At 63.8% G+C, this 922,746-nt stretch carries 850 protein-coding genes, 5 tRNA genes, 1 other RNA gene, 10 pseudogenes and 2 riboswitches (2 of these 868 running past the window's edge); of the genes and pseudogenes, 524 read left to right on the top strand and 342 right to left on the bottom strand.

Going from position 1 to position 922,746, the window contains the following annotated elements; all coding sequences use genetic code 11:
- A protein-coding gene (locus tag U0025_RS00260; RefSeq protein WP_004210393.1) for a glycosyltransferase family 4 protein crosses the window boundary here: on the top strand, positions 1-423 show its 3' portion. Its footprint begins 2,088 nt before the window's first position; only the last 423 of its 2,511 coding nucleotides appear in the window; its start codon lies beyond the left edge, outside the window; the stop codon is at positions 421-423.
- A 32-nt stretch (positions 424-455) separates the two neighbouring features.
- Complete coding sequence (locus U0025_RS00265) at positions 456-1,259, top strand: class I mannose-6-phosphate isomerase (RefSeq protein WP_004210394.1); 804 nt, start codon at positions 456-458, stop codon at positions 1,257-1,259.
- Between the two features lie 3 nt (positions 1,260-1,262).
- Here U0025_RS00265 and U0025_RS00270 read toward each other — a convergent pair whose 3' ends face one another.
- Positions 1,263-1,892, bottom strand: a complete 630-nt coding sequence (locus tag U0025_RS00270; RefSeq protein ID WP_004210395.1) for an ATP-binding cassette domain-containing protein — start codon at positions 1,890-1,892, stop codon at positions 1,263-1,265.
- Positions 1,882-2,586: a molybdate ABC transporter permease subunit gene (gene modB, locus U0025_RS00275; protein ID WP_037490960.1), complete on the bottom strand. Its 705-nt coding sequence runs from the start codon at positions 2,584-2,586 to the stop codon at positions 1,882-1,884. The genes U0025_RS00270 and modB overlap by 11 nt, the downstream gene beginning before the upstream one ends.
- A gap of 175 nt (positions 2,587-2,761) precedes the next feature.
- On the opposite strand from modB, the gene U0025_RS00280 reads away from it, so the two are divergent.
- Positions 2,762-3,508: an HAD-IIB family hydrolase gene (locus tag U0025_RS00280; protein WP_004210397.1), complete on the top strand. Its 747-nt coding sequence runs from the start codon at positions 2,762-2,764 to the stop codon at positions 3,506-3,508.
- 19 nt (positions 3,509-3,527) lie between these two features.
- Here U0025_RS00280 and modA read toward each other — a convergent pair whose 3' ends face one another.
- Complete coding sequence (gene modA / locus U0025_RS00285) at positions 3,528-4,313, bottom strand: molybdate ABC transporter substrate-binding protein (RefSeq protein WP_004210398.1); 786 nt, start codon at positions 4,311-4,313, stop codon at positions 3,528-3,530.
- Between the two features lie 143 nt (positions 4,314-4,456).
- On the opposite strand from modA, the gene U0025_RS00290 reads away from it, so the two are divergent.
- Entirely contained in the window at positions 4,457-6,094 is a 1,638-nt protein-coding gene (locus U0025_RS00290) for a molybdopterin oxidoreductase family protein (RefSeq protein WP_004210399.1), read from the top strand.
- Positions 6,095-6,583: 489 nt separating this feature from the next.
- On the top strand, positions 6,584-7,387 hold the full coding sequence (locus U0025_RS00295; RefSeq protein ID WP_157225210.1) for a hypothetical protein: 804 nt from the start codon (positions 6,584-6,586) through the stop codon (positions 7,385-7,387).
- Positions 7,388-7,525: 138 nt separating this feature from the next.
- Here the strand turns inward: U0025_RS00295 and U0025_RS00300 are convergent, their stop codons facing one another.
- On the bottom strand, positions 7,526-8,695 hold the full coding sequence (locus tag U0025_RS00300) for a glycosyltransferase (RefSeq protein ID WP_004210402.1): 1,170 nt from the start codon (positions 8,693-8,695) through the stop codon (positions 7,526-7,528).
- A gap of 57 nt (positions 8,696-8,752) precedes the next feature.
- A complete protein-coding gene (locus tag U0025_RS00305; RefSeq protein ID WP_004210404.1) occupies positions 8,753-9,316 on the bottom strand; it encodes a helix-turn-helix domain-containing protein in 564 nt (187 codons plus the stop codon).
- Positions 9,317-9,416: 100 nt separating this feature from the next.
- On the opposite strand from U0025_RS00305, the gene U0025_RS00310 reads away from it, so the two are divergent.
- The gene (locus U0025_RS00310) at positions 9,417-9,875 is read left to right on the top strand and encodes a DUF6456 domain-containing protein (RefSeq protein WP_004210406.1); all 459 of its coding nucleotides are present in this window, start codon (positions 9,417-9,419) and stop codon (positions 9,873-9,875) included.
- A gap of 218 nt (positions 9,876-10,093) precedes the next feature.
- Here U0025_RS00310 and U0025_RS00315 read toward each other — a convergent pair whose 3' ends face one another.
- From U0025_RS00315 to U0025_RS00330, 4 genes are read right to left on the bottom strand one after another with little or no spacing between them, the layout of a single operon-like run.
- A complete protein-coding gene (locus U0025_RS00315; RefSeq protein ID WP_004210408.1) occupies positions 10,094-10,636 on the bottom strand; it encodes an NUDIX hydrolase in 543 nt (180 codons plus the stop codon).
- Positions 10,633-11,259 (bottom strand): TPM domain-containing protein, encoded by a 627-nt coding sequence (locus U0025_RS00320; protein WP_048938408.1) that lies wholly within the window; start codon positions 11,257-11,259, stop codon positions 10,633-10,635. The genes U0025_RS00315 and U0025_RS00320 overlap by 4 nt, the downstream gene beginning before the upstream one ends.
- Before the next feature lie 50 nt (positions 11,260-11,309).
- Positions 11,310-12,110 carry a TPM domain-containing protein gene (locus tag U0025_RS00325; RefSeq protein WP_004210410.1) on the bottom strand — a complete coding sequence of 267 codons (801 nt, stop codon included), beginning with the start codon at positions 12,108-12,110 and terminating at the stop codon, positions 11,310-11,312.
- 10 nt (positions 12,111-12,120) lie between these two features.
- On the bottom strand, positions 12,121-12,723 hold the full coding sequence (locus U0025_RS00330; protein WP_004210411.1) for a LemA family protein: 603 nt from the start codon (positions 12,721-12,723) through the stop codon (positions 12,121-12,123).
- Between the two features lie 101 nt (positions 12,724-12,824).
- On the opposite strand from U0025_RS00330, the gene mscL reads away from it, so the two are divergent.
- The 14 genes from mscL to U0025_RS00400 all read left to right on the top strand — a co-directional run bounded on the left by mscL (position 12,825) and on the right by U0025_RS00400 (position 25,251).
- Positions 12,825-13,259, top strand: a complete 435-nt coding sequence (gene mscL / locus U0025_RS00335; protein WP_004210412.1) for a large conductance mechanosensitive channel protein MscL — start codon at positions 12,825-12,827, stop codon at positions 13,257-13,259.
- Between the two features lie 143 nt (positions 13,260-13,402).
- Entirely contained in the window at positions 13,403-13,675 is a 273-nt protein-coding gene (locus tag U0025_RS00340; RefSeq protein ID WP_004210413.1) for a hypothetical protein, read from the top strand.
- Between the two features lie 136 nt (positions 13,676-13,811).
- Positions 13,812-16,181, top strand: coding sequence for a chemotaxis protein CheA (locus tag U0025_RS00345; protein ID WP_004210414.1), 2,370 nt, complete (start codon positions 13,812-13,814; stop codon positions 16,179-16,181).
- A gap of 11 nt (positions 16,182-16,192) precedes the next feature.
- Positions 16,193-16,630: a chemotaxis protein CheW gene (locus tag U0025_RS00350; protein ID WP_004210415.1), complete on the top strand. Its 438-nt coding sequence runs from the start codon at positions 16,193-16,195 to the stop codon at positions 16,628-16,630.
- Positions 16,631-16,714: 84 nt separating this feature from the next.
- A complete protein-coding gene (locus tag U0025_RS00355; protein WP_004210416.1) occupies positions 16,715-17,080 on the top strand; it encodes a response regulator in 366 nt (121 codons plus the stop codon).
- Positions 17,081-17,144: 64 nt separating this feature from the next.
- Positions 17,145-18,239 (top strand): chemotaxis protein CheB, encoded by a 1,095-nt coding sequence (locus U0025_RS00360; protein ID WP_004210417.1) that lies wholly within the window; start codon positions 17,145-17,147, stop codon positions 18,237-18,239.
- Positions 18,239-19,108, top strand: coding sequence for a CheR family methyltransferase (locus U0025_RS00365; RefSeq protein WP_004210418.1), 870 nt, complete (start codon positions 18,239-18,241; stop codon positions 19,106-19,108). The genes U0025_RS00360 and U0025_RS00365 overlap by 1 nt, the downstream gene beginning before the upstream one ends.
- A 137-nt stretch (positions 19,109-19,245) precedes the next feature.
- Positions 19,246-19,944 carry an N-acetylmuramoyl-L-alanine amidase gene (locus U0025_RS00370; RefSeq protein ID WP_004210419.1) on the top strand — a complete coding sequence of 233 codons (699 nt, stop codon included), beginning with the start codon at positions 19,246-19,248 and terminating at the stop codon, positions 19,942-19,944.
- 29 nt (positions 19,945-19,973) lie between these two features.
- Positions 19,974-20,358: RNase P RNA component class A (gene rnpB / locus U0025_RS00375), an RNA gene on the top strand.
- Between the two features lie 55 nt (positions 20,359-20,413).
- On the top strand, positions 20,414-22,408 hold the full coding sequence (locus U0025_RS00380; protein WP_323156746.1) for a hypothetical protein: 1,995 nt from the start codon (positions 20,414-20,416) through the stop codon (positions 22,406-22,408).
- A 49-nt stretch (positions 22,409-22,457) separates the two neighbouring features.
- A complete protein-coding gene (locus U0025_RS00385; RefSeq protein ID WP_004210421.1) occupies positions 22,458-23,006 on the top strand; it encodes a J domain-containing protein in 549 nt (182 codons plus the stop codon).
- A complete protein-coding gene (locus U0025_RS00390; protein ID WP_037490965.1) occupies positions 22,979-23,347 on the top strand; it encodes a hypothetical protein in 369 nt (122 codons plus the stop codon). Before U0025_RS00385 ends, U0025_RS00390 begins: the two co-directional genes overlap by 28 nt.
- Before the next feature lie 54 nt (positions 23,348-23,401).
- Complete coding sequence (locus U0025_RS00395; RefSeq protein WP_004210423.1) at positions 23,402-23,722, top strand: hypothetical protein; 321 nt, start codon at positions 23,402-23,404, stop codon at positions 23,720-23,722.
- Positions 23,722-25,251 (top strand): methyl-accepting chemotaxis protein, encoded by a 1,530-nt coding sequence (locus U0025_RS00400; RefSeq protein ID WP_004210425.1) that lies wholly within the window; start codon positions 23,722-23,724, stop codon positions 25,249-25,251. The genes U0025_RS00395 and U0025_RS00400 overlap by 1 nt, the downstream gene beginning before the upstream one ends.
- Before the next feature lie 7 nt (positions 25,252-25,258).
- Here U0025_RS00400 and U0025_RS00405 read toward each other — a convergent pair whose 3' ends face one another.
- Complete coding sequence (locus tag U0025_RS00405) at positions 25,259-25,705, bottom strand: hemerythrin domain-containing protein (RefSeq protein WP_080604494.1); 447 nt, start codon at positions 25,703-25,705, stop codon at positions 25,259-25,261.
- Positions 25,706-25,874: 169 nt separating this feature from the next.
- The gene (locus tag U0025_RS00410) at positions 25,875-26,489 is read right to left on the bottom strand and encodes a superoxide dismutase (RefSeq protein ID WP_004210428.1); all 615 of its coding nucleotides are present in this window, start codon (positions 26,487-26,489) and stop codon (positions 25,875-25,877) included.
- A gap of 420 nt (positions 26,490-26,909) precedes the next feature.
- Here U0025_RS00410 and rnk point away from each other — a divergent pair, with 420 nt between their 5' ends.
- Positions 26,910-27,320, top strand: a complete 411-nt coding sequence (gene rnk, locus U0025_RS00415) for a nucleoside diphosphate kinase regulator (protein WP_004210430.1) — start codon at positions 26,910-26,912, stop codon at positions 27,318-27,320.
- Between the two features lie 21 nt (positions 27,321-27,341).
- On the opposite strand, the gene ispZ is transcribed toward rnk, so the two are convergent.
- The 5 genes from ispZ to U0025_RS00440 are packed head-to-tail and all read right to left on the bottom strand — an operon-like array spanning position 27,342 to position 32,129.
- Positions 27,342-27,995: a septation protein IspZ gene (gene ispZ, locus U0025_RS00420; protein ID WP_004210432.1), complete on the bottom strand. Its 654-nt coding sequence runs from the start codon at positions 27,993-27,995 to the stop codon at positions 27,342-27,344.
- On the bottom strand, positions 27,985-28,923 hold the full coding sequence (ftsY, locus tag U0025_RS00425) for a signal recognition particle-docking protein FtsY (protein ID WP_004210433.1): 939 nt from the start codon (positions 28,921-28,923) through the stop codon (positions 27,985-27,987). Before ftsY ends, ispZ begins: the two co-directional genes overlap by 11 nt.
- Complete coding sequence (mtaB, locus tag U0025_RS00430) at positions 28,923-30,266, bottom strand: tRNA (N(6)-L-threonylcarbamoyladenosine(37)-C(2))-methylthiotransferase MtaB (protein ID WP_004210435.1); 1,344 nt, start codon at positions 30,264-30,266, stop codon at positions 28,923-28,925. The genes ftsY and mtaB overlap by 1 nt, the downstream gene beginning before the upstream one ends.
- 2 nt (positions 30,267-30,268) lie before the next feature.
- Positions 30,269-31,081: a diaminopimelate epimerase gene (gene dapF / locus U0025_RS00435; protein WP_004210436.1), complete on the bottom strand. Its 813-nt coding sequence runs from the start codon at positions 31,079-31,081 to the stop codon at positions 30,269-30,271.
- 40 nt (positions 31,082-31,121) lie between these two features.
- Positions 31,122-32,129 carry a threonine ammonia-lyase gene (locus tag U0025_RS00440; RefSeq protein ID WP_004210438.1) on the bottom strand — a complete coding sequence of 336 codons (1,008 nt, stop codon included), beginning with the start codon at positions 32,127-32,129 and terminating at the stop codon, positions 31,122-31,124.
- Positions 32,130-32,268: 139 nt separating this feature from the next.
- A riboswitch (cobalamin riboswitch) is annotated at positions 32,269-32,510 on the top strand.
- A 171-nt stretch (positions 32,511-32,681) separates the two neighbouring features.
- Between U0025_RS00440 and U0025_RS00445 the strand changes: the two genes are divergently transcribed.
- The 3 genes from U0025_RS00445 to U0025_RS00455 are packed head-to-tail and all read left to right on the top strand — an operon-like array spanning position 32,682 to position 36,313.
- Positions 32,682-34,538, top strand: coding sequence for a TonB-dependent receptor plug domain-containing protein (locus U0025_RS00445; RefSeq protein WP_004210439.1), 1,857 nt, complete (start codon positions 32,682-32,684; stop codon positions 34,536-34,538).
- 12 nt (positions 34,539-34,550) lie between these two features.
- Positions 34,551-35,546: a FecCD family ABC transporter permease gene (locus U0025_RS00450; protein ID WP_004210440.1), complete on the top strand. Its 996-nt coding sequence runs from the start codon at positions 34,551-34,553 to the stop codon at positions 35,544-35,546.
- Positions 35,540-36,313 carry an ABC transporter ATP-binding protein gene (locus U0025_RS00455; protein WP_004210442.1) on the top strand — a complete coding sequence of 258 codons (774 nt, stop codon included), beginning with the start codon at positions 35,540-35,542 and terminating at the stop codon, positions 36,311-36,313. The genes U0025_RS00450 and U0025_RS00455 overlap by 7 nt, the downstream gene beginning before the upstream one ends.
- 186 nt (positions 36,314-36,499) lie before the next feature.
- Here U0025_RS00455 and U0025_RS00460 read toward each other — a convergent pair whose 3' ends face one another.
- Entirely contained in the window at positions 36,500-37,705 is a 1,206-nt protein-coding gene (locus tag U0025_RS00460; RefSeq protein WP_004210443.1) for a penicillin-binding protein activator, read from the bottom strand.
- Between the two features lie 11 nt (positions 37,706-37,716).
- Between U0025_RS00460 and rsmI the strand changes: the two genes are divergently transcribed.
- The 4 genes from rsmI to U0025_RS00480 all read left to right on the top strand — a co-directional run bounded on the left by rsmI (position 37,717) and on the right by U0025_RS00480 (position 40,790).
- A complete protein-coding gene (gene rsmI, locus U0025_RS00465) occupies positions 37,717-38,574 on the top strand; it encodes a 16S rRNA (cytidine(1402)-2'-O)-methyltransferase (protein ID WP_004210445.1) in 858 nt (285 codons plus the stop codon).
- Complete coding sequence (locus tag U0025_RS00470; protein WP_004210447.1) at positions 38,571-38,924, top strand: YraN family protein; 354 nt, start codon at positions 38,571-38,573, stop codon at positions 38,922-38,924. The genes rsmI and U0025_RS00470 overlap by 4 nt, the downstream gene beginning before the upstream one ends.
- A gap of 130 nt (positions 38,925-39,054) precedes the next feature.
- Positions 39,055-40,029 (top strand): glutathione synthase, encoded by a 975-nt coding sequence (gene gshB / locus U0025_RS00475; RefSeq protein ID WP_004210448.1) that lies wholly within the window; start codon positions 39,055-39,057, stop codon positions 40,027-40,029.
- A gap of 161 nt (positions 40,030-40,190) precedes the next feature.
- Positions 40,191-40,790, top strand: coding sequence for a DedA family protein (locus U0025_RS00480; protein ID WP_004210450.1), 600 nt, complete (start codon positions 40,191-40,193; stop codon positions 40,788-40,790).
- A gap of 6 nt (positions 40,791-40,796) precedes the next feature.
- Here U0025_RS00480 and U0025_RS00485 read toward each other — a convergent pair whose 3' ends face one another.
- Positions 40,797-41,090 (bottom strand): hypothetical protein, encoded by a 294-nt coding sequence (locus U0025_RS00485; RefSeq protein WP_004210452.1) that lies wholly within the window; start codon positions 41,088-41,090, stop codon positions 40,797-40,799.
- 74 nt (positions 41,091-41,164) lie between these two features.
- On the bottom strand, positions 41,165-42,055 hold the full coding sequence (locus U0025_RS00490; RefSeq protein WP_004210453.1) for a tyrosine recombinase XerC: 891 nt from the start codon (positions 42,053-42,055) through the stop codon (positions 41,165-41,167).
- Positions 42,056-42,327: 272 nt separating this feature from the next.
- On the opposite strand from U0025_RS00490, the gene U0025_RS00495 reads away from it, so the two are divergent.
- The 8 genes from U0025_RS00495 to U0025_RS00530 are packed head-to-tail and all read left to right on the top strand — an operon-like array spanning position 42,328 to position 50,360.
- Entirely contained in the window at positions 42,328-43,206 is an 879-nt protein-coding gene (locus tag U0025_RS00495; protein WP_004210455.1) for an MBL fold metallo-hydrolase, read from the top strand.
- Entirely contained in the window at positions 43,191-43,904 is a 714-nt protein-coding gene (locus U0025_RS00500; RefSeq protein WP_004210456.1) for a DUF4230 domain-containing protein, read from the top strand. Before U0025_RS00495 ends, U0025_RS00500 begins: the two co-directional genes overlap by 16 nt.
- Before the next feature lie 31 nt (positions 43,905-43,935).
- Entirely contained in the window at positions 43,936-44,922 is a 987-nt protein-coding gene (gene nadA, locus U0025_RS00505) for a quinolinate synthase NadA (RefSeq protein WP_004210458.1), read from the top strand.
- A gap of 24 nt (positions 44,923-44,946) precedes the next feature.
- On the top strand, positions 44,947-46,362 hold the full coding sequence (gene cls / locus U0025_RS00510) for a cardiolipin synthase (RefSeq protein WP_004210459.1): 1,416 nt from the start codon (positions 44,947-44,949) through the stop codon (positions 46,360-46,362).
- A 32-nt stretch (positions 46,363-46,394) separates the two neighbouring features.
- Positions 46,395-48,521 carry a prolyl oligopeptidase family serine peptidase gene (locus tag U0025_RS00515; RefSeq protein WP_004210460.1) on the top strand — a complete coding sequence of 709 codons (2,127 nt, stop codon included), beginning with the start codon at positions 46,395-46,397 and terminating at the stop codon, positions 48,519-48,521.
- Positions 48,522-48,533: 12 nt separating this feature from the next.
- The gene (locus tag U0025_RS00520) at positions 48,534-48,812 is read left to right on the top strand and encodes a hypothetical protein (protein WP_004210462.1); all 279 of its coding nucleotides are present in this window, start codon (positions 48,534-48,536) and stop codon (positions 48,810-48,812) included.
- Complete coding sequence (gene nadC, locus U0025_RS00525) at positions 48,797-49,660, top strand: carboxylating nicotinate-nucleotide diphosphorylase (RefSeq protein WP_004210463.1); 864 nt, start codon at positions 48,797-48,799, stop codon at positions 49,658-49,660. Before U0025_RS00520 ends, nadC begins: the two co-directional genes overlap by 16 nt.
- Entirely contained in the window at positions 49,653-50,360 is a 708-nt protein-coding gene (locus U0025_RS00530; protein WP_004210465.1) for a ribonuclease T2 family protein, read from the top strand. The genes nadC and U0025_RS00530 overlap by 8 nt, the downstream gene beginning before the upstream one ends.
- 142 nt (positions 50,361-50,502) lie before the next feature.
- Here U0025_RS00530 and U0025_RS00535 read toward each other — a convergent pair whose 3' ends face one another.
- Both U0025_RS00535 and U0025_RS00540 read right to left on the bottom strand, forming a co-directional pair.
- Positions 50,503-50,925 carry a DUF4112 domain-containing protein gene (locus tag U0025_RS00535; protein ID WP_004210466.1) on the bottom strand — a complete coding sequence of 141 codons (423 nt, stop codon included), beginning with the start codon at positions 50,923-50,925 and terminating at the stop codon, positions 50,503-50,505.
- Positions 50,926-50,990: 65 nt separating this feature from the next.
- Entirely contained in the window at positions 50,991-52,499 is a 1,509-nt protein-coding gene (locus tag U0025_RS00540) for an ABC transporter substrate-binding protein (protein ID WP_004210467.1), read from the bottom strand.
- Between the two features lie 143 nt (positions 52,500-52,642).
- Here U0025_RS00540 and U0025_RS00545 point away from each other — a divergent pair, with 143 nt between their 5' ends.
- Complete coding sequence (locus U0025_RS00545) at positions 52,643-54,082, top strand: porin (RefSeq protein ID WP_004210468.1); 1,440 nt, start codon at positions 52,643-52,645, stop codon at positions 54,080-54,082.
- A 15-nt stretch (positions 54,083-54,097) separates the two neighbouring features.
- On the opposite strand, the gene U0025_RS00550 is transcribed toward U0025_RS00545, so the two are convergent.
- The 3 genes from U0025_RS00550 to rplJ all read right to left on the bottom strand — a co-directional run bounded on the left by U0025_RS00550 (position 54,098) and on the right by rplJ (position 56,651).
- Positions 54,098-55,519, bottom strand: coding sequence for a carboxylesterase/lipase family protein (locus U0025_RS00550; RefSeq protein ID WP_004210469.1), 1,422 nt, complete (start codon positions 55,517-55,519; stop codon positions 54,098-54,100).
- A gap of 169 nt (positions 55,520-55,688) precedes the next feature.
- Positions 55,689-56,063, bottom strand: a complete 375-nt coding sequence (rplL, locus tag U0025_RS00555) for a 50S ribosomal protein L7/L12 (protein WP_004210471.1) — start codon at positions 56,061-56,063, stop codon at positions 55,689-55,691.
- A gap of 72 nt (positions 56,064-56,135) precedes the next feature.
- Positions 56,136-56,651 (bottom strand): 50S ribosomal protein L10, encoded by a 516-nt coding sequence (gene rplJ, locus U0025_RS00560; protein WP_004210472.1) that lies wholly within the window; start codon positions 56,649-56,651, stop codon positions 56,136-56,138.
- A gap of 373 nt (positions 56,652-57,024) precedes the next feature.
- Between rplJ and U0025_RS00565 the strand changes: the two genes are divergently transcribed.
- The gene (locus tag U0025_RS00565; protein WP_037490974.1) at positions 57,025-57,414 is read left to right on the top strand and encodes a hypothetical protein; all 390 of its coding nucleotides are present in this window, start codon (positions 57,025-57,027) and stop codon (positions 57,412-57,414) included.
- A gap of 67 nt (positions 57,415-57,481) precedes the next feature.
- On the opposite strand, the gene U0025_RS00570 is transcribed toward U0025_RS00565, so the two are convergent.
- A complete protein-coding gene (locus U0025_RS00570) occupies positions 57,482-59,587 on the bottom strand; it encodes a RelA/SpoT family protein (RefSeq protein ID WP_004210474.1) in 2,106 nt (701 codons plus the stop codon).
- A gap of 121 nt (positions 59,588-59,708) precedes the next feature.
- On the opposite strand from U0025_RS00570, the gene U0025_RS00575 reads away from it, so the two are divergent.
- The 3 genes from U0025_RS00575 to U0025_RS00585 are packed head-to-tail and all read left to right on the top strand — an operon-like array spanning position 59,709 to position 62,154.
- Entirely contained in the window at positions 59,709-60,191 is a 483-nt protein-coding gene (locus U0025_RS00575; RefSeq protein ID WP_004210475.1) for a winged helix-turn-helix transcriptional regulator, read from the top strand.
- A gap of 56 nt (positions 60,192-60,247) precedes the next feature.
- Entirely contained in the window at positions 60,248-61,354 is a 1,107-nt protein-coding gene (locus U0025_RS00580) for a sensor histidine kinase (RefSeq protein WP_004210476.1), read from the top strand.
- On the top strand, positions 61,351-62,154 hold the full coding sequence (locus tag U0025_RS00585) for a LytR/AlgR family response regulator transcription factor (RefSeq protein ID WP_004210477.1): 804 nt from the start codon (positions 61,351-61,353) through the stop codon (positions 62,152-62,154). The genes U0025_RS00580 and U0025_RS00585 overlap by 4 nt, the downstream gene beginning before the upstream one ends.
- A gap of 77 nt (positions 62,155-62,231) precedes the next feature.
- On the opposite strand, the gene U0025_RS00590 is transcribed toward U0025_RS00585, so the two are convergent.
- Positions 62,232-62,963, bottom strand: coding sequence for an SDR family oxidoreductase (locus U0025_RS00590; RefSeq protein WP_004210478.1), 732 nt, complete (start codon positions 62,961-62,963; stop codon positions 62,232-62,234).
- 189 nt (positions 62,964-63,152) lie between these two features.
- Here U0025_RS00590 and U0025_RS00595 point away from each other — a divergent pair, with 189 nt between their 5' ends.
- Positions 63,153-64,046 (top strand): AraC family transcriptional regulator, encoded by an 894-nt coding sequence (locus U0025_RS00595; RefSeq protein ID WP_004210479.1) that lies wholly within the window; start codon positions 63,153-63,155, stop codon positions 64,044-64,046.
- An 18-nt stretch (positions 64,047-64,064) separates the two neighbouring features.
- Here U0025_RS00595 and U0025_RS00600 read toward each other — a convergent pair whose 3' ends face one another.
- Complete coding sequence (locus U0025_RS00600) at positions 64,065-64,481, bottom strand: GtrA family protein (protein WP_004210480.1); 417 nt, start codon at positions 64,479-64,481, stop codon at positions 64,065-64,067.
- 44 nt (positions 64,482-64,525) lie between these two features.
- On the opposite strand from U0025_RS00600, the gene U0025_RS00605 reads away from it, so the two are divergent.
- Positions 64,526-66,439 (top strand): hypothetical protein, encoded by a 1,914-nt coding sequence (locus U0025_RS00605; protein ID WP_004210481.1) that lies wholly within the window; start codon positions 64,526-64,528, stop codon positions 66,437-66,439.
- On the opposite strand, the gene U0025_RS00610 is transcribed toward U0025_RS00605, so the two are convergent.
- Complete coding sequence (locus U0025_RS00610) at positions 66,401-66,859, bottom strand: nucleoside deaminase (protein ID WP_004210482.1); 459 nt, start codon at positions 66,857-66,859, stop codon at positions 66,401-66,403. The genes U0025_RS00605 and U0025_RS00610 overlap by 39 nt on opposite strands.
- Positions 66,860-67,033: 174 nt before the next feature.
- A complete protein-coding gene (locus U0025_RS00615; protein ID WP_004210483.1) occupies positions 67,034-67,255 on the bottom strand; it encodes a hypothetical protein in 222 nt (73 codons plus the stop codon).
- A gap of 153 nt (positions 67,256-67,408) precedes the next feature.
- Between U0025_RS00615 and rpmB the strand changes: the two genes are divergently transcribed.
- Positions 67,409-67,702 carry a 50S ribosomal protein L28 gene (gene rpmB, locus U0025_RS00620; protein ID WP_004210484.1) on the top strand — a complete coding sequence of 98 codons (294 nt, stop codon included), beginning with the start codon at positions 67,409-67,411 and terminating at the stop codon, positions 67,700-67,702.
- 117 nt (positions 67,703-67,819) lie between these two features.
- Here rpmB and U0025_RS00625 read toward each other — a convergent pair whose 3' ends face one another.
- Positions 67,820-68,803, bottom strand: coding sequence for an esterase-like activity of phytase family protein (locus U0025_RS00625; RefSeq protein WP_004210485.1), 984 nt, complete (start codon positions 68,801-68,803; stop codon positions 67,820-67,822).
- Between the two features lie 183 nt (positions 68,804-68,986).
- Here U0025_RS00625 and U0025_RS00630 point away from each other — a divergent pair, with 183 nt between their 5' ends.
- Positions 68,987-69,430 carry a glycine zipper 2TM domain-containing protein gene (locus U0025_RS00630; protein WP_004210486.1) on the top strand — a complete coding sequence of 148 codons (444 nt, stop codon included), beginning with the start codon at positions 68,987-68,989 and terminating at the stop codon, positions 69,428-69,430.
- 57 nt (positions 69,431-69,487) lie between these two features.
- On the opposite strand, the gene U0025_RS00635 is transcribed toward U0025_RS00630, so the two are convergent.
- Positions 69,488-69,721, bottom strand: coding sequence for a hypothetical protein (locus U0025_RS00635; protein ID WP_004210487.1), 234 nt, complete (start codon positions 69,719-69,721; stop codon positions 69,488-69,490).
- Between the two features lie 84 nt (positions 69,722-69,805).
- Entirely contained in the window at positions 69,806-70,024 is a 219-nt protein-coding gene (locus tag U0025_RS00640; RefSeq protein WP_004210488.1) for a hypothetical protein, read from the bottom strand.
- Between the two features lie 213 nt (positions 70,025-70,237).
- Here U0025_RS00640 and U0025_RS00645 point away from each other — a divergent pair, with 213 nt between their 5' ends.
- The 6 genes from U0025_RS00645 to U0025_RS00670 all read left to right on the top strand — a co-directional run bounded on the left by U0025_RS00645 (position 70,238) and on the right by U0025_RS00670 (position 79,009).
- Complete coding sequence (locus tag U0025_RS00645; protein ID WP_004210490.1) at positions 70,238-71,209, top strand: ArsR/SmtB family transcription factor; 972 nt, start codon at positions 70,238-70,240, stop codon at positions 71,207-71,209.
- On the top strand, positions 71,206-72,126 hold the full coding sequence (metF, locus tag U0025_RS00650) for a methylenetetrahydrofolate reductase (RefSeq protein ID WP_004210491.1): 921 nt from the start codon (positions 71,206-71,208) through the stop codon (positions 72,124-72,126). Before U0025_RS00645 ends, metF begins: the two co-directional genes overlap by 4 nt.
- Before the next feature lie 98 nt (positions 72,127-72,224).
- The gene (locus U0025_RS00655; RefSeq protein ID WP_004210492.1) at positions 72,225-73,271 is read left to right on the top strand and encodes a homocysteine S-methyltransferase family protein; all 1,047 of its coding nucleotides are present in this window, start codon (positions 72,225-72,227) and stop codon (positions 73,269-73,271) included.
- 83 nt (positions 73,272-73,354) lie between these two features.
- Complete coding sequence (gene metH / locus U0025_RS00660) at positions 73,355-75,958, top strand: methionine synthase (RefSeq protein ID WP_004210494.1); 2,604 nt, start codon at positions 73,355-73,357, stop codon at positions 75,956-75,958.
- Positions 75,959-76,100: 142 nt separating this feature from the next.
- On the top strand, positions 76,101-76,370 hold the full coding sequence (locus U0025_RS00665) for a SemiSWEET family transporter (RefSeq protein WP_004210495.1): 270 nt from the start codon (positions 76,101-76,103) through the stop codon (positions 76,368-76,370).
- 80 nt (positions 76,371-76,450) lie between these two features.
- On the top strand, positions 76,451-79,009 hold the full coding sequence (locus U0025_RS00670; protein ID WP_004210498.1) for a PepSY domain-containing protein: 2,559 nt from the start codon (positions 76,451-76,453) through the stop codon (positions 79,007-79,009).
- A gap of 225 nt (positions 79,010-79,234) precedes the next feature.
- Here the strand turns inward: U0025_RS00670 and U0025_RS00675 are convergent, their stop codons facing one another.
- The 5 genes from U0025_RS00675 to U0025_RS00695 form a co-directional block, all read right to left on the bottom strand.
- Entirely contained in the window at positions 79,235-79,618 is a 384-nt protein-coding gene (locus U0025_RS00675; RefSeq protein ID WP_139278723.1) for a hypothetical protein, read from the bottom strand.
- A 232-nt stretch (positions 79,619-79,850) separates the two neighbouring features.
- Complete coding sequence (locus U0025_RS00680; RefSeq protein WP_004210500.1) at positions 79,851-80,720, bottom strand: FAD:protein FMN transferase; 870 nt, start codon at positions 80,718-80,720, stop codon at positions 79,851-79,853.
- 110 nt (positions 80,721-80,830) lie between these two features.
- On the bottom strand, positions 80,831-81,703 hold the full coding sequence (locus U0025_RS00685; protein ID WP_004210502.1) for a DUF4198 domain-containing protein: 873 nt from the start codon (positions 81,701-81,703) through the stop codon (positions 80,831-80,833).
- 15 nt (positions 81,704-81,718) lie between these two features.
- Complete coding sequence (locus U0025_RS00690) at positions 81,719-82,252, bottom strand: DUF2271 domain-containing protein (protein ID WP_004210503.1); 534 nt, start codon at positions 82,250-82,252, stop codon at positions 81,719-81,721.
- A 17-nt stretch (positions 82,253-82,269) separates the two neighbouring features.
- Positions 82,270-82,914 (bottom strand): PepSY-associated TM helix domain-containing protein, encoded by a 645-nt coding sequence (locus tag U0025_RS00695; RefSeq protein WP_004210504.1) that lies wholly within the window; start codon positions 82,912-82,914, stop codon positions 82,270-82,272.
- Positions 82,915-83,223: 309 nt separating this feature from the next.
- On the opposite strand from U0025_RS00695, the gene U0025_RS00700 reads away from it, so the two are divergent.
- Positions 83,224-84,336: an MlaA family lipoprotein gene (locus U0025_RS00700; RefSeq protein WP_004210506.1), complete on the top strand. Its 1,113-nt coding sequence runs from the start codon at positions 83,224-83,226 to the stop codon at positions 84,334-84,336.
- 133 nt (positions 84,337-84,469) lie between these two features.
- Complete coding sequence (locus U0025_RS00705; protein ID WP_004207353.1) at positions 84,470-85,501, top strand: IS110 family RNA-guided transposase; 1,032 nt, start codon at positions 84,470-84,472, stop codon at positions 85,499-85,501.
- Positions 85,502-85,809: 308 nt separating this feature from the next.
- Here the strand turns inward: U0025_RS00705 and U0025_RS00710 are convergent, their stop codons facing one another.
- Together U0025_RS00710 and U0025_RS00715 are read right to left on the bottom strand one after the other, a co-directional pair.
- Positions 85,810-90,471: an NAD-glutamate dehydrogenase gene (locus U0025_RS00710; protein WP_004210507.1), complete on the bottom strand. Its 4,662-nt coding sequence runs from the start codon at positions 90,469-90,471 to the stop codon at positions 85,810-85,812.
- Positions 90,472-90,803: 332 nt separating this feature from the next.
- Positions 90,804-92,078: a PAS domain-containing protein gene (locus U0025_RS00715; protein WP_004210509.1), complete on the bottom strand. Its 1,275-nt coding sequence runs from the start codon at positions 92,076-92,078 to the stop codon at positions 90,804-90,806.
- 204 nt (positions 92,079-92,282) lie between these two features.
- Between U0025_RS00715 and U0025_RS00720 the strand changes: the two genes are divergently transcribed.
- The 3 genes from U0025_RS00720 to U0025_RS00730 all read left to right on the top strand — a co-directional run bounded on the left by U0025_RS00720 (position 92,283) and on the right by U0025_RS00730 (position 95,893).
- A tRNA-Thr gene (locus U0025_RS00720) sits at positions 92,283-92,358 on the top strand.
- A gap of 162 nt (positions 92,359-92,520) precedes the next feature.
- Complete coding sequence (locus U0025_RS00725) at positions 92,521-93,750, top strand: tyrosine-type recombinase/integrase (protein ID WP_004210511.1); 1,230 nt, start codon at positions 92,521-92,523, stop codon at positions 93,748-93,750.
- 965 nt (positions 93,751-94,715) lie between these two features.
- Positions 94,716-95,893 (top strand): IS3 family transposase gene (locus tag U0025_RS00730; RefSeq protein ID WP_086012819.1). Its coding sequence is split into 2 segments (ribosomal slippage): positions 94,716-94,980 and positions 94,980-95,893, totalling 1,179 coding nucleotides; the frame shifts between segments, so codons are not numbered across the junction.
- On the opposite strand, the gene U0025_RS00735 is transcribed toward U0025_RS00730, so the two are convergent.
- Entirely contained in the window at positions 95,890-96,465 is a 576-nt protein-coding gene (locus tag U0025_RS00735) for a response regulator transcription factor (RefSeq protein ID WP_004210513.1), read from the bottom strand. The two genes, U0025_RS00730 and U0025_RS00735, sit on opposite strands and share 4 nt — an antisense overlap.
- Positions 96,432-97,856, bottom strand: a complete 1,425-nt coding sequence (locus U0025_RS00740) for a sensor histidine kinase (protein ID WP_004210515.1) — start codon at positions 97,854-97,856, stop codon at positions 96,432-96,434. The genes U0025_RS00735 and U0025_RS00740 overlap by 34 nt, the downstream gene beginning before the upstream one ends.
- A gap of 307 nt (positions 97,857-98,163) precedes the next feature.
- Between U0025_RS00740 and U0025_RS00745 the strand changes: the two genes are divergently transcribed.
- From U0025_RS00745 to arsH, 5 genes are read left to right on the top strand one after another with little or no spacing between them, the layout of a single operon-like run.
- Entirely contained in the window at positions 98,164-98,493 is a 330-nt protein-coding gene (locus U0025_RS00745) for an ArsR/SmtB family transcription factor (protein ID WP_004210516.1), read from the top strand.
- Positions 98,494-98,503: 10 nt separating this feature from the next.
- On the top strand, positions 98,504-98,917 hold the full coding sequence (arsC, locus tag U0025_RS00750; RefSeq protein ID WP_004210518.1) for an arsenate reductase (glutaredoxin): 414 nt from the start codon (positions 98,504-98,506) through the stop codon (positions 98,915-98,917).
- Positions 98,914-99,450: a GNAT family N-acetyltransferase gene (locus U0025_RS00755; protein WP_004210519.1), complete on the top strand. Its 537-nt coding sequence runs from the start codon at positions 98,914-98,916 to the stop codon at positions 99,448-99,450. Before arsC ends, U0025_RS00755 begins: the two co-directional genes overlap by 4 nt.
- Before the next feature lie 4 nt (positions 99,451-99,454).
- Positions 99,455-100,483 (top strand): ACR3 family arsenite efflux transporter, encoded by a 1,029-nt coding sequence (gene arsB / locus U0025_RS00760; protein ID WP_004210521.1) that lies wholly within the window; start codon positions 99,455-99,457, stop codon positions 100,481-100,483.
- Positions 100,480-101,226, top strand: a complete 747-nt coding sequence (gene arsH / locus U0025_RS00765; RefSeq protein WP_004210524.1) for an arsenical resistance protein ArsH — start codon at positions 100,480-100,482, stop codon at positions 101,224-101,226. Before arsB ends, arsH begins: the two co-directional genes overlap by 4 nt.
- Before the next feature lie 76 nt (positions 101,227-101,302).
- Here the strand turns inward: arsH and U0025_RS00770 are convergent, their stop codons facing one another.
- Entirely contained in the window at positions 101,303-102,463 is a 1,161-nt protein-coding gene (locus U0025_RS00770; protein ID WP_004210526.1) for an IS30 family transposase, read from the bottom strand.
- A 338-nt stretch (positions 102,464-102,801) separates the two neighbouring features.
- On the bottom strand, positions 102,802-103,707 hold the full coding sequence (locus tag U0025_RS00775; RefSeq protein WP_037490981.1) for a LysR family transcriptional regulator: 906 nt from the start codon (positions 103,705-103,707) through the stop codon (positions 102,802-102,804).
- Positions 103,708-103,803: 96 nt separating this feature from the next.
- On the opposite strand from U0025_RS00775, the gene U0025_RS00780 reads away from it, so the two are divergent.
- Positions 103,804-104,133: a nuclear transport factor 2 family protein gene (locus tag U0025_RS00780; protein ID WP_004210528.1), complete on the top strand. Its 330-nt coding sequence runs from the start codon at positions 103,804-103,806 to the stop codon at positions 104,131-104,133.
- Positions 104,130-104,918, top strand: a complete 789-nt coding sequence (locus U0025_RS00785) for an SDR family oxidoreductase (protein WP_004210529.1) — start codon at positions 104,130-104,132, stop codon at positions 104,916-104,918. The genes U0025_RS00780 and U0025_RS00785 overlap by 4 nt, the downstream gene beginning before the upstream one ends.
- 514 nt (positions 104,919-105,432) lie before the next feature.
- Here U0025_RS00785 and U0025_RS00790 read toward each other — a convergent pair.
- Both U0025_RS00790 and U0025_RS00795 read right to left on the bottom strand, forming a co-directional pair.
- Positions 105,433-105,825, bottom strand: coding sequence for an ArsR/SmtB family transcription factor (locus U0025_RS00790; RefSeq protein ID WP_004210530.1), 393 nt, complete (start codon positions 105,823-105,825; stop codon positions 105,433-105,435).
- Positions 105,822-106,445 (bottom strand): peroxiredoxin, encoded by a 624-nt coding sequence (locus U0025_RS00795; protein ID WP_004210531.1) that lies wholly within the window; start codon positions 106,443-106,445, stop codon positions 105,822-105,824. Before U0025_RS00795 ends, U0025_RS00790 begins: the two co-directional genes overlap by 4 nt.
- Positions 106,446-106,532: 87 nt before the next feature.
- Between U0025_RS00795 and U0025_RS00800 the strand changes: the two genes are divergently transcribed.
- The 8 genes from U0025_RS00800 to cydB are packed head-to-tail and all read left to right on the top strand — an operon-like array spanning position 106,533 to position 113,338.
- Complete coding sequence (locus U0025_RS00800) at positions 106,533-107,450, top strand: MBL fold metallo-hydrolase (RefSeq protein WP_004210532.1); 918 nt, start codon at positions 106,533-106,535, stop codon at positions 107,448-107,450.
- Entirely contained in the window at positions 107,447-107,896 is a 450-nt protein-coding gene (locus U0025_RS00805; RefSeq protein ID WP_037490984.1) for a YeeE/YedE family protein, read from the top strand. The genes U0025_RS00800 and U0025_RS00805 overlap by 4 nt, the downstream gene beginning before the upstream one ends.
- 16 nt (positions 107,897-107,912) lie before the next feature.
- Entirely contained in the window at positions 107,913-108,119 is a 207-nt protein-coding gene (locus tag U0025_RS00810) for a YgaP family membrane protein (RefSeq protein WP_004210535.1), read from the top strand.
- Positions 108,116-108,526, top strand: a complete 411-nt coding sequence (locus tag U0025_RS00815) for a DUF6691 family protein (RefSeq protein WP_004210536.1) — start codon at positions 108,116-108,118, stop codon at positions 108,524-108,526. Before U0025_RS00810 ends, U0025_RS00815 begins: the two co-directional genes overlap by 4 nt.
- Positions 108,527-108,563: 37 nt before the next feature.
- On the top strand, positions 108,564-110,147 hold the full coding sequence (locus U0025_RS00820) for a bifunctional protein tyrosine phosphatase family protein/NAD(P)/FAD-dependent oxidoreductase (RefSeq protein ID WP_004210537.1): 1,584 nt from the start codon (positions 108,564-108,566) through the stop codon (positions 110,145-110,147).
- A gap of 3 nt (positions 110,148-110,150) precedes the next feature.
- Complete coding sequence (locus U0025_RS00825) at positions 110,151-110,936, top strand: sulfite exporter TauE/SafE family protein (RefSeq protein ID WP_004210539.1); 786 nt, start codon at positions 110,151-110,153, stop codon at positions 110,934-110,936.
- A 12-nt stretch (positions 110,937-110,948) separates the two neighbouring features.
- A complete protein-coding gene (locus tag U0025_RS00830; protein ID WP_004210540.1) occupies positions 110,949-112,343 on the top strand; it encodes a cytochrome ubiquinol oxidase subunit I in 1,395 nt (464 codons plus the stop codon).
- Positions 112,340-113,338 carry a cytochrome d ubiquinol oxidase subunit II gene (gene cydB / locus U0025_RS00835; RefSeq protein ID WP_004210541.1) on the top strand — a complete coding sequence of 333 codons (999 nt, stop codon included), beginning with the start codon at positions 112,340-112,342 and terminating at the stop codon, positions 113,336-113,338. Before U0025_RS00830 ends, cydB begins: the two co-directional genes overlap by 4 nt.
- 136 nt (positions 113,339-113,474) lie before the next feature.
- Here cydB and U0025_RS00840 read toward each other — a convergent pair.
- The 3 genes and pseudogenes from U0025_RS00840 to U0025_RS00850 all read right to left on the bottom strand — a co-directional run.
- Positions 113,475-113,675 (bottom strand): annotated as a pseudogene (locus tag U0025_RS00840) (tyrosine-type recombinase/integrase); the annotation flags it as partial.
- Positions 113,676-113,970: 295 nt separating this feature from the next.
- Positions 113,971-114,204: a helix-turn-helix transcriptional regulator gene (locus tag U0025_RS00845; RefSeq protein WP_004210544.1), complete on the bottom strand. Its 234-nt coding sequence runs from the start codon at positions 114,202-114,204 to the stop codon at positions 113,971-113,973.
- A gap of 219 nt (positions 114,205-114,423) precedes the next feature.
- A protein-coding gene (locus tag U0025_RS00850; RefSeq protein ID WP_086012825.1) for an IS630 family transposase occupies positions 114,424-115,487 on the bottom strand; the annotation gives its coding sequence in 2 pieces (ribosomal slippage) (positions 114,424-114,993 and positions 114,996-115,487; 1,062 coding nt in all).
- Between the two features lie 424 nt (positions 115,488-115,911).
- On the opposite strand from U0025_RS00850, the gene U0025_RS00855 reads away from it, so the two are divergent.
- From U0025_RS00855 to U0025_RS00865, 3 genes are read left to right on the top strand one after another with little or no spacing between them, the layout of a single operon-like run.
- A complete protein-coding gene (locus U0025_RS00855) occupies positions 115,912-116,799 on the top strand; it encodes an ArdC family protein (RefSeq protein WP_004210547.1) in 888 nt (295 codons plus the stop codon).
- On the top strand, positions 116,796-117,044 hold the full coding sequence (locus U0025_RS00860) for a hypothetical protein (protein ID WP_004210549.1): 249 nt from the start codon (positions 116,796-116,798) through the stop codon (positions 117,042-117,044). The genes U0025_RS00855 and U0025_RS00860 overlap by 4 nt, the downstream gene beginning before the upstream one ends.
- 60 nt (positions 117,045-117,104) lie before the next feature.
- Entirely contained in the window at positions 117,105-118,034 is a 930-nt protein-coding gene (locus U0025_RS00865; RefSeq protein WP_004210550.1) for a hypothetical protein, read from the top strand.
- Positions 118,035-118,048: 14 nt separating this feature from the next.
- Here U0025_RS00865 and U0025_RS00870 read toward each other — a convergent pair whose 3' ends face one another.
- Positions 118,049-118,216, bottom strand: coding sequence for a DUF6771 family protein (locus U0025_RS00870; protein WP_004210551.1), 168 nt, complete (start codon positions 118,214-118,216; stop codon positions 118,049-118,051).
- Between the two features lie 20 nt (positions 118,217-118,236).
- Between U0025_RS00870 and U0025_RS00875 the strand changes: the two are divergent.
- The 7 genes and pseudogenes from U0025_RS00875 to U0025_RS00905 form a co-directional block, all read left to right on the top strand.
- A pseudogene (locus tag U0025_RS00875) lies at positions 118,237-118,659 on the top strand (MobA/MobL family protein); the annotation flags it as partial.
- A gap of 681 nt (positions 118,660-119,340) precedes the next feature.
- A complete protein-coding gene (locus tag U0025_RS00880; protein ID WP_004210553.1) occupies positions 119,341-119,523 on the top strand; it encodes a hypothetical protein in 183 nt (60 codons plus the stop codon).
- A gap of 762 nt (positions 119,524-120,285) precedes the next feature.
- A complete protein-coding gene (locus U0025_RS00885) occupies positions 120,286-120,543 on the top strand; it encodes a hypothetical protein (protein WP_323156747.1) in 258 nt (85 codons plus the stop codon).
- Between the two features lie 407 nt (positions 120,544-120,950).
- A complete protein-coding gene (gene tnpA / locus U0025_RS00890) occupies positions 120,951-121,379 on the top strand; it encodes an IS66-like element accessory protein TnpA (RefSeq protein ID WP_279731898.1) in 429 nt (142 codons plus the stop codon).
- Positions 121,380-121,405: 26 nt separating this feature from the next.
- Complete coding sequence (gene tnpB / locus U0025_RS00895) at positions 121,406-121,732, top strand: IS66 family insertion sequence element accessory protein TnpB (RefSeq protein ID WP_206434212.1); 327 nt, start codon at positions 121,406-121,408, stop codon at positions 121,730-121,732.
- A gap of 32 nt (positions 121,733-121,764) precedes the next feature.
- Positions 121,765-123,288, top strand: a complete 1,524-nt coding sequence (gene tnpC / locus U0025_RS00900; protein ID WP_004209593.1) for an IS66 family transposase — start codon at positions 121,765-121,767, stop codon at positions 123,286-123,288.
- 725 nt (positions 123,289-124,013) lie between these two features.
- Positions 124,014-124,253 (top strand): annotated as a pseudogene (locus U0025_RS00905) (nucleotidyltransferase); the annotation flags it as partial.
- On the opposite strand, the gene U0025_RS00910 reads toward U0025_RS00905, so the two are convergent.
- Both U0025_RS00910 and U0025_RS00915 read right to left on the bottom strand, forming a co-directional pair.
- On the bottom strand, positions 124,254-124,589 hold the full coding sequence (locus U0025_RS00910) for a conjugal transfer protein TraD (protein WP_004210555.1): 336 nt from the start codon (positions 124,587-124,589) through the stop codon (positions 124,254-124,256). It abuts the pseudogene before it with no gap.
- Positions 124,495-124,821: a conjugal transfer protein TraD gene (locus U0025_RS00915; RefSeq protein WP_080604498.1), complete on the bottom strand. Its 327-nt coding sequence runs from the start codon at positions 124,819-124,821 to the stop codon at positions 124,495-124,497. The genes U0025_RS00910 and U0025_RS00915 overlap by 95 nt, the downstream gene beginning before the upstream one ends.
- Before the next feature lie 172 nt (positions 124,822-124,993).
- Between U0025_RS00915 and traA the strand changes: the two genes are divergently transcribed.
- Positions 124,994-127,891, top strand: coding sequence for a Ti-type conjugative transfer relaxase TraA (gene traA / locus U0025_RS00920; protein ID WP_004210556.1), 2,898 nt, complete (start codon positions 124,994-124,996; stop codon positions 127,889-127,891).
- 175 nt (positions 127,892-128,066) lie between these two features.
- Here the strand turns inward: traA and U0025_RS00925 are convergent, their stop codons facing one another.
- The gene (locus U0025_RS00925; protein WP_004210557.1) at positions 128,067-128,744 is read right to left on the bottom strand and encodes a type 1 glutamine amidotransferase domain-containing protein; all 678 of its coding nucleotides are present in this window, start codon (positions 128,742-128,744) and stop codon (positions 128,067-128,069) included.
- Positions 128,745-129,060: 316 nt separating this feature from the next.
- Here U0025_RS00925 and U0025_RS00930 point away from each other — a divergent pair, with 316 nt between their 5' ends.
- The 3 genes from U0025_RS00930 to U0025_RS00940 all read left to right on the top strand — a co-directional run bounded on the left by U0025_RS00930 (position 129,061) and on the right by U0025_RS00940 (position 131,831).
- A complete protein-coding gene (locus U0025_RS00930) occupies positions 129,061-130,062 on the top strand; it encodes a PAS domain-containing protein (RefSeq protein WP_080604499.1) in 1,002 nt (333 codons plus the stop codon).
- Positions 130,063-130,535: 473 nt separating this feature from the next.
- Positions 130,536-130,898, top strand: coding sequence for a PilZ domain-containing protein (locus U0025_RS00935; RefSeq protein WP_157225211.1), 363 nt, complete (start codon positions 130,536-130,538; stop codon positions 130,896-130,898).
- 381 nt (positions 130,899-131,279) lie between these two features.
- A complete protein-coding gene (locus U0025_RS00940; protein WP_004210563.1) occupies positions 131,280-131,831 on the top strand; it encodes a hypothetical protein in 552 nt (183 codons plus the stop codon).
- A 311-nt stretch (positions 131,832-132,142) separates the two neighbouring features.
- Here the strand turns inward: U0025_RS00940 and istB (U0025_RS00945) are convergent, their stop codons facing one another.
- The 5 genes and pseudogenes from istB (U0025_RS00945) to U0025_RS00965 all read right to left on the bottom strand — a co-directional run bounded on the left by istB (U0025_RS00945) (position 132,143) and on the right by U0025_RS00965 (position 135,905).
- Positions 132,143-132,949 (bottom strand): IS21-like element helper ATPase IstB, encoded by an 807-nt coding sequence (istB, locus tag U0025_RS00945; protein ID WP_004210572.1) that lies wholly within the window; start codon positions 132,947-132,949, stop codon positions 132,143-132,145.
- A pseudogene (locus U0025_RS00950) lies at positions 132,939-133,695 on the bottom strand (hypothetical protein). The gene istB (U0025_RS00945) and the pseudogene U0025_RS00950 overlap by 11 nt, the downstream one beginning before the upstream one ends.
- 106 nt (positions 133,696-133,801) lie before the next feature.
- A complete protein-coding gene (locus U0025_RS00955; protein ID WP_004210578.1) occupies positions 133,802-134,167 on the bottom strand; it encodes a response regulator in 366 nt (121 codons plus the stop codon).
- A gap of 43 nt (positions 134,168-134,210) precedes the next feature.
- Positions 134,211-135,629, bottom strand: a complete 1,419-nt coding sequence (locus U0025_RS00960; RefSeq protein WP_004210580.1) for an ATPase domain-containing protein — start codon at positions 135,627-135,629, stop codon at positions 134,211-134,213.
- 84 nt (positions 135,630-135,713) lie between these two features.
- Positions 135,714-135,905 (bottom strand): response regulator, encoded by a 192-nt coding sequence (locus tag U0025_RS00965; protein WP_257010980.1) that lies wholly within the window; start codon positions 135,903-135,905, stop codon positions 135,714-135,716.
- A gap of 844 nt (positions 135,906-136,749) precedes the next feature.
- Here U0025_RS00965 and U0025_RS00970 point away from each other — a divergent pair.
- From U0025_RS00970 to U0025_RS00985, 4 genes are read left to right on the top strand one after another with little or no spacing between them, the layout of a single operon-like run.
- Positions 136,750-140,076 (top strand): response regulator, encoded by a 3,327-nt coding sequence (locus tag U0025_RS00970; protein ID WP_004210583.1) that lies wholly within the window; start codon positions 136,750-136,752, stop codon positions 140,074-140,076.
- Complete coding sequence (locus U0025_RS00975; protein ID WP_004210584.1) at positions 140,076-140,900, top strand: CheR family methyltransferase; 825 nt, start codon at positions 140,076-140,078, stop codon at positions 140,898-140,900. The genes U0025_RS00970 and U0025_RS00975 overlap by 1 nt, the downstream gene beginning before the upstream one ends.
- A complete protein-coding gene (locus U0025_RS00980) occupies positions 140,897-141,463 on the top strand; it encodes a chemotaxis protein CheB (RefSeq protein ID WP_004210585.1) in 567 nt (188 codons plus the stop codon). Before U0025_RS00975 ends, U0025_RS00980 begins: the two co-directional genes overlap by 4 nt.
- A complete protein-coding gene (locus tag U0025_RS00985; protein WP_004210586.1) occupies positions 141,460-142,611 on the top strand; it encodes a hybrid sensor histidine kinase/response regulator in 1,152 nt (383 codons plus the stop codon). The genes U0025_RS00980 and U0025_RS00985 overlap by 4 nt, the downstream gene beginning before the upstream one ends.
- A gap of 743 nt (positions 142,612-143,354) precedes the next feature.
- On the opposite strand, the gene U0025_RS00990 is transcribed toward U0025_RS00985, so the two are convergent.
- The 3 genes from U0025_RS00990 to U0025_RS01000 form a co-directional block, all read right to left on the bottom strand.
- Positions 143,355-143,498 carry a helix-hairpin-helix domain-containing protein gene (locus tag U0025_RS00990; protein WP_257010981.1) on the bottom strand — a complete coding sequence of 48 codons (144 nt, stop codon included), beginning with the start codon at positions 143,496-143,498 and terminating at the stop codon, positions 143,355-143,357.
- Between the two features lie 280 nt (positions 143,499-143,778).
- Positions 143,779-143,925, bottom strand: a complete 147-nt coding sequence (locus tag U0025_RS00995; RefSeq protein WP_004210588.1) for a cupin domain-containing protein — start codon at positions 143,923-143,925, stop codon at positions 143,779-143,781.
- Positions 143,926-143,941: 16 nt separating this feature from the next.
- Positions 143,942-144,229 carry a CsbD family protein gene (locus U0025_RS01000; protein ID WP_004210589.1) on the bottom strand — a complete coding sequence of 96 codons (288 nt, stop codon included), beginning with the start codon at positions 144,227-144,229 and terminating at the stop codon, positions 143,942-143,944.
- A 142-nt stretch (positions 144,230-144,371) separates the two neighbouring features.
- Here U0025_RS01000 and U0025_RS01005 point away from each other — a divergent pair, with 142 nt between their 5' ends.
- From U0025_RS01005 to U0025_RS01015, 3 genes are all read left to right on the top strand, one after another.
- Positions 144,372-145,481: a DNA topoisomerase IB gene (locus tag U0025_RS01005; RefSeq protein WP_004210590.1), complete on the top strand. Its 1,110-nt coding sequence runs from the start codon at positions 144,372-144,374 to the stop codon at positions 145,479-145,481.
- A 39-nt stretch (positions 145,482-145,520) separates the two neighbouring features.
- On the top strand, positions 145,521-146,126 hold the full coding sequence (locus tag U0025_RS01010) for a PRC-barrel domain-containing protein (protein ID WP_004210591.1): 606 nt from the start codon (positions 145,521-145,523) through the stop codon (positions 146,124-146,126).
- 178 nt (positions 146,127-146,304) lie between these two features.
- Positions 146,305-147,789, top strand: coding sequence for a PAS domain-containing protein (locus tag U0025_RS01015; RefSeq protein WP_051156903.1), 1,485 nt, complete (start codon positions 146,305-146,307; stop codon positions 147,787-147,789).
- 27 nt (positions 147,790-147,816) lie between these two features.
- Here the strand turns inward: U0025_RS01015 and U0025_RS01020 are convergent, their stop codons facing one another.
- The gene (locus U0025_RS01020) at positions 147,817-149,001 is read right to left on the bottom strand and encodes an FAD-dependent monooxygenase (protein WP_004210596.1); all 1,185 of its coding nucleotides are present in this window, start codon (positions 148,999-149,001) and stop codon (positions 147,817-147,819) included.
- A gap of 794 nt (positions 149,002-149,795) precedes the next feature.
- Between U0025_RS01020 and U0025_RS01025 the strand changes: the two genes are divergently transcribed.
- The 4 genes from U0025_RS01025 (at position 149,796) to U0025_RS01040 (ending at position 153,375) form a co-directional block, all read left to right on the top strand.
- The gene (locus U0025_RS01025) at positions 149,796-151,160 is read left to right on the top strand and encodes a site-specific integrase (protein ID WP_306452548.1); all 1,365 of its coding nucleotides are present in this window, start codon (positions 149,796-149,798) and stop codon (positions 151,158-151,160) included.
- A gap of 39 nt (positions 151,161-151,199) precedes the next feature.
- Positions 151,200-152,563 (top strand): IS3 family transposase gene (locus tag U0025_RS01030; protein WP_139278864.1). Its coding sequence is split into 2 segments (ribosomal slippage): positions 151,200-151,547 and positions 151,550-152,563, totalling 1,362 coding nucleotides; the frame shifts between segments, so codons are not numbered across the junction.
- A 56-nt stretch (positions 152,564-152,619) separates the two neighbouring features.
- Positions 152,620-152,931 (top strand): hypothetical protein, encoded by a 312-nt coding sequence (locus U0025_RS01035; protein ID WP_004210601.1) that lies wholly within the window; start codon positions 152,620-152,622, stop codon positions 152,929-152,931.
- A gap of 87 nt (positions 152,932-153,018) precedes the next feature.
- Entirely contained in the window at positions 153,019-153,375 is a 357-nt protein-coding gene (locus tag U0025_RS01040) for a hypothetical protein (protein ID WP_037490997.1), read from the top strand.
- Positions 153,376-153,803: 428 nt separating this feature from the next.
- On the opposite strand, the gene U0025_RS01045 is transcribed toward U0025_RS01040, so the two are convergent.
- The 5 genes from U0025_RS01045 to rtcR all read right to left on the bottom strand — a co-directional run bounded on the left by U0025_RS01045 (position 153,804) and on the right by rtcR (position 160,606).
- Entirely contained in the window at positions 153,804-154,934 is a 1,131-nt protein-coding gene (locus tag U0025_RS01045) for a PepSY-associated TM helix domain-containing protein (protein WP_004210610.1), read from the bottom strand.
- Positions 154,935-155,066: 132 nt separating this feature from the next.
- Complete coding sequence (locus U0025_RS01050; protein WP_004210613.1) at positions 155,067-157,307, bottom strand: TonB-dependent receptor; 2,241 nt, start codon at positions 157,305-157,307, stop codon at positions 155,067-155,069.
- Positions 157,308-157,382: 75 nt separating this feature from the next.
- On the bottom strand, positions 157,383-158,348 hold the full coding sequence (locus U0025_RS01055) for a FecR family protein (protein ID WP_004210614.1): 966 nt from the start codon (positions 158,346-158,348) through the stop codon (positions 157,383-157,385).
- A gap of 2 nt (positions 158,349-158,350) precedes the next feature.
- Complete coding sequence (locus U0025_RS01060; RefSeq protein ID WP_004210615.1) at positions 158,351-158,860, bottom strand: sigma-70 family RNA polymerase sigma factor; 510 nt, start codon at positions 158,858-158,860, stop codon at positions 158,351-158,353.
- A 144-nt stretch (positions 158,861-159,004) separates the two neighbouring features.
- On the bottom strand, positions 159,005-160,606 hold the full coding sequence (gene rtcR / locus U0025_RS01065) for an RNA repair transcriptional activator RtcR (protein ID WP_004210616.1): 1,602 nt from the start codon (positions 160,604-160,606) through the stop codon (positions 159,005-159,007).
- Positions 160,607-160,852: 246 nt separating this feature from the next.
- Here rtcR and U0025_RS01070 point away from each other — a divergent pair.
- The 5 genes and pseudogenes from U0025_RS01070 (at position 160,853) to U0025_RS01090 (ending at position 165,394) form a co-directional block, all read left to right on the top strand.
- Positions 160,853-160,943: pseudogene (locus U0025_RS01070) on the top strand.
- Between the two features lie 50 nt (positions 160,944-160,993).
- Positions 160,994-162,223 carry an RtcB family protein gene (locus tag U0025_RS01075; protein ID WP_004210617.1) on the top strand — a complete coding sequence of 410 codons (1,230 nt, stop codon included), beginning with the start codon at positions 160,994-160,996 and terminating at the stop codon, positions 162,221-162,223.
- Between the two features lie 32 nt (positions 162,224-162,255).
- Positions 162,256-162,735, top strand: coding sequence for a hypothetical protein (locus tag U0025_RS01080; protein ID WP_004210618.1), 480 nt, complete (start codon positions 162,256-162,258; stop codon positions 162,733-162,735).
- Complete coding sequence (rtcA, locus tag U0025_RS01085) at positions 162,732-163,745, top strand: RNA 3'-terminal phosphate cyclase (protein WP_004210620.1); 1,014 nt, start codon at positions 162,732-162,734, stop codon at positions 163,743-163,745. The genes U0025_RS01080 and rtcA overlap by 4 nt, the downstream gene beginning before the upstream one ends.
- A gap of 452 nt (positions 163,746-164,197) precedes the next feature.
- Positions 164,198-165,394 (top strand): IS256 family transposase, encoded by a 1,197-nt coding sequence (locus tag U0025_RS01090; protein WP_004207098.1) that lies wholly within the window; start codon positions 164,198-164,200, stop codon positions 165,392-165,394.
- A gap of 375 nt (positions 165,395-165,769) precedes the next feature.
- On the opposite strand, the gene U0025_RS01095 is transcribed toward U0025_RS01090, so the two are convergent.
- From U0025_RS01095 to U0025_RS01120, 6 genes are all read right to left on the bottom strand, one after another.
- On the bottom strand, positions 165,770-169,003 hold the full coding sequence (locus tag U0025_RS01095; RefSeq protein ID WP_004210622.1) for a glycoside hydrolase family 2 TIM barrel-domain containing protein: 3,234 nt from the start codon (positions 169,001-169,003) through the stop codon (positions 165,770-165,772).
- 10 nt (positions 169,004-169,013) lie between these two features.
- A complete protein-coding gene (gene kduI, locus U0025_RS01100; protein WP_004210631.1) occupies positions 169,014-169,850 on the bottom strand; it encodes a 5-dehydro-4-deoxy-D-glucuronate isomerase in 837 nt (278 codons plus the stop codon).
- Positions 169,851-169,870: 20 nt separating this feature from the next.
- Positions 169,871-171,010, bottom strand: a complete 1,140-nt coding sequence (locus U0025_RS01105) for a glycoside hydrolase family 88/105 protein (RefSeq protein ID WP_004210632.1) — start codon at positions 171,008-171,010, stop codon at positions 169,871-169,873.
- A complete protein-coding gene (locus tag U0025_RS01110) occupies positions 171,007-172,317 on the bottom strand; it encodes an MFS transporter (protein ID WP_004210633.1) in 1,311 nt (436 codons plus the stop codon). Before U0025_RS01110 ends, U0025_RS01105 begins: the two co-directional genes overlap by 4 nt.
- A 62-nt stretch (positions 172,318-172,379) precedes the next feature.
- Positions 172,380-175,241 (bottom strand): TonB-dependent receptor, encoded by a 2,862-nt coding sequence (locus tag U0025_RS01115; protein ID WP_004210634.1) that lies wholly within the window; start codon positions 175,239-175,241, stop codon positions 172,380-172,382.
- A gap of 80 nt (positions 175,242-175,321) precedes the next feature.
- Entirely contained in the window at positions 175,322-176,047 is a 726-nt protein-coding gene (locus U0025_RS01120) for a FadR/GntR family transcriptional regulator (RefSeq protein WP_004210636.1), read from the bottom strand.
- A 123-nt stretch (positions 176,048-176,170) separates the two neighbouring features.
- On the opposite strand from U0025_RS01120, the gene U0025_RS01125 reads away from it, so the two are divergent.
- The 15 genes from U0025_RS01125 (at position 176,171) to U0025_RS01195 (ending at position 192,499) form a co-directional block, all read left to right on the top strand.
- Positions 176,171-177,145 (top strand): DUF4861 family protein, encoded by a 975-nt coding sequence (locus U0025_RS01125; RefSeq protein WP_004210637.1) that lies wholly within the window; start codon positions 176,171-176,173, stop codon positions 177,143-177,145.
- A gap of 2 nt (positions 177,146-177,147) precedes the next feature.
- Complete coding sequence (locus U0025_RS01130) at positions 177,148-178,425, top strand: DUF2264 domain-containing protein (protein WP_004210638.1); 1,278 nt, start codon at positions 177,148-177,150, stop codon at positions 178,423-178,425.
- A gap of 319 nt (positions 178,426-178,744) precedes the next feature.
- Entirely contained in the window at positions 178,745-178,927 is a 183-nt protein-coding gene (locus tag U0025_RS01135; RefSeq protein WP_139278852.1) for a hypothetical protein, read from the top strand.
- A 240-nt stretch (positions 178,928-179,167) separates the two neighbouring features.
- On the top strand, positions 179,168-179,722 hold the full coding sequence (locus tag U0025_RS01140; RefSeq protein WP_004210639.1) for a gluconate 2-dehydrogenase subunit 3 family protein: 555 nt from the start codon (positions 179,168-179,170) through the stop codon (positions 179,720-179,722).
- A 65-nt stretch (positions 179,723-179,787) separates the two neighbouring features.
- On the top strand, positions 179,788-181,464 hold the full coding sequence (locus U0025_RS01145; RefSeq protein ID WP_004210641.1) for a GMC oxidoreductase: 1,677 nt from the start codon (positions 179,788-179,790) through the stop codon (positions 181,462-181,464).
- A 140-nt stretch (positions 181,465-181,604) separates the two neighbouring features.
- Positions 181,605-182,405, top strand: coding sequence for a ThuA domain-containing protein (locus tag U0025_RS01150; RefSeq protein ID WP_004210642.1), 801 nt, complete (start codon positions 181,605-181,607; stop codon positions 182,403-182,405).
- 644 nt (positions 182,406-183,049) lie between these two features.
- Complete coding sequence (locus U0025_RS01155) at positions 183,050-183,175, top strand: hypothetical protein (RefSeq protein ID WP_323156748.1); 126 nt, start codon at positions 183,050-183,052, stop codon at positions 183,173-183,175.
- A 199-nt stretch (positions 183,176-183,374) separates the two neighbouring features.
- Entirely contained in the window at positions 183,375-184,658 is a 1,284-nt protein-coding gene (locus U0025_RS01160; protein WP_004210643.1) for a toll/interleukin-1 receptor domain-containing protein, read from the top strand.
- Positions 184,658-185,443, top strand: a complete 786-nt coding sequence (locus U0025_RS01165) for an SLOG domain-containing protein (RefSeq protein ID WP_004210644.1) — start codon at positions 184,658-184,660, stop codon at positions 185,441-185,443. The genes U0025_RS01160 and U0025_RS01165 overlap by 1 nt, the downstream gene beginning before the upstream one ends.
- A gap of 17 nt (positions 185,444-185,460) precedes the next feature.
- Positions 185,461-186,075: a toll/interleukin-1 receptor domain-containing protein gene (locus U0025_RS01170; protein ID WP_323156749.1), complete on the top strand. Its 615-nt coding sequence runs from the start codon at positions 185,461-185,463 to the stop codon at positions 186,073-186,075.
- Positions 186,072-188,189 (top strand): KGGVGR-motif variant AAA ATPase, encoded by a 2,118-nt coding sequence (locus U0025_RS01175; protein ID WP_004210646.1) that lies wholly within the window; start codon positions 186,072-186,074, stop codon positions 188,187-188,189. Before U0025_RS01170 ends, U0025_RS01175 begins: the two co-directional genes overlap by 4 nt.
- A 45-nt stretch (positions 188,190-188,234) precedes the next feature.
- Positions 188,235-189,818 (top strand): S8 family peptidase, encoded by a 1,584-nt coding sequence (locus tag U0025_RS01180; RefSeq protein WP_004210647.1) that lies wholly within the window; start codon positions 188,235-188,237, stop codon positions 189,816-189,818.
- Positions 189,819-189,832: 14 nt separating this feature from the next.
- Positions 189,833-191,164 (top strand): hypothetical protein, encoded by a 1,332-nt coding sequence (locus U0025_RS01185; protein ID WP_004210648.1) that lies wholly within the window; start codon positions 189,833-189,835, stop codon positions 191,162-191,164.
- A 170-nt stretch (positions 191,165-191,334) separates the two neighbouring features.
- Positions 191,335-192,273, top strand: coding sequence for a right-handed parallel beta-helix repeat-containing protein (locus tag U0025_RS01190; RefSeq protein ID WP_037491011.1), 939 nt, complete (start codon positions 191,335-191,337; stop codon positions 192,271-192,273).
- A gap of 31 nt (positions 192,274-192,304) precedes the next feature.
- Positions 192,305-192,499, top strand: a complete 195-nt coding sequence (locus U0025_RS01195; RefSeq protein ID WP_004210651.1) for a hypothetical protein — start codon at positions 192,305-192,307, stop codon at positions 192,497-192,499.
- A gap of 113 nt (positions 192,500-192,612) precedes the next feature.
- On the opposite strand, the gene ahpF is transcribed toward U0025_RS01195, so the two are convergent.
- From ahpF to betI, 3 genes are all read right to left on the bottom strand, one after another.
- Complete coding sequence (gene ahpF, locus U0025_RS01200) at positions 192,613-194,193, bottom strand: alkyl hydroperoxide reductase subunit F (protein WP_004210653.1); 1,581 nt, start codon at positions 194,191-194,193, stop codon at positions 192,613-192,615.
- Between the two features lie 187 nt (positions 194,194-194,380).
- On the bottom strand, positions 194,381-194,944 hold the full coding sequence (gene ahpC / locus U0025_RS01205) for an alkyl hydroperoxide reductase subunit C (RefSeq protein ID WP_004210655.1): 564 nt from the start codon (positions 194,942-194,944) through the stop codon (positions 194,381-194,383).
- A 134-nt stretch (positions 194,945-195,078) separates the two neighbouring features.
- Positions 195,079-195,681 carry a transcriptional regulator BetI gene (gene betI / locus U0025_RS01210; protein WP_004210657.1) on the bottom strand — a complete coding sequence of 201 codons (603 nt, stop codon included), beginning with the start codon at positions 195,679-195,681 and terminating at the stop codon, positions 195,079-195,081.
- A gap of 171 nt (positions 195,682-195,852) precedes the next feature.
- On the opposite strand from betI, the gene U0025_RS01215 reads away from it, so the two are divergent.
- On the top strand, positions 195,853-196,335 hold the full coding sequence (locus tag U0025_RS01215; RefSeq protein WP_004210659.1) for a hypothetical protein: 483 nt from the start codon (positions 195,853-195,855) through the stop codon (positions 196,333-196,335).
- Positions 196,336-196,931: 596 nt separating this feature from the next.
- On the opposite strand, the gene rsmA is transcribed toward U0025_RS01215, so the two are convergent.
- From rsmA to U0025_RS01235, 4 genes are all read right to left on the bottom strand, one after another.
- The gene (rsmA, locus tag U0025_RS01220) at positions 196,932-197,786 is read right to left on the bottom strand and encodes a 16S rRNA (adenine(1518)-N(6)/adenine(1519)-N(6))-dimethyltransferase RsmA (protein ID WP_004210662.1); all 855 of its coding nucleotides are present in this window, start codon (positions 197,784-197,786) and stop codon (positions 196,932-196,934) included.
- Entirely contained in the window at positions 197,776-198,801 is a 1,026-nt protein-coding gene (pdxA, locus tag U0025_RS01225; RefSeq protein WP_004210663.1) for a 4-hydroxythreonine-4-phosphate dehydrogenase PdxA, read from the bottom strand. Before pdxA ends, rsmA begins: the two co-directional genes overlap by 11 nt.
- A complete protein-coding gene (locus tag U0025_RS01230; protein WP_004210667.1) occupies positions 198,779-200,143 on the bottom strand; it encodes a peptidylprolyl isomerase in 1,365 nt (454 codons plus the stop codon). Before U0025_RS01230 ends, pdxA begins: the two co-directional genes overlap by 23 nt.
- A gap of 86 nt (positions 200,144-200,229) precedes the next feature.
- Positions 200,230-202,494 carry an LPS-assembly protein LptD gene (locus U0025_RS01235; protein WP_004210669.1) on the bottom strand — a complete coding sequence of 755 codons (2,265 nt, stop codon included), beginning with the start codon at positions 202,492-202,494 and terminating at the stop codon, positions 200,230-200,232.
- Positions 202,495-202,673: 179 nt separating this feature from the next.
- Here U0025_RS01235 and U0025_RS01240 point away from each other — a divergent pair, with 179 nt between their 5' ends.
- The 3 genes from U0025_RS01240 (at position 202,674) to ndk (ending at position 205,098) form a co-directional block, all read left to right on the top strand.
- Positions 202,674-204,119: a leucyl aminopeptidase gene (locus tag U0025_RS01240; RefSeq protein WP_004210670.1), complete on the top strand. Its 1,446-nt coding sequence runs from the start codon at positions 202,674-202,676 to the stop codon at positions 204,117-204,119.
- A gap of 5 nt (positions 204,120-204,124) precedes the next feature.
- On the top strand, positions 204,125-204,562 hold the full coding sequence (locus U0025_RS01245) for a DNA polymerase III subunit chi (protein ID WP_004210672.1): 438 nt from the start codon (positions 204,125-204,127) through the stop codon (positions 204,560-204,562).
- A gap of 113 nt (positions 204,563-204,675) precedes the next feature.
- Positions 204,676-205,098, top strand: coding sequence for a nucleoside-diphosphate kinase (gene ndk, locus U0025_RS01250; protein WP_004210674.1), 423 nt, complete (start codon positions 204,676-204,678; stop codon positions 205,096-205,098).
- A 271-nt stretch (positions 205,099-205,369) separates the two neighbouring features.
- Here ndk and U0025_RS01255 read toward each other — a convergent pair whose 3' ends face one another.
- Positions 205,370-206,008 (bottom strand): hypothetical protein, encoded by a 639-nt coding sequence (locus tag U0025_RS01255; RefSeq protein ID WP_004210676.1) that lies wholly within the window; start codon positions 206,006-206,008, stop codon positions 205,370-205,372.
- A gap of 4 nt (positions 206,009-206,012) precedes the next feature.
- On the bottom strand, positions 206,013-206,687 hold the full coding sequence (locus tag U0025_RS01260; RefSeq protein WP_080604554.1) for a glutathione S-transferase family protein: 675 nt from the start codon (positions 206,685-206,687) through the stop codon (positions 206,013-206,015).
- Between the two features lie 83 nt (positions 206,688-206,770).
- Positions 206,771-206,880, top strand: a riboswitch (TPP riboswitch).
- Positions 206,881-206,909: 29 nt separating this feature from the next.
- On the opposite strand from U0025_RS01260, the gene U0025_RS01265 reads away from it, so the two are divergent.
- The 3 genes from U0025_RS01265 to pnuC are packed head-to-tail and all read left to right on the top strand — an operon-like array spanning position 206,910 to position 210,915.
- Positions 206,910-209,204, top strand: a complete 2,295-nt coding sequence (locus tag U0025_RS01265; RefSeq protein ID WP_004210678.1) for a TonB-dependent receptor — start codon at positions 206,910-206,912, stop codon at positions 209,202-209,204.
- Between the two features lie 2 nt (positions 209,205-209,206).
- Positions 209,207-210,349 carry a phosphotransferase enzyme family protein gene (locus U0025_RS01270; RefSeq protein ID WP_004210679.1) on the top strand — a complete coding sequence of 381 codons (1,143 nt, stop codon included), beginning with the start codon at positions 209,207-209,209 and terminating at the stop codon, positions 210,347-210,349.
- Positions 210,349-210,915, top strand: coding sequence for a nicotinamide riboside transporter PnuC (gene pnuC / locus U0025_RS01275; RefSeq protein ID WP_004210680.1), 567 nt, complete (start codon positions 210,349-210,351; stop codon positions 210,913-210,915). Before U0025_RS01270 ends, pnuC begins: the two co-directional genes overlap by 1 nt.
- A gap of 211 nt (positions 210,916-211,126) precedes the next feature.
- Here pnuC and U0025_RS01280 read toward each other — a convergent pair whose 3' ends face one another.
- From U0025_RS01280 to U0025_RS01295, 4 genes are all read right to left on the bottom strand, one after another.
- Positions 211,127-211,636 (bottom strand): RNA polymerase sigma factor, encoded by a 510-nt coding sequence (locus U0025_RS01280; RefSeq protein WP_004210681.1) that lies wholly within the window; start codon positions 211,634-211,636, stop codon positions 211,127-211,129.
- Positions 211,633-212,124: a hypothetical protein gene (locus tag U0025_RS01285; RefSeq protein WP_037491017.1), complete on the bottom strand. Its 492-nt coding sequence runs from the start codon at positions 212,122-212,124 to the stop codon at positions 211,633-211,635. The genes U0025_RS01280 and U0025_RS01285 overlap by 4 nt, the downstream gene beginning before the upstream one ends.
- A gap of 220 nt (positions 212,125-212,344) precedes the next feature.
- Positions 212,345-213,421, bottom strand: a complete 1,077-nt coding sequence (locus U0025_RS01290; RefSeq protein WP_306452549.1) for a nucleotidyltransferase and HEPN domain-containing protein — start codon at positions 213,419-213,421, stop codon at positions 212,345-212,347.
- Between the two features lie 112 nt (positions 213,422-213,533).
- Positions 213,534-214,436: an ArdC family protein gene (locus U0025_RS01295; protein ID WP_004210684.1), complete on the bottom strand. Its 903-nt coding sequence runs from the start codon at positions 214,434-214,436 to the stop codon at positions 213,534-213,536.
- 452 nt (positions 214,437-214,888) lie between these two features.
- Between U0025_RS01295 and U0025_RS01300 the strand changes: the two genes are divergently transcribed.
- Positions 214,889-216,796, top strand: a complete 1,908-nt coding sequence (locus U0025_RS01300; protein WP_004210685.1) for a GmrSD restriction endonuclease domain-containing protein — start codon at positions 214,889-214,891, stop codon at positions 216,794-216,796.
- A gap of 91 nt (positions 216,797-216,887) precedes the next feature.
- Here the strand turns inward: U0025_RS01300 and U0025_RS01305 are convergent, their stop codons facing one another.
- The 12 genes from U0025_RS01305 to U0025_RS01360 form a co-directional block, all read right to left on the bottom strand.
- On the bottom strand, positions 216,888-219,494 hold the full coding sequence (locus U0025_RS01305; RefSeq protein ID WP_004210687.1) for an AAA family ATPase: 2,607 nt from the start codon (positions 219,492-219,494) through the stop codon (positions 216,888-216,890).
- Positions 219,495-219,512: 18 nt separating this feature from the next.
- Positions 219,513-222,071: a GIY-YIG nuclease family protein gene (locus U0025_RS01310; RefSeq protein ID WP_004210691.1), complete on the bottom strand. Its 2,559-nt coding sequence runs from the start codon at positions 222,069-222,071 to the stop codon at positions 219,513-219,515.
- Entirely contained in the window at positions 222,061-223,677 is a 1,617-nt protein-coding gene (locus U0025_RS01315) for an Eco57I restriction-modification methylase domain-containing protein (RefSeq protein ID WP_004210692.1), read from the bottom strand. Before U0025_RS01315 ends, U0025_RS01310 begins: the two co-directional genes overlap by 11 nt.
- Entirely contained in the window at positions 223,674-224,252 is a 579-nt protein-coding gene (locus U0025_RS01320; protein WP_323156750.1) for an SAM-dependent DNA methyltransferase, read from the bottom strand. Before U0025_RS01320 ends, U0025_RS01315 begins: the two co-directional genes overlap by 4 nt.
- Positions 224,253-224,414: 162 nt before the next feature.
- Complete coding sequence (mobF, locus tag U0025_RS01325) at positions 224,415-227,189, bottom strand: MobF family relaxase (RefSeq protein ID WP_004210694.1); 2,775 nt, start codon at positions 227,187-227,189, stop codon at positions 224,415-224,417.
- Positions 227,189-228,940, bottom strand: a complete 1,752-nt coding sequence (locus tag U0025_RS01330; RefSeq protein ID WP_257010983.1) for a type IV secretion system DNA-binding domain-containing protein — start codon at positions 228,938-228,940, stop codon at positions 227,189-227,191. Before U0025_RS01330 ends, mobF (U0025_RS01325) begins: the two co-directional genes overlap by 1 nt.
- Before the next feature lie 92 nt (positions 228,941-229,032).
- Positions 229,033-229,404 (bottom strand): hypothetical protein, encoded by a 372-nt coding sequence (locus tag U0025_RS01335; RefSeq protein WP_004210703.1) that lies wholly within the window; start codon positions 229,402-229,404, stop codon positions 229,033-229,035.
- Positions 229,405-229,611: 207 nt separating this feature from the next.
- Positions 229,612-230,226 carry a hypothetical protein gene (locus U0025_RS01340; RefSeq protein ID WP_004210705.1) on the bottom strand — a complete coding sequence of 205 codons (615 nt, stop codon included), beginning with the start codon at positions 230,224-230,226 and terminating at the stop codon, positions 229,612-229,614.
- A 106-nt stretch (positions 230,227-230,332) separates the two neighbouring features.
- On the bottom strand, positions 230,333-230,506 hold the full coding sequence (locus U0025_RS01345) for a helix-turn-helix domain-containing protein (RefSeq protein ID WP_004210706.1): 174 nt from the start codon (positions 230,504-230,506) through the stop codon (positions 230,333-230,335).
- Positions 230,507-230,681: 175 nt separating this feature from the next.
- Positions 230,682-231,581, bottom strand: coding sequence for a hypothetical protein (locus U0025_RS01350; protein ID WP_004210709.1), 900 nt, complete (start codon positions 231,579-231,581; stop codon positions 230,682-230,684).
- Entirely contained in the window at positions 231,578-232,774 is a 1,197-nt protein-coding gene (locus U0025_RS01355) for a tyrosine-type recombinase/integrase (protein ID WP_037491021.1), read from the bottom strand. The genes U0025_RS01350 and U0025_RS01355 overlap by 4 nt, the downstream gene beginning before the upstream one ends.
- Positions 232,775-232,938: 164 nt before the next feature.
- Positions 232,939-233,012: transfer RNA gene (locus tag U0025_RS01360), tRNA-Cys, on the bottom strand.
- A gap of 190 nt (positions 233,013-233,202) precedes the next feature.
- Between U0025_RS01360 and U0025_RS01365 the strand changes: the two genes are divergently transcribed.
- The 8 genes from U0025_RS01365 to U0025_RS01400 all read left to right on the top strand — a co-directional run bounded on the left by U0025_RS01365 (position 233,203) and on the right by U0025_RS01400 (position 243,138).
- Positions 233,203-233,835, top strand: coding sequence for a protein-L-isoaspartate O-methyltransferase family protein (locus U0025_RS01365; RefSeq protein ID WP_004210712.1), 633 nt, complete (start codon positions 233,203-233,205; stop codon positions 233,833-233,835).
- A gap of 10 nt (positions 233,836-233,845) precedes the next feature.
- Entirely contained in the window at positions 233,846-235,288 is a 1,443-nt protein-coding gene (locus U0025_RS01370) for a TolC family outer membrane protein (RefSeq protein ID WP_004210713.1), read from the top strand.
- Between the two features lie 69 nt (positions 235,289-235,357).
- Positions 235,358-235,846, top strand: coding sequence for a DUF2497 domain-containing protein (locus U0025_RS01375; protein ID WP_004210714.1), 489 nt, complete (start codon positions 235,358-235,360; stop codon positions 235,844-235,846).
- A 141-nt stretch (positions 235,847-235,987) separates the two neighbouring features.
- Entirely contained in the window at positions 235,988-238,048 is a 2,061-nt protein-coding gene (locus U0025_RS01380; protein WP_004210715.1) for an alpha/beta hydrolase family protein, read from the top strand.
- A 38-nt stretch (positions 238,049-238,086) separates the two neighbouring features.
- The gene (locus U0025_RS01385) at positions 238,087-238,302 is read left to right on the top strand and encodes a hypothetical protein (RefSeq protein ID WP_004210716.1); all 216 of its coding nucleotides are present in this window, start codon (positions 238,087-238,089) and stop codon (positions 238,300-238,302) included.
- Positions 238,299-238,895: an AAA family ATPase gene (locus tag U0025_RS01390; RefSeq protein ID WP_004210718.1), complete on the top strand. Its 597-nt coding sequence runs from the start codon at positions 238,299-238,301 to the stop codon at positions 238,893-238,895. The genes U0025_RS01385 and U0025_RS01390 overlap by 4 nt, the downstream gene beginning before the upstream one ends.
- Before the next feature lie 47 nt (positions 238,896-238,942).
- The gene (locus U0025_RS01395) at positions 238,943-241,642 is read left to right on the top strand and encodes a valine--tRNA ligase (protein WP_004210720.1); all 2,700 of its coding nucleotides are present in this window, start codon (positions 238,943-238,945) and stop codon (positions 241,640-241,642) included.
- A 44-nt stretch (positions 241,643-241,686) separates the two neighbouring features.
- The gene (locus U0025_RS01400; protein WP_004210721.1) at positions 241,687-243,138 is read left to right on the top strand and encodes an MATE family efflux transporter; all 1,452 of its coding nucleotides are present in this window, start codon (positions 241,687-241,689) and stop codon (positions 243,136-243,138) included.
- A 14-nt stretch (positions 243,139-243,152) separates the two neighbouring features.
- Here the strand turns inward: U0025_RS01400 and U0025_RS01405 are convergent, their stop codons facing one another.
- Positions 243,153-244,817: an ATP-binding protein gene (locus U0025_RS01405; protein ID WP_037491025.1), complete on the bottom strand. Its 1,665-nt coding sequence runs from the start codon at positions 244,815-244,817 to the stop codon at positions 243,153-243,155.
- A 237-nt stretch (positions 244,818-245,054) separates the two neighbouring features.
- Between U0025_RS01405 and U0025_RS01410 the strand changes: the two genes are divergently transcribed.
- Positions 245,055-246,137: an acyltransferase family protein gene (locus U0025_RS01410; protein WP_004210725.1), complete on the top strand. Its 1,083-nt coding sequence runs from the start codon at positions 245,055-245,057 to the stop codon at positions 246,135-246,137.
- Between the two features lie 4 nt (positions 246,138-246,141).
- On the opposite strand, the gene U0025_RS01415 is transcribed toward U0025_RS01410, so the two are convergent.
- The 11 genes from U0025_RS01415 to U0025_RS01465 all read right to left on the bottom strand — a co-directional run bounded on the left by U0025_RS01415 (position 246,142) and on the right by U0025_RS01465 (position 256,542).
- Complete coding sequence (locus U0025_RS01415; RefSeq protein ID WP_026109036.1) at positions 246,142-247,146, bottom strand: LLM class flavin-dependent oxidoreductase; 1,005 nt, start codon at positions 247,144-247,146, stop codon at positions 246,142-246,144.
- 45 nt (positions 247,147-247,191) lie between these two features.
- Positions 247,192-247,623 (bottom strand): Hpt domain-containing protein, encoded by a 432-nt coding sequence (locus tag U0025_RS01420; protein WP_004210730.1) that lies wholly within the window; start codon positions 247,621-247,623, stop codon positions 247,192-247,194.
- A 55-nt stretch (positions 247,624-247,678) separates the two neighbouring features.
- Positions 247,679-247,915 (bottom strand): sulfurtransferase TusA family protein, encoded by a 237-nt coding sequence (locus tag U0025_RS01425; RefSeq protein WP_026109037.1) that lies wholly within the window; start codon positions 247,913-247,915, stop codon positions 247,679-247,681.
- Positions 247,905-249,269 carry a ribosome biogenesis GTPase Der gene (gene der / locus U0025_RS01430; protein WP_004210731.1) on the bottom strand — a complete coding sequence of 455 codons (1,365 nt, stop codon included), beginning with the start codon at positions 249,267-249,269 and terminating at the stop codon, positions 247,905-247,907. The genes U0025_RS01425 and der overlap by 11 nt, the downstream gene beginning before the upstream one ends.
- A gap of 32 nt (positions 249,270-249,301) precedes the next feature.
- Positions 249,302-250,651 carry an outer membrane protein assembly factor BamB family protein gene (locus U0025_RS01435; RefSeq protein WP_004210733.1) on the bottom strand — a complete coding sequence of 450 codons (1,350 nt, stop codon included), beginning with the start codon at positions 250,649-250,651 and terminating at the stop codon, positions 249,302-249,304.
- 8 nt (positions 250,652-250,659) lie between these two features.
- Positions 250,660-251,358, bottom strand: coding sequence for a tetratricopeptide repeat protein (locus U0025_RS01440; RefSeq protein ID WP_004210734.1), 699 nt, complete (start codon positions 251,356-251,358; stop codon positions 250,660-250,662).
- Positions 251,359-251,432: 74 nt separating this feature from the next.
- On the bottom strand, positions 251,433-252,305 hold the full coding sequence (gene panB / locus U0025_RS01445) for a 3-methyl-2-oxobutanoate hydroxymethyltransferase (protein ID WP_004210735.1): 873 nt from the start codon (positions 252,303-252,305) through the stop codon (positions 251,433-251,435).
- Between the two features lie 102 nt (positions 252,306-252,407).
- Positions 252,408-254,867, bottom strand: coding sequence for a TonB-dependent receptor (locus U0025_RS01450; protein WP_004210737.1), 2,460 nt, complete (start codon positions 254,865-254,867; stop codon positions 252,408-252,410).
- Positions 254,868-255,034: 167 nt separating this feature from the next.
- Positions 255,035-255,223: a YezD family protein gene (locus U0025_RS01455; RefSeq protein ID WP_004210739.1), complete on the bottom strand. Its 189-nt coding sequence runs from the start codon at positions 255,221-255,223 to the stop codon at positions 255,035-255,037.
- Positions 255,224-255,333: 110 nt separating this feature from the next.
- Positions 255,334-256,002: an RBBP9/YdeN family alpha/beta hydrolase gene (locus tag U0025_RS01460; RefSeq protein ID WP_004210740.1), complete on the bottom strand. Its 669-nt coding sequence runs from the start codon at positions 256,000-256,002 to the stop codon at positions 255,334-255,336.
- Between the two features lie 174 nt (positions 256,003-256,176).
- Positions 256,177-256,542 (bottom strand): PRC-barrel domain-containing protein, encoded by a 366-nt coding sequence (locus U0025_RS01465; RefSeq protein ID WP_004210742.1) that lies wholly within the window; start codon positions 256,540-256,542, stop codon positions 256,177-256,179.
- An 86-nt stretch (positions 256,543-256,628) separates the two neighbouring features.
- Between U0025_RS01465 and U0025_RS01470 the strand changes: the two genes are divergently transcribed.
- Positions 256,629-257,060: an OsmC family protein gene (locus U0025_RS01470; RefSeq protein WP_004210744.1), complete on the top strand. Its 432-nt coding sequence runs from the start codon at positions 256,629-256,631 to the stop codon at positions 257,058-257,060.
- Here the strand turns inward: U0025_RS01470 and U0025_RS01475 are convergent.
- From U0025_RS01475 to U0025_RS01550, 16 genes are all read right to left on the bottom strand, one after another.
- Complete coding sequence (locus U0025_RS01475; RefSeq protein ID WP_004210745.1) at positions 257,057-257,962, bottom strand: DMT family transporter; 906 nt, start codon at positions 257,960-257,962, stop codon at positions 257,057-257,059. The genes U0025_RS01470 and U0025_RS01475 overlap by 4 nt on opposite strands.
- A 53-nt stretch (positions 257,963-258,015) precedes the next feature.
- A complete protein-coding gene (locus U0025_RS01480; RefSeq protein ID WP_004210747.1) occupies positions 258,016-258,822 on the bottom strand; it encodes a class I SAM-dependent methyltransferase in 807 nt (268 codons plus the stop codon).
- A gap of 87 nt (positions 258,823-258,909) precedes the next feature.
- Positions 258,910-259,635, bottom strand: a complete 726-nt coding sequence (locus U0025_RS01485) for an anti-sigma factor family protein (protein WP_004210748.1) — start codon at positions 259,633-259,635, stop codon at positions 258,910-258,912.
- Complete coding sequence (locus tag U0025_RS01490; RefSeq protein WP_037492041.1) at positions 259,628-260,155, bottom strand: sigma-70 family RNA polymerase sigma factor; 528 nt, start codon at positions 260,153-260,155, stop codon at positions 259,628-259,630. Before U0025_RS01490 ends, U0025_RS01485 begins: the two co-directional genes overlap by 8 nt.
- A gap of 5 nt (positions 260,156-260,160) precedes the next feature.
- Positions 260,161-261,384, bottom strand: coding sequence for a glycosyltransferase family 4 protein (locus U0025_RS01495; RefSeq protein ID WP_004210756.1), 1,224 nt, complete (start codon positions 261,382-261,384; stop codon positions 260,161-260,163).
- 46 nt (positions 261,385-261,430) lie between these two features.
- On the bottom strand, positions 261,431-262,156 hold the full coding sequence (locus tag U0025_RS01500; RefSeq protein WP_254792310.1) for a hypothetical protein: 726 nt from the start codon (positions 262,154-262,156) through the stop codon (positions 261,431-261,433).
- Between the two features lie 79 nt (positions 262,157-262,235).
- Positions 262,236-263,768, bottom strand: a complete 1,533-nt coding sequence (locus tag U0025_RS01505) for a CpaF family protein (protein ID WP_004210759.1) — start codon at positions 263,766-263,768, stop codon at positions 262,236-262,238.
- Positions 263,769-263,867: 99 nt separating this feature from the next.
- On the bottom strand, positions 263,868-264,446 hold the full coding sequence (locus tag U0025_RS01510) for a hypothetical protein (protein ID WP_004210761.1): 579 nt from the start codon (positions 264,444-264,446) through the stop codon (positions 263,868-263,870).
- The gene (locus U0025_RS01515) at positions 264,443-266,428 is read right to left on the bottom strand and encodes a hypothetical protein (protein WP_254792309.1); all 1,986 of its coding nucleotides are present in this window, start codon (positions 266,426-266,428) and stop codon (positions 264,443-264,445) included. Before U0025_RS01515 ends, U0025_RS01510 begins: the two co-directional genes overlap by 4 nt.
- Positions 266,429-266,704: 276 nt before the next feature.
- A complete protein-coding gene (locus tag U0025_RS01520) occupies positions 266,705-266,959 on the bottom strand; it encodes an ATP synthase F1 subunit epsilon (RefSeq protein WP_004210764.1) in 255 nt (84 codons plus the stop codon).
- A gap of 54 nt (positions 266,960-267,013) precedes the next feature.
- Positions 267,014-268,459, bottom strand: coding sequence for a F0F1 ATP synthase subunit beta (gene atpD, locus U0025_RS01525; protein ID WP_004210765.1), 1,446 nt, complete (start codon positions 268,457-268,459; stop codon positions 267,014-267,016).
- A 24-nt stretch (positions 268,460-268,483) separates the two neighbouring features.
- Positions 268,484-269,368 (bottom strand): F0F1 ATP synthase subunit gamma, encoded by an 885-nt coding sequence (locus U0025_RS01530; protein WP_004210766.1) that lies wholly within the window; start codon positions 269,366-269,368, stop codon positions 268,484-268,486.
- A 3-nt stretch (positions 269,369-269,371) separates the two neighbouring features.
- The gene (locus U0025_RS01535) at positions 269,372-269,998 is read right to left on the bottom strand and encodes a LysE family translocator (RefSeq protein ID WP_323156751.1); all 627 of its coding nucleotides are present in this window, start codon (positions 269,996-269,998) and stop codon (positions 269,372-269,374) included.
- A gap of 6 nt (positions 269,999-270,004) precedes the next feature.
- Positions 270,005-271,534: a F0F1 ATP synthase subunit alpha gene (gene atpA, locus U0025_RS01540; RefSeq protein ID WP_004210768.1), complete on the bottom strand. Its 1,530-nt coding sequence runs from the start codon at positions 271,532-271,534 to the stop codon at positions 270,005-270,007.
- A 2-nt stretch (positions 271,535-271,536) separates the two neighbouring features.
- Positions 271,537-272,091, bottom strand: coding sequence for a F0F1 ATP synthase subunit delta (locus U0025_RS01545; protein WP_004210769.1), 555 nt, complete (start codon positions 272,089-272,091; stop codon positions 271,537-271,539).
- Positions 272,092-272,272: 181 nt separating this feature from the next.
- The gene (locus U0025_RS01550; RefSeq protein WP_004210770.1) at positions 272,273-273,832 is read right to left on the bottom strand and encodes a S1C family serine protease; all 1,560 of its coding nucleotides are present in this window, start codon (positions 273,830-273,832) and stop codon (positions 272,273-272,275) included.
- A gap of 125 nt (positions 273,833-273,957) precedes the next feature.
- On the opposite strand from U0025_RS01550, the gene ada reads away from it, so the two are divergent.
- The 4 genes from ada to U0025_RS01570 all read left to right on the top strand — a co-directional run bounded on the left by ada (position 273,958) and on the right by U0025_RS01570 (position 277,407).
- The gene (gene ada, locus U0025_RS01555; RefSeq protein ID WP_323156752.1) at positions 273,958-275,046 is read left to right on the top strand and encodes a bifunctional DNA-binding transcriptional regulator/O6-methylguanine-DNA methyltransferase Ada; all 1,089 of its coding nucleotides are present in this window, start codon (positions 273,958-273,960) and stop codon (positions 275,044-275,046) included.
- Between the two features lie 86 nt (positions 275,047-275,132).
- Complete coding sequence (locus U0025_RS01560; protein ID WP_234415643.1) at positions 275,133-275,678, top strand: YfiR family protein; 546 nt, start codon at positions 275,133-275,135, stop codon at positions 275,676-275,678.
- Between the two features lie 2 nt (positions 275,679-275,680).
- Positions 275,681-276,901, top strand: coding sequence for a diguanylate cyclase domain-containing protein (locus U0025_RS01565; RefSeq protein ID WP_004210773.1), 1,221 nt, complete (start codon positions 275,681-275,683; stop codon positions 276,899-276,901).
- 14 nt (positions 276,902-276,915) lie between these two features.
- The gene (locus U0025_RS01570; RefSeq protein WP_004210774.1) at positions 276,916-277,407 is read left to right on the top strand and encodes an OmpA family protein; all 492 of its coding nucleotides are present in this window, start codon (positions 276,916-276,918) and stop codon (positions 277,405-277,407) included.
- 85 nt (positions 277,408-277,492) lie between these two features.
- Here the strand turns inward: U0025_RS01570 and U0025_RS01575 are convergent, their stop codons facing one another.
- The 3 genes from U0025_RS01575 to U0025_RS01585 are packed head-to-tail and all read right to left on the bottom strand — an operon-like array spanning position 277,493 to position 281,070.
- Positions 277,493-278,167, bottom strand: coding sequence for an SGNH/GDSL hydrolase family protein (locus U0025_RS01575; RefSeq protein ID WP_004210775.1), 675 nt, complete (start codon positions 278,165-278,167; stop codon positions 277,493-277,495).
- Between the two features lie 45 nt (positions 278,168-278,212).
- The gene (locus tag U0025_RS01580) at positions 278,213-280,381 is read right to left on the bottom strand and encodes a primosomal protein N' (protein WP_004210776.1); all 2,169 of its coding nucleotides are present in this window, start codon (positions 280,379-280,381) and stop codon (positions 278,213-278,215) included.
- A gap of 38 nt (positions 280,382-280,419) precedes the next feature.
- Positions 280,420-281,070 carry a DUF2490 domain-containing protein gene (locus U0025_RS01585; RefSeq protein ID WP_004210777.1) on the bottom strand — a complete coding sequence of 217 codons (651 nt, stop codon included), beginning with the start codon at positions 281,068-281,070 and terminating at the stop codon, positions 280,420-280,422.
- A gap of 129 nt (positions 281,071-281,199) precedes the next feature.
- Here U0025_RS01585 and fsa point away from each other — a divergent pair, with 129 nt between their 5' ends.
- The 3 genes from fsa (at position 281,200) to U0025_RS01600 (ending at position 283,544) form a co-directional block, all read left to right on the top strand.
- Positions 281,200-281,853: a fructose-6-phosphate aldolase gene (gene fsa / locus U0025_RS01590; RefSeq protein WP_004210778.1), complete on the top strand. Its 654-nt coding sequence runs from the start codon at positions 281,200-281,202 to the stop codon at positions 281,851-281,853.
- An 86-nt stretch (positions 281,854-281,939) separates the two neighbouring features.
- Entirely contained in the window at positions 281,940-282,266 is a 327-nt protein-coding gene (locus tag U0025_RS01595) for an antibiotic biosynthesis monooxygenase family protein (protein WP_004210781.1), read from the top strand.
- Between the two features lie 69 nt (positions 282,267-282,335).
- Positions 282,336-283,544 carry a GGDEF domain-containing protein gene (locus U0025_RS01600; protein WP_254792306.1) on the top strand — a complete coding sequence of 403 codons (1,209 nt, stop codon included), beginning with the start codon at positions 282,336-282,338 and terminating at the stop codon, positions 283,542-283,544.
- Positions 283,545-283,756: 212 nt separating this feature from the next.
- Here U0025_RS01600 and U0025_RS01605 read toward each other — a convergent pair whose 3' ends face one another.
- A complete protein-coding gene (locus U0025_RS01605) occupies positions 283,757-284,812 on the bottom strand; it encodes a hypothetical protein (protein ID WP_004210784.1) in 1,056 nt (351 codons plus the stop codon).
- A gap of 457 nt (positions 284,813-285,269) precedes the next feature.
- Here U0025_RS01605 and U0025_RS01610 point away from each other — a divergent pair, with 457 nt between their 5' ends.
- Positions 285,270-286,274: a nucleoid-associated protein gene (locus U0025_RS01610; RefSeq protein WP_004210786.1), complete on the top strand. Its 1,005-nt coding sequence runs from the start codon at positions 285,270-285,272 to the stop codon at positions 286,272-286,274.
- On the top strand, positions 286,267-287,448 hold the full coding sequence (locus U0025_RS01615; protein WP_004210787.1) for a hypothetical protein: 1,182 nt from the start codon (positions 286,267-286,269) through the stop codon (positions 287,446-287,448). Before U0025_RS01610 ends, U0025_RS01615 begins: the two co-directional genes overlap by 8 nt.
- A 335-nt stretch (positions 287,449-287,783) precedes the next feature.
- Here U0025_RS01615 and U0025_RS01620 read toward each other — a convergent pair whose 3' ends face one another.
- On the bottom strand, positions 287,784-288,980 hold the full coding sequence (locus U0025_RS01620; RefSeq protein WP_004207098.1) for an IS256 family transposase: 1,197 nt from the start codon (positions 288,978-288,980) through the stop codon (positions 287,784-287,786).
- A 287-nt stretch (positions 288,981-289,267) separates the two neighbouring features.
- On the opposite strand from U0025_RS01620, the gene U0025_RS01625 reads away from it, so the two are divergent.
- The 14 genes from U0025_RS01625 (at position 289,268) to U0025_RS01690 (ending at position 305,040) form a co-directional block, all read left to right on the top strand.
- Entirely contained in the window at positions 289,268-289,603 is a 336-nt protein-coding gene (locus tag U0025_RS01625) for a hypothetical protein (RefSeq protein WP_037491044.1), read from the top strand.
- 74 nt (positions 289,604-289,677) lie between these two features.
- A complete protein-coding gene (locus U0025_RS01630; protein ID WP_004210789.1) occupies positions 289,678-290,940 on the top strand; it encodes a TolC family protein in 1,263 nt (420 codons plus the stop codon).
- A 3-nt stretch (positions 290,941-290,943) separates the two neighbouring features.
- Complete coding sequence (locus U0025_RS01635) at positions 290,944-292,101, top strand: efflux RND transporter periplasmic adaptor subunit (RefSeq protein ID WP_004210790.1); 1,158 nt, start codon at positions 290,944-290,946, stop codon at positions 292,099-292,101.
- Positions 292,102-292,105: 4 nt separating this feature from the next.
- Positions 292,106-295,333 carry an efflux RND transporter permease subunit gene (locus tag U0025_RS01640; protein WP_004210791.1) on the top strand — a complete coding sequence of 1,076 codons (3,228 nt, stop codon included), beginning with the start codon at positions 292,106-292,108 and terminating at the stop codon, positions 295,331-295,333.
- A gap of 62 nt (positions 295,334-295,395) precedes the next feature.
- Positions 295,396-295,890 (top strand): SRPBCC family protein, encoded by a 495-nt coding sequence (locus tag U0025_RS01645; RefSeq protein WP_004210793.1) that lies wholly within the window; start codon positions 295,396-295,398, stop codon positions 295,888-295,890.
- Positions 295,883-296,506: a cation transporter gene (locus tag U0025_RS01650; protein WP_004210794.1), complete on the top strand. Its 624-nt coding sequence runs from the start codon at positions 295,883-295,885 to the stop codon at positions 296,504-296,506. The genes U0025_RS01645 and U0025_RS01650 overlap by 8 nt, the downstream gene beginning before the upstream one ends.
- Positions 296,507-296,567: 61 nt before the next feature.
- Positions 296,568-296,810 (top strand): TFIIB-type zinc ribbon-containing protein, encoded by a 243-nt coding sequence (locus tag U0025_RS01655; protein ID WP_037491048.1) that lies wholly within the window; start codon positions 296,568-296,570, stop codon positions 296,808-296,810.
- Between the two features lie 164 nt (positions 296,811-296,974).
- Positions 296,975-297,322 (top strand): hypothetical protein, encoded by a 348-nt coding sequence (locus U0025_RS01660; RefSeq protein ID WP_004210797.1) that lies wholly within the window; start codon positions 296,975-296,977, stop codon positions 297,320-297,322.
- A 49-nt stretch (positions 297,323-297,371) separates the two neighbouring features.
- Positions 297,372-299,858 (top strand): heavy metal translocating P-type ATPase, encoded by a 2,487-nt coding sequence (locus tag U0025_RS01665; protein ID WP_004210799.1) that lies wholly within the window; start codon positions 297,372-297,374, stop codon positions 299,856-299,858.
- Positions 299,859-299,885: 27 nt separating this feature from the next.
- The gene (locus U0025_RS01670; RefSeq protein ID WP_257010984.1) at positions 299,886-300,353 is read left to right on the top strand and encodes a hypothetical protein; all 468 of its coding nucleotides are present in this window, start codon (positions 299,886-299,888) and stop codon (positions 300,351-300,353) included.
- 52 nt (positions 300,354-300,405) lie between these two features.
- Positions 300,406-301,281: a bestrophin family protein gene (locus U0025_RS01675; RefSeq protein ID WP_004210802.1), complete on the top strand. Its 876-nt coding sequence runs from the start codon at positions 300,406-300,408 to the stop codon at positions 301,279-301,281.
- Positions 301,282-301,426: 145 nt separating this feature from the next.
- A complete protein-coding gene (locus U0025_RS01680; protein WP_004210803.1) occupies positions 301,427-302,050 on the top strand; it encodes a carbonic anhydrase in 624 nt (207 codons plus the stop codon).
- A gap of 211 nt (positions 302,051-302,261) precedes the next feature.
- The gene (locus U0025_RS01685; protein WP_037491053.1) at positions 302,262-303,593 is read left to right on the top strand and encodes a DUF4365 domain-containing protein; all 1,332 of its coding nucleotides are present in this window, start codon (positions 302,262-302,264) and stop codon (positions 303,591-303,593) included.
- Positions 303,583-305,040 (top strand): argonaute/piwi family protein, encoded by a 1,458-nt coding sequence (locus tag U0025_RS01690; RefSeq protein WP_004210805.1) that lies wholly within the window; start codon positions 303,583-303,585, stop codon positions 305,038-305,040. The genes U0025_RS01685 and U0025_RS01690 overlap by 11 nt, the downstream gene beginning before the upstream one ends.
- 102 nt (positions 305,041-305,142) lie before the next feature.
- Here the strand turns inward: U0025_RS01690 and dmeF are convergent, their stop codons facing one another.
- A complete protein-coding gene (dmeF, locus tag U0025_RS01695; RefSeq protein ID WP_051156962.1) occupies positions 305,143-306,039 on the bottom strand; it encodes a CDF family Co(II)/Ni(II) efflux transporter DmeF in 897 nt (298 codons plus the stop codon).
- A gap of 50 nt (positions 306,040-306,089) precedes the next feature.
- Positions 306,090-306,365 carry a metal/formaldehyde-sensitive transcriptional repressor gene (locus U0025_RS01700; RefSeq protein WP_004210808.1) on the bottom strand — a complete coding sequence of 92 codons (276 nt, stop codon included), beginning with the start codon at positions 306,363-306,365 and terminating at the stop codon, positions 306,090-306,092.
- A gap of 104 nt (positions 306,366-306,469) precedes the next feature.
- On the opposite strand from U0025_RS01700, the gene U0025_RS01705 reads away from it, so the two are divergent.
- Positions 306,470-306,667, top strand: a complete 198-nt coding sequence (locus tag U0025_RS01705) for a DUF1289 domain-containing protein (protein ID WP_037480019.1) — start codon at positions 306,470-306,472, stop codon at positions 306,665-306,667.
- Between the two features lie 50 nt (positions 306,668-306,717).
- On the opposite strand, the gene U0025_RS01710 is transcribed toward U0025_RS01705, so the two are convergent.
- The 5 genes from U0025_RS01710 to U0025_RS01730 form a co-directional block, all read right to left on the bottom strand.
- Entirely contained in the window at positions 306,718-307,053 is a 336-nt protein-coding gene (locus tag U0025_RS01710; RefSeq protein ID WP_004210810.1) for a hypothetical protein, read from the bottom strand.
- 61 nt (positions 307,054-307,114) lie between these two features.
- Positions 307,115-307,648 (bottom strand): GNAT family N-acetyltransferase, encoded by a 534-nt coding sequence (locus U0025_RS01715; protein WP_004210811.1) that lies wholly within the window; start codon positions 307,646-307,648, stop codon positions 307,115-307,117.
- Positions 307,649-307,707: 59 nt separating this feature from the next.
- Positions 307,708-308,775 carry an acyltransferase family protein gene (locus U0025_RS01720; protein ID WP_004210812.1) on the bottom strand — a complete coding sequence of 356 codons (1,068 nt, stop codon included), beginning with the start codon at positions 308,773-308,775 and terminating at the stop codon, positions 307,708-307,710.
- A complete protein-coding gene (locus tag U0025_RS01725; RefSeq protein WP_004210813.1) occupies positions 308,762-309,811 on the bottom strand; it encodes an ATP-grasp domain-containing protein in 1,050 nt (349 codons plus the stop codon). The genes U0025_RS01720 and U0025_RS01725 overlap by 14 nt, the downstream gene beginning before the upstream one ends.
- Positions 309,812-310,558: 747 nt before the next feature.
- Positions 310,559-310,828: a metal-sensing transcriptional repressor gene (locus U0025_RS01730; protein ID WP_004210814.1), complete on the bottom strand. Its 270-nt coding sequence runs from the start codon at positions 310,826-310,828 to the stop codon at positions 310,559-310,561.
- 105 nt (positions 310,829-310,933) lie between these two features.
- On the opposite strand from U0025_RS01730, the gene U0025_RS01735 reads away from it, so the two are divergent.
- From U0025_RS01735 to U0025_RS01765, 7 genes are all read left to right on the top strand, one after another.
- Positions 310,934-312,271 carry an MFS transporter gene (locus U0025_RS01735; RefSeq protein WP_004210815.1) on the top strand — a complete coding sequence of 446 codons (1,338 nt, stop codon included), beginning with the start codon at positions 310,934-310,936 and terminating at the stop codon, positions 312,269-312,271.
- Positions 312,272-312,775: 504 nt separating this feature from the next.
- Positions 312,776-314,044: a TolC family protein gene (locus tag U0025_RS01740; protein ID WP_004210816.1), complete on the top strand. Its 1,269-nt coding sequence runs from the start codon at positions 312,776-312,778 to the stop codon at positions 314,042-314,044.
- Positions 314,041-315,195 carry an efflux RND transporter periplasmic adaptor subunit gene (locus tag U0025_RS01745; RefSeq protein ID WP_004210818.1) on the top strand — a complete coding sequence of 385 codons (1,155 nt, stop codon included), beginning with the start codon at positions 314,041-314,043 and terminating at the stop codon, positions 315,193-315,195. Before U0025_RS01740 ends, U0025_RS01745 begins: the two co-directional genes overlap by 4 nt.
- A complete protein-coding gene (locus tag U0025_RS01750; protein ID WP_004210819.1) occupies positions 315,192-318,428 on the top strand; it encodes an efflux RND transporter permease subunit in 3,237 nt (1,078 codons plus the stop codon). The genes U0025_RS01745 and U0025_RS01750 overlap by 4 nt, the downstream gene beginning before the upstream one ends.
- 83 nt (positions 318,429-318,511) lie before the next feature.
- Positions 318,512-318,988: a hypothetical protein gene (locus U0025_RS01755; protein ID WP_004210821.1), complete on the top strand. Its 477-nt coding sequence runs from the start codon at positions 318,512-318,514 to the stop codon at positions 318,986-318,988.
- A 482-nt stretch (positions 318,989-319,470) separates the two neighbouring features.
- Positions 319,471-320,184, top strand: coding sequence for a HupE/UreJ family protein (locus U0025_RS01760; protein WP_004210822.1), 714 nt, complete (start codon positions 319,471-319,473; stop codon positions 320,182-320,184).
- Positions 320,181-320,771, top strand: coding sequence for a hypothetical protein (locus tag U0025_RS01765; protein ID WP_004210823.1), 591 nt, complete (start codon positions 320,181-320,183; stop codon positions 320,769-320,771). Before U0025_RS01760 ends, U0025_RS01765 begins: the two co-directional genes overlap by 4 nt.
- Before the next feature lie 101 nt (positions 320,772-320,872).
- On the opposite strand, the gene tnpC (U0025_RS01770) is transcribed toward U0025_RS01765, so the two are convergent.
- Genes tnpC (U0025_RS01770) through tnpA (U0025_RS01780) form a run of 3 tightly spaced genes read right to left on the bottom strand, consistent with a single transcriptional unit; the run spans position 320,873 to position 323,210 of the window.
- Positions 320,873-322,396 (bottom strand): IS66 family transposase, encoded by a 1,524-nt coding sequence (gene tnpC, locus U0025_RS01770; RefSeq protein WP_004209593.1) that lies wholly within the window; start codon positions 322,394-322,396, stop codon positions 320,873-320,875.
- Positions 322,397-322,428: 32 nt separating this feature from the next.
- Positions 322,429-322,755: an IS66 family insertion sequence element accessory protein TnpB gene (gene tnpB / locus U0025_RS01775; RefSeq protein WP_206434212.1), complete on the bottom strand. Its 327-nt coding sequence runs from the start codon at positions 322,753-322,755 to the stop codon at positions 322,429-322,431.
- A gap of 26 nt (positions 322,756-322,781) precedes the next feature.
- Entirely contained in the window at positions 322,782-323,210 is a 429-nt protein-coding gene (tnpA, locus tag U0025_RS01780) for an IS66-like element accessory protein TnpA (RefSeq protein WP_279731898.1), read from the bottom strand.
- Between the two features lie 114 nt (positions 323,211-323,324).
- Here tnpA (U0025_RS01780) and U0025_RS01785 point away from each other — a divergent pair, with 114 nt between their 5' ends.
- Positions 323,325-323,594, top strand: a complete 270-nt coding sequence (locus U0025_RS01785) for a DUF6488 family protein (RefSeq protein WP_004210825.1) — start codon at positions 323,325-323,327, stop codon at positions 323,592-323,594.
- A 287-nt stretch (positions 323,595-323,881) separates the two neighbouring features.
- The gene (locus tag U0025_RS01790) at positions 323,882-325,453 is read left to right on the top strand and encodes a reverse transcriptase domain-containing protein (protein WP_037480011.1); all 1,572 of its coding nucleotides are present in this window, start codon (positions 323,882-323,884) and stop codon (positions 325,451-325,453) included.
- A gap of 313 nt (positions 325,454-325,766) precedes the next feature.
- Here U0025_RS01790 and U0025_RS01795 read toward each other — a convergent pair whose 3' ends face one another.
- From U0025_RS01795 to U0025_RS01810, 4 genes are all read right to left on the bottom strand, one after another.
- Positions 325,767-325,958 carry a DUF6771 family protein gene (locus tag U0025_RS01795; RefSeq protein WP_076605609.1) on the bottom strand — a complete coding sequence of 64 codons (192 nt, stop codon included), beginning with the start codon at positions 325,956-325,958 and terminating at the stop codon, positions 325,767-325,769.
- 149 nt (positions 325,959-326,107) lie between these two features.
- Positions 326,108-326,398: a hypothetical protein gene (locus U0025_RS01800; protein WP_004210827.1), complete on the bottom strand. Its 291-nt coding sequence runs from the start codon at positions 326,396-326,398 to the stop codon at positions 326,108-326,110.
- A gap of 107 nt (positions 326,399-326,505) precedes the next feature.
- Positions 326,506-327,471 (bottom strand): hypothetical protein, encoded by a 966-nt coding sequence (locus U0025_RS01805; protein WP_004210829.1) that lies wholly within the window; start codon positions 327,469-327,471, stop codon positions 326,506-326,508.
- A gap of 504 nt (positions 327,472-327,975) precedes the next feature.
- A complete protein-coding gene (locus tag U0025_RS01810) occupies positions 327,976-328,194 on the bottom strand; it encodes a hypothetical protein (RefSeq protein ID WP_004210831.1) in 219 nt (72 codons plus the stop codon).
- Positions 328,195-328,732: 538 nt separating this feature from the next.
- On the opposite strand from U0025_RS01810, the pseudogene U0025_RS01815 reads away from it, so the two are divergent.
- A pseudogene (locus tag U0025_RS01815) lies at positions 328,733-329,734 on the top strand (IS256 family transposase); the annotation flags it as partial.
- Positions 329,735-329,828: 94 nt separating this feature from the next.
- Here U0025_RS01815 and U0025_RS01820 read toward each other — a convergent pair.
- The gene (locus U0025_RS01820) at positions 329,829-331,055 is read right to left on the bottom strand and encodes an IS110 family RNA-guided transposase (RefSeq protein WP_004210833.1); all 1,227 of its coding nucleotides are present in this window, start codon (positions 331,053-331,055) and stop codon (positions 329,829-329,831) included.
- A 245-nt stretch (positions 331,056-331,300) separates the two neighbouring features.
- Here U0025_RS01820 and U0025_RS01825 point away from each other — a divergent pair.
- Positions 331,301-331,528 (top strand): annotated as a pseudogene (locus U0025_RS01825) (transposase); the annotation flags it as partial.
- Between the two features lie 111 nt (positions 331,529-331,639).
- Here U0025_RS01825 and U0025_RS01830 read toward each other — a convergent pair.
- The 4 genes from U0025_RS01830 to U0025_RS01845 form a co-directional block, all read right to left on the bottom strand.
- A complete protein-coding gene (locus tag U0025_RS01830) occupies positions 331,640-333,490 on the bottom strand; it encodes a TniQ family protein (RefSeq protein WP_257011060.1) in 1,851 nt (616 codons plus the stop codon).
- Positions 333,491-333,495: 5 nt separating this feature from the next.
- On the bottom strand, positions 333,496-334,446 hold the full coding sequence (locus U0025_RS01835; protein ID WP_004210836.1) for an ATP-binding protein: 951 nt from the start codon (positions 334,444-334,446) through the stop codon (positions 333,496-333,498).
- A 21-nt stretch (positions 334,447-334,467) separates the two neighbouring features.
- Entirely contained in the window at positions 334,468-336,732 is a 2,265-nt protein-coding gene (locus U0025_RS01840) for a Mu transposase C-terminal domain-containing protein (RefSeq protein ID WP_004210837.1), read from the bottom strand.
- Positions 336,733-336,906: 174 nt separating this feature from the next.
- The gene (locus U0025_RS01845; protein WP_004210838.1) at positions 336,907-337,707 is read right to left on the bottom strand and encodes a hypothetical protein; all 801 of its coding nucleotides are present in this window, start codon (positions 337,705-337,707) and stop codon (positions 336,907-336,909) included.
- A 313-nt stretch (positions 337,708-338,020) separates the two neighbouring features.
- Here U0025_RS01845 and U0025_RS01850 point away from each other — a divergent pair, with 313 nt between their 5' ends.
- Entirely contained in the window at positions 338,021-339,202 is a 1,182-nt protein-coding gene (locus tag U0025_RS01850; RefSeq protein WP_004210839.1) for a hypothetical protein, read from the top strand.
- A gap of 30 nt (positions 339,203-339,232) precedes the next feature.
- Here the strand turns inward: U0025_RS01850 and U0025_RS01855 are convergent, their stop codons facing one another.
- On the bottom strand, positions 339,233-339,985 hold the full coding sequence (locus U0025_RS01855; protein WP_004210840.1) for a hypothetical protein: 753 nt from the start codon (positions 339,983-339,985) through the stop codon (positions 339,233-339,235).
- Positions 339,986-340,189: 204 nt separating this feature from the next.
- On the opposite strand from U0025_RS01855, the pseudogene U0025_RS01860 reads away from it, so the two are divergent.
- Positions 340,190-340,555, top strand: a pseudogene (locus tag U0025_RS01860) (transposase); the annotation flags it as partial.
- 240 nt (positions 340,556-340,795) lie between these two features.
- Here U0025_RS01860 and U0025_RS01865 read toward each other — a convergent pair.
- Positions 340,796-341,827 carry an IS110 family RNA-guided transposase gene (locus U0025_RS01865; RefSeq protein ID WP_004207353.1) on the bottom strand — a complete coding sequence of 344 codons (1,032 nt, stop codon included), beginning with the start codon at positions 341,825-341,827 and terminating at the stop codon, positions 340,796-340,798.
- Positions 341,828-341,899: 72 nt separating this feature from the next.
- On the opposite strand from U0025_RS01865, the pseudogene U0025_RS01870 reads away from it, so the two are divergent.
- Positions 341,900-342,910 (top strand): annotated as a pseudogene (locus U0025_RS01870) (IS3 family transposase); the annotation flags it as partial.
- Positions 342,911-343,293: 383 nt separating this feature from the next.
- Here the strand turns inward: U0025_RS01870 and U0025_RS01875 are convergent.
- Positions 343,294-343,704, bottom strand: a complete 411-nt coding sequence (locus U0025_RS01875) for an ArsR/SmtB family transcription factor (RefSeq protein WP_076605607.1) — start codon at positions 343,702-343,704, stop codon at positions 343,294-343,296.
- Positions 343,705-343,735: 31 nt separating this feature from the next.
- Between U0025_RS01875 and U0025_RS01880 the strand changes: the two genes are divergently transcribed.
- Positions 343,736-344,569, top strand: a complete 834-nt coding sequence (locus tag U0025_RS01880) for a hypothetical protein (protein ID WP_017503439.1) — start codon at positions 343,736-343,738, stop codon at positions 344,567-344,569.
- Positions 344,570-344,584: 15 nt separating this feature from the next.
- Positions 344,585-344,839 (top strand): hypothetical protein, encoded by a 255-nt coding sequence (locus U0025_RS01885; RefSeq protein ID WP_004210842.1) that lies wholly within the window; start codon positions 344,585-344,587, stop codon positions 344,837-344,839.
- A 151-nt stretch (positions 344,840-344,990) separates the two neighbouring features.
- Here U0025_RS01885 and U0025_RS01890 read toward each other — a convergent pair.
- A tRNA-Arg gene (locus U0025_RS01890) sits at positions 344,991-345,067 on the bottom strand.
- 87 nt (positions 345,068-345,154) lie between these two features.
- Here U0025_RS01890 and U0025_RS01895 point away from each other — a divergent pair.
- Positions 345,155-345,877 carry a queuosine precursor transporter gene (locus U0025_RS01895; RefSeq protein WP_004210843.1) on the top strand — a complete coding sequence of 241 codons (723 nt, stop codon included), beginning with the start codon at positions 345,155-345,157 and terminating at the stop codon, positions 345,875-345,877.
- A 93-nt stretch (positions 345,878-345,970) separates the two neighbouring features.
- Positions 345,971-346,963 (top strand): GGDEF domain-containing protein, encoded by a 993-nt coding sequence (locus U0025_RS01900; protein WP_254792305.1) that lies wholly within the window; start codon positions 345,971-345,973, stop codon positions 346,961-346,963.
- Here the strand turns inward: U0025_RS01900 and truA are convergent.
- Positions 346,936-347,694 carry a tRNA pseudouridine(38-40) synthase TruA gene (gene truA, locus U0025_RS01905; RefSeq protein WP_004210847.1) on the bottom strand — a complete coding sequence of 253 codons (759 nt, stop codon included), beginning with the start codon at positions 347,692-347,694 and terminating at the stop codon, positions 346,936-346,938. The genes U0025_RS01900 and truA overlap by 28 nt on opposite strands.
- Positions 347,695-347,698: 4 nt before the next feature.
- Positions 347,699-348,607, bottom strand: a complete 909-nt coding sequence (gene fmt / locus U0025_RS01910; RefSeq protein ID WP_037491071.1) for a methionyl-tRNA formyltransferase — start codon at positions 348,605-348,607, stop codon at positions 347,699-347,701.
- 179 nt (positions 348,608-348,786) lie between these two features.
- Here fmt and recR point away from each other — a divergent pair, with 179 nt between their 5' ends.
- Together recR and U0025_RS01920 are read left to right on the top strand one after the other, a co-directional pair.
- Positions 348,787-349,383, top strand: a complete 597-nt coding sequence (recR, locus tag U0025_RS01915) for a recombination mediator RecR (protein ID WP_017503434.1) — start codon at positions 348,787-348,789, stop codon at positions 349,381-349,383.
- 457 nt (positions 349,384-349,840) lie between these two features.
- A complete protein-coding gene (locus tag U0025_RS01920; RefSeq protein ID WP_139278789.1) occupies positions 349,841-350,335 on the top strand; it encodes a hypothetical protein in 495 nt (164 codons plus the stop codon).
- Between the two features lie 180 nt (positions 350,336-350,515).
- On the opposite strand, the gene U0025_RS01925 is transcribed toward U0025_RS01920, so the two are convergent.
- From U0025_RS01925 to U0025_RS01935, 3 genes are all read right to left on the bottom strand, one after another.
- Positions 350,516-350,854: a hypothetical protein gene (locus U0025_RS01925; protein WP_004210852.1), complete on the bottom strand. Its 339-nt coding sequence runs from the start codon at positions 350,852-350,854 to the stop codon at positions 350,516-350,518.
- Positions 350,851-352,044 carry an aromatic ring-hydroxylating oxygenase subunit alpha gene (locus U0025_RS01930; RefSeq protein ID WP_254792304.1) on the bottom strand — a complete coding sequence of 398 codons (1,194 nt, stop codon included), beginning with the start codon at positions 352,042-352,044 and terminating at the stop codon, positions 350,851-350,853. The genes U0025_RS01925 and U0025_RS01930 overlap by 4 nt, the downstream gene beginning before the upstream one ends.
- A 108-nt stretch (positions 352,045-352,152) precedes the next feature.
- Positions 352,153-352,743 (bottom strand): TetR/AcrR family transcriptional regulator, encoded by a 591-nt coding sequence (locus U0025_RS01935; protein WP_004210854.1) that lies wholly within the window; start codon positions 352,741-352,743, stop codon positions 352,153-352,155.
- Between the two features lie 99 nt (positions 352,744-352,842).
- Here U0025_RS01935 and def point away from each other — a divergent pair, with 99 nt between their 5' ends.
- On the top strand, positions 352,843-353,373 hold the full coding sequence (gene def / locus U0025_RS01940; RefSeq protein WP_004210855.1) for a peptide deformylase: 531 nt from the start codon (positions 352,843-352,845) through the stop codon (positions 353,371-353,373).
- 81 nt (positions 353,374-353,454) lie between these two features.
- Here the strand turns inward: def and U0025_RS01945 are convergent, their stop codons facing one another.
- From U0025_RS01945 to U0025_RS01985, 9 genes are all read right to left on the bottom strand, one after another.
- A complete protein-coding gene (locus U0025_RS01945) occupies positions 353,455-355,215 on the bottom strand; it encodes a hypothetical protein (RefSeq protein ID WP_004210856.1) in 1,761 nt (586 codons plus the stop codon).
- Entirely contained in the window at positions 355,212-356,918 is a 1,707-nt protein-coding gene (locus U0025_RS01950) for an Hsp70 family protein (protein WP_004210858.1), read from the bottom strand. Before U0025_RS01950 ends, U0025_RS01945 begins: the two co-directional genes overlap by 4 nt.
- 159 nt (positions 356,919-357,077) lie before the next feature.
- On the bottom strand, positions 357,078-357,776 hold the full coding sequence (gene phoB / locus U0025_RS01955) for a phosphate regulon transcriptional regulator PhoB (protein ID WP_004210860.1): 699 nt from the start codon (positions 357,774-357,776) through the stop codon (positions 357,078-357,080).
- 3 nt (positions 357,777-357,779) lie between these two features.
- Complete coding sequence (gene phoU / locus U0025_RS01960; RefSeq protein WP_004210862.1) at positions 357,780-358,475, bottom strand: phosphate signaling complex protein PhoU; 696 nt, start codon at positions 358,473-358,475, stop codon at positions 357,780-357,782.
- A 108-nt stretch (positions 358,476-358,583) separates the two neighbouring features.
- Positions 358,584-359,372 (bottom strand): phosphate ABC transporter ATP-binding protein PstB, encoded by a 789-nt coding sequence (gene pstB, locus U0025_RS01965; protein ID WP_004210863.1) that lies wholly within the window; start codon positions 359,370-359,372, stop codon positions 358,584-358,586.
- Between the two features lie 8 nt (positions 359,373-359,380).
- Positions 359,381-360,622, bottom strand: coding sequence for a phosphate ABC transporter permease PstA (gene pstA, locus U0025_RS01970; protein WP_004210864.1), 1,242 nt, complete (start codon positions 360,620-360,622; stop codon positions 359,381-359,383).
- A gap of 124 nt (positions 360,623-360,746) precedes the next feature.
- A complete protein-coding gene (gene pstC, locus U0025_RS01975; RefSeq protein ID WP_004210867.1) occupies positions 360,747-362,141 on the bottom strand; it encodes a phosphate ABC transporter permease subunit PstC in 1,395 nt (464 codons plus the stop codon).
- A 7-nt stretch (positions 362,142-362,148) separates the two neighbouring features.
- On the bottom strand, positions 362,149-363,204 hold the full coding sequence (locus U0025_RS01980; protein ID WP_004210869.1) for a substrate-binding domain-containing protein: 1,056 nt from the start codon (positions 363,202-363,204) through the stop codon (positions 362,149-362,151).
- A 143-nt stretch (positions 363,205-363,347) separates the two neighbouring features.
- The gene (locus tag U0025_RS01985) at positions 363,348-364,601 is read right to left on the bottom strand and encodes an ATP-binding protein (protein WP_004210870.1); all 1,254 of its coding nucleotides are present in this window, start codon (positions 364,599-364,601) and stop codon (positions 363,348-363,350) included.
- Positions 364,602-364,700: 99 nt separating this feature from the next.
- Between U0025_RS01985 and U0025_RS01990 the strand changes: the two genes are divergently transcribed.
- From U0025_RS01990 to U0025_RS02010, 5 genes are all read left to right on the top strand, one after another.
- Complete coding sequence (locus U0025_RS01990; RefSeq protein WP_004210874.1) at positions 364,701-365,141, top strand: hypothetical protein; 441 nt, start codon at positions 364,701-364,703, stop codon at positions 365,139-365,141.
- Positions 365,142-365,238: 97 nt separating this feature from the next.
- Positions 365,239-366,417, top strand: coding sequence for a glycosyltransferase (locus U0025_RS01995; RefSeq protein ID WP_004210875.1), 1,179 nt, complete (start codon positions 365,239-365,241; stop codon positions 366,415-366,417).
- Between the two features lie 65 nt (positions 366,418-366,482).
- Positions 366,483-366,767 (top strand): HPr-rel-A system PqqD family peptide chaperone, encoded by a 285-nt coding sequence (locus tag U0025_RS02000; protein WP_004210877.1) that lies wholly within the window; start codon positions 366,483-366,485, stop codon positions 366,765-366,767.
- The gene (locus U0025_RS02005; protein WP_004210878.1) at positions 366,764-367,627 is read left to right on the top strand and encodes an HprK-related kinase A; all 864 of its coding nucleotides are present in this window, start codon (positions 366,764-366,766) and stop codon (positions 367,625-367,627) included. The genes U0025_RS02000 and U0025_RS02005 overlap by 4 nt, the downstream gene beginning before the upstream one ends.
- Complete coding sequence (locus U0025_RS02010; protein WP_004210879.1) at positions 367,624-368,664, top strand: nucleotidyltransferase domain-containing protein; 1,041 nt, start codon at positions 367,624-367,626, stop codon at positions 368,662-368,664. Before U0025_RS02005 ends, U0025_RS02010 begins: the two co-directional genes overlap by 4 nt.
- A 1-nt stretch (position 368,665) precedes the next feature.
- On the opposite strand, the gene U0025_RS02015 is transcribed toward U0025_RS02010, so the two are convergent.
- The gene (locus tag U0025_RS02015) at positions 368,666-369,259 is read right to left on the bottom strand and encodes a TetR/AcrR family transcriptional regulator (RefSeq protein WP_004210880.1); all 594 of its coding nucleotides are present in this window, start codon (positions 369,257-369,259) and stop codon (positions 368,666-368,668) included.
- Between the two features lie 72 nt (positions 369,260-369,331).
- Here U0025_RS02015 and bdcA point away from each other — a divergent pair, with 72 nt between their 5' ends.
- The 3 genes from bdcA (at position 369,332) to U0025_RS02030 (ending at position 372,476) form a co-directional block, all read left to right on the top strand.
- Positions 369,332-370,045: an SDR family oxidoreductase gene (bdcA, locus tag U0025_RS02020; protein WP_004210882.1), complete on the top strand. Its 714-nt coding sequence runs from the start codon at positions 369,332-369,334 to the stop codon at positions 370,043-370,045.
- 172 nt (positions 370,046-370,217) lie between these two features.
- Complete coding sequence (chrA, locus tag U0025_RS02025) at positions 370,218-371,408, top strand: chromate efflux transporter (protein ID WP_004210883.1); 1,191 nt, start codon at positions 370,218-370,220, stop codon at positions 371,406-371,408.
- Between the two features lie 87 nt (positions 371,409-371,495).
- Positions 371,496-372,476, top strand: a complete 981-nt coding sequence (locus U0025_RS02030) for a phosphatase PAP2 family protein (protein ID WP_004210884.1) — start codon at positions 371,496-371,498, stop codon at positions 372,474-372,476.
- Positions 372,477-372,478: 2 nt separating this feature from the next.
- Here U0025_RS02030 and U0025_RS02035 read toward each other — a convergent pair whose 3' ends face one another.
- From U0025_RS02035 to U0025_RS02060, 6 genes are all read right to left on the bottom strand, one after another.
- On the bottom strand, positions 372,479-373,855 hold the full coding sequence (locus U0025_RS02035) for an amidohydrolase (RefSeq protein WP_004210886.1): 1,377 nt from the start codon (positions 373,853-373,855) through the stop codon (positions 372,479-372,481).
- Between the two features lie 64 nt (positions 373,856-373,919).
- Positions 373,920-374,543, bottom strand: coding sequence for a hypothetical protein (locus tag U0025_RS02040; RefSeq protein WP_004210887.1), 624 nt, complete (start codon positions 374,541-374,543; stop codon positions 373,920-373,922).
- Positions 374,544-374,591: 48 nt separating this feature from the next.
- Entirely contained in the window at positions 374,592-375,599 is a 1,008-nt protein-coding gene (locus U0025_RS02045; protein WP_004210889.1) for a DUF2279 domain-containing protein, read from the bottom strand.
- A gap of 231 nt (positions 375,600-375,830) precedes the next feature.
- Complete coding sequence (locus U0025_RS02050; RefSeq protein ID WP_004210890.1) at positions 375,831-377,345, bottom strand: S10 family peptidase; 1,515 nt, start codon at positions 377,343-377,345, stop codon at positions 375,831-375,833.
- 66 nt (positions 377,346-377,411) lie between these two features.
- Positions 377,412-378,689, bottom strand: coding sequence for an MFS transporter (locus U0025_RS02055; protein WP_004210891.1), 1,278 nt, complete (start codon positions 378,687-378,689; stop codon positions 377,412-377,414).
- Between the two features lie 151 nt (positions 378,690-378,840).
- Entirely contained in the window at positions 378,841-380,238 is a 1,398-nt protein-coding gene (locus U0025_RS02060) for a helix-turn-helix domain-containing protein (protein WP_004210893.1), read from the bottom strand.
- A gap of 147 nt (positions 380,239-380,385) precedes the next feature.
- Here U0025_RS02060 and U0025_RS02065 point away from each other — a divergent pair, with 147 nt between their 5' ends.
- On the top strand, positions 380,386-381,978 hold the full coding sequence (locus tag U0025_RS02065; RefSeq protein ID WP_004210894.1) for an isocitrate lyase: 1,593 nt from the start codon (positions 380,386-380,388) through the stop codon (positions 381,976-381,978).
- Positions 381,979-382,332: 354 nt separating this feature from the next.
- On the opposite strand, the gene U0025_RS02070 is transcribed toward U0025_RS02065, so the two are convergent.
- From U0025_RS02070 to U0025_RS02080, 3 genes are all read right to left on the bottom strand, one after another.
- Entirely contained in the window at positions 382,333-384,141 is a 1,809-nt protein-coding gene (locus U0025_RS02070; protein WP_004210895.1) for a DUF885 domain-containing protein, read from the bottom strand.
- A 374-nt stretch (positions 384,142-384,515) separates the two neighbouring features.
- Positions 384,516-384,803, bottom strand: a complete 288-nt coding sequence (locus U0025_RS02075; RefSeq protein WP_004210896.1) for a terminase small subunit — start codon at positions 384,801-384,803, stop codon at positions 384,516-384,518.
- A 162-nt stretch (positions 384,804-384,965) separates the two neighbouring features.
- Positions 384,966-386,174 carry an SEC-C domain-containing protein gene (locus U0025_RS02080; protein ID WP_139278788.1) on the bottom strand — a complete coding sequence of 403 codons (1,209 nt, stop codon included), beginning with the start codon at positions 386,172-386,174 and terminating at the stop codon, positions 384,966-384,968.
- A 312-nt stretch (positions 386,175-386,486) separates the two neighbouring features.
- Between U0025_RS02080 and U0025_RS02085 the strand changes: the two genes are divergently transcribed.
- From U0025_RS02085 to U0025_RS02125, 9 genes are all read left to right on the top strand, one after another.
- Positions 386,487-387,173 carry a glutathione S-transferase family protein gene (locus tag U0025_RS02085; RefSeq protein ID WP_004210898.1) on the top strand — a complete coding sequence of 229 codons (687 nt, stop codon included), beginning with the start codon at positions 386,487-386,489 and terminating at the stop codon, positions 387,171-387,173.
- Between the two features lie 99 nt (positions 387,174-387,272).
- Entirely contained in the window at positions 387,273-388,724 is a 1,452-nt protein-coding gene (gene leuC, locus U0025_RS02090; protein WP_004210899.1) for a 3-isopropylmalate dehydratase large subunit, read from the top strand.
- Positions 388,725-388,833: 109 nt separating this feature from the next.
- Positions 388,834-389,427: a 3-isopropylmalate dehydratase small subunit gene (gene leuD / locus U0025_RS02095; RefSeq protein ID WP_004210902.1), complete on the top strand. Its 594-nt coding sequence runs from the start codon at positions 388,834-388,836 to the stop codon at positions 389,425-389,427.
- 57 nt (positions 389,428-389,484) lie between these two features.
- Positions 389,485-389,808 (top strand): DUF1476 domain-containing protein, encoded by a 324-nt coding sequence (locus U0025_RS02100; protein WP_004210904.1) that lies wholly within the window; start codon positions 389,485-389,487, stop codon positions 389,806-389,808.
- Between the two features lie 13 nt (positions 389,809-389,821).
- Positions 389,822-390,055 carry a BolA/IbaG family iron-sulfur metabolism protein gene (locus U0025_RS02105; RefSeq protein ID WP_004210906.1) on the top strand — a complete coding sequence of 78 codons (234 nt, stop codon included), beginning with the start codon at positions 389,822-389,824 and terminating at the stop codon, positions 390,053-390,055.
- 64 nt (positions 390,056-390,119) lie between these two features.
- A complete protein-coding gene (gene grxD / locus U0025_RS02110; RefSeq protein WP_004210908.1) occupies positions 390,120-390,452 on the top strand; it encodes a Grx4 family monothiol glutaredoxin in 333 nt (110 codons plus the stop codon).
- Positions 390,453-391,049: 597 nt separating this feature from the next.
- Positions 391,050-392,378, top strand: coding sequence for a TolC family protein (locus U0025_RS02115; RefSeq protein WP_004210909.1), 1,329 nt, complete (start codon positions 391,050-391,052; stop codon positions 392,376-392,378).
- Entirely contained in the window at positions 392,375-394,099 is a 1,725-nt protein-coding gene (locus U0025_RS02120) for an ATP-binding cassette domain-containing protein (protein ID WP_004210911.1), read from the top strand. Before U0025_RS02115 ends, U0025_RS02120 begins: the two co-directional genes overlap by 4 nt.
- Positions 394,096-395,397, top strand: a complete 1,302-nt coding sequence (locus U0025_RS02125; protein ID WP_004210913.1) for an HlyD family type I secretion periplasmic adaptor subunit — start codon at positions 394,096-394,098, stop codon at positions 395,395-395,397. The genes U0025_RS02120 and U0025_RS02125 overlap by 4 nt, the downstream gene beginning before the upstream one ends.
- Before the next feature lie 87 nt (positions 395,398-395,484).
- Here the strand turns inward: U0025_RS02125 and U0025_RS02130 are convergent, their stop codons facing one another.
- On the bottom strand, positions 395,485-399,417 hold the full coding sequence (locus tag U0025_RS02130) for a M10 family metallopeptidase (protein WP_004210915.1): 3,933 nt from the start codon (positions 399,415-399,417) through the stop codon (positions 395,485-395,487).
- 249 nt (positions 399,418-399,666) lie between these two features.
- The gene (locus U0025_RS02135; RefSeq protein WP_004210916.1) at positions 399,667-399,933 is read right to left on the bottom strand and encodes a hypothetical protein; all 267 of its coding nucleotides are present in this window, start codon (positions 399,931-399,933) and stop codon (positions 399,667-399,669) included.
- 233 nt (positions 399,934-400,166) lie between these two features.
- Between U0025_RS02135 and U0025_RS02140 the strand changes: the two genes are divergently transcribed.
- From U0025_RS02140 to U0025_RS02150, 3 genes are all read left to right on the top strand, one after another.
- Positions 400,167-407,732: a beta strand repeat-containing protein gene (locus U0025_RS02140; protein ID WP_323156753.1), complete on the top strand. Its 7,566-nt coding sequence runs from the start codon at positions 400,167-400,169 to the stop codon at positions 407,730-407,732.
- Between the two features lie 202 nt (positions 407,733-407,934).
- A complete protein-coding gene (locus tag U0025_RS02145) occupies positions 407,935-408,303 on the top strand; it encodes a BlaI/MecI/CopY family transcriptional regulator (protein WP_004210924.1) in 369 nt (122 codons plus the stop codon).
- Positions 408,300-409,898 carry a M56 family metallopeptidase gene (locus U0025_RS02150; protein WP_004210926.1) on the top strand — a complete coding sequence of 533 codons (1,599 nt, stop codon included), beginning with the start codon at positions 408,300-408,302 and terminating at the stop codon, positions 409,896-409,898. Before U0025_RS02145 ends, U0025_RS02150 begins: the two co-directional genes overlap by 4 nt.
- A gap of 6 nt (positions 409,899-409,904) precedes the next feature.
- Here the strand turns inward: U0025_RS02150 and hemW are convergent, their stop codons facing one another.
- On the bottom strand, positions 409,905-411,080 hold the full coding sequence (gene hemW / locus U0025_RS02155) for a radical SAM family heme chaperone HemW (protein WP_072894531.1): 1,176 nt from the start codon (positions 411,078-411,080) through the stop codon (positions 409,905-409,907).
- Between the two features lie 52 nt (positions 411,081-411,132).
- On the opposite strand from hemW, the gene U0025_RS02160 reads away from it, so the two are divergent.
- From U0025_RS02160 to U0025_RS02170, 3 genes are all read left to right on the top strand, one after another.
- Positions 411,133-411,708, top strand: a complete 576-nt coding sequence (locus U0025_RS02160) for a CAP domain-containing protein (protein WP_010337592.1) — start codon at positions 411,133-411,135, stop codon at positions 411,706-411,708.
- A gap of 121 nt (positions 411,709-411,829) precedes the next feature.
- The gene (locus U0025_RS02165) at positions 411,830-412,555 is read left to right on the top strand and encodes a hypothetical protein (protein WP_037491078.1); all 726 of its coding nucleotides are present in this window, start codon (positions 411,830-411,832) and stop codon (positions 412,553-412,555) included.
- A 134-nt stretch (positions 412,556-412,689) separates the two neighbouring features.
- Positions 412,690-413,310 (top strand): CAP domain-containing protein, encoded by a 621-nt coding sequence (locus U0025_RS02170; RefSeq protein WP_004210933.1) that lies wholly within the window; start codon positions 412,690-412,692, stop codon positions 413,308-413,310.
- Between the two features lie 29 nt (positions 413,311-413,339).
- Here the strand turns inward: U0025_RS02170 and rdgB are convergent, their stop codons facing one another.
- Positions 413,340-413,969, bottom strand: a complete 630-nt coding sequence (rdgB, locus tag U0025_RS02175) for an RdgB/HAM1 family non-canonical purine NTP pyrophosphatase (RefSeq protein WP_004210934.1) — start codon at positions 413,967-413,969, stop codon at positions 413,340-413,342.
- 128 nt (positions 413,970-414,097) lie between these two features.
- Complete coding sequence (rph, locus tag U0025_RS02180) at positions 414,098-414,814, bottom strand: ribonuclease PH (protein ID WP_004210935.1); 717 nt, start codon at positions 414,812-414,814, stop codon at positions 414,098-414,100.
- A 96-nt stretch (positions 414,815-414,910) separates the two neighbouring features.
- Between rph and U0025_RS02185 the strand changes: the two genes are divergently transcribed.
- The 5 genes from U0025_RS02185 (at position 414,911) to U0025_RS02205 (ending at position 420,178) form a co-directional block, all read left to right on the top strand.
- Positions 414,911-415,435 carry a DUF6438 domain-containing protein gene (locus tag U0025_RS02185; protein WP_004210936.1) on the top strand — a complete coding sequence of 175 codons (525 nt, stop codon included), beginning with the start codon at positions 414,911-414,913 and terminating at the stop codon, positions 415,433-415,435.
- A 681-nt stretch (positions 415,436-416,116) separates the two neighbouring features.
- Positions 416,117-416,920, top strand: coding sequence for a DUF3800 domain-containing protein (locus tag U0025_RS02190; RefSeq protein ID WP_004210937.1), 804 nt, complete (start codon positions 416,117-416,119; stop codon positions 416,918-416,920).
- A gap of 310 nt (positions 416,921-417,230) precedes the next feature.
- A complete protein-coding gene (gene hrcA / locus U0025_RS02195) occupies positions 417,231-418,289 on the top strand; it encodes a heat-inducible transcriptional repressor HrcA (protein WP_004210938.1) in 1,059 nt (352 codons plus the stop codon).
- Positions 418,286-418,849 (top strand): nucleotide exchange factor GrpE, encoded by a 564-nt coding sequence (gene grpE / locus U0025_RS02200; protein WP_004210939.1) that lies wholly within the window; start codon positions 418,286-418,288, stop codon positions 418,847-418,849. The genes hrcA and grpE overlap by 4 nt, the downstream gene beginning before the upstream one ends.
- An 87-nt stretch (positions 418,850-418,936) precedes the next feature.
- Positions 418,937-420,178, top strand: a complete 1,242-nt coding sequence (locus U0025_RS02205) for a threonine synthase (RefSeq protein WP_004210940.1) — start codon at positions 418,937-418,939, stop codon at positions 420,176-420,178.
- A 39-nt stretch (positions 420,179-420,217) separates the two neighbouring features.
- Here the strand turns inward: U0025_RS02205 and U0025_RS02210 are convergent, their stop codons facing one another.
- The gene (locus tag U0025_RS02210) at positions 420,218-422,422 is read right to left on the bottom strand and encodes a TonB-dependent receptor (protein ID WP_004210941.1); all 2,205 of its coding nucleotides are present in this window, start codon (positions 422,420-422,422) and stop codon (positions 420,218-420,220) included.
- A 295-nt stretch (positions 422,423-422,717) separates the two neighbouring features.
- Between U0025_RS02210 and U0025_RS02215 the strand changes: the two genes are divergently transcribed.
- Together U0025_RS02215 and U0025_RS02220 are read left to right on the top strand one after the other, a co-directional pair.
- On the top strand, positions 422,718-423,386 hold the full coding sequence (locus U0025_RS02215; protein ID WP_004210942.1) for a PadR family transcriptional regulator: 669 nt from the start codon (positions 422,718-422,720) through the stop codon (positions 423,384-423,386).
- A 4-nt stretch (positions 423,387-423,390) separates the two neighbouring features.
- Positions 423,391-423,669, top strand: coding sequence for a DUF2218 domain-containing protein (locus tag U0025_RS02220; RefSeq protein ID WP_004210943.1), 279 nt, complete (start codon positions 423,391-423,393; stop codon positions 423,667-423,669).
- Between the two features lie 228 nt (positions 423,670-423,897).
- Here the strand turns inward: U0025_RS02220 and U0025_RS02225 are convergent, their stop codons facing one another.
- Together U0025_RS02225 and U0025_RS02230 are read right to left on the bottom strand one after the other, a co-directional pair.
- Positions 423,898-424,389: an EF-hand domain-containing protein gene (locus U0025_RS02225; protein ID WP_004210944.1), complete on the bottom strand. Its 492-nt coding sequence runs from the start codon at positions 424,387-424,389 to the stop codon at positions 423,898-423,900.
- 17 nt (positions 424,390-424,406) lie between these two features.
- Positions 424,407-425,213, bottom strand: coding sequence for a DUF4198 domain-containing protein (locus U0025_RS02230; protein WP_004210945.1), 807 nt, complete (start codon positions 425,211-425,213; stop codon positions 424,407-424,409).
- A 133-nt stretch (positions 425,214-425,346) separates the two neighbouring features.
- Here U0025_RS02230 and U0025_RS02235 point away from each other — a divergent pair, with 133 nt between their 5' ends.
- The 3 genes from U0025_RS02235 (at position 425,347) to U0025_RS02245 (ending at position 430,709) form a co-directional block, all read left to right on the top strand.
- Positions 425,347-427,440 (top strand): TonB-dependent receptor domain-containing protein, encoded by a 2,094-nt coding sequence (locus U0025_RS02235; protein ID WP_004210946.1) that lies wholly within the window; start codon positions 425,347-425,349, stop codon positions 427,438-427,440.
- A gap of 4 nt (positions 427,441-427,444) precedes the next feature.
- A complete protein-coding gene (locus U0025_RS02240) occupies positions 427,445-428,212 on the top strand; it encodes an energy transducer TonB (protein WP_072894521.1) in 768 nt (255 codons plus the stop codon).
- A 325-nt stretch (positions 428,213-428,537) separates the two neighbouring features.
- Positions 428,538-430,709: a TonB-dependent siderophore receptor gene (locus tag U0025_RS02245; RefSeq protein ID WP_004210950.1), complete on the top strand. Its 2,172-nt coding sequence runs from the start codon at positions 428,538-428,540 to the stop codon at positions 430,707-430,709.
- Positions 430,710-430,777: 68 nt separating this feature from the next.
- Here U0025_RS02245 and U0025_RS02250 read toward each other — a convergent pair whose 3' ends face one another.
- Entirely contained in the window at positions 430,778-432,616 is a 1,839-nt protein-coding gene (locus U0025_RS02250) for a DUF885 domain-containing protein (RefSeq protein ID WP_004210951.1), read from the bottom strand.
- A 187-nt stretch (positions 432,617-432,803) separates the two neighbouring features.
- On the opposite strand from U0025_RS02250, the gene U0025_RS02255 reads away from it, so the two are divergent.
- The 9 genes from U0025_RS02255 to qhpE all read left to right on the top strand — a co-directional run bounded on the left by U0025_RS02255 (position 432,804) and on the right by qhpE (position 443,665).
- On the top strand, positions 432,804-433,271 hold the full coding sequence (locus U0025_RS02255) for a (2Fe-2S)-binding protein (protein ID WP_004210954.1): 468 nt from the start codon (positions 432,804-432,806) through the stop codon (positions 433,269-433,271).
- Entirely contained in the window at positions 433,268-435,451 is a 2,184-nt protein-coding gene (locus U0025_RS02260; protein ID WP_004210955.1) for a xanthine dehydrogenase family protein molybdopterin-binding subunit, read from the top strand. The genes U0025_RS02255 and U0025_RS02260 overlap by 4 nt, the downstream gene beginning before the upstream one ends.
- Before the next feature lie 175 nt (positions 435,452-435,626).
- On the top strand, positions 435,627-437,363 hold the full coding sequence (gene peaA / locus U0025_RS02265) for a quinohemoprotein amine dehydrogenase subunit alpha (RefSeq protein ID WP_004210956.1): 1,737 nt from the start codon (positions 435,627-435,629) through the stop codon (positions 437,361-437,363).
- Complete coding sequence (gene peaB / locus U0025_RS02270; protein WP_004210957.1) at positions 437,360-438,808, top strand: quinohemoprotein amine dehydrogenase maturation protein; 1,449 nt, start codon at positions 437,360-437,362, stop codon at positions 438,806-438,808. Before peaA ends, peaB begins: the two co-directional genes overlap by 4 nt.
- Positions 438,805-439,185 (top strand): quinohemoprotein amine dehydrogenase subunit gamma, encoded by a 381-nt coding sequence (gene qhpC, locus U0025_RS02275; RefSeq protein WP_004210958.1) that lies wholly within the window; start codon positions 438,805-438,807, stop codon positions 439,183-439,185. The genes peaB and qhpC overlap by 4 nt, the downstream gene beginning before the upstream one ends.
- A gap of 8 nt (positions 439,186-439,193) precedes the next feature.
- A complete protein-coding gene (locus tag U0025_RS02280; protein WP_004210959.1) occupies positions 439,194-440,285 on the top strand; it encodes a YncE family protein in 1,092 nt (363 codons plus the stop codon).
- Positions 440,282-441,301, top strand: a complete 1,020-nt coding sequence (locus tag U0025_RS02285) for a hypothetical protein (RefSeq protein ID WP_004210960.1) — start codon at positions 440,282-440,284, stop codon at positions 441,299-441,301. Before U0025_RS02280 ends, U0025_RS02285 begins: the two co-directional genes overlap by 4 nt.
- Positions 441,298-442,998, top strand: coding sequence for an ABC transporter ATP-binding protein (locus tag U0025_RS02290; protein ID WP_004210961.1), 1,701 nt, complete (start codon positions 441,298-441,300; stop codon positions 442,996-442,998). Before U0025_RS02285 ends, U0025_RS02290 begins: the two co-directional genes overlap by 4 nt.
- A complete protein-coding gene (qhpE, locus tag U0025_RS02295; protein WP_004210962.1) occupies positions 442,991-443,665 on the top strand; it encodes a subtilisin-like serine protease QhpE in 675 nt (224 codons plus the stop codon). The genes U0025_RS02290 and qhpE overlap by 8 nt, the downstream gene beginning before the upstream one ends.
- Here qhpE and U0025_RS02300 read toward each other — a convergent pair whose 3' ends face one another.
- From U0025_RS02300 to U0025_RS02320, 5 genes are all read right to left on the bottom strand, one after another.
- Positions 443,666-444,418, bottom strand: a complete 753-nt coding sequence (locus U0025_RS02300) for a FadR/GntR family transcriptional regulator (RefSeq protein ID WP_004210963.1) — start codon at positions 444,416-444,418, stop codon at positions 443,666-443,668.
- Positions 444,419-444,434: 16 nt separating this feature from the next.
- On the bottom strand, positions 444,435-445,358 hold the full coding sequence (locus U0025_RS02305) for a Gfo/Idh/MocA family protein (RefSeq protein WP_004210964.1): 924 nt from the start codon (positions 445,356-445,358) through the stop codon (positions 444,435-444,437).
- Complete coding sequence (gene araD1 / locus U0025_RS02310; RefSeq protein ID WP_004210965.1) at positions 445,355-446,335, bottom strand: AraD1 family protein; 981 nt, start codon at positions 446,333-446,335, stop codon at positions 445,355-445,357. The genes U0025_RS02305 and araD1 overlap by 4 nt, the downstream gene beginning before the upstream one ends.
- A complete protein-coding gene (locus U0025_RS02315; protein WP_004210966.1) occupies positions 446,332-447,909 on the bottom strand; it encodes an aldehyde dehydrogenase (NADP(+)) in 1,578 nt (525 codons plus the stop codon). The genes araD1 and U0025_RS02315 overlap by 4 nt, the downstream gene beginning before the upstream one ends.
- A gap of 158 nt (positions 447,910-448,067) precedes the next feature.
- Complete coding sequence (locus tag U0025_RS02320) at positions 448,068-449,870, bottom strand: IlvD/Edd family dehydratase (RefSeq protein WP_004210967.1); 1,803 nt, start codon at positions 449,868-449,870, stop codon at positions 448,068-448,070.
- 135 nt (positions 449,871-450,005) lie between these two features.
- Here U0025_RS02320 and U0025_RS02325 point away from each other — a divergent pair, with 135 nt between their 5' ends.
- Together U0025_RS02325 and U0025_RS02330 are read left to right on the top strand one after the other, a co-directional pair.
- Entirely contained in the window at positions 450,006-450,908 is a 903-nt protein-coding gene (locus tag U0025_RS02325; RefSeq protein ID WP_004210968.1) for a 2-dehydro-3-deoxygalactonokinase, read from the top strand.
- A gap of 3 nt (positions 450,909-450,911) precedes the next feature.
- Positions 450,912-451,544 carry a 2-dehydro-3-deoxy-6-phosphogalactonate aldolase gene (locus U0025_RS02330; RefSeq protein ID WP_004210969.1) on the top strand — a complete coding sequence of 211 codons (633 nt, stop codon included), beginning with the start codon at positions 450,912-450,914 and terminating at the stop codon, positions 451,542-451,544.
- Between the two features lie 5 nt (positions 451,545-451,549).
- Here U0025_RS02330 and U0025_RS02335 read toward each other — a convergent pair whose 3' ends face one another.
- Positions 451,550-453,592: a hybrid sensor histidine kinase/response regulator gene (locus U0025_RS02335; RefSeq protein WP_004210970.1), complete on the bottom strand. Its 2,043-nt coding sequence runs from the start codon at positions 453,590-453,592 to the stop codon at positions 451,550-451,552.
- A gap of 137 nt (positions 453,593-453,729) precedes the next feature.
- On the opposite strand from U0025_RS02335, the gene U0025_RS02340 reads away from it, so the two are divergent.
- The 7 genes from U0025_RS02340 to U0025_RS02370 all read left to right on the top strand — a co-directional run bounded on the left by U0025_RS02340 (position 453,730) and on the right by U0025_RS02370 (position 460,241).
- Complete coding sequence (locus tag U0025_RS02340; protein ID WP_004210971.1) at positions 453,730-454,773, top strand: COX15/CtaA family protein; 1,044 nt, start codon at positions 453,730-453,732, stop codon at positions 454,771-454,773.
- The gene (gene cutA / locus U0025_RS02345) at positions 454,770-455,087 is read left to right on the top strand and encodes a divalent-cation tolerance protein CutA (protein WP_004210972.1); all 318 of its coding nucleotides are present in this window, start codon (positions 454,770-454,772) and stop codon (positions 455,085-455,087) included. Before U0025_RS02340 ends, cutA begins: the two co-directional genes overlap by 4 nt.
- Entirely contained in the window at positions 455,084-455,875 is a 792-nt protein-coding gene (locus tag U0025_RS02350; RefSeq protein WP_004210973.1) for a hypothetical protein, read from the top strand. Before cutA ends, U0025_RS02350 begins: the two co-directional genes overlap by 4 nt.
- Before the next feature lie 130 nt (positions 455,876-456,005).
- The gene (gene rplM / locus U0025_RS02355; RefSeq protein ID WP_004210974.1) at positions 456,006-456,485 is read left to right on the top strand and encodes a 50S ribosomal protein L13; all 480 of its coding nucleotides are present in this window, start codon (positions 456,006-456,008) and stop codon (positions 456,483-456,485) included.
- Complete coding sequence (rpsI, locus tag U0025_RS02360) at positions 456,485-457,021, top strand: 30S ribosomal protein S9 (RefSeq protein ID WP_004210975.1); 537 nt, start codon at positions 456,485-456,487, stop codon at positions 457,019-457,021. The genes rplM and rpsI overlap by 1 nt, the downstream gene beginning before the upstream one ends.
- A 184-nt stretch (positions 457,022-457,205) precedes the next feature.
- Entirely contained in the window at positions 457,206-459,971 is a 2,766-nt protein-coding gene (locus U0025_RS02365; protein WP_004210976.1) for a DUF3857 domain-containing protein, read from the top strand.
- Positions 459,972-460,058: 87 nt separating this feature from the next.
- Positions 460,059-460,241, top strand: coding sequence for a CsbD family protein (locus U0025_RS02370; RefSeq protein WP_004210977.1), 183 nt, complete (start codon positions 460,059-460,061; stop codon positions 460,239-460,241).
- A gap of 159 nt (positions 460,242-460,400) precedes the next feature.
- Here the strand turns inward: U0025_RS02370 and U0025_RS02375 are convergent, their stop codons facing one another.
- A complete protein-coding gene (locus U0025_RS02375; RefSeq protein ID WP_004210978.1) occupies positions 460,401-461,768 on the bottom strand; it encodes an alanine/glycine:cation symporter family protein in 1,368 nt (455 codons plus the stop codon).
- Positions 461,769-461,861: 93 nt separating this feature from the next.
- Here U0025_RS02375 and glmM point away from each other — a divergent pair, with 93 nt between their 5' ends.
- From glmM to U0025_RS02400, 5 genes are all read left to right on the top strand, one after another.
- Positions 461,862-463,202 (top strand): phosphoglucosamine mutase, encoded by a 1,341-nt coding sequence (glmM, locus tag U0025_RS02380; protein WP_004210979.1) that lies wholly within the window; start codon positions 461,862-461,864, stop codon positions 463,200-463,202.
- A 126-nt stretch (positions 463,203-463,328) separates the two neighbouring features.
- On the top strand, positions 463,329-463,553 hold the full coding sequence (locus U0025_RS02385) for a DUF1272 domain-containing protein (RefSeq protein ID WP_004210980.1): 225 nt from the start codon (positions 463,329-463,331) through the stop codon (positions 463,551-463,553).
- Positions 463,550-464,311 carry a bifunctional hydroxymethylpyrimidine kinase/phosphomethylpyrimidine kinase gene (gene thiD / locus U0025_RS02390; RefSeq protein WP_004210981.1) on the top strand — a complete coding sequence of 254 codons (762 nt, stop codon included), beginning with the start codon at positions 463,550-463,552 and terminating at the stop codon, positions 464,309-464,311. Before U0025_RS02385 ends, thiD begins: the two co-directional genes overlap by 4 nt.
- Entirely contained in the window at positions 464,304-464,903 is a 600-nt protein-coding gene (locus U0025_RS02395) for a ribonuclease HII (RefSeq protein WP_004210983.1), read from the top strand. Before thiD ends, U0025_RS02395 begins: the two co-directional genes overlap by 8 nt.
- 79 nt (positions 464,904-464,982) lie before the next feature.
- Positions 464,983-465,621, top strand: a complete 639-nt coding sequence (locus U0025_RS02400) for a L,D-transpeptidase family protein (RefSeq protein WP_037492073.1) — start codon at positions 464,983-464,985, stop codon at positions 465,619-465,621.
- Between the two features lie 4 nt (positions 465,622-465,625).
- Here U0025_RS02400 and U0025_RS02405 read toward each other — a convergent pair whose 3' ends face one another.
- Entirely contained in the window at positions 465,626-467,047 is a 1,422-nt protein-coding gene (locus U0025_RS02405) for an APC family permease (RefSeq protein WP_004210986.1), read from the bottom strand.
- Between the two features lie 209 nt (positions 467,048-467,256).
- On the opposite strand from U0025_RS02405, the gene U0025_RS02410 reads away from it, so the two are divergent.
- A complete protein-coding gene (locus U0025_RS02410; protein ID WP_254792302.1) occupies positions 467,257-467,787 on the top strand; it encodes a hypothetical protein in 531 nt (176 codons plus the stop codon).
- Here the strand turns inward: U0025_RS02410 and U0025_RS02415 are convergent.
- The 4 genes from U0025_RS02415 to U0025_RS02430 all read right to left on the bottom strand — a co-directional run bounded on the left by U0025_RS02415 (position 467,784) and on the right by U0025_RS02430 (position 471,622).
- Positions 467,784-468,698 (bottom strand): LLM class F420-dependent oxidoreductase, encoded by a 915-nt coding sequence (locus U0025_RS02415; RefSeq protein ID WP_004210989.1) that lies wholly within the window; start codon positions 468,696-468,698, stop codon positions 467,784-467,786. The genes U0025_RS02410 and U0025_RS02415 overlap by 4 nt on opposite strands.
- On the bottom strand, positions 468,695-469,561 hold the full coding sequence (locus U0025_RS02420) for an SDR family NAD(P)-dependent oxidoreductase (RefSeq protein ID WP_004210991.1): 867 nt from the start codon (positions 469,559-469,561) through the stop codon (positions 468,695-468,697). Before U0025_RS02420 ends, U0025_RS02415 begins: the two co-directional genes overlap by 4 nt.
- Before the next feature lie 94 nt (positions 469,562-469,655).
- A complete protein-coding gene (locus U0025_RS02425; RefSeq protein WP_004210994.1) occupies positions 469,656-470,447 on the bottom strand; it encodes a 3-hydroxybutyrate dehydrogenase in 792 nt (263 codons plus the stop codon).
- Positions 470,444-471,622 (bottom strand): patatin-like phospholipase family protein, encoded by a 1,179-nt coding sequence (locus tag U0025_RS02430; protein ID WP_004210996.1) that lies wholly within the window; start codon positions 471,620-471,622, stop codon positions 470,444-470,446. The genes U0025_RS02425 and U0025_RS02430 overlap by 4 nt, the downstream gene beginning before the upstream one ends.
- Positions 471,623-471,774: 152 nt before the next feature.
- Between U0025_RS02430 and ypfJ the strand changes: the two genes are divergently transcribed.
- Positions 471,775-472,668 (top strand): KPN_02809 family neutral zinc metallopeptidase, encoded by an 894-nt coding sequence (ypfJ, locus tag U0025_RS02435; protein WP_004210998.1) that lies wholly within the window; start codon positions 471,775-471,777, stop codon positions 472,666-472,668.
- Between the two features lie 6 nt (positions 472,669-472,674).
- Here ypfJ and U0025_RS02440 read toward each other — a convergent pair whose 3' ends face one another.
- On the bottom strand, positions 472,675-472,986 hold the full coding sequence (locus U0025_RS02440) for a hypothetical protein (RefSeq protein ID WP_004211000.1): 312 nt from the start codon (positions 472,984-472,986) through the stop codon (positions 472,675-472,677).
- 84 nt (positions 472,987-473,070) lie between these two features.
- Complete coding sequence (locus U0025_RS02445; protein ID WP_037491094.1) at positions 473,071-473,262, bottom strand: hypothetical protein; 192 nt, start codon at positions 473,260-473,262, stop codon at positions 473,071-473,073.
- An 86-nt stretch (positions 473,263-473,348) separates the two neighbouring features.
- On the opposite strand from U0025_RS02445, the gene U0025_RS02450 reads away from it, so the two are divergent.
- The 8 genes from U0025_RS02450 (at position 473,349) to U0025_RS02485 (ending at position 480,322) form a co-directional block, all read left to right on the top strand.
- Positions 473,349-476,042 carry a bifunctional [glutamine synthetase] adenylyltransferase/[glutamine synthetase]-adenylyl-L-tyrosine phosphorylase gene (locus U0025_RS02450; RefSeq protein WP_004211003.1) on the top strand — a complete coding sequence of 898 codons (2,694 nt, stop codon included), beginning with the start codon at positions 473,349-473,351 and terminating at the stop codon, positions 476,040-476,042.
- Positions 476,035-476,496 carry a thioredoxin-dependent thiol peroxidase gene (gene bcp / locus U0025_RS02455; protein WP_004211005.1) on the top strand — a complete coding sequence of 154 codons (462 nt, stop codon included), beginning with the start codon at positions 476,035-476,037 and terminating at the stop codon, positions 476,494-476,496. Before U0025_RS02450 ends, bcp begins: the two co-directional genes overlap by 8 nt.
- The gene (locus U0025_RS02460; RefSeq protein ID WP_004211007.1) at positions 476,493-477,302 is read left to right on the top strand and encodes a ferritin-like domain-containing protein; all 810 of its coding nucleotides are present in this window, start codon (positions 476,493-476,495) and stop codon (positions 477,300-477,302) included. Before bcp ends, U0025_RS02460 begins: the two co-directional genes overlap by 4 nt.
- A gap of 109 nt (positions 477,303-477,411) precedes the next feature.
- Entirely contained in the window at positions 477,412-478,140 is a 729-nt protein-coding gene (locus U0025_RS02465; protein WP_004211009.1) for a M23 family metallopeptidase, read from the top strand.
- Positions 478,141-478,222: 82 nt separating this feature from the next.
- The gene (gene erpA / locus U0025_RS02470) at positions 478,223-478,549 is read left to right on the top strand and encodes an iron-sulfur cluster insertion protein ErpA (protein ID WP_004211010.1); all 327 of its coding nucleotides are present in this window, start codon (positions 478,223-478,225) and stop codon (positions 478,547-478,549) included.
- A gap of 71 nt (positions 478,550-478,620) precedes the next feature.
- Complete coding sequence (gene xth / locus U0025_RS02475; RefSeq protein WP_004211011.1) at positions 478,621-479,397, top strand: exodeoxyribonuclease III; 777 nt, start codon at positions 478,621-478,623, stop codon at positions 479,395-479,397.
- Between the two features lie 67 nt (positions 479,398-479,464).
- Positions 479,465-479,980: a DUF2239 family protein gene (locus tag U0025_RS02480; RefSeq protein WP_004211012.1), complete on the top strand. Its 516-nt coding sequence runs from the start codon at positions 479,465-479,467 to the stop codon at positions 479,978-479,980.
- 30 nt (positions 479,981-480,010) lie between these two features.
- Positions 480,011-480,322 (top strand): YdeI/OmpD-associated family protein, encoded by a 312-nt coding sequence (locus U0025_RS02485; protein ID WP_004211013.1) that lies wholly within the window; start codon positions 480,011-480,013, stop codon positions 480,320-480,322.
- Positions 480,323-480,893: 571 nt separating this feature from the next.
- Here the strand turns inward: U0025_RS02485 and U0025_RS02490 are convergent.
- Both U0025_RS02490 and U0025_RS02495 read right to left on the bottom strand, forming a co-directional pair.
- Positions 480,894-481,790: a bestrophin family protein gene (locus tag U0025_RS02490; protein ID WP_004211014.1), complete on the bottom strand. Its 897-nt coding sequence runs from the start codon at positions 481,788-481,790 to the stop codon at positions 480,894-480,896.
- Positions 481,791-481,813: 23 nt separating this feature from the next.
- Positions 481,814-482,068 carry a hypothetical protein gene (locus tag U0025_RS02495; protein ID WP_004211015.1) on the bottom strand — a complete coding sequence of 85 codons (255 nt, stop codon included), beginning with the start codon at positions 482,066-482,068 and terminating at the stop codon, positions 481,814-481,816.
- A 231-nt stretch (positions 482,069-482,299) separates the two neighbouring features.
- On the opposite strand from U0025_RS02495, the gene U0025_RS02500 reads away from it, so the two are divergent.
- From U0025_RS02500 to U0025_RS02510, 3 genes are all read left to right on the top strand, one after another.
- Positions 482,300-483,205 carry a LysR family transcriptional regulator gene (locus U0025_RS02500; RefSeq protein WP_037492074.1) on the top strand — a complete coding sequence of 302 codons (906 nt, stop codon included), beginning with the start codon at positions 482,300-482,302 and terminating at the stop codon, positions 483,203-483,205.
- Between the two features lie 328 nt (positions 483,206-483,533).
- Positions 483,534-485,762 (top strand): TonB-dependent receptor, encoded by a 2,229-nt coding sequence (locus U0025_RS02505; protein ID WP_004211017.1) that lies wholly within the window; start codon positions 483,534-483,536, stop codon positions 485,760-485,762.
- Complete coding sequence (locus U0025_RS02510) at positions 485,759-486,574, top strand: sialate O-acetylesterase (RefSeq protein ID WP_004211018.1); 816 nt, start codon at positions 485,759-485,761, stop codon at positions 486,572-486,574. Before U0025_RS02505 ends, U0025_RS02510 begins: the two co-directional genes overlap by 4 nt.
- A gap of 15 nt (positions 486,575-486,589) precedes the next feature.
- On the opposite strand, the gene U0025_RS02515 is transcribed toward U0025_RS02510, so the two are convergent.
- Positions 486,590-487,747, bottom strand: a complete 1,158-nt coding sequence (locus U0025_RS02515) for a hypothetical protein (protein ID WP_004211020.1) — start codon at positions 487,745-487,747, stop codon at positions 486,590-486,592.
- Positions 487,748-487,946: 199 nt separating this feature from the next.
- Here U0025_RS02515 and U0025_RS02520 point away from each other — a divergent pair, with 199 nt between their 5' ends.
- Positions 487,947-489,014 carry a fatty acid desaturase family protein gene (locus U0025_RS02520; RefSeq protein ID WP_004211021.1) on the top strand — a complete coding sequence of 356 codons (1,068 nt, stop codon included), beginning with the start codon at positions 487,947-487,949 and terminating at the stop codon, positions 489,012-489,014.
- A 518-nt stretch (positions 489,015-489,532) separates the two neighbouring features.
- On the opposite strand, the gene lptG is transcribed toward U0025_RS02520, so the two are convergent.
- Together lptG and lptF are read right to left on the bottom strand one after the other, a co-directional pair.
- The gene (gene lptG / locus U0025_RS02525) at positions 489,533-490,633 is read right to left on the bottom strand and encodes an LPS export ABC transporter permease LptG (RefSeq protein ID WP_004211023.1); all 1,101 of its coding nucleotides are present in this window, start codon (positions 490,631-490,633) and stop codon (positions 489,533-489,535) included.
- Positions 490,634-490,637: 4 nt separating this feature from the next.
- The gene (lptF, locus tag U0025_RS02530) at positions 490,638-491,849 is read right to left on the bottom strand and encodes an LPS export ABC transporter permease LptF (RefSeq protein WP_004211025.1); all 1,212 of its coding nucleotides are present in this window, start codon (positions 491,847-491,849) and stop codon (positions 490,638-490,640) included.
- A gap of 137 nt (positions 491,850-491,986) precedes the next feature.
- Between lptF and U0025_RS02535 the strand changes: the two genes are divergently transcribed.
- Positions 491,987-492,481, top strand: coding sequence for a DUF2141 domain-containing protein (locus tag U0025_RS02535; protein ID WP_010337967.1), 495 nt, complete (start codon positions 491,987-491,989; stop codon positions 492,479-492,481).
- Between the two features lie 7 nt (positions 492,482-492,488).
- On the top strand, positions 492,489-493,454 hold the full coding sequence (locus tag U0025_RS02540; protein WP_004211028.1) for an acylglycerol kinase family protein: 966 nt from the start codon (positions 492,489-492,491) through the stop codon (positions 493,452-493,454).
- Positions 493,455-493,508: 54 nt separating this feature from the next.
- Here the strand turns inward: U0025_RS02540 and U0025_RS02545 are convergent, their stop codons facing one another.
- From U0025_RS02545 to U0025_RS02555, 3 genes are read right to left on the bottom strand one after another with little or no spacing between them, the layout of a single operon-like run.
- A complete protein-coding gene (locus U0025_RS02545) occupies positions 493,509-494,519 on the bottom strand; it encodes an SMP-30/gluconolactonase/LRE family protein (RefSeq protein ID WP_004211030.1) in 1,011 nt (336 codons plus the stop codon).
- Entirely contained in the window at positions 494,516-495,619 is a 1,104-nt protein-coding gene (locus U0025_RS02550; RefSeq protein WP_004211031.1) for a Gfo/Idh/MocA family protein, read from the bottom strand. Before U0025_RS02550 ends, U0025_RS02545 begins: the two co-directional genes overlap by 4 nt.
- Before the next feature lie 28 nt (positions 495,620-495,647).
- The gene (locus tag U0025_RS02555; protein ID WP_004211034.1) at positions 495,648-495,917 is read right to left on the bottom strand and encodes a helix-turn-helix domain-containing protein; all 270 of its coding nucleotides are present in this window, start codon (positions 495,915-495,917) and stop codon (positions 495,648-495,650) included.
- 295 nt (positions 495,918-496,212) lie between these two features.
- Here U0025_RS02555 and U0025_RS02560 point away from each other — a divergent pair, with 295 nt between their 5' ends.
- Positions 496,213-497,559, top strand: a complete 1,347-nt coding sequence (locus tag U0025_RS02560; RefSeq protein WP_004211035.1) for a GntT/GntP/DsdX family permease — start codon at positions 496,213-496,215, stop codon at positions 497,557-497,559.
- Between the two features lie 84 nt (positions 497,560-497,643).
- Positions 497,644-498,321 carry a FadR/GntR family transcriptional regulator gene (locus U0025_RS02565; protein ID WP_004211036.1) on the top strand — a complete coding sequence of 226 codons (678 nt, stop codon included), beginning with the start codon at positions 497,644-497,646 and terminating at the stop codon, positions 498,319-498,321.
- Positions 498,322-498,555: 234 nt separating this feature from the next.
- Here the strand turns inward: U0025_RS02565 and U0025_RS02570 are convergent, their stop codons facing one another.
- A complete protein-coding gene (locus U0025_RS02570; RefSeq protein WP_004211037.1) occupies positions 498,556-499,449 on the bottom strand; it encodes a diacylglycerol/lipid kinase family protein in 894 nt (297 codons plus the stop codon).
- Between the two features lie 69 nt (positions 499,450-499,518).
- On the opposite strand from U0025_RS02570, the gene U0025_RS02575 reads away from it, so the two are divergent.
- Positions 499,519-500,397: a metallophosphoesterase family protein gene (locus tag U0025_RS02575; protein WP_004211038.1), complete on the top strand. Its 879-nt coding sequence runs from the start codon at positions 499,519-499,521 to the stop codon at positions 500,395-500,397.
- Between the two features lie 166 nt (positions 500,398-500,563).
- A complete protein-coding gene (locus tag U0025_RS02580; protein ID WP_037491098.1) occupies positions 500,564-502,345 on the top strand; it encodes a diguanylate cyclase in 1,782 nt (593 codons plus the stop codon).
- Positions 502,346-502,529: 184 nt separating this feature from the next.
- Here the strand turns inward: U0025_RS02580 and U0025_RS02585 are convergent, their stop codons facing one another.
- Positions 502,530-503,405: a LysR family transcriptional regulator gene (locus tag U0025_RS02585; RefSeq protein WP_004211041.1), complete on the bottom strand. Its 876-nt coding sequence runs from the start codon at positions 503,403-503,405 to the stop codon at positions 502,530-502,532.
- Between the two features lie 97 nt (positions 503,406-503,502).
- Here U0025_RS02585 and U0025_RS02590 point away from each other — a divergent pair, with 97 nt between their 5' ends.
- The gene (locus U0025_RS02590) at positions 503,503-504,432 is read left to right on the top strand and encodes an AEC family transporter (protein ID WP_004211042.1); all 930 of its coding nucleotides are present in this window, start codon (positions 503,503-503,505) and stop codon (positions 504,430-504,432) included.
- Positions 504,433-504,561: 129 nt separating this feature from the next.
- Positions 504,562-506,139, top strand: coding sequence for an EAL domain-containing protein (locus tag U0025_RS02595; RefSeq protein ID WP_004211043.1), 1,578 nt, complete (start codon positions 504,562-504,564; stop codon positions 506,137-506,139).
- A gap of 3 nt (positions 506,140-506,142) precedes the next feature.
- Here the strand turns inward: U0025_RS02595 and U0025_RS02600 are convergent, their stop codons facing one another.
- Entirely contained in the window at positions 506,143-507,003 is an 861-nt protein-coding gene (locus U0025_RS02600; RefSeq protein WP_004211044.1) for a class I SAM-dependent methyltransferase, read from the bottom strand.
- A gap of 41 nt (positions 507,004-507,044) precedes the next feature.
- Here U0025_RS02600 and U0025_RS02605 point away from each other — a divergent pair, with 41 nt between their 5' ends.
- The 7 genes from U0025_RS02605 to U0025_RS02635 all read left to right on the top strand — a co-directional run bounded on the left by U0025_RS02605 (position 507,045) and on the right by U0025_RS02635 (position 513,956).
- On the top strand, positions 507,045-507,791 hold the full coding sequence (locus U0025_RS02605) for a ComF family protein (RefSeq protein ID WP_037491101.1): 747 nt from the start codon (positions 507,045-507,047) through the stop codon (positions 507,789-507,791).
- Positions 507,792-507,841: 50 nt separating this feature from the next.
- On the top strand, positions 507,842-508,099 hold the full coding sequence (gene grxC, locus U0025_RS02610; protein ID WP_004211046.1) for a glutaredoxin 3: 258 nt from the start codon (positions 507,842-507,844) through the stop codon (positions 508,097-508,099).
- 5 nt (positions 508,100-508,104) lie between these two features.
- Positions 508,105-508,935, top strand: coding sequence for a carbon-nitrogen hydrolase family protein (locus tag U0025_RS02615; protein WP_004211047.1), 831 nt, complete (start codon positions 508,105-508,107; stop codon positions 508,933-508,935).
- Entirely contained in the window at positions 508,932-509,429 is a 498-nt protein-coding gene (locus U0025_RS02620; RefSeq protein ID WP_004211048.1) for a DUF1178 family protein, read from the top strand. The genes U0025_RS02615 and U0025_RS02620 overlap by 4 nt, the downstream gene beginning before the upstream one ends.
- Positions 509,430-509,465: 36 nt before the next feature.
- Positions 509,466-509,542, top strand: a tRNA-Arg gene (locus tag U0025_RS02625).
- A gap of 285 nt (positions 509,543-509,827) precedes the next feature.
- Complete coding sequence (locus U0025_RS02630; RefSeq protein ID WP_037491103.1) at positions 509,828-512,920, top strand: TonB-dependent receptor domain-containing protein; 3,093 nt, start codon at positions 509,828-509,830, stop codon at positions 512,918-512,920.
- 67 nt (positions 512,921-512,987) lie between these two features.
- On the top strand, positions 512,988-513,956 hold the full coding sequence (locus U0025_RS02635; RefSeq protein WP_004211050.1) for a 2OG-Fe(II) oxygenase: 969 nt from the start codon (positions 512,988-512,990) through the stop codon (positions 513,954-513,956).
- 68 nt (positions 513,957-514,024) lie between these two features.
- Here the strand turns inward: U0025_RS02635 and U0025_RS02640 are convergent, their stop codons facing one another.
- The 5 genes from U0025_RS02640 to U0025_RS02660 all read right to left on the bottom strand — a co-directional run bounded on the left by U0025_RS02640 (position 514,025) and on the right by U0025_RS02660 (position 520,151).
- Positions 514,025-514,924, bottom strand: a complete 900-nt coding sequence (locus U0025_RS02640; RefSeq protein ID WP_004211051.1) for a hypothetical protein — start codon at positions 514,922-514,924, stop codon at positions 514,025-514,027.
- The gene (locus tag U0025_RS02645; RefSeq protein WP_004211052.1) at positions 514,921-516,792 is read right to left on the bottom strand and encodes a glycosyltransferase family 2 protein; all 1,872 of its coding nucleotides are present in this window, start codon (positions 516,790-516,792) and stop codon (positions 514,921-514,923) included. The genes U0025_RS02640 and U0025_RS02645 overlap by 4 nt, the downstream gene beginning before the upstream one ends.
- Positions 516,792-518,381 carry a cellulose biosynthesis cyclic di-GMP-binding regulatory protein BcsB gene (locus U0025_RS02650; RefSeq protein ID WP_004211054.1) on the bottom strand — a complete coding sequence of 530 codons (1,590 nt, stop codon included), beginning with the start codon at positions 518,379-518,381 and terminating at the stop codon, positions 516,792-516,794. The genes U0025_RS02645 and U0025_RS02650 overlap by 1 nt, the downstream gene beginning before the upstream one ends.
- A complete protein-coding gene (locus U0025_RS02655) occupies positions 518,378-519,628 on the bottom strand; it encodes an NAD-dependent epimerase/dehydratase family protein (RefSeq protein WP_004211055.1) in 1,251 nt (416 codons plus the stop codon). The genes U0025_RS02650 and U0025_RS02655 overlap by 4 nt, the downstream gene beginning before the upstream one ends.
- Before the next feature lie 172 nt (positions 519,629-519,800).
- Positions 519,801-520,151: a YciI family protein gene (locus U0025_RS02660; protein ID WP_004211056.1), complete on the bottom strand. Its 351-nt coding sequence runs from the start codon at positions 520,149-520,151 to the stop codon at positions 519,801-519,803.
- Positions 520,152-520,399: 248 nt separating this feature from the next.
- On the opposite strand from U0025_RS02660, the gene U0025_RS02665 reads away from it, so the two are divergent.
- Complete coding sequence (locus U0025_RS02665; protein WP_004211057.1) at positions 520,400-521,686, top strand: HD-GYP domain-containing protein; 1,287 nt, start codon at positions 520,400-520,402, stop codon at positions 521,684-521,686.
- Between the two features lie 18 nt (positions 521,687-521,704).
- Here U0025_RS02665 and U0025_RS02670 read toward each other — a convergent pair whose 3' ends face one another.
- On the bottom strand, positions 521,705-522,040 hold the full coding sequence (locus U0025_RS02670) for a GIY-YIG nuclease family protein (protein WP_004211058.1): 336 nt from the start codon (positions 522,038-522,040) through the stop codon (positions 521,705-521,707).
- Between the two features lie 267 nt (positions 522,041-522,307).
- Between U0025_RS02670 and U0025_RS02675 the strand changes: the two genes are divergently transcribed.
- A complete protein-coding gene (locus U0025_RS02675) occupies positions 522,308-523,483 on the top strand; it encodes a glycoside hydrolase family 5 protein (protein ID WP_004211059.1) in 1,176 nt (391 codons plus the stop codon).
- Positions 523,484-523,491: 8 nt separating this feature from the next.
- Here the strand turns inward: U0025_RS02675 and U0025_RS02680 are convergent, their stop codons facing one another.
- Genes U0025_RS02680 through U0025_RS02690 form a run of 3 tightly spaced genes read right to left on the bottom strand, consistent with a single transcriptional unit; the run spans position 523,492 to position 526,099 of the window.
- Positions 523,492-524,481, bottom strand: coding sequence for a DUF2891 domain-containing protein (locus U0025_RS02680; protein ID WP_004211061.1), 990 nt, complete (start codon positions 524,479-524,481; stop codon positions 523,492-523,494).
- On the bottom strand, positions 524,478-525,416 hold the full coding sequence (locus tag U0025_RS02685; RefSeq protein WP_004211062.1) for a DUF979 domain-containing protein: 939 nt from the start codon (positions 525,414-525,416) through the stop codon (positions 524,478-524,480). Before U0025_RS02685 ends, U0025_RS02680 begins: the two co-directional genes overlap by 4 nt.
- A complete protein-coding gene (locus U0025_RS02690; protein ID WP_004211067.1) occupies positions 525,413-526,099 on the bottom strand; it encodes a DUF969 domain-containing protein in 687 nt (228 codons plus the stop codon). The genes U0025_RS02685 and U0025_RS02690 overlap by 4 nt, the downstream gene beginning before the upstream one ends.
- A 261-nt stretch (positions 526,100-526,360) precedes the next feature.
- On the opposite strand from U0025_RS02690, the gene U0025_RS02695 reads away from it, so the two are divergent.
- The 10 genes from U0025_RS02695 (at position 526,361) to U0025_RS02740 (ending at position 536,699) form a co-directional block, all read left to right on the top strand.
- Entirely contained in the window at positions 526,361-526,885 is a 525-nt protein-coding gene (locus tag U0025_RS02695; protein WP_004211069.1) for a hypothetical protein, read from the top strand.
- A 126-nt stretch (positions 526,886-527,011) separates the two neighbouring features.
- Positions 527,012-527,449 carry a hypothetical protein gene (locus U0025_RS02700; protein WP_004211071.1) on the top strand — a complete coding sequence of 146 codons (438 nt, stop codon included), beginning with the start codon at positions 527,012-527,014 and terminating at the stop codon, positions 527,447-527,449.
- Positions 527,449-528,159, top strand: a complete 711-nt coding sequence (locus U0025_RS02705; protein WP_004211073.1) for a winged helix-turn-helix domain-containing protein — start codon at positions 527,449-527,451, stop codon at positions 528,157-528,159. The genes U0025_RS02700 and U0025_RS02705 overlap by 1 nt, the downstream gene beginning before the upstream one ends.
- A gap of 183 nt (positions 528,160-528,342) precedes the next feature.
- Positions 528,343-529,041, top strand: a complete 699-nt coding sequence (locus U0025_RS02710; protein ID WP_004211075.1) for a carbonic anhydrase — start codon at positions 528,343-528,345, stop codon at positions 529,039-529,041.
- A gap of 3 nt (positions 529,042-529,044) precedes the next feature.
- Positions 529,045-530,541 (top strand): SulP family inorganic anion transporter, encoded by a 1,497-nt coding sequence (locus tag U0025_RS02715; protein ID WP_004211076.1) that lies wholly within the window; start codon positions 529,045-529,047, stop codon positions 530,539-530,541.
- Between the two features lie 285 nt (positions 530,542-530,826).
- Positions 530,827-531,675, top strand: coding sequence for a TorF family putative porin (locus U0025_RS02720; protein WP_010337000.1), 849 nt, complete (start codon positions 530,827-530,829; stop codon positions 531,673-531,675).
- Between the two features lie 194 nt (positions 531,676-531,869).
- Positions 531,870-532,580, top strand: coding sequence for a response regulator (locus tag U0025_RS02725; RefSeq protein ID WP_004211079.1), 711 nt, complete (start codon positions 531,870-531,872; stop codon positions 532,578-532,580).
- Positions 532,577-533,911, top strand: a complete 1,335-nt coding sequence (locus U0025_RS02730) for an ATP-binding protein (protein WP_004211081.1) — start codon at positions 532,577-532,579, stop codon at positions 533,909-533,911. Before U0025_RS02725 ends, U0025_RS02730 begins: the two co-directional genes overlap by 4 nt.
- 115 nt (positions 533,912-534,026) lie before the next feature.
- Positions 534,027-535,028: a serine O-acetyltransferase EpsC gene (epsC, locus tag U0025_RS02735; RefSeq protein WP_004211082.1), complete on the top strand. Its 1,002-nt coding sequence runs from the start codon at positions 534,027-534,029 to the stop codon at positions 535,026-535,028.
- 216 nt (positions 535,029-535,244) lie between these two features.
- On the top strand, positions 535,245-536,699 hold the full coding sequence (locus U0025_RS02740; protein WP_004211083.1) for a hypothetical protein: 1,455 nt from the start codon (positions 535,245-535,247) through the stop codon (positions 536,697-536,699).
- Positions 536,700-536,796: 97 nt separating this feature from the next.
- Here the strand turns inward: U0025_RS02740 and U0025_RS02745 are convergent, their stop codons facing one another.
- Positions 536,797-538,476, bottom strand: a complete 1,680-nt coding sequence (locus U0025_RS02745) for an alkaline phosphatase family protein (RefSeq protein WP_004211084.1) — start codon at positions 538,474-538,476, stop codon at positions 536,797-536,799.
- A 76-nt stretch (positions 538,477-538,552) separates the two neighbouring features.
- Here U0025_RS02745 and U0025_RS02750 point away from each other — a divergent pair, with 76 nt between their 5' ends.
- The 10 genes from U0025_RS02750 to U0025_RS02795 all read left to right on the top strand — a co-directional run bounded on the left by U0025_RS02750 (position 538,553) and on the right by U0025_RS02795 (position 548,794).
- On the top strand, positions 538,553-540,595 hold the full coding sequence (locus tag U0025_RS02750; protein WP_004211085.1) for a protein-disulfide reductase DsbD family protein: 2,043 nt from the start codon (positions 538,553-538,555) through the stop codon (positions 540,593-540,595).
- On the top strand, positions 540,595-541,332 hold the full coding sequence (locus U0025_RS02755; protein WP_004211086.1) for a TlyA family RNA methyltransferase: 738 nt from the start codon (positions 540,595-540,597) through the stop codon (positions 541,330-541,332). The genes U0025_RS02750 and U0025_RS02755 overlap by 1 nt, the downstream gene beginning before the upstream one ends.
- Before the next feature lie 88 nt (positions 541,333-541,420).
- The gene (locus U0025_RS02760; protein ID WP_004211087.1) at positions 541,421-542,485 is read left to right on the top strand and encodes an efflux RND transporter periplasmic adaptor subunit; all 1,065 of its coding nucleotides are present in this window, start codon (positions 541,421-541,423) and stop codon (positions 542,483-542,485) included.
- A gap of 4 nt (positions 542,486-542,489) precedes the next feature.
- Positions 542,490-545,594, top strand: coding sequence for an efflux RND transporter permease subunit (locus U0025_RS02765; RefSeq protein ID WP_004211088.1), 3,105 nt, complete (start codon positions 542,490-542,492; stop codon positions 545,592-545,594).
- A gap of 18 nt (positions 545,595-545,612) precedes the next feature.
- Positions 545,613-546,161 (top strand): TspO/MBR family protein, encoded by a 549-nt coding sequence (locus U0025_RS02770; protein ID WP_004211089.1) that lies wholly within the window; start codon positions 545,613-545,615, stop codon positions 546,159-546,161.
- A gap of 40 nt (positions 546,162-546,201) precedes the next feature.
- Positions 546,202-546,513: an accessory factor UbiK family protein gene (locus U0025_RS02775; protein ID WP_004211090.1), complete on the top strand. Its 312-nt coding sequence runs from the start codon at positions 546,202-546,204 to the stop codon at positions 546,511-546,513.
- Positions 546,514-546,555: 42 nt separating this feature from the next.
- On the top strand, positions 546,556-547,062 hold the full coding sequence (locus U0025_RS02780; RefSeq protein WP_004211091.1) for a type III secretion system chaperone family protein: 507 nt from the start codon (positions 546,556-546,558) through the stop codon (positions 547,060-547,062).
- Positions 547,063-547,085: 23 nt separating this feature from the next.
- Positions 547,086-547,901, top strand: coding sequence for a pyrroline-5-carboxylate reductase family protein (locus U0025_RS02785; RefSeq protein ID WP_037491111.1), 816 nt, complete (start codon positions 547,086-547,088; stop codon positions 547,899-547,901).
- Between the two features lie 62 nt (positions 547,902-547,963).
- The gene (locus tag U0025_RS02790; RefSeq protein WP_004211094.1) at positions 547,964-548,467 is read left to right on the top strand and encodes an asparaginase domain-containing protein; all 504 of its coding nucleotides are present in this window, start codon (positions 547,964-547,966) and stop codon (positions 548,465-548,467) included.
- Between the two features lie 81 nt (positions 548,468-548,548).
- Positions 548,549-548,794, top strand: a complete 246-nt coding sequence (locus tag U0025_RS02795) for a hypothetical protein (RefSeq protein WP_004211096.1) — start codon at positions 548,549-548,551, stop codon at positions 548,792-548,794.
- A gap of 38 nt (positions 548,795-548,832) precedes the next feature.
- Here the strand turns inward: U0025_RS02795 and U0025_RS02800 are convergent, their stop codons facing one another.
- From U0025_RS02800 to U0025_RS02815, 4 genes are all read right to left on the bottom strand, one after another.
- Positions 548,833-549,990: a pyridoxal phosphate-dependent aminotransferase gene (locus tag U0025_RS02800; protein WP_004211098.1), complete on the bottom strand. Its 1,158-nt coding sequence runs from the start codon at positions 549,988-549,990 to the stop codon at positions 548,833-548,835.
- 145 nt (positions 549,991-550,135) lie between these two features.
- Positions 550,136-550,663 carry a CarD family transcriptional regulator gene (locus tag U0025_RS02805; RefSeq protein WP_004211100.1) on the bottom strand — a complete coding sequence of 176 codons (528 nt, stop codon included), beginning with the start codon at positions 550,661-550,663 and terminating at the stop codon, positions 550,136-550,138.
- A 246-nt stretch (positions 550,664-550,909) separates the two neighbouring features.
- Positions 550,910-551,248, bottom strand: coding sequence for a ferredoxin FdxA (gene fdxA, locus U0025_RS02810; RefSeq protein ID WP_004211101.1), 339 nt, complete (start codon positions 551,246-551,248; stop codon positions 550,910-550,912).
- 160 nt (positions 551,249-551,408) lie between these two features.
- On the bottom strand, positions 551,409-552,089 hold the full coding sequence (locus U0025_RS02815) for an OmpA family protein (protein ID WP_029547626.1): 681 nt from the start codon (positions 552,087-552,089) through the stop codon (positions 551,409-551,411).
- Positions 552,090-552,236: 147 nt separating this feature from the next.
- Between U0025_RS02815 and U0025_RS02820 the strand changes: the two genes are divergently transcribed.
- Both U0025_RS02820 and U0025_RS02825 read left to right on the top strand, forming a co-directional pair.
- The gene (locus tag U0025_RS02820; protein WP_004211105.1) at positions 552,237-553,553 is read left to right on the top strand and encodes a hemolysin family protein; all 1,317 of its coding nucleotides are present in this window, start codon (positions 552,237-552,239) and stop codon (positions 553,551-553,553) included.
- A gap of 2 nt (positions 553,554-553,555) precedes the next feature.
- On the top strand, positions 553,556-554,362 hold the full coding sequence (locus U0025_RS02825; protein WP_004211107.1) for a hypothetical protein: 807 nt from the start codon (positions 553,556-553,558) through the stop codon (positions 554,360-554,362).
- A gap of 52 nt (positions 554,363-554,414) precedes the next feature.
- Here the strand turns inward: U0025_RS02825 and U0025_RS02830 are convergent, their stop codons facing one another.
- Positions 554,415-555,044: a c-type cytochrome gene (locus tag U0025_RS02830; RefSeq protein WP_004211108.1), complete on the bottom strand. Its 630-nt coding sequence runs from the start codon at positions 555,042-555,044 to the stop codon at positions 554,415-554,417.
- 172 nt (positions 555,045-555,216) lie between these two features.
- Between U0025_RS02830 and U0025_RS02835 the strand changes: the two genes are divergently transcribed.
- The 7 genes from U0025_RS02835 (at position 555,217) to U0025_RS02865 (ending at position 561,772) form a co-directional block, all read left to right on the top strand.
- Positions 555,217-556,107, top strand: coding sequence for a prephenate dehydratase (locus U0025_RS02835; RefSeq protein ID WP_004211109.1), 891 nt, complete (start codon positions 555,217-555,219; stop codon positions 556,105-556,107).
- 611 nt (positions 556,108-556,718) lie between these two features.
- Positions 556,719-558,428, top strand: a complete 1,710-nt coding sequence (locus U0025_RS02840) for a restriction endonuclease (RefSeq protein ID WP_072896137.1) — start codon at positions 556,719-556,721, stop codon at positions 558,426-558,428.
- A 340-nt stretch (positions 558,429-558,768) separates the two neighbouring features.
- Positions 558,769-559,509, top strand: a complete 741-nt coding sequence (locus U0025_RS02845) for a sterol desaturase family protein (RefSeq protein ID WP_004211111.1) — start codon at positions 558,769-558,771, stop codon at positions 559,507-559,509.
- Complete coding sequence (locus tag U0025_RS02850) at positions 559,506-559,943, top strand: DUF2141 domain-containing protein (RefSeq protein WP_004211112.1); 438 nt, start codon at positions 559,506-559,508, stop codon at positions 559,941-559,943. Before U0025_RS02845 ends, U0025_RS02850 begins: the two co-directional genes overlap by 4 nt.
- 96 nt (positions 559,944-560,039) lie before the next feature.
- On the top strand, positions 560,040-560,951 hold the full coding sequence (locus U0025_RS02855; RefSeq protein WP_004211113.1) for a tetratricopeptide repeat protein: 912 nt from the start codon (positions 560,040-560,042) through the stop codon (positions 560,949-560,951).
- A 15-nt stretch (positions 560,952-560,966) separates the two neighbouring features.
- Positions 560,967-561,578, top strand: coding sequence for an LON peptidase substrate-binding domain-containing protein (locus tag U0025_RS02860; RefSeq protein ID WP_004211114.1), 612 nt, complete (start codon positions 560,967-560,969; stop codon positions 561,576-561,578).
- Positions 561,579-561,586: 8 nt separating this feature from the next.
- A complete protein-coding gene (locus tag U0025_RS02865) occupies positions 561,587-561,772 on the top strand; it encodes a Trm112 family protein (RefSeq protein ID WP_004211115.1) in 186 nt (61 codons plus the stop codon).
- Between the two features lie 21 nt (positions 561,773-561,793).
- Here U0025_RS02865 and U0025_RS02870 read toward each other — a convergent pair whose 3' ends face one another.
- The 4 genes from U0025_RS02870 to U0025_RS02885 are packed head-to-tail and all read right to left on the bottom strand — an operon-like array spanning position 561,794 to position 567,379.
- Positions 561,794-563,317: a Ppx/GppA family phosphatase gene (locus U0025_RS02870; protein ID WP_004211116.1), complete on the bottom strand. Its 1,524-nt coding sequence runs from the start codon at positions 563,315-563,317 to the stop codon at positions 561,794-561,796.
- A gap of 7 nt (positions 563,318-563,324) precedes the next feature.
- Positions 563,325-565,463, bottom strand: a complete 2,139-nt coding sequence (locus U0025_RS02875) for an RNA degradosome polyphosphate kinase (RefSeq protein ID WP_004211118.1) — start codon at positions 565,461-565,463, stop codon at positions 563,325-563,327.
- A gap of 3 nt (positions 565,464-565,466) precedes the next feature.
- Entirely contained in the window at positions 565,467-566,099 is a 633-nt protein-coding gene (locus U0025_RS02880; RefSeq protein WP_004211120.1) for an HdaA/DnaA family protein, read from the bottom strand.
- The gene (locus U0025_RS02885) at positions 566,096-567,379 is read right to left on the bottom strand and encodes a hypothetical protein (protein WP_004211121.1); all 1,284 of its coding nucleotides are present in this window, start codon (positions 567,377-567,379) and stop codon (positions 566,096-566,098) included. Before U0025_RS02885 ends, U0025_RS02880 begins: the two co-directional genes overlap by 4 nt.
- A gap of 219 nt (positions 567,380-567,598) precedes the next feature.
- Between U0025_RS02885 and purM the strand changes: the two genes are divergently transcribed.
- From purM to U0025_RS02900, 3 genes are all read left to right on the top strand, one after another.
- Positions 567,599-568,693, top strand: a complete 1,095-nt coding sequence (gene purM / locus U0025_RS02890) for a phosphoribosylformylglycinamidine cyclo-ligase (RefSeq protein ID WP_004211123.1) — start codon at positions 567,599-567,601, stop codon at positions 568,691-568,693.
- A 116-nt stretch (positions 568,694-568,809) separates the two neighbouring features.
- Complete coding sequence (gene purN, locus U0025_RS02895; RefSeq protein ID WP_004211124.1) at positions 568,810-569,760, top strand: phosphoribosylglycinamide formyltransferase; 951 nt, start codon at positions 568,810-568,812, stop codon at positions 569,758-569,760.
- Positions 569,761-569,961: 201 nt separating this feature from the next.
- Positions 569,962-570,753: a MipA/OmpV family protein gene (locus tag U0025_RS02900; protein WP_004211126.1), complete on the top strand. Its 792-nt coding sequence runs from the start codon at positions 569,962-569,964 to the stop codon at positions 570,751-570,753.
- Between the two features lie 21 nt (positions 570,754-570,774).
- Here the strand turns inward: U0025_RS02900 and U0025_RS02905 are convergent, their stop codons facing one another.
- Both U0025_RS02905 and U0025_RS02910 read right to left on the bottom strand, forming a co-directional pair.
- On the bottom strand, positions 570,775-571,059 hold the full coding sequence (locus U0025_RS02905; RefSeq protein WP_004211129.1) for an RNA-binding S4 domain-containing protein: 285 nt from the start codon (positions 571,057-571,059) through the stop codon (positions 570,775-570,777).
- A 19-nt stretch (positions 571,060-571,078) separates the two neighbouring features.
- Positions 571,079-574,024, bottom strand: a complete 2,946-nt coding sequence (locus tag U0025_RS02910) for a helicase-related protein (RefSeq protein WP_004211130.1) — start codon at positions 574,022-574,024, stop codon at positions 571,079-571,081.
- Positions 574,025-574,309: 285 nt separating this feature from the next.
- Between U0025_RS02910 and U0025_RS02915 the strand changes: the two genes are divergently transcribed.
- The 3 genes from U0025_RS02915 to U0025_RS02925 all read left to right on the top strand — a co-directional run bounded on the left by U0025_RS02915 (position 574,310) and on the right by U0025_RS02925 (position 577,093).
- Positions 574,310-575,794 (top strand): M23 family metallopeptidase, encoded by a 1,485-nt coding sequence (locus U0025_RS02915; protein WP_004211131.1) that lies wholly within the window; start codon positions 574,310-574,312, stop codon positions 575,792-575,794.
- A gap of 40 nt (positions 575,795-575,834) precedes the next feature.
- Positions 575,835-576,626: a nucleotidyltransferase family protein gene (locus tag U0025_RS02920; protein ID WP_004211132.1), complete on the top strand. Its 792-nt coding sequence runs from the start codon at positions 575,835-575,837 to the stop codon at positions 576,624-576,626.
- A gap of 104 nt (positions 576,627-576,730) precedes the next feature.
- The gene (locus tag U0025_RS02925; protein ID WP_004211134.1) at positions 576,731-577,093 is read left to right on the top strand and encodes a hypothetical protein; all 363 of its coding nucleotides are present in this window, start codon (positions 576,731-576,733) and stop codon (positions 577,091-577,093) included.
- A gap of 95 nt (positions 577,094-577,188) precedes the next feature.
- Here U0025_RS02925 and U0025_RS02930 read toward each other — a convergent pair whose 3' ends face one another.
- Positions 577,189-578,535, bottom strand: a complete 1,347-nt coding sequence (locus U0025_RS02930) for a lipopolysaccharide biosynthesis protein (RefSeq protein WP_004211135.1) — start codon at positions 578,533-578,535, stop codon at positions 577,189-577,191.
- Between the two features lie 126 nt (positions 578,536-578,661).
- Between U0025_RS02930 and U0025_RS02935 the strand changes: the two genes are divergently transcribed.
- Entirely contained in the window at positions 578,662-579,432 is a 771-nt protein-coding gene (locus U0025_RS02935) for a phosphocholine cytidylyltransferase family protein (protein ID WP_004211138.1), read from the top strand.
- 105 nt (positions 579,433-579,537) lie between these two features.
- The gene (locus U0025_RS02940; RefSeq protein ID WP_004211140.1) at positions 579,538-579,867 is read left to right on the top strand and encodes a hypothetical protein; all 330 of its coding nucleotides are present in this window, start codon (positions 579,538-579,540) and stop codon (positions 579,865-579,867) included.
- 60 nt (positions 579,868-579,927) lie between these two features.
- Here U0025_RS02940 and U0025_RS02945 read toward each other — a convergent pair whose 3' ends face one another.
- Positions 579,928-580,326: a hypothetical protein gene (locus U0025_RS02945; RefSeq protein ID WP_139278753.1), complete on the bottom strand. Its 399-nt coding sequence runs from the start codon at positions 580,324-580,326 to the stop codon at positions 579,928-579,930.
- 108 nt (positions 580,327-580,434) lie between these two features.
- Positions 580,435-581,568, bottom strand: a complete 1,134-nt coding sequence (locus U0025_RS02950) for a BamA/TamA family outer membrane protein (protein WP_051156967.1) — start codon at positions 581,566-581,568, stop codon at positions 580,435-580,437.
- A 216-nt stretch (positions 581,569-581,784) separates the two neighbouring features.
- Between U0025_RS02950 and U0025_RS02955 the strand changes: the two genes are divergently transcribed.
- Positions 581,785-582,807, top strand: coding sequence for a porin family protein (locus U0025_RS02955; protein ID WP_257010990.1), 1,023 nt, complete (start codon positions 581,785-581,787; stop codon positions 582,805-582,807).
- A 9-nt stretch (positions 582,808-582,816) separates the two neighbouring features.
- Here U0025_RS02955 and U0025_RS02960 read toward each other — a convergent pair whose 3' ends face one another.
- Genes U0025_RS02960 through U0025_RS02970 form a run of 3 tightly spaced genes read right to left on the bottom strand, consistent with a single transcriptional unit; the run spans position 582,817 to position 585,424 of the window.
- Positions 582,817-583,248, bottom strand: a complete 432-nt coding sequence (locus tag U0025_RS02960; RefSeq protein ID WP_004211145.1) for an HIT family protein — start codon at positions 583,246-583,248, stop codon at positions 582,817-582,819.
- Positions 583,245-584,348, bottom strand: coding sequence for a CDP-alcohol phosphatidyltransferase family protein (locus U0025_RS02965; RefSeq protein WP_004211146.1), 1,104 nt, complete (start codon positions 584,346-584,348; stop codon positions 583,245-583,247). Before U0025_RS02965 ends, U0025_RS02960 begins: the two co-directional genes overlap by 4 nt.
- Entirely contained in the window at positions 584,345-585,424 is a 1,080-nt protein-coding gene (locus U0025_RS02970; RefSeq protein ID WP_004211147.1) for a hypothetical protein, read from the bottom strand. Before U0025_RS02970 ends, U0025_RS02965 begins: the two co-directional genes overlap by 4 nt.
- Before the next feature lie 278 nt (positions 585,425-585,702).
- Here U0025_RS02970 and U0025_RS02975 point away from each other — a divergent pair, with 278 nt between their 5' ends.
- From U0025_RS02975 to U0025_RS03015, 9 genes are all read left to right on the top strand, one after another.
- Positions 585,703-586,491 (top strand): succinate dehydrogenase iron-sulfur subunit, encoded by a 789-nt coding sequence (locus U0025_RS02975; protein WP_004211148.1) that lies wholly within the window; start codon positions 585,703-585,705, stop codon positions 586,489-586,491.
- A gap of 1 nt (position 586,492) precedes the next feature.
- A complete protein-coding gene (locus tag U0025_RS02980; protein ID WP_010337482.1) occupies positions 586,493-586,954 on the top strand; it encodes a PaaI family thioesterase in 462 nt (153 codons plus the stop codon).
- The gene (zapE, locus tag U0025_RS02985; protein ID WP_004211152.1) at positions 586,951-588,063 is read left to right on the top strand and encodes a cell division protein ZapE; all 1,113 of its coding nucleotides are present in this window, start codon (positions 586,951-586,953) and stop codon (positions 588,061-588,063) included. The genes U0025_RS02980 and zapE overlap by 4 nt, the downstream gene beginning before the upstream one ends.
- A gap of 316 nt (positions 588,064-588,379) precedes the next feature.
- A complete protein-coding gene (gene mdh, locus U0025_RS02990) occupies positions 588,380-589,342 on the top strand; it encodes a malate dehydrogenase (RefSeq protein ID WP_004211154.1) in 963 nt (320 codons plus the stop codon).
- A gap of 99 nt (positions 589,343-589,441) precedes the next feature.
- Positions 589,442-590,326, top strand: coding sequence for a succinate--CoA ligase subunit alpha (gene sucD / locus U0025_RS02995; protein WP_004211155.1), 885 nt, complete (start codon positions 589,442-589,444; stop codon positions 590,324-590,326).
- Between the two features lie 98 nt (positions 590,327-590,424).
- Positions 590,425-593,220, top strand: coding sequence for a 2-oxoglutarate dehydrogenase E1 component (locus U0025_RS03000; RefSeq protein WP_004211156.1), 2,796 nt, complete (start codon positions 590,425-590,427; stop codon positions 593,218-593,220).
- Between the two features lie 8 nt (positions 593,221-593,228).
- Positions 593,229-594,476, top strand: coding sequence for a 2-oxoglutarate dehydrogenase complex dihydrolipoyllysine-residue succinyltransferase (odhB, locus tag U0025_RS03005; protein ID WP_004211157.1), 1,248 nt, complete (start codon positions 593,229-593,231; stop codon positions 594,474-594,476).
- Between the two features lie 107 nt (positions 594,477-594,583).
- Positions 594,584-595,984, top strand: coding sequence for a dihydrolipoyl dehydrogenase (gene lpdA, locus U0025_RS03010; RefSeq protein WP_004211158.1), 1,401 nt, complete (start codon positions 594,584-594,586; stop codon positions 595,982-595,984).
- A gap of 94 nt (positions 595,985-596,078) precedes the next feature.
- Positions 596,079-596,354: a hypothetical protein gene (locus tag U0025_RS03015; protein WP_004211159.1), complete on the top strand. Its 276-nt coding sequence runs from the start codon at positions 596,079-596,081 to the stop codon at positions 596,352-596,354.
- Here the strand turns inward: U0025_RS03015 and U0025_RS03020 are convergent.
- The 3 genes from U0025_RS03020 to U0025_RS03030 all read right to left on the bottom strand — a co-directional run bounded on the left by U0025_RS03020 (position 596,330) and on the right by U0025_RS03030 (position 599,051).
- Positions 596,330-597,481, bottom strand: coding sequence for a GGDEF domain-containing protein (locus U0025_RS03020; RefSeq protein ID WP_004211160.1), 1,152 nt, complete (start codon positions 597,479-597,481; stop codon positions 596,330-596,332). The two genes, U0025_RS03015 and U0025_RS03020, sit on opposite strands and share 25 nt — an antisense overlap.
- Before the next feature lie 143 nt (positions 597,482-597,624).
- Positions 597,625-598,386: an enoyl-CoA hydratase-related protein gene (locus tag U0025_RS03025; RefSeq protein WP_004211161.1), complete on the bottom strand. Its 762-nt coding sequence runs from the start codon at positions 598,384-598,386 to the stop codon at positions 597,625-597,627.
- Positions 598,383-599,051, bottom strand: a complete 669-nt coding sequence (locus tag U0025_RS03030; RefSeq protein WP_004211162.1) for an HAD family hydrolase — start codon at positions 599,049-599,051, stop codon at positions 598,383-598,385. The genes U0025_RS03025 and U0025_RS03030 overlap by 4 nt, the downstream gene beginning before the upstream one ends.
- A gap of 154 nt (positions 599,052-599,205) precedes the next feature.
- Between U0025_RS03030 and glmU the strand changes: the two genes are divergently transcribed.
- From glmU to glmS, 3 genes are all read left to right on the top strand, one after another.
- Positions 599,206-600,498 carry a bifunctional UDP-N-acetylglucosamine diphosphorylase/glucosamine-1-phosphate N-acetyltransferase GlmU gene (glmU, locus tag U0025_RS03035; protein WP_037491129.1) on the top strand — a complete coding sequence of 431 codons (1,293 nt, stop codon included), beginning with the start codon at positions 599,206-599,208 and terminating at the stop codon, positions 600,496-600,498.
- Positions 600,495-601,358 (top strand): metallophosphoesterase, encoded by an 864-nt coding sequence (locus tag U0025_RS03040; RefSeq protein WP_004211164.1) that lies wholly within the window; start codon positions 600,495-600,497, stop codon positions 601,356-601,358. The genes glmU and U0025_RS03040 overlap by 4 nt, the downstream gene beginning before the upstream one ends.
- 116 nt (positions 601,359-601,474) lie before the next feature.
- Entirely contained in the window at positions 601,475-603,298 is a 1,824-nt protein-coding gene (glmS, locus tag U0025_RS03045; RefSeq protein WP_004211165.1) for a glutamine--fructose-6-phosphate transaminase (isomerizing), read from the top strand.
- Positions 603,299-603,352: 54 nt separating this feature from the next.
- Here glmS and U0025_RS03050 read toward each other — a convergent pair whose 3' ends face one another.
- Both U0025_RS03050 and U0025_RS03055 read right to left on the bottom strand, forming a co-directional pair.
- A complete protein-coding gene (locus U0025_RS03050) occupies positions 603,353-604,966 on the bottom strand; it encodes a bifunctional GNAT family N-acetyltransferase/carbon-nitrogen hydrolase family protein (protein WP_004211166.1) in 1,614 nt (537 codons plus the stop codon).
- Between the two features lie 119 nt (positions 604,967-605,085).
- Positions 605,086-606,306, bottom strand: a complete 1,221-nt coding sequence (locus tag U0025_RS03055) for an NADP-dependent isocitrate dehydrogenase (protein WP_004211167.1) — start codon at positions 606,304-606,306, stop codon at positions 605,086-605,088.
- Positions 606,307-606,509: 203 nt separating this feature from the next.
- On the opposite strand from U0025_RS03055, the gene U0025_RS03060 reads away from it, so the two are divergent.
- Positions 606,510-607,244: a phosphatidylserine decarboxylase gene (locus tag U0025_RS03060; protein ID WP_029547694.1), complete on the top strand. Its 735-nt coding sequence runs from the start codon at positions 606,510-606,512 to the stop codon at positions 607,242-607,244.
- A gap of 50 nt (positions 607,245-607,294) precedes the next feature.
- The gene (locus U0025_RS03065) at positions 607,295-608,008 is read left to right on the top strand and encodes a CDP-alcohol phosphatidyltransferase family protein (RefSeq protein WP_051156968.1); all 714 of its coding nucleotides are present in this window, start codon (positions 607,295-607,297) and stop codon (positions 608,006-608,008) included.
- A gap of 14 nt (positions 608,009-608,022) precedes the next feature.
- On the opposite strand, the gene U0025_RS03070 is transcribed toward U0025_RS03065, so the two are convergent.
- Positions 608,023-608,259, bottom strand: coding sequence for a hypothetical protein (locus tag U0025_RS03070; protein WP_004211170.1), 237 nt, complete (start codon positions 608,257-608,259; stop codon positions 608,023-608,025).
- 257 nt (positions 608,260-608,516) lie between these two features.
- Here U0025_RS03070 and rpsB point away from each other — a divergent pair, with 257 nt between their 5' ends.
- The 12 genes from rpsB (at position 608,517) to rpmE (ending at position 619,888) form a co-directional block, all read left to right on the top strand.
- Positions 608,517-609,275, top strand: coding sequence for a 30S ribosomal protein S2 (gene rpsB / locus U0025_RS03075; RefSeq protein WP_004211171.1), 759 nt, complete (start codon positions 608,517-608,519; stop codon positions 609,273-609,275).
- A 105-nt stretch (positions 609,276-609,380) separates the two neighbouring features.
- Positions 609,381-610,307 carry a translation elongation factor Ts gene (gene tsf, locus U0025_RS03080; RefSeq protein WP_004211172.1) on the top strand — a complete coding sequence of 309 codons (927 nt, stop codon included), beginning with the start codon at positions 609,381-609,383 and terminating at the stop codon, positions 610,305-610,307.
- Positions 610,308-610,533: 226 nt separating this feature from the next.
- Positions 610,534-611,259, top strand: coding sequence for a UMP kinase (gene pyrH / locus U0025_RS03085; protein ID WP_004211175.1), 726 nt, complete (start codon positions 610,534-610,536; stop codon positions 611,257-611,259).
- A 2-nt stretch (positions 611,260-611,261) separates the two neighbouring features.
- Positions 611,262-611,819: a ribosome recycling factor gene (gene frr / locus U0025_RS03090; protein ID WP_004211176.1), complete on the top strand. Its 558-nt coding sequence runs from the start codon at positions 611,262-611,264 to the stop codon at positions 611,817-611,819.
- 43 nt (positions 611,820-611,862) lie between these two features.
- Positions 611,863-612,603: an isoprenyl transferase gene (locus tag U0025_RS03095; RefSeq protein WP_004211178.1), complete on the top strand. Its 741-nt coding sequence runs from the start codon at positions 611,863-611,865 to the stop codon at positions 612,601-612,603.
- Between the two features lie 5 nt (positions 612,604-612,608).
- Positions 612,609-613,385, top strand: a complete 777-nt coding sequence (locus U0025_RS03100; protein WP_004211179.1) for a phosphatidate cytidylyltransferase — start codon at positions 612,609-612,611, stop codon at positions 613,383-613,385.
- Positions 613,385-614,542, top strand: a complete 1,158-nt coding sequence (locus U0025_RS03105; RefSeq protein ID WP_004211180.1) for a 1-deoxy-D-xylulose-5-phosphate reductoisomerase — start codon at positions 613,385-613,387, stop codon at positions 614,540-614,542. The genes U0025_RS03100 and U0025_RS03105 overlap by 1 nt, the downstream gene beginning before the upstream one ends.
- The gene (gene rseP / locus U0025_RS03110) at positions 614,539-615,672 is read left to right on the top strand and encodes an RIP metalloprotease RseP (protein WP_004211182.1); all 1,134 of its coding nucleotides are present in this window, start codon (positions 614,539-614,541) and stop codon (positions 615,670-615,672) included. Before U0025_RS03105 ends, rseP begins: the two co-directional genes overlap by 4 nt.
- Positions 615,673-615,760: 88 nt before the next feature.
- Complete coding sequence (bamA, locus tag U0025_RS03115) at positions 615,761-618,397, top strand: outer membrane protein assembly factor BamA (RefSeq protein ID WP_037491135.1); 2,637 nt, start codon at positions 615,761-615,763, stop codon at positions 618,395-618,397.
- Positions 618,397-619,065, top strand: a complete 669-nt coding sequence (locus tag U0025_RS03120; protein WP_004211184.1) for an OmpH family outer membrane protein — start codon at positions 618,397-618,399, stop codon at positions 619,063-619,065. Before bamA ends, U0025_RS03120 begins: the two co-directional genes overlap by 1 nt.
- Before the next feature lie 4 nt (positions 619,066-619,069).
- Positions 619,070-619,549: a 3-hydroxyacyl-ACP dehydratase FabZ gene (gene fabZ, locus U0025_RS03125; RefSeq protein ID WP_004211185.1), complete on the top strand. Its 480-nt coding sequence runs from the start codon at positions 619,070-619,072 to the stop codon at positions 619,547-619,549.
- A gap of 114 nt (positions 619,550-619,663) precedes the next feature.
- Positions 619,664-619,888 carry a 50S ribosomal protein L31 gene (gene rpmE / locus U0025_RS03130; protein ID WP_004211187.1) on the top strand — a complete coding sequence of 75 codons (225 nt, stop codon included), beginning with the start codon at positions 619,664-619,666 and terminating at the stop codon, positions 619,886-619,888.
- Positions 619,889-620,264: 376 nt separating this feature from the next.
- Here rpmE and aroB read toward each other — a convergent pair whose 3' ends face one another.
- Together aroB and U0025_RS03140 are read right to left on the bottom strand one after the other, a co-directional pair.
- Positions 620,265-621,374, bottom strand: coding sequence for a 3-dehydroquinate synthase (aroB, locus tag U0025_RS03135; protein ID WP_004211189.1), 1,110 nt, complete (start codon positions 621,372-621,374; stop codon positions 620,265-620,267).
- Positions 621,365-621,913, bottom strand: coding sequence for a shikimate kinase (locus U0025_RS03140; RefSeq protein ID WP_004211191.1), 549 nt, complete (start codon positions 621,911-621,913; stop codon positions 621,365-621,367). The genes aroB and U0025_RS03140 overlap by 10 nt, the downstream gene beginning before the upstream one ends.
- A gap of 94 nt (positions 621,914-622,007) precedes the next feature.
- Between U0025_RS03140 and U0025_RS03145 the strand changes: the two genes are divergently transcribed.
- From U0025_RS03145 to U0025_RS03165, 5 genes are all read left to right on the top strand, one after another.
- A complete protein-coding gene (locus U0025_RS03145) occupies positions 622,008-622,193 on the top strand; it encodes a hypothetical protein (protein WP_004211192.1) in 186 nt (61 codons plus the stop codon).
- 5 nt (positions 622,194-622,198) lie between these two features.
- Complete coding sequence (locus U0025_RS03150) at positions 622,199-624,028, top strand: hypothetical protein (RefSeq protein WP_004211194.1); 1,830 nt, start codon at positions 622,199-622,201, stop codon at positions 624,026-624,028.
- A gap of 14 nt (positions 624,029-624,042) precedes the next feature.
- Positions 624,043-624,972 carry a tyrosine recombinase gene (locus tag U0025_RS03155; protein ID WP_004211196.1) on the top strand — a complete coding sequence of 310 codons (930 nt, stop codon included), beginning with the start codon at positions 624,043-624,045 and terminating at the stop codon, positions 624,970-624,972.
- A gap of 11 nt (positions 624,973-624,983) precedes the next feature.
- A complete protein-coding gene (locus U0025_RS03160; RefSeq protein ID WP_004211198.1) occupies positions 624,984-625,928 on the top strand; it encodes an acetyl-CoA carboxylase carboxyltransferase subunit alpha in 945 nt (314 codons plus the stop codon).
- An 81-nt stretch (positions 625,929-626,009) separates the two neighbouring features.
- Positions 626,010-627,488, top strand: coding sequence for a M48 family metalloprotease (locus U0025_RS03165; RefSeq protein WP_004211199.1), 1,479 nt, complete (start codon positions 626,010-626,012; stop codon positions 627,486-627,488).
- A 76-nt stretch (positions 627,489-627,564) separates the two neighbouring features.
- Here the strand turns inward: U0025_RS03165 and U0025_RS03170 are convergent, their stop codons facing one another.
- Positions 627,565-627,726, bottom strand: a complete 162-nt coding sequence (locus U0025_RS03170; protein ID WP_004211201.1) for a Flp family type IVb pilin — start codon at positions 627,724-627,726, stop codon at positions 627,565-627,567.
- Positions 627,727-627,859: 133 nt separating this feature from the next.
- Entirely contained in the window at positions 627,860-628,045 is a 186-nt protein-coding gene (locus U0025_RS03175; protein WP_004211202.1) for a Flp family type IVb pilin, read from the bottom strand.
- 80 nt (positions 628,046-628,125) lie between these two features.
- Here U0025_RS03175 and U0025_RS03180 point away from each other — a divergent pair, with 80 nt between their 5' ends.
- Positions 628,126-628,533, top strand: coding sequence for a (deoxy)nucleoside triphosphate pyrophosphohydrolase (locus U0025_RS03180; RefSeq protein WP_004211203.1), 408 nt, complete (start codon positions 628,126-628,128; stop codon positions 628,531-628,533).
- Between the two features lie 128 nt (positions 628,534-628,661).
- On the opposite strand, the gene bfr is transcribed toward U0025_RS03180, so the two are convergent.
- From bfr to U0025_RS03195, 3 genes are all read right to left on the bottom strand, one after another.
- Positions 628,662-629,141 (bottom strand): bacterioferritin, encoded by a 480-nt coding sequence (gene bfr / locus U0025_RS03185; protein WP_004211204.1) that lies wholly within the window; start codon positions 629,139-629,141, stop codon positions 628,662-628,664.
- A 160-nt stretch (positions 629,142-629,301) separates the two neighbouring features.
- Positions 629,302-629,472, bottom strand: coding sequence for a (2Fe-2S)-binding protein (locus U0025_RS03190; protein ID WP_004211205.1), 171 nt, complete (start codon positions 629,470-629,472; stop codon positions 629,302-629,304).
- A 54-nt stretch (positions 629,473-629,526) separates the two neighbouring features.
- A complete protein-coding gene (locus U0025_RS03195) occupies positions 629,527-630,771 on the bottom strand; it encodes a DUF418 domain-containing protein (RefSeq protein WP_004211207.1) in 1,245 nt (414 codons plus the stop codon).
- A gap of 219 nt (positions 630,772-630,990) precedes the next feature.
- Between U0025_RS03195 and U0025_RS03200 the strand changes: the two genes are divergently transcribed.
- Complete coding sequence (locus tag U0025_RS03200; RefSeq protein ID WP_004211208.1) at positions 630,991-631,764, top strand: methyltransferase domain-containing protein; 774 nt, start codon at positions 630,991-630,993, stop codon at positions 631,762-631,764.
- On the opposite strand, the gene U0025_RS03205 is transcribed toward U0025_RS03200, so the two are convergent.
- From U0025_RS03205 to U0025_RS03225, 5 genes are all read right to left on the bottom strand, one after another.
- Positions 631,722-633,392, bottom strand: a complete 1,671-nt coding sequence (locus U0025_RS03205) for a glycoside hydrolase family 43 protein (RefSeq protein ID WP_004211209.1) — start codon at positions 633,390-633,392, stop codon at positions 631,722-631,724. The two genes, U0025_RS03200 and U0025_RS03205, sit on opposite strands and share 43 nt — an antisense overlap.
- A 112-nt stretch (positions 633,393-633,504) precedes the next feature.
- Positions 633,505-633,978, bottom strand: coding sequence for a hypothetical protein (locus tag U0025_RS03210; RefSeq protein WP_004211210.1), 474 nt, complete (start codon positions 633,976-633,978; stop codon positions 633,505-633,507).
- A gap of 90 nt (positions 633,979-634,068) precedes the next feature.
- Positions 634,069-636,246, bottom strand: a complete 2,178-nt coding sequence (gene purL, locus U0025_RS03215) for a phosphoribosylformylglycinamidine synthase subunit PurL (protein WP_004211211.1) — start codon at positions 636,244-636,246, stop codon at positions 634,069-634,071.
- A 79-nt stretch (positions 636,247-636,325) separates the two neighbouring features.
- Positions 636,326-636,661, bottom strand: a complete 336-nt coding sequence (locus U0025_RS03220) for a glycine zipper 2TM domain-containing protein (protein WP_004211212.1) — start codon at positions 636,659-636,661, stop codon at positions 636,326-636,328.
- Positions 636,662-636,839: 178 nt separating this feature from the next.
- Positions 636,840-637,223 (bottom strand): hypothetical protein, encoded by a 384-nt coding sequence (locus U0025_RS03225; RefSeq protein ID WP_004211213.1) that lies wholly within the window; start codon positions 637,221-637,223, stop codon positions 636,840-636,842.
- Between the two features lie 190 nt (positions 637,224-637,413).
- Here U0025_RS03225 and U0025_RS03230 point away from each other — a divergent pair, with 190 nt between their 5' ends.
- From U0025_RS03230 to queA, 5 genes are all read left to right on the top strand, one after another.
- Positions 637,414-637,671, top strand: coding sequence for an exodeoxyribonuclease VII small subunit (locus U0025_RS03230; protein WP_004211214.1), 258 nt, complete (start codon positions 637,414-637,416; stop codon positions 637,669-637,671).
- Positions 637,672-637,679: 8 nt separating this feature from the next.
- Positions 637,680-638,585 carry a polyprenyl synthetase family protein gene (locus tag U0025_RS03235; RefSeq protein WP_004211215.1) on the top strand — a complete coding sequence of 302 codons (906 nt, stop codon included), beginning with the start codon at positions 637,680-637,682 and terminating at the stop codon, positions 638,583-638,585.
- 3 nt (positions 638,586-638,588) lie between these two features.
- A complete protein-coding gene (coaD, locus tag U0025_RS03240; RefSeq protein WP_004211217.1) occupies positions 638,589-639,101 on the top strand; it encodes a pantetheine-phosphate adenylyltransferase in 513 nt (170 codons plus the stop codon).
- Between the two features lie 120 nt (positions 639,102-639,221).
- Positions 639,222-639,995: a peptidylprolyl isomerase gene (locus U0025_RS03245; protein WP_004211219.1), complete on the top strand. Its 774-nt coding sequence runs from the start codon at positions 639,222-639,224 to the stop codon at positions 639,993-639,995.
- Positions 639,996-640,020: 25 nt separating this feature from the next.
- The gene (queA, locus tag U0025_RS03250; RefSeq protein WP_004211220.1) at positions 640,021-641,049 is read left to right on the top strand and encodes a tRNA preQ1(34) S-adenosylmethionine ribosyltransferase-isomerase QueA; all 1,029 of its coding nucleotides are present in this window, start codon (positions 640,021-640,023) and stop codon (positions 641,047-641,049) included.
- Positions 641,050-641,065: 16 nt separating this feature from the next.
- Here the strand turns inward: queA and U0025_RS03255 are convergent, their stop codons facing one another.
- Together U0025_RS03255 and U0025_RS03260 are read right to left on the bottom strand one after the other, a co-directional pair.
- A complete protein-coding gene (locus U0025_RS03255; protein WP_004211223.1) occupies positions 641,066-641,623 on the bottom strand; it encodes a BamA/TamA family outer membrane protein in 558 nt (185 codons plus the stop codon).
- Complete coding sequence (locus U0025_RS03260) at positions 641,580-641,912, bottom strand: hypothetical protein (RefSeq protein ID WP_004211225.1); 333 nt, start codon at positions 641,910-641,912, stop codon at positions 641,580-641,582. Before U0025_RS03260 ends, U0025_RS03255 begins: the two co-directional genes overlap by 44 nt.
- 372 nt (positions 641,913-642,284) lie before the next feature.
- On the opposite strand from U0025_RS03260, the gene U0025_RS03265 reads away from it, so the two are divergent.
- On the top strand, positions 642,285-643,130 hold the full coding sequence (locus U0025_RS03265; protein ID WP_004211227.1) for a bestrophin-like domain: 846 nt from the start codon (positions 642,285-642,287) through the stop codon (positions 643,128-643,130).
- A 152-nt stretch (positions 643,131-643,282) separates the two neighbouring features.
- Here U0025_RS03265 and U0025_RS03270 read toward each other — a convergent pair whose 3' ends face one another.
- The gene (locus U0025_RS03270; RefSeq protein WP_004211230.1) at positions 643,283-644,155 is read right to left on the bottom strand and encodes a LysR family transcriptional regulator; all 873 of its coding nucleotides are present in this window, start codon (positions 644,153-644,155) and stop codon (positions 643,283-643,285) included.
- An 85-nt stretch (positions 644,156-644,240) separates the two neighbouring features.
- On the opposite strand from U0025_RS03270, the gene U0025_RS03275 reads away from it, so the two are divergent.
- The gene (locus U0025_RS03275) at positions 644,241-645,386 is read left to right on the top strand and encodes an isovaleryl-CoA dehydrogenase (protein ID WP_004211231.1); all 1,146 of its coding nucleotides are present in this window, start codon (positions 644,241-644,243) and stop codon (positions 645,384-645,386) included.
- A gap of 1 nt (position 645,387) precedes the next feature.
- Here the strand turns inward: U0025_RS03275 and U0025_RS03280 are convergent, their stop codons facing one another.
- Positions 645,388-645,726 (bottom strand): DMT family protein, encoded by a 339-nt coding sequence (locus U0025_RS03280; RefSeq protein WP_004211232.1) that lies wholly within the window; start codon positions 645,724-645,726, stop codon positions 645,388-645,390.
- Between the two features lie 39 nt (positions 645,727-645,765).
- Here U0025_RS03280 and U0025_RS03285 point away from each other — a divergent pair, with 39 nt between their 5' ends.
- The 4 genes from U0025_RS03285 (at position 645,766) to U0025_RS03300 (ending at position 650,634) form a co-directional block, all read left to right on the top strand.
- Positions 645,766-647,367 carry a carboxyl transferase domain-containing protein gene (locus U0025_RS03285; protein ID WP_004211233.1) on the top strand — a complete coding sequence of 534 codons (1,602 nt, stop codon included), beginning with the start codon at positions 645,766-645,768 and terminating at the stop codon, positions 647,365-647,367.
- Between the two features lie 80 nt (positions 647,368-647,447).
- Positions 647,448-649,289 carry an acetyl/propionyl/methylcrotonyl-CoA carboxylase subunit alpha gene (locus U0025_RS03290; RefSeq protein WP_004211234.1) on the top strand — a complete coding sequence of 614 codons (1,842 nt, stop codon included), beginning with the start codon at positions 647,448-647,450 and terminating at the stop codon, positions 649,287-649,289.
- 62 nt (positions 649,290-649,351) lie between these two features.
- Positions 649,352-649,804 (top strand): MaoC family dehydratase, encoded by a 453-nt coding sequence (locus U0025_RS03295; RefSeq protein WP_004211235.1) that lies wholly within the window; start codon positions 649,352-649,354, stop codon positions 649,802-649,804.
- On the top strand, positions 649,801-650,634 hold the full coding sequence (locus tag U0025_RS03300; RefSeq protein WP_004211236.1) for an HpcH/HpaI aldolase/citrate lyase family protein: 834 nt from the start codon (positions 649,801-649,803) through the stop codon (positions 650,632-650,634). Before U0025_RS03295 ends, U0025_RS03300 begins: the two co-directional genes overlap by 4 nt.
- 46 nt (positions 650,635-650,680) lie before the next feature.
- Here the strand turns inward: U0025_RS03300 and U0025_RS03305 are convergent, their stop codons facing one another.
- Positions 650,681-651,604: a DUF2171 domain-containing protein gene (locus U0025_RS03305; RefSeq protein ID WP_004211238.1), complete on the bottom strand. Its 924-nt coding sequence runs from the start codon at positions 651,602-651,604 to the stop codon at positions 650,681-650,683.
- Between the two features lie 257 nt (positions 651,605-651,861).
- Here U0025_RS03305 and U0025_RS03310 point away from each other — a divergent pair.
- Positions 651,862-651,937 (top strand) — tRNA-Ala (locus tag U0025_RS03310).
- Between the two features lie 121 nt (positions 651,938-652,058).
- Here U0025_RS03310 and U0025_RS03315 read toward each other — a convergent pair.
- From U0025_RS03315 to U0025_RS03340, 6 genes are all read right to left on the bottom strand, one after another.
- The gene (locus U0025_RS03315; protein WP_004211239.1) at positions 652,059-652,955 is read right to left on the bottom strand and encodes an aldo/keto reductase; all 897 of its coding nucleotides are present in this window, start codon (positions 652,953-652,955) and stop codon (positions 652,059-652,061) included.
- A gap of 93 nt (positions 652,956-653,048) precedes the next feature.
- Positions 653,049-653,609, bottom strand: a complete 561-nt coding sequence (locus U0025_RS03320; RefSeq protein WP_037491139.1) for a YkgJ family cysteine cluster protein — start codon at positions 653,607-653,609, stop codon at positions 653,049-653,051.
- A gap of 78 nt (positions 653,610-653,687) precedes the next feature.
- Entirely contained in the window at positions 653,688-654,440 is a 753-nt protein-coding gene (gene yaaA, locus U0025_RS03325; RefSeq protein WP_037491142.1) for a peroxide stress protein YaaA, read from the bottom strand.
- Between the two features lie 79 nt (positions 654,441-654,519).
- A complete protein-coding gene (locus U0025_RS03330) occupies positions 654,520-656,109 on the bottom strand; it encodes an alpha/beta hydrolase (protein ID WP_004211243.1) in 1,590 nt (529 codons plus the stop codon).
- Positions 656,109-656,594 carry a hypothetical protein gene (locus U0025_RS03335; protein WP_004211244.1) on the bottom strand — a complete coding sequence of 162 codons (486 nt, stop codon included), beginning with the start codon at positions 656,592-656,594 and terminating at the stop codon, positions 656,109-656,111. Before U0025_RS03335 ends, U0025_RS03330 begins: the two co-directional genes overlap by 1 nt.
- Positions 656,595-656,630: 36 nt before the next feature.
- The gene (locus U0025_RS03340; protein ID WP_004211246.1) at positions 656,631-657,476 is read right to left on the bottom strand and encodes an oxidoreductase; all 846 of its coding nucleotides are present in this window, start codon (positions 657,474-657,476) and stop codon (positions 656,631-656,633) included.
- A 50-nt stretch (positions 657,477-657,526) separates the two neighbouring features.
- Between U0025_RS03340 and U0025_RS03345 the strand changes: the two genes are divergently transcribed.
- Positions 657,527-658,120 (top strand): TetR/AcrR family transcriptional regulator, encoded by a 594-nt coding sequence (locus U0025_RS03345; protein ID WP_004211248.1) that lies wholly within the window; start codon positions 657,527-657,529, stop codon positions 658,118-658,120.
- A 28-nt stretch (positions 658,121-658,148) separates the two neighbouring features.
- On the opposite strand, the gene U0025_RS03350 is transcribed toward U0025_RS03345, so the two are convergent.
- A complete protein-coding gene (locus U0025_RS03350; RefSeq protein ID WP_004211249.1) occupies positions 658,149-659,030 on the bottom strand; it encodes a helix-turn-helix domain-containing protein in 882 nt (293 codons plus the stop codon).
- 151 nt (positions 659,031-659,181) lie between these two features.
- Here U0025_RS03350 and pobA point away from each other — a divergent pair, with 151 nt between their 5' ends.
- From pobA to U0025_RS03365, 3 genes are read left to right on the top strand one after another with little or no spacing between them, the layout of a single operon-like run.
- Positions 659,182-660,363 carry a 4-hydroxybenzoate 3-monooxygenase gene (pobA, locus tag U0025_RS03355; RefSeq protein WP_004211250.1) on the top strand — a complete coding sequence of 394 codons (1,182 nt, stop codon included), beginning with the start codon at positions 659,182-659,184 and terminating at the stop codon, positions 660,361-660,363.
- Between the two features lie 56 nt (positions 660,364-660,419).
- Positions 660,420-661,190 carry an NUDIX domain-containing protein gene (locus tag U0025_RS03360; protein WP_004211251.1) on the top strand — a complete coding sequence of 257 codons (771 nt, stop codon included), beginning with the start codon at positions 660,420-660,422 and terminating at the stop codon, positions 661,188-661,190.
- Between the two features lie 3 nt (positions 661,191-661,193).
- Positions 661,194-661,922 (top strand): extensin-like domain-containing protein, encoded by a 729-nt coding sequence (locus U0025_RS03365; RefSeq protein ID WP_004211252.1) that lies wholly within the window; start codon positions 661,194-661,196, stop codon positions 661,920-661,922.
- Positions 661,923-662,035: 113 nt separating this feature from the next.
- Here U0025_RS03365 and trpE read toward each other — a convergent pair whose 3' ends face one another.
- Complete coding sequence (trpE, locus tag U0025_RS03370) at positions 662,036-663,559, bottom strand: anthranilate synthase component I (protein ID WP_004211253.1); 1,524 nt, start codon at positions 663,557-663,559, stop codon at positions 662,036-662,038.
- A gap of 1 nt (position 663,560) precedes the next feature.
- Positions 663,561-665,510, bottom strand: coding sequence for a peptidylprolyl isomerase (locus U0025_RS03375; protein WP_004211254.1), 1,950 nt, complete (start codon positions 665,508-665,510; stop codon positions 663,561-663,563).
- A 211-nt stretch (positions 665,511-665,721) separates the two neighbouring features.
- Here U0025_RS03375 and tpiA point away from each other — a divergent pair, with 211 nt between their 5' ends.
- From tpiA to U0025_RS03390, 3 genes are all read left to right on the top strand, one after another.
- The gene (gene tpiA / locus U0025_RS03380; protein ID WP_004211255.1) at positions 665,722-666,465 is read left to right on the top strand and encodes a triose-phosphate isomerase; all 744 of its coding nucleotides are present in this window, start codon (positions 665,722-665,724) and stop codon (positions 666,463-666,465) included.
- 375 nt (positions 666,466-666,840) lie between these two features.
- Positions 666,841-667,218 carry a preprotein translocase subunit SecG gene (gene secG / locus U0025_RS03385; RefSeq protein WP_004211256.1) on the top strand — a complete coding sequence of 126 codons (378 nt, stop codon included), beginning with the start codon at positions 666,841-666,843 and terminating at the stop codon, positions 667,216-667,218.
- A 90-nt stretch (positions 667,219-667,308) separates the two neighbouring features.
- Positions 667,309-668,940 carry a CTP synthase gene (locus U0025_RS03390; RefSeq protein ID WP_004211258.1) on the top strand — a complete coding sequence of 544 codons (1,632 nt, stop codon included), beginning with the start codon at positions 667,309-667,311 and terminating at the stop codon, positions 668,938-668,940.
- A gap of 32 nt (positions 668,941-668,972) precedes the next feature.
- On the opposite strand, the gene U0025_RS03395 is transcribed toward U0025_RS03390, so the two are convergent.
- On the bottom strand, positions 668,973-670,079 hold the full coding sequence (locus U0025_RS03395; RefSeq protein ID WP_004211260.1) for an NADH:flavin oxidoreductase/NADH oxidase: 1,107 nt from the start codon (positions 670,077-670,079) through the stop codon (positions 668,973-668,975).
- Positions 670,080-670,280: 201 nt separating this feature from the next.
- Here U0025_RS03395 and U0025_RS03400 point away from each other — a divergent pair, with 201 nt between their 5' ends.
- Together U0025_RS03400 and U0025_RS03405 are read left to right on the top strand one after the other, a co-directional pair.
- A complete protein-coding gene (locus tag U0025_RS03400; RefSeq protein ID WP_004211261.1) occupies positions 670,281-672,821 on the top strand; it encodes a TonB-dependent receptor in 2,541 nt (846 codons plus the stop codon).
- The gene (locus U0025_RS03405; protein ID WP_004211263.1) at positions 672,815-673,636 is read left to right on the top strand and encodes a YncE family protein; all 822 of its coding nucleotides are present in this window, start codon (positions 672,815-672,817) and stop codon (positions 673,634-673,636) included. The genes U0025_RS03400 and U0025_RS03405 overlap by 7 nt, the downstream gene beginning before the upstream one ends.
- Positions 673,637-673,642: 6 nt before the next feature.
- Here U0025_RS03405 and U0025_RS03410 read toward each other — a convergent pair whose 3' ends face one another.
- Both U0025_RS03410 and U0025_RS03415 read right to left on the bottom strand, forming a co-directional pair.
- Positions 673,643-674,329 carry a pentapeptide repeat-containing protein gene (locus tag U0025_RS03410; protein WP_037491147.1) on the bottom strand — a complete coding sequence of 229 codons (687 nt, stop codon included), beginning with the start codon at positions 674,327-674,329 and terminating at the stop codon, positions 673,643-673,645.
- Positions 674,330-674,337: 8 nt separating this feature from the next.
- Positions 674,338-675,486, bottom strand: a complete 1,149-nt coding sequence (locus tag U0025_RS03415) for a PQQ-dependent sugar dehydrogenase (RefSeq protein ID WP_004211266.1) — start codon at positions 675,484-675,486, stop codon at positions 674,338-674,340.
- 161 nt (positions 675,487-675,647) lie between these two features.
- Between U0025_RS03415 and U0025_RS03420 the strand changes: the two genes are divergently transcribed.
- From U0025_RS03420 to rbfA, 10 genes are all read left to right on the top strand, one after another.
- Positions 675,648-676,763 (top strand): GNAT family N-acetyltransferase, encoded by a 1,116-nt coding sequence (locus tag U0025_RS03420; RefSeq protein ID WP_004211267.1) that lies wholly within the window; start codon positions 675,648-675,650, stop codon positions 676,761-676,763.
- A gap of 23 nt (positions 676,764-676,786) precedes the next feature.
- Complete coding sequence (locus tag U0025_RS03425) at positions 676,787-677,605, top strand: proline dehydrogenase family protein (RefSeq protein ID WP_254792258.1); 819 nt, start codon at positions 676,787-676,789, stop codon at positions 677,603-677,605.
- A gap of 159 nt (positions 677,606-677,764) precedes the next feature.
- Positions 677,765-678,289 (top strand): ribosome maturation protein RimP, encoded by a 525-nt coding sequence (rimP, locus tag U0025_RS03430; RefSeq protein WP_004211270.1) that lies wholly within the window; start codon positions 677,765-677,767, stop codon positions 678,287-678,289.
- A gap of 13 nt (positions 678,290-678,302) precedes the next feature.
- Positions 678,303-679,877 (top strand): transcription termination factor NusA, encoded by a 1,575-nt coding sequence (gene nusA / locus U0025_RS03435; RefSeq protein WP_004211271.1) that lies wholly within the window; start codon positions 678,303-678,305, stop codon positions 679,875-679,877.
- Between the two features lie 6 nt (positions 679,878-679,883).
- Positions 679,884-680,117 (top strand): tautomerase family protein, encoded by a 234-nt coding sequence (locus U0025_RS03440; RefSeq protein WP_004211273.1) that lies wholly within the window; start codon positions 679,884-679,886, stop codon positions 680,115-680,117.
- A 63-nt stretch (positions 680,118-680,180) separates the two neighbouring features.
- A complete protein-coding gene (locus U0025_RS03445; protein ID WP_004211274.1) occupies positions 680,181-680,894 on the top strand; it encodes a DUF448 domain-containing protein in 714 nt (237 codons plus the stop codon).
- Between the two features lie 9 nt (positions 680,895-680,903).
- The gene (gene infB / locus U0025_RS03450; RefSeq protein WP_072894068.1) at positions 680,904-683,531 is read left to right on the top strand and encodes a translation initiation factor IF-2; all 2,628 of its coding nucleotides are present in this window, start codon (positions 680,904-680,906) and stop codon (positions 683,529-683,531) included.
- A 79-nt stretch (positions 683,532-683,610) separates the two neighbouring features.
- On the top strand, positions 683,611-683,862 hold the full coding sequence (locus tag U0025_RS03455; RefSeq protein WP_037491152.1) for a type II toxin-antitoxin system RelE family toxin: 252 nt from the start codon (positions 683,611-683,613) through the stop codon (positions 683,860-683,862).
- Complete coding sequence (locus U0025_RS03460) at positions 683,859-684,233, top strand: helix-turn-helix domain-containing protein (RefSeq protein WP_004211278.1); 375 nt, start codon at positions 683,859-683,861, stop codon at positions 684,231-684,233. Before U0025_RS03455 ends, U0025_RS03460 begins: the two co-directional genes overlap by 4 nt.
- Positions 684,234-684,235: 2 nt before the next feature.
- On the top strand, positions 684,236-684,637 hold the full coding sequence (gene rbfA / locus U0025_RS03465) for a 30S ribosome-binding factor RbfA (protein WP_004211279.1): 402 nt from the start codon (positions 684,236-684,238) through the stop codon (positions 684,635-684,637).
- Between the two features lie 35 nt (positions 684,638-684,672).
- Here the strand turns inward: rbfA and U0025_RS03470 are convergent, their stop codons facing one another.
- On the bottom strand, positions 684,673-684,960 hold the full coding sequence (locus U0025_RS03470; RefSeq protein ID WP_004211280.1) for a hypothetical protein: 288 nt from the start codon (positions 684,958-684,960) through the stop codon (positions 684,673-684,675).
- A 135-nt stretch (positions 684,961-685,095) separates the two neighbouring features.
- Here U0025_RS03470 and U0025_RS03475 point away from each other — a divergent pair, with 135 nt between their 5' ends.
- The 3 genes from U0025_RS03475 to U0025_RS03485 are packed head-to-tail and all read left to right on the top strand — an operon-like array spanning position 685,096 to position 687,128.
- Positions 685,096-685,992 carry an alpha/beta hydrolase family protein gene (locus U0025_RS03475; protein WP_004211281.1) on the top strand — a complete coding sequence of 299 codons (897 nt, stop codon included), beginning with the start codon at positions 685,096-685,098 and terminating at the stop codon, positions 685,990-685,992.
- A 9-nt stretch (positions 685,993-686,001) separates the two neighbouring features.
- Entirely contained in the window at positions 686,002-686,580 is a 579-nt protein-coding gene (locus U0025_RS03480) for a thymidine kinase (RefSeq protein ID WP_004211282.1), read from the top strand.
- Positions 686,577-687,128 (top strand): GNAT family N-acetyltransferase, encoded by a 552-nt coding sequence (locus U0025_RS03485; protein ID WP_029547689.1) that lies wholly within the window; start codon positions 686,577-686,579, stop codon positions 687,126-687,128. The genes U0025_RS03480 and U0025_RS03485 overlap by 4 nt, the downstream gene beginning before the upstream one ends.
- Positions 687,129-687,131: 3 nt before the next feature.
- Here U0025_RS03485 and U0025_RS03490 read toward each other — a convergent pair whose 3' ends face one another.
- Positions 687,132-687,827, bottom strand: coding sequence for an HAD family hydrolase (locus U0025_RS03490; RefSeq protein ID WP_037491156.1), 696 nt, complete (start codon positions 687,825-687,827; stop codon positions 687,132-687,134).
- A 164-nt stretch (positions 687,828-687,991) separates the two neighbouring features.
- On the opposite strand from U0025_RS03490, the gene truB reads away from it, so the two are divergent.
- The 10 genes from truB to U0025_RS03540 all read left to right on the top strand — a co-directional run bounded on the left by truB (position 687,992) and on the right by U0025_RS03540 (position 699,536).
- Complete coding sequence (truB, locus tag U0025_RS03495; RefSeq protein WP_004211285.1) at positions 687,992-688,900, top strand: tRNA pseudouridine(55) synthase TruB; 909 nt, start codon at positions 687,992-687,994, stop codon at positions 688,898-688,900.
- Positions 688,901-688,917: 17 nt separating this feature from the next.
- On the top strand, positions 688,918-689,187 hold the full coding sequence (rpsO, locus tag U0025_RS03500) for a 30S ribosomal protein S15 (RefSeq protein WP_004211286.1): 270 nt from the start codon (positions 688,918-688,920) through the stop codon (positions 689,185-689,187).
- Between the two features lie 202 nt (positions 689,188-689,389).
- Complete coding sequence (gene pnp, locus U0025_RS03505) at positions 689,390-691,705, top strand: polyribonucleotide nucleotidyltransferase (protein ID WP_004211287.1); 2,316 nt, start codon at positions 689,390-689,392, stop codon at positions 691,703-691,705.
- Positions 691,706-691,852: 147 nt separating this feature from the next.
- Positions 691,853-692,872 carry a sensor histidine kinase gene (locus U0025_RS03510; RefSeq protein ID WP_004211288.1) on the top strand — a complete coding sequence of 340 codons (1,020 nt, stop codon included), beginning with the start codon at positions 691,853-691,855 and terminating at the stop codon, positions 692,870-692,872.
- 67 nt (positions 692,873-692,939) lie between these two features.
- Complete coding sequence (locus tag U0025_RS03515) at positions 692,940-693,728, top strand: outer membrane protein assembly factor BamD (protein WP_037492082.1); 789 nt, start codon at positions 692,940-692,942, stop codon at positions 693,726-693,728.
- 52 nt (positions 693,729-693,780) lie between these two features.
- Positions 693,781-695,442 carry a DNA repair protein RecN gene (gene recN, locus U0025_RS03520; RefSeq protein WP_004211290.1) on the top strand — a complete coding sequence of 554 codons (1,662 nt, stop codon included), beginning with the start codon at positions 693,781-693,783 and terminating at the stop codon, positions 695,440-695,442.
- 141 nt (positions 695,443-695,583) lie between these two features.
- Positions 695,584-695,958, top strand: coding sequence for a putative quinol monooxygenase (locus tag U0025_RS03525; protein WP_004211291.1), 375 nt, complete (start codon positions 695,584-695,586; stop codon positions 695,956-695,958).
- 21 nt (positions 695,959-695,979) lie between these two features.
- Complete coding sequence (ligA, locus tag U0025_RS03530; protein ID WP_004211292.1) at positions 695,980-698,103, top strand: NAD-dependent DNA ligase LigA; 2,124 nt, start codon at positions 695,980-695,982, stop codon at positions 698,101-698,103.
- Positions 698,104-698,112: 9 nt separating this feature from the next.
- Entirely contained in the window at positions 698,113-698,430 is a 318-nt protein-coding gene (locus U0025_RS03535) for a hypothetical protein (RefSeq protein WP_004211293.1), read from the top strand.
- 77 nt (positions 698,431-698,507) lie between these two features.
- Positions 698,508-699,536, top strand: a complete 1,029-nt coding sequence (locus U0025_RS03540) for an acyltransferase family protein (protein WP_004211294.1) — start codon at positions 698,508-698,510, stop codon at positions 699,534-699,536.
- Here U0025_RS03540 and U0025_RS03545 read toward each other — a convergent pair.
- On the bottom strand, positions 699,533-699,925 hold the full coding sequence (locus tag U0025_RS03545; RefSeq protein WP_004211295.1) for a winged helix-turn-helix transcriptional regulator: 393 nt from the start codon (positions 699,923-699,925) through the stop codon (positions 699,533-699,535). The genes U0025_RS03540 and U0025_RS03545 overlap by 4 nt on opposite strands.
- A 109-nt stretch (positions 699,926-700,034) precedes the next feature.
- Here U0025_RS03545 and U0025_RS03550 point away from each other — a divergent pair, with 109 nt between their 5' ends.
- Positions 700,035-700,646, top strand: coding sequence for an NAD(P)-dependent oxidoreductase (locus U0025_RS03550; protein WP_004211296.1), 612 nt, complete (start codon positions 700,035-700,037; stop codon positions 700,644-700,646).
- A 135-nt stretch (positions 700,647-700,781) separates the two neighbouring features.
- On the opposite strand, the gene yghU is transcribed toward U0025_RS03550, so the two are convergent.
- Positions 700,782-701,651, bottom strand: coding sequence for a glutathione-dependent disulfide-bond oxidoreductase (yghU, locus tag U0025_RS03555; RefSeq protein ID WP_004211297.1), 870 nt, complete (start codon positions 701,649-701,651; stop codon positions 700,782-700,784).
- 97 nt (positions 701,652-701,748) lie between these two features.
- Positions 701,749-702,186: a universal stress protein gene (locus U0025_RS03560; protein ID WP_004211298.1), complete on the bottom strand. Its 438-nt coding sequence runs from the start codon at positions 702,184-702,186 to the stop codon at positions 701,749-701,751.
- 565 nt (positions 702,187-702,751) lie between these two features.
- Here U0025_RS03560 and U0025_RS03565 point away from each other — a divergent pair.
- From U0025_RS03565 to U0025_RS03580, 4 genes are all read left to right on the top strand, one after another.
- The gene (locus U0025_RS03565) at positions 702,752-703,189 is read left to right on the top strand and encodes a DUF6386 family protein (protein ID WP_004211299.1); all 438 of its coding nucleotides are present in this window, start codon (positions 702,752-702,754) and stop codon (positions 703,187-703,189) included.
- Positions 703,190-704,159: 970 nt separating this feature from the next.
- Positions 704,160-704,447: a co-chaperone GroES gene (gene groES / locus U0025_RS03570; protein ID WP_004211301.1), complete on the top strand. Its 288-nt coding sequence runs from the start codon at positions 704,160-704,162 to the stop codon at positions 704,445-704,447.
- 92 nt (positions 704,448-704,539) lie between these two features.
- Positions 704,540-706,183, top strand: a complete 1,644-nt coding sequence (gene groL / locus U0025_RS03575) for a chaperonin GroEL (RefSeq protein ID WP_004211302.1) — start codon at positions 704,540-704,542, stop codon at positions 706,181-706,183.
- Between the two features lie 277 nt (positions 706,184-706,460).
- The gene (locus U0025_RS03580) at positions 706,461-708,452 is read left to right on the top strand and encodes a putative bifunctional diguanylate cyclase/phosphodiesterase (RefSeq protein WP_004211304.1); all 1,992 of its coding nucleotides are present in this window, start codon (positions 706,461-706,463) and stop codon (positions 708,450-708,452) included.
- 3 nt (positions 708,453-708,455) lie between these two features.
- Here the strand turns inward: U0025_RS03580 and U0025_RS03585 are convergent, their stop codons facing one another.
- Positions 708,456-709,391, bottom strand: coding sequence for a crotonase/enoyl-CoA hydratase family protein (locus tag U0025_RS03585; protein ID WP_004211306.1), 936 nt, complete (start codon positions 709,389-709,391; stop codon positions 708,456-708,458).
- 235 nt (positions 709,392-709,626) lie between these two features.
- On the opposite strand from U0025_RS03585, the gene U0025_RS03590 reads away from it, so the two are divergent.
- Positions 709,627-709,809: a hypothetical protein gene (locus U0025_RS03590; RefSeq protein WP_004211308.1), complete on the top strand. Its 183-nt coding sequence runs from the start codon at positions 709,627-709,629 to the stop codon at positions 709,807-709,809.
- Positions 709,810-709,868: 59 nt separating this feature from the next.
- Complete coding sequence (gene tgt / locus U0025_RS03595) at positions 709,869-710,999, top strand: tRNA guanosine(34) transglycosylase Tgt (RefSeq protein ID WP_004211310.1); 1,131 nt, start codon at positions 709,869-709,871, stop codon at positions 710,997-710,999.
- A gap of 7 nt (positions 711,000-711,006) precedes the next feature.
- Here the strand turns inward: tgt and U0025_RS03600 are convergent, their stop codons facing one another.
- The gene (locus tag U0025_RS03600; protein ID WP_004211311.1) at positions 711,007-712,560 is read right to left on the bottom strand and encodes a sensor histidine kinase; all 1,554 of its coding nucleotides are present in this window, start codon (positions 712,558-712,560) and stop codon (positions 711,007-711,009) included.
- 59 nt (positions 712,561-712,619) lie between these two features.
- Positions 712,620-712,814 carry a NepR family anti-sigma factor gene (locus tag U0025_RS03605; RefSeq protein ID WP_004211312.1) on the bottom strand — a complete coding sequence of 65 codons (195 nt, stop codon included), beginning with the start codon at positions 712,812-712,814 and terminating at the stop codon, positions 712,620-712,622.
- A 332-nt stretch (positions 712,815-713,146) separates the two neighbouring features.
- On the opposite strand from U0025_RS03605, the gene U0025_RS03610 reads away from it, so the two are divergent.
- The 8 genes from U0025_RS03610 to U0025_RS03645 all read left to right on the top strand — a co-directional run bounded on the left by U0025_RS03610 (position 713,147) and on the right by U0025_RS03645 (position 722,406).
- Positions 713,147-713,941, top strand: a complete 795-nt coding sequence (locus tag U0025_RS03610; RefSeq protein WP_004211315.1) for a response regulator — start codon at positions 713,147-713,149, stop codon at positions 713,939-713,941.
- Between the two features lie 92 nt (positions 713,942-714,033).
- Positions 714,034-714,165 (top strand): hypothetical protein, encoded by a 132-nt coding sequence (locus U0025_RS03615; RefSeq protein ID WP_004211316.1) that lies wholly within the window; start codon positions 714,034-714,036, stop codon positions 714,163-714,165.
- An 82-nt stretch (positions 714,166-714,247) separates the two neighbouring features.
- Positions 714,248-714,997, top strand: a complete 750-nt coding sequence (locus U0025_RS03620) for a sigma-70 family RNA polymerase sigma factor (RefSeq protein WP_004211318.1) — start codon at positions 714,248-714,250, stop codon at positions 714,995-714,997.
- 82 nt (positions 714,998-715,079) lie between these two features.
- Positions 715,080-715,337, top strand: coding sequence for a hypothetical protein (locus U0025_RS03625; RefSeq protein ID WP_004211319.1), 258 nt, complete (start codon positions 715,080-715,082; stop codon positions 715,335-715,337).
- Positions 715,338-715,542: 205 nt separating this feature from the next.
- Positions 715,543-716,931 carry a TIGR03013 family XrtA/PEP-CTERM system glycosyltransferase gene (locus U0025_RS03630; protein ID WP_004211321.1) on the top strand — a complete coding sequence of 463 codons (1,389 nt, stop codon included), beginning with the start codon at positions 715,543-715,545 and terminating at the stop codon, positions 716,929-716,931.
- Between the two features lie 10 nt (positions 716,932-716,941).
- Positions 716,942-719,023 (top strand): XrtA/PEP-CTERM system histidine kinase PrsK, encoded by a 2,082-nt coding sequence (gene prsK / locus U0025_RS03635; RefSeq protein WP_004211322.1) that lies wholly within the window; start codon positions 716,942-716,944, stop codon positions 719,021-719,023.
- Positions 719,023-720,387: a PEP-CTERM-box response regulator transcription factor gene (prsR, locus tag U0025_RS03640; RefSeq protein WP_004211323.1), complete on the top strand. Its 1,365-nt coding sequence runs from the start codon at positions 719,023-719,025 to the stop codon at positions 720,385-720,387. Before prsK ends, prsR begins: the two co-directional genes overlap by 1 nt.
- Before the next feature lie 3 nt (positions 720,388-720,390).
- Positions 720,391-722,406: a tetratricopeptide repeat protein gene (locus tag U0025_RS03645; protein WP_004211326.1), complete on the top strand. Its 2,016-nt coding sequence runs from the start codon at positions 720,391-720,393 to the stop codon at positions 722,404-722,406.
- Positions 722,407-722,436: 30 nt separating this feature from the next.
- On the opposite strand, the gene U0025_RS03650 is transcribed toward U0025_RS03645, so the two are convergent.
- The gene (locus U0025_RS03650; protein WP_004211328.1) at positions 722,437-722,781 is read right to left on the bottom strand and encodes a GntR family transcriptional regulator; all 345 of its coding nucleotides are present in this window, start codon (positions 722,779-722,781) and stop codon (positions 722,437-722,439) included.
- 73 nt (positions 722,782-722,854) lie between these two features.
- Positions 722,855-723,433, bottom strand: coding sequence for a nitroreductase family protein (locus U0025_RS03655; protein WP_004211329.1), 579 nt, complete (start codon positions 723,431-723,433; stop codon positions 722,855-722,857).
- Positions 723,434-723,597: 164 nt separating this feature from the next.
- Between U0025_RS03655 and U0025_RS03660 the strand changes: the two genes are divergently transcribed.
- The 5 genes from U0025_RS03660 (at position 723,598) to U0025_RS03680 (ending at position 728,887) form a co-directional block, all read left to right on the top strand.
- Entirely contained in the window at positions 723,598-725,127 is a 1,530-nt protein-coding gene (locus tag U0025_RS03660; RefSeq protein WP_004211330.1) for a peptide MFS transporter, read from the top strand.
- Positions 725,124-726,527, top strand: a complete 1,404-nt coding sequence (locus U0025_RS03665) for an amidohydrolase (RefSeq protein WP_004211332.1) — start codon at positions 725,124-725,126, stop codon at positions 726,525-726,527. The genes U0025_RS03660 and U0025_RS03665 overlap by 4 nt, the downstream gene beginning before the upstream one ends.
- On the top strand, positions 726,524-727,837 hold the full coding sequence (locus tag U0025_RS03670; RefSeq protein WP_004211333.1) for an amidohydrolase family protein: 1,314 nt from the start codon (positions 726,524-726,526) through the stop codon (positions 727,835-727,837). Before U0025_RS03665 ends, U0025_RS03670 begins: the two co-directional genes overlap by 4 nt.
- Positions 727,838-727,964: 127 nt before the next feature.
- Positions 727,965-728,162 (top strand): hypothetical protein, encoded by a 198-nt coding sequence (locus tag U0025_RS03675; RefSeq protein ID WP_004211334.1) that lies wholly within the window; start codon positions 727,965-727,967, stop codon positions 728,160-728,162.
- A gap of 314 nt (positions 728,163-728,476) precedes the next feature.
- Positions 728,477-728,887 carry a hypothetical protein gene (locus U0025_RS03680; RefSeq protein WP_139278754.1) on the top strand — a complete coding sequence of 137 codons (411 nt, stop codon included), beginning with the start codon at positions 728,477-728,479 and terminating at the stop codon, positions 728,885-728,887.
- A 194-nt stretch (positions 728,888-729,081) separates the two neighbouring features.
- On the opposite strand, the gene U0025_RS03685 is transcribed toward U0025_RS03680, so the two are convergent.
- On the bottom strand, positions 729,082-729,579 hold the full coding sequence (locus U0025_RS03685) for an SH3 domain-containing protein (RefSeq protein WP_004211336.1): 498 nt from the start codon (positions 729,577-729,579) through the stop codon (positions 729,082-729,084).
- A 102-nt stretch (positions 729,580-729,681) separates the two neighbouring features.
- On the opposite strand from U0025_RS03685, the gene U0025_RS03690 reads away from it, so the two are divergent.
- The 8 genes from U0025_RS03690 (at position 729,682) to U0025_RS03725 (ending at position 737,902) form a co-directional block, all read left to right on the top strand.
- Complete coding sequence (locus tag U0025_RS03690; protein ID WP_037491161.1) at positions 729,682-730,680, top strand: 2-hydroxyacid dehydrogenase; 999 nt, start codon at positions 729,682-729,684, stop codon at positions 730,678-730,680.
- Between the two features lie 71 nt (positions 730,681-730,751).
- Complete coding sequence (locus U0025_RS03695; protein ID WP_004211340.1) at positions 730,752-730,937, top strand: DUF1328 domain-containing protein; 186 nt, start codon at positions 730,752-730,754, stop codon at positions 730,935-730,937.
- A gap of 5 nt (positions 730,938-730,942) precedes the next feature.
- Positions 730,943-731,146: a DUF5818 domain-containing protein gene (locus U0025_RS03700; protein ID WP_004211342.1), complete on the top strand. Its 204-nt coding sequence runs from the start codon at positions 730,943-730,945 to the stop codon at positions 731,144-731,146.
- Positions 731,147-731,202: 56 nt separating this feature from the next.
- A complete protein-coding gene (locus U0025_RS03705) occupies positions 731,203-732,957 on the top strand; it encodes a DUF885 domain-containing protein (RefSeq protein ID WP_004211344.1) in 1,755 nt (584 codons plus the stop codon).
- Between the two features lie 318 nt (positions 732,958-733,275).
- Positions 733,276-735,945, top strand: coding sequence for an aconitate hydratase AcnA (gene acnA / locus U0025_RS03710; protein ID WP_004211346.1), 2,670 nt, complete (start codon positions 733,276-733,278; stop codon positions 735,943-735,945).
- 164 nt (positions 735,946-736,109) lie between these two features.
- Positions 736,110-736,367: a CBU_0592 family membrane protein gene (locus tag U0025_RS03715; protein ID WP_004211348.1), complete on the top strand. Its 258-nt coding sequence runs from the start codon at positions 736,110-736,112 to the stop codon at positions 736,365-736,367.
- Positions 736,364-737,035, top strand: a complete 672-nt coding sequence (locus tag U0025_RS03720; protein WP_004211350.1) for a cyclase family protein — start codon at positions 736,364-736,366, stop codon at positions 737,033-737,035. Before U0025_RS03715 ends, U0025_RS03720 begins: the two co-directional genes overlap by 4 nt.
- Positions 737,036-737,158: 123 nt before the next feature.
- Positions 737,159-737,902, top strand: coding sequence for a Bax inhibitor-1/YccA family protein (locus U0025_RS03725; protein WP_004211351.1), 744 nt, complete (start codon positions 737,159-737,161; stop codon positions 737,900-737,902).
- An 83-nt stretch (positions 737,903-737,985) separates the two neighbouring features.
- Here the strand turns inward: U0025_RS03725 and U0025_RS03730 are convergent, their stop codons facing one another.
- The 7 genes from U0025_RS03730 to U0025_RS03760 all read right to left on the bottom strand — a co-directional run bounded on the left by U0025_RS03730 (position 737,986) and on the right by U0025_RS03760 (position 746,987).
- Positions 737,986-738,615 (bottom strand): glutathione S-transferase family protein, encoded by a 630-nt coding sequence (locus U0025_RS03730; RefSeq protein ID WP_004211352.1) that lies wholly within the window; start codon positions 738,613-738,615, stop codon positions 737,986-737,988.
- Between the two features lie 62 nt (positions 738,616-738,677).
- Positions 738,678-740,738 (bottom strand): alpha/beta hydrolase family protein, encoded by a 2,061-nt coding sequence (locus U0025_RS03735; RefSeq protein WP_004211354.1) that lies wholly within the window; start codon positions 740,736-740,738, stop codon positions 738,678-738,680.
- 109 nt (positions 740,739-740,847) lie between these two features.
- The gene (locus tag U0025_RS03740) at positions 740,848-742,086 is read right to left on the bottom strand and encodes a hypothetical protein (RefSeq protein ID WP_004211355.1); all 1,239 of its coding nucleotides are present in this window, start codon (positions 742,084-742,086) and stop codon (positions 740,848-740,850) included.
- Positions 742,087-742,174: 88 nt separating this feature from the next.
- Positions 742,175-742,834, bottom strand: coding sequence for an esterase/lipase family protein (locus tag U0025_RS03745; protein WP_004211357.1), 660 nt, complete (start codon positions 742,832-742,834; stop codon positions 742,175-742,177).
- A gap of 472 nt (positions 742,835-743,306) precedes the next feature.
- Entirely contained in the window at positions 743,307-743,885 is a 579-nt protein-coding gene (locus U0025_RS03750) for a hypothetical protein (protein ID WP_157225212.1), read from the bottom strand.
- 426 nt (positions 743,886-744,311) lie between these two features.
- Positions 744,312-746,633 (bottom strand): ATP-dependent Clp protease ATP-binding subunit ClpA, encoded by a 2,322-nt coding sequence (gene clpA, locus U0025_RS03755; protein ID WP_004211360.1) that lies wholly within the window; start codon positions 746,631-746,633, stop codon positions 744,312-744,314.
- Positions 746,634-746,789: 156 nt separating this feature from the next.
- Positions 746,790-746,987, bottom strand: coding sequence for a DUF1192 domain-containing protein (locus tag U0025_RS03760; protein ID WP_004211362.1), 198 nt, complete (start codon positions 746,985-746,987; stop codon positions 746,790-746,792).
- Positions 746,988-747,089: 102 nt separating this feature from the next.
- Here U0025_RS03760 and U0025_RS03765 point away from each other — a divergent pair, with 102 nt between their 5' ends.
- From U0025_RS03765 to U0025_RS03800, 8 genes are all read left to right on the top strand, one after another.
- A complete protein-coding gene (locus tag U0025_RS03765) occupies positions 747,090-748,097 on the top strand; it encodes an NAD(P)H-quinone oxidoreductase (RefSeq protein ID WP_004211363.1) in 1,008 nt (335 codons plus the stop codon).
- Positions 748,098-748,107: 10 nt separating this feature from the next.
- Complete coding sequence (locus tag U0025_RS03770) at positions 748,108-748,839, top strand: hypothetical protein (RefSeq protein WP_004211364.1); 732 nt, start codon at positions 748,108-748,110, stop codon at positions 748,837-748,839.
- An 85-nt stretch (positions 748,840-748,924) separates the two neighbouring features.
- A complete protein-coding gene (locus tag U0025_RS03775; RefSeq protein WP_004211365.1) occupies positions 748,925-749,788 on the top strand; it encodes a UDP-2,3-diacylglucosamine diphosphatase in 864 nt (287 codons plus the stop codon).
- A 14-nt stretch (positions 749,789-749,802) separates the two neighbouring features.
- Entirely contained in the window at positions 749,803-750,831 is a 1,029-nt protein-coding gene (locus U0025_RS03780) for a glycosyltransferase family 4 protein (protein WP_004211366.1), read from the top strand.
- A 115-nt stretch (positions 750,832-750,946) separates the two neighbouring features.
- Entirely contained in the window at positions 750,947-751,630 is a 684-nt protein-coding gene (locus U0025_RS03785) for a DUF1013 domain-containing protein (RefSeq protein WP_010337928.1), read from the top strand.
- 148 nt (positions 751,631-751,778) lie between these two features.
- Positions 751,779-753,500, top strand: a complete 1,722-nt coding sequence (locus tag U0025_RS03790; protein WP_004211368.1) for a long-chain-fatty-acid--CoA ligase — start codon at positions 751,779-751,781, stop codon at positions 753,498-753,500.
- 45 nt (positions 753,501-753,545) lie between these two features.
- On the top strand, positions 753,546-754,079 hold the full coding sequence (gene msrA / locus U0025_RS03795) for a peptide-methionine (S)-S-oxide reductase MsrA (protein ID WP_004211369.1): 534 nt from the start codon (positions 753,546-753,548) through the stop codon (positions 754,077-754,079).
- A gap of 113 nt (positions 754,080-754,192) precedes the next feature.
- Positions 754,193-754,459 carry a hypothetical protein gene (locus tag U0025_RS03800; protein WP_004211370.1) on the top strand — a complete coding sequence of 89 codons (267 nt, stop codon included), beginning with the start codon at positions 754,193-754,195 and terminating at the stop codon, positions 754,457-754,459.
- A gap of 14 nt (positions 754,460-754,473) precedes the next feature.
- On the opposite strand, the gene U0025_RS03805 is transcribed toward U0025_RS03800, so the two are convergent.
- The gene (locus U0025_RS03805) at positions 754,474-755,430 is read right to left on the bottom strand and encodes an L-threonylcarbamoyladenylate synthase (RefSeq protein ID WP_029547760.1); all 957 of its coding nucleotides are present in this window, start codon (positions 755,428-755,430) and stop codon (positions 754,474-754,476) included.
- Positions 755,431-755,540: 110 nt separating this feature from the next.
- Between U0025_RS03805 and U0025_RS03810 the strand changes: the two genes are divergently transcribed.
- Entirely contained in the window at positions 755,541-756,356 is an 816-nt protein-coding gene (locus tag U0025_RS03810; RefSeq protein WP_004211373.1) for an ATP-binding protein, read from the top strand.
- Positions 756,357-756,375: 19 nt separating this feature from the next.
- On the opposite strand, the gene U0025_RS03815 is transcribed toward U0025_RS03810, so the two are convergent.
- From U0025_RS03815 to U0025_RS03825, 3 genes are all read right to left on the bottom strand, one after another.
- A complete protein-coding gene (locus U0025_RS03815; protein WP_004211375.1) occupies positions 756,376-756,714 on the bottom strand; it encodes a hypothetical protein in 339 nt (112 codons plus the stop codon).
- Between the two features lie 129 nt (positions 756,715-756,843).
- Positions 756,844-758,172 carry a PQQ-dependent sugar dehydrogenase gene (locus U0025_RS03820; protein ID WP_004211377.1) on the bottom strand — a complete coding sequence of 443 codons (1,329 nt, stop codon included), beginning with the start codon at positions 758,170-758,172 and terminating at the stop codon, positions 756,844-756,846.
- 61 nt (positions 758,173-758,233) lie between these two features.
- Positions 758,234-758,404, bottom strand: a complete 171-nt coding sequence (locus U0025_RS03825) for a hypothetical protein (RefSeq protein WP_004211379.1) — start codon at positions 758,402-758,404, stop codon at positions 758,234-758,236.
- Positions 758,405-758,634: 230 nt separating this feature from the next.
- Between U0025_RS03825 and U0025_RS03830 the strand changes: the two genes are divergently transcribed.
- Positions 758,635-758,838, top strand: a complete 204-nt coding sequence (locus U0025_RS03830; protein ID WP_004211380.1) for a hypothetical protein — start codon at positions 758,635-758,637, stop codon at positions 758,836-758,838.
- 71 nt (positions 758,839-758,909) lie between these two features.
- Here U0025_RS03830 and argC read toward each other — a convergent pair whose 3' ends face one another.
- From argC to U0025_RS03850, 4 genes are all read right to left on the bottom strand, one after another.
- On the bottom strand, positions 758,910-759,854 hold the full coding sequence (gene argC / locus U0025_RS03835) for an N-acetyl-gamma-glutamyl-phosphate reductase (RefSeq protein WP_004211381.1): 945 nt from the start codon (positions 759,852-759,854) through the stop codon (positions 758,910-758,912).
- A complete protein-coding gene (locus tag U0025_RS03840; RefSeq protein ID WP_004211383.1) occupies positions 759,851-760,759 on the bottom strand; it encodes a C40 family peptidase in 909 nt (302 codons plus the stop codon). The genes argC and U0025_RS03840 overlap by 4 nt, the downstream gene beginning before the upstream one ends.
- A complete protein-coding gene (locus tag U0025_RS03845; protein ID WP_004211384.1) occupies positions 760,719-761,126 on the bottom strand; it encodes a MarR family transcriptional regulator in 408 nt (135 codons plus the stop codon). The genes U0025_RS03840 and U0025_RS03845 overlap by 41 nt, the downstream gene beginning before the upstream one ends.
- Before the next feature lie 62 nt (positions 761,127-761,188).
- A complete protein-coding gene (locus tag U0025_RS03850; RefSeq protein WP_004211385.1) occupies positions 761,189-762,586 on the bottom strand; it encodes a leucyl aminopeptidase family protein in 1,398 nt (465 codons plus the stop codon).
- A 155-nt stretch (positions 762,587-762,741) separates the two neighbouring features.
- Here U0025_RS03850 and U0025_RS03855 point away from each other — a divergent pair, with 155 nt between their 5' ends.
- Complete coding sequence (locus tag U0025_RS03855; protein WP_004211387.1) at positions 762,742-762,942, top strand: hypothetical protein; 201 nt, start codon at positions 762,742-762,744, stop codon at positions 762,940-762,942.
- Positions 762,942-763,784 carry a DUF4163 domain-containing protein gene (locus tag U0025_RS03860; protein WP_004211389.1) on the top strand — a complete coding sequence of 281 codons (843 nt, stop codon included), beginning with the start codon at positions 762,942-762,944 and terminating at the stop codon, positions 763,782-763,784. The genes U0025_RS03855 and U0025_RS03860 overlap by 1 nt, the downstream gene beginning before the upstream one ends.
- Positions 763,785-763,802: 18 nt before the next feature.
- Here the strand turns inward: U0025_RS03860 and rimO are convergent, their stop codons facing one another.
- The 6 genes from rimO to serS all read right to left on the bottom strand — a co-directional run bounded on the left by rimO (position 763,803) and on the right by serS (position 772,530).
- Positions 763,803-765,185: a 30S ribosomal protein S12 methylthiotransferase RimO gene (gene rimO, locus U0025_RS03865; protein WP_174320756.1), complete on the bottom strand. Its 1,383-nt coding sequence runs from the start codon at positions 765,183-765,185 to the stop codon at positions 763,803-763,805.
- 94 nt (positions 765,186-765,279) lie between these two features.
- Positions 765,280-768,108: a TonB-dependent receptor domain-containing protein gene (locus tag U0025_RS03870; protein WP_004211392.1), complete on the bottom strand. Its 2,829-nt coding sequence runs from the start codon at positions 768,106-768,108 to the stop codon at positions 765,280-765,282.
- A 155-nt stretch (positions 768,109-768,263) separates the two neighbouring features.
- Complete coding sequence (locus U0025_RS03875; protein ID WP_004211394.1) at positions 768,264-769,322, bottom strand: potassium channel family protein; 1,059 nt, start codon at positions 769,320-769,322, stop codon at positions 768,264-768,266.
- On the bottom strand, positions 769,319-770,449 hold the full coding sequence (locus tag U0025_RS03880) for a LysM peptidoglycan-binding domain-containing M23 family metallopeptidase (RefSeq protein ID WP_004211395.1): 1,131 nt from the start codon (positions 770,447-770,449) through the stop codon (positions 769,319-769,321). The genes U0025_RS03875 and U0025_RS03880 overlap by 4 nt, the downstream gene beginning before the upstream one ends.
- Before the next feature lie 23 nt (positions 770,450-770,472).
- The gene (gene surE, locus U0025_RS03885) at positions 770,473-771,237 is read right to left on the bottom strand and encodes a 5'/3'-nucleotidase SurE (protein ID WP_004211396.1); all 765 of its coding nucleotides are present in this window, start codon (positions 771,235-771,237) and stop codon (positions 770,473-770,475) included.
- Between the two features lie 15 nt (positions 771,238-771,252).
- Positions 771,253-772,530 carry a serine--tRNA ligase gene (serS, locus tag U0025_RS03890; RefSeq protein WP_004211398.1) on the bottom strand — a complete coding sequence of 426 codons (1,278 nt, stop codon included), beginning with the start codon at positions 772,528-772,530 and terminating at the stop codon, positions 771,253-771,255.
- 88 nt (positions 772,531-772,618) lie between these two features.
- Here serS and U0025_RS03895 point away from each other — a divergent pair, with 88 nt between their 5' ends.
- A complete protein-coding gene (locus U0025_RS03895; protein ID WP_004211399.1) occupies positions 772,619-773,059 on the top strand; it encodes a host attachment family protein in 441 nt (146 codons plus the stop codon).
- Between the two features lie 72 nt (positions 773,060-773,131).
- On the opposite strand, the gene U0025_RS03900 is transcribed toward U0025_RS03895, so the two are convergent.
- Entirely contained in the window at positions 773,132-773,266 is a 135-nt protein-coding gene (locus U0025_RS03900) for a hypothetical protein (RefSeq protein WP_017501572.1), read from the bottom strand.
- 49 nt (positions 773,267-773,315) lie between these two features.
- On the opposite strand from U0025_RS03900, the gene U0025_RS03905 reads away from it, so the two are divergent.
- The 3 genes from U0025_RS03905 (at position 773,316) to U0025_RS03915 (ending at position 775,351) form a co-directional block, all read left to right on the top strand.
- Positions 773,316-773,921, top strand: coding sequence for a hypothetical protein (locus U0025_RS03905; RefSeq protein ID WP_037492085.1), 606 nt, complete (start codon positions 773,316-773,318; stop codon positions 773,919-773,921).
- A gap of 520 nt (positions 773,922-774,441) precedes the next feature.
- Positions 774,442-774,906 carry an RNA polymerase-binding protein DksA gene (gene dksA, locus U0025_RS03910; protein ID WP_004211401.1) on the top strand — a complete coding sequence of 155 codons (465 nt, stop codon included), beginning with the start codon at positions 774,442-774,444 and terminating at the stop codon, positions 774,904-774,906.
- Between the two features lie 76 nt (positions 774,907-774,982).
- Entirely contained in the window at positions 774,983-775,351 is a 369-nt protein-coding gene (locus U0025_RS03915) for a PilZ domain-containing protein (protein ID WP_004211402.1), read from the top strand.
- A gap of 294 nt (positions 775,352-775,645) precedes the next feature.
- Here the strand turns inward: U0025_RS03915 and U0025_RS03920 are convergent, their stop codons facing one another.
- Entirely contained in the window at positions 775,646-775,804 is a 159-nt protein-coding gene (locus U0025_RS03920) for a YdcH family protein (protein ID WP_010337949.1), read from the bottom strand.
- Between the two features lie 186 nt (positions 775,805-775,990).
- Here U0025_RS03920 and U0025_RS03925 point away from each other — a divergent pair, with 186 nt between their 5' ends.
- From U0025_RS03925 to U0025_RS03960, 8 genes are all read left to right on the top strand, one after another.
- Positions 775,991-776,170, top strand: coding sequence for a YdcH family protein (locus U0025_RS03925; RefSeq protein ID WP_037492086.1), 180 nt, complete (start codon positions 775,991-775,993; stop codon positions 776,168-776,170).
- Between the two features lie 120 nt (positions 776,171-776,290).
- Positions 776,291-776,761, top strand: coding sequence for a DUF1465 family protein (locus U0025_RS03930; RefSeq protein WP_010337951.1), 471 nt, complete (start codon positions 776,291-776,293; stop codon positions 776,759-776,761).
- A gap of 128 nt (positions 776,762-776,889) precedes the next feature.
- Complete coding sequence (locus tag U0025_RS03935) at positions 776,890-778,908, top strand: autotransporter assembly complex protein TamA (protein ID WP_004211407.1); 2,019 nt, start codon at positions 776,890-776,892, stop codon at positions 778,906-778,908.
- Positions 778,908-783,113 (top strand): translocation/assembly module TamB domain-containing protein, encoded by a 4,206-nt coding sequence (locus tag U0025_RS03940; protein ID WP_072894110.1) that lies wholly within the window; start codon positions 778,908-778,910, stop codon positions 783,111-783,113. Before U0025_RS03935 ends, U0025_RS03940 begins: the two co-directional genes overlap by 1 nt.
- Before the next feature lies 1 nt (position 783,114).
- On the top strand, positions 783,115-784,509 hold the full coding sequence (locus U0025_RS03945; protein WP_004211410.1) for an L-serine ammonia-lyase: 1,395 nt from the start codon (positions 783,115-783,117) through the stop codon (positions 784,507-784,509).
- Positions 784,510-784,686: 177 nt separating this feature from the next.
- A complete protein-coding gene (locus U0025_RS03950) occupies positions 784,687-785,340 on the top strand; it encodes an outer membrane protein (RefSeq protein WP_004211411.1) in 654 nt (217 codons plus the stop codon).
- Between the two features lie 96 nt (positions 785,341-785,436).
- Entirely contained in the window at positions 785,437-785,865 is a 429-nt protein-coding gene (locus tag U0025_RS03955; RefSeq protein WP_004211412.1) for an acyl-CoA thioesterase, read from the top strand.
- Between the two features lie 206 nt (positions 785,866-786,071).
- Entirely contained in the window at positions 786,072-787,172 is a 1,101-nt protein-coding gene (locus U0025_RS03960) for a glycoside hydrolase family 43 protein (RefSeq protein ID WP_037491177.1), read from the top strand.
- Between the two features lie 56 nt (positions 787,173-787,228).
- Here U0025_RS03960 and pyrF read toward each other — a convergent pair whose 3' ends face one another.
- The 7 genes from pyrF to U0025_RS03995 all read right to left on the bottom strand — a co-directional run bounded on the left by pyrF (position 787,229) and on the right by U0025_RS03995 (position 793,392).
- Positions 787,229-787,903: an orotidine-5'-phosphate decarboxylase gene (pyrF, locus tag U0025_RS03965; protein ID WP_004211414.1), complete on the bottom strand. Its 675-nt coding sequence runs from the start codon at positions 787,901-787,903 to the stop codon at positions 787,229-787,231.
- Entirely contained in the window at positions 787,900-788,247 is a 348-nt protein-coding gene (locus U0025_RS03970) for a lipopolysaccharide assembly protein LapA domain-containing protein (protein WP_004211415.1), read from the bottom strand. Before U0025_RS03970 ends, pyrF begins: the two co-directional genes overlap by 4 nt.
- A gap of 68 nt (positions 788,248-788,315) precedes the next feature.
- A complete protein-coding gene (locus tag U0025_RS03975; RefSeq protein WP_306452559.1) occupies positions 788,316-789,173 on the bottom strand; it encodes an aldose 1-epimerase in 858 nt (285 codons plus the stop codon).
- Positions 789,170-790,582 carry a sugar porter family MFS transporter gene (locus tag U0025_RS03980; protein ID WP_004211417.1) on the bottom strand — a complete coding sequence of 471 codons (1,413 nt, stop codon included), beginning with the start codon at positions 790,580-790,582 and terminating at the stop codon, positions 789,170-789,172. Before U0025_RS03980 ends, U0025_RS03975 begins: the two co-directional genes overlap by 4 nt.
- A 29-nt stretch (positions 790,583-790,611) precedes the next feature.
- Positions 790,612-791,487, bottom strand: coding sequence for an SMP-30/gluconolactonase/LRE family protein (locus U0025_RS03985; RefSeq protein ID WP_004211418.1), 876 nt, complete (start codon positions 791,485-791,487; stop codon positions 790,612-790,614).
- Between the two features lies 1 nt (position 791,488).
- Entirely contained in the window at positions 791,489-792,247 is a 759-nt protein-coding gene (locus U0025_RS03990; RefSeq protein ID WP_004211419.1) for an SDR family NAD(P)-dependent oxidoreductase, read from the bottom strand.
- Positions 792,244-793,392, bottom strand: coding sequence for a fumarylacetoacetate hydrolase family protein (locus tag U0025_RS03995; protein ID WP_004211420.1), 1,149 nt, complete (start codon positions 793,390-793,392; stop codon positions 792,244-792,246). The genes U0025_RS03990 and U0025_RS03995 overlap by 4 nt, the downstream gene beginning before the upstream one ends.
- Positions 793,393-793,615: 223 nt before the next feature.
- Between U0025_RS03995 and U0025_RS04000 the strand changes: the two genes are divergently transcribed.
- On the top strand, positions 793,616-793,801 hold the full coding sequence (locus U0025_RS04000; protein WP_004211421.1) for a hypothetical protein: 186 nt from the start codon (positions 793,616-793,618) through the stop codon (positions 793,799-793,801).
- Between the two features lie 139 nt (positions 793,802-793,940).
- Here the strand turns inward: U0025_RS04000 and U0025_RS04005 are convergent, their stop codons facing one another.
- Positions 793,941-794,354: an EF-hand domain-containing protein gene (locus U0025_RS04005; RefSeq protein WP_004211424.1), complete on the bottom strand. Its 414-nt coding sequence runs from the start codon at positions 794,352-794,354 to the stop codon at positions 793,941-793,943.
- A gap of 287 nt (positions 794,355-794,641) precedes the next feature.
- Between U0025_RS04005 and purB the strand changes: the two genes are divergently transcribed.
- Complete coding sequence (gene purB / locus U0025_RS04010) at positions 794,642-795,958, top strand: adenylosuccinate lyase (protein ID WP_004211426.1); 1,317 nt, start codon at positions 794,642-794,644, stop codon at positions 795,956-795,958.
- 367 nt (positions 795,959-796,325) lie between these two features.
- Here the strand turns inward: purB and U0025_RS04015 are convergent, their stop codons facing one another.
- The 3 genes from U0025_RS04015 to U0025_RS04025 all read right to left on the bottom strand — a co-directional run bounded on the left by U0025_RS04015 (position 796,326) and on the right by U0025_RS04025 (position 800,185).
- Positions 796,326-796,652, bottom strand: a complete 327-nt coding sequence (locus tag U0025_RS04015; RefSeq protein WP_139278757.1) for a hypothetical protein — start codon at positions 796,650-796,652, stop codon at positions 796,326-796,328.
- A gap of 240 nt (positions 796,653-796,892) precedes the next feature.
- Positions 796,893-797,966, bottom strand: coding sequence for a LacI family DNA-binding transcriptional regulator (locus U0025_RS04020; RefSeq protein WP_004211428.1), 1,074 nt, complete (start codon positions 797,964-797,966; stop codon positions 796,893-796,895).
- Between the two features lie 74 nt (positions 797,967-798,040).
- Positions 798,041-800,185, bottom strand: a complete 2,145-nt coding sequence (locus U0025_RS04025; RefSeq protein WP_004211430.1) for an alpha-glucuronidase family glycosyl hydrolase — start codon at positions 800,183-800,185, stop codon at positions 798,041-798,043.
- Positions 800,186-800,386: 201 nt separating this feature from the next.
- Here U0025_RS04025 and U0025_RS04030 point away from each other — a divergent pair, with 201 nt between their 5' ends.
- The 9 genes from U0025_RS04030 to U0025_RS04070 all read left to right on the top strand — a co-directional run bounded on the left by U0025_RS04030 (position 800,387) and on the right by U0025_RS04070 (position 816,873).
- Positions 800,387-802,711: a glycoside hydrolase family 3 N-terminal domain-containing protein gene (locus U0025_RS04030; protein WP_254792264.1), complete on the top strand. Its 2,325-nt coding sequence runs from the start codon at positions 800,387-800,389 to the stop codon at positions 802,709-802,711.
- A 3-nt stretch (positions 802,712-802,714) separates the two neighbouring features.
- Positions 802,715-805,093: a glycoside hydrolase family 3 N-terminal domain-containing protein gene (locus tag U0025_RS04035; protein WP_004211433.1), complete on the top strand. Its 2,379-nt coding sequence runs from the start codon at positions 802,715-802,717 to the stop codon at positions 805,091-805,093.
- 86 nt (positions 805,094-805,179) lie between these two features.
- Positions 805,180-806,391, top strand: coding sequence for a D-mannonate dehydratase ManD (manD, locus tag U0025_RS04040; RefSeq protein WP_004211435.1), 1,212 nt, complete (start codon positions 805,180-805,182; stop codon positions 806,389-806,391).
- Between the two features lie 138 nt (positions 806,392-806,529).
- Positions 806,530-807,804, top strand: a complete 1,275-nt coding sequence (locus U0025_RS04045; protein ID WP_004211436.1) for an MFS transporter — start codon at positions 806,530-806,532, stop codon at positions 807,802-807,804.
- Positions 807,805-807,808: 4 nt separating this feature from the next.
- A complete protein-coding gene (locus U0025_RS04050; RefSeq protein WP_004211438.1) occupies positions 807,809-809,269 on the top strand; it encodes a mannitol dehydrogenase family protein in 1,461 nt (486 codons plus the stop codon).
- 11 nt (positions 809,270-809,280) lie between these two features.
- Complete coding sequence (galB, locus tag U0025_RS04055; RefSeq protein ID WP_004211439.1) at positions 809,281-811,962, top strand: beta-galactosidase GalB; 2,682 nt, start codon at positions 809,281-809,283, stop codon at positions 811,960-811,962.
- Between the two features lie 133 nt (positions 811,963-812,095).
- Positions 812,096-814,966, top strand: a complete 2,871-nt coding sequence (locus U0025_RS04060; protein WP_004211440.1) for a TonB-dependent receptor — start codon at positions 812,096-812,098, stop codon at positions 814,964-814,966.
- Between the two features lie 397 nt (positions 814,967-815,363).
- On the top strand, positions 815,364-816,593 hold the full coding sequence (locus tag U0025_RS04065) for an SGNH/GDSL hydrolase family protein (protein WP_037492091.1): 1,230 nt from the start codon (positions 815,364-815,366) through the stop codon (positions 816,591-816,593).
- Positions 816,594-816,669: 76 nt separating this feature from the next.
- Positions 816,670-816,873, top strand: a complete 204-nt coding sequence (locus tag U0025_RS04070; protein WP_004211442.1) for a hypothetical protein — start codon at positions 816,670-816,672, stop codon at positions 816,871-816,873.
- Here the strand turns inward: U0025_RS04070 and U0025_RS04075 are convergent.
- Positions 816,870-817,355 (bottom strand): Lrp/AsnC family transcriptional regulator, encoded by a 486-nt coding sequence (locus U0025_RS04075; RefSeq protein ID WP_004211443.1) that lies wholly within the window; start codon positions 817,353-817,355, stop codon positions 816,870-816,872. The two genes, U0025_RS04070 and U0025_RS04075, sit on opposite strands and share 4 nt — an antisense overlap.
- Before the next feature lie 98 nt (positions 817,356-817,453).
- Here U0025_RS04075 and putA point away from each other — a divergent pair, with 98 nt between their 5' ends.
- Complete coding sequence (putA, locus tag U0025_RS04080; RefSeq protein WP_004211444.1) at positions 817,454-821,062, top strand: trifunctional transcriptional regulator/proline dehydrogenase/L-glutamate gamma-semialdehyde dehydrogenase; 3,609 nt, start codon at positions 817,454-817,456, stop codon at positions 821,060-821,062.
- 58 nt (positions 821,063-821,120) lie between these two features.
- Here the strand turns inward: putA and U0025_RS04085 are convergent, their stop codons facing one another.
- The gene (locus U0025_RS04085; RefSeq protein WP_004211445.1) at positions 821,121-821,549 is read right to left on the bottom strand and encodes an organic hydroperoxide resistance protein; all 429 of its coding nucleotides are present in this window, start codon (positions 821,547-821,549) and stop codon (positions 821,121-821,123) included.
- 128 nt (positions 821,550-821,677) lie between these two features.
- Between U0025_RS04085 and U0025_RS04090 the strand changes: the two genes are divergently transcribed.
- Entirely contained in the window at positions 821,678-822,142 is a 465-nt protein-coding gene (locus U0025_RS04090) for a MarR family winged helix-turn-helix transcriptional regulator (RefSeq protein WP_004211446.1), read from the top strand.
- Here the strand turns inward: U0025_RS04090 and U0025_RS04095 are convergent.
- The gene (locus tag U0025_RS04095) at positions 822,108-823,760 is read right to left on the bottom strand and encodes an FAD-dependent oxidoreductase (RefSeq protein ID WP_004211447.1); all 1,653 of its coding nucleotides are present in this window, start codon (positions 823,758-823,760) and stop codon (positions 822,108-822,110) included. The genes U0025_RS04090 and U0025_RS04095 overlap by 35 nt on opposite strands.
- 205 nt (positions 823,761-823,965) lie before the next feature.
- Between U0025_RS04095 and U0025_RS04100 the strand changes: the two genes are divergently transcribed.
- The 10 genes from U0025_RS04100 (at position 823,966) to U0025_RS04145 (ending at position 839,519) form a co-directional block, all read left to right on the top strand.
- The gene (locus U0025_RS04100) at positions 823,966-827,379 is read left to right on the top strand and encodes a response regulator (protein ID WP_004211448.1); all 3,414 of its coding nucleotides are present in this window, start codon (positions 823,966-823,968) and stop codon (positions 827,377-827,379) included.
- Positions 827,364-828,239 carry a CheR family methyltransferase gene (locus tag U0025_RS04105; RefSeq protein ID WP_037491181.1) on the top strand — a complete coding sequence of 292 codons (876 nt, stop codon included), beginning with the start codon at positions 827,364-827,366 and terminating at the stop codon, positions 828,237-828,239. Before U0025_RS04100 ends, U0025_RS04105 begins: the two co-directional genes overlap by 16 nt.
- Entirely contained in the window at positions 828,229-830,046 is a 1,818-nt protein-coding gene (locus U0025_RS04110; protein WP_004211450.1) for a response regulator, read from the top strand. Before U0025_RS04105 ends, U0025_RS04110 begins: the two co-directional genes overlap by 11 nt.
- Before the next feature lie 325 nt (positions 830,047-830,371).
- Positions 830,372-830,872: a GNAT family N-acetyltransferase gene (locus tag U0025_RS04115; RefSeq protein WP_004211451.1), complete on the top strand. Its 501-nt coding sequence runs from the start codon at positions 830,372-830,374 to the stop codon at positions 830,870-830,872.
- A 254-nt stretch (positions 830,873-831,126) separates the two neighbouring features.
- The gene (locus tag U0025_RS04120) at positions 831,127-831,966 is read left to right on the top strand and encodes a gasdermin (RefSeq protein ID WP_004211452.1); all 840 of its coding nucleotides are present in this window, start codon (positions 831,127-831,129) and stop codon (positions 831,964-831,966) included.
- A 27-nt stretch (positions 831,967-831,993) separates the two neighbouring features.
- The gene (locus U0025_RS04125; RefSeq protein WP_004211453.1) at positions 831,994-833,118 is read left to right on the top strand and encodes an alpha/beta hydrolase; all 1,125 of its coding nucleotides are present in this window, start codon (positions 831,994-831,996) and stop codon (positions 833,116-833,118) included.
- A complete protein-coding gene (locus U0025_RS04130) occupies positions 833,115-834,335 on the top strand; it encodes a caspase family protein (RefSeq protein WP_004211454.1) in 1,221 nt (406 codons plus the stop codon). The genes U0025_RS04125 and U0025_RS04130 overlap by 4 nt, the downstream gene beginning before the upstream one ends.
- 13 nt (positions 834,336-834,348) lie before the next feature.
- Entirely contained in the window at positions 834,349-835,899 is a 1,551-nt protein-coding gene (locus U0025_RS04135) for a hypothetical protein (protein ID WP_147373618.1), read from the top strand.
- Positions 835,900-836,027: 128 nt separating this feature from the next.
- On the top strand, positions 836,028-839,270 hold the full coding sequence (locus tag U0025_RS04140; protein WP_004211456.1) for a phosphorylase family protein: 3,243 nt from the start codon (positions 836,028-836,030) through the stop codon (positions 839,268-839,270).
- 87 nt (positions 839,271-839,357) lie between these two features.
- On the top strand, positions 839,358-839,519 hold the full coding sequence (locus tag U0025_RS04145; RefSeq protein WP_004211457.1) for a hypothetical protein: 162 nt from the start codon (positions 839,358-839,360) through the stop codon (positions 839,517-839,519).
- Between the two features lie 158 nt (positions 839,520-839,677).
- Here U0025_RS04145 and U0025_RS04150 read toward each other — a convergent pair whose 3' ends face one another.
- Entirely contained in the window at positions 839,678-840,046 is a 369-nt protein-coding gene (locus U0025_RS04150; RefSeq protein ID WP_004211459.1) for a hypothetical protein, read from the bottom strand.
- A 373-nt stretch (positions 840,047-840,419) separates the two neighbouring features.
- On the opposite strand from U0025_RS04150, the gene U0025_RS04155 reads away from it, so the two are divergent.
- The 5 genes from U0025_RS04155 to U0025_RS04175 all read left to right on the top strand — a co-directional run bounded on the left by U0025_RS04155 (position 840,420) and on the right by U0025_RS04175 (position 846,163).
- The gene (locus tag U0025_RS04155) at positions 840,420-841,133 is read left to right on the top strand and encodes a trypsin-like serine peptidase (RefSeq protein ID WP_004211461.1); all 714 of its coding nucleotides are present in this window, start codon (positions 840,420-840,422) and stop codon (positions 841,131-841,133) included.
- Positions 841,134-841,152: 19 nt separating this feature from the next.
- Positions 841,153-842,490: a hypothetical protein gene (locus tag U0025_RS04160; protein ID WP_004211462.1), complete on the top strand. Its 1,338-nt coding sequence runs from the start codon at positions 841,153-841,155 to the stop codon at positions 842,488-842,490.
- Between the two features lie 598 nt (positions 842,491-843,088).
- Positions 843,089-844,591, top strand: a complete 1,503-nt coding sequence (gene istA / locus U0025_RS04165) for an IS21 family transposase (RefSeq protein WP_435569007.1) — start codon at positions 843,089-843,091, stop codon at positions 844,589-844,591.
- Positions 844,588-845,451, top strand: a complete 864-nt coding sequence (istB, locus tag U0025_RS04170) for an IS21-like element helper ATPase IstB (protein ID WP_004211466.1) — start codon at positions 844,588-844,590, stop codon at positions 845,449-845,451. The genes istA and istB (U0025_RS04170) overlap by 4 nt, the downstream gene beginning before the upstream one ends.
- Before the next feature lie 82 nt (positions 845,452-845,533).
- Positions 845,534-846,163 carry a hypothetical protein gene (locus U0025_RS04175; protein ID WP_004211467.1) on the top strand — a complete coding sequence of 210 codons (630 nt, stop codon included), beginning with the start codon at positions 845,534-845,536 and terminating at the stop codon, positions 846,161-846,163.
- Between the two features lie 261 nt (positions 846,164-846,424).
- On the opposite strand, the gene U0025_RS04180 is transcribed toward U0025_RS04175, so the two are convergent.
- Both U0025_RS04180 and U0025_RS04185 read right to left on the bottom strand, forming a co-directional pair.
- Entirely contained in the window at positions 846,425-847,060 is a 636-nt protein-coding gene (locus U0025_RS04180; protein WP_004211468.1) for an NAD(P)H-dependent oxidoreductase, read from the bottom strand.
- Positions 847,061-847,071: 11 nt separating this feature from the next.
- The gene (locus tag U0025_RS04185; RefSeq protein WP_004211470.1) at positions 847,072-848,184 is read right to left on the bottom strand and encodes an endonuclease/exonuclease/phosphatase family protein; all 1,113 of its coding nucleotides are present in this window, start codon (positions 848,182-848,184) and stop codon (positions 847,072-847,074) included.
- Between the two features lie 138 nt (positions 848,185-848,322).
- On the opposite strand from U0025_RS04185, the gene U0025_RS04190 reads away from it, so the two are divergent.
- The 5 genes from U0025_RS04190 to U0025_RS04210 all read left to right on the top strand — a co-directional run bounded on the left by U0025_RS04190 (position 848,323) and on the right by U0025_RS04210 (position 857,619).
- Positions 848,323-849,156, top strand: coding sequence for an IS5 family transposase (locus tag U0025_RS04190; RefSeq protein WP_004211471.1), 834 nt, complete (start codon positions 848,323-848,325; stop codon positions 849,154-849,156).
- Between the two features lie 262 nt (positions 849,157-849,418).
- Entirely contained in the window at positions 849,419-849,964 is a 546-nt protein-coding gene (locus U0025_RS04195; RefSeq protein ID WP_147373617.1) for a helix-turn-helix domain-containing protein, read from the top strand.
- 229 nt (positions 849,965-850,193) lie between these two features.
- Complete coding sequence (locus U0025_RS04200) at positions 850,194-851,111, top strand: DUF7146 domain-containing protein (protein WP_004211472.1); 918 nt, start codon at positions 850,194-850,196, stop codon at positions 851,109-851,111.
- Positions 851,112-851,146: 35 nt separating this feature from the next.
- The gene (locus U0025_RS04205; RefSeq protein ID WP_004211473.1) at positions 851,147-853,207 is read left to right on the top strand and encodes a ParB/RepB/Spo0J family partition protein; all 2,061 of its coding nucleotides are present in this window, start codon (positions 851,147-851,149) and stop codon (positions 853,205-853,207) included.
- A gap of 125 nt (positions 853,208-853,332) precedes the next feature.
- Positions 853,333-857,619, top strand: coding sequence for a strawberry notch family protein (locus U0025_RS04210; protein WP_004211474.1), 4,287 nt, complete (start codon positions 853,333-853,335; stop codon positions 857,617-857,619).
- A gap of 72 nt (positions 857,620-857,691) precedes the next feature.
- Here U0025_RS04210 and U0025_RS04215 read toward each other — a convergent pair whose 3' ends face one another.
- Both U0025_RS04215 and U0025_RS04220 read right to left on the bottom strand, forming a co-directional pair.
- The gene (locus U0025_RS04215; RefSeq protein ID WP_004211475.1) at positions 857,692-858,093 is read right to left on the bottom strand and encodes a hypothetical protein; all 402 of its coding nucleotides are present in this window, start codon (positions 858,091-858,093) and stop codon (positions 857,692-857,694) included.
- Positions 858,094-858,200: 107 nt separating this feature from the next.
- Complete coding sequence (locus U0025_RS04220) at positions 858,201-858,704, bottom strand: Ros/MucR family transcriptional regulator (protein ID WP_004211476.1); 504 nt, start codon at positions 858,702-858,704, stop codon at positions 858,201-858,203.
- 261 nt (positions 858,705-858,965) lie between these two features.
- On the opposite strand from U0025_RS04220, the gene U0025_RS04225 reads away from it, so the two are divergent.
- The 25 genes from U0025_RS04225 (at position 858,966) to U0025_RS04345 (ending at position 874,747) form a co-directional block, all read left to right on the top strand.
- Complete coding sequence (locus U0025_RS04225; protein WP_004211477.1) at positions 858,966-860,159, top strand: hypothetical protein; 1,194 nt, start codon at positions 858,966-858,968, stop codon at positions 860,157-860,159.
- A gap of 113 nt (positions 860,160-860,272) precedes the next feature.
- A complete protein-coding gene (locus tag U0025_RS04230) occupies positions 860,273-860,491 on the top strand; it encodes a hypothetical protein (RefSeq protein WP_004211479.1) in 219 nt (72 codons plus the stop codon).
- Between the two features lie 177 nt (positions 860,492-860,668).
- A complete protein-coding gene (locus U0025_RS04235) occupies positions 860,669-861,010 on the top strand; it encodes a hypothetical protein (protein WP_037491197.1) in 342 nt (113 codons plus the stop codon).
- A complete protein-coding gene (locus U0025_RS04240; RefSeq protein WP_147373616.1) occupies positions 860,997-861,488 on the top strand; it encodes a hypothetical protein in 492 nt (163 codons plus the stop codon). Before U0025_RS04235 ends, U0025_RS04240 begins: the two co-directional genes overlap by 14 nt.
- Before the next feature lie 186 nt (positions 861,489-861,674).
- Positions 861,675-862,151 carry a hypothetical protein gene (locus U0025_RS04245; protein WP_004211483.1) on the top strand — a complete coding sequence of 159 codons (477 nt, stop codon included), beginning with the start codon at positions 861,675-861,677 and terminating at the stop codon, positions 862,149-862,151.
- A gap of 261 nt (positions 862,152-862,412) precedes the next feature.
- The gene (locus tag U0025_RS04250; RefSeq protein WP_037491199.1) at positions 862,413-862,607 is read left to right on the top strand and encodes a hypothetical protein; all 195 of its coding nucleotides are present in this window, start codon (positions 862,413-862,415) and stop codon (positions 862,605-862,607) included.
- A 145-nt stretch (positions 862,608-862,752) separates the two neighbouring features.
- Positions 862,753-863,070: a hypothetical protein gene (locus U0025_RS04255; RefSeq protein WP_004211486.1), complete on the top strand. Its 318-nt coding sequence runs from the start codon at positions 862,753-862,755 to the stop codon at positions 863,068-863,070.
- Entirely contained in the window at positions 863,067-863,258 is a 192-nt protein-coding gene (locus U0025_RS04260; RefSeq protein ID WP_004211488.1) for a hypothetical protein, read from the top strand. Before U0025_RS04255 ends, U0025_RS04260 begins: the two co-directional genes overlap by 4 nt.
- Before the next feature lie 53 nt (positions 863,259-863,311).
- Positions 863,312-864,445: a phosphoadenosine phosphosulfate reductase domain-containing protein gene (locus U0025_RS04265; protein WP_004211489.1), complete on the top strand. Its 1,134-nt coding sequence runs from the start codon at positions 863,312-863,314 to the stop codon at positions 864,443-864,445.
- A gap of 157 nt (positions 864,446-864,602) precedes the next feature.
- On the top strand, positions 864,603-865,298 hold the full coding sequence (locus tag U0025_RS04270; protein ID WP_004211491.1) for a DUF5983 family protein: 696 nt from the start codon (positions 864,603-864,605) through the stop codon (positions 865,296-865,298).
- A 73-nt stretch (positions 865,299-865,371) separates the two neighbouring features.
- On the top strand, positions 865,372-866,022 hold the full coding sequence (locus U0025_RS04275) for a hypothetical protein (protein WP_004211492.1): 651 nt from the start codon (positions 865,372-865,374) through the stop codon (positions 866,020-866,022).
- Between the two features lie 12 nt (positions 866,023-866,034).
- Positions 866,035-866,496: a hypothetical protein gene (locus U0025_RS04280; protein WP_004211493.1), complete on the top strand. Its 462-nt coding sequence runs from the start codon at positions 866,035-866,037 to the stop codon at positions 866,494-866,496.
- A 30-nt stretch (positions 866,497-866,526) separates the two neighbouring features.
- Complete coding sequence (locus tag U0025_RS04285) at positions 866,527-866,865, top strand: hypothetical protein (protein WP_004211494.1); 339 nt, start codon at positions 866,527-866,529, stop codon at positions 866,863-866,865.
- A gap of 122 nt (positions 866,866-866,987) precedes the next feature.
- Positions 866,988-867,467: a hypothetical protein gene (locus U0025_RS04290; RefSeq protein ID WP_004211495.1), complete on the top strand. Its 480-nt coding sequence runs from the start codon at positions 866,988-866,990 to the stop codon at positions 867,465-867,467.
- Between the two features lie 151 nt (positions 867,468-867,618).
- Positions 867,619-869,106 carry a DUF3560 domain-containing protein gene (locus tag U0025_RS04295; protein WP_004211496.1) on the top strand — a complete coding sequence of 496 codons (1,488 nt, stop codon included), beginning with the start codon at positions 867,619-867,621 and terminating at the stop codon, positions 869,104-869,106.
- Positions 869,103-869,753: a hypothetical protein gene (locus U0025_RS04300; protein ID WP_004211497.1), complete on the top strand. Its 651-nt coding sequence runs from the start codon at positions 869,103-869,105 to the stop codon at positions 869,751-869,753. The genes U0025_RS04295 and U0025_RS04300 overlap by 4 nt, the downstream gene beginning before the upstream one ends.
- A complete protein-coding gene (locus U0025_RS04305; protein WP_004211498.1) occupies positions 869,741-869,947 on the top strand; it encodes a hypothetical protein in 207 nt (68 codons plus the stop codon). The genes U0025_RS04300 and U0025_RS04305 overlap by 13 nt, the downstream gene beginning before the upstream one ends.
- Positions 869,948-870,017: 70 nt before the next feature.
- Positions 870,018-871,718, top strand: a complete 1,701-nt coding sequence (locus U0025_RS04310; protein WP_004211499.1) for a hypothetical protein — start codon at positions 870,018-870,020, stop codon at positions 871,716-871,718.
- 18 nt (positions 871,719-871,736) lie between these two features.
- Positions 871,737-872,213, top strand: coding sequence for a hypothetical protein (locus U0025_RS04315; protein WP_257010995.1), 477 nt, complete (start codon positions 871,737-871,739; stop codon positions 872,211-872,213).
- A complete protein-coding gene (locus U0025_RS04320) occupies positions 872,210-872,407 on the top strand; it encodes a hypothetical protein (protein WP_004211502.1) in 198 nt (65 codons plus the stop codon). Before U0025_RS04315 ends, U0025_RS04320 begins: the two co-directional genes overlap by 4 nt.
- 73 nt (positions 872,408-872,480) lie before the next feature.
- Positions 872,481-872,669, top strand: coding sequence for a hypothetical protein (locus tag U0025_RS04325; RefSeq protein WP_004211503.1), 189 nt, complete (start codon positions 872,481-872,483; stop codon positions 872,667-872,669).
- Between the two features lie 115 nt (positions 872,670-872,784).
- On the top strand, positions 872,785-873,282 hold the full coding sequence (locus U0025_RS04330; RefSeq protein ID WP_004211504.1) for a hypothetical protein: 498 nt from the start codon (positions 872,785-872,787) through the stop codon (positions 873,280-873,282).
- Positions 873,279-873,608, top strand: coding sequence for a hypothetical protein (locus U0025_RS04335; RefSeq protein ID WP_257010996.1), 330 nt, complete (start codon positions 873,279-873,281; stop codon positions 873,606-873,608). Before U0025_RS04330 ends, U0025_RS04335 begins: the two co-directional genes overlap by 4 nt.
- Positions 873,605-874,117, top strand: coding sequence for an adenine nucleotide alpha hydrolase family protein (locus tag U0025_RS04340; protein WP_218916889.1), 513 nt, complete (start codon positions 873,605-873,607; stop codon positions 874,115-874,117). Before U0025_RS04335 ends, U0025_RS04340 begins: the two co-directional genes overlap by 4 nt.
- Positions 874,118-874,216: 99 nt before the next feature.
- On the top strand, positions 874,217-874,747 hold the full coding sequence (locus tag U0025_RS04345; protein WP_157225213.1) for a hypothetical protein: 531 nt from the start codon (positions 874,217-874,219) through the stop codon (positions 874,745-874,747).
- Positions 874,748-875,069: 322 nt separating this feature from the next.
- Here the strand turns inward: U0025_RS04345 and U0025_RS04350 are convergent, their stop codons facing one another.
- The 4 genes and pseudogenes from U0025_RS04350 to tnpA (U0025_RS04365) all read right to left on the bottom strand — a co-directional run bounded on the left by U0025_RS04350 (position 875,070) and on the right by tnpA (U0025_RS04365) (position 878,678).
- Positions 875,070-876,113 carry an IS110-like element ISShsp1 family transposase gene (locus tag U0025_RS04350; RefSeq protein WP_026150064.1) on the bottom strand — a complete coding sequence of 348 codons (1,044 nt, stop codon included), beginning with the start codon at positions 876,111-876,113 and terminating at the stop codon, positions 875,070-875,072.
- Positions 876,114-876,171: 58 nt separating this feature from the next.
- Positions 876,172-877,740, bottom strand: a pseudogene (tnpC, locus tag U0025_RS04355) (IS66 family transposase); the annotation flags it as partial.
- 129 nt (positions 877,741-877,869) lie between these two features.
- A complete protein-coding gene (gene tnpB, locus U0025_RS04360; RefSeq protein ID WP_004211511.1) occupies positions 877,870-878,223 on the bottom strand; it encodes an IS66 family insertion sequence element accessory protein TnpB in 354 nt (117 codons plus the stop codon).
- Complete coding sequence (gene tnpA, locus U0025_RS04365; protein WP_004211512.1) at positions 878,220-878,678, bottom strand: IS66-like element accessory protein TnpA; 459 nt, start codon at positions 878,676-878,678, stop codon at positions 878,220-878,222. The genes tnpB (U0025_RS04360) and tnpA (U0025_RS04365) overlap by 4 nt, the downstream gene beginning before the upstream one ends.
- 112 nt (positions 878,679-878,790) lie before the next feature.
- Between tnpA (U0025_RS04365) and U0025_RS04370 the strand changes: the two genes are divergently transcribed.
- The 5 genes from U0025_RS04370 to U0025_RS04390 all read left to right on the top strand — a co-directional run bounded on the left by U0025_RS04370 (position 878,791) and on the right by U0025_RS04390 (position 881,745).
- On the top strand, positions 878,791-879,306 hold the full coding sequence (locus U0025_RS04370; protein WP_218916890.1) for a hypothetical protein: 516 nt from the start codon (positions 878,791-878,793) through the stop codon (positions 879,304-879,306).
- A 139-nt stretch (positions 879,307-879,445) separates the two neighbouring features.
- Positions 879,446-879,961, top strand: coding sequence for a hypothetical protein (locus tag U0025_RS04375; RefSeq protein ID WP_004211513.1), 516 nt, complete (start codon positions 879,446-879,448; stop codon positions 879,959-879,961).
- Between the two features lie 108 nt (positions 879,962-880,069).
- Positions 880,070-880,720: a hypothetical protein gene (locus U0025_RS04380; protein WP_004211514.1), complete on the top strand. Its 651-nt coding sequence runs from the start codon at positions 880,070-880,072 to the stop codon at positions 880,718-880,720.
- 59 nt (positions 880,721-880,779) lie between these two features.
- On the top strand, positions 880,780-881,193 hold the full coding sequence (locus tag U0025_RS04385) for a hypothetical protein (RefSeq protein WP_323156754.1): 414 nt from the start codon (positions 880,780-880,782) through the stop codon (positions 881,191-881,193).
- Positions 881,194-881,241: 48 nt separating this feature from the next.
- Positions 881,242-881,745, top strand: a complete 504-nt coding sequence (locus U0025_RS04390; RefSeq protein WP_004211516.1) for a hypothetical protein — start codon at positions 881,242-881,244, stop codon at positions 881,743-881,745.
- Between the two features lie 41 nt (positions 881,746-881,786).
- Here the strand turns inward: U0025_RS04390 and U0025_RS04395 are convergent, their stop codons facing one another.
- Together U0025_RS04395 and U0025_RS04400 are read right to left on the bottom strand one after the other, a co-directional pair.
- The gene (locus U0025_RS04395; protein WP_004211517.1) at positions 881,787-881,936 is read right to left on the bottom strand and encodes a hypothetical protein; all 150 of its coding nucleotides are present in this window, start codon (positions 881,934-881,936) and stop codon (positions 881,787-881,789) included.
- Positions 881,937-882,250: 314 nt separating this feature from the next.
- Entirely contained in the window at positions 882,251-882,646 is a 396-nt protein-coding gene (locus tag U0025_RS04400; RefSeq protein ID WP_004211518.1) for a hypothetical protein, read from the bottom strand.
- Positions 882,647-882,808: 162 nt separating this feature from the next.
- Here U0025_RS04400 and U0025_RS04405 point away from each other — a divergent pair, with 162 nt between their 5' ends.
- The 3 genes from U0025_RS04405 to U0025_RS04415 all read left to right on the top strand — a co-directional run bounded on the left by U0025_RS04405 (position 882,809) and on the right by U0025_RS04415 (position 885,336).
- The gene (locus U0025_RS04405) at positions 882,809-883,009 is read left to right on the top strand and encodes a DUF5818 domain-containing protein (RefSeq protein WP_157225214.1); all 201 of its coding nucleotides are present in this window, start codon (positions 882,809-882,811) and stop codon (positions 883,007-883,009) included.
- A gap of 715 nt (positions 883,010-883,724) precedes the next feature.
- The gene (locus tag U0025_RS04410; RefSeq protein ID WP_004211520.1) at positions 883,725-884,195 is read left to right on the top strand and encodes a DUF736 domain-containing protein; all 471 of its coding nucleotides are present in this window, start codon (positions 883,725-883,727) and stop codon (positions 884,193-884,195) included.
- Positions 884,196-884,277: 82 nt separating this feature from the next.
- Positions 884,278-885,336, top strand: a complete 1,059-nt coding sequence (locus U0025_RS04415; RefSeq protein ID WP_004211521.1) for an SLOG family protein — start codon at positions 884,278-884,280, stop codon at positions 885,334-885,336.
- A gap of 176 nt (positions 885,337-885,512) precedes the next feature.
- Here the strand turns inward: U0025_RS04415 and U0025_RS04420 are convergent, their stop codons facing one another.
- Positions 885,513-885,836, bottom strand: coding sequence for a hypothetical protein (locus U0025_RS04420; protein ID WP_004211523.1), 324 nt, complete (start codon positions 885,834-885,836; stop codon positions 885,513-885,515).
- 469 nt (positions 885,837-886,305) lie between these two features.
- On the opposite strand from U0025_RS04420, the gene U0025_RS04425 reads away from it, so the two are divergent.
- From U0025_RS04425 to U0025_RS04445, 5 genes are all read left to right on the top strand, one after another.
- A complete protein-coding gene (locus U0025_RS04425; RefSeq protein ID WP_004211530.1) occupies positions 886,306-886,605 on the top strand; it encodes a ribbon-helix-helix domain-containing protein in 300 nt (99 codons plus the stop codon).
- A gap of 106 nt (positions 886,606-886,711) precedes the next feature.
- Positions 886,712-888,859, top strand: a complete 2,148-nt coding sequence (locus tag U0025_RS04430; protein ID WP_004211532.1) for a type IV secretion system DNA-binding domain-containing protein — start codon at positions 886,712-886,714, stop codon at positions 888,857-888,859.
- A complete protein-coding gene (mobF, locus tag U0025_RS04435; protein WP_004211533.1) occupies positions 888,856-891,849 on the top strand; it encodes a MobF family relaxase in 2,994 nt (997 codons plus the stop codon). Before U0025_RS04430 ends, mobF (U0025_RS04435) begins: the two co-directional genes overlap by 4 nt.
- A gap of 9 nt (positions 891,850-891,858) precedes the next feature.
- Entirely contained in the window at positions 891,859-892,449 is a 591-nt protein-coding gene (locus U0025_RS04440; RefSeq protein ID WP_004211535.1) for a restriction endonuclease, read from the top strand.
- On the top strand, positions 892,446-893,003 hold the full coding sequence (locus U0025_RS04445) for a lytic transglycosylase domain-containing protein (protein WP_004211536.1): 558 nt from the start codon (positions 892,446-892,448) through the stop codon (positions 893,001-893,003). Before U0025_RS04440 ends, U0025_RS04445 begins: the two co-directional genes overlap by 4 nt.
- 67 nt (positions 893,004-893,070) lie before the next feature.
- On the opposite strand, the gene U0025_RS04450 is transcribed toward U0025_RS04445, so the two are convergent.
- From U0025_RS04450 to U0025_RS04460, 3 genes are all read right to left on the bottom strand, one after another.
- Positions 893,071-893,442, bottom strand: a complete 372-nt coding sequence (locus tag U0025_RS04450) for a hypothetical protein (RefSeq protein WP_147373614.1) — start codon at positions 893,440-893,442, stop codon at positions 893,071-893,073.
- 396 nt (positions 893,443-893,838) lie between these two features.
- Positions 893,839-894,684: a hypothetical protein gene (locus U0025_RS04455; RefSeq protein ID WP_004211538.1), complete on the bottom strand. Its 846-nt coding sequence runs from the start codon at positions 894,682-894,684 to the stop codon at positions 893,839-893,841.
- Positions 894,671-896,230: an FAD/NAD(P)-binding protein gene (locus U0025_RS04460; protein ID WP_004211539.1), complete on the bottom strand. Its 1,560-nt coding sequence runs from the start codon at positions 896,228-896,230 to the stop codon at positions 894,671-894,673. The genes U0025_RS04455 and U0025_RS04460 overlap by 14 nt, the downstream gene beginning before the upstream one ends.
- Positions 896,231-897,010: 780 nt before the next feature.
- On the opposite strand from U0025_RS04460, the gene U0025_RS04465 reads away from it, so the two are divergent.
- From U0025_RS04465 to U0025_RS04500, 8 genes are all read left to right on the top strand, one after another.
- Positions 897,011-897,532 carry a sigma-70 family RNA polymerase sigma factor gene (locus U0025_RS04465; RefSeq protein WP_004211540.1) on the top strand — a complete coding sequence of 174 codons (522 nt, stop codon included), beginning with the start codon at positions 897,011-897,013 and terminating at the stop codon, positions 897,530-897,532.
- Positions 897,533-897,624: 92 nt separating this feature from the next.
- Positions 897,625-898,620: a FecR family protein gene (locus tag U0025_RS04470; RefSeq protein ID WP_004211543.1), complete on the top strand. Its 996-nt coding sequence runs from the start codon at positions 897,625-897,627 to the stop codon at positions 898,618-898,620.
- Between the two features lie 142 nt (positions 898,621-898,762).
- Complete coding sequence (locus U0025_RS04475) at positions 898,763-901,897, top strand: TonB-dependent receptor (protein ID WP_037491219.1); 3,135 nt, start codon at positions 898,763-898,765, stop codon at positions 901,895-901,897.
- Between the two features lie 113 nt (positions 901,898-902,010).
- The gene (locus U0025_RS04480) at positions 902,011-902,823 is read left to right on the top strand and encodes a Slam-dependent surface lipoprotein (protein ID WP_004211549.1); all 813 of its coding nucleotides are present in this window, start codon (positions 902,011-902,013) and stop codon (positions 902,821-902,823) included.
- A gap of 141 nt (positions 902,824-902,964) precedes the next feature.
- Positions 902,965-904,413, top strand: a complete 1,449-nt coding sequence (locus U0025_RS04485; protein ID WP_119034388.1) for a surface lipoprotein assembly modifier — start codon at positions 902,965-902,967, stop codon at positions 904,411-904,413.
- 312 nt (positions 904,414-904,725) lie between these two features.
- Positions 904,726-905,328, top strand: a complete 603-nt coding sequence (locus tag U0025_RS04490) for a biliverdin-producing heme oxygenase (RefSeq protein ID WP_004211552.1) — start codon at positions 904,726-904,728, stop codon at positions 905,326-905,328.
- The gene (locus tag U0025_RS04495) at positions 905,312-905,728 is read left to right on the top strand and encodes a YbaN family protein (RefSeq protein WP_004211553.1); all 417 of its coding nucleotides are present in this window, start codon (positions 905,312-905,314) and stop codon (positions 905,726-905,728) included. Before U0025_RS04490 ends, U0025_RS04495 begins: the two co-directional genes overlap by 17 nt.
- Positions 905,728-906,594, top strand: a complete 867-nt coding sequence (locus U0025_RS04500) for a TonB family protein (protein WP_245968208.1) — start codon at positions 905,728-905,730, stop codon at positions 906,592-906,594. Before U0025_RS04495 ends, U0025_RS04500 begins: the two co-directional genes overlap by 1 nt.
- A 124-nt stretch (positions 906,595-906,718) precedes the next feature.
- On the opposite strand, the gene U0025_RS04505 is transcribed toward U0025_RS04500, so the two are convergent.
- The gene (locus U0025_RS04505; protein ID WP_245968207.1) at positions 906,719-907,513 is read right to left on the bottom strand and encodes a prepilin peptidase; all 795 of its coding nucleotides are present in this window, start codon (positions 907,511-907,513) and stop codon (positions 906,719-906,721) included.
- Between the two features lie 198 nt (positions 907,514-907,711).
- Between U0025_RS04505 and U0025_RS04510 the strand changes: the two genes are divergently transcribed.
- From U0025_RS04510 to U0025_RS04520, 3 genes are all read left to right on the top strand, one after another.
- Positions 907,712-908,359 carry a MarR family transcriptional regulator gene (locus U0025_RS04510; RefSeq protein WP_157225216.1) on the top strand — a complete coding sequence of 216 codons (648 nt, stop codon included), beginning with the start codon at positions 907,712-907,714 and terminating at the stop codon, positions 908,357-908,359.
- A 130-nt stretch (positions 908,360-908,489) separates the two neighbouring features.
- Positions 908,490-908,738 (top strand): CBS domain-containing protein, encoded by a 249-nt coding sequence (locus U0025_RS04515; RefSeq protein WP_119034387.1) that lies wholly within the window; start codon positions 908,490-908,492, stop codon positions 908,736-908,738.
- Complete coding sequence (locus tag U0025_RS04520) at positions 908,739-909,572, top strand: 3-deoxy-manno-octulosonate cytidylyltransferase (RefSeq protein WP_051156912.1); 834 nt, start codon at positions 908,739-908,741, stop codon at positions 909,570-909,572.
- 43 nt (positions 909,573-909,615) lie between these two features.
- Here U0025_RS04520 and U0025_RS04525 read toward each other — a convergent pair whose 3' ends face one another.
- The 4 genes from U0025_RS04525 to U0025_RS04540 all read right to left on the bottom strand — a co-directional run bounded on the left by U0025_RS04525 (position 909,616) and on the right by U0025_RS04540 (position 912,753).
- Positions 909,616-910,425 carry a helix-turn-helix transcriptional regulator gene (locus U0025_RS04525; RefSeq protein WP_004211559.1) on the bottom strand — a complete coding sequence of 270 codons (810 nt, stop codon included), beginning with the start codon at positions 910,423-910,425 and terminating at the stop codon, positions 909,616-909,618.
- 117 nt (positions 910,426-910,542) lie between these two features.
- A complete protein-coding gene (locus U0025_RS04530; protein ID WP_004211562.1) occupies positions 910,543-911,583 on the bottom strand; it encodes a FecR family protein in 1,041 nt (346 codons plus the stop codon).
- Positions 911,584-911,603: 20 nt separating this feature from the next.
- Positions 911,604-912,155, bottom strand: coding sequence for an RNA polymerase sigma factor (locus tag U0025_RS04535; protein ID WP_004211563.1), 552 nt, complete (start codon positions 912,153-912,155; stop codon positions 911,604-911,606).
- Positions 912,156-912,207: 52 nt separating this feature from the next.
- On the bottom strand, positions 912,208-912,753 hold the full coding sequence (locus tag U0025_RS04540; RefSeq protein WP_080604556.1) for a TonB family protein: 546 nt from the start codon (positions 912,751-912,753) through the stop codon (positions 912,208-912,210).
- Positions 912,754-913,278: 525 nt separating this feature from the next.
- On the opposite strand from U0025_RS04540, the gene U0025_RS04545 reads away from it, so the two are divergent.
- Both U0025_RS04545 and U0025_RS04550 read left to right on the top strand, forming a co-directional pair.
- Positions 913,279-914,004: a helix-turn-helix transcriptional regulator gene (locus U0025_RS04545; RefSeq protein ID WP_004211568.1), complete on the top strand. Its 726-nt coding sequence runs from the start codon at positions 913,279-913,281 to the stop codon at positions 914,002-914,004.
- A gap of 131 nt (positions 914,005-914,135) precedes the next feature.
- Complete coding sequence (locus U0025_RS04550; RefSeq protein ID WP_051156913.1) at positions 914,136-914,447, top strand: HU family DNA-binding protein; 312 nt, start codon at positions 914,136-914,138, stop codon at positions 914,445-914,447.
- Between the two features lie 121 nt (positions 914,448-914,568).
- Here the strand turns inward: U0025_RS04550 and U0025_RS04555 are convergent, their stop codons facing one another.
- On the bottom strand, positions 914,569-915,360 hold the full coding sequence (locus U0025_RS04555; RefSeq protein ID WP_004211569.1) for a secretin and TonB N-terminal domain-containing protein: 792 nt from the start codon (positions 915,358-915,360) through the stop codon (positions 914,569-914,571).
- A 368-nt stretch (positions 915,361-915,728) separates the two neighbouring features.
- On the opposite strand from U0025_RS04555, the gene U0025_RS04560 reads away from it, so the two are divergent.
- The 6 genes from U0025_RS04560 to U0025_RS04585 form a co-directional block, all read left to right on the top strand.
- A complete protein-coding gene (locus tag U0025_RS04560) occupies positions 915,729-916,529 on the top strand; it encodes a helix-turn-helix transcriptional regulator (RefSeq protein ID WP_004211570.1) in 801 nt (266 codons plus the stop codon).
- Positions 916,522-918,285: a ShlB/FhaC/HecB family hemolysin secretion/activation protein gene (locus tag U0025_RS04565; protein ID WP_245968204.1), complete on the top strand. Its 1,764-nt coding sequence runs from the start codon at positions 916,522-916,524 to the stop codon at positions 918,283-918,285. Before U0025_RS04560 ends, U0025_RS04565 begins: the two co-directional genes overlap by 8 nt.
- Positions 918,286-918,631: 346 nt before the next feature.
- On the top strand, positions 918,632-920,353 hold the full coding sequence (locus U0025_RS04570; protein ID WP_004211572.1) for a DUF2341 domain-containing protein: 1,722 nt from the start codon (positions 918,632-918,634) through the stop codon (positions 920,351-920,353).
- A 28-nt stretch (positions 920,354-920,381) separates the two neighbouring features.
- Positions 920,382-920,801, top strand: a complete 420-nt coding sequence (locus U0025_RS04575; protein ID WP_004211573.1) for an ExbD/TolR family protein — start codon at positions 920,382-920,384, stop codon at positions 920,799-920,801.
- A 163-nt stretch (positions 920,802-920,964) separates the two neighbouring features.
- Positions 920,965-921,696 carry a hypothetical protein gene (locus tag U0025_RS04580; RefSeq protein WP_004211574.1) on the top strand — a complete coding sequence of 244 codons (732 nt, stop codon included), beginning with the start codon at positions 920,965-920,967 and terminating at the stop codon, positions 921,694-921,696.
- Between the two features lie 32 nt (positions 921,697-921,728).
- Positions 921,729-922,746, top strand: the 5' portion of a protein-coding gene (locus tag U0025_RS04585; protein ID WP_080604510.1) for a putative porin. The gene runs 794 nt beyond the window's last position; only the first 1,018 of its 1,812 coding nucleotides appear in the window; it begins with the start codon at positions 921,729-921,731; its stop codon lies beyond the right edge, outside the window.

The raw sequence follows: 922,746 nt of genomic DNA on the forward strand, positions 1-922,746 counted from the left end.
GGGTGCTGGACCAAGGGCGATGGCGGAGAACTGGCCTTACGCTTCCTGGATCAGAAGGGGCCGGTTCGCGGTTTCATCAAGGTCCATGCGCCGCCCGGAAAAGCGACCAAGTTCGAGGTCAGCGCTCCCGCCGCAGGTGTCTTCGTTGAAGGAAGCTTGCAACCGGACGAGTTCCGCTGGATCGCCATCGACATTGCCGACATCGCAGCGCCGGAAGGTTTTCACATCCGGTTCAAGACCAGCCGACCGGTCGACCTGGACGAGGTAACCGGTGGGGCCGACAGCCGGGTGATTTCGCTTGGCGTGGGCGGTTTCTATTTCTGCCATGCAGACGATCTGGTTGCGCGCGCAAACTTCATCGAGGCGATGACGATCGGTGGTTTGCGGCAGTTGGCGTTCAATCGCGAACCGGCTGTATTCTGAACGATGACCCGGATGGAACAGGGGATCGTGTTGTGACTGCCGTATGTCTGGAGATGAAGCAGGTCGTCAAACCATGGGGGCGCACCGACATCGGGGCGTTCCCCAATCCGATGCAGGACAAGGTCGGCGAAATCTGGTTTGATGGTCCGGAAGGCGAAAGGCCGCCGCTCCTGGTCAAATATATCTTCACCAGCGAGAAATTGTCGCTCCAGGTGCATCCCAATGACGAGCAGGCGCACGCCGTGGGGCTGTCGGGCGGCAAGAGCGAATGCTGGTATATATTGGATGCGACGCCTAACGCCACGCTGGGCATCGGCACTATCCGGCCACTTGATGGCGACGCGCTGCGGGCAGCGGCCCTGGACGGTTCGCTGGAAGCGTTGATGGACTGGAAGCCGGTTCAGCCGGGCAGCTTTTTCTATGTGCCGGCCGGAACCGTTCACGCCATTGGTGCGGGCGTGACGCTGGTCGAAGTGCAGATGAACAATGACGTGACCTATCGCCTGTTCGACTATGGACGGCCACGTGAACTGCATCTTGATGCCGGGATCGCGGTTTCGGTAGCACGCCCTTATCCGATGGCGGACAGGGTCATTCCGACGGGCCAGGATTGCGCGATGCTTGATCGCGCCGTGGCGCCTTTTACGCTCGACATGCGTTATTGGGACGCGGGGTCGGAGGAAAGGATCGTTTCCGACACGGGCTGGTTCATCCCCTTGTCAGGTACGGGCACCATCGATGGCGCGCCATGGGCCGCGCATCAGTGCTGGTTGATGAAGGGCGAGACCGTCATCACGGTCGAGGATGGCGCCGATGTGCTGGTCGCATCGGTATGATGGTCAACTCAGTGCGATGACGTCACCGGCCAGATAATCCAGTTCCGCACGGTCATGGCTGACATACACGACCGCTATGCCGGTCAGTGCATGCAGGCGCGCGATAAGGGCCAATATCTCGGTGCGACGAGCCAGGTCCAATGACGAGATCGGCTCGTCCAGCAGCAGCAACCGGGGGGTGGAAAGCAGCGCGCGGCCGATCGCCACGCGCTGTGCTTCGCCGCCCGACAGCGATGCTGGCCAGCGGTCGAGTAGAGCTTCTATGCCCAACAGTTCGATCAATGCCTCCTGCGACAGGCCGTGGACGCCGCCATCCGGCTGGCCGCGAGGGCGCCCATAACGCAGATTGGCGCGCACGCGCATGTGGGGGAACAGCCGTGGTTCCTGGAAGACATAGCCGCAGCGGCGCCGTGCAGCGGCAATGTCGATGCCGGCATGGCTGTCGAACAGTCTCTGCCCGCCAATCGCTATATGACCGTGATCGGGGCGCAGCAGGCCGGCGATCATGTTGAGCGTCGATGTCTTGCCCACGCCTGAAGAGCCGAACAGGGCGATGATGCCGCTGTCCGACCGGATGCGGCAAGCAATGTCACGATCGCCGCGTCGCAGGTGGATATCGATATCAAAGATCATGGGATCGTCCCGCTGCCATGGCGCGCCGGGCAAGATATTCCGACAGCAATAATGCGGCGAAGGACAGCGCGACGGACAGTAGCGCGAGGCGCAGCACGACATGGTCGCTGTCGGGCAATTGCAGCGCGGAATAGATGGCGATGGGGAGGGTGCGCGTCTCGCCCGGAATGTCGGACACGAAGGTGATCGTGGCACCGAATTCGCCGATGGATCGGGCAAAGCCCAGCATTGCGCCGGCAAATATGCCCGGTAGCGCAAGGGGAAGGGAAATGGTGCAGAAGACGCGAACGGCAGAGGCGCCGAGCGTCTGGGCCGCCTGTTCCAGTCGATGATCGATGGCGGCGATCGACAGGCGCATCGCCCGGACCATCAGCGGCAAGGCCATGATCGCGGCCGCAAGGGCGGCTCCGGTCCATCGGAACAGCAGGGTGATCCCGAACCAGTCGAGCAACCAGCAGCCGATCGGCCCCTGTGGTCCGAACAGCAGCAGCAGCAGCCATCCCGTCACCACAGGCGGGACGACCAGCGGCAGGTGAACCAAAGTATCCAGAATCAGCTTCCCGGGGAAACGGGCACGCGCCAGCAGCCATGCCAGCGCAAAGGCGACCGGCAGCATGGCCATCATGGCCGTCAATCCGACTTTTAGCGATAGGCCGATGATAATCCATTCATCGGCGCTGAGGCTCCATGTCACGAGTTCGTCAAACCATCTATCTAACCGCCTTTGCAACCAGCAGGCTGACTCATAGCGAAGCTGTTTGACAAGTGCTGGGCAAAAAGATTGTAGAGGCAGCGACGGGGCGGTAGCCCCGGACGAGATCAAAAAAAGGGTCGCAATACATAGTAATTGCAAAATCGGAGCTTGTGGAATGAAGGAACTCGTTGCGTTCGACCTTGACGGCACGCTTGCCGAAAGCAAGCAGCCGCTGGGGGAGCCGATGGCACAGGCACTTGCCCGGCTGCTCAAGGTTGCGCATGTCGCCGTGATTTCGGGTGGCGACTGGCCGCAATTCGACAAGCAGGTGGCGAGCCGGCTGTCGGCCGATGCGGACCTGTCGCGGCTGTGGCTGATGCCCACGACCGGCACCAAGCTCTACACCTATCAGCAGGGCGCCTGGACCCCGGTCTATGCCGAACTGTTCGATGAGGCGCAGAAAGCCGCGATCCTGACCGCGTTCGACGCGGCGCTGGAAGCGACCGGCTTCGTGCCCGAGCAGACCTGGGGCGAGCGGATCGAGGATCGCGGCAGTCAGATCACCTTCTCCGCGCTCGGCCAGCAGGCGCCGATCCACGCCAAGGAAGGCTGGGATCCCGACTTCGCCAAGCGCAAGATCATCCAGGCCGACCTGCGCCAGCGCCTGCCGGGCCTGTCGATCAACATGGGCGGCGCGACGTCGATCGACATCACCCGCGAAGGCGTGGACAAGGCCTATGGCCTCAAGAAGCTGCGCGACGCGAGCGGCATCGCGCTCGACGCGATGATGTTCATCGGCGACGCCATCTTTCCGGGCGGCAACGACTATCCCGCCAAGGAACTGGGGCTCGACACGGTGCGCGTGCGCGATCCGCAGGAAACGCTGTCGGTGATCGACGCGATCGTCGCCTGCCAGAAATAGACAGCGAAAGTGACAGGGATCAGGGCGCGCTGAAGCCGTAACGGCCAAGGATCGCCCGGCCCTGCGCCGACAGCAGGAAGCGGCGGAAGCCTTCCGCGTCGTGGTGGCGACTGGCGGTCAGCCGCGCCACCGGATAGCGGATCGACGGATGGCTGTTGGCGGGAAAAGTCCCGACCGTCTGCACCGATTTCGAGGCACGGGCATCGGTTGCATAGACGATGCCGAACGGGGTGGCGCCGCGCTCGACGAGGGCAAGGGCGGCGCGCACGCTGTCGCCGCGCGCGACCTTGTCCGCGACCGAGGGCCAGACATTGAGCGCGGTGAGCGCCGCCTTGCCATATTTGCCCGCCGGCACGGCGTCGGGATCGGCCATGGCGAGGCGGCCGCCGTTCAGCGCTGCGGCGAGCGGCATGTTGCGGCCGATGCGCAGCCGCACCGGCTTGCCGGCCGGGGCGACCAGCACCAGCCGGTTGCCGGCCATGTCGGCGCGGCTGCCGCGCGCGACGAAGCCGGCCTTCTGGATATCGTCCATCCAATCCTCGTCGGCAGAGGCGAACAGGTCGGCAGGGGCGCCGGCCTTGATCTGCCGGGCCAGCGCCGAGGAGGCGGCGAAGGACAGGACCGGGCGGGCATGGCCCTGCCGCGCCCAGGCATCGGCGGCAGCGTTCATTGATTCCTGCAGGCTGGCGGCGGCAAGCACCAGTGGCCCGCGTCTGTCCTGCGCGGCGGCCCAGGATGGCGACAGCAAAATTGACAGGAGCGCGAGCGCGCGCAGCAGGAGCGGAATCGGAGAGAAGAAGCGCATGACCGCCTTGTGCGCCCGGCGCCGCGGCCATGCAATTGTCGGCACATGCTTTTGTCGCCGCGCCCGATCCGCTAAGCAGGCGCTGGTGACGCCGATCCTTTCCCCCTTCGTCCGTTCCGGCCGGACCCGCACAGCCCTTTGACATGGCCGTGATACGCACGCTTTGCGGCCGGTGCGGCGTCGGCTGTGGCCTGCGCGCCATCACCGGCGAGGATCGCGACCTGATGGTCGAGGGCGACCGGATGCATCCGGCCAATGCCGGGCGGCTGTGCATCCGCGGGCTGGAGATCGCGGAAGAGGTCGGGCTGGAAGGGCGATTGCTCCAGCCGATCATCGACGGTCGGCCGCAACGCTGGGAGAAGGCGATCGCGCAGGTCGCCCGGCGCTTGTCGGCGGTGATCGCCCAGCATGGCCCGGACAGCGTGGCGCTGCATGTCGGCGACGGTCTGCTGACCGAGGATTATTATGTCGCCAACAAGCTGATGAAGGGCTTCATCGGTTCGGCCCATGTCGATGCGGGCTGGGCGGCGAATGACGGCGCGGCGCTGGCGCAGCGCGCGGCCTATGGCGAGGATGTGATGCCCGCCGCCTATGAGGATATCGAGCGGGCCGAACTGATCCTGATGATCGGCGCGGATCTGGCGCAGGAACATCCGGTGCTGAATGCGCGGATCGCGGCGGCGCGGGCCGATCAGGGCGTCGAACTGCTGTTGCTGGCGGCGCCGGGCGAGGGGACGAGCATCGAGGCCGACCTGCGCATCGAAATGCCGCGCGACGGCATGGCGTCCTGGATCGCCGGACTGCTGCGCCATTGCCATGATGTCGGCGCGACCGATGGCGACTATCTGGCGCGCAGTGTCAGCGTACCCGACGATTTCTGGGCGCAACTGTGGACCCGCCATGATCTGTGGTCGGTGGCGCGCAGTTGCGGCCTGTCGCCGGTGGAGCTTCGCGCGCTCTATGACCGGATCGCCGCCGTGCCGCGGATCGTGACGCTGTTTGGCGGCGCGGACGAGGGGCTGGCGCGGGCGGTGATCGATTTCCATCTGGCAACCGGACGGATTGGCAGGCCGGGGGCGACGCCCTTTGCCATGACGGCCGCGGCCAATGGCATGGGCGGGCGCGAGGTCGGCTGCAATGCGACGGGGCTTGCGGCGCATCGCGGCTTCACGGCAGAGGCGATGGCCGAAATAGATCGCTTCTGGTCGGCCGAGGCGATGGCGACCGGGCCGGGGCTGGATGGTGCGGAACTGGCCGACGCGGTGCGGGACGGGCGCATCCGCGCGCTGTGGAGCATAAGCGGCGACGGCATCGATCCGGCCTGGCTGCGCGCGGCGCTGGACGTGGTGCCGCTGGCGATCCGCTCCACCCCCTGGGCCGATCCCGAGCGGGACGGGCGCGGTATCGCGCTGCCATCGGCCAGTTGGGTCGAGAAGGACGGCACGCTGACCGGGGCGGACCGGCTGATCAGCCGCCAGCGCCGGCTGTTCCCGCTGCCCGGTGAAGCGAAGCCCGACTGGTGGATCGTCACCCAGGTCGCGCGCGCCATGGGCTGGCAGGCGGCATTTCATTATGAATGGGCGGCGGAAATCTATCGCGAGCATGTGCGCCTGACCGCCTATGGCAATGACGGTGCGCGCTTGCTCAACCTGCGCCGCCATGCCCCGATTTCCAACCCCGCCTATGAGGAACTGACCCCGTGGCGCTGGGGCGAGCTGCCGTTCGACGAGGGGCGCTTCCCGACGCCGGACGGCAAGGCCCGCCTGCTGCCCTTGTCCTAGGCGGTAGATCGCCGGGCGACGGGGCGCCGACGCGACAGTAGAAAGTTCACACCGTTGTGCGGCATGTGGTGGCGCGTCTTTTGGCGGATTGGCGTCAGGTCGGTCGGCGCGGGGTAATGGCCGCGCGACGATCAGGCGCCGGTGTCGCGCCTGCGACGCGACAGCGAGGCGACAGGGAAAGGACAGCGACGCGACAGTGTCGCGTGGGCGGCGGCAGTGGAGGCGGGAAAGGGCGCGGCGTTCCATCGAAGCATGTGGAACAGAAAGGGCGAGAGTAGGAAAGCGATGGGGCTGCTACCGACCAAATGCGGCTGTAAAATCCTCCCCTGCAAGGGGAGGGGGACCACGAAGTGGTGGAGGGGTGTCGCCCTATCGAGAGGGAGATACCCCTCCGTCTGGCCTTCGGCCAGTTCAAGGGAGACACGGGTCTCCCTTGAACTCCCCTTGCAGGGGAGGATGGTCTGAAAACGACCATTTGTTGCCTTTGATATGGTGTTTTCCGCTTTCCAATTGCAGACATTTCCAGCAACTTTGAGGAAGCTGGCTTACGGGCATGGGTTGACAGAAAATATGATGGGTCGGTCGCTCCTTTGGCTTGCAGCGAGTATTCCTCCATTGATGCTCGCGGCATGCACTGCTCAGCAGGTGCCGACGAGCAATGAAGAGAATAATGCGCTTTGCCGAATGCTCCCAGGAAAATCTGAAGCGATTAGATCTTCAAAATCAGGTATCCAGTATCTCCCGCCTTCGTTTGGGAAGGTTATGCACATTTGTAAATTCAAGGGTTATCCGGAATGCTTTCCTAAGATCAGTAATTTTGAGAGTGAATGGTATTCCAACCATTGGGAAGCCGCAACGGAGCCATCTCTTTTTGAAATTTCAAACGCCCAAAAGTATGCCGGAGACAGTGTTCTCAGATTCACATGGCTCCCGACGTTTCATCATCCGGTGATTGTCCGTTTCGAAACGTCCGCAGGCACCACTAATTTTATAGCGAAGGAGCTTTCCGGTGCCGGGGGTTATGAACCGGGTAGTATCTCTCGGCAAATCAATCGGAAACTCAGTTCCTTAGAAGCGCACCAAGTGGAGCGCGCGATGGCGAGGGCTAGCCCGTTCAATGAACCGCCCGAAAATTGCGGCGGCGGCTCGGATGGTAGTCGATGGATACTCGAACGCGCTCGTAAGGGCAGTTACGAATATGCCGACCGTTGGTCGCCTCAGAAGGGGGCAATGCGCGATTTTGGACTGCTGACCTTAAAACTGACCGGTTGGGAATTTGAGGAAATCTATTAAAGAAATAGCAGGTCGTTTTACTTGCTCGGCTCGCATTCTGAATGCCAGGTAACGGCATCCTATCGCCACGAGCAGACTGTCCGCTCCCCACCCAACTTTGCCACCCCAGCGGAGGGCCGGGGTATATTCTAGACCGGTTCAGCCTCGCGCGATGCCTGTGAGATGATCGAGCAGGGCGTCGCCATTGGCGGTCCAGGTGAAGCGCAGGGCGGCGGCGCGAACGGCGTCGCGTTCGGGCGGGTCTGCCAATATGTCGGCGATCGCTTCGGCCAGGGCTTCGGGTTCGCGATCGACGATCTTGCCGGCTTCGGGGCGATCGAGCAGTTCGCGGGCGCCGCCGACATCGGTGATGACGATCGGCGTGCCGCAGGCGAGCGATTCCACCCAGGCATTGGCGAGCCCTTCGGATTCCGACGGCAGCGCCATCACGTCGGCGGCGGCATAGAGGCGCGGCAAGCGGTCGTGCGGCACCGAGCCGAGGAAGCCGATGCGCCGTTCGACGCCCAGTTCCTGCGCGAGATTTTCGAGCATCCGGCGATATTGGCCCTGGCCGGCGAGCAGCAGGGTGGTGCCGGGTAGCAGCGGCAAGGCGCGGACCAGAATATCCTGGCCCTTGCGCGGGATGAGCGCGCCGACGCAGAGGATCAGCGGCCCTTCGAAGCCGAGCGCGGCCTTGGCCTGATCGCGGTCGGCGATCTCGAAGCGGTCGAGGTCGACGCCGGTATAATGGACCCGGATCTTGTCGGCATCGATGCCCATCCGGCCCATGGAACGGCGCATCGCGGCCGAGACGGCGAGCAGGCCGGCGGCGCCGTCGGCGGCGCGCTTCACCATCTTCCTGGTGCCGCGCTGTGTGCCCCAATGATGAATGTCGGCGCCGCGCGCCTTGACCGAATAGGGGATGCCAAGCGCCTTCGACAGGCGCTGGGCCACCGGGCCGTCGGGGAAGAAGAAGCTGGCGTCGATCACGTCGAACGGGGTCTGGGCGTGCAGCCGCTTGACCAGCGGCAGGATGGCGCGGGTCATGGTGAGGACATTGGTGCGGCCGCCGAATTTCGGGATGATCGGGAAGGTCGGCCGATAGACGGTCAGATCCTTCCACCTTTCCTTGGGTGGCAGGGCGCGCAGCGGGGCATAGCGGCCGGCGCGCGACAGCGGCCAGGGCGGCATGCCGATCGGGGCGACGACGGTGACGCTGACGTCGGGGCGGCTCGCCAGTTCGCGCGCCTGTCGCTCCACGAAAACGCCGAAATTGGGCCGGCTCATGTCCGGGAAGAGCGTGGAAAGCGTGAGGACGTTGAGTGTCATGGGCCCTCCCTACTGCATGTCGGTTAAGCGAGGCTTAGGCGTGGTGGGGGCGCTTGGCTATAGCCGTCGGACGAGTTGCACCGCCACTGCGCCCCAGGGTGGGTCGGTCAGTACCTGTTGCCGGGCGCCATGGCCGAGCGGCAATATCTGGAGCCGGTCGCCCTCGCGGCCGATGAGGCGGCCGAACAGGAAGCGGCCGGCGGGGCGGGGGAAGAGGACGTCGCGGTTCAAGGCGCTGGCGAAATCGGCCGGGGCGATGCGACGGCACCAGATGGCGTCGCCGCTGCGATAGTCGCCGATGCTGGCATTGACCTGGATGCCGATCATGCCGTCGGCGGGCACGGGTGGCGGGAAGGACAGGGCGCGGACCGGCGCGCGCGCGCCCTCCGGCCCGAGCAGGGCGGCGACGGGCACTTCGCTCTGGCCGGGCAGGGCGACCAGTTCCGCGCTGGTGACGCCGAGTGCGTCGGCAATCCGGTTCAGCCATTTGACCGAGACGGTGCGGGTGCCGGTTTCGAGCCGGCCGATGGTCTGGGCGGTGGTAGGCGGCAGGCAGAGCAGGCCCACCTGTTCCAGCGTCAGGCCCTTGGCCTTGCGGACCTCGCGGATGCGGGTGATCATGGCTGTCCTCGGGTTGATAACCTATTTGGTTTTCTCTTTCCTACAGATTATCCGTCGTGGCAAGCCCCTGGCCTTCGCCACCCTGTCAGGAGATGCCGCCATGGCCACCCAGTTTGTCGACCAGATGATCGAAGACCCTGCCGGCAAGATGCAGGCGGTGAAACTGCATCTGGGGGAATCGCCGCTCGGCTGGCTGCATGCACGCGGCCATGTGAGCGACCGGCAACTGGCGGCGGGGGAGAGGTTGCGGCGCGACTGGGAGCAGGCGGGATTGGGCGCGCGGGTGACGATGCGCTGGGACGGGGCACCGGCGGAGCGGCGACGGGGCGGCGCGGCGGCGATGCCCGATCCGAGCGCCGCGCAGCTGTCGGCGCGCGAGCGGTTCGACGGCGCGGTGCGGGCGGCGGGGCCGGGACTGGCCGACATATTGTGGCGGGTGGTGTGCGCGGGTGAGGGGCTGGGGCCGGCGGAACGGGCGCTGGGCTGGCCCAGTCGCGCGGGCAAGCTGGTGCTGGGACTGGCGCTCGACCGGGTGGCGGACTGGTATCGGATGGGGTGAGGGGGGCTAAATGAACCGTCCGGGCTGAGCGAAGTCGAAGCCTTCGGCCGAGCGGCGCGAGGCGATGACTTCGCCTTCGCTCAGTCATGCCCTTCGACTTCGCTCAGGGCGAACGGAATAAATATGCAGCGGCCCGTAGCGCCTAGGCCATGGACCCCGCTGCGCTTGCTACCCACCCCAACCCCTCCCTGGAAGGGAGGGGCGCGGTATGTTTGCATTCAGGCCAAGAATCCTGCGCCGAGGAGCAGGAGCAGCTTTACGTCCATGGCGAAGCCCTGGTCGCGCCAGGCTGCGATCTGGTCCGGCAGGGTGGCGAGGGGGACGCGGTGGACGCGGATATCCTCGCTGTCGACGCCGCCGCCATCGCCGGTCTTCACCAGATCATGGGCGCGGAACAGGGTGAAGCTTTCCGAGACCATGCCGGGCGAGCTGAAAAATTCGCCGAGCGATTCGAGGCGACCGGGGAGATAGCCGGTCTCTTCCTCCAGTTCGCGGCTGGCGGCGAGGCTGGCCTCCTCGCCGGCGTCATGATCGCCGACGAGGCCCGCGGGCAGTTCGATGCAGCGCTTGCCGAGCGGCACGCGATACTGGTCGACCAGCAGGACATGGCGGCCGTCTGCATCCTCGTCGATCGCCAGGATGACGGCGGCGCGGATGCCGCGGGCGCGGCCGACATATTCCCATTTGCCGCGCGTCTTCGCGGTGATGAAGCGCCCGGTCCACATGGTTTCCTCGGGCGCATTCCAGTCATTATCGCTCATAATTCGATCAGTCTGTCCGGCAGTTCGTTGATGTCGTCGGCGGCGCGGGGGAAGTGCGGCGCCAGAATCGCGCCGACCCGGCCGATGGCGAGGGCAAGGCCTTCGCCCGGCCGGTCGTCGCGCACCGCATCGATCAGCAGCGCCATCGCCTCGCCCCAGGCTTCCGGCGTGACGCGATCGTTGATCGCCTTGTCGGCGACGATTTCGGCGCGATGCTCGTCGAGCGAGAGATAGATGAGCACGCCGGTGCGGCCGGCGGTGCGGGCCTCTGCGGCGGCGCGGAACAGCAATATGGCGCGGCGGCGCACCCGGCGGGCCTTGGTCGCGCGCGGGGTGAGCGCCATGCGCAGTGGCATGATCGCGAGGAGGTAGCGCACCACCAGGAAGTCGAGGATCAGGTCGCCCAGCAGGATGGTCAGCATCTTCCAGTCGGCGACCTGATGGTCCCAATCGCCCAGCAGCCGGCCGGCCAGGTCGCGCAGATAGTCCGGGAAGAAGGCGAAGAAAGCGAGGGCGACGAACACGGTGCCGATCGCCCAGTGCAGGCCGACATCATGATAGGCGTCGGATCGACGCGCGACAATCGGCACGATCTCGCCCGATGTCTGCTTTTCGGCCTCCATCACGGCGGCCGAGACAAGGTCATGATCGCGTTCGCTGAACTGTACCGGCTTCACCAGCTGCCTCCCGCACCGCCGCCGCCGAAGCTGCCGCCACCGCCGGAAAAACCGCCGTCATCGCCGCCGCCCCAGCCACCGCCGCCACTGCCCCAACCGGAACCGCCGCCGCTGCCCCATCCGCTGTCGGACGGGCCCCAGATGATGACAGGGCCGGCACCGCCGCGATAGCGGCGACCGCGACCGCCGCGGCTGGCGAACATCGATATGCCGACGATGACGATCACGATGACCCAGAAGACCAGCATCACGGCGCCGCCGCCGCTGTCACCCTTACGCTGCTCCGCCTCGGCTGCGGCGGCGCGTGCCTTTGCCTCCTCGGGCGGCAGGGTCAGCAGGGTGGCGAGTTCGTTGACGCCCGCATCGATGCCGCCGGGAAAGTCGCCCGCCTTGAAGCGCGGGATGATGGCGGTGCGATAGATGCGCGAGGCGAGCGCGTCGGTGACGATACCCTCGACACCATAGCCGGTGGCGATCCAAACCTTGCGCTCGTTCGGGGCGACCAGCAGGATCGTGCCGTCGTCTTTTTCCTTGCTGCCGATGCCCCAGCTGCGACCTAGCTGATAGGCATAGTCACCAATCTCATAGCCCTGGAGATCGGGCACGGTGGCGACCACCACCTGCCGGCCGCTCTGCTTGTCGAGCGCGGCCAGCTTGGCGGTCAGCGCCTGCTCCTGCTGCGGCGAGAGCAGGTTGGCGGCATCGACCACCTGGCCGGTCAGCTTGGGAAAGGTCTGTGCCTGCGCCGCCGGTATGAAGACCAGCAGCGCAAGGACCAGCAGCAGGCGCCGCATCATCGTTATCGGCTCAGTTGCCGAAGTCGACCTTGGGCGCTTCTTCCGCGCCGGGCGTGACCGCCTGGAACGGGGCCATGGGCTTTGCGCCATGGATCAGCTTGGCGCCGATCGCGTCGGGGAAGGTGCGGATGCGGGTATTATAGGCCTGGACCGCTTCATTATAATCGCGGATCGAGACGGCGATGCGGTTTTCCGTGCCTTCCAGCTGCGACTGGAGCTGGAGGAAATTCTCGTTGGTCTTGAGGTCGGGATAGGCCTCGACCGAGGCGAGCAGGCGGCCAAGGCCCTGGCTCAGCTGTGCCTGGGCGGCCTGATATTGCGCGACCTTGGCCGGATCGGACAGGTCGGCGGCGTTGATCTGGATCGACGTCGCCTTGGCGCGGGCTTCGGTAACGGCGGTCAGCGTCGCCTGTTCCTGCTTGCCGGCGGCCTTGACCGTGGCGACGAGGTTGCCGGTGAGGTTGGCGCGGCGCTGATATTGCGCCTGGACGTCAGCCCATTTGGCCTTGGCATTTTCCTCGGCAGTGGGGACGCTGTTGATGCCGCAGGCGGACAGCGCAAGCGCGCCCATGACCGGCAGCAAAAGGCGGGAGAGGCGACGCGGGAAAAGCATGGAACATCCTCGGCTCTGTTTCGCTGACGGAAATAGGGCGTTGTCGGATGGCGTGCAACGGGCCATGCAGAGTTTATCGAAGGCGAGACAAGAGGTTCATCATGGGGCTGATTTCGGAATTCAAGACGTTCATCAATCGCGGCAATGTCATGGACCTGGCGGTTGGTGTCATCATCGGTGGCGCGTTTGCCACCATCACCAAGTCGCTGACCGATGACCTGATCATGCCGGTGGTCGGCTATCTTTTCGGCGGCGCTGACTTTTCGGGCTACTTCCTGCGCCTGGGCGACCTGCCCGAAGGGTTCAAGGGCAATCCCAACAGCTATGCCGACCTGAAGGCGGCCGGTGTCGCCATGTTCGGCTGGGGCCAGTTCCTGACCGTGCTGGTCAATTTCATCATCCTGGCCTTCATCATCTTCCTGCTGGTGAAGCTGGTGAACAAGGTTCTGGCCAAGCCGGAGGAAGCGCCGGCACCGGCCGTCACGCCGGAGGATATCGTGCTGCTGCGCGAGATTCGCGACTCGCTGAAAAAATAAGCGATTGCGACGAACCGAGGTCCTGATGGGAACCATTGGGGACGCGGCCGGTTGATCGGCGTCAGGGTTCGGGATGGCATGGATCGTCCCGAACCTCGTGTCGAATATGTCAGCCCTGAGGGGGCGCAACAGGAGAAAACGCTGTGAAAAGCTTCGTCGCAATCCTTGGCCTTGCCAGCATGGTCTCGCTCGCCGCGTGCGATTCCAAGCAGGAAAACAAGGTCGAGAATGCCTACGAGAATCAGGCGGATGCTCTCGACAACCAGGCCGCGAACATGGAAGCGATGGCCGACAACCTGTCGGGCAACGCCGAGAATGCAGCCGAAAATGCGGCCGACGCGCTGGAGAACAAGGCCGACGCCACCCGCGAGGCGGGCGAGGCTGCCGCCGACGCGGTGGAGAAGAAGCAGCACTGATCCGCTGCGGCACCGACCATCGGGCCAAAGGGGCGTCGCGCTTGCGGCGCCCTTTTTCTTTGCCGGCTCTCGCCTTTAACGGCCCCTTAACCACGGCCGGCCATGGTGCCCTCGCGCGCATCCAAAGGTCGTGGGAATGGACGAGTTACTTCAGGAATTCATATCCGAAACGCAGGAAACGCTGGAGGCTCTGGCGGGCGAGGTCGTCGCCTGGGAGGCCAATCCGGGCGACAGCCAGCGGCTGGACGCCATTTTCCGCTTCTTCCATACGGTCAAGGGTAGCTGCGGCTTCCTCAATCTGCCGCGCTTCGAGAAATTGAGCCATGCGGCCGAGGACGTGTTGTCGGAGATTCGCGCCGGCAACCGCAAGCCCGATCCCGCGACCGTCAGCGCGGTGCTGGCGATCATGGACCGGATCGGCGAACTGGCCGAGGCGGTGGCGCGTGGCGCGGCATTGCCCAACGAGAATGACGAATATCTGATCGGCGCGCTGACGCAGGTGGAGGCGCCGGCCGCGCCCGCCGCAGAAGCGGAGCCGGAAGAACCGGCGGCCCCGGTCGCTGCCGTGCGCCAGGGCCAGGCGCTGCGCACCATCCGCCTGCCGCTGTCGCTGATCGACCAACTGATGAACGGCGTGTCGGATATGGTGCTGGCGCGCAACGAATTGTCGCGCAAGCTACGCGACCGGTCGGCCGATCCCGAACTGGACAGCGCGTTCGAGCGGCTGTCCACCTGTGTCGCAGACATGCGCGACGTGATTTCCAAGACCCGCATGCAGCGGGTCGAGCGCCTGTTCGCGGCGATGCCGCGCATGGTGCGCGACCTGAGCCGCGATCTCGACAAGCGGATCGAGCTGAGCCTGGAAGGCGGCGATGTCGAGATGGACCGCGAGATGGTGGAAATGGTCGTCGACCCGCTCACCCATATCGTGCGGAACAGCATCGACCATGGCATCGAGACGCCCGAGCGGCGGCGTGCGGCGGGCAAGCCGGAGGCCGGCCGGTTGCGGCTGGAGGCGCGCCAGTCGGGCAACCAGATCGTGATCGAGATCAGCGATGACGGCGCCGGCATCAACACTGCGCGGCTGGTGGAAAAGGCGATTGCTGCCGGGCGGCTGACGCCCGACGCGGCGGCGCGGATGACCGAGCAGGACAAGCTGGACCTGATCTTCCAGCCGGGGCTGACGACGGCGGCCAAGGTGACGGCGGTGTCGGGGCGCGGTGTCGGCATGGACGTGGTGCGTGCCAATATCGAACGGATCGGCGGCGTCATCGCGCTGGACAATCATCCGGGGCAGGGGCTGCGCATCACGCTGCGCGTGCCGCTGACGTTGACCATCATTCCGGGCCTGATCGTGCGCGCCGGGGGGCTGCATTTCGCGATCCCGCGCGCGGCGGTGGTCGAGATACTGCACGACAATAACGAGATGATGCAGATTGCCGATGTCGGCGGCGCCAAGATCGCGACGATCCGGTCGATCCGCCATTCGATGATCGACCTGGAAGATGTGCTTGGCATGGACAAGCCGCAGCAGGTCGGACCGCGCGCCGTGATGGTGGTGCGATCGGCGACCGGCGTGCCCTTTGCCATGGGCGTGTCCGCGGTCGAGAATCATGAGGAACTGGTGATCCGTCCCGCATCGCCGCTGGTGATGGCGAGCGGCGTCTATGCCGGCATGACCCTGCCCGACAATGGCAAGCCGATGCTGCTGCTGGATGCGGCGGGCCTGGCCAATGCGGCGCGCCTGCCGAACCTGATCGACGATCGCGCCCATGGCGCGGTGGCGGATGCCGCCGCGCAGGAGGCCGGCGTCGAAATGGTGGCGGCGCTGCGTTTCGAGGAATTGTCGGGCGAACGGCGCCTGCTGCGCCTGTCGCTGATCGAGCGGGTCGAGGATATCGAAGCCAGCCTGTTCGGCCGGTCCGGCGGCCAGGCCTTCGTCCGGCTGGACGAGCGGCTGGTGCCGGTGGTGAACGGCCGCCATGCCTTTGCCGAGGACAAGGTCTGTGCGCTGCGCCTGCGCGATGGCAGCCTGGAAGCCTGCTACCCGGTCGCGGCGGTGCTGGACATCGTCCAGATGCCGCTGGTGCCGGACATGGTGGCGATGCACGGCATGCTGAGCGGTGTCGCGGTGGTCGATGGCGAGCATCTGGAGGTCATCAACCCCTTCGCCCTGTTCGCTGCGCTGCCGCAGGAACCGATCGCGCCGCATAGCCGGGGCCGTTGCCTGCTGGCCGATGCGGAGGATGGCTGGACCCGCGAGATATTGGCGCCGCTGCTGCGCCAGGCCGGGCATGAGGTCGTGCTGGGCCTGCCGGGCGATGCCGTCGATGCGCAGGATATCGTGCTCTATTCGGCCGGCGATGTCGGCCAGGTGGCCGAGATCATGGGATGCCGGGTGGTGCATCTGCGCGCCACGCCGCGGGCGACCGGGCCGATGGATGCCAGCATCTACCGCTATGACCAGGACGCGCTGATGGCGGCGCTGTCCGGCGCGCGCGGATAAGGGGAAGAGCGATGGAGCAACTCTATCTGTTGGCGACGCTGGCCGGTGCCCGCATCGCGGTCGATGCCAGTGAGGTCGAGGCGGTGGTCAAGCTGACCGAGATATCGCCCGTGCCCGGCATGGGCGTGCATGTCGCGGGTCTTTCCGCGCTGCGCAGCCGGGTGCTGACGATCATCGATGTCGCGGCGCTGATTCATGGGCGCGCGACCCCGGCCGACCAGCGCGACCTGGCGATCATCGCCAATATCAGCGGCCATAGCTATGGCCTGATGGTCGATGGCGTGTCGGATATCTGTCGCGTGCCCGAGGGCGAACTGCCGCTGCGCGGACAACTGGATTCAGCCTGGATGCCCTTTGCGCGCGGCGTGGTGGAGCATGAGGGCGTGCCCCATCTGCTGGTGTCGCTGGCCGGCTTCATCGAGGCCGGTGCGCAGGCACAGGCGGCCTGATCGCTTGGCCGCGTCGTTTACCATTTCCTCGCCTTTCGCGTTTACGCCTCTCTTCCCGGCACGTAAAAATCAAAGGGACGCTTCATGAAGAACTGCCTGGTCGTCGATGATTCCAAGGTCATCCGCAAAGTGGCACGCCACATATTGGAATCGCTGGACCTGACCGTGACCGAAGCGGTGGACGGGCAGGATGCCCTGACCCAGTGCGAGGCCAGCCTGCCCGACGTGGTGCTGCTCGACTGGAACATGCCGGTGATGAGCGGGATGGAATTTCTGCAGGCGCTGTCCGCCACGAAGATGGAGGCCCGGCCCAAGATCATCTTCTGCACCACGGAAAATGGCATCAGCCATATCAAGGCGGCGGTCGAGGCCGGTGCCGACGAATATGTGATGAAGCCGTTCGACCGCGAGACGCTGGAGAGCAAGCTGGCGATCGTCGGGGTCATCTAGGCCCGGTCCCGCCCTTCGAGGATATCGCCGTCTTTCCCAGCCTCTTCGTTCTGAAAGCCCGTCAATGACCGTCTTCGTGCCGACCATGGTCAGCCTCGACAGCCACACCGCTCCCGCGGTGCGCACGCTGGTGGTTGACGATTCGGTGGTGGTGCGCACGGTGATCGAGCGCATCCTGAACGCCGATCCCGGCTTTACCGTCGTCCACAAGACCAACAGCGCGGAAAATGCGCTGCGCTATCTGGCCGAACATAGTGTCGACCTGGTGCTGCTCGACATCGAACTGCCGGGCCAGAGCGGCCTAGCGGCGCTGCCCGCGATCCTGCGATCGAACCCGCAGGGCAAGGTGGCGATCCTGTCGGGCCGCTGCGAGGAGGGCAGTGCGGCGGCGATCGAGGCGCTGGCGCTGGGTGCGAGCGATATCCTGTCCAAGCCGGGCAGCGGCAGCTTTGGCGAACAATTCCCACAGGCATTGATCGATCGGCTTGGCCGGCTGTTCGGCGGCGAAGCGCCGACGGCACCGGCGCAGCGGTCGACCATGGTTCCGTCCGCCCATGCGACCAGCGCTGCGGTCGAACCCCTGGCCTGCCTGGGCATCGGCGCCTCGACCGGGGGCATCCATGCGCTCAGCCAGTTGTTCGGCGGCCTGACCGCGCCGCTGGGCGTGCCGATCCTGCTGACCCAGCATCTGCCGGTCAGTTTTACCGTCTATTTCGCGCAGCAACTGGCGCGCATGACCAGCCTGCGGGTCAAGGTGGCGGAGGCCGGCGACCAGCTGGCGCCCGACACCGTCTATGTCGCGCCGGGCGATGCCAACCTGCTGTTGCGGCGCGGGCTGCATGGCCGGGTGAGCATTGTGCTGGACCCGGAACGGACGCCGTCGGGCAATCTGCCGGGTGTCGACCCGATGTTCGCCGCCATGGCCGATGTCTATGGCGCGGGTGCGGCGGGGATCGTGCTCACCGGCATGGGCCGCGACGGCACGGCCGGGGCGCGGGATATCGTGGCAGCGGGCGGCTGGATCGTCGCCCAGGATGAGTCAAGCAGCGTGGTATGGGGGATGCCGGGATCGGTCGCGGGGGCAGGGCTGACCTGTGCCCTGATGGAACCCCATGCGATCATGGATTTTGTCGCACGACGCGGAAAGATGAACGACTGATGGCCTTGCCCCCTTCCAGGATGGGATCGGGCGCTGCCCGGATTTTGACGGGTCTGCTGGAAGCGCGGACCGGCCAGGTTCTGTCCGAGGGGCGGGCCTGGCGCATGGAGACGGCGCTGAAGCCGGTGCTGCGCGACCATGGCCTGCAGGATATCGACGAACTGGCCGGGAAGCTGCTGCGCAGCCGCAATCCGCGGCTGGACGAGGATGTGGTGAACGCCCTGCTGAACAACGAAAGCAGCTTCTTCCGCGATCTGCAGATATTCGACCTCATCCACCGGCAGATATTGCCGCGTATCCAGGAGGCGCGGGGCGACCGGGTGCTGCGGATCTGGAGTGCGGGCTGTTCGACCGGGCAGGAGGCCTATTCGCTGGCGATCCGCTTCTGCAACGAGGCGGCGCGCTGGGCCGGCTGGCGGATCGAGATATTGGCGACCGATATTTCGAGCGCGGCGATCGACCAGGCACGCAGCGGCATTTTCTCGCAGATGGACGTGCAGCGCGGCCTGCCGATCGGCGACCTCATCAAATGGTTCGAGCCGGCGGGCGATGACTGGCGCGCGAACCCGGAGCTGCGCCGGATGATCGACTTCCGTCAGGATAATCTGTTCGCCGCGCGGGTGCCGACCGGCGCCTATGACCTTCTGCTCTGTCGCAATGTGCTGCTCTATTTCTCGCCCGAACGGCGCCAGAGCGTGTTCGACCTGCTGGCCCGACACAGCCATGATCGGTCGGTGCTGCTGCTGGGCGCGGGCGAGACGGTGATCGGCCAGAGCGAGGAATTCGTGCCGCATCCCGAATTCCGCGGCAGTTATGCGCGGCGGGGGCCTTCGACCGATGCCTGCAATTCGGCCCGACGCGCGGGCTAATCGTCCGCCGATCATTTACCACGCTTGATTGCCGCGCCGGTCTCGGCCATGATTCCGTTCGTGGCTGCATGACGCGGCGCGACGCAGGGCGGAACAGGGCGTGAGACTGGACTTTTCGTGGTGACGGGCCCTTTGCGATGACCGACATCCCCATGATCGAGACGCCGTCGCCCAATTATGACGAGCGCAGCCTGCCGATCACCATGCTGGTGCTCCATTATACCGGCATGCCGGACGCGGCGAGCGCCATCAACTGGCTGGCCAATGCCGAATCCAAGGTGTCGGCCCATTATGTCGTGACCGAGGATGGCCAGATCATCCGCATGGTGGCCGAGGACAAGCGCGCCTGGCATGCCGGCCGGTCGCACTGGCGCGGCATCGACGATGTGAACAGCGCCAGCATCGGCATCGAGATCGTCAATCCGGGGCATGAATGGGGCTATCGGCCTTTCCCCGAGGCGCAGATGGGATCGCTGATCCCGCTGGTGCATGACATCGTCCAGCGCCACCGGATCACCCGCGGCAATATCGTCGGGCACAGCGACATCGCGCCTGCGCGCAAGCAGGATCCGGGCGAACTTTTTCCCTGGGGGCAACTGGCGCGGCTGCGGCTGGCGCTGCCGCGACCGACCAAGAATCTGATGGACCCGCACTGGACCGATAGCGGCTTCATGCTGGCGCTCGAACGTTTCGGCTATGACATTGCCGAGCCGGAGCCGGCGGTCGTCGCCTTCCAGCGGCGCTTTCGCCCCGAACTGATCGACGGCGTCATTGATGGCGAATGCCGGGCGATTTTGCTCGCGCTGCTGCTGCCCAAGCCGACAGGGGATGACTGACCCGATTTTTGCGCCTATAGGCGCCTGTGCCAGAGGGCCGGGCGGCCGCGGCGTGGCGGGTAACTTCCACGGCGAGGAAAGTCCGGGCTCCACGAAATGACGGTGCCGGCTAACGGCCGGCTGGAGTGATCCAAGGGACAGTGCAACAGAAAGCAGGTCACTAAGGCTTCGGCCCAGTGAAATTGAAAGGGTGCGGTAAGAGCGCACCGCGTCTGCGGCAACGCGAGACGGCACGGTAAACCCCACCGGGAGCAAGACCGAATAGGGGCGGCGCGCAGCTTGACTGCTAGGTCTGTTTCGACTGAGACCGCCCGGGTTGGTTGCTTGAGGGACGGAGCAATCCGTCCCCTAGAGGAATGGTCGCCTATCCCCCTTGGGGGTGGACAGAACCCGGCTTACAGGCCCTCTGGCATTTCCCCTGTTGCGAGGTTATCGCAATAACCGGTCCGTGGTCTTGGGGGGATATGGTTTGCGTAACAGATATTTGGCCTTGCTGATGGCGATGGCCGCCATGCCCGCTATCGGGCATGCGATGCAGCAGGCGGCGCCGGCAGCGCCGGCCCCCGCGCCCGCAACCGGCACGATCCAGCAATTGTTCGAGCAATCGACGCAAGCCACCGAGGCGGCGGATTATCCCCGCGCGCTTGAAATCCTCACCACGCTCGAAGGCCGGGTGGTGCGCAATCCGCGCAGCCTGGCGATCGTGCGGGTGCGCAAGGCGATGGTACTGGCGGAACTGTCGCGCTGGGCCGAGGCGCGCGACCTGCTGAACCAGGCGGCGCCGGCCCTGCCCAGGGATGATACCAGCCTGTCGACCGACCGCTATCGTGCCGCCTACACGCTGGGGCGCGTGTCGATGGGCGACCTCGACTATGTCGGCGCGCTGGCCCATTTCAGCGCGGCGCTGGCCGAAGCGGAGGGGCCGGCGGCGCGCATCCAGGCGCTGCTGGGGCAGGCGCAGGCCGGTACGTTCGTCGATCCGGCCGAAGCGCTGAAGGCCGCCGAAGCGGCCAATGCCATTGCGGTGGCGGACCCCAAGATGTTCGACAAGGCGTCGCTGGCGCATATCGATCTGATCCGGGGGCGGGCGCTGCTCAATCTGGGCCAGTTCGATCCTGCGGAAAAACTGTTCGCACGGGCGGTGAAGCAGCAGGGTGGGCTGACCACCAGGGTCGATTTCGATGATCTGGTGACCCGGTCGGATGCGTCGATCGCCGCCATGCTGGCCGGCCATCGCGAAACGGCGCGCAATTATCTGGTCTATACCGGTGCCGGGCGCATGCCGCAGCAGGACTTCACCCAGGGCGCGGACATGGCGCTGCCGCGCTGTGGCGAGGATGGCATCCAGCCCGAGGATTATGCCGTGGTGGAATTCGGCATCAGCGACAGCGGCGCTGTTTCCTATGCCCGGCCGGTCTATGGATCGCGTCCCGGCCCTTCGGCGCTCGCGTTTGCGCGGGCGGTGCGAGACTGGTCGTGGCGGCCCGATGACGTCAATAAGATCCCGGCGCTGTTCCGGTTCGTGACGCGGCTGGAACTGCGTTGTTCGACCGCGGAAGGCGGCCCGTCGATGCTGGCGGGTCCGACCAAGGCGCTGGGCGACTGGCTGGAGGCCAGGCGCGTTCCCGGCCCGGTGCTGGACAATGTGCCGATCACCCGGCAGCGCGCCCTGCTGTTGCAGCAGGCGCAGCTGATCCGCAGCCAGAAGGGCGATACGACGGTGGAGCTGGTGCCGGTGCTGATCCCGCTGCTCGCCGGATCGATGGCCGCGCGCGAGGATGTCGAGACCTATGGTCCGTTGCTGCGCCGGGTGGTGAGAACGGCGGATGTCCCGCCGCTGGCGCAATTGCTGGTCGACCGCCTGGTCCATGATGCCGCCGAACATGTGGATATCCGTATCCGGGCCGATTCTCCCTATGTGTTGCGCGCTGCCGATTATCAGGCCGATGCCGATGCACGGGCGACCTTCGCGATCCTGGCATATGATGATCTGAGGCCCAGGGAAAAGGCCGGGTCGCAGGCGCTGCTCAACGCGGTGATCGACGATGGCGCCTTGCCGGCCAATGATCCGCTGCGCGTGGCAGCGCTGGTGCGACGGGCGAGCCTGCAGGCGACCGGCGGCAATCTGGAAGCGGCACGGGCCGATTATGCCGCGACCGGATTGTCAGCGCAGCAATGTTCGATCGTCGATGCCAAGCCCAGCCTGCGCAGCGCGCCAGTATCCTCCGCCGATTATCCCACGGACATGGTGTCCGTGGGTGTCGAGGGATGGACGCGGGTCCAGTTCGACATCGCGGCGGACGGCACGACCCGCAACCAGCGGGCCGTCATCACCTATCCGCCGATGATCTTTGGCACCAACGGCACGAAGATCGTGACGCGGGCCAAATATGAGCAAAGCTATCGCCCCGATGGTGGCCTTGGCTGCGGCGGCAACATGCAGGGGGTGACTTTCCGTCGCTAATCCCGCCGCAGGGCTGGCTTTCCGGGCGCGGCTTCCCTAATTTGGTCCGATGGCAAGACAGAGCCGATCCAATGACTGGGGTTTTCCCCGCTGGCGTGCCTATGGCGCGACGCGGGAAGCGCAGCGCGTACGCATCTGCGACCGTTTCGGCTGTGACCAGCCGGGTAACTGCCCCGCGCCCAAATCGCCCAACAGCCCGGACCGCTGGTATTTCTGCAGCGAGCATGCGGCCGAATATAACCGCAACTGGGACTATTTTCAGGGGCTGGACGAGGAAGAGCGGGCCGAGCGCGAGCGCACCGAACGGCGCGATGCCGGCGGCTATCAGTCGAGCGCCCATCATGGCTGGGGCGGCCCCGGCGACGGCAGCCGGTCGCGCGACGAGATGCACGCGCTGCAGGCGCTGGGGCTGGAGGATGACGCCGATTTCGAGGCGGTGCGCAAGAGCTGGCGCAGCCTGGCCAAGGAATATCATCCTGACGTGAAGCCGGGCGATGCCGAGGCGGCGGTGCAGTTCCAGACAATCCAGGCCGCCTATGAGGTACTGCGCGCGGCCGAGGAACGGCGCACCTGGAAGCCGCGGGGCGCCAGCGATTGAAGGATCATGTCCGGTCCAACTGGCATAATGCCGTGCTGGTCTGCCGCAAATGCTCGAAGAAGCTGGACGGCGGCTTCGGCAAGGATGGCGAAGAGCGGCTGGCCAAGGCGCTGCGGCGGCATTTGTCGCTGAAGAAGGGGCGCAAGGCGGCAGCGGGCATCATCGAGGCGAATTGCCTGGGCGTCTGTCCCAGGGGTGCGGTCACCGTGGTCAACGGTGCCGCGAGCCGCGACTGGTTGCTGGTGCGGCCGGGGGCGGATCTGGACGCACTGGCGGCGGCGCTGGACCTGCCGGCGCAGGCGGAAGCGCAGAATCCGGGCTGGCTTACGCAAAATGCGTAAATCCGGATGGGCCTGTTAAGCCTATCCTTACCAACATTTCCTAGGGGGGATGCCATGCGGATATGGCTTCCTTCCTCGCGCGGTGCGGTACTGCTGGCCCAGCTCGCGATCATCCTCCTGGGTCTCGCCCTGCTCTACGGCAATCCGCCGGCGCAGGGGCGCATCCTGCTGATCCCGATGACGGCCGGTGCGCGCGCGCATCTGGTGCCCGATGCGGTGGCGCATGGCGCCCGGCTGGTGGCGAGCGGACGCCTGCCCGGATCGATGGTGGTGGAGGGGCAACGCGACGCGCTGCTGCCCCTGTTGCGGGGTGGTATATTGCCGCTGCGTGCCTTTGCCGCGGCCTGTGGCGAACCGGTGGGAGGATTGGCCTGATGGCGTTCAACAGTCTCGAAAGCCTGCGCCTGCATGGCCTGCGCATCCTGCTGCTGTGCAGCCTGATCTGGACCGTGCTGATCGGCATTGGCGGCATGATGCTTGGCAATGAGCGGGCGGCGCCCGCCATGCTGCTGTCGGCGCTGGCCAATATCCTGCCGACCTGGATGGTGATGCGGCGTCGCAACGACCTGGAGGTGCGGCTGGTGATGGGGACGCTGGCGGCGGTGCAGCCGGCGATCACCCTGTTCCTGCTGAGCGGCCATGTCTGGCAGATGGACGCGCACATGTATTTCTTCGTGGCGCTCGCCTCGCTGGCGGTGCTCTACGACTGGCGGCCGATCCTGCTGGCGTCGGTGCTGATCGCGCTGCATCATCTGGTGCTGACCTATGTCGCGCCCAACTGGGTGTTTTCGGGGCAGGCGGAGATCGGCCGGGTCATCATCCACGGCTTTGCGGTGGTGCTGCAGGGCACGATCCTGGGCTATCTCAGCATCAAATTGCATGGGCTGCTGCTGGCGCAGGATGCGCATGTGGCGGACACTGCCCGGCTGGCGCGGGAAGCGCAGGCCGGGCGCAATGCGGCGGAATCGGCGATGGATGCCCAGCGCCAGTCCGACGCGCGCGAGGCGCATCTGCGGATCGAGCGGGACGCCGAAAAGACACGGATGGCACAGGACCGCCGCAGCGAGACGCTGGCGCTGGTCGGCGCCTTCCGCCAGTCGGTGGCGGGCGTGGTGAGCGCGGTCAGCGCGGCAACGGGCGAACTCAAGGAATCGGCCGGGCTGCTGCATGATCTGGCGCGCCGCGCGAGCGTGGGCACGGACGAGACGATGGCGGCGGCGGGGCAATCCTCGGCCAGCGCGGCGGTGCTGGCGCGGCGGATCGAGCAATTGTCCGAATCGATCAGCGCGATCGCAGCGGCGGCCAGCCAGCAGGCGAGCCTGGGCGGCGAGGCACAGCGCGTGTCGGTGGCGGGGCATGAAGCGATGCAGGCGATGGAAGGGCGCACGGCGTCGATCACCAGCTTCGCCGATTCGATTACCGAGATTGCCGCCCGCACCAATTTGCTGGCGCTCAATGCCACGATCGAGGCGGCACGGGCCGGCGAGGTCGGGCGCGGCTTTGCGGTGGTGGCCGGAGAGGTGAAGCAGCTGGCCAACCAGACGGCGAGTGCGACCGGCGAAATCCAGTCGCTGGCCTCGTCCGCGCGGCAGGGGGCCGGGGTGGCGCAGGAAGCCCTGTCCGAGGTCGCCGGGAGCGTTGAGGAACTGGCGCAGGCGGCGCAGGCGATCCAGCGTGCGGTGGCCGACCAGCGTGATGCGACCGCGGCGATCGGCCAGTCGGCGCGCGATACCGCCCGCGACGCCGATCATATGGCGCAGCGCATGGCGACCGTGGCCGATGTCGCGCGCAATACAGAAAATCTGTCCGATCGCGTATCGAGCGCGGCGGCTGGCCTGTCGCGCACCGCGCAGGAGTTGCAGCGCGCGACCGACCTGTTCGTGGCGCAGCTGGAAGCGGCCTGATCGCCGGTCAGCCGGCGCGGGCTATCTGGCCGGTTGCCCCGTCATCGACGGAGCGTGCCAGCGGGTAGAGGATGCGCTCCTCCCGATCGATCCGCCGGCCGAGGGCATCCAATATCCGGCCGCTGTCGGCGCAGAAGCCGCGCCAGTCGCGGGTGATACGCTCGTCCGTCCAGGCGGCCATGTAGCGGGCGAAGCTCTCGGCCAGCGCGCCGATCTCGGCCTGGATGCGCGCGGCTGTGGTGCGGACGCGATCGTCGCCCTGGCGCTGGAGCGCGGGGTAGAGGATGCGATCCTCCAGCGCGAGATGGGCCATCAGCTTGCGCGCCAGTTGCCAGCGCAATGCGCTCACCGCCTGGGGCTGGTCGGGATCGGCGATCGCCTGGCGCAGTTGCGCGGCGATCAGGGCGATTTCCTCATGCTGCGTGCCCAACTCGTCCATGTTCATCGCGATCATCCTCCCTGCCCCGTGCGATCATGCGTCGGCCGGCGTTAAGAGGGGATTGGAGCGCAGGGCGGGCAAAGCGCGCAAAGCCTGTAAAAAGAAAGACCGCCCGGCGCCTGCGCACCGGACGGTCCTTCTGTCATCGATCCTGTGGATCAGGCCCCATCGGAGCCTGTCGCGATCAGGCCGGCTGGTCGGCGCGGCTGGCGCCCTGGCCGTCGAGATTGAGGGCAGCGAAGTCCCAGTTGATCGCTTCCTTCAGCAGCTTTTCGGCATAGGCCGGGCGCAGGTTGCGATAGTCGATATAATAGGCATGTTCCCACACATCGAGGATCAGCAGCGGGGCATGGCCTTCATGCGCGACCGGGGTGTCGGCGTCATGATAGCTGGTTACTTCCAGCTTGCCGTCCTTCAGGATCAGCGCGGCCCAGCCGCTGGCGAAGTGGCCGACGGCCTCTGCCTTGAGCTTTTCGATCAGCGCGTCGACCGAACCGAAGGCTTCCTCGATCTTGGCGAGCAATTCGCCGGTCGGGGCGGTCTTCACCGGCGACAGCGAGTTCCAGTAGAAGGTGTGGTTCCAGATCTGGCCGACCTGGTTGAACAGGCCGCCCTTCGACGACTTGATCAGCTCGACCAGCGACTTGCCCTGCAGGCTCTCGTCGGCGGCGACCAGTTCATTGGCTTTCACGACATAGGCATTGTGATGCTTGCCGTGGTGGAAGTCGAAGGTTTCGACCGACAGGATGTCGCCAAAGGCGTCCTTGGCATAGGGAAGATCGGGCAGAACAAAGGCCATGGCGGAACTCCTCGGGTTCGTTATGGGGCGGCCGGGCAATGGCTGGCGCGGCCGGTTGATTCTATGGTCCGGGCGGGGCGTTGACGCCTCCGACGCTTCCCATATGCGCACCCAACGCCCAAGAAAACCAATATGTGCCTATTGCGAAACGATCGCAGAAACAGGCGGTTGGCGGGGCTTTCGGGCGGTGACGGGCGGGGCAGGGGCCGGGCGGCTTGCTTGACAGGCGGGACGGGGCCGAACATGATCCCGGCCATGCCGTTCAAGGTCATCTTTGCGCGCTTCCGCCATCATGGGGGACAGCTTCTCGCGGGCCATCCGCCCCGGACCTGACAGGCGCGCTGCCGGCAGGTTCGGGGCACCCTTCTTGACGCTTTGCGCCCGAGGACCGGGCGCGCACCCCTATCAGGAAGTTTTCCCATGACCCTGCAACAGAAGTGGGCGGCCGTGCCGCCGATCCATATCGTCGAATCCGAAGCCGACATGATTTCCGACCTGGCCTGGGCGGTGCGCGACCGCCTCCCCGACGTCAGTCAGTTGTTGCTGGAGGAGGTCGGCCGGGCGCAGTTATGCAGCCGGGCGGCGCTGCCGGCCGATGTCGCGGCGATGGGATCGACCATCCTCTATCGCGATGGCGCGCGCGGGACGCCGCGTCGGGTGGAGCTGGTCTATCCCAGCCATGCCGATGTGGCGCTGGGCCGGATATCGATCCTGACGCCGGTCGGCGCCGCGCTGATCGGGATGCGGGCGGGCAATGCCATATTGTGGCCGGACCGCGACGGCCATCTGCGCGACATCATGGTGGACGAGGTGGTTCAGGCGCAGGCCTGAACCACGCAGGTCAGCGCTTCGTCAGCCCTGCGGCGGGGTGGTTTCGCCCACCTCGTCGCTGTCGAGGCCATCGTCCAGGGTCAGGCCGTGGCGCAGCAGCATCGGGATGTTGGCGCCGGCGAACACGACCGAGACGATGGTGACGCCCCAGACCTTGACCGCGAGCCAGGTGTCGAAGCTCATCGACCGGCGCATGAGTTCGTTGGCGACCGCCATGGCGACGAAGAAGAGGGCCCAGTTGCGCGACAGCTTGCGCCAGCCTTCCTCGGTCAGCCCGTCATAGGCGGCCTGGAGCAGATATTTGAGCAGCGGCTTGCCGCGTAGCAGCCCGGCGAACAGCATCAGCGCGAAGAAGGCGTAGATGATGGTCGGCTTCAGCTGGATGAAGCGCTGGTCGTGGAAATAGATGGTGAGGCCGCCGAAGAAGAGGATCAGCAGCGCCGAGAGCCACAGCATCGGCGAGACCCGGCCGAGCTTCACCTTGGAGATGATGACGGCGATGACGATCGCGGCCATGAAGGCGGCGGTGCCGAAGCTCATGGCGGTGATCGGGTTGCCCGCACCCCAGAACCAGCCCGCGCCCTTGTAGCTCAGGAAAAAGACCAGCAGCGGCCCGAAATCGAGCGCGAGGCTGAGGCTGCCGCCATGGGCGGGCTTCTTGGCGTCAGCGGGCATAGGCCGTCCCCGCGATCGCGCGTGCCATGTCGCCGGCATCGAAGGGGCGCAGATCCTCGATCTTTTCGCCAACGCCGATGGCGTGGATCGGCAGGCGATATTTCTCCGCCGCCGCGACCAGCACGCCGCCGCGCGCGGTGCCGTCGAGCTTGGTCATGACCAGGCCGGTGACCTGCGCGGTTTCCTTGAAGACTTCGATCTGGTTCAACGCATTCTGTCCTGTGGTGGCATCGAGGACCAGGACAACGTCGTGCGGGGCGGCCGGGTTCAATCGGCCGAGCACGCGGCGCACCTTGGCCAGTTCGTCCATCAGTTCGGTCTTGTTCTGCAGGCGGCCGGCGGTGTCGACGATCAGCACGTCGATGCCGGTGGCCGTCGCCTGCTTGACCGCGTCGAACACGATGCCTGCCGCGTCGCCGCCTTCCTTGCCGGCGACGATGGGCACGCCCAGACGTTCTGCCCAGACCTTCAATTGGCCGATGGCGGCCGCGCGGAAGGTGTCGCCCGCCGCCAGCATCACGCCATAATCCTGTTCCAGGAAATTATTGGCGAGCTTGGCGATGGTGGTCGTCTTGCCCGATCCGTTGACGCCGATGACCAGGATCACCTGCGGGCGCGGAAAGGCTTCGATCTCGAGCGGGCGGGCGACCGGGGCCAGCACCTTCTCAATCTCCTCCGCGATGATCTCGCGCAGATATTCCTCGGTCAGTTCCTTGTTGTAGCGCCCCTCGGCCAGGCGATCGCGAACCCGGCCGGCCATGGCCGGGCCGAGATCGGACATGATCAGGGCTTCCTCGATCTCGTCGAGGGTCTGGTCGTCGAGCGCGGCCTTGGTGAAAAGGCCGGTCAGATTCTCGCCGAGCTTGTCGGATGTGCGCTTGAGGCCGCCGAAGAGGCGGTCGCGCCAGCTGGTGCCGGTGTCAGTCATTATTGCGCCTCTTGCGCGATCAGCGCGCCATTCTCAAGACCGCTGATGCGGGCCGCGACGATCGTGGAGGGGGGCTGGGGTGTAATGAACCGCACCGGCGCGAAATTTTCCGCATGGCCCGACAGGCCGTTGCGTTCGACCAGCACCGACTGGCGGGTGCCGACCAGGCGGGCGAGCCAGGCATCGCGCTGGGCCGTGCAGGCATCGCGCAGCAGGGCGGCGCGCGCCTTGATGGTGGCGCGATCCAGCTGGGGCATGCGCGCGGCCGGCGTGCCGGTGCGCGGCGAATAGGGGAAGATATGGCCGTGGACGATGTCGCAATCGGCGACCAGCGCCAGGCTGTTGGCGAACATGGCGTCATCCTCGGTCGGGAAGCCGGCGATGATGTCGGCGCCGATGCTGATGTCCGGGCGGGCGGCCTTCACCCGCTCGACGATGCGCACCGCGTCGGCGCGGGCATGGCGGCGCTTCATGCGCTTCAAGATCATGTCGTCGCCGGCCTGCAGCGAGAGATGCAGATGCGGCATCATGCGCGGCTCATGGGCGATGAGGTCGAACAGCCGCTCGTCAATCTCGACACTGTCGATCGAGGAGAGGCGCAGTCGGGGCAGGTCCGGGACATGGCGCAGCAGCCGTTCGACAAGCTGGCCGAGCGAGGGGCTGCCCGGCAGGTCGGGGCCATAGCTGGTGACGTCGACGCCGGTCAGCACGATCTCGCTATAGCCCGCATCGACCAGTTGCTTCGCCTTGTCGATCACCGCGCCGGCGGGGACGGAGCGGCTGTTCCCCCGGCCATAGGGGATGATGCAGAAGGTGCAGCGGTGATCGCAGCCATTCTGCACCTCCAGAAAGGCGCGGGCATGTTCGGCAAAGGCGCTGGCCATGTGCGGCGCGGTGTCGCGCACGGCCATGATGTCGGAAACGTTGACCTTCGCTTCTTCTTCCGTCACCCCAGCGAAAGCTGGGGTCTCTTGCGACAGGGCGCTCCATCCGGCCTGAGATCCCAGCGTTGGCTGACGCCGCCCTTCGGGTCGCTGGGATGACGGGGTATAGGCGGCGGCCTCCAGCTTCTCCCGGTTGCCGATCACGCCGTCCACTTCCGCCATGGCGGCGAAGGTCTGGGGCTCGGTCTGGGCAGCGCAGCCGGTGACGAGGATGCGGGCGTCGGGGCGGTCTCGCCTGGCGCGGCGGATCGCCTGCCGGGTCTGGCGTACGGCCTCGGCCGTCACGGCGCAGCTGTTGACGACGATCAGGTCGTCCTGTGCGCCGGCCATCTCACGAATAGCTTCGCTTTCCGCGATGTTGAGCCGGCAGCCCAGGGTGATGATGTCGGGACCGGGCACGGTCAGAAGCGGTCCCAGTCCGCCTCGCCGTCGAACACATGGGTGGCGGGGCCGGTCATGCGGATCGTGCCGCCCGGTGCCCAGTCGATCTCCAGATCGCCGCCCGGCAGGCTGACCGTCACCGGGCCGGCCATCAGCTTGCGCCGGATCGCCGCGACGGCGGTGGCGCAGGCGCCGGTGCCGCAGGCGCGGGTGAGGCCCGCGCCGCGTTCCCAGACGATCAGGCGCAGATGCTGCGGGCCGACGACCTGCGCGAAATTGACGTTCACGCGGGCGGGGAAGAGCGGGTCATGCTCGATCAGCGGGCCGAGCCGTTCGAAATCCACCGCGTCCAGATCCTCGACGAAGAAGATCACATGCGGGTTGCCGACATTGACGGCGGCCGGGGCGGGCAGGTCTTCCCAGCTGGCCGACATCGTCAGCGTGTCCATCGGATAGCCAAGCGGGATCGCGTCCCAGTCGAAGCGGGGCGCCCCCATGTCGACGCTGGCGCCGCCGTCCACGCCTTTGGCGTCGAGCAGCCCGGCCCTGGTGCGGATCAGCACGTCCTTGCCGACGAACAGCGGTACGCAGCGGGTGGCATTGCCGCAGGCTTCCACTTCCGAGCCGTCGGAATTGAAGATCAGCATCGATACGTCGGCCTGATCGCCGGCCTCCGCATCGCCGATGACGATCAACTGGTCGCAGCCGATGCCGGCATGGCGATCGGCAATGGCGCGGGCGCGCGCCTCCGTCATCGCGACCGGCGCCTGGCGCGCGTCGATCACGACGAAATCATTGCCCAGACCATGCATCTTGGAAAAGCGGCTCATCATGGCGCCGCATTTAGTGCGGGACGGGGCAAAAGACCAGCGGTCAGGCGTTCTGGCCGCCGATGATCGCGGCATAATCCTGTGGATCGACATTGGCGCCGGAGATGACGAGGGCGGTGGCGCCGTCAGTGGGCGGGGCGAGGCCGGCGAGCAGGGCGGCGAGCGCCACTGCGCCGCCCGGTTCGACCACCAGCTTGAGCATGGTGAAGGCGAAGCGCATCGCGTCGCGCACCTGATCGTCGCTGACGACCAGGCCGCCGGCCAGCAGGGCATGGTTGATCGGGAAGGTCAGCGCGCCGGGGCTGGGCGCCAGCAGCGCGTCACAGATGCTGCGCGCGTCGGGCGAGACGCTTTCGCGCACGCCGCTGGCAAGCGAGCGGGCGGTGTCGTCGAAGCCGGCGGGCTCGACCGCATAGACGGCGATGTCCGGGCGGGCGGCCTTGACCGCCGTCGCCGTGCCCGCGACCAGCCCGCCGCCACCGCAGCAGACGAGTATCTGTGCGAGGTCAGCGCCGACGGCCTGGGCCTGCTCCAATATTTCGAGGCCGATCGTGCCCTGGCCGGCGATGATGAAGGGATCGTCGAAGGAGGGGACGAGGGTGGCGCCGCGTTCGGTTGCAAGGGCGGTGGCGATTTCCTCACGGCTCTGGGTGAAGCGGTCATAGGGGACGACCTCTGCGCCGAGCGCGCGGGTGTTGGCCGTCTTGATCGCCGGGGCATCGGCCGGCATCACGATCGTGGCGGGAATGCCGAGCAGGCGGGCGGCGAAGGCGACGCCCTGGGCATGGTTGCCCGAGGACCAGGCGACGACGCCCGCCGCCCGTTCCGCAGCGTTCAGCCGGGCGAGGCGGTTATAGGCGCCACGGAACTTGAACGATCCGCTATGCTGGGCGCCCTCAAACTTCACCAGCACCCGCCGGCCGCAATGATCGTTGAGCGCGGCATTCTCGATCAGCGGGGTGCGGACCGCCGCCGGCGCGATCAGCCGCGCGGCATCGGCGACGTCGGCGGCAGTGATGGCCATCAAGGATAGATCTGGCGAATCGGTCATGTCGGCTCCTTGGGTCAGAGGCCCCTGCATAGCCGCCCGCCGGCGCCGCGCAACGATCCGCCGGGGCGATCCTGGCCCGCTTGGCAGGGCTTGTGCTTTGGCTTATGGGGGCCGCGCGCCGGGGCGGTCAAAAGCCCCGGACGCGCATGATCGCGCCGGTGCCCGCAAGGGCTGAAAACGGGAATGCGGTGCGGGGGGCGCAGCCCTTCCAAATCCGCGGCTGTCCCTGCAACTGTAAGCGGTGAGCGCGATGCGCAGGGTTTCCAGGCTCTTCAAAAGGGGAGGGCCGGAACCGGCCACTGGACCGACAGGTCCGGGAAGGCTGGCGCATCGCTGCCCTGACCCGCGAGCCAGGAGACCTGCCGGCGTCTGGTCGCTCTTGCCCTGGCCCAGGGGATGGCCATGGCGCGGTGTTTCCGTCGAGCGACGCCCATGGCGGCCGGGGCCGCATCGGTGCGTGGGGCGGGGCGCTGGCGTCTTCCCGATCCCCATGCAGCGACCGCTTGTGCGGACGCCCCGGTTCCAAATCGACGGACGCCGGGGGACGATAAAATGAAGACGTTGGGGATTTCGCTGATCGCGCTGCTGGCTGCTACGCCGGCACTGGCCCAGGATCTGGCACAGGATGACGATATCGTCGTCACCGCTTCAGGCATCGCGCAGCCGCGCGACGAGGTCGGCCAGGCGATCACGGTGATCGATGCCGACACGATCAGGACGCGCCAGGCGGTCGATGTCGTCGACCTGCTCGCCACCACGCCGGGCGTCCGTTTCAGCCGCAACGGTTCCACCGGCGGCGTGACCGGCGTGTCGCTGCGCGGCGCGGAGACGACCCAGACGCTGGTGCTGATCGACGGGGTCAAGGTCAACGACCCGAGCGGCATCGGCGACGGCTATGATTTCGGCCATCTGCTGACCGGCAATATTCGCCGGATCGAAGTGCTGCGCGGCTCCAACTCGGTCGTCTATGGCAGCCAGGCGATCGGCGGCGTGGTCAATGTGATGACCGGCGCGCCGAGCGAGGGTTTCGAGGTCAATGCCTCGGCCGATTATGGCTATAGCGACACGTTGAATGCCAAGGCCGATGTGTCGGGCACGCGCGGGGCGGTGTCGGGCGGCGTCGGCGTTGCCTATTTCAACACCGACGGCATTTCCTCGGTCGGCCGGTCGTTCGGCGGCGTGGAGAAGGATGGCTATGAGAATATCGCCACCAATGCCAAGCTGAAGATCGCCTTTTCCGACACGCTCAGCCTCGACCTGCGCGGTTACTATATCCATGCGGATCTCGACTATGACAGCTTCTTCGGCGCGCCGGCCGACAGCAGCGACGTCAGCAAGCTGGACCAATATGTCGGCTATGCCGGGATCAACCTGGCGCTGCTCGACGGCAAGCTGACCAACCGCGCTGCCGTCACCTGGCTGCGCAACGATCGCGACTATTATTTCGTGCGCGGCACCGACCCGGACTATGGCTATTCGGGCACCAACCTGCGCTTCGAATATGAGGGCGTCTATGCCCCGGTCGACCAGGCCAAGCTGATCTTCGGCTATGAGCATGAGCGGCCGGACTATGATTATTTCGGCTTTGGCAGCACCGACAGCGCAAAGGCGAATATCGACAGCGTCTATGCGCTGGCGGTGGTGAAGCCGCTCACCGGCCTCGCCGTCACCGGCGGGTTGCGCCATGACGATCATAGCCAGTTCGGCGGCGCGACCACCTTTGGCGCCAACGCCAATTACACGCCGAACGCCGGCGCGACCAATATCCGCCTTTCCTATGGCGAGGGGTTCAAGGCGCCGTCCCTCTATCAGCTCTACGACACCTATAGCGGCAACAGCGCGCTGCGGCCGGAACGGTCGAAAAGCTATGATATCGGCTTCGACCAGAGCCTGGACGGGGACAAGGCGGTGCTGTCGCTGACCGCCTTCCGGCGCGATACCCGCAACCAGATCAATTATGATTATGCGACCTACATCTATGGCAATCTGGACCGGACCCGCGCCAAGGGCGTGGAAGCGACGCTGACGCTGAAGCCGGTCGAGGCGCTGACGGTGGCGGCGTCCTACAGCTATGTCGATGCGCGCGACCGGTCGGGCGGGGCCACCGACGGCAATCGCCTGCCGCGCCGCGCCGCCAATGCGGTGAGTGTGTCGGCCGACTATCTCTGGGCCTTCGGCCTGTCGACCGGCGCGACCCTGACCATGGTCGGCGACAGCTATGACGACACGGCCAACACGCGCCGGCTCGACGGCTATGCGCTGGCCGGGCTGCGCGCGTCCTTCCCCGTGGGCGACCATCTGGAAGTCTATGGCCGGATCGACAATCTGTTCGATGCGGATTACGCCACCGCCTATGGCTATGGCACCTATGGCCGGTCGGCCTATGGCGGCGTGCGTGTCCGCTTCTAAGGCGCGGCGCGCATGAGCGGGCGGCGGCATCCTTTGTTGCTGCCGGGGCTGATCGCCCTGCTGCTGGTCGCGGCCATCGCGTCGGTCGCGCTGGGATCGGTGACGATCGCGCCGGCGCGCATCCTGGCGGTGCTGGCGGGCGGTGGCGACATGGTGGCGCGGGCGATCGTCATCGACCTGCGCCTGCCGCGCATGGCGATCGGCCTGCTGGTCGGCGCCATGCTGGGCCTGTCGGGTGCGGCATTGCAGGGCTATCTGCGCAATCCGCTGGCCGAACCCGCCGTGCTGGGCGTGTCCAATGCGGCGGCGCTGGGGGCGGTGATCGCGCTCTATTTCGGCCTGTCCGAATTGCATCCGATGGCATTGCCGCTGCTGGCGATCGTCACCGCGCTGGCGGCGATCGGCGCGCTGTTCCTGCTTGCCGGGCCGTCGGAAAGCCCGTTGACGCTGATCCTGGCCGGCATTGCCGTCGCGACGCTGGCGGGGGCGGGGATCAGCCTGGCGCTGAACCTGTCGCCCAATCCCTTTGCCGCGATGGAGATCATGAGCTGGCTGATGGGGAGCCTGGAAAATCGCAGCATCGACCATCTGTTGCTGGCACTGCCCTGCATCGCGGTCGGCGCGGCGCTGCTGCTCTATGATGGGCGCGCGCTCGATGCGCTGACCCTGGGCGAGGATGGCGCGCGGGCGCTGGGCGTCGACCTGTCGCGGGCGCGGCTGCGGCTGATGGCGGGGGTGGCAATCGGTGTCGGCGGCGCGGTGGCGGTGACCGGATCGATCGGCTTCGTCGGCCTGATCGTGCCGCATCTGGTGCGACCACTGACCGATCGATCGCCGTCCGCGCTGCTGTTGCCATCCATGCTGGGCGGCGCGGTGCTGCTGACCCTGGCCGATATCGGCGTGCGCATCATCCCGACCAGCAGCGAGCTGAAACTGGGCGTGCTGACCGCGATCCTGGGCGTGCCGGTCTTCCTCATTCACCTGATGCGGGAGCGGCGGCTATGGTGACCCTGTCGACCGAGCAACTGGACGTCCGGCTGGGCCGCCATCTGGCGGTGCGCGGCGTCAATCTGACCATGGCGCCGGGCCAGTTGATCGGCGTGATCGGCCCCAATGGCGCGGGCAAGTCGACCTTGGTGCGGGCGCTGCTGGGGCTGGTGAAGCCGGCCGCCGGTCGTGCGCTGCTGGGCGGGGCGCCGGTTGAGCGGCTGTCGCGCCAGGCGGTGGCGCGGTCCATCGCCTATCTGCCGCAGGGCCAGACATTGCACTGGCCCCTGGCGGTCGAGCGGCTGGTGGCGCTGGGGCGGTTGCCGCATCTGGGGCCGTTGTCGCGCCTGAGCGCCGACGATGAGGCGGCGATCGAGGATGCGATGGTCCGCGCCGACGTTAACGGCTTCAAGGGACGGATCGCGACCGAGCTGTCGGGCGGCGAGCGGGCGCGGGTGCTGCTGGCGCGGGCGCTGGCGGTGGGCGCGCCGGCGCTGATCGCCGACGAGCCGCTCGCCGCGCTCGACCCCGGCCACCAGATCGACGTTATGGCATTGCTGCGGGCGCAGGCGCAGGGCGGGGCGCTGGTCGTCACCGTGCTGCACGACCTGGCCATGGCGGCGCGCTATTGCGACCGGCTGCTGCTGATGGATGGCGGCGCGCTGGTGGCGGACGGGGCGCCGATGGACGTGCTGACGCCGGAGCGGCTGGCATCCGTCTATGGCGTCGCCGCGCGGATCGACGTCAGCGACGGGCTGCCCCTGATCGTGCCGACGACGCGGATTTGATCCGTAACGAAAAAGGGGGCCTTCCGGCCCCCTTTGTTTAACATGTTGAGCAGTTCATCTGCACCGTTCGGGCTGAGCGAAGTCGAAGCCTTCTACTGAGCGGAGCGAAGTGCCCTCCCTAAGGTCGGGCTAGCCCTTCGACTTCGCTCAGGGCGAACGGGGAGGGGAACGACCGCAAGGTTTTGTTTAGTTGCCGAAGCCGCGCGGGGCGGGATCGACCACGCTGATCGTGCCGGCGCCAACCTCGCTCACTTCCAGTGCGCGTTCGGCGATGCCGTTGCGGTTGAAGCGGAAGGCGCCGTCGATGCCGGCAAAGCCGCCCGGATCGCGCAGGCGTGCGGTCGGGAAGGGCGCGCCCGGCTTCCAGTCCTGGGCGATCCGCACCGTCAGCAGCACCGCGTCATAGCCCATCGAGGACAGGCGGAAGGGCGCGCTGCCGTAACGGGTGCGATATTTTGTCGCGAGCTGGCGATAGAGACCGTCCGACACGCTGGCATACCAGGCGCCGCGGAGCACGGGGCTGGCGGCCAGCGATTCTTCGGTATTCCAGATTTCGGTGCCGAGCAGGCGGGCATTGGCGCCGCCATTCTTGCGCACGATCGGTGCGACCTGCAGCGCGACACGGCCGCTGTCGGCGATCAGCAGCGCGTCATAGCTGGACGAGGCCTGCAATTTCTTGACCGCGGCGGTGATCGAGGTGGGGGTGCGATCGAAGGTCTGCATCGACACGACGGTGCCGCCGGCCTGTTCGACCGCGCGGAGCAGCGCATTGCCGGCGCGCTCGCCATAGGTGCCGCGCGGCACCAGCGCGCCGAAATTGGACAGGCCCTTTTCACGGGCGAAGCCGATCACGCGCTCGATCGACTGGTTGGGCGTATAGCCCATCAGGAAGATGTTGCTGCCCGCGACGCTGGTGTCGTTGGAGAAGCTGATGACCGGGACATTGGCCTTGGCCGCGATCGGCCCGACGATGCGAGCGTCATCGGCCAGCAGCGGACCCAGGATCAGGCGGTTGCCGTCGGCCAGCGCCCGGTTGGCGGCGGCCGCTGCGCCGGTGGCGGTGTCATAGGTGGTGATGCGGACCTTGTCGGTCTTGATGTCCATCAGCGCCAGGGTGGTGGCGTTGGCGATGGACTGGCCGACGCCGGCATTGGGGCCGCTGGTCGGCACCAGCAGCGCGACGCGGTGGCGCGCGGTATCGGTCGGCAGGCCCTGGGTCACTTCCGGGCCGGCCGGCTTGGCGGGACCGGTGGGCTGGGCGGGGCCGGGGCCCTTGGGCACGATCGACTGACAGGCGGCAAGCATGATGGTGCTGGCAACGAACAGCAATCGCGCGCTGCGCTTCATCGCCGCGAACATGTTCGCTTGCCGGGGGGCATCCGTCTCTGTCATCTGGGATCCTTATGGAAACTATATTGGCATCCGGGCTTGAGCCCGGGCTTTACATCGTGGCGGGGCCGATCGGCAACCTTGGAGACCTTACGCCGCGCGCGGCGGAAGTCCTGCGGTTGGCTGACGTGGTCGCCGTGGAAGATACACGGGTCAGCGCAAGGCTGCTGCGCCATGCGGGATCGGATCGACCGATGATTCCCTATCATGACCATAGCGCCGAAAATGTGCGGCAGCGGCTGATCGAGCGGATGGCGAGCGAATCGGTGGCGCTGCTGTCGGACGCGGGGACGCCGCTGATTTCCGATCCGGGCTACAAGCTGGTGCGCGATGCGCGGGCGGCCGGGCGCAAGATCACGACCCTGCCGGGGCCGAGCGCGGCGATCGCGGCGCTGACCCTGTCGGGCCTGCCGACCGACCGCTTCCTGTTCATGGGCTTCCTGCCGAACAAGGCGAAGGCGCGCGGCGACGTGCTGGCCGAGGTGGTGGCGTTGCGCGCGACCCTGGTCTTCTACGAAAGCGGGCCGCGCCTGTCGGACAGTCTGGCGGCGATGGCGGCGGCGCTGGGTGATCGCGAGGCGGCGGTCAGTCGCGAGATCAGCAAGACGTTCGAGGAGACGGCGACCGGCACACTGACCGCGCTGTCCGCTCGCTATGCCGATGCCCCGCCCAAGGGGGAGATTGTCGTCATCATCGGCCCGCCCGGCGAGGCGCCGCCGGCCAGCGCAGAGGATGCCGACGCGGCGCTGCGGGAGGCGCTGACCCGGCTGCCGGTGTCGAAGGCGGCGGGTGAGGTCGCCAAGAAGCTGGGGCTCGACCGGCGGACGCTCTATGACCGGGCGAATGAGCTGAAAGGGGAACGCGAGGCGTGAACCGCCAGCAGGCGGAGAAGCGCGGCCGGCAGGCCGAACGCATCGCCGCCTGGTGGCTGCGCCTCAAGGGCTGGCAGATCGTCGGCCAGCGCCTGCGCACGCCCGCCGGCGAGGTGGACCTGGTCGCGCGCAAGGGGGCGATGCTGGCCTTTGTCGAGGTGAAGAGCCGGGCCACCGATGCCGAACTGGACGTCGCGATCGACCAGCGGCGGCTGGCGCGGGTGGCGGCGAGCGCGGAAATATTATGGCATCAGCTGGCAAGACCCGGAGACGACATGCGAATCGACGTCATCCTCCTTGCGCCCGGCCGCCCGCCACGCCATCTGGCCAATGTCTGGCATGGGGGGTGAAGGCTCTCCATTCCGTTCGGGCTGAGCGAAGTCGAAGCCCACGCCTGAGCGCCAGCGAAGGCAAGTCACCTCGCTAACGCTCGGCGGAGCCCTTCGACTTCGCTCAGGGCGAACGGTAAAAGGAATGAAGATGACCGAACTCAACCCCCTGACCGTCGCCATGCAGATGGACCCGATGGAAGGGATCAGGATCGCCGGCGATTCGACCTTCCACATCATGCTGGCGGCGCAGGCGCGGGGGCATAAGCTCTATCATTATCTGGCGCCTGACCTGACCTATCGCGACGGCCGCGTGCTGGCCAAGGCGCGGCCGGTGAAGGTGCAGAAGGTCGAGGGTGACCATTATGCGCTGGGCGAGCCGGAGATGCTGGACCTGGGCCGCGACGTCGATGTCGTGTGGATGCGGCAGGATCCGCCCTTTGACCTGAGCTACATCACCGCCACCCATTTGCTGGAGCGGGTGCAGGAAGAGACTCTGGTGGTGAACGACCCTGCCAGCGTCCGCAATGCGCCGGAAAAGCTGTTCGTGCTCGATTATGCCCGTTTCATGCCGCCGACGATGATCACCCGCGACCTCGCCGAGGTGAAGAGCTTCCTGGCCGAGCATGGTGAGATCGTGGTGAAACCGCTTTATGGCAATGGCGGCGTCGCGGTGTTCCATGTCGGCAGCAATGGCGCGAACCTGTCGTCGCTGGTGGAACTGTTCAAGGCTTCGTGGGTCGAACCCTTCATGGTCCAGGCCTTCATCCCCGGCGTCGCGCAGGGCGACAAGCGCATCGTGCTGGTCGATGGCGAGGTGGCGGGCGCGGTCAACCGCATTCCGGGCGCGGGCGAGATCCGGTCCAACCTGGCGGTCGGCGGATCGGCGGCCAAGACGGTGCTGACCGATCGCGAGCGGGAAATCTGCGAGGCGATGGGGCCGGAATTGAAGCGCCGCGGCCTGTTGTTCGTCGGCATCGACGTGATCGGCGGCGAATGGCTGACCGAGATCAACGTGACGTCGCCGACCGGCATCGTGTCGATCGACGCATTCGACGGCACCGACACCGGCGGCATGATCTGGGACGCGATCGACGCGCGCCTGGCGGCACGGGCGGCGGCTTAAGCCTTGGGCAGTTTGGGCTTGGTACAACGAAATCCGTTCGGGCTGAGCTTGTCGAAGCCCTCAACTGAGCGGAGCGAAGTGCCTCCCTTCGGTCGGCCGAGCCCTTCGACAGGCTCAGGGCGAACGGAGGGGGGGCGTTCGGGCGCCAACGGATTTTGGTCATGACCGACTGGGTGCTGCGGTTGATCGATGCGGGGGGCTATTGGGGGATCTTCCTGCTGATGATCCTCGAAAATGTCTTTCCGCCGATCCCGTCCGAACTGATCATGGGGATTGGCGGCATCCGCGTCGGCCAGGGGCGGATGGCGATGGAATGGCTGCTGCTGGCGGGCACGCTGGGCACCACGATCGGTAATTATTTCTGGTATCTGGTCGGCCATATATTGGGCTTTGGCCGGTTGAAGCCGCTGGTCGACCGCTTCGGCCGCTGGGCGACGCTGGAATGGCGCGATGTCGAGGCGCTGGACCGGCTGTTCGGCAAATATGGCCAGATCGTCGTCTTCGTCTTCCGCTTCATGCCGGCCTTCCGCACGATGATCTCGCTGCCCGCCGGCCTGTTCCGCATGGGCCATGTGCGCTTCCTGATCTGGACTGCCGGCGGCGCGCTGGTGTGGAATCTGGTGCTGGCCTATGCCGGCTTCCTGCTCGGCCAGAATTTCCGCGATATCGACAAATATGTGGGACCGGTGGCGACCGCCTGCGTGGTCGGCGCGGTGCTGCTCTATCTCTGGCGGCTGGCGACCTGGCGGCCCAAGGGATAAGCCTGGTTAGAAGGGCAATTTGATCCCCACCATCACCCGCTGTGAGGTGGTGCCGTTACCCATGCCTTGGCTCTCGACATGGACATTGCCCTTCACCTTGCCGAACAGGGTGGTCTCTGCGCGGCCGAGCGGTGGCTCGTCGCTGGTGGCGACGACCTCGCGTTGGACCCGTTCGTCGCGGCGGCGACCGGTGACGACGATGGCGTTGGGACTGGGCGCGGGCTGCACCTTCTGAAGGTCGAATTCGGGCGGGATCTCGGTGCCGCCAACGCTTTGCAAGGCCATCAACAGACGCAGCATCCTGGGGTTCCTCCGGTCGCAACGGGGATCTGCCAGCGAGGCTGACGCAGGATTACGGCGAATCCATGGCCGTTTCAGGCGCGGGGATGGGCGGCGCGATAGACGTCGAGCAGATGGGCGGCATCGACCTGCGTATAGACCTGGGTCGAGGTCAGGCTGGCATGGCCGAGCAGTTCCTGGAGGGAGCGCAGGTCTGCGCCGCGACCGAGCAGATGGGTCGCGAAACTGTGGCGCAGCGCATGGGGCGTGGTGCGGTCCGACAGGCCGAGGCGCCCGCGCGCGCCCTGCACCGACCGGCGAATGAGCGCGGCCGAAAGCGGACCGCCGCGCGCGCCGCGGAACAGCGGCTGGTCGCGCTCCGGCGACCAGGGGCATTGGTCGGCATAGGACACGATCGCGGCGCGGACCTGTGGCAGCAGCGGCACCAGCCGGGTCTTGCCGCGCTTGCCGGTGACGCGCAGCGTGTCGCCTAGCGGCAATATGTCGCCCATCAGCCCCATCGCCTCGCCAATGCGCAGGCCCGCGCCATAGAGCAGCAGCAGCACCGCCCAGTCGCGCGCGCCGATCCAGTCCTCTCGTGCGCCCTCGGCAATGTCGCCGGCCAGCGCCAGCGCCTCGTCAGGAGAGATCGGGCGTGGCAGGCCGCGCTTGACCCGTGGCCCCTTGAGCTGGGGGACGCGGGCCTCCGCGCCGCCGACAAATTTCAGGAAGCCGCGCACTGCCGACAATTCGCGCGCTGCGGAGATATTGCCGATGCCATCGACCCGGCGGCTGGCGAGATAGGCGCGCAGGTCCGCCTGCTCCAGCCGGGCGAGGCTGGCGGCGGTCACCGCCTGGCCCTGATGCTCGGCAAGGAAGGCGACCAGCCGCTCGGCCGTGGCGACATAGGCCCGCACCGTATGGGTCGAGCGCCGCCGGTCGAGGCTGAGATGCTGGCGCCAGCGTTCGGGGAGGGAGGGGGTCATGTTGGAAATGCCGCGCTTAACTTCGCATATTTCCCGCACATTTTGATAGGTTGAAACAAGAGTAGGAAATCTTGTTGCGTGAAGCGGGGGATGCGGGGAGGGGCTGCGTTGCGCATGGCGGCAGCCTAGCAGAGGGAGGCGAGGTAGGACAGGTGGCGCGGAGGCCCGCCCCTCCAGCACCGCCTGCGGCGGCGGTCCCCCTCCCCGAGCAAGCTCGGGGAGGAATGGCAGCGTGCCCTTGAAATCCGCCCGAAAATGGGCACATGGGAGCCATGGCTACCCCGTTCGATCCGGCCGATTTGCCGACCGGCATCCTGATGACGCTGTCGCCGCTGGTGGCGCGCGTGCTGGCGCCCAATCCGTCGCCCTTCACCTATACCGGCACCCAGACCTATCTGGTCGGCGGCGCGGATGTCGCGGTGATCGATCCGGGGCCGGACGAGGCCGAGCATCTCGACGCGCTGATCGCGGCGATCGGTGGGCGGCGCGTGGTGGCGATCCTGTGCACCCATACCCATCGCGACCATAGCCCGGCGGCACGGCCGCTGAGCGCGCTGACCGGCGCGCCGATCATCGGCTGTGCGCCGCTGACGCTGAGCGACGATGGGCCGCGCGCGGATGCGGCCTTCGACGCGGACTATCGGCCCGACCGGGTGCTGGGCGATGGCGAGGCGGTGGCCGGCACCGGCTGGACGCTGGCGGCGGTGTCGACACCGGGCCATACGTCCAACCATCTCTGCTTTGCGCTGGTGCAGGACAAGGCGCTGTTCACCGGCGACCATGTGATGGGCTGGTCCACCAGCGTCATTTCTCCGCCCGATGGCGACATGACCGCCTATATGCGATCGATGCAGCGGCTGCTGGAGCGGGACGATATCGTCTATTATCCGGCCCATGGCGAACCGGTGGAAAATCCGCAGCGGCTGGTGCGCGGCATGATGGGCCATCGCAAGCAGCGCGAGGGCCAGATCATGCGCTTCCTGGAGCGCAATGGCGACAGCGCCATCCCCGACATGGTGGCGGAAATGTACAAGGGCGTAGACCCGCGCCTTTACGGGGCGGCCGGGCGATCGGTGCTGGCGCACCTGATCGATCTCAATGGCCGGGGCATGGCCGCGCCGCTGGAGGATGGGCGATGGCAGATGCGCTGAAGCGCTATGCCGGGCCGGTCGCGGTCGCGCTGCTGATCCTGATTGTCGGCGGGGCGATGCTGGTCGGCTGGCAGCGCTATAATCGCGACTATGTGGTGAGCGTCGAGGATGACGGGACGGCGGTGACCAAGGTCATTGCCGAGAAGATTGCCGGCACCAGCAGCCTGAAGGTTTCGGAACTGAGCGGCACGATCCAGAGCAGCGCGCGCGATGTGCGCGGCTTTGGCTGGCTGAAGTCCGACCAGGTGGTGAAGATGCCCTTTTCGGTCGATTATTTCGTCAATGTCGGCGCGATCGGCGCGGATGACCTGGAATGGGATGCGGAGCGCCGCACCCTGATCGTCAATGCGCCCGATGTCACCGTCGGCAAGCCCAATGTGGACGAAAGCCAGCGCACTCTGGTGCGCACCGGCGGCCTGTTCGTGACGCGCGAGGCGGGCGAGGAACTGAGCCGTCGCACATCGGCTTACGCGCAGGCGCGGGCCGCCAAATCGGCCGGGTCGCCCGAGCGGATGGCGCAGGCGCGCGAATATGGCCGGGCCGCGCTGGTGAAGCTGATGGCGGCGCCGCTGGCAGCGGCCGGGCAGGGCGATGCGCGGGTGATCGTCACTTTTCCGGCGGAACGCCCCAATCGCGATCGCTGGGACGTGACCACGTCGGTTAACGAGGTACTGGCAAACCGGAGACAGGCCCGCTAGGGCGCCCGGTAAGACCGAGGAGTCACAGGGTATGAACGCTTTCACTGGAATTCCGCAGGGGACGGACCTGCGCGCGGAAATCGACCGCCTGCGCAAGGAGCGCAACGCCGTCATCCTGGGCCATTATTACCAGTCGCCCGAGATTCAGGATCTGTCCGATTTCGTCGGTGACAGCCTGGAACTGTCGCGCAAGGCGGCCGAGACCGACGCCGATGTCATCGCTTTCTGTGGCGTGCGATTCATGGCCGAAACGGCGAAGATCCTGTCGCCGCAGAAGATCGTCGTGCTGCCCGACATGGACGCCGGCTGTTCGCTGGAGGACAGCTGCCCGCCCGCCCAGTTTAAGGCGTTCCGCGAGGCACATCCCGATCATATTGCGCTGAGCTACATCAACTGTTCGGCCGAGGTGAAGGCACTGTCCGACATCATCGTGACATCGTCGTCGGCCGAGAAGATCCTGGCGCAGATCCCCAAGGATCAGAAGATCATCTTCGGCCCCGACAAGCATCTGGGTGGTTACCTGAAGCGCAAGCTGGGCCGTGACATGCTGCTGTGGCCGGGCGTGTGCATCGTGCATGAGGCGTTCAGCGAGACCGAATTGCTGAAGCTCAAGGCCCAGCATCCGCAGGCGCCGGTCGCCGCGCACCCGGAATGCCCGCCATATATCGTCGACCATGCCGATTATGTCGGGTCGACCAGCGGCATCCTGGACTTTGCCAAGACGATGCCGGGCGACACGCTGATCGTCGCCACCGAACCGCATATCATCCATCAGATGCAAAAAAGCGTGCCGGACAAGAATTTCATCGGCGCGCCGGGCGCGGACGGCAACTGCAACTGCAATATCTGCCCCTATATGGCGCTCAACACGATGGAGAAGCTCTATCTGTCGCTGCGCGACCTGAGCCCGCGCATCGAGATGGACGAGACGCTGCGCGTCGCCGCCAAGAAGAGCCTGGACCGGATGCTGGAAATGGCCAGCGGCACGGTCGGCCAGGGCGATCTGGGCGCACGCTGAGGATAGACGGGGGAGGTCGGTCACATGGTCAACCTCCCCGACAGCGACTTCGGCCTTTTCTATTATTGCCTCGAATGGGCGATCCGCATCGGCGCGCTGATCGCCGTGCCCTTTCGCCGGACGCCGGCGGCGACGCGGGCCTGGCTGCTGCTGATTTTCTTCCTGCCGGTGCCGGGGCTGATCCTTTTCTGGATCATCGGCAGTCCGCGCTTTCCCGAATGGCGGCGCGCCCGGTTCGGCGAGCTTGATCCCTGGTTCGGCGGCATTGCCGCGCGGCTGCTGCCCCATGCGCCATCACCCGACCCTGATCGTGCGCCGATCGTCGACCTCGCCGCAAAGCTCGGCAAGATGCCGGCGACCGGCGGCAACCGGGTCGATCTGATCTTCGACTATATCGTGGCGATCGACCGGCTGGTGGCGGACATCAACGCCGCGCGGCACAGCGTGCGCATCCTCGTCTATATCTTTGCCGATGATGCGGTGGGGCGACGGGTGGCCGATGCACTGGGCGCGGCGGTCAAGCGCGGCGTCACCGTGCAGGTCATCTATGATCCGGTCGGATCGCGGCCCTGGCGCAAGGGAATGGAGGCGATGCTGCGCGCGGCGGGGGTGGAGCTGTGCGCCGCCCTGCCGTTCCGCTGGATTCGCGGACGCACGAGGCGCGACATGCGCAACCATCGCAAGCTGTTCGTGATCGACGGGGTGATCGGCCATGTCGGATCGCAGAATATCGTCGCGCGCGATTTCAAGCCGGGCATCGTCAACCAGGAACTGGTGGCGCGGGTGACCGGGCCGGTGGTGGCGGAGCTGGAGGCGCTGGTGCGCGCCGACTGGTATATGGAGACGCACCGCTTGCCCGAAGGGCCGGTGGTCATTCCCGAGCCGGCCGGCGAGGCGGTGACGCAATTGCTGCCGAGCGGGTCCAATTATCCGCTGGAAGGGTTCAAGACGCTGCTGGTGTGGCAGCTGCATCAGGCACGCAGCCATGTGATGCTGGTGACGCCCTATTTCATCCCCGACGATGACCTGGTCGATGCGATGCGCACGGCGGTGGTGCGCGGGGTGAAGGTCGACCTGATCGTGTCCAAGCCGGTGGACCAGTGGCTGGTCCATGCGGCGCAGGCCTCCTATTATGCCGAGCTGATGGCGGCGGGCATCGGCATCCATGCCCATCGGCCCGAATTCGTCCATGCCAAGACGGTCAGCATCGACGGTCGGCTGGCGGTGGTCGGCTCCTCCAATGTCGACATGCGCAGTTTCGAGCTGAACGAGGAGGCGAGCCTGCTCATCTATGACGCGGAAACGGTGGCGGCGGTGGAGCTGGTGCAGCGCCGTTTCATGGCGCGGGCGGAGACGCTGGACCGCGAAACATGGCGGGCGCGGCCGCTCTATCGCAAGGTTGCGGAAAATGTCGCGCGGATGGTCGGCTCGCTGTTGTAACGGCCCCGCATCATCGCCTATCGCATCGGGCCATGAGACATAAGCTGACGCTCCGTTCCGCCCTGATGGCGATCGCCATCGCTTCCGCTCCTGCCCTGATCGCCGCCGCGCCCGCCACGGGCGATGATCCCTATCTCTGGCTGGAGGATATCGAGGGCACCAAGGCGATCGCGCAGGTCGAGCAGTGGAATGGCGAGACGGAAAAGCTGTTGCGCGCCAGTCCGCGGTTCGAGGCGGACCGGGCACGGGCGCGCGCGATCCTGGACGATGAAAGCCAGATTGCGGTGCCCGACAAGGTGATGGGCAGCCGCGTCACCAATTTGTGGCGCGACGCGAAGAATCCGCGCGGCCTGTGGCGGTCGAGCGACCTGGTGTCCTATCTGGCGGGCAAGCCCAACTGGACGACGATCATCGACGTCGACGCGCTGGGCAAGGCGGAGGGCAAGAGCTGGGTCTGGCATGGCGCCGACTGCCTGGCGCCCGATTATGGCCGCTGCCTGATCTCGCTGAGCGCGGGCGGCACCGATGCCGATGTCGTGCGCGAATATGACCTGACCACCGGCAAGTTTGTCGAGGGCGGCTTTACCCTGCCCGAAGCCAAGAGCGACGTCGCCTGGGCCGACAAGGACACGTTGCTGGTCGGCACCGACTATGGCGCGGGATCGCTGACCGCGTCGGGCTATCCGCGCATCGTCAAGCGCTGGAAGCGGGGTACGCCGCTATCGGCCGCAACGCTGGTCAAGGAAGGCGTCGACAGCGACATTTCGGTGCGGCCGCGCGTCGAGCAGGATGGCGACAAACGCTGGGTCTTCATCGACCGGGCGCTGACCTTCTACACCAACGACCTCTATATCGAGGGTGCGAACGGCCAGCTGATCCGCACGCCGGTGCCTGACACGGCCGATTTCCGCGGCCTGATCGGCGGGCAGATGATCGTGCTGCTGAACAAGCCGCTGGGCGATATTCCGACCGGATCGCTGGTGTCCTGGCCGATCGCCGATGTGGCGGCGGGCAAGGCGGGGGCGCCGCAGGTGGTGCTGAAGCCGACCGCGACCACCGTGGTCGAGGAAGTGCGCACCACCGACAATATCCTGTGGGTGAAGCAGCTCGACAATGTGTCGGGCGCGCTGCTGGCGATGACCCGCGACGCCGCCACCGGCCGCTGGACCAGCCGTTCGGTGCCGCTGGCCGACAAGGCGACGGTCCATCTGGTCGGCACCGACGACAAGGGCGACCGGGTCTTCGCTTCGGTCGAGGGGATGCTGACCCCGCCGAGCCTGATGGTGGCAGGAGCGCAGGGGCCGGCGCGCACGGTCCAGCAACTGCCCGCGCGCTTCGACGCCAGCCAGTTCGTGGTGGAGCAGCGCTTCGCCACGTCGAAGGACGGGACGAAGATCCCCTATTTCCTGGCGCGCAAGAAGGGCGTGACGGGACCGGTGCCGGCCTTCATCCATGCCTATGGCGGGTTCCGCGCGGCGCAGACGCCGACCTATCTCACTACCGAACCCTATCGCGCCGGGCCGCTGGGCCTGTTCTGGGTCGAGGATGGCAATGCCTATGTCCTCGCCAATATCCGGGGCGGCAGCGAATATGGCCCGGCCTGGCATCAGGATGCGCTGCGCGAGAAGCGCCAGAATGCGTTCGACGATCTGGCGGCGGTGGCCGAGGATCTGGTCAAGACCGGCGTGTCGACCAAGGGCGATATCGGCATTTCCGGCCGCTCCAACGGCGGCGTGCTGGTGGGCGCGGCGATGACCCAGCGGCCCGACCTCTATGGCGCGGTGATCGCGGGATCGCCGCTGGAGGATATGAAGCGCTATTCGCATCTGTCGGCCGGCGCGTCCTGGGTGGCGGAATATGGCGATCCCGATGTGCCGTCGGACTGGGCGTTCATGCGCAAATGGTCGCCCTATCAGAATGTGAGGACCGGGGTGCAGTATCCGCCCGCCTTCTTCTACCTGTCGACCAAGGATGACCGGGTGCATCCGGGCCATGCGCGCAAGATGGCGGCGAAGCTGAAGGCGACCGGCAGCACGGTCTATTATCATGAATATCGCGAGGGCGGCCATTCGGTCGGCGCAGACCATGCCGAGGATGCGGTGCGCGCGGCACTGCTGCACGCCTTCCTGACCCGAGAACTGGTGGAGAAAAAGAAGTGAGCGGGGGCGGCCATGCCCTATTATGAATGCTCGATCAGAGGAGCGCATTTTCCGGCTGAACTGATAGGCAAGAAAGGCATGTGCGGTTTCAACACCACGCGATGGTTGGAAGCCGATGATCCCGATGATGCCGAGATGAAAGTCGTCCAGATGCTGCGTGGAGAGCGAAGCTTTCAATGGCGTGGCAAGCCAGAGCGAATGGCTGACGCACGGATATTCGTAGAGACCATCCGTGAGATCAAGAAACTTCCCAAGTCCCAAGGTGGCGGCGCAACATGGTACACAGAATGAATAGCTTTACCCTGGAGGGGTTCGATCTCGACGCCTTTGTCGCTTCGACGCTGGCGGAGGATCTGGGGCCGGATGGCCGCGACGTCACCAGCGAGGCGGTGATCCCGGCCGATGCGATCTTCGACGGCGTGATGGACAGCCGCGACGCGGTGACGCTCGCCGGCCTGCCGATCGCGGTTGCCTTCTTCCGCGCGCTCGATCCCGATGTCGAGATCGCGCTGCTGCATCAGGATGGCGACCGGGTGGCGGCGGGGACCGACATCATGCGCATCCGGGGCAAGGCGCGCGCGCTGCTGACGGCCGAGCGGTCGGCGCTCAACACAGTGCAGCATCTGACCGGCATCGCCACCATGACCCGCGCCTATGTCGACGCGATCCTGGGCACGGGCGCGACCTTGCTGGACACGCGCAAGACGATCCCCGGCCTGCGCCGGCTGGAGAAATATGCCACCCGCATGGGCGGCGCGACCAATCATCGAATGGGCCTGTGGGATGCGGCGATGATCAAGGACAATCATGTCGCGGTCGCCGGGTCGGTCGAGGAAGCGGCGCGCCGTGCGGTTGCCGCCGGCATTGCCAATATCATCGTCGAGGTCGACCGGGTCGACCAGATCGAGCCGGCGCTGGCCGCCGGGGCGACCCATTTGCTGCTCGACAATATGGATGCAGCCACACTGCGCGGCGCCGTCACCCTGGTCGGCGGACGGGTGCCGACCGAAGCATCGGGCGGCGTGACGCACGACACGATCCGCGCCAAGGCGGAGACCGGCGTCACCTATATCAGCGTCGGCCGCCTCACCCAATCTGCCCCTGCCGCCGACATCGGACTGGATTTTTCCCATGCGTAAATATCTGCTGCCCCTGATCGCCCTGCTGCTGCCCGGCATCGCCCATGCCCAGGCCAATCAGTGCCGCCTGCCCGAGATCATCGCCCGCCCGCAGGTGGAAGGGCCGAGCGCCGACGAGCCCAAGCGCGTGCTGCCGATCGGCTATTACACGCTAGCCGTGAGTTGGAGCCCGCAATATTGCAAGACATCGCGCGGCGGCGCCCGCGATGCCTTCCAGTGCGGGTCGGGCAATGATTTCGGCTTCACCCTGCATGGCCTGTGGCCCGACGGCTATGGCAAGGAATGGCCGCAATATTGCAAGCCGGCCGCGCCGTTGCCGCGCAAGGTAATCCGCGAGCATCTCTGTTCGACGCCGTCGGTGCAGCTGATCCAGCATGAATGGGTCAAGCATGGCACCTGCATGCCGACCACGCCGACCAAATTCTTCGCCCTGTCGCGCAAGCTCTATCAGGCGCTGCGCTATCCCGACATGGCGGCGCTGGCCGCGCGGCCGACCCTGTCGGCGCAGGATTTCGCCAAGGCGTTCGCGGCGGAGAACAAGGGCATGGTCGCCGATGGCATCCGCCTGAACGTCAACCGCGACGGCGCGCTGAGCGAAGTGTGGATCTGCATGGACCGCAAATTTCGCTACATGGCCTGCCCGCCGCAGCAGGGCGGCGTGCGCGACCGGGCGCAGTTGCGGATCGAGCCGAAGGGCTGAGACCCAGGCGCCCTTTCCCGCGTGGAAAGGGCAATGATCGCGGGTCAGGCGGAGAGGCAGCGCTTCATCGAGAGCGGGACACCCCTCCACCGGCTTTGCCGGTCCCCCTCCCCTGGCAGGGGAGGATCAACGATGGTGCATGTCAGCCGTCGATCGTCACCGTCGAGGGATGGTGGCGATCGAGATGCTTGCGGATGATGCGCAGATTCTTCGTGTTCGACTTGTAGAGAAAGTCGAAGATGTCGCCGGCAAAGGGAATGGCGCCGACCAGCGTGTCGACGCCGACATTGGCGGCCATGCGGGTGAGCTGCCATTTCGACAGGCCGAGATTGCGGGCTTCCCACACGATCCAGGCGCCCATGGCGGCGGTCGCGATGTCGCCGACGATGGGAACGAGACCGATCAGGCTGTCCATGCCGACCCGGCGCTTCGTGCCGGGAATGACGAACAGCCCCTCCAGCACGGCCTCCATCATCTCGATCCGGCGACGGATCGAGGCGGGGTCGCGGCCGAAGCCGGGCATGTCACGAACAAGGTCATCGAACTGCTTGGCCGAAACGGGCATTCCATCACTCTCCAAAGCCCTGTGCTGCCGGATAACGTCCGGCGCGGCAAAAAGGGCGCAGACCCTTAGTTGGTGCTGCGGAAGAGATGGTTCAATGGGTGGCGGCCACGCGGCGAGGGCAGAAAGCCGCTGAGCCGTTTTGACACCAGCGACCAGCGGATCGGTGCGCCGAGTGGAATATAGCCATTATGGGCCTGAATCAGGCCCACCGCCTGGGCGACGCGGGCGGCGCGCTCCTCCGCCGTGCTGGCGAGGCTGGCGGCCTGCAGCGCGGCTTCGCCCTCCGGGCTGCAGTGAATCTTGCGGGCACAGCCGATGCGGCCGAGATACCAGAGCGCGCTGTCATAGGCGGCGACCTCGTCGATTAGCGACAGGTCCGCCTTTTCGGCCAGGTCGACCCGCTCTGTAGCAAGGCCGATGGCACCCAGATCGCGCGCCAGCAGGCCGAACAACAGGGTCGAGCCGGGGCCGGCGGGCAGGGCGATGCGCAGTGGCGGCGGATCGCCATGGGTATCGCGCCAGCGGTCGATGATGGCCCGGCCTTGTGCCCGGCGATCATCCATCGCCTGCCCGACCCAGGCGGGCGCGGGCGGCGCCACCGGCAGGTCGAGCTGGCCGGGCAGCAACTGCTCGCTGATCGCCCAGCCGCCCAGCGGGAACATCTGCAGCAACTGGTTGCGATCGACCGCCATGTTGATCGCGGCGCGCACGCCGTCATCGTCGAGCAGATCGCCCTTGCCGGTGACGGCAAGGCCCAGCAGCCCCTGCACCGGGTCCATCCGCACGGCGTCGCGATCGATGCCGGCGGGCACCAGCAGGGGCAGGTCGGCATAGCGGCCGCCCAGCACCAGCGCCGACTGTTTCTCGCGGAAGCGGATGATGGCGAGCGACGCCCGCTCGGCGCGCAGCACGCGGGTCTGCCAGGCGGGGACGCCGGCTTCCTCCTCATCGCTGTCGGCATCGTCGCCACTGAGGCGATCGACCGGGGCGAGCATCGCCGCGCCGTTGCGCCAGACGCTGCGATAGGGGCCGGTGCCGCCGTCGCGCGACAGTACCGCCATTTGCGGCTGGGCCAGCATCTGCAGCACATAGGGGCGGGCGGCGGCCATGCGAATCTCGATCACCTCGCCGGTCATCGGCACGACCGCCTGCACCGCGTCGAGCGGTCCGTCGGGGTCGAGCTGACGCAGCATCTCGATCCGCGCCATCAGCATGCGGGCGACATCGGGCGCGGTGACGCGGGCGCCATTGGCCCAGAAGGCGCGGCGCAGGCGGAAAATATAGCTGCGCCCATCATCCTCCACGACCCAGCGCTGGGCGAGGGCCGGCAAGATGTCGCCGCCTGCATCGAAGGCGACCAGCCCCTGGGCGGTGGCCTCCAGGATCAGCTTGGCGGCCGGCTTGGGCAGGTTCTGCAAGGGCTTGGCAAGTTCGGTGCGGCTGCCGATGACGCTGACCACCACCGGGCCGCTGCCTTCGTCGGAGCAGCTGCCGAGCGCGAGGGCGAGGCTGGCCCCGGCGATCAGGGCGGCGCGGCGCGACAGGCGGCGCAGGCGGGGCGGGACGGCGAACATGCGGGAACGGGCTTAGCCCGATGGGGCGCCGCCGCCAACCGCGATCGGCGCTTTTGCCAATGTCACAAAATCGACATCTGAAAGACGCTGCGATGTAACATAAGATTCATACTGGCGTCCCCGAAACAGGGGAATGGACAGGAATGACGCTCCGATTGCGACTGGCCGCCGGCACTGCGCTGGCGACGCTGATGATCTCCACGCCGGCACAGGCGCAGGATAATGCGGCCTTGCAGCGCCAGATCGACGAACTCAAGGCGCAGGTGCAGGCGCTGACCGCCGCACTGGCCGCCAACAAGGGCACGCAGCCGGTGGCAGCAGCGCCAGCGCCCGCGGTGGACGCCGCTGCGGCGCCTGTCGCGCCTGTGACGCTCGCCGCTGCGCCGCCCGCGCCGGCGGCCGTCCCGGTGTCGGCGACCCCGTCCAAGTCCAAGGCCTGGTATGAGAAGCTGTCGCTGCGCGGCTATACCCAGATGCGCTACAACGCCTTCCTGTCGGGCGACGACACGGCGCCGGCGGGCGAGTCCCGGCTCCGTTCCCCCCATGACAGTTCGATCTCGGATCGCGGTGGCTTCTCGCTGCGTCGGGCGCGGCTGGTGCTGCAGGGCGATGTGTCGGACCGGGTGTCGCTCTATCTCCAGTCCGATTTCGCGTCGGCGGTGAACAACCAGGCGGGCAGCGAGCGGCGCGAGGGCTTCGTCCAGCTGCGCGATGCCTATGCTGACGTCTTCCTCGACAAGGACAAGAATTGGCGTGTGCGCTTCGGTCAGTCGAAGGTGCCGTTCGGCTGGGAGAATATGCAATCCTCGTCCAACCGGCTGACGCTGGACCGCAGCGATGCGATCAACAGCGCGGTGCCGAGCGAGCGCGATCTGGGTATTGTCGGCTATTATACGCCGACATCGGTGCAGCAGATCTGGGACCGGCTGGGGCATGACGGGCAGAAGCTGTTCGGCAATTATGGCGCGTTCGGTCTGGGCGTCTTCAACGGGCAGGGCACCAACCGGACCGAGCAGAATCGCGGGCTGATGAAGGTCGCCTTCGCGACCTGGCCGTTCGAGCTGGACGGGCTGGGCGGCGCCTTTGAGGGGCAGGTGCTGGAAATCGGCGGATCGGCGATGATGAACGATGTGCAGCCCGAACTGCGCAGCGGCGGCGTCAGCACGATCGCCTATGACGATGATCGCGTCGGCCTGCACGCCATTCTCTATCCCCAGCCCTTCGGCATCCAGGCCGAATGGAATTGGGGCAAGGGACCGGAATATGACGTCGCCAGCCAGTCGATCGAGACCAAGAATCTGAGCGGCGGCTATGTCCAGATGATGTATCGCCTGCCGACCGAGACGATCGGCGCGCTGATGCCCTATGCCCGCTGGCAGCATTATCGCGGCGGGTGGAAGGCCGGCACCAACGCGCCGCGGCTGGAAACCGACGAGTTCGAACTGGGTGTGGAATGGCAGCCGTGGAAGGCGCTGGAATTCACCTTCGCCTATGCCCGGATGAAGCGCGCCGAAGCCGACGAACGCCGCACCGGCCGGGCGGAAGGCAATCTGATCCGCACCCAGGTGCAGTGGAACTACTGACCGGCCATGCCCCTGTCAGGGCGTGACCGGCGGTAGCGGATCCTTCTGCGCTGCGGCCTTGCCGTCGGGGTTGAACAACATGATCCGGTCCTCGCTCGCATCATAGCGGGGCCAGGCGGCGAGGCCGGTGCCGTTCGGATCGCCGCTGCGCGCGAAATTGACGATATAGGCGCTGATGGTGCGGCCCATCGCATTGTCGCGTGCCGTGGTCGCGGCACCATATTTGATCGCCTGGGTGTCGAAGAAATAGGGGATGTCGGTGGCATGGCCGGCGCCAGGCTTCCCCACCGAGGTGGCGACATAGTCGAAGCGATAGGCATAGACCGGCAACTTCGCCGCTGCGAGGGTTGCGGCGACGGTGCGGGCGCCGCCGACCATGAAACCCGTGGGACCACCAATGTCGGCGCCGGTTGCGCCGACCATCACCGGCACATGGGCAAAGTTGCCGCTGGCATAGGCGGCGGCGGGATTGACCGCGATCTTCCCGTCGGGGAAGGGCGGGCTGTAGGGGCCAAGCTGGCCCTTGAACATGCCTTCCAGGTTGAGGCCGTCGATCACCTGATCGGCGGGGAGGGCGCGCAGCCCCTTGAGCGCGGCGGCATCGCTGCCCTTGATCCCCTTGGTCGCGGCAAAGGCTTCGCCGATCGTGGCGGCGCTGCCATCCTTTGGCCCCATCATCTGGCCGTCGCCGCCCGACATGATGACCGCGCGCTGGAACAGGCCCTGCGACAAAGGCGAGGTCAGCAGCGCATGGACCGACATGCCGCCAGCGCTTTCGCCGATGATAGTGATATTGGCGGGATCGCCGCCGAAACGGGCGATGTTCCGCTTCACCCATTGCAGCGCGGCGACCTGATCCATCAGGCCGTAATTGCCGGCGAGGCCCTTGTCCTCGTTCGCGGCGGCAAGGGCGGGGTGAGCGAAGGTGCCGAAACGGCCGAGCCGATAGTTGAAGCTGACCACCATCAGCCCCTGCTTCGCCAGCGCCGCGCCCGAATAGGTGGGCGGCGACGATCCGCCATTCACGAAGCCGCCGCCATAGATCCAGAACAGGACCGGCAGCTTGGCGGTGGCGCCGGCGGGCTTCCAGACATTGGCGTAGAGGCAGTCCTCGGCCGGCGGGGTGCCGAGCGGCGCGGCGTCGCTGGGGAAGGGGCGCTGCATGCAGTCGTTGCGATAGGCGGTGGCTTCGCGCACGCCCTGCCAGCGGGCCGAGGGCTGGGGCATGCGCCAGCGCAGGTCACCGACCGGCGGCGCGGCGAAGGGAATACCCTTCCAGCTTTCCACCCCGGCGTCGAGCGCGCCATGGACGATTCCCGCTTCGGTCTGGACCATCTGCGGCTGGGGCGTGGGGGAGCGGGCGGCGAGGGGCGCTGTGCCAAGGGTGCTGGTGCCGAGCAGCAGAGCGCCCAGCCCGATGATAGTGGTCCGCCGCATCGCCTGCATCCTCCATTCCATTCTGTGGGCAGGAATAGAGGCAAATATGGCGCGGAAATCAATCCGCTTGATCGGACAAAGAAAAAGGGGCGGCGCCCGAAGGCACCACCCCCTATTTCTCTGGCCGGAGCCAGGAAGCCGGGCCTTGCCGAAGCAAGGCCGCAACAGCTTACTTCAGCTCGACGGTCGCGCCGGCTTCTTCCAGCTGCTTCTTCAGCTTTTCGGCTTCGTCCTTGCTGGCGCCTTCCTTGACAGCCTTCGGGGCGCCTTCGACCAGAGCCTTGGCTTCGGTCAGGCCCAGGCCGGTGATGGCGCGGACTTCCTTGATGACGTTGATCTTCTTGCCACCGTCGCCGGTCAGGATCACGTCGAATTCGGTCTGCTCTTCAGCAGCCGGAGCGGCGCCGCCAGCAGCCGGAGCGGCCACAGCGACAGCAGCGGCGGCCGAAACGCCCCACTTTTCTTCCAGAGCCTTCGACAGCTCAGCGGCTTCGAGGACGGTGAGGGCCGAGAGCTGATCGACCAGAGCGTTGATGTCTGCCATTTTTCAATTCCTTCTAAGGGGCGATCGCCCCGAACAAATGAGGTTCAAAAGTTAATGAGGATGAGGGGCGGCTCAGGCCGCTTCCTTCTCCGCATAGGCGTTGAAGACGCGCGCAAGCTGCGCAGCCGGTGCCTGGGTGACGGTTGCGAGCTTGGTAGCCGGGGCGACCAGAAGGCCGACCAGCTTCGCACGCAGTTCATCCAGCGACGGCATCGATGCCAGGGCCTTGACGCCCTCCGCATCGAGCAGCACTTCGCCCATCGCGCCGCCAACGATCTCAAGCTTGTCGTTGGTCTTCGCGAAATCGACTGCAACCTTGGCGGCTGCAACCGGATCGACCGAGGAGGCGAGGCCGACGGGGCCGGTCAGCAGGTCGCTGATGCCGGTATAGTCGGTGCCTTCGAGGGCGATCTTGACGAGGCGGTTCTTCGTAACCTTGTAGGACGCACCGGCGTCGCGCATCTTCTGGCGCAGGACGGTCGACTGAGCGACGGTCATGCCGAGGTTGCGGGTCACGACGACCACACCAACTTCTGCCAGCTGAGCGTTCAGCGCGGAGACGATCTCAGATTTCTGATTACGATCCATGCCATTCTCCACTTCATGTTCGCGTCGCTTGCGCCACGCGAACGGCTAAAACCCATGGCAAGCCATGGGGCAGTTAAGTCCGAAGGGGAGAGGTCGACTGGCCCATATCCTCGAGAAGGAAGACAGGCAGACCCGAATCGGGCGCATGGCCCGTCCGGTAAAGAACTTTTCCCCGTCTAGGCTGGAGATTAAGAAGGGCAAATTCCCTTCACCAACTGTCTCGGACGGAAGACCAATGGCATGAGCCACGGGTCTGCTGGGGCGCCCTTACAGATTTTGGGCCATGCTGTCACGCGGAATCTGGAGCGAGGAACGGTTGCGATTGCGCAACGGCATTGTGCCTTCGTTGGACGCGCTATAGCATGACCAAGTCATGCATTTTTGGGTAAATGTGGCGCTTAGCGCATTCTGCTGCACGATGTTGGGCAGTGCCGGTTATGCCGAGCCCGAGGATTTAACGGATATGCCGCCGGATGAGCGGGCATCGCTGATCGCTATAATTGCCTGGCATGATTGCATGGCACCGGTCGTTCGCAAGGTGAAGAACTGGCGTCCGCTTGATGATCGTGAGGTCAACGCGCTGGGATATGCCTGCCCCACTGAATTGCGTGCCGCGGCAGAGCGGCTGTCCGAACGCAATTGGTCGGCGGAGCAAGTTCCGCCCAGCTATTTTGCCATGAGCCGCGAGCAGCGGATTTTGTCGCATGAGCGGGAATTGGCCGAGAGCTTTTGGTGTGAATTTCGCCAATGCTACATATTGTAGCGTATCGATCCCGGCATAATGCGGCGGTTGGCGGTGGAGGACGCCGTCCCCCACCGCTGCTTCTGTCCTAGACCCGATCCGCCTGCACCACCGTGTCGAGCGCGCGGAGTGCGGAGACGATGCGGCTCAGATGCTGGGCGTCGGCCACTTCCAGGTCGATGATGTCGGTGTGGAAGGGGCCTTCGCGATTGACCAGTTGCAGGTTGAGGATGTTCGCCTTGGTCGCGCCGAACACATTGGCGACCGCGGCGAGGGCGCCGGGCTGGTTCTTGACGATGACCTGCAGCCGGGCGGTGCCGCCCTTGGACTTGCTGTCCCAGCTCAAATCGACCCAGTCGTCGTCCTGGCCCGCCTCCAGCGTGCGGCAATCGATGGTATGGACCTCGATCGGCTCGCCGGTGCGGCGGATGCCGACGATGCGGTCGCCCGGCACCGGGTGGCAGCATTCGCTCAGCTTGTAGGCGATGCCCGGCGTCAGGCCGCGGATCGAGACCGGGGCATGCTGGCGCGGATGGGCTTCTTCCAGTTCCTGGCCGCTGGTGGAGCCGGGGATCAGCGCCTCCATCACTTCGGAATCGAGCAGGCGATGGGTGGCGATCGCCACCATCAGCGAAGCACGATCCTCCAGCTTCAATCGCTTGAGCGCGGCATTGAGCGCCTTGTCGCCCAGTTCGCTCGCCAGTTCGGGCGAGAAGCGGCCGATGATTTCCTCATAGAGTTTTTCGCCCAGCGCCACTTCCTCGCCGCGCTGCTTCTGGCGGATGAAGCGGCGAATGGCGGCGCGCGCCTTGCCGGTGATGGCGAAGCTGAGCCAGCCGGGCTGGGGTTCCTGGCCGGCCGATTTCAGGATTTCGACCTGATCGCCATTCTCAAGGGAAGTGCGGAGCGGCACCACCCGGCCATTCACCTTCGCCCCGACGGTCTGGTTGCCGAGCGAGGTGTGGACGGCATAGGCGAAATCGACCGGGGTCGATCCCTTGGGCAACTGGTGCAGCTCCCCCTTGGGCGAGAAGGCGAAGATGCGATCCTGGTACATCGCCATGCGGGTATGTTCGAGCAGCTCGTCGGCATCCTGGCTCTGTTCCAGGATCTCGACCAGGTCGCGCAGCCAGGCCGCATTCTGGTCGGTGGCGTCGCCCTTCTGCTTGTAGGCCCAGTGCGCCGCAAGGCCGAGTTCGGCGTCATTATGCATGTCGCGGCTGCGGATCTGCACCTCGATACGGGCATTTTCCTGATGGATGACCGTGGTGTGCAGCGAGCGATAGCCGTTGCGCTTGGGGGTGGAGATATAATCCTTGAACCGGCCCGGCACCATCTTGAAGGTCTGGTGGATGACGCCGAGCGCGCGATAGCAATCCTCGGTCGTCTCGGTGATGACGCGGAAGGCCATGACGTCGGTCAGCTGTTCAAAGCTGATGTGCCGTTCCTGCATCTTCTTCCAGATGGAATAGGGATGCTTTTCGCGGCCCGACACGGTGACGGACAGATTATGGCCGCCCAACAGCAATTGCAGCTCCGCGCCGATCCGGTCGACCTTGTCATGGCCGCCTTCCTTCAGCTGCTCCAGCCGCTTGGTGATGCTGTCATAGGCTTCGGGTTCCAGCACGCGGAACGAGAGAAGCTGCATCTCGCGCATGAAGTCATACATGCCGATCCGCTCCGCCAGCGGGGCATAGATGTCCATCGTCTCCTTGGCGATGCGGCGGCGCTTCTGTTCATTCTTGATGAAGTGCAGCGTGCGCATATTGTGCAGCCGGTCGGCCAGCTTCACCAGCAGCACGCGGATATCGTCCGACATGGCGAGCAGGAACTTGCGCAGATTTTCGGCCGCCCGCTCATTTTCGGACATGGCCTCGATCTTGGAGAGCTTGGTCACGCCATCGACCATGCGGGCGACATCCTTGCCGAACGCCTCCTCGATCTCGTCATAGGTGACCAGCGTATCCTCGATCGTGTCGTGCAGCAGCGCCGTCACGATCGTCTGGTCGTCCAGATAGAAGTCGGTCAGGATACCCGCGACCTCGATCGGATGGCTGAAATAGGGGTCACCGCTGGCGCGCTTCTGGCTGCCATGCTTCTGGACGGAGAAGACATAAGCGCGGTTGATCATCGCTTCATCCGCATCCGGATCGTAGCGCTTTACCCGTTCGACAAGTTCATATTGACGTAGCATCGTTTCCCGATTGTGTGGGAAGCGCCTTGCAGCGCAACAAAAAAATCCCGATCTGTGTGATTTGGGTTGCCTTTGTGCAACTTTTGCAACGGTCGCCGCTTTGCGCTATTAGATCGGGATCATGAAACATAATCTTGCCCAGGACCTGGAACAATGCGCCCTTCCCGCCGCGCTGGAGGCGATGGGTGAGCGCTGGTCCTTCCTGATCCTGCGCGGCGCCCTGTCGGGCATTCGCCATTTCGAGGAGTTCCAGTCGACGCTGGGCATCGCCCGCAACATCCTGGCCAACCGCCTCGCGCGGCTCGTCGAAAATGGCATCATGCTGCGCCAGCCGATGCAGTGCGACCGGCGCAAGGTCGAATATCGGCTGACGGAAAAGGGGCAGGAACTGGCCCCTGCGATGATTGCGCTGCGCCAGTGGGGCGAGAAATGGGGCAGCGCGCCGCCCTTCTGCCAGGTGCTGGCGGACAAGCGCGATGGCATGCCGATCCGTGCGATCGCGATCCAGGCGCATGACGGCCGCACGCTGGACCTGAGCGATCTGGTCTGGCTGTGCCGCGACGAAGTGACCCCGATGGCGCAAGAGCCGGCTGCGGCGGCCTGATACCGGACGGACGGGGCGGCTTCACCATGGCGCTGAAATCGCCTAGGCTGTCGGCAATGTCAGTCCATCCCCTGCAGCCAAAACCCTTTTTCGCGGACAAGAATCGCGCTTTCTGGAACCTCCAGTCGCTTGGCTGGGCCGGGGCCTTTCTGCTGCGCGGGTCATCCACCATCGCCAATGGTCAGCCGCTGTCCAGCCTGATCCCGGTGCTGATCTCCACCGTCACCGGCTATTCGGCGACCTTGCTGATCGCGGTCGCCTTCCGTTTCCTGCAGAAACAGCGGCCGATCCTGACCTGGGGCGCGTCGATCGTTACCGTGGTCGCCGCCGCCGCGATGGTTGCCTTCATCGACGCCTGGGTCTTTTCGACCCAGAACAAGGGCAGCGAAACCGCCGGGTTGCAGCTGTTCCTGGGCGCCTTCTACCTGTCGATGACGCTGCTGGGGGCCTGGTCGGCGCTTTACTATGCGATCAACTTCTACCTGACGGTGGAGGAGCAGGCGGACCAGCTGCTCCATCTGGAGAATCAGGCGTCGAGCGCGCAGCTCGCCATGCTGCGCTATCAGCTCAATCCGCATTTCCTGTTCAACACGCTCAATTCCATCTCGACCCTGGTGCTGCTCAAGGAAACGACGCGCGCCAATGCGATGCTGTCGCGGCTGTCCTCCTTTCTGCGCTATACGCTGATCAACGAGCCGACCGCACAGGTGACGATCGAGCAGGAGATCGAGACGCTGAAACTCTATCTGGAGATCGAGAAGATGCGCTTCGAGGACCGGTTGCGCCCGTCCTTCGACGTCCATCCCTCGGTCGCCCATGCACGCCTGCCGTCGCTGCTGCTGCAGCCGCTGGTGGAAAATGCGATCAAATATGCGGTCACGCCCAAGGAGGAAGGGGCGGAAATCTCGGTGTCGGCGCAACCTGCCGGTGAAAATGTCCGGATCGTCGTGTCGGACAGCGGGCCGGGATTGAACGATGGCGCAATGAAGCCACACATTCCGGTCAGCGAGGGGACGGGCGTCGGCCTGCCGAACATCCGGGACCGGTTAATTCAGGCCTTCGGGGAACGACAGCGGTTCGAAACGCGTTCCACGCAAAGCGGATTTTCGGTCATCATCGAAATTCCGCTTAACATGGATGAAACATCGAAAGTGGCCGCATGACCATCAGAACAATCCTCGTCGACGACGAAAGCCTGGCTATCCAAGGCCTTAAGCTCCGTCTGCAAGCGCATGAGGATGTCGAAATCATCGAGACCTGCACCAATGGCCGCGAAGCTATCCGTGCCATCAAGACGCATAAACCCGACCTTGTGTTCCTCGATATCCAGATGCCCGGCTTCGACGGCTTCTCCGTCGTCCAGGGGATGATGGAGGTCGAGCCGCCGTTGTTCATCTTCGTCACCGCCTATAGCGACCATGCGATCCGCGCCTTCGAGGCACAGGCGGTCGATTATCTGATGAAGCCGGTGGACGAAGGCCGCCTGGCCGATGCGCTCGACCGGGTGCGCCTGCGCCTGTCCGAAAAGAAGCAGGTGCAGGAAGCGGAAAAGCTGCGCGAGGTGCTGGCCGAAGTGGCGCCCGACGCGATGCACGACTTTGCCAATGGCGATGAAGATGCGCCGGCGTCAAACCGCTTCGAAAAGCTCATCAACATCAAGGATCGCGGGCAGATTTTCCGCGTCGACGTGGATTCGATCGAACGGATCGACGCGGCGGGCGACTATATGTGCATCTATACCGCCGATAATTCGCTGATCCTGCGCGAGACGATGAAGGATCTGGAAAAGCGGCTCGACCCGCGCAATTTCCAGCGCGTCCATCGCTCGACCATCGTCAACCTGAGTCAGGTGCGTCAGGTGAAGCCCCATACCAACGGCGAATGCTTCCTGGTGCTGGAATCCGGCGCCCAGGTAAAGGTCAGCCGTTCCTACCGCGACGTCGTCGCGCGTTTCGTCCACTGACGAAACGGCGCCGGCCGCCCGTGCAGGGGCGGCCGGCCGTTTGGTGCGGGATGGCCTGAACCGATCCCGCACCTTCCTCAGTCCATCGTCCGCACCGGACGGACGATCAATTCATTCACATCGACATCGTCGGGCTGTTCCACCGCATAGGCGATGGCGCGGGCGATCGCGTCGGGCGTCAGGGCGATGGCGCGGAAATCCTCCATCGCGGCGGCGGCGCCCGCTTCGGTGATGGTGCTCGCCAGTTCGGATTCGACCACGCCGGGCGACACGATGGTCACGCGGATATCGTCATGCTCCATCCGCGGCCCGTCGGAAATGGCGCGCACCGCATATTTGGTCGCCGAATAGACGCCGCAGGTCGGCCAGACGCGATAGCCGCCGATCGACGAGATGTTGACGAAATGGCCGCTGCCCTGGGCCTTGAAGCGGGGCAGGGCGGCGGCGATGCCGTGCAGCACGCCGCGGATGTTGACATCGATCATCCGGTCCCATTCCTCGACCTTCAAACTGTCGAAGCGCGACAGCGGCATCAGCCCGGCATTGCTGACCAGCACGTCGATGCGACCAAATTCGGCCTGCGTCGCGGCAATGAACGCCTCGACATCGGCGCGGTCGGTGACGTCGAGCGCGCGGAAGGCGACCGTGCCGCCGGCAGCATTGAGTTCGTCGGCAAGCGCGGCCAGCCGGTCTGTGCGGCGGGCGCCCAGCATCAGCTTCGCGTCGCGCGCCGCCAGCAGCCGCGCCGTGCCCTCGCCAATGCCGCTGCTGGCGCCGGTGATCGCGATGACCTTGTTCTCGATAGCCATGATTGAAGCTCCATCCTTGAGGCGGATCGACATCCGATCCGATGGAGCAGGAATGCGCCCGATCGGCCCCGGAGCGGTAGAATGGTCCTGCACCATGATTGCACGATATTCCGAATGAATGATCGGGCGTGGTGGTTGGCGGGCTTATGGGCTATTCAGATTGCCTGAAATTCCTGGAAGGCGGTGTGGGTGAGCCATGAGCATCTGGGCGAGCAGATCGCCCGCCATATGGACGCGGACGGCATAGTCGACACGCTGATCCCGCGCCTGACGCTGGTGCGCTGGTCGCAGCCGGGCGAGCCGGTGCATATGCTCCAGCGCCCGGCGCTGTGCATCATCGCGCAGGGCGCCAAGCAGGTGATGATGGGCGACGCGGTCATAGCCTATGGGCCGGCCAGCTATCTGGTCGCTTCGCTCGACCTGCCGATCACCGGCACGGTGACGCAGGCGGATGCGGGCAGCCCCTATCTCTGCTTCTGCCTCTATCTCGAGCCGGCGATGCTGTCCGACATCGCGCTGGCCTTGCCGGCTGCTGCGGCGGTGGAGGAAGGGCGGGCACTCTCGCTCCATCCGATCACGCCCGAACTGCTGGACGCGGCGAGCCGGCTCACCGGCCTGCTCGGCCAGCCGGACAGTGCCGCGCTGCTGGCGCCATTGGTCGAACGGGAATTGCTGCTGCGGTTGATGATGGGGCCGAGTGGCGGACTGCTGCGCGCGATTGCCAGCGGGGACAGCCGCACCGGCCAGATCGCGCGCGCGATCCGCTGGCTCAAGGCCCATTATCGCGAACCGTTCAGCGGCCCGGTGCTGGCCGATCTTGCCGGCATGAGCCTGTCGAGCTTCCACGATCATTTTCGCCGCGCGACGGCGATGACGCCGCTGCAATATCAAAAGCAGCTGCGGCTCCAGCAGGCGCGGCAGATGATGCTGGCACAGCGGATCGACGCGGCCGAGGCTGGCTATCAGGTCGGCTATGACAGCCCGTCCCAGTTCAGTCGCGAATATCGCCGCCTGTTCGGCGCGCCACCGCAGCGCGACGTCGGCCGCTTGCGCGCCATGCCGAACCGGGCGCTGGCGATCTGAGATCGGGGGGTATTTCCCTTAGCGGAACACCCATTGCCGGTTGAGGCCGAACACCACGGCGGGGGTGAGGAAGATCATCGCCGGGATCGGCGACCATTCGGGCCAGCGCATATGGGTGACGCACAGATAGACCCACAGGGCGTTGAGCGCATAGCTGACCAGCGAGACGGCGACGAAGCGGAAACCGCGCGCGGCATGGCCCGACTGGCTGCCATGGCCGCGAAAGGTGAAGGCATTGTGCAGCACATAGCCGATCGCCACCGCGCACAGATAACCGATGCCGTTGGCGACCTGCGGATGGAGACCCACCGGCGCCGCCAGCGTCCAGTAGATCGCCGCCTGGCAGGCAGTGATGAACAGGCCGCTGATGCCATAGCGCAATATCTGCCAGAACAGGGCCTGATGGGCCGGCGACAGTCGGTCGATGATTTTCATGGAGCCCCGTTGCGCTTTGGTGTGGAGCGTCTAATCCACCGGCCATGAATTTGCAAAGCTGGCCTGCTTTCCGCGCCCGCGCGTCCCATTGGTTCGCGATCCTCACCGCCTATGCCGATCGCCACTGGAAGTGGCTGACCTTCCTGATCTGGATCGCGATCCTGGTCGGCATGCTGGTCGATCGCTGGCCTGCCATCCACTGGCTGACGCTGAGCGACACGGACGACAATATCCGCTTCGTCCAGGTGAAGGACTGGCTGGCCGGGCAGGGCTGGTATGATCTGCGCCAATATCGGCTCGATCCGCCGGGCGGCGCCAATATCCACTGGTCGCGGCTGGTCGACATCCCGCTCGCTGGGCTCATGCTGTTCTTCCGCGCCTTTGTCGAACAGGATCTGGCCGACCGGCTTGCCTGCGCGATCGCGCCGCTGCTGCCGCTGTTCCTGCTGATGCTGAGTCTGGGATCGATCGCACGCCGGCTGGCGGGCGACGCGGTCGGTGCGCGCTGGGCCTGGCTGTTCGCGGTGCTGGCGCCGCTCGCCGCGCAGATGGGCCTGGGCATGTTCGCGCCGATGCGGATCGACCATCATGGCTGGCAGCTGGCGCTGGCGCTGACGATGATGGCGGGCCTCATCGATCGCAACTGGCTGCGCGGCGGCGTGGTGGCGGGCGTGTCGAGCGCCCTGTCGGTGGCGATCGGCATGGAGATGATCGTCTATCTCGCCGCCGGCGGCGCGCTGGTGGCGCTGCGCTGGGTGTTCCGCGATGGCGCTGGGCGGCGGATGCTGCCCTATGGCCTCAGCCTCGCGGGAGCGACCTCGCTCTGCTACGTCCTCTTCGCCAGCTACGACAATCGCCACATGGTGTGCGATGCCATCTCGCCCATCTGGGTCGCGGTGTTCGGCGCGGCCGGCGCGGGCATGGTGCTCTTGAGCCGCCTGCCGCTGCGGCTCTGGTGGCAGCGGCTGATCGCCGGCATGATCGTCGGCGGCGCGGTGGGGCTGTTCTTCCTTCTGAACTGGCCGCAATGCCTGACCCCCTATCAGATCTCGCCCGAGCTGCAGCAGCTCTGGCTCGCCAATATCCGCGAGGCCAAGCCTATCACCGCGCAGGCGCAGAGCCTGGTCGTGCCGCTGATGGCGCTGCCGGCGGTGGGCCTCATCGGCCTGCTCTGGGCGCTATGGGAACTGCGGCGCGACAGCGACCGACTCTGGGCCTTCGCGACAATCGGCCTGATGATGCTCTTCTCGACCGCTCTTCTCTTCTGGCAGCTGCGCGCCGGGCCGGCGGCGCAGTTGCTGGCGATCCCACCCGCCGCTTGGGCCGGATGGCGGCTGGTGACGGCGATCTTCACCGGATCGCGCCGGGTGCGCATCCTGGCGGGCATCGGCGCGCTGCTGGTCGGCGCCATCGCCTGTGCCTATCCGCTCTATCCGCAGGTGATCGCGCTGTGGCAGCAGGCGACCGGCACCAAGCCCAGGCCGTGGCGCCCGTCCGCCATTGCCCGCACCGACGCGATCAAAAAGGCCAATGGCCGCTGTCGCACCCTGCCGGCGCTGGAGGTGCTGGACCAGTTGCCGCCCGCGACCATCTTCACCATGGTCGATCTGGGGCCGCGCATCATCGCCACGACGCATCATAGCGCGGTGGCCGGCCCCTATCATCGCAATGGCGCGACGATCCTCGACATGCATCATGCCTATGACGGGCCGGCCGACGCCTTCCGCCCGATCGCGGCGAAGCATCATGCGACCTATTTGCTGGTCTGTCCGAATTTCCCCGAAGGGACCATCTATCAGTCGCGCAGTCCGCGCGGCTTCTATGCGGACCTGATGCGCGGCACGATTCCGGCCTGGTTGCAGCCGGTGACGCTCAAGACGGCGATGACGCTGCCCTACACGCTCTACCGCATCGATTACTCAGCGCCGGGCGGCAAAAAAGTCGCGCAGCAGCGCTGATCCCTCCGCCTCGGCCAGCCCGCCATAGATTTCGGGGCGGTGCAGGCATTGCGGCTGGGCAAAGAGGCGCGGTCCCTGTTCGATCGCGCCGCCCTTGGGGTCGGACACCGCATAATAGAGCCGGGCAACCCGTGCGTGGGAAATCGCGCCCGCGCACATCGGACAGGGCTCCAGCGTCACCCACAGGTCGCAGCCGGTCAGGCGGAAGTCGCCGATCCGGGTAGCAGCCGCGCGAATCGCCACCATTTCGGCATGGGCGGTGGGGTCATTGTCGCGGCGGTTGCGATTCTCGCCCTCGCCGATGATGACGCCATCGCGCGTGACCACGGCGCCGATCGGCACCTCGCCCGCCGCTTCGGCTTGCCGCGCCAGCGCAAAGGCGCGGCGCATCGGTTCGGGCAAGGGAAAGGGCGAGGTCATGACCCCGCCTTAGTCGGAGAGGGAGAGCTGCACCAGCCTTCAGCGGAAGGCACGGGACTCGGCTGAACCCCCACCCGGCCTCCCATTCCAGGATAGGCTGTTGGGCGGCCGGGTGGGGGTGCGGGCTGGTGCCGTCCATGCGCCGGGCGGCGCATCAAAATGCCGCGAATCGACTCAGGGCTTCTTCACGTCAACGGTCGGAACCTCGACCGTTTCGTTGCGGCTGCCCACTTCGACCTTGGCGACGCTCGCCTCATATTTGGGCAGGGCGCCCTGTTTTACGGAGACTTCGGGCAGACGACCTTCCTGAGTCTTCTGCAGGTCGATGAATCCGGTTGCTATCCCGGCGCCGATGACGATAAGCGCGATCAGCAGCAATCCGCCGATGAAACGCATGGCACTCTCCTCTGTTGAACGGGGGGATGAACGCGGGGCCCGGTGAAATGGTTGCGATAGTGCCACGAACCGAGCGGAAGGTTGACGGCGAGCGGGAATCCCGCTATCGGCGCCGCTTTCCGAACGAACCCGAATTTCAAAGGTTGATTGACTATGTCGCGCATTTGCGAGCTGACCGGTAAGGGTCGCCAGGTGGGTCACAATGTTTCCCACGCCAACAACAAGACCAAGCGCGTGTTCCTGCCGAACCTGCAGAACGTGTCGCTGATCTCCGAAACGCTGGAAACCACCGTCAAGCTGCGCGTGTCGACCCATGGTCTGCGCTCGGTCGAGCATAATGGCGGCCTCGACAACTGGCTGGTCAAGACCAGCGACGACAAGCTGTCGCTGAAGGCCCGTCGCCTGAAGCGCGACATCGTCAAGAAGCAGGCAGCCGCAGCCGCCTGATTCGCTTCGATTCGTTTCGGCATAAGAAGCGGCCTGGCAACAGGCCGCTTTTTTGCGTTTCTTGATATTCCCTGCGCGGCAGGGAATGCGCCGCACCAGTCCGCGCCCCGACCCCGATCAATCCAATCGGAATTTCAGCAGCAAGGTGCGCTGGAAGAATTCGTGATTGTCGTCGGAGGCGACCCACAGGATCGTCCGGCCCTGTTCCCGGCTGAGCGCCAGTCCTTCGAAATTGTCGGCCAGCAGCGGTGGCGCCAGCCGCGCCAGCGTCCGGGCGCGCAGTTCCGTGTTCGGTGCGGGATGTGCCGGCAGCTCGATCATCGCGATCGTCGCGGTGAACAGTTCCTGCAGGGTCAGACGCCGGTTCAGCACCAGCAGATGGTGATCGTCCAGCGCGACCATGTCGGTCGGGCGATAGCCCTGCGGCGCGACATAATGGAGATGGATCGGATCGGCCGTGTCATGTTCGGCCGGATCGCCCGACCAGAGCAATGTGTCATGATGGCCGTCGGCGGTCATGCCCATCTCGCCGATCGCGATGAAGCGGCCGTCGGGCAGGCGGGTGAAGGATTCGATTGATCCGGTCTTGGGCCAGGCGACGATTTCCGGCCAGGTCCGGCACGCCTCCACCCGCGCGAAGCCGGGCGAATAGCGGCAGATCGCCTGGAGCAGCTCGAAACCGACCCAATAGCGATCGCTGGCCGGATCATGGGTCATGGATTCCGAATCCCAGGACCACCAGGGCCGGTCCCTGTCCTGCGCCCGCACCGGCAGCGGCGCGATGAAGGGGCGGCGACTGGCGCGGCCGGGGCCGACATGGAAGCCCATCAGCACGCCGGCATCGCTCAGCGCCAATATCTGGCCCGGCCCGTCGACCAGCAGCGAGGATATGCTGCCAAAGCCCGGATTGTCGCTGCCAAGCTGCCAGCCGCCCAGATAGGTGAGCGTGCCGACCCGGCGGCGATCGGGATCGCTGCTGTCGAGCGGCACCGCCCGCGCCGTCACCAGCAAGGTGCCCGGCCGCACGGCGGCGGGCTTGGTGGACGGCGGGGCAGGCAGCAGCAGGATCGCAAGAGCGAGAACGATCAGGATTCGATGCATCGCGCTCCGCCATAGGGGAAATGTCGGCGGGACGCAGCAGGGGAGTGGCGAAGCGTTGGCAGCTGAACGGTGGCTGTCACCGCCATTCAGGCTCCACTCAACGCGAATCGGTCATAAGGGCATCAATCCTGGTGATCGGCCCGTCCGGTTCACCGCGGAAATGGCAATCTGAGGAGCAACGCCATGAAGATGAAGTATCTGATCAATCTGGGTGCTGCGCTCGCCATGGGCGCTGCCTCCCTCGCCGTCACCGCGACCCCCGCCATGGCGCGCGATGGCTGGGGCCGCGGCTATGAACGCGGCGACTATTACCGGGGTGATCGCGGCTATCGCGGTGACCGTGGCTATCGCGGCTATCGGGGCGACTATTATCGCGGCGACCGTGGCTATCGCGGCGGTTATCGCGGCAATTATTACCGCAATGATTATCGGGGCTATCGTGGCGGCTATCGCTGCCGGGACAATGGCACGGGCGGCACCATCATCGGTGCGATCGCCGGTGGCCTGCTCGGCAACGAAGTCGGTAAGGGCAGCAGCCGCTATGGTCGTGGCGACGGCACCACGGGCGCCATCATCGGCGCAGGCGTCGGTGCGCTGGCTGGCCGCGCGATCGACCGCAACTGCTAAGCGTCACCCCATCTGGTGACTTTGAAGGGCCGTCCCCGTGAAGGGGGCGGCCTTTTGCTATCGGGCGGCATTGCCCCCGGCCTGTCGCCGGTCGGCGCGGGCGGCCGCGACGGCGGCGGGGTTGAGCCCGGCCTCCTGCGGCGAAGCGGCACCGGCGCGCGCATCCAGCTGCGCCGCGGCGGCATTGAGCGCGCTGGCTTCGGCCGCGCTGACGCCGCCGACGCCATCATCCTGGCCGGAATTGCAGGCGCCCAGCGCCAGCAGGAGCAGCAGGGCAGGTCGCTTGGTCAATTGCCGATCCTTTCGCGCACAAGAAAAGGGCCGCTCCCGTTTCCGGTGCGGCCCTTTCCCAAGAAACTCTTCCCGAAAGGGAAATTACATCGCGTTGGCGACGTTGTTGGTCGCGTTCGAAGCGGCGTTCGCAGCGTTGTCGGCAGCGTTCATCGCGGCGTTCATGGCGTTGTCGGCAGCGTTCGAAGCGTTCTCAGCAGCGTTGGCGGCGTTGTTGGCAGCGTTTTCGGCGGTGTGGCCACCGCAAGCAGCCAGACCCAGCGAAGCGGCGAGAACGAGCGAAAGAGCAATCGACTTGGACATGGGCAAACCCCTCTCAGAGAAAAAAAAGATGCAGACCACTCTCGGAGAAAAGCTCACCCCCCATTGCGCCTGCGCGCTGATTCGTAATGCTTTGGGCGAAGCAAGGCAATCCCATTCCTGAGCGGGAGGGCCTGATAAGGCGCGGTTTTTGTCGGAAGTGCCCGCAATGGACGGCCATTGACGCATATAAAGATTTCTTTATATGATTGCCGCATGAGTGGCGCCCTCGACATTTTCCGGTCTCTTGGAGACCCGACGCGGCTGCGCATCGTCCACCTGTTGCGGGCGATGGAACTGGCCGTGGGCGAAGTGGCGCAAGTGGTCGACCAGAGCCAGCCGCGCGTGTCGCGCCATATCCGCATTCTTGTGGAATCCGGCCTGGTCGAGCGGCGCAAGGAGGGCAATTGGGTCTTCCTGCGGCTGGGGCAGGCGGCGTCGCTTCAGCCCTTCATCACCTTGTTCGACCAGTTGCAGCCGTCAGCCGCCGAAGCCGCCTGGCAGAGCGCGGATCTCGCGCGCCTTGCTGCCGTGCGGGCCGAGCGGGCGCGCGCTGCCGAAGCCTATTTCGCCGAACATGCCGAGGAATGGGATGCGATCCGTTCGCTCCATGTCGCCGAAGCCGATGTGGAAGCGGCGATGCGCGCGATGCTGGACGGGCAGGCGATCGGCCATCTTCTCGACATCGGCACCGGCACCGGGCGGATGATCGAATTGTTCGGCCCCGCCGCCGATCAGGTGACGGCGCTTGATCGCAGCCCCGATATGTTGCGGCTCGCCCGCGCCAAGCTGCCCGAGGATGCGGGCGACAAATATGCGCTGCTGCTCGGCGATTTCGCCGCGCTGCCGATCGACCCCGCCAGTGTCGACACGGTGCTGCTGCATCAGGTGCTGCATTATGCCCAGGCGCCCGAGCATGTGATCGCGCAGGCGGCACAGGTGCTGCGCCCCGGCGGCCGGGTGCTGATCGTCGATTTCGCCGCCCATGAACGCGAGGAGCTGCGCACGCGCGACCAGCATGCGCGCCTGGGCTTTTCCGACATGCAGATCGAAGGCTGGTTCGCGCAGGCGGGCCTGGAACTGGAGCGGGTGGACATGCTGCCCGGCCAGGAACTGACGGTACAATTATGGCTCGGGCGCCAGCGCGGCGCCGACATCCTGCCCATCGAAGAACGGATTTCCGCATGACCCAGACTGACCGCGCCCGCAATGATGCCGAAGGGCCGCTCTATGCGGATCTGGCCGGCGACCTCAATGTGAGCTTCGAATTCTTCCCGCCCAAGACGGAGAAGATGGAGGAGCAGCTCTGGTCGGCGATCGAGACGCTGACGCCGCTGGCGCCAAAGTTCGTGTCGGTGACCTATGGCGCGGGTGGTTCCACCCGCGAGCGCACCCATAATACGGTCGCCCGCATCGCGAAGGAAACGCCGCTGGCCGCCGCCGCGCACCTGACCTGCGTCGCCGCCAGCAAGGCCGAGATCGACGAAGTGGCCGACGCCTATTGGGAAGCGGGCGTGCGCCATATCGTCGCGCTGCGCGGCGATCCGCCGGAAGCCGGCACCGCCTTCCAGCCGCACCCCGATGGTTACAAGGGCGCGGCCGAACTGGTCGAGGGGCTGCGCAAGCGCCATGATTTCGAGATTTCGGTCGCCGCCTATCCCGAAACCCATCCCGATGCGCTGAGTGCGCAGAGCGACATCGACAATCTCAAGCGCAAGATCGATGCCGGCGCGACCCGTGCGATCACCCAATTCTTCTTCGAGGCGGATACCTTCTTCCGCTTCCGCGACACGGTCGCCGCCGCCGGCATCGACGCGGACGTCATTCCCGGCATCATGCCGGTCAGCAATTTCGCCGCGGTCCAGCGCATGTCGGCGATGTGCAACACGGATGTCCCCGCCTGGATGGGCCGCCTGTTCGACGGGCTGGACCAGCATCCCGCCGCGCGCCAGCTCGTCTCCGCCACGCTGGCGGCCGAACTGTGCCGCAACCTCTATATGGGCGGCGTGCGCGACTTCCATTTCTATACGCTCAACCGGGCGGAACTAAGCTATGCGATCTGCCATCTACTGGGGTTGAGGCCTCAGGTTGCGGTGGACGCCTGATTTGAAACCATCCCCTCCGTTCGGTTCGAGCTTGTCGAGAACCGTAAGCGCGAGGGTTCTCGACAAGCTCGAACCGAACGGGACGAGGTGATATGACGATGAACGCTGAACAGAAATTGCGCGCCCTGGCGGCGGAAAAGATCCTGATCTTCGACGGTGGCTATGGCACCTCGATTCAGAAGCACGGGCTGACCGAAGCCGATTATCGCGGCGACCTGGACCTGGCCAAGGACCAGAAGGGCAATAATGACCTGCTCTGCCTGACCCGGCCGGACATCGTCGAGGGCATTCACACCGCCTATCTCGACAATGGCGCCGACATGATCGAGACCAACACCTTCTCCTCGACCAAGATCGCGATGGCCGACTATGGCTGCGAGCATCTGGTGTGGGACATCAATGTCGCCGCCGCCAAGATCGCGCGGGCCGCCTGCGAGAAGGCGACGGCGAAGGACGGCAAGCCCCGCTTCGTCTGCGGCTCGATCGGCCCGACCAACAAGACGCTCAGCATCTCGCCCGACGTCAACGATCCCGCCTATCGCGAGGTCGACTATGACACGCTCAAGGCCGATTATCGCGAACAGTGCGATGCGCTGATCGCCGGCGGCGTCGACTTCCTGCTGATCGAAACCTGCTTCGATACGCTCAATGCCAAGGCCGCCGGCATGGCCGCGCGCGAGGCGGAGGAAGCGGCAGGTCGTTCGGTGCCGGTGATGCTCAGCTTCACCATCACCGACATGTCGGGCCGAAACCTGTCGGGCCACACGATCAACGCCTTCTGGTATTCGCTGCGCCACCTGAAGCCGCTGACCATCGGCGTGAACTGCGCCTTCGGGGCGGACCTGCTGCGGCCTTATCTCGCCGAACTGTCGAAAAATGCCGACACGCTGATCCTGGCCTATCCCAATGCCGGCCTGCCCAATGAACTGGGCCAATATGACGAGCTGCCGGAAACCACCGCGAAGCTGATCCGTCAGTGGGTGGATGAAGGGCTGGTCAACATGGTCGGCGGCTGCTGTGGCACGACGCCCGCCCATATCGGCGCGGTGGCGAAGGCGCTGGACGGCCACAAGCCGCGCGTGGTGCCCGAACTGACGGTCGTGACGCGCCTCGCGGGTCTCGAACCGATGCACATAGCTGCCTGAAACCTCCCACCGTTCGGTTCGAGCTTGTCGAGAACCGGGCGCGCAACGCTTCTCGACAGGCTCGAAGCGAACGGATTGATAGAATGACCACGCAGACCTCCACCGCCACCTTCGTCAACATCGGCGAGCGCACCAACGTCACCGGCTCCGCCAAGTTCAAGAAGCTGATCATGGCCGGCGACTATGCCGCCGCCATCGACATCGCCCGCGAGCAGGTCGAAAATGGCGCGCAGATCGTCGACGTGAACATGGACGAGGGCCTGCTCGACGCGGTCGAGGCGATGACCACCTTCCTCAAGCTCATGACCTCGGAACCGGACATCAGCCGCGTCCCCGTCATGATCGACAGCTCCAAATGGGAAGTCATCGAAGCGGGGCTGAAGTGCGTCTCCGGCAAGCCGGTGGTCAACTCGATCAGCATGAAGGAGGGCGAAGAGGCCTTCCTGCATCATGCGAAACTCTGCATGGCCTATGGCGCCGCCGTGGTGGTCATGGCCTTCGACGAGACCGGTCAGGCCGACACCCAGGCGCGCAAGGTCGAGATTTGCGAGCGCGCCTACAAGCTGCTGATGACCATCGGCTTCCCGCCCGAGGACATCATCTTCGATCCCAATATCTTCGCCGTCGCGACGGGAATCGAGGAGCATAACAATTACGGCGTCGACTTCATCGAGGCCTGCCGCGAGATCAAGAAGCGCTGCCCGCATGTCCATATCTCGGGCGGCCTGTCGAACTTCTCCTTCTCCTTCCGCGGCAACGAGCCGGTGCGCCGGGCGATGCACTCGGTCTTCCTCTACCACGCCATTCCCGCCGGCCTCGACATGGCGATCGTCAATGCCGGCCAGCTCGACGTCTATGACGCGATCGACCCGGCCTTGCGTCAGGCGTGCGAAGACGTCCTCCTCAACAGCGATCCCGAAGCCGGCGATCGCCTCGTCGCGCTCGCGGAAAGCTTCAAGGGCAAGGATGCCGCATCGGAAAAGGCCGCGCAGGAATGGCGCGGCTGGCCGGTCGCCAAGCGCCTCGAACATGCGCTGGTCAAGGGCATCGACATGTATGTGGTCGAGGATACGGAGGAATGCCGCCTCGCCGCAACCAAGCCGATCGAGGTGATCGAAGGCCCGCTGATGGACGGCATGAACGTGGTCGGCGACCTGTTCGGCGCGGGCAAGATGTTCCTGCCCCAGGTGGTGAAGTCCGCCCGCGTCATGAAGAAGGCGGTCGCCCATCTTCTGCCCTATATCGAGGCGGCGAAGGAACCCGGCGCCAAGGGCAAGGGAAAGATCATCATGGCGACGGTCAAGGGCGACGTCCATGATATCGGCAAGAATATCGTCGGCGTCGTGCTCCAGTGCAACGGCTTCGAGGTGATCGACATGGGCGTGATGGTGCCCTGGCAGGACATCATCAAGGCCGCGAACGAGAATGACGCCGACATGATCGGCCTGTCCGGCCTCATCACCCCCTCGCTCGACGAGATGGTGACGGTGGCGGCGGAAATGCAGCGCGCCAACATGACCATGCCGCTGCTGATCGGCGGCGCGACCACCTCGCGCGTCCACACCGCGCTGCGCATCGACCCGGCCTTCACCGGCCCGGTCGTCCATGTGCTCGACGCCAGCCGCGCGGTCGGCGTCGCCACCGCGCTCGTCTCCGAAACGCAGAAGGCCGATTTCGTTCAGAAGACCAAGGATGATTATGAGCATGTCCGCGTCGCCCGCGCGAACAAGGGGCAGAGCCAGCTCCTGTCGCTCGAGGACGCCCGCGCCAACGCCTTCGAGATGGACGAGAGCCTCAAGGCGCCGCGCCCGCTGCTGCCCGGCACCCACCGCTTCCCCGACTGGGATCTGAAGGATCTGGTCAACTATATCGACTGGACCCCCTTCTTCCGCGCCTGGGAGCTGGCCGGCAATTATCCCGCCATCCTGGAGGACGAGATTGTCGGCGAAAGCGCCCGCAGCCTGTTCGCCGATGCGCAGAAGATGCTGGGCAAGATCATCGAAGAGAAATGGCTGACCGCGCGCGGCGTCGCGGGCCTGTGGCCCTGCCGTCGTCAGGGCGACGACATCATCGTCCATGTCGAGGACGAGAAGCATTACACCCTGCCGATGCTGCGCCAGCAGATCGCCAAGCGCGAAGGCCGGGCGAACATGTGCCTTGCCGACTTCATCAGCCATGATGGCGACTGGATGGGCGGCTTTGCCGTGTCGATCCACGGCATCGAACCGCACCTCGCCCGCTTCAAGAATGCGATCGACGATTATTCGGATATCCTGCTCAAGGCGCTGGCCGACCGTCTCGCCGAAGCCTTTGCCGAACGTCTGCACCATTATGTCCGCACCGCGCTCTGGGGCTATGCCGAGGGTGAGCAGCTGACCAACGAAGCGCTGATCAAGGAAGAATATCGCGGTATCCGCCCGGCACCCGGCTATCCGGCCTGTCCGGAACATAGTTTGAAGCCCATCCTGTTCGAGATGCTGGACGCCCATCATGCGACCGGCGCGACGCTCACCGAAAGCTTCGCCATGCTGCCGACGGCGGCGGTCAGCGGCTTCTATTTCGGCCACCAACAGGCGGAATATTTCGGCGTCGCCCGCGTCGGCCGCGACCAGCTGGAAGATTATGCCGGCCGCCGCGGCATCGACCTGGAAACCGCCGAACGCTATCTGCGCCCGAACCTGGACTGACGCCCGGCGCCTCCCTTCATCGAGGGGAGGTTGCCTGCTACCCCACGCCCGGCGGTGCCATGCGTGCCTCCGGGTAATTGCGGTCTTGCGCGCGGGCGGCGGTCGGTGGCTAAGTGCCGCCGACGACAGGCATGGGGGTAGGATGGCACGGCATCTCGACGAGCGGACGTTGCGGGTGGTCGGCTGGATCGCGACCGTCACCGCCATCCTCATGTATGGTTCCTATCTGGACCAGATCCGGATGAACCTGGCCGGGGACAAGGGATCGGTGATCCAGCCGCTGGCGACCGTGCTCAATACCTGCCTGTGGGCGGCCTATGGCTGGCTGCACAAGGACAAGGACTGGCCGATCATCGTCGCCAATGTGCCCGGTATCATCCTGGGCGCGACCTGCCTCTACACCGCGCTTTAGGGCTGATCTTGACCCGGTTTGCTTGAAACTAAGTCGCAATTGCATTCATGTTGCAGATGCGTAATAGGCTGGGCTTTCGGATGACAGCCAACGGAGCCCCGGTGACCAAGCGCATATTGTTCCAGATCCACTGGTTCCTGGGGATCACCGCCGGCCTGGTGCTGGCGCTGATGGGCGTGACCGGCGCGACCATGAGCTTCGAGGACGAGATCAGCGAGGCGCTGTCGCCGCGCCTCTATGCGCCCGGCGTGCCGGCCGGGCCGGACCTGTCGCCCGACCAGTTGATCGCCAGGGTGCAGGCCGACAATCCGGGCTATTATATCGCGCGGCTGGACTGGGAAATGGCGCGCGACCGGTCGCACAGCGTGCGCCTGTCGTCGAGCGAAGGGCGCGGCCGCAAGCAGGGGCAGGTCGATCGGGCTACCGGCGCCTGGCTGGGCGCGCCGGCGGGCGAAGGCTTTTTCCACCTGATGGATGATCTGCATCGCTGGCTGGCGCTGCCGGGCGGCGGCAATGGCATCGGCCGGCAGATCACTGCTTTCAGCGCGATTGCGCTGATCTTCTTCGCTCTGTCCGGCCTCTATCTGCGCTGGCCGCGGCAGGCGCTGGACTGGCGCGCCTGGCTGGTGCTGGACCTGCGCAAGACGGGGCGCAACCTGTGGCGCGCGCTGCATGTCGTGATCGGCACCTGGGTGCTGCTCTTCTATCTGCTGAGCGCGCTCACCGGCCTGTGGTGGAGCTATGACTGGTATCGGCAGGGGGTGATATACAGCCTGACCGGCAAGACGCCGAGCGAGGAAGGCCGGCGTTCGGAGAAGCGCGACGGGATCGCGCCGCGGCCGTCGATCGATCCGGCCTGGACCGCCTTCCGCCGCGCCACCGGCAATGACTATATCTGGGTGCGCATCACCCAGCCTGCGCCGTCGCAGCCGATGAAGACGATCAGCTTCGACGCCCGGCCCGAAGGCGCGCGCCATCTGCGCCAGACCGACAAATATAGCTATGATCCGGCCAGCTATGCGCTGGAAAAGCGCGACCTTTATGATCGCCGGCCGCTGGGCGTGATCATCACCCAGAGCGTCTATGAACTGCACCGCGGCGCCTTTTTCGGGCTGCCCGGCCGCATCATCATGATGCTCACCAGCCTCACCATGCCGCTGTTCACGGTGACCGGCTTCCTGCTCTATCTCTCGCGCCGCAAGCGCAAGCAGGCGGCGCGGGCGCTTGCCGGCGATGTCGCGGCGGTTGCGGGGGGCGATATGGGCGGCGGCGACCTGCTGATCGCCTATGCCAGCCAGACCGGGACAGCCGAGATTCGCGCGCGCAACGCGGCGCAGGCGCTAGCCCATGGCGGGGTGCGGGCACAGGTGGTGCCGGTCGGCCGACTGACCCGCGACATGCTGGCGGGCGCGCAGCGCATCCTGTTCGTCGTTTCGACCTATGGTGAGGGTGAGCCGCCGGACATGGCGCGCGGCTTTGCCAGCCGGCTGCTGCGCGGCGGCCCGATCGATCTTGGCCATGTCCATTATGGCGTGCTGGCGATCGGCGACCGGGAATATCCCGATTTCTGCGCCTTCGGCATCACTGTCGACGGCTGGATGGCGGGGGCGGGCGCGCAGCCGCTCTTCCCGCTGATCGCCATGGGGCATGACGATGAAGCGGCGGAGCAGGCCTGGCATGATGCGCTGCATGATCTGGGCGCGGGCGAGGGTGATCGGGGCCAGATGGTGATCCCGTTCACGCCGTGGCGCCTGGTGGCGCGCCACGCGCTCAATCCGGACAGTCCGGCGCTGACCGCCTATCATCTGCAGTTCGAGCCGGTCGGCACGGATGTGCCCGAATGGCAGGCGGGCGATATCGTCGAACTCCACCCCTGCAACGCGCCCGCGGCGGTCGAGGCGCTGCTGGCCAGCCAGGCGCCCGAGGGCGACTTGATCGCTGTGCCGGCGGCGTTGCGGGCGGAACTGGCACGCGCGATGCTGCCCGAAGCCGGAACCCCGCTCACCATGGCGGCGGCGCGCGCGTTGCGCCCGCTGCCGGCGCGCGAATATTCGGCGGCGTCGATCATGGCCGATGGCGTGCTGGACCTGGTGGTGCGGCAGGTGCGCGATGATGACGGGCGGCTGGGCATCGGTTCGGGCTGGCTGACCGCGCATATGGTGCCGGGCGAGACGACGATGATGCGGGTGCGGCCCAATCCGGGCTTCCGCACCGATCCGGCGGCGCGCGGCGCGATGATCCTGATCGGCAATGGCACCGGTATTGCCGGGCTGCGCGCCCATCTGCGCGCCGCCGCCAATGACGGGATGGGCGGCCACTGGCTGCTGTTCGGCGAGCGCAGCCGGGCGCATGAGCGCTATTTCGATGCGGAACTGTCGGCCTGGCTGGCGGATGGCACGCTGGCACGGCTGGACCGCAGCTTTTCGCGCGATGCGGATTGCGGCCGCTATGTCCAGCATCTGCTGGCGGACGCGGGCGCGGAACTGCGCGAACGGATCGGCAAGGGCGCGACCATCCTGGTCTGCGGCAGCCTGGAAGGCATGGCGCAGAGCGTCCATCAGGCGCTGATCGCGATCCTGGGCGAGGCGATGCTCAATGACTTGGCCGAGGTCGGCCGCTACAAGCGCGACGTCTATTAAGGGCGGATTGGCGAAGTCTGGGCGGTTTGGAAGCAAGTTGAGGCGGACCTTGCTTCCTCTCCTCCCTTTCAAAGAGGGGCTATGCCTCGTTCGCTCCCCTGACGCCGTCCGCTGGGCCGATCGGTGCCCGACGGTCCCGTTATCGGTCGGTCCGCACCTGGGCGGAAAAGCTGCCCGGCAAGAAGCGACCAGGGGAGGATGGTCTGGAAGCGACCATTCGCAGCCTTACTCGGCTAAAGTCGCGGCATCTGAAACCAGACGTAAGTTGACTACCTTATCGACGATTATTTCATAGTCGAAGGCGCTCAAGTGCCCGTAGCTTCCCTTGCGAGCTGTTTGCCGTCCCACAAACTCAACTTCGTAGAGGCCTTCGTCGCTAGCCGAAGAGGTTAGAGCCTTTCCCGACAACCAGATGCGGTCGCCAGCAGTTTGATAGGAGCAGGAACCAGCGGGCGATGGACAAAAGCGGGAATTCTCGAATTCTCTTCTCCATAGGCCTTTCCACTGACGGGTTGGTGTCATCTCGAAGCATTCATCTGTGCTCGACGGCATCGCTTCGATACCACCATGTTTAATCTTGTTAAGGCATCCCTCGGTGATGCCCGGCATTCCTTCTCGAAACTCTTGAATAGTGTTATCCGAGAACCGCTGTGGTTGCTGTTCACACCCTTGTGTCACCAACAGTATCAAAGGAGCGAGGTTCATAAAGCGGCATTGCATGTTGCGACGATGGCCAGATCGACCCCGCTCTGCAACGTCTGACTTGAGCGATGCTGATCCAATATCAATCCGTCCGCACCCCAACTCTGCCCGCTGGGGGCAACCTCGCCTGAGGTCGCCCTCAGTCGGCCAGCATGGCGGCGAGGGTGGGGGTCATATATTCCTGGGCGCCAGTTTCGGTGCGCAGGATGAGGCGGGCGGCGAGGTTGTGGCGGGTGGCGAGGGCCATGCCGCGATCGGCGCCCAGCACGGTGATTGCGGTCGCCCAGGCGTCGGCCAGCATGGCGGAGGCGTGGAGCACGGTGACGGCAGCGACGCCCTCTGCAATGGGGGCGCCGGTCGCGGGATCGATGCTGTGCGACAGGCGGCGATCGCCCTCCATCCGGTAGCGGCGATAATCGCCCGAACTGGCCATGGAAAGGCCGCAGAGCGCGACCCGCAGCGTCGGGAGGTCGAGGCCCGGCGGCACTTCGGCATCAACCCACCAGGGCTGGATATCGGGCTTGACGCCCTCGCCGCGTAGTTCGCCGCCAATTTCCACCAGGAAGTTGGGGAGGCCGAGGCTGCGCAGACAGGCCGCGACCGCGTCGACGGCATAGCCCTTGGCGATGCCGGAAAAATCGAGCGCGACGTCGGCGGTGCGCCGGGCGCGGTCGCCATTGAGTTCGATGCAGGTCCAGGGTGCGACCGAGGCGGTGGCGCTGCCGCCGGCGAGCGCCGGGCCGAAGCCCCAGCGCGCGACGATGCCGCCGATCGCAGGGTCGAAGGCGCCGTTCGACAGGCGGGCCATGGACAGGCCCGCGCGCAGCACGCCCATCATCGCGGGCGGCAGGCGGGTCCATTGGCCGATCGGACTGCGGTTGAAGCGGCTGATGTCGGAGCCGGCTTCCCAATTGCTCATCTCGCCGATGACGGCGGCCAGCACGGCCTCGACATGGGGCTGGCAGTCGGCGGGCGGATTGACGATGCGGGCCGACCATGTGGTGCCCATGGTCGGCCCGCCCAAAGTGACGATAGCGCCCTGACGCTGGCGCCCGGCAAATTGCTCGGGCGACAGGTCGGGCGCTATCGCGATCCGGACGGGATTGCCGGAGGGCCGGGTCAGGGCGCCAGCACTTCCAGCGTGGTGATGTAGGAGGCGCGCTTCTGCGGCGGGCCGGCCGGCGGTGCGGGCGGTGCGCCCTCCGGCTTGCCGCCCTGCGCGCCCGGACCACCGGGGCCACCTTCGCGGCCGCCGCCGGTGCTGGCGTTCAGCCAGTACATGCCGGGGGCGCCCCATTTGACGGCCAGCTTGCCATCCTTGTCGGTGACGAGGTCCATCTGGCCCAGCGCATCGCGATAGCGGATGCCGCCGGGAATGACGGTGACCTTGAGGTCGGCGGCGGGCTTGCCGTCGAGCAGGAACTGGAAGGTCGCGGTCTCGCCCGACACCAGGTCATTGGGATGGGTCACCGGGACCAGTTCGATGCCGGTGCCGGTCGGCTTGAAGATGGTGGTGGTCGGCGCGCCCAGCGTCACGAAGATCTCGTTGCGATTGCTTGCCTCGGCGGTCTGGACATTGGTGGCGCCGGCGGGGATCGCCTGGGCCAGAGTGGCCTTGGTCGTGCCGCGCGGCAGGCGCTCCTGCTTGCCGTTGAGGGTGTAGCTGCCCATCACCATGGTCGAGACATTGGCGATGCGATAGGTGCCCGGCTTGGTCAGATGCACGTCGAAGGTCGAGCGATATTTGCCGGTGGCGGCATTTTCGATCTTGCCGGTGGTGCCGTCCGGCTCGGTCACGGCGATGCCGTCGGTGCGCATCGGGAAATGTTCGAAATAGAAGAGGTCGTTGGAGACTGCCGCGTCGACCGTCACCCAGCTGTCGGTGCCCGACAGGGTGGTGGAGGAGGGCAGCATCCACTGGCGGTGGGCCTGGGCCGCGCCGGAGAGCATCAGGGCGGCAAGCGCGCCCGCGATCAGATATTTGGCTTTCATGGTCTTTGTCCCCTGTTACTTGCCGAAGCTGACGCTGACGGCGCCGAGTTCGCTGCTGCCCTGTGCCTTGGCGGCGACGCCGGGCTTGGCCGGCCAGGTGAAGGGCAGGCGGAGCAGTTCGCGGCCGCCGACTTCACGGGCGGCTTCCACCACCAGCGTATATTTGCCCGGACCCAAGGCGCCGAGCGGCCCCTTGCCGGCGGTGAAGGCGATCTTCTGGTCGCCCGGCGCGCGGGTCGCGCCCGATACGCCATCGGCCGGGAAGCTCATCGTGCGGCCCGACACGCGCCACCACTGGCGGATGTCGCGCAGCCATTTGGTGCCTTCGCCCTTGGCCTTGTCGACATCATACCAGACCGCGAGCGTGCGGGGGGCGGCGCCCTCCTTCTCCAGCCAGATGGCGACATAGGGGCGGTGATATTCGGCGACCGACAGGCGCGGGATATTGACCGTGACGGTCATGGTCTGCGCGGCGGCCGGTGCGGCCAGCGCACCGGTGGCGCCAAGCGCGGCACCGCCGGACAGGATGAGCTTGGGACTGATCTGCATGGAAAGATGGACCCCCGTTAGTGGATGAAGAGGATGGCGAGCAGCGCCGGCAGCGCAAGCCCAATCGCGACCAGCGGCCAGGTGCTCGGCCGCTTGGCGGCGTGCAACTGGAGCAGCAGCAGGCCGGTCAGCGCGAACAGGAAGCAGGCGACGGCGAAGATATCGATGAACCATTTCCACACGGTGCCGGCATTGCGGCCCTTGTGCAGGTCGTTGAGATAGCTGACCCAGCCACGGCTGGTCGCTTCGCTGGTGACCTTGCCGTCATGCCGGTCGATCGACACCCAGCCATCGCCGCCGGGACGCGGCAGGGCTAGATAGACTTCGTCCGCCGACCATTCCGCCTCGCCCGCGCCGCTCTGGCCGATTTCCTTTTCGACCCATTGGGCGATCGGGGCGGGCAGGGGCTTCTTGGCATCGGGCGCGTCATCGGCCGCGACCAGCTTCAACAGCGGAGCGGGCAGGGTGGCGCTCTTCTCGACGGTCTGGGGCGAACCCTCGACATCGGCGGCGTGGTTGAGGGTGATGCCGGTGAAGGCGAAGAGCAGCAGGCCGATCAGGCTGATCGCCGAACTCACCCAATGCCAGGTATGCAGCTGCTTCAGCCAGAATGCCTTGGCGCTCTTCTTTTTCTTGGGCTGGGCGCGGGCGGGAGCGTGCATCGAGGGAAGGGCGAGTCCTGTGGGAAATGAGGTGGCCCGAATAACGCGAACGACTCGCAATTGCAAACCGCTCGCAACAGGAAAAATGTATCAAAATGTAAGCGGTCGGGAACCAAAGCGCCGCACGCGCGTCTCCGCCTGCCGCCTCCTGCTTGACCACCATACTTGACGGGTGCGGCACGCCCCCCTAGCGAAATCAGCTTGGACAGCGATGTCGCGGGGATGCGATGTCTGTTTATCGGCCCTTATCCAGGCCGTTGCTGGCCGTTGGGCCCGTCGTCCAGACGGGGCCGTGACAAGGGACGATTTATGCTGCTTTCGGTTGCCGCCACTGGAATGATGCTGATGGCGGGACAGGGGGAGGTCGTGGACAGCGGCGCTCCGATGGTGCCGGCTGCGGCTATGGCACCTGCGCCGGCGGAAACGCCCCAGACCGTCCCTGCCGACCCGGTCCAGCCCGCCCAGATGCCGGCACAGACGCCGTCACCCGACAGTCCCTATCCGCCGCCGGTCGTGCTGCCGACGCTGAGCCCGATCGCGGAGCAGCCCAAGGAAGAGGTGCCGGTCGATCCCAATGCGATCGTCGTGACCGGCGATACCGGGCTGCGCAAGCGCGATCCCTTCGCCGCGATCAACGAACAGTCTTTCGAAGCGGTCCAGGCGGTCGACAAGGCGCTGATCGAGCCGGTGGCCAAGGCCTATAACAAGGGCCTGCCGCGCCCGGTGCGCAAGGGGCTGCGCAACTTCTTCTCGAACCTGGGCGAGCCGGTCGTGTTCGCGGCCTATATGCTGCAGTTCAAGCCGGGCAAGGCGTTCGAGACGGCCGGCCGCTTCGCGATCAACACGACGCTGGGCTTTGTCGGCCTGTTCGACGTTGCCAAGCGCAAGCCGTTCAACCTGCCCTATCGCCCCAATGGCCTCGCGAACACGCTGGGCTTCTATGGCGTGGGGCCGGGGCCGTACATGTATCTGCCGCTGGTCGGCCCGACGACGCTGCGCGACATCATCGGCGACACGGTCGACAAGATGATCCTGCCCTTCGCGGTGGGTAAGCCCTTCACCCAGCCCACGGTCGTCATCCCGATGGCGGTGCTGGACCAGCTGGGCGAGCGCGCGGCGTTCGACGAGCGCATCCAGGCGATCCGTTCCGACGACAATCCCTATGGCAGCTATCGCGACCTCTATCTCAACCAGCGCAAGGCGGAGATCGAGGCGCTGCACGGTCGCTACACGCCGGGCGTGACGCCGGTCTATGGTCCGGGGCTGCGCGTGCCGGGCAAGGACAAGTCGGCAGCCGATGCGCCGGAGGCTGTGGCGCCGGAGGCTGCTGCCCCGGTCGATGCTGCGCCGGCCCCCGAACCGCCCCCCGCACCGGCGCCCAAGCCGCTGATGGTGCAGCCGCTGCCCGCCGACCCGCGCTGAGCGCATCAAAGGCACGGAAAAGAAAAAGGCGCCCGATCACTGGATCGGGCGCCTTTTTCTTTATGGGATGGCCCGCCCCTTTTCCCCGGCATCGGATATGATGCTGGTGCTTGAAGAGGAAAGGAGCGGACCGATGTCTATTGTGATCCTTGGCGTTGATTTGGGCAAGAATGCCTGCAGTGTGGTGGGCGTGGATGCGTCGGGAGCTGTCGTCGTACGCAGGTCGATGCGCCGCCAGACGCTGGTCGACTACGTTGCCAAGCTTCCTGTGTGCGTGGTCGCGATGGAGGCATGTTGCGGTGCCCATTATCTGGGGCGCCTGTTCGCCGCGCACGGACATGAGATCCGGCTGATGTCGCCGGAGTACGTACGGCCGTATGTCAAAGCACAGAAGAACGATGACCGCGACGCCGAGGGGATCGCCGAGGCCGCCTCGCGTCCAACGATGCGCTTCGTCGAACTCAAGACCCAGGAGCAGTTGGACATCCAGACGCTCCACCGGGTTCGCTCGCGCCTGGTGGCTGAGCGCAGGAGCCTGACCAACCAGTTGCGGGCGATCCTGCTGGAGCGCGGGACCATTTTCCCGGTTGGGCGGCGCAAGCTGGAACTCGGCATCGATGCCCTGCTGGCCGATGAGGATACGACCTTGTCACCGCGTCTGCGCCAGTTGGTGGCCGAACTGCGTGCCGAATGGCGCGAACTCGATACCAGGGTGGAAACGCTGAACGGCGAGTTTGTCGAGCTGGCGCGCAATGACGCGGCTGCCCGGCGGCTCACATCCATCCCCGGCGTCGGGGTGCTGAACGCAACTGCCCTGATTGCAGCCGTGGGCGATGCCAGCAGCTTTGCCAAAGCCCGAGACCTGGGTGCCTGGCTCGGTCTGGTGCCCCGTCAGCATACTACCGGCGGCAAGCCGCGGCTGCTCGGCATCTCCAAGCGAGGCAACACCTACTTGCGCACCTTGCTCATCCACGGTGCCCGAGCAGCATTGCCGTCGCTGGCGCGAAGCGAGACCCCGTTGGGGCGCTGGTTGACAGGAATGATCGAGCGAGGAGTCCACCGCAATGCTATCGTCGTCGCGCTGGCCAACAAGCTGGCGCGGATCGCATGGGCGGCCTTGCGCAAGGACGCGACGTTCGAACGCGGCTACCCAGTCGCGGCATAACCGGATCGGCCGCACGCATCTTCGTGCATAGGCCAACGATGTTTGCAGGAAGGATCGTGAAGATGGCCTGACAGTCGATCGGCGTCTGGAAAGCCCGGCCAAAAAAATGGCACTCGTTGCCGGCGTCTTTATTGTGGCTCCAGACGTGCGGATGTCCATCTTGGCCATGGGGTCACCCATGAGACCGCATACGTTGACGCAGACTGATCAGAACACTTCAAAATCCCCCTTGCAGACGGGGCGGGCCATACGTTTTTTTGGGGGGGGCGGTTGAAACCCCTTCCCGCTGACGGGAAGGGGCGATGGCCTCAGCGGCCGAGCAGGCCGCGGGCCTGACCGGCGATTTCCGCGAGCATCGCGACATTGGGCGACGCCGCTGCCTTGGCGCGCTGCACCAGGGCGCGGAACTGCTGGATGCGCGCACCGCGCTCGATCAGCCATTTCTCGACATGGTCGGACACATCCTTGCCCTTGCCCTGGGCCAGGAAGTCGAGCCGCACCTGCTGCATGTCGCGCGCGACGCCGGAGATGAGCAGCCGCTCCCACGGATCGGTCGGTTCCATGCGGGCGGCGGCCGACTGGACCCAGTCGATGCCGACAGCCTCGCCCAGATGGGTGAAGGCGCGGGTCAGCGCGATCTCGTCCATCTTCAGGCGACCGGCGAGCGCGGCGATGCCGACCGCGCCGTCCAGCTTGAACAGGCCGGCGGTGCGCACGGCCAGCATGTCCGGCGCACCGAGCGAGAGCAGGCGATCGGTAACGGCCGTGACGCGGCGCAGCGCTTCGCTGGTGAGCAGGTCGTCGACCTGGTTGGCGAGCGTTTCGACGCCCTTGGCCAGGATCGCATGGCCGGCGTCCGGCAGGGTGCCGGCGGGCACGCTGCGCAGGATATCGGCGATCTGCGCGCGCATGCCGCTGGCGATGTCGCCGAACAGGGCCAGGCGGGCGGCTTCCGACATGTCGGCCGCGTCGATATCCGCCCACAGGGTGCGGATGTCGTAGAGGCGCTCGGCAATCAGGAAGGCGCTGGCGAGATCGGCGAGCGAGCAGCCCTCTTCTTCCGCCAGTTCGAAGGGATGGATGATGCCGAGGCGGTTGACGATGCGGTTCGCAACCTTGGTGGCGATGATCTCCTTCTTGAGCGCATGGGCGGCGATGGCATCGGCTTCCTTCTCCTGCATCGCGGCAGGGAAGGCGGCGGCCAGTTCCGCGCCCATGCTGGGATCGGTGGCAAGGTCGCCATGTTCGATCGCGTCCTGCAGCGCCAGCTTGGCGGTGGAGAGCAGCACGGCGAGTTCGGGGCGGGTGAGGCCCTGGCCATCCTGGCCCCGCCGCAGCAACTGGTCATTGGCGGCCAGCCCCTCGACCTGGCGGTCGAGACGGCCGGTTTCCTCGAACGTCTCGATCAGCCGGACATAGGAGGCAAGGTCCGCCGCGCCGCCGCTTTCGGCGATCGACAGGCCGAGCGCCTGAAGCCGGTTATCCTCCAGCACGATCGCGCCGACCGCGTCGGTCATGCTTTCGAGCAGGGCATTGCGCTTGTCGAAGGGCAGGCGGCCTTCCGCCATTTCCTTGTTCAGCGCGATCTTGATGTTGACCTCATTATCCGAGCAGTCGACGCCGGCACTATTGTCGATGAAGTCGGTGTTGATCCGCCCGCCATGCAGCGAGAAGGCGATGCGGCCGGCCTGTGTGGTGCCAAGGTTCGCGCCTTCGCCCACCACCTTGACGCGCAGCTGTTCGGCATTGACGCGCAGCCGGTCATTGGCCGGGTCGCCGACATCGCCATGGCTCTGCGCGGCGGCCTTCACATAGGTGCCGATGCCGCCGAACCACAGCAGGTCGTTGGGGCTCTTGAGGATGGCGGAGATGAGCGCGGTCGGCTCCATCTCGCTTTCGGTCACGCCCAGGATTTCCTGAACCTGCGGGGTGAGCGGGATCTTCTTGAGGCTGCGGGCGAACACGCCGCCGCCCTCGGAGATCAGGCCCTTGTCATAATCCTCCCAGCTGGAGCGGGGCAGGGCGAACATGCGGTTGCGCTCTTCCCAGCTCTTGGCCGGATCGGGATTGGGGTCGAGGAAGATGTGGCGATGGTCGAAGGCGGCGACCAGCTTGATCGCCTTGCTGAGCAGCATGCCGTTGCCGAACACGTCGCCCGACATGTCGCCGCAGCCCACTACCTTGACCGGCTCGCTCTGCACATCGACGCCCATTTCGGCGAAGTGCCGCTGGACGCTGATCCAGGCGCCCTTGGCGGTGATGCCCATCGCCTTGTGGTCATAGCCGTTGGAGCCGCCGCTGGCGAAGGCGTCGCCCAGCCAGAAGTCCCGCTCCAGCGCGATCGCATTGGCGACGTCGCTGAAGGTCGCGGTGCCCTTGTCGGCGGCGACCACGAAATAGGGATCGTCGCCGTCGCGCACCACCACCTGGGCGGGGTGCTTCACCTTGTTCTTCACGATATTGTCGGTGATCGACAACAGGGTGCGGATGAAGATGCGATAGCTTTCCGTGCCTTCAGCGAACCAGGCGTCGCGATCGACCTGCGGATTGGGCAATTGCTTGGGGTAGAAGCCGCCCTTCGCGCCGGTCGGCACGATGACAGCGTTCTTGACACGTTGCGCCTTCATCAGGCCCAGGATTTCGGTGCGGAAATCGTCGCGACGGTCGGACCAGCGCAGGCCGCCACGGGCGACCGGACCGGCGCGCAGATGGATGCCCTCGACGCGCGGGCTGTAGACCCAGATTTCCCGCCAGGGCAGCGGCGCCGGCAGGCCGGGGACGAGGGCGCTGTCGATCTTGAACGCCAGCGCCTCGGCCGCAGCCGGGGCATAGAAGTTGGTGCGCAGCGTCGCGGTGATGACGGCGCGGATCAGGCGCAGCACGCGATCCTCGTCGATCGAGCTGACCTGTTCCAGGCCCGCGTCGATCTCCGCCTGGATGGCGGTCGCCTTGTCGCTGCCGTCCTGCGCGGCGGGATCGTGCAGCGCTTCGAACAGGGCGACAAGATTGCGGGCGACGCCCTGTTCACGGCGCAGCGTGTCGGCAAAGGTCGCCATGCCAAAGGCGGTGCCGGTCTGGCGCAGATAGCGGAACAGCGCGCGGAACAGCACGACCGCGCGCGGCGCAAAGCCGGCGGTGACGATGAGTTCGTTGAACCTGTCATTTTCGGCTACGCCTTCGATCACCTGGGCGATCGCCTCGGTCACCACTTCGGCGCGGTCGACCACCGCCTGGGCATCGCCGCCAGCCGGCAGTTCCAGCACGAAGCGCTGGACATGGCCAAGCGTGCCGCCGTCGATCGCCGTGGTCATCTCGTCGATCACGCGGAAGCCGAAATTCTCGAAGGCGGGGACGACTTCGGACAGGGCGATCGCGTCATGGCTGTAGAGCTTGAGGCGCAGCCGTTCGGCGCTGTCTTCCGGGTTGCGATAGATGCGGATCGACTTGTCGCCCGGACCCGACAGGCCGTGGATCAGGCGGATGTCGACCGCCGCCTCGACCGGGCCGGCGCCGTTGCGATAGGCCATCGGGAAGCCGGGGGCGAAGCGCTGGGCCAGCGCCGCGGCGCGGCCGGCTTCCTCGCTTTCGGCCAGCGCTTCCTCGACGGCGGGCAGCCAGCCGCGCACCATCTGCTTGAGCTGGCGATCGAGCGCGGCATCATCGGGCACCACGCCGCCGTCGCGCAGGTCGAGGGTGATGCGCAGCAGCGCCAGGCCGCCTTCCTCCAGCGCGATCGACCAGCTCAATACCGGGCCATTCGCCGCCTTGGCCAGCATGTCCTGGATCGCGACGCGGCGCGCAGTCGACAGTTCGTCGCGCGGCAGCCAGACAAAGGCATAGAGGTGACGGGCGAGCGCGCTGGTGGCCAGCACCAGCTTGGGGCGCGGCCGGTCGGTCAGCGACATGAAGGTGAGCGCCAGATGCTCCAGCGTGTCGCGCTCGAAGCCGATCAATATGTCATGCGGCAGGGTGGTGAGCGCATGGGCCAACGTCTTGCCGGCATGGCCGGCCGGATCGAAACCATATTTGTCCATCAGCGCCGACAGGGCCGAGCGCAGCAGCGGCACCTTTTCCGGCGAGGCGGCAAGCGCCGCGCTGGTCCACATGCCGGCGTGGATCGACAGGCCGGTGACGCTCTTGCCCTCACGCACCGGCAGGATGATGAGGTCCAGCAGCACGCCGCGATGCACGCGCGAGAGGATGTTGGACTTGATGATGAGCGGGCTGCGCTTGCCTTCCTCGAACCAGGTGAAGGCGGCTTCGCGCGAGGCCGGCGCGATCATCGGCTTGTCACGCAGCGCGCAGATGCCCAGCCGCTCTTCCGAGGTGCCGACGCGGCTGCACAGTTCATGGCCGATCTGGGTGAAATGGCCCGCGAGGAACCAGCGCAGCAGCGCAGCGCCTTCATCGTCGGTGACGGCATTGGCGTCGGCCGACATGGCTTCCTGCATGCGCGGCCAGTCGCGCACGGCGACGCGAACGTCGGCCAGCGTGTCTTCCAGCGCCTTTTCGAGCGCGCGGCGGGCCTTTGCGTCGGCCCGGTCGGCCTCGATATAGATCATCGATTCCCGCAACGCGCCCGGCGCATCATCGTCCAGGATCGCGGACAGGCTGCCATCGGCGCCGCGCGATATCGACAGGACGGGGTGGAGCAGCCGGTGGATGCTGATGTCGGCCGCCGCGAGCGTGGTGGCGATCGAATCGACCAGGAAGGGCATGTCGTCGTTGATCAGCGCGATCCGCATGAAGCGGCCGGTGGCGCCTTCGCCCAGCGTCTCGATCGCGATGCCGGGCTTGCCGGCCTTGCGCGCATTGGCGGTGCGACCCAGGAAGGCCGCAGCGGCGGCGATGGCCGCCTGATCAAATCCCTCGCTCTCGCCGGGCAGGGCGCCCTTTGCCAGGACGCCTTCCAGCGCCGCGCGAACAGTTGAATCGACTTCCTTGATATTGGGATCAGCCAGCGCCGTCATTCGCCTACCTCTTAGCCGCGGGGAAATGTCCCGCCGTTGCCGAAACGGAGGAGGCGCTGGAACACCGCCAGACGACTCCTTGTCCTAGGGGCATCTATATGCCCCTCTCACCGGATCGTCTCAAGTATTGGTCGAAATAAAATTTCGCGCGCGTGAAATATTATGATGCAGCGCAGCATGGTCGGGCCGCCCGTTACTGGCGGATATCGATGTCTGGAAGGCATGGCCCGAAGAGCAGGCATGCCCCTATGCACTTGGAAAGCCGCGATGTCACCCCAAGATGGCGCGTTTACGCCACGGCTGGGGGTGAGGGCCGGCGCCGAGGCAAGATCTCAGTCGGCGGCGGCCAGGATCACGCGCTGGCCCAGGTCCGACCCTTCCGGCAGTGCGCCGACGATCGCCAGCGTGCCATCCGCCTCGCGCCGGGCGACGACGACGGCCAGGCCATCATTGTCGGTGGCGACGGCCAGCGGATCGAGCGCGGTGGCGCATTTCATCGTGTCGCGGGCGGTCTGGCGCTTGTCGGGGCGGGCGGGCATGTCCGCCCGGCGGGCGGCACGCTCGTCGCGGACCAGGGCCTTGAGGCCACCATCATAACCGGCCAGATAAGCGGCGAAGCTGCCGACCGGCAGGCTGGCGGTCGCGGCATGATCGAGCGCGGTCGCATATTCGGTGATGCGCGTCTTGTCATAGGTGGCGCCGAAGACCAGCTTGATGACGGCGGTCATCGGGCTGCGCGCCTGCGCCTTGATGCCATAATCTTCGAGCAGTTCGGCATATTCCTCGGCCGAACGGCGGGTCACCAGCGCGAAATCATAGGCAAGGCCGATCGCGCGATAGAGGGCGGCATGGCTGCGCGCCTCGCTGGTACGGGCCTTTTCCGCGCCTTCGCGGGCGAGCGCCAGCCAGTCGGCGAGCGGCGCATCCTCGGTCGGCATCTCCATGCCGGCCAGGTCCAGCACGTCGTCATCCTCGTCCGCGCCCGGACCATCGGCCCAGATCGGCGCATCGCTGCGCGCCGAGGGATTGTGCAGCAAATTGGTGTCGACCTCGCGCTCGATCGCGACCGACAAAGCGTGGCTGGCCATTTCCTTCCAGTTGATCACGCCGAACACGAAGTCGATCGAATCGCCCTGCGCGGAAAAGGGCATCAGGATGCCGCGATAGAGAATCTCGCGGCCGCGCTGGTTGATGAACTCCGCCTCGAATCCGATCGGCGCGGCATTGGCGATGATCTGGAGATAATGATCGGTCAGGCGCGACAGCAGCGAACGGGCCGGAACATCGGCGATATGGCCGATCGGCCCCTCGATCTCGCATTCCTGACGCAAGGCCGTGCCGAGATAGACGATTGCGGGATTCTCGATGCCGGCGGTGAAATCGAGCAGCACGCTATAGGGGCCGAAATCGTCCATCTGATCGGGCGAAAGATCCTCGATCAGGGGCAGGGCGCGATCGCCCAGCAGCGACGCCCAATAATTATAGGCGCGCACCTGCATGCGCCGTTCCTCATATCCCACGGCGAGCGGACGGTCGATCGCGGCATCACCGGGATATTCGAAATCGTCCTGGTCGTTGGCGACGTCATGCCCCCGCAGAATGTCCATCCGGTCGGTCCTTGGAACAGAGAATAAGCGACTTTGCGCAAGGCTGTGCCATGGGGATGGTAAACATGCCGTAAATTCGCGCGCAAAAGCGGATGGATGGCGCGCAATATCGGTCGATCGTGCGACGAGGACGGGGCAGGGGGCAAGAAAGTGCATTTGGGCGCTTGTCCAATCGCCCGACCGCTGTTATCTGCCCGCGCCAGTGCCGCTTTAGCTCAGTTGGTAGAGCATCGCATTCGTAATGCGAGGGTCACGTGTTCGAGTCACGTAAGCGGCACCAGTACCTCTTCCCAAAACGTCCAAAAACGTTGATTTTCTGCGGGTTCCGAGAGATTCTGTCTTTCTCGGTGGTCTCGCTTTGTTCCAAGAAATGCCCCCAGATTTCGTTAATTTGGGGGCAGAGCTGGGGGCACTGCGGTGGGAAAAAGAGGAATGCCCCCAAATGGCTCTCAAAGCCGCAGAAATCCGTGCTTTTCCGGCACTCGTCTCAGCTTATCGCAAAACGGACGAAAAAGGTCTCTATCTTGAAATTCGCCCCAATGGCGCGAAGCGATGGTTTTTCAAATATCGCGTCCTAGGAAGCGAGAAGCGCCTTACGCTCGGAGACTGGCCTGAAGTTTCGCTAGTCCAGGCGCGCGAACTGCGGGACGAGGCGCGGCGAGCTGTGAGAGAGGGAGGCGACCCGCTTCATGAGCGCAAGCGGGAAAAGACGATGGCAAGGCTTGCGGCCGGGAACAGCTTCCAGTCGGTCGCCGAAGATTTCATTGAGGTGAAATTCGTGGGCGGACAAAAGGCAGCCGCAACAATTGAGAAGGCACGCTGGTACCTCTCTCATTTAACTGGTCCGATCGGTGGGCGTCCAGTCAGCGAAATCGAGCCAGCCGAACTGATGGTCGTTTTGAAGAAGATCGAGAAGGCCGGTAAACGGGAGACAGCGGTTCGCACGCGCGCCTTCGCCAGCCGTGTGTTTCGTCACGGTGTCGCGATGTCTCTTTGCAAATCGGATCCGGCTGCATTGCTGGGCGACGCTTTGATGTCACCGATCGTCACGCATAGAGCTGCCATATTGGATCCGCGCAAGCTTGGCGCGCTGTTACGCGCAATTGACGATTATGGCGGTAGGGAGAGCGTCAAGATCGCGATGCAACTTTTACCTCATGTCTTTGTGCGGCCAGGCGAGTTGCGCCTCGCCAAATGGCAGGAGATCGACTGGGACGAGAAAATATGGCGCATTCCCGCAGAGCGCACAAAGCTCCGTCGTCCACATAGTGTACCTCTGTCGGTACAATCGCTTGCGCTCTTCAATGAATTGCGGCGCCACACCGGATGGATGGACTGGATGTTCCCTGGGGAGCGGAGCCATTTCAAACCGATGTGCGAGAATGCGATCAATACTGCCTTTCGTAGAATGGGGTTCGATCGGGAGACCGTGACGGCCCATGGCTTCAGAGCAACGGCTAGCACGCTGCTAAACGAGAGCGGGAAGTGGCATCCAGACGCGATCGAACGCGCATTGGCGCACGGGCACAGCAATGCTGTGCGTGGCGCCTACGCAAGGGGACAGCATTGGGATGAGCGGGTCCAGATGGCGCAGTGGTGGAGTGACTATTTAGAGGAGCATAAGGAAGGGGCGCCGGTCGTGCCTCTGGTCGTTAAGAAAGGCAGACGGTGATCATCGTACCCCTTTTTGCATTGTTTCCGAGGGTGAAGATCCGAGGAATGATCTCTTTGATCTGATGAGCGAATTGCTTCCTGTCCGGGTCGCGCTGAGCAAATGGCTGATGCTGCCGACTTCCGAACGTCGGTTTACCGGTGGGTACGCGGCGATAGCGGCCGGCTCTCTTTTGAGCAATCGACAAGTTTTCGGGCGAAGATAGCTGTCTGTCGCTTATCGACCAGCTACTAATGGTCAGATGGACTTCACGCCGCCCAAGGCTTAGATTTTGGAAATGGCGAATGAACTGGACAGCATCGTGGTTCGGGTGGACTGTCCAAAGTGCGGTAAGAAACTCAGCGTCTCTTATCGGACTATGCGGCTTCAGAAGTCTGTGGGGTGCTCTTGTGGTGCCGCAATTCGGCTCGCGAACGAGACGTCCATTGCGGACATTCAGCGCCTAATATATCGGCAAAACCCGCCTGTGGCAGATAATGACTGAGGGCGGAGTTTGTTGTGCGTGAGGTCCTTGCGGCGGACCTTCAGCAACTCACGTTGCCTATTGATCCAAGTGCCCGTATTGGGCGCAAATTCGCCAACTGAAGCGGAAGTTCGGCAAACCCGACGCGGTTCAGGTTAAGACGAAATCCGCACGCCGCTGAAATGAGCTAATGTGCCAGGACCGATCCAAAGTGCCACGCCTCCCTTAGCTTCGGCACCGTGCTTGAGGTCGTTCACAATCAATGTCGGCTGCAAGGTGCCGTCAACATGTAAGCGGGCGGAAGAGCCTGCTACAACAATCCGCACGTGCGTCCATCGACCGGCTTCGAGATCTACATAAGTTTCGTACTTACCAGGTGTCTCGGCGCGTAATCTCTCCCAAGGATATTCGGGGTGAGAAATATACTGGACGGCGTGGTTGATCTGCCCCCCGCTGAGTGGCCCAGAGACTATGATAGTCTGGACCGCGAAAGGGACATTGAATGCCGAGCAAGAAGCACAAGCCGGAAGAGATCATCGGCAAGCTGCGTGAAGTTGAGATTGTGCTGGCGCAGGGGGCTTCGACCGCCGAAGCCTGCCGTCGGATCGGGGTCAGCGAGCAGACCTATTATCGCTGGCGCAAGGAATATGGCGGGCTGAAGACCGACCAGGCACGGCGGATGAAGGATCTGGAGAAGGAAAACCAACGGCTGCGCCGGGCGATCTCGGACCTGACGCTGGACAAGCTGATATTGCAGGAAGCTGCACGGGGAAACTTCTGAGCCCCGCGCGGCGACGGCGCTGCATCGATCATATACGACGGGATCTGCCAGTCCGGCTATCCGAGCGACGGATATGCCGGGTTCTGGGGCAGCATCGATCGACACAGCGTAAAGTGCCGCGTGGGGCGGATGACGAACAGGCGCTGACGGAGGACATCATCGCCTTGGCAAAGCAATATGGTCGTTACGGCTACCGCCGGGTCACGGCGTTGCTGCGCCATGCGGGGTGGACGGTGAACCATAAACGGGTCGAGCGGATATGGCGGCGCGAAGGGCTCAAGGTGCCGCAGCGCCAGCCCAAACGCGGGCGTCTATGGCTCAACGACGGATCATGCATCCGCCTGCGGCCTGAGTATCCTGGGCATGTGTGGGCCTACGACTTCGTCGAGGGGCGCACGCATGACGGCCGCAAGTTCCGCATCCTGACGATCATCGACGAGGCCAGCAGGGAATGTCTGGCGCTTATCGTTGCGCGACAGCTCAAACATGAGGATGTGCTGGCGGCCTTGGCGGACCTGTTCATCTCGCGCGGCCCGCCTGCACATATACGGTCAGATAATGGCGCCGAATTTATCGCCAATGCCGTCCAGCAATGGCTGCGGCAGATCGGCGTGAAGACGCTCTACATCGCGCCGGGATCGCCATGGGAGAATGGCTATAATGAAAGCTTCAATGGGTCGCTGCGCGACGAACTGCTCAATGGTGAAATCTTCTACAGCCTCGCCGAGGCCAGGGTGCTGATCGAAGCCTGGCGGCGGCATTACAACACCGTCCGCCCGCACAGCAGTCTTGGCTATCGGCCACCGGCACCAGAAACGGCGACACCGCCATATCCGGCCTCCGGTTCCGCTTCGCTCCACCTCCGTCCGGATATGGCGGCGATGAGCTTAATGCACTAACAAACCAATCGGTCCACTCGGTGGGGGCAGATCAATACCACCTGTCCAGCCTGACGGGTCAGGCACAACAGCAGGTCGAACTCGCGCCGGCTGCAATCGAGCGGCTTCCCCTCGATCTGCGCCGTCCGGGCACGAATGTCGATCGTCAGCGATCCCAGCGACAGGCGCTCGGTATCGCGGCCTTCGCGACGCCGAACCATGACCGCCAGCCGCGCCAGCAATTCCTCGAAGGAAAAAGGCTTGGTCAGATAATCATCGGCGCCGCAGCGAAACCCCTCCAGCTTCTCGTCCAGGCTGGCGCGCGCGGTCAGCATACAGATCGGCAGATCGACACCGTCCTGCCGCACCTCACGGCACAGGTCGGCCCCGTCCATGTCGGGCAGGCCAAGATCCAGGATCGCGGCATGGAACAGGCCGGATGCCAGTCGTGGACGGGCCCGCCGTCCCGATGTCTGCCATTCCACCATATAGCCTTCGGCCATCAATCCGCGATGGACGAAGCGGCCGATGCCCGGATCATCTTCCACCAGCAGGATGTTCATGACACCACCGGCAAGGTCAGCGACACGCACAGGCCCTCCCTCATACGGTGATTGGCAGCATCCAGATGGCCGCCATGCCGCTCCGCGATCCATCGCGCGAGCGCAAGCCCGAGCCCGGTGCCGCCCCGGCTGCGTCCGACATCAGCCTGGAAATAGGGATCGAAAATCCTGGCCAGATCGGCCTCCGCTACGCCCGGACCATCGTCCCTGATCGCGATGCGCGCGCGATCGCCGTCCGATCGCATATCCAGCCGGATCATGCCCTCGGGCGGCGAGAATTTTATGCCATTATCGATGATGGCAACGAGGGCCTGGCGCAATCGATCAGGATCGCCAACGATCGGCACCGCATCGCTTGCCGCTTCAAGTTGAAGCCCGATACCACTTGATCGGGCGAAGGGGGCCACCATGGCATGGGCCTCGCGCAGCACGAGGGCAAGGTCGATCGGCCGGGGCGCGACCGACAAGGCGCCGTCTTCCGCCTGGGCCAGCGCCAGCAGGTCGTCCAGCCGCCGATGGAGGAACTGGCCGCTGTCGACGATATGGACCAGCGCGTCCTCCAGTGCAGCGCGATTCTCCGGCCGGCGCAGCGCCACTTCTGCTTCACCGCGCATCACGGTGACGGGCGTGCGCAGTTCATGGCTGACCTTGGACAGGAACAGCCGACGCCGGCCATCGATATCGCGTAGCCATTGATTGGCCTGTTCCAGGGCCGTCGTGCGGGTGGCCACCTGCGTCTCGATCGCTTCCGCCATATCGTTGAACTGGGCGGCCAGATGCTGTAGTTCGTGCAGCCCCTGCAGCCGAACGCGTGCAGGGCCCCGTTCTGCCCTGAGCCTGTCTGTGCCATCGATGAGCGCAGCGATGGGCGCCACGATGCCGCGCCACAGCAGCCAGCCGGTTGCGCCACACAGCAGCAGGATGAAAAGCGCCACGCTGCCGATCAGCCGGCCGCTCCAGCGCTGCGCCTGCGCGATCGATTGCGCGGCCTCCCGCGCCTCCCCCTGTTCCCGGACGGCGATGTCATGCGACAGAGCGCGTGCCGCCCTCCATCCCGCCCGATCGGAATTGCCTATGATCCCGGCGAGTTCTAGCGCCCTTGCCCATTCATGGGTTTGCTGGGCCTGACTTTCCGCGTCGGTTTCGATCAGGTGCCGTTCGTTTTCAATACTGCCCAGATAGGCTCGCATGCCGACTGCAATGGCCTGATCCATGGCAACATGCTGTGACCGATCGGCCAGTTGCCGGGCGACGATGTCCGCCTCCAGCCGGGTAACCAGCAGCGCCTGATGCTGGGCCATTTCGATCCGCGAAAGCAACCGAGCGGCGAGCCTGTGATGCCAGATAGATGTCGCGATCAACACAGCGAGCGACAATATCAGCGCCAATGCGCCCGCGACCATCGCCTTCCTGAAGCTCACCGGCACCTCCCCGATGCGCTGTCATCCGCACCTGCATGGATGCCGAACATAATGGGCCAGGCCGCGCGGTTGGATCATACTTTGGTCCAATAAGGTTTCCGACCCAAACTGGCCGTTCAAGGGGCGATTTTTGATCCCCATGAGCAGACGGTCAGGTTTTCCGCTCCAACCACGCGTCAAGCCAATCTCGGAATGCCAGCTTCCATTTCGCAATTGGTCCCAAGCTGCCCTTAAGCCTGACGATTGAAGCATCGGGAGTTATCGATGGCTTGTTGACTGGTTTGATTGCATCGGATAATTACGATGCATGAACACCAGCGATGCACTCTTGATACTCTCCGCTCTCGGCCATCCTACGCGGCTCGATGCGTTCCGCCTGTTGATCCGACATGAGCCTGATGGCCTGTCGACCGGCGAATTGGTGGATGCATCGGGATTGACCCAGAGCACGTTTTCAACGCATCTGGCCGTGATGGTGAAGGCCGGCCTAGTGCTTTCCGAGAAGCGTGGCCGCCAACAAATTCAGCGCGCCAACCTCGATGCGCTGCGCGGACTGATGATCTATCTGGCCAAGGATTGCTGCCAGGGGCGCGCCGAACTGTGCGAGCCGCTGCTGGCCGAACTGACCTGCTGCTGAAGAGGCGATAATGACCGATATCGTGATCTACCATAACCCGCTTTGCGGGACCTCTCGTAATGCCCTGGCCATGATCCGCAATGCGGGCATCGAGCCCCACATTGTCGAATATCTGAAGACGCCGCCAAGCCGTGCGCGGCTGGTTGAGCTCATCGAGCGGGCCGGCATTACTCCGCGCGCTCTGCTGCGCGAGAAGGGAACGCCTTATGCCGAACTGGGCCTCGGCGACGAGACCTTGACGGACGAGGCATTGGTCGACGCGATGATGGAGCATCCGATCCTCATCAATCGGCCGCTCGTCGTGTCGCCGCTGGGCGTGAAGCTCTGCCGCCCGTCCGAAGAAGTGTTGGATTTGCTGCCGACCGAGCAGCGCAGCACGTTCGTCAAGGAAGACGGCGAAGTTGTGGAAGCGACCCGGCGATGACCCTTTCGGTTCGCAGCGCAACGATCGGCGATGCTGAGGCCATTGCCGCCATCTATGCGCATCATGTCCTGAATGGCACGGCGACCTACGAGGTGGTGCCACCGACCGAGGCCGAGACCGTAGAGAAGATACGAATGGTGAGCGAACGGGGCTGGCCGTTCCTTGTTGTCTGTGATGGATCAGCGGTAGTGGGCTACGCTTACGCCACGCAGTTCCGCGATCGACCAGCTTATGCCTATGCCTGCGAGAACAGCATCTACGTGGCGCACGACCGGTGCGGCGGCGGCATCGGCAAACTGTTGCTCAAAGCGTTGCTGCAGGCAGCTGAAGCCTATGGCTTTCGGCAGATGGTCGCCGTTATCGGCGGCGGCGAACCTGGCTCGGTAGCGCTACACGAAGCCTGCGGGTTCGAGCATGTCGGCCGCCTGACCGGCATGGGCTGGAAGGCCGGGCGTTGGCTCGACACGGTTTACATGCAGGTCGCCTTGGGTGGCGGCACCACGACCGTGCCTGTCGCTTCCTGGAAGGACTGAGGCCATGTCACTGTTCGAGCGCTATCTCTCGCTGTGGGTGGCTCTGTGCATCGTGATCGGGATCGGTCTCGGCCATTTGCTCCCCGGCGCCTTCGAGGCAATCGCAGCGTTGGAGATCGCTAACGTCAACCTCGTGGTGGCGGGCCTGATCTGGCTGATGATAATCCCCATGCTGCTGCGGGTCGATTTCGGCGCGCTCCATAGCCTTAGGCAGCACTGGCGCGGCATTGGCGTTACCCTTGTGGTGAACTGGGCGATCAAGCCATTCTCGATGGCGCTGCTCGGCACCTTCTTCCTCGGCCATCTGTTCGCACCGATGCTGCCTGAAGGTGCATCGTCGTCCTACATTGCCGGGTTGATCCTGTTGGCTGCAGCGCCTTGCACCGCGATGGTCTTCGTCTGGTCCAACCTCGTCGACGGCGAACCGAACTACACCTTGAGCCAGGTCGCGCTCAACGACCTGATCATGGTCTTTGCCTTCGCGCCGCTGGTGGCTCTGCTGCTGGGTGTGGCATCGATCATCGTCCCGTGGAACACGCTGGCGCTATCGGTGGGGCTCTACATCGTCGTCCCGGTGGTCATCTCGCAACTACTCCGTCGAGCCCTCCTTCGCGGCGGTGAGAAGCGGCTCCAGCATTTCCTGTCCGCCATCGGCCCGATCAGCCTTGCCAGCTTGCTGCTGACGCTGGTGCTGCTGTTCGGCTTTCAGGGCGAGCAGATCATCCGACAGCCACTCGTGATCGTGTTGATTGCCGTGCCGATCCTGTTTCAGGTCTATCTTAATGCCAGCATCGCCTACTGGCTCAGCCGCCGCTTTGGCGTGGCATGGTGCGTCGCCGGCCCTTCGGCGTTGATCGGTGCCTCCAACTTCTTCGAACTGGCTGTGGCCGCCGCCATCAGCCTCTTTGGCCTCAGTTCCGGCGCCGCGCTGGCGACGGTCGTGGGCGTGCTGGTCGAAGTACCGGTGATGCTGTCGATCGTCGCCTTGTTGAAGCGGACCCGCCGTTGGTACGAGAAAGGGATTTCCGCATGAGACTGCGCGAGCTCGCCACCCCCGATCATCTTCCTGCTATGGACAAGGCTTTCGCGTTGGCTCGTCCCGCCGCTGGCCTTGGCCCGGACCAACCGCCCCCGCGCATTATGCTGCTCTACGGCTCGCTGCGGGAACGCTCGTTTTCACGCCTAGCCGTGGAAGAGGCGGCGCGCCTGCTTCAATTCTTCGGCGCCGAGACCCGCATTTTTGATCCCAGTGACCTGCCGCTGCCCGATCAGATAGCGGGAGACGACCACCCGGCAGTGCACGAACTGCGCGAGCACGCACTGTGGTCGGAAGGCATGGTCTGGTGCAGCCCCGAGCGGCATGGTCAGATCACCGGCATCATGAAGACGCAGATCGACCATCTGCCGCTGCAAATGCGCGGGATGAGGCCGACGCAGGGACGAACCCTTGCTGTCATGCAAGTGTCCGGGGGCTCGCAATCCTTCAACGCCGTCAATTCGCTGCGCTTGCTAGGCCGCTGGATGCGGATGTTCACGATCCCCAATCAGTCGTCGGTGGCGATGGCGTACAAGGAGTTCGGTGAGGACGGTCGCATGCGGGCATCAAGCTATTATGATCGCATTGTCGACGTAATGGAGGAACTGGTGCGCTTCACTGTCTTGATGCGTCCGCATGCCGGTCAGCTGGTCGACCGCTATTCCGAACGCAAGGAGGCTGGGCTTCCGGTTGATAACGCAGCGGACCACTCCGCAATCGCAATCATGCCTCAATCCTGATTTTCGCCCTGATGATCGAATGACCGGTTCTGGATCGGAGCCTGACGAACATGAATGACTGGGATGGGCGGTGGGTTCAACGGGTGGCGGCAACACAAGCTTGGAAACGCTCTGCGGGCGTTTGATATTCGAGCGTTTTCCTTGGCCGTTCGTTGAGTTGCCGTGCAACGGCACTCAGCTTGGCCTGGCTGTATAGCGACAGATCAGTTCCTCTGGGGAAATATTGTCGCAGCAGGCGGTTGGTGTTTTCGTTGGAGCCACGCTGCCAAGGCGATTGGGGGTCGCAGAAATAGACTTCGACATCGGTAGCCAGTGAGAGGCGCGGATGATCGGCCAGTTCCTTGCCGCGATCCCAGGTGAGCGACTTGTAGAGTTCGCGCGGCAGGCGCTGCGTCTGCCTGATCAGCGCCGACACGACGCTCCTGGTGTCCTTGTTGGCGACCTTGACCAGCATCACATAGCGCGAATGCCGTTCGACCAGCGTGGCGATGTAGCTGTTCTTCGTGCCGCCGATCAGATCGCCTTCCCAGTGGCCGGGAATGGCGCGATCCTCGACCGAGGCGGGACGCTCGCTAATCGACACGGCATCCTTGATCTGTCCGAGGCCATTGCGCTTGAGGCTGGCGTGCCGCGACCTGCGGATGGTGCGCCGGGCGCGCAGATGCTCCAGCAGTTCTTTCTTCAGAACCCCGCGTGCCTGTATGTACAGGCTTCTGTAGATGGTCTCGTGCGACACCTGCCTATGGGGCTCCTTGGGAAAGCTGCGCCTGAGCCACCCCGCAATCTGTTCCGGTGACCATTTGCGGCGCAGCTTGGCCGATACTGCCTGTGCCAGTGACGGCGAGCAAGCCAGCTTGCAGGGCTTGGGCCGCAAGGCACGGTCCCATGCCGCCTGATCGGACGCCGTCGCCCGATATCGTGCAACACCGCCATTACGCCTGACTTCGCGACTGATCGTCGAGGGCGAGCGACCCAGTCGCCGTGCTATCGCACGCAACGGTTCGCTGACGCTCAGGCCCCGCGATATCTCCTCCCGCTCGGCAAGGCTCAGCGCACGACTGCCACGCTTGCGATCGGCGGGCCGGATGCCGCCGGTCGGCGAAATCACCGAAAATACCGACGATGACGCTCGATCAAACCTGCGCCCGATCGAACTCATCGATTCCCCGCGCTGCCAACGATCCCATATCTCCGCTCGCTGGCTCGCCGTGTAATAGATCCGACGACGCTGCTTCATCGCGACACTCCATCTTCCTCAAAAGATTAAAGTGTTGCCGCCACCCGTTGAACCCACCGCGCATCTCGGCTGTTGACCCTTTGTCGACATCAGGCGTCAATTCCGCATGCCCAGGCGCGGATTGTCCGGTAACCGACAGGTCGCAATCAATTCGAGTCGTTCTGCGGGTAAAGTTTGAGCGTATGCCTGCGACGACGGCGGCCATTCGCAAGCAATCTTGGCATGAGACCATCGAGCGTCAGGGGGCAACAGTTTCATTCCTGTTTTCGAGCGGATGATGGCCGAGCATCCCAACTTCGGACGAGTTCGATCTTGCCCGGCGCTTACCGATCGAGTGCTTACGTGAGGCGTCCAGCCGCAAAGTCGCGCGCGAGGGCAATGAATGCCTGGAAGGCTGCAGAGGAATTACGCCGGTTTGAATAATAGAGGCACAGCGGTGCCAGCGGCGGCGTCCAGTCCTCCAGGATGCGAATGAGCCGACCTGAGGCGATGTCCTCGCGCACATCGGTCTCCATGAAATAGCCGATCCCAACGCCGCTCGTCACCGCGATCCGGGCAAGCGAGGCTTCGTCGAGGGTGACCGGACCCTCGACGGCCAGTTGCAATTCCTCCCCGTCCTTCTCGAACCGCCAACGGAACAGAGCGCCATTGGGAAGTCGCACCCGCACGCAAGGATAGATGAGCAGGTCCTGCGGCGCTTGCGGAATGGGCTTGTCTTCAAAAAGGGCAGGGGACGCGGCGACCGCCATGCGCCGGGTCTGCCCCAGCGGTATGGCGATCGCGTCGCTCGGCACAAGGTCCGCACTGCGCACGCCTAGATCGAAGCCGGCCGCCACGACGTCGATGAGCCGCCCCTCGGTGACGATGTCGACATGAACCTGGGGGTAGCGCTGCAGATAGGTCAGCACCAGCGGCACCATGATCTCGCGCGCCGCTGTTGCGAACGCATTGATGCGCAACGTGCCGGACGGCGTCTCCTGCTGGGAGCGCGCGGCGTTCATCGCCTTCCGGATATCTTCGAGCGCCGATTTGATCTGCGCAACGAAGATCCGCCCCGCGTAGGTGAGGGAGACGCTGCGCGTGGTGCGATTGAACAGCCGCACGCCAAGCTCCCGTTCAAGCTTGCCCACGGCGTTGCTGACGGCGGTGGTCGACATGCCAAGATCGAGCGCGGCGGCGCGGAACGAACCGCACCGGACTATGGCGAGCACCGCCTCCAACTCGATCAGCGAATGACGCATCATTGTCCCGTTATTCGTGACACCCCATATCAATTTGTCACGATTATCAGGCGAAAAGTCCATCGCTAAATGGGTCTCATCACTGTTGAGGAGATGACCATGCCCGTGAACTTACCCAAACCGATCGCCGACTTCGTCGCCGCGAACGCCCGTCTCGATATGGATGGCATGATAGCGCCCTTCCTGGTCGACGCCGTCTTCATCGATAACGGCAAGCGCTTCGAGGGACAGGCGGCGATCCGCCAGCTGTTCGAAGAAGAAGTGATGCCGGTGAAGGCGATCTTCGAGCCCGACGCGGTTCGAAAAGAAGGTGGCGACATCATCCTTGAAGGTCTCGCCCGCGGCGATTTCCCGGGCAGCCCGCTCCGCTTCACCTACCGCTTCACGCTGAGCGACGGGGCCATCAAGATGTTAGAGACCACGGTATGAGCATCGCGGTCGATCCCATCGAGTTCGCTGGCAAGCGGGTGCTCGTCAGTGGCGGGACCAAGGGTCTCGGTCGCGCTACGGTCGAACGCTTCCTCGCCGGCGGGGCGCGGGTCATCACCGCCGCCCGCGCGATCAAGGATCCCATTGCGAGCGTCGACTATGTGGAGGCGGACCTGACAACGGCGGAAGGCGGTGAAGCGCTGGCCGCAGCGGCAATCGAGCGGCTGGGCGGCATCGACATCCTCGCCCATGTCGTGGGTGGCTCTCATGCGCCCGCAGGTGGCTTTGCCGCGCTAACCGATAAGGACTGGTTTGCCGCGCTCAATCTCAATCTGCTGGCGACAGTGCGGCTGGACCGCTTGCTGATACCGCAGATGATCGACCGCGGCCGAGGCTCCGTGGTCCACGTGACATCGATCCAGTCCGTCCTGCCACTGCCCGAGTCCACGACCGCCTACGCCGCCGCCAAGGCGGCTTTGAGAACGTACAGCAAGTCGATCTCGAAGGAACTCGGCCCCAAGGGCGTGCGGGTCAACGCCGTGTCGCCAGGCTGGATCATGACAGAGGCTGCGGGCGACTTCCTCGAAACGCTTCGTGCTGCCAGAGGCGGCACTACCGAGGATGCGCGACAGTCCGTGCTTGATGCCCTTGGCGGCATTTCGATCGGGCGCGGGGCCGAGCCGGATGAGGTCGCTGACCTGATTGCCTATCTTGCAGCCGACCGCGCTGCCGCGATCCACGGCGCCGAGTTCGTCATCGACGGCGGAACGATCAGTACCGTCTGATGCCACCGCCACGCTCCCGGCGAGCCTCAGCACGTTCATCGACCGTGCTGGGGCTTTTCACGTCGCTAGAGCGAATATTGCTGACGCGCGATGTCCGCCCCGCTCTCCGACGATCGCGCAAGGCGCGTGCTGGTTGTCCGTCGTCACCCTCGGCAGGATTTAACCGTCCGCGACCCGCAGATTTTGGATGCCATACACGGCGAGGGAGCCGTCCACGCCCCGACCCAAATAAGACCTTCAGCCTCGATTCTTTGATCAGCAGCTGCGGCCGGTCCGCTTTCCCATTCTGGACGCCCGGGTCTGGCCGGTAGACGACGGTCGCGTTTGGAGCGCAGATACAGAGATAGTTGCCTCTCAGCTGCGTCGCCTGCCGACCAAAGCCAGACGTTCCCATTCGCGCCGGTAGACGTCATATTCTGCTGGAAAGCGATCGATCGCGGTGGTTGGATCTGATGGTCAGTCCTCGCCTCGAACACACCTGCCCAATCACTACGTCGATCGGCACAATGTAATTCTAATCGATTATTTGAGCGAAACCGGCAACACCCTCCGGAGATGGTGCGCGTTTTGTCAGATGTAAGGGCGGGCGCAGATCGTCGACCTCACCCAGCCCCCCGAAAATCGCTTCCATCGTTCGGACACATAAAGCGACGCCCTCGTCGGCAAGCGTATACCAGACCAACTTGGCCTCCTTGCGCGTTTGAACGAGATTGGCGCGGCGCAATTCGCCGAGCTGCTGGCTTAGTGCTGGCTGAGCGATCTGGGTTGCTTCACCGATTTCCGACACGTTGCGCTCACCGCGCAACAGACAGGAGAGGATCATGAGGCGCTGAGGTTGCGCAAAGACCTTGAGCTTGTCGCATGCGACGGTCGCAGCATCGCGGTCCTCGTAAAATGCGGCCGTCATGGCGCGTCCACGAAGCGGCAGAACCAGTCCTCGCGATCTTCATCAATGTCGGATGGGGGACTGAGTAACGGTTTCCCTTCGCGCCATCCTTCAGGAGCCAGGGTTTGGGCATTGCTCACAGCCTTCAACGCTTTAAGCATCCGCAGCATCTCATCAACCGAACGCCCCACATTATGGGGATAGCAGGTAATCGCTCTAATGACGCCTTCAGGGTCGATGAAGAAAGTCGAGCGCATCGCCATGCTGTCGGCCGATTGCTCATCGATCATGCCATAGGCACGCCCGATCGCCATGCTCGGATCTTCAATTATGGGAAAGCGGACATCGGCGTCCAGCGTCACACGGATCGCCCGGACCCACGCCAAATGCGAGTAAAGGCTATCGACGGATAGCCCCAACAGTGACGTTTCGAGGGCTTCAAATTCCGACTGACGCCGGGCGAGTTCAGCGAATTCCGTGCTGCAGACGGGCGTGAAGTCTGCCGGATGGGAAAAAAAGAGGACCCAGCGTCCGCGCAGCTTGGAAAGCTGGATCTCGCCTCCCGTCGAGCGGGCGCGGAAATCCGGCGCGATCTCTCCAATGCGCGGTGACCGGCTCTCCGTTCTTTGTGCGATTTCCATAGCGCTTCCTTCGACACTCCCGCCCCTTGACGCAAGAGGGTTAGTCAATTACACGATATGTGTAAATATGAATTCATGAGGTTTTCCGTGACCGACTCCGCGCTTGCAGCAGCCTCGTCGCAAATCTCTGCCGCTCAGGTTGGCATTCCCCAGATCAAGGCGTTCTTCGACGAGCCGACCTTCACGGTGACCTACGTCGTGCACGATCCAGAGAGCCTTCGCGCCGCGATCGTCGACAGCGTTCTGGATTATGATCCGGCTTCGGGGCGCACATCTTTCTCCGCAGCCGAGGCGGTGCTCGCCTACGTCAAGGAAAAGGGGTTATCCGTCGACTGGCATCTGGAGACCCACGCCCACGCCGATCACCTCTCGGCCGCGCCCTATCTGCAGCAGAAGATCGGCGGAAAGATCGCCATCGGCGAGCACATCGTCATCGTGCAGGAGACATTCGGCAAGCTGTTCAATGCCGGTACCGACTTCGAGCGCGACGGCTCGGACTTCGATCGCCTTTGGAAAGATGGCGACCGTTTCCGCATCGGCAATCTCGATGTCACGGTGTTGCATGTCCCGGGGCACACGCCAGCTTGCATTGCTTACGTGATCGGTGACGCCGTCTTTGTCGGCGATACCATGTTCATGCCCGACTACGGCACGGCGCGCGCCGATTTTCCCGGTGGCGATGCCCGCACCCTCTATCAATCTGCGATGCGGCTTTTGTCACTGCCGCCGGAGACGCGGCTCTTCATGTGCCACGATTATCTGCCGGAGGGGCGCAAGGACTATGTCTGGGAAACGACCGTAGAGGCCGAGCGCAAGGCCAACGTCCATATCCATGAAGGGGTAAGTGAAGACGAATTCGTCGCGATGCGCGAAGCACGCGACAAGACGCTCGCGATGCCGCGCCTGATCCTGCCTTCTGTCCAAGTGAACATGCGCGCGGGGCACTTGCCGCCGGCCGAGGACAATGGCGTCATTTATCTCAAGATCCCGGTCAACGCGGTATGATGCTGCCCGGCTTCCCTAATGCCATGCCCGTTGCGGGGCTGGCAGGCGGCCTGCTGATCGGTCTTGCCGCCGCGATCATGCTCCTCGGTCTTGGTCGCATTGCTGGCGTCAGCGGCATGCTCGCCCGAGCGTCGGGCATTGCCGATAGGGGCGCGCCGCGCGCCGTCGCGCTCGCCTTTGTTATCGGGCTGCCCGTGGGAGCGCTGCTCGTCACGCTGACTTCCAGCGGCGCCAGGCCTCTTTTCACAGGATCGATCCTGCAACTGGCCATTGCCGGACTGCTCGTGGGTTTCGGCACGCGCCTTGGTTCAGGCTGCACGAGCGGTCACGGAGTCTGCGGTCTCTCCCGACTTTCGCGCCGATCGATGGTCGCAACGCTGACTTTCATGGTCAGCGGCTTCGCCACCGTCGGGCTGATGCGCGCTTTCGGTTTCATCAATGGATAGTCGGAGGACACCGGGCATGAAAAAGAATATGGGAGCGGTCGACCGGGTGCTGCGCACCATCATAGCCTTGGTGATCGCTTATCTCTGGTGGACCGGAACGATCAGCGGCGGCCTCGGTGTCGCCCTGGCGATCCTCGCAGCTATATTTCTTCTGACAAGCGCGATCAGCTTCTGTCCTCTGTACCGCCCGCTCGGCCTTTCAACCTGCGGCAGGGCCAAGTGAAGATCCCCGCCATATCGTTGCTTGCCGGCCTCCTGTTCGGAGCGGGGCTCACCGTGTCGGGCATGGCTGACCCCGCGCGCGTGCGCGCTTTCCTCGATCTGTTCGGGGCGTGGGACCCCACGCTTGCCTTCGTAATGGCTGGTGCGATGATGCCTATGGCGATCGCCTGGCTGATCCAGAAGCGGATGCCCAAGCCGATCGCCTGCGACGCCTTCGACTTGCCTGGCACAAGCCTAATAGATGCCAAGTTGCTTGGTGGAGCGTCGCTGTTCGGAATCGGTTGGGGGATCGTGGGCCTATGTCCCGGCCCCGCACTCGCCGACCTTGCCATCGCGCCATTCGAGGCGGGGATTTTCGTGGTCGCCATGCTCGCCGGCATGATTTTGCACCGCATCACCACAAAATGAAAAGAGGCCCGCTTCGGAGCGGGAGCGAGGAGAAGCCATGAACATCAAGCCGCTCAACCAGGATTTCGCTGTCTCCCCGCAGATCGCACTCGCCGACATCCCTGCGATCATTGCGCAAGGCTATAAGGCGATCATGTGCAATCGACCCGACGGTGAGGAACCGGGCCAGATCGCCGCCGCGCAAATAGGTGAAGCTGCCGAACGACAGGGCCTGCGCTTTGCCTATGTCCCCGCAATCTCCGGAGCGATCACTGATGCGAATGTCGCGGCCATGGCGGATGCGCTTGCGCGCCTACCTAAGCCGATTCTGGCCTTTTGTCGCTCCGGCGCACGATCGACGAAATTGTATGAATTGGTCTCATCGCAAAATCCTTCGGCACCTGGCGCCCGAGTTCACGATGTTGTGATTGTCGGCGGTGGCGCGGCCGGGATTGCAACGGCGTCCAGCCTCCTGAAGCGCAATCCCAAGCTGGATATAGCGGTGATCGAGCCTTCCGAGGAGCATTACTATCAGCCTGGCTGGACGATGGTTGGCGCGGGTGTCTTCCACAAGGATTTCACGCGCCGCACCGAAGCGCAGGTCATGCCCAACCGAGTGGCCTGGATCCGGGCCGCCGCCTCAGGCTTTGCTCCGGATGAAAACAAGGTGATCCTCAGTGACGGCAGCGAAGTCCGCTACCGCATTCTCGTTGCCTGTCCCGGCATTAAACTGGACTGGGATGCGATACCCGGCCTCGCCGATGCAATCGGCAAGAACGGCGTGACCTCCAACTATGGCTATGATCTGGCGCCCTACACCAACCGACTGGTGAAGGAATTCAAGAGCGGTCGGGCGCTGTTTACCCAACCGGCGATGCCGATCAAATGTGCGGGCGCGCCGCAGAAAGCGATGTATCTCTCCTGTCATCGCTGGGAAAAGGCGGGCGTCCTGCAAGACATCGACGTCCAGTTCCACACCGCTGGCGCGGTGCTGTTCGGCGTCGCCGCCTATGTTCCGGCGCTGATGGAATATGTCGAGCGCTACGGGGCCCACCTCAATTTTGAATCGAAGCTCGTCGCGATCGACGGCGGCGCAAAGGTGGCGACGTTCGAACGCAAGGATGGCGAAGACACCCGGCGCGTCGAGGAGCGCTTTGACATAATCCACGTCGTGCCGCCGCAGGTCGCGCCCGATTTCGTACGCACCAGTCCGCTCGCCGCAGCCTCCGGCTTCATCGAGGTCAACGAGGCGACGCTGCAACATGTGCGCTATCCTAATGTCTTTGCATTGGGCGACGCCTGCTCTGCCTCGAATGCTAAGACTGCCGCTGCTGCACGGAAGCAGGCGCCGGTCGTCGCGGTCAATGTTCTTGCCGCGCTCGAGGGCAAGCCGCCGGTCGCAGACTATGACGGCTACGGGTCCTGCCCGCTGACGGTCGAGGCGGGCAAGATCGTCCTCGCCGAGTTCGGCTACAGCGGGAAATTGCTGCCCAGCTTTCCCAATTGGCTGATCGACGGAACGCGGCCCTCGCGCCTGTCCTGGCTCCTCAAGGACACCATCCTGCCGCCGGTTTACTGGCATGGCATGCTCAAGGGCCGGGAATGGATGGTCGCGCCGCACGCAATCGAAGCGGCGCACTGAGCCATGCTTGAGCCGCTTCAATATGCCCTCGGCGGACTGTCAGGTGCGCTGGTGGGCTTTGTCCTCGGGCTTGTCGGGGGCGGCGGGTCGATCCTCGCCGTGCCGCTGCTGCTCTATCTCGTAGGTGTCCGCAATCCGCATGAGGCGATCGGCACCAGTGCATTGGCCGTCGCGGCCAATGCGCTTGCTGGCCTCTGGAACCATGCCCATGCCCGCACCGTGAACTGGCGGTGCGGGGGGATCTATGCTGCTGCCGGCGTCGTCGGTGCGCTCGGCGGCTCAACGCTCGGCAAGAGCATCGATGGGCACAAGCTGCTGTTCCTGTTCGCGATCCTGATGATCGTTGTGGCAGTCCTGATGTTTCGCGGTCGCGGCGACCAGGGCGTCGAGGGCGCGCGATGCAATCGGGAGAATGTCGGCAAGGTTGTCAGCTATGGTCTCGGGACCGGCGCCTTTTCCGGCTTCTTCGGGATCGGCGGCGGTTTCCTCATTGTGCCGGGGCTGATCGCCTCGACCCACATGCCCATCCTGCGCGCGATCGGCACCTCGCTCGTCGCGGTCGCGGCCTTCGGCCTGACGACAGCGCTCAACTATGCGCTTTCGGGCTACGTCCTTTGGGGTCTGGCCGGCGTGTTCATCGTGGGCGGCATTGTCGGGAGCGTCATCGGCACGCGTGCATCGCAGGTACTGGCCGCCGAAAAGGGCCGGTTGAACAGCCTCTTCGCAGTCTTCGTGCTCGTCGTTGCCATCTACATGCTATTCAAGAGCTGGTCCGAACTCGCCAGCTGAACGGGGATATTCATGGACGCCATCATTCTCGCAAGGGCGCAATTCGCCTTCACGGTGAGCTTTCACTTCCTCTTCCCGGCCTTTTCCATCGGGCTGGCAAGCTATCTGGCCGTGCTCGAAGCTCTGTGGCTGAAGACCGGCAAGGGCGTCTATGCGAACCTGTTTCGCTACTGGCTGAAGATCTTCGCCGTCGTGTTCGCGATGGGCGTCGTCTCGGGCATTGTCATGTCCTACCAGTTCGGCACCAACTGGTCAGTGTTCTCGGACAAGGCGGGACCTGTCATCGGACCGCTGATGGCCTATGAGGTGCTGACCGCCTTCTTCTTAGAAGCCGGATTCCTCGGGGTCATGTTGTTCGGGATCAATAAGGTCGGGCGCAAGCTGCACTTCGTTGCGACGCTTGCAGTCGCGCTGGGGACTTTTATTTCCGCATTCTGGATCCTGTCGGTCAACAGCTGGATGCAAACGCCCGTTGGCTATGAGGTCGGCGCCAACGGCCAGTTCCTGCCGGGGCCAAGCTGGCTGACAATCATCTTCAATCCCAGCTTCCCCTATCGGCTCTTTCACACAGTCCTTGCCGCCTATCTGACGACCGCGTTTATCGTCGGCGCGGTGGGTGCCTGGCATCTTCTCAAGGACCGCAGCAATCCCGGCGCGCGCAAGATGTTCTCCATGGCCATGTGGATGGCCGCGATCGTCGCGCCCGTCCAGATTTTCGCGGGCGACATGCATGGCCTCAACACGCTCGAACATCAGCCGGTGAAGGTCATGGCGATGGAAGGGCATTTCCAGAGCCATCCGCATGGCGCGCCCTTGATCCTGTTCGGCATTCCCAACAGCGCGAACCAGCGGGTGGATTATGCCATCGAAATACCCAAGGCATCCTCGCTCATCCTGAAGCACGACCCCGATGCGCCCCTGAAGGGTCTCGATACGGTGCCGCAGGCTGATCGTCCGCCCGTCGGCATCGTCTTCTGGGCGTTCCGGGCGATGGTCGGCATCGGGTTCGCGATGCTCGGGATCGGCGCCCTGAGCCTCATCGCACGCTGGCGCAAGGCGCTTTATGACTGGCCGCTGCTGCATCGCTTCGCCGTGCTGATGGGGCCGTCGGGACTGATTGCGGTGCTGTCCGGCTGGATCGTGACGGAAGTCGGGCGGCAACCCTTCACGGTCTATGGGTTGCTCAGGACCACGCAGAGCGCTTCGCCGCTCGATGCCCCGGCGGTGGCCTCGTCGCTGCTGGCATTCGTTATCGTCTATTTCACCGTGTTCGGCATGGGTATCTGGTACCTGCTTCACCTGATGAAGAAGCCGCCCGAGGCGCATGAAACCCCGCTGGGCGATGCGCCCATCCGCAGCGCGGGAATCACCCCGGCGCCGGCCATCATCGAGGGAGCTTCGGCATGATCGACCTCACTGTCATCTGGGCCTGCATCATCGGCTTTGCGATCATCGCTTATGTCGTGATGGACGGCTTCGATCTTGGCATCGGCATCCTGTTTCCGTTCTTCAAGGTTGGGCAGGACCGCGACACCGCGATGAACAGCATCGCGCCGGTCTGGGACGGCAACGAAACCTGGCTGGTAATGGGCGTCGGCGGCCTGTTCGCGGCATTTCCCCTGGCCTATGCCATCATCCTTCCTGCGTTGTACGCGCCGATGATCGCGATGCTGCTTGGGCTTGTATTCCGCGGCGTGGCATTCGAGTTCCGCTGGCGCGATCCGGCACATCGGGCCTTCTGGGACAAGGCGTTCACGACGGGGTCGGTCATCGCCACCTTCGCGCAAGGCATTGCGCTGGGCGCGCTGCTGCAGGGCATCACGGTCCGGGGGCGCAGCTATGCCGGTGGCTGGTGGGAATGGCTGTCGCCGTTCAGCCTGCTGACGGGCGTCGGCCTGCTCATCGGCTATGCCCTGCTCGGGACTTGCTGGCTCAACTGGAAGACCGAAGGCGGCCTGCAGCGGCAGGCGGTGACCTACGCCGGACGGCTTGGGATCGGCTTGCTCATCATGATCGGCGCCATCAGTCTCGCGACGCTACGGCTCGAGACGCAATACTATCATCGTTGGCTGAGCTTCCCCGGCGTGCTCGCAACTGCGCAGGTGCCGCTTGCTACGCTTATAGCGATATTCCTCTTCTACCGGAGTCTGCGGTTGAAGCGCGACGCACAGCCGTTTTTCTGGGCGCTGGCCCTGTTCGGACTGTGCCTGGTCGGGCTCGGCGTCTCGATCTGGCCCGACGTCGTCCCGGCGCGGGTTACGATCTGGGAAGCGGCAGCGCCCGTCCGCAGTCAGGTGTTCATGCTGGTCGGAGCCTCGATCATGGTGCCCGTGATCCTGGCATACACGGCTTGGTCCTACTGGGTCTTTCGCGGCAAGGTTGGCACGGAAGGATATCACTGATGCGCCTGTTGCTGAGCCGTCTCGGTTGGTTCGTCGGCATCTGGGCTGCGAGCGTTTCCGCGCTGGCGCTTGTGGGAGGACTGCTCCGCTGGTGGCTACGCTAAATGGCCCCTCGCCATAGGCAAGGAGCCAACACTCAAATTTCGATATTTTCAGCGAGGGCGAGCGCGTCTTCTTCGTCGATCCCAAGATAGCGCACCGTATTTTCGATCTTGCTGTGGCCGAGCAGGATCTGGACAGCCCGTAGATTGCCGGTCGCCCTGTAGATGATCGATGCCTTCGTTCGCCGGAGCGAATGGGTACCATACTCGCTTCGCATCAAACCTACTCCTGTAACCGGACTGGCCGCTCGTAGGCGCGATACTTTTCCAATTGAGCGGCTTGGATGGGCGCGTTGCTGCCCTCCGACGGAAGCCTTCTGCAATCCTGTGAATGGCCGCATTTCTAGGGCAAGTTCTCGAAAGCCGCCCTTCCGAAAAGTCCCATCCCTTGCCGTTAGCAGCCCCACTCCCGTCCCAAATTGATAAAAGTAATCCGGCCGGAGAAAATCTCCCGGCAGGACCATAGTTCAGGGAGGTGCCGCTCCGAGGGGGAGGGGAGCGACAGGCTTGATGTGATGGGCATCGATGACCTTATAATGACGACGTGTTTTGCCGCTTGTCGGCATCCTCGACCGTCCAGAACATGGGATTGCGCATCCAGTCGTTGATGGCGGATTCTCGCCATCCCATGCAGCGCGTGGCGATACGGACCTGCTTGGGAAAGGTTCCGGCCTGGACCTTCCGATAGAGTGTCGCCCGACTGAGCCCGGTCCGATCTAGGACCGTGTTGAGCCGGATTATGCGATCGGGTGGCTGAGAGATCATGGTCGTTTTCCATCTCTTGAGTGGTGACATGAGCGCGCCTGATCCCAAGGATTGTTTGGCGGTCGCCGCACGTCAACCGCCTGAGAATGGGCCAATTCGGCCTTGTCGAACCCCGGCAAGCCGAGGCGCACCCAGGCGCAAAAAACGGCCATCAAAATAATTTGATGATGTCTGGCTGATGCCTCGCCGGCTCCACCGGCTGATACCAAGATGCATTGATCACGACCCACGCGCCCATTTACGGCGTCCGATAGTCATGATGCGCCACGGCTGATCGACCAGCTTGTTCCAGGCTTCGCAGCAAAGGTCGATGATGTTGTCGTGGGATATGAAGATCCGGTTGGACAGCCAGTTATCCCGCATGAACTGCCAGATATTTTCGACCGGGTTGGGTTCGGGGCATTTCGGGGGCAGCGGAATGATGCTGATATTCTCTGGCACTTCCAGCTTTCCGGTCATGTGCCACCCGGCTTGATCCATCAACACAACACCGTGGGCACCTGGCTCGATAGCGAGCGATATCTCCGTCAGGTGCAGCGACATGGTCTGGGTGTTGCAGAACGGGAGGATCAGGCCCGCCCCCTTGCCGAGTTCGGGGCAGATGGCACCGAAGATGTAGGCCGATTTCGTCCTCTGGTCCTTGGGTGCCGACGGCCGGGTGCCACGCCTGGCCCAGCGCCGGGTGATCTTGTTTTTCTGGCCGATCCGGGCCTCGTCCTGGAACCAGACCTCTATCGGCGTGCCACGCGGGAGGGCGGCTTTGATCTTTGCCAGCTCGGCTGCAAAGCCCCCTTTTTAAAGTCCTCCATCGCATATTCGTTCTGGGCATGGTGACGCGGGCGTGCCGTCAGTTTGACATAGCCCAGCTTCTTCAGCTCCCGCCCCACAGTCGTTTCCGTCAGGGACACACCAAACTCGCCATGGAGCCACCGCACCAGATCAATCAGCCGCCAGCGAACAACTCCATGGATCGCCGGGATCGGGCCGCTTTCAACGATCTCCGCAAGAGCCCGACGCTGGGCATCGTTCAACAACGGGGACTTGCCCGGCGCCTTCCCGTCGAGGAGTCCGTCCGGCCCCCGGGCATTGAAGCGCACCACCCAGTCGCGCACGATCTGCAACGTCACGCCACCAATCCGCGCGGCATCGCTGCGGCTCCCACCATCATAAATTTCCGCCAAGGCCAGCAGCCGCCGTCCCTGGTTCGCGCTCCTGGTCGCACGCGCCAGTCGCCTCAAGCCCACCGCGTCAAAGTCGTCCCGCAATCCGATCGCTGCACCCATAGCCATGCCCTCCAACGGGAAGCCATAGATTCAGAAATTCAGCGCCTTGGGAATCCCCCTCGTGAGTCAGCATCACTGGAGGTCGGTATGAGACGTTTTGAGCTGATTGATTTGGTGGCTGTGGCGCGCGCGGCGGGCCGCGCGCATAGCATCTGATTCGGGTCGGGGCGGCGCTGCGTGCCGCCATGCGGTCATCGCGCTTCGCGCGATGGCGTTGGCCTCCGGCATCGGACGGGCAAAGGCGGGCGTCGCTTGTCCCTAGCCCCGCCTCGGCGTCCTGCAACCCCGGCTGCGCCGAGGTCCTCCATGTCCATTGCGGCCCTGCGGGTGCAGGCCGCCGCTCCCGGCGGCGCTGATGGACCGCTCCTGCCACCCGCCTTCGCCCTTCCGGCGCCGGTTGCGGTGTGAAGAAGGAGTTAGGAACATGGGTAATACCGAACGCCAGAGCATCTATGGCGAAGTCACCTCCCGGATCATCGCTGAACTGGAAGCTGGGCATCTTCCCTGGGTGAAGCCATGGGACAGCAGTGCCTGTCCCTGCACCATGCCGCACAATGCCGTCACCGGGCGGCGCTATTCGGGCATCAATATCCTGATCCTGTGGGCCACCGTGATCGAACGCGGCTTTACCGGTCAGCGCTGGCTCACCTATCGGCAGGCCGAAGCGGCTGGGGGCCATGTCCGCAAGGGCGAGAAGGGCAGCGTCATCTGCTATGCGGATCGGTTCATTCCCAAGGCCGAGGAAGAGCGAGCGGGCCAAGAGGATCGCGAGGCACGGACGATTGCGTTCTTGAAGCGCTTTACCGTCTTCAATATCGATCAGTGCGAGGGGCTGCCCGAAGAGTTGTTCCATGTGCCCGAACTGCCCGGGCCGCTGGTGTCGATCGCCGAGGCCGACAGCCTGATCCGAAACAGCGGGGCGGACTTCCGCATCGGCGGCGGCGAGGCCTATTATTCTCCGTCCGGTGACTATGTCGCCGTGCCGCCTCAGGCGGCTTTCCATGAGCCGATCAATTGGTTTCGCACGGCACTTCACGAGATGGGTCATTGGACGGGCCATCGCAGCAGGTTGGCGCGCGATCAGTCGGGCGGGTTTGGCACAGCGCTCTACGCAAAAGAGGAACTGGTCGCCGAGATGGCCAGCGCTTTTACCTGCGCGTCGCTGGGGATCGTGCCCACCGTCCGGCACAGCGACTATATCGGTTCCTGGCTTGCCGTCCTGCGCGAGGATGAGCGGGCGATCTTCAAGGCGGCAAGCGCGGCCAGCAAGGCGGCCGATTATCTGCTGGGCATGGAAGGGGCAGCGGCATGACCGACAAACTTCCCTTGCGCGTCTTCCTGCGGAGCGGGCGTCGATCGCTCCGCCGCATGACGGCGCTTCAGCGCACCATATTCTTCGACATTCGCATGGAGGATCTGACCTATGCCCAGCTTGCCGAACGGCACGGCATCAGCGTCGAGCAGGCCGAGGAGGAGTTTGCCGCCGCGCTGCGTGTTTTCCTGCGGACCTTGCGCGAGCCCGAACCATGGTGGCGACGGCTTTCATTTCGCCTGTGATCAACCCGCCGCGCCCGACGGCTTGCCATCGGGCGATCGGTCCGACAGGGTGCTTGCACCATGCGTAACGATCTCGATCATCTTCCCGCCGACAAGCAGCGTGAACTCGCGCGCGTCGTGCAGATCATCTTCGAGGAATTCGAGGACGGGCTGGCGCTAGCCACCCAGGCGTGGCGCAAGAAGGGCCGCATCCAGAAGATCATCCTCTATGGCAGCTATGCCCGGGGCAGCTGGGTCGATGAGCCGCACACAGCAAAGGGCTACAAGTCCGACTATGATCTGCTGATCATCGTCAACGATCAGCGGCTGACCGACCGCGTCAAATATTGGCTCGCAGTCGATGAGCGTCTGATGCGCGAATATGGTATCACCGCCACGCTCAAGACGCCGGTCAATTTCATCGTCCACACCCTCCAGGAAGTGAATGATGGCCTTGCCCATGGCCGCTATTTCTTCATGGACGTCGCCAGGGACGGCATCGCGCTTTACGAGAGCGACGACAAGGAACTGCACACCCCCAAGCCCAAGACGCCCGATAAGGCGCTGGCCATGGCGCAGGAATATTTTGACGAGTGGTATCCGAGCGCGATGCGCGCGCACATCAACTTTGGCGATGACCTAAAGCGTGGCTGGAATAAGGATGCAGCGTTCATTCTCCACCAATCTGCGGAACGCCTCTATCACTGCGTCCTTCTGGTCTGCTGCTCCTATACGCCACATGTTCACAATCTCGCTTTCCTGCGCACACAGGCGGAGCGGATCGACCGGCGGCTGGCCTATGTCTGGCCAAGTGAGCGACATATCGATCGGGCGCGGTTCGAGAAGCTCAAGGAAGCCTATGTGAAGGCCCGCTATTCCAAGCATTACAAGATCAGCGAAGAGGAACTCAGCTGGCTTGGCAAACAGGTCGAGGAACTGGGCCGGGTCGTGCATGAAGTGTGCGCCGAACGCATCGCTGAATTGAAGCGCACCGCCGGCGTTATCGCCTGATCACCTGGACCTGATCATTCAGGCTGTTCGGCCTGCTTTCTGATGGCGTCGGCAATGATCATCGCCAGCGACTCTTCCGCACGGGTGCGGGCCGCCGGATCCTTCGACGTCAGGTCCTGCCTGATCCACTGCGGCGCGCGCTCGATCACGGCGAGAATGGCGGCTTGCATCTGTTCACTCATGGCAGCGCCTATGCGCTGTCATGGCTGTTGAGGCAATGCATCGGCCGCGAACCTGCGCCGCCGGCTCCTCGGCGGCCGCCTCGGCAGCCTATCGCTCAGGCTCCTCGCTGTTCGATATGCTGTTTGGGCGCGATCATGACTTCTCTAACAAGGCCGGCGTCGTCCACAGCGAAGTGCTGCTGCCAGATGGTGCGCCAGAGCAATGGCGCGAGCGCGAGCAGCTGTGGAATGATGTCGAGGCCGCCGAGATCCGCAAGGACGCGCAGCTGGCGCGCGAAGTGGAGTTCGTCATTCTCCGAGAAATGCCGGAGGCTGACGGCATCGCCCTGGCCCGAGACTTCGTCCAGCGCGAATTTGTCGATGTCGGCATGGTCGCCGATCTCAATGTCCATTGGGATATCGGCGCCGATGGACTAGCCAAGCCCCATGCCCATGTGATGCTGATCCGAGATTGATATCTAACCTTACGCGCGCCCCTGAACTTTTCAACGGCGGGACGACACTCGCTGAAATGAGATCCCTTTTTAAAGCCGCTTCCCGTCGGAATGACGTAGGTCCGCTGTGATAAGCCTTTCGGCTCAGCAATTGAACCGGGCTGAAAGATCAGCAGGCTGGCGCTTTCGTCGACTGCGATGTCATAAGAGCTTCCAGAAGCGGGAGGCGAACAATGAGCAACGCAGAGTTTGTGACGGCTGAATAGCTAGCGGCGGTGAGCATCTGCCTTCCACCGCAGCTCAACATTACCCAGATTACAAACCCCGCCCCACCAGCTCGCAGCGGGGTTTTTGTGGAACGATCACAGTTTACGGGTGTAGTAGCAAAGCAAGTTTGCCACGCTGCTTGCACCTTCTCGACTAGGCCCCGCTCGAGCAATCAGAGCGGGGCTTTTTACTTGTTGCCATCAAGCCGCAACCGAAACATGCTGTGGAGATGGTGACAAGGCCCTTACCTCGTCACCCTCCCCGGACTGGCCCCGCGCGATCATTCGCTGCGGGGCCTTTTCGTGGAAAGTCCCCTTGAAGAATCGTTTGGCTTTTTGGTAAATTCCGGGCGTCCCAAGGTTCGCAGCCTGGGATGGCGCCCTTCTAACGAGGTCGCTTTTGTTCAACTCAAGGAGGAGCAAAATGCGCAGAATTTCGGACAAAGCCTATTATGAGCGCCGTGCGAGGACGGAGATCCGGAAAGCCAACATGACCAGCGACCCGTCAGCCAAGCGGGTTCATCTCGCTCTGGCGGCCAACTATCTCAAGCACGTTCGCTCAATGGAGGCGGATTCTGACCAGGACAAAAATCTTGAATTGGCCTAGACGTTTGATCTGCCACATCGTCGTAACATAACCCTGCTTTAGCGGCCGGTGACGAAGCCCCCTTGCTCGTCACCCTCCCACACTAGCCCCGCCGAGCGATCGAGCGGGGCTTTTCGTAGTGGCCACAATTCTGCAATGGAACCTCTTGTCAGCCTGCATCCGATCGAGGTTTATTGCATCAAGACCGCAAATCTTAATTTCGATTAATTTACAATGTTGTAATTAACGATTAGTGGAGCGGCATCTGTCGTGAAGGTCGCAGCCCGTCCTTGACGCGGAGACCCCATCCTTATCTTACAAGTTGTGCGACCTGTCGGGATTTGGATGGGGTCGCTTGGCTTATGCTTTTCCCCAAACGTCACGCCGTTAGGTTTTGGCACCACACCTTGCTCTCATGCCGCTTAGCAGATCGGGACATCCATAGTTTCGGGCGCGAACAATTTTTGGGCCTGCCATTAACTATGATCGTTACAGAAATATGAGCCGTAAATCTCTAAATCGAAGCCGTTGGGGTTTGGCTCCCAACCAGCTGCAAGGCCCACCTGAGAGGTTCTCAGGTGGGCCGTTAGGTCTCAATTTCTAAGCCTTCTTTCCGGAACTGATCAGAATTGAAGAGTATCGTCTTAGGCATTCTGCTGCCCTTTCTGGCTTGTCGATCTGCCCCCCCCGGCTCACTCGCGACTGCTTGCTACGGGGCATTTTTACGGATTGCGCTGAGCAATACTTCTGGCAAGACTATCCATCCGGGTTTGGAAAGGGGGCGTGGCCATGGTTCATTCAACCCGCAACTCTGATGAATTATTCCAGCGGCATGCGCGCGAATATGCTGAGTTTTTTGGTTCGCTATCAACAGGTGCTGTTGCTCGCCCGGTATTTTTGAATGTAGCGGTCGAGTTGGTCATTTCGGAATTGAAAGCGGAGTTTCCGGACAACCCAGACACGCTGAGATCAGCGCTGATCAACCAAATTCGAGCAATCGATAGCGCTTCTAAACCGAGGCCTGCGAGTGAGGAGCGTTAATTTGAGCTGCGCAAGGCCCGCACGTCACGCTTGATCTGGATTGCCGACATCCATACTATCCGCGCGTTCCTGCCGAGGTTCAACGTCATAGCGGCGCGCGTCAGGAACACCTTCTCGTGATGGGTCTGGCGCTACTCATGAAGCGCTGCTACCCGAGACTTGAGCCCGGCACGAACTCCCGAAGGTCCGCAAATTTTCGGCCGCGTCGGGCTCACCTTTCCTTGATCGACAAACCGCAAGCGCTCCCAGCCTTAATCCTGAGAAGCGAGGTGATCATGAATTCCGTTTCCCTCATTCGTAAGCGCTGTTCTGCCCCCACCTTGCGCGTTTGAAGCGTAGCGCCGAGTTTCCGCGCCCTGATTGGGCTGGAGTGCGCTGCTACTATGATAATCTCGGGTGATGATCCTGTGAGCAAGGGCGCGCAGCGGTTCGAGGTGTTTACGGGCGCGGGCAAGCGGCGAGAGTGGCCGCCCGAAGTGAAGGCCTCGATTGTTGCAGAGTGCTATTCGGGCCGGGACGGGGTCAGTGCCGTGGCTCGCCGGCATGGGCTCGATCCCTCTCAGGTTTACGCGTGGCGGCGGGATTTGCGCAAGCAGCTCGAGGCCAAGGGGGGGATCCTGCCTTCGGAAGAGCCGGAAGCGGTCGCGTTCGTGCCTGCCGTAATCGAGCCCAGCGCGGTGTCCGGTCCTGCTCCCACGCGGCGTCCCCGCCGTCGACGTTGCGCAGCAGCTGCAGCTGTCGAGCTGGAGATCGACGGTGTGGCAGTGAAGATCGGCCGCAGTGCCGACGTCGGTGTGATTGCCGCGGTGATCGAAGCGCTCAAGGCGACGCGATGATAGGACCTGGGGCTGGCGCGCGCGTGATGGTCGCGACGCGCCCGGTGGATTTCCGCAAGGGACCTGACGCCCTGGCCGCGCTGGTCGGAGCCGAGTACGGCGGCGATCCCTATTCGGGCGTGATCTACGTGTTCCGGGCGAAGCGTTCGGACCGGATCAAGCTGGTCTGGTGGGACGGCACGGGCCTGTGTCTGATGGCCAAGAAGCTCGAGACCGGTGGCTTCAAGTGGCCGGGCATCCAGGACGGCGTGATGCGCCTGACCTCGGCGCAACTCGGTGCCCTTCTGGAGGGTCTGGACTGGCGCAGAGTGCACGGTGGACGCCGTCCCATTGTCCCGCAGATTGCCGGTTGACGGGGCCTTCGCCTACTGATTCACTGCCTGCCATGCTCATGGAAGCGGACCTCCCCGACGACGTTGAAGCGCTGCGTGCGCTCGTCCTCGAACAGGCCCGCGAGCTCGACACGCTCAAGGTTTTCCAGGCTGATGTGGAACGCCTGAAGGCGATCATCGAGGCTCTGCAGCGCCACCGTTTTGGACGCCGGTCAGAGCAGTTCGATCCTGATCAGTTCGAGCTTGCGCTGGAAGAAGTCGAGACGGCGTTGGCTGAAGCCGAGCATGCCAGGGACAAGGCAAGCCGGACTCCCGCCGAGCGCCCCCGCAAGAGCAACCGCGGTTCGCTCCCTGCCCATCTCGAACGGATCGAGCAGGTCGTCGATGTCGAGGACAAGGCCTGTCCGTGCTGCGGCGGCGCGCTCCACCAGATCGGCGAGGATGTAGCCGAACGCCTCGACGTCGTGCCCACGACCTTCCGTGTCCTCGTCACCCGCCGCCCGCGCTACGGTTGCCGCTCGTGCGAGAGCGCCATTGTGCAGGCCCCGGCACCGGCGCGGATCGTCGAGGGCGGCATTCCCACCGAAGCGCTGATCGCCCAGGTGCTGGTCGCCAAGTACGCCGATCATCTACCGCTGTACCGCCAGGCGCAGATCTACGCCCGGCAAGGCATCCAGCTTGATCGATCCACCCTGGCAGACTGGGTCGGACGGGCAGCTTGGTATCTGCGCCCCTTGCGCGATCACATCCTTGAGCGATTGCGACGATCAGAACGACTATTTGCGGACGAAACTACGGCGCCGGTGCTCGATCCGGGGCGTGGGCGAACCAAGACCGGCCAGCTATGGGCCTATGCCCGCGATGACCGACCTTGGGGCGGCGATGATCCGCCGATGGTCGCCTATGTCTATGCAGCCGATCGCAAGGGCGAACGGGCAGAAGCGCATCTCGGTGATTTTGCAGGTATCCTGCAGGTCGATGGCTATGGCGGCTATGCCGCGCTCGCCAGGCGCCGCCAGCAGATCAGCCTCGCTTTTTGCTGGGCACACGTCCGGCGCAAGTTCTACGAGCTGGCCGACAACTCGCCGGTGGCAACGGAAGTGCTGCGTCGCGTCGCCTTGCTCTATGCCATCGAAGATGAGGCGCGAGGATTATCGGCGGAGCAACGCCGGGCTGTTCGCCATGACCGCAGCCGCATCATCGTCGATGATCTTCGCCAGTATCTCGAGGCCCGCATCCGCCAGGTCAGCGCCAAGAGCAAGCTCGGCGAAGCGATCCGCTACGCGCTCACCCGCTGGGATGGGCTGTCACGCTTCCTCGAGGATGGCCGCATCGACCTCGACAGCAACACCGTCGAACGCTCTATCCGGCCCCTCGCGCTGAACCGCAAGAATGCCCTGTTCGCCGGTTCCGACGAAGGCGGCGACAACTGGGCGGTGATCGCCACGCTCATCGAAAACTGCAAGCTCTCCGGCATCAACCCGCACATCTGGCTGACCGATACGCTGAACAGCCTGGCCAACGGTCATCCTGCGAACGGCGTCGCCGAACTCATGCCTTGGACCACCGTGGGCTGAGAACACCGCTTACCCTCATTCCCTGGCAGGCAATGGAACTCCTACCGGAAGATAGGAAGGACGGCCGGCCGATGCTGCTTTGGAACCAGTTAGGAGTGTCCGTCGCAGCATGGGATAATTCGGACGGCGTTGAGTACTGGTGTCTTGCTTTCGGCGGGCTTCCCACTGGTAAATTCCCGGTCATTGCTCCCACACACTGGTCGGATATCAGTCCGCCGGTTTGAATACTCTCGATCCGTTGGTATATTGATTCTGCTCCTGGCGCGATTCATCGTCATCGCGGCGCGCGTCAGGGGCAATCGGGGGATTGTCGCATGCTTAGTGAATGGCGTGATTGGGATGCGGATCCTTTAGCTCCGCTCGAATGGCTTTTCTGGAGCGTCTCCATTCTGGGCGGTGCCGTTCTCATCATCCGAACCTTCTGATGTCGAACGCTTGATCGCCCGGCCGAGGGCCTTTGCAGTGGTCAGGACGTAGCCCAGCGCCTCCAACGCCTGCCCCCACTTTGCCCGCCCCGCGCGTGACCTTGCCCAAACCCATCAGTCGTCCCCTCATTTGGATATGGGCAGAGGAACGGTTTGACCGGCGAGTTCATGCGTGATGTCGGCCAGGAACTGGATTTTCCCGTCCGTCAAGAACGAATGGCAGCCCACAATCTTCCGCGCCGCGCAGGATTGGGGAGAGCGCGCCCATCAAGCGGCCCGTCGCTTCGCATACGCACCTAAGCCGAACGGATCGACCGGCGGCTGGCCTATGTCTGGCCGAGCGAGCGCCATGTCGATCGGGCGCGGTTCGAGAAGCTGAAGGAAGCCTATGTGAAGGCCCGCTATTCCAAGCATTATAAGATCAGCGAAGAGGAACTCAGCTGGCTCGGCAAACAGGTCGAGGAGCTGGGCCGTGTTGTGCATGAAGTCTGCGCTGAACGCATCGCTGAATTGAAGCGCACCGCTGGCGTTATCGCCTGATCATTCAGGCTTTCCAGCCAATACATCGCTCGCAAACATGCGCTGGCCTCGTCGGCGCCAGAGCAGCAACAACTGTTCGCGATCATCGGTCCGCAATCGCGCCGCCGCTTCGCCGAGCAGCCCGAGCATCACGGCGCGATCATCATCGGTGAGCGTGACCAGTTCTGCCTTCACGACCAGACCGCCGAGCTCGATCAGATGCCGGGTGCGCTCGCGCCGCTTCATCTGCCAGTCCCGCCGATCATGCCGCGCCTGGCTCAGTTGCAACCGGTTGCGCGCGACCGTCACCCGGCGCAGCGCTGCCCGGCTTGTCGCCAGCGCCCGGCCCAGCATCATGCCGCTGCCCTGAAAAGAAGGCGGCTCCCCGTTTGCGCCACGCCTCCCGCCTTGGTGCTTCGGTTGTGCTGGCAGCGGCAAGCAATGCGCCAGCCAGTTCCTCGGCGCTGAGCCCATCGGCTCCCGTTGCCATCACCAGTTCGCCCAGCTGGCTCTGCTTGCGGGCTTTAAGTTGTCGTGCCTTGTCGGTGAGAGCCTTGAGCTCTGCGTCATAGTCCCGTGGTCTGCGCATGGAGTATGGCCTTGCTGTTGGTGTCAGACCCCTGGCGTTATCGACCGTCTCGATCAGTCACAATGCGCTGGAATTTCCTGGGATCTCGTCATCCCGAAACTGATGAAATCTTTTGAGGGCGCGCTTATACGTCGTGCCGACGTGCTGCTTGAGGTGTAAATGGTACGCCGTCATGGCGATCTACCATCTCTCGGTCAAAGTCATCTCGCGCGCCGCCGGCCGCTCGGCGGTCGCCTCGGCCGCCTATCGCTCAGGCTCCTCGCTGTTCGATATGCTGTTCGGGCGCGATCATGACTTCTCCAACAAGGCCGGCGTCGTCCACAGCGAAGTGATGCTGCCCGATGGCGCGCCAGAGCAATGGCGCGATCGCGAGCAGCTGTGGAATGATGTCGAGGCCGCCGAGATCCGCAAGGACGCGCAGCTGGCGCGCGAAGTGGAGTTCGCCATCCCCCGAGAAATGTCGCAGGCTGAGGGCATCGCCCTGGCCCGCGACTTCGTCCAGCGCGAATTTGTCGATGTCGGCATGGTTGCCGATCTCAATGTCCATTGGGATATCGGCGCCGATGGACTGGCCAAGCCCCATGCCCATGTGATGCTGACCTTGCGCGAAGTGACGCCAGAGGGCTTTGGCGCCAAGGTGCGCGACTGGAACAGCACGCAGCTTCTCAGCCATTGGCGCGAGGCCTGGGCGGAGCATGTGAACGAGCGCCTGGCTGCTCTCGATATCGATGCGCGCATCGATCATCGCAGCCTGGAAGCCCAGGGCATTGATCTCGAGCCCCAGCACAAGATCGGCCCGGCCGCAGCGCGCATGGGGGAAGCGGGCCAGGCCAGCGAGCGGATCGAAGATCATCATGAGATCGCCCGCTCCAATGGCGAGAAGATCCTCACCAATCCGGGCATTGCGCTCGATGGCATCACCCATAACCAGGCGACCTTCACCACTCGTGATCTTGCCATGTTCGTTCACCGCCATAGCGAGGGGAAGGAGCAATTTGATCGGGTGATGGCGGCGGTCAAAGCCTCGCCCGATCTGGTGGCGCTGGGCAAGGATGGGCGAGGGGAGGCGCGGTTCACCTCCCGCGCGATGCTGGAGACCGAACAGCGGCTCGAAAAGGCCACCGCCACGCTCGACGCGCGGCGCCATCATGGGCTGGCCGATCGCCATGTCGAACGCGCGCTGGCACGGGCCAGCGCGAGCGGGCTCGACCTTTCGGCCGAACAGCGTGGCGCGCTCGAGCATGTGACCAGTGCCAAGGGGCTGAGCAATGTCATCGGCTATGCCGGCACCGGCAAGAGCGCGATGCTGGGCGTGGCGCGCGAGGCCTGGGAGCGGGCCGGCTATGATGTGCGTGGCGCTGCGCTCTCGGGCATCGCTGCGGAAAATCTGGAAAGCGGGTCGGGCATAGCCTCGCGCACGATCGCCAGCCTGGAGCATCAATGGGCGCAGGATCGCGAGAGGCTGACCGACAGGTCGATCCTGGTGATCGACGAGGCCGGGATGATCGGCACGCGGCAGATGGATAGAGTGTTTGAGGAGGCGCAGGCGCATGGTGCCAAGGTCGTGCTGGTCGGCGATCCCCAGCAGCTGCAGGCGATCGAGGCCGGCGCCTCGTTCCGCGCTATTGCCGAGCGCCATGGCAGCGTCGAGATCAGCTCGATCCGCCGGCAGGCGCACGACTGGCAGCGCGAGGCGACCAGGGCGCTGGCGACCGGTCGCACCCATGAGGCGATCACCGCCTATGGCGACCATGGCCATGTCCATGCCGCCGAGACGCGCGAGGATGCGCGGGGTGACCTGATCGAGCGGTGGGATCGCGATCGCATCGCCGACCCACAAGCCAGCCGCATCATCCTTACCCACACCAATGACGAAGTGCGCAGCCTCAACCAGGCGGCGCGCGAGCAACTGCAGCGGGCAGGGGAACTGGGCAGGGATGTCAGCCTCACCGTCGAGCGCGGCGCGCGAAGCTTTGCCGACGGGGACAGGATCATGTTCCTCAAGAATGAGCGCAGCCTTGGGGTGAAGAACGGAACGCTCGGCACCATCGACCATGTCGACAAGGCGCATATGCGGGTATCGCTCGATGATGGGCGCCAGGTGGGCTTCGACACCAAACATTATGCCCATATCGATCATGGCTATGCCGCCACCATCCACAAGGCGCAGGGCATGACGGTGGACAAGGTGCATGTGCTGGCGACGCCTGGGCTTGATCGCCATGCCAGCTATGTCGCGCTCTCGCGCCACCGCGAAACCGTCAATCTTCATTATGGCAAGGATGACTTTGCCAATCAGGGAAAGCTCGTGCGCGTGCTCGAGCGGGAGCGTGGCAAGGATATGGCATCGGACTATGGGCGCGCGCCGGAGGCGGCGAGCCTGGCCCAGCCCCAACCCGAGCCACAGCCACCCCATCAGGTCCAGCCACCGCATCAGGTCCAACCCCAGGCCGAGCCCCCGCTTCAGCCAAAGCGCAGTATCTTCGCCGGGCTGAAGCTCAATGCCGCGCCGCTGGACCGGCGACCGGCCATGCCCTCGTTCGACAAGGCGGTTCAGGACTATGCCAAGGCCTTGCAGCAAGAGCAGGCCATGCGCGCCCAGAGCTATGAGCCGCTGATCGAGCAGCAACAGGCTGCCCAGCGGGCGCGCGACGCGCTCGATGCGCTGCGCCCCCAGGCATCGCAGGATCTGAGCGCTGCCTTTGGCAAGGACCGCGGGCTCATCCATGAAGCGGCCACCGGGCATAGCGGCAATGCCATCAGGCAGATGCAGGCCGAGCGGGACATGCGTATCGCTGGCCAGCAGCGCGCTGATCGGTTCATTGCCGATTGGCAAAGCAGCGACAGCCAGCGTCAGGCGCTCAGCCGCAGTGGCGACCATAGCGCAAGCGGGAAGGTGCGCGAGGCGATGGCGGGCATGGCCAAGGGGCTGGAGCGCGATCCACAGCTGGAGTCGCTGCTGCGTAATCGCACCAAAGAGCTCGGTCTGTCCTCCCAAAGCGGCCAATCGCTGTCGCAGGATCTCCAGCGGCATCTCGGACGCTCGCTAGGCCGTGGTCTTGGGCTCTAAGCTTCAGTCATGACCCAAGCAGCCCCCAAGAAGATGATCCCGCAGAAGCTTTTGATGCTGTGCGTCGGGAACCGATGGCACGCTGGTTGCGTGTCAGATTGAAGGTCTCGCAGAGTTCGACCTGGGCACAGGAGATGATCTGACGCTGCCATGTTTAGCCAGCGTCAGATGCTGGTTAAGCGAGCATAGCGATCAGAGCCTTGGCAACATCCTCGCTACTGGCCGGATTTTGCCCGGTCACTAGCTTTCCATCCTGCACCACGAAAGGCTTCCAATCGGGACCTTTGCGGTAATCAGCGCCTTGCGCGATGAAGGTGTCCTCGATCAGAAAGGGGACTACATCAGTCAATTCCACGCCAGCTTCTTCACCGTTGGTGAAGCCAGTGACGGTACGCCCCTTGACGAAGGGATCGCCATCGCCGGCTTTTACATTCTTCAGCACGCCGGGCGCATGGCACACAAGACCGACAGGTTTGCCTGCGGAAGCAAAGCTCTCGATCAACGCGATCGACGTGTCGCTTTCAGCTAGGTCCCATAGGGGGCCGTGACCGCCGGGATAAAACACCGTGTCGAAATCGGCCTCCCGCACCGTTTGCAGCATCACCGTGCTGGCCAGAACTTGCTGGGCCTCCGGATCGGCCTTGAAGCGCTCCGTATAGGGGGTCTGGAATTCGGGCAGGTCGCTCTTTGGATCGAGCGGGGGCTTGCCGCCAGCAGGTGAAGCGACGGTGATGTCGGCACCGGCGTCGAGAAAGGTGTAATAGGGAGCTGCGAACTCCTCTAGCCAAAAGCCGGTCTTCTTGCCCGTGTTGCCGAGTTCATCATGGCTTGTCAGGACCATCAGGATCTTCATCTGTCATCTCCTGTGTTGTCCGTCCGGCGTAGCAGGGCGCCGAAGACGGAAGGAAGTCATGGAAGTGTTTCAGCGCTCCGCACGCCGTGTAGTTTCAAGGGTGACCTGCCATTCGCCGTAACGCGCGCATCGTCTGTCCGGTGAGCCATCGGTAAGATTGGGTCTTCGCAGACAAAAGGTCTGGAGCGGCGCAAATTTGAATGGCTCGCTGATATTGAATGCTGGTTGCAAGAGGTTGGCGACCTGAGCAACCAATTCTACTAACCTGCGTTAACCGGTCGATTCTCCCCCTCAGCATGCGTGGTACGATTCAGAAATGGATGACCTCCCGATAGCGCTTTCGCCTGTTTCTCTGGCTAACGTCTTGGATCAAAGCGTCGATTGCGTGAAACTGATAAACCCTGAAGGTCAAATCCTTTACATGAATCCCAATGGCCGTTGCGCGATGGAGATCGACGATTTTGCGACTGTAAAGGGCAAGCGTTGGTCCAGCTTTTGGCCAATCGAAACTGCAGATAAAATAGAAGCCGCATATGATCAGGCAAAATTCGGCGAGGCAGTTCAATTCAGAGCTTTTTGTCCTACGGCGAAAGGGAATCCGCGCTGGTGGGACGTTAGCATTTCAACGGTTTTGGACACCAACGGCTCACATGGTGGCTTTCTGGCAATTTCGCGAGACGTGACAGAAAATCAAATGATCCTCGATGATGCGATCGTCACGACAGAATATCTTCGACACCAGCTATCCAATACCTACGCTACCGTTTGCGCGACACTTCGTCAGTATAGCGTTGGAAACCCAGTCAGATCGGATTTTGCCGAGCCCATGATTAAGCTTTTTAGTGCAATGGGTCGTGCGAAGGAAGCATTTATGCTTGAAAGTAAATCCTGTAATATTCAAGATTTGATTAACGCAGTGACCGCACCATTTCGACAGGATGTAGTACGTCTGGATTTGACTGGCCTCCCGGATACATCTGTATCTGCACATTGGGCTAACACTTTATCATTGGTTCTTGCGGAACTGGCGTTGAATTCTTCTAAGCATGGCGCCCTGGAATATGGCGGTAAGATCCTCATTTTTGGGCACTGGGTTGAAGGCGTCTTGTCACTCACATGGTCGGAAACCTCGCGGGGACATGTCGACATGACAGAGCGAGACAGCGGACATGGCTTACGTCTGATTAGCCGACTAATGGTTATGCAAGGCGGCGCGATAGAATATGTCTGGAAGCCAAATGGTTTGGACGCAAAGCTCACCCTGAAGGCGGATTTCGGGGCGCCAATGGTCACAAGGAGCATCAAGGCCACCGCGTGAATTTGCAGCACTGCTCTAATATTATTTGAACATTTTGATAGATGGTTGGGCCTATACGGCTCGGCGAGCACCAGCAGGGTAGATAACCAAGCTCAGCACCATTTTTTGATCGTAACGGCAATTATCCACCAGGTCGACTTTGTGCGTCGATCATCTGGGCGGATGGCGAGAAGTGTGGCGTGCTGCTTGAATATGATGTCAATCCTGCCGACGGTGATTGGACGCAGCGCAGCAGCGATGGAGTGTCGGCTCACACGTTTCAGGATCGGCGGGCTTTTCGTCCAGGCATTCGGCGGCTCGGACGCTAGTCATTGACTAGGAGGTGCTCCACTAGTTGGGGAGTTCCTCTCCATGTGGTCACAGGCCACAGCTTGGATTGAGGCGCCACTCGGGTCACATGGCGATCCGGCTGAGCTTGGGAACCATTTTGCTGCCTATCGGTCTCTTTATTGGGGACCGACAGGATAGAGATGATGTCGAACGCACTTGCCTGTACCTCGGAGCGCCGCCACAGCTCACGTGAGTGTGTCGAGATACACTGCACGGTCAATTGGGCTGGCCTTTACGAATTTGCCACGATCAAAAACATGTCGATCTACGGCGCGCAGCTGGAAGGATTTGAATTTCCACCAGTCGGCACGCCGGTGACTATCGTCGTCGATCAGGTCGAGCTTTGTGCGTCGATCATCTGGGCCGATGGCGAGAAGTGTGGCGTGCTGCTTGAACATGATGTCGATCCTGCGGTCTTCATACGTCAGCATTCCATCAGGCCGCTGGGGTATGGCGCAAAGCCGATCGGAACGATCAGCCAGCTTCGGCCGCTCGGCGGTTGCTGAAGGGCCTCGCGAGCCGCTGCACAATTGCTACCGAAGCGCACACTCTAGCAATCGACTGGCGGGTTGAACGAAGCTCATTGAAGTGCAGCTCTCGCAACGACACTTCTTCCGCAGCCTGACTGCCGAGACAGGAGGAAATTTTCGTCACACCAAGCCGGCCTATCAAAAACCCGCCCCCGGCAGGCCGGAGGCGGGCAGGCTATGAAGACCGCAAGGGAGGGGGCGCCGCTTGCCCTCACAATACGAAGCCCAATCGCTATGGTTCCGTCTGAAATGGGAGTTGCATATATGCAACTTTCTCAATTTAATGACATTTCTGTGCAACTCGTCGTGAGCCGGCAGGTTCTGCGATCCACCTAATCTAAACAAACAGGGGTTCGTATGAAGAAGTTTCTCGCTGCCGCAGCCATTTTCGCTGCCGTACCCTCAATCGCTTCCGCGCAGGAAACAGCGCCTGATGGCACCGACGCCTTTGGTGTTGAGCCCTATGTCGGTGTGCTTGGCGGTTACCACACCTTTGATCGTGGTTCCGAATTCGGCGCCATCCCTGGCGAAACGATCATGAATGGCGCGCTGATCAGCGGTATTGCGGGCGTCAATGTCCCCCTTGGGCCGGTCTTTGTAGGCGTGGAAGGCAACGCCACCAAAGGTTTTAGCGACATCGACTGGGAATACGGCGTCAAGGGGCGCTTCGGCGCTCGTGCTGGCGAAAGCGGCATGATCTATGCGTCGGCTGGCTATCAGTGGGTGAATGGCAAGGGCGGCTGGCCCGACCGTAAGGATTGGATGTACGGCGCTGGCGTTGAGGTCGGTCCCAAGGAAATCGGTCTTGGCGGTATCACGGGCAACAGCGGCGTGCGCCTGCGTGTGCAGGTAGACACCTATGATTGGGACAGCTTCCGTCCCATGGCTGGTGTGATTTTCCATTTCTAAAAGCTATGTGACCATGATGGCCTCGTCAGCGACAATCGCTGAAGAGGCCATCATGTCTATTGATAGCTGTTCCGCTGTTGGTGCTTTTCTGCGGCTTCCTGTTGTGAGTTCACAAGCTCTTCGGTGTTTGCGTCGCCCACGTCTACGGTCCCGCGGTTCGTGCCGGGCAGATCGTCCATCGACGTGCCCTGCATGTCAGCCTTATCATTGTCGGATGGCATCGGTCCAAGGGAGATGGATCTCTCCTATCAATGTTGATTTCCACTGAGAAGTGACCCGGGTTTTCCATCGAGAAGTGACCCGTCTGCGGATTATGTTTCGGGTGTTATGGGTGGGTCAACCCGTGGTTTTCTCCTTTGGGTTCTGGCCTGCTTGGCAGAGCTGTTTTTGAAGCGGAAGCTATCGTTGCCGGTCTCCAGGATGTGGCAGTGATGGGTAAGCCGATCGAGGAGCGCCTTGGTCATTTTGGCGTCGCCGAACACGGTGGCCCATTCGCTGAAGCTCAGGTTTGTGGTGATGATGACGCTGGTGCGCTCGTAGAGTTTGCTCAGCAGGTGGAAGAGCAGCGCGCCACCTGAAGCACTGAACGGCAGATATCCAAGCTCATCCAGGATAACGAGATCGGAGTGCAGGAGGCGATTGGCGATCTGACCGGCCTTGCCCTGTGCTTTTTCCTGCTCGAGCGCATTGACCAGTTCGACCGTCGAGAAGAAGCGGACGCGCTTTCGATGATGTTCGATGGCCTGGATGCCCAGCGCCGTTGCCACATGGCTCTTGCCGGTGCCAGGACCGCCGACCAGCACGATATTGTCGGCGATGTCGATGAAGTCGCAGCGATGCAACTGACGCACCAGAGCTTCATTGACCTCGCTACTGGTAAAGTCGAAGCCGGCCAGATCGCGATAGACAGGGAAGCGCGCGATCTTGAGCTGATAGGCCACAGATCGAACCTCCCGTTCTGCTGTCTCGGCTTTGAGCAACTGGGAGAGGATCGGGATGGCGGCTTCGAACGCTGGAGATCCCTGTTCCATGAGATCGGTGACGGCCTGTGCCATGCCATGCATCTTGAGGCTGCGGAGCATCACGACGATGGCGCCGCTGGCAGGGTCATGACGCATGGCGCTTCTCCTTGCGCAGATCATCATAGCGTTCGACATTGGCCACCGGCTCGCTGACCAGCTTGAGCGCCTGGGGCGCCGTCACCGGCGGCGTGGAGATCGGTTTTCCGTCGACCAGCCTATAGAGCAGATTGAGGATATGGGTCTTGGTCGGAACGCCAGCCTCCAGCGCCATGGTGACCGCCGTCAGCACCAGTTTCATCATGATGAAGAACCAGCGCCAGTATTTCGACCATTTCCCTGTCGCCGCCGGGAGTGCGCAACAGATGTCGCTGCAGACGCTGGAACGCATCGGGTAGCTCAAGGAAGGGCGCTCCGTTGCGCAGGGCGCCGGGTTTGCGCTGCACGACCGCCAGATAATGGCGCCAGTCATAAACCGTATGACCTGGACCGTCGTGAGAGCGGTTGATGATGCGCTGATGCGCGCAGATTGGCTGCCCCTCCGCGACGGCAACCCGGTTATAGAATCCTTCATAACCCAGGCTCACCAGATCGGCGTGAAACTGCTTGATCGTGCGCTTCTGCTTGCGCGATCGGCCCAGTTCGCGCCGCAGCCAGGCCCCCAGATGCTCAGCAAATGGGTTCAGTTTGCTTGGTCGATCCGGCACCTTGAACCGCGGATCAATCGTCTCGGACCGCAAATATTTGCGGATCGTGTTGCGTGAAAGTCCGGTGCGCCGCGCTATCTCCCGGATCGGTAGATGATCGCGAAAATACCAGCGCCGGATAACGCTCAATAACGCCATGTCCAACACTCCATATACCCTCGCTTGTCAAAGCCAGGGACGAGTTCAACATGGGTCAATTCTCAGTGGAAATTTACGCCCGACCCGGGTCACTTCTCAGGGGAAATCAACAGTCTGTCGCAACATAGTTTGCGATGGCTTCCAGAATGGCGCTGTTCCTGTAGGGCTTGTCGAATACCGCCTGAAAAAGTTCGGGCCGCTCGCGGGCGATGTTACCTTGCGCGCCGCTGACGAGAATGATCGGCAGGTTTGCAAGCGCCGCATCTGCGCGCACCGCCTCGGCGAACTCAAGACCCGTCATCATGGGCATCATAAAGTCGGTGACTACGACATCGGGCCGCCTTTTGCGCACAGCAGCGAGTGCGGCCTCGCCGTTGGAAACGGTGTCCACCTCGTACCCTTCGTCCTCCAACATATCGGTAAGCATCATGGCGAGGAGAAATTCATCGTCCACTACGAGGATATACGCCATGTTCTAATCTCTCCCCGGGTCCATCCCCACGGCTATGCGCCGCTTATTGTTGAGGATGGGGGGGCACCTGGCGGGCACTGAGCGCCTCGCCGAGCACCAGCCCGTTAGGAGCGAAATCCACGGCGTGGACCGAGGTGTCGAAATGGCTGTCGCGCATTTTCTGGACGGAAACAGCCCTGATGAGCTGGTTATCCTCCTCAAAGAGCCGCAGGAGGATCATATTATCGAGAATGGCGGAAATTTCCCTGGCTGGTGCCGCGACGTCGGAACCGACAAGTTCGCGGATTTCCCATGTCGCCAATGTGGTAACGCCGTCCGCCCTGAGTTGATCCATCAGACAGGCGAAAAACTCAATAAGCCGCGGGCGGTTAACAGCCGCGCGTTCGAAGCCGCCGAAGCCATCGATGAACAGCCTCTTGATACCGAGCGAGCGTACCTGGGCAAGCAACTGATGGGCCAGCTTGTCCAGGATATTGTCCGCGAGCGGCATGCGTTCGATTGTTAGCACCCGGCGTTCCTGATCGGCCAGGCGAATGCCGAGAGCCGCCGCTTTCTTGCGCAAGCGATCAGGCGTTTCGAAGAAACCGAAATGAAGCGCGGGTTCAGCATCGCTTGCTCGCGACAGAAAATGAATCCCCAGGGTCGTCTTGCCACTGCCGGAAGGCCCGGCCAGCAAGGTGATCGACCCTTCAGGAAGGCCGCCGCCCAGCATCGCATCAAGCCCAGGAACACCGATGCTGAGCTTGCTCTCGGCCCGTACGCTGGCCTCAGCCCGTGTCGGCAGAGACTCGATCCGGGGATAGACGGTGATGCCCGCATCACTGATTTCGAATTTATGCAGGCCCCCCAGCGCCTGGCTGCCGCGCGACTTGCGGACCTGCAGCTCGCGCACGGTGCGGACGCCGGCAAGCGTATCGGTGAGATCGATCACGCCATCAACCATCGTATGTTCGGGATTGAGATCGGTCACGCTGGAACTGGTGAGGAAAAGCACTGTACATCCAACGAAGGCAGCCTGCCCCTGCACCTCCGCGACAAAGGTCTTGACGTCGAAGTCCGTGTCGGCGCGGTCCCGTGCGTTAAGCAGGCCGTCAAACACGAGTAGGGTGGCATCTTGGCGTTTGGTTTCTTTGCGCAGCATCTTGACGACAGCATCGAGCCCTTCGTCGCGCAAAGTCTGGAAGACGCTGATATAGGTAATCGCCGCGCCCAATTGCGAGCGATCGAAAAAACCCAGCGGATCCATTGTCTGGAACAGCCGCTCATGGCTTTCGGACAGGAGTGTCACATAGAGCACTCGCCCTCCCCCCGCGACATGCGCGAAGGCGATCTGGTTGGAAAGGATTGTCTTGCCCGCGCCCGGCTGCCCCTGGATGATGTAGGAGGCGCCGGAGATGAAACCGCCCGCCAAAATCTGGTCTAGGCCGTCTATCCCGCTCGCTAGACGGTGTGCTTGCTGCATTGGTCGGTATCTCCTGAGCGGTCGTGTTATGTTCCTACAGTTCCCGCCCGCCGGGTAAAGCGAAAGCTCGAAGCTCTCCGAATTTTAGCAATTTGCCATAAGGCGGCGGACCTCGGTCAGCAGCGTTTGATCGTTGTAGGGCTTGTCGACGACAGCCTGAAAAAGATCGGGGTGGCTACGGCCGATCTGGGCTTGTGCGCCGCTCACCAAGATGATCGGCACATCGCAAATCTGTCCTTCGGCGCGAACCGCGCTGGCGAGATCAAGGCCGGTCATGACCGGCATCATGAAATCAGTGATGATCAAAAGACGGTGCACATGCTCTGGCGCAGGCTAAAGCCTCAGCGCCATTTCAAACTGTTTCGACATCGTAACATTAATCCCCAAGAATGTCGGCGAGCAGCATGAGAAGCAGGCTTTCCTCGTCGACAACTAGGATATGGGCCATGTCTGTCACAAAGTCTGGTGGTGTGCACTGGGTCTGGCGCCTACATGCGCCTGACCGTTATATTGAGCGAATGAAAAGCCGATCTTGAAGCTATGTCCTGCTCGACAGGAGCGGACGAACCGGTTTGCGGTCCCCCCACAAAAAAACGGATGCTTTCCCTAAAGGATGCTTTCCCTAAAGAATGTCTACGTTTGCCCTGATCTGGCGCGGTCGAGCCGGGTCTGGATCTCAAGCATGATCTGATCGAGGGGGATATCGTTGCAATTGCCTGCAATTCGGATTTCGCTCTGCGCGATGTCGACCATGTGCTGCGACGCCTTCTCGTTATGCGCCGTAATGAGGGCTGTTCTCGATCGACTATGCCGCTTAAGCGCGGCGCATCCGCCCGGCGATCAGGCGCTGACAGGGAAACGCGCGGCTTTAGGATAGGAAACCGATCAAATCCTGACCCGCTTGGCATTAACGACAAGTCCGCCGGTCGCTCCCGGTTCGGCGCTCTCTGCGTGCCCCCTTGCGTCTTAGCTGCACAGGTCGCTAGGCAGGAGGCCCGTTCTCGCGAGATCCAATTCAGTGAAGAATTCAGCTATAGCCTCCAGCTCACGCAGTCCAGCAGATCGGTGGTCCATTGTCGGGCTGATTGCCGGCCTAGTCTTTTTTCTTGTCAGCGGGGCCTTGGCCTATCTGAACATCCAGAACATTCGCGAAAGCGACGGCGCCATTCGACATACCCACGAGGTCATACTTGCACTGCAAGGCCTCCGCTCGGCAGCCCAGGACGCCGAGACTGGCCAGCGAGGGTATTTGCTCACGGGCAATAATCGCTATCTGGAACCCTACACAGCCGCAGCCGCGAGCACCAGCCAGCGCATGAATGCCCTGGCGGCTTTGACCCGGGACAACCCGGTTCAACGCGAGAACCTGGCCGTCCTGCGACACCACGTTGACGCGAAGCTCAGCGAACTTAGCGCGACGATAGAATTGAGGCGAAATGAGGGCTTCGCTGCGGCGCTCGCCGTGGTGGCGACCGATCGCGGCAAAACGGAGATGGACGCCATTCGGTCGCAGCTCGAGACGATGGCGCGCGAGGAACTAAGGCTACGGACGTCGCACATGGAAGATATGGGTTTGGCGTCCAGGACCGCGATGACAGGCGCGATCATGACCAGCCTCATCGGCAGCATCCTTACAATCGCGATTTTCGTGCTGCTGATACGCAGCAGCCGCGCCCGCACCCGCCAGCAATGGCTGCAGACAGGGCAGGTCGGTCTCGCCAACGCCATGCGCGGCGACAAGACGATCACGGAACTCGCCGAGGCGGTTCTCGCCTTTCTCTGCGATAAGACAGGTGCCCAGGCCGGTGCGCTCTACAAAGGAGAAGCGGGCCGCTTCCACCGCGATGGTACAATCGGTGTCCCCGGCGACGCCCCGATGCCAGAGGCCTTCGCGCTGAACGAGGGTCTTATGGGCCGGGTCGCAGCCGAAGGGAGGTTGATGGCTTTCAACGATGTTCCACCAGGCTATCTAACCATCGGATCGGCGCTCGGTCGAGACGTCCCACGCCATCTAGTGATTGCACCTGCAAAAGCCGACGATGCGGTAAATGCCGTGCTTGAACTCGGTTTCTTCGAGCCCGTGGATGACCTCGTCGTCGAATTGCTCGAACAATCGGCGGCATCGATCGGAATCGCCCTGCGCTCCGCGCGATTCCGATCGCGGCTTCAGGACGCCCTGGAGGAAACTCAGCGTCAGGCAGGCGAACTCCAGGCGCAGAGCGAGGAACTGCGCGTATCAAACGAGGAACTGGAGGAACAGGGCACCGCGCTCAAGGAATCGCAGGCGCGCCTCGAACTGCAACAGGTCGAACTCGAGCAAACGAACAGCCAGCTGGAGGAACAAACGCAGACGTTGGAGGCGCAGCGCGACGAACTGGAACGCGCGGGCGCTTCCTTGCAGTTGAAAGCCCGAGAGCTCGAACAGGCGAGCCAGTACAAGTCGGATTTCCTGGCCAATATGAGCCACGAGCTGCGCACGCCGCTCAACTCGCTGCTGATCCTCTCGAAGCTGCTCGGCGACAATGCCGACGGCAATCTCTCGGCCGACCAGATCAAGTTCGCCCGGACTATCGAGTCCTCGGGCAACGACCTGCTGACCTTGATCAACGACATCCTCGACCTCTCGAAAATCGAAGCGGGTCATGTCGAGATCCAGCCGGCACCGATCCCTCTCGACCGTCTAACCGGCGACCTGCAAAAGGTTTTCCAGCCAATCGCCAACGAGCGCGGCCTTACCCTGCAGATCGAACTTTCCAGCGACCTCCCACGGACGATCGAGACCGATCGCTTGCGCCTGGAACAGATTCTCAAGAACCTCCTGTCGAACGCACTAAAATTCACCGAACGAGGCAGCGTTCGGCTCGCCGTTTCGCGCGTTGGCGACGACAAGCTCGCGCTGGCCGTCACGGACACGGGCATCGGGATCTCGCCGGAGCAACAAGCCAATATTTTCGAGGCGTTCCACCAAGCCGACGGCACGATCAGCCGCAAGTACGGCGGGACTGGGCTCGGCTTGTCGATTTCGCGCGAACTCGCTCGCTTGCTAGGCGGCTCCATCACGCTCGAGAGCAAGGTCGGCGAGGGAAGCCAATTCACCGTCACCATTCCCCTCGCCTATGATCCTGCGCTTGTTCCGGCACGCAAGAACGCGCCAGCGTCCGCGGCGGAAGCGGTCGCGCCGGCCGCGACGTTCAGCGATCCATCCCCAAGGGTTTCGCCCTGGAGCATAGAAGATGATCGCGGCGCACTTGCGGAAGGGAAGCGGGTGCTACTGATCATCGAAGACGACGAGGTTTTCGCGTCGATCGTATGCGATCTCTCGCGCGAGATGGGCTTCCAGTGCATCGTCGCGGCCACCGGCCAGGAAGCCGTCGACCTTGCCCGCGAATTCCGTCCGAGCGCCGTCATTCTCGACCTGGGGTTGCCAGATCAGTCGGGCCTCACCGTGCTCGATCGACTGAAGCATGATGACGAAACCCGCCACATCCCGATCCACGTCATCTCGGCGGCCGACCACAGCCAGACTGCCCTGGCGCTGGGAGCTGTGGGCTATCTTCTCAAGCCCGCAAAGCGCGCACAGCTTGCCGAAGTCCTTGAAAGTCTTCAGGCCAAGCTCGCCTCCCGCATGCGCCGGCTCCTGATCGTCGAGGACGACGAGGTTCAGCGCGACGCGGTCGCCAAGCTGCTGCAGACGCAGGATGTCGAAACCGTCGGTGTCGGCACCGCCGCCGAATGCCTCGAGGAGCTACGCCAGCAAACCTACGACTGCATGGTCCTGGATCTCTCGCTGCCCGACGCATCGGGCTTCTCGCTGCTCGAGACCCTGAGCGAGGATGGCGACCACAGTTTCCCGCCGGTGATCGTCTATACCGGCCGCGATCTCTCGGCGGATGAGGAACAGCGCCTTCGCCGCTATTCGAGTTCGATCATCATCAAGGGTGCCAAGTCGCCCGAGCGCCTGCTCGACGAAGTCTCCCTGTTCCTGCACCAGGTGGTTTCCGAACTGCCGCCCGAACAGCGCAAGATGATCGAGAAGGCGCGGCACCGCGACGCCGCGCTCGAAGGGCGGCGAATCCTCATCGTCGAGGACGACGTCCGCAACGTCTATTCCCTCACCAGCGTGCTCGAACCGCGCGGCGCCCTCACCCAGATCGCGCGCAACGGACAGGAGGCGCTCGATGCGCTCGAAGCCGCCGGTGACGATCCCGCCAAGACGATCGACCTCGTTCTCATGGACGTGATGATGCCGGTGATGGACGGGCTCACCGCCACCAGCGCGATCCGCAACGACGCGCGCTGGTCCAAGCTGCCGATCGTCATGCTGACCGCCAAGGCCATGCCCGACGACCAGAAGAAGTGCCTCGAAGCCGGCGCCAACGATTACATGGCCAAACCCATCGATGTCGACAAACTGTTGTCGCTGGTTCGCGTGTGGATGCCCCGCTGATGCGCGAAACCGTCGAGGACATAGAAATCCAGCTGTTGCTGGAGGCACTCTTCCAGCAATATCATTACGACTTCAGGCACTATGCCCGCGCCTCGATCAAACGGCGCCTCGTCCAGGCCCGCGGGCAACTCGGCTATGCCAGCTTCTCGGCCATGCAGGCGGATCTCCTCCACGACGAGACGATGCTCCCGCGGCTGCTCAACTATCTGACGGTGCAGGTCAGCGAGATGTTTCGCGATCCTTCCTATTTCCGTGCGCTGCGCGAGAAAGTGATCCCGCACCTCCGCACCTATCCCTCGCTCAAGGTCTGGGTGGCGGGATGCAGTAACGGCGAAGAGGTCTATTCCCTCTCCATCCTGTTTCGCGAAGAGGGGCTTGCCGACAAGACCCTGTTCTATGCGACCGACATCAATCCCGCGGCGCTGAAGGCGGCGGAGGCGGGCGTCTATCCGCTCGACCTGATCCGCACCTACACCGAAAATCACCAGAAATCGGGCGGGCACTCATCGCTCTCGGATTATTATACCGCGGACTATGGCCGCGCGGCGTTCGACAAATCCCTGCGCAGCCAGGTCGTCTTCTCTGATCATAGCCTCGTCACCGACGCCGTGTTCGGCGAGATGCACCTGATCTCCTGCCGCAATGTCCTGATCTATTTCGACCGCGTGTTGCAGGATCGGGCGGTGGGACTTTTCCGGGAATCCCTCGCACGAAAGGGCTTCCTGGGCATCGGCGCGAAAGAGAGCCTGCGCTTTTCCGATCATGCGAGCGCCTTCAGCGAATTCGTCGCGTCCGAGAAGATCTACCAGAGGAACGAGCCATGAGCGAAAGGGCGATCATCATCGGCACATCGGCGGGAGGCGTCCAGGCCCTTTCCCGTATCCTGCCCCGATTGCCGGAAGCGCTTTCGATGCCGGTCCTCGTCGTCGTGCACGTGCCGCCCCGCAAGCCCAACGCGCTGGTCGAACTCTTCGCCAAGAAGTGCCCGCTCCCGGTCAAGGAGGCCGAAGACAAGGAACCGCTCGCCAATGGCATCATCTATCTCGCTCCGCCCAATTATCATCTGCTGGTCGAGACCGAGAACTCCCTCGCATTGTCGTCCGACGAGGCCATCAATCATTCGCGACCAGCGATCGACGCGCTGTTCGAGACCGCCGCCGACGCATTTGGGCCGGGGCTAACAGGAATCGTGCTGACCGGCGCCAATCATGACGGCGCCGCCGGGCTGAAAGCGGTCGGACTTGCAGGCGGGACCGCGATCGTCGAAGATCCCGCCAGCGCCGAAGTGCCGATCATGCCCGCTGCCGCGCTCGCGGCATGCCCGACGGCAGAAGTCATGACGCTCGACCAGATCTCCAACTTCCTGAAAGAGACCGCAGCGCAATGACGCCACTCGACCACCCCATCCGGTTCCTGCTGGTCGATGATCTCGAAGAAAACCTGCTTGCGCTGGTTTCGCTGCTCAAGCGCGAGGGGCTGGACCTCCACACGGCGCGCAGCGGCGAGGAAGCTCTCGAGCTCATGCTGGTCCATGACTATGCCCTCGCTCTCCTCGATGTCCAGATGCCCGGCATCGACGGCTTCGAACTCGCCGAGATCATGCGCGCCAACGATCGCTCGCGGCATATCCCGATCATCTTCGTTACCGCCGGCACCGCGGGCGTGTCGCGGCGTTTCCGTGGCTATGAAGCCGGCGCCGTCGATTTCATCCAGAAGCCGATCGAGGCCGACATCCTGCGGTCCAAGGCCAAAGTCTTCCTCGACCTATACGACCAGCGGCGGCAGATCGTCGCGCAGCGCGATGCACTCGCGGCCCAGCGGGATGAGCTCTCCGTGCTTACGGAAGCCCTCCAGAGCGCCCATCGGCAGAAGAACCGCTTCCTTGCCGTTCTCGGTCACGAACTGCGCAACCCAATCGCGGCGCTTGCCGCCGGCGTGCAGCTTCTGGAAAAACGGGAGGGAACCGACGCCGCGCACAAGATCCGCACCGGCATGGATCGCAGTCTCAAACATATGACCCGTCTCATCGAAGACCTGCTCGACATCGCCCGTATCGACCAGGGCAAGATTTCGCTGAAGAAGGAGCAGGTTCATCTCCAGGAGGTGATCGCTTTCGCGGTCGAGACGGCACAGCCCGCGATAGAGGCTGGCCGGCATTCTCTCCAGCTAACCATAACGTCTGAACCGATCTGGCTGGAAGCCGACCCGGCTCGTGTTGCCCAGATCATCGGCAATCTACTCGGGAATGCAGCGAAATACACTCCTCCCGGCGGCGAAATCGGCCTTGTGCTTCGGCAAGAGGGCGACTGGGCTATCATGGAGGTCAACGACAATGGAATCGGCATTGCACCTGAGCAGCAAGGCCGGATTTTCGAGATCTTCGAGCAGGTGGAACGGAGCACCCAGGACGGTCTGGGCATAGGTCTGGCGCTGGTCCGGCAGCTTGTCGATCTTCACGGTGGCACGATCGCGCTCGCGCGCAGCGCTCCGAACGAGGGCAGCACTTTCGAGGTCCGCTTACCGACGCCTGATTGACTCGGCTTAATCGAGCGGCGGGCAATAGCCATAAGTTTCGACGTTCTGCCGCGCATCCCAGCGCTGGGCCGCGTCATTGCATGCCTTGGTGAGCCGGACATCACCGCGAGACGGAGGCACATCGGAGAGCGGCCGGGACAATAACGGGGTGCTGCACGATGGGCGCCGAGCGGGAATGCGTGGAGCCTGCGCGGTCCTAGCCTTCGATCATATGAGTAACTGTCGCCCATGGAGACGCTTGGCGCGTCTTGTTCGGAATCCTTGGGCCAATTGGCCATTGCCGGACATTCCCTTATCGATTGAACAACTGAACCCGGGTGATGGCGTTGTGGATGTGGCCGCTCACAACCGCGCGATTGGCCAGCGATTGGGCGGAAACGATGACAAGCGCATGCTCAGTTGTCGACGCGCGCATGACGATGATCACGGCCGCATGGACCAACCCATTCACTTTCAATCATAGAGAGCTTAGCCGCATGGTCACTGAGAAGACGAGCGCGTTGGGAGTGTCGCAAAAAACTACCTCCGCCGCCCAGGAAACGGTCCGCCGTGCGAGTGAGGCCAATGCGCTCGGCAGGCTGACGGGCGGCGGATGGCTCGACTGGTCCGAATGGACGAAGATCGTCGAGCGCAATTTGAGATCGCGAACACACCATGCTTCCGACCGCAGTACTGGCACGGATCCATTCCAAAGCCGCAGCAAATGCTGGACGCCTCCCCAAGCCAGAAGCGCGCCCTCCGGTTCAGACCGTAAGCAGCGCACGATCGGCGTCGTCGAGCTTACCTGCGAGGCCCGGCACCTCGTCGAGCTGCCGCAGGGCGTCGAACCTGCCGCGCTCTTCCCGATAGCGAACGATTTCGAAGCCGTGCCCCGCCAGCGCAAGCACCGCGTCGATTTGTTCGGCGGTAGCGGCGTTGATGTCAAGCTTGCCGTTGCTTACGAGCGCTTGGCCGCCGGCTAGTGCTTCGGCTTTGCAGGCGCCGCCCCGGTCAGCTTTTCCTCCGCCACTTTGACAATCTTGGTCACCACGCCTTCTTCGGCCGCCTCCGCATCGGCCTTGGTCTTGTGCTAGACGCCGTGCGCGATGACGATCATGTGGTCGGCGGTGACCTTATTGCTGCGTCCGTCGATCACCGCGCTGCCGGTCCCTCGACGAAATAGGTCGTCTAATCGGCGCGGTGAGTTTCCTCGCCGATATACTCGCCCGGCTTGAGGCTCATCAGGACGATCTGGATATTCTTGTCGAGATAGACTTCCTTCCGGGAAAAGCTGTTCGCCTTGGCGAGTTTTGCCGTGTCCTTGTTGAACGCCATTTCGGGAGCTCCCGGATCAGCGTTTGCCGCGCAGCGTGTTGAGCAATGCGAGACCGATGACGCCCGCCAGCGCAGCTGACGCCAACGGTCGCTCGCGGGTGAAGCGCCGCGCCTTGTCGAGCAGCGGTACGCCGTCGGCAGCGATCACGTCCTTAGCTGCAACGACCACCTTCTGCACCTTGCCGCTTAATTGATCGGCAAGGCCCTCATGCTGCAGCGAACGATCGCCTGTCACGTTGCCAGCCATCTCCTTAACTTGACCGACGATGTCGCGCCCCTCGCCGGCCAGATTGTCTTCTTTCATCGCACTCGCTCCCGAATGACCAGGTTCATCTTTCACAGAACGCCCAATGTCGGGGACGGTGCCGATCCAAGCGACGCAAAAGCACCAGAAGCCTAAAATTGTCGTGGGGGAACTACCTGCCGCCATTTGAGATTTTGCGGTGATGGCATCACAACCGATCATAGCCGACAGCGAAAGCGGCTCCGTTGTCCACCCGCAAGAGGCCGCCGAGAGCGCCGGGCTGACCTATGTCAACGACAACGAACCGGGCATCACGAGGCTTAGGCATGGTAAGAGCTTCCGCTACGTCGACCAGGGCGGAAAGCCGTTGCGCGATCGCAACACGCTTGATCGCATCCGCAAGCTTGCCATCCCGCCCGCTTATACCGATGTGTGGATCTGCGCTGGCGAGGACGGGCATATTCAGGCGACCGGCCGGGATGCCAAGGGGCGGAAGCAGTATCGCTATCATGCGCGATTTCGCGAAGTGCGTGACGGCACGAAGTACGAGCATATGCTCGAATTCGCAAAGGCGCTGCCGGCGATTCGCGCCAAAATCGACGAGCATTTGGGCCTGCGCGGTCTGCCGCGCGAGAAAGTGCTCGCGACGATCGTTCGCCTGCTGGAAACAACCATGATCCGCGTCGGCAATGCCGATTATGCGAAGCAGAACAAGAGTTACGGCCTGACGACGCTCAAGGACCGGCACGTCGCGGTCGAAGGTGCTGAGCTGCGCTTCAACTTCAAGGGCAAGAGCGGCAAGCAGTGGCGGCTCAGCATCCGCGATCGCCGTATCGCCCGGATCGTCAAGGCGAGCCAGGACCTGCCAGGCCAGCATCTGTTCCAATATCTTGATGAAGATGGCGCTCAGCGCGAGGTCAGTTCGGGCGACATCAACGCCTATCTCAAGGAAATCTCGGGCACGGCCATCACCGCCAAGGATTTCCGGACGTGGAGCGGCACCGTCCTCGCCGCCATCGCGCTTTCCGAATATGAGAAGGTCGATAGTGCCGCAGCAGCCAAGCGCAACGTCCGCGAGGCTATCGAAGCGGTCTCGGCACGACTCGGCAACACCCCGACAGTCTGCCGTAAATGCTATATCCATCCCGAAGTGTTCGAAAGTTACCTCAGCGACGCGTTGGTGCTGGAGGCACGCGACGAGGCGTCCAAGGAACTGCGCGGGGATCTTGCGCACCTGCGCCCGGAAGAGGCTGTCGTGCTCGCCTTCCTGCACGAGCGGCTAAGCGCCAAGGCGAAGGACGTGGCCGCATAGCAATCGAGGTCAAACTCGCTTCGATGTGGAGGAGCCCCAATGATCGCTGACCTGGCTGGGGGGGTGGCCCCCGCCGCCACCATGATCGCCGCGATGATGACCGCCGCCAATCTCGGTGCACGGATCACCGGATGGGGTTTCGTGGTCTTTACGATCGGGTCTGTCGGCTGGTCGATCGTTGGTCTATCGAGCGGCCAGACCAACCTCGTCGGTACCAACGCCTTCCTTACGCTCGTCAACGGCGTCGGAATCTGGCGCTGGCTTGGTCGCCAGCGCGTCTATGAAGATGGCGGCAAGGCGGCGCAGACGGCGAGCCGACGTTCGGGTTCGCCAACCCTGTTCACTGCCACCGGCTTTGCCGGCATGCGCGTGCTATCGCGCGAAGGACGGCATATCGGCAAATCGGTCGAAGCCCTGCTCGAATGCGGGACCGGCACGGTCAGTTATGTGGTCGTGTCGAGCGGCGGCGTCGGTGGTGTGAAGGAGACGCTGCGCGCCGTACCAGCCGACGCCGTCCAGTTCGACTGCGAGGAGTTGCGGCTATCCTTGTCGATGCAGGATTTCGACCTGCTAGACTCGATCGTCGATGACAAATGGCCTGCAAGCCCGCCTCGGCATCACACTCCCGGCCAATCCAGCGCCTGACGCATCTCGTCTCTAGCGCACCTTCTTGGAGACTGCGTTAGCTCACACATTCAATGCGCGTAATTGCGAAGGTCCGCGATCTCCTCCACCGAGCGAAAGGGAATAGCGTTCACACTTCGTTCCGCCTATACCTCCTCGGCCAATTGCGGGAAAATTGGTGTCATGGCTGGAACGATCCTTGAAAGATACTGACGAAGACGCTCGCATTCTTTTCGAGCTTGCCCGGAAAGGAAGTGGTCCCGACCCATTTTCCTCGGCGGTTCGCGCCACGCGGATGCCGATGCTCATCACCGATCCGAACCAGGCCGACAATCCGATCGTCTTCGTTAACGAAGCTTTTTCGCGACTTACCGGCTACGCTCATCAGGAGATCATCGGCCGCAATTGCCGGTTTCTCCAAGGCCCGGACACCGACCGGAACGATGTCGCGCGGCTGCGCGACGCGATCGCCGCCAAAACGCTGATCGAGCTGGACCTGCTCAACTACAAGAAGGACGGCACAACCTTCTGGAATCGGGTGCTGGTGTCACCGGTCTTCGACGGCGAAGGCCAACTTTCCTATTTCTTTGCATCGCAATTCGATGTGACGCTGGAGCGGGAGCGCCTGTCACGGCTCGAACGCGAGCGCGTCGATCTGGAATCTGAGGTCGCGCGGCGCGATGCCGAGCTGATCGCGAGCGAACAGCGGCTGCGCTTCGCCCTTAAGGCCGGGCAGATGGGATCGTGGAGCCTCGACATCCAGTCGCAGCGCATGATCGCATCGGAAGGGTGTAAGGAGAATTTCGGCAGGCCCGTCGACGAGCCATTCACCTACGAAGACCTGATGGAAGCGGTGCATCCCGACGACCGTGCGATGCGCGACCAGGCGGTCACGACTGCGATCGCGAAGGGCACGCTGCTCGACGTCGAATATCGTCTGCTGACACCTGGCGGCGAGGAACGTTGGGTGCAGATCAGGGGGCAAGCCAACTACCGCGCCGATGGTACGCCGCTATCGATGGTCGGCGTGTCGCAGGACATCACCGATCGCAAGCGCGCGGAGGAACATCGCGCGCTCCTCGCCGGTGAACTCAGCCACCGGGTGAAGAACAGCCTCGCAATGATCCAGGCGGTTATCTCGCAGACTCTGCGTCGGGCAACCTCACTCGAGGAGGCGGGGGAAGCGCTGCAGGCGCGCGTGTTCGCGATGGCGGCCGCCAATGACTTGCTCGTCCAGCAGAGCTGGGAAGGCGCGTCGCTTCGCGATCTCCTGGGGCGGACGCTGGCGCCGTTCGGAGCAGATGATGGGCTGCAGTTCTGGCTTGCAGGGCCGAATGTCCAACTTCCTCCGAGGATCGCGACTTCGCTGGCGCTCGGAATGCACGAGATGGCGACTAACGCTGCGAAATATGGCGCGTTGTCGGTGGAGGGGGGCTCGGTCCAGATCGGATGGGAAATCGGCACCGAAGCCGGTCGCAGGAGCTTGCGCCTGAACTGGGCCGAGACCGGAGGGCCGCCGGTGTCAGCGCCGGATCGCACCGGCTTCGGCACGACGCTGATCGAGCGCGTGCTCGCGCGTGAAACGGGCGGAAAGGCCGTGATCGACTATGCGCCCGGAGGCGTGAAACTCACCGTTGACGTTCCCATGCTTGGTGATGACGGTGACGGTGCGCCCCTTGAGTAGCGGCGGGGCGACGTTCCCAAGCCCGCCTCATTCGTAGCGGGACAGATCGACTTCCTTGCCCGGTCCGCTGAAAATTTTGGCGCTGAGATTGCGGACGAGGTCCGAACTGGCGACGCCGAGCACGCCGTGGAGCAGGCTGATGCCGAGCTGGCTCTTGGGATGCATGAGCCGGGGCGCTATCTTGGGCACACCTTGGCCGTCCTTGACCATAGGCCGCATCTGGTCCTCATAGGCCTGAAACGCTTCATCGATATCGGTATTTCGGATGAGCTCCTGCGCCAGCACATAGGCGCCAGTGACCGCCAGGGTGGTGCCGATCCCTGCGAGCGGCGTGGCACACCAGGCGGCGTCGCCGGTCAGGACTACGCGACCCAACGACCAGCGCGGCAACCGCACCTGCCGGAGCACGTCCAAATAAAAGTCGTCGGTGCCATCCATGGCCGCGAGGATGCGCGGCGTCTTCCAACCAGCATCGGCAAAGCGCTCGTGCAGGAAGGCCTTCTGACGCTCGACATCCCAGTCCTGCTCGCCCTCGGCTTCCTTTGAGAGCGACAGCATCGCACGGGTGGTGCCGTGCTGGTCGGGGCGGAGCGAGACGCTACGCTTGCCCGGCGCGTTGAACCAGCGCCACATCCGATCGTCGTCATCCGATCGCGGAATAGTGAAATAGGCGATGGTCATATCCATCCATCGCGGATCGTTTTCGCCCTTGAAGACCAGTTCGCGTGTCGAGGAGCCGACGCCCTCTGCGACGATCACCGCGTCGAAGGTCTCAGTTTTGCCACTGGAGAAAGTGACTCTGGCGCCATCCGGCGTGTCATCGACCGCCTTGATGTCGTCGCCAAACCGATAGGATGCTCGATCCTTCGCAGCGTTATACAGGAGACGCGCCAAATCGCCGCGCAAGATCTCCATCTCCGCAGTCGGACCATCGTTTCCGTTCTTGTCCACTGCGAAACGCGCTGCCTCGCTGCCGTCCTCGTTGACCCAGACCGTGCCTTCCTCGCCGGTGCCGTGATCAAGCGCACCCGCCTCCAGGCCTAGCCGGCGAAGCACCTCGCGCCCGATGCCGCGTACATCAATATTTTGCCCACCATCACGAAACGCCTTGGACCGCTCGACCACTACCACCTCGTAATCGTGACCGGAAAGCACCGCAGCGATAGTGTTGCCGGCGACACTGGCACCGGTGATGAGGATGCGTTTGGGCATGCAGCTCTCCTTGTCTCGACAAACCACATCGCCCATGATTGCGTTCCCCGTCTGATCAGCGCCTGTCGTTTGCGACGCTTGCGTGCCAATCCGCGCAGGGGCCCATGCGGACACGATAGCGGTTCAGAGTGGGGGCGTTGTGTTTAGATGAGGGCATTAGGATCGCGTTGCTGTCAAACGGTTTCAGGCCGATCGAGCGGCAGGTTTTGACAGAAGCTTTCTTCGCGAACCCGACAGGCGAAAGACGTATTCTGGTCGTTAGCCGTCAATGCCCAACATCGTCATTGCGAGCGTAGCGAAGCAATCCACCGGCGCGAGATGGGGTGCTTCGCTACGCTCGCAATGACGGGAATTGCTCGGCCGCCGACTCCGCACGACTGTTAACTATCCCCGTGACCCGGCTCCGATCCGGACGTTCGCCTATCGGCCAGATGCGCCGATCTGGTACAGCTGATCGCGAACAAATTATGAGGAAGATGTTGTCGGAGTAATCGTATTTGATTCACAAATTCGGAATCAAACGCGCCCATCTTCAACAGCTTATAGAAAATTTGGGGGCAGAATTGGGGGCATTTTTGGAGATCTGAACGAAGGTTTCATGCAATATCAAATGCTTAAAAACGATATATGAGTCCCGTAAGCGCACCAGTTCCCGGAAAATCGTTGGAAAACAACCGTCTGCCGGATCGGCACGCCCAAACTGTAGCACACGACTGTCGCACAACAGGGTTCGCGAGACGGGGTTAAGTTGCTCGAATCAAAGAAGAATACAGCCGCGAAACTGTAACACAGCAGTGTCGCACAAAAGGCCGTCTGGCTTGTGGCGAAGAGGCGCGGTTTATCAATATCGTGTGCGGGTGCCGGGCGATCTCGTCACACTGTTCGGCAAGACGCATTTCAGTCGGTCACTGAAGACGGCAGCGCGCGTAGAAGCCTTGCGGGCAGCGAGGAAGATGGCATTCGAGATTGAGCTTGACTTCGATCGTGCCCGTATCAGCGAAGGCCAGCCCGAGGTGCCGATGGCTGAGCCGACGATTCAGCTAGAGACAGTGAAGCTGACGATAGCTTCGAATGTGGGCGGGCCGACGCTCCAACAGGCGATTGATGGTTATATGACTGACCCGACCCGATCCCGGAGTCCGAAAAGTCAGGCGGTGTATCGAACGACCTACGCCACGATTGCCGCAATTTTGGGTGGAAAAACAGCAGTCAGGGACATTGGGCGAGACACATGCCGCGATCTGCTCTCCGTTCTCCAGAATCTACCTTCGAACGCAAACAAGCGGTTTCCGGCACTCACGCCGCGCGAAGCCGCAGGGCACGCGCTTTCTCATGGCATTGCTCCAATGTCGGTGGCGAACGTCAATGAATACATGAACAAGTTTTCCACTCTCCTGAACTGGGCATGCAGAGAGGAATGGGTATCCCGTAACGTCGCGAACGGCTTGCGCCTCGCAGTGCCAACTTCAACGGCTGAAAAGAGGAAGCCATTTTCTGCGGCTCAACTGAAAGTCATTTTTGATGCGCCCCTCTATCGAGGGTGCCGAGATGATGAAAATGGATATGCGCTCTCCGGCCTCAATCTGCCGAGGCGCAGTAGATTTTGGATACCGTTGATAGGGCTTTATTCCGGCGCAAGGCTCAACGAAATATGCCAGTTGCATACGGCTGATTTGCGGCAGATTGATGGCGTTTGGTGTTTCGATTTCCATGCGAACCCCGCCGCAGGAAAAAGACTCAAAACTTCAGCGAGCCGCAGAATCGTGCCGATCCATCCTATGCTCATTAGGCTTGGCATTCTGGCCTATTTGCGCAATCTTTATAAGGCTGGCGACCAGCGCCTGTTCCCGGAAATCGTGATCGACGCTTTTGGCCTGCACTCCGGGAGAGTGTCACGATGGTTTTCCCGCTTCCTCACTACCTGTGGAGCGGCAGCCGACGGCATATGTTATCACAGTTTTCGCCATAGTTTTAGGGACGCTCTTCGTGAAGCGGGAGTTGAGCGGGACGTGGCATTGAGGCTTGGAGGATGGACTGAATCCGGCAATGCTTCGATTTCAGTTGGCGATTCATACGGCGTTGGCTTCAGCGCGGCGCGACTGTTTGCCGCAATTGTCCGGCGTCAGCACCCATGGCACAGATTATGGGTTGAGATTTAAGGAGGGTTTGGGCTTCGTCGTAGTGACGAAGGAACGCAGATGAAGCCCAAACCCTCCTTGCGAAAATCGCCGACGAAGGCCTCTGCCGAAGCCGTGGTGAAGGATATTCGCCGACAGACGCGGCGGCATTTCTCGGCCGAAGACAAGATCCGCATCGTGCTCGACGGATTGCGCGGCGAGGACAGCATCGCCGAACTGTGCCGGCGTGAAGGCATTGCCCAGAGCCTCTACTACACCTGGTCGAAGGAGTTCATGGAAGCCGGCAAGCGCCGTCTTGCCGGTGACACCGCCCGCAGTGCGACAACGGGCGAGGTTCAGGACCTGCGCCGCGAAGCCCGTGCCCTCAAGGAATGCGTGGCCGATCTGACGCTGGAAAACCGTCTGCTCAAAAAAAGCATGATCGCGGATGGGGGCGACGACGAATGAGGTACCCTGCCGCAGAAAAGCTGGAGATCATCAGGATCGTCGAGCAGTCGCACCTGCCCGCCAAGCACACGCTGGATAAGCTCGGCATTCCCCGCCGGACGTTCTACCGCTGGTATGATCGCTTCCTCGAAGGCGGCCCCGAATCGCTGGAGGATCGCCCCTGTGCGCCAGGCCGGGTGTGGAACCGCATTTCCGAGGATGTCCGCGAGCAGATCGTCGAGATGGCGCTTGATGCGACCGAACTCTCCCCCCGCGAACTGGCCGTGCGCTTCACCGACGAGAAGCGCTACTTCGTGTCGGAGGCCACGGTTTACCGCCTGTTGAAGGCGCACGACCTGATCACCAGTCCGGCCTATACCGTGATCAAGGCCGCCGACCAGTTCCACACGAAGACCACCCGGCCGAACGAGATGTGGCAGACAGACTTCACCTACTTCAAGATCATCGGGTGGGGCTGGATGTACCTTTCGACCGTGCTCGACGACTATTCGCGCTACATCATCGCCTGGAAGCTGTGCACCAACATGCGCGCCGAGGACGTCACCGACACGCTCGACCTCGCTCTCAAGGCCTCGGGTTGCGATAGTGCCACGGTGCTGCACAAGCCCCGGCTGTTATCGGACAACGGCCCCGGCTACATCGCGGGCGAACTCGCCGAGTACATCGAGGCCCAGCAGATGAGCCACGTTCGCGGAGCCCCGTTGCATCCGCAAACTCAGGGCAAGATTGAGCGCTGGCACCAGACCTTGAAGAACCGCATCCTGCTGGAGAATTACTTCCTGCCCGGCGACCTCGAGGCCCAGATCGAGGCGTTCGTGGAGCACTACAATCACCAGCGCTACCACGAGAGCCTGAGCAACGTGACCCCGGCAGACGCCTACTTCGGCAGGGCTCCCGCCATCATCAGGCGCCGCGAAACCATCAAGCGAAAGACCATCGAACATCGCCGCTTGCTTCACCGCAAGCTCGCCGCCTAACATCAAGCCCCAGACGAGGCCCGCTCTCCGCTAATCCACGATCCCATCTGTGCCAAATGTTTCGACGACGGACACTGCTCGACGAGGCGACCGCCGCGATCGACCCGACTAACGAACGCACGGTACAGCAGGCCCTCGCCAGCCTCGTCGCGGACAGGACGCTGATCGTCGTGGCTCACAAGCTCGGCACCATCCGCGCCGCCGACCAGATCCTCGTCGTCAGCGAAGGTCGCATTGCCGAAAGTGGCTCGCACGACGCGCTGATGGCGGCGGGCGGGCATTACAGCAGCTTATGGAATGCGCGCGCTCGCTCGGAAAGCTGGCGGATCGAAGGGCACCCGTCAGATTTTGCAGAAGGACAACCCTGAGATGGCCGAACATCACGTCGGAACGTCGACTGGATAGACATCGACTTCCCCGAGGTTGTGTCTCTGCGCCGTGCCCAGGTCCCGCCATTGGCCAACGTGCGGTCGCTGGCTGGCGACGGCACACCGGTTGCCGGGTGGATCGACAATGTGCCCTGGCATGAAGGTCGCGCGGCGCTGATGATCGCCGAGGGCGTCTCGATATACCTAAAGCCGGAACAGGGGATCGCCTGGCGTGAAGCGATAACGGCACAGGCAAGGGGACACCGTTCCTCGCTGACTATCGGGCCCGACCTTGCCTCACCATTGATGGTCAGCCAATCACATCGCCAATCGAGCGTGTCGAAGACCTATGCAGTCTTTTCATGGGGTGTGAAGCATCCCGCCGACATCTCGGAGGAGGTGCCATCGCTTAAATTGACCGAAACCTATGATATTGTACGCTAGTGCGGATTGCCATCCTATCTGGTCGCATCCGCTTATCGGCTGTTGACGTTCGAACGGCCGATATACAGTTGCGCAGCATTCCGCATGTGAAGGATCGATATTCCAGGCGCCAGCAACGATCATTCTCATTGCGCTTGATCCGATGGCCATGAAGCTGCTGAACCTTATCTGCTGGCGGTGCCCGACGTGCTGTTCACCCTCAAGCTGGAGTGGTCCTGCGGCCACAGAGAACGCGACGACCAAACTGGTCGTGCCAGCGTCGATTTTTCCCGCTGACCCGAAATGCAAGGGCAGCTATCATATTTTCGATGGATCAGACCTGCGAGTCTCCTTACGATCTGCTTTCAAGTGCGCAGATTGTATGGCTGCCCTTGCGGACCTAGAGATCGAAAATTGGCCTCCAAACGGCGACAAAGGGTCGAAGTTGGTTAGCCTTTTTCTCTGCTTCGCCGACGCCCATCGACACGAAACATGAAAAGCAGAATGCCGGTGATCGCGGTTAGAACCGTGGCGATGCCGGCGCAAAATATGGCGATCCTGCCGGCCAGACCAAAGGCCTTGCCGGAATGCAGCGGATATTGCCAGGCGAAGAAATGATCGCCAGCGGATACACCGTTATCGTGCCTTGCACCGGCAGCTCTTCCATCCTGCTGACGGACATAGAGCCAAAGCCGCCCCATGCCGTCGAGATCGCGCGGATCATGCGCGCGAAAGGCATATAGGCCCTGGTGCGGGAGCAACTGGATCATGTCGATCCGCCGGCCTTGCACGCCCATCTGTTGCAGGATTGGGTCGATAGGCACGGCGTGCGAAGCACCGGACATGGGCGGCAGACTATAATGGAGCCGCTCCGAAACCGGAGAGGCCAAGCTGACCAATGACCGCATCTCCTCCTGCCAGCTCAGGCACAGGCCGGTGATCGCCAGTGTCAAAGTGATCGGGAAGGCCCAGACGCCCGGCGCCCGGTGCAGGTCGAACAGGCGGCGCAGGTTGAAGCCGCGCCCCTGCACCTGAAAGGCGGTACGCCATTTGCCGAGGCGCGGGATGGCAAGGATGATCGCGGGCAGATGATCGAGCACCCATGCCAGCGCGACCAGCCCCAGAAACCAGGCCATTGTTTCGCCGAGCATCAGGTCCATGTGCAGCGCATAAAGGGTGTCCATGACATGGTGCCGGTCGAAGGCCAGCCTGCCGCCTTCCCGCCAGCCAAGGACATGGCCGTTGCGCGGATCGGCGAAAAGCTGGGCCGGTCGCGGACCTTCGCCCGGTCGCGCCAGGCTGCCTACGATCAAGATACTGTGCGATGGCGCGTCCGGCAGGTCGATGAGTCGCGGCGTGAACGCAGGCAGGCGCCGGGCGGCGTTGGCCAGGGCGGCATCCAGCTGCGGCGCGTCGGTCCAGGGCTGCGCGATATGGCGCCAGTCCGGGTTCAGCCAGCGGTCGAGCTCATCATAGAAGGTGATGGCGCAGCCGGTCACCGCCAGCAGCAACAGCCATAGCCCGGCACCGATGCCGAAGCATCGATGCCAGAGCCGAAGCACCCGGCGCGCGCCGCGCATCGTCAGAAGCGCACGGATGCCGTCAGACGAATGTCGCGCCCCGGTTCGCGCACGCCGACCACGCCCTCGAAATCGGGAATGGCGGTGTAATCGGCGACGCTGGCATGGGCGCGATAATTGACGTCGAACAGATTATACCCCCGCGAACAGGGTCAGCCGCTCAGTGCCGAAGGGCTGCCAGCGGCCGAACATGTCAACCACCGTATAGCCGGGCTTGTCGACGAACTGGGTAGTGTCCGCCCAGCCGATCTCGACATTGCGCTGCAGCACTTCGATATCATTGAGGTCGTTATAATGGGTGACGCTGACTTCGAAGCCCAGCGACGGCGAGGGCTTGTAGCCGGCGGTCACGTTCCAATTGTCGCCGACCGAGGTGCCAAGGCCGATATGCTCATAGCCCTCGATCAGGTCGCCGTTGAGCCGCGAGCGATAATGATTGAAGTAGGCCTCGATGGAGAAGGGGCCGGAGGCATATCCGGCGCGCAGTTCCACCCCCTTGGCTTTGAACTTCCCGACATTCTCATGATAATTGGGCGCCTGGGGGAAGGGGCCATTGCCAATCTGGTCGAGGATCACGTCCTTGATCCGCATATCGTACCAGACCGCCGACAATTTTAGGCCGCCTCGTTCGAAGGAGGCGCCCGCCTCGATATTGTCGACCCGTTCGGGGCGCAGGTCCGGTTGCAGCGAGATACGGCCGGGGCGGCGCTCCAGCGTGAAGGCGTCGCCAATCTCCTTGCCGCGAAACGCCTCGGCAAAGCTGCCGCTGAGCGCCAGTCCGTCGAGGATCTCGTAGCGCAGGCCCGCGTTCCAGCTGACGCCTTCGCTGGCGGTGCCGTCGCGATAGGTGACCTGGGTCAGATCATAGGCGTCGTAGCGCAGGCCATAGCTGAGCGTCAGCGGATCGATGATCTTCCAGTGATCCTGCGCATAAAGGGCGAACACACTGCCCTTTTCCTCGAACTGGCCGACCGACGCATCCCACGCCCAATCCCCCCAAACGCTGACATCTTCCAGATATTCGCTGCTGACCTTGTCGTCGCGATATTCCGCGCCGACGATCAAATCATGACCGGCCTGGCGGAAGCGCGCGCGTGTGTCGAAACCGGCCGAACGGATGGTCGCGCCATAGAGGCCCCACCGATCGTACCGGTCCTGGATGAATCGCGAGCGGGTCCAATAGCCGGTTGCCTCCAGATCGATGCCGTCGGCGGGTGAATAGCCATAGTTGAGCGTTGCGGTCTGGCGCTTGCCCTTGGCTGGGAACAGTGGGTCACCAGCCAGCACGGGCCAGTTGGGGCGCTGGCCAAAGGACGCCTTCTCGTTGCGCTGCTCATAGCTCAACGAAAAACGGTGCCCGCCGCCCAGATCGCCACCGACCTTGACGAAGCCCAGATTCTGCGTCGCGGCCGTGCCGTAAAGCTCGTTGCCCGCGCCATCCTCCATATTGTCGCGGTCGACATAGGTGTAGGATCCGATGATGCCGACATCGCCAACCAGCTTGGCGTAGAGTGTGCCGCTCAGCTTATAGCCGTCATTGGAAAACCAGCCCGCCTTGGCCATGCCGCCCAGACTCTGGCCGGGGAGCAGCAGGTCGTCGGCGTCGCGGGTCTGGAACCGGATCGCCCCGCCGATCGCGCCGAAACCCGACGTTGCCTCGCCCGCGCCGGCCTTCACATCGACCGTCTTGAGCAGTTCCGGTTCGATCGAGACGCGGCCAATATGGTGGAACAATGTGCCGCGCTGCGGGGCGCTGTCGACCGTCACATTGAGCATGCTGTCTTCCAGACCGCGCACATAGATTTTCTGCGCGATGCCGAGCGATCCGCCGACCGTGACGGAGGGCACCTGCCGGAACAGGTCTGACAGGTTGTTGACCTGGCGAAATTCGATCTGCTTCTCGTCGATCTCCACGTCGGTCAAAGCGCCGACAACGGTGATGCTGGCCTCGGCCTCGCCATCGTCGAGCGGGACGGGGGCGGTGGCAGAGGAGGGGGCGTAGCCAAGCGATGTCGCCTGATAGCTGGCGCGCGGAACAGCAGGGGTCGCCGGATCGCTGATCACGCGATAGCCGCCCCGGCCATCCGACTGCGCCCGCAGACCGGCGGGCGCGAGCAACCGGCCGAGCGCCTGCTCCGTGGCATAGGCGCCGCGCAGCCCCTTCGACTGTTTGTTGCGTACCAGCGCGGGATCGACCGCCACCACGATGCCCGCCTGCCGACCAAGGCGGGCGATCGCTGCGCCCAGAGGCCCGGCGGCGATGTCGAACTGCTGCGTGGCGGCCGCCTGTGCCTGGGCCGTTAGCGGCAGGGCCTGTCCGGCGGCGAGGCACAGGGCCAATGCGCGCAGGGATGAAGCGTGGATGATGGTCATAAATCCCCCGTGTATGAGATGGTCGCAACGGGGACGGACGCGGGCGGCAAAAAGGGACAGCGGCCCAGCAAAAAATCATGGATCGCGCGTGATGATGCTGTTGCCGCCTGATTGGTTGATCCACAAGCCGCTCGTTTCGGCGATCGCGGCCAGCGCCCGGTCGCTATCGCGCAGCGGGTAACTGCCGGTAATGCGCATGTCGCGAAGGGCCGCCGGATCAAAGCGGATCGGGCGATCGCGATACCGGGTGAGCTCCGCCAGCGCCTCGGTCAGGGGCATGTCGTCGGCCTCCAGCCAGCCCTTGCTCCAGGCCGATGCACGTTCGACGTCAACGGCGGGGAGCCGCTCTATCGCCCCGTCCGACAGGCGGACGCGGTCGCCGGCGCGCAGATCGACGCACGACTGCCGGACCAGCGCGGTGGTGCAGGCGCGCACGCGCGATTCGATCACGGTGACGGTCGTGCCGTCAGCATCGCGCGCAACGCTGAAGCGCGTGCCCAGCGCCGTTGCGGTGCCGTCGGCCGTTTCGACGATGAAGGGCCGGGCCGGATCGCGCGCGACCTGCGCCATCAGGCGCCCGCGGAACAGGCTGACCCGCCGTTCCTCCCCGGTCAGGCTGCGCGACACAGCACTGTTGGTATCGACATGCAGCGTCGAGCCGTCCGCCAGCGCCACTTCGCGAATGTCGCCGGGCGCAGTACGCAGGTCGGGAAAATATTGCCGCACCGACAGGCTGTGGCTGGCGAGCCAGGCGGTCCCGGCCATCAGCAAGAACGTGGCGAAACCGGTGCCCATGCGCCGCGATGTGGCGGAGCGCCGGGCCGTGTTCGACAAGGCGGTCCGCTCGGTCGGTGCGAGATCGGCAAAACGCTGGTCGAGCGCGCGCATCCGGTCGAACGCCAGCCGGTGCCGCACGTCCTGCGCGCACCAGGATTCGCAGGCTGCGCGCTGCGCCGGGGATATATTGTCGCCATCCAGTTCCGCCGCCCATTGCGCGGCGCGGCTGACCATCGCGGGCGTTGGGGCGGCGCTGGCGGCCATGCTCAATCGTCGAACGCCAATGTGTAACAGAGCGCATAGGCGCGTGCGACATGGCGTTTGACGGTCCGGTCGCTGATGCCCAGGCGCGCGGCGATCTCGGCATGGCCAAGGCCATCGACCCGGCGCAGCAGGAAGGCTTCGCGCACGTCGGCGGGCAGCGGCGTGAGCAGCGCCATCAGCCCTTCGAGCATCTGCACGGCTTCGACGATCCGGTCGGGCGTCAGTTCGTCCACCTGTCCGCCCAGCATGGCGGCCGCATCGACCAGCGCCTGCTCCAGCTCGCGCCGCCTTATATCGTCGACGAGCAATCGCCGCGCGACCACGGTGAGATAGGATCGCGCATCGCGCAACGGCGAGGGTATGCCTTTTTCGATCAGGCGGCAGAAGGTTTCCTGCGACACATCGGACGCCCAATGCGGGCATCGCGTCCGGGCGACCAGCCACCGCACCAGCCAATGATGATGGTCGGCATATAGCTGGCCGATCGCAGAGGGGGCGACTGCGCTGCTCACGATTGTCTCCGGCTGGTTCTGGCACCGGTTAACGCAAATGAGATTGATTAGCAATTTGTTGCATTGAGCGCTGTAAAAGGCCAGCACCGGTTCGTCAGTAAATAGGGACGACAATCAGAAGCTTGAACGACCGAATAGGGGCGATCACATTAAGTCGTTCACCACCGACCATTCCAAGTCGAACCGTGCCAGATATTTTCGCAGGCGATCTGCATCATTCGAGCTGCTGCGGCGCATGCGCGAGGCGTTGAAAAGAGTTCGCCCTGCTTGCGAAAGCGAGCGGCTGGCGCGGCATATCCTGATCGTCTCGGCGAGTTGGACGCGATCGAACAGGTCGAGTTCGGCCATCTGCTCGTCGCTCAATATCTCGGACAGAATGTCTGCGGCGTTGTCAGCCTGACCTGACCATAGCCGCCGCAGCCGCTCGATTTCCTTGTCGACGCAGTCCACATCGATCCGCCCCTTGGGGCTGAGTGTGGCCATGCGGGTGATGCTGGCGGCGAGATCACGGAAGTTGCCCGGCCAGCTTGCCTCTCCGGATATCGCAAAAGTCAGATAGCGCTGGCGCGCTTCCTTGTTGAAGCTGGCCTGATCGCCTTCGCGCTCGGCGAACCGATCGAGTTCATAGTCGAGATTGGGCTCGATATCCTCTCGCCGGTCAGCGAGGCCCGGCAAGCGGAAAGTCCAGAGGTTGAGACGCGCGTACAGATCGTCGCGAAACGCACCGGCTGCCACTGCTTCGCCCAGATCGCGGTTGGTGCCGGCGATCAGCTGGAAATCCGACGCGACCTCCTTGTCTGCACCGACAGGAAGGAAGCGCTTGTCCTCGATCGCGCGCAGGATCATAGCCTGCTCGTCGAGGCCAAGTTCGCCAATCTCGTCGAGGAACAGCATGCCCTTGTCGGCGGAACGGAGCAGGCCCGGCCGGTCGGCGACCGCACCGGTGAAGGCGCCCTTTCGGTGGCCGAACAATGCCGGCATGGCGCTGTCGCCCTTGAGTGTCGCGCAATTCACCTCCACGAACGATCCGGCGATTTGATGCTTGGCCTTTTTCAGCTCGTAGATGCGCCGTGCGAGTTGGCTCTTGCCTGCGCCAGTCGGCCCCATGAGCAACACGGGCGCACGGGACCGCAACGCGACCTGCTCGATCTCGTCGATCATGCGGTTGAAGGCGGCGTTGCGCGTGTCGATCCCGGACTTGAGGAAGGACGTGCTTTCCGCGCTCGCGACAGCAAAGCGGGTGGCGATGCTGTCGTAGCGCGATAGGTCGAGATCGATGATGCTCCAGCGGCCGGGCGCTCCGCCATCTTCGGCGCGCTTGGCGGGCTGGGTCTGGAGCAGGCGCCCCGGCAAATAGCGCGCCTCGGTCAGCAGGAAGAGACAGATCTGCGCGACGTGCGTGCCGGTGGTGATGTGTAGGAGGTAGTCCTGCTCGTCCGGATCGAACGGCTCGGCTCGCGCGAAGTCGAGCAGCTTGCCATAGACCTCCTCGAAATCCCACGGATCGCGGAAGTCGAGCACGCGCATGTCGACCTGGGTCTCCGGTGAGACCGAGGCGATATCCTCCGCAACATGTTCGGCCAGACGCCGGTGAGCGGTGCCGTGGAGCAGCACCAGTCGATCGACCCGCAAATCTTCATGCATCGTGAGCGCGACCGTCGGCCGCCACTTGTTCCAGCGCGAAGGCCCGAATTTGCTCGCATCGAGCGTGGAGCCCAGGAATCCGATCACGGTCAGCGGTTTCATTATTATATAATAGGATAAAAGTATATCCTATGCGATAGGAAAATTGATCTCCGCCAAGCGATGTGAATCGCGATCTATAAAAATAAATTGCTATATATCAATAGTATATGATTTTCATTCGCCCCAATCCGCAGATTGGCACACCTCCTGCTATCTGGATATGCGTTGGCCGAGGCGGATTACTCGGTCGGCATGCGGAACCGGGGCGGCCGGAATGGGCCGGCCGCCCCAAGGACCGGAAATTAACAGGGCGCAGCTCAGTCTGCGCAGAGCGCCTGCCCAAAAGGCAGGATGCTTGAGCAGGAGCCCGCAGGTTCAAATCCTGCCGCCCTGACCAGATGTGGCTGAGGTGGAAGCCGGACGCCCAGAGCGAATGAGGAGGTCGTAATGACCCAGTTGAGTAATTTCGATGTTCAGCATGTCGAGGGCGGCAAGCCGATCAAGCTGTGGACGCGCGGCGTGCCGGTCGACGAGAAGGCGCATGAGCAGCTGCGCAAGGCGGCGCAGATGCCCTTCGTCTTCAAGCATGTGGCGGCCATGCCGGATGTGCATGTCGGCATCGGCGCCACGGTAGGCTCGGTGATCCCGACCAAGGGCGCGGTGATCCCGGCGGCTGTGGGCGTGGACATCGGCTGCGGCATGATGGCAGCGCGCACCTCGCTGATGGCGAGCGATCTTCCGGACAATCTGGAGGGCATCCGATCGGCCATCGAGCAGGCGGTCCCGCATGGCCGTTCGGTCGGTCGCGGCCAGCGCGATCATGGCTCATGGGGTGCCCCGCCGGTCGAGATCGTGGACGCCTGGGCGACGCTCGTGGAGCGGTTCGACCGGATCACGGCGAAATATCCGCGCTTCAAGAACACGAACCAGCTTACCCATCTGGGCACGCTGGGGACGGGCAACCACTTCATCGAGCTGTGCCTCGATACCGAGCAGCGCGTGTGGATCATGCTTCATTCGGGTTCGCGCGGCGTGGGGAATGCGATCGGCACCTTCTTCATCGAACTGGCCAAGCAGGACATGCGCAAGTGGTTCATCAACCTGCCCGACGAGGATCTGGCCTATTTCCCCGAAGGGACCGACCATTTCGACGACTATGTCGAGGCGGTCGAGTGGGCGCAGGACTTCGCGGCGCTGAACCGGCGGATGATGATGACCAATGTGATCCGGGCGCTGCGCGGCCAGATCGCCAAACCTTTCGACGCCGAGCTGGAAGCGGTAAACTGCCATCACAACTATGTGACGCGGGAGAATCATTTCGGCCAGAATGTGCTCGTGACCCGCAAGGGCGCGGTGCGCGCGGCGAAGGGCACGATGGGCATCATTCCCGGCTCGATGGGCGCGAAATCCTTCATCGTGCGTGGTCTCGGCAATGCAGAATCGTTCGAGAGTTGCAGCCATGGCGCGGGGCGCGTGATGTCCCGTACCCAGGCGAAGAAGCTGGTGACGCTCGATGAGCATATCACCGACACGGCGGGCGTCGAATGCCGCAAGGACGAGAGCGTCATCGACGAGACGCCCAAGGCTTACAAGCCGATCGAAGCCGTGATGGCCGCCCAGGCCGATCTGGTGGAGATCGTCCATACGCTGAAACAGGTGGTGTGCGTCAAAGGCTGAGCCTTTGGCGTACACTTCCAGAGGAATGTGTCATGTCCAATGACGTCAATGACTGGCACCAAGAGGGGCGGCTCTTCGTCTGGCGCTATCCTAACGCCAGAAAGGGGTGGGCAGGTTGGCACTTCACGGGAGATCCGGCGGGCTGCCGATCAATCAGAAATCTGCTTGATCGGATGCATGGCGGCGGTGCCTGCCACCGGACCATCAAACTCTCACCAGTGACCGAGGCGATCCTGTCCGTGCCCAATTATAAGTTCAGGACAGAGGGACGTTTCGAAAAGCTCAGGCTCGAGTACCGCCCGGACTTTCCGGACCTCCTCCTGGAACCGGCTGATGGGGCTTTGGTGATGACCGTCGGCATGCATCGGCTCAGGGCGTTAACTGCTGCCTTTGCGGAAGTTGAAATTGGGCTTGGTGACTTTGGTATCCCCACCTCCCGCAGCCACAAAGCTCTAGCGTGGATGTTCTGGTGGATGCCCAGCATCAACTATAACTATGGAAGAAGATTGTGATCATCATTGATGGATCGGAAGGCGAAGGCGGCGGGCAGGTCGTGCGCAATGCGTGTGCGCTTTCGCTCGTCACCGGCAAAGCCGTCCGGATCGAGAATGTCCGCGCCAAGCGGTCCAAACCAGGGCTCATGCGTCAGCATGTCACCGCGGTGGAAGCCGCGCGCGTCATCGGCAATGCCGAATGCGAGGGGCTCAATGTCGGTTCGTCTGCACTCAGCTTCACGCCGGGACGCGTCGTGCCCGGCGAGTATCGCTTCGCCGTCGGCACGGCCGGATCGACAGGGCTTGTCCTGCAGACGGTGTTGATGCCGTTGCTGCTCGCCGATGCGCCATCAAGATTGGTGTTGGAGGGCGGCACGCACAACATGCTGGCGCCGCCATTCGACTTCATCGCGAAATGCTTCCTGCCAGTCATCAATCGCATGGGGCCGAAGGTTGAAGCGCGGCTCATCCGTCATGGCTTCTACCCGCGTGGGGGAGGGCGGATCGAGGTCGACATCAGCCCGGCGCCGTTGCGGCCGATCAATTGCCTGGAGCGGGGATCGCTCATCGGCGTCAGTGGTCAGGCACTGTTTGCCGGCCTGCCGTTCGAGATTGCGGAGCGCGAGATCAATATCGTGCGTCGGGATCTGGGTTGGTCGGAGCGGGAAGCCTGCGTGCGCGAACTGCCGGAGGATCAGGGGCCAGGCAACATCCTGTTGCTTGAGGTGCAGTTCGAGCATGGAACCGAGATCGTCAGTGGCTTCGGCCAACTGGGCGTAACAGCCGAGCGTGTGTCCAAGAAGGCGGTCGGGCGAATGTCGGGGTTCCTGGAGTCCAATGCCTTTGTCGGTCCCTATCTGGCCGACCAGTTGCTGCTTCCCTTCGCACTTGCCGGTGGAGGCAGCTTCACGACCGTCAAGCCGAGCCAGCACAGCCTGACGGCAATCGATGTGATCGGGCGCTTCCTGGACAGGCAGCTTGGCTTTACCCAGCAGCCGGGAGGGACGCATGTGCTGACCGTCCGATGAGCCCGAACGCCCAATCGCCGGAGCTGTCTGGAATGGGCAAGGGATTTGGCGAAGCCAATGCGCCATGCAACTCGATACGCTATATGCCCACTCCATCGGCACTGATGGGGTGGGCCAATGATATTTATAAGCCATTCCTTTGGGCCGGGGATGGGCGGTCGCTTAGACCTCATTTCGATGTTGTGTCACAAACACCTGCCATCACGGTCGGCCAAACTATCTAGCGCATCCGAGAAGAGCATGGCTTTACGCAAGAAGGGTTCGCCTGAAAGGCCCGCCTAGATCCGTTTTTCTACGGTCGGTTGAGCGCGGATCTCGGAATGTCGCACTCAATAGGCTGTGCGCCATGGTCGTGTCCCACGGGGTGGTGTAGGAAGGTTTCTCTGAGAGGGTGGCCACCGTCGATCTTCTGGTAGGGTTCGGATGCGAACTCGAACCTGGAGAAGAAGACGATGACCGACGACAGAATGGCCCTTGTTGAGCTGATTGAGCAAGGGGCAGACAGCGATTTGGTGCGCGATATGCTGGCATTTGCCGCCGAGCGCATGATGGATCTGGAGATTGAGGCCAGAACGGGTGCGGCTGCGGGCAGTCGCAGCCCGGCGCGGCTCAACCACCGCAACGGCTATCGCGAACGGGGCTGGGACACTCGGGCCGGCCGGATCGAGCTGGCGATCCCCAAGCTCAGGAAGGGCAGTTACTTCCCGAGCTTCCTTGAGCCACGCCGCACGGCTGAGAAGGCGTTGGCGGCGGTGATCCAGGAAGCCTACGTCCACGGTGTCTCGACTCGCTCGGTCGACGATCTGGTCAAGGCGATGGGCGCCAGCGGCGTCTCGAAGAGCCAGGTGAGCCGTCTGGTGGCCGAGATCGACGAACGGGTGAACGCCTTCCTGCAGCGGCCGATCGAGGGCGAGTGGCCCTACCTGTGGATCGACGCCACCTACCTCAAGGTCCGCGAGGGCGGGCGGATCGTCTCGACGGCGGCGATAATCGCCGTCGGCGTCAACACCGATGGTCGGCGCGAGGTTCTGGGCGTTGCCACCGGCCCTTCAGAAGCGGAACCCTTCTGGAAAGCCTTCCTGCGCTCGCTCGCCGACCGGGGACTTCGCGGGGTAAAGCTGGTCATCGCGGACGACCACAAGGGGTTGCGCGCCGCCGCCAGCAAGGTGTTCGCCGCGAGCCAGCAACGCTGCCGGGTCCACTGGATGCGCAATGCGCTGGCACATGCCGCGCCCAAGCAGCGACCGGCAGTCATCGCCATGATCAAGACGATCTTTGCGCAGGAAACGGCTGAAGCGGCTCACCAGCAATGGGAACAGGTCGCCGATGCCCTGCGCGAGAAGTTCCCGAAGCTGGCCGACATGATGGCCGGATCGCGCGAGGACGTGCTTGCCTACATGACCTTCCCGAAGGAGCACTGGGCGCAGATCGCGTCGACCAACCCGCTGGAAAGGGTGAACAAGGAGATCAAGCGAAGGGCCGATGTCATCGGCATCTTTCCGAATGACGCCGCCGTCGTCCGCCTCGTCGGAGCACTCATGCTGGAACAGAATGATGAGTGGGCGGTGTCACGCCGTTACATGACGCTGGAAACCCTCGGCTCGGTAAGCCATAACCCCATTGTCAGCCTGCCAGCTCTGGCTGCCTGACCCGAACCTGATCCTACTGCGGATCGACGGTTCCTACACCACCCCGTGGGACACGACCTGCGCCATTACCCCGAGACTCTCGTTGGTGCTGGCCCGAACGATTTCAGATAATATGAGAAGTTTATCTGCGGAGTCGGGTACCGGATGAGGAGAACGACAGTCAGTGTAAAACGGGCTGTAAAAAGGGCCAGTCATTCTAAAAAATGTCGACTAAATTCATCGCGTTGACTCTGTTATGTCCGCTAGCCTCGTCAGGCTCATAACCTGACGGTCATGGGGCCAATTCCTACCCCAACAGCCAACACACCACACGCGCATTAGAAGCCCGCGCAGATCACGCGGGCTTTGTCGTGCCAGCGCCCCTGACCGCCTCTCTCACTCAACCCCTGTTGCGCGCGCCGGCTTCGCCTTGCCGGGCGTGGTGCCCGTGCCGGCGAAGGGGCTCAGGCGGAAGCTGAAGCGCGTCGGTGCGCTGGTGGTGCGATAGGCGGCCATGGGCTTGCCGAACTCGCTCCACTGGGTGTCGCCGCCCACGCCCCATTGCGCCGCGTCGATCAGCAGCGTGCCCTGGTCGCGCGGCCGGATGTCCGACGATTTCCAGGTGCCCGGCTTGTACCGGTCGAGATCGGCATAGGGGAAGGCGAGGGCGTTCATCATCATCGGCCGCTCGCCCTGCACGCGCAGGCCTGCGTTGCCTCCTGACAGTTCCATCCAGCGGACATCGACCTTATTGCCGGTCTCCTGCGGTCGGATATAGTCGTGATTCTGGGCCGCCAGTGCGCCGCGCCACAGGCCGATCGGCGCCGATGTCCTGCGATCGACATAGCTTTCATGCGGGCCGCGGCCATACCATTCGACCATATCGAGATCGGCCGGCAGGCTGAAGGCGAGGCCGATGCGGAAGGGGGGCGGCAGGTCGGGTTTGACGGGGGTGAAGCTGCCGGACACGGTCACCGAACCGTCGCCGGCCATGTGGTAGATACTGGTGAAGCTGGCAGCGCCATCGCCCAGTTGATAGTCGACCTCGACGGCGCGGTTGCCGTCGGTCTGGGGCGTCAGGCGGATCGCGCTGACCTTGCGCTGCTCGCTCATCCCCTTCCAGATTGCGAATTGCTTGTCGGTGCCGATGCCGATGTCATTGTCGGTTACCGCGCGCCAGAAATGCGGCGAGCCACCCTGTGCCAGTATCCGGCCGCCCTTGCTGTAGGAACGGACCAGGCCGCTCGCCCGGTCGATCACCAGTGCTGCGTCACCGGCGTTGAGGCTGATCGCGCCGCCCTTGTCGCTGATAGCAACGGAGCCGCTGGCGGCGGCGGGCAGGGCAGGTGTGTCCTGTTGCAGGGCAAACTGTTCCCACCCGACCAGCGCATTAGCTTCCACGGCGGGGATTGAGCCGGCTTTGGCTCGGGCGCTGATCGTCACGAAATATTCCGACCCGGCCCGGCGCGGCATGGTTGCGATCGGCAGCGTCATTGCAGCCGCCCCATGGGCGGGAACATTGGGCGCGGCGAGCGACCCACGCGCAACCTCCACGCCATCCTCCAGCAGTGCCCAGTCGAAGCTGAAGCCCGACAGGTCGATGAAATCATGCCGGTTGCGGACGGTCAGGCGGCCGCTCGCCGGATCGAAGCCGTCGAACTGGATCGGTGCGTAGACTTTGCGCAGTTCGTAGAGGGCGGGATTGGGAGTGCGGTCGGACTGGAGCAGGCCGTCGCCAAATTCGATGTCGCCACCCGGATTGGGGCCATATTCGCCACCATCGCCCCAATAGCGCCGCCCATCCTTGGTGTAGCGATACATGGACTGGTCGACCCAGTCCCAGATGAAGCCGCCCTGCAACTTGTCGGGATGGGCGTAGATCGCGTCCCAATAATCCTTCAGATTGCCACCCGAATTGCCCATCATATGGGCATATTCGCACTGGATCATCGGCTGCCGGAAATTCCAGTTGGTGGCATAGTCGACCAGCTTGGCGACCGGATCATACATGGGTGCATAGATGTCGGCATAGTCATTGGGGCGGTGATCGCCGATCCCGTCCCATGTGCCCCAGCCCAGATAGCTGATCAGCCGATCGGGATCGCGCGCCTTGGCGGCGGCTGCGGCGGCGGCGAAATTGGGGCCGATCCCGGCTTCATTGCCCAGCGACCAGAATATGATCGAGGGATGGTTCTTGTCGCGCTCCACCATGTTGGCTACGCGGCTGACATGGGCATCCTTCCAGGCCGGGTCGAAGCCGATCTGGAATTCGGCGCGCCGTTCGCCATGCTTGTTGGCATAGTCCATATAGGCGTGGCTCTCGATATTCGCCTCGTCCATGACATAGAGGCCATAGCGGTCGGCAAGCTCGTAGAGGCGCGGATCATTGGGATAGTGCGACGTACGGATCGCATTAATATTGTTGCGCTTCATCAGCTGGATGTCGCGCTCCATCGATTCCAGCGAGATGACGTGGAAGGTTTCGGGATCATGTTCGTGGCGGTTGACGCCACGAATGGTGATCGGCTTGTCGTTCACTGTCACGACGCCATTCTGCATCGCCACGGTACGGAAGCCGATCCGCGCATAGCTGGACTGGATGATCCGCCCCTGCGCATCATAGAGTTCGACCAGCAGCATGTAGAGATTGGGCGTCTCGGCCGTCCATGGCTTCACCTTGTCGACCAGGCCGGTCAGTGTCACGCTGCGTTCGGCCTGGCCTGCGGCAACGGGCTGGCGGCCTTCGATCACGGTGCGATCGCCGTCCATCAGGACATAGCGGGCGCTGGTCGCGGCCCCCGGCGTCACCGCGACATCGACCGCCAGCTTGCCGGCGCCCGTCTTATTGTCGAAGCCGGCATGGGCGAAGAAGTCGCGGATGCGCGTCCTGGGCGCGGCCATCAGGAACACCTCGCGCTCGATGCCCGACACGCGCCAGAAATCCTGATCCTCCAGATAGGAGCCGTCCGACCAGCGGAATATCTGGATGGCGATGCTGTTGCGGCCGGGGCGGACGAAGCGGGTGACGTCGAATTCTGACGGCAGCTTGCTGTCCTCCGAGTAGCCGACTTTCTGGCCGTTGACCCAGACATAATAAGCCGAGCCCGCCGCCCCGATATGCAGCACGACATCCTGCCCGGTCCAGCCCGCCGGCAGATCGATGTCGCGGCGATAGGAGCCCACCGGATTGGTCGCATGAGGGATCAGCGGCCGGTTGGCGGGGAAGGGGTAGGTGATATTATTATAGCGGGCCTGGTCATAGCCCTCCGCCTGCCAGTCGGCCGGCACCTTGATCGATTTCCAGCCCGACACGTCGAAATCCGGCTGCTCGAACCCGGCCGGCAATGTGTCGGCATCGGGCGAGAAGGCGAATTTCCATTCCCCGTTCAGCGACAGGAAGCGGTCCGATTGGGTGCGATGGCCGGCCAGCGCGCGGTCCCGGCTCTCGAACGGAAAGGCGGTGGCGCGGGCGGGCAGCTTGCCGATTGCGAAGATTGCCGGATTTTCCCAGTCGGGCCGGGCGGGATCGACCTGTACGGGCTGCACCTGCGGCGGGCCACCCTGCGCCAACGCGCCGCCCGCCAGCGCCAGTGTGCTGACCGCCGCCAGGGTCCAGATCCGTCCGTGCATTCCCATCCCCTTATTTCAACTGGCAGATATCGAGGACGTCCATGTCCTCATAATCGAGATTTTCGCCGGCCATGGCCCAGATGAAGCTGTAGTTGCGGGTGCCCGCGCCCATATGCACTGACCAGGGCGGCGAGATCACAACCTCCTCATTCTCCATCACGATGTGCCGCAATGCGTCCGGCTGGCCCATATAGTGGAAGATTCTATCCTCATCTTCCAGATCGAAATAGAGATAGATTTCCGATCGCCGCTCATGGACATGGGGCGGCATGGTGTTCCAGACGCTACCGGGCTCCAGCCGGGTGAGGCCCAGGCACAGCGACGCGCTCTGACACAGATGGGGCAGAATCAACTGATAGATGGTTCGTTCGTTGGACGTCTCCAGGCTGCCCCGCTGCATCGGGTTGCTATCCGTCTGCGACAATTTGCGTAGCGGGAAAGCAGTATGCGCCGGGACGCTGAGCAGATAGAAACGCGCGCCTTCACCGCTGAAGCTGACCGCCTGCGATCCCATCGGGATATAGAGCGCTTCATAGCGGGCAAGCCTGTGGTCAGTGCCATCGACGCGGACCGTGCCGTCGCCCTTGCCGATATTGACGACGCTCATCTCGCGCCGTTCCAGCAGCGGATGGCCGGCCGCACTTTCCGGCTCGCTCTGGCATGGCAGGTCCAGCGTCCCCGCGCCCGGCACCGCGCCGCCGATGATGAAGCGTTCGCCATGGGAGTAGGTGAGGGTGATTTCCCCTGCGCGGAACAGGCCGGATACCAGATGCCGGTCGCGCAGATCCTCATTGCTGGCGCCGTCCATCATCGCGGGATGGGTGGCGTAATAGGTTTTCTCGAACATGCCGCTGGACCTCCCGCGCGTCAGCGTTGCGCGTCGAGCGCGGCCACCGCGGTCGCCGCCATCAGGAAGGCGCCGACGCCATAATATTGGGTATCGCTGGCGGCCACCTTGTCGGGCCGGTCGCCAACCTGCTGGACCCAGCCCAGTCGGCCGTCGGGCTGGATCGCCTTTTGCAGCGCGGCCCAGCCCTTGCGCACCACCGGTTCATATTCGGCGCGGGGCAGCAGCCCGGCCTTGATCCCCCAGGCAAGGCCATAAGTATAAAAGGCCGTGCCGCTGGTTTCGGGTGGTGCATTTTCCGGCGCCAGCAGCGAGGGTGCCCAATAGCCGTCGGGCTTCTGCAGCGTCTTGATCTTGGCGGCCATCTCCTTGAACAGCGCCTCCATTCGGATGCGATCGGGGCTGTCCTGCGCCAATAGCGGGAGGACGCGGGCGATGCCGCCGAACACCCAGCCATTGCCCCGGCTCCAGAACTGCTTGCGCCCCTTGTCGTCGCGCCGCTCGAAGAAGCGGCTGTCGCGATAATAGAGATGCTCGGCAGGGTCGAAGAGGAAGTCGGTGGTTGCCCAGAATTCCTTCATCGCAAAGCGCATATATCGATCATCGCCGGTCTGGCGCGACAGTTCGACAAAGGCCGGCGGCGCCATGAACAGCGCATCGCACCAGCACCAGCGCTTGAGACATTCGGTCGCGCCATAGCCCTGGGGCGGGATGGCGAAGGCAAGGGTGGTGACCGCCGGCTTGTCGACCACCGTGTCGAACGCGGCGCGGGTCGGCGCCAGCGCATCCTTGCCTGCGCCATGGGCTGCGGCCCAGAGATAGGCCTGGGCGATCGCCTGATCGTCGGCGAAATAGAGATTGTCGCCCGGCTTCCAGCCATTGCGCTGGCCCATGGCCAGGATCGCTTCCTCGATCCGGGGTGGTGCGCCGGCGTCGGCGAGGGCGGTCATGCCGACCCAGAACACCGCCTGTTCCCAGCCGCGCGTCTTGCGCGTTTCATCGGTGGCGCTGGGAATGTGCGACAGATCGTCGAGCCGCGCCAATTGCCAGTCGGCCAGCTTCACCGCCGCCTCGATCGGCGTGCGGGCGGGCTGGGCGGCATGGGCCGGCGCGGCGATGGCGCAGGCCAGCATGATCGGCGCGAAGGAGCGGAAGGTCATGATGCAAGCTCTCCAGTAGGCAAGAGACGGGGACTGATGATGTGGAGCAGCGCCAGCGCCACCAGATAGGCGCTGCCGGCGACGGCGAAGATCAGGGCATAGCTGCCGGTCATGTCCAGCACATAGCCGACGAACTGGGCGATCAGCATGCCGCCGATCGCGCCGGCCGTGCCGCCGATGCCGACCACCGATCCCACGGCGGCGCGCGGGAACAGGTCGGACGGCAGGGTCAGGATATTGGCGGAAAAGGCCTGATGCCCGGCGGTCCCAAGACCGATCAGCAGCACCGCCGCCCAGAGATTGTCGATCGACTGGACGGTCACCACCGGCAGCACCGCCAGCGCGCACGCCAGCAACGTCGCCTTGCGTGCTGCATTGACGCTCCAGCCCCGCGCGATCAGCCGCGACGATGCCCAGCCGCCCAGCACGCTACCAGCGTCCGACATCAGATAGATGACGACCAGCGGCGGACCGAAGCTCTTGAGGTCGAGGCCGTAACGCTTGCCGAGGAAATCGGGCAGCCAGAAGAGGAACATCCACCAGATCGGATCGATGCAGAATTTGGGCAGCGCATAGGCCCAGGTCTGGCGGATGGTGAACAGGCGCGACCAAGGGATGGGCGCGCTGGCGCGCACCGGATCGCTGCGGATGTAGGCGAGTTCACCGGGGGATACGCGCGCATGATCCTCTGGCCGGCGATAGATGAACAGCCAGGCCGCCACCCAGACCAGGCTGGCGAGGCCGGTGACGATGAAGGCGGCGCGCCAGCCATAGGCGATGGTGATGGCGGGCACGATCAGCGGCGTGGCGATCGCGCCGACATTGGCGCCGGCGTTGAACAGGCCGATCGCCAACGCCCGTTCTTTCTGCGGAAACCATTCGGCCACGACCTTCAGGCCGGCCGGGAAATTGCCGGCCTCGCCAATGCCCAAGGCAAAGCGGACGGCGATAAACTGGGCAATGCCGCTGACCAGGCCATGGGCGGCATGGGCGAGCGTCCAGAAGGTGAAGGCGGCGGCATAGCCGATCCGCGCGCCGACCCGGTCCATGAAGCGGCCCATTGCCAGGAAACCGAGTGCATAGGCGCACTGGAACCAGAAGACGATATTGGCATAGTCGCTCTCGCGCCAACCCAACTCCGCCTGCAACACGGGCTTGAGCACGCCGATCATCTGTCGGTCGACATAGTTGATCGCGGTTGCCGCGAACAGCAGGCCGCAGATCATCCAGCGATAGCGGCTGGCCCGATCGCTGGCGCCGGCAATGGCATCATCGATATTATCCGGGGCGGGGTGCGGCATGGTCATGATCGTCTCGTGAAAAGATGGGCACCGGGGCGTGCAGTCCCCGGCGCCCAAGGGGGGAGGGGTCAGAATTTGCCGCGAATGCCGAGCGAAATGGTGGTGCCGTTGAAGAAGCTGTTGTCGCGCCGCGACTGGCCATTGCCCTTCGGTCCGTCCGGATCCTGGTAATAGATGTAGACATTCTCGTTGGTGATGTTCAGCGCATCAACGCGCACCTCCAACGCATCGCTGAACCGGTAGCTGATCGTTCCGTCGAGGAAGCCCTGCGGCGCGGTATAAGGAATCTGGTCGTTGCCGGTATTTTGCGAGGTGATGCCGGTCTTGGCGCGGTAATTATAGGAACCGCGGATCGCGAACGGGCCCTTTTCGTAGAAGAGCGTCGCGCTGTAGCTATATTCCGGCACGAAGGAGATCGGCACGTGCGTTCCTTCGGTGGTGACGAAATCATCGCCCTTCTGGTCGATCAGCGTCAGGCTGCCGGTAAAGCCAAGCCCGTCGAACGGCTTGGGCAGGAAGGTGAAATTCTGCTGATAGGCAAATTCCAGCCCCTTCAGCTTCAACTGGCCCTGGTTGATATATTGGGTCCGACGGATCAGGAAATCGTCCGGGATGGTGCCGCCGGGGAAGCCCAGCGAGGTCGTGTTGAACGCGCTCGACGGCAGGCCGAGCGAGCCGAAGGTGACGAAGTCCTGCACCGCGGTTGCACGATCGGTAATGTCCTTCTTGAAGGCACCGACGCTCAGCAGTGCGCCGGGGGCGAAATACCATTCGACGCCGGCGTCATATTGGGTCGCGACCTGGGGCCGCAAATTGGGATTGCCGACCGTGACGTCGGGATTGAAGGCATTGGGCACGATGGTGCCGCCGGCAATGGCGGTCAGCGCCGCACGGGTGATCGTCTTGCCGGCTGACGCACGCAGCAGCAGGTTGGACGTCAGGTCATAGGCCAGGCTGGCCGATGGCAGCCAGTTTTCATAGCCGCCCTCGCGCCGCTGTGGCAGGAAGACGCCGGCGCCCGCGCTTTGATAATTGTTGATGATGGTGCGGGTGTCGGAATAGCGCAGGCCGGCATAGCCGCGCAGTTCCTTGCCGAACAGCGGCAGGGCGAAATTGCTCTCGAAGAAGGCCGTCTTGACGATTTCCTTCGCGTTGAAGGCAGCGTTGAGATTGACGTTGGCCGCCTCGTTCGCCGCGTTGGCATCGAGATAGTCCATCACGAAGGAGCGCGGGAAGCTCGCAAATTGGGACGGATAGCCCGAATTGCCGCCGTCGCGGATCGCGCCATATTGGATATAGGGATCCATGTAGGAAAAGACGTCGAGGCCGGCCAGCTTGCCGGCCGCGATGCTGCTGCCGTCCTGGGTCGAGATGCGCTTGCCCGTGTTCACGTAGCTGCCGCCGATCTTGAGCGCGAACCGGCGTTCGCCATCGTCCAGCAGCGACCAGTCGAGCACGGCGCGTGCCGTCTTCTGCTTGTCGATCTCGCGGTTGAGCGAGAAGCCCAGCGTCGGCGTGGTGTAGTTTGACGGATCGGTGAAATCGACCGGCGAACTGATGGTCGGATAGGTGACATTGCCGGTCGGGTCGAAGGTGCTGGTCACGCCATAGATGTTGCTGACGATCCGGTTGGCGGTGTAGCGGGCGTTGCTCTCGCTCAGATTGGCCTGGGCCGACAATTTCAGATTGTCGGTGAAGTCATAGACGCCCCGGATGATGCCATATTTGAAGCGGGTGCGGGCATTGCGGAAGAAATTCTCGTTGATGAAGCTGCTGTTCCCGAACGTACCGTAAAGATTATTATATTCGTCGATCTTTACGTCGAGCGGGATCAGGCCCGAATTGGTGCCGGTGCCCGGCGCGCTGGTCGACCCCGGCACGGTGCGGGAGTTGCGCACCGCGACGCCAAAGGTGAACTCGTCCGCCTGATCCTTGAGCTGCGAGAAGATGCCGTCGGCGCTCAGTTCCAGCCGATCCGACTTATATTGCAGCGACCCGACCAGGCCCAGCCGCTCGCGCTCATTGTTCGAGGTGAAGACGCGGTAGAAGCGCGGCATATAGGCGTTGGCCACCTGGTCGCGGGTCAGCGATCCATAATTGGCCAGCGGATTGTCCAGGTCGAGCTGGAACTGGAACGGGCCACCGGTCGTGGTCGGGCCGGCATAGGCACGCGAACCGATAACCGAGCTGTTATAACCGCCGGTCGACTGGAAGCCGGACCGTTCATTGACATTCTTGGCATAGGCCGCGCCCAGCAGCACACCGAAATCGCCCCATGTGTCGCTCAGCAGCAGCGATCCGCGCGGCTGCCACTTCTTCGACTGGGTATTGTAATTGGCCTGGGCGGTATAGCGGATGACCCGGTCCTTGCTGTCGAAGGGGCGGGGCGTTTGCAGGTCGACATTGCCGCCGATGCCACCTTCTTCCAGATTGGCGAGCGGGGTCTTGTAGACATCAACACGGCCGAACAGTTCGGACGGGAAGACGTCATAATTGAAGTCGCGGGTCGAACTGCCGACATTCTGTGACGATGTCGTGCGCACCGGCGCGCCGTTGATGGTGGTGACGGTGAATTCCGATCCCAGGCCGCGGATGCTGATGCGCTGACCCTCGTTCGATGCGCCGTCACGGCTGAGGAACACGCCCGGAATACGCTGCAGGGAATCCGCGACATTGGCCTCCGGGAATTTGCCGATGTCCTCGGCAACGATGGAGTCGCGTACGCCCACGGCTTCGCGCTTCAGTTCGATCCCCTTTTGCAGGCTGCCGCGAAAGCCGGTGACGACGATGTCGGCAGTCGTGGCTTCGCCCTGTGCTGCATCGGTCTGGGGTGTTGGCTGGGGTTCTGCCTGGGCCAGTGCGGGGGCCGAGGCCGCAATCATGGCCAGCATGCTCACCGACATGGCGACGCACGGAAACGCCTTGTTCATATCCAGCCTCCCTCATCACGACTCTGATCGTGTTGATCAGGTTATCATACAACTTTGAGGGGGATGTCAATTGTCAGACTTTAGTCAGCCGATCGTTCGTCCCGGCTGATCAGGTCGTTGAGTTCGGAATGGCGCAAAAGGCTTTCCTGCATGTGATGGCGGGCGGCATGGCGCGCCTTTTCGATGTCCATGCGGACGATGGCGTCAAGCACCGCGTCATGCTCGTCGCTGACCTTGTGGGTATAGGCGTCGTGCGATCTTTCTGGCTGATATTTGAGGTAGAGGCTGCTTGGCGGCACCAGGCGGACGCCCAGAAATTCGACGAAGCGGGCGTAATAATCGTTCCGGGTCGCGCGGGCGATCGCCATGTGGAACTGGCTGTCGGCTGTGGCGGCGATGGCCGGATCCTCGGCCTCGCGGATGCGGCGTAGTGCGTCGCGCATCGCCGAAATATCTTCGTTCGTGCGGCGGGCAGCCGCAAGACCGGCCATTTCGGTCTCGATCGCCAGGCGCATTTCCAGCAATTTGATCACGTCCGATAGCTCGGACAATTCATCCTTGGTGACCTGAAAGGCGCGGTAGCGCGCGGCATCTGACACGAACACGCCCGATCCCTGGCGGGCGACGGCAAAGCCCTGTGCCTCCAGCCGGGCGACCGCTTCGCGGACCACGGTGCGGCTGACATTTTCCTGCTCGGCAATGTCCTTTTGCGCGGGCAGGCGCGATCCGGGCGGGATGCGGCCGGACAGGATATCCTCTTCCAGCTTGGTGTAGAGCATGTCGGCAAGTGAGGCGGCTTTGGCCATGATGTCGTTCCAGTGAATATTCTTTTTCGAGCCTGCCAGCCTGCGGCAATGTGAGCAAGGGCTTGGCAAGTTTGATTCGATGATTTATCAGCTTATCATACAAATAATCGAGAGGAGCCTGTGGTGAACCGCCCCCAACCAACAGCATGGTCACGCCGCATTCGGGGGCCGTATCTGTCGATCGGATTGCTGGCGATCGGTCTTTGCGTCGGCACAGCTCTGGCGCAAGGCGATGGGGCGGGCGATCGTCTGCCGGTCGAGAAGCGCCTGCCGCCACCGCCCAGCCAGGCGGCCGCCGCCGTCGCACTGGTTGCATCCTATCGCTATGACGACCTGCTGTGGGAAAATGACAAGACCGCTCATCGCATCTACGGCCATGCGCTGGAGGCGGCCGAGCCGCCATCGGGATCGGGGATCGACAGCTGGGGCAAGAATGTGGCCTGGCCCTTCGCCGATCGCCAGCTACGCAGCGGCGACCAGCATGGCTATCATGGCGAGGGACTGGACTTCTACAATGTCGGCACCACGCGCGGCGCGGGCGGCCTTGGCATCTGGCATGACAACAAGCTGTGGACCTCGCGCAACTATGTCCGTGCCCATATTTTGAAATCGGGCGGACAGGTCGCCGACTTCAGCGTCGATTATGCGCCCTGGCCAGTCGATGTCGATCGCAAGGTATGGGAAACGCGGCGTTTCACCCTTCCGCTCGGTACCCATTTTACCCGGCTGGTCTCGACCATAGGATCGGACAAGGCGACGCCGCTGACGGTCGGCATCGGCATCGGCAAGCGCACCACGGGACAGGGGGCGGGCGACCTGACCGTAGATCGGGCCCGCGGCCTGGTGAGTTGGTGGGGCCCGGAAGATGGCGCGCATGGCCGTATGGCGCTGGCGTTGCGGGTCGATCCGGCGCAGATCGCCGATATCCGCGCGGATGCCGACAATCAGCTCATATTGCTGACGGTCAAGCCGGGCCAGCCCTTCGTTTATTATTCCGGTAGTGCCTGGAACAAGGGGGAGGGTGGCTTTTCCACCCGTGCCGCCTGGGATGCCTATGTCGCCGGCCAGTCCCTCGACTTCACCCCGCCCAAGGATTGATCATGACCAGCCATATCGACCGTCGCGCGATCCTGACTGGCATGGCGACCGGCACTGCCGCTTTCGCCGCCATGCCCTCGCTTGCTAAAGCCGGGGAGGCCGCGCCCGTCGCCGCCAATGCGGACGACCGCAGCTATGCCCTGGCGCTGCTCGAACGCATGGCCAGCCCCGTGCTGTCGCGCATGGCCAGGGGGCAGTTGCAGGCGCAATGGAGGCCCGAGCTCAGCCCGACCTGGGATGGCCGCAATCCCAAGGTCGCCTTTCTGGAAGCCTTTGGCCGGTTGATCGACGGCATCGCGCCCTGGCTTGCGCTGCCCGATACCGATGGCGCGGAAGGGCGGCTGCGCGCCCGGCTACGTGGGCAGGCGCTGGCGAGCTATGCCCATAGTGTGGATCCCAAGAGCCCCGACTATCTGCTCTGGCAGGCGGAGGGACAACCGCTGGTTGATTCCGCCTATTTCACCAGCGCCCTGCTGCGCGCGCCGCAGACATTGTGGGATCCGCTCGACCGGGCGACCAAGGACCGGATCATCAAGGAGATACAGGGGCTGCGCCGGGTCGCGCCGCCTTATACCAACTGGCTGCTGTTTGCGGCGATGAACGAGGTGTTCCTGCTGTCGGTCGGGGCGCAATGGGATCCGATCCGGGTCGATCTGGCGTTGCGCAAGTTCAGCGAATGGTATGTCGGCGACGGCTGGTATGCCGATGGCGAGCATTTCCATTTCGACATGTATAACAGCTATGTCATCCACCCGATGCTGACCCAGATTTGGGACGTGCTGGTGCGCTGCAACGCGCGCTTCAACGCGCTCGATCCCAAGGAGCGGCTTGCCATCCAGATCCAGCGGATGCAGCGTTTCGGTGAGGCGCTGGAGCGGATGATCGGCCCGGACGGCGCCTTCCCGCCGGTCGGCCGTTCGCTCACCTATCGCACTGCGGTTCACCAGCCGCTCGCCTATCTTGCCTGGCGCAAGCTGCTCCATGCCAAGCTGCCTGAGGGCCAGGTGCGCGCCGCGACCATGGCGACACAGCGCCGCATTTTTGCGGATCCCAGCAATTTCGATGCCGATGGCTTCCTGACCATCGGTTTCGCCCGGCACCAGCCGAGCCTGGGCGACGTCTATTCCAACGCCGGCAGCATGTATATCACCTCGGAAAGCCTGCTGGCGCTCGGCCTGCCCGCGTCCGACAGCTACTGGACTGTGCCGGCCCAGCCCTGGACCATGCGCAAGGCCTATGAGGGCCAGGATTTCCCAAAGGACTATTATATCGCGAACTAACCATCTTCGGTCATTTGGATACGCGTTTGAGTTGTGGCGGTGCTATCCTTCTGACTGCCGGGTTACAGGAGCGGGAGCAAATATTGGCTTCTTACCGGTTCGTTGGGCGCTGAAATAAAATATGGCGGCTTCGCTTTGCGCGACCGCAGCCAATTTCCAACGGATCCTCATCCGATTTTAACGGATATCTTGCCTGGAAAATGCGCAACGGGAAAATCGCACAAACGGCAGATACTCGATTGAGAAGCGTAAAGCGGATTGTGACCTGCTGCCGTTTAATCGACATCGAGAAGGTGTTTTCGCCTGTCGGAGCGCCCCAATGCTCAAGCTTGGTCTTGCGACGTTATCGCCGGCGGCCGGCATAGCCTCGGTGCATTTCTCGATCATGGAGGAAAATAGAGGGCTGCGTCGGATTGCCAGCCAATGCCCGCACTGCCGGTGCTCCTGGTTGCCCTCCATCGCGACCAGCCTGGCGCAAGATCAGTTGGCACAACAATATTGATAGCGCTAACCAGAATAAATGCCACCGCGCCCGTGCCCATTGACTGGCGTGACATTTCATGCCTATTTTACGCGACTAATAATATAAATGGGTGAGGAAAATGACCAAGAGATACTCTTGTGCATCTGCAAATTGCGCCAAAATGATAGCGCTATCGATTTTTGCATCTGCGGTTTCAATATCCATATCTCAACTTGAGAAATCCCGCCCGGCCGGCGACCTTCATGATGGTGGGCGTTAATGGACCGCAGAGCGGCGCTCGCGTCCATCGTCGGCGCGCTGGGCGCGAACATCTTCGCCCCGCTTGCGCGGGCCATCGCCTACCAGCCTAACCCGGTCATCAATACTGGCGCGCCTGAGATCATCTTCACGCCCGCACAAAGAGCGCTGGTCACGGCGCTGAGCGAACGCATCCTGCCGACATCCGATACGCCCGGCGCCATTGCTGCAGGCGTGCCCGAATATATCGAACATATGCTGGGCGACTGGGCGATCACCGATGAACGGGCAACGATCTTCGACGGTTTGGCCGCGATCGATGCCCGCAGCATGGCCGATTATAAAAAGCCGGCCGTAAAAGCCTCGGCCGCGCAGCAGGACGCATTGCTGACCCTTGCGATGAACGGCGAACTGCCAGGTGGAACTCCCTTTTTCGAGGCGTTCCGCCAGCTTGTCATCACCGGCTATTACACGTCCGAAATCGGCATCACGCAGGAACGCGAATATCTGCCCGTCCCCGGCGAATATGACGGGGCCTACCCCTATGCGAAGGTCAAGCGGATCTTCTCCTCATAGGGCGGGCAATCGCCTTCGATCCTGGATCCATTCATTTCCGACACGCTTATCGGAAGGGCAAAATCATGGCAGCAACAGATCGTTTCGACGCTATCGTCATTGGTTCGGGCGTCAGCGGCGGCTGGGCCGCAAAGGAGCTTACGGAAAAGGGGCTGCGCGTCCTTATGGTCGATCGCGGTCGCATGGTCGAACATGGGGAAGATTATCCCTTCGACGGCAAGTCGGCCTATGACATTCCCGCGCGTGGCAGGATGCCGGCTGCCCTTGCCAAGAGCGATTATTTCGCGCTCAACGGCTGGGTCTCGCCCGCCACCCAGCCCTTCTTTATCAACGACCGGCTCAACCCCTACGACTATGACGCGCCCAACAAGTTCAACTGGGTTCGCCCGTCAGTGGTCGGTGGCAAGTCGCTGACCTGGGGGCGCTGGAGCTTCCGCTGGAGCCAGGCCGATTTCGAGGCCAACAAGAAGGAGGGTGTGGGGACCGACTGGCCCATCCGCTATAACGATGTCGCGCCCTGGTACAGCTATGTCGAAAATTATATCGGCGTTTCGGGTGCCCGGGAAAATCTGCCTTATCTTCCCGACAGTGAATTCATGCCGCCCTTTCCGATGAACGTCGCCGAAAAATGGCTGAAAGAACGGCTGGAAAGCGAATTTCCCGGACGCAAGCTGATCAACGCGCGCCTCAGCAACATCACGCAAGACAAGCCCGAGCAGAATCGCACCCGCTGTCAGAAGCGGGCACAATGCGACCGGGGCTGCAGTTTCGGCGCCTATTTCTCGACGCAGGCCGTCACCCTGCCCGCCGCCCGCGCTACGGGTCGGCTGACGCTGCGTGCGGACAATTGGGTCACGAACCTGGAATATGACCCGACCCGAAAGCGCGTAACCGGTGTCCGGATGGTCGACGCCAATACTGGCCAGGTGGAAGTTGTTCAGGCCCGTATGGTCTTTTTGTGCGCATCAGCGATGAGTTCGCTCCACATCCTGCTCAACTCCCGCCCGGCAGGCAGCGAACGCAGCTATTTCCATTCCAACGGTGCGCTCGGCAGCGCGGTGATGGATCATATCTTCCGTGTCGGCGTGTCGGGCGACATTCCGGGCATGAGCGAATTTGTCGAATATGGCCGACGGCCCGGCGGCGTCTATGTGCCGCGCTTCCGCAATCTGGAAGCGGAGGATCTGCCCTTCAAGCGCGGCTACGGCTTCCAGGGTGGCGCTGGCCGTCAGGCGTCCGCGCCTGAAGGCTTTGGCCTGTCCATGAAGCACGGGATGCGCGAATATGGGCCGTGGCGCTTTACCATGGGCGCCTTTGGGGAATGCCTGCCCTATGAGGACAATCGCGTCATGCTGAACCACAGCAAGACCGATCGCTTCGGCACGCCGCTGTTGCGCTTCGACGTCCGCTTCCGCGACAATGAAATCAGGATGATGGACGATGCGCTGGAACAGGGCATGCTGATGCTGCGCAAGGCGGGGCTTAGGAACGTGACCGGCGGTCGCGGCAAGCATGTGCCAGGTGAGGCGATCCATGAAATGGGCGGCGCCCGAATGGGGCATGATCCCGCCACGTCGGTGCTCAACAAATGGAATCAGGCGCATGACGCCGCCAATTTGTTCATCACCGATGGGGCCCAAATGGCTTCTGTGTCCTGCGTCAATCCATCGCTGACTTTCATGGCGATGACCGCCCGAGCCGCCGATCACGCGGTCAAGCAGATGCAGGCTGGGGTGATCTGACTCGACACGCTGGGTTCAGCCCGTTTTACCTGCCGCATTTTGCTCCTTCCACCGTGGGCAAAGGGGCCGGTCCAGCCACCGACGACGCTTCCGGGCGTGCGACAAGCAACGTCATGGGCCAGCGCGCCAAAGGAGAGAAGATGTACAGAATATTCGCGACTATCGCGCTATTGACCATGGCACAGGCAGCGCCCAACCCTCATCTGCCCGCCCCCACCTATGATAATGCTGCCCCGACCCTTCCGAAAAACCTGAAACAGGCGGTGCTCATCCTGTCCAAGACCAATGGCTGGCGGCATATCGAGCATATACCTCATTCAAACATGGTCCTGGCTGATATTGCCGCCAATCTGGGACATGCCAGCTACACCACCGAAAATGCGGCAATCTTCAACGACGAACAACTACGGCATTTTTCCGTCATCATTCTCAACAGCGCGAGCGGCGATTTCCTGACCGAAGCGCAGCGATCAGCCTTTGCGCGCTTCGTCGCGCGCGGCGGTGGCGTGGTGGCGCTGCACGCGGCCGGAGACAACAGCCACAAGGCGCCCTGGTATACTGGGACGATCATCGGCGCCAAATTCATCGGGCATCCGGGAGGCACGGATCAGTTTCAATCCGCGCAAGTCATCGTCGACCAACCACGGCATCCCGTCATGGCTGGCGTGACCATGCCTTGGGCGCCCGTCGATGAATGGTATTCCTTCGATGCGAACCCGAAAATGCAGGGCATGACGATACTCGCCCGGATCGACGAGGCGAGCTATCACCCCGGCGCCAAGCTGACGATGGGATCGCATCCGGTGATTTGGACCAATCCAGCCACCAAGGGGCGTGTCGTCTACTCGGCGCTCGGACATTTGCCGGAAAGCTACGACGATCCAAATTATCGCCGCATCCTTACGAACGCGATCCACTGGGCTGGAAAATTCGGTCGGTAGAACGAGAATATTGAAGTGACGTGCATTGATGTACTGCCGTTAGGCTAATCGCGGCTACGCACAGGGCTTCCAGAGAAAATTGCATATCTCGATCTGATAAAGAGCGGCGTCGCAGTTCAAAGGTTGGTCGTCGGAATGGCGATCATAAACTGGACCGAGATTATGGCCACAAGGGCCAGGAATTGCCTACCTGCCGTCTGCGCTTGATCCCGCACCAATGGTGCATGGGAGTTGCCGCCGTGCCAACTTCCAGATCCTTCGAGATCGTGATGGCCTTAACCGGCTGCGGGCTGTTCCGGTCCACGCCGTTCGTCCGCTTCTGATCAAAAATGGTTATATTTTGCGAGAGTGCGTCAGTCTCCGGGACGGTCATGCTCGCCACGTGACGCGCCGATTGGCATATTGTGCGGCAAGCGTTCTATTAATCCGACTGGCTAACTCTCGAAAATTATACGAAATTTATGCAATAAATTTGATCTCTTAAGTAAAAATGCCTATTTTGCTTGTTAAAATCGATTTTTATTTACTTTATTGAAATAATTGTAAAAATTGATGGTGATTTGTCAGGTGGATTGAGAAATTTATGCTATGTATACTAGGTCATTGATTGATTCGTTTGCGTTTTCGAATTTGTGAAATTCGATGTGATGGCTGTGATCAAATCCGATTCAAAATATGATTTGTCCTTGCTGCATGCGGCTGAAGCAGAAGCGCCGCATAACATGATGTTCCAGCCACAATGGATGATGTTTGGCGCGACGGCGGGGTAGCGTTTCGCCAGATTGGAACGGTGAGGGCGCGATCCTGTTTTCGCAGATCAAGGCGACAGCGAACAATGCTTCGGTCTTCGATAGGGCCGGTCTTGAAAGATGGGGTGAAATAGCCGGTTTTCTTGGAGAAGCCGCGGGGTTGTCGTCGTGGCTAGGGGATGTGCATTGACGGGACGTTAGCATCGAAAGGGCGAGGAAGATGCGGGATGGAGCGGAAGTCATCGTCCATAACCAGGATGGTGCGGGGCGGGTGCGATGCACGGCTTACAGGGATTTGCGGCTCGCTAACCCTGTCTTCATCGTTCTGGCCGCTTACGGATCGCGGAAAGCGATAGACAGCCAACATGACATTGCCAGCGCACTCCATGCCGAACTGACGGGGCCGATGGGGGCTTCGGTCATGACCGCCGCTTGCGGCGGATCGGCTCCTGATCTTGGACAATGTCATGCACGGCATGAGCATGGCGTCGAGAAGTTGCTTGTGCTGGTAGGCGACGATCACTCGCTACCTACTGATGAGCTGGTTAGGCTCAGCGCCGACTGGGCGCACAACGGCTGGCCGATCCTGCCGCTCTTTCCATGGTCGGGTCAAGGTGGGCTGAGCCGCCGCCTGCCCGTTGCGGCTACGCCCGCCAACGCGCATTTCTGGAAGGTTGATGCGGCGCAGACGCTGCCCGCGGTGATGGCGACGGCCAATATCACGACACGCCAGCCGCGCATCTTCATCAGCTATCGTCAGATCGATAGCGCTGCGCTCGCGATCCAATTGTTCGACGCCCTGTCCCATGCCGGGTTCAATGTCTTTCTCGATCATTTCCGGATCCCTCCCGGCGTCAATTTCCAGTCCAGGCTGTCCCAGGAATTAGGCGACAAATCGATGGTCCTTCTCCTCGAATCCGAACGGCTGGATGAGTCCCAATGGGTTGCCCATGAAATAGCTGTTGCAAAGACGTGCGGGCTGGGTCTGCTCGGTCTCCTGCTGCCTGGAGGCCAGCCGCAGGCCAGCTTGGAACCGGAAAACCGCCGGACGGTGCCGCTGGCCGATTTTGCAGGAGGCCAATTCGACAAGGATGCCACGCTGTTGCCGGCGGCGCTGGAAAGGATTGTGCAGGAAATCAAGCAGACGCATGACCGCGCGCTCGTGGCCCGACGCCGCATGATCGAACACTCTTTTGAGGGCGCCGTGTATCGGAAAACGGGAGCCCTTCCTCATCGATCGGGTGATGGCGCGTTCAAAGTCACAGGTGGTGGGAAGACCTATCAGGTCTGGTTGAGTCCTTATCCGCCTGACACGCCAGACTTCCATCGAGCACATGGCAAGATTCAGCACCTGGAGGACGGTGTGTTGATCGGGCTGTCCCGCCTTATGGAGCCCGCCATCCAGACACGGACGATGTGGCTCGCTGACCTGTGCAAGCTGCACCATGTCGATGAAGGCCAGATCGCCAGGGCCGCCAAACTGATGCTGCAGGGGAAGCTTTGATGCCCGTCGCGCATGGGAACAGCTTGCAAGGCCGATGCATTCTGCTTTCCGCGAGTGTCCCTGATACAGAACGCGATCACCGGTTTCGCCAGATCGACGACGCCGCATTTCAGATCGAGCAGGCGGTAGTCAGCCTGGCGCGTGCTGTCTTCTCGGAGGGCGGACGGCTCTTATTCGGCGGTCATCCATCGATCTCGCCGCTGGTGTCCATCGTGGCAGGTGAATATCGGCCGCCGGTCCGGGCGGAATCGCGCGAGGAACGTCCTCCCGCACAGGTCATCATCTATCAGTCCGAAATATTGCGGGACGTTATCCCCGGCGATAGCCGTCTTCTTATCGATCTTGGTCTGGCCAAGGCTTGTTGGGTCCCGGCCGATCCGAAGGAACGCTTCGTGATGGGCGGTGGGCCGGTGGCCGAGCAATGCCCGCAAAGCCTCTACGAGATGCGCCAGCGGATGATCGAAGACAACAGCCCGATCGCGATGGTCTGTATCGGCGGGATGGAAGGAGTCCTCGCGGAGGCGGCTATCTACGCCGGTCATGGGCCGATTTTCACGCTTGCGCGAACCGGTGGTGCAGCGGCGTTGCTTGCCCAGGAAAATCCCGATGTGAAGGCGATCGACAATGAGATCATGGCCTTGCTCAGTGATGTCGATGGCGGCTGGTCTAAGGACGACGCGGTCGCCAGCCATCACCGCAGATTCCGCGAGGGGGATATTGCGGTGATGCCCTATCCTTTGATCATGCAGACCATAGTCGAGCAGCTCCTGGGCGAGTTGTCGTAATGTCAGGGGACATGGCGATGGACTATCAATATGATGTATTCGTCAGCTATCGACGGAACAGCTTCAGCCTAAAGTGGATCGAGGAAGAGTTCCTGCCCGAACTGGTGCCGCGGCTAGAACTGGAGCTGGGGCGCGAGCCCAAGGTCTTCTGGGACGAAGCGAGCGTCGACGATGGCCAGGTGATCCAGACACGGATTCTCGATGCGCTTCGGGATTCGCGTTGCCTGCTTTCGCTTCTATCCGGGCCGTATTTCACGTCGATATGGTGTTCGGCGGAATGGCATACCTTTCGCGAGCGCGCCGAACGCGCGGGGCTTTTGGCCAACGGGCGGACACTGACAATCCCCATCCAGTGGCACGACGGTGACAATTATCTTGACCTTTTGCAAGGCGGTCGCGGACCGCACACCCTCAATTTCTCGCGGTTCCGCCTAAACGGGGCGTGGCGCGGAACACCGGTCCATGTCGAATTCCAGAATGAGCTGAACGGCCTGGCCGATTCCATCCGGCGCTTGATAGAGGGAACGCCGCCCTATGATCCTGCCGGTGTGATCGTCCGCCCCGAACAGGTGACGCGCACGCAATTGTCTCCTGGAGAGTGGACATATAAGCTGGGTGGGCTGCCGCGATGAAAGCCGCGGAAGATAGCCAGTCGCCGCGTACCAACCGCATTATCACATTCTATTCATACAAGGGCGGTGTCGGCCGATCGATGGCGCTTGCCAATGTCGCGGCGGTGCTTGCGCAACTGGGGCGCCGCGTGCTGGTTATCGATTTCGACCTGGAGGCGCCAGGTATCGAACGCTATTTCGACCAGCCGGGCCTGCTGGAGAGAAAGGCGGACCCCAAGTGGGAGGTTGTTCCCGGCTTCGTCGACATGTTGATCGGCATAAGGGACGGGGGGCCGATCGATTGGCGGCAGTGCATCACCGAGTTCAACGGGCCGTATCTGGCGGCGCCGATTCACCTTATCCGAGCCGGAAGCGACCATGGAAACTATGCCGCCAAGGCGCAGAGCCTCAACTGGGAGAAGCTGTTCACGGAGCATGGCCTGGGCGATCATCTCGCAAGACTGCGCATGGAGTGGAGCGAGGCCTATGATCTTGTCCTGATCGACAGTCGTACCGGCGTGTCGGACATCGGCGGCATCTGCACCATCTTGCTGCCTGATGCCCTGATCATGCTCTTTACCGCCAACCGGCAAAGCATCGACGGCACGATCGCAGTCGCTCGGCTCGCTCGCCAGGCGCAGGAGCGCCTGCCTGTTGAGCGCGCCCGACTGCAGGTCGTTCCTCTGTTGAGTAGAGACGACCGACGGACCGAATATGAGCAGTCCGAGCGATGGCGAGGCATTGTCGCCGAAGCCATGGGCGATTTTTTCAGCGAATGGGTGTCGGAGGGCGTTTCCCCACTGCGCGTGCTCAGCCGGCTCTATCTGCCTCAGATCGCCTTCTGGAGCTTTGGAGAGCGGTTGCCGGTTATAGAGAGACCTGCCGAACTGGATGATCCGGGGACGCTGGGCGCCGCCTATTCGTTGCTTGCGAAGCTTGTCGATCTCGATCTGAACTGGCGTGCGATCGACGAGGAAGGTAAAATGGCCCTTCCGGCGTCGGAGATCGTACCGCCCACTACGCTCTCTCCACCGGAATTCGAACCCGCGAGGGGGGCTGCAAACTATGCGGGTCCGGGCGAGTGGCCGGGCGGTTCTTCCGCCGCACTACCGCCAACTTTGCGGACCAGCGGGTTTGCGACATTGAAAGGGCTTTCCAGGCCATTCCTCATTGCATGCATCGTCGGCCTTGCGGCGGTGGCTGTCATGATTTGGCGGCACAGTCCGCAAGATGCGGCGATCCCCGTAGCGGGTGAGGCCGCACCCGCTACGCGCTCCATGACGATCGACCAGGCACAGGCGATGATATCCTCCCCCCAAACCATGGCGGAACAGCGCATCGATGCCCTGAATTTCCTGGTTGGTAGCGGCGCCGTTCCCCGCGGTGCGATCCTCGACGGCCTCTCCCTTGCCGACAAGGTTCCAAGACTCGCGGGCTGTGTGGACTGCGCGCTCGCTGGCGCAACGTTGACCGGGGTAATATTCGACAAGGGCATTTTTACCGGGTCGAACTTTGTCGGCGCCAAACTATCCGGCGCCAGCTTTGTCGGCGCCACTCTGGAGAATGTGGATCTTTCCGGTGCCGATCTTGTCGGGGTCATATTCTCGGGCGCGCAGTTCAAGCGGACCACCATCACCGGGGCGCAAATGGACCGCGACCAACTCACTGCCGAGCAGGTCAAAGGCACCATCGGTACGCCCGATTGGACGAAGCCGATCGTCGATGCATCCCCGGAACCACGCGTCGGAACCCAGGTCATTGGTGGTAATGCGGACAATGGATGGGACGTGGACGTCTTCTGGTGCGAGGGGCCGGCGAGCGATAAAAACTATGCCCAGGCCGTGAGAGCCGCCGAAGTCCTGGTTCGCGCGGCGAACAGCAGGCAGGCCCTGGCTCCAGGCGTATTGTTGGGGCGGGTACGGATCGTTTCGCTATCCCTCGCCCGTCAAAAGACCGGGCAATTCATTATGGGCGCTCACTATGTGGCGGAGGACGGAGGCGAAGGCGAGCATGCTGCTACGACAGCGATCGCCAATGCCGTGAAGGAACGAACCGGCGCGATCTATTCGATCAGGTCGAGCAATGGCGCACGGACCCAGAGCTATATCAGCGTCTTTGCCTGCGCGATGAAATAGGCCCGTGATGCACCCCATTTCCCCGAAGATGATGAGGAATGTCCCATGGCAGAGGAACAGGATGGAGCGTCGAAACAGTCCGTTGAATTCGACCCCGACAATCTCAATCGTTCGCTCCTGTCCATTCCGCTGATCGAGAAGATCAAGCAGGCGGGTGAAGGATCGATCGATATCATCATCGATGCGAACCTGGATTATCCTGGCGGGCGTCAGGCGGCGCGCGAGCAAATCAAGCGCTACATAAAGGAGAAGATCAGAAGGCCGGAGGCTCTGAGCGAGCTAAAGAACCGCTATAGTCAGCAATATGTCTTCGCCAAGCTGAGTGGCGACGAGATTGTGGCGCTCGCCCAGGTGGACCTTGCGCTTCATTCTGAAGCCAGTCCGGCGAAGGGACCGGCTCCACGTCGTGCAATCTATAAGATCTGGCTCGACCACCCGATCAAGGCCCGCACCAACAAATCGGTCAGCACGGTAAAGGCGGACGCGGCGCGGACTGCGTTTGGAACCTTGGGCAGCGACATCATATGGGCTGTGCTGGATACCGGCGTCGACGGTCAACACCCGCATTTCAAGACACATGCGACGCTCGATCTCGAAAAGCCGCTCCAGCATCTCGATTTCACGGCGCTGGATGAATCAAGGCAACCGAAGGAACGCCCATCTGCGCTGGTGGATGTGGCCGGGCATGGCACTCATGTCGCAGGCATTATTGCCGGCGAATTCATTGCTGGACGGCAGAATCCGGTCGTCGCTGCCGATCCGCCTGTGGCGGCAGCGAACGCTATCATTATGGAAATGAGGAAGTTCGAGGAAAATGGCGACAAGACGACCTACAAGGTCAGGAACGAAACGGGGGCGATGGGAGGGATGGCGCCCAAGGCCAAGATCCTGAGCCTCAAGGTTCTGGACGATGACGGTGAAGGCAAGGCCAGCAACATCATCGCTGCGCTGGAATATATCCAGGAATTGAACAGCCATGGGCGACGTCTGCTGGTGCATGGCGTCAATCTCAGCGTTGGCTATGGGTTTGAACCGGCATGGTTCGCCTGCGGCCAAAGCCCGGTCTGTGTCGAGGTCAATCGCACGGTGGCGTCCGGGGTCGTCGTCGTCGCGGCGGCCGGCAACACCGGCTATGGCTATAACCAGCCGATGAGCGCCGGGCCACGTGCTGCCGGGCTGGACATCACGATCAATGATCCGGGCAATGCCGAGGACGCGATCACGGTCGGCTCGACCCACAGAGATATGCCGCATGTCTATGGCATCTCCTATTTCTCGTCCAAGGGACCGACGGGTGACGGACGACTGAAGCCGGATCTGGTCGCGCCGGGAGAGCGTATTCTGTCTTGTTCCAGTGGCGACAAGCTGGGGGCGCTCGCGACCGAGGAAAAGGCGAGCGATGGCTCGACAGTGGTTCTGTCCCAATATGTTGAAGACAGCGGCACGAGCATGGCGGCGCCACATGTATCGGGTGTGATCGCGGCTTTCCTGTCCGCCCGGCGCGAGTTCATCGGGCAGCCGCTGAAGGTGAAGTCGATCTTCATGAAGACGGCGACGGATCTTGGGCGTGAGCGCTATTTCCAAGGATCGGGGCTGGTTGACCTCATGCGTGCCATTCAATCGGTATAAACGGGAGAAAGATAGTGGAGACGATAGCCGGTTTTCCGTTCTTCAAGCTCGATTTCACCAAGGAGGGCGCCGTCGATGCATCAGATCATTCGGCCGCGGCTGCAGCGCTCGCCGATCCGGGGATCACCGAACTGCTGATATTGTCGCATGGCTGGAACAACGACATCGCTGAAGCGCGCGCGCTCTATGAGGAATTGCTCGGTAATCTGCGCTCGACGATCGACAGGGAGGCGGAGCAGGCGCGCAGCATTGCAGTCGTCGGCGTCTACTGGCCCTCGAAGCGGTTTACCGACGATGCCCTACGACCGAGCGCCGATCCTGGAGGTGGCAGCGCCAGCATCACGGGCGCGGGGGATGTGCGATTGCTGGCGGACAAGCTGGACCGGCTCGGTGAATTGTTGGGTGGCATCGATCCTGCCATTCTCGATCGCGCCAAGGCCGCATTGCCCGATCTTGAAGACCGGGCGAAAGCACGCACGGATTTCGTCGAGGCGCTTCAGGCCATGCTCCCACAGCCAAGTGATACCGAAGATGATAACTCCGCGCGCTTGTTCACCCCGCACAAGGGCGACGATATTCTGAACGCGCTTTCGGATCCGGTCGAACTTGCCGATGATCGAGACAGTGGCGGCGGGGTGACTGCGCTGTTGGACGAGGGCCGAGCCATGGATGCGGATGGTAGTGCATCCAGCCTTGCCGGTTTCTGGAACGGGGCCAAGGGCGGGGCATGGCGCCTGCTCAACTATTCGACCTATTATGTAATGAAGGAGCGCGCCGGAGCTATCGGCGCGGGTCTTAACAAGGTGCTGGCCGGGATCAGGGCAGGGCGGCCAGACCTGCATATTCACCTGGCCGGGCACAGTTTCGGCGCGCGCGTGGTGACCGCTGCCGTGGCTGGTGGGATACCATTTCGTCCGCAATCTCTGGCCCTGCTCCAGGGGGCCTTCTCCCATAATGGCTTTGCCGCGAACATTGATGGGAAGGCGGGCTTTTTTCGGTCAGTCATTGTCGAAAACAGGGTGTTGGGACCGATCATCGTGACCCACACCCGCAACGACATGGCTGTTGGTATCGCATATGCTATTGCGTCCCGTTTTTCAGGGGACAAGCGGGCGGCCGTCGGCGGTCCCGCTGACAAGTTTGGAGGAATTGGCCGCAACGGCGCCATGCGAATGCAGCAAGAAGCAACTGCGTCGAAGCTGGAGCAGGGGAGCTTTGTTTATCCGCCTTGGGCGCCCACGCGCATTACCAATTTGCTGGCTGACGAATTCATTGCCGATCATGGTGACGTGGCCGGGCCGGAGGTCGCCAATGCGCTGTTCGCGGCGATGCGATTGCCTGGTTGATCCTCAACATTTCTCTGGCTTACCCGAATGCAATTGATGGACGAATTTGCGGTTCATGGCGGTGTAGCCGCCTTTCCCCCTAGAAATGCTTCTGCCCCAAAGTGGGGCATGCGCTTTCAGGCTTACTATGGGGCTTGGCTATGATGCGGTCGGCGCCTAGCCTTGATGTCATGCGCATCCTCTCGACCCTGCTGCTGGTGTCCGCAGCCATCACCGCATCGGCCTTTGCCCAGAGCGCGCCGGCCCCTTTCACGCTCGCTGAAAATGGGCGGGGCTTTGCCTCGCTCGCCGATGCGATCGGCGCGATCGGCGATGGCAAGGGCACGGTCATCGTCGCGCCGGGCACCTATCGCCAGTGCGCGGTGCAGAATGGCGGCGAGGTGACGATCAAGGCGGCGACGCCGGGCAGTGCGATTTTCGACGGGGTGGTTTGTGAGGAAAAGGCAGCTCTGGTGCTGCGCGGCCGCGCCACCATGGTCGATGGCCTGATCTTCCAGAATCTGCGTGTGCCTGACGGCAATGGATCGGGCATCCGCCTCGAAAAGGGCAATCTTTCCGTCAGTAACAGCCTGTTCCGCAACAGCGAGGAAGGCATTCTGACCGGCGAGGATCGCGGCGCCTCGGTCCAGATCGACAAGTCGACCTTCCGCCATCTGGGCCGGTGCGACCGTGATCTCGATTGCGCCCATGGCATTTATATCGGCCGGGTCGCGCGCCTTAGCGTCACCCGTTCGCGCTTCGACCAGGGCGATGGCGGCCATTATCTCAAGAGCCGCGCCGCGCAGGTCGATATCCGCGACAACAGCTTTGACGACAGCGGCGGCCATCTCACCAATTACATGATCGACCTCAGCAACGGCGCCAGCGGCCAGATCGTCGGCAACGACATGGTACAGGGCAAGGACAAGGATAATTGGTCCGCCTTTATCACCATCGCGCCGGAAGGCCGCGAGCAGGACAGCAGCGCCCTGGTGATCGAAGGGAACAAGGCCGGCTTCGTGCCGGGCCTGGCGCGCGGCTCGACCTTCGTCGCCAATTTTACCGACGATGTCGTCCGTATCGGCCAGAACCAGCTTGCCCCCAGCATGAAGGTCAAGGACCGGCGCTGACTTGGTCTCGCCGATCTGATAGGGAAGAGCCATGCGCACCACCTATGACAGCGCGACCGTCCGCCTCTATCATCTGGGCGACGACGGCGCGGCGATGACGATCCTGTATGGCCCCCTGAGCGAAGCCCTGCGCGTCGCCGAGCAACAGCCGCAGGAGGTGCAGGACGGCCTGTTCCTTGCCACAGACAATGATGTCGTCGCCTATCTCGACCTGATCGAAAGCTGAGTCGCCGCGCATTTCGGACGAGAAAATAGGAAAAAGGCCGGTCCGTCAGGGTGACGGACCGGCCTTCGCTGGCCTGAAAACCAGAAGGGGGGACTGGTTCAGGCGGGCATTTTTCAGGCTGCCTCGGCCGCTTCCTCGGCAGTGGGCAGACGGATCAGATAGTCGAAGGCCGACAGGGCTGCGGTTGACCCCGCACCCATGGCGATGACGATCTGCTTGTAGGGCACGGTGGTGCAGTCGCCGGCGGCGAAGATGCCGGGCTGACTGGTTTCGCCGCGCGCGTCGATCTCGATCTCGCCACGGGGCGAGAGGGCGATCGTGTCCTTGAGCCATTCGGTGTTCGGGACCAGGCCGATCTGGACGAAAATGCCTTCCAGTTCGACATCATGCTCGGTGCCGCTGTTGCGGTCCTTGTAGCTGAGACCCGTGACCCGCTCGCCATTGCCGTTCACCTTGGTGGTCAGCGCCGAGGTGATGATCTTGACGTTGGGCAGGCTGGCAAGCTTGCGCTGCAGCACCGCGTCGGCGCGGAGCTGGCTGTCAAACTCGATCAGCGTCACATGGGCGACGATGCCGGCCAGGTCGATCGCGGCTTCGACGCCGCTATTGCCGCCGCCGATCACCGCCACGCGCTTGCCCTTGAACAGCGGACCATCGCAGTGCGGGCAGTAAGCCACACCCTTGTTGCGATATTCGTCTTCACCGGGCACGCCCATCTGGCGCCAGCGGGCACCGGTCGACAGGATGATGGTGCGGCCCTTCAGCGACGCGCCATTTTCCAGCACGACTTCATGATAGCCGCCTTCGGTCTTGGCCGGGATCAGCTTCGCCGCCTTCTGCAGGTTCATGATCTCGACGTCATAATCCTTGACGTGCGCTTCCAGCGCGCTGGCGAGCTTGGGGCCTTCGGTGCGGCTGACCGAGATGAAATTCTCGATATCCATGGTGTCGAGCACCTGGCCGCCGAAGCGTTCCGCCGCCACGCCGGTGCGGATGCCTTTGCGCGCCGAATAGATGGCCGCCGCCGCGCCGGCGGGGCCGCCGCCGACCACCAGCACTTCGAACGGATCCTGCTTGCGGATCTTCTCGGCCGCCTTCGCCTCGGCGCCGCTGTCGATCTTGGCGACGATCTGCTCCAGCTCCATCCGGCCCTGGCCGAAGGGTTCGCCGTTGAGGAAGATGGTCGGTACGGCCATGACCTTGCGGGCATCGACCTCATCCTTGAACAGGCCGCCGTCGATCGCGACATGGCTGATCCGGGGGTTGAGCACGCTCATCAGGTTCAGCGCCTGCACCACGTCGGGACAGTTCTGGCACGACAGCGAGAAATAGGTTTCGAACGCATAGTCGCCGTCCAGATCCTTGACCTGCTGGATCAGATCCTGCGCGGCCTTGGACGGATGACCGCCGACCTGCAGCAGGGCGAGCACCAGCGAGGTGAATTCATGGCCCATCGGCAGACCGGCAAAGGTGACGCCGATATCGGTGCCGACGCGGCGGATCATGAAGCTGGGCTTGCGCTTGTCACTGCCGGTGGCGAGGCTGACCTTGTCCGAAAGCTCGGCGATTTCGGTCAGCAATTCATTCATTTCGCGCGATTTGGCGCCATCATCCAGCGAAGCCACCAGCTCGATCGGCTGGGTGATGTTCGCCAGATAGGCCTTCAACTGCCCCTTGAGATTTGCGTCCAACATGTCTGTCTGGCTCCGTGGAAAAGATGGCGGGCCGTCCCGATCGGGAGGACGCGACGGCCCGTCCGGGGAATTGGTGCGACCCAAAAGCCCCGTTGAAACTAAGATAAGTCTGTAGAAAGCGTTTTGAAGGTCCGCCGGGTCCCCTCAATCTGGGCGAACCCGGCGGCCTGTCAGCACCTAATGGTGCTTAGATCTTGCCGACGAGGTCGAGCGAGGGGGCGAGGGTTTCCGCGCCTTCTTCCCACTTGGCGGGGCAGACTTCGCCCGGATGGCTGGTCCAATACTGCAGCGCCTTGATCTTGCGCAGCAGTTCGGCCGCGTTGCGACCCACGCCCTCGGGGGTGATTTCGACCAGCTGGATCACGCCTTCCGGATCGAGCACGAAGGTGCCGCGATCGGCCAGGCCGACGCCTTCGCGCAGCACGCCGAACTGGTTCGAGATGTCGTGGTTCTGGTCACCCAGCATGTAATAGTTGATCTTGCCGATGGCCGGCGAGGTGTCGTGCCAGGCCTTGTGGCAGAAATGGGTGTCGGTCGACACCGAGTAAACTTCCACGCCCATGCCCTGCAGGGTGGGGTAGATGTCGGCCAGGTCTTCCAGCTCGGTCGGGCAGACGAAGGTGAAGTCAGCCGGGTAGAAGAAGAAGACGGCCCACTTGCCCTTGACGTCGGCATCGGTGACATCGACGAACTTGCCTTCCTTGAAAGCGGTTGCCTTGAAAGGCTGCAGGGGGGTGTTGATGAGAGCCATGGGCTATCCAGTTCCTTGATTAGGGTTGCTGTTGCGAAGCCTGTTTAGGGAAGCGGATGATTCGGGGGAAATTGGTTTTCTCGGACATGTTGATAGATAAAAGCGATTACACACTATCCGATTAATCGAACGGTTCATTGATCCCGCAGGGCATGACCCATGGCTCGTTCAACCAGCTGCTGCGCCTCTGCCGCGCTGAAACTGGTGGGGTCCAGGCAATATTCCAGCCACAGCCCGTCGACCAGGGCCGTCAGGCCAATGGCCTTGAGTCGTACCTGCGCGGGGGAGAAGGCCGGCGCGGCGGCGGCGACCAGCCTCTCCAGTTGCGCGCGCGACGCGGCATAGATGTCGGCATGGGCGGCCGCCACATCGGCATTGGACTTGATCAGGCTCCAGAAGGCGATCCAGGTGGCGAGCAGGTCGGCGTCCAGCACGGGCTCGCGGAAATTGGCCTGGAGAAAGGCGCGCAGCCGGTCCAGCGGATCATCGCCCGCGCCTGCGATCGCTGCGTCCATGGCCTGGGACACGCGCTGCCCGACATCGCGATAAGTGGCCAGGATCAGCGCGTCGACACCCTCGAAATAATGGGTCAGCAGCCCGGACGACACGCCCGCGGCGGCGCAGATGGCGCGGACAGAGGTGCCTGCCACGCCCTTTTCCGCCAGACATTTTGCCGTTGCGTCGATCAGTGCCTGCCGCCGGACATCGGCGGACTCCCGTACGAATTTCGCTCTCACTTGCCCCCCGGCATGGGACGACCCGGCGCCCCGAACATGCTATTCTGTTGCCGCTCATTGTGCGGAAATGACGGGCGCTGGCAAGCGCCGTTCGACCCGATTGCGGATCGATCCGGCCGGTTCGCCCGTTTCCCCCCGCATATTGTCGTCATGACAGCAAGGAGACCATGGATGATCCGACAGCCCGCCACCACGTCCGCCCTTCGCCTGATCCTGCCCGGTCTGGGCGCGGTATTGCTGCTGGGTGGCTGCGCCAAGGGCGTGGACAATGAAGCGGTGGCGAACAATGCGAGCGTGCCGGCCCATGCCGAGGCGATCGAGGATACGGACTCTGTCGCGGCCCCGGACAATGTAGGTGCGGCGCTGCCCACCGACGAATGGGTTGGGCGCTGGACCGGGCCGGAAGGGCTGTTCCTCGACATCCAGCCCGCGCCCGACGGCAAGCCGGGCCATTATGCGCTGGCCAACAAGGATAATCTCGACCGGGAGGCGACCTATAGCGGCCTGGCCGATGGCGCGACGATCCGCTTCGTGCGCGATGGCCGCGATCTTGCCATCCGGCCGGGCACGGGGGCGGAGACGGGCTTCAAATATCTCGCCGACAAGCAGGATTGCCTGATCGTGAAGCCGGGCGAGGAAGGCTATTGCCGATAAAGCGGGATCGGCAAGGGGCATGCCGGCGCGACAGCGCCGAAGTTCACAGTGTCGTGCGGCATTTAGGGCCGTTTGCACCGGATATGCACCTGCCACGCGCCCATGACGCGACCGTCGCGCGTCAATTGGGTCAGGACAGCCTCGCACCGACGCGCCGGTCGGGCCATGCCGACGCGACAGGGAGGCGACACATGGGTCACCGCCTGTGGCCGGCTGCGGTCGGGGCGAGGGAAGGGCGCAGTGCTGGGGCATCGCCCAGGGTAGATCAGAGATTGGGCGAGTAGGACAGGGCTTCGCTACGCTTGCCTGACGATGTCGGGCTTTGATGGCTGACGACCAGAAGCGGACATTCCTCCCCGGAACGGGGAGGTGGCAGCGCGAAGCGCTGACGGAGGGGCAGGTTCCTATTAACGCTGCGCTATCGGGTTAGTGCCCCTCCACCACTCGCTACGCGAGCGGTCCCCCTCCCCGTGCCGGGGAGGAATGTCTTGTTACCACCCAACTTCATCATCCACGCCTTCGGAGGTATGACGGTGCTGAAGACGTTCGCTCATGGCTCCGTATCTGGGCCTTGCTCGGAGTGCGCCGTAGCGGAATCAGGCGCTGGTGGTTGCCTGGCCGAGCTGGCGGGCGAGGGTGACGAATTCTTCGACGCTGACGGTTTCGGCTCGGCGTTGCGGGTCGATGCCGATTGTCTCCAGCGCGTCGAGGGCGCCGGGGACGGACTTGAGGCTCTGGCGCAGCATCTTGCGGCGCTGGCCGAAAGCGGCGGCGGTCAGGCGTTCCAGGATCTTGAGCTGCACGCCTTCCGGCGCCGGCTTGGGGGTGATGTGGACCACGGCCGACATCACCTTGGGCGGCGGGGTGAAGGCGCTGCGATGCACCTTCATGGCGATGCGCGCGTCGCTGCGCCACTGGGCGAGGACGGCGAGGCGGCCATAATGGTCGGTGCCCGGTTTCGCGACGATGCGTTCGGCCACTTCCATCTGGAACATCAAGGTCAGGCTGGACCACCAGGGCAGCGGCGCCCATAGCGCAGACAGCCAGCCGACCAGCAGAGCGGTGCCGACATTATAGGGCAGGTTGGCGATGATATGGGCGCCATCGCCGGCCTCGGCACGGGCATCCACCTCCATCGCGTCGCCGGAAATGACGCGCAACTGACCGGGGAAGGCCAGCTCCAGTTCGGCGAGCGCCGGCAGGCAGCGCCGGTCGCGCTCGACCGCGACCAGCCGTCCGCCGGCGCGCAGGATCGCGCGGGTCAGGCCGCCGGGGCCGGGGCCGACCTCGAACGCGGGCTGATCCTGGATGCTTCCGGGAATGGCGGTAATCCGGTCGAGCAACTGTTCGTCGAGCAGGAAATTCTGGCCAAGCGCCTTGCTGGCCTGAAGCCCATGGGCGGCGATCACGTCGCGCAGCGGCGGCAGAGTGGGGCGGGCGTCAGCCGGCATAGGCAATCCGTGCGCGGGCGGCTTCGGCCGCCATCTTGAGGGCGGCGATCATGGCGCCGGGATTGGCGCTGTCGGTGCCAGCGATGCCGAAGGCGGTGCCATGATCGGGCGAGGTGCGCACGATCGGCAGGCCCAGGGTGATGTTGACGCCATCGTCGAAGTTCAGCGTCTTGATCGGGATCAGCGCCTGATCATGATACATGCAGAGCGCCGCGTCATAGGCTTCGCGGGCGCGGGCATGGAACATGCCGTCAGCCGCCAGCGGGCCGACGATGTCGATGCCCTCCGCGCGCAGCGCCTCGATTGCTGGCCGGATCACCTCGATCTCCTCGCGGCCGAGTGCGCCATTCTCCCCGGCATGCGGGTTGAGGCCGGCGACGGCGAGACGGGGACGGGCGATGCCGAAATTGCGCTGCAACCCCTTCACCGTGGTGAGGGCGCGGGCGCGGATCAGATCGATGGTCAGCGCCGAGGGTACATCGGCGAGCGCGATATGGATGGTGATCGGCACCACCTTGAGCGACGGGCCGGCGAGCATCATGACCGCGTTCTGGGCCGAGACGCCGCAGCGTTCGGCGACGAACTCGGTCTGGCCCGGATGGGTGAAGCCGACGCCGTACAGCTGTTCCTTGCCGACCGGCGCGGTGACGATGCCGGCAGCCGATCCGGTGCGGGCAAGGCCGACCGCGACCTCCAGTGCCTGGAAAGCGGTGCGGGCGCCGTCGATGCTGGGCGTGCCGGGCACGATCTCGCCCGCTTCGGCCACCTGCATGCAGGGCAGGGCGCGATCGAACACCTGCGCGGCTTCCTCGGGCGATCCGACGATCTCGACCGGGCCGAGCCACACCGCGCGCAGCGATGCGGCATCGCCGACGGCGAAGAAGGTGGGCAGGCCACGCGCTTCGCGCATGACCCACGCCTTGGCGACGATTTCCGGTCCGATGCCTGCCGGGTCGCCGAGCGAGACGGCGAAGGGCGGCAGGCTGACCGGATCAGTTATATTCGATAACGGCATCGCGGCGAAGATCGCGCAGATAGATGCGGGCGCGCTTGTTGACGCGTTCCTCTTCCAACTGGGCCTGGATCTGTTCGGGATTGGGGGCGTTGGCCGACTGCGGCTCGTCGCGGCCGCAGACGATCAGGACGCGGACGCCATCGTTGATCGAGCCGAAGGGCGGGGTGGATTCGCCGACCTGCAGATTGACCAGAATGTCCTGCAGCTGGGGCGGCAGGTCGCGCAGCTTCACATTGTCATTGTCGACCACGTCGGCGCCGATGCGGGCGCCGATTTCGTTCGCCTGGCCGCAGCCCTTGATCTCCTTGACCGCGGCGGCGAAGGTCGCGGCCTTCTGGCTGGCGGCTTCCTTGCTGGTGCCGGCCGGGAAGAGGACCGACAGCTGCTTGAGGCTGAGCAGCGAATCGCGCGGATCGGCGGTCAGCACCTTGCGCTTGTCCATCACATAGATGATCGACATGCCGCCCACCGTCTCGATCGGGCCGGCGAGCTGGCCGACCTGCAATTCGGTGGCGGCCTGCGCCAGTTCGGTCGGCAGCTGGCTGGGGCGGACCCAGCCGAGATCGCCGCCGACGACGGCGGTGGAGGCTTCGGAGAACTGACGGGCATAGGCGGCGAAGCTGCCGCCCTGCTTGATCTGTTCGATGATGTTGCGCGCGTTGGCCGTGATCTGGTCACGGTTTTCCGGCGTCGAGGACAAATAGATTTCGCTGATCCGCACTTCGTCGCTACCCTTGGCAGCGTTGAGGCGATCGACCACCGACTTCACTTCGTCCTCGGAGACGTTGACGAAGGGCTGGATGTTGCGGCGGAGCAGGCGGCTCCAGGCCAGTTCGCCCTCGATCTGGCGCTTGATGCTGCTGGCCGAGCTGCCCTGTTCGCGCAGATACTGGTTGAACTGGTCGGGCGACTTGCGGAAATTGGCCGCAACGCGCTCATAGCTCTGGTTCACTTCGGCCGGATCGATCTTGATGTCGTTGGCGGCCGCTTCCTGAATCTGCAGCGTTTCGTCGATCAGGTTGCGCAGAACCTGGACGCGCAGCCGTTCCTTCTCCTCGGCCGACACCTTGCCGCCATTGGCGGTGATGATCAGTGCCAGGCGCTGATCGACATCGGTGCCGGTGATGATGCGGCCGTTCACGATCGCCGTTGCCTTGCGGACATTGGGATCATTCTTGCCGAAGATGGTGACATCCTTGGGCAGGTTCAGGCCCTGATCGGCGTCATTGTCGACGGCCTGGGCCGATGCGGTCTGTGCCGCCATGCCCAGAAGGGCGGTGGACAGAAGCAGGGTGCGCAGGCCCGAGCGAACGGATTTGGGCGAGAAAACGACAGAAAGCATCGTCGGCAAAAATCTCCAATACGGTCGGGAGCCAATGCCCCGTTCCGCCTTAACCGGTCCTGAGCGGACGGCGGGAAGGCAGTTCCTTATATGCCAATATTGCGAAAAGCCAGCCGCAGCTGGAAGCTGTTGCCGGCTCGCGCGTCACCGTTGGTCTGATAGTCGCGCCGCCATGTAAAGCCCAGCGTCAAACAATCATCCTCATAGGCAACGCCGAGGCGCTGGCGCACCGGCTCATAGCCGTCGGCCGTGGTGCCCGGATCTTCCTGCGCGCCGGTAAGATCGATGACGGTCGAGCCGAACACCGACCAGAAGCGGGCGAACTGGATGCGGCCGCCAAGGCGCAGTTCCTCGCGGTCCTGCAGATCCTCCAGCGTGATATTGGCGTTGCGGTTGAGGCGCAGATAGCTGATCTGGGCATAGGTCTTCTTGCTGCCCACGGTCGCGTCGACCTCGTTCCGGCGGACCGCCAGATTGTCCTTGTCGACCCGGAAGCGCTGGGTGAAGCTGACGAAATCCTTGTAGCGGATGGTCCAGCGGCCGACGATGTCGGACATGCGGTCGGACAGGCCGGTGCCGTCGGGCAGGATGCTGGCGCGGTTGTCGAGCCGGTAGCTCTGGCCGACATTGGCGTCGAGCGTGAAGTCGGGCAGCGCCAGATTATATTCCAGGCCATAGGTGATGCGGCTCGAATCCTCGAACCGGTCATAGCCCGCGAAGCGGTTGAGCGCGAAGAGGTTGCTGTCCTCCAGATCGACCGACCGGGCATCCTCATTGGGCACCGACAGGTTGGCGAGATGGGGCGAGGCGACGATCTGGACGCGCGGGGCGATACGCTGCACGCCGCCGAAGGCCTCACCCATGAAGGGCCAGCGCATGTCGACCGCGGCGGCGGCGATGCCGCGCGCCTTCCAGCCCGGATCGCCGGCATAGCTGATCGTGTCGGTCAGCAGATTGTTGCTGCTGTGATAGACGTCGCCGCGCAGATAGGTGGTGAAATTCACTTCCTGGCCAAGGCCGGTCAGCTTGCGCAGATTCCATTCGAACGCGGCAAAGGCGCGCTGGGTGTCCTGCCCCTCGGTCCGGGTGATCGCCAGCGTATTGGCCTGGAACTGCATCTGGCCGCCGAGCAGCGGATCCTTCATCCGCAGCCGATAATCCATGACCGGCAGGGCGATCGGCATCTGGCCCTGGGGATCGTCGACGCGCAGCGTCTGCACCGCCCAGCCGGCGAGCGAGAAATAGCTGTTCTCGCCGATCCGCTGGACGCCAAGGGTCGAACGCAGCCGGTCGTCGCGGCTGATGTCGTAGCGGCGCAGGAAAGTGCGGTCGGTGGCGACCCGGATCGATCCGTTGACGCTCCATTCAGGCGACAGCTGCATGCCGCCGCTGGCGTCGATCGCGCCGCGAATATCCTTTTGCGAATCGGTCGGCGTGATGCCGCTCGACCGGCTGCCATAGGTGGCATAGCCGGTGATCTGATAGGCACCGCGATCGTAGAGATGGCGGAAATTGCCTTCGATCATCGGCAGCGAATCGCTGTAGACGTGCGGCGTGACGGTCAGGTCGCGATTGGGCGCGAGCTTGAGATAATAGGGGACCGCGACCTCGAAGCCGTTGACCCGGTCATAACGGATATTGGGGACCAGAAGGCCGCTGCCGCCATCGTCGCCGACCGGATGCGACAGGCCCGGCACCGGGATCAGTGGCAGGCCGAACAGCTCGACATTGGCGCGGGTATAGGAGACGCGCTGCTTGGTCGGGTCATAGACGACCTTGACCGCGTTGATCTGCCAGGTCGGTTCCTTGGGGCAACCGTCGCTGCCCTCCACCGGACAGCCGGTATAGGCGGCGTGGTGCAGCGTATAGACGCCATTGATCCGCTCGCCCTTGGTCGCGGCCATGCGGCCGCCCTTCTGGAGGACCAGCAATATATTGTCGACCGCGCCATCCTTGAGCGTATCGGTGACATCGAAGCGGTCGCCATAGGCGACATTGCCGTCCGGATCGATCACCGAGACGGCGCCCTGCGCCTCCACCTTGCCGGTGTTGCGGTCCCACACGATCTTGTCGGCGCGCAGCCGGTTGCCGTCGCGCAGCAACTGGACATTGCCGGTGGCGGTCACGACCTGGCTGTTGGTGTCATATTCCAGCGTATCGGCGGCGAAGCCGATTTCCTGGTCATTGTCGGGCACCGGCGCGTCGGGCGCGCTGATCGGCGTCTGGGGCTCGTTCAGCTTGGGCTCGGGCGCCTGTTGCGCATGGGCCAGCGGCGCCGCGAGCAGGCAGGACGAGGCAGCGCCGGCAAGCAGCGCCTGTTTGAACGACAGGGGAAACACGGAAATCTGCAAGCGTAGGGGCCTCTTTGTGGGCACTTCTGGTCCATGCCTATCGCACTGCTTGGCCCGCGCCGCAATCGCTGCTCGCATTCGGGACGGCGGAAATCCGCCGAATGGCTTTGCAGAGCGGCAAAGCCGCACTATCTGGCTGAAACAAGAACGACACGGCATTCCAGAGAAAAGGCCCCCAGATGGACATCCAATTCAGCCCCACGCGCCCCCAGGTCGACACGTTGGTCCTTGCCGTGGCGAAGGGGTCTGTCGACAGCCTGCCGCTTACCGCATCGGCCACGCTGGTCGCCGGCGCCGCCGCCGCGCGCTTCGCCGGTGAGGCGGGCGGCAGCGTCGAGAGCTTCGTCGAGGAAGGCGGCGCGGTGCTGCGCGTCCTGCTGCTGGGCATCGGCAATGGCAGTGCGGCCGACCTGGAGCGGGCCGGCGGCGCGCTGACCGCCAAGCTGTCGACCAGCGGCGCGACCCACGCAGCGGTCGAATTCCCGGCCGGCGTGAGTGGCGAGGATGCCGCCCGGCTGGGCCTGGGCGCGCTGCTGCGCAGCTGGCGGATCGACACCTATCGCACGCGTCAGCCCGAAAAGGCCAAGCCGACGCTGGCGACCGTGACGATCGTCGCAAACGGCGCCGAAGCCGAATGGGCCAAGCTGTCGGCGGTCGCCGCCGGCGTTGCCTTCACCCGCGAACTGGTGTCGGAACCGGCCAACATCCTCTATCCCGAAAGCTTCGTCGCGCGCTGCCAGCATCTGGCCGAGCTGGGCGTCAAGATCACCGTGCTGGACCGCGCGGCGATGACGGAGCTGGGCATGGGCGCGCTGCTGGGCGTGGCGCAGGGGTCGGCGCGCGAGGCGCGGCTGCTGGCGATGGAATGGGACGGCACCGATGGCGCCGCCAACAAGCCGGTCGTGTTCATCGGTAAGGGCGTGACCTTCGACACCGGCGGTATCTCGCTCAAGCCTGGCCCCGGCATGGAAGACATGAAGTGGGACATGGGCGGCGCCGGCGCCGTCGCTGGCGCCATGAAGGCGCTGGCCGGTCGCAAGGCCAAGGCGCGTGTCGTCGGCATCTGTGGCCTGGTCGAGAATATGCCCGACGCCAATGCCCAGCGCCCCGGCGACATCGTGACGTCGATGTCGGGCCAGACCATCGAGGTGCTGAACACCGACGCCGAAGGCCGGCTGGTGCTGTGCGACGCGGTGACCTGGGCGCAGAAGACCTATGAACCTGAAGTGGTGATCGACCTTGCCACCCTGACCGGGGCGATGATGATTGCGCTCGGCAGCGAGCATGGCGGCCTATTCGCCAACGACGATGCGCTGGCCGACGACCTGCTGGCGGCGGGCAAGACCAGCGGCGAGAAGCTGTGGCGCTTCCCGCTGTCGGAGGCCTATGACAAGCTGATCGACAGCCCGATCGCCGACATGAAGAATATCGGTCCGCGCTTCGCCGGCTCGATCACCGCTGCCCAGTTCATCAAGCGCTTCGTCAACGAAGGCGTGAAATGGGCGCATCTCGACATTGCCGGCATGGTCTGGTCGGACAAGCCCGGCGCCACCGCCGACAAGGGCGCGACCGGCTATGGCGTGCGCCTGATCGACCAGCTGGTGGCCGACAAGTTCGAGCTCTGAAGCCGGTGCAGGTCGACTTCTACCAGCTCAGCCGCGATCCCGTGGAAGGGGTGCTGCCCGCGATCGCGGCGCGCATCCTGGACATGGGCGCGCGGCTGCTGGTGGTGGCCGACGAGCCGGAACGGCTGGCCCGCATATCGGCGGGCCTGTGGGCGGGGCCACCCGAAAGCTTCCTGGCCAATGGCCTGGCAGGCGACGGGGTGGACGCCGCCCAGCCGGTGCTGCTGGCGCAGAGCTGCGATGCGGCCAATGGCGCGAAGCATATTGCGCTGGCGGACGGTGTATGGCGCGAGGAGGCGCTGGGCTTCGATCGCGCCTTCTATTTCTTCGATGCGGACACGATCGACGGGGCGCGGGCCAGCTGGCGAGCGCTCAGCAAGCGCGAAGGGGTGACCCCGCGTTTCTGGCGGCAGGAAGGCCGCAAATGGGTGCAGGGGCCGTGAACGCCTGGAAATAAGGACTTCTACCAAGCCCTCTTGTGCCCCTCTTGCGAAGTGATCCGGCCCAGTCTAAAGGGCGCGCAACTTTATTCCAACAATCCGGAGTTATGAGGGCCATGGCCGTCACGCGCACTTTTTCGATCATCAAGCCCGACGCGACCCGTCGCAACCTGACCGGCGCCGTCACCAAGATGCTGGAAGAAGCCGGCCTGCGCGTCGTCGCTTCCAAGCGCATCCGCATGAGCCGCGAACAGGCCGAGGGCTTCTATGCCGTTCACAAGGAACGCCCCTTCTTTGCTGACCTGGTTGCCTTCATGATCTCGGGCCCGGTCGTCGTCCAGGTTCTGGAAGGCGAAAACGCCGTGACTCGCAACCGCGACATCATGGGCGCCACCAACCCGGCCAATGCCGACGCCGGCACCATCCGCAAGGAACTGGCCGAATCGATCGAAGCCAATTCGGTCCATGGTTCGGACAGCGAAGAAAATGCCGCGATCGAGATCGCCTATTTCTTCAAGCCCGAAGAAATCGTCGGCTAAACCCGACACCCGTCCCCGGACGAGCAAAAGGCCCGGCGCTCCCGCAAGGAGCGGCCGGGTTTTTTGTTGCTGGGATGACGGATTTGGGTGGTTTCCCGCCATTCCTCCCCGGTACGGGGAGGGGGACCATTTGCGTAGCAAATGGTGGAGGGGCACAGGCCGGATAGCGCGGCGTTAGAGGGCGCCTGCCCCTCCGTCAGCGCTTCGCGCTGCCACCTCCCCGTGCCGGGGAGGAATGACCGCGATTGGTCGATGTTTCGAGCGCGCAGCCCTAGCGTTTCGTCTGGCGCGCCCACCGGGCGTCTATCTGGGACTGGGCGCTGGCGCCTTGGGCGTGGCTGACCAGCGACAGGCCGCGCAGAGTCAGCTTGTGGCCGGACAGCCATTTGCCGGCGATGCCATAGCCGATGTCGTAGACGGCGGAATCGCTGTGGGTGTCGCCATTGACGACGAACTGGGTGACGATGGTCACCGGCAGTTTCTCGTCGCCGATGCTGTCGTCGGGCAGCTTGGCGGCATTGCGCGCCTTTTTCAGCGCATCCTCGAACCAGCCGGCCTCGATCCGCGGTTCGCCGGTAGTGTCGACCGGGGCGATGCCGAGCGCCCTGGGGAAATGGATGGTCTGGCTCTGCACCAGCTGATCGGGGTCGGCGGGCTTGAGCGTCAGCCGGCTATCGCCATCGGCTGCGGCGTTGAGCACCAGCCGGGCGGCGCGGGCGGAGGCCTTGCTGCTTTCGGCGGCCTTGCTGGCACGCTCGTCCTTCTTGTCGGCCCAGTTGAGATAGAGGGTGAGGGCGGAGATCAGCACAGCCGCCACCGCCAGCAATTCGCCCAGCGTAATCCAGCGACGGCGGATGCGGGCGGCTTCCTCCTTGCGGGTCTCCTGCTTGGCTTCGGGGCTGTCGCTCATCGGGTCAGGCCGTCTGGGGCGGGACTTCGAACTTGTCGATCACCCATTCCTCCGCCTGCGCCTCGCCGATCCATTCCTGCATCCAGGGATGGGCGATGATCGCGCGCATATAGGCTTCGGCAAAGCGGGCGACCGGCAGCTGATAGGTGATGAAGCGGGTAACGACCGGCGCGAACATCAGGTCGACGGCGCCGAACTCGCCGAACAGGAAGTCGCCCTCGCCACCATAGCGGGCGCGGGCCTGGGCCCAGAGCTGCATGATACGGCTGATGTCGTGGGCGACGGCCTCCGACGGCGGGACTGGATCATAGATCTGGCGGATGTTCATGCTGTGCTCGCGGCGGAGCGCGGCGAAGCTGCTGTGCATTTCGGCCGCCATCGAGCGGGCCATGGCGCGGGCGCCCGGATCGGTCGGCCAGAACTGGTCGCCCCCGGCCTTTTCATTGAGATATTCGACGATGGCCAGGCTGTCCCACACGACGATGTCGTCGCCATCCCACAGGATCGGCACCTTGCCGGAGGAGGGGGCGAACTCATCGCCCTCGCGACGCTTTTCCCATTCCTCGTCATAGAGGGGGACCACCCCTTCCTCGAAGGGAAGGCCGGAGAGCTTGCACGCCAGCCAGCCGCGCAGCGACCAGCTCGAATAGGCCTTGTTGCCAATGAACAGCTTCATCATGGCCATGTCTTAGCCGGGCGGGCTTCGATAAGTCGAGAGCCGATAGAGAGGGCTTTCCACTTCGCGCCGAAACGCCTAAGGGGCGGCCATCCCCGGGGGGCCGCTCATGCGCGGCTGAGAGGTGGTCAGCAGACCACGACCCGCTGAACCTGATCCGGCTGATACCGGCGTAGGGAGGGCAAGGCGGCAGGTCCGTCGTCCCTCCTGTGGAGTGGACGTGAAATGAAGACTGCCCGATTGCCCCATGTTGGAAGCGCCTGCCTGACGCTGGCCCTGTTGATGATCGCATCGCCCGCGATGGCGGAGGATGAGCTGGACCAGTCGACCAATATCCAGGTCGTCGGCCATCCAGACCCCGAAGGCTTGCTGCCCGACCAGAGCGCGCCCAAGGCGGTCAGCGCGATCTCCACCGACTTCATCATCAAGCAGGCGCCGACGCTCAACGCCTTCCAGCTGGTCAACCTGCTGCCCGGCGCCAATGTCTCGTCCAGCGACCCCTATGGCCTGTCGGCATCGTCCAGCCTGACGCTGCGCGGCCTGGGCCAGGACCAGATCGGCGTGCTGATGGAAGGCGCGCCGCAGAATGACATCGGCTATTATTATGCCTATCCCTCGCAATTTGCCGATGCGGAGAATGTGCGGCAGGTGATGCTGGCGCAGGGCGCGGCAGATATTGACTCGCCGGTGGTCGCGGCGGCCGGCGGCCTGTTGTCGCTGACGCTGGATGATCCCAGGGCGGAGGCGGGCGGCCTCGTCAACCTGTCGGTCGGTTCCTATGACGAGCGGCGCGTCTTTGCGCGGATCGACACGGGACGGATCGGATCGACCGGGCTGAAGGCTTTCATTTCCTATTCCAACAACCGCGCCGACAACTGGCGCGGAGCGGGCTATGACCAGCGCCAGCATATCGACGCCAAGCTGCTGAACGAATGGGGTGAGGGCAACCGCGCGAGCATCGCCTTTTCCTTCAACGACGCCAAGACATCGACCTATCCCAGCCCGAGCAAGGCGGACTGGGAAGCCTCCGGCCGGGGCTATAATTTCGATGAGACCTACAGCGAGGGGAACGGCAACTACTGGCGCCTCTATCGCGCGCCGTTCCGCAATTTCTATGTCGCGGCGCCCGTCCACCTGAAGCTGAGCGACACGCTGAGCTTCGACAGCAGCGCCTATCTGCAGATGGGCCATGGCAATTCGCCCTATGGCACGCAGCTCGCCACCACCGGCAATTATCTGGGCACCGAGGAGCTGACCCAGCCGATCGACCTGCCCGGCGCGGTCGATGGCGTCGCTACGGTAATGGGCAACTGGACCGGCAAGCAGTTCCGCGTCGGCGACGTCAGCAAGCTGACCTTGCAGGCCGGCGCGCATCGGATCGTGGCTGGCCTCTGGTTCGACTATGGCACCGACCGGGTGACGCAATCCTATACGTCGATCGATGCCGATGGCCGGCCGGTCGACCAGTGGGGCTATCAGGACAAGGCGATCCGCACTGCCGACGGGCGGCTGCTCGCCTATGAAAATCAGCGCACGGAGACGGTCACCAAGGGCTTCTTCCTGGCCGACAGCATTGCGGTGACGCCCAAGCTGGGCATCGACATCGGTTTCAAGGGCGTCAATCTGCTGCGTAATGGCCGCAATTATCTGCCTGGCCCGCAATCGACGGTGCGGATCGACAGCTTTGCCGCGCTGCCGCGGGCGGCGATCCATTATCAGCTGGACGACCGGCAGCAGCTGTTCGCCAACATCACCACCAATTTCCGCACGCCCAACGAGTTCGCGCTCTACAACAGCTATTATGGCGGCGAACTGGTGAGCCAGGGCACCGACGGCCTGAAGAACGAATATTCGATCTCGCAGGAACTGGGCTATCGCTATATCGGCCCCAGCCTGTCCTTCTCGCTGACCGGTTTCCATTATCATTTCCGCAACCGCCAGGTGGCGACGGTGATCGACAGCGGCGGCGCGCTGGTCAATTCGACCATCAATGCCGGCAGCCAGAGCAGCTATGGCCTGGATGGCGAGATCGACTATCGCCCGGCCAAGGGGATGAGCATCTATGCCTCGGCCGAATATCTGCACACGCGGCTGAACGACGATCTGGCGATCAACGGCGATTATCTGCCGACCAGGGGCAAGCGGGCGGTGTCGGCCCCCAGCTTCCAGTTTGCGCTGGGCAGCACCTATGATGATGGCCGGCTGTTCGGCAGCAGCGCGCTCAAATATGTCGGCCGCCAATATGCGACCTTCATGAATGATGAGAGCATCAAGGGCTATGCCACGCTGGACCTGTCGGTCGGCGTGCATCTGGCCGGGCTGATCGACGCGCAGGTGATGGACCTGCGCATCAACGCGATCAACGTCACCAATCCGCGCGTCCTGTCGGGCGTCTATGCGATCAGCACCAATGCGCAGGACACGGTCGGGCGTAACGGCACGCTGATCGCCGGTTCGGCGCCGACCTATTATGTCGGCAGCGGGCGCGCCGTGGTGGCGACGCTGTCGCGCGCCTTCTGACGATGAGCGCCGCCGCTCCGCATCTGGTCCATGGCATGGGGCTGGCGCTGGAGGCGCCGGCCTGGCCGGCGATCACCGCGGACGAGGCGGCGGCGGTGCTGGCCCATTTCCCCGACGCCGGCCGGCTGGCGGCGCTAGCCTGGCATTCGCCGCGCCCCTTTTCGGCGGCGGCACTGGTCGAGACGGATCGCGGCCCGCTGTTCCTGAAGCGGCATCACCAGCGCTTGCGGACGCCGGCGGCGCTGGCCGAGGAGCATGGCTATATGGCGCATCTGCGCAGTGCCGGGCTGGCGGTGCCCGATGTGCTGCGCGCCGCCGATGGCGCCGGCGCGATGGCGCTGGGCGAATGGAGCTACGAACTGCATCGCCAGGCGCCGGGTATCGATCTTTATCGCGATCGCCAGTCCTGGACGCCCTTCCTGTCGCCCGATCACGCCTTTGCGGCTGGTGTCGCGCTGGCGCAACTGCATCGGGCGGCGGCCGGTTTCGCCGCGCCGGCACGCGGGCGGCATCCGCTGGTGTCGAGCTTCACCATATTGCCTGCCCTCGATCCACTGGCTGCGGCGGAGGCCTATGTCGCGGCGCGACCGGCGGTGGCGGCCTTCCTGGCGGACATGCCCTGGCGGTCGGAACTGGCGCGGCTGTTGGCGGCATTGGGGGAGGGGCTGGCGCCGCGGCTCGCAGAGCAGCCTGCGCTCTGGACCCATAATGACTGGCATCCCTCCAACCTGCTCTGGTCGGTGGAAGGCGCGGTCAGCAGCATCTTCGATTTCGGCCTGTCGACCCGCAGCTGCGCACTGCATGATCTGGCCACCGCGATCGAGCGGACGGTGATCCCCTGGCTGGCGCTGGATCAGGGGCGGCTGGCCGAGCCGGCGGATGTGGATGGGGCGCTGGCCTTGCTGGCGGGCTATCGCAGCGTCCTGCCGCTGGCGCCTGCCGAAATCGATACGCTGCTCCGCCTGCTGCCGCTGGTCCATGTCGAATTCGCCCTGACCGAGATCGACTATTTCTTCGGCATATTGGATGATCGCGAAGGCGCGATGCTGGCCTGGCAGGCCTATCTGGTCGGCCATGCCGACTGGTTCCTGTCGGGGGCGGGGCAGGGCTTTCTGGCGCGACTCCGTGAGGGGGTGGCGGCCTGATGTCTATGCTGGAGATCGTCGCTGTCATCATCAGCTTCCTCGGCATCTGGCTGACGGCGCGGCGGCATCTGCTGTGCTGGCCGATCAACCTGATGGCCTGCGCCCTGTATGCCAAGCTGTTCCTGGACGTGCGCCTCTATGCCGACATGGTGCTGCAGGGGGTGTTCGGCATCGCCATCGTCTATGGCTGGATCGGCTGGGCACGGGGCAAGCGCGACGAGGGCGAGGTGCGGGTGGTGCCCTTGCCGCCGATGTGTGCCGCCAAGGGGCTGGCGCTGGGGGCGCTCTGTGCCGGCGCGATCGGCTGGTTCACCCATCATTATACCGATGCGGCGCTGCCCTGGATGGATTCGGCGCTGAGCAGTTTCAGCTTGGTTGCCCAATATTGGACGGCGCGGCGTCATGCCGCGAGCTGGCTGCTGTGGATCGCGGTCGACATTTTCTATGTCGGCATGTTCATGTTCAAGGGATTGTGGCTGACGGCCGGTCTCTATGCCGCGATGATCGGACTGGCGGTGCTGGGCTATTGGCGCTGGCGGCAGGTGATGCGTCGCAACACAGCCTGAACAGGGCTGCTGCCTTGGAATCGGCAGGAATTGCATCTGTCTGGAAAATGGAGCCGAGCCGGAATCGAACAAATCACATTTTCGTGTTTTATTACAAACATATATTCAGTTCGCTCGACGCAGATGCCCCCAATTAGGCCCCGAGAATTCTTTCCTTCAAAAGCAATCGAACCGATTCCCGATGAGTATTGAGAACGGCGGCTGCGCTATCCTATTCCCACCGCGCGAACGCGCGGCGGCAGCGCGCTAGCGCGCGCATCATGTGATACTCGACACCCTTCTCGCCAACGCCAAGTTCAACCGATATCTCACGGTAGGATAGCCCCTTCAACCGGTGCATCAGGAAGATGCGCCGCGTTCGGCGCGGCATGGCGAGCAGCGCCCGGCGATAGGCGCGGCGCAATTCGATCGCCTCGATCCGCCATTCCTGTTCGGGCGGAACGGCCGCATCGCGCGCTTCGTCAAGCGGGGAGAGGACGCATCCTTTCCGGTGCCAAGTCCGCGCTCGCTCGATCAGCACATTATGCGCGATGCGCCACAGATAGGCTTGGGGGTTTTCGAGTCGGTCGAAGGCGCCGCCGCGCAGCATCCGAGTAAATATCTCCTGCACAAGGTCGGTTGCCGCGTCGCGACCGACCTTGCGACGAAAGAAGTGATAGAAGCGATTGTGCTGCGCGCGGTAGAAGGCGTCGAACGACACGGCGGGAACGGGCGCGGTCATGGCCGTGCCTCCTCGCGATCCGCTGGTGCCAGTGGCGCATCGCGCGACGCGCGATAGAGGGTGATCCCCGCCTCGATCCGGTCGAGGATGAAGCTGTCGCGCTCGGCCTTGGCGATGCGAATGTCGGCGCGCGAATATATCTCAAGATCGACCGCGCAGCGGTCGCCAAGCTCGCTGCAGATGATCTCGCGCGCGCGGCGCCAGCAACATGCTTCCTTGAACAGCGGGTGATTGACGACAATCCAGAACTCATAATCGGAAAAGTCGATCGTTCTCTTGTCTTCATACCAGCTTCGCCGCGCATAAGGTCCGATCAGGAAAATGCGTTTGATCCGTGCCGGCTTGGGCGCCTGCACCTGCAATGGATCGAAGAAGCATCGCAGGATGCGCGTGATCCGCTCGATCTCGCGCTGCTTGCGGCGGATCAAATGGCCGACGCGCGCCATCACGACCTCGCGCGCGTAAACGTCGTTCGTTGGAATAGACATGACAAGCTCGCACTGCGGCGGTCCGCGCAGTCGTGCGCGGATGTGCAAGCGGTGTCCGCTGTATGCCGCTAGAGCGGGCTACAGCAACTGCCCGACCTTCGCGGCCGGACCTGCATGATGCTGGCAGGACGTTCCTCAGGATGGCCGCCAGTCACTCCATCCCGTGAGCGGAATTATGTCAGAATCTCGGAGTCCCCGCAAGCGAGACGGCGCGCCGCGATTATGCGCGAGCGGCCTTTTCGAGGTCGGCGATTTTGTCGGAACAGACCTGATGCACGACGCTGCCAAGTTCTTCGACACGCTCGCCGAGCCAAGTAAGTTCCTCTTCGCTGATCCGGAAATGCTTTGAATATCTCGCCTTCGTATAGGCTTCCTTCAGTTTCTGGAACATCGCGCGCTGGGCGCGATTGGCCTCAGGCCACACACTGTGCAGCCGACTGTCGAGTCCCTCGGCGAGGGACCGCAGGAAGGCGATATTGTGGTTGTAAGGGGTGTAGCTCGTCATTGTGAGGAGGACGCAGGAATAAAGGCGTTCGGTTGCCTGATGAAGATTGAACGCAGCCTCATTTAGATTCCCGCGCTCTGTCAAAAACTTAAATGAGGCGTGAAAAGCGTCGGCGCTGGGATACCATTTGGCGTAATATTCCTTGGCCATGGCGAGCGCCTGTTCGGGCGTCTTCGGCTTGGGGGTGGCCAATTCCCGATCATCCGCTTCGTAAAGCGCAATCCCATCTTTCGCGACCTCCATGAAGAAAACGCGGCCATGGGCGAGGCCATCGTTCACCTCGTGAAGAGAGTGAACGATGAAGTTGACCGGAGTACGCAGCACCTTCTCGATCGTGTAGGCGCGGATCAACCGTTCCTCGGCCTTCGCCCAATATGCCGCGCGGTCAGTCATCTCTTTCTGGCTGACGATGACGAGAAGGTCATAATCCGACTTATACTGGTTGGCCGATAGCGGCGCGTCGATCCAATCGCCCCGCGCGTGGCTGCCGAAAAGAATGACCTTTAGGATGCGGGCGCCCTTGCGGCGCCCGGTCGCATTTTCGGTCGCAGCGCCGAATTCATCGAAAATGAGTTCGACGATGCGCTCAAGCTCGCGCTGTTTGGTAGCGGAAGATGATCGATGTCGGTGCGCATAGACCTGCGAATCTTCGAGCAATCGCCGACCATTAGCAAGAGTTATCGGGATCCGTTCCTGCACCACGACACCACCTGAAAGTCGAAAATTGGCGCAGCGGCCACAATGCCCTGCTTGCAGCCAGACCGGATGCTGCGGTGAGGGTTTAGCGGGCAAGGAAAAGCGTTTCAGGCCGCAACCGAAGGGATAGTGGTCTGCGCACAGGATGTGGATGGGTGGGCTGGCGAACGCAGTGGCCGCCCCGGAAGGGGGCGGCCTAGCCTATCGGCTATGCCGCCTCTTCCACCTCCTTGGCGTTCGCCAGTTCATGGAGATAGGCAACGGCGCGCTCAGCATGGGCGGCGGCCTGAACGATGGCGCGCGTGTCGGTTTGCAGCACCTTGATCCAGCTCGCAATGTAGCTGGCATGATCGGGGCGCGGCTCAATGCAAAGCCCAAGGTCGGCAGCAAGGAAAGCGGCGCCCAACTCGGCAACAAGCTCCTCGCGGGCATAGCCTTCATCGCCCCATTTCTCGCGGCCAAAGCTGCGATCAAGTCGGCTCTCATGGCGAGTCCAATGCACGGTTTCATGGCCCCTCGTGGTGTAATATCCGTGGGCATCGTGAAACGCATTGAACGGCGGAAGCTGGATGCGGTCGGCTGACGGAATATAATATGCCTTATCGCCGCCGTGGTTCACGGTTGCGGGGATGCTGGCAAAGAACGCCTCCGCCGCTTCGATGCGCTCCACTTCTGGCGCGGGTTCTGGCACGATACACAGCCGCTCTGGCAATCCGTCGATCTGCGCCACATTGAACACGGTGTAGGTTTTCAGAAAACGGAACGCCCGTTCCCGGTCCTCGCCGCTGTCCTTGTCACGCACGGTTGTGCTGCCGTCGCCGTAATAGACCACGGTTGCACCATGCTCGCCCTTGCGGACCTGCGCGCCCAAGGTTTGCGCCTGCTTGTAGGTCATCCATGACGGGCTGACAAAACCGGACGCCTGTGCTTCGATCCACAATAGCAGCACATTAATTCCGCGATAGGGCTGGCCGGTGGCGCGCAAGGGACGGGACTGGCCCGATGCGACCATGCCGTCGCCGCTCCACGGTTTGAGCCACGGGCGAGCGCCCTGCTTCAGCTCGGCCATGATGCGGTTGGTAATGCGGCTATGGGGGTCTTGCTTGGTCATGATCTTCACTCCCTTCCAATCCGCGCAGCGGGTCATGCCGCGCATGACCCCTGCCGACCCGGCGAGGGGCGGAGAGAGTGGGGGCAAGGTCCGGCGCCGGGGGTGGTGCGGGCGCAGCGCAGCGAGCCACGGCCCCAAGGCGGCACCTTGCAGGGAGAGAGAGGCAGAGCCTCTTTCTCCCTCGAAACAGGGTGAAGGTCGCGCCGCTTTCGGCACTCAATGACGGGCGGGCTTGCCGGCCCTATTCCGCGTCAGGGATGATAGCCCGTATGAGCGGAAACGGCATGCCGATTCCGTTGCGCCAGCGATATAGCCTAGCCTGAAAGGGGGCGCCAAAGTCATAAATGGATATTAAGCAAGCCGTTGGCACCATAGTAACTGAACCAACTGTTCCGAGTCCGCCAAGATCAAGGCAGCACACCGGGCAAACCAATGACGGGGGCAAAAATTACATGGCGGGATCAACCTTCCAGACCAATCCTATCGACCTTCACCGGCTGCTCGATGAGTGCCATCGAGGCATCATCCAGTTGCCCGATTTTCAGCGGAGTTGGGTTTGGGACGAAGATCGGATCAAGAGCCTGATTGCGTCGATTTCGCGCGCGTTTCCCGTAGGTGCACTCATGTCGCTGGATACTGGCGGGCCGGTCAATTTCAAACCGCGCCCCGTCGAGGGCGCACCGGCGGAAGCCCGCCAGATTGCGCCGCAATCCTTACTGCTCGACGGGCAGCAGCGCATGACCTCGCTCTATCAGGTGACGTTGCGCGGCAAGGTCGTGGAAACCGTAACTCCGAAGAAGAAGCGCGTTAGACGCTGGTTCTACCTCGATATTCGCAAGGCGGTTGACGATAGCGTTGACCGCGAAGAAGCCGTGATCGGCGTGCCTGAGGATCGCGTGGAGCGCACGGATTTTGGGCGCGAAGTCGCTCTCGATCTATCAACGGCGGAAATGGAATACGCGGCGTTGATGTATCCGGTCAGCCAAGTGTTCGATTGGGACAAATGGCAAGACGGGTTTGACGAATACTGGTCGGGGGATGAGCATAAGGCGGTGCGCGAGCAATTCCGCGTGTTCAAGCGCGAGGTGCTGGAAAATTTCAAATATTACCGTGTACCAGTGATCGCGCTTGACCGCTCAACTTCCAAGGAAGCCGTCTGCGTGGTATTCGAGAAGGTCAACACAGGCGGCAAGCCGCTTGACGCCTTCGAGCTAGTTACGGCCATGTATGCGGCTTCGGGTCACGAACTGCGAAAGGACTGGTATGGCGATGAAGGTATCAAGGGCCGCCATCAGCGGCTTGCCGATACCCTGCGCCCTGCGGATTCCGATGCCGGAATTCTGACCGGTGTCGGCAACACCGATTTTCTGCAAGCCATTTCCCTCTTTTTTACCCGGGATCGGCGCCGTGCAGCCGAACAGGCGGGCAAGGAAGGCAAGGAATTGCCTGCCGTTTCGGGCAATCGTCAGGCGCTGCTCGATCTGCCGCTGGAAGCCTACAAGCATTATGAAACGCAGGTGGAGCGTGGTTTCATGCAGGCCGCCAAGTTCCTGCACATGCTTCATATCTATCGCATCTTCGATCTCCCCTATCAGTCGCAGATTGTGCCGCTGGCGGCGATCCTCGCCGACATTGGCGATGCGTGGGAGCATGAGGCCAACCGGGCAAAACTGGTCCAGTGGTACTGGAACGGCGTGTTTGGGGAGCTCTACGGTTCCGCCGTGGAGACACGCATTGCAAAAGATTTCATGGAAGTGCCGCGCTGGCTGAGTGGCGGGCCGGAACCTTCGACGGTCAGTGATACCATCTTCCGTGCAGACCGCCTGAAAACCATGCGGATGCGGCTTTCAGCGGCCTACAAGGGCATGAACGCCCTGCTGATGAAGGAGGGCGCGCAGGATTTCCGGTCGGGTCAGAAGTTCGACCATACGGTGTTCTTCGGAGAGAACGTGGATATTCACCACATCTTTCCGCAGGACTGGTGCAAGACGAAGGGCATCAAGCCTGCCGTGTTCGACTCCATCATCAACAAGACTCCGCTGTCCTATCGCACCAACCGAATCATCGGTGGTGTCGCCCCAAGCGAATATCTGGCCAAGCTGGAAAACGGCAACAGCTCGACGCCACCCATCGCCAGTGAAAAGCTTGACAGTTATTTGCAATCGCACCTCATTGACCCCACCTTGCTCCGAACTGACCAGTTCGAGGCGTTCATGGAAGATCGGCAAAAGCGCCTGCTTGGCCTGATCGAACAGGCGATGGGGAAGGCCGCCTACAGCGGCAACGTGGCGGAAGAAGGGGAAGATGTCGAGGAATGCGAGGACTCTGCCGAAGCCGTTTTCACCGTCGCGGCCGACTGAAGCGAAACAGCATGCAGCGGATGTTGAAGCCCTTGCCGTCGCGGTTCGGCCATGCCGCGCCGATCTTGCTCCAGCTCGCATTCTCGCCCCTCTAGGGCAACCGTGCCGCATTCTGCCGCTGGCGGAGATTATCGGCCCAAGTGCTCAGCGCGTTGATTTCATCAGCAAGGGCATCCGGCCTCGGTAGTGGCCGGTTCAATGCCGGTGCGGCGCTGTGCAGCAGCTCGGAACACCGCTGGAAACCGTCGCGCATCGCTTCGCAATCGGCAACGGTGATTGCCGTCAGCTTGACAAGGCCGGGCGTTTTGACCTCGTTGGATAGGCGGCGGATGACGTGGCCGACTGCCTCCTCCACCGCGATTTCCCATGTATCGCGCAGCGATCCCGCAATGGACTTCACCGTCTCGCGCCACTTGTCCTGATCGCCCTGATCAAAGTGGAAGCGTTCGTTGGCAAGCTGGTTGGTCAGGCTGATGGTGATGTCAGCAACGCGCCGCGCCTTGAACGGCGGCTCGCTGCGGCAAAAGCCCGCCTTGTCGCTGCCGCGACTGACGGAACTGACGGCGACCTGCGGCTTCGGGTCCACCTCTTTCGCAGCTCGATCCAGTTCGAACAGGAAAGCGAGGTCATGCGTGAACACGACGACCTGCCGGTTCGCCGCTTCCGCGATCAGCCGCTTCGCGACGGCCTCGCGGTGCATGTGATCGAGCGAGGACACGGGATCGTCAAAGACGATGCCGGATTTGTTCTCGGTTGTGGCGAGTTCGGCCATGAACGCGGCCAGGGCGACACAGCGATGCTCGCCCTCGCTCAACACCTGTCCGACCGATGCCGTGGGCTTGCGGGTCAGCGCGACCTTGAAGCGCGGCACGCCCTGCACGCTGTTCTGCTGGCGCAGCTCCACGGCAAGACCTGCTATCTCAAAGCTCGCCACCTCACGCGCAAACTGCGCACGCAGCGCGTCTGTCACCAATGCCTGCGCGATCTCCGTGCTCTTGGTGGTGATGCGGTTGGTGGCAGTGTCTCGCTGCGCCGTCTCAATCGCCTTGATCTGTTTCAGGCGCTCAATCTGCGCCAGCACGTCGGCTTTGATGCCGTTGAGCCATTGGCGGTCGGCCAGCTCGGTGCGCTCAGCGATCAACGCGGCGCGCGCCGGTGAACCGGCCTCGGCCACAAGACCCTCGCCGCGCGCCCCTAAGTCCGCGACCTGCTCGGCCAGCGCATAATTTGGCAAAGCGACCAGCTCCGCATCAATGACGGCGGCGGCGTTGCCATGACGGCGGCTGATCTGGCGATGACGCCAGATGGCGTGTAGGCCTGCGCGCCAGACCCCGGTTGCCAGCGCATCCTGACGCAAATCGTCACGGAAGGTCGCCACGATCGCGGCAAGCTCGGCCAGCGTCAGGCCGCTTTCCGCGAAAGCGGCAACGGCGTCGTCATAGGCCGCGCGTGCGGCATCGGCTCGCTGCTGGCTGTCGTCGCGCACGAAAGCCTCAAAGCGATTGAGGCGGTCGGCGGCTTGCGGTGACAGCTCCTGCTGGCACAGCACGCAAACGCTGCCGGGATCGGTGACGGGAAAATCCCGCTCGGGGTAGGCCGCCTCTACTGAAAAGGCCCGCGCGCTGTCCCACAACGACTGCCACACCTCGGAGCCGATATGGGGCAACGGCTCGCCCGCAAACAGCGCGCCGGACGCAGCCTCCGCCGCCCGCCGCGTTGCATCGCTCTCAGTCGCCAGTCGGCGCAGCGCGGCGGCGTTATCATCGCTGATGGCGGCAATCATTCCGTCCAGCCGCGCAATGTGTCCCTCGACCTTGGTTTTGAGGGCGGCGAGTTGGCGGGCCGCACGCGAGGGATCACCGGCCAGATCGGCGGTGAGTTGCGCCAGCCGGTCCTGTTCAGCCTGCGTGAGAGTCGCTAGCGCTTCCACGGCGGCAGGATCAGTGTTGGCGGCGAGACGCGCTAGAAGCTGGCCGACCTTGTTGGTCGGGCTGCATGTCGGGGCTTTGATGCTCTGCGGCGTCTGCGCCTGTAGCTGGGTGATTTCAGCGGCGAGCTTGTCTTTGACCGACTTGCAGAGCTGGGCCAGCGAACCCAGCAATTTGAGCGGAAACGGGGTGTAGGCCACGTCGTTGGTCTCATCGACGTGAATATTGGCAGTGCGGGAATCAAAGACGCTAACGGCGGACAGCGCCGCGTCGGCGGGCTGGCCAAGCTGCCATGCACAGGTGCGGTTCTGCCCGCTGATGGCATATTCGATGGTAGCGCTCGGCGTGTCGGGCTGCGCCTCGTAGATGTCGGGTATGATTTCCTCGCCACGGCCCGACATGCGCGCACGGCACGCCCGTTTCAGGATGCGGGCATAGCCAGATTTTCCTGAACCATTGTCGCCGTAGATGATGGTCAACCCGACGCGGTGCAGGGTCAGCCGCTGGTCGGGAGCTAGGGCATTGACGTGGCGCACGCCATGCACCTGCCGCAGGTAGACTTCGCCCTGATCGCGGTTCGGGTCGCGCAGGTGTGCGGCTTCCAGTGGCAGGGCGGGATTGCCGCCTTTGCAGATGGCGACAAGTTCGTCGAGGGCGGCGGCATCAATGCTGCCGTCTGCCGCCAACCTGCGCAGGGCGTCGCGCTGCCATCCCGGACAGTCAAAGGACCACGCAAGGAGATTGGCGAGCGCCTCGGCTTCGGTCGTCATGCTGCCCCCAATCCGTCCTTACTCCTTTGCCACTACGGTATCGTAGAGACCGTAGTGGGTCAGCCCTTCGTGGCTTTCGATGCCCGTGTAACGCAGGCTGGCATCCTCGTAGCGCCGGAAAGCAAAGACGGCTTCGTTCATCCGCTCGGTGTTGAACACCTTTAGCCGCACCAGAAGATGGAAGTCGGCAACGGTGAGGCCAGTGACGGAATGGAACAAGTCCGGCTCCAGCCTGGTGATAACATCCCGTAGCGTGTTCTCGCGGAAGTCCGTCAGATACATGAAGGCCGGGATGCGGGTGGCGAACTTAATCAGCTTTTCCTGCACGAGCTTTCGCTTGGATTTGTATTCCTTCTCTTCCTCGGTCAGTTCTTTCCTTTCTTTCGCAGATAACTCGCCGCCTTGCTCCTTGGCCTTGTCTTTCAGGTCTTTGACGGTCTCGCTCTTGTTGATGATGGTTTCGATGATGTTGTCACCGAGGGAGCGCCAGCCTTCGATGCGCTCCACCGCCGCCATCGCCTCGGGATTATCTAGAATGCGCCGCAAGGTGTCGTTATCGACATTGACCAACAGCGCGGATTCCCATTTGCGCGCCAGCAGCGTTGCCGATGTTCCGGCCATTGCAATGTCGAGGATGCCCCCCGCGTCGATCTGCGTCATGTTCGCGCCGTCATAGGCGAGAACAGGCAGAAACGAGACAAGCTCGCGCACGGCGTGTTCTGGGTTGGCCTCGCCCGGCGACAGGCCGATGCCGTATTCGGACAACTGCCGCAAAGCTCGCGTGGGCGCGAAGTCGAACACGAAACAGACGGGTTTGAGGATTTCTTCCTCGTTCGGATTGTCGCCGTTGGGGTTTTTGATCGACCACGGCGATTGCACCCGGAACGCGGCCTGAAAATAGGTTTCCGGTGATTTCAGGTTGCGCAGCATCAGGATTGACGACCATTGCGCCACGGTAACGCCGGTGGTCAGCTTGCCGCATGACAGGGTGATGGTCTTGGTGTCGAAGCCACTGCCGACCGCCTGCCGGACGGGCGGCAAGGCGTCCAGACCGACGCCCGCAGTGGCACCTGCCGACACGATCATGGTGTAATCGTGCCAGAATACATTGTGCTTCTCGGCCAGCAAATTCGCCATGGCGTGACAAGCGGAGACGTTGGGCAGGAACCAGAAGGAATGTTGCAGGTAGGGCAATAGCCGAACATCGGAATACGGGAACGGCGGACGGGAGCCGGTTTTCAGGCTCTCGACCGCCTGCGGCGCATAGCCGCCGCGGATGATGTCTAGCCATTTCTGCACGTCTGTCTTGTGTTTGAACGCTGCCGCTTCGCCGGCGCCGGTCGCGGCGAAAAAGGCGTTCAGGTCGAACTCGTCAAACTCTCCGGCGCTGGCGATCGCCAGCAGCTCGTCGGGCATCTGATAGGTGAGAAGCCGCATTTGCGGCAACGCGCCATAGGGATTACGCTTGCCCGGATTCTTCGTGGCGAACTCTGCCTTGGCCCGTTGTTCGTCGGTGTAGGTCCAGTTGAATATCTGTTCCTCGATGAACTCGCCGGTGGCGAGCGCCTTGAATGGGGTGCCGGACAGATAGAGATATGCCCGCGTGGTGATGGGCAAGAACTCGTCTTCGCCAAGAGAAAGCTCTTCAAGATTCTCATCCACTGACTCAAGACCGGGGGCGAACTCAAGGCTGGTTTCCTTCTTGGCGACGGCGGCTTCCTCGCCCTCGAACAATTCCTTGACTGTCTCGCGCCATGCGCCAAAATGATATTCATCAAACACGACCAAATCCCAGTTGATCGTGTGAATCCACTCGTTGCGCGGCTTGATATTGCCCGCCGCGTCACGCCCCAACAGGTCTTGGAACGAGCCGAAATAGACAAGCGGCGTGTCTGGGGGAATCGTTCGCGGGTCGCCCGCCTCACCACCCGATTTACGCGACAGATAGCGCCAGCCGTCGAAATCCACATGGGTTTCAAGGTCAGTCTGCCATGCGTCCTCGACGGCGGGCTTGAACGTCAGGACAAGGACGCGCTTGGCGTCCAGCTTCTTGGCAAGCTGGTAGCTGGTGAAAGTCTTGCCGAAGCGCATTTTCGCGTTCCAGAGGAAACGCGGAACGGCGGCGGCGTCCTCCTGCCAGCGCGATTGATAATAGGCATAGGTCTGCTCGACCGCCCGCTTCTGCTCGTCGCGCGGCAGGAAGTCCTCGTGATGGGTGCCAGTGAAAATCTGACCGGTGCGCAACTCGGCCAGCACCGTTTTCACGTCCGCGACGGTGCATTGCATCCATTCGAGCTGCGGATTGAGAAAGCCCTTGCGTTTCAGTGCGTCGCGCACGGCATGATCGGTAATGATGCCGCCGTCATCGCGCTCGGCGCTCTCGTCCAGCTCGATGGTATAGTTGGTGATGGCGGCGGTTTTGAGCTGTTCTGCCACGCGCTGCTTCACGTCGCGGGTGGTCTGGCCGACTTTCAACAGCCCGTCATGCGTATCTGCGGCGATAGCATAGGCATAAATGCGCGGGCGCGCGTCCGGCTTCGGCGCGAGGATTTCCGCGATGGTGGGCTTATTCACCATCAGCCTCCAAGGGACGAACCACCTTCTCGATAAAGGCTATTTCGTCATCGGTGATGCCGTATTTCTGGTAGAGTTCGGCATCCGTCCAGCGTTGCGTCCACTGTTGGGTCGGCACGAAGGTATATACTTTGCGCGTGGTGTCTTGCGACGGCTTGTGCAGCAAGATCAGGAGCCGCGTTAGCCGACAGGAAAGGTAAGACAGGGCGCTTTCGGCTTCGGCCTTGGTGTCAAATGGGCCGATGCACAGATAGGTTTCCGATGAAATAGAATCCGGCTCGCCAAGGAATGGCGTGCTGATGATGCGATGCGGGTATGTGTCGCGGTTGCCGGTCCCCGGCGCGGCGCGGCCGGTAAATACCTTCCACTTATCGACATACTGCTTGCCGGACGTGAAGGAGTTTCGCGCGACATATCCCGTCCCGCCATTTTGATAGATCAGCAAATCGTCGGCGGAAGCTTTCGCAGGCTTGCCCTTGAAGGTGGTCTCCAGCCCGAAGGGCTTTCTCGAACTCACCAGCCGGTCAAACCGCAGGTTCTCCGGCAGCATAAGCGACTGCGTTTGACCTGTCTCCGCCTCCACGACCTTTTTAAGAATCGACAAGCCCTGATTGAAGCGGATGAACACGTCCACCCCGCCTTCAAGAAGTTCGCGGCTGGCCGTCGAAGGCTGTTCGCCGTTGAAGTGGGTGGTTACCGAACACGGCCCGCGATTGTCGCGGTCCCATAAGAATGCGCAGATACCGCCTTTTAGGCCGACGCCCGGAAACACGTCCGATGCGCTGAGAAAGTCGTCAATCGACCGTAAGCGATCATCGGTCAGCATCGACTCGCGGAACTCGTCCAGGCCTTTCCCGCCCGCGAACCAGCGGGCGGGAATAACCATCGAAAGGTAGCGCGGCTCCAATGCCTTCGCCTGCGTCACGAAATGCTGATAAATCGGAGCGGCGCTCGTGCCGAAACCGTCATCAGCAAGCTGATACGGCGGATTGCCAATGATAACGTCAAACTGCATGTCGGCTCCGAATAACTCGCCCATGCGAGCCTTAATGTCGTTGGTGTGGATGAAGGCATAGGCGTGGGTTTCAAGGCCTTCGCCGCGATCAAACGCCTGCTTGGCCGCGCCGCAATAGATGCAACGGCCATCTTTCCATGTGTGTTCAATACGCTCGAACCAGATATTGCCGCCATCGGTGGCGAAGCCCCGCGCCACGGAATGTTCGCCGTTGGCGTGCTTTGAGCAGTAGAGACTGCGACGCGCAAGCAGGCTGGTCAGCGTAGTGATGCCTATACCGAACACCTGTCTCGTCAGGATGTGGTCAACGCGCGTTTGCAGGTCGGGGATTTCTGCCGCCAGTCCGGCGATCAGCCGCGTGGTTATCTCCCGTAGGAAAACGCCAGATTTGGTGAACGGGTCAAGGAACGTGACCGTGCTGTCCGCCCATATATTCGCGCCGCCGTTGCTGGCGGCCCATGCTGCCGCCAGCGAATCGAGCATCCGGTTGGCAAACTCGGGCGGGGTGAAAACCTCGTCATTGGATAGATTGGCGATGCAGGTCAGAACATCGGGATTGCGTCCCCGCAGCGTAAACCCCGCCTGTTCGTTCATACGGCCCCCTCCGTTTCGCCGCTCGCGTATCCTGCCAAATCACGCACTGTCATCGGATCGTATGATCTGGTGGCTGTAAAAATATCGTGTGCCTTATGTCCGGCAAAGAGCGAGCCTTCTGCTGTCAGGCCAGCCATGCCGGTCAGCACGTCGAGCCGGAAATCTCTGCGCTGGAACTTGCCTTTGCCTATATAACCCCACTCCACCACGCTAATTGGATCGCCCGTCGTGTCGCGCATAGTCATCGCGTCCCCATGCACGAGATTGAGCGACAGCACATAGGAGGCGGCGCGATATAGTTCATCCGTCTCAGTTAGACCGAGATAATCAGCAAAAACCTCAAGCATATTCGCACGGCACTCAGCGATGTTGTCGGGCAACAACTCAATTCCATAGGCGCACATCATCGCCAGCAGCGCATAGTGCCGCTTCTCGAAACCAGACTTGCCGAATTTCAGTTCCACGGCGGCGAGCTTGCGTTGCAGGATCGGCACGAGGAAATTGCCGCTGCCGCAGGCGGGTTCGAGAAAGCGCGCGTCGATCCGCTCTGTCTCGCCCTTCACGAGATCGAGCATTTTTTCCACAAGCCAAGGCGGCGTGAACACTTCCCCGTGGTCTGCGACGCGCTTCTTTGATTTTATTAGGCTCATGAAGAATAGAACATCGTAATCATCGCGTAAACGCTACCCCTTTGGTCAGGTTGATAGACCGTTCAACGAATGTTCTCAACCGATTGGTCACCCCATCCCTATTACGCTTCCGAGCGCCAATGTCGGCGGGCTGGCGGCAGGCCCCGACCCATGGACCTGAGCAATGGCAGTCTGCACCTGTCCAGCCCGTTCATTGATCGCGGACATCAGCCTAGGGCGATCGTTGGTGACGATGGTCGCTGATTCCTTGGCGCGAGAAATCCCCACATAGAAGCTCTTCTGGTCGACGAGATTGGTCGCCTTGCTGTCGGCATGGACAATGACATGATCGGCGGTGCGCCCTTGGGCGGCGAAAGCGGTTTCGACATAGGCATGGGAGATATGCCGGTCGCGGGCGGAATCGAGATTGAGCGTCTCGGTCGTCCCTCGTGCGGTTTGGATGATAGCGGTGCGGGCGCACTTATCCACAGCGACCACCTCGCCGCGCCCCCCATTGACGCGGCCCGCTTCGCGGTCGTTGCGAGTAAATCGTATGCTGTCGCCGGTTTTCAGATCCAAGGGCTGCGGCGCGAACGCCTGAACCTTGCCCGCGCCCCATTGGCGCAATCGCCAATCGACCTCGCGCCCGTCCTCCGATTTCAGAGTGATCGCCGCCTTGGCCGGGTCGATGCATTCGACACTATAGGCTTCGCCCCGCGCCACGCCCTTGTCGGCATAGTTGCGGGTGAACCGCACGACATCGCCCTTGTCGTAGCTCATCGGATCGCGCGCCTCGGCGCGTGTCAGTCCCTTGTTGGCGAGGCCCTGCACGGTGACGCCGGGGCCGGTGAGCGCCCCCGATTTCGTGAGCGAAGCACGAATATCAGCGGTGAGCGCGTCACGCCCCTCGCGCGACGGCTCGATGATAAGGGTGCGCGCGCGCGCTGCCTTGTCCAGCCCAGCATATCGCTCGGCGATAGCGGCGAACCGCTCGGCACGATCGGCATTCTCGATGATCTGACCGCCGCCGCGATCTAGCGCGGCGAGCGCTTTCTTGGCATCGCCCTCGATCGACGCCCACACGGCCTCCTTGGTCGCCGCGTTGGTCTGCCGAACGATCTCGCCCAGTTTCCCGGTTTCCATGCCCGCGCGCTGTAGCTGCTCGAAGGCCGCGCCCGCCTCGACCGATCCAAGCTGCTTGACGTCGCCGACAAGGATGATGCGAGCGTCATTCTTGTCGGCCAAGTCGAACAGCCGCGCGGTGTCGCGTGCCGACAACAGCGATGCTTCATCCACAATCCATGCGGCGGGCTGGCCTTGACGGGGCTGCTCGGGCGACAGGAGATGCCGCGCGACGGTATCGCTGCGGGCACCAAGCGCATCACCCAATACTATCGCGGCCGACGCCGTGGGAGCGAGCGCCACGATATGGACGCCCCGCGCCTCGGCCTCGCGCGCGAAGGTCGCAAGAACGGTCGTAGTCTTGGCGGTGCCCGCATAGCCCTGCAAAGCGGTGATGCGGTTGTGGCTGGTCAAAAGCTGCTCGGTGGCGGCGCGCTGATCGGCGTTCCAACCAAAACCCGCCCGCTCGGCCTGCGCCGCCGCGCCTGCGACGGCTTTGGCGGCGGCAAGCGGGGAGGTAATGGGTGCTAACGCACCACGCCCCTCTGCCTCAACCCGCAACATCATGGCTTCGGTCTCGACATTCTGGCGAGTGGTGAACCCGGAAAACTCTGCGCCGCGTCGATCGAGAAAGGTCCGCTCGATCAACTCGCCCTGCTTCGTGGCGGTATCAATGGCGGCACCGATCTCGACATAACCGACCTTGCCCAGCCCGATCCGTCCGGCTTCCTCCTGCAGGGCGGCGGCGGAAAACACCGATTGCCGCTCACCGAGCTTGTCGGCAGCATGGGCAACGGCGCGATCCGCCATGGTCGCCTGCTCGGCCATGTCGGCGCGGTGCGCGGGGCTGGCGGCATGGGCTTCGGCCTTCCTGACCATCGCCAGCCGCGCGTCCATTCCCAACCCGGCTGCGCTCGCTGTCTCCCGCCAGTCGGCAACAATCGCGGCCTGATCAGTCGCGGCCTTCGCTTGCCGGGTGTCGAGTGCGGCGACCTGCTTTTCGGCGGCACTGGCCGTATCGCGCGATGTCCCGCGCTCACTAAGCGCCGCCTCGATCTCGGCGCTGCGGGTGCTGAATGCCCCAACGACTTCTGCGGACACGCCCTTGATCTCGAACAGCGAGTCCTTGCCGGTTTCGATCTCATAGCCGAGTTCGCGGACCTTGAATGCCAGTTCCTGCCGATAAATCGCGCCAATCTGCTTTTGGAGTTGGTAGATGGCGCGCGGTTCGAGGCTGCGCCATGCGCCATCCTCGCCCCGCGTCGCATTCATGATGACGTTGTGGGTGTGAAGCTGCGGGTCTTGGGCCCGGCTGGTGGCGTGCTGAAAGCTGGCGATGACGAGATTGCCGGTCGCCTCGCGGATCACGGTGCCACCATCGCGGATGCGGGTCGCGGCCATATGCTTCTCGACATGCGCCATCGCGGTTTTGACCGCCTGCCCATGCGCCGCGATCAATCGCCGGTCGCCCGCGACCTCGGCCATGATCGACACCGACTTGGGCGCGCTCAAGGTCACGTCCCAGCCGGGACGATGCTCCAACTGGCCATCGCGATAGGTACCGAGTTGCTGCTCGCCGATCCGGCCGTCGAGCAAATCACGAAATTGATCGCGATCCACCTCGCCGGAAAGGCCCAGCGCCTTCGCGCCTTGGCCCTGCCACTCAGATGGCGATAAGCCGCCCTCGGCATAATAGTCATCGGCCTCATAATAGCTGCTGGCCTGCGCCGAACTGGTCAGCGCCGATACCGACGCCACCATCAGACCGGCCCCCGGCTCTTAGGCGTCGGCGGCGATGGCTGCGGCGATGGGGGCGTAGATGGAGACCACTGCGCGGTCTGCACCGCCTGCTGCCAAAGCGTGGTCTTCGGATCGCCCGCGACGAATCCCGGCTGGCGGGCCTTACCGCGCCGCGCGATATGATCGGCGGTGAGCTTGATCCGCGCGACCGGCAGGCCATCGGGAAAGAGCAAATAGCCCTCATATTTCGGCAGGCGGAGTTCGCTTTCGAGAATGGCGGGCCGCATCCTCCTCATCCGGCCCAAGGTCGTGCGCGGCGTATCGCCGCCCTTGGCGAGCGCGTCGGTCATCGTCTGGATCTCGACTTCGCATTCGCCGATCGTCTGGCTGGCCCAGAGGCGGGTTGCGCTGTCGATTGTCTGCAGGAACAGCTTGGTATTGCAGCAGCCCAGAATCGATTCCGCGATCTGCGGCCCATAGCGATGCCGCATTTGCCCGAGCGCCTGAAACGTCAGCACGACCGCCGCGCCGAACTTTCGGCCCTCGGGCAAGAGCCGCGCGAGATTATCGACGCGCGGCAGGTCGGCCAGCTCGTCGAGTACGAACCAGATACGCCGGTCAGATGATGGGGGAAGCCCCAGCACGGCGCTGGCCGCGCATTCGAGCCAACAGGCGAGCAGCGGCTTCGACGCCTCGAAATAATCCTCTTTGCGCGGCACGAATATCCACGGGCGGGCGCCGGTGCACTTGTCGAGCCCGGCGATGAAATCCCGGAAGGCGAAGGCTTTCTCACCTTTCTTCAGCATTCGCAAGAACTGGATAAGATTCGCGGTTTTCGCGAGCATGAAGAGCACACTGCCGGTGGCCCGGTCTGCATCGTCAGAGAATGTCCGGGCAGAAGACGTGTCCTTCAGCCAGCTCTTAAGCTTATCCTTGTCCCATTTCTGAAGCGCTTCGAGCAGGTCCGGCAACGTGCATTTCTGCTCCTTCCATAATTCCCGGATCATGTTGGCGACGAGGATGCGGCTGGTTTCGAGCCAGACATCGCGGTCGTGCTGGCCGGTCTCGGTGATAAGCTGCTGCGCAATGCGGTCGGCATCGGCCGGATGCGCGATCTCGGCGAAGGGAGACCAGAAGGCGCAGCGGGCGTCGAACGGGTTCAAGATGATGTCACCGCGCTCGGAATCGTAATAATGGGCGATGAACTCGCCGCTGGTATCATAGACCAGCGCCGCTTCGCCACGCGCCTCGATCCCATCGAGCATCTGGCGCAGCGCCGTGGTCTTGCCGCTGCCGGTCGTGCCGATCATTGCCGTATGCCGCGTCTCGAGCCGCGACGGGATCGGCACCGAGCCGATGGCAAGCGCATTGGATTGGGCATCGGCGGCGGTCAGGGCCGCAAGCTGCTTCTCGGTGGTGACGAGGGTTCCGGCGATAACTCGATCGCGCAAGGCGCGCTCGCGACGGCGCGTCCTGACGCCGCGCAGAACGAACAGCCCGGACAGCCAACCCACGAAACCGAGCAGGCCGCCTTTGCTCGATAGCGACAAGAGGCGTGATACCGATCCGCGATAATAGCGATCAGCAACCACCGCGCGGGCCGGGACGCGATATTGCCTTCCCTCATATGTGACGGTGATTGCCGGATCGGGGCTGAAGGCGATCCAAAGCACTCCGCGCGCATAGGCATAAACGCCAGTCGCCCATTGCTCGTCCTTGTCGAGCATCGTGTAGGGCGCGCCGACCACACCCAGGGCGATCGATGCGAGCATGACGCCGACCTGTCGCTTGAACCGCTGCCACTGACTAAGCCGATGGTGCCGGCGCAAGGCGTCGGCATGGATGCGGCGATCATTGGATTGGGTCATGGCCGCTTCCCCTGCGAAAGCCGCCGCTGGCGATCATAGGCCTCATTGATCTCGGTGACAGCGATCTCATCGGTGGTGCGCTCGCCCAGCCCCGCGCTGCGGGCGTAGCAATAGGCGGCGCAGGCGGTGAACAGCGCCCGGTCTAGCATATGTTCGATCACGACAATGCGGTTGCTAACCGACGCCAGTTCGGAGACCAGTTCACTCGATATGGCGTCGCGCGCGCCCGGGTCGGCGAGCGTCGCGACTCCCGTCTTCACGCTGCGCTGGAGCATCGCGTAGACGCTGATGCCTCGGCGCTCGGCGAGCGCGCGAAGCGCCTTGTCGAGCGACACGGGCAGGCGGACGGTGTGGCGAACGAGTTTCATCGGCCGCCTCCCATGCGACAGCGATCCGCTGTCTCATCCAAAGGCAGAAATCCGCGCTTTCCGAGTGCGCCAGAAAAGCCGCTGTCGGATCGCCGCCTCGAAAAGTGGCGGAAAAGCTGGATGCACCCGTGCGTGAGGTGTGTATCCAATTTACGGGTCCGATGCGTAGCATCGTGGCCCTGCGACCTCGCCATGAGAGCGGCCGGATCAGGCATGGTCCGAACCTTTCCGGCAAGCATCGCACAAGGAGCCATGGGGTTCGTCGGAGCAGCAATCGCCGCGTCGATCGCTCGCGTTCGGCATGGCGCCGGTTGCCCGTTTTGGGGAATGCTCGTCCACCCATCGAGCGATGACCGCACGGGCTTCTCGGTCGGTCTTGGGGCGGTCGATCTCGCGGCGCTGGCGCGGCTGATCGTAAAGACCGTGTTCGACGATCCAGTCGCGTATTGCTCGCTCGACCGCCTCCTGCACTCGCCCGCCGAGCCGATGGGCTTCAACCGGATCGAGATGCGTGGTCACGCCGGGAGACTCGATCAACCCGCCCAGCGGAAGATAGCTCACGCCAGCCTTCTGCAACGGGCCGTCGATCCGCAAACTTGAAAGCTCGCCCCGGTATATATGGAGGGACGGGCGCTCGTTGAGCGTCCATTGCGCGATGGAACAGCGATAGGCTTCGCCATCGTCGTTGTCCAAGAGCAGCCGCTCGATGAGCGGCAAGGTGAAACCGGCGATGCGATAGTCGGCAGTAAAACGGAGTGTGACCTTGCGGCCCGCCCAAAAACGATTGGCGAGCCGATCAATGGCGCGGCGAAAAATGGACATGGGAATCCTTTCGTGAAATCACGATGCAAAGCTCTCGGGTGCTTCGGGGAGCAGGCGCGGAGTGGCCCGCCAGTTCAAAAGGCTGGGGCCATGGAGCGCCTGCGGGTCAGATGGCTGTGCGGGACTGCGCCAATCGCCGAATGGATTCGGTGGTCAGCAGCGTTCGCCTGCCGATTTTGATGGCGTCGAGACCACCGGATTTTATCAGGGCGTAAACCGACGACCGCCCGACGCCGAGCGCCTTGGCGGTGTCATTAATCGATATGGCAATAGGTTCCATGTGCGTGTCTCCATGCTGCCGATTCGCGGCGAGAGACATGCCAAGTTGCACATGGTTGCCGGTGCGTCGTCCAGCAATGGGAAAGCCGTCGAAGTCTGCCGATGACGCTGGTTACAGAAATGCAGAGACGTGGTTCGGAAATGCCATTGGGGCGATCGAAAAACGAGAACGCTGGTTAGCCGCCTTCGGCGGGCGCGATCGTTTCTATATGTGCGCAGATTTTTTCCGCATAACGGGTCAGTTGATCGCGGCGCGGCACGTCACCGGACGCATCGGCATTTGTTTCGAACCATTCCGACAGCCAATCCTTGACGGTGGTAATCGCCGCCGGTCGATCCTTCACGTCCAATGCGCATAGCCGGGGATCACCGATCAGCGCGATTATCGCATCGTCATAACGGTATTTAGTGTTCCGGCCGGGTCCGCCTCGGCGCTTCGGTCTGCTCATCGCGAGCATCGTCTCGACATCATCGCGATGAAGGTAAAGGTCGGCGGGCAGCGACATTGCCGTTGGATAACGCATGACCATCCCCCGATCCTTGCTGTGCTCGGAAAACAGGAAATAGCGCAGCCTACCAAAAAACTGCCTGCGTTTGAGCGGAACCCGCTTCTTGCGGAGCCGGGAAAGATAATAGGCTTTCGGGCCGTCCACCTTCTGCAAATAGCCCAGCACCTCGTCAAAGAGCCTGTCCGGCGCGTGCGGCAGTTTCAACGGCGCGTCGGGGATTTTCAGGCCATAATGATAAGCCTGCCGCCAAAGGTGCGGCGCTATCGTCGCCGCTAGCGCGGCCAAGGTGAAGTAGAAGAAGAGGTCCGTTGCTGTCGAATGGCCCGATACAAGGAGGCCGATCAAAAGGAGGACGGACAGGAACCCGAATGCAAAGCTGATGACGAAGGCGAGATTATAATATCGAACCGGCGACGGCTTGGCGTGATTGATGATCGCGGCGTTAAGGCTCAAGCCCTCGTCCAGATCGTCCGATCTAAATTGAGCCAACACCTTCCAGAGCGGCACATTGTCGGCTTCGTCCCCGTCTGCGAAGATTTTCCAACCTTCTCCGGGGCGACCTGTCATCTATTTCCTCCTTCGCGCAATTCATCCAGATAGTCGCTCCACCATTGCGCCATTTCAACACGCTCAGTCCAATAGGCAGACTGGTTGTATATGCGCCGGACGCTGCCCGCGACCATGTGCGCCAGCGCCCGCTCGATCGCGTCGGGGTTCCACTTACCGGATTCGTTCAAAAGCGAGGATGCCGATGTGCGAAAGCCGTGGGCCGTCATCTGTTCCTTGGGATAGCCCATCCGGCGGAGCGCCGCATTGATCGTATTCTCACTGATCGGCCGTGTCCGCGATCTGATCGACGGGAACACGTAGCGTCCAGAACCGGACAGGGTCCGCATGTTGGTGAGGATCGCGAGAGACTGCCGCGACAAGGGCACCGAATGAGGCTGGCGCATCTTCATCTTGCCTTCCGGAATGATCCAGACCGCCTTGCCAAAATCTACCTCCGTCCATTCCATATGACGGATTTCGCCGGGGCGCTGGAACACATGGGGCGTCAACTTAAGCGCGTGCATTACGGCGGGGTCACCTTGATAATCTTCGATCGCGCGAAGCAACGCCCCGAATGTGACCGCATCGGTGATTGCCGGAAAATGCTTGACCCTCGGGGTTGTCAGCGCGCCGATCAGCAATTGAGCCGGATCGCGCTCCGCCCGCGCCGTCGCAACTGCGTAGCGAAACACTCGACTGGCGAAGGCGCGCAACAGATTTGCCGTTTCCAGTCGGCCCCGGCGCTCGTGCTTTCGCAATTCGTGCAACAATTCCTGCGGTGTGATCTCGGCCACCGGGCGTTTGCCATAGTCGCTTCCTAGCAGTTTCACGAACCAGCGCATCTTTGCCAGCGTCGGCTCCGCCATCCCCTCCCGCGCCTTCTTCTCGATCAGTTCCTGCGCCACACTGGAAAAGCTGTTGCTGGCGCGAATGCCCGCCTCGATGCGCTCTTGACGCTTAACAAAATTGGGATCGATCGAATGAGCTAGTTGCCTTCGTGCTGCATCGCGGGCGCTACGCGCTTCGGCCAAGGTGATTTCAGGGTAGGAGCCTAACGCCAGTTTCCGCTCCACGCCGTTCATGCGATATTTGACGCGCCACAGTTTGCTACCCCTTGGATTGACCAGCAGGTATAAGCCCTGCGAATCCGAGACCTTGTAAGGCTTCTCCTTGGGCTTCGCCTTTCTAATTGCGGTGTCAGTTAGCACGATGGGGGCCTCGCATTCATGGAGGCTTGGCGAAGCCCCCTGATTAGGCCCCCAACATCTGCAAGTATAGGCAAACAGAGGCCATCACTGGCAATCAGCGAATGGCCATAAACTATCGGAAATCAGGGGTTTCTTCAACCATCAGCACACCTAGGCTGACAGGTTTATGGAGGCCCGAGCCGGAATCGAACCGGCGTGCAAGGATTTGCAGTCCTCTGCGTCACCACTCCGCCATCGGGCCTTCCGTGCGGTGGAGGCGGCAAATGTCTGCCTTTGATCGCAAAGTCAAGCGCGGGAAGGCGAACAATCCCAAGAATCTCGCTCTCCATCGTGGAAAGCCGCTTGGCGCGGGGGAAATGCTGATTTAGAGGTCCGGTAATTCCCTAAGTGTATTGCATTGCCAATACAGTTGTGCCAAGCGAGGAACTATCGTGACCGAGCAGAACTTTTCTTCGATGCGGACCGCCATGGTCGAGAGCCAGCTGCGCACCAGCGCCGTGGACGATCAGCGCGTGATCGCCGTGATGGCGAAGGTGCCGCGCGAGGACTATGTCCCCGCCGAGCGTCGGGCCATGACCTATGTCGATCGCCCGATCCCGCTGGACGGCGACCGTGCGCTGAACCCGCCGCTGGTCACTGGTCGTCTGCTCAAGGAAGCCGATGTCCAGGCCGGCGAGAAGGTGCTGCTGATCGGCGCCGCGACCGGTTACAGCGCGGCGCTGCTCGCCGAGCTGGGTGCGCAGGTGACGGCGGTCGAGGTCGAGGGTGGTGCGGAGATCGCGGTGCCCGGCGTGACCGTGGTGCGCGGCCCGCTGGCCGCCGGCGCATCGGCCGGTGCGCCCTATGATGTTCTTTTCATTGACGGCGCGGTGGAGGAAGTCCCCGCTGCGCTCGTCCAGCAGCTAGTCGATGGGGGACGGGTGGTGACGGGCGTCGTCGAACGCGGTGTCGCTCGCCTGTGCAGCGGCCGCGCGGTGGCGGGCGTGCTGGGTCTCGCCAGCCTTACCGACATGGAAATGGTCGTGCTTCCCGGTTTCGCCGCGCCGGAGCAGTTCGTTTTTTGAGACAGGATAGATGACAGCAAAGCGTATGACCCTTCGGCGCCAAGCCGCTACAGCCTTGCTGTTGCTATCCTCCTCCATGGCAGGGGTGGCGCATGCCGAAACCCTGCAGGGCGCGCTGGCCAAGGCCTATCGCACCAACCCGACCCTGACCGGCGCGCGCGCCGGTCAGCGGGCGACGGACGAGAATGTCCCGATCCAGAAGGCGGCGGGGCGGCCCACGGCCAATTCGCAGCTCCAGTTCCAGGAACTGGTGATCCGCCCGTCGAACAGCTTCCTGGCGCCGCATCGGTCCGCCAGCGCCAGCGGCAGCATCGATGTGCCCATCTATTCCGGCGGCACCGTGCGCAACAGCGTGAAGGCGGCGGAAACGCGCGTCGAATCGGGCCAGGCCAATCTGCGCGGGACGGAGGCGAGCGTGTTCTCGCAGACTGTCGCCGCCTATATGGACGTGATCCGCGACATCGCGCTGGTGTCGCTCAATGCGGCGAATGTGAAGGTGCTGGAGGTCAATCTCCAGGCGACCAACGACCGGTTCGAGGTCGGCGATGTCACCCGCACCGACGTCGCCCAGTCCGAATCGCGTCTGGAACTGGCCCGGTCCGACCTGCAGCGCGCCGAATCCAACCTGATCACCAGCCGCGAAAATTATATCGCGATGGTCGGCGAGGCGCCGGTCGATCTGGAATCGCCGCCCGCTCTGCCGGGCCTGCCGGCCGATCCCGACAGCGCCGTGCGCGTCGCGCTGGCCGATAATCCCGATATCCTGGCTGCGCAGAAGTCGCGTGAGGCGGCGCGTTATGACGTGAAGGCGGCCAAGGGCGCCACGCTGCCGACCCTGAGCGGGTTCAGCCAGGGCAGCTATACCGACTATATGGACAAGGACATTGCGGCCAACAAGCAGGCGGCCGTCGGTGCGACCCTGACCATTCCCTTCTACCAGGGCGGTCGCCCGGCCGCACAGGTGCGCCAGAACCAGGCGCTCGAGTCGCAGGCGATCGAGCGGCAGATCGAGGTCGAGCGCGGCGTGATCTCGCAGGCGCGCGCCGCCTATGCCGCGTTGCAGGCGTCGCTGCGCACGATCCAGTCGAGCCAGAAGGCGGTCGATGCCGCCGAACTGTCGCTGGAAGGCGTGCGCGCGGAAAATTCGGTCGGCAGCCGCACCATCCTCGACATCCTCAATGCCGAGCAGGAATCGCTCAACGCCAAGGTCGAACTGGTGACCGCGCGCCGCAATGCCTATGTCGCCGGCTTCACCCTGCTGGCGGCCATGGGCCATGCCGAGGCCGACGATCTGGGCCTGGAAAGCGGCACCCTCTATGACCCGATGGTCAATTATGATCGGGTCGAGGGCAAGTGGTTCGACTGGGACTATGACGGCAAGCCCCAGGCGGTTTCGACGCGTACCGTTGACACGCCGGCTCAAAACGCCAAAGTCGATGCCGTGCAGCCTTAACCGCTTGTTAACCTGAACAGGTAATCTTGGCGGAATAGGTGCGGAATGAAATTTGGACGGGAATTATCCATGGGTGACATGACCAAGGAACCCTCGATGGAAGAGATACTCTCGTCCATCAAGCGGATCATCGCCGAAGAGGGCGAGGACGCCGTTCAGGCCGCGCCGCAGCGCCGCCAGAAGACCCCGATCGACCTGAGCGCCGCGTCCCATGCGGTGATGTCGGCCGAGGTCGAGGAAGTGCTGGAACTGACCGACGAGATTCCGGTGGAGGAAGTGATGCCCGCGCCCAAGTCGACCCGCGCCGTGAAGGCTGTGGCCCCGTCCGAATCGGACGGCGACTCGATCCTGTCGGTGGAAAGTGAAGTGGCCGCGCGTCATTCGCTCTCGGCCCTGTCCACCATGCTGGTCAGCCCGCGCGAGGGCGAGGACAATACGCTTGAAGCTCTGGTTCGCTCGATGCTGCGGCCGATGCTCAAGGAATGGCTCGACGCGCGCCTGCCCGCGCTGGTCGAGGACATGGTCGCCAAGGAAATCTCCCGCATCACCGGCCGCTGAGGCCGACAGGCCGGCGATCGCGCGCCGGCCTCTTGCCGGGGGCGTAAGGCGCGCCTAGACCACGGATCATCTCATCGACGCGCCCGGCCGTGCATCGCATGCGCCGGCACGCCGTGTTTTCGATCCGAGGGTGATTTTTCCATGAAACATATCCTGCTTGCCGGCCTTGGCGCACTGGCCCTGTCGCCGATGCTGTCGTCTGCGCTGGTGGCGCCGGCGGCTGCCCGTCCCTTCACGCCCAATGACATGGTGTCGCTGGACCGGGTGTCGTCGCCGACCGTATCGCCGGACGGCAAGTGGATGGCCTATCAGCTGCGCAGCACGGATCTCGCCAATAATCGCGGCCGCACCGACCTGTATCTGCTGGCGATCGACAAGGCGGGGCAGGCGCCCCGGCTGATCGCATCGGTGCCCGACAAGAATGAAGCATCGCCGGTCTTTTCGGCTGACGGCAGCGCGCTTTATTATGTCTCCAACGCCAGCGGTGACGACCAGCTGTGGCGCGCGCCGATCGCCGGTGGTCAGCCAGTGCAGATCAGCAAGGCGCCCGGCGGCATTTCCGGTTTCCTGCTGAACACCCAGGGTGACAAGGTGGCGCTGTGGGCCGACCGTCCGGTCGGTGCGCGCACGATCGACGATGTACAGGCGCCGACCCCGCCAAGTGCGGGCAGCGGTCGAGTCTATGACCAGCTGTTCGTGCGCCACTGGGATACGTGGAGCGACGGCCAGCGTTCGCAGATCTTCGTCATGCCGGTCGCGGGCGGCAAGGCGGTGTCGGTGATGGGCGGCCTAGTCGGAGACAGCCCGTCCAAGCCGTTCGGCGGGGCGGAGGAACTGGCATGGAGCGCGGATGGCAAGACGCTGTTCTTCACCCTGCGCGAGGCCGGGCGGATCGAACCGCTGTCGACCAACCTCGACATCTTCAGCGTACCGGCCGATGGCAGCGCCAAGCCGGTCAACCTGACCGATGCCAATGATGCGACCGACACGATGCCGGTGGTGTCGCCCGATGGCAAATGGCTGGCCTATGCGGCGATGAAGCGGCCCGGCTATGAGGCTGATCGGCTGGTCCTGATGCTGCGCAACATCGCCACCGGCGAGACGCGCGCGCTGACGCAGGGCTGGGATCGTTCGATCGGGTCGATCGCCTGGGAAGCCAATGGCAAGGGGCTGCTGGTCACCGCCAATGACGTGCTCGACAATCCAGTGTTCCGGGTCGATGCCGCATCGGGCAAGGTGACGCGCCTCACCGAAAAGGGCCATGCCGGCAGCGTCGTGCCGCTGCCCGATGGCGGTTTCGTCTATGCGCTGGACAGCATCCGGTCGCCGGCCGATTTCTGGAAGATGCCGGCGAAAGGCAAGCCGGTGCGCCTGACGAATGTCAACGCGCAGAAGCTGGCCGGGGTGGATGACGTGTCGGTCCAGCGCTTCAGCTTCAAGGGTGCCAATGGCGACACGGTCTGGGGACAGATCGTCAAGCCCATGGCTGCCAAGGGCAAGCTGCCGGTCGCCTTCCTGGTCCATGGCGGGCCGCAGGGCAGCTTCAACGACAGCTGGTCCTATCGCTGGAACCCCAAGGCGTTCGCCGCCCATGGCTATGCTGCGGTGATCGTCGATTTCCATGGCTCGACCGGCTATGGTCAGGCCTTCACCGACGCGATCAACCAGGATTGGGGTGGCAAGCCGCTTGAAGACCTGAAGCTCGGCCTGGCTGCTGCGGCGGCGAAGGACGCCAATGTCGATGCGGGCAATGCCTGTGCGCTCGGCGCCAGCTATGGCGGTTACATGATGAACTGGATCGAGGGACAGTGGGCCGATGGCTTCAAGTGCATCGTCCAGCATGACGGCGTGTTCGACGCCCGCGCCATGGCCTATGAGACCGAGGAACTGTGGTTCGATGAATGGGAGCATGGCGGCCCCTATTATGAGAAGCCGGAGGAGTTCGAGAAATGGAACCCGGTCAATCACGTCGCCCAGTGGAAGACGCCGATGCTGGTCGTGACCGGCGAGAAGGATTTCCGCATTCCCTATACCCAGGGGCTGGCCGCCTTCACCGCGTTGCAGCGGCGCGAGATTCCGTCGCGCCTGGTCGTCTTCCCGGACGAGAATCACTGGGTGCTGAAGCCCAAGAATTCGCTGCAATGGTACGACGAGGCGCTGGGCTGGCTGGACCAGTGGACCGGCGCGGCCAAGGGCAAATGAGCCTTTGAGGGCCTGGCCCGGCCTGCTATATTGACCCCATGGCAAAGATGAAGGTCGATATCGTCGATGGTCCCATCGACCTCGGCAAGCCGGGCAAGCCCAGATACCGGACCGTCCACAAGGACGGCAAGGCCGTGAAGCTGCGGGTGGTCGATGCCGACAGCCCGCAGTTCGAGGCCGAATTCCTCGCCTCCTTCCGCGCCAGCGTTCGCAAGGCGCGGGAAGAGAATAAGGCGATCAGGGACAAGATTTGATCGGCAAGGGCCACGCGCGGCCGCGCCTGTGGATCGTCGCGGGCCCCAATGGCTGTGGCAAAAGCTCGGCCTATGGTCGCAGCGACGTGGCCGAATTTGATGGCTCGGTCTGGATCATCAATCCCGACCTGCTGACCGCCCGGTTGCGGGAAAGTGAGGGGCTGGCGCAGGACGCCGCCAATCTGGCGGCCGTGCAGCGGATCGAGGCCTGGCTGGATGCGTCGATCGACGTGCATCAGACCATCGGCGTGGAGACCGTGCTGTCCAGTCCCAAATATCGGCGGTTGGTGGAGAAGGCGCGGGCGCGCGGCTTCGAGATACGGCTGATCTATGTCTATCTGGATTCGGTGGAGCGCCAACTGGAGCGGATCGCCTATCGCGTGGCGAAGGGCGGGCATGATGTGCCGGCCGACAAGGTGGCGGCGCGGCGCATAAGATCCTTTGCGCAACTGCGCTGGTTCTTCGACCAGGCGGATCGGGCCTGGGTGTTCGACAACAGCCTGAGCGAACCGCAACTGGTCGCCCGCAAGGGGGATGGCGGCATCACTATCCGCGCTGGTCTGCCGTCCGAAGTCATGGATAGCCTGATCTGACGCGCGCCATGCCTTGCGTGTCGTGCGGCAGGCGTTAAAGCGCGATCATGACCGAACTGCCCAAAACATTCGACCCCGCCGCCATCGAGACCCGCTGGTACCAGCATTGGGAGGCCAATGGCCTGTTCCGTCCGGACCGTCCGGGCGCCGAACCCTTCACCATCGTCAATCCGCCGCCGAACGTGACCGGCAGCCTGCATGTCGGCCATGCGCTCGACAATACGCTGCAGGACATCGTCGTGCGCTATGAGCGGCTGCGCGGCAAGGATGCGCTGTGGGTAGTCGGCACCGACCATGCCGGCATCGCGACCCAGATGGTGGTCGAGCGGCAGCTGAACGCGGCTGGGCAGAAGCGCACCGATTTCAGCCGCGACGATTTCGTCGCCAAGGTGTGGGAATGGAAGGCGGAAAGCGGCGGCGCGATCACCAGCCAGCTGCGCCGTCTGGGCTGTTCGATGGACTGGGCCAATGAGCGCTTCACCATGGACGAGGGCTTTTCCAAGGCCGTCATCAAGGTGTTCGTGGAACTGCACCAGCGCGGCCTGCTCTATCGCGACAAGCGTCTGGTCAACTGGGACCCGCATTTCCGCTCGGCCATTTCCGACCTGGAGGTCGAGACCAAGGAAACGCAGGGCGGCTTCTGGCGCTTCCGCTATCCGCTGGCCGACGGCGTGACCCTGGCCGATGGCAGCGACCATATCGTCGTCGCCACCACCCGCCCGGAAACCATGCTGGCCGACATGGCGATCGCCGTGCATCCCGACGATGCCCGCTATCAGGCGGTCATCGGCAAGGAAATCCTGCAGCCGATCACCGGCCGCCGCTTCAAGGTGGTCGCCGACGAACATGCCGATCCGGAGCTGGGTTCGGGCGCGGTCAAGATCACGCCGGGCCATGACTTCAACGATTTCGAGGTCGGCAAGCGCGCGGGCATGAAGGCCGCGGACATGCTCAACATGTTCGATGCCGACGCCAATGTCGTGCAGACCGCCGATGGCCTGATCCCCGATCGCTTCCTGGGGCTGCACCGCTTCAAGAAGGACGGCGTGGACGGCGCGCGCGAGATCGTCGTCGCCGAGATGAAGGCGCTGGGCCTGCTGGTTCCGCACGTCACCAAGAACAAGGAAGGCGAGGAGGTCGCCGCCGATTTCGAGCCGCGCACGATCCAGACCCCCTATGGCGACCGTTCTGGCGTGGTGATCGAACCCTGGCTGACCGATCAATGGTATGTCGACGCCGGAAAGCTGGCGGTGGCGCCGATGCAGGCGGTGCGCGACGGCCGGATCGAGATCGTCCCCAAGAGCTGGGAAAAGACCTTCTTCAACTGGATGGAGAATATCCAGCCCTGGTGCGTGTCGCGCCAGCTGTGGTGGGGCCACCAGATCCCGGCCTGGTTCGATGACGAGGGCAATGCCTATGTCGCCGAAACCGAGGAAGAGGCGCAGTCGCAGGCCGGCAACAAGAAGCTGGTGCGCGATCCCGACGTGCTCGACACCTGGTTCTCGTCCGCCTTGTGGCCGTTCGGCACGATGGGCTGGCCGGAACAGAGCGAGACGCTCAGCCGCCATTATCCCAATGACCTGCTGATCTCCGGCTTCGACATCCTGTTCTTCTGGGATGCGCGCATGGCGATGCAGGGGATGGAGTTCATGGGCGATGTGCCGTGGAAGAAGCTCTATCTCCATGGCCTGGTGCGTGCGGCCGATGGGCAGAAAATGTCCAAGTCCAAGGGCAATGTGGTCGATCCGCTGGGCCTGATCGACAAGTTCGGCGCGGACGCGCTGCGCTTCTTCATGGCGGCGATGGAAAGCCAGGGCCGCGACGTGAAGATGGATGAGAAGCGGGTCGAGGGTTATCGCAACTTCGCGACCAAGCTGTGGAACGCGGCGCGCTTCCTGCAGGCCAATGGCGTCACCGCCTCGACCAGCCGCGAAGCGCCGCACGCCGCGCTGCCGGTCAATCGCTGGATCATCGCCGAAACGGTGGCGACGGTGCAGGCGATCGATACCGCCATGGCCGAACTGCGCTTCGACGCCGGCGCCAACGCCATCTATCACTTCGTCTGGGACCAGTATTGCGACTGGTATATCGAACTGACCAAGGGTTCGATGGACGACGAGACGAAGGCCGTTGCCGGCTGGGCGTTCGACCAGATCCTGGTCATGCTGCACCCCTTCATGCCCTTCATCACTGAAGAGCTGTGGCAGCTGACCGGGCAGCGCGCGCAGGAACTGATCGTGGCCGAGTGGCCGGTCGCCCTTTATGAGGTCGACACCGACGCACAGGGCGAGATCGACTGGCTGATCCGTCTGGTGAGCGCGATCCGCACCGCGCGGACCGAACTCAACGTGCCGCCGGGCGCCAAGCTGCGCATGGTCGTGCGTGACGCGTCGGAAACGACGCGTGGCCGCCTGGATCGCCAGGGTGCGGCGCTGGCGCGCCTTGGCCGGATCGAGAGCCTGGCCTTTGGCGAGGATGTCGCCGGCGGCGCGGCGCAGATCGTCGTCGACGAGGCGACCTTCATCCTGCCGCTGGAAGGCGTGATCGATATCGCGGCGGAAAAGACCCGCCTCGAAAAGGCGCTGACGGCAGCGGCCAAGGAACGGGATTCGCTGGGCGGTCGCCTGTCCAACCCGGCCTTTGTCGAGAAGGCCAAGCCCGAGGCCGTGGCCAAGGCGCGCGAGGATCATGCCGAAAAGACCGCCGAGGCGGAAAGGCTGAAGGCGGCACTGGACCGGTTGGGCTGAGCCGCCTAGCCTGCGCCGCAATCGGGGATAAGGGGTAAGGGCGAATGGCAGCAGGGGCACAAGGGGCGCGGGACCTGACACAGGGGCCGATCGCCTCCACCTTGCTGACATTCGCCATCCCGACGCTAGCGTCCAATATCCTCCAGTCGCTGAACGGATCGATCAACGCGATCTGGGTCGGCCGCTTCCTGGGGCCACAGGCGCTCGCCGCGACGGCGAACGCCAATATCATCATGTTCCTGATGTTCTCCGTCGTGTTCGGCTTCGGCATGGCGTCGACGGTGATGATCGCGCAGGCGGTCGGAGCGCGCGACATGGATGCGGCGCGGCGCGCCTTCGGCTCGGCGGTCGGCTTCTGCTTCCTGCTGGCCATGGGCGTCGCGGTGGCGGGCTGGTTCGGCGGGCCGGCGCTGCTCCATCTGCTGGCGACCCCGCCCGAAGCGTTCGACATGGCACTGACCTATTTGCGCGTCATCTTCGTCGCGATGCCGGCCTCGCTGCTGAGCGTCATGATGATGATGGGGCTGCGCGGCACCGGTGACGCGCGCACGCCGCTGATTTTCATGATCCTGTCAGTGGCGACCGACCTGGTGCTCAATCCGGTGCTGATCCTGGGGCTGGGGCCGATCCCGGCGATGGGGATTGGCGGTTCGGCGGCGGCAACGGCGGCGGCGGGCTTCGTCAGCCTGATCGCGCTGGTCATCTATACCTATGCCAAGGATCTGCCGTTGCGGCTTCGCGGCGCGGAGCTTGGCTATCTCAAGCCCGCGATGGACGAGATGCGCGTGTTGTCGACCAAGGGCCTCCCGATGGGCCTGCAGATGATCGTCATGTCGACGTCCGGCCTGGTGATGATCGGCCTGGTCAATCGCGAGGGGTTTCTGGTGACGGCGGCCTATGGCGCGGCGCAGCAGATCTGGACTTACCTGCAGATGCCGGCGATGGCTATGGGCGCGGCGGTCAGCGCCATGGCGGCGCAGAATATCGGCGCGGGTCGGTGGGACCGGATCAGTCGGATCACCGGCTATGGCATATCCTATCTGCTGGCGATCACCGGCGCGATGGTGGTCGTCATCCTGATCTTCCACGAAGCGCTGCTGGCGCTGTTCCTGAGCCATAACCAGGCGGTGATCGATGCGGCCTGGAACATGCAGTTGCTGGCGAGTTGGAGCTTCATGCTGTTCGGCTGCACCATGATCCTGTTCGGGGTGATGCGCGCCAATGGCGTGGTGGTGGCGCCGCTGCTGATCCTGGTCTTCACCCTCTTCGCGGTGCGCCTGGGCTTCTATTATCTCACCTATCCCCGGATCGGCGTGGATGCGCTGTGGCTGAGCTTCCCGGTGGGGTCGGCCGTGTCACTGACGCTCGCGGCTCTGGTCTATTGGCAGGGCGGCTGGCGCAAGGCCAAGCTGATGGTGCCGATGCATGAAGAGGAATGCCGCGAGGCGGTGCATAGCGAGACCGAGCCGGCCGGTCGGATCGCGCCGACCGGCTGAGGCCGATACGCCGCTCAGCGGCCCTGGTTGCGCCAGCGGGTGATGGTGCGGGTGAGGATGTCGTCCTCGCCGCCGGCCTGGCGCCAGAGCTGGGTGAAGCTGGGATCGCCGGAAGCCGGGCGCCGCGCTTCTTCCAGATTGTCGAGCGCGACGCGGATCGGCACGGCGACACCTTCGCCGCAGATGATCGCCTCGCGGTTGCGCAGGGCAGGAATCGAATCAAGGAAACCGCGCGCACCTTCGGGCATGGCCGCCTTCACGAAGGCCTGGTCGCGGTCGTTGTTGAGGCGCATCGAGATGATGGTGCCGCACTGCGACAGCACGCCCTCGGCCAGATCCGACGGACGCTGGGTGATGAGGCCCAGTGACACGCCATATTTACGGCCTTCCTTGGCGATCCGTTCCAGGATGCGGCGCACCGCCTGACCGCCGCCGGCGGTGCTGGCGGGAATGTAGCGATGGGCTTCCTCGCATACGAGCAGGATCGGCCGTTGCGGTTCGTCGCGTGCCCATAGCGCATAGTCGAACACCAGTCGGGACAGCACCGAGACCACCACTGAGGTGATGTCGGAGGGCATGGAGGACACGTCGATGATCGAGATCGGCTTGCCGCCCGAAGGCAGGCGGAAGACCTTCGCGAGGAAGGCTTGCATCGAATCGGCCACCAGCATGCCGGAGAACATGAAGGAATAGCGCGGGTCGCCCTTGATCTCGTCGACCTTGGACTTGAGGCGCAGATAGGGGAGCGATCCGGTGCCCTTGTCGAGCTTGCCCATCTCGTTCTGCAGGATCGCGGTGAGATCGGACAGCAGATAGGGGACGGGCGAATCCACGGTCAGGCGGCCGATGCTTTCGGCCAGGCGGTTCTTCATCCGCGCGGCGAGCAGGCATTTGGCGAGGATGTCGCAATCCTGGGTGCGTTCGGCGCCTTCGGAGGTGACGAACACCTCGCAATGTTCCTCGAAATTCATCAGCCAATAGGGCAGGGCGAGGTTGTTCACGTCGAACACTGCGCCATTCTGCTGGAAGGCCGCGCCATATTCGCCATGCGGGTCGATCATGACGATATGGCCCTGGGGCGACAGGTCGCAGATGCGGTGCAGGATCAGCGCCGCGCTGGTCGACTTGCCGGTGCCGGTGGAGCCGAGCAGCGCAAAATGCTTGCCCAGCATCGAATCGACATAGAGCGCCGCGCGCGTGTCCATCGTGGGATAGACCGTGCCGATCTGGACATGCGGCCGGTCGTCGGCGGCATAGATTTGCTGCATGTCATAGCTGGACACCGGATAGATGTCGGTGCCGGGCGTGGGATAGCGGGTGACGCCGCGCCGGAAGCCGTAGATGCGGCCAGTCAGCTTTTCCTCATCGCCTTCGCCCAGAAAATCGATATCGGCGATGATCGCTCCGCCATCGCGCCGGTCGAGCATCAGCGACCGGATATTGGCGATCAGCCAGCGATCGCCGACCCGCATCTTCACCTGGCTGCCGACCTGGCCGGCCATGGCGAGGCAGGTGTCGGGATCATGGGCCAGCGCCGCGAGGCTGTTGGGATCGACCAGGATCTTCGAACTCGACCCGGCTATCTGGAACACCATGCCCAGCGCCTGGTGCAGGCCGGCAGACGATGCGGCAGCGCCCGTGTCGTGCGAAAATTGATGTGCGCCCGGCATCTGGGTCATGAGCCTCTATTGTCCCCCGCAGCCGGCACGCGTCCGGCAATCGACCAGATTGCTATCGGGGGGAGGTAAATATTGGATTACCCACGGGCCGAAATGCCCATTGCGGAACGGCCCGTGGAGCGCGGAAATCCGCGCTGATGCGTCCCATGATCCCGCTTCCGGCTCGCTCCGTCGCGGGGGAGGGGGAACAGGAGCGGGTTTCGGGCATTGGAAACCTGCCACAATCAGGATTTTTGCTTGCCCGATATCGTCTTGGCCAATGCGACGCGCCGTTCCGACGCGATCGCGATTGCGCGTGTGATCTGCATTCTGGGTGTCGTCTATGTCCATGCCTGGACCGGACGGAATGGCCAGGATCTCGAATTGCTGCGTGGCTCCCCGCAGGAAGGGTTGCGCTGGGTGCTGATGGAGATTTTCGGCCGTAGCGCGGTGCCGCTGCTGGGCCTGATCTCCGGCTGGCTGGTCGGCGGGTCGGCGCGCACGCGCAACTGGCTCGATCATGTCGGGCGCAAGGCGCGGACGATCCTGCTGCCGATGCTGTTGTGGAATGCGGTGGCGGTCCTGCTCGTGTCGGGCGCGGCCTGGCTGCTGGGCCTGTCGGCGCCGGTGCCGCAGTCGGGCGGCTGGATCGCCGAGGAATTGTTCATCATCAACCGCAATCCGGACATCAATGTCCAGATGCCGTTCCTGCGCGACCTGTTCCTGTGCATGGTGGCCGCGCCCTTGCTGGTGCGGTTGCCCAACTGGATGCTGATGGCGGTCGCGCTGGCAGCGCTGTCATGTCAGATTGCGGGGCTCGGGCCGCCGGTACTGATGCGCCCGTCGATCCTCTTCTTCTTCACCATCGGCATATTGGCCCGGCGCGAGGGCTGGGCGGACCGGGCCGCGGCGGTGCCGATGCTGGCAGCTTCCTTGCCCTTTGGTCTGCTGATGGGCGCGCAGCTCTATGTCTCGCTCAAGGGCGGGGCGGGGCTGGCGCCGCTGACGCTGGCGAGCCTCGACATGGCGGTGCGCATGGCGGCGTCGCTCTGCTTCTGGCGGCTGGCCTGGGCACTGGCGGAAAGCCCGGCGCGCGGCCTGCTGATGCGGGTCGAGCCCTATGCCTTCTTCCTCTTCTGCGCCCATCTGATCCTGATCTGGCTGGGCGGGCCGCTACTGGGGCAATTGTTCGGTCCGCTCGGATCGCCGCTCTATCCGCTCTATCTGATCGCCCAGCCCTTCCTGGTGCTGGCGGTGGTGATCCTGATCGGCAACCTGATGCAGCGCCTGTCGCCAACCATGGCCGGGCTGATGAGTGGCGGCCGGCTGGCCGCCACCTGAGGCATCAGGCCAGTTCGCGGGCGGCGATCGCCTGCGCCGCTGCCATGGCGATTTCATAGCTGCGCTTGCGCGCCGCCGGATCGAAGATCTGGGCGGCGATGATCACCTCGTCCACGCCGGTGCGGTCGATGAAGGCGGCCAGGTCGCGCTCGACATCCGCCTGGGTGCCGATGCTGGAGGCGCTCAGGACATCGGACAGCATGGCGCGGGCCTGCATCGGCAGGCTGTCATAATAGCCCGCCAGTGGCGGTTGCAGCTTGCCGGGCTGGCCAGTGCGCAGCCGCACGAAGGCCTGCTGCATCGAACTGGCGACCAGTTCCGCCTCCGCCGCACTGTCGGCGGCGAAGATATTATAGCCGGCCATGGCATAGGGGCGGTCAAGCTGGGCCGAGGGGCGGAAGTCGCGGCGATAGATGGCCAGCGCCTCGTCCAGCGCGGCCGGGGCGAAATGGGAGGCAAAGGCGTAGGGCAGGCCGAGCGCGGCCGCCAGTTGTGCGCCGTAGAGGCTGGAGCCGAGAATCCAGAGCGGGACATTGGCGCCTTCGCCCGGCGTGGCCTGAATGCCCAGTCGATCGTCGCCGGCGAAATAGGCCTGGAGTTCGAGTACGTCGCGGGGGAACTGGTCGGCCCCGCCGCTGAGGCTGCGGCGGATGGCCTGCGACACTTTCTGGTCGGAACCGGGGGCGCGGCCCAGGCCCAGGTCGATGCGGCCGGGGAACAGCGCGTCCAGCGTGCCGAACTGTTCGGCAATCAGCAGCGGCGCGTGGTTGGGCAGCATGATGCCGCCCGCGCCGATGCGGATGGAGGACGTCGCCTGACCGATATGGGCGAGCACGACGGCCGTGGCGGCCGACGCGATGCCGGGCATGCCATGATGTTCGGCCACCCAGAGGCGGTGATAGCCCAATGCTTCGACATGGGCAGCCAGATCGGCAGCGTCGGCAAGGGCGGCGGACACGTCGCTGCCTTCGCGGACAGGAACGAGATCAAGGACGGAAAAGCGGGTCATGGCCGCCATATGGGGCCATGGTCAGTTTTATTTCAATACCTAATATCAGCCGGCGCGACCAAAGCCCTGTGGTTCGACGCGGCGGCCGAAGGTGGGACGGCGCGCGACCAGCGGATTGGCGTCGCGATCGAGCAAGGCCATGGTCTCGGTAAAGCAGGGGCGCAGCGCCACCACGGTCTCGATCAGTTCGTCCGGGCTCTCGCGAAACTCGACGCAGCGGCGTGCGACCATTTCGATCTCCTCGGCCATGGCGCTGAGCCGATGGGCGCCGAACTGGGCTGATTCGCCCTTCAGCGTATGGGCCGGACGGACGAGGGAGACGGCATCGCGGTCGCGAAAGGCCTGCTCGATGGTGCCGATCGCCTTTTCACCATCTTCGCGGAAATAGCCCAGAATGCGCATGAAGGCCGTACCCAGCTCCGTGCGGGTCCGAGCAAAATCGTTCCAGTCCACCAGTTCGGTAGCGTGTTCGGGCACCTGCGCACTCCTTTCCTGACGCTCGCGAGATTAGCCGGCGGGCGTAAACAGCCGGTTAAGCCGGCACCTTGCTGAGTGCGAAACGCTGCGGGGAAAGGGCGGAAAATTGCCATCCATGCTGCTGCGCCAGGGCCGCCAACTCGCGCGGGGCGATAGCGTCATCGGCATCGATCGTCACATGATCTGCGTCACGCATAGCTCGGGCGGCGCGCAGGACGGGCCAGGGACATTTCATGCCCCTGGCGTCGACATGAAAGGGGGCGGCATCGGGGCCGCCCGCCTCATTTGGCATAGGGGTTCTTGGCGCTGCGCAGCGTCAGGCGCACCGGCACGGCGCCGAAGCCCAGTTCCTTGCGGATGCCGTTCACCAGATAGCGGCGATAGCTTTCGGGCAGTTCGTCAAGCCGCGTGCCGAACAGCACGAACGTCGGCGGGCGCGTCTTGTTCTGCGTGATGTAGCGCAGCTTGATCCGCTTGCCGGCCGGTGCCGGCGGCGGATTGGCCTCCAGCGCGGCTTCGAACCAGCGGTTGAGCACGCCGGTCGAAATACGCTGCGACCAGGCGGTGCGGGTTTCGAACGCGACCTTGATCAGGTCATCGAGCCCCTTTCCGGTGGCGGCCGACACGGTCATGATCGGCACGCCGCGGACCTGCGCCAGGCCGTCGAACAGCGCCTGCTTGATGCCCTGATACAGGGCCGAGCCATGTTCCACCGTATCCCATTTGTTGAGGGCGACGATGAGGGCGCGGCCTTCCTCCAGCACCTTGTCGGCGATGCGCAGATCCTGCGCCTCCAGCCCGCGGGTGGCATCGAGCAGCAGCACCACGACTTCGGCGAAGTTCACGGCGTTGAGGCCATCGGACACGGCGAGCTTTTCCAGCTTGTCCTGCACCTTGGCGCGCTTGCGCATGCCGGCGGTGTCGATCAGGCGAACGGGGCGTTCCTCGCCCTCATAGCTGGTCCACATCCAGTCGACGGCGATGCTGTCGCGGGTGATGCCGGCTTCCGGCCCGGTCAGCAGGCGATTCTCGCCGAGCAGTCGGTTGATGAGGGTCGACTTGCCGGCATTGGGGCGGCCAACGATGGCGAGCTTGAGCGGGGCGCTCTCCTCGTCCTCGTAAAATTCCTTCTCATGCTCCTCGCCATCCTCGCGTTCGAGATAGGGCAGCAGCGCCTGGAACAGGTCGGCCAGGCCCTGGCCATGTTCGGCGGAGAAGGGGATGGGTTCGCCCAGGCCCAGTATGAAGGCCTCCATGACGCCGGCTTCGGTCGCCTTGCCCTCGGCCTTGTTGGCGACCAGGATCACCGGGGCATCGCCCTCGCGCAGCCAGCGGGCGATTTCCTCGTCCAGCGGGGTGATGCCGGCGCGGGCATCGACCATGAACAGGGCGACGTCGCAATTCTCGACCGCGGCCTGGGTCTGCATGCGCATGCGACCAGGCAGGCTGTGGGGATCTTCATCCTCATAGCCGGCGGTGTCGATGATGGTGAAGTCGAGGCCCAGAAGATGAGCCTCGCCCTCGCGCCGGTCGCGGGTGACGCCGGGCTGGTCATCGACCAGCGCCAGCTTCTTGCCGACCAGGCGGTTGAAAAGGGTGGACTTGCCCACATTGGGCCGCCCGACAATGGCAACTGTGGGCAGCATGATGTGGGCCCGTTTCCTTTCTATCGCTGCCCTTAACGCAGCGCCGTCAGCTTGCCGTCATCGGCAAGGATGTAGAGCATGTTGTTGGCGACCACCGGCGAGAGCGACATGGACTTGTTCATGTCCACTGCCTGCTGGATGGTGCCGGTCGCCGGATCGACATAGTTGAGATCGCCATGGGTCGATACCAGAATCAGGCGGCCACCGGCAAGGACCGGGCCGGTCCAGCGGATCGCCTTGTCCTTCTTCTTTTCCTTCTGCCAGCGGCGCAGCTGGCTGATCCAGCGGATCTTGCCGGTCGCGCGGGCGACGCAGAGCAGCTTGGCATCGCTGGTGACGGCAAACACCCACTCACCTGCGATCCAGGGGGTGGAGATGCCGGCGATGTTGATTTCCCACAGGCGCTGGCCGCTGGTAAGTTCGTAGGAGGCCATGCGGCCGCCCTGGCCGATCGCGAAGACGCGGCCGCGGTCGATCACCGGATCGGCGTCGATGTCGGTCAGCGAGGCAACGGCGGTGGAGATGCTGGTGCGCGAGAGCGCATCGCCCCACAGGGTGCGGCCATTTTCATAGCGATAGGCGTTGATTTCGCCCGAGCTATAGCCCGCGATCACCGTGCCCTGCGCGGCGGCCGGAGCGGCCACGCCGAAAATGCCGGTCACCTGCAGCGTGCCGCTGTCGGTCCACTGGGTCGCGCCGTCGCTCTGGTTGAGAGCGAAGATCTGGTTGTCCTGGCCCATCACATAGACATGGCCATTTTCCAGCGTCGGGGCGCCGCGCAGCGGGCCGCCGGGATGGACCTTCCACCCGATCGAGCCATCGGCCACGTTCATCGACACGACGTCGCCGACGCCGGTGCTGGCGAACAGCTTGTCGCCCAGGACGCTGACGCCGCCGCCGAACAGGGCGCGGCCATTGCCTTCGGCCGGAAGGCTGGTCTGCCACAGCTTCTGGCCGGTGTTGGCATCCATCGCGATGACATGGGCGCCGGCGTCGATCACGAACAGCTTGCCGCCGGACACGACGGGGGCGGAGGCCAGGCGCGCCTGGGGCGTGCTGCCTTCGATCGATGCGGTCCAGGCCTGCTGCGGCGCTGCGCCCAGCGCCAGATGGCCCATCGCCTTGGACGGATCGCCGCCCGGCTGCGACCATTGGTCATTGGCGTAGGATTCGGGCAGGGTGACGGGCACGTCGGCCAGGGTCGGATCGACTTCGATCCCCTGCTCGTTCGACAGGATCGAGGTGCGGTTGCCGACCACCGGGGTCTTAGGGCCGCCCTTCTTGCCGCCGACCACGCCGCAGCCCGCCAGCATCGCAACCAGGGCGACGGTGGTCAGAGTACGGCCCATCGGGCCGAATTTCGTGATGCTGTGCTTAGCCATGCGCTTGCTTATCCCTGTACCGGTTCGGCGGGTGTTTCGACCGCATCAATTCCCAATAGCCCCGCCATCTGTCGCGCACGTGAACGGATCGACTGGGGCACATTCTCGTCCTTGGCCATGGCCGCGAACATCGGGCCGGCCAGTTCGGGCTTGCGCATCTTCATATAGGCGATGGCAACCAATTCGCCAGCGCTGCCGAACCAGGGCGCACCCTCGACGGCGAGGGGCTTGAGGCGGTCGACCACCTGCTGCGGCTTGAGCGCATCGAATTCGATCGTGGTCTGACGGATCAGGGCCAGGTCGCGATAGGGCTGGTCGAGCGAGCTGTCCGCCGCCATTGCCTTATAGGCTTCGATCGCGGCCTTGTTGTCGCCCTTGCGCGCGGCGAGGCCGGCCTTAACCAGCAGGGCGGAGGCGCGATAGCCGGGCTGGCTGGCCTTGGCCAGCGCATCGACATCCTTGGCATCGGGCGTGCCGCCGCCGACCGCAGTCGCCAGCATCTTGTCCATCTGTTCGGACACGGCTTCCGACTGGGTCTTGCTGTAATGCTGCCAATAGAGCCAGCCGCCAAAGGCGGCGAGGCCGACGATCAGCAGGACGGCCAGGGCGCGGCCATAACGCTGCCAGAAGGTCAGGAGCTGGTCCTGGCGGACGGCGTCATCGACCTCGCGCATGAAGGCTTCGCTGTTTTGCGGCGTCAGGGCCACGGGAATCTCCGAAAAATGGTCATTAGGGGCAGCCGGAAGGCGGGATCATTAGCGGCGTGGCAGGGACTCGCAAATCACTTTTTCGGCCGATAGACCTGATCATCGCCCGGAAAGCTGCGATTGCGCACCTCTGCGGCATAGCTTTCCGCCGCCTGGCTGATCGTTTCGGCAAGGTTGGCGTAGCGTTTCACGAAGCGCGCGGTGCGTTCGAACATGCCCAGCATGTCCTCCGCCACCAGCACCTGGCCATCGCAACGGGCCGATGCGCCGATGCCGATCACGGGTATGTCGACGCTGGTGGTGATGATGTCGGCCAGTTCCTCCATCACCCCTTCGACCACCATGCCGAAGGCGCCTGCGGCGGCCACGGCCTTGGCGTCGCCCAGGATCTTGGCATGTTCCTCCTGGCTCTTGCCGCGCGCGCCATAGCCGCCCAGCGCATTCACCGCCTGCGGCGTCAGGCCGATATGGGCCATCACCGGGATACCGCGCTGGGTGAGGAACCGGATCGTCTCCGCCATCGCCTCGCCGCCTTCCAGCTTGACGCCGGCGCAGCCGGTTTCGGCCATGACGCGGCTGGCACTGGCAAAGGCCTGCTGCGGCGATGCCTCATAGGAGCCGAAGGGCATGTCGACCAGGACGACGCTGTGATAGCTGCCGCGCACCACGGCGGCGCCATGGGCGATCATCATGTCGAGCGTGACCGGCAGGGTGGAGGGCAGGCCATAGATGACCTGCGCCAGCGAATCGCCGACCAGCAGCATGTCGCAATGCGGATCGAGCAGTTGCGCCTGGCGCGCGGTATAGGCGGTCAGCATCACCAGCGGCTCGTCGGTCTTGCCCTCGAACTTGCGGCGCTGGATCTGCGGCACGGTCAGCCGCTTCATCGGCGCGGGCGTGGGATTGGCGCGGCTGGTCGCGGTGTCGAGCGTGAAGGTCGTGGACATGGGGCGCGGTCTAGCCCAGCGCGGGGCGGCGTGCAAATGCCGGACCGGCCGGCGCGGCATGATGCACGCGCCGGCCGGCCGTCCTGTCCGTGTCCGATCGGATCAGAAGGAGAATTTGATCGTGCCGCCCCAGGTCTGCGGATCGCCGACCTGGCCGGCGATCAGGCCGGTATTGCCCGGCGCGACCTGAAGATTTTCGATATAGTTGACGTCGAAGGCGTTGCGCACCCAGCCGAACACATCGAAGCCTTCGCCGCGGAAGCCGGCGCGGACGTTGGTCAGGGCATAGCCCTTCACTTCGGTGTAGATGGATGGCGAAGCATTGCTGTTCCAGTGCGAACGGTAATTGCCGTCGACGCCCAGATAGAGCTGCCCGTCCTTCGCCAGCAGCGTGACCGGGATGTTATATTCCGCGCCGTAGGAGAAGGCCCATTTCGACACGCCGGGCAGGTTCTGCCCCGAAATGTCGCACTGGCGCGGGCTGAGTGCGCCGGGGACGCCGGGCTGCGAATAATCCGGGGTGGCGCCCGACGGCTGGTAGGTGCCGCCGGACAATTCGGGCGGACAGGGCGCGTCGACGAACTTCTTGTACTTGGCGTCGGTGAAGGCGCCATTGGCATAGGCGGTGAAGCGGTCGCTGGCGACGATCTTGAAATCCGCCTCGATCCCCTGCGAGCGGACCTTGCCGGCATTGGCGAGATAGCCGCGCACCGTGCCGAACTGGCCGCCATTCACGGTCGCCTGGAAATTCTTGATGTCGGTGCGGAAGGCGGTGAGGTTGAAGGTCGCCCGGCGATCCAGGAACTGGGTCTTGAGGCCGATTTCATAATGATTGACCGATTCCGGCTTCACCGTGCTGGCGTCATAATTGACCGTGTTGTCGGCGTTGAGCGGCAGGCCATTCTGGTTGATGCCCAGCGTCTTGAAGCTCTTCGCATAGGTCGCATAGGCCAGCACGTCCGGCGCGATCTTGTAATTGACGTTGAAGTCATAGGTGAAGTTCCAGGCGCTGTCGGACGGGGAACTGACCTGCGGCTGATAGACGCCGCACTGTTGCGTCGTCCCCTTGATGGTGCCGGGCTCCGCAACCGTGGTGCAACTGATGGCCTGGCCCTGCGCATTGGTGACGACACGCTGGTAGAAGCCGGACTTCTTGTCATAGTTCAGGCGCACGCCGGGCTGGATGGTCAGGGCGTCCGTGACCTTCCAGCTGAGCTGCCCGAACAGGGCGGCGCTGTCGGCCTTGAGCCATTGCGTGTTGCTGGCGGTCAGGCCCGCCAGAGTGGCCGGAATGTTGGCGGGATTGGTCGGGTCGGTCGAGGGGGCAAGGCTCCACTGGGCCGCATCTTCGCCCTGCTGTTCAGTGCCCTGGGTGTCGATCCGCTGCTTGAAGCCGAACAGACCGACGACGAAGTCGATGTCCTTGCTTTCGTAATTATAGCGGAATTCCTGGCTATACTGGTCCTGCTGCGATGGGTTCTGCGACTTGGAGACGATCGACAGGCCGGTGAAGTCGCGGTCATTTTCCGGCTTCCAGTCCCAGAAGCGCCAGGCGGTGACCGAGGTCAGCGTGCCGGGGCCGACATCCCATTTGATCTTGGCCGACACGCCGCCGATCTTGTTGCCGGCATTGAGGTTGGAATCGAGGTCCGTCAGCCGGTCATAGGGGTTGCGGCTGGGCACGACATAGCCCTGGGCAGCGGCCAGTGCATCATATTGGCGATTGAGCGGACGCTGGGTCTTGCCGACGCGCACGAAGGTGGTGCCGCAGCATTCGGGATCCTGCTTGCTATAGTCGCCCGACAAGGTGAGGCTGAAATCCTCGGTCGGCTGGAACAGCAACTGGCCGCGAATGCCCAGATTGTCCTGCTCGTTGATCCAGCGCTGGCTGGTCACATTGTAGAGCGTGCCGCGGCGGCTGGTCGCGGCGACGGCGATGCGGGCGGCGATCGTGTCGGTCAGCGGGCCGGAGACGGCGGCCTTCGCCTGCTTGTAATTGAGGTTGCCGACCGTTAGTTCGGCGCGGCCCTCGAAGTCGAAGGTCGGCTGGTTGGTCGTGATGTTGATCGCGCCCGCCGTGGTGTTCTTGCCATAGAGCGTGCCCTGGGGGCCGCGCAGCACTTCCACCTGGTTGACGTCGAGAAAGTCGAAGGTCGCGGCGGCGACGCGGCTGTTATAGACATCGTCGACATAGATGCCGACGCCCTGTTCGAAGCCGTCGCTGGTGAGGCCGAACGGCACGCCAAGGCCGCGGATGTTGACCGAGGTGTTGCGGGGATTGGTGGTGTAGACCTGTAGCGTCGGTGCGAGCTGCTGCAGCTTCACGATGTTGAAATTGCCGGTCGCCTCGATGCTGTCGCCCTTCACCACGGAAATGGCCAGGGGCACTTCCTGCGCGGTTTCCTGACGGCGGCGGGCGGTGACGACGATCACGTCGCCGCGCGGGCTGCTGGCCTGCTGGTCATCGGCGGCAGCGGGTTGGGCGGCTTCGGCCGCAAAGGCGGCAGGCGTGACAAATGACGCGCTCGCCACGCTGGCGAGCAACAGAAAACGCGCAATCATGTTCTTCCCCTTGGTTCCGGAGGTCCGGTGAGTTTTGATCGCGGCGTTTCCGGTGGTCCGGTCAAAGCCGTGCTGGGGTCGTTTCTGGTGATGCGGCGTCCCCAGTGCCGCATCGGCATGCCATCCCCGACATGCCCTGATCTATGCGCTTGCCCTTCCTTGATCGGTCAGGCGGTCAGGCGCGTCTTTTCGGTGACGTCGATCTGCACGACGCGGGCGTCGTGGACGGTCAATGTGATGGAGCCGAAGCGCAGCCCTTCCAGCACGTCGCGCACCTTGTCGATGCTGGCGATGATGTCGGGGCGCTGGCCTTCGGCGCGGCTGTGGCGAAGTTCGATGGTTCTATGTTCGGTCATGTTCATCCCTCTGGCCGCGTTTTAACTCAACTGCATTAGTAGACAAAAAAGCAAATATAAGGGGCGCGCAAGATTCTCTTGTCGCGCCCCGGCGATGTCTGGGGCCGATATCAGCTGGTCATGCGCAGCCCGTCGGACGGGCGATCGAGGCGCGCCATCGGCATGGCCGGGCGCATCTGGCGCACGGCGGACGCCTGTTCCTGCGCATTGTCGATCAGCCGTTCCAGCAGCGCCTGGCCAAAGCCCCAGGCGCCCAGCCCCGAATCCGCGTTGATATGGCCGCTATGGCCGGCATCGACGAACTGACTGCCCCAATTCTTGCCGATGCTGTGGGCGCGTTCGAAGAAGATATAGGGGTCGTTCCGACTTGCGACTAGGATCGACGGGAAGGGCAGGGGCGTGCGCGGTGTCGGGCCGAATCCGCCGATCGTCTCGGGCGTTTCCATCCGGTCGCAATCGGGCGGCGCCACCAGCAGCGCGCCGGTCACCGGCCAGCCATAGGCCTGGCTTTGCAGGGCGCCCCACCAGGCGACGGCCAGGCAGCCCAGGCTGTGCGCCGCCAGGATGACCGGCCCATCGGCCTGACGAATGGCAGCGTCGAGCCGCGTGGCCCAGGCATTGCGATTGGGGCTGGCCCAGCTGCCCAGGTCGACGCGCTGGCAATCGCCGCGTCCGCTGTCCCACAATGTCTGCCAATGATCCGGGCCGCTGTTGTTGAGGCCGGGGATGGTCAGCACGACCGGCTGGCGCGCGTCACCCGAATGTCCGAATCGCTCCATTATCCTTATCCTCGTCCTATATTCTGAGCCTCCCAAAATAATACTATTCATCTGGTAGACAATGGGCGAGCGCCGAAATGTGTCAGAATCTGGGCAACCTGAATGGCAGATAAACGGGCGCGTCGACCCCATGGCCGCGCGCCCGCATCAAGCCCCTGAACGGGCAGGGAAAAGCTACCAGGGGTAGATCAGCCCATAATATTGGTAGACGTTGCGGCCATAGGCATCGTCGAAGGCCGGCCGGTCCTCGTCCAGATAGTGGGGCGCCTGTTCCAGCACCTCCTTGGCCAGTTCGATCACATAGCCGCCCTTGTCCATATCATAGGCCAGCATCGACCAGGGCAGGGGATAATGTTCATTGCCCATGCCCAGGAAACCGCCGAAGGACAGCAGCGCATAGCGCACATGGCCGCTGCGCTTGTCGACCATGAAATGGGATATCTTGCCAAGCCTGTCGCCCTGGCGGTTGTAGACGGCGGTGCCCTCGACCCGGTCGGACGCGATCAGGTCATGGCGATGCGCGCTCATCATCTCGGCCATTGTCACTCTCCTGCAAAAACATTCTATTCTGATGCAACCATGGGGAACCGCTGGGGTTCCTCCGCTTCACAGCAAGGAGCATCGGCATGAAGATCAATCGCAGCGGTTCGGCGGCCTGGAGCGGCGGCCTGAAGGACGGCAAGGGCACGATCTCGACCCAGAGCGGCGCGCTCGACGCCTATCCCTATGGCTTCGCCACCCGGTTCGAGGGCATGCCGGGCAGCAATCCGGAAGAACTGATCGCGGCGGCCCATGCCTCCTGCTTCACCATGGCATTGTCGCTGATCCTGGGCGAAGCCGGACTGACGGCGGAAAAGATGGAAACGAGCGCGGTCGTCACGCTGGAGCAGCAGGAGGGCGGCTTTGCCATCACCGCGAGCAAGCTGACGCTGAAGGCGAAGATCCCCGGCGCCGACGATGGGACTTTCCAGGAACTGGCGGCGAAGGCGAAGGCCGGATGCCCGGTATCGAAACTGCTGAAGGCCGATATCAGCCTGGACGCGGAACTGCTGGCCTAGGCCGTCGCGATACGCCTGGCGTGGCGATGTTCACGCCAGGCGATATAGAGGCCGCTGGCGATGATCAGTGCGGCGCCGACCCAGGTGGTCCACATCGGCCAGTCGCCCCAGATTGCCCAGCCCAGCAGGGTGGTCCACAGGATCGAGCTATAATCCATCGGCAGCACCACCGACACCGGTGCCCAGCGCAGCGCGGCGGTCAGGCAGAGTTGCGCGATGCCGCCGAACAGGCCGATCATCAGCAACAGCCCCCAGGTCTGCGCGTCATGCGCCTGACCATAGAAGAGCATGCCGATGCCGAGCGGCGGCACCGATAGCGCGGTGAACCAGAAGACGACGACCCCCGCGCTCTCGGTGCGGCCCAGTTCCCGCAGCACGAGGCTGACGCTGGCCGTCACCAGCGCGGCGGTGATGGCGACGGCGACGCCCATCGGCGGAAAATGGCCGCCTTCGGGCCGGACCATGATGAGGACGCCCAGAAAGCCGATCAGGACCGCAGCCCAGCGATGGATGCCGGTGGGTTCGCGCAGGATCAGCGCCGACAGGATCGTGCCGAAGATCGGCATGGTGAAGCCGATCGTCGTCGCCTCGGCCGGCGGCAACAGGATGTAGGACAGAAAATTGAGCGCCATGCCGGTGAGGCCGATGACCATGCGGGTCGCATGGACACTGATACGCCGGGTGCGGATGGCGCCGATGCCGCTGCTCATCGCCAGCCAGGCGAAGACCACGGGCAGGGCAAGCGCCTGGCGATAGAAGAGGGTTTCGACCAGATGGACGCCATGGACGTCGGCGACCCGGCCGGTCACGAACATCACCGCCAGGCAGATGACCGCGACCAGGCGCAGGCCGATGGCAAAGAGCGGGCGATGCGGGCGGGACGGGGCGGCGACGCTGGACACGCCGCTTCCTTAACCCGGTTACGCGATGGCGCAACCGGGCTGGGTCGGGTTTCTTACTTGAGCGGCTTGCGGAATTTCAGCGTCATGCGGTCGCTTTCGCCGATCGCAACATATTTCGCCCTGTCAACTTCGCCGTTACGCAGCGTGGGCGGCAGGGTCCAGACGCCCTTTTCCCAGTCGGCCGTGTCCTTGGGATTGGCGTTCACTTCCGATGCGCCGACATATTCGAAGCCCGCGCCTTCCGCGATGCGGCGGATGGTCGAGACCTTGAGATAGCCGCTGCTCTTTTCCAGCACCGTGTCGCGATCTTCGGGCAGGCGATGGTCGACGATGCCCAGCGTGCCGCCGGGCTTGAGCATGGCGAAAAAGGCCTTGAAGGTCGCATCCTCGCTGCCGCCCATGACCATGTTGTGGACATTGCGGAAGGTCAGCACGGTGTCGACGCTGTTGGCCGGGATGCTGGCGGCTTCCTCGGGATAGGCGACCAGCTTGACCTTGTCATAGGCCTGCGGCTTTTCGGCCAGGAACTTCTTGTAGCCGTCAAGATAGCGGCCGGTCGGCTGGAGCGCGTAGAAGCTGCCCTTGTCGCGCAGCAGCGGCGCCAGGATCTCCGTGTACCAGCCGCCGCTCGGCGCCCATTCCACCACCGTCTGGGTCGGGGTCACGCCAAAGAAGGCGAGTGTTTCCTGCGGATGGCGATATTTGTCGCGGGCGACATTGGCCGGGGTGCGGCTGGACGCGCCGATGGCGGCTGCCACCGGATCGGCGCCATGGCCGGCATGCTGGGCGACGGCCGCGCCCAGCGGCAGGAGGGCAAGGGCAGCGGCAAGCGCGATCGATCGGCGGGGAAAAGCGGACATGGGCAACCTCTCAACGGATCTGGAGCGCAGGGTGTGCCGTGCCCGCATCCCACTGGCAAGGAAATCCAGTGCTTATGGACCGGCCGGTCAGGACCAGCTGCCCGCGATCGACTCCGCCGTGGCGTCGATCGCGGCCGGTTCATCCTCGCCGGTCAGCGCATAGGACATGTCGCCGCGCCGCCAATAGGCCACCGACTGGGCGCCCTCGCGCACCGAATCCGGCCGCTCTGGGGCGTCGGTGCGCCGGTGCATGGCATAGATGGACAGGTCGCGCCCTTCGGGCGTGCGCAGCGCGATCAGCAGCGCGGGTGTGCGTTCACCGGGGAAGAGCTGGACATCGGTCACGCGCCAGTCGGCGGGCAGGCCGGGAATGTCGATATGGGTGCTGGCCAATATCTCGCGCGGGTCGAAGCTGGGCGATTCGATCTGCCCCTGCATCCGGGCGCGGATCATGGCGACGCGGTGCGAGGTGGCGGCATCGACGACATAGGCGGGCGGCCCGTCGCGCACCATGAGAAGGGCAACGAAGCTTGCCGCCAGCAGGGCGAGGCTGCCGCCGGCGCCGATCGCAAAGCGACGATGGCGCGCAGCCGGCGGGTGGAGCGCGCTCACCTGTGCCGCCATGGCTTCGGGCAGGGGCGCGCGGTCCTGCGCCAACAGGCGCAGCCCGGTGCGGGCGCTGAGGTCGCCCATCACCTGCGCGGCGAGGTCGGGCCGGCGCGACAGGCGGGTTTCCACCGCAAAGCGTCGGCCGGGATCGAGCTGGCCGTCGACATAGGCCATCAGTTCGATCTCCGAAGGATCCTCACTCATCCTGTCCTCCCACGATGCGCAGCCGATCGCGCGGCTGCCTGTCCCTGTCCTGTCGCAATGTCGCCCGCGCACGGGCAAGGCGCGACATTACCGTGCCGACCGCTATGCCCAGAAGGTCGGCGCTTTCCTGATAGCTCAGCCCTTCGACCACGGTCAGGTGCATGACGGCGCGTTGATGGTCGGGCAGGTCGGCAAAGGCGCGGGCGACCTGCATCAGGTCGGCGCGCACCTCCTGGTCGGGATCGGCATGATCGACCTGGATCTGGGCAAAGGCCAGATTGCGGCGTGTTTCCGCCGCCTCGCGCCGCTTCGCCGAGATGAAGACATTGTGGACGATGGCCAGCAGCCAGCGGCGGCGGCTGCGATCGGGTTGGAACTGGTCGCGCCGTTCGATCGCGCGCATCACGGCGTCCTGCACCACATCGTCAGCGGCGACATGGTCGCGCGACAGGGCGCGGGCATAGCGGCGCATGGCGCGCAGGTCCGCCTCCATTTCCATGTCCGTCCGCTTGCCCGTCATCCACATCATTCCATTGGGGCGCCCGCCAGTTCGCGATAGACGCGCGCCACCGAATCCAGGACATGGTCCCAGCGATAGTCGCCTGCTGTCGCCTCCGCCGCGCGGCCGAGCCGCCGCCTTAGGCCGGTGTCGCGGACGAGGGAAGCCAGGCCGCGGGCATAGGCGCCAACGTCGCCCGGCGGGACCAGCAGTCCGTTGACGCCATTATCGATCAGCGCGGACGCGCTGGGGACGTCGGCCGACAGGACGGCAAGGCCGCTGGCCATCGCCTCCAGATTGACGTTGCCGAACGCTTCCGTGACGCTGGGATTGACCAAGATGTCGGCGCTGGCGACCAGTGCGCCGATACGTGCCCCTTCGACATGGCCGGCAAAGCTGGCATTGGGCAAATGGCGGGCGAGGGCATCGCGCGCCGGGCCATCGCCCAGGATCAGGGGGCGCAGCGACAGGCCGTTGGCGCGCGCCGCGATGATGGCGTCGGCAAAGATATCGAGCCCCTTTTCCCGGACCAGCCGGCCGAAGAAGAGCGGCACGACATCGTCGGGCGCATAGCCAAGCTGGGCGCGCAGGCTTTCATCTCGCATCGCCGGATGAAAGACGGATCGATCGACGCCGCGGCTCCAGAGGGCAATGCGCTCGGCACCATGGATTGCGGCGAGGCCCGCGGCGATCGGCGGGGTCGGGGCGAGGATGCGGTCGCAATCGCCATAGAAGCGATCGAGATAGGCCTCGACCTGCCGCCGCAGGAAGCCGAGGCGGTAATAAGCAAGATAGGTCTCGAACCGGGTGTGCAGGCTGGCGACGGTCGGAACGGCGTTGCGCCGCGCCCAGTTCAGCGCCTGCCGGCCGAGCAGGTCGGGCGCGGACAGATGCACGATGTCAGGCTGGAACGCCTCCAGATCGGCGCGGGCGGCACGGGGCAGGCCGATCGCGAGCCGATATTCCGGACGACCGGGAATGCAGAGCGAGCGCACCGATCGGACATCGCCGGCCGAGGCGAAGGCCGGCGTCGGCGCGGTCGGCGAATAGATGCGCACCTCTGCCTTATGTTGGTCCAGCATATGCCGGACCAGGCGGTTGAGCGCTCGGTTCGCGCCATCGCGCACGCAATCATAATTGCCCGAAAACAGCGCGATCTTCAGCGGCCGGGATGATGTCGGCGCCGTGGCGACCGGCAGGGCGGCATGAATATGGGCGCGAAGGGAAGAGAGCGGGGAATGCAGCGTCATGCCCCGCTTACGCTTGTCGGATCGCGCCTATTCCATCGATGGGCAATTAAAATTGACGAATGATGCGCAGGCCGGCGGTGGGGCGGAAGATATCGCCGCGTGGCCGTTCCGCGCCAAGGCCCGCCTGCATGGCGAAATTGCCGCCCAGTTGCTGGTGCAATTGCGGCATCAGCAGCAGGCCGCCCTCGCTGCCGCCCTGATAATTGATCTCCAGCCCCAATACCTGCCCTTCGCGGCTGTCGTAGAAGGCTGAGTGGTTGAGGATCACGCCGTTGCGGCCATGGCCGCCCGACAGCTTTACGTCGGCAAGCCCTGCCATCGTCACGCTGCTCCAGCGGCTATTGTAGCGATGGGCCACCATATAGGCGAAACTGCTGCGATATTGTTTGGCGCGGCGGTCATAGATGCCGAGATATTGGACGCCATGGCCGGTGCGCCCGCCGCCTGTGGTGCCGAAACTTGCCTGCAGACCCAATTTCAGTTCAGCAAGCCGGCCGTTGACGAAGGGCAATTCGCCCTCGATCGCGAAGCCGTCGGCAAAGGCATATTCGATTTCCGGCGCCCAATGGACGGCGTCGTCATCGCCCGACAGCGGAACGGTCGCCAGGGTATTGACCTCCAGTTCGCCGCGCTTGGCGCCCAGCGGCCGCATCATGTCGAAGATCATCGGTTCGGGCACGTCGGGATAGGCGTCTGACGCCAGCGCGGCATCGCCCAGAAAGGCGCTCGCCATGGCGGCAAGGCCATGGCGCGAAAGGGATCGAACGGACAAGAAAGGCTGCTCCCGCGATGAGGATGTGACGATTCACATCCCCGTCTACGCGGGAGCGGACGCCTTTATTCCCTGAGGGTCAGAGACAGGCTTCGAGGAAGGGCTGGTCGAAGCCGAACATGCGGGCCTTGTCGAGCGTATAGGGGCGCAGGCCCATCGAGCGATATTCGCCGATGATCTTACCGCTGTCATCCTCGTCATGATATTCGAACTTGAACAGTTCCTGGGTGACGATGACGTCGCCTTCCATGCCGATCACTTCGGTCACGTTGGTGACGCGGCGCGAACCGTCGCGCAGGCGCTTCACCTGGACGATCAGGTCGACCGAGTCGGCGATCTGCTTGGAAATGGCTTCCTTCGGGATCTTGATGTCGCCCATCAGGATCATGTTTTCCATACGGCCCAGGCATTCGCGCGGGCTGTTGCTGTGGAGCGTACACATGGAGCCGTCATGGCCGGTGTTCATCGCGGCGAGCAGGTCGAAACACTCCGCGCCACGAATTTCGCCCAGGATGATGCGATCAGGACGCATACGCAGGGCGTTCTTGACGAGATCGCCGATGGTGATCGCGCCCTGGCCTTCCAGGTTGGGCGGGCGGGTTTCGAGCGGCAGCCAGTGCGGCTGCTGCAGGCGCAGTTCGGCCGCGTCCTCGATGGTCAGCACGCGCTCGCCCGGATCGATCATCTTCGACAGCGCGTTGAGCATCGTCGTCTTGCCCGAACCGGTACCGCCCGAAATGACGATGTTGAAACGGCAGGCACCGGCGATCTTGAGTGCGGTCGCCATCTTCTGGTTCATCGCGCCCCATTGGGCGAGCATGTCGATGGTGATCGGCTTGGCCGAGAATTTACGGATCGAGATGGCCGTGCCCTTGAGGCTGAGCGGCGGCACGATCACGTTGACACGCGAACCGTCGGGCAGGCGGGCGTCGGCCAGCGGCGTGGTCTGGTCGACGCGGCGGCCGACCTTGTTCACGATGCGCTGGGCGATCTGGAACAGATGCTCTTCATCGCGGAACTTGATCGGCGCGATCTGGAGCTTGCCCTTCTTTTCGACATAGGTCTGCTCCGGGCCGTTGACCATGATATCGCTGATGTCCGGGTCGGCCAGCAATTCCTCGAGCGGGCCGAGGCCCAGAAGCTCGTCGACCAGCACCTTTTCCAGCGCGAACTGCTCGCGCCGGTTGAGCGTCAGCTTCAGCTCGGCCAGCACTTCCATGATGATCGGCCGGAATTCCTCCGCCAGTTCATCCTTGGTGAGGGTCGCGGCCGCTTCGGGATCGACGCGTTCGAGCAGGCGGGGAAGCACCTGTTCCTTGATCTTGTGAACCGACGCCTCGAACCCTTGCGGACCGGCATCGGCGACATGTTCGGCATTGGCGCGTTCCGACAGGCGCGACATGGCGTCCGCATTGCGCTGCATCTGGCTGGTCGGGGCCGACAGCGGATCGAGCGGAATTTCGCCGGGCAGGGCGGCCAGATCGAGCGGCGGGAACTGCTCGCCGCCGCGCGGGGCCTCCTCGCGCGCTGCGCCGCCGCTGTGCATCGGTCGGGCGACGCCGAAACCCGGCTTGATGCCGGCAGGTCCATTTTTCCGTCCAAATGCGCTCATAACTCTCCGCCGGAATTCTGCGATCGGGCCAGCCACCCCAAAATGGGCCGATTCACCATGGCTGGAGAAGGTGAATAAGCTGGAAACTTTGACAAATGGCTAATGGGCGTTTGAGGGTGGTGGAGGCGTAACGAACCGCGGGTCTGCGCCAAACCAGCCGCCGATCAGGCGTCCGCTGTCAAGGAGCCTGGAGCCCTGCGGTGTGAGTTCGATCCTGCCGTCGTTGCGCTGAACGATATTGCCGGACAAGGTCTGTTCCCGCACTCGCCGATCGATCTGGCGCAGATCACCAAGATACTCGCGTATGAAAACCTGTTCCAGCATCGGTGGGGTCAGTTGACCGTTCTGACGTTCGATCCGGGCAAGCAGGAACATGGTGATGGATCGGTCAAAGGTGACCGGGAAAACGATGAGGAAGCTGATATTGAAGGCGAGCGAGAGGGCTACCGCGCCGATTGCCGTCGACAGATCCAAGGAACGCAACCATCGCCCCGCCCAGCCGATTAACAGCGCTAAAAGCAGCGCGCTTATGAAGGCAATAAACACACCGCGATAGAAAAGCAGTGAAATGCTTGCCAGCAATGGCGAGGCGATGAGCGCGAGATAGAGAAGAAAGCCTGCGACCAGCGCACCGACATAGGCCAAAATCAGGTTTCGAATAGGTCGAATATTGGTCATCGGGCAATGTCTTTCGTGGCGATCAAGCAGGCAAGAGGCTCGCGATGTATGCAGCGTAGGCCGGGCGGCGGCCCCTTATGCGCACTCCAGACGGGATCGACTGCGGCAATCATCAGATAATCGACCCCGGAAGCTTCGGCGCGGCGACGTATCTCCGCCTGCGGCAGGGCGCGGCTGAAAATGGGCGCGATTGTCGCGATGCGTAGGCTGACATCATCCATCGAAGCGCCAAAAAGATTGGCCTCCTTATCTGCCACACCCGTTGGCTGGCGCCCGTAAAGGCCAAAATTGAAGGACCGTTGAAACAGGGCAGGATTGTGCTGGATCACGGCATTCGCCGGCAGATGGCGCGCCGCCCATTCATAAATGCGCCGCTGATCCAGATTGTCGCTGCGCAGACGGAACAACTCGTGTGACGGACTGGTCGGGGCATAGGGCGGCCGGATCAGGCGAACGCCTGCGATATCCCACAGGACGGCCGCAATGCCGAGTGCGAGGAGGAGCTTGAAGGTGAAAGGTCGATCTGCGATCGGTCTGGGTTGGTCGTGCAGCGAAGCTGTCGTCCAGATTATGGCGGCCAGTTGTGCGAACCAGATCGACCGCCAGCCGAGGTCATTGTTGATGATCGTGGACTTGAGGAAGCTGGCAATGAGTAGCGAAACCATTGCACTGGCGAGCAAGAGGATCTGGACCGGTTGACGGGGCCATTCTTTGCGAGTGTGCCAATACAGGATCGAGCCCCAGGCGAAAATGCCGAACTCCATGGCGTAATTCAATGGCAGTGCCAGCAGGTGCAATAATGCCCAGCTTCCCTCTCTCGGCAAGATGAAGGTGAAGGGGCGAATGGTGAGCGCGATTGGCAGGGCATTGTCGTGCCGAGCGACGATCAGGTCATGTATCTGGTAGATGGCGGCGAGCAACGCGGCTATGCCGGCAATGAGGATCGTGATGTCACCCTTCCTGAGGCTGATCAGCCCCCAGCCGGCCAGAACCGGCGCGATGGTCAGCATGATCCACACGGACGATCCGAAACAGGTCGCTATACCCAGCCCAGCCAAAACAGCGATCATGTATCGGCCAATTTTAGGAAGTTGCCTAGCCTGTACCAGCAGCAGCATGGATATCCAGGCTGCAATAAGTGCTACAATGTGATGCGGTACCCAGACGATCGAATGCAGGACGAAGGTAACTTCGGTGCTCCACCAGTCACTGCGCGATTCCAGATTGCCGCTCCACAGATAGCGATAGCCCATCCACAGCAGGTCGGTGCCCGATACAAAGCAGAAGAGCAGGGTCAGCCGCATGAAGCGTCGTCCGCGTTCGGCCGTGATCAGCCCCGCCTCTGATGAGATTTGCCAGAGCAACGCGGGAACCGCGATGCCTGTCCAGAAAGCTGCGGCGGCAAAGGCCATACGCGCGCTGACGAACGGTTCACCGGCCCAGTGGATGGCGGCAGGAAGAAGGTAGAAATAATAATAATAGCCCGCGAAACCTGGCCGAGCGAAGAAGGGGTCGGCAAAAGGCACACCCTGATGGGCTATGGCACTGGTTACCGCTGCATGTTTGACCAGATCGAATTCCAGCAGCGACTGATTGAGCATGCCATCGGATGTCACATAGTCGGCAAATTGAATGACTATGAGGATGAACCAGAGCAGGACCATGGGGACCGCGAGGCGCCACCCTTGTCGTTGCGGGCGCAGAATGTCCGGACGTCTGAGCGCAAGGATGGCCAGCCCGGCATGAAGCGGCAGCATCATGCCGATGCCACCTGCTCGGACCAGCAGAGCGTCGACGGCCGGCAATAATGTCAGCGCCAGCGACAGTGACCAGCCGAGCCGAGGCCATCCGCGGCCAAAATCCGGTCCACAGCGCTCTACAAGTGTTGCCAGACCCGCGCCGGGTAGAAGCAGCCAGAGCGCCCCAAGTCCAACACCTGCGAGCAGACTCGCCAGATCTGATAGAAAGGGCGATGCGGTCATGAAGGTGAGCGTTTGGTTAGGGCAATGGCGCGTGCATCGCACCGGTTGGGCCGACAAGGATTCATTGGGCTGTCCGTAGCGGTTGGTCGCTTCACGGGGCCTAGGCAATCATAGTAAAAAAGCCCTTAAACACGGCGTGGGTCGCGTTGGCCGTCTTATCGGGCTACCAGCCATGCCACGAAAAAAAAGCGGCGCTGTACGCGCCGCTTTCGTATCGCCATCATCGTGGCGAGAGATTTGATGGGGTTCGCGCTGCGAACCAAAGATGGATCGAGCTCAGCCCGCCTTTTCGGCGAGAACCGTCAGGCCCTTTTCATTGACCTCAGCAAAACCGCCCTCGACCGGGATGATTTCCGGTGCGGCGCCAGCCGATGCGAAGATCTGGATCGCGCCGTCGCGCACGGTCGACATGAAGGGCGCGTGGCCCTCCAGCACGCCGAAGTCGCCATCGGTGCCGGGAACGACGACCTGATAGACCTCTTCCGAGCGGACGAGCTTTTCAGGGGTCACGAGTTCGAAATGCAGTGCCATTTTTATGTCCTATGCCCCCTCCCCAAGGCGGGGAGGGGTATATGGGGTTAGAGCTTAGGCTGCTTCTGCAGCCAGCTTCTTCGCCTTTTCGATGGCTTCGTCGATGCCGCCGACCATGTAGAAGGCGTTTTCGGGCAGATGGTCATATTCACCATCGACCACGGCCTTGAACGACTTCACCGTGTCTTCGATCTGGACGAACTTGCCCGAGATGCCGGTGAAGACTTCGGCGACGTGGAACGGCTGCGACAGGAACTTCTGGATCTTGCGCGCGCGGGCGACGGTGATCTTGTCCTCTTCCGACAGCTCATCCATGCCCAGGATCGCGATGATGTCCTGCAGCGACTTGTACTTCTGCAGGATCGACTGGACGGCACGGGCGGTGTCGTAATGTTCCTGGCCGACGACGCGGGGTTCCAGAACGCGGCTGGTCGAGTCCAGCGGATCGACCGCCGGATAGATGCCCAGTTCCGAAATGGCGCGGTTGAGAACGGTGGTGGCGTCAAGATGCGCGAACGAGGTCGCCGGCGCCGGGTCGGTCAAGTCGTCCGCGGGGACGTAGACGGCCTGCACCGAGGTGATCGAGCCCTTGTTGGTCGAGGTGATGCGTTCCTGCAGCTGGCCCATGTCGGTCGCCAGGGTCGGCTGGTAGCCCACGGCCGAAGGAATACGGCCGAGCAGAGCCGACACTTCCGCGCCCGCCTGGGTGAAGCGGAAGATGTTGTCGACGAAGAACAGCACGTCCTGGTTCTCGACATCGCGGAAATATTCGGCGATCGTCAGGCCCGACAGGGCGACGCGGGCACGGGCGCCCGGCGGTTCGTTCATCTGGCCATAAACCAGGGCCACCTTCGAACCTTCGCTGATCGCGTTGCCGTCGGCATCCTTGGCGATGACGTTGGCGTCGAGGAATTCATGGTACAGATCGTTACCTTCACGGGTGCGTTCGCCCACGCCCGCGAAGACCGAGGTGCCGCCATGGCCCTTGGCGATGTTGTTGATCAGTTCCTGGATGAGAACGGTCTTGCCCACGCCGGCGCCGCCGAACAGGCCGATCTTGCCGCCCTTGGCATAGGGGGCGAGAAGGTCGATGACCTTGATGCCGGTGACCAGGATCGACGCGTCGGTCGACTGGTCGACGAACTCGGGTGCCTTGGCATGGATCGGCGAACGCAGTTCGGTGGCGACCGGGCCGCGCTCATCGATCGGCTCGCCGACGACGTTCAGGATGCGGCCCAGGGTGGCCGGGCCGACCGGAACCGAGATCTGCGCGCCGGTGTCGGTGACTTCCTGGCCGCGGGTCAGACCGTCGGTCGAGTCCATCGCGATGGTGCGGACGGTGTTCTCACCCAGATGCTGGGCGACTTCCAGCACCAGGCGCTGGCCGTTGTTGCTGGTTTCCAGCGCCGAAAGGATCGCCGGAAGCGCATCGGGGAAGGTCACGTCGACGACGGCGCCGATGACCTGCGAGATGCGGCCTACATTGTTGGTGGTTGCCATGACTATGTCCTTGCCTGCTTGTCCTTAGAGGGCTTCGGCGCCCGAGATGATTTCGACGAGTTCGGTGGTGATCGCGGCCTGGCGGCTGCGGTTATACTGGATCGTCAGCTTGTTGATGAGGTCGCCGGCATTGCGGGTCGCATTGTCCATCGCGGTCATCGACGCACCCTGTTCGGACGCGTTGTTTTCCAGCAGCGCCTTGAAGAGCTGCACCGTGACGTTGCGCGGCAGCAGGTCGTCGAGGATCGCTTCCTCGCTCGGCTCATATTCCACCGTCGCGGCGATCGCATTGCGGTCGGCGTCGGCGGGGATCTTCACCGGGATGATCTGCTGTTCGGTCGGGATCTGCGCGAGCGCCGACTTGAAGCGCGAATAGAAGAGATGGGCGACGTCGAACTTGCCGTCGAGGAACATCTGGCTGAGTTCCTGCGCCACCGCCTGGGCCTGGGCAAAGCCCGGCTCCTTGGCGCCGGTGGTGTCGTAATTGGCGACGATCTTGCCCGGATAGGTGCGGTTGATCACCGGTCGGCCCTTGCGGCCGATCAGGTAGAACAGCACCTTCTTGCCATCCAGCTCCAGCGCGCGGGCCTTGGCCAGCGCGGCCTTCACGATATTGGCGTTGAACGCGCCGGCAAGACCGCGATCGCTATTGGCGACGACCAGCAGATGGACTTCGTCCTTGCCGGTGCCGGCGAGCAGCGGCGAAGCGCCTTCGCCCGAGCCGCCGGCGATCTTGGTCGCCAGGCTTGCAACGACCGCTTCCAGTCGCTCGCTATAGGGGCGGGCAGCTTCGGCAGCGGCCTGCGCCTTGCGCAGCTTGGCCGCGGCGACCATCTGCTTCGCCTTGGTGATCTTCTGGGTCGACTTTACCGACCCGATGCGCAGCTTCAGTTCCTTGAGGCTAGCCATAGTTCAAATATTCCGAGCAAGGGCCAGACGGCCCGCGAGACCAAAGAAACCGACGCCCATGGCGCCTTCGAACCAGCGCATCGCGCTGCTCTGCCCCACTTTGCGGCCCGCCTTGGTGGCGAGCAGCGCGAGCAGGGCGCACCACAGGAAACCGAGCCCATAGACGATCGCGATCAGCAGCATGCCCTGCCACGGCGCATCCGGGCCGGTGCCCACGAACTGCGGCAGCGCGGCGAGGAAGAAGATCGCGACCTTGGGGTTCAGCACGGTGCTGACCAAGCCCTGGGCGAAGGGCGATCCGCCGATCCGGACCTTGGGCGTTTCGCTTGCCGGCGTCGGCTTGATCGCGCCGCGCAGCAGGCCAAAGCCCATCCAGGCCAGATAGAGGGCACCGGCGATCTTAACGCCCAAGAACAGCCCCGGCACCGCATTCAGCACGCTGAGGAAGCCGAAGCCGCACAACAGCATGTAGAACAGGCCGCCGAGCTGGATGCCGCCGATCGCCGCCATTCCCGCCTTGAAGCCGCGGCGCGCCGCGTGGCCGGCCACCAACATGGTGTCCGGCCCCGGCAGCAGCACCAGACCGATCGACATCACGGTCCAGGCAAGAAGGGAATGGGCGGTCAGCACAGCGTCTTAAGCGAAGGTCTTGCCGAACGAGTCCAGCGCAGCCTTCAGCTTGCCCTTGGCGTCGTCGCCCAGATCCTTGCTGTCGCGGATCGCGGTCAGCACTTCGGGGTGGTCGTGACGCAGATAGGCGAGCATCAGCTCTTCATAACGGGTCACGTCCTTGACCGGGATGCCGTCCAGATAGCCGTTGGTGCCGGCGAAGATCGACGCGGTCTGCTCTTCGAACGGCAGCGGCGAGAACTGACCCTGCTTCAGCAGTTCGGTCAGGCGCGCGCCGCGGTTCAGCAGCTTCTGGGTCGAGGCGTCGAGGTCCGAACCGAACTGGGCGAAGGCCGCCATTTCGCGATACTGGGCCAGCTCCAGCTTGATCGAGCCCGAAACCTTCTTCATCGCCTTGGTCTGCGCGGCCGAGCCGACGCGCGACACCGACAGGCCGACGTTGATGGCCGGACGGATGCCCTGGTAGAAGAGGTTGGTTTCGAGGAAGATCTGGCCGTCGGTGATCGAGATCACGTTGGTCGGAATATAGGCCGACACGTCGCCTGCCTGGGTCTCGATGATCGGCAGCGCGGTCAGCGAGCCATTGCCATTGGCGTCGTTCATCTTCGCAGCGCGTTCCAGCAGGCGGCTGTGGAGATAGAAGACGTCGCCCGGATAGGCTTCGCGGCCCGGAGGACGACGCAGCAGCAGCGACATCTGGCGATAGGCGACGGCCTGCTTGGAAAGGTCGTCATACACGATCACGGCGTGCATGCCGTTGTCGCGGAAGAATTCGCCCATGGTGACGCCGGTATAGGGCGCCAGATACTGGAGCGGAGCGGGCTCCGAAGCGGTCGCGGCGACGACGATCGAATATTCCATCGCGCCATTTTCTTCGAGCTGCTTGACGATCTGCGCGACGGTCGAGCGCTTCTGGCCGACGGCGACGTAGATGCAATAGAGCTTCTTGCTCTCGTCGTCGCCCGCGTTGATGCCCTTCTGGTTGATGAAGGTATCGATCGCGACGGCGGTCTTGCCGGTCTGGCGGTCACCGATGATTAGTTCGCGCTGGCCACGGCCGACGGGGACGAGGGCGTCGATCGCCTTCAGGCCGGTCTGCACGGGTTCGTGCACCGACTTGCGGGGGATGATGCCCGGCGCCTTGACTTCGACGCGCTTGCGCTCGGTATATTCGATCGGGCCCTTGCCATCGATCGGATTGCCGAGGCCGTCGACGACGCGGCCCAGCAGACCCTTGCCGACGGGAACGTCGACGATGGTGCCGGTGCGCTTGACGGTGTCGCCTTCCTTGATCTCGGCGTCCGAGCCGAAGATCACGATGCCGACATTGTCGGCTTCGAGGTTGAGTGCCATCCCCTGAACGCCATTGGCGAACTCGACCATTTCGCCCGCCTGGACGTTGTCGAGGCCATGGACGCGGGCAATGCCGTCACCCACGGTCAGAACGGAACCGACTTCGCTGACCTGCGCTTCGGTGCCGAAATTGGCGATCTGGTCCTTGATGACCTTCGAAATTTCTGCGGCGTTGATATCCATGTTCAGCCTTTCATCGCCAGGGCGAGACTATTCAAACGGGTGCGGATGGAGGAATCGATCATCTGGCTGCCGATCTTGACGACCAGCCCACCCAGGATCGCGGGATCGACCTTGGCCTCGACGGCAACGTCGCGGCCGACACGCGCCTTGAGGCCCTTGGCCAGCGCGGTCAGTTGAGTCTTGGTGAGCGGATGCGCGCTCGTCACTTCGGCGCGGGCCTCGCCCTTGTGATTCGACAGCAGCGTCTCATAGGCGCGGATGACCGCGGGAAGCTGCGAGAGGCGACGGTTCTGGGCGAGCACGCCCAGGAAATTCGTCGTCAGCGGATCGATCGACATGGCGGATGCAACCGCCGCGATCGTCTTACCCGCTGCGTCGCGGCTGAGAACGGGACTGTTGATCAGGCCCTTGAAATCAGACGATTCTGCGATCGCCGCCTTGATTGCCGCGAGGCTCGCTGCGACGGTGTCGAGCGTCTTGCCGTCGCGGGCCAGATCGAACAGCGCCACCGCATAGCGGCCGCTGAGGCTGGCCTGAATACCGCCGGTAGTCTCCACGCGCTTACCGTCCTCCAACTTGATTTGCCGGTCATGCAAAAAGAGGGGGAGCAGTAATAACCGTCCCCTGTTGTCGGGCCGGTTAGCAGTGCCAATATGACTATGCAAGTCATGTGACACGATTCCATCGCATCGACGAAATCAAGCCAATTTGACTGAGTTTTTCGGGAAAACGGACAGGCTAGGGAGCGGGGTCTGCGGGGGCAAGCCGTCCTTTTTGGCAATGATAGACCAGCCGCTCGTTCGGCTGGGGCGGCAGCAGCGCGGCGAGGTCCGACTGGAGCGTCGCGATCCGGGTCAACATCGTGGAATCGCTGCTGCATCCCTTGATCGGGCCATCCTTCAGCAGGGCCCGGGCCTTGTCCATCGTGTCGCCATCGGGCAGCCAGCGCTGGACCCGCAACAGGCCGGTGGCCGGGTCGAATTCGCTGCGGCTGACATAATTGCCCTCGTCGGGCACATGGGCGCGCTGCCAGGTCGTGCCGGTCGCCTGATATTGGGTGTCGCCGTTGACGCAGCCGCCCTCGGCCCAGTTCAGGCCGACATCATTGGGCTGCGACACGGTCAGCCGGCTGCGGTTGAGGTCGATCCGACAGATATTGTCGCCGGCCCAGGCAAAGGCCTTGTTGCTGACCACGCTCTGGTCCTCGGGCAGCTTCACCTGCTCGTCGATGCTGGCAAAGCTGGGCTTGAACACGAACAGGCCAAGCGCGCCCATCAGCAGGATGCCGCCACCGGCGATGAACCAGGTGGCACGCTTTTCGCGGCCCTGGCTGTAGAAGAGGCCGCCAGCGCCCAGACCCAGCACGGCGAGGGCCAGCAGCACGGCGGCGCCCGCCATCGCATTTTCGCGGCCGGAAATGACGTCGCGCTCGGCGGTGTCGCGGGCCTGCTGCAGCGCCTGCTCGCGCTTGTCGGCGGCGGCGCGGTCATTCTGTTCTGTCAGCTGCGATTCGCGCTGGGTGATCGAGGCTTCGGCCGCGTCGGCTTCGGCCATGGTGCGGCAGGCGACGACGGTGTGGAGCGAGGACACGCCGGCCTGACGCAGGAAGGAGGCGACTTCGCGCCAGGATACGGCAAAGCCGAATTCGGCATCATTGCCGTCCGAGATCGAGCCGAAACTGTTGACGCCCAGCACCCGGCCGCAATCATCGACCAGCGGGCCGCCGCTGTTGCCGGCGGCAAGCGGGGCGGTGTGCAGGATGGTGTCGAAGCTTTGGCTGGAGCGGCCGGACGAGATGCTGCCGCTGGTCTTCACCGTGCCGAGCGGTTCGACCAGTTGCTTGAGGCTAAGGCCCTGGGCGCGATCGACGGTGCCGGGATAGCCGATGGCGGTGACATGCTGGCCGTCATCGACCGCCCCGGCATAGAAGGTGGCAACCGGCAGGCTGCCTTCCTCCAGCTGGATCAGGGCCAGGTCATTGCCCGGCGAATAGGCGATGATCCGCCCGCCATAGCTTTTCTTGCCCTCCGACGGGATCACGCCGATGACGAGATCCTTCTCCTCGCGCGCCAGTTCGACGACATGGGCGTTGGTCAGCACCTTGTCCGGGGCGATCGCGATGCCGCTGCCATGGCCCACGAAATAGGCGTCCGCGCCGTTGGTCGCGACCAGGGCGACGCGCACCACGCTGCGCGCAGCGGCGGTGATATCCTGTTGTTCGGCCCGTGCGGGGCTGAGCAGGACGAGGGACGCGACAAGCGCGGCGATCGGGCGAAGGTGACGGAAAAGGGCGACCATAGGAGGCGCATACATATGCGAAGGCCCGCTTTAGGCAATCGGGAAAAAGCGGATGCGACGGGCCGTGTGCTTTTGACCGCAAGCGACGGGAAGCCTCGCCAAGCCGTCTGGATTACCCCATATCCATGAACCAGATGACACGCCCCGAACCCGTCCCGGCCGCCATGCCCGATGCCACAGACTGCTGGACCGCCTTTCTGGCGCGTGATCGCCGGCAGGATGGCTGCTTCGTGGGAGCGGTGCTGACCACCGGCATCTATTGCAAGCACAGCTGCCCGGCCCGGCACCCGAAGCGCGAGAATATGATCTTCCTGCCCGACGGGGCGGCGGCCCGTGCGGCGGGCTTCCGTGCCTGCCTGCGCTGCCGGCCGGATGAGGTGGGGCGCGACCAGCAGGCGGTGGAGGCGGCGATCCGCCTGATCCGCGCGGCCGAAACGCCGCCCCGACTGGAGGAGATGGCCGACCATGTCGGCTATGCGCCGCATCATTTCCATCGCTTGTTCAAGCGGATCACCGGCCTGACCCCGGCCGCCTATGCCCGCGATCTGCGCGCTGAGCGGCTGAAGGCGGCACTGGCGACGCCCGGCCGCGTGACCGATGCGATCTATGAGGCAGGCTATAACGCGCCGAGCCGCGCCTATGCCGATGCCGAACGGCATCTGGGCATGACGCCCAGCGCCTGGCGCGAGGGCGGGCGCGGCGTCGATATCCGCCATGTCGTGATCGGGACGAGCCTGGGCGCGCTGCTGGTCGCGGCGACCGAGCGCGGCCTGTGCCGCATCGCCTTCGAGGAAGGGGAGGCGGACCTGCGCCGCCGATACCCCAACGCGACTCTGTTGCCCTCGGACGCCGCGCTGGATCGCTGGGCGGCGGCAGTGGCGGCGCTGGTCGACAATCCGGGCGCCGACGCGGACCTGCCGACCGATGTCGGCGGCACCGCCTTTCAGCAGGCGGTCTGGGCCGCCTTGCGGGCGATCCCGGCGGGCGAGACGCGCAGCTATGGAGAAATCGCCGCGGCGATCGGCCGGCCGGGCGCCGTGCGCGCAGCGGGGACCGCCTGCGGCGACAATGGCCTGGCAATATTGGTGCCGTGTCATCGTGTGCTGCGCAGCGACGGAAGCCTGGGCGGCTATGCCTATGGAGTCGACCGCAAGCGGAGCCTGCTAGAAGCGGAGCGCCGCGCGAAGATGACAGCGAAGGCAACAGGTGAATGATCCTTTCTCGATCCGCTTGCGTCACAATATTCTCGTAATTTAACTTTTGATTAACTATAGGCTCGCGCCTTCTTCGATGGGGGCGGGTGGGCTTGCGTAGTCTGTTATTCTGGCTGTTGCTGATGACACCGACCATGACAGTGGCCTTGCCGCTGGCGCGGCCGGTGGCGATGCCGATCGGCCCCGGCCCCGACCGGATGGCGGCCGGCGTGGCGCGCATGGTCGGATCCATCCTGGAATTTACCCGCTGGCCAACCGCGCGGCCGGTCGTGCGCATGTGCATGGCCGGTGTCGTCGCCCATGGCGACCAGTTGGATGAGATCAGCCTGACGAACGGGGCGCGGATCGCCACGGTGGCGCTGGCCGCCGACGAGGCCGCGCCGGCCGCGCGGTGCGATGCGCTTTATCTCGGAAGCCTGGACGCGGTGGTGCGCCAGCGGCTGATCGCGGCAGTGCGCGGCAATCCGGTGGTGACCATCGCGGAGGATGATCGCGACTGTGCGGGTGGGGCGATGTTCTGCCTGTTGTTCGCGCCGCAGACCCTGTCCTTCCAGCTCAACATCGATGCGGTGTCCCGATCCACGGTGCGGATCGATCCGCGCGTGCTGCGCGTGGCGAAGGGGGGCTATTGACCATGGCCGAGCCAAGCCCGACCGCAATGCCGACCTTGCGTCAGTTGCTGGCGCGAGCGCATCTGCGCCTGATCCTGTTCGCCGTGTTGATGGCGGGGCTGACGCTGACGGTGACAGGTGTCACCGTCATTCGCGGCTATGCCGCGCGCAACCTGACGCTGATCGCGCAGACCGTCGCCTATACGGTCGAGCCGGCCCTGCTGTTCGAGGATGTCGATGCGGCGCGGCGCGGGATCGCCACGGTGGCGGCATCCGAAAGCGTGCGATCGGTCGAGCTGCATGATCGTGATGGACGGCTGATCGCGGCCTGGAACCGGCCCGATCGCGGCATGGCCGGCAACCTGTCCCGGATCGTGGACGCGCTGTTCTGGCCCAGCCCGGTGCGGGTGCCGGTTCATCATGGGCCGGTCGTCGTGGCCGAAGTGCAGGTGTTCGGCGATGCCGGAGGGCTGGGGCGCTATATCCTGTCGGGGGTGGCCACTGCGCTCGCCTGCCTGGGGCTGACCATCGTCGCGACCCAGTTGCTGGCGCGGCGGTTGCAGCGCGACGTGACGGGACCATTGGCCCATATTGCGCAAGTCGCCCATGCAGTTCGCACTGACCGCCAGTTCGATCGGCGCGTGCCGGTCGCCGGCATTCATGAGGTCGATCAGTTCGCGCGCGATTTCAATGCGCTGCTGGATGAACTGGACGAATGGCACACCGGCATTTTGAACGAGAATCGTATCCTGGAGCGCCAGGCGACGCGCGATCCGCTGACCGGCCTTGGCAATCGTGCGATGTTCGAGCGAGAGCTGGCGGCGACCATGGCGCAGGCCGATGCAGGCGACACATCCTTCGCGGTCATCTATGTCGATGTGAACCGGTTCAAGCAGGTCAATGACAGCCATGGCCATGATGCCGGCGATGTCATGCTGATCGTCATCGCCGCGCGGCTGCGGATGGCCTTGCGGCCGGGCGACATGGCCTTCCGTCTGGGCGGCGACGAATTTGCGCTGATCCTGGCGGCCGGGGCGACCCGATCCGAGGCCGATCAGATGTCGGCGCAGATCGGGACCAGCATGACCCAGCCGATCATGTTGCCGAGCGGCGTCAGTATCCGATCCTCGCTGAGCATCGGCAGCGCTCTCTATCCACAGGACAGTGTCGATCCGCGCGCGCTGCTGCGCCATGCCGACGCGGCCATGTATGCGGCCAAGGCGCGGAGCGACGGCAGGAATTGATGATGAGGAACAATATGCGAAAGCTTCTTTCCCTCCTGGCGCTGACGCTGCTGGCAGCCTGTCAGACGGTGCAGCCGAATGATGGCTTCACCGAAGCACAGAAGACGGTGTTGCGCGCCAATGGCTTCCAGCCGGTGGGCAGCAACTGGGAATTCGGCATGGCCGACCGGCTGTTGTTCTCGACCGACCAGAGTGTGCTGATCCCGGCGCAGCGCGATGTGATCAGCCGGATCGCGAGCGCGCTGGTCGCCGTCGAAGTGCGCGGCGCCAAGGTGGAGGGGCATACCGACAATACCGGCACGGCTGCCTATAATGAGCAATTGTCGCAGAAGCGGGCACAGGCTGTGGCCGATGCGCTGGCGGCGGGTGGCATGGCGTCGGCGGCGCTGCATCCGGTGGGCATGGGGTTGCGGGCGCCGGTCGCGAGCAATGACAGCGAGGTCGGCCGTCAGGAAAACCGCCGCGTGGTCATCATTGTCGCACCAGGCGATGCGATGCCGCTTTAACGGCGGATCGGCTCGAAATCCTTCACCCGCGCCATGACGGTGGCGCTACGCGTCCCCGCTTGAGCTGAATGGTCCGAATGAGGCTTCAGGGACGCATGTTAAGGAAGCGCAGCAGGCTGCTGATCCATAGGTCGGCCCCCCGATCCGGATGGATATGATGGTCGCCCAAATTGGGGTTTTTCAGATCATCCCGGATAAGCCGGGTTTGAGGGTCCAACATTAGTTCTGCGATATCGAGAAAATCAATGCCTCTCGCGCGGCACCCCTGTTGCAATCTGTCATTATAGGTCAGTGTCAGATCCGTCCGCTCGCGTTGGGTCGCCTGGACTTCTTGCCGCAGGATATGAACCTCGCCCATTGTTGCAGGATTGTCGTCGATCGTCGGCAGAGTAGCGGACGTTACGATCTGTCGACAATAACCTGCGCTCTGCATTTCAGACAGGAAATTGAGGTAGGCGGCGAGGGAAGCATCGAGTTGTTGCTGAACCGACTCGCCGTGGCGTTGTGCCCTGACCCAGATCACAAAACCGCAATCCACCTCCCCAATCTGAAAAACTGGTATGCAATCCGGTCGAAAGGGGAGCAGCACATCGCGGAATCGTTGCAGCGCCTGGGTCTTTGATTTGGGATGTCGCAATCCGACGGCTGTTGCTCCCGGCACTTGGACGATGCGGCAGTCATAGCCGCGGAGTCGCCCCTCGGTGATTGGCTTCGCCAAACAGTTCATGTGGCTATCCCCCAGAAACAACAATTCTGTCATACGGTTCCCGTCGTGTCGCGTGCCATGGTTGGCTCCGTAAATTTCCTACATGAAGCTGTAGGGGTCGACGTCCACCGCGACGCGGGTGGTCGATTTCCATACCAGATTACCCAGCCATTCGCGGATCACCGACTGGATGTCGACCTGGCGCGTGGCATGGATCAGCAGCCGGTGGCGATGGCGGCCGCGCAGCACGGAAAGGGGGGCAGGGGCGGGGCCATAGACGCGCATGCCCTCCACCTGCGGCGCCGACTTGCCGATCAGTCGCGCGGTCTGCGCGGCTTCGTCGCTGTCCTCACTGGAGATGATGATCGCGGCGAAGCGGCCGAAGGGCGGGGCATTGGCGCGGCGGCGATTTTCGGTCTCGATCAGATAGAAACGCTCGCTGTCGCCGGCGATCAGCGCCTGGATCACCTCCGCATCGGGCATGCGGGTCTGGATGAAGACATGGCCCGGCTTTTCGCCGCGCCCGGCGCGCCCGGCGACCTGCATGATCTGCTGGAAGGTGCGTTCGGACGCGCGCAGATCGCCGCCCTCCAGCCCCAGGTCCGCGTCGATCACGCCGACCAGGGTCAGGTTCGGGAAATGATAGCCCTTGGTGATGAGCTGGGTGCCGACGATGATGTCGATGTCCCCAGCCTCGACCGACTTCACGAAATCGGCGGCGCGGGCGGGCGAGTGCAGCGTGTCCGACGTGGCGATGGCAACCCGCGCCTGTGGCCACAGCGCCTTCACCTCGTCGGCGATGCGCTCGACGCCGGGGCCGCAGGCGACCAGGCTGTCCTCTTCCTTGCATTCGGGGCAGAAGCGCGGCGCCGGGATGACATGGCCGCAATGATGGCAGGCCAGCCGCTTGGTCAGCCGATGCTCGACCATCCAGCTGGTGCAATTGGGGCATTGGAAGCGATAGCCGCAATGGCGGCACAGCGTCAGCGGCGCATAGCCGCGCCGGTTGAGGAAGAGCAGGCTCTGCTCGCCCTTGGCCAGCACTTCCTCCATCGCCACCACCAGCGGCGGCGCGATCCAGCGACCGCGCTCGGGCGGATCGGTCAGCAGGTTGATGCCCTCGATATCGGGCATCTGCGCGCCGCCGAAACGGGCGGGCAGCTTGATCTCGCGATAACGGCCGAGATCGACCTGGTGCCGTGTCTCGATCGCGGGAGTGGCGGAGGCCAGAACGACCGGGAAATGTTCGATGAGGCCCCGCATCACCGCGACGTCGCGGGCGTGATAATGGACGCCTTCCTCCTGCTTGAAGCTCGCTTCATGCGCCTCGTCGACGACGATCAGGCCCAGATTGGGGTAGGGCAGGAACAGGGCGGATCGGGCACCGACGACGACGCGGGCCTCGCCCGCCGCGATCGCGCGCCAGGCGCGGCGGCGTTCGCTTTGGCGCAGGCCGCTATGCCAGTTGACCGGGACCGTGCCGAAGCGTTTTTCGAACCGTTCAAGAAAGGGTTCGGTCAGGGCGATTTCGGGCAGCAGCACCAGGGTCTGCTTGCCGGCGCGGATGGCCGCGGCGATCGCCTCGAAATAGACTTCGGTCTTGCCCGATCCGGTGACGCCGTCGAGCAGGAAGGGGGCGAATTCATGGGCACGCACTGCGTCCGCCATGTCGGTCGCGGCCGCCATCTGCTGGTCGGACAGGGCCGGCGGCGCGTGGGCCGGGTCGGGCTCGGGGAAGGGGGTGTCGACGCTGACCTCGATTGGCTCGAACGCGCCGGCCTTCACCAGACCGCGGATCACCGTATCGCTGACCCCGCCGATCATCGCCAGTTCGCGCACCAGCCCCTGCCGGTCGCCGATCCGCTCCATCGCCTGGGTCCGCTGTTCGGTCATGCGATCGGGCAGCTGGCCGGTGGCACGATATTCGATGACGGTCCGGGTGCCCTCCAGCGCGGACATCGACGCCAGTGCCATGCGCAGCACGGCGGCCGGCGGGGCGAGATAATAGTCGGCGGTCCATTCGATCAGCCGGCGCAGCGTTTCAGGCAGCGGTGGCGCGTCCAGCACTTCCAGCAGGTTGCGCAGCCGGTTGTCGCCGACCGTCTCGACATCCGGAAAGGACTCCTCGTCCCAGACCACACCGACCAGCTGGCGCGGGCCCAGCGGGGCGACCACGATGCTGCCCGGCCTGGCCGTCATGCCATGGGGGATGCGATAGTCGAGCGGGCCGAGGGCGGCATTGAGCAGGAGGACACGGGCGCGGGCCATGCAGCGTCCTTAACCGCTCTTGCCGTTCTGGCAAATCGTCAGAGCCGCCAGGCGATCGCCAGCCAGGGGACATGGACGACCTCATCGGGGCGGTCGTCGGGAAAACTATGCTGGCGCATATAGCTGAGCTGGATGCCGAGCCGCGGCGTCAGCACATGACGCAGGCCGATCAGCTGCCGCGTGGTCACAAGTTCGCTGTCCTGGACCGCGCTTGGCTTGTGCAGTTCGAAGAAAAATTCGGCGGAGGTCAGGAGGAACCATTTCCGCTGCTTTTCCAGCGGGATGTCGATCTGGATACGTTCGCGCAGGCGCCAGGCCGGGCGCGCGGCGCTGTCGATATAGCGCTGTTCCAGCCGGGTGCGGCTCTGCAGCACGCCCAGGTCGATGATCAGTTGCTGGTGAAAGCGCATTTCCTTCTGCCTTCGGCTGGTAACGAAGGCGAAGCCGCCGCCCAGCTGCACGCCGTCGGCAATCCGATGGTCCAGGGTGATCCGTTGCAGCAGCTGGTCATCGGCCGGCCGCAGGCGATAGCTTGTTTCGATGCCGATGCGATCATTGTCGTCAATCTGCGCGACGCCGCCAGCGCTGATCCAGGTCTGCGCCTCCTGATCCGCAGCGCGGGCAGGAAAGGGCAGGACGAGCATGGCGAGGGCGGTCAGGCAAATATATGCGCGCATCGCAAACTTCATGGCCGCTCCCCTGTCGCGGAAGAGGTAGAAGGCGGCGGGGGCCAAGGCAATCGCCGTTCGCCCCGATGGCCAATCCATCGGCCAGCCGCTAAAGGGAGCCGATTCGCGAATCCTGCCCCGGAGCATCCCATGAAATTCTTCGTCGACACCGCCGACATTGCCGAAATCCGTGACCTGGCCGCCACCGGCCTGCTGGACGGCGTCACCACCAACCCGTCGCTGATCCACAAGTCGGGCCGCAAGTTCCTGGAAGTGATCGAGGAAATCTGCGGCGTCGTGGACGGCCCGGTATCAGCCGAAGTCGTCGCGCTCGACCATGAGACGATGATGAAGGAAGCCGCGGTCCTGCGGAAGATCGCTCCCAATGTCTGCATCAAGGTGCCGCTGACCATCGACGGCCTCAAGACCTGCAAGGCGCTGACCGACGATGGCGTGATGGTGAACGTCACCCTCTGCTTCTCGGCCAACCAGGCGCTGCTCGCGGCCAAGGCCGGCGCCAGCTTCATCTCGCCCTTCGTCGGCCGTCATGACGATAATGGCTTCGACGGCATGCAGCTGATCGAAGACATCCGCCTGATCTATGACAATTACGCGTTCGACACCGAAATCCTGGTCGCGTCGGTCCGTCACCCGATCCACGTGCTCGACAGCGCCAAGATCGGCGCGGACGTGATGACCGCGCCGCCGGCCGTCATCAAGGCACTGTTCAACCATGTGCTGACCGACAAGGGCATTGCCGGCTTCATGTCGGACTGGGCCAAGACCGGCCAGTCGATCCTCTAAGCGACATTGCCGGCGGGCGGGCGATCGGCCTGCCCGCCGGAACTCCTGCCGCCGCCCGGCCATTGTCTCCGCACAAGGAGGTGGCCATGTTCGTTGCGGTCTATTGGTGGCGCGTCCACCCCGGCAAGGAAGAGCAGTTCCGCGCCGCCTGGCGCCGCGGCACCGACCTCATCCGTGAAAAATATGGCAGCTATGGATCGCGCCTGCACCGCGATGCGGACGGGCGGTTCGTGGGCTATGCCGAATGGCCGGACGAGGCGACCTGGCGCGCGGCCTTCGATGCGAAGATGGTCTATGACGACCCGGCAACCCGCGCCGCCTTTGTCGACGCGATCGCCGAAGTGCCGGCGGATGCCGATCCGATCTTTACCATGACGGTCACAGACGACCTGCTGGTGCGTGCGACGAGCTGAGCCGGGCGGGAACCTTTTGTTCAGCATATTCGGATAGATAACACGCTCCTTTCCCCGATGAACCTGTCCATGCCGATCGACGCCGTCACCATGCTGCTCATGACCCAGGCCATCGCCCTTGTTGCGGCGCTGGTGCTGGCTGCCGAATGGCGTCTGGCAAAGGTGCGCTCGCTCGCCTGGTGGAGTGCGGGATTCGCGACCATCGTGGTGGGCAGCGGCATGTCGGTGCTGCGCACGGTGGACAGCTTCCTTCTCTATGTCTGGTTGGCCAATGGCCTGCTGGTGGTGGCGCATCTGTTGTTCGCCAAGGGGGCGGCGGCCTTTGCCGGGCGACGCCTCCCTGGCATCTGGCTCGGCGTGCTGCTGGTCTGGGTGGCGCTGCTGGGCACCGATCCGGCAAATGACCGCACCGCCCTGTTCGGCCTCGTCAATTCGGCGCTGGTCGCGATCCTGTCGCTCAAGGCCGCGTCCCTCCTGCTCTCGCTCCGCCGCACCAGCGAAGTGCGCGATGCGGTGCGGCTGGGGCATATTTTCCTTGGCCATGGCATCTTCTACCTCGCCAAGTCGGGGCTGATCTTCATGCCGGGCCTTTTCGTCAGCCTGGTCGGCTTCAAGGGGCTGCTGATCAAGGCGTCGCTCTATGAGGGCATATTGGTCGAGGTGTCGCTGGCGCTGCTGATGCTGGCGGCGGTGCGTCACCGGCGCGAACGGCAGATCACCGCGCTGGCCGAGCGGGATTCGCTGACCGGGGCCTATAATCGCCGCGCGTTCGAGGCGAAGGCGGCAGCCGGGATGGCGCTGGCGCGGCGGGCCGGCCAGCCGGTGGCGCTGCTGCTGTGCGACGTCGATCATTTCAAGGCGGTCAATGACGGCTTCGGCCATGCAACCGGCGACCGGCTGCTGTCGGGACTGGCTGCAATATTGACGGATTGCGTGCCCGCCGATGCACTGGTGGCGCGGCTGGGCGGTGACGAGTTTGCCGTTCTGCTGTTCGGTCTTCCGCCCGAAAATCTGCCGGCGCTCGGTCGCCGCATCTGCCATCGTTTTGCGCAGAGCGGGGCGGGTGTCGCCGGGGCGAGTCTGCAAGTGTCGACCAGCATCGGGGCGGCGGCAAGCATCACGGGCACGGAGGAACTGCCGCACCTGTTCGATCGGGCAGACCGCGCGCTCTATGACGCCAAGCGCAAGGGGCGCGATCGCATGTCGGTTGAATCGGGCGTGGATCTGAGCGTCGCGACCCCGCCACTGCGCCTCGCCAAGGTGGCAAGTCGCGCCTGATTGGCGACCCCGAGTTATCTTTTCGTGTCGGTTGTCAGGAAGTCTGATCCTGGCACCCACGCATTTCGGCACTTTTGTCACCAGAGGATCACGGCTGATTTTCAACCTCTGCTCCTCTGAAGCGGGTTTTGTGTCAACCTCTGCTCCGACCGCAATGGGGTAGATGCAGTTTGGTGTCGATGGGCGTATCGTTAGTAGTGGCAGCTCATTGTTTAACGGCTATTTTTGCTATTTGTGCGTGGGAGTCGAGCTGAGGTAAATTCCTGATTGTTTGATTTTTGCGGCCCTTTGGTAACCGCCTGTACTGCAGTGGTAGCTGATGCGATTGCCGCGATCTCACGATTAACCTGAAGGCCTGCGTGATGGCGTTCTAAGAGAAGGGCAATAGCTGGACGCACAACATGCAGAGGGAGAGACTCATCAACTGCGTATGGGTTTGAAGGATCGCTGCGTGGATTGACCGCGACACGACCGAGCTTAGTTCCAAACAGAGCAGTGAGAGGCAATCCTGGGCGGCGAGCATCTACCTGTATGTCTGGCTCAGAAATGCCGAGTAAGCGCATCTGAGCCTTCAGCCGCGGATCATTGATGGGAGCGCCCCGGTAAATTACCAACGACGCGGGCGAAGGCGTTTTAGGCTTTGTCTTTTCCACGGCCTCGGTAAACAAGTGGAGGAGGTCGTCAGCCATTGGCCGGCCGACGGTCACAGTATGAGCGATAACATTGCCGTGACGGGCATCTATGAAAGCAGTGAGGACAGCGCGATAGGGCGTGTTGTTAGGTCCATCGACCGCGACGTCGAGCGGCGACATATCGAGCGCGTAATCGGTGTTTTTGCCGGTGTAAGCCACGACATCCGTTATTTCCGCAGGAAGGTTGAGCCGAGTTCGGACCGCTCGTCCGCTCGGAGGATTTATATTGCGCTCTTTGCATAATGCTTCGGCAGCAGAATGGATCGCCCCCGGTCGAGCGCCTGGTCCGGCATTCGCGATAGCTTCCTCGAGAGCCGCTCTCGTTTCGTTAGGAAGTTGGCGAGGGTATTTTGATAAGACTTGATCGGTCTGTTTTAGCGATTCTTTGTAGGCGCGAATGATCTTAAAGAAGTTGCGCTGCTTATAGCCTAAGCGCGCTGCAGCAGCGGTGACAGCTGCTGCCATTCGTTGGCTCCCCTTCTTTGGGAGCTCTTCAACCTCTAAAGCTCTGCGATAGGCTTCCGGCCACTGTTTGGCCGTGAAAGTCACCATATAGTGAGCAATGCGATCTTCCATTTTCTTCACTCCATAAATCAAGGAGAGAAGTGAAGCGTATTCACGCCGTCAGGCTTTGTAGATTGAATGTGCTTGATCTAAATGAGGAGCAGAAGTATGACATAGAGGAGCAGTCTTGCTGAAAATTGACAAAATTGTCGGTTGTCAGGAAGTCTGCTCCTGACCCCCTAGAGTTTCCGGTGCTTTTGTCATCAGAGGATCACGGCTGATTTTCAACTTCTGCTCCTCTGGAGGGGGAGTAATGTCAACTTCTGCTCCGATCCCTATTTATCGGCGATTCAGATGAACCTTTCATCGCGTCGAGAAGATTCCTAGCCGAAGCCCTGAGCATGATATTTGCGCTAAATCTGCGACACCTTGCTTATCGCTCGCTCGTGCTTCAAAGTTTTGCGTCACAGTCGGACGTCCCAGGGATTGGTCATGTCCGTCACGGTTTTGGACGTTGGGGGGATTATTGGTGACCGAGATAATTGCGCTTGCGATTCATGACCTGAATCGTAGCGATGCTGGCTATTCTGTCGCGCTCTCCAAGAAGTTGCTTGACGTGACCGACACGACGCTTCGTGTCATCTCCACGGTCTATGAACTTTACAACAGCCGGACTTCCAAGTCTCACGGTCGGTTCACAACGGCAGACGGTTCTCCCACCGAGGGGCAAATCCGTGCCTATGTTGAGGCCAAGGAGAAGGACTTCCTCGGTCTTACCGGCAAGATGATGGACAATCTGGCGCGGGAAGCGGGAAAGAAATCTGCTTCAGTCGGCGGGCATGTGTTTTTTGCTCACTTCCGACGGGATGGTTCAGATTTCATGCTCGTCACGGTGGTCACCGACAAGCTGAGCGCGGCCCTGACCAAAAATCATGGAATGGAGGACGTCGAGCACCTCGATCTCGATGGTTTCCGCTTCGCCGGCCGCATTAATCTTACCGCTTGGGCGGACAAGCAGGACCGCTACCTGAGCTTCTTGAAAGGCAAGGGTTCGATATCCGATTATTTTCGTGATTTCCTTGGCTGCGATTCGGCGGTTCTGGAGCGTAAGGACACTCAGAGCCTCGTGGATGCACTGAAGGAATTTACGCTTACTGAAAAGATGGTCGACACCGAGGCGACGGCGTTCCTGTCCGATGCCTTAGATTATCTTGGCAAGGCGAATAAGGCAAAGGAGCCGGTGGATTTCGAAGCTATGGCAAATCGCCTGATGCCGAAGGAACCCGGCAGGCTATCGAAATTTCTGGCCAATACCGATCGCCAGCTGAATGAAGGCTATGTTCCGAACGCCAGCGCATTGAAAGCCCTCGTGAAAGTGACCGCCAAAACGAAGATGTGGTCGGTCGAATTCACGCGTGAAGCAATCGACCAGAGCAAAGTCGTGTTCGACAAGGACAAGAAATCCCTTACGTTGATGGATGTGCCAGACGAGCTGATCAATCAGATGCGCGCCGAAGGGATGATCAGTGATTGATGTTACGTTTGCCGATCTTGTCGAGATATACCGCGCTACGCGGTTCGATGATGAGAACGGCGACGTTCTGACGATCAAGAGCGACCATATGGTGGCAGTTTTAACCGCCATCATGGAGATCGATACGCATTACAACGATGCCCAGATTTCGGTCGAGGACGGCTATGATCTGGCCGTCGGGGCAGAAGTGCCGGTAACGATTGGTCGGCCCAATGTGGCGAAGATGGGCCTGTTGGTTTCCACTTTGGATGATCTGTTCAAGGCGCCTGGCGCCGTGCTCGCGGAGCCTCAGCGGTATTACATCAAGAAAGAGCATTACGCGTCGGGTGATAACCCTGTCCCGCCAAAACTGCTTGCGTATCGTGCAGTCTTGGACGTGCTCAAGATACTTCGCGATAGCGCGTCGCTGGTTGATGAAACGATGCGTCAGCTGATTTTCATCGGCAAAGAGAAGGTCGTCGTGCCGATCCAGTTTGGTTCAATGGACCTTCGCGGCGACGTGGTGGGTCAGGCTGCGCGGCTGACGAAGCTGTTCGCGGACGAATTGCATTTGGATGAGAAGCGGACGATTCTTCAGACCACCCTCATCGAAATGGTGCGTTCGCTACGCGACAAGGATCGGTTCGGTTTCCTAATCCGGAATCTAGATCGCCTCGCGAATGAGGTGGAGAAGGGATACCGACTCTTCACCTCGAGCTTCTCGTACTCGAAGATCCGCAATGAGGTTGAAACGGCGCGACTGGATTTCGTGGGCAAGATCCACAAGACCATCGTAGATATCCAAGGCCAGCTCCTTGGCATTCCTGTCGCAACGATCGTCGTGGTTTCCCAACTCAAGAAGGTGCCGGCATCGTGCGGCCTCGAGTTCTGGACGAACCTTGGCGTGCTTATAGGAGCAATCGTCTTCGCGGTGATGTTGGGGATTGCCGGGCTGAACCAGTGGAAGACGCTCAATGTTATCGCGACAGAGGTGAAGCGGCAAAGCACCCGCCTCAGCGACGACTTTGCCATGATCGCCGATCAATTCTCTGATGTGTTCGATGACCTCCACGCCCGCATCAAGTGGCACCGCGCTGCTCTTCTTGTCGTTGGCGGCGTTCTGTCGCTCGGCGTGATTATAACGGCAGTCGCAGTCTGGAGGCTTTTGCCGGCCAACGGTTGGCAATGCCTCTGAAGGGATACTGCATGGATTTCCAGCCGTGATCTTCGTCGGAAATCAAGATCGCATCGTAGAAGAATGCATGAGCAATTATCGGGCGGCACTCACGGATTGAGAGGAAGCTTTGGTTCCCCGGATGGTCGGCGGATAAGCGGCATCAGAAAACTTCTGTCTAAAGTGCAGCCTGATTCCAAAGAATCTGTAATGCCCATAAGACGGGGTTGGCTATTTTGCAAATTGCGCCTTGTGTCTGGGTTGGTATGCAGATTTATTCGAATGATTCTTGTCTGTGGGTCGTGTCCCACGGGGTGGTGTAGGAACCGTCGATCCGCAGTAGGATCAGGTTCGGGTCAGGCAGCCAGAGCTGGCAGGCTGACAATGGGGTTATGGCTTACCGAGCCGAGGGTTTCCAGCGTCATGTAACGGCGTGACACCGCCCACTCATCATTCTGTTCCAGCATGAGTGCTCCGACGAGGCGGACGACGGCGGCGTCATTCGGAAAGATGCCGATGACATCGGCCCTTCGCTTGATCTCCTTGTTCACCCTTTCCAGCGGGTTGGTCGACGCGATCTGCGCCCAGTGCTCCTTCGGGAAGGTCATGTAGGCAAGCACGTCCTCGCGCGATCCGGCCATCATGTCGGCCAGCTTCGGGAACTTCTCGCGCAGGGCATCGGCGACCTGTTCCCATTGCTGGTGAGCCGCTTCAGCCGTTTCCTGCGCAAAGATCGTCTTGATCATGGCGATGACTGCCGGTCGCTGCTTGGGCGCGGCATGTGCCAGCGCATTGCGCATCCAGTGGACCCGGCAGCGTTGCTGGCTCGCGGCGAACACCTTGCTGGCGGCGGCGCGCAACCCCTTGTGGTCGTCCGCGATGACCAGCTTTACCCCGCGAAGTCCCCGGTCGGCGAGCGAGCGCAGGAAGGCTTTCCAGAAGGGTTCCGCTTCTGAAGGGCCGGTGGCAACGCCCAGAACCTCGCGCCGACCATCGGTGTTGACGCCGACGGCGATTATCGCCGCCGTCGAGACGATCCGCCCGCCCTCGCGGACCTTGAGGTAGGTGGCGTCGATCCACAGGTAGGGCCACTCGCCCTCGATCGGCCGCTGCAGGAAGGCGTTCACCCGTTCGTCGATCTCGGCCACCAGACGGCTCACCTGGCTCTTCGAGACGCCGCTGGCGCCCATCGCCTTGACCAGATCGTCGACCGAGCGAGTCGAGACACCGTGGACGTAGGCTTCCTGGATCACCGCCGCCAACGCCTTCTCAGCCGTGCGGCGTGGCTCAAGGAAGCTCGGGAAGTAACTGCCCTTCCTGAGCTTGGGGATCGCCAGCTCGATCCGGCCGGCCCGAGTGTCCCAGCCCCGTTCGCGATAGCCGTTGCGGTGGTTGAGCCGCGCCGGGCTGCGACTGCCCGCAGCCGCACCCGTTCTGGCCTCAATCTCCAGATCCATCATGCGCTCGGCGGCAAATGCCAGCATATCGCGCACCAAATCGCTGTCTGCCCCTTGCTCAATCAGCTCAACAAGGGCCATTCTGTCGTCGGTCATCGTCTTCTTCTCCAGGTTCGAGTTCGCATCCGAACCCTACCAGAAGATCGACGGTGGCCACCCTCTCAGAGAAACCTTCCTACACCACCCCGTGGGACACGACCTGTCTGTGCTATAATGTATATTTGATCGCGTCATAGTTTAGGTAAAGTTAATCCGTGATGATATGGTGTATCAGTCCGCTATCATGGCACAATGATCTGATGTAACATTCGGAAACAGTCCAATATGCCGCGATTTTACTTTTGCAGATGACATCGTGTGCAAAGCCTACTATGTAGCCTGTCATGCGCCGCTTAGGACGTTTCCTGATCTGCCTGATTTCGTTGTCCATGCTGACGACGACGATGGTGCATGCTCAGGAAGTTCCTAACGCTCAGGCGCCCACCATCGAATGCTCCGGTTATGTGCATAGTGATGGCGATGCTGACCAGACGCAGGGTGATGCCGACAAGGGCATGCCGCATCATCATGGTGGTTGTCAGGGTGCTCCGGCGTTCGTGCCGGCTTCGGCCAGCGATGATATGCTCCCCTCCGCGGTGAACGCTCCTGCGTTCATTCCTGCACCGATCCCGTCCAAGCGCTGGGCCATCGGCCCCGACCTGCGCCCACCCATAGTCTGACAGAGCCATAGTGGACCGTTGCGCCTGAATTCAGGCCGCCGGTCGTCCATGACTCGTGTCCAGGATTCCTATTCATGTTCCGATCCATTGCAGCCTTATTGGCTGCCGTGTCCTGCGTCGCTGTGGCGCAGGCACAGGAGATGCCCGCTGCGGTAGCGGGGGCGTCACCCTATACGCTTGATCAGGCAGTCGCCGCCGCTGGTGGCAGCGCCCCGGCGGCCGAAGCCGCGCAAGCCAATGTCGAAGCAGCCCGCGCCGCACGTACCATCGCTGGTCTTCGTCCCAATCCCACCGTGCAGACGCAGGTGGAGAATATCGCAGGAAGCGGACCGTATCGCGGCGTTGGTAGCGCCGAGTCGACGGTCAGCATGGCTGTTCCCATCGAACTGGGTGGCAAGCGGTCCGCACGCATCGCGGTCGCTAATGCCCAGACCGACAAGGCACTGTTAGTCTCGGCGATCACGCAGGCAGACATAAGGCTGCAGGTCACGCAGCTATATATCGAAGCGGCTGCTGCCGAACGGCGTGTCCAAACGGCACGCGATCAGTCGCGCATTGCTGGCGACGCCGCGAATGCTGCAAGCGTGCGGGTGAAGGCCGGCCGTGCTTCTCCGATCGAGGAGCAGCGCGCCAACGTGGCGAAGATCAACGCCGATGCAGAACTGGTTCGGACCATTCGGCTGGCACAGGCCAGCCGCGCCAATCTTGAGCGTCGGATTGGGCAACCGATGGGCGGCCCGCTCGACACGGCTTGGTTGGAGCGCTTACCACGTGGTTATGGCCCCGAAGTACCACCGAGCGCGGCAGGTACGCTGGCCCTGGCGGCCGCGGATGCGGATCTTGCCGTGGCTAATGCCAATGTCCGACTCGCCAATTCTCAACGAGTCCCCAATCTCGAAGCTGGCCCCGGTTTACGCAGGCTGTCAGCCACCAACGACACGGCCCTGATCTTCACGGTCACGATGCCTATTCCGATCTTCAATTCGGGCAAGGCGGCTGTCGCGCAAGCTCGCGCGCAGCGCAATCAGGTGGAAGCCCAGAAGCGTATGACGGCGCTCGATGTCGAGCAGGCCATCAACGACGCGCAGACATCGGCATCGAATGCCGCAGTCACTGCACAGACGGCTATTGGTCCTGCCCTCGAGGCGGCTCAGGAAGCGGCCCGCATCGCGCGCATCGGCTATCGCGAAGGCAAGTTCGGCCAGCTCGACCTGCTCGATGCCGAGCGAACGCTGGCCCAGACGCGCCTCGCCGCCATCGACGCACTTGCCTCTTATCAGAATGCCCGCGCGCAACTAGAGCGCCTGACAGCGCCCGCGCCGGAACAGGGGAACTGATCCATGACATCCAAGAAGATCATCTACGCCGCCTTGCCCCTGTCCCTGATGCTGGCGCTTGCCGCTTGCGGAAGCGGTGCCGAGGAGAACCCGACCAACGAGGCAGCGCCGGCTGCTGAAGCAAAGGCAGGGGATAAAGCCGAAGAGGGCAAGATCAGGCTCTCGGCCGATCAGATCGCATCGGCTGGCATTCAAACGGCGCGCCCGATGATGGGCGGATCCGGTACGATTGAGCTGCCCGCGACCATCGACGGTGATCCGCAGGGTACGCAGGTCGTGTCCGCAGCGATTGGTGGCCGCGTGGTTTCGCTCACCCGCAACCTTGGGCAGTCGATCGGTCGCGGCCAGACGCTGGCCGTGATCGAAAGCCGCGAGGCTGCTTCGCTTAACGCTGAAACTGAGGCGGCCCGAGCCCGTCTGTCGCTGGCGAACAGCAATCTCGCCCGCGAGCAGCGCCTGTTCTCTCAGCGGGTCTCGCCGGAGCAGGATCTCATCGCTGCCCGCACCGCAGCTACCGAGGCCCGCATCGCCCTTCGCCTGGCGCAGCAGCAGGTATCTGCTGCTGGCACCGGTGGCGGCGGCCTCAATCGCATCGGTATCGTGGCGCCTATGTCGGGTCAGGTCATCGGACGCAGCGTAGTGCTGGGGCAGACGGTCGCGGCGGACGCTGAACTGTTCCGGGTTGCCAACCTGTCCAGCGTGTCACTCTCTCTCAACTTGCAGCCGCAGGATGCGGGCCGGGTGCGTCCGGGCGCAACGGTGAACATCAAGGCAGCTGGTCGACAGGCGACCGCGAAGGTGACGTTCGTGTCGCCGGCGCTCGATGCCAATACGCGCCTCGTTCCCGTCATCGCTACCCTCGACAATCGTGATGGCCTCTGGCGCGTCGGCGAGCCGGTCACGGCATCGGTCGCTCTCACCGGCAGTGGCGGCGATGGCGCGATCCGTGTGCCGCTGACTGCCGTGCAGACAGAAGAGGGCAGGTCGGTCGTCTTCGTCCGGACCAAGACCGGGTTCCAGGCAACGGCCGTCCAGTTGGGCGACAGTGCCGGCGACAGCGTGATCATCAAGTCGGGCCTGAAGGGCACTGAGGAGATCGCCACTGTCAACAGCTTCACGCTCAAGGCCGAACTCGGCAAGAGCGAAGCCGCGGAGGACTGAGCCGATGATCGCCCCAATCGTAACCTGGGCGGTTCATAAGCGCTGGCTCGTCCTGCTGCTGACCGCCATAGCCGCCGTGATCGGCGCCGCCGCTTTGTCGCGCCTGCCGATCGACGCGGTGCCGGACATCACCAACAATCAGGTGCAGATCAACGTCCGTGCGCCTGCGCTTTCGCCCGAGTTGGTCGAAAAGCAGGTCGCGTTCCCGATCGAGACCGCACTCGCGGGTATTCCGGGCCTCGAATATAGCCGTTCGCTCAGCCGCAACGGCTTTGCGCAGGTCACTGCCGTCTTCTCCGATCAGACGGATATCTTTTTCGCCCGCCAGCAGGTCGGCGAGCGTCTGACAGGCGTGTCCGAGAACTTGCCCGATGGCGTAACGCCCGAAATGGGCCCGATCGCCACCGGTCTGGGGGAGGTCTATATGTGGACCGTCCGTCTGGAGCATCGCAAGGACGACAAGCATCAACCGGGTGAACCCGGCATGCAGCCCGATGGCAGCTACATCACGCCGGAAGGCGAACGGCTGACCAACGATACCGACAAGGCGACCTACCTGCGTACCGCGCAGGACTGGATCGTTTCGCCGCTGCTGAAGAACACGCAGGGCTTGGCTGGCGTCGATTCGATCGGCGGCTATGCCAAGCAGTTTCTCGTCGTGCCCGACGTCCAGCGCCTGGCTTCGATGGGGATCACGCTGACGCAGCTCAGCACAGCCCTCGAACGTAACAACACCAGCGTCGGTGGCGGCTTCGTCAATCGCAATGGCGAAGGTCTGGCAGTCCGTGCGGACGCTCTTGTCCGTAACGCCGACGAACTTTCCAAGATCGTGGTGGCCACCCGGGAAGGTGTACCCATCACCCTTGGTCAGGTTGCATCTGTTCGTACCGGTCAGGCGATTCGCATGGGGTCGGCGTCCGAAAACGGAACTGAGGTCGTCGTCGGAACCGCCATCATGCGGATCGGCGAGAATAGCCGCACCGTCGCGACCGCAGTCGCCAACCGGCTGGAGGAGATCAACGCCTCGCTGCCGCCAGACGTAATCGTCCAGCCTGTGCTGAACCGTACGGCGCTGGTGAACTCGACCATCAAGACGGTCGCCAAGAATCTGGGCGAAGGCGCGGTCCTTGTCATCGTGGTGCTGTTTCTGCTGCTCGGCAACTTCCGTGCCGCGCTGATCGCCGCCGTCATCATCCCGGTGACCATGATGCTGACCGGCTTTGGCATGTTGCGTGCCGGGGTGTCAGCCAACCTCATGAGCCTTGGCGCGCTCGACTTTGGCCTCATTGTCGATGGCGCCGTCATCATCGTCGAAAATGCCCTGCGACGCATGGCTGAGCATCAGCATCACGAAGGGCGTCTGCTCACCGTGAAGGAACGGCTGGATACGGTCGCTTCTGCTGCCCGGGAGATGATCAAGCCGTCGGTCTATGGCCAGGCGATCATCATCCTCGTTTATGTGCCGCTCCTTACCCTGACCGGTGTCGAGGGCAAGACCTTCGTGCCGATGGCGCTTACCGTAATCATCGCGCTGGTTTGCGCCTTCATCCTCTCCCTGACCTTTGTTCCCGCCGCGATCGCCCTGTGGCTGTCCAAGCGGATCGAAGAGAAGGAAGGACGGATCATGAGCTGGCTCAAGGCCCGCTACGAACCCGGTCTCGACCGGGCGATGAAGCGGCCTGTAGTCACTGTCGGCGCTGGTGTCGGCGGCTTCGTTCTCGCGATCCTGGCCTTCATGTCTCTGGGCCAGGTTTTCCTGCCGCAGCTTGATGAGGGCGACCTTCTGATTCAGGCTCTGCGTATTCCGGCGACGTCGGTGCAGCAGAGCCAGGCGATGCAGGTGCCGATCGAACAGATGATGTCGAAGCAGCCGGAGGTGAAGTTCGTCTTCTCCAAGACCGGTACGGCCGAACTGGCATCCGACCCGATGCCGCCCAACGCCACTGATATGTTCGTAATCCTCAAGGACCGGAAGGAATGGCCGGACCCTAGCCTGAAGAAGGAGGAACTCATCTCTCGGATCGAGGGGGAACTCGCCAAATTCCCGGGCAACGCCTACGAGATCACCCAGCCGATCCAGATGCGCTTCAACGAGCTCATCGCCGGCGTGCGTGGTGATATCGCGGTCAAGGTCTTCGGGGACGACTTCAACTCGATGAACGCGACGGCTGAGAAGATCGCTAGCGTCCTGCGTCGTACGCAGGGGGCCGCCGACGTGAAGGTCGAGCAAACCACGGGCCTTCCGATGCTCGACATTCGGGTGAATCGCGACGCCATGGCCCGCCTCGGCGTCACCGCTCAGGACGTGCAGGACATCGTGAACGCAACGCTGGGTGGCCAGCAGTCGGGCATGATTTTCGAAGGCGACCGCCGCTTCCCGGTGGTAATCCGACTTTCCGAAGATCAGCGTGGTGACATCTCGCTGCTCAGTCAGGTTCAGGTGCCGACCCCGAGCGGCCAGTTTGTTCCGCTGGCCAGCGTTGCGGATATCCGCGTCGTCGACGGTCCAAATCAGATCAGCCGTGAAAACGGCAAGCGTCGTGTAGTAGTCCAGGCGAACGTGCGTGGCCGTGACGTCGGCGGCGTGGTCGCGGATGCGCAGGCTGCCATTGGTAAGGAAGTGCGTCTTCCGCCGGGCAGCTATCTCGAATGGGGTGGCCAGTTCGAAAATCTGGCTTCGGCTCAGGAACGCCTGCAGCTGGTGATCCCGGCCTGCTTTGTTTTGATCCTGCTGCTCCTCTATGGCGCGTTGGGGTCAGTCCGAGATGCCGCCATCGTGTTCACCGGCGTTCCTCTCGCCCTCGTGGGCGGCGTGCTGGCCCTCTTCCTTCGGGGTATGGACTTCTCCATCTCCGCAGCGGTCGGGTTCATCGCGCTGTCCGGCATCGCGGTCCTGAACGGTCTCGTCATGGTGTCCTCCATTCAGGATCTCATGCGAACCGGCATGGACCGGGCCGAAGCCGCTCGGGTGGGCGCGCTTCAGCGTCTGAGGCCAGTGGTCATGACGGCGTTGGTCGCAAGCCTCGGCTTCGTGCCCATGGCCTTGGGCAGCGGCGCTGGCGCCGAAGTCCAGAAGCCGCTGGCGACGGTCGTAATCGGCGGCCTGATCTCTGCGACGCTCCTGACCCTGTTCGTCCTGCCGACGCTCTACGCGCGATACGGCCGCACGACGATGGTCGAGGAGGATGATCCAGAGATCGAGGTCTCCCCGTCTGTTCAACCGCAGCACTGATGTGACGGGAGGGCAGCAACTGCCCTCCCGCCTCTTCCTGATCGAAGGAAAGGATCAGACCGATGAGAGAGGAAACCATATTCAGTCCTCAGATCTCGCGTTTGCGGGCGTGGACGCTGTTGGCCGACCTCAATCGCTATGAGGCATGGCATCCCCACTATCGCTTTGGCGCGGGGGTCGTCGAACTTGGGAACAAGATCGACATGACCTGGACGCTGATGGGCAAGCAGGCATCGCTGGAAGCCAGAATTGTAGCCAATGATAAGCCCGATATCATCCGCTGGAGAGCAGCCACATTGCCGCTTTTCAGCATCGAAGAGGGGTATGAAATTTATGAGGATGAAACCGGTCTGCATGTCCGGCACAGCTTCGAATGCAAGGGCATCCTTGGATTGTTGGCACGCCCGCTAGCCACAGGCCTTCGCCGTCAAATGAGAACGCAGGATGCGAGTTTCATGGCGGCGGTGAAGCGCACGATCCGCGCAGTCTCTCCAGCCAATCGCCACAAGCGGCGCTCGCTCAGCGTGATCAAGGGCAGGGGGAAGAGCGATGGTTGAGACCAAACGTGCCGGCGATCAGGGAATGGAGCGCAAGACGCTCTGGATCGTGCTGATCCTGAATGTCCTCATATCTGCTGCCTTCTTTGTCGTGGGCTTCACTGGAGACTCCAGCGCGCTCATCGCCAATGGTGTCGACAATTTGTCGGATGCTCTCGTCTATGCTCTGAGCCTCGTAGCCCTGAGCCGAGGCGTCATGTGGAAGAGCCGGGCGGCAATGTTCTCCGGCTCTATGCTGTTGGTCTTCGCAGTCGGCATCCTCGTCGATGTCGGCCGTCGCTATGTTTATGGCAGCGAGCCGATCGGCACAGCGATGATGGCGATGTCGGCCGTGGCAGCCGTCGTCAACTTCATATGCCTGAGGCTTCTGCAACGGCTTGAGCAGCCCGACGTCAACATGCGTGCTGCGACCACCTTCAGCTTCAACGACTTCATCTCGAATGGCGGGATCCTGATCGCAGGCGTGCTGGTCTGGTGGCTCGGCACAAACTGGCCGGATCTCCTCGTCGGCGTCGCGACTGCGCTGATCGCCATCAAGGGCGGGATCGAGATCCTCAAGGACGCCCGTAGCGAAATTCGGGAGGCCAAGGGCCGCCCAGAAATCAAGGAGGCCTGACATGACGAACCGTATCCCTTCGAACGGACTGCCCTGTCCGGTCTGCAAGGTTGACCTGCTCATGAGCGAACGACAGGGCATCGAGATCGACTATTGCCCCCAGTGTCGTGGCGTTTGGCTCGACCGCGGTGAACTCGACAAGATCATCGAACGCAGCATCAGCGAAACTCAGCCGGTCGAACGGCGTGAAGGCACGCTGGGTGTGTCCGGCTCAAAGCATGGAAGCGATCGTAGTGACGGCCATGGATCTCGGGGCGACCATCATGGTCGTCGCAAGGGCTTCCTGCGCGAACTCTTCGACTGATGACCAGCTTGGCCGCCGCACCTACCCCTGTGTGTGAGAACGGCCCGCGTCATGGGCGGCTTCCCTTGCCGCCCATGACGACAGTTTATCCTCGAGATCTGGGAAACAACATGCGCCTGAAACAATATCGTTTGAGCCGTCTCTCCCTGACTGGAGGAGTCCTGATGCTCAGCCTGATGGGATGCCAGCAGAATGGCGGCGGCGATGAAAGTCGCCATGATCGCAATTCCATCCCTACGCTCGTCGGAGAGCATCTTTACGAATGCGAAGATGGCACGCAGCTGGACGGCGATTTCCTGGTCGATGGGCTGACACTCGATTTGGCGATCCTGCCGGACCAGAAGCCGATCCGTCTCACCGCGCCCGACACGGGCCTGACCTATGTCGGCGATAAGCTCAATGTCAGCCTGACCGGCGTCGACACGTTGAAGCTGGTACGCGCCGATCAGAAGTCGCTGATCTGCAGGAGAACCCGGACGATCAGCAAGCAGGGACGCCTGCATCCACCCTGATGGCAACTGCTTTCACCGAAGATAGCGTGCCCCAACCAGGATGATGGTCATGATTGAAAAACTCCGCCTCGATGTCCCCTTGCTACTCCCTGAAGTCACCGACACAGCTGATGGCTGCGTTTCGCGCCTGATATCCTTGATCGAAAGCCGTCCCGGCGTCGCTGAAGTGCATGTAACGAAGGAGCCGGCCGGTACACTGCCGCAGTTGTGCATCCACTATGATCCGGACGCGATCTCTCTTCCCCGTATCCGGGAGCTGGCAAAGGCGGCGGGGACGCAGATTGCAGAGCGTATCGGCCATGTGGTGTGGGAGGTCGACGGCATCGGCCACCAGAGGCGGGCGCGGTCCATTGGCGAAACGCTACGCGCGCTGCCAGGGGTGCTCGAAGCCGAGGCCATTCTTCCTGGGACGGTGCGGGTTGAGTTCGATCGCACGATCACGTCGGAGGATGGAATTCTTACGGCGCTTCGCGATGCAGGTGTGAGCCGCAAGGCTCTCACCGCTCCGGACAAGAAGCCGTCGGCACATGACCATGACAAGGATCACGATCACCCGGCTGGCGAGAAGCACGACCATGATCATGGGCACGGCGGATTGCTTGGACCCAACACCGAGCTGATCTTCGCTCTGGCCTGCGGCGGCGCACTGGGGGTGGGCTACTTCATCGAGACGTTCCTGACGGCAGCCGCCTGGGTTCCGTTCGCTCTCTTCATAGCGGCTTATGTCTTCGGCGGCTTCTATACGGTGCGCGAGGCCATCGAAAATCTGCGCCAGAAGCGCTTCGAGATCGATACGCTGATGCTGGTGGCAGCAGCAGGCGCGGCCGCTCTTGGGGCTTGGGCCGAAGGTGCTTTGCTGCTGTTCCTCTTCAGTCTGGGTCATGCGCTTGAGCACTACGCTATGGGTCGCGCCAAGCGTGCAATCGAAGCGCTGGCCGAACTGGCGCCGCGGACGGCTACCGTTCGGCGGATGGACGGTGGCTCTAGCGTCGTACCGGTAGAGGAACTGGTCCTTGGCGACGTGGCCATCATCAAGCCGGATGAGCGTATTGCGGCCGATGGCTTCGTCATTAAGGGCAACTCCGCCGTCAATCAGGCGCCTGTCACTGGTGAAAGCATCCCGGTCGACAAGGAGCCTGTGGAAAGCGCTGAGGCAGCCCGGACCAATCCCGACCGTGTCGCGGCAGCCAGCCGAGTCTTCGCAGGCACAATTAACGGTAGTGGCCTGATCGAAATCGAGGTCACGCGGCTGTCGAGCGAAAGTACGCTGGCCAAGGTAGTGAAGATGGTCAGCGAAGCGGAAACGCAGAAATCGCCAACACAGCGGTTCACAGATCGTTTCGAGCGCTTCTTCGTGCCTGCTGTCCTGGCTTTGGCGTTCCTGCTGCTGTTCGCATGGGTGGTCGTCGACGAGCCTTTTCGCGACAGTTTCTATCGGGCGATGGCAGTCCTTGTGGCCGCCAGTCCCTGTGCGCTGGCCATCGCGACGCCGAGCGCCGTGTTGTCGGGTGTTGCCCGTGCCGCGCGTGGCGGCGTCCTGGTGAAGGGCGGCGCCCCGCTCGAATTGCTGGGTTCGCTGGACGCTATTGCATTCGACAAGACCGGCACGCTGACGATGGGCGAGCCGCGCATCCAGCAGATCATCCCGGCGCCTGGCGTCACCAGGGAAGAGCTGATGGCGTTGGCGGTGGCTGTCGAAAGCCTGAGCGACCATCCCTTGGCCCAGGCAATTGCGCGCGATGGGCGCGACCATATTGGCGATCATCCAGTTCCGGAGGCTGAAAATCTGAAAAGCCTCACGGGTCGCGGCATCTCGGCTCTTGTCGGTGAGGACGAAGTCCTCATCGGCAAGGCCGAGATGTTCGGCAGCGACGGCATTGCCCCGCTGTCCAGCGAGATGGATGCCGCGATCAAGACACTCCGTGAAGCGGGGCAGACCAGCATGGTCGTGCGCAGCGGCTCGCGGGATATGGGGGCTATCGGTCTTCTGGATACGCCGCGCGAGGCAGCCCGCGCGGCGCTGGAACGCCTGCGCGAGATCGGCATCAAGCGGATGATCATGATCTCGGGCGATCACCAGCGGGTGGCTGATGCCATAGGCAAGCAGGTCGAGATCGATGAAGCCTGGGGCGATCTCATGCCTGAAGACAAAGTCGAGGCCATCAAGAAGCTGCGGGCCGAGACGAAGGTTGCCATGGTCGGTGACGGCGTGAACGACGCGCCAGCTATGGCGACCGCAACCGTGGGTATCGCCATGGGCGCAGCCGGATCGGATGTGGCTCTGGAGACAGCCGATGTGGCGCTCATGGCCGACAATCTGTCGCACCTGCCGTTTGCGGTGGGCCTCAGCCGGAGCACGCGCTGGGTTATCAGGCAGAATGTGTTCGTCAGCCTGGGTGTCGTCGCCTTCCTCGTGCCGGCGACCATCCTGGGTCTTGGCATCGGACCGGCTGTTGCCCTGCACGAGGGATCCACCTTGCTGGTGGTCATCAACGCGCTACGGCTTCTGGCATATCGGGATCCGGTCCGTGCCTGAGCCGGATACGGGCCATCGAGAAGCGGCGTGGTGAAGATCGCGAGGTTCGACGCCATCTTCGTCGGGACAGGCATACTGATATGCGTCGCTCTCGCTGTGGTGGGAGTGTGGGCGATGTCCCGCGGACTACACGCACCGATCAATGATCCTCCCGCCAGGAAGCGTGTGCACTTCACGATCCAGCCGGGCCAAACGCAGCGGGTAGCAGCCTATGTGGCGGGCGAGGGGACAGTACGGTTCGTAAGCGACAGTCGCGGGGCGAAGGTCCGCTATCGCCTTCGCCTGGAAGATGGGCACCAAGGGGCCATTCTTGCCGATACGATTGCTTCGGGCATTCAGCGGGGGGAGTTACGCCCCCAGCATGGCAGCTTGTATGAGTGGTCGTGGAGCAACCTATCGCCCAACCCGGCGCACATCGGCTTCTTTGCGGAGGGCAACTTCGACATCCTGAACCGAACTGGCGCTCGTCAGCCTGATTCCTTGGTGGCCCCCTGATTTTAAGAATTGGGCGTTACACCTCTCACATCATAGACAATGGAGCACCGCGATGATCGTCGGAGCGCGTCCCCGCCTGCAGCGGATAATCCTCGAAATCTGGAAGCCACTGACCATCCTGTTCGCCTGGGATGTGGCGGTCACCATCTTCCACCGATACATGCCGATCAAGGAGCCGGCGTTGCCGGTCGCGCTTTTCGGCACGGCCATTGCCTTGTTTCTCGGTTTCCGGACTAACGCCGCTTATGCCCGCTGGTGGGAGGCGCGCACCTTATGGGGCGCCTTGATCAACGCGTCGCGCAGCATGGCCCGGTTGTGCCGCAATGTATTGCCGGCTGGCCCGGAAGCGGAAGCCATTGTGCTGCGGCAGATATCCTTCGCGCACGCGATGCGGTGCCGGCTGCGGGGGCAGGATCCGACAGAGGACATCGAGCGGCTGGCGGGCAAGGAAGCGGCCGAAGTCGCTGCCGAGCGCACGAACCGCCCCAACGCGCTGCTTGAGGATATGTCCCGCATAGTGTCAGGCGCCCGGACCGATGGGAAGATCGACACCATCCAGCAGTCCCTGTTCGAACGAGTGATGATCGACATCGCCAATGCCCAGGGTGGCATGGAGCGGATCAAGAACACGCCGCTGCCCAGCGGCTTCGAGTTCATGCCGAACTTCTTCACGCGGCTGTTCTGCGTGCTGTTACCGATCTCGTTGGTAGAGACGCTGGATCTCTACACACCGATAGGATCGACCTTGATCGGGATGATCTTCCTGGCTGCGTTGCGGATCGGGCAGGATCTGACGGACCCGTTTGCTAATACCGTCCATGACGTGCCGCTATCGACGATGTGTCGGACGATCGAAATCGACCTTTTGGAGTCTCTGGGGAGGAAGGGCCCGGGGCCGCTTCCTCCTGTGGCGGGAACGCAGTGGTAGGGTAGGGGATCAAAGGCCGGACGTGGCCGTTACACCCTCCAACAGGACGTAAAGGGGCGGAAATCAGTCGTTACGATCGAGTTGGGCGCCGGCGACAGACGGTTCCTATCTGCCTTGCGCCCCCATTCATTTGAAGGAGTATGAAGTGGCAACAGCAAGTGTAATCAGCACGCAACCGACCCCGGACGAGGCCCTGCAGCGTCTGGTCGACGGCAATGAGGCATTCGTGGCCGATGCGCCGGTGCCGGCCGACTTGTCACGCGAGCGGCGCTTGGCGCTGGCAGAAGGTCAGCAGCCGTTTGCGACGTTGGTGGGCTGCTCGGATTCCCGTGTTGGTCCAGAACAGCTATTCGGTGCCGGTCTTGGCGAGCTGTTCATTGTTCGGACCGCCGGCAATAACGTGGACACTGCTGGCATGGGGTCCATCGAGTATTCCGTGGCGGTGCTGAAGGTGCCGCTCATCGTCGTTCTGGGCCATGAGAAGTGCGGCGCCGTCGCGGCGGCGGCAGACGTCGTGACGAAGGATACACGGTTCCCGGGCAGCATCGCTCGTATGATCGAGCCGATCGTGCCGGCTGTCCTGGCAGCTCAGCGCAATGTCGGCGAGGACAAGCTGGTCGATACCGCTGTCGAGGAAAATGTCCGGCGCATGGTCGAACGCCTGCAGAAATTCTCGGAGCCTATGTTGATAGAGCCGCAAGAGCGTGGTGAGTTGAAGGTCGTGGGCGCCGTGTACGAACTATCGACCGGCCGGGTTCGCTGGCTCTAAGGCAGCAAGCATCCCTGACGGACGTGATCGGACGTTTCACCGATCATGTCCGTTAAGGTGGCATGGATATTGGAAGTGCAGGCAAGCTTGGATGATATTCATCCAGTGGCACATCGTAACATGATCGATATCCACAGTTTTCGGTAAGAAAAGGGACGTCGCAGCCGAAAATCACTGTAGCGTCGTTGCCAAGATGTTCTATCATTGGCTCATGGGGAAGAAGATCACCGATAATCAGCTCATCGGCGAGCTGGGAGAAGCGGCCGTTCGCAAGCGGTTCCTGTCCATGGGCTTTCAGTTTGACCATCGCAGTCGACTGGAAGCAGGCATAGATGGGCTGGCGGAGGTCATGATTGAGGGTGAGCCGACAGCGCGGATGATCGCTGTCCAGATCAAGTCGACCCGGGCTGGCAAATACACGTCCGAAACGGAAGCTGGGTTTACGTATCTGCTCGACGTGAAAGACCTCCAATATTGGAAGACGTCCAATTTGCCGGTCATCGTGGTGATGTACCGAGAAAGCGACGACAGCCATTATTGGGCTCAGGTCCAGTCGCAACCAGGCGTTGAGCAGCGCCGCCTCACTTTCGACAAGACTCGGGACGTGCTCGATAAGTCATCTCTTGATAGGCTTGCGGCCCTGACGGTCCCTATCAATGGTTTTGGCTACTATGTCCCGCCGTTGGGTGGTGGTGAAACCGCACTGGTCAACCTGCTGCCGATCAAGCTGCCGGCTGAGATATTCGTCGCGAGTACACCTTTCGATCGCAAGAGCGCGATCAAAGAGATGTACGACACGGGTGAAACGGTGCGGTACGACTGGGTGATCAAGGATGGGACGTTTTGGTCGTTCCATGATCCCCGCGAAGCGGTGACTGGCGCCATAGTCGATCTGGACCAAGTGGAAGCCGTCGAGACCCGCATGATCGGATATCATGAGGACATTGACGAGCAGAACAACTTCGCGTTCCTGTTGCGTCAGACGCTCCAGCACCAGATGCAGGACGACCTGGCATGGGACAAAGATGGTCGGGTGTTTTATGTCAGGGCGCTTGAAGACAGCCAGCCTCGCACGTTCCATTATCAGTCTGCCAAGGTGAAGACGAAGGCCGACGTGGTGAACGTCACCATGAGCACCAAGGTGAAAGACAAGGTCGGCTTCGTGCGGCATCACGCCTTTGCACCCAAATTTGAGTGCATGATGGATCAGTGGTTCTTGATGGTCAGCCCGACCTACCACTTCACGACAAACGGCTACTATCGTCATCCATTCCCCGACGCGTTGCTGTCGGGGAAGAAGCGTTTGGAAAATAATGCGGCGATACGGGGGCAGGTGATCATGTGGCATCGTTTCCTCACAAAGAATGAGGAAGGTGGCACCGATCTGTTCGCCGAGCCTGTCGGGCCAGCAGTGGTGTTGCGCTTTGATCCGCCCCCGGAGATCGAACTGCCAACGACCGTACCGGATGATGTCTGGGGACGGCGGCCGGCCGCAGAGCAAGATGATGGTGAGACGTCGGGGTCATTGTTCGATGAAGTTTGAATGTCGGATATTCGACGAGCCGCTGCTCGAGTTCGGCGACCAGCATAGCCATCAGGATCCTCGCCTCGGCCTAACCGACGCTGGTCCTTTACAGGCTCCGTTGGGCGATAAAATTCGCGTAGGTGTCGTAGGCGATGCCAAGACCGTCGAGGGCTCTAAGCAGTTCTTGGTGGCGGCGGCTAGCGGCTTCGCGTCGAAGGCGGAAAGCCATCCAAACATGAATCCCCATTTTCCGGGCCTTCATAACAACAACCCTTTCCGCTGCGGCTTTGAAGTTGATGATGAGGCTTGTAGCACGCTGACCAGAGCACAGATCGACCGGATCCTGAAAGAGCCTCATCACGGCAAGGCCGTTGAGATGGCAGTCGATGCCATCATGGATAGTCTCCAGGCGATCGATGACAGCGGAAACCGGCCTGACGTCGCATTGGTGGCGCTTCCGGTTGCGCTCATTGAGCGGGTTTGGAACGCCAAGACGGATGCCGAGGGTACCACAGAACAAGAAGATGCAGGCGGCTCTGACGCTCCTAATTTTCGGGGTCTCCTCAAGGCCAAGGCGATGCCGCTCAATTTCCCAATCCAGATCATCTGGGAAGACGTAATTGACGAGAAGGCCAAGATCCCTCGGAAGGTGAAGGTCAGCAGCGATCGGAAGATCCAGGATCAGGCCGGGCGGACCTGGAACCTGCTAACCACCCTCTATTACAAGGGGACGGGGCGTATCCCGTGGCGTCGTTTGCCGAAGGAAGGCGAGTTTCGCGCCTGTTATATCGGGGTCAGCTTTTACCGGGATGTCAGCGGCCAACAGCTTTGGACCAGTGCGGCTCAGATGTTCGACGAACGTGGCCGTGGGTTCATTTTGAAGGGCAAGCGGGCACAGACGGAGACGCGAGGCCGGCATCCTTACATGACCGAAAGCGACGCCTATGATCTCGTGAAGGGCGCGCTCAAAGCCTATCGCGACCATCACAAGCATCCGCCAGCGCGGGTGATCATTCTGAAAACATCGCGCTTTCGGGCTGAAGAGGCCGATGGCATTCTTCGCGCGCTCGACGAAGCAGAAACCGAGTTTCGCGATCTTGTCTGGGTCCAAGAGTCGTATGACGCCAAAATCCTAAGAGATGGCGATTATCCGGTTCTGCGAGGTACGTTCGTCGAGCTGGACGGCAAAGGGTTACTCTACACGAACGGCAGCATCCCGTATTACGGCACATATCCAGGCCTGTATGTGCCGCGGCCGCTGCTCCTATGTCCTCATCCTAGCAGCGACAGCACAGTGGCACAGATTGCTGATGAGGTCTTTTCGCTGACCAAGATCAACTGGAATTCAACCCAGATGAATCAGCGTCTACCGGTCCCCATTCGCGCTGCTCGTAAGGTCGGCGAGGTGCTGAAGTATCTGGAGGAGGGGCAGTCGGTTAGCGCTGACTATCGACGGTACATCTGATTTGGCGTTCAGATGATAGGCACCGATTATGGGTCTGTGGGAATTTATCCCACATTTTCGCGATTCCAGAAAATGTGGGATAAATCACGATATTCCTGTCGGTTATGCCACGGTCGCGACTTCGACGGTAAGGTGCTGGAGCTCATGAACGGGCACCAGGCGCCGTCGGATTTCCGCCGCATCCACGCCCGGTTGGGCAGCGACGCCGACAATCGCCGAGTGAGCTTCAGGGCCGACCTTCCACACGTGCAGGTCGGTGATCCGCGCATCGCCAGTCGTCTCGACCAACTCGCGGACTTCATCGGCTACGTGGCGATCGGTGCGATCTAGGAGAATGGCGGCTGTGTCGCGCATGAGCGACCATGACCAGCGCGCAATGACGATGGCACCGACGATGCCCATGACTGGATCCATCCATACCCAGCCCAAATAGCGGCCGGACAGAAGTGCTGCGATCGCTAGCACCGATGTCAGCGCATCGGCGAGCACGTGCATATAGGCGGAACGCAGATTGTTGTCGCCACCATGGCTGTGACCATGGTGATGTCCGTGACCATGGTGATGCCCATGGTCGTGACCGTGGCCGCCGGAGAGCAAAAAGGCCGAGGCTATGTTCACGAGCAGCCCGAGGATTGCGATCCATGTGGCTTCCGCGAAGGCGACGTTGATGGGTTCGAACAGTCGCATGACGGACTCGACGCCGATAGCGAGGGCTATGATACCCAGGACGAGGGCCGATGCGAACCCAGCGAGATCGCCGACCTTCCCGGTGCCGAAGCTGAAGTCGCCGTTATGAGCATGTCGTTTCGCATAGGCATAGGCACCGGCCGCAACACCAAGCGCCCCGGCATGGGTGGCCATATGGAAGCCGTCAGCCAGTAGGGCCATCGATCCTGTAGTGTAACCAGCGACGATCTCTGCCACCATCATGAGGGCGGTGAGCGCCACGACCCAGAGTGTCCGGCGGGCATTGTCGTCATGGCTGGCGGCCAGGAACATATGTTCGTGCGCCAGGTGGCCGGTGTCGGCCAGCACGGCGGTCTTGGTGCTCACTTGCTGTACCTCCGGATGATCGTGACGAGGTCCTCTGCGCCTTGCTGGCGTTCTTCGGGAGACAGGCCGTCGCGTGCGACATGGGCCTCCAGATGTTCGACGATGATCTCATCGAGAAGCCCATTCACGGCGCCGCGGACGGCTGCGACCAGATGGAGGACTTCGGTGCAATTCGCATTGCCGCCAAGCGCACGCTCTACTGCGCCAACCTGGCCCGCGATGCGCTTGATTCGCCCGAGTAGCGCGTCTCGGTTTTCATTGATGTGAGCCATTTTCCCTCGGCAGCCTCGATGTCATGCAGCAAATTGCTGCTGGTAGGACGATGCCGTATAGGGTAGGGGGGTAGGGTATTCAATTAAATTCGATGGAATGATCTGTGCGCTCGCCTTGCATTGACCTTTGTGGTTTCGACGCCTCATCCGGCTGGTGCCGTGGTTGCGGCCGTTCTCGTGAGGAAGTGCGCCGTTGGCGTAATCTGCGCCCGGGCGAGGCGCGCAAGGTTGCTGCGGATTTACCGCAGCGCCTGTCCAAACTGCGCGCAAAGGGCCTGACGAATGATCGCACCGACGACTGACCAGCTTTTCAGCTGATGTCGTCAGTGCGATGGGTGGCAAGCGGAAGCTGTTAGCCAGGCGCGACCTTCAACTGGTGATCGTCTCCGTATCGAATGCGGCAGGAATAGCCATGGCCGCACTCGGTGTGCATCTGCGATACAGCGGCTTTGGTTAGCCGCTGTATCTGGCCACTATCTTCGATTTCGATCCGTTCAACCGATTGGAAGTCGAAAGGTGCGACCGGCACATTTTCCCGACCCTGCTTGATGAGCACCCCGTAGTGCGCCGTGCCTTTGAAATAGGTCACCCGGATGTCATGGGAGCTTTCGTTCTTCCATCTGGGATGGACGGGACCGCATGCGGACAAGCATAGGGCCAAGGCGGTCAGTAAGATCGTCGGTTTCATGGTCTCAATTTCTTGCGGGATTGCTGTTCCTAACAACTCCGCCCTAACCGGGCATGAATGCCTAACCCTCAGGGGCGACGCGATCTGGTCGCATCAGCGCCATGTTCACCACATCGATCCAGTTCCCGCCCATGAAGAGCGCGTTGCGTGAGATGCCCTCTTCGACAAAACCCAGCCGATGGTACAGCCGCCGTGCGGGCTCGTTATGCGCGAAGACGGTCAGCTCGAGCCTGCTCAGGTTGAGATCGCGCCAGCAATATTCAATGGCGATTGCCATTGCGTCTGCTGCCAAGCCCTTGCCGCGGTCTTCGACCTCACCGATGCGGATGCCGATCAGGGCCGATCGATGGATGGCGTGGATTTTATGGATCTGGATGAATCCCACAATATGTGGAGCGTCCTGCACGCGAATAGCGAAGAAGACGCGTGAGGCGTCCTGATCGGCATTTAGCCAGAATGCTTCCTGATGCTGCCAGTTAAGCGGTCGGTAGGGTTCATTCAGGCGAGCGTCGTCGGCATTGTCCATCCAGCGGAACAGGCGCTCGAGATCGACAGGGAAAATGGGGCCGAGGGCCACGGTGTTGCCAAAGAGCATATTGGGTCTTTCATGATGTGCAGATGGCCGCGCGGATGGCGACCGAAGAGGAAGCTCGATCAGACTGGCTGGGGGCTAAGGCGCCTAAGCCACCATGTTCGGATGGCCCGCTCCGCAGGTGCCTCGATGCCGTGGTGCAGGAGGGCTGCCAGACCAAGCATCGTTGCCGACGTGACGATGACCCCCGCGAAGGGGCCTATCTGTGCGCGGTCGATTGCCCGGAGCAGCACGAAGCCGGCGTGATGGTGGATGAGATACAGCGGGTAGCTGAGAGCGCCGAGATACAGCAGAATAGGATGAGTGATCGCGGACAGGCGGCCGTTGATGGCCAGCCAAAGCATCACCTGAATTCCGACCCCGGCGATCAGGAAGGCGGCGCCGCCATTGAAGCCCAGTATCGCCAGCGCCATCGCGAAATAGGGAAGTTGGTCGAGATAGCGCCGTTGTGCTGACCACGCTCTGTAGGTGAGCACACCAATGGCGAAGAACGGGCTGTATTGGTTCACCAGGAGCATCTGTACCCGATACGGCGCTATCTCGGAGACGGAGGCGATCGCGCCAACTGCCATCCAACCAGCAAGCAGGTACTCGATGCGCACCCGCCTGCGCGCCGTCCATGCGAGGGCGGCGCAGATGTAGAAGGCAAGTTCGACAGTCAACGTCCAGTACACGCCATCGACAGACGGGACGAAGAAGAAGCCTTGCAACATGGTGAGGTTGATCAGGACCGTTTCGAATTCCGCCTGTAGACGTTCGGTCCCGCTCCATTGCACGACCAGCGTCGTGATCAGCACCGCCGCCCAATAGGCTGGGAAGAGCCGGGCAACACGCTTGATGGTGAAGTCGGCGATGCCCGCGGTGTTTTCCAGCGTCCGACTGATCACGAAACCGGAGATGCCGAAGAACAGGAAGACGCCATAGCCTCCGGCATCGAATCTCACGCCGATGTTGCGGTGCTCGGGAAAGAAGTCGGGATAGATCGAGGTGTAGTGGAACAGCATCACGCTGATCGCTGCGATCCCGCGCAGGGCGTCGAGTTCCTTCAGCCTGTTCCTGAACGGGCCGCTGACCGGTTGTTGTTTAAGCCGATCAGAACGCACATCGACCTTCTGTTCAACGAGGGTCATGGCCGCCCCCCTTGAAAATCTTCCCAACCATGTTGCGGACATCTTGATAGAATGGGCCGGTATCGTCCTTGTCAAAGACGTAGTAGCGCATGTTTGGGCGCACGAAGTCCGCGAGGTAGGATCGCAGCTCCTGCAGGCGGCTATATTCAGCGACGCGCTCATCAACGCGAGAGCGCCTGATGAGCAGGCGCATGAGCCGCTTGGTTTCCGGAATCATATAGCGTGCCTGAATTATGTCTTGCCGGCCCACCGGCGCGTCAACGACCTGGCCCAGGACCGAACGTCGATAGGCTTCCCAGGCGAAGAGCGTGTCACAATGGCGAGTGAGCGGGAGGCTGCCCCAATACCGGCCGTTTACTTCCATGAGCCAATAGCGCTTCCGTGCCGCGTCATAGCGATACTCGACCATGGCGGGGCCCTCCCACTCCAATTCCTGAAGCAGGCGCTCCGACAATTTCATCTGGGCTTGATGCTGATGGAGTGGCTCGTTGTAGCAGAGCGTCGACACCCCGCCTTCCGGCGGCCATTCATGAAGGCGCACATGCTGAAAGCGCAGGGTCGCGCGATCACGCCTCATGTAGAGCATTTGGCCAAGCCCCACGCCATCGCAATAGGACTGGATCAGGGGCCAGCGGCCTATTGTTTGGAAGCGATCAAGCAAGCGGTCGAGTTGGCCGGCATTGCTGACGAACTCTGCCTTCTCCCATTTGAGGCCAGCCTCTTCGAGAAGGGGGAGGATGTCATTCGGGTTGTCCCATTTGGCGATGGCGGGGAAGCTCTGCTCAGCGATCCGCGCGGCGAAATCTTCGCCGGCTCGAGGTTGCCATGTCTGCGGCACGTCGAACCCGAGCTTTCTGGCTTCGCTCAGTGTGTCGCTCTTGCTGAGCGCCCGCTGCAATTGCTCCAAGCGGGGCGTCAGAACCTCGCACTTGCCAATGTACTTCGGTCCTGACGCCAGTTGCAGCAAATCGGCTTCGGACACAGCGAATAGTGCCATCGCGCCCGTGCGACGGACGATGTCGGGCATCCAGGACATGATTGGCCCGGCCGGACGGATGATGGCTTGCGAGCAATGTCGTGAGGCTGCAGCCATTGAGGTTGCGGCCGTACCGACGCCGATGACCGGCACGCCCTTTTGGCCGAGTTCACGGATGATGCTGAGATTGATCGCGCTATCGAGCCCGAGCACGATAGCAGGTGGGTGCGGACGCAAAGGACGCCCGCCAGAATGCGGTGTTGCCACAGAAGATGCCTTTCGAACGTGCCGAAGGCAGCGGCGTACGTAAAGCATCACAGCCGCTGCCAGACTGGCAGGTCAGACCAATCGGAAGGTCGGGCGCCCTGCGAAAAGGGCGCTGCGGCATCAGGCGGAGGGCGGCTCTAGCAGCGGAGGGGAGGGTACGATCGTCAGCTGTAGGTCATCAGACCGACGGAACTGACGCTTGAGAATACGGCGGTGCCGGTCGCCTACACCAGCTATCCTGACGTCGTCTGCTGATCCGTGCGTGTGATGACCGGTGTGACGGTGAGAACCGTCAGGAAGTTCGTCCGTCTGCCCATCAACCAGATCCGCCGGCTCAGTGTGCGCCTTACCTACTGGATCGCTATGGGTATATTCGTAATGATGTCCCTGAAGCGGCGCGTGCGGCAGGGCGGCTCCAGCCGCTCCTTGAGCGAGGATTGCCAGAACTGTCAGCATTATGCAGCGGATCAGCTGTGTCATGTCGCCTTGGCTCACATGCTCAGTTCGGGTTGCGCTCGGAGGCCTATAACAGAAATGGCGTTACAGATATCGTGAGATTGCCCGGAATTCTTCAACAGCCTTGGAGACGCCGCCGCTATCCTGGCTATGGCTGAGGCAATGATCGATATGGTCGTTGATCAGGGTCTTCTTGGCGTTGACGATCGCACTCTCGACTGCTTGCAACTGCTGAGCGATCTCGACGCAGGAGCGTCCTTCTTCGATCATTGTTACGATGCTGCGCAGGTGGCCGCCAGCGCGGTTCAATCGCTTTATGATCGCAGGGTGCGTCTCGTGCTGATGATCAGCCATGCAGAATCTACTCCAGGAATGAGGCTTGCAGTATCCTCCCCGGGGGGATACTGCAAGCCTCATTCATATCCCCCCGGGGAGGATGATTCGTGATGAGGTCATGCAATGCTTTCGGTGTTGAGCAATCGGACATACCGTCACCTGTTCCTGGCGCAGGTGGTGGCTTTGGTCGGAACCGGGCTGGCTACGGTCGCGCTGGGGCTGCTCGCCTATGACATTGCCGGCGGATCGGCAGGCGCAGTGCTGGGGACCGCGCTGGCCATCAAGATGATCGCCTATATTGGTGTGGCTCCCGTCGTAGGCGCCTTTGCCGACAGGCTGCCGCGTCGCGCCTTTCTCGTCACGATGGATGTGCTGCGCGCCGCCGTCGCGATCTGCCTGCCGTTCGTCAGCGAGATCTGGCAGATCTACGTCCTGATCTTCGTGCTTCAGTCTGCTTCGGCAGCGTTCACGCCCACTTTTCAGGCGACCATTCCCGATGTTCTGCCGGAAGAGCGCGACTATACCAAGGCGCTCGCCCTGTCGCGGCTGGCTTATGATATGGAAAGCCTGACGAGCCCGATGCTCGCGGCTGCCTTGCTGACTGTCATCAACTTCCACTGGTTATTCTCGGGCACGGCGGTCGGTTTCGTCGGTTCGGCCATTCTGGTCCTGTCGACCACCTTGCCTCGAGCGCTTAACCGTAAGGAAGTGCGCACCGGCATTTATGCCAAGACCACCAGGGGTATGCGGATTTACCTCAAGACGCCACGGCTGCGCGGCCTTCTCGCCTTGACCTTTGCGTCGGCGGCGGCGAGTTCGATGGTGATCGTCAACACTGTCGTCATTGTCCGGGACCAGCTTGGCCTTGGCCAGCGGGACGTTGCCTTCACACTAGCAGCCTTTGGTGGAGGCTCTATCCTCGCTGCGCTGGGGTTGCCCCGTATTCTCGACCGCATATCCGACCGCTCGATCATGATCACTGCCGCAGCAGTGCTGGCTTGGGGGCTTGCGATCATGGGTGCCCTCACGCACTGGTTCGGCAGTTCTTCCAACTATTGGTCCATACTGCTCGCGGGTTGGTTCGTCCTGGGTATGGCCTATTCGATGAGCGTCACCCCGTCGGGACGGCTATTGAAACGGTCGGCCAATGCGGAAGATCGGCCTGCACTCTTTGCGGCGCAGTTTGCCCTGAGCCACGGAAGCTGGTTGATCTGCTATCCGCTTGCTGGCCAGCTTGGCGCGAGAGAAAATCAGGTAATGACGTTCATTGCCATGTCGATCATCGCGCATTTTGGTGTGATCGCTGCTTATTTGCTGTGGCCGAGCGCGGATCCTGACGAACTTCCACATGATCACGTCGATCTTGATGCAGACCATCCCCACCTTCGGGACAAACATGGCCAAAGCGCTGGCCACGCCTATGTGATCGACGATCTTCATCAGCATTGGCCAAGATCATGACTCGTTCTTTCGGTCGATCCGGCTTGCCGAGTGCATGTGACGAAGATAGCGTGCGCGCCATGCGAGCATTGCACTCATCCCGGCGTAACAGCACGGCGCTTATATGGCGTCGGCGCGTGTCGACGCTGTGCGGCCTGCTCGCTTTGTTGGGTGTGACCCTGCTGACAACTTGGCATGACACCCTGCCTCAGGCGCATGCGGCCCAGCAGGTCGCGTCCAGCGTCGCCGATCACGACCATCACCATGACCGGCATGAGTCGAAAGACCAGCCTGACCTGGCAGACATGATGCACATTGCTGCACATGCCGCGCATCAGTCGACAGATCTCCCGTCGCAGCCCGTCATAGTTGCAGATGTTGCGCCGGTCGCTGGGCGTTGGGAGCTGTTCCACGCTGCCGCGTTGGGTTCCACGGGGCCAGCTTCTCTCTTGAGACCACCCGAGGCCTGATCCTTGGCGCGCATTTGCGCGCATCTTTTGATCAGACCTACGAGGGAATTACACAATGCAAGCCTTTCGAGGCCGGCTGCCGCGTATTGCGGTATCCGGCGCGGTCGTTGCGACCTGCCTTATGGCGGGTGGCACGGCTGCAAGCGCGCAAGTCGCGCCACCATTTGCCGAGCTTTTTCGGCAAACCAGCGAAGCGCCACGTCAATTGGAGCTCGAAGCCGAAGTAGATCGAGCCGAAGGATTGGCACGGCAGGCACGCGCCTATCCCAATCCGACCGTGAGCGTCATGACGGAGAATGTGGGCGGGCAACGCCCTTACAACCGCTTCGGTCGTGCGGAAAACACGCTCCAGGTAAACCAGCCGCTTGAGCTGTTCGGAAAGCGCTCCGCTCGCATTGCGGCAGGCGAAGCAGGCGTGGTCGCTGCTCAGGCGCGTACGCGTGACGGGCGGCTGTCCTATGCATATGAACTGGCGCGTGCCTATGCTGGCGCTGAAGTCTCCGATCGCAGGATCGGGCTGGCTGAAGATGAACTGGAAGAAGCAGAAGCGGATCTTAAGGCCGCCCGCGCTCTGGTTGAAGCGGGCAAGGAAGCTCGGCTTCGTGGCCTTCAGGCTGAAACCGAAGTGAATTCGCTGAGGGCTGTCGTCGATACGGCCAAAGCAGAGCGGGTTGGCGCCTATTCCCGCCTGACTGCGCTCAGTGGTCAGTCGGTGTCTTACTCGACTCTTGCCGAACCCATGTTGGACCGGCTGGCGCCGATGAAGGGGCAGGGGCCGATCGACCCGACGCAGACGGCTCCTTATCTGGCAGCGAAAGCTGACGCAGAAGCTGCCGCGCGGCGCGTAACATCCGCCAAGCGGCAGGCCATTCCTGACGTGACGGTGTCCGTCGGCGTTAGACGGCTTGAGGTCGATAACGCGAATGCTCTACTGGCAGCTGTGAGCGTGCCATTCCCGCTCTTCGACAGGAATCGCGGCAACATCGATGCCGCGCAGGCTGAACTGCGCGGCGCGCAGGCACGGGAGGCGGCAACCCGGTTGGAGGCCGAGGCTGCAATCCAGGCTTCGCTTGCCCTCAACGAAGCGGCAGACGCCAGAGCAGCGGCTGCGGATAGAACGCTATCCACGGCTGAAGAAAGCTATCGGCTTGCACGTATCGCCTATGAAGCGGGGAAGTCCCCGCTGATCGAATTGCTAGCTGCACGCCATGGCCTGGGAGCTGCTCGCGGCGTGGTGCTCGATGCCCGCGCTGCCCAGTTCGATGCCCGCGCCAGCCTTGCACGGCTTGAGGGCCGCACCATTACCGGAGAACCCGTCCAATGAAGTCCGACAACAAACTCTATGCCGGCGCTGCGGTCGGCCTCATTCTGGCGGCACTAGCCGGCTTCGGCGTGGCCCGCATGACAGCGCCCAGCGCACCGGTGGCTGAGGAAAGCGCTGTGGAAGCAGAGGCCCAGCCTGCCGATACCGTGGAAATTACTGCGGACGGCATCAAGACCTCGGCAATCTCGGTCGAAGCCGTCTCCGGCTCCAGTCTCTCGGGGATCGTCATGGCGAGCGCCACGGTCGAAGCTACGCCTGATGCCGAGGCTGTTCTAACCGCGCGAGCGCCAGGCACGGTGACGCGCATCTTCAAGCGTATCGGTGATACGGTTCAGGCCGGTGAGGCGATCGCGCTGGTGGAAAGTCGTGATGCCTCGGCAATCGCGGCCGATCGTGGGACTGCGGCGGCGCGCGCGACGCTGGCTGCGCGGCAATTGGCCCGCGAGAAGAGCCTGCTGGCGCAAGGTGTATCGGCGCGGGCGGACTATGAAACGGCCGAAGCCAATCTGGCGGTAGCCCGGGCCGAAGCGCGCCAGGCGGACGCGGCTGCGCGTGCAGCAAGAGTTGCTGGCGATGGCCGGTCCGTATCTGTCGTCAGTTCGGTCTCTGGCCGGATTACATCGGCAACGGCAAGTCTGGGTTCGTTCGTCCAGGCGGAGACTGAACTATTTCGGGTCGCAGATCCGCGCAGCATCCAGATTGAGGCTGCGGTTCCTGTGGCTGACGCTGGCCGGGTAAAGGCTGGCGATCGGGTGGAACTCACGACGTCCGACGGCCAGAAGGTGGAAGGGCGTGTGCGCTCGGCGACCGGTGTTGTCGACGCGCAGACCCGGCAAGCCACGGTCGTCATCACTCCGAGCGGCGGTGGCAGCGTGATCGCTCCAGGACAGCTTGTGCAGGCACGTATCTTCGCCAGCGGTGGTCAGGGTGCGAGCGGTGTCACGGTGCCACAGGATGCGGTCCAGACAGTCGGCGAACGGACAGTGGTTTTTGTTCGCACGCCCAAGGGCTTCAAGGCACAGACCGTTCAGGTCGCCAGTCGCAGTGGCGGCATGGTTGCGATTGCGGCTGGCCTGAAGGCGGGGCAGCAGATCGCGACGACCAACGCCTTCCTCCTCAAGGCTGAGCTTGAGAAGGAGTCGGCAGAATGATTGCGCGTATCCTCAGTCTATCCGTCAGGATGAGATGGGCGGTGTTGTTCCTGACACTCGCCATTGTCGGATTTGGCGGCTGGCAGATCACCAAGCTGCCGATCGACGCCGTCCCGGACATCACCAACCGTCAGGTGCAGGTCAACACCTTCAATCCCACGCTCGGCCCGGTCGACATGGAAAAGCAGGTGACTTATCCGGTCGAGACGGCCCTTGCCGGCATTCCAGGTCTCACCATGACCCGGTCGCTCACGCGCAACGGGTTCAGCCAGGTGACGGCGATCTTCACGGACAGCACGGACATCTTCTTTGCTCGCCAGCAGGTGACGGAGCGGCTGGCGCAGGCCAAGGACAGCCTGCCTGCCGGGGTGCAGCCCAATCTGGCGCCGCTCAGCACCGGCCTTGGCGAAATCTTCTTCTACTCGGTGGCATTTCGTCATCCCGATGGGAAGAACGTCAAGATCGTCAATGGTCAGCCGGGCTGGCAGTCGGACGGCAGCTACCTCACGCCTGAAGGCGAGCGACTGACCACCGAACTGGCGAAGGCGGCCTATCTGCGCACCGTGCAGGACTGGATCATCCGTCCGCAAATGCGCAATGTCAAAGGCGTAGCCGGCGTCGATTCCAACGGCGGCTTCGTGAAGCAGTATCTGGTGCAGCCCAATCTCAACGCGCTGGCCACCTATGGCCTGTCGGTGACGGAACTGGCTGATGCTCTCCAGCGGGCGAACCTGTCGGCAGGCTCCAACTACATCAAGCGAGCCGGGGAGAGTTTCCTGGTTCGCGCCGATGCGCGCCTGAAGTCGATTGAGGAAATCGAGGAGGCGGTCGTTGCGACCCGTGCTGGCGTGCCGGTCCGCGTGCGTGATGTCGGTGAAGTGGTCATCGGTGGCGCGGTCCGCACCGGTTCCGGCAGCCGCATGGGATCCGAAGCGGTGATCTCGACCGTCCTGATGCTGGTGGGCGACAATAGCCGCATCGTGGCGATGAGCGCGGCAGAGAAGCTCACGCAGATCAACAAGGGTCTGCCGCCAGACGTCTTTGCCGAGCCGGTCTATAACCGCTCGAAGCTGGTGAATGCGACCATTTCGACGGTCGAGAAGAACCTGACCGAAGGCGCGCTTCTCGTCATCGTGGTGCTTTTCCTGCTGCTCGGCAATATCCGCGCGGCGCTGATCACGGCGGCGGTCATTCCGGTGACCATGTTGATGACCGCCAGCGGTATGAACGCCATCGGGGAATCCGGCAACCTCATGAGTCTTGGCGCGCTCGACTTCGGTCTGATTGTCGACGGCGCCGTGATCATCGTGGAAAATGCGCTGCGACGGCTTGCCGAACGGCAGGAACATGAAGGGCGTCTGCTGACGTTGTCGGAGCGGCTGGGCGAGACGACGGAGGCTGCGGTCGAGATGGTTCGACCGACCGTTTACGGGCAGCTCATCATCTTCCTCGTGTTCGTGCCGCTGCTGACCTTCCAGGGTGTCGAGGGCAAGACCTTCTCACCGATGGCGGTTACGCTCATGATTGCTCTGGCCTCGGCCTTCATCCTCTCGATTACCTTTATCCCTGCGATGATCGCCATCGTGATCAAGGGGAAAGTGAGCGAGACGGAAGTGAAGCCGATCCGTTGGTTCAAGGAAAAGTACGAGCCGCTCCTGAAGAAAGCCGTGGCGCGTCCCTTGCCGTTCATTGCGGCCGGCGGTGGCATGTTCCTGGCAGCCGTCCTGTGCTTCGGCCTGCTGGGCGAGGAATTCATGCCCCAGCTTGACGAGAAGGACATAACGGTCACCAACTTCCGCGTGCCATCGGCTTCGATCGACCAGTCGACCGAGATGCAACTGCGGATCGAGAATACTCTCAAGACGCTGCCGGAAGTGGCGCTCGTCTTCTCGAAGAACGGCAACGCGGATCTGGGTACCGACCCGATGCCGCCAAACGCTTCGGACACCTATGTCATCCCCAAGCCCGAAAGTGAGTGGCCGTCGGATGTGAAGAGCAAGGACGATATCCTCAAGCGCATCGAAGCGAGGATGAAGCCCCTGATTGGCAACCGGACGGAAATCCAGCAGCCGATCCAGATGCGCTTCAACGAGCTTATCGCCGGCGTTCGGGCTGACGTGGCCATCAAGCTTTATGGCGATGACCTCGATCAGATGAGCCAGCAGGCGCAGCGCATTGCTGCGGTGGTTCGGAAGATCCCCGGTGCTGGCGATGTCAGTGCCGAGCAGACGTCCGGCGCGCCGACGTTTGACGTGAAGATCGATCGATTGGCGGTCGCACGTTACGGCCTTTCGGTCGAAGAGGTTGCCAATACCGTTGCGGCTGCTCTTGGGGGCCGGGAAGCCGGGCTGCTGTTCGAAGGTGACCGTCGCTTCTCGGTCGTGGTCCGTCTGCCTGATGCGCAGCGCGACGATCTGGAAACGCTGGGGTCCATCCCGGTGATGTTGCCTACCCCAGAAGGTCAGGTGGCAAGGTCCATCCCGCTCCGCGAGGTGGCACGGTTCAGCTTCACATCGGGGTTGAACCAGATCAGCCGCGAGAATGGCAAGCGTATGGTGATCGTGCAGATCAACGTGCGTGGCCGGGATCTGGGCGGCTTCGTCACAGAGGCGCAGCAGAAGGTGGGCGAACTCCAACTGCCTGCTGGCATGTACACCGATTGGGGCGGCACGTTCGAAAGCCTTCAGTCGGCGCGTCTGCGCCTGCTGATCGTGGTGCCGATCTGCTTCGCCGCGATCTTCGCACTTCTCTACATGGCATTAGGCGGCGCTATCCCAGCAGCGATCGTGTTTAGTGCGGTGCCCATGGCTCTCGCGGGCGGTGTTTTCGCTCTGCTGCTGCGCGGGATTCCGTTCTCCATCACGGCTGCGGTGGGCTTCATTGCCCTCTCCGGTGTCGCTGTTCTGAATGGCCTCGTCATGATGAGTGCCATCCGCAAATATCGAGAGGATGGGGCAGAGGAGGATCAGGCGATCATCGGCGGTGCGATGGAGCGCGTGCGGCCGGTGCTGATGACTGCGCTCGTGGCAAGTCTCGGCTTCGTGCCGATGGCCCTCGCTACGGGGACGGGAGCCGAAGTGCAGCGACCGCTTGCCACGGTGGTCATTGGTGGCCTCATCACGTCGACGGCGCTGACGTTACTCGTGTTGCCGGCGATCACGGCATTCATGGGGCGCCTCAAAAAGAAACAGGCGCAAGAGTCGTCGGGTAATTCCGAACCGGCAACTGCGTAATCGAAAGGCAGGCGGCGGCGGAGCTGCCGCCTGCTTCACCTATGATTTGCTCAACGCCAGACCCTCGAGGATTGGAAAGTGCCATGTTCCTTGACGAACGTTCTCGATTTTCTGTCCGGTCAGGCCAGCTGGCTATCGTGATGATGGCGGCGCTGGCGGCCGGGTCATGTTCATCTGGCGATGGCAATGGCCAACTCAGTCCCGACGACCAGGCGCTGCTCAGTGATCGCGAAGCGCATCATGAATTTCAGTGCAATGATGGCTCCCTTCTCCACGCGGCGTACCGCGATGAGGGGCTGGTGATGATCCTGAGTGGACCCGCGCAACCGCAGCCGATCCGCCTGACTGCTCCGGCTCAGGGGCTGACCTATGTCGGGGAAGGCATCACTGCCACGATCACCAATCGCGTCCTGCGCATCAGCGAAGTAAACCGGCCGGAGCGCACCTGCACCTCGGGCAAGCCCTTGGGCCTTAGCCCTGTAGAACCAGCCGACGACTTGGTTCGTGACGAGAATAGGTCATCTGACGCTCGCAATTTTGTTGAGAATCATTCGCGATAATCTATCGTGTGTGCGGTTTGGCGCCCGTTGAACGGCCGTTTGGATGAATGAGAGAAGGAAGGAGTGGCGAATGCGAACTTATCCATTCCTCTCTGTCCTGCTCGTAATCGCTATGATGATCTCACACGGCTCGTTGCTGACCGTGTCACAGCATTTCCACAAAAGCGACCGATCATCCGTTGAGGCTACTACAGAGCATCAACATTTTTCAGAAAACCATGAGGAGCCGGGCAGCGCTACAGGAGGCGGTCACGTTCATCTAGTCGGTGATCGCGTGCCAGATGACCATGGGCTGAAACCTGTCCCAACTGGGAAGGCTATCCATAGCGGCGCGCATCGCCAGCCTTTTATGGCGCCATTCACCATGGCTCCGCTACTCGAGCCGCCATCGATATCCTGAAGCATGGCAGTGCGAGGCGTTGGTCTCGCACTTGGTGCTGATCTGCCGGCGTCGAGGCGCTGGCGACCATACGGATATCTATATGAAACTCAGACTGGCTCGACCGTGGGCATGTTATGCTGCGGTCTTTACAGCCTTGGCGTTTTTCGTCGTCGATGTGGCCTTGGCCCATGGCGTTGCGGAAGGCGACAAAGGCTATATCGAAGAAACGACCGGCCCTCAGATAGGGGCATTTCTCTATCTCGGCGCCAAGCACATGGTCACCGGATATGACCATTTGCTGTTCCTGTTCGGCGTCATCTTCTTCCTCTACCGGATGCGCGAGGTCGCGTCCTACGTCACGCTGTTCGCCATCGGCCACAGCACGACCCTGATTGCAGGGGTGCTGCTGGGCACCAATGTCAGCGCCTATCTCGTCGATGCGATCATCGGCTTGTCGGTCGTCTACAAGGCGCTCGACAATCTCGGGGCGTTTCAGCGCTGGTTTGGGTTCCAGCCGAATACAAAGGCGGCCGTGCTGATCTTCGGCTTCTTCCACGGCTTCGGTCTGGCGACGAAGCTGCAGGATTTCGCGCTATCGTCTGATGGTCTGATCACCAATCTCATCGCTTTCAACGTCGGCGTCGAGATGGGCCAAATCCTGGCTCTGTCGGCCATCCTCATCATCATGGGATATTGGCGGCGCACGCGCAGCTTCGCCAAACATGCCTTCACCGCGAACGTCGTGCTGATGACCGCCGGCTTCGTTCTCACCGGCTATCAGCTCGCCGGCTTGTTCCTGGGAGATCCTTCATGACCCGTCCCCACTCGCCCATGCCGGGCGAACTGCCCACCCTTAGCCAACTGAATCGGGCTACACTCATCGCTTTCGGTGCCGCTGCGGCCATCCTGGTGACGGCCGTGCTGCCAGCGGAATATGGCGTCGATCCGACCGGCGTCGGTGGCGCCCTCGGCCTCACCCCGATGGGCGAGATGAAGCAGGCTGAACATGATGCTGCGCCAGTGGCGTCGTCCGCACCGGCTACGCCAACGGCGTCCAAGCCGGCCGTGGCTGCCCCGGGTGAACCGGTCCAGGTCGTCATTACGCTCAAGCCCAACGAAGGGCGCGAGATCAAGGCAGTAATGACCGCCGGCAGCGCGATGCGCTACGCTTGGAAAACCGATGGCGCGAAGATCCGCTACGAATTGCATGGCGAGGAATTCAACGCGCCTGAAGGTGAATACACCAGCTACGAGAAGGGCACGTCGGCCGGTGAAAGCGGATCTTTCACAGCCCCCTTCGACGGTACGCATGGCTGGTACTGGAAGAACAAGACCAGCGAGCCTGTCACCATCACTGCATCTGCGACCGGTGGCTTTTCCGCCTTCGCAGCCAAGCCCTGACCCAACTCATAATGAGAGAAGGAAAATCTGATGCGTAAATTCATTATCGCAGCTGTCGTTGTTCTCGCTCCCGTGTCCCCGGTGATGGGTAAGCGGTGTTCTCAGCCCACGGTGGTCCAAGGCATGAGTTCGGCGACGCCGTTCGCAGGATGACCGTTGGCCAGGCTGTTCAGCGTATCGGTCAGCCAGATGTGCGGGTTGATGCCGGAGAGCTTGCAGTTTTCGATGAGCGTGGCGATCACCGCCCAGTTGTCGCCGCCTTCGTCGGAACCGGCGAACAGGGCATTCTTGCGGTTCAGCGCGAGGGGCCGGATAGAGCGTTCGACGGTGTTGCTGTCGAGGTCGATGCGGCCATCCTCGAGGAAGCGTGACAGCCCATCCCAGCGGGTGAGCGCGTAGCGGATCGCTTCGCCGAGCTTGCTCTTGGCGCTGACCTGGCGGATGCGGGCCTCGAGATACTGGCGAAGATCATCGACGATGATGCGGCTGCGGTCATGGCGAACAGCCCGGCGTTGCTCCGCCGATAATCCTCGCGCCTCATCTTCGATGGCATAGAGCAAGGCGACGCGACGCAGCACTTCCGTTGCCACCGGCGAGTTGTCGGCCAGCTCGTAGAACTTGCGCCGGACGTGTGCCCAGCAAAAAGCGAGGCTGATCTGCTGGCGGCGCCTGGCGAGCGCGGCATAGCCGCCATAGCCATCGACCTGCAGGATACCTGCAAAATCACCGAGATGCGCTTCTGCCCGTTCGCCCTTGCGATCGGCTGCATAGACATAGGCGACCATCGGCGGATCATCGCCGCCCCAAGGTCGGTCATCGCGGGCATAGGCCCATAGCTGGCCGGTCTTGGTTCGCCCACGCCCCGGATCGAGCACCGGCGCCGTAGTTTCGTCCGCAAATAGTCGTTCTGATCGTCGCAATCGCTCAAGGATGTGATCGCGCAAGGGGCGCAGATACCAAGCTGCCCGTCCGACCCAGTCTGCCAGGGTGGATCGATCAAGCTGGATGCCTTGCCGGGCGTAGATCTGCGCCTGGCGGTACAGCGGTAGATGATCGGCGTACTTGGCGACCAGCACCTGGGCGATCAGCGCTTCGGTGGGAATGCCGCCCTCGACGATCCGCGCCGGTGCCGGGGCCTGCACAATGGCGCTCTCGCACGAGCGGCAACCGTAGCGCGGGCGGCGGGTGACGAGGACACGGAAGGTCGTGGGCACGACGTCGAGGCGTTCGGCTACATCCTCGCCGATCTGGTGGAGCGCGCCGCCGCAGCACGGACAGGCCTTGTCCTCGACATCGACGACCTGCTCGATCCGTTCGAGATGGGCAGGGAGCGAACCGCGGTTGCTCTTGCGGGGGCGCTCGGCGGGAGTCCGGCTTGCCTTGTCCCTGGCATGCTCGGCTTCAGCCAACGCCGTCTCGACTTCTTCCAGCGCAAGCTCGAACTGATCAGGATCGAACTGCTCTGACCGGCGTCCAAAACGGTGGCGCTGCAGAGCCTCGATGATCGCCTTCAGGCGTTCCACATCAGCCTGGAAAACCTTGAGCGTGTCGAGCTCGCGGGCCTGTTCGAGGACGAGCGCACGCAGCGCTTCAACGTCGTCGGGGAGGTCCGCTTCCATGAGCATGGCAGGCAGTGAATCAGTAGGCGAAGGCCCCGTCAACCGGCAATCTGCGGGACAATGGGACGGCGTCCACCGTGCACTCTGCGCCAGTCCAGACCCTCCAGAAGGGCACCGAGTTGCGCCGAGGTCAGGCGCATCACGCCGTCCTGGATGCCCGGCCACTTGAAGCCACCGGTCTCGAGCTTCTTGGCCATCAGACACAGGCCCGTGCCGTCCCACCAGACCAGCTTGATCCGGTCCGAACGCTTCGCCCGGAACACGTAGATCACGCCCGAATAGGGATCGCCGCCGTACTCGGCTCCGACCAGCGCGGCCAGGGCGTCAGGTCCCTTGCGGAAATCCACCGGGCGCGTCGCGACCATCACGCGCGCGCCAGCCCCAGGTCCTATCATCGCGTCGCCTTGAGCGCTTCGATCACCGCGGCAATCACACCGACGTCGGCACTGCGGCCGATCTTCACTGCCACACCGTCGATCTCCAGCTCGACAGCTGCAGCTGCTGCGCAACGTCGACGGCGGGGACGCCGCGTGGGAGCAGGACCGGACACCGCGCTGGGCTCGATTACGGCAGGCACGAACGCGACCGCTTCCGGCTCTTCCGAAGGCAGGATCCCCCCCTTGGCCTCGAGCTGCTTGCGCAAATCCCGCCGCCACGCGTAAACCTGAGAGGGATCGAGCCCATGCCGGCGAGCCACGGCACTGACCCCGTCCCGGCCCGAATAGCACTCTGCAACAATCGAGGCCTTCACTTCGGGCGGCCACTCTCGCCGCTTGCCCGCGCCCGTAAACACCTCGAACCGCTGCGCGCCCTTGCTCACAGGATCATCACCCGAGATTATCATAGTAGCAGCGCACTCCAGCCCAATCAGGGCGCGGAAACTCGGCGCTACGCTTCAAACGCGCAAGGTGGGGGCAGAACAGCGCTTACGGTGATGGCGCATGGCAATCATGATGAAGAAGAGCAGGATCGTCCTGTTCAGCAGGTGGCGAAGGACAATGTCATCAAGCTCATCACCAAGGGCACATTGCCGGCGAGCTGGTCAAAGGCGAAGTTCGTGGAAACGAAGTCGCGGACCGTTCAGGGCGCCCGTCAGGATGTGGTGATCTTCCGCAACGAAGCTGAACCGGAAGCTCGCAAGCTGCTGTACGTCGCGTTGAAGCCGGACGGCACCTTCGTCTCCGCTAACCACAAGCTGAAGTAAGAAATGATAGGCGCGGCCATATGGCCGCGCCTGTTTTGCCCATCATTGCATTAAGTGATGGGCGGAGCCTTTGGCCTCTAATCTGGAACTAGCTGCGATTTTCAGACTCGAATGCTAAAAGGTCGTTTCGCACCTGAAATCAAGCTGCTAGAGTTCTCTTACGGGGTTCTCCCCTCGCATACGCGCTGTAGTAACTGCGGCGTAAGAGTAAATGTCTGCACATATCATGCCCGCCATGATCATTCGGTAATTCCTGGCGTGACTGGAAGGGAGACCCCGTGCCACCTATGGGCCATATTTTTGGACCAGTGAGTTTCGTGAAGTTGCCGCCGGAGTTGATGAGTGAGGCCAGTCTTCTTGCTCATCTTGGCGTTGGCCGTGCCGAACTTAATGTCATTAGTTGGTACGCCGGTAGGATGTACCATAAATTCGACATTAAAAAGAAGTCTGGCAAGGCGAGGGTGATTAATGCGCCGGATCGTCGGCTGAAGATGTTGCAGAGGAAGATCGCCGATTTGCTGACGCCTCTCTATCGGAGGCGCAACCCTGTTCACGGGTTCGTGATCGGTCGTTCTGTGAAGACCAATGCTCAGTCCCATCTGGGCAGCAAGTTCATCGTCAACTTGGATTTGAAGGATTTCTTCCCGTCCATTTCGTACGGACGCGTGACGGGCGTGCTGCGTTCGCTTGGCATGAAGCGCGAGGTCGCGGAAGCTATTGCGACAATTTGCTGCCTCAATGGGACGTTGCCCCAAGGCGCTCCGAGCAGTCCGATCTTGTCCAATATGGTTTGCTTCCGCTTGGATCGGAGGCTGCGGGAGTTAGCCAAGGACGCCCGTTGCATTTACACCCGCTATGCGGACGACCTGAGCTTTTCCAGCTACCAGCCGCTAATGGGATTGTTCGAAACGACACCACCGGCTTCAGGGCATTTCTCACCGGATCTGTTGTCGGAAAAACTTAAGCAGATTTTCAGCGGTAACGGGTTTGTGCTGAACCCGGACAAGGCTCACTATGCTGACAAGCATTCGCGCCGCACCGTGACAGGCATCCGGATTAACGAGGCTCTCAATGTCGACCGGCGGTTTGTGAGGAATTTGCGGGCAGCCCTTTACTCTGTTGAAACTTTGGGACTGGCCGCCGCCCAGGCAAAATTCAAATCCTTGCATGGTGGTAAAGCTGACGTCGGCCAGCACCTGCAAGGCAAGGTATCGTGGTTGGGGTACATCAAAGGCGCATCTGACCCAGTCTTTCGGAGTGTCGCATCCCGTTTCAACGCTGCATTCCCGCCGCTCGCGCTCGATATTTTGCCCAGTCCCCAAGAAATACGAGAACGATCAGTGTGGCTGATTGAGCACTGGGAAACAGGGGGTGACCAAGGCACGGCGTTTTTCATGAAGGGTGTCGGTCTGGTAACGGCAGAGCATTGCATATCGCCGTCCGGTATAGTTGAGTTGTATCACCCGACGAAGCCGTCGAATAAATTCGCGGCGTCCGTGAAGCATCGATGCCCAGATCGCGATCTGGCCGTTCTCGACCATGCAATCCCCAACAACGAATTCTATGAGCTCGAAACCGCCGGCAAGGCAGCCGCGACAGGCGATGCCACGACCGCGATCGGGTATCCCGGTTATGGACCCGGCGACAGACTGAACATCCGACCTGGCGCAGTTACGTCCCTGCCAACTAAGAGTGCGGTGAAGATGGTCGAGGTCCAGCAGATGCTGACGCCGGGCATGTCAGGAGGGCCATTGCTGGATGTGGATGACCGCGTCGTTGGCGTCGTTCACAAGGGCGGCCATGATCATGGTCGGCAACTCGCTATTGCCATATCTGAACTGCATGCTTGGCTGCCCTGACCTGATTAGCCGAACCGGCTAATCGCGCAGGCGCCGAACCAGCCGTTTCCAGCTTGCTTCACTGTTCATCCAGTCAGGCCGGTCCGGTTGTCGAGGCGTTGGAGCAAATCGTTCAGGATGTCCCCGACAGCGCGTGCAGCGCAGGTGCGATCCGACGGTTTCCATAGCGGTGTTCCAGCAATGCGCGAGGAACCAGCGGTTGAGTTTGTCAGCATCGATTACTCCTGAGTGGCCGCATCTGCAGATGATGAAAAGATTGACGTTTCGGTGGGCATAATCGCCGAGGTTCCGCAGGGGGACGTTCGCCCCCACGTCAGAGGGGAAGGGTCATCTGCCTGCGATCAAAGTGAGGCGGCTGACGTTCCATGGCCACTATAATTGTTTGGGCCAGTTCTACAGCGGCTTGCTCCCGCAACCGTTCGTTCGGCGCCGTCAGTGCCACTCGTGCCCACCCAGGGGCGTTCAGAGGGCTCTGCGCGAGCCAGAGAGGATCGGGCTGTGTCATGTCCGGCAATATGCGAACAAAAAGAGAACATAGCAAGAGCCTGTTCTTCGGCTAACGAAGTTGATGGATGGGCTTGGACTAGCCGAAAGGGGGGGCGGTCCCTCATCCCGGTGCGGCGACAGGTTACGCTGAGGACGTGCCTATTCCTGTCAGTCGTCGGAAAGGAGAGACGCGAAGCCGTGGATCGTGAATGGCATGGCGGCGTCAGGCACCTTCGCCTCACCTGGAACCTCATGCATGAGTAGCAGCATGCCCTCATGTGGAAGATAGGCGCAGCCAAATCCCTTCTCCCGTCGCTGTTGCGCGGCTTCGAGAACGGCTGCGCGGTAGGCGTCATGGACCTTATTTCCGACATGCAGCTTGGTTAGATCGATGAAGCCCAGTGCATCGCCATTCGGGCCCTCTTCGCTGACGCCGAAGATCATGGTTTCATCGGGCATTTCGAATCCTCATTTCATTTCGCGAACATTCGCGAAGTGTGTTTCCAAGCATGACGACATCGGCGCGCGGGGCCTCGATGATCATCTGGTCGCGCGCCATTGCGCCTTTAATCGCGGCCTCGACCGCGAGGCATAGCAAAGCTGTGCTGTTCGCTTGCATCTGGATCTGTGCGGCCTTTCGGCTTGATGGCTAATTCGAACTTGATGTCGCTCGCCTGCGAAGCGATCCCGCGAGTAACTGCCTCAGATAGGTAGGTTCCCTCCGCATCGCCCCCGGTGATTTCAGATTCCCGATCGAGGCCATTGGGCACCGGCTCTGGCGCTCGAGAAGCAAGGCGTTCCAACCGCGCATCCAATGCTGCAGCGCCAGGGCCACCGGTTCGCGCCCAAGTAGCCCCTAAATCGATCCCCGCCCGATGGAATTCTGACACTCGCTCATAACGGCCGACGGCTGCCATCGTGATGTCCTTTTGACCCAGGCCGTCCTTTTCCAGTGTTCGGATGCCCATGCTGGATACGAGCTCCTGAGCGGGCTTGGCGATCGCCATGCCTCGGCTGACGCTTAGGACTCCGCCTCGGCCGATCAGTTCGAGGCCACGCGCCTCTTCCTGAGTGGCGACGTCGTAGAGGATCATCCGGGCTTTTTCATTTGGCGAGAGGGCCCCATTCGCCGCCTCGTAGATTTCCGCACGGACAAAGGCGCGTTCGGTCGCCGCAAACCGGTGCTCGTTGAGAGGCATCCCGGCATCGCCAAGGGTCAGGACCGCGCGTTCAAGGGCTGGATCAACAGCGATCGTATCGTCGCGGTAGCGAAGCTTGTCCTGAACGGTCCGAATTTCAGCGGCGGCGCGGACCAACTCAGCACGCGTCAAAGTCCGGAAAGGGCGATACTCTTCCGCCTGAGGGCCGGTGGCCATCTCCAGCCGCGCCAAATCGAACGCTTCAACGCCGGAAGCCGCGGCTGTCTTCGCCGCAGCGCCTATGGCAGCCGTCGTGGCATTCTGTTGTTCCTTCGGCATCGCGTGCCGTTCAGGCGCATCAGACAGCCATTCCTCAATTACTCTGAAGTCCATTGTAATGCTTCCCTGCAAGACCGGGAGTAATTGTCTCAGACCGATTGGGCAAATTCCAGACCCCCTTCAGCACAGGTTGCATTGGATATGGAACAGGCTGCTTCGAATCCTCCGGAAAGCGGCTTATGCGCCGCAGTTATCGGCGGCGTTGGATTGAACCGATGGGATGACCAGGCTAGTCCAATGGGGGACTATTCTTGATGGACTTCAGCGCTTCCGAGGCAAGATAGAGTTCGTCTTGGGCTGCCTCCCATTCACAGCGGGCTTCATCCCAGCGCCGCTTAGCGATGAGCAGGCGATCTTGCGCTTCCTGTTGTTTATTCCGTGTACGGGTGCGTTCCCTCGTTCGGCTCAGCGGCAACCGATAGACGTCGTTGTCGGTCAGCTTTCGACCGCACGACTTTGGGCTATGTTGATTGCGTATGTGGGCCCATGATCCTTGCAGCTTGTGGACGGAATTGCCGCAGCGCTTGCAAAACCATTCGCGCTCAATGCGATCGGCCCTCACAGCAGCACTCCGATCATCAGGCCGACGAGCATCCATGCGAGGCCGGTCATGACTTGCACGGGATCGCGCCAGTATGCGCGTTCAATTATGGCGGAGCTGCCGCTGGCCACATCCCTGAGATCGTCGCGACACCCGGGATAGGGATATTCCTCATCCAGATGGTTTGCCAGACGTTCGAACGCGGCTTTCTTGTCGGGGGGAATATTCCCGGGCATGCTTTCCTCAATCGCTATCGACTATACGATAGTAATCGTCGGATTTCCCGGCGAGACCCTCGTTGAGCTTTTGCACTGGTTTGCAACAGGACCGCGGGTTCGGATTTGCGGCGGTCAGGCATCGCACCTTGGCGGTGGACGCAGCTGGCACATGCACCCTGCATGGGATATTATCGGCACCGACGCAGGAACGTCGCAGGCGGGCTGAACATTTCTAAAATGGACCGGGATCCACGGAAGGGATGGAGCGGCATGATTATCACCCTCTCTGACCCTTTAGCGGGAATCCGAGAGCGCAAGGCTGCCTTGGGTATCATCGATACCCCAGAGCGTACCGATGCCATGCGCAATAGCGGATCGCGCCGAACAGCGCGCAAGGTTAGCGTCCGCGCTCGTGGTGTAATTTCCGGTGTAGATTGAGGTTGTCGCATGGGGTGGGGCATGCCCCACCCCATGCGATTTCGATCTCGGTGGCCACCGGGCTCATCGGTAAGGTGGAGTTACCACACTTCACACGCCCACCGAGGAGTTGATCCCGATGACCGACGACAGACTACCGCTTGCTGAACTGATGGCGAAGACCGGAGATGGAGATTTCCTGCGCACGATCGCCGAGAGCGTGCTGCAGATCATTATGGAGGCCGATGTCGACGGTCTCGTCGGCGCTGGCCGGCACGAACGCTCCGGCGAGCGCACGACCTGGCGCAATGGCTACCGTGACCGCAGCCTCGATACCCGGCTCGGCACGCTCAACCTGAAGATCCCCAAGTTGAGGACCGGCGCCTACTTTCCCGGCTTTCTGGAGCCCAGGAAGACCGTCGAGAAGGCGTTGGTCGCGGTCATCCAGGAGGCATGGATCGCTGGCGTCAGCACCCGGCGCGTCGATGAGCTGGTGCAGGCAATGGGCATGACCGGCATCTCCAAGTCCTCCGTGTCGAAGCTGTGCAAGGACATCGATGAGCGCGTCCATGCCTTTCTCAAGCGACCGCTTGCCGGCGACTGGCCCTACCTCTGGCTCGATGCCACCTATCTCAAGGTGCGCGAGGGGGGGCGGATCGTCAGTGTCGCCGCGATAATCGCCGTGGCCGTCAACACCGAGGGCAGGCGCGAGATCGTCGGCCTGCACATCGGCCCTTCCGAAGCCGAACCGTTCTGGTCGACCTTCCTCAAGGACCTTACCCGCCGCGGCCTGACCGGCGTGAAGCTGGTCATCTCCGATGCCCACGAGGGCCTCAAGGCCGCGATCACCCGTGTGCTCAGCGCCACCTGGCAGCGCTGCCGCGTCCACTTCATGAGAAACGCGCTGGCCTACGTGCCCAAGGGCCAGAACACGGTAGTCGCTGCTGCCATCCGCCAGGTCTTCCTTCAGCCCGACCATGCCGCCGCAACACAAGTCTGGCGTCAGGTCGCTGATCAGTTGCGCGCCCGCTGGCCAAAGCTGGGCGCGTGCATGGACGATGCCGAGCATGACGTCCTCGCATACATGACCTTCCCCGAGCAGCACCAGGTCAAACTCCACAGCACGGATGAGATGGACAAGACCCACGCTGCAAAAATGTGTTATGCAGGGGGTGCGCGGGCGACTCCGTGGCAAAGAGCGGGACCCCGGCTGCAAGTCTCGTCAGGCCTCCTTGTCACAGCCCTGCCGGTTTGGAGCGTCCGCGCACCTTAGGCCTTGTCTCCCACTGGGCAACGAATTGCTCATAGGCCTGCTCGGCATGGCGGGCGATGTCCATTTCCTGATCGCGCAAGGCCTTGACGTTGTAGGCATGGGCAGCCCCGGGCTTGTTTCCCTTCTTCTGCGGTTTTCCGGCCTTGAGTTCCATTGTCCGCCGCTTGTTGGCGACCAGCGCAGGGCGCGCCCAGCGATAGTCAGTCTGCTTGGTCAGCAGATGCCAGCACAGAACCGTCAGCTTGCGAGCCAAGGCGACAGCCGCCACCTGATGGCCCCGCTTTGCCCGGATGCGGACAAAGAAGGCATGGAGCGGCCCAGGCGTCTTGGCGGCAGCCCATGCCGCCTCGACCAGCATCGACCTGGCGTGGCTGCGGCCAACCTTGCTGATCCGCCCATGGTGGGCCGCTCCGAGGCCCGACTGGCGTATACGCGGGTTGAGGCCGAAGTAGCTCACCAGCTTCTGGGGGCTCGAGAAGCGATTGATGTCGCCAATTGCCGCCACGATCCCTGCCGCCACGGTCAGGTTGACGCCCGTGATGGTCAGCAGTCTGGCAATCGCATCATCGTCGAGCGCGTCGGCGGCGATCTCCTTGTCGAGAGCCGCCAGATCGTCGGCCAGCCGGTCAAGTTCGCGAATGTGCCGTTCGATAGCACCACGCTCGTCTTGTGGCAGGGGCTGGCGCAACAGCCAGGCCCGACCAACACCGCTGAACAGATCGGCATGCGGACAACGCGGGATCAGGTGAGCGTGCAGGATGGAATGCACCTCGTTCTTGATCCGGGTACGGTGCCGGACAATTTGGAATCGTCGCGCTGCCAGTCTGCGCATCCGCTCCGTTGCTGCATCCGGTGTCCAGATTTCCGGTAGGTAACCGGCTGCATGCAAACTCGCCAGCGTGCCCGCATCGATCTTGTCGGTCTTCACATGTGCGTGGGCGATCGCCTTCACCTGAAGCGGATTGGCGATCACCACCCTGGCCACAAACGGCGAGAGCACCCGCGAAACTGCCATGCAGTTGCCCGTTGCCTCGATCACGACCTCATCGGTCGAACGTAGCCCTTTGCCGAAACCCTCCAGCGCCGTCCGGGTCATATCAACCCGTCCGGCATTCCGGAGCCGCCCTTCCTCCCAAATCACCACCTCGCCAAAGGTCCGGTGGATATCCATGCCAATGACGCGTCGCATAAGCGCCTCCTGTCAGCCAAAGTGACGGGAGCGGCGGGCGACACGACAACTACGGATCCGCGCTCGCAGCGCAACCGGGTGAGTCGCAGAGGCGGTCAGCTACTAACACGAGCTCGCAGCTCATCCTGTACATCGACCTGCCCGCACATTCGTGCTCCCGGTGCCTCTGTCCCGGATGGTCGCACCATACGCCACAACCCACGAGTCGCAGCAGAAACTTCGGCACCGACATCCTCATACCGGTTACCAATCCGCTGGAAAGGCTGAACAAGGAAGTGAAGCGCCGCGCCGATGTCGTCGGCATCTTCCCCAACGAGGACAGCATCATCCGCCTCGTCGGCGCCGTCCTCCTTGAGCAGAACGACGAATACCAGCTCCAGCACCGCTACATGCAAATCGAGGGCATGGCCGCACTTGCCACACCAACAATCGAGGAGGTTCAGCCGCTACAGATTACACCCAAGGCCGCCTGACAATGCAGCCCGCTGGCCACACCCGAATTTACACCACGTTGACGGACGCGACCCGCGCAAGCGTGCTATGTTGGCCCGGATCGAGGAGCGCTCACGCGACGCGGGCGTCGTCTAGGCTGACCAAGCGCCTTGTTTCATGATCTTGGCGAAGCTCATGCGGCAGTAGCCCGCATCATGTATCGTCGGCAAACCGACCTTCCGCGCCCATTTTTGTGCTGACTGGGGAGGCAATCCCATCCTGTAGCCGATCTCGACCGATCCTATGATCTCTGCTGCAGCCTGAAGAACATCCGCTGCGAGATATGCTTTACCGTGGCGACGTATGCGGCCGGTGGCGACGAATTTGAGAAACTGATTGGTGGCCAGGTTGAGTATCTCGCTGGCATCGGCGCCTGATAGCTCATCCTCGACATGGGCACCGGACAACGGGTTTTCCAACATCCGCAAAGTGTCGATGAGTTCGGCCGGGATTAGTATCTGGTGGGACAGGTCCGTCGCCTCGGAGGTCAGACCGAATCGACCATGCGGCCCCAGGAGCCAGGTGAAGATGCCGGCCCATGGCTTGGCCCGACCACCAATAGCCCTAGCCGCGATTTGTAGCGGAACGCCGTCAACTATTGCAGGATCGGCTTTGGCTTGGATTTTTGCCTCGAATGCCGCCCAAGCCTTGGTGGTGGTATTGCGGACGCCATATCGCGCCTCCCAATAAGGGTGGGTCAGCGGCGCGAGTAATCCAGATTGCATCAACTGGGCTATGGCATAGCGGGGCAACTGAGTTGACTGCGACACGGCGGTCAAAGGCAGACGGTCAGGCTTGGTACGTGCCAGTTCCTCGATTTCTTCGGGATCATGGAACGGTCGAACCACGCCATGAACTCGCACGTCGGTTAGCTTGAAGACGCCAGCGGCTCGCAGCTTTGCGATGATGGTATCCGTCTCACGCAGTACACGCACGGTTGATTTGGCGGAGATCAGTCCAATTATGTCATTCCCCTCGTCGGCCGACGGGAGGTCGGTCAGATCGGGGCTTTGACTGAGATCGGGTTGCTCTTGCTGCAGGCCATGTAGAAACATCGCGAACAAGGCTTTGACGCGGGGCGAGGAGCGGCCGATCCGGGCTTGCTTGACGGCGTGCCCCAATTTGTTCGACCAGTTGTCCCCTTCGCGTGGAGCTGGAAATAGGTCGGCTGGAACGATGGGCCATTGGCGCAGCAGTGTCACAGCATCATGAAGCGCGCTGATGACCGTCATGGTAAGGTTAGGATTGGTCAGCCATTTTCCGCGCAGTTGGTCGTTTAGCCAGGGGGAGAGCTTCAAAGCCAAGTCGGCAATGTCGTGCGGCTCCAAACTCGCAATCGGGTCAGGAAACTGTGATCGCGAAGCGGCACGTACATCGGAATCATGGCTGAAGAGGCCAGCATAGATGCCCAGATTGTCGCGCATCTCGAGAGGGATGAACTCGGCCGGTCCCTCACGCAGGTCCGCGCTGCAGACATCTTGGTCGCAGGTGGCAATGCCGTTGGCATACCGCCACCGTTGGGTGACGCCGCATTCGTGACATTCGCTGCGCAGGATCTGAAAGGTTTCCGGGCAGAATGGGACGGAGGCCAACTGCCAAATCGCACGATGATGAGCCGATAGGGCAAGGCTGGCCGGTGCATATCGGCGGATGGTGGTTCGCAGTTCGCTCTGCCACGCGCGTCCACCAAACCAATGTATGATCGCGCTGCCTTCTTCTGGACCGTGGGCATGGTGCAGTAATTGGAGGTACGGCACTACCAGAATGTCAGCCAGCGCCGGTAGCTGTTCGGCGTTGGTTGTGGCCGCCGTCGGCTTGTTGTCGTAAACCCAGCCAGCCTCGGACAAAAGCGTTCCCGTCCGTGGATATCCGTTCTCGGCAGTCACACGGGCGACAAGGCCCATGAGACTTTCGCCAGCGATCGGCGCGAGCGGGTATTTCACTTGGCTCAAGCTTCGATCTCCACGAACGGATTATAGTCGATGAAGCTATGGGCAATGGCCCAGCTGTTCACTGCCATGGCGAGATCGTTGCGGGTAATCGCATGCCGACCTTCACGCACGACATTTATCGCCGCCGTTTCCACGATGCGGCAGGTGCGGCCGATGATTCCGCTGCTTGCGAGGCAAAGGGGGCGAGCAATGTCCTCTTCGACCAGGCCGCTGGCGACCTTCATGATCTGCTTGTCGACCATGGCGGTATCGAGGTCTTCGACGAAGTCCAGGAATAGGTCTCGATCGTCATCCGCCCACCAATCAAGGGGAGGAAGCGTGAGGGGAGGGAAGAGCCGGCCGTTCAACTCGTGGCTGGACTGGAACAGCTTGTCCGCGTCGTGGGTGCCGAAAAAGGCGATAGGAACAAGGCCAGAATCAAGGAACGTCTTCAGGCTATCCGTGACATGGGTTGCGGCCGATGACCGGCGCGACAGATGCTGGATTTCATCGATGACGAGCAACTGCACGTTATCCCGTTTGATGGCTTGCACGGCACGCTTGTGCAGGTTGGGTTCGGTGCCGCGGTCATAAAAGGGGTCGTCCAGGGCCTGCAGGATGGAAGAGAATAGCGACCTGGCGGTGCCAGTGCTCATGAGCTTGACGATCAGGACGGGCCGGCTGCCTTCGGGAAGTTCGCCCAGGCGTTCGATGCCGTCCCGGAAATGTTCGGCTGCTGTCGTTTTGCCCGAACCGCTTTCAGCCAGGAGGGTGATGCCATATTGCCGCTCGCCACGGGTGGCGATGCCAGAGCGCCGGACCTCATCCAGCCCAGCTATGATGGCCTCTTGGCGAGGATGAACAATCTTGATCTGGCGGAACGCGCTGCGGGCATCTGCCACGCGCTGAGAGCGGGCAGCGGCTTCATTCGGCCGTACAACCGGCGGGTTTGATGTAGTGGTAGTCATGTGTTGCCTTTCGGGTAGGGGTTAGAAATAGCTGCTGTCGTTCGAGCGCTTTTTGCGTTCGCGGCGTGGTTCGGGGTCGGTGGTCGACGCGTCCGGGGTGGGTGGCGGCGCAGGAGCACGCCGGTCGCGCTCTGGCATGTCCTCTGGCGTCGCCTCCCGGGCATTGGCAGCTTTCGCCTTCTGCCGGTTGCTCCGCCGTTTAGATGCGGTAGGGGCCGCTTTCTGTGGAGCGGGGCGACGAGACAGGGTGTCGGCATCGTGCATCTCGTGCTCGATCACGTCTGCATAGATGATCGGGATGTCGACTGGTTCAGGGCGCTCCCGCTGCAGGGTAGCGAGCTCACCGGTGATGCTGCGGATGCGCTTGTTTTCGAGCAGCTTGGCCAGAAGCTTGCGCTCACGCTCCTTGGCTTCGGGCGTCAGCTGGTCGATGGCGTCGAGAAGCTCGGCGCGGCAGGCGTCACGCCATTCCCGTGAGTTGAAGTCGGCGGCTTCCGCCTTGGCCTTCTCACGGATCTGCTCGTGCATCCACAGGCTGATCGGCTCGTCGGTATAGCCGGCCGTCTGGCAGTACAGCTCGACGTCCTGATTGGTTTTGCGGTTGATCACCCAGATCTTGCGCAGATCGTACGGGTCATAGCGGAACGACACCGTTGCAGTGGCATTCTTCAGGCGCTGACGCTTGCCTTCCAAGGGGACAAGATCAGCGAGCAGGTCAGGCACGGCTTTGTAATCGCCGAAGCGCAGGCCATTCCACTCGATGCCAGCGTGGGTCAGCCGGTGCGAATTGATCTTGGGGAGAAGGGCCTTCTCGAAGATGCGAGGATCACGCGGTAGAACGATCCCGTACTGGGCGGTGCCCTGTTTCCAACAGAGCAGAGGCTGTTTCTCGTTCAGGCCGCCATGCGGGGTCGTGTGATAGACCGCGATGGCGAACATGATGAGTGCCTCGAGTTCGTCGAGCGTCAGCACGGCATCCACGGCGGGGTCGTAATCATACTCGCGGGAGAGGGCGATCGGCAGATGGGCGCCGGCCACCTTCGATGACACGTAATTGTGGATGGTGAGGAAGATGCGCTCAACAAGGGCTCGTTCGCGCGGCTTCTTCCGACCACTGATGCGGACCGTTGCACCGGTCGCCTTGCTCATGCTCTCCATATCGTGGCTGCGGAATTCCATGCCGCCATCCACGTGATATGTGCTGCACAGGCCGCAGACGTCCTGGGCTTCAGGGTGCTTGTTCTTGATGATCGGCGGCACGATCTTCGGTAGAACAGACCGGCGAAGCAACTCCGACACGGTGGCGTATGATGGGGCATTGAAAGACAGCATGTGCGAGAGCACGACCCTGCTGAACCCATCAACAAGTGCGGAGAAAGTCGGGCGGCCCAGAATGATGGCGCGTTCCACGTCGATGACGAGGAGAGCGGGTATGGGGGTGTGATCCATAAGCCCGAATTCCAGAGGACGCTCCGCCTCATGCCCTTTCCCTGCGCCACGCCACCGAGAGTAGGCTGCCTGCTTGCCGTGGCGGGCACCGACCGTTTGCTCACACTCAAGCATTTTGATGTCGCGATATGTGGTGCTCAGGCTCACCGGGAGGAGCGGCTCCGTAGGCATCTCGTATTCGAGCGAAGTGCCATCGTTGACGCGGCTAATCTCAGCGTTGGTCAGCACATTGATATCGGTGACGCTCTTCTTCGACGCATAGTAAGTCAAAGCCAGGCGCTGGCGGATTTCCATGCGGATGCCATCTTCATCATAGCAATGGCGCCCCTGGGCGCTCGTGGCCTCACGAGCATCGCGGTCGCCGACTTTACCGCGCTCCCGCATCCAGCGTTTCACGGTGTGCGGATTGGGTGCCTCGCCATATTTGGCGTGCAACTCGGGGGTCCAGTGCTCGGCAAATCCTGCAGAGATTGCCTTCACGCCGGTCATTACGCCGTTCCGATCGAGCAGCCGTAATGTTGCCAGCCGAAGTGCGCTTTCGGGATCGAGTTCCTCACATTCGGCGGGCGTGAGATGTGATTCAGCGATCTTGTTCTTGGCCGGCGACTGCCCACGGTCTGCCATCTGGAAGAATTGACCGTTCTGAAGCAGCGTCCGAAAGCGCTCCTGGTCCATTGGACGGACGACGCCGGCGTCATCGAGATATTCGACGGGCTTGCCTGTGGCAGCATGTTCGAAGTTCAGGCGTGTGCCATATCCATGTGATGTAAAAACACAGGGTTGACCTTCGATACTGTATAGCTGATTGCGTTTGAGCTTATAGGGGAAGTAATTCACGTATCTCTCCCGAGATTTGGGTATTCTGAGGGCGCGCAAAATCCATCAGCAGTAGATATTTCTACGCTGCGAATGGCATTGCTTCTGTTGTGATGGGTGCCTGCGGGTTCGTCAGGCAGTTATGATTTCACTCTAGGTCATGGTTGAATCCTTCCTGGGGTATTTGATCTATGATCAGATGAAGCTGACAGGCATCTCATCGATGAGAGGCTGCGTGAGATCGAGCGACACGATGCGCCTCACCAGCATGGCGAAAGTGATTGCCCGCCCTTGGACAAAATTTCCGGGCGCCATCAGCTCAGCGAATTCGCCCAACTGCATGTCATCCCCTTTGCTGCGGAGGCTTTCGACGAGCCGCTTCTGCGACGATGAGATGGCCGTGCGGCGCATCGAGCTGGCGAGGCGTACGTTGAAGCGGTGGCGGCTATTCTCGAAAATTTCGGAACCGAAGGTGATACGGAATTCGTGGCCTACCCGGCGGCAAATTTCTGCGACGCCGGCAAGCTTCAGCCGATATTCTGGATCTCGCAGGTCCGCATCGTCGCCTTTGACTTCGACGACCGCCAGGCGTCCATCGGCGTCCAGTATGTCGACGTCGCTTGTGTACCGCTCCTTTTTCCTCAGGATGAATTCGAAGCGGCGAGCTTCTGATTGGTAGTGGACAACATTGGGGTCCGTCTCGCATCGCTCGATCAGTGCAAGCTGATGCAGGCTCTCATAATGCTGTGTGCGGCCGACCTTCACGGAAGGGTACCAGCCGCTCGCATGGTGCGTTCCGCCAGAGACTGTTCGGAGCGATCCATTGTCGTTGGCGACCACAATGCGAGCCATGGTGTTGACCAGGCTGTTGTGCTTCCTCAGCAAGGTTTCGGCGCGCAACCGGCCAGCGGAAGGCTCGTATGACGGGTTGCGCAGCATGAGGTTGATAGCGGCGCGAACGTCGATCTCAGCCAGTTCTTCATACGCGTCAGTCATGCCAGAACGTCCAACCGCGACGGTTGCTGTTGGGCCATTTGGAGCGAGAACGACTCCACGTCTTAACGCGCTGCTGTCGTTCAAAATGTCGGATGATCTCGATCAGATACTCTGTATAAACGATTGAAACGAGGTTGTTTCGATCTGCACTTCGCGGTTTAGTCGTCATCGCACTGTCTCCATGTTGGTCACGATACTGTGCATTTAGGAACGCTAAAATGACCGTGATGGCAACAGGAATGTGGTTTTAACTGCACAGTATCGTGACCAACTCACTTGACGATGCGTGCCTTACTGTTCTAATAAGTCATGGATGAACAGTAAGAAAAACGGCACGCGCGACGTTGGTTCGGATCGGTCGGCCCTCGAAACTGACGAGGAGTTGGTCAAACGGCATGCCGCTTCAGGCTTTTCTGGCGAATCAGAGTACGCCCTGTTCCTGTCTCTGGATGATTCTAAGCGGGAGGCGGTGATTGCCAGACTGAGGACGATGGACCTCTATCTTCGCGACGATGACCCCATGCCCGTGGGCGACGCGTGCAGCGCGCTCGATATGGAGCAGCGCAATTTTTACCGACTGCTGAAGAAGCTGAAGGATCTGGGCCCAACTCGAGGTCTGTCACCGAGCTTCCGGGTGAAGGCTGTCGCGGCACCAGCACAGAAAGGCTTCGCACCCGTTGCCGAGCGTGCGCTGCGCTGGAAACTGCAGCATGAGCCCGCGGCTTCGCCCGCGTCGATCATACGCTGGATATTTGAATCCTGCGCGGATGCGGGCGAGGCGCCTCCGTCTGCATCCTCGATCCAGCGACGCATAAAGGTACTCCGCCGGGAAGGTGTCGCAGAGCCGGCGGCTGGGGCTGCTGGTCTTCAGATCCTGGTGGACCAGACCGCAGTCGATGTGATGGTTCAGATCAGCGGCCGGGTGGAATTGGCTACGGCTACGTTCATTGTCGATACCAGCTCTAGGATGATCCTTGGATTGGGGGTGGGCGATCCGCTGATTCCGGAAGACGGGCTCATGCGCGCTACCCGCAATATGGATGACGACCTCATGCGCCATCTCGTGCAGCACACGCAGGTGCATTTCGATCGCGTGGAGTCGATCGACTTTATCGCGCCTCCAGGCGGGGCGCGGCAGAGCAAGCAGTTGCAGAAGCGCTTTCGGGTCTTCAACCGCCGAGTGTCGTTTGACATTCATGCAGGCGGAAAGTGGCGTCACGGCACACAGCTGGTCCGCTACCTGGGCGACACGCTGGGGCCGTATCAGTTCAAACCGCGGTTTACAGAGGAGGGGGCTCCTCTCAGCAACTCGATCAGCGAGGGGATTGAGCAGGAGATCATAGAGCGGGCGTTGCTCGTGGAGGCGATGCGCTGGAACGAAAGCCAGTGGCAGCAGGCGGAGCCGACGGTCGAGAAGTCTCAGCGCATGCGTGAAGAGCGGGCGAATGCGATCACCGCCCTTTTCCGTGATGTAGTCATGCGGCCCGAGTTCTAGTCGGGCCCGAGCAACGCGATTATTGCGATGTTACGATATGTCGATTTCTAGCAGATACGCTGGAACGGTGCGTTTCAACGTTTCGGAGTGTGGGCCAACTTTGGAGGCGGTGACGTCGGCAATGTGGGTTTCGCGGGTTAAGGTCAGTTGTGCGCCGGTGGCGAAAACAACCTCCTTCTCGTTGCCGAGGTCTCCATCCCGACTGTAAGCGTAGGCTTTGGTTTGTGGCTGGATGACGTGGACGACCATCAGGTCCATCCGGCCAGCGTCATAAGCTTTGCTTTTCCACTCTGCATTCCTGCGTGCCACTTGCGGGCAGAAGGATGTGGAGAATGGGCGGGTCGTCGTGAAAGTTTGTACGCCGAGCGGCCATGAGCCACCGTGGAACAAGAATTGTCCATTTGGCATCGTCACCCCGATAGCTTTGATCGCGCTATCCGCCGCAGATAAGTCGGCCTCTGAGAACTCAGCCTGATAAGCACTTAGGGCTTGAGGCACGTTTGACGGCATCAGGTTGCGGAGATCGCGATATTCAGAGCTTGCTGACAGCGCTTTGTCTATGTGACGCTCGAGCGCGTTATCTGCACCCTCACGAAGCATGCGCGCCGCGGCCTGGACATGGTTCGAGACTTCCTCAAGCAGCTTGTCTTTCGTGGTGAAGGATTCGGCTAACGAATAACCCTTTTGGCAAAGGGATAGCGCTTCTTCATCGGTGGACTGGCGGTAACTCCATGCTTCGTATGGGGTGGAAAATACGTTCACAACCCGAGCGATCTGATTCATTTGGCTTGGTCATCCACCCTGTGAGGTTTTCTTAAAGCGATCGGCCCTCAGGCTTCAGAAAGCTCTATGAGGAGCGCTTCCGCGTCTCCGACGCCGACTATGGTTATGACTTCAACATCTGTCCGGCGTCAGCACCCATGGCACAGATTATGGGTTGAGATTTAAGGAGGGTTTGGGCTTCGTCGTAGTGACGAAGGAACGCAGATGAAGCCCAAACCCTCCTTGCGAAAATCGCCGACGAAGGCCTCTGCCGAAGCCGTGGTGAAGGATATTCGCCGACAGACGCGGCGGCATTTCTCGGCCGAAGACAAGATCCGCATCGTGCTCGACGGATTGCGCGGCGAGGACAGCATCGCCGAACTGTGCCGGCGTGAAGGCATTGCCCAGAGCCTCTACTACACCTGGTCGAAGGAGTTCATGGAAGCCGGCAAGCGCCGTCTTGCCGGTGACACCGCCCGCAGTGCGACAACGGGCGAGGTTCAGGACCTGCGCCGCGAAGCCCGTGCCCTCAAGGAATGCGTGGCCGATCTGACGCTGGAAAACCGTCTGCTCAAAAAACGTATGGCCCGCCCCGTCTGCAAGGGGGATTTTGAAGTGTTCTGATCAGTCTGCGTCAACGTATGCGGTCTCATGGGTGACCCCATGGCCAAGATGGACATCCGCACGTCTGGAGCCACAATAAAGACGCCGGCAACGAGTGCCATTTTTTTGGCCGGGCTTTCCAGACGCCGATCGACTGTCAGGCCATCTTCACGATCCTTCCTGCAAACATCGTTGGCCTATGCACGAAGATGCGTGCGGCCGATCCGGTTATGCCGCGACTGGGTAGCCGCGTTCGAACGTCGCGTCCTTGCGCAAGGCCGCCCATGCGATCCGCGCCAGCTTGTTGGCCAGCGCGACGACGATAGCATTGCGGTGGACTCCTCGCTCGATCATTCCTGTCAACCAGCGCCCCAACGGGGTCTCGCTTCGCGCCAGCGACGGCAATGCTGCTCGGGCACCGTGGATGAGCAAGGTGCGCAAGTAGGTGTTGCCTCGCTTGGAGATGCCGAGCAGCCGCGGCTTGCCGCCGGTAGTATGCTGACGGGGCACCAGACCGAGCCAGGCACCCAGGTCTCGGGCTTTGGCAAAGCTGCTGGCATCGCCCACGGCTGCAATCAGGGCAGTTGCGTTCAGCACCCCGACGCCGGGGATGGATGTGAGCCGCCGGGCAGCCGCGTCATTGCGCGCCAGCTCGACAAACTCGCCGTTCAGCGTTTCCACCCTGGTATCGAGTTCGCGCCATTCGGCACGCAGTTCGGCCACCAACTGGCGCAGACGCGGTGACAAGGTCGTATCCTCATCGGCCAGCAGGGCATCGATGCCGAGTTCCAGCTTGCGCCGCCCAACCGGGAAAATGGTCCCGCGCTCCAGCAGGATCGCCCGCAACTGGTTGGTCAGGCTCCTGCGCTCAGCCACCAGGCGCGAGCGAACCCGGTGGAGCGTCTGGATGTCCAACTGCTCCTGGGTCTTGAGTTCGACGAAGCGCATCGTTGGACGCGAGGCGGCCTCGGCGATCCCCTCGGCGTCGCGGTCATCGTTCTTCTGTGCTTTGACATACGGCCGTACGTACTCCGGCGACATCAGCCGGATCTCATGTCCGTGCGCGGCGAACAGGCGCCCCAGATAATGGGCACCGCAACATGCCTCCATCGCGACCACGCACACAGGAAGCTTGGCAACGTAGTCGACCAGCGTCTGGCGGCGCATCGACCTGCGTACGACGACAGCTCCCGACGCATCCACGCCCACCACACTGCAGGCATTCTTGCCCAAATCAACGCCAAGGATCACAATAGACATCGGTCCGCTCCTTTCCTCTTCAAGCACCAGCATCATATCCGATGCCGGGGAAAAGGGGCGGGCCATCCCATAAAGCATGATCGCGGATGGGGGCGACGACGAATGAGGTACCCTGCCGCAGAAAAGCTGGAGATCATCAGGATCGTCGAGCAGTCGCACCTGCCCGCCAAGCACACGCTGGATAAGCTCGGCATTCCCCGCCGGACGTTCTACCGCTGGTATGATCGCTTCCTCGAAGGCGGCCCCGAATCGCTGGAGGATCGCCCCTGTGCGCCAGGCCGGGTGTGGAACCGCATTTCCGAGGATGTCCGCGAGCAGATCGTCGAGATGGCGCTTGATGCGACCGAACTCTCCCCCCGCGAACTGGCCGTGCGCTTCACCGACGAGAAGCGCTACTTCGTGTCGGAGGCCACGGTTTACCGCCTGTTGAAGGCGCACGACCTGATCACCAGTCCGGCCTATACCGTGATCAAGGCCGCCGACCAGTTCCACACGAAGACCACCCGGCCGAACGAGATGTGGCAGACAGACTTCACCTACTTCAAGATCATCGGGTGGGGCTGGATGTACCTTTCGACCGTGCTCGACGACTATTCGCGCTACATCATCGCCTGGAAGCTGTGCACCAACATGCGCGCCGAGGACGTCACCGACACGCTCGACCTCGCTCTCAAGGCCTCGGGTTGCGATAGTGCCACGGTGCTGCACAAGCCCCGGCTGTTATCGGACAACGGCCCCGGCTACATCGCGGGCGAACTCGCCGAGTACATCGAGGCCCAGCAGATGAGCCACGTTCGCGGAGCCCCGTTGCATCCGCAAACTCAGGGCAAGATTGAGCGCTGGCACCAGACCTTGAAGAACCGCATCCTGCTGGAGAATTACTTCCTGCCCGGCGACCTCGAGGCCCAGATCGAGGCGTTCGTGGAGCACTACAATCACCAGCGCTACCACGAGAGCCTGAGCAACGTGACCCCGGCAGACGCCTACTTCGGCAGGGCTCCCGCCATCATCAGGCGCCGCGAAACCATCAAGCGAAAGACCATCGAACATCGCCGCTTGCTTCACCGCAAGCTCGCCGCCTAACATCAAGCCCCAGACGAGGCCCGCTCTCCGCTAATCCACGATCCCATCTGTGCCAAATGTTTCGACGACGGACACTCTCGTTTCAGCAGGAAGCTGACGGGGGTAGTTGGACAGAACCTGATCGTTCAACTGGAGCGAGTCCTTGTACGCCCGAATGATCTGAAGAAGTTGCGCTCCTTATACCCCAGCCGAGTGGCGGCAGCGGTAACAGCTGCTGCCACTCGCCGACTGCCCTTCCTTGGGAGCTCTTCGACTTCCAGAGCGCGCCGGTAAGCTTCCGGCCACTGCTGAGGCGTGAAGGTCACCATGTAGTGGGCAATGCGATCTTCCATTTTTCTTCACTCCTGAGTTTCGAGGAGCGAAGCTGAGCGTATTCAGAAAATTCAGGGCGTCACTGAGGCCAGACCATTGAGGTATGTGCTGATGGACGACGCTGCGGCTGTATCAGCCCGATAGATCACCTGTTTTCCCGCACGGCGCGAAGAGACCAGGTGGGCACGCGATAGAATTCCCAGGTGGGAAGATAGCGTGTTTGCAGCGACATTGAGGTGGCGCGCGATTTCTCCCGCCGGCAGGCCTTCAGGCGCCCGGGCGAGGAGGCGGTAGATATCATGCCGAGTCGGTTGCCCCAGCGCAGCCAGGGCCTCGACCATTGCTGATGAGTCCATGGGCCAGACTATCAGCGATCCATCCCAACCGGTCAAACGGTTAGTGACGGACAGATCCGTCAGCCAAACCAACAATGTACCGGCCAATGTCCGTTTCGACGTCCGTTGAAACAGCAAATCGGACATCGTTCAATTCTATGATTCCAGAATCATTGAAATGAATGTACAAGTCTGCAAGTGGAGCAAGCGACTCGCGCAGGCTTCTTTTGAAAAGGATGGTGACAGAAAGGGTTTCGCAATGCTGACGCATGAGATGTACGAACAGAGAATAGCTGCCCGGACCCAGCGCTCAGCGCTGGATTACTTTACCACTTCAGCTCTGTTGGGACGCCCTGATCCGCTAGCCAGCGATAGCCCCGACGATGTGTCATTCGATTTGACCTACAAGATGGTCGATCGCCTCGTGATAGCGGCCGTTGAAACCGGCGCTCGGTTTGAGCGTGACAGCTTGCCGTCCGATCCATTGGCCTGGCTGTATAGCCCGCAGCCTCCGTTTGACGGAGCGCGACCGCTGGAAGCGTGTTTGACCGCGCCGGGGTTGATGAGGTGTATCATGTTCCACTCACTCGATCTGGAACTGGGCATGCCAAGTGATCTGGTCGATCAAATCCTCCGTCGTGACGCGGGCATGACCGGAGAGACGGTGGCCGGAGGGCTCTGGAATACCGGCAGGGACCGGGACAGTGTCGAACATGGTCGGACGCTTTACACCGCGACGATCGTCGATGTGCGGGTGGATCAGATCCACCATGTCTACCATGCGATGATGGCCTGCGATCTCGCCGAGGCGAGAGGATTGCTCAGACTTCGTTATGGAAGACAGTTGGCGGACCAGGCTGAGGTCCGCAGAGGGTACGACGCGAGCAACCCGCTGGCGGTCTCTATGGTGTCGGACGCGATGGGGGCGATCTTGGCGATGGTGGCCAGCAACCCCCAAAGTGCGTTGGCCGAGGGACTGGACCTGCAACTCGAATCCAGGTTCGCGCCGTAGAGAGGCGCGCAGGTCATGATGATCGTCACGATCACAATCTGGCCAGGTGGCGACGAAACAACGGCCTTCGATATCGCTCAGATGAAGATCGAGAACGAGAGTAGGCTGGCGGACGTCAGCGATTACACCGCCCGGATCGTCCAGTGCGAGAACCGCCGGCTAGGGGTGCAGGGGATGGATACCCGGGTGGGAATATCATCGCATCCGCGCCGGGATGGACCTTGGGCATTGCTCAAACGGATACTCGATCGCCTCGATTTGCCGTCCTGAATGGGACGTTCCTAACTCTTCGCTGACGGCGGAAACCGCATACTTCACTACACCCTCTAAAACCGAATTGGCCGAAATCGGCCAATTCTGCCTCTCAGAGGATCACGAAAATGAAGCAAAGGAGCAGTCTTACTGACAACCGATATTTCGTTGGCGACCCCGGCAGGATTCGAACCTGCGACCATCCGCTTAGAAGGCGGATGCTCTATCCAACTGAGCTACGGGGCCGTGCGCGGGAGCGATAGCGGGGCTTGGGCCGCGGCGCAATCTTTCGCAGCCGTTGCAATCGTGTGTCGGCGGGATATGCACTGAAGGATGAGCGACGCGGGCATCCGGAAAATCGACGCGACCGTGCTGGGCGCACGGCCGCTGCGTTATTATGATTTCTTCATGGCGGCCTTCGTCGCCATATTGCTGCTGTCCAACCTGATCGGTGCGGCCAAGCTGTCGTCGCTGGGTGGCGTGACCTTTGGCGCGGGCATCCTCTTCTTTCCGCTCGGCTATGTGATCGGCGACGTACTGACAGAGGTCTATGGCTATGCACGGGCGCGGCGCTGCGTCTGGGCGGGCTTTGCCGCGATGCTGTTCATGGCGCTGATGAGCTGGGTGGTGGTGGCCTTGCCGCCGGCCGAGGGCTGGCCCGACCAGAAAGCCTATGAGGCGGTGTTCGGCAGCACCTGGCGGATCGTCTTTGCCTCGCTTTGCGCCTTCTGGGCGGGGGAACTGGCCAACAGCTTCGTGCTGGCCAAGATGAAGATCATCACCCAGGGACGGCATCTGTGGATGCGCACCATCGGCTCGACCGTGGTGGGGCAGGGGGTCGACAGCCTGCTCTTCTATCCGCTCGCTTTCTATGGCGACTGGACCACGGCGCAGGTGCTGACCGTGATGGTCACCAACTGGGCGATGAAGGTCGGCTGGGAAGCGGTGCTGACGCCCGTCACCTATGTGGTGGTCAATGGTCTCAAGCGGCGCGAGGGGCTCGACGTCTATGACGCGGGCACCGACTTCACCCCGTTCCGCACCCGGCTCCAATAGGCTGTGGTCAGCAAATTATGTAATCTAAAGAGAGTCTTTACCTGGTTGGGCGCAGGAGGAAGCGACAAAGTCAGGAAAGAATAGTCGCCCATCGTGCCCATCGCCTCCGCCCAGTCCATTGTTCCTGATCGCGATCCCGTGATGACCCCGGATGCGATCTGCCGGATCGACCGCCTGACCCATGTCGCGCGGGCGCTGAGCCAGGAGGCGCAGACGATCCAGGCCAATCTGGCCAATGCGGAGCGCCGGTTTCAGGCGACCTTCCAGCACGCGCCGGTCGGCATTGCCCATGTCGCGCTCGACGGCACCTTCCTGACCGTCAATCCCCGCTTCGAGGAGATTACCGGCTATTCGGCCGCGATGCTGATGCGGCTGGGTTTCCAGCAGATCACCCATCCCGATGATCTGGATGCCGATGTCGCGCTGCTTGGCCGGCTGCACCGAGGCGAGTTGCAGCGCTATACGCTGGAGAAGCGCTATATCCGCGCCGACGCATCGCTGATCTGGATCAACCTCACCGTGGCGCTGGTTCGCGACGAGCGGGACGCGCCCGAATTCTATGTCGCCGTGGTCGAGGATCTGTCGGAGATGCGGCAGGCCCATTTCGATGCGATCCATGATCCGCTGACCGGCCTGCTCAACCGCCGTGGCTTCGTGGTGCGGGCGCGGGCCTTGTTGCGGCAGGCAGCCGAGGTGCATCGCGCCGTCAGCCTGATCTATCTCGATCTCGACGGGTTCAAGCAATTGAACGACAGTCGCGGGCATAGCGCCGGGGATCGCTGCCTGGTCGATGTGGCGCGGCTGATCGAGGATATGGTCGCCACTCGCCATGTCGTGGCGCGGATGGGCGGCGACGAGTTCGTGCTGCTGGTCGACGAGGAAGGCACGGACCTGGGCGAGGCGCTGCGCGTCGGATTGATGAAACTGGGCGGCGCACATGGCGGTGTCAGCGGCAGTTTTGGGCTGGTCACGCTGATCCCCGACGATGACACCGAACTGGACAGCATCGTGGCGCGCGCGGACGAGGCGATGCTGGCGGCCAAGCGCGCCGGCAAGAATCAGCTGGTGACCACCGCGCTGCTATAATCGGCACGCACGAAATAGAGGCCGTCGGGCGGCGCGTTGAGCGCCAGCCGGGCGCGGTCGCGTGCCTCCAGCGCATCGCGCAGGTCCTCCGCACTCCAGCGGCCCATGCCGACCATGGCGAGGCAGCCGACCATCGAGCGAACCTGATGATGGAGGAAGGATCGCGCCTCCGCCCGGATGGCGATGCGATCGCCTTCACGCGAGACATTCAGCATCGCCAGCGACTTCAGCGGACTGGCCGCCTGGCAATGGACAGAGCGGAAGGTGGTGAAATCATGATGCCCCACCAGTATCTGCGCGGCGTCATGCATGGCGTCGGCGTCGAGCGGCTGGATCACCCGCCAGGCAAGCCCCGATTCCAGCGTCAGCGGCGCGCGGCGATTGGCGATGCGGTAGATATAGGCGCGGCCGGTGCAGCTGAAACGGGCATGCCAGTCGGGCGCGACTTCCTCACAGGCGAGGATCGCGACCGGATGGGGCCGCAGCTTCGCATTGATCGCCTCCATCAGGCGGAAGGGCGTCAGCGGCTTTTCGACATCGGCATGGGCCCGCATGGCCAGGCCATGGACGCCGGCATCGGTGCGGCCGGCGGCGTGCAGGATGGCGCGCTCGCCGGTGACGGCATGGATCGCATCCTCGATCGCCTGCTGGACGCTGGGGCCATGGGCCTGACGCTGCCAGCCCATGAACGGACGGCCGTCAAATTCGACGGTGAAGGCGAAACGAGTCATCGGATCAGGCGTCGACCCGGCTGCCGGTGGGCATGTCGAAGCCGCGCAGCAATTCGCCCGCCGACATCGCCGCCTTGCCCGCGCGCTGGATCAGCGTCGGACGGATCGCGCCATGGCCGCAGCCGATCAGCAGGCTGTGATCGAGCAGTTCGCCCGCCGGCCCGGCATGATCCTCGACCGTGGCGGCGAGGATGCGGAAGCGTTCGCCGCCATATTTGAAGAAGGCGCCGGGAAAGGGGTTGAAGGCGCGGACCTGACGTTCGACCTGATGCGCGTCGCGGCTGAAATCGATCCGTGCCTCCGCCTTGTCGATCTTGGCGGCATAGGTGACGCCCTCTTCGGGCTGCGCCACTGGCGGATGGCCGGCAAGATCGTCGAGCACATCGACCATCAGCTCGGCACCGGCCTGCGCCAGTTCCTGCGTCAATTCGCCGGCCGTCTTGTCCGCGACCGGGGTGACATGCTTGGCGCGCATCGGCCCGGTGTCGAGCCCGGCCTCCATATCCATGATGGTGACGCCGGTGACATTGTCGCCGGACAGGATGGCGCGCTGCACCGGCGCGGCGCCGCGCCAGCGCGGCAGTAGCGAGCCATGGATATTGAGGCAGCCATGGCGCGGCATCGCCAGGATCGCGCGCGGCAGGATCAGGCCATAGGCGGCGACGACCGCAACATCGGCGTCGAGCGCGGCAAAGGCGGCCTGCACTGCCTCATCCTTGAGCGAAACCGGCGTGCGCACTTCGATCCCCAGTTGCTCGGCGCGGGCCTGGACCGGGGAGGGGCGCAGCGCCTTGCCACGGCCGGCCGGGCGGGGCGGCTGGCTATAGACGGCGACGATGTCATGCCCGGCCTTCACCAGTGCATCGAGCGCTGGAACGGCGAAATCGGGGGTGCCCATATAGATGATACGCATAGTTTTTTCCGCTTCCCGCACCAGCCCGCTCCCCCACCCGGCCACCCTTCAAGATACTGCCGTTAGGTGGCCGGGTGGGGGAGCGGGCTGGCACCGCATTTGAAATGCGCCATCGGCGTATTTCCAAGTCCGTCCTCAAAGCTCTTGTCGGAAAGACATGCAACCCCTTATCTCACGATATGGCTTCACCTGAAATCGAGACGCTGACCCAGGCGCTGTCGCGACTGCCCGGCCTTGGCCCCCGTTCGGCGCGCCGCGCGGTGCTGCATCTGCTCAAGAAGCGCGAGGGCGCGCTGGAGCCGCTGCTGCGCGCGCTGGCGGCGGTCAACGAACGGCTGGTCACCTGCCAGACCTGCGGCAATGTCGACACGGTCGATCCCTGCGGCATCTGCGCCGATCCGCGCCGCGATGCGCGGGCGCTGTGCGTGGTGGAGGATGTCGCGGACCTGTGGGCGCTGGACAAGTCGCGCCTCTTCCCCGGCCGCTTCCATGTGCTGGGCGGCCGCCTCTCTGCACTGGAGGGGGTGCGGCCCGAGGATTTGAGCATCGATGCGCTGGTCGCGCGGGTCGAGGCCGGCGGCATAGATGAGGTGGTGCTGGCGATGAACGCCACGCTGGAGGGGCAGACCACCGCCCATTATCTGGCCGAGCGGCTGGAGCGCTTCCCGATCCGCCTGACCCAGCTGGCCCATGGCGTGCCGGTGGGCGGCGAACTCGACTATCTGGACGAGGGCACGCTGGCCCAGGCGCTGCGCGCGCGGCGACCGCTGGGCTGAGGGACGGCCCAAAGGCGGGGGCACGCGTCTCCCGAAGTTCACACCGTTATCGGGCTTTTTGGGCGAAATGCGCCGGGAACGCGCCTGCGACGCGCCGGCTTTGCGCCGGTGGCGCGTCACCACCCATGGGGTGTCGGTGTCGAATCTGCGCCCGCATCGCCCCTGCGACGCGACAATCGCGCTTCTGCCGCGCACCAGGAACGCCTCTATGGCGCGATCACCACGCGTCGATGGCTCGTGCGCAGCGGGCCATGACAGGGGTAAAAGGGCAGGAGGATGATGATCCATCCGGGCAGTAGATCAGACAAGCGGCGTGTAGGACAGGCCGGATGATGGACGGGAAGGGCGGCGGATTTGGGTGGGAAGCGGACTGGCGGCTTGTAAAGCAAAATTGTGCAATAGCGGACACGCCTTGACGCTTAGGCCAAAATTAACTTGCGGTTGCTCATATGCACATATGAACGAAACAAATGAAAAGCGCCACCGCAAAGTTGCTAGCTTAGTGGCTCCTATCGTTGCAGGCCCCGCTTTTTGTTTTTCGATTGTGGTTTTCCTTCTGCTCCTTATGGTTCTGGCCGGGAAAGGAGGAGCTACTGGAGAGGCTGGCGCATTTGTATTTTCAGCCGGTCTGTTCATGGGGCTGACGTTATCGGTGCCTGTCGGTTATGTCATTAGCGTGGCATTTACATTCCCTTGCGCTGCATTTTTGGACGAACGAGCGAGCGTTGATGCCAGATGGGCAAGACTTGGCAGATGGATCGCTGTGGGCAGCATCGGCGGTGCGTTGTTCGGCATCTTTCTGATCTTACTGATCCGTCCCGGCAACAGTGCGAAAGAGGCATTCCTACTGGTGCCAGTGATCATCATCGGCAATATAGCAGCAGGTGCAGCCACCGCTTGGCTTCGCCATGCGATTATTCATCACGGCTCGGGACGCAAAAGGATCATATAGCCCATCGCTTGCATCGCATTCGGCGGTCTAATTTCTCAGGCGTCGTAGCTTGATCTCCAGCGTCAGCTTTGGCGCGTTCAGCATCGCAAAAACAATGACCAAAAATGGTCGGCAGCGGTCAAAGCCCGATCCTCGTCATTGCTTTGCTGCGCTTGGAATGACGGGGCGGGCCTGCGTCTCTCAGGCGCCCGCCGGGGTCCGGGTAATGCGCATATGCTGGCGCTGGCGGGCGTGGGCGGGTTCCTGGTCGCCCAATATCTCTTCGGTCAGCGAGACATGGGCGAGGGTCAGCATCATGTCCATCAGCCCTTGCTCGGCCGGCGGCAGGGCGTCGAGCGGGTAGCGGTCGAGATGGGCGAGGGCGGCGTCGAGCAAAGGCGCGGCCGCCGCGAAGAAGGCGGTGCGGTCGGCGGGGGCGGCATCGCCGCGCCGGGCGGCGCGGGCGATCGATCCGTCGATCGCCCAGCGATCGGCAAAGGGGGCGAGCGCATCGAAACCAGCGGGGAGGAGCGTGGTCATGCCATTGCCTCCGCCCGCGAGACGGGCCGGGGCGCAGTGCCGGCCAGGTCGGCACGATAGGCCTGCACCCTTTCGTCGACGGCGGTGAAGAGGTGGCGGCACAGCGCCTCCTGCGCCTGGAAATGGATATGTTTGAGCGCGCCGCTGTTGAGGCCGCGCTGCCCCGCCTCGATCACGTCGCGATCCTCGGCATGGATGTCGCGGGCGCTGGCCATGGCATATTCGCGGGCATAGCGGCGGCTGGCGCAGTCATCCTCGCCCTTCCAGTAGAGGCGGATCACGCCGCGCGAGCGGCGCGCGTCGATCGGCCAGACGGTGTGGGAGAAGGGCTGGGCCGGCGATCCGAGGATGAAGAAATTGGGAAAGAGCGCGAGATAGTCGCGGCTGTGCGGGCCGGCGGTGCCGTCGGTCATGGCGAAGCGGGCGGCGCGGCCGAAGGATTGCGCCTGCACGGGCTTGGGTGCGGGATCGGGATTGGTCCAGATCGTCTGGGTGCGATGGGGGCCGTGAAAGCCCATCTTCACCGGATAGCCGAACGGATTATCCTCGCCCACCGCCGGTGCGCCGGAGCGGGGATGGATGAAGCGGAGATGGTAATTTTCCTGGAAATTGTCGTAGGTCAGCTTCCAGTTGGCGTCGATCTCATAGACATATTCGGAGAAGGTGGTGGCCTGCGCTGCGGGGAAGCCGTCGAGCATAGTCGCATAGGGGCCAAGATCGTCGCGCAGGCCTTTGTCCGGCGTGCCGAGATGGACGAAGATCAGCCCGCCGCAGATGTCGAGCGCGACGCGGGGCAGGGCGCAGTCGGCCTTGTCGATGAAGAAGCGATCGAAATCGGGGGCGGCGAGCAGCGCGCCATCGGTGCCGAAGGACCAGCGATGATAGGGGCAGGAGAAGGTGCTTCGCCTGCCGCTTTCCTCCTCGACCAGCTGGGTGCCGCGATGGGTGCAGACATTGTGGAAGGCGCGAATCTCGCCATCGCGGCCGCGCACGATCAGCAGCGACACATTGAATGCCTCGATCTCGCGGCGGATGAAGCTGCCGCTGTCGGGCAGTTCGCAGACATGGCCGAGCTGCAACCAGGCGCGGCGGAACACCGCTTCCCGTTCCAGCTCGAACCAGGCCGGATCATGATAGGGGGCGGCCGGGATCGGCGCGGTGCCGAGCCAGGCCAGACTGTCGTCGCTCATGCCCTGAAAGCCGGGCCGTTCGCCGTGCATCATCGCTCTCCGCTGTCTATCTTTTCGACAGCATGAGCGGGCCAGTCTGAATTTGCAACACTATTGTTGTAAATTTTGTCAGTCGTCTGCGATGCCATCCCGGCGCAACACCCGCTGCTGTTCCTGGCGGAAGCGGGCGATGGTGGCTTCGGTGTCGAGATCGGGGGCGACGCGATGGCGAAAGACCCGCGGGCCGATCAGCGCGCTGGTGAGCAGCATCACGCAATAGACTTCGGCGTCGACCGGCTCGTCGGGGAAGGCGGCGGCAAGGCTGGTGCCGATGCCCGATACCAGGGCGTCCCAATGCGGATAGCTGGCGCGGATGTCACCGGGTGCGATGAAATCCTCGATCCACAGCGACATGATAGCGGGATTGTCGAGCACGAAGCGGGTGACATAGTCGATCCGCGCCTGGCGCGGCAGTTCCGGGCGGAAGGCGGCAACGATCTGCTGCGAGGACCAGAGTTTCACCGCCGCGACCAAGGCGTCACGATCGGTGAAATGATAATAGATGGTGGTGCGGTTGACCCCGGCGGCGCGGGCGAGGGCGGACAGCGACAGCGCATCGATGCCGCGATCGGCGATCAGCCCGACCGCCAGCTCGATCAGCATCTGGTGGGTATCCTCGAAGGATTTGTAGCGGCGCTGCTGTGCGGTTTCGTCGGTCACGCTCCTTCGCCTAGACCCCGCCGAGCGGGGCGGCAAGCGGTGCGTGGGCCAGCGCCCGTCTCGCTTGAAATTTTCCTCCGTTCCGCTTATGTTTTGGCCATGGCCATTCTTCCAATCCTTGAGGCGCCCGATCCGCGCCTGCGTACCATCTCGACCCCTGTAGAGGCGATCGACGACGATCTGCAGCGTCTGATCGACGACATGTTCGAAACCATGTATGACGCGCCGGGCATCGGCCTGGCCGCGATCCAGGTGGGGGTGCCCAAGCGCATCCTGGTGATGGATCTGCAGGAACCGGAATCGGATGAGGAAGGCGCGCCGCCGGTCAAGAAGCCGATGGTGTTCATCAATCCGGAAATCCTGAAGGAATCGGACGAGCAGTCGGTCTATAATGAAGGCTGCCTGTCGGTGCCCGACCAGTTTGCCGAGGTGGAGCGCCCGGCGGTGATCCGCGCCAGCTGGATGGACCGCGACGGCCGCATCCACGAGGAACAGCTGGAAGGGCTGCTCGCCACCTGTCTGCAGCATGAGATGGACCATCTCGAAGGCGTGCTGTTCATCGACCATCTGTCGCGCCTGAAGCGCGACATGCTGCTCAAGAAGCTGAACAAGGCCCGCCGCGCGGCCTGATCGCGGCTTGGCCGCTGGCTGATGGACAAGAAGCGTCCTGCCGCAAGGCAGGGCGCTTCTTTCCTATGCGCGATCGCCGGTTCAGATGTGCGGCAACAGGGCGGCGCGGGTGGCCTTGTTTGCATCCAGCGCGGCATCCAGCAGGGCGATATGGGTCAGGCATTGTTCCCGATCCTTGCCCTTGTTCTGGAAGGCGGCGCTGACCTGATCGAGCGACAGGCCGGACTGGTCGATCACGCGCTGCACGATCTGGCCGGGGATGGAGAAGCTGCCGCCCGTCGGCGGAAGCACCGGATTGTCGGGCATGGCGATGACCAGGTCGGCGACCTGCGCCCGCGCCGGATCCCGCAGATCGGCCGGGATCAGCTCGGGATCGGCAAAGGCGCCATGCTTGGCCGCCTCGGCGCAGGCGTGCCAATGATCGCCCTTGAGTGCGCGTTCTTCCTTCAGCCGCTGGCGCTGCATCGCGATCAGGCTGTCGCCGCCCTTCTGCCGCGCGAGCAGGGCATAGCGATTGCGGATGATGCCGGTCATCGCCTCGACATAGCGGGCGCGGGTCCACCCCATGCCCATGCCGGCGCGCCAGTTGCTGGCGAAGAGCGCATGGACGAGCGGCGCCTGGGCATTGAGTAGGTCGAGCGGGATATCCTTGCCGAAGGCAGCGCGTACCGCCGCCTGCATGTCGGCCGCGACATCGCCCAGGCCGCCGGGTACGCGTGGGGCGGTGGCGACGGGGATGTCGCTGGCGCTCGGCAGACTGGGCATGGGCGATCCATTGTCCTGACAGCGCGCCATGGCACCGAGTAACTGCAGCAGGACGACGCCGAACAGGATGCGACCGCCGAAGGATGCGATCGCTAGGCCCGTGCGTTCCTCGCGCAGGGCAATGCGATGCCAGTCCAGCCGTTGCTCCAGTTCGGGATAGTCACGGCGGATCGTCGTTATCAGTTCGTCAACCTTGGCGCCCTGCCACCATAGCGCCCAGCTCTGCCCCGGCCGGGTCGGCTTGGCCAATTGCTGCCAGGCGCGATGGAGCGGGTGGCCTTTCTGTTGCACCTGCTGGGCGAAGCGGTCGGAGGCGAGGCGCCGGTTGATGAAGTCGACTGCCGGTGGCGCGTCGATCTGGCCGTCCAGCGCCTCCCAGCCGAACAGGCGGGCGGCCGGAGCGAGCAGCGGCTGGGCGCGGGGCCAGGAGCCGGCTAGGATGTTGGCGAGCCAGTCGTCGATGCGGGCATGCAGGTCGATCGCGCCATCCTGCGCTTCGGCATGGATGCGGCTGATCAGGGTAGTGCCGTTGACGATGTCCGTCGGATGCATCGGACGATCCTGCGACTCCGCGTCCGGATCGGGATAGAGCAGGGCATGGAGCGCATGGTCGGCGCGGCTGAGATCCTGCACCTCCGCGCGCGTCACCGTCGGCACGATCAGCGCGTCGGCCCCGTCGGGCAGGGGCAGGGCGATCGCATCGCCCCCATCCGTCGCGATCCGGCAATCCGGCGCGATGGGCGGCATGCGCCAATCCGGGGGCGGCGTTGCGGGCGCGATCGACAAGGGGGCGAATGCGATATCGCATGTGGCCGGAAGGGAGCCACTGAAAGCCACGTTCGGCGACGGGACGATGACTTCTATCCCGTCAATCATGATGCCGGTGGACGGCGCATCCGCCACCTCGCCCGATGCCAGCATCAGGGCCTGGTCGCGAGCGTCGCGCAGCGCGGCAAAGCCATCCCGATCCTGGTCCGGATCGATGGCGCGCAGCCGGGCGGCATAGGCACGGCGGATCGCCTTACTGTCCGCCGTCGCCTCTATCCCCAGCAATTGCCAGGCGTTCGAAGGGCTCACAGCCCATAATCCTTTTCGACCAGGTCCAGATTCTGGAGCAGGAGCCTGCGCTCCTCGGTTATCAGCCGGCTGTCCTGGGTTTCCAGCACCGACTGGAACTGGGTGATCCAGCGACCAATGGCTTCGCGCCGCTCGCCGATGAAGGATTCGTATCCTTTGCGCGCGCGGGCGAGCGCCGCGACATTTTCCATCGCCTCGCGCGGGTGGAATTTGAGTGCGGCGAGGCGCGCCCGGCTTTCGGCCAGGTCGCGTTCGGCGCGCTGCTCGCTTTCGTCGACGATCACCAGATTGCGGCTCTGGCCCGTTTCCGGCACCACGACGTCGACCTCCAGCAGGCCGCTGCTGTCATAGCTGAATCGGCAATCGACCAGTATCTCGCCGGCCGGGCGTGGCGGCACCGGGATGCTGATCGACCCCAGCAGCACGTTGGAGGAGACTTCGCGCGCCTCACCCTGATAGATGCCGAATTCGATGTAGCGCTGATTGTCGGACACGGTGCGATAGGTTTCGACGCGGCTGACCGGGATGGCGGTGTTGCGTTCGATGATCGGCGAGAAGAGGCCATGATGGAAATGGCCGCGCGCGTCGCGCTCCGAATGGTTGACGCCCAGGGTGAAGGGACAGACGTCGGTCAGCCGGATCTCGTCGAGAGCGGCGTCCCTGGCCAGCAACCCCGCCTGCACCGCCGCGCCGAGCGCCACGGCATGATCGGGATGGACCGTGCTGTTGGGGAAGCGGCCGAACATGCGGGTGATGGCGCGGCGGACGATGGGCATGCGCGTCGCCCCGCCGACCAGCACGACTTCACTGAGGGCGCGGACGTCGATGTTGGAATCCCGCAGGGATCGCAGCACAGGGTCGCGTAGCCGGGTGAGCAGCCCCTGGGCCTGTTCCTCCAGCGCACGGGTGGTGATGCGGGTGCTGCGTTGCTCGTCGCCGATGACCAGCGTGAAGTCAGCTTCGTCGGCGAGGGACAGGGCCTGTTTCGTGGCTTCGGCCGCGACCTGCAGGCGGGCATCCAGGCGCTGCGGATCCTTGTCGTCCAGCGGCGTTTCGGCCTCCAGCGCGGCGCGGGCCAGTGCGATGATCGCGCTGTTGAAATCGTCGCCACCCAGATGATTGTCGCCCGATGAGGCGCGCACTTCGATGATGCCGTCGAACATCTCGACGATCGACACGTCGAAGGTACCGCCGCCCAGATCAAAGACCAGAAAGGGTTCATGCTCGTCGCGATCGTGGACGCCAAAGGCGAGCGCCGCCGCCGTCGGTTCGTTGATCAGGCGCCGCACGGTCAGGCCGGCAAGTTCGCCCGCGCGTCGCGTGGCCTTGCGCTGGCGATCGTTGAAATAGGCGGGCACCGTGATGACAGCTTCGCTGACCGGCTCGCCGCAAAAGGCCTCCGCATCGGCCTTGAGCGAGCGCAGGATGCAGGCGGACAATTCTTCGGGCGAGTAGCTGTGACCACTCATCGAGGCGCGGCGTTCCGTGCCCATATAGCGTTTGAAGCTGGCGACGGTCCCGTCCGGGTCGGTGGTCAGCCGATCGCGTGCGGCGCGGCCGACATGGATCATGCCCATATTGTCCACGCTGACGATCGACGGTGTCAGCAAGTCGCCCAGCGCATTGGGCACTAGCTGTGCTGCGCCGTCCTTCCAGATAGCGGCGGCGCTATTGGTCGTTCCAAGATCGATACCGAGAATCATGATTTCCCCCCGGCCGGCACCTTATGCAAGGCGGTGGCGAAATCCACAGGGCTTTGTTCCGGGAAGATAAAATGCCGTCCACGAGCATGCGCCAAAGAAAAACCTCCCCAGGCAATGTGCCGGGGAGGTTTTTTCTTGTCCGCATGCGCGGGGCGACGATCAGTTCAGGCCGTCGGTGTCCAGCGCATAACCGGCCGAGCGGACGGTGCGGATGATGTCGTGGCGGCCGTCGACATTGATAGCCTTGCGCAGGCGGCGGATATGAACGTCGACGGTGCGCAGTTCGATGTCGCTGTCCTGGCCCCAGACGCTGTCGAGCAGACGTTCGCGCGAGAAGACCCAGCCGGGATGCTCCAGGAAATGCTTCAGGAGGCGGAATTCGGTGGGGCCGAGCGGGATGACCTGGCCGCCGCGGCGGACCTTGTGGCCGACCGTGTCCATTTCGACATCGGCGAAGGTCAGCGTCTCGCCAGCCAGCGCCGGGCGCACGCGGCGCAGCACCGCGCCGACGCGGGCGACCAACTCGCGGGGCGAGAAGGGCTTGGTGACATAATCGTCGGCGCCGGTTTCCAGGCCGCGGACGCGATCCTCTTCCTCGCCGCGCGCGGTCAGCATGATGATCGGCACATTGGCGGTGCCGTTCATGCGGCGCAGGCGACGGCAGACCTCGATCCCTGACAGGCTTTCGACCATCCAGTCGAGCAGGACGATATCGGGCGTGTTTTCCTGCGCCATCAGCAGCGCTTCCTCGCCATCGACGGTATGGGCGACCTCGAAATCCTCACGCTTGAAATGCCAGATGAGCAGTTCGGCGAGCGCCGCGTCATCCTCCACCAACAGCATCTTCGCCCGCGCCATGCCTCAATTCTCCTGCTGCTGGGTGCCGCCGCGTTCGCGTTCGGGCAGGGTCTGGCCCGTTGCGGCATAATAGACCATTTCCGCGACATTGGTCGCATGGTCGCCGATGCGTTCGATATTCTTGGCGATGAACAGCAGGTGCGCGCACTCGCTGATCGTCTTGGGATTTTCGACCATATAGGTCACCAGGGTGCGGAACACGCTGTCGTAGAAATCGTCGACCACCTGGTCGCGCTCCACCACCGCCAGCGCCAGTTCGGCGTCGCGCGCGGCGAAGGCGTTGAGCACGTCATGCACCATCTCGGCCGCGACCTGGCCCATCGAGGGCAGCAGCGACACCGGTTCCAGCTTATGCTGGTTGGCGGCGATCAGCGGCACGCGCTTGGCGATATTCTTGGCATAGTCGCCGATCCGCTCGACCACGCTGACGATCTTGAGCGCGGCGATCACGTCGCGCAGGTCGTTGGCCATGGGCGCGCGCAGGGCGATGATCTGCACCACCAGCTTCTCGACTTCCGCTTCCAGCGCGTCGATGCGCTTGTCGTCGGCGACGACTTCGGCGGCGAGACGCTGATCCTGGCGCTGGAGCGCCAGCATCGCATTCTCGATCGCCGCTTCGGCGCGACCGCCCATTTCGGCGATCAGGCCGCGCAGCCGGTCGATTTCCTCGTCAAATGCCTTGATCGTATGTTCAGCCATGTTTCTTCTCTCCGCAGGCACCGATCCTGCAGGGATCGATGCCGGAATCTCAAGTGGCGCGCTTTCTAAGCCGCCAGATGCAAGCATCTGGCTCGAAAGCGCGCGGGATCAGCCGTAGCGACCGGTGATATAATCCTTGGTCCGCTCCTGGCGCGGATTGGTGAAGATGTCGCTCGTCACGCCATATTCGACCAGTTCGCCCAGGTGGAAGAAGGCGGTGCGCTGCGACACGCGCGCGGCCTGCTGCATGTTGTGGGTGACGATGACGATGCCATAGCGGCCGCGCAGTTCGTGGATCAGTTCCTCGATCTTGGCGGTGGCGATCGGGTCGAGCGCCGAGCAGGGTTCGTCCATCAGGATGACTTCGGGTTCGACCGCGATGGCGCGGCCGATGCACAGACGCTGCTGCTGACCGCCCGACAGGGCGGTGCCGCTGTCATTGAGGCGATCCTTGACCTCGTCCCACAGGCCGGCGCGACGCAGCGACTTTTCGACGATCACGTCCATGTCCGCCTTGCCCGCGGCGAGGCCGTGGATGCGGGGGCCATAGGCGATATTCTCGTAGATCGACTTGGGGAAGGGATTGGGCTTCTGGAACACCATGCCGACCCGCGCGCGCAGTTGCACCACGTCCATCGAGGGGGCGTAGATATCTTCGCCGTCGAGCGTGATCGTGCCTTCGACCCGCGCCGAGGCGACGGTGTCGTTCATGCGGTTGAGGGTCCGCAGGAAGGTCGACTTGCCGCAGCCCGACGGGCCGATGAAGGCGGTGACATGGTCCATGTCGACATCGATCGACACGCCCTTGATCGCCTGTTTCTCGCCATAGAAGACCTTGACGTCACGTGCCGTCATCTTCGGATTGGCCACGGCCAGGCTTTGCTGTTCTTCGGTCATGGGTGTGATTACCACAGTTTTTCAAACTTGTTGCGCAGGTAGATGGCGAGGCCGTTCATCGCGAGCAGGAAAGCCAGCAGGACGATGATCGCGGCCGAGGTCTTTTCGACGAAGCCCTTCGAGACTTCATCGGACCAGAGGAAGATCTGCACCGGCAGGACGGTGGCCGGATCGACGATGCCGCCGGGCGGCGTGGCGATGAAGGCACGCATGCCGATCATCAGCAGCGGCGCGGTTTCACCGAGCGCGCGGGCCATGCCGATGATCGTGCCGGTCAGGATGCCGGGCAGGGCCAGCGGCAGCACATGCTGGAACACGACCTGGACCGGCGAGGCGCCAATGCCGAGCGCGGCGTCGCGGATGCTGGGCGGCACCGACTTGATCGCGTTGCGGCCGGCGATGACGATGACCGGCATGGTCATCAGCGCCAGGGTCATGCCGCCGACCAGCGCGGCCGAACGGGGCAGGTGCAGCAGATTGAGGAAGATCGACAGGCCGAGCAGGCCGAAGATGATCGAGGGCACGGCCGCCAGATTGTTGATCGACACTTCGATGATGTCGGTCCACCAGCTCTTGCGGGCATATTCCTCCAGATAGAGCGCCGTAGCGACGCCGATCGGGAAGCTGAGCACCAGCGTCACCAACATGGTCAGCAGCGACCCTTTGAACGCGCCCCAGATGCCGACTTGGGTCGGATCGGTGCCGTCGCTGGCGGTCAGGAAGCCCCAGTTGATGCCGGTGGCGAGCAGGCCAGCCTGACGCAGGCGTGCGACCTGGGCCTCGGCCTCGGGCGAGCCCTTGCTCTTGGCGGCGAGGTCGATCGCGGTCGCGGCGGGCACGTCGATCGTCTCGGTGCGGGCGAGGATCTTGGGATCGGCCTTGATCGCGTCGCGGATGGCAATCCAGGCGCTGGGCGAGATCATCGCGTCGGCATCCTTGCCCAATGCCTTTTGCGCGACGGCGCTGGTCACCATCGGCAGATTGGCGTTGGCCAGCGCTTCATCGGTGATGTTGGCCGGATCGAGCAGCAGCGGCGAGGCCGGGAAATCGACCTTGAGGGCGATTTCCGTGCGGGTGAAGCCGCGCATGCCGTTGCCGACCATGGTGAAGAGCAGGAAGGCAAGGAAGGCGGCGCTGAGCAGCACGGCGGCCATGCCGGCGGCCTTGAAGCGGCGCTCGGCGGCATAGCGCCGGGCGATCCGCTTGCGCATGGCGTCCGACTTCCAGTCGGTGGGGTTCTTGGCACTCATCGTTTCATTCCCCGTTCGCCCTGAGCGAAGTCGAAGGGCAGGGCTGAGCGTAGCGAAGCCACTTCGCTTCGCTCAGTGATGGGCTTCGACAGGCTCAGCCCGAACGGATTTTGTATAGCCGGGCTCATTCGTAAGCCTCGCGATATTTCTTCACGACCCGCAGGGCCACGATGTTGAGCAGCAGGGTGACGATGAACAGCACCAGGCCGAGTGCGAAGGCGGCAAGCGTCTTGGCGCTGTCAAACTCCTGGTCGCCGGTCAGCAACTGGACGATCTGGGTCGTCACCGTGGTCACGCTGGCAAAGGGGTTGAGGGTGAGGTTGGCAGCCAGACCGGCGGCCATCACCACGATCATCGTCTCGCCGATGGCGCGGCTGACGGCGAGCAGCACGCCGCCGACGACGCCGGGCAGGGCGGCGGGGATCAGCACGCGGCTGATCGTCTCGCTGGTGGTGGCGCCCATCGCCAGGCTGCCGTCGCGCATCGACTGCGGCACGGCGGCGATGCTGTCATCGGCCATGGAGGAGACGAACGGGATGATCATCACGCCCATGACGAGGCCGGCGGCCAGCGCGCTTTCCGAAGAGGCGCCGTGGATGCCGATCATCACCGCAAAATCGCGCAGGGCCGGCGCAATGGTGAGCGCGGCGAAATAGCCATAGACGACGGTGGGCACGCCCGCGAGCATCTCCAGCGTCGGCTTCATCCACTTGCGCACCGTGGGGCTGGCATATTGGGTGAGGTAGATGGCGCTCATCAGGCCGAGCGGGATGGCGACGATCATGGCGATGATCGCGCCGATGAAGATCGTGCCCCAGAAGAGCGGCACCGCGCCGAACGCGTCCTCATTGCCATAACCCATGGCGGCCGACTGCGGGCTCCATTTGGTGCCGAACAGGAAGTCGATCGGGTTCACCATGGAGAAGAAGCGGAAGCTTTCCCACAGGAGCGAGGCGACGATGCCGAGCGTGGTGATGATCGCGATCAGCGAGGCGATCAGCAGCGTTGCCATGACCAGTCGCTCGACCCGTGTGCGGGCACGGAAGTCCGGACGGACGCGGGTGAAGGCATAGGCGCCGCCGGCAAAGGCGAGCACCAGCGCCAGCACCGCGCCGGCAATGCCATAATGGCTGAGCGCGGTGCGATAGGGTTCGACCAGCGCATTGGCGGCCGGGTTGAAGGCGCCGGCTTGCGCACCGGTGGCGATCGCCCGTGCCTCGCCCAGGATGGCGGAGCGGGAGAAGCCGTCCATCGGCAGGCTCTGCGCCGCCGGGTCGGCTAGGACCGACTGGGTGACGAGGCCGGGCGAGACATTGGCCCATACCGCCAGGAAGATGCCGGCGGGGATCAGCGTCCACAGCGCGACATACCAGCCATGATAGCCGGGCAGGCTGTGTACCGCGTCGCGGCGGCCGCTGGCGCGCGCCACGCCGGCAAGGCGCAGCGCACGGGCGCGGGCACTGACCCAGGCGATCGCGCCCAGGCCCGCCAGCAGCAGGAGGATTGCAGGACCGGTCATGATGCCCTTACTTCAGCTGCGAACCGTCGAGGACGCTGAGCGACTTGACGATTTCCGCGCTCTTCTTGCGCACGTCTTCCGGCGCCGCGACCATGCCGCGCTTGGTCAGCGCACCGTCGGGGTTCCAGTTGGCGGCGAAGGTGTCGAGGAAGCCCTGCAGGCCACGGATCGCCTGCATATGCGCCTTCTTCACATAGATGTAGAGCGGGCGGGCGCCGGGATATTGGCCGGTCGAGACGGTCTCGTAGCTGGCTTCGATGCCGTTGATCGGCACGTCCTTCAGCGTGTCCTTATTCTCTTCCAGGAAGCTGTAGCCGAAGACGCCGACGGCGTTGGGGTTGGCACCCAGCTTCTGGACGATCAGATTGTCATTCTCGCCCGAGTCCACATATTTGCCATCCTCGCGCACGCGGGTGCAGGTGGCCTTGAACTCGTCCTCGCTCTTCTTCTTGAGTTCTTCCATCGCCGGGTCGGTCTCGCAACCCTTGGTCAGGATCAGTTCGGCAAGCGAGTCGCGGGTACCGCTGGTCGAGGGCGGGCCGAAGACGGAGATGGCGATGGCGGGCAGGCTGGGGTCGACATCCTTCCAGGTCTGGGCCTTGTTCGGGCCCTTGCCATAGGGATTGGCGGCCAGCGCCTCATAGACGATCTTGGGGGTGAGCTTGAGGCCGGGGCCCTGCTTGCTCTCGGCGAAGGCGAGACCGTCGACGCCGACCTGGATCTCGATGATGTCCTTCACGCCATTGCTCTGGCACTGATCGAACTCGGCCTTCTTCATGCGGCGCGAGGCGTCGGCAATGTCGGGATGCTGGGCGCCGACGCCGGCGCAGAACAGCTTCATGCCGCCGCCGGTGCCGGTCGATTCGATGATCGGCGACTTCATGCCGGGATTGCCCTGCACGAACAGTTCGGCGACCGCAGTGGCGAAGGGATAGACGGTGGAGGAACCGACCGCGCGGATCTGGTCACGGGTCGCACCAGCGCCGCCGCCCGACTGGTCGCCGCAGCCGGCAAGCGAAAGAGCGGCCACAGCGGTCGCGGCGAAAAGGGCGAATTGCTTCACGGAAACCTCCAACTAACAGGCCGCGATTCGCAATGTCGCGCCCCTCAGGGAGGCGCCTAGCCGCGGACCATCGCGCCTTTGTGACAGTCAGATTGCATTTTCATGACATAGGGGCCGGATCGCGTCTTCGGCGTGAAATTTTCTTACGCCCTGGTCTTGGTCGCCGTGTCGTCGGCCGGGGCGCCGGGCAGCAAGATGCTGACATTGGTGCCTTTTCCAAGGACGCTGGAAATATCCAGCCGGCCACGATGCCGTTCGACAATATGTTTGACGATGGCCAGGCCCAGGCCGGTGCCGCCCATCGCCCGGCTGCGCCCCGAATCGACGCGATAGAATCGTTCGGTCAGGCGAGGGAGGTGATCGGGGCCGATGCCTTCGCCTTCGTCCGCCACGGAAAGGCGCACCATGCCGCTGGGCCCTTCGCCCAGGGTGACATGGATCGGCGTGCCGGGGCGGCCATATTTGACCGAATTGCCGACCAGATTGTGGATGAGTTGCGACAATTGGGCGCGGTCGCCCTGGATAGCGGGCAGGCCGGGGGTGATCTCCATCTCCACCTCACGGCCGCGATCGCCATTGCTGGTGCGGAACACGCCGACCACTTCGGCGGTCAGTTCCGACAGGTCGACGGCGGCTTCGGGCAGGCGATATTTCTCCGCCTCGATCCGGCTCAATGAGATGAGATCGTCGATCAGCCGCTGCATCCGGCGCGCTTCGCCGTCCATGATCTTGAGGAAGCGCTTGCGGGTTTCGACATCCTTGCCCAGTTCTGGGTCGGCCAGCGTCTCGATGAAGCCCAATATGCCGGCCAGCGGGGTGCGCAGTTCATGGCTGGCATTGGCGACGAAATCGACGCGCATCCGCTCGGCCGCATAGGTGCCGCTATGGTCGACCAGATGGACGAGGCGCCGCATGTCGCCGACTGCGCCCACCGAGGCGATGCGCATCTGCCAGCGCTGTTCGCGGGTGCCCAGGCCCACCAGTTCGATCATCACCGGTTCGGCGAGTGGGGCAATGCTGGCCAGCCGCTCGGCGGCGGCGGGGTGGCGGATCGCGATGCGCGCATCCTCCCCCTCTATATGGCTGCCGAGCAGGCGTTTGGCGGCCTGGTTGGCATGGACGATCCGGCCCCGTTCGACCAGCATCAGCGGATCGGAAATGGCTTCCAGCAGGCCGGGAAAATCGGGATGGGCGAACAGGTCGGGCGCATCGAGCGCGATCGTCGGCACGTCGCGGCCGACCGGCACGCCTTCGGCCGTGATGACCAGCACGATCAGGCCGGCGAGTACCGGCAGCGCGATGGCGAGCGGTGATCCGCCGAGAATCAGTGCGCCACCAGTGCCGAGTAGAAGCACGGCCAGCGAGGCTGTAATCTGAGAAATTGTCAGTCGATTCATGGTTACCGTGCTGGATTTTGCGCGCATTTGCTGCGATGGCTACAGAGAATAGCGCCCAATATTTACGCTTTGGCAAGCGCGATAGCGGAACATTGTGACATGAGCGAGCCCATCCCCGGACCGGAAAGCGTGGAGCCTGAAAAGGCGACGAACCAAGCCGTAGCGCCCGATCTGGCCGTCCCTTCGCGGCGCCAGTTGCTGATGGGCGGCGCGGTTGCGGCATCGGCGATCGTGTCGATCCGCCCGGCGCTGGCCAATACGGCGGCGTCTGTTCTCAACTGCACCATCCCCGTGCCTGATCCGTCGCGGTCGGGCAATTATATCGCGCCCAATGGCCAGATGGTGCCGGCGGGAACGCCGGGCGCCTATCCGGCGACGGGGCGCACCTATACCGGCGAGCAGGTCAAGCAGGCGCTGCGCGGCCGGCCGCTGCCGGGCACCAGCTATGAACAGAACCAGGCCTATCTGAATTATATCCGTCGGTTGCAGTCGGGACAGAGCGGCTTCACCTGTTTCGCATCGCTGCAAATGCCACGCTAAGCCCTAAAGCCGGGTTGAACTGAAAGAACCGATTACGGGTCGCCCGCGTTGACGGCGTCGAAGCATCGACATTTCCGTCGAGCGCAAGGGCGACACCATGTTCCATGCACGCCAGGTGGCGGCACATTCTCCATTCGCGGTCGTCTATCTCTATCGCCCCGGTGACGGGGGGCTTGACCGGGTCGCGATCCAGCTTGCCAATCATCTCCATCGGCGCGGCCTGCGGGTCGAATTATGGCTGGCGCATCTGGACGGGCCGCTGGCCGGGATGATCGACCCTGCGCTGACGGTTCGCCGTGTCTGTGCGCCGCGCTGGGTCCGGCGGCTGTCGATGATCGCCCAATTCCTGCCGCTGGCGGCGATGGTGCGGCGCCATCGGCCCGATGTCGTCTATTCGGCTGGTAACCAGAGCAACATGCTGGTCGCCGCCGCGACGTTGGGCACGCAGACCCGCGCGGTCGGCCGCATTTCCAACCCGATCGTCCGGCCGGGACAGCAGGGCCTGTCCGCCTGGGCGCGCAAGACCCGGTTTCGCGCGATTGCCAGGGCCTGCAGCATGACCATCGTCATGGGCGAGACCGACCGGCAATTGCTGGCCGAGGAAGGGCCGTTGGGCGGTCGCGACGTGCGGCTGATGCCGCGCCCCACCGTCACCCGGCTGATGGAACAGGCCTGCAACGATCGCGGCACCGCCTGTTGCCCGCAGCGCCCGGCGCAATTGCTGATGGTCGGGCGGCTGGCGCCGCAGAAGGACCAGGCGACCGCGCTGGCCGCGCTGGCGCAATTGCGGGGCCGCGACTGGCGGCTGCGCATCGTCGGGCAGGGACCGCTGCGCGCCCAGTTGGAGGCGCAATGCACGCGGTTGGGCCTGTCGGACCGGGTCGAGTTTCTGGGCTTCGTCGATTGTCCGCACCGCATGGCCAGCCTGTTTGCCGAAGCGGACCTGCTGTTGCAGCCGTCCTGCTGGGAAGGGCTGGCCGGCACGATGATCGAGGCGCTGGGCTGTGGCGCGGGCGTGGTGGCGACCGATTGCACCCGCAATATCCATCCGCTGCTGGCCGCCGCCGGCCAGCATCCGCCGGTGCCGGTCGGCCATGTCGATGGCTTTGCCCGTGCGATCGAATGGGCGCTGGCCCATCCTGCGCCGCCCGAGCAACTGGCGCAGGCGGTGCGCGAACATGGGCTGGACCGGGCGCTCGACACCTATATGCGCGCGCTGATGACGGTCGGCGCGCGGGAGCTTCCGGTCGGCGTTGCGCTGCAGGCCTTTCCCTGATGCGTTAGGCACTTGGCTACCCTTTTGGCTTTAGGGCAAGAGGGAGCCATGGAGGTGCCGGACGCGTGGTCAGGGAAGAAGTTTATCGTCGAGAAGGGGCGGAGGCGATCATCGTCCGGCCGCTGGATGATATCGTCCTGCTCTATCATCGCCCGTCGGGCCAGACCCATATGGTGATCAGCCCGGTGCCCGAGATATTGGACGCCATGGCCGACGGCCTGCCGGCGAGCGCGGCGATGCTGCGCGATCGGCTGGCCCTGCTCTATGATCTGGGCGAGGGCGATGTGGTGGGCGAGATCGGCCAGCATCTCGCCTATCTCGACCGGATCGGGCTGGTGCGCCCGGCATGAGGCACAGCCTGACCCTGCGCATCGGCCCGGCGACCTTCCGCATCGGTTCCGCCTGGGCCCAGCCGATCGACCAGTTGAAGCGCCTCTATGCCGATTATCCCGATGTCGAGGGAGCCATCGCCGATTTCACCGTGCGCTTGCAGCCGACCAGCGCGATCCGGCGCTGGGTGCGACCGTCCATCTTCATCACCGGCGACCATGGCCTGGCCGATGCCGCGCCGATGAGCCTGGCCCACGGGCTGCTGGCGGCGGAAATGGGGATGAATCTGCAGATGGCGCTGGGCTGGCGCCGACATCTGCTGCTCCACGCGTCGAGTGTCGAGAAGGACGGGCGGGTGCTGGTGATGACCGGCGAGTCCGGATCGGGCAAATCGACGCTGGCGGCGCAGCTGAGCGAGCGTGGCTGGCGGCTGATGGGCGACGAGTTTGCGCTGCTCGATCTCGACAGCGGGGCGATCCTGCCCTTTCCCCGGCTGGTGTCGCTCAAGAACAAGGCGATCGACGTGATCGCGGGCGAGGTGCCGGGTGCGCGCATGGGGTCGCTGCTGGGCGCGACGGCCAAGGGCGATATCCGCCATATGGTGCCGCGCGCCGACGCGGTGGCGCGGATGGGCGAGGGCGGGATGCCGGCGCTGCTGCTGTTCCCGCGCTTTGGCTCAGGGCCGGCGGAACGGCCGGTAGGGCAGGGGGAGGTGTTCATGCGGCTGACCCAGGCATCGACCAATTATGTCGCGCTGGGCGAGCCGGGCTTTGCCGCGCTAACGCGCTTCGTGGCGCAGGTGCCGGCGCGGGCGATCGACTTCCCCTCGGGCGAGGCGGCGATCGCCCTGGTCGATCGGCTGTGGAGCGAGATCGCATGAGCGCGGCGCTGCTGGTCGGGGCCTTGCGCGATCCGGCGACGACGGCGGGGCTGGATGCGGCCGGCTGGAACAGTCTGATCGCGATGGCGCGGGCGGAACGGCTGATCGGCACGCTCGCCTTCCGGCTGGAGGGGCAGGCCGTGCCCGATGCCGCGCGGCCGATCCTGGCGGATGCACGGGAGGATGCGGCGCGGGAGGCGCGCCAGGCGATATGGGAAGCGGACCGCGCGCGGGCGGCGCTGGCGCCGATCGGGCTGCCGGTGATCCTGCTCAAGGGGACGGCCTATGCGGCGGCGGGCCTTCCGGCCGGCCAGGGGCGTTTCATCGGCGATCTCGACATATTGGTGCCGCGCGACCGGATCGACGCGGCGGCCGATGCGCTGATTGCGGCCGGTTGGGAATGGGTCAAGGAAGACCCGTATGACGACGCCTATTATCGGCGGTGGATGCATGAGCTGCCGCCGATGATCCACACCGAGCGCGATCGGATGATCGACGTGCATCATACCGTGCTGCCGCTGACCGCGCGGCCCACGCCGGATGCCGCCGCGATGATGGCGGACGCGATCCTGATAACCGATGGATTATATATGCTGTGCGCGGAGGACCGGGTCTGTCATGCGGCAGCGCATCTGCTGGCGGACGGCGATTTGCAGGGCGGTCTGCGTAACCTGTGGGATATTCATTGCCTTTGTGAGGAATCGTCGGAACGACAGGATGATTTTTATCTCTGTCTCTTCGAGAAGGCGGCGCATCACCAATTGACCGCAGCAGTTTGGCGCGCGTTACGCCTCTCTCGTCATCTCTTCGATACCGAGGTCAAAGCCTATCGAGCGCCTATAGAGGTCGATTATAAATTGCGTTGGAGCGACCGAGCTTTCATCAGCCGGTTGCTGGCGCGCAACGGCTGGGGGCAGGAGACGCGCAAAGCGCTGGTCTTCGCCTTTTTCGTGCGGTCCCACTGGCTGCGGATGCCGCCGCTGATGCTGGCGCGCCATCTGTTCACCAAATGGCGCAAAGGGCATCGGCCCCAATAGATCAGCGGCTGGCCAGGGCCGCTTTCAGCGCGAGGCCGGCCATGTCAGCGATGGCGAGCAGCCGCTCGACCGGCTTGTCGTTGCGGGCATCGGACGACAGGCCGGACATCACCGCCACCATATAGTCGGCGACCGGCAGCGCCTGCTCGGGATGGCCGGGGGTCAGATAGTCCCGGACCCGGTCGACGCTCCTGTCCTTCCAGCAGCGCGCCTGTGCGGCGGCGGTGGCGTCGGCGCTCCGTGCGGCCTCCAGCACCATGCAACCCGGCGCGGCCGGGTCGGCGGCATAGATGCGCGCGGCGGTCCGCAGCAGTTCGGTAAGTGCGGTGGCTGGCGGCGTGCCGGGCACAAGGATATCGTCCACCGGCAGGGCATTGCGGGCGTAGCGCGCCAGCACCCGGTCGAACAGGGCCGCCTTGTCACCGAAAGCGGCATAGAGGCTGGGCGGATTGATCCCCATCGCCTGCGCCAGCGCGGCAACGCCGACACCATCATAGCCATGTTGATGAAACAGTGCCTGCGCCGCAGAAAGGGCGGCGTCCTCGTCGAAGGAACGCGGGCGGCCCCGGCTCTTGGCTTTTTCTTTAATGGTCATTACAAAAATCCTTGACGGGCGCGATTGGTGATTTATATAGCGATCATTACAAATTTAGCAAGGAATTGTCCCATGACCGATTTCACTGCCAAGAAAGTCCTCGTCCTCGGCGGCAGCCGGGGTATCGGTGCCGCGATCGTGCGGCGCTTCGCCGGTGACGGCGCCGATGTCGCCTTCACCTATGCCGGGTCGCAGGATGCCGCCACCGCGCTTGCTGCCGATGTCGGCGCCCGTGCCATCCGCTCCGACGCGGCCGATCGCCAGGCGGTGATCGACGTGGTGGCGGGCGAGGGCGCGCTCGACGTGCTGGTCGTCAATGCCGGCACGCTGGTGCTGGGCGATCCGCTGACGCTGGACGCCGATGCGGTCGACCGGATGATCGATATCAATGTCCGCGCGCCCTATCATGCGGCGGTCGAGGCGGCGCGGCAGATGAACGACGGTGGTCGCATCATCGTCATCGGTTCGGTCAATGGCGATCGCATGCCGTTCGAGGGCGGTGCGGCCTATGCGCTGACCAAGTCGGCGCTGCAGGGCATGGCCCGTGGCCTGGCCCGCGACTTCGGCGCGCGCGGCATTACCGTCAACATCATCCAGCCCGGCCCGACCAATACCGACATGAACCCGGCTGATGGCCCGATGAGCGCCACCATGCACGGCTTCATGGCGATCAAGCGCCATGCCACGGGCGAGGAAATTGCCGGGCTGGCCGCCTATCTGGCGGGGCCGGAAGCCGGCATCGTCACCGGCGCCATGCACACGATCGACGGCGGCTTCGGCGCCTGATCGTCCGTTCGGGAGGGGCGGCTGAACGGCCGCCCCATCCTGTTGCGCCGCCTCTTTTCTTCGCGGCGCGCGATGCTATGATGAGCGCCAACGGGCCGTGCGGGCGCCCGTTCAGGCGATGATCGTCCAAGTTCCGCTCCATGCGCCGCGCCTGCGGCAGGAGCCGATGACGATGACGACACTGGATGATGGTCCGCCGCCGATCCGCCTGTTCCCGCTGTTTCTCAAATTCCTGCGCTTTGGCTGCCTGGCCTTTGGCGGGCCGGTCGCGCAGATCGCGATGCTGCGTCAGACCTTGGTGGAGGAGGAACGCTGGCTGTCCGGGCCGCGCTTCAACCGCTTGCTGGCAGTGATGCAGATATTGCCGGGCCCCGAAGCCCATGAACTATGCGTCCATATGGGCATGATGGCGCGCGGGCGGATTGGCGGGCTGCTGGCGGGGCTGGGCTTCATGCTGCCCGGTCTGCTGCTGATGCTGGTCGCCGCCTGGCTCTATCGCGACTGGATCGCCGGCGCGGGCTGGGCGCTACCGGTGCTGTTCGGCATTCAGCTGGTGGTGCTGGCGATCATTGCGCGCGCGGTGCAGCGGATCGGCGGCCATGTGCTGGAGGACCGGTTGCTCTGGGCGCTGGCGGTGGGCGCCTTTGCCGCGACTTTGCTCGGCACCCCTTTCTGGATTCCGTTGCTGGCGGCGGGGCTGGTCCATGCCTTTCGCGCACGGCCCATATTGATCGGCGCAGTGCTGGTCGGGGCGGTCATGCTGGCGTTGCTGCTGCACAAGGGGACAGTGGCGGTCGCGCCGATCCCGATTGTGGTTGGTGCCGCGCGACCCGACATGCTGCTGCTGTTCATTGCCGGGCTGAAGGGCGGGCTGCTGACCTTTGGCGGCGCCTATACCGCCATTCCCTATGTGCGCGGCGATACGGTCGGGCGCGGCTGGCTGTCGGATGGGCTGTTCCTCGACGGGGTGGCGCTGGCCGGCATATTGCCCGCGCCGCTGGTCATCTTCGCGACCTTTGCCGGCTATATGGCCGGGGGGCTGGGCGGCGCGCTGGCGATCACGGCGGGCATGTTCCTGCCAGCCTTCGCCTTTTCCCTGATCTTCTATGAGCGGCTGGAGGCGCTGGTCGAAAATCCGGCGCTTCATCATCTACTCGCGGGGGTCGCGGCAGCGGTGGTCGGGGTGATCGCGGCGACGCTGGTGCAACTGGGCTGGGCGGCGGCAATGCGGGCGGACCGGCTCTGGGCGGCGGGCCTGATCCTGCTGGTCGGCGCGCTCTGCGCCTGGCGGATCAAGGGGCGGTGGAGCATGCCGGCGATCATCGCGCTGGGCGGTGGCGCGGGGTGGTTGTTGCAGCCCTGACAGGGGCGTTATGCAACGGTTCATCGCAGCTTAAGCACGGGAGGCGGAAGGGCGGCCTTTCCGCCTTTCTTCCCGGACATATGCGTGATGCCGTCGATCGAAACCTCCTGGCCCCTGGCTGAGCCTGTTGCCGCGCAGACGGCGCGTCGGGTGCCGATTGTCACGAGACCATTGGCGATCCGGCGGCATTTTCTGGCGGCGCTGGGTGTGAGCATGGTGCTGCTCGCCCTGCTGCTGGACATGGCGGACCTGCGCATCGATTTCTGGCAGGTGAGCAGCATCGCCTATGGCGCGGCGGCGGCGCTGTTGCTGGCGCTGCGCTTCGGCCTGCCGCGCAGCGGCTGGCGCCATGCCGGGACGGTGGCGCCATTTGCCACCTATGTCGGCCTGTTCACGCTGATCTCGGTCATGGGGGCGGCGGCCAGCTATCCCGTGGCGGCGCTGACCCATGGCTATGCCGACGCGACCTTGCAGCGCATCGACGCGGCGCTGGGGTTCGACTGGCTCCATTGGTATCGGCTGACGGCATCGCACCGGGGCCTCCAATTTCTGGAAACGGCCGCCTATCGCAGCATCTATGTGACGCCGGCCCTGCTGCTATGGTGCATGGCGCGGGCGGGCGAGCAGGAACGGGCCTGGCGCTTCATCGCGACCTTCTGGCTGGCGGCGGTCATCACCCTGATCCTGTTCAGCCTGATGCCGGCGGTCGGGCCATTCTCCTATCTGTGGCACGAACCGATTCGCTACATGCCCGAAAGCGAGCTGTGGCAGCAGGGGCTGATCCCGGCGCTGCGGACGCATGCGGTCCATGCCATCGATCTGGGGCAGTTGCGCGGCATCGTGTCGGCGCCCAGCTTCCATACCGCGGCGGCGGTGCTGTATATCGCGGCGGGCTGGCGGATCGCGGCGCTACGCTGGCCGATTGTCGCGCTCAACGCGGCGATGCTGCTGTCGACGCCGGTCGAGGGCACCCATTATCTGGTCGACATGATCCTGGGGCTGGGCGTGGCGCTGACCGCGCTGGCGCTGATGGACATGCATCGGCGCCGCTGCGCGGTCAGCGTATAAGCTCAATCCTTCTTCAGGATATCCATGGCGAGGACGGTCATCGCCTCGCTGGCGGTGGCGATCACCTTGTCGGCCTCCGGCGCCCAGAACGGACTATGCAGCGAGGGCAGGGTGATCTGGCCAGCCTGCGCCGCTGCCATCTTGTCCGCCGGCACGCCGCCGACCCAGAAGATGAAGCTGTTGATCGACTTGTCGGCGCGGTAGAAGCGGCCGAAATCCTCGCCGCCCATCACCGCCGGGGTCTTGACCACGCGGCCCTCGGCGAAATGCCCCTTGAGCAGCGCGCCCATCTGTTCGGCGAATTCGGGCGGATTGTAGGTGGACGGGGTGAACTCGTCCTTGACGCTGACGACCGGCATCTTGTCGTCGGGCACGCCCGCCGCAATCGCCTCGCCACGGGCGATCCGCTCGATCCCCTTGATCAGCTTCGCGCGGGTCTCGTCCGAATAGCTGCGCACGGTCAGCAGCAGTAGCGCCTGGTCGGGGATGATGTTGTGCTTGGCGCCGGCCTGGAAGCTGCCGACGGTGACCACGGCGGGATCCTGCGGATCCTGTTCGCGGCTGACCAGGGTCTGCAGCGAGGTGACGATGCGCGAACCCAGCACGATCGGGTCGCGGGTCGTCTGCGGATAGGCGCCATGGCCGCCCAGCCCCTTCACCACGATATCGACGCTGTCGACATTGGCGAGAGCATAGCCCGGCGTATAGCCGACGACGCCGGCCTGGAGATTGGCGGCGTCATGGAAGGCGATGGCATGGGTCGGGCGCGGGAAGCGGGTGTAGAGTCCGTCCTCCAGCATGTCGCGGGCGCCCTTGCCCACTTCCTCGGCCGGCTGCAGGATCATCACCAGCGTGCCCTTCCACTTGTCCTTGCTGGACGAGAGCAGCTTGGCGGTCTCGATGAAGGCGGTCATGTGGGTGTCATGGCCGCAGGCGTGCATCACGCCAGTCTCTACCCCTTCGGGCGTCTTGGTGCGGACCTTGGACGCGAAGTCGAGGCCGGTCTGCTCGACCACCGGCAGGCCGTCCATGTCGGCGCGGATGAGGAGGACGGGGCCCGAGCCATTCTTCATCACCGCGACGACGCCGGTGCCGCCGACCTTCTCGGTCACGTCGAACTTCATCGCTTTCAGGCGCTTGGCCAGCTTGGCGGCGGTGTTCACCTCCTGCAGCGAGAGTTCGGGATTGGCGTGCAGGTCACGATAGAGGGTCATCAGCCCCTCCATGTCCCTGGCGATCAGGCCGGGCAGTTCGCTCTGCGGCGTGGGCGTCGGCTGGACCATGGCCGGCTGAGCCGGCGGCGGCGCAGCCGGGGTTTGGGCGACGGCGATGGACGAAAAGCTGACAGCGGCCAGAAAGGCCGTGAGCGCGTGGCGCATATGATTGAATCTCCCTTGCTGGGCAGGAGCATAAGGGGATTTTACGGGCGTTAAAGGGGGATTGTTACGGTGCTGGCCGGCGAGGCTTGCGGAGCAGGCGGCGGAGCAGGAGCAGAACGAGACAGAGGGCGACCAACGCAACCATTGCTGTTTTGACGACGCTGTGAACGCCCTGCCAGTCTGGTGGCAGCGCATTGGACGGCAACTTCACCAAGAAGATCAGCGGGAGAATAAGGATCAAGCAGGCCCAATCGCGCAGGGACAGACGATAGCCGCGTTTGACCCTTTCGTGGTGGTTCAATGCCGGAACGGCAGGACGGCGTTCGACCTGCGCCCAGATATCCTGTTCCAGCCGGCTTTGCCGGTAGCCCAAAAACAGGGCCGCAAATAGCCATGTGAAAAGCGATAACGCGCTGCACAGCCCCAGGAAGATGCTGTCCAGGCGATGGGATGCGATGCCAAGCAATATGGGCAGCAGCACCGAGGCCCAGATCGCCCGGCCGAACCATCTTGCCCGATTTTCGAGCGCGTCATCATGGCGCCCGATGAAGGCGAGGGCCTCGCGTTCGGACAATAAGCGGCCTTCGCCACCGGGATGCCGGGCATAGGACAGGCCCAGGCGATCGCGCCGGAAACGATTGCGGAACGCCTGCTTCCTGCGCTCAAGATCCGGATTTCGCGCTGCCATGCCCCATGGCTAGGACAGGAGCGTTAAGAAAGATCGAAAGGAACGCCCTCAGTAATTATCATAGAGACCCGTATAGGGGATCTGGAAATAGTTGAGGCCGCTGCCAATCATCCGGCCGACCCGCGACCGGCTGTTCTTGAAGAAGAGTTCCTTGATGTTGAGCGCGACGCCGAAGAAGATGTCGCGCTTGGGCTCCTTGCCCGCGGCAATATCCGCATTGGTGAAATCCTTGCCGCGATAGCCGACCTGCAATTCCACAAGGCGAAAGGGGCCGGTCTTCAATCCATCGAAGCCGGCCAGTTCGAGCGACAGCAGGAAATGCTGCTGCTCATAATGTTCCTTGCCCTTGAAGGAATAGACATGGGAATTGGGCACCATCATCAGCCGGAAATCCAGCTTCTCCTCCAGCCCCGGCACGGTGTGCCGCAGCACGGAAAAGGCCGCGCCGGCCGTGTTGAAGACAATGTCCTGGTAGGAGAAGCCGCTGTCGCTCTTATGCCCATCCCATAATTCGCCGTAGAATTGCAGCGCGGTCGACAGCAGAGCGGCCGGCAAGGCGGCGGCAGCCCGGTCATCAGTCTTGTGGGCGATGCGTGCGCCGAGAAATTCTGCGAAGAGATAGGCGTTGAAGGCGTGCGTCAGCTTGTCGATGCCAAGATTGTTGGTGTTCTTGCCGAACCATCCTTCATCCTTGAAGTGAAAGGATGTCGTGTCGTCGGTCCAATAGGCCTGGGTCGCGGTGATATAGGCGAAGAGCCCCAATGTTTCCCATTTGGCTGCCGCCATCCGGCTGCCGAGCGAGCGATAGCGGTCGGGATCGATTGCAGCCGGACTATCTGTATCGACGACGATGGATGGACCGACACCGTCCGGCAGTTCGGTTTCCGGCTGTTTCTTCGGCGTGAGGCTGGCGAGATCGAAGGAGATGGACTCATTCACGGTCAGGGTGGCAGGCGAAGCCGTTTCGCCTGAACCATGTGCGAGCGGGGAGAGGTCGGCGCTTTCCTGGGCGCTGACTTGCGACGGTGCGACGGCTGCGAGGAGCACCGCCAGCATCGAAGCGCGTAACGATCGCCCGCTTGGGCCTGCATGGTCCGATTGTCGCGCCAACGCCCCTTGCCCCCGTGAAAAGACAAAGCGACCCCTGTTCTGGAAGGCATATTATCGGACGGGCGGCAGCGAATATATTCGTGTGAAATGCCTATAAGCGGGCAGGAAGCGCGCTGGATGGCCTCGAAGGCGAAGACAGCGCCCGCCCGGCTGATTTCCGGGCGGGCGGCATCATCATCATCGCTGCGAGATGAACGCCCGGATATCCGCGCTCAGCTTGCGCAGGTCGTCGGGGCGGACATACATCATGTGGCCGGCATCATAATAATGATACTGGATCCGCGCGGGATCGAAGCCGGTGCGGCTCATCGCATATTCGGCGCCGAAGAAGGGCGTGGCGAAATCATACCAGCCCTGGCCTACGAATACCTTGAGGCCGCTATTCTCGCGCAGCGCCTTGCTCAGATAAGGGGCGACGCTGGCGTAAACTTCGCTGTCGCGGCCGCGCTGGCCCTGCAGCTTCCAGTCCCAGCCGCTGACCCCGCCGATCGTCACATAGCTGCGGTCGGTCTTGTACTTCAGCTCGTCGCGGGCATAGCTGTTCATCGCCGCGGTATAGGCGCCGTCGATCGCGTAGAAGCTGGGGTCGTTGTCGGGCTCCTCGCCGGCCGCATCATAATCCTTGCCGGTGTAGCGGGTGTCGAGGCGACCGATGGAGACGCCGCGATCGCGCAGCAATTCCTTGTAGAAACGGCCGGGCGTGATGCGCAGTTCGGCATGGTCGACAAATTGCTCCGACAGGCCGGTGAGGCGGGCGAGTTCGGCACGGACGCTGGCGCGTTCCTGGTCCGACAACTGATTGCCCTTCAGCAGCGCGGCGGCATAGGGGCCGATCGCGAAGGCGCGGGCCTGCTGGGCGGCTTCGGCCACGGTGGCGGGCGGATTGCCCATCTTCTTGTGATACCAGGCGGTCGTCGCCATCGAGGGGAGGTTGAGGATATAGGGCATTTCATTGCCCTGCACCTCGGCCGAGGCGCCGAAGTCGAGGATCGACGAGATCAGGATGATGCCGTTGACCGCGACGTCGTTATAGCCGCCTTCAAGCTCGTTGATCAGCGCGACCGAACGGGTGGTGCCATAGCTTTCGCCGCCGATATATTTGGGCGAGGACCAGCGGCCATTCTCATTGAGCCACAGGCGGATATAGTCGGCGATCGACTTTGCGTCGGCGGAGACGCCCCAATAATCCTTGGGATCCTTCTTGCCGATGGCGTGGGAAAAGCCGGTGCCGACCGGATCGATGAAGACAAGATCGGTGACGTCGAGCAGCGATTCGGCATTGTCGACCAGCGGATAGGGCGGCGCGCCGTCATCCTGCGCATCGGGCAGCACCACGCGCTTGGGGCCGAAGGCGCCCATGTGCAGCCAGAGCGAGCCCGAGCCGGGGCCGCCATTATAGAGGAAGGTGATCGGGCGCTTCTTGTCGCCGCCATCCTTGACATAGGCGGTGGCATAGATGGCCGCGAGCGGCTTGCCATCCTTGTCCTTCAGATAGGTTTCGCCGGTGGTCGCGGTGTAGCTGATCGCCTTGCCGCCGAACACGCTCTTATGATGGGTGACCGAGACATTGGGGGCGGGCACGCCAGCTTCGGCGGCCGGTGCCTCATCCTTCTTCTTGTCCCCGTCCTGGGCCTGGACGGCCATAGGCATGATGGCCAGCGCGAGCGCGGCCAGCGAAATCGTCAAACGCATTAAGGATGCTCCCCTTTCTTTTGTGGCGCATGCGCTAGCCCAGAGCGGGCGACGCGGGAAGGGGGCTCAGCAGGGCTGTTGTCGCTTTGGCGGGCTTTCGGGCAGGCGCCAGAGCACCGGCAATACGCCGAGCGCCACGATCGCGATCAGCCAGCCGGGGGCCGATGCCCATCCGCTGGCCTGCGTCAGTTGATGCGACAGATAGGGGGTGAGGCCGCCGAACAGGGCCGTCGCACTGGTGGCGCCAAAGGCGAGGCCACTCAGCCGCCCCTCGCCGGGAAATTGCTCGGCCGTGGTCACGGCGCCGACCGCGCTCACTGCTCCGCCCAGTGCCGCCAGCAGGGTCGCGCCCAGCAGCGCGCCGCCCAGTGCGCTTCCCTGGGCCATCAGGGCAAAGAGCAAGGCTGGTAACGCGACGCCGGCGAGTGCCAGCGCGACCAGCACCGGCCGCCGCCCGATCCGGTCGGACAGGGCGCCGACCAGCGGCGTCACCAATATCACCACCAGTGCCGCCAGCGTCGAGAGTGTCAGCGCATCGGCCTCGCCCATGCGGCCAGTCCCGATCAGGAAGCTCGGCACATAGACGATGCCGACATAATAGGTGATCGACCCCAGCGCCGAAATGGCAAAGCCGCGGCCGATCGCTGGCCGATAGGCGCGCAGGCTGAGGCGCAGCGGCTGGGCCGGGATGCTGCCACGGGCGCGCTGCGCCAGGAAATCGGGCGATTCCTCGATCCGCGACCGTGCCAGCAGGATGAGCGCCGCCAACCCTGCGCCGACCAGAAAGGGAATGCGCCAGCCCCAGTCGGCCAGCGCCGTCTCGTCCAGCAGCGCCACGGTCAGGGCGGACAGCGCCACTGCCAGCAGCCCGCCGACCTCGCTCGCCGCTGACGCCAGGGATGTGATGAGCCCCCGCCGGCCGGGCGGCGCCCCTTCCAGCAGATAGGCGACGACGCCGGTATATTCGCCCCCGACCGAGAAGGCCATGACACAGCGCAGCGCCAGCAGCAGCCAGCCGGCGATCGGCCCGGCTTGGGCCTGGGTCGGCAGCAGCGCGGTCGCCAGCATCGCTGCGCTCATCAGCGCCATCGACAGCAACATGGTCGGCCGCCGGCCATGGCGATCGCCGATATGGCCAAAGACGATCGCGCCCAGCGGCCGCATCAGATAGGCGATCGCAAAGCCCGCCAGCACATGCCCCACGCCCGCCGCACCGCCGCCATAGAAGATGCGCGACAACAAGGTGGCGAGATAGAGATAGAGGGTGAAGTCATACCATTCGACGATGGTCGACAGCCCGGCAATCGCCAGCGATCGCTTCGAGAGGCCGGACGGCTGTTGCATCGAATTGGGCAATCTCACCCCCTTGTTGCAGCGCGATTATTTCCGTTCGCTTCGAGCTTGTCGAGAAGCGGCAAGCGCCCACCTTTATGTCCCGCTTTCCTCCGTTTCTCGACAGGCTCGAAACGAACGGGGCGGGTTGGTGCGCCACTCTCTAACCATCGGCAAAGCCGAACGGCGCCCGCGTCCGCCGATAATCGTCGGGCAGCATGTCGCGGCCGATTGGCGGGGCGGACCGGGCCATGCACTGGCTGCGGTGGCACAGGCGACAGGTAACGCCGATCGGCGTCGGTGCGGGCGGCGGCGCATCCTGGCTATAGACCAGCCGATGGGCATGGTCGGCCGCGCAGCACAGTGCGATCGCCCGCTCCACCTTGGCTGCGCCCCAGCTGCCGCCGCCGGCGGTGACGGTGCGCGCGATCGAGAAGAAACGCTGGCCGTCGGGCAGTTCCAGCCATTGCGTCACCACCTCGCGCGGCGTTTCGAACACGCGATGCACCGACCAGAGCGGGCAGGAGCCGCCATGGCGGGCAAAGGGAAAGCCGGCCCCATCCAGCCGCTTGGAGACATTGCCGGCCTGATCGACCCGCAGGAAGAAGAAGGGCACGCGCTCCTGCCCCGGCTTCTGCAAGGTGGTGAGGCGATGCGCCGCCTGCTCGAAGCTGACGCCGAACTGCCGGGCCAGCGCCTCGACATCATAGCGCCTGGCCTCCACCGCCTTGGCGAAGGCGGTATAGGGCATCAGGATCGCCGCCGCGCCATAGCCCGCCAGCGCCCGCCGGGCGAGCCGCCGCCCGCTCTCGCTGGCGAACTGTCCGTCCTTCAGCAGCGCGTCGAAGCCCTTGCGCATCTCCAGATAGGCGATCTGGAGCGCGAGCTGGAAGGCCGAGCTGGCGCCGTCCAGCGCATCGTCCAGCAGCACCGCGTCACGATGCCGGTCCAGCCGCCGCATCGATCCCGCCATCACGTCCGACGGCAATCGCCGCACCCGCAAATTGTGGCGGGCCTTGAGCCAGCCGGCCAGACCGCTCTCGGCCTCTGCTTCCGCCGCCAGCTTCTCGGCCGCATCGTCGAGCAGCGGGAAGCTGTTGCGCCGCGCGGCGATGAAGCGCCGCGCCTCCGCCACCGGATCGGCGCCATCCTCCTGAGGCTCCGCCTCTGCCCCCCGGTCCGCCAGCGCCAGATGCTCCTCGCGATAGCTGGTATAGAGCCGCAGCAAAGCCTCGGTAATGCCGGGATAATTGACCGCGACATCGCCGGTCGCCAGTTGCGGCAGGTCGATATCGGCGAACATCGGATCCTTCAGCACCGCCTGCAGTCGCGCCGTCTGTTCCGTGCCGCCGTCGCCCGCCACTTCGGCCATGTCGAGCTTGTAGGTGCGGGCGAGGCGCAGCAGCATGTCGGCGGTCAGCGGTCGCTGATTGCGTTCCAGCAGCGCGACATAGGAGGCGCTGATCTCCAGATCATTGGCCATGTCCGCCTGGGTCAGGCCCAGCTCGCGCCGCAGCCGCCGCAATCGCGGCCCCATATAGACGGGACGATCCTTGGCCATGACACCGACTCCTGTACGCTCTTTACAACTTTACAGCAGATTTTTGTAAAGATCGACAACTGGACTTTGGCAGGGGTGCCGCACCCCGTTTCCTGTGTCTACTTCGCTGTCATTCTTTCTTGCAGCTCACCCCGAGGGAATGACGACATGACCTATCAAAGTGAAATCGCGAAGGCCGACACGCTGATCGGTGGCCAGGGCCATTGGGACGGCATTGCGCCCGAATCCGTCGCCCGGATGCGCCTGCAGAACCGGTTCCAGAGCGGCCTCGACATCGCCCGCTACACTGCAAAGATCATGCGCGCCGACATGGCCGCCTATGATGCCGATCCGGCCAACTACACCCAGTCGCTGGGCTGCTGGCACGGCTTCATCGGCCAGCAGAAGATGATCAGCATCAAGAAGCATTTCGGCACCACCAAGGGCCGCTACCTCTATCTCTCGGGCTGGATGGTCGCGGCGCTGCGCAGCGAGTTCGGCCCGCTGCCCGACCAGTCGATGCACGAAAAGACCAGCGTCCCCGCGCTGATCGAGGAACTCTACACCTTCCTGCGCCAGGCCGACGCCCGCGAGCTGGGCGGCCTGTTCCGCGATCTCGACAAGGCCCGCGCGGAAGGGGACGAGGTCCGCGCCGCCAAACTGCAGCAGCAGATCGACAATCATGAAACCCATATCGTCCCGATCGTTGCCGACATCGACGCCGGCTTCGGCAATGCGGAGGCGACCTATCTGCTCGCCAAGAAGTTCATCGAGGCCGGCGCCTGCTGCATCCAGATCGAGAACCAGGTCTCGGACGAAAAACAGTGCGGCCATCAGGACGGCAAGGTCACGGTCCCGCATGAGGACTTCCTCGCGAAGATCCGGGCGGTCCGCTACGCCTTCCTGGAACTCGGCGTCGACGACGGCGTGATCGTCGCGCGGACGGACTCGCTGGGCGCGGGTCTCACCAAGCAGATCGCCTTCACCCGGCAAGCGGGCGACATTGGCGACCTGTATAATGGCTTCCTTGATTGCGATGCCGTCGATGCGACCGCGATCGGCCATGGCGACGTCCTCATCAGCCGCGATGGGCAATTGCTGAAGCCCAAGCGCCTGCCGTCGAACCTCTATCAGTTCCGCGCCGGCACCGGCGAGGATCGCTGCGTCCTCGACTGCATCACCGCGCTCCAGAATGGCGCCGACCTGCTGTGGATCGAAACCGAAAAGCCGCATATCGGCCAGATTGGCGGGATGGTCAGCCGCATCCGCGAGGTGATCCCCAACGCCAAGCTGGTCTATAACAACTCGCCCAGCTTCAACTGGACGCTGAACTTCCGCCAGCAGGTGTTCGACGCCTGGGTCGAAGCCGGCAAGGATGTCGGTGCCTATGACCGGGCGAGACTGATGAGCGCGGATTATGACGCCACCGACCTCGGCATCGAAGCGGACGAACGCATCCGTACCTTCCAGAAGGATGCGGCGGCGCAGGCGGGCATCTTCCACCACCTCATCACCCTGCCGACCTATCACACCGCCGCGCTCAGCACCGACAATCTCGCGAAGGAATATTTCGGCGAGGCCGGCATGCTGGGTTACGTCAAGGGTGTGCAGCGGCAGGAAATCCGCCAGGGCATCGCCTGCGTGAAGCACCAGAATATGGCCGGCTCCGACATTGGCGACGACCATAAGGAATATTTCGCCGGCGAAGCCGCGCTCAAGGCCGGCGGCGCCCACAACACGATGAACCAGTTTGCGGCCTAAAGGCCGCAGGGGGAACCAGTTCGCGGCCTAAGCCCTCTATCCCGTCATCCCCGCGGAAGCGGGGATCCATCTCCCGACCTCACGTCAGGAACCGGCGTTGGGAGATGGGTTCCCGCTTCCGCGGGAACGACGAAATAGAATTTACCGCAGGCGCCCCATCTTCCCGGCGATATCCCGATGCTTGTCGGGAGGATGGGTTCCGCAAGCGTAACAAGCATGGAAGATTAGGGTTTCGCGGCCGGGGCCGTGAAGACAGCCAGTTCGCGGGGAATTCGACACTCCCTTCGCGATTTGGGTGGAAGGACCCTCGACGGCCCGGTGGCGCACCACCGGGCCGTTTTTTGCATATTGGTTTTAGGCGATCCCCGCCCGCTGGCGCACCGCCTGCTTCAAGATGTCGAGCGGCATCGCGCCCAGCGTCAGCACTTCGTGGAACTGCTTGAGGTCGAACTTGTCGCCCTGCGCTTTCTTCACTTGCTCGCGCAGGTCGTTCCACACGGTGTGGCCGATCTTGTAGCTGCACGCCTGGCCCGGCCAGACGGTATAGCGGTCGATCTCGCCCTGGCTGCGGCCGCGCGCGATGCCGGTGGTGGCGATGAGGTAATCCGTCGCCTTCTCGCGGCTCCAGCGCTTGGCATGCATGCCGCTGTCGACCACCAGCCGGGTGGCGCGGAACAGCAACGACTGGAGATAGCCGACCTGGCCCAGCGGATCTCCCTTGTACATGCCCATCTCGTCGGCCAGCTGTTCGGAATAGAGCGCCCAGCCCTCGGAATAGCCGCTGTAGAAGCCGCGGCGGCGGATCATCGGGATCGAATCCGATTCCAGTGCCACCGTCACCTGCAGATGGTGGCCCGGCACCGCCTCATGATGGGTCAGCGTGGCGAGGCCGAATTTCGGCCGGTCGAACGTGTCGCGCAGATTGATGAAATAGATGGCCGGCCGCGACCCGTCGAGCGAGGCATTCTGATAATAGCCGCCCGGTGCGCCCGCCTGGATCGTCACCGGCACGCGGCGCACCTCGACCGGCGCCTTGGGCACGGTGTTGAACGCCTCGCCCAGCCGCGCCTGCATCGCCTTGATCTGGCTGTTGAGCTGCGCCAGCAGCGCCTCGCGGCCCGGATCGGTATTGGGGTAGAGTTGGTCGGGGCGCTTGTTGAGCGCGACCAGACGGTCGCCGACCGTGCCCTGGCTCATTCCTTCGCCCTTCAGGATCGCGTCGATCCGCGACGAGATGCTGGCGACCTGATCCAGGCCCATCTGGTGGATCTCGTCGCCGGTCAGCCGGGTCGTGGTCGCGGCTTCGGCGGCGGCGGCGTAGAAGGCCTCGCCATCGGGCAGGCGCCAGCAGCCGGCATCATGCACCGCCTTGGCGCGCAACTGCTGCACCAGCGCGCGCTGGCGATCGACCGCGGGGAAGACCTTTTCCGCGACGATCTTTTCCGCCTGGGCCGCGCGTTCGGGCGGCAGGCCGGCGGCGGCCAGCTTCTTGGCAAAGCTTGCCACCAGCACGGTCTGGGCGGCGGGCTGGTCGCGCAGCGCTGCCTGCATCTTCATCGTCGTGTCGAGGATATAGTCGGGCGCGAACACGCCCTTGGCCGCGTCCGCCTTCTGCCGCTCCAGCTCGCCATCCATGCTGGTGGGGAAGGCTTCGAGCCGCGCCAGATAGGCGTCGGCATCGGCCGCGTCCTTCACCCGGTGCTGGCTGTCGAGGAAGTCGGGCGTTTCGCGATAGGAGCCGGTGAGCTGGCTCAGGATATAGGGCGCATAGCGGCCCGCCGTCTCGCCATAGGCGAAACGTTCGCCACCCACCGCGCGATCGAGCTGATAGGCGACGACATCATAGTCGAGCTGGCTGGCCGGGCTGAGCGCCGCACGGTCCAGGCCCGCCAGTTGCTTGGCCTGCGTCTTGGTGCGGGCGAGGTCGCGGGCCGCGCCGGCGGCGCTGGTGTCGCTGAGCTTGCCGCGCAGCGCCGCGCGGGCACCGGTGTCGAGGCCAAGGCGGGTCGCCTGTTCCGGGCTGTCGTCCAGCCGCTCATAGAAGAAGCCGTCCAGCATGGCGCGCAGGCGGGCATCCTGCGATCCCGGCTGCGCAAAGGCGCGCGGGGCGGATGCGGCCAGCGCCGTGGCGCCGCTGGTGGTGAGGAATTGGCGTCGGTTCACGAAATGCTCCCTGTTCTGGCCCTGGCGCGAACGGTCGCCCGCCCGCCGGGGTCGCCTTAGTGCCGCGCCTGCAAGGGCTTGGCTAGAGCGGTTTTCGAACCGGTTGAATCAAGGAAACCGCTCTAATTATTTGTTTTGCCGCGATTTCTTAATCAGCAATCGATGCCGATTGCTTGGAAATCGCTCTAGGGGCGAGGGGGAAAATGACGCGACAGTTGAAAGTTCACACCGTCATGCGTCGTGATTTCGGGGCGATTTTGGCGACAACGCGCCTGTGGCGCGCCCGTGAAGCGACACTGAAGCGACACTGGGGGCACACCGAAGCGACAGCGACGCGACAGTCAGGCGACAGTCAGGCGACAGGCGGGCGACATTTACCGACCGATCGGCCCCTTATGTCGGCGGATCGGCGCGAGCGGATCGCTCAGGCGGGCGGCGTGGAGCGCCAGCGCATTGGCCCAGCAGCGGTCGAAGCCGGTGCCCGCGAGCCGATCGCGCAGCCGGTGCGCGCTGGAACGGGACGTGCCGACCATCTGCGCGGCATGGCTGATATTGCCGGTTTCGAGCTGCGCGGCGAGGAAGCGGCGCTGACGATCGGGCGTCCATTGGCGGCGAGGGCGCCGGGCAGGCGCGGCGGGCGGAGGAGGAAGAGACTGGTTCATCCGACAGGATAGAACAGAAAAAGCCCTGTGTAGGAAAGAGCTGCGGCGGGAGGGAGGGGCCGTTGGCCTGCAAGCGACCAGAAGTAGCTGTTCGCCAGATATTTCGTAAATCGGCAACAGCGCATCACGCTCTCGAGCATGGTAGTCCCTATCGATCGATGCTCAAACCGATCTGCCTTGTGCCGCTGTCGGATCCTCAAGAAAGGTCTCCGGAATCGAAAAATGATCGGTGATTGACCGCATAAGATTGTAAACGACGGGATGGTCGGCTTCGAACGTTTCCCAATGCAGTTCGGATTTGTTGAACGAAGTCGTGAAGAAATGCTGCTGTGGGTCAGGCTCGATATTGCTGACATAATGATACGGATGGTTCGTCACGAGGACGAAGGCATTGCGCTCGGGTGCATCGCGAAACTCCCTCTGCATTTCGAGTTTTTTTAGCGAGCTGCGAAATGCCCTGATCCATGGCGCCTTTATATCGTTCCTGTGCCAAGGTGGTCTATTTACGTCGATGAAAATCAGTCGCTCGTCTTCAGCAGGTTTTTGCATCGCGGCGGCGACGAGCTTCGCGTCGATTTTCAAAACCACCTTGTCGAGCATCGCCTGGAGATAGTCGAAGTAGGGACGATGCTTACGTTTTGCCTCAATCCAATAAGTCTTGCCTGTTTCCTTGTGCGTAGCAATCCCTTCGCCATGCTTCGACGATCGATCGTCCTCGTCCGCGAATTCGAGCGAAAAGCCGGCTCGTGCAAGGGTTGCGGCGACCCATAATTCATAGCGCGCGCCTTCGAATTGGTCGGGATGACGCAGCCGCGCCATGAGCTTGGCCGAGAGGTTCATCGCTTGCATCATGCAGAAGACATCATAGGCGATCGAACGAAACGCGAGCGTCGATCCGACCTCATTTCCAAGCTCAAAACGCGTGAAAAAACCTTCTTCGTCAAGTTCGCGGATACAGATATCGCGATACCAATCCACGAGAATGTGGCGGTGACCATCTGCCTTCTCGTTCTCTTGGTCGAACCAATCTGCACCGAGTTCCTGAATGAGGAGATTGTACAGGAAACCATACCAGCTTTGCTCGGTTGGAACCTCATATAGCCGATTGCCAGCGGACACTATCCGCTGGCCTTGCCAACGCAAGGTGGCGGACGGCGGCGTCGCACCATAGCGGAGCGGCCATTCATTGCGTGCCCGCATATGGGCATAGGCCTTCTTAGCGGCCTCGACCAGACCTGAGGGCAATCCCGTTTCCTCTATTGGGAGTGGCGCCGCGCTTGGCGCTATGCTGTCGCAGCAATGCTTGTACTGTTCGCCGCTGCCACATTGGCACAGCGCGTTGCTTCCTCCCCCATCCGATTGCGTCATCATGTCGCTCCCCATCGCGAGATTGGAGTGCGGGCATTCACTATGCAACGTTTTATCGAGATTTGCGCGACAGCGTCGCCATGTTTGGCAGCGATCAGCACAGCGCTTTCCACCGTGGGGCGTAACGCATGTCGGCAGTTTTACGCGGAGGGGGACGTATTGCATATCCGCTTCCCACTTGCTCGTCAGGCGCGCGCCGAGCTTCCCCGTCCTGCCTGATAAGCTGAGCTTGTCAGACCCGTGGCTCGTTCCGCCTGTCGGTCCGTTTCCCGTTGCGCTAAGGGGACGCGCACCACGCACAGGGGAGATTGATCGATGGCCTATACGCTCATCACCGCCAACCGGAATTATTCGAGCTGGTCGCTGCGGCCCTGGCTGCTGATGAAGGGGCTGGGGATCGATTTCGTCGATCGGATCGAGCCCTTTGCCGCGCCGGTCAATTACAGCGCCTTCCGCAGCTTTTCGCCGACGGGACAGGTGCCGGCGTTGATCGATGGCGACCGGACGGTCTGGGATTCGCTCGGCATCCTTCTCTATCTTGCCGATCGGCATGCGGGCGTCTGGCCCGCCGACGCCGATGCGCGGGCCTTTGCCCAGTGCGCGGTGGCGGAAATGCACAGCGGCTTTTCCGCGCTGCGGTCGACCTGCACGATGAATGTCGGGGTGCGGGTGGAGCTGAACCTGATCGAGCCGGCGCTGAACAAGGATATCGCCCGGCTGCGCGAACTCTGGGAGCAGGGACTGGCGCGCTTTGGCGGGCCCTATCTGGCTGGCGCCGATTTCAGCGCGCTCGACGCCTTCTATGCGCCGGTCGCCTTCCGGGTGCGCAGCTATGGCCTGGATGTCGGGCCGATCGCGCGCGGCTGGGTCGAAACCATGCTGGCCCATCCCGCGATGCGCGAATGGGAACAGGCAGCGCTGGCCGAAACCTGGCGCGAGGAAGGCCATGAGGCGGAACTGACGGCAGTCGGCCGCGTGGTTGAGGATTATCGCGCGGCGTAACATTATTGCTTCAGGCTTGCGAAAAACGCACATTTTCCATCGCAAGGCCTGTTTCTCCCCCTTTCCCCTGGCGCCTTACGGGTCTAGGGGGAGGGGACCATGGTTAAGCCACGCACCCTCTATGAGAAGATCTGGGACGCGCATGTCGTTGAACGGCGTCCCGATGGAACCTGCCTGATCTATATCGATCGTCACCTCGTGCATGAAGTGACGAGCCCGCAGGCGTTTGAAGGACTTCGTCTCGCTGGACGAAAAGTGCGCCGGCCCGACCTGACCCTTGCGGTGCCCGACCATAATCTGCCGACCACGCCGCGCCGCGACGCGGATGGTCACCGCATCCCGATCGCCGACCCGGAAAGCGCGCAGCAGCTTGCCGCGCTGGAACGCAATGCGCCGGAATTCGGCGTGCGCCTGATCGGCGACGCGGACCCGGAACAGGGCATCGTCCATGTCGTCGGCCCGGAACAGGGCTTCACTTTGCCGGGCACCACTCTGGTCTGCGGCGACAGCCATACCAGTTCGCACGGCGCGCTGGGCGCGCTGGCCTTCGGCATCGGCACGTCCGAGGTCGAGCATGTGCTGGCGACCCAGACCCTGCTGCTGAAACAGTCGAAGACCATGCAGGTCGTGGTCGAGGGCGCGCTGGGCTATGGCGTCACGCCCAAGGATGTGGCGCTGGCGATCTGTGGCACGATCGGCACCGCTGGCGGCACCGGATATGTCATGGAATATCGCGGATCGGTGTTCCGCGACATGTCGATCGAGGGCCGCCTGACCGTCGCCAACATGTCGATCGAGGCGGGCGCCCGGTCCGGCCTGTTCGCGCCGGACGAGAAGACCTTCGCCTATATCGAGGGCCGTCCAATGGCGCCCAGGGGCGCCGACTGGAATGCGGCCGTCGCCTGGTGGAAGACGCTGCACACCGATGAAGGCGCGGTGTTCGACAAGACGGTCGTGATCGACGCGGCCGACATCGTCCCCAACGTCACCTGGGGCACCAGCCCTGAGGATGTGGTGCCGGTGACCGGCGTGGTGCCCGATCCGGAAAGCTTCGCCGATGCGTCGAAGCGCGCCGCCGCGCACAAGTCGCTCGACTATATGGGCCTGTCCGCCGGGCAGAAGATGGAAGATGTCGCGATCGAGCATGTCTTCATCGGCAGCTGCACCAACAGTCGGATCGAGGATCTGCGCGCCGCCGCCGGCCTGCTGAAGGGGCGGCATATCGCCGCCGGCATCAAGCATGCGATGGTCGTGCCGGGGTCGGGCCTGGTCAAGCGCATGGCCGAGGCCGAGGGGCTGGACCGCATCTTCCTCGACGCCGGTTTCGAATGGCGCGAGCCGGGCTGTTCGGCGTGTCTGGGCATGAACCCGGACAAGGTGCCGGCCGGCGAACGCTGCGCATCGACCAGCAACCGCAACTTCATGGGCCGCCAGGGGCCGGGATCGCGCACGCATCTGGTCTCGCCGGAAATGGCGGCGGCCGCGGCGCTGACTGGCCGGTTGACCGATGTGCGCGCATTGATGGGTGAAAAAGAGGGGATGGTCGCATGAAGAAGGTATTCTGGGTGCTGGCGCTGGGTGCGCTGGCCAGTGCGGCGATGGCCGCGACGCTGGGCCGCGCCGAGGACGGTCCCGCGATGGAGGCGAAGCGGGCGCACTGATGGACAAGCTGACTACCGTTGACGGCCGGGCCTATCCGTTCGGGATGAAGAATGTCGACACCGACATCGTCATCCCGGCGCATTGGCTCAAGACGATTTCGCGCGCCGGCCTTGGCAAAGGCGCGTTCGAGGTGCTGCGCAAGGAACCGGGCAATGTCTTTGACGATCCCGAATATGCCGGCAGCCCGATCCTGATCGCGGGCGACAATTTCGGCTGCGGCTCCAGCCGTGAACATGCCGCCTGGGCGCTTGGCGACCTGGGCATCAAGGTGGTGATCGCGCCGAGCTTCTCCGACATCTTCTCGGGCAATGCGTTCAAGAACGGCATATTGACCGTGGTGTTGCCGCAGGAGGCGATCGACCGGCTGATGGAGGTCGCCAAGACCGACCCGATCCATGTCGATCTGGAGCAGCAGAGCGTCACCACCCAATATCAGGATCGCTTCAGCTTCGAGATCGATCCGTTCCGCAAGCATTGCCTGCTGGGCGGCCTCGACGAGATCGGCCTGACCCTGGACGAGGCGGATGTGATCGACGCGTTCGAGGCGAAGGATGCGGCTTTGCGCCCCTGGCTGGTGCCGGCCGTTGCCTAAAGGCGCGGTTCCGCCTATCTCTGAACGCGACAGACGCATTTCAACAGGGCTTCACGCATGACCACTTTCGACGACCGCGAGCGCGCATTTGAAAATATGTTCGCGCACGACCAGGAGATGCAGTTCCGCATCCAGGCGCGCCGCAACCGCCTGCTGGGCGAATGGGCGGCCGCGAAGATGGGCCTGACGCCTGAGGAAACCGACGCCTATGCCAAGGCCGTCGTGCAGGCCGATTTCGAGGAAGCGGGCGACGAGGATGTCATCCGCAAGCTGTTGGGCGACATGACCCAGGCCGGCCTCGACATCGACGAAGCCGGCGTGCGCACCGCGCTCGACGAGCAGGCGGTGATCGCCCGCCGCATGTTCATCGAAGCGCAGTAAGGCAGGTATCGCCATGCCGATGGCAGCAGACGATATTGCCGAGATGATCAAGACCGCGATCCCGGATGCGCAGGTCGAGATTACCGACCTGGCCGGCGACGGCGATCATTATGCGGCGAAGGTCGTGTCCGAGAGCTTTCGGGGCATGAGCCGGGTGGCGCAGCAGCGCGCAGTCTATGCGGCGCTGGGCGGACGCATGGGCGGGGTGCTTCACGCCTTGCAACTGACCACCGCCGTTCCCAACTAACCGCCATAGCGACATATGCGTCCGCCGCGCGGCGACGCCAGACAAGAGAATTGGACCCAGTGAAATGACCGACGCCGTGCAGCAGCGGATCGCCGACATCGTCAACGGTAATGACGTGGTGCTCTTCATGAAGGGCACGCCGCTCTTCCCCCAGTGCGGCTTTTCCAGCCGCGCGATCGCGATCCTGGAGCATCTGGGCGTGAATTACGAGACGGTCGACGTGCTGCAGGACCAGGCGGTCCGCCAGGGCATCAAGACCTTCTCCGACTGGCCGACCATTCCCCAGCTCTATGTGAAGGGCGAATTTGTCGGCGGCAGCGACATTATGATGGAAATGTACGAGGCTGGCGAGCTTCAGCAGTTGATGACCGACAACGGCGTCGCTGCGGCGAACTGATCGCCGGCTCAGGGCGAAAGATCGAGGGGGCGGTCCGCTGGTCGGGCCGCCCTTTTTGCTGTGCGCTGGGGAAAGGGCCACCGGGTGGGGGATGCCGGCGGAGACCATGCCAGCATCCCCCAGGGTAGTTGAACGGTGGGTGTGCATCAGAACATTCAATCGCCGTGCCACAAGGGCAGAAGCGCGCAAAACCGCCTGGGACGAGGGTTAATGCGCGATGCTGGTCGGCCCGAAGTGTAAACCTGGCCGACGATCCGGGGGCAGGGCAGGCCGGCATTGCATTGTAATTGGCGGAGAGGAAGGCGCAGTAAAACGGCTGGCCTTTGCTGGCGTTCATCTTTCCGTCGCAGAAGCATCATTGGATATGCAGCTTGCGCTTCTCTGTTTTTCGGGAGCATGCTAGGAAGCGGCCAGGGCCGATCCTGCCAGTCAGTGGGGGCAAGGCTGGTCCGGGGGTTCTTGCGCGGTTGGGGTACTGTGCCATTGTCATGTTTCATCTGGCGGACTGAAGGGCGTTTCCTTCGGCAGAGCAGGGCTGTCGCTCTGCTTCTTGGCCTGTCCTGCGTCAGCGGTATCGCCGTGGCGCAGGAGCGGTTGGTGCTGCCGTCCAATCCGCATCCTTTTTCAGCGCCTGCGCTGGATGATCCGTTGCTGGCGCTGGTGCATCAGAATGGCACCGATCCGCTGTTCCGCACGGAAATCGCATCGGCAGTCCAAAATCATGTGCTGATCGACGAAGGCCATGCCGGCGAAGACGAAGCCAAGGCCGCGCGGGTCCAGGCGCGATCGCAGCTTTTCCCGACGGTGGATCTGACGGTGGACGCCAACCGTTCGCTGGCGCGCAATTTTTCCAACGATCCCGGTAACATCATCGAACGGTCCCGACCGGAAGGCCGCACCGACGCGACCGCATCGGTGCGGCAGCGACTGCTCGATTTCGGGGCGACGTCGAGCCGGATCAGCGCCGGCAATGCGCGCGTGGAAGCCGCGCGGTCCACCACCCAAAGCTATGGCCTGGATGTCGCGATCCGTACGATCACGGCCTGGTATTCGATCCTGGCGCAGAAGCTGCTGGAACAGGCGGCTCTCGAATATATCGAGCGCCAGGACCGGTTCCGGCGGTCGATGGAAAAGCGCATCGCCCAGGGGTTTTCGGCGCGGGGCGATCTGCCGCGCATCGACAGTTCGATCGCGAATGTCCGCACCAGGCTGGCATCGTTCCGTCGCGACCGGGCGAGCGCGGAGGCGCAATATCTGTCGCTGACGGGCCATGATGCGCCGGCAGCGCTTGCCCGCGCGCCGCTGCCCCGGACCGATGTCGAGGCGCCCGACATGCTGGAAGATATCGTCATGCGATCTCCGATCGTGATGCGCGCCGATGCCGAGGCGCGGGCCGCGCGACAGGATGCGCGCGCGACGCGATCGGAACGTCTGCCCACGATTGCCGCCGGCGTGGATGCAGGTCGATATGGGGTGTTCGAAAGTCCGGATGACTATGATGTTCGCGGCCGCATCATCGTTCGTGCCCAGTTGGGCGCCGGCATCAATGCCCGTGCCGACCAGGCCAGCGCGCGGGCCGACGCCGCCGAAGCCTATGCCACGCGTGTGCGGCAGGAAGCGTTGCGCGATGCGCAGATGGCGCTGGCCGACGTCCGTGGACTGGAAGCGCAACTGGCAGCGGCGGAGGCGAGCTATCGGGCCAATCGCGATGCGCGCGATGTCGTCGCGACGCGGTTCGAAACCTCGCAGGGCACGCTCTATGACCTGCTCTATACCGAAGACAGCTATTTCTATTCCATCGCGACCCTGATCCAGACGCTGGCGGAACGCGACGTGTCGCGCTTTGCCCTGTTGGCCAAGAGCGGAACGCTGCTGGCCGACCTGGGAATCAATGTCGATGCTTCCGACCCAATGGTGAACCCGTGACCGACCAGCCCTTGCTTGCCGCAGCCCGAGAGCGTTTTGCGCCCTGGCTGATCGAACCCATGCTGCAGAACCGGCATATCTATATCAAGGTCGCGGCGGCAGCGGCGATGATCAACATCTTCGGGCTTGTCTCGTCGCTGTTCACCATGACCGTCTATGACCGGGTGGTGCCCAATGATGCCTCCTCATCGCTGGTGGGGCTGAGCATCGGCTTGGCGATCGTCATCATCTTCGACTTCATCCTGCGACTGTTGCGGGTCTATTTCGTCGATATCGCCGGGGCCAACATCGACTATGAGGTGGGCGATACGCTGTTCGCCAAGCTGATGGCGTTGCGGCTCGACAAGCGACGCGGATCGACCGGCACCCTGACCGGCCTGATGCGCGAACTGGAAACGCTGCGCGATTTCTTCGCCTCCGCCACCCTGACCGCGATCATCGACGTGCCCTTCGTGCTGGTGACGCTGACCGTGATCGCGCTGCTGGGCGGGGTGCTGGTGGTCCTGCCGCTGGCCATGATCCCGATCGTCGTGCTGGCGGGCCTGTTGAGCAACCCGGCGCTGGATCGCCTGTCGGCGCGGAGCCTGGGCGACGGCCTTGCCAAGCAGAATGTGCTGGTGGAAACCATCGGCAGCCTGGAAACGGTCAAGGCGATCGGTGCCGGGCCGATGCTCAATCAGCGCTGGCGCCGGGCGCTCAACCGCCATTCGCACAGCTCGCTTGGCCAGCGGCTGATCGCGTCGATCGCCGTCACCGTGGCAAGCAGCGCCAACACCATCGCCTATTGCGGGATCATCATCGTCGGCGTGGGCCTGTTGCGCAGCCATGACATCACGACCGGGGCGCTGCTTGCCTGTTCGGTGCTGTGCGGACGGGCGATTGCGCCGCTGGCGCAGATTGCGACCCTGTTGTCGCGCCTGTCGGCGACGCGCGTGGCCTATCGCCAGATCAACGCGCTGATGCAGACCCCCAGTGAGGGGCCGGAAGGCGATGCGCTGCAACCGGTGGTGCAGGGGCGGATCGAACTGCGCAATGTCGCCTTCCGCTATCCCGGCGCGCCTGACAAGGCGCTGGACCAGGTCAGCATGACGGTCGCCGCCGGCGAGAAGATCGGCTTTCTTGGCCGGGTCGGATCGGGCAAGTCGACGCTGGCTCGCATGATATTGGGCCTGTACGAGCCGCAGGAAGGGGTAGTGCTGGTCGACGGCATCGATGTGCGGCAGTTCGATCCCGCCCATCTGCGCCGGCATATCGGCGCCGCCATGCAGGACAATGTGCTGCTCGCCGGTTCGGTCCGCGAGAATATCTGCCTCGAACGCGAGCATGTCGGGCCCGACGAGATGCTGCGCGCGGCGGAAATCAGCGGCACCCATCGTTTCATGGGCCATATCACCAACGGCTATGACCTGAAGCTGGCCGATCGGGGCGATGGCCTGTCGGGCGGGCAGCGCCAGTCCATCTCGATCGCGCGGGCGCTGGCCGGGAGGCCGCCCATCCTGATCTTCGACGAACCCAGCAGCGCCATGGATGCGCAGACGGAGAATGAACTGATCGCGAAGCTGCAGGACGAGATACAGGGACGGACATTCCTGCTGATCACGCATCGCACGTCGCTGTTGCGGCTGGTCGACCGGATCGTACTGCTGGAACAGGGGAAGGTCGCCATGGATGGCGCGCGCGACGCGGTGCTGCAGCGCCTGTCGAAGGGGCGGGTGGCATGAGCGCGCCCACGGACCTGCCGTCGGACGCCCGGATCAAGCCGGCGATACCGGCCAATATCTCTCTATGGGCAATCGGCGCCTTTTTCCTGATCTTCCTGTTGTGGGCGAGCCTGGTCGAGATCGACCGCACGGTGCGGGCGGCGGGCAAGGTGATCCCCAGTTCCCAGCTGCAGGTGATTTCCAACCTGGAAGGCGGTGTGGTCGAGGCGATCATGGTGCGCACCGGCCAGGATGTGAAGGCGGGCATGCCCCTGGTGCGGCTCAATCCGATCCAGCCGGGCGCCGAACTGGAGGCCAACCGCGCGAGCAGCGATGCGCTGGGCCTGAAGATCGTCCGGCTGGAAGCGGAACTGGCGGTCCGGGCGCCCGCTTTCCCGGCGGCGCGCAATCCGGCCATGGCCAGCCAGATCGCGGTCGAACAGGGGCTGTATCGATCGCGGATGGCGGAATATGCCAGCCTGGCGGCGGTCGGCAGTGCGCGGATCGACCAGGCGCGCCGCGCCGTAGTGGAGGCATCGGCAGCGCAGGACGCCCGGCGATCGGCCCGTGACACCGCGCAGGCGGATCTGCACCTGGTGCGACCGCTGGTGCAGGAAGGGATCGAGCCGCGCCGTTCGCTTCTGCAGGCGGAAAACAGCTACAGCATCGCAAGCAGCGAAGTCGCGGCGGCCGCCGCCGCGCTGGGCCGGTCGCAGGCGGCGCTGGCCGAAGCCCAGGCGAGCGCTGCCCAGCAGAAGCGGGACTGGCTGGCCCGCACGGCCGATGAACTGACGGCCGCGCGGGCCGAGGCGGCGGCGCGGCAGGCGACGCTGCCGGCCTATGAATATAAGCTGGATCGCACCATCGTGCGGGCGCCGATGGACGGGCGGATCAACCGCGTCTTCGTGACTACGGTCGGTGGCAGCGTGCGGCCGGGTGATCCCCTGCTGGAAATGGTGCCGGGCCGGGACAATCTGCTGGTCGAGGTGCTGGTCGATGCCAAGGATATCGCATCGGTGCGAATGAACCAGCGGGCCAAGGTCAATATCACCGCCTATGACAGCGCCATCTATGGATCGATGGAAGGGCGGGTGATCGCGATCTCGCCCGACGCCGTGTTCAACGAGCGCACCGGGGAAAGCCATTATCTGGTGCGGGTGCGGACCGACAGCAACATGATCACCGACCAGGCCGGCCATCGCCTACCGATCGGGCCGGGCATGGGGGCTGAGGCCAATCTGCTGGGCGATAAGCGCACCGTGCTGGCCTATATATTGACGCCGCTGACACGGCTGAAGGAAACGGCCTTCCGGGAGTGACGGCGGCCGCCATGCGGGCGGACCAGTGTCGGCAGGAAAAAGGGAAGCCAGCGGGCGGGCCGGCTTCCCCTGCGATCCCTTTCGGAATCAGACGACGACGAACTCGCCGGCAGCCAGCGCCAGGCTGGTCGTCAGCGTGGCGAACTGCACCGCTGCCCCGGCACCATTGCCATCGGCGTCGAACAGCAGTGCGCCGGTCGCGCTGTTGTAGATAATGCGATCGTCCGCATCATGGGCGGCTGCGCCGATATAGAAGGCGTTGGCCGCCAGTCCGCCCAGGGCCAGTCCGGCGAACACCGCATCGTCCAGCTGGATCACGTCATCCGCCACCGCATAGTCGGTGATATTGTCGATATTCCCGCTGCCCAGGGTGCTGGAGAACAGGAAGATGTCGGCGCCGGCGCCGCCCGTCAGCGTATCGGCGCCCAGCTTGCCGTCGACCAGGTCATTGCCGCTGGAGGCATTGAGGACATTCTTGCCGCTATTGCCGATCAGCGTGTTGGCCTGGCCATTGCCGGTGGCATTGATATTGGCCGATCCGGTGAGGGTCAGGGTTTCGACATAGCGGCCGCCCAGACTGTAGGTGACGGACGAGACGATGCTGTCCGCGCTGCCGCCGGTCGATCCTTCCACGACATCATCGCCGACATTGTCGACATAATAGACGTCGTTGCCATCGCCGCCGGTCAGCACGTCCGCACCGGCGCCGCCATTCAATATATTGGCGCCGGCATTGCCGGTCAGCGTGTCGGCAAAGGCCGAGCCGGTGAGGTTTTCGATGTTGGATAGCGTATCGGAGCCTGCGCCGCCCGTCGCCTGGGCACCGGCGAGGGCCAGGCTGACCGTCACCGCGGCGGTCGCGGCGGCATAGCTGGCCGTGTCGCTGCCGGTGCCGCCATCCATGACGTCATTGCCGCCGCCGCCGTCCAGCAGGTCGTTGCCGGCACCGCCATTGAGCAGGTCGTCGCCGTCCATGCCCCACAGGCTGTTGTCACCGCTGTTGCCGGTCAGCGTCTGGGCCAGGCTGTTGCCGGTGGCGCTGATCGCGGCCGTGCCGGTCAGCGTCAGATTTTCGACATAGCGTCCGGCGAGCGAATAGGAGGTTGACGAGAATATCCGGTCGTCGGTTCCGCCGGTGCTGCCTTCGATCACGTCGTCGCTGCTGTCGTCGACATAATATATGTCGTTGCCCGCGCCGCCGGCCATGCTGTCGGCGCCGGTGCCGCCGTCCAGGACGTCATTGCCGTCGCCGCCATCCAGCAGGTCGATCCCGGCATAGCCGTTCAATATGTCGTCGCCAGCCAGGCCCGACAGGCTGTTATTGCCGCTATTGCCGTTGAGCGTCTGGGCCAGGCTGTTGCCGGTGGCGTTGATGTTGGCCGATCCGGTCAATGTCAGCGTTTCGACATAGCGGCCCGACAGGCTGTAGGTCACCGACGAGAAGATGCGGTCATCGGTGCCGCCGGTCGCGCTCTCGATCACCTTGTCGCTTACATTGTCGACATAGAATATGTCGTTGCCCAGGCCGCCGGTCATCGTGTCGGCACCGGCCTCGCCATTCAATATGTCATTGCCGTCGCCGCCATTGAGGCTGTCATTGCCGCCGCCGCCGAACAGGCTGTTGTCCGCGGCATTGCCGGTCAGCGTGTCGGCATAGGCCGAGCCGGCGAGATTTTCGACGCCGGTCAGCGTGTCCGATCCCGCACCGCCGGTTGCCTGCGCGGTGCTGAGTGCCAGCGAGACGGTCACGGCCGCGGACGCGCTGCCGTAACTGGCCGTGTCGGCGCCGGTGCCACCATCGATCAGGTCGTCGCCCGCGCCACCGTCCAGCCAGTCGTCGCCCGCCAGCCCGTAAAGCGCATCCGCCCCGGCATTGCCGGACAGCCGGTTGACTTCCCCGGAGCCGGTGATGGAGTCCGCCGCGTCACTGCCGACGACATTTTCGATGCTGGACAGGCTGATGGCGCCGCCGCCGACGGGGGTATAGGTGAATTCGCCATCGGTCAGGTTGATGGTCGTCGTGGCGAAGCCGATCACGGCGGAAATGTCGAATGTGTCCGAGCCGGACCCGCCGACGAACACTTCGCCATAGCTGCCGGTCCAGCCATTGTTGATGAGGAACGTGTCGTTGCCGGCTTCGCCATAGATGAGGTCGGTGCCCGAACCGCCATCGAAGACGTCGTTGCCGCTGCCGCCCACCAGCAGATCATCGCCACTGCCGCCATTGATGACGTCATTGCCGGCGCCGCCATAGATGCGGTCGTTGCCGCCATTGCCGTTGAGGACATTGGCGCTGGCCGATCCGGTCAGCACGTCGTCCAGTTGTGTGCCGTCGACATTCTCGACCGAATTGATCGTCCAGGGGCCACCATAAAGCGGATTATACTGCCAGGTGCCGGCGGCGAGATCGACGATCGCGCCATAGGTGCTGCTGATCTGGCTCAGGTCGAGCCGATCGACACCGGTCCCGCCATATGTGTTGTCGCCATATTCGGTGTCGGTGCTGGTCTGGCGGATGATGAAGACATCATTGCCGCTGTCGCCATAGACGGTGTCCGTTGTCCAGCTGCCATAGATGATATCGTTGCCCGAGCCGCCATAGATCAGGTCGACGCCATAGCTGCCGTCGATGACATCGTCGCCCGCGCCGCCGGACAGGGTATCATCGCCGTAGCCGCCGAACAGATAGTCATTGCCGTCGCCGCCGTTGAGCACATTGTCGAGATCGTTGCCGCTGATCGAATCGTCGCCCGATCCGCCCGTCGCATTCTCGATCATCGATGCGCTGTTGCCCTGATAGAGCAGGGCGTTGAAGATATTGCCCCGCGCATAATGGCCATCGCCCAGATAGGCGAGCTGGACGGTGCTGAAGGTGGAATGGCCACCCGGCGTCAGGTCGATGCTGAGGTCCGTCGTATAGTTGGACAGGTCATAGGTATCGATGCCCCCGCCGTCCCAGATGGTTGCGAAGATGCGGTTGCCGCCCGGATCGATCGCCAGACCACCGTTGATCAAAGTCTCGCCGGTGGTCGGATTCCAGCTGTAGACGGTATTGCCCGACTGGACCGTATAGTCCGCACCATAGAGAGTCTGCAGCGCGGCGATGTCGAGCATCATGTAGGTCTGGGGGGCGCCCCATTGCTCGTAGGAATAGCCGCCGACCAGCGGATCGCCGACATAGCTGCGATAGGTCATGACCGAAAATTCGATCGAGTCCCATTGTGTGGGCAGGGCGACATTGGCGGGGCCGCCAAGCGACTGGCCATGTTTGAGGCCCAGCGAATGGCCTAGTTCGTGCAGCATCGTGTGCCAGGCATAATTGCCGGCAACCGGATTTTTCAGCGAATTGGACGTGCCGTCATAGGCATTGCCGAAGAAGGTGTCGCCGCCATAGATGCTGCTGTTGGGATAATAGGCATAGGCGGTTCCGGCATCGCTGGAATTGGCCGCGCGAATGGTCGCGCTGCCGTCCCCCGATCCCAGATAGGTGATGTCGAGATTGGTGAAGGCCTCGACCGAAAAGCCCCAGGCTGCGGGCAATTGGGTATAGTTGGATACATTGAGGGCCGTGTGCATCGCCAGCGTCTGCTGGGCAGTGAATTGCGAGAAACCCTCATTCTGGGCGCTGACGCCATCGCCATCATTGTCGGCCGAATAGCCGGCCTGATAATCGGCCGGAGAATCGACATCGCTATAGGTGATGCCGGCAGACCATTTGGTGCCGATCAATATGCCGTCGATCTTCGCATCTCCGGTCGCAGCTTGCGAGACGGCGACGGACGCGCTGCCATTTTCCGCGGGCTTGGTCGGATCGGTATCGGTGGCCGCCGGCGGATCGTCCGGTGCGAACAGTCCGTCCTGTGGATAGAGGAGGCGCACTTCGCTGCGCATCATCGCCTCGTGCGAGACCTGCCATGTGATGGCACCGGCCGACAGGCTGCCGGGAGGCGCGAAGATCGGGCTGGAATAATCGGGGGTCAGTTTCGCTTTTGCAGGGCCTTGTCCTGTGACGTTGAACATACATCCTCCCAAGTCTTTTAGAGGCTGACACGTTCGCTGTGTCGGTCGGCGACCGCTTATTATGCAGGCATTAATGGCACCAAAGGGCGGGGAATCCAATATTTCTATTTGCCAACGAAAACATGATGTTATTTTTTACAATTCGCATGGCAATGAAATTGCTGGAAATTTTTCAAGGCAAACAGATGGTTGAATGTATGTTAGGGTATTTTTAATCTCAAAGTTAATGTTAAGTGCCGGAATTACTTGCTACATATTTGGATGCTGCTTTGCCTTGTCCGCGCGGCGCAGGGCTTCACTGGCCAGCGGGTGGTTCGGATGACGCTGCGCAAAGAGAATATAGGCATCCCTGGTGCCATGCTTCTCGGTCACTCTGAACTCCGACCGGATCGCGCTGTCCGGGGTGCTTGGCGGCCGCATCGTGCCTTCGGCTCGCGGTACCGGCATGGTGGCCGTGGCGATCAGCCATCCGGTCAGAATAAGGGCCAGGGCGGCGGCGTGACGGTGGCGGGACATGGGTCTCTCCGCATTGCATCGCTCTGGCCGTCCGCATTTCGCACGCCAGGGGCGACTGCTCCGTACAAACCATAGCATCGCGGTGCGAAACCGACAATTTTCCTGTCCCGAACAGGGATGGAAAAAACAGCGCATACCCCGATCGGGGTATGTGGAATCCCCCGCATCTTCCTAGAAAACCGCCCAAATAATCCTGGGGTCAGGTCGATCGGATTATTTCTGGAGGGTACGACATGGCTGACTTTACTGGCGACGTGAACAGCAACATCATCACCGGAACGGCGAATGCCGACACGATTTCGGGCGGCGGCGGTGACGATTCCCTCTATGGCCTGGGCGGCAACGACACGATCAATGGCGACAGCGGCGACGACCTGATCGACGGCGGCGACGGCAATGACTCGCTCTATGGTGGCGACGGCAATGACGAGATCATTACGGGTTCGGGCAATGACCTGGTGGTGGGCGGCGACGGCGCCGACTTCATCGATGTCGGATCCTGGCTGAACACGCTCGACCGGATCGATGGCAGCACCGACCTGTCCGGCGGCATCGACGTCCTGTCCATCTATGGCGTCTACAGCAGCTATGTCGTGTTCGATGCCGACACCGTCCGCAATGTCGAGCGCTTCTCGATCGGCACCGGCCAGGTGCGACTGACCCTCCACGCCCAGACCAATGTGACCTGGATCGACGCTGCAGGCCAGTTGCAGACGGACTTCCTGTATCTGAACGGCGCAGCCGCGACGAACAACATGACCATCACCGGCGGCGCCGGCGCGGACATCATCACCGGTGGCAGCGGCAACGACATCATCATCGGCGGCGCCGGGCAGGACATATTGGTCGGGGGCGCCGGCGACGACCAGATCATCGGCGGGCTGGATGGCGACACGCTGACCGGCGGCGCCGGCAACGACATCTTCACGCTGACCTATAATACGCCGCGCTCCGACTCCTCGCCATCGACCATCGACGTCATTCTCGATTTCGAAGGCGCGGGTATTGCCGGTGGCGACCGGATCGACCTGCCGTCCTACGCCTATGGCCGCGGCATCGCCTTCAACGCGGCGCCGATCAACTTCACCTTCGTCATTGGCGGTGGCGCCTCCGGCGTGCAGTTGCCCGCCGAACTGGTGGGTGACGGCTTTGCCGACGTGTCCTGGAAATATGACGCGACCAACAATCGCGTCGAACTGTGGGTCGATGTCGATGACAATGGCCAGTTTTCCGAACTGGACATCTACACCTACATCAACGGCATCAACACGCTGACGCAGGAGGATTTCACCGACACCTTCCCGGTGTGGCGCGGCACGACCGGCAATGACACGCTGCTCGCCAGCGCCGGCAACATCATTGCCTATGGCCTGGGCGGCAACGACAATATGCGCGGCGGCGATGGGGCCGACACCATGTCTGGCGGCGACGGCGCCGATGTCATGCGCGGCGGCAACGACAACGATACCCTCTATGGCGATGCCGGCAACGACACGATCTACGGCGATGCGGGCAATGACACGATCTATGGCGGTGCGGGTGACGACACGCTGATCGGCGGTGCGGGCAGCGACAATATCTATGGCGAGGATGGCAACGACATCATGACGGCGGGGTCGGCCGGCAGCTACATGACGGGCGGCGCGGGCAATGACCAGATGACCGGCAGCGGCGTCAATGACACGCTTTATGGCGAGGCGGGCAACGACACGATCAATGCGGGCGCGGGCGACGACTATGTTCTGGGCCAGGATGGCGACGACATATTGGATGGCGGCGCGGGCAACGACAATATGGGCGGCGGCACCGGCAATGACACGGTCAATGGCGGCGACGGCAATGACAGCATCAACGGCGAAGGCGGCATCAACATCCTGAACGGGGGTGCGGGCGACGACCAGGTCTATGTCGGTTACGAAGCCAATAGCCGTGACACCGCGACGGGCGGGACGGGGGCGGATACGTTCCGCCTTGGCTATATCTATGCCGGCTATGGCAGCCTGTCGGCGCCGCATGTGATCACCGACTTCAACCGCAGCCAGGGTGACAAGCTGCTGCTGAACTTCGCGTCGGCCAGCGGCACGCATAACAGCAACGGCACGCCGCTGGTGTTCCGTGGCGAATTGTCCTCGGCGCTCTATTATGACGGCGCGCCGCTGCCGGGCACGGACCTTGGCACGGGCTTCACCCAGGTGTGGTGGAGCCGGATCGGCACGGGCAGCACGGCCAAGACGGTGCTGATCATCGACAGCGATCGCGACCTCACCCTGACCTCGGCCGACTATGTCGTCGAACTGGCCGCCGGCACCATCGCCGACGTCCAACTCTCCGACTTCACCGGCAATCCGTTCCGTGCCTATGCCGGGACGGCTGGGGCGGACAGCTATCATGGCGATGCCGACAATAATCTGATCTATGGCCTGCTGGGCAATGACAGCCTGTGGGGCGATGCCGGCAACGACACGATTTCCGGCGGCGCCGGCATCGACACGCTCTATGGCGAGGATGGAGCCGACACGATTTCCGGCGATGATGGCAATGACACCATCTATGGCGGCAACGACAATGACACGCTGTACGGGAATGCCGGCAACGACACGATCTATGGCGATGCGGGCAATGACACGATCTATGGCGGTGCGGGTGACGACACGCTGATCGGCGGTGCGGGCAGCGACAATATCTATGGCGAGGATGGCAACGACATCATGACGGCGGGGTCGGCCGGCAGCTACATGACGGGCGGCGCGGGCAATGACCAGATGACCGGCAGCGGCGTCAATGACACGCTTTATGGCGAGGCGGGCAACGACACGATCAATGCGGGCGCGGGCGACGACTATGTTCTGGGCCAGGATGGCGACGACATATTGGATGGCGGCGCGGGCAACGACAATATGGGCGGCGGCACCGGCAATGACACGGTCAATGGCGGCGACGGCAATGACAGCATCAACGGCGAAGGCGGCATCAACATCCTGAACGGGGGTGCGGGCGACGACCAGGTCTATGTCGGCTACGAAGCCAATAGCCGTGACACCGCGACGGGCGGGACGGGGGCGGATACGTTCCGCCTTGGCTATATCTATGCCGGCTATGGCAGCCTGTCGGCGCCGCATGTGATCACCGACTTCAACCGCAGCCAGGGTGACAAGCTGCTGCTGAACTTCGCGTCGGCCAGCGGCACGCATAACAGCAACGGCACGCCGCTGGTGTTCCGTGGCGAATTGTCCTCGGCGCTCTATTATGACGGCGCGCCGCTGCCGGGCACGGACCTTGGCACGGGCTTCACCCAGGTGTGGTGGAGCCGGATCGGCACGGGCAGCACGGCCAAGACGGTGCTGATCATCGACAGCGATCGCGACCTCACCCTGACCTCGGCCGACTATGTCGTCGAACTCGCCGCCGGCACCATCGCCGACGTCCAGCTCTCCGACTTCACCGGCAATCCGTTCCGTGCCTATGCCGGGACGGCCGGGGCGGACAGCTATCATGGCGATGCCGACAATAATCTGATCTACGGCCTGCTGGGCAATGACAGCCTGTGGGGCGATGCCGGCAACGACACGATTTCCGGCGGCGCCGGCATCGACACGCTCTATGGCGAGGATGGGGCCGACACGATTTCCGGCGATGATGGCAATGACACCATCTATGGCGGCAACGACAATGACACGCTGTACGGGAATGCCGGCAACGACACCATCTATGGCGATGCGGGCAATGACACGATCTATGGCGGTGCGGGTGACGACACACTGATCGGCGGTGCGGGCAGCGACAACATCTATGGCGAGGATGGCAACGACATCATGACGGCGGGGTCGGCCGGCAGCTACATGACGGGCGGCGCGGGCAATGACCAGATGACCGGCAGCGGGGTCAATGACACGCTCTATGGCGAGGCGGGCAACGACACGATCAATGCGGGCGCGGGCGACGACTATGTTCTGGGCCAGGATGGCGACGACATATTGGATGGCGGCGCGGGCAACGACAATATGGGCGGCGGCACCGGCAATGACACGGTCAATGGCGGCGACGGCAATGACAGCATCAACGGCGAAGGCGGCATCAACATCCTGAACGGGGGTGCGGGCGACGACCAGGTCTATGTCGGCTACGAAGCCAATAGCCGTGACACCGCGACGGGCGGGACGGGGGTGGATACGTTCCGCCTTGGCTATATCTATGCCGGCTATGGCAGTCTGTCGGCGCCGCATGTGATCACCGACTTCAACCGCAGCCAGGGTGACAAGCTGCTGCTGAACTTCGCGTCGGCCAGCGGCACGCATAACAGCAACGGCACGCCGCTGGTGTTCCGTGGCGAATTGTCCTCGGCGCTCTATTATGACGGCGCGCCGCTGCCGGGCACGGACCTTGGCACGGGCTTCACCCAGGTGTGGTGGAGCCGGATCGGCACGGGCAGCACGGCCAAGACGGTGCTGATCGTCGACAGCGATCGCGACCTCACCCTGACCTCGGCCGACTATGTCGTCGAACTCGCCGCCGGCACCATCGCCGACGTCCAGCTCTCCGACTTCACCGGCAATCCGTTCCTGCGCATCGTCGGCACGCCGCAGGACAACGAGTTTATCGATACGGACGCTGGCAACATTTATTATGGCGTGGGCGGCAACGACATCATCAGCGGCAATGGCGGCAATGACCAACTGTTCGGTGGCGATGGCAATGACGTCATCAGCGGCGGCCAGGGCAATGACGCGCTTTATGGCGGCGATGGCGACGACGATCTGACCGGCGGAGCAGGCACTGATACGCTCTATGGTGAAGCCGGCAACGACATCGTCCATGGCGGCGACGATGCCGACCAGATCTGGGGCGGTGCCGGCAATGACCAGCTCTATGGCGAATTCGGCGCGGACACCATCTATGGCGAGGATGGCAACGACATCATCTATGCCGGCGCGGACAATGATTATGTGAATGCCGGCAGCGGCGACGACATGGTCGATGGCGGCGACGGCAATGACCAGCTTTATGGCGACCTGGGCCAGGACGTCATGACGGGCGGCGCCGGCGACGATTATATGCATGGCGGCGAAGCCAATGACGTGTTGGAGGGCGGCGAAGGCAATGACACGCTGGACGGCGGCAACGGGTTCGACATCGCCAGCTATGCCAATGGCAACAGTGCGATCAGCATCGACCTGAGCGCTGCGTCCAATGTCTATGCGCTGGGCGGCAATATGGGGTCCGACACGCTCGTCAGTATCGAGGGCATTATCGGCACCGCCTATAATGACGTGCTGACCGGCACCGATGGCGACAATGTGTTCGAGGGCGGGGCGGGCAATGACGTGATGACGGCGCGGGGCGGCGTCGACACGCTGAGCTATGCCGGCGCGACGGCCGGCATCACCATCTCGCTGGCGCTGGCCACCGCCCAGAATACGGGCGGCGCGGGCACCGACACCATCAGCGGCTTCGAGAATGCGACCGGTTCGGCCTTCAACGACCAGATCACCGGTTCGGCCGTCAACAACCTGCTGCTGGGCGGTGCGGGCAATGACACGATATTGGCCGGCGACGGCGAGGACATAGTGCGCGGTGGCGATGGCGTCGACAATCTGCAGGGGCAGGATGGCGACGACCAGATCTATGGCGACGCCGGCAACGACAGCCTGTCCGGCGGCCTGGGCCTCGACCTTCTCTATGGCGGCGAGGGCAATGACAGCATCAAGGGCGATGCCGGCAATGATCGCCTGTATGGCGAAGCCGGCGACGATGTGTTGGACGGCGGCGACGGCGACGACCTGCTGATGGGCGGCGAAGGCAGCGACACCGCCAGCTATGCCGCGGCGACCGCAGCGGTCACCGTCAATCTGGCGCTGACCGGCGAACAGAATACCGGGTCGGCGGGAACGGATACGCTGTCGAGCATCGAGAATCTGACCGGTTCGGCCTATGACGACATGTTGACCGGCGATGCGGCTGCCAACACCCTGACCGGTGGCGCGGGCAATGACGTGCTGGATGGCGGCGCGGGCGCGGACCGGATGGTCGGCGGCCAGGGCGACGATATCTATCTGGTCGATAACGCGGGCGATGTCGTGGTCGAGTCCTCGGGCCAGGGCAACGACATGGTGCGCACCACCTTTGCCACCTATACGCTGGGCAGCAATGTCGAGAATCTCGTCGGCCTGGCCGCGACCGGGCAGCAACTGACCGGCAACAGCCTGTCCAACAGCATCGTGGGTGGTGCCGGGAACGACATCATCAATGGTGGCACCGGCGCGGACAGCATGACCGGCGGGTTGGGTGACGATATCTACATCCTCGACAATAGCGGCGACGTGGTGATCGAACTGGCCGGGGAGGGTGTCGACGAAGTGCGTACCGCGCTGGCCAGCTACACGCTGGGCAACAATGTCGAGAATCTGACCGGGACGGCAACCGGCGGCCAGACGCTGACGGGCAATGCGCTGAACAATGTGATTACCGGCGGCACCGGCGCCGACACGATGACCGGTGGCCTGGGCGACGACGTCTATTATGTCGACAACAGTGCCGACAAGGTGGTCGAGAGCGGCAGCCAGGGCTATGACAAGATCTACAGTTCGGTCAGCTACAGCCTGAACGGTCGTACCGTGGAGGAACTGAGCCTTACCGGCACGGCGGATATCAATGCGACCGGCAATACGCTGAACAATGTGCTGATCGGCAATAACGGCGCCAACGTCCTCAATGGCGGAACCGGTGCCGACAGCATGGCGGGCGGTCGCGGCAACGACATCTATTATGTCGACGACGCAGGCGATGTCGTCACGGAACTGACCGCGCAGGGCGTGGACGAGGTGCGTACCACGCTGGCCAGCTATGCGCTGGGCAGCAACGTCGAAAATCTCGTCGGCACATCCTCTGCGGGACAGACGCTGACCGGCAACAGCCAGGCCAATGCGATCACCGGTTCGACCGGCAACGACATCATCGATGGCGGCGCCGGAGCCGACACGATGAGCGGCGGCGCGGGCGACGACATCTATTATGTCGACCATGCGAGCGACAAGGTGGTCGAGAGCAACGGCCAGGGCAACGACGCCATCTTCAGCTCGGTGAGCTACACGCTGGCCGGTCGCTATGTCGAACAGCTGACCCTGACCGGCAGCGCCAACATTGATGCGACGGGCAATTCCCAGGCGAACAGCCTGGTCGGCAACAGCGGCAACAATGTGCTGGATGGCGGCGCAGGCATCGACACGATGGCGGGTGGACTGGGCGACGACATCTATTATGTCGACAATGCCGCGGATCAGGTGATCGAGAGCAATGGGCAGGGGAACGACACCATCTTCAGCTCGGTCAGCTACACGCTGGCCGGCCGCTATGTCGAGCAACTGAACCTGACCGGCAGCGCCAACATCAATGCGACGGGCAATTCGCAGGCGAACAGCCTGGTCGGCAACAGCGGCAACAATGTGCTGGATGGCGGCAGCGGCACCGATACGCTGACCGGCGGTGCCGGCCAGGATCAGTTCCGCTTCTCGACCGGGCTGGGCAGCAGCAATGTCGATACGATCACCGACTTCAACGTGGTCGATGACCGGATTTCGTTGTCTTCGTCGATCTTCTCCGCGGCGGGGGCGGCCGGCACGCTCAACGCCAACGCCTTTGTCGTCGGCTCGGCGGCGGCCGATGCCAGCGACCGTATCATCTATGACAGTGCCAGTGGCACGCTCTTCTATGATGCGGACGGCAGCGGTGCGGGGGCTGCGATCGCCTTTGCCCATATCGGCAGCGGACTGGCCCTGACCAATAGCGATTTCGTGATCGCCTGACCCGCATGGGGGAGAGGCGGGGCCGCGCCCTTCGCGGTCCCGTTCCAGTCACGCCCGGTATGCCCCAGGCATGCCGGGCGTGACTGCGTCTGGCCTGCCTGATTTTCGGCCTTGGCGGCCATCTCGAAATCGATTGACTACATCCGTAATCGATGCGACTACATGTGTAGTTGGAGAGTCGGAACAGGGTCGGGGTCAGGCAGTGAGCGAGAAGATCAGCGAAGCGGAACTGGTGGTGATGGAAGCGCTGTGGGAACAGGCGCCGGCAACCGCCAATGATGTCGCCGATCGCGTCACCGCCGAACGCGACTGGAGCCTGCAGACGGTCAAGACCTTGCTGTCGCGGCTGATGGCCAAGGAGGTGATCGCCGCCGACCAGGATGGCCGCCGCTTCCTCTATCGCCCGCTGGTGGCGCGCGAGGATTATGTGGCGAGCGAGTCCGGCCGGCTGGTCAATCGCCTGTTCGGCGGTCGCATCTCTCCCCTGGTCGCCCAGCTGGCGAGCCAGGACCAGTTGAGCGCGGATGATATCGCGGAGCTTGAGGAAATCCTGAAGGGGTTGAAATCATGAGCGTCTGGATGGCCGAAACGCTGATCGCCACGACCCTGCTGATGGCGATGGTGATGATGTTGCGACGCCCGGTGGCGCGCTGGCTGGGGGCGGGCGCGGCCTATTGGCTGTGGTTGCTGCCGCTGGCCCGGATGCTGTTGCCAACGCTTCCGCGCGAGGTTGCCGCGCCTTCGCCGCTGCATAATGTCGTGGACCAGGCGGGCCTGCCGGCGCTGCTGGAGATTGCGCCATCGCCCGCGACACAGGCCGCAGCGACGAGCATCCCCTGGCTGGAAATGGCGATCGGCCTGTGGGCGCTGGGCGTCGTTCTGTTCCTGGTCGTGCAGGCGATCGGCTATGCCCGGTTTCGCCGAGACATATTGGCCGGATCGACGCCGCTGGGCGAGGAAGGGCGCATCCGCCTGATCACCAGTCCGCAGGCATCGGGACCGCTCGCCTTCGGTATTTTCCGGCCCTACATCGTCCTGCCGGCCGATTTCGGGCTGCGCTATGACGCGCAGGAACAGGATATGGCGATCGCCCATGAACGCGCCCATCATGAGCGCGGCGATCTGGCTGCCAACATGGTCGCGCTGCTGCTGCTGGCGCTGCACTGGTGCAATCCGGTCGCCTGGATCGCCTATCGCGCCTATCGCGCCGATCAGGAAACCGCCTGCGACGCGCGCGTCCTCTCGCTCTACGGCCAGGATCAGGCCCATGCCTATGGCCGCGCCATATTGAAGGCCGCCGGTGGTCGCCAATTTGCCGGCGCCTGCCATCTCACCCGCATCACCACGCTCAAGGGGAGGCTGAAAATGCTTTCGAGCCATGAAACATCATTGAAGCGCATCAGTTGGGGCATGGCCGCCGTCGCCATGGTCGTTGCCACGGGCCTGGCCCTCACCGCATCGGGCAGCCGCGCCGCGCAGCAGATGGCGGCGATCACCGACAAGGTCGATCAGGCCGATTTCGCCAGGCTGACCAACCTGGTGTCGCAGCCCGTCTCGGCGCGGGAGGCCCTGCCGCAGGCCGCGCCGGTTCCCGCCGCCGCGCCCATGCCGGCGGCAGCGCCTGCGCCGGTCGCCCATGCCGATCGCGTGCCGCCTGCAGCGCCCGTGCCGCCGGTTCCGGCCGCCGACATCATGCCCCCGGTTCCGCCGGTCCCGCCCGTGCCGCCGGTGACGGTGCGCAGCGAGCCGGGGCGGGTGATCGTCACCCATGCCAATGGCCGGGTCGAAACCCATCGCATCCCGACCGAGGCGGAGATTGCCCGCATGGTGCCGGTGGTCGACGTGCGCGAAGGCTGCGAGGGCGACAAGGTCACCAGCCATCGCGAATTTGTCGATGCCAATGGCCGCCGCAATATCCGGGTGCGCATCTGCGAGCGGGCGATCGAGGCGCAGGCCCGCAAGGCGGAGCGGATCGCCATGCTGAACGCCCGCGATGCCGAGCGCATGTCCCGCAATGCCGAACGGGCGGGGCGCAATGCCGCGCGCGCCGGGCTGACCGCCGCCCGTGCCCAGATCGCCGCCAGCCGCATGCCGGAAAGCGACCGGGCCGAGGCACTGCGCGACATCGACCAGGAACTGGCCGACCTCGATCGCAATCCGGACTGAGGCTTTTTAGACCGCCACCACTTCGGGCAGGATGGCGTCCAGCAGCAACATGCCCGCCGGGCTGACCTGAAGCCGGTTGCCGGTTCGCCAGACCAGCCCCAGATCATTCATCCGGTCGATCGCCCGATCATCCACCAGCGCGCCGATCGGCAGGCCCGACAGGCCGGCGATCCGGGCCAGATCGACCCCTTCGCCCAGACGCAATCCCATCAGCAGCGCCTCGCGCGCCTTGTCCTCGGCCTGCAGCGGCACTTCCTGTTGCAGGCCGTTGCCGTTGCGATCGACCGCGCCCATCCAGTTTTCCGGCTTCTTGTGGCGCAATGTCGCCATGCCACCGCGGCGGCCATGGGCGCCGGGACCAATGCCGACATAGTCGCCATAGCGCCAGTAGATGAGGTTATGGCGGCTTTCCTGCCCCGGCCGGGCATGGTTGCTGATCTCGTAGGAAGGGATGCCGGCCTGCGCCGTCATCGCCTGGGTCAGCTCATAAAGGGTGGCGCCATGATCCGGGTCGACCGGTGTCAGCTTGCCCTGCGCGGCGAGCGTGGCGAAGCGCGTGCCCGGCTCGATCGTTAACTGATAGAGCGACAGATGGCCGGTGCCGAAGGAGAGGGCGCGTGCCAGCTCCGCTTCCCAGTCCGATTCGCTCTGGCCGGGGCGCGCGTAGATGAGATCGAAGCTCACCCGGTCAAAAATGCGACGAGCCGTGTCGAGTGCGCCCAGCCCCTCATCGACGTCATGGGCACGCCCCAGGAAGGCCAGGGCGTCATTGTCGAGCGCCTGCAGGCCGAGCGACACGCGGTTGATCCCGGCGGCCGCCAGATCGCCGAAACGCGCGGCTTCCACCGAGTTCGGGTTGGCCTCAAGCGTGATCTCTATGTCGTTGGAAAAGCCCCAATGTCTTTCCGCCGCCTCGATCAGGGAAGCGGCGATGCGGGGCGGCATCAGCGACGGCGTGCCACCGCCAAAGAAGATCGAACGGAGCGGTCGCCGGCCGGTTTTTTCCGCCTCATGGGCAAGGTCGGCGAGCAGCGCAGCCTGCCACGCATCGGCGTCGATCCGGTCGCGCACATGACTGTTAAAATCGCAGTAAGGACACTTCGAAACACAAAATGGCCAATGAACATATAGGCCAAGAGCCTCGGTGAAAGCCGGTGGGGCGAGAAGGACTTCGGGTGACATGAGTGGACATATCTTTAGACGCGTTCAGCGCGGCCCGCTAGCGGCTGCACTGATGCTTTTCGGCGGGATGATCGCAGGGGCGGTCGCACCGGCATCGGCTTCGGTCAATCGCGACGTGTGGAATTATTATAATATCCAGCCGGCGCCGCGTTCCGACGCGATGCTGCGCCAGGTGGTGATGGACGTGCATAATCGCGAGCGCCAGTCGCTGGGCGTGCCCGCGCTGGCCTGGGACGATCGCCTGGCCGCCGATGCGGCCGGCTATGCGCGCCAGATGGTGCATACCAACCAGTTTCGCCATTCGCACGGCGGTGAGCGCGACGAGGAAATCGGCGAAAATCTGTGGATGGGGACGCACCGGGCCTATGGCTATACCGCCATGCTCGACGCCTTCATGGACGAACGCCGTGCCTTCGTGTTCAAGGCCCGCTTCCCCGACGTCAGCACGACCGGCAATTGGGAAGATGTCGGCCACTATACCCAGATGATCTGGCGCGGCACCCGTCGGGTCGGCTGCGCGCTGGGCGAGGGCGCCCAATATGATTATCTGGTCTGCCGCTATTATCCGGCCGGCAATGTCTATGGCATGAGCCCGTTCGACCGCGACTTTGGCGGCTGGCAGGGCTGAAGACCTTATCCCAGGCGGATCATTTTTCCTCTCTGTCGATTATGCCTTGAAGCGCAGTCGGCAAAAGGGGGGAGGAAAAATGCAGCCCGTTTCAAGAACAAGGCCATGGGCCTGCATCAGCATGACGATCGCGCTGCTGGCTCTGGCCGCGTGCGGTTCACCGTCCCCAACGCCCGACAATCAGGGGGCTGCGCCCGCCGCGCCCGAAAATTCCTCCGCCAACGCTGCCCAGCCGGACAAGGCACCGGCCCCCCGATCCACCCAGGCCGACATGTCGCCCCTGTCCTGCACTGCCGAGATCGGCGCGGCTGCGGCCGAGCGCCGCGTCAAGCTGTGCATCAGCGTGTCGCCCGCCACCCATCCGCCCTGCAATGCCGCCAATAGCTGTGCGATGATCGAGGACGAGATCGCGCGCAGTTGCGCCCTGTTCGACGGCCAGGGCGAGCCGATGGCGGGATGCACGCCCGAACCCAGGAGCATGGCGGCTGCGGCGGCCGTGGTGCAGCGTTATTATGCGGCGATCAACGCGCGCGACTATGGCACCGCCTGGAGCCAGTGGGGCGAGAATGGGCCGGCAGGGCAGACGATGGAAAAATTCCAAGCCGGCTTTGCCGCCACCCGTGCGACGCATGTGACCATCGGCCGGATGACGCCGGGCGATGCGGGCGCGGGCTCCGTCTACCAGCCGGTGCCGGTGACGATCGACGCGGAACTAGCGGATGGCACGCGCCAGCATTTTGCCGGCACCTATGTTGTGCGGCGCGTCAATGATGTCGACGGGGCATCGGCCGCGCAGCGGCGCTGGCATATCGATTCGGCGAAGCTGCGACCCGTTTCGTCGGAGTGACGTGGACAGGCGATCGCCTGTGCCGGACCATTCATCCCTGCTTCACACGATCGGGCGTTTAGCCGCAGCATCGCGTTCCGAACCGGCCGGGCCGGGGGAGAGGCACGGGTTATCGGGTCGAAAGAACAAAGACGATGCGCGGGTGGAAATGGGGGCTGGCCGTTGCGACGGCCGCCATGATGCTGGGGATTTTCGGTGGCAAGGGAGAGGCCGCGCCGGCGCGGCGTGCGCCCAGCCCGGCCGAACAATATGGCATGGAAGAGGCCGATCGCGACGATGGGCTGCTGCAGGACGTGGTCCTGGGCACGCATAATGACGAACGCAGCCGCTGGGGCCTGACCCCGCTTGCCTGGGACCGGACGTTGGCGGCGGATGCGGCGCGCTATGCGCGGCAGATGGCGCGGACCAACATCTTTGCCCACAGCTCGCGCGCGACCCGCGCGGTGCCGAGCGGCGAAAATCTGTGGATGGGGAGCCGGGGCCTCTATGATTATGAGGTGATGGTCGGCGCCTTCCTCAATGAACGGCGCTATTTCCGTCGGGCGGGCAAGATGCCCAATTTCAGCACCACCGGCCGCTGGCAGGATGTCGCCCATTATACCCAGATCATCTGGCGCGGCACCCGGTCGGTTGGCTGCGCGCTGGCCGAGGGCCGCAGCTTCGACTATCTCGTCTGCCGCTATTATCCCGCCGGCAACATGTTCGGCATGGGGCCGCTGGATGCGGCGCCGGTGCTGGCGGGCGGCGAGGAATAGGGGCGGCCGGGACCGCCCCCCCCATCCGATCAGATCACCGCTTTCACCAACTGGGCGAAGGCGTCGGCGCGGTGGCTCATTGCGTGCTTGGCGTCCGGGTCCATCTCGCCGAAGCTGATGTCGTGGCCGAGCGGCTGGAACATCGCGTCATAGCCAAAGCCATTTGCCCCGCGCGGCGGCCAGACCAGCAGGCCGTCGACCCGGCCCTCGAACGCCTCGACATGGCCGTCGGGCCAGGCGAGGGAGAGGGCGCAGATGAAATGGGCGCCATGGCCGGCGTCCGGCCCCTTGGCCTGCACCCCGTCCCACACCTTCTGCATCGCCATGCCGAAATCCTTGTCCGGCCCGGCCCAGCGGGCGGAGAAGAGGCCCGGATCGCCGTTCAACGCCTCGACGCAGAGGCCACTGTCGTCGGCCAGTGCAGGCAGGCCGGAGAGGTCGGCGGCCTGCATCGCCTTCAGCTCGGCGTTCGCGATGAAGGTGGTACCGGTCTCCTCCGGCTCGGGCAGGTCGAGCGACGCGGCGGAGATCGGCTCGATCCCATAGGGGCCGAGCAGCGCGGCGATTTCGCGCACCTTGCCGGCATTATGGCTGGCGATCACCAGCTTGCCGGGCTTCAGCTTGCGGATCGCCTGTTCCTGTCCGTATTCGTCGCTCATCTGGCTCTACCCTGCATTATTTCCGTCATCCCAGCGAAGGCTGGGATCTCCCTTCTTCTTCGGCTTCATGGGCGCAAAAGGAAAGAGAGATGCCAGCCTGCGCTGGCATGACGGTATTTATAAAAGGCTCAGCGACCCGTCGCCACATCCTGCGCGGCGAAGATCTTGGCGCAGCCGATGCGGGCGAGGCGGAGCAGGCGGAGCAGCTCTTCCTCGTCATAGGCGGCACCCTCGGCCGTGGCCTGCACTTCGGCGAACTTGCCGTCGCCGGTCAGGATCAGGTTGGCGTCGGTCTCGGCATTGCTGTCCTCGGCATAGTCGAGGTCGAGCACCGGCGTGCCTTCATAGATGCCGCAGCTGATCGCGGCGACCTTCTGGATGATCGGGTCTTCGCTGAGCGCGCCCGAGGCGAGCAGCTTGTCGACGGCGATGCGCAGCGCAACCCAGCTGCCCGAGATGGCGGCGGTGCGGGTGCCGCCATCAGCCTGGATCACGTCGCAGTCGATCACGATCTGGCGTTCGCCGAGCTTCTTGAGGTCGACGACGGTGCGCAGCGAGCGGCCGATCAGGCGCTGGATTTCCTGGGTGCGGCCCGACTGCTTGCCCTTGGCCGCCTCGCGGCTGCCGCGGGTGTGGGTGGCGCGGGGCAGCATGCCATATTCGGCCGTGACCCAGCCCGAGCCCTTGCCGCGCAGGAAGGGGGGCACCTTTTCCTCGATCGAGGCGGTGCACAGGACGCGGGTGTCACCGAAGCTGACGAGGCACGAGCCTTCGGCATGGATGGTGAAGCCGGGTTCCATGGTGATGTCGCGCATCTGGTCGGGCGCGCGGCCGGAAGGACGCATAATATTCTACTCCGAAGCGGTCAGGTGGGAGCGCTTAGCGCCCGGTGGCGTCGCATGCCAGTGCCAAGCGCCAAAAGTTGCGATAAGAGGGGCGCCATGAAGAGAGCGATGATGATGGGGCCGGTTGCGATGTTGGCGCTGGCGGGATGCGTGACCGACCGGGAGAAGGTGGAGCTGGAGCCGCCGACGGCCGCCGGCGACACGATCCGCTTTACCGCCGGTCGCTGCTTTGGCGCCTGTCCCGCCTATACGCTCACGGTGACGCCCGATGGCTCCGGCCTGCTGGAGCCCGAGCGCTTCACCTCCGTCCCCGGTCCGACCCGCTTCACCGTCAGTGCCGCGCAATATCGCCAGCTGCGCACCGGCCTTGCCCCGTGGAAGCCGGCGACCGGCACGGCAAAGCGCATCGCCCAGGGCGAGAATTGCACCCGCTTCGCCACCGACATGCCCAGCTACACGATCGAATGGACGCGCGGTGGGGGAAAGGGGGCGAAACCGACCCGGCTCGATTTCCAGTCGGGCTGCATGGATAGCCGCTATGCGAAACTCCGCACGACGATCGGCGGGATACCCAGGGCGCTGGGCATCGAACCGATGCTGAAGCCCAAGCCGGCAAGCTGAACCGCCGCCCCGCGACGCGACAGCCCGAAGTTCACAGTGTCGCAGGGCTAAATTGCGTCGATTCCGGCGAATGGCGCCTGCCACGCGCCAGCGAAGCGACGGCCACGCGACACGCGGGTCACGCCGACGCGACAATCGCGCGCCTGTTACGCGACAGTGAGGCGACAATGACGCGACAGCGACGCGACGCTTTTGGGCGTTGGGCGGGGTTGTTAAGCAGGGCGTGAGAGCGGCCTGTTCCATCTCGCAGGGTAGATCAGAAGAGCGGCGAATAGGAAAGGGAGGCAGGAATGCGCCTCATCCAAACCGTTCAACGGCGATTTTATTACGCCCAGAAATGGACCTTCTGCTTATGACCGCGTCTGGGACATAGCCGTCGTTCTGCAGCAGCCCCTCGAACAACTGATTTTGCCAGAAAGCGACAGTCCGTTCACTCCTAACCAGCCCTGCGTAGCGACAACAACCGGGTGGCCAGTGGTCACACAGAAATTGAATTGGTTCGGTCTGAAAGCGGTCAGTTTTCAGCACGCTAACGTTGGTCAAACCCACAAAGCGACGGAGAGCTAAACGCTTTACCCAAGCGAGCATGATGGCAAGGGGAGCCGGGCATACCGGCCTACAGGTGACCACGAACCAAGGTTATGCTATGCCTAAGTGTAGATACGCGACGCAGAGGCAATCGTGCTTGAAGGTTATTTTGATGATAGCGGCACCGATGACAGGTCGGACTTAATTGTCTGGGGCGGAGTGCTTGGCGACACTGCCCAATTCGACGCTCTGAGGACACAGTGGGCGCAGCTTATCCTTCAACCAATGGAAGGGAAATCTCCCATCAAGGCATTTCACGCTTCGCATATCGCCAATTCATATGGAGAGTTTTCTGACTACACGCCTCCTGAGAGAGATATAGTATTTCGGGCATTTCGAGAATCTATAGTTTCGTCTCAACTCGTTCCGATCAGCTTTGGTGTCATCAAAAGCGCTTGGTACGATTTGCAGCAGCAATATGGAATGCAACTCTTCGGCTCCCCCGAGCAATTCGTATTTCTGAATTGCGTTATGAGCGGGCAGCGTTTTGCTTCAATCGGTAAAGCGCCGGTCAAACTTTGCTTTGATACAGCGCGCTTGGAAAGCTCACGAGACGAAATCGCCTCTGGCGGCAACGGCTTCTTCAATTCCACCGCCCTCGACGTTACCTACTCGCGGGTGGCAGATGAGATTGGGCTCCAAGCGGCGGACATGGTCGCTTATGAGGCGTTCGTATTGGGGAACGCCGCAAAAGCCGACATTGCTGATGCTAAGCCTCGTTTGCATTTCCAACGATTGTTGGAGGGGGCGCCTGACGCGTTTGGTTTCATGATGGGCAGAACGGAAATCGAAGCGTTCTTCTCAAATGCGCAAGCGATGTTGAAAGAGGGGATTGGAAACGCGCCAACCCGACCGCCGGGCTTTCAAAATCTGTTCGGTATGCTGTTCCGAAGCTAGGGCTGGGACGCTGAAGCATCTTAACCCCATTTCGCGTGAGCCGACATACCAAGCGCTGGATTAGAACGACATGTTTTGGTCGGGAGGCGACGCCATGCCAGCGTCAACTATCTGTACGCTGGGCCTTGAGACCGGACACCCGCAATCGGCCATTTGCGCGCATCACCACCTCGGCTTCGAGTCGCAGTCCCGCTGCTTTCCTGCTTGAACCAGGAAAAGCGGGATGCCGGGGCAGGCCCGGCATGACGGATAGGGTAATCGGCCAATCTCCCCCGTTGAGCCGCGCGGGAAAGCCGCCTACATCATCGCCATGGCCGCCACTGCCTCCATCGCCGAATTGAATGACCGCGCCCGCGACGTGTTTCGCATGGTGGTGGACTCCTATCTGGGCACCGGACTGCCGGTGGGGTCGCGCACGATCAGCAAGATGGGGCTGAGCCTCTCGGCCGCCTCGATCCGCAATGTGATGCAGGATCTGGAGGAGCTGGGGCTGCTCGCCGCGCCACACACTTCGGCCGGGCGGATGCCGACCGAGACCGGGCTGCGGCTGTTCGTCGACGGGATGATGCAGGCGGCCGAGCCGTCGGTCGAGGAGCGCCGCGCGATCGAGGCGGGGCTGGCTGAAGTGGGGCTGGCCGAGGGCGGGCCGATCGAGGAGGCGCTGTCGGCGGCGACGGCGACGCTGTCGGGGCTTTCCGCCTGCGCCGGCATCGTCATGGTGCCCCGGCGCGAGCCGGTGCTGCGCCAGTTCGGCTTCGTGCCCTTGAATGATCGGCAGGCGCTGGCCGTGCTGGTCGGGCAGGACGGGTCGATCGAGAATCGCGTGCTCGACCTGCCGCGCGGGGTGACGCCATCGATGCTGAACGAGGCGGCCAATTTCATGTCGGCGCGCTTTGGCGGGCTGACCCTGCGCCAGGCCGGCGACCTGCTGGCCCGCGAGATGGAGCAGGAGCGCTCCACGCTGGAGGGCGCGGCGCGCGAACTGGTGACGCGCGGCATCGCGATCTGGAGCCATGACGCCGATGATCGCCCGGTGCTGATCGTGCGGGGCCAGGCGCATCTGATCGACGATGGCACCGCCGCCGACCTCGACCGGGTCCGGCAATTGCTGGAGCAGCTGGAGGGCAAGCAGGAAATTTCGCGCCTGCTGGAGAGCGCGCTGGCCGGCAGCGCGACCAAAATCTTCATCGGTTCGGAAAACAAGCTCTTTTCCCTTTCGGGTTCATCGGTCATAGCCGCCCCCTATCGCGGCGGGGACGGCCGGGTCGTCGGCGTGGTCGGCGTGATCGGCCCCACGCGCTTGAACTATGCCCGAGTGATCCCCATGGTGGATTTCACCGCACAGACGCTGTCGAGATTGATGAGATGAGCGAAGACAAGCAGACTATCGAAAATACCGAAACCCTGGACCAGCTGCCCGAGGAGGAGACCCCCGTGGACGCCCCTGAAAACGCCAATGCCGAGCGTATCGCAGCGCTGGAAGCCGAGCTGGAAACGGCCAAGCAGGACATTCTCTACGCCCATGCCGATACGCAGAATGTGCGGCGCCGGCTGGAGAAGGAACTGGCCGACGCGCGCGCCTATGCCGCGACCAGCTTTGCCCGCGACATGCTGTCGGTGGCCGACAATCTGGGCCGGGCGCTGGCCGCCATCCCCGCCGATCTGCGCGAGGACGACAAGTTCAAGGGGCTGGTGACGGGCCTGGAAGCCACCGGCCGCGAGTTGGAGGCGGTGTTCGGCCGCAACGGCATCACCAAGATCGAATCGGTCGGCCAGCCGCTTGACCCGAACAAGCATCAGGCGGTGATGGAACTGCCGTCGGCGGACGCCGAGCCGGGCACCGTGCTGGTGGAAATGCAGGCCGGCTACAGCATCAAGGACCGCTTGCTGCGCCCCGCCATGGTCAGCGTGGCGAAGAAGCCGGACTGACAAATATCCGCCCCGTTCGGGCTGGATCGGTCAGGGTCCCCCGTGGGGCCGCGAACGCACCGAATCCTTGCCCGAACGGAGGCCCTTTTGCTGCACGACCTCAACCTCACCACCGACCGTCCGACCTTTGTTACCCATCTCGAATGTTCGCTGACCGGCGAGCGTTATGAGGCGGATCGGCTGCATGGGCTGTCGGCGGCGGGCAAGCCGCTGCTGGTGCGCTATGATCTGGACGGCGTGCGGGCCACGCTGACCAAGGAGGCGCTTGGCAGCCGGCCGATGGACCTGTGGCGCTGGCGCGAATTGCTGCCGGTGCGGCAGACCAGCAACATCGTGAGCCTGGGCGAGAATGTAACGCCGCTCATTCCGCTGCCGCGCACGGCGAAGCGGCTGGGCGGCGCGCAGTTGCTGGCCAAGGATGAGGGGCGGTTGCCGACCGCGTCGTTCAAGGCGCGGGGCCTGGTGATGGCGGTTTCCATGGCCAAGGAACTGGGCGTGACCCAGGTGGCGATGCCGACCAACGGCAATGCCGGCGCGGCGCTGGCCGCCTATGCGGCGGTGGCCGGCATGGAATCGGTGATCTTCTGCCCGGCCGATACGCCCGAAGTGAATGTGCGCGAGATCGCGGCGCAGGGCGCACGGGTCTATCGCGTCAACGGCTATATCGACGATTGCGGTGCCATCGTCGGCCAGGGCGTCAAGGAACGCGGCTGGTTCGATTTCTCGACCCTGAAGGAGCCCTATCGGATCGAGGGCAAGAAGACGATGGGGCTGGAACTGGCCGAGCAGCTTGGCTGGGAACTGCCCGACGCAATCTTCTATCCCACCGGCGGCGGCACCGGCCTGATCGGCATGTGGAAGGCGTTCGACGAGCTGGAGAAGATCGGCTTCATCGGTTCCAAGCGGCCCAAGATGTTCGCGGTGCAGGCCGAAGGCTGCGCGCCGATGGTCCGCGCGTTCGAGCAGGGCGTGGAATTTGCCGAGCGCTGGGAGGATGCCCAGACCATCGCCATGGGCATTCGCGTGCCCAAGGCGGTGGGCGATTTCCTGATCCTGCGCGCGGTGCGGGAAAGCGGCGGCGCGGCGCTGGCGGTGTCGGACGCGGCGATCGCGGCGGCCGTGCGCGACGTGGCGCGCGACGACGGCCTGCTGCTCTGTCCCGAGGGCGGGGCGACGCTGGCGGCCTACAGCCGAGCGCTGGACGAGGGGCTGATCGGGCGGGATGAACGCGCGCTGCTGTTCAATTGCGCCAGCGGCCTCAAATATCCGCTGGAGGACCAGAGCCGCACGCTCGACCGGCACGCGCCGATCGATTTCGCGTCGCTCTGAAAAGGCGGGATGGGCGGGGCTGAACCCGCCCATTCACCCTTAGAAGCGATAATCCCAGCCCAGGGTGAAGAGCCGTCCGCGACCGGCGAAGAAGGCCAGACTGTCGTTGGGCAGGCGCGTGTCGCTATTATAGTCGATATAGAATTTATCGAACAGATTCTGGACGCTGAGATAGACGCCGCCCAGTGATGCGGTGTCATAGCGGAGATAGGCGTCGGTGACCGCATAGCCGCCGAAATTGTTGCCCCGGTCCGGGTTCGCCTTGCCATGGAAATTGCGCGACAGATAATATTGGGTCTGCAGTCGCGCGGAGATGGCGCCATGGCGATAGTCGGCAGCGACGTTCAGGCGATCGGGCGAGATGTTGGTGCCGTCCAGATCGGTATCGACGATGCCGTCGGGATTGACGCTGTCGCTGTCATAGCGGCCCTTGAGATGGGCATAGCCGGTGGAGAGCTTGAGCCCCGGCAGCGGCGTCTGCACACCCAGGTTGATTTCCAGCCCTTCGATCTCGACCCGCTGGCGCTGCACGGTGAAGATGCCGTTGCCCTGCGCGATCAAGATCTGGCCCTTGTCGCTGGACGACCAGAAATAGGTGGCGCTGGCGTCGATCGGGCCGCGCTTCACCTCCAGCCCGATCTCGCGGTTGTTGGAGACGATCGGGCTGATGTCGAGATAATCGTCGAGGTCGACGCCCGCGACGCGGATCGACCGGGTGACGCGGCCGACATCGGGCATGGTGAAGCCCTCGGCATAGCTGGCATAGGCACGAATGCCATCGATCGGCTCGAAGATGAGGCCGCCGTTGAGCAGCGCGTCGGAGAATTTGGGCTTGCCGCCCGCGACATCGACGCCGCCATAGGTCGCTACATTCTTCCCGTCATAGGTGGTCGATGCCAGGGTGTGGAAATCGTCGATCTTTACCTGCACATTTTCCCAGCGCACGCCGCCCGCCACGCGAAACAGCCCGTCGGCGATCTTCAGATTGGCCTGAGCGAAAGGGGCGATGGAGCGGAAATCGCTGGGCGGCACCCAGGTGCGGCCGGTGACCATCAGTCGCTGTTCCGTCTTGTCGAACAGGACGTCCAGACCGACCGTGGTGGTCAGCGCCTCGAAACCGGGCAGGGCGCGTTCATAGCTGATCTTGCCGCCGATCTTGCGCGACCGGTTCTGCGACTGGTCGAACAGGGTGCCGGGCGTCGCGATGGCGGGATCCTGGAAGGTCGGGATCGCCGCGAATTCGCCGCCGAAAATGTCGCGGCTGCGGTTGAAGAAAAGCTGGGTGACGAGGTTGCCGCCGGCGACATCGCTGTCGGTGTAGGAGAGGGACGCGCTTTCGGTGCGGTTCGATCCCGGCGTGCCAGGGGCGTCGCCCTTGACCGCGGTGGTGGGGAGGCCGTTGGCGCGGCTGCCGGGGAGCGGGACATAATCGCCATCGCCCTTCAGCTCATAGCGATTGAGGATCAGGTCGAGCCGGCCGGTATCGCCGACGGCATAGCCCAATCGCGCGAAGATATCGGTGGTCTGCGATGCCTGGGTCTCGCCCTGGGTCAGGTTGATGCCGATGCGGCGGTTGCGCGCGTCGTAGAAGGCGCCGCGCTTTTCATAGGAGGCGCCGACCGTGGCATCGAAAGCGCCAGCCTTATACTGGACCAGTCCGGCCGCCTTGCCGCCAAAGCCGTCGCCGTCGAAATCGTCGCTGGCCGATCCCTGCAGCAGCACCCGGCCGCTGATGCCCTCCTGCTTGGGCGCGCCGACCGTCACCTGGTTGACGATGCCGCCGGTGCCGCCAATCCCCTGCAGCGCGTTGGAGCCATAGATGAGTTCGACCCGGTCGATGAAGAAGCCGTCGATGGTGAAGCCGTCGCGGCTGCCGTCGCGCAACGGGGTCGATTGCGGGATGCCGTTGATGGCGTAGAGTGGCGAGCGGCCGCGCAGCGTTTCGCCCGCGCCCGACAGCTTGCCGCGGGTCGGCGAGAAGCTGGGGGTGAGGGTGGAGATGGCATCGGTGACCGAGCCGGAGATCGCGATCTGCTGGTCCAGCATCTGCTTGTCGATCAGGTCGATCGTCAGCGGCAGCGCATTGGGCGGCAGGATCGAGCGGGCCGCGGTGACGACGATCGATTCGCTGCTCTTGGTGTCAGCGTCGGCCTCGGCCTGCTGCGCCATGGCTGGCGATGCGAGGGCGATGGTCAGCGCCGCCAGCGCGATTGCAGAGTGACGAATTTCGATATGACGCATCATCGCGATCCCCTGATCCATGTTGGGCAGGGCTGCTAACGACAATCGATCGCAAGAACAATCACATTCTGCATAATGCTTATACGATGAGGTGATAAGCCTGATTTCCCGGCGTTTCGGGTGAGTGTCTCTATCATAAGATGCCTAAAGATATATCTCATGCATTGACGTTGATGATTTTTAAGATATATCACAATGCATCATGAAGCATTTTGAAAGAGAGAATATGCATTTTTCCCATTCCGATCGCGGCGCTGGGCGCCGGGGTTGCCGGCCGGGCCGGCACATGGATGACGCCATGGCCGATCGTGGTTGCGACCCGCGCGGCTTGGGCCATCGCGGTGAACGCGGCCATGGCCGCTTCTTCGGACCGGGCGGCTTTGGTCCCGAGGGCTTCGGGCGCGTTTTCGGCGGTGGTCGGGCCGGGGGCCGGGGCGGTCCGTTCGGTGAGGACAGCTTTGGTGACGGCCCCTTCGGCGGTGGCCGGGGCGGGCGTGGCGGCGGGCGCCGCCGGCTGTTCGGCAATGATGCGCTCAAGCTCATCCTGCTCAAGCTGATCGCCGATGCGCCGCGCCACGGCTATGACCTGATCCGCGAGATCGAGAGCCTGTCGGGATCTGTCTATGCGCCCAGTCCGGGTGTCGTCTATCCGACCCTGACCCTGCTGGCCGACATGGACCTGATCGCCGAGCAGCCCGGTGAAGGCAGCCGCAAGCTGTTCGCCATTACCGAGGCGGGCACCGCCCATCTGGCTGAGCATGAGGCCGGCGTTGCCGAGGTGATGGAGAAGCTGGCGCATCTGGCCCGCAAGGCCGAACGTAATGATGCTGCGCCGGTGCGCCGCGCGCTGCAGAATATGCGGGTGGCGATCCAGCATCGGCTTGAAAAGGAAGGCGCCGATTCCCAAACCATGTTTGACGTCGCGGCCCTGATCGACGAGGCCGCCAGCAAGATCGAAAGGCTCTGACCCCATGACGCTGACCGCCACCGTGCCGACCACCCATGGCAGCCGTTACCTGCAGCAGCTGTGCAAGCATTGGAGCCACAAGTTCGAGACCAGCTTCGACGCGGACAAGGGCGAGATCGCCTTTCCGATGGGGCCGATCCACCTGAGTGCCGATGCCGAGCTGCTGACCGTGGTGCTGGAACCCAATGCGGACGCCGATGTCGAGAAGTTCAAGCAGGTCGTCGCCGACCATCTCGACCGCTTCGCCTTCCGCGAGGCGCCCTTGCCCTTCAACTGGGCCTGAGAGCCTGTTTGAAAAATCGCGAAAGAGCGATTTTTCAGCGCGGTTCCAGCCCGCTCCCCCACCCAACCGCCCGACAGGATGACACTGGATCGGGTGGTTGGGTGGGGGAGCGGGCTGGAACCGGCTTTCTCAAACAGTCTTTGACATGCGAAAGGGGCCGGGTCTGCACGGCCCGGCCCCTTCCCTGGTAAGCTCCATGAGGACCGGCAACCCCGGTCCTTCTTTGTGTCAGCTATCGGTCTTGGCGCGCATGGCGGCCATGCGGGCGTTGGTCGCCTGCACGTCGGCGGCGGTGACGATGCCGTCCTTGTCGGCATCCTGCTCCGCAAAGGCGCGCGCACCCGATGCGTCATATTCGGCCTGGGCCATCTTGCCGTCCTTGTCCTTGTCGAGGACGTTGAAGCGGACATGGGCCTGGCGGATCTGGCGCTGGCGCTCCTCGGTCTTCTTCTCTTCGGTCAGGCTCGATTCCGCGAGCTGCTTTTCGAGGCGGGCGGCATATTCGCCGACATATTCCTCCTCCGACACCCAGCCATCGCCATTGGCATCGGTCGCCTTGAAACGGGTGACGCGCACCGCGTCGAACTCGGCGCGGCTGACCTGGCCGTCATGGTTGCTGTCATAGTCGTGGACGAAGGCGCCGCCTTCATGCGGGGCGGCGAAGGCGGGCGTGCCGGCGGCGGCAACGACGGCGGCGATCAGGATGGAACGGGTGTTCATGGTGTGTCTCCGGAATATCAGGCGGCGTCGAAGGCCAGCGTGTAGGTGTAGCTGCGATAGGGTGTTTCCGACCCGGCCGGCGCGGCGCCGCGATGGCGGACCAGAATCAGGTAGGTGCCGGCATCGTCCGGCTTCAGGCTGAAGCGGCCCTGCGCGTCGCTCTTCGTCTCGGTCGCGACCTTGCGGCCGTCATGCACGCCGGCGCTGCGGAACAGGGTGACCTGCGTGGCGGGCAGGGGCTTGCCGTCGAACAGCAGCACGAAGCTGGCGTCGCTGCCCGACACGATGGCGTTGGGATGGGTGACCGGCTGGATTTCGAGGCCCGTGCCGACCGGCTTGAGCGCGGCCTGCGTCGTCTGGCCGCGGGTGACATAGGCGTCGGCCAGCGTCATGCTCTGCACCTCGACCTCCTGCGCGCCGGGCTTGGGATCGCCGCCCTCGCCGCGCATCACCCAGGCATCGCCGACGCGGAACATCTTGCCCTTGCGCCCGGCGCGCTGGCCGGTGGTGATGCGATAGGTGCCGTCCGTCTTCAGGTCGGCTTCGAACACCGACAGGTCGCGCAGATAGGTGACCGGGCCGGTGGTCGCCTGGCTGCCGTCCGGCGCGACCAGGTGAAAGGGCGCGTCGCGCATCGCGACTTCGGGGACGAAGGCGTCCTCGGCAAAGGCCGAGGTGACGGTGACATGGTCGGCCTTTCCGGCGTCGAACAGGGTCGGCAGCACATAGGGCATATGCGCCTGGGCAGCGGTGGCGCCGGCCAATAGCAGCACAGGCAAGGCGGCGGCGAACAGGGCGTTCACCGGGCGGCGATGGTTGGACAATGGGGTTCCCCTTGGTTTCGTTACGCTCCTCTATAATATATAGTGAGAATCACTTGCAATAGCATTTAATGCCGGTAGAGAGCGGCCAACCCGGCGCGTGATGCGCCGCAACAATGATACGGGGGCATTTCTCATGACCAAGTCCAAGACCCTGCTGCTGCTGGGCACCGCGCTGATTGCACTGCCTTTGCCGGCAATGGCCCAGGCGCAGAGTGACGACATTGCGGTGGCGAGCGATTCGCAGTTCGCGCTCGACCGGATGATCATCTCCGCTGGCGTCGAGAAGGTCGCGCTGGACACGCCGCAGGCGGTGACCGCGCTGGACCAGGAGGATATCGACCAGTTGCAGGCGACGACGATCGGCGACCTGCTGGAAGGGATGCCCGGCGTCAATGTGCAGGGCGGCGTCGGCCAGCTCGGCCAGGGCTTCAACATTCGCGGCATGGGCACGGCGATCGGCGACAGCGACAACCGCATCCTGATGACGGTCGATGGCGTCACCAAATTCTACGAACAATATCGCATGGGCGCCTTCTTCAGCGAGCCCGAACTCTACAAGCGGGTCGAGGTGCTGCGCGGCCCGGCATCCTCCACCCTCTATGGCGCGGGCGCGCTGGCGGGCGTGATCAACTTCACTACCAAGGATGCGTCGGACTTCCTGCGCGACGGCGACAAGCTGGCCGTGCGGTTGAAGGGAGCGACCGAAACCAATGCGCAGGGCCATACCCTGTCGGGCATCGTCGCGACCGAGCCGGTCGACGGCGTCGAACTGCTGGGCAGCTATAATTATCGCCGCACCGACGATTACAAGAGCGGCAATGGCGACACCGTCGCTGCCTCCGCCACCGAATCCGACAGCTGGCTGGTCAAGGGCCGGGTCGCGATCGGCGGCAACAAGAAGCATGCGATCTGGGCGTCCTACCAGGACTGGATCAGCGACGCGCCGCAGGTCTATGACCAGATTTCGGCCGCCACCGGCAGCTCGCTGATGCGCCGCCGGGTCCACGACAAGACCGCCGTGCTGGGCTATGTGAACGACTTTAACGGCAGCAAATTCTTCAATGTCGAGGCGCAGGTCGCCTATTCGCTGTCCAAGGTCCACCAGACCGAGACGACCTTCCTGGGCGCGAACCTGGAATATTCCGATTTCTCCTATGAAAGCTGGCAGGCCAAGGTCCAGAATACCAGCGAGTTCGCCATGGGCGGCGACTGGACGACCTTCCTGATCCTGGGCGGCCAATGGAGCACGCAGGAACGGCGCAACCCGCGCGTCAATTTCGACGGCACGGTGACGCCGGGCGCGGGCACCCATCCCGAAGGCGACATGGACCGCTATGGCCTGTTCGGTCAGTTGGAGATCGTCTGGTCCGACAAGCTGACCATCATGCCGGGCGTGCGCGTCGACTGGACCCGCCTGACGCCGGGCGACACGGTGGTCGGCGGCACCGTCCTGACCGACAAGGTGAAGGATAGCGGCGTGTCGCCCAAGCTCGCCGCGCTCTACAATATCACGCCCTGGTTCGGCCTGTTCGGTTCGGTCGCGCGCACCGTGCGCATGCCCAATATCGACGAAATCTTCACCCGCAGTGCGACCCGGCCGAACAATCCGGACCTGAAGCCCGAGAAATCGGACAATTATGAAGCCGGCTTCACTTTGTCCTTCGACGATATGCTGGGCAAGAATGACCGCTTCCGCGCGAAGACCACCCTGTTCCAGAACGACGTCAAGGATCTGATCGTCAACGTCTCGGCCGCGGCGGGCACGCCCTATTTCCAGAATATCAACCGCTCGCGCTTCAAGGGCATCGAGCTGGAGGCCGAATATGGCATGGGCGGCTTCTATGCGCGCGGCAATGCCAGCTTCATCGATGGCAAGAACCGGCTGACCGGCGATTATCTCAACACCATCCCGGCGAACGACTATCGCCTGACGCTGGGCTATAATGATGTGGCGAGCGGCCTGTCGGGCGGCTGGACCGGCGAATTTGCCGAGCGGCAGGACAAGGTGACGCCGGGCAGCTTCGCCTCGGCCGGGTCGGGCCTGGCGACGCCGGGCTACAGCGTCCACAACCTGTTCTTCGCCTTCAAGCCGCAGGGTGGCGTGGCCAAGGGCTTCGAATTCCGCATCGCCATGGATAATATCTTCGACAAGCAATATCGCCGCCATCTGTCGTCGCTCGCCGCCGAGGGACAGAGCTTCCGCTTCACCGTGGCGAACACCTTCTGACGCCATGACGGGCGTGCGGCGTCCCTTTCGCGTCACGGGGCCGGCGGCGGCCTCGCTCGGGATCAACGCGCTGCTGATCGCGGCGCTGCTGAACCTGGGCATGGGCCGCGCGCCGAAGCGCGAGGAGGGGGCTGCACTGACCGTCATGTCGCTGGCGGCGCTGAAGGGCGTGGAGCAGGGGGCGGAACAGGCCGAGGCGGCGGAGGCGACGGCGCAGCCCGAAGCTCCGGTGCCGACGCAGGCGCCGCCCCCAACGCCGGTCAGCCCGCCGCAGCCGGTGCCGCCGCCGATGGTGGCGATCCCTTCCGCATTGTCGCTGCCCGTCGCGGTGGCGCCGGCTGCTCCGTCCACGCCGGCGGCCGCAGCGGCGCCGTCGCCGCAGGCCGCGGCCAGGGCGGCGCCAGTCATGGCCGCCAGCGCCGGCGCGCCGCCGGCCCGGCGCGGCATTGCCGACGGGCTGGACGCCAACGCCCCGGCCGGCAACAGCCGCGCCTATGCCGCGCGGGTGCGTTCCTGGCTCTATGCCCACAAAATTTATCCCCGCCGCGCCAAGATGCGGCATGAGGAAGGGGTGGTGAAGGTCCGCTTCGTGATCGACCGCGCCGGCATGCTGATCGAAGGGCGGGTGATCAGCAGTTCCGGCCGCGCCTCGCTCGACGAGGAGGCTGCCGCCATGCTGCACCGCGCCTCGCCCTATCCCAAGGCCCCGTCCGACATATCCGGCGACCGCATCGAATTCACCGCGCCGGTGGAGTTCGTGCTGCCGGTGTAGCGGGGGGGATGGTCTGAGAGCGACCAGAAGCGGGCCTTGCCTTTCCACACCCTCACTATTCTTGTCTGCGGCTCCGGGCGAAACGATCCCGTACAGCGATGCGAAGAGGCAGACGAAAGCAACGGCCGGAGCTGTCCCGGCATCAATCGCCCACTCATCCCGGCAGCCATCATGACTGATCGATAGCGCCATATTGCGCCCCGATGCACATTTTGCATCAGTTCGTTTCCGAATCGTTGCATTTGCAAATCAATCGCATTAAAGCGCCGCCCCAACATCCAGGGCGCCATGTTCAGGGCATGGCGAAATATGGGGGAAGTGCCTTATGTCCTTTGCATCGAAGAAGAATTTCGTCCGCTACGGCGCGGCGTCGATCGCTGCCTGCTTGCTGCTGGCTACCACCAGCGCCCAGGCCCAGGCGCCAGCGGACGAGCCTGATGCAAACGCGCCCGCCCCGGACTCCATCGTCGTTACCGGCCAGAATGAGACCAACGGCCTCAACCTCACCACCCGCGAAACGCCCCAGTCGGTCACCAGCCTCGACAGTCTACGCATGCAGGAACAGGGGCTGACCGACATTTCCGAAGTGATGCAGCAGATCGTCGGCATCCAGACCAACCGCTCCAGCGCGCTCGGCACCGACGGCACCAACTATACCGCGCGCGGCTTTGCGGTGCAGAATTATCTGGTCGACGGCGTCGCCCGCCCGTCCAACATCTATGGCTTCACCGAAGATACCGCCGACATGATCGCCTATGACCGGATAGAGGTGATCCGCGGTTCGGCCGGCATGATGACCGGCACCGGCGAGCCATCGGCGGCGATCAACATGATCCGCAAGCGCCCCGGCGCGGATCTTAGCGCCACAGTCGCGGCGACCATCGGCTCCTGGGACAAGTACCGGCTGGAAGGTGATATCGGCGGCGCGCTGACCGCCAGCGGCCATATCCGCGCCCGCGTCGCCGGCGCGTGGCAGGATAATGATACTTTCATCGACCGCGAACATGCCAAGCGCCAGGCGCTCTATGGCGTGATCGAGGCCGATCTTGGCCCGAATACCCTGCTGACCGCTGGCGTCGAATATCAGAATTTCCGCAACGAAGGCGCCTCGCGCGGCGGCGTGCCGCTCTTCTTCACCGACGGCACGAAGACTGATTTTGCCCGCTCCACCAATGGCGGTGCCGACTGGTCCGACTTCCGCCGCAAGAGCGTCAACATCTTCGCCTCGATCGCCCATGATTTCGACGCCAACTGGCATTTGCAGGTCGATGCCGAGCACAAGTCCGGCTCCTATGACGAGACGATCGGCTATTATTTCGGCACCGCGATCGACAAGGAAACCGGTGACGGCGGCACCTTCTACGCCACCCGCTGGGCGTCGGACCTGACGCTCGACGCGGTCTATGCCAATCTGCGTGGCGCGTTCGAGGCGCTGGGCCAGGAACAGCATGTCGCCCTGACGCTTAGCCACACCCGTTTCGACGATGACCAGACGCCCTATCCCGGCTGGTGGGGTGGCAGCGACTATATGTATCCGATCAATGCCTATAGCTATTTCCCGACCGGCGACGTGGCCAAGCCCGACCTGACGCCATCGGGCGGCACCGCGGGCAACCGGATCGAGACGAGTTCGATCGCCGGTGTTGCCCGGCTGAAGCCGATCGGCCCGCTCTCGATCATCGCCGGCGGCCGCCTCACCTGGTGGAAGCAGGACAGCTATTCCCAGGACGTCACCGGCCCCAAGGTTTGGACCCCGGTGGTCGATGAAAAGGCGGTCTTCACCCCCTATGCCGGCCTGGTGCTGGACTTTACCAAGACCCTCTCGGCCTATGTCAGCTATGCCAGCGTGTTCACGCCGCAAACCTCGCGCACGGTCGATGGCGACGTCATCGCCCCGCTCGAAGGCAATACCTATGAAGCCGGCCTCAAGGCCGACTTCCTTGATGGCCGCCTCAGCGCTACCGCGGCCGTGTTCAAGATGCAGCAGGATAATTATGCCCTGGCCGACGGCCCCGGCATTTTTGCGCCCGATGGCAGTTCGGCCTATCATGCGGTGTCGGGCATGAAGTCGTCGGGCTTCGAACTGGAGGTGAAGGGCGAAATCCTGCCCGGCTGGCGTATCGCCGGCGGCTTTGCCAACGCCCGTGCGGAAGATCGCGACGGCGTGCGCCAGATGCCGCAGATCGCGAAGAACAGCTTCAAGATGTTCAGTGCCTATACACTGCCCGGCCAGTTCAGCGCGCTGACGATCGGTGGCAATGTCGAGTGGCAGGGCAAGACCACGGCCGATGGCGAAGGACCGAACGGCGAAACCTACAGCCAGGGTAGCCTGGCGGTGGTCGACCTGCTGGCCAATTATCGCTTCACCGACCATCTCTCGCTGTCGGTCCATGTCGAGAATATCTTCGACAAGACCTATTATTCGGGCCTCTATCTCGGCAGCGCCCGCTACGGCGAACCCCGCGCCGTCAAATTCACCCTGCGCGGCACGCTGTAGGGATCTGGCAGCGCCGTCTTCACCCGGCTTGCCTCCGCTGGCGGGACAAGCCGGGTGCGTAGGGCGGTTCAGCCCTTGGCCTTGGTCGCTGCGATATAGGCCTGGACCTGTTCGCCCAGCACGTCGAGCGGCAGGGCGCCATTGGCCAGCACCACTTCATGGAAGTCGCGAATGTCGAACTTCGCGCCCAGCGCCTGCTCGGCTTCCTTGCGCAACTGGGCGATGCGGATCTGGCCGATCATGTAGCTGGTCGCCTGGCCCGGATTGTTGATGTAGCGATCGACTTCCTTGACGATGTCGCGTTCCGACAGGGGCGCATTGTCGCGGAAATACTGGATCGCCTGCTCGCGCGTCCAGCGCTTGGCATGCATGCCGGTGTCGGTGACCAGCCGGATCGCGCGCCACATCTGCAGCGAGAGCATGCCGAATTCCGAATAGGGATCGCGATAGGCGCCCATTTCCTTGGCCAGGCGCTCGCTATAGAGGCCCCAGCCCTCGGTATAGGCGCCATAATAGCCGAAGCGGCGGAATTTGGGCAGGTCGGGCAGTTCCTGCGCGCGGGCGATCTGGAAATGATGGCCCGGCGCGCCTTCATGATGGGCGATCGCCGCTACCTGGGGCTTCTGCACCTGATTCATGTCGGCAAGGTTGACGTAGAAGATGCCGGGGCGTGATCCGTCGGGCGCGGGCTGGTTGTAGAAGGCGACCGAGGCGGTTTCCTGCCGCCAGGCCTCGACCGCGCGCACCTCCAGCTTCGCCTTGGGCAGGACGCGGAAGAAGCGCGGCGCGGCATCCATGGTCTGGGCGATGGCGGCGCGGGCGTCCGCCAGATAGGCTTCGCGGCCGGCGGCATCATTGGGATATTTGAACTTGGGATCGGTGCGCAGCGCCTGGAAGAAATCGGTCAGCGATCCGGCAAAGCCGATCCGCGCCTTCACCGCTTCCATCTCCGCGCGGATCGCCCCGACCTGATCGAGGCCGATCTGGTGGATCTGGTCGGCGTTGAGGCTGGTGGTGGTGTAGAAGGCGAGGCGGGCATTATAGTAGGCCTCGCCGTCCGGCAGGCTCCAGGCACCGTCATTGCCCTTGGCCTTGGGCTCGATCGCATCGAGCGTGGCGAACAGGGTCTGGAAACCCTTGGCGAAGGGGCCGGTCAACGCCGCCTGTGCGTCCGCGATCAGCTTCGCCTTCTCGGCATCCGATGCCTTGAGCGCGCCGACCTTCTTCTTGAAATCGGCGAAGAGGGTGGAGTCCGGTCCCTGATCGAAGGGCGCGCCGCTGATCACCTTCTTCGCGTCGGCGCGGGCGGGGGCGAACACCATTTTCGGCGGGACGATGCCCTGCGCCGCCTGGTCGCGCACCTTGGTCGCGACCTCGTTCATCACCCGCTCGCTGTCGCGCAGGCGGGCGATATAGGCCTGGGCATCCGCAACGCTGTCGACGCGATGTTCGTTGATCAGGAAGACCGGGATATTGCCGGCCGGGCTGCCATTGGTGGACACGGGGAAGGCATATTTGGCGAAGGGCGCCTGCTGCTTCGACGTCGCCACCTGCGCCTCGAACAGGCGATAGCTGAGCCGCGCCGAGGAGCCGAGCCGTTCGGGCGAGAAGCGGCGATGCAATTCGGCGAGCTGCTGTTCCTGCAGCGCCAGGCTGCGGGCGTCGGCCCGTTCGCTATAATCGTCCAGCTTGCCATAGTCGGTCTTGAGGCCAAGGCTGGTCATCGATTCTGGGCTGAGCGCCAGTTGCTGGTCGAACGCCTGGTCGAGGAAGGCGAGCAGTGCCTTGTCTTCCTGTGCAGTCGCCGATGCGGGTGCCGTGGTTGGGGACGCGGTTGGGGCTTGGGCCAGGATCGGGGCGGAGGCGCCGAGGGCAAGGAGCAGCGCGAGCGAGATACGGACGGTCATGGCAATTCCTGTCGCGAATGGGGATGGACAGGGAGAGACAGGCGCGCGGGCGCCAAGTCAAGCCGGGCCTTGCGCAAGGGGTTGTTTTCCGGGGCTTGGGCGGCCGCCCTTGAAGCCTCTGGACAGGCCGTGCCTTTCTGCCATCTATTTTGCGCGCGACAATCAAAGGTTGAGCAGGGGTAGGGCAATGGCGATCAGTCTCAAGGTCAATGGACAGACGCGCACGGTGGAGGCCGATCCGGCCAAGCCGCTGCTGTGGGCGCTGCGCGAGGATCTGGACATGGTCGGCACCAAGTTCGGTTGTGGCGCGGGGCTGTGCGGCGCCTGCACCGTGCATATCGACGGCAGCCCGGCGCGCGCCTGCCAGACGCCGATCGGCGAGGCGCAGGGCATGGCGATCACCACGATCGAGGCGGTGGCGCAGAGCGATGCGGGCAAGCGGATATCGGATGCCTGGGTCAAGCTGGACGTGCCGCAGTGCGGCTATTGCCAGGCCGGGCAGATCATGAGCGCGAGTGCGCTGCTGGCGACCACGCCCGACCCCAGTGACGAGGACATTGATGCGGCGATGATGGGCAATCTCTGCCGGTGCTCCACCTATGTCCGCATTCGCGCCGCGATCAAGGATGCGGCCAGGGCGGGAGCGAAGGCATGAACGCGCCGATCCTGTCGCGCCGCCGCTTCCTGAGCGCTTCGCTGGTGGCGGGCGGCGGCTTGCTTTTCGACCTTAACATTCCGCTGGCGGGCGCGGCCGAGGGCGCGCCGCAGATATTGACCGCCTTCGTGCGCATCCTGCCCGACAATCGCGTCGTCATCGGCGCGAAAAATGCCGAGATCGGGCAGGGCGCCAAGACCATGCTGCCGATGCTGATTGCCGAGGAACTGGATGTCGACTGGGCGCAGGTGACGATCGAGCAGACCCATGCGGACCAGAAGATATTCGGCGGGCAGACGGCCGGGGGCAGTCGCACGACGCCGCGCGAGTGGCTGCCGACGCGCAAGGCTGGTGCCGCCGCGCGCGCGATGCTGGTCGCGGCGGCGGCGCAGCTATGGGGCGTGGCGCCCGCGACGCTGAAGACCGGCAGCGGAAAGGTGAGCGATCCCGCGTCGGGCAAGAGCATCAGCTATGCCGCGCTCGCCGCCGCTGCCGCGCAGCAGCCGGCGCCCGATCCGGCGACATTGAAGCTGAAAGACCCGAAGGATTTCCGCATCATCGGCCAGTCGATCGGCGGCGTGGATACGCCTGCGATCGTGGCGGGCAAGCCGCTGTTCGGGATCGATTTCAAGCTGCCCGGCATGCTCTATGCCGTGCTGGAAACCTGCCCGGCCTTTGGCGGCACGTTCCAATCGGCCAATCTGGACGCAGTGAAGGCACTGCCCGGCGTGGCCCATGTGCTGACGATCAAGGGCGACGGGACGCCGGAATCCTTGTTCGACGGCGTCGCGATCCTGTCGTCAAGCTGGTGGAGCGCCAACCAGGCGCGCGAGGCACTGAAGGTCGAGTGGGACATGAGCGCCGTCAGCGGCTTTTCGACCGAGGGCTATGCCGCGCAGGCGGCCGAACGGCTGAAGGGCAAGGCGGACGGGGATATCGTCCGCGCCGGCGATGTGGATGCCGCCTTTGCTACGGCGGCGAAGACGGTCAGTGCGGAATATGATTATCCCTTCCTGGCGCATGGCACGCTGGAGCCGCAGAATTGCACCGCTTTGTTCAAGGATGGCGCGATCGAGATCTGGGCGCCGACGCAGAATCCGGAAAGCGGGCGCGGGCTGGTGGCCAAGGCGCTGAACCTGCCGCCGGACAAGATCCGCATCAATTTCACCCGCATCGGCGGCGGTTTCGGCCGGCGGCTGATGAACGACTATATGGTGCAGGCGGCGGCGATCGCGGCGCAATTGCCGGGCGTGCCGGTGAAGCTGCTCTATAACCGGCAGCAGGATATGCAGCGCGATTTCTATCGCCCGGCCGGCTGGCATGGCTTTCGTGCGGCGCTGGACAAGACGGGCAAGCTGACCGCCTTCCACGATCATTTCGTGACCTTCGGCAAGGATAGCAAGCCGGTGCGGTCGGCCGAGATGCCGGCGACCGAAATCCCCGCCGGCCTGATCGACACGGTGCTGCTGGAACAGAGTTTCCTCAGCTCCAACATGCCGACCGGCTGGCTGCGCGCGCCCGGCTCCAATGCGCTGGCCTTCGTCACCCAGGCTTTCCTGGACGAAGTGGCGCAGGCGGCGGGCAAGGATCTGCCGACTTTGATGCTGGAACTGCTGGGCGAACCGCGCGAATTGCCGCGTGGTCCCAATGCGCAGCCCTTCGTCACCGGCCGCGCCAGGGGCGTGATCGAGAAGGTGGTGGCGATGAGCGGCTGGGCCGATCGCGGGAAATTGCCCAAGGGGCGGGGCAAGGGCTTTGCCTTTTACTACAGCCATATGGGCTATTTCGCCGAGGTGCTGGAGGTGGCGCTGGTCGATGGCATGCCGAAGGTCGCGACCGTGTGGGTCGCGGGCGATGTCGGCAGTCAGATCATCAACCCGATGAATGCGCTGCACCAGGCGCAGGGGTCGGTGATCGAGGGGCTGGGCCAGGCGCTGGCCGGGCAGAAGATCACGCAGGTGGCGGGCGCGGTGGAGCAGGCCAATTTCGACACCCATCCGCTGCAGCGCATCCCCGATACGCCGCAGATCATCGTCGAGTTCGTGAAGACCGATTATCCGCCGACCGGCATGGGCGAGCCGGCACTGCCGCCGGTGATCCCGGCGCTGGTCAACGCGCTGCACGCCGCGACCGGCAAGCGCATCCGCACCCTGCCGATCGTGCCGGAGATGTTCGCCTGAACCCTGTTTCCCAACCCCTCTTTACTTGGCCTGAAAAATCTTGATGATCGTCAAGAATCTGATGGCGGATCGACATGGCGTCATCCGTCATGCCGGTCAGAGGGGCGAAAAAGCCCCCGCCTGAGATTGGGCCGCGTCCAGGGCAAAAGACCGGACGCCAAAGGGGGACATCAGGGTGAAGCAGCTTCCGGTGAAGTTCGGTCTGTTGGCGTTGCTCTCCGCATCGGTTGTGCTGGCCCAAGGGGGTAGCGGGGCGGATGGCGGTTCCGACGGCGCCACGATGAAGGAGACGGAGGAGGGCATCCCCGTCACCGATCCGCTGGTCCAGGAAAAATGCGGCAGCTGTCATGCGCCCGATGCCAAGGGCAACCTGTCCCGCATCAGTTGGGTGCGCACCACGCCGGAGGGCTGGGCGCAGGCGATCAAGCGGATGGTGCGCCTCAATGGCCTCCCCATCACCCCCGAGGAATCGCGCGCGGTCATCAAGTCGCTCTCTGCCTCGCACGGGCTGGCGCCGGAGGAGGCGCGGCCGGTCATGTATCTGCCCGAAAAGCGGATCATCGACGAAGTGCTGCCCAACGAGACGATGCGCGGCGCCTGCGCCAGCTGCCATGCCTTTGCCCAGCCCCTGTCCTGGCGCCGGTCGAAACTGGAATGGAAGACGCTGCAGGATCTGCACGTCGCCCTCTATTCGCAGGCCGACGCCCAATATCGCCGCCCAGCCGAGGATAGCGAGCAGCCCGCCGGCCGCGACCCCAAGGACAAGATGACGCGCGGCGAATATGCGCTGACCTATCTCCCCAAGGTGGCGGGGCTGCATACGCCCGAATGGGCCGCCTGGAGCTCGCGCCTGCGCGCGCCGCGGCTGGCGGGTGACTGGCTGGTGGTGGCGTCGGTGCCGGGGCAGGGCCGCTTCGTCGGCACGATCACGGTGGCGCCGGGCGCGGCGGCCGACGAGTTCAAGACCAGCGCGTCGCTCACCTCACTAAGCAATGGCGCGACCATCAGCCGCAGCGGCACCGGCCTTGTCTATTCCGGCTATAGCTGGCGCGGCTTGTCCAGGGGCGGCGCGGCGCCGGGCAAGCCCGATGATCTGGGCAGCCCGGCGCGCGAGACGATGTGGTTCGCACCCGACCAGCAGCGCGCCGAAGGGCGCTGGTTCTGGGGCGAATATCAGGAATTCGGCTATGACGTGAAACTGGTCCGCGCGACCGCCGCGCCCGCGATCCTGGCGGTGACGCCGGGCGCGGTGAAGGCCGGAGCGAAGGGCGTCGATGTCACCATCTGGGGCCATAATCTGCCCGCCTCGCTGACGGCGGCGGACGTCGACCTGGGCGCGGGTGTCACCGTCGCCAGGGTCGTGTCGGCGACGCCGGGCAAGGCGGTGCTGAGCGTCGATGTCACAGATGGTGCGGCGGCTGGCCAGCGCGATGTCGGCATTGGCGGCGCGGTGCTGGAGAAGGCGTTCCCGGTCTATCGCAAGGTCGATTATCTCAAGGTCACGCCGGAAACGAGCCTGGCGCGGCTGGGCGGCACCAAGTTCGCCAAGGGCTATCAGCAGTATGAGGCGATCGGTTACGATAATGGCCTGGATGGCAAGCCCAGCACCGGCGACGACGTCGCGATCGGCCCGGTCGACGCGACCTGGTCGATGCAGGAATTCATGTCGGTCTATTATGATGATGACATGAAATATGTAGGCGCGTTGAGCCCCACCGCCTTCTTCACGCCGGGGCTGGAAGGCCCCAATCCCGAACGCCGGTTCAGCCGCAACAATTATGGCGAGGTCTGGGTCGTCGCCACGGCGAAGGCGGAAAAGGACAAGTTCGGCAAGCCCCTGAGCGCCCGGTCCTATCTGGTCGTGACCGTGCCCATGTATCAGCGCTTCGACCAGCCGGAGGTGTCGCGATGACCGTCATGCAGGCCCCCGCCTATCGCCGCGCCGAATATCATGGCTTTGCCGCCGGCGGCAGCGACTTCGTCTATCTGGTGAGCGCCGGTGCGATCTTCGAGATTGATGCGCAGGTGCAGGCGGTGCTGGACCGGCTTGATGGACAGGAGCTGAGCCATGCCGCGCTGGTCCGCGAACTGGCGGGCGAGGAAGGCGACCTGGCCGAGGCGGAGGCGCTGGTGCGGGAATTGCGCGCGGTGCAGCTCATCCATCTGGGCGCGGCGCCGGTATCCGTGCCTGAAGCGCCGCCGGCCGATTTCCCGCTCCAGGCGCTGGTGCTCAACATCACCAACCAGTGCAACCTTGCCTGCACCTATTGCTATGAGTTTGGGGCGGACAAGATCGCGACCCCGGCGGGCAAGCCCAAATATATGACGCTGGAAACGGCGAAGGCATCGGTCGACCTGCTGATTGCCGAGGCGGCCCATCGCCCGTCGGTCCACATCACCTTCTTCGGCGGCGAAACCTTGATGAATTTCAAGCTTCTGCGCGATGTGGTGGATTATGCCAATGGCGCGACGGCGGCAGCGGGCAAGGGCATCACCTACAGCCTGACCACCAATGCGACCTTGCTGACGCCGGAGATCGTCACCTTCCTGTCGGACAATCGGGTCGGCGTCACCGTGTCGATGGACGGCCCGCCGGAGTTGCAGGACAAGCATCGCGTCTACAAGAATGGCAAGGGCAGCTATGCGGTGATCGAGCCGCGGCTGCGCACGCTGATCGCCCATCATCGTACCCGTGCCGTCACTGCCCGCGTCACCCTGACCGAGGGCGTCACCGATGTCGTGCGCATCTTCCGGCATCTGAAGGATGATCTGGGCTTTCACGAAGTCGGTTTCGCGCCGGTGACCACGGGGGAGACGCGGGCCTATTCGATCGATGCCGACGGCATGGACTACGTGCTGGCGGAGTTCAACCTGCTGGCGCGCGAATGGCTGGAAAATGCGCTGCGTGGGCAGGTCCATGGCTTCACCAATGTCAGCGAGACGATCAGCGAGCTGATCTCGGGCGTCAACAAATCGCATCCCTGCGGCGCGGGCATGGGGCTGATGGGGGTCAGCCCGTCGGGCGATCTGTCGCCCTGCCACCGCTTCACCGACGCCGACACCCATGTGATGGGCCATGTGTCGAGTGGCATCGACCGGGCCAAGCAGGGCGATTTCCTGAGCCGGGGCCATGTCGGCGCCAAATATGATTGCCAGAGCTGCTGGGCGCGGCCGCTCTGCGCCGGGGGCTGCCATCATGAGGCGTTCGTCCGCTATGGCGACACCGGCCATGCCAATCTCCATTATTGCGACTGGATCCGGCAATGGACCGACACCTGCCTGCATATCTATGGCGAGCTGGCGGTGAAGAACCCCGGCTTTCTGGAGCATTTCGCTGAACGAAAGGGGCTGTCATGAAGCATCTTCGTGCCATCAACAAAAAGGCGCGGCGGATCGACGACGCCGTGACGCAGATGGAGGCGGCGATCGAGGCCGCCGCTGCGTCTGGCACCACGCCATCCGACATGGAGGAGGATGTCGTCGCCCTGCAACAGGCGCCGCGTCCGCATGTGCCGATGGGCTGTACCCTGTCCTTCTCGCCCGGCTGGGAAGTGGATGCGGGCGGCGGCACGGCGGGCCTGTGCCAGCCGGTCGAGCGCGACATCTATGACTGCTACGTCACCTGCTTCTGGCCGGTGCAGGTGCCCGACCATGTGAATTATTCGCCCGACTGGGCCAGCAACTGCGCCACCGCGACCAAGGACTGGCGCAATCTCGACCTGGTATTCCCATGAGGCGCGCGATGCAGAAAATCCGCTTTGTCCTGGCGGCGGGGCTTGCCGCGCTGGCGACCATCCCCACCCATGCGGCGACCCTGTTCATGGGCGCCTATCCCGACGTTCTGCTGGTCTTTGACGAGGGCAAGGGCGCGGTCACGCAGAAGATCAAGCTGGATACCGGCCTGCCGACCGCCATGTCCCTGTCGGACGATGGCAAGCGCATCTATGTGTCGACCATCACCACCAGCGGGATCGAGGTGATCGACGCCGCCAGCCGGCAGGTGGTGAGCAAGTTCAGCCTGAATGACGGGCTGAACAAGGTGCGCTTCTATGGTGGTGTGGCGGACCCGGCAGGCCGCTATTTCTATACGATTGTCACCAAGATCGACAAGGAAATGGACCGCTACAAGGTCAGCAAGCCGCTTTATGGCGTGGTTGACCTGAAGCTCGGCAAGCTGGTGCGCACCGCCGAGATCGAGAAGGAGGATGAAAAGGCGATCGGCGGCTTTCGCGTCGCCTTCAAGGTGTCGGGCGATGGCAAATATCTCTATGCCTTTGGCGAGAAGGTGATCGTCATCGACACCGCGACATTGAAGGCCACCGACCGCATCGACCTCGCCCGGCCCGAAGGCACGGGGCTGGAGAATGTGGGTTTTGGCGGATCGCTCGAAACGCTGCGGACGCCTGGTCAATATGTGTCGCTGTTCAACGCGGCCGACCCCTATATCCACAGCAAGATGTTCGGCCTCGCCCGGTTCGATCTCAACAGCCGCCAGTTCGACTTCACCCCGATCGGCCCGGCGCCGGCCGCCATGGCGGGCCTGGAAATCACGCCAGACGGCAAGCAGGCCTATACCGTCGTGACCAACGGCACGCTGGGATCGAAGCGCTGCGAATTCTGGCACATGGACCTTTCCACCAACGCGGTGGTCGACAAGGCGGAGTTCCCCTGCCGATCGCGCTTCCGCTTCGGCATGTCGATGGATGGGGCGAAGCTCTATATCTACGGCGCCAGCTTCGACATCGAAGTCTATGACGCGAAGACGCTGAAGCTGGAAGCCACCTGGGATCTGGGCAATGACGCGACCGGCGCCGGCATGGTGGCGGTGCCGTGACCCGGCCCGGCCGTCCCGACACTCCGATGGCCGTGGCCATCCGGGGCAGCGGGATGGCCGCCAATGCCTGCGCGCATCTGCTGAAAGGGGCGGGGCTTCGGGTCGGACAGGAGCCCGCCCATCGCCCGCCGGTGCCCAGCCTGTTGCTGAGCGAGGCGGCGCTGGCCTTGATGCGCGACCTGTTTGCGCGGCCGGACCTGTTTGCCGATGCGCCGCGCGTGCGTCGTCGGCTGGTCGTCTGGGGCGGCGCGCCGGTGACGGTGCCGCATGAGGCTGCGCTGGCATCGGAAGCGATGGTGCAGGCCGCGTTGGCGGTGGCGGAGGAAGCGCCGATGGCCGCGCCCGATTTCACCATCCACGCCGCGCCGCCGCTGCCGATGGGCGAACTGCACGTCTTTGGTGAGCGCCATGCCGTCGCTGCCCGCGTGCGGCTGCGCGACCTGGCCTGCCGTGAGGAAGGCCGGGTCGAGGCGGTCGAGAGCGGCTGGCTGTTCCTGGTCCCGGCGGACGGGGAGGAGGGGTGGTTGCTGGGTGTCGGTGGCGAAATCGACGCGCTGCTGGCGCAGAGCCGGCTGATCGCGCCCGTGGTCGATCCGATCGGCGGATCGTCGCGCCCCTTTCTCGCCGCGCCGCGCCTGCATCTGCCGCTGGTCGGCGACGACTGGCTGGCCTGTGGCACGGCGGCGATCGGCTTCGATCCGATCTGCGGCGACGGCACCGCCCAGTCGGTGCGCGAGGCGATATTGGCGAATGCGGTGCTGACGGGCATCGCGGAAGGCGGCGACCGGGGCGCGCTGCTCGGCCATTATCAGGCGATGCTGATCGCGGCGATGCGCCGGCACCTGCTGCTGTGTGCCCAATTTTACGCCGATGGCGGGCAGGGCGACTGGTGGCGGGCGCAGCATGAGGCGCTGATGCAGGGGCATCACTGGTGTACACGGCTGCTGGCGACACTGCCCGAGCCGCAATATGCGCTGCATGGCTTGCGGCTGGTGCCACGGCGGGCGGCGGCATGAGCGCGCCTGCGCCTGTCGCCGAATGGCGCAGCTATCGCCGGCTGCTGCCCTATATCCGGCCCTATCTGCGCGGGCTGCTGCTGGTGCTGGCGATCAGTGTGCTGTCGACCGCGCTGGGGCTGGCGCAGCCCTATCTGTCCAAGCTGATGATCGACCAGGCGCTGCTGCGGCGGGACATGGGCGCGCTGTGGCGGATTGCCGGCATCATGATTACGGTCACGATACTGGGTTTCGGCGTCAACATCCTCGCGAGCTATCGCTATGTCCGGCTGTCGGCGGCGATGCTCTATGACATGCGCGCCGCGCTGCTGCGCCATCTCCAGACGCTCTCGCCGCGCTTCTATGCCAGCTTCCGGCTGGGCGATCTCGTTTCGCGCATGAACAGCGATGTGAGCGACGTGCAACGGATCGCGTCCGACACCCTGCTCTCGGTGGTCAGTAACCTGCTCTTCTTCATCGGCTGCGTCGCGATGATGCTCTGGCTCGACTGGCGGCTGTTCCTGGTCGGGGTGCTGTTGGTGCCGGCCAGCCTGATGACCTTCACTTATTATCAGCGGCGGCTGACCGCGCTGACCCGCGACATGCGCGAGCGGGGTGCGGATCTGGGTAGCCTGCTGGTCGATACGGTGATGGGCATGCGCGTCGTCACCGCATTGCGCGCCGGCGAGCATGAGGTCGGCCGCTTCAAGGCGAAGAATGACGCCTTTGTCGGCGCGATGCTGCGGATGCAGGTCGCCTCCTACATGACCGGGGCGCTGCCCGGCACGCTGATGACCGGGGCGACCTCCGCCGTGATCCTCTATGGTGGCTGGCGGATCATCGAGGGCGACATGAGCATCGGCACGCTCGTCGCCTTCATGACCTATCATATGCGGCTGCTGTCGCCGATCCAGACGCTGATGGGGCTGACGTCGGGCCTTGCCTCAGCGCGGGTGTCGCTGGGCCGCATCTTCGAGCTGTTCGATACGAGGCCCGATGTCGAGGAGCGCGCCGATGCCACGCCGATCGGCCGGGTGCGCGGCGAAATCCGCTTCGAGCAGGTGGCGATGCGCTATGATCGCGATCCGGTGCTGCGGGACATGGACCTGGCCATCCCCGCCGGCAGCATCTGCGCGATCCTGGGGCCAAGCGGCGTCGGCAAGTCGACCATGGCCGACCTGATGGTGCGCCATGCCGATCCGACCGGCGGGCGCATCCTGCTCGAAGGGCATGATCTGCGCGACCTGCGGCTCGACGATCTGCGGCGCGAGGTGATGCTGGTCGACCAGTCGCCCTGGCTGTTCAACGACAGTATCGCCGCCAATATCGGCTTTGCCCTGCCGGATGTGCGGACCGCGGATATCGAGGCCGCCGCCCATGCCGCCGGGCTGGATGCGTTCCTGGCGCGCCTGCCCGAGGGGCTGGGCACCCGCACCGGCGAGCGCGGGCTGGCGCTGTCGGCGGGCGAGCGGCAGCGTATCGTCATCGCCCGCGCGCTGCTGCGCCGGCCATCGGTGCTGATCCTGGACGAGCCGACATCGGCGCTGGATGGCGAGACCGAGGCACTGGTGGCGCAACGGCTGCGCGGTGCGCTGCCCGATGCGACGATCATCCTCATCACCCACAAGCCGACGCTGGCGCGGATCGCCGACCGGATCGTGACGATCACCGACGGGCAGGCGCAGGTGGCGCAACAGCCTGAGCCGGCTCATGCCTGATCTGCTGCCTGATCCGCTGCGCATCGCCGTGATCGACAGCGGCGTCCATCCCGATCATCCCCATATCGATGCCGCCCGGCTGCTGCCCGGCTATGCCATCGCCAGGGATGGGCGTGACAGCGAAGCTGACACAGGCGACCGGCTTGGTCATGGCACCGCCGTTATCGCAGCGATCCAGGATCAGGCGCCCGATGCGCTCTGCCTGCCGATCCGGGTCTTCCATGATGCGTTCAGCACCACGGCGCGGGCGCTGGTCGCGGCGATCGACCGGGCGGTGGCGGCGCGGGTGGACCTCATCAACCTCAGCCTTGGCACCATCAATCCGGCCCATGGCGAGGCATTCGCGGCAGCGGCCGAACGGGCGTTGGCGGCCGGCATCCTGATCGTCGCGGCGCGCGATAATGACGGAACGCCCTGCTATCCCGGTAGTCTGGATATGGTCTTAGGCGTCGGCCTAGACTGGGAGTGTCCGCGCGACGATTTTCGGCTGCGGGCGGGGCTGGCTTTCGCGTCGGGCCATCCCCGGCCGATCCCCGGCGTGCCCCAGCGTCGCAACCTCCATGGTGTCAGTTTCGCTGTCGCCAACATGACTGGCCTGATCGCGCAGCAGGGGCGGGCGGGGCTGGCCCGCTGGATGCCGGCCGGCGCCCGCGCAGAGGCCGGTTGATCAGGCGCCCGGTTCGCTGAGCGCAATATCCATGTCGGCAAAGGCCAGGCGCAGCAGTTCGGCCATGGCGTTGCGCGCGGCGGCGGTGTCACGCGCGGCGATGGCGCGATGCACCGCCTGATGATCAGGCAGGGGATCGCGCGGCAACAGCTTCTTGCGATGCTTGAAGGTGGTGGTCCAGCTTACCGCCGCGCCGACCGAACTGGCCAGTGCTTCCAGCGCGTCATTATGGGTCGCGGCGAGGATGGCATTGTGGAAACGCTGGTCGGCGGCGCGCCCCTCCGGCGTGGACAGGCCATAGCGTTCCATCTCGGCGAGCGCCGCGTCCATGATCGCCAGTTGATCGTCGGTGCGGCGGCGCGCGGCAAATTCGGCGGCGGCCGGCTCGATCACGCCGCGCAGCTCGAACAGGTCGCGGATGAAGGCGCGGTCGGGTTCGCCGGCGAACATCCAGGCGAGCATTTCGGGGTCGAGCACGTTCCAGCGCGCGCGCGGCAGGACGCGGGTGCCGGCCTTGGGGCGGCTTTCCAGCATGCCCTTGGCGATCAGGATGCGGATCGCCTCGCGATAGGCGGTGCGCGATACGCCAAGCCGTTCGGATGCCTCGATCTCGCCCTCGAACAGGTCGCCGGGCTTGTGCCTGCCGGTCAGGATGGCGGTGCCCATGTCGCGGGCGATCGCCTGGTGAATGCGGAGCGAGCCTTCGTCCGACGCGAACTTGCGTTCCGGTCCGTCCTTGCGCTCGCTCCCCATTCTACCTCCGTTGAATTTAGTCCTCAAAATCAGCCGTAGGGCAATGCCGGCCACAAAGGAAGGCATCGGCCACCAGGCGCAGCGGCGCGGTGTCGGCATCGATCGCCTTGTTGGCCACCAGCCCGACGAAGCGCCGATACATGGTCGGATATTCCTCGTCCGGTGCCTTCAACTGGACTTCGCCGTCCAGCGTCAGCGTGTTGCCGCCTTCGGACAGGAGCAGCCTGCCATTGCTGGTTTCGACCGCGATGTCCCAGGTCTGGGGACCGGTCTGGCGCCAGTCGAACACGGTGTCGATCGGCGCGCCCGAAGCGGTTGCCATCGCCAGCGTAGCGCCGATCGGCGCCTGCTTGTTGGACGGCACTTCCAGTTCGGCCGACAGCAGCGTGATCGGCTCGGCGACGATTTCGGTCAGGATCGACAGGGCGTTGATGCCCGGATCGAACACGCCGAAGCCGCCCGCTTCCCAGATCCAGGGCTGGCCCGGATGCCAGTGACGGACATCCTCGCGCCATTGGATCGAGATGCGCTCGATCGTGCGCGACGCCATCCAGTCCTTGGCCTGGGCGACGGCGGCGGCATAGCGGCTGTGCCAGCTGGCATAGAGGGTGACGCCCTTGGCCTTGGCCAGGGCGATCAGCGCGTCCACTTCCGACACGGTCGCGCCGGGCGGCTTTTCCAGGAAGACATGCTTGCCGGCCAGGATCGCCTGACGGGCCGCCTGATAGCGGACCTGCGGCGGCTGGCACAGGATGACAGCATCCATGTCGGGCTCGCCCGCCAGCATTGCGCCGAGATCGGGATAGTTGTTCACCCCTTCGCCCTGCGCGTTGCGGCTGGCGACGGCGACCAGATCGATGCCGTCGATCTTGGCGATCGCGGGCAGATGCTGGTCGCGGGCGATCTTGCCCAGGCCTACGAGGCCGGCCTTGATGCTCATAGCGCCTTTACCTTGGTCTTGCCGTCGTCCGCTGCGCGCGTGAGGCCATTGCGGACCGGCAGGGTGAAGGGCTTGGCCTCGACCTCGAACACATCGCCTTCCTGGGTGGCGAAGCCATCGGAGAAGGAGAGGGTGGCGGTGCCGAAGAAATGGACATGAATGTCGCCGGGGCGGCGGAACAGACCATATTTGAAATGATGATGTTCCAGGTTCGCGATCGTGTGCGACATGTTGGTCTCACCCGACAGGAACGGCTTTTCCCAGACGGTTTCGCCATTGCGGACGATGCGGCTGGTGCCGCGCAGATCCTGCGGCAGGTCGCCCAGCAGCAGTTCCGGGCCGAGCGAGGCCTGGCGCAGCTTGGAGTGGGCGAGCCACAGATAATTGCCGCGTTCGGTGATGTGATCGGAAAATTCATTGCCGATCGCAAAGCCCAGACGCACCGGCGTGCCGTCGGCGTCGATCAGGTAGATGCCGGCAACTTCGGGTTCCTCGCCACCATCCTCGGCAAAGGCCGGCATGGTGAAGTCCTGACCCGGATCGACCAGGATCTGGCCGTCGCCCTTGTAGAACCATTCAGGCTGCGCGCCGATGCCGTCATCGGCGGGCTTGCCGCCCTCGACGCCCATCAGGAACATGCGCATGGAGTCGGTGAGGTCACCCGAGGTGGCGGCCTTGTGCATCTTGTCGCGGCCTTCGGCCGAGCCAAGATGGGTCAGCCCGGTGCCGGCGACCAGCAGATGCGCCGCATCCTCATGGTCGATCGGCGACAGCAGGGCGACGGTGGACAGGTCCACCGCATCGCCCAGCTTGCCTGCCGCAAAGGCGGCCAGGCCCTGGCCCGCCGCGATCGCGTCCAGCGCCAGCTGGCGGGTGGAGCTTGCGCCCGTCACCCGCTTCGCCGCGCCGGTCTGGTCGAGGGCAGCGACGCCACGCGCGCCACCCTCGTTGAACTGAACCAGCGAAATGACGGTCACTGCGCCAGCTCCAGCTTGCCTTCCATGCGGCGGTTGAGCTTCCAGGGGTTGGCCGCCTGCAGCGCCGGCGGCAGCACGGCGTCGACGACATCCTGATAGCAGACCGGACGCAGGAAGCGCATCATGGCCAGCGTGCCGACCGAGGTGGTGCGGCCGTCCGAGGTCGACGGGAAGGGACCACCATGGACCATGGCATGGGTCACTTCGACGCCGGTCGGCCAGCCATTGGCGAGCACGCGGCCGACCTTGCGCGACAGCGTCGGCAGCAGCTTGGCGGCATTGTCATTGTCGCTTTCGTCCATCTGCAGCGTGGCGGTCAGCTGACCTTCCATCTGGGCGACGGTGGTGATCACTTCCTCGATCGTGGCGCACTTCACCAGGATCGACGAGGAACCGAACACTTCATGCGACAGCGCCGGGTTGGTGCGGAACTGTTCGCCGCTGGTGGCGAACAGGGCCGACTGGGCCAGGTTCACGCCTTCGGCTTCGGCGCCGCGCGCCACGGTGGTGACGCCTTCCGCGCCGGCCAGCGCCGCGACGCCCTTTTCATAGGCGGCGTGGATGCCCGGCGTCAGCATGACATGGGGCTGATTGGCCGACAGGGCCGTTGCCGCCGAAGCGACGAAACGGTCGAGATCGGGGCTGTCGAGCGCGATCACCATGCCGGGGTTGGTGCAGAACTGGCCAGCGAACAGGCTGAGCGAACCGACGAAGGCGGTGCCCAGCGCTTCGGCGCGGGCCGCGAGGGCGCCCGGCAGCAGCACGACCGGGTTGATCGACGACATTTCCGAATAGACCGGGATCGGCTCTTCGCGGTTGGCGGCGATCTTCATCAGCGCAATGCCGCCGCCGCGCGAACCGGTGAAGCCGACCGCCTTGATGCGGGGATCGGCGACCAGCGCGCCGCCCAGATCATTGGTGGTGCCGGGCAGGTAGGAGAAGACGCCTTCATGCAGGCCGCTGGCCTTGACCGCAGCGGCGATGGCGCGGGCGACCAGTTCGCCGGTGCCGGGGTGAGCCGGGTGGCCCTTCACGACGACCGGGCAGCCGGCGGCGAAGGCCGATGCGGTGTCACCACCCGCGACCGAGAAGGCGAGCGGGAAGTTGGACGCGCCGAACACGGCGACCGGGCCGACGGCATGGTTGACGCGGCGCAGGTCGCTGCGCGGCAGCGGGGTGCGTTCCGGCAGCGCCTTGTCGATGGTGACGTCGAGCCAGTCGCCCTGGCGGACATAGGAAGCGAACAGGCGCAGCTGGCCGACGGTGCGGCCACGCTCGCCCTCCAGGCGGCCACGCGGCAGGCCGGTTTCGCTCATGGCGGTGGTGATCAGCAGGTCGCCGATTTCCATGATCTGGTCGGCCACGGCTTCCAGGAAGGCCGCGCGGGTTTCGGGAGACAGGGTCGAGAAGCCCTCGAACGCGCTGTCGGCCAGCGCGCAGGCGTCGGCGACATCGGCGGTCGAGGCGTTGTGGAAGGCGACGTCGCCCTTCGCACCGGTCGACGGATCGACCGCGAAGAAGGGCTCACCACCGGTGCGCTCGGCAGCACCGACCAGAATGGCTCCGTTGAACATGGATATCTCCCGAAATGTCGTGGAAAGGGGGTAATATTTGCCGGAACGGCGCGTCTGTCAGATGGGGACGAGGGGACGCAATTTCGAGCATCGCTGCACGGAAATTACGTCCTGTTGCCTCCTTTGAATGACGCGCCGTTTACCGGATCAATGCCAAATCAGTGATTGTCGCGCGGCAGGCCCATGGTCTGGGCGATGCGCTGATATTTCTCCGCGCCTTCCAGGATCGCGCCGGTGTTCATCTGACCGACGACAGACCGCTGGATTTCCTGCCAGGGGGTCTGTGAGGCGGGGTACTTATAGCCACCTTCGGCGATCAGCTTGGCGCGGCGGGCTTCCAGTTCCTCGTCGGAGATCAGCACGTTCACCACGCCGGCCTTCAGGTCCATGCGGACGCGGTCGCCGGTTTCCAGCAGGGCGAGACCACCCATCGCCGCCGCTTCGGGCGAAGCGTTGAGGATCGAGGGGCTGCCCGAAGTGCCCGACTGACGGCCATCGCCGATGCAGGGCAGGGCGGACACGCCTTCGGTGATCAGATAGGCCGGCGGACGCATGTTCACGACCTCGGCCGCGCCCGGATAGCCGATCGGGCCGGCGCCACGCATGAACAGCAAAGTGTCGGCGGTGATGCCGACCGACGGATCGTCGATGCGGTGATGATAGTCTTCCGGACCGTCGAACACGACCGCCGGGCCTTCAAAGGCTTCGGGATCGTCCGGGTTCGAAAGGTAGCGCATGCGGAATTCTTCGCTGATGACGCTGGTCTTCATGACCGCTTCGTCGAACAGGTTGCCGGTCAGCACCAGGAAGCCGGCTTCCTGCTTGAGCGGCTGGCCGAAGGGACGGATGACCTTTTCATCCTCGATCTCCACGCCCTTGCAATTTTCGCCCATGGTCTTGCCATTGACGGTCATCGCGCCTTCCTTGATCAGGCCCTGGTCGATCAGCTGGCTGATGACGGCGGGCAGGCCGCCGGCGCGGTAATAATCCTCGCCCAGATATTCGCCGGCCGGCTGCATGTTGACCAGCAGCGGCACCTTGTGACCGACGGTTTCCCAATCCTTGAGCGGCAGGTCGACGCCCATGTGGCGGGCGATGGCGGCCAGGTGGATCGGCGCGTTGGTCGAACCGCCGATCGCCGAGTTGGCGACGATGGCGTTGTGGAAGGCGTCGAGCGTCATGACGTCGGAGGGCTTCAGGTCCTCATGCACCATTTCGACAATGCGCTTGCCGGTGCGGTAGGCGGCTTCCTGACGGTCGCGATAGGGGGCGGGGATCGCCGCGCTGCCCGGCAGCATCATGCCCAGCGCTTCGGCGAGCGCGTTCATGGTGCTGGCGGTGCCCATGGTGTTGCAGAAGCCGGTCGAGGGAGCCGACGAGGCGACCAGCTTGATGAAGCCTTCATCGTCGATCTTGCCGGCGGCCAGCAGCTGGCGGCCATGCCACACGATCGTGCCCGAACCGGTGCGCTCGCCCTTGTGCCAGCCATTGAGCATCGGGCCGACCGACAAAGCGATCGCCGGGATGTTGACGGTGGCGGCGGCCATCAGCAGCGCCGGGGTGGTCTTGTCGCAGCCGCTGGTCAGGATCACGCCGTCGAGCGGATAGCCATACATGGCTTCGACCAGGCCCAGATAGGCGAGGTTGCGGTCAAGGCCGGCGGTTGGGCGCTTGCCGGTTTCCTGGATCGGGTGGACCGGGAATTCGAGTGCGATGCCGCCCATTTCGCGAATGCCTTCGCGCATGCGCTCGGCGAGCACGAGGTGGTGGCGGTTGCAGGGCGACAGGTCGCTGCCGGTCTGGGCGATGCCGATGATCGGCTTGCCGCTGCGCAGTTCCTCAAGGCTGAGGCCGAAGTTCAGGTAGCGCTCCAGATAGAGCGAGGTCATGTCGATATTGTCTGGGTTGTCGAACCAGGCGCGGCTACGCAGCTTGGGAGTAGGCTTGGACGAATCGCTCATGTGGGCATCCTGACACTTTGAAAAGGCTTGGCACGTTGACGCGCTTGCTTCTCCGATATACTCAGACAAATAACTTTTCAAGGATGCAAAGAGAGGGAAAGTGCGGTTGAACGCGAAAAATCGGGCGGATCATCGATGAGCGACTATGCAGTGATCGGTGACTGGGGGACCAGCAATCTGCGGCTGTTCCGGGTGGAAGCGGGGCGGATCGTGGCGCGCCGCGACGGGCCGGGCATCGGCGTGGTAGGCCGCGAGGCGGAAGCCGCCTTTGCCGAGACGATCGCCCCCTGGCTGGAGGACGGCCTGCCGACATCGATCCGCCTGTGCGGCATGGTCGGCGCGCGCGACGGCTGGGTCGAGGCACCCTATGCCGATTGTCCCGCCGATGCCGATAGCTGGGCAGAGGTTGCCGTGCGCTTCGACTGGCGCGGCGCGCCGCTGGCGATCATGGCGGGCCTGGCCTGCACCGACGCCGACGGCATTGCTGATGTGATGCGCGGCGAGGAGGCCCAGATTTTCGGCGCGATGGCGCTCGATCCCCGGCTCGCCACCGGCCGTCACCTGATCGTGCTGCCCGGCACCCACAGCAAATGGACGCTGGTGGAGGATGGCCGGGTGATCCGCTTTCGCACCGTGCCGACCGGCGAACTGTTTGCGCTGCTGCGCGATCGTTCGACGCTCAGCCCCAATATCGCCGCCGCCGACGCCGATCCGGCGGAGGAAGCGGCCGGTTTCGCCGAAGGGCTGGAGCGGGCCGGCGCGGGGCGGCTGCTGGCCTCCCTGTTTGCGGCGCGGGCGATGCGGCTGCGCGCCGGGCGCTCGGCCGACTGGGCGCTGGGCTATCTGTCGGGCCTCGTCATCGGCTGCGAGATCGCCGAAGCGCGCGCCGCTTTGGCGGGCGACACCGGCGTCGTCTTGATTGGTGACGCGCGGCTTTCGGATCGCTATGCCCGTGCCCTCGATGCGCAGGGCATCGCTTCGCAATCGCTGGACGGCGACGCCTGTGCGCGGGCTGGCCTTGGCTTTCTGGAGAACTGACCGATGATCCTCGACGACCTGCTGGCCGACGGCGCACCGCCGATCGCCGCCATTTTGCGTGGCGTGAAGCCTGAAGAGGCGCTCGATATCGCCGCCGCCCTGGTGGAAGCCGGCATCCGCGTGATCGAGGTGCCGTTCAATTCGCCCGAGCCGCTGGTCAGCATCGCCGCGATGCAGCAGGCCTTTGGCGATCGCGCGCTGATCGGCGGCGGCACGGTGTTGACGGTCGAGGCGGTCGAGGCGCTGGCGGGGGCGGGCGGCCGCATCATGGTGACGCCGAACACGGTGCCGGACGTTATCGCACGCGGCGCCGAACTCGGCCTTGAACTGCTGCCCGGCTTCATGACACCGAGCGAGGCGTTCCGCGCGGTCGAGGCCGGCGCGCGCCGGGTGAAGCTGTTTCCCGCCGCCCAGCTTGGCCCGGCCTATGTCAAGGCGGTCAAGGATGTGCTGCCCAAGCATGTTGGCGTCTGGGCCGTGGGCGGCACCGGCGCGGACACGATCGGCGACTGGCTCGCCGGTGGCTGTGAAGGGATCGGCGTGGGCGGCGCGCTCTATCGTCCGGGCGACGATGCGCTGACCGTGCGCGAACGGGCGGTCGATCTGGTCGCCGCCTGGCAGCGCGCCAAGGGCTGACCTTTTTACTGGGCCGGGCTTTCCACCCGGTCCAGCATATCGCGGATCTTCTCGCCCAGCGCCCTGTAGGTGAAGGGCTTGGTCAGCAGTTCGACCCCCGGATCGAGCCGGCCATGATGGATGATCGCGTTGCGGGCATAGCCGGTGGTAAACAACACGCGTAGCCCCGGCTGCTTCGCCTTGGCGGCGCGGGCAATGTCTGCCCCGGTCATGCCACCGGGCAGCACCACGTCGGTGAACAGCAGGTCGATCGGCTCCGCCGCCGCGTCCAGTGCGGCCAGCGCAGTCGGGCCATCGCCCGCCTCGATCACGCGATAGCCCAGGTCGCGCAGCACCTCGACCGAATAGGCGCGGACATTCTCGTCATCCTCGCACACCAGGATCACCTCCTGCCCGGCCTGCGGACAGGGCGGGGGCGGGGGCGGGGCCTGCACGATCTCCTCGGCCACTGGCAGCAGGCCATGATAGCGCGGCAGGTAGATTTTCACCGTCGTGCCATGGCCAGTCTCCGAATAGACCCGGACATGGCCGCCCGACTGCTTGACGAAGCCATAGACCATCGACAGGCCAAGGCCGGTGCCGCGTCCGACATCCTTGGTGGTGAAGAAGGGTTCGATCGCGTGGGACAGCGTGTCGGCGTCCATGCCCATGCCGGTGTCCGACACGCAGATCAGCACATATTGGCCGGGCGTGATTTCCTGTTCGGTCGCGGCATAATGGCTGTCGAGATGGGTGTTGGCGACCTCGATCGTCAGCTTGCCGCCCTGCGGCATCGCGTCGCGCGCATTGACCGCCAGGTTGAGCAGCGCATTTTCCATCTGGTTGACGTCGATCTCGACCGGCCAGACCCGCGGGCTCTGCACCGTTTCCACCTCGATCATCTCGCCCAGCGTCCGGTGCAGCAGGTCCGACATGCCGGCGATCAGCCGGTTGGGATCGACCCGGTCGGGGGCCAGGGGCTGGCGGCGGGAAAAGGCGAGCAGCCGCTGGGTCAGTATCGCCGCCCGTTCGGCCCCGGCCATGGCATTGTCGGCGGCGCGGCGCAGGCGCGGCTGGTCGTCGGGCAGGGCGCGTTGCAGCAGGTCCAGATTGCCGGTGACGATCTGCAGCAGATTGTTGAAGTCATGCGCGACGCCGCCGGTGAGCTGGCCCAGCGTCTCCATCTTCTGCGCCTGGCGCAGCGCGGCTTCGGTTTCGGCCAGGGCCTGGGCGTCGGCGCGATGCCGGGTCACGTCGCGGGCGACGCAATAGATGAGGTCGCCCTCGGGCACGGCGGTCCAGCTGAAGATGCGATAATCGCCCCGCTTGGTGCGGAACCGGTTTTCGAACCGGATGGTCGGATGGCCGTCGGCCAGATCCTGCACCTCGCCGCGCGTCCGCTTCACATCGTCGGGATGCTCCATCCATTCCGATGTGCGGCCGATCAGTTCCTCCTGCGACCAGCCCAATATGTCGGTCCAGGCGGGGCTGGCGGACAGCCAGATCCCCTCGCTGTCGGCGATCAGGAACGGGTCACGCGCCAGTGCCCAGAGGCGGTTGCGGTCGGCGCGCGCCTCGCGCTCGGCCAGCACGCGCACCGTGGTTTCGCTGACGATGCACAGCACGCCGCCGATCGATCCATCCAGTTCGAACACCGGCGAATAGGAAATGTCGAAGAAGACCTCCTCGCCGCGTCCGCCGTCACGTTCGATATAGAAGGGGCGGTCCTTGGCATGGAAGGTTTCGCCCGTGTCCCGCACCGATTGCAGCAGCGGGCCAAGATCATCCCACAGCTCGGCCCAGCCTTCGCGGGCCGGGCGGCCAAGCACGCGCGGATGCTTGTCGCCGATCGTGGGGGCATAGGCTTCATTATAGAGGGCGCAATAATCCGGCCCCCAGAACAGCACGATCTCCGCGCGCGACGACAGCATCAGCCGCACCGTCGAGACGAGCGATGGCGACCAGTCCGACGCTGGCCCCAGAGGCGACGACCCGTCGATCGTCGCGGTCAGGGCGCCCATCGGCCCCTGTTCGGCGATCATGTCGGCAATGTCCCTCTGCTGGCTCATCATAACCCTGTCGTTGCAATGCGTTGGTGGGAGACGCCCGTGCGCCGATTTGTATCCCCCGGCGATGGCAGCCCCATGACCTTTTGTCCCAGTCCGTGCCTCTTGAATAGGGGGCGGCATGGGCGCATGGACCGGGCATGACACGTTCTTCCCCGACCGCGTTCAGCGCGGCTCCGCGTCCCGTCGCCATTGCCCGCTGGCTGCTCATCGTGGCGGCGCTGGTCTTCTGCATGGTGGTGGTAGGCGGCATCACGCGCCTTACCGAATCCGGCCTGTCGATCACCCAGTGGAAGCCGATCACCGGCGCGATCCCGCCCTTGACCCACGACCAGTGGATGGATGCGTTTCGCGACTATCAGCAGATCCCCGAATATAAGGAGATCAACAAGGGCATGAGCCTCGCCGCCTTCCAGTTCATCTTCTTCTGGGAATGGCTGCACCGGCTGCTCGGCCGCCTGATCGGCGTCGCTTTTGCCCTGCCACTGATCTGGTTCGCGGCGCGGCGGGCGATCCCGGCCGGCTATGGCTGGCGCCTGGTCGCGCTGCTGGCGCTGGGCGGGCTGCAGGGCGCGATTGGCTGGTGGATGGTGAAGTCGGGTCTGTCGGTGCGCACCGATGTCAGCCATTATCGGCTGGCGGTGCATCTGCTGACCGCGCTCTTCATCATCGGCGGGCTGATCTGGACTGCGCTCGACCTGCTGGCGCTGGCGCGCAATCCCTATGCCCGGCCCGCCGCGTTGCAGCCCTTTGCGCTGGCGACCCTGCTGGTGCTGCTGGTCCAGCTGATGTTCGGCGCCTTCACCGCCGGCCTCGACGCCGGCTATGTCTCCAGCACCTGGCCGCTGATGAACGACCATCTGGTGCCCGAAGGGATCATGTGGCTCGGTTCGCTCTGGGCGACCGTCTCCAGCGATCCCTATCTGGTCCATTTCATCCACCGCTGGTGGGCGTGGGTGGCGGCGGCGATGCTGATCATCCTGGCGCGCAAGGCCAAGGCGGCGGGCCATCGCGGCGCGTCGATCGCGATCAACGCGGCGGTCGGTACGCAGGTGCTGCTGGGCATCGCCACCGTCATCAGCGGCATCGCGCTGCCGCTGGCCGTGCTGCACCAAGCGGTCGGTGCGCTGGTGGTGGCCTCGGCCGCCTGGGGCGCCCATGCCGTGGGATCGCGCCGGGCATGAGCGGGGTCGTGCTGGTCTACAGCCTGTTCGGATCGGCCGAGCGGGCGCGTGCCGTCGCCCGCACGCTGGTCGAGGAGAGGCTGGCCGCCTGCGCCAATATCCTTGGTCCCTGCACCTCCATCTATGAATGGCAGGGCAAGGTGGAGGAAGGCGCCGAAGTCCCGGTCCTGTTCAAGGCCAGCGCCGACCGGCGCGCCGCGCTGATGGCCCGGATCGCGCAGCTGCACGATTATGATGTGCCGGCGATCCTGGCGCTGCCGGTCGATGCCGCCCATCCGCTCTTCGCCACCTGGGTCGCGGAGCAACTGGCATGAAGCGAGGGATCGCCTTCCTGTCGCTGGCGCTCGCGTCGCCGGCACTGGCCGCCCCGGTCGCGATCGGCTTCGCGCCGCCGACCGGGCAGGATCTGCTCTATCGCATCGAACAGCATCGGCCGGTCGACGGGCGCGACAGCCTGTTTCGTGCCGACCGGGTCCTGCGGTTCGAGAAGGTGGGGGATGGCTATATCCTGCATGTCACGCTGCGCAGCCTGGACAGCGATGCGCCCGGTGCGGGGGCGGACGCCTATCGCGCGGCCCTCTCGCCGCTGATCGGGGTGGAGCATCGCTTCCGCCTCGATGCCCATGGCAAGATTGTAAGCCTCGACAATATCGATGATGTCCGCGCGGCGATGGAAAAGGCGCTCAATGCCATGGTGGCAAAGGCGCCGGAGGGCAGTGCGGGGCAGCGCACGGCGAAGAATGTCCTGACCCTGCTCGACGGGCTGACGCCCGAAGGGCGGCTGGCGCTGCTGTCGGGCGAGGTGCAGCCATTGCTGCTGTTCGTTGACAGCGAAGTTGACGATGCCAGGCCGCGTGGCGTGCGCACCATGGCCGGCCCGCCGCTGGGGCGCGCCGTCGCGGTGGAGGGTGATTCCGTCCTTGCTGCCCATGACGGCAACCGCCTGACCTTGCAGGAGGATCTGCAGGGGGAGGGCGCCCATGTCGCGATGCGCTATATCGTGTCGGCGCAGACGGGACTGGTCGATGCGCAGGAGCGCACCCTGACCCTGGGCGCCCAGACGCTGACCGAAAAGCGGAGCCTGACCGCTGCCGGCAAGTGAGTGGTATTATTTTACCCGTCGTGAAAGCCGCCGAATCTCTTGACTTGTCGGCCCCCAAACGTCATTAGCGCCCATCTTCCGGCGACCCCAGGGTAGCTGGTTCACTGTTCATTCTTGGAGAATTGGCACCATGAAGGCGCTGATGAAGACCACCAAGCCGGCAACCCCGGCAACGGTCGAAAAGAAGTGGATCCTGATCGACGCCGAAGGGCTGGTCGTGGGTCGTCTCGCTTCGACTGTGGCGAATATCCTGCGCGGCAAGCACAAGCCGAGCTTCACCCCCCATGTCGATTGCGGTGACAATGTCATCATCATCAACGCGGGCAAGGTCAAGTTCACCGGCCGCAAGCTGACCGACAAGGTTTACTACAAGCACACCGGTTATGCCGGCGGCATCAAGGAAACCACCCCCCAGAAGATCCTGGAAGGTCGTTTCCCCGAGCGCGTCCTGGAAAAGGCCGTCGAGCGTATGATCCCCCGTGGTCCGCTGGGCCGCCAGCAGATGCGCAACCTGCGCATCTTCGCCGGCACCGAGCATCCGCATGAAGCCCAGAACCCCGAAGTGCTCGACTTCGCGTCGCGCAACCGCAAGAACAAGGTGGGTGCATAATGTCCGATAACCGTCAGTCCCTGTCCGACCTCGCGTCGCTGGCCACTGCCGCTCCTGCCGCTGCCCCGGCTGCCGTCGAAGGCGAAGCGCCCGTCGCTGCCGCGCCGGTCCAGCCCTCGGCTCCGCTGCGCGCCCAGGAAATCGACGGCCTCGGCCGCGCCTATGCCACCGGCCGCCGCAAGGACGCCGTGGCCCGCGTGTGGGTGAAGCCCGGCACCGGCAAGATCACGGTCAACGGCCGTGACCAGGAAGTCTATTTCGCTCGCCCGACCCTGCGTCTGGTCATCAACCAGCCCTTCGGCGTCACCGACCGTGAAGGTCAGTATGACGTGATCGCCACCGTCAAGGGCGGCGGTCTGTCGGGCCAGGCCGGTGCGGTCAAGCACGGCATCGCCCAGGCTCTGTCGAAGTATGAGCCGGCGCTGCGCAGCGCGGTCAAGGCCGAAGGCTTCCTGACCCGCGACAGCCGCGTCGTCGAGCGTAAGAAGTACGGCAAGGCCAAGGCCCGCCGCAGCTTCCAGTTCTCGAAGCGCTAATCCGCTTCGCGACTGCCGCGAATTTCGAGAAGGGGCCGGTTTTCCGGCCCCTTTTTCTTTGCGCGTGATGCTTCCCCTTGAGCGCTTCGCCGCGATGCCATAGCCTTCGGTCAAACGGGGCTTAGTGCAAAAGGAAGTTCGGGGGGAAATGAGACATTTTGGGTGGTTGGCGGCTTCGGCGGCCATGACGGTTGTGGCGCCTGCCTTTGCCGGAGAGGTGCCGCTGTATCAGCCGGCGCCCGGCTGGATCGACAAGGCGGCGATGCCCAAGCTGGCGGCCGATGGCGATCCGCCCTCGATGATGATCCTCGACAGCCAGCAGCGGGTCGAGAAGGGCAAGCTGTGGAGCTATGCAGACATCGCCACCCGCGCCGGTTCGGCCGAGGCGCTGACCCAGCTGTCGTCGCTGACGCTGCCCTGGGCGCCAGACAAGGGCGACCTCATCATCCATGAACTGTCGATCCTGCGCGGCGATCAGGTGATCGATGCGTTGGCCAGCGGCAAGAAGTTCACCGTGTTGCGCCGCGAGCAGGGGCTGGAAGCGTTGCAGATCAGTGGCATCCTGACCGCGACCATGGCGGTCGAGGGGGTGCAGGTGGGCGATGTGGTGCGGCTGCGCTATTCGACCACCAGCAAGGATGATGCGCTGGGCGGCCATGTCCAGAATGTCTCGGCCCTGCCGGCCGCGCCGCTGCGACTGGGCTATGGCCGGGTCCGCCTGCTGTGGGACGATGCGGATGCGCCGCGCTGGAAGCTGCTGGCGAGCGGCGTCGATGCCAAGCCGGTCAAGAAGAGCGGCCTCACCGAGCTGAGCTTTGCCGTGCCGCTGGCCAAGCAGCCGGAAATGCCGGCCGACGCGCCGACCCGCTTCACCCATCCGCCGCTGTTCGAACTGTCGACCTTCGCCAGTTGGGCCGATGTGTCGAAGACGATGGCGCCGCTCTATGCGACCGACGGGCTGATCGCCGATGGATCGCCGCTGGCGGGCGAACTGGCCAAGCTCAAGGCGCTGCCGGGATCGCCGAAGGACAAGGCCGCTGCGGCGCTGCAACTGGTGCAGGACCATGTCCGCTATCTGATGGTCGGCATGAATGGCGGCAATTATGTCCCGCAGAAGCCGGCCGAGACCTGGACGCTGCGCTATGGCGACTGCAAGGCGAAGACGCTGCTGCTGCTTTCGCTGCTGCGCGGGCTAGGGATCGAGGCGGAGCCGGTGCTGGCCAGTTCGACCCTGGGCGATTCCGTGCCGGAACGGTTGCCCACGGCCGCGGCCTTTGACCATGTGCTGGTGCGTGCGGTGATCGATGGCCAGTCATACTGGCTGGACGGCACGGGCCTGGGATCGCGACTGGAGGATATCGGCGATACGCCGCGCTTCGGATCGGTGCTGCCGGTTCGCACCGCCGGGGCTGAGCTGATGCCGATCCAGACCCATGCCAATGCCCGGCCGACGATCGACGTCAGTGTCGAGGCGGACGAGAGCGGGCATGAGAAGCTGCCGACCGTGTTCGATGCCAGGGCGGTGCTGCGCGGGCAGATCGCGACGATGATCAGCACCGGTCTCGGCCAGATGGATGCCAAGCGGCGCGACGAGATGGTGCAGGGCTTTTTCAGCGAGCAGGTCGGCACCGCTCAATATAGCCAGGTCGGCGTCACCACCGATGCAGCTTCGGCCACCGTCACCTTCACCGCCCATGGCGTCACCAGCTCGCCCTGGAAGCTGAGCGACCGGCGCTATCGCCGCGACGCCGGCAAGCTGATCGACGAGATCAGCTTCGCGCCGGACCGGGCGCGCCCCGCCTGGCTGGCGATCCCGGTGGCGACGGGTGCGCCGATCGGCATTCGCTATCATCTGCGCCTGCGCCTGCCCCAGGGCGGCAAGGGCTATGCGATCGAAGGCGAGCAGGGCCTCAGCAAGACGGTGGCGGGTTATGACCTGCGCCGGACCGTGCAGCTGAAGGACGGGGTGCTGGATGTCGAGGAGCGGACCGACGCCACCGGCGTCGAGATCGCGGCCGATCGCCTGCCCGACGAGCGCGATGCGCTGGCGACAGTGCAGGCGATGTCGCCGCATGTGATCGGCCCGGCCAAGCCCACCTATTTGTGGGATTACAGCCCGGCGACCATCGCCGCCTGGCCGCAGTCCAAGGCGGTCGAGGCGACCTTTGCCAAGGCGATCGCCGCCGATGCGGAGGACGCGACCGGCTATTCCAGCCGCAGCAATTTCCGCTGGGGCATTGGCGATTACAAGAATGCGCTGGTCGATCTCGACAAGGCGATCGGGATCAAGCCCGACGTCGACCTCTATCTGCAGCGCGCCTATCGCCGGTTCCAGACCGGCGACGTGACCGGCGCGCTGGCCGATGGCCGCATGGCGCGCCAGCTCGACCCGGCATCGGGCGCGGCGGTCGGTACGGTCGCGACCTATCTGGCGGAAAGCGGCAAGCTGGACGATGCACTGGGCATGGTCGACGCCAAGATCGCGATCGGTGGCGAGGCGCGCGACGGCTATCGCAGCTTCAAGGCGACGCTGCTCGGCACCTATGGCGATCCGGCCAAGGCGATCGAGATCATCGATGCGCAACTGGCGGAAAAGCCGGGCATGACCGGGCTGTTCAACGAGCGTTGCTGGGTCAAGGGATCGCGCAATGTCGAGCTGGAGAGTGCAATGCAGGATTGCACCAAGGCGGTGGAGCTGAGTTCGGGCAGCATGGCCGCGCTCGACAGCCGGGCGATGCTGTGGTTCCGCATGGGCCGGTTCGACGATGCGCTGCGCGACCTGGATGTCGTCGTGGCGCAGGAGCCGGGCAAGGAGCCGAGCCGCTACATGCGCGGCATCGTGCTGCACCGGCTGGGCCGGGCAAGCGAGGGGGATGCGGAAATCGCGGTCGCCCGGCGCATCGATCCGCGCATCGACGCCGTCTATGCCCGCTATGGGATCAAGCCCTGATTTTGTCGTGACGCCCGCGTTTCGATGGAAACCTTTCCCCCTGTCCGATGGTTGACAGGGGGAATGCCACTTCCAAGGAGAAACCATATGGGTGAACTGACCGACAAGGTGAAGGCTGCGGGCAACAAGGCCGCCGGTGCCACGAAGGAAGCGATCGGCAAGGCCACGGATAATGAACGCCTGGAAGCCGAAGGCAAGCTGCAGAAGGCGAAGGGTACGGCCCAGGATGTGGCTGGCTCCGTCAAGGGTGCGCTCGGCGACAAGATCTGACGCCCCACCGTCTGCACGATCGAAGAGGCTCCGCCGACAGGCGGGGCCTTTTTCGTTTCTGTCCTATCTGGTTAAGCTCATGCTATAAGAACGGGGCCGCTTTCCGATAGGATCGCGGCCCCGCAAGATTATGTCAGAATGTGCGGGAAATGTGCGAAGTTAAGCCTGTTCCGCCAGATAGGCCTTCACGTCGCGGCGCAGTTCGCCGGCGCACAGATAGAGGGCGATGACATTGGGGATCGCCATCAGGAAGAAGCTGCTGTCGACGATGCCGACCACCCGGCCGAGGTCGATCGCGGCGGCCGGGGGCAGGGCGACGACATAGAGGATCTTGTAGACCCACTGGGCGCGCGGCCCGTTGCCGAACAGATAGCCCCAGGCCTGAAGACCATAGAAGCCCCAGGCGACCAGCGTCGAATAGGCGAAGAGGAAGACGACGACGGCAAGCAGCCAGGGGAACCAGGGCGACACCTTGGCAAAGGCGGCGGAGGTGATGGCGATGCCCTCAAGGCCGTTGTTCCAGGTGCCGGCGACGACCAGCGCCAGCCCACCCAGCGCGCAGACGATCATGGTGCCGAGCAGCGGTTCGAGCAGGGCGACAAGCCCTTCGGATACCGGATGGCGGGCGCGGGCCAGGCTGTGCGCCATGACGGCGGAGCCGACGCCTGCCTCGCTGGCGAAGACCGCGCGGCGCATGCCCGCGACAAAGGCGCCGATCGCCCCGCCGGTGGCCGCATCGCTGGAAAAGGCGCCGTGCCAGATCAGCGCCAGCGCGCCGGGAATGGCGTCGGCATGGAGGATCAGGATCGCGGCGACACCGCCCAGATAGACGGTGACCTTGAGCGGGGTCAGGCGCTTCGACACCTCGCCCAGCCAGGCCGCGCCGCCCATCGTCACCAGCGCGACGGCCGCCGCGATGAACACGCCATAGGCCCAGCCATTGGTCATGCCGGTGACCACCTTCACCTGGGCGAAGCTCTGGTTGACCTGCACCATCGGGATCGCGCCGAACAGGGCGAAGAAGGCATAGGCGCCGCCGAGCACCAGGCCGACTTTGGGCCAGCCGCGCGCCGCGCCGACGGCTTTGAGCACATACATCGGCCCGCCATGGACATGGCCGCGTTCGTCGAAGACGCGATATTTGAGGCCCAGCGTGACCTCCGCCATCTTCACCGTCATCGCGAACCAGCCGATGATGAACATCCACAGGATTGCGCCCGGCCCGCCCATGGTCAGTGCCACCGCGACGCCGGCGATATTGCCGAGGCCAATGGTGCCGGACAGCGCCGTGGAGAGCGCGCCCCACTGGCTGACATCGCCCTTCGCCTCGCCCTCATGCGGCTGGCTGCGCAGGATACGGATCGCCCGGCCGACCTGGGTGACATTGGGGAAGCCCAGCCAGATGGTGAAGAACAGCATGGGCAGCGCGAGATAGAGCACGATCAGCTCGATCTGTGCGCCGAACAGGGGAACCTTGAAGAAGACGGCACTGGACAGCGCATCGACGGCGGCATTGAAATTTTCCATGCGGCGGCGATGCCGGGACAGCGGTGGAAAGTCGATCAAAGATTGCTATGGGGGAGGTGAGTTTTACCCATAGCCGCCCCGGGGCAGGATCGCATGAGCAGACAATATTTCGGCACTGACGGTATTCGTGGTCGCACCAACCAGTGGCCGATGACGCCGCAACTGGCGATGAAGGTCGGCATGGCGGCCGGCACCCATTTCCAGCGCGGCAGCCATCGCCACCGGGTGGTGATCGGCAAGGATACCCGCCTGTCGGGCTATATGGTCGAAAATGCGCTGGTCGCGGGCTTTACCGCGGTCGGCATGGACGTGGTCCAGTTCGGGCCGATCCCGACGCCGGCCGTCGCCATGCTGGCCCATTCGATGCGCGCCGACCTGGGCGTCATGATTTCGGCCAGCCACAATCCCTATTATGACAATGGCATCAAGCTGTTCGGTCCGGATGGCTACAAGCTGTCGGACGAAGATGAGCTGAAGATCGAGGCGCTGCTGAACCAGGACGTGCCGCTGGCCGCGTCCAAGGATATCGGCCGCGCCCGCCGGGTCGAGGACGCGCGTGGCCGCTACATCCATGCGGTCAAGTCGAGCTTCCCCGCCGACCTGCGCCTCGACGGGCTCAAGATCGTGGTCGATTGCGCCAATGGCGCCGCCTATCAGGTCGCGCCGTCGGCCTTCTGGGAATTGGGGGCGGAAGTGGTCGCCGTGGGCGTCACGCCCAACGGCACCAATATCAATGACGGGTGTGGATCCACCTCGCCCTTGCTGTGCCAGGAAACGGTCGTGTCGTCCGGCGCGGACATCGGCATTGCGCTGGACGGCGACGCGGACCGGCTGATCGTGGTCGATGAAAAGGGGCAGATCGTCGACGGTGACCAGATCATGGCGCTGATCGCATCCAATTTCGCCCGCGCCGGCACGCTGCGCGGTGGCGGGCTGGTGGCGACGATCATGTCGAACCTGGGCCTCGAACGCTTCCTTACCGGGCAGGGCATCGGGCTGGAGCGGACCAAGGTCGGTGACCGCTATGTGCTGGAGCGGATGCGCGAGGGTGGCTTCAATGTCGGCGGCGAACAGTCCGGCCACATGATCCTGTCCGATTATGCGACCACCGGCGACGGCACGGTCGCGGCGCTGCAGGTGCTGGCCGCCTTGGTCCGCTCGGGCAAGCCCGCGAGCGAGACGCTGCACCAGTTCGATCCGGTGCCCCAATTGCTCAAGAATGTCCGCTTTGCCGGTGGCAAGCCGCTGGAGGATGAGACGGTGCAGCGCGTGATCGCCCAGGCCGAGGCGGAACTGAACGGGTCGGGCCGGCTGGTCATCCGCCCGTCGGGCACCGAACCGGTGATCCGCGTCATGGCCGAGGGCGACCGCGAGGATCAGGTCAAGGATGTGGTCGAGCGCATCTGCGCCGCGGTCGAGAAGGCGGCGGCGTGATGCTTGCCGCTATTATCCCGTTCGCCCTGAGCGAAGTCGAAGGGCAGCGCCGACCGCAGGGAGGTGTCTTCGCCTCCGCTCAGACAAGGGCTTCGACTTCGCTCAGCCCGAACGGAGTTATGAACCATGCTTGAGATGCGGCCCGATTGCGAACGCTGCGGCACCGACCTGCCGGCCGATGAGCCCGGCGCGTTCATCTGCTCGTTCGAATGCACCTGGTGCGCGCCCTGTGCCGAGGCGCTGGACGATCGCTGCCCCAATTGCGGCGGGGAACTGATGGACCGGCCGACCCGGATGGGCAAGGCGCTGGCGAACAACCCTGCCTCCACGGAGCGCAAGTTCAAGGGATGAGCGTGCCCCGCATTCTCATCATTGCCGGGTCGGACAGCGGCGGCGGTGCCGGTATCCAGGCGGATATCAAGACGGTCACGCTGCTGGGCGGCCATGCCATGACCGCGATCACCGCGATCACCGCGCAGAACACGCTGGGGGTGCAGGGCGTTCACCCGGTGCCGACCGAGATGGTGCTGGCGCAGATGGAAAGCTGCATCAGCGACATTGGCGTCGACGCGGTCAAGATCGGCATGATCGGTTCGGCGCAGACGGCGGCAGCGGTGGCCGAGCGGCTGGCGCAGCTCGATAATGTGCCGATCGTCTTCGATCCCGTCATGGTCGCGACCAGCGGATCGCTGCTGGCCGACGATGCGACGATCGCGGCGTTCGAGCGGCTGATGGCCATCGCCACGCTGGTGACGCCCAATATCCCCGAACTGGCGGCGCTGGGCGGCGAGGAGATCGCCATCCGTGTTGCCACCCATGTGCTGGCCAAGGGTGGCCATGGCGAGGGGCCGATGCTGACCGACCGGCTGATCGGGCCGCAGGGCGTGCGCAAGGCGTGGAGCAATGCGCGGATCGACACGCGGCACAGCCATGGCACTGGCTGCACCCTGGCGAGCGCGATCGCGACTGGCCTGGGGCTGGGGCTGGACCTGATCGAGGCGGTCGAGCGTGGCCGCAAATATGTGCGCGAGGCACTGGCGCTGGCGCCGGGGCTTGGCGCGGGCCATGGCCCGATGGGCAACCCCTTCGGCTTCCACGCCTATGCCTGATTTTGCGCATGAACTGATCCATCATCCCGGCCTGGTGGCGGGGGTGGACGAAGCCGGGCGCGGGCCACTGGCGGGGCCGGTGGTCGCGGCCGCCGTCATCCTGCGGCAGGAGGATTGCCCCGAGGGCCTCAATGATTCCAAGAAGCTGACCGCCAAGCGCCGCGCCGCGCTGGAGGGGGAGATCAAGGCTCGCGCGCTGTGCTGGGGCCTTGGTATCGCCAGCGTAGCCGAGATCGACGAACTCAACATATTATGGGCGACGATGCTGGCCATGACCCGCGCTGTCGAGGCGCTGTCGCAGGAGTGCGCCCATATACTGGTCGATGGCAATCGTTGTCCCAACTGGCGCTGGCCCTCGACCGCGGTGGTGGTGGGCGACGCCAAATGCTTGTCGATCGCCGCCGCATCGATCCTGGCCAAGGAAGAGCGCGACCGGATCATGATCGCGGCGGCCGCCGAGCATCCGCATTATGGGTGGGAGAGCAACAAGGGCTATGGCAGCGCCAAGCATATGGCGGCGCTGCGTGAGCATGGGCCGACGCCGCTGCACCGGCGCAGTTTTTCGCCGGTGGCGCAGTTGCTGCTGATCTGACGATGCTGTCCCGTCTCGGGGCGGGATGGGGATGATTTGAGGGCTGGTGCGGGTGTGGCGCATGCTTAAGAAGGGATTCATGTCCTTCGCCCGTTCCGGCCTTTCCTGCCTGTTCCTGCTTGCCGGTGCGCTGTCGCTGCCGGTGCAGGCGGCTGCGCCGGTCAAGCGCGCGCGGCCGGCGGCCAAGGCCGGCGCACTGGCGCCGGGTGGCTATCGCTGGCTGGAGGAAGGGCCGCTCGACGGGCCGATCCATCTGGTCATCAGCATCGATCGGCAGATGGCCCATGTCTATAGCGGCGACCGGTTGGTCGGCATGGCGAGCGTGTCGACCGGCATGGCCGGGCATAGCACGCCGATCGGCGACTATCCGATCCTGCAGAAGAATCAGTGGCACCGGTCCAATCTCTACAGCAATGCGCCCATGCCCTTCATGCAGCGGCTGACCTGGGACGGGATTGCGCTGCATGCCGGACATAATCCGGGCTATCCGGCCAGCCATGGCTGCATCCGCCTGCCCTATGCCTTTGCCCAGAAGCTGTTCGGCATGACCAGCCTGGGCGGGCTGGTGACGGTGACCAGGGATCGGCTGCATCCCTCGCTGACGATCGAGCAGATGGCGGCGGCGGATGCCGTGGCCAAGGTCGCTGCGCCGGCGCCGGCAAAGCCGGTGCTGGATATCGACCCGATCATCTTCATGCCGAGGGTGTCTCGCCGCTGACCGATCAGCGCTGGGCCAGTGCCGAGCGCCGCATCGAATAGCCGAAATAGAGCAGCGCGGCCGCGCCAACCCAGACCGCGAACAGCGCATAGGTGTCGGCCGGCAGGCCGAAGATGAGATAGGCGCAGAAGAGCGTGCTGGCGATCGGCAGGACCGGATAGAAGGGCACCTTGTAGCCGCGCGGCAGGTCCGGCCGGGTGCGGCGCAGGATGATGACGCCGATCGACACGGTGGCAAAGGCGATCAGCGTGCCCATGCTGGTGAGGTTGACCAGCACGTCCAATGGCACGAAGGCGGCGAGCAGGGCGACGCCGATCGCGACGATCCATGTATTCTGGCGCGGCACATGGCGCACCGGATCGACCCGGCAGAAGAAGGCGGGCAGCAACCCGTCGCGGCCCATGGCATAGAGGATCCGGGTCTGGCCGTAGATCACCACCAGGGTGACGCTGAAGATCGAGGCGATGGCGCCCAGCGACAGGATCACCGCCGGCCAGCCCGCGCCGGTGAGGTTGTGGAGGATGACGGCCAGGCCCGCTTCCTGCCCGGCAAAGTCGGTCCAGGGCTGGGCGCCGATCGCCGCGACCGCGACCAATATATAGGCGGCGGTGACGATCAGCAGCGACAGGATGATGGCGAGCGGCAGGTCGCGGCGCGGATTGCGTACTTCCTCGCCGGCGGTCGAGACCGCGTCGATGCCGATATAGGAAAAGAAGATGGAGGAGGCCGCAGCGCCGATGCCGACCATGCCCTTGGGCGCGAAGGGGTGGAAGTTGGTCGGCTGGAAATGGGCGAGCGCGACCACCACGAACAGCGCCAGCACGGCGAGCTTGGCGATCACCAATATGGCGTTGGCGGTGGTCGATTCCCGCGTGCCGCGCAGCAGCAGGATGAGGCACAGGCCCACCAGCAGCACGGCGGGCAGGTTGACGATACCGCCCGCACCGGGTGGCCGGGCGATGATGTCGGGCAGGCGCCAGCCGGTGCTGATCGAAAGAAGCTCGTTGAGATACTGCCCCCATCCCACGGCGATGGCGGAGGCGGAGACGCCATATTCCAGTAGCAGGCAACTGCCGATCAGGAAGGCGGCGAGTTCGCCCATGGTCGCATAGGCATAGGAATAGGAGGAGCCCGACGCCGGCACGGCCGAGGCCATTTCGGCATAGCAGAGCGCGGTCAGCGCGGCGGTGATGCCGGCGATGACGAAGGACAAGGTTACCGCCGGCCCCGCTTCGGGCACGGCGGTGGTCAGGGCGACGAAGATGCCCGTGCCGATGGTCGCGCCCACGCCCAGCATGGTCAGCTGGAACAGGCCGATATTGCGGGCGAGCGGTTTGCTGTCCGGATCGTCGCCGATGAAGTCGAGCACCGGCTTGCAGCGCAGCAGCGCGATCAGGAGCGGATGGCGGGGCGATCGGTTCGTCATGCTCCGCCGCTGTCATGCCGGGCGCGGGAAGGCAAATGAATATCGTGTGAGATTGGCGCGGCGGGACCGGTGAGGGCGCGCGATTGTCGGCGGGCCGCCGCTGGGCTAGGCATGGGGGTGTTGGCCGCCGACCTGTTCGGCTTGGGATGGATGATCGAGCCTTGATGGATCAGAAGCGATTGCCTGGCGCGCGGAAATGGGCGCGATCCATGCTGATGGTTGCAGCGGCGGTGCTGCTGCCGGCGATGGCATCGGCAGCGGATGTGCCGAGCGGCGGCACCATATCTGTGTCCATGCAGGAGGATGCGAGCGGGCAGGCGGGCGCGGCCGACGCCTTTGTCGATGCGGCCACCCTGGCCCTGTCGGACAAGGGCTTCACCTTGCTGGACGATGGCCATGCCGCGCTGGTCATGGAACTGGTGATCCGGGCGTCCGAGGTCGGGACCGGGACCGGCAAGGTCGAGAAGAGCAATTCCGACCTGATGCCCGGCGGCGTGTCGGGCGCGGTGGGATCGAGCTTCTCGCTGGCGGTGCCATCCGGCAAGACGCGCCATGTGGCGCTGGAGCGCACCGAGCTGGAGATGCGCTTGCATCGGCGCGGCGACGCGGCGGTGATCTGGAGCGGCAGTGCGGTAACGGTGCGCCCGGCCGACAAGCGGGCTAGTGCTGCCATGGCGCTGTGCAACGCGCTGCTGCGCGCCTATCCCGAGCAGCCCGAAACGGTGATCGGCGTTCCCTAGATTTTCGCGATCACCTCTTCGCCGATGCGGGCGGCATTGTCGCACCATTCGGAACGGGTCTTGCCCTTCACCGTGACGCCGCAGGCGGTGACACCCAGCTGCGCATAGGTGCCGATGCGGTCGACGATCTGCTGGTTGGAGAGATCCTCGCCCGGCTTGTTGACGCCGCCCAGGATCACGTCGGGCAAAGCGGTGCGGCCGACCTGCGCCGCATAGTCGCGCATATAGGCGATGCCGGCTTTCAGATCGTCCTCATTCTCCATCGCGGCGGTGCGGGTGGTGGCGCTGTTGACGCCGCCACCGGCGGTGAAGAAGGGGTTCCAGCCATCGGCGAGATCGACCACGCGGCGGATCGCGCGCTTGGCATTGCCGCCGACATAGAGGGGCAGGCCGGGCTTTTGCGGCGATCCGGGGATGATGCGGTTGCCGAAGGCCTGATAGCCCGTGCCCTCGAAGACGAATTCTTCGCCGCTGGTGGCAGCACGGATGGCGCGCAGATATTCGTCCATCAGTTCGTTGCGCTGGTCGAAATCGACGCCCAGCGCGCGATATTCGCCCTTGAGATAGCCCGCGCCGACGCTGAGCGTTACCCGGCCGCCGGCAAAGGCGTCGAGCGTGGTGATGTCGCGCGCGACGATGAAGGGATTGCGATAGGGCAGGACGAGGATGCCGGTCTGGAGCCGCAGGGTCGTGGTGTGGGCGGCGAGCAGGGCCAGCATGACGAAGGGTGATTGGGCATGATGGCCGCCAGCGTCGAGCCAGCGGCCGGTCGGCACCGGATGGTCGGTGACGAGGCCGGCGTGGAAGCTGGCCTGTTCCACCGTGCGGCCGATTTCGGCGACCGCCGCCATCGTACCGAACTCGTCGGGCAGGTCGGCATGGTCGAAGGGCAGGGGGACGTTGATCTTCATGCGTCGGACACTCCATGCGGTTCGACCAGCACCCATTGGCGGGCGGCGTTGCGGACCCAGCCGGACGAGGCCCAACTGCCGCCGTCGACCGGCAATATGGTCCCGGTGATGTAGCTGCTCATGGGTGAGGCGAGGAACAGGGCGGCCTGGCCGCATTCGCTGTCGATGCCGGGCCGTTGCAGCGGGATGCGGCGCGCCGTGGCATCGGCCATGGCGGGCGACACGGGGAACCATGTCGCTTCGTCCACCGGGCCGGGGGGATTGCCGCGTGTGCCCGGCGTCGTCGTGAAATCGGGCGCGATCGCGTTCACGCGGATGCCATGGTCGGCCAGCTCCAGCGCCATGGTCCGGGTGAAATTGTTCATCCCCGCCTTGCAGGCGGCATAGACGGCATAGCCGGGCGCGGCGCGCGATCCTTCGATGCTGGAGACGTTGATGATGGCGCCGCCGCGCCCGCCCGCGATGATGTGCGGCACGGCGGCCGAGGTGGCGGCGAGCATCGAGACGAGGTTGAGGTCGATATGGCGGCGCCAGCTATGGGCGCTCTGGTCGACAAAGGCCTTGCGGCTGACGCCGCCGACATTGTTGACGAGGATGTCGATGCGACCGAAGCGGGCCTGGGCCGCGTCCACCATCGCCGCGACCTGATCGGGCTGGGCCATGTCGGTCGGGATGGCGAGGCAGGCGCGGCCATGCTCCGCAACGCGCGCCGCCACTTCCGCGCCGCGTTCGGGGATGATGTCGGCAATGACGATGTCGGCGCCGGCCTCTGCCAGGGCGAGCGCGATGGCGCGGCCGATGCCCGCGCCGCCGCCGGTGACGATGGCGACCTGATCGGTGATGCGGCACTGGTCTGGCGCCATGGCGCGATCCTCTTCCCCTTTTGACCGTCAGTTCGCGGCCAAGGGGGAAGGTGAGTCAATCGCATGCCCGGTCATATCGACCGGGCGATGGCGCTTATTGGGCGGTCCAGCCGCCGTCGATCGACAGGTTGGCGCCGGTGATCTGGGCGGCGGCGTCGCTGCACAGGTAAAGGGCAGTGGCGGCGACCTGTTCGGCGGTGACGAACTGCTTGGTCGGCTGGCCGGCGAGCAGCACGTCGTTCATCACCTGCTCGCGGGTCATGTTCCGCGCCTTCATCGTGTCGGGAATCTGGTTTTCGACCAGCGGAGTCCAGACATAGCCGGGCGAGATGCAGTTGGCGGTGATGCCGAAGGTGGCGACTTCCAGCGCGACCGTCTTGGTGAAGCCGTTGAGGCCATGCTTGGCGGTCACATAGGCGCTCTTGAAGGGGGAGGCGACCAGCGAGTGGGCCGAGGCGGTCTGGATGATCCGGCCCCACTTCTTGTCCTTCATGTAAGGAATGGCGAGGCGCGTGGTGTGGAAGGCGGCATTGAGGTTCAGCGCGATGATGAGATCCCATTTGTCGAGCGGGAATTCCTCGACCGGGGCGACATGCTGCATGCCGGCATTGTTGATGAGGATGTCGATACCGCCGAAGGCATCGGCCGCTTCCTTCATCATCGCCTCGATCTGGTCGACCTTGGTCAGGTCATGGCCGCTGTAGAGCGCCTTGGCGCCCGAAAGAGCTTCAAGGCCGAGCCGTTCCTTCTCGATTCCGTCCGCGTCGCCAAAGCCATTGATCACGACATTGGCGCCTTCGCCGGCCAGCGCCTTGGCATAGGCAAGCCCGATGCCCGAGGTGGAACCGGTGATCAGGGCGGTCTTGCCAGCGAGGGACTTGCTCATGCCATTTTCTCCTTGAGATGATCCGGCGCGTCGAGATCGAAGGTCGCGCTCTTTCCGTCGAGGATGTTGCGGGCGATGAGGTCGCCCTTGTGCATCACTTCTTCCACCGCCTCGCGACCCTGGCTCCAATGGTCGAGCATGGTCGCGCGGGAAAATTCGAAATCCTTCGCGCCGCTTTCCCAGGCGCGGGTGCGGTAGATGAGGTGGACGATGTTGACCGATCCGCCATCGAGCATGTCGCGCAGCTTCTGCGCCTCCGGCCCGTCCTGCAGTTCGGGCGGCAGCTTGTCGAGCAGCGCCTTGATCGCGCCATGCTCGCGGCGCAGGCGCAGATACTGGTCGGTCACCTGGCGGGTGCGGCTGCTATACTGGATGTCCTTCATGCGCGAATAGACATCGGTCATCTGCCGCGGCATCGGCCCTTCGGCCGGGAAGAGATCGACCTGGAAGACGAGCATGTCGTCGGTCTGGTGGTTGAGGACATGGGCGAGCGGCGTGTTGGAGACGATGCCGCCATCCCAATACCAGCGCCCATCGATCTCGACCGGGGGCAGGCCCGGCGGCAGCGCGCCCGAGGCCATGATGTGGCGGGCGTCGATGCGGGTGTTGCCGCCAGGACCGCGCGTATCCCAATAAGCGAAATTGCCGGTCTCGACATCGACCGCGCCGACAGACAGGCGGACCGGCCCGTCATTGAGCAGATCCCAGTCGACACAGGCGTCGAGCGTGTCCTTCAAGGGCGCGCTGTCATAGAAGCTGATCGCGCCGGCCGATCCTTCGGGCATCAGTGGTGCGGGCCACAGGCGCGGGCGGAACATGCCCGGCACGCCCAGGGTCGCGACCGTGCCGGCGGCCATCAGATGGGCAGCTTCGCGGATATGGTCGATTTCCGGGAGGATCATGTTGGGCATGCCGCCCGAGACGGTCAGCCAGAATTTCTTGAGCTGGCTCAGGCGCCGGTGCGGCGGGTTGCCGGCGATGATCGCGGCGTTGACCGCGCCGATCGAGATGCCCGCGACCCAGCTGACATCGACCCCCAGTTCATCGAGCCGCTGATAGACGCCAGCCTGGAAGGAGCCGAGCGCGCCGCCCCCCTGCAACAGCAATGCGACTTCGCGGGGGAGGGGGAGGGGCGTGGTGGCGCGGCGGCGCGGTCGGGATTCGGTGTCGGCCATGTCGCACTGCAATATAGGTTTTGGTCCGGCCATTCCAACTTAATGTCTCGTAACAAAGTCCTTCCCGTCGATGGAACGTGCATCGTCAGCCGATGGTTTGCAGCCAGCCGGTTATGCAGTAGGCACGGGAACAGGATGCGAGGGAGGCCAGGGTGCGGCTCGACGACGAACAGGAAAGCAGCAATTTCGAGGTGCAGGACGGACGCGGCGGCGGTTTCGGCGGCGGCGGCGGGATGGGCGGCCTGGGATTGCTGCTGCCGCTGATCGGCAGTCGCTTCGGTTGCGGCGGCATCGTCGTGGTGCTGATCATCCTGGCGGTGATGGGCGTCAATCCGCTGAGCCTGCTGGGCGGTGGTGGCGGCGTGCAGCAACAGGCGCCGCAGAGCGCGCCGGCGGGTAGCCAGGACGCCAGCAAGCTGACCGAGATCCAGCATTGGTCGTTGAAGGTGCTGGGATCGACCGAACGGGTCTGGGGCCAGATCTTCAAGGAAGCCGGCCAGACTTATCAGCCGACCATCCTGTCCTTCTATGCGCAGAGCGGCACGTCGGGCTGTGGCGCAGCGCAGAGCGCGATGGGGCCATTTTATTGCCCGAACGACCAGAAGGTCTATCTCGACACCGATTTCTTCACCGAATTGCGCGATCGCTTCGGCGCGCCGGGCGATTTCGCCCAGGCCTATGTGATCGCGCATGAGGTGGGCCATCATGTCCAGGATCTGGAAGGCACGCTGGGCCAGGTGAACCAGCAGCAGCGCCGCGTTAGCGAGGCGCAGGGCAATGCGTTGCAGGTGAAGGTGGAGCTGCAGGCGGACTGTTATGCCGGCGTCTGGGCCAAGCGCACGGGCCTGATGGAGCCGGGCGACCTGGAAGAGGGCATGAAGGCGGCGCAATCGATCGGCGACGATACGCTGCAGAAGTCGGCCGGGCGCCGACCGGTGCCCGAAAGCTTCACCCATGGCACCAGCGAGCAGCGCATGAGCTGGCTGCGCAAGGGGCTGGACAGTGGCGATCCGGCCCAGTGCGATACGTTCAAGGGGGCGCTGTAGGCGCGATCAATGTTCGGCGTTGGGGGAGCCTGGCGGCGGCGAGTCTGATGACCCCGGACTGACGGACGCGGCCGTGTCCAGCTGCGGCATAATGCTGGGTTGGCCGGCATCGGCCATCGGTTCGCCCGAGGACGGGACAGCAAAGTCCTGGGGCGCACCGGGGGCGACGGGGGGAGGCGGCGGCGCAACCGGCGTGGCGACCGGCTGTGCCTCGCTAGGCTGGGCGACCGGCTGCTGATGCGGCGCGAAATTCTGCAGCGCCAGGACGATCATCGGTGCGACCACCAGCGTGCCGCCGGCAAAGACCTTGTACATCATCGATTGACCCGCATTCCCGCCTGAAAATGGAAAGAGATTCGGGCCTTAGCGGCAAGACATGAAAAAATGTCTGCGCTTTATTGGTTAATGCTGATCAAGCTTCGCCAACAGCGCCAGCATGTCGTCCGGCAGAGTGTCGCGCTGCGCGGAGAAGCTGGACCGCAGCGCCTTGCCCACGCCTTCATAGGGCAGGGGCAGGGCGACATTGACGACGCGGGCGCCGCCGCTGTCCCGTCCCGGTGCCGATCGGCCAAGAGGTTTGCGCTGCATTTCCATGAGACACAGAACGGCCATGTAAGCCAAAAGTTTCTGGATTTCGTCGCATTCGGACGCGATATCGCCGTCAACAAGGAGACGGAAGCGTGACGGACTGGATCGACCTGGAAGCGCGGATACGCGCGCATTCGCCATTTCTGGCGCGGCAGATGGACCGCTATCCGGCCGTTGTCGCGCTGCTGGCGACGGGCGATTTCGACGCGGCGATGGCAGCGGCGCAGGCGCAGGGCGTGCCAGAGGATGGGGTGGCCAAATCGCTGCGGCGGCGGCGCGGCGCGATCGCGCTGGTGACGGCGGCGGCGGACCTGGCCGGGGCCTGGGACATGGACCGGGTGACCCGCACCCTGTCCGACTTTGCCGACCAGGCGCTGGAGGAGGCGCTGGCCGCGACCTTCGCCGAACGCTATCCCGATGCCGTGCCACAGGGCTTCGTCGTGCTGGCGCTGGGCAAGCATGGCAGCCGCGAACTCAACTACTCGTCCGATATCGACCCGATCCTGCTCTATGACCCCACCACCCTGCCGCATGGCGAGCGGGAGGATGTGGCGGACGCGGCGGTGCGGATCGGCCGGCGGGTCAGCGAAATCCTCAATGCGCGCGATGGCGACGGCTATGTCTTTCGCGTCGACCTGCGGCTGCGGCCCTCCCCAGAAGCGACGCCGATCGCGCTGCCGGTGGAGGCGGCGATCGGCTATTATGAATCGACCGCGATGGGCTGGGAACAGGCGGCCTTCATCCGCGCCCGGCCGGCGGCGGGCAACATGGCGCTGGGCGATTATTTTCTGCGCCAGATCCGTCCTTTCGTGTGGCGACGCAGCCTGGACTTCGGTGCGATCGACGCGATCACCGACATCAGCCGGCGCATCCGCGACCATTATGCGCAGGGGCAGGCGTTCGGGCCGGGCTATGACCTCAAGCGCGGGCGCGGCGGCATTCGCGAGGTGGAGTTTTTCGCGCAGGTCCATCAACTGATCCATGGCGGGCGCGACCCGTCTTTGCGGTCGGGCCATACGCGCACGGCGCTGCGCGCGCTGGCGGCGGCGGGCGTGATCGAGGCGGAGGTGGCCGCGCGGCTGGACGAAGCCTATATCCTGTTCCGCACGATCGAGCATCGCCTGCAGATGGTCGAGGATCGCCAGACCCATGAACTGCCCAGGAATCCGGAATCGCTCGACAATGTTGCGCGCTTGCATGGCCTGGCGGACGGGGCGGCGCTGCTCGACCTGCTGCGGCCCCATGTCGAGTGGGTCGGCGCCAATTATGACCGGCTGACCGCCGCGCCCGACGATGGCAGCCTGTCGCATGACGAGGACAGGCTGAAGGCGCAGCTCAAGGAGATGGGTTTTGTCGATGCCGACTGGGCGGCGGCGCGGGTCGCCCATTGGCGCGACGGCACGATCCGCTCGCTGCGCAGCGGCGCGTCGCGCGAGGCGCTGGAGCGGCTGTTGCCGGTGCTGATGCCCGCGCTCGCCACCGCGCCCGATCCGGGCCGGGCGCTCAACCGGCTGGACGACATGATCGGCCGGCTGCCGAGCGCGATCAACTTCTTCAAGTTGCTCGGCGCGCGGCCGGGGCTGGTCGAACTGCTGGCGGAGATATTGAGCCATGCGCCGGCGCTCGCCGATGTGCTGAGCCGCCGGGTCGAACTGCTCGAAGGGCTGATCGATGCGTCGGCCTTCGACCCGGTGCCGCCGGTCGATGTCCTGGCGCAGCAATTTTCCGCGCTGGAGGCGGGCGAGGATTATCAGGCGCTGCTCGACCGGGTGCGGCAGCGGGTGAATGATCGCCGCTTCGCGCTGGGCGTGCAGATCGTGCGGGGCGGCGATCCGCTGGAGGCCGGGCGCGGCTATGGCCGGGTGGCGGAAGCGGCGATCGAAGCGCTGGCCGGCGCCACCGTCGCCGAGTTCGAAAGCGCCCATGGCAAGGTGCCGGGGGGCGAGATGGTGATCCTGGCGCTCGGCCGGATGGGCGGCGGGGTGCTGACCCATGCGTCGGACCTGGACTTGGTCTATCTGTTCACCGGCGATTTCCTGGCGGAATCGGATGGCGCGCGGCCGTTGGGTGCGACCCAATATTTCAACCGCCTTGGCCAGCGCATCACCAATGCGCTGTCGGTGTCGACGGCGGCGGGGCCGCTCTATGAAGTGGATACGCGGCTGCGGCCGTCGGGCGCGCAGGGCCTGCTGGCGGTCAGTCTCGACAGTTTCGCCAAATATCAGCGCGAGGAAGCCTGGACCTGGGAGCATCTGGCGCTGACGCGGGCGCGGCCGGTGTTCGGATCGGCGCAGGCGCGTAGCGCGCTGGAGGCGATCCTGACCGAGACGCTGCAACGGCCGCGCGACTTCGACGAACTGGCGCGGCAGGCGGTGAAGATGCGCGGCGATATTGCCCGGCACAAGCCGCCGGCAAGCGAGCTGGACGTCAAGCTGGTGCCCGGCGGGCTGGTCGACATCGAGTTCCTGATCCACATCAGCCAGTTCCATTATCGCCTGGGGTTCGACCCGGATCTGGGCGAGGCGCTGGCCGAGCTGGTGGCGGCCGGCCATCTGCCCGCCGAGCTGATCCCGGCGCAGGAATTGATCACCCGCTTCCTGATCGTGTCGCGGCTGGTATCGCCCAAGTCGACCGAGCCGCCGGAGGCGACCCGGCCGCTGGTCGCTCGGGCCTGTGGCGCGACCGATTGGGACGCGCTGCTTGAAAGCTATGCCAAGGCCCGGCAAAGCGTCGGCGACGCATGGCGCGCGCTGGCCGCGCCCTATCAGGAGGATCAAGATGCTTGAACAGGGAGCGATGCTGCCCGACGTGGCGCTGAAGGATGCGGATGGCGCCGATTTCAGCCTGGCGCGCTATCGCGGCAAGCCGGTGGTGGTCTATTTCTATCCCAAGGCGGATACGCCCGGCTGCACTAGCGAGGCGAAGGATTTCACCGAACTGGCGAGCGACTTCGCGGCGCTGGGCGTGGCGGTGGTTGGCGTGTCGAAGGACAAGCCGGCAAAGCTCAAGAAGTTCGGCGACAAATATGGGCTGGCGGTGACGCTGGCGTCGGACGAGCCGGGCACGGCCTGCGAGGCATTTGGCACCTGGGTCGAAAAGTCGCTCTATGGCCGCCAATATATGGGGATCGCGCGGGCGACCTTCCTGGCGGACGCAGACGGCAAGGTCGTGCGGGTCTGGCCCAAGGTGAAGGTCAAGGGCCATGCCGCCGAGGTGCTGGAGGCGGCGAAGGCGCTTTGACCCTGCCACCTGCGATTGATTCCGTGGGCGCGGGTTGCGCCCATGTGCTGACCATTGCCGACCCGACCGCTAAGCTGATGGCGGCGCGGGCGGTGGCGCGTAGCTGGCGACTGGGCCGGCTGGCGCATCGGTTCGACGTGGCGATGCCCGATCGGCCGGCCCGGCCTGATGCGCCCGAACTGCTGCCGCCGGGGCAAATGCCCAAGCGCAGCAAGATGGGCACGGATCGCGGGCGGATCGCGATGCTGCACGCGCTGGCACATATCGAGTTTGTCGCGATCGACCTGGCGTTCGACCTGATCGGGCGCTTTGGCGGCGAATTTCTGGCAGGCTTCACCGACGAATGGATGCGGGTTGGCGCGGACGAGGCGATGCATTTCGCGCTGCTCGACCGGCGGCTGCGGCAATTGGGCAGCCATTATGGCGCGCTGCCCGCGCATGACGGGCTGTGGCAGGCGGCGAGCGAGACGGCGGGTGATGCGCTGGCGCGGCTGGCGGTCGTGCCAATGGTGCTGGAAGCCCGTGCGCTGGATATCACGCCGTCCACGATCGCGCGGTTCGAGGGGGTGGGCGACCATATATCCGCAAGGATGTTGCAGCGGATCATGACGGATGAGATTCGCCATGTGTCGGCGGGGAGGACATGGTTCAACCAGGCGACGAACCGATTGGGCCTAGACCCCGTCAAACATTACCAAATCCTTGTGAAACGCCATTTTCGGGGAAGCGTTAAGCCACCGTTCAACGACTCGGCGCGTCGGCAGGCCGGTTTGACGCGGGATTTCTACGACGCGCTTGCAAGCTGAGCGGCGATTTGCAGTCTGCATCCAGCGGGGGCGATCTAGGTCGCCATTTTATTGAACATGGGGAACCCACGAGAGGCAAAAGCCTTCGCGGGCATAAGTCGGGGTCGGCATGTTGATTCTTCGTACTGTGAATGCGCTGGGTGCGCGTTGGTTCCAATCGGCCAGCAAGACGGCCAAGATTTTCGGGATGGTCGGCATGGTAGGCGTGATGTGCGCCGCAGCTCCGGCCAACGCCAAGGATGAAGATGATCCATATGGCGACGCCTCGGAAATCAATACCAGTGCGCTCGGCCCGGCCGATGTCGGCTTCTCCAACATCTTCTCCAGCCTGCAGCGCATGGACGGCAACGCCAAGACCGCAGCCTATATCCCCTCGGGCCGCCCGGTCGAGAAGCTGTCGCTGACCTCGAACTTCGGCGTGCGTTCCGACCCGTTCAACCGCAGCGCCCGCATGCACAAGGGCATCGATATTCCCGGCCCGATCGGCACCCCGATCCACGCGACCGCCGACGGCATCATCAGCCGCGCCGGCTGGGCCAGCGGTTATGGCAACCTGGTCCAGATCTCGCACGGCAATGGCATGGAAACCCGCTACGGCCATATGTCGAAGCTGCTGGTTGCGCCCAACTCCTATGTCCATCGCGGCCAGGTGATCGGCCTGATGGGGTCGACCGGCCGTTCGACCGGCAGCCACCTCCATTATGAAGTCCGCGTCGATGGCGCGGCGATCAACCCGATCCCGTTCGTCGCCGGTCCCGATTATCTGATCGCGATGAACACCAAGCCGCCGGTCGCCATGGGCGGCCCGACCAAGGCGGACGAAAAGGCCGTCGACTGATCGACCGCTTTTGATCCCGACTTTTCCAAAGCCCCGGCGCCCATGGGTTGCCGGGGCTTTTGCTTGATCCTATCTAGGCGCCATGGCCGATATTGACCTCACTCCCTCCGCTGCCGCGCGCGTCGCGGCGATCGCCGCCAAGCAGGGCAAGCCCGCCATATTGCGGCTGGCCGTGGAAGGCGGCGGCTGTTCGGGCTTCCAATATCGCTTTGGCCTGGCCGAGCAGGTGGAGGCCGAGGATCTGGCGGTGGAGCGCGATGGCGTGACGCTGGTGGTGGACGATGTCAGCCTGGACCTGGTGCGCGGCTCTGCGGTCGATTTCGTGTCGGACCTGGGCGGCGCGGCGTTCAAGGTGACCAATCCCAACGCGACCGCCGGTTGCGGCTGCGGCACCAGCTTCTCGGTCTGATCGGCGCATTGGCTTGTAGACGCAGCCCACTTCTCTAAAGGGAAGTCGACAGCGAAAGAGACAGGTCCATTATGCGTATCGCCACCTTCAACATCAACGGCATCAAGGCGCGGTTGCCGCGCCTGCTGGAATGGCTGGACGAGACCCGGCCCGATATTGCCTGCCTGCAGGAAATCAAGACATCCGACGAGACCTTCCCGGTCAAGGATATCGAGGATGCCGGCTATGGCGTGATCTGGCACGGGCAGAAGGGCTTCAACGGCGTGGCGATCCTGGCGCGCGGCGACCAGCCGGTGGAGGTACGCCGGGGCCTGGAGGGCGAGCCCGAGGACGAGCAGAGCCGCTATCTGGAAGCCGATGTGAAGGGGGTGCGGGTCGCCAGCATCTACCTGCCCAACGGTAATCCGCAGCCGGGGCCGAAATTCGATTACAAGCTGCGCTGGATGAAGCGGCTGCGGGAACGGGCGGCGGAAATCTGGGCGGAGGAAGTGCCCGCCATCCTGGCCGGCGACTATAATGTCATCCCGCGCGACGTGGATATCTATTCGCCCAAGGCGATGGCGGACGATGCGCTGATGCAGCCTGAAAGCCGGGAGGCCTATCGCCGGCTGCTGGGCGACGGCTGGACCGATTCGATCCTGACCCGCCATCCGGCCGGGGGCGTGTGGACCTATTGGGACTATCAGGCCGGGGCCTGGCCGCGCGACGCGGGCTTCCGCATCGACCATCTGCTGCTGAGCCCGGCGGCGGCCGACCGGCTGGTTGATGCCCAGGTCGACAAGGCGTTTCGTGGCCGGGAAAAGGCGAGCGACCATGCGCCGACCTGGGTCGAACTGCGCGATATCTGAATTTAATCCGGATATTATTGACTCTATTATATCCGGGTAATAAATCCCGTGTCGAAGGAGATTCGGCATGGACCGCACATTGACGGCCTTTTCGGGCGACTATTGGATCGCGACCGGCGACGAGGATGAGGTGCGCGCGGCGCTGCGTGCCATGGGGGACGACGCGCAGAATATCCTGCTGTTCGACGATCGCACCGGACGGCAGGTGGATATCGACCTGCAGGTCGATGCGGCGCCGCGGGGGCGGGGGCGACCCAAGATGGGGGTGCAGGCGCGCGAGATCACCCTGCTGCCGCGCCATTGGGACTGGTTGGCGGCGCAGCCGCGCGGCGCCTCCGCCACGTTGCGGCAACTGGTGGAGGACGCAGTGAAGGCGAGCGCGGACAGGCCCTCGCCCCGTGCGGCGATGGACGCGGCCTATCATTTCCTCACCGCGATGGCAGGCGACCGGCCCGGTTATGAAGCGGCGATCCGTGCGCTTTATGCCAGGGACAGGGCGGCGTTCGAGGCGGCGGCGGAAGGCTGGCCCGGCGCGATCCGGGCGCATGGGCTGGCGCTGGCGGAGCCGGCCTTTTCCGCCTAGCCTGCGCATCGCAATGATCGGAGAGGCTGGATGACGGACGATTTCCTTCAAGGCACGGTGCATGAGGCGGCCGATGACATGCAGGCGGCGATCCGGGCTGACGCCGGCATCTTCGCGCTGTGGCAGGGGCTGACGCCGCTTGGCCGCAACGAGTTCATCTGCTGGGTCGAGGATGCCAAGCAGGCCGCGACCCGCGCGCGGCGCATTGCGCGCACTGTCGAGGAATTGCAGGAGGGCAAGAAGCGGCCCTGCTGCTGGGCCGGCTGCATCCACCGCACCGACAAGGCGCCGAGCCGCTGGCAGCAGGCGGTGCTGATCGAGGGGAAGGGGAAGCGGGGCTAGGCTGGCGTGGACCGATTCAACGCTCGCCGAAGGGACGGGATGGGGTGGGAACAAGACATTCCTCCCCGTCACGGGGAGGGGGACCGCTCGCGTAGCGAGTGGTGGAGGGGCACAGGCCGGATAGCGCAGCGCTAAGAGGCACCTGCCCCTCCGTCGGCGCTTCGCGCTGCCACCTCCCCGTGCCGGGGAGGAATGTCCGCTGCTGGTCGTGTCGCGCCGGACAGCTTTTCCGGCCATGAGCGGACAGGCCGCTGCGGGGAGCGCTTTGTGCGATCGGCTCTGTGGACAGCGATCGAGGGTGGGAAGCGGCCATCCCACCTACGTCATGCTGAACTTGTTTCAGCATCTATCAAACCTAACAAGCCATTGGTCTGCTGGGAGGAATGGACCCTGAAACAAGTTCAGGGTGACGATGATGGGATGGGCCGCTGCTGGTCGAAGCCTGTCAATCTCTACGGGCGTCATCCTGACGAAAATCAGTATCCATTCTGCACTAGGCCAGATAGGGCGCGCTGAATGGATCCCGCATCTAATGCGGGATGACGGCCGGTTTGGCGGGCGATCTTTGGCTTTACCAGAGCACGCCGTCGACCGGCTGGACCGGCGGAGGCCCTTCGCGGCCAAGCGTGTCGCACATGTCCGCTTCGATCGTGGTGGTGATGCTGTCGAGCGGCAGGTCGTGGACGTCGTTGCCGAACGGATCGACCAGATCGTCGCCGATCTGCAGCACGGCAAGATACATGAAGCCCGCGACCGCCGATCCGACCGGGGTGGCGATGCCCAATGTCTCGACCAGGCCGATCGGCAGCAGGATGCAGAAGAGCCGGGTGAAGAATTTGGGGAAGCTGCGATATTGGGCGGGCAGCGGCGTGTTCTTGATCCGCTCCATGCCGCCCTGCGCGTTCGACATGTCGACCAGCAGCCGTTCGATCTGGGTCTGCTGGATGCTGTCGATCCAGCCATCCGCGCGCGCCTGTTCGATCCGGCGGCCCGATCCGTCGAGCAGGCCGTTGGCGGGATTACGGCGGCCCAGTTCCGGAATCTCCTCCGGAATCTCCGGGCCGGCGAGCACGCGGCGCACATCGGGCGCCGGATCGATCCGGCGGAGCTGGCAGCGCAGCGCTTGGACATAGGCGATATGGCGTTCGACCAGGGTCTGACGCAGTTCCGCCGTTTCGGCCCGGTCGGGGATGAAGTTCATCACCGCGCGTGCCCAGCTGCGCGAGACATTGACCATCGCACCCCACAGGATGCGGCCTTCCCACCAGCGCTGATAGGCGGAGTTGACGCGGAAGCCGAGTACCAGGGCGAGCGCGGTGCCGAAGATGGTCAGCGGCAGGGCCGGCGCCTTGAAGGGCGAGATGAAGTAGAAGATGGTGACCGCCAGATCCCAGAAGAACAGCGCGATCAGCGTACGCCACGCGGTCTGGAAACTCTGGCGGATACGTGGGGCACGTCCGACGATCATAGGGGGAGCGGTTCTCTACGGGGTCAGGCGATGTCCGTGCCGTCGGCTTCATCCAGTTTCAGCCAGGCATGGCGCAGCGCCATGCCGCCGATGATGCCAACGGCCTTCAGGATCGTCGCATAGATGGTGGGGGTGCTGTCGCTGATCGCCAGCCAGGCGCAGGCGAAGCAGAGCGCCATGGCGGCATAGATGGGCAGCGCCTCGATATCGTTCCAGGCAAGACGCTGATTGGTCTTGGGCGTGGGCGCGGCGCGCGTTGCGGCGAGCGTGCGGATCATGGCGGTCCTTTCCGAAATGGAGCCGACGGGCGGCCTTTGTTCGAAAAATGATGCGACGCACAAGCGACGGTCAACGCGGTCCACGCCATGCAAGCCAGCCTTGCGGTAGCGGTAACGCCAGCAAAATTCCGTCGCATTTCCGTGCCGTTTGGGAGACGTGGCAATGTTTTCACACGGAACTGCAACCTTGCGCCTATTGCAATGCAGCGTAACGCGCATAGCTTTTTGCGCATGGCCGATCGCTATGCTGAAATCCTGTCCTTCGTGAAAATTGCCGAATCGGGCAGCCTGTCCGAAGCGGCAAAACGACTGGACCTGTCGCTTGCCGCGACCAGTCGTCGCCTGTCGCAACTGGAGTCGCGGCTGGGGGTGATGCTGGTGCGCCGCAACAGCCGGCACATGACGCTGACGCAGGAAGGCCAGATCTTCTACGAGAAGGCGGGACAGGCGCTGTCCGACATCGACCAGGCGGAAAATGTCGTGATGCGCAACGCCACCGAGCCGGTCGGCGCATTGCGCGTGGTGACGACGCTGCATTCGGGCCGCAGCCGGCTGGCGCCGCTGTTCCAGCATTATGCGACGCTGCACCCGGAGGTGGCGGTGCATCTGGAGGCGGCGGGGCAGGCAGCCAATATCGTTGAGACCGGCCATGACATCGCCATCTGTTTCGATCCGCCGCCCGACAGCGGCCTGATCATGAAGCGGCTGGCCGACAATCCGCGCATGCTCTGCGCCTCGCCCGAATATCTCAGCCGACGCGGCGTGCCGCGCACGATCGAGGATCTGGCCAGCCATGACCGGATCGTCATTGGCGGCGGGCAGGATATGTGGCGCGCGATCGACATGGACATGGGGCGGGACAACCGGGCGAGCCGGGTGCTGAGCACCAATGATGGGGAAATGGCGCGGATGTGGGCGCTCAATGGCGCCGGTATCGTCATCAAGTCGCTATGGGCGGTGTCGGACGATCTGGAAGAGGGGCGGTTGCAGACGGTGCTTCCCGCCGTCGCGCTGCCGGAATCGCCGATCGTCGCCCTCTATCTGCCGGCGCAGGGGGACAGCGCCAAGGTGCGCAGCTGCCTCGACTTCCTGGCGCGCCACCTGAAGCCGGCCGAGGCAACCCCGGCCGCCGCCTGACCCAATTTTGAAAATGCGCGATCGGCGCGATCGACTGTCTGCGGACCGTCGATCGCGCCGATGCTGATTCACGGCGGCCGCTTCTGCAGGAGCGCATCCATCCGCCATGGCCATCGACCTGTCAGGCCAATTTGTCTGGCAAGTACCGTGTTCACCAATATTGGCTTGACCAATATGTTGCGCTGGCCTGATCCGTCGGTTACAGCCTTTTCGAAATCTGGAGTCGAGTCCCGCAATGTGGGCTTTGTGGTGGAGGCAGTCGGGCAAACCGGCGCATCGGCCGATGGCTCCCGGTGGCAGCTTTGGAACACAGGATCGGGAGAGGATAATGAAGGGGCAGTCGAAAATGGCAGTCGTGATGGCGAGCCTGCTGGTTGGCGTCGCATCGGGGACGCTGGCGGGCGTGGCCCATGCGCAGGCGCAGGATATGTCGGCCGGCGACATCATCGTGACGGCGCAGAAGCGCGAGCAGAATGTGCAGGATGTGCCCTTGTCCGTGCAGGTGCTGGGCGAGGCCCAGTTGCAGGCCAATGCGGTGCAGGATTTCAACGATCTGAGCCGCGTGTCGCCGTCGCTGAGCATCCGGCCGGCGGAAAATCCGGCGAGCGCCAATGTCGCGATCCGCGGCGTCGGCACCCTGGCCTTCAGCCCCGGCGTCGAGCCGAGCGTCGCGGTCATCCTGGACGATGTGGCGCTGGCCTTCCAGTCGCGCGCCTTCACCGATCTTTCCGATATCGAGCGGATCGAGGTGCTGCGCGGGCCGCAGACGACGCTGTATGGCAAGTCGGCCTCGGCGGGCCTCATCAATATCGTGTCCAAGGCACCGACCAAGACGCTGACCGCGTCGGTGCGCGGCATGATCACCACCGATGACGAGCAGCAGATCGGCGCGGTTCTTTCCGGGCCGCTGACCGACACGCTGGGTTTCCGCACCAGCGTCAACTATGATGATTTCAAGGGCAATTCGCGCAACCTGGCCGACGGCAAGACGCTGAATGGACGCCGCTATTTCTCCACCCGCAACAAGCTGCGCTGGAACCCGACGGCCGAGTTGCAGGCCGATCTGGCGATCGATTATGCCGATGGGCGGACGACAGCGACGCGGCCCTTCATCGAACTGGGCGACAATGCGATCCTGCGCGGCAACCCCGCCTTTACCCAGGATGTGTTCGCGCCGGGCATCACGGTCGACAAGGACAATACGGACGTGTCGATCGATTTTCCGACCGGCAACACCTATAATGATTTCGCCCAGTCGCTGCGGCTGAGCTATGATACGGGTGGCCCGACGATCATGTCGATCACCGCGCATGACCGCTACAAGTCGCATGACTGGTTCGACAGTGACGATTCCGCGATCAGCAGCTTCCAGAATTTCCAATATGGCCATTTCGACAGCGAGCAGTTCAGCCAGGAACTGCGGCTGATTTCGCCCGGCAAGGACCGGTTCCGCTATACGCTGGGCGCCTATTACAGCAATGTCGACATTGGCCGCGACTTCTATCGCGGGCCGCTCTTTTCCAACGCCAATTGGGATGCGACCAACGGCAGCGACCTGATCGCGGGCTTTGGCCAGCTGGAATATGATCCGCTGCCCGGCACGACACTGATCGCCGGTGGCCGCTACAGCCGGGAAAAGATCGATTATGTGTTCACCGATCTGGCGGCCAGCCGGGTCTATGCGGGGCGCAGCAGCGACAGTTTCGGCACCTACAAGCTGGGCATCAAGCAGGATGTCGCGCGCGACATGAACCTCTATCTCACCTATGCGACCGGGCATAAGGGGCAGGCCTATGACATCTCGTCGGGCTTCAACCAGGCGCGCGCCGACGCCGGCCCGGTGAACCCGGAAAAATCCGACAGCCTGGAGCTTGGCTTCCGATCGCAGTTGCTGGATCGTAAGGTGACGCTGAACGTCACCGTCTTTAATTCCAACTTCCGCGATTTCCAGACCCAGGCGGTGGAAAATCTGGCCGACGGGACGCAGAATTTCCGTCTGACCAATGTCGGCAAGGTGCGCATCCGGGGGCTGGAAATGGAAACCAGCATCCGCCCGGTGGCCGGGCTGACCATCAATGGGTCGCTGACCTATCTGGACGCCAAGTTCAAGGAGTTTGCCGGCGCGGCCTGTTATGTGAACCAGACCGCGGCGCAGGGATGCGTCGGCACGCCGCCGCGCCAGGATCTGAGCGGCAAGGCGATGCTGATCTCGCCCAAGTGGAAGCTGGCGGGCAATATCGATTATGCCCAGCCGCTGGGACAGGGGCCGCTGGAACTGGTCGCGCAGGGGGCCGTCACCTGGCAGAGCAAGGTCGTGCCGCTGGACCAGAATCCGCGCACCATCCAGCCGGAATATGCGATGGTGAACATCGCGCTGGGGCTGCGCAGCGCCGACAAGTCCTGGCAGGTGATGGGCTTCATCAACAATCTGTTCGACCAGCATTATCGCTACCTGATCAACGATGTGTCGAACCGCTACGGGACGACGGCGATCCAAGGCTATGTGCCGCGCGATTTCCATCGTTATGGCGGCATCCGCCTGAGCTACAGCTATTGAGCTGGCGAGTTGCCGGGCTGGGCCTGGCCGCGCTGATCGGCGCGGCTGGCTCGGCGGGCGGCGCGGCGCCCTTGCCCGACATCTATGTGCTGGCCGGCCAGTCCAACATGTCGGGGCGGGGCGCCTTGGCGGACCTTACCGAGCCGGAAAGGGCGCCGGTGCCGGGCGTGATGATGCTGGGCAATGACGGCATCATCCGGCCGGCGGTGGAACCGATCGACAGTGCGCAGGGACAGCAGGACATGGTGTCAGCGGACCGGCTGGCGGCGGTCGGACCGGGCCTGTTCTTTGCCCGCGCGCTGATCGCGCGGCAGCGGCGGCCGATCCTCCTGATCCCCTGTGCCAAGGGTGGCAGCGCGATCGCGCGCTGGCGACCCGGCGGGGACCGAACAACGCTCTATGGATCCTGTCTGGCGCGGGTGCGATCGGTCCGCGGACGGCTGGCCGGCATCCTCTGGTATCAGGGCGAGAGCGACACGGAAAATGAAACGGCGGCAACGGGTTATGGCGCTGCGCTGGCCGATCTGGTCGGGCATTTCCGGCGGGATCTGGGACGCGCAGAGCTGCCGTTCCTCTTTGCGCAGATCGCCGATCGGCCGGCCGCGCCGGAACATGTCGCGCGCTATCCGGGATGGGCGATGGTGCAGGCGGCGCAGCGCGACATTGCCCTGCGCTGCGCCTATATGGTGCCGACCGGCGGCCTTGCGCGGCAGGCGGACGAACTGCATCTGGTGACCGATGCCCAGCGCCGGCTGGGCATGGCAATGGCGCGGGCGATGATGGCCTTGCAGGCGGATGGATGCGGGCGCTGAGGCGCGCCCGCCGCCTTACAGCGTCTTTTCGTAGACCTGATAGATTTTGTTGACCCTGGATTCGATGGCGTCGGCGATCGCGTTCATGCCCTGATTATCGTCCAGCACCCAGCCGATCTCGCCGCGCGTCGCGCTGTAATGGGCCAGGGCGTTGCGGCGGATATATTCGATCATCATGAAGGCGAGCTGGCTGGCCATGCGGGTGGATTGCAGCCGCTGGACCACGCCCATCAGCGGCACGCGCATGGTGCGGACCTGCGGCTTGCGCAGCCAGCGCAGCAGCTTGATCCAGCCGAACGGGAAGAGCGAACCGTTGAGCGGCTTCAACGCCTCGTTAAGGTCGGGCAGGGTCATCATGAAGGCGACCGGTTCGCCTTCCAGCTCCGCGATCATGATCAGATCCTCGAACACCAGCGGCTTCAATTTCTTGCCGGTGAAGGCGACTTCGGCGTCGGTGATCGGCACGAAGCCCCAATTCTTGCCCCAGGCATCGTTGAGGATGCCCAGGATGATCGCGGCTTCCTGATCGAATTTCGACTTGTCGACCTTACGGATGGTGATGCGCGCACTCTTTTCGCCCGAGGCGACGATGCGCTCGATCAGCGGCGGGAAATTCTTCGTGATGTCCAGCTCATAGGTCTTGAGCTGCTTGACCGGCTGATAGCCGGCGCCTTCGACCATCGGCTGATAGGCGGCGCTGTTATGGCCCATCATCACCGTCGGCGGATGATCATGGCCCTGGATCAGCAGGCCGGGTTCTTCCCAGATCGACAGCGAGATCGGGCCGAGCACGCGGGTCATGCCCTTGGCCTTGAGCCAGCCTTCGGCCGCGGCGATCAGGGCGGCGCCGGTTTCGGCATCTTCCGCCTCGAACAGGCCGAAATTGCCGGTGCCCGGACCCATGCCCTGTTCGACCGGCTGGGCCAGCGCCAGCTTGTCGAAATGCGCGGAAATGCGGCCGACCACCTTGTTTCCGCGCCGGGCGAGGAAATATTGAGCCTCGGCATGGTCGAAGAAGGGATTCTTGCCCGGCGTCAGCAGGCCGTAGACTTCGGACTTGAGCGGCGGCACCCAATTGGGATCATTGGCGTAGAGCCGCCAGGGCAGGTCGACAAAGGCCTTGAGATCGGCCTTGGAGGAAACGGGGGTGATGAGGAGATCGGTTGATGCCACGGCGCAGGCCCTTGAAGAAATGTGTCGAGCAGTTCGGCGCTTGTTTGCGGAATGTCAATCTCGGGCCGGGGCAGGAGCGCTAAGAGTCGGTCTGGAAATGCGCGTCTGGCGCATCTGTACCGGCCCACACCCCCAACCGGGGTGAATATGTCACGTTGCTGCCACGATTGCAGCGCATTTGGAGTGTAGGGAAGGCAGCATGACTGTGCATGATCCCATATTGGCCGCCGCGTCGCGCACGCGGTCGGCTATACCCGACGATACGAAGATGCTGCGCGCTGCCGCGGATCTGACGCGCACCCTGTCGACCGCGAACCCGGCCATCTACTGGCCGGACATGCTGGCGTCGGCGCTGATCGGCTATGGCGCGCTGGCCGGTGCGATTCTGGCCCAGAATGTGGCGATCGCGATCGGCTGTGCCCTGTTGTCGATGATGGCGCTCTATCGCGCGGCCAGCTTCATCCATGAGCTGACCCATATCCGCAAGGGCGCGCTGCCCGGCTTCCGATTCGGCTGGAACCTGCTGGTCGGCATTCCGCTGATGATCCCGTCCTTCCTGTATGAAGGCGTGCATACCCAGCATCATGCCCGCACCCGTTATGGCACGGCGGAAGACCCGGAATATCTGCCGCTGGCGCTGATGAAGCCCTGGTCGCTGCCCCTGTTCATCATCGTCGCCGCGCTGGCGCCGGTCGGCCTGATCCTGCGTTTCGGCGTGCTGACGCCGCTCAGCCTCCTCATCCCGCCGCTGCGGCGCAAGGTGGTGGCGGAGTTTTCGGCGCTGTCGATCAATCCCGCCTATCGCCGCCGTGCGCCCGAGGGTGAGTTTGCCCGCATGTGGCATTGGCAGGAAGCGGGCGCCTGCCTGTTCGCGCTGGCGCTGGTCGGCAGTGTCTTCGCCTTCGGCTGGAAGCCCTTGCTCGTCTATATGGCGATCCATTCGGCGATGACCGTCATCAACCAGCTGCGCACCCTGGTCGCGCATCTGTGGGAGAATGAGGGCGAGGCGATGACCGTGACGGCGCAATATCTGGATTCGGTCAATGTGCCGCCGCCCGGCACGCTGCCCGAACTGTGGGCGCCGGTCGGCCTGCGCTATCATGCGTTGCATCACCTGCTGCCGAGCGTGCCCTATCATAATCTGGCGGCCGCGCATCGGCAGCTGATGGCGACGCTCGACATCGACTCGCCCTATCGCCAGGGTAATTACACCGGCATGTTCCCGCTGGTCGCCAAGATCGCCCGGAGCACGATGCACGCGCGCTGATCGCGGTGGATCGGGACAGGAAAGAAGGCCGGTGAAAACGCCGGCCTTTTTTTGTTGGCGGATGGGGCAGGCGGGTTGCGCGGCGATTGTGGGGCGACGCTTTTGCTGCGATCAGCTGGTCGTGATCCAACCGGCAAAGAGGCGATCGGACCTGGCTTCCAGATCAGGGAATGTCCGAGCAGGTAAGCTGCGCACCGGAGACGGCGGGAAGCGATCAGAAGCGGACGTTTCCTACTCCCCTCCCTTCCAGGGAGGGGCTGGGGGTGGGTGCGCCGCGTAGCGGCGGTCTACGGTCGATAGGGCAGAAGCTCGCTACACTCGCTACCCACCCCAACCCCTCCCTAGAAGGGAGGGGCTATGTCTTGTTCCCACCCCAACTTCTTCGCCCCAGCGAAGCCTGGGGGATCTGGCGGTGGTCGAGGGAGGGCGGGCGTCTCGCTATTCGTTGACGTGGTGTGCGCCTGCCTGAGATGCCAGCCTTCGCTGGGGTGACGAGATTTGCCAGCCCTTAACCACGCCTATTCCTCGGTTCTGAACAGCACCGTCTCGCCGAGCAGCAGGAAGAGGAGGAAGGGCGCCCAGGCCGCGAGGATCGGCGGGTAGGCGCCCAGATTGCCCATGGCGAGCGAGAAATTGTCGGCGACGAAATAGGCGAAGCCCAGCGCCATGCCCATCACCGCGCGCAGGAAGAGCTGGCCCGAGCGGGCGAGGCCGAAGGCGGCGACGGAGCCGAGGATCGGCATCAGCACGGCCGAGAGCGGCCCGGACAGCTTGTGCCACAGGCTGCCTTCCAGTTCCGCGGTCGGTCGCCCGGCATCGTGCAGGTCGCCGATCGCCGCCTGCAACTCGCTGAAGGTCAGGGCGTCGGGATCGACCTTGGCCAGGGTGAACTGGTCGGGACGGATGTCGCTGCCGAAGCGGACGGTGCCGACATTCTGGAGCGTGCCGCGGGCGACGTCGAACTGGCGCGCGCCTTCCAGCACCCAGCTCTTGCTGGCGGCGTCATAATGGCCCTTGGGCGCGGTGATGATGGTGGTGAGGCTGTTGTTGATGCGGTTGAAGATCTCGACCTTGCGCAACTGCACGTCCTGGCCATGGCCCGCGACGATCGCCGCGGTGACGAGATTATTGCCGTCACGCACCCAGGGGTTGGTCTTGATCCCGCTGTCCGCGGGCACCGGGCCGAAGTCGACCGCCTGCCAGGCGCTGAGCATCGCGGTCGAGCGGGCAACGATCCGTTCGTTGAAGGCGTAGCTGAGGACCGAGACGCCGAGCGCGGCGGCGATCAGCGGGGCGAGGATCTGCTGGGCGGAGAGGCCCGCCGCCTTCATCGCGATGATTTCGCTATTCTGGTTGAGCGTCGCCAGCATGATGAGCGTGCCGAGCAGCACCGAGAAGGGCAGGAAGCGGGCGACGATCTGGGGCGCGCGCAGGCCGACATAATGCCAGAGCTGTGCATCGCCATTGCCCGGATAGGCGAGGATGTCGCCCGAATTGCCGAGCAGGTCGAGCATCTGCAGCACGACCACCAGCATCGCCAGCACGGCGAGCGTGCGGGTCAGGAACAGCCGCACCATGTACCAGCTGACCTGGCGCGAGGGGAAGAAATCGAACTGCATGGGGTCAGGCTGCTCCTTGCGCCGGCTCGCCGCGCCGCGTCACGAAGCGGAGCAGGCGGCCGATCTGCTTGCCGAGCTTGGCGAAGGCATATTCCAGCGCCGCGATCGGCTGTCCGCCGGGGCGGTGGGCGATGACATGATACATCCAGAAGATCAGCCCGGACGCCAGCAGGAACGGCCCCCATAGCGCGATGATCGGATCGATCTTGCCCAGCGAGCCGATGCTTTCGCCATATTGGTTGATCTTGTGATAGGTGACGATGAAGACGATCGAAAGGAACACGCCGAGCGCCGAGGTCGAGCGCTTGGGCGGGATCGCGAAGGCGAGCGCGGCCATCGGCAGCAGCATCATCATCACCACTTCGACCATGCGGAAATGGAAGTTGGAGCGGACCTCGTTGCGCAGCTTGGTCGGCGTGGCGGGATCACGCCCCATCGAGAAGAGTTCGGGCAGGGTCTTTTCCCGGTCGACGTCGCGGCCGCGGAAATTCTCGATCTGCGGCAGGTCGATCGGCAGATCGTGGCTGGAGAAGGAGAGGATGCGCGGCGTCTTGTACTTGGGCGCATCGTTCACCAGCACGCCGTCGCGCAGGCGGAAGATGATGGTGTCAGGATCGTCGGTGGCGAGGAAGGCGCCCTGGGCCGCCGTGACCGCGACCGACTGGCCATCCTTGCCGACGGCGCGGACGAAGATGCCGCGCAGGTTGCGTCCTTCGTCCAGGCTGCGTTCGATCCGCAGGGTCATGCGCTTGCCCAGGCTGGTGAACTCGCCGACCTTGATCGACGCGCCCAGCGCGCCCGAGCGCAGTTCGAAGCGCAGCGCCTCATAGGCGTGGCGGGACAAGGGCTGGACCCAGCCGACAATGCCGAGGTTGAGCAGGGCGAGGGCGAAGGCGAACATGTAGGGGACGCGCAGCAGCCGGCCATAGGACAGGCCGACGGCGCGCATGACGTCGAGTTCGGACGAGGTGGCAAGCTTGCGGAAGGCGAGCAGGATGCCGAGCATCAGCCCGATCGGAATGCCGAGCGAGAGATATTCGGGCAGCATGTTGGCGAGCATGCGCCACACGACGCTGACGGGGCCGCCTTCGGCCGCGACAAAATCGAACAGGCTCAACATCTTGTCGAGCACCAGCAGCATCGCGGCGATCACCAGCGTGCCAAGCAATGGCAGCGCGATCAGGCGGGCGAGATATCGGTCGATGGCAGTCAGCATTTCTCTATGTCGTCGTCCCATCACCATGTTTTGGCCGCAAACCCCGCCCATATGCGAGTCAGCTAATAAAAGAGTCGCGGGGCGAACAGGGGCTCGCCGTCCGATCACATTGGGCGGCTATAGCTTCCAGGAGTCTGATGGTCATGTTGAAAGTTGCAATGGGTCTGATGCCGGTGGCGGTTCTGTTGGCCGCAACGCCTGCCTTGGCCCATGGTCAGGAAATCACGAACGACCTGTCCCGTTGCGCCGCGTCGGCCAAGGGGCCGGCGGTGCTGGTCGATGTGCGCGGCTTTGCCGAGGCGACCGGCCGCGTGCGCATGCAGTCCTATCACGCCACCAAGGCGAGCTGGCTGACCAAGGGCGAATGGCTGAACCGGATCGACACCGTGGTCCGCCCGTCCGAAGGCGGCATGCGATTCTGCATGCCGATCCCGGAGCCGGGCAAATATGGCATCGCCGTGCGGCATGACCGCGACGGCAATGGCAAGACCGACATTTCGCGGGATGGCGGCGGCTTTTCGAACAATCCGTCGATCAACATCTTCAATCTGGGCAAGCCGTCGGTCGACAAGGCCGCCTTCTATGCTGGACCGGGCGTGACCCGGATCACCATCAACCTCAAATATATGTAAGGTCGTCATGGTTCGCGTCGCGCTCCTGTCCAATCCCAAGTCCACGGGCAACCGGCAGACCCTGCCGCGCGTGCGCAGCTATTGTGCCAACAACCCGGACATCTTCCATTATGAGGTCGAGCATGTCGACCAGATCGGCCGCGCGCTGCAGACGATTGCGCGGGTCGATCCGGCAGTCATCGTCATCAATGGCGGCGACGGGACGGTGCAGGCGGCGCTGACCGAACTCTATCAGGGCGAGCATTTCTGCGGTCGGGTGCCGCCGATCGCGGTGCTGCCCAATGGCAAGACCAACCTGATCGCGCTGGACCTGGGCATCCATGGCGACCCGATCAAGGCGCTGGAGCGGATCGTCGAGATCGCCAAGTCGGGGCTGGGCGACCATGTCGTGCAGCGCGAACTGATCGCGCTGACCGACGGGCAGACGACCCGTCCGGTGCTGGGCATGTTCCTGGGCGGTGCGGGCCTGGCCGACTATATCCTCTATTGCCGGGACAAGATCTATCCGCTGGGCCTGTCCAACGGATTCAGCCATTTCCTGACTGCGCTCGCCGTGCTGGCGTCGCTGGTTTTCGGCATTCGTGCCCGATTCCTGCCACAATCCAGCCACCCGGTCAGCATCTCGCTGATGCGCGAGGGGCAGTTGGCGGGGCGCTTCTCGGTCCTGATCGTGACCACGCTGGAGCGGCTGCTGCTGGGCGTCGATCCGGGTGACAGCCGCCGTGGCAACATGAAGCTGATGGCGGTCGACCAGAGCGTGTCGGCGCTGCTGCGCCTGGTCTGGGCCAGCGTCTTCCGCCGGATGGGCAAGCAGCAGATGCAGGGCATCCATCTGGAGCAGGGCGACACGATCCGCATCGAGGGTGCGCAGAGCAGCGTGATCCTGGACGGCGAAATCTTCCGCGCGTCGGAAGGCAAGCCGATCCTGCTGCGTTCGACCGAGCCGGTGCCCTTCCTGCGCCTGGCCGCCTGAGATCCCAAGCTTCGCTGAGGTGATGGATTTGGTAGAAATGACCGTGATTGGTCGCTAGGCGCCACTGGATATCATCGGCACCGCCGCCAGCCGGTCGGCCGATGTCAGGAACAGGGTCGCGCCGCCCTCGCCGATGCAGCAATTGGCGATCGCCTTGCCGGTGCGGATCTTGCCGAGCAGCCTGCCGTCCGGCGCGCAGACATGGACGCCGCCGGGGCCGGTGGCAAAGACCGTACCGTCGGGCGCGGTCTTGATCCCGTCGGGCAGGCCCGGCTCGCCCGCGGCCAGTTCGCTGGCCATGTCGCGGAACAGGCGCTGGCCGGTCGGCAGGCCGTCCGCGCCCAGGCTGTAGGCCAGCACCTGCGGCCGCTTCTCGTCCGACAGCGCCAGATACAGCGTGCGGCCATCGGGCGAGAGGGTCACGCCATTGGGCCGGCGATGGCTGCCGTCGATCAGCGTCACCATGCCGTCGGGCGTCAGCCGGTAGAGGCCGTTGAAGCCGATTTCCCGCAGCGATGACGTGTCGCCATCGGTCAGGCCATAGGGCGGGTCGCTAAAATAGATGCTGCCATCGGCCGCGATGGTCAGGTCGTTGGGGCTGTTGAAGCGCTTGCCCTGATAGCGGTCGGCGAGGATGGTCCGCGCCTTTGTCTTGAGGTTCACGCGCACGATCGCGCGCGTGCCGCTGTCGGCGCCGACCAGATGGCCGTCCCTGTCGATCGCGATGCCGTTGAGGCCGGCTTCGCGTATCTCCTTGGGGATCGCGGTCTGCAGGCCCGAGGGCGAGAGGAAGGGCGAGACGCCATCCTTGCGGGTCCAACGATAGACGATGTTGGAGGGCGGATCGCCGAACAGCAGCGCGTCGATCGGCGCGGCCCAGGTCGGCCCCTCGGCCCAGCGATAGCCCTGCGCCAATATCTCCACCTGCGCGCCGGGCGCGATGATGCGGTCCAGCGCCGGGTCGATCCGGTCGATCCGCGCGGCGGGCAGGTCGGCCGCGCGGGCGAAGGCTTGGGTTAGCGGCAGGGCGGCCATTCCGGCCAGCAGGGTGCGACGATCGATCATGCGGTCAGGCTAACCGAACGATGCTCCGCAGCCGAGCGATAGATCGCCTCGATCACGCGCAGGTCGGCCAGCCCCTCCTCGCCCGCGACGATCGGCGCGGTGCCGTTCGCGATGCATTCGGGCAGATGGTCGAGCTGGGCGGCAAACTGGTTCTTCGCCGGCGCCGGCAGGCTGCGCGGCGCGGTCACGCCATCCTTGCGGATCATCATCGTCTGGCCGCTATATTGGGTCGCGGGTTCCATATCGATCCAGCCCTGGGTGCCGATCACCCGATAGCCATTATGGGCCGAGCTGTAGCTCGACACGCAATTGGCGATGATGCCCGACGGGAAGCGCAGCATGAAGTCGATCCGGTCCTCGACGGTGGCAAAGCGCGGATCGCTGCGGTCGGTGCTGGCGATGGCGCTCACCTCCACCGGCTCCTCGCCGGTCAGGTAGCGCGCGGCGTTCAGGCTATAGATGCCGATGTCCATCATCGATCCGCCGCCCGACAGGGGACGGTCGAGCCGCCACTGGTTCGGCTTGATCGGGAAGCCATGTTCGGCGGTGATGATCCGCGTCGGCCCGACATGGCCGCCGCGCGCCAGCTCGATCGCGAGTCTGTTGTAAGGCTCGAAGCGCGAGCGATAGCCAATCATCAGCTTGCGGCCGGCCTTGGCGCAGGCGGCGATCATCGCCTGGCATTCGGCCACCGACACCGCCATCGGCTTCTCGCACATCACATGCTTGCCCGCCTGCGCCGCGCGGATGCTATATTCTGCATGGAGGCTGTTGGGCAGGACGATATAGACGATGTCGATATCGGGATTGTCGCGGATGCGGTCGAACTCGGCATAGCTGTAGCGATGCGTCTTCGGGATGCCATATTGGTCGCCATATTGCGCCAGCTTGGCCGGGGTGCCACTGACCAGCGCGACCAGCTTCGCATGCTCGCAGCCGGCGAAATTGGGCATGATCTGCTGCGTGGCATAATAGCCCAGGCCGACAATGGCATAGCCCAGCTTGCGCTGTGGCGCGGCGCAGGCGGCCGTGCTGCCCATGCCGGCCAGCACCAGCCCGGCGCCGATGCCCCCCATCAACTCCCGTCGCGATCGATCCATGCGGCGTCTCCCGCCAAGAGGGTGGTGTTCAGTCGGCGGCGCGGCTCAGCGCCGGGCGCATCCAGCCGAAATGGCTGGCGGCGATGGCGACCTGGGTGCGGTTGCGGACGTTGAGCTTGCGCATCAGCGCGGTCATATGGACCTTCACCGTCGCCTCGGCCATGCCCAGCTCATAGGCGATCTGCTTGTTGAGCAGGCCGGAATGGACGCAGCGCATCACCTTCATCTGGGTCGGCGTGAGATGTGGGGCTTCGGGGACCATCTGGTCCTGGCGATCGAGAATATGCAGATCCTGCATCCTGCCTCTCCCTCTGATTGATCCGCGTTGGGGCCTGGTTCGGCCCAGGATTCGTTAGCGCTAACGATACTGGAATCAGTCAGACAGGTTCAAGCGAAAATTTGCAATATTCGGGAAATAACCTAGCGCATGGCCGAAATGCGGCTATAACCTGTCTAACAGATTTTCGGGATTCGCCCAGCGAATGACCGGCTACGCATAGGAAAGAGAGGGTGGGGATGGCGTTACCATATCGTCGATCGGTGCCATGTGGCCGGGCGTTCAGCCAGGGCGGACTACAGGGAGGCATGATCCGATGACCCCCGCCGACTATCGCCTGCTGATCGCCGCCGTCATCGGCATCGCCCTTTCCATCGCCCTCATCATCCGCGGCCGGCTCCATCCCTTTGTCGGCCTGCTCTGCGGCGCTTTCACCGTCGGCCTGATCGCCGGCCTGCCGATGGAGGAAACCGCCAAGGCGGTCGAAAAGGGCGCGGGCACCATATTGGGCGGCACCGGCCTGGTCGTGGCGCTGGGCCTGGGCCTCGGTGCGATGCTGCAATTGTCGGACGGCGCCGGCGGCCTTGCCCGCTCGGCGCTGCGCATCTCCGGCGTGAAGGGCGCGCCCTGGGCCAGCCTGTTCACCGCCATCGTCATCGGCCTGCCGCTCTTCTTTGAGACGGGCCTCGTCCTGCTGCTGCCGATCGTCGCCTCCGCCGCCGCCGCGCTGCCCGCCGGGCAGAATGGCGATACGGCCAAGCTCAAGCTGATGCTGCCTGCACTGTCGGGCCTGTCGGTCGTCCATGCGCTGGTACCGCCGCATCCCGGCCCGCTGCTCGCGGTCAATGCGCTCGGCGCCAATCTCGGCCTCACCCTTCTCTATGGCCTGATCGTCGGCATCCCGACCGCGATCATCGCCGGCCCCGTGCTGGCCCGCTTCACCGCCCCCGGCGTGAAATTGAACCCGCCGCTGCTCGATCCGGTCAAGGTCGATGTCGCCACCCCCTCGGTCGGTCGTGCGCTCGCGGCCGTGCTGCTGCCGGTGGTGCTGATCGCCGCGGGACAGGCGGTGGCGCTGCTGCCGGCGTCGGTCGCGCCGCATTTCCACTGGCTTGGCTGGGTCAGCGATCCGGTCGTCGCGCTGCTGATCGCGGTGCTGGTGGCGCTGCCCTTGCTGTTCGGCCGCCGCATCACCGACGCAAAGATCCAGAACGCGATCTGGTCCGAAGCGATGGTCCCCGCCGGCGGGATCATCCTGGCGATCGGCGCGGGCGGCGCGCTCAAGCAGGTGCTGGTGACGGCCGGGCTTTCCGACCTGTTGGTCCGCTTTGCCGCTGGCGGCGCGATCTCGCCGATCCTGCTCGCCTGGGGCGTGTCGGTATGCATCCGCCTCGCCACCGGCTCGGCCACCGTCGCCACCATCACCACCGCCGGCGTGATGCAGGGCCTCGTCGCCGCATCGGGCGTGGAGCCCGAATGGATGGTGCTGGCGATCGGCGCGGGCTCGCTCTTCTTCTCCCACGTCAATGATCCCGGCTTCTGGCTGGTCAAATCCTATCTCGGCACCGACATGCCGGGCACGTTCAAGACCTGGTCGATCATGGAAACCGTGGTCGCGGTCGTCGGCCTGCTGCTGGTGCTCGTCGCCAGCAGCATCTTCTGACCAGGGCGCTGCTGACGCTTGTCGTCAGCAGCCTCTCATGACTAGGAGGCACAGGATGTTGCCCAGCGATCCACAGGTGCGCCGATGAACCAGGCTCGATTGTCCGACCATGCCTATGCCGGCATCGTCGAGATCATCAACGACCAGGATCTGGCGGTCGGCGATCGCCTGCCGTCGGAGGCCGCGCTGGCGGAGCGGTTCGGCGTCTCCCGCGCGATCGTGCGCGAGGCGCTGGTCCGCCTCGCCTCGGACGGCATTACCGAGGCGCGCCGGGGTGCCGGCTCCTTCGTGAAAAGCCGCCCGTCGCAGCGCCTCGCCGCCTTCATGCCGGCGACCGAACTGCCCGCGACGCTCGGCAGTTACGAGGTCCGCTTCGTGCTGGAGGCGGAGGCCGCGCGCCTCGCCGCCACCCGCCGCAGCCCGCTCGAAATGGCGCATGTCGAGGAAGGGATGGAGATGCTGCGCACCGCCCTGCTGTCGAGCGAGCCGGCCCATGCCGAGGATATGGAACTGCACCGCCGCATTGCCGAGGCGACCGGCAATCCGGCCTTCCTGATCGCCTTCGACGCGCTCCATGCCGATGTCGACAAGGTGATGCGCGCCGGCGTCGACATCAGCCGATCGCGCCCGCCCGAAGTGATCGCGACCATGCTGCGCGAACATGAACAGATCGTCGCCGCCATCCGCGCCCAGGACGCCGAAGGCGCGGCGCTGGCGATGCGCTGGCATTTGTGGGAAGGCCGCCGCCGGCTGATGCCGTGAGGGTGGGCGGAAATTGACCTTCGCCTGCTCCGAAGAAGAGAGGGGGCTACCTACGCCGGGATGACGCTGCTGGGTGAGGGGACGTACCCTCGCGTACATGGACCAAGATAGCGCATCCCCCTCATCCAACTTCGCCTGGCCGCTACGCGGCAAGGCTTAATATCCATCTCCCTCAAGGGAGAAGGAATGGCGATGAATGGTCGCTTCCCGACCGTTTGGACTTGTCCTTGCCGCCTAGTCCTGCGGCACCGCCACATCGACCGCGCCGGGGGCGATCTTTACCGTGACGGGGGTTTTTGCCAGCACTTCGCCGTCGATCGATATTTTCTGTGGCGGGTGGCAGGCGAGCTTGAACTGGCGGCCGTGAAATTCCTCGGTATGGGCGTTGCGGTCGCGCAGCTTGAAGAATTTGGCATACCAGTCCCAGGCGAGGCGCGGCTTGGAGCGGCCGACGACGGCCTGGATCACGATCTCGCCGGTATCGACGGCGGCATGGTCCGACAACTCGACCCCGCCATGATAGGGGCCGTTGAGGATGCGCACCTCGGTCGACCACAGGCGCCGTTCCTTCACTCCATCGTCGATCGTCAGGCGGAAGGCGCGGAAGCCGACCGAGCATTTGACCGCCCAGATGAGATAGCCGATGCGGCCGAGATAGCGTTTGAGCTTGTGCGGCACGGTCTGGCCGATCATCGGCGACAGGCCCAATGAGGCGGCATTCACGAAATAGTCGCGATCGATCATGCCGAGGTCCACGCGGCGGCGCTGGCCGGTGGCGATGGCGCGGACCGCGCCGTCGAGGTCGAGCGGCAGGCCCAATGTGCGGGCGAAGCTGTTGGCGGTGCCGAGCGGCAGTACGCCAAACACGCAATCCTTGCCGACCAATTCGTCGACCGTGCCCGACATGGAGCCATCGCCGCCGCCGACGATGACCATCGGCGCGCCGCTTTCCACCGCCTGGCGGACGGTGGCGGCCATCTGTTCGGGGTCATCGACCGCATGGGCAGCGATCAGCTCGACGTCGGCGGCTTCGAGTTTTTCCCTTGCCTGATTGAAATTGTCCTGGCCGCGTCGGCTATGGGCGTTGACGACGAGGATCGCCTGCCGGGGGAGCGTTTTCGTTTCCATGCCGCAATAACACCGTGCGGCGATTTCGGGTCCATCGGAAACGAATAGCGATGGATTCGTTGGGGAGGCATGGCCCGTATCGCCCATCTGTCCGACATTCATTTCGGCGCGCATGATCCGCGCATCGTCGACGCCGCCACCGCCTGGCTGGAGGAGCGCCGGCCCGACCTGGTCGTCATCAGCGGCGACCTGACCCAGCGGGCGCGGGTGGAGCAGTTCAGGGCGGCGGCGGCCTGGCTTAATCGCCTGCGCGCGGCGGGGCTGAAGATATTGGTGATCCCCGGCAATCATGACGTGCCGCTGTTCGACGTGGTGCGACGCTTCGCCCGGCCGCTGGCGCGCTACAAGCGCTATATCAGCCGCGATCTCTGTCCCTTTTACGAGGATGACGAGGTCGCGATACTGGGCCTCAACACCGCCCGGTCGCTGACGATCAAGGACGGGCGGATCAACCATGACCAGATGGACCGGCTGCGCGAGAGTTTCGCGCAGGTCGCGCCGGCCAAGACCCGCATCCTGGTGACCCATCATCCGTTGTTCGCCATGCCGATCGGCCGGGGCGGAGAATTGAGCGAGGCGGTGGGGCGGCATGAGGATGCGGTGCAGGCGGCGTGCGAGGCGGGGGTGCATGTTGCGCTGGCCGGGCATTTCCACCGCACCTATGCGGAGGCCGCGCAGAAAATGGTGGCGCATAGCGGCGGCGCGCTGGTGATCCAGGCGGGGACGGCGACATCGACCCGGCTGCGCAATGCCGAGCCGCAAAGCTTCAACTGGCTGCATGTCCGGCGCAACAATGCGATCGAGCTGCAGGTGATCGTCTGGGACGGCAACGCGTTTCGTCGGGCCAGCCATGTCGATTATGTGCGGGAAGGCGAGGCATGGACGGGACGGGATGTTATCGATCCGCCGACGGTTGGCAGCCTGGCTGTGCTACAAGGGACAGGCTGAGGCAGGAGTCTTCGATCGGTCGCAATTCTCCCTAAAAAACAATGATTCATGTTGCATCGGCGAAGCGATTGACCAAAGGCGATGGGCTTGCGGACCCAGGGAGTGTCAGTTGGTCGGATCATTGTCCCATCGGATTGTGGTGCTGTGCGGCATATTGTGCGTGGTGATGGTGCTGCTCGCCGGGCTGCTGCTCGATGGGTCGGCGCAGATGCGCGGCAGCCTGGGCTGGGTGACCCATTCCTCGCAGGTGCTCAAGACCGCGAACCGGACGCTGGGCCATCTGCAGGAAGCGGAGTCGGGACAGCGCGGCTATGTGCTGACCCGCAATCCCGAATTTGCCGAGACCGTTGCCGCCGAAATCGCCGCCGCCAAGCATGATGCGGCCGCGCTGGTCAAGCTGACGGCCGACAATCCGCCGCAGAATGAACGGGCGCAGCAGGTGCGTGCGCTGGTGACGGAACGGGCCGCGAGCCTGGAGAAGTCGGCGGCCATGACCCGCGCGGGCGACTTTGCCGGGGCGCAGGCGTCGACCGCGACCGGACGCGGCCGTTATCTGATGTTGATGGTCGAGGCGCGTGTCGGCGACCTGCTGGCCGAGGAGCGTTCGCTGTCGGTCGAGCGCATGGGCGCGGTGGAACGGCGGCTCAACTATATTCGCTGGCTGGTGCTGCTGGGCACGCCGCTGACGGTGGCGATCATCGTCATCATGGGCGTTGCGCTGATCCGCGGCATCCGCCGTCCGGTCGAGGCTATGATGACGGTGATGGGCAAGCTGGGCGCGGGCGATCGCAGCGCGCGCATCGATGTCGAGATGCGGTCGAGCGAGTTTGAGCGGCTGGCCGGCGGCTATAATGAAATGGCGCGCGAGTTGGAGGCGGCGGTCGCCGACCAGGTGGACAGCGAGGGGCGGTTGAAGATCGCCAACCAGGAACTGAGCGCCAATGCGCAGGTGCTGCGCGAACGGGGCGAGGTGATCGAACTGCTGGGCGGCATGGCCCACCGGATGCAGGCGGCCCGCACCGACGAGGAACTGGCGTCGATCATCCGGGTGTTCGTGCCGCGCGTGCTGCCCGATATTCCCGGCGCCCTCTATGCCCATAATAATTCCCGCAACCTGCTGGTGCCGATCGCGGCCTGGGGTGGGCTGGAGGTCGAGCAGGCGGGTTTTGCGCCCGACCAGTGCTGGGCGCTGCGGCGCGGACAGAGCCATTATGTGACCGAGCAGGGATCGGACATCGTCTGTGCCCATGTCGGTGCCGAGGCGGACCATTATCATTGCGAGCCGCTGCTGGCCGGGGGCGAGGTGATCGGCGTGCTGTATCTGCGCGGCGTAGTGGGGGCCGAGAACCGGTTCCGCCTGACCGTGCTGACCGAGAATATCGCGTCGGCCCTGGTCAACCATCGCCTGCAGCGCGGCCTGCGCGAACAGACGATCCGCGATCCGCTGACCAGCCTGTTCAACCGCCGCTACATGGAAGAGACGCTGGCGCTGGAGATCGCGCGGGCGACGCGCACCGGCAGCCCGCTGAGCCTGGTGATGTGCGACGTCGACCATTTCAAGCGCTTCAACGACGAGTTCGGCCATGAGGCGGGCGACGCGGTGTTGCAGGCGGTCGCGACGGAAATGCGCAGCCGCTTCCGCGACGGCGACGTCGTTTGCCGCTTTGGCGGCGAGGAGTTCACCATCATCGCGCCGGGCACGTCGGCCGTGGTGCTGGCCGATCGGGTGGAGATCGTCCGCCAGGCGATCAGCGAGTTGATGGTCAATCAGGGTGGCCGCACGCTGGGGTCGACGACCATGTCCTTCGGCGTCGCCACTTGGGAAGAGAGCATGGAGCGCGACGGCTCGACGCTGATCAAGGCGGCCGATGCCGCGCTCTATCGCGCCAAGCGCGAGGGGCGGAATCGGGTGGTGCTGGACGCGCGTGCGGAAGCGCTGTCAGCCTGACCTAGGTGGCCTGAAAGGGGCGGCGGAAATAGGAAAGTCGCCGCTTAACTTCGCATATTTCCTGCACATTTCGACATTTTATGTCGATGGTTGGAAATTTCCTTACGTCGTCCCGCCTGCCTGAGTTGAGAAAGAGCCGGGCGCGATCATGGCAGTTCGGCGCGCTGTAGGACAGCGGGCCGTTTCATGCGGGCTGGAGGCTGTCGGCGATCGCGCGCAGATGGGTGAGCGCCGGATTGCGGGCGTCGGGGCGGACCATCAACAGTTGCTCGACCATCGGCGCGTCGATCAGCGGCACGAAGCGCACACTGGTCATGGCGAGCCGCCGCAGCGATTCCGGCACGATCGCGACGCCCAGCCCTTCGCCGACCAGGCTGACGATCGTCTGCTGCAACTGGGTTTCGAGCAATATGGCGGGCGGCGCGGCCAGCCAGCCCAGGATCGCGCGGCGCAGCGTGGGCGTCACATCCGCGGGCGAGAGGATGAAGCGTTCGCCGGCCAACTGGTCGGGGGTGAGGGCGCTGGCGCTGGCGAGATGATGGTCCGACGGGACGACGGCGGCGAGCGGCTCGCGATAGAGCGGGCTGGTGGCAAGGCCGCGCCGGGTGCCGGGATCGAAACCGATGGCAGCGTCGAAGCGCCCCTCCATCACGCCGTCGGCAAGCATCATCGGCAGTGTTTCGCGCAGGTGCAGCGTCACGTCGGGATGGGCGGTGGCAAAGCGGCGGGTGAGCAGAGGCACGCTGCTATAGGCGGCATGCATCATGAAACCGATCGTCAGTTCGCCAAGGTCGCCGGACTGCCAGGCGCGCGCATCGCGACAGGCGCGGTCGAGCGCGGCGATGATCTGCCGGGCATCCTCCAGGAAGCGGGCGCCGGCCGGGGTCAGCACGGCGCGGCGGGAATGGCGCTCGATCAGGCGGACGCCCAGTTCCTGTTCCAGTGCAGCGACCTGACGACTGAGCGGTGGCTGGGTGACGTGCAGCCGTTCGGCCGCGCGGCCAAAATGCAGCGTTTCGGCGACGGCGACGAAATAGCGGAGCTGGCGAATATCGATCATACGGAAACAGTATCAATCATTCCATGCAATGGCATTGGTATGCATCGATCCGGCGGCGTAGGCGAGCGCTGTTTCCGCTGTCCCGAAAGTCCGTTCGATGTTGTCCGTGCTGCTGATCGTCCTGCCCATCTTCGCGCTGATCGGGGCGGGATGGATCGCCCGCAGGAGCGGCGTGCTGGGGCCGCATGCGACCGGGGAGATCAACCGCTTCGTGGTGTGGCTGGCGCTGCCGGCGCTGCTGTTCGACATCGTTGCCAAGGCGCGGTGGAGCGATATCTGGCAGCCCGGCTTCATCGCCGTCTTCGGCATCGGCGCGGGGCTGAGCTTTGCCGCGACGCTATTGCTGCAGCGACGCGGCGGGCGGCATCTGGCGGATGCGACGGTCGATGGGCTCAACGCCGGCTATGCCAATACCGGCTTCATCGGCTTTCCGCTGGCAGCGACGATATTGGGGCCGGCATCGCTGGCGCCGACTTTGGTGGCGACCATCATTACCGTCTGCCTGCTGTTTGCGGTGGCGTTGATCCTGATCGAGATCGGGATGCAGAGCGAGCGGCGGCCGGGGCACATGATGGCCAAGGTCGCACGGTCGCTGGCGACCAATCCGCTGCTGGTCGCGCCGCTGGTCGGTGGGCTGTTCCTGGCCTTTGCCATTCCGCTGCCGGCGCCGCTGGACAAGTTCCTGTCGCTGCTGGGCGGTGCGGCATCGCCCTGTGCGCTGGTCGCGCTGGGCCTGTTCATCGCCGAGAAGCGGGAGGGCGCGCCGCTGCCGGCGGGAGCGGTTGGCTTTCTGGTGGGCATGAAGCTGCTGGCGCAGCCGCTGCTGACCGGGGCGCTGGCGCTGGTCTTCCGCCTGCCGCCGGCGCTGGCGGCGACGGCGGTGCTGATGGCGGCGCTGCCGACCGGCACCGGTCCGTTCATGGTCGCCGAATTCTATGGCCGGGAAGCGGGTATTACCGCGCGGGTGGTGCTGGTCTCCACCATCGCCTCGCTGGTGACCATTACCCTCTATCTGAGCCTGCGCTGAGCATTAGGGCGACAGGGCGTTGGGCTTTCACGCGCAAGGACAGGCCGTTAACAAAATAAATACTCGTCTTTGCTCTGCTGAGGGCGCAGGTTTTGCTGCTCCGATGGCGAATGAAGATGGGGGCCGGACTTGCGGCGACGGATCATTATCTTTCTGGCCCTGATATTGGCGATATTGGCGATCGTCATTCCACTGGCACTGACCATCCATTTTTCGCGCGAGCGGGCGATCGCCGCCGAGCGCGCGCATATGCAGGAATATGCCAACTGGACGCTGCTGCGCGCCGAACAGGTGCTGACCGACGCCAAGGATGTGCTGGCGCAGGTCGGCGAGGGCGATTGTTCCGTCGGCCATATCGAGCGGATGCGCCAGTTGGCGATCGACAGCGGGGCAGTGGAGGAAGTAGGCCATTATGATGGCGATCGGCTGGCCTGCACCGGTTGGGGCAAGGTGCCGGCGGATGTCGTCATCGGGCGCGGGACGCCTTCGGCGACGCTGGCGGGCGGTTATGCGCTGCATCTGCATGTGAAGCCGCGCATCAGCCATGCCCGCGAGGTGATGGTGCTGGGCTATCGTGACCATAATGTGCTGATCCTGCCGCAGCGGCTGGTCGATGTCTTGTCCGACAGCCACATGATCCTGGGCATCGCGACGCGGCAGGGGACGCTGATCGCCATTACCGGGCGGGCCAATGACGGGCTGGTGGGACAATTGAGCCGGCAGGCGATGACCGGGATGGACGATACGGACATCTATGCGTCGGTGCAGCGCGGCGACCTGACCGCCTTTGCCATTGCCGACCGCAGCGCCATCGATGCGAAGCTGGGCAGCGAGATGCGCCTGTTATTGCCGATCGGGCTGGTGGCGTCCGCGATCCTGATGCTGCTGATCCTGTGGGTGTCACGCCAGCGCCTGTCGCCGGAAAAGGAACTGAAGCTGGCCATCCGCAAGCGCGAGTTCCAGGTTCATTATCAGCCGCTGATCGAGCTGGCGACTGGCTATTGCGTGGGCGCCGAGGCGCTGGTGCGGTGGCGGCGGCCCGATGGCCGGTGGATAGCGCCCGACCTGTTCATCCCGCTGGCCGAGCAGAGCGGGCTGATCCTGGACATTACCGACCATGTGATCGAGCAGGTGGTGGCGGACCTGCACGCCATGCTGCTGGCCGAACAGCAGGTGCATGTGGCGATCAACATTTCCGCGCGCGACCTGGAAAGCGGCCGCTTCCTGGACGTGCTGGAGCGCGAGATAGCCAAGGCCGGCATCGCGCCGGGCCAGATCTGGCTGGAGGTGACCGAGCGCAGCCTGATCAACCCGGACACGGCCCGCGCGACCATCGCCCGCGCGCGCGATGCCGGGCATCTGATGGCGATCGACGATTTCGGCACCGGCTATTCCAGCCTGTCGCTGCTGGAGACATTGCCGCTCGACGCGCTCAAGATCGACAAATGCTTCATCGATGCGATCGGCCGGGATGCGGCGGCCAGCGTGGTCACGCCCCATATCATCGGGATGGGGCGGGCGCTGAAGCTGAACCTGATCGCAGAAGGGGTGGAGACCCGCGAACAGGATGCCTATGTCCGCAAGGCCGGCGTCCAGTTCGCGCAGGGCTGGTATTATGCCAAGGCGTTGCCGGCGGACGAGTTCATGGCCTTCTACCGCGACTATAATCGGGGCAAGCGATCCCGCTTCCTGAGCGTCGCGGCCTGAGGATCAGTCCTTGCCCTTCAAGGCGGCGGCCAGCGAGACGGTGGCGCTGCCGCGGCGGGCGGGAGCGGCCTGGCTGGCGTCGGGTTTCCAGCCGGAGAGATAGATCAGCGCCATCTGTTCGGCGGTGCGGCCGTCGGGATCGGCGGCATCGGCGAAATGGGCGGCGGCGCGCATCAGTACGTCGCGCGACAGGGTTGGCGGGCGGGTGGCGAGCGCATTGCCCGCGCCCATGCCGCGCAGATCGTGCATCAGCCGGACCACGTCGCCATAGCGGATATTGAGCGTCTCGCCATCGGCCACCGGCATGGCGAAGCCGGCGCGGCTGAGCAGGTCGCCGGCCGAGCGGACATCGACCTGGGGATGGACATGCTGACCGGGGCGGTCGCCTTCGGCCGCGAGCAGGGCGGACTTGAGGCGCGGCAGGCTGCCTGCGCCGGCAAAGGCGGCGAGCATCAGCCCGTCGGGCCGCAGCACGCGGCGCATCAGGATCAGCGCGCCGGGCAGATCATTGACGCTGTCGAGTGTGCCGCAGGCGATGACCAGGTCGAAACTATTGTCGGCAAAGGGCAGGGCATCCTCGTCCGCCTGCACGCCGCCGGCCCGCTGCGCGGCGAGAAAGCCGGGATCGGCGCAGGCGACGCGCTTGCCCATGGCTTCGAGCGCGGCCTTCGCGCTGCCGTCCGGGCAGCCGACCAGCAACACTTCGGGCAGCTCGCGCTGCACATCGGCCAGCCGTTCGAGCAGTTCGTCCAGCATCGCGCGGTGGAGGAAGTCATGATCGGCAAAGGTGCCGAGCATCCGGTCGCGGTGGCGGGCGCGCAGAGCGCGGTCGAAAATGTCGGGGCGGGTTTCGGGGGCAGTCATGGCGGGCCTTGTGCATCGGGGACGAAGCGGGGACAAGGCAGATGATGTCGCTGGTCCCGCTTCTCAAGACCGTGATGCGTCCGGTCATGGATTATGCCCTTCCGCCACGCTGCCCCGGATGCGGCGCGATCGTCGGTGCGGACCATGGTTTCTGCCTCGATTGCTGGAGCGGGATGCGGTTTCTGGGGCCACCCTGCTGCGCGCGCTGCGGCCTGCCGTTCGAGCATGAGATGGGCGAGGGCGCGGCCTGTGGCGCCTGCCTGGCACAGCCGCCGCCGTTCGACAGCGCGCGGGCGGTGCTGGCCTATGGCGATGTCGCGCGGACGGTGGCGCTGCGCCTCAAATATGGGCGGCGGATCGGCCTGGCCCGGCTGGTGGCGGGGCAGATGCTGCGCCATGTGCCGGCGGAGATGGAGGGCGCGCTGATCGTGCCGGTGCCGTTGCATCGCTGGCGGCTATGGGGGCGCGGCTTCAACCAGTCGGCGCTGATCGCCGATCATCTGGGGCGGCTGACGGGGCTGGCGGTGGACAAGCATGGCTTGCGCCGGGTGAAGCGGACGCAGCCGCTGCGGGGCATGAACCCCAAGCAGCGGGCGCAGGCGGTGCGCGGCGCCTTTGCGTTGGCGCAGGGGCACGGGCTGGCGGGACGGGTGATATGGCTGGTCGACGATGTCCATACCAGCGGGGCGACGGCGGCGGCCTGCGCGAAGCTGCTGAAGGGCGGCGGCGCGCGCGAGGTGCATCTGCTGTGCTGGGCGCGGGCGTTACCCAGAACCGGTGACGATTGACAAAGTGCGCATTCCCCCCAATTTCGGGGCAAAGGAGTTTTACCGAGATAATGGCAAAGGTCGAAATCTATACCAAGGACTGGTGCGGCTATTGCGCGCGGGCCAAGGCGCTGCTGGAGGGCAAGGGTGTTGCCTTCGAGGAATATGATATTTCGCTGGGCGGTCCCAAGCGCGAGGAAATGCTGGAGCGGGCGCCGGGGCGCACCACCGTGCCGCAGATCTTCATCGACGGCCAGCATATCGGCGGCAGCGACGACCTCGCCGCGCTGAACCGAGAGGGCAAGCTCGACCGGCTGCTGGGGCTGTAAGCCCGATGCGCGCCGCGATCTTTCAGATGACGACCGGGATCGCCCCGGCCGCCAATGCCGCCGCGATCGTGGATGCAGCGGGGCGCGCCAAGGGGGAGGGAGCGGACATGCTCTTCACCCCGGAAATGGCGGGCTATCTGGACCGTGATCGCAAGCGCGCGGCGGAAACGCTGCGCGGCGAGGCGGACGACATCGTGCTGGCGGCGGTGCGCGAGGCGGCGGCGCGCGAGGGGCTGTGGGTTCATATCGGATCGCTGCCGCTGAAAGATGCGCGCAGCGACGGGCGCTGGGCCAATCGCAGCTTCATGATCGACGATCAGGGCGAAATACGGGCGCGCTACGACAAGATCCATCTGTTCGACGTCGACCTGGCATCGGGCGAAAGCTGGCGCGAATCCTCGGTCTATGGGCCGGGGGAAAGCGTGGTGGCGGTCGATACGCCCTGGGCGCGGATGGGCTTTTCCATCTGCTACGACATGCGCTTTCCCGATCTCTATCGGGCGCTGACCAATGCGGGGGCGACCGTGCTGCTGGCGCCGGCGGCCTTCACTGTGCCGACCGGGCAGGCGCATTGGCATGTGCTGTTGCGCGCCCGCGCGATCGAGGCGGGCTGTTTCCTGATCGCCGCCGCGCAGGCCGGCGAGCATCAGGACGGGCGCACCACCTATGGTCATAGCCTGGTGGTCGATCCATGGGGCGATGTGCTGCTGGACATGGGCGAGGGGGCGGGGCTGGCCCTTGCCGATCTCGACCTGACCCGCGTAGAGGCGGTGCGCGGGCGGGTGCCCGCCATCGCCAATCGGCGCGTGATACCGCAGGATGTTGAGATCAGGTGATCGTTTTCGACCTTAAATGCGAGGGCCAGGGCCATGTGTTCGAGGCCTGGTTCGGTTCCAGCGCAGACTATGCGGACCAGAAGGAACGCGGCCTGCTGGCCTGTCCGCTATGCGGCGACACGCGGGTCGGCAAGGCGCTGATGGCGCCGGCGGTGGCGGCCAAGGGCAACCAGCGGCGCGAGATCGTGCCGTCGCAGCAGCAGCAGCAGCCGGCGGCCGCAGCGGAGACGGCGCCGGTGGCGGCCGGGCCGGACGAGGCGAAGATGCGCGCGCTGGTCGAGGCGCTGGCGGACGCACAGAAGAAGTTGCTGGAAGGCTCCACCTGGGTCGGACGCGGCTTTGCCGAGCAGGCGCGGGCCATGCATTATGGCGAGCAGGACAAGGGCAGCATTCATGGCGAGGTCGCCCCGGCCGAGGCCAAGGCGCTGGCCGAGGAAGGCATCAATGTCGCGCAACTGCCCTTTCCGGTGATTCCGCCCGAAGCGAAGAATTGACCGCGCGCGCCGCGCATAATAGAGCCGGCGCTGCGTGCACCCGTAGCTCAGCAGGATAGAGCATCAGATTCCTAATCTGAGGGCCATGGGTTCGAATCCCGTCGGGTGCACCATTTTCCTGAAATTATAATGACTTACGCGCTCATCGGTGGGGCGCGAGCGTGACATTTTGTTGCGCGTGACGCTGTTGCATGACGGTCACATGTTTCACGAAAATTTCAATGTGTGACAAGGATATTACAATATCGCTTGTCTTGCGTCCCAGTTGGGGCACCCTGTGCGCAGCGGCGCGGGAGAGGGCCCGCGTCCTTCTGAACAGGGACCGAAGCTTCGTGAAAAAATATAGCTTTCTGACATTTACTGCCCTGGCGGGCAGTTTCGCCTTTGCAACGGGAGCCATGGCGCAGGGGAGCAGCGCCACGCCGCAGACGACCGAAGCCGATCGCAATCCGGAAGCGACTGGGGAGGTCGCGTCGTCGATCGTCGTGACCGGTTCGCGCATTCGTCGTCCGAATCTGGAAGCCAATGCGCCGATCACCACCATTTCGGGCGAGCAGTTCTTCGAGACGGGCCAGCTGTCGGTCGGTGATACGCTGAACGAGCTGCCGCAGCTGCGCAGCACCTTCAGCCAGCAGAACTCGACCCGCTTCCTGGGCACGCGCGGCCTCAACCTGCTCGACCTCTACGGCCTGGGCACGCAGCGCACGCTGGTGCTGGTCAATGGTCGCCGCCATGTCGGTTCCGACGTCCTGTCGAACGGCGTGTCGCCCGACACCAACACCTTCCCGACCGACCTGATCGAACGCGTCGACGTGATGACCGGTGGCGCATCGTCGGTCTATGGTTCGGACGCGATCGCCGGTGTGGTCAACTTCGTGCTGAAGCAGGACTATGAAGGCGTCCAGGTGCGCGGCCAGAATGGCGCGAGCAAATATGGCGACGCCGGCAACCGCTATGCTTCGATCCTGGCGGGCAAGAATTTCGCCGATGGCCGCGGCAATATCGCGATCAACGTCGAATATGCCCAGTCGGACGATTTCTACGGTTCCAACCGTCCGACCATGCGCCAGAACAATGCGTTCATCGTCGTCGACACCGATCCGGCCGGCACCGCCAACGGTTCGGACGGCGTGTTCGACCGCCAGTTCTTCCGCGACGTGCGTTCGGCCACCATCTCGCTGGGCGGCCAGACCGGCATCTTCCAGAGCGCCGGCAACGCGGCCTGCGGTCGTGATGCGGTAGGCGCGGCTTTCGTCTGCAACATGCTGTTCCAGCCCGACGGCACGCTGGTGCCGCAGACCGGTGAACGCATCGGCCTGGGCCCCAACGGCAATTATGTCGGCGGCAACGGCACGAGCAGCCGCGAAGGCAAGCTACTGGCGCTGAGCCCCAATCTGGAACGCATTTCGGTCAACCTTATGGGCCATTATGAGTTCAGCCCGTCCTTCGTGCCCTTCTGGGAAGCGAAATATGTCCGGGCCGATGCCTATGGCTCGCAGAGCGGTCCCTTCTTCTCGCAGGGCACGACGCTGGGCGATCCGGGCGGCCGCGAACGCATCCGTCTCGACAATCCGTTCCTGTCGGACCAGGCCCGCACGCTCCTGACCCAGCAGTTGCTGGCGACGACCGTCAACGCCAATACCGGCGCAGCCCTGACGGCGGCGCAGCTCGACGCGCAGCGCGCCGCGATCAACGCCGGCACGTTCCGGTTCAACCTGCGTCGCAACTGGGTCGATTTCGGCATTCGTGACGAAGCCATCCGTCGTGAAACCTATCGCGCCGTCGTCGGTGTCCGCGGCGACTTCAACGACGACTGGAACTACGAACTGTCCGTCAACTATGGCGAGCATCGCGAGAAGAATGTCGTCAAGGGCAATGTCAACGTACAGCGCTACCTGCTGGGTATCGACACCACCCGCGACGCCGCCGGCAACATCGTCTGCCGTTCGAAGCTGAATCCGACCGGTACGGTCGACTATGGCGCGGATGCGGCCATCCTGGCCGCCGACATTGCGGCATGCGTTCCGATCAATCCCTTCGGCCAGGGCTCGGTCTCGCAGGCTGCGCGCAACTATGTGCTGATGGACACGGTCGCGACAGGCAAGATCAAGCAGTTCGTGGCGTCCGGCTTCGTGGCGGGCGATACCAGCGCCTGGTTCGAACTGCCCGGCGGCCCGGTCGGCTTCTCGGTCGGTGGCGAATATCGCCGCGAGAAGGTCTATTATGACCTGGATGAGCTGACCCAGCAGGGCTACGCCTTCTACAACGCGATCCCGACCTTCCGCGCCCCGGCGTTCGAAGTGAAGGAGCTGTACGGCGAAATCAGCGTGCCGATCCTGAAGGATGTTCCCTTCTTCAAGGAACTGACCGCCAATGCCTCGGGCCGCGTGTCCGACTATAAGGGCGCGACCGGCACCGTCTACACCTGGGGCACGGAACTGACCTGGACCCCGGTTCAGGACATCCGCTTCCGCGGCACCTACAACAAGGCGATCCGTGCGCCCAACGTGGTCGATCTCTATTCGGAGCAGAGCCAGAATTTCGCGCCTGCGCCGAACGATCCCTGCTCGCTGCGCAACATCGGCACCGGTTCCTCCTATCGCGAGGCCAATTGCCGTGCGGCCGGCGTGCCGACCAACTATGACTTCGTCTACACCTCGTCGATCGAGCTGATTTCGGGCGGCAACCCCAATCTGCGGGAAGAAACCTCGACCAGCTGGACTGTCGGTGGCGTTCTGCAGCCCCGCTGGATTCCGGGCCTGTCGCTGTCGGTCGACTATTTCAACATCAAGGTGGACGACGTCATCACCGCGCCGTCGGCACAGCAGATCCTGAACGCCTGCTATGACGCACCCAATCTGGACAATCCGTTCTGCGGCCTGTTCACGCGTAACGGCGCGACCGAAGGTCCGTCGGGTGAAGCGGCCTATCAGGTGCTTCAGGGTTCGTTGCAGCAGACCACGCTCAACTATGCGAAGCTGACCGCCGAAGGCATCAACGCCGAACTCAACTATCGTCATGATTTCAGCTGGGGTTCGGCTGGTTTCAAGACGGTCTACACGCGCATGATCAAGCGGAACGAATATCTCAATCCGGCTGATCCGAGCTTCCGCAACCAGATCCTGGAAGAACTGGGCGATCCCAAGAACCAGGTCAACTTCAACGGCGACGTGAAGTTCGGCAAGCTGACGATCGGCTATCAGATGCGCTGGATCGACAAGATGTACCTCAACACCTATGAGGACTATAACTCGGTCAACGGGCTGCCGCCGCAGAATGCGGACTATGCCTCGCTCAAGAAATATCCCGACGTCTTCTATCACGACGCACGTATGGGCTATGACGTGACCGAAAAGTTCAACATCTATGTCGGTGTCGACAATATCGGCAACCGCGCACCGCCCTTCGGCCTGACCGGCGTGGGTGCGGGTTCGGGCATCTACGACGTCCGCGGCCGCTATGGCTATATCGGCGCCGTCGCCAAGTTCTGATCGCAGCGACATGCTGTAAGGGAGAGGGCCGGATTGACTTCCGGCCCTTTTCGTTTTCTGCTTGGCCATGACTTCCCCCACCGTTTCCCATGCCCGGCAACTGGCCGCATCCGGCCAAGTGGCGCAGGCTGTCACCCGGCTGGAACAGGCATCGTCGCAGGGCGATGTCGATGCGCTCTTCTGCCTCGCCACCTGGCATCTGGCGGGCCATGGCGTGGCGCGCGATCTGGAGCGGGCGAGGGGCCTGCTGCGCCGCGCGGTCGAGATCGGCCATGTCGATGCGGCGCTGATGGAAATCGCGCTGACCGCCAATGGCAGCGGCGGGCCGGTCGACTGGACGGAGGCGCTGGCCCGGTTGAAGATCGCGGCGCAGGGTGATCCGGTTGCGCAGCAGCAACTGGCGCTGATCGAACGCATGGCATTGGCCCCGGACGGTGCGCCTGTGGCCGTGCCCGCGGGCGAAGCGCTGGCCGGCGGCTGGGATGTCCGGCTGTTCCGTCAGTTCCTGACGGGCGACGAATGCCATCATGTCATCAGCGAAGGCCAGGCGCTGCTGGAACCGGCGATGGTGATCGATCCGCGCAGTGGCCGGCCCATGCCGCATCCGATCCGCACGTCGGATGGCGGGATTTTCGGCCCGGCGCGCGAGGATCTGGTGATCCAGGCGATCAACCGGCGGATTGCGGCGGCAAGCGGGACGATGCTGTCGGGCGGCGAGCCGCTGACATTGCTGCGCTATGCCGTCGGCCAGCAATATCGGCAGCATCATGATTGCCTGCCCCATGTCCGCAACCAGCGGGCATGGACGATGCTGATCTATCTCAACGAAGGCTATGCCGGCGGGGAAACGATCTTCCCGCGGCTGGGCCTGTCGGTGAAGGGGCGGAAGGGCAATGCCTTGCTGTTCCGCAACACCGATGCGCAGGGGCAGGCGGCGGAAGCCGCCGTGCATCTGGGCGCGCCGGTCATGGCGGGACAGAAATGGCTATGCACCCGCTGGATCAGGCATGATCGTCACGATCCCTGGAACCCGTGAGCATGCGAGGCGCAGGCCCGATCCTTGCCGGGCCTGCGTCCGACCGGACATTCTTCGCAGTTCCATTGTCAGTGGAAGCGGATGCCGATGCGACCGACGAAGCCGCTATAGTCGCGGGTGGGGACGTTGGAATCATTGCTGGCATAGCCGGCCTCGCCGAACAGGTTGATCCGCCGGGTCAGCGCCTGTTCGACGCCGCCGGTCAGGCGCAATTGCGTATCCTCCCGCTTGAAAGGGTAAGCGTTGGAAAAGGCCGCCTTGTAGTTGCGATGGACCAGATAGAGCCGGCCATAGACTTCCAGCCCCTCGCGCAGCGGCGTGCGGGCGATCAGCATCGTGCCATAGCCATTATAGCTGAAGCGGTTGGCCTGCGCATTGGCGTGCAGGCCCAATAGCGACCCCATGATGCGGGTCTGCCCGCCGCCTGGCCGCCAGAGATGGCGCAATTCGCCCAGCCACTCGCTCTGGTCATAGCCCTGGAAGCGCTGTTCGCTCTGGTTGCGATAGCCGTAACGCAGGCGCACCGTGCTGGTGTGGGCAGGATTGTGGCGGTGGATGAGCTGCACATCCATGCGCGCGCGATCGAACACCCGCCCATCATCGCCCAGCACATATTCATAGCTGGGCTGGAAGCGCAGCCTGGTCTGCCCCTTGGCCGCCAGTGGCCAGTCGATCTGCGCGCCGACGGTCAGCGGATAGCGATTATAATCGGCTTCGGAGGGATAGATGTGGGCGCCCGCGGACGCGCGCAGGATCGCCGGGCCGGCATCATAGGCCAGGCCCACTTCGCCGGTGAACAGCGACTTGATCCGATCCTGATCGGGACTGTTGTCGACCACGTCGGGTGGCACCACGTCGAGCCCGTAGGAGAGTTCACCCTCAACCGACAGGTCGCCCGGCTTGGCCCAGCCGGCCTGGGGCATGGCGGCAAGACCCAGCAGGGCGGCGGGAATGACGATCTGTTTCATGAGACCTCCGGCGATGAAGGGGGGGATGGCGGGGGAAGCGGATCGGGCGGCGGGCTTTGCGGCCAGGGGTCGCGCCCGATCTGGATGCGTGTGGACATCGAGGTGATCGGGATGGTGAGCGCGGATTCGAGCGTGTACCAGGCGCGCAGCGCGCGGAAGAAGATATAGGGGGGCAGCGCCAGCAGGGCGCGGGGTCGATTATTCGCCAGGATCGCGATCGCCGCGGCAACCATGGGTGATCCGACCAGCACGGCAACGATCGCCTGCCAATGGGGCAAAGCGATCGATCTCGATGTGATGAGCAGTTCAAGCAGGCCGAAGATGACGAGCGGGATCATCATCGCCCGGCGCGCGGTGTTCATCAGCATATAGGGCAGGACCAGCTTGCCGCGGATGCTGAAGTCCGGGGCGCTGATGAGCGAATGGGCGCGCGCGCTGACATGATAGACCGACCGGAACCAGCGCAGCCGCTGTTCGCGCAGATGGGCGAAGCTGGTCGGCACTTCGGACACATAGCTGACCCGATGATCGACCAGCGTGCGATAGCCCAGTTCGGCGATGCGCAGCGAGATGTCGGTATCCTCGCCATTCATGCCGGAGGCGAACTGGCCGACCCGCCGCAGCGCGTCTGCCCGATAGATGACGAACATGCCGGGAATGCCGACCAGCCCGGCCATGACGCTGAGCGCGGGCGAATAATAGCCATGCTTGACGATCACCTCGACCAGGCGCCCCGCATCGAAGATCGCGCCGCCTGGCGGCAAGGGCACGCCGCCGACCGCGCCGGCATTGGGATCGGCGAAATTCTGCATTGCCAGCGTCAGATTGTCCTCGCCCACCAGCGTGTCGGCGTCGATCCGCACGATGAACGGATAGCGCGCATGCAGCACGCCTTCGTTCAGGGCATGGGCCTTGCCGGGCGTCGCGACATGCACGACCCGCCCCTTGAGCGCGGAGCAGGCGTCGATCACGGCGCGGGCGATGTCCGCCGTGCCATCGACCGAGCCATTGTCCATCACGATCAGTTCGACCTCCGCACCATAATGGGCGGCGGCGCGGTCGATATGCTGGATCGTCTGGCCGATCACATATTGTTCGTTGAAGGCGGGCACGATGACGCTGACCGGGGCGGCGAAGTCGGGGCGCGACAGGCGATAGCGCTCGGTGACGGCAACGATATAGAGCTGGGCAAAGGTCAGCAGCACGAACAGGATGACGCCCGGACCGATGCCGCCGAGCAGGCTGATGTCGCGCATCTCCTCGAACAGCAGGATCGGTTGCTGTGCCGCCCAGATGGCGATGATCGCCGCGATCGTGCCGGCAATGGCGAGGCGGTAGAGGGCGCGCCCCTTGGGCTGGGGGCCGCGCAGCACCGGCACCGGGGCAGGCATGGTGCCGCGCCGGATGATGACGAAGGCGAAGACCGCCATGCCCATTAGCCCGGCCATGACCTGGATCGCGGCCAGCGAAAAGGGGGTGCCGACATAGGCGAACAGCGCCACGCTGCCGAGGTCAAGGATGGTGCAGAGCGCCATGTAGCGCAGGCATAGGTCGAGGCAGAGCAGGATGCGCGCCCGCACCGATCCCGCCGCATAGAGCGAGAAGGAGATGAAATAGGAATAGATGAAGGTCCGGATCGAGATCGCGCTGAAGCCCAGATAGGGGCCGAACACATAATCATGGGTGCGGAAGAAGCGGTCGAGATAGCCCAGTTCGAACAGCCATAGCTGGAACAGGGCGATGGTCGTGAAGGTCAGCAGCAGAGCGGGTGCGCGCAACATCGATACCGGACGGGCCAGTCCGCCGGCGACACTGTCCGTCGACTGGAAATTGGCCTGGGTCCGGTCATAATCCGGGGGCGGCGGCATCAGGGGGCAGGGGCTGTTGCGCGCAGCGGGGTGGTCGCCGGCGTGGCGGGCGGCGGGACGGGAACCGGGCGATGGACCGTCACCAGCAGAGCCACGGCCGCCCAAGCCGCCGATGCATCACGCGCGAAGGGTTCCACCATGACGCCTTCGCGCCGGTCATCGGGGAAGTGGACCAGCCATTGCCGTCCGGCGGGGCGGACCCGTGCCAGCGCGCCGGCAATGTCGCCCGTCAGCACCTCGATCGTGGTGCCCGGCCTTTGGGTGCCGAAGGCAAGGGCGCTGGGCCGCATCTGACCCAGCAACTGGGCTGTGGCCTGTCCCTGCGGTGCGGTCAGTGCGCCGGCCTTCAAGGCGACCGGGCGATTGGCCGCAAGCAGGCCCCGCAACTGGACGATCGCCGGCACAAGCCGTTCGCCGCCGCCCCGCAAGATGGTTTCCGGCAGCATTTCCGCGGCGATCAGACGGCGCGCGCCGCACCGCATTTCTTCCCGCTCATGTGCGGTCAGGGTGATTTCCAACTGGTTGCGATCCAGATGATCGGCGGTCGGCAGCGCGATCGAATGGCTGAAGCGCTGATCCTCATCGGTCAGCGTGCGGGTGAAGAGCAGATGATCGTTGAGCGTCACGAACAGCGCGGTGCGGGTTTCGGCGATCGGCCCGAGCAGCAGGCGCAGGTCGAGCGCGGACGGCAGTTCGCCATTGGGCAATTGCCCAACATCATAGCGATAGCGCCAAGTGGTTTCCCGATCGAAGCGGCGTGCGCCGCCATTCTCGATCGCGCTGACCAGGCTGACCGGATAGCGCAGCGCCTGAGTCCGGTCGGGACGGATGGCTGCGCCCTTGTCGATGTCGGTCAGCGCCTGGGCGGCATAGCCGCTTTCGCCGAAATAGATGCCATAGCCTTTCTCGCTCAGCCGCGCGGCGGCGAGCAGGGTGGCGAGATCCGCCACCTTGTCATCCTCGTCCCATTTGACCGGGATCAGGTCGCCCCACAAGGCGAGCCGGTCGCGGGTGGTGGACGGCGCCTTGTCCAGTTTGAGGTGCAGGCCGCTTTCCGGCAGGATCGTGACGACGGCGGCCAGCGCTTCATTGGGGGTGCATTCGGCCATCGGACCACGCCCGACAAGCGCCAGTTTGACCTCCAGCTGGCCCGAGGCCAGTTCGGCGGGGGTCAGTTCGATCTTGGCACGCCGTTTGAAGCGCCCCTGGTTCAGCACGACGTCGGCGCGCTTGACCCCGTTGATGCTGATCCGCAGCGCACCCTCGGCATCGGGCACGGCGTCGGTCGCGAAGGCGATATTATAGGTGCCGCTGAGCGGCCGGCTGTCGGTCGGCAGGCGGAAGACCTTGCTAGCATAGGCCGGAAAGCCGGACAGGATCAGGGGATTGTCCGGGTGCGACTGCGCCACGAACACATCGCGTCCATCGACATCGATGAAGGGGATGGAGCCGCGCTGATAATCCTCGAACAGAGGGTCGCCCATCCGGACGTTGCGGCCCATGATCGTGTCGAACAGGCCGCTCTGGCCGATCGCGATGAGCAGGCCGATGAACAACAGCGCCTGAAGGCAGATGACCCATAATCTCATCGGCCCGCTCCCGCCACGCCGGGCAGGACGGGGCGGATCGTCTCGATCGGCCCCGCCTGGTCGAGCGCCGCCTGCTGCTCCCGCGTCCAGGCCGTGCGCGCCGGGATGTGGCGCTGGTCGACGCGGTCGGCATAACGGGCGGAAATTTCCAGCGTCTCGGCCAGCAGGCCGTCGGTCAGCAGGATCGGGTCGAGGCCCAGCGCGCGGAAGGTGGCGTTGCTGACGTCGAGATCATTTTCTGCCGCTTCCTTGCGGGGGTTGGGCAGATATTCGATCGCCGCCCCGGTCAGGTCGGATACCAGACGGGCTAGGTCGCGCACGCGCAGGCTTTCGGCGATCTGGTTGATGATCTTGACCCGGTCGCCGCGCTCCGGCGGATGGGCAACGGCGAGCGCAATGCAGCGCACCGTGTCCTGGATATTGAGGAAGGCGCGGGTCTGGCCGCCGGTGCCATGGACGGTCAGCGGATGGCCAAGCGCCGCCTGCACCAGAAAGCGGTTGAGCACGGTGCCATATTCGCCCTCATAATCGAACCGGTTGATGAGCGCGGGGTGGCGCCGGGTCTCCGCCGTTTGGGTGCCCCAGACGATGCCCTGGTGCAGGTCGGTGATGCGCAGCCGGTCATTCTGGGCATAGAATTGGAACAGCAGCTGATCGATCGACTTGGTCATGTGATAGACGCTGCCCGGCCGGGTCGGATACAGGATTTCCCAGTCATGCGGGGCACCGGCATCGTCGTGGATCTGGACGGTCAGATAGCCTTCGGGGATTTCGAAGCCGGCACCGCCATAGCCATAGACGCCCATGGTGCCGAGATGGACGAGATGCGCGTCGAGGTCGCAGGCGACCAGCGCGGTCAGGACATTGTGGGTGCCGCCGACATTGTTGTTGACGGTATAGCGCTTCTCGGTCGGTCCGCGCATCGAATAGGGGGCGGCGCGCTGTTCGGCGAAATGGACGATCACTTCGGGGCGCTCCTCCGCCAGCAGGGCAAGGAGGCGGGCATAATCCTGGGCGACGTCGAGATAATGGAAGCGGATGGTCCGCCCGCTTACCTGGTGCCAGGCATCCAGCCGCTGGTCGACCATGGCGATCGGCGTCAGGCTGTGGACGCCCAGTTCCGCGTCGATCCGGCGACGCGAAAGATTGTCGATGATGACGACCTCATGGCCCAGTTCGGACAGATGCAACGCTGTCGGCCAGCCGCAAAAGCCGTCGCCGCCGAGCACGAAAATCTTTTTCGCCACACGATCTCCTGTCCCTGGCGTGCCCCGGACCGGAAATGTGCGGGGCGGCCGGCAATCGAGAAGAAGGGAGGTCGAATGATCCCGCTTCGTCGGCCCAAGAGCTATCGGGGTAAATACCGAGTTCCGGGGGAAAACGGCAGCAGATCAATGCAATGCAAGGATATGAGGGGCGCTAGGCCCATTCGTGGAAAGGGCGGATCTCGATTTCGCTGGGGCCGGGCATGGGATTGGGGCAGCGTTTCACCCAGGCGACGGCTTCGTCCATGTCGGCTACCTCCCATAGCCAGAAGCCCGCGACCAGTTCGCCGACCTGGGGAAAGGGGCCATCGATGACGCGGCGATCGGCGCCGTCGAAGGCGATACGCTTGCCATGAGAGGAGGGGAGCAGGCCGTCGGCCATGCGCAATATGCCGGCTGCTTCCAGTTCGTCGTTGAAGCGGCCCATCGCCGCCATCATCTCCGGGTCGGGCGGGCCGCCCGCCTCGCTGTCCTGCGTTGCCTTCACCAGCACCATCACGCGCATCGATCGCCTCCCTGTCCGGACCGCAGGAGGATAAGCGAAAATGGCCGATTGCGGTAGGCGCAGCGACATCGCCGGCCGGCTCCCGGCGCAGCTTCAGGCGCCTGGCAAGAGAATTGACGACTTTCAAGCAGTTGCCGCACGCGCGCACGGTAAAGCGAAGCCGTACTTTCGCGGCTGGAAGGAGGGATCTTAACCTTTTGGAAAGGCACGACCTGCGAAATGAAAGCGGGGACTACGGGGCCGTATAAATGCTGAAAAAAATCCGCACCCAGGACGTGAAACTGGGGATGTTCTTGCACAAGCTGGACGGGTCGTGGTTTTCTCACCCCTTCTGGAAGCGCAAGATGCTGCTCGACGATCCCGAGCAATTGGCGGACCTGCATGCCAGCAAGGTCGAGTGGGTGACGATCGACGTGTCGCGCGGTGCGGATGTGGCCCCGGCCCAGCCGGTGCCATCCCGCGTGATGCCGATAGCCGAGCCGCGCGAACGGGTGTTCGGCCGTGCCGGGCCAACGATCGTGCGCCGCGCCGCGCCCCAGCCGGTCGACCGTCCCTTCGATCCGCTGTCCAAGGACAAGCTGCCGATCCGCGCCGAGATGGTCCATGCCCAGCGGCTGGCGCGCAAATCGGGTCGCACCATGCGCAAGCTCTATGAGGATGTGCGGCTGGGCAAGGCGGTGAAGGCGGCCAAGCTGGAAACCATGGTCGACGAGATTTCCAGCTCCGTGCAGCGCAACCCGCACGCCTTCATGGCGATCACGCGGATGAAGAATAGCGGCGAATATCTGTATCAGCATGCGCTGTCGGTCTGCGCGCTGATGATCGGCCTTGCCCAGCAGATGCACCTGTCGCCCGACGATATCCGCAAGGCCGGCCTTGCCGGCCTGCTGATGGACATGGGCATGGCCCATGTGCCGCAGGAAGTGTGGGACAAGGATGCGCCGCTGACGCCGGAGGAGTGGGACGTGGTCAAGAGCCACACCACGCTGGCGCATGAATTCCTGACCCTGGGCGGCGAAATGCCGGCAGAAGTGCTGGATGTGTGCCTCAACCATCATGAGCGGCTGGACGGCAGCGGCTATCCCAATGGCCTGGCCGGCGAGCAGATCGGCATGTTCGCGCGCATGGCCGCGATCTGCGACAGCTATGACGCCATGACGTCAAATCGCTTGCACCGCAGTGGCGAAGATCCGTCGCGCGCCTTGCTGAAGATCGACGAGGATGGCGGCGCGCTGTTCGACGCGGAAATCTTCCAGGCGTTCCAGCGCGCGGTCGGCATCTATCCGATCGGGTCGCTGGTGCGGCTGCGATCGCACCGGCTGGCGATCGTGGTCGAGCAGAATCCCGACGACCTGACCCTGCCCAAGGTCCGCCCCTTCTATTCGCTCTCCGATCGGGCGTTCGAGAAGAGTGAGGATATTGACCTCGGCAATTGCTTCGGTGCGGACCAGATCATCACCCGCGAGACGCCCGAAGGATGGGATATGAGCGAATGGCCGGCGATGAGCGCCAAGCTGCTGGCAGTCGCAGGCTGAAACAGGGCAGGCGGCCGGTCAGATCCGCGTCGCCTGTAACTGTTCCGTCCATTGGAGCAGGCGCTCCTTCAACCGGCGGTCGCGGCCGGCGCCGAGATCATCCGCTTTCAGTCGTTCGAGAATCTCGAAGTCGAAGCCGTCCTCGCCATGGGCATTCCAGGCATGCTGCAGGCCAGGGTGCTGATCATGGCCCAGTCGCAGGGTGAACCAGAGCCGGTTGCGGATCGTGGCGAGATTGAGCGCGCTGCCGACCCAGCGCTGGCCAGAGGGCAGGCAGGATAGGGCATAGATGCCGCTTTCGACTTTCTGCTCCCTGTAGGCGGCGATCGCGGCCCGCTTTTCCTCTTCGGTCATGAGGCGCCTTTAATATTACCCGGATATATTGGCAAATGATATTTATCCGGGTCAAATGGGCCGGCTTGATTTTGCGGTCATGGGAATAATGGTCTGCCCCCGTTTTCCCTGGCGGATCGGGAGTTTTGCCTAAGGGAAAACCCATATGGCGCATTATTGGAACAGCCTGTCGGAGGCTTAACCAAATCCCGCAACCGGGTGAAGACATTGTCTAACTAGGCTAGCTAAGGGCCCGCCTCCTTTTGGGTCTGACAGGGTAGGCAATTCATGAAGAAGATGGGGGGCGGCGTTGCCGCCGCTGTGGTTGCGCTGGCCGCGACGGGTGTTCTTGCGGCCGTTACACTATCGGGGGGCGAGGCGGATGCGCCGGACGCACGGGTGATCACCATCCCGTCATCGGCCAGTACCGCGCCAGCCGCCAGCACGGGCACCAGCGCGACGGTGCCGACCACGACGGCGGCGCAGGCCTATGCTGCGGCGGCAGCAGCCGCCGTGCCGGCGGCTACGGCGACCAGCACGTCCAAGATTCTACCGGGCATCAATATTTCCGGTGGCGAATTTGGCGGCACCGGCGGCAAGCTGGGCACAAACTATATCTATCCCAGCACGGCGGAAATGCGCAGCTATGCGGCGCAGGGCTTCAAGCTGCTGCGCGTGCCGTTTCGCTGGGAAAGGTTGCAGCCCAATCTCTATGGCCCCTTGTCGGAGGTCGATCGCAAGGCGCTGAAGTCCGTCGTGACCCAGGCCAATGCGCTGGGCCTGACGGTGATCCTGGACATGCATAATTATGGTGCGCGCCAGGTGAACGGCTCTGCGGCCCTGGTCGGCAGCGGCACGCTGGCGACGACGGCGCTGACCAATGCCTGGGTCAAGATCATGGAGGATTATCGGTCCAACCCCAAGGTCTGGATCGGCCTGATGAACGAGCCAAACCGGCAGACGGCGGCGCAATGGTGGGCCATTGCCGGGCAGGTGACCAAGGATATCCGCGCCCAGAAGATCAGCAACAAGCTGCTGATCCCCGGCACGGCCTGGACCGGGGCGCATAATTGGGTGAGTTCGGGCAATGCGGCGCAGGCGGTGAAGTTCGTCGATCCCGGCAAGAATTACGCGTTTGAAGTGCATCAATATCTGGATGCCTGGTCGACCGGCACCACCGACAAGTGCGAGGTCAAGGCCGGCCAGCGCGTGAATGCGGCGCTGACCTGGGCCGAGAAATACAAGGTGAAGCTGTTCTTCGGCGAGATTGCCGCGTCGGGCCAGCCGCAATGCGCGAAGGAATATCCCGACATGCTGCGCCGTCTGAAGACGTCGTCGGCGGTGTTGGGCTGGACCGCCTGGGGCGGCGGCGCCTGGTGGGCCTATGACTATATGTTCCGTCTCCAGTCGCGCACGACCACGCCGACGGCACATATGAAGCTGCTGCTCGCCAACATGCCCTGAGGCTGGGGTTACTCCAGCGCCAGCAGGGCGAAGCTGGCCAGCCAATGTTCCCCCATATAGTCACCGGCTATATGGGGGAGCGCGGCGTCGAGATGGGCGATGGCCGCCTGCTCGGCAATCGGTGCGATCGGGGCGTCGGCGCCCAGCGCGGCGGCGATGCCGCGCCAGCACCAGGCACGGCTGAGGTTGAGGCCGTCGAGATGGGCGATCTTGCCGTCGCTGCGGTCCGATACGGTGGCCGGGGTGAACAGGGTGGCCGGCTGACCGGTCAGAAGATCGGGCAGGAATGCGCCGAACCAGTCGGCAAATTCATCGCGCGAGAGCAGCCGGCTCATCAGCAGCGCTTCGGTGAGCGCCGAGGAGAGAAACTCGTCGCCGCCCGGTTCCCAGGCCTGGCAGGCGCGGTCCTGGCCGAACCAGGCAAGGGCGCGCTCGCGGATCAGGGCCTGGAGCGCGGGATCGCGGTCCTTGGCCCAGCCATGGGCGTGGATCAGCGCGAAGCTGCTGTTGAAATGGGTGCCGACGCGCAGCGGATAGGTCATTTTCGGCAGGAAGGCGTGGAAGCGCGCGGCGAAATCGAGCGCCAGCGGTTCGATCGCGGCGGCCCAGGGGCCGTCCTGCCGGGCGAGTTCGGCATGGAGCGCGAGCAGCCAGGCCCAGCCATAGGGGCGCTCGAACCCGCCGGCGGTCGGGCGGGTGAGGAAGGCGCGCTCGCCCGCGACCTTGTCCGGCACCAGCATCATGTCGGCGCGAGCGCGGATCGCATCGGCCTGGGCCATGGCGGGATAGAGGCGGCGCAGGCGCATCACCTGCCACCAGCCATGGACGCAGCTATGCCAGTCATAGCTGCCATGGAAGATCGGATGATGCTCCGCCGGGATGCGCGCATCCTCCGGTCCCTGATAGGTCAGGTCCATCTTGTAGGGATATTGGCGCCCCAGATGGGACAGGGTCAGCGCAGCGAAGCGATCGGCAATATCTTGGGAAAGTCGGGTCATCGGAAGGCCAGCCAATAGATCAGGAGGATGTTGACGCAGAGCAGGGGGAGGGCGGTGCCGACCTGGCGGCGGATCACGCCATATTCATCCTTGAGCTGCAGCAGCGCGGCGGGGAGGAGGTTGAAATTGGCGGCCATCGGGGTCAGCAATGTGCCGCAGAAGCCCGCCAGCATGCCGATTGCGCAGATGATCGCCGGATCGCCATGATAATGGTGGATCAGCAGCGGGATGCCGATCGCGGCGGTCATCACCGGGAAGGCGGCAAAGGCATTGCCCATGACGATGGTGAAAAGCGCCATGCCCAGGCCATAAGCGATCACCGCGCCGAGCAGGCTGCCATCGGGAATGGCGAGGCGGACGATGCCGCCGACGACATCGCCAACGCCGGCAAGCGCGAACACCGCGCCGAGGCTGGCCAGCATCTGCGGCAATATGCCCACCCAGCCGACCGAGTCCATCAATTGCCGCCCCTGTTGCAGGGCGACGATCGGCCGGGCGCGCAGCCAGGTGCAGCCGATGGCGAGCGCGATCAGGACGCCCAGCGCCAGCGAGATGAGGGTGGTCTGCTTGGGATCGATCCAGGCGGGGAACGCCTTGAACAGGAAGGTGCCGGCGAGCGCGGTGACGGGGATGACCAGGGCGATGGCGAACAGGCCATTGCCATGGCGGTCGGCCCGCGCCTGCCGCTCCGCCAGCGGCACGCCGCCGCTGCCGCGCCCCAGCCCCTTGAAGCCGGCAATGGCGACGAGGCCGAGGACCAGGGCGCCATTGCCGATGTCGCCGAGCCGGTCGCCTGCCCACATGCTGAGCGCGAGCAGTGCCCAGAAGGCGGCGGTGGTGAAGCGGCGCGGATTGCTGCGATCGGCGGCGCCGAGCAGGGCATAGCCGGCGAACACCGCGCCCATCAGCGCATAGACCCAGTGGAGGGTGATCATGCCGTGTGCTCCGCTTCCTTGGCACCCTGCGCGTTCAGCCGGCGGTCGAGCCGCCACAGGCGAAAGCCATGGATAAGCAGCGCGGTGATCGCGGTCGGGATCGCCCAGACCGAGAGCTGGAGCGGTTCAAGGAGGATGCCATATTGCTCCAGCAGCCCCTTGATCAGCAGGATCGAGCCGATGGCGAGGAAAATATCCTCGCCAAAGAAGACGCCGACATTGTCGGTCGCGGCGGCCCAGGCCTTGATCTCGTCGCGCTGCTCCTCATCGAGCGCGCCGGCCTGTTTCTCGGCCGCGGCTTCGGCGATCGGCGCGACCAGCGGGCGCACGGTCTGGGCATGGCCGGCAACCGAGATCAGGCCCATGGCGGCCGAAATCTGGCGGGCGACAAGATAGAAGAGAAGGAAACGGCCGGTGGTGGCGCCGCGCATCCGGTCGATGAGGCCGCGTGCCCGTTCCTGAAGCCCATGCGCTTCGAGCAGGCCGATCACCGGCAGTACCACCCAGACGACCGAGACATAGCGCGAGTCGTTGAACGCCTTGCCGAAGGCGGCGAGGATGGTGATCGGATCGAGCCCGGCGGCAAGGCCGGTGGCGATGGCCGAGGCCAGGATCACCAGCAGCGGATTGAAGCGCAGCACGAAGCCCGCGACGATCAGGGCGATGCCCAGCAACACCCACATTAGTCGTTCGCGTCCCGCAGTCGTCCGTCCGTCATCGCCATGGGGTAGCGGCAATGCAGGCCGCTGGCCATAGGCGGTTGAAATCCGGTGCGATGGTCGCACCGGTCGCACCGGACCGTCGGTTCGCATCTTTTCCGAAAATCCTGATGGCCAATGACATCGGCCTGACATAGTTGGAGGAGACAGGGGCGTATCAGACGTGGACGGCCAGACCCAAAATGGGGCGGACGTGGAATTATTCGGAGAGAGCCTTTGACCATCATGGCGATCGATTTCGAGGCGTCGTGCCTGCCCAGGCACGGACGATCCTTCCCGATCGAAGTGGGCATAGCAGGCGGCGGCATTGCCCGCAGCTGGATCATTCGACCGCATGCAGCCTGGACCGGCTGGGACTGGACCGCCGAAGCCGAGGCGCTGCACGGCCTGTCGCGCGCCCGGATCGAGGCGGAGGGCGAGCCGGCGGACGTGGTGCTGGCGCAACTGGCGGCGGCGGTCGCCGGCTGCCGCGTGGTCGCGGACAGCGTGATCGACCAATATTGGCTGCAGACGCTGGCCGATACGCAGGCCGTGGTGGCGCCGTTCGCGATCGATCATGTCTCATTGTTGCTGGATGAGTGGGGTGCGGACGAGCCGCGGATCGCGGCGGCCATGGCCCATGCCGATGCGCTGCATAGCGCGCGGCACCGCGCCGTGGCCGATGCGCTGTGGCTTTCCGGGCTGATCGAGGCCCTGTCGGGGGCGGCGCGGCCGCGTCAGGCCGGTCCGGTGATCGCAAGGGTCGCTTGACGGCATGCTGCGGCACAGCAATAATTTGTAACGTTCGGCATATTGGGGAGACATTCTCCCTGCCTAAACCCGTCGGAAGGATCCCGCTTATTGCTGGATATTGTCTGTTTCGAAGGGAAGCCACCCATGTTGCCGATCCTTGCCAGTGTCGCGGCGCTCGCCGCTTCCTCCACCCCGATCCATAGCGCCGAACTGACCCACGGCGCTCAGGCCTATACGGCCAGCTATCACACCGCATCGTCGGTGCGCTTCACCCAGGTCGAGCCGCGCTTCGGCAATCGCAACGCCATCCCGGTCTGCCGCTGGCAGGCCGATGTGCGCGTCGACCGCGCCGTCGCGGCCCAGGGCCAGTCGGTGCCGGCCTTCGGCAAGGCGGTCCATCGCTTCGCCCCGCTGTCGGGCAGCTATGCCGGCACCTGCGCCGCTGCCCGCAGCCAGGTGGACGCAGAGGTCGCCCGCTATGCCAGCGCCCGCAATGCCGAGGCCGTGTCGGTCGCGCAGCAGGACCGTGCCGTGCTGGTGAATGAACTGGACAGCGTACGCGCGCTGACCGTGAAGGGCTGATGAGTCCACCGCTGATACTGGTCGCCGAGACGCAGCAGGATTTGCGGCACAAGGTGCGCGAATTCCTGGAGCAGAGCGGGTTTCGCGCTCTGCCTGCGGCCTCGTCGAGCGATATATTCAGTGCCATGGACCGGATGCCGGTCGGCGCGGTCGTGCTGGATGCAGGACTGCGCGGGCCGGACGGCATGGACCTGTGCCGCGACGTGCGTGAGCGTAGCGATGTGCCGATCATCCTGGTCGGCGCCGACAGCAGCGAGGTCGACCGGGTGGTCGGCCTGGAACTGGGCGCCGACGATTACATGGCCAAACCCTATTCGACCCGCGAACTGGCGGCGCGTCTGCGCGCCGTGCTGCGGCGCGGGCGCAGCGAACGGGCGCTGGGTCTGCGTCGCCAGACCCAGGCGCGCTTCGACGACTGGGTGGTCGATTTCGCCCGGCGCGAAGTGACCGACCCGGCCGGCGCGCTGGTCGAATTGACGGCAGCGGAATTTTCGCTGCTCGCCGTGTTGCTGGATCATGCCCAGGCGGTGATTGCCCGTGCGCGGCTGATGGAACTGGCGGGTGTGCGCGACGCGCCCTCGTCCGATCGCAGTGTCGACGTGCTGATCAGCCGGTTGCGGCGCAAGCTGTCCCATGAAGGACGGCCCGCCGCGATCGTGACTGTTCGTGGCGTCGGATACATGTTCAGCGCGGTCGTCGACCGGCGCTGACCCTCCCGAAAAGGCGCGCTGATGGCGGTTTTCCGCCATTTGGCGCGCCTGTCGGGCGCTTTGCATCCCAGACATGATTTTTAACAATTCCGCTGCGCCGCAGCAAAATCTGCTGCGTATTTTGCAAGCTAGGCCGGTCCGCCCCCTGACCGGCAACGCAATAGCAATAAGAGGATGAAAGCCATGAACGAGCTTATCGGTCGTGTATTCAGTTTCGAGACCAAGGTCTTCCCGAACGAAAGCACGCTCTACAATCAGTTGGCCAGCCATGGTCAGAGCCCCAAGGCGCTGATGATCTCCTGCGCCGACTCGCGCATCGTTCCCGAGCACATCATGCAGGCCCAGCCGGGCGACCTGTTCGTCTGCCGCAATGCCGGCAACATCGTGCCGCCGCATGACAGCCAGCTGGGCGGCGTGACCGCCACGGTCGAATATGCCGTCATGGTGCTGGGCGTGCGCGACATCATCGTGTGCGGTCACAGCGACTGCGGCGCGATGAAGGCGCTGGCCACCGACGCCGACCTGACCGGCATGCCCAATGTCGCCGCCTGGCTGCGCCACAGCCATGCCGCGCAGAAGCTGTGCCGCGAATCCTATCCTGCCGACCTGGATGCCGCCGAAAAGCTGCGCAACATGGCGCTGGAAAATGTCGTCGTGCAGCTGTCGCACCTGCGCACCCATCCGTCGGTCGCGTCGGGCATCGCCCGCGGCGAGATCGCCCTGCATGGCTGGTATGTCGACATCCATGCCGGCCAGGTCCTGGGCCTGGACGGCGAAACCGGTCGTTTCTCGGTGCTGCGCGAAGGGCAGAAGCTGCCCGTGGCGCTGCCGCATGGGCGTCGCCTGGCCGGCGAATCGCTCATCGCACAAGCTGCGGAGTAAATCATGTTGAAGGCCTTTTCCGGCGGCACGTTCAGCCGCGACTTCACGGCGTCGATCGTCGTGTTCCTGGTGGCCATGCCGCTGTGCATGGGCATCGCCATTGCCTCCGGCGTGCCGCCGGAAAAAGGCCTGATCACCGGCATCATCGGCGGCCTGGTCGTCGGCCTGCTGGCGGGTTCGCCGCTGCAGGTCAGCGGTCCGGCGGCCGGTCTTGCGGTCATCGTCTTCGAAATCGTGCGGGAACAGGGGCTGTCGGCCCTTGGCCCCATCCTGATCCTGGCAGGCGCGATCCAGATCGTCGCCGGCCTGCTGAAGGTCGGCGGCTGGTTCCGCGCCATTTCGCCGGCCGTCGTGCATGGCATGCTGGCGGGCATCGGCGTGCTGATCGTCGTCGGCCAGTTCCATGTGCTGTTCGATGACAAGCCGCTGTCGAGCGGCCTGCACAATCTGATCGCGATGCCGGGCCAGATATTGGGCCTCACCAATCAGGACGCGGCCACCGCCTTCGCGGTCGGCCTGGTCACCATCGGCGCGATGCTGGGCTGGGAGAAGTTCCGCCCCGCATCGATGAAGCTGGTGCCGGGCGCGCTGGTCGGCGTTGTCGCCGCGACGCTGGTGGCCTTCGCGCTCGGCCTGCCGGTCGCCCGTGTTGTCGTGCCGGAATCGATCCTGTCCGCCATCAGCCTGCCCGAACAGGGCCTGCTGGCGCAGCTGATGAGCCCGACCATCATCACCACCGCAATTGCCATCGCCTTCATCGCCAGTGCCGAGACTCTGCTGTCGGCCGCGGCGGTCGACCGCATGCATGATGGCGTGCGCACCAATTACAACCGCGAACTGAGCGCGCAGGGCGTGGGCAACCTGCTCTGCGGCGTTGCTGGCGCGCTGCCGATGACAGGCGTCATCGTCCGCTCGTCCGCCAACGTCCAGGCCGGCGCCAAGACCCGCCTGTCGGCGATCCTGCATGGCGCGTGGATCCTGGGCTTCGTCGCCCTGCTGCCCTGGCTGCTGCGCGAAGTGCCGATGGCGGCGCTGGCCGGCATCCTGGTCGTGACCGGTTTCCGCCTCGTCAGCCTGTCGCACGTCAAGCATCTGTTCCACCTCTATGGTCCGCTGCCGGCGATCGTGTGGGCCGCGACGCTGATCTGCGTTGTCGCGACCGACCTGCTGACCGGCGTGCTGGTGGGCATCGGCCTGTCGCTGATCGAACTGATCCCCCATGCCAGCCGCCTGCGTCTTGGCGTCGAGGAAGCCAGCCGCGGCGATGCGCATGAAGTGGCGCTGCACGGCACGGCGAGCTTCCTGAGCCTGCCCAAGCTGTCGGCCAAGCTGGAATCGGTGCCGGCGGGACAACTGGTCATCCTCAATGTCGAGCGCCTGACCCATATCGACCATACCTGCGCCGAAATGGTGCGCGAATGGGCCGATCGCCGCACCGGCGCGGGCGCCAAGGTGGAGCTGTTCGGCGCGACCGGACGGATGCGCCAGCTCGTCGCCTGACACGAGCCTGCATGACAGAAAAGCCGCCGCATCCCCGGATGCGGCGGCTTTTTCATGTTCAGACGCAATTTGGACATCAAATAGAAACAATATGAACGGTCTTTGGAAAAGAACCGTGATCGCTATATCACAGCGCCCCTCTTCCCTTGTGCAGATGCGAAGATAGAGGTTTGCGCCGAGGTCTGGCGAGAATAGTCGAGTAGTCATCCGCCGGTACGGAAGACGATATTCCAACAGATCTTCGGGCCGCGGATGCAGGACGGAACATTCTTTCGTAAAAGGGGAATGTTCATGAAGTATCAAATCGCTTGTGCCGCTCTGGCTCTGATGTCGAGTGCGCCGGCCTTCGCCCAGGAAGAACCCGCAGGCCCGGTCACCGTGACCGGCAGCGTCGGCCTGGTTTCCGATTATCGCTTCCGTGGTGTTTCGCAGTCCGATCGCGGCATGGCGATCCAGGGCGGCCTGACCGCAACCCATGAAAGCGGTGTCTATGTCGGCACCTGGGGTTCCAACCTGTCGGGCTGGGGCACCTTTGGCGGCGCCAACATGGAACTGGACCTGTTCGCAGGCTATGCCATTCCTCTGGGTGACAGCGGCGCGACGCTGGACCTCGGCCTGACCTGGTACATGTACCCGTCGGGCGCCGACAAGACCGACTTCGCCGAACCCTATGTGAAGCTGTCGAGCCAGGTCGGCCCGGTCAAGGGTCTGCTCGGCGTGGCCTATGCCCCCAAGCAGGAAGCGCTGGGCAAGTGGTGCAGCGACGCCGATTGCACCATCTACAAGCCGGGTGACAAGGAAGATAATTTCTACATCTGGGGCGATGTCAGCGGTGCGATCCCGAACACCCCGGTCAGCCTGAAGGCGCATCTGGGCTGGTCGAACGGCAATAGCGGCCTGGGCCCGAACGGCACGTCGGTCGCGCCGACCGGCAAATATCTCGACTGGCTGGTCGGTGCCGACCTGGCCGTGCCGGGCACGCCGCTGACGCTGAGCATCGCCTATGTCGACACCGACATCGCCCGCGTCGAGGAAAATTATCTGCGTCCCAACTTCCAGGTCGCGGACGGCGACAATTTCGGCAAGTCGATCGCACGCAGCACGGTCGTCTTCTCGATCTCGGCCGCTTTCTGATCTTTACGGATCGGGCCCGTTCGCGCGGGCCCGATCTGCTGTATTTCCGGGCCTTATCTTGTGCCGAGCTGTCGCCGGCGTGACAAATTGTTGCTGTGGCCCCCGTCAACTGTTTCGGCAGCAAGCTGCGGTTGACCCTCCACCGGTCGCTGCTTATCTCCCAACATCATGAACAGCCTGATGTTGCTCCGCGCATGACCGCCCCCTCGATCATCCTTGTCGAAGACGATCCGCCGCTCCGCACGCTGACGGCGCGCGCGTTGCAGGAACATGGCTATCAGGTCCGTCCGGCCTCGTCCGGTCCGGAAATGTGGGTGGCCTTCGATGCCGGCCCGGTCGACCTGGTCGTGCTGGACGTCATGCTGCCCGGCACCAACGGCATCGACCTGTGCCGCCAGATCCGTCGCAAGAGCGACGTTCCCATCATCTTCATCAGCGCCAAGGGCAGCGAGACCGACCGTATCGTCGGGCTGGAACTGGGCGCCGACGATTATCTGCCAAAGCCGTTCGGCACGCGCGAACTGATCGCCCGTATCCGCGCCATCCTGCGCCGCGTCGGCGTGGAGCGTGGCCCTGACGAGCAGCGCGAGAATGAAGCGCGCTTCGACGGCTGGATCGTCAACTTCCCGCGCCGTGAACTGCGGTCGCCGACCGGCGCGATTGTCGACCTGACCGGCGCCGAGTTCGACCTGCTGGGCAGCTTCCTCAGCCATCCGCAGCGGGTGATCGCGCGCGAGCGGCTGATCGAATTGTCGCGAACCCGCATGGGTGATAGCAGCGACCGCAGCATCGACGTGCTGGTCAGCCGCCTGCGCCGCAAGCTGTCGACCGAGGACCGGCCCGCGCCGATCACCACGGTGCGCGGCGTCGGCTACATGTTCAACGCGGAAGTCGCGCGCGCTTGAGACGACAGCGGTTCAGCCGGTCGCTCGGGCTGGTCGGCCGCATCTTTGGCATATTGCTGCTGACCGTTCTGCTGGAATTCGTGGTCGGCACGCTCATCTATGAGCGCGCCAGCCATTTGTCGCTGCAGGATGACGAGGCGCGCCGCCTGGCCGAGCATCTGGTGATCGCGCGCAAGCTGGTCGCCAAGGCGCCGGTCAGCCAGCGCGGCGGGGTCAGCGCGCAGCTGACCACCGACCGCTATGATATCCACTGGACGCTGGCTGCGCCGCCGCCGCCGCCGCTGTCGCCCGAACTGGCGCGGATGCGGCAGCAGATCGTAGACTGGGAACCCAGCCTGCATGAATCGCGGCTGTGGCTGCGGCTGAATTCGCCCGGACGCTCCTCGCAGATCAATGGCGGGCTGCAGCTGGCGGACGGCAGCTGGCTCTATTTCGGCATGCACCATAGCGGCGGCAAATGGGCCTTCACCTTCGGCCGCTTCGGCCTGGCGCTGATCCCGGTGCTGGCGCTGCTGATTGCGGGCGGCGTGCTGATCCGGCGGACCCTGGCGCCGCTGCGCGACCTCACTCATGCCACCAAGCGGATCGGTCTGGCGCAGCAGGTGGCGGTGGCGGAAGCGGGTACCAATGATGTGCGCAACCTGATCCGCGCCTTCAATGCGATGCAGACCCGCATCCATCGCCTGATCAACGAGCGGACCGAGACGCTGGCGGCGGTCGGTCATGACATGCGCACGCCGCTCGCCCGGCTGCAATTGCGGCTGGAAGCGGTGGACGACCCCGAAATTCGCGAGGCGATGGGCGAGGATCTGGCCGAGATGGGCGAGATGATCGAGTCCGTGCTGGCCTTTCTGGGCGGCGAGAAGAATCCCGAACCGGCGGTGCGGATCGACGTGGCGGTCACGATCGCGACGGTGGTCGACGCCTTCCAGGATCATGGCGACGATGTGATCTATGACGGGCCGGGTCATCTGGAGATGGAGGTTCGCCCGCTGTCGCTGCGCCGCGCGGTGCGCAACCTGATCGAGAATGCGCTCCATTATGGGGTACGTGCGCGGGTCAGCGTGGCGCGGCACGACAATGAGGTGTTGATCCGCGTCGATGATGATGGCCCCGGCATTCCGCGCGACCGGCTGGAGGAGGTGCTGAAGCCCTTCCACCGGCTCGATACGGCGCGTCAGCGCAACACGCGCGGCATGGGGCTGGGCCTGGCCATCGTCGCCAAGACGGTGGAGCAGGAGGGCGGTCGCCTGACGCTGGCCAACCGACCCGAGGGCGGGCTGCGCGTCGAAATCTGCCTCTATCTGAACAGGCCGGAAGCCAAGGTCTGATCGGCCTCCCGGCGCGTTCGGCAAAGAGAATCTCGCTACCCCCAAGCAAAACTCGTTTATCCTGTCGCGCAGACGCGGGTTATTCCGGTTGCCCATCGGATAAGAGGCGCAGGGAATGGCGGACGGCGATATGCAGGGTGAAGGCGTGGGCTATTGGGATCTGGACCGGCTGGTCACGGACCTGGCCGCAGCGCGCAGTCGCTGGCGGCAGGAACAGCAGCATCATGCCGAATATGGCGCCGAAGGATTCCCCTCGCGCGCCAATCTGGTGAAGATCACCGGCGCGCTGTGCGGCGCATTGTTCCCGCTGCGGCTGGGGCCGAGCTTCGTGCGACTGCATAATGAGGACGCCTATGTCGCCGAGACGCTGCAGACCGTGCTCAGCCGCCTCTATGGCCAGATCCGGCTCGAACTCATCTATGCGATGAAGGATGACCCGATTGCCGCAGTCGACGCGGCGGCGGCGCGGATCATCGGCGAGTTCGCGCACAGCCTGCCGGCGCTGCGCACATTGCTCGACAGCGATGTCGAGGCGGCCTTCCTGGGCGATCCGGCCGCGCGCAGCGTGGACGAGGTGCTGATCTGCTACCCATCGATGCTGGCGATCATTCATCACCGACTGGCGCACCGCCTCTATGAACTGGGCGCGCCGCTGGTGGCGCGGATCATATCCGAGATCGCCCATTCCCATACCGGCATCGACATCCATCCCGGCGCGCGCATCGGCCACGGCTTCTTCATCGACCATGGCACCGGCGTGGTCATCGGCGAGACGGCGATCGTCGGCGATCGGGTGCGGCTCTATCAGGGCGTGACGCTGGGCGCGCGCAGCTTCCCCTCGGACGAGAAGGGCGCGCTCGAAAAGGCGCAGCCGCGCCATCCGATCATCGAGGATGATGTCGTCATCTATGCCGGCGCGACGGTGCTGGGCCGGATCATCATCGGCAGCCGATCGGTCATCGGCGGCAATGTCTGGCTGACCGAAAGCGTGCCGGCCGACAGCAATGTGCGCCAGGCCAAGGCCCGGCACGAAGTGACCAGCCGGGTGGAAGTGTCAGCCCCGCACCGCGTCCATGCGCTGCTGGAAAGCACGGACGGGATCGGCGAGAATATCTGACAAGTGGGCCGATCATGTCCGATTTGGCCAATTCCGATGCTATCCTGTCCTGTATCGGAAGAGAATGATCCGTAGTGGATCGGTGTAATTGAGCCGATTTTCGGAGTCCCCTATGACCTGAGTTATGGGGATTGGCTGATATCGAGCCACATCAGACAATCGAGATAAGATAATCGGTCGGTCGCCATTGAGTCCTTTCTTTTCGGGAGGCTGGGCATGCGGTTATCTTGGGCCAGTAGTGGAAATATATTCGCGCGCCTGTTGTTGGGCGACGTCAACACCCCGTCGGTCGCGCCGAGCGAGAAACTGAACGAGGTGGTGGAGGCCTATGGCCAATGCATCGCCGTTCTGATCGCCTCGACCCGGACCTATTTGGATCATAAGCGCGAACGGGTGTCGGCGCGGCAGGCAGCGCAGTTGCGCGATCTGGCGGCATTGCGCGCGCAGTTGCAGGCTATGTCTTCGGATAATGGCGCCGAGCAGACGACGCGGCCGGACCTGGCCGAAAAGATCGGGCCCATGGAGGCGGCGGTCACTAACCTCGCGACGCAGGAAATCGAGATTACCAGCGCGCTCAAGAAAATTGCCAAGCTCGATCGCAAGTTCCGGTTTCATCTGGGCCAGGCGGTGGTTAAAGCAGACACGGCTTCCGGAACGGTTGAGGACGGTGCGTCGGACGCCGAGGACGGGGCGGCATGGGAAGAGGAAGCGGCGGGGCAGCGCAGCCGATTCGAATGTTTTGTCGAATTGGACGCCCAACTGATTGCCATCATTCCGGACGATTTCCTGGTAGCGCGCCGCTGGGTCTTGCTCGATCGGATGCGGCGGGTCGCGCCCCAGAAGGCGATGATCGAATATGAGGCGTCACGCCCCCCGTCGCTGCAGCAGGAAAGCTATGGCGACGCCGCGGCGATCCGGGCCGATCTGTTGAGCCTGTCGGCCTATATGCAGCAGCTCTACATCCTCAACGCCCGGCGTGAGCAGACGCTTGCCTCGATCAAATGGTGGCTGCTGTCGCGGGTGCTGGGCGTGGTCGTGGCGATTGCGCTGATCTTCTGGCTGGCAACGACGCCAACGCCGGGCTGGTTCCCCGGCGCACCATGGCACCTGCCCTGGATGCCGGCGGCGCTGACCCTGGTCTTCCTGACCGGGATGGTCGGGGCGGTGGTCAGCATCAGTCGGAAATTTCATGATATTGGGGGGCAGAATATCCTGCTGGCTGACCCTTTCAATGAACTGGTGTCGCTCAACTTCAGTCGGGAAAGCGTAGCCGGGTCGATCGCGACCGGGGGCGTTTTCGCGCTGGTCCTCTATTTGATGGTCGTATCCGGCTCGACGGACGCACTGGGCCTAGATGTGCGCTTCTTTCCCAGCCTGACCGAGCGGCGGATGATCATCGACCCGCCGGAAGGACGCAAATCACCGCCAGCCGATCCGAAAAAAACATCCTCCCAGGCTGGTGTGCGGCAGGCCGAATATGTCGTGCGCGCCAATGACGATGTACCGTCTGGCATCGCCAAATTGTCGAATGGGCTCGGCTTTTTCTACACCGGCGACATATTGCGGATGATGTTGCTGGCGTTCCTGGCGGGCTTTGCCGAGCGACTGGTGCCGGACTCGATCGACCGGCTGGTGCGCAAGGAGAAGGCGGTGAAGGATGCGGCCGTCTGAGCTGGCCGATACATGCCGCAAATGACGACGCCTCCCGCCATCAAGAGGGGGAGGCGTCGAAATTGGATCGGGCGAGACGACCTCGCCGGCTGCTGGCTTACTGCCCGGCGCAACTGTCGTCCTTGCCGGCGACCAGGTCGAGGCAGCGGCCGTCAATCTGGTCCTTGGGCACGGGCAGCTTGATCAGCGCGGCGAGGCTGGGGAGGATGTCCACCGTCTCGACGCCCAGCGGCTGCTCGAAATGCTGCATGCCCTTGCGCCAGAACAGGATCGGCACGCGGCGATCGGTATCCCAGGGCGAGCCATGGGTGGCGACCGAGCCCATCACCGCCTGTTCGGGGATCGACATCACGCGCGGCTTGAGCAGCAGCAGCAGATCGCCCGAGCGGCTGGGGTAGAAGCTGGCGCGCGCTTCCTGGATCAGGCTCCAGCTTTCGGGCGGACCCGAGGGCGAGGGGGTGGCGGCGATTTCCGCCTTGGTGAAGACGGTCTGCACCTGCGGATGGGCGCGCAGATATTTGAGCGCTTCGGTTTCGACCCTGGCGCGCTGTGCGGCAGTCAGCCCCTTGTCATAATAGATGTCGCCCGACGGGCCGTCGCTCCAGATCACCTTCTTGCCGGGCAGGCCGGCCTTCTCGGCGATGGTGGCGTTGAGCGCCTTGGGCGTCAGCGCCATGTCGACCCGCTGTTCCATCGGCATCGCGTTCATGCGGTGGCGTTCGGGCAGGTCATGACCGCCATGGTCGGCGGTCAGCACCACGACATAGTCGATGCCGTCCTTGTCGAGCTTGTCGAAGAAGGCGCCCAGTTCGGTGTCGAGACGATCGACCTGGATGCAGCTTTCGGTGCCTTCGGTGCCGAAGGTGTGGCCGACATAGTCGGTCGCCGACAGGCCGATCGAGATGATGTCGGTCTGTGCCTGCTTGCCCAGCTGCATGCTCTCGATCGCGGCGGCGGCGAAGGCGAGGGTCATCGCATCCTGTTCGGGCGAAATGCGGAACCCCTTATAGTCGCCCGCGTCACGCGCGAAGCGGCCAGTGCCCACGGTGCGGTTGCCGGCCTGGACCGGGAAATCCTTCGACACGCACTGGGTGGGTAGTTCGAAGCCGGGGTTGGGCTGGGCGAGGCGCTGGGCGAAGGCCTGGTTGACCTTGGTGACGAGCGGGGTGGGGGCGACACCCTTGTAGCTGACATAGCCCTGCGGCCCGCCGAGCCACCAGACCTGATCGGCGGTCGCGCCGCCCATCATGATCGCGGCGCGATCCTTGCCAGCGACCGACACGACGCGGGTGGCGGGATTGGCCGCCTTCATCCGGCCGCCCAGCGTCGGCACCTTGAGGTGCAGGGGCGAGGCTTCATATTTGTCGCTGCTGCTGCCCGGCTGACTCTCATCCTCGGCGCAATAGAGATTCTTGTCCTCGCGCTTGGCGTCGAGGTCGAACCAGTTATTGGCGATGATGCCGGTGCGCGACGGGCGACTGCCGGTCAGGATGGTCGAATGGCCGGGGCAGGTCTCGGTCGCGGCATGGCTCTGATAGCCGCGCGGGAAGACCGCGCCTTCGCTGGTCAGCCGCTTGAGGCCGCCGGTATAATATTGGCGATATTCGCTGAACAGGTCGGCCGAAAACTGGTCGACCGAGATGGCGACGATCAGCTTGGGCGGCGTCGCGGCAATGCTGCTGGCGGCTGGCGCAGGAGCGGCTGCAGGCGCGGGGCTCTGCGCCACGACGGGCATAGCGGTGGCAAGCAACAGGGCAGCGGCGACGTGTTTCAACATTATGGGTACCTTCTCATGCCTTGACGGCGGATAGGGAGCGACCTAGCCCCCTTGCATCCACCCGACCAGAGGCCCGATGCGGATTTTTCAAGTCATATTCGTGACGCTCGCCATGCTGGCGGGGCTGTCGATCGCATCGCCGGCCGTGCAGGCCCAGGCGGCCTTTGGCGGCGGCCCGGCGCATATTGCCGCGCAGCTGATGGCCGAAAGTGCGGCGCCTGCGCCCGGCAAGGGTACGACCATTGCCTTTGCCATGAAGCCGGAAAAGGGCTGGCACGGCTATTGGGAAAATCCGGGCGATGCGGGCCTGGGCATGACCGTGACCTGGACCCTGCCCAAGGGCGTGACGATCGGCGCGCTGCGCTATCCGGTGCCCGAGACGCTGCTGATTTCGGGCCTGATGAACCATGTCTATGAAGGCCCCTATGCAGTGCTCGCCAATTTGGGCGTGGCGCCGGATGTGGCGGCCGGCACCCGCCTGCCGATCCGGGTGAAGGCCGAATGGCTGGCCTGCACCGACAAGATCTGCGTGCCCGAAAGTGGCGAACTGGCGCTGGAACTGGTTGCGGGCGATGGCAAGGTGGTGCCGGCGATGCAGGCGCGCTTCGATGGCTGGCGCAGCCATCTGCCCCGGCCGCTGGGCAGCGAGGCAACCTATCAGATCGTCGATGGCAAGCTGCGCCTGTCGGTGCCGTTCCCGGCCGATGCGCAGGCGCGCGACGTCCACCTCTTCCCGTTGAGCGACGGGCTGGCCCGCTTCGCCGCCGCGCAGAAGGTCAGCCGCGAGGGCGACCGGCTGCTGGTCGAGACCGAGGTGGGCGAGGGCTTCAAGGGCGGTGCTGCGCAGGCGGTGCTGCGTACTGGCGACCATGTCGGCTTCCTGTTGAGCGCCAAGCCCGGCGAGGTCGCGGCGATCGCGCCCAAGGGGCTGGCGGGCACGATCCTGCTGGCGCTGGGCGGGGCGATCCTGGGCGGGCTGCTGCTCAATGTCATGCCCTGCGTCTTCCCGATCCTGGGATTGAAGGCACTGAGCCTGGCCAAGGCGGGCGGCGATGAACGGGCGGCGCGGCGTGAGGCGCTGGCTTACACCCTTGGCGTGATCGCCGCCTGTCTGGCTTTGGGTAGCCTGTTGCTGGGGCTGCGCACCGCAGGCAGCGCGGTCGGCTGGGCCTTCCAGTTGCAGGATCCGCGCATCATCCTGGCGCTGCTGCTGCTGGTCAGCGCGATAGCCTTCAACCTGGCTGGCCTGTTCGATCTGCCGGCCTTTGGCGGCGGTGGCCAACTGGCAGGGAAGGGCGGTATGGTCGGTGCCTTCTGGACCGGCGCGCTGGTCGCCTTTGTCGCAACGCCCTGCACCGGTCCGTTCATGGGCGCGGCTATGGGCACGGCGCTGGTGCTGCCCCTGGGCGCGGCGCTGGCGATTTTTGCCGGCCTTGGCCTTGGCCTGGCGCTGCCCTTCCTGCTGCTGGCCTATCTGCCCGCGCTGCGCAATCGCCTGCCGCGTCCCGGCGCATGGATGGGCCGGTTGCAGCGCATCCTGGCGATCCCGATGTTCCTCACCGCGCTGGGCCTTGCATGGCTGCTGGGTCAGCAGCGCGGCGTCGGTGGCATGACCATCGGCCTTGGTGCGGCGCTGGTGTTGGTGCTGCTGCTCTGGTGGCTGGGTATGCGCCAGCGGGCCGGGCGCGGCGGCTGGTTGCAGGTCGGCGTCGGCGCAGCGATCCTGCTGGTTGGTGCCGCGATGCTGTTGCCAGCCCGCGCGCCGGCGGTTGCGGCAGCGGGAGAGGGGGCGGTCGTCGCCTTCGACGCGGAAAAACTCGACGGGCTGCGCGCCGCGAACAAGCCGGTCTTCCTCTATTTCACCGCCGACTGGTGCCTGACTTGCAAGGCCAATGAGGCCGCCGCGATCGAGCGGGCGGAGGTGCGTGCGGCATTCGAGAAGGCGGGCGTCACTGTCATGATGGGCGACTGGACCAATGCCGATCCGGCGATTACCCGCTTCCTCGAAGCGCAGGGCCGTTCGGGCGTGCCGCTCTACCTTTGGTACGCACCGGGCAAGGAGGCCCAGACATTGCCGCAGCTACTGACCCCGTCGACCCTCACCGGACTGGTGCGCTGATGGCCAAGATTCGCGCTGACCAGTTGCTCGTCGACAATGGCCTCGCCGAAAGCCGGGCGCGGGCGCAGGCGCTGATCCTCGCCGGCCTCGTCTATCTGGGCGACAAGAAGGTGGAGAAGGCGGGGCAGCAGGTGCCGGACGACGCCGAACTGGACGTGCGCGGCCGCGACCATCCCTGGGTCTCGCGCGGCGGCATTAAGCTGGCCCATGCGATCGACGAATATGGCATCGACGTCACCGGTTTCGTCGCGATCGACGTCGGCAGTTCGACCGGCGGCTTCACCGACGTGCTGCTGACCAAGGGCGCGGCAAAGGTCTACGCCGTCGACAGCGGCACCAACCAGCTCGCCTGGAAGCTGCGCTCCGACGATCGAGTCATCGTCCATGAACAGACCAGCGCCCGCATCCTGACCGATGCCCATATCCCTGAGCCGGTCGACATCATCGTGTGCGACGCCAGCTTCATCAGCCTGGCCAAGGTGCTGGAAAAGCCGATCGGCTTCGCCCGGCCCGGCGCGCAGCTGGTCGCTCTCATCAAGCCGCAGTTCGAGGCAGGGCGCGAGGAAGTGGGCAAGGGCGGGGTGGTGCGCGATCCCGCCATTCACCAGCGCGTCTGCGACGAAGTGGCTGTCTGGGTCAGCGAGAAGGGCTGGGAAGTGCTTGGAATCACGACCAGTCCGATCACCGGACCGCAAGGCAATGTCGAATTTCTGATTCACGCGCGGCTTGGCGGATAATCGCGCCAGCTTCGTTACCCGCCCTGCGATACATTTTGACACATTCCATGCGGTTGTGTCCGTCACAAAGGCCCGTTAGCCCCTCGTCATGCGCTCGACCCTGCCTGTCATTCTCGTTGCCCTTTGTCTTGCCGGTTGCGGCGGAGAGAAGGAAAAGAAAGCTCGCCCGCCGGCTCTGGTGGAGGCGGTGGCGATTGCGCCCACCCGCTTCACCGACAATGTCGAGGCGGTCGGCACCGCGCTCGCCAATGAGCAGGTGGTGCTGTCCGCGCCGGTGACCGAGCGGATCGACGTGCTGAACTTCACCGATGGCGGTTTCGTGTCCAAGGGGCAGGTGATCGCCCGCATGGCCGTGGGCCAGGAAAAGGCCGAGCTGGCTGCGGCCGAGGCAACCGCGCTACAGGCCGACCAGCAGTTGAAGCGCATCCAGGCGCTCAAATCGCGCGGCTTTGCCACCGGTGCCACGGTCGAGCAGCAGATCGCGCTCGCCAGCAGCGCCCGCGCCAATGCCGACCTCGCCCGCGCGGGCATCGGCGACCGCACCATCCGCGCGCCGTTCAGCGGCTGGGTCTCCCTGCGCACGGTCTCGCCCGGCGCGGTCATCACCGCCGGCACCGCGATCGCCACGGTGAGCGACATTTCGCGGATCAAGCTGGACTTCACCGTGCCCGAGACGCGGCTGTCGATGATCCGCGAGGGCATGCCGATCAAGGCGGTGTCCGCGGCCTGGCCCGACCGGCCGTTCAATGGCACGATCGCAACGATCGACCCGGTGATTGATCCCGCTACCCGCGCCGTGCGGGTCCGGGCGATCATGCCCAATCCCGACAAGGCGCTGAAGCCCGGCATGCTGCTGACGGTCAGCGTCTTCTCGCGCGAGCGCCAGTCTCTGGGCGTGCCCGAACTGGCCGTGATCGGCGATGGCGACGAACGCTTCGTCTTCGTGCTTGACGGTCGCACTGCCAAGCGGACCAAGGTCGAAACCGGCATCCGCCAAAATGGCCTGGTCGAGATTTTGGGCGGCGTGAAGGCCGGCCAGAAGATCGTGACCGAGGGCGTGGTGAAGCTGACCGACGGGGCACCGGTGCGCCTGGCCGGCGACAAGAAGGGTGATGACGACAAGGGCGGCAAGGCCGCCAAGGCCGCCGGCTAAGCCGATGCAGCTCTCCGATCTCTCGGTCCGCCGGCCGGTCTTTTCGGCGGTGGTCGCGGTGCTGATGTGCATCGTCGGCCTGGTCGGCTATTTCAGCCTGTCGGTCCGCGAATATCCCGATACCGATCCGCCGATCGTCTCGGTCGAAACCACCTATACCGGCGCTGCCGCGTCGGTGGTGGAAACCCGCATCACCCAGCAGATCGAGGATGCGGTCGCGGGCGTGCAGGGCATCCAGACCATCACCTCGACCTCGCAGGACGGCACGTCCAACATCAATATCGAGTTCGATCCCTCGCGCGACATCGACAGCGCCGCCAATGACGTGCGCGACCGTGTCGGCTCGGTGACCGAGGATCTGCCCGAGGATGCGCTGGCGCCCGAAATCCGCAAGGTCGATTCCGACGCGCGATCGATCCTGTTCCTCGCCTTCTCGCGCCCCGGCTGGTCGCCGATCCAGATCAGCGACTATCTCGACCGCAACATTGCCGATCGCTTCGCCGCGATCGACGGCGTCGCCCGCGTCACCATCGGCGGCGAGGCGCGTCCGTCGACCCGTATCTGGTTCAACGCGGAAAAGCTGGCCGCCTTCGGCCTGACCCCGGCCGATGTCGAGGGGGCGCTGCGCACCCAGAATGTCGAGCTGCCCGCCGGCCGCTTTGAATCGAAGGATCAGAACCAGACGCTGCGCGTCGAGCGGCCCTTCGCCACGCCGGACCAGTTCGCGCAACTGGTCGTGGGCCGGGGCGAGGATGGCTATCAGGTGAAGCTGGGCGATGTCGCCCGGATCGAGGAAGGGGCCGAAAACCCCTATAGCAGCTTCCGTTCCAACCAGGGCACGGCGATCGGCATCGGCATCATCCGCCAGTCGGGCGCCAACACGCTGGAAGTGGCGCAGAAGGCCAAGGCGCTGATCAAGGAGCTGGAGCCGACCCTGCCCAAGGGCATGCGCGTCGCTATCGGCACCGACGAATCCCTGTTCATCGAACGCGCGATCGACAATGTCTATGACACGCTGATCGAGGCGGCTCTGCTCGTCATCCTCGTCATCTTCCTGTTCCTGGGATCGGTGCGCGCGACGATCGTGCCAGCGGTGACGGTGCCGATCTGCCTGCTCGCCACCTGCGCGGTGATGTGGCTGCTTGGCCTGTCGATCAACCTGCTGACCCTGCTCGCCTTCGTCCTCGCCATCGGCCTGGTGGTCGACGACGCGATCGTGGTGCTGGAAAATGTCTATCACCGCGTCGAGCAGGGCGACGATCCGCTGGTCGCCGCCTATCTCGGCACGCGGCAGGTGGGCTTTGCCATCATCTCGACCACCTTGGTCGTCTGCGCCGTGTTCGTGCCGGTCATGTTCCTCGCCGGCCAGACTGGCCTCTTGTTCCGTGAACTCGCCATTGCGATGATCGCGGCGATCGGCTTTTCGGGCTTCATCTCGCTCAGCCTTGCGCCGATGCTCTGCTCCAAGCTGCTGAAGAATGCCGAGCGCGGCCGGCTGGCGCGCTGGGTCGATGATCGCTTCCAGCGGATCGAGCATGGCTATGGCCGCTGGCTCGACTGGACGCTGAAGAAGCCGCTGATGCCGCTGCTGGGCGTCGCGATCTTCCTGGGCGTCGCCTTCTTCCTCTTCACCCGCCTGCCGGCCGAACTGGCCCCGGCCGAGGATACCGGCGTGGTCGAGGCCAATATCAACGCGCCCGAAGGCACCGGCTTCGACCGGATGATGGCCTATATGCAGAAGATCGAGAATGATCTCGCCTTCCTGCGTAAGGATGGCACGTTGCAGAATCTGGTGATCCGCACGCCCAGCGGTTTCGGTACCACCGACGATTACAATAACGGCAATGTCATCGCCTTCCTGCGGCCGTGGGAAGACCGCACCATCACCACGGCGGAAGTCGCGACCATCATCAACAAGGTGATTGCCGATCAGCCCGGCGTGCGCGGCAATGCCGCGCCGCGATCGGGGCTGGGCCGTGGTCGTGGCCTGCCGGTCAATATCGTGCTGGCCGGTTCCACCTATGAGGGGCTGGTGGCGGCGCGCGACCGCATCATGCTGGCGGCCGCGAGCTATCCGGGCCTGATCAACCTCGACAGCGATTACAAGGAAACCAAGCCGCAGATGCGGATCGAAACCGATCTGCAGCGCGCCGGCGACCTGGGCGTGTCGGTGAACGATGTCAGCCAGGCGCTGCAGAGCCTGCTCGGTTCGCGCCGCGTCACCACCTATGTCGACCGCGGCGAGGAATATCGCGTGCTGGTGCAGGCGGAGCGTGACGGGCGCCAGACGCTGGCTGATCTCGAACGTATCCAGGTGCGCAGCCGCAGCGGCGTGCTGGTGCCGCTGTCGGCGGTTGTGACCGTGCGCGAAGTGGCCGGGCCGCGTCAGCTCAACCGCTATAACAAGCTGCGCGCCATCACCCTGACCGCCGCGCTGGCGCCGGGGACGTCGCTGGGGCAGGGGCTGGCCTTCCTGGAGGATCAGGCGCGCCAGTCGCCCGAGGTGCTGGCGATCGGCTATCGCGGCGAAAGCCAGTCGCTGCGTGAGACCGGCGGGTCGATCTGGATCGTCTTCGGCCTCACCATCCTGATCGTCTATCTGCTGCTCGCCGCCCAGTTCGAAAGCTTCATCCACCCCGGCGTCATCATCGCGACGGTGCCGCTGGCGGTGGCGGGCGGCGCGCTGGGCCTGGCGATCACTGGCGGGTCGATCAACCTCTATAGCCAGATCGGCATCGTCATGCTGGTGGGCCTGGCCGCCAAGAACGGCATCCTGATCGTCGAGTTCGCCAACCAGTTGCGCGACGAGGGGATGGAGATTGCCGAGGCGATCCGCGAGGCGGCCAAGCGGCGTCTGCGCCCGATCCTGATGACGTCGATCGCGACCGTCATTGGCGCGGTGCCGCTGGTGCTGCGCGGCGGGGCCGGTGCGGCGGCGCGCCATTCGATCGGCGTGGTGATCGTCTTCGGCGTCAGCCTGGCAACGCTCATCACCTTGTTCCTCATTCCCATTTTCTATTCGCGCGTTGCCAAGCGCACGGTTTCTCCGCAAACCGTTGGTCGCAAACTGGATTCGGCGCTCAAGGATTCGCCTGAACCCGCCGAATAGCTTGGAGCTGCGTTGCCGATGAACGAGATCGCGTCCCAGGGTCAGTTGCGTCTTGCCTATCTGCGCTGGGCGTTGGTCACGGTGCCCGCGATCGTCTTTCTCGGCTTCCTGTCGGGCAGGCTTGCCAATAGCGGTTTTGGCAATCGCTGGTTCGCCTCGCTCAACCTGCCGGCGCTGATGCCGCCGGGTTGGGCCTTCGCCGTCGCCTGGACGATCCTCTATATACTGATGGCGCTGGCCTTCGCGATCGTGCTGCATGCGCGCGGGGCCAGGGGGCGGGGGGCGGCGGTCGCGCTGTTCCTGGTGCAGCTGGCGCTCAACCTTGCCTGGTCGCCGCTCTTCTTTCGTGCGCATCAGGTGGGGGCGGCGCTGGGGCTGATCCTGGTGCTGGCGCTCTTGGTGGCGCTCACCACCACCTTGTTCTGGCGGATCCGTCCCTTTGCCGGTGCGTTGATGTTGCCCTATCTGGTCTGGCTGGTCTTTGCCTCCTACCTCAACTATGAGGTCGGCCGCCTGAACCCGGATGCGCACAGGCTTGTCGCGCCGGCACTCCAGACCCAGATATGATTTCGGCGCATCCACGCGCCTGATACGAGGATAGACGATCATGCAGAGCGAGAACCGCTTTTTCGACGACCTGGCCAAGCTGGTGAACGGCGCTGCCGGCACGGTCGCGGGCATGACCCGCGAGTTCGAATCCAACGCGCGCGAGCGCGCCAAGGAATGGATCGGCGGCGTCGACTTCGTCAGCCGCGAGGAATTTGACGCGGTCAAGGCGATGGCCGCCGCCGCGCGCGAGGAAGTCGAACTGCTCAAGGCCCGCCTCGACGCGCTGGAAGGCAAGGCGCCCGAACCGGTTACCAAGACCGTGCGCGCCGCCAAGACGAAAGCTGTGGATAAGGATGCGGGCGCCGAGTAAGCGCCCTGTCCTTTCGCCGCTTGCGGTGATAAAGGCGCGCCGATGATGGATAGCGACGAATTTGAGAATGGCGGCCATGAGGCCGCGCCGATCGACATGCTGGCGGCCTTTTACGAGGCGCATGGCTGGAGCTATGAGCAGGTCGGCGAGGACGAGATCGTCGCGAGCACCCAGGGGTCGTGGGCGCAATATGAGCTGCGCGGCATCTGGCGCGACGAGGATCAGGTGCTGCAGCTTCTCGCGCTGCCCGACATCCGCGTCAATGACGACAAGCGCGCCGTCATCTACGAGACGCTGGGCCTGATCAACGAACAGCTCTGGCTCGGCCATTTCGAGCTGTGGTCGTCGAGCGGCATCATCCTGTTCCGCCACGGCGCCTTGCTGGGGCAGGGCGGCACGCTGACGCTGGACCAGGCGCAGGTGCTGATCGAGACCGCGATCGACGAGTGCGAGCGTTTCTATCCGGTGTTCCAGTTCGTCCTGTGGGGCGGCAAGAGCCCGAGCGAGGCGATCAGCGCGAGCCTGATCGAAACCCGCGGCGAAGCCTGACATTTCTGCCTGAAAGCCTGACCATGACCATTGCCTGCTGGCCCGATCATCTTTTCCTTGTCGGCTGCGGCAATATGGCGGGGCAGATGCTGACCCGCTGGCTGGCGTGCGGCCTCGACCCCGCCCGCGTCACCGTGCTGCGGCCGAGCGGCAAGCCGGTGGCGCACGGCGTGACCGTCGTCACCGCCTATCCCGCGGCGCTGCCGGCCGGCACGACCGTGCTGCTGGGCATGAAGCCCTACCAGATTGCCGATGTCGCGGCCGGGCTTGCGCCACTGCTGACGGCGGAGACGCGGCTGGTGTCGATCCTGGCGGGAACACCGATTGCAGACCTGCGCCGGCATTTCCCGGCGCCGCGCGATGTCGTCTGCGCCATGCCCAACCTGCCGGTCGGGCTGGGCGAGGGCGTGGTGGCGCTCTACACTGATGCGGCCACTGATGCGGCGGCCAAGGCCGACATTGCCGCGCTGATCGCGCCGCTGGGCCTAGCCGAATGGATGGGTGACGAAGCCCTGTTCAATCAGGTGACGGCCCTGTCGGGCTGCGGTCCGGCCTTCCTGTTCCGCTTCATCGATGCGTTGTCGCGCGCCGGCGAGGCGCTGGGCATTCCTGCCGATCAGGCCGCACGCATGGCGCTGGCCACGGTGCAGGGATCGGCGAACATGGCGGCGCGCGCCAGCGTCAGTCCGGCCACCCTGGCGGATCAGGTCGCCAGCCCCGGCGGCATGACGCGCCAGGGCCTCAATGTGCTGGACGCCGACAATCGCCTGCTCGACCTTTTGACCGACACGCTGGTCGCGGCGCGCGACCGGGGTGCGGCGATGGCGCGGGGCGAATAGGGACGGTTCCGGTCCGCGCCATTATCCGTTAAGGGGGCGCGATCGATATACGGAGTCCGTTCATGCTGTCCCCCGAAACCCCCATCCTGCTGCTCACCACCGGTGGCACGATCGACAAGGTCTATTTCGACGCCCTGTCCGACTATCAGGTCGGCGAGACGGTGATGGCCAAGCTGTTGCAGGTGGCACGGGTCAAGCGGCCCTTCCGCATCGAGGAAATCACCCGCAAGGACAGTCTGGAACTGGACGACACGGATCGTGCGCTGATCGCCGCCCGCGTTGCCGCTGCGCGCGAGAAGCATATCGTCATCACCCATGGCACCGATACCATGACCGAGACGGCCAAGCTGTTGCAGGATATTCCCGGCAAGACCGTCGTGCTGGTCGGTGCGCTGGCCCCGGCGCGCTTTGGCGAGAGCGATGCGAGCTTCAACCTTGGCATGGCCTTTGCCACCGCGCAGGTCGCCGAGCCGGGCGTCTATATCACCATGAGCGGATCGGTGTTCCGCGCCGACAAGGTGGTCAAGGACCGCGCCAAGGGCGCCTTTGTCCCGACCGGCGAGTAAGGGGGGCCAGCGGGGCGGCTGAAACCTTTGCCCGCTCTCCGGCATTGTTGCCCCCACGGGGTGACAAAGAGGAGAGACTTTATGGCAGATTATCAGGAACGCCCGGCGCCCACGACGACGATCATCGAAAAGCGCAGCGGCGGCGGTGGCACGACCATCGCGATCCTGTTGCTGGTCGTGGTGGTGGCGGTTGCCGCCTTCTTCCTGATCAGCAGCCAGACCCGCAAGGATGATGCCGTGTCGAGCGCGGCGAGCCAGGTCGGTCAGGCCGCAAGCGATGTCGGCGACGCCGCCAAGGATGCCGCCGACAGCGTGAAGGGCAATTGATCCAAAGGGCCGGCTTCCACAGCGAAGCCGGTCCTTTTTCAGACCATGATCTTGTCGAGCGCAGCGCAGAAGGCCTGCATGTCGGCCATGGAGCCGACGGTGACGCGCGACATGGTGGGCCAGGGCGCCCAGTTGCGGCCGATGCCGACACCCGCCGCCAGGAACTGGGCCTGCACGCCAGCGGCCGGCTTGCCCCAGTCGACCATGAACATGTTGGCGTCCGACGGGATGAACTTGACCCCGCGCTTGGTGAGATGGGCGAAGGTGAAGTCGCGCGCCGCAATCATCTCGGCCCGGCGCTGCTCGATCAGCGCCTTCTGCGTCAGCGCCACGGTGCCGCACACGACCGAGGGCAGGGGCAGGTTGGTCGACATGCGCTTGCCGTCATAGCGCATCATCCTGCCATGCAGGTCCGGTCGCGCGATGGTGGCGCCCAGCCGCATGCCGGCCATGCCGAACAGCTTGGAGAAGGTGCGCAGCACGATCACATCCTTGCCCTGCGCAACCAGCGGCGCGGCCGACTGGCCGTGCGAGAAATGGAGATAGGCTTCGTCCACCAGGACGATCGATCCGGCCGGCTTGTTGGCGACCAGCCATTCGATGTCGGCCACCGGCGTCAGCGTGCCGGTGGGGTTGTTGGGCGAGCAGATATAATAGAGGCCGGCGTCCGGATTGGCGGCCAGCATCGCCTTCACGTCGTGGCGATAATCGGGCGTCAGCGGCACCTTCGTCACCTTGGCGCCGGCCCATTCCGCCGTGCCCCAGGGTTGTTCATAGCTGACATCGGCGGTCACCAGCCCCTTTTGCGGCGAGCAGAAGGCGACGACGATGCGCGAGAGCGGGTCGCTGGACCCTGGCCAGGGCAGGACATGGTCGACCGGCACGCCCTCGATGGTCGCGAGCGTCTTCTTGAAGTCGGTGACTTCGGTGCCGGGGTGATAGAAATTGGCGTGTGAGACGATCTTCGCCGCGGCGGCCTGGGCGACGGGGAAGGGGCCGGTCCAGCATTCGTTGGAGCCGATCCGCACCTTGGGGAAATTGCCTTCTTCGGGGCCGTCATTGCGCTGCGCCCAGACCGGGGTGCCGGCGGTGGCGACCGCCACGCCCGCGCCCAGCACGCCCAATATGCGGGCGGCGTCGCGGCGCGAATAGCCGCGCTGGATCAAATCCTGTTGCGCGTCATCCTGGTCGTTCATGGCTATTCCCCTATGCGTCCTGAAGAACGGTTCGGGGGAGTCAACGGACGAGGGCGGGATTCCCGCAATGGCCTTGCCGTAACGAAGAAGGGCGCCCCTTGGGAGGGCGCCCATCGTCATGTTTCAGCCTGTTCGGGCGAAGCGATCAGCCTTCGACCTTGGCATATTTCGGCGCGGCCTCATTGAGGATGCGCAGGATCTTCTGCAGCGCAGTGGGCTCGTCGGTCTCTTCCATCGCGGCGAGTTCGCGGGCGAGGCGGCTGGAAGCGGCCTCGAAGATCTGGCGTTCGGAATAGCTCTGCTCGGGCTGGTCGTCGGCACGGAACAGGTCGCGGGTCACTTCGGCGATCGACACCAGGTCGCCCGAATTGATCTTCGCTTCATATTCCTGGGCGCGGCGCGACCACATGGTGCGCTTGACCTTGGGCTTGCCCTTCAGGGTTTCCATCGACTCCTCCAGCGTCTTGTTGGAGGACAGCTTGCGCATGCCGACGCCTTCGGCCTTGTTGGTGGGAACGCGCAGCGTCATGCGCTCCTTTTCGAAACGGAGCACATACAGCTCCAGTTCCATGCCCGCGATCTGCTCCTTTTGGAGTTCGATCACACGGCCCACGCCGTGCTTGGGGTAAACGACATAATCACCAACGTCAAAGGACAGCGCCTTGGCAGCCATTTGAAACCTTTCTATTCAACCGGGGAACGGGCCGTCGCGGGGCAGGTGCAGCAGGGGCACGAGTCGGGGAAAGTCCGCGGCGTCACCGTCAAGACATGATGCGAATACTCCAGGACGAACGCGACCATGTTCGTCCGCTGGGCGCTATTTAGCAGATTCGTAACAAAATTGCCACCCCCGGACACAAAGTCTGGGGGTGCGGCACAAAATGGGACGCTGCGCCTTGATGGCGCAGGATAATATCGATCAGCTGCCCTCGCCGGGTTCGGGCGAGAAGAACTGTTCCAGCTTGTTCTCTACGCCGCTCATCGCGTCGGCGTCAGCCGGGGCCTCGCCCTTGACCGTGATGTTGGGCCATTCGGCCGAATATTTGGTGTTGAGTTCCAGCCACTTCTCAAGGCCGTTCTCGGTGTCGGGCAGGATCGCCTCGGCCGGGCATTCCGGTTCGCACACGCCGCAGTCGATGCACTCATTGGGATTGATGACCAGCATGTTCTCGCCCTCGTAGAAACAGTCCACGGGGCAGACCTCGACGCAATCCATATATTTGCAGCGGATGCAGTTGTCGGTCACGACATAGGTCATTGTCAGGGCACTCTTTGGGTTGCGACAGCGGCGGCCCTGCTATGCCCGGCGCGCGCGAAGGTCAATGAGGATAATGTTGACGGGCGCGTAGGGGCGGTTTTGTGCTGTCGGCAGCGCAGATGGTCGGTCGGGCCGCCCGTTCGAGCGGCCCGAGCCATCGTCAACTGCGCACGTCGGATTCGGTGACGGGCGAGATCTTGATTTCGACGCGGCGGTTGGCGGCCTTGCCTTCCTCGGTCGCATTCGACGCGATCGGCTGGGTTTCGCCAAAGCCGCGGGTGGCGATGCGGGCCGACTGGACACCATGGCTGGTCAGATAGCCGGCGACCGACTGGGCGCGGCGTTCCGACAGCGTCTGATTATAGGCATCCGACCCGTCGCTGTCGGTGTGACCATATACGTCGATATAGGTCTTGGGATATTGCGACAGGATCGAGGATACCTCGTCCAGCGTGGGGCGGAACTGCGGCTGGACGCTGGCGTCGTTGAACGCGAAGGTGATGCCCGAGGGCATGCGCAGCAGCAGGTCGTCGCCCTGGCGGATCACGTCGACGCCGCTGCCGGCGGTCTGCTGGCGCAGCTTGCGTTCCTGTTCGTCCATATAGGAGCCGATGCCGGCGCCCGCGATCGCGCCGATGCCGGCGCCCAGGATCTTTTCGGTGCGGTCATGCCGGCCGCCGACCAGATCGCCCAGCAGATAACCGCCCAGTGCGCCGCCGATGCCGCCGATCGCCGCCTTCGACATGCGCTTCTGCCCGGTTTCCGGGTCGGTGGTGCAGGCGGTGGTGGTCAGCATCGCGGCCAGGCCGGCCGCCATCATGATCCGGTGCGAAATCCTCATTCTTCTATTCCCTTGTCCTTGGCATCCGCGTGGATGGATGCCTCCCTAATAAGCCAGGCGATGGATTGTTCCACAAGTGAACTGAACGGGCGATGATGGGATGGTTGTGAAAACGAAAGAATAAAGGTTATAGGGGAGGGGACCACCATGGCCACGATCCCCCCTCCCGCTCCGACGCCCTTCCCCTGGGTAGACCTCATCATCATCCTGGCGCTGGTCGCGCTGAACGGCGTCTTCGCGATGTCGGAGCTGGCCATCGTGTCCGCGCGCAAGCCACGGCTGCAGGCGATGGAGAAGGCGGGCAAGCGCGGTGCCAAGTCGGCTCTGCAACTGGCGGCGGACCCCGGCAAGTTCCTGTCGACCGTCCAGATCGGCATCACCCTGATCGGCATCATCTCCGGCGCCTATTCGGGCGCCAGCCTGGGCGGGCCGACCGGCGAACGGCTGGCGGCGCTGGGCCTGTCGCCCAATATGGCGGAAAATCTGGGCTTCGCGATCGTCATCGGCCTGACCACCTATGCCTCGCTGATCATCGGCGAACTGGTACCCAAGCAATTCGCCCTGCGCCAGCCCGAACCGATCGCCGTGCTGGTGGCGACGCCGATGCTGTATCTGGCAAAGCTGACCGCGCCGGTGGTGTGGGTGCTCGACAAGTCGAGCGGCCTCATCTTCAAGCTGCTGGGGCTGGACCGCGAATCGGAACATCATGTCACGGTCGAGGAACTGCATCTGATCGTGGCCGAGGCCAGCCGTTCGGGCATCATCGAGGAAAGCGAGCGCGCGATCATCTCGGGCGTGGTCCGCCTGGCCGACCGGCCGGTGCGCGAGGTGATGACCCAGCGCATGGATGTCGACTGGATCGACATCAACGCCGATGAGGAAACGATCCGCCTGCGCCTGCTGGAAACGCCGCATACCCGCCTGCCGGTGGGCCGCGGGTCGGTGGAGGATATCATCGGCATCGTCCAGGCACGCGACATCATGACCGCATTGTTCCGGGGCGAGGCGCTGGATATCGAGACGCTGCTGCGCAAGGCGGAGGTCGTGCCCGATCAGGTCGATGCCATGGATGCGCTGGAAGTGCTGCGCAAATCCGATGTGCCGATGGTGATGGTGCATGACGAATATGGCCATTTCGAAGGGATCGTGACCCCGGCCGACCTGCTGTCCGCCATTGCCGGCCATTTCGCGTCGGACCGCGACGCCTATGACGAACCCGACATTGTCGAGCGCGAGGATGGCAGCCTGCTGGTATCGGGCCAGATGCCGATCGACCAGTTGGCCGAGAGGATCGACATCAACCTGTCCGAGGATCGCGATTATGCGACGGTCGCCGGCCATGTCCTGTGGCTGCTCAAGCGGCTGCCGGAAATCGGCGACTATGCCGAAGATCAGGGCTGGCGCTTCGAGATTGTCGATATGGACGGGCGCAAGATCGACAAGCTGCTGGTCGCCCGGCTCTAGACGTGACAGGCACGGCGCTCGATGCGGTCGATCGCCTGGCCCTACGCCTGCTGGACGACAAAGAAGGCCTTGTCATCCTTGGCCTGTGCGGCGCCCAGGGCAGCGGCAAGAGCATGCTGGCCGGCGCGCTTGAGGCCCGGATGACCCGGCGCGGCATCGCCACCGCCATCCTGTCGATCGACGACCTTTATCTGACCCGCGCCGAACGGGCGCTGCTGGCCCGGACGGTCCATCCGCTGCTGCGGACGCGCGGCGTGCCCGGCACCCATGACATCGCATTGGGCATGGCCGTGCTGGACGATCTGGCCGCAGGCCACCCGGCGCGCCTGCCCCGCTTCGACAAGGCGGTGGACGACCGCCTGCCCGAAGACGCATGGCCGATCGCGCCGGCGGGGCTGCGCCTGCTGATCCTGGAGGGCTGGTGCGTTGGCGCCCGGCCACAGCCGGCGGCGGCGCTGGATGCGCCGGTCAATGCGCTGGAGCGGGACGAGGATGGCGACGGGCGCTGGCGACACTTCGCCAATGTTGCGCTGGCGGGCGATTATCAGGCGCTGTTCGGGCGAATCGATGGTCTGGCCTTGCTCGCCGCCCCCGGCTTCGACGTGGTGCAGCGCTGGCGCACCCAGCAGGAAGGCGATCTGCGCGCCGATGGCAGCGCCGTGATGAACCCGGATCAGATCGCCCGCTTCATCCAGCATTATGAGCGGCTGACCCGCCATATCCTGCGCGAAATGCCGGCACGGGCCGATCTGGTCGTGCAACTGGATGCCCGGCGCGGCGTGACGGCGGTGCAGGCAAAAGCCGGATAGCAAAAGGGGCGCAGCCAACGGCCACGCCCCCTTTCCTCAAACCATCATATTCTTACTGGGCCGCGTTCTCGGCCGGGGCTTCCGCCGCATTGGCGGCATTGTCGCCCCCTTCGGCCGCGGCGCCATTGTCGGCGGCGGCAGCGGCCGGCGCGGCATCGGCGGCCGGCAGCGGCAAGTTGGATCCCTGCGTGTTCAGCCAGGCGATCAGGTTGGCGCGATCGGCCGGGTTGGAGAGGCCGGCAAAGGTCATCTTGGTGCCGGGGGCAAATTCACGCGGGCTTTTCAGCCAATGGTCGAGATTGTCGAAGCTCCATTCGCCGCCCTTGCTCTTGAGCGCTTCGGAGAAGGCGAAGCCGCCCTTGCCCTGGCCGATGCCTTCGCCGACGGTGGCATAGAGATTGGGGCCGATGCCGTTGGCGCCGCCCTGGTTGACGGTGTGGCAGGCGGCGCATTTCGCGAACACTTTCTCGCCGGCCGCGACATCCGCGCTGGCGAGCAGGGTGTTGAGGCCGGGGCCGCTGTCGCCGCCACCTTCGCCTTCCACCTCGACGCCCTCGATCGCATAGCCCATCTTTTCGGGCCGTTCATCGTGGAAATATTTGGAACTGACGATCGCGCCACCCAGCGCGATGATGCCTGCAAACAACGCCCACCCTGCAACGGTGTTGAATCGATCGCCCATCCGCAGATTTCCCTCGCATCTTTGTTATGGAGGCTGTCGTGCGCTCCCCCACTTAAGCACTTGCCATAATGGGGGATAGGCCGGGGTGCAACCCGCCGTGGCGCTTTTCGCGCCCCGCCGCCCCGCCGATGCTTGCGCGCGATCCCCCAACTGCCTAAGCGCGCAGGCACGCATGGAAAATTATCCCGCCCCCGCTCGCGCGCTGGTCGCCGACATGTCGCAAAAGGCCGCTGCCGATCCGGCGCGCGCCGTCGCCTATCAGGGCGCGCCCGGTGCCAATTCGCACCTGGCCGCGCTTGGCTACGCCCCCGATTGCGTGCCGCTGCCCAGCTTTGCGTTCGAGGATGCGATCGACGCTGTGCGCAATGGCCTTGCCGCCCGAGCGATCATTCCGATCGAGAACAGCCTGCACGGCCGCGTCGCCGACATGCATTTCCTGCTGCCCGAATCCGGGCTGCACATCGTCGACGAATATTTCCTGCGCATCCGCCACTGCCTGATGGCGCCCGACACGGTGCCGGTGAAGAGTGCGATCAGCCATCCGCAGGCGCTGGGCCAGTGCCGCCATTATCTGCGCGAGCGCGGCATCCAGCCGGTCGCCTATGCCGACACCGCCGGCGCCGCCGCGCTGGTGGCGGAAACGCGGGCGCCGGGCGAGGGGGCGATCGCCCCCTATCTGGCCGCCGAAATCTATGGCCTGCGCCTGATCGCCGAGAATATCGAGGATAGCGACGACAATATGACCCGCTTCCTGGTGCTGGCGCGCGAGCCCAAGGCGCCGGCGGCCGGCGTCGGCCCGGTCATGACCACCTTCCTGTTCGAGGTGAAGAATATCCCGGCCGCCCTCTACAAGGCGATGGGCGGCTTTGCGACCAATGGCGTCAACATGACCAAGCTGGAAAGCTATCAGCGCGGCGCCAGCTTTGCCGCGACCGAATTCTATTGCGATATCGAAGGGATGCCGGGCGACCCGGCGGTCGACCGCGCGCTCGCCGAGCTGGAATTCCACACCAAATGGGTGCGCGTGCTGGGCAGCTACCGCCAGGCCCGCCCCCGCACCTGAATGGTGCGCCCGATAAAGGGCGGTTTCAGGGTCACTCCTGGGTTTCTCCAGGGTCACATCGCGAAGTTCACAGTGTCGTGACGCGATGATATCGGCGTTTTGCGGCGTTTTCGCGCCTGAAACGCGCCGCCGGCGCGCCTGTTCGATCACATCCGGGTCATGGCGACGCGCCATCAGGGTCACGGCTACGCGCCTGTTGGGTTGCGGGGGTGGCGGCGCATGAGTGCGCGCGGAGGGGCGAGGTGGCGGCTGCTTCATCGCGGAGGATAGATCAGATATTGGTGGAGTAGGAAAGTAGGGCTGGGTTTGGCCGCTAGGCGACTATCCGGTTCGGAGCTGGGTTGCGTGGATAGCTGACGGTCGTGCGGAGTCGGCAGCCGACCAACTCAAGACGTTCAGCATCACTGACGTAAGCGTCAGCATTTGCCGTAACCCGCCGTTCAGATCACGCAAACCGGCCGGTTGGCTGTGCGGCCTCATCTCCGTCGTTCCATGAGCCATAAGCGAGATGCGATAGCCGTCGACTGATCGCAAGCTGACTTGCCGCAGGCCCCATTTTGCTCGAATGTCAAAGATGATACAGAGACGCTGAGGGGGGGGGGCTGCCAGGGATGAACGACATCACACTGCATTCGCCAAACTTAGATAAGCTTGAGATCGGGCCACTAAGCGCCAAATTTAGCGCGCGTGGCGATCGTATCCTGCGATATTACATTGATATCCGGCACAAGACAATGAACCTGCACCGCGAACTCGGCGCTCCCGAGTTGTTCATCCTGCAGAGCAAGGTCGATGCGCTGCTCGCCGATTGGGACGCAAAGCTAGTTGCATTCGAAACCAAGCGGCTGTTTCAGACCGGGAAGGGCGCGGCCGACGAAATGACTGCCGACGCGATCCGCGCCCAAGAGGGTATCGGTCGGATCCTTGCGCATACCCTAACGATCGACGACGCTATCGATTGGAACACACTTAAAGACCACAGGGCATATGCGATGCCCGCGAAGTTCCCCGAAGCGCGGCCCACCACCGCCGCACGGCCGGAGCCAGCCTACGAGGCTCCGCAAATCGGCTTACTCGATAAGCTATTGGGAAAGCGCAGACATCTCGAAGACCAGGTTGCAAGGCGTAACGCTCGCGCGGGTGAGGAATGGCGGACTGCGGAGGCTGAGCGCGAGGCAGGTTACGCGGCGGACATCGCAGCGTGGACACTTCGCGAAGAAGCGTTCTGGACCGGGCACGAGGCCGCAAAGGCTGAGTTCCTTGCCGCGCAGGCCGCTTCACATGCCAAGATCGACGCTTTGCGCAACGCGATCGCCGACCGTGATCCAGACGCCGTAATCGAGCATGCCTCGCTCGTCCTAGAGAACTCTGAGTACAGCGGATTGTTCGAGAAATCGTACGACATGCAGTATCGGCCGGCTGACCGGCTGCTCATGTTGGCGTACCGCCTGCCGGGACCCGATGACCTTCCACAGGTCAAGGCCGTCAAATACGTCAAGGCGACCGGCGAGCTAACCGAGACGCGCATTTCCGACCGTGATCGCAAGGCGAATTTCGATAGCGCGAGTTATCAGATTTGCCTGCGCACCCTTCACGAACTTTTCGAAGCCGACGTCGATGGCAACCTCGATGCTATTCTGTTTAACGGCATGGTCGAATCGATCGATCCCGCCACCGGACTGGAGCGGCAGGGCTGCATCATGTCGATCCTCGCGAAACGTGACGAATTTTGCCGCATCGACCTCTCCCGCGCCGATCCGAAGGCCTGCTTCAAGGCGCTGAAGGGCGTCTCCGCTGCAAACCTCGCCGCACTGGCGCCTGTCCCGCCGGTGATCGAGATGGATCGTGAAGATCGCCGTTTTATCGACGAACGCGAGGTAGTTGGCGGGATCGACGCCTCGACCAATCTCGCCTCGATTTCGTGGGACGATTTCGAGCACCTAGTGCGTGAGCTGTTCGAGAAGGAGTTCCTAAGCCGCGGCGGTGAGGTGAAGGTCACTCAGTCGTCAAGCGACGGAGGGGTCGACGCGATCGCCTTTGACCCCGATCCGATCAGCGGTGGCAAGATCGTTATTCAGGCGAAGCGTTACACGCGCACCGTCGGCGTTTCGGCGGTCCGCGACCTCTTTGGCACGGTGATGAACGAGGGTGCCTCACGCGGCATTCTTGTGACGACCTCTGATTACGGGCCTGACGCCTACCGCTTCGCCAGCGATAAGCCTCTGGCGCTGCTCAATGGAGCCAACCTGCTCCACATGCTAGAGCGGCACGGCTACCAGGCGCGAATAGACGTCGCCGAGGCTCGAGCTGCCCGACCTTGATGCGTCTCGCCATCTACCGGCATCAAGGCTTTGCTCGTTCGATGGATCACTGCAACGCGGAATTAAAAGGAGCGTTTTCCTGTTTTAACCGCCCGATCCTGCATATCCAATCATTCCGCTGTTGAGTTCTGGCAGATGCCGCATGACCGCTACTGGCCGGACCTGCCGTTCGCGAATTCGCGAGGGAACAGCAGCAATGTCCCAGGCCAAGTCAAATCTGGATGTCCGCTCTGGGGTGCAGGAAAATTGCCGTCGAACTGCAAGGATGGCGCTAACCAGCCATCAGCCCCTCCCACCCCCTCCGCTTCCGCTCCCCTGCAATCATCGCTATAGCCCCGCCATGGTCGCTGCGATCCTCTTGTCCGGGCTGGCGATGACGCTGATCGTCGGGGTGCGCTATCTGATTGCCAGTGGCGGTTTTGCGCTGGCGACAAGGCTGCGGCAGCCGGGCCTCTATCGCGGGCAGGGGCGACAGATCGGGCGGGAGATTGGCTGGTCGCTGGCGTCTGCGGCGATCTATGGCATTCCCGCCGGGGTCGTCGCCTGGGGCTGGCAGGCGCGGGGCTGGACGCGCATCTATGAGGATGTCGGCCGCTATCCGCTCTGGTATCTGCCGGTGTCGGTGCTGCTCTATCTCGCCGCGCATGACACATGGTTCTACTGGACGCACCGGTGGATGCACGCGCCCCGGCTGTTCCGCATCGCCCATGCCGTCCATCATGCGAGCCGGCCACCGACCGCCTGGGCGGCGATGAGCTTTCATCCGTGGGAGGCGCTGACCGGGGCGGTGGTGATCCCGGCTTTGGTCTTCCTGATCCCGATCCATGTCGGCGCGCTGGGCGTGGTGCTGTCGATCATGACGATCATGGGCGTGTCCAACCATATGGGGTGGGAGATGTTTCCGCGCTGGATGGTGCGCGGGCCGATCGGCCGCTGGCTGATCACCGCCAGCCATCATCAGCGGCATCATGAGCAATATCGGTGCAATTATGGCCTCTATTTTCGCGTCTGGGACCGGCTGTGCGGCACCGACCGGGGGCTGGGGGATTTCGGGCGTGATTTGAGGAAGGAACAGGCGTGATCGGTCGGGTGGTGTTTGCGGTGGTGGCGATGGCGGGACTGGCGGGGGCGGCGCCGGTGGACCTGGCCCAGCCGATCAGCATGACGGCCGAAGGGCTGCGGTCGGCCAAGGGGCGCATCCTGATCTGCGTGGCGCGATCGGCCGACTATTTTCCCGATTGCAGCAAGGATCCCGACAAGCGCCACCTGATCGTGGCGACGACGGGCAATGCCATCCCGCTCGGCAATCTGGCGCCGGGCGACTATGCGATCGCGATCATCCATGACGAAAATGGCAATGGCAAGCTGGACACTTTTGCCGGCATTCCGCGCGAAGGCGTGGGCTTTTCGCGCAATCCGGTGCTGCGCTTTGGCGCGCCCAGCTTCCGGTCGGCCGAGTTCGTCGTGAGCGGCGCGCCGGTGCGGCAGGCGATCCGGCTCAAATATTTCCTGTAAGGCGGCGCGCGCGCCCCGACTTGTCCAGCAGGGGTGACGCCCCACATAAGGCGCTGTATGACGGCGGCGACTAACCGCATTGCAGGAGAATGAAGCGTGGCGACCCTGGGACTGAGCGAGGCCGACAAGGCGGCCGTGGAGGCGTTTCGCCAGGATGTGGTGGAGCCTTCGCGCACGAGCCTGGTGATCGTCGACTTCTGGGCCGAATGGTGCGGCCCGTGCAAGCAACTGGCGCCGGTGATCGAGAAGGTGTGCGCCGACTATGCCAGCAAGGGCGTCAAGCTGGTGAAGGTGAATGTCGATGAAAATGGCTTCATCGCCAGCCAGTTCCGCGTCCAGTCGATCCCGACCGTCTATGCCGTGTTCCAGGGCCAGCCGGTCGCGGACCTGAGCCAGGCGCGGACCGAGGGGCAGTTGAAGCAATATCTCGACCAGTTGCTGAGCCAGTTGCCGATCGAATCGGACGAGAAGGCGCAGGCGGAAGAGATTGCGCCGCTGATCGCGATGGGCGAGGAAATGCTGGCCGGCGGCGAGGCGGAGCGCGCTTTGTCGGTGTTCCAGCAGATTGCCGACATCGCGCCCGACAATGCCGAAGTGCTGAGCGGCCTGCTGCGCGCGCTGGTGGCGCTGGGGCAACTGGACGAGGCCGATGCGCTGCTCGCCGAACTGCCCGCCGAGATGCAGAAGGACCAGGCGATCGAGCGCGCGAAGGCGGCGCTGGCGCTGGCCCGCAATGCCAGGCCCGTCGCCGACCTGTCGGGGGTCGAGGCGCGGCTGGCGGCCGATGCCGACGATCATGAGGCGCGCTTCGAGCTGGCGACCGGACTGATGGGCAATGGCGACCGGGATGGCGCGGCCGAGCAGCTGCTGGAGATCGTGCGCCGCGACCGGGCCTGGAATGACGGCGCCGCGCGCACCCAGCTTCTGACCCTGTTCGAGGCGGTCGGGCTGGAAGATCCGTGGGTGTCGGCGCAGCGCCGCAAGCTGTCGCAGATCCTGTTTTCGTAAAGGATCGGTGAGCCGGTGAACCGCGCGCGCATCTCGATCTTTCCGCTGTCCGGCGCGCTGCTGCTGCCGGGCATGGAACTGCCGCTGCATATCTTCGAGCCGCGTTATCGCGCGTTGGTGCAGGATGCGTCCGCGCGCGACCGGCGCATCGGCATGATCCAGCCGCGCAGCGAGGGGCAGAAGCCGCCGCTGTTCGATGTCGGCTGCCTGGGGCGGATCAGCCATATCGAGGCGCTGGACGATGGCCGGTTCAACATCATCCTGACCGGGCTGGCCCGGTTCCGGCTGGTGCGCGAGCTGGAGGTGTCGACGCTGTTCCGCCAGATCGAGGCGGAGGTCGAGCAGGCGCCGGAGGATGAGGTGCTGCATCTGGTCGAGCGGGCCGCGCTGGAGCAGGAATCGCGCCGCTTTGCCGATGCGCTGGGCTATGCGGTCGACTGGACGGCGGTGTCGCGGCTGGACGACATGGCGCTGGTCAACGGCATCGCCCAGATCGCGCCGTTCAACCCGGCGGCCAAGCAGACGCTGCTGGAGGCCGACACGCTGAGCGAGCGGGCCGACCGGATCATCCAGCTGATGCAGATCGTCGGCCGCGCCGAGCGCGACGGCGGCGCGACGATGCAATGAGCGAGAGCATGAGCGAAGAGACAGCCCCGATCGATCCCTGGCTGCTGGCCAAGCTGGTCTGCCCGGCGACGCGCACGCCGCTGCGCTGGGACGGCGCGCGCCAGGCGCTGGTGTCGGACGCGGCGGGCCTCGCCTATCCGGTGCGCGACGGCGTGCCGGTGCTGGTGGTGCGGGAAGCGATCGCGCTTTCCTGACCGGACACGGCCGGTGTCGGCCTAACCCTGTCCGCCGAGCAGCTGATATTTGAGGCCCATGGCCTGGGCGAGGTTGCGCAGGCGGCGTTCGACCGCTTCGCCGTAGAGATCGGCATCCTCGTCGCGCAGGTGGAGGTCGATGCGGTCGCCATGCCGTTCCAGATGGGAAATGGCGAGCGGGCCTTCGACGCCGCCCGACAGGCGCTGGGCCAGGCGGATGGCGAGGCCCCAGAGCGCGGCGCGGCGCAGCGCGTCGGGGCTGGCCATGCGGTCGAGGTTGGGCAGCGTGCCGACATCGCCGCCGAAATGGGTGTGCAGCGCCTGACCCAGCATCGCCCGCTCGGCAGCGGTGATGCCGACCCAGTTGCTGTGCAGGGCGATTTCGACGCCGCGTTCCGCGCGGAAATCGGGATTGGCGCGCCAGCTGACATCGGCCAGCAGGCAGGCGGCGCGGCGGATGCGGCGGGCATCCTTGTCATCGTCGGGGAAGAGCGGCGCGATCCAGCGGTCGATACGGTCGCCATGGCCGCGGAAGCGGGCCTGTGCCTCTCCTTCCGCCTCGGCCGCGACCAGCAGCGGGTCATGAGCGCGGATATCGTCGGGCAGATTTTCGTAGAGCAGCCCTTCGCGCAGGCCATAGGCCGACACGATCATCCGGCTGGACTTGAGCTGGCGCACGACCACAGACAGCAGCGCGGCGGCATCCGGCAAGGTCGGCACGCGCGATCCGGTCATCGCCGGGATCTGCTTCAGCCGGCCCTTGTCGACATGGGAGATGATGCGGGTGAGCTGTTCGGCACGGGCCGCGCTCATCTCATATTGATGCACCACCGGCAGCGGGAAATGGGTGAGCTGCATGTCGAAGCGGGCAAGCGAGCGCCAGGAGCCGCCGACAAGATAGAAGGGCAGGTCCGGTTCCGCCTGCCAGCCGGCCTTTTCCAGCATCTTGGCAACGCAGCGATCCAGCGCGCGCGGCCCCTTGGCCCGGATCTGCGGCAGGCGCAGCACGCCCAGCGGCAGCGAGATGGTCTGTTCGACCGCGCCCTTGCGCACGCGGGCCAGTTCCAGGCTGCCGCCACCCAGGTCGCCAACGATGCCGTCGGCATCGGGAATGCCCGACAGCACGCCCATGGCAGCGCCGATCGCCTCCTGCGCGCCCGACAGCAGTTCGACGGTCAGGCCCATAGCCTTGGCACGGGTGATGAACTCGGCGCCATTGGTGGCGTCGCGCACGGCGGCCGTCGCCACGCAGCGTATGTCGGTGACGCGCATGTCGCGGCACAGATGGGCAAAGCGGCCGATGGCACGCAGGCCGCGCTCCATCGCTTCCGGTTCGATCGCACCGGTCTTGGCCAGCGAGGCACCCAGGCCCGCCATCACCTTTTCATTGAACAGGATGAAGGGGATGCGGCGCGGCCCGTCATAGACGACCAGGCGGACGCTGTTGGAGCCGATGTCGATGATCGCCGAGCGCGCCGTGGCGGGTTCGGGCGAGGTCGCCATGGTCTCCGCCATGGCGCGCACGCGGCTGAGCATCGAGTTCATCGCGCGATCAGGCCCGGCCACGCAGGCGCAGGGTCGGCACCGCACCATGCTCCTGCGCTGCGCCGCGCCCGGACAGCGACGGGTTGGTCATGAAATAACGGTGCAGGTTGAACGGCCGGTCGCCCGGCTCCAGCCGGGTATAATGGCCGTCGCGATCCAGCACCCAGCTCTGTTCGGTGTCGATCAGATTGGCGACCATCACCTGGTCCAGAATCTGGTCATGGACGGTCGGATTTTCGACCGGCGCGAGGAATTCGACGCGGCGGTCGAAGTTGCGCGGCATCCAGTCGGCCGAGCTGATATAGACCTTCGCGCCATTATTGGGCAGCGCCTTGCCATTGCCGAAGACGGTGATGCGGCTATGTTCCAGGAAACGGCCGACGACCGACTTCACCCGGATATTTTCCGACATGCCCGGAACGCCCGGCCGCAGGCAGCAGATGCCGCGCACGATCAGGTCGATCTGCACCCCGGCATTGCTGGCGGCATAGAGTTTCTCGATGATCGCCGGGTCGACCAGGCTGTTCATCTTGGCCCAGATGGTGCCGGGGCGGCCGGCGCGGACATGGTCGATCTCCGCATCGATGCAGGCGCACAGCGTGTCGCGCAGGTCGCGGGGCGACATGACCAGCTTTTCCAGCCGCTGCGGCTCGACATAGCCGGTGATGTAGTTGAACAAAGCGGCGGCATCGCGGCTATAGGCCGGATCGGCGGTGAAGAAGCTGAGATCGGTATAGATGCGCGCGGTGATCGGGTGGTAGTTGCCGGTGCCGAAATGGCAGTAGCTGCGGAACTGGTCGCCTTCGCGCCGCACCACCATCGACACCTTGGCATGCGTCTTCCAGTCGATGAAGCCATAGACGACCTGCACGCCCGCGCGTTCCAGCGCGTCGGCCCACATCAGATTCTGCTCTTCGTCGAAGCGCGCCTTCAGCTCGACCACCGCGGTCACCGACTTGCCGGCCTCGGCCGCGTCGATCAGGGCGCGGATGATCGCCGACTGCTTGCCCGCGCGGTAGAGGGTCTGCTTGATCGCGACCACATCCGGGTCGGACGCGGCCTGCTTCAGGAAGGAGATGACGACGTCGAACGCCTCATAGGGATGGTGGACGACGATGTCCTTGGCGCGGATCGCGGCGAAACAGTCGCCGCCATATTCGCGGATGCGCTCGGGGAAGCGGGGGGCATAGGGCTCGAACTTGAGGTCGGGGCGGTCGGCGTCGACGATGCCGCTAAGGTCACCGATGCCGATGAAGCCCTCCACCTCGACCACGATCGCCTCATGGCCCTGGAGCATGTCCTGGAGCATTTCCTCGACCGGTTCGGGAATGCGCTCCTCTATCTCCATGCGGATCACGCGGCCGCGGCGGCGGCGCTTGATGGCGCTGCGGAAATAGCGGACCAGATCTTCCGCCTCTTCCTCGATCTCGATGTCGCTGTCGCGGATGATGCGGAACACGCCGCTGTTGCGGACGCGATAGCCGGGGAAGAGATCGGCCGAGAAGCGGCGGATCACCGCCTCCAGCGCCATGTAGCGCATCGGTTCGCCCGGAATGCGCACGAAGCGGGCGAGCGAGGAGGGGATCATCACCAGTTCGCGGATCGGCTGCTTGTCCGACAGCCGTTCGAGATCGAAGACGATCGACAGCCCCTGATTGGGGATGAAGGGGAAGGGATGTGCCGGGTCCAGCGCCTGGGGCGTCAGGATCGGGAAGATCTGGGTCAGGAAATGCTCGCGCAGCCACCCCGCGCAGCCGACATCCATTTCCGCGGACGGACCGATCACCTCGATCCCAACCTGCACCAGCTCGCCGTGCAGCGCGCCCCAGACCTTCTGCTGGGCGCGCATCAGGCTGGCCGTGGTCTCGGTGATCGCGCCGAGCTGCTGCGCGGGCGTCAGGCCGTCGGCCGACCGCAGATCGACATCCTGCAATTGCTGGCCCTTGAGCCCGGCAACGCGGACGGAGAAGAATTCGTCGAGATTGGCGCCCGAAATCGACAGGAAGCGGAGCCGTTCGAGCAACGGGTGGGCCCGGTTCATCGCCTCTTCCAGCACCCGCTGGTTGAAGGCCAGCCAGGAAAGCTCGCGGTTGAAATAGCGCTCGCCCGCGGGCGAAAGGCTGGCGATGGGATCGGCTTCGGCCACGGATTACTCGCGCTGGTCGTTGGTGGGATCGGGCGGGACTATAGGCAAGATTCCTGCAGATTGCAGGGCCTCTTTCGCCAGTGCGACCGAAATCTTACGTCCAGATGACAGCGATGCCTCATCCAGCAGCGCCGTCACCGCCGCAATCGCGCCATAGCTGCGCTCGATCCGCCGAAGCAGCCAGGGGGCAAGGTCCGGTGCGAAGCTGGCGCCCGACGCGCCCAGCCGCCGCTCGATCAGCGCCAGCGCCAGCGCCTCGTCTGGTTCCTCGATCGCGACATGGGGCGATCCGGCCAGCCGCGATCGCAGGTCGGGCAGCGCCACCGTCCAGCGCAGCGGGGACGTGCGGCCGATCATCAGCAGCGGGCGATGCTCGGTCTGCGCCTCGTTCCAGGCATGGAACAGCATATGCTCGTCCTGCCCCTCGGCATCGTCGATCACGCTGCCGCCGCTCATCGCGACGAACTGGCGGCCCAGCGCCGAACGGCCCGACAGTGGCGGGCCGGTCAGCACAGTCACGGACACGGGCCAGTCGCGCCAGCGTTCCAGATGGGCAACGGCCAGTTGATTGGCCTCGCTCACCAGAAACTCCTCGCCCTGGCCCTGCCATTCGAAGGGCAGGCTGATCTGGCTCATGGCTGTCCTGCGGGCGCCTGCCGGCGCGAGATGCGCATGGTGTTGCCCGATACCGCCACGCTGTAGCCGCGGGCCTGCAATCCGGTGCGCAGCGCGTCGGCGCTCCCTTCGAAGCTGACCTGCATCACCGACGTGCCGCCCAGCGCGAGGCTGCTGGTCGCGGCCGAGCGGACGCCCGGAATGCTGCGCAAGGCCGATTCGCCGGCGGTGACCGATCCGACGTCGGGCGTGTCGAACTGGATCGCGAAGCTGGCGACGCTGGCGCCGGCGGTGGGCAGCGGCATGTCGACCGCCTCGATCGGCGCCTCGGTCGCATTCTCGATCGCCAGCGCGTTGGGGTCGACGGGTTCCTCGATGATCAGCGACGGATCGGGCCGCAGGCGGCCGTCATTGAGCGCGCGGATATAAAGTTCGTCGATCCGGCGTGCGCCCTCATCCAGCATCTGCGGGATGCCGCTGTCGTTCGAGGCGCGCAGCGCGAAGCTGCCGATCAGGCTGTTGTCGGGGCCGTAGCGGGCGGTGAAATTGGCCGTCACCGGACCGCCGGGCCATTGCCGGTCGAGCCGCACCATCGGGATCACCACATCGGCCGCGCCATATTGATCGAGCAGCACGCGCCACCAAAGGCGGCCGCGCCGCCCGGTCTGGCCGGCGTTGAGCAGCACCGGATCGGCGACCGAGCCCGCGACGCGGACATAGTCGATCGCGCTGTCGCCGGTGCGATATCGCGCCCAGGCCTTCTGCCATTCATTGACCCGTTCATAGGATACGGCCGAGCCGCCATCCCACATGACCGGGATCACCAGCAGCGGCGGCGAGCGCATCACATTGCCGGAAACACCCAGCAACTGGCCGGTGCGCGCGCGGTCGAACAAGATGCCGAGCGTCGCGACATAGCGACCGGGGCCGGCCTGTTCATATTCGACCTCGATGCCCGAGATCATGGCCTCGAGCTGCGAATCGGACAGGCTGGGCACGCCGGTGCCGCCATGGGTGCGGGTCCACAGCATCTTCCACGCCTGACGCTGGGCCAGCCGCCAGCCGGCATAGCGGGCCGCGTCGGCGCTGCCGGCCTGGACGTCGACCTTCACGCCGCGCACCTCATAATCGCCGCCGCTGGCGATCGGCGGGACGCCGCGTTCGCCCTCCATCTGGGCGAACAGCGCAGCGCCGACCAGGCCGATTCCCACCGCGCCGGCGATCTGCGCCGGCCGGGACAGGGCATGGAGAGCAAGCGCTGGCGGAAACGACAGGCGACGAAGAGTCTTGGCAAGGATCACGGGCGTCCTTTTGGCGAGATTTGCCCCGCATGCCAAGCGCGAACCTGCACGACCTTCCCCGTTCGGGCTGAGCGAAGTCGAAGCCTTCACCTGAGCGAAGCGAAGGCGCCTCGCTCCGCTCGGCGATGCTCTTCGACTTCGCTCAGGGCGAACGGGATATGGAGACAATGACCGCGCAAAACTCGACATTGGACCGTTTCGAACGTAGAGCGCAGCCTCATGAGCGACAACGAATCCTACAGCTACGCCAAGGCTGGCGTCGACATCGCCGCGGGCAACGCCCTTGTCCGTGCCATCGCCCCCCTGGCCAAGGCCACCCGTCGCCCCGGCGCGGACGCCGAACTGGGCGGTTTCGGCGGCTTTTTCGACCTGAAGGCGGCGGGCTATGACGACCCGTTGCTGGTCGCCGCCAATGATGGCGTCGGCACCAAGCTGAAGCTGGCGATCGACCATGACCGCCATGACGGCGTGGGCATCGATCTCGTTGCCATGTGCGCCAACGACCTGATCGTGCAGGGCGCCGAGCCGCTCTTCTTCCTCGACTATTATGCCACCGGCAAGCTGGAGTCGGGCGTCGCCGAACGCGTCATCGCCGGCATCGCCGAGGGCTGCCGCCAGGCCGGCTGCGCGCTGATCGGTGGCGAGACCGCCGAAATGCCCGGCATGTACAGCGACGGCGACTATGACCTGGCCGGCTTCTGCGTCGGTGCGGTGGAACGCTCCAAGGCGCTGACCGGCAACAAGGTGAAGGCTGGCGACGTCCTGATCGGCCTCGCCTCCTCGGGCGTCCACTCCAACGGTTTCTCGCTGGTCCGCCGCCTTGCCGCCGACAAGGGCTGGAAGCTCGATCGCCCGGCGCTGTTCGACAATGAAGTGCTGCTGATCGACGCGCTGATGGCGCCCACGAAGATCTACGTGAAGAGCCTGCTGCCGCTGGTCCGCGCCGGCATGATCAACGCGCTGGCTCACATCACCGGCGGCGGCCTGCTGGAAAATATCCCGCGCGTCCTGCCCGAAGGCACCCATGCCATAGTCGACGCCGACGCCTGGGAACAGCCGCGCCTGATGGCCTTCCTCCAGGCGCAGGGCAATATCGAGCCTGAAGAGATGGCGCGCACCTTCAACTGCGGCATCGGCATGATCCTGGCCGTGGACGAGGCGCATGTCGCCGGCGTCACCCAGGCGCTAGAGGATGCGGGCGAAACCGTGTTCCGCGTCGGCACCGTCAGCGAAGGCGACAAGGGCTGCACCGTCAAGGGCAGCGCCGAAACCTGGAGCGCAAAGGCCGACTGGTCGGCCACGCATCTGGGCTGACAAGCACCACCAATCCCCCTCCCGCCTGCGGGAGGGGTTAGGGGAGGGTTTTCCGAGGGATCGCCTTTAAGACAGGCCCTCCCCCGGCCCCTCCCGCCAGCGGGAGGGGAGACCCTATGACCAAAGCAAAGATCGGCGTCCTGATTTCTGGTCGCGGCTCCAACATGGCGGCTTTGCTCTACGCGGCGAAGGCCGCGGACTGCCCCTATGAGATCGTGCTGGTCGCCGCCAACGACCCGGAAGCCCCCGGCCTGGCGCTTGCCGCGGCCGAGGGCATCGCCACCTTCGGCCAGAGCCACAAGGGGCTAAAGCGCGCGGAGTTCGACGCGGTGATCGACGCGCAGCTGCGTGCCGCGGGCGTCCAATATGTCGCGCTGGCCGGCTATATGCGGCTTTTGTCGCCCGAATTCGTGTCCGGCTGGGAAGACCGGATGCTCAACATCCATCCCAGCCTGCTGCCCAAATATAAGGGCCTCGACACCCACCAGCGCGCGATCGATGCGGGCGACAGCCATGCCGGCTGTTCGGTCCATATCGTCACCGCCGAACTGGACGATGGCCCGGTGCTGGGCCAGACCCCGGTGGCGATCCTGCCCGGCGACACGGCCGACAGCCTGGCCGGGCGCATCCTGATCGCCGAACATCAGCTCTATTCGCGCACGCTCGCGGATTTCGTCACCCGTGAGCGCCAGCCCGACTGGCTGCTGAACAAGGTGCGTGAAGCCGCGCTGGCGCTGCCGCAGGCGGACGAGATCGTGTCGCATGGCATGCCCTGCTTCGGCATCGTCAAGGGCAAGAAATTCGCCTATTTCACCCGCGACCATCATGGCGACGGCATCATCGCCGTGCTGGTGAAGACCACCGCGCCCGAGGAACAGGCAACCCTGATCGAAGCCGACCCGGATCGCTATTACCGCCCCGCCTATTTCGGCAATGACTGGGTCGGCATCCGCCTCGACCTGGGCGACACCGACTGGGACCATATCGCCGACCGCCTCCACGCCAGCTGGCGCCAGATCGCGCCGCGCAAGTTGCTGGGCCTGATGGATATCGCCGACCAGTTCTGACCATCTAGTCGATGGGCCGAACAAATATGCAGGATGAGTTGTGACCTTCCTGCGTCGGGCCGATGCCGGACATTGTCCGGAAACATTGTCCTGTATTTACAGTATATTGACGGGAAATTACTGTGCCGGGCCATGGATGCCCGTGCGCCGGCATGGGGGCTGGTTGATCTTCGGACGGCCGTTTCGACAGGGATTTGCATAATGAAATCGACGATAGCCCGATGGAGCATGACGCTCCTCGCCATGGGCGCAGCCGCGCAGGTGGCAGTCAAGGCGCAGGATCTCAGCAGTTCGCGCCAGTCGGTGGGGCAGCCGAGCAAGGACCGGATCGTCATCGGCCTGGGTGCGGCGGTGACGCCGGTCTATCAGGGCGCCGACGATTATCGCGTGCTGCCGCTGCCCGCGATCGACATTGTCGAGGGGCGCTTCTTCGCCAATTTCCGCAATGGCGTGGGGCTCAATCTGGTCGATGACCGGGCGCTGACCATCGGTGCTGGCGTCACCCCGATGCCCGGCTATCGCCGGCGCGACGTGCCCACGGGCGTCGATCGGCTGTCCTGGGGCGTGGGCGGGCGGGTATTCGCCAATCTGACCGGCGGCGGCGTGGTGGCGACGCTGGGCGCGACGCAGGGCATTACGGGCAGCACCGGCGGCTTCATTGCTGACGCCAGCCTCTCCTATCCGGTCATCCTCAATCCGAAGGTCATCATCACCCCCTCGATCGCCACCAGCTTTGCCGACGGCAAGCATATGGATGGCTATTTCGGGGTGAATGCGCGGGAGGCGGCAGCGTCCGGACTGGACCAATATCGCGGCAAGGCAGGGTTCAAGGATGTCTCGGCGCTGCTCAACATCGTCTATCGGCTCGACAGCCGCTGGAGCGTGACCGGATCGGTCGGGGCGACCAGTCTGCTCGGCCGGGTCAAGGACAGCCCGCTGGTCGAGCATGCGACGCGGCCAAACGGCTTTCTGGCGCTCGCCTACCGGTTCTGACCCAGGCGATCGGCGGCGGGTTTAGCTGCCGACCGTCAGTTCCTCATAGCAGGCCTGCGCCTCGGGCGCGGGGCCGCGCCGGCTGGGCAGCTGGATCACGCGGACGACGCGGACGCCGGCGGCGTGGGGAAAGGTGATGAGGTCGCCGGCGCGCACCGGCGCATGGGACCGGTCGATGCGCCGACCGTTGAGGCGGATATGGCCGTCCTCGGCCAGCTTCTGCGCGGTCGAGCGGCTTTTCGACAGGCGCGCGAACCACAGATATTTGTCGATGCGCAGGGACGGGCCGACGCCCGTCCCCGGCATTGCAATGGCCCCCTTGGGGTCAGCCATTGCGTCCCAGCAGTTCGGCCAGGCCGGCGAAGGCATGGTTGCTGGTCGCCGCCTTGTGGCTGGCGGGGGTAGCGCGCGGCGCGCGATTATCGTCGCGATCGCCACCCTTGCGCGGGCCGCGATCGCCGCCCTTGCCACGGTTATCGCCACGACCTTCGCCGCGATTGTCGCTCTTGCCGGCAAATTTGCCTTCGGGGCGCTGCTGCTGATCGCGGCGGGGACCGCGCGGGCCACGATCGCCCTGCGGGCGGCCTTTCTGCCGACCCTTGAACACCCAGTTGGCGCCGGTGGCGGCGACGGGCGCTTCGGCCGGGGTTTCGGTCGCCGCTTCGCCAGGCGTTCCCGCGTCCGCTTCGACGGGGGCCTCGGCAACGACTTCCGCCGTTGCTTCAGGCGCAGCCTCGGTCGCTTCGACCACGTCCGTGCCTTCCACGGCGGGCGCGGCTTCGACCGGCGCCTCGGCGACGGGCGCCGGGGTCGGCACCGGATCGATCGGGCGGAAGCCGGCGGCGCGCATCAGCTGCAGGAAGGCTTCTTCGCTCAGGCCCAGCGACACGATCTGCGGGCTGAGCGCGCTGAACGGCTCATTCTTCGCGATCGTCTCATGCGCGGTGCGGGCCATGCGCTCGGCCATGTCAATGCGCAGCATCTGCGGACCGAAGCTGCGGAAGCCGGCGATGCGCGCACCCATTTCCTGAGGCTTGTCGCCGGTCGGGATCAGGGTCAGGCCCGGCTGGGGCAGCGGCAGGCAGGGCTTGCCGATGCGTGTCGCCTGCAGCGCCGCGCGCCAGCGCGCCGCGCCCGGCTTCAACAGGCCGGGATGATAGAGGTCGAGCACGCCGATATCGATGCCGGCGCGGCGCAACAGATGGCGCTGATCCTTGTCGAGATGGCCGAGCGCCGAATCAAGGTCGAGTCGCGGCGCGACGCCACCGGCATCGGCCAGCTGGGCGAAGACCGCGCGGACGACGGCGGGCACGGCCGGATCGGCAGCGCTTTCGCTCATCTTGACCAGCGGCAGCAGATGCTTCTGCTTCTGCGCCTCGAACCAGGTCGCCAGACGGGTCGTCACCTGCTTCTGCACATCCGGGCCCAACGCGGCGAGCGCGCGATCGAGCCGGATTTCGGGCGCGAGCAGGCCTGCGCCCGCCATCAGCGTTGCGACCGGGGTTCCCTGCCAGGCGATGCCCGGCGTCTGTCCCGCATCGTCCATGAGCGCGAAATCCGTATCCGCAGCGCTCATCAATTCGTCAGCCTTCACTCGTAATACCTTTCCAAGGCGCCTTTCCGCCGCCGCCAGCAACAGCTTTCTGTCCTGGAGTCGCGTAGCGGGATCGACTGAGAAACGAAATCCGTCAAGTCGCCCGATCGTCTCGCCATCGACGCAGACCGTCCCATCCGGGTCGACCGTGACCGGCAGATTGCTCGCATTCTGTCCGATATCCCTTAGCAGAACAGAGGTGCGTCGGTCCACGAAACGCTGCGTCAGGGCCGCATGCAGCGCATCGGACAGCTTTTCTTCCAGCATGCGCGTGCGTTCCGCCATCTCCACCGGATTGGCCAGCCAGTCGGGACGATGGGCGATATAGGACCAGGTGCGCGCGGCGGCGATCCGGCCCGACAAGGTGTCGATATCGCCCTGGACCGAATCGAGGCGGGCGATCTGCTGGGCAAACCAGTCACGTGGAATATGGCCGCCAAAGCCGGAGCCATTGCCGGCGATGAAGCGCCAGATGCGCGCCACGGTGCGGGCATGATGCTCCGCGCCCAGCTTCTGGAAATCGGGCAGGCCGCAGGCGGCCCAGAGCCGTTCGACATCGCGCTTGGAGCGGACACGGGCCTGGACCTCGGGATCTTCGGCCATGCGGCGCAGCACGGCCAGGTCGACCGCCTGCGGCGCCGCGCGCAGTTCCGGGCGGTCGGGCCGCGCCTCCAGATCGATGATGAGATGGTCGATGCTGTCGGTGCGTGGCGCGCCGTCGCGCCAGAAAAGCTGGTCGACGGACGGAAAGCGATGCGCCTCGATCGCCTCTATCTCTTCGGGCGTGAAGGCGGCGTCGCCATCCTCCGACCCCAGGCTGCCGAAGGTGCCGTCCTTGTGATGGCGTCCGGCGCGGCCGGCGATCTGGGCCATTTCGGCGACCGTCAGCCGGCGCGAACGGCGACCGTCGAACTTGCGCAGCGAGGCGAAGGCGACATGGGCGACGTCGAGATTGAGGCCCATGCCGATCGCGTCGGTGGCGACCAGATAATCGACGTCGCCGTTCAGGAACATCTGCACCTGGGCGTTGCGGGTGCGGGGCGACAGGGCGCCCATCACCACCGCCGCGCCGCCCCGGAAGCGGCGCAGCATTTCCGCCACGGCATAGACTTCCTCGGCCGAGAAGGCGACGATCGCCGAGCGGCGCGGCAGGCGCGACAGCTTCTTGGCGCCGGCATAGGAGAGGGTGGAGAAGCGCGGCCGGCCGATGATCTCGACTTCGGGGACGAGGCTTTTCACCGTCTTCGCGATGCTGGCGGAGCCCAGGATCATCGTTTCTTCCCGGCCGCGCGCGCGCAGGATGCGGTCGGTGAAGATATGGCCGCGCTCGGGATCGGCGCCCAGTTGCGCCTCGTCCAGCGCGACAAAGGCGAAATCGCTGAGGCCGCCGGTCATCGCCGCCGCTTCACGCCCACCGCTGATCGGCATGGATTCGGCGGTGCAGAGGAAATAGCGCGCGCCCGGCGGCACGATCTTTTCCTCGCCGGTGATGAGGGCGACCTGCTGGGCGCCCTTGATCGCGACGACGCGGTCATAGACTTCGCGCGCCAGCAGGCGCAGCGGAAAGCCCATCATGCCGCTCGAATGGCCGCACATGCGCTCGACGGCGAGATGGGTCTTGCCGGTATTGGTGGGGCCCAGCACCGCGGTGATGGGCGAACGGGCGAACTGGGCCATGATGGGGCCTATGTCGTGCAGGATGGCGGGCAGGGCAAGGACTTTGCGCAATCGGCCCGATGTTCCGGTGGTTAACGGGACTCTGCCCGGCCATGGGCACGTTTCGTCGCAGCGGCGCGGGTCATGGCGGCGTCTTAAATTGACTTTAACCCTGCGCGTTCACAAGGGTGCGGTCCGACGCATGGCGCGGGGACCATTGCGTTGGCGATGCGATAAAAAGCACCCCGGGGGTTGCGGCTTTTGTTCCAGGATAATCAGTCGGGTTTTCAGCAGGGTGGCGCGTCCATGTCGCTATGGCTGGCGGACAGCCTGCAGCGACCGGCGGCGCCGCGCGACTGGCGCACGCGCCTGAGGGACTGGGCGGAGGACGTCAACCTCGTCCCGGACCTGGGGCAGAATGTCGGCAGCCTTACCTGGTTCCGCGGCCTTGCCACCTGTTTTGGCCTGTGCGCCACCGCCCTCTATCTCTCGCCCGGTTTCCAGCCGGTGCCCGGCGCGCCCGAACCGCTGCTGACGCCCGCGCAATATGACGAGGTGCGCAGCCAGATGATCACGCCGCTGGCGCTGGGCGCGGACAGCGGCCGGCGGATGGGCGCGACCGATGCAGTGCAGCCGCTCAAGGAAACACCCGAACGGCCGCAGATCGAACTCAATGCCCAGATCGGCAGCAGCGACACGCTGGCTCGCGCCCTGTCGCGTGCCGGGGTCAGCAGCGGCGATGTCGCGACCGTGACCAGCATGGTCGGCGGCGACATCGGCGCGGGCGTGAAGCCGGGCACCCGGCTCGACATCATCCTGGGCCGCCGTGCCAGCCGCACGTCGCCCCGGCCGCTCGACAAGCTCAATTTCCGCGCGCGGCTCGACCTGGCGGTCGAACTCAACCGGGTCGGCGGCGTGCTGCAGGTGACGCGCGTGCCCATTCGCGTCGACAACACCCCGCTGCGCATCCAGGGCGTGGTCGGCGACAGCATCTATCGTTCGGCCCGCGCCGCCGGCGCACCGCCCAAGGCGGTGCAGGCCTTCCTGCGGGTGATCGCCAAGCAGGTCGATCTGGGATCGATTGGCGCAGGCGACCGCTATGACATCATCACCGAATATCATCGCGCCGAAACCGGCGATGTCGAGGTGGGCGAGCTGCTCTATGCCGGTTTCCGCCGGGCGCGGGGCAAGGCGGTCGACATGCTGAAATGGACCAGCGAGGGCCGCACCGAATGGTTCGAGGCATCGGGCGTGGGCGAAAAGCGCGGCGTGCTGGGCGCGCCGGTCGACGGCGCCCGCATGACATCGGGCTTCGGCATGCGCCGCCATCCGATCCTGGGTTATACCCGCATGCATGCCGGCATCGATTTCGGCGCGCGCTATGGTTCGCCCATCTATGCCGTGACCGACGGCGTGGTCGCCTTTGCCGGCCGCCATGGCGGCCATGGCAATTATGTCCGCATTTCCCATGGCGTGGGCCTGGCCACCGGCTATGCCCATATGAGCCGGATCGCGGCGGTGCCGGGCCAGCGGGTGCGGCGCGGCCAGGTGATCGGCTATGTCGGTTCCAGCGGCCTGTCGACTGGTCCGCATCTTCATTATGAGCTGTATCGGGGTGGGCAGGTGGTCAATCCGCTGTCGGTGAAGTTCACCACGACGGCGCAGCTGACCGGCAGCAATCTGGCCGCGTTCCGCGCGCGCCTGGCCCAGCTCAAGGGGCTGAAGGTCGGCACGCATGAGGTGGCGGCGGCCGCGCCGACCGCGGGCGCACAGGCCGCTGCGGGGAAATAAGCGGCTTTGCGGCGCTGGCTCGCTCGGCTAACGAGCGGGCATGACATCCTCCGATCCCGCCACCATCACCGCGATCCTGCTGGCCGGCGCGCGGCCGATCGCCGATCCGCTCGCCACCGCTGCCGGCGTGCCGGTCAAGCCGCTGGTGCCGGTCGCAGGCGAGCCGATGATCAACCGCCCGGCGCGCGCCTTGCTCGCCCATCCGGCGATCGGCCAGCTGGTGGTGCTGACGCAGAATCCCGAATATTTCGCCGATGATCCGGCCACCGCCTGGCTGGCAAGCGATCCGCGCGTGCGGTTCGAGCGCGGCGGCAAGGGCATCGCCTCCTCGCTGCTGGAACTGATGGAGAAGGCGGACCTGCCTTTCCCGCTGCTGATGACGACGGCGGACCATGTGCTGCTCGACGCGGCGATGCTGGACCAGTTCGTGGCGGAGGCGACGGGCGCTGACATCGCCGTCGCCTTGGTCGAGAAGACGACCCTGCTGGCCCATTATCCGCAGTCGCGCCGCACCTGGCTCAAATTCCGCGACGGCTGGTGGTCGGGCGCGAACATCTTCTGGTTCGGCAGTGCCAAGGCGCGGCCGGTGATTGCGCTGTGGCAGGATGTCGAGCAGGACCGGAAGAAGGGCTGGAAAATCCTGTCCGCCTTTGGCCCGCTGGCGCTGGTCGGCGCACTGCTGCGCATCCTGACCCTGCGCGGCGGCATTGCGCGGGTGGGGCGGCGTTTTGGCCTGACCGCGCGGCTGGTGGCGATGGACCAGGCGGAAGCCTGTATCGACGCCGACAAGCCCGACGACATCGTGCTGATCGAATCCATCCTTGCACGCTGAAGCATAGGGCAGCCCGTATCGGGTTATTCCCGATGCCGCGCGTCTTGGCCGCATGCTAGAAGCAATCGGACCCGGCAGACGGGGCCGATGAAGGGAGCACCCGCATGCGCAAGATTCTGCCCCTGGCGGCATTGTTGCCCGCCACCCTCGTCCTGATGGCACAGACAACGCCCGAAGCAGCGCCCCCGCCGCCGGCCCCGACCCCGGTCACCCCGGTCAGCGGCGATTCCCGCGACGTATCGGTTGCCGCCTGCCTGAACGAAGCCAAGGCCCAGGGCGCGAAGAAGGGCGTGATCGACGTCACCCTGCGCGAGGTCGAGGATACCGACAAGAAAAGCGACAGCCGCGGCGCCGTGCGCGCGCTGGTCAATGTCGTGATCGACAAGGACGGCAAGCAGAAGACGGTGAAGAAGACGTTCAAGTGCAGCACCCAGAATGGGGTGGTAACCGCCTTCAAATATTATTGAATTTCCCTAGCCCGGTCTCATCAGGCTGAACCGGGCGCGGCACCAGTGCGTCGTTCCTCTCCCCCCTCGATCCAGGGATGGCGCGCTGGTGTCGCTCAGTTCGCGTCGGGCTCCGGCGGCAGCGTATCGCGCAATGCCAGCGCATGGCGGGTGGCAAGACCCATCATCAGGAAGCCGGCGATCGAGGCGACGATATTGGCGATCGCAGCGCCGATCGTGCCATTCATCGGCAGCAGCACCGCCTGCATCCCCAGCAGCAGCAGGGTGGAGGCAAAGGTGATGCGCAGCGACAGGCCGGCCCGGTCAGTCGCCATCAGCAGCGGGCGATAGCTGACCCCCACCAGGTCGATGCAGGCCGATACGCCCAGCAGCATCAGCAGCGGATAGGCGGGGAGGAATTCCTTGCCCGCGATCAGGCCCAGCAGCGGATGGCCGATGGTCAGGATCAGCGCGATGATGATGGCGCCCGCGATCAGCGCCAGCCGGTTGGTGCGGCGGAACAGAGACCGCAGCGCATCCACGCCATGGCTGGACTGGGTGCGCGACAGTTCGACGAAGATGCTGCGCGAGAGCAGGCTGGAAATCTTGGTCAGCGACTGTGCGAGCTGGTTGGCGAGGCGATAGAGGCCCGCGCCCACCGGCCCGACGAACAGGCCGACGACCAGCACCGCGACCTGCTGTCCCATGGCGGACAGGCTGGTCTGCAGGTTGGTGGCGGTCAGGAAGCCGACGATGCCGGGATTTTCCTGGCGCGCATCGAGTGCCCGGCCGGCGGTCCAGTTGCCAAGCCGTCCCTTGCCTTCGCGCAGGGCGAGATACCAATAGGCCGCCGCGCACAGCAGTTCGGCGGCGCCCCAGGCGATCAGGAAGCCGGTGATGCCGGGCATCAGGGCCAGGGCCAGGCCCGCGCCGATCATCCGTCCGACCGGGATCATGGTTTCGGCGACGGCGGCCGAATCGAACCGGTCGAACAGGCGCAATATACCGGTGGGGGAGGATCGGATGGTGATCATCATCACCATGCAGAACAGCCAGGCCTGAAGCCCCATGCCGGGCCCCAGTTGCAGCTGGTTGCCGAAGGCCAGGATGATGATCGCGGCGATCAGGCCGCCGGCCACGGCCGAGGCGAGATCGATCAGGATGCAGAAGCGCAGCACCCGGTTGAGCGCATTGCCGTTGCCGTCGGCCAGATGCGGCTGGCCATAGCGCACGACGATCTGCCAGCTGTCGAAGGACACCAACGTCTTGATGACGTTGGCGGCGCTCAGCACCAGCGCGAAGCGGCCGAAATCGGCAACGCCCAGCGTGCGGGTGACGATGGCGAGATAGGCAAGGCTCAGCACCGCGCCCACGCCCTTGCCGCCCAGCAACCAGCCGGTATTGGCCAGGATACGGGCAAAGCCATCCTGTGCGCTGCTACCCTTTGCGCGCTTCAACTTCACCGGAACAGGAGCCTTTCGCGTGACACGCCGTTTGTTGCTGGCGGGCGTCTATCTAGGGAAGGGCGGCGCATTGCGCAAATACGTCCTTCTCTTCCCTGCGCTGCGAAATCGCTCTAAAGCGCGGGCATGACCATCAAGAAAGCCATCATCCTCTCCGCCGGCCAGGGTTCGCGCCTGCTGCCGCTGACCCGTGACGTGCCCAAGTGCATGATCGATTTCAACGGCCGCACCCTGATCAGCTGGCAAATCGCCGCGCTGGTCGCCAATGGCGTGACCGACATCGTCGTCGTCACCGGCTTCCGCACCGAGCGGGTCGAGGATCATGCGCTGCAACTCTATCGCGAGACCGGCGCGCGCATCCGCACGCTGTTCAACCCCTTCTTCCAGGTCGCCGACAATCTGGGCAGCTGCTGGATCGCGCGTGAGGAGATGGACCAGGACTTCATCATCCTGAACGGCGACACCATCGTGTCGGACGAGATCGTCGCAAAGCTGGTCTCGGGCGCCAAGGACGCGATCACCGTCACCGTCGATGTGAAGCCCGACGGCGACTATGACGATGACGACATGAAGGTGAACCGGGACGAGAGCGGTCGCCTGCACCATATCGGCAAGCGGCTGCTGCCGCCCGACACCAATGCCGAATCGATCGGCATGCTGGCGTTCGTGGGCGAAGGGCCGGCGATCTTCCGCAACCAGGTCGACCAGATGATGCGCACGCCCGAAGGCGTTGCCCGCTGGTATCTGCGCGCGATCGACATCATCGCCAAGGGCAACCGGGTCGGCACCGTGTCGATCGAGGGGCTGGAATGGCAGGAAGTCGACTTCCCGCAGGATGTCGATGCGGCCAACGCGCTGACCGAGAAATGGGTATCGCAGGGGCGTTACGGAGCCTGACGCGCCGGGTTGCGTAGCACTGCCAAATGGCCGGAATGGGTGGATTTGCGACAGTCCGCTTATGGGTTAGCATAGCGAGACCGGGATCACCCATTCAGGCAAGATATGAGCTATCGGATTTTTTATCACCACGGCTTTGAGTTGGGCCTAGCTACGAAAGTGGCAAAAGGCGTTCTGGACATCGACGATAAGGCCATTGCCATAAAATCAGGCGGCAATGCTTATCACATTGCATTCCATGATGTTGAAGATGTCGAACTGATCCGCCTGCATAAGGTCGGCCGCGTCATTCGCCTGACGCATAGTGGCGGCACACATTTCGTATCCGTCGTTCGGTTTATGGTCGGGCAGTTCGCGCTAATCAATTTCCTTGCCACTGGCAGGGTGTTCAATCGGATACAAAGCGCCGTGAACAGCAAACATAATCAGGCCTGACTTGTCTGCTACTGGCGACTAACCCTATGTCCATGAGTGGCCGCTTCTGGTCGACAGCCGTCAGGCTGCTACGCAATGCACCTGTCGGCATATTGCTAACAAATCTGCGCCATAGGACGGGACGATCACCAGTAACTGAGCTTCCCCGCGTTCGATCCGCTCTACTTGCCCTTTTACAAAAGAGGCGTGTTTCTCGTGATATTGCGGGGCCGCAGTCGGATGTGGCGGCTCATAGAGCCGATCAAGGGCATCGGCGCTCAGCAAGCACCCTCCGATAATATCGACGTGCGATATGATATTGCCCTGCCGAAAATCATCGATTTGCAGCGCCTCAAGGCCTTCAAGGATCAAATTGAAATCTGCGCCATCCACTTGCTGCAAGTAGAGCGTAGCGCCACCTTCGTGCACCTTTAACCCTGTCACGTATCCATCGTGGAAATTCGGGATAGACTGTATCATTTACTGAGCTTAGCCTCGGATCCGCAGTGTCCGCAATTGGGCGAGCGTCGAGGCGATGCGAATGACAAAAAATGGTCGTTTGCCGACCGTCTGATCTGTCTACCCGACCTAGAAGGCTTCCGCGATCCCGAAATAGAAGGCGGCGCCGTCCTTGCCCCAGGCAATGTCGGCCCGCAGATTCACATTGGCTTCCTTAGAGGCGAGATAGCGTAGGCCGAAACCGCCGGCCGGCAGCATCTTGGTGTGTTTCCAGATATCCTTGCCGCTGCGCGCAATGCCGCCGATGCCGCCGAAGGCTACCATGCCGATCTTGCCGAACAGATGCTGGCGCACCTCGCCCTGCAGCGCCCAACTGGCCCGGTCGCGATAGCGGCCGGTCTCATAGCCGCGCAGGTCGCCATTCTGGCCATAGAGGCACAGATCGTAGTAGGGCGCGCCGTCCGATGCCTCGCACAGCGTCTTGCGCACCACCAGCACGGTTTCGCGCCCCAGCGGGAAATAGCCATTGCCCGCAATCTGCAGCTTGTGATGGGTGAAGTCGCTGCCCAGCCAGTCGGCGCCATAGGTCAGTGAACCGGTGGTATAGACGCCCTTGCGCGGATCGACCGGATTGTTGCGGCTGTCGAAGGTGAAGGAGGGGCCGAGCATCGCAATCTGGCTGTGCCGTTCGATCGCGGGTGGCGTCAGGTTCGGATGATTGGGCAGCGGCAGCGAAACGCGGGCGTTCATGTCGAGATAATAGAGGCGCGCGCCGAAGGAGAGGTGGCGCAGGAAGCCCTTGCTGAAGATCTGATATTGGGTGTCGATCATGGCGGCGAAGGCCTTGTCGCGCAGCTTGATCGACAGGTTGGATGCGCCGGCATTGGCGCCGATGCCATAGAAGCGCAGATTGGCGACGCCATAGCCGGCCCAGCCCTGGAAGCGCAGCCGGTCGTCGGCCAATGTCATGTTGTGCGATGCGCCCAGGCCCCAGCTATCGGTGCTGGTGTAGCCGCCACCAAAGCCGCTGACCCAGGGGCGGGACGATCCGTTGGGATTATAATAGAGCACCGCCGCACCGGCGAGGCCGGTGCCCATCGCCGGATTGGACAGCGGGATCGGCGCGATCACCAGGTCCGGCTTGGTGCTGGGCGGGGGCAGGGCGGCATCGGGCGCGGGTTCCGGTTCGCCGGCCTGCACGCTCTGCGCCTGATCCATGATCTCGCGCGAAGGCGTGTTCTGGGCGGCGGCGGGAAGGGCCATGCCCAGGCACATTATAAGGCTTGGGCCGGCCAGCGCGTGTCGCACGCCATGTCTCCCTGTCATGTCGGACCAGCCTAGAGGAAGGCAGGGGCGGCGCCATCGGGGGAAATGTGCAGGCAAAAGGGGGAAAATACCCACAAGCCAGGCGAGCGCCTTTCCCGCATATTGTCTGCCCGGTCCGAAGGAGCAGGGCGCGGGGCCGGGGGACAGGGGATGATGGCGATGCGAGGAGTGACGCTGCTATCGGTCATGACGCTGGGCGTGGCGGGCCATGCCCGCGCAGAAGAAGTGCCGCCCGTCCCGATCATTACCCAGGTCGCGACCAGCGCCGATCCCGTCAGCGGGACGGCCGACACGCCGATGCCCGTTGCGCCCGCAGAAGGGGCGGTGGAGCCCCCGCCCGAGCGCAGGACATATCCGCTGCTGCCGATCGGCGGGCGGGCGGCGATAGAACGTGGCTATCATATCCAGCGCGCGCTGGGCGCCAGCGGCATGCTGATCCACAATGTTCAGCATATGAACAGCCGGAACCTGGCAGTCGCCATTGCCAAGGGCGATGACCCGCCCGAGGGCGCGTCGCTGCTACAGGTGCCCTTCGTCACGACGACGGAGATGGAAAGCCGGACCAGCAACAGCGAGTTCAAGGCGGATGTCTGGCTGTTTCCTTTTCTCAACCTGTTCGCCGGCATCGGCAAGGTGAAGGGGCATGTCGATGTCGGCGTCGACATCGATCTCGATGCCTTCGTGCCTTTCCCCTTCTGTCGCCCGGCCAAGCCCTGCGGTCATAGCCAGCTGCCCTTCAAGGCGGATGTCGACAACATCTCCTTCACCTTCGGCAGTATCCTGGGTTATGGCAGCAACAGCTGGTTTGCCGCCCTGTCCCTCGCCAAGACGATCAGCGTGGCGAAGAAGGACCGGTCCGACATGCGGATGACCAACATCGCGGCACGGGCCGGCCCGCGCGTCTCGCTGGGCGGCGACACGATCCTGACACCCTATGTCGGCGCCAATTATTTCGACATGGATGTCACCGTGTCGGGACTGGTGCGCAGCGGCCCTTTGTTCGAGGACGGCGATGGTGTCGGCCTGCGCTACAAGGTCGATCTGTCGAGCCGCCGTCCCTGGGCCGGCATCGCCGGCGCCAATCTGGAACTGTCCAGCCATTGGGCGATGCAGGCCGAATATAATCTGGGGCAGGAATCCAACCGCTTCGTGCTGAGCCTGACCTTTCGGCCCTGATCCGTTCGGTCAGAGGGCGAAATGCCCCTTCAGCCAATTGCGCAGCGCCGTGTCAGCTTCGCTGTCAATCTTGACCGCGCTGCCAAGGTCGGGCTGGCCCGGCCAGCCGGCGTCGGTGATGGTCAGGCCGGCCGCGCTGCGTTCCCCGTCATAGCGGGGGATGACGTGGAAATGGACATGCGGGTCGACCATCATCAGCATCAGATAGTTGATCTTCGCATAACCGACCGCGCTGGTCAGCGCAGCCTCGATCGCAGCGGTGACGGTCTTGAGTTCGGCATGGGCGGCGCCCGGCAGGTCGCCGAACGCGGTCGCGTCGCTCTTGGCCGCCAGCACCAGCGATCCCAGCGTCGGCTGGGCCGGGCGCAGCAGCACGACCCAATGGTCGAATTCGGCCACCAGCGTGGCGGGCCAGCCGAACTTGGCGATGGTGGCGTTCATGCGGCGGCTTCCGCTTCGTCCATCCAGCTGACGATCGGCCGGCCGGAGCGGTGGACGATATAGGCCTGCGCCAGACGCACCGCATGGACGACCAGCGAGAGGATGGTCCACCAGGCAAGCGCGATCAGGCCGATGTCGGGCCGGCCGAACAGCAGCGCCACGAACAGGATCACCATGTTCGGGTTGCGGCGCGCGGTGATCAGGCGGAACTGGCTGTCGAACCGGCGCCACACATGGATGTCCATCTTGAAGTCCTTGAGGAACATCCCCTCGATCAGGCGCTGGAGGATATAGCCTGCGATCACGGCGGTCATGATGAAGGTAAAGGTGCCGGCCGACAGGCCCAGCCCCCAATAAGTGAGGCCCGTGCCCCAGAAATACCACCAGAAGGGCGGGTGGACCAGGTCGACGCCATGGTCGATCACATTGCCCCATTTGGACGAAGTGATGGTGCAGCGGGCGAGCTTGCCGTCCACCGTGTCGAGCACCATGAAGATGAAGCCGCACAGGAAGCCGGTCCAGAACAGCCCCTTGGCGAACAGGAAGGTGGCGACCAGGCAGAGCGTCACGCCGATCACCGACACCATGTTCGGCGTCATCTTCAGCTGCGCGGCGATGCGCGTCAGGATCAGCGCCAGTTCGGGCCAGAGATATTTGGTCAGCAGGTCGGTCACGCCCTTATAGGCGCCGAAATAGCTTTGCCGCTCGATCGCCTTGCGGGTCTGGGGCACCAGTTCGCGCACCATCGGCTGTTCCAGCTTGCGCAACTGGCGATTGTAGAGCTTGCGCCCGTCCGACAGGTCGATGAGGTTGCTGGCCTGCATCGGGTCGCTGCCCGCCGGCACCTGGCCGACGATCGGCTGGCCGGCCCAGGCGAACATCGTGCCGGGCGTTTCGAGCACCAGCCGCAGCAGCAGCGGGTCGAAGGCATAGGCGAGGTTGAAGACCAGTTCATGGCCCGGCGCCAGCGTGCTGCCATTCTTGGCCGCGCTTTCCGCCATGCGGCGATTGCGTTCGGCATTGGACATGCCCCAGATCGGGGTCGCGTTCTCGCCAAGCAGGCGAACCGGGCCGAGGGTGGTGCTGATCGTCTGCATCATGCCTGTGCCTTCTGCGCAAAATCGAGGATGAGGGCGGCCTGCCGCTGCGAGGCGGGGACCGGGGAAAGATCGATACTATCCTGCATTGCCGCTTCCTGAGCAGCAACCAGGCCCGGTTGCAAGTCCGCTGCCCGATCGAGCGCGCCCTGAAGCGCATCGGCGCGGTCGATCACCTGGCCCAGACGCCAATGGGCGAAGGCCTGATCCTCGCGCCAGTCATGATGGTCGAGGTTCAGGAAGATGCAGGGGCGGGGGGTGATCAGAAACTCGTAAACCTGGCTCGACACGTCGCCCAGATAGGCGTCGGCGCTGGTCGTGTAGCTCATGTCGATCGAGTGGCGGCTGCCCATGTCGATGCGGATATGGGGGCTGGTGCTGTGGATCGGCGGGATTCGGCGGGCGAGCTTCACATGCGGCGCGATGATGACGTTCCAGCCCTGCAGCGCTTTGAGTGCGGCCATGACCTGCGGCCCGTGCCTGACCCAGGAGGACAGGTCCGGGTCGAAATGCGGATTGTAGAGCAGCACAGGCTTGTCATCGTCGAACAAGGGGCGGCGCGGCGCGCGCAGTTCGAACTTGGCATAGCCGCCGACCAGGCAATTGGTTTCGGTGCAAAGGCCATAGCCGATCATCCGCCGCCGGTCCTTCTCGCCCGCGACGATGGTCAGGTCGAAATCGGCATGGCGCTGCTTGTAGCCGCCGGCCCGGTCGCCCGCGCCATGCTTGATCAGGATCAGGCGGGTGGCAAAGCCGGGCACCCGTTTCAGCCAGGCGCTGGTAATCTCCGTCGTCACCAGCGTTGGGAAGCGGGCGATGGCGCGATAGTTGAGCAGCAGCGTCGCCAGCCGCGAGGGCAGGCGGAACAGGGAGTCGGGCTTGGTGGAGGGGCGACGCAGCTTGATGAGGTCGAGCCGACCTTCGGGATCATAGCTGGCGACCAGATCGAGAATCAGGCGCGAGGGCGAAAGCACATGGACGCGCACATCCGCGCGCTTGCCCAGTTCAAGGGCGGCCGGCAGCCAGTGGAACACCTGCTGCGCTTCGGCGATGGCAAGAAAGGCGATGTCGATTGGCAATGAAGGCGGTCCCCACAGATATTCGCCGCCGCAGGGGCATGACCTGCGTTTGCTTTACTTCGCCCCGCGTCGCAAAGCGAGGGGGGAGCGAAACGAGGTCGCTCTAGCGCGGCTGGCGCGGGACGCAAGCCGAAGCCCCTCTTCGGCAATGATTATTTGCAATCGATTTGCAACAAGGCCCGCCGGGGCAGAATCATGGTCTCAGTGCTGGACCTTTGCAGATTTTTCGTTATGCGGACCCCCATCAGACAGACATCGACGAAGAGGCTCGACGAGCGATGGCCGAATTTGCTTTGCCCAAGAACAGCAAGATCAGCGGCAAGGGCGTGACCCACAAGGCGCCCGAGGGCGCGACCAATGTCCGCAGCTTCAAGGTCTATCGCTACGATCCGGACTCGGGCGAGAATCCGCGCTACGACACGTTCGAGATCGATCTCGACAATTGCGGCCCGATGGTTCTCGACGCGCTGCTGAAGATCAAGAACGAGTATGACTCGACCCTGACCTTCCGCCGTTCGTGCCGCGAAGGCATTTGCGGTTCCTGTTCGATGAACATGAACGGCAAGAACGGCCTGGCCTGCACCACCGCGATCGACGAGTGCGCCGGCAAGCAGGTGCAGATCACCCCGCTGCCGCACATGGACGTCATCAAGGATCTGGTGCCGGACTTCACCCACTTCTACGCCCAGTACAACAGCATCAAGCCCTGGCTGCAAACCGTCAGCCCCGCGCCGAGCGGCAAGGAGCGGCTGCAGTCGCCCGCCGATCGCGAGAAGCTGGATGGCCTCTATGAGTGCATCCTGTGCGCCTGTTGCTCGACCAGCTGCCCCAGCTACTGGTGGAACAGCGACAAGTTCCTGGGCCCGGCGATCCTGCTGCAGGCCTATCGCTGGCTGGCCGACAGCCGCGACGAGTTCACCGGCGAGCGCCTCGACGAGCTGGAAGATCCCTTCCGCCTCTATCGCTGCCACACCATCATGAACTGCGCGAACGTCTGCCCCAAGGGCCTGAGCCCGGCCAAGGCGATCGCGGAGACCAAGAAGATGATGGTCGAACGGCAGCTGTAAGTTGACCAGCGACGGTGTTGCAGGCGGGCGACCGCTGAACGAAGGGAAATGGTCGGGCTGGACCGCCTGGCACGATCCGCATCCTGACACCTTCCTGCAGGCCATCGGCCGCGGCTACATGCGCGGGCTGGGCGAGAAGAAGGCGCATGTCGCGCTGGAAACCCGCACCAGCCACCGCAACCGGCTCGATACGCTGCATGGCGGCTTCCTCGCTGCCTTTGCCGACCATGCCTATTTCGGCGCACTCTGGGCGATGGGGCATCAGGGTCAGGTCAATGGCGTGACCATCGACCTGTCGATGCAATATCTGGGCGCGGGCAAGGTCGGTCCCGACCTGCTGGCCGAGGTGGAATTGCTGCGCGAGACCGGGCGCCTCATGTTCCTGCGCATGCTGATCACCCAGGAGGGCGAGCCGGTCGCGGCGTCCACCGCCACGCTGCGCAAGGCGCCCAAGGCGCAGTGACCAGCGTCATCGCCCGTTATGATGCGCTGGTCGCGGCTGGCGAATTGCGGCCCGACCCGGACCAGCGTGCCGCCGCCGTGCGACTCGACCAGCTTCAGCATGATCTGGAAGCGACGCCGGCGCGTGGCTCGACGCTGTGGAAGCTGCTGCGCAAGCAGCCCGAGCCGCCGCGGGGCCTCTACATGTGGGGCGGGGTCGGGCGCGGCAAGTCGATGCTGATGGACCTGTTCTTCGACACGGTCCATGTGCAGCGCAAGAAGCGCGCCCATTTCCATGAATTCATGCTCGACGTACATGCCCGCCTGGCCGAGGCGCGCAAGTCCGAGTCGGGCGATCCGATCCCGCCGGTGGTCGAGTCGCTGGCCGAAGAGGCGCGGCTGCTCTGCTTCGACGAGATGGTCGTCAACAATATGGCCGATGCGGCGATCATGTCGCGGCTGTTCACGGGGCTGCTGGAAAAGCGGGTGACGATCGTCACCACCTCCAACCGCGAGCCCGACGAACTCTACAAGAATGGCCTCAATCGCCAGCTGTTCCTGCCCTTCATCGACCTCATCAAGGCCAAGCTGGACGTGATGACGCTGAACGGTCCGGTCGATTATCGCCGCGACCGTCTGGGCGACTCGAAGCTGTGGCATGTGCCCAATGGGCCGGAGGCGACCAGGGCGCTGTCGGAGGCCTTTTTCCGCCTGACCGACTTTTCGGTCGAGGATCGGGCCAAGGTGCCCTCGGAGGAGATCGTCGTTCAGGGCGGGCGCACCATGCATGTGCCCAAGAGCCTGAAGGGCGTTGCCGTCTTCTCGTTCAAGCGGCTGTGCGTCGAGGCGCGCGGCGCGCCCGACTATCTGGCGATCGCGCGCAAATATCATACGGTCATCATCGTCGGCATCCCGGTGCTGGGGCCGGAGAAGCGCAACGAGGCGGCGCGCTTCGTCACGCTGATCGACTCGCTCTACGAATATAAGGTCAAATTGCTCGCCTCGGCCGATGCCGAGCCGATGCGACTCTATCCCGAAGGGGATGGGGCGTTCGAATTCGAGCGGACCGTGTCGCGGCTGATGGAAATGCAGTCCGACGATTATCTCGCGCTGGGCCACGGCCCCAAATAAGCGCGGCGCACCCCGTCGTGCGCGCATTTCGCCCTATCGCCGCTTGCGTCGACGTTCATCAGGGCGCAACTTTCTTACGGAAAAACAGACCGGATGCTTCCACTTGGGAAGCATCCGGCAGGCTACCGCTGCAGGGAAGGCTCTAGGTCCAGGGTAGGAGACCAGGAGCGACAGGGTGTGAAAAAGCCTCTAATGCAACTGCGAATGAATTGCAAAGATAATTTGCCATAGGGGGCTTTGTTTGGTTGAAACCCCCACAATATGGGCGTAGGCGCACTGACAATTCCAGAGTTCACATCTTGGAGGATGATTGCATATGGCCCGTAAGAAGATCGCGCTCATTGGCGCTGGCAATATCGGCGGCACGCTCGCGCATCTCGCGGCTCTCAAGGGACTCGGTGACATCGTCCTGTTCGACGTCGTCGAAGGCGTTCCCCAGGGCAAGGCTCTCGACCTGTCGCAGTGCGCCTCGGTCGAAGGTTTCGATGCGAAGATCACCGGTTCCAACGACTATGCCGATATCGCGGGCGCGGACGTCATCATCGTCACCGCCGGTGTCGCCCGCAAGCCGGGCATGAGCCGCGACGACCTGCTGGGTATCAACCTCAAGGTCATGAAGGCCGTGGGCGAGGGCATCGCCGCCAACGCCCCCGACGCCTTCGTCATCTGCATCACCAACCCGCTCGACGCGATGGTCTGGGCGCTGCGCGAATTTTCGGGCCTGCCCTCGAACAAGGTCGTCGGCATGGCCGGCGTTCTGGACAGCTCGCGCTTCAACCACTTCCTGGCGGAAGAATTCAACGTCTCGGCCAAGGACGTCACCAGCTTCGTGCTCGGCGGCCACGGCGACACCATGGTTCCGGTGATCGAATATTCGACCGTCGCCGGCATCCCGGTTCCCGACCTGATCAAGCAGGGCCGTTCGACCCAGGAGCGCATCGACGCCATCGTCAAGCGCACCCGTTCGGGCGGCGGCGAGATCGTCGCGCTGCTCAAGACCGGTTCGGCCTTCTATGCGCCCGCCACCAGCGCGATCGCCATGGCTGAAGCCTATCTGGGCGACAAGAAGCGCCTGCTGCCCTGCGCCGCGAACCTGACCGGCCAGTATGGCGTCGACAATCTCTATGTCGGCGTGCCGGTCATCATCGGCAAGGATGGCGTCGAGCAGGTCATCGAGATCGAGCTGAACGACGAAGCCAAGGCCAACCTCCAGGTGTCGGTCGACGCCGTCAAGGAACTGCTGGAAGCCTGCAAGGGTATCGATCCCTCGCTCGCCTGAGCCAACCAGCTTGCACCGTCCCGTTCCAGGTAAGTGCGCAGCCTGGGACGGGTCGCTTTAGACCCAAGTGCCACGTCCACAGAGAATAAAGGGACACATATGTCCATTCTGGTGAACAAGAACACCAAGGTCATCACCCAGGGTATGACCGGTGCCACCGGCACCTTCCACACCGAAACCGCTCTTGCCTATGGCACGCAGATGGTTGGCGGCGTGACCCCCGGCAAGGGCGGCACGACCCATATCGGCCTGCCGATGTTCGACACCGTTGCCGAAGCCAAGTCGAAGACCGGCGCCGACGCCTCGGTCATCTATGTTCCGCCGCCGTTCGCGGCCGACTCGATCCTGGAAGCGATCGATGCCGAAATCCCGCTGATCGTCGCGATCACCGAAGGCATCCCGGTTCTGGACATGGTCAAGGTGAAGCGCGCCCTGTCGGGTTCGAAGTCGCGCCTGATCGGCCCGAACTGCCCCGGCCTGCTGACGCCGGGCGAATGCAAGATCGGCATCATGCCCGGCAACATCTTCTCGAAGGGTTCGGTCGGCGTCGTGTCGCGTTCGGGCACGCTGACCTATGAAGCCGTGTTCCAGACCACCAATGCGGGCTTGGGCCAGACCACGGCCGTCGGCATCGGCGGTGACCCGGTCAACGGCACCAACTTCATCGACGTGCTGGAACTGTTCCTGGCCGACGACGCCACCGAATCGATCATCATGATCGGTGAAATCGGCGGCGACGCGGAAGAACAGGCTGCCCAGTTCCTGATCGACGAAGCCAAGAAGGGCCGCAAGAAGCCGATGGCCGGCTTCATCGCAGGTCGCACGGCGCCTCCGGGCCGTCGCATGGGCCACGCTGGCGCGATCGTGTCGGGCGGCAAGGGCGACGCGGAAAGCAAGATCGCGGCGATGGAAGCGGCCGGCATCAAGGTCGCTGCCAGCCCGAGCCTGCTGGGCGAGACCCTGCTGGAAGTGCTGAAGGGCTGATCCGCCTTTAAAATATGATATGGAAACGCGGCCGGGCTGCACCCCGGCCGCACTTTCCCGCTCCGCGACTGCACGCGGCATGCATGGGACACAAGACGATGGGTTACGAGAACCAGGATTTCGAGATCGAACAGGGGCCGAGCTGGGCACGCCCCAACTGGCCGTTGGCGGACACCGACGACCTGACCGGGGCGATGGACCCGACGCAGATGCAGGTGGCCGTGAAGGCTGCTGCAAAGGCGCAGGGTGCCGCTGTTTCCGAGGCCGATATCGCATCGGCTGCCGAGGACGCAATCCGCGCGCAGATGCTGATCCGCACATATCGCGTGCGCGGTCATCTGGCCGCCAATCTCGATCCGCTGGGCCTGGCCAAGCGTGACCTGCCGGCGGACCTGACCCCGGAATATCATGGCCTGACCGATGCGTCGAAGAAGGTCTTCCTGGGCGGCACGCTGGGCCTGCAGTACGCGACCGTCGCGGAGATCGTGACGATCCTGCGCCAGAATTACTGCGGCAATGTCGGCCTTGAATATATGCATATCGCGGACGTCGAAGAGCGCCGCTTCCTGCAGGAACGCCTGGAAGGCAAGGACAAGGAAATCCACTTCACGCCCGAGGGCAAGAAGGCGATCCTGGCCAAGGTCATCCAGGGCGAGCAGTATGAGAAGTTCCTGGGCCGCAAATATGTCGGCACCAAGCGCTTCGGCCTCGACGGTGGCGAGTCCATGATCCCCGCGCTCGAAGCGGTCATCAAATATGGTGGCGCATCGGGTGTGCGCGAGATCGTGTTCGGCATGGCCCATCGCGGCCGCCTGAACGTCCTCGCCAACGTCATGGCCAAGGGCTTCCGCGTCATTTTCCACGAATTCTCGGGCGGCACTGCCAACCCCGAAGACGTGGGTGGTTCGGGCGACGTGAAATATCACCTTGGCACCTCGACCGACCGTGAGTTCGACGGCGTCAAGGTCCACATGTCGCTGGTCCCCAACCCGTCGCACCTTGAAACCGTCGATCCGGTGGTGCTGGGCAAGGTCCGCGCGCAGCAGACCTTCCGCGATGACCTCACCAAGCATGAGCAGGTTCTGCCCGTGCTGATCCACGGCGACGCGGCGTTCGCGGGGCAGGGTATCGTCTGGGAATGCCTCGGCTTCTCGGGCGTCAGCGGCTACAACACCGGCGGCTGCGTCCACTTCATCATCAACAACCAGATCGGCTTCACCACCAGCCCGCAATTCTCGCGCGGCTCGCCCTATCCGTCGGACGTGGCGAAGGGTGTCCAGGCGCCGATCCTGCACGTCAATGGCGACGATCCCGAAGCCGTGACCTTCGCGACCAAGCTCGCCATGGAATATCGCCAGAAGTTCCATCGCGACGTCGTCGTCGACATGTGGTGCTATCGCCGCTTCGGTCATAACGAAGGCGACGAGCCGGGCTTCACCCAGCCGCTGATGTACAAGGAAATCCGTCAGCATCCGCCGGTCAGCGACATTTATGCCGCGCGCCTGAAGGCGGAAGGCGTGGTGGACGACGCGTTCGTCTCCGGTTCGACCGACGAGTTCGTCGCCCATCTGGAAGACGAGTTCGAAGCCGCCAAGAGCTACAAGGCCAACAAGGCCGACTGGTTCGCCGGTCGCTGGTCGGGCCTGCACAAGCCGGCCGATGCCGAAACCGCGCGCCAGAGCGTGGAATCGGCTATCAACCAGAAGCTGTTCGACAGCCTGGGCCGCACGCTGACCACGGTTCCCGAAGGCCATAATGTCCACAAGACGCTGAAGCGCGTGCTGGATGCCAAGGCCGAGATGTTCAAGTCGGGTGCCAATTTCGACTGGGCGACCGGCGAGGCCCTGGCCTTCGGTTCGCTGCTGTCGGAAGGCTATGGCGTTCGCCTGTCGGGTCAGGACTCGGGTCGCGGCACCTTCAGCCAGCGTCACGCGGTCTGGACCGACCAGGACACCGAGGCCAAGTATATCCCGCTCTCGACCGTGCCGCATGGCCGTTTCGAAGTGCTGGACTCGCCTTTGTCCGAATATGGCGTGCTGGGCTTTGAATATGGTTTCGCTTTGGCGGACCCGAAGAGCCTGGTGATCTGGGAAGCGCAGTTCGGCGATTTCGCCAACGGTGCGCAGATCATCTTCGACCAGTATATCGCGTCGTCGGAAACCAAGTGGCTGCGGTCCAACGGCCTCGTCTGCCTGCTGCCGCACGGCTATGAAGGCCAGGGGCCCGAGCATAGCTCGGCGCGTCTGGAACGCTATCTGCAGCTGTGCGCCGAAGGCAATATCCAGGTCGCGAACATCACGACCCCGGCCAATTACTTCCACGCGCTGCGTCGCCAGATGCTGCGGCCCTTCCGCAAGCCGCTCATCATCATGGCGCCCAAGTCGCTGCTGCGTCACAAGGCCGCCGTCAGCAAGGCCGAGGACTTCCTGGGCGAAACGCACTTCAAGCGCATCCTGTCGGACCCCAATGGGTCGGCCGACAAGGATACCAAGCGCCTGGTGCTCTGCTCGGGCAAGGTCTTCTACGACCTGATGGAAGCCCGCGACGCCGCCGGCGACGCCAACACCCAGATCGTCCGTATCGAACAGATTTATCCGTTCGCGACCGACGCACTGGCCACGCGCATCGAGCGCATGACCAATCTGGAAGATGTCGTCTGGTGTCAGGAAGAACCGCGCAACAACGGCGCCTGGTCCTTCGTCGAACCCTATATCGAGGAAGCGCTGGCCAAGGCCGGCAAGGCGCCCAAGCGCGCCCGCTATGCCGGCCGCAAGGCTTCGGCATCGCCTGCCACGGGCCTGGCCTCGCGCCATGTGTCCGAACAGGGCGCCCTCGTCGCCGATGCGCTGGGTCACAGCGTTCGTGAAGAAATCCGTCGCCAGAAGAAAGGCTGAGAAAGCACATGGCAACCGAAGTCAAAGTCCCCACGCTGGGCGAATCCGTTACCGAAGCAACCGTCGGTCAGTGGCTCAAGAAGCCGGGTGAAGCGGTCAAGGCCGACGAGCCGATCGTCAGCCTGGAAACCGACAAGGTCGCGGTCGACGTGCCCTCGCCGGTCGCCGGTGTCATGGGGGATCTGGTCGCCAAGGAAGGCGACACGGTCGAGGTCGGCGCGCTGCTGGCCTATGTGAACGAAGGCGGTGCCGCTGCCGCCGCGCCGGCTGCTGCCGCTGCTCCCGCCGCCAAGGCGGAAGCCGCTGCACCCGCGCCGGCCGCTTCGGCCCCGGCTGCATCGGACGACGAAGAGGGCGGCAGCCTGACCCTGTCGCCGGCGGTCCGCCGCCTGGTGCTGGAGCATGGTCTTGACCCGAGCAAGATCAAGGGCACCGGCAAGGACGGCCGTCTGACCAAGGACGACGTCATGGCCGCCGTCGCTGCCGGCACTGCCAAGGCTGCTGCTGCGACCCCTGCTTCGGCGCCTGCCGCCGATGCGCCGGCCGCTGGCCCCAGCCGCAAGCAGGAACGCGTCAAGATGACCCGCCTGCGCCAGACCGTCGCCAAGCGTCTGAAGGAAGCGCAGAACAACGCTGCCCTGCTGACCACGTACAACGACGTCGACATGACCAACGTCATCGAGGCGCGCGCCAAGTACAAGGATCTGTTCGAGAAGAAGCATGGCGTCCGTCTGGGCTTCATGGGCTTCTTCACCAAGGCCGTCTGCATGGCGCTGAAGGACATTCCGGGCGTCAACGCGCAGATCGAAGGCGACGAGATCGTCTATAACGACTTCGCCGACATCTCGGTCGCCGTTTCGGCCCCGACCGGCCTGGTCGTTCCGGTCATCCGCAATGCGGAAAGCCTGAGCGTCGCTGCCATTGAAAAGACCATCGGCGGCTTCGGCAAGAAGGCCAAGGAAGGCAAGCTGACGATGGAAGATATGAAGGGCGGCACCTTCACCATCTCCAACGGCGGCGTGTTCGGTTCGCTGCTGTCCAGCCCGATCATCAACCCGCCCCAGTCGGCGGTTCTGGGCCTGCACCGCATCGAGGACCGCCCGGTCGTCCGTAACGGCCAGATCGTGATCCGCCCGATGATGTATCTGGCGCTCAGCTATGACCATCGCCTGATCGACGGTCGTGAAGCGGTGACCTTCCTTGTCGCGGTCAAGAACGCGATCGAGGATCCGACCCGTCTGCTGATCGACCTGTAATAATCACCATTTATTGTTGCCCCGGCTTCGGCCGGGGCGCCTCTTGCCCTTGATTTGGGGCAGAGCGATGCCAGTTTGGCTGGCATGACTGGAGAAGGGAAAACCCCATGTCCGATTTCGATTATGACGTCCTGGTTATCGGTGCTGGCCCGGGTGGCTATGTCGCCGCGATCCGTGCTGCGCAGCTGGGCCTGAAGACCGCCTGTGCCGAAAGCCGCGAGACGCTGGGCGGCACCTGCCTCAACGTCGGCTGCATCCCGTCGAAGGCGCTGCTGCACGCCTCGGAACTTTATGACGAGGCCGCCAATGGCGCGCTCGCCAAGCTGGGCGTCAAGATCGACAAGATGAGCCTGGACCTGCCCACCATGCAGGGCCAGCGCGTCGATGCCATCAAGGGCCTGACCGGCGGCATCGAATATCTGTTCAAGAAGAACAAGGTGACCTGGCTCAAGGGCCTGGCCAGCTTCACCGGCGCCAACACCGTCGAAGTGAACGGCGAGAAGGTGACGGCGAAGAACATCGTCATCGCCACCGGTTCGTCGGTCGCCCCGCTGCCGGGCGTGGCCGTGGACAATGCGGGCGGCAAGATCGTCGATTCGACCGGCGCGCTGGAACTGGACAAGGTTCCGGGCCATCTGGTCGTCGTCGGCGGTGGCGTCATCGGTCTGGAACTGGGTTCGGTGTGGAAGCGCCTGGGCGCCAAGGTCACTGTCGTCGAATATCTCGACCAGATCCTGCCCGGCATGGATGGCGAAGTTCGCAAGGAAGCCAACAAGATCTTCAAGAAGCAGGGCTTCGAATATAAGCTCGGCACCAAGGTGACCGGCGCCGAAGTCGGCAAGTCGGGCGTGACCCTGACCGTCGAACCCGCCGCCGGTGGCGACGCCGAGAAGATCGAAGCCGATGTCGTTCTGGTATCGATCGGTCGTCGTCCCAACACCGAAGGCCTGGGCCTCGACAAGATCGGCCTGGAGCTGAACGCGCGCGGTCAGATCGAGACCGACCATGAGTTCGGCACCAAGGTTCCGGGCGTCTGGGCGATTGGTGACGTCATCCCCGGCCCGATGCTGGCGCACAAGGCCGAGGACGAAGGCATTGCCGTCGCCGAGAATATCGCGGGCCTGACCGGCATCGTGAATCATGACGTGATCCCCTCGGTGGTCTACACCAAGCCGGAAATCGCGGGCGTGGGCCTGACCGAGGAAGCCGCCAAGGAACGTGGCGCCGTCAAGGTCGGCAAGTTCCCGATGATGGCGAACAGCCGTGCCAAGACCAATCACGAGCCCGACGGCTTCGTGAAGATCATCGCCGACGCCGAAACCGATAAGGTGCTGGGCGTGTGGATCATCGCCACCGTCGCCGGCACGATGATCGCACAGGCCGCGCAGGCCATGGAATTCGGCGCATCGAGCGAAGACATCGCTTACACTTGCCATGCGCACCCGACGCACAGCGAAGCGATCAAGGAAGCGGCGATGGCCGTGACCGGTAAGCCGATCCACATGTGATCGACTGCGCGATCGCAGGATAAGGGAAGGGGCCTCCGCCAAGCGGGGGCCTTTTTCTTTTGGGGAAGGACGCGCGCTGCTCTATCGGACGGGCATGAACCAATTCCCCTCCAGCCAGTCGGTGCCGTCGGCCAATCCCGAGCGGTTGTTCTTTGCGCTGTGGATCATCTTTTCGGTGCTGACCGCGCTGGCCGACATCATCGCGATCGTCCGCCATCCCGAAATGACGTTGCAGATATTGCCGCAGACGGCCCTGGGGCTGGCGGTGTGTCTGCCCTTCGGCGCGGTCGCGATCCTGCTGCGACGCCGGCGGCTCAAGCGCCAGGCCGCGCGCGACGCCTTTCTTCAGGCGATGGCGCGGCTCGACTGAGCATCGCCGGCGGGCGCCAGCGCGGGCCGAATGGCGACGCGATTGCGGCCCTTTTCCTTCGCTTCATAGAGCGCGCTGTCGGCGCGGGCGATCGCGTCATGGATCGAGCGGTCGGCGCGATGCAGGCTGGTGAGGCCGAAGCTGGCGGTGAGCGGGCCGGGCAGGCCAAGCCGGCTTGCCGCCTGTTCGGCAAAGCGCAGCCGGATCGCGTCGGCAATGCCGGTCGCCATGGCGGGGTCTGCGCCGGGCAGGAAGAGGATGAACTCCTCGCCGCCGAAGCGGGCGATGACGGCATCGGCCGGGGCCAGCGCCCGCAGCGCATCGGCCAGCGCGACGATCACCCGGTCGCCCAGCCCATGGCCATGGGCGTCGTTGACCCGCTTGAAATGATCGATGTCGCAGGCGATCAGGCTGCCGCTGGCATCATGGCGGGCCACCGCCTCCTCGAACCCGCGGCGATTGAGCAGGCCCGACAGCGGATCGACATGGGCATCATGGCGGTAACGGGTGAGCACGTCCTGCATGGCTGCCGCGAGCGCCGATAGGGCCAGGAACAGGCCGAACATGCAGGCCAGCGCCTGCATCAGGAAGGCATATTGGCTGTCGCGGAACGCGACGCCGCCGGGCAGGGTGAAGGACACGCTGCTGCCGCGCAGCAGATTGTCGAGCGCGACCAGGGTGACGGCGGCATAGAGGGCGCGATCGGGCCAGCCGCGCAACTGGCCGCGGCCCGCAATCAGCGGAATGGATATCAGCAGGAAGCAACCGAAATCGGACGACACCAGTTCCAGCGGGACGATGTCCCGCATCACTGCAAAGCTGCAGATCAGGATCGATATCGCCCAGATGGCGATGCGCAGCCCCAGCACCCAATTGGGGCGCCAGCGCGTCAGCAGCGCCTGGCTGAACAGCAGGAATCCGGTGGCAAAGGCGGTGTCGGCGACGATGCCCCACAGGTCCGTGGGCAGGAAGTCGAACGCGACCGGCACGGAAAAGCCCGTGGCGACGCTGAAGAAGGCACCGCTCCACCAGCCCGCTTCGCGCGCGCCCCAGCCCCAGACGATGAGGAAGGCGACGCCGAAGCTGGCCATCATGATGGGCAGGAAGAAGGCGAAATTCTCACCCACGAAGCGCGACCGATCCTTTGTGCAGCATGACGGCATGACGTCACGTCATGCAGGAGCGCCATCCTGCATTATCCGGTAAATGTCGATGGTTAAGAGAGCGTAACGGTTGCGACGGGCCGAGCGGGGAAACTGTCTAACCTGGATCAGAAATGCGGCTTGCGCTTCTCGCGGAACGCCGCGACGCCTTCGGCAAAGTCGGGATAGGTGAAGGCATCGCGGAACATTTCCAGCGTCACCATGTCATCGTCCGCCTGACCGTCGAGGATGCGGCGGACCATCGCCTTGGACGCGCGCACGCTATGCTGGGCATTGGCGGCAATCTCGCGGGCCAGTGCGTCAGCAGCGGCCCGCGGATCGGCCGCGATCTCGTCGACCAGGCCGATGGCAAGCGCCGCATCGGCATCGTGCAGCGCGCCGGTGAACAGGATGCGCTTGGCCCGTGCCGGCCCGACCAGATCGACCAGCAGGCGGGTGTCGAACAGCGAATAGACGATGCCGAGCTTGGCCGGGGTGATGCCCAGCCGCGCGGTGGGCGCCGCGATGCGCAGGTCGCAGGCGATCGCCAGCCCGCATCCGCCGCCGACACAATCGCCGTCGATCGCCGCGATCATCGGCTTTTCGGCATGGGCCAGCGCATATTGGCTGGCGCGGATCGCGGCCTGGTTGGCGGCGCGCCAGTCAGCGTTGCCCGAACAGGCGGCAAATTCGTTGATGTCGGCGCCGGCGCAGAACAGGCCGGGCGTGGCCGAGGCGAGGATCAGCACGCGGATATCCGCGTCGGCCATGGCATCGGCGACCAGATGCGGCAGAGACTCCCACATCGCCTGGGTCATGGCATTGCGGCGATCGGCCCGGTCGATCAGCAGCCGGGCGACCGTGCCGTCCCGCTCCAGGCGCAAGCTCATGCCGGCCAGGCTTCCAGCATCGGCACCAACTCGTCGAAATGGTGGATCACCGCATCGGCCTCCAGATTTTCGACCGGGCCGTCGAGGAAGCCGAAGCTGACCGCGATGCTGGGAATGCCGGCATTGCGGGCGCCGGCAATGTCGTTGATCGTGTCGCCCAAGAAGATGGCGCGGCCGCCACCGGCCCGCTCGATCATCGCATGGATCGGCGCCGGATCGGGCTTGGCAATGCCGACCGTGTCACCGGCGACGACCGAGGCGAAGCGGTCGAACAGGCCCAGTTGGTGCAGCAAGGGGATCGTGAAGCGTTCTGCCTTGTTGGTGCAGATTGCCAGCTTCACGCCGCGCTCCGCCAGCGCATCCAGCATCGCCATCATGCCGGGATAGGGCAGGGAGTGGAGCGCCAGATTCTGTTCATAATAATCGAGCAGGATCGGCAGTGTCTGGTCGAGGATCGCTTCGTCATAGCCGCCCGACGCGTCGAGCGCGCGCTGCAGCATCACCTTGGCGCCCTTGCCGACGAAGGGCCGGATGGAATCGACCGGGAAGGGGGCTCGGCCGATCGTGCCGATCGCGTAATTGACCGCCGCAGCGAGATCGCCGCTGGTGTCGAGCAGGGTGCCGTCGAGGTCGAAGCCGACAATGTCGAAGGATAAGCGTGCCATGGCATCGCCATGCCGCGTCGGCGGTGGCAATGGCAAGGCAAACATGGCAGAGAGCCGTGATATTCCAGACCACTTGAACGAAAAGGACGCGCTCGCCGTGACCGCACCTCGCCCCCTAGCAGTCGTCATCCTTGCCGCCGGGCAGGGCACAAGGATGAAGTCCGGCACGCACAAGGTGCTGCACCCGATCGCCGGGCGGCCGATGTTGCTGCACCTGCTTGCCAGCGTCGCGGACCTGCTGCCCGAGCGGCAGGTGGTCGTGGTCGGCGCCGGCCGCGAGCAGGTGGAAAAGGCGGTCGAGGGCAGCGGCGTCGCCATCGCCGTGCAGGAACAGCAGCTTGGCACCGGTCATGCCGTGGCGCAGGCGCATGATGCGCTGGCGGGCTTCGCGGGCGACGTGCTGATCCTCTATGGCGACGTGCCGCTGGTCAGCGGCGCGACCATGAAGGCGATGCTCGATCGGTTGAGCCGGGGCGACGAGCCGCGCGCGGTGGTGCTGGGCTTTCGCCCGGAGGACGCCGCTGCGTATGGCCGGATCATCGCCGATGGCCAGGGCATCATCGAGAAGATGGTCGAGTTTAAGGATGCGAGCGAGGCCGAGCGCGCCGTCACCTTGTGCAATAGCGGCCTGATGGCGGTGCGGGCGAGCGACCTTTTCGTGCTGCTGGACCAGATCGGCAACAACAATGCGGCCGGCGAATATTATCTGCCCGACATCATCATGCTGCCCGGTGCGAACAGCGCCGTGATCGAGACGGAAGCGTGGGAAGTGGCCGGCGTCAACAGCCGCGCCGAACTGGCCGGCGTCGAAGCCGTGTGGCAGGACCGCCGCCGGGCCGAGGCGATGCGCGAGGGCGTGACCCTGGTCGCGCCGCAGACCGTCTTCTTCGCGCACGACACGGTGCTGGGCCGCGACGTGACGGTCGAACCCAATGTCGTCTTCGGTCCGGGTGTCACCATCGCCGACAATGTCGTCATCCATGCCTTCTCGCATCTGGAAGGCGCGACCGTGGCCAGCGGCGCCGACATCGGCCCCTATGCCCGGCTGCGTCCGGGCGCTGACATCGGCCCCAAGGCGAAGGTCGGCAATTTCGTCGAGATCAAGAAGGCGCGGCTCGACGAAGGGGCAAAGGTCAATCACCTCTCCTATATCGGCGACGCCAGCGTCGGCGCGGCGGCCAATATCGGCGCGGGCACGATCACCTGCAATTATGACGGCTTCTTCAAGTATAAGACGCAGATCGGGGCGGGCGCCTTCATCGGCTCCAACAGCGCGCTGGTCGCGCCGGCGACGATCGGCGATGGCGCGATCGTCGCGGCGGGCAGTGTCGTGACCAAGCCGGTTCCGGCCGACGCGTTGTGTCTCGTCCGTCCGCAGCAGGAAAGCAAGCCGGGCTGGGCGGCGGCGTTCCGCACCCGCATGCGCGAGCGGAAGGCGAAGGCTTGAGCTTCATCCGGCGCCGGCCGTTTCTGTCCGCTCTGCTGCTCCTGTTGCTGATCGCGGTGGCAGGGCCGCTCTGGCTGCTGATGAACGCGCGCGCGATGCCGGCCGTGCGGCGCGCCGATGTCGTGCTGCCTTTCCCGGCGGGCGCGTCTCAGCAGCCGATCAGGGTCGCGCTGCTGACCGACACCCATCTGTCCGGGCCGGACAACAGCCCGGCGCGGATGGCGCGGATCGTGGCCCGGATCAACGGCCTCAAGCCCGACCTGATCCTGCTGGGCGGCGACTATATCGGCGACAATAAATGGGGCGCGACCTATGATGCGCGCCGCGCGATCGCCCCCTTTGCCGGGCTGCGCGCGCCGATGGGCGTGGTCGCGGTGCTGGGCAATCATGACAGTCGCAGCAGGAAGAACCGGGTGGCGCTGAGCGCCGATGACTGGCAGCGCGCCTTTGCCGATCTGGGCATCACCCTAGTACAGGATGGCGCGGTGCGGCGCGGGCCGCTGGCGATCGGCGGGTTGAAGGACATCTATACCCGCAAGCCCGACATACCCGATACGTTGAAAGCGATGCAGGACATTGGCGGCGCGCCGGTCATCCTGTCGCATGGACCCGATGTCTTCCCGCTGCTGCCCGATGCGCCGTCGCTGACCCTGGTCGGCCATACCCATTGCGGTCAGGTGGTACTGCCCTTTGCCGGGATCGTCTATGTGCCCTCCCGCTATGGCACCCGCTATGCCTGCGGCCGCTATCAGGATGGCAGGAAGGCGATGATCGTGTCCGGAGGCGTGGGCACCAGCGGCCTGCCCTTCCGCATGCTGGCGCCGCCCGACATCTGGCTGATCACCATCCGGCCACGATGACATTCTTTTCATGGCTCAGCCATGGCGCTGTCGCCTGACCGGCATTAATGGCATGGCGACAAAGCTGTCCTATATGGACGCTATCTGACTAATCTGGTTCGGCGGGGCTTTCCACCATGTGCGGTATCATCGGAATTATTGGTAAGGATCAGGTCGCGGAACGACTGGTCGATGGCCTCAAGCGGCTGGAATATCGCGGCTATGACAGTGCCGGCGTCGCGACCGTGCATGACGGCCGGATCGATCGCCGCCGGGCCGAGGGCAAGCTCAACAATCTGGTCAAGGAACTTGGCCAGTCGCCGCTGGCCGGCACCACCGGCATCGCCCATACCCGCTGGGCCACCCATGGCGCGCCGACCACCAGCAATGCGCACCCGCATGCGACCGGCGAAGTGGCGCTGGTCCACAATGGCATCATCGAGAATTTCAAGCCGCTGCGCGACGAACTGATTGCCCGCGGCCGCACCTTCGACAGCCAGACCGACACCGAAGTGGTCGCCCATCTGGTCAGCGAACTGGTGGAGCAGGGCGTGGCGCCGAAGGAGGCCGTGGCCCAGGTGCTGCCGCGCCTGCACGGTGCCTTCGCACTCGCCATCCTGTTCAAGAGCCATCCCGACATGCTGATAGGCGCACGCCTCGGCTCGCCGCTGGTCGTAGGCTATGGCGATGGCGAGACCTTCCTCGGCTCCGACGCGCTGGCGCTCGCCCCGCTGACCCAGCGCATCGCCTATCTGGACGAGGGCGACTGGGTCGTCATCACCAAGGATGGCGCCGAGATTTTCGACAAGGACAATAACCCGGTCGAACGCCCGGTCACCATTTCCGGCGTGTCCGGCGCGATGATCGACAAGGGCAATCACCGCCACTTCATGCAGAAGGAAATCTATGAGCAGCCGGTCGTCGTGGCCCAGACGCTCAAGGCCTATCTGCAGCGGATGGATGATCGCGTGTCGCTGCCGATCCCCGATTTCGACCTGTCGACCATCCGCCGCGTCACCATCGTCGCCTGCGGCACCAGCTTCTATGCCGGCATGGTCGCGCGCTACTGGTTCGAACAATTCGCCCGCGTGCCGGTCGATTTGGATTTCGCCTCCGAGTTCCGCTATCGCGAGCCGGTGATGGAGGAGGGCGGCTTGGCCCTGTTCATCAGCCAGTCGGGCGAAACCGCCGACACGCTCGCCGCGCTGCGCTATGCCCGCGCCCAGGGGCAGAAGATCGCCGTCGTCGTCAATGTGCCGACCAGCTCGATGGCGCGCGAGGCCGACCTGCTGCTGCCGACCCATGCCGGCCCGGAAATCGGCGTCGCCTCCACCAAGGCCTTCACCTGCCAGCTTGCCGTGCTCGCTGCCTTCGCCGCCAATCTGGCGCGGGCCAAGGGCAAGCTCAGCGCCAAGGATGAGAAGGAAATTGTCCGTCACCTCGCCGAAGCGCCCGCCGCGATCAACGGTGCGCTCGCCTATGACGAGGCGATCGAGGCGATGGCCCATCATATCGTGCCGGCGCGCGATGTCCTGTATCTCGGCCGCGGCACCGACTATCCGCTGGCGCTGGAAGGGGCGCTCAAGCTCAAGGAAATCAGCTATATCCATGCCGAAGGCTATGCCGCCGGCGAGATGAAGCATGGCCCGATCGCGCTGATCGACGAACTGGTGCCGGTGATCTGCATCGCGCCCAGCGGCCCCCTGTTCGAAAAGACCGTCAGCAACATGCAGGAGGTGCAGGCGCGCGGCGGCAAGGTGGTGCTGATTTCCGACTATGACGGGGTGCAGGCGGCGGGCGAGGGGTGCCTCGCGACCATCACCATGCCCAAGGTCCACCCGCTGATCGCGCCGATGGTCTATGCCGTGCCGGTGCAACTGCTCGCCTATCATGTCGCCGTGCTCAAGGGCACCGACGTCGATCAGCCGCGCAACCTGGCGAAGAGCGTCACGGTCGAGTGAGCCGGGCCGCCCCTGCCGTCATGATGGCAGGGGCTTTGGCTGCCGCGGCTTCGATCAGCCGCCACCGGGCGAATTATGGCCACCCGCCGGCACCGGGCCGCCGCTTGGCGCGTGGCTGTGGTCGGGATTGCTGTCCCAGTCGATATGATAGAGGTCGAAGCGGCGGTCGCGCAGGTTGCGGACCGTGCCTTCGGCCCGCGCCCAGCTGAGGTCGGCCAGGTTCACGTCCGCCATGGTCAGCGTCTCGACATTTTCGCTCGCCTCGGCCGCGATGCCGTCCCGCGCGAAGGGCAGGTCGCACGGCGTCAGGATCGCGCTCTGGGCATATTGGATGTCCATATTGTCGACGTTCGGCAGATTGCCGACATTGCCCGACATCACGACATAGCATTGATTCTCGATCGCGCGGGCCTGCGCGCAATAGCGCACGCGCATATAGCCCAGGCGCGAGTCGGTGCAGAAGGGGACGAAGATGATGCGCGCGCCCTGGTCGACCAGTCGGCGGGCCAGTTCGGGAAATTCGCTGTCATAACAGATCAGCACGCCGATCGGGCCGCAGTCGGTCTGGATCACGTCGAGCGCGTCGCCGCCCTTGATGTTCCACCAGAAGGCTTCGTTGGGGGTCGGGTGGATCTTTTCCTGGGTGTGGACCGATCCGTCGCGCAGCGCGACATAGGCGATATTCTGGATGTCGCCATCGTCGGCGCGGGTCGGGTGCGATCCGCCGATGATGTTGATATTATATTCCAGCGCCATCCGCGTCAGTTCCTTGGTCAGGCGCGGGGTATAGCCGGTCAGCTTGTCGATCGCCTCGATCGGGGAGAGCTTCTTGGTCTCGAAGGAGAGCAGGGGCAGGGTGAACAGTTCGGGGAAGACGATGAAGTCCGACCGATAATCGGCCGCCACGTCGACGAAATATTCGATGTTGCGGACGAACTCGTCGAAATCCTTCACCGCGCGCGCCTGGAGCTGGCAGGTGGCGAGGCGGACGCTTTCGACGCCGCGCGGCACCCGCATTTCGGGTGCCTCGTCCGGGTCGACATAGGGGTTGCGCCAGACCAGATGCGCGGCATGGCCATCCGACTGCTTGTCTTCGGGCAGGTAATTTTCCAGCACGCCCAGCGGTTCGAACTGGTTCTTCAACTGGAAGCTGATGACCTGGTCGCGCAGCTTGCCGCTGACCACCTTTTCCAGATAGTCGGCCGGGCTGCCGGCGCGGCGCTTGGCGCGGGCATAGCCGGGCATGCGGCCCGCAATGACGATGCCGTGCAGGTCCAGTTCCTCGGCCAGTTCCTTGCGCTCGTCATAGAGGCGCTGGCCGATGCGCAGCCCGCGCAGCTTGGGATCGACCGCCATTTCATAGCCATAAAGCCATTCGCCTGCTGCGCTGTGGCGGGTGCCGAAACCGTTGGCGGTGATCTCCTCCCAGTCATGATGGGAAAAGGCCATCGCCTTGCTGACGCGCATGGTGGCGCAATAGCCCACGACCTTGCTGTCATAGAGGGCGACGAAGCAGCCATTGGGGAAATTGTTGATCTGGCCGCGGATGGTGGCCAGCGAATAATTGGGCATGCCGGGATAGGCGCGGGCGATCAGCCGCTGGATGCCGCGCACATCGCCGGGCACCGCCGCCCGGACTTCCAGGCGCTTCTTGGCTGTCGTGGTCATTCTTCGCTCCCGTCGCATCAATCCGAAAAGGAAAAGGCGGCGCCGGGATGCGGCGCCGCCTCGTTCCGTTTCCGTATTGAAAGCTTCAGGAAGCGATCAGTTCCGGTAAAAAGCCTTTATCAGGCCCACTTGGCCATTTCGGCTTCCAGATTGACGCGGATCGCCTCGAAGAACTGCTCCGTGGTCATCCAGGCCTGATCCGGGCCGATCAGCAGGGCCAGATCCTTGGTCATCGCGCCGCCTTCGACGGTCTTGATGCAGACCTGCTCCAGCGTCTCGGCGAACTTCACGACGTCCGGCGTATCGTCGAACTTGCCGCGGAACGACAGGCCCTGGGTCCAGGCGAAGATCGAGGCGATCGGGTTGGTCGAGGTCGCCTTGCCCTGCTGGTGCTGGCGATAGTGGCGGGTGACGGTGCCGTGCGCGGCTTCGGCTTCCACGGTCTTGCCATCGGGCGACAGCAGGACCGAGGTCATCAGGCCGAGCGAGCCGAAGCCCTGGGCCACGGTGTCCGACTGGACGTCGCCGTCATAATTCTTGCAGGCCCAGACGAACTTGCCGCTCCACTTCAGCGCCGACGCGACCATGTCGTCGATCAGGCGATGTTCGTAGACGATGCCGGCCGCCTTGAACTTGTCGGCGAATTCGGCGTCGAACACTTCCTGGAACAGATCCTTGAAGCGGCCGTCATAGGCCTTGAGGATGGTGTTCTTGGTCGACAGATAGACGGGCCAGCCGCGGTTCAGGCCATAGTTGAAGCTGGCCTTGGCGAAATCGCGGATCGATTCGTCGAGATTGTACATGCCCATGGCAACGCCGGCGCTGGGGAATTCGAACACTTCATATTCGAGTTCCTCGCCATTGGTGCCGACCCACTTCATGGTCAGCGTACCGGCGCCGGGCACCTTGAAATCGGTGGCCTTATACTGGTCGCCAAAGGCGTGACGGCCGACGACGATCGGGTCGGTCCAGCCCGGAACCAGGCGGGGGACATTCTTGATGACGATCGGTTCGCGGAACACGACGCCGCCCAGGATGTTGCGGATCGTGCCGTTGGGCGACTTCCACATCTTCTTGAGGCCGAATTCCTCGACGCGCGCTTCGTCGGGGGTGATGGTGGCGCACTTCACGCCGACGCCATATTCCTTGATCGCGTTGGCCGCGTCGATCGTGATCTGGTCGCTGGTCTCGTCGCGCTTCTCGACCGACAGGTCATAATATTTCAGGTCGACGTCGAGATAGGGGAGAATGAGGCGCTCACGGATCCATTCCCAGATGATGCGGGTCATTTCGTCGCCGTCGATTTCCACGACGGGGTTTTTCACCTTGATCTTCGCCATAGCGCCTATTCGCCTTCTTCTCTTGGGTGGAATTATGGGGACGCCCTACGGCCTGCGCCGCCAATGTTCAACCGTCCAGCGCCGGATTTCCGGCCGATCATGCGATGCATGCGCAAGACTGTTGTGCGATGCGCGTTCATGCCGGGAGCCAAGGACGGGGATCGTCGTTGTCAGGATCAATGTCTCCCCCTAAAGACATGCCCATGGAAAATGACGAGATCACGATTGCCGCAGGCGGCAATGTCAAATGGCGCTTCCCCTCGGTCCATCCCGAAGGGGTGAAGTTCGGCGCGATCGCGGCTGCGATCACCGGCCTGTTCTTCGTGATGGGCTGGGAAATCATCGGCTGGCTGATGCTGATGGTCACCATCTGGGTGCTGGCCTTCTTCCGCGATCCGATCCGCGCTGTGCCGCAGGATGAAGGCGCGATCATCGCCCCGGCGGATGGCCTGGTGACTCTGATCCAGCGTGTGCCGCCGCCGCGCGAGATGGCCGGCCCTGATGGCCTGGGCGATCAGCCGCTGATCCGCGTGTCGATTTTCATGAGCGTGTTCGACGTCCATATCAACCGTACCCCGATCGGCGGCACGGTGAAGGCCGTCACCTATATTTCGGGCAAGTTCCTCAACGCCGATCTCGACAAGGCGAGCGAGGATAATGAGCGCCAGCATATCCTGGTCGAGCGTCATGACGGCCTGCGCGTCGGCTTCACCCAGATTGCCGGCCTTGTCGCGCGCCGCATCGTACCCTTCGTCAAGCCGGGCGACATGGTCGCCGCCGGCCAGCGCATCGGCCTCATCCGCTTTGGCAGCCGTGTCGATGTCTATCTGCCCGCTGGCACCGCGCCGCGCGTGATCCTGGGCCAGCGCACCGTCGCGGGCGAGACGATCCTGGGCCAGATCGGCGATCGCCGCGTGATCGCGGGCATCCAGCAGTGAGGCAGCGTCGCGCCGTTCCGCGCGGGCTGCGGCGCGGCATCACGCTGCGCATGCTGGCACCCAATGCGGTGACGGCGATGGCGCTGTGCTTCGGCCTCACCGGCGTGCGCTACGGCATTTCGGGCGAGTGGGAACGGGCGGTATTGTCCATCCTGTTCGCCGGCGTGCTCGACGGACTGGACGGCCGGATCGCCCGGATGTTGCGGGGCGAGAGCCGCTTTGGCGCCGAACTGGATTCGCTGTCCGATTCGATTGCCTTCGGAGTCGCGCCGGCGCTGATCCTCTATCTCTGGTCGCTGCACGCCATGCCGAAATTCGGCTGGATCTTCGCGCTCGCCCATGCCCTGTCCTGCGCGCTGCGCCTGGCGCGGTTCAACGCCAATATCGATGTCGAGGAGCAGCCGCACAAATCGGCCGGCTTCCTGACCGGCGTGCCGGCGCCGGCCGGTGCGGGCCTCACCTTCGTGCCGCTCTATCTGTGGATGGTGACGGGCGAAGAGATTTTCCGCGCCTGGTATGTGGTCGCGCCCTGGACCGCGTTCGTGGCCTTCCTGATGATCTCCAGCATCGCCACCTATAGCTGGTCGGCGCTGCGGCTGCGCAAGCGCATCCGGCTGGAACTCATCGCCTTTGTCGGCCTGTTGGCGGCGGCGCTGGCGACCCAGCCCTGGCTCACTCTGCTGTTGATCTGCGGCGTCTATGTGCTGCTGATTCCGTTCGGCATCCTGTCCTACGCGAAGGTGCGCAAGCAGCCTGTTGGCTGAGCCTTATGCCCCGTTCAGGCAGCGAGGGCGCTGCCGGGCAGGGCGGGGGCGGACAGGGTGGCGCCGCGGGCCGGCTGGCGCACGCGGTTCCGCGTGATGCGGATATGATAGACGGGCGGGGTCTGGGGAATCGGCTCGAACAGCAAAGCTGCCGCCATCTTCTGATGATAGAGCGCAAACATCCAGGCAATGGTGCCGACCGCCAGCAGGAAGGCGGCGGAGAAAATGGTCGCTGCAACAATGGTGAACATGGCCGCTGACTTTCTATCTTGCCATTTGCACGCTTAGGCTCACTATGTCGGTGCAAACGGGCGTTTAGACTGTTTGTTCCATCTGTTCACTTTATGTTCTCATATTGAGAGCGAGTCAACCCCTTGCGCAACGGGGTTTTGGGCGTTAAAGGCGCGCCCATTCCACATGGGAATCGACATATCCGGTGCCGGACGGGTCTTTGAGACCATCCAAGGTTCCTGATTCCCAGAGGTAGCAACCGGAAGGAGAAATGATTATGGCGACCCCCGTCGTCACCATGCAGCAATTGATCGAGGCTGGCGCCCACTTCGGCCACCAGACCCACCGCTGGAACCCGCGGATGAAGCCGTACATCTTCGGCGACCGCAACGGCATCCACATCCTTGACCTGTCGCAGACCGTGCCGCTCTTCGCGCGCGCCCTCGACTTCGTGTCGGCCACCGTCGCCGGCGGCGGCAAGGTTCTGTTCGTCGGCACCAAGCGCCAGGCCCAGGATCCGATCGCCGAAGCCGCCCGCAAGTCGGGCCAGCACTTCGTCAACCACCGCTGGCTGGGCGGCATGCTCACCAACTGGAAGACCATCTCGGGCTCGATCAAGCGCCTGAAGACCCTCGAAGAGAAGCTGTCGGGCGATACCCACGGCTTCACCAAGAAGGAAGTCCTCCAGATGACCCGCGAGCGTGAGAAGCTGGAACTGTCGCTGGGCGGCATCCGTGACATGAACGGCATCCCCGATGTCATGTTCGTGATCGACGCCAACAAGGAAGAGCTGGCGATCAAGGAAGCCAACACCCTGGGTATCCCGGTTGTCGCCATCCTCGACTCGAACGTCTCGCCCGATGGCATCGCCTTCCCGGTTCCGGCGAACGATGACGCCAGCCGCGCCATCCGCCTCTACTGCGACGCCGTTGCCGCCGCCGCCACCAAGGGCAACCGTGGTGCGCAGCAGGCTTCGGGCATCGACATGGGCGCTCTGGACGAGCCCGAGGCCGAAGAGGTCGTCGCGCAGGCCTGATCCGCGGTCTTCGAACTGCAAGAATGACAGGCTAGGGCGCGGTCCATTACGGAGCGCGCCCTAGTGCTTATCTGATTAAACCCCTTTTGATTTAGGAGCCTCAACATGGCCGAGATTACCGCTGCCGCCGTCAAGGAACTGCGCGACCGTTCGGGCGCGGGCATGATGGATTGCAAGAAGGCCCTCACCGAAGCCAATGGCGACATCGAAGCGGCGACCGACTGGCTGCGCGCCAAGGGTCTGGCTGCTGCCCAGAAGAAGTCGAGCCGCACCGCTGCTGAAGGCCTGGTCGGCGTTGCCGTCGCCGGCACCAAGGGCGTTGCCGTCGAAGTGAACAGCGAAACCGACTTCGTTGCCAAGAACGACCAGTTCCAGGACTTCGTTCGCACCGTGTCGACCGTTGCGCTGGAATCGGGCGCGGCTGACGCCGAAGCCCTGTCGGCCCAGCCGCACCCCGCCGGCGGCACCATCGCCGAAAAGCTGGTCGCCAACATCGCCACCATCGGCGAAAACCAGAATCTGCGTCGCGTCGCTCACGTCGAAGTGGCCGAAGGCGTCGTCGTGCCCTACGTGCACAACGCTGCTGCGCCGGGCCTCGGCAAGATCGGCGTGCTCGTCGCGCTCGAAGGCGATGCCCCCGCCGACGTTCTGGAGCCGCTGGGCAAGCAGCTGGCCATGCACATCGCCGCTGCCTTCCCGCTGGCCCTGTCGGCTGACGACATCGATCCGGCCCTGCTGGAGCGTGAGCGCGCGATCGCCGCTGAAAAGGCTGCCGAATCGGGCAAGCCCGCCGAAATCGTCGCCAAGATGGTCGACGGTGCGGTCGCCAAGTTCGCCAAGGAGCAGGCCCTGCTCTCGCAGCTGTTCGTGATGGACAACAAGACCCCGATCGCCGACGTCGTCGCCAAGGCGGCCAAGGATGCCGGCAAGTCGATCTCGCTCAAGTCCTATGTCCGCTTCCAGCTGGGCGAAGGCATCGAGAAGGAAGTCAGCGACTTCGCCGCCGAAGTGGCTGCTGCCGCCGGCGCCTGATCGCCGATCGAGCGACAAGCAAAGGGAAGGGGCGTCCTGCGGGGCGCCCTTTTTCTATGAGAGCGTGGTGCGTTCGGCGGTCGGCGCCGGTCGGGCCGGGCGCCATCGGTGCCGCTTTCTCCATGAAGAGGCTGGAGCGCACGACAAACGCCCCTTGGCATCGCGCTTTACCGCCTCTAATGTCCCGGCCGCTTCCCCTGCCAACCATCAAGGATTCTTGCCCCACATGACCCGGCCAGCCTTCAAACGCATCCTGCTGAAATTGTCGGGCGAGGTGCTGATGGGGTCCGGCCAGTTCGGCATCGATCCCGAGACCGTCGATCGCGTCGCTGGCGAAATCGCCGCCGCTAAGGATGCGGGCTTCGAACTGTGCGTGGTCGTGGGTGGCGGCAACATCTTCCGCGGCCTTGCCGGCGCGGCCAAGGGCTTCGACCGCACCAGCGCCGACTATATGGGCATGCTGGCGACCGTGATGAACGCGCTGGCGGTGCAGAATGCGCTGGAAAAGATCGGCTGCGACACCCGCGTTCAGTCGGCCATTCCGATGGCGTCGGTGTGTGAGCCCTATATCCGGCGCAAGGCCGTGCGCCACATGGAGAAGGGCCGGATCGTGATCTTCGCGGCGGGCACCGGCAATCCCTTCTTCACCACCGATACCACCGCAGCCCTGCGCGCAGCGGAAATGAACTGCGACGCGCTGTTCAAGGGCACCAGTGTCGATGGCATCTATGACGCCGATCCCAAGAAGGTGGCGGACGCCACCCGCTATGAGGCGATCAGCTTCGACCAGGTGCTGACCGACAATCTCAAGGTCATGGACGCCAGCGCGATCGCGCTGTGTCGTGAAAATCATATTCCCATCGTCGTCTTCAACATCCGCGAGGAAGGCAACCTGGCCAAGGTGCTGGCGGGTGAAGGCACCGCGACGATCGTGCAAAATCAGGAGCGCTAATAATGGCCCAGTATAACAAGTCCGACCTCGAACGCCGCATGGCCGGCGCAATCGAAGCGCTGAAGGGCGATCTCACCGGTCTGCGCACCGGCCGCGCCAATGTGCAGCTGCTCGATCCCGTCATGGTCACCGTCTATGGCGCCAACATGCCGCTGAACCAGGTCGCCACCGTGTCGGCGCCCGAGCCGCGCATGCTGTCGGTCCAGGTGTGGGACAAGGCCAATGTCGGCCCCTGCGACAAGGCGATCCGTTCGGCGGGCCTGGGCCTCAACCCGATCGTCGACGGCCAGACGCTGCGCCTGCCGATCCCCGACCTGACCGAGGAACGCCGCAAGGAACTGGCCAAGCTCGCCAGCAAATATGCCGAAGGCGCGCGCGTCGCCGTCCGCAACGTCCGTCGCGACGGCATGGACAGCCTGAAGACCGACGAGAAGAAGGGCGAGATCAGCGAAGACGAGCGCAAGCGTCTGGAAACCGAAGTCCAGAAGCTGACCGACGCCACCATCGTGGATATCGACGCGGCCGCTTCGGCCAAGGAAAAGGAAATCCTCGGCCAGTAAGCCGGGGCTTTTCTTTCGCGGCCAAAGCACGCATTCCTATCTGATGGCCACACAAGCCAAGCCCGATCTTACCAGCGCTGCGCCTGCCCATGGTGCGCGCCATGTCGCCATCATCATGGACGGCAATGGCCGCTGGGCGAAGAAGCGGCTGTTGCCGCGCATCGCCGGCCATCGCGCCGGGGTGGAGGCGGTGCGCCGCGTCGCCCGCGCGGCGCAGGATATGGGCCTTGAATGCCTGACGCTCTATGCCTTCTCCTCGGAGAACTGGAAGCGTCCGGCGACCGAAGTGTCCGACCTGATGGGACTGCTGCGCCATTTCATCCAGTCGGATATCGACGAGTTCCATGCCAATGGCGTGCGGCTGCGGGTGATCGGCAACTACAAGGCGCTGGAGCCTGGCCTGGTCGACCTGATCGAAAGCGCGATGGCGCGCACCGCCGCCAACACTGGCCCGGTGATCGCGATCGCGCTCAACTATGGCGCGCAGGACGAGATGGTGCGCGCGGCGCAGCGTCTGGCGCAGCGGGTGGCGAGCGGTGAATTGTCGGCCGAGAATATCGGCATCGAGGCGATCGACGCCGAACTCTACACCGCCGACCTGCCGCCGCTCGACCTGCTGATCCGCACCTCGGGCGAACAGCGGCTTAGCAATTTCATGCTGTGGCAGGCGGCTTATGCCGAACTCTATTTTACCGATATGCTCTGGCCTGATTTCGATGGCCGGGCATTGGCGCAGGCGCTCGACGCCTTCCGCATGAGGGACCGCCGTTTCGGCGGACTGTGAGTAACATGTCGAGTGAATTGCGGACCCGCACGATCGTTGGCCTTGGCCTGATCGCCATGGCTGTGGGCGCGCTGGTCTTTGGTGGCTTCGTCTTCTGGATGCTGCTGTCGATCGCCGGTGTGCTGATGATGGGCGAATGGGGCATGCTGACCGGCGCCTCGTCCGATCAGCGCAAGATGGCGATGTATGCCGTCTCGGTGCCGCTGGCGATCCTCTGCCCAGTGGCGGCGGGCGTGTCCTGGCTCGGTTTCGGCCTGATGATGGCCTCCTTCTTCTTCGTGCTGATCACCAGCCGCGCGATCAAGCTGGCGCTCGGCATTCTCTATATCTGCCTGCCGGTGATGGCGCTGCTGTTCCTGCGTGGGCAGGCGCCCGACAGCCATGGCCTGCTGCTGGCCTTCTGGGCGCTCGGCCTGGTCTGGGCGACCGATATCGGCGCCTATTTTGCCGGCCGCTCGATCGGCGGGCCCAAGCTGGCGCCGCGGGTCAGCCCGTCCAAGACCTGGTCGGGGCTGGGTGGCGGCGTGCTCGCGGCCCTGCTCACCGGCTTCCTTCTCTATCGTTTTGCCGACCTGCCGATCCAGCTGGCGGCGGCGAGCGGCCTGCTCGCCGTGGCGGCACAGCTTGGTGATCTGCTCGAAAGCGCGATGAAGCGCCGCGCCGGCGTCAAGGACAGCAGCAATCTCCTGCCCGGACATGGCGGGGTGATGGACCGGCTCGACGGCGTGGTGGCGGCCGCGCCGCTCGCCGCCTTGCTCTATCTGGTCCTGGCGGGCGCCTGATGCGCAGCGTTTCCGTCTTCGGCGCCACCGGATCGGTCGGCATGTCGACGCTGGACCTGATCCAGCGCGAACCCGATGCCCATGAAGTCATTGCCCTGACCGCCAACCGCGATGTCGCCGGCCTTGCCGCCGCCGCGCGCGCGGTCGGTGCGAAGGTCGCCGTGGTCGCGGACGAAGCCCAATATGGTGCGCTCAAGGACGCGCTCGCCGGATCGGGTGTCGAGGCGGCGGCGGGCGAGGGGGCTCTGGTCGATGCCGCGGCGGCGGGTGCCGACTGGACCATGGCCGCGATCGTCGGCTGCGCGGGCCTCAAGCCCACCATTGCCGCGCTGCAGGCCGGCGGCACGGTGGCGCTGGCCAACAAGGAATCGCTGGTGTCGGCCGGCGCGCTGATGATGCAGGCGGCGACCGCTTCGGGCGCGACGCTGCTGCCGGTGGACAGCGAGCATAATGCGATCTTCCAGTGCCTGGCCGGCAGCAGCCTGGACGATGTCGCCCGCATCATCCTGACCGCGAGCGGCGGGCCGTTTCGCACCCTGGGCTATGAGGATATGCGCGCCATCACGCCGGCGCAGGCCGTGGCGCATCCCAACTGGTCGATGGGCGCGAAGATCAGCGTCGACAGCGCGACGATGATGAACAAGGGGCTGGAACTGATCGAGGCGGCCCATCTCTTCCCGGTCGGGCTCGACCGGATCGAGATATTGGTCCACCCGCAATCGGTCATCCATTCGATGGTCGAATATCGCGACCGGTCCACTTTGGCACAGCTCGGCTCGCCCGACATGCGCATCCCGATCGCCCATGCGCTGGCCTGGCCGGCGCGGATCGCCACGCCCTGTCAGCCGCTCGACCTGGCCCGGATCGGCCGTCTGGACTTTGAAGCGCCCGACGACCGGCGTTTCCCCGCGCTGCGCCTGGCGCGCGCGGCGGCGCAGGCGGGCGACGCATCGGCCGCCATCCTCAACGCCGCGAACGAGGTCGCCGTGGCGGCCTTTCTGGCCGGCCGCATCGGCTTCCTTGATATCGCCATGATTGTGGAGGATGTTCTCAATCGCTATAGCGCGCCGATGCCTGCCTGCATGGACGATGTCCTGCACGCCGATGCAACGGCACGGGTTATGGCGGGTGATGTGATGGAAAGATTGACGGTTTGATCCACAATCCCGGTTTCCTGTTGACCATCTTGGCTTTCGTGGCGGTCATCGGGCCGCTCGTCTTCGTGCATGAACTGGGTCATTATCTGGTCGGACGCTGGTGCGGGGTGAAGGCGGAGGCCTTTTCGATCGGCTTCGGCCCGGAAATCGCCGCCTGGGTGGACAGGCGCGGCACCCGCTGGCGGCTCGCGGCGCTGCCGCTGGGCGGCTATGTTCGCTTCAAGGGCGACATGAACGCGGCCAGCCAGACCGATCCCAAATGGCTGGAAATGTCGGCGCAGGATCGCGCCGAAAGCTTCCCGGCCAAGCCGTTGTGGCAGCGCGCGGCGATCGTCGCCGCCGGCCCCGCGATCAATTTCCTCTTCGCTATCCTGATCCTGGCCGCCTTCGCCTTCCTGCATGGCGAAAGCCGGACCCCGGCGGTCGCCGGCATGGTCCAGCCCGGCAGCGCCGCTGCCATGGCCGGCATTCAGCCGGGCGATCGCATCGTCTCGCTCAATGGCCGGGCGATGAGCACCTTCGACGATATCCGCCTTTATGCCCAGATCCGGCCCGGCGAACCGGTGACGATCCTGCTCGACCGCAAGGGGCAGGTGATCGAGAAGCGGGGCCATGTCGGCGCGGTCAGCGAAGATGACGGCTTCGGCAACAAGTTCCGCATCGGACGTCTGGGCATCGCGCCGGGCGAACCGGTGATCGAACCGGTCAGCCTGCTGCGCGCACCCGTGGTGGCGATCGAGCGCACTGGCCAGATCATCCGCATCATGGTGGAGACGCTGGGCCAGGTGATCGGCGGCGATCGTTCGGTCAAGGAACTGGGCGGCCCGCTCAAGATCGCGCAGGTATCGGGGCAGGCGGCGACGCTGGGGCTGGAGAGCTTCATCTTCTTCATCGCCCTCATCTCGATTAATTTGGGGTTCATCAACCTCTTGCCAATTCCCATGCTGGATGGCGGTCATCTGCTTTTCTATGGGGTGGAGGCAGTGCAGCGGCGGCCGGTGAGCCCGCAGGTGCAGGATTGGGCCTATCGGTCGGGTCTGGCGCTGCTGATGACGGTCATGTTGCTGGTGACCTTCAACGATTTGTCGTCTTTCGGATTGTGGGAGCGGCTGTCCGGCTTGATCGGCTGAGCCGCATCGGGCAGGGAAGGCGCGGTTCGGCGCCGTCTATTTCTGGCGAAACAGTTTTTTACTTTTTTGAGGTGAGCGGGTGACAGCGATGAACAGCAGCAAGGGCCAGCGTCCGATCATCGCGGCCCTGTTGGCCACGACGATGATTGCGGGCCTGTCGGCCGTGCCGGCGATGGCCCAGAATGCGGCCCCGGCAGCACCGGCGGCTGCGCCGATCGCGGCGTCCACGGCCAATACGCCCGAAGGCACGATCCGCAGCATCACCGTGACCGGCACCCAGCGTCTGGAGCAGGACACGGTCATGTCCTACACCAAGCTGCGCGTGGGCCAGGCCTTCAGCCAGGAATCGCTCGATCAGGCGCTGCGCGACCTGTATGAGACCGAACTCTTCGCCGACGTCCAGATCCGCAACGATGGCGGCGCGCTGACCGTCGAGGTGAAGGAAAACCCCGTCATCAACCGTATCGTCCTTGAAGGTAATAAGCGCCTGAAGGACGACAAGATCCGTCCCGAAATAAAACTGGCGCCGCGCCAGATCTATACCCGCTCCAAGGTCCGCGCCGACGTCGCCCGCATCGTCGAGCTGTATCGCCGCCAGGGCCGCTTTGCCGCGACGATCGAGCCCAAGATGGTCCAACTGGACCAGAACCGCGTCGACATCGTGTTCGAAATCTCGGAAGGGCCCAAGTCCAAGGTCCGCCAGATCAACATCATCGGCAACGAGAAGTTCAAGGACGGCGAACTGCGCGGCCAGATGGTGACCAAGCAGTCGCGCTGGTTCCGCATCTTCTCGTCGGGCACCAGCTATGACCCGGATCGCCTGGCCTATGACCAGCAGAAGCTGCGCCAATTCTACCTGACCGAAGGCTATGCCGATTTCCGCGTGATCTCGGCCGTCGCGGAACTGACGCCTGATAAGCAGGACTTCATCATCACTTATGTGGTCGAGGAAGGGGATCGCTACAAGTTCGGCGACGTGAAGGTCGAATCCGATATTCGCGACCTGTCGGGCGATGCGCTGACCCGCCGCCTGCCGATGAAGAAGGGCGACTGGTACAATGCCAAGCAGGTCGAGGACACGGTCGACACGCTGAGCGAAACCGCCGGCCTGTTCGGCTATGCCTTCGCCCAGGTCGAACCCGACTTCAACCGGTCGAAGGACGACCTGACGATGGGGATCAATTTCCGCATCGCCAACGCCCCGCGCGTCTATGTCGAACGCGTCGATATCAACGGCAACACGCTGACCCAGGACAAGGTCGTCCGTCGCGAATTCCGCCTGGCCGAAGGCGACGCCTTCAACAGCTTCCTCGTCAAGCGCTCGAAGGATCGCATCAACTCGCTCGGCTTCTTCCAGGAGAAGCTGGACATCGAGCAGAAGCCCGGCTCGGCGCCCGACCGCATCGTGCTGGAAACCAACGTCCAGGAAAAGTCGACCGGCGAACTCTCGCTCTCGGCCGGCTACTCCTCGCTCGAACGCTTCATCATCTCGGCGTCGATCACCCAGCGCAACTTCCGCGGCAAGGGCCAGGAACTGCGCACCTCGGTCAATTATTCGGCTTATTCCAAGTCGGTCGAAGTGGGTTTCACCGAGCCCTATTTCATGGACAAGAATATCGCGCTGGGTGGCGATATCTATCGTCGCGACCTCAACAGCTTCCGTTATCTCAGCAATAACGACCGCGACACCACCTATGAACAGACCACGACCGGCTTCCAGCTGCGTGCCGGCGTGCCGATCACCGAATATGTCTCGCTGGCGCTGCGCTACACGCTGAACTTCGACGACGTGACGCTGGACAAGGACACCTATTATACCGACGGCGTCTGCGACCCGCTGCTGGCCGGCCGCTATCTCTGCGACGCCATCGGCAAGCGCACCACCTCGTCGATCGGCTACTCGCTGATCTATGATACCCGCGACAACCGCATCCGTCCGACCCGCGGCCAGACCGTTACGCTGAGCCAGGATTTCGCGGGTCTGGGCGGCGACGTCCGCTACATCCGGACCCGCGCCAATGCTGCCAAATATTGGGGCCTGGGCGGCGGCTTCATCTTCTCGCTGACGGGGGAAGGCGGCTATATCCACAGCCTCCAGGGCACGCGCTATGACGCCACCGGCGCCGAAGTCGACCCGATCCGCCTGACCGACCGCTTCTTCCTGGGCGAACCGCAGATGCGCGGCTTCGACATTCGCGGCGTTGGTCCGCGCGTGAAGCGCTATTATGTGACGCTCAACTCGGAAACGGGGGACTATGAGCGCCGGACCGGCAACAATAATGTGTCGGACGACGCGCTCGGCGGCCGTGTCTACTATATGGGGCGGGCAGAAATGGAGATCCCGCTGGGATCTGGCGCGCGTGAAATGGGGCTGCGGCCGTCGATCTTTGTTGACGCTGGCGCGGTTGCTGGCCTGAAAAATCCAGGCACGATCAACTTCCCAGGTTACTGTAGTGCGACCGGCCTGACGACGGTGCGGGCTGACGGCACCGCCAAGAATCCGATCTGTCCGGCTGCTTATACCTCTGTGTCGGATTTTGCCGTTAGTGGCGGCTTCGAAGAAGATTATCTGGGCGACACGCTTTCTCCGCGTCTGTCCGTGGGCTTCGGTGTCAACTGGAACTCGCCCTTCGGGCCGTTCCGCATCGACATCGCCAAGGCCCTGCTCAAGGAACCAGGGGACGACAACAAACTCATCACCTTCAACGTAGGGACTCAATTCTGATGAAGACGTTTATCAAGGCTTTGGCGCTCGGTATCGCGCCTGTCACCGCCATCGCTCTGACCGCAGCGCCGGCCGCTGCCCAGTCGAAGCAGGGCATCGCCGTCGTCGATCTGCAGCGCGCGGTTGCCACCAGCGCCGCCTATTCGACCGCCCGCACCCAGATCCAGACCACCTACAAGGCGCAGATCGACAGCTTCACCGCGCGCAAGACCGCGATCGACACTGATCTCAAGACCAAGGGCGACGCCCTGCAGGCTGCCCTGAAGGCGGCCGGCGGCAAGCCGACCCCGGCGATCGAAACCCAGTATCAGCAGTTCCAGCAGTCGCAGCAGACCGCGCAGGCCGAACTGCAGCGCCTGGGCCAGCCGATCGCGCTCGCCAACGCCTATGTCGAGGAACAGATCACCGCCAAGCTGTCGGACGCGCTGAAGGCCGCCATGACCAAGGCGAAGGTCGACCTGGTCCTGTCGCCCGACGCGACCGTGTCCTATCAGCCGACCGTCGACATCACGGCCGCGGTCGTGACCGAACTCAACACGCTGGTGCCCAGCGTCGGCATCACCCCGCCCGCCGGCTGGCAGCCGGGCGGTCGTCAGGGCCAGGCTGCGGCCCCGGCCGCTGCCGCTCCGGCCCCCGCCAACCCGGCGCAGGCGCCCAAGTCGCGCTGATAAGATGACCGGAGAGGTTGATAACAAGGAAGCCCGTGGCCCGATGGATATCCGTCGGGTCATGGCTGCCCTGCCGCATCGCTACCCGATGCTGCTGGTTGACCGCGTGGCGTCGCTGGTGCCGAGCCAGTCGATCCACGCGATCAAGGCGGTGTCGATGAACGAGCCCTTCTTCCAGGGGCATTTCCCCGGCCGGCCGATCATGCCGGGCGTGCTGATCGTCGAGGCCATGGCCCAGGCGGCCGGCGTGCTGGTGGTCGATTCGCTGGGGCTCGCGGATTCCGGCAAGCTCGTCTATTTCATGAGCATCGACGGCGCGAAGTTCCGGACCCCTGTGGAGCCGGGCTGCCTGCTCGACCTGCATGTCGAAGTGACGCAGATGCGCGGCGCGGTCTGCAAGTTCGCCGGCCGTGCGCTGATCGACGGCAAGCTGGCGGCGGAAGCCAATTTCGTCGCGATGATCGCCGATCCGCCCAAGGACTGAGCGAAGGCACATCCTTTTCCTTGCTTTGGCGCGCCGAAAACGCTAACGGCGCGCCTTCGCATTTTATCGCATCCATAGCCGGTCGGAACCGGCACACACACGGAGCAAGACGCCATGAAGGCCGATACCCACCCCGATTACCACTTCATCACCGTCCAGATGACCGACGGCACCACCTTCCAGACCCGCTCGACTTGGGGCAAGGAAGGCGACACGATGGCGCTCGACATCGACCCCAAGTCGCACCCGGCCTGGACCGGCGGCAACCGCCAGCTGGACACCGGTGGCCAGGTTGCGCGCTTCAACAAGCGCTTTGGCGGCCTGACGCTGAAGAAGTAATCGGCCTTTCACAGGCACGATATCGAAAGGGCGCCCAACCGGGCGCCCTTTTTTTGTGCCTGGGCGCGATGCGCACGGCACAAAAAAGGGCCTCCAGCTAAAAGCTGGAGGCCGAGGTTCAGGGGAGGATCAGCGGCGACAGAGGGGGATCTGCAAGGGGATGCCGCTGACAAGGAATGATCTAACCCGCAAATGCTGCGGGCGAATGTCCCGATTATTACCGAGGCCGATCGGTGCTGAAATGTCGGGACAAGCCAAGGCCGTCACCCCAGTGAAAGCTGGGGTCTTAGGCGATGAAGCGTGACAAGGCCACAGATCCCAGCCTTCGCTGGGATGACGAAATGAAAGGCCGACTGGCGCCCGCGCGCCGCCCTGGTCAGGCGCCGGCGCGGTCCGCGTCGAGGAACGCCGCCACATCGTCCAGCACGACATCCTTCGACAGGAAGGTCTGGCCGATGCCGCGCGCCAGCAGGAAGGGCAGGGTGCCCGCCGCCATCTTCTTGTCGTGCAGCATATGCGCCACCAGCGCCGCGCCGTCGGCCTTTACATGGGCGCTGGCCAGGTCATGGGGCAGGCCGATCGCCTTCAGATGCGCGGTGACCCGTTCCGCATCCTGCGCGCTGCACAGGCCAAGGCGCGCCGAATAGCGGAAGGCAAGCGCCATGCCGGCGGCCACGCCCTCGCCATGGAGCAGCGTGTCGGAAAAGCCGGTATCGGCCTCCAGCGCATGGCCGAAGGTGTGGCCAAGGTTCAGCAGGGCGCGCCGGCCGGTCGTCTCGCGCTCGTCATCGGCGACGATCGCCGCCTTGGCGCGCACGCTGCGCTCGATCGCATAGGTGCGGGCTTCCGCGTCGCCGGCCAGCAGCCGGTCGGCATTGGCTTCGCACCAGGCAAAGAAGTCGGGATCGTCGATCAGGCCATATTTGACCACCTCGGCATAGCCGGCGCGGGTTTCGCGCAGCGGCAGGCTGTCGAGCACCGACGGGTCGATCAGCACCAGGCTGGGCTGGTAGAAGCTGCCGATCAGATTCTTGCCGGCGCGTGCGTTGATCGCGGTCTTGCCGCCGACCGAGCTGTCGACCTGCGCCAGCAGGGTGGTGGGCAACTGCACGAAATGGCAGCCGCGCTTCAGGATGGACGACGCAAAGCCGACCAGATCGCCGATCACGCCGCCGCCCAGCGCGATCACATGGTCGCCACGCTCGATCTCCAGCGCCAGCAGCGCGTCGAGCAGTTCCTCCAGATGGCGCCAGCTCTTGGTCTGTTCGCCCGCCGGCAGGATGATCGGTTCGATGACGATATTGGCGCGGCGCAGGCTGGCGTCGAGCCGGGGGAGTTGCGCCGCCGCGACATGGGTGTCGGTGACGACGACCAGCCGCCCGCCACGGGCATAGCGCGCCAGATGGTCGGCCGCACGATCGAGCGCGCCCTGTTCGATGACGATGTCATAGCTGCGCGCGCCCAGCGCGACGGGGACTAGTGCCATGCGGATAGCTGCTCCAGGATGCGGTCGACGGCGACCTCGTGCGGCGCGGCGATGCTCTTCACATGGATCGGCGCCAGCGCGTAGATGGGGTTGCGGACCGCCGCCAGTTCGGTCAGCACGATGCGCGGGTCGCGATCCTTCAGCAGCGGGCGCCCTTCACGGCGCGACACGCGGTCGACCAGCACCTCGATATCGGCATCCAGCCAGATGGTGGTGGCATGGTCCAGGATCAGCGCGCGGGTCTCGTCCTGCATGAAGGCGCCGCCGCCGGTTGCGATCACCTTGGGCACGCCGTCCATCAGCCGGGCGATCACCCGGCGCTCGCCATCGCGGAAATGGGCCTCGCCATAGCGGGCGAAGATCTCGCTCACGCTCATGCCGGCGGCCCGCTCAATCTCCTCATCGGCATCGACGAAGCTCAGGCCCAGGCGCGCGGCAAGGCGCCGGCCGACGGTGGATTTGCCCACGCCCATCATGCCGATCAGCACGATCGGGCCGCGCTTGGCTTTGCTCTCCGGGAATTTGCTGTTTCGCTGCATGGCGAGGGGGGCTATACAGCCAGCCGTCGCTGAGGCAAACGCAACTTTCCCCTGTCGTCCGGCAAACATCGCCGGGCCAGCCGCAGAAGAGACCATGAAGAATAATCGTTCCCTGAGCAGTTTCGAAGGCGGTTCGCGCCGTCGCACCCGTCTGCCGATCCTTCCGATCGCGGCGGTGTTGGTTCTTGTCCTGCTGATCGGCGTGCTCTGGTCGCGCGGTGGCGAGCAGCCGCAACAGCCCGTCGAGAAGGTCATCCCGGCCGAGAAACTGGGTCAGTAAGCCGCATGAGCCGCCTGCGGGGGAATGCGAAATGGGCGCTGGGCAGCTTTGCGCTCGCCCTGGCGCTGCCGGTCGTCGCGCAGCAGGCGCCCGAATCGCTGTTGCCGCCCGGTTTTGGTGATCCGGCCCCGGCGCCGACCCCCACGCCCGCGCAGCCGGCCCGTCCGGCATCGCCCGCACCGGTCGTCCCGACCGTGCCGGTCACGCCGTCGCCGTCGGGCGAAATCGTCCAGCCGCTCGACCTGTCGGTCGCCAATGCGGTGGACAATGCCGCCGAGGCGATGAGCGCGGACGAACTGGCCGCTGAAAAGGCCAAATATGACCTGCCGCAGAGCGCCCGCCGCTCGCTCGACCGCATCGGCCCGCTGACGCCGGCCACGCGCGGCATGGAACCGGACGCCTTCGGCGCGGAATATGGCCCCTATCTCGCCACGCTGATGAAGCAGACCCATGCGCCGATCCTGTCGCGCTGGGCCTCCATCCTGCTGCGGCGCGCGCTGCTGAGCGCCACAAACACGCCGCGCGGCATCAATGGCGCTAACTGGGCGGCCGAGCGCGCTTGGCTGCTGCTGCGCATGGGCGAGGCGGATAGCGCCCGGCTGCTGGTGCAGAGCGTCGACCCCGACAAATATACGCCGCGTCTCTACGCGATCGCGATGCAGACCTATCTGGCGACCGCCGATCCTGCGGGCCTGTGCCCGCTGTCGGCGGGCGCGCTGCGCACCAGCAAGGAGCCGGGCTGGGACATGACGCGGGCGATCTGCCCGGCGCTGTCGGGCGATCAGGGTTCGGCCAGCGCTGCACTCAATCAGGCCCAGCGCAAGGGTGTGGTGCGCGGCATCGATTATCGCTTGGCCGAAAAGATGGTCGGCGCGGGCTTCAATGCGCGTCGTTCGGTCAAGATCGAATGGGACGGCGTCGATGGCCTCACCGCCTGGCGCTATGGCCTGGCGACGGCGCTCAACGTGCCGATCCCCGACGACATGTTCGGTAGCGTCGGCCCGCACGTCCGTGCTTGGGAAGCCCGCGCGCCGGCCCTGACCGCCGTGCGTCGCTTGCCGGGCAGCGAAGTCGCGGCGCGACTGGGCGTCTTCTCCAGCGAGGCGCTGGTCAATTTCTATGCCGAGCTGGGCAGCGAAGGCGATCTCGCGTCCGATCTGGCCGATCGCGTCGATGCGCTGCGCAATGCCTATTCCGGCCCGACTGCGGATGCCCGCATCCAGGCGATGCAGACGCTGTGGCGGGACAATGGCGCGCCCGATTATGTCGGCCTGATCGCCACGGCCCGCGCCGCCGCCGCACTGCCCGTGTCGCAGGCCGATGCGCGCGATGCCGCCAATCTGGTCGCGGCGATGCTGACAGCCGGCTATGATCGCAATGCGGCCCGCTGGGCACAGGCGATCGGCCAGATCGATGGCGATGGCGCGCAGGATTTCTGGGCCTTGCTCGCGGTCGGTGCCCCCAGCACAGTCGTCGACAGCGGCAGCAGCCGCATCTCCAGCTATGTCGGTGAAGCCGGCCCTGAGAAGGGACGGATGCTGATCGCCGCACTGGCGGGCCTGTCGCGCCTGTCGGCCAATGATGCGGCCGTGCTGGCGCAGGATAATGGCTTCACCCTGGCCGCCAACAGCCGCTGGGCGCGCGCGATCGACGCCGCGTCGCAGCGGGGCGAGAAGGCGACCGTGGCGCTGCTCGCTGCCGTCGGCATGCAGGGTCGCGACTGGCATCGCCTGCCGCCCGGCCATCTCTATCATGTGGTGGCGGCGCTGCATCGCGTCGGGCTGGACCCGGAGGCGCGGATGATCGCGGCCGAGGCCCTGACCCGCCTGTCCTGACCCGGTCCGGGGCGATGGATGATGATGCCGTCCTGATCGACCGCTTCCTCGAAATGATGGCGGCGGAACGGGGGGCGTCGCGCAACACGCTGCTTGCCTATCGCACGGACCTTCAGGGCGCGGGCGAGATTGTCGGCGGGCTTGCCGCCGCCAGCCAGGATGCGCTCGGCCGGCTTGCTGGCGAATGGGCGCCGCTCGCCGCCTCCACCGTGGCGCGAAAGGCGTCCGCGCTGCGCGCCTTCTACGCTTTTCTGGAGGAAGAGGGGCTGCGCGCCGACAATCCCGGCGCGGCATTGCCCCGGCCGGTCACACGCCGGCCGCTGCCCAAGATATTGTCGTCGCAGGAGGTCGATTCGCTTTTTGCCCTGATCGCGCAGCGGGTGGAGACGGCGCATCCCGCGCCGCTCGACCTGCGGCTCTCGGCGCTGATCGAACTTCTCTATGGCTCGGGTCTGCGCGCAACCGAACTGGTTTCGCTGCCGCGCAAGGCACTGGCGGTTGATCGCCCCTTCCTCATCATCAAGGGCAAGGGCGCGCGCGAACGGCTGGTGCCGATCTCCGACCGCGCCCGTGCTGCCGTCGCCACCTGGCTCGCCCATGTCCCGGCCGACAGCCCCTGGCTTTTCCCCTCAGGCAAGAGCCATGTCAGCCGCATCCGCCTCTATCAGCTGGTGAAGCAACTGGCCGCGGCGGCCGGCATCGCACCCGAACGGGTCAGCCCCCATGTGCTGCGCCATGCCTTTGCCACCCATTTGCTGGAGGGCGGGGCGGACCTGCGCGCGCTGCAATCGATGCTGGGCCATGCCGATATCGGCACGACGCAAATCTACACCCATGTCGACAGCCGCCGGCTGGTCGAACTGGTCAACAGTCGGCACCCGCTGGCCGGCATGCAAGCCAGGATCGCGCATCCCCGCGTTGACGGCGACGCGTCCGCGCCTTAACGCCATCCGCCATGGTAAGCTTTCTCGAATTTGAAAAGCCGGTCGCAGAGCTGGAAGCCCGCATCATCGAACTGCGCCAGACGGCCTCCGTCGGCGACATCGACATCAGTGGCGAGATCAACACGCTGGAACAGCGTGCCGACAAGATGCTGTCGGACATCTATGCCAAGCTGACGCCCTGGCAGAAGACGCAGGTGGCCCGCCACCCCGAACGCCCGCACTTCAAGGATTATGTCGCGGGCATGTTCGACAATTTCATGCCGCTGGCCGGCGACCGCGCCTTTGCCGACGATCAGGCGATCATCGGCGGCTTCGCGACGTTGGGCGAGCGCAAGGTCATGGTCATCGGCCATGAAAAGGGCGACGACACTGCCAGCCGCGTCCGCCACAATTTCGGCATGGCCAAGCCCGAAGGCTATCGCAAGGCGATCCGCCTGATGGAACTGGCTGATCGCTTCGGCTTGCCGGTCGTCACGCTGGTCGATACCTCGGGTGCCTTCCCTGGCGTCCAGGCCGAAGAACGCGGCCAGGCCGAAGCCATTGCCCGTTCGACCGAAGCCTGTCTGGCGCTCGGCGTCCCCATGGTCGCGGCCGTGGTGGGTGAGGGCGGCTCGGGCGGCGCAGTGGCGCTGGCTGCGGCCAATCGCGTGCTGATGTTCGAACATGCCGTCTATTCGGTGATCTCGCCCGAAGGCTGCGCCTCGATCCTGTGGCGCACCGCCGACAAGGCCAGCGACGCGGCGACCGCGATGCAGGTCACGGCGCAGCATTTGAAGGGCCTGGGCGTGATCGACCGTATCGTCGTAGAGCCAGTGGGCGGCGCCCATCGCGAGCCGGTGCAGGCGATCGCCAACCTGGGCGCAGCCATCGGCGAGGAACTGGACGCGCTGTCCGGCCTCGAACCGCAGGCGCTGCGCACCGATCGCGCCGACAAGTTCCTGGCCATCGGTATCTGACGTCAATTTCCCGGAACAGCATCCTGTCCTCGCTCGTTACGGCACGGTAACAGGGGGCAGGGTGTCAAGGATGGGAATGGAATGAATCGGACATGGTTGTCGGCCGGCCTTGGCGTCGGCCTGATCGTCGCGGGCGTGGCGCCGGCGGTGCTGGGGCAGCAGCGGGCGATTCGCACCGTTTCCTCGATCAGCGCGCAGGACAAGGCATCGGGTGCCAAGCAGCATCCCGAACTGCTCAAGGAATTTGGCGGCGCCTATGTGGGGCCGCAGGCGCGCTATGTGGAGTCGGTCGGACGCCGTATCGCGGTCCAGTCGGGCCTCTCCAATGCGCAGGGCGATTTCACCGTCACCCTGCTCAACTCCCCGGTCAACAACGCCTTCGCCATCCCCGGCGGCTATGTCTATGTCACGCGCCAGTTGATGGCGCTGATGAACGACGAGGCGCAGCTGGCCGGCGTGCTGGGTCATGAAGTCGGCCATGTCGCCGCCCAGCATGGCCAGCGGCGCCAGCAGGCGGCGCAGCGCAACGCGATCGGCGGCGCGCTGCTGCAGGTGCTGACCGGCGCCTTGCTGGGCGATTCGGCCCTGGGCGGCGTGCTGCAGCAGGGGATTGGCACCGGCAGCCAGCTTCTGACCCTCAAATTCTCGCGCAGCCAGGAATATGAGGCGGACGATCTGGGCATCCGCTACCTCGCCTCGGCCGGCTATGATCCCCGTGCGCTGTCGGACATGCTTGCCTCGCTGGCGGCGCAGACCAGCCTGGACCAGCGGGTATCGGGCGACGCACGCTCCATGCCCGAATGGGCCAGCACCCACCCTGATCCGGGTGAGCGCGTCGATCGGGCGGCGCAGATGGCGTCACGCACCGGCGCGACCAGCACGTTGCGCAACCGCGATGCCTTTCTGACGGCGCTCAATGGCGTCCTCTATGGCGACGATCCCAAGCAGGGCGTGATCGATGGCAGCCGCTTCCGTCACCCGGACCTGCGCCTGTCCTTCACCGCGCCCTCGGGCTTCGGCATGGAAAATGGCGCGGACGCGGTCAGCATCACCGGTTCGGGCGGTCAGGCGCAGTTCGGCGGCATGGCCTATAATGGCAATTTGTCGACCTATATCGATTCGGTGCTCAAGCGAGTCGCGGGCAATGCCGGCGCCCCGCCCGCGGGTGAGGTGCAGCGCACGACGATCAACGGCCTGCCGGCCGCCTGGCGCACGGTGCGCGCCAACACCAAGTCGGGGCAGATCGACGCCACGGTCTTCGCTTATGATTTCGGCGGCGGAAAGGCCTATCATTTCTTGCTGCTGACCCCGGTGGGCAAGGGCATTGGCCCGTTCGACTCGATGGTCCGTTCGGTCCAGCGCCTGTCGGCGCAGGATGCGGCGGCGATCAAGCCGCGCCGGGTCAATCTGGTCACCGTCAAGGCGGGCGACACCGTCCAGTCGCTTGGCCGCCGCATGGCCTATAGCGATTATCCGCTGGAGCGCTTCCTGGTGCTGAACGCCCTCAACGAACGCTCCGTGCTGAAGCCGGGCGATCGGGTGAAGATCGTCACCTGGTAAGATTCGGCAGACTCCAGGCAAAGAAAAAGGGCGGCGGAATTGCTTCCGCCGCCCTTTTCTAACATCGGTTTCGAGCTTACTTCAGGTTGCCCGAAACGTTGTTGAAGGTGCTGCCCAGCTTCGAGCCCAGGCTGGTCATGGCGCCGATGGCGGCCACGGCGATCAGAGCGGCGATCAGGCCGTATTCGATGGCGGTCGCGCCCTTTTCGTTCTTCAGCATCTTGCGAATGAACTGCATGTGATGTCTCCTTGACAAACGTTACGTTAAACTACCCGGCCGCCCCGCTATGAATTAGGTCAGCGAAGACCTGTCTAGTTTGGCTCGGTTGAGAAAAGTTTAATGCGAAGCCGGGGGTGTCAGAATTTCGTGGTTAATATTTGGTCACTTCGCCGGCGACATTGTTCCACATGCCGGTCGTACGTGTCGCGACGTTGTTCAGCGCCGCGATCATGGCCAGCACGACCATCGCGATGATCAGGCCATATTCGACCGCGGTTGCCCCCCGCTCACATCGCGAAAGCGCGGATTTCGTGACGAATTCGATGATCGCGCGCATATGACCCCGCTTGGCTACAGACACTCCACAATCAGTGTGTAAAGCAGCCACGGTTAACAAAGCCCTTGCAAGGGAGCGTTATGCAGAGTTTTACCCCGTTTCTGGTCGTCGCCGTCGCCCTGATCGATGCCGATGGGCGCGTCTTGGTGCAGCAACGGCCGCCTGGAAAGCCGATGGCGGACCTGTGGGAGTTTCCCGGTGGCAAGGTTGAGTCGGGCGAAACGCCCGAAGCAGCGCTTGTGCGCGAACTGGAGGAGGAGCTGGGTATCCGCACCCATGAAAGCTGCCTGGCGCCCGCAACCTTCGCCAGCGCTCCGCTGGAGAACAAGCATCTGCTGCTGCTGCTTTACGTCTGCCGCAAATGGGAAGGGATGCCCGAAGCGCGCCATGCCACCGCGCTGCAATGGGTGCGGCCCGCGCAAATGTATGCGCTCGACATGCCACCAGCCGACCTGCCGCTGATCGGCATTCTCGACGCGCTGATCTGACGGGAAATCCGGCTCTGCACCGATGGCGCAAGGTTAGGCCATAAAGGGCAGGGGAAGGGCGATGCGCGCCTTCCCCCGCAGCCTGTAAACGGGGCCAACCGCCGGACAGCCGGCCCCGCGCGTCAGTCTCAGTCTTCCTTGGCCTTGCTCTGCAGCTGGACATAATTCTGGATGCCCATGCGCTCGATCATCTCGAACTGGGTTTCCAGCGTGTCGACATGCTCTTCTTCGCTTTCGAGGATATACTGGAACAGGTCGCGGCTGACGAAGTCCTTGATCGACTCGCAATAGGCGATGGCGTCGCGCAGCACCGGCAGCGCCTCATATTCCAGCTCCAGGTCCGCCTTGAGGATTTCCTCGACGGTTTCGCCGATCTTCAGGCGGCCGAGCAGCTGGAAATTGGGCAGGCCGTCGAGGAACAGGATGCGCTCCGCCACCTTGTCGGCGTGCTTCATCTCGTCGATCGATTCCTCATATTCGAATTTGGCGAGCTTCTCGATGCCCCAGTGATTGAGGATGCGATAGTGGAGGAAATATTGGTTGATCGCGGTCAGCTCGTTCTTGAGGACCTCGTTCAGATAATCGATAACCTTCTGGTCGCCCTTCATGGCGCTATGCTCCGGCTGTTATTGGGAATGCCGGACATATAAAGGTTTCGCATCCGGTTGTTAAGCCGGAAAGGCGCAGAAAACCGCCATTTTTCAGGCGGCTATTGCGTGATGTTCGCGATTGTCAGGGGCCTTTTACTGCGCCTGCTTCGCAATCTATTCAGGCCGTCGCGCGCTCCGCCGCGATGATCGTGCGGGCATAGCCGACACATTGGCCGCACTTGGGGCGGCGGCCGAAACGGGCATAGGCGCTACAGGGGGTATCGGCACCATCGCGCGCCGCTTCCCGCAGATCCTTTTCGCGAATGGCATTGCAAACACAGACGACCATTGGATTCTCCTGACCCGTGAAATAGGCCAGATGCTAATGGATCGCAATAGAAGATCATGCGCTCCTGCGAATCTTTTGCAGTTTCCCCTGTTGCAGGCTGCGCCACACCCATTCGGCCGGCCCCATCGCGAATCGGTCGAGCCAGGGCTTGGACCACAGCAGCATCACCGCCCAGGCGGCGATAAGGAGGAGCGGAAAGGCCGCTGGGCGAACCTGTCCGAACAGCCCCAGCCCCCAGCCATAGAAGATCGCCGTCATGATGAGGCTGGTGCCCAGATAATTGCTGAGCGCCATGCGCCCGGTCGCGGCGATCCGGCCGACCAGCCAATGATCGCGATGCCGCGCCAGCAGCCACAGGATCAGCGCTGCCCAGCCGACCGCCAGCGGGATGCGGAAGGGGAAGGACCATAGCAGAGCGGTCGAAAAGGCGGTCAGCGGCGCAAAACCGCTCGCGATCACCCAGATGGTCAGGCCGATCATCGGCACCAGCCCGATCAGGAAGCAGTGGCGCGCGGTCTGCCTATATTGCTCGGCGGGCCAGCGGCCGATCAGGAAGCCGCCTTTCAGCATCGCCATGCCCAGCAGCATGAAGCCCAGCGTGTCGAGCCCGGTGAAGAGGAAGGTCCACAGCCAGTCGCCGACAAAGCCGGTCAGATGGTGGCGCACGATCCCGCCGAAGCTGCCGGTATAGATGGCAATATCCTGCTGGATGATCGGGCTGCTGGGGTCGGACAGGCCAGCGAGGAAGCTGTCCAGTCCCTCGCGCGTCGCGGCGGCGGCACCGGGTGCGGCGGCGGCATGAGCCCAGCCATAGAGGCTGGCGATGAAGGCGCCGCAGATCAGGAAGTGGATCAGGAAGGCGAGAAACGCCCATTTGACCAGCGCCAGCGGCTCCTTCTGGGCAAAGAGCAGGGCGATGGTGCCGACCACCGCATAGGTCACTAATATGTCGCCCCACCACAGCAATATGTGATGCAGCAGGCCGATTGCCAGCAGCCAGCCGCCGCGCACCAGTTGCGTCCGCGTGCCATCCCGCCCGGCCATTTCTTCCCGGTCGATCAGCAGCAGCATCGAGGCGCCGAACAGCAGCGAGAACAGCCCGCGCATCTTGCCGTCGACCAGGATCAGGCTGCTCGCCCAGAAGGCGATGTCGCCGGCCGACATCAGCCCGGCCGCGACCGGATTGAAATAGGCGTTCTGCGGCAGGGCGAAGGCGGTGATGTTCATCCACAATATGCCCATCACCGCGCAGCCGCGCAGCACGTCCATGGCGGGGATACGGGGCGATGCGGCGGTCATGTGGGCAATCCTTGAAGATGCTGGCCAAGCGGCCATGGCTCTGCCATGCGGCTGGTGGATTGATTTTGACATTTGCGCGCCCTTGGCTTGTCGGCGGGATGCAAATGTCAAAATCGAAAAATCCACCAGAATCGAAATTTCTAGTGGTCCAATAGATTCTGACATTTGGTCACAATCTAGTGGGCAGCGCAGCCAAATGTCAGAATCGGACCACTACCCATGAATGATGGCCGCAAGCAACGGATAAGCGACTCCTTCGGCGCGGCGGCCGACCGGTATGACGACCATGCCGGGCCGCAGCGGACGGCGGCCGCCCTGGTCGCCGACATCGCCCAGCGGCAAAGCCCGGACGGCGTCGCGCGCATCCTGGAAATCGGCTGCGGCACCGGCCTGCTCACGCGCGACATCCAGACCCGCTGGCCCGGTGCGGAACTGGTCGCCACGGACATCTCGCCAAAGATGCTGGACCGCGCGGCATCGGCCGGGCTGGTCGCCGGCACCTTCCTCGCGATGGATGGGGAGGCACCCTCGTTCGAGGGCGAATGGTTCGACCTCATCCTCTCCAGCCTGGCCTTCCAATGGTTTGATGACCTGCCCGCCGCGATCGCGCGGCTAGTGGCGCTGCTCCGCCCCGGTGGCAGCCTCATCTTCTCGACCATGGGGCAGGGCAGTTTCGCCCAGTGGCGCGCTGCCCATGCGACCTGCGATCTGACGCCCGGCGTCCCCGCCTATCCCTCGCTCGACGCGCTGCGCGCCATGTTGGCGGCCTATGGCGACGCCTTCGCCTTTGACGAGACCGTCCTGCTGGACGGGCAGGACGCCCGTGCGCTGATCGGCCATCTCAAGGGGATCGGCGCGGTGGTGCCGGACGAAGGGCGCCGGCCGCTCTCCCCCGCTGCGCTGCGCCGGGTCATGACCGCCTATGACGAGGCGGGCGGCCGCGACGTCTATCAGTTGCTGATCGGCCGGGTAACGCGCGCGGCCCAGGCATAGGGGCCGACCACCGTGCCGACGAAGCCGCCAGCCTCATGGGTGCTGAGGAAGCGGATATCGACATCACGCGCCAGCACTGTCTCTCGCCCATCGACGCCATAGGCGAAGCGCGCCGTGCCGCCATTAAGGGCGATGGTCAGGCGGACGGGCTTGGCCGGATCGACCGGCGCGGCCGCGACCAGCCTGTCATGATCGCTGTCCTCGCGCACCATCAGGGCGAGCTGCGGTTTCCCGTCCTTCCGCGTCACGCCGAAGAACAGGAAGGATCGGTCGGACTGCACCGCCGCCAGCCCCGCACGATCCCCCTCCGTCTCCGGCCCATAGGTCAGGTCGGTGCTGATGGTCGCGACATGCTGCTGTTGGCGCCGCCCGACAAAGGCCGGGGCGCCGCTGAGGTCACCCAGCGCCGTCGTGCCGTCCAGCACCAGCGCGCCCGCCTCCAGTCGGTAAAGCGGTGCCTTGGGCGTCCGCAGGCCGATCCAGCCCATGTCGAGCCGCGGTCCGTCGAACCCATCGCGATAGGCAAAATCGCCGCTGGTCGGCGGTGCATCGGCATCGCGCACGGGCAGGGGCGGGCGCTTCGCCACATAGGGAATGGCCTTGCCGGCCTCCAATATATGCGGCCAGCCATCGCGCCATGCGACCGGCAGCAGGAAGGTTTCGCGCCCGATATTGTATAGATCGGGGCCATAGGGACGGGTGGCGAGGAAGGTCGCCCACCAGTCGCCCGCCTGCGTCTGCACCAGCTTGGCATGGCCGGCCGATGTCACCGGATGGGGGCGGGCCGGGTCCAGGCTGCGCTGGCTCAGGATCGGATTGCCGGCATAGGGGCTGAAGAGGCCACGCAGGTTGCGGGCGCGGAACACCACTTCGCTATGCTGGTCGCCGGTGCCGCCCTCGGCCGCGATCAGATAATAATATCCCTCGCGCTTCAGCAGATGCGGGCCCTCGATCCAGGACGGCTTCTGGCGGATGTCGACGCCGCCATTGACGATCTGCGTGGACGCGCCGGTCATTGTGAGCGTGCGCCAGTCAAATTCCTGCACCCAGATCGCCCGATGCCCCTCATAGCGGGGCGGCTCGGCCGGCGCGCGATTATTGACGATGAAGGCGCGCTCGCCTTCCCAGTAGATCGACGGGTCGATCCCCTCGAACGGCAGCCAGTGGGGCTTGGACCATGGCCCGGCCGCGTCCTTTGCGGTCATCACGAAATTGCCGCCGCAATCGACGCAGGTGCCGACCAGGTAGAAAAGCCCGTCATGGAAGGAGATGTCGGGCGCGAACATGCCGCGCGAACTGCGCAGGCCGCTGAAATCAAACTGGTCGGGCCGGTCGATCGCATTGCCGATCTGGCGCCAATGGACCATGTCGCTCGACCGGAAAACCGGCAGCCCCGGATAATGGGCGAAGGAGGAGTTGACGAGATAATAGGCCTCGCCGACCCGCGTGATCGATGGATCGGGATAATAGCCCGACAGGATCGGGTTTCGATATTGTTCCGGGCCGGGCGTCACCTTTTCCTGGGCGCGGCCGTCATAGCGGAAATCGCTGAAACGGGCGGGGCCTGCCAGGGCCGGGCCGGCAATGGCGGCCAGCAACAGCAAGGCGGCACGACGGGTCTTGCGCATATCCTCTCCTCCCATTTTTTCCGAGCATAGGAGGGAGTTCGTGATAGCGCTATCAAAAATCCGGGCCGGTGGACGCAAACGGGGCCGGATATGTCAACTTCGCTGTCACTATCTATCGTCGGCGCCCGGCCGCGATGAGGGCGATCGGCAGGCCGACCAAGATGCAGTGGGAGAAGAGCTGGTTGCCGATGTTCCAGGCGATCCGCCCGATCGGCAGCGCGGCATAGGCGGCGGGCAGCCACATGGCGGGCCAGCGCCACGGCCGCACGATCCAGTACATGATCGCCCAGAGCAGCAGGCCATAGAGCAGGCCGGCGACGACCGGATGGCGGCGCAGGGCAGGGCGCCGCTGCGCGATCAGCATATAGGCGCCCGCCATGCAGGCCATGATCGCGAAATGGACGGCCAGGCCGGCAATCGTCCATAGCCAGGCGGGATCGCCCCGCGCGCGATCGCCCAGCGGGCCGCTCGCGACAAATTGCAGCACCGCATGCGGCGCCGTGCCTGCCATGCCGGCAAAGACGAAGGCGGAAAATATGTCGAGTGTGCCGGCAACCAAGGTTGCCCGGATGATCCTCTCGCGCATGGTGCGCTCCCCATTTTCTCGGGGTGGATCATGACAGATTGCGATGAACTTGTCCCGCCGGATGCGCTGCACCCGGCGGGACGGAAAGATTTAGAGTTCGCTGTCCATCAGTGCGGGGAAGAAGCCCTCATGCGCGGTGCGCAGCGCGTCGATCGACACGCCCGCCACGCTGTCGCCGCCAACGGTGCCGATCTTGACCGCGCCGGCAATCTCGACGCCGGCTGGGGCCGTGACGACATAGCGGCTCTGGTCTTCGCCGAACGCCGAAGCGGTGGTCAGCGCCACGTCCAGCGTCGCGCCGATCTTGCCGGCCAGCGCCATTTCCGCGATCGTGACGATCAGGCCGCCGTCCGATATGTCATGCACGGCATTGACCGTGCCCGCCACCACCAGCGCGCGGACGGCGTCGCCATTGGCGCGCTCGACCGCCAGGTCGACCTTGGGCGCATCACCCGCTTCGCGGCCGGCAATCTCGCGCAGCCAGATCGACTGGCCCAGATGCGTGCCTTCGCCACCGACCAGCCAGATCGCGTCGCCTTCATTCTTGAACGCCACGGTCGCCATCTTGTCGATGTCGGCCAGCAGGCCGATGCCGCCGATCGCCGGGGTCGGCAGGATCGCCGAGCCACCGCCGGTCGCCTTGGATTCATTGTAGAGGCTGACATTGCCCGACACGATCGGGAAGTCGAACGCGCGGCAGGCGTCGCCCATGCCCTCCAGGCAGCCGGTCAGCTGCGCCATGATTTCGGGGCGCTGCGGATTGGCGAAGTTGAGGCAGTTGGTGACCGCCAGCGGGGTCGATCCGACCGCGCTCAGGTTGCGATAGCATTCCGCGATCGCCTGCTTGCCGCCTTCATAGGGATCGGCATAGCAATAGCGCGGGGTGCAGTCGGTGCTGATGGCAATGCCCTTGCTGCTGCCATGGACGCGGACCACCGCGGCGTCGCCGCCTGGGCGCTGCACCGTGTCGGCGCCGACCATGTGATCGTACTGCTCCCAGATCCAGCGACGGCTGGCGATGTCGGGGCTGCCCATCAGCGTGACGAGGTCAGCGCCGATGTCGGCGCTCTCGGCGATATCGCCCAGCGGCTCGACCTTCGACCAGATCTTATACTCGTCCTTCGGCATGGAGGGACGGTCATAGAGCGGCGCATCGTCGGCCAGCGGCGCGAGCGGAATATCGCAGACGATCTCGCCCTTATGCTCCAGCACCATGCGGCCGGTGTCGGTGACATGGCCGATGACGGCGAAGTCGAGTTCCCACTTCTTGAAGATCGCCTCGGCAAAGGCTTCGCGGCCGGGCTTGAGCACCATGAGCATGCGCTCCTGGCTTTCCGACAGCATCATCTCATAGGTGGTCATGCCGGTTTCGCGCTGCGGCACGTCATCCATCTTGAGGTGCAGGCCGACGCCGCCCTTCGACGCCATTTCGACGCTGGAGGACGTGAGGCCGGCGGCACCCATGTCCTGAATGGCGACGATCGCGTCCGACGCCATCAGTTCCAGGCATGCCTCGATCAGCAGCTTTTCGGTGAAGGGATCGCCGACCTGGACGGTGGGGCGCTTCTCTTCGCTGTCCTCGCCGAAATCGGCCGACGCCATGGTCGCGCCATGGATGCCGTCGCGGCCGGTCTTGGACCCGACATAGACGATCGGGTTGCCGACGCCGCTGGCGGCCGAATAGAAGATCTTGTCGGTGTCGGCGATGCCGACGGTCATCGCATTGACCAGGATATTGCCGTCATAGGCGGGGTGGAAATTCACTTCACCGCCGACGGTCGGCACGCCGACGCAATTGCCATAGCCGCCAATGCCATGGACCACGCCGCTGATGAGATGCTTCATCTTGGGGTGGTCGGGACGGCCGAAGCGGAGCGCGTTCATGTTGGCCACCGGGCGGGCGCCCATGGTGAACACGTCGCGCAGGATGCCGCCGACGCCGGTCGCGGCGCCCTGATAGGGTTCGATGTAGCTGGGGTGGTTGTGGCTCTCCATCTTGAAGATGGCGGCCTGGCCATCGCCAATGTCGACCACGCCGGCGTTTTCGCCGGGGCCACAGATCACCTGCGGGCCCTTGGTGGGCAGCTTTATCAGGTGGATCTTGGAGGATTTGTAGGAGCAGTGCTCGGACCACATGACCGAAAAGATCCCGAGTTCCGTCAGGTTCGGCTCGCGGCCGATCGCCTTCAGGACGCGATCATATTCTTCGGGGGACAGACCGTGCTCGGCAACGATCTGCGGGGTGATCTGGGGGGCGCTGCTGGACATGAGCGCGCCTTTAGACGCGTGGCGCGGGATTCACAATGGGGAGGCGGCGGCCAAGTCATGGCCGCCGCCCTTAAGTCGCTTAGCAGCTGCTGTTGCGGTCGATCGCGCGGCCGGCCAGGGCGCCGGCGCCGGCGCCGACAACGGTGCCGGTGGTGCGATCGCCGCGGGTGTCGACCGCGCGACCCAGCAGGGCACCGGCAACGCCGCCCAGCAGCAGGCCGGTGGTGCCGCCCGACTTGCGGCAGCGATAATCACCGCGATAGCCGCGACGGTCGGAATAGCGACCATGGTCATAATGGCGGTCGCCACGGTGCCAGCCACGGTCGTGGCCGCGGGCGAAGGAGGTCGCCGGAACGGCGGTGGCGACGGTTGCGGTCGCCAGGGCCATGGCGATCAGGCTCTTCTTGAAGTTCATGGGTCATCTCCTCGACCTGTTTATCTCTGGTACGAGGCTGTTCTGCCACCGGCTGGCTGGCAACATCCTGAACCGGCACGTTATCTGCCGTTCAGGAAAGGCGTCGGGCATGAAAAAAGGGCCGGTTCCTAGGGAAGAACCGGCCCCTGTCAGAAAAAAGACTCAGGCAATGCTGCGATCAGACGTGGCAGGCCTGCGCCGACTTGCCGGGGACGGTGATCGTCACGTCGTTGCCCGAACCCTTGACCTCATAACCACCTTCGGCGGTGAAGGGCTGGCCGGCTTCGGCAGCCTTCAGCATGGTGGGGGCGCCATTCTTTTCGGTGCGCAGGATCGCGCTCTTGTCGTCGCTCATATAGTCGACGAAGAACAGGCTGTTGTCCTTGCAGCGGAACTGCTTGTTGGCCTTGACCGACGGCGGCAGCTCGACCGGCGCGGCGTTGGCAAGCTGGGCAGCCATCGGATCGGCGGGGCCGCCGACGACTTCGGGTTCGTCACTCTTGTTGCAGGCCGACAGCATGGTCAGGCCGGCAACGGCGATGAGGGGGAGATAATATTTCATAGCGATCCTTTTATGTGCGCTTGCAACATTGTGCGTCAACGCAAAACTGCCCGAATTCCGCCACGCCTGTGCAGCGACGTCATGACGTTTGCGTGACAGCGGCGGGATTGACCCACTATTGAGCGGCCTTGGGTCTGCTGCCATGTCATCCGCGCTTGACCCCGTGGACAGGGGCGGTCAATGCAGGCGCATGGCTGAGGAAAATACCCCGCAAAAGGATCTGTCCCAATTGTCGTTCGAGGATGCGCTGCGCGCACTCGAATCGATCGTCCGCCGGCTGGAAAGCGGCGATGTTCCGCTCGATGAGTCGATCTCGCTTTATGCCCAGGGCGAAGAACTGCGCAAGCGCTGCACCGAGCGGCTGCAGGCGGCCGAGGCGCGCATCAGCAAGCTGACCGTCGATGCCGGCGGCGCCATCACCGGCGCCCAGCCGTTCGGCGCGGATTGACCCACTGCATGGAACGGAGCGCGGCAGGAGCGCTGGTCGCCGCCCGTGCGGCAACGGTCGCGGCCGATATCGACCGGGCGTTCGACGCGCTGCTGGCGATCCCGGACGATCCACGCCATCGCCTCTATGAAGCGATGCGCCATGCCGCGATCGGGGGTGGCAAGCGGCTGCGGCCGCTGCTGGTGCAGGCGACCTGCGACCTGTTCAACATTTCCCGCGAATCCGCGCTGCGCGTCGGCCTCGCGATCGAATGCATCCATGTCTATTCGCTGGTGCATGACGATCTGCCGGCGATGGACGATGACGATATGCGGCGCGGCAAGCCGACCGTCCACAAGGCCTTCGACGAAGCGACCGCGATCCTGGCCGGCGATTGCCTCCATGATCTCGCCTTCGAAATCCTCGCCGACGAACAGACCCATCCCGATGCCTTCGTCCGCATCGACCTCGTGAAGGCGCTGGCCGTCGCCAGCGGCCCGGCCGGCATGGCGGGCGGGCAGATGATGGACCTAGAGGCGGAAAAGACCCGCTTCGATCTCGCCACCGTCACCCGGCTGCAAAATCTCAAGACCGGCGCGCTGATCGGCTTCTGCGTCGATGCCGCCGCCATCATGGCGCGCATCCCGGTCGAGGCGCGCACCGGCCTGCATGGCTATGCCCGCGACATCGGCCTCGCCTTCCAGATTGCCGACGACCTGCTCGATGTGGAGGGCGACGCGGCCCTCGCCGGCAAGGCGCTGGGCAAGGATGCCGCCGCCGGTAAGGAAACCTTCGTCTCGCTCCTGGGGGTAGACCGGGCGCGGGAACAGGGGCGCCTGCTCGTTGAACAGGCCAAGGCGCACCTGCACGGCCATGGCGCGGAGGCGGATTTGCTGCGCGCCATTGCCGACTATATTGTGGAGAGGGACCGCTAGATCATGAGCAAGTCGCGTATCGGTGTCTATCCCGGCACCTTCGATCCCATCACCCTTGGCCATATGGACATCATCCGCCGCGGCGCGAAGCTGGTCGACAAGCTGGTGATCGGCGTCACCACCAACATCAGCAAGTCGCCGATGTTTGCCGACGAGGAACGGCTGGACATGGTTCGCCGCGAATGCGCGGACATCGACACCGAAATCGTCGTCACCGGCTTCAACTCGCTGTTGATGGACTTTGCCGAATCGCAGGGGGCCAGCGTCATCATCCGGGGCCTGCGCGCCGTCGCCGACTTCGAATATGAATATCAGATGGCGGGCATGAACCAGCAGATCAACAGCCGGGTCGAAACCGTCTTTCTGATGGCTGACGTCTCATTGCAGCCGATCGCGTCGCGTCTGGTCAAGGAAATCGCCCTCTATGGCGGGCCGATCCACAAGTTCGTCAGCCCCGCCGTGCGCGAGGAGGTGGAGGCGCGGGTTGCCGCACTCGGCCTTAAAGGGCAGGGCTAGGAACGGGTTGCCTTCATTGTTGCCGTCTCGTTTCAGCCCGCGTTCAGTTGCCAATCCCGATCAGGGCGCTATCAGGACGGCTTGACCTTCCCGGGCAAGATCTAAGGAAAGCTTATTCGCATGCGTTTCACTTCCGCGCTCAAGACCGTGGCGATCGGTTTCGCCCTCACCGCGTCCAGCGTGGCCTTCGCCCAGGGTGGCGGCGGTGGCGGCGGCGGTGCCGAGGAAATGAAGAAGGCGGAGACCGCTGCGAAGGCGGAGCAGAATGCCAAGTCGCTGGGCGCACAGCTGACGCCGCAGCTGCCGCCGGCGACCATTCCGGCCGACCCGCAGAATATATGGGATCTTGACCTGTCGAGCGGCGGACGCGTGCGCATTCAGCTGCGCCCGGACATCGCCCCCAATCATGTCGAGCGGATCAAGGAACTGACTCGCCAGGGCTTCTACAATGGCCTGAAGTTCCACCGCGTCATCCCTGGTTTCATGGCCCAGGGCGGCGATCCCAAGGGGGACGGCACCGGCGGTTCGACGCTGCCCGACCTCAAGGCCGAGTTCAACCCGATGCCGCATCTGCGCGGCACCCTGTCGATGGCCCGCGCCCAGAGCGAGGACAGCGCCAACAGCCAGTTCTTCATCGTGCTGCTGCCGCGCATGCAGCTCGACAAGAAATATACCGTTTTCGGCCGCGTGATCGAAGGCATGCAATATGTCGACGCGATCCATGAGGGCGAGCCGCCGGCCGACCCGACCGTGATCCTGCAGGCCTCGATCGAGAGCGACGGCAAGCCGCCGGTGCTGGCACCGCCGCCCCCGCCGCCGGCGCCCGAACCTGCGGCCCTGCCGTCGAAGAAGCCGGCTGCCCCGGCCAAGAAGCCGGCCCCCAAGAAGAAGTGAGTTTGCGCCCGGAAGGGCCATCGTCATGCGTGTAGACCTGTTCGATTTCGATCTGCCGGCGGAGAATATCGCCCTCCGTCCGGCCAGCCCGCGCGATTCGGCGCGCCTTCTGCTCGTGCCCGGCGACGGCGCGATGGAGGATCGCATCGTGCGCGACCTGCCATCGCTGCTGCGCGCGGGCGATGTGCTGGTCTTCAACGACACCCGCGTCATTCCCGCCCAGTTGGAAGGGATGCGGGGCGAGGCACGGATCGGCGCGACCCTGCACAAGCGGCTCGGCCTGCGCCAGTGGCAGGCCTTCCTGCGCAATGCCAAGCGGGTGCGGGATGGCGACCGGATCGATTTCGGCGCCGGCGTCACCGCGATCGCTGGCCCGCGCGACGAGGATGGCGGCGTCACCCTCGATTTCGAGGGCGAGGAACCGGTCGAGATCCTGCTGGAACGGGCCGGGCGCATGCCGCTGCCGCCCTATATCGCCAGCAAGCGCGCCACTGACGAGCGTGACCGCAGCGATTACCAGACCATGTTCGCGCGCGAGGATGGCGCGGTCGCCGCCCCCACCGCCGCGCTGCACTTCACGCCCGACCTCACTGCCGCACTGGCGCAGGCTGGCGTGCTGACCGAAACGCTGACCCTGCATGTCGGCGCGGGCACCTTCCTGCCGGTCAAGGCGGACGATACCGACGACCATCGCATGCATGCCGAATGGGGGCGGATCGATCAGGATACGGCCGATCGCCTGAATGCCGCGCGCGCGGCCGGCGGCCGGATCATCGCGGTCGGCACCACCTCGCTGCGCCTGCTCGAAAGCGCGACCGGTGAGGATGGCGTGATCCGCCCCTTCGCCGACGAAACCCGCATCTTCATCACGCCCGGCTACCGTTTCCGCGCGATCGACGGGCTGATGACCAATTTCCACCTGCCCAAATCGACCCTGTTCATGCTGGTAAGTGCCTTGATGGGCCGCGATCGGATGCAGCAGGTCTACGCCCATGCGATCGCCACCGGCTATCGCTTCTACAGCTATGGGGATTCCTCGCTGCTGCTGCCGTGACGGCTGAACCTGGCGGCTAGAAGGCCTCCGCAATCCCGACATAGACGGCATGATCGTCTTTTCCTGCCGCAAGATCGACGCGCAACTGCACGTCATTGCTGCGGAAAGGACGATAGCGCAGGCCTATGCCGCCGGCCGGCAGCAGCTTGCCCTTGTCGATGATCGTGCCGGCCGATGGCGCGATGCCGCCCAGCCCGACAAAGGCGGTCGCGCCCCAACGGCCGCTGACATGCTGGCGCCATTCGGCCTGCGTCGCCCAACTGGCCTTATCGCGATAGCGACCGGTGACATAGCCGCGCAGATCGTTGTTCGCGCCGAACAGGCACAGATCATAATAAGGGGCGTTGCCCCCGGCGGCACATAGCGCGCCCCGCAGTGCGATCACCGTGCCGGCGCCGATCGGCAGATAGCTGTTGGCGGCCATCTGCAACTTGTCATGGCTATAGCTGTCGCCCAGAGCGCGCAGGCCGAACAGCCAATTGGCGCTCAACATTACGCCGCGATGCGGTTGGGTAGCGCTGTCGCGCGTATCATAGGCAAAGCTCGGGCCGATCGCGGACAGATTGCTGTTCATGGCGTCGGGCGGCGGCGCCGGCACTGATCCACTGCTGGGGCGCGGCATTGGGATTGTAGAAGGCGATGGCACCTGCGGCGAGGCCGGTGCCGGTTGCCGGATTGGACAGCGGCACGGGCGCGAAGAGGATCTGGGGCTTGCGGGTGGTGGAGGGCGCCGTGGTGCCTTCAGCGGGCAGGGCGCGTGACAGGCTGTTCGCATCGGTCTCGCTCTGGGCCATTGCCATGCCCGCTGACAGGCAGGGGACGGACGTAAGCGCCACGCATCCGAGGCGATAGCGCCGGATCATGCTGGGGCCTGTGGGAGAGGCGGGCGGATGGCCATGCTCTATCCATCCCTCATCTCCGGCAGAGGAACCATCGGGACAAACACTGAAGCATGGCCGGCGATCCTGCGCGGCTTCATGTTAAAGCCGTCGAATTGCGCCGTGACGGTCGGGGGAATGCGAGCGGACGGATGCAGGGCAGGGCATGCGCAAGCGACTGAAATGGCAATGCCCCCACATGTCGATCGCTTTGCGCTCTCGCCTGACTATCGTCATGGAAACCCGGCGTCGACCGGTCACCACTAGGGATAATCCCTGAGCCATGCCGGTGTTTCGCCCGATGGTTCCCGGCCCCGGAAACGGCACATGCTGCCCCCGATAGACTGAGGGGGTCATATGGCCAATCTGGCGGAATTTCTGGACAAGCTGCCCATCCTGCTGGTCGGGTTTCTGATGCTGGCGACCATGACGCTGACGGCGACGGCCGGCTATGTCCTGCGGCAGCGGGTGCGGCGGCTGTTGACGCACAAGGGCGCGACCGAAGAAAATGGGGCGGAAGGCTATATCGTCTCCGCCGTGATCGGCCTGGTTGCGCTGCTGCTGGGCTTCACCTTCGCACTGGCGGTTGGCCGGTTCGAAACGCGCCGGGCGCTGGTGCTGCAGGAAGCCAATGCCATCGGCACCAGCTATCTGCGCGTTCAGGGCCTGCCCGAACCGCATCGCACGCGGATGTCGCAGATATTGGTCAACTATACCAATAATCGCGTCGAACTGGGCACGGCCAGCCCCGACAAGATGGCGCCCTTGATCGTCGCCAGCGATCGGCTGCTGGTCGAGCTATGGGCCGGCACGCTGGCGGCGACCGATGCGATCGGCAATTCCGCGCTGGCCTCCTCGCTCCATTCGACCGTCAACGAAGTGATCGACATGGACAGCGCGCGCAAGGCGGCGCGCAAGGTCCGGGTGCCGGGCGAGGTGTTCCTGGCGCTATGGGTCTATATCGCGGTGACTGCGGGGATGCTGGGCTATGCCCGGTCGGAAACACAGGGGCGGATGCTGGCGGGCATATTATTCCTGCTCTTCACCATGTCCTACATGCTGATCATCGACATCGACCGGCCGGCGGGCGGCAATATCGTCGAAAGCCAGGGGCCGATGATCGAACTGCGCGAGACGCTGAAGCAGCAGCCGCCCGGCACCTTCGACATCTGGCGCAAGCCGGTCGTGGAGCCAGCGCCTTAGAGTCTGTTTGAGAATGCGCCATCCGGCGCATTCCGGCACCAGCCCGCTCCCCCACCCGGCCACCCATAGAATACTGCCGTTGGGTGGCCGGGAGGGGGAGCGGGCTGGCACCGTATCGGAAATCGCGCTTTCGCGATGTCTCAACCACTCTCTTAGATGTTGCCAAACGCCATTGCCAACGCGCGCAGCATCGGCGGTGGCGTGTCGCGCAGGGGAATGGCGCGCGGGCCATGGAGCAGGCCGATCGTCCGGCGCTCGCCAAAGTCGCGCAGCGCCGCGCGCGCCATGCCGGCCCATTGATACCCCAGCGGCATCACCGTGACCCCCAGGCCCGCCGCCACCATCTGCATCACCCGCTCGTCATTGGTCGACCGATAGGCGAAATGCGGGCGGATGCCGCGATCGACGAAATAGCGGCTGGTCGCCGACAGCGCCTCGCAATGACGGCGCACGATCATCGTCTCGCCCGCCAGTTCCTCCGCCGCAATCGTTTCGCGCCCGGCGAGGCGATGGTCGGCGGGCAAGGCCAGGCCATAGCCTTCCTCTACCAGTGGCCGCGCCGCATAACGCTCTTCCGCGCCCGGCCGCACCAGAGTCAGCGCCACGTCGATTCGCTCGGCGTCGAGCCGCCCCAGCAATTCGCGCTCCGATCCTGGAATGAATTCCACCCGGCCGCGCGCCTCGGCCGGGCAGGCAGTGACCGCTGCCGCCACCGGCGCGCCGGCGATGCTGGTCAGCAGGCCGATGCGCAGCGTCTGGATTTCGGCCGTCTGCGCGCCCGCCTGTTCGGCCAGGTTGAACTCGCGCTCGATCCGCCGCGCGTGGCTCAACAGGCGACTGCCGGCCTCGGTCAGTTCCACACGCTGGTTGCTGCGCAGGAACAAGGGCGCGCCGACCGCCTGTTCCAGCTTGGCGATGCCGACCGACAGGGTCGGTTGCGACACCAGGCAATGCGCCGCCGCACGGGAGAAATTGCCCTGGTCCACGACCGCCAGGAAATAGCGCAGCAGATAACGTTCGATCATAGATGGAAACTATACACTCCTGCCCGTGGTTTCAATTTTTCCCTTGCCGCGTTCAGGACTAGGGTGCGGCGCAGGAGAGATGCCAATGACCGACTTCGATTTCGCCCTGGGCGAGCATGCGGACATGATCCGCGAAAGCACCGCCCGTTTCGCCGCCGATCATATCGCCCCGCTGGCGGCGGAGATCGATGCCAAGGACTGGTTCCCCCGCGACCTGTGGCCCGCCATGGGCGCGCTCGGCTTGCACGGCATCACCGTGGACGAGGCGGATGGCGGCCTGGGCCTGGGCTATCTGGAGCATGTGGTGGCGCAGGAGGAAGTGGCGCGGGCCTCCGCCTCCATAGGTCTCAGCTATGGCGCGCACTCCAATCTCTGCGTCAACCAGATCCGCCGCTGGGGCAATGACGCGCAGAAGGCGCGCTATCTGCCCAAGCTGATTTCCGGCGAGCATGTGGGCAGCCTTGCCATGTCGGAGGCCGGCGCCGGGTCCGATGTCGTGTCGATGAAGCTGAAGGCCGAAAAGAAGGGCGATCGCTACGTCCTCAATGGCACGAAATTCTGGATCACCAACGCGACCGAGGCGGACACGCTGGTCGTCTATGCCAAGACCGGCGAGGGCTCCAAGGGCATCACGACCTTCCTGATCGAGAAGGGCTTTGCCGGCTTCTCGATCGGCCAGAAGATCGACAAGGTCGGCATGCGCGGCAGTCCGACCGCCGAACTGGTGTTCGACGATTGCGAAGTGCCCGAAGAGAATATCATGGGGCCGCTCAACGGCGGCGCGGGCGTGCTGATGTCGGGCCTCGACTATGAGCGCACCGTGCTCGCCGGCATCCAGCTCGGCATCATGCAGGCCTGTCTCGACACGGTGCTGCCCTATGTTCGCGAGCGCAGGCAGTTCGGAAAGCCCATCGGCGCGTTCCAGCTGATGCAGGCCAAGGTCGCCGACATGTATGTCGCGCTCAACAGCGCGCGCGCCTATGTCTATGCCGTGGCGCGTGCCTGCGACGCAGGCAAGACCACGCGTTTCGATGCGGCCGGCGCCATCCTGCTCGCCAGCGAGAATGCGATGAAGGTCGCGCTGGAAGCGGTGCAGGCGCTGGGCGGCGCGGGCTATACTAGGGACTGGCCGGTCGAACGCTATATGCGCGACGCCAAGCTGCTCGATATCGGCGCCGGCACCAACGAGATCCGCCGGATGCTGATTGGCCGGGAATTAATTGGGGCGTGATTCAGCTCCGCCCCACGAACAGGAAGCCAACCGCCGCCATGATGCAGGCAAAGGCCGCCGCGTGGCGCCAGTGGAGCGGTTCGCCCAGCACCGTCACCATGAAGATGCCGAAGATCACGAGGGCGATGGCTTCCTGCGCGATCTTGAGTTGTCCGGCGGACCAGCCATGGGCAAAGCCGATGCGGTTGGCGGGCACCGCCAGGCAATATTCGACGAAGGCGATCGCCCAGCTGATCAGGATGACCAGCATCAGCGGTTTGTTCATGCCGCCCTTGAGGTGCCAGTACCAGGCGGTGGTCATGAACAGGTTGGAGAGGATGAGGAGGATGATGGTGGGCATATCTGCTCTGTGGCACGCGGACGCCGGGAAGGCGAGGGCATGAGCGCACCGGTTCTGGACAGCAAGCTGTCACCCGATGGCGAGGGCTTCCGCGCCAATGCTGTGCATAATCGCGCGCTGGCGGAAGAATTGCGCACCAGGGTTGCCGACGCGGCGCTGGGCGGATCGCCGGCCGCGCGCGACAAGCATACCGGTCGTGGCAAGCTGCTTCCGCGTGATCGCGTCGAGCGGCTGCTCGATCCCGGTTCGCCTTTCCTGGAGATTGGCCAACTCGCCGCCAATGGCCAATATGGCGACGAGGTGCCGGGCGCCGGCATGATCGCCGGCATCGGCCGGGTGTCCGGGCGACAGGTGATGATCGCCTGCAACGATGCCACGGTGAAGGGCGGCACTTACTATCCCGTCACGGTGAAGAAGCATCTGCGCGCGCAGGAAATCGCGCTCGAAAACCGGCTGCCCTGCGTCTATCTGGTCGACAGCGGCGGCGCGAACCTGCCCAACCAGGCGGAGGTCTTTCCCGACCGCGACCATTTCGGCCGCATCTTCTACAATCAGGCGAACCTGTCGGCGCGCGGCATTCCGCAGATCGCCTGCGTCATGGGCAGCTGCACCGCCGGTGGCGCCTATGTCCCCGCCATGTCGGACGAAACGGTGATCGTCCGCAACCAGGGCACCATCTTCCTCGCCGGCCCGCCGCTGGTGCAGGCGGCGACGGGCGAGGTCATCAGCGCCGAGGATCTGGGCGGCGGCGACCTGCATGGTCGCAAGTCGGGCGTGGTCGATCATGTCGCGGACAATGACGAGCATGCGCTGTCGATCGTGCGCGATATCGTCTCGACCCTGCAGCCCGATCGCCAGAGCGACCTCAACCTGCACGACCCGCGTCCGCCCAAGTTCGACCCGGCCGATCTTTATGGCATCATCCCGCAGGATGTGCGCGCGCCCTATGATGTGCGCGAAGTGATCGCGCGGATCGTCGACGGCAGCGAATTTCACGAGTTCAAGCCGCTCTACGGCACCACGCTCGTCTGCGGATTCGCCCATATCTGGGGCATGCCGGTAGCGATCCTGGCGAACAATGGTGTGCTGTTCAGCGAAAGCGCGCAGAAGGGCGCCCATTTCATCGAACTGGCCTGCCAGCGGCGCATTCCGCTGCTGTTCCTCCAGAATATCTCCGGCTTCATGGTCGGCGGAAAATATGAGGCGGAGGGGATCGCCAAGCATGGCGCCAAGCTGGTGACGGCGGTGGCGACGGCACAGGTGCCCAAGGTCACCGTGCTGATCGGCGGCAGCTTCGGCGCGGGCAATTACGGCATGTGCGGCCGCGCCTATCAGCCGCGTTTCCTCTTTACCTGGCCCAATAGCCGGATCAGCGTGATGGGCGGCGAACAGGCCGCGAGCGTGCTGGCGACCGTCCACCGCGACGCCGCCAAATGGACGCCGGAACAGGCGGAAGCCTTCAAGGCACCGGTGCGCCAGAAATATGAGGATGAAGGCAATCCCTATTTCGCGACCTCGCGCCTGTGGGACGATGGCGTGATCGACCCGGCCCAGACACGGGATGTGCTGGGGTTGGCCTTCGCCGCCGCCTTGAACGCGCCGGTGGACGATCGCGCGCAATTTGGCGTGTTCCGGATGTGATCGGGCTTACTGCTCAGAATTTGGGCGCCGGGCTGTGATATCCGGTCTGTGGCGCCAGCATGACGAATTGGGAGACTGTGGTGCTTGAATCCCTCCTCATCGCCAATCGGGGCGAGATTGCCTGTCGCATCATCCGCACCGCGCGGCGGCTGGGTATCCGCACGATCGCGGTCTATTCCGATGCCGACGCCGATGCGCTGCATGTGCGCGAGGCGGACGAGGCGGTGCATATCGGCCCGTCGCCGGTGCGCGAATCCTATCTGGTCGGCGAGCGCATCATCGCGACAGCGAAAGCGACAGGGGCGCAGGCGATCCACCCTGGCTATGGCTTCCTGTCGGAAAATGCCGAATTCGCGCAGGCGGTGATCGACGCGGGGCTGATCTGGGTCGGCCCCAACCCGTCTTCCATCACCGCCATGGGCCTGAAGGACGCGGCCAAGAAACTGATGCAAGATGCCGGCGTGCCCACCACGCCTGGCTATCTGGGCGAAGACCAGTCGCCCGAGCGGCTGGCGGCGGAGGCGGACGCGATCGGCTATCCTGTCCTCATCAAGGCGGTGGCCGGTGGCGGCGGCAAGGGGATGCGCAAGGTCGATGACCCTGTCAATTTCGCCGACGCTCTACTGTCCTGCCGGCGCGAGGCTGCGTCCAGCTTCGGCAACGAGCAGGTGCTGCTGGAGAAATGGATCACCAACCCGCGCCATATCGAGGTGCAGGTGTTCGGCGACAAACATGGTCATGTCGTCCATCTGTTCGAGCGCGACTGCTCGCTCCAGCGCCGCCACCAGAAGGTGATAGAGGAAGCGCCTGCGCCGGGCATGGATGAAGCGACCCGCGCGGCCGTGTGCCAGGCGGCGGTCAATGCGGCGAAGGCGGTCGACTATGTCGGCGCCGGCACGATCGAGTTCATTGCCGACGGATCGGATGGGCTGCGCGCCGACCGCATCTGGTTCATGGAAATGAACACCCGGCTTCAGGTCGAACATCCCGTGACCGAGGAGATTACCGGCCAGGATCTGGTCGAATGGCAGTTGCGGGTCGCGTCGGGCGAACCGCTGCCCCGGACGCAGGAGCAGCTGTCGATGAATGGCTGGGCGATGGAAGCGCGCCTCTATGCCGAGGATCCGGCCAAGGGCTTCCTGCCTTCGATCGGCACGCTCGACACGTTCGAACTGGGCGGCGGCGCGCGCATCGATACCGGCGTCGAGGAAGGGGCGGCCATTTCGCCCTATTATGATCCGATGATCGCCAAGGTCATCGCCCATGGCGACACGCGCGACGCGGCGCGGCTGCGGCTGGCGGCGGCGCTTGATGATACGGTGATCTGGCCGCTGCGCACCAATGCGGGCTTTCTGGTCAAGGCGCTGGAGAATGCGGATTTCGCGGCGGCCCGGCTCGACACCGGCCTCATCGCGCGGGAGGGCGACGCGCTGTTGCCGCCAGCCGATCCGTCCGACGCGGCACTGGCCGACGCGGCAGCGGCGCTGACGCCTGGCGGGGCGCTGGCGGGCTTCCGCCTCAATGCGCCGGTCCGGGCAGAGGCGAATTTCCTGCTGAACGGCCATGCCCATGCGGTGCGCTATGATCCGCGCCTGGGCGACGCCCGGCCGCTGGAGGATGTGCTGATTGCCGAGGGCGGGCAGGTCTGGGAAATGACGCCCTGGCGCGTTGCCGGTGGCGCCGGTGGTGCGGCGTCGGACGGCGCGATCCTGTCGCCCATGCCCGGCCGCATCATTGCCGTGGCGGTGACGGCCGGGCAGGCGGTGACCAAGGGGCAGAAGCTGCTGACGCTCGAAGCGATGAAGATGGAGCATAGCCTGGTCGCGCCGTTCGACGGCGTGGTAGCCGAGCTGAACGCGGCCGAGGGCGGGCAGGTCAGCGAGGGCGTATTGCTGGCCCGGATCGATCATCGCGAAGGTTGAGCCGATCCGGCTCCATGGAATGATAATTGCACTATTGTGCATATTTATATAGAGGGCGAACTATGGCGGGCAGGCATTTTGACGAATGGCAGGTGGGCGACCGGATCGTGCATGAATTGCGCCGCACGGTGACCGAAACCGACAATCTGCTGTTTACGACGATGACCCATAATCCCCAGCCGCTGCATCTGGATGCCGAGGCGGCGAAGGCTTCGGAATTCGGCCAGATCCTGGTCAACGGCACCTTCAGCTTCGCGCTGATGATCGGCCTGTCGGTGGGCGATACCACCATGGGCACGCTGGTCGCGAACCTGGGCTATGACAAACTCGTCATGCCCAAGCCGGTGTTCATCGGCGACACACTGCGCTGCGAGACCGAGGTCACAGAGCTCAAGGAAAGCCGCTCGCGCCCCGAGGCCGGCATCGTCACCTTCACCCATCGCCTGCTCAACCAGCGGGACGAGATTGTCTGCCAGTGCCTGCGCATGGCGTTGCTCAAGAAGAGGTCTGCATGAAACTCCGCTCGCTGCTCTTTGTACCGGGCGATCGTCCCGAACGGTTCGACAAGGCGGCGGCGAGCGGCGCAGATGCGATCATCCTCGACCTGGAGGATTCGGTCGCGCCCGAGCGCAAGGGCTATGCCCGTGATGCGATCGCTGCATGGCTGGCAGGCACCCGCGGTTGCACCGCCTTCGTCCGGGTCAATCCGCTGGAGGGCGGGCAGACGGCCGATGATCTGGCCATCATCCTGCCGGCTGCGCCCGATGGCATCATGCTGCCCAAGGCGGAAGGGGCGGCCAGCATCCTGGCGCTGGAGGAACTGGCCGGGCAGGGGCGTCTGCCACCGATCCTTCCGATCGCCACGGAAACGCCCGCGGCCCTGTTCGAGCTTGGCAGCTATCGCAGCGTTCGTGATCGGCTGGCCGGCCTCACCTGGGGGGCGGAGGATCTGCCCGCTTCGATCGGCGCGACCAGCACGCGCGAAGCCGATGGCCGCTATACCGCGCCGATCGAGATGGCGCGCAGCCTGACCCTGTTCGCAGCCCATGCCGCCGGTGTCGCGGCGATCGACACGGTCTTTCCCCGGATCGACGCGATGGACGATCTGGCCGCCTATGTCGGCCGGGCGCGGCGCGACGGCTTTACCGGCATGATGGCGATCCACCCGGTCCAGGTCGCGGCGATCAATGGCGGCTTCACCCCGACCCCGGCGGAGGTCGATCATGCTCGCGCCGTGGTCGATGCCTTTGCCGCCAATCCGGGTGCCGGGGTGCTGAAGCTGGACGGCAAGATGATCGATCGCCCGCATCTGGTGCAGGCGCAGCGGGTGCTGGCCGCCATATGAAAAAGGCCCGGCATCGCGGCCGGGCCTCTCATTTCACCGTCCCGCTTTAGCGGTAACGGCTCTTTTCATAATTGGTCGACGATCCGGCGCCATAGGTGCCACGGGTATCGTCGCGATCGCCGAACAGCGCCTGCTGCTCACGCTCGATGCGCCAGGCGTGCTGCGCTTCGTCCGCGCTCTTCTCCAGCGTCACCTTGGTCGCATCGACCGACTTGATCCAGGAGGACGGGATGGAATGGTGGACCCCACCCGCATCGCTGTCGCTCTTGGTCAGGATGATGCGGTCGCCGCGCAGCTTGTCGACGGTGCCGACATGCTCACCGTCGCTGCCGACCACTTCCATATGCTCGCGCACCTGCGTCACTGCCTGGCGCTGTTCACCGCGACGGGTGCGCCATGTGCCGAATTCGCTGTTGAAGCGATCGCGATGTTCGCGCTGATATTCGGCATAGTCGCGGTCCAGCTCGTCGATCCGCTGCTGGCGCCAGCTATAATAGTTGCTGTCATGATGCGCGCCAAAGTCCTGCTGCGGGCCGAACGCGCGGTTGCGATAGCCATGGTCCTCGCTGCCATAGCCGCTGCGCTCTCCGGTATAGGGGGCAAAGCCACGGCCGGGCAGATAGTCGCTGCGTGCGGCCGAGGCATAGCCAAGCCGGCTCGACTGGTCGCGCGGGTCGCCATAGGGGCGGTTATAATATTCGTCATATTCGCGGCGGCGCTCCGCCTCGTCATCGCCGAACCAGCTGCGAATCTCGTCGCCGGCCCGGTCGAAGAAGCCGCGCTCGTCGGGATCATAGCCCTGGGGGTAGGGGCGGGCACCCGGCCCGCTGAACTGGCCGCGCATGCCGTATCGATAGGCGCGCTCGTCGCGTGGCGCCCTGTACCGATCATTGTAACGGTCGTTGCCGCGATCCCAGTCGGTCGAATAGCGATCATCGCCGCCATAGCGGCGTCCGCCTTGATAACCCATGGTCCGTCTCCTTGTGCTTGTCGGAGGATCGCGCCCTCCGGTGGTGCGTGCTTGTTGCACCGACAGGCCATCAATGGGTGGCGCGGCCCATCGTTCCGGGCGTTACGGGCGGGTAACGTCGCGCCTTTCAACCGCCCTGTCGAAGGCGGAAAGGGCCGATTTCCGGGGCTCTTGATCGAGATCAGGAAAGGCCGTGATTTTTTGCGCAAAAGACCGTTGCAAGGCGAAAATCCCTCGCCTATAGGCAGCCCACCTTTGGGGCCTTAGCTCAGCTGGGAGAGCGCGTCGTTCGCAATGACGAGGTCAGGGGTTCGATCCCCCTAGGCTCCACCATTTCCCTTCGAAATGAACGAACTGTTTCGTGCGGCATTGGCTGCGCGGACCGGACGCCACCGGCCGGCGCACCCCATGATCATCGGATAGCTTGGCAAGATCGCGATCCTGCACCGGCGGATCAGGGCAGCCTTTCTCCCATCGACGCTTCGAGTACCGCATACCATTCGGCGCGGGTCCATTCGACCTTGAAGGCATCGATGCTGCGGGCGATGCGGGCAGCGGACTGGCTGCCGACAATGGGAATCGGGCGCGCGGGATGCGCCATGATCCAGGACAGGGCGGCGGCGGTGATATCGACGCCATAGCGCTCACCCTGATCTGCAAGCATCACAGCGGCCGGGTGCAGCGCCTTGGCGAGGCGACCACCACCCAGCGGCGACCAGGCCAGAACCGCCATGTCGCGCGCCATCGCCTGATCGAGCGTGCCGTCATGGAGCGGCGCCGTGCGCAGCGCGGAAAATTCGGGCTGGGTGCTGACGATCGGCAGGTCGAGAAAGGTCTGGAGCGCATCGAGTTCGTGAATCGCATAGTTGGACACGCCGATCGCGCGCACCTTGCCAGCTTCGACCATGCGGGTCAGGCTGGCGGCGACTTCCTGCGGATGGGTCAGGAAATCGCGGCGATGGATCTGGTAGAGATCGACCCGGTCGATGCCCATTCGCGTCAAGGACGCATCGATGGCCTCGGCCAGATAGTCTGCGCCGCTATTATAGGGGATGCCCGGCCGGATGCCGCCCTTGGTGGCGATGATCATGCGCTGCCGCAGTTCAGGGGCGTCCGCCAATATCTGGCCGAACAGCGTTTCGGCCGATCCGAAACCGGCGGGTGTGTCGCAGCCATAGATGTCCGCCGTGTCGAGCAGGGTGATGCCGGCGTCCAGCGCCGCCTCCACCCTGGCGCGGGCCTCGGCGATATCCTCGCCGGCCAGGCGCCACATGCCCCAGGCGATCGGAAAGACGGAAATGCCGCTCTTGCCGAGCGGACGTGGTTCGGCGGAGAGGCGCAGCGTCGTCATGGATCGATCAATGGCACAAGCAATGTGCCGGCGGTAGGGGCCATCCGCGTCCCACATGACCGGCCGGGCGACCGGCGCTTGCCGGGGCCGGTGTCACGCCCTGGATGAAAAGCTCATGTAACGCGCGCGCCAGGCGGCGACTTCGGCGCGCAGGTGGGCGGGGGCGGCATCCCCCGACAGGACGAGGGCCGCGACCTCATTGTCGGGATGCATCAACATCTTCCGCGATCCGTCGCTGAACCAGACGGGCACCAGCTGATCGCAAAGACTGTCGAGGATCGCGCCGGCCATGCCATTCTCGATCGCAGCGCTGCCGGGCAGCATGCGAACCATGATCGATACGCCTTCGAAGCAGTTGCGCGGTTCGCGGACGAAATCGATCGACGCCAGGATGCCGGACCGGTCCGGACGGGCTTCATCGGGCATGGCCTGGACCCGGCGCCATGCGCAAAACCATGTCCGGCAGATATGCGGGCGCACGGCATGAATGCTGCATCCCTGCTCGCCCAGATGCGCGCAGGGCGCGCCCGCCGCTTTCTTGAAGTCGGGCGTGTCGACGGTCAGAATGGTGCAGCACATGGTGCAATCGCCGCAGGACCGGTCAGGGATGACAGGGCCCAGCAGAGCGGTTTCCAGATCTGTATCCATGTGCATCCGGGCGGGGTGCCTTGGCCTTGTCGGGAATGCAAGCGGCATCATGCGCGCCGCCTCGCGGCAGATGCCCTGCGCCGGTCAGGCGCGCATGAAGCGCCAATGGTCGGCGTCGCTCTCGGCCGGATCGAAGCGATATCCGTCGCTGTCGAAGCCCTGCATGGCCTCGACAGCGGCGACATGATGTTCGCACATCCAGCGCGCCATCATGCCGCGTGCCCGCTTCGCGTTGAAGCTCACGAAGCGCGGGCCGTTCGGCCCCGGCTCGCGAAAATCGACATGGATCACGCGCAGGCCGTCCAGCCTGTTCTCCACCGCCGCGAAATATTCCTGGCTGGCCAGATTGAGGACGACGCCGGATCCCTCTTCCGCGGCCTGCGCGCGCAGCAGCGCGGCGATGCGATCGCCCCACCAGTCGGTCAGCTTCTTGTGCCGCGGCGCCCAGCGCGTGCCCATTTCCAGTCGATAGGGGCGGATCGCATCCAGCGGGCGCAGCAGCCCGTAAAGGCCCGACAGCATCCGCACATGATCCTGCGCAAAGGCCACCGCCGCATCGTCCAGCGTGTCCACCTCGAAACCGGAATAGACGTCGCCGGCAAAGGCATAGAGCGCCTGCCGCTCGGGTAGCTCGGAAAAGTCCCGGAACCGGTCGGCATTGAGCTTGGCCAGGCGCGGCGAGATATGCATCAGTTCCGCCAGCCGTTTCTGCGAAAGATTGGCGGCCGACTTGGCGAGCCCGCGCGCTTCCTCGGCGAAATGCGGCGTGGTGACGGCAAGGGGCGGCAGCGCGCGCTCGAAGTCGAGCGTCTTGGCGGGAGAGAGCAGAACGATCATGCCCCGCGCGGTAGCCGCGCCTCGTCCGGGCGTCAAACCGGACCGCGCCTCCCCCTCCCGCCCGCCGGCGGATTTCGCTTCAGCGCCCGCCTGTGGCCCCTGATGGCCGCGCCACCGCATACATGGCCTGCGCCATTTCCCGGTAATAGGCGTTGCGATCGCCGTCCCGTGCATAGACTTCGTTGATGCTGTGCGACGCGCCGGGGACATAGATGAACTCTGCCCGGCCACCCACCTTGCGGAACGCGTCCTCCAGATCATGGACGGCACCGTCGAGATAATAGGAATCGGCGGTCCCGACCACGACATGGACCTTGCCGTCCAGGTCATGGCGCAGGCGTGGCCATTGGGTCTCGATCCGGTGGCCGATATCATAATTGTCCCGCCAATATGCCGCGACCTGCGCATCGACTGCGCCCGTCACCCGATCGAAGAGTGGCGCCGGCGTCCCGTCCGCACGGCGCGGCGAGAAGGTCCAGTCGAAGGATCGCAACTGGCCGCCATCCCGGCCCAGCACCGTCTCGATCCCCGCCGCCTGCGCGATCGTCGTCTTCACCGCGCCATGGGCGCGCTCCAGCGGACGGGCCACGCCCTGGGCATCGCGATACATGTTCGCCCCCGGCTGATAGAGGTCGACGCCGATGAAGTGCCGGAAATCCACTGGATCGGGTGACGAGGCCCAGCTTCCACCGAAGAAGGCGGGATAGCGCACCATCGCCCAGAGCGCGAACCAACCGCCCGAACTATGGCCGGTCAGGAACCGGCCCGAGGGCCTGGCATCCATCCGATAGCGGCTTTCGAGCGCCGGAATGATCTCGCGTGTCAGCGCTTCGCCCCAGGGACCATTATTGACGCTGTCGGCAAATTCGGTCGTGCCGGTGGGCGAGGCGAAGTCCAGCGTCACCCAGATCATCGGCGGAATGGCTTTTGTCTCCATCAGGTGCCAGATGCGCGACAATTGCTGCCCGTCGACCCGATGATTGGTCCCGAACGCACCGGCCGTATAGACCGTGGGATAGGTGACGCGGCCGTTGGGATCATAGCCCGGCGGGGTCAGCACCCAGGCGGCGACGCTCTGCGGCGTGCCGCGAAAGCGGGTCAGCGCCTTTGATACGACCTGTTCGTCGTGCAGATGCGGGCGCGACGCGGTGATCTGCTCGGCGGCGCGCGGCGGCAGGCCGGTGACGTCGAACTGTCCGGCCACCGGCGGCAGTCTGTGATCGAGCGCAATCGACGGCCTGGCGCCAAGCGGTAGATGCAACGTCACCACCTTCGAGACCAGGTCGCCCGGTCCCCGCCCGCCATAATTATAGTCGCCGTCGCGATCGAGCACGACCTGCACCCGATAGTCCCCCGGCGCCAGGGTCGCGAACCCCTTGGGGAAGGCGCCTTCCTCGGCATCGATGCTCACGGTGCGATCAGGCCCGAAACTGGCGACATCGCGGCCCGCCACGAAGATGCGGGCGTCGTCGGGGCCATAGATGTCGATATCCTCGCTTTCGCCATTGTCGGCGCTCAGCGGTGCCGCAAAGAGCAGCAACCGTCCCGATGCGTCATCGCTCAGCGCAGCCGGCAAACTGATATCGAAGCGCGTTTCGGGCGGCGCGGCGCCGATCAGCGCCAGTGCAAACAGGGGAAGTGCAAGCAAGCGGGCCATTGCATTAGTCATCAGGATATCCTGCCATTTTGCCGGCGCAGGGCAATCAACTGGGCGGCAAGGCCCAGGATCAGCATCGCCAGAAGCGCCGCCTGCGATCCCAGCAGCAAGGGCGACTTGAGGTCGGTGACGAGAGGATGACCATCCGGCACGCGGCGCAGGATTTCAGTCACGGTCGGCACCATCAGCAGAAACGCCGTGAGGCTGAGAAAAACCGTCTCCAGATAGCGCCGCGCCCGCCCGAGAAAGCGGATATTGTTCACGCCATAGCCGGCGATCAGCAGCAGGATCGTCACCGTGCCGATACCGTAGCTGACGGGCTGATGCGCCACCAGGAACACGGTGCCGGCACCGATCAGCATGAAGATGAGATAGGCGATGCCCGGTGCCGTTCGCGGCATGATCCGGCCATGGCGCGCGAACATAAAGGCGGCCAGCGGAATGGCGGGCAGGCTGCCGAGCGTATGGAGCCAGCCCAGAGGCGTTATTCCAAACATGGTCTGTGTCTTTCTGTTGGCGGGGGATCGCCGCGCTTATGCGGCAAAGCTGGTGGAGCGGGACAATGCGCGCCATTGCTCGATCTCTGCTTCCATGGCGGCCATCTTGCCTTCGACCAGGCCCAACGCATCATCGCCCAGGAACAGGCGCATCGGTGGTGCCGGCGCGTCCACCAGCGCCAGCAAGGCCTGCGCCGCGCGCGCCGGATCGCCCGGCTGCTGCCCGCTCTTGGCCTGACGCGCCGCCCTTATCGGGTCCATGACCGCGTCATAGTCGGCTATGCTGCGCGGCGTGCGGTCCATCGACCGCCCGGCCCAGTCGGTGCGGAACTGGCCGGGCGCCAGCGCCGTCACATGAATGCCGAACGGCGCCACTTCCTTGCCCAGCGCTTCGGAAATCCCTTCCAGCGCGAACTTGCTGCCGCAATAGAAGCTGATGCCGGGCATGGTGATGAACCCGCCCATGGAGGTGATGTTGACGATATGCCCGCGCCGCCTTTCGCGCATGCCGGGCAGTACCGCCTTCATCATTGCCACCGGGCCGAACACATTGGCCGCGAACTGGCGCTGCAGATCGTCGATCGACGATTCCTCCAGCACGCCCTCATGACCATAGCCCGCATTGTTCACCAGCACGTCGACCGACCCGGCGCGCCGCTCGGCGTCCGCCACGGCATCCGCAATCGCGTCAAGATGCGTCACGTCCAGCAACAGCGGATGCGCCCGACCGGGCGCGAGCGCCGCAAAGGCTTGGGCATCCTTGGGGTTCCGCACGGTCCCGACGACGGCATGGCCGGCGTCCAGCGCGCCCTCGGCAAAGGCCCGGCCCAGGCCGGAACTGACGCCGGTAATCAGGAAAGTCTTGGGGATCAGCGCCGACATGGCCTACTCCATGATTTGAACATCAACTATATCATGATATAGATAGCAACATGACGTCCATCAAGCCCCCCTCGACCGGTTCGCGTGGTGAACCCGTGCGCAATCGTGTGATCGACGCGGCCGAACGCCTGCTGCGCGACGGCAAGGCGGAATTTTCGATGCGCGATCTGGCGACCGAAGCGGGCGTCAGTTTCGCCACGCCGTTCAACCAGTTCGGCAGCAAGGCCGCGATCATGCAGGCCCTGTCGGCGCGGCGGATCGCCACCGCGACCCAGCGCTTCGCGGACAAGCCGCGGCTCGACGATGCCGGCCGGCGTGTGCTGCTGGCGGTCGCCACGGTGGTCGAGCTTATGCTGGAAGAACCGCGCGTGAACCGGGCGGTGATGGGGTGGCTCGGCACGCCGGGGCCGACCCATGGCGAAGTGCTGGCGCAGTCCACCGCGCTGTGGACCCTGGCGATCGGTGCTGGCGAAGGCCTGGTTGAAGGACACCCGGCGCTGCCCGCCCTGGCACGGCATCTGGCCTTCGGCTTTCGCGGTGTGCTGTCCTTCTGGACGGCCGGTGAATTGCCTGATGACGAACTTGCTGCCAATGCCCGCGACGTGGCGAACGCCTTGCTGGGCGGCGCAGCCAGGCAGGCCTGATCGCCAAGTCCAGAGCGGGCGGCGCGCCTTAACCGTTCGCGCCCTGCTGTGCCTCGCGATAGGCGCGGGCGGACAGGCCCATGTTGCGCTGGAAGAAGCGGCTGAAATAGGCCGGGTCGGCAAAGCCGATCGAAAAGCCGATCTCGGCAATCGACAGGTTGGAATAGAGCAGGGCCCGCTGCGCTTCGAGCAGGGCGCGCTGGTCCAGCATCTGCGCCGGCGATCGTCCCGCCATCCGCGCGCAGGCGACGCGTAGCGCGGTCTGGCTGACGCCCAGCGCGGCGGCATGGACCGACACCGGTTCGCGCAGGCGGAAGCGCTGCTCGATCCGTTCGCGCAGCCGCGCCACGATCGACGCATGCGGTCCGGCGCGCGGGGCGGCATGGACGGCGGCGCTGCGATGGCGCAGCGCGGTGACTAGCAGCGACAGCATCGCCGCATCGACCGCTGCCCGGTGGCCCGGCGCCGACCAGCTGAGTTCGCGCATCAGATCGGCCACCAGCCGCTCGACCGGCGGCAATTGCGCTGCGCCCATCTCGATCGCGTCGGGCCGCTCGAACAGGCCGGCCAGTTCCGGGCCATGGCGGCCAAGATCCTGCAGATAGGCGTCCGCCATGGTGATGACGAAGCCGGCGGTCTCCTCCAGCCATTTGAAGCCATGCACGGCGGTGGCCGGCACCAGCAGGAAGCTGGGCGCGACGAAGCGCAGCTCCGCGCCATCCGCCTCCATCGCGCCGCCGCCCGAGGTGATGAGGAAGATATGGCTCAGCTCGCTATGGGCATGCGGTTTGATCGTCCATTCGCTGGGACGTGAGCGATCGTCCAGCGTTTCGACATGGACGAAGCCCTCCGCCACCAGCCTGTGGGGCTCACCATAAAGATAGAAGGTCGGAAAGGACTGTTTCGACATCGGCTATGGTCCCGTCGGGATGCGCTAAGGCTGATGAATTATCCAATTAATAGGCTGGTGCGCCCATGTCCATCGCCGGCCGTGCGGATACGATGGGCGCATCGGACAAACAGGGGCGCCGTCAGCGCGCCCGGATCATGAGAGGATGCGAATGCGCACCAGCATAGCCATTATCGGCGCCGGCCCGGCCGGCATGTTCCTGGCCCATCTGCTCGCGGCGGAGGGCATTGCCGCCGTCGTGCTGGAACGGCGCGACCGGACCTATGTCGAGGGGCGGGTGCGTGCCGGCGTGCTGGAACAGGTGACGACCGACCTGATGCATCGACTGGGCCTCGGCAGCCGGCTCGATCGCGAGGGGCTGGTCCATGGCGGCACCCAGATTTCGCTCGACGGTTCGCTGTTCCGCATCGACATGGCGGCGCTGACCGGGGGCAGCGCGGTCACCGTCTATGGCCAGCAGGAAGTGATGCACGACCTGTTCGAGGCGGCGCCGGAGCGCGGTGTCGAGATCGTCTGGAATGCGCAGGATGTGACGCTGGAGGGGCTGGACGGCGATCACCCGGTGGTCCGCTGGCGCCAGGACAGCGTCGCGCAGGAATTGCAGTGCGACTATGTCGTCGGCTGCGACGGCTATCATGGCGTCAGCCGCAACAGTATCCCCGCCCATGTGCTGCGCACGTTCGAGCGTGTCTATCCGTTCGGCTGGCTCGGCATATTGGCCGATGTGCCGCCCGCCGACCATGAACTCATCTACGCCAATCATGAGCGCGGCTTCGCGCTCGCCTCGATGCGCTCGCCCACGCGCAGCCGCTATTATATCCAGTGCAGCCTCGACGAGCAGGTCGAGGACTGGTCCGACGATCGTTTCTGGGACGAGCTTTGCCTGCGCCTTGGCCCCGACGCCGCATCGCGCGTCACCCGCGGGCCGAGCTTCGAGAAGTCGATCGCGCCGCTGCGGTCCTTCGTGTCGGAACCGATGCGCTGGGGCCGGCTGTTCCTGGCCGGCGATGCCGCCCATATCGTGCCGCCGACCGGCGCCAAGGGACTCAACCTCGCCGCGTCGGACGTCATCATGCTGAGCGAGGCGCTGGCCGACCATTATCGCGGCGGATCGGATGCCGGGCTGGATGGCTATTCCGCCCGCGCCCTGGCCCGCGTCTGGAAGGCGGAGCGCTTTTCCTGGTGGTTCACCTCGATCACCCACCGCTTCCCCGACATGGACGGTTTCGCCCGCCGCATCCAGGCCGCCGAGATCGACTATATTCGCGGGTCGCAGGCGGCGCAGCGGACGCTGGCGGAAAATTATGTCGGCCTTCCGCTGATGGCGGCCTGACGCCTCTGGCCGGGGCGGGGCTTTACCACCCCGCCGGATGCGGCCTAGACCAGGGCATGAGCGAAGAGAATGACGCGGGCCGCCCCGCAGCGACGATCGTGATCGTGCGCGACCGGCCGGGGGCAGCGCCCGACCTGCTGATGATGGAACGGGCCGCGACCATGGCCTTTGCCGCCGGTGCGCTGGTCTTTCCGGGCGGCGGCGTCGACGATAGTGACCGGGCGCTGGCCGCCAGTATGTCCAGCGATCTGGCCAGTGACGAGGTCGCTGCACGGATCGCGGCCATTCGCGAGACGATCGAGGAAAGCGGCCTGGGCGTCGGTCTGGCGGGGTCTGTCGATGCCGCGACCGTGTCGGCGATTCGCGCGGGCCTGCTCGGCGGGGCGCCGCTGGGCGATCTTCTGGCGCCGCGCGGCATCGCCCTGGCGCTGGATGCGCTGGTGCCGTTCGCCCGCTGGCACCCGTCTACACGGGAAAAGGCGATCCGCGTCTATGACACCCGCTTCTATCTCGCCCGCGCGCCACTGGGGCAGGAGGCAAGCGTCGACGCGACCGAGAATGTCCGCCTGTTCTGGAGCAGCGCCGCCGCGACCATCGCCCGCGCCGATGGCGGCGACGGGCATGTCATCTTCCCGACCCGCCGCAATCTGGAACGGCTGGCGCAATATGACAGTTTCGACGCGCTCGCCGCCCATGCCCGCAGCATCCCGGTGGAAAAGGTGCGCCCCTGGTTCGAGGAGCGCGACGGCGAGCCGCATCTCTGCATCCCGGCGCATCTTGGTTATCCGGTCACGTCGGAACCAATGCGGCAGGTCCGGCGTGGTTAGGGCATGCGCCGCCTTCATCTGACCCTTCGTGCCCTTGTCATTATCGCTGTCATCCTTGGCCTGCTCTGGGTCGGATACGCGCTGCTGCGCCAGCGACCGCAGGATCTGCCCTGGACCAGGCTGGACCTGTCGCAGCCGGTTGGCCTGTTCACCGGTCGCAAGCTTGCCGCCCTGACCGGGGAGCGGGCGCAATGCCTGGCGCTGCTCGACCGGGCGGGCATTGCCTATACGGCGATGAAGCCGGGCGGGGGCGAGGGGCAGTGCGGCTATGCCGACGCGGTCCGGCTGAAGGCGGAAAAGGGCATGATCGCCTTGTCACCCGCCGGGGTGGCGCCGTCCTGCCCGGTGGTTGCCGCCCTGCGCGTCTGGGAATGGCAGGTGGTGCAGCCCGCCGCCCAGCGCCTGTTCGGCCAGCCGGTGCGCTCCATCACCCATTTCGGCTCCTATAGCTGCCGGCGCATGTACGGTCGCAGCCAGGGGGACTTTAGCGAACATGCCACGGCCGACGCGATCGATGTCGCGGGATTCGTGCTGGCCGATGGCCACCGGATCAGCGTGGTCGGCGACTGGAAGGGGGAGGGCAAGGACGCCGCCTTCCTGCGTGAGGTGCGCGATGGCGCCTGCGACCTTTTCTCGACCGTGCTCTCGCCCGACTATAATGCCGCCCATCGCGACCATTTCCACCTCGATCAGGCGGAACGCGGTGCGACGGGCTGGCGGGCCTGTCGTTAGAACAATAGGCCCTTAATCTGAATCCGTTCGCTTCGAGCGAAGTCGAGAAGCGGTTTATGCTGTGCCAGCGTTTCTCGACCGGGCTCGAAACGAACGGATGTTGTTAGTGGGGATTACTGCCCGTAGCCGGCCTGCTTGGCGAGGCTGACGGCTTCGCGCGCGGCGGCGAGCAGGGCGCCGCTCTTGGCCTCGCATTCGCGCTGCTCATATTCGGCGGTCGAATCGGCGACGATGCCGGCGCCGGCCTGGACGTGCATCACGCCATCCTTCAGCACGGCGGTGCGCAGCACGATGCAGCTGTCCATATTGCCGTCCGGGCCGAAATAGCCGACGCCGCCGGCATAGGCACCGCGCGTTTCCGGCTCCAGTTCGGCGATGATCTCGCAGGCGCGGACCTTGGGCGCGCCCGACACGGTGCCGGCCGGGAAGCCCGCGAACAGCGCGTCGATCGCGTCCTTCTCCGGTGCCAGCCGACCGACCACGTTCGACACGATGTGCATCACATGGCTGTAGAATTCGACCGTATAGCTTTCGGTCACGGTGACGCTGCCGGCGCTGGCGACGCGGCCGACATCGTTGCGGCCCAGGTCCAGCAGCATCAGATGCTCGGCCCGTTCCTTGGGATCGTCGAGCAGGCTGGCGCGGTTGGCGGCGTCCTCGACCGCATTCTTGCCGCGCGGGCGGGTGCCGGCGATCGGCCGGATCGTCACTTCGCCATCGCGGGCGCGGACCAGGATTTCCGGGCTGGACCCGATCAGCGCAAAGCCGGGCAGGTCGAGATAATAGAGGAAGGGCGACGGATTGATCCGGCGCAGCGCGCGATAGAGCGCGATCGGCGGCAAAGTGAAGGGGCTGGTGAAGCGCTGCGCCAGCACCACCTGGAAGATGTCGCCCGCGACGATATAGTCCTTGGCGCGGTCGACCATCTGGGCGTAGCGGCCCGGTTCCAGCACCGGCGTCACGTCGATCTCGGCAATGTCGGCCGGGGCGGGCACGGCCGGCAGCGGCGCGGCCAGGCGCGCGGCGGTCGCGTCGATCCGTTCCAGCGCCTGCGCGATCGCCTTGTCGGCGTCGGCAGCCTGATCCTTCCACACCGGGGCGACCAGGAACAGGGCGTCGGCCAGGCGATCGAACACCAGGATGACGGTCGGCCGCACGAACAGCATGTCGGGCAGGGCAATGTCGTTGGCGGCGGGGCGGGGCAGCTTTTCGACCAAGCCCACCGTCTCATAGCCGAAATAGCCGACCAGACAGGCGAGCGCGGCCGGCAGGGCGGGGTCCAGATCGGCGCGGCATTCGGCGACCAGCGATCGCAGCGCCTGCAACGCATCCTGTTCGGCGGGGACGAAGGCGTCGCGATCGGTCGCCCATTGGCGGTTGATCTCGCCCTTTGCGCCCTCGGCGCGATAGACGAGGTCGGGGGCCAGGCCGATTAGGCTGTAGCGGCCACGCACCGCGCCGCCCTCGACCGATTCCAGCAGGAAGTCGCCCCGGTCCGGCTCGAACAGCTTGAGCGCAGCGGAGATCGGCGTGTCGGTGTCGGCAATCTGCCGCCGCCACACCAGACCCGAACGGTCCTGTGCCAGTGCCGCGCGAGCGACGGCCGTGCCGTCCACCATTCCCCCCTGCGCCGCCATCTTACTGCTCGCCGCTGTTGGTGGCGGACAGCGCCTTCTGGGCTTCGGCCACGGCGTTCGCCTTGCGGGTCACGCCCATGTCCTTCTCGATCGCGCGCTCGAACTGGGCGCCATATTCCTCGCCCACGACGTCGCCCAGCTGGGTGCGGACCTGGTTCAGCAATTCGGGCTGACCGGCGGCGTCACCACGCTTGATGGCGTTCAATTGCACTACGAAGGTGCCGCGATCCTGGCCGATCGGCAGGGTCTTCACACTGTTGGCCGCCATCGAGAAGAGGATGGCGATTTCCGCCGGCGGGCGCTGCTGGCCGCGCATCAGGTCGGCGCGACGGCCACCCACGACCTGCGGCGCCGGCAGCTTGACGCCGGCCTGGGCCAGCGCATCGGCCAGCTTGGTGCCCTTGGCGACCTTGGCGCGGATGTCCTCGGCAACCTTCTGCGCCTTCTCATAGCCCTGGCTCAGCTTGTACTGGGCCACGACCAGCGGCTTGATCTTGGCGAGCGGCGGCGGGGCGGGGGCGACGATGTCGCCCGGCGCGGCCAGCGCATAGCGCTTGTCGGCGGTGATCGGCACCAGCTGGGCATCATCGTCGGCGCTCATCGCGAAGACGGGGGCCAGCAGCGGCTGCAGGTCGCTGTTGGGCTGATAGGTCTCGTCCTCGACCTGCTTGCCGCTCGACACCAGCAGCGGCGAGGTTTCCAGCTTCAGGCCATTATCCTTCGCGACTTCCTCGAAGGTGCCGCCATTGGCGATCTGATCCTCGATCTTACCGGTGAAGTCGGTCAGCAGCTGCTTTTCCTTCTGGGTGCGCAGCGTCGCAATGATCTCATCGCGCACCGAAGCCAGCGCACGGGCCGGGACATTGTTGAGCGCGGTGACGCGCAGCACGATCCAGCCGAGCGAACCACGGACCGGGCCGACCAGTTCGCCCTGCTTGGCGGCAAAGGCGGCGTCGGCGACCGGCTTGGACGCGGTGGCGGCCAGCGCCTCGCGGCTCTGGTCGGTCAGGGTCGACACGGCAAGGCCCGCACCCTGCGCCGCGGCGGCCAGCGTCTTGCCGGCCTTCACCTGGTCGGCGATCGCCTTGGCGCCCGCCTGGGTCGGCAGCACAAGCTGTTCGACGCTGCGATTTTCCTTGGCGGCATAGGCCGCCTTGTTCTGATTGTAGGCGGCGGTGATTTCCGCCTCGGTCGGCTGGGCCGCCTGGGCGAAACGCTCACTGTCGATCACGGCATAGCGGATGCGGCGCTGTTCCGGGATGGTGTAGCGCGCGGCATTCTTCTTGTAGAAATCGGTAACCTGCGCGTCGGTCGGCTCCTTGGCGTCCAGGAAAGCGGCGGCCGGGATCGCGGCGATCGTGCCCTGGCGTTCTTCCAGCAGCAGCGACGCATAGGGCAGCGCCACGCTGTCGGGCAGCTTCACGCCCAGACCGACCGGGGCCAGCAGCTGGCGCTGCAGGATTTCGCGGCTGATATCGTCGCGCAGCGACTGTTCGCTGATCCGCTCGCGCTGCAGCAGGGCGCGGAAATTATCCTGGCTGAAATTGCCGGCGGCGTCCTGGAAGGCGGGGATCTGCGCGATCTGCGCATCGACCAGCCGCTTGCTGATATGGACGCCCTGATCGCTGGCGAACTGCTTGAGCGTCAGCGCGGCGACCAGCTGGTCGAACACCTGCTTGCCACCACCCTGGGCAAAGAAATCGCCGATCTGCATGCCCGGATTTTCGCGGCGCGCATTTTCGAACACGCGCTGGATGCGGTCCTGCAACTCGCTCATGCGCAGCTTGGAACCGCCGGCCTTTGCGACGGTGTCGCCGCCGCCCAGGCCAGTCCCGAACTTGCCGCTGGAAATGTCGCCCAGGATGAACGCCGCCGCGATCAACCCCAGAAAGAGGATCGCGAAAAAGGCGCCGAATTTGGAACGGATGAAACTGCGGAAGACAGAGAGCATGAGAATGTCCGGTTTTTATGCGGCGATATGGCGGCCCGCTTTAGGGGCGGATCGACCCGGCGGCAAGTGCGGCCGTGGCGGACGGTCTGGACAAATGCTGCATCGCCGTCCATCGGCTTGATTGCCTGAAAGCGGAACCAGGAGACGCGGTGCATGCCGTGGGGACCCGCTGCGGGCACGTGCAGCAATAATCACAAGGGGACTTGGACCGATGAGCAGGCGCAAGCTGGTGGTCGGCAACTGGAAGATGAACGGGATGCGCGCGCATCTCGACGAGGTGGAGGCAATCGGCAAGCTCGCCGCGCAGCATCCGGCGGTGGAAGTCGGGCTCTGCCTGCCGGCCACGCTGATCATGGCCGGGTCGCAGCTGAAGGGCGCGGCCTTCATCGGCGCCCAGAATTGTCATATGGAACTGAGCGGCGCCTATACCGGCTCGCTGTCGGCCGAGATGCTGATCGAGGCGGGGGCGACCTGGGTCATTACCGGTCATAGCGAACGGCGCGAGACGCGCGGCGAGACCAACGCCGATGTCGCCGCCAAGTCGGTCGCCGCCCATGCGGCGGGCATGAAGGTGATCCTGTGCGTCGGCGAAACGCTCGCCGTGCGCGATGCGGGCGATGCCGACGAAGTGGTCACCGCCCAGTTGCTCGCCTCGCTGCCCGAAGGCGCGAGCGCCGACTGGCTGGCCGTCGCCTATGAACCCATCTGGGCGATCGGCACCGGCCGTATCCCGACGCTGGAGGCGATCCAGTCGATGCACGCCACCTTGCGGGCTGCGCTTGCCAGTCGGATCGGCCAGGAACAGGCCGACGCCATGCGCATCCTTTATGGCGGATCGATGAACGGCGATAATGCCGCCGAGATCATCGCCCTGCCGGACGTCGACGGCGGCCTGGTCGGCGGCGCCAGCCTGTCGGCTGCCAAGTTCGAACCGGTGATCGCCGCCGCGGATTGATGCAGAGCGCCCTCTCTTCGTGCGGAAGAGGGGGCTTCTGGCTTGATGCGAGTCGGGCTCGTTGCTGGCTGTGCGTTGAAGGGGCTGGCTATCTTCACTCCGTTCGCCCTGAGCGAAGTCGAAGGGCGCTGCTGAGCGAAGGCGAAGCTATTGCCTCGCTCCGCTCGGCCGAGGGCTTCGACTTCGCTCAGCCCGAACGGTTCTTTCACTGTCCAGACTTGATTATATGGGCCATTGCAAGCCAACCGCAGCGCCTTCTGCACGCGGCCTCATCCGTGCCTTCGTTCATATCGACAGGCTCGCCGGTTGCCCCGGCGGCCCATCATCGCTATGTGCGCGCCAACGCATTCCTTCATTGGACAGAAAAGAACCCGCATGTTCACCTTCCTTCTCGTCGTGCAGGCGATCGTCGCTGCCCTGCTGGTCACCGTCATTCTGATGCAGAAGTCGGAAGGTGGCGGTCTGGGCGTCGGTGGCAGCCCGGCCGGGCTGATGTCGGCGCGCGGCGCGGCGGATTTCCTGACGCGTTCGACCACGATCCTGGCGACCATCTTCGTCCTGCTGTCGATCACCCTGGCGGTCATCGCCTCGGTCCGTCATGCCGGCGGCGACATCGACACCTCGCTGGTCAAGTCGGCTCCCGCCACGCAGGCCCCGGCGCCCGCGACCGGCAACGCCGACCCGCTGGCCGGGGCGGCCAGTGCCGCCGGCAATGGTTCGGCAGCGAACGGCGCAGTTCCGCTCGCTAACTGACCTTTTCGTCGTTCATCGCCATATTTTTTGCGAGCGTGCGGATTCGCGCGCTTGCTCAACTCGTTTGTATAAGGCTAAGCCTCTTCTCCCATGACGCGGTATATTTTCATCACCGGCGGCGTGGTCTCCTCGCTTGGTAAGGGCCTCATGGCCGCATCCTTGGCAGCGCTGTTGCAGGCGCGGGGCTATCGCGTGCGAATCCGGAAATTCGACCCCTATCTCAACGTCGATCCGGGCACGATGTCGCCCTATCAGCATGGCGAAGTCTATGTGACCGACGACGGGGCGGAAACCGACCTCGATCTTGGCCATTATGAACGCTTTACCGGCGTGTCGGCGCGCCAGTCGGACAACGTCACCCAGGGCCGGGTCTATCAGACCATCATCCAGCGCGAACGGCGCGGCGACTATCTGGGCGCGACTGTCCAGGTCATCCCGCACGTCACCGACGAGATCAAGGCGTTCGCCACGGCGGAGACCGAGGATCTGGACTTCGTGCTGTGCGAAATCGGCGGCACCGTCGGCGACATCGAATCGCTGCCCTTCATGGAAGCGATTCGCCAGCTCCATAATGATCTGGATCGCGGCCAGTCGATCTTCGTCCATGTGACCCTGGTGCCCTATCTCGCGGCGGCCGGCGAACTGAAGACCAAGCCGACCCAGCACAGCGTGCGCGAGTTGACCTCGCTCGGCATCCAGCCCGACATCCTGCTGTGCCGCGCCGAGCATCCGCTGCCCGAGAGCGAGCGCAAGAAGATCGCCCTCTTCTGCAATGTCCGTCCCGAGGCGGTCATTCCGGCGCTCGACGCCAAGAGCATCTATGCCGTGCCCGAGCAATATCATGCCGAGGGTCTCGACAATGAAGTGCTGCGCGCCTTCGGCATCACCGATGCGCCCGCGCCGTCGATGGACCGCTGGACCGATATCATGGATCGCCAGCTCAATCCCGAAGGCGAAGTGACGATCGGCGTGGTCGGCAAATATGTCGGCCTGCTCGACGCCTACAAGTCGCTGCACGAAGCGCTGCACCATGGCGGCCTTGCCAACCGGGTGAAGGTCAACATCAAGTGGATCGACGCCGAACTGTTCGAGAAGGGCGACGATCTCGCCGCCAGCCTCGAACCGATGCACGGCATTCTCGTCCCCGGTGGCTTCGGCGTGCGCGGGTCGGAAGGCAAGATCGCGTCGGTCAAGTTCGCGCGCGAACGCGACGTGCCCTTCTTTGGTATCTGTCTTGGCATGCAGATGGCCTGCATCGAAGGCGCGCGGAACACGGCGGGGATCGAGAATGCCTCGACCACCGAGTTCGGCGAGACCAGCGAGCCGGTCGTCGGCCTCATCACCGAATGGATGAGCAAGGAAGGCCTGCAGAAGCGCACTGCCGAGACCGATCTGGGCGGCACCATGCGTCTGGGCGCCTATCCGGCCAAGCTGGCGGGCAACAGCGTCGTCGCCGGTATCTATGGCAGCAACGACATCAGCGAGCGTCACCGCCACCGCTATGAAGTCAATGCCGGCTATCGCGAACCGCTGGAAAAGGGCGGCCTGATCTTCTCGGGCATGTCGCCGGACGGCACGCTGCCCGAAATCGTCGAGCGGCCCGACCATCCCTGGTTCGTGGGCGTGCAGTTCCACCCGGAACTCAAGTCCAAGCCGTTCGATCCGCACCCGCTCTTCGCCAGCTTCATCGAAGCGGCGGTCAAGCAGAGCCGGTTGGTATAAAAGAACGGGGCCGTAAGGCCCCGTTTTTCGTTTCAGGCCGCGTCGAACAGGTGCCGATATTGGCGCGGCTGGCAGCGCAGATATTGCGGCGCGGCCTTCACCGATGCGCCCAGATGCGCGGCGGCATGCCAGGGCCAGCGCGGATCATAGAGGATGGTGCGCGCGATCGCGATCAGGTCGGCGTCGCCGGTGCCGATGATCGCTTCGGCCTGCTCGAAGTCGGTGATCAGGCCGACGGCGATCACCGGCATGTCGACCGCCTGCTTGACCGCGCGGGCCAGCGGCACCTGATAGCTCGGCCCCACCGGAATATCCTGGCGCGGGTCGAGGCCGCCGCTCGACACATGGATAGCGCTGCAGCCGCGCGCTTCCAGCGCCTTGGCGAAAGCGATCGTCTGTTCGATGTCCCAGCCGCCATCGACCCAGTCGGTGCCCGACACGCGCATCGTCACCGGCTTGTGCGCGGGCAGGGCCGCGCGCACCGCGTCGAAAATCTCCAGCGGCAGGCGCATCCGGTTTTCCAGGCTGCCGCCATAATCATCGTCGCGCTGGTTGGAGAGCGGCGAGAGAAATTGGTGCAGCAGATAGCCATGGGCGCCGTGCAACTGGACCGCGTCGATGCCGATCGCGTCAGCCCGCTTCGCCGCCGCGACAAAGGCATCGCGCAGCCGCTCGATCCCGGCCTGGTCCAGCGCCATCGGCGCGTTGGTGCCCGGCGTGAAGGGCAGGGCGGAGGGGGCGACCGTCTGCCAGCCATTGACCGCGTCGGGCGCGATCTGCGCGCCGCCCTGCCATGGCACCTGCGTCGATGCCTTGCGCCCGGCATGGCCGAGCTGGATCGCGATGGGCATGTCGCTATGGCGCCGCACGCCGTCCAGCACGCGCTGCATCGCCGCCTGCGTGGCATCGTTCCACAGGCCGACATCGGCATGGCTGATCCGCCCCTCGGGCAGCACGGCGGTAGCCTCGATCGTCAACAGCGCCGCGCCCGACAGGGCAAGCTGGCCGAGATGGATGAGGTGCCAGTCGTTCATCTCGCCGTCGACGGCGGAATATTGGCACATCGGCGCGATCACGATGCGGTTGTCGAGGGCAAGGCCGCCGACATCGAAGGGCTGGAACAGCTTGGGAGCGCTCATGCAGGTCTCCAGAAGGGGGGAGGGGAGAGAAGACCCGCAAGATAGGAAGCCGGCCGGGCGGCCGAAAGGGGGCGCCTCTCGCAATCGCAAGATGGTCCGGTCTTCAAAATGTCATCAATCGGTCATCGCGGTGCAGTGCTTCGGAAACGCCGCTGTCGCGCAGCTTTCCTAATCGCGACCCCGACCAGAGGGGACTCGATCATGACCAGGATTTTAGCGACATCCATCAGCCTGTTCGCACTCGCGATCGCCGGCACCGCCCATGCGCAGCAGCCGCTGCCCGAGGAGGAAGGCGGCATCGTCGTCACCGGCCAGCGGGCGCAGTTGCAGCGTTCCATCGACCAGAAGCGGGCGGCGCTGGGCATCGTCGATGTGACCGCGTCCGATGATATGGGCCAGCTGCCCGACAAGAATGTGGCCGAAGCGGTCGAGCGCCTGCCCGGCGTCGGCGTCCAATATGACCAGGGCGAGGGACGCTATGTCGCGGTGCGCGGCGTGCCCTCCAGCCTCAACGGCTATACCATCAACGGCTTCGAGATCGGCAATCCCGACGGGCTCGACCGGCGCCTGCCGCTCGACATATTGTCGGGCCAACTCCTGAAGCAGGTGGAGGTCGCCAAGGTGAAGACCGCCGACCTGACCGGCCAGGGCATCGGCGCGAACATCAACCTCGTCACCCAGACCGCCTTCGACTTCGACGATCGCTTCATCTTCCAGGCGAATGGGCAGGTCGGCTATCAGGAACTGCGCAAGGGCGACCAGCCGATCAAGGGCGATGTCACCATCGGTACCCGCTTCGGTGCGGACGAACAGTTCGGCATCCTGCTGGGCGCCAGCTATTCCGACCGCACCTATACCAGCTATGGCATCTATCCCGATGACTGGACGCCCGACGCCGATGCCGCGCGCGGCGCCGTGCCGGTCAACATCAAATATAATGACTATCGCCTCAAGCGCGAGCGGATCGGTGCGGCCGGCTCGTTCGATTGGCGCGGCGAGAGCGTCCAGCTCTATATCCGCGGCATCTATTCCAAATTCTCCGAGGATGAATATCGCCAGCGCTTCCGACTCGATTTCTCCGATATCGACTGGGACGCCAATGGCCTGACCGGCATTGCCTCCACCAGCGAGCAGCGTTCCGACCTGCGGCTGGAATATAAGGAAAAGTCGGTCCTGTCCTTCATGGCCGGCGGCACGGCCGCGCTGGCTGACAACTGGTCGCTCGATTTCGGAGCGGCGCGCACCCGCAACGAAGTGATCGAACCCAATCAGCTCTGGCAGTTCCGGGGCAATCCCGGCGCGGTCGCGGTCGATTTTTCGGACAAGCTGTTCAGCGCCGTGCCGGTCGACGGCTATCTCGATCCGTCGGACCTGGGCTTCCGCCAATATTCGGCGCAGGATGAATATGGCCTGGAAAAGACCTGGCAGGGCCGGCTCGACCTCACCGGCAGGCTGCCGACGATCGGCCAGAACAGCTTCGTCAAGTTCGGCGCCAATGGCCGCTGGACCGACAAGCGCTTCGATTCCTCCAATGACGTCTATGGGCGCGGCAGCAGCGCCAACCGCTTCACCCTGGATGGCCTGTCGGGCGACACCGTCATCGTGAAGCTGGGCGATGGCCGCAATTATTTCCTCGGCCCGGTGATCGATGCCGACCTTGTCGATGCCTATACCCAGGGCAAGCTGGGCGGCGCGCAGTTCGTGCTCAACGAAGCGACCAGCCTGGCCAATGAAACGCTGAGCGATTTCGACCTCAGCGAGAATGTCTATGCCGGCTATGCCATGGCCAATCTGGACTTTGGCGCGCTGTCGGTCACGGGCGGTCTGCGGGTCGAGCGGACCGAACTGGACATTGACGGCTATCTGCTGGAAGGCGACGTCGTCCGCCCGACATCGGGCCGCACTCGCTATACCAACTGGCTGCCCAGCCTGGTGGTGCGCGTGACCCCGTCGCACGACACCGTCTTCCGCCTTGCCTATTCGCGCAGCATCGGCCGGCCCAGCTATGCCGATCTGTCGCCGGGCGGCACCGTTACGGTGGAGGGCGCGGACGAGATCAGCGTGTCGAGCGGCAATCCGGCGCTCAAGCCCTATGTCGCGGACAATCTCGACATGTCGGCTGAATGGTATTTCGCGCCCGGCGGCCTGATCAGCGTCGGCGCCTTCGCCAAGTTCATCCGCAACCCGATCTTCACGCAAAGCTATACCATCAATGACGGCAGCTTTGGCGGCGTCGCCTATGACCGGATCAATTTCAGCCAGACGCGCAACGCCGACAAGGGCGATATCATCGGCCTGGAAGCTGCCTGGCAGCAGCAGTTCACCTTCCTGCCGGGCCTGCTTTCGGGTCTCGGCATGAACCTCAACCTCACCCTGATCGACTCCAGCCTGCGCATGCCCGACCGTGGCACCGTCGCCTTCCCCGAACAGTCCAAGCTGCTCTGGGGCGCGCAGCTCTTCTACCAGAAGGGCGTTGTCGAAGCGTCGGTCGCCTATCATCATACCGGCCGCGCCTTGCTGTCGGCGGGTGATATCCGCCTCAATGACCAGTATAATGACGATCTGCGTCGTCTGGACGCGAAGATCGGGGTGGATGTGACGAAGAATGTGCGCCTCTTTGCCGAAGGGCAGAATCTGACCGACGAGCCGACCCGCCAATATCAGGGCGGCGTGCGCGACTGGGTGATCCAGAATGAACGCTATGGTCGCACCTTTTATGTCGGGGCCTCGGTCAAATGGTAAGAACGCTGCTTGTCGGAACAGCGCTGCTGGCACTGGCCGGCGCGGCGGTCGCGCAGCAGGCGAAGGAAGCCCCTTCGCCGCCGCCATCGCCGGTCGGCCTGCGGATCAAGGCGCCGGAAGCGCATCAGGGCGCGGCGTCGGACGGCACCTATGTCTATGCGATCGATAATGACCGGATCGGCAAATATCGCATCGCCGACGGCCGGCGCGTGGCGCAGTGGCAGGGGGAGCGCCGCCTTTATCCGCACATGAACAGTTGCACCGTGGTCGGCGTCGAACTGGTCTGCGCCGCGTCCAACTATCCGGCCGTGCCGCAGACCAGCGCGGTCGAGATTTTCGATACGAAGACGCTGAAACATATCCGCAGCGTCAGTCTGGGCTTTGGCCCCGGATCGCTGACCGTCATGGATCGGCATGCCGGCAAATGGTGGGCGGTCTTCGCCAATTATGAGGGCAAGGGCGGCGAGCCGGGGCGCGACTATCGCTATACGCTGCTGGTGCGGATGGACGACGCCTTCCGGGCGGAGGCAAGCTGGGCCTTCCCGGCCGATGTGCTGAGCCGCTTTGCGCCGAAAAGCTGCTCGGGCCTCAGCTGGGGCGCCGACGGGCTGATCTACGCCACCGGCCATGACCGGCCCGAAGTCTATGCGCTGAAACTGCCGGAGGCCGGATCGGTGCTGGAGCATGTCGGGACGCTTGGCATCGCGACACCGGGGCAGGCGATAGACTGGGATCCCAAGGCGCCCCGGCGCCTCTGGTCGATCGGCCGGGGTGCTGGCGAGATGGTGGCGAGCGAGATGCCGCCGGTCCGATAGGAGGGATCAGCGCACCTTCAGCCCCAGTTCGGCGAGCAGTTCGCCGGCCTGGTCGCGTGAGATGGTGGCGCCGCGAAAGCGGCTGGCATCGCCCAGATGGACGCCGCCTATGTCCGCGCCGCGCAGGTCGGCGCCCTCGAACCGGGCGCCGTCCAGCATCGCCTCGCGCAGGCTGCAGCCTTCGAAACTGGCCATGCGGAAATCGCATTTGCGCAGGTCCGCCTGCGAAAAATCGATGCGGCTCAGCCGTTGCTTGCGGAAGGACAGGCCGGGCAGGCGCGCGTCGATCAGAAGGCATTCCGCCATGTCGATTTCCAGCGCGCGCAGGCCCGACAGGTCGGCGCCGGTCAGCTTGCACTGGGCCAGTCGCGCGCCCTCCAGCCGCGCCCGCCGCAACACGACATTGTTGAAGTCGCATCCGGTCAGCACCGCGTCGCTGAGGTCGCAGCCGGTGAAATTCGCGCCGCCGCCCCGGCAGCCCTGCCAGCGGGTGCGCTCCAGCATGGCGCCGGCCAGATCTGCGTTGCGCAGGTTGCAGCGTTCGAACTGCCAACCGGTAAGGTCGATCTGTGCCAGCTCCGCCGCCTCCAGGTCGCAGTCGATCAGGGCATGGGGCGTGCCGGCCAGGGCAATGATGTCGGCGCGCGCCAGTTGCTGCCCGTTGCGCGCGGGCAGGGCATCCATGTCGGTCATGCCGCCGTCTATGCCTTGGGCGTCAGCTTGAGCAGGCGGCCCTGCGACTTGCCGCCATCCTCCAGCAGCCACAACGCGCCGTCCGGCCCCTGTTCAACCTCGCGGATGCGCGCGCCCATGTCCCACTGATCGGCCTTTTCCGCATTCTCGCCGTCCAGCTTCACCCGTACCAGCGACTGGCTCGACAGGCCGCCGATGAACAGGGAACCCTTCCATTGCGGGAACAGGTCGCCCGAATAATAGATCAGGCCGCCCGGCGAGATCACCGGGTTCCACCAGACCTTCGGCGCCTCATAGCCGTCGCCAGGCTTGTGATCGGGAATGTCGCGGCCGTCATAATGATCGCCGTTCGACACGCGCGGATAGCCATAGTTGAGGCCGGGCTTGATCAAATTGACCTCGTCGCCGCCCTTGGGCCCCATTTCCTGTTCCCACAGACGCCCGTCCTTGTCGAAGGCGATGCCCAACAGGTTGCGATGGCCATAGGACCAGACCGCCGGGTTGAAGCCCTTGGCGGCCAGCGGATTGCCCGCCGCCGGCGTGCCGTCCAGATTGAGGCGCAGCACCTTGCCCAGCGTCGATTTGGGATCCTGCGCCGGCTCGAACTTCTGTCGCTCGCCATTGGTGAAGAAGAGATATTTGCCGTCCGGAGAGAAGGCGATGCGGCCCGAATAATGGCCATTGCCCTCGACATAATCGCTGGCGCGGAAAATGACCTTCACGTCCGCCAGTTTCGTCGTGCCGTCGCTCGCCTGGTCGAAGATGCCGGTGGCCAGCGCCACGCCCTTGCCGCCGGCACGATCGCCCTGGCCGACTTCGGAAAAGCTGAAATAGACCTTCTTGTCCTGCGCGAATGTGGGTGAGGGGACGATATCCATCAGCGCGCCCTGACCCTCGCTATCGACCTTGGGGATGCCAGCGACCGGGATCTTGGTGCCGTTCTTCGGATCGAACAGAATCATCTCGCCGACCTTTTCGGTGATCAGCATCCGCCCGTCGGGCAGGAAGGTCATCGCCCAGGGCGATTCGAAATCGGCGATCACCGATGTCTTGAACGGCGTTTCCCCAGCGGTCGCACCGGCATTCTGGCCGGTCGCATTGTCTGCCGAACAGGCCAGCAGGGCGAGGGGGAGAGTGACGGCCATCACGCGCAGCATGGGAAACTCCTGTTATAATATTCGCGGGGGAAAGCCGATTTGCGGCGGGGGTTCCATGCCCGCATCCTCCACCGGATGCGGGCATGGATGCAAGCCTCATCGGCGATCAGCCGATTTCTTAAGCTTCTGCCGCTAGAGACCGGGGCGGCAAGAGGGGGAATATGGTGCTGCACGGCGTATCGGATTTCGATGCTGCGTGCGCGCAGGCAGGCGCCTTGCGCGTCGAGCCGCTATGTCTTGCCGACGCGCTGGAATCGACTGCGCTGGTCCGCGCCTGGGAAAGGCTGGAGGCGCGCGCCGACTGGCCGACCCAGACCCGCCTGTTCGCCGTCACGCTGAACGACCTGATTGCCGCCGGGCCAAGCCGCATCATGACGGTCTGGGCGGGGGCCGATCTGGTCGCGCTGCTGCCGCTGTGCCGGGATGGTGGCGCGCTGGCCCGCTGGCGGATGATCGGCGCGCGTGAAACCTATGAGCCGGGCGACATGCTGTGCAACGGGACGGCCGCCGCCGATGCGCTGGCCGGCGCGATCGCGCGTTTGCCGCATCCCTTGCTGCTCGATCGCATTTCGGCTGGGTCGCCGCTGATCCCTGCACTGGCGCGGGCGGTGTGGCGGCGCGGGCGGCTGGTCGTGCGGCCGGCCATGGCCTGTCCCCATATCGCGCTGGATGAGGGCTGGCGCGACCCGGAAAGCCGCTTCAACGCCGGCCGCCGCTCCGACTTCCGTCGTGCCCGGCGCAAGGCGGAAGGGTGCGGCCTGCTCGGATGCGAGACGCTGGCGCCGGACGCGGACAATTTCGATGCTTTGTTCGACGAGGCTGTCGCGGTCGAGGCGCTGGGCTGGAAGAGCGAGGCCGGGACCGCCATCGCCACCGACCCGCGTCAGGCGGCGATCTTCCGCGCCTTCTTCCGCGCGGTGGCGCAGCGCGGCGACCTGCGCATCTCCTTCCTGCGGATCGACGGCCGGGCCATCGCGATGCAGATGGCGGTGCTGTGGAACGGCCGCTACTGGCTGTTCAAGATCGGCCATGACGCGGCCTTCAAGGCCTGTTCGCCCGGCGGGCTGCTGATGCTCCATGCCATTGGCTGGGCGGCGCAGGCGCGGCTGCACAGTTTCGAATTTCTCGGCGTTGCCGAACCCTGGATTCGCAAGCTCTGGACCCAGGCGGAGCATGACTGCGTCCAGTTGCGCACCTATCCCTATAATCTGCGCGGCGCGGCGGCCTTTGCGGCGGACGCTATTGTCTGGTCGCGGCAACGGCTGTTGCGGCGGTGAGGGGCGGGGCGGCCTGGCGCCTGTTGCGGGACACGCGTTATGCCCTGCCTGGCGCGCTGGGCCGGGTCATTCCGGCACCCGACGCCCCCCATGCCGTGGCGATCGCCCGGCAACAGGCGCGCGCCGGCGCTGCCACCACGATCGGCTATTTCGAAGGGGCGGGGGGTGATCCCTCGTCGATCATGGCCGCCTATGCGCGGGTGGCACAGCGCGCGCGCGGCCTGGACCTCAGCCTGTCGGTGAAAGCGCCGCCGCTGCGTTTCGATCCGGTCAGCCTCCGCGAACTGGCGCAGATTGCGCGCCAGTCCGGCCTGTCGCTGGTGTTCGACGCTCATGGCCCGCAGGATGCGGACGAGACGCTGGCGGCGGTCGAACGGCTGCTGCCCGACTTTCCCGATACCGGCATCGTCCTGCCCGCCCGCTGGCAGCGCAGCGTGGCCGATGCGGCCCGGCTGCGCGACAGCAGCGCGCCGGTCCGGCTCGTGCGCGGGGAGTGGCCCGATCCGGCGGGCGATCCGCTCGATCCCGATGCCGCCTATCTGGCGCTGGTCGAGGCGCTGGCCGGCCGCGCGGCGCCGGTCGCGATCGCCACCCATCGCCCCGCGCTGGCCGACCGGGCGCTGGCCCTGCTGCGCGAGGCCGGCACGCCATGCAGCCTGGAGCAGTTGCGGGGCCTACCGGGCCGTCGCTGCCGGGCGGTGGCGCGGGGGCAGGGGGTGCCGGTGCGCCTCTATGTGCCGTTCGGCCCCGGCTGGATTCCCTATGCGCTGGACCGGGCGCTGGCCCGGCCCTATCTGCTGGCGTGGATGTGGCGCGACTGGACGGGGCGCGCAGACCCCTGAAATAGCGCATTTTACGAAACATGTTGCAGGTCATTGGCAACCTGCCTATATGGATATTGCTTCCTTACATCGTCACACATGTCAGGGTCGCAGGCACCAAGCCTGCGGCGGCAACAAGCAGCTATATATTTTTTGGCCTATCTGATTTCTGGAGTATCCATGGCGGACATCGCCGAACTGACCGCATTGATCGAGCCCGAGGTGAAGGCCCTGGGGTTCGACCTCGTGCGCATCAAGCTGTTCGGATCGGGCGACGAATATACGCTGCAGATCATGGCCGAAGACCCGAAGACCAAGCAGTTGGTCATCGAGGATTGCGCCGCGATCTCGCGCCGCCTGTCTGACGTGATGGATGAAGTCGACCCGATCGAGGAAGCCTATCGTCTGGAAGTCAGCTCGCCCGGTATCGACCGGCCGCTGACCCGCCTGCACGATTTTCTCGAATGGGCGGGCCATGAGGCGAAGATCGCCGCGACCGAAGTGGTCGAGGGGCGCAAGAGCTTCCGTGGCATCCTCAAGGGCGTCGAGGGCGAGGATATCCTGTTCCAGGATGTCAAGGCCGGCGATGTCACCATCCCGTTCGCGCTGGTCGGCGATGCCAAGCTGATGCTGACCGATGCACTGATTTCTGCTACCATGCCGCTCTCCTCCGATGGGGCGGACGAGTTCGAAACCGAGGAATAAGGGTTTTATCGTCATGGCCAACGCCATTTCCGCCAATAAGGCCGAGCTGATCGCGATCGCCAACAGCGTCGCCAGCGAGAAGATGATCGACAAGGCGATCGTCATCGAGGCGATGGAAGATGCGATCCAGCGCGCCGCCCGTGCCCGTTACGGCGCCGAGAATGACATCCGTGCCAAGCTGGACCCGGACAGCGGCGACCTGCGCCTGTGGCGCGTCGTCGAAGTCGTCGAGGTGGTCGAGGATTATTTCAAGCAGGTCGACCTCAAGCAGGCCGCCAAGCTGAAGAAGGACGCCGTGGTTGGCGACTTCATCGTCGATCCGCTGCCCGCGATCGACCTCGGCCGCATCGACGCCCAGTCGGCCAAGCAGGTGATCTTCCAGAAGGTCCGCGACGCCGAGCGCGAGCGCCAGTTCGACGAGTTCAAGGACCGCGTGGGTGAAATCATCACCGGCGTCGTCAAGTCGGTCGAATTCGGCCATGTCGTCGTCAATCTGGGCCGCGCCGAAGGCGTGATCCGCCGCGATCAGCAGATCCCGCGCGAAGTGGTTCGCGTCGGCGACCGCATCCGGTCGGTCGTGCTGAACGTGCGCCGCGAAAATCGCGGTCCGCAGATTTTCCTCAGCCGCGCGCACCCCGAATTCATGAAGAAGCTGTTCGCGCAGGAAGTGCCGGAAATCTATGATGGCGTCATCACCATCATGGCGGCCGCCCGCGATCCGGGTTCGCGCGCCAAGATCGGCGTCATCAGCCGTGACAGCAGCATCGATCCGGTCGGCGCCTGCGTCGGCATGAAGGGTAGCCGCGTCCAGGCCGTCGTGCAGGAAATGCAGGGCGAAAAGATCGACATCATCCCCTGGTCGGAAGATACCGCGACCTTCGTCGTCAACGCGCTGCAGCCGGCCCAGGTCGCCCGCGTCGTCATCGACGAGGAAGAAGAGCGCATCGAAGTCGTCGTGCCCGACGATCAGCTCTCGCTCGCCATCGGTCGCCGCGGCCAGAATGTCCGCCTTGCCAGCCAGCTGACCGGCAAGGCGATCGACATCATGACCGAGGCCGACGCCAGCGAGAAGCGCCAGAAGGAATTCGTCAGCCGTTCGGAAATGTTCCAGAACGAACTGGACGTCGACGAGACGCTGTCGCAGCTGCTGGTCGCCGAAGGCTTTGGCGAGCTGGAAGAAGTCGCCTATGTCAGCGTCGAGGAACTGGCCGGGATCGAAGGTTTCGACGAGGATCTGGCTGCCGAGCTGCAGAGCCGCGCGCAGGAAGCGCTCGACCGTCGCGAACAGGCCGCCCGTGAAGAGCGTCAGGCACTGGGCGTCGAGGACGCGCTGGCCGACATGCCGCACCTCACCGAAGCGATGCTGGTCACGCTCGGCAAGGCCGGCGTCAAGACGCTCGACGACCTCGCCGACCTCGCCACCGACGAACTGGTGCAGAAGAAGCGCGTCGACCAGCGTCGTCGCAAGTCGGACAGCGGCAATGAGGACAAGGGCGGCATCCTGGCCGCCTATGGCCTGAGCGACGAGCAGGGCAATGAGATCATCATGGCCGCCCGTGCCCACTGGTTCGAAGGCGAGGAAGCGTAAGCCAACATGCCTTTCGTCGACATCCGCCTGGCCGGTAGCGCGACTCGCGAGCAGAAAGCCGCGATCGTTGCTGACGTCACCCAGTCGCTCGTGGAGCGGCTGGGAAAGCCGGCGGCTGCCGTCCAGATCGTGATCTCGGAAGTCTCGACCGAAAATTATGCGGCCGGCGGTCAGTTGATCGCCGACTGCGCAATTTCTCCAAACAGGGAGGACGCCAATGCTGCGGACACTCCCCGATGAGAGAATAAGCCTACTCGACAGCGTTGGTCTTGCCCTTTTGTCCGTTTTGGCGGAGGGGCGCGCATGACCGAACGCAAATGCATATTGAGCGGCGACCGCGCCGATCCCGAAATGCTGATCCGCCTGGCCATCGGGCCTGAAGGACAGGTGCTGCCCGACGTCCGCGCCAAGGCGCCGGGCCGGGGCGCCTGGATCGGCGTGTCGCGGGCCGAGCTGGAAACGGCGCTGGCCAAGGGCAAGCTCAAGGGCGCGCTCGCCCGCGCCTTCAAGGAAGGCGCTCTTGAAATTCCCGACAATCTTCCCGATCTGGTAGAGGCCGGGCTGCGGCAGGATCTGCTCAGCCGCCTGGGGCTGGAGGCTCGCGCCTCCATGCTGCTGACCGGATCGGAAAAGATCGACGTCGCATGCCGCAAGGGCATGGTGAAAATGCTGCTCCATGCCGCCGATGCGGGCACGGACGGCAATCGAAAACTGGACCAGGCCTTGCGTGTGGGACAGGAAGCGGAAGGCACGGATCTTGCGGGCATCGTCTTGCCTGTGGACCGGCACGCCCTATCTATGGCAATGGGGCGCGACAATGTCGTCCATATCGCGGTGACCGACTCGCGGGCGACAGTGCGCCTGCGTGCGGCTCTGGGCCGCTTGGAAAGCTATCTGGGATGCGCTACCGGGGCGCCGGTGCATGGGGAGCAGGACTCCGCCGATGCGCAGGCGCATGAGGCTGCATGGAATGATGCGTCGGCGGCTGCGCCGGCTGATGATGATGTGAAGGGTTAAACATAGTCGATGAGTGACAGCAACGAAGACAAGCCGGTTCTGGGCCGCAAGCCGCTGGGGATCAAGCGCACGGTCGAGTCCGGTCAGGTGCAGCAGCAGTTCAGCCATGGCCGCAAGAACACGGTCGTGGTTGAGGTGAAGCGGCGCCGCGTCCCCATGGGCAAGCCGGGTGAAAGCACCGGCGCTGCGCCCGCTGCTGCGCCCCAGGCTGATCCGACGCCGGCCGCGCCCGCAGCGCCGGCCGCACCTCGTCCCGCCGCGCCTGCGCCGCAGCAGCGCGCGCCGCAGCCCGCCCCCGTGCGCCAGGCGCCGCCGCAGAGCCTGATGTCGCGTCAGGAACTGCAGGCCAAGCTGCTGCGCGAGGCCGAGGAAGCCCGCATGGCCGCGCTGGAAGATGCGCGCCGCCGTGAGGATGCCGCACGCCTTGCCGCCAGCGAGGAAGAAAAGCGCCGCGCCGAGGAAAATCGTCAGGCTGCCGAAAATGCCGAGGTCGAGGCCGCCAAGGCTGCCGAAGCCGCCGAGCAGGCCAAGGTTGCCGAAGCCGCCAAGCCGGCTGCGCCGGTCGAGGCACCGGCCGCGCCGGCAGCTGCAGCCGAGCCTGCCGCTGCCGCCCCGGCTGTGCCCGCCGCGCCGGCGACGACCAGCTCGACCATGCCGCCGCCGCGCCGCTTCACCCCGGTCGCGCCGGTCAAGCGCCCCGAGCCGGCGAAGCCCGATCGTGCCAAGCGCAACGATGACAATCGCCGCCAGTCCGGCAAGCTGACCGTCACCCGCGCGCTCGCGGACGACGACAGCGCCCGTGCCCGCAGCCTCGCCGCGCTCAAGCGCGCTCGCGAGAAGGAACGTCGTGCCCATTATTCGGGCGGCAGCCAGCCGCGCGAGAAGCAGAGCCGCGACGTCGTGGTGCCCGAAAGCATCACCGTGCAGGAACTGGCCAACCGTATGGCCGAAAAGGGCGCGGACCTGGTCAAGGCCCTGTTCAAGATGGGCACCGCCGTCACGCTCAACCAGCCGATCGATCAGGATACGGCGGAGCTGCTGGTCGAGGAATTCGGCCACCGTATCCAGCGCGTGTCGGATGCCGACGTTGAAATCGGCATGGAAGGCGAGGCTGACGCACCCGAAACGCTCAAGCCGCGTGCCCCGGTCGTGACCATCATGGGCCATGTCGACCATGGCAAGACCTCGCTGCTCGACGCGCTGCGCGGCACCGACGTGGTGGCCGGCGAAAGCGGCGGCATCACCCAGCATATCGGCGCCTATCAGGTGAAGACGAAGAGCGGTGATCTCATCACCTTCCTCGACACGCCGGGCCACGAAGCCTTCTCGGAAATGCGTGCCCGTGGCGCCAACGTCACCGACATCGTCATCCTGGTGGTGGCGGCCGATGACGGCCTAATGCCGCAGACGATCGAAGCCATCAACCACACCAAGGCTGCTGGCGTGCCGATGATCGTCGCGATCAACAAGTGCGACAAGCCCGACGCCAACCCGCAGAAGGTGCGCGAGCGCCTGCTGAGCGAGGAAATCGTGGTCGAGGACATGGGTGGTGACGTTCAGGACGTGGAAGTGTCGGCGCTCAAGAAGACCGGCCTTGACGAACTGATCACCAAGATCCTGCTCCAGGCCGAGGTCATGGAACTGACCGCCAACCCCGATCGCGATGCCGAAGGCAATGTGATCGAGGCACAGCTCGACAAGGGCCGTGGTGCGGTTGCGACCGTGCTGGTCCGCAAGGGCACGCTGAAGATCGGTGACACCTTCGTCATCGGTTCGGAAAGCGGCAAGGTTCGCGCGATGATCAACGACAAGGGCCAGCAGGTGAAGACCGCCGGTCCCTCGACCCCGGTCGAGGTTCTGGGTCTGTCGGGCGTGCCGATGGCCGGTGACCAGCTCACCGTCGTCGAGAATGAAGCCCGCGCTCGCGAAGTCGCTGCCTATCGTCAGGAACAGGCGACCAAGAAGCGCACCACGGCTGCCCCGACCAGCTTCGAGCATATGTTCTCGGCGCTGAACACCAAGGTCATCGAATATCCGGTGGTGGTGAAGGGCGACGTGCAGGGTTCGGTCGAAGCGATCGTGTCCTCGCTCAACCGTATCTCGACCGACGAGATCAAGGTTCGCATCCTGCATTCGGGTGTCGGCGCGATCACCGAAAGCGACGTCACGCTGGCCGCTGCCAGCCGCGCGCCGCTGATCGGCTTCAACGTCCGTCCCAATGCCAAGGCCCGTCAGCTCGCCGAACGCGAGAAGATCAGCCTGCGTTACTATGACGTGATCTACGACCTGCTTGAGGAAGTTCGTGGCGAAATGGCTGGCCAGCTCGCCCCCGAACGGATCGAGACGATCGTCGGCCGCGCCGAAGTGCTGCAGGTCTTCCCGGCCGGCAAGAAGGACAAGGCGGCCGGTCTGCTCGTCCTCGACGGCATCATCCGCAAGGGTCTGGCCGCGCGCCTCACCCGCGACGATGTCATCGTGTCGCGCACCAACATCGCGTCGCTGCGTCGCTTCAAGGATGACGTGTCCGAAGTCCGCGCCGGCATGGAGTGCGGTGCGGTCCTGCAGGACACCAACGACATCAAGCCGGGCGACACGCTCGAACTGTTCGAAGTCGAAGAGCGCGCACGCACGCTGTGAGTTACAGAAGGCTGGTCGAGGAATTTAGCTGTGAGCTGAATTTCTTGACCAGCCTTTGTCGTGCCTATAATTTGCGGATGTGGATATCCGCTTCTCGAAGACGGCGATGAGAGCGCTGCTGCGATCGAACAAGCGAACGCTTATTCGGCAGAAGATTGACGAGTTGGCGAGCGATCCCGCATCGCTTGAAGCTAATGTGAAGCGTCTTCAGGGGCGTCCTGAATATCGCTTGCGGGTTCAGGACTGGCGCGTGATTTTCCGTATCGATCAGGATATCCTCTGGATTGACGATATAGCGCCGCGCGGATCGGCTTATGAGGTGAACCCATGACCGTTCAGATTGTCGAGATCGCGGGCCAGAAGATCGCGATGCTGCCGATTGAGGATTATCAACGGCTTGTCGAGATCGCGGAGGATAAGGCTGACATGGTAGCAGCTGCAGAGGCTGAGGCGCGCCGCGATGGGGGCGAGGAATATCTTCCCGCGAAAGTGGTCGATGGAATGATGGCCGGGGAAAGCCCTTTACGCGCATGGCGAAAACATCGGGGCTTAACGCTGAAAGTTTTGGCGGAACGGGTGGGCTCGACACATGCCCATCTCAGTAATGTAGAACGCAATAAGAGAAGCGCGAATGTGGAACTCTGGCGCAAGCTGGCCATGGAGTTGAATGTTTCGCTCGACGATATGTTTTTTAAGGTCTGACTATGGCTCAACAACAATCCGAAGGCCCCTCTGTCCGCCTGCTGCGCGTCGGCGAACAGGTGCGCCATGTCCTTTCCGACATTCTCCAGCGCGGCGACGTGCATGACGATGTGCTCAGCCAGCATGTGGTCAGCGTCACCGAAGTGCGCATGTCGCCCGACCTGCGCCACGCCACCGTCTTCATCAAGTCGCTGCTCGGCAAGGATGAGGAAGCGGTGCTCAAGGCGCTGCGCACCAACACCGCCTATCTCCAGCGCGAAGTCGCGCACCGCATCCGCCTCAAATATGCGGCGAAGCTCAAATTCCTGTCGGACGAAAGCTTCGACGAGGGCAGCCATATCGACAAGCTGCTCCGCGACCCCAAGGTCGCCCGCGATCTGGAACAGGATGACGGCGAAGATTGAAAGGCTGGCCCCCGGAGCGCTTTTCCGGGGGAGGACTAGGCCATGGCTGCGATGGAATTTTGAGCGCGTAAACGCGCGACCGCCTCGTCGGGCGTTTTACCTGTAGCAATCCAGGCCGGATGCGCCTGCCAGAACGCAGCTGCCTCCAGGTCATTACCGCTGGGGCCGTGGCTCATGATCCAGCCTATCCGCGAAGCCTGCTCGCAGGAGTGATCGCCCTCGGCCAGTGCAAGCCATGCCCCGCCACTATAGGCACCGCTATACCGGTCCTGCACGAGGACGATGGGATAGAGGCAGGCTTCACTGGCTTGCGCGTTCGCCATGTGTTTGCTCCAGAAAAGGTGCGAAGCATCTTGCCACATTTCGTTCGGTCGCGGAATGTTTCCAGCGTCGACGCGACGGTGCCGCAGCGCTAACAGCGTCTTTCCCGGAACCGGAAGATCAAGAGGGGCAGACGCATGAAGATGAGCGGGATAATCAGTATGGCCGCCTTGGCATTGGCTACGCCCGCCATCGCCCGCGAACCCGCCACCCATCCCGCCGTCACCAACGATCCCGCGCCCGACGCCGCCAACCCCGCGCGGATGGACGCGTTCGTCATTCCCTCGGGCGACGGGGCGATGAACGCGGTCATGTATGTCGCTTCGGGTGGCGGCGTGCATCCGACCCTGCTGCTGCTCCACGGCTTTCCGGGCAATGAGCAGAATCTGGACCTGGCCCAGGCCGCGCGCCGCGCCGGCTGGAATGTCCTGACCCTCCATTATCGCGGATCATGGGGCAGCCCCGGCATCTTTTCCTTCACCAACGCGGCGGAGGATGCGTTCAACGCGCTGCTGTTCCTGGAGGAAGCCTCGACCGTCGCCAAATATCGCATCGACACCAGCGCGATCGTGGTCGCCGGCCACAGCATGGGCGGCTTCATGGCGGCGGAGGCGGCGGCCGCAGAACCGCGCGTCGCCGGCCTGTTCCTGATCGATCCCTGGGATCCGGCCCAGACCGTCGCGTCGCTGGCGACGCCACAGGGCGAGGCGGGCTGGAAGGCGGAGGTGGCGGGCGACCTGCCGCCGCTGTCGGGCGCCAGCTATGAAAGTCTGACCGCCGAGATCAAGGGCGATGCCCAGAAGTTCGACCTCGGCCGCAAGCTGGTCGGCTATGGCCGTCGGCCGCTGACCATCATCGGCGCGGAACGCGGCATCGGCGCGATGGCGCGCAAGGTCGGGGCGGACGCCCAGTCGGCCAATCCCAACACCCGCCTGATGGTCTGGCCGACCGATCACAGCTTCTCCGACAAGCGGATCGCGCTCGCCGATGCGCTGGTGCGTTTCCTGGCTGGCGTTGCGCCCACGCTGCGTTAAAGCGCGGCCATGGCGAAGCTCTATTTCTATTATAGCTCGATGAATGCGGGCAAATCGACGACCCTGCTGCAATCGAGCTTCAACTATCAGGAGCGCGGCATGGCGACGATGCTGTGGACCGCGGCGGTCGACGATCGCTTCGGCCATGGCCGGATCGCCTCGCGGATCGGGCTGGAGGCGCAGGCGCATCTGTTCGAGCCGGGCGTCGACATGCTTGCCGCCATCGCTGCCCAGCATGACGCGACGCCACTGTCCTGCGTGCTGGTGGACGAGGCCCAGTTCCTGACCCGCGATCAGGTCTGGCAACTCGCCGCCGTCAGCGACAGCCTGGGCATTCCCGTCCTCTGCTATGGCCTGCGCACCGATTTCCAGGGGGAATTGTTCGAGGGCAGCGCCCATCTGCTCGGCCTCGCCGACGCGCTGACCGAGATCAAGACGGTGTGCGACTGCGGCCGCAAGGCGACGATGAACCTGCGCGTGGATGCGTCGGGCCGGGCGATTCGCCAGGGCGCCCAGACCGAGATTGGCGGCAATGACCGTTATGTCGCGCTGTGCCGTCGCCATTTTGTCGAGCAGATGCGCGGATGAGCCGGATGGAGGATCTGCTGGCGCCGATCGACGCGCCCGGCCTCTATCTGGAGCAACTGGCCGAGCATCATCGCGAAGCTTTGCGCGCCATCTGCCCGATCGACGATCCGGTGTGGGAGATTTATCCCAACCATCTCGCCGGGGCGGATTTCGACCCGACCTTCGACGCGATCCTGGCGACGCCCAATCGCCACACATTCCTGATCCTGGCCGATGGCGAGCCGGTCGGCATGTCGGGCTATCTCAATGTCGATGCCGCGCATAATGGGCTGGAACTGGGCGGCACCTATATGACGCCGTCGGTGCGCGGCACCGGGCTGAATGGCCGGATCAAGCCGCTGCTGCTGGCCCGCGCCTTTGCCTGCGGCTTCACCCGCGTCCAGTTCTGCATCGACGCGCGCAACATCCGCTCGCAAAGGGCGGTGGAGAAGCTGGGCGCCGTGCGCGAGGGGGTGCTGCGCAAGCAGCGCATCACCTGGACCGGCCATGTCCGCGACACGGTGATTTATTCGATCCTCGCCGACGAATGGGCCGCGCGCGCCGCCTGAGCTTCAGTTGATGCCGGCAATCCAGTCGGGCAATTCGCCCAGCCGTTCGAGCTGGGTATAGCGCGCCGCGCCGATCGGCGGCTGCGCCCGCTCATGCGACCAGGCGCCCTCCTGCGGGATGAACGCCGCCCACGCCCCGGCCTCCAGCGCCGGCAATATGTCCGACCGCATCGAATCGCCGGCCATCACCGCCTGTTCGGGCGCGATGCCATGGCGGGCGAACAGGGTGCGGAAGGTGTCGACCTTCTTGTCGCTGACGATCTCGATCCCGGAGAACAGGTCGCCAAGGCCCGACGCCGCCAGCTTGCTTTCCTGGTGCAGCAGGTCGCCCTTGGTCACCAGCACCAGCGGGCCGATGTCCGCCAGCCGCTCCAGCGTCTCTTCCACCCCGTCGAATAGCTCGACCGGATGGGCCAGCAGCGCGCGGCCCGCCGCCAATATGTCCTGGATCATTGCGGTCGACAGTTGATCGCCGGCGAGTTCCACTGCCGCCTCGATCATCGAGAGGGTGAAGCCCTTGGCGCCATAACCATAGAGCGGCAGGTTGCGGATTTCGCAGGCGATCAGCCGCTCGCGCGTCACATCGACATCGGCAAAAGGCTGCAACATGTCGGTCAGCGCGTCCTGGGTCGCGTTGAAATGGCGCATATTGTGCCACAGTGTGTCGTCGGCATCGAGGCAGATGAGCTTGATCGTCATGGCGCCGGGAATAGCGCGGCGCGGGGCAGGGGGAAATGGCTGATCGTCGAGGCGTTTCATCCTTCCTTCCATTAGCCTCCGTTTCTCGACAGGCTCGAAACGAACGGACGTAAGGATGCGATAAGGGCTGACAGGGCATGGCGGGCGCTATAGAGCGCGCCGCCATGCACGGTTGGCTTATCCTCGACAAACCCCATGGCCTTGGCTCGACCCAGGCGGTCAGCGCAGTGAAGCGCGCGCTGCGGACCCAGCGCGAGGTTCTGGGCGGCACGGAGAAATGGAAGGTCGGCCATGGCGGCACGCTCGATCCGCTGGCGACCGGGGTGCTGCCGATCGCGATCGGCGAGGCGACCAAGCTGGCCGGCCGGATGCTCGACAGCGACAAGATCTACGACTTCACCATCGCCTTCGGCGCACAGACCGACACGCTCGACCTGGAGGGGAAGGTGATTGCGGAAAGTGACGTGCGCCCGACGCTGGCCGAGCTGGAAGCCATCCTGCCGCGCTTCACCGGTCCGATCGAACAGGCGCCGCCGGCCTATAGCGCGATCCTGATCGACGGCCAGCGCGCCTATGACCTCGCCCGCAAGGGGGAGCAGGTGGAGATGAAGACGCGATCGGTGACGATTCATGAACTGACGATCGCGGGGCAGGAACAGGAAGAGGGCGCACTTGCCTCCGTCACCTTGCGTGCCCATGTCTCCAAGGGCACCTATATCCGCTCCCTCGCCCGCGACATCGCGCTGGCGCTCGGCACGGTCGGCCATGTCACCATGTTGCGGCGGATCAAGGCCGGGCCCTTCACCCTGGAAACCGCGATTTCGCTGGACAAACTGGACGAAGCTGCTAGGGGCGGCGACATCGGCGAGCTTATGCTCCCGTTGACGGCAGGGCTGGACGATATCCCGGCTCTTGCAGTCTCTCCCGATGAAGCATTGGCACTCCGACAGGGGAAGATGCTCATGGGGAAACCGCACACCGGTCTCCTGCTGGCGATGTTGGGCGATACGCCCGTCGCGCTGGTGGAGTCCAGTGGCCCGGAGATCCGGGTGGTGCGCGGCTTCAATCTCTAGATACGAAAGGAAGCCCGATGTCGATCACTGCAGAGCGCAAGGAAACGCTGATCAAGGAACATGCCCGCGTCGAAGGCGACACCGGTTCGCCGGAAGTCCAGGTTGCGATCCTGTCGGAGCGCATCTCGAACCTGACCGAGCATTTCAAGGGTCACCACAAGGATAACCACAGCCGTCGCGGCCTGCTGATGCTGGTCAACAAGCGTCGTTCGCTGCTGGACTATCTGAAGAAGAAGGATGCGGCTCGCTACACCGACCTCATCACCAAGCTGGGCCTGCGCAAGTAAGCCTGCTAATAAGGGACGGCCCCATTCGGGGCCGTTTCCGATTCTAACGGACGTCCTTTTGGGGATGTCATTCGGGACGGGCGCAATCCGGCGCCCCGTTTCGTTTCAGGGGCCATACGATGCTCCACAACCGCCGCGGACCGGTTTCGTCCGCATATGAGGCCCCGCCCGGCAATAGGGCCAGGTGGGCAAAGGAACATATATGTTCGATGTAAAGAAAGTTTCGATCGAGCTGGCCGGCAAGACGCTGACCCTCGAAACCGGCCGGATCGCGCGTCAGGCCGACGCCGCCGTGCTGGCAACCTATGGCGAAACCGTGGTGCTGTGCGCCGTGACCGCCGCCAAGTCGGTGAAGGACGGCCAGGACTTCTTCCCGCTGACCGTTCACTATCAGGAAAAATATTCGGCCGCCGGCCGCATTCCGGGTGGTTTCTTCAAGCGTGAGCGTGGCGCCACCGAGAAGGAAACCCTGGTTTCGCGCCTGATCGACCGTCCGATCCGCCCGCTCTTCCCCGAAGGCTTCTACAACGAAATCAACGTCATCGCCCAGGTGATGTCGTTCGATGGCGAGAGCGAGCCCGACATCGTCGCGATGATCGCTGCTTCCGCTGCCCTGACCCTGTCGGGCGTGCCCTTCATGGGCCCGATCGGCGCTGCCCGCGTCGGTTACAAGGATGGCGAATATCAGCTGAACCCGTCGCTGGACGAAGTGAAGACCGGCGAACTCGACCTGGTCGTCGCTGCCACCAGCAACGCTGTGATGATGGTCGAATCCGAAGCCAAGGAACTGTCGGAAGACGTCATGCTCGGCGCCGTCCTGTTCGCCCATGAAGCGAGCAAGAAGGTCGTCGACGCGATCATCCAGCTGGCCGAGAAGGCCGCCAAGGATCCGTGGGAAATGGCCAAGGGCGACGATCTCGGCGCGCTCAAGACCAAGCTCAAGGATCTGATCGGTGGCGACATCGCCGCTGCCTACAAGCTGACCGACAAGTCGGCCCGCTCGAACGCCCTGAACGAAGCCCGCGCCAAGGCGAAGGCGATGTTCACGGAAGACGGCCTCGACGCCCAGACCGTGATGGCCGGCATCAAGCTGACCAAGAAGCTGGAAGCCGAAATCGTCCGTGGCGCCATCCTGAAGGACGGCCAGCGCATCGACGGCCGCACCACCACCCAGATCCGTCCGATCGAGGCGATGGTCGGCTTCCTGCCGCGCACCCATGGTTCGGCCCTGTTCACCCGTGGCGAGACGCAGGCGATCTGCACCACCACGCTGGGCACCAAGGACGCCGAGCAGATGATCGACGGCCTGACCGGCCTGCACTATGAAAACTTCATGCTGCACTACAACTTCCCGCCCTATTCGGTCGGTGAAGTGGGCCGCTTCGGTGCGCCGGGTCGTCGTGAAGTCGGCCATGGCAAGCTCGCCTGGCGCGCGCTGCACCCGGTGCTGCCGACCAAGGACGAATTCCCCTACACCATCCGCGTTCTCTCGGATATCACCGAGTCGAACGGTTCCTCGTCGATGGCCACCGTCTGCGGTGGTTCGCTCTCGATGATGGATGCGGGCGTTCCGCTGAAGCGTCCGGTGTCGGGCATCGCCATGGGCCTGATCCTGGAAGGCAGCGACTTCGCCGTCATCTCGGACATCCTGGGCGACGAAGATCACCTCGGCGACATGGACTTCAAGGTCGCTGGCACGGAAGCCGGCATCACCACCATGCAGATGGACATCAAGGTTGCCGGCATCACGCAGGAAATCTTCGAGACCGCTCTGCGCCAGGCCAAGGAAGGTCGCGCCCACATCCTGGGTGAGATGAACAAGGCCCTGTCCTCGACCCGCACCGAACTGTCGGCGCACGCCCCGCGCATCGAGACGATCCAGATCGACAAGTCGAAGATCCGTGACGTCATCGGCACCGGCGGCAAGGTCATCCGCGAGATCGTCGCCGAAACCGGCGCCAAGGTCGACATCGACGACGAAGGCATCATCAAGATTTCGTCGTCCGACACCGCCCAGATCGAAGCTGCCAAGAAGTGGATTCTGGGCATCGTCGAGGAAGCGGAAGTCGGCAAGATCTACACCGGCAAGGTCGTCAACATCGTCGACTTCGGTGCGTTCGTGAACTTCATGGGTGGCAAGGACGGCCTCGTCCACGTCAGCGAAATGAAGAATGAGCGCGTCGAGAAGCCGACCGACGTCGTGTCGGAAGGCCAGGAAGTGAAGGTCAAGGTTCTCGAGATCGATCCGCGCGGCAAGGTTCGCCTGTCGATGCGCGTCGTCGACCAGGAAACCGGCGAGGAACTGGAAGACACCCGTCCGGCCCGCGAACCGCGTGAACCGCGCGGGGACCGTGGTGATCGCGGCGATCGTGGTCGCGGCCCGCGCCGTGACGGCGGCGACCGTGGCGGTCGTGGTGGCGATCGTGGCCCGCGCCGCGACCGTGGCCCGCGCAGCGAAGGCAAGGGCGACGATGACGGCTCCAACGCCGGCCTGCCCGACTTCCTGACCCAGGACTGATCGGCAGCATCATCGCTGACAGGAAAATGGGGCGTCCGGTTCGACCGGGCGCCCTTTTTCGTGACGAATCCTGTCAGGGCTGATTTCGATCAAGGCGCGGGGGGCGACATCTGATACGGTCGCGTCACGGTTCCTGGGGGAATGTCCATGCAACGCAGCAATGAGCGGTTTGTCGAGCGCCTGCCGCTCGTGCTTCCAAGACCGGTCTATGGCTATGCCCTGAGCCTGTTGCTCTGCCTCCTCGCCTGGCTGGCGCGTGTTGCAGCGGAAACGCTGCTGCCGGTCGGCTATCCCTTCGTCACCTTCTTCCCGGCGGTCATCCTCTCCTCCTTCCTGTTCGGGGTGCGGCCGGGCATCTTCGCCGCCATCATCGGCGGGCTGCTGTCCTGGTATTGCTTCATCCCGCCCTTTTATGCGCTGGCCTTCAACCCCGGCGTCGCCATGGCGCTGATCTTCTACACGATGGTCGTGGCCGTCGACATCTTGCTCATCCACTTCATGCAGCGCGCCAATTTCAACCTGGCGGTGGAGCGGGAGCGCAGCCGCGCCCTGGCCGAGAATCGCGAATTATTGTTCCGCGAACTCCAGCACCGCGTGTCGAACAATCTTCAGGTGGTGGCCGCCATGCTCTCGCTGCAGCGGCGCCAGATCGACAATGATGTCGCCCGTCGCGCGCTGGACGATGCCGCCGCCCGCCTCGCCCTGATCGGCAAGATCAGCCGCGCCCTCTATGACCCCTCTGGGCAGGGGCAGGAACTGCGCGCCTTCATGGTCATGCTCTGCGCCGATATCGTCGATGCGTCGGGCCGCACCGATATTGATTGCACCATCTGCGCGCCCGATGGCCTGTCGCTCGAACCCGATGTCATCGTGCCGCTGGCGCTGATCGTGGCGGAATCGGTCAGCAACGCGATCGAACATGGCCTGCCCGATCGCGCCGGGCGGGTGGCGGTGACGCTGGAACAGCAGGCGGACGGCGCGCTCCACCTGCGCATCGTCGACGATGGGCGCGGCCTGCCGGACGGGACCATGCCCGACGGGCCGACCAGCATCGGCCTGCGCATCGCCGTCGCGCTGGCGCAGCAGCTTGGCGGCCGTTTCCGGCTGGAACCCGCGCCGGATGGCGGCGCCATGGCCTGCCTCGACCTGCCGCAACAGACGCGCTGACACGGCTTAACGTTCTGCAACATTCTGGCGCTTGGCGACGGCGATCCGCTCGGCTATGACCCGGCGCATGCTGACGAAAACCCTGACGCGCATCGGCGCGGCCACCACTCTGGTCCTGATCGCCTCGCCTGTGCTGACCGGCTGCTCCACATCGAAGAACAAGGCCGACACCCTTTACGTCGCCCGCGACGTGTCGACCCTCTACAACAGCGGCAAGGCCCGCCTCGATCGCGGCCAGTACAAGCTCGCCGCCGCGCTGTTCGATGAGGTCGAGCGCCAGCATCCTTATTCGCCCTGGGCGCGTCGTGCGCAGCTCATGTCGGCGTTCAGCTATTATATGAACCGCGACTATCCGGAATCGATCGCGGCCTCGCAGCGCTTCCTGTCTATCCACACCGGCAACAAGGACGCGCCCTACGCTTATTATCTGATCGCGCTGTGCTATTATGAGCAGATTGCCGACGTCACCCGCGACCAGAAGATCACGCAGCAGGCGATGGATGCGCTGGGCGAACTGATCCGCCGCTATCCCGACACCCGCTATGCTGCCGACGCCCGTCTGAAGGTCGACCTGGTGAATGACCACCTCGCCGGCAAGGAAATGGAGCTGGGCCGCTTCTACCAGCGCCGGGGCCAGTGGCTCGCCGCCACGCTGCGTTTCCGCACCGTGATCGACAAGTTCCAGACCACCACCCACACGCCCGAAGCGCTGGAGCGTCTGGTTGAATCCTATCTCTCGCTCGGCATCCCGGCCGAAGCGCAGAAGGCCGCCGCCGTGCTGGGCCGCAACTATCCCGGCACCAAATGGTATGAGCGCAGCTACAAGCTGATGCAGCAGCATCCGGTCAAGAGCTGAGGCGCACGCTTTATTTGTTCCCCTTTTGTGCGATGGCAGGTAGACAGGCGCCATGCTGACCTCGCTTGCCATCCGCAATGTCGTGCTGATCGAGGCGCTGGACCTGGAGTTCGGCGCCGGCCTGTCCGTCCTCACCGGTGAAACCGGCGCGGGCAAGTCGATCCTGCTCGATTCGCTGGGGCTGGCGCTCGGCGCCCGCGCCGACAGCGGCCTGGTCCGGGCAGGGGAGGCGCAGGCCAGCGTCACCGCCAGCTTCGATCCGCCGCCCGCCGGCCATCGCGCCGCGCTGCTGCTGGCCGACAATGGCATCGAGATCGAAGCCGGCGAACCGCTGCTGATCCGCCGCACGGTCAAGGCCGATGGCGGCAGTCGCGCCTTCATCAACGACCAGGCCTGTTCTGCCGCGCTGCTGCGCGATCTGGGCGGTGCGCTGGTCGAAATCCATGGCCAGCATGACGATCGCGGCCTGCTCAACGCCCGCGGCCACCGCGCGCTGCTCGACACCTATGGCCGCTGCGAGGCGGAGGCGGTCGCCACCGCTCATGCCGCCTGGCGCGCCGCCGCGGCCGATCTGGCGCAGGCGCGCGATACCGTGGCCAATGCTGCGCGCGACCGCGATTATCTCGACCATGCCGTCGCCGAACTGTCGAAATTCGCGCCCGAAGCCGGCGAGGAAGCGACTTTGGCGGAGGAGCGCGCGACCATGCAGAAGGGCGCGCGCCTGTCCGATGATCTGTCCGCCGTCACCGATTGCCTGACCGGCTCGGACGGCGGCCTTGCCCAGTTGCGCCAGGCCGCCCGCCGGCTCGACCGGATCGCGGGCGAATATGAACCGCTCTCCGCCGTGCTGGAGGCGCTGGACCGCGCCGTCATCGAAGCGGGCGAGGCGGAGGACAAGCTCGCCGAAGCCGCCGAGGCGCTGAGCTTCGACCCCGCCCGGCTGGATACTATCGAGACCCGCCTGTTCGACCTGCGGGGTCTCGCCCGCAAGCATCAGGTCGCGCCCGACGATCTCGCCGCCCTGCGTGACGAGATGGCCGCGCGCCTCGCCGCGATCGAGGGCGGGGAGGAGCATATCGCCGCGCTCGAAGCCGATGTCGCGCGCAAGGCGGCAACCTATCGCGCCGCAGCCCAGGCGTTGTCGGCCGAACGCCAGCTTGCCGCCGGCCGGCTCGATGCGGCGGTCGCGGGCGAACTGGCGCCGCTGAAGCTGGACGCCGCCCGCTTCCGCACCGTCGTAGCCCCGCTCGACGAAGGGCAATGGAGCGGCGCCGGCATGGACCGGGTCGAGTTCGAGATTTCGACCAATCCCGGCGCGCCCTTCGCGCCGCTCGCCAAGATCGCCTCGGGCGGCGAACTGTCCCGCTTCATCCTCGCGCTCAAGGTCGCGCTGGCGGAGCATGGCGGGGCCGACACGCTGATCTTCGACGAGATCGACCGGGGTGTCGGCGGCGCGGTGGCCGATGCGATCGGCGAGCGCCTGTCGCGCCTGGCACAGAGCAACCAGATTCTCGTCGTCACCCACAGCCCCCAGGTCGCGGCGCGCGGTGCCGGCCATATGCTGATCGCCAAGTCGAGTGATGGCACGGTGACCCGCACCGGCGTCCATGCACTCAGCGATGGCGAACGCCGCGAGGAAATCGCCCGCATGCTCTCCGGCGCGGAAATCACCGCCGAAGCACGCGCACAGGCGGAACGGCTGCTGGAAGCTTGAGGCTTGCCAATTCGCGCGTTTCACATACCGTTCGGGCTGAGCGAAGTCGAAGCCTTCACCTGAGCGAAGCGAAGGCGCCTCGCTCCGCTCGGCGCGTCCTTCGACTTCGCTCAGGACGAACGGAGGGGATAGGATAGCCGCATGACCCATAATCGCAGAGACATGCTCGGCCTCGCCGCCGCGACGCTGGCCGCAACGGCTATCCCCGCCGCCGCGCAGGAGGCGAAACCGCGCTACGGCCTGATCGGCCAGATGCTCAGCGCGCCCGGCAAGCGCGACGAACTGGTCGGATATCTGAAGGATGCGATCAGCGCGATGCCCGGCTGCCTCTCCTATGTCGTGGCGCTCGACACCGCCAATCCCGACGCGCTCTGGATCACCGAAGTCTGGGACAGCCGCGAAAGCCACGCCGCTTCGCTCAAGCTCCCCGCGGTCCGCGCCGCCATCGCCAAGGCCCGCCCGATCATCGCCGGCTTCCCCCAGCATTTTGAAACCGTGCCGGTGGCGGGAATCTGAAGTGGGCGTTAAGGCATCCCCATGACCGATCCCGCCAGCCTCACCGAAGCCGAAGCCGCCAACCGCCTGATGCGCCTTGCCAGGGAGGTGGCGAAGCATAACCGCCTCTATCATGACCAGGACGCGCCGGAGATCAGCGACGCGGACTATGACGCGCTGATCCGCGAGAATAACGCGCTCGAAGCGGCCTTCCCGCATCTGATCCGCGCCGACTCGCCCAACGCACAGGTCGGCGCTGCCGCCACCTCGGCACTGAAGAAGGTGCCGCACGCGGTCCGCATGATGAGCCTCGACAATGGCTTTGCCGACGAGGATATCGCCGAGTTCGCCGCGCGCGTCCGCCGCTTCCTGGCACTGGCCGAGGATGCGCCGGTGGCGATGACCGCCGAACCGAAGATCGATGGCCTGTCCTGTTCGCTGCGCTATGAGCAGGGCAAACTGGTGCTGGCCGCGACCCGCGGCGACGGCACCACGGGTGAGGATGTCACCGCCAATGTCCGCACCATCGCCGACATCCCTGAGCGCCTGACCGGCGAAGCCATCCCCGACCTGTTCGAGGTGCGGGGCGAGGTCTATATGGCCAAGGCGGATTTCGTCGCCCTCAACCAGCGGCTGCTGGACGAGGCGGAGGATGCCGACAAGGCGCGCCAGTTCGCCAATCCGCGCAACGCGGCCGCCGGATCGCTGCGCCAGAAGGACGCCAGCGTCACTGCCAGCCGTCCCTTACGTTTCCTCGCCCATGGCTGGGGCGCCCATAGCGCGCTGCCCGCCGACACCCAGTTGGGCGTGATGCAGGCGATTGCGAGTTGGGGTCTGCCCGTGTCCGACATGCTGGTCTGCGTCGATAGCATCGACGCGATCCTGGCCCATTATCGCGCGATCGAACGCGCCCGCGCCGACCTGCCCTTCGACATTGACGGCGTCGTTTACAAGGTCGACCGGCTCGACTGGCAGCAGCGGCTCGGCTTCGTGGCCAAGGCGCCGCGCTGGGCGATCGCCCATAAATTCCCGGCCGAACGCGCCCAGACCACGCTGGAGGCGATCGACATCCAGGTCGGCCGCACCGGCAAGCTGACCCCGGTCGGGCGCCTGACCCCGGTGACGGTCGGCGGCGTCGTCGTCTCCAACGTCACGCTCCACAATGCCGACGAGATCGAACGGCTGGGCGTGCGGCCGGGCGACCGCATCGTCGTCCAGCGCGCCGGCGACGTCATCCCGCAGGTGGTCGACAATCTGACCCGCGACGAAGTACGCGAACCCTTTCCCTTCCCCACTCACTGCCCGGTCTGCGGATCGGAAGCGGTGCGCGAGGAGGAGGAAGTCGATTATCGCTGCACCGGCGGCCTGATCTGCGCCGCCCAGCGGTTCGAGCGGCTGCGCCATTTCGTCAGCCGCGCCGCGCTCGATATCGAGGGGCTGGGCGAAAAGACGATCGAGGAATTTCTCGACCTTGGCTGGATCAAGGAGCCGGCCGACATCTTCCGCCTGCGCACCCATGCCGGTGAACTGCTGGGGCGCGAGGGCTGGAAGGAAAAGTCGGTCGACAATCTGCTCGCCGCGATCGAGGCGAAGCGCGCGCCCGACGCCGCCAAGCTGCTGTTCGGCCTGGGCATCCGCCATGTCGGTGCGGTGACGGCGCGCAGTCTGATGAAGAAAGTTGTAACTCTACAGGGGCTTCGGCATGCCATCGACCAAATGAACGAGATGTATCGCACATCGGACGGGGCAAGGGTCAAAGCCCCTGCCGATTATTTCGATGATGCGGACATGCTGGGATCGATCGATGGGATTGGTTCGACTGTAATTGAGTCTCTGCGCGATTTCTTCCACGAACCCCATAATGTCGAGGCGTGGGACGATCTGCTCTCCGAAGTGTCGCCGCCCGATTATGTCGTCGAAACCACCGCCAGCGCCGTCACCGGCAAGATCGTCGTCTTCACCGGCAAGCTGGAAACCATGAGCCGCGACGAGGCCAAGGCGCAGGCCGAGCGGCTGGGCGCCAAGGCGGCGGGATCGGTCAGTGCCAAGACCGACCTGGTCGTCGCCGGCCCCGGCGCGGGATCGAAGCTCAAACAGGCGACGGCGCTCGGCATCGAGGTGATTAGCGAAGAAGCCTGGGCTGACATTGTTAGGGCGGCAGGCTAAGGGGCGATCATGTCAAACAGCAACAACAGCGGCACCGTCCTGGTCGACGGCGCGCATTATGATTGGGAAGTGCGGCGCGAACCGCAATGGAGCGATGCGGATGGCTGGCGCGGCATGACCGTCGCCCTGCAGCAGCAGGGGACGCAGCGCGGCGCCGTGCTGGAATTTCCGCCGCCCAAGCGCCTGCTCAAAGGACTGGCCCGCGGCCGGCTCCAGATCAACGACGCCATCGTCGCGCGCGGCGTGCGCGCGGCGCTGGCGGCCGGCTGGGAACCGGAATCGCGCGGCAAGCCGATGCAGTTCATGGTCGACGCCGACGGCAATTGATGCCGGCGCCCCGGCGCGGGCGCTATCGTTCACGCAAATTTACCCAATCTTATCGCGTGGGGGCGTAGGGCAGGGGGATGATGGGGCAGGGTCGGACGCGATTGCAGGAACTGGACGCGTTGCGTGGCATCGCGGCCTTTTCCGTGCTGCTCTTCCATTATTTCAACATCTACCCCAAGCTCTTCCCGCACGGCCATCGCCTGCCGCCCTTGTTCGAACATGGCGGCTATGGCGTGCTGCTCTTCTTTGCGATTTCCGGCTTCGTCATCGCCTTCTCGCTGGAAGGGACGCGCAGCGCCGCTGATTTCGCGGTCAAGCGCTTCGCCCGGCTCTTCCCGGTCTATTGGGCGGCAATGGCGCTCTCGATCGGCATCGTCCTGCTGCTCGGCGCTGGCCAGCTGCTGCCGCCCGCCTGGGTGATCCCGGTCAACATGACGATGCTGCAGGGCTATTTCTATCTGCCCGCGGTCGACGGCGTCTACTGGACGCTGGGCGTCGAACTCGCCTTCTACTGCTGCATGCTGGCGATCTGGATGGGGCGCGGCTTTGCCCGGCTCGAATGGCTGCTGCTCGGCTGGCTGGCGATCAAGGCTGCGATTGCCGGCTGGCACGCGATGCCCAGCCGCCTCGTCATGCTGCTGGTGCTCGACTATATCCCCTTCTTCATCATCGGCATGCTCTTCTACCGCATCTGGTCGGGCCATCGCCGCTGGGGGCAACAGGCGCCCTTCTTCGTGGCGGCGCTGGCGACGATCGCCTGGGCGGACCCGCGCGAATATCTGGTCGCCGCGCTGCTGGTGATGGCGATCTTCGCCGCGATGCTGCGCGGCTGGCTGCCCTTCCTGCGCCATCGGCTGCTGCTCTGGCTGGGGGCGATCAGCTACGCGCTCTACCTCATCCACCATAATGCTGGGCTGGCGATCATGAACCTGGTCGACCGCGCCGGCCTGTCGACCTGGATCGGCTTCCTGCTCGCGACCGCTGCCTCGCTGCTGCTGGCGAGCGCGCTCACCTATGGCGTGGAGCGGCCCGCCGCCCGTCGCATCAACCGCTGGTGGCGCGACCGCACCGCGTCACAGGGCCAGCGCGCCACCCAGGTCGGTTAGGCGGCCTCGACCTCGCGCGCGTCATGCGCCCGGCGGGCATCCATGATCGCGCCGACATGGCCCTCCGCCCAGCGGGTAATCTGGTCCAATATGCCGATCAGCCCCTGCGCCATCGCCGTCAGCCGATATTCCACCGTCACCGGCACCGTGGCATAGGCGGCGCGGCTCACCAGCCCGTCGCGCTCCAGGCTTTTCAATGTTTGTGACAGCATCTTTTGTGAGATGGCGCCGATCCGCCGGCGCAGATCGTTGAACCGCACCGGCCCGTCCTTCAACGTCAGCATCACCAGCACCGCCCATTTGTCGCCGATCCGGTCCAGCACATGGCGGGTCGGGCAATCGGGATCATAGGCGTCGCCGATCCGGGGCAGGGGCGTGGGCGCAGTCATGGGGTCGGTTTCCTCGGCGTAACCAGGTGATGGCAAAGTGCCTTCTTGCGACCATGATATCCCAATCGCTATCTGGTTTCCATTGGTAACTACCCATGGAGAATGGAACATGAAGATCGCGATCATCGGCGGCAGCGGCCGGGCAGGGCGGGAAATCAGCGCGGAACTGGCCCGCCGCGGGCATCAGGTGACGGCGATCTCGCGCCATCCCGAAAATGCGGTGCAGGACGCCGGCGTCACTGCGGTCGCCGGCGACGTCAATGATGTCGCCGCGCTCGGTGCGCTGCTCGCCGGCCATGATGCGGTGGTGAGCGCCGTCATGTTCGCCGACACCGATCCGGCATCGCTGGTCGGCGCGGTGCGTGCGTCGGGCGTGGTCCGCTATCTGGTGGTCGGCGGCGCCGGCAGCCTGGAGGTCGCGCCGGGCGTCAAGCTGATCGACATGCCGGAATTTCCCGAAGCCTATAAGGCCGAAGCCAGCCGGGGCGGCGATTTCCTCACCTATCTGCGCGGCGTGGCGGATCTCGACTGGACCTTCCTCTCGCCCTCCGCCCTGTTCTTCGTCGGCGATCGCAAGGGACATTTCCGCCTCGGCACCGACCAGTTGCTGGTCGATGGCGAGGGCAATAGCAGCATTTCCTATGCCGATTATGCCATCGCGCTCGCCGACGAGATCGAAACGCCCAAACATAGTCGCCAGCGCTTCACCGTAGGCTATTGAGTAAATTCCTCCCCAAGCTTGGCTTGGGGAGGGGGACCGCCGCAGGCGGTGGAGGGGCCGGTGCGTGACCGCGCACCCTGCCCCTCCGTCCGTGCTTCCCGTTTCTCGACAGGCTCGAAACGAACGGAATGGGTGTCAGGCAACCCCCTCCAGCTTGTCCTGCGTCTTCGTGGCAAAGTCGCCGGCGTCATGCCGCTCGTGCAGCTGATCCTCCAGCGGCCCGTTGGTCTTGTTGACGATCCGCCCGCGCTTCACCGCCGGGCGCGCATCGATCTGGTTCGCCCAGCGCAGCACATGGGTATAGCTGCCCGCGTCCAGGAACTCCGCCGCGCCATAGACCCGGTTCAGCAGCACGCCGGCATACCAGGGCCATATCGCGATATCGGCGATCGAATATTCGTCGCCCGCCAGATAGTCATTCTCCGCCAGATGCCGGTCCAGCACGTCCAACTGCCGCTTCACTTCCATCGTGTAGCGGTTGATCGGATATTCGTATTTTTCCGGCGCATAGGCGAAGAAATGGCCAAAGCCGCCGCCCAGGATCGGCGCGCTGCCCATCTGCCAGAACAGCCAGCTCAGCGCCGCGGTGCGCTTGGCCGGATCGGTCGGCAGGAACTTGCCGAACTTCTCGGCCAGATAGAGCAGGATCGCGCCGGATTCGAACACGCGCTGCGGCGGCGACACGCTATGGTCCATCAGCGCGGGGATCTTGCTGTTGGGATTGACGTCGACAAAGCCGCTGCCAAACTGGTCGCCATCGCCGATGCGGATCAGCCAGGCATCATATTCGGCCTGCGTGACGCCCGCCTCCAGCAATTCCTCCAGCAGGATCGTCACCTTCTGCCCATTGGGCGTGCCCAGCGAATAGAGCTGGAGCGGATGCGCGCCGACCGGCAATGGCTTGTCATGGGTGGCGCCGGCGATCGGCCGGTTGATATTGGCAAAGGCGCCGCCCTTATCCTTGTCCCAAATCCAGACGGCGGGCGGGGTATAGCTGTCGGTCATGCGGGCATCGCTCCGATAAATCTCTGATGCCCGGCAGGTAGGAACGGCGCCCGCCCGCCGCAACCGAGCGCCGCTCAACCGCTGTTGATTATTTCTGCTATTCCGCTGCCTGCGTCCGCACCACCAGCACGCTGACCGGCGACTGGTGGATGATCGCCGACGCATTGGACCCCAACAGCTTGGACGTGAGCGAGGGCTGGTGCGATCCGATCACCACCAGGTCGGCCTTCAGCCGCGCCGCCTCGCTCAGCACCTCGTCGCGCACCCGCCCCCGCCGGGTCAGGAAATGGGTGCGATCGGGGGCCAGCCCGGCCTCGCTCGCCCATGTCTTCATCGCCGCCAGCGCATCGCGCTCCTCATGCTCGTCGAAACTGCCGTCCAGCAGCTCGGAATAGCGGGTCGGCAGATAATAGCGGACGTAGAGAAGGTGGACGACGCCCTGGTTCCCCGCCACATCGGCCGCGCCGGCAATGGCGGCACGGGCGAGGTCAGGGGCGTTGACATCGACGGCGGCGACGATCGTGGCATAGGACATGGCGCTCTCCTCTTATCGCTTATGCGCCGTCCAACCCTCGACGCGCGCGCGGGATGCCCCAGCCATCAAAGATTCCCGACCCGACATGAATAAGGACATGCCGCAATCGCCGGGCAATGGGAGAGAGGCAAACTCGACCATTCCCACCCGTCGCTGAGATGGCGGAGTGGGGTGGGAAGCTGGCCACCTGTTTCACAGCGTCATCCCCGCGCAGGCGGGGATCCATCTCACCAGCTTCGGACCAGATGCGAGGTCAGGAGATGGATTCCCGCCTGCGCGGGAATGACGGAGTGGGGCTAGATGCCAGACTGTTTTTCAGTCCTTCATATCCCTTTCTCCGCGCTCTTCGCGGCTCCGCGCGAATAATGAATCACGCGGAGCCGCGAAGGGCGCGGAGGAGAAAGAAGGAGGGGCGGATTTGGGGTGGATTTAAGTCAGTCAGCTTTTGGGTAGATGATCGACGATAGCTGCCGCTTGGCGAAGAAAAATCGTCCGGCAACAATCGCTCCCTTGCGGACATCGACGACTTGCTCTCAAACTACCCGCAAAACCGCACGGGGCTTCTATGGTGCTGTTGTTTAATACCGTCGCGACCGACACGGCGACCATCTGCATTTTTGACGTTGGCGCGATGAAGCACCGGGTCAACGATGTCGGTGATTGGTGGTCGATCCCCGCCAACGAATTGGCCGAGGTTCAAAACGGAAATGCCTTGTTCCTCAATCTTGGGACCGACGGCACCTATCAACTTGAGATTGCGGATGAGATTGACCTGAACGCGGTTAGTTTCAATTTGAATACTCCGTCAGGTCGAGTCTTCATTGGGGCTGGGGAGGAGATGTCTGGCGGCGGTTTCGAACCCGAAGGCATCTCCGGTTTTTTTGTCGAAGTGCGTGAGCCCAATTATAGAGTTTTCGTCTCGCGCGACGGGCAAAGGATAAGTGTGAAGTTCGTCGCGGCCCCCGCTTCGAGAAACGAGGTCTCGCAATTGATACGGCTGTAATTGGGAACGGCAGCTATCCACCCGATTTGGTCGTTCGTCCTTCGATTTGCCATCTGAATAAGTGGCCGGTTTCAGGGAGGCGAATACAATCGCCGAACGACGAAGAATGGTCGCTTCTAGACCATCCTCCCCTGCAAGGGGAGGTGGCTGGCCGTAGGCCAGACGGAGGGGTGACGCCCTCTCGATAGGGCGTCACCCCTCCACCACTTCGTGGTCCCCCTCCCCTTGCAGGGGAGGAATTTACAGCCGCTTCTGGTCGTTAGCTGTCAAAGCCGGATATCGTCATTGCGAGCGGAGCGAAGCAATCCACTGGCGCGAGATGGATTGCTTCGCACCGCTCGCAATGACGGAGATGCTCGCTTCACCGATGCTGTCCTACATGCCCGATTTCTGATCTACCCTGCGCGATGGACCAGCGCCTTTCTTCGCATCGCCGCCTCTGCCTCGGTCGCCGCCTGATCGACGCGCGGCAGGGGCCTATGTGTCGCGTTACCGTCGCTTCGCCGCCGCATGACGGGCGCGCGCCACTGACCCGCACCCCCACACCCCCGACGCGCGACAGGCGCGTAGTCGATGCGTTCCCGGCGCGTTGGCGGTGCAAAGACCCCGGAAACCCCGTTTACACTGTGAACTTCGACAGGCGCGTGTCCCGATCCCGTCGCCTGTCGCGTCGCAATCCCCGTGCGGTCCGTCGCGCCCGGCATGACGGGGCCGGGTGGTTGCGCTATGGCCTGCGTGCCGGTCCGATCGATCCCCGATCCATCGGGACGGCGAAAATTTTTATCCCGTCCCGCCCTTGACCGGCGAAACGACTTTTCCATATGCATGCCGCTAGCACTCTCCATCGGCGAGTGCTAACAATGAGAGAGTTCATCGGGAGAAGGACAAGGCGGGGCACAATATCGCACGGGGACATTCCTCTTGCGGGCCGCGCCGGACCCATCCCAGCACAAAGGGAAAGGCAATCATCATGGCATTCCGTCCGTTGCATGACCGCGTTCTCGTTCGCCGCATTGAAGCGGAAGCGAAGACGGCCGGTGGCATCATCATCCCCGACACCGCCAAGGAAAAGCCGCAGGAAGGCGAAATCGTCTCCGTCGGTTCGGGTTCGAAGGCCGAAGACGGCAAGGTCACGCCGCTGGACGTCAAGGCCGGCGATCGCGTACTGTTCGGCAAGTGGTCGGGCACCGAAGTCAAGGTCGACGGTGAAGACCTGCTCATCATGAAGGAATCGGATATTCTGGGTATTGTCGCCTAAGCAGGCGACGGGCTGGGTATCGTCGCCTGAGCGACAGCAACCCGCAGAATTTCGGTTTTCCATTTTTCCCTATTTTCCAAAGGAATTAGATCATGGCAGCGAAGGACGTAAAGTTTTCGCGTGACGCTCGTGAGCGCATCCTGCGCGGCGTCGACATCCTGGCCGACGCGGTCAAGGTGACCCTGGGCCCGAAGGGCCGCAACGTCGTCATCGACAAGAGCTTCGGCGCCCCCCGCATCACCAAGGACGGCGTCAGCGTCGCCAAGGAAATCGAACTGAAGGACAAGTTCGAGAATATGGGCGCCCAGATGGTCCGCGAAGTTGCTTCGAAGACCAACGACATCGCCGGTGACGGCACCACCACCGCGACCGTCCTGGCCCAGGCCATCGTGCGCGAAGGCATGAAGTCGGTTGCCGCCGGCATGAACCCGATGGACCTGAAGCGCGGCATCGATCTCGCCGTCGCCAAGGTTGTCGAGGACATCCAGTCGCGCTCGAAGCCGGTTGCCGGTTCGGCCGAAGTGGCCCAGGTCGGCATCATCTCGGCCAATGGCGACAAGGAAGTCGGCGAGAAGATCGCCGAAGCCATGGAAAAGGTCGGCAAGGAAGGCGTCATCACCGTGGAAGAGGCCAAGGGTCTCGACTTCGAGCTGGACGTTGTCGAAGGCATGCAGTTCGACCGCGGCTACCTGTCGCCCTACTTCATCACCAACCCGGAAAAGATGGCTGTCGAGCTGGCTGATCCGTACATCCTGATCCACGAGAAGAAGCTCTCGAATCTGCAGTCGATCCTGCCGATCCTGGAAGCCGTGGTTCAGTCGGGCCGTCCGCTCCTCATCATCGCCGAGGACATCGAAGGCGAAGCGCTGGCGACCCTGGTCGTCAACAAGCTGCGCGGCGGCCTGAAGGTTGCTGCGGTCAAGGCACCGGGCTTCGGCGATCGCCGCAAGGCCATGCTGGAAGACATCGCCGTCCTGACCAAGGGCGAAGTGATCTCGGAAGACCTGGGCATCAAGCTCGAAAACGTCACCCTGGGCATGCTGGGCACCGCCAAGCGCGTCACCATCGACAAGGACAACACCACCATCGTCGATGGCGCCGGTGATGCCGACTCGATCAAGGGCCGTACCGAGCAGATCCGTGCGCAGATCGAAGTCACCACTTCGGACTATGACCGTGAAAAGCTGCAGGAACGCCTGGCCAAGCTGGCTGGCGGCGTTGCCGTCATCAAGGTTGGCGGTGCGACCGAAGTCGAAGTGAAGGAGCGCAAGGATCGCGTCGACGACGCCCTGCACGCCACCCGCGCTGCCGTCGAAGAAGGCATCGTCCCCGGTGGTGGCACCGCGCTGCTCTACGCGACCAAGGTTCTCGAAGGCGTCGCTGGCGCCAATGACGACCAGACCCGCGGTATCGACATCGTCCGCAAGTCGCTGACGGCCCTGGTTCGCCAGATCGCCGCCAACGCCGGCCATGACGGTGCTGTCGTCTCGGGCAAGCTGCTCGACCAGACCGATACCTCGTTCGGCTTCAACGCGTCGACCGACACCTATGAAAATCTGGTCGCCGCCGGCGTCATCGACCCGACCAAGGTCGTGCGCACCGCGCTCCAGAACGCTGCCTCGGTTGCTGGTCTGCTGATCACCACCGAAGCCGCGGTTTCGGAACTGCCCGAAGACAAGCCCGCCATGCCCGCCATGCCGGGCGGCATGGGCGGCATGGGCGGCATGGACTTCTAAAAGCGATCGTAGCGGGTGGGCAACGCCCGCCCGCGGTTCGATCGCGACTTCAAAGAAGTTCTCGCACATGCGACAAGAAAGGGGCCGGTGGAGCGATCCACCGGCCTTTTTCGTGCCTGTCGCTTCTGCTGTCCTACAGCCTGCTTCCGGCCCCATATGACGGTGCCCTGGCCGGGGAGGAGTAGGGGGATATTGTTGATCGGGCAGCGGAATTGATCTGCTTTGGTGGGCATCTGGTTTACCAAATCTCAAGGCTGATCGGCCACTATGCTGGCACGTGTCACGCCCCGTCCGCCATCTGTGCGCAGTCCTGCGCGCGCGCTTTGCGCCCCGTACCCAGCAGAATGCTGAGGTGCAGGATAGCCTCGTCAAGGCGCTTTACGCCTCCCCGGCATCGCTGCTTTCCGGCGCGATTTCAGGTGGTTCGCTCAGTCTCGTGATCGCCTGGCAGGCCCATGTCCTGACCATGCACATCATTGCCGCGCTGGTCCTGATCGTGGGAATCAGTCGCTCCATTTCGGCCGTCTATTTCCAGCGTGCGCTGGCGCATCAGGATGGTCCGGCGCGTCCGATCTGGGGAATCGCCTATGAAATGGGTGCCTGGATCTATGCCGCGCTGCTCGGGCTGCAATCGCTCGCGACCCTGACGATCAGCCAGGATGCGACCCTGCATGTGCTCGCCGTCGGCATGGTCGCCTCCTATGCGGGCGGCATTTCCGGCCGCAATGCCGGCCGGGTCCATGTCGCGGTCGGCCAGACCTGCTTCACCATGCTGCCGACCTCCATCGGCCTGCTGATCGCCGGCGGCGTCGGCTATGTCGTCCTTGGCGTGCTCTGCTTCCTGATGATCTTCGCCATGGCAGAAATCACCAAGACCACGCACCGCATCGTGCTGGAAGCGATGCAAGGCAAGCAGGAGAAGAGCAACCTCGCGATCAAGTTCGAGCGGCTGGCCCGCTATGACAGCCTGACCGGCGTGGAAAACCGCATGGCGATGCAGATGCGGCTGCGCGACCTGTTCGACAATCGCATTTCCGATGCGGATCAGACCGCCGTCCTGTGGATGGACCTCGACCGGTTCAAGGAAATCAACGACACGCTGGGCCATATCGTCGGCGACCAGCTGCTGTGCCAGGTGGCCGAGCGGCTGACCCGTGCGCTCGACCGGCGCGGCCATGTCGCGCGTTTCGGCGGCGACGAGTTCGTGCTGATCTGTCCTGGCGTCAGCCGCATCCAGGCCGAAGTGATCGCGGGCGACATCACCCGCATCCTAGCCGGTGATTTCGAGGTCGGCGGCCATCACCTGACCATCTCAGCCTCGATGGGCATTGCCGTCGCGCCCGAAGATGGCGCCGATGGCGACGAACTGCTGCAACATGCCGATCTGGCGCTCTACAAGGCCAAGCATGCGGGTCGAAATCGCCATGCCCAGTTCGACTGGACCATGAAGGAGCGGCAGAACCGCACCTATGAGCTGGAGACCGGGCTGCGCAGCGCGCTCGCCAATGGCGAACTGCAACTTCATTATCAGCCGATCTTCGATACCGAGACTGGCCGGATCACCATCTGCGAGGCGCTGATGCGCTGGCAGCATCCGGAACTGGGCTGGATTTCCCCAGCCGAGTTCATCCCGATCGCTGAAAGCTCGGCCCTGATCGAGCCGATGACCAACTGGGCGCTGGCCCAGGCGTGCCGCGACGCGATGGGCTGGGACGAGGATATCCGGGTCGCGGTCAACATCTCGCCCGCGCTCATCAAGACCGACGGCCTGCCGCGTGCGGTCATCTCCGCTTTGCTCCAGTCGGGGCTCAAGGCGCGGCGGCTGGAACTGGAAGTCACCGAATCCATCTTCCTGGAAGATGACCGCCGCACCCATCTGATCCTCAGCGAATTGCGCCGTATCGGCCTGCGCCTGGCGCTCGACGATTTCGGCACCGGCTATTCCTCGCTGGGCGCCTTGCGCACCCATGAGTTCGACACGATCAAGGTCGATCAGAGCTTCATGCGCGGCGTCGGCGAAAATCCCCGCGACCGCGCCATCGCCCAGTCCGTCGCCTATCTGGCCCGCGCGCTGGAGGTGGAGACGGTGGCCGAGGGGATCGAGACCGAGGAACAGTTGCGCTACGCCCGCGAAACCGGCTTCACCAACGTCCAGGGCTTCGTCCTCAGCCGGCCGGTCCCGATCGGCGAGTTGCAGGCCCTGCTCAACCGCAACAGGGCCGATGTCCATGACATGGCGGCGCTGATCCGCCAGCGCCGCCTGGCCTGATCCTTATTTGGTCAGCCGCGTCTGGGCCGACGCCAGCCGGCGCATCATGCGGATATCCTTGAGGTCGGTCTTGAGCGCCGAAGCGGCCCAATTCTCGACAATATCCTTCAACTCGTCATGGTGCAGCGGATCGACCCGGCGCCCGGCTTCATAGACGCCGACATGGCCGGCATGGTGCGGGCGATTGCGGGCGACGAAATCGCGCACCGCCGCTTCCCCCTCGCCATCCTCCACCAGCGTATGGACGATGCCCATGTCGAACATCTCTTCCGCGGTGAAGACCTTGCCCGACAGGATCATGCGCTCGGCGGCCAGCCGGCCCAGCTTGCGCGACAGGATCGAATAGGCGCCCATGCCGGGGAACAGGCCGAACAGCATTTCCGGCAGGCCGAAACGGGCGCTGCGCTCGGCGATCACCACGTCGAAACAGAGCAGCGCCTCGAACCCGCCGCCCAGCGCATCGCCCTGCGCCAGCGCGATCGACACCACTGGCATGTCGCCATTGCGCCAGGTGCGATGGACCACGTCGATGCAGGCGTGGCCATATTGGACCAGGCCGGGCAGGTCGCCGCGTTCGATGCAGCCGGCGAACAGTTCGAGGTCGCCGCCCAGGTTGAACACGCCGGGGAAGCGGGAGCCGGCGACCATATATTTGACCGGCAATTGGCCGGCATCGAACAGGCGCTTGGTCTCGGCATACCAGTAGCGGACGTCGCGCAGCATGGTCATGCTGAAATTGGGTCGATTGGCCGGCGTCATGAACGCCCAGAGCGTTTCGGATTCGGCCTCCCACTGCACGTCGATCTGGCCCAGGTCGAACAGTTGGGAAGGGGCGGGGGATGACGTTACGGCATCCTCGCCAAAGCTTTCGATCTCGAATGCCGCTTCGACCTCGGTCGCGCGCTCGTCAGCAGCACTAAAGCGTCCTGAATCAATCATGTGCGCCCCATTTTTCTCTTGAATCTGAACCTTCGACGGTCGGCGCTCATGATGCAGTGCGGGACAAATAGTTGACAGATCATTAACCATTTTTATCCGCAACTGTTGCCCGGAAAGCGCGGTAAATGCGCCGAAATGGAGATTGTTGTTGCGATATCGCAACAGAAATTTTCGTTTCCGCTTTTCAGCCCCTCTGCTCAGCCCTTTGTTAACCATTGTTAATTAGAGCGATCGCATGGACATGCATCGCCTTCCGGCCCGCAAGAATGTGACACTCACGCTACAGGATGCGCAGGGCCAGCCCTGGACCTTGCGCCTGTCCACCGATTGTCTGCGCTTCATCGGCCGCTATCGCCGGGTCGAGGGGTTCGACATCGACGCGATGACCCTGTTCGACGGCGTCCGCCGGGCCGGCTGAAACGGCGCTCCGACCGCGCTGCTCTTGTGCGCGCGGGCGTTCGCTCCTAGAGCGCGGCGATGACCAAGCCCCGCTTTTCCTTCTCGATCGCCGCCACCGACGGCAAGGCCCGCACCGGCGCGATCCAGATGCGCCGCGGCGAGATCCGCACGCCCGCCTTCATGCCGGTCGGCACCGCCGCCACCGTCAAGGCGATGCGCCCGGCCGAAGTGCGCGCCACCGGCGCCGACATCATCCTGGGCAACACCTATCATCTGATGCTGCGCCCCGGCGCCGAACGCATGGCACGGCTGGGCGGACTGCACGGCTTCATGGGCTGGGACCGGCCGATCCTGACCGACAGTGGCGGCTATCAGGTGATGAGCCTCAGCGCCCTTACCAAGATGAGCGAGGAGGGGGTCGCCTTCTCCAGCCATCTCGACGGCTCCAAGCATATGCTCAGCCCCGAGCGCTCGATGGAGATCCAGCGGCTGCTCGACAGCGACATCGTCATGGCCTTTGACGAATGCACCAAGAATGGCTGCACCCATGACGAGGCCGCCCGGTCGATGGAGCGATCGATGCGCTGGGCCAAGCGCTCGCGCGACGGCTTCGACGCGGGCGGCGACCATGCCGATCGTGCGGCGCTGTTCGGTATCCAGCAGGGCTCGCTCGACGAAGGGCTGCGCAAGATTTCGGCGGAGAAGCTGATCGAGATCGGCTTTGACGGCTATGCCGTGGGCGGCCTTGCGGTGGGCGAGGGGCAGGAGGCGATGTTCGCCACGCTCGACTTCGCGCCCGACATGCTGCCGCAGGACAAGCCGCGCTATCTGATGGGCGTGGGCAAGCCCGACGATATCGTCGGCGCCGTGGAACGCGGCATCGACATGTTCGACTGCGTGCTGCCGACCCGGTCGGGCCGCAATGGCCAGGCTTTCACCTGGGCCGGCCCGCTCAACATCCGCAACGCCAAGTTCAACGAGGATCTGGGCCCGCTCGATCCGCGCTGCGGCTGCCCGGTCTGCGCGACCTGGAGCCGCGCCTATCTCCATCATCTGGTGAAGTCGGGCGAGATGCTGGGCGCGATGCTGATGACCCAGCATAACATCCATTTCTATCAGGAACTGATGCAGGGCCTGCGCGACAATATTGCGGCCGGCACATTGTCGACCTTCACGGCCGATTTCCGCCGCGACTATCAGCGGGTCTGACGGTTTTTCAGGGAATGACGCTGATCGCGATGCTGTAGCGGCCCGCGTCGGCATCATGATCGAGCGGGGAGCGGAGCTGGCGCGACAGGCCGGTCAGCACCCGGCCATAGCGTTCGTTCAGCAATAAAGTCATTTCCGGCCCGGCGCATAGCGCGGGCGACGCCATCTGCAACAGGGCGCGGTCGTTCCGATCTGCCTCCAGATGCACCGAAATCCGCATCGTCGCGCGCGGATCGGACAGCATCGCCAGCTCGACCAGTTCGGTCACCAGGAAGGCGACCGGAACGGCGACATCCTGGCTGATGTGCAGATCATCGTCGCTGTCGATCTGGATACCGAAACGGCGCGCTTCATGCGGGGCAGTGCCGCGCAGGCTGGCGGACAATTCGCTGATCAGCGGACGCACGCCGACGCCGCGATTTTCCTCCAACTCGGCAAAATGGTTGCGATGGACGACCGACAGGGCATCGACCCGGCGCTGGATCGACCCATAGGCCGAAACTGCTTCGGGCTCATGCGCCGACCGGGCATGCAGGCTGATCAGGCTGGCGATGATCTGCAGGTTGTTCTTGACCCGATGATGCACCTCGCGCGTCAGCTTGCGCTGGGTGTCGAGCGCGGCGGCCATTTCCGCCTCATGGGTCGCGACATCCTCGCTGATCTCGCGGAATGTGTCGCCCAGGTCGCTGATCTCGTGCGCGGGGGTGCGGATGCGCCGCAACGGCTCCAGCACTTCGCCGGGCTGATAGGCGGCAACCTGGCGCCGCAGCAGCACCAGCGGGCGGATCAGCAGCCGATTGACCACGAACCAGCCGATCGCGGCGGCCGCGAACCACATCACCAGCGGCAGGAACAGCGACAGCAGCCGGGCGATCGTCGCCGGCGGCTCGCGCACCGTCATGGTCAGCAATATGTCGGGCGGGTCGAGCCGGGCGGAAAGGCTGCTGCTATGGCCGTCGATCCGACTGCCGGGGCGGCTGACGATCATCTGCCGCTCGCCCTGGCGCAGGCTCAACTGCCGGTTCTGCAGCGCGGTTGCCGGATCGGCGACGCTTTCGAGATGCGGCCGCGAATAATAGGCCAGCGCCGCGACGCGATTGTCATGGCTGTGGGTGCGCGACAGCAGGAAGTCGCCGGACGACAGCAGTTCGACACGCGGACCGATGAAGCGACGCGTGGGCGGAATGCCGGCCGGCTCCGGCGTGGTCGATCCGCACAGCTTCTTGCCCGACCGGTCGTAGATATAGAATCGGATGCCGCTGCGGTCCTGCGCGGTAAGGAAGAAGGAGAGGCGGTTGCAGATTTCGCCGTCTGCCTTGCCATCGGCCAGCGCATTGACGGTCAGGCCCAGCGCGGTGCGATCGGCGTTGAGATCGGCGGTCAGCTTGCGCGCGCTCTGCGTCACGGCGACGCGCAGCAGCGCTTCCTTCTCCAGGTCGGCGGTGCGGATCGCCTGCAGCGACGCCACCAGCGCGATCAGCCCCAGCGGCAGCAGCGCGAGCGTCAGGATGAGGAACATCTTGACGCCGGTGGACCGGAGATAGACGCCGAACATGGTCATGGGGGATCGAGAGGGTCCTTGTATGGGCGGCAGGGAAATGCCGCCCCGACCAGCGTTGATCAGTCCAGTTTGCTGAGCAGGTCCAGCATTTCGGCGGGAATATCTTCGTCGACCGTGCGCTGATAGACGGACTTGAGCACCTGGGACACCTGTGCCTCGTCCTTTTTCGCGGCCGTGCGGCGCTTGCGTGGTTCGGGCGCAGTCTTCATATCGCGGTCGCGGATGGTCGTGCCGACGTCAATATCCCCTCCCATCCTGTCCCGTTCCGTTGTTGAAGAAACCAAAATCAGCCCCTTTGAAGCTAAATCCGTGACGCCAGCCTGTCCGCTATTTCGCCGCAACGCATAGCGGCGTCAATTCACCAAGCTGGGCAAATTTCACCAAAAAGCCGTTACCGTCGAAAAAACCGAACGAGAGTGAAACAAATCTTGGTGTCGATGGTTCCGGCATTCGAAGCATTTTTTGCACCGTCGGCCATTCGGCGGCAGGGGGAGAGGGGCTTGCCAGCGCGGCATCGTCATCCCATCCTCCGGCGGAGCCGATGTTTCGGACAACAGGCCCGACAGGGCAGGGAGAAGACTTACCGATGTCGCTTGGACAGCAACTGCACCCCCATCTTCCTTTCTTGCGGCGCTATGCGCGCGCGCTGACGGGCAGCCAGACTCATGGCGATGCCTATGTTCGCGCGACGCTGGAAGCGATCGTCGCCGCGCCGGAGGAGTTTCCCAGCGGTGTCGATCCTCGCCTCGGCCTCTACAAGACCTTCCATGCGATCTGGTCGTCCTCGCATCTGGATGACGAGCCCGGCTTCTCGGGTTCGATCGGGCAGGAGGCGATCGCCCATGCCCGCCTGGCACGGCTGACCCCGCTGCCGCGTCAGGCGCTGCTGCTGACCGCGCTCGAAGGCTTCACCACGGAAGATGCCGGCTATCTGATCGGTCTCGATACCGCCGATGTCGAAGCCCTGGTCGAGGAAGCGCTGGAGGAGATCGAGGCGCAGACCCGTGCCAAGGTTCTCATCATCGAAGATGAGCCGATCATCGCGATGGATATCGAGACGATCGTGCGCGACCTTGGTCACGACGTGACCGCCATTGCCGTCACCCGCGAGGATGCGGTGCGCGAGGCGCTGGCGGAGCGGCCCGGTCTGGTGCTGGCCGATATCCAGCTGGCCGACGATTCGAGCGGCATCGACGCGGTGAAGGATATTCTCGCCGAATTCTCGGTGCCGGTGATCTTCATCACCGCCTTCCCCGAACGGCTGCTGACCGGCGAACGGCCCGAGCCGACCTTCCTCATCACCAAGCCGTTCCAGCGCTCGACGGTCAAGGCCGCGATCTCGCAGGCGCTTTTCTTCGACGAAGCGACCGCCCCGGCCTGACCTGTCTTCCCGCCGGCCGATCCTTTGTGACGGTCGGCGGAACCCTCCCGGCTTTAACGCGTTAAATATGCGTAACGATTCGGAGAGGGCCGATGGCCGACGAGGAGCAGCATATCTCGACGCAGGACGCACGGGGCGGCGCCACGCCGCACGTCGTTCGCTATGTGCTGGGCATCTCGCTCGCACTGGCCGTGATCGTGATGCTGCTGGTTCTCTGGCGGTAAGGCAGTGGAAAAAATGGGCGTTTCTAGGGGTATCTTGGGAATTGGCCTTTGGCGGTAATCGAACTAGGGTGCGGATGCATATATGGCTTTGACGACTTCGGTTCATGCAGCGAGGGCGACAGTCGAAACGGGGGTTGCTGCCGTGGATGAAGGGCTGAACCAGGCGCCGCGCGAGGCACTGTCGGACGGCGAGTTCAAGCGTGAACTGGCCGCGGTCATTCCGCATCTGCGCGCCTTCGGGCGATCCCTGTCGGGCAATCGCGACACCGCCGACGATCTTGTCCAGGAAACCCTGCTCAAGGCTTGGGCCGCCCGTGCCCGTTTCCAGGCCGGCACCAATATGCGCGCCTGGACCTTCATCATCCTGCGCAACCATTATCTCTCGCAGATGCGCCGCTCGCGTTTCCGTGGCGATTGGGACGACCTGACCGCCGACCGGCTGCTTGCCGCGCCTGCGGGGCAGGACAAGCATGTCGAACTCAGCGACATGCAGCGCGCCCTGCTGCAATTGCCCCAGCCCCAGCGCGAGGCGCTGATCTTGGTTGGTGCGGGTGGCTTCGCCTATGAGGAAGCGGCGGAAATCTGCGGCGTCGCGGTCGGCACGATCAAGAGCCGCGTGGCCCGCGGTCGCGCTGCGCTCGAACAGATATTGGAGGAGGGCGCGCTGCCCTCGCGCCGGACGCAGGAAACGACCGATACGGCGGTGCTGGACGAGATCATGGACGATGTCGATCGCCTGAGCCGTGGCCGCATCTCCGACAATCTGGTCGACCATGGTGCCGCCGACGACGATGGCGATGACGACATGGGTGGCAAGACCGCCGAGGATTGAGGGCGGGATGCCATTGCCCTGGCGTGATCGGGAACGATCCGCCCGGCTTGTCGGTTGAAATGCCATGGGAAGGATGGAAGCCATGGGCAGCGACCCGCAACATCGACAGGATCGGACCGGGCGACGCTCGGATCGTCCGCAAGGCAGCGGCGGCATCGTCTTCGCGCTGGTGGCGCTGGCCCTGATCCTGGCGATCGGCTTCTTCTACCTCACCAACGAAAGCCGTGAGGATCGGCGCGCCGACGCCATTACCCAGGCGGCGGATTCGGTCGACAATGGTGCCCGGATCGTGGGTGAAGCCGCGCGCAATGCCGCGGACAAGCTGCGCAACAACAACTGAACCTCCCTGCGATCGGGCGGGGCAAGGCGATCCGGTGTCGCCTTGATTTACAGTCATTGGCGCCATCTTCAGATTTTATTTGCCATTTTCAGGCAGGGTCTGAGCCCTGTCGGATTTCCTTACAGCTTGTTGTAAGGCTGGGCCGACTCCAGTTGGCGGCCCTTCCCGACCGGAGGGGCGGTGCTGCGGGAAGAAGCGCGATACGATGATCAGGCTGTTCAAACATTATGTCCCTCATGCGGTGCTGCTGCTCGGCCTGCTCGATTTCCTGCTGCTGATCGGCGCGGCGGAAGCGGGCTGGATCCTGCGCGCGCATCAGATCGGCATGGATGTCGAGCCGATCGCGACCCGCATCGGCCCGCTGCTGAGCTTCGCCTTCGCCATCCAGACCGGCATGATCGCGGTCGGCGTCTACAGCCCCGAAGCGCTGCAATCGATCCGCTTCGCCTTCGCCCGCCTGCTCGTCGCCATCTCGCTCGGCGTCATATTCCTCTCGGTCATGTATTTCCTGCTGCCCGGCATCACCCTGTGGCGCTCCAATTCGCTCTACGCGATGGGGCTGGCGATGGGGCTGCTGCTGCTGGCCCGCATGCTGCTGGGGTCGCTGCTTGGCGGGGAGGCGTTCAAGCGCCGCCTTGTCGTGCTGGGGGCCGGCCGGCGTGCCAACCGCATCCGCGACCTGGAACAGAAGCGCGGCGCCGGTTTCCTGGTGGTCGGCTATATCGCCATGAATGACGGCGACCAGGTGGTGGAGGAAGCGATCAACCGCACCGCCATCTACAACATGTCCGATTATGTGGTGCGTCTGAATGCCAGCGAGGTCGTGCTGGCGCTGGAGGAACGGCGCAACGCCATTCCCATGTCCGACCTGCTGCGGATCAAGACCACCGGCGTCCATGTCAACGATCTCTCGACCTTCCTGGAGCGCGAGACCGGTCGCGTCGATCTCGACAGCGTCAATCCCAGCTGGCTGATCTTTTCCGACGGTTTTTCCGCCGGTCGTCGCCTGTCGAGCATCGCCAAGCGCATCTTCGACATCATCGCCAGTTCGATCCTGCTGCTGCTGACCGGCCCGATCATCCTGTTCGCCGCCTTGCTGGTAAAGCTCGACAGCCGTGGCCCGGCTTTCTACCGGCAGCAGCGCGTTGGCCTCTATGGCCAGGAATTCTGGATCGTGAAGCTGCGCACCATGCGCCAGGATGCGGAGGTCAAGGGCCAGGCGGTCTGGGCGGAGAAGGATGATCCGCGGATCACGCGCCTGGGCTATTGGCTGCGCAAGCTGCGCATCGACGAACTGCCGCAGAGTTGGACCGTCCTCAAGGGCGAGATGAGCTTCGTCGGCCCGCGCCCGGAACGGCGCCAGTTCGTCGAGGATCTGGAACAGCATCTGCGCTATTATGCCGAACGGCATATGGTGAAGCCGGGCATCACCGGCTGGGCGCAGATCAACTATCCCTATGGCGCGTCGATCGAGGATGCCCGCCACAAGCTCGAATATGATCTTTATTATGCCAAGAATTACACGCCCTTCCTGGACCTGCTGATCCTGATCCAGACGGTGCGGGTGATCCTCTGGCCCGACGGCGCGCGCTGAGCGGCAGGCCATGAGCGCGCTGCTGCAATTCATCGGCGACTGGGGCCATGCACTGGCCGCGGTCCTGTTCGCCGCGCTTGGCATCTTCATCCTGCGGCGCCGGGACGATGCGGCCGAGCCGCGCATGCTCGCCAGCGCGCTGCTGCTGACCTCCTGCTGGGCGCTCTATGTCTCGTTCGGTGGCGTCGACAAGCCGCTGTCGGGCATCGGGGAAAGCATCCGCAACGCGGCCTGGCTGATGCTGCTGTTCGTCATGCTGCGGCGCGGCCCGGCCTCGCGCAGCGGTTCGCTGGTCGCCGTCGGTCTCGTCTATCTCGCGGTTGCCGGCCTCATCTTCCTTCAGACCTCGACCGATCTCACCTGGCGGCAATTGCCGGTCCGCAGCGATCTGCACCAGATGCTGGTGGCGGTCTCGCTCGTGCTGCGGATGATGACCGCGATCGGCTGCCTGCTCTTGGTCCATCATCTCTATACCGCCTGGCCCTCGCGCGATCGCGGGCGGGTGTCGCTGCTGCTCGGCGCGCTGGCGGCGATGTGGACCTATGACCTCAATCTCTATGTCATCGGCTATTTCGCGATGGACCGGGTCAACGAACTCTATGCGCTGCGCGGGCCGCTGATGGCGCTGTTGGCGCCGGTGATCGCCATCGGCATGCGCAAGGAAATGGCCGGGCGGCTGCAATTGTCGCGCACCATCGCCTTCCAGTCGCTCTCGCTGGTCGCGGTCGGCCTCTATGTCGTGGTGCTGACCGCGGCGGCGGTGCTGATCGAGATGATCGCCGGCCCCTATGCGCGGGTGGTGGAGATCGGTGCAGTCTTCTTCGTCGCGGTGACCGCGCTCGTCCTGCTGCCCTCGCCACAGATGCGCGCGCTGTGGAAGGTGCAGGTCGCCAAGCATTTCTTCCAGCATCGCTACGATTATCGCACCGAATGGATGCGCTTTGGCGAAACCATCGGCCGTCCGGGCGAAAATGCCCCGCCGCTGGGCGAGCGGGTGGCCAAGGCGGTCGCCGACATCACCGATTCCCCTGCCGCGCTGCTGCTGCTGCGCACCGATGACGGTCGGCTCGCGTTCGAGGCGCAATGGAACTGGCCGCAGGAGCCGATTGCCGGCCTGTCCCTGCCGCTCGATCAGTTGGAAAGCTGGGAAGGGAGCGGCTGGATCGTCGATGTCGGTCGCATCCGCGATGGCGACGCCACCTTCGACCTGCCGCCTTGGCTGATCGAGGATGCCCATGTCTGGGCGCTGGTGCCGCTGCTCCATTATGGCCGGCTGATCGGCGCGATCCTGCTCGCGCCGCCGCCGATCGACCGCCGCCTCGACTGGGAGGATTTCGACATGCTGCGCGCCGCCGGGCGTCAGGCGGCGACCCATATCAGCGAGGCGCAGGGGCAGCAGGCGCTCGACGACGCCCAGCGCTTCGACGAGTTCAACCGCCGCTTCGCCTTCATCGCGCATGACATCAAGAATCTGGTCAGCCAATTGTCGCTGCTCTCGCGCAATGCCGAGCGGCACGCCGACAATCCCGATTTTCGCGCCGACATGCTGCTGACGCTCAAGGAGTCGGTGGGCAAGATGAACGACATGCTCGCCCGCCTGTCGCAGCATAACAAGGGCCGGCCCGAAGAGCCGCGCCCGGTGGCGCTGGGGCCGCTGGTCGATCAGGTCGTGCGCAGCCGCGCCCGCCAGCGCGCCATCACCGTCAGCGGCGACTTGCCGGTCGCGCTCGCCGATCCGGCGCGGGTCGAGCAGATACTGGTCCATCTGCTGCAAAATGCGATCGACGCCAGCGATGCCGATCGTCCGGTCGAACTGCATCTGGGCAGCGCGCATGGCCAGGCGACGCTGGCCGTGGTCGATCAGGGCTGCGGCATGACCGCCGAATTTATCCGCCGCGATCTGTTCAAGCCCTTTTCGTCCAGCAAGGCCGGCGGCTTTGGCCTCGGCGCTTTCGAGGCGCGCAGCCTGGCCGAGGCGATGGGCGGGCGGATCGACGTGGAAAGCAAACCCGGCGTGGGGAGCCGTTTCACCCTGCGCCTGCCGCTGGCGCCCGCGCCGGCGCGCGATGATGTTCAAGGAAAGGCCGCCTGATGAGCGACACCCGCCCCAAATTGCTGATCGTCGAGGATGATCCCGGCCTGCAGCGGCAATTGCGCTGGGCCTATGAGGATTATCAGCTCTTCATCGCCGGCGACCGGCTGGAAGCGATCGAGATGCTGCGGATGGAGGCGCCCGATGTGGTGACGCTCGACCTGGGCCTGCCGCCGGACCCGGATGGCACCAGCGAGGGCTTTGCCACGCTGGAGGAGATATTGCGCATCAAGCCCGATACCAAGGTGATCGTGGCGTCGGGCCATGGCGCACGGGAAAGCGCGCTCAATGCCATTTCCGGCGGTGCCTATGATTTCTACCAGAAGCCGGTCGACATTGACGAACTGGGCCTGATCGTGCGCCGCGCCTTCCACGTCCACGCGCTGGAGCAGGAAAATGCCCGCCTCGCCGAAGCCGCGCCGGAGGGGGGCAGGGTGCTCGGCCGGATGATTACCGGCGCGCCGGAGATGATGCGGGTCGCCCGCACGATCGAGCGGGTTGCCAGCGCCGATGTCTCGGTCATGCTGCTGGGCGCCAGCGGTACCGGCAAGGAATTGCTGGCGCAGGGGCTGCATGATGCCAGCCCGCGTCGCGGCGGTGCCTTCGTCGCGATCAATTGCGCGGCCATCCCCGAAACCCTGCTGGAATCAGAACTGTTCGGGCATGAAAAGGGCGCCTTCACCGGCGCGGTCAAGACCACCCCCGGCAAGATCGAGCAGGCGCAGGGCGGCACCCTGTTCCTGGACGAGGTTGGCGACATTCCGCTGCCCCTGCAGGTGAAGCTGCTGCGCTTCCTGCAGGAACGGGTGATCGAACGGATCGGCGGGCGCCAGCCGATCGCGGTGGATACGCGCATCGTGTGCGCCACCCATCAGGATCTCGACGCGATGATCGCCGCCGCCAGCTTCCGCGAGGATCTCTATTATCGCCTTGCCGAAATCGTCATCCGCATCCCCGCGCTGCGCGACCGGCCGGGCGATCCGGCGCTGCTCGCGCGCCATTTCCTCACCCGCTTTGCGCAGGACATGAACCCGCAGGTCAAGGGCTTCGCCCCCGATGCGCTCGCCGCACTCGACGCCTGGGGCTGGCCGGGCAATGTGCGCGAGCTGGAAAATCGCGTGAAGCGCGCGGTCATCATGGCCGATGGCAAGCATGTGACGGCGGCCGATCTCGATCTCGACGGCGATCGGGCCGAAGGCAGCGAGGTCGTCAATCTCAAGGCTGCCCGCGAAATGGCCGATCGTCGCGCCATCCGCCGGGCGATCGCGCGCACCGACGGCAATATTTCCAGTGCCGCCAAGATATTGGGGATCAGCCGGCCGACCCTCTATGACCTGCTCAAACAATATAAGATGCAGGGCTGATCGATGCGGCGCTCACGCCTGATCCTGCTGGCGGGCATCGCCCTGCTGCTGCTGGCGCTGGCCGGCCTGTGGCAGTGGCGCGTGCATGAGGCGGACGGCAGTGCGGCGCTCGCGCGCGGACTTGCCGCGCTGGATGCCGGCGATGCGCGCACGGCCAGGATCGAGCTGATGAACGCCATTCGTGGCAATCCGGCATCGCTCCCGGCGCGGCTGGGCCATGCCCGCGCGCTGGCGCAGCTGGGTGATGGCGCCGGGGCGCAGGCCGATCTGCTGCGCGCGCGCAGGCTGGGCGCCAGCGTCGCGGACATAAATGGGCTGCTGGCGCAGGCGCTGCTGTTGCAGGGCGATGCCGATGGCGCCCTGCGCGCGGTGCAGGCGGGCGAAGGCAAGTCGGCCGAGGCGGCCCGTGTCGCCGCCCGCGCCTGGCAGGCCAAGGGCGACAATGACGCCGCGCAGCGCGCCTTTGACGATGCGCTGCATCTCGCCCCGCGCGCAGCCCGGACCTGGGTCGATCTTGGCCGGTTCCGCCTGACATTGGGCGATCAGGCCGGGGCGATTGCGGCCGCGGACAAGGCGCTGACGCTGGCACCGGGCGATCCGGATGCGCTGACCCTGCGCGGCATGCTGATCCGCGATCAATATGGGCTGGTGGCGGCGCTGCCCTGGTTCGAACGGGCACTCGACGATCATCCCAATGCGCTTGCCCCGCTCACCGAATATGCCGCGACACTGGCCGATGCCGGCCGCGCGAGCCGCGCGCTCAGCGTCAGCCGGCGCATCCTGGCGCTTGATCCCGGCAATCCGCGCGCCTGGTTCCTTCAGGCGGTGATCGCGGCCCGCACCGGGCAGATCGATCTTGCCCGCACCCTGCTGGCGCGCACCGATGGCCGGCTGGATGGCGAGCCGGCGACCCGGCTGCTGCGCGGCGTGTTGCACCTGTCGGACGGCAATGCCGTGTTGGCGGCCGATGCGCTGGGGCCGCTGGTGGCGATGCAGCCCGACAATCGCGTGGCGCGCACGCTGCTGGCCCGCGCCTCCTATCTGACCGGCGACTATGCCGGCACGGCGGCGACGCTCGCGCCCCTTGTCGATCGCCATGATGCCGATCCCTATGTGCTGACGCTGGCCGCCCGCGCGCAGGAGCAACTGGGCGATCGCGCGCAGGCCGACGCGTTGCTGGCCCGCGCGTCCTGGCCGGTGCGTCCCTCGTCGGACCTGCTGGGCGGCACGAACGCCGTCATGGCGCCGCCGGCCGATATCGCCACTGCGGCCGACAATATCCCCTATATCCGCGCGCTGCTGATGCAGGGGCGCACGGGTGAGGCGGTCGACCGCGCCGGGCTGCTGGCGCGCGCCAATCCCGGCGCGCCGGCCGCCCATGTCGTGCTGGGCGATGCGCTGGTCGCTGCCGGCCGGCCCGCCGATGCCGCCCGCAGTTTCGAGGCGGCGGCCAATATCCGGTTCGATCGCAATGCCGCGCTGCGGCTCGTCGCGGCCTGGAGCGCGGCGGGCGATCCCGCCCACGCGCTGCAACTTATCCGCCTGTTTTTGGCGCAGAACCCGATGGACGTGGAGATGCAGCGGCTGGCGGCCGGGGCGGCGATGCAGGCGCATGACTGGCGCGGCGCGCTGCGTCTGTTGCAGGCGGTGGAGGCCCAGACCGGCGGCCATGATGCGCTGCTGATGGCCGACCTGGCCCGCGCGAGCCTGGAAACGGGATCGCCCGGCAAGGCGCGCCTCTATGCGGCCCAGGCCTATCGCCTGATGCCGGCCAATCCGGTCACCGCCGATATCTACGGCCTGGTGCTGCTGCGCACCGATGCGCAGGGGCCGGCGGCGATCGACCTGCTGGAAAAGGCGGTCGCCCTCGCGCCGCAAAACCCGCCTTTCCAGTTCCATCTGGGGCAGGCCTATGCCGCCGCCGGGCGCAAGGCGGAGGCGAAGCGCGCTTTGTCGCGCGCGGCAGCCGCCAATTTCCCCGATCGCCAGCAGGCGGTGAAGGCGCTCGCTTCTTTGTAAAAAAAAAAGCGCCCCGCGGGGCGCTCTTCTTCAGACCTTCTGGCTGTCCAGTTCGTCGAGCCGGATGCCCAGCCGCCGGATCTGCGCCGCGACCGGCGGCCACACGCTTTCCAGGAAGCGGCTGCGTTCCGCCTCGCGCAGCTTGCGGGTCGCGCCATCGGCGACGAACATGCCCACGCCGCGCTTCACGACGACCAGACCATCATCCTGAAAGCTCTGATAGGCCTTGGCCACGGTCAGCGGATTGGCGCCCTGCTGCGCGGCAAAGGCACGGACCGAGGGGAGGAGGTCGCCATCGCGATAGTCCCCATCCAGGATGGAGGCGGCAATGATCTCGCGAAGGCGGAGATAGACGGGTTTGGATTCGTCGCTCATAAGTGCATCAGTGCCATAATACAGCCGTGCAGGTCAATGGACCTTGTTACGTGAAAGCCCGTATTTTCGGCAATTATCTGTCCCATGTCGATACGATATCGTTATAATCTGGCCGGGGCCGTTCTTCCAGCGCGCGTGAGGGCGTGCCGATGAAGACGAATCCGGCCAGCCGTTCGTCCGCGCTGCCAAAGGCGTCGCGCACATCGTCATTGAAGCTCGGCCAGCCGGTCAGCCAGCCGCCGGCAAAGCCCAGCGCATGGGTGGCGTGCAGCAGGTTCATGATCGCGGCGCCGGCCGACAATTCCTGCTCCCAGACCGGGATCTTGCTGCCCGCCACAGGCTTGGACAGTGCCACCACCAATGTCGGCGCCTGATGCGCGAACTGGTGCATCGCCTCGATCTCCAGCCGCCCGGCCTCCGGCTTCTCGGCGCGATAGGCGGCCTCCAGCAGCGCGGCCAGCTTTTCCCTTTTGTCCTGCGGCACGATCACGAAGCGCCAGGGCGCCAGCTTGCCATGATCGGGCGTGCGGAGCGCGACTTCGAGGATCTGGCGCAGCTGCGCATCGTCCGGGCCGGGCGCGATCAGGTCGCGCGGCTTGCCGGAACGGCGGGTCTGCAGCAGGGCGAGGGGGCTGGAAAGGTCGTTGAACATCGGTTGCCAAATGGGACGCTTTGCCGCCGGACGCAAGGGCGAAGGGCGCACTTCCTATCGCTTCAACCCCGCTTTGACTCTGCCCACCTTTCCCCTCTAGGGTCCGCGCCATAACGCCGCCGCTCTTGCCGGCCGGCACAAAAAGACAATTTCAAGGGGGTCCGATGGCGACCGCAATCACCGTACCGGCGGAGGCAGGCAAGACCTGGCTCGGCCATCCGCGCGGCCTGTTCCTGCTGTTCTTCGCGGAAATGTGGGAACGTTTTTCCTATTATGGCATGCGTGCCATCCTGATTTTCTACCTCACCAAACATTTCCTGTTCGGGGAGGACAAGGCCTATATCCTCTACGGCGCCTATACCTCGCTGGTCTATATCACCCCGGTGATAGGCGGCTATCTGGCCGACCGGTTCCTTGGCCCGCGCAAGGCGGTGCTGGTGGGCGGCGTGTTCATCGCCATCGGCCATTTCCTGATCGCCATCACCGAAGGGCCGGGGGGGCAGGATGGCTTCTATCTCAACGGCTTCTATCTGGCGCTGGCCAGCATCATCGTCGGCACCGGCTTCCTGAAGGCCAATATCTCGGTGCTGGTGGGCGAACTTTATGCCCGTGACGATCATCGCCGCGACCCGGCCTTCTCCATCTTCTACATGGGCATCAACCTGGGCGGTGCCAGCGGACCGATCGTCTGCGGCCTGCTGGGCGAACTGTGGGGCTGGAGCTGGGGCTTCGGCGCGGCCGGCGTCGGCATGCTGCTCGGCCTCGTCATGTTCGTCTGGCTGCGGCCCTGGCTGCTGGGCAAGGGCGAGCCGCCCGCGCCGGAAAAGCTGCGCGCGCCGGCGATCGGCACGATCTCGCAGGAATGGACCATCTATGCCAGCGCCGCGCTGGGCGTGGCGGCGATCTGGATGGTCATCCGCTATGCCGAACTGCTGGGCTATACGCTGCTGATCTTCTCCGCCCTGACGGTCGCCTACATCCTTTGGCGCTCGGTCACGGTGCTGACCAAGGTGGAGCGCGACCGGATGTTCGCCGCGCTCTTCCTGATCGCGCTCAATCCGCTCTTCTGGGGCCTGTTCGAACAGACCGGTTCCTCGCTCAACATCTTCACCGACCGCAATGTCGATCGCGTCATCCTGGGCTGGGATGTGCCGGCCTCGTTGTTCCAGTCGGTCAATTCCATCTACATCATCCTGCTCGCGCCGCTGTTCGCGGTGCTGTGGACCTTCCTCGACAAGCGCCGGCTGGAACCATCCTCGCCCGCCAAGTTCGGCATCGGCCTCATCCTGTGCGGCGCCGGCTTCCTGGTGCTGGTCGCGGGTGCGGCGATGGCCGGCCAGTCGTTGACGCCGGTGATCTTCGTCTTCCTCATCTATCTGCTCCACACCATGGCGGAACTCTGCTTCTCGCCGGTCGGCCTGTCGGCGATGACGCGCCTGTCGGTGTCGAACATGGTCGGGCTGGTGATGGGCACCTGGTTCCTGGCGATGGCCGCGGGCAATTTCATCGCCGGCCTGATCGCGCGCGCCACCGGCAGCGGCGAGGCGGGCGACGTGACCCAGGTGCTGGACGTCTACAGCCGCATCGGCTGGTTTTCCGTGGTGGTCGGTGGCCTGGTGCTGCTGGTCTCGCCCTATGTGAAACGCATGATGCATCTCGATCTCATTGCCGCTGAAAAGGGGAAACAGGCATGAACGCACGCAGCAAGCTGCTGCTGGGGCTGGCGCTGGTCGCGACCGGCATGACCGCGCCGGCGGTCGCCAGGAAGGAAAAGGATCAGCCCGCACCGGCGTCGCAGGGCAGTTCGGCCGAGCCGGACAATCCTTACCCTTCCACCTACAAGCCCTATCCGGGCGTCGCGACCGCGATCCGCGGCGCGACCATCTTCGATGGTGAGGGCGGACGGATCGACAAGGGCGTCGTCTTCCTGTCGGGTGGCAAGATCACCTCGATCGGCGGCCCCGACACGCCGATCCCGGCCGACATCGCGGTGTTCGACGGCACCGGCAAATATGTGACGCCTGGCGTCATCGACATTCACAGCCATCTGGGCGTCTATCCCTCGCCTGCCGTGGATGCGCATTCGGACGGCAATGAAATGACCTCTCCGGTCACGCCCCATGTCTGGGCCGAACATTCGGTCTGGCCGCAGGATCCCGGTTTTGGTCGCGCACTCGCCAATGGCGGCGTCACCACGCTTCAGATCCTGCCCGGTTCGGGCAATCTGTTCGGCGGCCGCAGCGTGATCCTGAAGAATGTCCAGGCCCGCACCATGCAGGGGATGAAGTTCCCCGGCGCGCCCTATGGCCTGAAGATGGCCTGCGGCGAAAATCCCAAGCGCGTCTATGGCGCCAAGGGCCGCGAACCCAGCACCCGCATGGGCAATATGGCGGTCGATCGCCAGACCTGGATCAAGGCGCGCGAATATCAGAAGAAGCGCGCCGCCGGTAAGGACCAGACCCGTGACCTGGGCATGGAGACGCTGGCCGACGCGCTGGAAGGCAAGATCCTGGTCCAGAATCATTGCTACCGCGCTGACGAGATGGCCAATGTGATCGATATGTCGAAGGAGTTCGGCTACAAGGTCACCGCCTTCCATCACGCGGTCGAGGCCTACAAGATCGCCGACCTGCTGCGCGAGAACGGTATCTGCGCCGCCATGTGGGGCGACTGGTATGGCTTCAAGATGGAAGCCTATGACGGGATCAAGGAAAATGTCCCGCTCGTCCACCAGGCCGGCGCCTGCGCCATCGTCCATTCCGATGACGAGAATGGCATCCAGCGCCTGAACCAGGAAGCGGCCAAGGCATTGGGCGCGGGCCGCCGGATGGGCATCAATATCCCTGACGAGATCGCCTGGACCTGGCTTGCCATCAACCCGGCCAAGGCGATGGGCATCGCCGACCAGACCGGCAGCCTGAAGGTCGGCAAGATGGCCGACGTCGTGCTGTGGAACGGCAATCCGTTCAGCACCTATACCCGGCCGGAAAAGGTCTGGGTCGACGGCGCCTTGCTCTATGACGCCAATGATCCCAAGCGGCGCCCGGTAACCGACTTCGAACTCGGCCAGATCGGCGCGGGAGACGTGAAATGACGATGAAGACCGCAATCCGCGCCGCCGCCGCGCTGCTCGCTATTGCCGCCTCGCCCATGGCGCTGGCCCAGACCATCGCGATTACCGGCGCCACCCTGGCGATCGGGGACGGGTCGGAACCGATCCAGAATGGCACCGTGGTCATTTCCGCCGGCAAGGTGGTGGCCGCCGGGGCCGGCGTCGCCGTGCCGGCCGGCGCCAAGACCATCGACGCCAGCGGCAAATGGGTGACGCCCGGCATCGTCTCGGGCTTCTCGCGCGTCGGCCTGGCCGAAGTGCCCGGCGTCAAGGAAACCAACGACATCAACGCCCGTACGCCCTTTTCGGCCGCGATCGATGTTGCACCGGCAATCAACCCGCTGGCCAATCCGATCGCGATCAGCCGCACCGCCGGCGTGACCCGCGCGGTGGTGGTGCCCGCGACCGGCAACGGCATCTTTGCCGGGCAGGGCGCGGTGGTCGATCTGGGTGCCGACATGGACCCGATCACCAAGGCGCGCGCCTTCCAATATGTCGAGATGGGCGAAGAGGGGGCGGAGGATGCCGGCGGCAGCCGACCGGCCGCTTACCTCACCTTCAAGATGATGCTGCGCGAGGCGCAGGATTATGCCAGGGCCCCGGCCAGCTATGATGGCCGGTCGAAGGACGCTTTGCTCAACCGCGTCGATGCCGAGGCGCTGGTCCCGGTCGTCACCGGCGCCATGCCGCTGATGATCCATGTCGAAAGCGCGCGCGACATTCTCGGCGTGCTGGCGCTTCGGAAGGACTTCCCGGCGCTGAAACTGATCCTCGCCGGCGCGACCGAGGGCTGGATGGTCGCCAGCCAGATCGCCGCCGCCAAGGTGCCGGTGATCGCCGGCGGGCTCGACGACCTGCCTTCCAGCTTCGAGAAGCTGGCCGCGACCCAGAGCAATGTCGGCCGCATGGTGAAGGCCGGCGTGCCCGTCGCCATGGGCCTGATGGACCGGGACGAAGCGCTGCAACTGCGCCTCGCCACCCAGCAGGCAGGCAATATGGTCGCCCTCAACAAGGTGCCGGGCGCCACCGGCCTCAGCTGGGGCCAGGCGCTGCGCAGCATCACCTCCGCCCCGGCCGAGGCGATGGGGCTGGGCGACCGAATCGGCTCGCTGAAAGCCGGCAAGGCGGGCGACGTGGTGATCTGGGACGGCGATCCGCTGGAAATGGAATCGGCGCCGGTCGCGGTGTGGATCGACGGCATCCAGCAGCCGATCGACAATCGCCAGACCAAGCTGCGCGACCGTTACGCCACCCCGGCCGAGGGCAGCCTGCCCAAGGCCTATGAATGGTAAGATGGGGAAGGGGGCCACGGCCCCCTTTTTCATGCCGCGCACATCTGCCGGCAAAATGTGGGGGCCATGGCACCAAAGGCAACCCTGCCTCGTTGGGGCAGGACGCAACCGCGATAGGAGAGGCCCCATGCCCGATGAACTGAACGAAGCCCTCGAGCGGTTCCAGATGTTTGCCGCCCGCTTCAAACTGGATGATCTGATCGATGCCGAAAGCGGCTTTACCGGCAACGACGCCGCTCTGCTGGCCGGCGAAGTCGAAATGGCCATCCAGACCAGAGGCATGCAGGACAGCCCCGAGCCGGATATAGACGGCAGCCTGTTCTAGGCAGCGCGAAAGGCCAGGACAGTCTGGAAACGGGCATTGCCCATCATTGCGAGCGTAGCAAAGCAATGACGATGTCGGGCTTTGGCGGCTAATAACCAACAGCAGCAGATGATCTCGAAACGACCATAAGCTGCCATCGTCACCCCGGCCTTGAGCCGGGGTCCCGCTTCTTTATCCGTTGCATAGAAAGGCGGGATGCCGGGTCAATTCCGGCAGACGTATGTGGGTAGGGCGGCCTGCGACCATTTTGTGCTGTCCACACTCGGGAATTGTTCCTGATTGCGGACGTTCGATGTGAATGGCATTGATGAGCTATGAGCAAAAATGATCGTCTCTGGGATCGATATTGGGGTATCCGCGACAATCACAAAACTGGCTATGCTATGCCTATAATCTGGCACCTTTCCTTTCAGCGCGATCCATTAGCGATGACGGAACTTGGCAGCACATTCGACAAGCCCGGTAGCCTTGCCAATCCATTTGGCCAAGCTGGTCTTGCCTATCGAGCATTTCGCCGTGGCCACCTAACCGCCGCGCAGCATCTTGCTATGAACGCATTCAATGGACGTGATCTTCACGGATATCGGTATTGGCTGGCGCGTGCTGCTAAGCTGGGAGACGTTGATGCCGCTCGCGAGTTGAAGCGATTTGAACTTCGGTTGCCGCATACAAATGCGGCCCTCATAGGGCGCAAGCGTCCTTATCGCCCATCTGATTTCGCGTAAGCCGCCAGTCCGCTTCCCACCCCAAACCTGTCCTACAGCGCCACCTTTCGGCTATACCGTCGCCGGCTCTTTCCCATCGTCCGCGCGCGTCCTCGGCCTCGCACGATAATTTCCATCATCGGCACGAAAATGTCAGGATGTGCGGGAAATATGCGAAGTTAAGCGCGGCATTTCCTATTTTTGCCGGGCCGGGTTCAGCCGCTGGTGGCGCCCCACACGTCGCTCGCCTTCACGAAGCCCTTCTGGCCCTTTACGTCGAACGCGCACCAGCCGCTTGAGCAGGAACCGATCCGGCCGACCACGCCCTTTTCGGCGCGGAACAGGGTGCGGCTGGTTTCGCTCGCGCCCTCGTGCATCGGTGCTTGCGCCGCGGTGACGATCGCCGTGGCGGTATCGCTCAGCAGGCGGACATGCATCCAGCCCTGGGCACCGTCGGGATCTTCCACCTTGCGCCACAGGCCCAGCACCTGCACCACCTTCACCGGCAGGTCGCGGCGCTGATAGACCCAGTTGGACGGATAATCGAGGCTGGGGCCGACGCGCATCCGCGCCTCGTCATGCGACAGCGACGCCCAATAGGGCACCGGCTTGGCCGGGGCCGCCGCCGCGCCGCTCATATTGGTCAGTGCCGCGATCATGCCCGCGCCCAGCAGCAGGCGCTTCATGCCCGACCCTTTGCCCATATCACCCATGGTCTTTCCATACGCTTGTCCGGCCGGTCGCGACAAGCTTTCAATCGCAGGCGGCAGCATATCCGCTTGACCGGCGGGGCAGGCGGGAATAGCGGCCATGCTATGGCCAGGAAACCGCGCCCCGCAACGCCGCGCGTCATCGTGACGCGCCGCCTGCCGCCCAATGTGGAGGCGCGCATGGCCGAACTGTTCGACGCCAGCTTCAACACCGGCGACATCCCCATGAACCGCGCCGAACTCGCCGCCGCCATGGCGCAGTGCGACGTGCTGGTGCCCTGCATCAGCGACCAGATCGACGCCGACCTGATCGCCGGCGCGCCCGACCGGCTGCAACTGATCGCCAGCTTCGGCAGCGGCGTCGACCATATCGACCTCGCCGCCGCGCGGACCAGGGGCGTGATCGTCACCAACACGCCCGGCGTGCTGACCGAAGACACGGCCGACATGACCATGGCGCTGATCCTCTCCGTGCCCCGGCGCCTGGCGGAGGGAGAGAAGCTGGTGCGCTCGGGCCAGTGGCATGGCTGGAGCCCGTCGGGCATGCTGGGGCACCGCATCGGCGGCAAGAAGCTGGGCATCATCGGCATGGGGCGCATCGGTCGCGCCGTCGCCCGCCGCGCGAAGGCGTTCGGCCTCTCCATCGCCTACCATAACCGCCACCGCCTGCCTTTCGAGGTGGAGCAGGAACTGGAGGCCAGCTGGCATGACGATCTCGACGCGCTGCTGCGCGAATGCGACATCGTCTCGATCCATTGCCCGCTCAACGCCGATAGCCGCGGCCTGATCGATGCGCGGCGGATCGGCCTGATGCGGCCCGACGCCTACCTCATCAACACCTCCCGCGCCGAAATCACCGATGAGCCGGCACTGATCGCGGCGCTCGCCGAAGCGCGGATTGCCGGTGCCGGGCTTGACGTCTACACCCATGAGCCGGCGGTCGATCCGCGGCTGCTGGCGCTTGCCAATGTCACCCTGCTGCCCCATGTCGGTTCGGCGACGTTCGAGGGGCGCGACGCCACCGGTGCCCGCGTCATCGCCAATATCCGCACCTGGGCCGACGGCCATCGCCCGCCCAATCAGGTGCTCGAAGGCTGGGTCTGATCGCTGCGCGCGCGGAACAATGCGCGCCTTCCTCCGTTTGGAAACATCAGAGAAACGGAAGGAATCCCACCATGATTCGTCTTGCCATCATTGCCCTCGTGATCGCGGCCGTGCTCGCCGTCCTCGGCTTCGGCGGCGCCGCCGGCACCTTCGTCGGCATCGCCAAATTGCTGTTCGGCATCGCCATCGCCCTGTTCCTGATTTTCCTTGTCCTGGGCCTTCTGGCTGGCAAGGGCATCAAGGACGCGATAGACTGACACGCATGATCGAGATCGGCGCTGGAGTGGATGAAACCGGGCGGTTGCTGCGCGACGAGGCCGGCTTCCTGCTCCAGCGCGATCTTGGCGGCACCTGGCGACTTGTGTTGCTGCGCGTGCCAGTCGATCATGTCGAAAAGCGGGTCCGGGTGCGCGGATATTATGCCGGCGACGACATTGTCGAAGCGGATGGCGTAGCCGCCGCCTGAACCGGCACCTGGGGCCATCTTGCCAGAATCGTTGCGCCGCGCGATCAGTTGCGCCCATGCGCAAGATCATTTCCCTGATGCTCGCCGTTGCGGCGCCCGCTCTGGCTCACGCCCAGACTCCCCATGACCAACTGACCAAGGTGATCGACGATCATTGGGCATGGTATCTGTCGGTCCATCCGGTGGAAGCGACGGCGCGCGGCGTGCGCGACTACGACGATCAGATTTCCGACCTGTCGCTGGCCGCACGCGATGCCCAGATCAAGGCGGAGCAGGGCTTCGTCACCCGTCTGGATGCGGTGCCGGAGACAGGGCTGGACGCCGCCGACAAGGTCAATCGCGCGGCGCTGCTATGGATGCTGCGCGACGATATCGCCAGCGACAAGCATCAGGCCGAACGGCTGATGCTCTTCACCACCTATTATAGCTGGCATCAGGGCTTTTCCGGCATGGCCGACGGCCTGCCTTTCTACACCCGCGCCGATTATGAGAGCTATCTGAAGCGTCTCGCTCTTTACCCGAAGCACAATGGCGATGGCATGGCGATCACCCGCCAGGCGATCAAGGGCGGCTATGTGCTGCCCTGTTCGGTGCTGGGCGGCTTTGCCAAGGGGATCAGCGGCATCGTTGCTGGGCCGCCGGAAGGAACGCGCTTCTACGAACCCTTCACCCGCACCAAGCCGCGCGATATCAGCGACGCCGATTGGGCGGCGCTGCAAACGCGCGCGGTAGCGGTGATCCGCGATGTCATCACGCCCGAATATGGCAAATGGCACGACCTGTTCGTGGCCGACTATCTGCCCAAATGCCGCAAGAGCGACAGCGCCTCGACCCTGCCGGGTGGGGCGGCCTGGTATGCCAGCCGGGTGCGGACCCACACCACCACCGACCTGACCCCCGATCAAATCCACCAGATCGGGCTGGATGAGGTCGCGCGCATCGGCAAGCGGATGGACGCGATCGCGGCCAAGGCGGGCTATCCCAGCCGCGCTGCCTTCATCCAGCATCTGCGCACTGATCCGAGCTATTACGCCAATACGCCCGAGAAACTGCTGCGCGTCGCCGTACGCCAGGCCAAGACGATCGACGGGCTGCTGCCGCGTTATTTCGCCACGCTGCCGCGCCTGCCCTATGGCATCAAGCCGATCCCGGCGGCCGAGGCGGAAGGGACGACCACCGCCTATTATGGCCCCGGCGCGCCCGAAGCGGGGATTTCCGGCACCTATTGGGTCAACACCTCGAAGCTGGACCAGCGGCCCTTCTGGGAATTGCCGGCGCTGACCGCGCATGAGGCGGTGCCGGGCCATCACAATCAGATCGCGCTGCAGCAGGAATTGCCGCTGCCGCCGTTCCGCAAATATCTTGCCGGCTTCACCGCCTATGTCGAGGGCTGGGCGCTCTACACCGAATATCTGGGCGAGGAGATGGGCCTCTACGACACGCCCGAGAAGATGATGGGCCGCCTGTCCTACGAGATGTGGCGCGCCTGCCGGCTGGTGGTGGACACCGGCATCCATGCCAAGGGCTGGGACAAGGCAAAGGCCGTCGCCTTCATGAAGGCGAACAGCGCCCTGAGCGACGCCAATATCGATGCGGAGGTCAATCGCTACATCAGCTGGCCGGGGCAGGCGCTGGGCTACAAGCTGGGCGAGATCAAGATCCGCGAGCTGCGGGCGCGGGCGGAACAGCAGCTCGGGCCCAAGTTTGACCTGCGCCGTTTCCATGACGCGGTGCTGTCGCAGGGGGCGGTGCCGCTCACTGTGCTGGAAAGCCAGATCGACGGCTGGATCGCAGCGGAAAAGGCACGCTGAAAAGAGCGCCGATAAAGGCAAGATGTGGGGCGGGGCGGGCGTGATTTCCACGCCCCGCGCACAATAAAAGTGCGGCCCTTGTGCGCGTCGCTGCGAATGATTTTCAGTAAGCAAAAATGGCGGAAATAAAGGCGGTTTCGACCATTTTGTCCCTTTGACTTGGCGGTGGCAATCTGTATGCCACCGCTCATCGGGACACACTTGCTTCGACCATAGGTTGGGGCGCCTCCCTCCACCTTGCCGCGTCTTCGTGGCTTCTGGTGGGAACGCGACGCTTCCTTCCGCATGGCCGGGCCTATGCGAGGAGACGCATATCTTATGACCGCCACCGGACAGGATACTCTCGGCACGCGCGACACGCTCAATGTCGGCGGCAAGGACATCGCCTATTATTCGTTGGAAAAGGCGGCTGCGAAGCTTGGAGATGTTTCGCGCCTGCCTTTCTCGATGAAGGTGCTGCTCGAAAATCTGCTGCGCTTCGAGGACGGCGTGACTGTCACGACCGACGACATCAAGGCGATCGTCGACTGGCAGAATGACAAGGGCAAGGCGGAGCGCGAGATTCAGTATCGCCCGGCGCGCGTGCTGCTGCAGGACTTCACCGGCGTGCCCTGCGTCGTCGACCTGGCCGCCATGCGCGACGCGATGAACGCGCTGGGCGCCGACGCCAGCAAGATCAACCCGCAGGTGCCCGTCCACCTCGTCATCGACCATTCGGTCATGGTCGACGAGTTCGGCACGCCCCGCGCGTTCCAAGACAATATGGAGATCGAATATCAGCGCAATATGGAGCGCTACGACTTCTTGAAATGGGGCAGCAAGAGCCTCGCCAATTTCTACGCCGTGCCGCCGGGCACCGGCATCTGCCATCAGGTGAATCTGGAAAATATCGCCCAGGGCGTGTGGTCGAGCGAGGGCGCCGACGGCGCGACCATCGCCTATCCCGACACCTGCGTCGGTACCGACAGCCACACCACCATGGTCAATGGCCTGGGCGTGCTGGGCTGGGGCGTGGGCGGGATCGAGGCCGAGGCAGCGATGCTGGGCCAGCCGGTCTCCATGCTGATCCCCGAAGTGGTCGGCTTCAAGTTCACCGGCAATTTGAAGGAAGGCGTGACCGCCACCGACCTGGTGCTGACCTGCACCCAGATGTTGCGCGCGCGCGGCGTGGTCGGCCGCTTCGTCGAATATTTCGGCCCCGGCCTTGCCACCCTGTCGCTCGCCGACCGCGCGACGCTGGCCAATATGGCGCCCGAATATGGCGCGACCTGTGGCTTCTTCGGCATCGACGACAAGACGCTGGACTATATGCGCCTGACCGGCCGCAGCGACGAGAATATCGCGCTGGTCGAGGCCTATGCCAAGCAGCAGGGCTTCTGGATCGATCCGTCGGTCGAGCCGATCTTCACCGACACGCTGGAACTCGACCTGTCCACCGTGGTGCCCAGCCTGGCTGGTCCCAAGCGCCCGCAGGACCGCGTCGCGCTGCCCGAAGTTGATGACGTGTTCAACGCGGACATGGTGAATACCTACAAGAAGGCGCAGACCCGCGTTCCGGTCGAGGGCAAGGATTATGACATTGGCGACGGCGACGTCACCATTGCCGCGATCACGAGCTGCACCAACACGTCCAACCCCAATGTCCTGATCGCCGCCGGCCTGGTCGCAAAGAAGGCGAATGAGCTGGGCCTCAAGCCCAAGCCCTGGGTCAAGACCTCTCTGGCGCCCGGTAGCCAGGTCGTCACCGACTATCTGGAAAAGGCGGGCCTTCAGGCACATCTCGACGCGATCGGCTTTAACCTCGTCGGCTATGGCTGCACCACCTGCATCGGCAATTCGGGGCCGCTGGCCGAGCCGATCAGCAAGGCGATCAACGAAAATGGCCTGGTCGCCGCCGCCGTCATCTCGGGCAACCGCAACTTCGAAGGCCGCGTGTCGCCCGACGTGCGTGCCAACTTCCTCGCTTCGCCGCCGCTGGTCGTCGCCTATGCGCTCAAGGGCACGGTGATCGAGGATTTCATCACCACCCCGATCGGCACGAGCAAGGATGGTGAAGCGGTCTATCTCAAGGACATCTGGCCGACCAATGACGAGGTCGCGACCACTCTGGCGGGGGCGGTCGACCGGGAGATGTTCCGCGCCCGCTACGCCAATGTCTACAAGGGCGACGCCCATTGGCAGGCGATCGAGGTGACCGGGTCGGACACCTACAAGTGGCGCGCCGGATCGACCTATGTCGCCAACCCGCCCTATTTCGAGGGGCTGACCATGACCCCGGCGCCGGTCACCGACATCATCGGTGCCATGCCGCTGGCGATCTTCGGCGACTCGATCACCACCGACCATATTTCGCCGGCCGGTTCGATCAAGGCGACCTCGCCCGCGGGCAAGTGGCTGAGCGAGCATCAGGTCGCCCAGGCCGACTATAACAGCTATGGCTCGCGCCGTGGCCATCACGAAGTCATGATGCGCGGCACCTTCGCCAATATCCGCATCAAGAATCTGATGCTCGACGGCGTCGAAGGCGGGATGACCAGCTATCAGGGCGAAGTCATGCCGATCTATGACGCGGCGATGAAGCACAAGGCCGACGGCACGCCGCTGGTCGTGATCGGTGGCAAGGAATATGGCACCGGCTCGTCGCGCGACTGGGCGGCCAAGGGCACCAACCTGCTCGGCGTGCGCGCCGTCATCGTCGAAAGCTTCGAGCGCATCCATCGCTCGAACCTGGTCGGCATGGGCGTGCTGCCCCTGGTGTTCAAGGACGGCCAGACCCGCGACACGCTGGGCCTCAAGGGCGATGACAGCTTCACCATCACCGGCGTCGCCGACCTCAAGCCGCGCCAGGATGTCGAAGTGCAGGTCACCCGCGCCGACGGTTCGACCTTCAGCTTCACCGCGCTCTGCCGCATCGATACCGTCAACGAGCTGGAATATTTCCTCAACGGCGGCATCCTGCAATATGTGCTGCGCAAGCTGGCCGCTTGAGCGATTTCAAGTCAGATGGCACATCTGACGACTTGGAAATCGCGGCAAATAAAGAACAGGAGCATGTCCGACTTCGACGGACCATGCTCTTGATCGGTTGACGCGCTGAGCTAAGGAATGAGGGCTCTCTCCGTGAGGAGGGAGCCCTTTTCATTTGGGGGTGGATGGTGGCGCTGTTCGTGGAGATCATCGGCTGGGCCGGCGCGATATTGGTGCTGATCGCCTATGTCGGCGTCTCGACCGGGCGGCTGTCGGGTGGGTCGGCGACCTTCCAGTGGCTCAACGCCGTCGGCGCCGCCTTCTTCATCCTCAACACCTGGTGGCACGACGCCTTTCCCTCGATGGTGCTCAACATCATCTGGGCGGTCGTCGGCTTTTCCACCCTGTGGCGCATCTTCCGTCGGAGAATGTCCCCGTCATGACCCGTTTCATCGATCTCAGCCACGCCATCGAACATGGCATGACCACCTATAAGGGCGTCGCCGCGCCGCATATCTGCGATTACTGGACCCGCGAACAGTCGCGCGCCAACTATGCCGATGGCAGCGCCTTCCAGATGGGGCGGATCGACATGGTGTCAAACACCGGCACCTATCTCGACGCGCCCTTCCACCGCTTCGAGGAGGGCGATGATCTCTCCATGCTCGACCTCGACCGGCTGGCCAGCCTGCCGGCGATCGTGGTGCGCAGGCCGTTCGAGGCCGTGGGCCTGGCGACCGACGCCGCCGATCTGGATGGGATCGATGTCGCCGACCGCGCGGTGCTGGTCCACACCGGTTGGGACCGGCACTGGCGCACGCCCGCCTATTATGAGGATCACCCCTTCCTGACCGCAGCGGCGGCGCAGATGCTGGTGGCGCGCGGCGCCCGGCTGGTCGGCATCGACAGCCATAATATCGACGATACGCGGCCCGGCACCGGCCGCCCGGTCCATCGCGAGCTGTTGGGGGCGGGCGTGCTGATCTGCGAACATATGACCAATCTGGCCATGCTGCCGGATGCCGGCTTCGCCTTCACCGCGGTGCCGCCCAAGATCGTCGGCATGGGCACATTCCCGGTCCGAGCCTTCGCGCAAGTCAATTTGACATGATCTTTTAGCGTAGCCTTCAGGCATGACATCGCTGTTAGCCTTCGGCTTTCACTTGAACTGAGAGGCGTTAGCGCCGATACTATGACGATCGGCCGAGAAAGGCCGTCCAAGGAGATTTTACCCATGGCCAATTGGTCCGACCCCCGTTCCGATATCGCAGGCTTTGGCAATGCCAGCGCCGCGCGCAGCGAGGCGTTCGATGCCGGGCTGCGCAAATATATGCTGTCGGTCTATAATTATATGGCGAGCGGCGTGCTGCTGACCGGTGTCGTCGCGATGCTGTTCTCTGCCGGTGGCGAGACATCGCTGGCCGCGCAGGTCTTTGGTGGATCGCGACTGTTGGCCTATGGGCTGATGTTCGCGCCGCTGGCCTTTGTGCTGGTGCTGAGCTTTGGCATCAATCGACTTTCGACGGTGGCGACGCAGGCGCTGTTTTGGGCTTTTGCCGTGGTCATGGGGATGTCCATTTCTTGGATTTTCCTAGTCTATACCGATATGTCGATCGCACAGACCTTCTTCGCGACGTCGGCGGCTTTCGCCGGCCTCAGCCTGTACGGCTACACCACCAAGAAGGATCTGTCGGGCTTCGGCACCTTCCTGATCATGGGCCTTGTTGGGCTGTTCGTCGCATCGCTGATCAATGTGTTCCTCAAGTCCGATGGGCTGGGTTGGGCGATCAGCTTCGTCGGCGTGCTGCTGTTCGCGGGCCTCACCGCCTATGACACGCAGAAGATCAAGAGCATCTATGCCTATGTCGCCGGCACCGACATGATGGGCAAGTCGGCGGTGATGGGGGCGCTGAACCTCTATCTAGACTTCATCAACATGTTCATGTTCCTGCTGCGCTTCATGGGCGATCGCCGCTGATTTCCAGCGAACGGAACGAAGACAGGAAAAAGGCCCGGCGGACATCTCCGCCGGGCCTTTTGCTTTGTTGGGAAGGGGCAGGCTCAGCCCTGTTTCTGCATCTCGGCGATCAGGGCGTTGTCGATCTCCTTCTGCCTCTTATAGGCTGGGCGTTCGCGCAACCGGGCAGCATAGGCCTCGAATGCCGGGCGGCTGGGGATGGTGCCGAAGGTGAGCCCCCAGTCGATCTGCGCGCCGACATAGACGTCCGCTGCGGTGAAGGTGCCGCCGCAGATCCAGCTGCGGCCGGTGACCGCCGTTTCCAGCGTGTCGAGCGTGTCGTCGAGCGAGCCATAGCCCGCGCTGCGCTCGCGTCCTTCGGGCAGGACGAAGCCCATCGCCTTGTTGGTGACGGCGGCCTCCACCGGACCGGCAGCGAAGAAGAGCCAGCGATAATAATCAGCCCGGTCATCGGTCGCCGGCGCCAGGCCGGCGGCGGGGAAGGCATCGGCCAGATAGGCGCAGATGGCGGCGCATTCGGTCACCACCTTGCCGCCATGAACGATCGCCGGCACCTTGCCCATCGGGTTGATCGCGCGATAGTCGGCGGTCTTCATGCCGCCGGCATAATCCAGGATCACCGCCTCATAGGGCGTGCCGACCTCCTCCAGCATCCATCGGGCGATCTGCCCGCGCGACATGGGATTGGTGTAGAGAAGAACCGGGTCCGCCATTGTGCATCCTCCTTGGAAAGTGGCCAGAACATATCATGAACAATATGCTCCGGCCAGCCGGATCATTGGGCCGGTGCGGTGGCCGCCGCAGGCTTGTCGCGATAGCGATCGAACCAGGCGATGATCGCCGCCGCCTTGGCCGCCGATTGCGACGGGCGGGCAGCGATGCCGCCATGGCTGGCGCCCGGCACTTTCACCAGCGCGGTCGGCACGCCCCGTATCTGCAGCGCGCCATAATATTGCTCCGCTTCGCTGACCGGGGTGCGATAATCCTCGCTGCCCACGACCACCAGGGTCGGCGTCTTGACGTTGCCAACCAGGCTGAGCGGCGAGCGGTTCCAATAGCCCATCGGATCTTCCCAGGGCTTGTTGGGGAACCAGTAGCGCGAGGTGAAGAGGGTATTGTCCATGGTCAGCGCCTCGCTGATCCAGTTGATCACCGGCTTCTGCGTGGCGGCACCCTTGAACCGGTCGGTCTTGCCGATGATCCAGGTGGTGAGCACGCCGCCGCCCGAACCGCCGGTGACGAACAGATTGTCCGGATCGGCCACGCCCGCAGCGATCGCGGCATCGACCGCGGCCATCAGGTCGCCATAGTCGTCGCCGGGATATTTATGATGGATCAGCTGGGCGAACTCCTCGCCATAGGAGGTGGAGCCGCGCGGATTGGTGTAGAGCACGGCGTAGCCGGCTGCGGCATAAAGCTGGTCGTCGGTAGAGAAATGCGGGCCATAGGCGGTGTGCGGACCACCATGGATTTCCAGCAGCAGCGGCACGCGGGTGCCGGGCTGATAGCCGGGCGGGGTGACGAGCCAGGCCGGCACGGTCCGGCCGTCGGGCGCGGTGACGGCCAGTTCCTTGACCTGGCCCAGCGCCTTGTGGCTCAGGAAATCCTCGTTGAGGCGCGTGAGCTGGCGGCTCTTGCCACCGCTGCTGATCGAAAGGTCGGCCGGGCGCAACGCCGATCCGCTGGTGAAGGCGAGCGTGCCATTGGCCGCCACGCTGAAATCGCCGCCGCTATAGGGGCGGTCGAACGCCGTGCCGGTAAGGCCGCTCGCCAGTTCGGTGACATGGCCGTCGAGGCTGATGCGGGCGAGGCGGTTGACGCCGCGCTCGTCATATTGGGCGTAGAGCGACTTGCCGTCCGCCGCCCAGTAAGCGCGGTCGATGCTGCGGTCGAAATCGGCGGTGATCGCATGGGCGCCGCTGCCGTCGCGGTTCATGACGTAGAGATAGGTGTTCTGGTAGGACAGGCGCTTGTCGTCATAGCCGAGATAGGCGATCTTGCTGCCGTCCGGCGAGACGACCGGCGCGACATCCGGGCCTTCGCGGCTGGTGAGCGGGCTGATCGCACCCGAAGCGATGTCGAGCGCATAGATTTCCGGATCGAATATCTTCTGCTGCCAGTCGGGCTTGCGCACCGCGCTGAACAATATGGCGCGGCCGTCGGGCGTCCAACTCAACGGGCCGCCATCCTGATAGTCGCCAAAGCTCAGCTGCCGCGCCGGGCCGCCATCGGCCGCCACCAGGAAGATATGGTCATAGCCGGCCTGGACATAGCCGCCGCCATCATTGCGATAATCGACCCGGTCGATCACCTCCAGCGGCTTGGCCCATTCGGCGCCCTCCGGCTTGTCGGGCGCCTTGCCCAGCTTCATCGGGTCGGCGGGCACACGCATGATATAGGCGAGGGACTTGCCGTCGGGCGACCAGGTGACCGACTGCGGGCCGTCGGGCAGGGTGGTGACGCGCACGGTGGCGCCGGTGTCGAGCCAGCGCACGAACAATTGCGGCTTGCCCGCATCGGCGGCGATATAGGCGATGCGCTTGCCATCGGGCGACCAGCGCGGCTGGCTGGCGTCGGTGACCAGCGGGCGCTGCGCGCCGGTGGCGGTGTCGACCAGCCAGATCGCGCCCTTTTGCCGGTCGGTCATGATGTCGCCCTGGCGGCGGACATAGGCGACGCTCTTGCCGTCGGGGCTGATCTGCGGATCGGTGGCGACCTGCAGCGCAAAGATGTCGCGGCCCTCGAACCTGGACGACGGGGCGGCCGACTGGGCGGCGAGCGGCAGGGGGGAGAGGGCGGCGTCGAGCAGCAGCGCGGCCAATAGCTTGTGTCGCATGAAAACCTCGAAACGGAAGAATGGCGCGAGACTTGCCGGATTTTCCTTTCGTTTCAAGTGCAACTCGTGGCCGGGGCGCGACGTGTGGTGTCGCGCCCCGGCTGTCGCTTCAGCAGCCCGCGCCCATCGCGCCGGCCAGCATGCCGCCAAGGCCGCCCTTGCATTTCTTCTTCTTGGGTGGCGGATTGTCGCCCGAGGCGTCGGCACTGTCGTCACTGCCCTGGCTCATCATCGATCCCATGTCCGGGCCATTGAGCATCCACATGGTGTTGGAGCGATAGCGCACGCGGGCGATCCATTCCGGTTTCCAGGCGATCTTGGGATCGGCCGGGCGCGGCGGATAGGCGAAATTGGCTTCCGGGCCATAGGCGTAAAGGCTGCCCATCAGCATCTCGCCGCCCGACTGCACCACCTGTGACGGCACGGTGCAACTGGTCTGGCTGGGCGGCATGACGATCTTGTCGCCGATCAGCTTGCGCACGGCACCGGGGGAGAGCCAGTCCCACACCGGCCCGCCAAAGGCCTGACTGGCCGAGGAGGCCCACCACACCATGTCGCCGCCCTGCTTGGCCGCGAACACCCAGGCATAATAGCCAGTCGCATTGGGCACCGCGTTCCAGCTCAACTGGGTGGCGCCGCCCGCGGCCGGGCTGGCGCGGCCCGTGATCGGCGGCATGAAGTCCTGGTTCAGCGCGAACTTGATCTCAGGCGAATAATTGCCGGCGATGCGATGGTCGCCGATTAGCGAGGAATTGCCCGACAGCGTCTTGCGCGTCTGGCCATTGGGCCATTCGCCATAGGTCTTGCTGTTGGTGAAGCGGACCTGCCATTCCTGCGGGATCGCCGCGCCGGTCATGTAGAGGCCGGGCGGAAACTGGCCGCGCGCGACCTTGGCGAAATCGATCACCACCGGCTGGTTCGGCCCGGCGGTCGCGCCGCATCCCCAATAGATGAGCAGCCGCCCCTTGGGCTTCTCGCCGGGCAGCGCCGGCTCGTCGCTCGGCGTGACCTTGGGCGTGACCAGCGGGACGGAGGCGCCCAGCCGGGCGCCGGCGGGCATATAATGCTCGGCTGCCGGCGAACCGCTGGCGGCCTGGGTCGATCCCAGGCGCAGCACCAGTTCATGGATAGGCTGGTTGCCGCCGCCCATCATCATCGACATGGCCCCGCCCATGCCACCGCCCCCAGCCATCGCGGCCATGCCGGACATGGTGCCGGCATCCATCGAATAGCGGGCGATCGGTCCGCCGGCCTGCTGGCTGGCGCCGGGCGTGGCGAGAAGGACGAAGCTGAAGCTGAGCAGCGCGGCGCGTGGCGCGGCGGACCGCAGATGAAGCGAAGTGGACATGCATTCCCCTATGAAAGCGTGGAAGACATGCGACCTTTCTGTTCTGGAGTCGGCTTAGCAGAATTTGCGGTGGGCGGGGAGAGGGGGGCTAAGTGCGCGCGAACTGCCCATGGCGCAGGAAATGCACGACTTGATCGGCGACGGGGCGGGTGTAGATCATCGCGGTGTGGGCGACGGGCAGGGTGATATGGTCGCTTTCGCCCGGACAATGGGTGGCGGCGACGCTGACCTTGCCGTCATTGGGCGCGCGGAAGATGCGGCTGGGGAGCAGGCCATTCATCGGCCGGTCGCCCGCGATGATGCCGAGCGAATAGTCGACCTCACCCAGCGCCGCCAGCGTGATCGCATCGCGGCGAGTGCGTAGCAGCGCGCCGGCCTGGTTCAGGATCAGCGGATGGAGGCGCAGGCGGTAGAGAAGGTCGGCAATCTCGCTGCCCCCATTGGGCGTGCCGAGCATGACGACGCGGCCCAGATGGTCGGGACGATGGCGCGCGAGCCAGGCGCGCAGCATGAGGCCGCCCATCGAATGGCCGACGCAATGGACGGTGGAGGCGTCATAAGCCGGGGAGGCGATGATGCGGGCGTGGAGATGATCGATGACGCGGGGCAGCGGCCAGCGCCAGCTGGGATAGCCGATATTGGCGACGTCATACCCCGCCCCGCGCAGCCGCCGGGCAAGCAGCGCGGTCTGCACCTGATGGCCGCCAAAGCCGTGGAGGAGGAGGATGGACTGCGTGTGGGGCTGCATGATGGCATGGGTGTCATGCAATGCTTACGCAGGCAAGGGCATGTGGGTTTAGGGGGAGGGTGCTAACGACCAGAAGCGGCTGTGAATTCCTCCCTGCAAGGTTCGGCAGAGGCACGCGACTCTGCCGAACCTTGCAGGGGAGGATGGTCTGGAAGCGACCACCCCCGTCATCGCGAGCGACGATGCCGGGCTTTGACGGCTGACGACCAGAAGCTACCTTCACCATCTTCGTCATCCCGGACTTGATCCGGGATCCATTCAGCGCTCCCCATCCGCCGTAGCGCAGAATGGATCCTGACTTCCGTCAGGATGACGGTGGCTGTGACTGGCAAGTAACGACCATTTTTGGCCGTTCCGTCAGATAATCCTGATCCTTGAAACCGGCCATTCATTCAAGAGGCACGAAGAAGGCTGAATGGCGAAATCTGTTGGAGAGCGGACGTCCGCCGATCACAGCAGCGCCTAGAAATATTTAATTATATATTACAGTGGACCACGCGATATTGTGCGGCATTTTGCCCCATCCAAAAAAAGATCGGACGACATCCTGCGCCGTTTGATGGTCAAATGAATCTCCAGAAGGGCTTTTGAAAATAGCCCCAAGAAAACCAGTAACCCCTATCTCTTTGCCCGAAAATTTATTATTAGTCTTAACAGCGATTTTGCGAACGCGCTCTCCGTTGGGAATTAACTCTATACCCCAACCCTTCTTGTTCCATTGAAGGATAAGTTGATTGCGATCCTCATCGACCACACCAATGATGCCGTCCCTACGTCCCTTTGTGGTTTCAAAGGCTTCATCAATAGATGTCTCAGATGCGATCAGGGTATCGCCCCACCCAGAGGCGCGCACTGAGGGCACAGGAAAATTCGAGTTATGCACCTCTCGTGACGCATTTCGCTTCCCCTCAATGCTGTCTTCAATCCATCTCAGCGTAAAGACGAAACCGACAATGAGGCATATCCCAATCGGCAAGAAGCGCAAAAAGCCAATCTCTTCAAACGCCTTTGATATAAAAGGCGCATAGAAAAAAAGCGCAGCGATGCTCAATATGAACGAAATGAAACGGGCTAAGCGATATCGGCACATGTGCATTTTGATACACTTGAGTTGCCGATGTCCGCAACAAAGTGATTATTGCCGAACGACTTTTCCGCGCATCGTCGGCTATCGCTTGTCATCTCTCCAAAAGCAGACCGTCTCAAACTCACCCAAGTTGGCCTTCCCTTTTCTTCTCCGCGGCTCCGCGTGATTCATTTTCGCGCGGAGCCGCGGAGGCACGGAGATAGTGGATGAGGGCTAGCCGCCTGTGCGGCAATGACGGCAAAAGAGGGGGGAGTAACGGCGCGGGGATGCGGCTCTTTGTGGCGCGTGCCCCTTCACACCGTGCTGCGTACGGTCCCCCTCCCCGTGCCGGGGAGGAATAAAAAAAGGCGGCCCTCTCGAGCCGCCTTTCCCATGGGTTTGTGAAGCCGCTTATTTCGTGCCTTCCGGCGCCTTGGCCTTGCCGCCCTTCTTGCCGCCCTTCTTGGGCGCGGCGGGGGTGATCTGGAAGGCCAGGGCCTCATCCTTCATATGGACATGGACTTCGCCGCCATGGACCAGCTTGCCGAACAGCAGTTCCTCGGCCAGCGGCTGCTTGATCTTTTCCTGCATCAGGCGGCCCATCGGGCGGGCACCATAGAGCTTGTCATAGCCCTTCTTGGTGAGCCAGGCCTTGGCGTCCTCGTCCAGGGTGATGTGGACGTCGCGATCGGCCAGTTGCAGTTCCAGTTGCAGCACGAACTTGTCGATGACGCGGGCGACGATTTCCGGCGGCAGATAGCCGAACGGCACGATCGCATCGAGGCGGTTGCGGAATTCGGGGGTGAAGAGCTTCTTCACCGCGTCTTCCTGCACATCCTCGCGGGTCAGTTCGCCGAAACCGATCGATTCCTTCGCCATGTCCGACGCACCGGCATTGGTGGTCATGATGAGGATGGTGTTGCGGAAATCGACGGTCTTGCCGTGGTGATCGGTCAGGCGGCCATTGTCCATCACCTGCAACAGGATGTTGAACAGGTCGGGATGCGCCTTCTCGATCTCGTCGAGCAGCAGGACGCTGTGCGGCTGCTGGTCGACGGCATCGGTCAGCAGGCCACCCTGGTCATAGCCGACATAGCCCGGAGGGGCACCGATCAGGCGGCTGACCGAATGGCGTTCCATATATTCCGACATGTCGAACCGCTGCAGCGGGATGCCGAGCAGGGTCGCGAGCTGGCGTGCCACCTCCGTCTTGCCGACGCCCGTGGGACCGGAGAAGAGATAGTTGCCGATCGGCTTGTCGGGATCGCGCAGGCCGGCACGCGACAGCTTGATCGCGGAGGACAGCACCTCGATCGCCTGATCCTGGCCGAAGACGACGCGCTTCAAATCGGTGGTCAGCGATTCCAGCACGCTCTTGTCGTCCGACGACACGGTCTTGGGCGGGATGCGCGCCATGGTGGCGATGACCGCCTCGATCTCCTTGGGGGTGATCGTCTTCTTGCGCTTGGAGGGCACCACCAGCATCTGCATCGCGCCGACTTCGTCGATCACGTCGATCGCCTTGTCGGGCAGCTTGCGGTCGTTGATGTAGCGGGCCGACAGCTCGACCGCCGCCTTGATCGCGTCCGGCGTATATTTGACGTGATGATGCTCCTCGAACGCGGTGCGCAGGCCGGTCAGGATCTTGATCGTATCCTCGACCGACGGCTCGTTCACGTCGATCTTCTGGAACCGGCGCAGCAGCGCGCGGTCCTTCTCGAAATGGTTGCGGAATTCCTTGTAGGTGGTCGACCCGATGCAGCGGATCGTGCCGCCCGACAGGGCCGGTTTCAGCAGGTTCGAGGCGTCCATCGCGCCGCCGCTGGTCGCGCCGGCACCGATGACGGTGTGGATCTCGTCGATGAAGAGGACCGCATGCGGCATCTTCTCCAGTTCGGTGACGACCGCCTTCAGCCGCTCTTCAAAGTCGCCGCGATAGCGGGTGCCGGCCAGCAGCGCGCCCATGTCGAGCGAGTAGATTACCGCTTCCTTGAGCACGTCGGGCACTTCGCCCTCGACGATCTTGCGCGCCAGGCCTTCCGCGATCGCGGTCTTGCCGACGCCCGGATCACCGACATAAAGCGGGTTGTTCTTCGAACGGCGGCACAGGATCTGGATGGTGCGGTCGACTTCCGACGACCGGCCGATCAGCGGATCGACCTTGCCGCGTTCCGCCTTCTCGTTGAGGTTGACGGTGAACTGCTCCAAGGCACTGTCCTTCTTGCCCTTGCCGTCCTGCACCTTCTTTTCCTCCTCGGCTGCCCCCTTGGTCTCCTGACGCTCGGGCGTGGGCGTGCCCTTGCCGACGCCGTGGCTGATGTAGCTGACGGCATCGAGGCGGCTCATGTCCTGCTGCTGCAGGAAATAGACGGCATAGGATTCGCGTTCGGAAAAGAGCGCGACGAGGACATTGGCGCCCGTCACCTCATCCTTGCCGGACGACTGGACATGGAGGATGGCGCGCTGGACGACGCGCTGGAAGCCGCTGGTGGGCGAGGGGTCGCTGGCGCCCTCCACCTTCAGGCTGTCAAGTTCGGTGTCGAGATACTGGGTGACGGCATCGGCCAGTTCGCCCAGTTCCACGCCGCACGCCTGCATCACCTTCGACGCATGTTCATCGTCGATCAGCGCGAGAAGCAGATGCTCCAGCGTCGCATATTCATGCTTGCGCTCGGACGCATGGGTCAGCGCATTGTGCAGGGTGGTTTCAAGGGCGGCTGCGAAAGATGGCATGTCTTTTCTACTCCTGGCCCCGGTTAGGGGCTGACTTGAACCTTATGTCGGCATTGCTCGACGACGGTTCAAGGGAGAGGCCCTGACCGCCGGAATTGCCAGACTGCCCATGCCCGGTGGAGCCCTTGGTCGGGCCGTCAGGGGCGAGGCGCGGGTTCATCGCTTGAATAACGCCTCGGCAGTTGCCTTATGGTTAACGGCGCTTTCAATTTTTGTTCGAGTGCGGGTGATTTCGGTTTCCAGCGCCCTGATGCGCGCTTCCAGTTCCGCAACGGACAGGGGACCCAGATCCTGTCGGAGCAGTTGGGCCAGCGGATCATCGGCCTTTCTCGGCAGATCATTGTCCATGTCCATAAAGGGTAATGTTGACCCTGTAGGCTAGTCTGTCAATAAGAAGCGAAGCTCCGTCCGTCGATTTTGGGTGCGGCGCAATATCTCTGGCCCGGGGGGGCACATATGATCCTCGACAGTTTCACGATTCCATCGCAGATGACGGCCATCGGCATCCCGGTGCCGGGCGGTCCCGACGCCCTGGTGCCCGAACAGCGGCCGGTGCCGGTGCCCGGCGAGGATGAAGTGCTGATCCGCGTCGCCGCCGCCGGCGTCAACCGGCCCGACGTGCTGCAGCGGCAGGGCAAATATCCGCCGCCGCCCGGCGCATCCGACATTCCCGGACTCGAAGTGGCGGGCACGATCGTCGCCGCCGGCCGGTCCGCCGACATGCTGGTCGGCCAGCGCGTCTGCGCGCTGCTGCCGGGCGGGGGCTATGCCGAATATGCGATTGCGCCGGCCGGCCAGTGCCTGCCGGTGCCCGCGGACTATGACCTGGTCGAGGCGGCGGCGCTGCCCGAAACCCTGTTCACCGTGTGGACCAACCTGTTCGAGCGCGCCTATGTGGTCGGCGGCGACCGGGTGCTGGTCCATGGCGGCACCAGCGGCATCGGCACCATGGCGATCTCGCTCTGCCGCCTGTTCGACATAGAGATCATCGTTACCTGCGGCAGCGACGACAAATGCGCGCAGGCGCTCGAATGGGGCGCTTCCCATGCGATCAATTACAAGAGCCAGGACTATGTCGCCGAGGTGAAGCGCATCACCGGCGGGCAGGGGGTGCAGGCGGTGCTCGACATGGTCGGCGGCGACTATGTCCCGCGCAACATCGAATGCATGGCCGAAGATGGCCGCCATGTGTCGATCGCGGTGCTGGGCGGGGCCAAGACCAGCATCTTCCTGCCGACGGTGATGTCCAGGCGCCTGACCCTGACCGGATCGACCCTGCGGCCGCGCTCCTCGGGCTTCAAGAGCCTGGTCGCGGATGAGATCATGCGCACCGTCTGGCCCTTCGTCGAGCAGGGCAAGCTGCGCCCGGCGATGGACCAGCGCTTTGCCCTCGCCGACGCGGCCAAGGCCCATGCCCGCATGGATGCGGGCGAACATTTCGGGAAGATCGTGCTGACGGTGTGAGGATAGTTTAGTGCAGAACCGTTATGCCGCTGACGTCGGCGATTATGTGAAGCTGTCGATGTTGCGTCGATTGGCGCCAGGGTTGAAACTGGGTGTTCTGTGGTGGCTATACCCTGATGAAGCCCATAATGCGGATGGTAAGCACATAGCCTATTTGGATCGACCACAGATATGGCGCGCCATTGATCCGGTGTTGTTTGATAAGTTGAATCTTATTGTTCAGCGCAACGATCGTAGTGTGGATGCTTTGGAGCGGGCCGGACTGATTGACGGTGCTGTCTATCACAACGCGATGCTTCCTGCTGGCGATGCAAAATCCAGACGCGCCTTGCGAGCATCTTGGTTCGCGCGAGCCGCCGAGTTTGTGGATGGTTGCGATCTTATATTTGTAGATCCCGACAACGGCCTTGAACCAGCGACCTATAGTGTCGGATCTGCCAAGGCCGGTAAAAGTGTGGCTTTGGCAGAATTAAAGGCGTTGCAACGAGATGGTCGGACCATTGTGGTCTATCACCATCATACAAGGATGCCAGGCGGCAACATCGTGGAGTTGATGCACTGGGGTGAGCGCCTCGCGGAATTGGGTTTTAAGGTTGATGCGCTCAGGTCGGCAGTGGGAACTGCGCGAGCATTTTTCCTTTTAGACGCCACTCCTGAATTGCGGCAGCGAGCTACTGAGTTCGCGCGGCATTGGGGAGGGAAAGTCACTTGGCACCCTGCATTGGATGGTCGAAGGTCGTAGCATTTCCGTCATATTCGGTGCGGAGTTGTAACAGAGCGGCGCTAAGGATTCGGCCTCAAGGACAACAGCCCTTGAGGACGTAGACATGGACGCCATCACGCGCTTGCCCTTCCTGAGCGAACTGGAAGAGGGGGCTGACGACCGCTTCCACATCCCCGAGCGGGAAGGCGCGCGTCGCCGCTATCGCACCATCTGGATTTCCGACATCCATCTGGGCACGCGCGGCTGCAACGCCACGATGCTGATCGATTTCCTGGACAGCGTCGACAGCGACACCATCTATCTGGTCGGCGACATCATCGACGGCTGGCGGCTCAAGAAGCGCTTCTACTGGCCGGCCGCGCATAATGACGTGCTGTGGCGGATCATGAAGCGGGCCAAGCGCGGCACCCGTGTCGTCTATATCCCCGGCAATCATGACGAGATGTTCCGCCAGTTCACCGGCATGAATTTCGGCGGGGTCGAAATCCGTCGCAAGGCGATCCACGAGACCGCCGACGGGCGCAAGCTGCTGGTGCTGCATGGCGACGAGTTCGACACGATCATGCTGGCGCATCGCTGGCTCGCCTTCGTGGGGGACGCGGCATACACCACCCTGATGCGCCTCAACGTGGTGGTCAACGCGGTGCGCCAGCGCATGGGCCTGCCCTATTGGTCACTGTCCAAGATGGCCAAGCACAAGGTCAAGAATGCCGTGTCCTTCATCTCCCGCTTCGAGGAAGTGGTGGCGCATGAAGCCGGCGCGCGCGGCGTCGACGGCGTGGTGTGCGGCCATATCCACAATGCCGAGATGCGCGAGATCGAGGGCATCGAATATTATAATGATGGCGACTGGGTGGAGGGCTGCACCGCGCTGGTCGAACATGCCAGCGGCGCGATGGAGGTGCTGCACTGGGCCGACGAGATCGCCAAGCGCGGCGAAAAGACGCCGGCGCTGATGGCGGCCTGACGCGGAGACGGGCCATGCGGATCGCGATCGTCACCGACGCCTGGACGCCGCAGGTCAATGGCGTGGTGCGCACGCTGCAGACGATCCAGGCCGAACTGGAGAATATGGGCCATGAGGTGAAGGTGATCTCGCCCGATCTCTACGGCTCCATTCCCTGTCCGACCTATCCGGAAATCCGGCTGGCGCTGGTGCGATCGGGCGTGGTGGGGCAGGCGATCGCCGCCTTCCGTCCCGATGCCGTCCATCTGGCGACCGAAGGGCCGCTCTGCTTTGCCGCCCGGCGCTGGTGCCTGCGCGGCAACGTGCCCTTCACCACTGCCTATCACACCCATTTCCCCGATTATGTGTCGCAGCGCACCGGCCTGCCGGCGGCCTGGTTCTGGCGCTATATTCGCTGGTTCCATGGTCCGGCGCAGGCGGTGCTGGTGTCGACCCGGTCGGTGCGGCATCAGTTACGCGCCCATGGCGTCGCCAATGTCCGCAAATGGGGCAGGGGCGTGGACCTCAAGACCTTTGCCGGGGATGTCGCCCCCTCGGCCCTGCTGGCGGACCTGCCGCGCCCGATCCAGCTCTATGTCGGCCGGGTCGCGGTCGAGAAGAATCTGGAAGCCTTTCTGGCGAGCGAGCATCCCGGAACCAAGCTGATCGTCGGCGACGGCCCGGCGCGCGGGGCGCTGGAGCGGGCCTATCCCGATGCCCGTTTCCTGGGCGCGCAGTTCGGCGCCGATCTGGCGGCGATCTATGCCGGCGCCGACGTGTTCGTCTTCCCCAGCCGCACCGACACGTTCGGGCTGGTGATGATCGAGGCGCTGGCCGCCGGCACGCCGGTCGCGGCCTATCCGGTCACCGGGCCGATCGATATCGTCACGCCGGAAACCGGTGCCATGTCCGAGCGGCTGGAGGATGCCATCGCCGCCGCGCTGCTGTGCGATCGGGCTGCCTGTGCCGCCTATGGCCGCAGCTTTAGCTGGGAACGCAGCGCGCAGGAATTCCTGGCCGGATTGCATCCGATCGATCCGGTGGTGATGGACAGCGCCGCCTGACGCTTTTCCTTGCCGCACGCCCCGCGATGCTCTATCCCTGACATGTCGTGGCCGCCCTGCTTGGGCGGCCCTTATCGTTTTTAGAGCCGGAGAAGACCCCGTGTCCCAGCCCCTCATGCCCCATGCGACCGCCAGCTGGCTGGTCGACAATAGCGCTCTGAGCTTTGACCAGATCGCGGAATTTTGCGGGCTCCACATCCTGGAAGTCCAGGCCATCGCCGATGACACCGCCGGCATCAAATATACCGGTCGCGATCCGGTGCGCGCCCATGAAATCACCATGGATGAAATCCACAAGGGCGAGAGCAATCCCGACTACAAGCTCAAGATGCTCAAGGGCCCCGAGCCGGTCCGCCGCACCAAGGGGCCGCGCTACACCCCGGTCAGCAAGCGCCAGGACAAGCCCGATGGCATCGCCTGGATCCTGCGCAACCATCCGGAGATTTCGGACGGCGCGATCGGCAAGCTGATCGGCACCACCCGCACCACCATCGCCGCGATCCGCGATCGCAGCCACTGGAACATCTCCAACATCACGCCCAAGGATCCGGTGACGCTGGGCCTGTGCTCGCAGCGCGAACTGGATGCGCTGGTCAGCAAGGCGGCGAAGAAGGCCGGCATCGAGATGCCGACCGATTCGCGTCTGGATGGCGATCGCGAGGCGCTGATCGAGGAACTGCGCCGCGAGCGCGAGGATAATGCGCGCCGCATCGAGCAGGCGCTCAAGAGCGAGTCCGAGCTGATTTCGGGCGCCGCGACCATCCTCGATCCGTTCAGCAGCAACAAGGGCGAGGTCTGAAGACGTAGCGTCATCCGACGCTCTTTCCGACCCGCTGCAATGCAGCATTTTCAAGGGCCGCGCCGGCTTTCCGGCGCGGCCTTTTTGCTACAATCCAAACACAGGTTGACGCTTGCGTAAAGCGCTCGGGCCACTTACACTTCTGTAAATGGAGAGCAGAGAAAAGATCTGGCGCGAGCATTATCAGCACCCTACGCCGTGGGAGCAGACGTTCCCGCCGATGTCGATGGGGGACATGGTAACGCAGAGCGCCACCGCCCACCCGCAGGCCCACATGATCGACTTCATGGGGCGCAAGTTCAGCTATGGCGCGATGATGGACGACATCAGGCGCATCGCCTGCGGATTGCAGGCCATGGGCGTGAAGAAGGGGGATCGGGTCGGTCTCTACCTGCCCAACACCCCCCATTATGTCGCGGCCTATTATGGCGCGCTGCTGGCCGGCGCGATCGTCGTCAACTTCTCCCCCCTCTACACCGCCGCCGAACTGGAGCATCAGGTCGAGGATAGCGGCACCAAGATCCTGTTCACTTTGTCGGCCAAGGCACTGCTGCCGACCGCGCTCAAGGTGCTGGACAATAGCAGCCTCGAAAAGCTGGTTGTCGGTTCGATCGCCGAGGTGCTGCCGACTGCCAAGAGCATCCTCTTCCGCCTGTTCAAGCGCGGCGAGACGACGCCGCTGCCGCATGATCCGCGCGTCATCCGCTACGACCGGATGATCGCCAATTCCGGCGAATGCATCGTGGCCGACATCGATCCGGTCAACGACGTCGCGCTGCTGCAATATACCGGCGGCACCACTGGGACGCCCAAGGGCGCGATGCTGACCCACCAGAATCTGACCGCCAATGCGCGCCAGGCGCAGGGGATCGACCCGCATGCGGGCGAGGGCGACGACCGCATCATCGCGGTGCTGCCCTTCTTCCACGTCTTCGCCAATACCTGCACGCTGAACCGGACCGTGATGAATGGTGGCGAGATGGTGATGCTGCCCCGGTTCGAGGCGGTGCAGGTGCTTTCGGCGGTGCAGCGGACCAAGGCGACGTCGCTGCCCGGCGTGCCGACCATGTATCAGGCGCTGCTTGATCATCCGGCCCTGCCGAACATCGATTTCTCGTCGCTGCGCACCTGCATTTCGGGCGGCGCGCCGCTGCCGATGGAGGTGAAGCAGAAGTTCGAGGCGGTGACCGGTGCGCGCCTGATCGAAGGCTATGGCCTCACCGAAACCAGCCCGATCGTCTGCGCCAATCCCTATGAGGGGCTGAACAAGACCGGCACCGTCGGCCAGCCCGTGCCGGGCACCCACGTCAAGATCGTCAGCCGCGAGGATCCGACCCAGCCCCCGCCAGAAGGCGAGCCGGGCGAACTGATGTTTGCTGGTCCGCAGATCATGAAGGGCTATTGGAACCGGCCGGACGCGGACGCGCAGGTGTTCGTGGGCGAGTTCCTGCGCACCGGGGACGTTGGCGAGGTCGATGACGACGGCTATGTGCGGATCGTCGACCGGCTCAAGGACATGATCGCCGTCGGCGGCTTCAAGGTGTTCCCGAGCCAGGTGGAATCGGTCCTCTATCATCATGAATCGGTGAAGGAGGCGCTGGTGATCGGCGTGCCCGATCGCTATCGCGGCGAGCAGCCCAAGGCGTTCGTGACCCTGAACGAAGGCGCGACCATCGACGGGCCGGGCCTCAAGGACTGGCTCAATCCGCAACTGGGCAAGCATGAGCGGGTCTGCGAGGTCGAGGTGCGGGCCAGCTTGCCCAAGACTCTGGTCGGCAAGCTGTCGCGCAAGGAACTGGTCGCCGAAGAACGGGCCAAGGCCGAACAGGCGATGGCGCAGAATGCGGCGCAGACTGGAACCGCGGCCTGATTGCTCCTATCTAGCGCGCCAAAGCTGGATAAGGATTATCGATATATGGCGCAGGAAATCGCAACGCTGGCCGGTGGCTGCTTCTGGTGTACGGAAGCAGTCTACCAGACGCTCAAGGGCGTGGAATCGGTCCAGAGCGGCTATATCGGCGGGACCAAGGTCGATCCGACCTATGAGGAGGTCTGCACCGGCAATACCGGCCATGCCGAAGCGATCCGTATCGCCTTCGACCCGGCCGTCATCAGCTATGCCGACCTGCTCGACATCTTCTTCGCCACCCACAATCCGACGACGCTGAACCGCCAGGGCAACGACATCGGGACGCAGTATCGCTCGGCGATCTTCCCCCATTCGGCCGAGCAGCAGGCCGAGGCGCTGGCCGGCATCGCGCGGGCGCAGGTGGACCAGGTCGATCCGGTCGTGACCGCGATCGAGGCGGACGCCCCCTGGTATCCGGCCGAGGATTATCACCAGAAATATTGGGAACGGGTCGGCGACCAGAATCCCTATTGCATGGCGGTGATCCCGCCCAAGCTGGCCAAGCTGCGCAAGGGTTTTGCCGCCCGCATCGAGGAATAATCCTCGGTCTGGCCGATTTCCCGACGGCTCGTCCCGTTTCGCCGCGTTCTTAGTCTATGGTTAATGTCGACCATGGCAGATGCAGCGCAACGGACGAGTCGGGGGACTTCGAAATGACGAAGACGATCATGCTGCTGGCGCCGGCGATGCTGTTGATGCTGCCGGGCTGTATTGCCAGGACCGCGGTGGATATCGTGACCCTGCCGGTGCGCGCAGGTGCGCAGGCGGCCGACTGGGCGACGACCAGCCAGGACGAGGCCGACCGCAACTATGGCCGCAAGATGCGCAAGCAGGAGGCCGAGGAAGGCAAGGCGCGCAAGAAGGCCGACGAACAGCGCCGCCGCGAATGCCGCAAGGCCGGCTACGATAATTGCGGCTGAGCCGGACCGACCGGTCAGGCCGCGGCGCGGCGTAGCCGGTCGTTGATGGCGGTGCCGATCCCCTCGTCGGGAATGGGCGCGACCGCGATCCGCTCCTGGGTGCTGGCATCGGCGACGTGCAGCGCGGCGAACAGATTGGCCGCCGCCTCGCGCAGGTCCGCGTCAACGCTCAGGTTCAGATGGCAGGGCATCAGCCCGAAGCCGATCAGATATTCGTCCTTCTCCGCCCGCAGCGCGTTGAGCCGCACCGGCTTCGACGGCGCATAATGGCTTTCGAGCTGGCCGGGCGCCTCGATCTTCGCATTGTCCTTCCCCGTGATGACCGGCAGGCCGCTGGCCTCCTCCAGCATCGCGGCCGTGACCGGGCCGGGGCGCAGCAGGCGGATGCGGTCCGCTTCGGGGGCGGCGATGGTCGATTCCAGCCCTTCGCTGGTCGGGCCTTCGTCCAGGATCATGCGGATCTTGCCGTTGAGGCTCGCCAGCACATGCTCGGCCCGGCTGGGGCTGATCGATCCGCTGCGATTGGCCGAAGGCGCAGCCAGCGGCCTACCACTCTCGCGGATCAGCGCGCGCATCGCCGGATGGGCCGGCAGGCGCAGCGCCACGGTCGGCAGGCCGGCCATCACCAGCGGCGACAGGCCGCTATCGGCCCGCACCGGCAGCACCATGGTCAGCGCGCCCGGCCAGAAGCGGGCGGCAAGCTGTTCGGCCTGGGGCGAGAAATCGGCCAGCCGCCGCGCCATCTCCATGTCGGCGACATGGACGATCAGCGGGTTGAAGCTGGGCCGCCCCTTGGCGCTGTAGATGCCCGCGACCGCCTGGGAATCGGTGGCATCGGCCGCCAGGCCGTAGACGGTTTCGGTGGGAACGGCGACGGGCTCGCCGGCGCGGATCAGCAAGGCTGCCTCGCGAAGCGCTTCCGCGCCATAGCGGCAGACCCTGGTGGAAAAGGCTGGATTTGGGATAGTCACGACCCCCGCGATATAGACCCCGGAACGCTGCAGTAAAAGGCCATTGCGACAGTGACATGACATTGTTGGCAAAGCTTGCCGCAACGGCGCGGCCCGGCTAATCCCGCGCCATGAACGACGCCCTGCTGACCCGTATCGCCGAAGCGCTGGAACGGCTCGCGCCGCCGCCGGCTTCCTCTGCCGACCTTGCGGCTGCACCCGCCTATGTGTGGGACGGGGTGGCGATCCGCGCTGTGGATGCGTTCGACCCGGTGGATTATGATCTGCTGACCGGTATCGATGCGCAGAAGAGCGCGCTGCTGGACAATAGCCGTCGTCATGCCGCCGGCCATGCCGCGCATGACGTGTTGCTGTGGGGCGCGCGCGGCACCGGCAAGTCGGCGACCGTGGCCTCGGTGGTCGGCAAGCTGCAGGCGGAAGGGCAGGACATCGCCCTGCTGCAATGCGCGATCGACGAACTGGCCAGCCTGCCGGCGCTCTTCACCCTGCTGCGCAGCACGACCCGGCCCTTCATCCTGTTCCTCGACGATCTGGGCTTTGACGAAGGCGTGGGCGATGCCCGCGCGCTGCGCTCGCTGCTCCAGGGCGGCACCGCTGCGCGCCCGGCCAATGTCCGCCTCTATGTGACGTCCAACCGCCGCCATATCGTGCCGCGCAACCTGTCGGAACAGGATGATCCGATCAATCCGCGCGACGTGGTCGATGACAAGATGGCGCTGTCGGACCGGTTCGGCCTCAGCCTCGGCTTCCATGCGCTTGACCAGGACGCCTATGTCGCCATTGTCGAGGGCTATGCGCAGGCGCTGGGCCTCAGCGTCGAGCCGCTCGACGCGATCCAGTGGGCAACCCAGCGGGGCAGCCGCTCGGGCCGCGTTGCCTGGCAATATGTGGTCGAACTTGCCGGCCGTCACGGCCTTTCGGTCTGATCCCCTCTTGGTCTGATTCTCAGTCGCCGTCCTTTTCGGCGAGGCTCAGAAATTCGTTGACCAGTCGGTCCAGTTCTTTGCGGCAACGCGGCGGATCGACGGCGGTGTCGCACAGTGGCGCGGCATCGGCCATCGTCTTGATGACGCGGGCCAGGCTTAGCGTGTCGCTGTGACGCTGGCGGTGGGCGAGGGCGGCGAAGGTGTTGAAATACATTTCCGCTAACCGACGATCATGCTCCAGATCATAGCCTTGTCGTCGGTCCGGCTGGCCCAGCGCTTCCATGCGCAAGTGATGAAGGGATCGCCGCGCGCTGTCCGCCCGCAGCTGATATAGCTCCGCCGGTTCGATCGGTTTCATCTTGGACGCCTGTCGCATCGCGTATCAGCGCGCGAACGGGGCAATATATCCCGGCTGTTGCCCGGCCGAAATTAAGCGTCTGGTCTTGCGAACAAGTTTTTTTCAACGCTCCGGCCGGGCGCGCCATGATTATTGGGCGCGGGTCACCCGCCAGACGACACCGCCGACATCGTCCGCCACCAGCAGTGCGCCCTTGGCGTCCACGGTCACGTCGACCGGGCGGCCACGCGCCGCGCCCTGTGCGTCGAGAAATCCGGTCAGCACGTCGGTCGGCTTGGCCTTGCCGACTTCGCCATTATCCTCGAACGGAATGAACACGACCTTGTAGCCGGCGGCCGGCTTGCGGTTCCAGCTGCCATGCAGGCCGACAAAGGCGCCATTGCCATAGGCGGCGCCAAGCTGCGCATCCTTGGAGAAGCTCAAGCCCAGCGGCGCGACATGATTGCCCAGCGCATAGTCGGGGCGCTTGGTATATTCGCGGATTTCCGGCCGCTGCGGCTGGACCCGGCGATCCTCATAGCCGCCCCAGTAATTCCACGGCCAGCCATAGAAGGCACCGAATTCGACGCGGGTCAGATAGTCGGGGACCAGGTCGCCGCCCAGCATGTCGCGCTCATTGACCACGCCCCACAGCACGCCGCTCCTGGGTTCGAACGCCAAGCCGACCGGGTTGCGCAGGCCCGACGCATAGATGCGATAGTCGCCGGTCTTGGGATTGACCTCCAGCACGGCGGCGCGGTTCGCTTCGCTTTCCAGACCATTTTCGCCGATATTGCTGTTCGATCCGACGCCGACATAGAGCAGCCCGTTGGGGCCGACGGTCAGGCTGCGGGTCCAGTGCATGTTCGGTGCCTGGGCAGGCAGGTTCAGAATCTTCCGCCCCTTGTCGCTGATCTTGGTCTCGCCTTCCTTATAGGGGAAGGCCATCAGCGCATTGGTGTTGGCGACATAGAGGGTGTCGCCGATCAGCGCCATGCCATAGGGCGAGTAGAGGCCGCTCAGGAACACCGTCTTGGTGTCCGCCTTGCCGTCGCCATCGGTGTCGCGCAGCAGGCTGATGCGGTCGGGCGAGGGGACGCCGGCGCCGGCCTTGTTCATCAGGAAATTCATCACCCGGCTGACGATGCCGGTCTGCGGGCGCGGCTGGCTGTTGGTCTCGGCCGTCAATATGTCGCCATTGGGCAGGCGCAGCAGCGATCGCGGATGGCTCAGCCCCTCGGCGAAGCGCTCGACCACCAGTCCCTTGGCGGCGACCGGCTTTTCCCCGGCCTTCCACGGCTTCACTTCGGCGATGTTGACCGTCGGGAAAAACTCGTTGCGCGGCGTGGTGAAGCGCGGTTCCCGGCCGACATCGGCACCGGCCGGCAACTGGGCCGTGTCGCCCTGCGCGAAATAGAGGAAGGCGCCGCCGGCAATGACCAGCGCGACGAGGGGGATGGCGATGAAATGCTTCTTCATGTCGCCACATCTATGCGGCGATGCGACGCCCGGCAAGGCGCTCCGTTGCGCGGGTGGTTAGTTAAGCTTTTCGTTCGCGCAGCCACAGCAGCAGGGCGATCAGGATGCCGGCCCCGGTGCCGACCAGCAGGCCGATGCTGGGCTGGCCCAGCAGGCCGCCGCCGATCGCCCCGGTCATGATCAGCAATGCGATGATGGCGCCCGCGCCGGTCGGATTCTTCGCCTTGTTCATGGCCCATCCTTGCCATGGCCCGCCGCCCATGGCCAGTCGCTTGTCGTCCGCGTCTCGCCTGTCCCGGATCGGAACGGTGGGCGTCCCGAAATGGCGCGCCTGTCCCGCTGCGGGACTTGGCTAACCGGCCGTTCACCCTCGTCATCGGCCTGCTGCGCCAAAGCGCCAAACTGGCATGGGGGTTGATAGGGGAGGGGAAAGGGCGCGCAAAAATCGGGGGTCGCATGCACATGCCATATCTTTCGGATCGAAAGAGCTATGAGGATGCGACGGAACTGATCGCGACCTTCGGCGCCAATGCCGGCTATGAGGCGGCGGCGCGGGCCGATCGCAGCCGCGACCTCGGCAATCACATCCATTTCTGCCACTGGCGCCAGATCGAGCGGCTGATCGTGCTGCTCGCCCATCACCAGCCGCTTGGCACGATCCACTGATCGTCTGAAAGCAAAAGGGCCGGGGCGTCATGGAACGCTCCGGCCCTTTTTGCTGTCTGGCTGGCGGCGTTTTAGAGCCGCAGCCCGGCGGTCTCCGGCAGGCCGGCCAGGATATTGAGATTCTGCACGGCGGCACCCGCCGCCCCCTTGCCCAGATTGTCGAGCGTGGCGACCAGACGCGCCTGGCCGCTCTGCGCATTGCCGAACACCGACAGTGACAGGCGGTCGGTCGCGCCGACATGCTCGACCTCAATCTGTGCCATGGCTTCGCTGTCGGCCAGCGGCGTCACGCCGACGATCGGCGACCCTGCATAGGCGGCGGCCAGCGCGGCATGGATGTCCGCCGGGGATGGCGTGCCGGGCATGGCGCGCAGTTGCAACGGCACTTCCACCAGCATGCCGCGATAGGCATTGGCGACGGCCGGCGCGAACAGCGGCGGATGGGCCAGGCCCGAATAGCGGGTCATTTCCGGTACATGCTTGTGCGCCAGGCTCAGGCCATAGGCGCGGAAGGCGGTCGGGGCGCCCTCGGCGCCCTCATATTCGGCGATCATCGCCTTGCCGCCACCCGAATAGCCCGACGCGCCCGATACCGTCACCGGCCAGTCGGCCGGCAGCAGGCCGGCCAGTACCAGCGGACGGACCAGGCCCAGGAAGCCGGTCGGCCAGCAGCCGGGATTGGCGACGAAGCGGCTGTTGGCCAGTCGCTCGCGATGGCCCGGCTCCAGTTCGGGGAAGCCATAGGTCCAGCCGTCGGCGACGCGGTGCGCGGTCGATGCGTCGATCACGCGGGTGTTGTCATTGTCGATCATCGACACGGATTCGCGCGCGGCATCGTCGGGCAGGCACAGGATCACGATATCGGCCGCGTTCAGCGCGTCGCGCCGGGCCGCCATGTTGCGGCGATCCTTCTCGTCGACCGTGATCAGCGACAGTTCGGGCCGGTCGGCCAGGCGATCGGCAATCTCGATGCCGGTGGTGCCATGGCCGCCGTCGATGAAGATCTTCGTGGTCACAGGGCAATCCTCCGCCGCGCGATGATCGGCTGTTCATGGTCGGGCGCCAGCCGGGCGACGACATCGGCCAGCGGCTCGACCACCACGGCCATCCAATGGGCGTTGGCGTGCAGCATATGGGTGGCGTCGGTCATGATCCCGACATGGCCGGGGAAGAAGATCAGGTCGCCGCGCTGCAACGGCACGCTCGCCTCGATCGGCGCGCCAATGCCCTCGCACTGCAGGTCGGTGTCGCGCGGTACGGCGATGCCGCATTCGCCCAGCGCAACCTGCACCAGGCCCGAACAGTCGACGCCGCGATGGCCACGGCCGCCCCAGACATAGGGCTGGCCCAGATAGCGCTGCGCCACCGCGACCCAGTCGCTTTCCGGCGAGTCGAGCGGGGCGGCATGGCGGCCATGGATGAAGCCGTCGCCGGTCGCGAGGAAGCTGTCCTCGGTCTCGCCGCCGAAGCGGGCGCCCAGCGGCCAGTGATCGGCGATCGGCGCCTTGATGTCGGCGCGGCTGAACAGCGGCGCGCTCTGGTTGACGATGCGGTGGCTGACCGCCTCCTTCACGTCCAGCGCGTCGCGGCGGATATAGCCGACATAGCCGTCATGCCCGCAAAAGCCCCAGGCCCAGTCGGTCGTGACGTCGAGCGCATGGAAGCTTTCGCCGCGCAGCAATTCGCTGACCGCCTCGGCATTGTGCGAGGGCTGGGACAGGATCGGCGCGCCGGGCGCCACGCAGGTCAGTTCGACCGCGCGCGCATAATGGGCGGAAAAGAGCACGCCGGCGAGCGAGATGTCCGCAAGGTCGCCACGCGCCGCATGGACGCGGTGGTCGAGCGCTACGGATCTGCCGTCCAGCTTGAACCGGGTTCTTTCAGGCGGTGCGTTCCGCGTGGTGTTGATCTGGCCTGTCATCGCGCGCGGTTCCTGCGATGAAATGGTGAAAGGCGTCAAGGAATTCCGCGCCCTTCGACGTGCGGGTGATGAAAATATTGCGCCGATCGGCCGCATCCCGCTCTCGTCGGAGATAGCCGAGCGCCGAAAGCTTGTTCAGCGCGCGGGTGATGACCGGCTTGGACACATGCAACTGTTCGGCCAGGCCGCGCACCGTATGCGGGCCATCGCCGATATAGACGGTCAGCATCAGGGCCATCTGGCGGTTGGTGAGGTCGGGTTTTCCCGACCGCACATAATCCACCAGGGTCCGCATCCACTGGCTGAGCGGCTGTATGCCGGGACGGTCGATCTGGGCGGCCTGTTGCGGGGAAGCGAGCGCGTTCATGCCCCCCTAACGCATGATAGCCAATCCGGTTGCGTAACGGATCGCAGGATATTGCAGTTTGGCTATCGCGCGCCGTCATAGCGCTGCTGGAGCAGGCGGAAGACCGCGCGCAGGCCCAGCGCCTCGCCGCCCTTGGGCCGGCCCGGACGGGCCGCCGGTCGCCAGGCGAAGGTGTCGAGGTGAATCCAGGCCGTGCCCTCCGGCACGAAACGCTGCAGGAACAGGGCGGCGGTCACCGCGCCGGCAAAGCCACCTTCGCCGGCATTGTTCATGTCGGCAATGTCGGACTTCAGCATGTCATAATAGCCATCCCACAGCGGCAGGCGCCAGGTCGGGTCGTCGACCGCCGTGCCGGCCGCCGCAATGTCGCTCGCCAGCGCCTCGTCATTGGTGAACAGCGCCGGCAGATCCGGGCCGACAGCGACGCGCGCCGCGCCGGTCAGGGTCGCGAAATCCACGATCAGCTCGGGCTTTTCCTCGCCCGCGCGGGTCAGCGCATCGCCCAGCACCAGCCGCCCTTCGGCGTCGGTATTGCCGATCTCCACGGTCAGCCCCTGCCGGCTGCGCAATATGTCGCCGGGGCGGAAGGCATTGCCGCTGATGGCATTTTCGGCGGTCGGCACCAGCAGGTGCAGCCGCACTGGCAGGCGCGCGCCGATGATCAGCCGGGCCAGCGCGATCGCATGGGCCGCGCCGCCCATATCCTTCTTCATCAGGCGCATGCCCGATGATGGCTTGATGTCGAGGCCGCCGCTGTCGAAGCAGATGCCCTTGCCGACCACGGCGATGCGCGGCGCGGCGGGGTCGCCCCAGGCCATTTCGATGAGGCGCGGGGCAAAACTCTTGTCCGCCGCCTTGCCGACGGCATGGATCATCGGGAAACCCTGCTCCAGCGCGTCGCCGCGCGTCACCTGCACCTCGCCGCCATGGGCCTGCGCCAACTGGCGCACGGCATCTTCCAGATCCTGCGGCCCCATGTCGGCGGCCGGCGTGTTCACCAGGTCGCGGACCAGCGCCACCGCTTCGGCCTGCTGCACGATCGCCTCGATCCGGGCGACGTCGCCGGTCAGCAACACGCGCGGCCCGGCCGCGCCTTCATCCTTGCGATAGCGTTCGAACCGATATTGCGCCGTCAGCCAGCCCAGCGCCGCCGCGCCGGTGCTGCCCTCGGTCAGGCGATAGCTGCCTTCGGGCAGGCTCTCGGCCAATCTGGCCAGGCACCAACTGCCGAGCGCGTCGCGCTTGGCCACGCCCGCCACGACTGACCAGTCGCTCTGTCCCTCGCCGGGGACGATCGCATATTCGTTCGGCTTGGCGTGGAATTTCTGGGCGCTGATCAGGGCGCGGACCCGCTCGGGCTGGGCGGTGAACCAGGCGTCCAGTTCGGCCGCTTCGATCAGCTGGATGGAACGGGCGGGCTGGCCATTATCGGCTTTGAGCAGGTCGGCAAATTCGGTCATGCACAGGGATGTAGGAGAAAGCGCTCCACATGGGAACGGGCCATTTTTGCATCTTCTTTCGCCCCGGTGGAAACCCGGCCGGCCGTCAGGGCATTTGCCTATTGCGGCTGGAGTGCCTAGGTTCCAGCCTATAATAAACGGCAAGGAGAGTAGCCATGATCCGTTCCGACAATAGCGGCCTGCAGGCGCTGCGCGCCCGCGCCTATGCGTTGGCCGAAAGCGGCCAGTTCGCCAACGCCCATGCGGTCGAGCAGGCGCTGGTGGCCGAAGGCTGGCCCAATATCCATCGCGCGCTCGCCGGCGACTATGCGCGCAAGGCGATCAGCGAACGCTGTCTGACGGCCAAGCCGCACTGATGCGGGCAGGGTGGGGGAACGGGACGACGGGGCTGCTGCTCGCAGCCCTGTTGCTGTCCGGCTGCTCGAAATCGACTGAGGATGACACGCCCGGCGGCAACATGCCCGCCAATGCGACGATGCGCGCCTTTGTCGACCGCATGGCCGGCACCACGCGACCCGCTGCCCCACCCGCCAAACCATTCGAGCAGTCGGACAAGACCGAACTGCTGGAATTTCTCTACGCCTATCCGGCGCAGGCGGCGGCGATCCCTACGCTGGTCGATCGTTTCGCCAGGGCCATGGCGGAGAACAAGGCCGATGCGCTCAAGATGGCGACGCAGGACCGGGATTCGGCGAAAAAGGCCGGCTTCCCCTTCCACGCCCACAGCCGCGAGACGCGCTGGAGCGTGATGGCGGATACGCCGCGCTTCCTGGCGCTCGAATCCGCCAATTACATGTATACCGGCGGCGCCCATGGCATGACCGGCTATGAAGCGCTGCTGTGGGACAAGGAACGGCGGCGCGAGACCGATTTCGGCGCGTTGCTGACCTCCGAACCGGCCTTTGCAACGGCCATCCACGACAATTTCTGCAAAGCGCTGGACCAAGCGCGGGCGGAAAAGCGCGGCGCGCCGGTGGTGCCGGGCGATGACGACTTCACCAAATGCATCGATCCGATGAAACAGGTGCTGGCGCCGACATCGCGCGACGGCAAGTTGATCGACGGCATTCAGATGACGATCGGCCCCTATGGCGCCGGCCCCTATGCCGAGGGCAGCTATGACATCAAGCTGCCGGTCGACGCCGCGATCTACAAGGTGATCAAGACCGAATATCAGGACGCGTTCGTCAGGCCCTGATATCCGGTTCTCGTTAGGTCAGACGGGCACGCCATACAGGTCGTGATCATCGGCATCCTCGATCAGTACGTCGAACATGTCGCCCGCCTTGCGGCCTTCGCCGACGTCGCGCAGGAAGACATTACCGTCGATTTCCGGCGCGTCAGCCTGGCTGCGCGCGGTGGCGCCGATGCTGCCATCTTCCTCGTCCGGCTCGCCGACCTCGTCGATGATCACCGGCATGACCCGGCCGACCTTGGCCTGCAGCTTAGCGGCGCTGATCGCGGCGGTCTTTTCCATGATCCGCTGATAGCGTTCTTCCTTGACCTCTTCGGGCACCGCGCCCGGCAGGTCGTTGGCGGCAGCGCCCTCGACCGGCTCGAAGCGGAAGGCGCCGACGCGGTCGAGCTGCGCCTCGTCCAGCCAGTCGAGCAGATACTGGAAGTCCGCCTCGGTCTCGCCGGGGAAGCCGACGACGAAGCTGGAACGGATCGCGATGTCGGGGCAGATGTCGCGCCACTTGCGGATGCGATCCAGCACCTTGGCTTCATTGGCCGGGCGCTTCATCGCCTTGAGCACGCTCGGCGAAGCATGCTGGAAGGGAATGTCGAGATAGGGCGTCAGCAGCCCTTCGGCCATCAGCGGGATGACATGGTCGACATGGGGATAGGGGTAGACATAATGGAGGCGGACCCAGGGAGCGACGCCGTCCGCCGTGCGCAGCTGGCCCAGCTCGCGCGCCATATCGGTCATATGGGCGCGGACCTCGCGGCCCTTCCACATGCGCGGCTCATGGCGGGTGTCGACGCCATAGGCCGAGGTATCCTGGCTGATGACCAGCAATTCCTTGGTGCCGGCCGCGACCAGCTTTTCCGCCTCGCGCAGCACCGCGTCGATGCGCCGCGACACCAGGTCGCCGCGGATCGAGGGGATGATGCAGAAGGAGCAGCGATGATTGCAGCCCTCTGAAATCTTCAGATAGCTGTAGTGACGCGGGGTGAGCTTGAGGCCACCTTCGGGCACCAGGTCGACAAAGGCGTTGGGGATGGGCGGCGACGCTTCATGCACCGCATTGACCACCTGCTCATATTGATGTGCGCCGGTGACGGCCAGCACCTGCGGGAATTTCGCGCGGATCACGTCCGCTTCGTCGCCCATGCAGCCGGTCACAATGACGCGGCCATTTTCGGCCATGGCCTCGCCGATCGCCTCGAGCGATTCTTCCTTGGCGGAATCGAGGAAGCCGCAGGTGTTGACCAGCACGACGTCGGCGCCGGCATAGTCGGCGGACATCTGATAGCCGTCGGAACGCAGCTTGGTCAGGATACGTTCGGAGTCGACCAGGTTCTTCGGACAGCCGAGCGAAACCATGCCGATCTTCGGCGCGTCTGGGATTTTGGTTGCCATGATCGGCGCGCACATAGGGATTTTTGCGCCAAATGTCACGGGGTAGCCGAAAAGACAAAGGGCGCGCCCAAATGGACGCGCCCTTCGTTCTAGCTAAGCCCTTGATCCGTTACATCTTGTAGGACAGGCGGATGTAACCGAACTGGCCCGGCACATCATAGGTGGTCGGATCGAAATTGGCGCTGTCGCAGGTGAAGCAGGCCGGCGGATCCTTGTCGAACAGGTTGTTGACGCCGATCGTCAGCCGGGTGCGATGGTCAAGCCAGGCCGGCGAGAAATAGGCCTGCATGTCGCCATAGAAGGTCGATCCCATGACATGGCCGTCGCTCTCCGTCACCTTGCTGATATAGCGGCCGGTGAAGGAAACGCCCCAGGCGTCGGCCGAATAGTCGAGCGTGGTGGTCGCCTTGAAGCGAGGATAGGCCTGGTCGACCGAACCGCAGCGTTCGGTGCCGGCGCATTTGATGGTCGGTGCATTGAGCTCGGCCGGGGCCTTGATGTCATAGCTCAGCAGATAGGCGGCGTTGACCGTCAGGCCGACCGTGCCTTCGCCCACCGGCTTGGAGCGATAGATCAAAGATCCGTCGATGCCGTCGGTGTTGATGGCGTTGAGATTCTGCAGCGTGGCGTCGATGCCGGCGACCAGACCGCTGGGCGTGCGGCTGATCGAGGCGCAACTGACCGGATCGGCATCGAAGGCGCAGCGGCGCAGGGTCAGCGTCGCAGGCACCGAGTCGATCGCGTTCTTGAGGCGGATATTATAATAATTGACCTCAAGGCTGAGCGCGCTGGCAAAGCCGTTGCGTGCCCAGGCCGGGCTGTAGACCATGCCGGCGGTCCAGGTCTTGGCGGTTTCCGGTTTCAGGTTGGTCGAGCCGCTGGAAAAGACGCCCAACTGGCCACCGGTCGGCTCGTCATAGCTGCCATCGGCCGGCACGCCATTGGCAATGCAGTTGGCGCGCACGGTGGCGTTGGTCTGGAAGGAGCCGCCGTTCGCGCTGGTGCAGGGATCGTTGATCGTCTGGTCGGTGCGCGACCGGCCGGCATACATTTCGCCGATGCTCGGCGCGCGCAGGCTTTCGGCATAGCCGCCGCGCAGCAGCAGGTCGCTGACCGGCTTCCACAGGCCCGACACGGTGAAGGTCGTGTTGCTGCCGAAGCTGCTATAGTTGGAATGGCGCACCGCGCCGTCCAGTTCCAGCTTCTGGAAGAAGGGCTTGTCCGCAAGCAACGGAATGCGGATTTCGCCATAGACTTCATCGACATTGAAGCTGCCGGCGGCCGGGCTGGTCGGCACGTCGGCGCCCAGGCCCGCCGTGATGATCGGGTCGGGGGTGTAGCTGGCGCGCTGGTTGCGATGCTCGTAGCCGACGGCGAAGCCGACCGCGCCGCCCGGCAGGTCGAACAATTCGCCCGACAGGTTGGCGGTGGCGTCCCACAATTCCTGCGTGCTGCGATCCTTCTGGTCGAAGGTCACATAGTCGAGCATGGCCTGGGTGATCGACCCGGCCCCGCCGAAGATGTTGAACGGCACGCAATCGCCGGTGCAGCCCGCGACCGGACCGAGTGCCTGGGCCAGCTTGGCGGCGTTCAGGTTGCCGGTGAACACCTGATGCGCGTCATTGCTGCCATACATGCCGTTGACGTCCCAATACCATGTCTTGTCGCCGACCCCGAAGGAGCCTTCGAGCGTCGATTGCATGGTGAAGGTGTCGACATCCTGGCTGAAGATACGCGGGCCGCCCTCGACGAAGCGACGGGCGATCAGCGAATAGGTCGCCGGCTCGCCATTGGCACCCGACGACAAGGTGAAGCCGAACGGATTATAGGGATTGGTCGCATCGATGCTGATCGTGTCGAGCAGATTGCCGTTGCCCGCATCCGGGCCGACGAACAGCGGCAGCGGTGCGGCCTGGGTGGTCGAACTGCGATGCTGATAGACCAGCCGCGTGCGCAGGCTGACATTGTCGGAAAATTCGAATTTGGCGTTGAGGAAGCCGCCATAGCGTTCCGAGGGCGTCAGCAGATAATTTTCCGGCGCGAAATTATAGCGATCGGCCGAGGTGAAATTCTTGAAGTCTCCCGGATAGGTCGGGCGCCCGCTGACCGGCGCGATCAGCGTCAGATCCTCGTCGCCGATCATGAAACGGCCATTGGGCGTGGCACCGGAACAGCCACCGATCGGGTCGGCGCAGTTCGTCTGGCCCGGATTGGGGAAGCGGGAGATGGAACGATCGGCGGTGCGGACGCTCTGCTGCTTCACATAATTGCCGCCAAAGACGATCGACACCCGATCGGACTGAAGGCCATAGCTGGCGTTGAGGTCATAGGTTTCGCCATCGCCCTGTTCGTAGGTGCCGAACTGGGCGGACAGGTCGAGGCCCTTCTGCGACTGTTTGGTAATGATGTTGACGACGCCGGCAACCGCGTCGGAGCCATAGAGCGGGGAGGCGCCCGACTGCAGCACCTCGACCCGTTCGATCATGCTGGCAGGGATGGAGTTCAAGTCGACCGATGCGGGAATGCCGCCGGCGGCCGATCCGTTCACATAGCGCATGCCGTCGACCAGGATCAGCGTGCGCTTGGCGCCCAGGTAACGCAGGTCGATTTCGGCCGAGCCGGAACTGACGCCGGTGCCGTCGGGCGGGCCGCCGATATTGCCGGCATTGTTGACCTTGGTGTTGAGGCCGCCGCCAGCGCTCGGAATGCGCTGCAGCACGTCGGCGATGGAGGAAAGGCCGGTCCGCGCGATCGCTTCCTGATCGACCGTGACGATCGGCTTGTCCTGGTCCAGCGGATTCTGGCGGATGCGCGATCCGGTGACGATGATGGCCCCGGCATCCTCGGCCTGCGGCGCGGCGGATTGGGCGAAAGACGGTGCATTATAAAGGAAGGCGGACAGCAGAACGCCGGTTTTCAGGACATTTTTCAAGCGCATATTCTACCCCTCAAAAATCAGACCTGAGGGGGAGTGTTGCCATTCTATGACAGCAAGGCAATTGGCCGCATGCTGCGCTGCACCGTTGGTAGCACGAATTTTGCCCTATGTTGCTGTGACGCAACAAACATGTTCAGTCTGTCGCTGATTTGAACCTATTGATCGTCGGGGCGGGGCGTGGCGCCGGTTTCTTCCACGATCTCGATGATGCAGTCGCCCGTCTGGAGCCGCTTTGCGCCTTCCTCCCAGAAGCCGATCGGATGGTCGCCGCGATAGATGCGCACGCCAAGCCCCGTACCGATCGCCGAAAGCGGCTGGCCGATTTCCTGCGGCAGGACCGGCCGTTCGTGCAGCTTCACCCGGCCGCCCGAGGCGGCGAGATCGGCCATATAGTCGGCAATATGCTTGCCGCTGGTGCTGCCGGCCAGCAGCAGCCCGGCAAAGCTGACCGGGTTGATAACCGTGGTGGCGCCGGCCTGGCGCGCGGGCACTTCATTATCCTCGTTGCGCACGACAATGCTGATCGGCAGGCGCGGCGCCAGATGGCGCGCAGTGAGCGTAATCAGGATCGACGTGTCGTCGCGCCCGGCCGACACGATCATCGTGCGGGCACGGTGGATGGCGACATCCTTCAGCGTCTTGTCGCGCGTGCTGTCGCCGCACAGCACGTTGCAGCCCAGCGCCTCGGCATGGTCCAGCGCTTTCTCGCTGCCGTCGATCACCACGATCTCGCGCGGGTCGGTGCCGCGCGCCAGCAGTTCGTTTACCGCCTCCTGGCCGCTGGTGCCGAAACCGGTGACGACGATATGATTGTGCAGATCGGCCTGAATGCGTGCCATGCGCCACCTGTAGAGGATGTTGCGGAAGAAGAGATTATAGGCGGTGCCGAGGAAAATGATCCAGACGAACAGCCGGATCGGCGTGACGAAGATGGATTCGAACAGGCGCGCTTCGGGCGAGACCGGCACGATATCGCCATAGCCGACCGTGGTGACGGTGACCGTGGTGAAATAGAGCACGTCGATGAAGCTGATCTGGTCGTCATAATTGTCCTTGAGACCGTCGCGCCCGAACCAGTGGAGCGCCAGCACGATCGCGATCAGGCCAAAGACCAGCACCACCCGCCAGGCGAGGTCCGCCCAGACCGGCAGTGCCGATCGCCGCCGCAGAAAGCCGGCCATGGGCGATGCCGAAGGCGGCGGCGCGATCTTCATGGGGTGGGCAATTGGGTCATGGGATTGATCGGCACCCGGTCCTTGCGCAGCTCGAAATGCAGTTTCGGCTTGCTGGCATAGCCTGTGTCACCGCTGAGGCCAATCACCTGGCCCTTCGTCACCTTCTGCCCGCGCACCACGTCGATCCGGTTGGCATGGCCATAGGCGCTGACCCAGCCGCTGCCATGGGTGATGAGGATGAGGCCGCCGAACACCGCGATGCTGTCGCCGGCATAGGCGACGACGCCGTCCGCTGCCGCCCGGATCGGCGTGCCGATCGGCGCGGCAATGTCGATGCCGTTATTCTTGGCGCCGCTTTCGCCGGGGCCGAAGCGTGACAGGATATTGCCCTTGAGCGGCCAGGCGAATTGGCCGGAAAAGCCGCCGGGCTGGGCGATCGGCACATTGGAGGGCAGGGGGCGGGGCTGGGCCTTGGCCACCGTGCGCGGCTTCTCCTCGGCGACGGCGGGCTGGCCGCCGGTCAGCACGTCGTCAATGTCGATGCGGAAGGCGGCGGCGCGCTGCTCCAGGCTGGATGCGGGCGCCCGCGCCGGCTGCGCCGTCACCGGGGCGGCCGGCATCTCGCCGCCGGGCAGCAGCAGCCGCTGCCCGCGCCGCAGCACATAGGGTTCGGAGAGGCCATTGATGTCGACAATGTCGCTCCACCGCACGCCATAGGCCACGGCGATGGCGATGCCGGTCTCCCCCTCTGCCACCGCATGATAGCGCCCGCCGGGGATCGACAGGCTCTGCCCCGGTTGCAGCGCATAGGGCGGCGCCAGCCCATTGGCCCGCGCGATCGCGTCCGATCCCGCGCCGGTGCGGTTGCCGATGCCGCGCAGCGTGTCGCCCGGCTGCACGCTGTAGAGGCTGGCGGCCACCGTCCGCGCATTCGCGGTCACCTGCTGCGCCGTCCAGACCGGTTTGCGCTCGATCATCTGCGGTTCGGGCCTGATCGGTTGCGGCGGCATGCTGGGCGATGGTGGAATGGCGGGCGCCGGCTGGACCGGGGGCAAGGGTGCGGCATAGGGCGCGCTGTCCTGCACCGGGGCAGGGATACAACCCGCCAGCAGCAGCGGCAGCGGCGCCATGGGCAGCCAGCGCCGCCCCCTTGAATGTCCAGCCATATGGTCTCCCCCCGGAGCGTTAATCAGTCCGAAAATGCCTGCGCCGTCGCCGCCAGCGCGCCATCCTGCGTCAGGTCATAATGAAGCGGCGTCACCGCGATATAGTCTTCTGCGATGGCCGCCAGATCGGTCCCCTCCGGCGCGGAATCGCTGCGGCCCAGGCCAAACCAGTAATAGCGATAGCCCCGCGGGTCGGTGCCCTCGATGATCTTGGTCCGGTCGATGTCATGGAAGCCCTGCCGCACCACGCGCACGCCCTTGACCCTGTCCGGGTCGATCGCGGGGAAATTGACGTTGAACAGCAGGCGCGGGCTGGCCGGCATCGCGATCAGCGGGCGCAGCACCCGCTCGCCCCAGGCCTCTGCCGCAGCAAAGGGCACGGCGTCGCCCATCGCCTCGCGGGCATAGACCTGGCTCAGCGCGATCGACTTGATGCCGGAAATCGCGCCCTCCATCGCGGCGGCGACGGTGCCTGAATAGGTCACGTCCTCGGCCAGGTTGGCGCCGCGATTGACGCCCGACAGGACCAGGTCCGGTTTCGCGTCCTTCATCAGATGGCCGACCGCCATCATCACCGCGTCGGTCGGCGTGCCGGTGACGCTATAATGCTTCTCGCCATGCTTGCGGATGCGCAGCGGCCGGGTCAGCGTCAGGCTGTGGCCCGCGCCCGACTGCTCTTCGCTGGGCGCGACGATCCAGATATCGTCGGACAGGGTGCGGGCGATCGCCTCCAGCACCTTCAGCCCCGGCGCATGGACGCCATCGTCATTGGTGAGGAGGATGCGCATCGCCCGTTCCCTTGCTTATCGCGGCTCCAGCTTGGTGATGCCGCCCATATAGGGCGCCAGCACCTCGGGCACGATCACGCTGCCATCGGCCTGCTGGTAATTTTCCAGCACCGCGACCAGCGTGCGGCCCACGGCCAGGCCGGAGCCGTTGAGGGTATGGAGGAAGCGGGTCGCCTTCTCCCCCTCCGGCTTGTAGCGGGCGTTCATCCGCCGCGCCTGGAAATCGCCGCAGTTGGAGACGGAGCTGATCTCGCGATAGGTCGCCTGGCTCGGCAGCCAGACTTCCAGGTCATAGGTCTTGCGCGCGCCAAAGCCCATGTCGCCGCTGCACAGCAGCATCTTGCGATAGGGCAGGTTCAGCGCCTGCAAAATGCCCTCGGCCGCCTGCACCATCCGCTCATGCTCGGCGTCCGATTCCTCGGGCGCGCAGATCGCGACGAGTTCGACCTTCTCGAACTGATGCTGGCGGATGAAGCCGCGCGTGTCGCGCCCGGCCGATCCGGCCTCGGACCGGAAACAGGGGGTCAGTGCCGTCAGCCGCACCGGCAGCGCGTCGGTCGGCACGATCTGCTCGGCGACCAGATTGGTCAGCGATACCTCGGCAGTCGGGATCAGCCAGCGACCATCGGTGGTGCGGAACAGATCCTCGGCGAATTTGGGCAGCTGGCCCGTGCCGAACAGCGCCTCGTCGCGCACCAGCAACGGCGGATTGGTTTCCTCATAGCCGTTGGTGCCGCTCTGGGTGTCGAGCATATATTGCGCCAGCGCGCGGTGCAGCCGCGCCATCTGGCCACGCAGCGCGGTGAAGCGCGCGCCCGACAGGGCCGCGCCACCCTCGAAATCCAGCCCCAGCGCCGGGCCGAAATCGGCATGGTCCTGAGCGGCGAAATCGAATGCGCGGATATTGCCCCAGCGGCTCAGCTCGACATTGCCGGCTTCATCCGCGCCCTGCGGCACATCGTCGGCGGGCAGGTTGGGGATCGCCGCCAGCATGGCATTGAGCGCCGCGCCGACCTCGGCCTCTTCGGCTTCCAGCGCGGGCGTGCCTTCCTTGAGCGCCGCGACCTCGGCCTTCAGCGCCTCGGCCTTGGCCATGTCCTTGGCCGCCATCGCCTGACCGATCGCCTTGCTCGCCTCGTTGCGGCGGGCCTGCCCCTGCTGCAGCTCCGTCTTGAGCGCGCGGCTCTTCTCGTCCAGCGCCAATATGTCGGCGGACAGCGGGGGCAGGCCACGGCGCGCCAGGGCGGCGTCGAAAGCGGCGGGATTTTCGCGGATGAAGCGGATGTCGTGCATCGCTGCCCTATGCCGTCGCGAACGAGGCCACGCAACCCTGTGCGCCTTCGCCCGTTGGTGATGCGTCCACAAAATGAAGGAGAAGGCGATGCAGATCGATCATGATGCGATGGTGCTGGTGGCGGACGGGCGCAAATTGCTCTTCTTCCGCAACAAGGGCGACCGCGCCTTTCCCCAGCTGGAGGCGGAAGAGGTGAAGGTGCAGGATAATCCGGCCGACCGGGACCAGGCTTCGGATGCCCCCGGCCGCGCCTTCAATTCGGTCGGCAGCCATCGCAGCAGTAAGGAACAGACCGATTTCCATGAACTGGAGGAGGCACGCTTCGCGGCGGAAGCGGCCGACCTGCTCAAGCGCCGCGCCTTCGCGCAGGATTATGAGAAGCTGATCATCGTCGCCCCGCCGACGGCATTGGGCGAGATGCGCAAACATTATCACAAGGAAGTGCAGGACCGGCTGGTCGGCGAGATCGCCAAGGATCTGGCCAATCATCCGGTCGGTGAGATCGAGAAGATCATCGCCCGCAGTTGAGCGGGAAATCCTGTCGGTAAAAGAAAAGGGCGGCCCCAGGGCCGCCCTTTTTGGTTCTCGGACAGTGCCGGCTCAGATATTGCCGGTACGGATGATCGGGATCGGCTTGGCCGGGCCATGGCCCTCGATCGACAGCTCCGTATTGCGATCGGCCAGGCGCTTGCGCATCAGCAGTGCGGCGGCACCGGCGCCAAACAGCAGTACCATCGGCGGCGCCGGCACATCGGTCGGCGGCGGCGGCGCGGGAGGCGGCGGCGTGCCCGAAGAGGTGCCCGACGATGTCGAGGTCGACGTCGAACTGCTGGTCGAGCTGCTCGACGACGTGCTGCCGAAGCTCGACGATCCGGTCGAGGTCGAACTGGACGTGGAAGTCGATGTCGCGCCCGACGAGGAAGAGGTAGACGTCGATGTGGACGTAGAGGTCGATGTCGATGTGGAGGTCGACGTCGAGGTCGTCGTGGTCGACGTCGTGCCGCTGGAGGTCGACGTCGGCGGGGTCGGCGAATCCGAACCGCTGGTCGTCGATGTCGGCGGCGTGGGCGAGTTGGAACCGCTCGAACCGGTCGAACCGGTGGTGGAGATCACCACCGTGCCGCCACCGCTGCTACCGCCACCAAAGAAGCCGCCGATGAAACCGCTGCTGCCGCCAAAGCCGCTGCTGCCGCCGATCGGCGCTGCGGTCGGGGTCGGCCCGCCAGCCATCAGGGGCAAAGCGGCCTGCACCGGCGGCGGGGGCAGCGGGATGGGCGGCGACGGCGTGGTCACGGTCAAGCGGATCGGGGCGGGCTTCTTGGCCGGCGGGCGCTTGGCCGTGGCCAGGACGCGCTGGCGCGGCTTGGCCTTCACACTCTTGGTGCTGTAGACCGTTGCCGGACGCGCATTTTCCGCCACATGGACGGCGCCCCCGCCAATGATGGCGCCGCCACAAGTGCAGGCGCACAATTTTGCCAAAGCCATCCGAACCGACATAGGATCTTCTCTAGTCCTGTTTACCCATTCGCGCCATCGGACCCTTCCGTAGCGTGAACCCTGCCATTCCCTACTGCATACCAACGCAAAATAAAGCGTTAACTGCAAGGGCATTAACCATCTTTGCGCCGTAAAAGGTCCGAAAAACCGGGTGTTTGAGTCAATCGCAATGGTTAACGTGTCATTGTGGAACGTTAAGGATGGGCTGCATGAACATCCGGATGGCGAGATCGGGGAAAACCCTGATGGAGTCGCGCTGTCCGTTCCGGGTGCGTCAGCTGGCCTAGGGGATGCGCCGGAGTGCGCATTGTCCGCTTGTATCGCCTCGTCGCGGTGGCTATGAGGCCCGCTCAAACAAAAGTCATGGGCGCCCGGAACTTACAGCGCCGGGGCCTCTCGAGTCGGAGAGCCAGATGGCATCGGTACTGAATTCCGATAAAGACGGTGTGAAGCCGCCAAAATCGACCGTAACACTCCCGGACGATTATCGTCCGTCGGCTGACGAAGAATTCATGAACCCCCTGCAGCAGGAATATTTCCGGCAGCGTCTCTGGGACTGGAAGAAACAGATCCTGTCCGAAGCGGAAGGCACGCTCGCTGTGCTGCAGAATGAACCGCTGCGCGAACCCGACCTCAACGACCGCGCATCGAGCGAGACCGACTGGTCGATCGAGCTGCGCACCCGCGACCGCCAGCGCAAGCTGATCTCCAAGATCGACGCGGCGCTCCGCCGTATCGATGAAGGCGAATATGGCTATTGCGAAGTCACCGGCGAGCCGATCTCGCTGGGCCGGCTGGAAGCCCGTCCGATCGCGACCATGACGGTCGAGGCGCAGGAGCGACACGAGCGTCAGGAAAAAGTCTCCCGCGACGATTAACCCCCTGCGGCGGTTAACCCTTTCTCCATGTCGCATGACTATCCTGTTGGCCAAGTGTCATTTTGCGGGAATAGTCATGGACAAGGAAACGGGAAATTCTGATCGGGGACCGGCTCGTTCCGCGCCGCGCGACAGCCTGTTCCTGCTCACCAGTCTCAGTACGATCGATGGCGTCGATCTGGGAAAGGCGCGCGTGCGCAATCTGTCGGCCACCGGCCTGATGGCGGATTGCGAACGCGCCATCCCCGCCGGCACGCGGCTTCGCCTCGAACTGCGCGGAGTCGGCCTGGTCGAGGGGGCGGTCGCCTGGTCGCGCGATGACAAGATCGGCTTTGCCTTCGACGCGCCGATCGACCCGCAACTGGCGCGCAAGCCGGTCGCCAACGGTGTGTCGCGGCAGGCGTTGCCGGATTATCTGCGTTCCGCGACGATCACGCGCCGCTGATGTCGATGATATGAATGGGTTGGCAAAAGGCCCCGCCGGTTCGCCGCGCGGGGCTTTTTCATATGCGACCTGTTCAATGCTGCCGTACCGCTTCCAATTGGGACCGGGTGTTGGCCGAAGGCTGCCACGTTGGACGCCTGTCATCGCCAGGTCATCTTCCCCGGCTAGGCGTCATCCGCTGCACTATGTCGAAAATCTGGCCGGGTTTCCGGCTGGATCGATGCGCTGCGTCCCGCTGGCAGGAAAATGGCCGGTCCGGTGATCCGGCCCCGGCCTTTTCCGTGCGGAATGGGCTTAATGTCGGCCCTGCATCTCTTCCTTGACCCGCAATTTCTGCTTCTTCAGCGAGGCGACGAGAATGTCGTCGGGCATCGGCCGACTCGACTCGGCCTTGATCCGGGCTTCGAGCCCGGCATGCTTTGCGGAAAGAGCTGAAACGTGGGAATTTTCCATGACATTCTCCTTACGAGGGTGATGGATGACGAAGTAGATCATGATTCGGCGAACCTGTCTCGCGATGATTCGCGCTTTGCGATAGGCCGTCGGTAAAATTGCGATGGCCCGCGCGCCTGCGCCGGGCTATCAGGAGAGGCTATGTTGGGTTCGGAAGGCGGGGGCTTGGTGAGCCGCGAAGACATTATGCGCCGGTTGGAGTTGCTGCGGGTCGAGCATCGTGATCTCGATGCCGCGATCGCGGCGCTGGTCGATGGCGGGGTGGGCGACCAGATGCAGGTCGCGCGCCTCAAGAAGCGCAAGCTGCGGCTGCGCGATGAGATCGTTGCGCTCGAAGACGCGCTGGTCCCGGACATCATCGCCTGATGCGTCCGCCGCGTCGCAAAATTGCGGGACTGCGGCGTAAAGCGATCCCAAATGGGACAGGCGGGCTTCCGGCGCCATCCACGGCCCTGACTATCGCATCGCGATATGTCAGCTAGGCCTATGCGCAACGCAGCCGCCCTTGATCCCGGCCTTCATCGCCGCCTTGTCGATGGCCTCTATATGGAGGCGATGGTGATGGCGGATGAGGCGCGCTCCTATTTCGACGCGGATGAGGCCGGGCAGTTTGCCGCCGACGATCCGCTGCGCCGCGTGTCCTTCGCCTGTGAATCGCTCAAGGTGACGACCCGGCTGATGCACATCATCGCCTGGCTGCTCAGTCAGCGCGCCTGGCAGCGTGGCGAGATTGGCGATGCGGATGTGGCCGATGAGAAATATCGGCTCGGCCGCGCCACCGCCACCGATCCGGGCATTGCCGGCGACTTCCCCTTCGCCGCCCGATCGCTGATCGAGGCGAGCCAGGAGCTTTATGGCCGGGTGGCGCGGCTGGAGGAACGGATGCTGTCGCCGGACGCGCCGCTGGCCGACAGTCCGGCCCGCGCACTCATGGATCGGCTCAACACCGCCTTCTGACCATTGGGCCATGGCCATCTCTTGGCTGGCATAATCGCCCCGACTTGGTCTAGACCGGTTGCATGACCCATGGCTTGCGGACAGGGCGCCGCTTTCCCGTTGATCCGCGCGCCGCAGGGCTATGTCTCTTGTCCCTGGCGCTTTGCACCGCCGGCACTGCGTTCGCGCAGGCGGCCCAGCCTGCGCCTGATCCCGCTGCCGATCCCGCCAGCCCGCCGGTCGACCCGTCCGCATCGCTCGATGCCATGCCCGACATCGGCATCGACTGGCCCGACATGGGCCAGCCCGATACGGTCGCCCCGCTGCCGGAGGATCCGGTTGCGGCCAGCGAACCCGACATGGCCGATCAGCCGACACAGCAGGCCGACGCCGCCGCCGATACCGGCCCGGCCGAGGAGGTCGTCACCTTCACCGACGCCGGGGAGGAGCGCAAATATGGCGTCACCCTGCGCGGTATCGAGGCGATCGGCGACAATCAGATCACGACCCGCTTCGACAGTCTCTCGGTGCTGCACCAGTCGGAGGGGAAGGCCGCCAACCTTGCCCAGATCAACCGCCGGGTGAAGGAAGACAGCGACCTGCTCGACCGGCTGCTGCGCGCCGACGGCTATTATGCCGCGCGGGTGCGCGGCAGCGTAGCGCCGCCGCCGGCCGGCAGCGACAAGCTGTCCGTCATCTTCGATGTCACGCCGGGGCCGCTTTATGTCCTCGACACGGTGGAGATTGCCGGCCTCGCCGAAACCGGCCCACGGGAGGAGACGCTGCGCGGCGCCTTCTCGATGAAGTCGGGCGATCCGATCAACGCCGACCGCATCCTTGCGGGCCAGACCGCGCTGGCGACGGCGCTGGGCGAAAATGGCTATCCCTTTGCCAGGGTGGACGAACCCGAAGTGCGGATCGACCATGAAGCGCGCAATGGCGATCTCGACATCATCGTCACGCCGGGCGGCTATCGCAGCTTCGGCCAGATATTGCTCGACAATGACGATGTGTTCAGCGCCCGCCATCTCCAGCGCATGGCCCGCTTCGAACCCGGCGAAACCTACCGCGCCACCGATGTGGAGGATCTGCGCCGCGCCATCGTCACCACCGGCCTCGTCTCGTCCGTCACCCTGACGCCGAAGGATGCGGGCGATGGCGAACATGTCGACCTGGATGTCGATCTGCGCCCGGCGCCGATGCGCACCATTGCGGGCGAACTGGGCTATGGCACGGGCGAAGGCTATCGCGCGGAAGTCAGCTGGCAGCATCGCAATCTCTTCCCGCCCGAAGGATCGCTCACCCTGCGCGGCGTGCTCGGCACACAGGAACAGACGGCGCAGGCCACCTATCGCCGCAACAATTTCCGCGAGCGCGACCATGTGCTGACCGGGCTTGTCTCCTACAGCAATATCCGCCGCGACGCCTATGACGCGCGCACCATCACCCTGTCGGGCGGGCTGGAGCGGCAGACCAACATCCTGTTCCAGAAGCATTGGGTCTGGCGCGTCGGTGCCGAACTCATCGCCTCGGACGAAGCGGACGCCTTTTCCGGCGGCAGCCGCCGCACCTTCTTCATCGGCGCGGTGCCGCTCAGCCTCACCTATGATGGCAGCGACGACCTGCTCAACCCCAGCAAGGGCTTCCGCCTCGGCGGCCGCCTCAGCCCCGAACTCTCCTTTCAGGGTTCGACCTTCGGCTATGCCAAGGCGCAGGTCGACGCCAGCGCCTATCAGCCGATCAATGATCGTGTCGTGCTCGCCGGGCGCACCCGGCTTGGCACCATCCTCGGCTCCACCGTCGATCGCATCGCGCCGTCGCGGCGCTTCTATGCCGGCGGCGGCGCGTCGGTGCGCGGCTATGGCTATCAGGCGATCGGCCCGCGCTACGGCCCGGACGATGATCCGGTCGGCGGCAAGAGCCTGATCGAATTTTCGGCCGAAGCACGCATCCGCTTCGGCAATTTCGGCGTCGTGCCCTTCCTCGACGCGGGCAATATCTCCACGACTTTCCTGCCGCGCTTCCGCGACCTGCGCGTCGGCACCGGGCTTGGCGTGCGCTATTATAGCAGCTTCGGCCCGATCCGCGTCGATGTCGGCACGCCGATCAATCCGCAGCCGGGCGATGCCAAGGTCGCCGTCTATGTCTCGCTGGGGCAGGCCTTCTGATGGCCACGCCGCCGCCCGACAGCCAGCCACCCGTGCCGCCGCCGCCCGCCGCGCCGCCGCGCCGCCGCGCCTGGGACGGGCGCTGGCAGCGCTGGCTGGCGGGCGCACTGGCGCTCGCGCTGCTGGTCGTGGTGGCGACGCTGGCCTGGCTCGACAGCGCGCCCGGACACCGCTTCCTCGTCTCGCGCATCGCCGCCGTCAGCCCGCCCTCGGGCCTGCGCATCCATGTCGACCGGATCGAGGGCAGCATCTATCGCAAGGCGGTGCTGCGCGGCCTCGTCCTGTCCGATCCCAAGGGCCGCTTCTTCGACGCGCCGCGGGTGGAGCTGGACTGGTGGCCCTTCGCCTGGCTCTCCAACCGGCTCGACATCGACCGGCTGGTGATCCCGCAGGCGACCCTGCACAAACTGCCCAAGCTCAATCCCAGCGAGCGGCAGGGGCCGATCCTGCCGGGCTTCGACATCCGCCTGATGCAGTTCTCGGTCGATCGGCTGACGGTCGCGCCCGCCGTCACCGGCAAGGTCGAACTGGCGACCCTGTCGGGCGATGCCGACATTCGTGGCGGTCGCGCGATCATCGACCTGTCGGCCCGCGTCATCGGCGCGGAGGATGCGCTGAACCTCACGCTCGACAGCCGGCCCGACGATGACCGGTTCAACCTGGCAGTCACTGTCAACGCGCCCAGGGGCGGCGTGCTGGCGGCGATGGCCGGCCTCAATCAGGACGGCAATCTGCGCATCAGCGGCAAGGGGCGATGGACCCGGTGGGATGGTCGCCTCGCCGCCACCCTGGCCGGCAATCCCGTCGCCGACCTGAAACTCGGCGCGCGCAGCGGCGCCTACACCATCCAGGGCACGATCGAGGGCAGCGCCATTCCCGGCAAGGGCCTGCTGCCGCGCCTCGCGTCGCCGCGCCTGACCATCGGCGCGCAGGGGACGCTGGCCGACCGGGTGGTCGATGGCAGGCTCACGCTGCGCTCGGCGGCGATCGACATGGTCGCCGACGGCGCCATCGACCTGCGCAACAACGCCTTCGACAATCTGCGCGTCGACATGAACCTCGCCCGGCCTGAAGCGCTGCTCAAGGATATGCGCGGCCGCGACGTGGTGGCGAAGGTCCGGCTCGACGGTCCGTTCGCCGGCTTCGGCTATGAATATCTGCTCACCGCGCGCCAGCTTGCCTTCGGCAAGACCCAGATCAACGATGTCCGCATCGACGGCAAGGGGCGTCAGGCGAAAAGCGGGCCGGTGCTGCTGCCGGTCCGGCTGCGCGCCCGCAGCCTCGACGGGCAGGGCGATCTGGTTGCCGGCATCGTCCGCAATTTCGCGCTCGACGGCGTGCTGCAGCTCAAGGGGCAGCAGATCGCCAGCAACCCCATGCCTTTCCGGTCGGACCGCCTGAACGGCAAGCTGCTGGTCATGGCCGACCTCAAGAGCGGCCGCTATGATGTCGGCATTGACGGCCGGATCAGCGGCCTCTTCATTCGCGGCCTCGGCATTGTCGATCTGGACTCGAAACTGCGTGCGGCCCCCGGCGCCAATGGCGCCTTCGGCCTGTCGGGCAATGCCGTGGCCAAGGTCCGCCGGCTCGACAATGCCTTCCTCAAGGGGCTGGGCGGCGGCCTGCCCACGGTCCGCAGCGCGCTCGCCCTGCTGCCCGGCGGCGAGATCGGCTTCTCCAACATGAAGCTCGACGCGCCGCTCATCAGCCTCAATGCCAAGGGCGTGCGCCACCGCGACGGCACCGTCCATCTCGAAGGCAATGGGAGCCACAAGCAATATGGCCCGGTCGATGTCGTGCTCGATGGCAAGATCGACCGGCCGATCGTCCATGTCCAGCTTGCGCGGCCGATGGATGCGCTCGGCCTGCGCGACGTGCGCGGCGAATTTCTGCCCGGCGCCGACGGCAATTACAGCTTCACCGCCAATGGCGGATCGACGCTCGGCCCGTTCACCGGGGAAGGCCGCATCTTGCTGCCGCCGGGCGGCCAGGCGGTGGTCCGCGTCGCGCGCATCGCGGTCTCGGGCGTCACCGCCAGCGGCGACATCCGCCCCGTCACTGGCGGGCTCGACGGCCAGTTGCTGGTCGCCGGCCCGGTCAGCGGCACGATCGGTTTCCAGCCGGTCGGCGGCATCCAGCAGTTGAAGCTCGATCTCGACGCCAATGACGCCAGCTTCGACGGCCCTTCGACCATCGCCGTGCGGCGCGGCTCGCTCGATGCCACCATCCTGCTCGATCCCGACGGCACCTCGATCAACGCCACGGCCCAGGCACGCGGGCTGCGCGTCGGCGGCATGCTGCTTGGTCGGCTCGATGCCACTGCTGCGCTGGTCGACGGACGCGGCAAGGTCTCGGGCAATCTCTCGGGCCAGCGCGGCCGCCTGTTCGACCTCAAGGGCGAGGCCCAGGTCGATCTCGACCGGGTCCGCCTGTCGGCCAGCGGCACGATCGACAAGCGGCCGATCCGCCTGACCCGCGCGGCGCTCTTCACCCGTGCGGAGGATGGCTGGCGCCTGTCGCCCGCGACCATCAGCTATGCCGGCGGCACGCTGCAACTGGCGGGCGAACTGGGCGGCGAAACCACCCGGATAGAAGCGCGCGCGCAGAAGATGCCGCTCGCCCTGCTGGACATCGCCTATGACAATCTGGGGCTGGGCGGCATGGCCACCGGCACCTTGAGCTACAGCCGTCCGCGCGGCGGCCTGCCGACCGGCAAGGCGGAACTGCGCATCCGTGGCCTGTCCCGCTCGGGCCTGTCCCTCAGCTCCCGCCCGGTCGATGTCGGCGTCAACGCCGTGCTGACCCTCGACCGGCTCGCCACCCGCATGGTCTTCGTCGCCGACGGCCAGACCATCGGCCGCGGTCAGGCGCTGCTCACTCCGCTCATCTCGACCGGCAGCCTGGTCGAACGGCTCAACGGCGCGCCGCTGATCGCGCAGCTGCGCTTCAACGGCACCGCCGACACGCTCTGGCGCCTCACCGGCGTGGAGATTGTCGACATTGCCGGCCCTGTCAGCGTCACCGCCGACGCGCATGGCACGCTTGCCGATCCGGTCATCACCGGCTCGCTCGCGACCGACAATGCCGCGCTCAACAGCCCGGTCACCGGCATGCGCTTGCGCAACGTCAAGGCGCGCGCCCGGTTCGCCGGGGCGCAACTGGTCTTCTCCAGCTTCACCGCCAATGCCCAGAATGGCGGCAGCGTGACCGGCACCGGCAATTTCACCTTCAACGGCATTGGCGGCGTCGGCATGGACCTCGCCTTCCAGGCGGACAATGCCGCGCTGCTGGAACGCGACGATATCGCCGCCACCGTCACCGGCCCGCTCACCATCCGCTCCGACGGCAAGGGCGGCGAGATTGGCGGCGACGTCACCCTCAACAGGAGCCGCTTCACCATGGGGCGCGCCGCCGCCGTCGCCCAAATCCCCGAACTCAAGGTGGTCGAGATCAACCGGCGCGGCGAGGAGATTGAACGTCCCCGCGCGACCGTCCCCTGGACCATGGCGGTCAAGGCGCGGGCGCGCAATCGCCTGACCGTGACCGGCCTGGGGCTCGACAGCGAATGGCGCGCCGATCTCAATATCGGCGGCACCGTCACCAATCCGGCGATCGCCGGTCGGGCCGAACTGGTGCGTGGCAATTATGAATTTGCCGGCCGCCGCTTCGAACTGCGCGAGGGGCGCATCCAGTTCGACGGCAAGACCCCGGTCAACCCGACGCTCGACATCGATGCGGAGGCGGACGTCAGCGACCTCACCGCCACCATCCATGTCGGCGGCACCGGCCTCAAGCCCGACATCAGCTTCAACTCCGTGCCCTCGCTGCCGCAGGACGAACTGCTCTCGCGCATCCTGTTCGGCACCTCGATCACCAACCTGTCCGCGCCTGAAGCGCTCCAGCTCGCCTCGGCGGTCGGCTCGCTCCAGGGCGAGGGTGGGCTTGATCCGATCAATGCGGTGCGCAAGGCGGCGGGCCTGGATCGTCTGCGCATCATCGCGGCCGATCCGACCCAGGGGCAGGGCACTTCGCTCGCCGCCGGCAAATATCTGACCCGCAAGACCTATGTCGAACTGATCAGCGACGGGCAGGGCTATAGCGCCACCCGGATGGAATATCAGGTGACACGCTGGCTGTCCCTGCTAGGCGCCATTTCCACCCTCGGCCGCCAGAGCGCCAACCTGCGTATTTCCAAGGATTATTGACGTGACCAAATCGCGCATCGACAGCGCCGCCGCGATCAGCGTGATGGATCTGTTCACCATCGGCATCGGCCCGTCCAGCTCGCACACGGTCGGGCCGATGCGCGCCGCGCTGATGTTCATGGATACGCTGCCCACCTGTCCGGTGCGGGTGCAGTGCGAACTTTACGGGTCGCTGGCGCTGACCGGCCGGGGCCATGCCACCGACAGCGCGATCCTGCTCGGCCTGTCGGGTCACAGCCCCGAAAATGTCGATCCCGATGCCATCCCGGCCATTCTTCAGGCGATCCGCGACGATGGCCGCATTCGCGCCGGCAGCGCTCATCTCGACTGGGTGCCGTTCGAGGAAGCGCGCGACCTCGTCTTCCGCATGGGCGAATTTCTGGAGGCGCACAGCAACGGCATGCGCTTCACTGCCTGGCTGCCGGGCCGGGACGATCCGCTGGTGCGCGATTATTATTCGATCGGTGGTGGCGCGGTGCTGCCCGGCGCCATTCCCGCCGACCCGGATATTCCGCTCGGCCATAATGTGGTCCAGCCCTTTCCCTTCTCGTCCGGCGCCGAACTGCTGGCGCAGGGGGAGGCGACCGGCCTCAGCATCGCCACGCTGGTTCTCCGCAACGAAGGCGCCTGGCGCGCCCAGGGTGAGACCGAGGCCTTTCTCGACTGCGTGATCGACGCCATGTCCGCTTCGATCGATCGCGGCCTGAAAGAAGAAGGCCTGCTGCCCGGTGGGCTCAAGGTGCGCCGTCGGGCCAAGGCGATCCACAACAAGCTGCGGCTGCAGGGCACCAGCGTCGGCCCCGCCCAGATCTTCGAATGGGTCAGCCTGTTCGCACTCGCCGTGAATGAGGAAAATGCCGCCGGCGGCCGGGTCGTTACCGCACCCACCAACGGCGCGGCCGGTGTGATCCCGGCGGTGCTTCATTATTATCGCCGCTTCGTCCCCGGCGCCGATCGGGAAGGGGAACGCCGCTTCCTCCTCACCACCGCCGCCATGGGCTTCCTCTACAAGAAGCGCGCCTCTATCTCGGCCGCCGAAATGGGCTGTCAGGGCGAAGTCGGCGTCGCCTGCTCGATGGCGGCGGCGGGCCTCGCCGCCGTGCTGGGCGGCACCAACAGCCAGGTCGAAAATGCGGCCGAGATCGGCATGGAGCATAATCTGGGCCTCACCTGCGATCCGATCGGCGGCCTCGTCCAGATCCCCTGCATCGAACGCAACACCATGGGCGCGGTGAAGGCGATCAACGCCGCCTATCTCGCGCTCCAGGGCGATGGCCGTCATATCGTCAGCCTCGACGCGGTGATCGAGACGATGCGCCAGACCGGCGAGGATATGGCCAGCCGCTACAAGGAGACATCGCTTGGCGGTCTGGCCGTCAATGTCGTGGAATGTTGAAGGAAGGCGGCCTCATTTCGTCGCTCCCGGCCCACGGGAACGCGCCGAACTGAGCGGCTTTCGTGGCATTAATGCCACATTATCAGCTGTTTATCTGAGGTTCATGAAACAAATATGACCGCTCCGGCTTGAGCGTCTCACCCCCAAGGGGAAGAGAAAGACAACGGAGTGATGTTTATGCGTAAGTTGATGGTCGCCACTTTGCTGGCCGGTGGTGCAGTTGCCGCGCCGGCGCTCGCACAGGATGCCACCCCGACCTTCACCGGCCCGCGCGTCGAAGCGATCCTGGGCTATGACCATACCGGGGCCGGCAGCTCGATCGACAATGATAATGGCAGCGACGATCAGAAGATCGACGGCCTGCTCTATGGTGTCGGCGCGGGTTATGACGTGAATGTCGGCGGCGCCGTCGTCGGCGTCGAGGGCGAGTTCACCGACTCCACCGCCAAGAGCAGCCGCAACGATTTCACCGACCAGTTCGGTTATGGCCGCGTCAAGCAGGGCCGCGATCTCTATATCGGTGCCCGCGCCGGTATCCTCGCCGATCCCTCGACCCTCATCTATGTGAAGGGCGGCTACACCAACACCAAACTCGGCGTGCTGGCCGGCGACACCAACCAGGTCACCGACACCTCGTTCAAGCTCGACGGCTGGCGCGTCGGCGGCGGCGTGGAGCGCGCGCTCAACGCCAACACCTTCGCCAAGATCGAATATCGCTACTCCAAATATGACAGCGCCCATATCGACTTCATGGATGGCTCGACCAGCAGCGAATTCGACGTCGACACCGACCGCCATCAGGTCGTCGCCTCGGTCGGCTGGCGCTTCTAAAACGATAGGGAAAAAAGGGGCCGGTCACCGATCGGCCCCTTTTTTGCAGCATCCGCCCATTGCCTCTATCAGCCGCCCTGCGGGGATGTTACTTACATGGTTGTGAGTAACGCGATTCCCCACCTGTACCCGGTTGGCATCCAGCCCGACGACATCGACTTCATGGGTCATGTCAACAATGCCAGCTATCTGAAGTGGGTGCAGGATGCCGTGCTCGACCATTGGCGCGCGCTCGCCCCGGCCGAGGCGGTGGCCCAGCATCTCTGGGTCGCGCTCAAGCATGAGATCACCTATCGCAAGCCCACCTTCCTGGACGATGAGGTGATCGCCACCGTCCTCCTCGAAAAGGTGCAGGGCGCCCGTGCCTTCTATGAAACGGTGATCCGCCGTGGCGAGGAAGTGCTGGCCGAGGTCAAGTCGAGCTGGTGCTGCGTCGATGCCTCCACCCTGCGCCCGGCCCGCATTGCCCGCGAAGTGATGCAGCATTTCTTCGCGCCCGACGACAGCGGCACCACCGCCGACTGATCCCATTATGTGAATGGCATGGTTGCAGCGTGGGAACGCGCTTGACCCTTGCCCGGATGTTTGCATTAGTCCGACAAATAAAGGGCCGGTGACGGGGCGGCGAAGCGCGCCCTCCGCTGCGGCCCTGTCGGCGAAGCGCGTCTGTCGATCATCATGCGCTCGCCCGATGGATGAGGGAGAGGGTGTTGATGCGGTGGCCATCGGGAATGAGATATCTGGGGTTTGGCCTGCTGCTGGGCAGCGCCACCATGGCGATCGCGGCCCCCGCCACGCCGCCGCGCCAACTCGACATCGTCAAGCGCATCGCCAAGGCCAAGCCGGAAGCGAAGGATGAGGCCAGCGCCCGGACGTCCTATCTCCTCGTCTATTTCAAGGACGAGACCCACTCGCTGCATTTCGCGACCTCGGCGGATGGCTACAGCTTCACCGACGTCAATGACGGTGCGCCGGTCCTCAATGGCCGCGACGTCGCCGAACAGAAGGGCATCCGCGATCCCTATATCATGCGCGGTCCCGACAATGCCTTCTACCTCGCCATGACCGACCTGCATATTTTCGCCAGGCGCGAAGGGCTGCGGGATACCGACTGGCAGCGGCCGACCGACAGCTATGGCTGGGGCAATAACCGCTCGATGATCTTCATGAAATCCTATGATCTCACCCATTGGACGCTCGCGTCCGTGACCATAGATCAGTTGTTCAAGTCGACCGCCAATGCGGGCACCGCCTGGGCGCCGGAAATGATCTATGATCCCGACAAGCGCAAGATCATGGTCTATTTCAGCACCCGCAACGGCAAGGAAACGGACCATATGGTCTATGCCTATGCGGACGATGCCTTCACCACGCTGACCAGCGAACCGCGCGACCTGTTCACCTATCCCAAGCCCGGCATCGGCACGATCGACGGCGACATCACCAAGGTTGGCGACCGCTACCGCCTCTTCTATGTCGCGCATGACAAGCCCGGCCATCTGCGTCAGGCGACCTCATCGCGCATGGATGGCGGCTATGTCTTCGATCCTGCCAAGATCGACCCGGAAACGGTCGGCACCGAAGCGCCCAATCTGTGGCGGCGCCACGGCACCGACACCTATGTGCTGATGTATGATGTGTTCGGCGCCAAGCCGGTCAACAATATGGGCTTTTCGGAGACGGAGGATTTCGTCCATTTCCGCGACATCGGCCATTTCAACGCGCCGGGATCGCCGATGAAGGCGACCAACTTCACCCAGCCCAAGCATGGCGCCGTCATCCCGATCACCCCGGCGGAAGCGGAGCGGCTGAAGACCTTCTTCCGGAAATAAGGGCAGGGGAGGATCGCACCGGATCGGCTCAGCGCCGCCGATGCGATCCACCATCCCTACAGCGTCGCTTCGATCGCGCGCGCCGCCTGGTCGGGGTCTTCGGCCTGGCTGATCGGGCGACCGATCACCAGCATCGACGCGCCCCGGTCCAGCGCCTCGCGCGGGGTCACGGCGCGCTTCTGGTCGCCCATCGCGCCGCCCGCCGGGCGCACACCGGGCACGACGAAATAGCCGTCGGGCCAGATTTTCTTGACCAGCGCGACTTCCTCGCCGGAACAGACGATGCCGTCCAGGCCGGCGTCCCGCGCCAGTTCGGCGAGCCGTGTCACCTGCTCCTCGGCCGCGCCATTGACGCCAATTTCATTAAGGTCGCCATTGTCGAGGCTGGTAAGCACCGTCACCGCCACCACCTTGGTCTTGGTGCCGGCCGCTGCCTTCGCATCCTCCAACATCGCCCGGCCACCGGCCGCATGGACCGTCAGCACCGCCGGCTCCAGCCCGTGCAGCGCCTGCACCGCCTTGGCCACCGTATTGGGAATGTCGTGCAGCTTGAGGTCGAGGAAGATCGGCAGGCCGAACTTCATCATCTCATGCACGCCATGATGGCCATTGGCGCAGAAGAACTCCAGCCCCAGCTTCAGCCCGCCGACATGGTTGCGGACCTGCCCGGCCAGATGCTGGGCCTTGGCAAGGTCGGGCGTGTCGATGGCGACATAGATCGGGCTGCTCATGCTTGTCCTGTAGGGGTAAGGGGCGACGGCGTGGCGTCGGGCAAGATCGGGGTGGTCACCGTCGCAGGCGTCACGGGTGTGGCCGGCGCGGCGGAAGCGGTCGCGGCGACCAGCGCACGCTCGGTGCTCTCCAGGCGGCGCTTCATGCGCCAGCGCGTCGCGCGGGCCATGATCCAGAAGGGCATGGCGCCCAGCAGGAATGCGCCGATCAGAAGCACCGGCAATTTGGTTTCCATCACCATGTCGCCCCACAGGCGCACGGTCACGGGGACATAGTTCGCCATGCAGAAGAAGGCGAGGGCGACGGCGATGACGACCCAGAAGGCAGTCCGCAGAAATTGCATCGGCGATCCTCTCGCTGCTGATAGGGCGGTCAGCCTAGGCGATTTTGGCGAAAGGCGAAAGCGCCTGTTCAGATTTCGCGGACGGCGACCATCATCGACAGGCTTTGCGTGGCGCCCGGCGCCAGCATCGCCATGCCTTCAGGCCGGTTGATCGCGTCCGGCATATGGCTGACCGGCTCCAGGCAGAAGAAGTCGCCAGCGGGCGGGCGGAAGACATGCAGCCAGTCCGAACCCTCAGCCGTCAAGGTCAGGCGGATGCCGTCGCCCCGGTCGACCACCGCCACATGGTCCCAGCCGCCATGGACATTGTCGATCAGGCTGTCGCCGGTCACGCGCGCACCCTGCGACCAGTCGCCCAGCGCGTCGGCCGGCACTTCCCGTTCGGGCAGCATGTCGGGGGATGAGAGCCAGAGCGTGTCGGCGTGGAAGCGCAGCATCGTGTCGCCGTCCAGCGCAAAATAGGGATGGAAGCCAAGGCCGCAGGGCATCGGGCTGTCGCCCAGATTCTGCACCAGCAGCGTGACGTCCAGCGCATCCTCGCTCAGCCGCACATGCTGCTGCGCGCGCCAGGCCCAGGGCCAGCCCGCATCGCCGTCATGCGTCTGCTCCAGCCTGACGTCATGGCCCGACTGCTCCAGCACATGCCAGGGGCGCTGCCAGCCAAAGCCATGGATGCTGTGGGGATGATCGCCGAAATTGAGCGGCAACTGATAGCTTCGCCCGTCCACGCTATAGCGCCCATGGGCGATGCGGTTGGCATAGGGCACCAGCGGGAAGCTGGCCATGTCCAGCGGATCATGGCTGTCCTGCGGCGCGCGGCGCAGCAGGGCCACGCCGTCGCGATCGAAGGACAGGATCGATCCGCCGACATCCGGGGCGAGCGCGCAACTGAGCGCGCCCGCCTTCAGGGTGACGATCTTGCTCAGCCGACCATGTCCTCAAGCTCGCGGCCCTTGGTCTCATGGACCATGGCGCGCACGAAGAAGAAGGAAATGGCGGCAAACAGGGCGTAGCCGGTATAGGTCACGACCAGGCCCGGCGACACGGCGAGCGAGGGGAAGCTGACCGAGATCGCGGCATTGGCGATCCACTGGGCAAAGCCGGCGACGGCCAGGCCCGAACCACGGATCTGGTTGGGGAACATCTCGCCCAGCATCACCCACATGATCGGACCCCAGCTCAGGTTGAAGAAGATCACGTAGAGGTTCGCCGCGATCAGCGCCATCAGGCCATTATGGCCCGGCAGCACCACGCCGCCATCCGCGCCGGTGACGGCGGTGGAGAAGGCATAGGCAACAATCGCCAGCGTCACCGCCATGCCGGCAGACCCGATCAGCAACAGCGGCTTGCGGCCGATCTTGTCGACCAGCATGATCGTGCCCAGGCACGCGCCGATCGACAGCACGCCCGACAGGATGTTGATCTGCAGCGCATTATCCTCGGAAAAGCCGACGGCTTCCCACAGGGTGGCGCCATAATAGAAGACGACATTGATGCCGACCAACTGCTGGAAGACGGCGAGGCCAATGCCGGCCCACACGATCGGGCGCACCTTGCCGCTGGCCTTGTCGATCAGGTCGCTCAGCTTGGGGCGGTGATGATCGGCGGCCAGGCTGGCGCGGATCTCGCCGACCTTGCGATTGGCTTCCTCGGCACCGAACAGCTTGGTCAGGACCGCGCGGGCGCGTTCGTCCTGGCCGCGCGCGACCAGATAGCGGGGGCTTTCCGGGATCACCAGCAGCGCCAGGAAATAGATGGCGGCCGGGATCGCCTGCAGCCAGAACATCCAGCGCCAGGCCGGGAAGTCGAGCCACAAGGGCGCGGTCGAACCGCCGGCATAGCGGGCCAGCACGAAATTGGCGACGAAGGCGCCAGTGAGGCCGGAAATGATCATCACCTGCTGCACGCTCGACAGCCGGCCGCGGATCGAGGCGGGGGTGACTTCGGAGATATAGACCGGCGAGATGACGCTCGCCGCGCCCACGCCCAGGCCGCCGATGATGCGGGCGATGATGAAGATGGCGGAGGAACCGGCGGCACCGGCCAGCAGCGCGCTCACCAGGAACAGGATCGCCGCCAGCATCATCACGCCGCGACGGCCGATGATGTCGGCCATGCGGCCTGCGCCGAACGCGCCGATCGACGACCCGACCAGGATCGCGCCGACATTGACGCCGATGCCCAGCTTGCCCAGGTCGAAGGCGGCTTCCAGCCCCTTCTGGGTGCCGTTGATGACGCCCGAATCATAACCGAACATGAAACCGCCGATCGTGGCGACGGCCACGATCGCTGCGATGAAGGCCATATTGACCTTCCCGGCGCTCCCCTCACTCATCTGCTTGTCCTTCCAGCTCTCTATTTCTTCTATATCGTGGCGACATGGCCCGGCAGCCCCGCGACGCCGGCGTCGAAGGCGAACAGATCGCCCGCCAGGGGCTGTTCTGTCAACGCTGTCACATCCAGTCCCTTGCGCGCCGTCGTGGCATAGGCCGTCATCAGGTCCGGGCCGCCAAAGGCGATCTTGGTGATGTTGGCGACGGGGAAGCGGATTTCCCGCATCAGCCGCCCGGCCGGGTCATAGCGGCGCACCGCCCATCCGCCGAACAGCCCAGTCCACAGGCAGCCTTCGGCATCGACCGTGGGGCCGTCGGGATAGCCCGCGCCATCCTCGATCCGCGTGAACAGGGTGGCGGCGCCGGCGACGCCATCGGCATCGACCGGGCATTGCCAGATGGCGCGGCCCAGCGTGTCGGTATGATAGAGGATGCGCCCGTCAGGCGAGAGGGCAGGGCCGTTGGTGATCGACACGGCGGCCAGCCCGCTCTCGACCAGGTCGCCGCGATGCAGCCGATAGAAACGGCCGCTTTCCTCTGCCTCGGCATCGTCCATCGACCCGAACCACAGGGCGCCGCCGGGCGCCACCGTGGCGTCGTTCAGCCGGTTGCCCGGCCGATGCGCTTCGGGCGCGTGGAGCAGGGTGAAGGCGCCGCTCCTGGGATCGAAGCGATGCACGCCCGATTGCAGGCCGACCGCGAACAGGCCGTCGTCGGTCGGTACGATCCAGCCGACCTGGCCCGGCGTGGTCCAGCTCTTGGACACGTCCAGCGCCGGGTCGAAGCGGTGGATCGCATGGCCCTTGATGTCGACGAACCACAAGGCCGCCTCGCGTTCGACCCAGATCGGCCCTTCGCCCAGTATCGCCCCGACCGACAGGACGCTGCGCGGTGCGGCGTCGCGCATCTCAGCGCCAGCCGGCGTCGATGAAATAGTCATGGCCGGTGCAATAGCGCGCATCGTCCGACGACAGGAACATGGCCAGCGCGGCGACGTCGACCGGCAGGATGCGGCCGTCCAGGCACTGGGCCGCGACGATCTCGGCCTCGCCTTCGGGCGTGTACCATTTTTCCTGGCGCAGCGTCTTCACATTGCCCGGAATGATGGTGTTGACGCGGATATTGTCGCGGCCAAGGTCGCGGGCCAGGCTGCGCGTCAGCCCCTCGATCGCCGCCTTGGCGGTCTGGTAGAGGATGAGGTCGGGCAGGGCCAGGTGCCAGCTGATCGAACCGAAGTTCAGGATCACGCCGCCGCCCGCGCGCTTCATCGCCGGGATTGCCGCCTGTGCCGCGAAGAACTGGTGGCGCAGATTGACCGCCATCCGCTCGTCCCAATAGGCCTGGGTCACGTCCTCGATCGCATGGCGATCGTCATTGGCGGCGTTGTTGATCAGGATGTCGATCCCGCCCAGTTCCGCCTCGACCCGCGCCATCATCGCCTGCAGCGCGTTGATGTCGCGCAGGTCGCAGGCGTGGAAGATCGGGGTGAAGGCGCAGCCGCTCAGCCGTGCGGCTAGCGCCTCGCTCTCGGGGATGGCGATGTCGCAGAAGGCGACATGCGCGCCCTGCATCGAATAGGCTTCGACCAGCCCTTCGCCGATGCCGCTGCCGCCGCCGCTGATGAAGACCCGCTTGCCCTTCAGGCTCGGGTAGATGGCGCGGCTCATGCAGTTTCTTTCTGGTCGACGGCCGAGAGCAGACCGCGCCCGGCAAGATTGGTCATCAGCGCGGCCAGGCCGAAGGTCCAGGGTGCGGCGTCCTTCGACGTCACCACCGGGTTGATCAGCTTGCCCAGGCGCGGGGTGGAGATGGCAACGATGTCACCGACCTTGTGCGTAAAGCCGCGGCCTTCCTCGTCACGGTCCTGCACGGGCGCGAACAGCGTGCCCAGGAACAGGGCGAAGCCATCGGGATATTGATGTTCCGACAGGGTCTGGCGCACCAGTTCCAGCGGATCGCGGCTGATCTGGTCCATCCGGCTCGTGCCTTCGAGCATATAGCCTTCCGGCCCCTCGATGGTCAGGCCGACTTCGGCATTGCGCACATCGTCGATGGTGAAATCGCCGTCGAACAGGCGGACGAGCGGGCCGAGCGAGCAGGACGCATTATTGTCCTTCGCCTTGCCCAGCAGCAGGGCGGAGCGCCCTTCGAAATCGCGCAGGTTGACGTCATTGCCCAGCGTCGCGCCCACGGCCTGGCCATCGGCATTGACCAGCAGCACGACCTCGGGCTCGGGATTGTTCCAGGTGGAATCGGACCGGATGCCGATTTCCGCCATCGGGCCGACCGTCGCCAGCACCGGCGCCTTGGTGAAGACTTCCGCGTCCGGGCCGATCGCGACTTCCAGATATTGCGACCACAGGCCGTCCTCGATCAGCGCGGCCTTGAGCGCTGCGGCTTCCTCGGTGCCCGGCACCACGGCGCGGATCGATCCGCCGACCCGCTCTTCCAGGCGGCCACGGATTTCGGCGGCAGCGCCGGCATCGCCGCGCGCCCGTTCCTCGATCACGCGCTCCAGCGCCGACAGGGCAAAGGTCACGCCGCATGCCTTGACGCATTGCAGGTCGACCGGGCTCAGCAGCGCCGCTTCGATCGCGTCCAGATCGCCGATCTTCTCGCCATCGGTGGCGGCGACGAAGGGCAGCTTCTCGACCAGCTGGGCGCTGGTCGGCGCGATCGCGCTCATGTCGTAAACGATGCCCTGCGACACCAGGATCGGGCTCGGGCCCGCGTTCGTCTGGATGCGGCCCAGGAAAAGCCCGGTCCGCCAGTCATGCGGCAGACAGTCAAGCAAGGCGGTATCCCCCGGCATCATCTTCTCCTATGCACCTGGTTGTTGATTGATAGCGCTACCAACATGGAAGGGCGGTGCAAGTCAAGACCCCCTGATGAAAATCGCTCGCAGCGGCGGGGCGTCGGGGCTTTGCTGGCTGCGGGTCAGGCGTCATGGCGTGCGCATGGCACGGCGAATTTCCGGCCTTGCCGCTACGTCAGCCCTTTTCAGTCCCGCCGGGCTGCGGCATAGAAGGGGGACTATGAAGAAGAACCAAGAGAGCGTGCCGGACGCCGGCGCAGAAGCCCTCCAGCCAGAGGATAATGCCCCCGATCTCGCCGATGCGGCGCGCAAGTCCGCCGGAAAGGCCGTGTGGATGGGCACTGCCGTGGGCATCGGCTCGGCCGCGATCGTCGCCGCCCTGCTCTATACCAAGAAGCGTCGCTGAACCCGTCGGGGCTTGTTCCCGGCCCCGCGACCATCCGCCATCAAAAAAAAGGAGGCGGCATGTTCTGTGACATGCCGCCCCGGTGCGACCCGCTTGGGGTTCTGTATTTTCCCTGCCTTCGTGACGGGAAGGGAAATATTTATGCGCCCGCGCTGCCGCTCAGATAGCTGATCAGTTCGGGCTTGCTGACCGATATGCTCTTGTCGGCATCGGCAGTGGTGAAGGCGCCGCTGGCCCAGGCAGTGACTTCGGCCGGCGGCAGCGTCTTGCCGGTGGCCTTCATCTCCTGATCCTTGAGGGCCACCATCCAGCGCGAAAACTCGCCCTGGTCCAGTTGTCCGTCCTTGTTCGTGTCATAGGCCGGGAATTCCGACTCGACGATCGCGGCGACCGAATTGGCCGGGTTTGCCGGCTGCGCGGCCTGCGGTTCGGCCGGGCTCGCGGGCGCGGCCGGCTGTGCGGCCTGCGCTGCCGGATCGGCCGGCGCAGCCTGCTGCGCCAATGCGGGCGCTGCGACCATCATGGCGCTCGTCAGAAGCAAGGTGCGGATCATGGCGACATCCTTTATATCATTGAAACGCGCAGGGCCTGCATTGGGCGCCTGCTTTGGCTTCATGCCTTAATTGCCATCACATAATACATGAAGACTAGAAAAAGTTCCTGAACATCGGTTCATCTACGCATTTGGACTTATGAAATGCTTCGGTTCGACTGTCTTTGCTTGGATAATTGCGGCCGGATGAGGCACGCGCGGGGCAGGGGAGCCTCCTCAATTGCCCCAAAGGGCGCAGGCTGCTAGGCGGCGCGGCAATATCCACCCTCCAGCCGCAGGATTCGCCCATGGTCCCCCGCTATTCCCGTCCCGCAATGACCGCCCTCTGGGAGCCGGAAGCCCGCTTCAAGATCTGGTTCGAGATCGAGGCGCACGCGACCGAGAAGCTGGGCGAACTGGGCGTTGTCCCGCCGTCGGCCGCCAAGGCGCTGTGGGACTGGTGGGCCACCAACCCCGCGATCGACGTGCCCGCGATCGACGCGATCGAAGCCGTCACCAAGCATGACGTCATCGCCTTCCTGACCTGGGTCGCCGAACAGGTGGGCGACGAAGCCCGCTTCATGCACCAGGGCATGACCAGTTCCGACGTGCTCGACACCTGCCTTGCCGTGCAGTTGACCCGCGCCGCCGACCTGCTGATCGAGGATCTCGACAAGCTGCTCGACGTCATCAAGCGCCGCGCCTTCGAACATAAGCTGACCCCGACCATCGGCCGCAGCCACGGCATCCATGCCGAACCGGTCACCTTCGGCCTCAAGATGGCGGAAGCCTATGCCGAATTTTCGCGCTGCAAGACCCGCCTGATCGCGGCCCGCGAGGAAGTCGCCACCTGCGCCATTTCGGGCGCGGTCGGCACCTTCGCCAATATCGATCCGCGCGTCGAGGAACATGTGGCGCAAAAGCTCGGCCTCGCGATCGAGCCGGTCTCGACCCAGGTGATCCCGCGCGATCGCCACGCCATGTTCTTCGTCACCCTGGGCGTCATCGCCAGCTCGATCGAGCGCCTCGCCGTCGAGGTCCGCCACCTGCAGCGCACCGAAGTGCTGGAGGCCGAGGAATATTTCTCGCCCGGCCAGAAGGGCTCGTCGGCCATGCCGCACAAGCGCAATCCGGTCCTCACCGAAAATCTCACCGGTCTCGCCCGCATGGTGCGCAGCTATGCGCTGCCCGCCATGGAAAATGTGGCGCTGTGGCATGAGCGCGACATCTCGCACTCGTCGGTCGAGCGTTATATCGGCCCCGACGCCACCATCACCCTCGACTTCGCGCTCGGCCGCCTGACCGGCGTTATCGACAAGCTGCTCGTCTACCCCGAGCGGATGATGAAGAATCTCGACAAGATGGGCGGCCTGGTCCACTCGCAGCGCGTGCTGCTGGCACTGACCCAGGCCGGCGTCAGCCGCGAAGACAGCTATCGCTACGTCCAGCGCAACGCGATGAAGGTCTGGGAATCCGACGGCCAGCTCTCGCTGCTCGAACTGCTCAAGGCCGACGAAGATGTCGCCAAGGCATTGAGCGCCCAGGAAATCGAGGACAAGTTCAACCTCGACTATCACTTCAAGCAGGTCGACACCATCTTCGCCCGCGTCTTCGGCGAAGCCTGACACTGAGGCGGCCATTGCCGCGCGACACTGAAGAAAAGGGCGCCCGACCACCCGGTCCGGCGCCCTTTTTCGTTCCTGCGAGCATGGCGAAGTCACGACGATAACGGGTTTTGACCGCTGACGACCCAATGCTGCCCGCTCTATCTTCGTCACCCTGAACTTGTTTCAGGGTCCATTCCTCCCAATAGACCAATGGCTTGTTAGGCTTGATAGATGCTGAAAAAAGTTCAGCATGACGTAGGTGGAATGGCCGCAACCCACCCTCGATCGCTGTCCACAGAGCCGATCGCTACAAAGCGATCCCCGTAGCGGCCTGTCCGCTTATGGCCGGAAAAGCTGCCCAGCGCGACACGACCATTGCTTGCCGTTAATTGGACGGCTCCAAGTCGCCATAAAGCGGCCTAAACTCATTCCAACTTTCATCCGCAAGATTGGATCGCATCTGCTTATCGAAGTCATGGATCGTGACGGCAGATGCCATCATCGTGCTATGCCCGACAGACAAAGCCTGCTTTGCGTTGATCCACATTGCCTGATGGAATGACCATGCAGCAATCTGGAGCCAGTCATCGCTACCGAACTGATCCTCCAATGGCCAATATATCGCATTCAGATCATCACCTGATGTCGAAATTTCGGAAGGCCACAAAATCTTTACACGTTCGTATAGGTCTTGAGGCTTGATCGTGGTCACTGCATTCTCCTGAACGAAGTCGGGAAGGCGGACGTTATGTCAGCTATGGCTGATCCGTCCACCAGAACCCGACCATCCGCTACCCACCCAGCCCTGTCCTACACCCCGCACACCCTGCTACACCGGCCCAAGGCTCTTTCCCATCGTCCGCGCACCATCCATCCTCGCATGAAGATTTCCAACGTGCGCACGAAAATGTCGCAATGTGCGGGAAATATGCGAAGTTAAGCGCGGCCGATCCTATTTTCGGCCCTTATGCTTGGGGCGCAGCCGCGGCGCCGCGTCGGACTGGCGGCGGACCAATTCATAGTCCAGCAGCATGTGCGGCGGGCCATCCTCGCTCTGGGCGCGGCGGCCCTTGATATGGCGCACCAACAGGTCGACCGCCGCCCGCGACATGGCGCTGATCGGCTGGCGGATGGTGGTCAGTTCCGGCCAGATGGTGGTGGCAAGCGAGGTATCGTCGAAGCCGCAGACGGTGAGGTCGCCCGGCACGTCCAGCCCGTTGCGATGGGCGATCGCCACCGTCGCGGCGGCCATGTCGTCATTGCTGGCGAAGATGGCGGTCGGCGGATTGTCCCGCGCCAATATATGCTCGGCTGCATCCAGCCCGGATCGGTAGGTGAAGAAACCCTGTTCCACCAGCGCATCGTCCAGCGCGATGCCGGCTTCGCCCAGCGCGCGGATATAGCCCTGATAACGTTCCTCGCTGGCGCTCAGGTTCGGATGCCCCTTGATGAAGCCGATGCGGTTATGGCCAAGGCCAATCAGGTGCCGGGTCATTTCATAGGCCGCGCCCCGGTCGTCGATGCTGACCGCGGCCAGGCTGGCCGGCGCATGGCCGTTCGCCACCACGACGGCGGGGATGCCCGCCTCGCGCAGCGCATCGATCATCGCTTGATGGTCGCACAGCGGCGGCGGCAGCACGACGCCGTCGATCCGGCCGCGCACCAGATGGTCGACCACCGCCTTGATCGCGGTCTGCTCGTCCCATTTCTCGACGACCAGGTCGATGCCCGCGCGGCTCGACTGGTCGAGGCTCCCGACCAGGAATTCCGACAGATAGGATGCAGACGGGTTGGAATAGAGCAGGCCGATCCGCGTCTCGTCGCCGCCCGCCAGGCTGCGCGCGGCGGCGCTGGGGGAGTAGTTGAGCGCGGCGATCGCCGCCTCCACCTTCTCCTTGGTCGCCGCCCGCACCACCTGTTCACCGTTGATTACCCGCGACACCGTCATCGGCGACACGCCGGCATGTTTCGCCACATCGTTGATGGTGGGCGCGTTGCGCTGGCGGCGGGAACTTCTGGCTTCCATCAGTTTTTCGGGGCCTTCGACATGGGACTAAACCTCTCTGCTAGCGGGATCATTGCGCAAGCTTAAGTAAAATCTCATTTCGGATGCCCCGGCGCATAGGGGAAGCTCAGCGCCTTGTACCAGTCGAGCGGATGGGCGGGCGCCGCGCTGCCGGCGGGCAGGGGGCGGCCGGACACCGACTGGAAATAGGCGATGCAGGCGTCGCGCCACCATTGGGCTTCGCGATGCTGGATCGCCAGGAAGGTCTCGACCTGCGCGAAGCGCTCGGCATCGACCTGGGGCTTGAGCTTGGCCCAATCCCGCTGCATAGCTGCCACCGTTTCGACGCCCCGGTCATAATGGTGGATGAGGCCGTCCCACAGCGTCTCGCCCGATTGCAGGCGATAATCCCAGGGCAGATGGTGGAACCACAGTAGCTCGCGTTCCGGCGTGGTCTTCGGATTGTCGAGCAGCTTGGCCAGCGCCGGCGCATATTGGCCGGTGGCATTGCTGCCCGTCCTGGTCCGGTCAAAACCGATGCCCTGCTTGTCGGCCTTGTGATAGTAGACCGGGTTCCATTCGGGCCGCGCCAGTTCGGACACCCAGGGGGCGGGGCCATAATGATGGCCGGTGCCCATGATATGGGCCAGGCCCAGCGGCGTCATATAGTCGACCGCCGCCTCGCGCGATCCCATCATCATCGCGACGATCGGTGCAACCACCCTGGGATCGGGGGAGAAGGTCTGCGCCGCCCATTCGCGCGCGACAGCCTCGGCGGTCAGGTCGGTGTCCCACGCCATGCGGCCGAACGCATACCAGTCCGCCTGGTTGAAGATCGATCCGCTCCAGTCACGGTCGACGCCGATATTGGCAACCCCGGCGATGCCGGTCAGCTTGTGGCCTTCCAGCGATCCGTCGATCACCTTGGCGACGGTCGATCCCTTGCCTTTGGCCAGCGTATCGCTCTTCAGCGTCTCCTCGAACAGCGTGCCGAGATAGGTAAGGTGGGTCGACTGGCCCAGATATTCCTTGGTGATCTGGAATTCCATCATCAGCGGCGTCTTGGGCATCGCGCCGAACAGCGGGTGGAAGGGTTCGCGCGGCTGGAAATCGATCGCGCCATTCTTCACCTGGACGATGACATTGTCGGCGAACTGGCCGTCGAGCGGCTTGAAGTCGCTATAGGCCTGCTTGGCGCGATCGTCGGGATTGTCATGGGCATAGACGAAGGCGCGCCACATCACGATGCCGCCATGCGGCTTGACCGCGGCCGCCAGCATGTTGGCGCCGTCGGCATGGGTGCGCTTGTAATCCTGCGGGCCGGGCTGGCCCTCGCTGTTCGCCTTCACCAGGAAGCCGCCGAAATCGGGGATCGCCTTGTAGATCTCGTCGGCCTTGGCTTTCCACCAGGCGGCGACCGCCGGATCGAGCGGGTCGGCGCTTTTCAGGCCATCCAGTTCCATCGGCGCGGTCCATTTGACCGACAGATAGACCTTGATGCCATAGGGGCGGAACAGGTCGGCCAGCGCCGCCGCCTTGGCGATATAGGCGGCGGTCAGGCTGTCCGACTTCGCATTCACATTGTTGAGCACCGTGCCGTTGATGCCCAGCGAGGCGTTGGCGCGGGCATAGTCGGTATAGCGCGGCCCCTTATAATCGGGCAGGCGCCACCAGTCCCAGATCGACTGGCCGGCATAGCCGCGCTCGACCGTGCCATCCAGATTGTCCCAATGGTTGAGCAGGCGCAGGCCGATGCGCGGCGCGCTGCGCATATCGATCCGGTCGAGCGCCGCGCCGGTGCGGGCAAGGCGCAGCCACGCATAGGCGCCGTGCAGCACGCCGACATCGGTCGCGCCGGCAATCACGGTCACCGGCTTGCCGACGACCGTCATGGTGCGAATCGCATAACCGTCAGGCCCCAGGCCGTCGGTCGGCACCAATGGCTTGTCCTGCTGCGCGGCCGATTGCAGCAGGATCGCACCTTGCTGCACTGTTGCTGTCAGGGGCACGGTGGCGCCGGTAAGCCCGGCAATGCCGCGCTGCAATTCCTGCCTTGCGATCGTCAGGGTAGGGCTGGTCCCGCCGACAATGCTGCGCGCGTTGGCCCCAATTTGTTGGGCAGCGGCGGCATCGGCCGGCACGTTGCGCAGCCACAGATCATAGCCATCCTCGGCCCAGGCGCGCGGCGCGCCGATCAAAAGGGCGCTGGCCATGATCCAGCAAAATAGGCGCGCAAACATTCGGTCCTCTCCCCCTTGGCCCGCAGGCAATTTTTTGGTGCATTGCCAACGGTGGCATTGACAAGCAGCTCTTGGGTCGTGATGGTAACGCTATCAGTTGATCGGCGGCAAGCAAAAAGGAAAGCCGCGACAAAATTGGAGAGGGGCGTCGTGATCCGGTCAGTTCAGTTTTTGTGCGCAGCATCAGCGCTGTCGCTGGTGATGGCGGCGCCGCTCACGTCCGTTACGGCCGCGCCCGTGACCAGCCAGTCGGCCCGCCCGCTTTACAAGGATGCGTCCGCCCCGATCGAGGCGCGCGTCGATGATCTGCTGGCGCGCATGACGCTGGATGAAAAGATCGCCCAGATCACCACTGTCTGGACTGACAAGGTGAAGCTGCTGGACGCGCAGGGCGAACTGGACCCCGGCAAGCTCAGTCCGACCTTCCCCAGCGGCATCGGCCATTTCACCCGTCCGTCGGACGGTCGTGGCAGTTTCAGCCCGCGCGTCGTGCCCGGCCGCGATCCGCGCCGCACCGTCGCGCTGGTCAACGGCCTGCAGAAATGGGCGATGACGCAGACGCGGCTCGGCATCCCGATCCTGTTCCATGAAGAAGGGCTGCACGGCTATGCCGCCGTTGGCGCCACCAGTTTCCCCCAGTCGATCGCCATGGCGTCGAGCTGGGATCCGGCCATGCTGCGCCAGGTCAATCAGGTGATCGCCCGCGAAATCCGCGCGCGCGGCGTGCCGATGGTGCTCTCGCCCGTGGTCGACATCGCCCGCGACCCGCGCTGGGGCCGGATCGAGGAAACCTATGGCGAGGATCCCTATCTGGTCGGCGAAATGGGCGTTGCGGCGGTGGAGGGGCTGCAAGGCGTTGGCCGTTCGCGCACGCTCCAGCCCAATCATGTCTTCGCCACGCTCAAGCATCTGACCGGCCATGGCCAGCCGGAAAGCGGCACCAATATCGGCCCAGCGCCGGTGTCGGAACGGGAATTGCGCGAGAATTTCTTCCCGCCCTTCGAACAGGTGGTGAAGCGCACCGGCATCGAGGCGGTGATGGCCAGCTATAACGAGATTGATGGCGTGCCCAGCCACGCCAATCGCTGGCTGCTGGACAATGTGCTGCGTCAGGAATGGGGCTTTCGCGGCGCCGTCGTCTCCGATTATTCGGCCGTCGATCAGTTGATGAGCATCCACCATATCGCCGCCAATCTGGAAGAGGCGGCGATGCGCGCGCTCGATGCCGGCGTCGATGCGGACCTGCCCGAGGGCCTGTCCTATGCCACGCTCGGCAAGCTGGTGCGCGAGGGCAAGGTCAGCGAGGCGAAGGTCGATCTCGCCGTGCGCCGCATGCTGGAGTTGAAGTTCCGCGCCGGCCTGTTCGAAAATCCCTATGCCGACGCCAATGCGGCCGCTGCGATCACCAACAATGAAGATGCCCGCGCGCTCGCCCGCACCGCCGCGCAGCGTTCCATAACCCTGCTCAAGAATGACGGCATGCTGCCGCTGAAGCCCGAAGGCACGATCGCGGTGATCGGCCCCAGCGCGGCGGTCGCGCGGCTGGGCGGCTATTATGGTCAGCCGCCGCACAGCGTCTCGATCCTGGAAGGGATCAAGGCGCGGGTCGGCACCAAGGCGAACATCGTCTTCGCTCAGGGCGTGAAGATCACCGAGGATGACGACTGGTGGGCCGACAGCGTCACCAAGTCGGACCCGGCCGAAAACCGCAAGCTGATCGCCCAGGCGGTCGAGGCGGCGCGCAATGTCGACCGCATCATCCTGACCTTGGGCGACACCGAACAGTCGAGCCGCGAAGGCTGGGCCGACAATCATCTGGGCGACCGCCCCAGCCTCGACCTCGTCGGCGAGCAGCAGGAACTGTTCGATGCGCTGAAAGCGCTGGGCAAGCCGATCACCGTCGTCCTCATCAACGGCCGCCCGGCCTCCACGGTGAAGGTCAGCGAACAGGCCAACGCCATCCTCGAAGGCTGGTATCTGGGCGAGCAGGGCGGCAATGCCGTGGCCGACATCCTGTTCGGCGACGTCAATCCGGGCGGCAAGCTGCCCGTCACCGTGCCGCGATCGGCGGGCCAGTTGCCGCTCTTCTACAATATGAAGCCCTCGGCCCGGCGCGGCTATCTGTTCGACACCACCGACCCGCTCTATCCCTTCGGCTTCGGCCTCAGCTACACCAGCTTCAGCCTGTCGGCGCCGCGCCTGTCCGCCACCAGGATCGGCACCGGCGGCAAGACCAGCGTCTCGGTGGATGTCCGCAACACCGGTGCGCGGGAAGGGGACGAGGTCGTCCAGCTCTATATCCGCGACAAGGTCAGCTCCGTCACCCGCCCGGTCAAAGAGCTGAAGGGCTTCCAGCGCGTGACGCTCAAGCCCGGCGAGAGCCGCACCATCACCTTCACGGTCGGTCCCGAGGCGCTGCAAATGTGGAACGACCAGATGCGCCGCGTCGTCGAACCCGGCGATTTCGAGATCATGACCGGCAACAGCTCGGTCGCGCTCCAGTCCACCACCCTGACGGTGCAATAAGCCATGATGATGACCCGCTTCGCCCGTCGCCAGGCGCTCGGCCTGCTCGCCTCCACCTCCGCGCTCGCCGCCGCCCCGCTGGCAGCGAAGGGGAAGGGCGGTCCGCTCTACAAGGATGCTTCCGCCCCCATCGACCTGCGCGTGCGCGACCTGCTCGGCCGCATGACCTTGGAGGAAAAGGTCGGCCAGATCATCGCGCTCTGGGCGACCAAGGCCGACATCATGGACGATCTCATTTTCTCGCCGGCCAAGGCGAGCAAGGCCTATCCGGTGAGCTTCGGCCAGATCACCCGCCCGTCCGACCGGCGCGGCGCGCCCAACGGATCGACCCAGGCCGGCGGCGTCGGTGCGCGCTGGCGCACCCCGGCCGATACCGTCGCCTTCATCAATGCCGTCCAGAAATGGGCGGTAGAGGACACCCGCCTCGGCATTCCGATCCTCTTCCACGAGGAATCGCTCCACGGCTACATGGCGACCGACGCCACCATGTTCCCGATGGCGATCGGCCTTGCCGGCAGTTTCGACCGCCAGCTGATGACCGATGTCCAGTCGGTTATCGCGCGCGAAGTGCGTGCACGCGGCGTCCATCTCGCGCTTTCGCCGGTGGTCGACATCGCCCGCGACCCGCGCTGGGGCCGGATCGAGGAGACTTTTGGCGAAGACCCCTATCTCTGCGGCGAGATGGGCGTCGCCGCCGTGCTGGGCCTGCAGGGGGAGGGCAAGCAGATCGGCCCGGACAAGGTCATGGCCACGCTCAAGCATATGACCGGCCATGGCCAGCCGCAGGCGGGCGAGAATATCGCGCCCGCGCCGATCAGCGAGCGCGAACTGCGCGAGAATTTCTTCCCGCCCTTCCGTCAGGTGGTGAAACGCACCGGCATCGCCGCCGTCATGCCCAGCTATAACGAAATTGACGGCGTCCCCAGCCACCAGAACAAGTGGCTGCTCGGCGATATCCTGCGCGGCGAATGGCATTTCGATGGCGCCGTGGTCAGCGATTATGGCGCCGTCCCCGAGCTCGACACCATCCACCATGTCCAGCCCGACCTGGAGGCGACGGCCCGTGCCGCGCTCCGCGCCGGGGTCGATTGCGAGCTGCCCGATGGCCTGGCCTATCGCACGCTCGTGGAGCAGGTCCGCGCCGGAAAAGTGCCCCTTGAGGCCGTCAACCTCGCCTGCACGCGCATGTTGACGCTCAAGTTCCGCGCGGGCCTGTTCGAAAATCCCTGGCCGCGCGCCGATTATGATGCGCTCACCGGCAATGCGGAGGCGCGCGCGCTCGCGCTCAAGGCGGCGCACAAGTCGATCGTGCTGCTGAAGAATGACGGCACCTTGCCGCTCAAGCCCGGCGCCCATCGCAAGGTGGCCGTGATCGGCCCCAATGCCGCGATCGCGCGGCTGGGCGGCTATTCCTCGATCCCGCGCCAGGCGGTCTCGCTGCTCGACGGGGTGAAGGCGAAGCTCGGCAACCGGGCGGACATCGTCCATGCCCAGGGCGTCTTCATCACCCAGAGCGAGGACCGCTCGGTGGACGAAGTGCTGCTGGCCGATCCGGCGAAGAACCGCCAGCTGATCGCCGAAGCGGTCGAGGTTGCGAAGACCGCCGACATCATCCTGCTGGCCATCGGCGACACCGAACAGACCAGCCGCGAAGGCTTTGCCAAAAACCATCTGGGCGATCGCACCAGCCTCGATCTGGTCGGTGAGCAGAATGATCTGTTCGCCGCGATGAAGGCGACTGGGAAGCCGGTGGTGGTGTGCGCCATCAACGGCCGCCCGCCCAGCTATCCTGCCGTGGTCGATGGCGCCAATGCGCTGATCGAATGCTGGTATCCGGGGCAGGAGGGCGGCACGGCGATGGCCGACATATTGTTCGGAGACGTCAATCCGGGTGCCAAGCTGCCCGTCACCGTCGCGCGCGACGCCGGCCAGATCCCGATCTTCTACAACCGCAAGCCATCCTCTCGGCGCGGCTATCTCTTCGCCGACACCAGCCCGCTTTTCCCGTTCGGCTTCGGCCTCAGCTACACCAAATTCGCCTTCGGTCCGCCGCGCCTGTCGGCCAGCCGCATCGGGGTCGGCGGCGACGTGACGGTGGAGGTCGATGTCCGCAATGTCGGCACTGTCGCGGGCGAAGAGGTGGTGCAGCTCTATGTCCATGACCAGACCGCCTCGGTCACCCGCCCGCTCAAGGAGTTGAAGGGCTTCGAACGGATCGCGCTGGCGCCGGGCGAAAGCCGCACCGTGCGCCTGACGATCGGCCCGGAAGCCTTCGCGCTGTGGAATCTCGACATGCGCGAAGTGGTCGAACCCGGCCTGTTCGACATCATGGTCGGGCCGGACAGCGCCACGCTTCAGACGGCTACATTGGAAATCGTCTGATGGTATTGGCCTGACCAATATCGTTGAAGGCAAATTGATTATCGCCTATGGCCATTATTGGTCATACCAGTTTTAGGGGAGCATCCATGCCCAAGATTACCGGCGCCAAGGTCATTGTCACCTGCCCTGGCCGCAATTTCGTCACCCTCAAGATCGAGACCGAAGAGGGCGTCTATGGTCTGGGCGATGCGACCCTCAACGGCCGCGAACTGTCCGTCGCCTCCTATCTGCAGGACCATGTCATTCCCTGCCTGATCGGTCGGGACGCGCACCAGATCGAGGATATCTGGCAATATCTCTACAAGGGCGCCTATTGGCGCCGCGGCCCGGTGACGATGTCGGCCATCGCCGCCGTCGATACCGCGCTCTGGGATATCAAGGGCAAGATTGCCGGCCTGCCGGTCTATCAGCTGCTCGGCGGTGCCAGCCGTGAAAGCGTCATGGTCTATGGCCATGCCAATGGCACGACGATCGAGGATACGGTCAAGGTCGCGCTGGAATATCAGGCCCAGGGCTACAAGGCGATCCGCATCCAGTGCGGCGTCCCCGGCATGGCGTCGACCTATGGCGTGTCGAAGGACAAATATTTCTACGAACCCGCCGACGCCGACCTGCCGACCGAAAATGTCTGGAACACCAGCAAATATCTCCGCATCGTCCCCGAACTGTTCAAGGCCGCGCGCGAGGCGCTGGGCTGGGACGTGCATCTGCTGCACGACATCCATCATCGCCTGACCCCGATCGAGGCCGGTCGCTTGGGCAAGGATCTGGAACAATATCGCCCCTTCTGGCTGGAAGATGCGACCCCGGCGGAAAATCAGGATGCGTTCAAGCTGATCCGCCAGCACACCACCACGCCGCTGGCCGTGGGCGAGATCTTCAACTCGATCCATGATTGCCGCGAACTGATCCAGAACCAGCTGATCGACTATATCCGCGCCACAGTGGTCCATGCCGGCGGCATCAGCCATCTGCGCAAGATCGCGAACCTCGCCGATCTCTATCAGGTCCGCACCGGCTGCCATGGCGCGACCGACCTGTCGCCGGTCTGCATGGCCGCCGCGCTTCACTTCGACCTGTCAGTGCCCAATTTCGGGGTGCAGGAATATATGCGCCACACGCCCGAGACCGACGCCGTCTTCCCCCATGCCTATACGTTCGAAAACGGCGCCATGCATCCGGGCGACAAGCCGGGCCTGGGCGTCGACATCGACGAAGAACTGGCCGCCAAATATGAATATAATCGCGCCTTCCTGCCGGTGAACCGGCTCGAAGACGGCACCATGTTCAACTGGTGATCGCTTGACCTGCTTTGGCCACTCCACTCCGTCATCCCCGCGAAAGCGGGGATCCATCTCCTGCCATAGCCCCAATCGCGAGGTCCGGAGGTGGATTCCCGCGTTCGCGGGAATGACGAAACATTGTCGGAGTGGCCAATGACCACCATCCCCAAACCGTCCGGAAAAGTCCGCTGGATCGTCTGCGGCCTGCTCTTTGCGGCGGTGGTGCTGAGCTATATCGACCGGCTTGTCCTGCCGACGCTCAAGCCCGATCTGCAGGCCCGCTATGGCTGGAGCGAGAGCGGCTATGCCGATCTCGCCATCTGGTTCCAGGCCGGATACGGCATCGCCTATGTCGCCTTCGGCCGGCTGATCGACCGGATCGGCGCGCGGGCCGGCTATGCGCTGGCGGTCGGCCTGTGGACGGTCGGCCATGTCATGCACATCTTCTTCACCTCGACCGCCGGCATGCTGTTCGCCCGCATCCCACTGGCAATTGGTGAGGCGGGGACATTCCCGGCGGCGATCGCCGCCACCAATGAATGGTTTCCCAAGAAGGAACGCGCCTTCGCCATCGGCATCTTCAATGCCGGCTCCAATGTCGGCGCGATCCTGACGCCGCTGATCGTCCCGGTCATTGCGGTCACGCTGGGCTGGCGCTGGGCCTTCATCCTCACCGGCCTGCTGACGGTCTTCTGGCTCGCCGCCTGGCTGACCTTCTACCGTCGCCCGCGCGAGAAGAAGGGGCTGAGCGCCGAGGAACTGGCCTGGATCGAGGCGGACCCGCAGGAACCGGCCCGTCCGGTCAAGTGGCGCACCCTGTTCCGCTATCGCCAGACCTGGGCCTATATGACCTCGCGCTTCCTGATCGATCCGGTCTGGTGGACCTTCCTCTTCTGGCTGCCCGATTTCTTCAACAAGCAATATGGCGTGAAGATGCTGGACTTCGGCCCGCCGCTGATCGCCGTCTATCTGCTGGCCGATGTCGGTTCGGTCGCGGGCGGCTGGCTGTCGTCACGGCTGATGGGCCGGGGTATGAACATCAACCGCGCCCGCAAGACGGCGATGTTCTGCGCCGGGCTTTGCGCCCTGCCGATCGCCTTTGCCGCACAGGCGCCCAGCATGTGGATTGCGGTCGGCCTGATCGGTCTCGCCTGCGCCGGGCATCAGGGCTTTTCGGCCAATGTCTATGCCTTGCCGGGCGATCTCTTCCCGCGCTGGATGGCGGGGTCGGTGGTCGGCCTTGGCGGGCTGGCCGGCGCGATCGGCGGCATGCTGATGGCCAAGTTCGCCGGCATCATCCTGGAAACCGTCGGCAGCTTCCAGCCGATCTTCATCGTCGCATCCTGTGCCTATTTGCTGGCGCTGCTGGTGCTGCACCTTATCGTCCCGCGCTATGCGCCCGTGACTCTCTCGCAAGAGGCTGCCTGATCCTGTGACCCGTCTATCGTCCGCCACGCTCGCCGGCCTGCCCGCCGATATCGTCCGTCCCGGCTATGACCGCACGGCGGTTCGCCCCGGCGTCGTCCATCTCGGCATCGGCGCCTTCAACCGCGCGCATCAGGCGGTCATCTTCGATGATGCGCTGACCGCCGGCGACCTGCGCTGGGGCGTGATCGCCGCGTCGCTGCGCTCACCCGGCGTGCGCGACCAGATGATGCCGCAGGACTGCCTCTACACCATGCTGGTGCGCGACGGATCGGCCGAGCAGGCGCGCATCATCGGTGTAGTGAGCGAGGTACTGGTCGCGCCGGAAGACCCGGCCGCATTGGTCCCCGCGCTCGCCGCGCCCGACACCCATATCGTCACCCTCACCGTGACCGAGAAGGGCTATAAGCTCGACCCCGCGACCGGCGCCCTGATTGAGGGCGATCCCCAGCTCGCCGCCGACCTTGCCTCGCTCGCCGCGCCGCAGACTGCGCCCGGCTTCCTCGTCGCCGCGCTCGCCGCGCGACGGGCCGCGGGCCTGCCGCCCTTTACCGCGATCAGCTGCGACAATCTGCCGCACAATGGCACCCGGCTGCGCAACGCCGTGCTGGCGCTCGCCGCCCGGCACGACCCGGCGCTGGCCGATTGGATCGCGGCGGAAGGGGCCTTCCCCGAAACCATGGTCGACCGCATCGTCCCCGCCACCACCGACGCCGACATCGCCGCGCTCGCCGACCGGCTCGGCGTGGAAGACCAGGCGATGGTCAAGACCGAACCCTTCCTGCAATGGGTGATCGAGGATAAATTCTGCGGTCCGCGCCCCGATTTCGGCGCCGGGGTTCAGGTCACCGCCGCCGTCGCCCCCTGGGAGGAGGCGAAGCTGCGCCTGCTCAACGGCGCGCATAGCGGCATCGCCTATCTCGGCGGCCTCGCCGGCATCGACCATGTCCATGAAGTGCTGGCGCTGCCCGAAGCCCGGCATTTCGTCGAAAGTCTGTGGGACGAGGCGCAGACCACGCTGTCGCCGCCGCCCGAACTGGACGTCGCCGCCTATCGCCGCGAGCTGATGGCGCGCTTCGACAATCCGACCCTGCAGCATCGCACCCGCCAGATCGCGATGGATGGCTCGCAAAAGCTGCCCCAGCGCCTGCTCGCTACCATCGCGGCGCGGCTGTCGGCAGGGCAGGGGATCGATGCCCTGTCGCTCGCCGTCGCCGCCTGGGTCCGCTGGCAGGCCGGCGTCGATGACCGGGGCGAAGCGCATGTCGTCGACGATCCGCTCGCCGCTGCCATCGCGGCCCGCCTTGCCGACGCCCCTTCCACCGAGGCTCGGGTCGACGCGATCCTCGCCTTCGACGCCGTGGTGCCCGCCGACCTTGCCGGCAACGCCGCCTTCCGCGCCGCGCTGATCCGCTGGCTCGCCATCCTCGAAGCCGACGGCGCCCGCGCCGCGCTCGCCCAGCTCTGACGGAGCCCCTGATGAAGACCCTGCGCACCATCCTGCTCGCCTCCTGCCTGCTCAGCCCCGCCGCCCTGCTGGCAGCGCCGCGCGACAGCGTCTCGATCAGTCGCGACTGGCGCTTCACCAAGGGCGATCCTGCCGGCCTGACCGAGGATCTGCGCTATGATGTACGCCCGCCCATTGAGGATGCCGGCGACGGCAAGGTGGCCGATGCCCGCCCCGACGCGGCGGTGCGGGTGGACGATAGCGGCGCGCGCGTGCTCAAGCCCTGGATATTGCCCAGCGCCAATCCCTTCATCGCCGATCCCGCCAAGCATCACACCCGGCCCGCCGGCAATCCGGGCGGCACCGTCTCCTATGTCCAGCCCGGCTTCGACGACAGCGGCTGGACCCATGTCGACCTGCCGCACGACTGGGCGATCGCCGGCCCCTTCATCAAGGACGGCCCCTATGGCGGCATGGGCCGCCTGCCCAGCTGGAGCATTGGCTGGTATCGCAAGGCGCTGACCATCCCCGCCAGCGACAAGGGCAAGTCGATCTTCCTCGATGTCGAAGGGGCGATGTCCTACGCCACCGTCTGGCTCAATGGAAAGCTCGTCGGCGGCTGGCCCTATGGCTATAACAGCTTCCGCCTCGACCTTACCCCCTATGCGGTGCCGGGCGGCCAGAACCAGCTCGTGATCCGCCTCGACAATCCGCAGGCTTCGGCGCGCTGGTATCCGGGCGGCGGCCTCTATCGCGACATCTATCTCACCACCACCAACAAGGTCCATGTCGGCCAGTGGGGCAGCATCGTCCGCACACCGCAGGTCAGCAAGGCGCAGGCCAGCGTGGACCTCAGCCTCACTCTCGACAATGACGGCGACACCCCGGCGCAGGTCGAGGTCGCGACCGCCCTCTATGCGATCGATGCCAGCGGCAAGCGCATCGGCCGCCCCGTCGCCAGCATCGCCCGCCAGTCCACCAGCATCGCCCCCCATGGCAAGGCGGAGCTGAAGGGCAGCACGATCCTCAGCAACCCGCGCCTCTGGGGCCCGCCGCCCACGCAAGCGCCCAACCGCTATGTCGCCGTCTCGACCGTGACCCAAGGCGGCAAGCTGATCGACAGCTACGAAACCCGCTTCGGCGTGCGCGACATCAAGTTCGATCCCGACAAGGGCGTGATCGTCAATGGCGAGCAGATCCCGCTGCGCGGCGTCAACAATCATCATGATCTCGGCGCGATCGGCGCCGCCTTCAACGCCCGCGCGGCCGAGCGCCAGCTCGAAATATTGCGCGAGATGGGCACCAACGCCGTGCGCATGAGCCACAACCCGCCCGCGCCCGAACTGCTCGAACTCACCGACCGCATGGGCTTCCTGGTGATGGACGAGGTGTTCGACAGCTGGGAAAAGAAGAAGACCCCGCACGATTTCCACCTGATCTTTCCGGATTGGCATGAGGCCGACGCGCGCGCCATGCTGCGCCGCGACCGCAACCATCCCTCGATCATCATCTGGAGCATCGGTAATGAGGTCGGCGAACAATATGATGGCGAGGCGGGGGCGAAGATCGGCCGCGAACTGGTCGCCATCGCCCATCAGGAAGACCCGACCCGCCCCGCCACCAGCGCGATGAACTATGCCAAGGCGGACATGCTGCTGCCCACCACCGTGGACGTCATCAGCCTCAATTATCAGGGCGCCGGCATTCGCGGCATCGTCGGCCAATATCCTGCCTTCCGCGCGAAATTCCCGGACAAGCTTATCCTGTCCACCGAAAGCGCATCGGCCCTGTCCAGCCGCGGCGAATATATGTTCCCGGTCTCCGGCTCCATCAGCGGCCCGGTCCGCCCCTGGTCGGGCGGTAATCCCGACACGCATCAGGTATCCGCCTATGAGATGCACGCCGCCGATTTCGGCTCCTCGCCCGACCGGGTCTGGGCCGCCGATGACCAGAATCCCTATGTCGCGGGCGAGTTCGTCTGGACCGGCTTCGATTATCTCGGCGAACCGACCCCCTATTACACGTCGCGCAGTTCCTATTCCGGCATCCTCGATCTCGCCGGATTCCCCAAGGACCGCTTCTGGCTCTACCAGGCACGCTGGCGGCCGGACCTCCAATTCGCGCATATCCTGCCGCACTGGACCTGGCCTGATCGCGTCGGCCAGATCACGCCGGTCCATGTCTTCTCCTCGGCCGACGAGGCGGAACTGTTCGTCAACGGCAAGTCGCAGGGCAAGGTCAAGAAGCGCGATTATGAATATCGCTTCCGTTGGGACTATGTCGTCTATGAACCGGGCGAGGTGAAGGTCGTCACCTGGAAGAAGGGCCAGCCCTGGGCGACCGAGACGATCCGCACCGTGGGCGAGGCGGCGAAACTGTCGCTGACCGCCGATCGCTCCGCCATCGCCGATGATGGTCGTGACCTCAGTTTCGTGACGCTCAAGGTCCTCGACAAGGACGGCAATGTCGTCCCCGCCGCCAAGCAGGACATCCGCTTCTCCATCGAGGGACCGGGCGAGATCATTGCCACCGATAATGGCGACCCGACCGATCTGACCGCCTTTCCCTCGCATGATCGCAAGGCATTCAACGGCTTGGCGCTGGTCATCGTGAAGGCAAAGCCAGGCGAAAAGGGCCGGGTGACCGTTCGCGCCAGCGCGCCGGGCCTGACCGCGGCGCAGGCCATCATCAGCACAAATGCCACAGTCCGCTGAAAATTAATAACGTTACCATTTTCGCCCGTCCCATATCTTGACAATTGGGACGGGCGCTTTAATGGTCTGCATCTGATAGCGCTACCAGATACGCCCACCGGATAGTCGGGGGCAGCGCTCGGGGAGAGGTTGTATGAACATTTCACGCCACAATAATATCCGTGCGGCCCTGTTCGCCGCATCCGCCTTCGGCGCGCTGGGCCTGGCCCAGGCCGCCGCCGCGCAGGATGCCGCTGCACCGGCCGAAGCCGCCGCCGCGCCGCAGGACAGCGAAACCGCCGACATCGTCGTCACCGGCATCCGCGCCTCGCTGGAAAGCGCCACCAACGCCAAGAAAAATGCGGTTGCGTTTGGCGACTCGATCTTCGCGGAAGATATCGGCAAGCTGCCCGCCACCAACCTCGCCGAAACGCTGAACCGCATGCCCGGCGTGCGCCTGACCCGCGACATTAGCGGTGAAGGTACGCAGGTATCGATCCGCGGCCTTGGTCCCAGCTTCTCGAAGGTGCTGCTGAATGGATCGCAGTTCCAGGTCGCGTCGGATGGCGGCACCAATGGCGGTCAGGGCAGCAATCGCCAGGTCGACCTCGACTTCTTCCCGTCCGAACTCTTTACCCGCCTCGACCTTGCCAAGAGCCCGTCTCCCTCGACGCTGGAAGGCGGCATTGCCGGTACGGTCAATCTGCGCAATGCGCGTCCCTTCGATAAGCCGGGCACGCATCTGACCGTCGTTGCACAGGGCCAGTATACCGACGCTAACGACAAGATCGGTCCGCGCGGCGCGATCGTCGCCAGCCACACCACCGATACTTTCGGCATCCTCGTCGGCGTCGCTGGCGTCAAGGCCAAGACCCGCGTCAAGGGGTTCGAGACGGTCGGCTGGACCGACGGCAATCTGGGTGCTGGCGATCCGGGCGGCAATAATTTCTCCTGGGCCTCGGTCGTCCCCAACAATACCGGCCATGGCCTGGTCGCCGGCCAGCCGGTCAATGTCGTGGCCACCTCTGGCCTGACCCGCTCGCAACTCAGCACCGCACTCCTTCCGCGCCTTGGCCGTGAAAGCCTGACGGATGGCACCCGTTCGCGTATCTCGGCACTCGCGTCACTTGAATGGCGGCCCAGCGACGAACTGCATTTTGCCCTCGATGGCATGTGGGCAAAGTCGAAGCGCGATTACAGCAAGGTCAACATGAACTGGCAGGTCCGCAATTCGGGGCCGGGCACGGGCGCGCAGGCTACCGGCGGCATGATCCCGATCGATTTGACCGTCGATGACAATAATGTCGTGACCAGCGGCACTTTTGCCAACTCGTCCTTCTTCCTCGAAGCCAGCCTGTTCGACCAGTCCACGACCTTCTGGAACGTCAATCCCAGCCTGACCTGGCAACCGTCGGATACCGTCAAGATCGACGCCAGCGTAAACTATTCGAAGAGCCACTTCAGCCGCGAACAGCCGACCTTCGCCTTCCAGACGACCCCGCAATCGGGTGTCGACGTCTATTATGACAATAGCGGCTCGGGCGACTATCCGTCGATCACCACGAATATCGACCTCAACGATCCCAATAACGGCACCTGGCAATGGTATCGCCAGAATATCACGATGCTCAAGCGCAAGACCGAAACCAAGGGTGCGCATATCGATGGCACCTTCGGCGACGATTTGTTCAACGTGAAGATCGGTGGCGCCTATGATCAGGCGACGCGCTCGATACGTGCCTATGATAATAGTCCTGCCTATCAGTTGTCAGTTTGCGGTGCGGGATGCACGGGCGCAACCGGCACGGTTCCGACCAGCGCCATCGCGCAATATCTGAACAGTTCGTCTGCTGCCGGTTTCATCGTGCCGGACTTCGACGCGCTCAAGAATGTCACCAACTATGCCTCCTTCCTCGCCAGCGCACCGGAAACGCGCGGCGCCGTGACGGGCGGCGCGACCGGAGATATTGATGAAAAGGTATGGGGTGCCTATTTCGAACTGAACGGCGTCACCACGATTGCGGGCCGGGATCTGCATATCAATGCAGGCATGCGCTACGCCCATACCGATCAGAAAGTCACCGGCCCGAGCCAGGTTGGCACGGCGATCATCGACATCACCGCGAACAAGAAATATGAAAATTTCCTGCCTGCGATCAACCTGACCTATGATGTCACCGACAATCTCAAGCTGCGTGCGTCTGCTTCGCGCACGATGACCCGGCCGGACGCGGGGCTCATCCTGCCCGGCATCACCTTCTCCGATCCGTCGGCGCTGGTGGCGAATGCAGGCAATCCCGATCTTAAGCCCTATACGTCGGACAATTATGATCTGGGTGGTGAATTCTACACCGGCGGAATCGGTTATGTCGGCCTGTCGTTCTTCATGAAGAATGTTCAGGGCTTCACCGTTACGCGACAGGAACAGGTGGCGTTCGGATCGCTCAACATTCCGTTCGACAGCCTGATCTCGACGCAGCAGGATGCGTTGCGCAACCGTGCGGCGCTTACCGGCACGGCGATCGACGCACTGCCGATCACCGTCAGCCGTCCTGTCAATCTGAGCGATCTCAAGATCAAGGGTATCGAAGCGACCTGGGTGCAGCCGCTCGACTTCCTGGTGAAGGGGCTTGGTTTCTCGGCCAATGGTACGCGCCTCAAGCAATCCTCGTCGTCTGGCCTGTTCGCCGAAGGCATCCCGAAATATGGCTATAACCTTCAGGGCTTCTACGAAGATCATGGCTTGTCGGTCAGCGTCAACTATGTCTGGACCGGTAAGTCGGTGGCGGGCAATGGCCCGCAGAACGGCATCACCGGTGCAGACCTGATCGCCGAAGCCCGTGGTCAACTCGACACATCGATTGGATATCAGTTGCCCTTCTTCAACAAGGCGCTGCGCCTGACGGTCGACGTGCTGAACATCACGGACGAGCCTCTGGTTACGAACTTCGAATATAAGAATGCGCCATATTCGGTCTATTATCCCGGCCGCACCGTGCTGGCCGGTATCCGGGCCAGCTTCTGATCCTATCCCAGGGATGCACTGACAGGGCCGGCGGCAACGCCGGCCCTTTTTCTTGGGGGCATGCGGGGGGCGTCGGCCTGTGGACCGGAGCGCTTTCCAAATTGGATTTTCTTTGATCTACCCTGTGGGATGAAACCGTCCGTCTCCGCCTTCATCGATCGCATCCGCTGTCGCTTGGGTGTCGTCTCGCTGTCGCTTCGGTGTCGCTTCATCGTTGCGTCAGTGTTGCATGGCTGTCGCTTCACGGGCGCCTCACTGTCGCGCCGTCCTCGCGATTTCGGCGGAAATGGCCGAAATCCTATCGTGCAACGGTGTGAACTTCGAACTTTGACATTCTAATATCCCTGCAATGGTGTCGCGTGCCGGTCGGGCCGCCGCTGAAAGGAACCTGCCGATGATGCGTTCTCCGCTTCTGATCTGCCTCTCGCTTCTGGCCCTTGCGACCAGCCCGGTGGCGGCAAAGACCTGCACGCCGACCTGGGTGTCGGGCTGGGCCTCCTCGCAATTCCGCCCGACCGGAGACGCCGCACTGGCCGCCGGCACGCTCAAGGACCAGTCGCTGCGCCAGATCGTCCGCCCCTCGATCGCCGGCGAACGGCTGCGTGTGCGCATCTCCAACCTCGCCGGCACGGCGCCGCTCCATATTGCCGGCGTCAGCATCGCCCGCGCCCCTGCCAGCACATCGCCGGCGATCGATCCCGGCACGCTCATTTCGCTGCGTTTCGATGGCAGCCCGGACCTGATCGTGCCCGCGGGCGCCGACTATCTCTCCGACCCGGTATCGCTGCCGGTCGCCGCGCTCGACAATATCGCCGTCACCATCCGCTATCAGGGCGAACCGGAACAGACCTCGCATCCCGGCTCGCGCGCCACTTCCTGGCATATGCCCGGCGATCATCTCACCGACACGGCAATGGTGGGCGCCGCCTCGTTCGATCATTGGTTCAACCTCGCCGCGCTGGAGGTCGAACGCTGCGCGCCCGCACGGCTGGTCGTGGCGCTTGGCGACTCCATCACCGATGGCAAGGGATCGACCACTAACGGCAATGATCGCTGGACCGACCGGCTCGCCCAGCGGCTGCAGGCCGATCCCAAGCGGCGCGACATCGCCGTCGTCAATCAGGGGATCGGCGGCAACCGCCTGCTGAACGACGGACTTGGCCCCAATGCGCTGGCCCGGCTCGACCGCGATGTGCTGGCCCAGCCCGGCGTCACCCATCTGGTCCTGCTGGAAGGCGTCAATGATCTTGGCACCCTGACCCGCGACGCGCCGGTCAGTGTCGAGGATCACAAGGCCCATGTCGCCCGCATCATCGGCGCCTATCGCCAGATCATCGCCCGCGCCCATGCGCGCGGGATCAAGGTGATCGGCGCCACCATCATGCCCTTCGTCGGCAATGCCTATTATCATGCCGATGCCCAGAATGAGGCGGACCGGCAGGCGGTCAATGCCTGGATCCGCGCGCCGGGCCATTTTGACGGGCTGGTCGATTTCGACCGTGCCGCCCGCGATCCTGCGCGGCCGGACCGGCTGCTGCCCGCTTATGATGGCGGCGATGCGCTCCATCCCAATCCGGCCGGCTATCGCGCCATGGGTGACGCCGTGCCGCTGACCCTGTTTGATTAACACGCCTTAACCGCGTGATGGCCATCACGCGGCTTTTACGTAAAATCCGCTACGTCTCCCGCGAAAGGGATGACGGGTGATCGAAAAAGCGCCGAGGAAATATCGTCTGCAGGACTATGCCAATGCAGAGGCGGACGTCGCGTTTCGCAGCGATCAGGATGTGCTCGAAATCTGGCGTTCGACCACCGATTATCAGCGCCTGACCCCGCATCAGAAGGCGGCACGGGCCGAACTTCAGCGGCGCGGCATCCGGGTGGAAGGGCCTTCGGTCCCGCGTTAACGGCGCGGCCGCTTGCTGCCGGATTCCAGCACCGTCTCCATCGCCACGAAGGTCGATGTGCTGGCGACATGGGGCAGGGCGGAAATCTTCTCGCCCAGCACCATGCGATAGCGGCGAATATCGGACGTGCGGACCTTGAGCAGATAGTCGAAATTGCTCGCCAGCATATGGCATTCCTCGACCTCCGGGATGCGCCTTACCGCCGCATTGAACTCGCGCAACGCGCTCTCCCGCGTGTCGCTCAGCTTCACCTCGGTAAAGGCGACATGGTCCATCCCCAGCTTGGCCGGATCGACGATCGCGCGAAAGCCGCGAATGACGCCACTCTCCTGCAATCGCTTCAACCGCACCTGGCACGGCGTCTTGGACAGGCCGACGCTGGCGGCCAGATCGGTCACGGTCATGCGGCCATCCTCGACCAGCGCGGCGATGATGCGCCGGTCGAACTCATCCATTTCGACCATAGCGGGCTTGTTACTCATGCAATTTGCCTATCATGCTGCCATTAATAAGTCACTTTGGCATTTATCGGGGCGTTCATAAGACGGAATGAAATGCGCCAATCGGATATTCTGGTCGCATGACCGACCAGCATCCCTTTGCCGCCTTCGCCCCCGCCATCCGCGACAAGTCGCCGCTGCGCCAGGCGATCACCGCCGCCTATCGTCGGGACGAGGCTGAATGCCTTGCCCCGCTGCTCGACGCGGCGACCCTGCCCGACGCCACCCGCTCCGCCGTGGCGGACACGGCGCGCCATCTGGTCACCACCCTGCGCGCCAATCACAAGGGCACCGGGGTCGAGGGGCTGGTCCAGGAATATTCGCTCTCCAGTCAGGAGGGCGTGGCGCTGATGTGCCTTGCCGAAGCGCTGCTGCGCATTCCCGACAACGACACGCGCGACGCCCTCATTCGCGACAAGATCGCCGACGGCGACTGGAGTTCGCATCTGGGCGGCGGCAAGTCTTTGTTCGTCAACGCCGCGACCTGGGGCCTGGTCGTCACCGGCAAGCTGGTCGGCAGCGTCGACGATCGCGGCCTGGCGGCGGCGCTCGCTCGCCTGGTCGCCCGCGCTGGCGAACCGGTGATCCGGCGCGGCGTCGATCTCGCCATGCGGATGATGGGCGAACAGTTCGTCACTGGCGAGACGATCAAGGAAGCGGTCAAGCGCGCCAAGGAACTGGAGGCCAAGGGCTTCGCCTACAGCTATGACATGCTGGGCGAGGCGGCGACCACCGCTGCCGACGCGGCGCGCTATTATGCCGATTATGAAAAGGCGATCCACGCCATCGGCAAGGCGTCGGCCGGTCGCGGCATCTATGCCGGCCCCGGCATCTCGATCAAGCTGTCGGCGCTCCATCCGCGCTACGTTCGCGCGCAAGCCGACCGGGTGATGGGCGAATTGCTGCCGGCGGTTAAGCAACTCGCGCTGCTGTCGAAGCGCTACGACATCGGCCTCAACATCGACGCGGAGGAAGCCGACCGGCTCGAACTCTCGCTCGACCTGCTCGAAAGCCTGGCGCTTGATCCCGACCTTGCCGGCTGGGATGGCCTGGGCTTCGTCGTCCAGGGCTATGGCAAGCGCTGCCCCTTCGTCATCGACTGGATCATCGACCTCGCCCGTCGCGCCAATCGCCGGATGATGGTGCGTCTGGTCAAGGGCGCCTATTGGGATGCGGAGATCAAGCGCGCGCAGGTCGATGGCCTCGCCGATTTTCCGGTCTATACCCGCAAGGTCCATACCGACGTCGCCTATGTCGCCTGCGCGAAAAAGCTGCTGGCCGCGCCCGACGCCGTCTTCCCGCAGTTCGCGACGCATAATGCCCAGACGCTGGCCACCATCTACCAGATGGCCGGGCCGGACTTCGCGATCGGCAAATATGAGTTCCAGTGCCTGCACGGCATGGGCGAGCCGCTCTATGAACAGGTCGTCGGCAAGGACAAGCTGGACCGCCCGTGCCGCATCTATGCGCCGGTCGGCACGCATGAGACCTTGCTCGCCTATCTCGTCCGCCGCCTGCTGGAAAATGGTGCGAACAGCAGCTTCGTCAACCGCATCGCCGATCCCGATGTCTCGATCGAGGAGATGATCGCCGACCCGGTCGAGATCGTTCGCGCCATGCCGCATCCCGGCGCCCGGCATGACCAGATCGCCGCGCCCGCCGGTCTCTATCCCGATCGCCGCAATTCCGATGGCATCGACCTCAGCGATGAAGGCGCGCTCGCCGCGTTGACGCAGGCGCTGCAGCATAGCGCCACCATCGCCTGGACCGCCGCGCCCGAGGGCGGGGAAGGGGAAGCGCGCCCGGTCTGCAACCCCGCCGACCATCGCGACATCGTCGGCACCGTCTGGGAAGCGAGCGCCGATCACGCCCGTGCCGCCGCGATCCGCGCCGCCAACGCCTGCTGGCCCAACACGTCGGTTGCCGATCGTGCCGTCCTGCTGGAGCGGGCGGCCGACGCGATGCAGGATCGGATGCCGGTGCTGCTGGGCCTCATCATGCGCGAAGCCGGCAAGTCGCTGCCCAACGCCATCGCCGAAGTGCGCGAGGCGATCGACTTCCTGCGCTATTATGCGGCGCAGGCGCGCGGCACCTTCGGCCCGGATCAGGTGCCGCTGGGGCCGACTGTCTGCATCAGCCCGTGGAACTTCCCGCTCGCCATCTTCACCGGGCAGGTTGCGGCCGCACTGGTCGCGGGCAATCCGGTGCTGGCCAAGCCTGCCGAGGAAACCCCGCTGATCGCCGCCGAAGCCGTCCGCCTGCTGCATGAGGCCGGCGTGCCCGGCGACGCGCTGCAATTGCTGCCCGGCGACGGCCGGATCGGCGCCGCGCTGGTCGCCGCGCCGGAAACGGCGGGCGTCATGTTCACCGGCTCCACCGAAGTCGCCCGGCTGATCCAGCGCCAGCTCGCCGCCCGCCTGTCGCCCGCCGGCAAGCCGATCCCGCTGATCGCCGAAACGGGCGGCCAGAATGCGATGATCGTCGACAGTTCGGCGCTCGCGGAACAGGTGGTGGCCGACGTCATCGCCTCCGCCTTCGACAGTGCCGGCCAGCGCTGCTCGGCGCTGCGCATCCTGTGCCTGCAGGAGGATGTCGCCGACCGCACCCTCACCATGCTGAAGGGCGCGCTCAGGGAATTGCGCATCGGCCGCACCGATCGGCTCGCGGTCGACACCGGCCCGGTCATCACCGCCGAGGCGAAGGCGGGCATCGAACAGCATATCGCCGCGATACGCGCGCTCGGCCGGAAGGTCGAGCAGCAGGAACTGCCCGAAGAGGCGGCGCACGGCACCTTCGTCGCGCCGACCATCATCGAACTGGACAGCATCGCCGACCTCAGCCGCGAGATATTCGGCCCGGTGCTGCACGTCATCCGTTTCCGTCGCGAGCGGATGGATGCGCTGGTCGATGCGATCAACGCCACCGGCTATGGCCTGACCTTCGGCCTGCACACCCGCCTCGACGAGACGGTGGCGCGCGTCACCGCGCGGGTGAAGGCCGGCAATATCTATGTGAACCGCAATGTCATCGGCGCGATCGTCGGGGTTCAGCCGTTCGGCGGGCGCGGCCTGTCGGGCACCGGACCCAAGGCGGGCGGGCCGCTCTATCTCGGCCGCCTAACCCGCACCGCGCCGGTCTTTGCCGAGCGGGTCGGCTATCTCGCCTCGCCAATCCATGATTTTGTCAGCTGGCTGGAAGCGCAGGACGATCATGAGGCGGCGGCGGTCGCGCGCCATTATGGCGATGCGTCGGCGCTCGGCGTTGAACTGGCGCTGCCCGGCCCGGTCGGCGAGACCAACCTCTATGCGCTGCATCCGCGCGGCTTGCTGCTGCTGCGTCCGGGCACGCGGCGCGGCCTGCTGGCCCAGATGGCCGCCGTGCTGGCGACCGGCAATCGCGCGGTGATCGAAGGGGCGCCGCTGCCGCAGGGCCTGCCCGCCAGCGTCGCCGCTCATTTCCTCGCCCAGCCGGACGCGCCTTTCGCCGCGATGCTGGTGGAGGGGGATGTCGACCAGATCCTCGCCGCAACCCAGGCGGTGGCCGAACTGGACGGGCCGATTGTCACCGTCCACGCAGCCGCGCCCGGCGACGAGCGCGCCTGGCATCTCGACTGGCTGCTGGAGGAGGTATCGACCTCCATCAACACGACCGCCGCGGGCGGCAATGCCAGCCTGATGATGATCGGCTGATGATGAAAAGGGCGGCCTGCACGGGCCGCCCTTTTTCTTTATGCCAGGTCGCCGCGCGTCAGGCGACGCTGAGGCGCACGTCGATATTGCCGCGGGTGGCGTGCGAATAGGGGCAGATCGTGTCCGCTTCGGCGACCAGCGCTTCGGCCGCCGCCTTGTCGACGCCCGGCAGGCTGATTTCCAGCGCGACGTCCAGGCCAAAGCCCTTGTCGCTACGCGGGCCGATGCCAACCGTGGCGGTGACGCTGGCGTCGGCGGGCACGCGGGGCAGATCCTTGTCCTGGCTGGCGGCGAACTTCATCGCGCCCAGGAAGCAGGCGGCATAGCCCGACGCGAACAGCTGTTCGGGATTATTGCCCTGGCCATTGCCGCCCAGTTCCTTGGGTGTGCCCAGCGTCACCGCGAAGCTGCCATCGGTGGTTGCGGCCTTGCCGTCACGGCCGCCGGTTGCGGTGGCGCTGGTGGAATAGAGGATCTTGCTGCTCATCGATCGGTCCTTTCATTTAATCATCTGCGATTAAATCGCGTACGATCTATATGTGCCTGCCGATCTGAGTCGTCAACCCTTGCGATCATATCGCGTGCGATTTATATTTCGGGGCAAGGAGTATCGCCATGACCACCCCCGCCATGACTGCCCAAGATACCGCGCGCGGCGCGCTCGACGATTTTCTCTGCTTCGGCGTCTATTCGACCGGGCTTGCCTTCAACCGGCTCTACAAGCCGCTGCTCGATCGCTACGGCCTCACCTATCCCCAATATCTGGTGATGGTGGCGCTGGCCCGGCGCGACAATCAGACGGTCGGCGAGCTGGGCGGTCAGCTCTTCCTCGAATCCAACACACTGACCCCGCTGATCAAGCGGCTGGAGGCGGCGGGCCTCGTCACCCGTCAGCGCGACACGGCTGACGAACGAGTGGTGCGGGTGCGCCTGACGCAGCAGGGGCAGTCCGTGGCGCAGGACGTGTCAACCTGCGTCCCCGCCGAACTGATGGAGGCCGTCGGCATCTCGATCGAGGAAATCGCCGCGCTCAACCAGTCGCTGGTCACGCTGCGGGAGAAATTGCAGCGCGCGGCCTGACCGCCTCGTCATTCACATGGCTCCAGATGCGCGAAATCACGACCGATCCTTCGCCCACGGCCGAGGCGACGCGCTTCACCGATCCGGCGCGCACGTCGCCGACCGCGAAGATGCCGGCGCGGGAGGTTTCATAGGGGGAGGGGGCCTCGACCGCATCGCCGGTCAGCACGAACCCCTTGTCGTCGAGCGCCACCAGTCCCGACAGCCAGCCGGTATTGGGCGCCGCGCCGACCATGATGAACAGGGCGCAGCAGGCGATCTCGCGCGCGCTGCCATCGGCCTGGCGGATGGTCACCGCGTCGAGCTGCGCATCGCCATGCAGGCTGTCAATTTCGGTGTTATAATGGACGCTGATCGCCGGGTCGGCCTCCAGCCGGCTGGACAGATAACTGGACATCGACAGGGCGAGTGAAGGCCCGCGCACCAGCAGATGGACATGGCGCGCGCTGCGGCTGAGGAACATCGCCGCCTGGCCGGCGCTGTTGCCGCCGCCGACCACCACCGCTTCGGCCTGGCGGCAATAGCGGGCCTCATTCTCGGTCGCGGCATAATAGATGCCGGCCCCTTCCAGATCGGCGAGCCGGTTGATCGGCAGGCGCCGATATTCCACGCCGGTCGCGACCAGGACCGCGCGGGCACAGATGCGCTGGCCATTGTCGAAGACGCCGCAATAATGGCCGTCGCCGGTTTCCTCCAGCGCCGTAACTCGGCGCGGCATCAGGAAACGGGTGCCGAATTTCATCGCCTGCACCTCGCCGCGCCAGACCAGGTCGGCGCCCGAAATGCCGGTGGGAAAACCCATATAATTTTCGATCCGGCTCGACGTGCCGGCCTGGCCGCCGATCGCGATATCCTCCACCACCAGCGCGTTCAGCCCTTCGGCCCCGGCATAGACGGCCGCCGCCACGCCGGCTGGTCCGCCGCCCACGATCAGCAGATCGACCGTCTCATTCTCGGTAAAGCCGCGGTCGAGGCCAAATAGCCGGGCGACCTTCTCGGGGGTGGGATCGGCAACGACATTGTCGCGACCGAAGATCACCGCAGGCTGGTCCGCCTGCGCCCCGCAACTGGCCGCCACCCGCCGGGCGTCGTCGCTGCCCAGCGCATGCGATGTGTAGGGCAGGCGGTTGCGGCTGGCGAACTCAGCAATGCAGCGCACCGCCCGATCCTCATCCTCGCCGATCAACACCAGGGTGCTGTCGCCCATGTCGAGCTGCCGCCGGCGCCGCGCCGCCAGCACGGTGATGATGATATCCGACATTTCCGGGATCGCCGCCATCAGCCGCAGCATCGCCGGGCGCGGCACTTCCAGCACGCGGGTATCGCGCGCCGCGCGCATCGGGATCGACCAGCTGCCGCCGCCCAGGAAGGAAATCTCGCCCATGAACTGGGTCGGCCCGATGGTGGAGGGGACATGCCGTTCCTCGCCGAACGGATTGACCACCTCGATCTCGCCATCCTCGACATAGATGAAGCGGTCGACCGGGTCGCCGGGCCGGACGATATAGGTTCCGGCGGGATAGATGGCCTCGCTGCCCTCGGCGCGCAGCGCCGCGACATGCTCGGCCGTCAGCGGCACACGCTGCATTTCCCGCAGATCGCGCCCGATCGTCTCCATCGCCGGCCTCCCGCCACTCCGTGTCGCGCGATGATGGCGATGGTGCAGCCTGTGCGCAATGGTCGCGGGCGCTCGGGATGCGATCTGGCGCATCAATAGGTTGATCTCGATCAGCCCTGGCGCTCCGGCGCAAGGTGGCGCTTGCTTTCGTGCGGAAATGCCCCTTAGTCGGCACCTCCGTCACGGCAACGACAACAGGATGATAATGGGCAAGGCGAAATTTGGCTCCGTCAGCGGGCGCACGGATGCATGGGCGGCGCTGGGCCTGTTCCTCGGAATTGCCTTCTTCCTGGTAAGCGGCGCTGTCGCCTATCTCAATATTCAGGGCCTGGGCGAGAGCGACCGGGCGATCCGCCATACCCATAATGTGCTGATCGCGCTCGATGAACTGCTTTCGACCGCGCAGGATGCCGAGACTGGCCAGCGCGGCTATCTGCTGACCAGCGATCGCGGCTATCTGGAGCCCTATGAGAATGCGGTGGCGACCATGCCCGGCCGGCTCGATGCGCTGGCCAGGCTGACCCGCGACAACCCGACCCAGCAGAATAATCTCGCCCGCCTGCGGCGTCATGTCGATGCCAAGTTTGCCGAACTCAGGGAAACGATCGAGGCGCGGCGCAACCAGAGCATCATCCAGGCGCTGACGATCGTTACCACCGGCCGCGGCAAGCAGGAAATGGACGCCGTCCGGGCCCAGCTCGACACGATGGCGCGTGAGGAATTGCGACTGCGGGAAATCCGCCTCGCCGACATGGCATCTGCCTCGCAGACCGCGATCATGTCGGGCCTCGTCACCGGCCTTCTGGGCGTGGTGCTGACCATCGCCGTCTATCTGCTGGTACGCCGCAACAGCAAGGCGCGCGCGCGCCAGGCCTGGTTGCAGGCGGGGCATCTGGGGCTGGCCGACGCCATGCGTGGCGACCAGAGCGTCGAGCAGCTGGGGGAGGCGATCCTCGCCTTCCTCGCGCGCTATCTCGGCTTCCAGGGCGGTGCGCTGTTCAAGGGGGAGGAAGGCCAGTTCAACCGCGTCGCGACGCTGGGCGTGCCGGCCGACGCCGACATGCCGCAGCGCTTCGTCGCCAAGGAAGGGCTGCTCGGCCAGGTCGCGGCTGAAGGGCGGGCGCAGCTGCTGCATGACGTGCCCGATCATTATCTGACGATCGGCTCGGCCTTTGGCCGCGATCGTCCCCGCCATCTGCTGATCGTGCCGACCGTGACCGACGGCGTCGTCAATGCGGTGCTCGAACTGGGCGCCTTCGATCCGGTCGATGACCGTGTGCTCGAACTGTTGGAGGAAGCGAGCGCCGGCATGGGCATCGCACTGCGTTCGGCCCGTTTCCGCGCCCGGTTGCAGGACGCGCTGGAGGAAACCCAGCGCCAGGCCGAGGAATTGCAGGCCCAGGGCGAGGAACTGCGCGCCAATAATGACGAGCTGGAAACCCAGAGCCGCCAGCTTCAGGACTCCGCCTCCCGCCTGGAGGCGCAGCAGAGCGAACTGGAACAGACCAATGTCCAGCTGGAGGAGCAGGCCCGCCACATGCAGGCGCAGCGCGACGATCTCGCCCGTGCCCAGCTGTCGCTCCAGCAACAGGCCGCCGAGTTGGATCAGGCCAGCCGCTACAAATCCGAATTCCTCGCCAATATGAGCCATGAGCTGCGCACGCCGCTCAACTCGCTGCTCATCATGGCACGCCTGCTGGCGGAAAATCGTGCCGGCAATCTCAGCGCCGATCAGGTGCGTCATGCCGAGACGATCGAGACGTCGGGCAATGACCTGCTGACCCTGATCAACGACATTCTCGACATTTCCAAGATCGAGGCGGGCAAGCTGGAATTGCAGCCGCGTTCGGTGCGGATCGCGCCGATGCTGGACAAGCTGCAGGCGATCTTCGCGCCCTCGGCCCAGGCCAAGGGCCTGTCCTTCCGCCTCGCCGCCGGCGCCGATCCGGTCGAGATCGAAACCGATCCGCAGCGCGTCGAGCAGGTGCTGAAGAATTTCCTGTCCAATGCGATCAAGTTCACCGATCGGGGCGAGGTCGCGCTGACCGTCGGCCGGCATGCGGATGGCCGGGTCGCCTTCACCGTGCAGGACAGCGGCGTCGGTATTGCGGAAGCGCAGCAGAAGCTGATCTTCGAACCCTTCCGCCAGGCCGATGGCACGATCAGCCGCAAATATGGCGGCACCGGCCTTGGACTATCCATCTCGCGCGAACTGGCGCGGCTGCTGGGCGGCGAACTGCGCGTCGAAAGCCAGCCGGGCGAGGGCAGTGCCTTCTCGCTGCTGCTGCCCGATCGCTTCGATCCCGCGCTCAGCCATCTGCCCTCGATCAGCCTGGCCGAAGCGCCGCGGCCCCAGCCGGTGGCGCCCGCGCGCCAGCGTGTCGCCAGCCTGGTCGATACCCAGGATGATCGCGAAACCCTGTCCGGGGATTCGCGCCTGATCCTGATCGTGGAGGATGATCCGGTCTTTGCCCGCATCCTGTGCGACATCGCGCATGAACAGGGCTTCCAGTGCCTGATCGCCGGCACCGCCGACGAAGGCGCGCTGATGGCTCGGCAATATCTGCCCCATGCCGTGATCCTGGACATGAACCTGCCCGACCATACCGGCCTGTCGGTGCTCGACCGGATCAAGCGCGACATGCGCACCCGCCACATCCCGGTCCATGTCGTGTCGGTCGATGATGACAGCCAGGCGGCGCTGGCCAGCGGCGCGATCGGCTATCTGTTCAAGCCGGTGAAGCGCGATGCGCTGATCGACATGCTCGAAGGGCTGGAGGCGCGCATGGCTCAGCGCATGCGCCGGGTTCTGGTGGTCGAGGATGACGCCCAGCAGGCCGAGAGCATCAAGCTGCTGCTCGCTTCGCGCGAGGTGGAGACGCTGGAGGCCCATTCGGCCGCCCAATGTTTCGAGATGCTGGGCCGCGAGACCTTCGACTGCATGGTGCTCGATCTCAACCTGCCCGATGCGTCCGGTTTCGATCTGCTCGAACGGTTGAGCGCGGACGACAGCGTCGGCTTCCCGCCAGTCATCGTCTATACCGGCCGCGACCTCGGCGCGGAGGAGGAACTGCGCCTGCGCCGCTATTCCAAGTCGATCATCGTCAAGGGCGCCAAGTCGCCCGAACGGCTGCTCGATGAAGTGACGCTGTTCCTGCATCAGGTGGTGTCGGAATTGCCCGAACCCCAGCAGCAGCTGATCGCCCGTTCGCTCAGCCGCGACGAGGCGCTGGAAGGCAAAAATATTCTGGTTGTCGAGGACGATATACGGAACGTTTATGCCCTCACGAGCATTTTCGAACCCCATGGGGTTCATGTCCGTATCGCACGCAATGGCCGCGAGGCGCTTGTCGCGCTCGAAGAGGCAGCGCGCGCCGAGGCGCCCAAGGTCGATCTTGTGCTGATGGACGTGATGATGCCCGAAATGGATGGGCTGACCGCGATGCGCGAAATCCGCAAGCAGGGCTGGGGCGTGGGCCTGCCGATCATCGCGCTCACGGCCAAGGCGATGGCGCAGGACCAGCAGGAATGCCTGGCCGCCGGTGCCAACGATTATCTCGCCAAGCCGCTCGACGTCGACAAGTTGCTCAGCCTGGTGCGTGTATGGATGCCGCGCTGATGGAAGAACATTTCGGGCCGCGGGACGAACTGGAGCTCGACCTGCTGCTCGAAGCCATCTTCCGCCATTATCATTACGACTTTCGCGGCTATTCGCGCGGATCGCTGCATCGCCGGCTGGCCCGTGCCCAGCATCAGCATGGCTGCGACAGCCTGTCCCAGCTTCAGCATCTGCTGCTGCGCGATCCCGCCGTATTCGCCGACCTGATGGGCTTCCTTACCATCCAGGTGAGCGAGATGTTCCGTGATCCCGCCTATTTCCGGGCATTGCGCGAGCAGGTCGTGCCGCATCTCAAGACCTATCCCTCGCTCAAGGTATGGATCGCCGGCTGCGCCAATGGCGAGGAATTCTACTCGCTCGCGATCCTGTTCCGCGAGGAAGGGCTGGAGGATCGCACGATCTTCTACTGCACCGACATCAGCCCGGCCGCGCTCGAAAAGGCGGAAGCGGGCATCTACGCGATCGATCGTCTGCCGCAATTCAGCGAAAATCATCGGCTCGCGGGCGGGAAGGCCTCGCTGTCCGATTATTATACTGCCGCCTATGGCGCTGCCGTCTTCGACAAGACGCTGCGTCGCCGCGCGGTCTTTGCACAACATAATCTGGCGAGCGACCAGGTCTTCGGGGAGGTACAGCTGGTGTCCAGCCGTAATGTGCTCATCTATTTCGATCGCGAATTGCAGGACCGCGCGCTTGGCCTGTTCGGGGAATCGCTGGTCCGCGGCGGCTTCCTGGGGCTGGGCTCGAAGGAAACGCTGCGCTTCTCGCGCTATTCCGATGGCTTTGCTGATTTCGACGAGGGCGAGAAAATCTATCGCCGCAACCTGCAGGAGCTGAAGGCGCTCGACCATGCAGCCTGAGCCCACCAAGATCCTGGCGGTCGACGATGTCGAGGAAAATCTGACCGCGCTTGAAGCGCTGCTGGCGGACGAGGGCGTGACCCTCATCAAGGCGCGATCGGGCATGCAGGCGCTCGAACTGCTGCTGGTGGAGGATGTCGCGCTGGCGCTGCTCGACGTGCAGATGCCGGGTATGGACGGGTTCGAGCTGGCCGAACTGATGCGCGGCACGGAACGGACCCGGCGTGTGCCGATCATCTTCCTGACCGCCGTGGCGACCGACGAGCGGCGCCAGTTTCGCGGCTATGAAAGCGGCGCGATCGACTATCTGTTCAAGCCGGTCGATCCCCATATCCTGCGGCACAAGGTCGCCTTGTTCGTCGAACTGTTCCAGCAGCGGCAGGAACTGGCGCGGGAACGTGACAGCCATGCCGCGGCCCTGGCCCGCATCCAGGCCCATGGCGACAACAGCCCGTTGGCGATCGTGGAAATCGACGCGCAGCGCCATGTCGTCGCCTGGTCCAAGGGGGCGGAACGACTGTTCGGCTGGCGTGCGGCAGAAGTGGCTGGTTTTGGTGCGTCCGAACTCAAATGGCTGGACGACAGCCAGCGCGGCGACTTTGCCGGCCTGATGGACGAGATGATCGCCGGCACCGTGCCGCGCACCAACCGCTTGCTGCGCTTCCATACGGCCGAGGGCCTGACCCTAGATTGCGAATGCTATTGCTCGGCGCTGCGCGATGCCGCTGGCCGGCTCTTCTCGATCAGTCTGCAGATCCTCGATGTGACCGAACGCAAGCGGGCGGAGGCGACGCAGAAGCTGCTGATCGGCGAGCTTAATCACCGGGTGAAGAACACGCTGGCGTCGGTTCAGGCGATCGCCACCCAGACCTTGCGCCATTCGTCCGGCCCGTCCGATTTTGCCCCGACCTTCATCGGTCGCATCCATGCGCTGGCCAGCGCCCATTCGCTGCTGAGCGGCGAAACCTGGCAGGCCGCGCGGCTGGGCGATCTGATCGAGGGGCAGGTGACGATCGGCGCGATCGATGGCGAGCGTTTCCATTGGAACGGGCCGGAGGTCGACTTGCGGCCCGAACCGGCGCTGCACCTGGCGCTGGTGCTGCACGAACTGGTGACCAACGCCCATAAATATGGTGCGCTGTCGGCCCCGGCCGGCCGTGTCGAGCTGGAATGGCGCCTGACCAATGACCAGTTGGTTCTGGATTGGCGCGAACGCGGCGGTCCGCCGGTCGAACCGCCCAGCCGTCGCGGCTTCGGCACCGCGCTGATCGAACGCAGCCTGCGTTCCGATGGCGGCAGTGCCCAGCCCCATTACGGCGCCGAGGGCATGGGATGGACGCTGACGCTACCCTATGCCTCCAGCCCCCGCCTGCGCAAGAAGGCGCGTCCGGCGCCCCGCGAACAGGGCGCGAGCGCCAGTGGCAGTGACGGCAAGGCGCATCTGGGCGGCCGCCGCCTGCTGCTGATCGAGGACGAGCCGCTGGTCGCCTTCGAACTGGCCGCGACGCTGGAGGATGCGGGCGGCCATATCGTCGGGCAGGCTGCGACTGTGGCCGATGCGCTGGCCCTGATCGATCAGGCGGAATGCGACCTGGTGCTGCTTGACGGCAATCTCCAGGGTGAGGGCGTGGAGCAGGTTGCGCGTGTCCTGGCGGACCGGGCCATGCCCTTCCTGTTCGTCAGCGGCTATGGGCGCGATCATCTGCCCGAAGCGTTTGATGCGGTGCCGGTGATTGAAAAGCCCTTCAAGGTCGCCGACCTGATCGACGCTATTGCCAAATTGACGGTGTCGACAACCCGGAGGTGATACGCGCTTGAAGTCAGGTCCGAGGGCATACCGAACCAGGTTCGCTATGCCCTCTGTCGGTCTGCGGTCCGACGGGCATGGCAAGGAAGCAGAACGCAAAAACCCCGGACTTCCGATGGAAGTCCGGGGTTTTTCTGCTTACCGTCCCGAACCGAAGTCCGGGCGAATAAATTGGTCGGCCTTCGTGTTGTCCTATAGAACTTTGTGTTCGGTTCCAAGCGGCGACCTTCAGGTGAGAATGGAGGAAATCCGCCGCGATGAACACGGATGGCTGCGGGCAGCATGATCGTCGCGCTCAACTCGACAATCGCTTAGGAAAAGCCAAATGTTGATTCGCAACGACAAGGTTGGTGACGATCCGGCTATCCGTCGCGTCGTCACCGACGCTTTCAAGATGCTTGCCCAGTCCACAGGAGCCGAAGCGGCCATCGTCGAGAGACTGCGGGACGATGACGCGCTCGTCCTCTCGCTCGTTGCGGAGGATGAAGGCGAGATAATCGGCTTTCTGGCCGCCTCAAAAGCACGGGCGGGGAAGCAGGACGGCTGGGGTCTGATCGGTCCGCTTGCGGTTCTGCCCTCAAGGCAACGTCAAGGTATCGGGTCGGCCCTGATGGCGGAAGCCCTTCGCCAACTCCGTGCGTCGAGCAGGGGCGCGGCGCTGGTGGGCGATCCCATCTACTACAGCCGGTTCGGCTTCCGGGCTTTTTCCGGTCTGGGCGTGGCTGGCTGTCCCCCCGAGGTAGTCCAAGCCTTGCCATTCGACAGCGTCGAGCCTCACGGAGAACTTATCCATCATCCGGCGTTCGGACTGGATCAGCAGGAGTGAAGGAAAGTTGGGCTGCCGGCGAGAGGTGGTCCGAATCGAGGAAATTCGCATCCTGAAAATGTGATGGCAAAGCGCCACATTGGCGCACCTCGATCTCATCACTCCATTCGACGAAAAAATTCTTTGCCAATTTTCTCTGCAGAAGTGTCCCCAATAATAGGGCAGAATAGACGTCCAGAATGATTCCATATCGATTCTGAGGGGCATTTCCAGGACAGTCGATCGGCCGGTGGCATGAACCGTAGGGGGCTTCGATGGGTATTTGTTCAGACCGTTCGGTTAATTATCTGAAATCATTGAATCTCAATGTAGTATTGCATCCTCTCGAAGATTTGGAGCCTCTGGCCCTGCTTGGAGAATATAAAGGTGCTCGCGGAATCATTGGTACGCTGAGTCAGCTTACCGAAGAACAGGATGGCAACCTCCCGAAGATCACATCGGGCGAAGCCGCCAACATCAACGGGCAGAAGAGCAGCAAGCTGCCCATTGAGCTTGGACTCGATATACTCGGCAACATCATCGGTGCCATGGGCGGAAATCTTGGCGTGAAAGCAGCCTATGAGCGCGCCAGCAAAGTCGAGTTCAGTTACGCCGGGGTGACACGCCACCGCGCTAATACGATCGAGATCGGCGATTATCTGGAGGCGTCGAAGGTGCGGTGGGATCATCCGATCCTGAAGAAATATCTGTTCGGTAAGGGGCGTCTTTACATACTCACTGAGATTGTGACGTCAAAGAAGCTGGGGGTCACAGCTTACAACCACGATAATAGCAGCATCAAACTGGAAGTGCCCGTGATCAAGGAGTTGGTCGGTGGCTCGCTATCGGTTGGCAAGGAGACGGAGACGACCACGACCGTCACATACGAAGGCGATAAGAATCTCGCCTTCGGTTTCGTGGCGATCGAGCTTTCCGCCGGTGATCGTGGTGACGATGGTGAGTTTGATCTCGTTTTCCGCCCGGTGAAGGCCGGTACGGTCAGCTTTGGTGTCGGCGCGGGGCAAGGTGTCGTGTTCGCTGATTTTGAAGGTGCGCTTCCAGAACTCAAGACGGTCGATCCGGCAGAACTCGGCGAAGGTGAACTGATCGCCTGACCAAGCAAGAGGCGGGATAGCTAGAAAATGACCCAATTGGTGTTCGTGCATGGCGTCGCTACGCGGCAAACCCCGGCATATGCAGCAGAAGTCCAGCTCCGTGATGATCGGTTCCGCAAGCTTGCTCTCGGAAAAGAGGCGGGCATTCGCAACCCCTTCTGGGGAGACTTAGGCGCGTCCTTCGCATTTGGGGAGCAATGCCTGCCGCGCAGCGGCGACTTGCCGACGCCGTTCAGTCTCGGGGGAGGCAGTGAGATACCTGGCGCAATCGGTGGTGTATCGATCGCAGAGATTGCGGCCGTGGATTTTCCAGCTGCGGTGGACACGCTCTACGCAGTGCTGATCGAAACCGCAGCGACGCAAAACCGCCAACTCGATCCCGAAGAGTTTTCGGAAATGCAGGCCGCCGCCGCCTATGCCGAGGTCAATACTGCCCCGACTTGGGTCAAGCCCGACATGACCGACGCGGCTTTTATCGACGCCTTGCGAGAGCGCCTTCAGCGCGAGCCTCCTGCTGCCTATGGTCTGCTCGATCGCCTGAAGGCGGCGGCCGGCACTGTCCTGGATCGCGGCAGGAACCTGGTTTCATCGGGCGTTCTTGGGCTTACCCGCGACAAGCTCAACCCGATGGCAGCTAGGTTCATCGGCGACGTGTTCGTCTATCTACGTGGCGGGGCTGTTCGAGCCGACATTCGCCATCGGGTGGTAGCAGAATTACTCGCCGCGCGGGCCGATGCAACCGCAAAGGATGAGCCGCTGGTGGTTGTCGGTCATAGTCTGGGCGGGGTCATCCTGTACGATCTCCTGACAGATCCAGCCGGTGCCGGACTACCAGACGGCTTCGCTATCGACGTGCTGCTGACTGTGGGATCGCAACCCGGTTTCTTTGAGGAACTCAAGCTGTTTGCGGCAAGCGAGAAGTCGATTCCGTCGCCTGGCCGTACGCTGGCAGCAAAGCCGGCAGCGGTGGCTCGTTGGTGGAATGTCTATGACCCTGTCGATGTCCTTAGCTTCCGTTGCCAGGGTATCTTCGATGGCGTCGAAGATTTCATGTTCAGTTCGATGACCGGCGTGATCGATGCCCATACCAGCTACTTCATGCGTCCTCGCTTCTTCGAGCGTCTGCGGTCGCGACTGCAGGCGCTTGCATGACGCTTATCTACCAACGGCAGGTCAATGGTCCGGCAACGCATGCTTTGATCATCGGAGTCGGCGCCTATCCAGACGCCAAGATGGACAAGTTCGTGCCCGGCACCACGCCCGAATTGCTCAAGGACGTGCGCGACCTTCCTAGCGCCGCCGCGGGCGCCGCCGCATTCTGCGACTGGCTGATTGGCGAGGCCGCGCTTGAGCAGCCGCTTGCTTCCATCGAAATGCTGTCTAACGGCCCGGCGCCGGCCCATAGTCACTATGACTGGCTTGGCCGTGTCCCGCCAGTTCAAGTAAACGACAATGCGCCTAATGACCCGCGCGGCAATCCTGCGGTCGGCGTGCCGAACACAGCCAATGTCACTGCTGCCGGCACCCAATGGCTCGCGCGGCTGAATGCCGTAGCTGGAAATGTCGGGATCGTATTCATCTGCGGCCACGGCGTCGCCGTGACCTCGCAACCCTTTGTGCTCCTGGCTGATCTGAATCAGAATCCGATCAATCCGTGGGGAGCATTCATCAACATGTACGACCTAGGGGTCGGCCTCAAGCAGGCACCCAATGTGTCCGCTGCGTATCTTTTCGTCGATGCCTGCGGTGAGATGGTAACGGACTTGTATGTCCAAAACCCTGGCGTCGGTGCGAAGTTCATTCGTTCCAATCCATTTGTCGGGGGCACTGAAAAGGTCACGCTGATGGCGGCGGCCGCGAGCAGCTATTTCACCTATGAAGACAGCCCGGCAACGGGAGGTCGTTTTACGCAAACCTTGTTGAGCGCACTTCGTGGAAAATCCGCGCGCAACCCGTCCGGAACCGCGCAATGGGGAGCCTATCCCATCGCGATTCATGAGGATTTGAAGAGCATCTATTCACTTGAGCAACGTTGGCAGCGGCAACCTTTCGAGCCTGTGTCGCCGATGCTACCGACCACGACTGCGGCGATTGTGACCTATCCTGAACCACCGCACGTGACGGTCAATGTGGTGCTCGACCCGACACAGGCGCTTGGGATCGGGACCGTGAGTATCCGGGACCCGCAAGGCGCAACGTTGCACACTTGTCCTGGGACGGGCGCGGACAGTTGGCTTCAGCCGATGCGCGCGAGCATCTATCCGCATTTCGTCAGCGCGTCGTTCACAAACGGTAGCGGCTATCGCGATGTCGAGCAGGTGTTCTGCCCCAATCGGTCGCTCTATCATCATCTGGTCAATGTCCGATGAGTGGAGGCAGCGCTTGAAAACCGTGTCCTTTCTGGCGCCACCCGACGCTGCCGCTGCCCGTATTCGGATTCTGGGTCCGGAGGGTGAGATGCAACTCGAAAGGCGCGGCGTCGGCTCTGAGAGCATGACCACCCCCTCGAATCGCGAGGTGCTGATCCAGGGCGCGGTTCCCGGTGCCTATGCGGCTGTCATCGAACCGCTCGGCGAGGCGCCGACCTTCTATTCCTTCGTGGTCGATGACCTTACCGACAGAATTGACGCGCCAGCGCTATCGGAGCTTTCCGCATCATCGGTTTCCAGGGACTGGCTCGAGCAGTTTTCCGGCAGCGTCTGGTCGAAGCCCGTTGACGGTTTCTCGACGACAGGATCGCAAGCACGGGAGATGCGCACTGCCTCTCCACGGGGTGATGACGACAGTGAGGCTGGTGCGGGGTTCGACGACATTGATGACCATGTCGATTTGAGTTCACCTTCCGGAGATGCGAACAAGTCTGCGTTGGTGGACGACAGCCAATCGGCTCTTGGGCGTGAAGACACAAGCGCGCCTTTGCAGCCACGCCGTTTTTCGATTGGTCTCTCGGTCGATACAAGGCCGATGGGCTATGGTGGTTGGCGGCCTTATGTCGGACCGTGGCCGCTCGCTTTCTCGAACGCGCGTGATCGTGCTGCTTCCATTAATCGCGATACCGTGCTTGAGAATGTTACAAGTGCGCGGCTGTACATCGAGCGCGATAACATCACGCTCATGTCCAGTAACGGCGACGCGAGAGGAATGCCCTTGCCCGCCGACGGCGCGCGGTTGAGGCTATCCATTTCTATCGAAGGGTTACGAGTTGAGCGGACGCTAGTGCCGCTGTTCGCTGGTGGCACGACTGTCGAATTTGCGTTGGACCCGTCAGGAGGGTTGCTGCTTGACGTTGCGCCAGTCGACCTGGAGAAACAGTCGCTATCCAGAGCCCTGTCCTCGGCGGTCGGTGCCGAGGGGCAGGGCATCTGGAGTGACTTTACCAGGCGCACGCCGGTCGCAGCCTATATTTCAGGGGATATTCCCGAAGATCCGTGGACAGTAATCTTGGCGATGCTGTGCGCCGTTCGTTTCCCAAGCATCGATGAGCGCGAAGCACTTCAATGGGCACCGGAATTGTCCAGGCAGTTTGCCTGGATTCCCGATAGTCATGTTCTTCTCGCCCGGGGTCTGCTCATAGGGGCTGCGCCGGAGGATAGGGTTGGTGCGGCTTCTGAAGCCTTGCGTGCTCTGTCGACCGCCCGCCGGCTCGGTGCCCCTTATTTCGCCTACTCCAATACTTTGCTTGGCGACATGCTGACTGCGTTGCGCGACGGTGCTCCAGAGGCGGAACAGAGAACTCAGGCCACCAAGGAAATGGGATATTGGTCCCGGCATCTCCCACATCAGCGCGCTGCCGGTTCGTCGTTCAGTTGGGTCATGTCGAGCGGCGCGCGGTCCCGCGGAGGGCTGGATGAACGGTATTCGAGCATTCTTGCATTCGGCTCGGTGGATGCAAGTACTCTCACTATCACGCCAGTCGTCAAGCCCATCGACTAGACTGCGTTGTGCGGCCGGTTCCTAACCATAGCCCAAAATTGTCTGTCAGTCTTGGGACTAACATACGCAAAGCTGAGCGAAGCGCACAAAAGCCGAAAATTCGTCGAAATATAATGAGGGGGAACTACGTGACGCGAGCCAAGTACGATTTTGCAGTCATTGTTGCACTGAGTGAAGAAGCCGAATATTTTCGTGATTATGTCCCGTGCGGCGATCCGTTCGTGGTCGCCGGCTATTCGGCTTGGCCCATCGTCGAGGAATCATGGGATGCCTTCGGGAAAGGCGTCCTGATACTGTCTGGAAAGATGGGTTTCGAACGCGCACGTGCCTCAACTGCGGCCGTTATTGAAGAGCTGAAGGTGCGCTTAGTCGCCAATATTGGGATCGCGGGGCGAGTTGCCGACTGGCTGTCGATCGGCGACGTCGTCGTCCCACGCGATGTTTTCGATTTCACGCAGGGCGGCAAGATCGGCGGCGATCCGGTTCAGGCGGAGTTCAAACACCGCCCTTCGCAAAAACACGTAGGCAGCGATCTCGTCAACCTCGTCGAGACCCACCTTCAGAAAGATTCAAAGCGGATTGCAGCTTTGAATTCCGCGCTGAAGAAGCGGTTCACGAACCCCGCTTTGTGGCCTGCCGGGGCGATCAAGGTTGTGGTGCAGCCGTTAGCCTGCACACCTTTAGTCGTAGCGAACGAAGAGTTCCGTAAATCATTCGCAAAATCTCATAGCGACATTGCAGCGCTTGAGATGGAGTCAGCCGGTGTCATGACGGCGCTCGAGAAGACCGACATCGAATTCTTGAGCGTTCGCGGCGTCTCTGATGGCGCCGACTTCCATAAATCTGAGCTGGAACTGAATTTCGGTGACGAGAATCGGCGATTTGCACTCACTACCGCCTGTGCTGTGCTTGAGTCGATCCTAACCCTTCGCGTTGATCAGAAAGATGCACATGCGCCGGGCGCGGGCATCTATGTGTTTAATCCGGACCAACCCCTCCCGCCGTCCATCATTCGAGACATCGCTCTTAACGAGCCGCTTTTTTCTAAACTCGTCCAAGGGTTGGACCTCGAGCAAGTGGTCAACCCCATCGCGGCGATCAGCCGCCATCTGCGATCCAACGATTATCGGGAACCGATCGTACTTCTCGGCGGCAAGGGCGCTGGCAAGACGACCTTGATGGGACTCATCCAAGCCGAAGCATCCCGATCAATCCAAGATGAAGAAATTCCAGGGTGCAAATCGATCTCGGTGCGCATCAGCGATCTGGAGAGTTGGAGCAACGGAAAATTAGATGCAGAACGAACCCGCAATCGGGTTGTGAGCGCTTGCCAAAGGCTCAACAACATCATTGCGGACACAGCGGGGCCAGTTGTCGTCCTCGTCGACGGTCTTAATCAAGCGGGTTCCCATCGGACGCCACTGATTGCGGATCTCGTCAAGGAGGCGATCCGACACCGGGGCGTCAGACTCGTGATCTCGACCGAAAGCGAGGTCGAATTACGCGACCTGATCGGCCGACTTCCGCTCAACATTGAGGCGGCGTATCGGATTGTTCCGCTCGCAGTCGATCATAAAGATGCTGCAGCATTGGTTGACGATTTTGCAATGATTTGGGGTGCTAAAAATAGCAAAGAAGCAAACACGGTCTTATCAGATATGAAAAGAAAGGACGTGTTATCTATTGATCTATTCTTACTTTCATTATTTTTCGGGCCATTCCGGACATTCACATACCGGGATTTGACATCGTTGTCGCAATGCTACGAACTATATTGTAAGGGGGTGCTGGCCGATGGTAAGGATCCTGGCGAGGACATGCCAGATGCGAATTTCAATGCGGCGGCGGAAATCGCGTATGATATTCTCATCAGCCATGCCAGCAGCTATGCAGATTTGAATGAGCGTAACACTGCCAAACTGGTATCTTGCCACTCCTCTATTACAAGCTTCCTCGTCGCGCAGCACATCATCAATACCTTGCGCAAGGCAAAAGTCTTGGGCAAGCGCGCTCAGATAACGCCACAGCAACTTGCAAAAAAGATCAGTTATGTATTTCCCGCTGATGTTAACGGCTTTACCAAGCAGATAATGCTGTCGGATACCAAGATTGAGCGTGACGTAATCGAGGTCATCAAATCCAAGTATCGCCAGATGCCCACGCTAGGTAAATCCCATTTTGCGTATCTCGCTGGCCGGGTCAGAAAGGACAAGGCAAGCGAGATGCTTGATCTGCTGGGAAAAATAGACAGCGACAAGCACAGGGCGCCGGGTCCATGGCCCCTTGAAGCCAGAATGCTCCGTCGAAGTATCTTCATTAGTCGCAGTATGCTGCACAATCATGATAAAATGCACCATCCGAACGAAGCTGCCATCCAATATGCGAGTATTTTGCTATCCGACATTGATGAAGCCGAATTCAATCGTGGCTTTCACCTAGAATATTACGGTGATGCTGAATTCGATCCGGACGGATACATGGCAAGTCAAGGCAATGGTTTGCTTCCTTGTAACAAGACATTCACTAAGCTGATGGAGCGGATCACCGCCAAACCGAACGATCTTCCTCCCCTTATAGAACTGCTGACTGTCCTATCACTTGTCCAGGTTCGTAACGTCAATGGAAGACTGCGCAAATCACATCGGGCAGCGGTCCTAGCTTTACTGAACGGGCCGCAATTGCAGGATCGCCACCTGCTGCCGCCTAATGTCCGCGGTTATATCGAACGGGTTGCCGAAGATCTCGACATGGAGGAGTTTCGCCTGTCAACCGTGTGCGACGAATGGACCGGACTCGCCAAGATCGAGCGGACGGGTTGGCTCCGGCGACGCCGGGATGCGCTCGGAGAGCATAAGGCATTCTGGAACGAGATTCGTATCGAGAGCGTAGCCGAACATCTAGTCGGGGTGTTGGGGTTGGCCGAAATCTTTTTGCGATCCGATCCAGAGGGAGAGGAGAAATATGACAAGCGCAAAGTTATCGAGATGATCCTCGTCCACGACCTCGCGGAGTCTCGTCTAGGCGATCAACTTCCCAAGTATAACGATCCAAAACTGGAGGAAATCGCTATATGGAAGTATGGAGCGTTCGAGACCTACAGGGGGATCGGCGACCTCTGGCGGGTTCCGCTCCTTTTGCAAGAATTCAATGAGGGGGAGACGGTCACTGCCAAGATCGCAAAAGATCTCGATCGTCTACAGTTCATTCTGCAGGCGCGGGCCTACGCTGCGGGAATGTCAGAAGAGGAACGGCAGGCGTGCGAAAACGCGAGCCAGAATATTCGTACTAGCACGGTCCGGGCTATCGAGAAGATCGTCAAGGGTCCGTTGCCGCCGCCGCGTTTTGCGCCTCCGATTGCGAGGTTAGACTAATGTTAAACCAGATCTCTGGCTCTCGAGCCCTAGATTCTGATACTACCAAGAACGCCAAACTGAGTTCTTCTGACTAGGGTTTCCGAGATGAGCCTACCTGTCGTATACCAGCCGAGCATTGCTTCCGAAACTGACGGCACGATGCGCTTCCTGCTCCAGGTGATTGCCATTTGGAGTGAATCGAAGAAGCCGGATATCGCAGAAATGGACGAATTTTGGGAGTTTTTTCGGGCTATCATTGTACGTTAGTGCCGTCTGCAGCTGAGGGCTAATCCTAACACTCAAATTGGCGGGGTCATCGCCAGGCCTATTCGGTCATAGTTGGGAACGCCGAGCGATGCTTCATCCGGAGAGGGCTGGGTGTCTCATAGCGCCAACATGACCATCTCAACGGCAGTGAACGGCTATTATCGCGCCAATCTCGAGGCTCGCCGTCGTTCAGCTTGGCGCATCAGTGCTGGATCGATTTCTGGTTTGTTCCAGCGCGCTGCCGGCCCCAGCGTGACGAGATCCTCTGGATAGGTCAGGAACGTATACACTTTGTTGGTGATCTCGATCATAAGCTGTTTCATCTCAGCGTCGGAGATACGAGAGAGCTCGGTCCAGTCAATTTCCCCATACGGAGTTACAACTTTGACGTCGCTATAGTCCCCGGTCGCGCTGTCTGGCACAGTGCCAGCATGGAGCGTCTCCAGAGCCGTATTTCTTACGCATTGTTCCACGAGCGCAAAAGTAAAGCGAGTTTTTTCGCTGTCGGTTAGGGTGTCGTTGGGCATGAGGTGCTCCCGTAATGGCGCCTTGCTTTCAGCAGTGATGCTATACCCGACGACCTGTGACCGTATTAATCGATGATTTTCGAACGTATTGAAAATAGCAAAGAGAAAGTCCGCTTCTCTAGCCTGGATGACAGGGGCAAGCAAACTTACTCGCCCCGGCGGGCCCGCGCGGCTCGGCGTGGCAGCTCGCGACCCCGATCAAGCCATTCACTTTGCCGGCTACTAACAGCGTCTCGCGCCGGAAGCGGACACTATACTCTAACCGATCGACTGGGTAGTAAGATTCCGGTAGAAATAGAACTACGAGCCGATGCTGATTTCTTGACAAAGATAATTACGAGCGCATGCTGTTGAAGTTGCGTGGGGGTGCGGCATGATCGACGAGGCTGTTGGGACAGGAAAATTCACCGAGTTGGCGCCGCTCGACGCGCCGCCACCCCCGCCGCGGCGGCTGGGGGACCTTCTCAAGTCTATATTCGGCACTAAGCGCAGTCGTGACGATATTCCGAATCCGCAACTGGAACCAGCGCGTTCGATCGCCTTTCTTTGCTTTTACGTGAATGGCCGGTTTGTGGGGTCGGCTACAGGTTTCTTCGTAAAGCCCGATGTCGTCGTGACGGCTGCTCACAACATCTTGATGGCAAAGCCCACGGCGGTCGGCGCTTTTGCGGGCTACGACGCCAAGCGGAACCCTGTTCAGTCTGTCTCGGCGAGCCGCTGGGCTTGGGACGCGCAGCGAGACTTTGCGGTTTTGATCACTGCACCATCGCCGGCGTCCGGCCTCCAGCTCAATGGACGGCCGACCGCCAAAGTTACCCTGGCGGGCTATGCCTTTGGGTACTTCGGCCAACTTACTGCCGGAGTGGGGGCCGCGAAGACTAGCGGCGACAAGCTCCTCTACGCCCTACCGGCGGACAAGGGCGACAGCGGCGGGCCGATTTTCGCGGGAGCCTTCCCGACAGCCGTCGTAGTCGCCCTCCACACCGACAGTTTCGACACAGGCAACCCCTTCGAGGCAGGAGGAGAGTTGGCCGACCAGCAGATGATCGCACGGATCGCATCGCTCGAGGCGCAGGCGCGCACCTGAACTTAAGACGGGGGAAGAAATGAAGAAGATTGCATTCGGAACCGCGGCGTTGGGGATGATGCTGTCGGGTTGCGCCAATGGCCTCCCGGGCTTGCGCCCTCTAACATACCAGCAGCCGGCGGACACACGGCTCATAGTCAGCTACGCGCCGTGCCCACACCTCTCGAAGCAGGGAAAAAACTTCGCCCCGATCGTTGCCGCCGTCCTTCTAGGGGCCGCGACTAAGACGCTCGAGAACTTCGGAACCGCTCTCCAGAAAGGCTCCGAGGGTGGCAACCTCCCCGCAAGCAATGCGAGCGTGAACTTTGAGCTCTACAGCGGCGACCTCCCGCAGTGCCTGATCGCGATCCGAGGCAAGTTCGAGGCCACCGAGAAGCTGAAGACGAAGATCGCTATGCCGGCGGTCGATCCAGTGACGGTGAACGGCACTGCCGTTCCGAGCATCTTGGTCCGCGACGTCAATGGCTCTAAGGTGACAGGAGTGCTACCCGACGTGTACGAGTTGGCGCACTACGTGGAGATCGCGATCAGCCCCTCACATAACCAGACGGCACTCACCTTCACACCCGCATACACTTGGATCGCTAAGTCGATGGACGGCGGGACAAGCGGCTCTCGCGGCCTCTCGATCGCGGTTAAGTTCAGCCGCCCGGGCGGCCAAGACACGGGCAGCGCCGTGCTGATCGAGGACCGCACGATCGGCAAGCAGCAGACATACCAGCCGCTGTCCGACGGGCGCTTCCCGCACGAGGCTTCGTGGTTCGCGACGATCGGCACGAACAGCGGCACTGGCGGCGCGGTCGGCCGCGCCAACACCCAGGCTGACGCGGCGCCCGCGGCTCAACCTGGCAGCGGAACCGGACAGGCGACGGGCCAGGCACCTGCGGTTGCGCCCCAGGCGCCAACGCTGGCGCCTCCAAAGCCTGCTGCGGGCGCGCCGATGCTAAACGAGCCGTTCCCGTTCACCGCCACTGTCACCGTCGTCGAGAGTCGGCCGACCAAGGAGTTCGTAGCCTTCGTGGCCGGCGTCTTCGCAGCGGCGCGCCCGGCGATCGACGCCCGGCTCAAGGAGGAAATAGATCCCGCCACGCAGCTTGCCAGCCAGAAGACCGCGCTGGACAATGAGGGCGCCTACGGCGACGCACTGGCTAAGGCCAAGGTCGCATTGCTGAATTATTGCGCGCTAGATGCGGCGAGCAAAATTTCAGACCGAATATCGCAGTCCGGAGCCACTCGCCAACTGCAAGCAGCCGCGAACAAGGCGGCGTTAACTGCCGACTACTCGCCACCGTTCACGACGCTCGCCATCGTGAGCGATGGCGTCCCGAAAACAGTGAATCCAGACACCTGCCAGTAAGAATGACCGGGGCGGCCAAGTCATTCGAAGGGCAGCCCTAGACAAATAGCAAGCCTGAAGCCCTTCCGGGAGAAGGGAAGCGATCCGACTGGGTAGCAGTTTCTGTGAACCGCAGAGGGCTTTCTCGTTTATTGGCCCTTGTCCCATGATCATCGAACGTCCGGTTCGCCTGCAACCCGACGTTCGCCGCCAGTCTCCTGAGTGGCGGCAATGTCCGCAATCTCGACCAAAATTGAATGTCTGCTCCCGAGCGCGAAAAACACTGTCGAACGGCGAAAATTTGGGGCAAGCGCCCTTCCTTGTGTTCGGATCGCCTGTCGGGCAGGGCTACTCTCATCATGATAGAGTTCCATGCCCCTGCCGCAGAGACTCCGGAGCTGGGGTTGTCACCCTTGTTGCGCGGCGACTGACAGGATGCGAGCGTAGCGACAATCAAGATGAGAATCGGTTGTTGGGGTGTCGGTGAAGGGCGGAGGGCGTAGCCCGAAGCCCGTAGCCGAGACCCCAACAACCGATGGCCCTTTAATGGAGGAGCCGCAGATCGTCGGGGCCGACCCAATATTCATTGGCATATCCAGATTGGAGGGAGATGCCGTGAGTGCCGGGTTGCCAAGTCAACGATCATCAAATGAGGCTTTTCATGAAATTGCGACAGACCAACCCGGTCCCGGTGGCTGCGGCGAAGGCCGGGTTCAGCACCGCGACGGGCTACCGGATCGCGAGCGATCCGGTGCTTCCTTCACACCGTAAAGCGCCCCGCGGCCGACGGCGACCTGATCCGTTGGAATCGATCTTCGAGAGCGAGATCGTACCAATGCTGAAGGCGGCACCTGGCTTGCGGGCGGTGGCGATCTTCGAGGAGATGCGCCGTCGCCATCCCGATCTCGATTTTGGGGTTCGCCGCACGATGGAGCGTCGTATCCGTGCCTGGCGGGCCGTTCATGGCCCGGAACAGGAAGTGATCTTCCGCCAGACTCATGAGCCGGGGCGAATGGGCCTTTCGGACTTCACCGACATGAGGAGCCTCAAAGTCACGATCGCGGGTGCGCCCCTCGATCACCTGCTTTACCACTTCCGCCTGGTGTGGTCAGGCTTCGAACATGCCCATGTCATCCTGGGCGGCGAGAGCTATGTCGCATTGGCTGAGGGGCTGCAGAACGCGCTTTGGATGCTGGGCGGCGCGCCGGGCGAACACCGCAGCGACAGTCTGTCGGCCGCGTTTCGCAACCTTGATGCCGATGCCCGTGCGGACTTGACCACACGCTACGACGCCTTGTGCGAACATTATGGCATGACGCCGACCCGCAACAACCGCGGCATCGCGCATGAGAATGGCAGCGTCGAAAGCTCCCACGGCCATCTCAAGGCGGCGGTGGAGGATGCGCTGGCGATGCGTGGATCGACCGACTTCGAGGACATCGCGGCCTATCGCAGGTTCATCGACGAGATCGTTGCCCGAAAGAACCGGCGCAGTGCCGCCCGCATCGACACCGAAAGGGCAACGCTCAAACCGCTACCTGATCGTCGCACCAGCGACTACGAGGAACATATCCTTCCCGTCACCTCGTCCAGCACCTTCGTTCTGCGCAAGGTGTTCTACACGGTGCCGTCACGGTTGATCGGGCATCGACTGCGTGTGCGCCTCTACGATGATCGGCTCGATCTGTTCCTGGGCGGCAGTTATCTCATGACCCGGCCACGCGGTCGCCCGAAAAGCGCTACCGAACATGGCTATGTGGTGGATTACCGTCACGTGATCCATAGCCTCAGGCGTAAGCCGATGGCCCTGCTGCAGCTGACCTATCGCGACCAGTTGTTCCCGCGCGAGGCGTACAGGCTCATGTTCGAACGGCTGCTCGAAGCCATGTCCGAGCGTGACGCTTGCCGCAAGATGGTCGAGTTGCTGTCCATGGCCCATGAACGGGCCTGCGAGGCCGAGCTTGCCGATCTTCTCGCCCAGGACCTTGACGAAGGCCGGCTGCCTGACATCGCCGCGTTGCGAACGCGCTTCTCGCCCGATCCGGCCGCGCTGCCCGAGGTGGTGGTCGAGCTTGGCCCCCTGACCGACTACGATGCCCTGCTGCTGGGAGAGGCCGCATGACCAAGGCCCATAACGTCGATGCCCAGCGCCTGAGCTTCATCCTCAACGAGTTGAGGCTTCCTGCCATCAAGGTGATCTGGCCCGAGTTTACCGAACGTGCCGACAAGGAGGGCTGGCCCGCCACCCGACTGCTCGCTGCACTTACCGAGCATGAAATGGCCGAACGTGACCGGCGTAGGATCGAACGTCATCTGAGCGACGCACGATTACCACCGGGCAAAACGCTCGACAGCTTCGCCTTCGACGCCGTGCCGATGGTCTCGCGGGCGCAGGTCACGGCCATGACCTCGGGCGACGGATGGCTGGAAAAGGGCGCCAATCTCATCCTGTTCGGCCCGCCGGGCGGAGGAAAGAGCCACTTGGCGGCAGCCATCGGCCTGCAACTTGTCCAGAATGGTTGGCGCGTGCTGTTCACCCGCACGTCCGAGCTGGTCCAGAAGCTTCAGCTCGCGCGCCGCGAACTGGCGCTCGAATCCGCCATCGCCAAGCTCGACAAATACCACCTGCTCATCCTGGACGACCTCGCCTATGTCGCCAAGGATCAGGCTGAAACCTCCGTGCTCTTCGAGTTGATCAGCGCACGCTATGAGCGCCGATCCATGCTCATCACGGCCAACCAGCCCTTCGGCGAATGGAACCGGGTCTTCCCGGATCCCGCCATGACGCTCGCGGCCGTCGACCGTCTCGTTCATCACGCCACCATCTTCGAGATGAATGTCGAGAGCTATCGTCGCAGGGCCGCCCTCCAGCGACAGACAGGGGCTGGAAGGACCCCAAAATACGCGACAATCAAATCCATCGAGAAAATGTCGATCAGCGACAATCAGAGCGAAGAATCGCCCTTGCCAGCGACAATCTAACCCGGCACCATGAACCCGCCGCGACAATCTGTTCTCATCCTGATAGTCGCTGACCTCTCACCCAGATCGTCGCGCTATACCCTTGTATCGCGCCGCTGTCCTAACCTTGCGACACCTGATTGATGTCGGTCCGATCGGACTTACGCCGAACAAGGCACTGAAGCGCTACTTTGTCACCTGGGCGGCCGGAGCTTTCTGCTGGCCCGGCTACACTGCCGATGAGCTGTACGCGATCAATAAAGTTCTGAACGAGCATGACTTTCCGCCGCTGGTTTTGCTCCATGATCTGCTACTGGCGGCAAAGCTTGCCCGCCACCGGAAGGGCTTTCTGCACATCACCAAATCAGGAAGGGACCTGCTGGACCATGGAGGAAGCCTGTGGATCACCCTATCGCAGCACCTCCTTCTTACCGCCGGACACGACGACATGCTGGAGATCGAATGGGTTTCGGTTCTGCATGCGTTGAACGTCGAGGCCCATGAAGGAGTCACTGACCGGCGCTTCGCCTCGCGGCTGATGGGGGCTGACGAACAGGATTATCATTCCAAATCGCTCATCTATGTGCATGTCCTTCGTCCGCTAAGTTGGCTGGGGCTGTTACACGAGACACGCCAAAGCCAATCGGAACGCCTCTTTAAGAAGACAGGGCTCTGGCCCTTGGCGTTGCGTTTCGAGGAGAGCGCAGCGCTGCCTCCGCCCACCAGGCATTGATCCTGACGCTCGACATCGGTGATCGACAACTGGAAGGGGATTCCACCGCGCGGATAACAATCCTGCCGCGCCGCAGCTGGCCTCCAGCGGAAGGTGCGGCAACCAGCTGGGCTGCCGTCGAACCACGTCGGACGCTAGACCTAGATCGTTGATCCCTAGGTGTGCACAATCCGGTTTTGCGACAGGTGTCGACCACGAGTTGCGCTAGCAGAGTGCCTTCATGTCGCGCCACGCCGAGCCTGGCGAGCCTGCCGGGGCGAGTCAGTTTGCTTGCCCCGGCCAGCTTGGAAGATCGGCCGTTAGCTTTGTAGCGCGTTTCAGGGCCGAGGCCGATGCCGCGAGCCGTTCAACCTTTCCCCGCCAGGCAGCGATATTCTTCTGCACGCCGCCGTGGCGGACCGGCCCAAATTTGGTGATGCGAACGGGCTTGAATCCGCAGAAGCCCAGAATCTGGCCGCGCCAGCGGCGCACGACAGCGTTGCCGTAGGCGAGCCAAAGATAGAAGGCTGGTGTATCCGTCGTAATGAGGACATCGGCCGAGCGTCCTGCCAGAAGCCGGTCCCAGAAGGGATCGTCCTTGTGATAGCGAAACGCAAAGCCGGGCAGCAGAACCCGATCGATCAAACCTTTGAGCTGCGCAGGCTCGCTGCCCCACCACATCGGAAACCCGACCACGAGATGATCGGCAGCCGCGATGGCGCCGCCGATCCGTTCCAGATCGAGCTCCCAACCCTGGACTTCTTTGTAGCCGCGCCGCAGGTTCGGCTCGAAATCGAGATCCCGCACCGCGATGCGCTCAACCTCTACCTGGTCGCCAAGCGCAGCCTGATAGGTATCGAGCAGATGGCTGACGAAGCGGCCAGAGTCAGGATGTCCGTCAAGGATGAGCACTCGCATAGCTGACTCCGTCAAAGGTCGATATCAGCCCACAAGGCAGCATGGTCGGACCCTGCATCGGCTGCCCTGCTGACTTCGGGATAGGCCTCCCAGCGCTTCGGTCGCGATCCTGGCCACATGCCGGTGCGGTACACGCCGCCTGACCGCACGCGTTCAAACAGCGAAGGCGACAGCAGTATATAGTCGATCTTATTGGCCGCGTTGCACAGACCATAGGTGCCAGGATAGCCGCCATCGTCGAACGCCGGGTGGGTGAAGATGTCCGCCAAATCTGTGTCATGGAGCAGTGGAGCGAGTGGTGCGCTCGATGGCGTGTCGTTGAAGTCGCCGATGATAGCGACATAGCGCGCACCATTGTCGATCAGCCCTCTATAGATTTCGGCGATCCGCTCGGCTTGCGCCTTGCGTTTGGCGTCGGACGCTGCCTTGCCGCCATAGCCCTTACTCTTGAGATGGTTGACCAGCACCAGAAGTGTCTCACCGTTCGGAGTCGTTACCTCGAATTGCGGGCAATCGCGTGAAAAGACAGGTTGGCCGTTCGGCAGCTGGTCGTCGACGCGGCTGCACATTGTGCCGATCGGATAGCCCGTGCGGCTCATCAATCCGACGTCAATGCCCCGCTCGTCATTGCCGTCGATCAGCATGACATGGCGAAACGGCGTGCCGCCGAGTGCCGGCAGGATCTCCGTGTTGAACGCTGACAGCACCGGGCGGCTTTCGGCCTCGATGACACCGAGCACGTCGGCTTCCAGGTCCATCATAACCCGCGCGGTGTTCCGCATCGCATGTTCGTTGACTGGTTCGTCGCGGAGTTCCAGCGAGCCCACCCAATCGGCGCGTCCGTCCGCCTCGATCACGACGCCACCGTCCTTGGGGCGTCGCAACAAGCCGCCGCGGTTGCGTCGCAAGATAACAAACGGGCCTGTGTCGGATTTCTCAAGGCCGAGGTCACGCATCAGCTCGACCATCCGGGTTTTGTCGGCGGGAGCATAGGTGACCTGACCAAGAAGCCCGTTGAGCGTGGCGAACTTCTCCAATACCGGGCGGCCTTCTTCCCAGCTGTCGAGGTTCATTGCCTTGGCACGATCGAACAGGTTTTCGACGTTATAGACAGCAAGCTTCATGGTTTTTCTCCCTTCGCTTGAGCAATTTACTCGATTACTGTTGCGGGCGCGCGACGAACATGAGAGCCCGCCCCGAAAGTTGTTGAGCAATACCAGCATGTTGTGATTCACGCCGTCCTGCGAGAGATGGAGTGATCAATGACATGGACTGATATTGCCCGGCAGGAGCATAGCCGGAAAGGATTGCGCTATTCCAGTGATATGACGGACCGTGAGTGGTCTTTGGCCGAGCCGTTCATCCCGCCGGCCAAGCGCGGGGGTCGTCGTCGGACGACAGACATGCGCGAGGTGGTGAATGCCTTGCTTTACATAGCAGCAAGCGGCTGCGCCTGGAGGCTTCTGCCCAAATGCTTTCCGCCGGTCTCGACGGTGCAGCGCTATTTCTACGCTTGGCGCAACACCGGTTTGCTCGAGGCCATGAACACGGTGCTGGTGATGAACCTGCGCGAGATCGAAGGGCGCGAAGCCTCGCCCAGCGCCGGTGTGATCGACAGCCAGTCAGTGAAAACCACCGAAAGCGGCGGCCCTTGCGGGTATGACGCGGGCAAGAAGATCAAGGGCCGGAAGCGGCATATCCTGACCGACACCTGCGGCTTTCTCATCTTCATCCTGGTCCACACCGCCGACATCCAGGACCGCGACGGTGCCGTCGATGTCCTCAAGGCCGTGCGCAAACGCTTCCCGTGGCTACGCCATGTTTTTGCCGATGGGGGCTATGCTGGTGACAAGCTCCGTGCAGCCCTCTCCAGATCGGGAGCCTGGACGATCGAGATCATCAAGCGTTCGGACAAGGCAACGGGCTTCCAGGTTCTCCCGCGGCGGTGGGTCGTCGAACGGACCTTCGCATGGCTTGGCCGATGCCGCCGACTTGCCAAAGACTGGGAAACCACCATCGCATCGTCCGCCGCTTGGGCGACGATAGCCTCCATCCGCATGCTCACCCGCAGAACTGCAAGGTATTGCTACGTTTGAGGAACTTCTGAGTCAGGCACTGAGAGCCAATGTTCAATGGCCTTCGCTGGTATATGGAATATCCGCGCTGCGTCCCAGGAATAGCCAGTGCGCGCTCTTCGGCAATGCGGTTTCCCCGCCAAAAGTCAGATTGACCGAATAATAATTCGAACCATGATCAGGTGATTAAATTCCGTTTCGACGATGCCGGGGGGCAAACAACCGAGCGGTATCCGCGTCAATTTCTGCGGTGACCTGCGAAATGGGACGGAGATTATCACCCATGCAGTACCAACGTCGAATTGAATCCATGTTGGAAGAGGGCGGCCAACTGGCCGTCTTTGCACCACTTTGCAAGTCAATCATCACTAGCAGGACGCAGCTGGCGGAATTGTTCGGCTCACTTTGCTCGGACCCCGGCAGCGAGATGCTCCTTGATCTTTATTGGCGTGACAGCCAAGGCCTGAAGACCTCGCTTACCAGTTTATGGCGTGCTTCAAAGGCCTCGGAAATGACAGCCCGGCATTGTCTGGCTGTAATGGAGGCACAGGCCATTGTCGAACGTCTGCCTGACCCTCTCGACAAGCGTCGCACCTATGTGCAGCTGACCATCTCTGGTCGAGAGAAGATGGATACCTGTTTCCAAACCATCCTGGCCGGATTCGTCCAAGCCTTCCAGGATTGCACTGCCAGCTGCGCTGACACCGCTCGGCCTCAGGACTATTGTCCCTGGAGCGCTGGCGCCTTTGCAGCCTCGTCAGTGGCTGCCCGCCACCGTTCTCGTTCAGGTAAAAGACCAACGTCGAGCCAAGCAAATCGACGGGCTTGAATGGACATCCGGGCCTGCGGGTCACGATCGGCGAATGTGCCATGAACCCGATTTTCCGGGATAAGGTTGCTGGTCGTACAACGTTGAATGAACCAGATGGACGACGCTGGCGAATTGCCATTGCCTGACGAGGCTACACAATCCCGTCGATAAGCGCTCCGGTAAAAAGTCGCCGGAAGAGAAGGGGGCTTTGGTTTGAGGAAGCAAGCTCAAACCGGAGTGTCCCTCAATGGCTCTTTCACGCACCAGCGCTGACCCCCGTCTCCATGCCGCCGCTGCACGGATCGTCAAATCACTCGGCGTTGAATGGAGGCCATCGGGCGTAATGTGCCGCTGCCCAGCTCACAAGGATAACACACCAAGCCTTTCAGTCCGCGTCGGCGAGCGCAGCATTCTATTCAAATGCTTTGCGGGGTGTTCGACCATCGATGTCATGCGTGCGCTTCGAACGGACAAACTCTCTACTCCCTCCGCCGAAACACAGGCTGGGTGGGGCGATGAAGCACGCGAACGGCGGCTGAACGGGCGGATTAGCTCTCTCTGGAAAGAGGCACGTCCAGTGACGGGCACGCCTGCAGACAACTATCTGTCCACGCGCGGGTTTGCCGGGCCGCACCCGGCACTGCGCTATCATGATCGCGTTCCACTGGGCAGGGGAACCGACGTCCGTTTTCGCCCCGCACTGCTGGCGGCTGCCGAAGGTGATTTGGGTGTCATCGCGCTCGAACGGCTGTTCCTCGACCCTTGTACCGGGTTGCCAGTCAACGATCTTGCTCCGCCAAAGCGCATGCTCGGCCGACCTCACCATGGCGCCGTCCGCTTTGGTGCCGCGACCCGGGTGCTCGGGCTGGCGGAAGGGTGGGAAACGGCTTGGTCGGCCCACATTTTGCTCGGAATCCCTGTCTGGGCCGCCTTCGGATCTGAACGGTTTCCGTTGGTCGCCATACCCGAACGGATTGAGCATCTGATCCTGCTTCCAGACGATGACGCTGCGGGCCGTCGTGGAGCGCAACGTGCGGCAGCTGCTCACCAAGGACCGGGACGTCGCATTGAGACACGGTTCCCCGGATCGGGCTTCAACGATTGGAATGATCGGTATCAGTCAGAAAGGGGAGGGGGAGGTGAGAATGTGCGGAAAGCAGCCTGATGGTCAGGTGGATGCACCGCACAGGAGTAACACCGATGACATTTCCGATCATCTATGTGCCCGCGGTCAACTGCCGTGTGGCGGAAGACAATGTGCGCAAGCATTCCAACGCTGATGCGGATGCTCAGTTCGAAGCGCATCTCGGCGAAACTGGCATCGTCCTCCAGAACCTGATCGGCGTCCCGATCAAGCGCCGGAAAGACCAGTATGACATCTATGCTGGCGGCCGTCGTCTGTCCCGGACGCTCAGCAATATCGAGAAGGGCGTGTTGCCCAAGGATTTTCAGGTTCCGGTCATGGTGGTCCCGACCGCCGAAGACGCGATATCAATGAGCCTCGCTGAGAACTTCTTCCAGCTTGCGATGAACCCGGCGGACGCCTGCACGGCCTTTCGCACGATCATCGACAAGGAGAAGAAAACGACCGCCGACATTGCAAAGCGGTTCAGCCTGACGGAACGTTTCGTTGAGGGCCGTCTACGCCTCGCCAACCTGGCTACGCCGGTATTTGAGGCACTGGCGAAGGGGCAGATCACACTCGACATCGCCAAGGCCTACGCCAAGACGACCGATACCGTCCGGCAGGCATCGGTGTTCGAAAGCCTGGCCGGCACCTACTATGCGAACAATGCTGCCGAGATCGAACGCCAGGTGACAGCGGGGAGTTACACCGGCGGTCATCCGAAAGCGTTGCTGGTCGGCCGTGAGGCCTATCTCGCGGCGGGCGGCAACATCGACAGAGACCTCTATTCCGATGCCGAAAGTGAACTCTGGACCAACCGAGAACTGCTCGACCAACTCGCTGAAGAGGCTCTCACGGAAGCAGCCCAAGCCATCCGCGAGCGTGAAGGGTTCGCTGAAGTCCGTACGATCGCAGCCAACCACGTTCCATACACCGCAACCATGGGATTGCGGCGCCTCCAGGGGGTTGTTCCGCCACTCAGCGAGACCCAGGAGACTCGACGGACCGAAATCCAGGCGGAGATCGAGGAAATCGAGGAAACAGCGGCTGAAGCCGAGGAGTATAGCGACGAGCAGCTCGAAAAGATCGAAGCGCTGGAAACCGAACTCGGCTCTATCATGGACCGGCAGGAGGTGTTCGAGCCCGAGCAGAAAGCAAAGGCGCTTGCCTATATCGTGATCGGCGAGAATGGTCAGCCTGTCGTGGAAGAGGCCTTGTTTCTCGCTGAGACCGACGAGGACGATCAGGATATCGATCCGGATGCCGAGGAGGATGGCGACGACGCCGGCTCGGATGCAGAAAGCACGGCGACCCCGCGCAAGTCAAAGCTCAGTCAGAAACTTCTCGATAGGCTGGCCGTGATGCGGACTGAACTTGTGGCGCTCCATGTCGCGAACGATCCCCACTTCGCGATGGATCTCGGCACCTTCGTCATGGTCGATGCCGCCCATCGTAAGTTTGGCGGAGCCTATGATCTTGCATCGGGGCTTAAGGCGCCGCTGCCTGAGCGACGGGTTGGCAATTTCGTCAGCGAGACGGCCGCTGCTGAAGCCTGGGTCAAGCTTGAAGGGGAGCTTGATCACTCTTGGCGGGACGCCGGCGATCCTGTTGCACGCTTTGATGCCTTCCGGGCGCTGGACGATGAAATGCGCGCCAACTGGTTTGCCTGGGCGATCGCGCGGACCATCGAGCCGGTCGCCGACAGCGGTTCGGGAGCGCCGTTCTTGCGGCATCTGGGGCGCAGCCTCGACATCGATGTTGCGCGTTGGTGGCGTCCCACCACTCGAAACTTCTTCGATGCCGTTACGCGCAACTGGATCCTCGATCTGTTCGAGGACATTGGCGGGGAGGATCTGAAGTCCCGCTATGGCGCAGCGAAGAAGGCGGACCTCTCAGCCTCTGCCGAGAAGCTGTTTGCCGGGCAGTCGATCATCGAAGCCGAGATCAAGGACAAGGTGCTTGCCTGGCTTCCCCAGCCCATGCGGATCGAGGAACCGCCGGTCGTGGAAGCCAGCGGTCCGAGCCGTGCGGAGCTGGCGGCCGCCATCGGCGCAACCCAGGCTGAGCCGGCCATCGAGGAACCGGTCGAGGCCGCGAATGATGCGGACGGGGACGATCTGGCTGAAGCCGCTTGATCTGATCCTTCCCTCTCACTCGGGCCGGGGCGCTTGCGTTCCGGCCCGTTCCTTTATCCCCGCTGCGTCTTCGCGTCCGTTTCTGCGGACAGATGCCGTGCGCAAATTTCCCGGAGATCATCATCATGAATATCCAGTCTGCCGCAGGCCTCGATGTCCACGCCGCCGATGCCGCTCGTAAGGCAGCGGGCCTCTACAGTGTCGCGCTGACCATCGCCGAGCATCTCGCCAGTGCCGGCACGATGTCGCGCCAACATCTCTCGCGGCTGATGCGCGAGACGTTCGGAGCCAACGACGCTTCGGGCGTCTGGTCGATGCGTGACGCCTATGACGCGCTTGAAGCCGGCCAGGTGCTGTTCCTGCGAAACCATGAGTCCTCACCGCTGACATTGTCCGAGCCCGCTGCGATCCTGAAGGCGCTCACCGACCTCGAACGCGGCCTGCCGACCCAGACCTATCGCTCCGAACATCAGGTCGATCTCCAGCAGTTCAGCACACCTATCGCGCTGGCCTGGCTCACGGCCCTTTGCGCCCGGGTGAATTCGTCCGATGTTGTGCTCGAACCTTCGGCCGGCACCGGCATGCTCACCATTCTCACGGCACGCGCAGGCGCGGTTCTGCATCTCAACGAACGCGATACTCAACGCGCAGACCTGCTCGCCCATGTCACCGGCCAACCCGTCACACGCTATGATGGCGCGTCGATCGATGACTGGTTACCCGCAAGCTTCGCGCCCGACGTCGTGCTCATCAATCCGCCGTTCTCGCGCAGCGAAGGCCGTGGCCGCGATCGCCATGCCGGCGCCCGCCATCTGCGCTCTGCGCTGCTGCGACTTCGGGAAGCAGGACGCTGCATTGCGATCATGCCGTCGAGTTTCACCGCCGACGGTCCGGGGCGAACCGGCTATGCAGCGGTCCGTGAGGTGGTGCGCCCGCGCGTCGAGATCGATATCCTCGGCGACGTCTATGCCAAACATGGCACCAGTGCGCGTATCCGATTGCTCATCTTCGACAAGGGCTGGACCGGCGAAACCCACTATATTCAAGTCGAGGCCTTGGCTGAAGCTCTGCCGCATGTCCTGGCTCTCCCTGATCGATTGGGCCCGCCAACACCGCCTACGACCTCGGCCCCCGCGCCAACCCTCAAGCCGGTCCGCACCCGCGGATCGGCTTTTTCCATGTTCGCCAGGGAGACCGCGCCACGTCCGCTCACACCCCCTGTCGTCGCGGCCGTCGAAACCACTCCAAAGCCAGTCGAATTCATCGTGCGGGAAAAACCGCTGCCGATGGGTGAGACAGCCGGCATCTTCGCACCCTGGAGACTGTCGCGCATCGAGATACCCAGTGCGGCGGAGCATCCCGATGAGCTGGTCGAAACGCTCGCGATGGCGTCGGTGTTGCCACCGGTGCCGAGCTATCGGCCCGAATTGCCACCCGGCACCTTCAAGGCGCTGTCGAGCGCGCAGCTAGAAACAATCCTGCTTGCCGGCAGTGCGTTCGAGCGTGATCTTCCCGGTCGCTATATGCCCAACGAGGCCGGCGATCAGCTGTTCGAGAATGAAGACGGCCATGTCTATCGGCAGGGTTTCTTTGTGGGTGATGGCACCGGCGTCGGCAAAGGCCGTGAAGCCGCTGCCTGCCTCATGGATCAATGGTGCCGCGGTAACCGGCGCCATGTCTGGATATCGCTGAGCGGACCTCTTCTGAGCGATGCGAGAAGAGATTGGGAAGCGTTGGGCGGCATGGCTGCCGACATCCAGCCGCTCGACGCGATTCCGCTCGGAAAGCCTATCACGATGTCAGCAGGCATCTTGTTCCTCACCTACAGCACATTGCGTTCGGTCCGCGATAAAGGGCCCTCGCGCCTCGATCAGATCCTTGCCTGGCTGGGCGACGATTACGAGGGTTTGATCATCTTCGATGAATCCCATGCCCTAGCCAATGCTGCGCCAGCTGCCAGCGACTTCGGCGATGCCGTGGCTTCACAGCAGGGGATCACCGGTTTGCGCCTCCAGAATGCCTTGCCGCGCGCCCGTATCCTCTATGTCTCGGCGACGGGTGCGACCACCCCCGCCAATCTTGGCTATGCGATCCGGCTCGGACTCTGGGGGGCTGGCACCGCATTTACCTCCCGCGCCAGCTTCACCGCTGCGATGGAGAAGGGCGGCATCGCGGCAATGGAAGTCGTCAGCCGCGATCTCAAGGCGACCGGCCTCTATACCGCCCGCTCGCTCTCCTATGCCGGCATTGAATATGAGCCACTCGAGCACAAGCTCACCGCGGCTCAAATAGCGATCTACGATGCCTATGCCGACGCCTGGCAAGTCGTGCACGCCGGGCTCGATACTGTACTCAAGGCGACCAACGTGATCGATCAGGTTGGAGGCGACACGCTCAACGCGCAGGCCAAGGGCGCGGCGCTCTCCAGATTCGAAAGTTCACGGCAGCGCTTCTTTTCGGCCCTTCTGGTGGCAATGAAGATGCCAACGCTCCTGAAGGCGATCGAGGCTGAACTTGCTCAGGGCCATGTCGCGGTCGTGCAACTGGTCTCGACTTCCGAAGCGACCCTCGAACGGCGGCTGGCGACGCTCTCGCCCGATGAGCGTGCCAATTTGGATATCGATTTGTCTCCTCGCGACATACTGGTCCGGTATTTGACCGACGCGTTCCCAACACGCCAAATGGAAGTCTACAAGGACAATAGCGGCGAGGTTCGCTCACGTCCGGCCAGCGATGAAGAAGGCAATCCCGTCCTCAGCCAGGAAGCGGTCCGTGCTCGCGACGGACTAATCGAGAAGCTTTGCGCGATGCCGCCTGTCGCGACCGCACTCGACGAACTGATCCGCCACTTCGGCACAGATCGGGTTGCCGAGGTCACCGGCCGTTCACGCCGCATCGTGACTGATGGGGCCGGGCGGCAGAAGATCGAACGCTTGAGTCCGCTTGCCCGCATCGCAGACACGCAGGCATTCCAGAATGGCGACAAGGACATCCTGGCCTTTTCGGCAGCCGGCGGGACAGGCCGTTCGTATCATTCGGATCGCAATTCCAGGAGCGCGCACCGCAGGCGCGTGCATTTTGGTCTTGAATTTGGTTGGCGCGCGCCAGCGGCGGTCCAGGGCCTTGGCCGCACCCATCGCACCAACCAGATGACCCCACCGATCTTCAGGCCCGTCACGACGGACTGCAAGGGTGAGCGGCGGTTCATCAGCACCATCGCTCGTCGGCTTGACGCTCTTGGAGCTTTGACGCGTGGGCAACGGCAGGCGGGCAGTCAGAACCTGTTCGATCCAGCCGACAATCTCGAGAGCGATTACGCCAAGGATGCTCTGCATCAATGGTATCATTTGCTGCACGCCGGAAAACTCACAAGCACGACGCTCGAGGCATTCGAAACGATGACCGCGCTTAAGCTGACTCAAGGGGAATCCGGCGAGCTGTTGGAAAAGTTGCCACCGATCCAGCGCTGGCTCAACCGGCTGCTAGCTCTTCGGATCTCTACACAAAACGCGATCTTCGAGGAATTCTTCGCGTTGATCCAGGCGCGCATCGATGCGGCGCGCGAAGCGGGTACGCTTGATCTCGGCGTTGAGACCATCCTCGCGCGCAAGGTCGAGTTGCTCTCAGACATCGTGATCCACAATGACGAGGTCTCCGGCGCAGAAACCCGCCTTCAGAAACTCCAGCTTCACCTCAAGCGCAACGTGACCGGGTTTGAGCGACTGATGAGTGTGTGGGGTGGCACCGACGACATCGCATACCTCCGCAACAATCGCTCAGGCCGGGTCGCCTTGCGGGTACCTTCCTGGTCGACGATGGATGAGGACGGCCAGCCCATCGCGATGTGCCAGCTGGTGCGGCCTACAGGACAGGATAGAACGCGTTTCGAAAGCCTGGCCCGCAGCTTCTGGCAACGCATCGATAAAGGCGAATTCGAACGTCTTTGGCGGGAGGAAGCCGATCAGGCCCGCGAACAAGTCGATATTGAAATCGTCCATATCGCCACCGGTCTGCTATTGCCGGTCTGGAACAAACTGCCGGAAGATGACGTGCGTGTCTGGCGGATCGTTGACGAGGCCAGTGGCCAGTCGCGGCTCGGTCGCATCATCTCCGCCGAAATGCTCTCGGAAACCGCTGCCAGCTTCAATGTCACCGACGCAGTCAAGCTCTCACCGGCTGAAATCATCGCGGCCGCGAGCGGGATCGATGGTGCGCAGATCGACGGCTTGCCCGGCACGCGACTGATCAGGGTGCGCGTCAATGGCCAGCAGAGGTTCGAGATCCGGGACTATCCCTATGATCGGCTCGATTGGCTGAAGTCACTGGGCGCTTTCACGGAAATAATCAGTTTCCGCACTCGCGTTTTCCTGCCGCCTGAAGATGCTGAACGGATTTTGGCCGAACTAGGATAGGAGGCACCTCCTAACGACAACGACTTATTGCGGCACGCCAGCCCGAACGAGCGATCTTGGGATGGCGTGCCGTCAGAAGACGCCTCGATGTCTCAGCTTTGCCATAACGGCTTCAGTCTTGTCCTCGACGACATAATCGAACAACAGTAGTGAAATTGTGTCGCCAATCATCAGCTCGCTATCGAGCGCTGCGGAAAAGCGGATTCTGGCCCGTTCCAGAAGATCAAGGGTAGCAGACGATATCGCAAAAGCGACCTCGTGACCGCCGGTCGTGGGGATCGTTGCGAGATGTTCGCGGAGCACCGAAATGCCGTGGTCGAGTGTGTCGTCAGCTCGCCCAGCGCGGTAGGCGATGACGTCTGATAACGATCTGTCATGTCCGGTCCGGCTTGAGTGGATCCGCTTGCACAGATTGATAAGCCTGGAGAAATACTCCGAGCAATCCAGGCGGTACAGACGGGCATCCGCGATCATAGAACCCTCGCTTTTCGAACATCGCATCGCGCCAATGGAGCGATGCCAAGTTGCGAATTGCAAAGGTTATTCAGCTTTATACAAAATGCAACTTCAAAGGCCGCCCCTCATGCGGGTTCGGGGGACTCAGCTGTCTTCTTACGGGGGCGCCGGGTCGCCGGTACTTTGGCCGGTTTTACGGGCGTTTCCGGTTCGACCGACTTGGAACTGCGTTTCCGGCCAAGGCCGATTGCCTTCGCTAGCGTACGGCGCTGTTCGGCATAGTTAGGCGCGACCATAGGATAATCGTTGGGAAGGCCCCACTTGTCCCGATATTGATCCGGCGTCATCTGATAGTGCGTCATCAGATGACGTTTGAGCATCTTGAGTTTTTTTCCGTCCTCCAGACAAACGATATAGTCGGGCTTCACGGAGGCGCGGATCGACACAGCCGGTTCGGGTTTGGTCTGACTCTCGTCCTTTTTCTGGCCAAGCCCACTCAACGCACCGTGAACATTCTGTATTAGCGCCGGCAGATCGCCCACCGCCACACTGTTATTGGCGACATGCGCCCCAACGATGTCCGCAGTCAGCGTGATGAGCGTTTCGGACATATCGGCGCTGTCGGTCATACGATCTTTCTTCCCACTTTTGTTTGGAACTTCGGTCTGATGTTCACTGAGCCTCTGGGCAAGCAGCCACGATAGCAAGCGCTATAGGGCCCGGCCACAACATTACGCCCGCTATCGTGACGATTCTGTCAATGCTCTCCGCGACTGCGTCCGCTTTTGCTTACCGATGGCAGGAAAGGGAAGGGGGAAAGGGATGGTGCTGGGCAGTGTGAATGCGCGCTGCACCCGGCTTCCATCCAAATATCTCCTGGAGAAACTTCCATGGCAACGCTTGTTCCCAGTCCCACGCGCGCTGTTTCAGGTGCCTATGGCGTCGATATCTCGCGCGGCACATCCAACACGCGCGTTTCCTCCGAATGGTTTGCGCGCCCCGACGACGAACGTTTCCTGTCGCTCGGTGACCTCTACGAAAGCGTTCATGCTCGAGCTGAGCGTGCCCACACCCGAATTATCGAGAGCCGTGCGATCAAGGTCGAGGCTCGTCGCGATGCACCCGAACGCCTGGCTCTGGTCTTGCCCGACAACGATATGCCGGTCGCGCCGACCAATTGGTCTTTCGGGCAAATGTGCAGCCTTGTCGGCGCTCCGGCGTCCTACCTGCGTGATCTGCCCGGAGCGCTCGCCGCCATCAACCTCCAATTTGGCCTACAGAATCATCGTGGCGAACAGGTCAAACTTCTCCAGACCGACAACGGTCGCCCGGAACTCCGCGCCGTAACTGGCCCTGAGTACGGTAGGATCTGGGACCATGAGTTAGTATCCGCCGTCATGCGCTTCGCCGGCAATGGGACGGGTGACACGCGTTGGAAGGTGCCGGGCCTGCTCGACTGGCGCACAATGCACTACAATCCTTTTGTCGACGTCTCAAAAGACACGACGACACTCTTTGCGTCCGACCGTGACGTATTCCTCTTTTTGGTCGACGACACTCACCCGATCGAGGCTGGCAAACTGCCCAATGGCGAACCGGATTTGTTCTTTCGCGGTTTTTACGCCTGGAATTCCGAAGTTGGTGCAAAAACTCTTGGAATTGCGACATTCTACCTGCGGGCAGTGTGTGCAAATCGGATTTTGTGGGGCGTCGAAAACTTCCAGGAGATCAAGATCCGGCACAGCAAGTTCGCCGCCGGGCGCTTTGCCCAACAGGCTGAACCCGCGCTTGAGCACTTCGCCAACGCCTCGCCGCGCTGCTTCGTGGACGGCATCCAGACGGCGCGAACGCGGATCGTGGCCCGCAAGGATGAGGACCGAGAGGAATTTCTGCGCAAGCGGGGATTCTCCAAATCGGAAACCACCAAGGTGATCGAGATGGTTCTCGCAGAAGAAGGCCATCCGCCGGAGAGCGTGTTCGATTTTGTGAACGGCATCACGGCCCTTGCGCGCACCAAGACACATCAAGATGCGCGTCTCGATCTTGAAGGCAAGGCACGCGGGCTTCTCGAACGAGTCAATTGAAGCTGAGTCGCCGGGGTCTTCTGGCCCCGGCGATCAACCACGCCGCCTATCACGCTCATTCTCGTGTGCGTTTGTGCGGGCCCAATTCCCTTGATCAGAAGGAGCACCGTCTCATGAGCGCTGACGTTTACATTCCGCTTCGCACTTTCGTTGTGACCGTCGAATTCTTCAGCGGCGGAGACCGCTATGCCAGCGAAATCTATAGGATCAATGCCTCGAATTGGCACCGTGCTGAGCAAGCGGCGATCGCCCTGTCCGACGACAGCACTTATTATCGTCCTGAGATTCCGGCTCTCAGCCGCGCCGCCGTCGCCCGGGCGGTGCCGGTGTAAACCGACGCCAACCGCATGTGCGACTGATAAGATCCCACTGAAAGCATGCCCAGAGCAAGGCACGGCTTCCCTCAGCGCACGCCTTATCCGCCTCCTACCGTACCGGAACACGAGCAGACGCCGTCATCGTGGCGCTGCCGGCGCATTCCCATGAACTCAACCACAAGGAATGAGACTATGCACGCTTCTCCAGCCAGCCGAGACGCGCTCATCGAGCACGGCTTTCAAATCCTCACGCGCCTCCCGGACACCGTCATATCCCTCACCGAGGAGGAGTATGATGCTTCGGCTATCCTGGCATTCGATCCCGAGGCTGCGCTACCCACTGCGATGTTCGCACATCCTATCGAACCGCATGACCTCACTCTTCGGGTAGCTGGAAGCCAGTTCGACGTAGGAACATGGGAACGTCTTGCACAAGCATCGGCATTGGAAGCCGATACGCTGGACCGCTCGACATGTCTGGCCCTCTTTCTCGCTCAACGCGCTAATAAAGGATGGGATATTGACCCTCGCTGACTGCTGGCGCTGGCTTTACACGCGGAGAACCGTAGTAGCTGAACATATGCCTATCGAACCCGTAGGCCCAGCGCGCCGTGAAGCGCTGATGGCATCGGAGGGATGCATAATTCTAGGACGCAAGCCGGGTAGCAACTCCCATCAAGGCTTTGCCGAGAACAACTTCTCGGTGGGCGACATGGAATGGCATGCCGAGTACGCAAACTTCTTTCTATCTCGGGATAGCTGGTCGTCCTCCGGCAAGAAGCAAATGATCAGGGGCGAGGTGGAGGCTGAGGTCTGCGTCGAGAGTGAACGCCGCCGCCTGCCTGATTGGGAGATAGAAATCTGGGATGTTCACGATGAGCACCTGCCGGTCGTGATTGATTGGGAAGGCTGGATCGACGCATGGGCCTACGACCCGAACAACAAAATGTCTGGCGTCACGAGCATGTTTAAGGCGTGCAACCTCCGCTTCACCATGCGGAGAGGCCGATGAGCTTTGAGCCGACTTTCTCCTCCGCGCCCGATCGACGATCAACCAGATTGGTCGACGCCGAAAGCTCGATTGAGGACATAGGGTTGCGCGTTATCAGGCCCGGACGATCCGAATTCGGCCCAACGAGAGGAGGAGAGAAGGGACGGGGGAGAGTGCTGCCATTTTGGAGCAGTCAGGAGTTCTCCCATGAAAATCGAACTACGCAGGATCAGCTATAACGCCGCTTTGTCACAGGAAACTGCGGCCTATACCGCCGAAATCTGGATTGATGGCAAATTGGCCTTTCACGCACGCAACCAGGGGACGGGTGGGGCTGATTTCTATCACCGTGTTGGACGGTGGACAGAAGCTGAGGTCGATGGCTGGCTCAAGGCGAACCGCCCGCTGCGCTCCCTGGGAGATATAGCCTGCGATCACGATCTCGAGATTGAGGTGAGTGACCTGCTTGCGCGAGAACTCGAGCGACGGCGGCTCGTGCGCTTGCTCCGCACAAACCTGATCACGATTGAGCAAAACAGCATCCTCAAATATCCGCTACGCAAGCGCCCCCTCGAGACCATCGCCCGTGCGGTGCGCGCTACCAATCCCGACGCAGTTATAGTCAACGGCGCGAGCGACGAGGTGTTTGCAAGGGCGCTCGACATGCTGCTTGCCGCACCTTGACGGCCCTTCAGCTTAACGCCGCCGTGTAATTCCGGTTACGGCAGTATTTTGACTATTCCGGCGATGAGCGAAGCAGATCCTCAAGCGGCCGCGAGAGCCTTCATTCAACCAGAAAACGAGGGCGCGCCGCGGTCGGGGACGGGCGACCGAGCGCCCCATGGCTGATGTCATTGGTTTCCGTTGCGCGTGGTCGGGCGCATCGGAGCGCTGGCCGATATTGCCGGCCGATTACCGACCTCTTTCTAATCTGGAGTAAATTGTATGATGATTCCTGACCTCAGCACCGCCGAACCGAAGGAACTCGCACCAGTCCTGCTTGCCGCCATCCAACGTCTTGGTCAGCTTGGCCGCACGGCCGCGGTCGAGGTCGCTGCACTCGTCGATGATCAGGATGCGGACTTCGAGGAAGCTGCCTCCTGGATTGCCGATATAGCGGCAGGAGAACTGCGCGACTGATCTGCTTCCCATCCTATCGATCATCCGCACGGAGCCCGGCCATCGCGCCGGGTTTCGTGCTTTTGAAAAGATCATCCATGCACTCCGCACTCCAAGTCCACCCAGATCCCGCGTCGCTCCCGCAGGGCAGTGGAAAGGACGAAGCATGACCAAAACCGATAGACAGAAAGTCAACGAAACGCCTGGCGCCGCCGATCAACGCCACTTCGTTCACGTCTACGCCGTGATCCGCATCAAAGTGGAAGTCGATGCTGACGACCATCGATCGGCGATGGAGGCGGCCGACGAACTGTTGTTCGCACATGGCCTTCCCCTTCGGCTGACAGCGGCATCGCCGACCATATTGGACATCGACTACGCCGACGAGATCACAGGCTATCTGGTCGATGAAGCTGGAGACACCGAATTCGCCCGCTCCCGTAGCTACGGGCCCGACCACGAACCTGAAGGCGCCAGATCATGAAGCCGCACCGCATTTCCATCGTGCAGATATTTCGGGTCGAGCGCGTGATCACCGTCACCGTCGACGCTCCCGATATTCAGTCCGCAATCGACAAACAGAGTGAGAGCGACGCGCCGGCGTTTAGTGATCCGGGCTGGCGCGATAGCTGGTCGCTCGAACAGGACCATGCCCGGCGAGCATCGGGCTGAAGGGAAGAGGGATTGAGGAGATGCTCCATTGTCGGAGCGGTCAGGAGCTTCTCATGTCCCTTCCAAATTCCGCTTCACAACTCATCACCAGTCAGGATATTCCCGTTGCCTTCGATTCTGTCATCCTCTCCGCGGTAGAACAAAAGGCCTGGTTTGCCTTCAGCCTGTCAGGTGGGAAGGACTCGACACTCTCCGCATGGGCCGCGATGTCCTTGCTCGACCGGCTCGGTCACCCCCGCGATCGTCGCATTGCCATCCACGCCGACCTCGGTCGCGCTGAGTGGCGTTCAACCCCGGCTATGGTCGAAGAGATCGCCGCCCGGCTAGACGTGCCCCTCGCGGTCGTTCGCCGACCAGCCGGCGATATGGTGGCGCGCTGGGAGCAGCGCTTCGAAAGCGGCAAAGCACGCTACGAAGCGCTCGAAACCTATAATCTCATCGGTCCCTGGTCGAGCGCAAGTCTCCGTTTTTGCCAGAGTGAAATGAAGGCAACCCAGATCGGCCCGGAACTCGCCAGACGGTTTAGAGGCGAGACCATCGTTTCCGTCATCGGACTACGCCGCGAAGAAAGTGTCACGCGGCGATTTACGCCGGTCTCGCGAGAGGATCACCGCTTTGCCAAGCCCGGTAACCGGGCCGGCACGCACATGATCAGTTGGCATCCACTGGTCCACTGGACTGCCGCCCAGGTTTTTGCAGCCCATGTTGCGCACAATCTTCCGCTCCATGAAGCCTATGCCCGCTATGGTGCTGGCCGACTGTCCTGTGCCTTCTGCGTTCTGGCGTCGCTCTCCGACATAGCCGCGTCAACCTGCGCACCCGGCAATCTGGACCTTTATCGTCATCTTGTCGCGATTGAGGCGGATTCTACATTTTCTTTCCAGCCGGGGCGCTGGCTGGCCGATGTGGCACCGCAGCTCCTGCAACCGTCACTGCTACGCACGATCCACCAATCCAAAATCGATGCCGGTGAGCGCCGACGCCTTGAGAGTAGCATGCCGCCTCACCTGCGGTTCGTAAAAGGATGGCCGCCGTGTGTTCCCACATCTGACGAAGCCGCACAGATCGCAACGGTAAGGTCGACGATCCTGCGCCGGCATGGCTTGCAAAACCTCTATCCGACCGGGGCGGACGTGCGCGCCCGCTTCGGAACCCTGCTTGCTCTCAAGGACGCACGTCACCGCTGATCGGCTTCAGGGATTCCGTCTCGCACGTCACCGCTCGGCATCTCTTCCGCCGCAAGCAGGTTTCTACGCACCCGCGCGCATTCCCGACACCGATGCTTCGTGATCGCGGAACGATCATCCCAAACCCACTGCACTCTTAACCGGCAAGGATATTCCCATGGCAGATCACATCCGGTCCGAACACCTTGCGTTGCTGGCACGGGCTAAAGCAGCGCTAGCACCTCATGCAAATGGATCGAGCGACGTTGCGGCGATCATAGCGGATCTCGACGTCGCCATTTCAAGGATCAGCCAGACTCCGGTCCCCTGGTCCATTCCGATCCATGTCGCGCTGATCGGCCATGGGCAGGGAACCAGCCTCGTCGCTGCGGTCAGTCATGAGGGGCTGCTGGCCCAAGTCGCGGTCTATTGCCGATCGCAATGGAGTGAGATCAATGAAGACCGCGATCCCGCGCAGCTCGATCCGGCGATCGTGGTGCGGGATTATTTCAATCACCATCCGGAAGACCGTCTTGTCAGTCATATGGAATGGGTCGATCCCGACCTTGGCTATGATGCCGACAAGCTTGAGATGGGCAACTATCTAGCCTTATCCTCATCCCATATTTCATGGCCAACGACGCTGAGGCTCGACAAATGGCTGACGCGCGATCCCTCTGATCGCCCCATCAGTATCGCTGATACCCATTATGGCTGGTTTATCGCCACCCTCCCGTCTTCGATTGATAATGAGGCGGAACTCCCGGGCGATCTTCTTGATGTCCTGGCATTCGCGCAAAACAAAGGTTGCAGCTACCTGGTCCTGGACCGCGATGCCCCCGCTTCGGATCGGCTTCCATGTTTTGAGTGGTGACCGTCTGCTTGGAGAAAAGGGGGAGGGGTTGAGGTGAGCGTGAAGATGCGCTCGGTCCTCAGGAGAAATCCCCATGTCCTACGACATAGCCTTTCGACACCAGCAGGCTCTGGATCCCTCGGCACTGACCACGCTGCCCAACTCCCTCTACGCGCTCAACGCCGCCATTGAGGACTGCCGAAATGCGGGATGTGCTCATGAGAGCGATCCCGCGGTAATTCTGCTCGCGCGCCATCTTGGTGCCATCGCCAGCCAGATCGATCGTCCCAACATCGAACTGCGTCGTTCCTGCATGGATGCTATCGCCGATCTTCGGCGCAAGCCTGCCCTGATCGCGTTGGCCCACAAAGGTGTCGCCTATGACGAGCGCGCCAAGAAGCTATTCCATTCGGACGGTAGGAAGGCGTTGCGGGCGCTTGCCGACGCACTGGGCCTCGCCGAGGATAGCTACTCCCTAACGTCGCAACGCGGGGGTGTCGCCGTCTCGGGCGAGGTCACGCTTCACGGTGAAAATATCTACGTCCAGCTCAGTCTCGGTTGCATGGGCGCAGGCCGCGAGGTGATGTTCCGCAAGGTCAGCGGCCGCAAAGACTATGTCGGCGATCGCAACCACTGGGCTTCAGTTCACGATCTGGTCCTTCAACCGGCGCGATTTGCCACGCGCATCCGCCGCGAACTGCATCTTCCCCAATCGGATGCCGCCACAAGCCGACTGGTTGCCTGAGGGAGACCCGCCATGGAAATCATTGTCACCCGTTCCCGCATCGCGGGGACGCTGCCCCACTATGAATATCGCGCTCTCGTTTCCGCCGACGCCATCGACGAGGTGCGGCGCAAGCGGGTCTGCGTCATCAAGGCGCCTGCCGTTGCCGGTCGTGTTCCCTGCCTTCGCATCGCTCCGGTTATCGCGCCGGATCGCTATTTTGAACTGAACTCCGCAGCGCGCGACGCTTTGGGACTTCGGCTCGGCGCGCTCGCCAGGCGCATCGAGACACTGATCGTGCGGATCATCTTCCCGGAAATGACCGCCGACTTTCTCCGCCCGGTCTTCACGCTCGATCATGATCCGGGTGATGCCTGTACCATGACGGATATTGACGATCTGACCGGAGCATATGATCGCCTCGGACCGATCTTCGATATCCTGACCGCCTTCGATCTTGGTCTCCGCCAGGATTGCGAGCGGCGCGCGGCATGACATCGTCCAGGACCTGAAAGGAATTCCTCCATGCCTGAGACTTCCGCTCCCGCCCTGGCGCTCGAAACCGCGGCCTGCCTCTGGGAAGCCGTGCTGGACCTGCGGGACAATCCGGTCGGCAATCCCGACACTATGGAGCTTGCACTACATATTCGCGCCTCCTTTGAGGCGGCCGGCACCGCCACCATGCGAATGATCGTTATTGGGTGGACCGATGCTGTCGACGCGGCCTGGACCAAGATTGCCGACGATTATCTCATGAGTTTCGATTGGGATTTCGTGCCTGGCTGGATTGTCCGCCACATCGACTGGTCCGAACCCGGCCATCCGGCCATCAAGCCGGATAGGGCCATCCCCGCCAATCTATAGGCGAGGTCCGTTTCCCTGATCCAGATTGCCATCCGGGGAGGCGGCGCAACCGACACAGCCTGTCAGACAAACACCTAACCGCTCCGCCCACACTGCGGAGCGGGCGAAGGAGAATTGCGCATATGAGCGTTATCGGACACAATCACATTCGCAAGGTCGAGAACTTTGATGCCTATGAGGTTCTCGCCCATCCGCTTCCTTCCCGAGACGATCGCGTATTTCGGCGCCATGAACCGGAAGGCTCGAACGTGTCGATCACCTATGCATCGCACGATGTCAGGATAGCACGACCAACGGGTATCGGCAGCAAGGGCCGAATGGCCATTTTGATGCATCACGGACGCGGTCGCTTCGCGATCGAGTTTTACGAGAGTGCGTTACCAATTGCTGCGGCGCTTCTCAGCCTTCCGGAGCGCGAGCAGTACGCTCTGGCTTATGCGATTTTTGAACAGGCCGACGAATGCGCCGATGGCGCTCGCGCAGCCGAAGCGAGGCGCTGGGCCGACGCATTTGCGGACGGCCGCATTCGCAAACGTCGCAGTGGCGGGAAGCGCTATGTCCATATCGAAACCCCTGCCGAGAAGGCGATACGACTTTCCTGATCGCCATTGAGGACCTGGAGCCTCGTTTGGGCCCGTTTTCGTCGTCCGGCGCGCCCTGAACCCACCGACCCATTTCAGGCACCGATCCCGCCTCGGTGTCGCGCATCACCTGTCCCCTGCGCACAGGGCAGGGGCATCGAAAGGATGTTCCATGACCAGCTTCACCGCAACCTACAGCCCCGAGGATAACAAGATCCGCATCTACGCATCGTCACGCCTCGACCCCGAAACCTATGCGCGGGTCAAGGAAGCCGGCTTCAAATGGGCGCCGCGGCAGGAGCTTTTCGTTGCTCCCAAGTGGACCCCGGCGCGTGAGGACCTGGCCGTCGAACTGGCCGGTGAAATCGAAGCGGAAGAGATGACACTTGCCGAGCGTGCAGCCGTCAAGGCCGAAAGACTCGATGAGCTGGCACACAAGCGGCACCGTCAAGCCAACGCCTTCGCACGCCGCGCCGACGAACTTTCACAGGCATTCTATGGGGGGCAACCTATTCTTGTCGGCCATCAGAGTGAGCGTCAGGCGCGCAAGACGCAGGAACGGATGCATTCAGCCTCGACCGCCGCCGTCAAAGCCGAAAAGGCCGCAAACTACTGGCTCGGTCGCGCCAGCGATGTGGAGCATTTCGCCAACATGAAAGGCGATCCGCGGGTCCGCGCCAACCGGATCAAAACCCTGTTGGTGGAACTGCGCGATCTGCAGCGCGGAATCAACGCGGCATATGCGGCGCTGGCGATCTGGGAAAAGCTCAAGACCGATGAGCAGATACGTCACGCGCTCGGCAACATGAATGCCCGCGAAACATGGTCGAACTATGATCTCTACCACAAGGTCCAGGAAGGGGAGATCGCGCCGGCAGACGCCAGGCAAATGTGCATAAATGGTGCATCCCGCGCGGCTTACGGTCCCACGCGCCGACGCTGGATCGAGCATGTTTTGAACCGACTGGCCTTCGAGCGCTCCATGCTGGGCGATGTGCCCCGTTATGACGGGGATCTCACGCCAGTCATCATCCAGGCCTTCACCCGCGAACATGGGGCCGAGAGCCCGAAATGCACCGCAACCGATCCAGGATATTTCCAGCTCGAGAGCCCGGTCCCGCTTCCGGCGCATATCGCATCGGAAACCATGCTCGTGCTGAACGACGACGGGTGGCGCGATCTCATGCAGGCGGTCGGCTACATCGTGCCTGGGAAAAAGGCGCGCCGTGTCTCGGCCAAGCCGGAAGGGATGCCGTTGGTCAACCCATCGCGGGAGCAGGCCGAGCGTCTCCAGACGATCTGGAATCTGCGCATGGCTGCCTCCTGCAGGGGCAAGGGGCACACCGCCAAGTCCGCTGAGGTGTATTCGACGACGCAGGCCACCTATTCCGCCAATTCAAAGGGAGATTATGCCCCTTTCAAGACAGTGGAAATCGCGGCGGATGGCAGCCGCATACGCATGGAGTGGCAGAAACATGTGCGTGTGCGGTCCGGCGAACCGGTCGCCCGCATCCGGGTCTCAACGATCGGCGGTGAATTCTACAAGCCCGATGCGGTGGTTGTCCTCAGCGACAAGCCTGGCAAACCCCTGCCGATCGACCTCGATACCCTCGAAGCGGAAGCGCGCCGGGTAGCGATTGAAGAGGAGGTCGCAGCATGAAGCGCAGCGTTTACACGCGCCCCGACAAGCCGCTGCGTATCGCCGTGAAGGCTCGGAGCGATTTTGCGAAGGTTGAAATCGCGTCCACGCCCGAGATCATCGCCATCGATAAATTCACGGAATGTCATGTGACGCCGCCAGAGGTCGCGGCACGCATGGTGCGCTATCTCGGCGAGGTCGGCGACTATCTCACCCTGGAGCCGAGCGCCGGGACGGGCAGCCTCTCCCGTGCCCTGATCGAAAGCGGGCACAGCCCGTGCGAGCTCGTGCAGGTCGAGCGCCATACCAAGCTTCTGGCGCCGCTCTACCAATTTGGAACCGTGATCAATCGCTGTTTCCTCGAATATTCGGCGGAGGTTCGAGGGAAGGTGGAATTCGCGCGCGTCATCATGAATCCGCCCTTCAGTCAGGTTCGCAGACATATAGCCGCAGCCCTCGACCTGATGGGACCGCATGGGCATTTGGAGGCCCCGACGCTTGTTGCGCTGGTGCCTGTCACCTTCGAGACCGTCGACATGGAAACGCTTGAACATCTCACCGACGATACCTTCGCGACGGCGAGAGTGCGGACCAAGATCATTCGCATTCGGACAGGGGCAACCCTGCATCGCGATAAGACCGGGAGCATCGACAAATGGACACACTGATTTCGTTCTCGATCCAGCTCAAGATCGGATCGTTCGCCGATGAGCCTCCGACACCGACGCAGACCGATCTCGACTATATCGCTCGCTCGATCCGTGATGCGGTCGAACATTATCGCGCCAATGAAGGGCTGACCGATGAGGACTCGTCCATATGGGTGCAGAACGTCACGAGCGTGATCGCAGAGACGGGCTGAACCGATGTGCATAAGGGAAGGGGGAGGAGAGGGGTGCGACATAGGTGTCGCGGCAATCCCAGAGGCTCAAATGACATTTCCCAGCACCATTCACACTATGGTCGGTCAGTCCCTTCTCACGAAAATCGGAAGATTTTTCAATGGAAGTGTTCAGGATGTTCTGACTGAAACCATCCAGAATAGCAGGCGTGCCGGCGCGACCCGAATCGATATTTCCAGAGGTGGGGCGAGCGACACTCCTATACTATATATTCGTGACGATGGGCGCGGAATTTCCGATCCAACCAAATTTCTGACGCTCGGTGATTCCGGATGGAGCGAGAGCATCGCCCGGTCCGAAGACCCAGCCGGGATGGGCGTATTCAGCCTCGCTGGTCGCAACGTCACCGTGCGTTCCTATGCCGCAGAACTCTCGGCGGCCTGGCAGGTCACGATCACGCCCGATGCGTGGGAAAGCGGCAAACTGCTCGATCTTGTTCCTTCCTCGATCGCCAAGGGCACCGAAATCGAGATCGATCTGCCCGCAAGCTGGGCCAGCGCTCTCGAACAGGCAGTGAAAAATGCCGCACGCTTTTGCCCTGTTCCCATCTATTTCTGCGGGAACCGGATGCCCCATGAAGACTTCCTTCGCGATGCGGTTCGGGTCGAGGAATGGAACGGCTGCCGCATCGGCATCTTCGACGCCAAACATGATCTGCCACGCGAACTGGTTCGAATGAACTTTCATGGTTTGACAGTGCCGTGCCGGTTGCCGCATGTTCAAGATGCGGATGGTGGTCTTGGCTGGTGTGCCAAGGTCGATATCGTTGACGCACCTACGCTTCAACTCGTGCTGCCGGCTCGCAAGGAGGTCGTGCAAAATGCTGCGTTCAATGCGCTGCATGATGCCTGCGAGGAGGCAATCTACCGCACTGTCGCCCGCGAGGGCCACCACCGGCTCTCTCATGCCCATTGGCTGCGAGCGAAGGCCCTGGGCGTATCCCTGCCCGAAGCAGCACCCTGGCTTTCGCGATGGGTGCCACGCACCGCAGAAACGGACAATGCTCTTCTGGGTGACCGGGTGGCGGGTGGGCGAATGATCCTTATGCCGACGGACGAGCCCTATATCGAGCAGTGTGTCGGCCGCGGCATTGCTTCAAAGCCGTTGCTCGGTGCAACGCCCGTCGATCCCGTCCCCGAGTTCGTGGGATACAGCTGGTATGACGCACTGCCGCGTGTGCTGGGTTGGTCCTTTCGGGTCCAACAGGGTAACGGTGATATCTTCGACTATGCTGCGGATGTGCAGCTACCGCAGGGCGTGACGTCCGGCCCGGTCGACGCGATCACCCTCGAGATCGCCGTGCAGGAAGCGGGCAGCTCCGACGAACCCGCGGAGGTTATCGCATTGCCCGCCGATCTCCTGATCGTTCCCGGCGATTGCTGGACCGATCTCGAAGAGGTCGCCATCCTGCTCACGCCCGACTGCACAATCGAGCCTGGGGACCTCGCATCCCTTCTCGAACGCGCCTGTTTTTACGCCAGTGACGATTGCGACACCGACAGTTACGAAACGCAGCAGGCTGCCTTCGAAATGCAGGCGCGCTTTACCGCCAATCTGCTGCTACTTGGCGAAGATACCGCGATCATCCAGCGTGTCCACGAGGCAATGCGTCAACATGTTTCCTGGTTGATCCCCAAGGACCGGGCGATCACCGTGCGCGCCGTCAACTATCAGGTCGAAGCCGCTTTTGCGGACAATGACGACGCACCCGCAGTAGTCGCTGCCGAATAATCCACGCTTCATCGAACCATGACCGGGCCGGCGTCCTGTACGCCGCGCCTGGTCGTGCCTGCCAAGGATGCACCTATGAATAACGATCAATTCGACACGCTGGTCGATGATGCGACCCATGCGGTCAACAACCTCATACCCGACAAATATCTGGAGCCTTTGGGCGACAGCGCACGCAGCGGCCTGCTCGTCTCGATCAACGATGCTCTGACCGGAATTCTGCGCGACATTATCGATGTTGATGAAGGCAATGGTACGCGGGCCTGCACGATCGCCGGAATGATTTCGGAACTGGTCGAAACCCATATTGGCAAAATTGACGAAGGTGGTGAGGCCGCTGACGATCGTCCGCCCCATGTGATCTCCGAGGTTCATGGCACCAGCGCGAATATCGACAGCATCGCCAGTTGTGACGTCGAGGGGGCAACACAAATCTATCTCGTGCTCGACGATGGCACGGCGTTTCGCATCACCGTGGAAGCCGTGACCCTATGATCGAAATGCATATGGCCCTCCGCGCCCTGCGCCGAATGGCGCTTGCTTCCACCCAGGGGGACCTGGACGCTGCCAGACTGGATGCAGCGGACGTTCTGGACCAGGCCGGTTGGGAGAAATCCGCACGCCACGTCATAGACTGCATCGGCGTTCCGGTTGCCCCCGCCAATGGCGAGGAAATCGCATCGGAATAGGGCACCGTTCCGATCCGTCTCCCCGGTCACATCATCCCGCCGCATCCCCACCATATCTTAGATGGAGGACATCATGACCTCATTGTCTGCCCTCAGAAACAAGCTTTGCCGGTTCGAGCATGCGTACGCCTGCGCAGTCCAGCTCCGAAAGGCGACCGGCCGCAACCAGTTCGTCGTTCGGACCGGCAATCCGCTCCAGCCGTTCCGCGTTTCCGAAACCATGCCGGCTGACGACGAACACCTGCTTGTCCGTGTGGCCTGACCTTCCAGCAACCAACCCGCCGGCGCCACTCGCCGAGCCGTAAGCGCGCACCTCACTTAGGCCGCCCGCTGAGCGTGGAGACACTCTGCGCATCTCACCAATAAGGAATCCTACCATGTCCAGAAAGACCGACAACGGGCAGACTCTGCCCGACCCGTTGCTGCGCGCGACGCATCGCTACGGCTTCTACAAATCCAGCGAAGACCTCCATGTGAACGTCGAGGTTCTCGAGGCCCATGATGAAACGTGCCTGACCCTGACGCTTGTAGCCGCTACCGAAGGCTGGGACTCTCTCGGTAAACAATATCTCTACGGGCTTGTGGCTCTTCGCCTGTCTGAAGACTGGACCATCCTGTCGTCGGGCGAACGCTATTATGTGCTCACCCCGCCGCAGCCGAAGGAGAACCCGCCCGACGTCAAGCCTGTCTGCTCTCGATGCGGAAGTGATCGCGTCGTGCGCGATGCCTGCGTCCGATGGAGCCAGATCACCCGCGGATGGGTGCTGATCGACGTACATGAATGCACATTCTGCGAGGCCTGCGAGGCGGAGGGTGATGACCTCCTCCATTGGGCGGCGAACGATGCGTCACAGCCGCCGGAAGCAGAGCAATGACCGGCCCCAATGGAACGCACGTGCCACCTTCGGAGGACGTGCGGCGGTCGCCGCCAGAGATAGAACTGCGCTGGCGCGACGAGAACTATGGTTCGGTCTACGCGGTTGCCGCCTTTCGCAACTATGCAGGCACCTTCGCGTGGAGCGAGCGTACGCACCAGCGTTTCCGGGGGTGCCTCAAACGAGCGGGCTTCGAATTCCATCATGGCCGCTGCTCTTACATCGCGAAATCGGGGGACCGGGCGGACCGCAAGCGAGCATTGTGCGACGAACTTGCCGCCGCTGGTTTCAAGATCATTCATGGCGATGTGCGGAACCAGACGTGATTGTCGCTCGCCCGCCCGCATGGGCCCATCGTCTGCGCTCCCTTGAAGGGCGTCTGCTCGCCGTCTGTTTCGGTGCCGGCGTGGATTCCACCGCAATGCTCATTGCGCTCTATCTGGCGGGTATCCGGCCCCAGATTATCACATTTGCCGATGTCGGCGGCGAAAAACCGGAAACCCTCGTTCACCTTGCACGAATGAACGCGGTTCTGGCATCATGGGGTTGGCCACCGATCGACATCTGCCGGAAAGTCACGCTCGCCTCGACAAGCTACGACGATCTTTATGGAAATTGTATTGCGAATGAGACCTTACCGTCTCTGGCTTTTGGCAAAAAGACATGTTCCCAAAAATATAAACAGACACCACAGGACCAATTCATCAAGGGTGCGCGCTCGGGGCCGAATGCCCGGTTACCGCACCCCGTGTGGGAAGAGGCCCAGCGTACAGGGCAACGGATCGTCAAACTGATCGGCTATGATTGTGGGCGCGCCGACATGAGACGATCGTAAGCGTCCGGTTTCCACGCGGAGAAAGCTCCAGCGGTGACAGAGCCTTTGAAGGCATCGAAGAAATACCATAGGGTAGCTCACCATCGCGAGTGCAGCCCAATGAAGATCGACAGCCTTTTAGTGAGTGTTCCCGAGCGACCGGTGCTTGGCCATGCTAGAGGTTCGATTAGCTTCCTGCCATCGAACCTCTCAATCTGGAGGTTGGAACACGAAAGCCGAATCTCGAACCAAGGCGCGCACTTGCAGCTTATTTTACCTGCGGCCATATTACTGGATTGCTTTGGCCGGCGTATGTCGGCGTTCAACTTCGAGGGTCCCTACCTCGGCGAGTTAACGGAGCGCCACGGCCTAGCCGATTATGAATACGGCGGATTTATGCAGCATGCGGTCACTGGCATCCAATTGCGCTCTAACGTTGATATTGATGAGGGGATTTTTCAGCTCGTACTGGCAGGAGCGTTATCCCCAATGCAGCAAAGCATCGATAATTGGGGAATCCCGAAACCGCTGACGGAATTTGCGGTGGAAGTCGCTTTTCCTATTGCAGAAGCCGGACTGGTTTTTCACGGTAAAGATAGTGAGATGCAAAGCGCCGTACAAAAGCGCCTCGATCGCTTGGTTACTGTATAATTCGTATTCTATGTTTGTTGCTCAAGCGAAACCCAATTCCATATGTGGACGGCTCCCTCTTGCAAGGGCTGAACGGAAAATTTGATCGGATCGCTTGCTTCCATATGTCCGGCCTTTCGGTGCGGTCGCACGTGACCGCTGGCCAAGATGGTTTCCGCGGTGTGTGTTCCCAACAAGGCAGCGGCCTGTGATGGCCATTGGAACTGACGGAGTGTCACACGCCTCGGATCGATCGATCGCACCATCTGCTCTCTTCATGCAAGATCACGGATCAGCTCAGTACGATAGCATTGATATTTTGCTCATCGTCCCTGGCTAATTCTTATGCTGCTACCGCAGTTAGCGCGGGCGGCGCGACGCACTGGTATCGCTCGCCGCTCACCATGAGTTTCCACGCGACACGTGCGGCTTTGTTAGCAACGGCAACCGCAACGAGCTTAGGCGATTTTCGTGCAATCAAGCCGATAAGCCACGGTGTTAGATTCCTGCCTCGCCCATTGCGGGCGTGCTGAACGACTGCGGTGGCTCCGACCACGAGCGTGCTTCTGAGAAGCTCATCACCAGCGCGAGTGATAACGCCGTGTCTTGTCTTGCCGGCGGTCGAGTGATCTTTGGGGGTCAGGCCCATCCATGCCGCAAAATCCCGACCGGATTTGAATAGATGCGGATCGGGCGTTTTCATCATGAGCAAGGTCGCGCCGATAGGCCCAACGCCGGGAATTTTGGCCAGTCGCTGACTACATTCGTCGTTGCGATGCCATTCCATCAGCTTCGCGTCGATCCGTTCGATCTCGCACTGGAGCTGCGCATATTCCTTTCCCTGCAGCGCAAAAAGTTCGCGCGCCAATTCGGGTATCGTTTCATCTTCCGCGATGCACTCGAGAAGCGGTACGACGCGACATGCACCCGTCGCCGCGGTGATGCCGAACTCCGCGCCATACCCTCGTATAGCGTTGACGAGCTGGGTGCGCTTCTGAATAAGCCTTTCGCGCACCCCGACCAACATGAGCGCGGCCTGTTGTTCTGCAGTCTTTACCGGAACGAAGCGCATTGTTGGGCGGCTCACCGCTTCGCAGAGAGCTTCGGCATCCGCAGCGTCGTTCTTGCCGCGCTTGACGTAGGGCTTCGCTAATTGCGGCGCGATCAACCTTACATCATGCCCGAGCGATCCGAGAAGACGAGCCCAATGATGTGAACTGCCGCATGCCTCGATAGCGACGAGGGTGGGTGGCAGCTTTTCGAAAAACCGAATCATCTCTCGGCGCGTCAACTTCTTGCGCAGCACTGGCTTCTCCGCTGCATCGACGCCATGCAGTTGAAAAACGTTCTTTGACGTATCCATGCCTATGCGGGTAATTTGCTCCACGGGCGGCTCCCTTGATTGAGTCTTGCAACGCACTCACTCTGGCACATTGCGATGCCGTTGGGAGCCGTCCACCCCAACAAGGCAGCAATTCTTCGATCCGGTTGATCGGATGCCCTTTACCGATGCGATCGAGCACGTCGGCTAGCCATCTCTGCGGATTGACGCCGTTAAGTTTGGCCGTTTCAAGCAATGAATACATGGCAGCAGCACGCTCCCCACCGCAGTCGGCACCTGCGAAAAGCCAATTTTTGCGGCCAAGGCAGATTCCCCGCAGGGCATTCTCCGCCGGATTGTTGTCGATCTCCAGCCTGCCGTCGTCGGTGTAGGTGAGCAGCTGCGGCTTAAGCTTCGCGGCAGAGCGCAAGGCCTCAGCCAGCGGCGACCGGGCCGATGCCTTGGACAACACATCGTCAGCCCAGGCAAAGAAATCCAGCGCCTTGAGCTTTGAGAGCTTGCGAGCCTTGCGACGGAAATCCGCGGGTTCGCGCCCGATCTGCCGCTCGACATCGTAAAGCTCGCCGATCATCTGCAGCCCTTGGAGCGCGACCGAGTTCGGGTCCGCCTTGTAGACATCGTTCAGCTTGCGCCGGGCATGGGCCCAACACGCAACAGGCGTAATTGGCGCGGGCTGGCGGTCACTCGCGTAGAGGCGCTCGAAACCGGCATAGGCATCGGCCTGCAGGAAGCCTGCAAAGGTCTTGAGATGCTCGCGTGGTCGCTCACCCTTACGATCGGGGCTGTAGCGGAACAGCGCAGCCGGCTTATCCAAGTGGCTCCATCGTCGGTTATCGCGAAGGTAAACCCATAGTCGCCCGGTTGCCGTCTTGCCGGTCCCCGGCGCCAGCACCGGGACGGGTGTGTCATCGGCGTGGAGCTTCACGCTTGCCATGACGTGATCGGCGATCCGATCGACCAGCGGTTGCAGCAACCAGCTTGCCTGCCCCAGCCAGTCCGCCATTGTCGAGCGACTGATCTCCACACCCTCGCGAGCGTAGATCTGCGACTGACGGTATAACGGCAGGTGATCGGCGAACTTGGAGACGATGACGTGGGCCAGCAAGCCAGGCCCCGCACGGCCCCGCGGCACGGGCAGCGCCGGGGCTGGTGCCTGGCTGATCGCATCGCAGCGGTTGCAGGACAGCTTGGGCCGGACATGACGGACGACGCGGAACCGGCCGGGGACATATTCCAGCACTTCGGTCACGTCCTCGCCGAGCTTGCCCATCGTGCCCCCACAGGCGGAGCAGCCGTCGGCATCCGGTGCTGCATGCATAACCTCATCGCGAGGAAGGTGGTCGGGCAGTGGTGCACGGCGAGGCTTGCGAGGGGCAGTCCTGGCCGGGGCTTCTTCGGGCACATGGCCGTCGACCACACACTCGGCATAGGCATGCTCGGCCTCGAGATCCTCCAGCGTCAACTCGAGCTGATCGGCTTGAAGAGCAAGGCGCTCCGACGACTGACCGAACTTCATGCGCCGGAGGCGGGCCAGTTGGACCTTGAACTTCTCGATCTGAAGCGCCGTCAGCAAAATCGAGTTCTGGGCGGTCTCAAGCTTCTCGCGGGTCGCGTCATGGGCCGTCCGTTCGGCCTCCAGCGCCTGCTCCGAAGCCGCCAGACGTGCGCGCATCGCCTCCGCAAAAGCGCGCAGTTCTGCGGGATCAACAGGGAGTTCGAGATCGTCGGGAGACACGCTTCCCGATAGCAGAATCCGGCCTTGCGCCCAAGCAGAAAGCCCGGAAATGCGGCGATTATCGCGTCAAATCTGCTCCGGCAGGCGGGGTGGATCGGGGGCTACTGTGCGCCGCCAATCCATCGCTTCGATCAGCAGCGCAAACTGCGCCGGGGTCAGCACGACACCGCCTTCGATGAGCGGCGGCCAGACGAAACGGCTCCGTTCCAAACGCTTGGCGAACAGGCAAAGCCCGGTGCCATCCCAGTGCAGCGCCTTCAGGTAATTGCCGCTCTTGCTGCGAAACAGGAAGACATGCCCGCCGTAGGGCTCGACTGCGAATAGCGGGCGGACCAGCGCCGCCAGCCCATCGAAACCGAGCCGCATGCTGACCGGCTTGCTCGCCAGATAGACCTTCGTTCCGGGCGCAAGCGAGATCACGAGACATCCCGGAATGCCCGCAGCACTCGGGCCAGCGCCTTCTCGTTGACGTAACTGTCCACCGACAGGCGAACGCCGCTGGGCAGGTCTATGTCTATCGCACCGGGGCGGGCGCCGGGATGAGGGCGGACCAGTTCCTCCGGCGCTGACGGCATCGGCGACGAAACAGGTCGCGGCGCCTTCTGGGGCTCGGGCATCGCCGGCACGGCCACAGGCTCCGTCGTTATGATTGCCCCGTAGGGAATGAACTCGAGCGCCTCACTGGCGATCGCCGCTGCCTGGCGGCGCGCCGATCGCCAATTATAGATCAAGCTCTCGGCAATCTCATGGCGCTCGGCAACCTGGCGGACCGATACGCCGTCTGCATCCGCCTCGGCGAGGATCGCTGCCTTCTCGACATCCGAAAACTTCCTGCGCCGTTCGGTGCGCGCGATGATCTCCACCCGATCCTTCACTTGGCCTCCTTCTGGAGTCCAGAAAGAGACTCCTTAGCAGAGAGGTCCATCAGCGCCGGGCCTCAATGCCGCAACACGCCGGAGGCCGTACGCTTACAGACGATCCCAGAAGTTGCTCAATGCGGATGCTGATTTTGATTTCTCCTATCCGCTGCAACTTCTTGGCTGGATACGCGAGGATTGCATTGATATCATCAAGCAGGTTCTAGGTTCTTCTTATGTTCCTATTAAATCTGCGTGTTTTTTCTGTCCTGCCTCGAAAATTTGGGAGCTATACTGGCTGGCCGCACATCACCCGGATCTTCTCGACCGAGCCCTCCTGCTTGAGCGCAATGCCCTCACGGGACGCCATAGCCGTTTTGACGAGATCGAATTCGGAGCCACCTGGGAAGAGCTTGTGAGCAATGCAGACCGCTTTCCAAGTTCGAACACGACGGTCGGCCTGGGGCGGAACTTTGCATGGAACCAATGGGCAAGGGTCAATGACGTCGTTGACGAAGCGTTTCGCGTTCGACGCAGCGAGGCCGCTCGATCACGCTTTCGTATCCGCGCCGCCCAGCTTCGCAAATCCGACAATGCGAATGATGCCCGGGCCATATCAGGCGTGCCCTTGGCGGCCGCAGCCTGAGTGTCGGTAACGGTCGGCTTCCGTTGGAACGGCGTCGGCGTATCGAGAAAGCGGACGCCTGCCTGCATGCCAACAGGCTTCTCTCGAAATGGAGGAAGGAGGGAAGGGGAGTGGTGGTTCACTTCGGAGTTCTCTTGTCATGCTCAAGGCCAACAACCCACCGCCCGATGCGCCGCGAACGTCTCCGGTCTTCGTCTCTGGCTCGCTTTCCATCCAACAGCTTCCCGATAGCGTAAAGCAGCGACTTCAAATCATCGTAGAGCGTGAACTCCCGGTTCTGATCGGCGATGCCCATGGTGCGGACGCGGCCATCCAGCGGTGCATTTTCGACTATGGCGCGCGCGATGTGACGGTCTTTTGCGGGGGAACGAAGCCCCGGCACAATATCGGGGGATGGCCGGTGAAGCGAGTGCGAGCCGATGCTCCTACGTGGACGCGCGCGTTCCACAGCGCCAAGGACAAGGAGATGGCCAGCCTTGCCGGGGCAGGCTTCGTTATCTGGGATGGAACCAGCCAGGGCAGTCGCGCCAACATCCGGCGGCTGTGCGAACGCCGGCGCTATGTTGTCGTCTATCTCCACGCCCAAGGACGCTTCATCACTCTGGCGACCGATACCGAGCGGACAGACTTCCTGAAATCCCGCCTCGCCAGCTGACGTTTCGCCTACCAGCTGAATTGGCTGAAGCCCCCAACGGAGCCTCGCGCTGTGCGGCCCTGCCGCACGGGCGTCTGCGCCATCGCATGCATTGCAAGGATCAAGGCCATGCCCGAAATCATGGAAATCGCCACGTATCGCCTCGCGGAACTGGACGAAAGCGCGAAGGAAACTGCCCGGAATTGGTATCGCGAAAACGGTCTTTGCTATGAATGGCATGATGCTGCGTTCGACGATTTTGAACAGGTCTGCGACATCCTTGGGATCAGCCTCAAGACCAATATAGTGCGCCTCTACGGGGGCAGGACACGCAGCGAACCGCGCATCTACTTCACAGGCTTCTGGAACCAGGGCGATGGCGCCTCCTACGAGGCGGTATATTCCTATGCGAAGGGCGCACACCGTCGCATTCGCGAACACGCGCCCCTTAGCACCGAGCTTCACCGTATCGCCGATGTGCTGCGGGATGTGCAGCGGCGCAATTTTTATCAGCTCAGCGCCAATGTCTCTCATCGCGGCCGCTACTATCACGAATACAGCATGACGATTTCCGTTGAACGGGATGGGCCCTGCCAGGACGTGTCGGCAGATTCCGAAGAAACAATCGCACAAGCGCTGCGGGATCTTGCCTGCTGGCTCTATGACCGCCTTCGCTGCGAATATGAGTATCTCAGTTCAGACGAAGCGGTCGATAGCGACATTTGCGCCAACGATTACAAGTTTACCGCTACCGGGCGTCGCTCGGTCTCTCTCGAATAGCCCGTTCCGTGGTGCGATCAGCCATGAAAGGAGGAGGGACAATGACCGGGACCATCCGATTGTCCGCCAGCGATATCCGGCAAATACGCGAGGTGGCAGAGCGCATTGCCCGCCGTGATAGTTCCGCCGCGCGGTTCGCGATCGAGATCGCCGAGCGCGTCAGCCTTGTAACAGGCGATGTTGCCCTCAATGTCCTCGCGATCAGCGATGACCCCGATTGGGCAGACACCGACCTCAACACGACATTCCCCTGGTCGCGCATCCGCGAGCGTCACGCGCTGAAGGAAGGGCGGGCCCTGTTCGACCTCTACATCTACGAGCGGCCCGGCGTCAGGGAGACCGGCGATCTTGTCTGCTGCGTTCAGGTCGAGCTGGATGCCAATGGGCTTGCCGCCATCCACGCCGACAGCACGATGCATATCTGGCGCCGGCCGGATCCGCCCAGTGATCTTCCCCTCAACCCGATGCTATGATCGCGATCGACCTTGATTGCGCAGCAGCCCATCATCAGGATATCCGCCATGCGCCTGTCAGATGAATTGGCCGCCCAACGGCGGTTTTATGCCATGCCATTGATCACTGCCCCCTCGGTGATGGTCATCGACATTCCGCAAAATCTTGCCGGGGCAGGCCTCGCGCTTGGTCGCTATTATATCGTGATAGTCGAAGCCAATGAGGAACTCGCCGAGTTCGAAGCCTTCCTTGCTGCGGACCGTGTGGCCATGCGACCACCTGACCTTCTCGATCGAAGGCCCAGCCGGCGCGAAGCGGGCGCAATCGGTTTCTTTGAGTTCGCGCCTCCGGAACCTGGCTGGCCATGGATCCTGCTTTGCCATTGGCCGCGGAACTTTACCGGGCTGTTCGACACCGATCCGAGTGCTCTGGCACGCGGTGCCTATTCGATGGAAGCCTTTCAGGACCGGGATGCCCTCCAGTCGATGCTAAAGGCGCATATCGCCGTGTTCGGAGATTTGGCGAGTGTGCGAACCGTCCCCTCGCTGTCCGGGGTAGTCGGGCGAGCATAGCAGGGCACGCATTCACGCTGCCAAATTGCACTGGCTGCCGTTCAGGATGTTTCCAGCAGCCGCTCTTTTGCCAGATCCAGCGCATGCGACAACCGCATCGCTACAACCTGATCTTCCGGGTCAACGAGGATAGCGAGTGCCTCCTCCATCAACTCGATCGCCTTTTCCAGCCCCGACACTTCCTTTGTCATGACCGTTTCCCTCCGTAAATCCCGGCTCAGTCGGCGGGCATCCTCCATAAGAAGGATGCCGGCCCCTGAGCCGGACGGTCGAAACGCGAGAATAGACGCGCGCGCCTGCATCTTTAGCCGAACAGCCTGGACATACACACAGGCCATCCGGCCGCAAAAGCCTTGCAGCCGACTCTATTCCTACGAAGTTTCGACGCTCCGGCCCGCCACCGGCGAACGCCAACCCTCTAACCCGATTGGTATCTACTGCCAACCGCTTCATGGGATTGTCACGAGGGGCGACCGGAATTCAGGTGTTCGCCTGGTGGACCACCTCAGCGGGTGGACTGGCGCGCACCAACCACTGGCCGATACATATCGGCGCGGCCCTGCATCACGCCCGCCAGCCATACAAGATGACTTGCGGCATCGGCGAGCGGCAACAGGGACACCGCGTCAAACAGCCGGCGCTGATAAGGAGCATCCCGGTCGAGAACCTCGGCCAGACGCTCGCGCGCCGGACTGTTCGGATCGCTGATACCCGCATTGGCTTCGCGGGCCGCCTCCAGAAAGGTCTCGGCCAGTTCCTGGGTTTCATAATATCCGCTGTCGAGACCTTCCCCCAGGGCCAGCGCCGCAATCTCGCTGCGCACGTCCGGCAGATCGGGATCATTGACGGCATCGATCAGGGGCAAGTTGAAATCGAAACCGGCAAGAAAATCGTCGATCATGGGGAATATCCTTTCTGATCGTATTGAAACATATAGAGAACAGAATTGCAACTCTGAAATCCATCGTCCATGATAAGGCATGACTACGAATCTCTGTTTCCAGCTCTTTCCTCTATCGTCCGCAAGGGCGCCTTATTGCTCCAGCAGGACCGCAGTGTGACCATGACGGTCGTTCCCCTGCGTCTGCGCGGCGTGTTGCACACCAATGAGCGTGGCTTTCTTCTCGAAGCGGAGGACGGTCATGTCTGGCGGATTGAGGGTGCCGAGGCCTATGCCGCCCTGGTGGACCAAGCCGTGATCGTCGAGGCCTATAAGCGCGGTGTGAACCTTCTCGAATTGCTTTGGGCGGGGCCGGCCAACTGAGCGACTGCTCCCTTGCGACAGAAGCCAGAGCAACCGGGTAGGGCGAATGCCCGCCAGGGGCGGGCACCGGGCTCTATCTCCGCTTCGCTCCGACCAAGCCCCCTTCGGGGTCTTGGCTGCTGACGCAGTAACGATCCCTTTCGCGAGCAAGCGTCAAAGCCCTGCATATCCGTAAGCGTCCGGCTTGGGGCAGCGTTGCTGCGGCCCTCGGCGGGGCGCCTCGGTCCGCAATCACCGTCGGGTGAGGTCTTTCATCGCATCCAAAGCCACCTCCGCAGTGTCTCGGCGTGCCACGGGTGGTCCGGGGATACAAGGGCTGCCTCCGGTCAAGAAGTTCTAGGAGATAAGGGGCCTGCCGACGAAACTGCCTGTTTCAAAGGTGTCGGCAGGCCCCTTATCTCCAAGAACTTCTAAAGACCGCAGCGCGACGTCCCTTGCATCCCCGGACCACCCGCGGCCCTTGAGCCCCGGCGAAGGCGGCTCCGGATGCGATGAAAGACAGGCACCGTCTCACCCTCCGTCGATCAATAAGGAATGGCTTCGCCATGCTTTTCTTTGATTGGCCGCTACCGCGTCCGAATTTTTGGCTCAGGCTCACCAGACACGATGAAAATCTGTCAAGAAAACAATGATGTATCGGAAAAAAGGGGGAGGGGGTAAAGTAATTGTGCGGATGGGGATTGTCCCCGGAAGCGTTTTTCTTGGAGTATAGGCAATGAATATCGGTGAATTTGGTTTGAAGAATGGCCGCATCATCGGCTGGATTGCAACCCGCACAATCGACATGGCGAAACTTGGATTGCGTGAAGTCGAGAGCCAGAACGAACTCGCGCCCAATTATGAAGTTGTCGCTTTCAACGGCAATCGCTGGGTGCAGGTCGGCGCACTTTGGGAAGCCGTCGCCAAGAAGACCGGCGAAATCTTCCTGCAAGGCAATATCGACGATCCGAGCATGGCCGAACCCTTGCCCATCGCGCTTTTTGGGTCGGTCGAGGAAGGCTATCGCGTCGCATGGCGCAGGCCCGAACGCCGCGATGACTTCGGCCCCGCCGTCCGCACCTCCCGCGATAATGGCAATCCCGGAAACGGCGGCGAATATGGTTTCGGAGGCAGCACCGCCGACGAGAACGGCGGACTGACGCGCGAAAGCAACGCCGCCGAACTGGACGATGAAGTCGCGTTCTAGGCGCTAGGCCAAGACGGGCCGGGGGAGCGCTGGAACGCTTCCCCGGACCCTGACCGATCTTCGAGCATCAGGAGTCACACCCATGAGCAAGCAATCAGCTAAGAAAGTCGTTAACACATTCGCGGACCTTTCGGAACTTTACGCCGAGGAAACCGCAACCCCCGAATTTGAAGCGTCGTTTGGCGATCCTATCCCGCTTTCCATCATCGAATATGGAGACCAGCCGGGCGAACATGATATGCCCGAACCCTTCGCTGCGCAGAAGGTTTGCGGCGAACTCATTACGTCCCTTTTCCTGCTACTGGACGACACCCGGCTTAGCCCGCTGGCCCCCGATATTGCTTGGGGGATCGTGAACAGCTTTCATTTCGTCGCCGGAACACAGGAACGGCGGGAGGACCGTCTAGCCGATAAAATCCGCGAAATGACGCGCAACATGGAGTCGGGCGAAGTCTTCAACAAGGAACTGGAAGACGCCCAGTTGCAATGCCAGTCGCTTGCCGAACAGCGCGCCGCCATTGAGGCAATGCGCGACTATGCCGCCGCCATGTATCGCGCTTGCTGGCGTCGTGCATGGGGGCCGACCAAAGGCAGCAAGGCGTCATCCGTCACGACCGCAAGCTATATCAACGCGCTGGACTTCCTGCGAGAGCGCGCCCTTGCCAAGCGCGAGAAGCACCAGCCGCAAGGCCCCGTTGTCATCTTCTCCGGTCCCGCCATCTGGGATGAATGGGAACCGCTTTGGGCCAAGTTAAGCGAAATCAAAGCCCGCATCCCGCATATGACGCTTGTCACCACCGGACAGCGCAAGGGGGCGGACGCCATCGCAGCAGCATGGGCCGCACGGGAAGGCGTCCCCGTGGTCGCCTACGGCCTTTATGGGGGCGGCAAGAAACCGGCCTTCACCCGTAACAAGAAGCTGGCCGAGCTTGAGCCGGTGGAAGCCGTCTTGTGTGAAGGTTCAGGCATCCAAGCCAATCTATATCAGACCATGCGGAAACAGGGCGTTCCCATTCACGCCTTCGCATGGCCGAAGGATAAGCCCAAGCCCCAACGCTCGAACAGCATCGACACGTATCGGGCGGAGGATAGTTTCGGGCAACCGCAAGACACATTCAGGCGAGCGCGCCGCGCCGCCTGATACCAGATAGCGCGGCGCTTCCCCCAAAACGCCGCGCTATCCATCACCACAGTAAACCCGCCAACCCCCAAGGCTGGCGCGCTTTCGCGCGTCGGCCTTTTTTCGTGCCGCCGGACGCCGCCGCGCCTGACGGCGCGGCGGCGAGGGGAAGAAAAAAAGGGAGCAAGCCGACAGGCTCATGCCCCCACGGACGGACCAGGCGTTGCGCTGCCATCCCCCTTTGCGGACAGTGGCGCGGCTGGCGCTTTCCCCGGACGGGCAGCATCAGACGGTAACGTCGCCCCCTTCAACACACCCAATGCAGCAGCACCACCCAGCCGCAGCACATGGCCCAGCACGTCCCTAAATTCGCGCTCGCTCAGTTGCTCGACCGGCAGCGCCGTCACTATGCCCGCATAGCGATCGCGCAGCTTCTGGCGCGCTGCGACAATCTCTCCTGCTATCTTCTTTTCCCGCTCGACCAGATCGGCGAGCCTATCGCGTTCCGACATCTTCGGCATGACCAGTTTCCTTCTCTCAAGGCTGGCCCGCTCGTCACGCGATCCTTGTCGCACAGGCGCACCGACGCCACAAGCGACCCCGCCGCCATGCGCGGCAAAATCCCCCCACATCGACCCAGCCGCCAAGGGTGCGCCCGGCAGCGGAGGAGCAGACGCAGCGACGCCGTCGCTGCGGGCAAGCGACGCACGCGCTTCGCGGTTTGTAATGCACCGTACGCACGGGTGCTGAGGCCGGAAACCCCAGTAAAAACAATTGGTTATTCTGTCTGACGTGTCGGACAAAATCGACATTATGTGTCGGACACCTGTGACGCCGCAATATCGGACCGCCAAAAATCCCAGCATTACCGCGCCCTTGCACTGTCTGACGCGTCAGACAGGCTGATTTTCTTGAGCTTTCCTTCAAGGCCGGCTATACTGCCAGGCGCTTCAAGACCGCCCTGGCGAAGCTCCATCAGGAGCTACCGCCTTGGCGCGTATCACCATCCGTATCGAGGACGAGCTGCTCGACCGTCTAAGCCGCCGTGCGCGGCGCGTCGGCGTCACTGTCTCCGAACTCGTCAGACCCGCACTCGAGCATGCCGCCGATAGCCGTGCGGGCTATGTCTTCACCTCGCAGGACGAGATCCTCGCCGGTGTCCTGCAGACGATGTCGATCGTCGCGGCGGCGGTGCGGAAGCGCTCACCCGAGACGCTTGAGCAAGGCATGGCCGATGCCCGTGCGCTGCTCCACGAAAAGGGCCTGCTGGCACCGGGGGAACTGCCATGATCGCGGGTGCGCAATCCCCCGCCGTCATGGTCCGGGCGCTCCGCTATTCCCCCCACCACGGCACATCGCGATCCGCGGTCAGTCCCCGTTGGGGGAGGGCCGTTCGATGAGCATCTTCCGCAATGACACGCTGGGAAGCTGGACCCGCGGCGGCCAGGCCATCGTCCACAATGTCCGGATGACCACCCAGGTCTTCTTCCAGACCTTTCTTGCCGGGCTGGCTCTTTGGGTGATCGGCACCGGCTGGTATGCCTTCGAGAAGTCGAACGAGTATCAGCGCTTCGTCCTGGTCAAACTGGTCGAGGCAACTTTCAAAGTTGATGCCGCTCCGGGCACGAACGACCCCGTGCTGTTTCGCACTCCGGAAGGGCGCCAATACTGGACCTCGGCCGATGCGCTGCTGGAGTCCGGCGTGGTCAAGCAGGCGCTCCTCAAGCTCGAAACCGATCTCATCCACGGGGCGCTGCTTGCGGGCTTGTTCGCCCTCGCGGCCCTGGCCTGGGCCTGGTTCTATTTCACCCGAACCGGGAAAGGCCTCGGGTCCAACGAGTATCTGCGCGGCGCCCGCTTCGGAACCGTGGCGCAGGTCCGCCGGGCACTCTGGCGTCAGAAAAAGGGATGCCTCGCCATCGGCGGCGTCGCCGTGCCGGATGCTTTCGAACCCGAACATATCCTGCTGGTCGGTGCGCCGGGAACGGGCAAGACCAACGCCATCATCACCATGCTCGCGGGGATCCGCAAACAGGGCAAGCGTGCCATCGTCTATGACACAGCCGGGTCCTTCGTGGAGAAATTCTATCGACCGGGACGCGACATATTGTTGAACCCGCTCGATGAGCGCACCGCCATTTGGAGTCCCTGGGTCGATGTCCCCAAGGAATATCATTACGACCAGATCGCGGAATCCACGATCCCCGACAAGCATGGTGATCCGTTCTGGAGCAAAGCGGCGAGGGGTACGCTGGTCGCGGTTCTGCGGAAGCTCGCGCGGCAGCAGCACACCCTGATCTCGGTCCTGCTCGATCGGGTGCTTCGTTCTCCGCTCACCGACCTCGCCGCCTTTGTGAAGGGGACCGATGCGGCCGCTTTCATTTCCACGGAAGGGGAGCGCACGTCGGCGGGCATCCAGGCTGAGCTTGCCTCGGTCATGCGCAGCTTCTCCTATCTTGACGATACCGAAGATGGCTTCTCGATCCGGCGTTGGGTGGAGAATGAGGAAGACGACAGCTGGCTCTTCATCACCGTAAAGGCCGACCAGCTTCCCTCGCTCCGTCCCCTCATCACGGTCTGGCTCGACATCGCGATCAGCGCGATCATGAGCCTCACCCCCGATCGCGACCGGCGTCTTTACTGCGTCATCGACGAGCTGCCGACCCTCCAGAAACTTCCCAGCCTTTCCGACTTTCTGGCTCGTGCGCGCAAATATGGGGGCTGCGGCGTTCTCGGATTTCAGTCCTATCCGCAACTCGAAGCCACCTACGGAATTCAGGATGCGGCCGCTATCACCGGCTATTGCTCCACCTGGGTGGCACTCCGGGCAAACGACACCACCACCGCTAAACATGTCTCGGAAAATCTCGGCCAGGTCGAACAGGTCGAGGCCAACGAAGGCATGTCCTATGGCGTGAATGATATGCGCGACGGGGTGAACCTCTCGCGGATGCAGGTGACTCGCCCCCTGGTGATGCATACGGAGGTCACCAACCTTCCCAACTTTTCCGGCTACCTCCGGTTCGGCCGGAACCTGCCGGTGGTGCGGTTCACCGATCGCTATAACGCGCTGCCCACGGTAGCTCAGGCTTTCATCGAACGCACCGAAGCCCCGAAACGCCTTCCCCAGGGCAAGACCATCATCACCCAGGCGCGCGCCGCCCGTCACGCGGCACAGGCGGCCGCAGAGCAGGCACGGGCAGGGGGCAACGCGCCGCCGCCATCCTCCTCCCCGTCCTCGGCTCCTCCCAGCCAGGGCGACTTGTTCGGCAAGGAGAAAACCCCACCCACCACTGAGCCTATCGAACCTATCCAACCGCAGACGCCCGACGGTGAAGCGGAAGGAGTGGAAGCTCTTGGTCCGGCTGTGCCCGATGTCCCGGATAGCAATGGTGACTTCGCAACTGGCGACATGGACCCTGACAGCGAGCCGATGACCGCGACGCCGGTCACTTTGCTCGGCGCGTCTCGGGGCAGCGTTCGGGTTGCGCTCGCCAGCCATGACCGCGCCGACGGCGCTCGCGAGCAGGCGAAACCGGCATGATCCATCCCCGCCGTCTCAAAGGGACCGCCGCCAACATCAGCCGATATTACACGATCGGGGATTACTATACCAAGGGCGGGGACGAACCATCCGAATGGGGCGGGCGCATCGCCGCCGACCTGGGTCTGTCGGGTCGGGTCGATCCCAAGCAGTTCGAAGAGCTTCTCGCTGGCAAGGTGGGTGACCAGCAGCTGGGGCGTCGTCGTAAGGAGGGCATCCAGCATCACCCCGGCTGGGACTTTAACGTCAGCGCCCCCAAATCGGTATCGATCCTTGCGCTGGTGACAGGTGATGACCGGATCATCGCCGCACACGAGAAAGCCGTCACCTCGGCGCTCTCCTATCTTGAGGAGCATGCTGAGCTGCGCCGGCGGGTCGAGGGCGAAGTCGTTCACGAGACCACCGGGCGGCTGCTGTTCGCCCGCTTCACCGAGCACGCAAGCCGTGAGCTCGATCCGCATCTGCACACCCATGTCGTCACGCTCAACATGACCAACCATGCGAACGGCGATCACATGTCGAGCCTCGAGACGCGCTCGATGTTTGCTGAGCAAATCGTCGCGGGCCAGATCTATCGAAACGACCTTGCCCATAGCCTGCGCGAGATCGGTCATGAAATCCGCTTCGATCCGCGCCGGGGACTGTTCGAAATTGAAGGCGTCCCCGGCCAGCTCATTCGCGACTTTTCGCAGCGCGCCGAGCAGATCAATGAGCATGCGCAAGAGCATGGCCATACAGGACAGGCCGCACGGCGCATCTCCTTCTTCGAGACTCGAAAAGCGAAGGAGAAGATCGGGCTCGAAGAGCTTCGTGCGCGATGGCGCACACGCGCCGAACCTTATCGTGAACCTCTCGACCAGGTTCTCGCGGATGCCGAAGCGCGCGGCGAAAGAACGATCGCGATCAACCCTAATGTCGCCCGCCGCGCGACCCTGTTCGGGATAAGGCAAAGCGAGACGCGCGAGGCGGTCAACAATGTCGGCCGCCTCTATCGGACTGCACTCGCGTCCCATGTCGGCGAAGTCCGGTTCGGAGATATACGTCCGCTGTTCGAAGCGCAGGAAGAGAGTCACAAGCTCCTCAAGACGGTGCGCCAGACCGGTGATCAGCCGCTCCCACGAGGACGTTCCTCGCGGCGCACGGCAAAGCTCGAATTGGCTCTATCCGAGCATCTCTCGCTCGCGATGGGTGACGTGTCGCCTGCTGCCACTCGGGAGCGTTTGGCCGAGGCGGCGAGCGCGATCGGCTTGACCCGGGCGCAAACCGAGGCGCTGGAAGCCATCGGCACCGGGAGGAATCGGCTTGTCGCAGTCCACGGCGTGGGAGGCGCGGGTAAGTCGACCCTGGTGCGCGGCCTTGTCGAGGCAACACGTTCCGATCATATCACCATCGCGCTGGCGCCAACCTCCTCTGCAGCAGCCGACCTGGGGGGAAAGGCCGGCATCGAATCCCGGACCGTGGCCTCGCTTTTGGCAAGCGGCGGATATGGCATTACCGACAAGCACATACTGGCCCTTGACGAGGCAGGCCAGCTTTCCAACCGGCAGGCTCTGCGCATGCTGGAGATCAGCAGGGCGACCGGCGCCCGCCTGATCTTTCTCGGTGACAATAAGCAAACAGGGGCGATCGAGCAGGGCAAGGCGTTCTGGCTGATGCAACGTCTGGGTCTCCCGACCAGTCACCTGACCGAGTCCATCCGGCAAAAAACCGACGAGATGAAGGAGGCGGTCACTCTCGCGCGGAAAGGGGACTACGCCGCATCGCTCGCCAGCCTTGACCGCGTAACGACGGCGGAGAGCGCAGAGAAGCTCGCCAAGGACATGGTGGCCGAGTGGACGCATCTCAAGCCATCAACCCGCGCCGGCACCAACATCCTGGTTCTCGACAATGCCACGAGGCTGATCGTCAACAGCCACATCCGCGAGGTGTTGAAGCGCGAGGGGGCGGTTGCGGCTCAGGATCACCGGCTCGAAGTGCTGACCCCTGCGGGTATGTCCGATCAGGAGAAGCAAGTCGCGCGCTTCTATAGTGCCGGCCAGGTTCTGAAGTTCGCAAGGGACAATGCCGGGCTGGGGATTGCGCGTGACACCGAATATCGCGTTGTTTCAATCGGCCGCAACGGACAAGGTCGTCAGGTCGTACGCATCGTCGATGAGAATGGGCGACAGATCGACTGGAATCCGCGACTTGGTAAGGCCGCGCACGTCAACGTCTTCTTAAACGAGGAACGCAAGCTCGCACAGGGCGACCGTATCCAGTGGCGTCTCGTCAACAAGGACATCGAGGTCAAGAACGCCGAACGTGGCACCGTCCTGGCACTCGACGGAACCATGGCGACGATCCAGTGGGATCGCGGCGCACGAGTCCAGAAGGTCGAGTTATCGGAGCATCGGACCTGGGACCATGGCTATGCCGAAACGGTATATTCCGCCCAATCGAAAACCTACGACCGCGTCTACGTCCTCGCACCCGTTGAATCCGGCCTGGTCAATGGGCAGAATTACTACACCGCGATCACGCGAGCCGAATTTGGCGTCAAGCTCTGGACGGAAAACGTCGCCCGTCTCGCGAGTAAGCTCGCCGCGCATTCAGGCGAAAAAACCTCGTCACTTGAAGCGCTCAATCGGCTGAAACTCGATAGTCATCGACAGCGCGGCGCCCGTCATAAGGACAGGCATGATCGCTCCCGCGAGGAGAATGCTCGCGATCGCGACGCCCGCAAAGCCGAACGTGAACAACGAGAGCGCGAACGCCAGCAACCAGAGCGTGCTGACCGAGGACCGCGCAGCATCGGCGGTATTCTTGCGGGCCGCGCTCAAGAGAGTGCCGCGCTGGTCGATCGCTTCCTGCGCGGTACGATCGAGCACGATCGTGCCCGCACATCGACAGAGCAAGAGCACAGCGTCGCTCCTGAGCCTGTCCCCCAATCCCAGCCACAGCCTCAACCCGATCATGACCATGGCGGCCATGGGGGCGGGCACGACCGATAGGAGAAACCCATGGAATTTATCCTGCTCGCGATGCTTTTCGCTCTGTTACTGGCATTTCTGCTCAGGCGCTACCGTATCCCCATTCGCCATCGCTGGCGCCGGCGTCAGGCGCGAACCATGTGCGAGCAGTTGCGTGGTCCCGATCGTGACCAGCCAGCCGGGCTGCATTATGCTCGGCTTCGGGCGATGGACCCGCTGGCGTTCGAGGAATTGTTGCTCGAAGCCTTCGAGCAACGTGGACATCGCGTGATCCGCAATCACCGCTACACCGGCGATGGCGGCGTCGATGGTGAAGTTGTCATTGATGGTGAGCGCTGGCTGATCCAGGCGAAACGCTATCGCGAAACCATCCGTCCAGAGCATGTCCGTGACTTCGCCATGCTCTGCGCCACCAGAAGGCGACGGGGTATGTTCATCCACACTGGCCGCACCGGTGGGGTCAGCCGGACGGTTGCCCTTGGTGCCGACGGGATTGAGATCGTGTCGGGGCAGCGATTGCTCGCCCTGCTGACGGGAGCGCCTTTCCAGCCCGGCGGTTTCCCACCGCTTCACAGCGTTGGAAATGACCGTTCCGGATTGCGCGATCGGGCACCACTATGAGGATGCTTAACTTCTGCGTCGGCCGCCCACCGCGTCCCAAACTGGCGATTGCGATATTGGCGATGGTCTGCGGAGCGCTCATCTCCGCTCCCGCATCGGCAAAGCGGGGTTCTTCCGGTGAGGCACTGGAGATTGCCCGCTGCATCCGTATCGCCTCACGCGGCCATGGGTGGCTTGAGAAGACGCTCTGGGGCCTGCGCGAGCAAGAAGCCGGCTGGTTGGGGGCTGAGGTTGCCAATACCAATGGCACCCATGATCTGGGGCCGTTGCAAATCAACAGTTGGTGGGTGCCGCGCATTGCCCGGCTGGTCGGCAAGCCCGAATATCATGTCCGGCATTGGTTGCGATACGATGCGTGCTTCAATGCCGAAGCGGCGCGCTGGATCTTCCTGTCCGGGCTGAGATCGACCGGCAATTATTGGAAAGCGGTCGGCGTCTACCATAGTCCTACAGCCTGGAGGCAACTGGCCTATGCAGAAAAGGTGGCCGGTCACATGCGCGCCAGGTTTGGCCCAAACGTGTTTGAGCCCGAAAGCGCGGGGGGAAGGAGGTAGGGTGGACGGCGATGGGCGGCGTCTGGTTGCGATGAAATCTACATTCGGTTGGGAGCAGGACCGCCAATCAGACGCGGCCTTGAGCTATATCCTCTTCGCGCATTTCGGGTAACGGCCCGACTTCGGCTGTGGAACAGCCAAGCAAGAATGCCGGATCTCCTAGGGAGCTTTCGTTCGTTTCCAGGTCCCGACCAAGCACACCCTGCAGCAGGATACGTGTCGAACGAAGCGCGATCTGAAGCAGCTTCGTCAGGCTTGGTTGCGAGACATGCGGGGAAGGGGGTGGGCTAGCAGTCTCCAAAAGTTCAAGAAGCACGTGCTCGTCGTCGGTAAGAGCTGCAGCGCTTTCGTGCGCAGCCCGAAAACGGCGGCCAGACCAAACTTCGAGAAGCGACAGCAAGGCTGCAATAGCGGGAGCCAGAATGCCGGCGTCGCTCACTTCGAGTCTTGCGAACAGCGTTGGCAGGATTGGGCGATGCCGGTCGACCGCTTCTCGCCAACAGCGCGCGGCATCAACAATTATGGACTCGGGAGTGAGAGGAGCGGGGAAGGCAGGCGTAACGCAGGACAAGGTGGTTTCCCTTTATACAACCCCCTGTCTCTGGTCGACTGTCAGACAATTAGGGGAGCGATGTTGCACGGGCAAGACGGTTGGGAGTTCTCAGGATCTTCGCGCCGGATGGGCCGGCTCGAGACCTGACGCTGATTGCATCGATGGGGTGGCTTGATCTGAGGGACGTTGAGCTGTGCTGAAGCAAGAGCAGATGCGTTCCTCAATGGTCGCCTATTTGCAGACGCAAGCGTCAGCGCATGAAAGGCGGGGTGAAAAGCGCCTTCAGCTAGAATTGTTCACAGAACGGGTTGAACTGGCGATTTTAACCTTTGGCCAATCCTCTCCAAGCGTTACGAACTCGATCGGCCGGCCTCTACGCAGCTCCTCCACCGGGAAGACGAGCGTTTCCTGATCGGCCGCGCCAACGATGATCGCGGACAGCGCGCCGGATTCGGAAATGACTGGCGCGCCCAGCGCCTGAGGTTCTGCGAGCGGGCGATTGCGGCCGCGGGTGACGAGGCCGCAGTAGGAATAGGAGAGCGTCGTGCCGAGATCGGGGATGCGAACCTCGTCCAGGTCACCAGCGACCCGCCCCTTACGATTGATTACCGGCCTCGACAGTTGGCGGTTCGTTCGACTTGAGCCTCCGCCGACGTCATCCCTGAAATCGGGATCCGTCCAGGTGGGATCGTTCAATCGTCGAACATGAAACAGGCCATCGCTCCAGATCCCCTCACGGAAGTTGCGGACTGTCGCGAGGGGTTTGGCGGTCTCTCTGGGTTTCTCGAATAGCGGGGTCGCATCGAGGCGAAGGACGTGGAAGCCGAGCTTGGAACTCTCTGGACCCAGGACTCTATCAGGTGGGACCATCGCACCCAGCGCGAGCCGCTGTTTCCCAGGGCCCCGGATCAATGTGCAAGAGACTTCCTCGGCGCTCGGCAGCAGATGCGAGTGCGCCGTCAGAAGAAGATAGAGACTATCATCCTCACAGTCTTCGCGTGTGAAAATGGCGGAAATCATCATGCGAGCATCGCCGTCTCCGACGATGCCGATCTTGATGATGGTGCCAAGCCGGAGAGCGTTGTTGGCGACCCGGCTAGGTTCTGAAAGACCGCTACGCTTCGTCATTGGGAGGCCTGTTGCGATGGATGTTGACGGGAGCGACCTGGACAGACGCCGGGCCTACACGGAGCGGGAACAGGCGCAACTGTTCAGCTTTGCGTCTATCCTCGGCATCAAGGACAACCTTGATCGGACGGCCGTTGGTAAAGCAGTCGTCCACAATGATAGTGGTCTGGAAATCCAGCCCATAGGCCCGGCCGATATGGAGTAACGTCTTTCGTACCATTCGCGGCAGAGTTTCAAGAGAAACGCCCGACTTTCCCATGCCGTCGTTCGTCCAGCGAAACACGTCCCTGTCGTAGTCGCTCACATCGGCTGCGGCGGAATGCTCGATCGCCTTATCCCGAAGCCCGGCGAGCTCCGTGGCGGTCAACAGGTCGGCCGCCGCCGGCTCTGCGCCATGGCGAACGATGACGCGATCGAATTCAGATGGAGGATCAACGGGCGCGCAGATGTCGTTGTCGGGTATCATCTTGCATTGATCCTCCTCGACTTCGAGCTTCCCTTTGACGGCTGTCACATATCGCCTTGTTCCGTTGCTGAAGTAGGCGAGCAGCAGCTTGTTTATAGGGGCAGCGGTGAATGAATAGGGGCTGGTCGACCGGTACAGGAGCGTGATCTTACGATTGGAGGGACGGTCTTGCGCTCCGGCAAACGATGACAACTTCCCCTGTGTCTCGTGGCTGAAAACCACCTTGCGATAGAACTCGCATGGGTCAGTGCTGTCGCCCGTTCCCGCGATCCGATGCAGCGCGCGTTCGGCCTCGACTTCCAGGATATCGTGTCTGACTTCGCTATCCGTCAATGCGACAGCCAGCATATGGGCGGCGCGCGTGACCTTGGTGCCCAATATGGGGGAGAGCACGTCGATGAGACCACCATCACCCGTGCCGCTGACAAGAACGGCCTGCCCATCATCGGCAATGGCGTTGGGCGACCAGTAGCTCGGCGATTTCAGCGGGCCCAAACTGCGCTCTGTCTTGAAGCCCGTGGCGAGGACGGCGATATCCGCCTCGACATTTGCACCACTCTGCAGTTCGAGCAAAACGCCACTGGCAGTTTGATGCAGCCGGATGACTTTGTCGTGGACCAGATCGACCTTTGGGCCAAAGCCGCGTTGCCATTCATCGAGGATGTCCTCGACTACCATATCAGCCTGAGACTGCGCCCAGTTCAGAAAGGGCAGGGCGGTCGCCGGCGTTGGTTGCTGTTTCGGCCAGAATATGATGTTCGGATGAAGCTCCCGATGGGTAGCGTCCCGATATTGCTCGAACGGCGTCGTTCGGGCTTCAATCAGCCTGACGCTTGCCCCGACACTCGTAAAGCCGGCTGCGAGCGTTCTGCCTCCAACACCGGCGCCCACGATGCAAACGTTTCGCCGGCCGGGCAGAAGTCGCTTCCCGGCGATAACGGACACGAGCGCAAGGGCGCGTAGCTGCTGGGAGTAGAAATTTTGCTGTGTGAGGAAGGGATTCATCGCGTAGAGCGTGTCGGAAATCCGGCAAGCGCAATAAACCGCCCACGCCCGCTTATCGTGCTCGTTGTCCCCCATGAATGTCCTTGCATTTGAAGAGCGTGGTGCCCGCAGACGTCAGGCCTTCAGCAAAGAACTTTCAGGCCTCATTAAGTGGGACACGCGCCGGAGCAATCTTGGCAAAGAATTATCATCCAGATTGCTCGCCGACGGTCGAAAATTCCGAGACTGAGCCTGAAAGCGCGGGAGGAAGGAGGTAGGTTGAAGGAGAGGTGGGGGCTATCCTTCAAGTTCACCATGGCCATGCTGATGGCATTGTCGGGCATCGTTTGGCTTCTGATGTATCCGGAGAAGGCCTGCGGGTCGGCTGGTCAAATCATATGCAATGGTCGCTTTCATTATAGGGAGCATGATAGCTGGCTGGGGTATCGGAACCATCACTATGCTGACTACCATACCGCTTTCGACGCTATTGGTTTCGCAAACTCCCTCCGGATGCGACACAATTTTGCGACCACAGGAATATGTGGTGTCATTGACATAGCATCGATGCAATTCAATCTCATGAATGGCATTGGAAAAAAAGTGTCAAAACTTGGATGTCGTGTTTCGCAAGGTCAATGTATGTCCTGGAATAATGAATCCATAATATTATAGATGTTCGGAGAGATACTAGGAATGGTTTCGATTGATTCTGTCATATCACGGATTTTGCAAGGACGGACTCTACCCGAAATCGCCGTTTAAGTTGCGCTTCATGGCGTTGGATGGTGTTTTATGGACTGCTGCTACTTGCGATTTATTCTCAATAAGTGTAATGCGATGAGCGAGGTCATGGTCTAGCGGTGAGAAAGGAAAATGGGAGTGCCGGATGGCCAAGCCGCTCTAAAGCTCTTCCTCTCACACCGTGCATCGCTGATACGCTACGCAAAGAGGATTACAGGCGACGAAGCAGATGCGGAAGACGTGGTGCAGGAAGCCTGGCTTAGAAGCAACACGGGGACGGCGAGGCTGCCTGCCGACGAGGCGATGGCCTATCTGCGCATGACGGTGCGCAATCTTGCGCTGAACGGCTCCCGACGCAAACGGATCGAGGCGCGGATATTCGAAGCGGGTGGCGATACAGAGATAGTCAGCATTTTGTCCGACCAGCCGGACCCTGAAGTCGCAGCGATATCGCGGGACGAATATGCGAGAATAACTTCCGCGCTCCGGAGCCTCCCGGAAAACATGCGGATCGCGGTCGAGATGCACCGGATCGGCGGGGAGAAACTGAAGGACATTGCCGCGTTTCTGGGGGTTTCGACATCTACCGCACATGCTCTCGTGCTTGAGGGTATCGAGCGATGCCGGGAGATTGCGGATCGTTCTCCCGGATGATTTTTGCGTCGCTTCCGGAAAAATGCGCCACTCGATTGTTTAGTTAAGTAGGGGAGGGCCGATACGATGCTCTTCCGTCAAGAAGGGACAGCATGAGCGCCGGGCGCAATACAGATTCGATGGAAGCCGATCGTCGCCGTGCCAATCGCGCGGCTTCAGAATGGGCTATCCTGCTTCAGGAAGATCCTGATGATCAGGCTTTGCGCGCTCAATTTGCCGCGTGGCTCGACGAAGCTTCCCTTAACAAGGACGCCTGGGCGGAGACGCAGCGCATAACCCATGTGATCCGCACCTCGCCACCGGTCCATGCGAGCCGGTGGCGTAAGAAGAATTTCTCCATCCTCCCGTTCGCTAGATCAACGAAGCGGCAGCGCGCGGGGATCGCAGCAATTGCTGCGGCCGCGTGCCTCGCGATCGTCGTGGCTCCCGGCATGTTCGTGAATCTGCGCGCCGATGCGACCTCCGGAACAGCGGAGCTACGATCGATCTCGCTTGCTGACGGCAGCACGATGATCCTGGCCCCTCAGAGCGCTGTCGCTTTCGATGTGAACAAAGGTGGCGAGCGAAAGGTTCAGCTCCTGAAGGGCAGAGCATGGTTTGAGGTGGCGCCGGATCGTGATCACCCGTTCCGGGTTGTCGCGGCGGACACGACCACCACGGTTCTTGGTACGGCCTTCGAAGTGACATCAGGCCATCGGCAAGTCTCTGTCGCGGTGCGCAATGGCACGGTTCGCGTTGCCTGTTCCGACCAGCCCGAACGGGCGGAGAAGCTTACCGTCGGCGATGCGCTCGACCTCACATGTGAGGAGAGCAGTGCGCTGCGAAAAAAGGTCGATCCTCTTCGGATTGCGGCATGGACCGACCATCAGGTCATTGCCAGCGATAGACCCGTTCGCGAAGTGATCGAGGCGCTGAAGCCTTGGCACAGCGGGCTGATCCTCACCTATGGCGATGGCTTGGATACACGGCGCGTCACCGGTGCATATGACGTGCGCCAGGCTGACAAGGTGCTGCAGGCGCTGGCGCAATCTCATGATATTTCGGTGCGCAATTTGACGCCCTGGATCACGGTGATTTCAGCCGAATAATCAAAGGCCTGCGAAATTTTTTCGCCGCCCATTGCACATTTTTTCGGAAAATCCCTCGCCTCGATTGTTCTTACTAGTAGGGGCTTCATGCAACTGCTTCTCAATTGCAGATGGCCCGCCAAACGAGGAAGGGTGTATCATAGTGCTTTCGGGGGTTTCGAATTTCAGGAATAAAAAGGGCCGGGTTGTCGCCATTTCGCTGATGGCATCCGCTGCGATAATGGGGCTTGCTGCGCCGCATGCGGTGATGGCCCAGACAAGCGGCGAAGCCACAGCCAGCGATTTCAATATCCCCGCTCGCACGCTCAGCGAAGCGCTGGCCGATTTCGGGCGGCAATCGGGCATGCAGGTCAACGTCGACGCTGACAGCATTCGCGACCTTTCCTCACCGGGCGTGTCGGGCCGCATGTCCAATGCCTCCGCCCTCAGCCGCCTTCTCACCGGTACAGGCCTGACCTGGCGGCTCGAGAATGGATTTGTCACCCTCACGCCCTCACCTCAGGTGGCGCAGGCCAGTCAGGACGCGCAAGGCACGGTCAATCTCGGCCCGCTTCGTGTTGAGGGGTCGCAGTCCGGCGCTTCCACCATCGCCGGAGAAACCGGCGCGGAGCGCGATGAACGCCGCAAGGACGCCATTTACGATCAGGACATTTCCACAACCTTCGCGAGCCGTGAGGAAGTCGAGCGCTATCGTGGCACCAACACAGCCGATGTGCTGAAGGGCATGGTCAATGTGTTCAGCGGCGACGCCCGTAACGGCGGCGCGATCGATCCTAGCATCCGCGGTGTCCAAGGGCCGGGGCGTGTGCCCGTCATCATCGACGGCACGGAGCAGGCGTTGACCGTCTGGAAGGGTTATAATGGCGCTGGCAATCGCAGCTACATCGATCCAAGCCTGATTTCCGGCGTCCAGGTGCTCAAGGGGCCGGTGTCTACACGCGGCGTCAACGGATCGACGGGCGGCGCGGTAGTCGTCAACACGCTTGATGCTGCCGACATTCTCGAACCCGGCAGGAATTTCGGGATCGAATTGAAGCTTGAAGGCGGAAATAATTCGACCAATCCACGCTGGCCGACGCTGCTGACAAGCCTGGACCATCGCGACATCCCGGGTTTTCCATCTGGTTACTTAGCCAGTGCTCCCTATGGCGACCCTTCGCTCCGGGTGACGTTGCGGACCGCAGACGACAATGAAGCCTTTTCCTTCGGCGATCGTGCGATCCGGATTGCGGCGGCGGGCCGTGTCGGGGATTTAGAGCTGTTCGGGGCCTATGCCTTCCGCGAACGCGGCAACTATTTTGCCGGCAAGCATGAGGCTGACTATTATCAGCAGGAAAATCTCACGCTTAATGCGGCCACTTATGTTCGTCTGCTGGGCCGTCATTACGAGCCCGGCAACGAGGTTCCGAATACGTCAAGCGAGCTGGAATCCATCATGCTCAAGGCGAAGTGGAACATCGCCGATGACCATGCGCTGCAAATCGGCTTTCGCGATACGCGCTCGAGGTTCGGCGAGATCATGCCCTCGCGGATCATGACAACAGGCAATGGCTACACGTTCGGTAATATCCAGTGGCCCGAGAGCAAGGTTCACGCTCAGGCATGGAACGCGGAGTATAGGTGGCAACCGGAAAGCCGCTTTATCGACTTCAAGGCGACGGCGTGGCTGACGGATACTGTGAGTAATACCTACAGTGCAGGCGGCTTTCCCAATGTTGCCTCGCCCGCTGACCCGATCATCATGAACAGCGCGCTCGCCAATTCGCATAATGATCGTTTCGGTTTCAGCGCAAGCAACCAATTCAACCTATCATCCAACCTCAGCATCCTTCTGGACGCAAACTGGCAGCATGAGAAATTACGCTCGGACGATGATTACCTGCTTTACAGGCAGGCGGTAGGGCGGGCCTATCCACGCGAAGGGCGGCGTGAGGATTATCGCATCAATCTGAGCGGGGAGTGGAAGCCGGTCAGTTTCCTCAAGCTCAATGCCGGCCTCGCCTATACGGGCTATTGGGCGCAGGACGATTTCCTGCCCAAGCTGATAGAAGCGAGCGGCGGCTCCGTCCCTGTCTATACCTCCAGAATGAACCAAACCCAATACGGGACTACAGAATCCACCGTCGAAGCTTATGAAGCATTTCAAAGAGAATATTGGAGCAGCCGAGGCCGTACAGGGGCGCTGTTGGAATCGACGGTAGCGCAAACGGTTGCAGTCTTTCGGGCCAACCCCCGGACCTTCACTTGGACTCATGCAGGCGCGGACTGGGTGCCTAACGCCGATGGAAAATACCGCCGTGCAGACAATATCTGCATCAATGGGTTTCTCGACAGCATCCCGAATTATATCGAGGGGACCTGCATTGCTCGCGGCAGAAACATACTCATAAATGTCACCGAAGCCGAGCGCAAATCGGGTCATGGGTGGGTGCCCAGCGCATCGGCGACACTCTATCTGAGCGACAACAGCCGCGCCTATGTCCGCTATGCCGAAGCTCTGCGGTGGCCGAGCATGTTTGAAAGCACGATCGGTTTCTCCGCTTCGATCGATCCACTGCGGGAACTAAAACCCGAACGCATGAAATCATGGGAAGCCGCGTTCATCCAGGATTTGCGCCCGCTGTTCGGTTTGCGAGGCGAGGGCCAGCATGCCGACATCAAACTGACCTGGTATCACAACACCACGCATGACGTGATCGAACGCAGCAGCGGCCTGTTTTTCAGCAATATCGACAGGCAGACGATCGCCGGGTTCGAGTTGCAGGCGCGCTTCGACAATGGCCGTTTCTTCACTGATATCAATGCCGGTCACATGACCAAGAATCAGGTCTGCGATGAAAGCACGGCCGCAACGATAGACACCGCCAGAGGCTATCGGGTGCCGGATTGCGTTAAATATGGCTTTGTCAGCAGCTTCCTCCTGACGCAGGCCACGCCGGAAACGAGCGTGAATTGGAATATTGGCGGCCGCTTCTTTGATCGTCGCCTTGAGGTGGGAGGCCGGCTGATCTGGTACAGCGCCTACGACAATCCGGACCCGATCGGGGAATGGACCACCGGCACAACCTGCGTCGCAGAATGTTCGCTCAACATCCCCTACACCTGGGGCGAGATCATCACGTTCGACGCTTATGCACGCTTCCGGATCAATGAGCGGTTCAGCGCCGAACTGGCGGGCACGAACCTCAACGACCGCTATTATATGGACCCTCTCTCACGCTCGATGATGCCTGCTCCGGGACGGACGGTGCGCCTGAGCCTGACGGGGAGGTTCTGACAAGGGATTCAGGGCCGCCACCGCATCCACCAATTTGAGCAAAGCGGGATGACAGCGGCGACCCTGGATGAAGGCACCTGATCGTCAGGTGCTTCGATCGCAGGAGAAGTATAATGAAGTTCGTACATCTCAAAGCAGTAGTTGGGGCGATGGCGCTCTCCGCCTCTCTGGCGGGGGTCGCGCAAGCGCAGGTCGTCAACGGTTCCGGAACAAGCGACCCAGCCAACGTCGAACTCGGCGACAGCACCGTAAATGGCGGACCGCACGTGTCTGGCCGGGTCGGAATCTGGGTGCCAAATCTCGGCACCTCTACACCTCAACGGTTTGTCGACTTCCAGGGCCTTCAGGGGTTCGTTCCCCCTTCGGCTTATACCGTGACCACCGTCAACAACCCCACCGGAACGATTACCGATCATTCGAGATACGGCCGCTTCGACTTCGCACGAGCGAACCATGCCAACCTCTATTTCGGTGAATGGTCGCAGACCGGTGTTGCGACCGCCGGCGATCACACCGTCTATTATGCCGGTGCCGACAAGACCGACGTGACCACGCCGATCGCTGCTGCGACGGCCACCTATAGCGTGGTGGGTATCAACAACTATGCCGCCAACCCGGCTGTCCTCAATACCACGGGCACCGGGGGAGCCACGTTTACCGCTACGTTCAACGGCAGCAATGGCGGCAGCCTCAGCGGAACGCTGGTTGGTCACCAGACGGTCGTCCTGACGAACGTGGGGATCAGCGGTGCCGATTTCGGCACTGCATTCGGTGGTTCGGCCTCGATCACACCGAACGGAAGCACGTTGCGTTCCGCCGCCGTCAGCGGCGAATTCTTCGGCTCCAATGCGGCCGCTCTCGCTGGGATCGCGACCGTCAGTGGCGAGCGCAACCTCGACACCGCGTTCGCAGGACACAAGTTCTAAATCTGTCCGAGCAACATTGGCCGGAACCCGCCCACGCGGCGGGTTCCGGTTTCTCCTTCCTGCGCTGGATGTCTGCCAAGCATGATTTTTGGGTCACTCCTGCCCCGACCAAACGCCCCCCTCGGTTTGCTCCTGCTCATCATGGCAGGTACGCCAGCTACTGCGCTCGCGCAAATTGACAGCGGGCAGGACACGCGGCTGCGCCTCGATCAACAGCTCGATCGACAGCGAGCGGCACAAGAGGAGCGTTCGCTCAACGAGGTGGACGAAGGGCTCGATGCCCCTTCCTCGCTCGTCATCGACGGAAAGACCTACGCTGTCGGCAACAATGTCGATGAGATGGGCCAAGCGCTGCACATCGCAGTTTCTCGACGGCAATGGGGAGACGCTCGCCGTTTCCTCAAAGCTTACGAAAATTTTCCTGATCGTGATCCGATGCTCATGCTCTTTGCAAACGGGGCAGTCGCGCGCCAGGACGGAAAGCTAGACGAGGCTGAAGGCTTCTATCGTGAAATGTTGGTGCTGGACCCGGGCTTTGCATCGGGCCAGCTCGAACTGGCGCGCGTTCTGTTCGAGAATCGCAAGGACCGCGAAGCACGCCAGACTTTTGAAAGCGCGCGTGCGCTGCTCGTGGTCGACGGCGACAAGGCATCAGGCGTGATCGTAACGATCGATGCCTTCTTAAATGCTCTGCGCCACCGGCGAGGCTGGCAAGGCAATCTGGCGATAGGCCCGATCTACAGCACCAACATCAACCAATCATCGGAAAGCTACACATGTCTGCTGGCGACCGATGATGGGACGTGTGTGGTCGATCGGAAAGTGCCCGACGCGATAAAGGGTACAGGCATCAACGTTGAAGGGGCGCTCAGCCGATATCTTCCACTGTCCGGTCATCATGGCCTACGCGGCCGCGCTATTCTGTTCGGGGAAATCTACCCTGACCATCATGATTTTTCTCAAGGCGTGTTTATAACTCGGTTGGGATATCAATATCAGACTGGCCGCAACACTCTCGGCCTGTCGCCCTCATTCGACCTCGGCACGCTCGGATCATCTGTTCTGTATGAAGCCTGGGGCGCCAATGCGGAGTGGCAGCATACGGCCTCACGCAACGTCCTATTGCGCCTTGAAGCGAATTACCGGGATTTTCGCTATCGCCTTCCAGGTTCCAGTTCCCAAACAGGGCCGATGGTGGACGTCAATCTGACGGTCTGGTACGCCCCGTCGCAGGATTGGACCTTGTTTGGAGGTCCTGACTTTACCGACAAAGACACACCCAGCCCAACAGACTCCTATCGCCAGTTCGGTGCGCGTTTCGGCATAAACAAGACTTTTGGAAGCGACGCGAGCATCCTTTTGCTCGGCTCCTATCGCCATCGCGAGCATCGCGGCTTTAGCGCTTTGTTCGACGCCAAACGCCGCGAAGACCAGTTCAACGCGACGGCCATCGCACGTTTCCCAGCGCTGAGATTCGCGGGGCTGACACCCGAGATCGTGGTCCAGCACAATCAGGTCAAAAGCAACATCGACTGGCTCTTTTCCTACAAGCGCACCACCGCGAGCGTGAGGCTCGGCTATGCCTTCTAGTCATTCCAGGGCAATTTGCCCCAATCGCGCAGAAGGCCGATGCTCCGGTCCTTGCCGTGCCGAAACACTCGCATCTTCGCTTCTGTCGCCGCCAGTCCCCCCACGCGGCGAAGCGGGTGGAGGGGGCGATGATCGATCCACGACCATTTCCCCTGAAACTCACATAGCCATCCGCGATCCGCGGCAGTTTTCGTCCTCCAGGCAGAGTTTCACTCCCTCACTGGGGGACGATCCAAAGGGGGTGGCGGCCCAGAGACCACCGTCACCCCCGCATGGCTTTCATGCGACAACAACACAGAAAAGGGATTGCCTATGACCGTGACCACATCCGAGCGGCCCATTGAGGAGCTAAGTCGCGCGAAGCGGCTGAAGGCACTGACCAGCGCCACACATGAAGGCGTGGATCGATCGATCATGTCGGCAGCCTCCTTTGCCGATCTGGAAAAATATGGCCGTTTCCTCGCGGTGCAGTATCTCTTCCACCGCGACGTCGCGGCGCTGTACGAGGATGCCCGGTTGCAGGCCCTGTTTCCCGATTTGTCCGTACGACGGAGACTCGCCCTCGTGGCTGCTGACCTCGCCGATCTGGGCTTCGATGCTCCGGAGGGAAGCGATCCTGTCTTCACTGCCGACGCGATAGACCTGCCCATGGCGCTGGGATGGCTATATGTCGCAGAAGGATCGAACATGGGCGCAGCGCTGCTCCGAAAGGAAGCCGCAAAACTCGGCCTGTCCGATACGCATGGCGCGCGCCATCTCGCGCCCGCTGCTGAAGGGCCGGCACCACACTGGCGCACTTTCACCGCGTCGCTCGATGCGCTCGAATTGACTCCCCAAGAGGAAGAACGGGCGGGGCAGGGCGCGCTCGCGGCCTTCGCCCGCGTCCAGTCGCTGGTCGATGCGCGCAGCGCCTGACATTTTGAAGAAGCGGGGACCGGGGAGCCGGTTCATACGTACGGGCTGGCTGTTTTTGGGCCTGCTGTGCGTTGGGCTGGGCCTCATCGGCGCCTTCGTGCCGCTGTTGCCGACGACGATCTTCATGATCCTCGCCGCAGGCTGTTTCGCACGGTCGTCACCGCGGCTCGAAACCTGGCTTCTGGATCATCCCCGCTTCGGCCCGACACTACTCGCGTGGAGGGCCGAAAGGGCAATCCCGCGCGCCGGCAAGCGTGCGGCCTGCATCGGTATCGCTATCGGCTATGCGCTGTTCTGGATCGGCGCGAAGCCGGCGCTTGGCCTTGGGGTGACCGTCGCAGCCGTGATGGCGGCCTGTGTAGCATGGATCGTTACCCGTCCCGCGCCCGAAAGCCGATAATGACACAGGCCACACAACTTAAACTGGACCATAATTCCGACGCTCAGGATGGAACCTATCTGAGCGACCAAATGGTGATGAGGTCCTTCGACTACCGTAAGACAGAGGATAACCCTCCGAGGTCCTTTTCGCCCGTAGCCGCTACATGGACGCCAGGCACGCGCTATTGCGATCAGCCGATGAGTTGGCAGTCGCGGATGTTCGGCGCAGGCGGCACGGCGCTGATCTTCGCCTTGATACTGGGAGCTGCGTTATTTACCTGGAGAACGGTCGCGCATGTCGCCGCGACAAGCACGGAGCGGCTCGTGGTGGTGAATCTTGCGCCACTCGCCGCACCCCCTGAACCCGTGCAAGAGGTCGCTCCCGGCCCTCAGCAGGTCGAACGACAGGAGCAGCGTCGCCCCGAGCCGAAGCCCGACATACTGGTTCCGGCGCCGCTGATTCAGCTTCCCTTTCCGTCGGTGATGACAAGTGACAAACGGGAGCCGGTCAAGGAAGTGGCCGATCCCGGTCCTCCTGTTCCTGAAACGACCGCGCCCAAGAGCATCGCCGCACCAGCTGCAAGCCGCCTATCCAACGATGCGCAGCCCAATTGGGAAGGGCAGATTCTCGCTCATCTTGAGCGCTTCCGCCGCTATCCTCCTCGAGCGCGCGCGGCGCGTCAGCAGGGAACTGCTTTCCTCCGCTTCACGATGAACCGCGAAGGACAGGTGCTGACCGGCTCGATCTTCAAGAAATCCGGTTCATTCGATCTCGACCGAGCCGCGCTTGATACGCTCCAGCGCGCCCAGCCTCTTCCCGCGATTCCGGCAGGAAGGCCCGATATTGTTGAGCTTACAATTCCCGTGGAATTCTATCTACGGTGATGGAAGGTCGGCAAAGAGCTTTCAGGCTTCATTAATTGAGACACGCGCCGGAGCTCCTTGGCAAAGAACTATTATCCAGATGGCTCGCGGACGGCCAAGAGGTTCTGAGACTGCACGTTTGCAGTCAAATTCGGCCCATTTGGAAGGCGATCCAGACGGTGAAACCGCCAACTGCCAGGCAGGTGCCAAATGGTAACCTTCGGCTTGAAAGCGGCTCCTCTCCATCTCTGAAGATGGCCACGGCAGCAATCAGGCCGATCAGGCTGGCTCCTAGCAATATGTGAGGCAGTGTCTGCCAACCCAGCCAACAGCCGATCCCGCCGAATAGCTTGGGGTCGCCGCCGCCCAGTCCATCTCGGCCACGCAGCCGCCGATAGCCATGTTTTACCAGCCAGAGGGATAGGAAACCGGCAAGGCCACCGACAAGGCTCTCGTTCGTGCCAACCCCGGCACCGACGAGGCTCGCTGCAAGACCGGTGATGGCAAGGCCCGCCGTCAGGAGATTGGGCAGGATGAAGTGGCGCAGATCGATCGAACCGAGCGCAAGGAGTTGCCATCCGAATATGGCGCCTGCGACTGCGGGCGTGCCGGAGGCGACCATTCCTGCGAGAATGCCGACAAGACATGCGGCCGTCTCTATCTGCCAATGCAACGCGTCGATTGGCGCGTTGCATGTCCGGCATCGAAACCGAGAGATAATCGCGCTGAGCAGCGGAATGAGTTCGGCGGGGGACAGGACGCGGGCGCAGTGATCGCAACGCGAGCGGTCCACAACGATGGGTTGTCCGGTGCCCCAGCGTATTACCGCCGCGGCGATGAAGCTTCCAACGAGAGCTCCGACAAGGCCAAGCGCGGCGATCAGTCGGAGATCTGGTGCAAGGTCGATCATCAGGTAGGGCAGCTTCGTTTCTCTGATCACTCGTGTGGTTGATTCTATATTACATGCGCGTGACAGAAATGCTTGCGGTGTGGGACTCTCTGTTGATTTTCTTCAGAAGTATTTGACTTCCGTCAATGCATCGGCTGCTCTTACGGTGAGGGTGAATCGCTCAACTGGGAATGGTGTGTGCGTATGTGCATAAGCGAAACAGGCCTCCTCGTTGTGTCGGCCCCACGCATGGCAGCGCCGCTGGACGCTGGCCGAGATACGATGTTGACCATCCACTTATCGGCGGTGGAGGGCGGCGTTTTGCCCTTGGACATCGCGCCAGCTTGTAGTTGTCCGGATGCCCGGATTTTTCCGGCGCACGATTCGCTGAACGAGCAGATTTTCGTTTCGGGGAGTTTCGTCGTACCGGAGATAGCACCGGCTTGCGGCCTTGGATCCGTCCCAGTGGATGGAAATTTGTCTGTCCATACCCTGGACATGCCCGCCGAGAAATCCGACCTGACACGCTCAGATTCTGAAGTCCAAGCGGGCATTGTGAGCGAAATTCAGTTCATATTGCGTATGCGACGGGCGCGAACCGAGTTTTTCGAAGACAATCTGTTCGCAGAACCCGCCTGGGATATGATGCTTGATCTGATGGAAGCACGCCTGCGCGGGACCGAGATTCTGACTTCCAGCCTCTGCATGGCCGCGTCTGTTCCCGCTACAACTGCGCTGCGCTGGATCAAGAACCTGACGGAGAAGGGGATACTTGTCCGTAGAGCTGACGAGAACGACAAGCGTCGCGTATATGTCGCATTATCTGACGAAGCGGCCTCCGCGATGAAGGACTGGTTTGAACTATTCAATCGGCAGAAACCCACTGCGGGTTTGTGAAAAGCCGGCTCGCGCCGATCTCCCGGGATTCTCGGGAAGCGCTACCCAAATAATCCATAACTGACTGTGGATTCTCCTAGCTTGATGGTCTCGCTGATCGATTAGCGTGCCTCATGGCTATGATGCTTGTGTGGTGCTGGCCGAGGAAAAGGAACGTGCGATCATGTCCGTGACCCGTGCGATAGAGGATGATTCCGCCTCGGTCATGGCAGTGGGCCGTCAGTCGCGCCCCCTTGTATCCGGCGCTCTGGCGCGCGATGCCTTTGGTGCTATGTCGCAGTCCCGGATCACCTCGTTGCTTGTGCTGGCGGACTTGATCGGCGGGCAAGTGGTCGGGCTTGTTCACATTCACGATGTCTTGCGTCATGGGGTTGCCTGAATGTTGCGCGTAGTCGGGGGCAAGGAATTCACGTGTGAGGATCGCGGAGTCGCGATCATCATACCTGCACGTTTCGGGTCGACACGATTTCCTGGGAAATCCCTTGCAGAACTGCGAGGTGTGTCGGGCGCGCCGAAGAGCTTGCTGCTGCGAAGCTGGGAGGCCGCGAACCGCGTAGATGGCGTCGACGAGATTTGGATCGCCACCGATGATATTCGCATTCGGGATGCCGCGGAGCAGTTCGGTGCGCGGGTCGTAATGACCTCGTCTGATTGCCGCAACGGAACCGAGCGGTGTACAGAGGCGGTGTTGGCGGCCGACATCAAATCCGATCTCATTGTGAACTTCCAGGGCGACGCACCACTCACTCCGCCATTGGCGGTTGAGGCATTGATTCAAACCATGCATGACGCGCCTTGCGTAGAGGTGGCGACCACAATGGTTCGCTGCTCTCCGGTGGCAGCGGATTGTCTTCGTGTTGATGAGACGGCGGGACGCTCCCGTGCGACCACAGTCGTCTTCGACAGAAATTTCGACGCGCTCTACTTTTCCCGGAGCATCATTCCGTTCGTACCCGAGCGCATGGCCCGCCCGCCCGTCTATCTCCATGTTGGCGTTTTCGGATATCGCCGTGATGCTCTCATGCACTATCCGGGCCTCGAGCCGTCCGTCTTCGAGGAAACCGAAGGCCTGGAGCAACTACGCTTCCTGGACGCAGGAATACCGATCCGTATGATCGAAGTCGGTACACCGCCCGGCGGGGTATGGGAGGTCGACTGCCCATCCGATCTCGTGTCTGTCGAAGCTGCCTTAGTGGAGCGCCACCTGCACTGAAGTATCCTGATTTGTTCTCGGGTCGCTTTCCGTTGCCACCGCTTCACACTGTCGCAAGTCCGTGCGCGAAAGCCAGGACAACAGCCCGCAGCTTGGATTGCGCTCCCAGCTTGTCCGACGCATTCCGAAGATGGTAATCGATCGCCTTCTCGGATAGGCCGAGCGCTTCTCCACTTTGTGCGTAGGTGTATCCCATCGAAGCCAGACGCAGCACCTGTTGCTCTCGGGCAGAGAGGCGAGGGACCCAATCTGCGAGGGGAACAAACTGCTTTGCCTTCGCGTGGAAATGCGCCGCGGCGAATGCCAGGTCCGGCCCGCAACGTTCGGCCATGTCGCGCGAGCCAGTCTCATCGTTCCCGAACAGGCTGATGTAGGCAGGTCCCTGGATACTGTCCTGAACGGGAATGATAATGCCGGCAGACACGCCGCGGGCTCGCTCATTTTCCAGCCAGATCCGTTGGATGGGATCAAGACCAGCCTTGGTACGTGTCGAATAGGCAAAGGGCGCGATAGCGGTGCGTACCTGCGCGGCGCATGGATCACGGACGAGCCAATCGTCCGCATCATCCGCATCCCGAGGCGAGGTTGTCAGAAAGCGTAGCGGATGATGCGGGCTGGAATCGGGCTCGTTGGTCCAGAAATTTCCAACATGGATGTAGCGCGCGCCGTAAAAACCAAGCAGACGCGCATAATCCAGCAGCCAGTCTCGAAGACGCGAAAGCGATCGGCTGGCTTTCAAAGTTGCAAGAATATCAGGATGGTTGGCGTTCCCTGGGCGCAGGAACAGCGTGCTCGCTTCAACCACGGTCTTTGCATCGTGGCCGCGATTGCTGGCCAGCTTGTTGGTGAACATCAAAGACCCCCGGGGAGCTGCTCCTACTTAAAGGACACGCCGGGAGAGAAATCTGGCAAGAAAAATATGTTACATTTCAATGACTCGTCGTCATGAAACAGTAATAATGGCCTTACTTCAACTCAAAACGACCACGTCTCCCGGTAGGCGCGTCACCTTCGCGCCTACCACCAGTTCCGCCTGGTCGAAGAACTCATCCAGTCGATCGATATTGTAGGTCCCATTGAGCCGGCGCCCGCCCAAGGCGCCGCTTGCCAGAATCACCCGACCCTTGCGGTAACGGTTTATCTCCTGGATCACCTCTCGCATCGGCATCTCCTGGAATATCAGCGTGCCGTTTCGCCAGGCGGTGAGAACCGTCGTATTGGCCTGTGCGGTTACGGCGCCGATGCCACGGTCATCGTACCGGACCTCCTGAGAGGCAGCTAATCGGCGAAGCTCACCGTTCCATGCCACCTCAACCTCGCCAGATAAACAGGTGATGCAAATCTCATCTTCGGTGCGCCGAGCGCTGAACTGCCCGTTTTTGCCGATGCTTGTGCCTCTGCCGGCAACCAGCGCGGCGGTTCCCGATCGACCACTCGTGACAACCGCCTCGCCGCTGATCAGTTCAACAGCTGGCATGGCAAGATCGCTGCGGAGATTGATGCTGGTGCGGGTATTGAGTTCGACCGTAGCGCCATCGTCGAGGCGCACCACAAGGCGTTCGCCGGTGCCGGTTCGGTATTTGGCGTTCAGTTCGGCGAACGATGGCATCATGTCGAACGAGCGTCCGACGAGCAACAGCCCGCCTGCAACGGACGCGGCCATGGCGCCACCCAGAAAGGCGCGCCTTGAATGCTTCTTTTTTTCTCTTTGAGCGTTGAGGCTGGCGACATTGCTGACAATTCCGATGGTTTCGGGTGCCTCGACACCTTCGGCAACGCGCACGACCCGGCGCAACCTGACGGCCGATCGAAAAGCCAACTCGTGAGCCGGACTTTGGCCCCGCCACGCAATCAGGTCAGCTGCGTCCGCCTCCGTAGCATTGCCGGAGAGCAGATGATTGAGATGCTCGAGCCCCTCCAGGCGGAGGAGCGCCAGCTCTTCATCGGTCCATGTCGTCCTTCCACTCATCCTGAACAGCCAACCAGTTGCGAGATCATGAGCGCTTTGCATCGAGACATGCTTGCGCTCCCTTATCTAGAGGACACTCTGGCTAGCTGTTCTTGCAAAGCCGCCACCGAAAAATCTTCTGTCACCTGGTGAAGGTGCCTGCTCGCCAGCAGCAGTTCGTTCCGAATTGAGCGTTCTGACAAGCTGTATTCCAAAGCCAGTTCCTTGTAAGTTGCCGATTCCACCCAGAATCGCCTGAAAATGGCCTGGCGACGGGGCGGCAGTTCCTGCAATGCCCGCTCGACGGCCGCAAGCTCCGACCGGCCTTGAGCCGTACGGTCCTGATCGGGGTTTTCGTCCGGTATATCTATCAGGCGATCGATATCTGCGGTGGAGAGGTGTTTCATCTCGGCTCGCTGGCTGTTCCTCGCGGTGTTCAGCGCGATGGTCAGCAGATACGAAATCGGATTTCGCACTTCATCCGAGATCTCTGCTCGATGTAGCCGCAAATAGGTATCGTGTAGCGCTTCCTGCGCTTTCTCCGTCGAGCCAAGCCGACCGGTCAGTCGGCGCTTCAATTCCGGATATGCCGTCACGAACAGCGACAAGAGAGCCTCGCGCGGGGACGAGGTCACGGAATAGATCCTCGATACAATATCTTAAGCTGATATATAATAGCCGCCCCCTTCAATTCGCCGTCCGGAAAGCGACTTGCTGTAGAGACGAATCGATCTCGATCACGAAATCCATGCGGGCAGGTAGCGAGGCAGGGATGGGGGGAAGGGGCCTTGATCGCTCAAGTGCGGCCAGCGCCGCGTTGTCGAGCATCGCGGATCCTGAACTCCGATGTACCCAGCTTTCCAGGACGTTGCCGTTTCTGTCGAGCCGAAATGCCAGAGCGGTGATTCCGGCTAGACGAAGCTGTTTTGCCTCTCCGGGATAGCGGCTGTGGCGCGCAACGATCTCGTAGAGCAGACGCTGGTATTCATTGAGTTCTGCGGTATCGATGGCGGACTCGATGCCGCCGCCATCTGCGGGCCTTGATGCGGCTCGATCGCTATTGGAGGGCGCCGATCTGGCGATGGTTCCCAAAGCGGATTCTTTGGGCGCGGCAGCCGCAATGGGCGTTCGGGCATCATGGCCGGTAGACAATTCGGACGGCGTTGAGGTCGGACGGTTCGCCGAGCGATCCGATTCGCCATTTCCGCTTAATTCAATGAAATCGACCATCATGGCTGTTTCACGTTGCGGACTTGGTTTCGAGGGCTTAGGCGAGTTGGAGTTAGCCGCGATAAGGCCACCCAGCACGGCTGCATGTCCCAGGCACGAAACCAGGATACCCAGGACATCGATTCGGGCGGGGCTGGACATGGCGGACTCGCATAAATTGAAAGGCGGGTTGGCGGCTTCATAGACGTCTTTTTCCGTCTGCAATATGACATGCCTCATGAGTGTCGGAATCCCGCTAGGGATTCCCCTAGCAAATGTGCCGAATGGTTGGGGTAAAGGGCTGCCTATAGTCATCGGGGCAAAGGCGGCTCATCTATGCTAACGGCAGAAATAGGTCGATATGGAATAGGTTGCGCCAAGAATCTGGCTGAAAATCTTGTCCGAATTGGCGAATATACTTTCGGTCAGAAAAGAGAAATTCTGCCCGACCTCCGATCGGCGGTTGCTTTTTCAGCAAGCAATTGTGAGCTAGCTCAGCGAAGCAAGCGTGGTGATTCACGCCTTGGCGTAAGCTGAACGAGCATCGTCATGGCGGATATTCTCCCCTTCGAGCGCCCTGATAGCCCCATCAAGGCGAAGCCCGGTGTCGAGGCCAAGAAGGCTGGCATCGGAGCGTCGCTCCTCAACCTGGCGGATACCTATGGGCTGTATAGCGGCCTGTATCTGCATTTTGGCCATTCTCGGGGCAGTGCTGTTCGCGCCATTGCATCGAGCGCCAACGCAGAGCGCCAGTATGTGAACCTCCTTGCGGACAGCAGTCTGGTTATCAAGGCATTGGCGGCACGCCGTCCCTTCACCTGGTCTAGCAGTGAGATCAGGTTTGCGCACAAGCTAGACACGCCACATGTCGGCATTGCAATTCCGGTCCAGGATCATCCCAATGGTCCAGGCCTTGTTGCGCTTATCGGGGTTGGGCTCGATGCGGTGCGTAAAACGGTGAAAGACCATGGTCCCGCCCTGTCATGGGCGGCCACAGACATTCATGCGGCGGCGCTCACGGTATTGCGTGTCGCGCACATTGAAGCGCCGACCCGTCGGGAAATGGAATGCCTGAGGCTGGCGGCCCTGGGAATGACTGTGCCGAAGATCGGCAAAACGCTTCATATGTCGACCCGGACGGCTGAAGTTTACTTACACAGGGTCGTGAAGAAACTGGGTGGGGCCAACAAGGTCAATGCGGTTGCAATTGCCGTAAGCCGAGGTCTCTTGCAGTGCGACCCATCTGGCCTCGAGCACTCTGAGCCGGCGAGCTGAGGAGGACGACGGGAACGTTACAGGCGGGCGGTGCGGAAACGCCCGGATCCTGTCGGGCGTATTCAGGCTTTTTGTTTATCGGCCGTCGTCGCCCAACTTCTGATCCTGACCGGCAAGGCGCGATCCCAGCTATGAATAAAGACGAACTGATCGAGCGCGTTGCCGTGAGAAGCTATCTTACTCGCGCTGAGGCGTTTCGTGCGGTTGAGGCCGTCTTCGCCACGATCGGAGACGCTGCTATCCGCGGCGAGGCTGTCTCGATCAACCGCTTCGGCATTTTCTCGGTGAAATCGTGCAGCGCCAGGGAAGGACGCAACCCGCGTACTGGCGAGAGGATATTGATTTGCCCAACGCGGAAGCTGGTATTCCGGGCCAGCAGGGCAATGAAGGATTTGCTGCTCGGTGAGGAGAGAAGCGATCCTATTGAGCTCGACCCCAGGTGACATGTTTGTGTCGTGCCTCGTTCGACACGTTCGAAAGGGCCTTCAGCCCCCCTTGCGTTTGCACAGACGGCCCGGATGAGTTGGGGCCTCGGTCGTCATAGAATTTCACCGATAAGTGCTATCACGGTCGCCGCTGGCCATTTCTCATCCCGCGTAGCGCCACTGCAAGGGGTTGCTGAAGGCCGTCGGGCGGGGGAGACACCGCAACTCGCAGGAGCGCGTCGATCACCAGAAGGTCGGTTTTGGCGCTACCGCTACTGCGGTGAACGACGACATCACTCAATGTGCCATCTGCATCAATGCTGAGATGGACAATCAGGCTGAAATTGAGCCGTTCCGTGCCTGCACTTGCATGGAGGTAGGCATACAGCTCTTCCTCCAGCAGGCCATAATAAGCGAGCCGTTCAGCCGATAGCAGTCGCATGGTCGCGACCTGTTCCCTGACCACGATGCGTCCGAGCGGGACCAGGGAAGATTGGTTGTTACCGCTCGGTGTCGTGATGATAGCGGCGTCCGTCCCGCTGTAGCGAACGACGAGTCCCGAGCCGGTCAAGAGACGCCGAAGCGCTTCGCGAGGCGTGAACCTGCCTTTCACACGGGTCGATCGAAGCCCCGAGGCCAAGGTGCTGTCATATAGCAGTTGAACGCCAGTGATGCTGAAATATTGCGCCAAAGCGGCGTGAAGGGGCTGTTCGGGTATGTCGAATGATACAACTGTTTCGGAAGCCTCTGGCTGAGCATGAGCACTCGTTCCGAATGAGTACATGAGGATGGCAAGGCAAATTGAGAGCGCCGCCGCCAGGCTACGAAGAACATGAGGTAGCGACATCAGGGCGATGAATAGGACATGCTGGGCCTGTTGGGGAGCCGATTGTCCTGAGAAATTGTATTGAGCGGCGCCGCCTGATCGCATCCAACCTTCCTTCACACCGCTCCGATTTTGGTATGACCTTGAAGGTCAGAACCTAGAAATAAATTTAATTTCCGTTCTCCTGCGGGAGATTCGTATGACGGCGTTCGTTCGGCGGCATCTATGTGAACAAGATCATGTCATCGACATGACTTTCCCAAATGTAATTTTCACTAGCGATTATCGTCAAGATTTTACGGAACAGTGAATCACTTGCCTGCGATACATGATTCATTGTCGAGTAAGTGCGTTATTGTTTCAATTTTATGACGAAACCGCGTGTAGGCGAAGAAAAAAACTTTGCCGAATTTCTTGCCAGATTCACGTGCTCACCGTGTCCATTTTTCAGGAGCTCTAAGGGGGTCGTTGAGATGTTAGCGGGTGGTGCGCTTCAGCGCCAGTTTGATCATGCGTGCGTTGCCCTCGATGTCTCGTGGGTGCGGCACTTCGTTATGGAGGGCGGTTCGGTCATGGCAATTGGCCCGATCGAGGATTGCGCCTCTTCGGTGGACCTCGAGAACTGGTTAGAACAGCTCGCATCGGAGATGGGGTTCGACGGTGCTCGCTACCATCATGTCGGGCATCGTCCGCAAGGTGGAAGGACCGCTAAACGCCCGCCGCTCCGTTTCCTCTCCACATTGGAGAACGGGCAGGAGCCGTGGCGTGCCGGAGATCCCGCTCTCTCGCAAATCGTCCAATCTTTCCTCCCCTTTGTCTGGTCGACTAAAGACGATCTGTCTCTCCCCGATCTGCAACGTGCCTGGTTGAGCATCGAACGCTTGCGCGGTGTAGAAGCAGGTGTCGTCATCCCCGTTCAGGATTATCTGTCGGGACCAGCCTATATCAGCCTATTCAGCGAGAAGCTCTCACAAGCGATCTCGGCGGTTGAGCAGCGGCGGCACGAGATGGCTACGCTCGCTATCGAATTCCACCTTCGAGCAAAGCAGTTGATCACCATTCGGACGCGGTCATCAGTCCTGCTTTCGGATCGCGAGTTTAGTTGTTTGCGCAATGCAGCTGCGGGAGTGGCGCTTGCCGAAAGCGCCGGCAGTCTTGGAATATCGGTACGAACAGTTGAAACCCATCTAGCCAAGGCGACGCTCAAGCTTGGCGGGACCAACAGGATCAACGCGGTCGCGATCGCAATTGGGTCTGGCATGATCCATGTTTGAGAAGCGCATGTCATTCTCTTCCCAATTGCACGTTGGCCTGCGTGCTAATCTCACGTCGCGCTTAGCGTTCGTTGCTGCCCTGGCGGCAGTGGTGCAGCCGTCATTTGCCTATGCGCAAAGTGATCAGGATGCCGAACAGTCCTCTGCTGCAGACACAGAGCCGGTGAGGGCTTCGGGAAGCTTTTTAATCGCCGCGATCGACGTCGTGGGCGCCACCAAACTCTCAAACGCCGAGATCGAGAGGATCATCTACCCGTTTCTTGGACCTGATAAAAACGAAGCCGATGTGACCGCTGCGCAAAAGGCTCTTCAGGCGGCGTATGCCGCGAAAGGCTATGAGGCGGTCGAGGTCGAGATTCCGATCCAGCCCAGCGAACGTTTCGCGCAGGGGATCGTCCAGCTGGCTATCCATGAAGTGCCGCTCGGCGAGGTTCGTATCGTCGATGCAAAACATCATTCGGACAAGAGCGTCCGCGGTGACGTCCCGTCACTTGTTCCCGGTCAACCAATCGATATCGCAGCGCTTCAGCGTGATGTCGCCGAAGCCAACCGCTTCCCCGACCGTACCATCACCCCGCGCTTTCGCTCCGGTGGGCAGCCGGGAACCGTCGATGTCGAGTTGAAGGTCGACGACAAGTCCCCTTTCCACGGGTCGGTCGAATTGAACAACGACAATAGCCCCAATACCAGATCCCTGCGCGCAAGCGCCACTGCACGCTATTCCAATCTCTGGGGCCAGGGCCATACGCTGTCGGTCACAGGTTCGATCGCGCCGCAGGATACCGACCAGAGTGCGGTCATCTCGGCTTCCTACAATGCGCCGCTTATCGGCACGCCCTGGGGTTTCCTGCTCTACGGCTACAGGTCGAACAGCAATGTCGCGGCGCTTGGCGGCACCAACGTGTTGGGTAACGGGTATCAGATCGGCCTTCGCGCGACCTATCGCCTGCCGAGCACGAGCAGCTTCCAGCAGATCAGCTTCGGACCAGACTTCAAATCGTTCAAGGAACGGCTGAGCCTTGAAGGGACCGATCTTCAACCGACCCAAATCCGCTATGTGCCTCTTGTTGCCGAGTACATGCTGAGCGGTGGAAACGACAAGGAAACCTATGGACTGACGCTGGGCGTCACCGGCGGCCTCCGCGTGGTCAGGCGCAACGTCTGCTTTGAATCGCCTTATGCTGAAGGGTTCATACCGGAAGGCGTGCCTACCTGTTCTCTGGGCAATGGCGAGACTGGCATTCCGCAGGACCAGTTCACGGGCCGCGCCGTCGACGCCCGAGAGAACTTCGTCCACCTCAACATGGACCTGAATTACACTCGCCTTTTGCGCCGCGATTGGCAGGTCGCACTCCGGTTTACCGGCCAGCTTGCCGATTCCAGCCTCGTCACCAATGAGCAATTCTCGCTTGGCGGCATGTCGAACGTCCGGGGCTACTATGTTTCTGAGGCCGTCGGCGACGATGGCTTCATCTCCTCGGTCGAACTGCGCTCGCCCAATTTCGGCAGCTCCTTGAGCTCGCTTGTCGATGAGATGCGGCTCTTTGCCTTCAGCGATCTAGGCTATGCTCGCGTGCGGGCGCCGTCGACCGGCCAGACCGACACATTCCGTCTCGTGAGCGTCGGTGGCGGCGTGCGTTTCGACCTGTTCAACCTGGTGACGGGCGAGGCACTGATTGGCGTTCCGCTCCGCAATGGGCCCACGAGCGACAAGGGCGATCCACGCTACAGCTTCACTATCAGGGGCGAGTTCTGATGCCGGCGCTCCATCATCGGGCGTCGCCGTCTTTTACGTTTGCGGTGTTGAGCATTGGTCGGAGCCCGTCTGACCGGGTCATCTTCCGGCGATCGTCCTTCTCCGACCAGTCGGGGCGGTCGTGGCCATCGATCGGGCCAGGAATTCCCTCAGGGCAGCTTGGCGGCTCCCCCAAACGCCCAGCGCCAGGGATCCCCGGAAGACCGGGCGGGAGAATTGTCCCCGCAGAAACAGAATTTGGGTGGGATGACCTCCCAGCGACCACCAGCAGCAACAGGCGCCGCGAGTGCGCGAGGATCAACCGCCCAATGCGGGCAGCAAGCGATATGGAAATAGGGGCGGCAACATGGGTCGAATGAAACTTAAATGGCTTTTACCGCTGGCTGCGATGACAGCCTTCTCGACACCAGCGATGGCTTGGTGGGAAGCGGACTATAGCTATCGCACGAAGATCAACCTCAACACCCAGGCCGCCGGGGTCACCGGCGAAGTCGCGCGCGCGCCGGTGTTGATCCGCCTGCACTCGGGCAACTTCAGTTTCAAGGATGTGAAGGCCGACGGCTCCGACCTGCGCTTTGTCGCGGGGGACGACCGCACGCCGTTGAAGTTCCACATTGAAAAATGGTCACCGGCCGACGAACAGGCTCTGGTGTGGGTTGATGTTCAGGGTTTGCAGCCCGGCGCGGCCTCGGCCATTTACGCTTATTACGGGAATGAGAAGGCTGCCGCGGCGCAGGATGTTGCGGGAACCTATGGGCCGGATTACCGTCTGGTCTATCATTTCAATGATGAGGGTGCGGCCAAGGACGCGACCTCGAATGCAAACAATTCCACCGGCACTGCGGGTCGCAACGCGGCAGGTCTGATCGGTTCGAGCCTTGTCCTCGATGGCGCGACCCCGGTCGCACTGCCGGCAGGGGCTTTCGCAGCCGGTCCGCTATCGATCAGCTTTTGGGTGAAGCCTGGTGGTAACGGCACGATCTTCGTGTTGCCGGGTGCCGTGAGCCTGGTAGCCGAGGGCGGCCAACTCTTCATCGATCAGGGCGGCAATCGCTCGGCAGGCGGCGCGCTGGCTGCCGACGCCTGGGCCAATGTCGCGCTGGTCAACGACGGCACCAAGACCGTGGTGTACATCAACGGTCAGCCTGCCGGTGAAGTGACCGGCGCGCTTGCTGCGGCGAGCGGCGCCCCGGTTCTGGGGCAGGGTTTCAAGGGCGAGATCGACGAGTTCCGCGTGGCCGGCGCCGCGCTGCCGCAGGCGGCTTTTCAGCTTGCTGCTGCATCGGAAGGTCAGACCGCGAAACTCGTCACCACGGATACCGCGCAGCAGGTCGAGTCCGGCGGCGGTCACGGTCACTTCGGGATCCTGTTCGGTGCGCTGACTTTCGACGCCTGGGTCGTCATCCTGATCTGTGCCTTCATGCTGCTGGTCGCGATCGCGATCATGATCAGCAAGGGTCTGCTGATCGCCAAGGTGAGGAGCGCAAACGAAGCCTTCCTCGACGCTTATAACAGCCAGGCACGGCGCGCAGGAGACCATGACGGGCTACCGGCGTTCGATCCAGGCAATGCCGCTGCGGACTCTACTCTGGGCCGTCTCTACAATATCGGCCGTAGAGAACTGACCGAACGCCTCAAGGAAGGTAAGGCCACCGGAAGCCGCTTCGCGATCCGCGCGCAGTCAATCGCTGCGATCCGTTCGGCGCTTGATGCGGGCCGGGTGCGCGAAGGCCAGAAGCTCAATGCCCGTCTGGTGCTGCTGACCATCGCCATCTCGGGTGGCCCTTTCATCGGTCTGCTCGGAACAGTGCTCGGCGTCATGATCACCTTTGCCTCGGTCGCGGCCGCTGGTGAAGTGAACATCAACGCCATCGCTCCGGGTATCGCCGCGGCTCTCCTTGCCACGGTTGCGGGCCTCGCGGTCGCGATCCCGGCGCTGTTCGGCTACAACTATCTGCTCAGCCGCATCGAGGAGATCACCGCCGACCACGACATCTTCGTGGACGAGCTGGAGAAGCGCATCGCCGAGACCTGGCAGGATGTCCCCACAGCGGCCCAAGCGGCCTGAGCCCCTCAGAGGATAAGGAGTTCGGGTCATGGGTATGCAAGTCGGCGGGCCGAAGAAGCCTTACAACGAAATCAATATCACACCGTTTGTCGATGTCGTGCTGGTGCTGCTCATCATCTTTATCTTGATGACGACGGCGGCAGTGCAGGGGATCAAGGTGGACCTGCCGTCCGCTTCGTCGGCAAAGACGCTGGAGGCGCAGAAGAGCCGGGTCATTGCCGTTTCCAACGACGGCACGGTGTCGATCGACGCGATTCCGGTGTCGATGTCGGAACTGGAAACGCAGCTTCGTTCCAGCATCGCGACGACTCCGGACCTCGCCGTGATCCTGCGCGGGGACCGGGCTGTCCAGTATGACAAGGTCATGCAGGTTCTGGATTTATGCTCGAAGGTTGGTGTGCCCAGCCTCGGCATGGCGTCCACGCGTCCGCCCGGCGGCGGGGCCTGAGGGGAGGGCCGATGCTTTATATCGATCCTTCAATCGCCGTGAGGGCAACGGATCAAGTCGGGATTCTGACCCGATTTGTCGTTGGTCGGTCCGGGTCTCCTAACCAGGAGAAGCTTCCCGGGACGGCTCTCCGTGCGTGCGCGCCATTGCGAGGGGGCCGGTGATGGCTGCCGCGTCATTGATGCTTCCGGACGGCTCCGATCGTCCGCGCCGGAAAAAGTCCCCGATCACTTTCGGTCGGATTCTGGCAGTAGTCGCCATCGGGCTGGTGATCGCGATCGGCTATAATTTCCTGGGTACGCAAACGGTCAGCGACCGGCCCAACGAAATGAAAACCACGCAGGTCATTCTCCCTCCGCCTCCACCGCCACCGCCTCCACCGCCAGAAACGAAGCCGATCGAACAGCCGCCTGAGCCGACGATCGCGCCGCCGATCGAACAACCGGTCGATACACCGCCACCGCCGCAAGCCAACAATGATCCTTCGCCGGGCGACAATGCGCTGACCGCGAGGGAGGGGGCGGGGCCTGTTTATGGCGGCCTTGCGGTGGGTGATGGCAGCGGCGTCCGCATCGGTGGGAAACCGGGCGGCGGTGGTTCCGGCGGCGGCATGTCGGTCGGCATGTACACCAGCTACCTCAAGTCATCACTGCAGGAGCGCGTTCAGGACGATCCACGGCTTAGTCGCCTCGTCTTCTCCGCAGACTACTCGCTCACCGTTACACGCGATGGTCGCATCACAGGCGTAACGTTTCGCAATGCCAGGGGCGGAAGCGACGAAGACATGCAGAAGCTCACGGCTTTGCTGCAGGAGGTCCGCGGGCTCGATCCACCGCCGCAGGCCATGGTGTTTCCACAACTTGTCACGGTTCGGGGGCGCAAGAGCTCCCTCTGATTATCAGCCCGCGCGGGCAAAGGGGATTTAGAATGTCACAGCGATTGAAGTTTCTGCAAACTGGACGATTGATGCTCACCACATCGTTGTGCGCAGCGGTGCTGGTTACGGCGCCTGCGTTCGGGCAGGAAGCTCAAGGCCAGGCCGCCCAGCCTGACAGCGCGGTGGCGACGATGGTCAAGCTGCTCGTTGAGGAAGGCATTGTCAGCCCTGAAAAGGGCCAGGCGTTGATGCGACGTGCCGAAGCGGAAGCGGCGCAGCGCGCGGCGAGTGCTCCGCCTGCACGCTCGGCTGAACTCGCGCCCCCGCCGGCCGGAGCAGTCCGTGTTCCCTATGTCCCCGAAACGGTTCGTGCGCAGATCAAGGATGAGTTGCGCCAGGAAGTATTGGCGCAGGCTCGGACCGAGCGCTGGGCGGCGCCTGACGAAGCGGCACCCGATTGGACGCGCAATATCCAAATTCATGGAGATTTCCGTTTCCGCTCGGCGTCGCACTTCTATGGTCGGGACAATGCGGTAGCGCACTACACAGACGTGGCGGCGTTCAACAACAATGGCCCCTATGACGTCTCGGGTTTCGGCGGCCAATTGCTCCCCACGCTCAACACAACGCGTGACAAGCGCAACAATATGCAAGTCCGTGGCCGGATCGGTATTGAAGCCAAGGTTGCAGATCGGTTCACGCTCGGCTTCCAGCTGGCGACGGGTGACGATCCAGGACCGATCTCGACGAATTCCAGCCTGACGGGTGGTTTCCGCAAGCGCGATGTCTGGATCCAGAACGCCTATGTGAAAGGGGAGCTCGTCCCCGGCGTGACCGCGATGCTCGGCCGGTTCGACAACCCACTTCGGTCGACCGATCTCATGTTCGACCCGGATCTCGCCTTTGACGGCGTCTACGGTGAAGCGAACATCACGCGCATTCTGGGCAACGACGATTTCCGGTTCGCTGTTCGCGGCGGCGCGTTCCCGCTCCAGTTCGAGCCCGAGAATTTCCCGGAAACCTCGGTCGGCAAGCGCAATTGGCGCGATCGCTACCTGTTCACCGCCC

The sequence above is a fragment of the Sphingobium yanoikuyae genome, assembly GCF_034424525.1.
Classification (GTDB): domain Bacteria; phylum Pseudomonadota; class Alphaproteobacteria; order Sphingomonadales; family Sphingomonadaceae; genus Sphingobium; species Sphingobium yanoikuyae.

Bases quoted from the DNA above. Each gene is read 5' to 3' on its own strand.
- U0025_RS00270 (WP_004210395.1), bottom strand. From the start codon at position 1,892: ATGATCTTTGATATCGATATCCACCTGCGACGCGGCGATCGTGACATT.
- U0025_RS00280 (WP_004210397.1), top strand. From the start codon at position 2,762: ATGAAGGAACTCGTTGCGTTCGACCTTGACGGCACGCTTGCCGAAAGC.
- modA (WP_004210398.1), bottom strand. From the start codon at position 4,313: ATGCGCTTCTTCTCTCCGATTCCGCTCCTGCTGCGCGCGCTCGCGCTC.
- U0025_RS00290 (WP_004210399.1), top strand. From the start codon at position 4,457: ATGGCCGTGATACGCACGCTTTGCGGCCGGTGCGGCGTCGGCTGTGGC.
- U0025_RS00295 (WP_157225210.1), top strand. From the start codon at position 6,584: ATGGTGTTTTCCGCTTTCCAATTGCAGACATTTCCAGCAACTTTGAGG.
- U0025_RS00300 (WP_004210402.1), bottom strand. From the start codon at position 8,695: ATGACACTCAACGTCCTCACGCTTTCCACGCTCTTCCCGGACATGAGC.
- U0025_RS00305 (WP_004210404.1), bottom strand. From the start codon at position 9,316: ATGATCACCCGCATCCGCGAGGTCCGCAAGGCCAAGGGCCTGACGCTG.
- U0025_RS00310 (WP_004210406.1), top strand. From the start codon at position 9,417: ATGGCCACCCAGTTTGTCGACCAGATGATCGAAGACCCTGCCGGCAAG.
- U0025_RS00315 (WP_004210408.1), bottom strand. From the start codon at position 10,636: ATGAGCGATAATGACTGGAATGCGCCCGAGGAAACCATGTGGACCGGG.
- U0025_RS00320 (WP_048938408.1), bottom strand. From the start codon at position 11,259: ATGGAGGCCGAAAAGCAGACATCGGGCGAGATCGTGCCGATTGTCGCG.
- U0025_RS00325 (WP_004210410.1), bottom strand. From the start codon at position 12,110: ATGATGCGGCGCCTGCTGCTGGTCCTTGCGCTGCTGGTCTTCATACCG.
- U0025_RS00330 (WP_004210411.1), bottom strand. From the start codon at position 12,723: ATGCTTTTCCCGCGTCGCCTCTCCCGCCTTTTGCTGCCGGTCATGGGC.
- mscL (WP_004210412.1), top strand. From the start codon at position 12,825: ATGGGGCTGATTTCGGAATTCAAGACGTTCATCAATCGCGGCAATGTC.
- U0025_RS00345 (WP_004210414.1), top strand. From the start codon at position 13,812: ATGGACGAGTTACTTCAGGAATTCATATCCGAAACGCAGGAAACGCTG.
- U0025_RS00350 (WP_004210415.1), top strand. From the start codon at position 16,193: ATGGAGCAACTCTATCTGTTGGCGACGCTGGCCGGTGCCCGCATCGCG.
- U0025_RS00355 (WP_004210416.1), top strand. From the start codon at position 16,715: ATGAAGAACTGCCTGGTCGTCGATGATTCCAAGGTCATCCGCAAAGTG.
- U0025_RS00360 (WP_004210417.1), top strand. From the start codon at position 17,145: ATGACCGTCTTCGTGCCGACCATGGTCAGCCTCGACAGCCACACCGCT.
- U0025_RS00365 (WP_004210418.1), top strand. From the start codon at position 18,239: ATGGCCTTGCCCCCTTCCAGGATGGGATCGGGCGCTGCCCGGATTTTG.
- U0025_RS00370 (WP_004210419.1), top strand. From the start codon at position 19,246: ATGACCGACATCCCCATGATCGAGACGCCGTCGCCCAATTATGACGAG.
- U0025_RS00385 (WP_004210421.1), top strand. From the start codon at position 22,458: ATGGCAAGACAGAGCCGATCCAATGACTGGGGTTTTCCCCGCTGGCGT.
- U0025_RS00395 (WP_004210423.1), top strand. From the start codon at position 23,402: ATGCGGATATGGCTTCCTTCCTCGCGCGGTGCGGTACTGCTGGCCCAG.
- U0025_RS00400 (WP_004210425.1), top strand. From the start codon at position 23,722: ATGGCGTTCAACAGTCTCGAAAGCCTGCGCCTGCATGGCCTGCGCATC.
- U0025_RS00405 (WP_080604494.1), bottom strand. From the start codon at position 25,705: ATGATCGCGATGAACATGGACGAGTTGGGCACGCAGCATGAGGAAATC.
- U0025_RS00410 (WP_004210428.1), bottom strand. From the start codon at position 26,489: ATGGCCTTTGTTCTGCCCGATCTTCCCTATGCCAAGGACGCCTTTGGC.
- rnk (WP_004210430.1), top strand. From the start codon at position 26,910: ATGACCCTGCAACAGAAGTGGGCGGCCGTGCCGCCGATCCATATCGTC.
- ispZ (WP_004210432.1), bottom strand. From the start codon at position 27,995: ATGCCCGCTGACGCCAAGAAGCCCGCCCATGGCGGCAGCCTCAGCCTC.
- ftsY (WP_004210433.1), bottom strand. From the start codon at position 28,923: ATGACTGACACCGGCACCAGCTGGCGCGACCGCCTCTTCGGCGGCCTC.
- dapF (WP_004210436.1), bottom strand. From the start codon at position 31,081: ATGATGAGCCGCTTTTCCAAGATGCATGGTCTGGGCAATGATTTCGTC.
- U0025_RS00440 (WP_004210438.1), bottom strand. From the start codon at position 32,129: ATGACCGATTCGCCAGATCTATCCTTGATGGCCATCACTGCCGCCGAC.
- U0025_RS00445 (WP_004210439.1), top strand. From the start codon at position 32,682: ATGAAGACGTTGGGGATTTCGCTGATCGCGCTGCTGGCTGCTACGCCG.
- U0025_RS00450 (WP_004210440.1), top strand. From the start codon at position 34,551: ATGAGCGGGCGGCGGCATCCTTTGTTGCTGCCGGGGCTGATCGCCCTG.
- U0025_RS00455 (WP_004210442.1), top strand. From the start codon at position 35,540: ATGGTGACCCTGTCGACCGAGCAACTGGACGTCCGGCTGGGCCGCCAT.
- U0025_RS00460 (WP_004210443.1), bottom strand. From the start codon at position 37,705: ATGACAGAGACGGATGCCCCCCGGCAAGCGAACATGTTCGCGGCGATG.
- rsmI (WP_004210445.1), top strand. From the start codon at position 37,717: ATGGAAACTATATTGGCATCCGGGCTTGAGCCCGGGCTTTACATCGTG.
- gshB (WP_004210448.1), top strand. From the start codon at position 39,055: ATGACCGAACTCAACCCCCTGACCGTCGCCATGCAGATGGACCCGATG.
- U0025_RS00480 (WP_004210450.1), top strand. From the start codon at position 40,191: ATGACCGACTGGGTGCTGCGGTTGATCGATGCGGGGGGCTATTGGGGG.
- U0025_RS00485 (WP_004210452.1), bottom strand. From the start codon at position 41,090: ATGCTGCGTCTGTTGATGGCCTTGCAAAGCGTTGGCGGCACCGAGATC.
- U0025_RS00490 (WP_004210453.1), bottom strand. From the start codon at position 42,055: ATGACCCCCTCCCTCCCCGAACGCTGGCGCCAGCATCTCAGCCTCGAC.
- U0025_RS00495 (WP_004210455.1), top strand. From the start codon at position 42,328: ATGGCTACCCCGTTCGATCCGGCCGATTTGCCGACCGGCATCCTGATG.
- U0025_RS00500 (WP_004210456.1), top strand. From the start codon at position 43,191: ATGGCAGATGCGCTGAAGCGCTATGCCGGGCCGGTCGCGGTCGCGCTG.
- nadA (WP_004210458.1), top strand. From the start codon at position 43,936: ATGAACGCTTTCACTGGAATTCCGCAGGGGACGGACCTGCGCGCGGAA.
- cls (WP_004210459.1), top strand. From the start codon at position 44,947: ATGGTCAACCTCCCCGACAGCGACTTCGGCCTTTTCTATTATTGCCTC.
- U0025_RS00515 (WP_004210460.1), top strand. From the start codon at position 46,395: ATGAGACATAAGCTGACGCTCCGTTCCGCCCTGATGGCGATCGCCATC.
- U0025_RS00520 (WP_004210462.1), top strand. From the start codon at position 48,534: ATGCCCTATTATGAATGCTCGATCAGAGGAGCGCATTTTCCGGCTGAA.
- nadC (WP_004210463.1), top strand. From the start codon at position 48,797: ATGGTACACAGAATGAATAGCTTTACCCTGGAGGGGTTCGATCTCGAC.
- U0025_RS00530 (WP_004210465.1), top strand. From the start codon at position 49,653: ATGCGTAAATATCTGCTGCCCCTGATCGCCCTGCTGCTGCCCGGCATC.
- U0025_RS00535 (WP_004210466.1), bottom strand. From the start codon at position 50,925: ATGCCCGTTTCGGCCAAGCAGTTCGATGACCTTGTTCGTGACATGCCC.
- U0025_RS00540 (WP_004210467.1), bottom strand. From the start codon at position 52,499: ATGTTCGCCGTCCCGCCCCGCCTGCGCCGCCTGTCGCGCCGCGCCGCC.
- U0025_RS00545 (WP_004210468.1), top strand. From the start codon at position 52,643: ATGACGCTCCGATTGCGACTGGCCGCCGGCACTGCGCTGGCGACGCTG.
- U0025_RS00550 (WP_004210469.1), bottom strand. From the start codon at position 55,519: ATGCGGCGGACCACTATCATCGGGCTGGGCGCTCTGCTGCTCGGCACC.
- rplL (WP_004210471.1), bottom strand. From the start codon at position 56,063: ATGGCAGACATCAACGCTCTGGTCGATCAGCTCTCGGCCCTCACCGTC.
- rplJ (WP_004210472.1), bottom strand. From the start codon at position 56,651: ATGGATCGTAATCAGAAATCTGAGATCGTCTCCGCGCTGAACGCTCAG.
- U0025_RS00565 (WP_037490974.1), top strand. From the start codon at position 57,025: ATGCATTTTTGGGTAAATGTGGCGCTTAGCGCATTCTGCTGCACGATG.
- U0025_RS00570 (WP_004210474.1), bottom strand. From the start codon at position 59,587: ATGCTACGTCAATATGAACTTGTCGAACGGGTAAAGCGCTACGATCCG.
- U0025_RS00575 (WP_004210475.1), top strand. From the start codon at position 59,709: ATGAAACATAATCTTGCCCAGGACCTGGAACAATGCGCCCTTCCCGCC.
- U0025_RS00580 (WP_004210476.1), top strand. From the start codon at position 60,248: ATGTCAGTCCATCCCCTGCAGCCAAAACCCTTTTTCGCGGACAAGAAT.
- U0025_RS00585 (WP_004210477.1), top strand. From the start codon at position 61,351: ATGACCATCAGAACAATCCTCGTCGACGACGAAAGCCTGGCTATCCAA.
- U0025_RS00590 (WP_004210478.1), bottom strand. From the start codon at position 62,963: ATGGCTATCGAGAACAAGGTCATCGCGATCACCGGCGCCAGCAGCGGC.
- U0025_RS00600 (WP_004210480.1), bottom strand. From the start codon at position 64,481: ATGAAAATCATCGACCGACTGTCGCCGGCCCATCAGGCCCTGTTCTGG.
- U0025_RS00605 (WP_004210481.1), top strand. From the start codon at position 64,526: ATGAATTTGCAAAGCTGGCCTGCTTTCCGCGCCCGCGCGTCCCATTGG.
- U0025_RS00610 (WP_004210482.1), bottom strand. From the start codon at position 66,859: ATGACCTCGCCCTTTCCCTTGCCCGAACCGATGCGCCGCGCCTTTGCG.
- U0025_RS00615 (WP_004210483.1), bottom strand. From the start codon at position 67,255: ATGCGTTTCATCGGCGGATTGCTGCTGATCGCGCTTATCGTCATCGGC.
- rpmB (WP_004210484.1), top strand. From the start codon at position 67,409: ATGTCGCGCATTTGCGAGCTGACCGGTAAGGGTCGCCAGGTGGGTCAC.
- U0025_RS00625 (WP_004210485.1), bottom strand. From the start codon at position 68,803: ATGCATCGAATCCTGATCGTTCTCGCTCTTGCGATCCTGCTGCTGCCT.
- U0025_RS00630 (WP_004210486.1), top strand. From the start codon at position 68,987: ATGAAGATGAAGTATCTGATCAATCTGGGTGCTGCGCTCGCCATGGGC.
- U0025_RS00640 (WP_004210488.1), bottom strand. From the start codon at position 70,024: ATGTCCAAGTCGATTGCTCTTTCGCTCGTTCTCGCCGCTTCGCTGGGT.
- U0025_RS00645 (WP_004210490.1), top strand. From the start codon at position 70,238: ATGAGTGGCGCCCTCGACATTTTCCGGTCTCTTGGAGACCCGACGCGG.
- metF (WP_004210491.1), top strand. From the start codon at position 71,206: ATGACCCAGACTGACCGCGCCCGCAATGATGCCGAAGGGCCGCTCTAT.
- U0025_RS00655 (WP_004210492.1), top strand. From the start codon at position 72,225: ATGAACGCTGAACAGAAATTGCGCGCCCTGGCGGCGGAAAAGATCCTG.
- metH (WP_004210494.1), top strand. From the start codon at position 73,355: ATGACCACGCAGACCTCCACCGCCACCTTCGTCAACATCGGCGAGCGC.
- U0025_RS00665 (WP_004210495.1), top strand. From the start codon at position 76,101: ATGGCACGGCATCTCGACGAGCGGACGTTGCGGGTGGTCGGCTGGATC.
- U0025_RS00670 (WP_004210498.1), top strand. From the start codon at position 76,451: ATGACAGCCAACGGAGCCCCGGTGACCAAGCGCATATTGTTCCAGATC.
- U0025_RS00675 (WP_139278723.1), bottom strand. From the start codon at position 79,618: ATGCCGGGCATCACCGAGGGATGCCTTAACAAGATTAAACATGGTGGT.
- U0025_RS00680 (WP_004210500.1), bottom strand. From the start codon at position 80,720: ATGGGCACCACATGGTCGGCCCGCATCGTCAATCCGCCCGCCGACTGC.
- U0025_RS00685 (WP_004210502.1), bottom strand. From the start codon at position 81,703: ATGAAAGCCAAATATCTGATCGCGGGCGCGCTTGCCGCCCTGATGCTC.
- U0025_RS00690 (WP_004210503.1), bottom strand. From the start codon at position 82,252: ATGCAGATCAGTCCCAAGCTCATCCTGTCCGGCGGTGCCGCGCTTGGC.
- U0025_RS00695 (WP_004210504.1), bottom strand. From the start codon at position 82,914: ATGCACGCTCCCGCCCGCGCCCAGCCCAAGAAAAAGAAGAGCGCCAAG.
- U0025_RS00700 (WP_004210506.1), top strand. From the start codon at position 83,224: ATGCTGCTTTCGGTTGCCGCCACTGGAATGATGCTGATGGCGGGACAG.
- U0025_RS00705 (WP_004207353.1), top strand. From the start codon at position 84,470: ATGTCTATTGTGATCCTTGGCGTTGATTTGGGCAAGAATGCCTGCAGT.
- U0025_RS00710 (WP_004210507.1), bottom strand. From the start codon at position 90,471: ATGACGGCGCTGGCTGATCCCAATATCAAGGAAGTCGATTCAACTGTT.
- U0025_RS00715 (WP_004210509.1), bottom strand. From the start codon at position 92,078: ATGGACATTCTGCGGGGGCATGACGTCGCCAACGACCAGGACGATTTC.
- U0025_RS00725 (WP_004210511.1), top strand. From the start codon at position 92,521: ATGGCTCTCAAAGCCGCAGAAATCCGTGCTTTTCCGGCACTCGTCTCA.
- U0025_RS00745 (WP_004210516.1), top strand. From the start codon at position 98,164: ATGAACACCAGCGATGCACTCTTGATACTCTCCGCTCTCGGCCATCCT.
- arsC (WP_004210518.1), top strand. From the start codon at position 98,504: ATGACCGATATCGTGATCTACCATAACCCGCTTTGCGGGACCTCTCGT.
- U0025_RS00755 (WP_004210519.1), top strand. From the start codon at position 98,914: ATGACCCTTTCGGTTCGCAGCGCAACGATCGGCGATGCTGAGGCCATT.
- arsB (WP_004210521.1), top strand. From the start codon at position 99,455: ATGTCACTGTTCGAGCGCTATCTCTCGCTGTGGGTGGCTCTGTGCATC.
- arsH (WP_004210524.1), top strand. From the start codon at position 100,480: ATGAGACTGCGCGAGCTCGCCACCCCCGATCATCTTCCTGCTATGGAC.
- U0025_RS00770 (WP_004210526.1), bottom strand. From the start codon at position 102,463: ATGAAGCAGCGTCGTCGGATCTATTACACGGCGAGCCAGCGAGCGGAG.
- U0025_RS00775 (WP_037490981.1), bottom strand. From the start codon at position 103,707: ATGATGCGTCATTCGCTGATCGAGTTGGAGGCGGTGCTCGCCATAGTC.
- U0025_RS00780 (WP_004210528.1), top strand. From the start codon at position 103,804: ATGCCCGTGAACTTACCCAAACCGATCGCCGACTTCGTCGCCGCGAAC.
- U0025_RS00785 (WP_004210529.1), top strand. From the start codon at position 104,130: ATGAGCATCGCGGTCGATCCCATCGAGTTCGCTGGCAAGCGGGTGCTC.
- U0025_RS00790 (WP_004210530.1), bottom strand. From the start codon at position 105,825: ATGACGGCCGCATTTTACGAGGACCGCGATGCTGCGACCGTCGCATGC.
- U0025_RS00795 (WP_004210531.1), bottom strand. From the start codon at position 106,445: ATGGAAATCGCACAAAGAACGGAGAGCCGGTCACCGCGCATTGGAGAG.
- U0025_RS00805 (WP_037490984.1), top strand. From the start codon at position 107,447: ATGATGCTGCCCGGCTTCCCTAATGCCATGCCCGTTGCGGGGCTGGCA.
- U0025_RS00810 (WP_004210535.1), top strand. From the start codon at position 107,913: ATGAAAAAGAATATGGGAGCGGTCGACCGGGTGCTGCGCACCATCATA.
- U0025_RS00820 (WP_004210537.1), top strand. From the start codon at position 108,564: ATGAACATCAAGCCGCTCAACCAGGATTTCGCTGTCTCCCCGCAGATC.
- U0025_RS00825 (WP_004210539.1), top strand. From the start codon at position 110,151: ATGCTTGAGCCGCTTCAATATGCCCTCGGCGGACTGTCAGGTGCGCTG.
- U0025_RS00830 (WP_004210540.1), top strand. From the start codon at position 110,949: ATGGACGCCATCATTCTCGCAAGGGCGCAATTCGCCTTCACGGTGAGC.
- cydB (WP_004210541.1), top strand. From the start codon at position 112,340: ATGATCGACCTCACTGTCATCTGGGCCTGCATCATCGGCTTTGCGATC.
- U0025_RS00845 (WP_004210544.1), bottom strand. From the start codon at position 114,204: ATGATCTCTCAGCCACCCGATCGCATAATCCGGCTCAACACGGTCCTA.
- U0025_RS00855 (WP_004210547.1), top strand. From the start codon at position 115,912: ATGGGTAATACCGAACGCCAGAGCATCTATGGCGAAGTCACCTCCCGG.
- U0025_RS00860 (WP_004210549.1), top strand. From the start codon at position 116,796: ATGACCGACAAACTTCCCTTGCGCGTCTTCCTGCGGAGCGGGCGTCGA.
- U0025_RS00865 (WP_004210550.1), top strand. From the start codon at position 117,105: ATGCGTAACGATCTCGATCATCTTCCCGCCGACAAGCAGCGTGAACTC.
- U0025_RS00870 (WP_004210551.1), bottom strand. From the start codon at position 118,216: ATGAGTGAACAGATGCAAGCCGCCATTCTCGCCGTGATCGAGCGCGCG.
- U0025_RS00880 (WP_004210553.1), top strand. From the start codon at position 119,341: ATGCGCAGAATTTCGGACAAAGCCTATTATGAGCGCCGTGCGAGGACG.
- tnpB (WP_206434212.1), top strand. From the start codon at position 121,406: ATGGTCGCGACGCGCCCGGTGGATTTCCGCAAGGGACCTGACGCCCTG.
- tnpC (WP_004209593.1), top strand. From the start codon at position 121,765: ATGCTCATGGAAGCGGACCTCCCCGACGACGTTGAAGCGCTGCGTGCG.
- U0025_RS00910 (WP_004210555.1), bottom strand. From the start codon at position 124,589: ATGATGCTGGGCCGGGCGCTGGCGACAAGCCGGGCAGCGCTGCGCCGG.
- U0025_RS00915 (WP_080604498.1), bottom strand. From the start codon at position 124,821: ATGCGCAGACCACGGGACTATGACGCAGAGCTCAAGGCTCTCACCGAC.
- traA (WP_004210556.1), top strand. From the start codon at position 124,994: ATGGCGATCTACCATCTCTCGGTCAAAGTCATCTCGCGCGCCGCCGGC.
- U0025_RS00925 (WP_004210557.1), bottom strand. From the start codon at position 128,744: ATGAAGATCCTGATGGTCCTGACAAGCCATGATGAACTCGGCAACACG.
- U0025_RS00930 (WP_080604499.1), top strand. From the start codon at position 129,061: ATGGATGACCTCCCGATAGCGCTTTCGCCTGTTTCTCTGGCTAACGTC.
- U0025_RS00935 (WP_157225211.1), top strand. From the start codon at position 130,536: ATGTCGAACGCACTTGCCTGTACCTCGGAGCGCCGCCACAGCTCACGT.
- U0025_RS00940 (WP_004210563.1), top strand. From the start codon at position 131,280: ATGAAGAAGTTTCTCGCTGCCGCAGCCATTTTCGCTGCCGTACCCTCA.
- istB (WP_004210572.1), bottom strand. From the start codon at position 132,949: ATGCGTCATGACCCTGCCAGCGGCGCCATCGTCGTGATGCTCCGCAGC.
- U0025_RS00955 (WP_004210578.1), bottom strand. From the start codon at position 134,167: ATGGCGTATATCCTCGTAGTGGACGATGAATTTCTCCTCGCCATGATG.
- U0025_RS00960 (WP_004210580.1), bottom strand. From the start codon at position 135,629: ATGCAGCAAGCACACCGTCTAGCGAGCGGGATAGACGGCCTAGACCAG.
- U0025_RS00965 (WP_257010980.1), bottom strand. From the start codon at position 135,905: ATGACCGGCCTTGATCTCGCCAGCGCGGTTCGCGCCGAAGGACAGATT.
- U0025_RS00975 (WP_004210584.1), top strand. From the start codon at position 140,076: ATGCGCGAAACCGTCGAGGACATAGAAATCCAGCTGTTGCTGGAGGCA.
- U0025_RS00980 (WP_004210585.1), top strand. From the start codon at position 140,897: ATGAGCGAAAGGGCGATCATCATCGGCACATCGGCGGGAGGCGTCCAG.
- U0025_RS00985 (WP_004210586.1), top strand. From the start codon at position 141,460: ATGACGCCACTCGACCACCCCATCCGGTTCCTGCTGGTCGATGATCTC.
- U0025_RS00995 (WP_004210588.1), bottom strand. From the start codon at position 143,925: ATGGCGTTCAACAAGGACACGGCAAAACTCGCCAAGGCGAACAGCTTT.
- U0025_RS01000 (WP_004210589.1), bottom strand. From the start codon at position 144,229: ATGAAAGAAGACAATCTGGCCGGCGAGGGGCGCGACATCGTCGGTCAA.
- U0025_RS01005 (WP_004210590.1), top strand. From the start codon at position 144,372: ATGGCATCACAACCGATCATAGCCGACAGCGAAAGCGGCTCCGTTGTC.
- U0025_RS01010 (WP_004210591.1), top strand. From the start codon at position 145,521: ATGATCGCTGACCTGGCTGGGGGGGTGGCCCCCGCCGCCACCATGATC.
- U0025_RS01020 (WP_004210596.1), bottom strand. From the start codon at position 149,001: ATGCCCAAACGCATCCTCATCACCGGTGCCAGTGTCGCCGGCAACACT.
- U0025_RS01035 (WP_004210601.1), top strand. From the start codon at position 152,620: ATGTTTCGACGACGGACACTGCTCGACGAGGCGACCGCCGCGATCGAC.
- U0025_RS01045 (WP_004210610.1), bottom strand. From the start codon at position 154,934: ATGCGCGGCGCGCGCCGGGTGCTTCGGCTCTGGCATCGATGCTTCGGC.
- U0025_RS01050 (WP_004210613.1), bottom strand. From the start codon at position 157,307: ATGACCATCATCCACGCTTCATCCCTGCGCGCATTGGCCCTGTGCCTC.
- U0025_RS01055 (WP_004210614.1), bottom strand. From the start codon at position 158,348: ATGGCCGCCAGCGCCGCCCCAACGCCCGCGATGGTCAGCCGCGCCGCG.
- rtcR (WP_004210616.1), bottom strand. From the start codon at position 160,606: ATGAAACCGCTGACCGTGATCGGATTCCTGGGCTCCACGCTCGATGCG.
- U0025_RS01075 (WP_004210617.1), top strand. From the start codon at position 160,994: ATGACCCAGTTGAGTAATTTCGATGTTCAGCATGTCGAGGGCGGCAAG.
- U0025_RS01080 (WP_004210618.1), top strand. From the start codon at position 162,256: ATGTCCAATGACGTCAATGACTGGCACCAAGAGGGGCGGCTCTTCGTC.
- U0025_RS01090 (WP_004207098.1), top strand. From the start codon at position 164,198: ATGACCGACGACAGAATGGCCCTTGTTGAGCTGATTGAGCAAGGGGCA.
- U0025_RS01095 (WP_004210622.1), bottom strand. From the start codon at position 169,003: ATGCACGGACGGATCTGGACCCTGGCGGCGGTCAGCACACTGGCGCTG.
- kduI (WP_004210631.1), bottom strand. From the start codon at position 169,850: ATGTTCGAGAAAACCTATTACGCCACCCATCCCGCGATGATGGACGGC.
- U0025_RS01105 (WP_004210632.1), bottom strand. From the start codon at position 171,010: ATGACCTTCCGCTCCTTCGCGCCGATCATGCTGGCCTGCGCCATCGCC.
- U0025_RS01110 (WP_004210633.1), bottom strand. From the start codon at position 172,317: ATGACCATGCCGCACCCCGCCCCGGATAATATCGATGATGCCATTGCC.
- U0025_RS01115 (WP_004210634.1), bottom strand. From the start codon at position 175,241: ATGAACAAGGCGTTTCCGTGCGTCGCCATGTCGGTGAGCATGCTGGCC.
- U0025_RS01120 (WP_004210636.1), bottom strand. From the start codon at position 176,047: ATGGCCAAAGCCGCCTCACTTGCCGACATGCTCTACACCAAGCTGGAA.
- U0025_RS01130 (WP_004210638.1), top strand. From the start codon at position 177,148: ATGACCAGCCATATCGACCGTCGCGCGATCCTGACTGGCATGGCGACC.
- U0025_RS01135 (WP_139278852.1), top strand. From the start codon at position 178,745: ATGCTCAAGCTTGGTCTTGCGACGTTATCGCCGGCGGCCGGCATAGCC.
- U0025_RS01140 (WP_004210639.1), top strand. From the start codon at position 179,168: ATGGACCGCAGAGCGGCGCTCGCGTCCATCGTCGGCGCGCTGGGCGCG.
- U0025_RS01145 (WP_004210641.1), top strand. From the start codon at position 179,788: ATGGCAGCAACAGATCGTTTCGACGCTATCGTCATTGGTTCGGGCGTC.
- U0025_RS01150 (WP_004210642.1), top strand. From the start codon at position 181,605: ATGTACAGAATATTCGCGACTATCGCGCTATTGACCATGGCACAGGCA.
- U0025_RS01160 (WP_004210643.1), top strand. From the start codon at position 183,375: ATGCGGGATGGAGCGGAAGTCATCGTCCATAACCAGGATGGTGCGGGG.
- U0025_RS01165 (WP_004210644.1), top strand. From the start codon at position 184,658: ATGCCCGTCGCGCATGGGAACAGCTTGCAAGGCCGATGCATTCTGCTT.
- U0025_RS01170 (WP_323156749.1), top strand. From the start codon at position 185,461: ATGGACTATCAATATGATGTATTCGTCAGCTATCGACGGAACAGCTTC.
- U0025_RS01175 (WP_004210646.1), top strand. From the start codon at position 186,072: ATGAAAGCCGCGGAAGATAGCCAGTCGCCGCGTACCAACCGCATTATC.
- U0025_RS01180 (WP_004210647.1), top strand. From the start codon at position 188,235: ATGGCAGAGGAACAGGATGGAGCGTCGAAACAGTCCGTTGAATTCGAC.
- U0025_RS01190 (WP_037491011.1), top strand. From the start codon at position 191,335: ATGCGCATCCTCTCGACCCTGCTGCTGGTGTCCGCAGCCATCACCGCA.
- U0025_RS01195 (WP_004210651.1), top strand. From the start codon at position 192,305: ATGCGCACCACCTATGACAGCGCGACCGTCCGCCTCTATCATCTGGGC.
- ahpF (WP_004210653.1), bottom strand. From the start codon at position 194,193: ATGTTGGACGCAAATCTCAAGGGGCAGTTGAAGGCCTATCTGGCGAAC.
- ahpC (WP_004210655.1), bottom strand. From the start codon at position 194,944: ATGGCTCTCATCAACACCCCCCTGCAGCCTTTCAAGGCAACCGCTTTC.
- U0025_RS01215 (WP_004210659.1), top strand. From the start codon at position 195,853: ATGATCCGACAGCCCGCCACCACGTCCGCCCTTCGCCTGATCCTGCCC.
- rsmA (WP_004210662.1), bottom strand. From the start codon at position 197,786: ATGCCGGCTGACGCCCGCCCCACTCTGCCGCCGCTGCGCGACGTGATC.
- pdxA (WP_004210663.1), bottom strand. From the start codon at position 198,801: ATGCCGTTATCGAATATAACTGATCCGGTCAGCCTGCCGCCCTTCGCC.
- U0025_RS01230 (WP_004210667.1), bottom strand. From the start codon at position 200,143: ATGCTTTCTGTCGTTTTCTCGCCCAAATCCGTTCGCTCGGGCCTGCGC.
- U0025_RS01240 (WP_004210670.1), top strand. From the start codon at position 202,674: ATGGACATCCAATTCAGCCCCACGCGCCCCCAGGTCGACACGTTGGTC.
- ndk (WP_004210674.1), top strand. From the start codon at position 204,676: ATGGCCGTCACGCGCACTTTTTCGATCATCAAGCCCGACGCGACCCGT.
- U0025_RS01255 (WP_004210676.1), bottom strand. From the start codon at position 206,008: ATGAGCGACAGCCCCGAAGCCAAGCAGGAGACCCGCAAGGAGGAAGCC.
- U0025_RS01260 (WP_080604554.1), bottom strand. From the start codon at position 206,687: ATGATGAAGCTGTTCATTGGCAACAAGGCCTATTCGAGCTGGTCGCTG.
- U0025_RS01265 (WP_004210678.1), top strand. From the start codon at position 206,910: ATGAAGACTGCCCGATTGCCCCATGTTGGAAGCGCCTGCCTGACGCTG.
- U0025_RS01270 (WP_004210679.1), top strand. From the start codon at position 209,207: ATGAGCGCCGCCGCTCCGCATCTGGTCCATGGCATGGGGCTGGCGCTG.
- pnuC (WP_004210680.1), top strand. From the start codon at position 210,349: ATGTCTATGCTGGAGATCGTCGCTGTCATCATCAGCTTCCTCGGCATC.
- U0025_RS01280 (WP_004210681.1), bottom strand. From the start codon at position 211,636: ATGACCGCGCCCGTTCCCGCCGTGTCGTTCGACGCCTTCTACCGCGCG.
- U0025_RS01285 (WP_037491017.1), bottom strand. From the start codon at position 212,124: ATGTCTATTCCAACGAACGACGTTTACGCGCGCGAGGTCGTGATGGCG.
- U0025_RS01295 (WP_004210684.1), bottom strand. From the start codon at position 214,436: ATGACCAAGCAAGACCCCCATAGCCGCATTACCAACCGCATCATGGCC.
- U0025_RS01300 (WP_004210685.1), top strand. From the start codon at position 214,889: ATGGCGGGATCAACCTTCCAGACCAATCCTATCGACCTTCACCGGCTG.
- U0025_RS01305 (WP_004210687.1), bottom strand. From the start codon at position 219,494: ATGACGACCGAAGCCGAGGCGCTCGCCAATCTCCTTGCGTGGTCCTTT.
- U0025_RS01310 (WP_004210691.1), bottom strand. From the start codon at position 222,071: ATGGTGAATAAGCCCACCATCGCGGAAATCCTCGCGCCGAAGCCGGAC.
- U0025_RS01315 (WP_004210692.1), bottom strand. From the start codon at position 223,677: ATGAACGAACAGGCGGGGTTTACGCTGCGGGGACGCAATCCCGATGTT.
- U0025_RS01320 (WP_323156750.1), bottom strand. From the start codon at position 224,252: ATGCTCGATCTCGTGAAGGGCGAGACAGAGCGGATCGACGCGCGCTTT.
- mobF (WP_004210694.1), bottom strand. From the start codon at position 227,189: ATGGTGGCGTCGGTATCGGCGCTGACCAGTTCGGCGCAGGCCAGCAGC.
- U0025_RS01330 (WP_257010983.1), bottom strand. From the start codon at position 228,940: ATGCTCGCATCGATCGCCCTGGGTGTGGTCGGCGCGCCCTACACGATG.
- U0025_RS01335 (WP_004210703.1), bottom strand. From the start codon at position 229,404: ATGAAACTCGTTCGCCACACCGTCCGCCTGCCCGTGTCGCTCGACAAG.
- U0025_RS01340 (WP_004210705.1), bottom strand. From the start codon at position 230,226: ATGTCCATTTTTCGCCGCGCCATTGATCGGCTCGCCAATCGTTTTTGG.
- U0025_RS01345 (WP_004210706.1), bottom strand. From the start codon at position 230,506: ATGGAACCTATTGCCATATCGATTAATGACACCGCCAAGGCGCTCGGC.
- U0025_RS01350 (WP_004210709.1), bottom strand. From the start codon at position 231,581: ATGACAGGTCGCCCCGGAGAAGGTTGGAAAATCTTCGCAGACGGGGAC.
- U0025_RS01370 (WP_004210713.1), top strand. From the start codon at position 233,846: ATGACAGCAAAGCGTATGACCCTTCGGCGCCAAGCCGCTACAGCCTTG.
- U0025_RS01375 (WP_004210714.1), top strand. From the start codon at position 235,358: ATGGGTGACATGACCAAGGAACCCTCGATGGAAGAGATACTCTCGTCC.
- U0025_RS01380 (WP_004210715.1), top strand. From the start codon at position 235,988: ATGAAACATATCCTGCTTGCCGGCCTTGGCGCACTGGCCCTGTCGCCG.
- U0025_RS01385 (WP_004210716.1), top strand. From the start codon at position 238,087: ATGGCAAAGATGAAGGTCGATATCGTCGATGGTCCCATCGACCTCGGC.
- U0025_RS01395 (WP_004210720.1), top strand. From the start codon at position 238,943: ATGACCGAACTGCCCAAAACATTCGACCCCGCCGCCATCGAGACCCGC.
- U0025_RS01400 (WP_004210721.1), top strand. From the start codon at position 241,687: ATGGCAGCAGGGGCACAAGGGGCGCGGGACCTGACACAGGGGCCGATC.
- U0025_RS01405 (WP_037491025.1), bottom strand. From the start codon at position 244,817: ATGACCCAGATGCCGGGCGCACATCAATTTTCGCACGACACGGGCGCT.
- U0025_RS01415 (WP_026109036.1), bottom strand. From the start codon at position 247,146: ATGACCCGCTTTTCCGTCCTTGATCTCGTTCCTGTCCGCGAAGGCAGC.
- U0025_RS01425 (WP_026109037.1), bottom strand. From the start codon at position 247,915: ATGCCAAATGAGGCGGGCGGCCCCGATGCCGCCCCCTTTCATGTCGAC.
- der (WP_004210731.1), bottom strand. From the start codon at position 249,269: ATGCTGCCCACAGTTGCCATTGTCGGGCGGCCCAATGTGGGCAAGTCC.
- U0025_RS01435 (WP_004210733.1), bottom strand. From the start codon at position 250,651: ATGGCTAAGCACAGCATCACGAAATTCGGCCCGATGGGCCGTACTCTG.
- panB (WP_004210735.1), bottom strand. From the start codon at position 252,305: ATGTCCACGACCTTCACGCTCGACACCGCGACCAGCCGCGCCAATCCC.
- U0025_RS01450 (WP_004210737.1), bottom strand. From the start codon at position 254,867: ATGATTGCGCGTTTTCTGTTGCTCGCCAGCGTGGCGAGCGCGTCATTT.
- U0025_RS01455 (WP_004210739.1), bottom strand. From the start codon at position 255,223: ATGACCGAACATAGAACCATCGAACTTCGCCACAGCCGCGCCGAAGGC.
- U0025_RS01460 (WP_004210740.1), bottom strand. From the start codon at position 256,002: ATGGAGCGATTCGGACATTCGGGTGACGCGCGCCAGCCGGTCGTGCTG.
- U0025_RS01465 (WP_004210742.1), bottom strand. From the start codon at position 256,542: ATGGCCGAGATGATGAGCGCGCATCGCCATGACCTGATCGCGTCCGAC.
- U0025_RS01470 (WP_004210744.1), top strand. From the start codon at position 256,629: ATGAAGATCAATCGCAGCGGTTCGGCGGCCTGGAGCGGCGGCCTGAAG.
- U0025_RS01480 (WP_004210747.1), bottom strand. From the start codon at position 258,822: ATGTCCGCTTTTCCCCGCCGATCGATCGCGCTTGCCGCTGCCCTTGCC.
- U0025_RS01485 (WP_004210748.1), bottom strand. From the start codon at position 259,635: ATGAGTGAGGATCCTTCGGAGATCGAACTGATGGCCTATGTCGACGGC.
- U0025_RS01490 (WP_037492041.1), bottom strand. From the start codon at position 260,155: ATGACGGGCAAGCGGACGGACATGGAAATGGAGGCGGACCTGCGCGCC.
- U0025_RS01495 (WP_004210756.1), bottom strand. From the start codon at position 261,384: ATGACGCTGCATTCCCCGCTCTCTTCCCTTCGCGCCCATATTCATGCC.
- U0025_RS01505 (WP_004210759.1), bottom strand. From the start codon at position 263,768: ATGAGCGCATTTGGACGGAAAAATGGACCTGCCGGCATCAAGCCGGGT.
- U0025_RS01510 (WP_004210761.1), bottom strand. From the start codon at position 264,446: ATGACCAATATTCGACCTATTCGAAACCTGATTTTGGCCTATGTCGGT.
- U0025_RS01515 (WP_254792309.1), bottom strand. From the start codon at position 266,428: ATGACCGCATCGCCCTTTCTATCAGATCTGGCGAGTCTGCTCGCAGGT.
- U0025_RS01520 (WP_004210764.1), bottom strand. From the start codon at position 266,959: ATGGCACTGCATTTCGAACTCGTGACCCCTGAAAAGCTCGTCCGCTCG.
- atpD (WP_004210765.1), bottom strand. From the start codon at position 268,459: ATGGCAACCACCAACAATGTAGGCCGCATCTCGCAGGTCATCGGCGCC.
- U0025_RS01530 (WP_004210766.1), bottom strand. From the start codon at position 269,368: ATGGCTAGCCTCAAGGAACTGAAGCTGCGCATCGGGTCGGTAAAGTCG.
- atpA (WP_004210768.1), bottom strand. From the start codon at position 271,534: ATGGATATCAACGCCGCAGAAATTTCGAAGGTCATCAAGGACCAGATC.
- U0025_RS01550 (WP_004210770.1), bottom strand. From the start codon at position 273,832: ATGGTCGCCCTTTTCCGTCACCTTCGCCCGATCGCCGCGCTTGTCGCG.
- ada (WP_323156752.1), top strand. From the start codon at position 273,958: ATGAACCAGATGACACGCCCCGAACCCGTCCCGGCCGCCATGCCCGAT.
- U0025_RS01565 (WP_004210773.1), top strand. From the start codon at position 275,681: ATGGCCGAGCCAAGCCCGACCGCAATGCCGACCTTGCGTCAGTTGCTG.
- U0025_RS01570 (WP_004210774.1), top strand. From the start codon at position 276,916: ATGCGAAAGCTTCTTTCCCTCCTGGCGCTGACGCTGCTGGCAGCCTGT.
- U0025_RS01575 (WP_004210775.1), bottom strand. From the start codon at position 278,167: ATGACAGAATTGTTGTTTCTGGGGGATAGCCACATGAACTGTTTGGCG.
- U0025_RS01580 (WP_004210776.1), bottom strand. From the start codon at position 280,381: ATGGCCCGCGCCCGTGTCCTCCTGCTCAATGCCGCCCTCGGCCCGCTC.
- U0025_RS01585 (WP_004210777.1), bottom strand. From the start codon at position 281,070: ATGAAGTTTGCGATGCGCGCATATATTTGCCTGACCGCCCTCGCCATG.
- fsa (WP_004210778.1), top strand. From the start codon at position 281,200: ATGAAATTCTTCGTCGACACCGCCGACATTGCCGAAATCCGTGACCTG.
- U0025_RS01595 (WP_004210781.1), top strand. From the start codon at position 281,940: ATGTTCGTTGCGGTCTATTGGTGGCGCGTCCACCCCGGCAAGGAAGAG.
- U0025_RS01600 (WP_254792306.1), top strand. From the start codon at position 282,336: ATGCCGATCGACGCCGTCACCATGCTGCTCATGACCCAGGCCATCGCC.
- U0025_RS01605 (WP_004210784.1), bottom strand. From the start codon at position 284,812: ATGGAAGATCGCATTGCTCACTATATGGTGACTTTCACGGCCAAACAG.
- U0025_RS01620 (WP_004207098.1), bottom strand. From the start codon at position 288,980: ATGACCGACGACAGAATGGCCCTTGTTGAGCTGATTGAGCAAGGGGCA.
- U0025_RS01625 (WP_037491044.1), top strand. From the start codon at position 289,268: ATGCGCCGCTTAGGACGTTTCCTGATCTGCCTGATTTCGTTGTCCATG.
- U0025_RS01630 (WP_004210789.1), top strand. From the start codon at position 289,678: ATGTTCCGATCCATTGCAGCCTTATTGGCTGCCGTGTCCTGCGTCGCT.
- U0025_RS01635 (WP_004210790.1), top strand. From the start codon at position 290,944: ATGACATCCAAGAAGATCATCTACGCCGCCTTGCCCCTGTCCCTGATG.
- U0025_RS01640 (WP_004210791.1), top strand. From the start codon at position 292,106: ATGATCGCCCCAATCGTAACCTGGGCGGTTCATAAGCGCTGGCTCGTC.
- U0025_RS01645 (WP_004210793.1), top strand. From the start codon at position 295,396: ATGAGAGAGGAAACCATATTCAGTCCTCAGATCTCGCGTTTGCGGGCG.
- U0025_RS01650 (WP_004210794.1), top strand. From the start codon at position 295,883: ATGGTTGAGACCAAACGTGCCGGCGATCAGGGAATGGAGCGCAAGACG.
- U0025_RS01655 (WP_037491048.1), top strand. From the start codon at position 296,568: ATGAGCGAACGACAGGGCATCGAGATCGACTATTGCCCCCAGTGTCGT.
- U0025_RS01660 (WP_004210797.1), top strand. From the start codon at position 296,975: ATGCTCAGCCTGATGGGATGCCAGCAGAATGGCGGCGGCGATGAAAGT.
- U0025_RS01665 (WP_004210799.1), top strand. From the start codon at position 297,372: ATGATTGAAAAACTCCGCCTCGATGTCCCCTTGCTACTCCCTGAAGTC.
- U0025_RS01675 (WP_004210802.1), top strand. From the start codon at position 300,406: ATGATCGTCGGAGCGCGTCCCCGCCTGCAGCGGATAATCCTCGAAATC.
- U0025_RS01685 (WP_037491053.1), top strand. From the start codon at position 302,262: ATGGGGAAGAAGATCACCGATAATCAGCTCATCGGCGAGCTGGGAGAA.
- U0025_RS01690 (WP_004210805.1), top strand. From the start codon at position 303,583: ATGAAGTTTGAATGTCGGATATTCGACGAGCCGCTGCTCGAGTTCGGC.
- dmeF (WP_051156962.1), bottom strand. From the start codon at position 306,039: ATGTTCCTGGCCGCCAGCCATGACGACAATGCCCGCCGGACACTCTGG.
- U0025_RS01700 (WP_004210808.1), bottom strand. From the start codon at position 306,365: ATGGCTCACATCAATGAAAACCGAGACGCGCTACTCGGGCGAATCAAG.
- U0025_RS01710 (WP_004210810.1), bottom strand. From the start codon at position 307,053: ATGAAACCGACGATCTTACTGACCGCCTTGGCCCTATGCTTGTCCGCA.
- U0025_RS01715 (WP_004210811.1), bottom strand. From the start codon at position 307,648: ATGCTCTTTGGCAACACCGTGGCCCTCGGCCCCATTTTCCCTGTCGAT.
- U0025_RS01720 (WP_004210812.1), bottom strand. From the start codon at position 308,775: ATGACCCTCGTTGAACAGAAGGTCGATGTGCGTTCTGATCGGCTTAAA.
- U0025_RS01725 (WP_004210813.1), bottom strand. From the start codon at position 309,811: ATGTCCTGGATGCCCGACATCGTCCGTCGCACGGGCGCGATGGCACTA.
- U0025_RS01730 (WP_004210814.1), bottom strand. From the start codon at position 310,828: ATGGCTGATCATCAGCACGAGACGCACCCTGCGATCATAAAGCGATTG.
- U0025_RS01735 (WP_004210815.1), top strand. From the start codon at position 310,934: ATGCTTTCGGTGTTGAGCAATCGGACATACCGTCACCTGTTCCTGGCG.
- U0025_RS01740 (WP_004210816.1), top strand. From the start codon at position 312,776: ATGCAAGCCTTTCGAGGCCGGCTGCCGCGTATTGCGGTATCCGGCGCG.
- U0025_RS01745 (WP_004210818.1), top strand. From the start codon at position 314,041: ATGAAGTCCGACAACAAACTCTATGCCGGCGCTGCGGTCGGCCTCATT.
- U0025_RS01750 (WP_004210819.1), top strand. From the start codon at position 315,192: ATGATTGCGCGTATCCTCAGTCTATCCGTCAGGATGAGATGGGCGGTG.
- U0025_RS01755 (WP_004210821.1), top strand. From the start codon at position 318,512: ATGTTCCTTGACGAACGTTCTCGATTTTCTGTCCGGTCAGGCCAGCTG.
- U0025_RS01760 (WP_004210822.1), top strand. From the start codon at position 319,471: ATGAAACTCAGACTGGCTCGACCGTGGGCATGTTATGCTGCGGTCTTT.
- U0025_RS01765 (WP_004210823.1), top strand. From the start codon at position 320,181: ATGACCCGTCCCCACTCGCCCATGCCGGGCGAACTGCCCACCCTTAGC.
- tnpC (WP_004209593.1), bottom strand. From the start codon at position 322,396: ATGCTCATGGAAGCGGACCTCCCCGACGACGTTGAAGCGCTGCGTGCG.
- tnpB (WP_206434212.1), bottom strand. From the start codon at position 322,755: ATGGTCGCGACGCGCCCGGTGGATTTCCGCAAGGGACCTGACGCCCTG.
- U0025_RS01785 (WP_004210825.1), top strand. From the start codon at position 323,325: ATGGCGCATGGCAATCATGATGAAGAAGAGCAGGATCGTCCTGTTCAG.
- U0025_RS01790 (WP_037480011.1), top strand. From the start codon at position 323,882: ATGGGCCATATTTTTGGACCAGTGAGTTTCGTGAAGTTGCCGCCGGAG.
- U0025_RS01795 (WP_076605609.1), bottom strand. From the start codon at position 325,958: ATGACACAGCCCGATCCTCTCTGGCTCGCGCAGAGCCCTCTGAACGCC.
- U0025_RS01800 (WP_004210827.1), bottom strand. From the start codon at position 326,398: ATGCCCGATGAAACCATGATCTTCGGCGTCAGCGAAGAGGGCCCGAAT.
- U0025_RS01805 (WP_004210829.1), bottom strand. From the start codon at position 327,471: ATGGACTTCAGAGTAATTGAGGAATGGCTGTCTGATGCGCCTGAACGG.
- U0025_RS01810 (WP_004210831.1), bottom strand. From the start codon at position 328,194: ATGCCCGGGAATATTCCCCCCGACAAGAAAGCCGCGTTCGAACGTCTG.
- U0025_RS01820 (WP_004210833.1), bottom strand. From the start codon at position 331,055: ATGCGACGCGTCATTGGCATGGATATCCACCGGACCTTTGGCGAGGTG.
- U0025_RS01835 (WP_004210836.1), bottom strand. From the start codon at position 334,446: ATGACTACCACTACATCAAACCCGCCGGTTGTACGGCCGAATGAAGCC.
- U0025_RS01845 (WP_004210838.1), bottom strand. From the start codon at position 337,707: ATGACTGACGCGTATGAAGAACTGGCTGAGATCGACGTTCGCGCCGCT.
- U0025_RS01850 (WP_004210839.1), top strand. From the start codon at position 338,021: ATGAACAGTAAGAAAAACGGCACGCGCGACGTTGGTTCGGATCGGTCG.
- U0025_RS01855 (WP_004210840.1), bottom strand. From the start codon at position 339,985: ATGAATCAGATCGCTCGGGTTGTGAACGTATTTTCCACCCCATACGAA.
- U0025_RS01865 (WP_004207353.1), bottom strand. From the start codon at position 341,827: ATGTCTATTGTGATCCTTGGCGTTGATTTGGGCAAGAATGCCTGCAGT.
- U0025_RS01875 (WP_076605607.1), bottom strand. From the start codon at position 343,704: ATGTCCGATTTGCTGTTTCAACGGACGTCGAAACGGACATTGGCCGGT.
- U0025_RS01880 (WP_017503439.1), top strand. From the start codon at position 343,736: ATGAATGTACAAGTCTGCAAGTGGAGCAAGCGACTCGCGCAGGCTTCT.
- U0025_RS01885 (WP_004210842.1), top strand. From the start codon at position 344,585: ATGATGATCGTCACGATCACAATCTGGCCAGGTGGCGACGAAACAACG.
- U0025_RS01895 (WP_004210843.1), top strand. From the start codon at position 345,155: ATGAGCGACGCGGGCATCCGGAAAATCGACGCGACCGTGCTGGGCGCA.
- truA (WP_004210847.1), bottom strand. From the start codon at position 347,694: ATGACTCGTTTCGCCTTCACCGTCGAATTTGACGGCCGTCCGTTCATG.
- fmt (WP_037491071.1), bottom strand. From the start codon at position 348,607: ATGCGTATCATCTATATGGGCACCCCCGATTTCGCCGTTCCAGCGCTC.
- recR (WP_017503434.1), top strand. From the start codon at position 348,787: ATGGCTTCACCTGAAATCGAGACGCTGACCCAGGCGCTGTCGCGACTG.
- U0025_RS01920 (WP_139278789.1), top strand. From the start codon at position 349,841: ATGAACGAAACAAATGAAAAGCGCCACCGCAAAGTTGCTAGCTTAGTG.
- U0025_RS01925 (WP_004210852.1), bottom strand. From the start codon at position 350,854: ATGACCACGCTCCTCCCCGCTGGTTTCGATGCGCTCGCCCCCTTTGCC.
- U0025_RS01930 (WP_254792304.1), bottom strand. From the start codon at position 352,044: ATGAGCGACGACAGTCTGGCCTGGCTCGGCACCGCGCCGATCCCGGCC.
- def (WP_004210855.1), top strand. From the start codon at position 352,843: ATGGCCATTCTTCCAATCCTTGAGGCGCCCGATCCGCGCCTGCGTACC.
- U0025_RS01950 (WP_004210858.1), bottom strand. From the start codon at position 356,918: ATGATTCTCGGTATCGATCTTGGAACGACCAATAGCGCCGCCGCTATC.
- phoB (WP_004210860.1), bottom strand. From the start codon at position 357,776: ATGGCGCGGGCGAAGATGCTGTTGGTGGAGGATGACGCGGCGCTCGCC.
- phoU (WP_004210862.1), bottom strand. From the start codon at position 358,475: ATGGCTGAACATACGATCAAGGCATTTGACGAGGAAATCGACCGGCTG.
- pstB (WP_004210863.1), bottom strand. From the start codon at position 359,372: ATGACCGAAGAACAGCAAAGCCTGGCCGTGGCCAATCCGAAGATGACG.
- pstA (WP_004210864.1), bottom strand. From the start codon at position 360,622: ATGAGTGCCAAGAACCCCACCGACTGGAAGTCGGACGCCATGCGCAAG.
- pstC (WP_004210867.1), bottom strand. From the start codon at position 362,141: ATGACCGGTCCTGCAATCCTCCTGCTGCTGGCGGGCCTGGGCGCGATC.
- U0025_RS01985 (WP_004210870.1), bottom strand. From the start codon at position 364,601: ATGAATCGACTGACAATTTCTCAGATTACAGCCTCGCTGGCCGTGCTT.
- U0025_RS01990 (WP_004210874.1), top strand. From the start codon at position 364,701: ATGAGCGAGCCCATCCCCGGACCGGAAAGCGTGGAGCCTGAAAAGGCG.
- U0025_RS01995 (WP_004210875.1), top strand. From the start codon at position 365,239: ATGTTCCATGCACGCCAGGTGGCGGCACATTCTCCATTCGCGGTCGTC.
- U0025_RS02005 (WP_004210878.1), top strand. From the start codon at position 366,764: ATGAGGCACAGCCTGACCCTGCGCATCGGCCCGGCGACCTTCCGCATC.
- U0025_RS02010 (WP_004210879.1), top strand. From the start codon at position 367,624: ATGAGCGCGGCGCTGCTGGTCGGGGCCTTGCGCGATCCGGCGACGACG.
- U0025_RS02015 (WP_004210880.1), bottom strand. From the start codon at position 369,259: ATGACCATTAAAGAAAAAGCCAAGAGCCGGGGCCGCCCGCGTTCCTTC.
- bdcA (WP_004210882.1), top strand. From the start codon at position 369,332: ATGACCGATTTCACTGCCAAGAAAGTCCTCGTCCTCGGCGGCAGCCGG.
- chrA (WP_004210883.1), top strand. From the start codon at position 370,218: ATGACGACACTGGATGATGGTCCGCCGCCGATCCGCCTGTTCCCGCTG.
- U0025_RS02030 (WP_004210884.1), top strand. From the start codon at position 371,496: ATGCCGTCGATCGAAACCTCCTGGCCCCTGGCTGAGCCTGTTGCCGCG.
- U0025_RS02035 (WP_004210886.1), bottom strand. From the start codon at position 373,855: ATGCGCCACGCGCTCACGGCCTTTCTGGCCGCTGTCAGCTTTTCGTCC.
- U0025_RS02040 (WP_004210887.1), bottom strand. From the start codon at position 374,543: ATGGCAGCGCGAAATCCGGATCTTGAGCGCAGGAAGCAGGCGTTCCGC.
- U0025_RS02045 (WP_004210889.1), bottom strand. From the start codon at position 375,599: ATGCTGGCGGTGCTCCTCGCAGCCGTCGCACCGTCGCAAGTCAGCGCC.
- U0025_RS02050 (WP_004210890.1), bottom strand. From the start codon at position 377,345: ATGCGTTTGACGATTTCGCTGGCCGCGCTCGCGCTGGCCATCATGCCT.
- U0025_RS02055 (WP_004210891.1), bottom strand. From the start codon at position 378,689: ATGCAACAGCCGTCCGGCCTCTCGAAGCGATCGCTGGCGATTGCCGGG.
- U0025_RS02060 (WP_004210893.1), bottom strand. From the start codon at position 380,238: ATGGCCAAGGATCGTCCCGTCTATATGGGGCCGCGATTGCGGCGGCTG.
- U0025_RS02065 (WP_004210894.1), top strand. From the start codon at position 380,386: ATGACCTATCAAAGTGAAATCGCGAAGGCCGACACGCTGATCGGTGGC.
- U0025_RS02075 (WP_004210896.1), bottom strand. From the start codon at position 384,803: ATGAACCAGTCTCTTCCTCCTCCGCCCGCCGCGCCTGCCCGGCGCCCT.
- U0025_RS02080 (WP_139278788.1), bottom strand. From the start codon at position 386,174: ATGATGACGCAATCGGATGGGGGAGGAAGCAACGCGCTGTGCCAATGT.
- U0025_RS02085 (WP_004210898.1), top strand. From the start codon at position 386,487: ATGGCCTATACGCTCATCACCGCCAACCGGAATTATTCGAGCTGGTCG.
- leuC (WP_004210899.1), top strand. From the start codon at position 387,273: ATGGTTAAGCCACGCACCCTCTATGAGAAGATCTGGGACGCGCATGTC.
- leuD (WP_004210902.1), top strand. From the start codon at position 388,834: ATGGACAAGCTGACTACCGTTGACGGCCGGGCCTATCCGTTCGGGATG.
- U0025_RS02100 (WP_004210904.1), top strand. From the start codon at position 389,485: ATGACCACTTTCGACGACCGCGAGCGCGCATTTGAAAATATGTTCGCG.
- U0025_RS02105 (WP_004210906.1), top strand. From the start codon at position 389,822: ATGCCGATGGCAGCAGACGATATTGCCGAGATGATCAAGACCGCGATC.
- grxD (WP_004210908.1), top strand. From the start codon at position 390,120: ATGACCGACGCCGTGCAGCAGCGGATCGCCGACATCGTCAACGGTAAT.
- U0025_RS02125 (WP_004210913.1), top strand. From the start codon at position 394,096: ATGAGCGCGCCCACGGACCTGCCGTCGGACGCCCGGATCAAGCCGGCG.
- U0025_RS02130 (WP_004210915.1), bottom strand. From the start codon at position 399,417: ATGTTCAACGTCACAGGACAAGGCCCTGCAAAAGCGAAACTGACCCCC.
- U0025_RS02135 (WP_004210916.1), bottom strand. From the start codon at position 399,933: ATGTCCCGCCACCGTCACGCCGCCGCCCTGGCCCTTATTCTGACCGGA.
- U0025_RS02140 (WP_323156753.1), top strand. From the start codon at position 400,167: ATGGCTGACTTTACTGGCGACGTGAACAGCAACATCATCACCGGAACG.
- U0025_RS02150 (WP_004210926.1), top strand. From the start codon at position 408,300: ATGAGCGTCTGGATGGCCGAAACGCTGATCGCCACGACCCTGCTGATG.
- hemW (WP_072894531.1), bottom strand. From the start codon at position 411,080: ATGTCACCCGAAGTCCTTCTCGCCCCACCGGCTTTCACCGAGGCTCTT.
- U0025_RS02160 (WP_010337592.1), top strand. From the start codon at position 411,133: ATGCTTTTCGGCGGGATGATCGCAGGGGCGGTCGCACCGGCATCGGCT.
- U0025_RS02165 (WP_037491078.1), top strand. From the start codon at position 411,830: ATGACGATCGCGCTGCTGGCTCTGGCCGCGTGCGGTTCACCGTCCCCA.
- U0025_RS02170 (WP_004210933.1), top strand. From the start codon at position 412,690: ATGCGCGGGTGGAAATGGGGGCTGGCCGTTGCGACGGCCGCCATGATG.
- rdgB (WP_004210934.1), bottom strand. From the start codon at position 413,969: ATGAGCGACGAATACGGACAGGAACAGGCGATCCGCAAGCTGAAGCCC.
- rph (WP_004210935.1), bottom strand. From the start codon at position 414,814: ATGCGTCCTTCCGGCCGCGCGCCCGACCAGATGCGCGACATCACCATG.
- U0025_RS02185 (WP_004210936.1), top strand. From the start codon at position 414,911: ATGAAGAGAGCGATGATGATGGGGCCGGTTGCGATGTTGGCGCTGGCG.
- hrcA (WP_004210938.1), top strand. From the start codon at position 417,231: ATGGCCGCCACTGCCTCCATCGCCGAATTGAATGACCGCGCCCGCGAC.
- grpE (WP_004210939.1), top strand. From the start codon at position 418,286: ATGAGCGAAGACAAGCAGACTATCGAAAATACCGAAACCCTGGACCAG.
- U0025_RS02210 (WP_004210941.1), bottom strand. From the start codon at position 422,422: ATGATGCGTCATATCGAAATTCGTCACTCTGCAATCGCGCTGGCGGCG.
- U0025_RS02215 (WP_004210942.1), top strand. From the start codon at position 422,718: ATGGCCGATCGTGGTTGCGACCCGCGCGGCTTGGGCCATCGCGGTGAA.
- U0025_RS02220 (WP_004210943.1), top strand. From the start codon at position 423,391: ATGACGCTGACCGCCACCGTGCCGACCACCCATGGCAGCCGTTACCTG.
- U0025_RS02225 (WP_004210944.1), bottom strand. From the start codon at position 424,389: ATGAACACCCGTTCCATCCTGATCGCCGCCGTCGTTGCCGCCGCCGGC.
- U0025_RS02235 (WP_004210946.1), top strand. From the start codon at position 425,347: ATGACCAAGTCCAAGACCCTGCTGCTGCTGGGCACCGCGCTGATTGCA.
- U0025_RS02240 (WP_072894521.1), top strand. From the start codon at position 427,445: ATGACGGGCGTGCGGCGTCCCTTTCGCGTCACGGGGCCGGCGGCGGCC.
- U0025_RS02245 (WP_004210950.1), top strand. From the start codon at position 428,538: ATGTCCTTTGCATCGAAGAAGAATTTCGTCCGCTACGGCGCGGCGTCG.
- U0025_RS02250 (WP_004210951.1), bottom strand. From the start codon at position 432,616: ATGACCGTCCGTATCTCGCTCGCGCTGCTCCTTGCCCTCGGCGCCTCC.
- U0025_RS02255 (WP_004210954.1), top strand. From the start codon at position 432,804: ATGGCGATCAGTCTCAAGGTCAATGGACAGACGCGCACGGTGGAGGCC.
- U0025_RS02260 (WP_004210955.1), top strand. From the start codon at position 433,268: ATGAACGCGCCGATCCTGTCGCGCCGCCGCTTCCTGAGCGCTTCGCTG.
- peaB (WP_004210957.1), top strand. From the start codon at position 437,360: ATGACCGTCATGCAGGCCCCCGCCTATCGCCGCGCCGAATATCATGGC.
- qhpC (WP_004210958.1), top strand. From the start codon at position 438,805: ATGAAGCATCTTCGTGCCATCAACAAAAAGGCGCGGCGGATCGACGAC.
- U0025_RS02280 (WP_004210959.1), top strand. From the start codon at position 439,194: ATGCAGAAAATCCGCTTTGTCCTGGCGGCGGGGCTTGCCGCGCTGGCG.
- U0025_RS02290 (WP_004210961.1), top strand. From the start codon at position 441,298: ATGAGCGCGCCTGCGCCTGTCGCCGAATGGCGCAGCTATCGCCGGCTG.
- qhpE (WP_004210962.1), top strand. From the start codon at position 442,991: ATGCCTGATCTGCTGCCTGATCCGCTGCGCATCGCCGTGATCGACAGC.
- U0025_RS02300 (WP_004210963.1), bottom strand. From the start codon at position 444,418: ATGGGGAGCGAGCGCAAGGACGGACCGGAACGCAAGTTCGCGTCGGAC.
- U0025_RS02305 (WP_004210964.1), bottom strand. From the start codon at position 445,358: ATGAGCATCAAGGCCGGCCTCGTAGGCCTGGGCAAGATCGCCCGCGAC.
- U0025_RS02315 (WP_004210966.1), bottom strand. From the start codon at position 447,909: ATGTTCAACGGAGCCATTCTGGTCGGTGCTGCCGAGCGCACCGGTGGT.
- U0025_RS02320 (WP_004210967.1), bottom strand. From the start codon at position 449,870: ATGAGCGATTCGTCCAAGCCTACTCCCAAGCTGCGTAGCCGCGCCTGG.
- U0025_RS02325 (WP_004210968.1), top strand. From the start codon at position 450,006: ATGAGCGACTATGCAGTGATCGGTGACTGGGGGACCAGCAATCTGCGG.
- U0025_RS02330 (WP_004210969.1), top strand. From the start codon at position 450,912: ATGATCCTCGACGACCTGCTGGCCGACGGCGCACCGCCGATCGCCGCC.
- U0025_RS02335 (WP_004210970.1), bottom strand. From the start codon at position 453,592: ATGAGCCAGCAGAGGGACATTGCCGACATGATCGCCGAACAGGGGCCG.
- U0025_RS02340 (WP_004210971.1), top strand. From the start codon at position 453,730: ATGACACGTTCTTCCCCGACCGCGTTCAGCGCGGCTCCGCGTCCCGTC.
- cutA (WP_004210972.1), top strand. From the start codon at position 454,770: ATGAGCGGGGTCGTGCTGGTCTACAGCCTGTTCGGATCGGCCGAGCGG.
- U0025_RS02350 (WP_004210973.1), top strand. From the start codon at position 455,084: ATGAAGCGAGGGATCGCCTTCCTGTCGCTGGCGCTCGCGTCGCCGGCA.
- rplM (WP_004210974.1), top strand. From the start codon at position 456,006: ATGAAGGCGCTGATGAAGACCACCAAGCCGGCAACCCCGGCAACGGTC.
- rpsI (WP_004210975.1), top strand. From the start codon at position 456,485: ATGTCCGATAACCGTCAGTCCCTGTCCGACCTCGCGTCGCTGGCCACT.
- U0025_RS02365 (WP_004210976.1), top strand. From the start codon at position 457,206: ATGACGGTTGTGGCGCCTGCCTTTGCCGGAGAGGTGCCGCTGTATCAG.
- U0025_RS02370 (WP_004210977.1), top strand. From the start codon at position 460,059: ATGGGTGAACTGACCGACAAGGTGAAGGCTGCGGGCAACAAGGCCGCC.
- U0025_RS02375 (WP_004210978.1), bottom strand. From the start codon at position 461,768: ATGGAAAATTTCAATGCCGCCGTCGATGCGCTGTCCAGTGCCGTCTTC.
- glmM (WP_004210979.1), top strand. From the start codon at position 461,862: ATGAGCAGACAATATTTCGGCACTGACGGTATTCGTGGTCGCACCAAC.
- U0025_RS02385 (WP_004210980.1), top strand. From the start codon at position 463,329: ATGCTTGAGATGCGGCCCGATTGCGAACGCTGCGGCACCGACCTGCCG.
- thiD (WP_004210981.1), top strand. From the start codon at position 463,550: ATGAGCGTGCCCCGCATTCTCATCATTGCCGGGTCGGACAGCGGCGGC.
- U0025_RS02395 (WP_004210983.1), top strand. From the start codon at position 464,304: ATGCCTGATTTTGCGCATGAACTGATCCATCATCCCGGCCTGGTGGCG.
- U0025_RS02400 (WP_037492073.1), top strand. From the start codon at position 464,983: ATGTCCTTCGCCCGTTCCGGCCTTTCCTGCCTGTTCCTGCTTGCCGGT.
- U0025_RS02405 (WP_004210986.1), bottom strand. From the start codon at position 467,047: ATGACGAACCGATCGCCCCGCCATCCGCTCCTGATCGCGCTGCTGCGC.
- U0025_RS02410 (WP_254792302.1), top strand. From the start codon at position 467,257: ATGCTGATGGTTGCAGCGGCGGTGCTGCTGCCGGCGATGGCATCGGCA.
- U0025_RS02415 (WP_004210989.1), bottom strand. From the start codon at position 468,698: ATGAAGATCAACGTCCCCCTGCCCTTCGACCATGCCGACCTGCCCGAC.
- U0025_RS02420 (WP_004210991.1), bottom strand. From the start codon at position 469,561: ATGGCGCCAGACCAGTGCCGCATCACCGATCAGGTCGCCATCGTCACC.
- U0025_RS02425 (WP_004210994.1), bottom strand. From the start codon at position 470,447: ATGAGCAAGTCCCTCGCTGGCAAGACCGCCCTGATCACCGGTTCCACC.
- U0025_RS02430 (WP_004210996.1), bottom strand. From the start codon at position 471,622: ATGGCCGACACCGAATCCCGACCGCGCCGCCGCGCCACCACGCCCCTC.
- U0025_RS02440 (WP_004211000.1), bottom strand. From the start codon at position 472,986: ATGATGTACAAGGTCTTTGCCGGCGGCACGCTGGTGGTCGCACCGATG.
- U0025_RS02445 (WP_037491094.1), bottom strand. From the start codon at position 473,262: ATGGAAATGCAGCGCAAACCTCTTGGCCGATCGGCACCGGGACGGGAC.
- bcp (WP_004211005.1), top strand. From the start codon at position 476,035: ATGCTTGAACAGGGAGCGATGCTGCCCGACGTGGCGCTGAAGGATGCG.
- U0025_RS02465 (WP_004211009.1), top strand. From the start codon at position 477,412: ATGTTGATTCTTCGTACTGTGAATGCGCTGGGTGCGCGTTGGTTCCAA.
- erpA (WP_004211010.1), top strand. From the start codon at position 478,223: ATGGCCGATATTGACCTCACTCCCTCCGCTGCCGCGCGCGTCGCGGCG.
- xth (WP_004211011.1), top strand. From the start codon at position 478,621: ATGCGTATCGCCACCTTCAACATCAACGGCATCAAGGCGCGGTTGCCG.
- U0025_RS02480 (WP_004211012.1), top strand. From the start codon at position 479,465: ATGGACCGCACATTGACGGCCTTTTCGGGCGACTATTGGATCGCGACC.
- U0025_RS02485 (WP_004211013.1), top strand. From the start codon at position 480,011: ATGACGGACGATTTCCTTCAAGGCACGGTGCATGAGGCGGCCGATGAC.
- U0025_RS02490 (WP_004211014.1), bottom strand. From the start codon at position 481,790: ATGATCGTCGGACGTGCCCCACGTATCCGCCAGAGTTTCCAGACCGCG.
- U0025_RS02495 (WP_004211015.1), bottom strand. From the start codon at position 482,068: ATGATCCGCACGCTCGCCGCAACGCGCGCCGCGCCCACGCCCAAGACC.
- U0025_RS02500 (WP_037492074.1), top strand. From the start codon at position 482,300: ATGGCCGATCGCTATGCTGAAATCCTGTCCTTCGTGAAAATTGCCGAA.
- U0025_RS02505 (WP_004211017.1), top strand. From the start codon at position 483,534: ATGAAGGGGCAGTCGAAAATGGCAGTCGTGATGGCGAGCCTGCTGGTT.
- U0025_RS02520 (WP_004211021.1), top strand. From the start codon at position 487,947: ATGACTGTGCATGATCCCATATTGGCCGCCGCGTCGCGCACGCGGTCG.
- lptG (WP_004211023.1), bottom strand. From the start codon at position 490,633: ATGCAGTTCGATTTCTTCCCCTCGCGCCAGGTCAGCTGGTACATGGTG.
- lptF (WP_004211025.1), bottom strand. From the start codon at position 491,849: ATGCTGACTGCCATCGACCGATATCTCGCCCGCCTGATCGCGCTGCCA.
- U0025_RS02535 (WP_010337967.1), top strand. From the start codon at position 491,987: ATGGTCATGTTGAAAGTTGCAATGGGTCTGATGCCGGTGGCGGTTCTG.
- U0025_RS02540 (WP_004211028.1), top strand. From the start codon at position 492,489: ATGGTTCGCGTCGCGCTCCTGTCCAATCCCAAGTCCACGGGCAACCGG.
- U0025_RS02545 (WP_004211030.1), bottom strand. From the start codon at position 494,519: ATGATCGATCGTCGCACCCTGCTGGCCGGAATGGCCGCCCTGCCGCTA.
- U0025_RS02550 (WP_004211031.1), bottom strand. From the start codon at position 495,619: ATGGATCGATCGCGACGGGAGTTGATGGGGGGCATCGGCGCCGGGCTG.
- U0025_RS02555 (WP_004211034.1), bottom strand. From the start codon at position 495,917: ATGCAGGATCTGCATATTCTCGATCGCCAGGACCAGATGGTCCCCGAA.
- U0025_RS02560 (WP_004211035.1), top strand. From the start codon at position 496,213: ATGACCCCCGCCGACTATCGCCTGCTGATCGCCGCCGTCATCGGCATC.
- U0025_RS02565 (WP_004211036.1), top strand. From the start codon at position 497,644: ATGAACCAGGCTCGATTGTCCGACCATGCCTATGCCGGCATCGTCGAG.
- U0025_RS02570 (WP_004211037.1), bottom strand. From the start codon at position 499,449: ATGGAAACGAAAACGCTCCCCCGGCAGGCGATCCTCGTCGTCAACGCC.
- U0025_RS02575 (WP_004211038.1), top strand. From the start codon at position 499,519: ATGGCCCGTATCGCCCATCTGTCCGACATTCATTTCGGCGCGCATGAT.
- U0025_RS02580 (WP_037491098.1), top strand. From the start codon at position 500,564: ATGGTGCTGCTCGCCGGGCTGCTGCTCGATGGGTCGGCGCAGATGCGC.
- U0025_RS02585 (WP_004211041.1), bottom strand. From the start codon at position 503,405: ATGATCGATATTCGCCAGCTCCGCTATTTCGTCGCCGTCGCCGAAACG.
- U0025_RS02590 (WP_004211042.1), top strand. From the start codon at position 503,503: ATGTTGTCCGTGCTGCTGATCGTCCTGCCCATCTTCGCGCTGATCGGG.
- U0025_RS02600 (WP_004211044.1), bottom strand. From the start codon at position 507,003: ATGACTGCCCCCGAAACCCGCCCCGACATTTTCGACCGCGCTCTGCGC.
- U0025_RS02605 (WP_037491101.1), top strand. From the start codon at position 507,045: ATGATGTCGCTGGTCCCGCTTCTCAAGACCGTGATGCGTCCGGTCATG.
- grxC (WP_004211046.1), top strand. From the start codon at position 507,842: ATGGCAAAGGTCGAAATCTATACCAAGGACTGGTGCGGCTATTGCGCG.
- U0025_RS02615 (WP_004211047.1), top strand. From the start codon at position 508,105: ATGCGCGCCGCGATCTTTCAGATGACGACCGGGATCGCCCCGGCCGCC.
- U0025_RS02630 (WP_037491103.1), top strand. From the start codon at position 509,828: ATGGCGCAGGGGAGCAGCGCCACGCCGCAGACGACCGAAGCCGATCGC.
- U0025_RS02635 (WP_004211050.1), top strand. From the start codon at position 512,988: ATGACTTCCCCCACCGTTTCCCATGCCCGGCAACTGGCCGCATCCGGC.
- U0025_RS02640 (WP_004211051.1), bottom strand. From the start codon at position 514,924: ATGAAACAGATCGTCATTCCCGCCGCCCTGCTGGGTCTTGCCGCCATG.
- U0025_RS02645 (WP_004211052.1), bottom strand. From the start codon at position 516,792: ATGCCGCCGCCCCCGGATTATGACCGGACCCAGGCCAATTTCCAGTCG.
- U0025_RS02650 (WP_004211054.1), bottom strand. From the start codon at position 518,381: ATGAGATTATGGGTCATCTGCCTTCAGGCGCTGTTGTTCATCGGCCTG.
- U0025_RS02660 (WP_004211056.1), bottom strand. From the start codon at position 520,151: ATGCGCGTGATGGTGCTGGTGAAGGCAACGCAGGACAGCGAGGCGGGC.
- U0025_RS02665 (WP_004211057.1), top strand. From the start codon at position 520,400: ATGCTGAAAAAAATCCGCACCCAGGACGTGAAACTGGGGATGTTCTTG.
- U0025_RS02670 (WP_004211058.1), bottom strand. From the start codon at position 522,040: ATGACCGAAGAGGAAAAGCGGGCCGCGATCGCCGCCTACAGGGAGCAG.
- U0025_RS02675 (WP_004211059.1), top strand. From the start codon at position 522,308: ATGAAGAAGATGGGGGGCGGCGTTGCCGCCGCTGTGGTTGCGCTGGCC.
- U0025_RS02680 (WP_004211061.1), bottom strand. From the start codon at position 524,481: ATGACCCGACTTTCCCAAGATATTGCCGATCGCTTCGCTGCGCTGACC.
- U0025_RS02685 (WP_004211062.1), bottom strand. From the start codon at position 525,416: ATGATCACCCTCCACTGGGTCTATGCGCTGATGGGCGCGGTGTTCGCC.
- U0025_RS02690 (WP_004211067.1), bottom strand. From the start codon at position 526,099: ATGTGGGTGTTGCTGGGCATCGCCCTGATCGTCGCGGGCTTCGTGCTG.
- U0025_RS02695 (WP_004211069.1), top strand. From the start codon at position 526,361: ATGGCGATCGATTTCGAGGCGTCGTGCCTGCCCAGGCACGGACGATCC.
- U0025_RS02700 (WP_004211071.1), top strand. From the start codon at position 527,012: ATGTTGCCGATCCTTGCCAGTGTCGCGGCGCTCGCCGCTTCCTCCACC.
- U0025_RS02705 (WP_004211073.1), top strand. From the start codon at position 527,449: ATGAGTCCACCGCTGATACTGGTCGCCGAGACGCAGCAGGATTTGCGG.
- U0025_RS02710 (WP_004211075.1), top strand. From the start codon at position 528,343: ATGAACGAGCTTATCGGTCGTGTATTCAGTTTCGAGACCAAGGTCTTC.
- U0025_RS02715 (WP_004211076.1), top strand. From the start codon at position 529,045: ATGTTGAAGGCCTTTTCCGGCGGCACGTTCAGCCGCGACTTCACGGCG.
- U0025_RS02720 (WP_010337000.1), top strand. From the start codon at position 530,827: ATGTTCATGAAGTATCAAATCGCTTGTGCCGCTCTGGCTCTGATGTCG.
- U0025_RS02725 (WP_004211079.1), top strand. From the start codon at position 531,870: ATGACCGCCCCCTCGATCATCCTTGTCGAAGACGATCCGCCGCTCCGC.
- epsC (WP_004211082.1), top strand. From the start codon at position 534,027: ATGGCGGACGGCGATATGCAGGGTGAAGGCGTGGGCTATTGGGATCTG.
- U0025_RS02740 (WP_004211083.1), top strand. From the start codon at position 535,245: ATGCGGTTATCTTGGGCCAGTAGTGGAAATATATTCGCGCGCCTGTTG.
- U0025_RS02745 (WP_004211084.1), bottom strand. From the start codon at position 538,476: ATGTTGAAACACGTCGCCGCTGCCCTGTTGCTTGCCACCGCTATGCCC.
- U0025_RS02750 (WP_004211085.1), top strand. From the start codon at position 538,553: ATGCGGATTTTTCAAGTCATATTCGTGACGCTCGCCATGCTGGCGGGG.
- U0025_RS02755 (WP_004211086.1), top strand. From the start codon at position 540,595: ATGGCCAAGATTCGCGCTGACCAGTTGCTCGTCGACAATGGCCTCGCC.
- U0025_RS02760 (WP_004211087.1), top strand. From the start codon at position 541,421: ATGCGCTCGACCCTGCCTGTCATTCTCGTTGCCCTTTGTCTTGCCGGT.
- U0025_RS02765 (WP_004211088.1), top strand. From the start codon at position 542,490: ATGCAGCTCTCCGATCTCTCGGTCCGCCGGCCGGTCTTTTCGGCGGTG.
- U0025_RS02770 (WP_004211089.1), top strand. From the start codon at position 545,613: ATGAACGAGATCGCGTCCCAGGGTCAGTTGCGTCTTGCCTATCTGCGC.
- U0025_RS02775 (WP_004211090.1), top strand. From the start codon at position 546,202: ATGCAGAGCGAGAACCGCTTTTTCGACGACCTGGCCAAGCTGGTGAAC.
- U0025_RS02780 (WP_004211091.1), top strand. From the start codon at position 546,556: ATGATGGATAGCGACGAATTTGAGAATGGCGGCCATGAGGCCGCGCCG.
- U0025_RS02785 (WP_037491111.1), top strand. From the start codon at position 547,086: ATGACCATTGCCTGCTGGCCCGATCATCTTTTCCTTGTCGGCTGCGGC.
- U0025_RS02790 (WP_004211094.1), top strand. From the start codon at position 547,964: ATGCTGTCCCCCGAAACCCCCATCCTGCTGCTCACCACCGGTGGCACG.
- U0025_RS02795 (WP_004211096.1), top strand. From the start codon at position 548,549: ATGGCAGATTATCAGGAACGCCCGGCGCCCACGACGACGATCATCGAA.
- U0025_RS02800 (WP_004211098.1), bottom strand. From the start codon at position 549,990: ATGAACGACCAGGATGACGCGCAACAGGATTTGATCCAGCGCGGCTAT.
- U0025_RS02805 (WP_004211100.1), bottom strand. From the start codon at position 550,663: ATGGCTGCCAAGGCGCTGTCCTTTGACGTTGGTGATTATGTCGTTTAC.
- fdxA (WP_004211101.1), bottom strand. From the start codon at position 551,248: ATGACCTATGTCGTGACCGACAACTGCATCCGCTGCAAATATATGGAT.
- U0025_RS02815 (WP_029547626.1), bottom strand. From the start codon at position 552,089: ATGAGGATTTCGCACCGGATCATGATGGCGGCCGGCCTGGCCGCGATG.
- U0025_RS02820 (WP_004211105.1), top strand. From the start codon at position 552,237: ATGGCCACGATCCCCCCTCCCGCTCCGACGCCCTTCCCCTGGGTAGAC.
- U0025_RS02830 (WP_004211108.1), bottom strand. From the start codon at position 555,044: ATGGGCGATCGATTCAACACCGTTGCAGGGTGGGCGTTGTTTGCAGGC.
- U0025_RS02835 (WP_004211109.1), top strand. From the start codon at position 555,217: ATGGAAAATTATCCCGCCCCCGCTCGCGCGCTGGTCGCCGACATGTCG.
- U0025_RS02840 (WP_072896137.1), top strand. From the start codon at position 556,719: ATGAACGACATCACACTGCATTCGCCAAACTTAGATAAGCTTGAGATC.
- U0025_RS02845 (WP_004211111.1), top strand. From the start codon at position 558,769: ATGGTCGCTGCGATCCTCTTGTCCGGGCTGGCGATGACGCTGATCGTC.
- U0025_RS02865 (WP_004211115.1), top strand. From the start codon at position 561,587: ATGAGCGAAGAGACAGCCCCGATCGATCCCTGGCTGCTGGCCAAGCTG.
- U0025_RS02870 (WP_004211116.1), bottom strand. From the start codon at position 563,317: ATGAACTCGATGCTCAGCCGCGTGCGCGCCATGGCGGAGACCATGGCG.
- U0025_RS02880 (WP_004211120.1), bottom strand. From the start codon at position 566,099: ATGAGCCAGATCAGCCTGCCCTTCGAATGGCAGGGCCAGGGCGAGGAG.
- purM (WP_004211123.1), top strand. From the start codon at position 567,599: ATGAGCGACAACGAATCCTACAGCTACGCCAAGGCTGGCGTCGACATC.
- purN (WP_004211124.1), top strand. From the start codon at position 568,810: ATGACCAAAGCAAAGATCGGCGTCCTGATTTCTGGTCGCGGCTCCAAC.
- U0025_RS02900 (WP_004211126.1), top strand. From the start codon at position 569,962: ATGAAATCGACGATAGCCCGATGGAGCATGACGCTCCTCGCCATGGGC.
- U0025_RS02905 (WP_004211129.1), bottom strand. From the start codon at position 571,059: ATGCCGGGGACGGGCGTCGGCCCGTCCCTGCGCATCGACAAATATCTG.
- U0025_RS02910 (WP_004211130.1), bottom strand. From the start codon at position 574,024: ATGGCCCAGTTCGCCCGTTCGCCCATCACCGCGGTGCTGGGCCCCACC.
- U0025_RS02915 (WP_004211131.1), top strand. From the start codon at position 574,310: ATGTCGCTATGGCTGGCGGACAGCCTGCAGCGACCGGCGGCGCCGCGC.
- U0025_RS02920 (WP_004211132.1), top strand. From the start codon at position 575,835: ATGACATCCTCCGATCCCGCCACCATCACCGCGATCCTGCTGGCCGGC.
- U0025_RS02925 (WP_004211134.1), top strand. From the start codon at position 576,731: ATGCGCAAGATTCTGCCCCTGGCGGCATTGTTGCCCGCCACCCTCGTC.
- U0025_RS02935 (WP_004211138.1), top strand. From the start codon at position 578,662: ATGACCATCAAGAAAGCCATCATCCTCTCCGCCGGCCAGGGTTCGCGC.
- U0025_RS02940 (WP_004211140.1), top strand. From the start codon at position 579,538: ATGAGCTATCGGATTTTTTATCACCACGGCTTTGAGTTGGGCCTAGCT.
- U0025_RS02945 (WP_139278753.1), bottom strand. From the start codon at position 580,326: ATGATACAGTCTATCCCGAATTTCCACGATGGATACGTGACAGGGTTA.
- U0025_RS02950 (WP_051156967.1), bottom strand. From the start codon at position 581,568: ATGGCCCTTCCCGCCGCCGCCCAGAACACGCCTTCGCGCGAGATCATG.
- U0025_RS02955 (WP_257010990.1), top strand. From the start codon at position 581,785: ATGGCGATGCGAGGAGTGACGCTGCTATCGGTCATGACGCTGGGCGTG.
- U0025_RS02960 (WP_004211145.1), bottom strand. From the start codon at position 583,248: ATGAACGCCACCATCGCCAAGTTCGGCTGGCCCGCCACGCTGGTGGCC.
- U0025_RS02965 (WP_004211146.1), bottom strand. From the start codon at position 584,348: ATGATGCAGACGATCAGCACCACCCTCGGCCCGGTTCGCCTGCTTGGC.
- U0025_RS02975 (WP_004211148.1), top strand. From the start codon at position 585,703: ATGGCCGAATTTGCTTTGCCCAAGAACAGCAAGATCAGCGGCAAGGGC.
- mdh (WP_004211154.1), top strand. From the start codon at position 588,380: ATGGCCCGTAAGAAGATCGCGCTCATTGGCGCTGGCAATATCGGCGGC.
- sucD (WP_004211155.1), top strand. From the start codon at position 589,442: ATGTCCATTCTGGTGAACAAGAACACCAAGGTCATCACCCAGGGTATG.
- U0025_RS03000 (WP_004211156.1), top strand. From the start codon at position 590,425: ATGGGTTACGAGAACCAGGATTTCGAGATCGAACAGGGGCCGAGCTGG.
- odhB (WP_004211157.1), top strand. From the start codon at position 593,229: ATGGCAACCGAAGTCAAAGTCCCCACGCTGGGCGAATCCGTTACCGAA.
- lpdA (WP_004211158.1), top strand. From the start codon at position 594,584: ATGTCCGATTTCGATTATGACGTCCTGGTTATCGGTGCTGGCCCGGGT.
- U0025_RS03015 (WP_004211159.1), top strand. From the start codon at position 596,079: ATGAACCAATTCCCCTCCAGCCAGTCGGTGCCGTCGGCCAATCCCGAG.
- U0025_RS03025 (WP_004211161.1), bottom strand. From the start codon at position 598,386: ATGAGCTTGCGCCTGGAGCGGGACGGCACGGTCGCCCGGCTGCTGATC.
- U0025_RS03030 (WP_004211162.1), bottom strand. From the start codon at position 599,051: ATGGCACGCTTATCCTTCGACATTGTCGGCTTCGACCTCGACGGCACC.
- glmU (WP_037491129.1), top strand. From the start codon at position 599,206: ATGAAGTCCGGCACGCACAAGGTGCTGCACCCGATCGCCGGGCGGCCG.
- glmS (WP_004211165.1), top strand. From the start codon at position 601,475: ATGTGCGGTATCATCGGAATTATTGGTAAGGATCAGGTCGCGGAACGA.
- U0025_RS03050 (WP_004211166.1), bottom strand. From the start codon at position 604,966: ATGACCACGACAGCCAAGAAGCGCCTGGAAGTCCGGGCGGCGGTGCCC.
- U0025_RS03055 (WP_004211167.1), bottom strand. From the start codon at position 606,306: ATGGCGAAGATCAAGGTGAAAAACCCCGTCGTGGAAATCGACGGCGAC.
- U0025_RS03060 (WP_029547694.1), top strand. From the start codon at position 606,510: ATGGAAAATGACGAGATCACGATTGCCGCAGGCGGCAATGTCAAATGG.
- U0025_RS03065 (WP_051156968.1), top strand. From the start codon at position 607,295: ATGCTGGCACCCAATGCGGTGACGGCGATGGCGCTGTGCTTCGGCCTC.
- U0025_RS03070 (WP_004211170.1), bottom strand. From the start codon at position 608,259: ATGTTCACCATTGTTGCAGCGACCATTTTCTCCGCCGCCTTCCTGCTG.
- rpsB (WP_004211171.1), top strand. From the start codon at position 608,517: ATGGCGACCCCCGTCGTCACCATGCAGCAATTGATCGAGGCTGGCGCC.
- tsf (WP_004211172.1), top strand. From the start codon at position 609,381: ATGGCCGAGATTACCGCTGCCGCCGTCAAGGAACTGCGCGACCGTTCG.
- pyrH (WP_004211175.1), top strand. From the start codon at position 610,534: ATGACCCGGCCAGCCTTCAAACGCATCCTGCTGAAATTGTCGGGCGAG.
- frr (WP_004211176.1), top strand. From the start codon at position 611,262: ATGGCCCAGTATAACAAGTCCGACCTCGAACGCCGCATGGCCGGCGCA.
- U0025_RS03095 (WP_004211178.1), top strand. From the start codon at position 611,863: ATGGCCACACAAGCCAAGCCCGATCTTACCAGCGCTGCGCCTGCCCAT.
- U0025_RS03100 (WP_004211179.1), top strand. From the start codon at position 612,609: ATGTCGAGTGAATTGCGGACCCGCACGATCGTTGGCCTTGGCCTGATC.
- U0025_RS03105 (WP_004211180.1), top strand. From the start codon at position 613,385: ATGCGCAGCGTTTCCGTCTTCGGCGCCACCGGATCGGTCGGCATGTCG.
- bamA (WP_037491135.1), top strand. From the start codon at position 615,761: ATGAACAGCAGCAAGGGCCAGCGTCCGATCATCGCGGCCCTGTTGGCC.
- U0025_RS03120 (WP_004211184.1), top strand. From the start codon at position 618,397: ATGAAGACGTTTATCAAGGCTTTGGCGCTCGGTATCGCGCCTGTCACC.
- fabZ (WP_004211185.1), top strand. From the start codon at position 619,070: ATGACCGGAGAGGTTGATAACAAGGAAGCCCGTGGCCCGATGGATATC.
- rpmE (WP_004211187.1), top strand. From the start codon at position 619,664: ATGAAGGCCGATACCCACCCCGATTACCACTTCATCACCGTCCAGATG.
- aroB (WP_004211189.1), bottom strand. From the start codon at position 621,374: ATGGCACTAGTCCCCGTCGCGCTGGGCGCGCGCAGCTATGACATCGTC.
- U0025_RS03140 (WP_004211191.1), bottom strand. From the start codon at position 621,913: ATGCAGCGAAACAGCAAATTCCCGGAGAGCAAAGCCAAGCGCGGCCCG.
- U0025_RS03145 (WP_004211192.1), top strand. From the start codon at position 622,008: ATGAAGAATAATCGTTCCCTGAGCAGTTTCGAAGGCGGTTCGCGCCGT.
- U0025_RS03150 (WP_004211194.1), top strand. From the start codon at position 622,199: ATGAGCCGCCTGCGGGGGAATGCGAAATGGGCGCTGGGCAGCTTTGCG.
- U0025_RS03155 (WP_004211196.1), top strand. From the start codon at position 624,043: ATGGATGATGATGCCGTCCTGATCGACCGCTTCCTCGAAATGATGGCG.
- U0025_RS03160 (WP_004211198.1), top strand. From the start codon at position 624,984: ATGGTAAGCTTTCTCGAATTTGAAAAGCCGGTCGCAGAGCTGGAAGCC.
- U0025_RS03165 (WP_004211199.1), top strand. From the start codon at position 626,010: ATGAATCGGACATGGTTGTCGGCCGGCCTTGGCGTCGGCCTGATCGTC.
- U0025_RS03170 (WP_004211201.1), bottom strand. From the start codon at position 627,726: ATGCAGTTCATTCGCAAGATGCTGAAGAACGAAAAGGGCGCGACCGCC.
- U0025_RS03175 (WP_004211202.1), bottom strand. From the start codon at position 628,045: ATGCGCGCGATCATCGAATTCGTCACGAAATCCGCGCTTTCGCGATGT.
- U0025_RS03180 (WP_004211203.1), top strand. From the start codon at position 628,126: ATGCAGAGTTTTACCCCGTTTCTGGTCGTCGCCGTCGCCCTGATCGAT.
- bfr (WP_004211204.1), bottom strand. From the start codon at position 629,141: ATGAAGGGCGACCAGAAGGTTATCGATTATCTGAACGAGGTCCTCAAG.
- U0025_RS03190 (WP_004211205.1), bottom strand. From the start codon at position 629,472: ATGGTCGTCTGTGTTTGCAATGCCATTCGCGAAAAGGATCTGCGGGAA.
- U0025_RS03195 (WP_004211207.1), bottom strand. From the start codon at position 630,771: ATGACCGCCGCATCGCCCCGTATCCCCGCCATGGACGTGCTGCGCGGC.
- U0025_RS03200 (WP_004211208.1), top strand. From the start codon at position 630,991: ATGAATGATGGCCGCAAGCAACGGATAAGCGACTCCTTCGGCGCGGCG.
- U0025_RS03205 (WP_004211209.1), bottom strand. From the start codon at position 633,392: ATGCGCAAGACCCGTCGTGCCGCCTTGCTGTTGCTGGCCGCCATTGCC.
- U0025_RS03210 (WP_004211210.1), bottom strand. From the start codon at position 633,978: ATGCGCGAGAGGATCATCCGGGCAACCTTGGTTGCCGGCACACTCGAC.
- purL (WP_004211211.1), bottom strand. From the start codon at position 636,246: ATGTCCAGCAGCGCCCCCCAGATCACCCCGCAGATCGTTGCCGAGCAC.
- U0025_RS03220 (WP_004211212.1), bottom strand. From the start codon at position 636,661: ATGAACTTCAAGAAGAGCCTGATCGCCATGGCCCTGGCGACCGCAACC.
- U0025_RS03225 (WP_004211213.1), bottom strand. From the start codon at position 637,223: ATGAAATATTATCTCCCCCTCATCGCCGTTGCCGGCCTGACCATGCTG.
- U0025_RS03230 (WP_004211214.1), top strand. From the start codon at position 637,414: ATGGCTGAGGAAAATACCCCGCAAAAGGATCTGTCCCAATTGTCGTTC.
- U0025_RS03235 (WP_004211215.1), top strand. From the start codon at position 637,680: ATGGAACGGAGCGCGGCAGGAGCGCTGGTCGCCGCCCGTGCGGCAACG.
- coaD (WP_004211217.1), top strand. From the start codon at position 638,589: ATGAGCAAGTCGCGTATCGGTGTCTATCCCGGCACCTTCGATCCCATC.
- U0025_RS03245 (WP_004211219.1), top strand. From the start codon at position 639,222: ATGCGTTTCACTTCCGCGCTCAAGACCGTGGCGATCGGTTTCGCCCTC.
- queA (WP_004211220.1), top strand. From the start codon at position 640,021: ATGCGTGTAGACCTGTTCGATTTCGATCTGCCGGCGGAGAATATCGCC.
- U0025_RS03255 (WP_004211223.1), bottom strand. From the start codon at position 641,623: ATGAACAGCAATCTGTCCGCGATCGGCCCGAGCTTTGCCTATGATACG.
- U0025_RS03260 (WP_004211225.1), bottom strand. From the start codon at position 641,912: ATGATCCGGCGCTATCGCCTCGGATGCGTGGCGCTTACGTCCGTCCCC.
- U0025_RS03265 (WP_004211227.1), top strand. From the start codon at position 642,285: ATGGCCAATCTGGCGGAATTTCTGGACAAGCTGCCCATCCTGCTGGTC.
- U0025_RS03270 (WP_004211230.1), bottom strand. From the start codon at position 644,155: ATGATCGAACGTTATCTGCTGCGCTATTTCCTGGCGGTCGTGGACCAG.
- U0025_RS03275 (WP_004211231.1), top strand. From the start codon at position 644,241: ATGACCGACTTCGATTTCGCCCTGGGCGAGCATGCGGACATGATCCGC.
- U0025_RS03280 (WP_004211232.1), bottom strand. From the start codon at position 645,726: ATGCCCACCATCATCCTCCTCATCCTCTCCAACCTGTTCATGACCACC.
- U0025_RS03285 (WP_004211233.1), top strand. From the start codon at position 645,766: ATGAGCGCACCGGTTCTGGACAGCAAGCTGTCACCCGATGGCGAGGGC.
- U0025_RS03295 (WP_004211235.1), top strand. From the start codon at position 649,352: ATGGCGGGCAGGCATTTTGACGAATGGCAGGTGGGCGACCGGATCGTG.
- U0025_RS03300 (WP_004211236.1), top strand. From the start codon at position 649,801: ATGAAACTCCGCTCGCTGCTCTTTGTACCGGGCGATCGTCCCGAACGG.
- U0025_RS03305 (WP_004211238.1), bottom strand. From the start codon at position 651,604: ATGGGTTATCAAGGCGGACGCCGCTATGGCGGCGATGATCGCTATTCG.
- U0025_RS03315 (WP_004211239.1), bottom strand. From the start codon at position 652,955: ATGACGACGCTGCGCCTCTCCGCCGAACCACGTCCGCTCGGCAAGAGC.
- U0025_RS03320 (WP_037491139.1), bottom strand. From the start codon at position 653,609: ATGCACATGGATACAGATCTGGAAACCGCTCTGCTGGGCCCTGTCATC.
- yaaA (WP_037491142.1), bottom strand. From the start codon at position 654,440: ATGATCGTTCTGCTCTCTCCCGCCAAGACGCTCGACTTCGAGCGCGCG.
- U0025_RS03330 (WP_004211243.1), bottom strand. From the start codon at position 656,109: ATGACTAATGCAATGGCCCGCTTGCTTGCACTTCCCCTGTTTGCACTG.
- U0025_RS03335 (WP_004211244.1), bottom strand. From the start codon at position 656,594: ATGTTTGGAATAACGCCTCTGGGCTGGCTCCATACGCTCGGCAGCCTG.
- U0025_RS03340 (WP_004211246.1), bottom strand. From the start codon at position 657,476: ATGTCGGCGCTGATCCCCAAGACTTTCCTGATTACCGGCGTCAGTTCC.
- U0025_RS03345 (WP_004211248.1), top strand. From the start codon at position 657,527: ATGACGTCCATCAAGCCCCCCTCGACCGGTTCGCGTGGTGAACCCGTG.
- U0025_RS03350 (WP_004211249.1), bottom strand. From the start codon at position 659,030: ATGTCGAAACAGTCCTTTCCGACCTTCTATCTTTATGGTGAGCCCCAC.
- pobA (WP_004211250.1), top strand. From the start codon at position 659,182: ATGCGCACCAGCATAGCCATTATCGGCGCCGGCCCGGCCGGCATGTTC.
- U0025_RS03360 (WP_004211251.1), top strand. From the start codon at position 660,420: ATGAGCGAAGAGAATGACGCGGGCCGCCCCGCAGCGACGATCGTGATC.
- U0025_RS03365 (WP_004211252.1), top strand. From the start codon at position 661,194: ATGCGCCGCCTTCATCTGACCCTTCGTGCCCTTGTCATTATCGCTGTC.
- trpE (WP_004211253.1), bottom strand. From the start codon at position 663,559: ATGGCGGCGCAGGGGGGAATGGTGGACGGCACGGCCGTCGCTCGCGCG.
- U0025_RS03375 (WP_004211254.1), bottom strand. From the start codon at position 665,510: ATGCTCTCTGTCTTCCGCAGTTTCATCCGTTCCAAATTCGGCGCCTTT.
- tpiA (WP_004211255.1), top strand. From the start codon at position 665,722: ATGAGCAGGCGCAAGCTGGTGGTCGGCAACTGGAAGATGAACGGGATG.
- secG (WP_004211256.1), top strand. From the start codon at position 666,841: ATGTTCACCTTCCTTCTCGTCGTGCAGGCGATCGTCGCTGCCCTGCTG.
- U0025_RS03390 (WP_004211258.1), top strand. From the start codon at position 667,309: ATGACGCGGTATATTTTCATCACCGGCGGCGTGGTCTCCTCGCTTGGT.
- U0025_RS03395 (WP_004211260.1), bottom strand. From the start codon at position 670,079: ATGAGCGCTCCCAAGCTGTTCCAGCCCTTCGATGTCGGCGGCCTTGCC.
- U0025_RS03400 (WP_004211261.1), top strand. From the start codon at position 670,281: ATGACCAGGATTTTAGCGACATCCATCAGCCTGTTCGCACTCGCGATC.
- U0025_RS03405 (WP_004211263.1), top strand. From the start codon at position 672,815: ATGGTAAGAACGCTGCTTGTCGGAACAGCGCTGCTGGCACTGGCCGGC.
- U0025_RS03410 (WP_037491147.1), bottom strand. From the start codon at position 674,329: ATGACCGACATGGATGCCCTGCCCGCGCGCAACGGGCAGCAACTGGCG.
- U0025_RS03415 (WP_004211266.1), bottom strand. From the start codon at position 675,486: ATGCTGCGCGTGATGGCCGTCACTCTCCCCCTCGCCCTGCTGGCCTGT.
- U0025_RS03420 (WP_004211267.1), top strand. From the start codon at position 675,648: ATGGTGCTGCACGGCGTATCGGATTTCGATGCTGCGTGCGCGCAGGCA.
- rimP (WP_004211270.1), top strand. From the start codon at position 677,765: ATGGCGGACATCGCCGAACTGACCGCATTGATCGAGCCCGAGGTGAAG.
- nusA (WP_004211271.1), top strand. From the start codon at position 678,303: ATGGCCAACGCCATTTCCGCCAATAAGGCCGAGCTGATCGCGATCGCC.
- U0025_RS03440 (WP_004211273.1), top strand. From the start codon at position 679,884: ATGCCTTTCGTCGACATCCGCCTGGCCGGTAGCGCGACTCGCGAGCAG.
- U0025_RS03445 (WP_004211274.1), top strand. From the start codon at position 680,181: ATGACCGAACGCAAATGCATATTGAGCGGCGACCGCGCCGATCCCGAA.
- infB (WP_072894068.1), top strand. From the start codon at position 680,904: ATGAGTGACAGCAACGAAGACAAGCCGGTTCTGGGCCGCAAGCCGCTG.
- U0025_RS03460 (WP_004211278.1), top strand. From the start codon at position 683,859: ATGACCGTTCAGATTGTCGAGATCGCGGGCCAGAAGATCGCGATGCTG.
- rbfA (WP_004211279.1), top strand. From the start codon at position 684,236: ATGGCTCAACAACAATCCGAAGGCCCCTCTGTCCGCCTGCTGCGCGTC.
- U0025_RS03470 (WP_004211280.1), bottom strand. From the start codon at position 684,960: ATGGCGAACGCGCAAGCCAGTGAAGCCTGCCTCTATCCCATCGTCCTC.
- U0025_RS03475 (WP_004211281.1), top strand. From the start codon at position 685,096: ATGAAGATGAGCGGGATAATCAGTATGGCCGCCTTGGCATTGGCTACG.
- U0025_RS03480 (WP_004211282.1), top strand. From the start codon at position 686,002: ATGGCGAAGCTCTATTTCTATTATAGCTCGATGAATGCGGGCAAATCG.
- U0025_RS03485 (WP_029547689.1), top strand. From the start codon at position 686,577: ATGAGCCGGATGGAGGATCTGCTGGCGCCGATCGACGCGCCCGGCCTC.
- U0025_RS03490 (WP_037491156.1), bottom strand. From the start codon at position 687,827: ATGACGATCAAGCTCATCTGCCTCGATGCCGACGACACACTGTGGCAC.
- truB (WP_004211285.1), top strand. From the start codon at position 687,992: ATGCACGGTTGGCTTATCCTCGACAAACCCCATGGCCTTGGCTCGACC.
- rpsO (WP_004211286.1), top strand. From the start codon at position 688,918: ATGTCGATCACTGCAGAGCGCAAGGAAACGCTGATCAAGGAACATGCC.
- pnp (WP_004211287.1), top strand. From the start codon at position 689,390: ATGTTCGATGTAAAGAAAGTTTCGATCGAGCTGGCCGGCAAGACGCTG.
- U0025_RS03510 (WP_004211288.1), top strand. From the start codon at position 691,853: ATGCAACGCAGCAATGAGCGGTTTGTCGAGCGCCTGCCGCTCGTGCTT.
- U0025_RS03515 (WP_037492082.1), top strand. From the start codon at position 692,940: ATGCTGACGAAAACCCTGACGCGCATCGGCGCGGCCACCACTCTGGTC.
- recN (WP_004211290.1), top strand. From the start codon at position 693,781: ATGCTGACCTCGCTTGCCATCCGCAATGTCGTGCTGATCGAGGCGCTG.
- U0025_RS03525 (WP_004211291.1), top strand. From the start codon at position 695,584: ATGACCCATAATCGCAGAGACATGCTCGGCCTCGCCGCCGCGACGCTG.
- ligA (WP_004211292.1), top strand. From the start codon at position 695,980: ATGACCGATCCCGCCAGCCTCACCGAAGCCGAAGCCGCCAACCGCCTG.
- U0025_RS03535 (WP_004211293.1), top strand. From the start codon at position 698,113: ATGTCAAACAGCAACAACAGCGGCACCGTCCTGGTCGACGGCGCGCAT.
- U0025_RS03540 (WP_004211294.1), top strand. From the start codon at position 698,508: ATGATGGGGCAGGGTCGGACGCGATTGCAGGAACTGGACGCGTTGCGT.
- U0025_RS03545 (WP_004211295.1), bottom strand. From the start codon at position 699,925: ATGACTGCGCCCACGCCCCTGCCCCGGATCGGCGACGCCTATGATCCC.
- U0025_RS03550 (WP_004211296.1), top strand. From the start codon at position 700,035: ATGAAGATCGCGATCATCGGCGGCAGCGGCCGGGCAGGGCGGGAAATC.
- yghU (WP_004211297.1), bottom strand. From the start codon at position 701,651: ATGACCGACAGCTATACCCCGCCCGCCGTCTGGATTTGGGACAAGGAT.
- U0025_RS03560 (WP_004211298.1), bottom strand. From the start codon at position 702,186: ATGTCCTATGCCACGATCGTCGCCGCCGTCGATGTCAACGCCCCTGAC.
- U0025_RS03565 (WP_004211299.1), top strand. From the start codon at position 702,752: ATGGTGCTGTTGTTTAATACCGTCGCGACCGACACGGCGACCATCTGC.
- groES (WP_004211301.1), top strand. From the start codon at position 704,160: ATGGCATTCCGTCCGTTGCATGACCGCGTTCTCGTTCGCCGCATTGAA.
- groL (WP_004211302.1), top strand. From the start codon at position 704,540: ATGGCAGCGAAGGACGTAAAGTTTTCGCGTGACGCTCGTGAGCGCATC.
- U0025_RS03585 (WP_004211306.1), bottom strand. From the start codon at position 709,391: ATGATTGATTCAGGACGCTTTAGTGCTGCTGACGAGCGCGCGACCGAG.
- U0025_RS03590 (WP_004211308.1), top strand. From the start codon at position 709,627: ATGGACATGCATCGCCTTCCGGCCCGCAAGAATGTGACACTCACGCTA.
- tgt (WP_004211310.1), top strand. From the start codon at position 709,869: ATGACCAAGCCCCGCTTTTCCTTCTCGATCGCCGCCACCGACGGCAAG.
- U0025_RS03600 (WP_004211311.1), bottom strand. From the start codon at position 712,560: ATGACCATGTTCGGCGTCTATCTCCGGTCCACCGGCGTCAAGATGTTC.
- U0025_RS03605 (WP_004211312.1), bottom strand. From the start codon at position 712,814: ATGGGAGGGGATATTGACGTCGGCACGACCATCCGCGACCGCGATATG.
- U0025_RS03610 (WP_004211315.1), top strand. From the start codon at position 713,147: ATGTCGCTTGGACAGCAACTGCACCCCCATCTTCCTTTCTTGCGGCGC.
- U0025_RS03615 (WP_004211316.1), top strand. From the start codon at position 714,034: ATGGCCGACGAGGAGCAGCATATCTCGACGCAGGACGCACGGGGCGGC.
- U0025_RS03620 (WP_004211318.1), top strand. From the start codon at position 714,248: ATGGCTTTGACGACTTCGGTTCATGCAGCGAGGGCGACAGTCGAAACG.
- U0025_RS03625 (WP_004211319.1), top strand. From the start codon at position 715,080: ATGGGCAGCGACCCGCAACATCGACAGGATCGGACCGGGCGACGCTCG.
- U0025_RS03630 (WP_004211321.1), top strand. From the start codon at position 715,543: ATGATCAGGCTGTTCAAACATTATGTCCCTCATGCGGTGCTGCTGCTC.
- prsK (WP_004211322.1), top strand. From the start codon at position 716,942: ATGAGCGCGCTGCTGCAATTCATCGGCGACTGGGGCCATGCACTGGCC.
- prsR (WP_004211323.1), top strand. From the start codon at position 719,023: ATGAGCGACACCCGCCCCAAATTGCTGATCGTCGAGGATGATCCCGGC.
- U0025_RS03645 (WP_004211326.1), top strand. From the start codon at position 720,391: ATGCGGCGCTCACGCCTGATCCTGCTGGCGGGCATCGCCCTGCTGCTG.
- U0025_RS03650 (WP_004211328.1), bottom strand. From the start codon at position 722,781: ATGAGCGACGAATCCAAACCCGTCTATCTCCGCCTTCGCGAGATCATT.
- U0025_RS03655 (WP_004211329.1), bottom strand. From the start codon at position 723,433: ATGTTCAACGACCTTTCCAGCCCCCTCGCCCTGCTGCAGACCCGCCGT.
- U0025_RS03660 (WP_004211330.1), top strand. From the start codon at position 723,598: ATGGCGACCGCAATCACCGTACCGGCGGAGGCAGGCAAGACCTGGCTC.
- U0025_RS03665 (WP_004211332.1), top strand. From the start codon at position 725,124: ATGAACGCACGCAGCAAGCTGCTGCTGGGGCTGGCGCTGGTCGCGACC.
- U0025_RS03670 (WP_004211333.1), top strand. From the start codon at position 726,524: ATGACGATGAAGACCGCAATCCGCGCCGCCGCCGCGCTGCTCGCTATT.
- U0025_RS03675 (WP_004211334.1), top strand. From the start codon at position 727,965: ATGCCCGATGAACTGAACGAAGCCCTCGAGCGGTTCCAGATGTTTGCC.
- U0025_RS03680 (WP_139278754.1), top strand. From the start codon at position 728,477: ATGAGCAAAAATGATCGTCTCTGGGATCGATATTGGGGTATCCGCGAC.
- U0025_RS03685 (WP_004211336.1), bottom strand. From the start codon at position 729,579: ATGGGTGATATGGGCAAAGGGTCGGGCATGAAGCGCCTGCTGCTGGGC.
- U0025_RS03690 (WP_037491161.1), top strand. From the start codon at position 729,682: ATGGCCAGGAAACCGCGCCCCGCAACGCCGCGCGTCATCGTGACGCGC.
- U0025_RS03695 (WP_004211340.1), top strand. From the start codon at position 730,752: ATGATTCGTCTTGCCATCATTGCCCTCGTGATCGCGGCCGTGCTCGCC.
- U0025_RS03700 (WP_004211342.1), top strand. From the start codon at position 730,943: ATGATCGAGATCGGCGCTGGAGTGGATGAAACCGGGCGGTTGCTGCGC.
- U0025_RS03705 (WP_004211344.1), top strand. From the start codon at position 731,203: ATGCGCAAGATCATTTCCCTGATGCTCGCCGTTGCGGCGCCCGCTCTG.
- acnA (WP_004211346.1), top strand. From the start codon at position 733,276: ATGACCGCCACCGGACAGGATACTCTCGGCACGCGCGACACGCTCAAT.
- U0025_RS03715 (WP_004211348.1), top strand. From the start codon at position 736,110: ATGGTGGCGCTGTTCGTGGAGATCATCGGCTGGGCCGGCGCGATATTG.
- U0025_RS03720 (WP_004211350.1), top strand. From the start codon at position 736,364: ATGACCCGTTTCATCGATCTCAGCCACGCCATCGAACATGGCATGACC.
- U0025_RS03725 (WP_004211351.1), top strand. From the start codon at position 737,159: ATGGCCAATTGGTCCGACCCCCGTTCCGATATCGCAGGCTTTGGCAAT.
- U0025_RS03730 (WP_004211352.1), bottom strand. From the start codon at position 738,615: ATGGCGGACCCGGTTCTTCTCTACACCAATCCCATGTCGCGCGGGCAG.
- U0025_RS03735 (WP_004211354.1), bottom strand. From the start codon at position 740,738: ATGCGACACAAGCTATTGGCCGCGCTGCTGCTCGACGCCGCCCTCTCC.
- U0025_RS03740 (WP_004211355.1), bottom strand. From the start codon at position 742,086: ATGTCCACTTCGCTTCATCTGCGGTCCGCCGCGCCACGCGCCGCGCTG.
- U0025_RS03745 (WP_004211357.1), bottom strand. From the start codon at position 742,834: ATGCAGCCCCACACGCAGTCCATCCTCCTCCTCCACGGCTTTGGCGGC.
- clpA (WP_004211360.1), bottom strand. From the start codon at position 746,633: ATGCCATCTTTCGCAGCCGCCCTTGAAACCACCCTGCACAATGCGCTG.
- U0025_RS03760 (WP_004211362.1), bottom strand. From the start codon at position 746,987: ATGGACATGGACAATGATCTGCCGAGAAAGGCCGATGATCCGCTGGCC.
- U0025_RS03765 (WP_004211363.1), top strand. From the start codon at position 747,090: ATGATCCTCGACAGTTTCACGATTCCATCGCAGATGACGGCCATCGGC.
- U0025_RS03775 (WP_004211365.1), top strand. From the start codon at position 748,925: ATGGACGCCATCACGCGCTTGCCCTTCCTGAGCGAACTGGAAGAGGGG.
- U0025_RS03780 (WP_004211366.1), top strand. From the start codon at position 749,803: ATGCGGATCGCGATCGTCACCGACGCCTGGACGCCGCAGGTCAATGGC.
- U0025_RS03785 (WP_010337928.1), top strand. From the start codon at position 750,947: ATGCCCCATGCGACCGCCAGCTGGCTGGTCGACAATAGCGCTCTGAGC.
- U0025_RS03790 (WP_004211368.1), top strand. From the start codon at position 751,779: ATGGAGAGCAGAGAAAAGATCTGGCGCGAGCATTATCAGCACCCTACG.
- msrA (WP_004211369.1), top strand. From the start codon at position 753,546: ATGGCGCAGGAAATCGCAACGCTGGCCGGTGGCTGCTTCTGGTGTACG.
- U0025_RS03800 (WP_004211370.1), top strand. From the start codon at position 754,193: ATGACGAAGACGATCATGCTGCTGGCGCCGGCGATGCTGTTGATGCTG.
- U0025_RS03810 (WP_004211373.1), top strand. From the start codon at position 755,541: ATGAACGACGCCCTGCTGACCCGTATCGCCGAAGCGCTGGAACGGCTC.
- U0025_RS03815 (WP_004211375.1), bottom strand. From the start codon at position 756,714: ATGAAACCGATCGAACCGGCGGAGCTATATCAGCTGCGGGCGGACAGC.
- U0025_RS03820 (WP_004211377.1), bottom strand. From the start codon at position 758,172: ATGAAGAAGCATTTCATCGCCATCCCCCTCGTCGCGCTGGTCATTGCC.
- U0025_RS03825 (WP_004211379.1), bottom strand. From the start codon at position 758,404: ATGAACAAGGCGAAGAATCCGACCGGCGCGGGCGCCATCATCGCATTG.
- U0025_RS03830 (WP_004211380.1), top strand. From the start codon at position 758,635: ATGCCATATCTTTCGGATCGAAAGAGCTATGAGGATGCGACGGAACTG.
- U0025_RS03840 (WP_004211383.1), bottom strand. From the start codon at position 760,759: ATGACAGGCCAGATCAACACCACGCGGAACGCACCGCCTGAAAGAACC.
- U0025_RS03845 (WP_004211384.1), bottom strand. From the start codon at position 761,126: ATGAACGCGCTCGCTTCCCCGCAACAGGCCGCCCAGATCGACCGTCCC.
- U0025_RS03850 (WP_004211385.1), bottom strand. From the start codon at position 762,586: ATGACCGAATTTGCCGACCTGCTCAAAGCCGATAATGGCCAGCCCGCC.
- U0025_RS03855 (WP_004211387.1), top strand. From the start codon at position 762,742: ATGATCCGTTCCGACAATAGCGGCCTGCAGGCGCTGCGCGCCCGCGCC.
- U0025_RS03860 (WP_004211389.1), top strand. From the start codon at position 762,942: ATGCGGGCAGGGTGGGGGAACGGGACGACGGGGCTGCTGCTCGCAGCC.
- rimO (WP_174320756.1), bottom strand. From the start codon at position 765,185: ATGTGCGCGCCGATCATGGCAACCAAAATCCCAGACGCGCCGAAGATC.
- U0025_RS03870 (WP_004211392.1), bottom strand. From the start codon at position 768,108: ATGCGCTTGAAAAATGTCCTGAAAACCGGCGTTCTGCTGTCCGCCTTC.
- U0025_RS03875 (WP_004211394.1), bottom strand. From the start codon at position 769,322: ATGAAGATCGCGCCGCCGCCTTCGGCATCGCCCATGGCCGGCTTTCTG.
- U0025_RS03880 (WP_004211395.1), bottom strand. From the start codon at position 770,449: ATGGCTGGACATTCAAGGGGGCGGCGCTGGCTGCCCATGGCGCCGCTG.
- surE (WP_004211396.1), bottom strand. From the start codon at position 771,237: ATGCGCATCCTCCTCACCAATGACGATGGCGTCCATGCGCCGGGGCTG.
- serS (WP_004211398.1), bottom strand. From the start codon at position 772,530: ATGCACGACATCCGCTTCATCCGCGAAAATCCCGCCGCTTTCGACGCC.
- U0025_RS03895 (WP_004211399.1), top strand. From the start codon at position 772,619: ATGCAGATCGATCATGATGCGATGGTGCTGGTGGCGGACGGGCGCAAA.
- U0025_RS03900 (WP_017501572.1), bottom strand. From the start codon at position 773,266: ATGGTACTGCTGTTTGGCGCCGGTGCCGCCGCACTGCTGATGCGCAAG.
- dksA (WP_004211401.1), top strand. From the start codon at position 774,442: ATGGCATCGGTACTGAATTCCGATAAAGACGGTGTGAAGCCGCCAAAA.
- U0025_RS03915 (WP_004211402.1), top strand. From the start codon at position 774,983: ATGGACAAGGAAACGGGAAATTCTGATCGGGGACCGGCTCGTTCCGCG.
- U0025_RS03920 (WP_010337949.1), bottom strand. From the start codon at position 775,804: ATGGAAAATTCCCACGTTTCAGCTCTTTCCGCAAAGCATGCCGGGCTC.
- U0025_RS03925 (WP_037492086.1), top strand. From the start codon at position 775,991: ATGCGCCGGTTGGAGTTGCTGCGGGTCGAGCATCGTGATCTCGATGCC.
- U0025_RS03930 (WP_010337951.1), top strand. From the start codon at position 776,291: ATGCGCAACGCAGCCGCCCTTGATCCCGGCCTTCATCGCCGCCTTGTC.
- U0025_RS03940 (WP_072894110.1), top strand. From the start codon at position 778,908: ATGGCCACGCCGCCGCCCGACAGCCAGCCACCCGTGCCGCCGCCGCCC.
- U0025_RS03950 (WP_004211411.1), top strand. From the start codon at position 784,687: ATGCGTAAGTTGATGGTCGCCACTTTGCTGGCCGGTGGTGCAGTTGCC.
- U0025_RS03955 (WP_004211412.1), top strand. From the start codon at position 785,437: ATGGTTGTGAGTAACGCGATTCCCCACCTGTACCCGGTTGGCATCCAG.
- U0025_RS03960 (WP_037491177.1), top strand. From the start codon at position 786,072: ATGAGATATCTGGGGTTTGGCCTGCTGCTGGGCAGCGCCACCATGGCG.
- pyrF (WP_004211414.1), bottom strand. From the start codon at position 787,903: ATGAGCAGCCCGATCTATGTCGCCATCGACACGCCCGACCTTGCCAAG.
- U0025_RS03970 (WP_004211415.1), bottom strand. From the start codon at position 788,247: ATGCAATTTCTGCGGACTGCCTTCTGGGTCGTCATCGCCGTCGCCCTC.
- U0025_RS03980 (WP_004211417.1), bottom strand. From the start codon at position 790,582: ATGAGTGAGGGGAGCGCCGGGAAGGTCAATATGGCCTTCATCGCAGCG.
- U0025_RS03985 (WP_004211418.1), bottom strand. From the start codon at position 791,487: ATGCGCGACGCCGCACCGCGCAGCGTCCTGTCGGTCGGGGCGATACTG.
- U0025_RS03990 (WP_004211419.1), bottom strand. From the start codon at position 792,247: ATGAGCCGCGCCATCTACCCGAGCCTGAAGGGCAAGCGGGTCTTCATC.
- U0025_RS03995 (WP_004211420.1), bottom strand. From the start codon at position 793,392: ATGCCGGGGGATACCGCCTTGCTTGACTGTCTGCCGCATGACTGGCGG.
- U0025_RS04000 (WP_004211421.1), top strand. From the start codon at position 793,616: ATGAAGAAGAACCAAGAGAGCGTGCCGGACGCCGGCGCAGAAGCCCTC.
- U0025_RS04005 (WP_004211424.1), bottom strand. From the start codon at position 794,354: ATGATCCGCACCTTGCTTCTGACGAGCGCCATGATGGTCGCAGCGCCC.
- purB (WP_004211426.1), top strand. From the start codon at position 794,642: ATGGTCCCCCGCTATTCCCGTCCCGCAATGACCGCCCTCTGGGAGCCG.
- U0025_RS04020 (WP_004211428.1), bottom strand. From the start codon at position 797,966: ATGGAAGCCAGAAGTTCCCGCCGCCAGCGCAACGCGCCCACCATCAAC.
- U0025_RS04025 (WP_004211430.1), bottom strand. From the start codon at position 800,185: ATGTTTGCGCGCCTATTTTGCTGGATCATGGCCAGCGCCCTTTTGATC.
- U0025_RS04030 (WP_254792264.1), top strand. From the start codon at position 800,387: ATGGCGGCGCCGCTCACGTCCGTTACGGCCGCGCCCGTGACCAGCCAG.
- U0025_RS04035 (WP_004211433.1), top strand. From the start codon at position 802,715: ATGATGATGACCCGCTTCGCCCGTCGCCAGGCGCTCGGCCTGCTCGCC.
- manD (WP_004211435.1), top strand. From the start codon at position 805,180: ATGCCCAAGATTACCGGCGCCAAGGTCATTGTCACCTGCCCTGGCCGC.
- U0025_RS04045 (WP_004211436.1), top strand. From the start codon at position 806,530: ATGACCACCATCCCCAAACCGTCCGGAAAAGTCCGCTGGATCGTCTGC.
- galB (WP_004211439.1), top strand. From the start codon at position 809,281: ATGAAGACCCTGCGCACCATCCTGCTCGCCTCCTGCCTGCTCAGCCCC.
- U0025_RS04060 (WP_004211440.1), top strand. From the start codon at position 812,096: ATGAACATTTCACGCCACAATAATATCCGTGCGGCCCTGTTCGCCGCA.
- U0025_RS04065 (WP_037492091.1), top strand. From the start codon at position 815,364: ATGCGTTCTCCGCTTCTGATCTGCCTCTCGCTTCTGGCCCTTGCGACC.
- U0025_RS04075 (WP_004211443.1), bottom strand. From the start codon at position 817,355: ATGAGTAACAAGCCCGCTATGGTCGAAATGGATGAGTTCGACCGGCGC.
- putA (WP_004211444.1), top strand. From the start codon at position 817,454: ATGACCGACCAGCATCCCTTTGCCGCCTTCGCCCCCGCCATCCGCGAC.
- U0025_RS04085 (WP_004211445.1), bottom strand. From the start codon at position 821,549: ATGAGCAGCAAGATCCTCTATTCCACCAGCGCCACCGCAACCGGCGGC.
- U0025_RS04090 (WP_004211446.1), top strand. From the start codon at position 821,678: ATGACCACCCCCGCCATGACTGCCCAAGATACCGCGCGCGGCGCGCTC.
- U0025_RS04095 (WP_004211447.1), bottom strand. From the start codon at position 823,760: ATGGAGACGATCGGGCGCGATCTGCGGGAAATGCAGCGTGTGCCGCTG.
- U0025_RS04100 (WP_004211448.1), top strand. From the start codon at position 823,966: ATGGGCAAGGCGAAATTTGGCTCCGTCAGCGGGCGCACGGATGCATGG.
- U0025_RS04105 (WP_037491181.1), top strand. From the start codon at position 827,364: ATGGATGCCGCGCTGATGGAAGAACATTTCGGGCCGCGGGACGAACTG.
- U0025_RS04110 (WP_004211450.1), top strand. From the start codon at position 828,229: ATGCAGCCTGAGCCCACCAAGATCCTGGCGGTCGACGATGTCGAGGAA.
- U0025_RS04115 (WP_004211451.1), top strand. From the start codon at position 830,372: ATGTTGATTCGCAACGACAAGGTTGGTGACGATCCGGCTATCCGTCGC.
- U0025_RS04120 (WP_004211452.1), top strand. From the start codon at position 831,127: ATGGGTATTTGTTCAGACCGTTCGGTTAATTATCTGAAATCATTGAAT.
- U0025_RS04125 (WP_004211453.1), top strand. From the start codon at position 831,994: ATGACCCAATTGGTGTTCGTGCATGGCGTCGCTACGCGGCAAACCCCG.
- U0025_RS04130 (WP_004211454.1), top strand. From the start codon at position 833,115: ATGACGCTTATCTACCAACGGCAGGTCAATGGTCCGGCAACGCATGCT.
- U0025_RS04145 (WP_004211457.1), top strand. From the start codon at position 839,358: ATGAGCCTACCTGTCGTATACCAGCCGAGCATTGCTTCCGAAACTGAC.
- U0025_RS04150 (WP_004211459.1), bottom strand. From the start codon at position 840,046: ATGCCCAACGACACCCTAACCGACAGCGAAAAAACTCGCTTTACTTTT.
- U0025_RS04155 (WP_004211461.1), top strand. From the start codon at position 840,420: ATGATCGACGAGGCTGTTGGGACAGGAAAATTCACCGAGTTGGCGCCG.
- U0025_RS04160 (WP_004211462.1), top strand. From the start codon at position 841,153: ATGAAGAAGATTGCATTCGGAACCGCGGCGTTGGGGATGATGCTGTCG.
- istB (WP_004211466.1), top strand. From the start codon at position 844,588: ATGACCAAGGCCCATAACGTCGATGCCCAGCGCCTGAGCTTCATCCTC.
- U0025_RS04180 (WP_004211468.1), bottom strand. From the start codon at position 847,060: ATGCGAGTGCTCATCCTTGACGGACATCCTGACTCTGGCCGCTTCGTC.
- U0025_RS04185 (WP_004211470.1), bottom strand. From the start codon at position 848,184: ATGAAGCTTGCTGTCTATAACGTCGAAAACCTGTTCGATCGTGCCAAG.
- U0025_RS04190 (WP_004211471.1), top strand. From the start codon at position 848,323: ATGACATGGACTGATATTGCCCGGCAGGAGCATAGCCGGAAAGGATTG.
- U0025_RS04195 (WP_147373617.1), top strand. From the start codon at position 849,419: ATGCAGTACCAACGTCGAATTGAATCCATGTTGGAAGAGGGCGGCCAA.
- U0025_RS04200 (WP_004211472.1), top strand. From the start codon at position 850,194: ATGGCTCTTTCACGCACCAGCGCTGACCCCCGTCTCCATGCCGCCGCT.
- U0025_RS04205 (WP_004211473.1), top strand. From the start codon at position 851,147: ATGACATTTCCGATCATCTATGTGCCCGCGGTCAACTGCCGTGTGGCG.
- U0025_RS04210 (WP_004211474.1), top strand. From the start codon at position 853,333: ATGAATATCCAGTCTGCCGCAGGCCTCGATGTCCACGCCGCCGATGCC.
- U0025_RS04215 (WP_004211475.1), bottom strand. From the start codon at position 858,093: ATGATCGCGGATGCCCGTCTGTACCGCCTGGATTGCTCGGAGTATTTC.
- U0025_RS04220 (WP_004211476.1), bottom strand. From the start codon at position 858,704: ATGACCGACAGCGCCGATATGTCCGAAACGCTCATCACGCTGACTGCG.
- U0025_RS04225 (WP_004211477.1), top strand. From the start codon at position 858,966: ATGGCAACGCTTGTTCCCAGTCCCACGCGCGCTGTTTCAGGTGCCTAT.
- U0025_RS04230 (WP_004211479.1), top strand. From the start codon at position 860,273: ATGAGCGCTGACGTTTACATTCCGCTTCGCACTTTCGTTGTGACCGTC.
- U0025_RS04235 (WP_037491197.1), top strand. From the start codon at position 860,669: ATGCACGCTTCTCCAGCCAGCCGAGACGCGCTCATCGAGCACGGCTTT.
- U0025_RS04245 (WP_004211483.1), top strand. From the start codon at position 861,675: ATGAAAATCGAACTACGCAGGATCAGCTATAACGCCGCTTTGTCACAG.
- U0025_RS04250 (WP_037491199.1), top strand. From the start codon at position 862,413: ATGATGATTCCTGACCTCAGCACCGCCGAACCGAAGGAACTCGCACCA.
- U0025_RS04255 (WP_004211486.1), top strand. From the start codon at position 862,753: ATGACCAAAACCGATAGACAGAAAGTCAACGAAACGCCTGGCGCCGCC.
- U0025_RS04260 (WP_004211488.1), top strand. From the start codon at position 863,067: ATGAAGCCGCACCGCATTTCCATCGTGCAGATATTTCGGGTCGAGCGC.
- U0025_RS04265 (WP_004211489.1), top strand. From the start codon at position 863,312: ATGTCCCTTCCAAATTCCGCTTCACAACTCATCACCAGTCAGGATATT.
- U0025_RS04270 (WP_004211491.1), top strand. From the start codon at position 864,603: ATGGCAGATCACATCCGGTCCGAACACCTTGCGTTGCTGGCACGGGCT.
- U0025_RS04275 (WP_004211492.1), top strand. From the start codon at position 865,372: ATGTCCTACGACATAGCCTTTCGACACCAGCAGGCTCTGGATCCCTCG.
- U0025_RS04280 (WP_004211493.1), top strand. From the start codon at position 866,035: ATGGAAATCATTGTCACCCGTTCCCGCATCGCGGGGACGCTGCCCCAC.
- U0025_RS04285 (WP_004211494.1), top strand. From the start codon at position 866,527: ATGCCTGAGACTTCCGCTCCCGCCCTGGCGCTCGAAACCGCGGCCTGC.
- U0025_RS04290 (WP_004211495.1), top strand. From the start codon at position 866,988: ATGAGCGTTATCGGACACAATCACATTCGCAAGGTCGAGAACTTTGAT.
- U0025_RS04295 (WP_004211496.1), top strand. From the start codon at position 867,619: ATGACCAGCTTCACCGCAACCTACAGCCCCGAGGATAACAAGATCCGC.
- U0025_RS04300 (WP_004211497.1), top strand. From the start codon at position 869,103: ATGAAGCGCAGCGTTTACACGCGCCCCGACAAGCCGCTGCGTATCGCC.
- U0025_RS04305 (WP_004211498.1), top strand. From the start codon at position 869,741: ATGGACACACTGATTTCGTTCTCGATCCAGCTCAAGATCGGATCGTTC.
- U0025_RS04310 (WP_004211499.1), top strand. From the start codon at position 870,018: ATGACATTTCCCAGCACCATTCACACTATGGTCGGTCAGTCCCTTCTC.
- U0025_RS04315 (WP_257010995.1), top strand. From the start codon at position 871,737: ATGACCGGGCCGGCGTCCTGTACGCCGCGCCTGGTCGTGCCTGCCAAG.
- U0025_RS04320 (WP_004211502.1), top strand. From the start codon at position 872,210: ATGATCGAAATGCATATGGCCCTCCGCGCCCTGCGCCGAATGGCGCTT.
- U0025_RS04325 (WP_004211503.1), top strand. From the start codon at position 872,481: ATGACCTCATTGTCTGCCCTCAGAAACAAGCTTTGCCGGTTCGAGCAT.
- U0025_RS04330 (WP_004211504.1), top strand. From the start codon at position 872,785: ATGTCCAGAAAGACCGACAACGGGCAGACTCTGCCCGACCCGTTGCTG.
- U0025_RS04335 (WP_257010996.1), top strand. From the start codon at position 873,279: ATGACCGGCCCCAATGGAACGCACGTGCCACCTTCGGAGGACGTGCGG.
- U0025_RS04345 (WP_157225213.1), top strand. From the start codon at position 874,217: ATGAAGATCGACAGCCTTTTAGTGAGTGTTCCCGAGCGACCGGTGCTT.
- U0025_RS04375 (WP_004211513.1), top strand. From the start codon at position 879,446: ATGCTCAAGGCCAACAACCCACCGCCCGATGCGCCGCGAACGTCTCCG.
- U0025_RS04380 (WP_004211514.1), top strand. From the start codon at position 880,070: ATGCCCGAAATCATGGAAATCGCCACGTATCGCCTCGCGGAACTGGAC.
- U0025_RS04390 (WP_004211516.1), top strand. From the start codon at position 881,242: ATGCGCCTGTCAGATGAATTGGCCGCCCAACGGCGGTTTTATGCCATG.
- U0025_RS04395 (WP_004211517.1), bottom strand. From the start codon at position 881,936: ATGACAAAGGAAGTGTCGGGGCTGGAAAAGGCGATCGAGTTGATGGAG.
- U0025_RS04400 (WP_004211518.1), bottom strand. From the start codon at position 882,646: ATGATCGACGATTTTCTTGCCGGTTTCGATTTCAACTTGCCCCTGATC.
- U0025_RS04405 (WP_157225214.1), top strand. From the start codon at position 882,809: ATGACGGTCGTTCCCCTGCGTCTGCGCGGCGTGTTGCACACCAATGAG.
- U0025_RS04410 (WP_004211520.1), top strand. From the start codon at position 883,725: ATGAATATCGGTGAATTTGGTTTGAAGAATGGCCGCATCATCGGCTGG.
- U0025_RS04415 (WP_004211521.1), top strand. From the start codon at position 884,278: ATGAGCAAGCAATCAGCTAAGAAAGTCGTTAACACATTCGCGGACCTT.
- U0025_RS04420 (WP_004211523.1), bottom strand. From the start codon at position 885,836: ATGCCGAAGATGTCGGAACGCGATAGGCTCGCCGATCTGGTCGAGCGG.
- U0025_RS04430 (WP_004211532.1), top strand. From the start codon at position 886,712: ATGAGCATCTTCCGCAATGACACGCTGGGAAGCTGGACCCGCGGCGGC.
- mobF (WP_004211533.1), top strand. From the start codon at position 888,856: ATGATCCATCCCCGCCGTCTCAAAGGGACCGCCGCCAACATCAGCCGA.
- U0025_RS04440 (WP_004211535.1), top strand. From the start codon at position 891,859: ATGGAATTTATCCTGCTCGCGATGCTTTTCGCTCTGTTACTGGCATTT.
- U0025_RS04445 (WP_004211536.1), top strand. From the start codon at position 892,446: ATGAGGATGCTTAACTTCTGCGTCGGCCGCCCACCGCGTCCCAAACTG.
- U0025_RS04455 (WP_004211538.1), bottom strand. From the start codon at position 894,684: ATGACGAAGCGTAGCGGTCTTTCAGAACCTAGCCGGGTCGCCAACAAC.
- U0025_RS04460 (WP_004211539.1), bottom strand. From the start codon at position 896,230: ATGGGGGACAACGAGCACGATAAGCGGGCGTGGGCGGTTTATTGCGCT.
- U0025_RS04465 (WP_004211540.1), top strand. From the start codon at position 897,011: ATGGGAGTGCCGGATGGCCAAGCCGCTCTAAAGCTCTTCCTCTCACAC.
- U0025_RS04470 (WP_004211543.1), top strand. From the start codon at position 897,625: ATGAGCGCCGGGCGCAATACAGATTCGATGGAAGCCGATCGTCGCCGT.
- U0025_RS04480 (WP_004211549.1), top strand. From the start codon at position 902,011: ATGAAGTTCGTACATCTCAAAGCAGTAGTTGGGGCGATGGCGCTCTCC.
- U0025_RS04485 (WP_119034388.1), top strand. From the start codon at position 902,965: ATGGCAGGTACGCCAGCTACTGCGCTCGCGCAAATTGACAGCGGGCAG.
- U0025_RS04490 (WP_004211552.1), top strand. From the start codon at position 904,726: ATGACCGTGACCACATCCGAGCGGCCCATTGAGGAGCTAAGTCGCGCG.
- U0025_RS04495 (WP_004211553.1), top strand. From the start codon at position 905,312: ATGCGCGCAGCGCCTGACATTTTGAAGAAGCGGGGACCGGGGAGCCGG.
- U0025_RS04500 (WP_245968208.1), top strand. From the start codon at position 905,728: ATGACACAGGCCACACAACTTAAACTGGACCATAATTCCGACGCTCAG.
- U0025_RS04510 (WP_157225216.1), top strand. From the start codon at position 907,712: ATGGCAGCGCCGCTGGACGCTGGCCGAGATACGATGTTGACCATCCAC.
- U0025_RS04520 (WP_051156912.1), top strand. From the start codon at position 908,739: ATGTTGCGCGTAGTCGGGGGCAAGGAATTCACGTGTGAGGATCGCGGA.
- U0025_RS04525 (WP_004211559.1), bottom strand. From the start codon at position 910,425: ATGTTCACCAACAAGCTGGCCAGCAATCGCGGCCACGATGCAAAGACC.
- U0025_RS04530 (WP_004211562.1), bottom strand. From the start codon at position 911,583: ATGCAAAGCGCTCATGATCTCGCAACTGGTTGGCTGTTCAGGATGAGT.
- U0025_RS04540 (WP_080604556.1), bottom strand. From the start codon at position 912,753: ATGATGGTCGATTTCATTGAATTAAGCGGAAATGGCGAATCGGATCGC.
- U0025_RS04545 (WP_004211568.1), top strand. From the start codon at position 913,279: ATGGCGGATATTCTCCCCTTCGAGCGCCCTGATAGCCCCATCAAGGCG.
- U0025_RS04550 (WP_051156913.1), top strand. From the start codon at position 914,136: ATGAATAAAGACGAACTGATCGAGCGCGTTGCCGTGAGAAGCTATCTT.
- U0025_RS04555 (WP_004211569.1), bottom strand. From the start codon at position 915,360: ATGCGATCAGGCGGCGCCGCTCAATACAATTTCTCAGGACAATCGGCT.
- U0025_RS04560 (WP_004211570.1), top strand. From the start codon at position 915,729: ATGTTAGCGGGTGGTGCGCTTCAGCGCCAGTTTGATCATGCGTGCGTT.
- U0025_RS04565 (WP_245968204.1), top strand. From the start codon at position 916,522: ATGTTTGAGAAGCGCATGTCATTCTCTTCCCAATTGCACGTTGGCCTG.
- U0025_RS04570 (WP_004211572.1), top strand. From the start codon at position 918,632: ATGGGTCGAATGAAACTTAAATGGCTTTTACCGCTGGCTGCGATGACA.
- U0025_RS04575 (WP_004211573.1), top strand. From the start codon at position 920,382: ATGGGTATGCAAGTCGGCGGGCCGAAGAAGCCTTACAACGAAATCAAT.
- U0025_RS04580 (WP_004211574.1), top strand. From the start codon at position 920,965: ATGGCTGCCGCGTCATTGATGCTTCCGGACGGCTCCGATCGTCCGCGC.